This is a genomic window from Ktedonospora formicarum, from assembly GCF_016587355.1.
Lineage (GTDB): Bacteria > Chloroflexota > Ktedonobacteria > Ktedonobacterales > Ktedonobacteraceae > Ktedonobacter > Ktedonobacter formicarum.
Genome location: NZ_BNJF01000004.1, coordinates 1 through 922,746, shown reverse-complemented (window position 1 = coordinate 922,746; position 922,746 = coordinate 1). Strand labels below are relative to the sequence as shown.

Sequence of the window (922,746 nt, the reverse complement as noted above, 5' to 3'; positions counted from 1 at the left end):
TATTCCGTACCGTAGAATGGTGTCCTTGTCAGGATATACTCATCAAGTTCTTGCAATGACATGGTTAAAGAGGGCAATTCTTGTACAAGTTGTCTTGTTAATTTTGCATAATCAGGTTCAGGGGGCAAAAGTGGGGCTACATAAGAGCTGGTGCCATAATAGGTATTGCCATAATAAGGGTCTAATGTCCAAAGTATTCGTTTCATCTGAATGAAATGTTCCCTGTTTGCTGTGCCAAAGATAAGAAAATAATCGGTTGCCTTCCGCTTATTCTTGAGACAGAAAGCGCATGTGTATGTCATCTTCGCGGCAATTTGTAATTGTGTCTGGTAGAGTTGGCAAAGCCGATAAGCACGGTTTTTGGCAGAACTGATGTCTCGCCAATGTTCGGTGCCAAAGAGTGCATCAAAGTGTTGCTGTATGTTTTTTTGGGGGTGAGAAAGGAAACGGTTTATTTCTTCACCCATAAACGTAAAGAGGATCTCAGTGTGAGGATATTGTAAAATGCGCGCGATAACGCTCATGGGAGTATCGGAGAATCCAAATGGATCGATAAATGCGAATGTTGGGGGAGGGGTGGAACCTTTTTGTTCTACTTGGTGTAATTGTCGGTTCATTATAGTTGTGAAGTCACCGTGTATGACCCGAAAGTTTAGCTTCTGAGTCATAGCATATTGAGCCTGCCTGTTCTCTAGGAGTGTATTCAGGTGAAAGGTGCGTCTTGGATCAATATCAATAGCAAGCAAATGAGCGCGACCAGCTTGCTGAACTTGTGAAAGAGACTTGATATATGTTTCAAGTGTAATGAGTGGAGAACCCGGAGCCCCTCCAATATATTCGCCGGGGCCTGCAAAGCCCTCAAGAACACGAATATGCTCATGCTCTTGCAGGGCTTTAGGCAACCAATATTCCAGATATAACCGTAGGATAACATGCTTTGTATGTGTGACTGGTGTCGTTTTCCATATAGTTGTCCTTGGAGCATGCATTAGTAAGAATCTCCTCTACTCTCAAGCGACGATCTATGAGAAAGCTAGGAGAGGAAGCGAATACGAAGGTTGTGGTCTTTATAATGACCTCTTTTCCGTTTGGGATCTTGAGCGAAAACCTGAATTTTGGGAGGTGAGGCACATTCGAGAACCCTAAGCCCTTCTTGCTTGTAGACGCAATAAGGTGTTTCGGCCAAAACATACTCTTCAATGGCATCAAGGGAGACAGTTTGCCCCCGAAACCGTTGAATAAGTCTCTGACGAAGATCTTCATAATTAGGTTCTTGAAGTAGCAGTGGTTGAAATGGATTAGTGAAATCAGAAAATTCGAATGCTCCCGTTGCATCTACTTTCCACATGGACCTCTTCATTTCCGTTAAGCCTTTTATGCTTGATGTGCCGAAAAAGAGAAAATAGTCAGTGGCATTATGCTTGTTGCGCATGCGAAAAGATCGAACATATTTAACGCCTGCTACTGTGAGGAGCTGGTTCCGATAGAGGTCGTGTAGCTGTTGCATTCGTTCGTATGGATCCATTGTCGAAGTAGAGGAAGATATGGGTCTCCATGCGGAAGTCCCAAACAGTTTGTCGTAGTGTTGTTCTTTTGTTTGATAGTCCACATTAAGGAAGCGATTTATTTCTTCTGTCATGACTGTTACTAGCACTTCGCTTCGAGGAAACGATAAGAGATCCTTGAGTAGATGCATAGGAGTATGTGAGTAACCGAATGGATCTACGAAGAAAAAAGAGGCTGTATAAGGATTCTTTTCTCTAGGGATTGTAGCCAGGAGTTGTTGCATCATATCTACAAAGCGGCCATTTTTTACCTCATAGGTGATATTTGGGGGAAAAGGTATTTCCTGTTTGAGAGCCGCAATACGCTGCTGGAGATGTTGGTAGCGAGAATGCTTCTCTTCAATAAAGAGAAATTTCAATGATCCTTCAAAACGATTTTGGGAGGGATGTTCAAGGAAGGCACGTAACATGATAAGTGGTGAACCTTCTTTGTTCCCAACATATTCACCAGGCCCAGCAAATCCATCGACAAGCAAAACCTTATTATCTCTTTTGGACGCGAGAATTGGTATCCAGGCATTGAGATACTTGCGTAATATAACGTGCTTGGCTTGTGTATGACCGTCCATCTCCCAGGTAACAGTTGTAGGTGCTGCCACGATATGTCCTTTCTGTGGCAAAAGAATGAAGATCCATTTCTACGAGCCTAACAACTTGAGAAAAAGGTCAAAGGGACTCCTTGAATATTTGTGGTTACAAAAAAGCAAGCACAAGCCTTTTACAAAACGTATAGCTTGTATTCTTTAGAATACTACATTATTTTGCTTTTTTCAATATAGTAATGTTTTAAGGTTAAGAGTAGTTTTTGCATTTAGTGTGGCAAAATGGGCAAATCCTTCCTCCGAATAACTTCACGATCACGATAGCTAATATGGCATGCACAAGGCATGCTTGTAATATCACCCGCACGCAAAAAAGTTTGTGCCTCCAGGGGATCAGCTTTACAAGGTGTGGTCTTCACTTGGGGAAGGCCGTAATGGTCCAGCATAGTTTTAATCCAATGATAGAGCCTTTTTTGGCGATGGGCCGATGGGCGGTATTTATGAGCTTTAACCGCTGGCTCCATCTCTGCCAAAAGAGAAGAGACAATCTCTTCGGGGAATGAAGATCGCAGAATTGTTGGCATTTGTGGTGAAAAGCGCAACAAATCAATGGTAATTCTTTTGAGACGAGAGCCAAGAATATCACGAATCATTTCAAAAAGTTGGTGGTACTGGTGTTTATACCCATCAATAGGAATGATTGGCCCTAAACGAATAGTATGGTCCATTAAACCATGATCAATAGCCCATGCCAGCCCTTTGAGACGTTCTTCAGGATGAGCTCCTCCAGGCTCGAACACGGATGAGATCGCAGGTGCATTCAAGCTGATAGCAAAGAGGGCAAGCCGTTGCTGTAGTTGCAAATAGGGCTCATAGACTCCCTTAGTGAGGAAGAAAGAAACGATACCGCGCTCAGTTGAAAGATCTAGAATCGTTTGAACGAGTGAGCCATGTCCCGTTTCATCGACAAACCAAGGGTCCTCTTCAACAGGCCCTCCAAGCTCTGCCCAGTTTACTACACTACCACGAGGAAGAGTGTCTAACTCAGGAATCACGTCTTCCAGATTTAAAAGCATATTTTTAATGCCCATGCCTTGTAAACCACGTAAATAACAGAAGCTACATTCAGCGGGACACACGCCTTGCGCGTAATTTCCGCGAAGAAAGCCTCGAATGGGAGTAGCATTCTTTTCTTCCTCCTTTGAACGTGTTCCTGCAATCCACATCTTTTTGTCTCGTTGGTAAGCAATAATAGGCGTCCAGGTTCCGCAGGTTGTTCCTGCTCCTCCAACAAAGGGCTTGATGAATTCAGCCTTACCAGCGCCTCCACGTTTGCCTAAAAGAAGGATACGCGTTTTTCGTTCGGCTTCTAGCATCTCTGGCCAATAGTGCCTATGCAGTGTAAGAGCATGGGATGCCGTTTCGTTGCGACTCTTCTCTTCCAGAATATTAATTGAACTTGCTAGAGAGCTAAACTGTTGAGTGACTTCCAGGGCTTGTTGTTGTTCGTCCTCATTATGAGTAGCAATAAGAACTCGAGGTAGATTATGGGGGGCAATACGCTTTCGATTCAAGAGTAGACGCCTAGCACGTTCTCCTGCTAGACCTGAAGATACAGCCGCGTCTAAGGCAATAACATCAATGCGAGCTAGCCTCTCAAGCATGATAGATTGTGAAAAAGAAGATCCAGAAGCCATTAATGTCTGGTTGGGCGTCTGTGATCGCACAGACATAGCACCCTCCTTTTAGTTATTTCCACAGGATTGTGTATTATCAAGAACTTCAAATGTTCTAATTAAAGGATTATACCAGAACACACTTTATAAAGCGAGAGAAAAAGCATAAAAACTTAAGATGCATAGATAGGAGTACAAAAGGGCCTTATGCCTGCTTGTAAAAATGATTTGCAGGAAACAATCCTTCGCCACAATATGATGTTATAGCAATTTTGACAAACGCAATCGTGAGAATAGCTAATTCTAGCTGCTAATAGCTAATACCTAATTTCGAGATGTAAAACCTCTCCCTAATCTTTATTGAGATTAGATAAACAAGAAAACCCTTAATTACCTATTTATACCATTCAGATCTGTAATTCCGGGGCAGTCATCGTGCTCCTCGGCTAGTTTGAGCGGTCTTTGCATGACATCACTGTTGACACCAAATGAGGCGATATTGGATGAATTTCTGAGGACTACCTGGACAATACGAACAGGGATGCGTGAGCACGAAAAGCTGTTCACGCGTCCCTGAAATCCCTATTGAATATTCATTCAAAATATGTTATGTTTCTAGAAAGGTGATATCTAGCAGCTTGCTACAACAATGGTACTTCATGTGAATCGTATTGATGAAGAACAGGAGTATGCATGGGGGCAAAGGCTATTCGCGACACACGTCGCGGAGAGATTATCGCGGCAGCGCAGGACCTTTTTAGCCGCAAGGGCTACCATGGGACCTCTATGCCAGAGATTGCGCAGGCGGCAGGTATTAGCACCGGCTTAATCTACTATATTTTCCCCAGCAAAGAAGATATCCTGGTCGCCCTTTGTGAAGAGGGCGCGGCCCTTCACAATAACTTGTTTAAGCGTGCTAGCGCAATCGTCAATCCACTTGAACGTTTCGATTTCATTGTGCGCAAACTCTATACCGGATTAGACAAGGGATCGAAGCATCTAATCATCATGTATCGCGACACCTCCACACTCAAGCGTGAGAAACGCCAGCGCATTCTTCCCATTATCACACAATTGGATCAGCTTTTCCTGGAACTCATTCAAGAGGGGCAGGAGAAAGGCGTCTTCTCACAAGATATCCCTCATCCCCACGTCTTAGCGGCCAACGTTGTCAGTCTTGGGCATCAATGGGCGCTACAAAAGACCTGGCGTTTCGCACCCACCGTCGATCTGGAAACCTATATTACTGCGCAACTGAACTATTTTCATACCCTTTTGCTCAATACATCATATTCGGCCAGTGGAGACCACCCAAACGAAGCACCTTCCATGGATCAACTTCCAGGCTCATAGAATATCTGGCGTTTACAGAAGAATTACTCGATGATGCTTTTAAGGCGTCATGTTATAAAAAAAGACATTAGCTCATGCGCATGTCAGCAGTTCTTGTTGTTTCCTCAGAGGATGACAATGATCTGTCTTTCTCTTACACGCAAGATGGTATCGTGACCAACAGTGCAAAGGAGCAAGATCATGGATTTTAGCCTGACTGATGAACAGAAAATGGTGCAACAAACCGTGCGCGACTTTGTGAGTCGAGAACTCATTCCCCTGGAAGGAGACGTTCTTCGCAATGAGCGTGAGGGGCATCCGGGTCTCGACCGGGAGAAGATACGCGAATTGCAGCAGAAGGCCAAAGATATCGGCTTCTGGGGCATCAACACACCGGAGGAGTATGGTGGGGCTAATCTTGGCCCGATCATGACCGCGATCATTACGATGGAGCTCGCGCGCACGTTCGTACCATTTGGCTTTGGTGGGACGGCGGATAACATTCTCTACTACTGCAACGAGGAACAGAAACAGCGCTATCTCATTCCAACGATTAACGGAGAACTGCGCTCCTGCTTTGCCCTGACCGAGCCCGGCGCGGGTTCTGACGCTGCCAATATTAAAATGCGCGCTGAGAAGGATGGCGATCACTGGATACTCAACGGAGAGAAGATATTTATTACCAACGGCAACGAAGCTGACTTCGCGATGGTCTTCGCCGTGACTGATCCTGAAAAGGGGGGCATGGTGGCGTCACCTGCTTCCTGGTTGACCGAGAGATGGGCTGGACCTCCAGCTATATCCACACCATGGGCGATTGGGGGCCGGCTTCCCTCTATTTCGAGAATGTGCGCGTTCCTGCAAAGAACATCCTGGGCGAATTAAACAAGGGCTTCAATCTGGGTATGCAATGGATTGGCGCGGGGCGTTGGCGTATTCCCGCTGGCGCGATTGGGACCGCTGAGCGCGCCCTGCAAATGGCGATAGATTATGCCAAGCAGCGCATCTCAATGGGCAAGCCAATCGCCGAATACCAGGCCATTCAGTGGATGATCGCGGACTCGCATGTGGAGATTGAGGCTACGCGCTGGCTCGTGCTTCATGCGGCGTGGCTAGCTGAGAACGGCAAGGACACTCGCCATGCTTCCTCAATCGCCAAGCTGCATGGCGCAACCATGGCGAACCATGTCATCGATCGTGTGTTGCAAATTCATGGTGGTATGGGGTATACCAAAGAATTACCGATTGAGCGCTGGTATCGCCTCGTCCGCCTGTATCGCATCTTTGAAGGAACGGACGAGATTCAACGCTATATCATCTCGCGTAACCTGCTCAAAGGCCATGTAAAGCTGGGGGAGGCGCTCTAATGACGCGTCCCAGGGTAGCAATAGTGGGTGTGGCCGAGTCCGATCTCGGTCGCACTCCCGATAAAACCGTCTTGCAACTCCAGGCTCAGGCGGCGAGAGCAGCCCTTGATGATGCTGGCTTCAGCTTCGCAGACGTGGACGCGCTTTTCTGTGCTGGAGGTTGGGCCTGGGCACCGAATCTAATGCTGGCGGAGTATCTGGGCATCAGGCCGAAGTATACCGATTCGACAAACATTGGTGGTTCTTCCTTCGAGGCCCATCTAGGGCATGCTGTCGCAGGCATTAAGACTGGTCTGTTTGAAGTCGCGCTGATTACCTACGGCAGCACGCAACGCTCCGAACGTAGCCGTGGGCGTGGTGGCTATACCTTTAAACTCACCGAGCAGTATGAGCCGCCCTTTGGTCTCCCAACTCCAGTGGGAGCGTATGCCCTTGCCGCGACGCGTCACATGTATGAGTATGGCACAACAAACGAGCAACTGGCGGAGATTGCGGTAGCGACGCGCAAATGGGCGGTGATGAACGAGAAAGCCATGATGCGCGACCCAATTACGATTGAGGATGTGCTGAACTCGCGTTGGGTCGCCGAACCACTGCACCTGTTGGACTGCTGCCTCGTCACCGATGGTGGAGGCGCGGTCGTCGTGACAAGCGCCGGGCGAGCCAGAAATGCCCGCAAAGCACCTGCCTGGGTGCTTGGGCATGGCGAGGCACATACCCATAACACCATCGCTAATATGCCCGATCTTGCCACCCATCAGGCCGCTATTGCCTCTGGGCGGGAGGCTTTCGCCATGGCTGGTCTGACCCCGACTGATATTGACGTCGCCGAAATCTACGATTCGTTCACGATTACCGTCGTGATGACGCTGGAAGCATTGGGTTTCTGTGGGCGTGGTGAGGGTGGCGCTTTCGTGAGTGGACAGCGTACGGCTCCAGGCGGGGCATTCCCCATGAACACCAATGGCGGGGGACTCTCCTACTGCCATCCTGGAATGTATGGTATCTTCTTGCTCATCGAGGCTACGCGGCAATTGCGCGGAGAGTGCGGCCCACGCCAGGTTGAAGGCGTGCGTATCGCCCTTGCGCATGGAACTGGTGGTGTGTTCTCATCGGCGGGCACAGTTATTCTTGGAAAGGATTGAAGCGCGATGCCACGACAATTACCAGCCTCAATGCTTCAACAAGATAGCGACTCGCGTCCTTACTGGGAAGGACTGGCGCAAGGTGAATTGCGTATCCAGCGTTGCTCCTCCTGCTCGAAGGCTGTTTTCTATCCACGCTCGATCTGTCCACATTGTTTTTCAGATCAACTGACATGGATGGTGGCGAGCGGCAAGGGCACGATCTACACATACACAGTCGCACACCAGGCATTCGGAGCATTCGCCGAAGATGTGCCTTTTGTGATTGCCCTTGTGGAGCTAGAGGAAGGCGTACGTATGATGACTCGCATCATCGGCGCCGACCGCGACACGCTCGCGGTCGGTAAGGGGGTACATGTCACCTTCGAGAGCGTGGGCGAAGACATGACGCTTCCGTATTTTAGCCTGATCGAAGAAACGCGCTCGTGAATATCGCGCTTCCCTATGAAGGTTTCACAACAAAGCTTTATAGGTAGATGATCGTGTGAGTACCATATCGTAGGGGGAATGGTACTATCTCATATGCAAAGTGGCATATATTGTAAGAGCATCGTAGGTGAACGCGCAGTGAATGAATAACTGTCGCGTGCAGAGTATATACGAGGTGCTACAGGATGATGACGTCCCGGCATGTATCAGCGGAGCTGCTTCATCGCTTGTTTCGTCCGCGAAGCATCGCTCTGGTAGGGGCAACCGACAACTCACGCTGGTCAATCTTCACCTTTGAGAATCTGAAAACCTATGGCTTCTCCGGCCCAATCTATCTGGTGAATCCCAACCGGACCATTGTGCATGGAGAACAGGCATATAAAACACTGCATGCTCTCCCCGAACCAGTGGATCTCGCCTTCATCATGCTTCCAACGAAGTATGTTCTCTCAACCATCAAGGAAGCGGCGGAACTGGGCACAACGAACTTTGTCGTACTGACCTCTGGCTTCAGCGAAGTGGGGGAGAGGGTGTGAAGCTTGAGCGCGACCTACTGACCTTTGCGCAGGAGCACGGATTGACTATCCTTGGACCGAATGGGAATGGCTTCATTAATGTTACCGATCAGATCACGCCTTACGGGTTGCCTATTACGCCGCCTCTTAAAGCAGGCCCAGTTGGTGTGGTCCTGCAAAGTGGCGCGTTGGCGAGCGCCGTATTGGCCTATGCGCAGGGACACGGTATTGGATTGAGTCTGATGGTGGCGATGGGCAACGAGAGCATGATCTCTGTCACGGACGTGGTGGATTATCTGTTGGAGGATGCCTCTACGCGCTCTATCGCGCTCTTTCTGGAGAGTATTCGTCATCCCGACGAGTTGCGCCGGGTGGCGGAGAAGGCTCGTGCGCTACGCAAGACTATTGTGGCGCTGAAGATTGGGCGCAGCGAGGCGAGTTCGCGTACCGCGATGGCCCACACTGGCGCCCTTGTTGGCAATGATGCCGTGAACGATGCCGCCTTGCGCCAGCTTGGGATTATCCGGGTCTCCTCGTTAGAAGACCTGTTGACGACAGCCGGACTCGCTGGATATAACGCTCCTTTGCCCGGGCGCAGAATGGGAGTGGTCACACCATCAGGTGGCGCGTGTGATATCATTTCGGATCTGGCTGAAGAGGTAGGACTTGCACTGCCAGAGTTCACGCCGGAGACGATAGAGGGCCTGCGAGCGGTTTTGCCGTCATTCTCAACCTGCCATAATCCGCTGGACGTGACAGGATACGTCGTTGTGGACTCAACCATTCAACAGCGCTCTCTGCAAGTTGTGGTCAATGATCCGAACATCGACTTTGTGCTGAACCTTGTCTCGACGGAAGGGGGGAAAGCCCCAACGCCAGAGTCACTCGCGCAAGTGCTTCCAGGCTACGATAACCTCAGCCGTATTATCCGTGAATCCCCCGCCCGGTTGTGCTTACCACCAACACCTGCCTGGATCTCTCACCCACGGCGCGCATCATCATAGAGCGAACGGGAATGCATTTCAGCGCAGGAATGGAGCATGGTATGCGTGCCGTGGGTCACTTCGCCTGGTGGTCCGAGTTTATCAACTCGGTTCCCAGCAAAGCGCAGGAGGAAACACCCCCACCGCTCTCACACGAACAACCGCAAACGGGAAGCTGGTCAGAGACGCAAGCACGGACACTTTTGCAAGAAGCGGGCATTCCCATAGTTCCAGCGCGACTCGCCACCACAGAGGACGAAGCGGTCACGTCCGCGCGAGAGATTGGGCTGCCCGTGGCCCTCAAGATCCAATCGCCGGCGTTGCCTCACAAGAGCGATGTGGGAGGCGTTGCGCTCAATCTCAATAGCGAAGCGGCGGTGCGTGAGGAATTCACGGCCATGTTGGCGCGTGTTCAAGCCATCCGGCCCGACGCCGAGATCGAGGGGATTCTCATCAGTCCCATGCGTTTAGGAGGAACGGAATTGTTGGTTGGGATTGTGCACGACGAGCTGTGGGGACCAGTGCTCACGCTCGGCCTCGGTGGTGTCTGGACTGAAGTGTTGAAAGACACGGCGGTACGCGTCTTGCCTGTTTCGCGTGAAGAGATCGAGAAAATGCTTGACGAGCTACGAGGTGCAGCCCTGCTCCATGGAGCGCGTGGACAAAAAGGCGTTGATATTGAGGCGCTCAGCGGGATCATATACCGCGTGAGCGGGCTCGCCCTTGCGCTTGGCCCGTTCCTGAATGCATTAGAGATCAACCCCTTGCTGGCCAATGGAGCGCACATTGAGGCACTTGATGTCCTGGTTAGTTGGCAAGAATAGAGAGGACAGGAGGACGGGGAAATCCCTATCTTCCATGTCTTTCCGATGTCGTGGATGCATTATTGATGAATGCAGAGATGTAAAGGAGTAAAGAACATATGGGTAAACTTGATGGTCGTGTCGCCTTTGTTACGGGAGCCGGAAGAGGCATTGGAGCCGCCACAGCCCTGCGCCTGGCGGAAGATGGCGCGCGGGTCGTGCTCGCCGATATTGATCCAGAGGGTTGCGCACAGGTCGTGGCTGAGATCGAGAATGCGGGTTCGGAGGCGCTCGCCGTTTCCTGTAACGTCGCCGAGAAGGAGGCCGTCGAGAGCGCAGTTCAGCAGACGGTTGAGCGCTTTGGTCGCCTGGACATCCTGGTGAATAACGCTGGAGTGCTGCGAGATAACCTGCTCTTTAAGATGAGCGATGACGACTGGGAAACCGTCATGAACGTGCATCTCAAGGGGGCATTCCTCTGTAGCCGGGCCGCGCAGGCACACATGGTCAAACAGAAATACGGGCGTATTATCTCACTCTCCTCCACGTCGGCAAAAGGCAATCGCGGACAGGTGAACTATTCCACAGCGAAGGCTGGACTGCAAGGCTTGACGCGTACCCTCGCGATAGAACTGGGGCCATTCGGCATTACTGCCAATGCCGTCGCGCCTGGCTTTATTGATACCGAAATGACGCGAGCTACGGCGCGCCGTCAGGGACTCGACCCGCAGCAAGTTATCGAGATGGCATCAAAGACTATCCCAGTCAGGCGTGTAGGCCAGCCGCGTGATGTTGCCAACGTCATTTGCTTCCTCGCATCTGAGGAATCGGGCTATGTGAGTGGGCAAATTATCTATGTCGCGGGAGGCCCGCGTTAGCAGACAAGACAAAGGAGCAAGCATATGTTCGACAAAAGCAAGATCGGTCACAGCTTCGCCCCCTTCACCATCGAGGTACAGCGGAACAAGATCCATGAATTGACTACCGCTATTGGTGATGACAACCCGATTTATCATAGCCGCGAGGCTGCGCTGGAAGCGGGGTTTGCCGACGTGCCTATTTCGCCAACCACCCCGACCATGTTTAATTTCTGGGGGAATCGGCAGAGAGGGGAGAGCCTGGCTGATCTGGGTATTAACGTATCACGTATCTTGCACGGCGAGGAAGAGTACGAATATCTAGCCCCGATCTATCCCAATGATGTGCTCACAGGAGTGACGACGCTGGTCGATGGCAAAACGCGTCCAGGGAGCGGTGGCTATTCGATGGATATTCTCACAACGGAGACCTACTATGTTAACCAGCACAACCAGCCCGTGTTGAAGTCACGAACCACGATTATTGTGCGCGAGTAAGACGAAAGGAGCGGAGCAAATGACAACACACAATCGTTCGGCGTTGTATGCCGAAGATGTCAGCGTAGGAGATGCCCTTCCAGCACTGACAACAAAACCTGTCACTCATCTGCAACTCGTGCGCTACGCGGGTGCATCGGGTGATTTCAATCCTTTGCACACCGATCCTAAAGTTGGCGAAATGATCGGAACTGGCGGCATTATCGCGCATGGTATGCTCATCATGGGTTTGGTAGGGCAAATGCTGAGTGATGCTGTTGGTCCGCTGGCGTTGCGCAAGTTCGGCGTGCGTTTCAAGGGCATGACGCGTCTGGGCGATGTGATTACATGCTCAGGCACGATTACCGAGAAATCCGAGGTTGAGGGCGAGACCCGCATTTCTGGAGCCGTCCAGGCTGCTGACCAACGTGGCGACGTTAAAGTCATAGGCACCTTTACCGCAGCGTTACCGAAACGTCATACCTGATATGTTGCTCTGGCTGAGAGCACTGCGATACAGTGCTCTCAGCCAGAGAGTATAGCATTCAATTTGCTGGTGGCTCTCTTAGGCTCGTTTTATGGACACGTTAGGACATTGTTGTACTAGCAGATAACGAGTATCCAAGGAGGATCTAGATGAGTACCCTGCAAACCAGTTTCAGGCACCGTAGCCTGGAGCACTATCCCAGTAATGGTCTGCGTATCTGGTATCTCGCACTGGCCGTCATTGCCACTATTATGCTCTACTACGAATCGTATGTGCTCCCTTCAGTCGCGCCTCTGGTCTTGCATTCTTTCGGCCTCACTGTATCGAGTTATTCCCTTATCTTGCTCTGTAGTAATCTCATTGGAGCCATCTCGGCGATTTTTGGTAGCCTGTCAGATCGAATTGGGCGTAGCAATCTCATCGTCTATGGCTTGCTTGTCACAGGGCTTGGCACGCTGATTGTCGCGTTGATCAATTCGATCTGGACGTTTTTTTCATTAATTATCATCTTAGGCTTTATTGAGGGCGTTATTCTTGTTGTCACGCCCGCGCTGGTGCGAGATTTCTCGCCACGCTTTGGGCGCGCACTGGCTATGGGGTTCTGGACCGTTGGCCCGGTGGGTGGGAGCGTTCTGGCGACATCGGTAGCCAGTGGTACTTTGGCTTCTTTCAACGACTCATGGCAATCGCAGTACGTCATTTCTGGAATCATAGGGTTGGCTGTCTTTGTGCTGTGCTTCTTTTGTATGCGCGAACTCTCGCCAGGTCTGCGTAGCCAGATGGTGAACTCCACGGAAGAAAGGGCTCTGCTGGAGAGCCGCGCCGCTTCCATCGATGTCGCCAAGGCAACTGAGCATCCCTGGCGGCAGATGCTCAATTCACGGCTGATCATCAGTGCTGTTGGCATCAGCCTCTACTTGCTTATGTACTTCGCGGCGGTAGGATTCTTCCCACTCTACTTGAACAGTATCTTCAAATTCCCGGTAGATCAGGCGAATGGACTGGTCAGCATCTTCTGGGCCGTCAACGTCGTCGCAGCGATAGTTATCGGTTTTATCTCTGATCGTACACTGGTACGCAAGCCATATATGCTGCTAGGCTGTCTCACGACCATCGTCGTTACGTTCCTTTTCATCAGCCGAATAGGTGTGCCCACTGACGCGGGTTTGATGGCGGTCTTCCTGAGCCTGTTTGGTATTACACTGGCAATAGGCTATGTGACCTGGATGGCGGCGTATACAGAGACTATTGAGGATATCAACCCCGCCCTGGTGGCTACTGGTATGGCTGTTGAAGGCTTTATCCTGCGTATGGTTGTTGTGCTCTCCACGCTGGGCTTCTCATTTGTCGTGAAAAACCAGCTAGATGGCTCACAGTGGGCCACATGGTGGTGGATTTGTGTCGTAGGATTGGTCGTCTTTCTCCCAACGATCTTCGTGCTTTCTGGCTATTGGAGTCCCGTGCGTTCCTGGGCGGCGGCGCGGACTATAGAGCAAGCCGAGGGACTGGGTCGTGTTCAACCCAGCACGGATGCTGATGGCATCGCGCCAACTGAGGCGTAAACGGATACCCTGGTTCCGAGGTTGGCTGCTTCAACCTTGGAGTCATCTTTGTTTGGTGCGTCCTTGGTTGCTTGTCTCATAGGACGAAAACTGCCAGCATGTGTGCAAGAGAAAGAAGAGGCACTGATGCCAGAAGAGATTATGCCCGGATTGTATCGCTTGCCCGTTTCGCTGCTGAATGCATCGCTGGGGAGCGTCAATATGTATGTCGTAGCCAGTCCAGATGGTGGTGTCCGGCTCATCGATTGCGCGTGGAACAGGCCAGAAGTCTATACAATACTGGTCGATGAGTTACGAGCGCTTGGTATGGGGATAGGAGATATCAAGGAAATTCTTTTGACACACAACCACCCTGACCACATAGGATTGGCTGAGCGCCTGGTTCAGGAAACAGGCGCGCGCCTGTTGATACACCGACTCGACGCGACTTATTTTGGACGAAGCGCCGAAGATATGCAGGCCTTGAGAGATGCGTGGATAGTGTGGTTGCGCACATGTGGTATGCCACTGGACGAGTTGGAGGCGCTCACTGCCCGAGGTGCGCGCACGGGTATGAGGCTTCCAGTTTGCCAACCAGATGTATTGCTTGAGGGAGGCGAACGGCTGGAGTGGAACCCCTTTTGCTTTGAAGTAATATGGACGCCGGGGCACGCTCCAGGCCTTACCTGCCTGTATGATCCCCAATTCGAGATCTTGATAGCTAGCGATCATGTACTGGAACATATTAGCCCGCACATAGGACGAGGAAGCCAGCAAGATGATGATCCTCTTAGCAACTATCTTCGCTCACTTCAAGCTGTGCGAGACCTTCCCGTACAGGTCATACTGCCAGGGCACGGCCAGCCATTTACTGGCCTCGCGGCAAGAGTTGATGCCCTGGCGGAACATCACCAGCGTCGACTCGGCGCGATAATGAAAGCGCTGGCAGGTGAAGAGCAGACCGCCTATAGCGTCGCGAGTCGTTTGGTATGGAGACGGTCAGAGAAGGGCTGGCAACAGCTTTCTCCGTTTGAACGCATGTCAGCGATGGATGAAACCCTTTCACACCTGGAATACCTCTTGAATCAAGGTGCGGTCAGCAAGCAACTGCGGAATGGAGTAGTTACGTATCAGGCTATACAGTCTGGCTAAAAGCCTTGGTAACAAATTCGAAAGAGGCTTCCCACGACGAGCAGCGAGAAATCAAAGGGCTTATGGTTGCCATAGACCCAATGGCCATGGCGTTTAATGTTCAGGTGTGGAAGTACTTGCTTGTATTCGGGATCAAGCGCACCTCTTGATCCCGACTGATTGCTCAAGTTGCCTCCGGTACTGACTCGGACGGAGGCGGGAATGTGGCTGTGGACGCGAAGCAAAACTAGTACTGGATTGGGTATAGAGGCGCTTGACTCCGAGCCATTTTGCGGTGCTTTACATATTCCTTGAATCCTCCACCAAGTGGACCGTAGATCCCGGTAATCATGGCTGGAATCCAGAAAGTAAATAAAAGCAGATAAAAAACGACAAACATTGGCGAGCCAAAGACAAAACATCCCATCCCAGAGAGAAGCTTGCGCCATCCCTGATATACTGGTTTCCATACCCAGTACGTTGACCAGATACAATAGACGTATATTGGGTAGCCAAGCAGAATAAGGGGATATGTCCGTGCCAGTTCGAGTAGAGGGACAGTTCCGCACAACAATGTCACCAGAATGGTATAAATCCATGAATTTCTGATTGCTCTTTTGGCTTTTGTAACTGTTTCTGCTTGTTGTAACGTAGCCTGCATCCGAGACTGGTACGCACGCTGCTGTTCTTGCTGCCATGCCCATTGTTGGCATGAGACACAGAGTAGTGATCCTCCGACATCAGACAGGCAGGAACGGCATCCAGCTTTCTGACATTGGGAACATAAACCCACCGCGTCCATATTATAATGATTAAAACATTTCACCCCTGAAATACTCCTTTGATCCAGCTACAAAACATACGATAGAGTATACAGGCTAGAATGGAAGGTTGCTGTGATCAACATCACAGCAAACAGCATCTTCAGGATCAGCGAAACATGAAAAATGATTGATATGATTTTTTGAATAGCAGAGCTAGGAAGTGTATAAGGCATGCGCTCTGCGCCTTTCGAGGGAAATGGCAAGTTTGCAGGCTTGTTTTCCAAAAAAGAAGTGAAATTGCCCCAGATGACAATTCGACCTGTGTGGGGGAAGGAGCGCGAAATGGTCTCGACGCGTAAAATATTTTTAGCATGAGGGATATGAGGCCTGTAAGATCATCAATAAAGAGAAAAGAAACGAACTGCGCTTGCAATCACGCACTACTTGGACACCTATGATGTATCTAAGTATGAGATGTGTGAGATTGGCAATTCGTCGCGTTTTGTGTCTAAGGTGCCGCCCAGATCAAAATGAATTATTTTCTTTTGAGCTGCCTCATCGAGCATGCTCTGTGGGAGAAGCTCGTCGTTTGGGAAAAAATTTCTGTTTGATATGTATCCAGAAACAAGTGATATGAAAAACTGGGTGAGAGCCTGGTATGCGGCCCCATCCCGTGTGTTCTCGGCTCATTTAAGCGGTCGCACGTTGCGGCAGATCCTCCACTTGCATGCGGGTGGAGAGCAACTTCGTTTGCACCTGTCTAATCGCTATGGGGAAGAAGCTGTGACGCTTTCGTCAATCTCCGTGGGAAAGGTACTCCAAGGGGCAGTTCTCTCCTTGGGAGAGTGTGATGTCTCCTTTGAAGGTCGCTCTACAATCAGATTGGAACCAGGCCAGGAAATGGTCAGTGATCCGGTACCCTTGCGAGTAGAGGCTTTTAGTGACCTGGCGATCACCTTTTTTCTGGCCCAGGGAGAGGGCACCACCGCTCATTGGGGTGCATTGCAAACAAGTTATGTCTCAGGTATCGGGAATGCAACCACCGTCCCAGCGGAAACGGCGTTTTTTGCCTATCCTCTGTTAACTACCTCCTGGTGGCTGCTCTCTGGTGTTGATGTGTTACCCGCTATTCCCCTCAATGCTGTGGTTACCTTTGGCTCCTCCACTACCGATGGGGCTGGTTCGACTCCCAATGTGAACAGGCGCTGGCCTGATGAACTGGCTCGTCGTTTAAGAGATGCCGGTGGCACACGTTTTATGTCGGTCATTAATGCGGGTCTGAGTGGGAATCAGCTGACCTCCTCAGAGATCCCTCAGGCGGGGGGGATGAAAATGCCGCCATTTCTTTTAGGGGAAGCGGGGAGCCAGCGTTTTGCCTGGGATGTGATGGAGCAGTCAGGAGCGACGGATCTGATCATCAACATTGGTGCGAATGATTTGCGTTTTGGTATTTCAGGTGACAGAGTAATAGAGGGGCTCCAACAGATTGTTACGCAGGCTCGAACACGTTACAAGAAAATATTCGGAACGACCATCTTACCGGGTGGCTATCTGCCTTCACAAGTGAAGCAGCGCCGGCGAGTCAATGCCTGGATGTGTGAGGAAGGAAGCCGCTGGTTTGATGCTGTCTTCGATTTTGCGATGCCGCTAGCTTCCCCAGATGATGAAGCCGTACTCCATCCTGCCTATGATTCGGGTGATGGAATACACCCCAATGATGAAGGGTATCGCATGATGGCCCAAGCGGTAGATCTTAGTACACTCACAGGTAGCCAAGATCCATCGGCGTGAGAAAAAGTATGAGAGTGTGTACCATATTTATTCTGTGTGTACCCCGCCGAGTCCGCCGGACGATGGTAGAGGGCGGAGACCGCTGAGTAGGCCTTGGGGAAGAGGGGAATCGCGAAAGTGGGGACCTCTCTTCCCCTTCCTCTTTTCACGTATTTTACATGTTCTCTGGGAATGGAAAAATGAGCAGCCTATGGTTCCTGTTCAATACGTGCGACATGTTCGGAATAGCCGGGTTCGCCTTGATTGTCCATTGGTGCATTTTGGTAAACTCTTTCGGAGTCAGGCGGTCTGACCTCTCTCTGAGTTTATCAATAGGTTTTCACGCCTTTCGTGTTGCCCAAGGCAAGGAGCCGCTCTCGTGCCTGTTGATACGAAAGCTGAATGAGCAGGACTTTCTCGTTTAGCATTAGTGGCGGGAGTGAGGAGGAGGTGGCGGCGTGTATAGCCACCTCCAAGAGCATCTGAGGCCATTGTCTGTTTTCACTCCAGGGATAACCTGCGCTCTCGCATACTCTGGACTCTCTTGTTCCATAGATAGCCCCTTCTCTCTCGAGCATGCATATCTTAGAAAAATGAACCTCGCACCTTGATGGGAGAGATGCGCAACGCCACTGAATACTCCGCAGCAAACTGTTCTGGTGAGCCAAACTTACTGGTCATCCAGTGCTGATATTTCGCCAGAAAGAACGGATGTTGATCAGCAGGAGGCTCAGCGGTGCTGATCTGGGCATGTCCGGTAAATACGATGATCCCAGAGCCAGTCCGGTCGCCATTAAAATGCAGCGCTACCTGGGAATTACGGCGTACAAAATCCAGGCGTTTGGCATGAGTTAGATTATAGACCAAAAAATCCGATGCCGTCTCATCCCACCAGAACCAGGTGGGCGCAGGCTGAGGCATCCCGTGTGTGTCCACTGTGGTCAGCCATAGAAGATATTCTTCATGCATGCGGCGCCGTACATTTTTCCCAAAAATTGTGCTCTCATCTGGAAATTGAAAAGTCATTCTCTACAATCCTTTCTCGTTTCTTGCTCTTGCGCACGGTGGCGCAAGAGCGAACATCTCGTTGGGAGTAATTCCAACTCCTCTTTGAGTGAAACTCCCCACGTATGGAGAGCGGGCTCATCATCTCGGCAAGAACAATCCAGAGCAGGTGAGAAGAAGCGATCATTGTTTTTCCTTCCTAATGCTCATATAGATATGATGTGATGAGATATGATCTTCATCTTGCGCATCTGGCTATGAATCTGTAGTATAACAATACTGGATAGCGATGATGGCCACAAGTACGCAAAATAATTTGAGTGCTCTCAATTTGGTTCGCTACGATGCTCACCTTGCAAGCAAAAAGGCCGCGAAAACGCTGGTATCGCGCTTCGCGGCCTTTGCATCCATTGTGCTAGCGATCTCGCTTGAGGTTTCGCCAACGGTATCTTCTGAGGTCGTGTAGACCTCATGCGGAGTGGTGCGTCTGTGACGCATGGCGTTTCTTCTGAGGTTGTAAGACAACCTCATTGGGAGTGGTGCGCTCACAGCACATGACGTTTCAAATTCGGGATGATTTTAATTGGCGTCTTGCCATGTGGCGTGAAGGTACCCTGAGCCTCGCTCTGTGTTTATTGAGAGTTGGCCCTGATCCAGCGTCCAGAGCTCTCCGCCATAGCGCTGAATAAACCAGCGGTCGTGCGAGATAGCGATGACTGGCCCTGGAAATTGCAAGATGGCCTCTTCAAATGCCTCAAGCACATCCAGGCTGATATAGTTCGTCGGTTCGTCGAGGAGCAGTACATTGGGATGTTGCGCCATCAAGCAGGCGATCTCCAGTTTACGTTTCTGCCCATGGCTGAGAGAGCGCACTTTTTTCTGTATATCTTCAAGGCGAAACAGGCCATGCCCCAGCAAGCGCCCAATAAACTCTCCTTCAGAGCCTACTTGTTGATGGCGATAAGCTTCGAGTACCGTCTTGTCTGGATCAAGAGTTTCAGCTTCCTGGGAGAGGTAGCCGAGGCGTATTCCGGGAGCGAGCTGGATCTGACCACTATCGGGTTGCTCCTGTCCCATGATGATCTTGAAGAGTGTTGTTTTGCCTGCTCCATTGGGTCCTGTGAGCAGGATACGAGCTTCGGGTTGGATGGTATGGGTGATATCTTGAAAGAGTTTATTTTCACCAAATTGCTTGCTAACATTGGCCAGCGTGATAACTTCTTGCGAACGGAGAGGATCGGTAATGAACTGCGATGTGACGCGTACCAATTTTGGGGGCTTAGAAATGAGATTGGCCTCGATTCGCTCGAGCTGAACCTCAGCGGTGCGTACAATGTTTGAGACTGCATTCTGTTTACCCTGGGCAAGAAAGTAGCGAACAAATTTGTCATTATCACGTGGCGCTGTTCGGTGAGCATGCCCAACATTGCGTTCCGCATCTTTGATACGCTTGCGTAATTCGAGTATTTCCTCCTGCTGCCGTTCATAATCTGCCTCCCATTTGGCACGTGCGTTAGCTTGCGCCTGAACATAGGCATCATAGTTGCCAGTATAGCTGTGCAAACTTCGATCATGCTCATTGATCTCGAAAATCTGGTTGACGGCCCGGTTCAGAAACTGGCGATCGTGTGAGACCATCAGGAGCGCGCCGCGATAGTTGGTGAGATAGGCTTCTAACCATTCCATGCTAGCAAAGTCGAGGTGGTTCGTTGGCTCGTCTAGCAGGAGCACGTCCGGAGAGCGCAATAACAGGGCCGCGAGCCCGACGCGTGCGCGTTCGCCACCAGAAAGGGTCTCCACATGTCGTTCTCTTGAGAGGGTATTGATATGGAGGCCTGAGAGGACCTGATCTATTCTATACTCAATTTTATAGCCACCCAGATCCTCAAACCTGCTAGAAATATGGCTATATTCGTGCAGAAGTGGTTCAATAAGATCTGCATCGACCACAGCCATAGCCATTTCGAGTTCGTGCATGCGTTTTTCAAGCTGGCGTAGATTGCCGGTTGCTTGCAGAAGCAGATCCTGAATACTTGTACCACTGCCCTGCAGATGATCGGATGCTTGCTGTGGTTGGTAGCCAATCTCTACATTGGGCGCGAGAGAGACTTTGCCTGACTCGGGTTCTTCCTGTCCCATGAGGATCCGGAGCAGCGTTGATTTTCCCACACCATTTGGCCCAACAACGCCAATGCGGTCGGAGGCGTTCAAGACAAAAGAGACATCATGTAGGACAATGCTGGCTCCATAAGCCTTCGTAAGTGAGCGTGCAGTAAGAAGCATGGTAATGTACCCCATTTTTGCAAGGTGAGGCCTCTTCTGGCTGCTAGATGGCGAGTGTGATGGGTGAACCCGTAGAGGTGCTGTTGACAGCGCCAGGGGATGAAAGGGCACACGAGGATGTCGCGCTTCCAGGAAACATGAGCACCATATGCAAGCAGTCAGTGATTGTCAGAGGCGATATCGTCAATAAAGAGGCGATGTAGCCATCTCAGCGTTGTATTACGCGAGATTTTTGTGGCGAAATGGGGTCTTACCTAGTGAACTGGGCTCATGTGAAAGGGTCTGCTCCTGAAGAAGTAGAGGATCAAAAATACATTCTGGCTCAAGTATAAAGCAAACTTGCAGAGATGTCAATCTCTCCACTGTCCAGGGGTGTAATTCAGATTTTTGCAAAAAGACAAAGATGGTACACTGAGGAGGAGACAAGCGAGAGAAAAGAGAGGAGAGGGTATGAAGCAGCAAGAGGACGATCAGCAATGGGAGCAAAGAAGCCAGCAGGTAGCCAAGAGTATGCAAGAGTGGCGGCTTGCCCATCCCCAAGCGACCTTAGCCGACATCGAGGAGGCGGTTGACCAACAGATGAACGAGCTACGAGCGAGAATGATCGAGGATCTCGCTCAAGCCAACCAAGCAGACCAAGGAACCGGTCGGAGTAAGCCGGTGGCCTGTCCAGAGTGTGGGAAACGGATGCAAGTGCGTGGCAAGCGAGAGCGCCGACTGCAAACGCAAGGAGGACAAGAAGTCACCCTGATTCGTGAGTATCAGAGCTGCCCTCATTGTGGGTACAGCTTTTTTCCCCCTCGATGAGCTCTTGGACTTGCCTCAAACAGGTTTGATGCCCCATGCCCATCAAAGCCTGGTTCGGTTGGGAGCCCGTCTTCCTTTTGAGGAAGCGGCCAGTGAACTGCATGCCTTGTTGGGGATCCAGGTCAGCGACTCGCTGGTGCGTCGGCAGACCTTACAAGCAGGAGCCAGAGTCCTGGTCATGCAAACCGAGCAAGCCAGCGCGGCCTGCGCCCTGGTCGGGGAAGGCACAGAGCCTGTGGCTTGCCGTCTGGCAATGAGTGGAGATGGAGCCATGGTTCCCCTACGAGGAGGATGTTGGGCAGAAGTCAAAACGGTGGTCATTGCAGAGGTCCTCCCTGCACACACACGCCATCAAGATGCGACGGACAAACGAACCATCAACCACTCCTGCTTTTCGCGGCTGGCAGATGCAACCACCTTTGCCGACCTGGCATCAGTGGAGATCACACGGCGAGGCATTGAGAGAGCCGCAGCGGTCTGTGCGGTGCAAGATGGAGCCGAATGGCTTCAAGGCTTTGTGGATGGGCATCGCTTCGATGCCGTGCGGATTTTAGATTTTGCCCATGCAGCCGAGTATCTGGGTCGGATCGCCGAACAAGGGGAATTGGCAGGTCAGCATGTGCCCAAAGGCTGGCTAAGAGCCATGCTTCATGAGCTCAAACATCATGGGCCAGAGCGCATCATGAAGCATATGGCGTGGTGGCAAGAACACCGCCCCTTGCCTGCGGTCAGCGATGCGGTGCGTTATTTTGGCAAGCGCCTTCCTCAGATGCAGTATCAAGAGTTCCAAACCCAAGGCTGGCCCATTGGCTCAGGCATGGTGGAAAGCGCCAACAAGCGAGTCATGCAGGCGCGGCTCAAACGAGCAGGCATGCATTGGGAGCCCGCCAACGTGAATCCTCTGCTAGCTTTACGCGATGCCCTGTGTAATCACCGCTGGGAAGAAGTCTGGGACCAGCAACATCAGCGACAAAGAGAAGAGCATCATGCCCGACGAGTGCAGCGCAGCCAGCGGCGACGAGCACAACTGGAACAGGTGCTGGAGGAACAGCTTATCGAGATCTTGCTGCTGTCGGCGCGTGGAAAGGCGAAGGCGCAACAGACTCCCCACAAAGGGAGAACCGAAGGCCAAAAGCGCTGGGGACGCATGACCTTTTCTCGCAAGGCGCTTCCAAACCGATTTGCAAAAATGTGAATCACACCCACTGTCCAGGGCAGGACGTTCCACAAGAACTGCTCGCGAGCGGCCTGAATGAATTACTGCTCCAACGTGTGCTCATTGTCGACGAGGAGAACGAGAGGAAACAGTTGCTCTGCCTGGTTTTCTCTCTTTACACCTGGGCTCAGTGCATTGAAGCACGATATTGCCTTTTTAACACTTGCCAGAGTCTACCTATCGGAGAAGATTTCTTGAATCTGAGCCGGAGTGGCTTGTGGGGAGCAGTCTTTGAAAGAGCTCTGCCCAGCGTTAGAAGCGCTTGCTTCTTTTTCTGAAAGTGGATATACTCCTGGTTAGGTAACAACACGTTAGGTAACACGAGAGAAGGGCAAGGAGATGCCAAAGGTAGCGCCATATATACTAGCTTGGTCCACTGTCTATCAGACATATACGTTGTCTGACAATCACGCAAAGACAGATCTTCCATTTGATATGGATTCGCCAGCATGGCGCACATGGCTGGAGCAAGCAGACTCATTTGCCTTTCAAGGCCAGAACGGTACGTATACAGCACGAAGAGAGCAGGTCAAGCAAGGAGACTGGTACTGGTATGCTTATCAGCGTGTGCAAAAGCAGGTGCTCAAGAAGTATCTGGGCAAAAGTGAAGCTCTGACGCTGCGGAGGCTCGAGGAGATAGCAGAGCAATTTCATAGCAGACAAACTTCCAAAAAGAAGGCTGTCACCAGTCCTCAACCACAGTTGATGCGTAGTGTAGCAGAAGAGCAGATACTGGCAGCGAAATTGAGCATGCCATTTGTACCGCAGTACCTCGTTGAGCGCACTCGCCTGTTTGCACTGTTGCAAAAGACAATCGAGAGATCAGTGACGTTGGTTTGTGCCTCGGCTGGATCTGGCAAAAGTACACTTGTAAGTAGCTGGCTGCGACAGACCTCCCTACCCTTTGCCTGGCTCTCACTTGACCAGGCTGATAACGATCCCACTCGCTTCTGGTCATATTTCTTTACTGCTCTAGATACCCCGTATCCAGGTATTGGCGAGCACGCGCTGCTCGCTCTTCGTTCACTGCAAACGCCCGATATCAAGCCAGCGTTGACGTTACTGCTGAATCGGCTTGGCACTGGCAAACCCGTGAGACAGGAAGCAACAGGTCATGTAGTGCTGATCCTTGATGATTATCATGTGATCTCCTCCGAAGACATTCATAAAGGCATGACCTTCCTACTGGAACATCTGCCGCCGCATCTCCATCTGATTATCTCCACACGCAACGATCCACCATTGCCGCTTGCCCGCCTCCGCGTTTATAATCGCTTGCTAGAGTTACGAACTACCGATCTACGTTTTCACAATGAGGAAACGATCGCTTTATTTGCCCGTCAGGAAGGTATTGCGCTTTCACCCGATGAGGTTGCCCTTCTAGAAGAGCGCACTGCAGGTTGGGCTGCCGGGCTGCAATTGGTGGCGCTTGTATTGCGTGACCAGCGTGGACATCCCGACATTTTGCGCAGTATTAATGGGAGTCGAGATTATATTGCAGAGTATCTCGGACAGGAAGTGCTAGCACAGTTACCGGAGGAGGTGCAACAATTTCTCTTGCGTACCTCTATTCTGGAACAATTGGAAGGGAAACTCTGCGAAGCCGTCAGTGGCTATCCAGACAGTGAGAGAATCCTGAACCGGCTCTATCAGGCAAATCTCTTTCTCGCACCTCTCGACGATTCCTATAGCTGGTACCGCTATCACCAGATCTTCGCCGATGTGTTGCGCCAACGCTTGCAGCAGAGTGCCACCACGCTAGTACCAGAACTGCATCGGCGCGCATCCCTTTGGTATCGAGAGCAAGGCATGTTGGTCGAGGCTGTCACCCATGCTCGCTCGGCTGGCGATTGGGAAACCATCGCCAGTATCGCAGAAGAGTCTGGAGTGGAACTTATTAGTCGCGGAAACGTTCAGATGGTTATGAGTTGGGTGGCGATGCTGCCTCGCCCGATCGTCTTTTCACGCCTGCGTCTCTTTCTCTACGTGTGTTGGTGGCGCTGGTATGCTGGTCATGCCGCTGTTGTCGCTGAGATGATGTGCGAATATGTTCAGCAGCACGCATTACCTGCGCTTGAGATAGAGGACGTTGCACTCCTGGAGCAGGCAATCACCTCACATGTCGATACGCTCTATCCTCGCTCGCGTTGGGGCGAGGAACAGCAAGCCAACAGGATTGCTGAGATGCTCGCGCTCTATGGAGTATTGAATATGGAGCGTTCCGATGGAGCGGTGTTTAGCCAGGCTGTGTGTCGCCGCGCGGTTGCTCACGTGGCTGGTTTGGCACATCGCGCACGTATTGTGCAACATCTGAGCACCGTCTCTATTCTTCGTGGCGACCTGATTGAAGCGACTACTACCCTGGAAGAGGCGATGGCCTCCTCCATCGCTGATAATAGTGTTACCTGGATGACCAGCATCGGGTATCGTCTGGTGATGCTCTATGAGATGATGGGGCAGTTGCATGATGTGATACGCATCTCCCAAAATATTCTAGAATTAGCGAAAGGGAAAGCCTTCCTTACTCAGGGGACCGCTTACACTTTCCTCGGCACTATCGAGTATGAACGTAACAACCTAGAAACGGCGGAGCACTATTTCAGGCTGGCTATCGCAGCGTGCAAAGAGGTTGATTGTCTCAAAGAGTCTGATTCCGACGTTCACTTCCTTCTAGGGCAATTAGGGCTGGCTCGTATCCAATTTATCAGGAAAGATATGGTTGCTATGCGCCTGTGCCTGGATGAGATTGCAGGATTTCTCTCGCAAAAATGGGTAGGGAATGAGGTTCTCCCAGCCGTGAAGGGTGAATATGCTCTATTGATGCATGATTTAGGTGATGATGCTACAGGCTATTCCTGGTTACAAGAATATGTTCTCCCAGAACAGAGTGATCGCTTAGTGCTACGTCAGTTCATCTCATTGAAGTATAATCATTACCGGGTCTATATAAAGTTGTTGCTTACCTACCAACGCTGGCAGGAAGCGGAACAACTCCTGCAAAAACAGCTGCTGCTTGCCGAGCAACAAGGGAGAACAGGTAACCTGATCCAGTGGCTTGTTCTGCGCGCATTGCTCAAAGAAGCTCAGGGCGATTCCGGGCAAGCGCTCTCTTCCATCACTCGCGCTCTGAACCTGGCGGAGCCGAGAGGCTATCTTCGCGTTTTCCTGGGCGAAGGTACGCCCTTGCTCACCATTCTCTATCGCTTACACGACGAATTGCGCCAACAACGCACCACCGAAAACCCAGCCCCAATTTCGAACTATCTCAATCGATTGATTCTGCTCTGCAAACGGGAACAACAAATGGGTGTGTTATCAGGTGAGCAAGCTGATCTGGTTGAGCCACTGAGTGAGCGTGAGTGCGAAGTATTGCAACACATCAACGAGGGACACTCCAATCAAGAGATCGCCCGGCAACTTGTCATAGCGCCGAGCACTGTAAAATCGCATACCAGGGCTATCTATGCCAAACTAGGGGTCAAGAGTCGCACGCAGGCATTGATCCAGGCTCGCAAACTCAATCTGCTCTAGCGCCTTCCTCTCCAAAGGCATGAGTGATTGCCTTTATGAGCATCAAGAGAATCGCTTACAATCCCCCCTTGTTCCTCCCTTTGGTGGATGGTTTCTCCCCATGATGAATTTATACTGGTGGCATATTGACATCTGTGATTTGGCGAGCTGAGGCAGGTCACAGCGAAAATTCCCCTGCGTAAGGAGCAGGATGCTCGCAAAAAAAAATTCCAGAGCCAGGATATCTCAAGGAGTAAATATTATGGAAATTACGGCATCATTACAAACACAGCCAGAAACACCACAAAAAGCAAGCCGAACAGCGACTATATGGAGCCTGGTAAGCAGCATTCTCATCAATGGAGTACTCCCTTTCATCATTTACATACTTCTGACAAACTACACCAATACCTCGGAGCTTCTGGCGCTTGTGGCTTCTGGCGTGCCACCTCTGCTTGAGAGCATCGTGGGAATTCTCCGTAGGAAACGCATCGATGTGCTTGCTGGTATCTCCCTGGCCGGGATTACCGCGTCGCTTATCATTGCTCTCTTGGGAGGTAGTCCCAAGATTTACCTGATACGAGAGTCTTTCTTTACCGCCATATTTGGGCTGGTATTCTTGGTGACCTTGCTTTTCTCCAGGCCTCTTATGTTCTACTTCTCTCGTCACTTTGCGACAGGCAATCACCCAAAGAATATTCCCTGGTTTGATTCACTCTGGCAGTATAGAGGATTCCGCATTTCTATGCGCGTGATGACAACGGTTTGGGGCATCGGGTTTCTGCTTGAGGCTGCGATACGTATCTATCTGGTCTTTGCCCTGAGTACCGAACAATTTCTGATTGTTTCCCCATTTATCATCTACGGAATTATTGGAATACTCGCCACCTGGACATTTTTTTACAGCCGGGCGGGCCGTAAAAAAAGCGAAGCCATACGGCAGAGCATGCTCGTACAACAAAATGTTTCTCCTGCCCCAGACGCATAACAATGTTGGGTACAAGAGGCCACCAGACAAATAAGGTGGCCTCTCTTCTCCATCTTGTTTACAGAAATTCTGCAAAAACTTGCCAGCCGAGTATCATGAGTTGTTGGCTGAGAGCTTCCCGCTGCTTTTTGCTTCTCAACAGCCAGATACCTGTCCTTGCGGGATGCCACTGATCCGCTTCAAGGGACATCGCACCAAGGAGTACCGTTCTCATCAGTGTTGCCAACGGACTTACAATCAATGGCAAGCTTCTCTACCTGAGTCAATGCCGTCTGTTGGAGCATCAAAGCAGTTTGGATACAGAGGGCGTGAACGCTGCTCGATCTGGTTCACGACACAGCCTAAAAAACTCTGATCTGATTAACTTTGACGTGGAGAGAATGAGAGGTAGATTTTATCTGATGCAGTGGAGATATCATGAATAAATATCTTTTCTGCGTTTGCTTCAAGCGCTTTTTGAATTTTTGACATAATCCAGGATTCAGACATATGGGCAAGCCCGAGTGCTCCCTCAACCTCTGCGTCCTGGAGAACAAGTTTGCCGTTCTCTGCGGAAGGGCGAAATTTCATCGTTATCTCGAATTTCCCCAATGCCAAGGCTTTTATAACAATACGATCATTCAGTACATCAAAACGTATGCATTTTAAGAGTTTACCCACGTCGACATTGATCTCTTTTAACGCAAATGCAGGTATTGTAATGTTTATGCGCATCGACTTCTCCCTCTACTATCATCAACGCTTCCCAGGAAAGTGTATATGGGAGAATAGAGAGGGTAACAACTCGAGGTGAGAGATACCCTCTTTCTTCTCCTTCTTCTTTTCCTACTACCGCGCATGGCATACACCAAATGAAACAGTTAGCGCTCCCCAAAGAATTCTCGAAGTCTTGACTCAACAGCGGAATCAGAGACAATAACAGGTTTTTTTGTAATTGTCACATGAACCGTCTGACCGCTTACGTCATAGCGGCCCTCAACTCCTTTGCCTGAAAAGGTGCCGCTCTTTTCATCACCTCTTAGGGTTGCTCCTGCTGCATCGGCGGCGTGTTTGGCACGTTGAAAAGCGGATTCTGGCTCACCAGAGAATGAAACGTCGAAAGTTTTTGCCATGGTTTGTCTTTTCCTTCCTAATATATACAAGAGTGGCAAAGATAGTGGCCCGTCAGTCCACATGTGAGTGGCCTCATCCCCCCTCGGCTTCCTCTCCATTTTTTGCCGCAAGTCGCGTCTTATTCTTACCAGAAGTGATAAATGGATCGTGCTCCCACCAATCAATACCGATCGATTTTGCTTTATCCACTGAGGCGACCAACAACCTGATTTTGATTGTCAAAAGCTCAACATCTATCAAGTTAATCTTGATGTCTCCGACGATCACCACTCCTTTATCAAGAATTCGATCCAGGAGATCAGCTAAATTCGCCGTTTGGACACTGCTCATTTGTTCTGGCATAGACGACCTCATCTCTTTCCTAACTCTAGCTTGCTCTCTCCGAAAATATCCTCCTTTTTGTTCTCGAAGTCGCGATGTATCAAGCAGGTAACAGTGCTCATAAAAGATCTCCTAGCGGACCTAAATCTAAGTTTAAATCCTCATCTGTGAGACCAAATGTCTCTTTAAGCTCTTCCATTTTCTCCTCCAAGAGGAGAAAAGCATTTCCTACTTTTTCGATTTCATCGCTGCTTAACTGATCATCCTCTATGCGGCGGATGGCCTGTTTCTCCATCAGCTTGCGTATGAGGTCAACCAGCGTTAATACGAGTTTAGCCAGGCCTTTTTCTACGTTTTTAGGATCGATATTCGCTTTTGGCTTTGCTGTTTGGTCCGTAATCGGGCCACTGGTTGAAGGTAGAGCTCTTACTATGGCTTCTTCATCATCTTTATTCTGCCCCTCTTCTTTTTCTAAAGATGCTGTGGCTTCTTCATCACCTGTATCACTGCTCCCCTGGCTCTTTTCTTCAGACAGAGGTGCAGGTGGAGCCTCCTTTTCCTCCTCTCTCACGAGGCCCTCATCCAAAAGCCCTCCCTGGGAAGGAGGTTGGGGAGTAAGCCAGTCTGGCTCTCCATGACTACTTCTTCTGGCAGCGTTCTCAATGGTTTTTACCGAGGAGAGTAAGAGTCCTAAGTTCAGGTAAACAAGATCAATATCAGCTACGGAGAGCAGAATTTCTCCTTTTACCATCGCTCCTTTATCAAGAAGCCTGTCCAAAAGTTCTAAAAGAGTAAAATGTTGACTCCTGAGTAGCTGTTCGTTATTTTGGCTCTCCTGATTGTTCATAGAGTATCTCTACGTAAAATTATAGGGAGGCCAAGGTCCAGAAAATTCTAGATCTAATTCTATGAAATTATACTCATCAACAAACTGCTTCCCTTGTTGACGAAAAGAAGTTTCTCTCCCCCTTTCAATTAAATAGGCTGCATTAAGTATCATCTCTTGCGTTTTTCCTGTCATTTTTTGTGGCAGTATATTATTCAACTTCGCCTCAAATGCATCACTTTCAAATGCATGAAAAATGCTTTCAGTGATATGGGCAAATTGAGTTGCGATGGCATTCTTCACTTCTGCTTCCATTTTTTTGTCAAAGAGATAGGCGGCCCCTCGTGATAATTTTGCTCGTTGCTCTTGTAAGCCGATGAACTTGGGGTCATTCTGCATAAGATGCTTCATCAAAGCTTGCTTATTGGCATAGACCTTCACGCCCCATTCCACCTTGCCCGTAAATTTAGCGAGGAGATTTTGAAAATGCTCCTTCTGATCCTGAAGCATCTGTGAGGCAGCTTTTTCATCTTTCAAAATAGTACCGAATTTTAAGGGAATAACGGTAGTATTCTGCATGAGCGTATCAATGACGTGTTCGTGAGCTTGTAACAGTTCCGCAGCCCCCTGCTGAATAGTATCCTTGGTGTTCGTCAATTCAGAAACCAGGCCTTTAATTCGATTTTGAAACGCATCAATATCGATCTTACTCACCATTACGTACATATCGTTTTCTGACACGGGGTAGACTTTGCTTTGATTATCTATCCCTAAAATATCTAGGTGCTCAGGTTCTTTGTTTACCAACCCATAGGCATAGAGTCCATAGTGAGAAAGCATACTTTGAGCCTTTCTATTCTTCCTCCTGCTCTCCAATGCTTTTCACTTGCTTAAAGGAGAAAACTTCAAGTTCACTATTCAGTTTGACAATGTAATACTTTTTTTCAAAAACCGCGTGACCTGGCAGAGCAGCATTTCTTTCTGCCGCTTCGACCTGGGCAACCCAACCATCCTCGGCCTTATCAAGACCAATGATTTTGATCTCCCCTCCAAGCTCTTTGATATCCAGAGCTTCTCTCAAGAATTTCTTGGTTCTCTCTCTAATTGTGTTGATGCTCAATTACTCTCTCCTTCCAACGTCTTGAAGCTGCCGCCAGCAAGAAAAATGCTTCGAATATCTCCAACATGCATTGACCAGCTCCATTAGGAGCGGTAAGCAGGCTTTAAAGATCATCAATGTGTGGTTGGCTTCGTCTATATAATCACACGATTGTTAATATAATCGCGATACTCATCAGTTATCTCATCAATTATTTATGGCCTGTTGTAATCGTAACTCATTACAAATAATGAACGTGTAGATAAAATAGAGAGAAAACACAACGGATGAGCATTTTTGGGGATTAATAACAATTGCTTCTAAGTGCAAAATTTTTAACAGCTGGGCTGGCTAAGATCACGATATGAAGCAAAAAGGAATCCCATTTAATAAGCCTGAGGAGGTAAATAACCATGCCCGTAGAAAAAGCAGCACCAGCATCCGGTAGCATTGCTGAAGTAATTGACCGCATTCTTGATAAAGGGATCGTCATTGATGCCTGGATCAGGGTCTCTCTCGTAGGCATCGAGGTGATATCGATTGAAGCCAGAGCGGTCGTCGCTTCTGTGGAGACATATCTCAAGTATGCTGAAGCTATTGGACTCACTGCTACTGCTGCTCCCGCCTAAAGGGTGAGAAAGCATTTGAAGGCATCCTGGTAATGTTCCACGATCACATCTCTAGCAACCATGTCTATCCCCTGACTGAGAATGTACGCACCTCTTGGTAAGGGATACTCTGTTGGTTCCCTACTTCACGGTAGGAAGAAGAGAGATGTTCTTCTGAATTCACAGGAAGAGAAAGATGAAACTATGAAGAGACCGAAGGGGATGAGTGATATCAAAAAGGGTCTTGGTATCAAAGATCTTATCGAGGCTTTTTCAAGCCGTGATAGTGGAACCGAGAAGACTTCGGAGCAACGTCAACTAAATGTTGAAAAAGGCGTTCTTGAAAAGCAGCTTGAGCAATTTACACAGCAGACAACTCAGATAGAGGAGAGGCTCGCCGAAATCACCAAGGCGATGAACCGCGAGGTTCCCCAACTTAAAGAGGAGTTGGAGAGAAAGCAAACGGAGGACGAGAGCAGTCCATCAGAAAAAGACGAAGATCAAAAGAAGAAACTAGAAGTTGATTTTGGTCTGGGGAAACTCACGGTCAACGACATTTTTCAAGGGCTCGGGAGTCTGGTCGATTTTGTCTCCAAATTGGAGCAAGAAGGGAAGGGGGAAGCGAAACGCGAAGGAGCATTTACCAGCCCTTCTGGGCGTATCAAAGGTGTATACGGCTTCTCTGTCAAACAGGGTATTGGTGGCAAGCCAGTTGTGGAACCATTCGGCAATGTGAAAAAGACAGCCCATGGCTCGGTTGTGGAGGAGGAGATTCAGCCTTTAGCTGATGTTTTTGATGAAAAAGACCACATTTTAATCATCATCGAATTGCCTGGTGTGGAGGGAAAGCAAATTCACACAGAGGTCAAAGGAGACATCCTTGTGCTCTCTGCTGCTGGCAGGGGACGCAAGTATGCACGAGAGGTGATCTTACCTGAAGGAGTCGATGCCAGCACCCTAACCAGCAAATATCGAAACGGCGTTTTAGAGATAAGGATGAGTAAAGGATAACATGCCCGAGACGGCAGTTCAACTCAAGGTAGTCGAAGCAAATCCGCGGGATGTGGGGCGTGGCATTGCCCGAATAGATCCAGAAGTGATGGAGAAATTGGGCATTAGCGACGCAGGGGAGATTGTGAGCCTTAAAGGCAAACGGGAAACAGTTGTTAAGATCATGCCAACCTTTCCTGAGTTACGGGGGCGTGGTATTGTCCAGGTAGATGGTATCATCAGGGAAAACGCGCAAGCAGGGATTACCGAACAGGTGAAGCTTGCCATGACCACTATCACGGAAGCAGAAAAAGTGACCCTCTCTCCTTTGACTTTACTTGATAGAACGACGACAGACGCAGCTTACCTTTCCAGACAACTTACCGCTATTCCAGTGGTTGCCGGGGATAGGGTTCAAACAACTTTTTTAGGCTCGAAGAAGCAGGATTTCCGCGTGCAGGATACCCGGCCCGCCGGAGCTGTGATGATCACTCCACGAACCACCATCGCTATCACAGGTGAGGGAAAGGCAGTAGAGGCACGGCTGACGTACGAAGATATCGGGGGCCTTGGCAATCAGACACAGCGCATTCGAGAGATGATAGAGCTCCCGTTGCGTTTTCCTGATATTTTTGCACGCTTAGGCGTTGAGCCCCCCAAAGGAGTTCTTTTGCATGGTCCGCCTGGCTGCGGCAAGACATTGATTGCCAAGGTGATCGCCAATGAAACCGATGCCACCTTCTTGCAGCTTTCTGGCCCGGAGATTATCCATAAGTTCTACGGTGAGTCCGAAGCACACCTGCGCAGTGTCTTTGAGAAGGCCAAAAACAGCGCCCCAGCCATCTTGTTTTTGGATGAGTTGGATGCGATCGCGCCCAAAAGAGAAGGCCTGGGAGAGGAAAAACAGGTTGAGCGCAGAGTGGTGGCTCAATTGTTGGCCTTAATGGACGGTCTGGAGGAACGGGGGCAAATCATCATTATCGGTGCAACGAATTTACCTGACATGCTTGACCCAGCTCTTCGTCGCCCTGGTCGCTTTGATCGAGAAATTGTTATTTCAATCCCAGATAAAAATGGACGGCGAGAAATTCTCATGATTCACACCAGAGGCATTCCATTAGCCGATGATGTTGATCTTGAACGGTTAGCGTTTCTCACGCATGGTTTCGTGGGAGCCGATCTTGCAGCTTTAGCGCGTGAAGCAGCAATGCATGCAATTCGCAGGTTGATGCCTAATATAGATTTTGAACGGAAAGTAGTACCAGAAAAGGACATTCTTGCTCTTGAGGTATGCATGGACGATTTTCTCAATGCGTTACGTGAGATCGAGCCATCTGCCATTCGTGAGTTCTTTACGGAGATACCCGAAATAGATTTTGCCGATATAGGCGGATTGGGTGAAGTCAAGCAAATACTGAAAGAGACGGTCAAAGACCCCTTGTATCATCCTGACATATATACCAGGGCAAATACCAGGCCAGCCAAGGGGATTCTCTTAACCGGTGAACCGGGAACGGGAAAGACACTGATGGCCAAGGCGATTGCCAAAGAGGCGGAAGTCAATTTTATCGCGGTCTCCGGCCCAGAATTGCTTTCAAAATATATTGGTGAAAGCGAGCGAAGCATTCGTGAAGTATTTAAAAAGGCTAGGCTGGCAGCTCCCTGTATTTTGTTTTTTGACGAAATTGAAACTCTCATTCCCCAGCGAGGAAAAATGGCAGGTGAACAGGTAACCGAGCGAGTAGTTGCCCAGTTCTTAACCGAAATGGATGGAATTGAAGAGTTGAAGGGGTGCTGGTGTTAGCAAGCACCAACCGACACGATTTGATAGATCCAGCCATGTTGAGACCGGGACGGTTTGATTTTGTGATTGAAATGCCAAAACCTGATTTGAAAGCGCGGGAGGAGATCTTTAAGGTTCATACACGAGGGAAACCCTTAGGGAAAGGGGTCACACCACGAAGCCTGGCTATGGAAACTGAGAATATAGTCGGGGCAGAGATTGCCTCGTATTGCCAGAAAGCAAGTCTTCTGGCAATACGGGAGTTCCTAGATAGCAAAGAAGAAGATTTAGAGAAATTCACTATTGAAAAGAGACACTTTAGTGAGGCAATGCAAGGCACGATAACGCACCTTTAAGGAGAAAAATTATGCCAGATGGCATCTATATCTACTGCATTATTAAAACGAGCGAGCCCCAAGAGTTTGGCGCAATTGGCATTATCAATGGCGCGGCTTCTCACGTCCTGACCATAGGGTTTAAGGATATAGCCGCTGTTATTTCCCACAATCCATTGATGGTCTATGACTCCATTAGTAAAGAGAAAGTCATCAAAGATCTGGCCACCCACGAACGGGCCATAGAAAAAGTAATGGGCCAATTTATCACCTTACCAGTGAAATTTGGGACTATGGTAGAAAACGAAGCTCAAGTTACCGAGTTCCTGGAAAAAGGTTATGCTTTGCTGAAAGATGAGTTAGACAAAGTGGAGGGGAAGGTAGAGCTTGATGTGGTCGCCACATGGGAGCCACCATCAATTCTTGCAACTCTTGTTGGCCAAGACAAGCAGCTTCGCGAAGTGCAACAGAAAATTGCATCGGGAGGTGAGCAGGTGAGTGTAGAGGATAAGGTTCTGCTTGGTCAATTAATTGGTCAAGCACTGAAGAAAGAAAAGAACAAATATCAACAATTGATATTGCAAGATCTTAAACAAGAAACAGTAGATATTTGCCTGCACGACCTGATGAATGATGAGATGATCTTTAACGCTGCCTTCTTGTTGGAGAAGAAGAAGCAGGAGGATTTTGATACTGCCGTTCATTCCCTGGATCAAAAGTTGAAGAATACCGTCTATTTTCGTGTGGTAGGCCCACTTCCCCCATATAGTTTCTCCACAATTCTTTTTAAAAGAATTGATCCAGAAGAAATCGAAGCGGCGAAAAAAACGCTTGGTTTGACTGGAGAGATAACGGACGAATCTCTTCGCGATGCATATTATCAGCTTGCAAAAAAATACCATCCAGATAAAGCAGGTGGAGAGACCTCTATGGAGTTTCAGGCGATTCAAAATGCTCACAGAACGCTACGAAATTTCATTGAGGGTGGGCTGATACACACAGAAGTCTATCGATGGAAAGAAGACGTTCAATGGGATAGCTGATCCCAACAAAATGACGAAAGGGAAAAAAGATGAATAACGAAGAAGGACGCTATCTCTACGGCATTTTGGCAGACGGAGCAAAAAAAGAGTTGGGGCCAATCGGTATTGGCGGCAGAGACGATCTCGTCTATACCTTACCGTACCAGGATATTGCAGCAGTCATTTCCTGCTCTCCCGTCGTCAAATATCCAGTGACCAGGGATAATGCGCTTGCACACGCGAAGGTGTTGGACAAAGCGGTAGAAGAAGGCACAGTTTTACCTGTAAAATTTTGTACGATTGCCGAAAGCGAGGGTGCAATCATAGAGAAAGTGCTGAAAGATCGCTATCAGGAATTTGTTGATTTGCTCAAGGATATGTCAGATAAAATGGAATTTGGAATAAGGGCACTTTGGAGAGATAAGGACGCTACCTACGCCGAAATAGTTGAAGAGCATAAAGACATTAAAACACTAAAGGGGAAATTGGAAAAAGAAAAGGACAAGCAGAAAAAATACGCAGGAGCTGTACAAGTTGGTGAATTGGTGCAAAAAGCGTTGGAGGAAAAGAAAAAAAAGGAAGCTACAGCGTTACTTGAGACCCTGAAGCCGCTCAGTCTTAAGTGGAAAGAGAATCAAGTGTATGGAGATATGAACATAGTGAATGCGGCTTTTTTGACCTTGAGGGAAAGGGAAAGTGCTTTTGATGAAAAAGTGCATAGTCTGGGAGAGGAGTATGGGGAGAGAAAACAATTGAAGTACACGTCATCTCTCGTCCCATACAATTTTGTAGAGATCGTGATTCATTGGTAGGAGGAACTTTACCTATGTTTATACTTACTGGTTGGTTAATATGCCTCTTGCTTCCGGTAAAAGGCTTGATAGGTATCTTCAAGAAAATTGCCGAGATGGCGGAGGCGGAATGGACCGACGATTCCAAAATAAAGGAAGAGTTGCTGCTCCTGGAAGACTCATACGAAAACGGCCAAATCACTGAGGAGGAATATCGGGAGCGAGAGGCCCAGCTTATGGAAAGGCTCAACATGGTCAGAGAGAATCAAGAATAGAGGCTGTGTAAAAGGTTGCCGTCCAATACAGCAGTGACATCGCCCATCCGCGTTTGATCGGGTCCACAGGCGATTTTATTGCCTGCCAACATGTTTGGACTCACCTTTCTAGTGGGATCTTGCTGCATCGTCATGAGTCGATGTTGGATTGGATATTGAGCAGCATCAGGCAAGCATGCTGCGTCTTGACAACTATGCATGATTGCAAAAGATCCTCAGCGTGATGCGAGGAACAGGTGGTGAAAAAACGCCCCTTGATGCACACTGATGTGCCTTCAGCTTGGCGAGACACGTGACGTTTTCACCCAACGCGTGCCACCTCTTGCGTGGGGAAAAACGAGATACCTGTAGCGCATCGCTTCCGTGTTCTTGCTCAAGATCGCATAGTTGTGTAGAAGTGTCAGCCTTCTAGGCATGGGGAGGATGTCAATATCCCTGTGTTGTAGCCTGAAACGTTTGAGGCGCATACTTTTTGGCATCCTCGGTCAATTCCTGGCGCGTTTGCTCATTCAAAAAACCCGCCAGCGGAAGCATATGGGTATAGCGGCTCATCTGGACAGCTAGCAAGACCATTCCCTGAATAACAGGAACGTGTCGCTTCATCCCCTCCTCAACAGAAAGTCCGAAAACAGCAGGCTGATAAAAGGAGAGGTTGGAATGAGCACACACCGTCGCTGCCTCCAGATCTTTCCGTTGCCGCCTCCAGGTCCTTCCGGGTCTGGAGGCAGTCATCTCTGTACAATACCTGCTTCGAAGAATGAAGCTTATTCGGGTTTCCAGACGTGGACTGTGTGGTCAGCGCTGGCAGAGGCGATATATTGGCTATCAGGAGACCAGGTGACCGCGTACACATAATCAGTATGGGCCGTGTAGGCGTAGACATGGCTCTTGTTTGGGTCCCAGACCTGGACCGTTTTGTCATAACTGGCAGAGGCGATGCGCTTGCCGTCAGGAGACCAGGCAATACTGCTGATGCTCCCTTTCTGCTGACTAAAAACGGTGCTTGTTTGACCTGTGAGCGCGTTCCAGATGCGAACTATCTGGTCATCGCCGCCCGAGGCGATCTGCTTGCCATCGGGAGACCAGGCGAGTGCGTAGACACGACCACTGTGTCCTTTATAGGTCTGTGCGAGACTCCCGTTCGAGGCATTCCAGATCTGAACGGTGCCATCATAACTGGCGGAGGCAAGACGCTTCCCATCGGGCGACCAGGCAATACTGGTGACATAGTTGGTGTGTCCCTGGTAGGTGCGAATGGGGTCACCTGTTTCCGCGTTCCAGATCTGGACCGTTTTGTCATAGCCTGCAGAGGCGATGGAGTTTCCATCAGGAGACCAGGCAATGGAGAGGATCGCATCTTTATGGCCTTTATACGACATGACCCTCTCTCCACTGGTCGCGTTGAGCACGTCAACAGTGTCACTGCTCCCTCCACTGGCGACATACTTACTGTCAGGCGACCAGGCCACGGCGTTCACGATCGCAGAGTCCTGAAAACGTGCCTGTTTCTTCCCTGTTTCCGCGTTCCAGATTTGCACACTCTCATCATTGAGGCCACCAGAAGAGGCAATGAGCTTCCCGTTAGGAGACCAGGCAACCTGCCAGACGACTGAGGTATGCCCGCTATAGGTATACGCTTTGATGTCTGGAAGGTGGGGAACCGCAGGCACATCGCTCTTCGATGTTGTGCTATTGCTCTGCTGAAGACGCGGGAGAACGAACACAAAGAGACTCCCTCCGATGATTGCCAGCAGGAGAAGGATCGTGATAATGAGGCCCGTTCGAGAGCGCTTGCGTACTATTCCAGGGGTATTCGTTGATGGGACAGTGTTGTATCCTGCATAGGCTTGTGGCGCGACACCAGAGCCGTTGTGGGGCTCTGGTGTCGGATGATATGGCTGACCACAGCGAGAGCAGAAGGTGGCGTTTGGAGCCAGGGCGGTTCCACAGGTGGCACATACACGCCCAGATGCTTGAATCATGACCCCTATCCTTTCAATGTCTGTCTGTCGTTTTGGTTGCTTGCGAATGATCACGTATGATGAATGGCAGCGTGCGAGAAACTCTTCACAAGAGGAAGTATGGCAGAGAAATTTGCTCAACAAGTATAGCAACTATGTGGCGTTTATAAGGCAAGAGTGTAGCAAAGACCGGTTGGCGTAAAGATGCCCAAAGAGGAAGGACACCGCACATGGCAGATGCGAAAACGAGGGTCACATCCACGAAGAAGCGTGCTGAGAAAGCAATGCCCAATCACCAATTAAAGGAGGCACGCCAGATGCGTGGTTGGTCCCAACAATATGTCGCGAACCAGATTGGCGCTGACTACTACTACCTGAGTCGTTGGGAGCGCGGCACCGCTTCGCCAAGTCCTTACTACCGGCAGAAACTCTGCGAACTTTTCGAAAAAAACGCCTATGAATTGGGATTCCTGCAAGAGAAACCTGTTGGAGAGGGGCTCGAAGGGGCCGTCGAGTCTGGAACGCTTCACCCCACCCGAACGGAAGATATGCTGTATTCCTTCGTATTGCCTGCTACAGGTGAGCCCCTGGGTCGGGAGGACATGCTTGCTTCGCTGACAGCACAGCTCTGTTTGGAACCCGCACAGCGAATGTGTGCCCTCTATGGACTTCCTGGTGTCGGGAAAACGACGTTGGCGGCGGCCCTCTTCACGCAAAGCAGGATTCTCGATCATTTTCGCGATGGCTTTCTGTGGGCAAACGTGGGGACACAGCCCAACCCTCTTGCTGTCTTTAGTCGCTGGGGCCGTCTTCTGGGTATTTCGGATGCCGAGGCTGCAAGGTTCACAAGTATTGAAGCATGGTCACAGGCATTACATCTGGCGATTGGGAGTCGTCGTCTGCTGATTGTGCTTGATGATGTTTGGCGAAGCGAAGACGCGTTGGTCTTCAAAATCGCTGGGGCACATTGCGCATATGTCGTGACCACGCGCTTCTCAACGGTCGCACTTCAGGTCGCAGGAACGGGTGCGGTAGCCGTGCCGGAGTTGCCGGAGTCGGTGAGCCTGTCTTTGTTGGAGCGCCTGGTTCCGAGCCTGGTCGCCTGTGAACCGCAGGCTGCCCACAAGCTTATACGTTCAGTGGGTGGATTACCACTTGCTCTGACACTGGTGGGGAAATATTTGCAGGTAGAGATGCATAGTGGTCAGCCACGCCGCCTCTTTACCGCGCTGGCGCGTTTGCATACAGCCGAGGAGCGGCTGCGCTTAAGTGCTCCCCAGGCGCTCTACGAACGTTCTCCATCCGTATCGCACAATGAGCCCATTACCTTGCAGTCCATTCTCGCGGTGAGCGATCATCTTTTGCCTGCCGAGGCGCAAGAGACTCTGCGCGCGCTCGCGGTCTTTCCGGCGAAACCCGATACCTTTTCAGAGGAGGCTGCGCTTGAGGTGAGTCGCACGTCAACCAGCACGCTCGATATCTTGAGCGATATGGGGTTGATAGAGAGTGTCGGTATTGGGCGCTATACATTGCACCAGGTCATAGCGGATTACGCGCGTGTCCATCAGCGGTCACAGATTCCATACGCTCGCCTGGTTGCCTATTTTCTTCAGTTGGTGACTGCCCAGGAGACCGACTATGAACGTATGGAAGTAGAAAGCAACAACGTCCTGGCGGCTCTGGAGGCTGCGACCACGTTGGGCTTGCACGCGGACTTTATACAGCTGACACATGCGAGTATGCGCTTCTGGGTTGAACGCGGATTGTACGCGCTTGCCATGACGCACCTGGAAAAAGCCAGAGAGTTTGCCGAACGTGAACAGGAGACGCCGACGCTTCTCCGTATCCTCCTGCATCTGGGAAATGTCGCCTTGAAGCAAGGGAAGTATGATCAGGCCTCTCAGCAGCTGCAACAGGGGCTGGTATTGATGCAGGGAGATGAGGATTGGGAGCTCACCTGTGACATGCAAATACTCCTGGGGCGCACGGCACTCTTTCAATGTCAGTACCAGTCTGCCGATGCGTATTTGCAGCAAGGAGTTGCACTTGCGCGTCAGCATGGTGATACGCAACGACTTGGTGCAGTATTAAAATCATTAGGGGCCGGGGCAAATGAGCAGGGCCAATATGCGTTGGCCGAAACTTACTTCAAAGAGAGCCTGGACCTGGTTCGTCAGGGGCAGGATGTTGTGTTGCTGATTGAATTGTTGACGTGTATGGGGCAGAATGCAAGCTTTCAGGGAGACTACGCGCAGGCAGAAGTCTCCTGGCAAGAGGCGCTTGTGCTTGCACGTACGATTGGATATCGGCATGCACTCTCGATCTTGTTAGGCAATTTAGGTGCGACAGCTATGGAACTGGGGCACTATGCGCAGGCGGAAGCCTATTTACGAGAAGCTCTGGCAAACTCACGCCAGATGGAAAATCGAGAGTTTGCCTGCGCTGATCTGGGGAATTTAGGGGCCGTGTTTCTGGAACAGGAAGAGTATAGCCAGGCCTATCGCTCTCTTGAGGAAGCGCTGGATCTGACGCGTCAGACGAAGAATATCTGGCTGCTCTGCGGGGTACTCAATTATTGGGGCGAGCTGCATCTTCGCTGTCCGAGCCTGGATATCAACATTGCGGAGATTGCATTTGGGGAGGTCTATGAACTCGCATCGGTCGGCTTGCAGGACTATAAGGCCGAGGCGCTCTTTGGCCTGGGACGCGTGGCCTTGCGTCAGGGAAATGTCTCTGACGCTCGTAGACTGGGTCAGGAGAGCCTTGCTATTCTTGACGTTATCGGAAATCGCACACGGACGAAAGTTGCTGAGTGGCTCAAGACACTACCAGCTCAAGAGACCGAGATCGAATGAATTCGAATAAAAAGGATATGCTTACCAATTTTTGTCGCCCCTTTCCATATCCTTTTTCCCCTGGAAGAGATGGTGAGCATGTTCCTGTAGGTGTGCATCATAGCGTGGATCTTGAAAGAGAAACGTATAGCTGCTCATTTCATGCTGGATTATCCTCGTGACATGGGCCGATACATAAGACCAACATAGGGGAGATCATCCACATCTACAGCGAGCATGGGATATTCACCCAACGTATCTGTTTCGCTCACGGCATAAACACGTCTTGAATCAGATTCCCCTGGTGGTAAAAAGCAGGTATTGAGACGCTGGCCTAGCGAGGCATAAAGTTCTCCCCAGGTGTCCAGCTCGTCCTGAACGATTTCATCCAGGCGACGGGGGCGAAGGAAAAGAACTGGATAGAAGATGTAAACTGCCCTAACCTGGCTTGCCAGGTATAATCAAAGGCCAGCCAGCGCTTTAAACTGGGCAATAATGGCTTGTCAGCTGGGAACGTCAATGTTGCCAGTACCCCGGCTGGCAGTGGCTCTGCTTTTCTGACTATTCTCAGGGGGCTAAATAATCTGGTCATTTCTATGAAGCGTTATTTTGCTCTGCCAAATGGTTGTCCAATAAGTGGGAGCCACGCGAACCTGGGGCGCTGACACGCTGAGCACGAGTTGTGTGCACCCGTCAATGTCTTCCCTAAATGCTTTTGGAAGCGAGTGTATGAATGAAGTGCTAGCCGCCAACGAGACGAGGATCTTCGAAAGATTGTCTGTTCCGAGGAAGATGAGACCTCATTTTTCGGCCTCAGGGGCGAGTGGCAGCGTAAACCAGAATGTGGAACCTTCTCCAGGGGTACTCTCTACCCCAACGTTTCCATGGAGTTGTTCAATGAGTGTCTTGCAGATATACAGGCCCAGGCCCAACCCTTTCCCCGAGCCGCTGAGCACAGGTACTCCTTTGACTTGTTGGAAGCGCTTCCAAATGTTCTGCTGAGCCTCTTCGGAGAGCCCAGGTCCGTGATCTCGCACCCAGACACGAGCACGGCCCTCCTGTATGGTCAAGCCAATCTGAATCGGTTGATCGGGGCTTGAATAGCGCAGCGCGTTGTTGACATAATTGGTTATGACCTGACTGATACGATCCTGATCCACTAACACCAGGATTTTGGTTTCTTTCGGGATATCAAGCACGAGGACGCGCTCAGGAGCCATTACTCGCAGATCATCAATAGTTTGATGGACGATGCTGACCAGATCGCAGCGGCGTAGCGAGAGTTGCAAGGTGTTGGCGGTGATGCGTGAAACATCCAGCAGATCATTGATCAATCGTGTTTGCATATCTATCTGGCGCATGGATGCCACCATACTCTCCGCCAGTTTCTCAAAGAATGCATTCACCTCTGGAGAGAGATGATCTGCCTTCGTGACTACGCGTTTCATCCGTCGTTGGACCAATTGGAGTATGCCTCGCAGTGCTGCCAGTGGTGTTTTCAGCTCATGGCTGGTCATCCCTAAGAAGAGATCTTTTTGCCGTTCAATCTCTTTGCGTGCAGTGAGATCGACGACGAACGAGATCGCCAGAGGTCCCGCACCTTCCTGTCGGAAGAGGGTTCTGCCAACCAGAATCGGGACGCGCCTACCATTTTTCGCTTGATATTCTATTTCAGTGGGCTGGACCCTTCCCGTCGTGAGCAGTTCCTTCAGGATCTGCAAATATTGCGTATGATATTCTGGCGGAGTCAGTGTGCTCCACTGAATACGGCCTGCTCCCAGATCTTCCTGGGTATACCCCACCAGATTGAGAAAGGCATCATTGGCCTCGTGAATCGTTCCATCTAGATCAGAGACCGCGATTCCAATGAGATTGGAATCCACGAGTCCGCGAAATCGCGCCTCGCTCTCGCGCAACGCTCCCTCTGCTTGTTTGCGCTCCGTAATGTCTTGCAAATCGAAGGAAATCCCATCCGGAGTTGGATAGACATGAATATTCAACCAGCGCCGGAAGCTCGGATGAAAACCTTCAATATGCCTTGTCTGCCGTGTCTCCATGACTTCGCGGTACACGCGCTCGAATGGAGTCCCAACAATCTCGGGAAGCAAGTCCCAGAAAGATCGACCTACCACCTCTTCCCGCTTTTTGCCGATCAACTTTTCCAGCCCGCGATTGATATAGGTGTAGCGCCACTGCCTGTTTACATAGGAGAATGCATCCGTAATACTTTCGAGGATTGCAACAACCTGCTCCTCCGCCTGCTTCACCTCCGTAATATCGACTGTGGCCCCTATCAGGCGTACCAGATTGCCCTGTGCATCTGCGATGCTTCGTGCACGGTCGGAGAGCCAATGCACACTGCCATCAGGCCAGATCACACGGTAATCAATGGAATAGTCTTGTGGTTTAGCCAATGCCTGAGCAATCATGCGATTGATGCGATCGCGATCATCGGGATGGAGAGCCGTCAGGAAGCGCTCATGGGTTACGGTCGCCTCGGCTGGCCACCCCATGAGTGCTTTCTCTTGATCTGTCCAGAACAATTGATGGGCGAGGTGATCCCACTCCCACATGCCCACCCCGGATGCGGTCAATGCTAACTGGAGGGACGCGTCACTCATGCGTCCAGACCATTCATGCTGGATAAGGTCGGTGCCGCAGATGAGCACTTCGCGCAGTGTGCCAACAGGCTCGTAAACCGGAATTGCACGCAGGCGAAGCAGACGATAACTCCCATCACCCTGACAAAGGTGACACTCGATTTCCTGAAGAGAGCCAGTGGTGACCAATTGGTGAAGCATTGCTTCGACCTGTGGTCGATCAAGAGGGTGCAAGGCATCAAGCCAGCCATATCCAAGACACTCAGGTTGCCCTTGCCCGGTAAACGTAGACCAGCTGAGGTCTGCTTGCTGCATGGAGCCCTCGGGAGTCAGCAGCCAAAAGACATCAGCGCACTCACGGGCGAGAGCCTGAAAACGCGCTTCAGCTATGCTCTCCCTTTGTTGCGGCTGCCCGCTCTTTTTATGACGAGGAGAAGAAAATGCCGGCATGAGATGGGAGGACCTCCTCGTCTTTGGCTAGAACGCCAGAAGACCGCGTTCTCCCACATGTGAACGGGATCAAAGGATGTGCCACAGAGCCTCTGGCGACATGGAATACTACCTTACCGATCGTACGAACCAGAATCATGTACACATGGAATGTTCTCTGCTTATTGTATCGCTGACATCAAACTCACGCACGCGCCTCTTCTTCTCCCTCTGAAATGGTTGAGCGCGCCAGATGCGAGAGAATCAGAATCTTTTACACTCTCGCGTAACTGTACTATGAGAGAATTCGCTTGAATTTGCGAGCCGAAATAGGTCACATGACCCACACACATTTCATCAATTTTATTTTAAGATATATAGATATGGTTATTTGCTGCGAGGAATAGAAATAGGAATATATGTATGCAAACGGATGTTCTTTACTGTCTTCAATGCGGAGCTGCCAATGCTGTAGACCAAATTGCTTGCTTTGCCTGTGATCAATCTCTGACTGAGAGTATGGAGAATGAGCAGCCCTTCTTAATTCATGGGCGCTATCGCTTGCTCTCCCAGCTTGGAACTGGCGGCTTTGGTGCTGTGTATAAAGTTGCTGATACTCATTCTCATGACGCCATTTTGGCCCTGAAACAAATTAACCTGCGGGGGCTTTCTTCTCAGCAGATTATTGAAGCAACGGATGCCTTTAACCGCGAAGTCATGCTCCTCTCCAGTCTCAAGCATTCAAGTCTTCCTCGCGTCTTTGATCATTTCACTGATCCCGAGCACTGGTATCTCACCATGGATTTTATTGATGGTGAGACTCTGGAAGCCTATCTTGAACGAATATGCGCTACGCGTTCACCCACTGCCCTGGAACTGCTTCTGCCGCTACCTGAGGCGCTCGATCTTGCGCTTCAGCTCTGTAACGTTCTCCACTATTTGCATACGCGCGAACCAACTATTATTTTTCGTGACCTCAAGCCCGCCAATATTATGCTCACGATAAGGCGTAAGCTCTATCTCATCGATTTTGGTATCGCACGGCATTTTAAGCCTGGCCAGATCAGGGATACCGTTCCCTTCGGCTCGCCAGGCTATGCTGCCCCAGAGCAGTATGGGAAGGCCCAGACCTCGCCATGCTCGGACGTTTATAGCCTGGGTGCGCTCCTGCACTATCTTCTCTCCGGCATAGATCCCGCCGACAATCCCTTCAATTTCTCTCCTTTGCGTCTCACCGCCTTACCTGGGGCGACCCAGCTTGAGGACCTGGTTATGTCTATGGTCTCGCTCCACCCTGAGAGGCGACCGGAATCGATCACACGTGTTGAAAATACATTGCGCGAAATTGCCAGCCTTCAACCTACAATCCAGCCATCCAGGCCATCTATCTTTATTCCTCCTGCGACCTCTCCTGTGGGTCCATCGCCTCTGCCTGGTATGGGGCAGGTTCAGGTGCAGGCACCTCCAGGACACCCGCAGCCAAAACCGGCTAAGGGCCTAACGCGCCGTTCGATTCTCGGTGTTGCCGCCGGAGCGACGGCTGTTGCTGTTTTGGGTGGCACTCTTTCCGGAAGATTGTTTTCGCGCAGGCCGCAGCCAGTAATTGATGCTGCCCCGGCTCCTTCCCAATCTTTCTCTAAAGATACCCAGGTGCGTTTCGCGGCCTTTGCCTCTGGCGGGGAAAAAGCGGTTATCGTGTATAATGACAAATTTGACATTTTCGCGATGAACAAAGCCTCCGGTACTCTTCTCATAGAGAATCAGTTGCAGTATGCGCCCTATGACTTCGCTCTTTCCCCTGATGGTTCATGTTTGCTTATCTCGGATATTGTTGGTGATATCATCGCCTATGATCTTGAGGCGGCGGGTAAGCAGATGTTCTCTTACCATGTGCCTGACCTGAAAGATCGATCTACCAACTCTCTTCTGGCCTGGTCCTCTCATCACCGATATTTTGCCAGTGCAGGGAGTAATAGTGAGGCGAACTTTGAGCATATGATCTCTATTCGCGACTCGCTCAATTATGGCCAAACAGTACGCTCCTACCGAGGCATACAGAATCGGATAACTTCTCTGACCTGGTCTCCCAATGGAGCGTCTATTGCCGCTATTAGTGGGAATCAGTTGTATGTCTGGGATGCGCAGGATTCTGGCAGCCCGCTGATAAGTACATCAGGATCTGTGACCTCATCGGATTATCTTAAAGCCTGGTCGCCCGATAATACCATGCTTGCCTGTTATGATTCGCAGGGACATCTGCGGATCTGGTCTCTCAGAGATGGCAAGCTACAGATTCTGAGTTCCATGCAGGCACATGAAAAGATCACGGATGTGGCCTGGTCCCCGGACGGAAAGCATCTCGTCTCTGCAACCTCCTCCTGGCTTACCCTTTGGGATGTACAGATGGGCGTCAGTCTTAGTGTGAGAGCTATGTACCAGTTTATCGTCGCTGTCTCCTGGCCCAAAGATGCTCAAAGCATTGTCATCCTCAACTCAGCAGGTGTAGCATCTCCTATTGATATCATTGGGGAAAGTAGCTTTGGCTGATAGCGTCTTGCTTATGAGCAACAGAGCAGGAAGCTCTTTTAGAAAGAGGGGCTCGACCTCGCTACCCATGAAGAGGTCGAGCTATAAGGAATGAAAACACCGAAATGCATTGGCGTTTATCAGTATATCTTTGCAAAGGACTCTGTTGGCCGTCTTTCGAGGAAAGGACTAATGAAAGGACGTGATGTCACAGGGTTGCCTCTTTGTCTGCTACACGCTTCGCAGCCCCAGAAAATCTAACACGCTCTGGTTGAACTCGGCTGGTTTCTCTAGAAAAGGATGATGTGCGGTCTCAGCCATGACCACCTTTTTCGCTCCTGGGATCTCTGCTGCCAGTTGTTCCAGCGGATTTGGTGCGTCCCACTCTCCGAGAATGACTAGCGTCGGCACGCTAATCTCCGACAGACGTCCAACCGCTGGTGGTTCCAAGGGCGTTGGCGGTGTTTGGGCCTGCGCCTCATCATCTGGGCGCTCCCAGTTACGTGTCGTCATCTCGCGTACTCGCTCACGCACGGAGGGTGCCGCCTGCATCGGAAGCCGACCAGGCCCATCCGTCCACAATTCCAACGAGACCTCAACGGCTTGTGCGATGTCGTGTTTCTCAAAGGCTTCATTCAGGCTCGTATACAGACGCACTACATCTGGATGCTTTTGCATCACTTCTTTGGATGGCCGAAATCCGCTGACGCCTGCGGTGACCGGGATCAACGCATCGACCATCTCAGGATGTTCAAGCGTAAAATCGATCGCCAACGCGCCTCCTCCAGACACTCCCATCAGATAAGCGCTCTCAATGCCTAGGAATTGCATCAATTCATAGAGATCTTGACGATCAGAATATGATTCTCCTTGCGTAATTAGCCCGGAATCGCCAAAACCCCGCTGATCGTAGCGAATGACTTTATATCGCTCTGCGAAGACGGCAAATTGTTCGTCCCATGATCTTCTATCCAAAAGGTGGCCATGAACAAGAACGAAGGGATGGCCTGTACCGGCAATTTCATAATATAACGTGGTGCCGTTGACCTCTGCAAAGCCCGTCTGGATGCTTTCTGTGTTTGACATGGTACTTTTCTCCTCTTTTCAGATGACTCTCTTGAAATGATAGCATCGAAAGCGGTCAGGAAAGGCCCTGTATAGAGCATGGGAACGTCCTGACTTCATCGGTTTGTGAAGTCCTACCTGTTTTTTTAGCTTAGGTAAAATCCAGCAGTACTTGTCGTTTGCTGTGAGCGCCACGAATGATCTGCCTCTCTAAAAGAAAGCTCGCGTATATCTCTCACAGATAAAAAAGAGCCAGTCAAATCCACGGACATTGGTGTGACTATTGCAATGAAACAGACGCCGTATCTTCCTGCAGCACTTCCGCCAATTTGCCAGTAAGGTAGATTTGGACGCGCTCCAATTCTGCTCTTTTTTCGGAAACCTCAGCAATTTTTTGCCGAAGGAACATCGCGGCCCTTTGGGTCACCAACTCATCCTCCGCATTACAAGCATCATCAAGCTTTTTGAACTCGGCTAAGGTGAAACCTGCTGCCTGAACCTCCTTGATCATTAGAAGATGATTAACTGCCTCCTCGCAATAGTCGCGGTAGTTATTTTCTCCACGTTGAACATGGCGGGTATCCAGCAGCCCTTCCTTCTCATAAAAGCGAATAGTGGGCGGTGTCAAGCCGGTCTTTTTTGCCAACTCATTGATTTTCATAGAAATCTCCATAAAAAAGACTTGACCTTCAAGTATACTTTATAGTTTACACTCTAAACATCGAGCAACACTCTGTCAATGGTGAAAGAATAGAAGGGGCTGCAACGATGAGCCCCGACTGTTCTGTGCTGGTTTTACTCTCTTGAGATACGGTTTGTGAGATATGGTTGTCTACATTTGTATGGAGAAAGGCAACAACACAATGGAACTCGAAAAGATGATGAGCGATACCCGGGAGTTATCACAGCGTTTTCATGCGGTAATCGGACCGTGGGGACGGGAGTCCGCTTGTTACCCATCTGGCTGCTGTTGTGGGAAGATTGGCAGATGATGTGATGACTATAGAAGGCAAGCTTGCGCTGCCTGTAGAAAATGTGCGTTTTACACGCAATATTGCAGATGCACTCATTCAACTGATGAGGCTGAGTAATTTCTACGCTCTTGATCTTCAGCAAGCCTGGACAGACTTGCTTGAAGAGGGATATGCAAGCCTCAACAATGAAACGATAGTTGCCATAATGAAAGCCACAATACGTCAGAATCAGGAACGACGAGCCCTCGATTAGATGCCCGCTCACGGTGAGGCAACACCTTTTTTTCTCACACCATCTTGCAGAACCTTTGGAGAAGAGTTCTGGAGGGGTGTTTGGACTCTATCCAGACTATCCAGCCAAAACCCCACTTTGTCGCAACAGGAAAGTTCCACAAATATTTTCAGCTAGGAGCGAACTACCATGGTGAAGACTACTATGCAGGGTAAAGTGTGCCTGGTCACAGGCTGCAGTTCAGGTATTGGCAAAGTAACGGCGAGAGAACTGGCCACAATGGGTGCAACCGTGGTGATGGTGTGCCGTAATCGTTCGAAGGGAGAAGCTGCCCAAGCGGAGATCAAAAAGGCAAGCGGGAACGCTCAGGTGGATCTGCTCGTTGCAGACCTCTCGGAACTTTCCCAGGTACGCCGTGTGGCCAATGAGTTCAAACAGCGCTATACACAGCTTCACGTGCTGGTCAATAATGCTGGAGGAATTCATAGCGAGCGCAAGGTTACTACTGATGGGCTAGAGTTTACCTTCGCAACGAATTATCTGGCTCCCTTTCTGCTTACTCAGCTTCTGCTGGATGTCTTGAAGGCCAGCGCACCAGCGCGCATCGTGAATGTTAGTTCACTTGCGCATACCCAAGGGAAAGTAGATTTTGCGGATCTTCAAGGGACACAGAGATATAGCTTTGGGAAAGCGTATGGCCAGTCTAAGCTGGCGCAGATCTACTTTACGTACGAACTAGCCAGCCGACTTGAGGGGACTACCATTACTGTTAATGCCCTCCATCCTGGCGTGATTGCTTCCAACTTTAACGACGGGCTAAAAGGCATTGCGCATGTCATTGGGGGCGCAATTTACTGTGTTGTCGGGAAAAATGTCGAGAGAGGAGCGCAGACGACGCTTTATCTGGCAACCTCACCTGCAGTTGAAAAAGTGAGTGGGAAGTACTTTTCCAACTGTAAGCAGACCCAATCTTCCAGGCTTTCCTACGATGTGGCAATTCGCCAGCAGCTCTGGAAGATCTCTGAGGCGTTGATTCATCAAAACGAGCTGAGAAAGCTCATCCCAGAAAAATAATCAGAGATAGAGCTGAAGGAACATTGGTGGCGCAATTTTTATGGGAAAGTGGGCAAATTCGAGCGCCTCACAGGTACTCTAGAGGCGATGGGTGGCGGATCAGACCCGTATGATGCTGACGAATCTGCAGTGGTCCTGAGAGCCGCCGCAGATGGTGATCTTCCACCACAGTTGCAACCTCTTTAGGCACTCGTTCATCGTTGGAAAGGCGTCAGGCACACAGATTTTGCGAGGGTGATGGCACTACCCATCTTTGTCTCCCTCGCAAAACACTTATGCTCCGTCTTGCGGAGCTTTTTTTCGGGTAAGAAGTTCTCAATAGTAGAGATTGAGAAGACAACTCCGCAGTTTGATTGCATGAACTCCATCTAAAATGGAGCCTTAGAAGGGATGTTCTTCCAGGTCTCCTAGATTGTCGAGAGAATCGTTGCTCTCAGATTTGAGATCATACTGATAGTGTTGAAGAATAATCTGAAGTGGAACCAATTCTGTGCTCAGGAAGCGGAACGTACCCAGATGATCGAGTATTTGTGGACCATAGATATAGAGTATCCAGCGCCAATACGTTCCCAGTGTTTTCTGCTCGCTATTTCCCATCTCATTGCTGCGATGGATGAAATCATTCACCAGAATCTCCATCCCTTTGGTTGCCACTGGTTCCTTCAAGTGAATCTGTTTGATAAAAGAGGTATAGAAGTGGAGCCAGTCATTATACTCTTGTTGCCAATTGGCAGGGCGCTTCGAAGGTGGTGTCCTCTGCTCTATGGTGGAATGGCTCTCTGCGTAACCAGAGGCCATAATCATAGCGTGAGTCATGCCACAACCACCAGCGGTGATGGGCCAGTAAAACCAGTCCTCAGGAAGCCTGAGCATCGAATCTTGATGGAGGAAACGCTCCTGGATTGCCTGCCGCAGTGCCTCGATCATGCCTTGATGTTCTTGAAAGAACGCTTTATGGAAGTGAGCGGCTGCACCTATAGTGCTTAGGCGATGAGCCTCACCTAGATCCGATTCCATTGCCGTTGCGCGAATGAGGTGTTTCACATGAAGATTGTAGACCTCAATTTGTGTGAGCAGCGATGAGTAATGTAAGACTTGCTGCCGCGCCTTTTCCAGATAGGAGGCAAATGCCTCCATATCAACCTCCCATGTCCCATCCTGGTTTAATTTTACTTGCAACCATCTGGGGGATGATTGAGGGAGTTGGGCAGGTAAATTGCCACCAATACAGACAGCACCACATTTTTCGGAATTGAGAGCGAGACCGGTCTCCCGGCAAAATTCTTGTGCTGCTTGCCAGGCTTTGGTTATTTCTTCGCCCTCTGGTGTCAGGATACAGATGTCATCAACTAGACGAATGATCTGTACTCGCGCGTTGCGTACAATATGCTGATCCAGCAGATGCAATACCATCTCTCCCAAGACATTCGAAAAGCGGTGGTGAAGAGGTACCCCTTGTTGAAAACGCTCCTGACCTTCTCCTTTACGGACACGAACCTGTAAGAATTTACGAAAAAAAGCAAGCTGGCGTGGCGAGAAGCCGTATAGTTCAAGGATGGAGAGGAGAAGGTCATGGGAGAGAGTAGGGTAGAAATCTTTTATATCAAGTTTGAGCACATAGAGGGGGGCTTGTGGAAAAGCGGCCTGAGCCAACTGGATTTCGGCATTGATGTATTGCAGAGCTGTTCCTATTCCATCAATCTCTTGATGGTCTCCGTAGCTATCAAGCGTCGTGCTGGCCTCTTGCAAGTTCTTACGGAGGTGTTGGCGTTGTTTGGCAATAGAGTAATAGTGGCCAATTTGAAAGAATGATTGCAGATTTTTCAATGTTTGTGGCGTCTCTGGCAGTGGACGGGAATTGGCCCAGATGTCGCTATTGGCGAGTCGATAGTGATGCATTGCCTGTTGGAAGAGAACGTCCTCATTCTCATGAGGAGGTGCTTTTAGCAATTCACTGAGCTGTTTCTCTCTTTCTAACTGCTCAGTTGCCAAAAACTGCTGAAAAGCATTGTGCAGACGTGATCCTAGCACTTCCAGAAAGCACATTGTAAAGAGATCATAAGTAATAAATAGGCGCCACTTATTCATTGTCCAGAGTGGGAAGGCACTGACACCCTCTTTCGGCCAGTCCCACTCATCAAAGCGAGCAAGGAGGAGAGAAAGCGCTTCAGCCATCTCTTTGCACATCACTTTATCTCGCAAAAAATCTTTTGCATGCTTACGAGTGGTGGCTGTGTGCATTGGGCTGTTACTCAGGTGTTCGAGGACGCTGCATACCTCTGAGGTGGTAATACGTTCTTGGAAGAGTGTCCCACCAAACTGTTGAAACCATCTCGCGATGTCTCTTCCAGTGTCATTGCGTTCTGCAAAGAGTTCTTTCAGTAGCGCGAGATTGGGGGCAGGTCGTGCTGACTCACAAGCTAACTCTAAGAATTGTGCACATGTTTGAACTCCAGCAGGATCAGGAGTCCTTTCCTGGCTCTTTTCCTGAACCCATTCTTCGAGTAAAGCTCCGAAAATATAGATCAGTTCCGAACGGAGACGCCCTTGAGGTAACTCTTTTGTCAAATGCTTGTGCCAGAAAGAGATGGTTTCTTCCGAGTGTTGCGGGCCGTTGAGTAGGGGTTCCAGGTTCGCGACATCTGGGTGTAGCGATATTTCAGCCATTTTTATGTGCTGCAAACCTGTAAAGAGCGTATGTAATTGCTGCAACTTCGTTGGTGTGTGCTCTACTTGTTGTTCTAACTCAGCATAGCTTTGCGAGAGCCGCGTGCGTTGTTGACGTAGCTCTTGGAGTTTCATCTGCGCGATTAAATATTCGTTCTTTGTCATCATAGCATTTATCCTTCAATGAAGAAATAGAGAAGAAGTTATAGCTTTCCTTCATTGGCTTATTCCTGTTCTAAGGGCATTTCATGGAAATGTGTAACAGATTCCCATGGTTGAAACTGGGGGATTTTCTGGAGCCGTCACCAGCCCCGGTTCCTGCCTCCCGCTTCCCCTGAGTGCGTCTTCTCTGGTTGCCATTCAGATTTCTCCAAAGCTGCCCTTTTTCGCAACAAAACCCAGGAATGCTCCTCAGTGCCAGGTCTTGACAGGATGTTGTATATACACTATAGTAGGGATCAGGACGGATGTTGTATATACACTATAGTAGGGATCAGGATAATGAGCACAGAGACGAAGACAGCCGAGGCCGGTGTGGTTGGCGAGATCATACGCGATTGCCTGCTCACTCGCACGCGCCGCATATCACGCATCATTACCAACATGTATGATCAGGCCCTTCGGCCTTATAGCGTCAATGCTCCCCAGTTCTCATTACTTGTGGTCATTGCAAAGCTTGGAGGAGCAAGTCGCGCTGAGATTGGACGCGCCAACTACCAGGAGCGCTCGACACTGACACGCAATCTTGCGCATCTTCTAGCTGAGGGGTGGGTTGAAGAAATGGCTCCTGAAGAGGGCGGTCGAAGCCGTCCACTGGTCCTCTCGCAGGCTGGCAGAGAATTACTGGTTTCGGCAGCACCTGCGTGGCGAGCAGTGCAGGAGAAAGCTAAACAGTTACTCGGCGAGGAAGGTGCGACTGCCATTGTTGATGTGGCCAACAGTATCTCGTTTGACGAACTCGTAGAGTAGTGTAAGCCAACCAACGTATCAGGCAGGTAATTACCGTATATCCAATGTTGTATATACAATAATTAGTATGCAAGCCCGTTACGTCCCCCTTTAAAGAAACGGCCTTTTATGTTGTATATACAACGCAAAATATTACAAAACCATCATTTCAACCTGAAAGGAACATATACCATGAGCACCATTGTGAAAGCCGCCGCCGTGCAGATCAGCCCTGTGCTGTACAGCCGACAGGGAACGGTTGAGAAAGTCGTGAAGAAGATCCGTGAGTTGGGTAAGCGGGGCGTCCAGTTCGCAACCTTCCCCGAGACCGTCATTCCCTACTACCCCTATTTCTCTTTTGTGCAAACCCCGTATGACATGTTGTTAGGGAAGGAGCATCAACGTCTGCTCGAAGAGTCAGTCACCGTCCCGTCTGCCGAAACCCATGCAATTAGTGAGGCTGCAAAGGAGGCGCACATGGTCGTCTCGATTGGCGTCAATGAGCGCGATGGTCGCTCAATCTACAATACGCAGTTGCTCTTTGACGCAGACGGGACGTTGATCCAGCGCCGCCGTAAGGTCACGCCAACCTATCAGGAGCGGATGATCTGGGGTCAGGGCGACGGCTCGGGTCTACGTGCCGCCCAGAGCGCCGTTGGGCGTTCGCCTGCTGGGAGCACTTCCAACCGCTCGCGCGTTATGCGCTCATTGCCGATGGCGAGGAGATCCACTCGGCGATGTATCCCGGATCGTTTGCCGGTCAGCGGTTCGCGGAAAAGATGGAAGTAAGTATCCGCCAGCACGCTCTCGAATCTGCTTGCTTTGTTGTCAACGCAACGGCGTGGCTCGATGCTGATCAGCAGGCCCAAATCATGAAGGATACGGGGTGTGCAATCGAGCCAATTTCCGGTGGCTGCTTCACTGCCATTGTGAACCCGGAAGGCCAGATCATTAGTGAGCCACTGAAAACTGGTGAAGGAGAAGTGATTGCCGATCTTGACTTCGCTCTCATCGACTCCCGCAAGAGACTCATGGACGCGCGTGGCCACTACAGTCGCCCCGAGCTGCTTAGCCTGTTGATTGATCGGACGCCAGCGTCGCCCATCCATGAACGCTCCGCTCACTCGAAGGCCGAGGCCGAGCACACAGCTGCCAACGAGGAGAGAACCATAACGGTTTTATAATCCCACCGCTCGTCCAAGCCAGCCTCTGCCACGCTGGATAAAGTCGTAGGCGGGGATGCATCAGATACCTGACCACATGCTGAGTCTCCATCATGAGGTGCCCTGTCCGCTGACAAGCAGATTCGAGCACACACCAACTTCCAGACTCCTCCTACCTGTTGAAAAACAATAACAAAGGAAGAAAGAGAACTATGAAATTGACACATGACAGCCCAATCCTTGTGACCGGAGCTGCAGGCGAGGTTGGCGCAATCGGTCGCACTCTCACTACACTCCTCCTCGCCCGAGGGCACAAGGTCCGCGCCCTGGTTCGGCGGGAGGACGAGCGCGCGGAATCGTTGCGCCAGCTCGGTGCTGAGGTGGTTCGGGGAGATCTGACAGATCTCGCCTCGATGCACCGAGCGATTGAGGGATGCACGCGCATCTATTTTGGAATGTCTGTCTCTGCGGAGTATCTGCAAGCCACGATGAATACCGCCGCAGTAGCGCGCCACCAGGGCGTCGAGGTGTTCGTGAACATGTCGCAGATGACGGTCTCACAGATGAGCATTACTGAGACTACAGATAGCGCACAGCAAAAGATGCACTGGCTGGCAGAGCAGGCCCTGTCCTGGTCGGGACTGCCAGTCGTCACGGTCCGACCGACAGTCTTCCTCGAAAGTTTCTTTCTGCTTCTGGCTGCGGCTTCCGTCCGGGAAACCGACGAGTTAGCTCTACCACTGGGTGGCGGCAAAACCTCGCCGATCTCAGCGGTCGATGTGGCGCGCGCTGTCTCAGCCATCCTGGACGATCCGTTCCCGCACATCGGCTATGTGTATAATCTGACCGGCTATGAGGTGGGCGATCTAGACTACTATGCGCGTGTTTTTTCCGAGGCACTCGGCCGAACGATCCGCTATCGCGATGTACCACTTCCTCAGTGGACCGATAGCCTTCGGGAGGCAGGGGTCCCTCGGCATCTTGTCAACCATCTTGGGGTGATGGCCGACCTCCATGCACAGGGGCGCTACGACCGTATGACAGATGACGTTTTCAAGCTTACAGGCCAACTGCCGACAAGTGCGCACGATTTCGTGAAGCTGCATGCTGCTGAATTTACGCGGTAAGAGACCACGGATTGACTCGTTTATGTGGAACGACTGAAGTGCTGTCTAGGACGATGTATTGCAGAAAACAAGGGGAACACACTGGTGATTGGAATGAGTGAAGTCTCGTGCTCAAGAATCGATATGCTTGTTTTCGTTTTTCATCGAGTTGTCACAAGACAGTTTGAATGCCCTACAGGCAAGGGGAAGCATCTTCTGAGAGCTCCCCTCTCACTACCTTCGCTCATTACCCTGCCCCTGGTGACAGGTATACTCTTCCCTCAGGGAACGAGCACAATTTTGCCGAGAACATGACGCTGCTCTAACTCGCGATACGCCTCGCGAACGTTGGCGAGGGGATAGGAGCGGGCAATCGGAATTTCCAGTTCTCGCCTTTCGATACGTTGGGCAAGATTAGCCAGTACCGTAGCGCTGGCTCCTTCAGTGTTACCCTCAGTCTTGACGCCATACTTCTCGGCTGCAGCAAAATTGATGATGGTATCAATGCGTTCTGGTTGGACACCAAGACTCAGAGCGAGTTCGACATAATTGGCACCGAAGGTATCAATAAAGGCATCGAGGTGATTATCAGAGGCAGCTCGAAGGCGCTCCTCGATGCCCTCTCCGTAGGCGACTGGGATGGCATGGTGGTCGCTGAGCCACTGATGATGAGCCGGACTAGCTAGGCCGATCACCTTTGCGCCCGCTCGTGCTGCTAATTGGACCACGATCGAGCCGACACCGCCAGCGGCCCCTGAGACGGCGAGGGTGCTGCCCTGTTGAAGCGAGACAGCACGACAGGCCGCGTAGGCTGTTGTCCCGGCGACAAACAGTGAGCCAGCTACCTCCCAGGAGATATGAGGGGACGATGGATCAGGTCACTGGCCTCAACAACGACAAACTCTGCGTGGCTGCCTCTATTGTGTGTGAAGCCAATCACTTCATCGCCTACGGTAAATGCTTGCACCCTTTCGCCAATAGCGACAACGATACCAGCCAGGTCACTGCCCTGTCCAGAGGGAAAGGTCGCAGGCCAGCGCTGATGAAGCAGGCCTTTGCGGGTGGATGCCTCGCCGGGATTGATGCCGGCAGCCTTGACGTTGACAAGGACCTGACCTGGACCTGGCACAGGTCGCTCGACATCTACGACCTGCAATACGTCGATATCGCCATACTGATGAAATCTAACTGCTTTTGGCATGATGTTCTTCCTTCTCTCTCTATTTATCTTGTGTGAGGCGCTCTGACAATTGGGTGTGGCGGCGGATAAACCTGCCTATCTGCTCAAGTGATTGCTGTCCTTCCGGCAAGACGGAGGCGTATTGCTGAAAGACATGCCACATGTCATCCCATACAGCCAGCTCGACCGGCACGTGTACAGCTCTGGCATGTTCGGCGATCTTGAGGGAGTCATCCAACAGGACTTCATCATGACCAACATCAATACGCAGGGGTGGGAAGTTGTGCAGGTCTGCGTATATTGGAGAAATGAGCGGATTGTGTGTATCTTCAGGACCCGGATAGAAGCTCGCCAGAAAGTGCATGGTCTGCGCAGAAAAGATGGGATCAGCAGCTTCACGCGTTCCCCGGCTCTCAACTGTGCCGACCAGATCTGTCCAGGGCGAAAGAAGTACAGCTGCAGCTGGCATAGCTCTCTTCTTCTCTCGCAAGGTTTGCAATAAGGCGAGAAGCAGGCCACCACCTGCAGAGTCACCTGCAAGCACGATATGCTCTGGTTTTGTTCCATTGGCAAGTAACCAGTGATAGGCAGTCAGGGCATCGTCTAAGGCGGCAGGAAAAACGTGTTCAGGCGCGAGACGATACTCAAACAGCAGACTCCGAATACCAGACGCATTTGCCAGACGTGCAACCAGATCACGATGCGACTTGAGCGAACCAAGAATATAGCCTCCGCCATGCAGAAAAAGCACCACACGTTCTGCGTCAGCATCAGAAGGATGTATCCATTCTGCGGATAGTCCATCCACATCAACCGCTTCGACGCGTGTCCCTTCAGGCAATGGAACTGGATGTTCGACGTAATTTTCAATTAATAATTCATAGTCGACGCGCTGCTCCGCTAATGACATCTGTGGTGCGCCCTGACGAGCCTACAGGTAGGAGCGAATCTGCGCACTTTCCAAGCTAGACATAAGAAAACCTTCTCTTTCAATAAGGATAGCGAGATGTGAGTGGCTGATGTGGATGACCAGGCCATTCACGTCACCTGCTCTCATCCAACCGAAACGTAATATCACTTGTGACAACTCTACCCAAAAAGCTTGTATCTTGTAAGATGTAACCAAAAAGTGATACAGTTACCATATGGAAACTAAGCAACAAAACGGTCCCGATATTTTCCAGGAGAATTGCATGTCGCGGCAGGTGCTACGATTGATCGCAGATCAATGGACACCGTTGGTGATCTATGCATTGGAAGATGGGACGATGCGGTTTGGGCAATTGCTCAAGCGAATCGGGGGCATATCAAGGAAAATGCTGGCGCAGTCATTGCGCGCGATGGAACGGAATGGCTTGGTGCAGCGCGTTGTCTATCCTGTTGTACCTCCAATTGTCGAGTATTCTCTCACTCCGTTGGGACAAACGCTTGTCGAACCAATGAAGGTATTAGGCAACTGGGCATACGGGCACATGCACGAGGTAGCGCTGGCCCGAACAGCGTATGATCAGCGTGACCATACACCACTTCAGGATGAAGTAGCTGCTCTTGTTGAACAGCGATAACTTCGAGTTTCCATTTTCATTCCCAGGCTGGGAAAGCACCTCAACCACAAATCCGCCCGGTTCGAACCAAGAACTATCCGAGTATGCTTGTGTTATGGTGGCTTGATTCCAATGCCATCCGTTGTATCCTCGTTCAGCTGTTGTGAGATCTATGCTCACCTGGGTTGGCTCCTTTGAGAAAGCCGAAATAGAACGAGCCAGGCTCATTCACCAGGGCAAAACGCTTCTGTGACAGCTCATCAGCACAAGCAAAAAGCACTGCGGATTGCTGCACACGACCTGTGCAAAAAGTGGTACCCGAATTCCCCTGGTCAAAGACCACCAGCAGACCAAATGGCACCTTAATGGTGAGCGGGAACCATATCTACAGCACAAGTGGCATCTTCCCTTTGACCGTCATTGCGACAGAAGGGACTCACAGTGCCGACAGGCCATCGTCAAGACGGCAAACCTGCATGCCCGCGCTTATGGCTTGCAGAGTACCAATCCAGCAGCAGGACCCTTTGGGGATGTCTCCATCCAGAGTCCGGGAAGTAGTCAATCGGCGACGGTGCCTTCTGCATTTGCCGCGGAGCTATTGTCATAGGGATCACCGATACGGTTTCTGGTTCACTGTCATCTATTCCACAAAGCGTCGAAGCATCTTCGGTGATGAGCCAGCTTGTCGAGGGGCTGTAGTGGCTAACGGTATCCATGTCCAGGCCCATGCGACGATGTCTTCTCTCTCATCGTCTGGCTCAACATCCTTTACTTTGTCGGGTCATAGTTGGGAGGTTTCAGGAGCGTGCGAAGAAGTAAATATATTATGCATATTGCTTGTAAACATTGAGAAAGAGTAAGCTACCTTGCTCTTGCCAACAAAGTCAGAAGAGAGTGTCCATTCCCATTAAGGATATCGACAATGCGCCCATTTCCCAGAAGGCATATACCAGATAAAGGGGCGGATGCAAAAAGAAATATTCACCATAGCTTCAGCCCTTCCGTTCATTTCTCATCTTTGAGATCACATCTCCTGATACTTCCTCCTCTCAAACGTCTTTTTAGACTAAAGGTGCTGCTGTGATATTCTTCGCCAGTATTGCCTGAATATAGGTAATCTCGCACGATATTCTGGCTATTTGGAACAAATGACGTTCGTAACACTTCCGTGACGAGCTCATGGTAAGATCCTGGACAGGAAAGTTGGATCTGGATCATTCTCATGAAGGGAGCAACCAGGAGTGCCTATGAACGGCCAGCGAAGCTCGACACATACCCTATTGCAATATTCTGATGGAGGCAATGGATCGCAGATGTACCTGCACGAAAAAGTGCTGGTTTGGTCCCGAGGCCTTTGGCTGCTGCTCACTGCGGCAATGCTTGCCTGCCTTCCCCCCGATTATCAGATGTTACAGTGCGTCTGTGACGGCCCAGCTAACTGCTCCCTCTTCACGCCGAAGGCACCTCCCACGAAGGTGCTGGCGATGCATGTGCTTTGCCTTGAGCTTTCCGACTTTGTCATTATCTCACTTTGTATTCAGGTGGTGGTGACGCTAGTCCTTCTGACCATGGGTACGCTGACATTCTGGCATAGATCAGGTACTCCTTTGAGCTTGATCACCTCCATCATTCTTAATGTACCGGGTAGTACTGGAATGTTCTTTTGCCTGGGAGGGAGGTCATTCGATAGAGTGATACATGACAAGACTCGCAAGGTCTCTTCCAGCTAATTTATTCAAGGAGGATCATTGATTATGTTCTATAATATAGCCTTGTTCGTTCACATTGTTGGGGTAACCATGCTTTTTATCGCCCTGGGTATAGAACTCATTGCCTATGTTTCCAGACGGTGTGCCCAAAACGTTGAACAGATTAAAGCCATTGGTCAATTTGGGGCCATTAATGGCCTGTTGCATCCCGTTTCTCTTCTTTTGATCCTGACGGGGTATCTACATGGCAGTAACCGCTGGGTTATTTACGCAAGCCTGGGTCTTGTTTGCCTTCGCCTCCACGCTGCTTCTCCCAATTTTTGGTATGATCATCGATAGCCCGCGGACTACACTTATTCACCAATTGGCCATGGAGGCTCAATCTTCCACCATTTCTCCTGAATTGTGCCAACGAATCAAGGATCCCATTCTAGGTTCATGGAACATTGTCGGAACAGTGTTAGCCTTCTGGATTCTTTTCTTGATGACCACCAAACCTGATGTCATGGGAGCCTTATGGTCATTGCTGGTGGCACTCCTACTTAGCTTTAGCGCTACACTCCCACTCTGGAAAAAGGCCGACGTTGCTGGAAGTTTCGTGGTTGCAGAGGACGTGGATCAAAAGCAAACGCGCTCGTAGGCCGCTCCACCTCTCGTCCAGATGGACCTGACGTCTCGGCTTACGGATGTATTGTCACAAATTGCTTCACAGCCGTTTTGAGGGAAGGACCGAGTTCCTCTTAGAGAGCCAGATAGTATCGAACTTGTGAAGCATGTGATGGCTTGTGCGGCATATCCTGGCTATGAACATCTGAGACAGAAGCGCTGAACGTTTCAGGCGGGCAAAGAAATGACGTACTGCCGCGATATGGATCACAAATTTGAATCGCTGCCAAAAACACGCTGCAAAACATCGCTAGCTCATTCGTGTGAAGCCGCTTCTGGCGTCAGGCTACTTGAAGATTGTAGTAAAGTTTTGAGCCATCTGTTCTCTATGCCAGAAAGTTTTACCTTGACACCTTTTCGCCTGTAGAAAGACTTAATTGTACGCGTCTCGTAACGTTTTTGAGACGGTTCTCCAATATACTCCTCATTATGAGCTTCTTTGTAAAGAAGGGTCGAGGCGATCGATACCAGACATAAGAAGAGAGTGACAGAAATGAAAACGAGCGTCGTCAATAGCGAGACTCGCCTACACGGATGGCCACTTGTGGTCGCCCGTATCCTGGTCTTTACGATGATGGCTGCCACCGTAGGGCTGTTTGCCCTGGCACTCTCAGACAGCCTCACTTCTCTTGCAGTTCCCTGCGCTGACCCAAGGATAAATTTCAAGGTGAATCATTGCCTTATCGGGTCAGCGCACGTTGCGCCTTTAGCGAGGCTTGGCATTACCCCACATGCCCTGGCACTTGCCGCTGTTGCGCTTTCCTGCCTGTCTTTGTTACTGGCTGAAGGAGCTGCGGCTGTGTTGCTCTGGCATCGCTCCAACGATTGGATGGCATTGCTCGTCGCACTGATGTTTATCCTCGCGCCAATGGCCCTTACACCAGTCTTGCGCATCCTGCCGTCGCACACAGGGATCTTGCAGGAACCTGCCGGGATTCTTAGCGCAGCCAGTGATCTCAGCATCCTGCTGCTCTTAGTACTCTTTCCCAGTGGACGCTTCGTGCCAAGATGGTTGTGGATACCTAGTCTGACGCTGGTGCTCTTTTCCCCTGTCGATGCTTTTCTCCCCCAGGAGGTCGGAGCAGTCCTATTCTTGGGTTTGCTTCTGTGTCTTGGCGCTAGCCAGATCTATCGTTATAGATGGGTCTCCACACCAGTGCAACGTCAGCAGACCAAGTGGGTCGTCTACGGCTTCATCCTTCTCATTGGTATCAACCAACTGTTCTGGCTGCCCTATGGACTAATCCCAGCACTGCGTCAGTCGGACTCGCTCTACATTCTCCTGGCTTATCCTGATGACTTCTTCCAGCTCAGTATCGTAGTGGTCACCTTTAGCGTTGCTATTCTGCGCCACCGGCTGTGGGATATTGATGCCCTCATCAATAAGACGCTGGTGTATGGCGTGTTGACAGGTATTTTGGGGACCCTCTACGCATGCCTGGTCATTGCTCTCTCAACTCTGGCTGGAGCGATCAATGGACTAGCGGTAGGACAGCCAGCGGTGCTGGTTATCTCCACGCTGACGATTGTCACACTGTTTCGGCCGGTACTCATGCGCATTCAGACGCTGATTGACCGCCATTTCTATCGCCAGAAGTATGATGCTGAAAAGGCTCTGGCGGCCTTCAGCACATCCTTGCGTAACGAGGTGGACCTCTCGCATATGCACGAACAATTGCTTGCCATTGTGCAGGAGACCATGCAGCCCACCTTCCTTTCTCTCTGGATCTTCTCGATGACACGGCAGGTATCAGAGGGAGAAATCAGGGGAGAATCGCTCTCGTGTGAAGAAGATCGGCTGGGCAGAGAGCATTTCAACTCGTCGTCAACTGATCCAGAGAAGGGTTCTATGAATGCTCACAAGCCTCAACCTTTCTGACAAAGGGATAAATGGCGCAAAACATTAGATACAATCTTCACGCTATAAATCACGCCCACAGCGCGCTTGCACGAGAGCGTTTGAGCAAGAACATTGATCTTTCTTACGGCTACATTGGCGACACATTGTATGCCTGGTTTTGTCATTTGGCTTTCGAGGGTTCGCCAGCAGTATCAATTTGGTAAGGCGAATCTCCTTCTCTCGTTATTCCCCGCTCTCCTTCTGTGCGTCTGGAGGAGTTATGGCTTTACCAACATGCTGTTTTCCCGTTCCATCTTTCGATGTCAGGTAGGTTGGTTGACCTTAGAAACCTCCTCTAAGTTTCATATGCCGATTGTATCGGCGATAGATTGCCACGTGACATGGCTCACCTCGTCCGAGCCAGTACCGTCGACGACTTGATCCTTCAGCCCGATCAAGCGAGGGCTTCCTGTAAGACATTCTGCGCCGCATTGTGATCACGATCTTGCGGGAGTTGATCATAGGGACAGGTTGGGTTTTGACAGACAAACACCCGATCGTTGAGCGTCATCTGCTGCCATGTCCACCTGCAGCAATGGCAGGTTTTGCTGGAAGGAATGAACCGATCCATGGTAGTTTCCCCAAAAATGTGTTCCTTTTTCCCTGAAAAGTTGCTCTGTTCCGCGGATTGTCACAATGTTTGGAAATGGCCCGATGTTTGGCCATTATCAGTCAATCTATTGGCTGCAACACAGAAAATCCTCTCAAGTGGCCATAGAGGGATAGCAGCTCAACAAATAGCGCCTTGCTTTGGCACCGCCTTTCCAGTGGGACGTAAAAGGGAGTACCTCATTTCCAGGGAACACAGATCAGACAGTGCCGGGACATACAGATCCTCACTCGTCGCATCAAAACTTGCTCAGCCTTGTAGTGAACGCCCATCTGTCAGCCTGATTCGGGGTTGTCTCTTTTGAGAGATCCCCAGCGTGTTTCATTTTTAGAGTTAACGTGGCTCAAGGAAAGGAACCTGCCGTATGACAGAGAAAGAGCACAACGGTCAAAATGAGGGAAGCCCTGCGAGCGTGCTTCCCAAGAAAGAACAGATCGAAGCCTTCAAGTCTGGCCTGCGGGGAGAACTCATTCAACGAGGAGATGTGCGCTACAATGAGGCACGCAAAGTCTACAATGCGATGATAGACAAACACCCAATCTTGATTGTACTTTGCGCTGACGTGTCCGACGTGATCGCGGCAGTCAACTTTGGCCGAGAGAACAATCTTCTGGTGGCCATCCGTAGCGGTGGACACAATGCCGGCGGGTTAGGGATCTGCGAGAATGGGCTGGTGATCGATCTCTCGCTCATTCATTACACGCGCGTCGATCCCACAGCGGGAACAGCCCTGGTTGGGGGAGGCTGCACCTGGGGCGACGTAGATCATGCCACTCATGCTTTTGGCTTGGCAGTCCCCAGCGGCTTCATTGCCTCGACCGGCGTCGGCGGGCTGACCCTCGGTGGGGGGATCGGACACCTGACGCGCAAGTGCGGCCTGACCATCGACAACCTGCTTGCTGCTGATGTCGTGCTGGCTGATGGCCGTTTTGTGACTGCCAGCGAGCGGCAAAACGAGGATCTTTTCTGGGCGCTGCGCGGCGGAGGGGGAAACTTCGGAGTCGTCACCTCGTTCCTGTTCAAGGCTCACCCAATCAACATCGACTATGCTGGTCCCATGCTTTGGGAACTGGACCAGGCGCCCGAAATCATGGCGTGGTATCGAGCGCTTCTCCCGCAGGCACCCGAGGATCTCTCTGGCTTCTTCGTGTTTCTTGTGGTGCCTCCTGCCCCACCGTTTCCTGCACATCTCCACAACAGGCGCATGTGTGGCGTGGTGTGGTGCTACACCGGGCCCCTGGAGAAAGCCGAGGAGGTATTCAAACCGATACGCGGATATCTGGCGCCTGTCCTGGACCTGGTTGGCCCCATCCCACATCCAGCGCTTCAGAGCATGTTCGATGCTCTGTACGTCCCAGGACTCCAGTGGTATTGGAAAGCGGACTTCTTCAATGAACTGAGTGATGAGGTGATCCGGCTCCATGTGAAACATAGTTCCCACTTACCAACGATGCACTCGACGATCCATCTTTATCCGGTGAATGGGGCGGCACACCGGGTGGGCAAACAAGAGACGGCGTGGAGCTATCGGGATGCCACCTGGGCTGAGGTGATTGTGGGGGTCGATCCTGATCCCGCCAAGAAGGATCGCATTGTCAACTGGGCCAGGAACTACTGGAATGACCTGCATCCCTACTCGGCAGGAGGCTCCTATGTGAATTTTATGATGGAAGAGGGTGAGGAGCGCGTGAAAGCATCCTATCGGGACAATTATGAGCGGTTGCAAAGAATTAAGCGCGTGTATGATCCAATGAATTTCTTCCGCGTGAATCAAAACATCACACCCGCTCGATAAATGCTTAAACGCGATACCTACTGTGCCAGCCACCAGCGTGGCGTCCAAACAGACAAGATCTCTTTGTTTTCGCATCATGATGCGAGGGTGGACCAGAAAGGAAATCCTATCATTCTTTCCCTCTCCGGTTGACCAGCAATCTCTGGGCTCTGGTGCCTCGTTTTCGAAACGCGGCACCACAACTGGAGCGAAATCCTGTTCACAGGCCACTTGAGAGGCTTTTCTGTGCTGCGGCCAAACATTATTCATGAGCTGGTATTTCCGCGCAAAAGTGAGTGCGTTTTTTTTTCTCAATGTTGGGCGTTTCCCTGAAGGGTGAGCAAGTCCTCTTATGGATGGCTGGACATGCCTCCCTTCCCGATTCCTCATGGAGTCGTAACGCTTGTCGTAACGATCACGAGATGGTTGACCCATATACTTGCAGAGAGAAAGATCGATACCTCGAACAAGCATGTGGCAAAGCAGGGTTCTTTGCTTCACAGGGAAGAACTTGTCTAGAGGCTGTAAATCGCGTTCTTCCTCGCAAGACTGACAAACAGAGATCCGCTTCATCTCCCGTTTGTATTGAAGGTATGCACGGTGCCTATGCACGCGCGCTCAATACACCGCAGAAGGTGTACATATGACGGAAATCTTTGATTATTACACCCGTTTAGATCCGCTTCTTCAAAAATGGAGGTATCCGCTATGGAACTCGTTCAGCAATACTGGTCTGCCTACTGGTCATTTGTACTGCAAACCCTGGACAGCCTTGGCGTTCAGCCAGAATATCAATTCCTCTGTGCGGTCGTTATCACCTTTGTCTTTGCAATGTTTGTCCTAAAAGTTCTTCGTTCAATCTTTGGTGGTTCGTCGCATGCTTCTTCTCACTACCATCCAAGGAGCGGATTTTCTGATCATGGATGGCACGCGATGGAGAACGCTCGACGAGCACATCAAAACGCAGCGGATAATGCTCAACGAGCACATCAAAATGCAGTGCGAATACATCAGAATATGATGCATCGGCACTAACCGCCTATGGTGAGGTAGGGATAGGAGGTTAGCATGTGAGTGACAGAGAGTGCGTCGTTTCGGTATCCTTGTCAGGTCAAGCCGAGGGGATGCCGAGAGGACGCGGCGTCAGGGTTGGCCCGTTTGCAGGTTGGGGCACCAAGCCAAACTCTTATTGGCAAAAGAGAAGTCCAAAAAACAGGCTCATCCACAGTTTCTGGAGTAGAAGATTATATATCTGTATTTTAGGAGAGATACGTGACTGCACTCCAACAGTGTCGCATTTGTGGCTCCCAGATTCCTTCGCAGAGCGCGTTTTGCCCTTCCTGCGGCGCTTCAATAGAGGCGAATGCGCCATTTCCCACTGTTACTATTGCCGAGGGCCTGCCATCAACCTCCCCGCAGCCGCCTATCACCGGGACGGGGCGCATCCCGATTGGGCAGATGCTGCATGGACGCTATCGCCTGTTGCAGGCGGTTGGACAAGGAGGCATGGGGGCCGTCTACGTTGCTCAGGATACGCAACTGGGAGACCGCCTGGTCGCTGTCAAAGAGATGAGTATGAGTCGTCTGGTACCTCAGGAGGTTCCGCTCGCCATTGAGCAATTTCGCCACGAAGCCCACTTGCTCGCCAGCCTGCACCATCAGAACCTTCCCGAGATCTATGAGCACTTTTCTGAGCATGACCGCTGGTACCTGGTGATGAGTTTTATCGAGGGCCAGAATTTGCAGGCGGCTTTAGACACTGCATCTGGGCACAAACTGCCCCTCAAAGAGGTTCTCCATATCGGTCTTGAACTCTGTGATGTACTGGAGTATCTGCATACCCATACTCCTCAGATTATCTTCCGTGATCTCAAGCCGCTGAACATCATGCTGACCCCTAGAGGGCGTATCTGCCTGATTGACTTTGGTATTGCCCGTCACTTCAAGCATGAGCAGACCAGAGATACTGCCTACTACTACTCGGTTGGCTACGCGCCCCCGGAGCAGTATGGACAATCGCAGACTGGTCCTCGTTCCGATATCTACAGCCTGGGTGCCACCCTGCACCAGATGTTCTCCGGGTTCAATCCTGCCAGCCGACCTTTCCAGTTCCCCTCTCTGCATCTGGTCGATCCTACCCTGCCCGAACCGCTTGTCAAGCTCATCGCCCAGATGCTCGAAATGAACGAACAGGCTCGCCCCACCAGCGCCGCCGAGGTCAAAACGCGCCTGGAACAATTTTCCAACCAAGTATCCCTACCCGCGACCGTTATCGTCCCACCTACACCCGCACCTCGCAACACGTCCACGCCTCCGCAGCAAACGCCCGCTGCCACGACTGACGAGACAGCAAGCAGCGATCTTTGGGACCACATCGGCAGTTACCTGAGTCAGGGAACGAACCGCTATTGGCTTGGCTTTATTGTTCTCAGCTTCATCTTTGGCTGCCTCCTCCCTTTGATTACTTGGTCGAATGTAAGAAATTATAACCTCAGTGACCATGCGCATACGGCCTGGCTCGCATCTCCATTTCTGATTTCAAGCACGCCAGTACAGTGGGATTTTCTCCCTGCCTATTGGACCGTTATCGGTGCTGTTGGGGCAGTTGTAATCGGCTTGCTCTTGCTACTGCGTAAGCGAAGAGGGGCGCGACTGGACCTGCTTGGCGGCTTCATCCTCAGCGTGATTGCCTCCATCAATTTCCTGCTTTGTGAGTATGGTCCATTTACACATGTCTCTTCTCTGGCAGATGTTCACTACCAGAACTATGATATGTTGCAATACGATCCACAGTATAACAATAATTTCGTTGTCTACCTCTTACTATTCTCGCTCTGGCTCTTTGTCGGCACACGCTTCTTCCTGCGGGGATCAAAACGTATTGGGAAGATGCTCTTTAGTATCTTCTTGCTCATCGTGAGTGTCCTCCTTCTCACGCCTTTTGAGTACGCATGGCGGTCGTCGGCGATCTGGCTGCCGGCTCTCATTTCCATCGTTTGTGCCATAATTGCGCTGCGTGCCAGCTTACGCAAGCCGCGCCCGCAGTCCAGCATTCGTCCATGAACATCATATGCGACTGCACTTAGCGCTTGTACTCTGTACGCTCAAGGCACTCCCCAAGCTGGTTATCTGGTTCCATTATTGCTGAGAGAGGAAAATCGCTGACAACAGCGAACCGAGACAAACCAAAAAGATCAGTGGAATAAGAGGTAAAGATCGCTGGAAAATACCCAAAAAGAAAGGAGTGGGGTATGGAACGCCCTCAAGAGTTCTCTCCATCTACCATGACCGCTCTCATTGTTGGAGGAGGCATTGGAGGACTTGCCACTGCGCTGGCTTTCCAGCGGCATGGGATCAAAACACTTGTGTTTGAACGCACCCAACAGTTTCGCGAAGTGGGCTCGGGCCTGATTTTGGCGGGCAATGCCGTCAATGCACTACACAAGATCGGACTCGCCGATGTATTGCACGCCATTGCCGCCCCTCTTCGTTCTAGTCATCTTCGCTCCTGGCGAGGGAATGTGCTCGTGGATTTGCCGATGCAGGAGACCATGCAGCGCTTTGGCACAAGTATGGTTGCGGTTCATCGAGCCGAGCTACAAGCCGCCCTCGTGCAAGCTCTTGGGAAAGGAAGTCTCCGCACGAATATGCAAGGCATCGGCTTCGAGCAAGACGAGCAGGGAGTACGCGTCCGGTTTGCTTCTGGAGAAGAAGTACAAGGAGATCTCCTAATTGGGGCTGATGGCTTACATTCGGTCATCCGTTCCCAACTGGTTGGTTATGCCTCGCCGCGTTATGCTGGCTATACGGCGTGGCGAGGCGTGACCGGTTTTCCCCTGGACCAGCGTGAGGCACAGACCACATTTGAGACATGGGGAGCGGGAAAACGTTTTGGGCTCATTCCGCTCTCTCAGGGACGTGTCTGCTGGTTTGCGGTCGCGAATGTGCCAGAAGGAGAGCGTGAGGAGGAGACGATGGAGAAACAGAGGGTATTACATCTGGTCTCGTCTTGCCATGAGCCAGCATGGGCGGTGGTTGAGGCAACGGATGCCTCGGCAATTTTGCGCACAGATATCTATGATCGTCCACCGCTCTCCTCCTGGAGCCAGGGGCGGGTCACGCTGGTGGGGGACGCGGCACACCCTATGACCCCTAATCTGGGTCAAGGAGCATGTCAAGCGATTGAAGATGCCTTTCTTCTGGCTGAAAGTCTGAAAAGTTCATCCAGCATTGTCCCTGCCTTGCAATGCTATGAAGCGCGACGTATCACACGAGCAAATGCCATGGTCCAACGATCCTGGCAGCAGGGACGGATCGCTCAATGGAAACATCCCTGGGGCGTTCGCGTTCGCAACACCGTGCTTCGCAAGACGCCATCTCGTTTTTTTGTGAAGCAGCTCAAATGGATTTTGGATAATCAGATCGGATGATCAGAATCGCAAGGAATACTATGAGACCAGTCAAGATACCTCCAAAGACACAAAGGGTGGGGAACTTCCCCGGAAACAACAGAGCTGTATCAACTGCTTCTTCGCTTATATTGATACGGCTAAGTTGCATTTGGCTGTTTGCTTTATTCTCTGGCGAAGAGCTGATGACCGGGTGGCGCTTCTGGGAGCCGCGATGCTGCTTTCCATAGGTGTTGTTGGCCCAACGACACTACATGTGTAAGCGCTCTCCCAAACCCCTGACGGCGGAAAGCTGGTGGTGTCGAGACATCGTAGATCGTCGCACACCCTCCCGCATCCAACAGTGTGCCAGAAGTTACTGGCGTGGTATCCAGATACCCGATGTAGTGCCGCGAAAAGGCATCTGGCCCATACCCGTGTCGTGCATAGGCATCATAGAACAGTGCCAATTCTGAGCCAAAACCAGCCTTCGAGATGTGGACCCACCGCGCCAGCATCTGATCGTTGAGGACTTGTTCGACCCGAAAATGGTTCGGCAAGTTGGGATCAGCACTCAGGGAGGTCAGATCGGCCCACAACCAGTTCCCGCCTGGACCGCCCGGCATCCCAAGTGCTTCCAAATGCTTTCCCAGGTTGGCAGGTTGGTCATCCGGAAAGACGAACCAATCAATCTGATCACTATAGCGGCCAACTTGTTCGAGCATCGTATCTATCTGCTCCTCTGTGCGAGCAGCGTCGAAACGTGTTCGCAGGATGATGTTGCCGAGGGCAGGCGTGTTGCTCACGAACCAGAACGACTCCGCGTCATAGAGCATTGTACCGGACAGTCCAGCAAACAGACGCATGTACGCCATGAGGTTTTCCTGGATCTGGTGAGGTTTCTCTGTGCCTGAGAAATCCAAGAGCGACGACACCACAAGCATTCCTTTTTGATTCATCTCATCATTCTTCGAACAAGATAAGTTTTGCTTCCATTCTCAAACATATCGCCGCTTTCTTTGTGGCGGCAACCTGTATGGCACGATTCGACAAAGGCCACAAGCGCGCATCACCTGAAAAATGTACTACATTGCTTCCAGGTGCTGTAAAGCTGCGCGCGCCGCGAAATAACCGCACAGGCCATGGACACCTCCACCCGGAGGTGTAGAGGAAGAACAGAGATAGAGATGTTTGTCAGATGTGGCATAAGGTACGGGTTGGAGTGTAGGGCGTGTAAAGAGTTGCCGGAAATCCTGTACTCCTCCATTGATATCACCCCCAACATAATTGGGATTGTAGCGCTCAACCTCTATTGCATTGGCTGTATGGCGACTCAGGATACGATCACGGAAGCCAGGAGCGAAGCGTTCGATTTGAGCTTCAATGCGCTCAGTCATATCAACATGCGAGCCATGCGGAACATGACAATACGCCCAGACGGTATGTTTGTCCGCCGGAGCACGTGTATCATCAAAAAGGCTCTGTTGTGCAAGTAACACGAAGGGGTGTTCAGGATGAATACCTTTCCAGACAGCTCGTTCGGCGGCAGCAATTTCGCTCAACGTTCCCCCCACGTGCACTGTACCAGCATGTTTACAGGCCTCTGCTGTCCAGGGAATAGGTCCATCTAAGGCAATATCGAGCTTGAAGATACCTGGACCATAGCGATAGTGTTGCAATTGACGTTTATACCAACCTGAGAGGCGCGATCCTGCCATACGTAGAAGTTGGCGGGGCGTGACATCACAAAGCACCACCTGTGCGGGTGGGAGATCATCAAGCGATTTGACCTCTACCCCTGTGATGATTTTACCTTTCAGGTCCCTCAGATACGCTGCCAGGGCGTCAACAATTTTTTGCGATCCTCCCTTTGGAAGCGGCCAACCTACAGTGTGGGCAAGCAACCCCATAATAAGTCCTATTGCCGCACCTGGCGGTGTTTCAAGGGGAAGCATCGCGTGGGCGCTCATGCCCGCGAAAATGGCACGTGCAAGTGAATCATTGAAATGCGATCTTGCCAGTCCGCTACCTGAGCGACTGGCGAGCAGGCCAAACTGCGCCATCTTTAACGGATGCTGTAATATGTTCGAGCGCAATGGTCCAAGGAACGTATCAATAATGATCTGCCAGTTCTCCACCAATGGCTGCATAAGCTTCTTGTAGGCGCTAGCATCACTCCCCAGGCTTTCTCCAGTGGCTTCTATTGAGCGAGCAATGACAGCGGCTCTACCGTCGTCCAGAGGATGAGCCAGAGGAAGAGTGGGATGAATCCATTCGACCCCATAGCGTTCCAGAGGAAGTGCGCGAAAGAACGGCGAGGCCAGCGCCAGCGGATGGATAGCTGAGCAGATGTCGTGTGTGAAGCCCGGAAGCGTCACTGTATCTGACCGACAGCCCCCACCAATAGTTTCTTTGGCCTCAAGGACAAGCACCGAGCGGCCCGCTTGTGCGATAGTAATCGCGGCAGCAAGTCCATTTGGACCAGCACCCACAATAATTGCATCATAGGATGAAGATCTGGTAACCATATATCAACAACTTTCACCATATTTGATTATTTAGGTCGACGACGAAACCAGCTCGATGGAGTCACTACTGTATAGAGTACTGTGCGAACGGCTGAATTGTGCCAGATATTTTTGGCTTGCGACCATTGGATTTTCTTATCGACACAAACAGTCTCTACTGAGACTGGACCCTCAATATTGAAGCGTTTTGCCAGTTGGGTGAGTGTATGCTTCCAGAAGTTATCCTCTATTTTATGTCCGCCCAGGCGCAGGCCAAGCTCATAGATGGGGTCGCTGGCGCGTATCAACACCTGAACCTGAGCAAGTGTGACATTGTCCACTTCATATGCGCTGAAGGTGATCCAGCCCGCAAACATATGGCCTTGAGGCGTCATGAGTGTGAAGCTTTCCTCATCTGCGTAGAGCACCAGTACCCCTGTTGAGAGTGGCAGGCCGCCAACCGCCACATTCAAGATAGCAACCTCACCTGGTGCAATGCCTGTCAGAGGACCAAAGAAGCGTGAGTTCTCAGGCCAGAACTCGGCAAAGTGTTCTTTCCAGGTTTGAATAACAATGGCTGGGGAGACTTCAGCACCACGCAAAGAGACACGATACGTTTTCTGCCACATCTGTCCAAATCCCTGAAGTGGGCCGGTGATCTGTCGCCCATCAACGTTCAGAGTGAGTGCTCCAGTGTGGGTATGGGTAACATGAAGCGTGTGCGATTCTGGTTGCGCCCAACTGGCTGCGTTGCGTGGTTGTTTGTCTTCGGATGGGATATTCATTGTTTGGCTCCTTTCCAGAGAACCACTCCAAAGTGGCTCCAAATCATTATTGAACCGAATTCTCCGGGGATGTAAAGCTCTTCTCTGGTTCATCTGTTGAAGGCAATCCGCTCAACTCGTTGACCAGGGCACTTGTTTCATCGGGGAAGACATTCAGGAAGTCAATCAGGCGTGTGACCTGAAAAATTTCGACGTAATGATCGCGTAGCCCACAAGCTAAGAGGCGTCGATGCTGCTTACGCGCGCGTGCGATCAAACTGACAATAAGAGCAATACCAGTGCTATTGATATATTTGACATCGCTAAAATTGAGCAGGATCACATCGAGTCCGCGTGCTTCAGCTTCCGCATACGCATTGTTGAGGATAGGCTCGGCTAAGATGGTGATTTCACCGTGCAGGTCGACTATGGAGACGCTGGGTTGGTGACGTACGGTTGCCTCAAGCGTTTTGATGGACATGGGAATCTCCTTTTAAATGGAAGATAAGTTCGATGGTGTGAGTGTGCTCGTCGCTGAGAATACGCATGTCATCAACCATGTTCTGTATCAGAAATAGACCCCAGCCACGCGGCGATTGGAGCTCGGCTAGTTTGGCGTCGATATCAGGCGTATCGGGCATCTGTAATGGCTGTTCTCCCCCCTGGTCACTGATACGTATAGCCAGGGAGTGCTCAGATGAGAGTACTTCCAGAATTACAGGGACCTCCGGATTATAGTGATTCCCATGTTCCATCGCGTTCATTGTCGCCTCTGCTACTGCAGTCTGAAGCTGATCGATGCTGCGCGATGATAAATGAAAGGGTTTCACAGCTTCCGCAACATATGTCATTGCCAGGCGTTCATTGCCTGCTTCGCTGGGGATCGTCCACGTTTGCAGTGGTTGCCAGCTCTCCTGCGTTTCTCTGCCTTCAGTCTCAGATGGCTCACCTCTCGCTGGGGTGGTATCGGGTGCAGGCGTGCGTTGCAGCGTAACCAGAGTAATGTCATCCTCCTGTTCCCAGTCATTGCCTGTGAAGGCAGCCAGTTCATGACGTAGGTAATCGATGGGGGCAGGTTCGCCCGGATAGCTGCCAAGCAAACCAATCAGGCGGGGAAAACCAAACATCTCGCGCTCTGGATCATGCGCTTCGACCAGGCCATCGCTATATAGGAGGATACTCTCACCATGAGCAAGAATGGTCTCTTTTTCTTCGTATTGCATTCCTGGCATCAAACCCAGAGGCATTCCAGTTGCACGCAATTCCGCAACCTCCCCTTCGTGCCAGCGATAGGGTAGATCATGCCCAGCATTGGCGTAGCATAGGTGTCCAGTGCTCAGATCAAGGATGGCAAAAAAGCAGGTGACAAACATTCTGGGCGGAATATCTGGGAAAAGCAGATTATTGCTGGACTCCAGCACCTTACCTGGTGACAGATTCTCCTGCGCCGCTGAGCGCAGAATACTGCGCGTCGTCGCCATGACCAGGGCCGCTGGAATACCTTTATCTGTGACATCACCAACCACCAGACCCAATCTTCCATCTCCATATGGGATAAAATCATAGAAATCACCACCAACCGCACGCGCTGGCTGATAGTATGTTGTTAATTGCCAGCCGGGCAGATTGGGGAGTTCCTGAGGTAGTAAGGTTTGCTGGATGAGGCGAGCAACCTCAAGTTCATGAGCCATACGCTCCCGCTCGCGAGCCTGCGCCTTTTGATTCTGCACGAGTTGAGCAACGCGTAGTGCCGATGCCGCCTGGGTTGCCAGTGAATTGAGCAGTCCTTTATCATAGCTAGAGTAGTCTTGTTCGCTTAACCGTTTTCCAAGATTGATCAGGCCAACCAACTCACCCTGGTTCACCAGAGGGATCGCCAGTTTCACTCCGTTCGCCTTCCATTCGTGAAGAATGGGAGAGTCGAGTTGCAGCTTATCTATCTCAACAGCATGCGGGGAACTAAGAAAATATGCCACGATTGGATCATTGGGCGCGATATCCATTACCTGCGTAATGGTTTGTCGTGTAGGAGATGATACTGGCTTTGGCTGAGCCTGTTCTTTATGAGTGTTACGCCAGTGTAGTTTCTGTTGAATTTTTTGTAGCAATGTTACCATCTCGAACTCCAGTTGTTTCTTGCTATCTTTCTGCCAGTAATATAGCGCACCGCCGTTCCTAAAACGTTACGAAGAGCGTTACGAACTCAGATTTTCAAGAGTTTGCCTGACTTCTGTAGAGTGGGCTCCAACTCTTCTGATACCTCGCTCTCAGATGGCACTGATCGCACTGGGGAGCAGAGCCAGAGTGAGATGTACGTGGGCTGCATCGTCTCCTCGATGACATCCAGCAAATGCGCGCTCAATTGTTCCAGGTTAATTTCCTCATGAAGTGTGGAGGTGAAGGATGAGAGCATTTTCGCCGCATCGTATTTCTTACGATAGAAGCGTTTGTCCACAAGCTGTTGCACACGATGACGCAGTGGTTGAAACAGGCTGGCAATGATCAGGGTGGAGATGACGAGCGTTATGGCGTCATTATGCCCAAGAACGCTCACAAGGAGATGTTGTCCAACGAAGACGAGGAGAAGATAGATACCCAACAGAATTGCAGTAAGTGAACCATAGACCAGTGTGCGATTGATCAGGACATCAATGTCCCACAGGCGATAGCGTAACAAAGCAATACCGATGCAGATCGGTACAGGGAGATAGTACCACCGATACAGCGGCGTGAGCGCAACGGCTAATAGCGAATCAGGACCATCAAGCGAGGGAAACCACACTAGAAGGAAATTGCCAAAGACAGTGATTAAAAATACAGGCGCATATCCATAGAAGAGCCATTTGATTTGCTGGCGTTGGGTTGGTGAGGCGACGCGCCAAAAGCGATAGACCTGTGTGCTTAGCGAGCCCCCGTAAACGACGAAGAGCCATAGGGATTGGAAAAGAGGATGCCAGTTGACAATATTGAGAGGTTCTATTGGAGCAATCCAGGCGAAGGCATTGATAATCCAGAGACCGATCAGAGCCCAGGACCAGCGTGGAACAAGGCGACCATCGGGAAATGTGAAGAAGAAAAACGCCAGACATGGATAGACGAGAAGACTCAGTAGTGTCGCCTCCCAGCTTACAATTTCTATGAGTAATGATCCATGCTCTGGTATCCAATCTGAATGCGCAAACGAGGTACCGAGAGAACCGAGGTTGATCAGAAAAAACGAAATAAAGATGCCCATCCATGTATTTGACTTGCGCCAGAAGATTAGACCGCCAAAGAGCAGAAATATCACTGTTGTGAGTGCATCCCAGATCAGAACATAGAGCGCATAGGTATGAATGGAAAAGCCCGCATGTTGGAGTGTGGCAACTCTCAGCGTATTGAGTTGATCGGATATGCATAGCATATGAGGGTCTGCACAAACCGTGTGCAGACCTTGATAGAAACCAGGAAAACTCATCACAAGTGTTGATAGGTCTGCCTGCACAAGCAGGATCCAGAGTATCTGCAGGACGCGGAGTCTACGACCGTAGAGGGAAATTTCCCCTCTATTTGCTTGTGCCGCCGGAGAATGCGATGACGATGCCATACCTGTTCCTCCCTTTCAACAGAGAATATGCTGCCTGGTAGTATAGAAATCTGACTAGCGTATAAACCATGCTGTCAGAGTATACCCTGATTCTGTCATGAAAACGTTACGGCAAAAGGATCACATTTTTTTAGAGTTTTATTCTGCAATTTAGGAAAAATTAGCACTCTATCACGGAAACGTTCTCACCGAGCGATATTCTCTTATGCGGCTGGACGGCTTCGTAACGTTTTTGGGACGCAATGTAGCTACAATACAGGTGCGGAATATCTTCAGAAGATTCTGTGCAGAGAGGAACATTCGCATGGTAACAAAAAGCTTTGAGGCCCATGTGCGGCATCAGCTACGTGCAGCCATTATCAATTTACAGGGTGAGATCAATGCATTTGCAGAAGATTTACTCAATACAGCTTTCGATGAAGCCGCTAGCTCGCAACCAGAGTTTATCCTGCTGAATTTTCGGCAGGTGAAGTATATGAATAGCACAGGTATCGCATTGATCGTCGAATTGCTTAAACGTGCACATCAGACTAAATGTTCATTACTTGCCTGCAGCCTCAGTGAACATTACGAGGAAATTTTCCGCATCAGTCGTCTAACTGATTATATACCTGTGTTCCCTGATGAGGAGAGTGCCCTGCGCAGTAATCATCCAACAGCGTAAAATCGCTTCGTTGAAAATGTGTATTTTACTGCGTTTAGATATTGTATCTATCGTTAGATCAATATAATACCTGTTTTTACTGCTCGCCCTGTTGTGAGTATTGCTCAAGCTGCTCAGAGGAGGAAAAAATGCCACAGGCTAAAGTAGTCATGAATGTACGCCTGGTCAGCCCAACAACGAGTGTTATTGATATTCAGGGAGAGGTGACAGCCTTCGCAGAGCAGGTGATGATGCAAGCCTGCGCTGAAGCCTCAACTCCTACCACACGTACTATTATTTTGAATTTTAGTGAATTGGAGTATATGAATAGTGGTGGCATTGGCCTGGTGGTAACATTGTTGATCCGCGTAAATCGTCAGAAACAACGCTTGCTCTCGTATGGGTTGAATGAACATTACCGTCACATTTTTGCGCTAACACGTATCAGTGATGCTATCCGCATTTTCGATGAAGAGAGCCAGGCGCTGGCTGCGGCCCAAGAGGCAAGTTAAAGCATAAATTCAGAGGGCAATGCCAATACAGGTATGCCCTCTGGTTGCTGTCTGAAAGGGAAGAGATACTGAGGGAGGGTCGTTATGCCATCTTTACCAGAAACAAAAGCAGATACTACGCAAACCTCTCTCAAAAAGAGTAAGGTTCGTCCTCGCAAACGAACCTTACTCTTTTTGAGAACCCTCTGGCTGCTGGTCGTACTCTTTGAGCTGTATCTTCTTGTGAGCAATCTGCCAGCATTCGTTTCTGCTCTCTATACGGTGTGCAACGATCCAACAAGAGTGAATTGTAATCTCTTTCAACTCAATACGGTGCAATTAGCCGCTCTGGCCCATTACGGTCTTTCACTAGAAAGCTTTGCGCTCTATGCCATCATTTGCGATGCGATCATCACCCTTCTGCTTTTGGGTGTAGGGGGCCTGATTTTCTGGCGTAAATCAGACGAGTACATGGGACTCTTCGTCTCACTGCTTCTGATCACATTCGCTGCCACTGGTGTTTCCGAAGTGCATTTGATCAATGAGCCGCCTTTTCCCTTTGACATTCTAGGTCTTATTATCATCGTGCTCCAATGGCCTGCTCTAGGCTTCCTCTTCTATACTTTTCCCGATGGACGCTTTGTTCCACGCTGGTCATGGATGTTAGCCATGCTTTTTGTGATCCAGGTTGGCCTCTATCTGTTCCTTCCGTATCCATACAATGTAGAGAATTGGCATCCGTTGCTGGCTATCGTTGAAGCATTGATTGTCTACGGGAGCGCCGTTGGTACACTCATCTATCGCTATTTCGCCGTCGCTTCTTCCCTCCAGCGTCAACAGATCAAATGGCTCGCTTTTGGCTTTGCGATCTCGCTGGTCATACTACTTATTACCCAGCCATTGCTTCCCCTTATCTTTCCCGTTTTGAACCGTCCAGATTCCTGGTACCAGTTGACCGAACCAGCCGCTTTGATGTTGAGCTACCTGCCCATTCCTCTTGGCATTGGGATTGCCCTGTTACGCTATCGTCTCTGGGATATTGACGTTATCATCAACCGCGCGCTTGTATATGGTCTATTGACTGGTAGTCTGGCACTCATCTATGCGGGTCTGGTCATTGGTCCGCAAGCGCTTATCTACAGCCTTATTGGCCTGCCTGCTAACTCCAATATAGTGCTCGTTGTTTCTACTCTCGTCATCGCAGCCCTGTTTCAACCATTTCGGCGTGCTCTGCAGGCAGGCATTGATCGCCGTTTCTATCGCCGCAACTATGATGCCGCTCGCGTCGTCGCTGCTTTTAGTTCCACTCTACACAATGAAGTAGATCTCAACCAACTGAGCACACAGTTAGTCAACGTTGTTGAAACAACCATGCAGCCCACACATGTCTCACTCTGGCTCTTTACTGCTCAAGATGCACCGCAATCCCCTGGCTCTTCATGAGCTTAAGAGCAGGAGCATTCTGTTCTGCTGTTACATAAGGAGATTTCCATGAATGACCAGCTAAATGCCATCGCGCAGACGCCAGAAGAGCACCACCCGGCAAGGCGATTTGCCAGGCTTCTGACAGCAGGTTTTTTGCTCTACACTGCTCTTATCGTGCTTGGTCACATTATCGGTTTTCCACTTAGTTATACATATCTGCATACTGTATGCACTGCAAATTGTGAGTCTGTACCAATACTCACAACAGCGAATGTGATGGCTCTTACTCGTATGGGGCTGTCTGTCACATGGTATGCGAATTCCTATACTGTGATTCAGACAATCTATATTCTGGCCTGCGTTGGTGTCGCAGTGTTGATCGTCTTGAAGAAGCCAGGACAACTCGTTCCGCTGAGCGTTGGCTTTTTGCTGGTTGGGCTCTCTGCTTATGAAGGGGCGAATTATCCAGCACTCACAGCCACCTATCCTTTTCTAAGCATGCCCTCGTTCGTGTTCATTAACATGATTGGGCTCGGTGCTATTGGGAACTATGCATTCTTCGCCTTCCCCAATGGACAATTTGCCTCTCGCTGGACGCTCTGGCTCTTTCTTTTTTACGCGCTGGCAAGTGTTATTCCGCCAATCAATGATACACTTTCTACTGTGCTCGATATCTTGAATATCACGAGCTTTCCCATCATCATTTTGGTCCTAATCTATCGCTCTCGTACGATGCTCAATGCCAGGGAGCACAACGCAACGAAATGGATCATCTATAGTTTAAGTATCTTCACTGTGCTCAGTCTGCTAACCTTTGGCGTGTTACCTGCTGTGGCTCCCCCAGACTCGCTCTGGTTTCTTCTCATCAATACACTTGGCTTTTTTGGCTGTGGCATCAATATTGTTGGTTTTTTCATGGCGATCTTTCATGCCAATGCGTTTGACATTGATATCTTGATCAACCGCACACTGGTCTACCTTTTGTTGACGGTGGCGCTTGCTCTTATCTACTTTGGTAGCGTTATCGGACTGCAAGCTCTGGTCTACAGCCTTATCGGACAGACTTCGTCCATTACCATTGTTGTTTCAACGCTACTCATCGCAGTCCTATTTCAACCGTTTAGACGAGTCATTCAGGACATCATTGATAAACGCTTCTATCGTCGCAAGTATGACACCTCCAGAATACTTGCAAACTTTGGTGCCACATTGCGGGATGAGGTTGAATTGGAACAACTCAGTCAGCAACTCGTAGGAGTCGTGCGGGAGACCATGCAACCTACACAGGTTACACTCTGGCTATGCGTTCCGCAGGAAAATAGACCAGAAGGTCACGGCCAAGACGCGTGAATTCCTGATTTCAAGCATGGTGTTGATTGATAAGGAAGGGTTACCATTCGACTAGCATCCAGATTTCGGGCTGCATTGCGCCGGCTTCGATATCGATTTCGCTATAGATACGGGCAGCAAGCTCAAGCTGGTTCATCGCCTCGGGAGATCTCTTCGCCTCATGGAAGAGATCGGCTAGATTGCTGTGAAGGGCGGCTTCACGATGACGGTCGCCCTGAGAGATACAAAGGACCAGGGCAGCTTCTGTCAGGGCGATAGCGCGCTCGATCTCACCACGGGCCTTGCAGGCCAGAGCGAGATTATTGAGAGCAGCCACGCGGATACTTGTATCTTGTACATGCTCTGCCAGTGCCAGACTACGTTCAAGATGAGCATACGCTGTTTCTAGAGCGCCCCGGCTATTGGCAAGAATACCGAGCAGATTATGGACCTGAGCCAATGCAGGGGACTCGTTCGCCGTTTCCGCCAGATCGTGTGCTCGCTGGGCGAGTTCAAGCGCGTGCTCAAGCTTCCCGCGATGATGCACTGAGAGACTCCAGTCGGCATAGATTCGGGCCTGCTTCTCAGCCAGCTCAGCCTGTCCAGATTGATCTAACAGGCGCAGAGCGGTCGCGTAGTGGTCTTCTGCTAGCTCCCATTTGCCACGACGCTCATACACTTTCCCCTGTTTATGCTCTAACATAGCGTGGCTATGCGGATCAGTACACAACGCCTGAGCTACCTGATAACTTCTCAATGCACTCTCGTATTCTCCAAGGAAGATGTGCAGATCGCCGATTGTTTCTTGTAAGTAAGCTGTATCAGGATATCCTAGAGCCAGTACCTGGCGGAAGTGAGCAAGTGCCTCGCTATGGGCATAGAGGGAACGTGCGTACTCACCGGCCTGTAGGAAATAGTTCGTCGCCTCTTTCCTGCCTGCGGCCAGATAATGATGGGCAATCTGTCCTATGAGCGCACCCATTTCACGCTGTCCACGCAGGCGCGCGACCAGCGCTTCAGCGATACGCCGGTGGAGCAGGCGACGCCGGGCGAGTGTCATTTCACTGTAAACGAGCGTACGCATCTTCTCATGACAGAAATCGTAGACGGGCAAAAGTTCATGCTCTAGACCATGGGAAGGAGGCAAGGAAATTCGACCCTGATCGTGTGTGCCGTTTCCCCGCATCTCTTGTACGAGTCCCTGGTTGATTAACTCCTCCAGACCGTTGACAGTCTCCTCTTCACTGCGCCCACTGGCTTCGCGCAATGTATCAAAATCGAAGGAGCGTCCAATCGTCGCAGCCGTACCGAGCAGTTGCCTGCTCGCCTCTCTCACAAGCGTCAGGCGTGAAATGAGCAGATCGCGTACGCCGCGAGGAAGATCCCAGTTATTGTCGCCTGGTTGTAATAGGCCGCCATGTATAGCGCTGAGATATTCTGTTAAGAAGAGTGGAACGCCTTCTGTTTCCCGATACAGGCGCTGCGTCAGATTGTGGGAACTATCATCATCAATGGAAGATGCCTGCTGGACCAGGTGTTGAACCGCTGATTGATCCAGGCGTGAAAGGGTAAAGAGGGTTGCCTGATGGTGGTGCTGGATTTCGGCGAGAAGGCGCTGGAGACGTTGCAATGAGTCGCGTTGTACGTTGCGCCAGGTAAGAAGCAGGCAGACTGGTTTCCCCTCAATTCTTCTCACCAGGTAGCTTAAAAACTCCAGCGAGGCTTCATCTGCCCAGTGCATATCATCGAAGAAGAGGATGCTTGGCTTACTCGTAACCAGCGCAAACAAGGTCTGAAGTAACCCTTCAAAGAAGCGGCTCTGCGCACCTGTGGTATCCAGCAGGGGTGGGGACACTACACCAGCATCTAGATCCGCCAATTCCGGTAAGAGGCGCGTCGCTTCGCGCAGCCAGTGCGAGGGAAGTTGTTCTCGCCAATCATCGTTCTGCTGTTTTATGCCTGTTCGCAGGCCCGCTGCAATTGGGACATAGGCCAGATCCATTTCACCTTCATAACAACGAACGGCTATAACATTTGCACCTCTTGCTCTGGCATAGACGAGAAATTCTTCCGCCAGACGCGTTTTCCCAATGCCAGCCTCACCATCAAAGGCCACAACATACCCTGCTGGTATCTTTTTTTTGTAGATATGGATTAGCATGTCCCATTCGCTCTTGCGCCCTACCAGGGGATAGTGACCAGAGGGGAAGATTGGAGTAGTCTGCACAAGAGGAGGTTGCTCTAGCAGCGAAACTGGTGCTGTGCTCCTGATTGTCAAGGATGCTTCAGTGGGAGCTGTATCCTGCTTCTGAGTGGGTGGAGGGAGTCCACGATTTGTTCTAATTGATTCGTAGAGGAGTGTGGTTGCTTCCAGAGGAGCTACTCCCAGTTCTTCATTGAGAATCCTTACACATTCTTGATACTGGTGAATGGAGGCTGCACGCCGCCCAGCCCAGGCATAGAGCTGGATGAGATAGCGATGAGCGGGCTCATGAAGAGGGTCGAGTGAGAGCAAATGCCGAGCGGAAAGAATGGCCGTCTCAAACTCTCCTCGAGCGCCGTAGCCTTGAGCAAGCCGCTCAAGCACACTTGTCAGTTCGCGACGAAAGCTATCGGCTTGATAAAATTGCCAGTCGTCAAAGCTAGCGCTATCTTGTAAGGCAAAACCAGCCATGAAATCACCAGTGTAGAGCGCGGCAGCTCTGTTGAGTGGCTCCAGGCAAGCGTCGCATACAGAAGAGGCTGATTGGTGTTGGTGGTTGCGGCACTCTTCCAGATGAGCTTTGAATTCATCAACGTCCAACCAGAAATCACGATGTTGGTTCAGGCTGATTGTCTCACGATCAATCTGCAGCCATTCGCCTGCTAGAGCCTTATTGAGTGTGGAGAGGGTACGACGCAGGGTTGCACGCGCATGCGTTTGATCATAATCCGGCCATAGCAGAGCGGCCAGCGCATCTCGACTATGACGTTGACGAGTCACTGCCAGATAGGCGAGCAGGGCGATAGCCTTGCGCGTATCAGTTGTCACCGGGCGACCATCACGCTCTATATGTGGCGGCCCAAATACATATAATGCCAGACGTGACATTGCAACCTCCGCTTCATCAATAATTATATGCTATTGTAGAGATATGCACAATAAACAAGCAATATGTGATAAGGGGAGTCTTCCTCCCTGGAGGTTGCTTAGGCGCTTCTGAAGTGCGCGCCTACGGTTATTGTTCGCCAAGATACGCCTGCGTGTGCCTTGCCGCATGGGCTGCTTGGATGAGCACTGATGTGGCCCAGTGATTTTCTAGGACATGTATCCCGAATGCGTGTTCTCCATAGGACAAACAGCCCGCAAGAATCAGGCCGTTGTCCCATGACAAGGCAATAGCCTCTCCAGTACCATTGAATTAGCAATTTGAAAAGTTGCACTTGTGAATGTAGCGCCAGCTCTTTCCCCTGGCGCGTCACTCGCAGGTATGTTTTGCCGCGTGCCTGCAACCAATGGAAAGCAGGAAAAACCTGCAAGGAGGCTATCACTCATGTTATCAACTTCTTTAAAGCGTTTGAGCGGGCTGAGCCTGCTCGCTGGCAGTGTTATCGTGATCGTTGGCATTGTGCCTGGCTTTTTTGTAGACTCGGGCCCGGCTGATATGCTCAGCGTTGTCACTGCTCTGATCCGTCTTTTTGGCGCGATGCTGGTAGTGCTGGGCTTGCCTGGTGTCTCTCTTGGAGGCAACCAGAGAATTGGGATTATGGGCCTGATCGGATCTGTTTGCACGTCGCTCTTTTTCCTCATGGCCCTGGCCACGGAGCCCATCTTTGCCTTTGTCTTTCCCTACCTGGCTGTCAAAGATCCGTCACTCGTGAGTGGCCCACCTCCTGCCCCATTGTTCATCTTCTTTATGATTGACGGCCTGATGTTGCTCATAGGAGGCGTCCTGCTGGGCATCTCCATTCTGCGCTCCTCTACCCCACCTCGCTGGCCTGGCCTGGCGCTCATCATCGGTGCTCTGGTCAGTTTCGCCGGTGGCTTCTTCCAGGGCCCCATCGGTGATCTGGGCACTGTGATCGTCTTGATCGGACTGGTTTGGCTGGCCATCGGTCTGTGGCCGAAGCAAGCTGATACCTCAATCAATGCTGCCGTTTTACCAGCGAGCATAAGAGGATAATATGACTCAACCGTCATCGAGCCAGGTTCTGCCTTCCCGGCAACCTGGCACCGCTATATCACATTTACAGGGCAGGCTGCTCCTGGTTGCCAGAATCCTCTGGCTGTTCCTGGTTGTTGCGTCGCTGAGCACTTTTATCGCGAGCATCCCAGATGCTTTCGCCTCTGCCCATATCATCTGCCCTTCCGCCGTTGAATGTAGCAGCAGCGGTCTCACGCTGAATCAGGCACGCCAGCTTGCACATCTGGGCCTCTCTCTCGATTTTTATGGCGCTCTGGGTGTCGGACTCTCGATTTTCCTTGAGGTGGTCTATGTTACAGTTGGCGTGATAATCTTCTGGCTCAAAGCCGACGACTGGATGGCGCTCTTAGGTTCCTTGACGCTAGTGACCTTTGGTTCGGTTTTTCGTGGCTTCAACCCAGATCCCTCGGCCTCACTGTTTCTCTATATTCTGGCCCTTGTGATGGCATTCTTCGGCAATTGTTGCGTCGGCCTCTTTTTCTATCTGTTTCCAAGTGGAGCATTTGCTCCGCGTTGGGTACGCTGGCTCGCGCTGGTCTGGGTAGTCTACTGGGCTATCAAAACTCTGATTCTGGGTACGGTTCTCGCCGACTCTGGCCTGGATTTAATCTTCTTTCTTGGCCTGCTGCTGAGCGTAGTAGCTACGCAAATCTATCGTTACAGACGCGTTTCAACATACGAGCAGCGCCGGCAAACGAAATGGGTGGTCTTTGGCCTCTCCCTGGCTCTGCTGGGCTTTCTCTCGTTAATAATCGTGGCATCGGTGATCCAACTGCCAATCATTCCTGATCTGATTGGTGGGAGCCTGCTCTACCTCTTTCTCTCGCTTATCCCACTCTCCATCGGCGTTGCCATCCTGCGTTCGCGCCTGTGGGATATCGATGTTATTATCAATCGCGCGCTGGTCTACGGTATTCTGACCGTCTCTCTAGCGCTGATTTATGGAGGCAGCATACTTGCTTTGCAGGCTATCTTGCAAATCTTTCTCAGTGGGAACCAGTTTGCCATTGTCGGCTCTACCCTGTTGATCGCGCTTCTCTTTCAGCCACTACGCCGTCGTATCCAGACGCTGATTGATCGCCGCTTCTATCGCCGCAAGTTCAATGCGACCAGGACGCTGGAGACGTTCAGCGCTACCCTGCAAAGCGAGGTCGATCTCAACCAGCTAAGCGAGCATATGGTGGCCATAATTGAGGAGACTATGCAGCCTGAAAGTATCTCTCTCTGGGTCTGTAAAATCGGCTCGAAAAGAACATCGGGCACGAATATGTAGTTCTGGCACTATACACACAGCCCTTCTTTGGGTAGAATAAAGAGCAAACAATCGCCGCGTTGAATTGATTGCCAGCAAAGGCGGGTAAAACATGAATCTGGATCAGGCTCATACGCAATCAGGCGCGCCTCAATGCGTGCAGAGTCAGGCAGAGGCGCGCCTGCGAGGAGGCTGGCTGATCCTAGCCAGGATGCTCTGGCTGGTTGTGCTCACACTGTCTGTCGGTCTCTTCATCTCCAGCATCCCTTTCATCTTCGCCGATGCCCACGTCGTCTGTTCCGCCGCCGATTGTAGCAACAATAGCAGCCTTACTGCGATCCAGGCGCACGAACTGCAAGACCTGGGCCTCTCCCTCGATTTTTATGCGTATCTGGGTGTCGCGTGGTCGATCTTTCTTGAATGTATCTATATTACTGTCGGTGTTGTAATCTTCTGGCGCCGGTCCAACGATTGGATGGCACTCTTAGGCTCCTTATCTCTGGTGACCTTTGGTGCGATCTTCCGCGGCTTCAACCCCGAGCCATCGCTTTCGCTAGTTCTCTACATTCTCTCGCTCGTGATGGCATTCTTCGGCAATTGCTGTATTGGCCTCTTTTTCTACCTGTTCCCCTCGGGACATTTCGCACCGCGCTGGGTGTTTTGGATCGCGCTGGCCTGGGTGCTGTACTGGGCCGTCAAAAATCTGATAATGGGTATGATCACCACGAATTCTGGCCCTGACTTTGTGATCTTTCTTGGCCTACTCCTGAGCATGGTTGCTACCCAGGTGTATCGTTATCGACGTGTCTCCACCTTTGAACAGCGCCGACAAACGAAGTGGGTGGTCTTTGGCCTCTCCCTGGCTCTGCTGGGCTTTCTCTCGTTAATGACTGTGGCATCGGTGATCCAACTGCCGATCATTCCTGATCTGATTGGTGGGAGCCTGCTCTACCTCTTTCTCTCGCTTATCCCACTCTCCATCGGCGTTGCCATCCTGCGTTCGCGCCTGTGGGACATCGATATCATCATCAAACGCGCGCTGATCTATGGCGCACTCACTGCCTGTGTGGTTGCTCTTTATGTCCTGGTCGTTGTCGGGCTTGGCGCATTGCTGCAAGCCAGCGGCAACCTGCTTATCTCGCTGCTGGCGACCGGCTTGATCGCGGTCCTCTTTCAACCGCTGCGCGAACGTCTCCAGCAGGTCGTCAATCGCCTGCTGTATGGAGAACGCGACGATCCATACAAAGTTATTTCGCGCCTGGGAAGCCGCCTGGAAGCAGCGCTGGCTCCCGAAACAGTTCTGCCAACCATTGTGGAAACAGTTGCCCAGGCGCTCAAGTTGCCCTATGTCGCGATTGCCTTAAAAGAAGGAAGCGAACTCTTGACCACGGCATCCTATGGCGAACTGAGAGAGAAGCCTCTTTCTCTCTCTCTTACCTACCAAAGTGAGCAGATTGGCGAACTTATTCTTTCGCCTCGTGGACCAGCCGAACCCTTCTCAGCCACTGATCGCCAGTTGTTGAATGACCTGGTGCGCCAGGCGGGTATCGCTGCGCACGCCATTCGCCTTACCACCAACCTTCAGTTATTGACCAGCGATTTACAGCAATCTCGCACGCAACTTGTGATGGCTCGTGAAGAGGAACGACGTCGCCTACGCCGCGATCTTCACGATGGACTTGGTCCTGCTCTTGCCACGATCACGCTCCAGGCCGAAGCGGCCCGCGATGCTATTGCAACAGAACCTGATCAGGCCGTATTCCTGCTGGAAAGTCTGGTCAAACAGGCCCAGACGGCTATTAGCGATATCCGTCGCCTGGTCTATGATTTGCGCCCGCCGGCTCTCGACGACCTCGGCCTGATCGCCGCTGTGCGCGCTCAGATCATGCACTACGAGCATACCGGCCTGCATGTCACGCTCGACGCACCTTCACACCAGCCGGAGCTTTCAGCCGCAGTCGAGGTCGCAGCCTATCGGATTATTCAGGAAGCGCTCACCAACGTCATGCGTCATGCGGGCCCTTGCTCATGCCTGATCCAGCTAGACTATGACGACGCGCTCAACCTGACGATCAGTGACGATGGGCTCGGCCTCCCCGCCGCACCCTCACTGGGCATAGGTATTCGCTCTATGCGCGAGCGAGCTGCTGAACTGGGTGGCTTCTGTAGTGTAGAGAAGATGCCATTGGGTGGAACCCGTGTAATCGTGGCTCTGCCACTTGGAACAAAACAGCAGGAGTAATTAAATTATGGAGCCAATCCGCATACTGATTGCCGATGATCATGCGCCCTTTCGCGAAGGTTTGCGCGCGCTCTTGCGCTCGGAAGGCGATATCGAGACCGTTGGTGAGGCCGCTACAGGTAGAGAGGCTATGGCAAGGGTTGCAGATCTGCAGCCTGACGTTATTTTGATGGATCTGCATATGCCTGATGGTAGCGGCATCGAGGCAACACACTCCATTCTTGCTTCCAGCCCGCATATCAGCATCCTCGTACTGACTATGTTTGAAGACGATGATTCCGTTTTTGCTGCTCTGCAGGCTGGCGCGCGTGGCTACCTTCTCAAAGGCGCGCTCAAGGCCGAAATCCTGCGCGCCATTCGCGGAGTGAGCCAGGGAGAGGCCATCTTCGGGCCTACGATCGCTAAACGCCTGATGTCCTACTTCGCCATGCTCAAACCTTCCACACCCCTATCCGCGCCCCCTGCTCAGGCTTTTCCTGAACTGACCGAGCGCGAACAAGAGATCCTCGCCTTGATTGCTCAGCACCTTACCAACAGCGAGATTACCGAGCGCCTCGTGCTCAGCCCCAAAACCGTGCGCAATCACGTCTCGAATATCTTCAGCAAACTTCAGGTTGCCACGCGCGCCCAGGCTATTATCCGCGCCCGAGAAGCTGGTTGGGGAACATAGGCAAGAGAGACTCCCCAAAATCACTTTTAACGACATCCTATAGGGTAGATGAATAAGGGGACATTGATCGTGGGTCTGAAATGCGCACAACTGACCAGGCATTATCACTTTTATTCGATCTTTGCAGGTGAGCAGGAATGCCGTGCCCTTGCAGGCACACAAGAAGTTGTAACGATTTTGGGACGCAGAGATGGTAATATGAAAGGCAGAAAAGATGAGTAGAAAAAGACCGAAATGATGAGGTTAGAGTGAAACAGATCACACCCCAGAACATGGTCACGTCCAGGTCCGCGCGAGAGCGCTTACTTCTCTGGTTTTTTGTGGCGCTTTTCTTCGTCAATGTCGTCTTTTTGCTTGTGGGTTTTGCCAGCCTGCCGTTGTACTATGAGCGCGTGACAGCCCTAACCATTGAACCATACGTCATCGGTACCCAGGTTTTTATAAGCAATGCCTTTGTACAGAGTGGGGCAGCCACGCGCGGGCTGACGCTCTCCCAGTATGCCATTGAGCAAATTATCTTTGATATACTCTTTACGCTGCCGATCCTGGTTGTCGCGACCGTGATTGTATGGCGGGCGCGCAAGAACTGGTTTGCCTGGTATAGCGCCTTCGTTGTAATTTTCATCGGGGAGTACTTGTTTAACAATCCGATCTATGCCGCGAGGCTGATTCCTCTTGCGTTTTACGACGCCAATGCGGTGTGTTGGCCGCTGCTCTTGCTCTATTTCTTTTTCTTTCCCAATGGCAAACCAACTCCACGTCGCGCGTTGTGGCTGGTTGTGCCATTGTCCTTGATTCACCTGACATTGGAAGTAGTGAGTGTGTTGGCGACATACGCTCTGATACCGCCAGCGATATTGAATGATGAGTTTCTCCAATCCCTATTTACCTATCCGATCGGCCTGGAAGTATTCCTGATTCTCTTGAGCCAGGTGTATCGTTATTGGCGCGTCTCTTCACCGCTCGAAAAACAGCAGACCAAGTGGTTTTTGTTGGGATTGGCGATTTTTGCCTTCTCGTTTTTCTTGCCTGAAGACGGTTTCGCGTTTAACGAAGAACTCGGATTCTTCTTGTTCGCATTTCTCCCCCTGGGTATTGGGGTGGCTATTCTCCGCTATCGCCTGTGGGACATTGACATCCTGATCCGCCGCACCCTGGTTTATAGCATCCTTACAGCCATTCTGGCGCTCATCTACGTTGGCCTCATCCTGGCATTGCAGTCCCTTGCATATGTTCTGGCCGGCCAGGAGCAGGACCATCCGGTGTTCATTATTGGCTCGACCCTGGCCATCGCTGCTCTCTTCCACCCTTTACGCCGACGCGTTCAGTGGGCGATCGATCGGCGCTTCTACCGGCGTAGGTATGACGCGAGCAAAATGGTTGACGGGTTCGGCACCATGTTGCGTCAGGAAGTGGAGCTGGACCAGTTGAGTGAGCATCTGTTGACGGTTGTTCAGGAAACGATGCAGCCTGCGCACACCTCGCTATGGGTGCTCCCACTTTCACAAGAGACCAAAAAGCAGGTTGTAGAAGTTGGTCGCCCCTTGTGAGTGGCGTGGATAAGGATGATTAAAGGGGTGAGAGAGTTGTAGGCTGACTACTCCGCGATATTCACTCGATAAAGTTTTGAAGAACCGTAACGGTTTTAGGACACTTTCCATGCTAGAATTGGATGAGTGCGGTTTTAAAACGAAAACTAGTACGACAAGAGATGTGCCGCTACCGACGAAAGAAAAAAGAAGGACTAACCAGATATGGATCAGACTTCCCAGAATCAATCGAAAGGCAGGGCATTGCATGCTGCTTTCTCAGCTTACCCAAACAAGCCGATGAAATCAGAGATGCGTTTGAGAAGGCTGATATTCTGGCTGGTCCAGGCACTCTGCAGCCTTCTTGTCGTCTGTGATCTGTTCTATCTTGTAAACAATCTTGTGGCAGCTTTTGCATTCTATCATACGGCTTGTGCTGATCCAACCAGAGGTAGTTGTGCTCAGGTGGTTCAACTCTCAGTGACGCAATTCCCAGCCTTAGCACACTATGGCTGGTTGCCGGAAGGCTATGCCCTCTATGCCCTGATATGCGATCTGATCCAGATCGTGTTTTACCTGGGGCTGGCAACGCTCATCTTCTGGCGCACAAAACAGAGGCGCATACGTCTGTTCACCTCTCTCTGGCTCATTACCTTTGCCTGCGTGAGCATTGAGCATGTTCCTCTTCCTGGCCTGCTCGGCTTGCTGGGAGATCTGCTCCAGCCTCTGGCATGGATTGGACTGATGACGCTCTTTGCCATTTTTCCTGATGGCCGTTTTGTACCACGGTGGGCCTGGCTATTGCCTGTGCTATTCGTGGTTCTGGTTTGCTTGTCGTTTGCACCACTCTTCACCTGGTTCGGTGTTGCTGCATATGGGATTTTTCTTATCACTGTGGGAATGCAGGTGTATCGCTACCGAGCCGCTGCATCGGCGATAGAGCGCCAGCAGATCAAGTGGTTCGCTTCCGGCTTTGCTGCCTTTGTCATTGGACTGATTCTGCAGAATCTGCTCCCTTTAGTTATCCCTATCCTGAACGAACCGGACTCCTGGTATCACCTCGCCAATCCTGTTATCTGGACGGGCATTTTTGTGCTGATCCCAATAGGGATCGGAATAGCCCTGCTGCGCTACCGACTGTGGGATATCGATGTCATCATCAATCGCAGCCTGGTCTATGGTCTGCTCACACTCCTGCTGGGGCTGATCTACATTGGGTTGATCATTGGTGGGCAAGCGGTTGTTGATGTGTGGCTCAAAGCAAATGAAGCTCCAGTGATTGTCATCTCTACTCTCCTTGTGGCAACGCTCTTTCACCCCTTGCGCCAGCGTATCCAACAAATAATTGACCAGCGCTTCTATCGTCAAAAATACGATGCTGCACGCGCCTTAGAGGGGTTTCGTGCCACAGTCCAGCAGGAGGTTGAGTTGGAGCCTCTGTGTGGGCATATTCTTCAGGTTGTGCAAGAAACAGTGCAACCAGAACAGCTCTCGCTTTGGCTGATTGAGGATCGGCACCAGTCATCGTCTTCTGGTGCAGTCCCCCAACCAAACACAAGTAGGAAGTAGGATCATTCGGCTAGATTTGTAAATGCGCCGCAGGCGTAAATATCGGTAAAAGGTGCTCTTGTCTGAAAGAACCGTCCAGTTCTTGACACTTCCTATGTGCAGATTGATGGCAAGCTGATAACTGGTCTGAATCCAGCATCTTCGGGCCCCGCTGCGGAAGCATTATTACAGTTACTTCGACCTGGCAAATCCAAAGCGACGGTTACAACCGGGGCATCTCCTTTTAAGAGTCAATCGAGATCATCAAGATGATAACTGAGCCCAAGACGTCAAAGTTGCTCGATGATTGGCTTGTCAGCTTGATTGCATCATGTGGCGCAATCGATGGTAAATGAACTGCTGTCCACGATAGTTCCTGGCACAACCTGAATAAGGCCGTGCCAGGAACTACTAGCAATAAAAAGATGCGACTTGGTTGAACAGGGGGTGATGAGTGACAAACCACGCACCATGCTCTGGCTTATGGTTCAGCGCCTGCCGGATGGTGGTAATTGCCCTGATCAGATGATCCAGCCTGATAAGTGCCTTGCCCGCTACTCCTAGTATCTTGAATTTCGGCATGAAAGCTGTACAATATAAAGTAGATTCAATTATATCTATTTTGAAATTCCTACCTCCTATTATTTAGTACCTTACTGGTCCCTCTACAACCGGAGTACTCCAATGCAAACGACGGAAAGCCTTGTCGGCAAGACTCTTGCTGGCTATTTACTTACCGCCCAGCTTTCATTTCATTCACACAGCCATACCTATCTGGGAGAGACTTCAAACGATGCTCACCAAAAGCAGACCGTGGTTCTCAAGCATTTCCACGCTCACTCGCTTTCCTTGCCAGATAGTCAGCGACAATTTCTTCGTGAAGCTCAATTGTTTCAGGAATTGAAGCATTCCTATATCTTACCTATCGTTGCCTATGGGATCGAAGAAGAAACCTCTACCCCTTATATCATTAACGACTTCGCTCCTTTTCGTTCCCTGCATAACCGTATCTTGCGCCAGTGGCCTCAGCCCTTCTCGCTCGATGAAGCCTTAACGATTGCTACACGTATTGGCGAGGCGCTCGCCTACGCTCACGAGCACAATACCGTGCACGGCAATCTTACTCCACAGAGCATTCTTTTCAATGCCAATAACGAGGCACTGCTCGCCGACTTCTATTTCATTTCTTTGCCTACAAACACATCTTCAGAACCTTCCCTTAAACCTTTGCCTTCGCAACCACATGGTGAATATAGCGAGCAAAGCGATCTCTATGCTTTGGTCAGCATCTTTGTGAGTATCCTGAGTAGTGGGCAGACCTCCTCGACACCCTCTCGCAATTCGCGCCCTATGAATTCGCCTGGCAACTGGCTCCCACAGGCTCGCGTCACGCTTCCGGCATCAGTGCCGTCGCAGATCCAGGCTGCGGTGAACAGAGTGCTTGATCCCGAATCTCAGCAGGGTTTTGAGCGTGTCCAGGATTTCCTGACCGCGATCCAGACACCTGCTACGATGGAGAAGCCATCAGAAACGAAGATTTCTCATTCAACGAATGCCACCAAAGCAACTGCCATCCCACCAGTGGCGCCTCCCAGTGCCTTCACCAGTGTCAGCCAGGAGGCGCAGAAGAGCAAGGACATACACCTGAACAAGGAAACGCAGCGACCGACGCCCTCGACACGCATCACATCCACCCTCGCGCCGCGTTCCTCCTCAGCATCTCAGGATCAACCATCGCGCCCCATGACTATACCTCAGCCGACCGTTCGCAAGCCGATCGATAATAGGCAGATAACGCGTATGACCACGCCCCAACCGTCAATACCGGCGACGAAGCCATTCGACAATGCAACTTCAACTCGTGAACCATTATTTGTTGACAGCAAGGCTGACAAGTTCTTTGTTAAGGAGACAGTAGAGGTTAAAGAGACAGTAGAGCCATTATCGCCAAGCGAGCAAACAGATATCTCCATACTCACGCCACACACAGAGCCAAAGGCTCCCCTTGCAGTTTCAAAAAGGCGTAGAGGCTTCCTCATCCTATCAATTACTGTCATCATTCTCGTCTGCATTTGTGCGACAACGCTCGTTTATGCTTTCCAGCGACCTAACTCATCTACACATTTTCCGGTGCAACTTATTGCGACCACTACTCAGCAGCAACAGACAGAAGCCAATACCACACCAGGAGTTCACCCTACATCAAAAGCAACACATACATCTGGCGATCCAGGGTCGTCTGGTCCTAAGAATACCCCCCAGGCTCAAGGCACTCCCAAACCCGGACAAACGTCCTCAACCCAACCTCGTAACACCCCTAGCACAGGGAGTCCCGCCACCAATCCAACGTCGGTCTCGACACCGCCACCACCATCGGATTTCTATTCATTTGAGGGTGCCCCTCAGGGCTGGTCGTGCGATAACTGCCCCCTACAGGCCAGTTCTCAGTATGCATACGCGGGCCTATACGCACTTCAGGCAAATATCAATGCTCAATCATACACCTCTGTCAGAGCCACATTCTCTCAGGGGCAAACAATTACCGCCTATATCTATGTACCAGCAGGTTCTCCCTCGGTCTCAGCTAGTATCGCGATTGGCAACACAATTACCAGTAATTGGGCTAATGGACCGGTGGTTAGCCTCGCGGCAGGGGAGTGGAACGCCATAAGTTATACCTTATCGAAAAACATCCCAGGGATACTCAATGTAGGCATTACTATGTATGCATCTGGCAGCACCAGCATCTATATCGATGCCGTCTACTGGGAATAGAGCGTCTGCTTTGTCAGTATCAAGAAATGGCATATTTGTCACCCTTTCTTGATACTGTCGCCTCAAGAAAGGAGACACGTGTGGCTCTCCCCGCTTCAAATCGCGCAAAAAAGACGATAATGCTATGCCTCTCTCATCTCTGACTGGTTCAATGAGGAGAGGGCAAGCGGTTCGACGTGAATCTCCCAATTCCGCCGCTCCAAATTTCCGGGTGTCCCAGGTGTCGGTGTGCCGCAAAGGTTCTTGTTGCATGAGGCACGCGCTCCCGGGCATTTTGTGAAGAAAGAAAACGATGTAGTAGCGAACATGCATCGTTTTCTTTTCCCCGAAAAAAGAGACAAGCGACAGGGGATGTGGATTTTGCAAGTTTGTATTCAACGGGGAAGCCCTGGACCGAGAACAATGAAATAGATGAACAGAGCAACAAGACCACAACATATCCAGAACCAGTTGCGTATGGGCGTAACTGGCATTTTTGGGACAGTAGCAGGTGGTTTTCGTGCAACTGAGTTGATTGCCATGAGAAAAGCCGTTCCTCCGAAACTTGCCGCGGCCCCTGAGATAAGGATCAGCATTGGGCTCACCGGATTAAAGATAGCTGAGAGTGTCAGCGCTGCGCTACCCGCTATGTAGGGGGTGAAGGTCAACGTGATACGACGCTTCCTCCGACTATCAGGCCCATTTGTCGCATATCCGGCGAATGGTTCCAGGTTGCGGGCACCCAGGAATAGCCCAAGCAGGGAGATAAGAATACCTAGGAGAGTCAGCGCCGTCTTCCATAACAGAGGCGATGGTAATCCATCGACAAAACTATTCCAGTCTCCAAAACCTGCAAAAGTGAGAACCATAAGATAGCCACCGGGGATAATCAAACTGATCGTGGAGAGAAGCCAGAGGAAGTAGCGAAGGTGCGCGTCGCGTGTACGTATGAGAGACAATATGCCGAGCGCGAGGAACGCGACTATTACTTGAGCACTGCAGCCAGCAGCATCGACAACTTGCCGTTTCCAGTCAGGCACGCCGACAAAACTTACCTCGAGGTCAACCGATGAAACATGTTGTGGATGGAGCCCCAGAAGGATAGCTGCCAGTCCATGTCCCAATGCTTCATGGGTAATGGATGCAAGCAAATAGGCGACGATGCCAATTGCAGCAATAGTAAGCAGATCAAGACGAGCAATTGCTGCTTGCTTGACTGCTCTCTTTTCCTCTGACAGAGACGTCTCCATTGCCAAAATTCTCCTTTGCTGAATGATGGTGCTGCATATACAGGAAGTTGTAGATGTCAGTATATATTCAGTCTGGGCGGAAATCATCCACCAAAAGGAGGGGCAAGAGGGGGAAGCCACTTGCGTTGGTAGCCTGGGGGAGCGTCTGAGTGTAGCTCTTTTCCCTCTCGTTTGAGAACAAGCTGTTCCTAGTTATCGCTTCCATGCGACTGCAAGCATAATGACAGATAACCAACAATTCTCATGTTGAGCTCATCGCTACGTTATGCGAACGGAGGCTATCACTCGCTTGCTTAAAGGCTCATGAGAGGCACCTCTGTTTATGTAAAGCAAGCACATGAAGATCTATCTGGTCCCAACGGAGATCATTCCAGGACACTGAGATGATGTTATACCTTGTTGATCTGGATCTTGAGCATCAAGGAGAGTGTCTGCTCAAGAATCGTATCAGAGGAACATTGAGTACTTCAGTTTCTACTTGCCTTTCTTCGTCCCAGGGGATGTTACCTAACGAGTGATTTTGTACCTAAACAGAAAAAATCTGCACTCGATGTTAGAGAATACATGATGGGTAATCGCTCTTCGCGCAAGCGGCTTTCAAAATGCATGGAAATAGTTCCTTTCTTCTGATTTTCTTTGCTTCTACTATATTTGGAGTAAAATTAAAGAAAATCAGCATATGCAGTGATATGAGCAAATTCGCCTATTTTGACCGGTTTTTGTCCTGGCAGAATTTCCCTTTTCCCTGTAAGCTTCTGAAAAAGCAGACAATGATCTCAAGGAGGTATAAAACAGTATATGAGCATCATCAGATCTGCAAACCAGAAGATAACATAAAGAATCTTAGGCCATTTCTTCTTAAAGGGATTTGGCTCACCATCTGCGCCTTTTTTTCTGGATCAGCGCTCGTTCTCTAAATGAAAAGGTCATAAAGATGCTCCGTCAAATCTCCGCGAAGCGCTCAAACGCAACAACTGCTTCCTGGCTGCGGTGCATGAGATATGCAGGTTTTGCCAACCATCATTGGGATGAATGATGGGCGAGGGAAATCTGGCTTTCGCAGCCTGCCGATCAAGCCGCCTAGAGTGGCGCGGGTGAGGACAATGTGGGGCACTTCTCAGGCAGATTCTTCCGCTCAGGATATTTCATCTGGTATCGAAATTTACTTCGAGACGAAAGGCTGTTGACAGACATGACTCATTTGGTTGGCAGGTTCCTTGGCAAGCAACTTGGCAATTATACGCTGACGAAACGACTAGGTGCCGGAGGCTTTGCTGAGGTTTATCTGGGCCTTCACAAACACCTTGAAATGCAGGCCGCAATCAAGGTGCTCCAGGCACAGCTGAGTAAGGCCGATCAAGAGGGATTTCTCGCCGAGGCCCGCACTGTTGCCAGGCTGCGGCATCCTCACATCGTCCGTATTCTGGAGTTTGGCATCGAAGACGATACTGCATATCTGGTCTTGAATTATGCCGCTCATGGCACTCTGCGCCACTATTTTGAGCGCGGCGTTCCTCACTCTCCTGAGGCCATCCTTCCTCCCCTCAAGCAGATCGCCTCAGCGCTACAATACGCGCACGATCACGGACTGATCCATCGCGATATCAAGCCGGAGAATATGCTGTTGGATGAGCAGGATGAGGTCTTTCTGAGCGACTTTGGCATTGCCACACAGGTGCGCAATTCTCGCTCGCAGACGGTAGAAGAGATTACCGGCACGATCCCCTATATGGCGCCGGAGCAGTTGCGGGGCAAGCCGCGACCAGCTAGCGACCAATATGCTCTGGCTATCGTGGTCTACGAATGGCTGACCGGAACGCGCCCATTCCAGGGTGAAAGTTATCTCGCCATCGCTACCCAGCATCTCACAACACCTCCCAGATCTCTGCGCGAGTGTGTACCAGAGATCTCCTTGGCAGTTGAGCAGGTTATACTCACCGCGCTCGCTAAGGATTATCACCGGCGTTACGCCCGTGTACAGGATTTTGCGGAAGCGCTGGAGCAGGCACACCTCAGCGGGCGTTATCTCAGCCCTCAGGATTTTACTCCTGGGCCAGTCATGTCGGAGTCCACGCCTCCATATGCTCTTGTGGCACCATATCAGATAGCACAACAACTTCCCATACCACCACTGGGCACGGGATCAACGCTAGCGGTCGCCCCGACGCCGGATAGCCTCGCGCCAACGCGAACCGCTCCCCCCGCTTATGGTACACTTCCTCCCCAGTTCTCACCCATTACAGAGACACCCGCATCCACCCAAGGAGCATCTTACTCGCGACGGGCCTTGATCGGGAGCGGATTGATTACTGCCATGCTGGTTGGCAGTGGACTTACCTGGTGGGGCTCTACCCATTTTGCGTTTGGCACACATCCTGATACAACGAACAAAAGCCAGTATCCCTCGACCAATGACACGACCATCACGAGCCGCTTTCTCAATCAGGCCAGGCTGCTTCACACCTATAAGCACACGAGTAAACTTACCAGTGTGGCCTGGTCGAAGGACAGTACCTATGTGGCCTCCGTCGAAGGCGATACGCTCCTGCATGTCTGGAATGCCACCACAGGTGAGGATCTCTGGAGCATCAGCAACCTATCGATGCCGCAGATTCTCCAGATTGCCTGGTCACCAGACGGTAAAGCTCTCGCCGTTCTTGAAAATGAGGGTTCCACAACCAATGACTATCCTCTACAAATGGTCGAGATATTTGACACAACTTCTCACCAGCGACGCGCATACTTTACGCTCCCTGGTCAGCACATTGCCTGGTCGCCTGACAGCAAATTCCTGGCTGTCTCGGGAAGGAATACGAGCGGCCTGGGGAGCACGCTTCTTTGTATCTGGGATGGGAATACCAATCATGACCCCCTCTATACACTCTCTGTTCCCGATGCGGTGGAGGCTATTGCCTGGTCGCCGGATAGCAAGCAACTAGCTCTCGGCCTGACCAATCCTAATGGAGCTTTTAGCTGGACGATCATCTGGACGTTAGGAAGCAAACCTGATCCTGATCCCTACAAACACAAATTTGACCTGAGAAACACGCTTGGCGATACTGCCACGCTTTCCTGGTCTTCCACTCACAATACCTGGATTGCTTCAGCGGGCAGTACCTCTGTTGAGATCTGGGATGCCGGTTCGCTTGGCAAAAGCTATAACCAGAATTATAACCAGTATGCCACCCCCGTTGCCTGGTCTCCAGATGGTCGCTATCTTGCCTCCGCGACCACTGCTGACCAGACCATTCGTGTCTGGAACGGTCAGGATCTGGGCTTAGCCTCAACCTGTGCCGGGCACGAGGATACTATCACCGCTCTTGCCTGGTCGCCAGATGGCAGATATCTCGCCAGTACAGCCGGGGGCTTGCAACAGGATCAGACAGTACGCGTCTGGCAAGTTGGGAATTAATTATAAGGATAAAGCTAGTATGGCCCAGAACCTGATCAATGCTCGCCTGGGCAATTATCGCATCCAGCGGCTATTAGGGCGCGGTGGCTTCGCGGAAGTGTATCTGGGAGAGCATATCTATCTACAAACGGCTGCAGCAATCAAGCTGTTGTATACAGAAGAGCAGAGCACTTACCAATTTCTGCAGGAGGCACGCTTGTTAGCGGCCCTGCGTCATCCTCATATTGTCTCGATCCTCGAATTTGACCTGTACCATGACAGACCATTCCTGGTGATGGAGTATCTCCCTTATGGGACGCTGCGCCAGCGCTTCCCGCATGGCTCGCGCCTCCCCATGGAGACGCTTCTTGTCTGTATTGAGCAGATGGCTGAGGCGCTCGATTATCTGCATGGAGGGGGCTTGGCTCACGGAGATGTGAAACCAGAGAACATGTTGCTTGGGACAGGCGATCAGTTGCATCTAAGCGATTTTGGTATCGCTATTCTCGCAAATAAGCGGAAGGAGCAAACACTTGTTGGCACCATCAACTATATGGCCCCCGAACAGCTACAGCACCAACTCCAACCAGCCAGTGACCAGTACGCACTCGGTATCATCGCCTACGAATGGCTCTGTGGTGTGCCCCCCTTTACTGGAAGTTATGTTGAGGTCGCAACACAACACGCCCTCATACCGCCAGACCCATTACGTGAACGCATTCCTGACCTCTCAGAGGAAATCGAGGCTGTGATCCTACGCGCCCTCGCCAAGGAGCCAGAGCAGCGCTTCCCCAGTGTGGGTGCTTTCGCCAACGCCCTTGCCAGTGCGTACTATGGCTCGCTCGTAACTGAGCGCCGCGACATGCTCCCTCCGATACGGCTGGCTCCTACAGCCCTTTCACCCCACCTGGGGCATGAACAATTCACTCTTTCCGCGCCAATTCCCACACAGCCAGAACGATCACTCAACCCTCACTCCGACCAAAAAGTCTCTCGTCGCTCCCTGCTCATTGCGAGTGGCACTGGTATGGCAACGCTAGGGCTGATCGGAGGCGCTGGCTTGCTCTGGTGGAAGAACACACAACCCACACCTAATACGATTAGCCAGACACCTATGCCCACAGTTGTTCAACCAACTCGCCCCAGGGGCGGCGTCTACTCTTCCTATCATGGGCAGAACGGTCCCATCAGTTCACTCGCCTGGTCGCCTGATGGGATACGCATCGCCTCTGGTAGCAGCGATACCTTTAATCCCGCCTCTCCATCGAGCAATGAGCACCTGATCCATGTCTGGGATGCCCTGACTGGCAAACACCCGGTGATTTACCAGGGCCACACTGATACAATTTATGTGCTGGCCTGGTCACCGGACGGCAAATATATCGCTTCTGGAGGGATCGGGAGTGACTCGGTCAGAAGTGCATCGCTTCAGGTCTGGGAGTCTACTACTGGCAAACAGGTAGCATCGTTTGAGAACGATTATAGCACCATCACTCAGATCTACTGGCACGAGGCCAACCAGATCCTCGCGATAGGCGGCACGAGTGGTCATATCATCCGTTGGAATCCCTTTGCAAACGTGAGCGATATCCAACGATTTGCAAAGGGAAATATCGATGAAAGCTACACCTGCTCTGTTTCGCCAAATGGCAAGTATATCGTCACGCGCGACGAGAATGTTGTCTATAGCCTTGCTGACGAGCAATTGATCTCGACCGATACAACGGAGGGTGGCTACTCACCAACTCTCCCATATTTCTGGTCACCCAATAGCCAGCGTTGCATTAGCCTCCATTATCGCTATCCACCCGAAATCTGGGACCCACGCACTGGACAGCGGCTAGCGCATTGCGCCCAACAAGGCTATGCCTTTACGATCGGATGGTCACCTGATAGCCAGAAAGTTGCCTCCTATGGACAAGCTGGTGCGATTCTCTTATGGAACACCGACACCGGGAGCATACTCTACACCTATGCTCCCCATACATCGGATGTTTACAGCCTTGCCTGGTCGCCCAATGGACACATGATAGCCAACGGTGACGAGAAGGGCAGGATCGAGATCTGGCAGGCAGTGTAGGAAGACCTATTCTCTTCTCCTCAAGGGTCAGCGATACAGGGAATCATCGAGGCACCTCGATGATTCCCTGTATCGCTGACCCTTGTCAAATGCGTTTTTCACCAAATTTCGCCGCTGGAGGACCTGTTTTTCAAACATGGGGAGGAAGGAGGTGCTCCTTTAAACTCTCTGGGCTGTCGGCTCAACCGCTTCGCTCTTTTCCTCTTCCCCGTGCCTCTGAACACGGAGAAAAGCGACAGCGAGAAAAGCAAGGAGAAAGATTACAAGCGTGATCCAGAAGGCGTCTTGTAATGCAAGTTCCAGGCCGTGTTTCCGGATAAGTTCAAGTGTGGAATGCGTTGTTGGCTGTAACAGGTGAGCCAAGTCACTGCTATAAGTAGCCGCACGGTTCTGAACAACCGTTGCCAGGACGGCGATACCCAGAGAGGTAAAGACAAATCGGACGACCGTATTGAGAGACGATGCCTGCGCAAATTGGGTCCGAGGCACCCTGGAGAGAGCCGAGACTGTCAGCGGCTGAAGCAAGCAACCTAATCCGAGCCCCCGTAGCGCCATGTTTAGGACAAACCAGGTATAGGATGTGGTCTGTGTCATCTGTGTCAGTTGCCAGGTAGAGAGGGCCATAAACACCAATCCCGGAAAGAGCACCACGCGAGGGCCGAAGCGATCAACGATCCGCCCTCCGACAATTGCTGCCAGCATAGATGTAATAGACAGGGGCAGGGTGACTAGTCCTGAGTAAAATGCATCTAAGCCCCGCAAATTCTGAGTATAGATGGGGAAAAGAATGAGGCCGCCGAAAAAGCCAAAGCTGATCAGGGCACTGGCGATATTACTGCAGAGAAATGGCCCGTTGGCAAAAAGACGCACGTCGACCAGCGGCTGCTTCCCCCGCCTGGCGATGTTGAACTCGATGAGCCCAAAGAGAAGCAATGCACACAAGCCCCCTATAAGCGACGAGAGCACATAGGGTGAGTTCCATCCGGCACTGGTCGCATTGGAAATAGCGTAGAGAAGAGCAGTGAGGCCCAGGGCCGCGAAGATGAATCCAGGCAGGTCAAAAGACACCTTGTTGGCAGTGGTGTGCTCGCGTAAAAGGAAAAGTGCCAGGATGATTCCGATTACCCCAACTGGTACATTGACATAAAAGATGAGCGGCCAATCGGCATAGGTCACGATATAGCCACCAAGGGTAGGGCCAATAGCAGGAGCCATAAGCGCGGAGATACCCAGAATGCCAGTCGCCAAGCCCCGTTGATGCGGTGGAAATTCGGTAAACAACAGGGTAATCGCCAGGGGGAAGAGAGCTGCACCGCCGATTGCTTGTACAATCCGAAAGAAAATAAGCACTGGCAAGTTCCAGGCCAAGCCACAGAGTGCAGATCCTAGCGTAAAAATGGCAAGGGCAATCACATAGAACCGCTTGGTTCCCAGGCGATTGCTAAAAAAGGCAGTCGTTGGTGTGACAACCCCTTGTGTGAGTGTATAAGCGGTAATAATCCACTGCAAACTATTGAAATCGACACCGAAAGCACTTTGTAAGCGAGGTAAAGCATTGTTGACGATGGTCTGATCCAAAATACTCATAAAAGAACCGAAGAGAACAACGATGACGACGATCCATTTATAAGGTATACCACCTTCTCGATGCTTCGTACTGGTAAAAGCTTGCACACTATTCTCCTTGAATTATAATACAGCAAAGCTCACGCGTAAAATCGTGTGCCTCGAGTAAATTAGTTTGTACTAACTAACTTAAATAAACAAAAAAAGCTAGGGCTCGTAACGCTTTAAACCTCGTAGCCAGATGCGGCTCATCTCCTCCTGAATATGAGTGACTTCGCGTGGGAGGTCGAGCATTAGCCTGTACTGGAGCGAGAGAATGATACTCATATAGCCCCCAGTTGCTGCATCCAGGCTCAGGGTAGGATCCAGGTACCCCTGATCATGAGCCTGCTCTATAAGTTGGCGGATAAGGCCAAAGATCTTCTGGTTGTGCCTGTTGACACAGCGCGCAATATCAGGATCATGAGCTTCAAGAACCGCTTGAAAGAGGATACGTTGGATCTCGGGATCGACCTTGAGTGCCGCATTATAGTCATCGATGAAACGCTCAAGCGCATCGAGGATATTCTGCTCCGCTCGGCGCGAGATGCGCTCTTGTAGCAACACAAGGAATTGCGCAGAAAACTCTCCAAGCACGGCTAAAAAGAGACCCTTCTTACTCCCGAAATGCTTGTAGAGCATGGGCTCCGTTACCTCGCTCTCACGAGCCAGTTCCCCCGTACTTGCCTCAGCATAGGTGGAACTGGCAAAAACGCGTTTGGCGCTCTGGAGAATCAATGCACGTCGATCCTCACTCCGTAGTCGCTTGCGTTTTGCTGGTTGCTGTTCACTCGGCATAGAGTAGCTTTCTTTTCGTTTATTAGTTAGTGGAAACTAACTTGTGTTTGGAAGTATAGATGATAGACATCGAGTTTGTCAACTCGTTCCGGGTTGGAGTTCGGCTCTGCAATGTGGCAGCAAATAACCTCATCGCTACTGGCCTCTTTATTCCCCAGGTCTTTAGACCTGACTTTTCTACACAGAGAACAGAGGCGAAAGAGAGGCAGCATCAGATGTAGTCTGACAAGCCTGAGACGCGCAAGGTCACATTTGCTAACTCTTTTGTCCTGGACAGCATCTTCAGGCAGATTGCCAATTCAAGTTGCTCAATGTATAGAAGCGTCAGGCATGAGTGTAGGGGATACTTTATGGGATTAGCGTATCGAAACCAGAACGTGGCACACGCAGCTTTGGATGCGCTGATCGAGAGAACGTTGCGTGGACTATCATAGTTTTTTTCTCTCCGCTTTTAAGGATTGTCCTGCAGGCGAATGAAGTTGCTTGATTGCATACCCCAACAGGCCGGGAAGCCCTACCAGGATCGCAGAGCATCCAATCATCGCTGGTATCCCAAGAAGCAGAAGCAGCGTTCCAGCTCCCCCGCTTGCCAGTGGACCGGTGCTTTGCATCAGCGTGCGTAAGAGTGCGAAGACACGACCACGTAACTGCTCAGGAATGATCTGCATGCGTAGTGTTTGTGCCCAGATGGTGAGTGGTGCGCTAAAGAGGCCAAGGAGCGCCAATCCAGCCATAGCCCACCAGATACTTGGACCCAGGAGCAAGAAGCCGAGAGATATGCCTGAGAGGACTTGCGCCAGGCAAATCAGCAGGCCCAGGGAGAGCGGAAAAGTAAAACTGCCTGCAAGAATCGCTCCAAGAACTTCACCTGCAGCCAGAGTACCTAATAATATGCCATATAAGTCTGGCCCCCCTTGTAACACCTGAACGGAAAAGAGTGGAAGCCACACTGCGAGCAAGCCTTCTCCTACATTAAAGGTCATAAACATAAGGGTCGTAGAGAGAAGCACCTTATTTTGTAGCAGGAGGAAGAAGGCCTCACGGAACCGATAGGTTGTGGCAACCGCCTGCACTTGTGTGTTGGGCTCGACTTTGACATGCACTCTCGTCAAAGCCAGGGCAAAGATGGCATACGAGAGTGCATCGAGTATGATCACTGAAGGAGCGCCGAATCTGGCAATCAGCAAGCCTGCGATAGGCGGGCCAACCACCCCACTCAAGGTGTAGCTCAGGGTTTCCAATGCATTTGCGGTTGCTAACTGAGGCTGAGGGACAAGCAGTGGAATAAGAGAAGGTCCACCAGCCAAGGAGATCATCATGAAACATCCATACATAGCAGCAACCAGATAGATGTGCCAGAGCGCGAGATGACCAAAGAAATAGAGAAAGGGAATGAAGGTAACAACGGCACCTCGGAACACATTATCTATCAGCATCACCATCCGCCGGTCAAAGCGGTCTAAAAGCGCCCCGGCAAATAGCCCTCCAAACATCACCGGGCCTGTATAACAGAGGAGCAACCCGCCAACCGCCTGGGGAGAGTTAGTGGATTGATACACGAACCAGATCAGCGCGATCCGAGTCATCGCATCTCCCACAGTCGAGAATGTGAAACCCAACCAGAACCAGCGAAATGATGTATTGTGGAACATGTCTCGATACTTACCCATTTGCCATTTTGACATAGAATCCCCCTGAGAACGTCGCATATGTTTCCCTACCTGGAGTATCTGAATATTTGTGTATTTCCTTCATGTTGTAATAGCCACTGCTTGCGCTCCAACCCTGGACCGTAGCCAGTCAAAGAATCGTCGGCACCCACAACGCGATGGCAGGGAATCACTAGCACGATGGGATTACAGGCGTTCGCTGAGCCAACAGCACGATAGGCCATTGGCCTTCCTACTTTTGCTGCCAGTTCACCATAGGTCATAGTCGTTCCAGGGGAATTGCCCGAAGCGCGGACCAGATCTGTTGCTGAAAAAGTGTCCCTCCGGTGCTGACCGGAATCATTCCTACGCTGTGATAGTCGCCAGCAAAATAGTGGCGAATGCGGTCGCTGAAACCGGAGGGGTTGGCAGTTTGCCTCAAGCAGATTTCCCCATAGCGCCGTCGGAGAAGTTTCATTACGAAGGGTTCCTCGTCAGCAAAGTCAAGTGAACACAGATGCGCGCCATCCGTTACCATCATGAGCGTTCCAATGGGAGAAGTGATATGATCAAGCTGCAGTTCTTTCACCGGGTATCCCTTTCCATAGACAAAGAAGATGATCAATTCTTGTGCTGAGAACATCGAAGCGCAGGGACTCCTGATGCAGGATACGCATCAGGAGTCCCTGCACTTTGACGTTCTCATGGCGTTGATCGTTCCTTAGTCTACATGGAGAACCGAGCAGTAGCTGGCAATTTTCAGCCATGTTCCTGCCTGGCGTGACGCAACTCTTGGTCAACTCTCAGGAGTTCTTTGAATCGATAGCTTGCTCTTCTATGTGAACAGCATAATTTCTGCATTGCCAGAAGAGCATGTCCGAAACTTGCTAGCTTTGTCCCCGCCCCTGGTATATGATTGCGGTATGGAAACACAACCCATTGCCGCTGATTTCGATGTATGTTACAAAGCCATGAGCAGCCGTGATGCCCGCTTCGATGGTCAGTTCTTCATAGCAGTTATCACGACTGGGATCTATTGTCGCCCCATTTGCCCTGCACCTATGCCTTCTGCACAGCATGTTCGTTTTTATTCGTGTGCAGCGGCGGCAGAGGCTGCCGGGTTTCGAGCGTGTCGTCGGTGTCATCCTGAAGCCAGTCCCGGCTCTCCCGAGTGGAACATTCGGGCAGACCTTGCCGCGCGAGCATTGCGCTTGATCGCTGATGGAGTAGTGGATGTGGAGGGCGTTCCTGGGCTGGCTCGGCGCCTTGCTGTAAGCGAACGCCATCTGCATCGAGAACTGCTAGCAGCAGTCGGCGTTAGCCCAATCGCTTTGGCACGGACGCGCCGCGCCCAGACGGCTCGCCTATTGATCGATCAAACCAATCTGTCTCTGACGACCATAGCCTTTACTGCCGGATTCTCCAGTATTCGACAATTTAACGAGACAATGCAGGCCGCATTTGGATGCCCACCATCGTCCTTTCGTCGCAAAGCTCTTCCTCCACAGAGGGGCGAAGGAAAACTAACCTTGCGTTTATCCTATCGCCCTCCCTTTGAGTGTGCGACATTGCTGACCTATCTGGAGTGCAGGGCTCTGCCAGGGGTTGAGGAAGTCACCAATGGATGCTACCGACGAACCGTTTCACTCCCACAGTCTAGTGGGATCATTGAATTGGAGCCGATGAGATCTGCGAATGCTGTGCTGCTACGTCTCCAGCTCTCAGATCTCTCAGATCTGAGTCTCCTCGTGCAACGGTGTCGGCAGTTCCTTGATTTGGATGCAGCACCCACAACCATCGCTGAGACCTTAGGAGCTGACCCCCTTCTGGCTCCGTTGGTCAAGGCCCGCCCAGGATTGCGCATTCCAGGAGCAATAGATGGATTTGAACTTGCTGTTTGTGCGATTGTTGGTCAGCGCAGATCAATCGTAGGTGCACAAACATTGATTGGACGGCTAGTGAGAGAACTCGGTGTGCCTCTAGATAAACCGGTCGGGACGCTTTCCCACTTTTTTCCCTCTCCACAGCTCATGTTAGCAGCGAGCTTGCAAGAAGTTGGGCTCACAGGAAAGCTAGCGGATACCCTGCAAACACTTGCGCACGCGGTCGTTGAGGAGCAGTTGATCTTGTCCCGAGACGCGGACCGTGAGAGGACCGTAAGCTGGTTGAAGGGGCTTTCAGAGGTGGAGCCATGGATAGTCTCCTCTATTGCCATGCGAGCCCTGGGCGATCCCGATGCCTATCCAATTGGCGATCTGAGCCTCCAACGTGCATACACACATCACGGGCTAGCTGTGGATATACACTCCATCGAGAGACATGCTGAGATATGGCGCCCGTGGCGTGCGTATGCATTCCACCATTTGTGGGCAAGCCTTCCCCCTTTTCAAGCCGGCGAGCAGGTGTCGTAATAATATTAGCTATTCCCTTCTTATACAGTAATATAGTTACGAGGCCCTCTTAGTGGAGCTTCTACCTGAGTTCCCAGATCATAATGGTGCCGCCAACGTCGATGGATGCCAGCAAGTGACTATTCGGGGACCAACTGACGTTGACCACCGTCTTCTGAGTGGGGTTTACAAAATGCCAGGCAAAAATTCCCTTGGCAACGTCATACACGCGCACCGTCGGCTCCTTACTTAAAAAAGCAATCCATTTGACATCAGGAGAGCATTGTACTACGGTCGCGCTGAGAGTGGTTCCGGCATTATTATAGGTGGAGATGCGTTCGGTAGTGCAGTTGGAGGCATTGAAGATCATTATCAGATCAACACTTTCTGTGAAGATGCTTTGATCATTGGTTGACCATGCTAAACTGCCCATTGGATTACGATCTCCAGGGGCGTAGGTCGCTGTACAACGCGTGGCTGTGGTGGTAACATCGACCACGCGAAAAACACCATGAGATCCGAAGACCAGTGCTGATCCATCATGCGACCAGGAAACAACATCCTGCCGTTGAGCTATTGCAGGTGCTACAGTGGTCGTCATGCCACGATTCACATTCCACAGCGAGACGCTCTCGCTGGTTGCAGCGATCGTTGTAGAATCTGGCGACCAAGCGATCGTTGTCCCATTGGGGAATTTCGAGAGCTTCCCGTTAAAGGCGAGTAGATGCCTAGTCCCTCCATCAAAGATGCTGACTCCCCAGTTGGAAGAAACTGTTTGGGTTCCTGTATTGACAGCGAGAAGCTTCCCATTAGGAGACCAGGCGATCTCGACTGGCTCTGGTTCATTGTGCTGATACGCCTTTTGCCAGAGGATGCGCCCAGTAGTGGCATCCCACGTTTCGATGTGGGGGGAGAGATCTGAAACAACGGCGGTGATCTTCTTGCCATCGGGCGACCAGCTCACGTGATAAAAGGAAGCATTGGGACGATCAGTTCTCGTGCTCCAGACAAGCGTTCTGCTCTGAGCATTCCACACTTCGAGGGCGTTTGGCGTGTCCAAGTTGGCGCCAAAGATGACAATTTTCGAGCCATCAGGCGACCAGAGGATACCCGTTTCGTCCCCAGTGTTCTGGCTCTGAAAGGAGGATGGTTTGTGTGATGCCGTTCCCCTTGTATCAGGGATAGATGTAGAAGTATGGGTTCTCGTTGGCGTCGAAGCGCTTTGAGGGCCATTGCTATCGGTTTCACATGCTAACAGGCACAATACGAGGAGACATATGCCGAGAGGCGACAGGGCGTGCCAGTGAAGGATGGGCAGAAGGTTTTTTCGAAGATGCATACAAAGATGAGAATCCTTTCTTGATGAGAATATGTGTGTCATGATGCTTTTTGGGTCACTCCCAGAATACGAATCGCTCGCAGAGGGGGACAACCGCGTGAGAGAGAAGATGTTGCTTGAAGCAAGCCTCACTCTGTGTGAGACTGCGAAAGAGTGCAAGTTCTTTTCATCTACCCAAGACTAATACAGGAAAGGGAGTAAAGACCACATTCATGACTCACTGAATATTCATCATCTTCTCATTGATTGTCTGCTTTCCTTTTCAATGGAAACTGATTGTGCACAAGCTCACTTTATAAAATGTGGGTAAGCGCTATGACCTCACTGCCAGAGAAGTGAACGAAAATGGGAAGAGGACCGTTGAGAGAAGGAATCCTCTTCCCATTTCCGAAGGAAGAATCAGCCATTCAGGCGTGGGGAGTCATCACGTTCCCTGTATGGAGGCAGAGAGGGCCTGCTCCAATGTGGATGCTAAGGCCTCCGAAGCTGAGTAGACTTTGACCCGAAGATTGGGAGAAAGGGATGGGTGGAAGGTGACATAATCAAATTCTAACTGCCCCAACGTCGGGTGCTGGATAACTCGTGGCCCATCGGGTAATCCGCGTACATTTTGTTGTTCCCACCACTGACAAAATTGTGAACTGGCCTGTTGCAAGTCTTCAATAATTTCATGAAACGAGGCATCGTCGGGATAGCGAGCGTAATCAGCGCGGAATTGTGCCACCAGGCTTTGCGCCTGCTTCTCCCATGCTTGATGAAAGTTTCTGGTTTCGCTTTGAAAAAAACGCCAGACGATATTGCTTGAGTGAGGCGGGCACGGCTCATGCAAACGAAAGACCAGCTCTGCTGCTCGGTTCCAGGTGAGCACATTCCAGCATCGATCAACCAGATACGCTGGGTGAGGATCGAGAGCATCGACCACTCGTTGGAGCGCAGGAGTGATTTGTTCCTCCTCCACGATCTTCTTTCCAGATACTTCTCCATAGGCCAGGAGGAAGAGATGCCGCTCCTCGGCAGCGGTGAGCCTGAGAGCCTGTGACAGGCTGGAGAGCACCTGCTTGGAGGGATGAACGTCCTGCCCCTGTTCCAGCAGCGTATACCAGGACACGCCGATGTTGGCCAGTTCCGCTACCTCTTCGCGTCGCAATCCCGGTGTACGACGACGATTGCGCGCTGGCAAATCCACTTCTGCGGGTTGCAGGCGTGCTCGTCGTGTGCGCAGAAAAGCGGCGAGCGCCTCCCTGCGTTCTTTTTCATCCATCTCTTCGGTTCCTTATCCTGCTAGTTTTCATCGTACGATAATCAAGCGCTGGTTATACGATAAACGCATGCCTATACTAGCAAAGAGAAAATTGAAGGTCAAGGAAAAGAGGCGTACGTTGTGGCAGTCCCTCCAACCAGAGATCTCTCAAAGATACCTGGACCTGGGCGAGGGCAGAGCAAGAATGGAAATGTTGCGAACAAGCACCCATGTCTTTGCCATCCAGTATTGTCATTCTGAAACACAGATTAGTTGATAGAATGGAACGGTTCGGTTGACGCTTCTCTTCCCTGTATGAAGGAGTTTTTCATGAGTACGATGCGTGCAGTTGTTGTTGATCCTGATGTTCAGGGGCATCTGGCGTTACACGAGGTTGAGTTGCCATCCCCCGCGCCAGCAGAAGCCCTGATTCGTGTCTCTGCCATCTCGCTCAATTTGGGAGAGGTCCGTACGGCACGGCTCCGCGCCGAAGCAGGATGGCGACCAGGGTGGGAACTGGCTGGTGTGGTGGAGCAGGCAGCTATCGATGGATCAGGGCCGTCGGTTGGAGCCAGAGTCTTTGGCATGGTTGGTTTTGGGGCATGGGCGGAATGTGTTGCGGTTCCTACAGCACAGCTTGCAGAGATTCCCGATGGGGCCACATTTGCTCAGGCTGCGACGTTGCCGGTCGCAGGTCTGACGGCTCTCTATGGTCTGGAGAGAGGTGCTCTACTGCTGAATCGGAAAGTGATCATCACCGGGGGACCGGAGAATATCGGTCATATCTATGGTCTGGAGAGAGGACCCATGCTGCTCAAGCGGAAAGTCCTCGTCACAGGGGCTTCAGGTGGTGTCGGTCATTTTGCCTGCCAACTGGCCCGGCGGGAAGGTGCTCTCGTGACTGCCTTGGTACGACGCGCCGAGCGTGCAGCGAGTGTTCAAGCCATGGGGGTGCATGAGGTGGTCATAGGAGAAGACGCCGCGCTGACTCGCTCGCTTGGCCCCTATCACCTTGTTATCGATACAGTGGGCGGAAACACTTTGCGTACCGCTATGACACTTCTGGAAACGGATGGCATCTGTGTGAATTTGGGAGCCGCAGAAAATCCAGAAATGACATTGCAGAATCGATATGGCGCATTTGACTCACCAGACAATGAACAGGGATTCGTCATTCGCGACATCAAGCCCAGACGTGTGGCAAAAGATCTGGGGCGCTTGGTTCAGATGATGGTTTCAGATCAATTGCATCCACACATCGGCCAGGAGGCTCCCTGGACTGATGTTGTCGAGGTGACCCAGAGCCTTCTGGACCGCCGTATCGCTGGGAAGGCAGTTTTGTATGTCTCCTGATGGTGTGCTTGGTCTCTTGTAGTCATTCTCCCCAAGTGAAGGGTGGTAATGCCTTCAAGAGTGGTTCTGTCTCACTTTTGAAACGCCATGCGTCACAGATGCACCACTCTTGATGAGGTATACGCAACCTCAGAAGATACTGCTGGCGAACCCTCTCAAGCCGCATCGAAGAGGCGAGCAAAAGGAGAGCACCGAGTCTGAGCATGAGAACCATGCCATACTGCGAACCACATTGAGCGTGGCAGCCGTGGCGATATGCTGGGAATGCGTTTTTGTTTCCCCAACATATCGTGAACGGCGTAAGCCTATCGTGCGAACTCCTTGAGAGAGCGTTCCCTCAATCTTGGCATAGATCTGGGCAAACGCTTGTGTGTCTTCTTGCTCCCGCCTCTGCATCAACACCCGATACTGCACCCTTCGGACGAATCGTCACGGTGCGGCGTGTATGACGGCTTGATTGGGTGCACAGCGATCGAGATGAACAGGCCTGATACTCTTTTGTTGAGAACTTGATCACCTCGCTTTCCGGTTGTCAATGGTCGGAGTCCAGCTGGTGCTGGTGCATCTTTGTGGGCACGTTGCCTGTTGATGCTCCCAATCAATGGGGAAGTGGCTGACATCGAAGCCGGTGTGTCGGAGCCATTGGGGAGCCATGGGATCATACAAGGCATCAAGCAGTTCTCTTCCCTGCTCTCCGATCTCTTCAGCACAAGCAACTCGTCCTGCTCCTCCTACTGGTGAATGCGATTCTTCACTGCGAGGCCCATAGCGTTCCACCCATTGGGGGGCTGTCCCCACCACTGCTAGGCTATCCGGGGGCCGTACGCATCGTTCCCCAGACACAAAGCACTCGATTGAGGGCACACCTTGGCGAGCATATGCGTCGAATCGGTGCGTTGTCTTCCACGCGCTTTAAGCCAGCCCTTCTGTTGAAAGAGCGTAAGCATACTTTCAAGCAAACGATGTTCAGCCTGCTTGTCGATGAAACGAGTGCGAAATTCGGAGAGCACTAAGGCATCAAAACCCGCGTCAGAGAGGTCGAGATCCAGTAGATGTGCGCCAATCGATCCTTCCCCGCACCGCATCGGCGGCTTGCCGATCAGAGAGATTCTCCGCAAATTGCATGATCGTCACCAGGGCGAGTCGCCAGGTGGCTTCGGCAGGTTGTCCTTCTTTGGGAAAGAGATCGACAAAATTCTCATTCGTGTAAATACTTCCTATATACATTGCGCATTTGCATAGAGAGATTCCCCTTTGGTACACTGCTCGTGCAATTCGAGCGGTTTCTTGAGGCACTGGTGCTATAGGTTGTGGTTTGAGCGACATCGATGCAATCCTCTTTCTGAGCACGTAAAGACGTGTTAAACTGCTGCTACTAATGTGTTTTTACCGAGATTGGGCCAGTTCCGAAATGCGGGAATTCGGCGCGAATGGTTGGAATTGGCAGGCTCACTCAAAGTGAATCCGCACGGGAAGCGTCTTGTTGCATGCTCACGCTGTAAATTCGTGGCAGCGCCCTGTGATGTTGATCTGGCTTTTGAGCTTGTCAGCTGTTTTCGGTAGAGAGCAAGGCAGGAGAAGTTTTTGCCGATCGTTGGTAGTATGCTTATGTTGTTTGGATCGCTTCAGAACATTGTTGTTTGGATCATTCCAGGTCGTAAGAGAATATGGCTCTATTGGCTTGCAGCAAGCCTTAAGAGGTACACTGGAAGCGTTGTGTGACGACGCAGCTTTCTCAAAAAGGCTGATTAGCGAGTCAGGGACCCTATGCCGAAAAGCAGGGGCTTGTTACAGCAAGCCTGAACCTGACCAGTCACAGCTCGTCTTCGAGCTACGTTAGGAGCGAATGCAAAGAAACGCCTCCTTCCTTCCCATGCCTAGAAGGGCAGGGGGATCCAGAGGCAGGAGGTTTTGATGATCAACATGTATAGCTCTCGCTATCATCAACCCTTAGGGATCGTCACCCAAATTCCACGACGATCTGGGCACTCTCCAGTTCGTCGATGAGTACCAGCGATCCCCGCAGTCTCACTAGGTGTGAGCTGGATCGAAGGAGGCACTGATGTCAAACGTATCGCCTATGCCTGAACCTAAAGTTCTACTGGACGGACTCGCCTATGTTGAATCGCCTCGCTGGCACGAGGGCCGACTGTAGTTTGCCCACTGGGGGACGGGGGAAATCGTCGCGGTCGACCTCGACGGCAACAGTGAAGTTACTGGCCACGGACCTGCCGGTCTCGGTTGGTCCATCGACTGGCTACCCGATGGCCGCCTCCTGGTCACAGGCAAAGAGCTTGTGCGCAGGGAGCCGGACGGGTCGATGGTTCAGCACGCCGACCTTAGCGGGATCGCCGATTTCTGGAATGAGATCGTCGTGGATGGCCGGGGAAACATCTACCTCAACAGCATCAATTTTGAGTTCCTCAGAGGGGCTTCGCCCACGTCCGGTATCATCGCGCTGGTCACCCCGGATGGCTCGGCTCGCCAGGTTGCCAGCGATTTGGCGTTTCCCAACGGGATGGTGGTAACGCCGGACAACAAAACACTGATCATCTCCGAGTCCTTCACGGGGCGGCTCATTGCGTTTGACATCGAAGCCGACGGCAGCCTGTCCAATCGGCGGGTGTGGGCCGAGGGACTTGCCCCAGACGGCATCTGCATGGACACCGAAGGCGCCATCTGGGCCCAGACAGCAAACACACGTGCGCACACCGGTCATGACGATGCGCCAGAGGGTGCTGTCGCGCGGGTCTGCGAGGGCGGCGAGGTGCTGCAGCGCATCGAGCACGACCGCGCGATCTTTGCCGCCATGCTCGGCGGACTAGATCGCAAGACGTTATTTCTGCTGGCGGCCCAGTGGCGCGGCATCGAGCAGGTCAACGAGGCGGTCGCGGCTCGAACCGGGCAGGTGCTGATCTGCCAAGCGCCAGTGCCCGGTGCCGGATGGCCGTGATGCAGGCTCCCCTCTCGACCCAAGTACGTGAACCGGTTCACCAACAAACGGCTGCACCGGTTCATGGCAAAGCTCGTTTGCACTTCCCAAAGCATACCAATTTACAGAAAAGTGATAAAAGAAACCAGATGACCCACATTCCGCAGGGTAATTGACAGGAAAACTGAAATTGGATAAGGTAATCTCAGAACGCGCAAGGAGTAGAAAAAGCATGCAACGAGCTGAGGATTACCAGAACGAACGTTTGGACCATTTGGGCATTGTGGCGGGCGTGTGCCAGGAATTGGGCTTGGCGCAGTGGTTGGATGCCTTGGAACCCAACCAACAGCGCGCAGTGAGTTACGGGACCTCCACTGTCGCCATGATTCTCAATGGATTGGGCTTTGCCAATCGTCAGCTCTATCTGGTGCCACAATTCTTCGAAAATAAACCGGTCGCGCACCTCTTGGGAGCCGGCATCAGCGCGGACATGCTCAATGATGATTGCCTGGGACGTACCCTTGATTGGCTCTATGAGCACGATGTGACCACGGTGTTCGCTGGCATTGCCCATCAGGCCCGGCAACGTTTTGGGATAACAGCCCAGCACGTGCATGTGGATACGACCTCGTTTTCGGTGAATGGAGCCTATGAAACCGAGCAGGAACATGAGCACGTCATTGCAGTCACCTATGGCTACTCGCGCGATCATCGCGAAGATCTCAAACAGTGGATGCTGGCTCTGGCGACCACCCATCAAGGGGATATTCCGCTCTTTTTGCAGCCGCTTTCGGGCAACCGCAGCGATAAAGAGAGCCTGATCAAGGTGATTGCCGACCTGCATGCCCAATTGCAAGAGACAGAACCCGAGGAAAACCCGCTCTACGTGGCCGATAGTGGCCTCTACAGTGCAGAGAACATGCGCCAGCTCAATCAAACTGGGGTACGGTGGGTCAGTCGCGTCCCCGAAACGAGCAAAGAAGCCAAAGCCGCCGTGATGCAAGACGAGGAGGCGTGGCAACCCAGTGCCGATGGAATTCGTCACCTGGTCGTGCAGCACATGGATCTGCCTCAGGGGCCTGAGCGGTGGATCATCGTTCGCAGTGATGCTGGGATCAAGCGAGCGTTGCAGACGGCGCGCAAGCAGGCCGACAAGCAACTGGAAATGTGGAGCAAGAAGGTGTGGCATGTGAGCACGAAGGCATTTGCCTGCCGAGAGGATGCGCAACAGGCCTGGGAACAAAGTCTCAAAGGGCTGCCGCAGTGGCTGGATGCCTCGATGGAACTGAAGAGCCAGGCGGTTTTTGAAGGACGAGGCCGTCCTGCACGCAATGCGCAGCCAAGCGGGGTGCGTTGGAGTGTCACGCCCCAGGTTCTCCTCAACGAAAGCAAACTGTTGGCCTTCGCCCAGCGCAAAGCCTGCTTTGTCATTGCCAGCAATGTGGTGGATGAAGCCGAGATATCCAACGATGCGTTGATCAACCTGTATCTGGAACAGGGAAGCGTCGAACGGGGCTTCCGGTTCCTGAAAGATCCCTTGTTCCTGGCGTCCTCGGTTTTTGTGAAAAAGCCAGAACGCATCGTGGCCCTGAGCTTGATCATGGTGCTTGCCTTGTTGGTGTACCGTCTGGCGGAACATCGCTTGCGTGAGCAATTAGAGGCAACTGGGCAAACTATCCCCAATCAAGTCAACAAGCCCACGGCTCGACCGACGATGCGCTGGGTCTTCCAATGCTTTGAAGGCGTTGAATTGTTGCACATCCGCACCGCAGCCACCACGCAATCGCTTGTCCTCCGCTTGCAACCATTGCATCATCAGATCCTTTCTTTATTGGGGCCTGCCTCTCAACAATTCTATTTTTTTTCAGATTAAAACTGCGGAATGTGGGAGATGAGGAGTGGTTTCCCCCTTTGGCCTGGGGAGCCTCTTGCGTGAGTGGAATGATCTGGAGGAGGCAGAACAGCACTTGCAGCAAGGTATGGCCCTGATACATGAAGAGGTCCCAGGAAATCTGGAGGCTGCGCTCTCCTGGGCTGAGATCTGTGGTCTCACTTCTCACGACGCCGATGTATCATATCCCTTCGAGCGTGAATATTTGATCCTGGCATGGGTGGCGGCTCGCTTCGTCAACCTGGTACATTTCACCGAATTCCCTCGTGGTGGTCATTCATGGCTTGGGAAGAGCCGGACCTCTACGCCAGGGATATACAGGAATTCATCGGAGAACTGCGCCAACCCGAAATCTAGTCACTCTGGGACCTGTAGCCGCGGATTCTCGTCGTGATCAAGCAGAGGAAGTTGGATGATCTCAAGCTTCTTCTGCGCCATTGAAGGAACCAACGTTGATCTTCTCTGATGTAGCTCGCTTGGTTTTTAGGATGCAGGAGGCTGCGAAACCGGCTCCTTTTTTGCGCCCCTGCCGCTCGCCTATCTGTCTGGCATCGGTGCATCAAGGAATTCGGTGAGGATTGGGAGCAGGTGGGTGCGCGTCATGATCCCATGGTAGGGAGGAGCCCAGCCCACATGCGTCGTGGCTGGCAGTACTGCGAGTGAAGAATGCGGCAAACCGGACAGATCGCCATCCCCCTGGCCACCACCCAGCAGACCAAAAAACTCTATCACGTGTGCCAGGTGCAGGCCGTCAGCATCCCCCACCAGGATCAAGGTAGGAGTTTTGAGTGTCGCCACACCTGCGGTCCAGTCGTAGTCGGAGGTCACCAGCTGTCTTACCTTGTCTACCACGGTGGGCCAGGCTTCAGGCGCTGGAGAGGTTCGCAGATAGGCATCGTAGATCGGCGTCCCAGCGAATGCTTCGGCGCTTATGGCGCTCATGGCTGCCAGGTCTTCGGGATAGCGACCATCTTGTTTAAAAGGAACTGAGGCCACTGCCAGTTTGCGCACCACCCCTGGGTGTCGGATAGCAGTTTGCAGCGCGACGCCACCTCCCAGAGAGTAACCGAAGAGATCGGCCTGTTCGAGTCCAAGGAATGTAATGAGTGCGGCGATATCGTCGGCCATTGATTCGTAGGACAACGAGCGATCAATGTCAGCGGTATGCCCATGTCCTTGCAACTCAACCGCAATGACCTGTCGCGTCGTGGCAAGTTGTGGGACCACGTCTCCCATTGCTTCGATGGTCCAGAAGGAGCCAGGAAGCACTACCAGTGGCTGCCCGTTCCCGTGGAGTTCGTAGTAGAGATCCAGCCCATTGACCCGTGCGTAGTTGCCGCTCTGATGTTTGTTGGTGGTCACGTGCATCACCCCTTGTCTTTAAATCGATACGAGACTTGTAGCCATTTTCTTGAGGCACTGCTCCAAGCCCAATTTGGACATCTCCATCATCTGGCTCACTGGCCAATCGTGTTCGGTCACAGTCATTTCCGTCTTGCTGTTTCCCAAGTCTTTGAAGGTGACGGTATGACGCTGATTCTGCGGAAAATCTGGTGGCATCCCCATCGAGATCGGATCGACTAGATTTCCATCTTTGTCTGACAAGTTGTGGATATATTCGATCTGCTGCATGGGTATGATTTTCTCGTACTGCCAGGTGCTGTAGTGATCTCCGTATTCGGGTGAACGCATACAGACGAGTGATGTTCCACCTTCCCGAAAATTCATAGTGGTTTGTGGCGAGGTGAACCCCTCTGGTCCCCACCATTGCATGACGTACTTAGGGTCGGACCAGGCTTTCCATACGTGCTCGACCGAGGCGTCAAAGACACGGGTAACAACGAGGTCACGCTTATTTGTGTCCTGTATTGAGTGGTCGTTGCTCATTTCTTTCCTTCTCTTTTGGAGTGCCGCGCAGAAACAGTATAGAACCAGGGACCAGAAAAAACTTCTCCGATCTTGCTTTCCCACGAACAAGGCTCTCATAGAATCGAGTTGTGTTGGTTGGTTCTGACAGGATCAGTGGCAGGACGTCTTTTTGACAGCACGGTAATGGAAACGTACCACCGACCCACCTTTTCGAGAAGGTGGCACTCTTCACGTTGACGTTCATGGATCTCTCGGTGCAAGTCAATGGCGGTGGGCGTTTACTCGCCTGCCTTGTACGCTTGCTGTGCTACAAATCGACTCTATTGGCGAATGGCAATGGGGGGGCACAAAGTGATTTCTTTTACGGAGAAATAATCAGAAAAATGATGTATTACATGATAAAGAGGTAATAAATGTTGTTTGTATGCCCGAAATACCATTCGCCAGCAGAGTTACTTTTTGCACATAGTGAGTGAACTAGATCACAGCTCTTTCATTGCTTCCTTGCTATAATGGCTCCTTACCGCCTGTCGTTCGACTATAGACTCCCTGATGATCAGCCTGGAGATGACATCTATCTATAGTTGGTTCTGATGGACCATGCCATCAAATGAAGGTTATGACTCCTTATAACCTCTGCCATATGCATAGCTTGCATTGAGCATTATTACATTCCTGCTCTAGTGGCGCTGCATTCCGGCTGGCATCACGTTTTGAGGTCGTCGAGCACTTGTATCAACACTACTACATAGCCGCGAAAGGATTTGCACATGTTGAACTTCGCCTACAATTCTCAGGATCCCAATAAGATTGTTCCTCTCATTGAAGCGACGCTCCGTAAGGAACTAGGTGCCCCGACGCAATTACCGTGTCAGGTCATCCACACAGGAGAGAATGGGATTTCTGTGAAAGGTTTGCTTTTGGATGCCTTGAATTTCTCGACCACCCTATTTCTTATCCAGTTCTCCCTCTCTCTACCACGACCGTTTCAACTCCAGGTCAAGATTGATCGCCAGGGGTTAGGCGCGCTCCTCGGATCACTTACCTATTCAGCTCCGCTCGCAAAGCCTGTTGGTGGCGAGGTCAGTCTGGAGCCTCCCAAAATCTTTGGCAATTCTAAGTTTGTAGGTGAAGCCCAGACGACGGTTCGCCTGAACGCCAGTGGGGCGCTGATCAAAAATGCCAATAAGCTCACACAAACAGAGTCCGAGTTGGGCCAATACCGGTTCGAGATAGAGAGATACCTGAAAATCATCCCCCAGGCACCTAGCCCGCTTCTTGTCGTTCATTCGCTTCCCAGAAAGACAGGTCTAATAGGTCTGAGTGCGACTCTGAATTCGAAAGATTTCTTTGAGCTTCTTGCTCAGGTGGAAGCAGCGCTCTAAATAGAAGTCATCGCGGGGTCGCATGAGCCAGGCTATCACAGCCCGCAAAGTAGCACCACTGGCATTCCCTTATGAGTGTACTTGATTAGTTATCGAAGTGGATAGATCACAACTGTCTCAGAAAAGTGGAATTACTCGAAAGAGCTAATGGAACTGGTACTTTGCCACAGTAGCTTCGCTCATTTTGCCCCTACAACTGTGGTGCCCTTAGTACAGGGGGCGCCACAACTTTTGATTTTGTTGGCGAATAGTTTAAGCAGCCAGAGCAGCAAAACAGGAGATATATGGTTGAGAGGGAGTTTCTCCCATGTGCCACCGATAGAGGCGCACCACATTCATGGCAACAGCCGTCAGAAGATGTTGAAGATGGGTTTTGGCGATGCCAAGATAACGGCACCTCCAGAGATCAAATGCCCAGGCGCCTTGGGTAATGGTGCCTTCAATCCCTGACCGCTTGGCATATCGTTCTTTGAACTCTTTCATCGTTTGGCGCTGGCGAGCGGCCTGAAGCGCTTCATAGTGGGCTTCTGCGCGAAAATGCAGTTGTCGTGGATTGTCCACAGCACGACCCTATACCACATATCGCTCTAACAATGGCCTGGCGTAGTCCTCGAAGAAGGATGGATTATCCGTTTGCAGCCAGTAGAGAGGGCGAAGCAAGATTGGAGGCAGTCCTGTGGAGAGCGCCTTCTCTAGAGCTTCCATTGCCAGTTGGGGTCGACTACGGTAATAATAAGCGCAAAGCATCCCTTTCCAGAAGAGCGCATCTTGTGATGTAGCGTTCTGTTTAAATATCTTTTAGCCACAGATACACGTATCCACGCGCTAAATGGATATTTGGCTCTTAAAGCGCGCGTATAGTCAACAATGGCTTTAGCGTACTCCTTCTGATCGTAGTAAGTCACGCCCCGATTGATGTAAGCATTTACGTGTGTTGGACTTAGTTCAATTGTGCGAGACAGAGCTGATATACTCTCTTCATAGTGCTTCGCTAAGAGGCGATCTGTACCCTGCTGATACCAGGCTTCCGCGAGGGCCTCCTTCACTTCTTCTTCCTCAGGAAGTTGATTGGACGCTTTCTCATACCACTGCACGGCTTTCATGGTATCACTTGTAAGATACGCTTCTCCTAATCGCCACCAGAGCGCGGCTTGAAGCTCTTTGGGATAATTTAAGAGTGCCGGAAGTTTTACCTCTTGAGAGAAGAGTTTGGAGAGCTCTTCAAGTCCCTGTAGTTCTTCCGAAAGTGGATTATAACTGTATGAGAAGACGAGGCTTCTGGCAGCCCATATCCATCTGTTTTGCTCGCGAACTGAGAGCGCGTTAGCGAAGAAACCTCCTATAAGTTCAGCCTCTTCGTTAGAAGTAGTGTACTTCCTGGTGGAGCGATGGCTCGCCTTTTTCTGTAAAAATAAAGCTATAACGGCGGTGCAGGTGGTTCAGTGTCTCTTTGTATTGTGTTTTTGCCTCCTCTGGAGTCAGGCCGAGGGCAGCAGACATGGTCGCTGGCTGATCCGTTCGGCGTAAAAGGGCGAGAGTTTATTGCGTTCCTCTCCATCAATACGTGTGTGCTGGAGATACCGATAAACCATTTTATCGATGATTTCTTTGCGGCCCTCAACCTCTTCTGTGATCTGGTCAATCGATACCCATTCGCTATAGAGTCCAGCCGCGATCTTAATCGCAAGCGGTATGCCTTTGGTGACATCCCAAATACGCACGATCTCTTCGTCTGTCAGTGCGGGGAGTACAGGGGCGCCTGGGAAAAGCTGGCATAACTGCTCAAAGTACTCGCGGATATTATCAGGGGTAAAAGTACCTACATCTTCCGAGTTGAAGTTTATCGAGAGACCACGATCAAATGGAAGAAGGTCTTTGTAACCATAATCGGGAAAGGAGCTGCGCTCCCGTTGCCCTGGTCCAGGCCAAAGCTTATCACGTCCAGCAATTATCCAGTCAACCCGTAGATATGCATACGTTGCAAGTATGCATAGTGCCCTGGTTTGCTTGTCGTGGTACAGCTACATGAAATGGTGAAAGGGAAAGGAGGCTTGAAAAATGATGCGTTGTATACCACACTTTCCTTATGCAGAAAGAACGAAAGAGTCAATGGATGTGTCCCTCCAATTTTGCCCCAATCCGACTCGTTCTGCAAGAGGCCAAAGGGGCGAGGAAACATTGTGGTGCGTATGATCGCACGATTGCTATATGGCGTGATCGAGCTGGATAGCACTGCCAACGAGTGCATGAAGATCTTGTGCACCATGCCGATCTGACGCATGAGTCATGCCCAAGCCGGTGAGATCCGGGTTAAAGTGAGAAAGCAAGTGATCTAGATGGCCTTGGCGATGCTGGTTCCAACGCGATTATGGCTAGCTGATCAGTTGTTTGCACAGGTCCGTCAGTGGACCAAACACTACAACTCACTAAATCTTTGCTTGAGTTTCTCTCGTTGCACATCTCGTGGGCTTAATACCTCTTGGATACTGAACAACCTTTGAAGTGATGTCACTATCCACATTTGAGAGATACTCTCATGTTGGTGCTCTCATTAGCCTCTTTGAGCAGTAGGCTCTATGAGGAACGTGAAACACGCCTGAGCAGGACGGCTCATGAATTATTTCTGTAAACTACTTCGGCCATCCCTCCTCACCGCACCGAGCTGTAGGGAATGCCCATCCCGCTCGTTATTCCCCCTATTGTGCTATATCGAATATGCTCTCTAAATAGTATGTATTATTACCTTTTGTCTCCAGATAAATTATACTTATAATAGCGATTGAATTGTAAATAATAAAGAATATGCATGATTTTTGCATACACTAGAGCAGAGACGCTCTTCATGCATGAGAAAGAGAGGTGCTCCCGCTCCCAACCCTCGACCCGCCTCTCCCCGAATACCTGGCACTCAATCGTCGGCCATTGGATATTGTGCATCTGTAGTCAGGGCCTTGAAACCATTGGCTCTCCATGCTCACAGGGAGCGGGAGTAGCCATCACTGAATGGAGCGGTATGGCATGTCAAACAACCAGCAAGACTACGAGGCGTCTTCCTTAACACCGGGCCAGCAAGTCATAGCACTGGGAGATTTCAATCACGATGGAAACCTGGATATCGTCGTGACCAGCACGGACGACAACAACGTTCTGGTGTACCTGAATAACAGTGGAGATGGCACTTTCCAGGCTGGATCTGTCTCCTATCCCGTTGGCGCAACTCCCATTGCCGTCGCTGTAGGTGATTTCAATCGCGATGGAAATCTAGATATCGTCACAGGCAACGACGACGGTACGGTCACGGTTTTGTTGAACTATGGGGATGGTACCTTCCAACCGCAACCCCCCATACCCTGTAGCTTTTATTCTCACTCTATAGCTGTGGGCGATTTCAACCGTGATGGGAACCTGGATATCCTTACAGCGAACTATGACGACGGCACGGTCACGGTTTTGTTGGGCAATGGGGACGGCGGCTTCCAGGCGCAAACCCCCAGAAACGTTGAAGGCAAATATGGCAATGTCTATTACAAATATCCCTGGGCTTTCGCCGTGGGAGATTTCAATGATGATGGGAACCTGGATATCGTCTTTGTTGACGACGATAGCTTCGTCTGGATCGGGCTGGGCAATGGGGATGGCAACTTCCAACCCGCAACGCTCTACGTAGCCCCAAAGTCCTCCGTTGTGCTCCTTGGTATAGCCGTAGGCGATTTCACCAACGATGGGAATCTGGATATCGTCACCGCTAATCCAGGAAACCTCATCACCATCTACTCCGGCAATGGGAATGGCACCTTCCAACCGCACTATCCGCAACAGCAATGAGTAGCCTGGGAGATGGCACTATCGTTGGCCTTCGTACATCGTGCATCTGTATGCAGTACCTTGAATCGGCTTCCCATACTCACAGAGAGTGGGAACAGCCAGTGCTAAAAGGAGCGGGGTGGACATGTCGCAAGAAGAGATGAAGAAGCTCACAGCAGGGGAAAAGATGGGGCCAGAAACACCAGGTGAACTGGAGGGGCAGCCCCAGGGAGTATGTGTCGTCAGGAGCATAAGAAGAGCAGACTCGCAGCCGTCGTTTCCAGGCTATATATCGTACCCGGTTGGCACATCTCCCATCGCGGTCGCCGTGGGAGATTTCACCAACGATGGGAACTTGGATATGGTTACGGCCAACTATCACGACAACTCAGTCACGGTCTTGCAGGGCAATGGGGATGGCACCTTCCAGGCCCCAAAGACCTTTCCCGTTGGCCTGGGTCCTGTCGCTGTCGCCGTGGGAGACTTCACCAACGATGGCAACCTGGGTATCGTCACGGCTAACGCTTTTGACGACACGGTCTCGGTGTTGCAGGGCAAGGGCGATGGCACCTTCATGCTGTATCAGTTCTATGCAACTGGCGCATTTCCCCAATCTGTCGCCGTGGGCGATTTCTATTACGATGGAGATCTGGATGGTATCGTCACTGCTGACTTTTCTGCTAACACGGCCACAGTTCTGCTTCCAGGGCCCCCTCCACTGGAAGTGCAGGCGAACACGATTCAGGCCACAGCGACCGTCCCCTTCAATGGAGCCGTAGCCACGATTACGGGAGCCCGTAGCGCCAGCGATACGACGGTGATCATCGACTGGGGGATTTCACTCCCCCAACGCCCGGTACCGTGAGCGACAATCATGACGGCACCTTGACGGTGAGTGGGACCCACACCTATAGTGGGGAGGGTGCCTACTGGTTGTACGTCGAGGCAGACGAAGGAGCAAGCTTTGCTTCTAATATTGGCTTTGCGTTCGTGAAATCAGCAACAGCCATACAAGTTGTGCAAGTGAATACCATCCATGCCACAGAATATGTGCCCTTTCATGGGACTGTGGCTACGATTACGGGAGCCAGCCGAGCCAATGATACGACGGTGATGATCGATTGGGGCGATGGTACAGCCGCAAGCCCCGGAACCGTGATAGCCAATGCTAATGGCACCCTGAGGGTGAGTGGGAGCCACACCTACAGCCGAAGCGACACCTTTCCCATCACTGTCAAGATGAGAGAAGGCGCACATACTGCGACTGGGAAGGGCCGGGCCATCGTCAAGGCGGCTCGCCTGTATGCCCGTGCCTTTGGAGTGCAGAGTCTCATGCCGCCGCAAGGTCCCTTTGGCGAGGTCTCAATTCCCTTGGCGGGAGGCACGCACACGGCGACGGTGCCTTCGGTGCACCTCCCCGAGCACGGACTTCGTGTGAGTGCCATCATCGATAGGGTCTCCGGTGCGCTGACGACAGCGCCTCCGCTTGCCAGTGCCTCCTCCGCGATCGGTGAACTGCATGTCTTTGGCATTGCCGCCTCGGGCATCACGGCAATGGCTCACGACGACCTGTCCAGTCCCAGGGGACTCTGGGGACAACGACCTTCACGGCGTTGACCATTGACCGCATGACATTCCCGACCCACTTTATGCCGTCAGCCAATTGGGTAATGCCCTTTGCGAATGGATCGGGCACGGTAACCCTCAATGAGCAGACAGTCACCCGAGGAGGCAACCGACTCCTGATCGTGGTCAACGCGCTGCATCTTCGGATCACCACAGGGCCTCAAACGGGCACTGACATCGTGGTCGGGCATGCAGAAGCAGGTATCACCCTTTCCTAATCCGTAGCGGCTGCTCTCTCAGGAAGCTCCTGCGAGGAAGGGAGGGGCTTCCTCAGGGGAGCTTCCATTTCCGCAATCATATGCATATATCTAAAGTTCTCCTCTTGCGTTGTCTCATCCTTGTTTCTCTTAGTCTTGCTCAACTGATTTTTGGCGGGATTTATATAATATCTCGTCTTGTGTATGTTTATGCATTGGTAGAATCCATTTCCCCTGTGGCATTTCGTGCATGTCAAAAGACCGAAGTGTTTCGATATTATGAAGGCACTTACTCTCAAGTCGTGCGAACGATGGGGTGGCGACGCACGCGCTTTTTGGGGTGAAGAAGACAGCTCTCCAGCATATTCTGACAGCAGCCGCACTCAATCTCGTTCGTCTGGATGCTCCTCTTGTGGGAAAGAAGGTGACAAAGTGCGAGATCCACGTCTTTGTCACCTTAGCCCCGATCTCGCTTGTCAGTTTGACTTCGAGGTTCCCCAATGGTATCTTCTGAGGTTGCGTAAACCTCATCAAGAGTGGTGCGTCTGTGACGCATGGCGTTTCAGATTTGAGATGACTTATGTTACTCCAAACAAGTCCGCGTAGCGAGCCGAGTCTTCCTCTGGAGGGAGCGTCCGTTTTGAGGCGGACGCTCCCTCTAAATATTGAAGCGATCCAGAGCCACTTCCACTACATGGTCACTAAATATTAGATAGAATGTTTCATATATAGGTTACTGCCAGCTAAAATTATCGATGTAGATCACGGCATCGTGACCATAGAGCGAGATGCCAAGCTGGGTAATAGGGCCTTTTAGGGATGAAGGAACGGTTAGAGTGACGTTATACCATGTCTGACTATTGTTGACCTGGATATAAGCGCTCTCTGGAAGAAACCATTGACCCGTCTGGTCTATGAGATAAATACCAACCTCCACATCTGATCCCTGCGTCTTGAGAACGGAAGCGTGTATCGTCTGCCCCACGTTGAGAGACGCGGGAAGATTACTCGTACCCACAGCAGGGTAGTTATCAGCATTGTCGGGACCATAGGTTACCATCAATACATGGCTCCCGTCCACTGCGCTGCTTGTGGCGAGATTCTTGATGCTTGTAGTACCACCTCCATTGGTATGAGTCCAGCCATCCAGCCCGCCATCTTCAAAAGAGATAAATGTCGTCTGAGTGGTTGAAGGATTCGTAGCCTGCGTCGGGACCTGCGTTGGTACCACCGTCGGCGTAGAACCTGCAAGCGGAGGAGTCGGCGTCGCCTTGTGTGATGACGGCGTTAGGGAATGAGGTGACGAGACCGCCGTTTGATTTGGAGGAAGCTGTTTCCCAGGCGTGCTTATAGGCGTGGTACTCGCGGCACCCCTCTGTTGCATCTCCTGAACAATCTGATCTGGTGTTTGCGATACCTGTTGCAGCAGCAACCAGGAAGCGCCCGCAGCACCAAGCACGACCAGACAGATAATAGCCGCGATTGAAAAGCGTCTCCTCTTGTTGTTTGATGCGCTCTTCTGTAGTAGTTTCAAAGGAATGGGTGTCAAAGGAATAGGTGTCAGTGGTGGTGTTGATACCCCGTCCCAGGAAAAGGGATCGGTTTTGGCTTGAGTATCAGACGTGGAGTCATCTGGCATAAGCAAGAGAACATCTGCATCCAGCTCCTTTGTCTTCGAGGACAATAGAGGAGTGCTCAGGCTGCCAGATTGAGAGATATGGTTGGTCGCCCATGCGCCCGGAATTTGAGGGAAAGCCATCGACTGAGTCAGACTTATTCCAGAGTGAGAAGTTTCTTTTCCTGACTCTTGTAACGCCTGGGAGGAAATACGAGAAGTCTCAGGCGAAACAGAGTTTTGATCCGATTGTTTGAGGCTGTTTAGCCAGCTACCAGGTAGCGGAGGGGAATCATCCACGGAATTTGGAGACGAGGACGCTTCATCGCCTTCTGCCTTTAAAACAAGCTGATCATAACGTGCGCCCAATTGATCTAGTAATCCCTCAACTCTCTGTGTATCTTTGGCAAGGCCTGGAGACTCTTCTTCCATGGCGAATCCTTTCTTGAACAGATCATACCTTAAGCATATAGTTGTTCAATTAGAGATGGTAAACAGAATATGCTCAAGTGTAACATACATTACCTGATCTTTAAGGGGTTTGGAGGGAAGAGTAGCACAAGATAACCAAGTAGGCTGTAGTAGAAGCATTTGTCAGGCTTCGCGCCCGCAGTTGAGGGACTGGACCAGTGTGCGTGGAGAGCACCAGGTGCAGGTTGGAGGGCTGATGCTTCGGCATGAAGTGCAGGGAAGCATGAATGTTTTACCCTGTAACCAGGGGTTAGTCATCAAAACCTCCGCTTCTTTCCTTCCCATGTCTGGAAGGAAAGAAGCGGAGGTTTTGATGAAGCGGTAGCTACTGGCAGCAAGCGGCCGCTTGCTGCTCAACCAACCATCCGCCTTTCTTCCCGGATGCACCAATTAAGCTGTCCTTGAGAAAGCCTCCAATGCTTTCTCAAGGACGGCATCACGGCCCGCAGCCAGGTCTGCCTGTGTGGAATGCACCTCATCGTCAGGTGGCACGCCAATGCCATCCACGATCTCTCCAGCAGGCCCTTGCATAAATGTAACAGGTACAATCACGGCGCTCCCATCGTCGAGAAAGAATGGACTGGATGGTCCAGAGACTGCTCCCGCCGTCCTTTCGCCGATCAGGCGCCCCAGGTGGAGATCACGAATATCCATCGCAGTCGCGTCACAGGCAGACGCACAGCCTTGATCAATCAGTGCAACCAATTGGACGTGCAGCAGCGGCAAGCTCTCATCCGTTCTCTGATCTGTGCGCTGCCCCTGTTTGTCAACAAAGGAAGTAATGACCTGGTTGTGGACAAACAGACTGATAATGCGCCTCTGCTCCTCTACTTCCCCCCTCCATTCCCGCGCAGATCGAGAACCAGGCCCTTGAGTTGCGTCCCCCCTGCCTGCTGCACGGCACTGCGTATTTGATCAGCTGCGCCTCTTTGAAATGCCGTCAGTCGTATGTAAAGGATGTTCCCCGGCAACATGCGTGTAGAGACAAAGGGAATTTCTGGATACGAGGCAGGAACGAGATGCACGCTTATGATCTCATCAGAGCCTGGATGCTGCACCTGTAGCTGTACGGGCGCCAAGGAGAAGATCTGGTTCATTACCTCCGGCACTGGCTTTTGATTGAGAAAAGGGGGAAGTCCATTGACCGTGACGATGGTGTCACCAGGCCGCAAGCCCGCCTGCTCCGCCGGGCTGCCGGGATCAATACTCTGAATATAGAGCGGAGGCAGGGCGTCCGCGAACTGATCGTGGTAGATTGAGAGGCGAATGCCCAGTCCGACCTGGGGGCCAGGTTGGGAGTCTTCCGGCAAAGCGGGAAGGTAATGGGCATGATTGTCATGCAAGCCGTCCACCATCTCGGTAATCGCCGCCGCAACCAGTTTTTGCTGGTTCAACGAATGATGAGTTGTCATTGTCGCGTATGTTTGTTCAAATGCCTGCCAGTCCTGCTGACGATCACCGGCCAGCGCAGGCAAGACGGCGCTCCGCTGATCCTGATGTTGTTGAACCAGGTAGTTGACCATGCCGCTCATAGCGTGCTGGAGCAGTTTACGATGGTCGAGCGCTGTTGGGTAGGTATCAAGAATACAGTTGTATGCCTGTTTTATGGTATGGATGCTACTGGCAGCTGGCGTTGCTCCTGGCTCGAACGATCGCGGTCGAGCATCGCACGATGACGTTCCTGTCACAGTGGGAGACGCTGCTCGCGACGCGAGATACCAGAAGCTTCCTGCGATAAGTCCTACCACGATCAGCAGGCGTACCAGGGTGGCACCATCGTTGCGCCACCACTGCCTGTTAGGGAGAGAGACTGGTGTCTCTCCCTTTGAAGTCGGCTTCTCACTTACTGCGCTCATTATTGTTGCCTCCATCAGCAAATGCATTAAAAATATGCATATTCAAGTCATCCTGATTATTTAGTCTTCGCATATTTTCGTTCGCTTGTTGCTGTGTCAAAACATGCTGGTTTACCAGTACCGTATGGGCTTTTTGTACCGCAGTCACTTCTAGCGTATGAAGCTGCTTTTGTGAAACGCCGTGTGCATTGGCAAGATTGCTTAACCATTGTGCGACCTCGGCTGCGGTTATGTCTTGCTTGTTCGAACTGCTGTTTGTATGAAACGTCGATTGAAAATTGCTCTGTATTTGCTGCTCACTCATATGCAATCCCTGAGCAACCTCTGTTCTCAGAGTTTGCCAGTACACCTGTGGGTAGCTATCCCAGGAAGCAGGGTCCTGGGCAGAGTTCCCTTTACCTCCTGTTGATTGCCTTTCTGTGTTCGAAGAGACATTGTTGTTCGTGGTGTACACCTGCCAGGCACCTACGAGAAGAGCACCCAGAATAACAGTTCCTCCTATCAACAGCAGGAAAGGTGCAAAGCTCAATTTCTGCTGCCGTCGTGGCGGCTTTTGCTGGAGTAGTTCTATTGGTTGTTCGCCCTTGTTGAGCATTATTTTTCTCCTTTTCTTACGTTGTCAAAGGGCTTCCAAGGTTCCTTCCGCATAGCGATCATCACAAGGACGTGCCGCTATGCGGAAGGAGGTTGCTATTCGTAACGCAGCGCTTCGGCGGGCAAGATGCCTGAAGCTTGCTGAGCTGGGATAAACGAACACACGAACGCTACCAGATAGCAGCCAAGCAAGAGGCCAAGCGTGGGAAGCACCGGGATCGCGAAATCTTTTAAGGTGGCGTGAGCAATCTGCGAGACCAGCCACCAGGCCAGGGTCGTGCCGATGAGCAGACTCAATGTCACAATAAAACTCGCCTCCAGCAAGAACGAACGCCGCACCAATGCGCGTGAGAAGCCCAGGGCGCGCAGCATGCCGATCTGCTGCCGTCGCTCGGCCACGGCGCGAAAGGCGATGACGCCAATCGAAACCGCGCTAAAGAAGATCCCGATGATCAGGTACGCGACGAAAAATCGTGTAATGTTTGTCGTGTAGGCATTTTGTGCAGCGATAACGGATGATCCGGAGGATGTGTTGGTCACCTGCTGCCCAATACCGAGATTGGTGGTCATGATGAGCATGACCAGAAACTGCACGAGGCTGAGCAGGGAGACGGCGACCCCGGTACGGAAGCGAAAGGTCAGCGGATAGGAGAAACTGATGCGGCTGATCGGTGCCAGGCCCCGCACTTGGCGAATGATCATGTGCAGCGCGGTTGCCAGGCCGTCACTGTTCATCAGCACCAGCACCACCAGGCCAATTAGCGGCAGGAGCAGACTGAACAGGAGACTAAGCGTGACGTTCTCAAGCTCACGATGAGCATCTGTTGGTGGGATAGTGGTAAAAACGAAGAGAAGCGTCCCTGCCCCGGTCTGAAGACCATACACCAGCCAGCCCAGGCCGATCAGTGTCCCGCCAAGCCAGCGGCCCATGGATGCTGGAAAGCGAAGGATTGTGCACAACCAGGTCAGGAGCAGGCCTGCGCCACCAATTAGCACGGCCATGCCCAGTGGCGCCAGCCAGCCTGCAACCGGACTCTGCCCCAGTTGTAGCAACAGGTAGCCCATCAGCAGACAGAGTGGACCACGCACAAAGAACGACTGGAGCAAACGCAGGCTCGCGGTACCACGCCGTGCCAGCGTGGGCGCGGTTCTCAGTTCACTCAGCAGGTCTTTGAGGTGCGTCCGGCCGTGAAGATCGTCCAGATTGCGGATTGTGGTGACAATGTTACTGTGACTGATCCAGGTACCGGTCAACCAGGTGACGATGAGCGTTGTGAGCACACCGATACACAGCACGCTCAGCACGCTTTGCCAGTTTATCCAGAGTTGAAGCGGAATCCCCGCGCTGGAGGTAAAGCTCAGGGAGGGAAGCGTAGAGAGGGTCAGTAATTCAAGTTTCAGGACGCCCAGGCCGATCAGCACACCTGGAACGACGGCCAGCAGACTATAGCCACAACACTCGATTAGCAAGGTCTGGACCAGATGATGCCGTTGCAATCCGATGGCACGAGCCATGCCCAGTTCCACCCGCCGATCCGCGGCCAGGAACAGGCACAACAACATCAGGAGTAAGAGACCCGCACTCAGGAGCAAGCCCACACAGACCGGGAGCAACAGGTCAACCTGCCGGCCCGCCGACGTTGTTATGAAATCTCCTTTGTTCCCCAGTGGGTTCCAACCAGTGTTCTCTATCATGCCCGGGTTAAGAGCGTGAATAGTCGTACGATTAAGAGGGACGGGAGTAGTTCCGTGTGTATCCGTAGGCGTATGAAAGAGCTGCTCTAAGGAGGTGAGAATGGCCTGGCTATTCCCCAAACTCACATTCTTGATACAGATGGTATTTGGGGGCAGAGATTCATGGGTAGATTGCAGGGTAAATTGCTGAATCGTCGCCAGAGGCAGGATGATTTCTGGATAGGACCCATTGAAGCCAAGTTCACCTCCCGTTATGGTTGGATCGTTCGAGAGAATATCTCGCACTGTGGCATCTAATGTACCGTTCTGTTCATGTATGGTAATCCGGACGTGATCGCCCGGCTTAACATCCAAAGACCTTGCCACTGAACGGCTGAGCAACACTTCGCCAGAGCGAAGACTCGCGCTAGCCACCGTCTGTCCCTGGCTATTGTGCAGAGGACCGTAGACCTGTTCAAAGTCAGGCGGGAGCGCCAGAATATACTGATTAGTCAGGGTAGCACCAGTGCGTTGTACACGAAAATTCGCCGCCAGGGGGTTCAGGTAGACCGCCGTGGTTGCCTGCACCCCCGTTTGCTGCCGAATGTGTCCGAGAGCGCTGTCAATCTCTGCTTGTGTAAAATGGCCGGTCACAGACTCATTGACATCACCCAATTTTTCCAGACGATCAGCGGTTACTGAGTGAGAGAGGCTATCGGGTAAGCCAAAGGAGACTGTGAGAAAAATGGAAGAGAGCAGCAGGCCAGTGAGCATGATGAGCGTCTGCGCCCGGTGACGCAGGATGTTGCGCATACCCATTCGCCAGAGCAGCGGGTTGTTCATACTCAGGCCCGTAAGAATGAGCAAGCTTCCCCCCACCAGAACGGCAAGCAGCAGGGCCTGTATGGTCGCGGAGAGACCAAAAAGATTCAGCGAAAGATTCATCGTTGCGCCCCTTTCTCCTCAAATGTGTCAATACTTGTTTGCACCTCAAGGGGAACATCTTCTTTAATCAGGCCATCGGCCATCGTGATCATGCGGCTGGCCTGGCGGGCGATATCGAGCGCGTGCGTGACCCAGACAAAGGTCAGGCCCAGTTCCCGATTGAGGGTGAGCATCAAATCAATGATTTCCTGACTGGTCGTGCTATCAAGCGCGCCTGTCGGCTCATCGGCCCACACAATTGAAGGCGTTGTTGCCAGTGCTCGCGCAATCGCAAAACGCTGGCGCTGCCCGCCACTCATCTCCGCCGGACGATGACTTGCCCAATCGCGCAAGCCAACCCGCTCAATTCCGGCCAGCGCACGTCTGCGCGCCTCCCTGGATGACACGCCGCCCACCAGCAGCGGCAACTCCACATTCTCCAATCCAGTAAGTACTGGCAATAAGTTATAGGTCTGAAACACAAATCCCATCTCACGGGCGCGGAAGAGTGTGAGTTGGCGATCAGAGAGGCGGCGAATATCCTGGTTCTCAATTTTGACCGTCCCGCTCGTCACCTGGTCCAATCCGCTCAGGCAATTGAGTAATGTGGTCTTGCCGCAGCCACTGGGACCCATAATGGCGACAACTTCCTTGCGATGAATGCGCAGCGTCACCCCCTGCAGGGCCTTTACCGTTACCTTGCCAGTATCGTAGTGCTTGTGAACATCGAGAGCTTCGATAACAATCTCTTCCTGATATGTCTCGCTGGATCGTTCTAATTCCATTCCTAGTACCTCTTTCTTTAACATCCTTTGCTTATGGCAATTGCTTGCTCTGGACACAAGTGTAGCCAGGAGTGAAAGATAAAGCTATCGAGAAACTCCGCACTTCTTTCTCGTCAAACTCGGCAGCACAATGGTGCCGAAATACGCAGGTGATCGTTGCCGAGATGCGCATAGGTATTTGCGCGAATTGACGTGGTGCTCAGGAGCAGACCGATGGTATACTTGAGCTGAACTTCTCTCCATTTCTAAAACACGCCCTGAGAGGCGAGCCATGCAAGTATGAGGAGCGAGGAATATAATGACCCACATGCTTTTTCATCTCTTCATGAAAAAGGAGGAGAAGGAGCTGAAGCAACAAGATCAGCAGAAAAGGTCACTGAACTGGTTTCTTTTCTGCTGGCTTGGCTTCATCTATGCCCAGTATCTCTCGACGCGTCTGTGGGATCTCATGGACCCAGAAGGAGCGACCAAAGCCTCAAGCGCTATCGCATCTGCCAAAGATCCGTTGCCGACCAGCGACATTATCCACTACTCCCCTCTCTTTGTCTTTACGCTCTTGATGGCGCTTCATGTGGGGCTGCACTGGCTGGCTCTCTTTAAAAAGAGCAATCCGCGTTATCTGGGGCTCTATTTCCCACTACAAACTCTGTGTATAGGGCTCATCTCAGTCATTTCTGGCGCAGATCTTCGGGGGATTGTAGATAACGTCGTCTTGGGATTGTGTCTTACACTGGTCATTGAGGCAATTATCCTTCTCAAACGGACCTCCTGGATCATCATGGTAGTCACAGGGTGTCTGCTTTTTTGCCTTGCCAATCAAGGGATGCACCTGTTTGCTGCTCTGCAAACTGCTAAGCCTGCCTCGGATCTCTCTCTTGCGCCAAAGTTGGTCGGCGGAATCATGGACAGTTTCACCTTCATTCCGTTCGTTTGCGCCAGTTTTGTGCTCTACATCCAACAAACCACGGCTCATCGCAGAGACCAGGAACTCTTGCATGAGCTAGAGATGGCGCATACTCAGCTCGAAGACTACGCGACACAGGTTAAGGATCTGACGTTGACCACTGAGAGACAGCGTATGGCGCGTGAACTGCACGATACACTGGCCCAGGGCCTTGTTGGCCTGACTATGCAGTTGGAGACCATCGACTCGCTTCTAATCGAGCAGCGTTATGAGCAGGCGCGCACCATTGTCCGGCAGGCCATGGCGCGGTCGCGAGCCACCATCACCAGCGCGCGAGCCGCCATCACGGATCTGCGCACAGAACCGGCCACTGCCGGCGATCTGCTTGCGACCATCGAGGCCGAGGCGCAGCATTTCACATTGGCGACCGGTATTGCCTGCACCTGCTGTCTGCAAGCGGAACTGCCGGGCAACTCTCATGAACATCTTTTGCGCCTGGTCAGCGAGGGCTTGACCAATATCGCACGCCATGCTCAGGCCAGTCAGGCCTGGATACGGTCAAGCGTCGAGCATGGGACGATCACCTTTGATATAGGAGATAACGGGATTGGCTTTGATCCTGCACGGGTTGCAACCGGTCACTATGGCTTGCTGGGTCTGCGCGAACGAGCGCGCCTGATGAATGGTCACTTGCTGATCACCAGTGAGCCGGGCCGAGGTACGATCGTGCGCCTGAGCCTTCCCTGGAGAGAGAACGTGTGCCTATGAACGAAAAACCAGATGACGTTCGCGTCGTGGTGGTAGACGACCATCTCGTTGTGCGCGAAGGGCTGCGGATGATGCTGGAGATAGCTGGCAAAGGCTTTACCGTGCTCGGCGACGCGGCGGACGGGGCGGCAGCCCTGCGTGTGATTGAAGAGCTTCAACCAGATGTCGTGCTGATGGATCTGCGGATGCCTGGGATGGACGGCCTGGATGCGATTACCTGGATACGGGAACGCTGGCCACACATCGCAGTCGTGATCCTGACGACCTACAATGAAGACGATTTGATGCTGCGCGGGTTGCGTGCGGGCGCGTGCGGCTATCTCTTGAAGGATACTGACCGTGAGACTCTGTTTCACGCTATTCGCGCGGCGGCTCGTGGTGATATGCTCATGCAGCCTGAGATCATGGCCCGCATTCTGGCCCGCACCACTGATGCGCCTCATCTAGCACAAGCAAGTGCTGAGGCAGAGAAAGAGAACATGTTGACCGAGCGGGAGCGTGAAGTGTTGCAGGCGGTGGCACGCGGCGAACGCAGTAAAGAGATCGCCTCTCGACTTGGCATCAGTACCCGTACTGTCAGTTCTCATCTCACGAGCATCTACGCGAAACTTGGCGTGGATTCACGCGCCTCAGCGGTGGTCGCTGGCATTGAACGCGGGCTGCTCTTGCCATAGCAAAGCCCTCTCTGGCAATCCAGAGAGGGCTTTCATGAAATGCAAGGACATAAAGAGCTATAAGAGCTTATCCGAAAACCTGTAATTGTCTCGACATCTGGGAGAGCCAATAGAATGAAAAGGAAGAGGCGAAAAAGATATTTTCCCACAAGATACTTCTTCGTTCTACTTCCTTTCTCAGTGAGTGTCTTTTGTTACTGCTCTTGAGAAGGATCATCCAGCACAGTGCTGAGTGCTTCTGGTTTCGAGATGAGGAAGCGCAGACCAGCAGCCAGCAGATCGAAGCCTTCTTGAAACGAAGGAGGTGCGTCACGTCCGCTGAGCAACGCCATGAGCGTCCAGAAGCGCTGCATGCGTTCGCTCGAAGAGGGGGAAAGCTGAGCAGAAAGCTCAAGCAGAAATGCAGGTGTCATTGCTTGTTGCGTTAACGCAGCGATGAGTCTGATCCAGTGTCTCAGCAGCATTTGCACCGACTCGCTCTCGAGAGTTTCTCCCTGTAACGCGGCTGACTGTGCCTGCTGGATAAGTAGGAGCGCTTGCTGATTATATTCAGCGATATTCATCTGGCTTGTTGATTGGTGGAGTGTGGATGAGTTAAAACGGAGTGCTTCCTCAGTGAAAGCTGGGTCGTTGAGGATGTGAACAATCTCTGTCCAAGCTGCTATCTGCTTTGTCGTGAACGTCGCTGGCGATTGCCAGGTGAAATGGTCGAGGAGATGGTGTCGCCATTCCTCTGGTAGGTTGGCCTGTTCTACCAGTGCATGTAACTTCTCGGTGACAAAATGGCTGCGTTCAGCCACATTCTCGCTTAACGCCAGACCCAGCTCATAAAGAGTCTCGATGGATTGTTCTGGTTGATGGCTGGTCTCCTTCGCCTGTTTTAAGACCTCCTGAACCCGTTGAAGCTGGTGGATCTGGTGTGTGACAGCCTCCAGTTGCCAATCGATGGCAGTGCTCACCGAACGATTCCCGCCGATGATGGCTTGTATCTCCTCCAGGCTGAATGCGAGTTGACGCAGCACGCGAATCAATTGAAGTTGCCAGATCGCTTCGGTTGAATAGAGGCGAAAGCGTGCCTGCGTTCTGTGGGTGGCAGGTAAGAGGTTGATATCGGTGTAATAACGGATCGTCTTGATTGGGACCCCTGTCAGTTTTGCGACGACGCCAATGGTGTAGAACTTCTCGTGTGGCTCGTTCATACGCTCCTCAAGAAAGACTTGATTCTCCAGTAACTGGAGAGTGTACACTCTCCAGTAATGCTCAGTCAAAGGCAGCATGTGAAAAGGAGAAAAAAAGATGGAACAGCCCTATCGAGAAGAGTACTTGGTGTTGGAAGCAGAGGGGTATCGGCTTCCGGCGGCACTGACCTTGCCGCAAGGAGAAGCAGTGAAATGGAGGATCATTCTTCTTCCCGGCTCGATGGCTAATGACGTGGATGGAAACTATCCTGGAACACCGATGAAGCCCCATCTGTACGCAGACCTGGCGCGACAACTGGCGGGACGAGGGCATGCGGTCTTGCGTTACGCCAAGTATGGAGCAGGAACCGGGGCAGAAATGGTGGATGAGAAGCGAGTTTTGGCGCATCGTGTCTTTCCACGGCAACGATATATAGCCGAGGCTGCAGTCAGGAAGCTTCGCGAAATGGTTCCGCAGGCCAAGGGACTGGCGGTCGCGGGACATAGCGAAGGGAGCGTGCATGCAGTAATGATCGCGCAACAGTCCGAGATGGGTGTCGATGCTTTCATCAGCCTCTCTGGACCAGCGCTGCGCTATATGGATCTCTTTATTCATAAAGCCCAGGAAATGGCAAAGGAGCAGGGAGCGATTATCGATTTTGGAGCGTTCAAAGTCAATGCCGCGAACTATATCCGCGCCTTCGAACTGATGCGTGCAGGGGAGCCCTTCACGGAGGACATCAAAGCTGATCCGACTATGGAGTTCTTCGTGAAGAGTTGGGATAGCGATAATCCACAGGCGCGAGAGAGCTTGCAATACATGCGCGACTACGATGCGGTTGATCCATGCATCGAGATCGCAAAGGTGCCCTGCCCGGTCCTGGTTGTACAGGGAGGGAGGGATGAGTCGGGAGTGCATGCGGACAATGGTGAACGGCTCTACCAGGCCCGACATGCGGCCCATCCTCAGACAACTCGGCTGGCCTTCTTTCCTGATCTTCAACACTTCTACAAACATGTTTTACCTGGCATCACATGGCAAGAGGCGATGGTAGTGGATGAGGAAACGGATGGGCAAGTAAGTGAGGTGATGAGTGCCTGGCTGGATGGGTTAAGTGGATAGATGGGATCTTGGAGTCGAAGCAAAGGCCAGCAGAGGAGGAAAGCCATGCCACGAACATGCCGGTGGGAAGTGGGTGATGAATGGTGGGAGAACGTCAAACCACTCATCCCGCCAGCACCCTCGCATGCCAAAGGAGGATGGCCGCGTATGGATGATCGTCAAGCTTTTGCGGTGATCATCTATGTATTGCGCGCGGGCATATAATAAAGAGGTTGCGAGCAAATCCTCAAAAGAGAGGTATTTTGATGCCCATTCAGAAATTGCATGATTTTATGCAAATATAAAATGGCGCAAAGCCGATTTGCGGTATTTCCTGGTTCTGCTCGACTCCGCCGTTTGTATCCCCTGCTCATCTCATGCAAAGAAAATCAGGACGTTGATTTTTGCACACGTCTGGTTTCCTGTGACAGAGGAAAAAATGAGTAAGATGTGTTAAGGAACTGTCGATCGTGAGATATTCTTCCCGCCATTTATGGGAAGTTCTTGCAAGATGATTTAAAACCATGTTATGTGTTTCCTGGGTATGGATCCTCTTGAGCATTGTTTTTAGCAATGTTATACTCCGTTCTGGAACAGCTGTGGGAATGTTTTTCATCACTAGCAGTGTTCTGGAACAACAAGGAGGATGCCTTCACTGTCATCCCTTTTTCTTAATTCATCGCACGAGGAGAAGAAGAGCGTTGGAACGACCAACGAGGAGTGAAGGGGTCGTTGCTGGTTCGACCCTGTTCTATCGACTGGATGCCCAGGAGGGAAGTATCTCGGTTGATTCTCCTGCCTGGTACTCCTGGTTAGAAAGGGCACATTCTTTCTCTTTCCGGGGCGACGAAGGGACCTTCACCGCCCACAAGGCTCGCGCAAGTAACCAACGCGGTGGATGGTATTGGTATGCCTATTGTCATCGAGACGGCCATTTCTTCCGCTCTTATCTAGGTGCTTCCAAGAAACTCACACTTGAACGCATGCGTGATACGCTTGGGCTGTTTGTTTCCCAAAGTTCGGCACGCAGTCACGATTCATCAATTTCCGCAGGCTCACGCACGCGCTTAGAGAGCCAGACGCGAGCAGTAGCCTTTAGGCAAGGGCGGCGTTTACAACCGTATACAGAGCAAGAGCCAGTTCCCTTCCCATATTCTCTATCAGAATACCCACAGAGTGCTTTGCTGGCCACGAAATTTCACATTCCGCGCCTGCCTGTTCATCACATCGCTCGTTCGCGCCTCCAAGGTACGCTTGATGAGGTGGTAGAAGCTCGGCTGACCCTTGTTTCTGCTCCTGCGGGATCAGGGAAAACCACACTGTTGGCTGCATGGGCGAGAACAACCACTGTTCCAGTTGCCTGGCTCTCATTGGAGGCGGCGGATGATGACCCACAGCGTTTTCTTTCCTATGTTCTTGCTGCCCTCTCATCTCTCAATACATCAGTCAACAAGCTCGATGCTGTTCCGTTGCAGATACTACTGAAGGAGAGGCCACGCCTCATGTACTCTGGTAGGCGACGACAGAGGGGTGGAAGAAGCTGCCGGGCTTTAGCCCGTGCGGGGTGTCACAGAAGAAGAACGCTGATGCAAGAAGGAAAAAGAAAAGATGACTGGAAAAACGCAGTTGCCGGAAGGATTGAGCACGCGTCCCGCGACAGAGGGCGATTTCGCGTCCATCTATGAAATAATGCGCACGTATGAATTTACTCATGGTGGGAAGGCGGAGACAACGCTGGAGGATATTCGACAGACGCATCTAGCACCAGGAGTCAGTCTGGCGAAGGACTCGTGCCTGACATTTGACCAGACCGGGCAACTGGTTGGTTATATGCGCCTGAGACAAGAGCAGTACGCGAAATTCACGCTTCTTTTGCGTGTGCAGGAGGGGTATCTCGATCCGCGCCTAGGCGAGTATCTGCTGGAACTGGCTGAAACGTGGGCGCGCGAGCGGATGATTCAGGCTAAGCCAGGCGTGCGCGTGATCTTCACGAGCTTACTACCAAGCACTGATGCAATTGGTTGCCACCGATACGAGCACGCGGGCCTGCGAGAGGTTCGCCGCTACTGGGAGATGGAGATGGAGATGCACAAGGCTCCACCTGTACCGATCTGGCCGGAGGGAATAGTATTGCGCCCCTATGTCCCAGGACGCGATGAACGCCTAGCGTATGAGCTTGTTGAGGTTGCCTTTCAGGACATTTGGGGGAATATCCCTCTGCGCTTTGAGGAATTTCGTCACCGGACGGTCGAGCGTCCCACGTTCGATCCCTCGCTCTGGTTTCTCGCCTACCAGGATGCCCAGGCGGTTGGTGCCGCCCTCTGTCGAAATGAAAGGGAGTTTGGTTGGATCGATGATCTGGCGGTGCTACGGCTCGCACGCGGTAAGGGTCTGGGTACTACCCTATTGCTGCACTCCTTAGGCGAATTGTACCGACGAGGCCAGCACAAAGTGCGCCTTGATGTTGACTCACAAAGCTTAACTGGCGCACAGCGCATTTATCAGCGAGTTGGGATGCAGACGGTCAAGGAATTGGTGAGATACGAGAAGGAACTGCGTGCGGGGGTGGATTAAAAATCGCTTTATCCTGAGCGCCTCTGAAAACCCCTGCATTTATGCCTGACTCTTCTACACATTTTACAAAGCGAATTTGCAATCAGGCTGAAGAAGCTGTTTGGGAAAGAAGCGTTAACAACGTTGCCTTTGCGCATCTCAGGCTTGTTCAACCGCTTCAGATGCTGCCACTCTTTCATCTCTGTTACATGTGTAGAAGGGTCAGCCTTTAGGCGTGAGGTACTCCACGATTGAGTTTGAGGTAAGTTCAAGATACACCGGTGAGCCCCCTTGTCAAATCAGCAACGAAAACAGGACTCTTGTTGTGCCTTTCATCAAGCACAAAGAATCCATCCCACAGAAGCGCGAGCTGAATAGGCAGCGGCTCTGGGAACGGATGCAGAGGGGCGTTAGTTAGCCCTCTGTACTCCCCCATGGAACTTTGAGCGTCTCCTAGTAGAGGACACGATATTGAGCGGGAGTCCAGGCCAGAACCGCGTAGATCTGGGTTATGGCTGCCTGCTCGATAACCTGCGTCGACTGAGATCCGTTGAAATGGAATAGGCCAGTCGCCGGGTCGCGATAGGTATCCCACACCTTATCGGCATAGGCTTGCATGGTTTCCGTGTAGCGCTTATCGTGATTGATCGACTGCAAAAGCAACAGGTTCTTGAAGAAGATCGAGTTGAAGAACGCGGGTTGCCCATAGAGGCGATTATCGGTTCCATAATACGCGAGGGCAGCATTGGCGATGTCCTTTGCGCGATGGAGATAGGTGACATCACCTGTTATCTGGTAGAAGAGCACATTGACGCCCACTGGCACGCCCTGATTGTAACTCCATTGAGTTTTTTCGATATTTCCAGCAAGGTCGATATGATCCCAATACAGACCGTTGGGAGCCAGGAGGTGGGCATTAGTCCAATCGTACATCTTGCGCGCCCAATCCAGATAATACTGGTTCCCCGTGGCCTGATACAGACGTAAACCTAACTCAGCGCCCGGCATATTTGAGACCGTGTTGCGGTCATTACTCCATGTGGCCTGTGTCCAGAACACGCCACCCGCAGCAGGATGACTGCTATCGGTATCCCAGCCAGAGACGACGAGGTCAAAGATTTGTTTCGCGCGCTCCAGGGCAGAGGTGTCGCCATTCATAGCGTAAAGCTGGACCTTCGCCAGTCCAACCCACTCGTTATCGTCATAGAACTTGTCACCACCGTTACCATACGGTGGGCGAGGATAAGAGTCGTAACCAGGTAGGCCCGTCGTGCCCGTCGTATTCCAATAGCGCTCCTGTCCCTGTGAGCGGTCGACAACGTCACCCTGGTAATTCTGGCCGGTTCCGGGGATATAAGAGAGATCGATGGTAGCGATATGAGCCTGGGAGAAAGGCCACTCATACGAGTAGGCGTTATCAGAGGATGCAGAGGGATATTGCTCCGCGTAGAGGTAAGAGCCATCCTGCTTGTAAAAATACTTTTGCATAGCCTGATATGAGGCGATGGCTCGATTCTCATTCTCTTTCCTGCTCTTGGCCTGCGCGGGCGTGGCTGTCATACTAACAAGCGCGACAGACATAGCAAGCAGAAAGGTACTGACAATTACTTTTCGTACCACTGTATGAACTCCTCAATTGAGCTTACGTTGCCAGCATCCTGGATGACAACGTTGTCTTGCAATGACAACGATATCATTTCAGTGATTCAGGTGTCAAGGGGGAAAAATGAGATACCTGCTTGCAAGTCCGCAGACGCAGATCGCGCGATCTGCGTCTGCGGACTTGCAAGCAGGTACTAGCGTTCGGGCTTGATCTCGCTTGAGCTACGTATGATCAGCTTCGTGGGCAGGACAATACGCTGGGGAGGGCTCTCATCGCCATGGAGGCGAGCGAAAAGCAGTTCGGCGGCCTGGCGACCCATCTCAGTAGGATTATGAGCGATAACCGTTACGGGAATTGGTAGCATATCGGCCATCTCAAAATCATCAAAGCCAATAAAAGCGATTTTATGGGTGGTCGAGAAGAGCACACGTAGGACCGCGATACTGATACGGTTGCTGGTAGCGAAGATCGCGGTCGGAGGTTGCGGAAGCGCCAGCAGGCGGTATACTGCCTGTTCCGCTTTTATTGCATCATCGCAGCCGAAACAGAGCAGGTCCTCAATAAGGCCAAGCCCCCAGTCAGTCATGGCTCTCCGATACGCGGCGACGCGGCCCGCACCAGTATGGACTGATGGGTCTCCACAGATCAGGCCAATGCGTCTATGCCCCTGGCGCAGAAGATGTTCCATCGCTGTGTAAGAGCCGCCGTAGCTATCGAGCAAAATAGCATCCACATTCAGGTTCTCGGGAGGACGATCCAGAAAGATGACTGGCGTACCCAGGCGCATCTCACTGGTCAGGTAGGAATGATCCGCCCCAGCGGGCACGATAAGTAAGCCCGATACGCGTCGCAGGAGCAAGGCATTGACTTGCTCGCGCTCGCGTAGAGGGTCCTCGCCGGAATTGCTAATGATAAGCATATGGTTATAGCGCCGGGCGACCGACTCAACCCCATGCGCCAACTGCGAATAGAAAGGGTTGGCAATGTCTTCAATAACCAGGCCAATCGTTGAAGAGGTCTGACCCTGCCGCAGGTTACGGGCCAGGTCATTGCGCCGAAAGCCTAACGACTTGATGACATCCTCAACGCGTTTACGAGTCGCCTCAGTCACACTTGGTTCTTTATTCACCACACGTGAAACCGTCTTCAGGCTAACGCCTGCGGCTTCCGCGACATCCTGCATCGTTGGGCGCAACTTGCCTGACTCAGCATCGTGCTGGTCCGCAGCGATAGATTGCGTATTGTCCTCAGCATCTGCCATGAAGTCCTCCAGTGGACGGAACCCCTTATGCTCACTATTCACCGCGTAATCCTCCAGACAATTTGAAATTGTATCTCTTCCAATGAACGTCATTATACAACTTCCTACACTTCACGGCTTTGCACACAGTGCACCATGCAGCATCTTCTAAATTCTGCTCTCGCCCTGCCACAAAGTCCTGCACAGCGGGTCGAGGCAACTATTAGGGGCGATGTAGAGAAGGCTCCATTTTGTCGTCTATTTTTGCTTGACAACGATGTCATCGCTATGGTACAGTGATGACATCGTTGTCAAGACTTATTGATAAAACATAAACTTTGAATGACATCGTTGTCAAGACTTATTGATAAAACATAAACTTTGAATGACATCGTTGTCATTATTCGACTAGTAAAGCAAAAGGCCAACTATGTGTAAAGCATCGAGGTGGTCAACGCACGATACACCTGCAAGCAATTGTCACGCTAAAGGAAGAGGTGATGAACTTGGAGATGAGTGTTAGTGAAAGCGATGTTGCAACGAAGCAACCAGACAAGAATCTCTCGTGGGAACAGGGTAACAGAAAGAGTGCCATGCGTCGCAAGCGCTGGAATCGGCGAGAAGCGCTGATAGGGTATCTATTTATCCTCCCATCAATTATCGGTTTCACGGTATTTGTCCTCTATCCAATGGTCATGTCAGTCTATTACTCGCTCACAAAATGGGATGGAGTAGCTGACCCGGTCTTTGTGGGTTTACAAAACTTTGTCTACATGTTCACCAAAGACCCATCGTTTGTGCCTACGCTGAAAGCGACCGCGCTCTTCGCCCTGCTCAGCGTTCCCTCGTCGCTCATTGTCGGTCTGTTATTAGCGGTATTGCTCAATCGGAACCTGCCCGGTATCAAACTCTTTCGTACCGCGCTCTACCTGCCAGCGGTATTGCCATCCGTTGCCACATTGACGTTATGGAAATTCATCTACAATCCTCAATACGGCCTGGCGAATGAGGCACTGGATTTCCTGCATCTGCCAACAAGTAGCTGGCTTTCAAGCTATACTATGGCGATGCCCTCCATCGTTATTGTCGGTCTCTGGGGCATTGGTAGCACCATGATTATCTTCCTTGCGGGACTTCAGGCCGTGCCCAAGGAGATACAAGAGGCGGCACAGATTGATGGCGCAGGCCCAATCAGGCTTTTTTTGCACACCACGCTGCCAATGATCAGCCCGATCATCTTCTTGCAGCTTGTCCTCCAGATCATTGGCGCATTACAGGCGTTCAACCAGTTCAATATCCTCTCCTCACCTGCTGGCTTCACAACTGAAGTATTGATGGTACACATCTATCACATTGGATTTGGCAGTGTGAGCCAGTTCCCGCAACTTGGCTATGCCACGGCGCAGGTCTGGGTCCTCTTCATCATCATCATGGTGGTAACGATCTTTACTTTCCGCTTATCATCGATGTGGGTCTATGAGGATAGCTCTATAGATTAAGAAGGTTTCGCACGCAAAAGAGGTTGCAGATATGAGTTTGAGCATTGGTAAGACCAACGAAGTGACACCTGCTCCAAAGAAGGGCGTCATGCCCGCGAAGCTTGCTGGCAATACTCTCTGGTACATCGTGGTTATCGGCCTGAGCATTGCCATGCTGTTTCCCCTTCTGTGGATGATTACTATTGCTTTGAAGAGCAATAACGACATCTACAAGATTCCGCCGGAGTTCTGGCCAAAGGAGTTTCATCTCGAGAACTTTCTTCTGGGCGCACAGAGTATCAATTTTGGTCAACTTTTCCTCAATACCGCCACTATTAGCATCGTGAACACACTTGGCTCGGTCATGAGCTCGATGCTTGTGGGCTATGGACTCTCACGTATTCGCTTCCCTGGACGCAAACTCTGGTTCTATCTGTTCGTGGGAAGTATGATGCTCCCTGGCATTGTCGGCCTGATTCCGCTGTTCCACCTGTATTCCGACATTGGCTGGTATGATACCTGGTTCCCACTCATCGCGCCAGCGTTCTTTGGGAATCCATTCTATATCTTTCTGGCACGCCAGTATTATATGAGCATCCCGACCTCACTCGACGAGGCTGCGCGCATCGATGGCGCGAGCCACTGGACAATCTTCACACGCATCATGGTCCCGCTGACACGCCCGGTCTGGATTACGATGATCATCATGTCCTTCACAGCGTCATGGAATGATTATCTCAATCCCCTGGTCTATCTCTACACTGATAGCAAGTGGACACTATCGCTTGGTATGGCAACCTTTGCTGGCTCCTTCGCGGGAGTCGCGACCACAAAGTGGAACTACTACATGGCGTCCAACCTGCTGTATATGCTGCCGCCGTTGATTATCTTCTTTATCGCCCAGCGCTACTTTATGCAGGGTTTGGGATCACTCGGCAATTCCGCGCGGGAGAAGTAACACTCGAAATATCACGTACCCCTCTCCGCTTTGATTGAGAAGACAACGTTGTCTTTATCGGTTGAAGCGATATATAGATATACTTCACGGCAACCTCTATTTCTACCCACAAAGGAGTATTAAGATGACCAAACGAAGGTCTTTCAAGACATTGCTGGTCTTGCTGCTCTCGCTACTCTTGCTGTTGAGCATCGCGGCCTGCGGGGGCTCTGGCAGCAGTAGTGATAACACGGTCACCATCATGACCTGGGAAAGTAACGACACCAACAAGCTTATTGATGAGGCGCTCAAGAAGTTCATGCAGCAGAATCCTGACATCAAGGTTGAGCGCATTCCCTCGCCCAATAGCGACTATGGGCAGAAGCTCAGTTCGCTGGTGCTGGCGAAGAAGTTGCCTGACATCTTCTGGGCCGGGAATGATACCGAGCAGCAGTATGGCGCGCAGGGTCTCCTCTACGACTGGAACAGCAAGGCCAACGGTTCCTCCAATAGCATCGACATGACGAAGTTCGCGCCCAACTCACTTGAGAACTGGAAAACTAGCAACAAGCTTTACGGCCTGCCTACATTGATGAACACCTATGGTGTCTGGTATAACGAAGATCTCTTCAAACAGGCGGGGCTTCCACTGCCCAAGGCTCGCTGGACGTATGAAGAGATGTTCCACGATGCCCAGGTTTTGACGCAGAAAAGTGGGAACAAGGTCACGCGCTATGGCCTGTGGAGCCCACCTGCTGATCCCTTCTCGGTCAACAACTGCGCGGTTTCCGCTGGCGGCACGCCATTTGAGGATAAGATCCTCAACCCCACCAGCGTAACTGCCAGCCCGGAGTTCTTGCAGTGCGCCAAAATGATTGCCGATGCTACCCAGAATGGTTGGGTGACACCTCCAGGTTACGCGACCGATAGCGAGCAGGAAGGCTTCGCGGCGGGCAAGATTCCAATGTTCTATGGCGGTCAGTGGTTCGCGCCGGGCTTCTTGCAAGCCAAGCCAGGCTTCAAGTATGGCTTCGCGCCTCTGCCCCAGGTCAAGGACAGCGTGACGATTTATGACGCCGTTGGCATCAGTTCGCCAACCTATGTCAAGAATCCCGATACTACCTGGAAGGTGATGCAGTTCCTGGCCTCAACGGCCTGGGAGACCGTTCTTCCCGGCTCGCCAGTCGCGCCACCAGCCTATGTGCCTTCCTCCACACCCTACTTCGATACGCTGAAAACGAATGGTCTAAGTGATGTCGCGGACTCGGTGAACTATTCCCTGAATACGGAGAAGAAAGTGGGCATCCGCTTTATATCCCCCTGGTCCGCCAAGGCTGGCGATATCATTACCGCCAACTGGAACGATGTCCTGCTTGGCAAGAAACCGCTTGATAGCGGCACGCAGCAGATGGTTCAGCAGCTGAACGATCTCATTAAGCAGAGCTAATAAGCTCTCTGCGGGGAACGTCCGGCCTCTTTGGATGGAAAGCCGGACCTCTCCTTCCTGCTACAGAGACGAACGAACGTCACGAACCAGAAACCCCGACGAACACATGAGCGCCTACAAACTTTGCCGTTCTTTATTGACACCAACAAGGGAGTTTGGCATGTCTACGCAACGTTTTCGCGGCCATATCATGAGTATCGCTCTCCTTGTCTGTATGCTTGTCACGAGCATAGGATTTGCTCTGACACCACGCCAGGCGAAGGCAGCGGGTAATTATCACTCTTACGCCGATGCCAGCGCCTCCGTCCTACAAAGCTGGTACAACAGCTCAAATGGGCTTTTCAATGGTATCGGCTGGTGGAACTCAGCGAACGCGCTAGGAACTATCATCGACTACTCGGCGCGCGCAGGCTCCACAGCGTATACCAGCGACATCTCGACAACCTATAGCAAGAACGCAAGCGGAAATTTTTTGAACGACTATTATGATGATGAGGGCTGGTGGGCCTTGACCTGGGTCAAAGCGTATGACCTCACAGGCGACAGTCGCTACCTGAGCATGGCAAAGACCATTTTCTCGGATATGGCTGGCGGCTGGGATAGCACCTGTGGAGGCGGCGTATGGTGGAGCAAGAGTCGCACATACAAGAACGCGATTCCCAACGAGCTGTTCCTCGCGCTCGCGGCGAAGCTGCACCAGCGCACTCCTGGCGATAGCGGTAGCGGTAGCTATATCGATTGGGCAAATCGCGAATGGGGCTGGTTCAATAATAGCGGCATGATAAATGGATCGAATCTTGTCAATGATGGTCTGGATAGCTCATGTCACAACAATGGACAAACCACCTGGACCTACAATCAGGGGGTGATTCTGGGTGGTCTGGTCGATATGTACAAGATCACAAATACAGCATCCTATCTCACTGAAGCGGAGGCCATCGCCGACGCTGCGACCAGTACATTGACAAGAAATGGCATTCTCAAGGAGCCCTGTGAACCCTCAAACTGTGGCGGAGATGGTCCGCAGTTCAAGGGCATCTTTATGCGCAACCTGTCCTATCTCTACGAAACGGAGAACAAGCAGGCATATAAGAGCTTTATCACGCAAAATGCGGACTCGATCTGGAACAATAACCGCAATAGCTCTAGCCAGTTAGGTTTGTTGTGGTATGGTCCCTTCGATAGTGCGGACGCCACGCGGCAGAGCTCGGCCCAGGATGCGCTGAACGCGGCTATCCCCTTTAGCACAACAAGCAATGTCGCGCTGAACAGGCCAGCCACTGCCAATGGTTCCTGTACCGCCTCCGAGACACCCAATAAGGCGGTCGATGGTAGCGTGACCAACAATAGTAAATGGTGCTCTGGCGCCACTAATGGGCAGTACTGGTTACAAATTGATCTAGGTTCAAGTTATGCAATCAGCAGCTTTACCATCAAGCACGCGGGGGAGGAGGAGAAAATACAGCCTGGAATACCAGGGACTTCACGCTTCAACTGAGTACAAATGGCTCAAGTTGGAGCACAGTCGTAATGGTAACGGGCAATACGGCCAGTATCACGACCCATCCCATCGCTACGACGAGCGCCCGCTACGTCAAACTGAACATCACCAATCCGCAGAGCGACCCCAACTTTATCGCGGCACGTATCTACGAATTGGAGGTGTACGCGAGCTAGCGCATCTTAAACGGCGGTGACTGGCTCTCTTATAAGCATGAGCCAGTCACCTGTGCGGGCAAGTGGAAGAGTTTTATCATGTATAGCGCTCCATCCCCTATTTCATGAGGAAGGAAACCCACGGAACGTGTATCAATATCCAGCGATTGCGGCATTGATCGACGATGTGACTCAAAAGCTTGAGAGGCTTGATCAGGTTTTGCCATCCGCCTATCCGTCTCGACTACACGAGATGTTCACACAGTGCTATCCCAATACCCTGACAACCACCGTTGAATTGCTTGAAGATGGAACGACATTTGTGGTGACAGGCGACATCCCCGCCATGTGGCTACGGGACTCCTCGGCCCAGGTCAATCCCTATATTCACCTCGCGAAAGAGGATCAGGCTTTACAGCGTATGCTGCGCGGACTGATCCAGCGACAGGCACAATACATCTTGCTCGATCCTTATGCAAATGCTTTCAATCGTGAACCAAATGGACAGGGACATAAAGGCGATCAGCCACCAGCAGGCCTCTGGGTGTGGGAGCGCAAGTTCGAACTCGACTCACTCTGTTATCCTATTAAGCTTTGCTATCGCTACTGGCAACATACAGGCGATATGAGCATTTTTAATGAGAGCGTGCACACGATGTTGCGCAAGGTTGTTGAAATTATGCGTATAGAGCAGCATCATGATACACGCTCCTCATATACTTTTGAGCGCCCTGATCCACTTTTACCGTCTGATACCTTACCACGTAAAGGACGTGGCACGCCTACCCCCTATACGGGTATGGTCTGGTCGGGCTTTCGGCCAAGCGATGATGCCTGCAAGTACGGCTACCTTATTCCCGCGAACATGTTCGCCGTCGTGGTGCTTGGTTACGCCAGCGAGATTGCACGTATACAGTATCAGGATGAGTCGCTGGCACAGGAAGCCGAGGCGCTCTGCCAAGAGATCGAGTCCGCAATAGAGACCTATGGAATTGTCGAGCATCCGCGCTACGGACGCATCTATGCCTACGAAACGGACGGCTATGGCAACTATAATCTCATGGATGATGCCAACGTACCGAGCCTGCTCTCCATCCCCTATCTTGGATATCGCCCCATGGATGACGCGCTCTACCAGAATACGCGCCGCTTCGTGCTCAGTAGCGACAATCCTTATTACTATGAAGGCAAATACGCTTACGGCATTGGTAGCCCCCATACTCCCAACGGTTACATCTGGCCCATCGCACTCAGCATGAGTGGCCTGACCACCACCGATCCCACTGAGCAGCAGAAAATAGCGGCCTTACTGGTCAATACCACAGCGAACACGGGCTATATGCACGAGAGCTTTCATCCCGACGATCCCCAGCACTTTACACGCCCCTGGTTCGCCTGGGCCAACAGCCTCTTCGGTGAGTTTGTGCAATCTTTTGTCACCAACCTGCCCACGTCCCTGGCACCAGAGCGTCGCAAGCCATAAGCGGGTTCCGAGCATGAAATGGGATAACATTGATGCAATTCTCTTTGGGCAGGTCATTCGAGATAGGCTGGTACTTAGGAATCCGCAATGGTTCTCTCATATGTATCTGCCTTCCTTGGAGGACGCGTTGATGGCGGAACTACCAGCGTATTTTGGTCTTTGCTAGCTATCAGATAAGCGTAACAGATGAGCGTCACTACAAGTTCCAGACTTGGCCTGCGGAAATGGGAACGCTCGCAAGAGTCTGAAAGCTGCCTATGTCGCTGAAATCACCGTCATTCTTTCAGCGACATAGGGCACCTGAGTGCTCCCCGTGCTAAAGCAGTGGGGGTTCCAGAGATTCGGCCCACGCTTCCAGTTCTTCTCCCTCAAGGAGAAGAACTGGCTCTAATGGAGGTTCCTCTGAACTTTTGGGCAGACGCACTCTGGCTCGGGTCAGACCCAAGCTTTGGGGCAGGACCTGCCCCTCTCTCGCACGTTGGATGAGACACTCGTGTGCTGCCCGCAGGCGCGCCTCCGCACCTTCCCAATACGCCTGGTATCGGGCACACGAGGGGATGGGATCTGCTGGATTAAGGTAGGCGGCAAGAAATGCTGAGTAGAGATCGCGCTGCACGGGGCCGATCCCGCATTCGCACTGATGCCAGCGCTGAGAGAGCGGTTTCTTGACCTTCTTGCCACAGCCATGACACCACTGACTCAGTGCCGTGGTGCGTGTGGGGACTTCTACCAGGATGCCGCCCGTGCTTGCAACCCCCAAAGGGGGCACGGCGGTGCGTCTCAACAGTTCCACAAACATCCCTGGGGCTCGCAGTCCCACGCTCTTGCCATAGGTTTTTTGCCATGCCTTATAGGAAATCTTTTCGAGGATGATGGTCTTGCCCAGCGCCATCACCTCATGGACGTTACGGCCATGGAGGCTCTTGCGGTGTGCTGCCAGCTTGCGCTCCTTGCTCGCCTTGCGTCGTCGGGTGGCCTGGTAGCGCTTGCTCTGCTTCCACCGCAGCTTCTTCCCCTGTTTCTTGAGACGTCCCTTCTCGTCGTAGTGCTCTGGGTTGGCAGCTCGCCGCTGCCGATCCATCTGTCGCTGCAGACGACGAATGGCTTTGGCATCAGGGGCCAGTTCGGCGCAGAACACCTCCAGGCTGGCTTCTCCTTCCTGAGGAACAAGTGCCAGGGTGGAGGGACCAAGATCAGCGCCAACGACTCCTTGCCCAACGGTGTGTTTGGGCTTGTGGTGGGGCGTGCCCTCCAGGACGAGTTGCACACAGTAGCGGTTCCCTTCTGCATCGGCGCCTGCTGCTCTCTTGCTGCTGGCGGGACGCTGGAGGAGACGGGCGTACTTGATGCGATGCCTGAGCCCATGAGCCACCACTTCATCCTGCCAATCAATGAGGGCTGGCAACTGATCTCCGTTCCAGAGGAGGAACCCCGCATTTCCGGCTTCGGGAGGCTGCAGGACAAAGCGTAGGCCGGTGTCATTGCGCTTGTTCTCGATGCTGCAGAAGCCTCGCCCTCGGCTCTTGAACCGCACGCGTTTGGCCTTGCCGAGGCAGACACGATTGAGAGCACGGTAGGCGCGGCTCGCCAGGGTTTGGGCGAGCACGGCATCGATGTGCTCGGCAATCCACCCAACGCGCAAGCCTTTGACCGCTTGATGCAGGGCGGTTTCGGTGAAGCCATGAGCTGTGCGCAAGGCGGAGAACGCCGCCGCTCGCTCCGCCTTGTGGGTGCGAGGAAGGGAGCGGGCCTCGTGCCAGACGGGATCAGCCCGCATGCGGCGCAGGCGCTTCTGCCCCTCGGAAAGGATGGCATTGTAGAGCTGTCGGGCCGCTTCCAGATGGGCGCGCACCTGCTTGGCTTGCCCGGCGTTCACCACGAGAGGCAGTTCCAGCAGGAAGGTGGGTGTACGGATCTTGGTTGCTTGTGTGTGGTTGCTTGCAGCCTGACGCATCATCGTCCCATCTCTCCTGTGCATGACGCTTTGTGCCTAGACCATGTGTTCCATATGATAGCAGCATGCTGATCTCTCGTCAAGTGCCCCACCATCCGCTGTTGTGAGGATCCGCCCCTCCCCTGCGCCTTTCAAGGAACGGTGATGCATCCCTGCCATCAATGAGCAGGGCTTTCTCGCTCGCATTCTTGTAAGCACGCGTATGCAAGATCCGTCTCCTTGTATGAGTCAGATCCTATGGACGAGGATGATTTTCTCTTGATGAGCCTCCTCGATAAACAGATCGTCCAAACCAGGCTCCGTTTGTGGCCTGTCATCTCCAGTGCTTTATGTGCTCACGAGGAGCATTAGCGGCGACATTGATATATACCTTCTTGGGAAAACATGTATGGCAGAAAATATATTTTGTTTCGTTTCTCTCAAAAGAATATGGTATTTTTTGCGGCTCCCATCTGCGGCAATCAAGGAGCATTGGTGATGATTCACATCCGTTCTCACAGAGGTTCCAAGGGAGACAAAGGGGCGGCTCCTTGGGCGTGTCTCCTGCTCTTATCAGCTTGTGCTGGCTCCTCTTCCAGTATTGGCGAGAACGCGTCATCAGCTACTGATACCAACGCGCACTCTGTGGTATAATCAGAGAGGGAAAATATCGAACTGGCTCTTGAAGCTCGCTGATGAAATAGACAATGCAGGGGTCTCCCTTTCCAAGTGAAAGGGGTAGCGTTTGTGCGGATGTCTCAAGACAGCAGCTCACTTCTCACATTTCCTCCTCTCTTGGTCTGAACTACACTCGCTCACTTCCTCTGCATTCGCTGCGACCAATACCTTCAGAAATTGACATGTCACGTGCCGGTATGCGTTCCCCTCTATCTTGATCACAGATGGTACCATCTCTACATTTATTGATAAGGAAAAAAGAAGTCATGTGTTATGATGACAGCGCTCGCCCTCCGCTGCCAGCGAGGGTCACTGGGAAGGCGCATGGTGAAGATATCGTCTTGACAGCTGCTGATGGCAATCATTTTGCAGCCTATTTTGCTCGTCCTGAAGCACCGGCAAAAGGCCAGGTGCTCATTTATCCTGATGTTCGTGGCTTGCATCAGTTTTACAAAGAATTGGCTCTGCGTTTCGCCGAGATTGGTCTCTCGGCTCTTGCCCTTGATTATTTTGGACGCACAGCAGGGGTGACCTCACGTCATGAAGGGTTTGAATGGATGCCACACATCCAACACATGCAACTGGAAACCTTCTTCTTGGACGTGAAAGCTGCGCTTGACTATGTACGCGAACAAGGGAACAAGGGAGAAGCGACCTTTCCAGTTGGCTTTTGCATAGGTGGGGCTTTCTCATTCCTGTCTGGTACACAGCAAGCATTTGAGCTTGCTGGAAGTATTTCCTTCTATGGGGGTCTGCCTAAGGTATTTCCTGAAGCAGGAGCCATGTTGGATCAGATCGAGAATATAACGTGTCCCGTGCTTGGCCTGTTTGGAAGCGCAGATCAAAACATTCCAGTAGAAACTGTGCGGACGCTCGAAGCGAGGCTCAATGCAATAGGCCTGGAAAATCACATTATTGTGTATGAGGGCGCTCCTCATGGCTTCTTTGATCAACTTGCCAGCGAGTATGCAGCCATTTCTGCGGATGCCTGGAAGCAGATTCAGAACTTTATCGCAGCCCATTCCTAAGGCTTTGAGCGCGAGAGACGGGATGTTGCTAATGAAGGCGACGTCATTGGGTTTGACCTCTTGATCAAGCGACTGGCGACCCTCTCGGATGGATGCACCTTCGAGAACCCCAGGGCGCTGCGCAAGAAGATCACGATGTTACAACGCACGTCGCGATGCCATCGCCGCAAGACCAAAGGATCGCAATCGCCAGAAAGCGCGCAGTGCCTCTCGCGGATGCATGCCCGCATCGCCAACGTGCGCCAAGATACCTTGCACGCGCGCGACCGCTCAGATCGTGGCGAGAACCCGCGCCCGATCAAGAGCGACCGCGTGTGATCGTCCTCGAGGGTGCACACATTGCAGGCATGCTCAAGAATCGCAGGTTGGCTCAAGCCATCGCCGATGTGGGCATGTACGAGTTCAAGCGGCAGATCCTCTACAAAGCCGAACAGGCAGGGGTGCAGGTGCTGCTGCCCTCCCGCTGTAAACCCTCCTCAAAAACCTGTTCGTGGTGTGGCTGAGTCAATGAGGTGCTGACGATTCCTGATCGGGTCTTTGTCTTCCTGGAGTGTGGAAACGTGCAAGATCGAGATGACAACGCCGCCAAAAATCTCGCGGCGTTGGCACAATGAACACGGAGTACCGCACGTTCTGCGGGAATTGATGCCTGTGGAGCAGGTGGAAGACGAGCGAAAGGCTTGCTCTCTGCATTGAAGCAGGAACCGAACACGAAATGTGGCCTATCCATGTTTGGGTCAGTTTCGGAGAACGGTAGGAAGATCCCAATCGCGGTTGAGCCATTCGCCGCGCCGCCACCACCGTCGCATTCCTGCGCAGCCAGCGCATTCCACGCTATTTCATACTCCGATTGATTACCTGGAGACCGCCCGTTCGATGATCTCACTGCCTTCTGGATACCCCTTCTGTTTCCACTGCTCATAGGACCCGATCCACGCTCGTTGCTTCTGCAGGTATGTGGTTGCTTGCCACAAGGAAACGAGGTTCTGGAAAGGCTGCCCTGCCAGTTTCCTTAGCCAGTGTGTGCGTTGGGACTGAGCTTCGCCGACCCCTCCATTTCATAACCACGTGCTCAATTGACTCACTTAATACCTCTGTTCTTCTTGAGAACGCTATGTCCCCACGGCGTTGGCGGCTTTGCGCACTGTTCGCCACAGGTGTGGCCAATCCAAGATCTGCTCAGCATGAGAAAATGCATGCTGGCTTCCTTTAAAGCGTCAAATGTACAGGAAAGCAAGCTTACATACATTTCGTAAGTGGATACTGCAATGCTCCTGATGAAAGCTTCTAAGACGAACATGTCCCCAAATCATCAAGCTGTCGGAAGATCCATGATGCTTGAAAGGGGGGCGCACTCGAATCTTGCTCACTTCTCGAATCTTGCTTCGAGAAGTGAGCAAGATTCGAGAAGTTTTTTTCTTTTCCCTGCCGTATACTCTTGACATGCAAGTATGTACTTGCATATGCTCTTGCTATGGACGTACTTTTTAAGGCACTTGCAGATCAGACGAGAAGGACGATTCTCGATGAGCTTTCTGATCGCGATGGACAGACCTTGTTCGAGCTGTGTTCGCGCTTGCTGATGCGACACCAAATAGCATCAACACGGCAAGCGATATCGCAGCACCTGGCGATCCTGGAGGCCGCCAATTTGGTGACGGTCAAACGCCAGGGACGATATAAGTTCCATTACATCAACACGGAACCATTACATGCCATTGTGCAACGTTGGATGGAAAAAAAGAAGGAGGATGCATGAGGATTTACATCACGAGCATTCCGATAGCTGACTACAACCAGGCCCTGACCTTCTACACCCAGATACTGGGATTTCAAAAGAAGAGGGACATCGAATTGGGCGGAGGCGCGCGCTTTCTGACCGTGGTGTCTCCAGAAGATCCTGATGGCCCAGAGCTCCTGCTGGAGCCGAATGCAGACTACCCTGCCATGAAAGCTTTGCGCGAAGTATTAGCAGAAGATGGGATTCCCATTACCTCGTTTGCGGTCGATGATGTTCAGGCTGAGTATGAGCGCCTGCAGAAGTTGGGGGTGATCTTTACCCAAGAGCCGCTCAGCCAGGGCGGACCGACGACGGCCGTCTTTGACGATACCAATGGCAATCTTCTTCAAATTGTCGAGTTGAAGAAGGGAGCCTAATGGAAGGCAACAAAAATCGAATCTGGCTTCTGTGCTGATCCGATTCAAATGGCCTGTTGTCCAGGTTCCGCCACATCGGGAAGCTGGAGTTGCATACTATCTAGCTTCCCGATGTGGCTTTTTTCGCGCTGCGTCGTCAGGAAATTTCAGGAAAGCAGCCATTCATCATGTCCAAGTGTCCATAGCTTGAGCTGTGGTGACTGATGGCCTGTCTCGATGAGACGCGGATTTTTCACGCGCTCGATGTGTTTATTATTGCGCCTGTAACACGGCTAATATGTTTCCAGCAGGGTCTTTAAACCAAGCTATATCGGGCCCCATCTTGTGAGAGATGCCGCGCATGATGCCCTTCTCATCTTGCACCATTCCTTCATAGCGCTCAAAGCGAACGCTTCGGCTTTTGAGTTCATCAACCGCAGCATCGATGTCATCAACGACAAAATCTAGCATCGTGAACGTTGCTGGCTGGTGATTGTCTTTGGGATAGGCAAACGCTGTGCCCCCGCCAGGCAAATGAAGCCGGAGGCCGCCGCCCTCTTCGACCACGTGTAGCCCTAGAGCTTGAGTATAAAATGCTTTAGCTTCTGCCAGATCATTCACTGAGAACCCGCTAAATGCTGTTTTTGGTTGAAACATATCTCTCTCCTTGGTATTTGCAGTACGTTTTCCTTCGATCTCTGTATATGATTATTTTTGCATTTTGCAAGTAGAAACAGAATACTCCTGGTGAGCAGAAAAAAACTTCTCGAATCTTGCCCTTCTGCAGACGAAGAAGAGATGCTTTCAACGGAATAATTGCCCAAAAATCAGCAGTACACGAGCAGACACGAGCAGAGAGATGAATCTGTTGTAGAATATGGAGAAGAGGAGGTGCACTTGGGAAGTTATCAGTCAGAGAGTCGCTATTACCTGCATGTGCAGTTGGTTGGGATTGAGCCACCGATCTGGCGCAAAATGGTCGTGCCTGGCGCTATAAGCCTTCATACGCTTCATAAAATGCTTCAAGTCGTCATGGGGTGGGAGAATTCGCATCTGTATGTGTTCCGGCTCATTATCAATAAGAAGACAACCGTGTATGGGCTTCCTGATCCTGAGTGGGAGGATACAGGCATACGCATCAGGGATAGTCGACGCACCAAGCTCGATGCGACGGTCTGGGCCGAGTGGCTGACGTTGACATACGAGTATGACCTGGGCGATAGCTGGATGCATCAGGTGACGATTGAAAAGATTGAGCATCTCGAAGATGAGCATGTGAATGAGGATGCTTTCTGGATGACACCTCGTTGTCTGGCTGGTGAACGGGCCTGTCCTCCAGAGGATGCTGGTGGGATAGGTGATTACACTGATTTGCTCGAGGCATTGCAGCATCTGAAGCATCCTGAGCACACACGTTTGCGTCAGTGGACTGGCGCGTCTTACGACCCTGGGCTCTTTTCTGTCCAACAGGCCAATTCAGCGCTGGCGATCCTTGAATGAGAGAACCGCCTAATTTGCATTGACTTCGCGTGTTTGCTGCTGGCTTGCTAGATTGACGAAGAAAAGGTGTGTTCGTATTGATTGTTGCCAGCAGTCCACCAACCGCAGGGCCAATGAGAGAACCAACATTTGCTGCATTGCCCAACAAGCCAAAGTACTTGTCAGCTGGCCGCCTATCTAATTCTGTGACTACTCCCCATGGCTAAAGCACTGACACTTACACACAAAAATGCGATCTTGAGAAAGAGCTCGGAAGCGATGCGTTGCAGGTGCCTCGTTTTTCCCCACGCCAGAGGTGACACGCGTTCGGTGAAAACATCGCTTGTCTCGCCAAGCGAAAAGCACATCAGTGTGCATCAAGGGGTGTTTTTTTCAACACCCTTCCCTCGCATCATGCTGAGGATCTTCTGCAAACTTTCATAGTTGTGTGTAAGTGACAGGGCTAAAGCCGCCGGGGGCTTCTAGGGACAAGCCCAAGCCCTGTAGTTCCAGGGCAAGAATATTCTTTGATGCGTTGAGTCCTCGATCAAGATGTGCATGACAGCATGGACAATCTAATACCCGAAGCGACAACGGCATTTTTTGCCGATACCCACATTGGCTACAAGTCTGGCTTGTATAGCAGGGTGGGTTTGACTTCGATGAACTGTCTGCCAGCTTCTTCCGTTTTGCACGACAGTTGAGCAAAGAATGCCGACCACGCCGCATCTGCAATGTTCTTTGCGAGGCAGTGGTTATGCACCATCCGATTGACTTCCAAGTCTTCCACACAGATGATGTCAAACGTATCAATGATGGAGCGAGACTGCTGATGCGTGAAGTTTTCATGTCGCCATTTGGCACGTTCATAAACACGTGCTACGACCTTACAGAATACAACTGCATGTGGTCATAGTCGATATGAGTGATGCCCGGGAGTGACAATTCATCAGGTGGATAGTATATCTCTCCATGTATCACCTGTCTGCGAGATGGGTTATGCATCGGGCCTGCGCAACGTTCCAGCTCCCCAGATTTCGGCAACGCGTCCGTTTTCGATGCGAAAAATCTCCAGAATGAGAGGGAGAGGCTCTCCCGGAGGCATGGGAACGCCGTGAACGGTGACTCGTAGCGCGACTTTGTCGCCTTCAGCAATCAGATCTTCGACGACGAAGCGTCTCTGGGGGAAGGTGGCAAAGGCGTTGGCCACAGCTGCTCTCGCGCGCTCGATGCCAACTTCTCCCATGGCATGCCTGATAATGTGTGGATCAAAGAGTTCGTCCAAGGTCGCGAGATCCTGCCTGTTAATGGCTTCATAGACACGAGAAGCCAAAGTCTTGTTGTCTGTTGCTGTCATACCACATCTCCTGCGAATGATGCTTGTCTTTTTGATTGATTGCTTGTGTGCTGCCCATGCACTTATGGTTGCTTGCCCTGAAGTGTGCGTATGTTGGCGCGTACGTGTTGGAGAACGCGTAGCGCCGTCTCTTGCTCTTCTTTGGAGATATCAGCAAGGAGCCGTGTCTGAAAGAGGCGGTGTGCCGTGCTCAGGGCTGCAACGGTTTGTTGACCAGAGCCCGTCAAAGAGACGAGCGTGTAGCGATTATCTTGGGGATCGAGGCGACGGCTAAGTACTCCTTCGGACTCAAACTGCTTGACCAGACGAGTAATCGTGGCTCCATCAATGGCTAAGTGGTGCTGTAAAGCAGCATGGCTCATCTCGCCGAGCTCGGACAACAGAATCAGCAGTTGCCGTCGGAGCTGACTCATGCCAACATGACTATCAAAGGCGTGTCTGGATTCAGAACAGACAGTCGCCAATTGTTGAAAGAAGGTATCCTCAAGAACATCCATTTGTCTTGCCTCCGAGTTCTCTATAATTTTCCCGCTTTGGGAGTAGGTGGTACCTTTTTTTATTTATATCATCAACTATTGATAATGTCAATGGTTGATATTATCAATAATGTGTGCCCTGGTCTTTTTGACTCCAGAGACATGCGTATGTTTGAGGAGTGACCGTTGCTTTGTAAGAAGATGATTCCTTGTCCCACGTGTTGCGCAACGAGTTAAGCTCAAGTAAAGAGATGAAGAGAAGACCGCCCCATTGACCCCGCATCGGAACAATTGTCGAGAAGAACGCTGCTGATCGAAAGGTGTCAATGGAAGAAAAGCGGTCAGACCAGATGGCTTTGAAGGAAGAAACACCATCCGTGGCGGTCAGTTAGGCCGTGGCAAGGAGATCAAAGCCGAAAGAGGAAGCAAAGGTGGCTGGCAGTCCGTGAAACGTGACAACCAGTTGGGGAGCGTCCGAGGGACGGACATGCGCGCCAGACGTTGGTCCCAGGAGAGACGCCAATGCGCAAGCTCAGTTCGGGTCAACACCTTTTTAACAGGTACAAGGGCTTTAGATGGTGGGGGCTGGGAGGAGCTTTCCTGGAAGATGGTTTTGGCTGCGAATAACCTTGAGCCAGGTACGCTGAATGCCACAGCGTGGTCAGTCGAGCCCACAGCACAGGTGCAGAAGGTGGCGGTGCTGTGGCTGAGTCAGGAGGAGGCGAGGTATCTGATTGAGAGGAGGCGAGAGCGGCCACAACACTGCGCTCACCCGTCGTGGTTTATGCGTTGTGCTGCTCCCTTGACATTGCGCACGCAAAGGGCAGGAACAGCAATGACTAATGTGTGCGGCATACAAGATCCGTAGGGAGCCATTGTGCTCAGGACGCCGCTCCTGGGGATAGAGCGGGTGGCGAGCAGGACAGAGCCGCATTCCATCGGGTTACGGAGTGAACGCGGAGCCGGGAAAGCCCCGAGTAAAGGAAGGATGTGCCCATTGGGGAGGGACATAGATGACTGCAGGCATGGGCTCCTTCGCTGGCTTAGGCTCGTCGGTCGAGAGAGACTCAACCTTAAGGGCTGGAGCCAATTCGGTCGTGCACAGTTCGGTTGGAGAGAGATGTTATCCCAGCTCTGCTGGTTCCAATCCCTGAGATGGGAGAAAGCCTATTTAGACTGGTAGTGAACGTATTGCCTGTAGAATAGCTTCAATGATGTTAGGATAGGCGGCACAACGGCACAGGTTCCCACTCATAAATTCCTGGATTTCAGCAGAGGAACTGGTATGCCCCTGGTCCACGCATGCAATTGCAGACATAATCTGGCCTGCTGTGCAGTAGCCACACTGAAAGGCATCCTGGTCTATGAACGCCTGCTGCATCGGGTGAAGTTCACCATCAACTCCAGCAATGCCTTCAATAGTTGTGATTTCTTGCCCCTGGATCATTACAGCAAGCATCAGGCACGAGAGCATCGGCATTCCATCAACAAACACTGTACAGGCTCCACACTGCCCATGGTCGCACCCTTTTTTTGTGCCAGTGAGACCAATTTGCTCGCGGATTGCATCCAGGAGTGTTGTGCGCACGTCGAGCGTAATGTGATAGTCTCTCCCGTTCACACGTAAGACGTCAGCTATGTGCTGTTGTGGGTTGGCTAGAGTCACATGGGATTGAACTGACATGTGATGCACAGAATGGTTTTTCAACAATCGTTTCCTCTCTGCTTCAGCGCATGGCTATGAGTCCTCAAGTAACGTATCCGGCGTAATTGGCAGACGACGAAGACGCTTGCCTGTTGCGTTGAAGATGGCGTTAGTGATGGCGGCGGCAATCCCGTTACAGCCCAACTCCCAATGCCCCGTGAGCCTAGCTCGCTGATATGTAGGTCTGGAACATTGAGGGCTTCAATCAGGATCTCCGGCGTGTCTGCGCAGCTTGGGAAATGATAGTCGGCGAGATTACGGACGACGGGGAGACCACTGTGAGGATCGAATAAAGACTCTTCCATGAGCGTCGCGCCAAGGCCAAAGAGCATTCCTCCCATGAGCTGAGAATGAGCCGTCCTCGGATTGATGATCCGTCCAACATCATAGACCCCACACAACCGCGTGACACGAACCACACCAGTCATCTCATCGACGCGCACCTCAGCGAATACAGCTCCGAAGGAGCAGAAGGCAAACTGCTGACGCTCATCTCCCGGCTTCGCGTCACCATTGGCGACAACGGAGGGAAGCCCAGCCCGGCAGAGGATCGAGCTATATTCTTCGCCGATTGATGGATGCTCGCGTAGGTAGAGTCTCCCCTCTCTCGCATTGATTGCAGCAAGTGCGGCCTTGAAAAGAGGTGATTCATGATCACCGACTGCTCTCTTCTTGAGCACCATGACGACATTACGCGCAGCCTTGAACACTGCCGTTCCAACGGTGGCTGTTGTGACAGAGCCGTGCGTCGAGGGGGCAGCAGGGAAGGTCGTGTCACCCAATTCAAAATGGACTTGGTCGATGGGGAGATCGAGTCCATCGGCAGCAATCTGTCGAAAAATCGTATATGCGCCATTGCCTATCTCATGCGTGGCGCTACGCACCAGGGCGCTACCGTTAGCGAAAATGGTGGCTTGCGCAGATGCCTCTGAACACTCTGAAGGAAGCATCGTGCTTGCCATACCAGTGCCAATCAGATGCCTGCCAACTTGCGTCAAGCGTGGCCTTGGATTGTGCGCCTCCCATCCGAACAAGACCTTCCCTCGTGCATAGCATTCCCGAAGTCTTTTGCTTGAAAAGGGGAGGCCATCGACCGGGCTTGTTTCTGCATAGTTCCTGAGACGCAGTTCAATGGGATCAATCTCCAGTTCGCTTGCTAATTCATCCAGTATGCATTCCAGCGCCCAACTGCCTATCTGAAAGCCTGGTCCTCGCATCACTGTAGGCGAGGGGAGATTGAGATAAGAGAGCCGATTTGAATAGCCTATGTTTGCGACATCATACATCATGCGCGTCATACGTGCTCCAGGCTCTATATAGCCGCTCACTGGAGATGAATGTGTGCGCGAATCATGAATGAGCCCTGAAATCTTGCCACCCCATGATGCGCCAAGGCTGAGAGTCTGCTTTGTTGCAGGTCGATGACCAGCCACAGCATACATTTGCTGACGGCGCCACTCGATTTTGACAGGGCGCTGTGCAACGCGCGCAACGAGGGCTGCCAACACCGGATTGAAGAAGGACCAGGCCTTGGAGCCAAATGCCCCTCCAATGTAATGCGCGATGATTCTGATATTTGCCATGGGCATATCAAAGCAGTGAGCCATAACATTGCGCAACGTGTCTAACGCGCGCGTCGTATCGTAGAGGGTAAGGTAGTTCTCTCCATCTCGTCTCTCCCACATCGCAATGGTGGCAAGCAGTTCAATAGGATTGTGATGACAAATAGAAGAGTGGTACTCCCTCGATAGCTGTACCGGTGCCTCCTCGATAGCTGCATGCGCATCGTTCGCGCTCTTCTGCAATACCTCGATTCCAAGAAACTTCTCTGGGAACACCTGATGGCTTGCAGACTCCATGACGAGTTCTGGCGATTGTTTGTCGTAGGTGACGTGGACGAGCGACGCAGCATACTGGGCTTGCTCTGGCGTATTGGCGACCACAACCGCAATCGACTGAGCCCCATAATAGATGGTACCATCCTGTAATGGCAGACGCGCCTCCGCTAACCCTCCCTCTCCCATGAGTTGAAAGCCTTCCCCTCTGTCCGGGTAAGGATGCAGACGTGGCGCATTCTCATGCGTGACAACAGCAATCACACCAGGAGCGGCGAGAGACTCCGCCGTGTCGATCTCGCGAATGGCGCCTCTGGCAATCGCACTGTCCACGACTGCTCCATACGTCACCTCTGGCACATCCCATTCTGCAGTAAAGGTTGCGGCACCTATGACTTTCAGGCGACCTTCCACGCGTGGACAAGCCCGTCCAATAGAGGTGAATGATGTCGAATCGCTCATATCTTGCCTTCCTTAAAAGAAGAAATAAGGCAACATGCACATGGAAATTTAGAGGTGGTTGCACATCATGGCACTCTGCCAGTGCCCGCAATTCCACCAACACTCGATGCAAATGCTGTTCCTGGTGGTCCCTCTAAGGGCTCCAGACCTGTGGCCTCTAGAAGTGTTCGCAGAATAAGCGCCCTTCCTAACGGCAACTTATACCTGTTCATACTATATGGTTGGGCTCCTTCAAGTGCACGTTTGGCGACTTGCTCAAAAATCCCGCTACTGGGTCGCTGGTCTAGAAGCGTCGCTTCGGCCTCATATGTCCGCCACGGTTTAGGTGCAACACTCCCAAGCACAATACGAACATCTCTCATGCGCCCACCCTCCATGCGCAATGCGACTGCACACGAGACAAGTGCGTAAGCATACGATGCGCGGTCCCGTACTTTGAGGTAGTGCGAGTGACCATCGAACGCGGGTAATTCGACGGCGACTATCAGGTCCCCTTGATGGAGGTTGGTATCAAGGTGTGGCGACTCACCTGGAAGGCGGTATACGTCCTCAAAGGCAATATTGCGTACCCCATCTGGCCCTTCTACCACTACAACAGCCTCATGCGCGGCCAATGCTACCGCTACATCGGAGGGATGAGTGGCAATGCAGGTATGAGCGCTCAACTTGCCATGATCACTCTGTCCAAATATAGCATGCGTACGGTTATAGCCATCAACGGCAGAGCAACCTGTTCCTGGATCACGCTTGTTGCAAGGCTGATGAGGATCGCGCAAGTAGGGGCAACGGGTACGCTGAAGCAGATTCCCAGCCATGGAAGCCATATTGCGGATCTGATGAGAGGCTCCAGCCAGAAGTGCTTCACTAATAGCGGGATACATGTTACGAATGAGAGGGTCTTCGGCTGCAACTGTGTTCTTGACATTTGCTCCAATACGAAGTCCCCCAGATGCGGTTGGCTCGATAGTGACAAGTGGGAGCTGCGAGATATCCACTAACAAAGCTGGACGCTGGACATCTTCCTTCATCAAATCCACCTGACTGGTTCCGCCTGCAATGAACTGCGCACCTGGATTATGTGCAACTAATGAGATTGCTGAAGGAATGTCCGCTGCTCGTTGATAGGAGAATATCTTCATTGGCTATCCTTTTCGCTGGCATATTTCATCTGGCCCTATATCGTGTTACATCTCAACAATTAGGGGCTGTTACGAGGCATACTATGGAGACACGCGTTGTCAGGTCATAGCTATTTATGCGATTGGCTCAACATCATTTCTCTTATAGTCGAGGCTTACCGCACGAGAGAACGCAGAGGGACAGTGTTGACAGTATAACGATCCCTTCAACCACAACTTGAAAATTCGTGAAGGAGAATCAGATTATTCACCACTTTGAGCGAATTCGGCGTGGGAGGAGGAAAGGGGGGCGAGAAGTCTCTGGCAATAGGCTTTGGCATCGACAAAGGGAAGGGAGACGGCCTCAACGTCCTTGCGAGGCTTACTTCTGATCGCGTCTCGTAACCCTTCGACCTGGGCCGCCATTGCGTTGAGAGTAGATCATCCTCCATATGGGGGCATTAGATGCGCTTGCCCTGAGAAGGCACTCAGGGCAAGCGCATCTCAATGGGAGGTGATAAAAGAAGCCCTAAAACTGCGGAGAAGTTGGAGTTTCCAGAGCAACAAGAGGAATATACTGTGCAGATTATGGGTTCTATTACATGAAAGGCGATCACGCCTTTCAGCTAAAGTAATGTCGAGAGGTTATTTGCATGGCCGATTTGAAGAGTCCCAAAGTTCAGAAGATACTTAACTCGAAAGCGTTCGCGCATCTTGCAACAATTGGCGCTAAGGGAGAGCCAAATTCATCAGTGATGTGGTTTTTATGGGATGAGGAATACATCAAGTTTACCCATACCACTGAACGTCAGAAATACCAGAATCTCAAGCGTGATCCGCGTGTGGCTATCACGATTACTGACCCCGATGACCCCTACACGTATGCCGAGTTTCGTGGGGTGGTTGATAAGATCGAGGAAGATCCCACTGGAGCCTTTTTCAATACCCTGGCAGAAAAGTATGGCTCCTCCTCGCGCTATCGTGGCGATCCGCGTGTGGTTTTGTGCATAAAGGTTGACCGCATCCTTGGGTACGTGTAGGCGGTACTGCTCCCTCGTGTCTGCAACTTCTGCAACTAGCCAGTTGCAGAAGTTGCAGACACGAGTTTTTTAAATGCACTTGCCCTGCTATCAACAAGCGTTCGATTCCATGATTATCGCTTTTGTGCTCACTCTTCTGGATGAGGCAAATATAATGAGGAACTGAACTATGAGAGAATTCGCTTTACATTGAAGGCTCGTTGACGTTGTGGAAGCAAGAGTGTTCGATCATCAAGGGCATTCAACAGTACCAAAACTGATGCCAAATAATGACACGAGCCTTTGTTTAGACGACCTGAAGGCGTCGAGGGATAACTGCATAGCCCTCTATCCCTAGCTCGAAAGCGGTCGGGAGTGTTTTTCGCAGCAGGTTGTAACTGCCATTGATATCCGAGTGGCTCTGTCTGCCTGCTTGTGTCCTATACCAACGTCCTCGACGTGTGCCACGAAAACGCGGCTTTTGTGTGCTCTGCGGAGCATAGACGGGGATGAGATCACCATCAAGAAATTATGCTTTACTGGTGTAGCTCTCTTCCACTACCTGTACCTCAATACCCACAAGCTGCGCTTTGTAGGTGAGCATATGGATGAAGCGGCTGTGAGGAATGTTGAATAGAGTAGGGAGCGAGTGCCTTTTGCAAGATCACTCGTCACCCTCTCTCAGAACCGTGCGTACAGTGTTAACCGTACACGGCTCGCCCTCTACTCATCTCTTGAGTTGGCTCCTTCCAGGGAGGGTTCCGGCATGTAATTGTTGATGACATCTGACGCAGAGAATGAGTGTCTTTCTGCGTCTCGCCATCATGATGCGCTGCCAGAGTTCTTTTCCGTTTGCTACATCTTTCATTTTCCGAATGTGATGGACCTGGAACAGGCCTTCTTTCGTTTCGCAGTACTCGCATTGCTCCGCATTGATCCTTCGGATCAGTTCTGAGCAGCTGAGCGTTAGTGCAAACGTGTTAGGAGGAATGTCGATACTTTGATAGGGAGAAGGTGACGTTTTCAGGTCTTTCAGCCGGAAAAGCCTGATTGTGCGTGTCTTTCCTTTTTCTTGAACGGTGTGGACGTAGCCCTCATCCGTCTTGAGGTGCTTGGCGATGGTTGTCACATGGGTTTTGTGCTTGTGAGCAAGGGTTTTGAAAAGGCTTGTTTGCCAGATATGGGCAAGCTTGTTCATCTCTCCTTTTACACTGTGCGCGAGAGCGTAATACTTCGCCAAGCCCCGGAGTTCCCCATTGTAGGCAAGAATAATTTCCGCATCGCTGAGTGTTGAGAGTTCTGCTTTGTGGCGGCCTTTGACGTTTTCGTAGATTCCATATCGCTTCTCTGCACAGAACTTCTGAAGTTTTCCCTGTGGAATTTGGAGTTGGATGCGTTCAGACATAGATTTTCGCGTGGTGTGTCGCGCATTGCATTGCACCTTGACCACGCGAGCGCCTGAGTACGTCTTGATCCAGTATCCAACAAAGATCACTCCTTGTTTACTGTGCCGGATATGAGACTTGTCTTCTGCTACTTCCAGCTTGAGCGTCTCCTGAATAAATCGCTTGACCTCTTGCTGAATGCGTTCGGCATCTGCTTTTGAGCCAATCATGCTAATGACATAGTCGTCAGCGTAGCGGCAGTAGGAGAGTCTCTTGTATCCCTCATCGAATGGGTCGCTACTCGGCAGGCGTCTTCTCTGGCGTTGGATCTCCTTGATTTCCCTTTGGATAGCTTGAAGTGTTTCTTTGCAGTTCTCCTTTCCCTTCAGCCTATCCCCTTTCTTCCTGAGACGATGGATTTTGTTGGAGTGGCGTTTGTACGCTCGGTTGCCCTTGCGTCGTATTCCTTTATCGAATTGTTCTTTCATGGTTTTCATGAACAGATCCAGTTCGTGGAGATAGACATTCGCCAAAACTGGTGAGACTATTGATCCTTGAGGTACACCACTGTAGGTCGTATGGTACGTCCATTCCTCTAGGTAGCCAGCATCTAGCATGGCTCGTATGAGGCGAAGAAAGCGTTTGTCCTCAATTTTCTTTGCGAGAAAGCTCATCAACAGATCGTGATCGATTGTGGTGAAGTAATCTCGAATGTCCATATCAATGATCCACTTGGCGGCGGTCCACTCCCGTTCGATTTGATGGAGTGCCGTGTGTGGGGAACGTCCTGGTCGGAATCCATGTGATCGATCCTCAAAGATCGGCTCATAAATCTGTTCCAGGATGCTTCTGACCACTTCTTGCACTAATTTGTCGTCTCCTGAAGAAATACCTAGAGGGCGTTTCTTGCCGTTTTTCTTCGGGACATAGACACGACGGGTTGGTTTGAAGCGGTATCTTCCTTCTCGGAGTCGTTGTACAATCGATTCGACTCGTTCCTTGGAAAATCCATCGAGAGTGGTGCTGTCCACTCCTTTGGTCATTGCACCTTCATTCGAGTAGATATTGGCATACGCCTCATACCACAAGATCGGGCTTTCCATGAGTCGGAAGAGTCCGTTTAGTCGTTTTCCCTGTTTGGAGATTTCTCCAAGTGCTTCCAATCTCCTAATCACTTGAGCGGGTAGCATCAGCACACCCTCGCTTTCGTTAATTGATAAGCTGAGTAGACTGCTCCCCTTCCCCTCAGACAGGTATGGTTTCATGGCTATCACTAGCCACTTATCCGCCTGCCGATCCCGCTTGCGCGGGCTGCGGAACCCATTACAGGCCCACCTTGGGTACTGCGAGAGTTCTGTCACCATGCAGGGTTTCCCCTGTTTAGGTGATCCCGCATTTCCAGCGGCATGAGATGCGACGTGCTCCAGGTCTCCCGTTCGTTCATTTTCCCTCGTACAAGGGTGCGTCAGGAAGGTTGGATAATGCTGCAACTTCGTCATACAGCACTACTTCCTAAACCAGCGTTTCAGCCACGTTCGCTGGCATCATCAGAAAAACCGCATGAACTAGGATTTAACCAGTTTAGGCTTAACCATACACGTCCTTGCACTGACAGATCAAGAAAGTGTGGCCTTTCCTTACGCTGCCTTGCTCCCAACATGCTACACTCCCCCCTCCCTTTCGGGATTCAAGCCGTGTGGCAGGGATAAGTTGGGTGTGCAGTAGGTTTTCCAACAACCTACACAGCATATGCTGCGCTCATTTTCGCCGTTGATGCGGCGCACCAAAATTTTGATTATTCCTCCTCCCCAGTTGCACCTCTTGCTTCCAGTTACTGTTGTTTCTGATAATCAGCTGGCCGATTCCCTCCTCAAAGAGGTGATCAATCAAGCGACGGCTGGCCGTGTGCAAGTAGGGGTCTCTCCGTTTTTCCCCCTCTAAAATCCTCTAAGGCGTTAGAAACAAAACAACATCTCAGATTTTTTCCTCTAAGTCGGCCCAACATATTTTCCCGGTTCCCGCTATTTCTGCAATCCTGGAGCTTTCCGAACCCCCTTCACATAACGGAAGAAGGTGGCACGAGAGATCTCAAGCATCGAGCAAATTTCAGCAATTGAGTGCTTCGAGTCCTGGTAAGGATGTTGAGCCAAAGCCACCTTCCCATCAGTCGCCTTCCTGGGCCTGCCGCCGACACGTCCTCTGGCACGGGCCGCAGCCAATCCTGCATTGGTTCGCTCACGGATCAGGTCCCGTTCAAACTCGGCTAATGCCCCCATGAGATGAAAAATGAGCTTGCCGCCCGGTGTAGCGGTGTCGATTTTCTCTGTCAAGCTGATAAAATCCACTCCACGTTCCTGGAGGAGATCGAGCGTCTCAATGGGATCCTTGAGGGAGCGCCCCAGTCGATCCAACTTCCAGACGATGAAAATATCACCTGGTCGAACATAGGCAAGTGCTTCATCGAGTCCCTGACGTTCAAATTTCACACCGGTCATCACATCACGAAAAACTTTTCACACTCCGCCTCCTGGAGCGCATCATCTTGCAAAGCCTCGTTCTGCTCGTGCTTTGAGACACAAATATATCCAATCTTCATCAAAACCTCTGCCTTTAGTCTCACTTACTCATCTCCAAAAAGGAAAACTGAGACGCGAGATTATGATACGTTTGTTGAGACTGGTCAATCCTCAATATCACGCTTGCCAACGTGATGCGCCTTTGTACCGGAAAATCAGAGCAGAAAGTCGCAAAAAACGGTCGGTTGTGAGAGAGATCAGGAGTCGGTGAGAGGCTTCTTAATAAGTATGGGAGCAGAAGCAAACTTTCTTCCTTTTTTGAGTGGCTCCGCTACGACCAAGTGAACTCGATAGCTTCCGTACACCATCAGAGCATTGGCAAAAGCGTCGAGATGGTCATGGTCGGAAACAGCTACTTTCAAAAGATAACAGGAATCACCTACCGTTCGATAGCATTCACAAACCTCCTCGCGCTTTTCGACCAAGCGAAGAAAGCCCTCATCTACCCCTTCACGTTTTGATAAAAAGACCGCAATATACGCCATCAGTTTTGGCTCGAATTTGCTGCTATCAACTTGAACAGTATATCCAACAATAATCTGCTGGTCTTCCAAGCGATGCACGCGCTCAGCAACGGCTGGAGCAGTCATATGCACCCGCTGAGCTAATTTACGAAGCGAAAGTCTCCCATTGCTTTGAAGTTCTTGTAAAATAGCCCGATCTACGTCATCAATTTGCATAAAACACACAACCTTTCCAGATGAGACTCTTTTTCCTCTCATATCCTTACAAATGGAAAGGGAGAACTATTTATTCCCTTCTCTTTTTCATTCATCTCCATCAATTCAATCTGTATACTATGAGCACTTTAAAGAAATCATACATTCAGGAGTTACTCAAGTATGTCTCAAGATACTCACATAAAAATACACCCTCTACTCACATCTTTCTCATTAGCAGGCATCCCGTTGAAAAATCGGGTGGCCGTTGCACCGATGTCGCGAGTAAGCACCTCTGGTGACGGGGTTCCTACCGAAAAGATGCGGGACTACTATACTTCTTTCGCAAAAGGCCAGTTCGGGATGATTATCACCGAGGGGACCTATACCGATCAGGCGCAGAGTCAGGCATATGCTCATCAGCCAGGAATCGTAACACAGGCGCAAATACAAGCTTGGCGTACGTTGGTTCAGAGCGTACATACAGCCGGTGCAAGCATCTTCTTACAATTGATGCATGCTGGTGCATTGTCTCAGGAAAATCATTATCGAACTCATACTCTTGCCCCTTCAGCCGTGCTGCCAAAGGGAGAGAAGATGCCAGAGTATGGCGGGCAAGGGCCATTTTCTGTGCCTGAAGCCATGAGCGAGAAACACATTCTGGAAGCGATTGAAGGCTTCGCCCAATCCGCAGTCAATGCTCGCGACGCTGGTTTTGATGGCGTAGAGGTTCATGGAGCCAATGGCTACTTACTGGACCAATTTATTACAAACTACACCAATCGGCGAACGGATCGGTACGGTGGCTCCATTAAAGGTCGTATCCGCTTTGCGGTTGAGGTCGTTGAGGCTATTCGCTTGGCTGTAGGCAAAGAGTACCCACTAGGAATGCGGCTCTCCCAAACAAAAGTCAACGACTTCGTATATCGGTGGCCAGGTGGTCAGAAAGATGGAGAAGTCATCTTCTCAGCGCTTGCTGAAGCCGGAGTCTCCTATCTTCATCTCGCTAGTGAAGGTCGCGATTGGAGGAAAACAGCCAGTATCGCTGATGGTGTCACTATTACGCAGCTTGCCAGAAAGGTTGCGCATATCCCGGTGATTGCCAATGGAGGTATGCACGATCCCTCACTGGCAGAACAGATCATCAACGAGGGACACGCAGATATGATTTCATTGGCACGTGGTGCACTCGTTCATGCTGACTGGCCGCAGCGGGTAGCTCAAGGCTTGGCTTTAGAGGCATTCGATCCCGAAATACTTCACCCGAGAGCAACTATTGAGAATGCTCTCCGCTGGCGGACTCTGCGGGAACGCCACTAGGGAGAAATGAGTAAAGAATGCCTTCCCGACAAGACGTGAGAACGGTCAGTGCCATTGGGAGAAGCCTACCGCGCTCACGCTTTGTTGAGGCATCGAGAGCGGAACAACGTGAACACCTTTTTTGTGGAATCGCAGAAAACCAACGGTTTTGACACTCAGCAGTTCATTTTACACAAGCTACTGCGCGTTGCAATAGATCGAGAAAGATGCATCTTAGGAGTGAGAGGACACACCGCTGCTTGTTCCATCTGGAAGGTCGGAACTGCCACGATCCCTCCCCTTTCATGAACTTTGTACAGGTAGAGCTCTCGTACTTCTGTTATCCGCTAGCTTGCATCTCGTTGCGCATCACGTGGGGCGCATGAGTGTGAGCGTATATCTCTGAAGTATGACTCTGTTGAGACGCAGAAAAAAGAATATGGAGGCAAAGGTATTTTACCAACTGCTGGTAATGTTAATTATAAATGTAGTTTTTGATTACGAAAAATTGACTTTGTAACACTTATCATTCAATTAGGTGTTATAGAGGTCGTGTGAATGAGTACATATACTGCTGTTGTTGAGAGTAAGTGAGAAGAAAAAGTGCATGACCAAGAGACCCAACGAAGCGATAATGCTGGATTTCTTGGTCTATAGACGTGTGATTCGCAAGCCATATATACAGGTGTTGAATGTATTAGATCAAGCAACACTGATGCTTCATTAGCGTAGCAAACAAGCGAGCAAAAGACAAGAAAAACAGGACTATTGCCTTCTGACCTGTTTCCGAGCACCTTCTTCTCAGGCATATCTTCAATAGCATTTAGAAATAGAAGTCAGATACCCACATCTGAAGGCTGTCACCTCCACGCAACTATGCATGTTGGCAAAAGATCCTCGGCATGATGCGAGGGACAGGTGGTGAAAAAACGCCTCTATGCTTTCAGATTGGCGAGACAAACGGCGTTTTCACCCAACGCGTGATCCCTCCGCGTGAAAAAAGAGGCACCTGCAGCGCGTTGCTTCTGTATTCTTTCTCAAGATCGCATATGTGTGTAGACGTACCTGTGCTTGAGCACGGGGAGGTCTCAGCTTCTCGCAGGATGATTATTAACTTTTTAGGTAAACGTTACCCTGGATCGCTTTCCCAGGGGGAACTGCAAAGTGACCTGAAATGCCAGATGTCTTGGCTTGAAATCGATTTTAGCTACGCTTAACTGTTCAATCTGGGAAAGTAGAAAGAGAAAACTCTCGCTTTCTTTCTTGACAATGGTGTTTTTCTATGCTACTTTTCTTTTAAGGAAGAGTAAACGTTACCCCATTTCTCTATGAGAGCAGGACAAGACAAGTATAAAAGTTGTCTCTTTGACTACAGGATCTGCCGAGGAGATAGCTGTTCTGCATCTTGGAGGCGTTTGTGATTCGTATGTCTTCTCCCGTTTGAGTAATACCTTTTTCTCTGGCTCCTTGCACTCTTTTGTCGACGTTTGACGAAGAAACTCTTTATGGGGAGGTCTTTGAAGCGATGAAGCTGATACCTTTGCGGTGTGCCAAAGCCAGGGAACTCCTTAAGCTACAGCATGTTATGCAAACTTATCTATATCACGGCTCGTTTTTCACCCTGCACTTCCAGGCGTATGGTTCACATCGTCCATTTTTTGAGCACGTTCTTGTTGGGAAAAACTCTCTGACATGCTCATGACATGACGTGAGAACTACAGTTTCGTTTGTCGCAATTTAAGTCATACCTTTTCGTGTAGAGTAGCGGGTAAGATGTGACTCCTCCCCATATCTAGAGGGGGGCAGGGGACCCGGGCGTGAAGGTTCAGATGCGTCGGGGCCATTGAACGGCAAACTCCCATAAACTCCTACCCAGAGCTACTCAGGCAAATCACGGAAATGTCTCTGCGTTGGAAAAGCGAACGGAATTGGTTCAATTGACACACGTGCTCTTTATTAGAAAAGCGGTTTTGCAAAGCCCAATTTTGTATACAAGGAGGATTAATACCCAGCAGGATATACTTCCAGGGACTTAATGGAATAAGCAGAAAGGAATATATTTTTATGCAAGACATTATGCGCACGAGGCGCAAAAAGCGTCTGGCGGGGTTTGTTGCCTTGCTGCTGCTAGTGAGCGCCTTCAGTCTGGTGGTACCTTTTCCCCGCTCGGCTGCCAGTGCCGCAACGACCTCGCGTGTGACCGTCGCCGCGATTGACCCGTCGCTCGTTGCAGGACGCGGTGCCCAGCTCGGTATCATCCAGCAGGAGGCCGAGAACGCCACGACGAATGGGACGATATTGCCGTTCGACACGTCAGCTTACACGCTCTCAGGCGAGGCGTCAGGCCGGCAAGCCGTGCAGCTCAGGCCAGGCCAGTACGTCGCGTTCACCCTCACGCAGCGGGCGAACGCGGTGACTATCCGCTACGCGATCCCCGACGCCCCGACTGGCGGCGGAATTGATGCCCCATTGATTGTAAGCGTGAATCACAACGGCCGCGAGAACACGCATCCGCAAACAATCACGCTGACCTCGAAGTACTCATGGCTCTACAACCAATATCCATTCACGAACGACCCAAATGCTGATTTGCTCCACCCGGACTGGTGGATCACCGAGTGCTCATGCGTTCCAGCTTCTACGACACCGCCGCCGACCATAACAAAACCGTTCAGGCCGATGCACTTCTATGACGAGCAGCGTCTACTCCTCCATAATACCTACCAGGCGGGGGACGTCGTCCGCCTGAGCATGCCCGCCGGTTCGAATGTGGCGTGGATGGCCATCGATCTCGCCGATTTTCAGCAGGTCGCTGGTCCCGTGCCGAAGCCGAAGAACTCCGTCTCCGTGACCAACTTCGGTGCCGACCCGAGCGGCATCCGGGACTCCTCGGATGCGTTCGATCATGCGATTCGGGTGGCAAAAGCCTCAGGGAAGAAGGTCTATATCCCGGTCGGTATATTCCAGGTGGACAGGCACATCATCGTCGATAATATCACTGTCGAAGGCGCTGGTAGCTGGTGGTCGATCGTCAAAGGCCATCAGGTTACGCTCACCTCACCGGCTCCCGATGGTTCCGTGCACACGGGCGTCGGCTTCTACGGCAAGTATACAGCCGACGGCGGGAGTCGCAACGTGCATCTGTCGAACTTTGCAATCGAGGGCGACGTCCAAGAGCGAATCGATACCGATCAGGTGAATGGCATCGGCGGGGCGCTGAACGACTCGACGATCGACGGTGTCTACATTCATCACACGAAAGTCGGTATCTGGCTCGACGGGCCGATGCACAATGTGATGGTCGAGAACACGGTCATCACGGACCAGATCGCGGACGGCATCAACTTTCACCAGGGCGTGACAACGTCGAGGGTCGTCAATTCTCTCATCCGCAACACGGGTGATGACGGGCTTGCGATGTGGTCGGAGGCGATGAACGGGCAGCCTACAATCGAGGATGCCAACAACGTATTCGACCATAACACGGTGCAGAACCCGGTGCTCGCGAACGGAATTGCTATCTATGGTGGCCACAACAATACTGTGTCGAACAATATCGTCGCCGACCCCGTGCGCGAGGGTAGCGGCCTCCACGCAGGATCGCGCTTCGGCTCAACCCCGTTCGCTGGCTACCTCCGGTTCACAAACAACACAACCGTGCGGGCCGGGTCGTTCGAGCTCAATTGGAAGATCGGCCTTGGCGCGATCTGGCTCTACGCGCTCGAAGGCTCTCTCACGACGGATATCGAGGTGACCGGCGATAATTTCCTGCAGAGCACGTATAACGCGATCATGATCGTTTCCGATTTCCCAGTGAAGGATCTCTACTCCATCTCGAACGTCCATTTCCGGGACATCCATGTCGACGGTACGGGGACGTCAGTGCTGAGTGCGCGTGCCGCTGGAAATGCGACGTTCCAAAACGTCGTCGCACGCAACGTCGGGGCCGTCGGCATCAACAACTGTGGCTCCTTCCACTTCACGTTGGGTGGCTCGGAGTTCAAGGTGACCGACCTCAGTGGCAATACTGGAGGAGGGGCCACCGGGCCTTGGCTCGCACCGTGGGAACTGCCGAACACGATCACCTGTAATGATCAGCCGCCGGTTGTTCCCCCTCCGCCTCCCTTTCCCTGGTAAGCGGTTAGCTCGCGGATTATGAGTGGTCCCTGATTTTTCTGGCTACCCATGTGGAGCAAAGAGCAAGAAAAAGAGGTGAAACAACGCGGATCTGCTCGTTTCGGTACTGATTGGTTTGATTATCGAAAACCGATGAAACAAGCAGATCCGTTGTTATCCTTTTCGCGCCAGAAGACCTCCGCTTGGTGCCCTGACTTTTCTACACATGTAACAGCGATGAAAGAGAGGCAGCATCTGAAGCAGCCGAGCAAGCCTGAGATGCGTAAGGCCATATGTGCCTAACGCTTCTTTCCCGGACAGCTTCTTCAGCCAGGTGACAAATTCGCTTTGTAAAATATGTATAAGAGTCAGCCGTATTGATTAACTCCACATGAGATTGGCTATACGTTTATATCTAAAAATATATGAGGTGGTAAAACTGGTCGAGTTGGGCAGGTTCGTTTCACTTCACTACCTGGAAAGGATGTGTGATGAAGCATCTCGCTGTCTGCAAAACTACTTCTCTTGTTATCATGAGTAGTATGATAGCTTTGCTGCTGCTTATTGGTATGGCGATATCTGTATCAGCAGCCAACGTAACTGCATCAAAGAGCATCATTTTAGTTACTCGTAATGCTCCTCATCCATCAACTTGCAATTTAGGGCGAGAAGTTTCGGGACAACTAGAATGGCGTTGTGAAAGAGCATGCATTGGAAGTCAACCAGTCAAATATGTCACTTTCGGCTTTACTGCAAATACTGTGTCATATGAGAGAGCTGTTGCAAGAGCAGATGAAATGGCTCGGCAATGTGCCTATTACCGCTAATACCTACACGAATGCTCTGCGAGCCTCTCCGAGTTTGGGCTGCGCTGGTGGCGTATCTGCAGTGGATAGAGCTGCCACTATAGATAGCTATAGATGAAGGGCCAAAGCCATTTAGAAGTTTGTAGAGACAGAACATTGCAAGAAATGTCGTTTCTATGAAACAAACATTCAGCTAGCAAACAAATGATGGGGAAAACTGTTCTGCCAAAGTAAGAGAAGGAGAGCATGATGAAGAATGTTTTAAGAATAAGCCTCCTGGTGGTAATGGTTTCACTGCTCTTCACCATCCTGCTTTCAGAGGATAGAGCACAAGCGAGAAGTCGTCTCCAGAGGCTTTCTGATGTGCATCTGAGAGAGAATGTGCCATCTGTTACGCAGCTCACATTTCTTTCCCCTCCCACAAATAGTAAGGCTCCTCCTGCTGGTCTTTCGCTTCCCTCTCAAGCCGAGATGCAATCGCAAATTATCAACTATTACACGCATAGGTGCTCTGCTTGTCAGAAAAATCCTCTTCGACGTTTCATGGGTGTGAGTCAGCCCTCTCTACCAGGGTCGGATTCTCCTAAACCGATCATTGAGGTATGTGCAATGTACGAGGTATTCCCCCACGAGAAGCAGCCAACAGAGATTTTTAGCCATGCATATTATTTCCAATATGACAATCATGTCTGGCACCTTCTGGGAGTAGAGACAGGTTTCCATGGATGTGATCCTGCCTCATGGATGAAGGCAGAATGACATGCCTCTGTGTTTCTCAGGCACCAGAACATGAGAAAACGCCGGTATTTGATCCCTTCTGCTCGCGTTGAGCGCGAATACGGACTGCTGCTTATTACAACAGGAGGAACTTTACTGATAAGTTCAGTATAGCGCAGGTTTCTCTAGGTTTAGAAACATGCTGGAGCGCAAAACAGTGCTAGAAAGGTTCGTTCGATGCAGAAAAAGTTATGGCTCTTCTTAGTAGGGGTTGTAGTATTGAGTGTTCTCGTACTCTTTTTGAAGATAGCTTCCTATCCCGCCGCTGCTGCATATACCAGCTATTCGTCTCTGTCAATCTCACCTGCGTCCCAGAGGGCAGATGATCAATCACCAACTCAAGCAACACAAGGCAAATTATATGAGGGGTACCTGAAAGGCGAGTGGGCAGGCCACCAGGCAGGTGTCGCTGACTGTGAGGCGAAAAGATATAACCCACCAACGTCAACAGTGTTTGGTTCCGCAAATCAAGCTGAGTATGATCGTGGCTATGCATACGGCGAACATAGAGGGTACGAGGCCGGTTACAAATCTTGCTTCCAATAAGCTGTTATAACAGGATCAATAGTGGTGGCTGACGAACCCAAATATGTTGTTCATGAAAACAGGTGCGCCACAGATTTTTGCGTCGAGTCTGTTTAGAGATCCCAACAGAAAAAACCTTCTAAATTTTGGTAAGAGCGACCTGACTCTCGCGGAATCTAGAGAGAAAATATATCGGGATCCCGTAATGTACCTTGAATCAGCCGATCCGCGGAGGGTTACAAATAGTTTTAAAAATGTTGATATACATAGACAAAATATGCTAACTAAAATGTAGGCATAAAGTTGAGTGCATACGCACGACAACACGGCATTAGCTACAAAACCGCATGGCGATGGTATAAAGCAGGATTGCTTGATGCTTACCAGACTGAAACAGGAACCGTCATTATCCGTGATCCGCAAGCTGTACAAGCGCTGACAGGTCGCGTTGCTCTCTTTCCAGGCTCTCCTCAGATTCAGTGGCGGCACAGTGCTTCTCATGACTGGAAAAATCCCCGATAGCACATATGAGTTTCTTTGCTCTGCGGTGGCCCGGCTCTTTCTCCTCCCTCTTCCAGAGAAATGCAGGATTTTCCGACTTTCAAAAATGTTTCCAGGAGCGTATAATCGTCATTGATACTACCCATGAGAAAGACTGTGTGATGCTCAAAAATGCCTTGCTCGCAAGTAAATTCCATGTGCCACCCCTGCGGGCTAAACTTGTCCCGCGTCCGCATGTGGTCGATTTACTTGAACAGGGAACTCGGCGGTCACTCACGTTGCTATCAGCTCCTGCTGTAGCGCTTGTAGTAGTATCCTCAAACGATAGACATGACAGGAGCAATCTAGACTCAAGTACTGAGGAGAAAAAACATGAGTCTTCCCGCTATAGGGAAAAGCCTTTGCCTGGTCATGCTTAGTGTGATCGTCGCTGTTGTCTTCGTCATGAGAACGGCAGCTAACGCCTCCGCAGCAAGCCTTACCCCAACAAAAGCACAAACTCATGTAAACACGACGCAAGGCGGTCCCTGGGGTGGCTACGGTCGCTTCGGTCCCTGGGGTGAATATGGTAGCTCTGGTGGGTCTGGTGAGTATGACCCTATCAAACAGTACCTGTTTGAGCACAGAAGTATTATGGCGAAGTCCTTTTCAGGGTATGACCCCATCACACAGTACCAGTATACGCACGACCCATACTACCGCGCTTGCCTTGATCGGGGTGGGACGATGGTACGCATCCCGAATTCAATCAGTTTCGCCTGTAAATTTGTTCATCATCCAGGTCCATATCCAGGTCCAGGTTGATGATCGACTATACGGCACAACCTTCGGGATCGCCTGTGGGCTACTACTACTAGCTTGCCTAGAGATAGAGACGCGGTTTGTGTTTAGTGCTTTGCTTGCCTATTCTGATCGTGTTTGTTGTTGGCCCTCGTCCCCTTGGCAAGGAGAAGGAGCAATACCATGTCTTTGAGAAGCAAAGGCGTTGCCATCCTCTTTCTGAGTGGGCTGTTCACCCTGTTGCTCATGATTAGCTCTCCAATGCCAGCTTCTGCTGCCAGTACCAGGGCGAGTGTTTCCACAAAGGTTCTAGGAAAGCATCAACCGGTCCAAGGTGGCCCTGGTTTTATAAGGTATTACAGTGGCTATGGTAGGTTTGGACCCGCAATTGAAAGCCCAGGACTTGGTCCCATTGGAGGAGGTGGTGGACCTGCAATTGAAAGCCCAGGACTTGGTCCCATTGGAGGAGGTGGGTATGGTACGGGCATCAGACCGAGCACGTCCGTCAGATCGGATATTCTGAAAAGAGCGTACTGTACTGATTATCCCTACTGTCCGTAGAAGCATATATTCCCTTAGAGTACAAGCCCTGCTACTACACGGGTTGAATAGAAAGAGAGCAAAACAAAGCCACATGTGAGCCGTCTTCACGCGTGGCTTTTTTAGTGGAGATAGAAGAGATGCGAATTGGTAAATTGGGCATTCTTTTTCCATGATGCTCAGAGGATGACTATTGAGTGGTCGGCATTACAATTACCACATCTGAGGCATTGAATGTTGCTGGATAGCTGTTGTTGTTTCTCAGGTCTTTTGACCAGGCAATGATGGATTGCCCTTTCGCTAGATCAGAGAGCGAGGCACGTTGCGCCGATTTGCAATTGGTACCATATTGACGAAAGAAATGGGTTGCCCAGTCCGTACTAACAATGGTATGATCTCGGCTTATGCCAGGATGGATGGGCGCTCCTGGTGTGTAGAGTCTTATTTGAGCAAACACAAAGGTTTGATCTATGGAATCAATCACTCCGTGACCTTGGCCCATTGGGTCACAGGGAGAGCTGGAATTTCTCCAGGCAGAGACGCCTAGGAATAAGGCGAGAATCAGGATGGCGACCAGCGTAAGCCAAACCTTTGGCGATTTTGCTCGCTGCATGTCTTCTTCCTCCAAGAGACAATTCTTGTGAACAGTTGGAGCCTCCCTCATGTACAAGACGTTGCCACACCGGCAAAAGTTCCCAGTCGGCTTCCCAACTGAGATTCAAGGAAACTGGAGTCCAAAGGTTTTTCTCAAGCCTTCCAAGCCATGCCTGGTCACTTGCACCATTCTTTCAGAGGAGCGTTTTTCCAACCAGCCTAACTGGAAGAGCCGCTCACAAAGAGCAGCACCCAGCGCGCCAGCAAGGTGATTGCGCCGCTCGCTCCAATCCAGGCAAGGTCGGGCAAATGCACGACGTTGATGCCGGAGCTTTTCCAGGCTGATGCCGAAGTCCGAGAGGAAAGCCACACCTGGTTCTGTGACCTGATAGCACGGGTTCTGTTCCTCCAGGTGCAGGATTTCGGCATCCAGCAATGCCTGGGTGAGGCTCACACCAAGTTTGCCAGCAAGGTGATCGTAGCAGGTGCGGGCAAAATGGAGGCGCTCTGCAATGACTGAGGCACGCAGAGAACGCACTCTCGCCGGGGGAGCAATGACCGCCAGGGCTTCCAGCGCGTGTGCTACTTCTGGACCGCTCAAGGCATAGTAGCGATGCCGCCCCTGCGTCTGGAGGATGAGCAAACCACCATCGACCAGTTTTGCCAGATGAGCGCTGGCCGTCTGTGGCGAAATGCCCGCGCGATAGGTCAGTTCTCCAGCAGGGAGCGCTTGCTTATTCAGCAATGCATCGAGCATCACCGCCCTGGATGGGTTGCTGATGAGTGCCGCGACGGCAGCAATATTGACGTCTTTAGGGGTGTCATTCATATTTCGATTATAGACGAAATATTCCAAGGGTACAATGGGATCTGCTTAAGAAGCAAGAAACAAGAAGGAGATCCTTATGCATTTTGAAGTCCACTCACTTCATGCTGAACAAAAACCCTTGCTGAAACAACTGGCTCAATCTCGCGCCCAGGTGCTCTCGCTGGCCCAGGAAGGGAAGCTTGAGATAACCCAGTTCCAAGAGCTTACCGCTACAGAGGCTGCCTTGGCCGCGAAGCTCCACCTTTGGCCGCTTGACCCAGGAGAGCATCTCCTCGCTGCTCATGCCTATGCACGTCCCTACCTGGAACGTCTCGTTCAGCATGATCCCACTCATCTTGTCCTGGTTGATACAGAACACAGCTATACCCCCCGCAAAATTTTGCGCCGGATTCTGGATCATGCGCTTGATCACCTGAACCAGATCGATCAATGGCTGGCCTGGCAGCGGCAAGGCATCATACCAATCCCCACTGATGGCTGGGCCACCTCCGCAGAGACGCTACCGGAAGACCTGCAATCTCTGTCTACGGTAGAACTGCAAGCGTGGCTCTGGCGCATCGATCTGGTGGTTTCGCTCGTAGCACAACGTACCCAGCAACTAAGTATGGGGGAGCTTGACTGGACCCCTCCAGACGGCGGATGGTCGCTGCGCCAAGTACTGCACCATCTCGCTTTGGCAGAAGTCTTCTATGCTGTTTGGATGGATGAAGCTCTTCCAGAGGAACCTCTTGCCCGCTACAGCGAGGCAAACAGCCGTTTCACTCAGCGTTTGTGCCAGGTATCTACCGCTTTGGCACAGGAACAAGGGGTCCTCTTCGGGCCATCCAGCACCACGGTAACAATGCAACAATTGAGCGAGTTCGTCCTGACGGAAGAGCGCATTCTGACTGGGGAACATGCTCTTCATCCCTGAGTCACTGGACTCCTTCACTGTCCTGGGAAACCTCGTCCTGAAAACGGATGAGGTCCGGGACTGACCACCCCGAGGAAGACGATAGCCATCACAGCGTGAGCTTCGTGCCACGAATTGGGATAAAATTTAGGTCTAAACTTGATGCCTTTGGTTATCGTCGGAGATGAATAATCTCTTTCCCTGTTATTTTACTGACCATTATTCTTAAAAATACTTGAGGAGTGTTCGTTACGAAATTTTCTATGAGCCAAGCAGGTTTATGGTTTAACAGAGTTTCGAGATAGTTTGGTCTGTATCTAACGAGACTCGAAAGATAGAACATAGTTACATAGATTGACAAACCTTCTGTTATAGGGAGCCATATGGATGTTACTGGGTCTTGGTAAGGAAATGCGAGGTCAAAGTCCGCATTATCATTGTAGTAGTGCGTTCCGATATACGGGTTTAATGTATCGACAATTTTTTGCCTGAGTTGAGCTAAAGGGACTGTCCTATTATTAATCAGTGGTATGGGCGTTATATCTTGAAAAAATCTGAAGTTGTAGTTTAATTCTGGCACATCTTTATTAAATATTTGGGCAAGCATTTGTTTGTTAATTTCTATTTCTTGATAGGTATGTAAAAATTTCGGTTGCAGATTGAAGAAATTATCAAGGTCGGCTATTGCTGGGATCGCAATAATTGTCCATGCAAGGTTTTGAGACTGGTCAGTTACTACTGCTACAAGTGGAGAAAAAATTTTGAAGTTCCCATAGCCAGTGAGTTGATATTCGGAACTGATATCGCTTGGATACCCTAACATCTCCTTAATATTTAGAGTTACAGTCTCGGTTGCGGATAGAGGTCTGTTTGTTTGTGCTTCATAAAATTTTGGGAAAATCCCCTCATTTACTCTGACTGCTTCTAGTAGAAAGTCTGTGTTAGTTGTGCTTGGCCTATAGGTTAATCCATGGGTTACTGCATGACCAGTTCTGCCCATTATCCATTGAGGGTCTTCTAGTAAAAGATACGCTTTTACTAAGTTCAAAAAGCTATAATAATACAGTAAACTGCTGGACCTATAATGAAGCAGTTTGGCTGATTCATAGTAAGAATTTGCCTGTCGAATAAAAGCTCGAAAGTAATCAAATATTTCTTGTTGAAGTTGTTGTGGTTGCAATCCTTTTGTCTGAATTAAATGTAATCCGACTTCTTCTACTTCAGAATAATATTTTAAAGCGCTCCACAAATCATAAGCAGGGTCATTAATAGTATATTGCCTGACAAGATGTTTGCTTATAGGTAGTCTCATCCAACCATCAAATGAGCGCGCATTAGGTTTTGCAATTTGAGTCATATTTAATCCATTCATTTGATTTTGCTTAATCAAACCGGCTTTTAGGCATTTATCGATTGTAGCATATTGCATTTACCTCCATGGGGTATTGTTTTACCAGGGAGCATACAGTTAACGGTTCATATGGTTTTGAAGAACCGAGCCTATATATGGACTGATGATCACTCGAATGCTCAGGAACTGGTACCTGGTAATCTTGCGCTTGTTCCTGGAGGACAAAATCACCACCTTGCGTATAGTCCTGGTGCCCCCTGTATTTCACATGAGGAATTCTTAGCAAAATGTACCAGTAATGATACCTCGAGTAACCCAGACACATCAGTCTTTATGTGTGGAGCATACCAGTTTTCAGGCGATATTGGATTGGGGTTGCTAAAAACGCTTCCACCAATTCTTGTACTCCAGACAACCCCCAACGAGCCGCTACACCAAATCATTACGCTAGTCTCGAACGAGCTTAATCAACCGAGTCCTGGCCATCAAACGGTGTTGAATAGGCTATTAGACCTGCTCATTGTGTACGCGCTTCGGGCGAGCCTAGAGCAGAGCCCAGCACCTCCAGCTTGGTTTAGTGCTGCGAATGATTCGCGACTGGGTGCGGCGCTGCAAGTTATTCACTCACATCCAGAGAACACATGGACTGTTCCTGAGCTCGCCTCTCTCTGTCGGATGTCAAGAGCGGCATTTGCGCGTAACTTTGAACGGGCACTGGGTGAGCCACCTATGCGTTACTTAGCTGGTTGGAGAATGGCGCTTGCGCGAGACCTCTTACAAGCAGGAGAGTTGAGCATTACCGAAATCGCAAGGCGAGTTGGCTATAGCTCAACAAACGCTTTCTCGGCCGCATTTCTTCGACACCACGAACAACGGCCAGGTGAGTGGCGGCTGGCCCACGTTTCCCCCTTAGAGTATATATGTTTTTGACTGTCCAAAGCTATTCAAGTGTCATTCATGCGCTCCTTTTTCATGCGTATTTGAGAATACAGTGGGGTTATAATTCGTTTTTATTTCTTTAGACAGAAAGTGACAAATAGGCGCACTTGGAATCAAGCATGATATAATCTGTGCTTGCATGTGCTTTAATAAGAGTCGTTGTTCTATTGTATAGGCCTACCCCTGGCAAGCAAAAGGTACTCAGGAAGGATGCGTGGGAGGATCTGGTGGGGAGGTGCGCGCCTCCTCCACTCCTGCTCTCTGCCTCTCCTCCCTTCCCAACATTGCTCCTTTTCTCTCCCCAAATGCCAGAGGGGAGCGGTGTTGCCTGCTTGTGAGTTGATGTGATACTAGGCTTTTGCGTCAGGAGGCGTTGGGCAAAGGCGGTTGTTACCCCCGAACCCAGCCCAAACAAGCTAACGCCTGCAAGCATACAACTTCTTATGATCACTCGTCGAGAAATCCGCAAGGAAGAGTCGGCTTGATTCGTAGAGAAACGCTGGTCAAGTGCGACAGCTGGCATCTCTTCTGTGTGATAGGTCTCAGGCTCCAGGACAAAATGGCTCCCAGAAGGAAATTCGACATCAACAAAGCGGCTTGATGTCAGCAGGAGACCTTTTCGCGAGATGCACCGCAAGCGGTACGTGATGGGAGCGCCAAAGGAGTCAACCAGAGGATAGTGTAAGTGCGTTGCCAGTGTTGTCACCCATGATGGGCCAATAGGTGTCTGATCATCAACATGGATATGTACCCGAAAGGGAAGCCTCTCGCTACAGAAAGAGGCTTGCTCGATGATGAGTTGTCGTCGCCCCATAGTTTTCACCTCTCATGGCGCTATTGTACAAAGGATGTGCTACAACACATTTTCATGAGGGTGAAATCTCTTTTTATAAGATGTTGCCACACATGGACAGAATATGCTAAAATATAGCCATGAAGTTAAGCACATATGCACGACAACAGGGCATTAGCTACAAGACCGCATGGCGATGGTACAAGGCGGGCATGCTAGATGCCTATCAAACAGAGACCGGAACCGTCATTGTGCGTGATCCACAGACTGTGCAACCTCTGACGGGACGTATTGCCCTGTATGCGCGGGTCTCCTCACTTGATCAAAAAGAGGATTTAACCCGCCAACTTGCACGCTTAAAGGATTACGCAGCGGCCAAAGGCTATCAGGTCTCCAAAGAAGTGACAGAGATTGCCTCGGGACTCAATGACAAACGTCCGAAATTGGAAAAACTGCTCGCTGATAGCAGTATCGGAACCATCATTGTTGAGAATCGAGACCGCTTGACCCGCTTCGGCGCTCACTATATCGTCACGTTATTGGAGGCACAAGGGCGGCATGTGGAGATGATTTTCCAGACTGAGACAGACGATGAGTTGGTAGACGATTTCGTGAGCGTTATCACCAGCATGGCGGTTCGTATGTATGGACGGCGTCACAGTAAACGGCGTGCTGAAAAAATCAAGCAGTGTGTTGAGCACGTGATGCAAGATGAGGAGCCCGAGGAATGCTCGTCAAGCAGGGCTATCGGGTCGAATGAGACCTCAATGATGCACAACAAACGCTCGCTTTGAAGCATTGCGGGGCAGCTCGTTGGGCGTACAACTATGGTCTCCGTCGCAAGCAGGAAGAATACAAAGCAGGACGGAAAACACCCTCAGCGATTGACTTGCATCGGGAAATCAACGCGCTCAAACAAAGGGACATCCCCTGGGCCTATGAAGTCTCAAAATGCGCCTTGCAAGAAGCCCTCAGAGATGTGGACAGCGCCTTTGGGCACTTCTTGCGTAAGTGCCGTCTCAAGAAAGAGGGCTTATGGAAGGGCAAGTGTGGCTATCCTCGGTTCAAGAGCAAGAAAAAAGCGATAGGCGGCGCTCGCTTCACAGGAGCGATCAAGGTCTCTCCTGATGCTCTCCAGTTACCCCGTCTAGGATTGCTCAAGTTGAAAGAACGTGGGTACTTGCCCATGAATGTGAAGATCGGCAGCGCCACGATAAGCGAAAAAGCAGGACGTTGGTCTGTTTCGGTGTGTTTCCATAGGGAACAGCCTGAACCAATACCAGCAACGGGCGCAGCTATTGGTGTGGACGTAGGTAGAAAGATGATGGCAGTGGTTTCCGATGGTCGTATGTTTGACAACCCAAAGGCATTGCGCAAGAAAATCACCGCCCTCAAACGAACGTCACGGTGGCATTCTCGTAAGGTCAAAGGATCCAACAATCAGAAAAAGGCCCAACGCCGCTGAGCTCGTATGCACACACGCATAGCCAATGTGAGAAACGATGCCCTGCACAAAGCAACCAGCGCTCTTGTGGTGAGAACCAAGCCCGAGAGTGAACGTCCGACGTGTATCGTGCTGGAAGACCTCAACATCAGTGGCATGCTCAAGAACCGCAAGCTGAGTCGAGCGATTGTTGATGTGGGCATGTATGAGTTCAAGCGTCAAGTCCTTTACAAGGCGGCATTTGCCGGTATTGAGGTGAAACTGGTATCACGGTGGGAACCATCGAGTAAAACATGCCATGCCTGCGGTTGGGTGAGAGAAGACTTGACGCTTGCGGATCGCGTGTTTGTGTGCATGGAATGCGGCGTGGTCATGGACCGTGATTTGAACGCTGCCTATAACGTAGCTGCTTTCGCCGAAAATGGTGGTGAGAGACGTACCGTGAGTTACACGGGAAGTGACGCCTGTGGACATCGCGTAAGACCTGAAACTTCAGGCAGTGGTGGATGAAGCAGGAACAGGACACGAAATATGGCCTGTCCATGTTTGGGTAAGTTCCTGATAACGGCAAGTGTACCAAACGAAGAGTGGCAGCACAGGGGGAGGTAGCGGGAGGCTGGGTACCAAACACAGCTATGCAGTAGGTGGACGAGAAGTATGAACGTAAAGAGCGGCTTTGTGCCTATATTGGGTGAGCACCTTCTGAAGAGGTGGCGGCGACCAGGGAGGCGCAGCTGTGTTGAAGCCGCGCCGCCCTGGCAGCCTGCACATCAACATGTGCAGGCTTACCACCGCAACGTCCCTCAGGCCGCAAGGTCCACGGAGCCGAACACGCGCCTCAGGTAGGTGTCTGCGGCCGCCGCGCCGGTCGGCGTCCACTCGCTCTCGTGCTTCCTGAGTGCCGCGATCACCGTCTCCGGCCGACTTGCGTCGACCAGGAAAAGGTCATCGGTCTCCCAGGCGTCGGGGGCCTTGCCCCGATTCGCCAGGATCTCACGTGCAGGCTGGTTGGTCCGGACGAGCGTCTGGAGGTTCCAGTCGCTCTTCTCGGGGTTGTACCCCAGCCCGAGCACCTCGTACGTGTCACTCGAACCGAATTGAATCCCAGTCTCCTCCCCCAGTTCGCGGGTGGCGACCCGGAGCAGGTTCATCTGACCCAAGGCGTCGAAGTCGTCTTTCTCCATCGCTCCACTGGCTGTCACGTTGTAGCAGCCAGGGTAGAAGTCGACCCGAGCGCTACGCCTTGAGAAGACGAGCACCGGCTGTCCGTCGTCGCCTCGCGCCTCCACCAGGGTGCTCATGCCCCAGTGGTTCTGGAAGTACCTGGCGACGGTCGTCGGCTTGTCTCGGCCCTTCTTCATGCGCAGTTCCTGCAGCGTACGGATGGTGTAATAGTTGGTGTCGCCCGTGAGCAACACCAACTCGGGGTGTCCCGTCTCCAGGCGGACGGTCAGGCTCAGGATCTCCCGCCTTTCGTCTGGGAGGATGGCTCGCTCGTTGCGTGCCGCCTTTGCTTTCTCCTCTGTGATCAGGGCAGCCCTCGCCTCCCGCACCTCCGGTCGCAGGTACCTTCCCTTCGAGACCAGCGAGGAGGTGATGCTGAAGCGCCCCGTGGCCACGGGGATCCAGTGTTCTGGCGCTCCCCGGACGGTGTGTAGAACAGCTTGCCGAATGGGTGGTTGTTGCGCACCAGCTTGCTGTGCGCAACGGCGATGAACTCGTCGATGTTAACCTTACGTCCCACGGGCAAGACCGTGGAGAACTCTTCCGAGAGGACCTTAGGCCCCCAGTTTCCACCAGACACGTTGGCTCCTTCCAGCCTGTCGGTGTATGTAGGAACGAAATAATCAACTTATACCGCCTATTCGGCGGCTCAGGATGATCAGCCTGAGGGAATACGTATTCTCCTGACGATCGGGAGAAGGTGATCACTGACACGTGGCGCATCCAACAACCGCGCATGGAGCAGCAGGTTCATGGACATCTGCGCTTTACTCTCAGTGAGAGCATCATTTCCCAAAGATACTCATTGTACTGCCATGTTTCCCTCCGCAGCCCAGGGGATGCGAGGTGAAAGGTTACAACGAACCAGACAGCAAAGATGATCTTTATGAGTATATGTGTGTAAAGTGCAAAAGTCAAACTGTTGATAGTGAATTGGCCTAAGGCGTGATTATCGAGCGTTGTGATCAATGATGGTGGCATATCCCAGGGAATGCGAGAGCTTCGGTATTCCTACTGTATCAATTGTTCCTGATAGCTTCTGGTGGATTGAGGATATGAGCGGCTTCATAGAGTATCCGGTGTCTGACATTGTATGCATCATATATAGCAATTCCAAAAAACAGAAGTCCAGTTGAGTGAATTTATCGATCGAAATATTGCGTTTCATATTTAAAGACCTCCTTCGAAACTAGTAACTGTTTAGATAGGCTATGCAGTTGTAGAGAAGAACGCCGATTTGCTACAGTAAGCTCATGACAAAGGATGGGCTTTAGCCCGCCGCAAGCCATGCCGTTTTAACGGCAGTGGTCAGGCGTGTTTGGCTTCAGCCGTTGTCATACACCTAATTAAGATGTATAACAGGTGCATGGATGAGAAGAAAATACAAGTTCGCTTCCCGCCTGATGTCTGGGAAGCGCTCAAAACACTCGCAGTGCAGCACGAGCGTTCGTTCAATGGTGAAGTGATCTGGGCTTTACGCGACTACATTCAACGAGAGGAGGAGAAGAGCAAGGATGCCAATCAAAGCGTCTAAACTGAGACTCTACCCAACCAAGAAGCAAGTCGAGAAGCTGGATTGGACGCTTGCAAGATGTTGCGAACTCTACAATGCGGCGCTTCAAGAGCGAAAAGATGCATAGAGATATGCCCATGAGTCCATCAGTTTTGCAGCGCAATGCCGATCTCTCACCGTCATTCGCAATGAAATCAGGCGAGAGTATCAAGAGATCGGCTCTCACGTCCTGCAAAATGTGCTTCATTGCGTAGACAATGCCTAGAAAGCCTTCTACCGTCGCTGTAAGTGTGGCGATAAAGCAGGATACCCGCGCTATTAGTCGGTACGCAGCTATGAGAGTTTCTTCTTTCCTGATGCTGCTGGTTGGAAGATCAACGATCAGCGGCTTCAGATTCCTGGCATTGGCGCAATCAAAGTGAAGTGGCATCGTGAATTACAAGGGAAGGTCAAGACAACCACTGTTAAACGCGAGGGGTCATGCTGGTATGTGGTGTTTGTCTGTGAAGGAGAGGCAATGCCACGCACTCCCTACACAGATGAGGCAGTGGGCATTGACCTTGGGGTGAGCAAACGAGCAACCCTCTCTACAGGTGACGTCATTGAGAACCCGAAGCAGTATCGCAAGGCTGGGAAGAGATGAGCAAAGGCTCAACAAGCGCTTTCGAGAAAGAAGCGCGGGAGTAATCGCCGCAAGAAGGCTGCCCAGCGCGTTGTGAAACTTCACAGGAAGGTGTGAAACCAGCGTAATGACTCCCTTCATCGATGGTCGCGCCGTGTAGTGAATACCTACGAAACCATCGTGTTCGAGAATATCACGCCTGCCAACTTGTCCAAACGAGCGAAGCCGAAACAGGATGAGGAGACAGGACAATGCCTCCCTAACGGGGCCAGTGCGAAGTCTGGCTTGAACACATCGATCATGGATGCTGGTTGGGCAATGTTTATTGTCATGTGCGAGTACAAAGCTGAGAATGCTGGTACTGTCCAGGTGGTAAAGGTTGATCCCAAGTACACCAGCCCGTGTGTGCAGCAGTTGCGGCACGGTTCGCAAGAAGACGCTTGCTGAACGCTGGCACTCTTGCGAGTATGGCTGCGAACTGGATCGAGATCACAATGCTGCACTGAACAGAAAAGCTCTTTGGCTCGGACGGAGCCTTCAAGAGGCGCAAGCCTCCTGAGAAGCCGCTAGGCTTTAGCCTATGCGGAGTCGTCACAAAGGATGAAGGACTGGCGCACCTGCAACGCGAGAATCAGGCACTCCAAACAAGCAATCAGAGCTTGCACGAGGGCGGTTGGAGTCTATCCATACTGAAAAAGTAATATGAACATACTCATGTGAAAAAGTTGAACACGTGAGCAAATGTCTATTTTTGGAGGGAACAGACATTATGTCCAAGGGAAAAAAGCGAGGTCTCTATTTTCTGATGTTTCTTCTGTTGCTTACCGTTGAAATATTGATTGCTATTTTTGTTCATGATGCATTTGTTCGCCCCTACATAGGAGATATTTTAGCTGTAGGGGGTGTGTATTCTTTCCTACGAATATTTCTTCCGGAGCGCGTTGCATTCTTACCTCTGTATGTTTTTCTCATTGCTTTCACAGTAGAAATCCTACAGTTTTTTGATGTTGCCAGTCTCATAGGATCAGAGAATACCATCTTACAAATTATTGTGGGTTCGGTCTTTGATTGGAACGATATTACGTGCTACGCCATTGGCTGTGCCATGATCGCCGTTCTTGAGATCCTTCAAGTAAAAATGACCAGGCCCTGCGTTACGTTAGCTACTACGGGCCGCAAGGGAGAGGGCAATAATCCGATGAACACGTTATGAACTACTTTTCAAGTATTTGGCGTTGGTGAACAAGCACCGAGTTGCCAATGAGAACAGATCCGTTGGTCAGGTCGTGACGACTGCACTCCTAACAGGGGAGCACTACCCCTAACACAGAGTAATCAAGTATCTGGAGGTACTTCTCTACTTCTGCATGTACTACAATGAAGCGGAGGTTTTGATGACACTCTCTACTGATTGCAGGAGGTTCCTATGGACATTTTGATGCTCAATGAAACAGAGGTCCAGAGCTTGTTGGACCCTGAGATGCTCTTGGACCAGCTTTCCGAGGGCTTCAGGGCGCAAAGTCGCGGCCAGGTGAATGCCCCCAAACGCATTGAAGTCACTGTTCCCAACACCGGGCTTCTGCTCGCCATGCCAGCCTATCAGCAGAGCCGAGAAGTCACCGTCAAGTTGGTCACTCTCTTTCACGGGAACAAGCAGCTCGGCATTCCTGTACACCAGGCCCTCATCTGCTTGTTCGATCCAGAGACGGGTACTCCCCTCTCATTGATGGATGGGACCTCCATTACTGCGCTACGGACGGCTGGGGCTGCTGCCCTCTCTACCCGAATTCTGGCGCGGACAGATTCTCGCGTGCTGGCGATTGTCGGGGCTGGAGTGCAGGGCCATGCGCATCTCTTGATGCTTCCCCACACTCGTTCCTTCTCCGAGATTCGTGTTGCCTCGCGCCACTTCACTCATGCCGAGCAGCTGGCGGCCATCGACGCCAGGGCACGTGCGGTGGAGACTGCTGAAGAGGCTGTGCGTGGAGCCGACGTGGTGTGCCTGTGTACGAATGCCGTTGAGCCGGTGATTCGCCTCGACTGGCTCACACCTGGGGTACATGTCACCTCAGTTGGCTATGCGCCTCCGGGCGGAGAACTGGACCCCAAGGTGATAGCTTCAGCGCGCCTCTTCGTGGAGGCTCGACAGGCCTTCGAACCGCCACCAGCTGGCTGTGCTGAACTAGCTGGATTGGATGCAAGCTCTGGCACCGAGCTTGGTGAGGTTTTGCTGGGCCAGGGCCAGGGAAGGCAATCTACAGACGAGATCACCGTCTACAAGGCCATGGGGCATGCCTCTGAGGATATGGTTGCTGCCAGCCTCGTCTATCACCGTGCGAAACAGGAGGGAGTTGGCCGGAGCGTCGTGTTCTAATTCTTTGTGGGCATCTGTGCAACGTAGACAACAAGGTGGGAAGCGGGATGATGGGGGATATAATTAGTTTTCTATTCTTGAGACAGATGTAGACAATTAGTGACATGTGTCCCCCTTGCCAAAGGAGTGGTTTTCTGGTGTATTTGTTCTACTTTCGAGACAGAGGGAGAAGAGCAACAGTTGGTCCGTGGGTATCGGGGAGAACTTGATCTTAATAACACGCAAAAGACGCTCTGCCGTAAACATGCCGGAGCCGCTCGCTGGGCGTACAATTATGGTCTTCGCCGCAAACAAGAGGCCTACAAAGCTGGGCAGAAAACGCCCACCGCCATCGATCTGCATCGCGAGATCAATGCTCTCAAACCCTCTGAGCCTTGGATGCGCGAGGTCAGCAAGTGCGCCTTCCAAGAGGCTTTGCGTGACCTGGATGCCGCCTTCAAGCACTTTTTTCGCAAGTGCCGGCTCAAAAAAGAGGGCACATGGAAAGACAAGTGTGGCTATCCTCGCTTCAAAAGCCGCAAGAAAGCCATCGGTGGCGCTCGCTTCACCGGGAGCATTCGGGTGTTTCCGGATGCCATCCAGTTGCCCCGTTTGGGGGTGCTCCGACTCAAAGAGCACGGCTATCTCCCTCTGAACGTCAAGATCAGCAGTGCCACCATCCATGAGCAAGCAGGCAGGTGGTTTGTCTCGATTTGTGTGCATGGGGACGCCGAAGGAGAGAAAGACCCGCAAGCCGCCACAGGTGACGTCATTGGAGTTGACCTGGGAATCAAGCGGCTGGCAACCTTGTCTGATGGACGTACGTTCGAGAACCCCAGGGCGCTGCGCAAGAAGATCACGGCGTTGAAGCGCACGTCGCGACGCCATAGCCGCAAGGCCAAAGGATCACGCAATCGCCAGAAAGCAAAGCAGCGCCTCTCACGGATGCATGCCCGGATCGCCAACGTGCGTAACGATGCCTTGCACCAAGCGACCGCTCAGATCGTGGCGAGAACCAAGCCCGATCAAGAGAGGCCGCGTGTGATCGTGCTCGAGGATTTGCATATTGCAGGCATGCTCAAGAACCGCAGATTGGCTCGAGCCATCGCCGATGTGGGCATGTACGAGTTCAAGCGGCAGATCCTTTACAAAGCCGAGCAGGCAGGGGTGAAGGTGCTGCTGGCCTCGCGCTGGGAACCCTCCTCAAAAACCTGTTCGTGTTGTGGATGGGTCAATGAGGCGCTCACGCTTTCGGATCGGGTCTTTGTCTGCCTGGAGTGTGGAAACGTGCAGGATCGAGATGACAATGCCGCCAAAAATCTCGCGGCATTGGCACAATGAAAACGGCGTACCGCAAGTTCTGCGGGAAGTGACGCCTGTGGAGCAGGGGTAAGACGAGCGAAAAGTTTGCTCTCTGCATTGAAGCAGGAATCGAACACTGTGTATGGCTTGTCCATATATGGGTAAGTTTCGGAGAACGGATTGGTTCGGAGTTCGGAATACATCCCTATTGGCGTTTAGACGAAGTTCTTGTGAAGCCAGTTGTTGGCTGACGGGCAGTCGAATGCCTCAGAGAGGACAGCGGGGTGCCACAGAACTGGCTGATCCGCATGAGGGAATACTGACAGGGCTCTGCGCTTGAGACCAAAGGGCATGACTCTCTATGGACAGCGTGACAACTCAGGGAAGCAAAAAACCTTGTCCAAGTAGATCAGCGGCCTCTATGAGAAATTCGTGGCGACCAGTGAGAAAAGCTGTTCCGCTAACTTCAGGGATGATGGCTTCAAAGGGTCCTACCGCTGCCCGTCCTGCGACTCTCCCGCTGAAGGTATGCATTTCCCCTAAGAGACTCTCAATCACCACTGGCTGATCGTCGGCAACTTCACCCCGGGCCGCGTGGAGTGCCAAACGAGCTGACACACCAGTCCCAGTTGGAGAGCGATCTACCTCATCGTTGGCGAAGACGCAGATATTGCGACTGTGATGCGTTGGATCTTGCGGGGCGTCGGTCAAAATCGTGCCATACAGAAAGCCCAGGTCCTCTTCAAACGGATGCGTGATCGAGAGCCTGGCATTCACCGCTTTTTTGATGGCTGAGCCTGCAGCCACGAGCTGCGCAGTTGCTTCCGGCGCCACTCGCAACCCTACACGCTCCGCTGGAAGAATCGCATAAAAGGCTCCGCCAAAGGCGATATCAACCGCCAACTTCCCGTAGGTCGGCAGGTCGAGTTCGACCTCGTGTGCATAGACAAACGAAGGGACATTAAGGAACGAGACGCGTTCTACTTGCCCACTGCTATCAAGGTGCGCCGTTGCGCGAACCAGCCCGGCTGGCGTGTCAAGGGTGACAGGCGTATGTGGTCCCTGGGGGCTGATCGCGCCGGTTTTCACCAGCGTGGTCACTAGTGCAATAATGCCATGTCCGCACATGGTACTATATCCTTCATTGTGCAGAAACAGCACACCCAAATCGGCCTCTGGCGTGACAGGCGGCGTGAGCACCGCCCCGTACATATGGAAATGTCCACGTGGCTCCCACATTAATGCCTTCCGGAGGTGATCATAATGCTCTTGCATAAAGCGTCGTCGCTCCAGGATAGTTGCGCCCTGTAAGGGAGGAAGCCCACCAGTGATGATGCGCAATGGCTCACCAGCTGCATGTGCATCGATCGTACTAAGAATGACGGTCCCTTCTGCCGGACGATACTGCTTCCAATCGAGATCCATTGGTCTGCTCCTTGCGAAAAAAATAGGCCATTGAGAGAAGGGTGTTTTTCAGTATATAACAAGAAGATGCTATGATGAACGCAAGAAGTAGCTGTTGCGACTCATATCGTGACCAACTGCTTTTGCGGGAGCACGCCTTTCCATAACTGGGTACGAAAGCAAAGAGGCTAGGCGTTTTATCTCTTCCTTACATATTTCGCGTTCTCAGAAAGGAGAATCCACTATGTCCATTCTGACAAATAAAGCCGAACTGCTCGAAATGATGGAGCGTGGCTATGCAGCTTTTGAAGTACTTCTCGCCCCACTCAGCGAAACGCAGTTGACCGAGCCAGGGGTAAGCGGCGATTGGTCGCTCAAAGATATTTTGGTCCATCTGGCAACCTGGCAAGGGCGTGCTGCCCAGATTCTTGAGGCAGCTCGGCGCAATGAACAGCCGCAACTCACCCCCTCAGTGAAAACAGATGAGGACGTGGATCAGTTCAATCATGCAACATTTGTTGCCAACCGTTCGCGACCACTGGCGGAGGTCAAACAGGATTTTCATACCTCCTATCAGCAGCTTCTGGCAGCTACTGGAGCACTGAGCGAGGAAGACCTGTTTGATCCAGGGCGTTTTGCTTGGATGAAAGGGAGCGCGCTCTGGAAGGTCGCCGAGGGCGATACGTTTGGGCATTATGATGAACACAAGCTCACGATCGAAGCGTGGCTAGCGCGCCAGCGTCTCTAACCTTTTTTCATGATGCCGCTTCTCTGCTAAGGAGATGTGTATTTTTCACCCATCCGATTGTTTGAGAGGCGGCTTCGTAAGTAGCGTTGAAAAGAAAATGCCTGTTTTGTGCAATAATGCTTCAGGAACAGTGAAAGAATATAAGCTTGTGTTGAGCAACACTGCTCGATACGATGAGGAACAATTGCCTGCCTTTCTCTTCCCTCCTCGCTCATATACCTCCTTCTTCGCGCTGCGTTGCCCGCTTTCTCACACCCTTTCCCTGGTGGACGGCTGGCTCTTCTCCACCCAACAGCAGCAAACATTGGCCTGGCTCTCACCAATATCACCGTTGATGGGAAGCCAGAGAGTGAACGGTTAGCGACCATGCACCTGCTCTATTCGGATGTCTGTGGGGCGAACTGGTTGGATATTCTTCCGCTTGGTCTGTGTCTTCCTCAGGGGAAGAGTGCGAGCCTATGCACGTTATTTAGACTCCCGACCTTGCGACTGGCAGGATGTTGAGAGCACATTTCGCTGAGCGATGAGGGATCAAGACCTCCTGGATGACGGTGCTTCGTTGGATCATGGCACTTGCAACAGAACCAATCCAACAGGTGATAATGCTTGGGGCAGGTGATTTCACGTTCTGATGTGGACAAACATATGACGCGATCCTTGTTGACATGCAACGCTACAAAGTCATTGATGTTCTGCCAGCGAGGTCTGCAGAAACCGCTGCTACCTGGATAGCAACCCACCCTGGAAATTGAACTGGTGAGTTGAGACCGGAGAGGGGGGCTCTACATCAGCAGCGAAGACAGCCGCTCCCCAAGTAGTCCCAGTGTGCAGACAGGTTTCACATTCTCAAGAATCTTGGCGATGCGCTACAGGGACTGCTGGTCCGCTATTTGGCTACTTACCGTAGAGATCAAGCTGCGAGGCCTTTGACCTCCTCTCTCTAAAGGGTATGTGACAGGAATAGTTCCGTCGCGACTAGCGTATCCTGACAGAGGCCAGGATTTTCTCGCGAGCGGGTTTGTGAGGGAATGACAGCCTGTAGGGTAAACCGCCAGCGAGGTTCCTTTTCTCCTTTGTCGGTGGAGAAAAAGACCTTTTCCAACGGTTCCCCCCGAACCGGACTGGCGCGTTTCCACGCATCCGGCTCTCCAGGAGTCCCTACTTTTTCTTTCCCTTTTCAGAGCGGGATATACGCCAGTTCTCCTAATTTCAGGCCGTCATATTTCCCATTGTGGATCTTTCTGTGACATGTATGGCATACTGGGATCTGTTTTCGGTTGATAGCCCGGAGTAGGCTATTAAAACCAGTGGCCTCTCGCTTGTGTGAGAGTTTGCGGATATGACGAACATGGTGCATGACGTTTTGCTCCGTACTTTCGCATATACAGCACGCTCTGCCTAATTTGGACCGGGTTCTCTGGCGCCTCATGGTTTGAACAAGATCAATATCGGTCTGGTTTCCTCGTTGAAAGCTTTCCCGATTCTTGCTCCAGTCAGAATTGAGGTAGAAGCTGACTTGTCGGTCCTCTTTGCCCTCTTTTCCTGGAACCAGGACCGTCAGTGTTTTCCCGAAGCGTTTGAACACTTTGGGTAAGGATATTCGGTATTTCCAAGCCAGAGTGTTTGCAAGCGAGTATTGGAGAATATACTGAATCCTCTGCATGTGCGCCCAATTGTCTGTGAATCGATAGTAATTCTGGAGTCCCCGGTTTACCCCGCTATACAGGTTGACTATCTGATCCGCGTCGAGATCCATCCAAACCGTTCTTGGCAAGGGTTTTCCTTCTTTCGTGCAGAAACGTCTGTCCGTGAGTCTCTTCATGAGCTTGGGCAACGGAGCGTTCATAATCGTTTCCATACCAGTTGAGCGACGTTTGAACGCTTTTCCTGTCGCGGGGGAGGTTTGGAGCTTAATCTTAGCTTTTCCCCCATTGCCAATTTTAAGAGTGGTGCCGAGGAAGAGGGCTTCTTCGGCTCTCGCGTTTGTAATGTGGGTTTTATCCTCGCTCAACGTGAGTCGGAGGTGGTCTTGCAAGTACGTTTTCACGTCTTGTTTGATTTGCTCCGCCAGACTATGGCTCCCGCACACACCTATGAGCCAGTCATCTGCATATCTCAGATACCTGACACGGATGTATTCAGGGTCGTTGGTCTGTTTCGATGGAGTAGCCCTCATTTGACGAGTGATCTCTTTGAACTCTTTGGTGCGCGTCCTCCTCTGTTTAATCATCCTGTACCGTTTGGCTTGCAGCGCAAGGTACGTCTGATTCCGGCGTTTCTCTTTTCCCTTTTCTTGTTTCTGTCGTAGTTCCTCCACGAATTCGTCGAGTTTGTGGAGATAGACATTCGCAAGAATGGGGCTGACGATTCCGCCCTGGGGAGAACCTATTAGACTTTCCTTTTTCTCTCCATGAAGGTCCATGTATCCGGCGTTGAGAAGTTTCCAGATGAGGTTAAGGAAGCGCTCATCTTTGATCTTCTTTCGCAGGATGGCTACCAGTTTCTGATGATCCAGCTCATCGAAGCAGGCGCGTATGTCCCCTTCGATAAGCCAGTTCACCGCTGTCCATTTGTCCCGAAAGTCACGAAGCGCCGTATGGCAGCTTCGATTTGGTCGAAATCCGTGGCTGGTTTCCAGGAAATATGGGCCGTGGGGGCTATCGTAGATCGTTTCCAGGATCATTCGCATGACTTCCTGGACGATTTTATCCCTCACACTTGGAATACCGAGTTTCCTCATCTTCCCATTCGATTTCGGAATAAACTCTTGTCGTACTGGTTTGAATTGGAATTGTTCGGTTTTCATTTCCTGAATGATCTCCTGGATGCTTTTCAAGGAAAAACCGTCAAGTGTTTCCCCGTCCGTCCCAGGAGTCATATTCCCTGGTTTCGACTTGATCCGTTCGTAGGCGACAATGTACAGATCTTCCTTGTACATCAGCCTATACAGGTCGTGGTTGATCCACTCTCTGTTGCGGTTCAGTTGTTGTAGGTGTTCTAATCGTTCCAAGGTCTTCTGACTCATCCGAGTCAACCTCCTCCTTTTAGAACTGACTCCCTGGAACCCTTCCCCCTGTCTCTCCCGTTACGGTGAGCGTTTGAGTACTACGGTTCCTCCGTTGCCCTGCGCATCTCCACGTTTAGGCAATCCCCAGGTTACGTGTAATCTTCGCTTCGTATGTAGATCCCCCGTATGTCGTATTTCCCTCCCTGAGAACTGGCTCTGACGCAGGCTATATTCAGTACCCGTGAGTTACAGAATATCGTCAGACGTGGGTGATGGTACCTATCCCACGGAACGTCCAACTTTCGCCACGACTAGGGTTCAAGCAATCAGCCTTGACCATGTACGACCTGGCTGCCCATCTTCTGACCCTGGTACCAGAGTTTCAATGGGCTTTTTGCTCCATGCTCTTTTCCACTCTTTCCTTTCGGGTCGAGGTAAGGAGCTGCTTTACTCACATTGCCTGAGTGAGGTTCCGTCTGCACGGAACAGAAGATTGCACGCCTCTCTGGGCGCACCACGGGATGGACTACCGGCAGATGAACCCTGCACTCCCCATCCTCTACTCCCTCCGACCCGAAGGCATCAGGAGCTGCTTTTCTGATGATATTGTAGGACCCGTTGCAATCGGCGTGAATGAGTTGGCCATTGGATGCCCGATAGAGCCTCCGTGTGATCCGTTTGCCGCTGAAAACAGGCGCATGCTCCTGGTTTTGCTGGTAGGTTGGCAAGGGATCACGATCCAGGAAACTGGCCTGGCTGGTGTAGCTTTCTTCGGTGAGGATCACCCGGATGCCTTTTTGCTCCGCTTTGTAGGTGAGCATCTCGATGAACCGGGCATGGGGCACCTGAACGAAGTTCTGATTGGTCCGTTTCCCCAGGTTGATCTCCTGTTTCCAGCCCACATTGCGACCAATTACGAGCGTTCCAATCCCCTCAGCCACCAGCACCTCAATCACACAACGCGAGATGGTGTGCAGATCATGCTCCGCTCCATCCGCCGATTGCGCCAGAGCGTCAAGCGCTCCATGCGCCGAGTATTTCCAGGACGACCAAGAGCATGTTGGAGTTCTGCCCGCCGCTTGTTGTAGAACTGATTCGTACTTTTCAGACCGCGCCCGTTAACGACGACCGGGACAAAACCCGGTTTGTTTGATGTTAGCGCGATCAGATTGTCCAGACCAGGATCGATGCCAGCAATGAGTGCAGGATCGACGGCCGAGCTGCTCGGCTCCTGTTCATACACGATCTCAACAACGACAAAGCCGTGTTTGGGAACAACACGGACCTGCGTAATCGCCTTGGGATCTTGTTGGGTTTTCATCTGGATGCCTAGTCCCGAAGGCTGAATGAGGTGCCGGGCAAGGGTCCGTTTGCTGCGGCTGACGGCCTGCATCGTATAGATGAGGACGTTGCGGCCTGTGGTTTTGTGCTTGTATGTGGGAAATTGGGGGCGTCGGCGAAATGGTGAGGGATCGCGCTTGTAGGCATCGAGCGCTTCAAAGAAGGATTTCCAGTTGCGTTCGAGCAGCAGCAGTACCTGTTGGGCCACTTTCGCAGGCAGTGCTTTGTACGCTTCCTGCGACTGCATGCGCCGATCCATTTCATGGTAGTTGAGGTATTTCCCCTCAAAGATGAAGGTCTGGCGGATCTCATACAACGCCGTATTGTAGAGATTTTTGGACGCAAAGCAGGCCGCGTCAAGTGTGGCATAGCGTGGATCACTCCGAAGAATGATGTGCTTTTCAACCAGGTGCATGGTCGGCCTCCAATTCCTGCACAAGACGCTCTGTTTGGCGTTTGGCATGCCGTTGCCCATAGAGCCGGACGCAGAAGGAGTACACGATATTGGTGAGGTCTGAGAGCAGGTCTTCTGTGCCATGTTCGGCCTGATTGACGACCTCAATCTCACGCCCATAGGTGTGAAGCAAGGTCTCGATGTAACGGAACCCGAAGCGGGTCCCCCGGTCCTTGCGTTCAATGACAATACGCCCCACCTTGGGATCGGCCAGCAAGGCCAGGAACTTGGGGCGATTGTCATTGACCCCCGAACCAATTTCCTTGACCACCTTGCTCACTTGGTAGCCGCGAGCGGCACAGTAGGCCACCAATCGCTCCGCCTGAGTGTCCAGATTGGCCTTGTTCTCGGCTGAGGAAACACAGGTATAGATGACCGTTGTGGCTGTGGCTGGGCTGGCGGTCCTGGCTGGTTCATCGATGAGAATGGTGTGCGCTCCGACCTGCCTGCCCTGGATTTTCCCGTCGCGGAACCAACGCCAGGCTGCCTCATAGCGGACCCCATGTTGTTTGGCGTAGTCACTGAGTTTCATGCTCATATCATATCTTGATACGCAACGATTATCAGGAATTCGCTATATTTTTAATGATCGTTTTCAATACCCATTTTGTGATCAGATCCATGCAGACCATCTTCATCCGTGTTTTTAGTCGGGAACAGAGACAGATGATCAGAAATGAAGGAGCAGTGGCTGGTGAGATTACCAGAACTGTTTCATAATTTCAGAAAAGTGTTTGACAATATAGGCTACGTATTCAGGATCAGAGGTGTCATTGAGCTTATAAGGATATTTATGTTTAATCCAATACAAAGCCTGAAGCTTTCGTACTTCATCCGCTGTAAAACGCAAGAGCGAAATATGGATAATCTCTTTACCCTTTGACTGGGCGTAGTTTACTACATAAGGGGGAAGCGTAAAATCTGGTGAAGTTACCATAAGTACGATTTCTTTGGCATAATAGATGGCTCCAAATATGAGATATTCCCACCAGTTAGGATTTTGAATCGTGTTAAGTGTTTCAGAGTGCAGAGTATACCCAACGCCATCTAAGTACTCTACTTCTTTTTCAGTGGGAATCCGTTCACGATAGTTTGCACCCCATGCCGCTATTATGTCGTCAAGCATGAGCCCATCATCCACAAAGCTAGTCATCCCCAAAATTTTCTCCCTGTACACTTTCAGGAGCATATTCTGTGCATTATTCCCATTAAAAACAACCGTTTTTTCATCCTGATGGTTTTCTTCAGCGACATACAGATTCGCAATAAGTGGAGCATGCCACTCTCCGCACCATGTGTAATGCATTTCAGCATGCGGGACTTCCTTTGTAGTAGAGGTGCTCTTTTGGAAGAGCCATACAATTGGCTCCGTTCTGCTAACCGGTTTCCCCAAAGACTTTCGGCGTGTTTTTACATACACTTTGGGTCTTCTTGCCCAGTACGTACGCAGTGTGCGACGGAAATCAATTCCTGCTTCCAGTGCACCTCGAAATTCAATACTTTTTATCTGCTCCCTATGGCTATAGACCGCGAGATGAAAAGCTTTGGCTCGCATTTCTTTTTCAAAGTAGCCGCGTGGAATCCATGTTGTCACTGTCTCTTCTTGAGGACTTTTCTCCCTGTTTCTTCTGTTGGGAGGAGGACCATCTAATTCAATTTCGGTGTATCGAATGGGTTGATCAACAGGTTGATTGGGGCCATCCTTCGTCCCCGCGTGGTCTTCACTTCCTGGTATGTAGAGAATCTCAAAATGTTGCTCAAGTTCAGTGCAATTACGGGCAACAAAAACTCTTTGCATATCCTTATAATCGGTGTATTTTACTTCGTAGACCGGCTCTTTCGTGTCTACCAGTTTCCCAATTCGCATGACCTTGACCTGATCATAGTACTTGAGCAGATGCCGATAGACTCGCTCGCTAAAAGGTTTATTGAAACAACTCCTACATGCCGCCATGACTGTCTCGATGCGCGGCGAGATCTGACCTTCCCGTTCGAGCATGCTTGTGAGCATCTGAGTAAACGCTTGATAGTGTCGAATCGAAAAATCCATGTCTACTGCCCCCTCTTGTAGTCTATAGATGAGTTCTAAGAGGGCATTGCGTTTATCAAAGAGATGCGCTTTTCCCTGACCTCGCTGTTTCTCATAGAGTTCCACTAAATGAGGAATATAATCCAAATAACTTATTAAGATAGGGAGGCTCGGTGACCAGATTTTATACGAAATGGCTCCAGAAGCCATGAGCGGACTATGGTCCAAACTGAGAGGTGAAAGCCGCAATAAATGTTGGATCGGCCTGATATGGGCGGCATGGGAAATAACCAGGATGCGTTGATAGAAAGGGAATAATTGCTGGAGGCGCCTGGCCATATGAAGTTCGCGCCAGCTATCTACTGGCTCATAACGCGATGGCTCATGTGAAAGCCGCCCTGCAACGAGATCAAGATACCACTCGGCACCATGCTTCAAGGCCAGAGCATCATCGGGCCAGGGGGCATCTTCAATACAAATGCGATCAGTGAGGTGGCCGGGAGTGAGTTCTTGATCGATAAAAGCAAGCGGGATATCGCGATCGATGGCTGTGCGAATACCTTCAATGAGCGCATCAGCTGGCGTGACGGGGAAGACCTCACGTTGATCACTATCACTCACAGAGAGAATCGCCAGTGATATGCTCGGAAGTCGTTGTAGCGCTTCTCGGAGTGGTTTTTCGGCAGAAGCAGGCAATTCAACGGCGATCAGATCATGGTGATCCAAACCAAGCTCATGGAAAGCTTGTTGAACGAGCACCGCGAAATTGAGACGGTGGCGCAGCACTGGCACAAAGAAGATATTGCCTTGTCGAATATATGGATCTGGTTTCATAGTAAGAAAATCACAGCCTCCTCCCCAGGAAAATTCCAGCAATTTTCTCAAAAATAGTGGCTTTGTGCATTGCTCTGCCTACTTGCTGTTCATAACTCATGGCATAATTCATGAGGGCGAGCGCCTGTCGCACAGAAATTTCGGCTTTCTGGTTCTGCTGATACCAATTCTCGAAGCCCTCCAAAAACTCCTGCGTTGGGTTGAGCGACTTTTGAAGAATCATTCGTAAGTCTTCAAAAGGAGGGCGATACAGCTCGATGACGGGAAGTGTGCGTTGTTCAATATATTCAGGAAGTAGATGGCCGGCCTGACTCAGGCCGGGGTTAAGAGCGCAACAGAAGCGAAAATTCTTTTGTGCCTCTTCATCACGAGCACCAATGTGTATACCAGTAAGAGCTGAATAGATAGACTGCCGACCATCAAGGACTGATGATAATGGACTTAAAGCACGTTCAGGGACACGATTGATTTCATCAAAGAAAAACAATCCTCCATCATACAGGGCTGTAGCAAGGGGGCTAGCGCGCAGTATAAGTGGAATTCCATCATTGACAGCATTCATAGGATCAGGTGTTAACACCAACGCGAGGTCTTCAGGGGTCAGTTCTTCATGCCCTTGGATAATATAGAGCGGCTTCTTCAATTTCCGAGCTATCTCGTAGACAAGCTCATTCTTGCCTAGGCCGGGAGCGCCTTGAAGGCGAAAATGCAGCGGGGGCTTCTCATCAGCGACAAAATCATCTCCCTGGGCATTGACACCCCATGCAATGCGGCATAAACTCAGCTCTTCATCACGACCAATAAACGAATGTTCTGGCACATGGACGGGTTCAGCGAGTACAATGACGTTGCCTTCAATGGTAACCTCTCTAACCATGGATAAGCCTCTCAGAATTTGCTACAGATACAATACGAAAACCTAGCTTGTGAAATCGCACAAACGGGTCGAACCAACCACCGAGAAGGGTCCAGATAGCACTATTGGCGACGCCTGGTGCTCCTCCTTTTACAAAGGCAGACTCTCCTGGATAGACTGCTGTAGTTGTCAGAACATTTTCAACATAGTTAGCCACATGAGAAAAGACCGTATTTGTCCACTCCCAGACATTTCCATAAAAATCGTGGCATCCGATGCTATTGCTGGGATGCATACCTATTGGTATTGGCAGCATAGACCCTATCTGCCCTTGATAGTCTTTCAATGCCTTGTCTGCTATCGAAATCAGCTCATTGATAAGAAGGCTTTCTACTTGGCTGTCGAGTTCTTTCTGCTCTTCAACAATCTCAGCAGCCTTGTGGCGTTGCATGCTTGCTACTTTCTTCGCGTTTTGTTGCGCTATTTGTCTTTGAATGACATGTTTATCTGGCACACTCCCTTTGCGTAGTGTTTCTCGGTAGAGGGCAAGCAAGAGTTCGAAGGATCTCTCCGATCCATGGGCTGCACGGTCCCATTGCGTCACCGATGGCAAATCACATTGGACTCCTAAGCATTGTGACAACCACATACAATAAGCCTTTGCCTCAAAAAAGTTGACGCCGACCACTGGATAATTTGGGCGATTGAGTTGTCCATGGCCCCAGTAGCGTGGATACAGTGTTTTGGTACGTTGCAACCAGTCCCAACCTCGCTCTGTCCAGTATGCTTTGGTTTGATACCCTTGATCCTGGAGAAAGCGGGCAAATTCCTTATTTGTGACTGGATATTTGGCAATTCCAAAGCCAGGCATGAACTCTGATGGCTCAATCTTTACCAGAGCCGAAAGTAATCGCCCTATGTCAGGAATACGTGGGTCGAGATTCCCTAACACATGGGCTGCTTCTATTCGTTTCTCTAAAGGAATGTTCCAATCTTCAATTGATTGTACAAGTGCAGACGCTGGACGTCTTGGGAGGCCGAACATATCTGGCCCCAATTCAAGCAAGCACCTCTGTGCCAGCTGAGGTGCTTGCATGGAAAGGCTTAAAAAGTCGATAAAAGCAGAAACATCTTTTTTCTGTAACTGTTTGATAAGAATCTTAAAAACGGTTTCCCATCTGAAGGGGGGCAGACTGCAGCGTTGCATGTCATGAAAAAAGGCTGTCAGTGATGGTTCGACGCCCCTTTGCTGTATGTCATGAGCAATGTATCGGGCAAGGAAGTAGTCACGTAGGTAGACAAACTGAAAAGCAAGAACGTTTCCATTTCCTGCATTATTGGCGAGTAACCCAACTTTGCTTGCAAGAAGGATAAGCTCCGGAACGTTACGAACTTTGGCAACCTGGGCGGACCAACTTTCAAGTAGGTCATGCCTGGCAATATCAGGTAACCATTCATCAATAATGCGCTGAGCGTAACCTGGTTGCAATTGTGACCGGGCACGATGCACATATCGTTCGAGAAGATCATGTAAGCTCACTGTATACATGTCATTGAATGCAAGGCCAAGATCACATATCATCCCTAAAAGCAAAGGGTTGCGTATATAGGAGGAAATGGGCCGGGCGATTTGATAGAGGAGTGAGTGTATCTTCTTGTCACCTCGGCGTTTCGCAAGAAATTCATTGACCTGGTCCTCATCCAGTGGTTGCAATTGGGCAGAGTGCCGGTGGCGAAGAGGGGTCATCGCTCCTTCACGGAAGGCGACCAGAATATCTATCTGCCTGGAAGAAGTTCCAAGTTTATCAATATCATCCTGCAATTGTGCCTGGTCCAAAACGGTCAAGACATCGGCGTTGTCTAATAGAAGTAACAATGGCGAGGAAAATATTTTCTGGAAAGCGAAAAACGACTTCAAACCAGCTACCAGCGTATGACATTCTAGCGGGTAACGTTTCGGTCCTACATCTATGCGTGTAAAGAGATCTGAGCTCAGGGCGCGTTCGATTTGCTGCTGCAAGTCAAATGGAGAAGCGGGGAGAAGAGGGACATAGATCGGCAGATAGGTGTCTATGCTTTTCCCCATCGTTTCCAGACGGGGGAGTGCCCAGTGGTGTTCTATTTGATGGAGTGCCGTTGTTTTCCCTGAGCCGGTGTCTCCAGTAAGCGCTCCGTGCTGCAAGACAAAAGGTAAATCAGCGGCAGTAGGCAAAGAGCCTACCATCCGATCTTTTTCATTGTCTGCGTAGAGAAAGATATCCACATGTAGATGAATACTTTGTTGGATCACCTTTCGTGTAACGCAATACTGCTCAATCCGAAAAGCAATTTCGTAAAAGCCATCGCGCATGAGATAGTGCGCGAGATCGAGCAAAATTGCTATCGCTTTCTGTTCATCCTTTTCTGGAGCAACTCGAATTCTTGCTACATCACGAAAGTAGTGTGCGATGACGATTGGCAACGTGCTACTATTTGCGCTTACAAGTGGATGTAGTATGTCAGGAAAATGCAATGGACTGTTAAGCAGTTGTTCGCAGAGTGTGACACGCTCGGCATATGCTGCTGCAAACAGTCTTTCTGGTAGAAATAGCGCGTCAGTCTGTTGCTGAAGAATCACAAAATCAGTATCAGTCAATATGTATTTTGGTATTGCTACCACCACGTGATGTTGCTTTGATTTCGCCCACCTGAGAAATGTCGACAATTTTTTTATAAGTGGCGTTGGTTCTGCATCACTTGAAGGTGTAGATAGCTGTTCCGCAATATGCGTGAGTGTAAGAGAGGAAAAATCGACAAGGAACATGGTGGTTGGCCAATCCTCTATCTGCAGAGCATGCTCTTCGTGCTCTTTCCATGTGGCCAGAGCTCTATCATAGAAGCTTGATCCATCGATCCACAAGCTCTCTGGGAGTTGTTTGGCAATTTCAGATAAGGCAAACGCTATGTCTGCTGTAAAATCGAAAAAGAAGAGTAAGGGATTTTCGGATTGAGCGGTTGCAAGCCACTCTGAAAGGATCGTATCAACGGTTCTATTTTGTGGTTGCTGGATGCTGAAAGGCGATGATTTATTCACCCGTTGAAAGAATACCGATGTCATTGCAGCGAAAGAGTCATTGTGTGGTCTGGATTTCAGGAGGAGGGGGGGACGATGGATATTGCCCTGTACAAGATAGGGGAAGGTTGCCGGTACCTTTTGAAACCTGCGGTGCTTATTGTCTTGCTTAAAGAGGCTCGCTGGCATCTCCTGCCAGATGCTCCTCAGCGCTTCGACGGAAATCGCAACCCCTGTTTTTCCTTCGCCACGTCGTGTGTTGACAATTCCTATGACATGATCGTCTTCATTAACTACTGGTGAACCACTATACCCCGGCTGTAAGGTAAACTTATCTGTCACCTCCAGATCCCAGGCTTTGATGCGCTCTTGTTGCCGCCTCTGCTGTATTCCAACCTGTTCACCAAGTTGACCATGGAGTTCTCTTATGAGATGTTGCCTGCCATCTGATTGAAAGCCAGCTGTGCGAAACGGTTTTCCTATTGCGCTTGTCTCATATAAAGGGAGGGTTTCTCTCGCAAAATGCCTCTCAATGCGGACAACTGCTATATCTGCCCCATCCTCAGGACCCAAAGCAATGACCTTTGCCTGCATACCTGAGATTTCTACCTTCTCTGGCCCACCTACTTCTCGTATAACATGCGCACAAGTAACAAGATAGGTATGCCGCTCATCATTATAAATGACAAAACCCGTGCCAAAGTGACTTTCGGTATGGTCACTACTCGTGATGAGCACAACTGAATTTTTCCATCCACTCCCCATTTCACGAAACTCCAGTGTGTTGAGTCTGTTTGAGCGTCATTTTTATAACTACATTTGCCCCAAACTTTGCTTTCGTGACATAGATATTTCCTTCAACATCAAAGCTCAATCCCACTTCAATTTCAACCTGTTCAAGATCGGTGTCTCGAGACAAATCTTTCACAGCTGATACAATAGGTTGACAGGTTTTGAGAAGAATTGGCTTTATTTTGTTCATAGTGCCATCAACCTTCTCGGCTAGACCACCTGCAATCTGCTGTACCTCATTCCCACCTATTTCTACTTCTACCAATAGGCCGTCTTCTAGTCTAATGAGCTTGTTTGTCATCATCAAATCGAGGCAGGAGACCCCCGCATTCATGCGCGGGGAGGAATGCTGAGTCCTTTTCAGGCGCATGGGTGGCGGGGTCTGCCCTCTCCTTTCCGGTTTCCCTGTGTTGCCTCGCGAAGAAATGTGTCTATGTTAAGAACAGGCTAGAGCAAAGGCACTCCTCTGATTCAAGAGAAACTGTTTGTGATGCATGGATACCTGCATCAGCCAGACTGTTCAGCATGCACGGATTGGCATGAGGGTTAACGCCCTGTACGCGAGCTCAACCTGCGTCCCCTTTTGCGTATGGGGCGACGTCCTCCGGGAAGTGGCGGTTGGTTGAACCGCTTGTCACCCGTCCTCGTGGTGTTCAGGCTTGTCCTGACGGCGAACGTATCCTTCCCTGATCCATGGGTAAGCGTGAGGAGAGATACAAGCCCCCGGCAAAAGCCGTGGGGTCTGGTGACTGCACCTCACTGAATGAAATCGGCCGACTCGAAAAGAGGTATTCCGAATAGACGTCGCTTTGTGCATTTGCTCTGTAATTATGCATTGTTTTGTTTCAAAACGCCGATATGTGATTCCTGTAAAACAGGGCATTGCATACTGTGACGACGGATCAAGCCCTTGATTGTTTGTTTGCTGTGTATACAGCGATGGAAGAAGGCTGTGCATGTTACGTCAATATGACCAATCACGTTGTGAAGCATCTGGGAATATATCATGCGTAGCAGGGAGGAACAGCCTTGAAACAAGACCGCAACAATGCGGTGTCGCTCAAAACAGGAGGGCTTGTGCTTTTTTTATTCATAGGCGATTAAGTAGTGTTCAAGCAGATCGTTGCAGCGCTTATGATATTCCTCAAGTATCTTCTTAAGAAGATGTCCCAGTTTTTTGGCAGGATAGATACTGTATTGGAATATTTTGAGTATATATATAGGATATGCTCAAACAGAACAATTGTCAAGCAACACTCATCCCATGCTGTCTGCCTTGCAAAAGTATGTACTGGATGAATATAACGTATATTGAGTAATCATGTTATCTTTGATTGATAATGCGCATCTCCCTCTCTCTTCTCCCGCTGGCCTTTTGTACCACGAGCCGGACACCCGATTAGGCTCCTGTGCTGGCCCTGGAAGCTGTGAGCACCATGTCCTATACGGGTTCGCTGGTTGGGCCTCCCATGATTGGTCAAATTGCGCAAGCTATATCCCTGCCTTATGCACTCAGCTTTCTGGTAGTTCTTGGCCTGATCATTGCGCTTCTGGCTCCTATACTCCCGCGCACACCGTAGTAAGAGACTGAAGCCGCAAACGTCATGTGATTCCTTGCAGAACGGACGATAGCAGATTGCTGCCCCTCATCCAACAGACTCCCGATAGGTTGGTCTCTCGCTCTGTGAGGACATGTTCTATCCAGGGACGAACGCTAAAGGTTCGCGTTGCGCCTGGGAGGCTGGTGTTCCTTGCCATTGCAACCACCTTGAATAAGCGAGTTCGTCAGGCCTCGCGACCAGTATATGGCTCGCCCCCACGAAAGGGGTCATTCACTCAGAGAGTACAAGGAGACGGAGAACCACGCCCGCGCCTATGACTATGTTGTGGAGTTGGCGAACATCAACGGCCATCAGCACCGGCAGCGTATCAGCCAGGACGTCATTCTAACTCTGCATAAGCTTGTGATGCGCACCATTCTTGACGAAGAGCAGGCAGGCGTATGGCGCACGGTACCTGTCTATAGTAGAGGATCAAACATGACTCCACCTCCGGCCTGTGAGGTCCCTCGCTTGATGCGGGAGTGGGAGAAGTGGGTTGAAGGGAAGCAGGGCCAGCAGTATGATCCCGTGACCCGTGCCGCCATTGCCACCACGGGTTTGAAGCCGTTCATCCCTTTCCCGACAGAAACGGGAGAGTTGGACGCCTCTTGCTCAATCTTATGCTTATACATGAGGGATATCCACCCGCGCTCGTGCTCAAAGAGTGGCGCGCGCGGTATATCCATGCCCTCCAAGAGGGCAATACTGGCAATTATGACCCTCTCATTAATCTGATCGATCAGGCCGTTGAGGCCAGCCTTGACCTCTATCTGGAAGCATGCGCAACGATCCCGGCAACAGAGGAGGAGGATACCTTCCCTTTGCCTCAACTTGCCAGAGAGTTTGGATATGAGCCAGAGGTGTTAAGTTGGGCCGCCCGATATGGGAGGTTAGAGGCGCGTAAGCAAGATCGTCACTGGTTCGCCACCCGCGCCGCCGTTGCAAAGTATCAGCACAGTAGGCATGTTTTTGGCACGTTATGCTGCCGATAAGAAAATGTCCCGGCACCGTTAGCTCTCTTCACTCTTCTAGTACGAGAAATTCCTCTTTCATACCAGAAAGATGGGGCAGAAAAAAGGAGGTGGGTGGGATCGGGTCGTCACGTGCGATCAGGATGCTCCTTGCCAGCAAGACTCCGCTTTGATATACTCCTGGCGTTGGGAGGAATGAAGTGGTGTTGGGAACAATGCAGACGCAAGGAAGATTCAATGTCCAGAGCCCCTCTTCACGCCCTGATCTGGTCCAAAGAGCAACACCTCTACGAGTGGTATACCCAGGGTCAGATGACGCAACGTTTTCAATCAACTGAGGAAACCGCCTGGCTTGCCTGGCTTGATGAAGTGTCCTCATTTGCCTTCCACAGCGCAAGAGGCTCGCTCAATGTCTACCAGGAGCAGAGGCCACGTGGAGGAGCATACTGGTATGCCTATCAAACCAAAGAGGGTCGCACACGCAAGCGCTATCTCGGACAAACGAAAAGCCTCAGTTTCTCGCGGTTAGAAGAGACGGCACACTCGCTCTTGCGCGCGCAACCGTCTGCGGCTACGAAAGAGCCGGAAATGATGATGCTCTCCAGCCGACTTGCTCCGCCGAGACAGCCAAATACCCTGGTGGAGCGCGAACGCTTGCTGACAACTCTCGATGAAGCGCTTTTGACCCCGCTGACCCTGCTCTCTGCCTCGGCGGGCTGGGGCAAAACCACGCTGATCTCGGTTTGGGCGCACCGGCAAAAAAAGACGCAGGTAGCATGGCTCTCGCTGGACGAACTGGACAACAGCCCAACCCGCTTTTGGGGCGCGTTGATCGTGTCTCTGCGTCGATGCCCAAGCCTGGCTGAGAACTTTGGAGAAAATGTCGTAGCACAATTACAATCGCCTCAGCCACCACCGCTCTCCTCCTGTCTTTCTGTGCTTCTCCATGAACTGGAAAGCCAACAGGTATATCCTGCCCCATCGTTCTCATTCTGGACGATTATCAGGTGATAGAAGAGTCAGTCATTCACCAGGGCATGGCCTTCTTCCTAGAGCATCTGCCCGCTTATCTACACCTGATCCTTTCCAGCCGTGTGGACCCAGACCTGCCTCTTGCGCGTCTGCGAGCCCATGGACAGTTGACCGAGATTCGCACGGATGAACTGCGCTTTCAGATGGGCGAAGCGAGCCAATTTCTGGATAAAATGCTCCTCTCTTCGCTTTCTGAAGAAGCACTGCTGCGGCTGATGGGCCGGACGGAGGGCTGGATCGCCGGCCTGCATCTGATCGCCCTTACCATGCAGAAGCGTGCAGATTATATGGCATATCTTGAGACATTGACTGGGAGTCAGCGATATCTGCTGGACTATGTCCAGGAGGATATCCTGGCATGCTTGTCCCCTGATACACGCGACTTTTTACTCCAAATCGCCATTCTCTCGCGTCTGGACGCTGCTGTGTGTCAGGCTGTCACTGCCGCACCTACGAAGGCGGTTAGTCAGCAACAGCTCGCGTTGCTGGAGCGAGCGAACCTTTTCCTGATGCCCTTGGATGAAGAGCGTCGTACATATCGGCTGCATGATCTCTTTCGTGAAACCCTGCTTTCAGTGCTCCACGCCAACCAACCAGAAAGAGTGTCGCTCTTGCACCGCCGGGCCGCTGTTTTTTATGAGGCCGAGAGGCAGTGGACTGAGGCCATTACCCATGCGCTTGCCGGGTCTGATTTTTCCATGGCAACGCGGCTCATGGAGCAGACCGTTGAGCAGTTCTGGCTGCGTGGAGAGGCGGAGTCGGTAGCGCGCTGGTTTTTTGCGCTCCCTGAGCTCAGCGTGCGCGAGCATGCTCGGCTGGCACTCACAACCGCGCTCTATCTGCTGGCCACCGGCGCAAATACCGTCGGGCCGCAGAGCGAACGGTATCATCAGCAGGCACGGCAACTCATGGCACGAATAGAGAGCGTTTTGTGGCAAGGGCATAATGCGAGCAGCGAGGAGACAAGCCCTGGCTCCCTTGCTGGAGATCGAGAGGTGAAGTATACTCTCCTGCATTGGCGTCTGCGCTTGCTCCACCTGTATCTTGTCTTGAGTGAAGTCGCAACCAGTGGGGACTATGGGCGTTTGAGCCGCAGACAGCAGGAGATTGAAGAGGAATTGGAACATGACGAAGATCTGGTCTGGCAGATGGTCCCGCTCGCCTGCACCTTTGCCCTCCACTACTCGATCCGGCAAGAGGGTGCGCGACTCTTGCCACACTTACTCCTAGCACAAGAGAGAGTGAGTCGAGAAGCACCAAGCCCTGCGAGCTACAAGATCAGGCAATGGATGGTGCTCTGCGCGATAGAGGCAGGACGTCTGCACATCGCATATGAGGAGAGCCTGACAGCACTTAATCTGTTCAGACAGCTCGCAGGCTATACCCTGCTCAATGGCTATTTCCAACTTGCCCTGATCCAGGTATTGTACCAATGGAACCGCCTGGTGGAGGCGCGCAATCTGCTGCATATGCTGCTACCGGTTGCCAAGGCTTGGCAGCAGCTCGATCTCCTCACATGGGGGCACGTCTGGCTGGTAAAAATCGCACTTGCTATCGGGGATCACTTGCTCGCTGACCAGTCTCTCTATGAGCTGGAATGCCTGATGCAGAGTGCTCCCTTTGCGGACTACCCTGATAGGATGCCGGCGCTGCGAGCGGAGGTATGGCTGACACAGGGAAAACTAGAGGCAGCAGCCGAGTGGGCTGAAAGTATCATCTTTCCTCAAGGAGTATGGGAGGGAAGCGGGCCTTACGAGGCTCTCCCCGTTGTAATACGGATATATTTTGCGCGTCGTTGTTGGGCGGAAGCGGTTTTCCTGCTAGAGAGGTGGCGCAAGCATCTAGATCGTCCAACCAACGTCAGGATCACCATCACGTATCTGGCCCAGTTGCTGGTAGCACTGCATCAGACTGGACAGCGCAATCAGGCCTATGAGGTCGTGGCCCGTCTCTTCGCCTTGACGGAACCGGAGGGCTACCTGCGCGTGTACCTGGATGAAGGCGAACCAATGCGCCAGACACTTGAAGCACTGCTCACTTCGCACTCCCAGCAGCATGAGTTTGCTCCTTCCATCAGGACCTTCATCTCAAAGCTGCTGGCCGTTTTCGAGCAGGAGCAGCAAGGTGTAGGTACATCCCTGGCGGCACCCACTCCCAAACCTGCTTTTTCCTCTGCGCAGCAGGCATCGGCTGTTTTCTCCGCGCCAGATGTTTCCCTGACCCGGCGTGAGCAGGAAGTCTTGCGTCTGTTGGCTACTGGAGCCTCCAATCAGGACATCGCCCAGACTCTGGTGATCGCGTTGCCCACGGTCAAGAAACATGTTAGCAACCTGCTTGGTAAGCTGAGTGCCTCTAGCCGCACGCAGGCGATTAGCCGGGCACGTGCTCTTTCCCTGCTCTAGACGGGCTTCCTCTTAGGAGGTCCCCTCCTCGATGTTAGAATCGAGGAGGGGGACGTCACTGTATTTATACTAGCCAGAGGAACGGAGTCTAACCTCTTCAGAAGAAGAGGTGGTAGTGCTAAGAGAGGATTATGCATGATTTTTGCTCAGATTTTTGCATATTATCATCGTGGATACCGATTCGGCAGCATCCTCATTAACCTGGAAAGTCATCGCGTCGTAGACCTCTTACCTGAACCGCCGAGCCGAAATCGCCGCTGCGTGGATGCGCCAACAACCAGACCTGGCCGTGATCAGTCGTGATCGTGGAGGGGAATATGCTTCCGCTGCGCGAGAAGGCGCCCGTTCAATGCGCCGACCGATTTCACATCATTAAGAATTTGATTGAAACGGCCCAGGTGCTACTGGCTCGTTGTCAGGCAGAGATCCTGGCAGTTCGTTTGACTCATAAAGCCTCTCTACTTGGCCCACAAAAATAGGGGCATCTCCCAAGAGACATCAGGACACTCTACCTGTATACTAACAATGTCTTGCTCAAAGGGGAAAACTGTTCAAATGAGTTATAGTCGCTATGGCCTCTTCACGTCATGTCCTCTTTGAGCATCGTCCTTCCATCAATATTTCTCTCTTGCCCATTGTCGAAGAAGAGCAGATACGTGCCAAGCATAAGAGCGTATCAAGCGATAGATCAGCCAAATCCACAAGTCTTATCGAGATGATGCAATTGATGTGTGTCCCTATCTACTCACGTCTTCACAAAGGAGCAGGCGTCGCTCCTTTGTGAATGAATGGAATTCCCTAGGGGTCAAGAACCGCCCTGAGTATTTCTCCCAATAGACAAATGCTCATACTTTTTGTACGCTAAAGCGACGATATGGAGATATCTGATAGATCGTCATAGCATACCTCAATCGAAAGACATCTGCTGTCTTAACTACACAGATATTTCAAAAGGAGCATAACATGCGGAAACGCTTGGTCATCAGTAGTATCGCTCTTGTAGGAGCACTCTTGCTTGCACTGGTTCCCTTTTCAACCGCCTCTGCGCATGAAGTCCGACATGTAGGCAATTATACGTTCATTGTTGGTTTCCTTGAAGAGCCAGCGAATGTTGGCGTCAGAAATAGTCTTGACCTGACCATTTGTAACGGCAAAACCTGTGAGATTGCGGGCGGAGGTGATGATGGTCCAGTCGCAAATCCTGTCAATGATGCGGACAAGAGCTTAAAGGCGGAGGTAAGTACAGGCAGCTCCGCACCGCTCACGCTCACGCTGAAGCCACGTGATGAGGCCCCTGGCAAATATACGTCCTATTTCGTTCCCACACAGGCAGGCGCGTACACATTTCATTTCACCGGGACGCTCAATGGACAAAAGATTGACGAGAAATTCACCAGTAGTCCGAATGGATTTGGTGAGGTCGAAACAATTGTGTCCTATCCCTCAACGACCTCCGCTACCACAGCAAGCACACCCCAAGGGACAGAGACACTGTCCTCTCTCCAAACGCAACTTCAGGAAGCGAGAACAACAGGAACGCTTCTGGGGACGATCGGCATCATCGTTGGGGTACTTGGCCTGGGAACTGCAATCTTCGCGTTGACACGCCGCCCAAAAAGTGTGGTGCAAAGCAATCAGGTACCATCTGACGAACAATTGCGCGGATAACTCACCCTCAAATGTCGCCCCTTGGTAGATAGTGAGCGCAAAAAGAGCATGATCACTGAGTAGGAAAGCACTTCTTATCAGTAACTCATGCTCTTTTCTCTGTATGAGCCTTTGCTCCATCTCTCTGACCCCTTATATCCACTGTTCTAAGGATGTTTACGCGGCGATATGCCCATTATAGGCCTATTCTTGAAAGAACGAGGAATGCACATTTCCCTGTGCTACACGACTGCGTTCTCTGGAGAAGGTAACTGAAAGGGTGTCGCGCCCCTGAATCTTCCGCATATGCATAGGAACAAGATAGACAACTCTTGGCGTAAAAGGTGCACGTTCTGGATGAGCGACTTCACTTCCCTGGCGAGATTCGAAGAGATCCAGCAAGGCATTGACTTGTTTTGGAGTGGCGGAAAATACAACACCTTATCAGCACTGTGGGCCTTTTTTTGGGGAATCACGCAGTAGTGTCTGAATGCGAAGTGCTCCTTGTTTGCTGCCATTGTCTCTGCTATACTTCTCACTGTTGGGAGGAACACGCGGTGTGTTGGGGACAACGCGTGAAAAGAAAGGTTGTATGCCAAGGTCACCACTTCACGCACTTCGCTGGTCTACCGATCAGGCCCTCTATGAGTTATCTACCTCTGGTCATCTGGAGCACTGTTTTCGCCCAGGAGATGGGCCTCTGTGGTTAGCCTGGCTTGAAACTGCCACCTCGTTTGCTTTTCAGGGGCGCTCTGGCCATCTCAATATCTACAAAGAGGCTCGACCGCGAGGAGGAGCATATTGGTATGCCTACCACACCGCCGCCCATCGCACCGCGAAACGCTATCTTGGACAGACGGCCAATGTGACATTTGCGCGCTTGGAGGAGGTGGCTCATGATCTGGCACGCGCCACGCTGCCTCAGATGTCACATACCGCGAGGACCTCTGCCCTGCACCAGACTGGACACGGGATGGTGCCGCTCTTAACCAGGCTTGTTCGCCCGCCTGTGCCTGCTACGCTTGTCGAGCGGGAGCGCTTGCTCTCTAAGGCGGATACGGTGCTTTCTCGCCGGTTACTCTTACTTTCCGCCTCTGCTGGCAGTGGGAAAACGACCCTGCTCTCCGCCTGGGTGGCTCGCTCTGCGGCTCGATCCCGCAAGTTTGCCTGGCTGACCCTCGATGAGACCGACAATGACATCACCCGCTTCTGGGTGTCGGTGATCATGGCCTTGCGAATGCATCTGCCAGGGATCGGTGAGGTCGCACTCAACATGGTGCATCAGCCCGTACTGCCGCCTTTTGCTACGGTGCTTACCGCCTTGATCAACGAACTGACGGAACTGACCGAAGATCTCGTTCTGATCCTGGACGACTATCATGTGATTGAGGAGCAGGCCATTCACGAGGCTTTGCTTTTCTGGCTGGAACATGTGCCTGTCCAGATACATCTGGTGCTTGCCAGTCGCGTTGATCCACCGTTTTCCCTCTCTCGTCTGCGTGTTCGCGATCAAGTGCGCGAATTGCGGGATGCCGATCTGCGCTTTCAGCAGAGTGAAGCCGCTCATTTCCTCAACGGAACTATGAAGCTTACCCTCTCGCAAGAAGAAGTGGATGTTCTGGAGCAGCGTACTGAAGGGTGGATTGCGGGCCTGCAACTGGCAGCACTGGTTCTGCAACAACGAGAGGATCATGCGGCCTTTGTCCGAGCATTTACCGGCAGTCAACGCTATCTGCTGGATTACATTCAGGAGGAGATTCTCTCTCACCTGGAAGCTCCTCTCCAGAACTTTCTGCTTCGCATTTCCGTCCTTTCGCATCTGAACGCGGACCTCTGTCAGGCGGTCACTGAGGAACCGGCCAGTCAGGCGAGACTTCAGGAGCTTGAGCGCGCTCATCTCTTCCTGATCGCCCTGGATGAAGAACGACGCTGGTATCGTCTGCACGATCTGTTTCGCGAAGCGCTCCTTGCGCGCCTGCGCGCCACACACCCCACGCTCATTGTCGAATTGCATCGGCGAGCAGCGCACTGGTATGAAGAGCAGGGCGAGCTGCGGGAAGCCATCGCCCACCGGCTGACGGCAACGGATTTCGCCGTCGCCGCTTCTCTGATGAAGCGCATGGCCCGGGATACCTGGTGGCAGGGGGAGATACAGATTTTTCATCGCTGGATTATGGCATTGCCCGATGCCGTAGTGCGCGAGCACGCCCCTTTTGCGCTGACTGCGGCGCTCTATCTGCTTACTTCCTTCGCTTCGACCAGCCAGGAGCAACGCGCCCGAACGCGGGAGCAGACGAAGCAGATGATGGCACGAGTGGAGGAGGCTCTCCGATTCCAGGAGAACCAGCCAGGACTGGCAGCGAGCGATCCCGCACCTCTGGTCGATGAAGAACTACTCTGGCAGCGCCTGCATGTCCTGCGTACGTGGAGCGCGGCGGAAGACGCGGTGTTCCGCAATGACCGGGCCTATCTGGGCCTACTCTATCAACAGATGCAGCAGTTGGGGAGGGACGATGAGCCGATCTGGCAGGTGATCCCACTCTCCATCGCCTTTATGTTCCGTGCTATTCTTCTGCACGAAGCTGCCTCGCTCATCCCGCTCTTCCTGGAAGCCAGGCAGCATATGAGCCAGCAGGCACGCGATCACTTTGCGACCATCCAGGTGACGCACTGGCTGATCCATGTCTATCGGCATGCTGGACAACTGCACCAGGCATATCAGGAAGTGCTAGCGGCCCGCGAACTGAGTGCACAGGTTAATGGCCCTGCTTTCCTGGTCGCGTATGTTTCGTATCACCAGGGGCATATCCTCTACCAATGGAATCGGCTGGCCGAGGCCCGCGCCACGCTTCTGCCGATGCTTCAGCACTCGACCCTCTGGCAGCAGATCGATCTGCTCACCTGGGGATATCAACTGCTCTTCGAGATCGAACTGGCGGCGGGAGATCTTTCCGCAGCCGGGCAAGCGCTCCAGGAGCTAGAACGTTTGCAACAGCGGGGATTTGTCGTTCGCGAGTCTGTGTTGATTGCAATTCGTGTGCAATGGTGGTTGGCAAACGACAATCTGGGGGCAGCGGATGCCTGCGCAGCTCAGATGATGTTTTACACAGATACCTGGGATGTTCAACGCACAGACGAATTCTTTGCGCTTATTCACGTCTATCTTGCTCAGAACAAATATACGCAGGCAGTAGAAATGTTGGATCGCTTTCGTAAATATCTGGATCAGCCTGAAGATCTGCTTACCACTATCTCGTTTCTCACACTGTATGCTCTGGCGCTGCACCAGGCAGACAAACATGCACAGGCTTGCCAGATCGCAGCTCGTCTTTTCGCGCTCACGAAGCCAGGAGGGTATGTGCGCGTCTATCTGAATGAGGGAGAATCGATGCGCAAGTTCCTCAAGGCGTTGCAGAAAATGCCATATCAGCCTGAGGACGGCAGTGCTGCTCTCCCCAGAGACTCTATTGCCCAGATACTCTCGGCCTTCGAGCAGGCCTCCAATGCGCCAACCAATAGCATCGCTGTAACCATTTCTGAAAAAAAACTATCTCAGCGACCACAAGACATCGCTCTCACAAACGCTCCCATCGAACCCCTCACGTCGCGTGAGCGGGAGGTCTTGCAGCTTCTTTCCAGGGGAGCTAGCAATCAAAAGATCGCCCATCAACTGGTCATTTCTCTCACGACCGTCAAAAAGCATGTGAGTGCTCTCCTGATGAAGCTCAACGCGGAAAACAGAACCCATGCGGTCATACGAGCCAGAGAGTTATCTTTACTCTAGCCATTGCTCATCTCTCTTCGCCCAAGTAGCCCTGCTGTACCTCCCAACCCTTTTTCCCAACCATGCGGCAAATGGTACCTCGCAGTAGACCTTAGTGTGCTGTGCTCCCCGCTCCTGCGCAGTAGTATTTCCCCAGAAGAAAGAACCGGAACGGAGGATGACAGAGCTATGCACTGCCGTATTCGCGTCAAAGGACACCTGGACCTATGCTGGCAGCAATCATTGGAGGAATTACATATTATGCAGGACGCAAACGGTACATCTCTCCTCTCAGGTTGTCTCAAAGACCAGGCAGCCCTCTATGGTGTGCTGCTGAAGATCCGTTCTCTGAATTTGTCGCTTCTTGCTCTTGAGACCAGTGAGGAACCCTATGAGGACGCTGCATCTCCATATGTGTAAGGAATAAGAAATATTTCGATGGTGCATGGTTTGATGTGTTCAACAAAAGAAAAGAGAAGAACATGCAACAGAGGAAATACCGTTGGTGGGGGATTATTGCGTTGGGGGTATCGATTTTTCTGGTCACGACAGATATGACTATTGTGGCTCTGGCGCTGCCTTCCATCGCGCAGTACTTTCATCTTTCAGACAGCGCAGTCTCAACCATCGTGTTGAGCTACTCATTACCTGTCACACTATTGGTACTGCCGGTTGGCATGGTGCTTCATCGTCCCTACCCGCTTAGCGCCTTTGCCGGTTCAGTTGTGGGCTTCGGGCTGGGGAGTATCCTCTGCGGACTGGCCCCCAATTTCTGGATACTCCTGCTGGGACGCATGGTACAGGGTGTTGCCGGGAGCGTGATGATGACGCAGAATCTCGCCGTTGCGACGGCGCTGGCCGCGCCCTCTGAACGAGGAAGAGCTATAGGGATCATGAGTTCGCTGGCAACACTGGGGTCTGTGACCGGGCCTGGCATTGGTGGTTTGCTCTTAGGGCGCTTTGGCTGGCCATCTATCTTCTTCGTCAACGTCCCGATGTGTCTGCTGGCTGTGCTTCTTGGTTGTGTCGGCTTGCGCGGTCTCACGCTTGCGGAAGGGAGAACGTCGAGCAATGGTTGGCGTTTGATGATTAACCTGTTACGCCGTCCCTCGTTTTTCTGGGCCTGGCTTGTGATTCTGATGAGCTCAGTGGTGTCAGGAGCCTTTTATACCCTGCTGCCTTTCGACCTGAGTCGTGTGCAACGGCTTTCACCGGGGACAGCGGGGCTGGTGTTGCTCTGTCTCCCCTTTGGGATTGCCGTAACAGCGCCGATCAGTGGTTATCTCACTGATCGGTTGGGGGCAAAAGTGTTGATGATGATTGGCCTGGCATTCATGGTTGGCAGCGTGGGTGTGCTCACGCTGGCGGTAGGAACCAGGGTATCAGCCCTTGATCTTGCCTTGTGTCTGCTGCTGGTCGGCATCACCAGGGGGATCTTTGATGGGCCAACACAAACGCTGCTGATGTCCAGCGATTCGCGAGAGACGCTCAGCGCGGCCAGTAGCCTCAGCGCTATGGGGAGAAATCTGGGGCTTGCCCTGGGGCCACTGCTCATGAGCTTCACCTGGCTCTGGATGACCGGGCTTGTTCTGCAAATGGTTGGTGGTCTGCTGGTGCTCGATCTGTTGACCATCCTGGGCTTTCTTTGTGGGTGGCTCTCACTGCGAGCAAAAGCGCAATTTCCAGTAGAAGCGTTGAAGGTAGATCATGAAGGCTATCATGGACAAAACACGCACTCACGCACGGTGATATTGTAAAAAAGGTAAATAACAATAAATAGGAATAGAGAGAAAAGATGAACGAATCCAGTTATGGTCAACGCGGAGGATTGTCTCAAGGGCGTCTGGAGCGCTTGAGCAGAGCATTGGAAGGGTATGTCGAGCGAGGTGAGTTTGCGGGAGTGACTGCCATGCTATATCGACACGGCGAACTGGCATACGCTGCTGCGACTGGCTGGCAGGATCGGGAGGCGCAGATCCCGATGCAGCGCGACACGATCTTTCGTCTGGCCTCGATGACCAAGCCGATTATCGCTGCTGCTGCCCTGACGCTGGTTGAAGAGGGCAAGCTTCGCCTCTCTGACCCAGTGGATGCCTGGCTTCCGGAGTTAGCACAGCGGATGGTGATGCGCGACCCGCATGGCTCGCCTGACGATGTCTATCCTTCTCCGCGCGCGATTACCCTGCATGATCTGCTCACCTACCGTTTGGGTCTTGGTTGGGGAAAGACCAGCCTTGGACCCAGCCTCCTCACACTGACGGCTGCACCAATAGCACAGGCACTTCAGATTCCAAATGCACAGCGACTGGCTCCTGATGCATGGCTGGCCCGCATCGGCGAATTTCCTCTGGCCTATGAGCCCGGCACGCGCTGGCTCTACCATATCGCTTCGGATATTCTGGGTATCCTGATAGCTCGGGTCACGAGAAAACCGCTGGAAGTGGCGTTGCGCGAACGCATCTTTGAGCCACTGGGCATGGTGGATGCGAGCTTCGTCGTGCCAGCCGAAAAACGGAGCCGTCTTGCTGTGCTCTACGGACCCGCGCCTGAGGGTGGGCTGGCCGTGCTAGATCATCCCCAAACAACGGGCTGGGCCGAGCCGCCACTGTTCGCCTCCGGGGGCGCTGGTCTGGTTTCCACTGCTAATGACTACCTGCGTTTCGGACGCATGTTGTTGGGGAAAGGGGTATTGGATGGGGTGCGTGTGCTCTCGCACAAGACAGTGGAGGCCATGACGACCGACTACCTCACACCTGAGCAGCACACTCATGCCACGTTTGCCATGAGCACGACCGAAATGTGGGCCAATCGGGGATTTGGCTATGGGGTCCAGGTGGTGACAAAACAGACCGGTTTCGGTCCCAGCGTCGGCACTTTTGGCTGGCCAGGTGGCCTGGGCACAGCGTGGTACGTAGATCCGCAAGAGGACCTGGTAGCCCTTATCCTGCTCCAATACCAGAATGCTATTGTCGCCGCAGATTGGCGCAGCACGATTGGTGGTGATTTTTTGACGCTGACCTATCAGGCAATCAATGATTAAAAAAGAACGAAATGATGATTTTTGCGAAAAATACGAAAAGAGAGAAACATGATAGATAAAGCAATAATGGTACATCAGGTCAGCCGTCCCCAGGGATGGCCAGCTACCGAGCATTTCGCATTCGTGGAGGCTCCCATCTCCAGGCCCGAACCAGGAGAAGCCCTGGTGGAGAATATCTACCTCTCTGTAGACCCCTATATGCGCTCGTCTATGGATGCAGTATGGGATCTCCACACCCCTCTGGATGGCAGAGCGATTGGTTGCGTGGTGGAATCTCGGATTCCCCACCTGGTCAGAGGCGATCTGGTGCTTCACCGCAAAGGGTGGCGTACGCATGCGCTGGTTCGTGCTGAGGATGTTCAGGGGTTGCCACAGGTGCCAGGGGTTCCTATTAGCGCGTATCTGGGCATTCTTGGCGGAACGGGCCTCGCCGCCTACGTGGCCCTGACGAAAATTGCTCGTCTCCAAACAGAAGAGTCCGTGTTTATCTCGGCGGCTGCCGGCGGCGTTGGGAGTGCAGCAGGGCAAATCGCCCGCCTGCTGGGTGCCAGTCGAGTGATTGGCAGTGCGGGATCAGCTGCCAAAGTCACGCATCTCACGAAAGACCTGGGGTTCGACGCCGCTTTCGACTACCACGATGGCCCTGTCAGCGAACTGCTGACACAGGTTGCCCCCAAGGAATCGACATCTATCTCGACAACGTTGGTGGAGAGCATCTCGAAGCGGCGATCAGTGCTCTGCATGAACACGGGCGCGTTGCGTTGTGCGGTGCGGTGGCCCAGTACAACAGCACTGAGCCCCCAGCCGCTCCTCGCAACCTCTTTGGCGTTGTGCTGAAAAGCCTCCGCCTGGAGGGCTTCTCTGTCCGCGACTACCAGCACGTTCGAGGCGAACTGGAGGAACTGCTCACGCCACATATCCAATCGGGGCGCATCGTCGTCGATCAGACGGTGGTTGAGGGTTTTAGCCAGATCATCGATGCCTTCCTCGGGATGCTCCGTGGAGACAACAGTGGCAAGATGATCGTTCGGGTTACTCATTAAAAGAAGAACAGGAGGCTTCCTTTTAAACACATCACAGCGCATTTGCGGAAAGTAGCTGAGTACGCTAGTAGCGGGCTTTACAATACAATCCATTTGACAATCCGCCCCTGTTTTCGTTTATACTCATGCATATATTTATCACCATTCCTGATAAGGAGCGCCCCCTCTCAATGCTATTTTGTGATTATTGTGGTGCCGAAAATAGCGACACCGTGGCCCAATGTCTCTATTGTCATCAACCCCTTATTTCCAATACCACAACCGCGTCTTCCTCCTCTTCGGGGCAGCAACACATGCTACTTACAGCCAGTGCAGCCCCCTCCTCGCCCCAGGCCACTCCTCCTCCCAACCCACAAGCATCCGCTTCACTCCTGTATCAGAAATATCGTCTCCTTGAGCAGATCGGTGAAGGTGGCTATGCCTCCATCTACAAGGCTTGCGAGCGCGAAAACCAGCGCCTGGTGGTCGCCATTAAAGCCATCAACCTGCAGGGTATGAGCGCTGACCAGATCATTGATGCCACCGCAACCTTTCATACAGAGCTCTCCATCCTGAGCACGCTCAAGCACCCGTCAATTCCTACCCTCTATGACCATTTCACCGACGCCTCCCACTGGTACCTCGCCATGAGCTTTATTGAGGGGCAAACGCTGGAGAAGTATTTCTCGACTCTCACCCTGGACAAGTATCGCTATCCGCAGACAGTGTGTACTCTGATTGAGATTGCCCTTGAGCTTTGTAATGTCCTGATGTATATGCACCGCCAGGAGCCAAGCGTGATCTATCGCGATCTCAAGCCCGCCAATATCATGCTAGGTCCTAAAAACCGCGTCACTCTGATCGACTTTGGCATCGCGCGCCACTTCAAGCCAGGACAGAGCAAAGACACGATCGCCTTTGGCTCTCCAGGCTATGCCGCCCCAGAACAATATGGCAAGGCCCAGACGACACCGCGCTCCGACATCTATAGCCTGGGCGCCCTGCTCCACCAGATGCTCACAGGCCAGGACCCTGCCGAGCATCCCTTTGCGTTCCCTGCCATTCACATCACCACGCCCGGCCTTCCCTTGGAACTGGGTAGCTTCATTGCTCGTATGCTTGCATTGTCTCCTGAGGAGCGCCCCACAAGCATGGTAGATGTACAGTATCGGCTCAAGCAGGCCTACATCGGCCTTAAGGACCGACTCAGCGACAAAGTAGAGAACTCAGTCCCAGTTCCAGCACTGGTAAGCCGCCGGGCCATGGTGGGCTGGGGCGCATTTGGACTCGTAGGCCTCGCAGCAATTGGCATTACTGCGCTCTTCGACAAGCACATGCAACCTCCAGTTCCGATCCAATCCACCTCCACGCAAGCCCCTATCGCCACTCTCGTCACCTACGTCACGCCAGACGATACCATTCCACGAACTCCTGAGTTGACGAAAATTAAAGTTGTATCGAGACAAAAGGTCCCATATCAGGAGGCTGCCGCCGCCTCTGTCAACGGCGTTGACGTTCCTTTTAATATCGTAGCCAGTACCAAATAATAGCGTTCATGTTCTCTATGTGGACCATATCGTCTCTTACACTGGCCACACAAAGCCTGTCAAATACCTCTCTTACCTAGCCTGGGACACCAATGTTGCCACATGTGCTGAGAATGACACCGTTGTACACATCTGGGATTGCGCAACTGGACAAGCCACAATGCAACTTCATGCTCCTGCACCAGTTGTTGCGTTGTGTTTATGGGGCAATATGCTTGCTGTGGCCTGCAACGACAACACTGTTTACCTGTATGATATTTCAAACATCTCCGACGCTACTCACCCCACCCCTGAACGTACGTATCCAACCCTCATGCCAATCACGGCTCTGATTGTCCAGCAACCAGTAGATACCGCTTTCTACGATCATCTTTACATAGGGATTGGCTTCCAGAATGGTCTCGTACAGGTGTGGGCAGATGATGACATAGTCACTCAATATGAGCATACGAAGGCGATCACAGCGCTACAATGTTGGGATGAGCGGTATTGTCTCTTCCAGCCTCGATCAGTCTATACAAGTCTATCAGTTTACTACTAACACATCCTTTGCGCTTTACCTGGGACATACACACCAAGTCAACACAGTCACCTGGCTCACCTATAACGCCCTCGCTTCGCTCGATGAGAGCGGAGAGGTACATATCTGGACCTATCCTACAGGGAAGATCCTTCTTGCAGAACCATTACTGACGACCAGAGCAGATCCCCACTACCATATGAATACAAGTATCGCAAAATCTCACTATTACCTCTCATGCCTTACATCGCCAACCGCAATCACGACCTATCAGATTTCGTAAATTGTAGGGTCCGTGCTGGCATGGACGCGCCCCTTGACAAGTGTGGTGTAGCTCTTCCTGCATATGCTGTGCGAAGCGAAGAGAAACGTTCATGCAGCATGGACCCTTTGGGTGGAGGCACCACTAAGTGATTATCAGCTGTTCATCTGTGGCTGGCTCAGACGTTGTGAGACGAAGGTAAGCAGTTCATCAATATCAAAAGGCTTGTAAAAACAAGAATCCCCTTTTGCATTAAAACCGTTTCCTGTTCCTGAACCTCGTTGAGCGCAGCAGTACAAAGGATGAGAGGAATATGCATGGTAGGGCGATGGAGTTTGAGCTTCTGCAAGAAGTCCCATTCTGTTTGACGCTTCCCAATGGGGAGATCCAACAAAATGAGGTCAGGTTGAAGGTGTTCAACCTCCTTGAGATCCTCAAAAAGGATTTGCGAAAGCGTCACCGTGATTCTGGCGGGAATTATCCTGCTGGCCATAGGTTAAGATTGACATCCTTCCCACGGCTTTAGCCGTGGGATTCCTCGAATCACTTCGAGGGTTTCCTGCTTCGCGGAGTCTTGCCCAGCTTGGTTTTCACCGCACCGGGTCTTACGGACTCTCCACAGGCCAGGACGGCTTGCCCAGCCGCCACCATGTTTTTTGCCGCATTCACATCTCGATCATGATGGACGCCACATGCAGGGCAGGTCCAAGACCGAATCTCAAGTGGTAAGGAGTCAAGCACATGGCCACAGTCGAAACAGCGTTTACTCGATGGGTACCACTTGTCAATCTTGACCAGGGTTCGACCATACCAGTGCGCTTTGTAGTCGAGTTGCGCCACAAATTCAGACCATCCGACATCGCTGATGGCTTGACTGAGCTTGCCATTTTTGACCATGTTCTTGACGGCCAACGACTCAACACACACGACGCGGGTTCTCGCGTATGAGTCGGGTCGAGAGCTTGTGCTGGCGCGTCACGGCGGCGATCAGCGATACGGGCGTGAATGCGAGCCACCTTGAGACGAGCCTTGTCTCGGTTCTTCGAGCCTTTGTGCTTCCTAGCATGACGGCGTTGGGCTTTCGCCAACTTCTTCTCATCCTTGTGGAAGAACCTGGGATTGCCTACCACCTCACCATCAGAGAGGACCACAAAGGACGTCAAGCCAAGATCAGCGCCTATCGACGTCTCGATGGAGGGAAGCTCACTATAAAACTCTGCCAATAATGAAACGGCGCCATTATGCATTTGTGGGGTCAGCAGACCTGCGATCACCTGGAGAAACGTTTCCATATCAAAGGGTTTCTGGAGGGTTAAAACAAGTTTCTTGAAGAGTGGACAAGTCTCTCTTTCCGTTGACATCTGTTGCTCTTGCGTTCGTCCCTCGTTTCTGCGAGAATTGCTCCTTGTACGGTGAGTTACACCGGAATGTACGCCTGTGGAGATCCTGTAAGACCTGGTAGATCCAGGCAGGTTGTTCGTTGAAGCAGGAACCGAACGCCAGATATGGTTTGTCCATCTTTGGGTAAGTTTCGGATAACGGTTCTGAGACGATCTCTGCTCTGAGCTTCCTAGGGCATATTCGCACTCATCAGAAGAATGGGGATGTGCGCATACGCTTCTTGCTTCCTCAACCAGTCGACGAGTTCCAGGCCATTCATTCCAGGAAGTTGATGTCCATAAGGACGAGTTCGGGCGTCTCTGTTTGCAGCAAGCTGAGCGCTTCCTCCGCATTGAGGACATAGGAAACCTGATAGATCTCTTCCTCTTGGAGGATCTCCAGGAGGAGATTGCCAAGCATCTGATCATCTTCGACAAGAACAGTGCGTTTCATGCGGGCATACACATGAGGTCGTTGTGGATACGTATTCATAGCTGTCTTTCTCAGTGAGATGAGAGCTAGTGCCAGATCGCGATGATTCCCTGACGGGAGCGGGACCGGCCTTCAGCTGAGAGATGTTTCTCTTTCTTCGCTCGGAATGGACCAGTTTCGTCCACTGCTTGTAGATTTGGGAATTATCCGGATAATTCCCAAATCTATATCTTTCGTGCCTAAGTAATGGTGGAACGCACCGTTTCTGCTGTCTTAAGGATCATGGAACGTTAATGATTCCCGTCAGATCAAGAAGCAAAGGCTTGGGCAAGTTCGATCACATTGCCACTGTTGTCTTTGATTAGTGCGAGGTGCTGGCTGATCGGCTCAACATCGAATGGTTCCACGAAGACCTCGACCCCTCGGCGGCGCAGTTCTGCCAGTGTGTCGTTGAGGTTCTCAACGCGTAGACACAAGTGAATAAAGCCACTGCGGCTCAGATGATCGGGAATATCAACTGTGGCTGGCGCAGGGGTGAGTTGTCCATCGCCGATGATCTCAATTTTGAACGAACCCAGGCGAACATAAGCGAAACGGAGCCCTGGTGCAGCTTCGCCGAGTGTCCATTCTGTTTCCAGCTCAAAACCGAGTGTTCCAGTATAAAACCGCACAGACTGGTCATAGTCGGCGACGCGCAATGCGATGTGATCTGCGCTCTTTATCCCGGGATTTTGCTCGAATGTATCCATTTCTTCCTCCTAGAGCATGTTTCGTAATGCAATCTTCAAATGCTGGTACAAGAGTTGTTTGGCGAAGAAAAACCATACCCAGTGCTCTAAGCGACGAGAAAAGGGTCTTCTTCGCGCGTCGCATGCTCTAGCCTTCGATACGAGTTCCTTTTATGAGCCAGGTGGGACCATCGGCATAGTCCTTAATGGCTTCAAAGAACCGCTTGAAGTATTGCCCATTGGCATGCGTATGAAATGCATCAAGATCATCGTAGCCCTCATTGAGATAGAAGCGATTGGGGTTTGACTCATCGACGATGAGTTCGAAACGCCGGGTGCCCGGCTCGTTAGCACCAGAATTGCGACCATCCTCAAGTGCAGTGGCTATGAAGTCATCCCGATGTTCGGGTTTGATATCGAAGTAAACGGCGACGTGATACATGTCTCTCTCCTTCAATGTGTTTGGCCAAAGGGCCTGCTATGGAAGAGCAAGTGTGTTTTATTTTGCTCTCTGATTGGTGGTACAATAGCGGGTGCTACTTCCATCGATGTGTACATGTGTACCATGATTGGATTCGTTTGTTTCGCAACCAGAGAGAGTATGACATGGGGAAAAGCATTGAGCCATCCCCGAAGAAAGAGTAGTCTAAAATCTACTACCTTCCATGGAGCAGGTCCATGAGTAATAAGCAACGCCGAGCCGAACTTGCCCATTTTCTGCGTACACATCGTGAGTGTCTCAAACCTTCCCAGTTTTCTTTGCCTGAGGGAACAAAGCGGCGGCGTACACCCGGACTCCGACGTGAGGAGCTCGCACAAGTCGCTGGGGTAAGTCTCACCTGGTATATGAAGTTGGAACAAGGTCAGGAAATTCAGGTTTCCGCGCAGGTACTCGAAAATTTGGCTCAAGCCCTCCAATTGACATCTGAAGAGCGAACGTATCTCTATGTGTTAGCTCGTGAACAACTGCCCTTGCCAACACAGAAGCACATTCCATACATTAGTGAAGAAGTGCAAAGTGTACTTGATGCGCTCCTTCCGTATCCCGCTTTTGTCGTAAACGAACGGCTGGATGTTGTTGGCTGGAATCGTGCCGCATCTTTGGTTTTTGCTGATTATAGTGCGTTGTCGGATTGGGAACGAAATTTGGTCTGGATCATGTTCACACGACCTGATCAGCGTCAGCTCTATCCTGATTGGATATGTTGGGCTCGCAAGATACTTGCCCTTTTTCGAACCAGTGGCGGGCGGAGTCTCAATGAAGCCTGGTTTATTGAACGGCGTGATCGCCTGATGCAAGTGAGCCCTGAGTTTCGTGAGTGGTGGCAACAGCATGAAGTAGAAGAATCACACATTGGACATAAGGAGATGAACCATCCGTTGGTTGGCACTCTCCTATTACGTGCAACGAATCTGCAGATCACGGATGACCCTAACCTGAAAATGTTTCTCTATACGCCGTTGCCTCAAGCCGATACTCTTCAGAAGCTGATCTGGCTTGTCAACTCGGTACAGGCTGATGAATTGAGTGTTCCAAAGGAGGAAAGACCAACAGGCTAACTCATCTGCCTTTGTTGCTGTAACACGTGCCCAAATGCAAGATGCCCCACTCAAGTAGAGGAAGAATAGGTAGCAGTTTTTATACTAGTCTAGATACAGTTCTTGTTCATTCATTCAGGCTCTGGCAAACTCTCCATCGGATGATCACATTTACGAATATCCTGTAAGCAAAAGGAGATACGAGCCATGAGTCAATCTGTTGGGTTTATCGGACTTGGAAGCATGGGGCAGCCTATGGTGCGGAACTTGTTGAAGGCCGGATACCATGTGAAGGTCTATAATCGCAGCGAAAGCCGTGCTAGTGCGCTGGTCGATGTTGGCGCTATTGCAGTATCGAGCCCGGCTGAGGTCGTCGAGGTGGATGGAATGGTGGTGACGATGGTGAGCAATGACGCAGCACTGGAAGACGTGACGTTGGGTGCGCAGGGCCTTTTAGAGCGTCTTGGATCAGGAGGTATCCACATCTCGATGAGCACGGTCTCCCCGGATCTCGCTTACAAACTGGCGGAACTGCACAAGCAGCGTGGTAGTTCTTATATTGCAGCGCCTGTCTTTGGTCGCCCCCAGTCAGCTGCCGCTGCGCAGCTCAAGATCTGCGTCGCGGGATCTTCCATCGCGAAAGAGCGTACTCAACCTGTGCTCCAGGCTCTCGGGCAGCCTTTCGACTTCGGTGAGCAGCCGAAGCAGGCCAATGTGATTAAGCTCTGCGGAAACTTCATGATCATCTCGGCTATTGAGGCGATGGGCGAAGCGCTCACTCTGGTTGAGAAAAACGGCATGGATCGCTCAGCCGTGATGTCTCTGTTTACGCAGACACTCTTTGCTTGCCCGATCTATCAGACCTATGGTCCATTGATCGCCGAGCAGCGATTTACCCCTCCCGGCTTTCAGTTGCAATGGGGCTTAAAAGATATCAATTTTTTCCTGGATAACGCCAGTCAGGTCTATGCGCCCCTCCCACTCGCACATCTTGTCCAGAATCGCTTGCTCAGCAGTGTGGCAAAGGGCAGAGGCGAGTCCGATCTTTCCCGACTCACACAAGCTATCTCGGAAGATGCGGGGTTAGAGGTGGTTCCCTAGCCTCTATCCATACAACAGAGTTGGGCAAGCTCCTGTGCCGAATCGGCCTCTGGCAAGCTGTGTAGACAAACATTTTTCAAGTTGGGGTCATTGGCGACGAGCAGTACAGGGAGCTGCTCCCAGGCTGGACTGCCTCCTTCGGCTCACACGCCCATCCTCTACGTAGGCAAAAAGCCTGGAGCGAGGTGCGCCAGCCCTTCAGTGATCAGTAGCAAGGTCTGGCTGGTCATCTCGGAGGCCGTGAGTGCACGGTGCTCCCGCTCAAGGTGTCATGGCGATGGGCGGTGCTCTGCTAGGTGCTCTTTATGGTCCTCCTGGTCGGACTACCAGTGCTTCGGCTCGTGGTCCACGCGCAGGGACTTGCCCTCTTTGATATGTTTTTTCGGGTTGGTTCCCTCGTCTTTGGTGGCGGACATGTGGTGTTGCCGCTCTTGCAGCGGGAGGTGGTCCCTGCTGGCTGGGTGAATAATGACCAGTTTCTGGCAGGCTATGGAGCCGCATTCAAGTTCTTCATTGAGAAGTTTGATAAACACAAGTATATAACACTTTATCAATATTATGTGGTTGTGAGAGGAGTTGGAAACGACGATGCGATGAGGCTGTGTGTATACCCCGACCGTCGAGGAGCGGGTGGACTGGCATTTGGAGGATGGGATCGATACGCTCTATGTGTGTCCTGATGCCTAGGCGCTGCGCCATCGGTTTCTCCATCGGGAAACGGGTGAGGTGAGGCGTGCGCTGTGATCGCTGGTCGTGCCTCTATTGTGGGCCTCGCAAGGTGGATATGGAGCGACAAGTGATGGCTGAAGCTGAACCAACTCTGACACTATCCTGAGAATGTACGAATTTGCGTTTCACACAGGTATGGCGTCTTCACATGGGTATGGTGTGCTGTGATTTTCGTCATCTGATGTCGCCCGAAGTTGCTAGGGACCTAGAACGACTGACATGCGATCTGGCGGAGGTGTTAGGGATTACGATCTAGGAAGGGTCAACAAGGAAGAGGCGCATGGCTTTGTGCCACCTATACGCCTCTTCCTTATTGACAGAAATATTTTCCTTCGCAAGCAATACTTTCAGCCTCCTCAACCGGATCGAAGCCACTGGAACATCAATCTACCCAAGGGGCAAAAGGGATAGTGTTTTAACGTATTTTTACTTTCTTGAGTTGTTCCTCTGTGATATTTAATGCTCGTTGAATACTCGCTCCGTTGAGATCGGAATCACTGAGATCGGAATCACTGAAGTCAGTACTGGTAAGATCGGCTCCATTGAGGTTGGCTCTGAAAAGGCTAGTATTGCTGAGATTGGCATTGCTAAGAATAGTTCCACTGAGATTGGCTTCGCTGAGGTCAGCATTACTGAGATCCACTTTACTGAGGATGGCATTGCTGAGATTAGCTTCGCTGAGGCTAGCATCGCGAAGGTCTGCTTCGCTGAGGTTGGCTTTAAAGAGGTCGGCATTGCGAAAGTTCGCATAACGGAGGATGGCATCGCTGAGAGCAACGTTGTTGAGGTTGGCTCCGAAGAGGTTAGCGTTGCTGAGGCTAGCATTGCGAAGGGTGGCTCTGCTGAGGTCTGCGTCGCGAAGATCTGCTTTGCTGAGGTTAGCATTGCGAAGGTCTGCTTTGCTGAGGTTAGCATTGCGAAGGTCTGCGTCGCGAAAATCGACTTGATTGAGATTAGCTCTGAAGAAGTTGGCATCGCTGAGATTGGCATTGCGAAAATTCGTTTGGCTAAAGTCTATTCCATGAGCTATAATTCCTTGCAAATTGGCGCTTTGCATATCCGCTTGGCTCAAAGAAACGATACTTTCGCCAGATTGGGCTGAAACCAACTTTGCTTCCCGTAGGAAGGAGAGGACATGATTGATGCGAGGCGTATCAAGCTGACCTAACACCGTGAGCGTTCTGACTCGTGCCACGGTGCGAACTTCCGCATCTGGTTGAGATGTTCGTAAGTTTTCTTGCAATAGTAATTCGGACATACGATCCAGATAGTTTTGCAGTAAATCTTCTCTTTGTTTGTCCCAGGCAATTGCCTGGTCATTGCGATAGCGCTCCTCTGTATTCTCTTGTTCAGCTTCTTTTTGCTTTTGTGCAATCTGTAGATCATGTTCTTTTTGCTTTTGCGCAATCTCCACTTCGTTTTTTTTCTGCACTTGTGAGAACCAAAAGCCAGCGCCAGCTAAGGCAAGTGGAACCACAAGAAGTTGCAGCCAGTCCCACAATGTTTTGTTGGATGAACACGGTTGATTGGCGGAGCAAGCAGGAACCGAAAACCCGGTCCATGGAGCCTGGTAGCCCAGATACAGAAGATATCCGATTCCACCTAACCCCAGCACACACACACAAAGCGCCACAATAAACGAACGCCGTTTCCCAAAAGAGCGTTTCTGTTGCATGATCTCCCTCTATAAAAACACTTTTTGATGCTTGTGCCTATGTAAACGCAAGAGAGAAAGGAATATACAATAATACCTGTGGGAAGAGATAGAGTGGCATTGCTCTTTGACTTCAAAGAGATGGAAGCGTTAAAACCCTGCAACCCCGATATCATCAATGAACTGCTAGAGTCGTTGGAGCGTTCCAATTCGCCTTTTTGAAGGAACCAGAACCACCAGAGGCATGTGCAATTGAACCAGCCATTCAATCTCATGTATGATCGAGAAGGGAGAGGTTTGTCGTAAGGAAGTGAGGGGATGTACAGTAAATAGCCCAGTGAGAAGGGGCAAGCGAAAGTGAATCGCTTGTCTTGTGCTTCCACCACTACGTATGCACGTTTGCAGAGAGCGTACTCAATATCCTAATAGTCTGCAAAATCACGTTTCACACAGGTAAAACGCTTTCACATGGGTATGGTGTGCTTGGATTTTAGTCATCTGATGCGACCCGAAGTTGCTAGGGACCTAGAAAGACTGACATACGACCTAGCGGAGATCTTGGGGATCACGATCTAGAAGTGCATGATAGGGAAGAGGTGGTGTTTGAACTTATGCTCATCTCTCCTTCTTCAATGAATACCCCTTCCGTTATCTTCATGGATCTTTCTTCATCAGTAGTGAGGGAAGATCTGATCCCGGTTTCTCAGGAGATACATCTCCTGAGAAACCGGGATCAGATCTTCGTAACTGCATGCTTTCGCTTAGTCGTTATCGTTTTCGCCTTCTTGCACCACGACTGTAAGATGCTGGTCGGGGAATTCCTTAGAAACTGTATGCAAAGATACCAAGCCGACTCGCAATCTGCGTAGTATTCTAGAAAGGAGGAAGACAAAAGAAAGGGAGCAAGCTGATGGGAAATCGAGTCACCCATGCGGCCACGCATCTGTCCGAGGGCGCAGTGTACGCCCGAATGCAAAGAGAATCGCGTCCTTGGCGGCGAAAGTTATGGGAGATCATTTATCAAGCGTTAACCGCTCCGCGAAAAGCTGAGGACATTGCAAAAACGGTGGGAGTGTCAGTCTCAACCGTCCACCGGGTCATTGCCGCCTACAAGCGGGAGGGAGTGGCGGCCATCGAGACACCTGGGAAAGGTGGACGGCGTCGTCAATACCTTACGTTGGAACAAGAACACGCCTTCCTCCAGCCTTTCGTGGCCTGTGCAGCCCAAGGAGAGAACGTGACCGTGGCCGAGATCCACCACGCCTTTGAGGAGCACGTGGGACACCTGGTCGATGACAGCACGATCTATCGCCTGCTGAACCGACAGGGCTGGAGGCAGCACAGTACCGACGTCAAGACCCATTCCGGTTCCGTCTCATCTCCTGAGACCCCATCTGCTCAAGAAGACAGGATTACAAGGCGAGAGCGGAGGAAACAGCCATTCTCCCCGAAGACGACTTGCGGACGGTCATCCCGATGTTACCCCAGCGACCTGACTGACCGGGAGTGGGCCATCCTGGAACCGTTGATCCCATCAGCCAAAGAGGGTGGGCGCCCGCGAACCACAGACATGCGCGAGGTGCTCAACGCGATCTTCTACGTGGATCGCACGGGATGCCAATGGAGAGCGTTGCCGCATGACTTCCCTGCGTGGTCCACCGTCTGGAGCTATTTCCGCATCTGGCGCAAGGATGGAACGTGGCAACGCATGCATACCACCTTGCGTGAACAGGTCCGGGTCAGGCAGGGTCGTGAGCCAACACCCAGTGCGGCAATCATCGATAGCCAATCGGTGAAAACCAGTCAAAAAGGGGGGTTCGCGGGTATGACGGCGGAAAGAAAGTGAAAGGGCGCAAGCGGCATCTGCTCGTCGATACCCTGGGCCTGATCCTCCATGTGCTGGTGCATGAGGCTGGTCTCCAAGATCATGAGGGTGGGAAGCCCCTCTTGAAGCCGCTCAAAGGCTGCTTTCCTCGGCTCAAGCTGATCTGGGTTGACAGCGCCTACAAGAAAGGGGGCTTCATCGAATGGGTCAAAGAGATGCTCGGCTGGGAGGTGGAGGTGGTTGAGCATCCCTGGAGCGGCCAGCGCGGCACCTGGGCTCCAAAGGATGCGATCATTGAGAAGGAACAGATCCGCCCCAGTGGCTTCCACGTGCTCAAATGGCGATGGATTGTGGAGCGAACGTTTGCCTGGCTCTCCACCTGGCGCAGGCTGGGCAAGGACTATGAAATGCTTCCCAGCAGTGAGGAAGCCTGGATCTATCTCGCCATGATCCGGATCATGCTTAGGCGTTTGGCTCAAAACAGCTCCTAAAGCCTTTTCACACAGCTTCTTACAGGAAATGGCTTACAAAGAGACAATTTCAACGAGGTGTATCTTCCCTCTGAGCACGTCATGAGGGCGAAGAAGCTTTGTCTGCTTTTAACCCCTCTTCCATCAATGTATTGCCTGCTTGCTGTCACCTCGTTGTGCATCCCGTGGGAAGATCCGACGAGTGATCAATCGGCGCGAAGAGTGAGCAGATCAGCCATTGACTGCTTGAGAAGCTGCTCCCCATCTTACTTTTTCCATCAACGTTTTGTAAATGATCGTGCAAAGAGTGTAAATCTTGACATTAAGAGCGGCTCTCCCTGAGGAAGCTCCTCTCAGGAAGGGAGGGGCTTCCTCAGAGAGCAGCCGCTACAGATTAGGAGAGCGTGATACCCGCTTCCGCATGCCCGACCACGATGTCCGTGCCCACTTGAGGGCCTGTGGTGATCCGGAGATGCAGCGCGTTGACCACGACCAAGAGCCGGTTGCCTCGCCGGGTTACCGTCTGCTCATTGAGCGTAACCGTACCCGAACCGTCTGCAAAGGGGATCACCCGATTGGCTTGCGGCGCAAAGTGGGCCGGGAAGGTCATGCTGCCAATGGTCAACGTCGCGAAGGTCGTTGTCCCCCGCAGTTTGTGTTCCCCACTGGGCCAAGACATGTCGCCATGAGCCGTAGCCGTGATGCCCGAGGCGGCAATGCCAAAGCCATGCAGATCACCGATCTCGGAGGAGGCACTGGCAAGGGGAGGCGCTGTCGTCAGGGCACCGGAGACTCTATTGGTGATGGTTCGCACACTGAGGCCGTTCCCGGGGAGCCGCACCGAAGGCACCGTCACCGTGTGCGTGCCTCCTGTGGAGGGGATCGAGACATCGCCAAAGGGGCTTTGCGGTGGCGTGAGGCTTTGCACCCCAAAGGCCCGGGCATGCAGGCGAGCCGCCTTGACGATGGCTCGACCCTTCCCAGTGACAGTATGTGCGCCTTCCTTCACCTTGATAGTGACGAGGAAGGTGCCACCTCGGCTGTAGATGTGGCTCCCACTTACCCTCAAGGTGCCGGTGTGATTGGCTATCACGGTTCCAGGAGTCGCGGCAGTGCCATCGCCCCAGTTGATCATCACCCTCGTATCGCTGGCGCGGCGGGCTCCACTAATCGTGGCCACCGTTCCGTGAAAGGGCACGTGTGCTGTGGCCTGGATCGTGTTCACATGCACGACTTGTACGCCTGGTGCTGATTGCACAATGGCCTGACCAGTCCCCTGAGCATGGAGTGTTCCCTCATCCGCACTGACGGTCAGGGTGTAGGTCCCTGCAGTGGTGTAGGTATGCGTCCCACTTGCCGTCAAGGTACCGTCAGTATTGGCACTCACCGTCCCCGAGGTAAAAAGACCATCGCCCCAGCCGATCCACGCCGTCGTATCGCTGGCGCTGCTGGCTCCGCTCATCATGGCCACGGCCCCGCTAAAGGGCACATACGCTGTGGCCTGGATCGTGTTGACCTGCACTTCCAATCCCGGTTGCACAATGGCCTGTCCAGTCCCCTGGACAGTGTTTCCTCCGCCTCCTTCATCAATAACGCTCACGGTGAGCACGAACGTCCCTCGAGTGAGGTAAGTATGCTCCGCAATCACCGACAATGTGCCACCAGGGTTTTCACTAAAGACGTTGGGTTGGCCACTAGTGCCATCCCCCCAGTCGATCGTCACAAAGAGGGGGCCGCTGGAGGCTCCGCTAATCGTGGCCACGGCCCCGAGAAAGTCCACTTGCTCTGTGGAATAGATCGTATTCACCTGCACAGCCAGTCCCGATGACACCATCGCCTGGCCAGTCTGCTGACCACTGACTATTCCCGATGTCACACTGACGTTCAGGGGAAAGGTTCCTGGAGTGGTGTAGGTATGGGTTCCACTCACCGTCAATGTGCCATCAGGATTGGCGCTCACCGACCCCGAGGTCGTGGCAGTGCCATCTCCCCACTCGATACTCGCCGTCGTATCAAAGTCGAAGAGTCCACTAATGATAGCCACGGCCCCGCCAAAGGGCTCTTGCGCTGTGGCATGGATCGTATTTGCCTGTACAGGCAGTATTACAATCGCTGTACCAGTTCCCTGAAAACTGTTTTCTCCTAGCGAATCAGTTGCGCTCACCGTGAGCGTATAAGTGCCGGGATCATAGCTATGGGTATCGGTCACCGTCAAGGTGCCATTAGGATTGGCACTCACGGCTCCAGTGGTAGGGTCAGACCCATCCCCCCAGTCTATCCTCACGTAGGAGTAGTTCCCATTAATCGTGGCCACGGCCCCGGTAAAGGGAAAGAACGCTGTGGCGTGGATCGTGTTTACCCGCACAACTGGTGGTGGTAGTGGTGGTTGTACGATTGCCTGTCCAGTCCCCTGACCACTGAGTGTTGTTCCCTCGTCTGCAATGACAGTCAGGGTGAAGGGGCCTGAAGTGGTGTAGGTATGGGTCCCACTCACCGTCAACGTGCCATCGGGATTAGCACTCACCGACCCCGAGGTCGCGGGAGTACCATCCCCCCAGTCGATACTCGCCGTCGTATCGTTGGCACTGCCGACTCCGCTAATCGTGGCCACGGCCCCGCTAAAGGGAGATTGCGCTGTGGGATAGATCGTGTTTACCTGCACAGTCAGTGATGGCGATTGCGGTGATGGCGGTTGTTGTAGCAGGACAGTAACCGTGTTGCCATCGCTGTCAGCCGTGACGATATCCAGGTAGCCATCGTGATTGAAATCGCCCACCGCTACACTCCAGGCCCAGGGACCGGAGCCAACGGGAAAGGTTAGTGGGGGTTCTTGGAAGGTACCATCCCCATTGCCCAGCAACACCGAAACCGTGTTGGCGTTATAATTGGCAGTGACGATATCCAGGTTCCCATCGTTTGTAAAATCGCCTACAGCGACGGCGATAGGACCCTGCCCAACGGGAAATGTCAGTGGGGGTTCTTGGAAGGTGCCATCTCCATTGTTCAGTAGGATCGAGACCGTGTGGTCATCGTTGTTGGCAGTAACGATACCCAGGTAGCCATCCCCATTGAAATCGCCCACGGCTACACCCCAGGGAAATGCGCCAACGTCATAGTCCTGGTGCTGTTTGAAAGTACCATCCCCATTGTTCAGCAAGACCGAGACCGTGCTATCAAGAGCATTAACAGTGACGATATCCAGGTTCCCATCGTTCGTGAAATCGCCCACGGCTACTGCGATAGGACCCTGGCCAACATTATAGGAATATTCGGGTCCGAAGGGGGTCAGCAAGACCGAGACCGTGCTATCTTGGTTAGCAGTGACGATACCCAGGTAGCCATTGTTCGCAAAATCTCCCACGGCTACACCCGAGGGCCGTGTGCCAACGGAAGCGCTCAGTGCCCATGGCACTACTGGCCGAAGCAAGAACGAGACTGTGTTATCTTCTTGGTTAGCAGTGACGAAATCCAGGTAGCCATTGTTCGCGAAATCGCCCACGGCCACGCCCGCAGGATTTGCGCCAACGTTATAGGTCAGTGGGGGTTCTTGGAAGGTGCCATCCCCATTGTTCAGCAAGACCGAGACCGTGTTATCAAGAGCATTAACAACAATGATATCCAGGTTCCCATCGTTCGTGAAATCGCCCACGGCTACACCCGAGGGAAATCTGCCAACAGGGTAAGATGTAGCCTGGAACGATAGCTGGGACGACAGGGGGGCTGCCATTCCCATGCTCCTGACGGCATCCGACACCTGGGAATGCCTCCCTAAGACGCCTGCCGTTTCTTGCACCATCATTTCCTTTGCTGTGAGCTTCTTCATCTCTTCTTGCGACATGTCCACACGGCTCCTTTCAGCGATGGCTGCTCCCGCTCCCTTTGAGGATGGGGAGCCGATTGCTTCAAGACATTGCATACAGATGCACGGTTTACGAAGGCCGATGATCAGGCGCTGAGTGTCCGGGGAAAGGTGGATCGAGGGTTGGGAGGAGAGCACCTCTCTTTCTCAGGCAGGCGGCGTGTCACTGCCCTAGAGCATGAGAAATCATGCCTACCTCTTTATTACCTACAATACACTTGCTACTGCAAGTGTATTGTATTTGAAGAGAAAAGACAAGGATATCTACTATTTAGAGAAAATATTCGATGTGGCTCAACGAGTTGCATGAGCATTCCCTACTGTTCGATGCGTGAGGGTGAGGATGACCGGGATAATTTGTAGGGACAACGGCTTGAACCACCCTGCTCAGGCGAGTTCACGTTCCTCGTAGAGCCTCTTTCCCAGCAGGGATAATCCGGCCAGTCATTGACCCATAAACGGGGTCTCCCGCCACTTTGGTGATAAGGTCTGCAATAACAAGATCAGGAAAAGATCTGTACGGCTCTGGGAGCAGATTGCGAAAAAGGGCAATCACCCAATAAGCTCATCATTCACCAAAGGAGCGGGAGACCCGCTCTTCGCCTTACTTACCACCTATGGCAAGAGCATTGTTTCAGCACAGCATTCCACATGCGCTTCTCATATGTATATGACGGGCCTATGAATGATAGATATGGTATGTTGTAAATTTAGTCATCTGATGCGACCTGAAGTTGCTAGGGACCTAGAACGACTGACGCGCGACTTGGCAGAGATCTTGGGGATCACGATCAGGAGCGTATGATGGGAAGGAAGAGTGGTGAAGCCCACACCTATTCCTCCCTTCCCATACCATGGCCTCCAGAGGTCGTGCCTTTTCTGAAGGCAAACCCTAACCAAACAAGCGATGTTCGAAGCGCTTTCAGAAAAACAAGCGAGCTTTGAGGAATGCAAGAGATGAGATATGCACACTGCGCTGATGTTCATAGAACCTCTGCGGTGAGTGTCACAGACTCATCTCATCTCGCAGAAAATGACATTTTGATTGTGGTACGTTTTTTGAGACTGTTCAAGAATTCTTCCTCTCCACAAGCCTCCGGTCTCTCTCCATACCAGAAAAGCAGCATCATGAGTGTCAGAAAACGCTCATTTGATGAGACGGCTCAACTTTTTCTGACCAGACTTGTTGCTGTTCATGCTTGTGAAAGCAGGCTCACCTGCGTCACTCACTCCCCCTTGCAAATAGCAGAAGAATATGGTATAAACAGAATAGTCATTCGGTATCCCAGTGGTGAGAAAAGAAACACTCACCCTGGTTCTTCATCCGCGTCACGGTTTGCCGTTTGTGTGGGAAGGGAGTATTGTGTGTTCGAGGAAGGCACTATCCCAAAGGGAGAAAAGCGCGAAGCCATCTTAGAGGCGGCGTTGAAACTGATCGCAGAGCAGGGACTACAACATACGCCGATGTCGCTGATTTCCAGGCACGCCAGAGTCAGTGCGGGAGGCATTTACCATCACTTTGAGAGTAAAGAGGATCTGCTCCAGACCCTCTATCAGCGCATCATGCAGGAGATGATCAGCGCCATTGTGGGGGCCGACGACCCTTCACAACCGCTGGCAAAGCGCTTTCAAACGCTCTGGCTTTCGATGTTTCGTTATGGGCTCGCACACCGGCAGGAACTGGTGTTTTTGGAGCAATATGAAAGCGTGCCCATCCATACGGAGGAGGCATGCAACGATGCTCTTGGAGAGGAGCAAACACTCAATCGTTTGATCGTGGACCTGCGCGCCCAGGAGTTGATCAAGGATCTGCCCCTGGTGATCATCAGCGAATTGACCTATGGCATGGCGCTCAAGCTGGCGAAGCAAGTCCATGCTGGTCAGGTGCGTCTGGATGATGCGACGCTGGCTGAGATTGCGAAAGCGTGCTGGGATGCGATAGCCCGCTAAATTTTTTGTTCCATACCGAACGAATGATCGGTCTGTCTGTTCATGCGAGAAAAAGAGGATTGCATGACATCTGGTTTTTCCTCTCCGCGAGGCTGGACCATGGATCTGATTGGGATCAACGATCCGGTTGAAGCGAGAAAACAATTTGAAGCACTATCATTTCACCTGAGGAGCATTTTTCATGCGTAGCATCCATGTCTATCAGTTTGGCCCTCCCACTGTCTTCACCGCCGCAGCGGCTTCATTCAGTTTGACGACATCACGCGAGATGTGCGCATTTTCTTGCGGCATTCAATCAAGGAGGATCTCAGCATGAGTGAGGGGAAAGGCATGCTGCGGACTGCAGTGGTGACAGGTGGCAACAGCGGTGTCGGTCTGGCCGTCGCTGAAGCTCTCGGCAAGAAGGGCTACAAGGTTTGGATCGCGGGCCGGAACGCCGAAAAGGGCGCGGCCGCCGTGGTGCGGCTTCGGCCCCACTGCCCGGCGGGGATCGCATTTCTGCAACTGGACGTGATGCTGTTCAGCAGCATCGAGCAGTTTGTCCGCACCCTCAGGCCACAGCTAGGCGGGCGGCTGGATGCTCTGGTTCACTCGATGGGCACAGTCGCCACCAAAAGGAGGGTGAGCGCCGATGGCCTGGAAGAAAATTGGGCGACGCAGTTCCTGGGCCGCTATCTCCTCACCGAGGCATTGACGCTGGAACTCTCAAAGTCCGAGGATGGCCGCGTGGTCTTCGTCAGCGCGAACGCACCGAAGAAGCCGCAGTTGTTCGAGGACGACCCCTCGCTCGAAAAGAACTTCAGCACCATACGCGCGATCGCGCAGAATCAGTCAGCGTGCCGACTTTATGAACAGATGTATGCGGACGAACATCCGAGCGGACCGGCCATTAATGGCGCTGTCGCTGGTCTGGTCCGCGATACCGGCATCATTCGTGCGCAGCCCGGTTTTGCCAGGGCGATCTTCGGCATGATGTTTCACCTCTTTGGGATCACGCCTGCGCAGTCCGCGACGAATATCGTGGCGCTCGCCAGCGATCCAGCGCTCAAGGATATCTCCGGCTACTGGTTTTCAAAGCCGCAGGACCTCGAGAAGCGTCAGAAGTTGGCGTATGACGAGACGCACGTGGCGTCTTTACGCCGCCTGCTCGACAGGTACGCAGGCGTTAGAAACACCCTGCTGTCGGTCTGATGCGCAACATACAGCCGACCGCTTGGTGACCTTCGTGGCTTCCGCTGATAAAATCCAGGAACTCCTGATACATACCACACCCCGATGGTGTTCACCTTTGATGAGTCAGTCGCCATCTGAGTGCAGAGGATTGCTGCGCATAGCATCATTCCAGCGATCCTCTGCTGTTTGTCACAGGAAACCACCGATTTTGGCATAAAAAGTTGAGCTTTTTCTCAGGACCCTTCTCTTCTTTTTCTGAGCAAAAAGAGTGAGATGATTACCGATCAGGGATCAATTGGATGTGGTATCACGTCTGCCTCTCCACTCACGCCCCGCGACAAAAGGCATCGTTTCAGCACAGCTTCTCACATGCTTACGCTGTGCCTATGAATGAGAGATATTGTGTGCTGGACGTGAGTCATCTGATGTCACCCGAAGTTGTTCAGGACCTAGAAAGGTTGACACGCGACCTAGCGGAGATCTTGGGGATCACGATCTAAGGGCGCATGATGTGAAGGAGGAGTGGTGAAGCCCACACCCATTCCTCCCTTCCCAAAACATGACCTCCAGAGGTCGTGCCTTTTCTGAAGGCAAACCCTAGCAGTTCTTGGATAGAGAGCTGCTAGGGCCACATCCATCTCTATTCAGTCTTGGCGGTCAGTGTGATAAGCTCAGTTTTAGGAGCAATGTCAACGGTGATTCCTTCTTCCTGGAGTGCAGGGGTGATCTTCTTGACTTCCTCAACAAACTTTGAGGGTGACCGATACCATGTCTTCAACTCATCAGGAAAACGAGTGGATAAGAACTCTTTCAACTGACTTGGCTTCCCACTCCATTCCTGCATCTCTTGCATCAAGAGGCAGAGAGGCTGAAAGAGCACCGATGATCTCAGTGGCGCTAACGTTCTCTCTTTGTGGATCAACGTGACCTCAGTTTCTATCGCCTTCATGTTGATCTCTTTGCCTGCTGCTTGCAGCCGAGCACGTGCCTTTTTGGCATTCCCAGCCTTGGATTACCCAAAAATGCAATACACTGCCATAAAAGGATGAGGAGCCACGTTCTGTGCCAGGTCATATTCGGCCATGGCCTCGTCATAGCGCTGCACATGCTTCAGGATATCGGCCCGAGAGACGCGTAAGAAGAAGCTTTTGGGTTCTGCTCGAAGCGCTTTCTCGCAAACTGCAAGCGCCTCTTGATACGCAGCGAGCGCCGCTTCCCACTGTCCTAGTTTCTCCAGAGCTGATGCTTTTGAGCTATAAGGGTGGACATGTGAGCGATTCAGTCGGATCGCTCGGTTATAGGACTCAACGGCCTCTTCATAACGCCCCAGTTCCTTCAACACATCGCCGATTTTCTCTTGATGAGTTGCCTTTGTTGTCTCTAGACGAGCAGCTTTCTGTCAGATGGGCAACGCTTCCTCGTAGCGCTTCAAGGTGAGCAGAAGTTCACCGAAAACGTCGCTTGTCTCGCCACGCTGAAAGCACATCAGTGTGCGTCAAGGGGCGTTTTTTTCAATACCCTTCCCTCGCATCATGCTGAGGATCTTCTGCAAACGTTCATATTTGTGTATAAGTGACAGGCTTTTAGTCGTGGAGAGTCGGTCACTATTAGCCTTCTATCACAGAGTATCATGGCTGCTCCAGCACAACAATGATGTGCTTGGCCTCAACGATGGCTTGCTGAAGAGCAGCGATCAGAGGCGCAAACAACATTTCTTCCTGGTCGTAGCTCATGAGCAACTCAAGCGATTGTATGCTCGCTCGTTCCTCCGAACAGAGATCTTTCAGATATTCGAGGACATGTTGCTTAACACGTTTATCCATCTGCTTTAGCACCTCGAAGTGAAGCAAAATAGTCTCATGCACCTTCAGTATATTTATTCCGTCTACGTCAACCGTAGAAGCAGGTTGGGACGTTGAAACATAGAGAATGCAATTCTTCTTCGAGTTTGAGGCCCACAAGAGCCAAAAGCACGAACTCCTTCGTGTCTTGATCAGCTTTCCAATTATTTCTTGAGTTTGAGACCCAAAGGGGATGAGATATAAAAGACTGCCCTCACCTCATTCTCTTTAAAAGCTGTATGAAGGTTCTGTTTCCTCCGAAGAGAATGTGTTCGTGTTCCTGTTTGACATCGCTTGTGACACCTATGGAATTGGTCACTTCGTGAGAGAGATAGCAATACTCGTTTTCTCTAGGGACTGGATGGTACAACCATCATTCGCGGTGCATTGAGCACGTCAGAAAGAATCACTGGGGTGTGTACCTTTTTAGATAGAAGTGAGGCCGTTTCAGCATGTGTCCCTGACGTCTACTGTGGGCAGAGGAATGAGCATGTGAAATGGCGTCGGGAGGGTCAGGAGGGAATGTGATGGAACTTCAAGATAGCTTGCGTGCGTGCCTGCAAGCCCTAGAGAGCAGGTATCCCGAAAATTTAGTGGAAGTCAATAAAGCGGTGCTCGGTGAGAGAGTCTTCCAGTTCCGTTATCGTTCAACGGAAGACATCATGGCATGGCTCCAGCAAACCGAGCCAACCATGTTAGAGGAACTGGCTTATCTGGTCATCAATGCGCAGCACTGTGTGATCTACCTGACAGGTCGCTCTGAGCAAATACCGGCATTTTTGCTGCGTCATCGAGGGAAAATGCCTGACCGAGCAGAGCGAAATATTCCATCATTTTACATTCATCAGATGCCGGCTGTTTTTGCTGATTACCAGCGTTGTTTCCATGATTATTCCCCAGTTCTTGTCCGGAGCAGGCTCACTTCTCTTTCGCGCCGCGTGCGGGTCTCATACGATGTAGGTCATACGAGCTCACCCGCGTTGCAGGAAGAGCGTAGAAAGTTTCAACATCACTACACTCTATTTACTTTTAACTTATTGATCGTATGCTAGCCGGATTGATTGTTCTCCATATACTCAACTTTTTATGAGCTTATTTATGTTATTATTGCTTGTATTGGATATTGTATTATTTTGAATAATAATGTATACTTATGGTGTCTCATCGCAATATTCTGAAGATCTACTCCTCACATACTGGCCTCTGCGGCCTCGTTATCAGCATTTGTCATAGCACATATGATTCTTGCAAAGGGTTTGCCGAGCATAGAGCCACAAGGAGACAATAATGCAGCCGCTCTTTCTTCTGTTCCTTATCCTTGTAATCCCCCTTGGGATCCTCTGTTCCCAAACCATACGAAATGACATCAGCAGGCGAGCAAGCGAAAAAGGCAGAATCTCTTTCCCGATAGAGTGTAATGAGATACGCAATACCAAAGGGTGGCAGAAGCTTCTGCATGCGGTTGACGAGCAAACCTTTGTTGTGTCTCTGTTCAGAAAGCGAGTCATTTCTTGTCGAGAGCACCATCGAACCCCTCCCTCGTGGAGGATCAATCTCACGATCCGGTCGTTCACATTTCATATGAATGTGTTCTGCAAGAACGAGTACGGGAATCGGACTCCTACGTCTATGAAATAGCATGTGGGATCACGTATCCGGCGACAACAGGACATCTCTCTCTCCGCGTTATGAGCATGCATTCCTACCGACGAACTCCCATCAGAGAGATTCCATTTACGCGTCATGAAACAGGAGCAACAACCTATGTTGAACTGCTCGAAGGCGAGCAATTAGAAGTGAGAATCGTTACATGCGATGGAACCTACCATAAAGTCTTTTACTATACTCACGGGAAAGAACTCCTTGAGCAATATGCAAGACGAATTATTTCTACCATTCAACAGATACAGCGCGAGTAACTTGCGTCGAGAAAGAAGGTCGCGGCACGCTCTTCGTACTGGTCTTGTGCGTGGCGCAACTTAGCTGTCTGAGGGAGGGTACGTGCTCGTCCCGTTCCAGCCACGTGACGCCGCCTGCCTATCGACGATGAAGACCGACATGCCTGGGGAATCCATCACGTCGAGATAGCGGCTGATGATCACCCGGTCTTCCTTCTCCGTGTTCATGATCGCCACGAGTCTCTGCTGTGCGTTCTGCAGGGCATCGGCCCAATGTGCAAACGAAGCAGTTTGACTGCCCCCTTTCGCCTCCTTGATCTTGCCTGTCTGGACGACCGTGATCCGTCTCGCATGTTCAAAGACCAGACAAGAACCGCGATTGCCTTCCGATTCGGCGGCGCGTAGGAGCAGGCCCAATGGATATCTCCCCGCAAGTCCGGCTTGAGTATAGAGCGTCTCGATCTCACACAGCACACGGAGAGTGATGCGTTGCCACACATCAACAGCGGCAATGCGGTAGTCTGGTGTCCGGAAGGCATCGGTCAACGCATGCGTACCAGCATCCCGAGGTAACGTGTCAAGGAGGTGATAAAAGTCGGCCTTGTTTTTGAGGAGGTGAACCATTTTGCCTGGGAATCCCCACGTTTGGGCACCAAGTATGCTCTGGATCAGCGCCTCCGCTTTAGGAGTGAGATCCGGCTTTCACGGAAGTAAGATCTTGCTTCTCTGCCAAGGATGGTCGTCGGTTGCTCGATACCAACGCCGTCATTCCTATCGTCTCTGTACGAGCACACAAGCCAGAAGGAAAACAGCGTGAGCAAGCCGTTTCTTTTTGCTTAAACCACGAGAGCGAGTGTTGCACAGAAGAAGAAGGGTCGGCTCGACGTCTTTTCCATACGCATGAGCATTCCTCTTCATGGACACCGAGCATTTTGCGAGCATGGAGATGACCTACTTTCGATCCTGCTGGCGAACCCTCCTGAGCAGCCTGCTCAATGAATGGGCAGCAAGCAGGTCGAGTCTGTCCTTATGGAAGCAAAACAACACTTCTTTTTCCTTCGACACCTCAGGTTTCACAGCACGCCTGTTGCAGAACGTTTGGGCAAGAAAACTGATCCTCCCTGTGAATACACTGATGATGCCTCTTGCGCCTGGCTTTGTTACCTGTCCTTCGAGGATTCGCCAGCAGGATCAAGTTGCAGACGAACCATGAAACCGGGGCAAGGTCAGTGTTCTCAGCATCCGTGAGCAGGACGACAAAAAGAGACCAATTGAGCGGTTTCTTCTCTCGGCAACATCCACGCAAGAACATGCAAATGCTCAAAGAGATGGCGACTCTCGCAAAACAAGAGAGCATGTGCTATACTACACAGACGTCGTAGCGTGCTTTGTTGCTCCTAGGAAACTGACCGAGGTGATGGTGCGCAATACCGCAGTTAACCTATTCACTCCGCAGAGCGGAGAAAGAGAGTTCCTTTTGACTGATCAGATACTGTATTGCCGCGATTGCAATCAGGAGTTTACCTTTACTGTCGGCGAGCAAGAATTTTACGCGAGCCGTGGACTGACCAATACCCCAGGTCGTTGCCCCGAGTGCCGCTCCGCCCGCAAGCAGGCGAATGGAGGCACGCGTGGCGGCTTCCGCCTGCGCGAAGCACGCCAAATGTACACCGCTACCTGCGCGAGTTGTGGAAACGAAGCCACTGTTCCTTTCCAACCACGAGATGACCGCCCCGTCTATTGCCAGGGTTGTTATCAGCCCCGTGAAGTTGCGTATTCCAATAGCAGCAGATCGCGCTGGTAATGCTGATGTGCCAGATTATTGTCAACCCAGACAGGCCTTTTGACGTTGCGGTGAAATAGTTTCGCCGCAGCGTGCAAAATGCAGGCATCTTAGCTGAAGCTCGTCGCCGTCGCCACTATGAGATATCCCAGGCTCGACGGAAACGCAAAGCAGAGGCACAACGCCGAAGGCAGAAACGCGCTCGCTTCTCGCCACGGGTCGGTTGAACCCATAGAGATATCCTTAAAGAGGGCGTGCTTCTCCATGCAAGTAAGCCCTCTTTTCGAGATCAGGGGAGAGGCGTGAGGCGAAACGCTGGTGAGGATGGGAGGGAAATATATGCCGTCTCCTGCACTTTCTCCCGCGTTTTCTTCAGGAGAAGATCCGATGAATAGACTACCAACAGGCCAGCTCATCTGGAGTCTCAGACGATGTACTATCACTGGTGGAGAAGATTGGGATCGTCTCTGCGAGCGATGCAAACAGGCCATCCCCGTCTTCGAATATGAACATCGGAATGAGCAGGGACGCCCTTGCTTTGATTACCTGTGTGAGGGATGTGCGCAGAAAAAGCTGGCTGAATGGTTGCAATGTCAGCACAGCCCTGATTACGTGAGCACTCGCACTGTGACGGACTTTGATCTCGCAACCGTCTATTATGAGCCAAAGAATGATGGTGAGACCTTCACTCTGACTCGCTGGAGCCCCGAGCAACGGCGAAGAAGGCTCCAACAAGAGACGTAACGCATCCTCAACCGTTATCCGAAACTGACCCAAAGATGGACAAGCCCTATCTGGCGTTCGGTTCCTGCTTCAACGAACAACCTGCCTGGATCTACCAGGTCTTACAGGATCTCCACAGGCGTACATTCCGGTGTCACTCACCGTACAAGGAGCAATTCTAGCAGAAACGAAGGACGAACGCAAGAGCAACAGATGTCAACGGAAAGGGAGACTTGTCCACTCTCAAGAAACTTGTTTTAACCCTCCCCTGGCGTTCATTGCCCCTTCGGAACACCTGTGAAGGGAGTGTGGGGGCTTCTGCTTGATGGCTAGTCCTTCTATGGCAACTGCCCCCAGAGAAGCTATGGACGATGCGATACTGTCAGGAGGCAAAGCATTAAGCATGCACCTGGCAATACCGCTGTGTGACATCCCAAGCTCGCTGTGATGACCGAAGATCATCTTGGTGCTCAGGTGCTAAAATCCCTCTCGTGATTAGCAGGCGACAGTTGGCCCGATGAAAGTGTTCCTGAGGCGTATCTCCTGGAAATATCTCCTGGATATAGTGGTATCCTTGATTCTTGGTACGAGTGATCCACACCCCTTCGGTCTGGTTCAGTGTTGGTATCGCCATGCATGTTTCCAATTTCTACCGTAAAGCCTTTTTGAAGGTTCTCACGGGAATACACTTTGTTGAATGCTCCTCCTCATACGGCGAAATGAAGGAAGGAATAGGTGTCACATGCGATAGAGGCTCCGAAAAGAGAAGACGCAGGCCTTTGCATGAGAGGCTCTGCTCCATGCTCTCCTCTTTCTGTTCGCACTACGGGGCACACTGCCTCTTTCGTCTCTCCACCAATTTCTTCTTCCGAAGGCGCGTTTGCGTTTCAGGAGGGCGTTTCTCCCTTGTCGGTGATTTGTAATTGCGTCACAATATGGGGAAAGCCATCATGGCAATGTACCAGGTATCGGGCCACGCTGTCACTGGCGTATGCGTTGCCTGGTCTGCTTGGAGATCCTTTTGAGACATACTTCCGGTTTAGCGGATTTTTGCCAGGAGAAAGGATGTAGCAGATCTCTCCAGTATAGTGGCGTTCTCGCACCTGAAAGGTAATCTTCTCACCAAGTGGATATGTGCCTTCCCCCATCGGTCCAAACAACAGGAGAAGTTGTTCCTTACTTCCGTCAAGCCTGTAGGGTTCATACACGCGACGCCCCTGTTGAAGGGACTCAGTGATGGGAACACGCTCATCCGTTTCTGTCGTTACAATCCAGAGGCTTAAAAAGGCTTGTGGTTGAACAACATCAACAGGGGCCCACATCAAGGCTTTCAGGTGAGGGTGTGCATGAATAGCTTTGAGAGCTGCATGTTCGAACAGCTTGATTTGGATGGAACGAAGAAGATCAGCACTTGTGCGTCGGCTGAGGGTCAGGAGCGAAGCAATCTCGATACGATCCACTTTTACGGAAGCCTGCATCCCCAACTGTTGCCAGTCAATAGCATCGAGCGGGATATGAAGCTGTTTACAGCTGGCTGTAAGCTGTTCAGCTATGTGGTGGGCTTCTTGGTATTCGTTGCCCCTGTTTTGGAGTGCGTAGGTCATCAGCGCTGGCTCCTTTTGAGACAGATAGGAAACCTGCCTCTTCTGGGAAGAACATTCCACGGTAAAAATGAGGGGAATGCACCTCATGGATAACTTGGCCAGAACGGTCACTCCTTATGATGACCACACGGTATCTACCAGGCATATCAGGCTCTCTGCGAGAAGGCTTGTGATGGGAGAGGGGAGCGTTCAATCGTGGGATCACGAGCAACGAGTGAGCACAGATGGAAAGTGAAGAAAATTCGCACAGCATGTTTCCACCCTCAGTATGGCATCTTTGGCGAGCGATTGTCAATGGCCGCCTCCCTGAAACGCGTATTTTTTCCAAAATTGAGTAGTGCCGCCATAGGAGACAAAGCGGCGTACAAAAGGACAAAAACAGCATCGTTGCCATTTTACAAGAATCCGAGCGAGAAAGCCCTGCTCATTGATGGCAGGGATGCATCGCCGTTCCTTGAAAGGCGCAGGGGAGGGGCGGATCCTCGCACCAGCGGATGGTGGGGCACTTGACGAGAGGTCACCACGCTGCTATCCTATGGAACATATGCTCTAGACACAAAGCGCCATGCACAGGAGAGATGGGATAATGAAGCGTCAGGCTGCAAGCAATCACACACAAGCACCCACCATCCGCACCCCCACCTTCCTGCTGGAACTGCCCCTCGTGGTGAACGCCGGGCAGGCCAAGCGCCTGCGCGCCCATCTGGAAGCGGCCCGTCAGCTCTCCAATGCCATCCTTTCCCTGGGGCAACAGCGCCTGCGCCGCATGCGCGCTGATCCCGCCTGGCAAGAGGCCCGCTCCATTTCTCGCGCCCACAAGGCGGAGCGAGCGGCGGCGTTCTCCGCCTTGCGCAAAGCCCATGGCTTCACCGAATCCGCCCTGCATCAAGCGGTCAAAGGCTTGCGTGTGGGCTGGATTGCCGAGCACATTGAGGCGGTACTCGCCCAAACCCTGGCCACTCGCTCCTACCGTGCCCTCAATCGTGTCTGCCTCGGTCACGCCAGGCGGGTGCGGTTCAAGAGCAGAGGGCGAGGCTTCTGCAGCATCGAGAACAAGCGCAATGATACTGGTCTGCGCTTTGTCCTGCAGCCACCCGAAGCAGGAAATGCAGGGTTCCTCCTCTGGAACGGTGACCATCTCCCAGCCCTCATCAATTGGCAGGATGAGGTGGTGACCCATGGGCTCAGACATCGCATCAAGTACGCCCGTCTCCTCCAGCGTCCTGCCAGCAGCAAGAGAGCGGCTGGAGCCGATGCCGAGGGCAACCGCTACGTCGTGCAGCTCGCCTTAGAGGGGACGCCTCACCGCAAAGCGAAGCACACGGTTGGGCAAGGGATCGTTGGTGCTGACCTGGGTCCCTCGACCCTGGCGCTCGTTCCCCAGGAAGGAGAAGCCAGCCTGGAGGTATTCTGCGCCGAACTGGCCCCTGACGCCAAGGCCATACGTCGCTTGCAGCGGCAGATGGATCGACAGCGGCGAGCAGGCAACCCTGAGCACTACGACGCGAAGGGGCGCATCAAGAAGCAAGGGGCCAAGAAGCGACCGTGGAAACAAAGCAAGCGCTACCAGGCAACGAGGCGACGCAAAGCGACCAAAGAGCGCAAGCTGGCAGCACACCGCAAGAGCCTGCATGGCCGCAAAGTCCATGAGGTGATGGCGCTGGGCAAGACCATCATCCTCGAAAAGATCTCCTACAAGGCATGGCAGAAGCAGTTTGGCACGGTGCGATCCGTTTCGTCGAAATCGAGAAGATCGAGGGATGACGAGCTCGCGAACACGAGACAACTTGTTGCCTGATGAGAGGTGTAATTCCTCTCTCCTCTGGTGATGAGGAAACAGCATAAACCCTGGAGTAGCGACTGGTCATCAATCTCCAAAGCGGGTTTAAATGAGGATAAGACAGGAGTCTGCCCTGTTGATCTCTTCTAGCAGGCTATTACGGTCAGCAGTTCGTCTCACAAGACGGATGAAACGAATGCATGAAAGAACCATCGTTAACTGTACCAAGCCTACGCAGAATAAGAGGCTTGCCCAAAAAGGGAACATGAACTGGAGAAGGGATTTTTGCCGCTCTTCTCATCACCCAAAGAGTTCATCGGTGGATAGTGCAGACCTACGATAGCGCAAAACAGGTAACAGGAACGGAATAACCAGGTCAAGGCTCTCAAGGGAGGTCGATACCATGAGCAGGTGCCAACCGTATGCCTCTCCTGGCGAGATCGCTTAAAAAGCGAATGCCTGGAGTAACGTCCAGGATATGCTGACGTAAGCGCGGTAGTACAGAAGGAAAAGGCACAAGTACGATGGCAGAGAGGAAAGCATCCAGGATCAAAACCTCAAAGAAGGCCAATGACCCTGAGAGTGAGGCTTGGAGCAGCATTCCCTGGCGCAAGCTAGAGAAACATTGCTTCCGCATCCAAAAGCGCATTTTCCGAGCGAGTCAACAAGGCAACCAAAGAGCAGTACAGAAACTTCAGAAACTGCTGATCAAGTCGGAAGCAGCCCGAACCCTGGCGGTACGAAAGGTGACGCAGGATAATCAGGGAAAAAAGACGGCTGGGATTGACGGAGTAAAATCAGTCAAACCGGCACAAAGACTTGATCTTGTGAAACACATCCATCCTCAACAATGGCCCGAAAAATCGCCCCCCGTCCGAAGAATCCACATTCCGAAACCGGGAAAGCAAGAGAAAAGGCCATTAGGCATTCCCGTTCTCTCGGAGCGAGCGCGACAAATGCTCGTCAAACTTGCCCTTGAACCAGAATGGGAGGCCAAGTTCGAGATCAATAGTTATGGTTTTCGTCCCGGTCGTTCCTGCCATGACGCGATCGATGCAATCTTTATCAGCATCAAACACAAAGGAAAATTTGTGCTAGATGCTGATATTGCAGGTTGTTTTGACAACATCAACCATGAAGAACTGATAAGGAAACTTACGACCTATCCACAACTGACTCAGGCGATCACAACATGGTTAAAAGCGGGTGCGATTGAAAATGAAATGTTTGTGAAAACAGAAGCAGGAACTCCGCAAGGAGGAGTAATTTCTCCATTACTGGCAAATATTGCATTACACGGACTAGAAACGACCATAACAAGCGCATATAAGCCCAAGGAGGGTATTCCTCAAGTCATCCGATATGCTGATGATTTTGTGGTGTTACACCCGACAGAGGAAGGAGTAAAGAAAGCCCAGACACTAGCCATACAGTGGTTACAAACCATAGGGTTAGAGCTAAAACCAAGTAAAACAAAAATCGCCCATACACTCAAAGCACGAGGAGGTCCAGCTGGATTTGACTTTCTGGGCTTCACCATCCGACAATTTCCCGTAGGGAAAACGCACACGGGGAAGAATGGACACGGAAAACCTCTCGGGTTTAAAACCATTATTAAGCCAGAGAAAGAAAAAGTCAAACGACACCTCCGAGACATTCAACAAGTGGTACGATCACTGAAAGGAGCACCACAAGAGAAGCTTATTGCGGAGTTAAATCCTAAAATCGTAGGATGGTCAAGATACTATCAAACGGTGGTCTCGAAAGAGACCTACCAGAAATGCGATCATCTGGTCTACCAAAAACTGCGTTCATGGGCAAAATTCAGGCATCCACACAAGAACACACAATGGAGAACGGAAAAATACTGGAAAACAGTAGGAGAACGCCATTGGGTCTTTGGGAATGGAGAACTCAACCTGAAAAACCACCGCGACACAGTAATCAAAAGGCATGTGAAAGTCAAAGGAGCAGCAAGCCCCTACGATGGAAACTTGGTCTATTGGAGCCAGCGAATAGCAAACCATTCCATGACAAAAGGCAAACTCGCAAAGCTCTTACGAAAACAACAGGGCAAATGTAGGTGGTGTGAACTCATATTTCGAGAGGGTGACCTGATAGAAATTGACCACATCGATTGCAATCACAGCAACGATGTACTGCACAATCTCATGGCAATTCATCGACACTGCCATGACGAAAGACACGCGAGGTTGCAAAAGACGAGCATCAATGACAATGACTGTACAACTGAGGAGCCGTGTGAGGTGAAAATCTCAAGCACGGTTCTGAAGCCGAGCAGAGGAGGTGACTCCTCTGCTTAGGTTAATAGCGTGGGGCTACGAGCACCAGGGATGTTGGTAGCATGGTTGAAACGCACCGTTGCAAGCACGGGCGGCACCCTGGTGGAAGTCCCCACACGCACCACAGCGCTGAGCCAATGGTGTCATGGCTGTGGCAAGCGGGTGAAGAAACCGCTCTCTCAGCGCTGGCATCAGTGCGAGTGTGGTGTGGGTCCCGTGCAGCGCGATCTCTACTCGGCGTTTCTGGCTGCCTATCTTAATCCAAGAGATCCCATCCCCTCGTGTGCCCGATACCAGGCGTATTGGGAAGGTGCGGAGGCGCGCCTGCGGGCAGCACACGAGTGTCTCATCCAACGCGCGAAAGAGGGGCAGGACCTGCCCCAAAGCTTGGGTCTGACTCGAGCCAGAGTGCGTCTGCCCAAAAGTTCAGAGGAACCTCCATTAGAGCCAGCTCCTCATCCTGAAGATGAAGAACTGGAAGCGTGGGACGAACCTCTGGAACCTCCGCTGCTTCAGCACTGACACTTACACACAACTCGTGGCGTGCTGAAAGGAGATGTCAGAAACAAGCCAAGGAGGAAGGCTCATGGAACAAGACCCACTACAGCACGCCGAAGAATGGACCATCCAGACCTTCGGAGCCGCAGAATTGGGAGATCCGCGTCGGACGGATCGTTTGATCAAGATCGCCAACACTCTGGCAGAGGACCCATCGGCTTCCTTGCCTCACGCGTTCGAGACCTGGGGAGAGACGCAAGGGGGATATCGCTTTCTGAGTAACCCGGCATTCGGATATGCGGATCTCATTCTCCCTCACTGGAGCCAAACCTACCACGCGGCGACCCAACTCGTTCGAACGCTGCTGTTGGCTGACACGACTGAGTTTGACTTCACAAGGCATAACGCCCTCAAAGGTCGAGGGCCGGTGGGCAACAGCCGAGACGATATCGGATTCAGCTTGCACACGGTGCTCGCGATGGACCCTCAAACGCAGGCTCTCTTAGGATGCATGATGCTTTCCCCATTCATTCGTGAGCTCGCTCCCCTTGGGGAGACAAAGGCGCAGCGCAAAAAGCGGAAGCGAGAATCGCAGGTATGGGAAAAGAGCATTCAAGAGATCGGGCGGGTTCCCCAGCAGCACCAATGGATCTACGTGAGCGACAGCAATAGCGATGTGTACACGTTTTGGCAGACGTGTGAGGAGCTTGGATATGACTTTGTTTTGCGAGTCGCCCAAGATCGCCGCATCGAGATGTCGCAAGAAGATGAGCAAGCTGAGATGAACGAAGGTCTTCTCAAGTCTCTCGCTCGTCTTCTTTCACCCATCAATGCCCGCCCAGTCACCATTCCTGCTCAACGCGCTCAGCCCAAACGAGAAGCGCTTTTACAGATCACTTGTCAACAGGTCCATGTCCAGCCTCCTCTGCACGGAGCCTGTTTGCACAACACCGATGTCTCCGCCTGGGTGGTGCGCGTCTGGGAATCGCAGCCACCCGAAGGACAGGAGCCGTTGGAGTGGATTTTGTTGACAACGCTGCCGATCACCTGTGTAGACGAAGCCTGGGAAGTGGTGCAATGGTATAGCTGGCGCTGGCTGCTGGAGGACTTCCACAAGGCCCTCAAAACGGGCTGCCGGATGGAACAGCACAATCTGCAAAGCATACAGGCCCAATGGAAATTGCTTGCGCTGCTGACTCCCATAGCCCTGCGCTTGCTCGTCATTCGGCACACGGCGCAGGAAGCGGAGGAAACGCCTGCGACCAACGTGATTTCGCAAGAAGCCACCCAGGTTCTTCTCTTCCTGGATAAACGCCATCGCAGTATCACTACGGCCAAAGAGGTGTGGCACGCCATTGCGCGCCTGGGAGGCTACCTCGACCGTAAGAGCGATGGTCCCCCTGGATGGCAGACCTTATGGAAAGGATGGATGCGGGTCATGGACGTCTTGGATGGCGTTCATCTCGCTGCTCTTCTCCATCCTTCATAATTTGTGTGTAAGTGTCAGTGCTTCAGCACGGGGAGCTCTCAGACGGAGTGGAAACACTCCGTGCTATACTAGAGCGGGAAATGAGGGATGCTTTCCCGAGCGATTGACGAGAAGAAGACCCAACGGAATCTCGTCCATGTCCTCAAAAGGTATTGTACTTGTTTGTAAGGCGCAGAAGAGTAACAGCATGGTCAGGACCTCAGGAGAGTCATATCTGCTTGTGATGCACACCTCTCTTCGCGCCTGCCTGCTCTGTATCCCACACGATGAGGCATACGGATGCGGGAAGAAGAGGCAGGGCCAGGCCCTGTCTCTTCCTTCTTGCCCCTGAGATTGGGTATCTGCTCAAAGAAAGGAGTTCCCCTGCAACAGATGTGGAAAGCTGCTCAGAATGACGATGATGGTTCTTCTTCACCTCAGTATCATCCCGGTGATATGGACGCCTCTTTCGACAACGTGATTCAACTTCAGGCACAATTGCTCGAACGTGCCCATGATGCAGTTCTCATTCGTGACTCTCATGATGTGATTCTTTCCTGGAATCGAGGCGCACAGGAACTCTACGGCTGGAGTGCAGAAGAAGCTGTGGGAAAAACATCTCATACCCTGCTTCAGCCACGCTTTTCGCATTCACTGGAAGCTGTCGAAGCCCTGCTTATCCAGGAAGGCCAATGGGAAGGCACACTGACCCACACGTGTCGTGATGGACGAGAGGTGATTGTGGAAAGCCGTCAGGGGCTGATTCGTCGTCCATCTTCCGGGCGTCTCCTGGCTATTGTAGAGATAAATCGCGATATTACCCAACGTGAGCGGCTTCTTGAAGAGCAGGCCATTGCTCATGCAACCGAGTTGGTGCTGCGTGAAACGGTTCGGCGCATGGATGAGTTTATTGGCATTACCGGCCATGAATTACAAACCCCCATGACCACTATCAAGGGGAATCTTCAGCTTGTGAGCCGACGCCTCGCGCAATTGAGCGAGAATGCCACGCCATATCCTGAACTCCACGCCACAATCAGTTCGATGCAAACGGCCCTTGAGCGAGTGGAGCGACAGGTACGAGTGCAGACTCGGCTGGTGAATGATCTTCTTGATATCTCACGTCTGCAAGCCAATGGCTTAGAACTCCATCTTGCTTCCTGCAACTTGACCACGATTGTACGCGAAGCCGTGGATGACCAATGTACCATTGCCCCAATGCGCACCATCTCCCTACAGATGAGAGAAGAAGAGCTACTGATCCTTGCAGATGCGGATCGCATAGGGCAAGTTGTGACCAATTACCTCTCGAATGCCCTGAAATATTCGAGAGCCAGCCAACCTGTGGTGATCACGGTCACGAAAGAAGGGCATCGAGTGCGCGTAGCTGTCACTGATAGAGGGCAGGGCCTCACTCCGCAACAACAAAAACAGATCTGGGAACGTTTCTATCGTGCCGAAGGAATCACCGTCCAAAGTGGAACAGGCGTCAACCTTGGTCTGGGGTTATATATTTGCGGACAGCTTATTCAACGACAGGGTGGTGAAGTAGGGGTCGAGAGCTCCTCTGAGCATGGTTCCACGTTCTGGTTCACCCTCCCCCTGGTTGAGAGAACGGACTCCTGAGCTGAGGGAACTACGCACCATGAAGGTCGAAGAGATGCCCCAAAAAGGGGACCAACTGTTGACAGCAACCGTGCTGGAATGCTACAATCACGCTATTCTGGCAGAATATCGGTGCATAGGCTTGTTGTACGAGATGCAAGACCTTGCTGCCGAGAGACCATGGAGGCCTTGCCTTGATGCTTCTGAAGAGAGAAGCACCCAAGGAACGCTACCAAACACGCACGCAATGGTCACAATTCATCTCCACGGAGGAAAGCAACACACGTAACGCTGAGAGAGAAACGTGTGTATGAACACAACAACAGATCAGCGGGCGCTAAGCGCCTCCTCTCCTGTCTTTGGTCGGAGTGTTGCTTATTTCCTAACGTTGCAACACTGCTGAGAGGTCTCGCTCGTATCTCTCGTTACCTGTATGCACACAAACGTTCGATATGAAGAACAACATACGCTCATCTCAATCTGCCCAGGTCTCTCTTGGATCTCCCACCTCGCTCTGGGCGCAGGACGACGTTTCCCTCATCAAAGCCAGTCAACACCGTGATCAGGAAGCATTTGCCCTCCTTGTGCGCAAATATCAACGCCCTATTTTTACGCTTGCTTTCTACATCTTGCAGGATGCTGAGGAAGCCAGTATCCTCACGCAGGAAACGTTCCTGGCAGCATGGAAGGCGCTCCCTTTGCTCCCGAGAGATGCTCCCTTTTCTCTCTGGCTCTTGCGCTTGACCTATCAACAGTGTATACAACAGCAAAAACAGCAAACACCAGGACAAGGGTGGCAGTCAAAGTGGCACGCTACCTATCGACAGGAAAGACGGTCCCAGCAGACCACGATCGAGAGAGAGGATCTGTCCATGTTACCAACCATCTCTCGCGTGGTTTTGATCCTACGCTATCTTCAAGCATTGACCTATGAAGAAATAGCCTTGGTTCTCTCCCTCCCAATCCGCACCGTCAAGGCCCACCTGTTTCGGGCGAGAACGTTCCTGAACGAACAAGGGCAGTCCCGTCAGCAACGTTGAGGGTGAATGCGGGACGAGGGCGGTCAATGCAGGGAGCATGACCGTTCTCAGCAGCTCATTGAGGGAGTAGGTGGCAGATGGTATCGCCTCTGCATACGTGACGAGAGCGAGACCATGCAAGACCGCTTACTTGACGGTGCACTGCGCTTGCGCGTTGCGTGAGCACAGCACGACCTGATACCCGGTAGCTATCGGTTTGGGGCGATAATCTGTGGATGTGACGCTGTGAAATGTGGCTAGTGCCAAGAATGGAGCGCCTCCTCTGTCCCATATTCTTTCTCTGCGCATACCTTACGGACGCCGAGAGCGGTAGCCCTCCAGAAAAGCTCTTATGCACACACCGGCACGTTCATGTACAGCGACGACATTCATACGTTGATTAGATTGAAAGAGAGAGATCTGTGCAAAGTCCGCAGCCAGGATGGCGAGGGCCTCATTACTAACAACACGCTGTTGTTGGTTATGCCACTGTCTCATCTGCTGGCCTTGCGCAAATGCCTCTTGCTGAATCTGTTCCATGTTTTCTTGTATCATGCATCCCTTCTCTGTTGAACACGCTTCACAAGGGGGATTGTCCGTTTCCCCTTTCCACCGCAGAGCATTGTACTCCCGCATTCTCCGTTTCGTCAATGTTTCCCACGTAGGGTGCGACAAGTTTTTTGCGTGAGGGAGAATCCAGGCAACAATCCGTTACTACAAGCGGGTCAATGGGCTGAGGGCCTGGCCGATGGTCTTCTGGCATTTGCAGGCAAGGGACAAGAGGCGTAATGTCCCCTGCTAAACGATCTCGTCATGTATGGGTTATGACGAAAAGCGCCGTGTTCGCGTAGCTTCCCGTGCTCATTTTTCATATGGGTAATTAAGGGTTCTGTATAAAATTTTTGCATACATGGATATGGTGTATTGTAATTTTAGTCATCTGATGTCGCCCGAAGTTGCTAGGGACCTAGAAAGGTTGACACGCGACTTGGCGGAGATCTTGGGGATCACGATCTAGGAGCGCATGATGGGAAGGAGGAGTGGTGAAGCCCACACCTATTCCTTCCCTTTCCATACCATGGCCTCCAAAGGTCGTGCCTTTTCTGAAGGCAAACCCTAACCAAACAAGCGATGTTCGAAGCGCTTTCAGAAAAACAAGCGAGCTTTGAGTAATACAAGAGATGAGATATGCACAATGCGCTGATGTTCATAGAACCTCTGCGGTGAGTGTCACAGACTCATCTCATCTCGCAGAAAATGACATTTTGATTGTGGTACGTTTTTTGAGACTGTTCAAGAATTCTTCCTCTCCACAAGCCTCTGGTCTCTCTCCATACCAGAAAAGCACATCTTTTTCTCGCAACTCGTTGCAGACGCTCTGACGATAGCTCAGAGCCTGGGTGAACCATTGGTCTCCCATTTAGGTAGTCCCTCCACTTCTAGACTCTGGACAAGATGAACCTTTTCTCCTTCTGTCCGGTAGTAGAGAGAGAAGAGCAAAGATTGTTGCCTTCACCATTTTTTTATAGGATATGGGATTTGCGATGTTCACCGATGAAGATTTGTTCCGTGCCTGGCAGCACGGTGATGCACGAGCACTGGAGATGCTTGTCCAGCGGTATCATGCTCCTTTACTCGCACATCTCTATCGTGTCCTGACGGATATGCACTTGGCGGAAGATCTGGTTCAGGAGACATTCATCAGGCTGATCCGCGATGCGAAGAGCTACTGCTATCCGCGTCCCTTTCGCCCCTGGCTCTATACCATTGCTCATCATTTGGCTTGCAACTATCATACCAGCGCCTATGCTCGCCGTGTCGAACTACGCGCTGAGATGCCTGTCATGCAGGCCCGCGAACCAGATCCAGCGGAATGGTTTGAGCGCTGGGAGCGACACGATACCCTGCACAAAGCACTCACGCATTTGAGCATTGAACAACGCGAGGTGCTCAGTTTGCGCTTTGGGCAGGAGTTAAGCATCCTGGAAACTGCGGCCATTCTCTCGATTCCCCCTGGTACCGTCAAAAGCCGGACGTTCACTGCCCTCCGCCTGCTGCGTGCTCATCTGGAGGAAAGCATCAGCCACACGGAGAGCACACAAGGAGGACAACACCATGGATAGCCATTCGTTCGACCAGACTCCCATACAGGGCGATGAACTCTCCCCCGATCTGCAAGCTGTTGCCAGGAGCTATAGAGCTCAACCGGTTCCACATCCGTCCTCAGCCGAGACTGCGCAATTACTTCACACGCTTCTGACGGAGGCTGCTTTTCAGACCCAAGAAATGCGCGATGAGAGCAACGATTATCCCTGGCATATGCTTGTGCTGGCTCGCTGGCGCGTGTATTTGCTTGGTCGATGGTTCTGGATGATTGGTGCCGTGTTTCTCCTGGCTGGCATCCTCCTGGCCCGGTTTCTCACGGTCTCTGATCTCATTACCCTTCTGATTCTCCTGCTCCCTCTGGCGTCCGTGCTTGGTCTCGCCTATGGGTTACGCACATTGTCGGCTGGATTACGGGCCGTTGAGGCAAGCTACCCGGCCAATTTTGTGCAAACAGGCATGGGTATGGGTATGGCTCTTCTGGCATTCGATAGCCTGCTTGGCCTGGCTGCAACGCTTGGCTTTGCTCTGGCAAGCTGGGCACCGTTCTGGAATTTATTGCTGGCCTGGCTGACCCCACTGCTGTTGCTCACTGCCATCTCGCTCCCTCTCGCGCTCCTGCGCAGTGTGCGTCTGGCTGCGCTGATCGGGGGTGTGCCCTGGCTGCTTCTGGGCGTACTTGCTCTGACTGAGCAAGATGGGTCAGGTGTGACGAATGTGCTCTTCTCTCTCCCGCAGGATACGTTCTCGTTCTCGTGCCACCTGGTAACGATTTTACTCAGTCTCCTGCTTCTGACCGTACTCTTTCTCAGTGCCCCAAAATGGCAGCGCTTCTGCGCTTTTTAGAACTATGAAAAATAGTGGAAGGATTGTGTATGTATAACTTCTGGACTATCATGAAACTTGAATTCAGGCTGACCTGGCTCAATTGGGTCACTTGGCTCATGGTATTGGTCATGCTCATCATTGGAGCCTTATGCGCCTCCAGTAACCGGAGCGAACCTTGGTCAACCTGGGCGCACCTGGGGATCACCGGTTTCTTCATGTCGCTCATCCTGGCTTTTGGCACTGGAAATCAGATCCACCGTGATTCTGTGCAACGCCTGGACGGGATCATCCTGAGCACGCCTGTTGCCACTCCTGGTTACGTCTGTGGCAAATACCTGGCTGGATTGATGAGCCTGCCCCTCCTCGCTGGTTCTGGGCTGCTTTCCGCGCTCATGGTAGATCAACTCCCTACTGGTACGCACGCTTTCCTGATCTTCTCACCCCTCTTCTATGCGCCACTGGGGGCACAACCCTATCTCATTGGCTGGGTCTGGCTGGTGCTGACCCCAATCACTTTTGGTGCGACCTTCGTGTTGGCCTGTATGACACTCACACGCGGTCAGCGTGTCATTGCCTCTCTCGCCATCCTCCCCATCTGGATTTTGCCTCTGTTTCTCGTCAGTTCCATTCCCCAACTGCTTGATATTACCGCCGCCGTTTTCTTCCCTGCGTATTCTCTCGCCCCAGCGGGCATTCGCGTGCCCCCAAGCACTCCCATCGATGCGTTTCTGCGTCAACATCTGGTCTTGTGAAAGAATAGTCCACCGCCAGACGATCTTGTTCAGCAAGTGATGCATCTTTCTCTGGCTGCGATACCGCTTTGCTCAGAGACAGGCTCAAGTGATGAAGAAGTCGCTCCCCTGGCCTGCCCCCCAGAGCAAAAGCGATCTGAAGGAGCAAGCTTTTCTGCCGTAGCCATCGTCGTGCATAAGCTGGAGCATCAGGGTGAAGCCGCTCGACAAAGATCTTACGAGAACATGATGTATTTAGACATTTGTATCGTTTGAACCTGAATGTACCAGCGAACAGGAAGCCCAGAACAAGGGCGATCTGCAAGGGTGCGGACAGAGTGAGAGTGGATTCTCTCAGAAGAATGCTGGCAACGTGGGCAGAGAGCCCCTTTGCTGGTGGTTGTCGCATGCACAACAATGGCCTCATCTCTTCCTTCCATCTCAAGGACCTGTAGATGTTCAGGATCGGGTGAGCGCAATGCACTGGTCATGAGTTGGTTCCTTCCATTTCCTTTCAACTTATGACCGAAGTAAGCTGATCGCCAGTTAAGAACACATCAAAATTGAGTCAGGGCTCAAAAACGCACGCTAAGGAACTTACCTCTTCCACTAGCCCTGTGGCGAACCTAGTTGGCCCTGCGTTAAGATAGCCGCCTTGATAAGGGACAATTCAATGCCCCAAAACGCAGGCGCAGGACGCCGCGCACGCATGCGCGACGTCCTGCGAACTGTCTTGCTCAGTCTTGCCTCGTCCGCCAGTCAGTCCTTGGGGTAGAAGCCCATCCCCAGGTACATTGCCGGCAGCAGGAACGTCTCGTTGAACAGAGGCTCCGTCAGAGTGAACACATCCGTTCGGGTCGCCGGCACCTCCACGTACGAGCCCACCACGAACGTGACGCCCCGGATGGGGTCAGGCAGGTTCTGTGCGTCTTCGACCACGAGCGCGTTGGTGCGGGAGACGATGGCCGTGCCGTCGGGCCTCCAGAGGGCGAGCGGCCCCCAGATGGTGGAGAGGTATGTCGACCTGCCGACCTTCACTCCCCGGAACATCCGGTGTCCGACCCTGACGTTGATCTCGCTGGTCGGATGGTTCTTCACCAGGAACACGTTCTCGTCCTGGCTCAGAACAAGACCACCACTCTCGGCGTCGATGTTCACCATCTTGCCGTTGTACACGAGCTGCTGGCGGTCATTGATGACCATCGTCACCGACGTGCCGTCGATGAGCTTGAACGTTACCCGTTTCACGCTCACGTGATCAACCCTTCCGGGTTGGGGAAGGACACACTACGCATCCTTCCAGCGAATGGGACCTTGCTGAGCAATCGGTTGGCCTCTCTCCTTCCACGCTTGCCACGAAGAGCAGACGTTGGAAGGCGGTTCATCTGATGAGACGAGTGGCCCACTCATCTCGCGGCTCCTCCTGCTCCTCCGCGATGCCTCAACGTTCAAGGACGCGGAACAGCCTACGGGGACGAACCCTAGAACCCGGTCACCATGCCCACTCGCAAACAAGCAAGCTGACACTTTCTCGATTGGTGACGAACCGATCACATTCATTCTAGTATAACGCTTGACAACGTTAGAAGCAAACCAGTTCCTTCCATAAATAGGGTGATCACTGCTGGGCCAAGCCTCACACTCACCGTTCTCCGAAACTGACCCAAACGTGGACAGGCCACATTTCGTGTTCGGTTCCTGCTTCAATGCAGAGAGCAAGCCTTTCGCTCGTCTTACCCCTGCTCCACAGGCGTCACTTCCCGCAGAACGTGCGGTACGCTGTTTTCATCAGGCCAACGCCACCAAATTTCTGGCGGCGTTAGCGTCTCGATCTAGGACACTTCCACACTCCAGGCAGGCAAAGACCCGATCAGAGAGCGTCAGCGCCTCATTGATCCAGCCACAACACGAACAGGTTTTTGAAGAGGGTTCCCAACGGGAAGCCAGCAGCACCTTGATCCCTGCCTGTTCTGCTTTGTAGAGGATCTGCCGCTTGAACTCGTACATCCCCACATCGGCGATGGCTCGGGCCAACTTGCGGTTCTTGAGCATACCTGCAATATGCAAATCCTCGAGGACGATCACACGCGGCCGCTCTTGATCGGGCGCGGGTTCTCGCCACGATCTCAGCGGTCGCTTGGTGCAAGGCGTTTTGGCGAACATGGGCGATACGAGCGTGCATCCGGGCAAGTCGCATGCGCGCTTTCTGGCGATTGGCACTCCCTTTGGGCTTGCGACTGTGACGTCGCGAGGCTCGCTTGAGGGCGGGAATCTTCTTGCGCAATGCCTTGGGATTCTCGAAGGTCCGTCCATCAGAAAGCGTTGCCAGCATTTTTACCCCCAGGTCAACGCCAATGGCTTCGCCTGTGGCTGGTCGTGGGCCTTCTTCTTCCTCTCCCAGAAGTGGTAAACCATCTACATGGGACGCATGGTGCACACAGATCGACACAGACCATCTGCCAGTTTTCTCGCTGATGGTTGCGCTAGTGATCTTGACAGTGGTGGGCAAATAGCCATGCTCTTTGAGCCGAAGGACTCCCAGGCGAGGGACCTGGATAGCATCATGAAAGACCCGAATGGTGCCTGTGAAGCGGCATCCTCCAATGGCTTTCTTCTGGCTTTTGTAGCGGGGATAGCCACACGTGCCTTTCCATGTGCCCTCTTTCTTGAGCCGGCACTTGCGAAAAAAGTGCTTGAAGGCCTGATCCAGATCGCGTAGCGCCTCCTGGAAGGCGCATTTGCTGACCTCATACGCCCAAGGAATCTCACTGTGCTTCAAAGCATTGATCTCGCGATGCAGATCAATGGCGCTTGGGGTGGGCTGACCTGCTTTGTAGCAGGCTTGCTTACGTCGCAAACCATAGTTGTACGCCCAACGAGCGGCTCCGGCATGTTTGCGGCAAAGCGTCTGTTGGGTGTTGTTGAGGTCAAGTTCGACCCGATACCCACGTGCCATCTGTTTTCCGCCTCCTCTGTATCCAAAGTAGAACAAATAGACCAGAAAACCACAGCTTTGGCAAGGGGAGGAAGAGATGTCATTATTTGCCTCCATCTGTCTCAAGAAATGAAAACTAATTCTGTCCCTTTTTAGAGGATGGGAGGGACTTGACCGAGAATGTGCATTCTCCGACAAGCGTTCTCCGACAAGCTGGGAAGATAAACCAGCTTCTCCACCATCCTGCTGTGTCAACTGAAGGAACCACTCAAAGGCGCTTCGCTGTCTCTGGAGCTTGTGCCGTTTCCTGATATCCTGTCAGTTCTCCCCGATGGACCTTTGTGGAGACAACCTGGCTGCCGAGCTTACCAGCGTGTAATGGTAAATGAGCTGATCAGCTACGGCTCCTTTGCACGGAGACGATCAGATGCAGCTCCTGTCACGCTTGCAGGCTCTTCGCGAAAAAGATTATGCTTGGATCAGCAGCAGTCTACCTGGCCGAGGTATGCATCCTGGTTTGAGACAAATCAATCAGATAAACTCATCAATAGTCGACTGTTTTTTTCTCAGCCTGGAGAGCGATGGAGCATTGTTAGAAAGAGTTTTGAGGGGCATAATTTGTTTTCAAGAATAGGGACAAAAAAGGGCAAACATGGACAGACCTTCCCTTGAAACAGCAGCGACTTTGTGGTATATTTGTTCTACATTCATCGCAGAGGAAGAAGAGCAGAAGATGGTACGTGGCTACCGAGGAGAACTTGATCTCAATAACGCGCAAAAGACACTCTGTCGCAAACATGCCGGGGCCGCTCGCTGGGCGTACAACTATGGTTTGCGACGTAAGCAAGCCTGCTACAAAGCAGGTCAGCCCACCCCAAGCGCCATTGATCTGCATCGCGAGATCAATGCTTTGAAGCACAGTGAGATTCCTTGGGCGTATGAGGTCAGCAAATGCGCCTTCCAGGAGGCGCTACGCGATCTGGATCAGGCCTTCAAGCACTTTTTTCGCAAGTGCCGGCTCAAGAAAGAGGGCACATGGAAAGGCACGTGTGGCTATCCCCGCTACAAAAGCCAGAAGAAAGCCATCGGTGGTGCTCGCTTCACCGGGAGCATTCGGGTGTCTCCTGATGCCATCCAGTTGCCCCGTTTGGGGCTCTTACGACTCAAAGAGCATGGCTATTTCCCTTTGAACAGCAAGATCAGCAGTGCCACCATCAGTGAGCACGCAGGCAGATGGTATGTCTCGATCTGTGTGCACGAGGAAGCGAAAGACTCCCAGCCAGCCACAGGCGACGTGATTGGGGTGGACCTGGGGATCAAGCGGCTGGCGACCCTCTCTGATGGGCGCACCTTCGAGAACCCCAAGGCGCTGCGCAAGAAGATCACGGCACTCAAGCGAGCCTCACGACGCCATAGCCGCAAAGCCAAAGGATCACGCAATCGCCAGAAAGCCAAGCTGCGTCTCTCGCGGATGCATGCCCGGATCGCGAACGTACGTAACAATGCCTTGCACCAAGCGACCGCTCAGATTGTGGCGAGAACCAAACCTGATCAAGAGCGGCCGCGTGTGATTGTCCTAGAGGATTTGAACATTGCAGGCATGCTCAAGAACCGCCGGTTGGCTCGAGCCATTGCGGATGTGGGCATGTACGAGTTCAAGCGGCAAATCCTGTACAAAGCCGAACAGGCAGGGGTACAGGTGCTGCTGGCCTCGCGCTGGGAACCCTCCTCAAAAACCTGTTCGTATTGTGGCTGGGTCAATGAGGCGCTCACCCTTTCAGATCGGGTCTTTGTCTGTCTGGAGTGTGGAAACGTCCAGGATCGAGATGCCAATGCCGCCAACAATCTCGCAGCATTGGCACAATAAACATGGCGTACCGCAAGTTCTGCGGGAAGTGACGCCTGTGAAGCAGGGGTAAGACGAGCGAAAGGCTCGCTCTCTGCACTGAAGCAGGAACCGAATGCTGGGTATGGCCTGTCCATATTTGGGTCAATTTCGGAGAACGGAAAAGATGTACCATATGATACCGCGCAAACCGAAACAGGGTGAAAAGCCCATTCCTCATGCTCGTCCTTTGAGGGGAGCACACAAGCGGTTCAACTGGGGGGAAGCCATGTGGGAGTCTTTCCCGGAGGGTCTCATTGCGTGTGATCGCAACCAGAGCATTGTCCGGATCAATGCCGCTGCTTGCACGCTCTTTGAAGTGAGTTCCGAGACCCACTGCCAGGGAAGAGACTTTCAGCAATTTCTCACTTCCTACATCCGCACTGATGAGCAGCCATCATTCGTTTCGAGAGAGCAATGGCTGACGAACTTCGCCCGAGCTTCCGAAACAGGAGCCTCTTCGCCAGCACAGGCGCTACTGCTACATCTGCCTTCGGGGCGCAATGTCTCTGTCACGGTTTGTTCCTTTCCCGTGGGTGCTCACGGGCGCGACGCGGAAGGAACCATCTCGGTCATCCAGTGTTGGCCTGAGATCTCCCATCTCCAACGGGTCCAGGAGGCCATGGTGGACCTGCTCACCGCGATTGCGCATATTCCGGAGCAGAAGGATCATGTTTTGCCGGAAGAAACCTTCCTCCTCTCCCCGCCAGTGCTCTTCGTGGCCCAGCAGGTGGTGGATGTCATCCGGTCTGTCCTGGATTGTCTCCGGGTGAAAATGCTCGCGTTCGGTCGTCGCACGGGCCGTCTGTATTTTGTCGCAGGCAGTGGCTTGACCGTTGAAGAAGAACAGTACCAGCGAGACATCGGGGGATTCTTCCATCCCTTAGAATTGCTTGGCGACGCGGCATGCGCTCGCCTGGGCGCCAACCAGGAGGTGGTGCTGGCGAAGGATGAGCTGCACACCATTGAACGTCTCGGGAAACACCTGCCTGTTCCGGCGCATCTTCACCCCGCGTTTCCTGGCTCCGAGACCTTCCTGTTCATTCCTCTGTTTCTGGAGCAGCAGTGGGTTGGGTATCTGGTTGTCGTCAAAGCGAGTTCGGAGAGAGTGTACACGCCAGAGGAGATCGCGCTGGCGAAAACCGTCACCGCGCAGACCATGCTGCTCATTGAGGGCATCCACTGTTTCTCCGCACAGGAAGAACAACAGAAGAAAGCGCTTGCCCAGCGCGAAGTGCGTCGCCTGGCTGGCGACTTTCTGACCCTGGCCGCCCATGAACTGCGCACCCCACTGACAGGGATCATGGGCAATCTGCAAGTAGCACAGCGCCGATTGGAGACTTTAAAAAAGCAACTCCCTCCTCTTTCTACTCAGATCCGCGAACCCTTTGCCCATGTTCAACAACCCTTAGCCTCAGCGTCACAGAGTGCCCAGCTTCAGCAGCGAATGATCAATGACGTGATCGATGATGCGCGTATCCAAACCAATACGCTCACCCTCTCTTTGCGCCCTGAGGATCTCGTCACCCTGCTCAGAGAGGTGGTGGCTAGGCAGCAACACGCTGCGCCAGAGCACCCTATCGTGCTGGATGTTCCGCCTTTGGAACAAGGCGTGCCCATCCTCGCCGATACCGGGCGGATCACGTACGTGCTCACCACCTACTTGACAAATGCATGCACCGCTTCTCCTCCAGGGCGGCCTGTCGAGGTGCATGTACGGGTGGAGGAAGCGCTCGCCCGTGTCTCCGTCCACAACGAGGGAGCAGGCATTGCGAGAGAGGATCTCGATCATCTGTGGGACCGCTTCTATCGCACCAAAGGCAGTGCTGTCCAACATAGACTGGATCTGAGCTGGGGATTGCCTCTGTATTTGTGCCGGGTGTTCATGGAACGGCAGGAGGGGAGCGTTGGGGTCCAGAGTGCTCCTGGCCAGGGAGCCACGTTCTGGTTGACTGTGCCCATCACACCACCTTGAGGAACGTCGGATGCTGGGAAACACTCTTGCGTGAGGAGTGAAATGAGGTATCTTGGCAGAGAGGGCTATAGTTAGTTTTACATTATTGAGACAGGCTCCTTCACAAGACACAAAAAGGCTGAGAATATGGGAAAACAAAAGAATAGCGATCGTGCTGAGATTTTCGCAAAACTACAACATGACTCAGCGGCTTTCTTTGAGCATGTCGATGACCAGGTGGATTGGACCGTGATGGGAACACATCCGCTTGCCGGGCGATATCGCACAAAGAAAGATTTTCTCGCGCATACATTTGATCGTCTTGATAGGATTATGCGTGATGGAGTCAAGTTAACCGTTCAGCATTTGTACAATGCAGATGATACAACCATCGTGGAATTCGTGTCGACATCCACGACCCTGGACGGGAAGCCTTTTCACAATACGTACTGCTGGGTCTGCCGTTTTGCCCATGATCGGATTGTTGAAGTGCGCGCCTATGTTGATTCTGCGTTGGTGCAGACCGCCATTGATCAGAATGAATCCCATTAGGAGGAAGGTCCAGGATACGTGTAACACAACCTTGCCTTCCACACCAGCGATCTCCATCTCGCTCCTCGCTACAACCTTGTTGACCAGATATCTCTTCTCTGCTCCAATGAATGTGGGAAAACGTCTGCAAGCATCGCCTTCCTCCATCTTTTGTTGTTGCTGCTTCCTCCGTAGGTGCCTCAAGACCAGCTGGTCTTTTTGGTCTTACCCCGCGTCCACAGCCAAGTTTGCGTCTTCGTCCGAGCCAGTACCGGAGACGGCTTGATCAACGAGCCCGATCAAGCGAAGGGCTTCTTGCAAGACATTGTGTCCAGCATTGTGATCGCGATCCTGGGGAACATGAACATACGAGCAGGAGGGATTCTGACACACAAAGAGGCGATCCTTGAGGCTCATCTCATCCCAGGTCCATCCACAGCCGTGGCAGGTCTTACTGGAAGGAAAGAAACGATCGACCTTGATTACCTGTCCACCTCGTTGGGTGGCTTTGGCTTCCAGCAGACGCACCAGCGTGCCTAGCGAAGCGTCGGAGAACGCGCGCGCTAGACGTCGGTTTTTGAGCAATCCCTTGAGGTGCAGGTTCTCCACCCCGATGATTCCATAACTCTCCGTCAGCCTGGTCGTGAGCTTCTGAAGGACATCCTGGCGCAAGCAGACGATCTGGTCGTGCAGGCGTGCCACCTTTCTGCGCGCTTTGTCCCGATTCGCGCGATCCCATCTTCCGACGATGCAGGCGTTTGTTGGCTTGGCGCAGCTTCCCCAGCGCGGTTGTGAGAAAGGCTTGGTTCTCGACGTGCTCTCCCGTACTCAAGGTTGCCAGGCGGTTGAGTCCAACATCGATGCCCACCGCTGCCGCTTTCTCCATCGGGATCGTGTCCGGAAGTTCGACCTGGATGGAAACAAACCACCACTCGGCGGTTCTGGTGATGCGTACCCCGAGGACTTTTCCCTGAAAGCGCAGATTCTCGGCCATATTGACCCAGCCGAGCTTGGGCACCCAGAGGCGATGATCTCTGATCTTGCATTGGTCGTTGGCAAGATAGAAGCTCGGCTTGCTGCGTTTCTTGCTCTTGAACTTCGGGCGGTGAGCCTTCCCCTCGAAGAACGCCGTAAAGGCTTTGCCCACATCAAGAAAGGGCTGGTCAGAGGCGTTCTTGGTCACATCCCAGGTCCAGGGGAAGGATGCTCGTCGGATCGCGTTGAATTGCTTCTTGAGCTTGAGGGCAGTTGGTTGCTCCTGGGCTTCGTACTGCCGATTCCACTCAGCCAGCGCCCAATTCCACACGAAGCGAGCCACCCTGCGGCGCGTGCAAGGGCGTTGGCCTGTTCTGAGGTGGGATGCAGTCTGATCTTATGGGCGCGAATCATGCGGTTCTGCTCTTTCTCCTGCCTGTTGGTTTCATTATTGTAGAGCAAATGTTCTCATCTGTCAAGCAGCCCGAAAGCGTGGCGCCTTGCACATGATTGATCCCTTTTTCCTACTTTTTCGGTAACAGTTGCATTCTCCTTTTAGAAGAAGGAGACTGGTATGGCCTCGCGTTGGTCGATTTCCCATCTCACCTCGAGCACGCCTGGAAGACGGCATGACTCATCCCGAATTTTGAGGGATAAAGAAAAAAGGACGAGGGTCAGAGGCTTGCCAGAGAGCGCTGATGGCCCAGCGAAGTCGATAAAGCGGTACCGCCACCTGGCGGTACCGCTTCCCTGTGCGATGACACCAGTGGCGCAGGAGCCATTGGCGTAAGTCGAAGAGGAAAGGATGCATTAAGGAGAGCAAGAAGACATACGCTAAGGTCACCATTAAAAGCAATTTGTGCCGATTTTCCCCCTTCCAGACACGGGGGCTCTCCATTCCCAACTCACATTTGTTGTAACGAAAAGTCAATTCAATTTGCCAACGGCGTGCATATGCAAACACCAACTGCCAGCCCTGCTCAAAGGTGACAACAGGCTCATTGGTGACCAAATACCAGGGCTCGCGTCCATTGCCTGGGCGTGCAACAACGAGCCACAATGGACAGGCATATCCAGGATGTCGCATTGGCACAATATTGAGGCCGTAAGGGCGCAATGCTTGTGCTCGCGTATCCCAGATCAGGCGATGGTGCTGGGCTCGCTTGCCTCGAATGAGTTGCCAGATCTTGCATTCTTGCCCAGCGCCATCACGAACCACATGCCCTTTCTTCCAGCGGATCAGAAAACGCACTTCTGCTTCCTGTAAGGCTGCTAACCACGTCCGACTGGCATAGCCTCGATCAAAGACATGCAATACCCGCTCTCCCCAGGCTCCTGCAAGCCATTCGAGTAAGCTCGTTTCTACCTCGTGTTGTGTGGTGGCTTGCGCACCTCGCCGACTCCACCATTGCATACTCACCACCGTTGGCAAGGTCCTGATTCCCGCAAGCAAGACCCCTGTCCACTCCAGCCCTCGAACGACGATGGGAGGACCGCTCATTTGGTTATAGACTCCTGGCCTTACACGACGTAAACGACGTGCTTTACTCGAACGAACCGGGCTCAGTCCCTCAATGGACTGGCTTTCAGCCTTTTCGAGCACACTCCCATCCCAGATGCAGAGCGCTCGCTCGTGTTGTTGTTCTAACGCATCTAGTTGAGTATCTGCTCGTCGCCAGAGAAAAGACTCGATAAGGTGAGCATCCCACTTCTTGGATCGTAACAGGTTGCTGAGCCGTTTCGTTCCTGCGGGAGCATGAGCCGGTGAGGTCAGAAATGCGCCTAATTCACTGAGTAAGAGTCCTTGTCGTTGATTGCGGAAGGTGAGAATGATCGCAATGGTTGAAAGAAAGGTTCGAACCAGCCGAAGATCGATCTGCTGATCTAAAACGGCCAGTAAGGGAGCAAGCAAGGCCTTCAATCGGAGAGCTACCGCCTCTGATGCGATGGCAATCTCTTGAGAGGCTACCGCTTTTGTGTCATACTGCTTTAACAAAGGAACCTCCGAGATAGTTTGCGTTTGTGGTTAAACACAGTCTATCTCAGGAGGTTCCTTTTTGCCTCATCTCCCTCAAAATTCGGGATGAGTCATGCTTCGATGTGCTCAGAGTTCACTCACGGTCGGACGAGTTGCCCTTGGCTTCCAAGGAGCCGACGGACGAGGAACGGTTTCGCAGCCGTTCCTCGTAGCGGACTGAATGCCGCTCCGGATTGCAGGAATGGAGCGAACAAGTCCCCCCGTCCCTGACGCTGGGCATTGCCCAGCAGTTCAGGTGGAATGATCTGCAAGATACCGTCTCGAAGAGGCGGTATCTTGCCTGGTTGCAAATCGCCTCCCCTGGGACAACGAAAGAGATCCCCCTCCTCACGCAGGAACAGGAGAGGCGGCATCCAATTGATGTATGTCTTGCCGCCCAGCGCAACAGCAGTGAGCTGTTGGCGACCCATCTTGTACTCGCGGATTCGGCGAGCAGGGGTGATGGCACCCTTGAAGTCGCCGAAAGTGAGGTTGACTTCTTGTTCTTTCTCGGTGATCAGAACCTGATGGTTGTTCAATGAGAGTTGCCCGTTGGGGGCAACGTCGAACCGCTTCGTTTCCCCATTGAGAAATTTCACTTGCACTGCCATGGCCGATTTACCCTTTCGGGTCGAGCAAGAGCACCAAGCTCTTGCGGTGAATGTGACCTTGCTTGCAGTTGAGCACATCGGTTGGCCTAACCTGCCTGCAGTGTATGCTCAGAAAGAGCGAGCGAGCAGAGGTTCATCATTGTGACTGAACTGGCCAATTCAGTCCTGATTCGACCGTTATCCTCCGCGAAATCTCAGCGATCAAGACAGGCGGGAGAACCAGCGGGTATGAACCAGAACCCGGCCACCTTGCGAACGCAACTTGCATCACGCCCACATGAATGGATCAGTGGTGGCAACCGATAGCTCTGCTAGATACTATAATGCAAGATCTTATAGAGATGCAAAGTATGAGCGGTATTGTCAACTTAACAAGAAAAATGAAGAATATTGCTGAGGTATAAGAAGGGTCTAACGCAAAGTTGATGATTCAAAGATGTGCTCGCCTAGCGAGACATTTTTAGCCGCGTCGCAGCACCCGCTTTCGCAGGGTTTGGAAACCTGCCCGGCCATAGGACTGGCGCTTGAGCAACTTCAATCGGTGAATGTGCCCCTCAACCGGGCCCTGAGACCAGGGGAGTGTGAGTCCCGCTTTGACCGCGTCGTAGTCTTTTTGCAGACCCCGCGCGAAATTTTTCAGCTCGGTGACTTCCTGCTCTTCAACCTGGGCAAGCCAGGCATCTAATCGTGCTCCTTGGCGCTCCCGAAGCATGGTGGCAAATGCTTGGAGCAGCGTGAACGTCTGAGCAATCATCGGGTCAGCTTCACAAAGGCGAGCCAAGTAGGCGTTTTGCCAGTCCAGTCGCTGTTCCTCTGTAAAGGTCATCCAGCGCGCCACTTGAAGCGCTGTTGGTGGACGCCTCACCTGCGCATCTTTCTTGGTGGCAATGGTTTCAGGAGTTGGCTCAACCCGTTTGAAGCCTCTTGGCTTGTCGAGTACCTGATATAATGGTTCTCCCGCACTTGTCGTGCTCAACTTTTGGGTTACTGGTTCGTAAAGAAAGAAGAACGAACATTTGTCTTCATCAGGAGCCTTTTCTTGCATTCCATTCCCTTTTTCTTCCCAGGTTTTACGGTGACAGAAGTGGTCGCTACCGAAGAAAAATTGACAATCTGTGCGACCTCCCAGAAGGAACAGGCCCACTGCCCTGCTTGCCAACAGATTTCACATCGTATTCATAGCTATTACCAGCGCTGTCCACGTGATTTGCCCATCAGCGGTCAGACGGTTCGACTGCGCCTTCGGGTGCGACGCTTTCGCTGCCAGAACACAGCGTGCAGAAAGCAGACGTTTGTTGAGCCATTGCCCAACCTCGTGGGTCATACTTCTCGGCGAACGTTTCGGTTAACGCTTTTGTGGACGGTCTTCGCTCTTCAGAGTGGAGGCGAACCAGGAGCACGACTGCTTAAAGCTGTGGGAACATCGGTGAGTCCTGATACCCTCCTGCGTCTGGCCAAGACAAGCCCCATCGTGGAAAGTAGCGTCCCTGAGATCCTTGGCGTGGATGATTTTGCATTTCGTCGAGGGATGAAGTATGGGACGCTGCTCATTGATTGGGAGCGTCACCAGGTCGTTGATCTTCTGGTTGATCGAACGGCGGAAACCCTGGCGAGCTGGCTACGAGCGCATCCAGGTGTGAAGTGGATCAGCCGAGATCGTTCGAGGGAATATGCTCGTGGAGCACACCTTGGAGCACCAGAAGCCCAGCAGGTCATGGATCGATGGCATGTGATCAAAAATTGGCGCGAGGCTCTCGAACGCGTTGTCAGCCGCCTCTACTCCGAACTCGAACAACGTCTCCAGAAGCCATCGACCCCCTTCAAGAAGCGCAAAAAGCCGCGCACGATCCACGAACAGGCAACCTCTGATGCCGCACGTGGGCAGCGCCTTGCCCGCTACGAAGAAGTGCTCTCGTACTCCCAACAAGGACTCTCGATAACCCAGATTGCCAGACAGGCCCATCTGACACGAACAACAGTCTACAAGTACCTGGACGCCGAGAGCTTTCCCGAACGCCATCCACGGTCACCGTCTCCTGGAACTGGCAAGCTCATTGCTCCCTACACGGCCTACCTGCGAGAACGGTGTGCCCAGGGATGCCAAAATGCGCAACAGCTCTACCGGGAAATCCATGAACAAGGCTTCTCAGGCAATCCCAGGACGGTGCTCCGATGGTTACAAGCACAAGGACTGTTTCCTCGCCGGTACGAACTACGCCAATGCGCAAGAGGATTGGGGAAGGCCAGCAGAGCCAGAAACCTCTCACCCCACAACAGAATTGGATGGAGAAACACATCTTGTACCCGCTTCCCAGGAGGAGGGTCCTGGAGAACCAGTGGGCGACCTCCCATCGGCTCGCCAACTTTCCTCTCTCTTTGTCAAAGACCCGGCGCATGTAGAAAGCCATGACCAGCTGTCTCTTGCCTTCATTCGCCAGGAAAAAGAACTGGAACTAGCGTATCAGTTGACCCGACAACTTCTCCAACTCATGAAGAACAAACAGGGTGAGGAGGCCGCTGCCTGGATCAGTATCTGCTCCCAATCAGGGATCTCAGAACTGGAAGCCTTTGCCCTCGGAATCCAAAAAGAACAGCCTGCCTTCCTTGCTGCATGCTCTTTGGCTTACAACAACGGAATGGCTGAAGGGTTTGTCAACAAGCTCAAACATATTAAGGGCTCGATGTACGGGCGAGGCAGCTTTGAGTTATTACGCCAACGAGTACTTCTCTCGGCTGCATAACTGAGCACGACAAGTGCGGGAGAACCAAGAAAATGGGGACTTGACAAAGCCACGTGGCTTTTCATGGCTTCTTCTTTCTCACTGCCTACTTAATTACCGAAAGATCGTTATGTGGATAAGACGGCAACACATGAGAAAAATGGCGAAAATAGCACATCAAGTTCGGCTCATATGCAAGAGAGTCTCTGTGTACATTGAAAGAAGATTCGTCTTCACATGGGCATGACGTGTCTATGACTGAGAGATATGGTGTGCTGGAATTTTCGTCATCTGATGCGACCCGAAGTTGCCAGGGACCTAGAAAGGCTGACAAAAGACCTGGCAGAGCTGTTAGGGATCAGGCTCTAGGAGTGTATGGTGAGAAGAATAGAGAGGCAAATCTGCTCCTCCTCGTCCTTCTCACCATGACTCACTGAAGAGATATCTCTACAATCTCAGGCGGACCAAATCCATCTTTTGAGGATTTTTTTGCGAGAGAATTATAGCGAAGATCGCTTCTTTCATTCCCATGTATATGATGCAGAGCATCCTCTTTTCTCAGAACCACCGAAACAGCAGAAGCTATGCTCTCCCTGCAATCCCCTCAGCGGTGATTCCAATCACAAAACAGAGATCATCTTCCAAGACATACATCACATCATCTCCATGACTGCGATACTTCCAGATCACTTTGCCCTTCATCCCATTAACAAGCATGATAATCTCATTCATCCGATATACACCATCACTCACCAAATCCCCAAACACTTCTCGATAGTGCCGAAAGAGCGTCATCCTCTGCTCAACAAGATCCATGGTTCCCTCCACTTTCTTTGATCTCTTGCGAGACGCTGTCACAACATCTTGAAATACCATACCACAAAAATTTCATCTTCATGACGCTTCTGGAGAAAGCCGATGACTCATCCTTATTTTCTTTATACTGTTTTTTATCCATTTACTATGAAATTATCGTAAAACATCTATAATAATATCTGAATGTACTGTGATGGGAGAATGAGGTGTGACGAGACATGTTGCACATGGATCGCTTCGCTTTTGTGCCGCCATCTGCATAGACTCAACATCAATTGACAGGGCGAGAAGGAGATTGAGCTGGTATTGCGAAACGAGGGGGCGTGAATGGTCAATATCAAAAGATTTATGCAGAATGACTGGAATGGATATGGTCGGGAGGCATTGCCTTAACTCCTGTCAGTTTGAGGCTTCATGGAAAAATGGCAAAATGCATTGTTTTTTAACACATAATCCCCTTCTAATGTGTTGGAGAAGTATCGTTTCCCTTGTGAAGGCACATTGATTTTCAGCCGATAATACGTCGAAAGCTTCACGTGTTGAGCCAGAATAGCCGATACGATGGGCAAGACTACAAATGGTATCCAGGAGTATCGCAACGGCTCAGAGGAATGCGAGCATGAGATGCTCACGCGTGGTACACAGACATGGCAGGCATGAGCGATAGATGATAAGTTGTGCTTGTTCAGATGAGATAGGGAAGAAACGCTCTTTGTGATGGTGCTGAAATAACTCTCTTCTTTATATATGAAGCGCTAGATGCAGTAGATGCAATGAATTGTATTTTCCTTCTCAAGGAAAGACAGAGGAATGACAAAATCACTTCGTACCCTCATCATAAAAAGCGAGGCGAGAATGCGCGGAAATGCGGTGGCTCTCATGGCATTGGCTGTTTTCTCGCCTGCCTTCAGTATACTCATGAGAACAATAGGTCCTTGATGCTGTCTACCAAGCCGCAAGCAAGCAGTATACTCTGTGATCTTATGCTGCAACTATCCAAGATGCCTCGAAGTGAGATTTTTCATTTTCCTTTCTCTCAAGAGGAATGCTTGAAAGCATCTCAACGAGGAGCATACACAGACATGTTGCCGAGACATCACGATCAGGTTGCTTGAAATCCCCTAAGCGAAAGATCATATTTTGCTCTTTTTGATTCATACTCAAATTACCCGGCACCAGCAGGCTCTCTCTTTGCCACCTGTATGGTTGCTAACGATGGGTCAAAGGATTCCTCAAACATGCCCAATTGCATCCCTTTTTGGAGATAGTCAATGACGGTTTGGGTGATGAGTTCTCCTGGTGCGATGCGTGGGATGCCTGGCGGGTAAGGGGTTACCATTTAGGCAGCAATCCTCCCAGCCGCTTGCTCAAAGGGAATATCTTCTGTCTCTCCAAAGAATGCCTTTGTTGGTGAGGTGACACATTTTGCATAGAGTTCGTCGAGCTTTGGTAGCATAATATCTGTCGGCTTTTCGCGATCATGTGCCCAGGTTGCCATGGCTTTTACCGCTGCGACAAGTTTTTCAACGGTTTGGCTCGTGTCGGCTATCGTTAACAAAGCCATCAGATGCCGTTCGTTCACGAGCTCGAAATTCACCTTGTATCGCTCTTCAATCCAATCGGATGCTTCATACCCACTCACGCCAAGACCGCTGATATCAAGAACTATTTTGGTAGTATCAAGTGCTTTTGCGCCAGGAGTGCCCAGATAGGACTTATCAAGGATATGAATCCCCTCGACAGACGAGAGTTCTGTTCTTACCCATGAGGATAATGCGAGTGCCTTGTCTAACAGCGCTTTTCCTTCCAGGGCCATCTGTCGCCTCGCTGCATCAGCGGATGCAAGGATAAGCGAAGACGGGCTCGTTGACTCAAAGAGTTTCAGACAGAGTTTGAAGCGATCTGGTTGAATAAGATCGCCTTGCATATTGATGATAGAGACCTGCCCCAGACCCGCCATCGTTTTATGAATACTGCCCATACTCAAATCTGCGCCACATGACATGGCTGTGGCCGGCAAATCTGGATGAAACGCGAAATGTGGTCCCCATGCCTCATCTACAATGAGTGGTATATGATGAGCATGACAAATGTCTGCCAGGGTTTTGGTGTCGCTGGTGATTCCATACACGGTAGGGCTGACAAGAATGACTCCTTTGGCGTCTGGATGCATCGACAAGGTTTGCTCCAGAGCCTCAGGAGTAATTTCCGTTTTCTATCTGCCATTCTTCATTGATTTCAGGTTGAAGGAAGATTGGATGTACCTCGCCGAGGAGGAGAGCCGCAATCACTGATTTGTGGGTATTGCGAGCAACAATGAGTTTTTCGCCAGAGTCAGCGACGGTCAGCATGGCTACATGGACGCTTAATGATGTGCCACCAATAGAATAAAACGATTGCTTGGCCCCAAAGGCGTCAGCAGCCAGTGCTTCGGCTTTGAAACGGGTCCCTCTTGACTCTTTACGATCATCGAGCCCGTGATGGGCTGGAATGTCATTGCGATACATCACATTGCCAAATGTTTCTGACATGAGATGGTCGATGCCCGCATTTCTTTTATGCCCAGGGATACCAAAGGAAATCTCCCCTTGCTTTTGAAAGGCTTCAATGGCTTCAACAATGGGCGCTCTTTTCTGGTCTAGCCGTTTTTTATGCATTTGCCTTCCACCTTTCTCTCTTGGCTTCACTGGCAATCTTCTCGCTTTCGCTCGCAGTAACGCTTTCTAGAGAGTCAGGCGAGACGTGCTGCCAACAAGGGGCTTCAACATATGAAGAAAACCTTCTTGTGAGATTACACAGAAAGCATGCTTCAATAGAAAAATTTGCTACTCATCTTCTATTGATCATTGCGGAAGTCTTCGTCATCACAGAAATACATATCCACGCCATTGGGAATGAATTGGTGACGCGGATATGCAGGAATTTTCTCGGCCCTCAACCTTGCTGAAAACTGAGTCTGTTCTATGTAGAGACTCGTTCGCGCAAGCGACATGTCTCAACTACGTACTGGGCCCTACCTCGCATAGGGTTGTTATACGAAGAGAGCGCTTGTGAGAAGAGGCGCTAGGCTTACTCACCTTTTTTGTGGCCTTCTTCTTTGTGATGCTTCAACGTTGTACGCGCCGCAACCTCTTCAGCTCGCTTTCCATACCGACCACTTTTTTCGGCTGACTCTTTAATATGCTCGTACATGCGCTCTTCTTTTTCACCAACGCCACGGACTGGCTTGCTTTTCTTTTGTTCAGGCATAACAACCTCTCTTTTTCTTGATGCTTAAACGGAAGTTCTACTTAGTGGTGCATCCACCAAATTAACGGATATTGGCCGGGATGGCAATCCCAGATGAACGACGAGGGCGATGACGCCGCTTTCGCCCCCAAACGAAAGGATGACGATGAGCGTTCCAGTAAACTGTCGCTCGATCAATAGCATCACAGACCTGTTCCCAGGTCTCGAAGCGCCGCCCTTTGAGCGCCAGGGAACGCAGCGTTTTCCACCAGGGCTCAATCAGGTTCAAGTAAGCTGCATAGGTCGGCTGGAAGACGAATTCCCAACGCGGATACTGCAAAGCAAACAGCAGGACATCGGTTGCCCGATGCATTGCCAGATTATCCAAGATCGCGTAGATGCGTTCGATGCTTTGGGGAACCCACTGCTCAACCAGGTTGAGAAAATCGATCCAGTTTTCCGTCGTTCGCCGGTCGTAGGGCCTCGTCAACGCCTCGCCAGTGGCAGGTTGAAAGGCACCAAAGATATACCCCTTGGCCCGGCGTCCATAGTCGATCTCCTGGCTGGCCCGCTCGGCGGGCTTGCCCTTCTCTGGAGCGGGCTGAGCATGAACCAGTTTCTTCCCCAGAAAACTTTTCGCCGACTCAGGGCCCATTTCATCGAGATTCACGACGGTGCTCCTCTTTGGTGGAACCGTGTAGAGGGTGGTGATGACCCCCTTTTTTGGCGAAGTCGGGATCAACCCGTTCGCCAAACCAATGCTCATCTTTGCGCCATCGCAGCCCTTCCGCCTGCAAGATTTCGTTGATCCGGCTGCGCTTGATGGCGATCCCTTTTTCCTCATTGAGGTACACCTCAAGCCGATCTAGGGTCCAGTGCCCAAAGGGCAAACCGAGGTCATCGGGCTTGGTAAGAGCGGTCGCCACCACGACTGAGACCTCCTGGGGACTATATGTTGGCGGTCGCCCGGTTCGGTCCTCATCAAAGAGTCCAGGTAATCCTGCCTCGTTAAAGCGATGGAGCCAGTTGCGCACGGTATTCTCCGCGACTCCTAACCGGGTTGCGATCTGGGGAACACGCTGTTGTTCGCTCGCCCATTGCACTATCTTGGCTCTTTCTACCTGCCTTGCTGGCGCTGTTCTAGAACGGCTCAAATGCTCTATCATCTTGCTTTCTTCGTCAGTCATCGCTCGTACTTGTAAAATCTTTGGCATGGAACACCTCACTTTTGAGATGTTCCTATTTTACCATTACTTGGTGGATGCACCACTTAGTACACGATGATATCAGGAGAAACGTTTTTGTCTGGAGATGTGCTATGCCGATTTCTGGGAATCCTACGGTTTCGCTGGGATCTGACAATGTCAAGAAATGCTGCTATCACTTTTTTGCAGTTTCAAGCATACCATGCAGGTGAGCTGCTGCTCGTTCAATATCCGTATATTTATACTGGCCTGCTCTGCTTTCCGCAGCAATGACTCCGCAACGATGTACCTTGTGAAAATCACTGAAAGGAAATTTGTATCGCCCTTTATTGTCTGCATCTTCGTCGGTGTCAACTCCCAGGTACCATTTCCCATATTCCTCAACAGTATGCGATTGTAAATACGCATTTTCTTTTTCTGTTGAGGGATGATGTTCACTCCACTGATCTTTCTCATCAATCACACATTTTCCTTGCTCGATCAGTTTCTTTGCATGTTCAAAGGCCGGTTGATTCAGTTTGACAGTCATATATCACCTTTCCATCTTTCTGTTTGCTTGCACAATGAGATGCGTGAGCTCTTGGAAAGAGCACAAACAGCATCAGAATGCATTTGCGCGTCCATAGGTCTGCTTTTCTTCTTTGTTTTCCCTCGTTTTCTCTTTGACACGCTTGAGCGGAATGAGAGGAAGACAGAAGTGGCAACTCACTTCTTTTTTGTCGTAGGTGAAACATCCTTGGATTCGAGGGGATTCTCATCACTGTGTCTCTGATGAGGCAGATGGGATTGTGCCCGCTGAGCAAGAAAGCTGTAATGCTGTTGTAGATGCTCAAGATCTTGCTCTTCGAGGTCTTCAGTATCCAGGATGGTGTTATTGGCCTGCTTGGTGGCGCGAATCAACTCGTCCAATTTGACTTGCATTGCTTCACTGTCCCGATTCTGCGTGTTCTGGATGAGAAAAACCATCAAAAAGGTAATAATGGTGGTCCCAGTATTGATGACCAGTTGCCAGGTATCACTAAAGTGAAAGAGCGGACCACTGATCAACCAGGCGAGGATAAAAAGGGCCGCTAAACCAAAGGCCAAAGGATGACCAAGCACCCTTGCCATGGATCGCGCGAAGCGGGAGAAGAGAGCATCGATGTGCATTATAAAATCTTCCTTTATTTGTGTTCTGTCGAGTGAGAGTGCCTCTACGATGAACACGAATCCCATCTCTTCGTAGATGTACCGTAATCTTTTATGGGCAGTCTCCATCAACGACTGGTGAGCATAGCGGTGGAACTTTGCAGGTTCCTGAAAACGCTCCCGAAGGTGCTTCTATCAGTCAGCATGGGGAAGAGCGACCAGAAGCGTTTGCGCTTGGCTTCTCACATGATATTGAGGCGATGGCGGAGAGGTGTACAAGCTAGCCGCAATGTGAGCTAGAAATTACGAGAAGTACTCTTACAGAACGAACGTCTTCGGATATTCAAATAAGCGAATCTCTGATCATATGCATGTGTCAGGACCTCGCTTATTCTCTGATATTGTGAGAATGGCACACCGTCAGAAGATAACGCACCTTTGGGGACACAACACTGCCTCTTCAACTCACGCGTAGTATCAAGAAATGGTCCAAGGCTTCCCTTTCTTTTTAGGGCCCATTGAATCTTCATCCTCATTTTGTACTTCATAACAAGCTCGCCTCATTTACGGCATCTGTTTGTAAGCACAGTATTGGCTCACCCCTGTATGCTGATGGAAGAAAGGATGAGGAATGCGTCGAATTTTTTATGAAAATGGCCTGTCTATAGTACTCTTCGCCTTGTTTCTAGCCTGCGTCATTGGGCAAAGCCTGACCGGTTATCAAGTCTATAATCAGGATCAACAAGAACACCATCAGCCTCAGGTGAAGTATGAAACATACCTTGTGAGCGGGTATTTACTCGAATCGCTTGCAGAGAATTGGGAGAGTGAGTTTCTGCAAATGGGGCTATTTGTTCTGCTTACAGCCTTCCTCTTCCAAAAAGGCTCGCCTGAGTCGAATCCTCTAGAGAAACAAGAACCTTCTCATAGAGGCTCTGCCGAGTCAACGCATACGCCGAGCCTTCCCTGGCCTGTACGTCGTGGAGGTATTATCTTTGTGATTTATCAGCATTCCTTGACCATTGCGCTATTGCTCCTCTTTGCAATTTCCTTTGTGCTGCATGCTATCGGAGGGGCAAAAGCGTATTGCCAGGAACAGATGGAACATGGAAACACACACTGTCCAGATGCTCTTCATTTTGTGGGGACAGCAACGTTTTGGTTCCAATCGTTGCAGAATTGGCAAAGTGAGTTTCTTTCCATTGGCATGATTATTGTGTTAGCCATCTTTCTCCGCCAGAAAGGATCTTCGCAGTCCAAAGAAGTTGCCAGCCCTCATGGAAAAACGGGGACATAGGAAGGTGGACTGAACCCAAAGGACCACTCCAGGCTTCCCTTTAGGTGAGCAATTGCTGGTAATATCGTTGTTCAAATTTGTCGGGAGGGCAAGAGGCCAGAGCCGAATGGAGGCGACGCTGATTGTAGGCGATCATCAAAAACGGCTTAATCTGGGTTCGTGCATCCTCTAGGTTACGATACTTGTTGACAAAGATCTCTTCAGTCTTGAGCGTTTTTATGAGGCTCTCCGCGTAGGAATTTGGTATGGATTGCCCACTTATCCTATGTTGATGCGAGCAGATAGACCTGAATGCAATCGAATGCCGGAGTTGACCTGTTTTAAAAGAGTTTTGCAAAGCAAAGGGTCATTTTTTCTCGTACATGAGCAAGTAGAAAATACCTCTTTAAAGCTGTACTATTGTGATATTCTTCTCCCTCCTCTTACAAGCCCAAAATAATCTGCCAGGATGTGGCGCGTCTGTCAAGATGTGTCCATTGAGGTGCCTGACAAGCAAGAAGGGTGGTGGAGGTGGATAGGGGTAGAACCTCACTAAGATATTGTTGGCGAATTGGCAAAAGCTAGGCAGCCACCGCAGGCTTGGCAGAAGCAACCAGCTTGGCAAAACGAGAAACGGGTGTTGAAGCAGGTCGCTGGCCTTTCTGCCATTCAATCGCACGAAGGACATTCATAGCGGTCGCCGTGAAAAAAGCCTGAAGTCTCAATTTCTTGCTCCCAAGATAACGTGCCTGTCGCATCTCACAGGTGCGGACCGCTTGCGCAACCGTCCCTTCAATCCCAGCCCGTGTTGCATACAGTGTCCGAAACGCTTTTGTTTCCTGGCGTTGGCGTGCCTCTCGTAACGCGGTGTAGCTTGCCTCATCTGGACGCAAAATCAGCACTTTCGCGGCCACTGGCGTGCATTGATCATGCAGAGGACAGCAGCGACACCGCGAAAGAGGAAACCGCACACGAAGACTGGGCTTTCCATGTCGATCAGGAATGTGCCCCCAGTCACGGCTGGTGTGTCCTGCAGGACACACCGCCTGTTTGGCTTGCCAATCAAGAAGAAATTGGCTCTGATCAAAACGCCCTGCTTCTTTTGAGGCCCATGATGTATCAGGCATGACAGGTCCAACAATGTCCACATGATAGCGTCTGTGGCTCTCTGCGAGCACCTCGGTATCGACATAGCCCATATCCATCAAGTGTTGATCTGGAAGCAGTTGCTGCTCATCGAGGCGAGAATGCAGTTCCCCAATGATGTCCCCATCGGCCCTGGTCGCGCTGGTGGATGTGACCTCGACGATCAGATGGGGAGCATCGGCTTCACAGGTCTCAGTAAAATGCACTTTGTACCCGTTCCAGGCCGTGCTTTTCTTACGGCTGTAGCGTGCCTCCACGTCATAAGGAGATGTGATCAGTAAAGCAGAGGGAGGCAGTTCTTTGTCCGCTCGCCAGGGCGTCTGGTCTTCATGGGCATGAAAGTGCTGAAGCCACACCCGTCGCAGTGTTTCAATGGCGTCAAGTTCCCCGAACCAGGGCATATGGCTTTGCGCGTAAACCATCTCCAAGAGCTGACGACCATCGGCCCCAATTGTTTCTGCCAGCTCCACTCGTTTCTTCTCGTCTTTAGGCAGGCGAAAATCGCTGAAGCGTTTCTCATAGCGTTGTGCCCACTGCGGGTCCATGTGCTCCAACAGCCACGTTGGCGCGACCTGGGAAAGCACATTGAGCGTGTGACGCATGGTCTCCCCAACGCATTCCAAGCGGCGGAGCGTGCGAATCGCAGCCAGCACATGCGTCGAATCGGTCCGTTGCTTGCCTCGTGTCTTGAGCCACCCCCGCCCACGGCACAGATCCAACAGGCGATCAAACAGGCGGCGTTCTGCACCATGAGCGAGCAACCGTCCTCGCGCATTCAGAAAGAACGGAGAAATCAAAACCGCTATCGGTCAATTCCAGGCTGAGCACATACTTCCAATCAATGCGGGTGCGCACAGCGTCAGCGGCTTGCCGATCCGTGAGACCCTCTGCATATTGCATGAGCGTGACCAGGGCAAGGCGCCATGGGGCTTGGGCTGGTTGTCCGCGGCTGGGGAAGAGATCCTGAAAATCGGTATCCTCGTAAAGTGTTCCTAGCTCATCTCGCATCCGCAACCATACGTTGCCCTTGGGCAGGACGGCATGCGCAACACGGACGGTTTCTTCGGGGAGAGCTGGAATTGGCTGGGGATGCATGGACATGGATTCCCTCCTGGTTGTCTCAACGCTTCGCTTCTCGTTCTTGTTCAGTATCTCATATTTCCTTCCCATCACGCTCAGACAATTCGCCAACAATATCTTAATGGTGTCCTACCGGAAAACTGCAACTAGGCGTCTTCCCATGCACACATCCTTCTCACTTTAACACATGTGTTGTGCATCTCTGCACCATATTGCGTGAAGGATCCATTAATAGGTATATACACCCCTTATAAAGAGTAGTGTTTCTTATCCATTCCTGGAAGGAACGTTGAGACGGAAGTCTTTCTTCTCACGTGCTAGAGGGCGAAGGGAGGAAGCTGTATGTCATCTGAAGTGATGAAACAGGACAAACTGCTGACGACGTTGCAATGTTTGCTCCAATTGCCAGCGACGAACGTCGCTGACACCTTTCAGCAGACAGCGCAGCTCATCACCCAGGCATTGGATGCAGAAAAAGTTGATGTGTTCCTCTATGATCCTGACACAGAAAGCCTCATCGCCTATGGGACAAGTGCAACCCCGTTGGGCAAAAAAGAAATATCCATTGGCTTAGATCGTCTGCCACTCTCCAGTGGGGGGCGAGTCGTCGAGGTCTATCAAACGGGCCAAGTCTACTGGACTGGACAAGCACAGCATGATCCCGAGGAACTGTCAGGAATGAAAGAAGATCTGGGGATCAAGTCAGAGATTCTGGTGCCCCTCTCTGTCCATGATGAGCGGCGAGGAGTCTTACTTGTTTCCTCAAGAGGGGCTCATTATTTTACTCGTCACGATTTGCCCTTTCTTGAAGCCATCACTCAATGGGTTGGAGTGATTCTCCACCGGGCAGAACTGGTGGAACAGCACACCAGAGAAGCTGCGGAACAGGCGAAATGTACTGCGGCTGAAGAAATCTTGACTGTCATGGCACACGACTTACGTAACTATCTCACCCCTCTGAAAATGCGGCTTGATCTTCTGGAACGACGCGCATGTCGAGACCAACAGGATGCTTATGTACGTGAGCTTCAAGCGGTCGATCTGATCGTCTCACGTTTGAGTCGATTGATTGCCAATTTGCTGGATGTCTCTCGTCTGAAACAAGGACTGTTTGCGTTGCACTGTCAATCAGTCGATCTGGTTGCGTTAGTGGAAGAGCTGGTTCCTATCTGGCACACGCTAGAACACCCCATTGAGATGCAGATCCCAGAGCGGCTCATCCTAATGGCAGATCGGGATCGTCTTGCCCAAATTATCGAGAATCTGCTCTCTAATGCAGCTACCTATGCCGAGCCACAGACACCTATTAGGATCTCTCTCACTCAAGAGCCGCACATTGATGGTCCCTGGGTCATCCTTATGGTGAGCAATCGAGGCTTGCCCATACCACCAGAGCATCTGGCAAGTCTCTTCCAACCATTTACCAAAGGAGACCATTCACAAGGATTAGGGTTAGGATTGTGGGTGTCTCAACGCATCGCTCAGGCACATCAGGGGGCACTCACGGCACACACTGAGGCTACGGGCACCAATCATTTCACGCTTTCTTTGCCACTCCAATGCAATGAGCCCGGACAGGAAGTATCATAAGCTGGTTTGAAACGGACAGGTGGGGCAGGAAATGTAGTGCATCTCTAATTTTTTGCACACCTGTGCGACCTGAAATATGAAGAGATCACGAGCCCATAAACTTCCAGTAGGGCTTCTTGTAGTACACACCACAGTATAAATTTTCCATACGAAGATACCGCTTTTTGAGCGTAATATAAGATTTTTTACTAAAAAAACAAATCTTTTTGAAACTATTTTTCATGATAAAACGTGAAATAAGGGGGTGTTTGGTTCGCACACGAAAGAGCGATGTGTATTTCCCTTCAGAAGAAAGCGAGTGGGAGTTGAGCAGTGGTAATGAGCATGAGGACGAGGGTGTCTCAGGAAGACTCTATTATGATAGGTCCTATCAGATGCTCCAACTCCACGGTCAGCGACTCACCACCCAGATGTGGATAGCCATACGCATATTTCATGATTGGATCCCTGGGCAAGTGCAGAAAGACGCCGCAGGGTGGTATCTCCAAACGCCCACACAGAGTGGTATTCGTCTTTCTGCTGGCCTCACAGCACGTTTTTGCAGCAGGCCATTCTCCTCTTTTCAAGACATTCCTTGGTAAGAAGGGTGCCATTTTGGCGCTTCAAACGGTATGCCTGGTTTTGGGAACGTTTCACCGCACGCCAAGCAAGATGTTCCTTCTCCTCACATATCTGTTGTATTTCACCGATGAGAGAAACAGATGGCTCACAACCAGCCGCACTGCAATCAAGCACCAAAATTGATCCTCATCATAGAAGACAATGAGGATTTCAGCGAGATTCTCACCACCATACTTCAGCGCGAAACGGCATACTATCCTCTATTGGCAACCACAGGACGACAAGCGACAACGATGATGAACCACCTGCAACCCGATTTATTATTGATTGATTATATCCTTCCTGATATTGACGGCTTGACACTCTACGAACACGTTCGTGCACAAGAAAGAATTCCCACAATTCTCATGAGCGCCATCCCACATGTGTTTCTGGAGGTGCCTCATCATGAGCAGCTTGTCTCACTTGAGAAACCGTTTGCCTTTCAGGTATTGATGCAGCACATTCACCAGTTGCTTGCTGCGTAATATACCTTGCCCCTCATGCTCCTTCAGTGTCATAGCCTGTCATAGGAGTACCTGGAGTTGGTCCACTTTGGAAGAGTTTCTGAAGCGCAACAAGCTGTTTCCCCTCGTGATTATTGTGCGAACAGGTTATGTCTTCTGTTTCGCCGCTCATATCCCAGGACAAAAAGCATCGTTTCAGCACAACCACTCACACGCGTATGATGTGCCTACGAATGAGAGGTATGGTGTGTTGGAATTTTCGTCATCTGATGCGACCTGAAGTTGCTAGGGACCTAGAACGACTGACACGCGACCTGGCGGAGATCTTGGGGATCACGATCTAGGAGCGCCTGATGGGAAGGATGGATTGAAGAGTCCACGTCCATCCCTCCTGTCATACGGCTTATATTCAGCCAAAGCCAATGGATATCACCAAGGCACCTTCATAAACACAGCCTCTTGGTAAATAGGCTGGATCTTCGGACGCAAGTACTGGGGCTCAGGGCCTCTTGTCCGAAGATTCAGCCCAAAGATGAGGGACCCAATCTTCGGAACGATTTCCATGGTCTGACGTTTTGCAAAAGAACAAGTAATGTTTCAAGAGAAAGCTGCAATACAGGTTTCCATCTGCTGTTCGTACCACGTCGCTTTGAGAGCGGATCATTGCTCGTCTGTTCGAAGATTGGGTCTGATCGCCGAAGATTGGACCTAATTTGCCCAAACATTCGCGCTATTTACCACCTCTCTTTTGGGGTTAGGCGACTAGTAAATGGCGTGAATGTTTGTTACTCATCACAAACAGTGGCTAATTTTCATCATAATAAATGGCACTCTTCCCATTCTATATGTTCAGCAGGATGAGGGTTAGGTGACAGAATGGTATTCCTCGATGTCCAAAAAAAGGAAATCCATGCACTATTGGCATGGATCTCAAAGTGTCTAGCGTTACTCTTTACGCTTCCTGTTTTTCTGGCTTGCGTGCTCGGACAAAGGCACTGATGAATCGCCCATCAACGCCCGCTCGTTCTTCCGGCGAGAGGGATGCGACGGAAGCGCTTGCTCCACTGGAAACAATATCATCGAGCGAATAGCGCCGGGTGACTTCAATCTCGATCTCGACAAATCCTGCCTTCTCCAATAAGGCGCGATAGGTGTCTTCCTCAAGCGCGCCAGCGACACATCCGGCCCAGGACTCCATATCGCGACGGAGGGCAGGTGGGAGTTCTCCCTGCACCACAATATCCGAGACGGCAAACCGCCCTCCAGGTGTCAGAACGCGATAGGCTTCGCGCAATACCTGCCCTTTGTCAGCCGAGAGGTTGATGACACAGTTGGAGATGACCACATCAATGCTGTTTTCTGGCAGCGGGATGGCTTCGATAATGCCTTTCAAAAACTGGACATTCTCGATTCCAGCTTCTTGCCGATTGCGCTTGGCAAGTTCAAGCATGGCATCCGTCATGTCGAGGCCGTAGGCAAAGCCTGTTGGCCCAACCCGTTTGGCAGAAAACAACACATCAATGCCTCCGCCGCTGCCCAGGTCCAGAACCTTCTCGCCAGGCGAGAGTTCGGCCAGCGCGGTCGGGTTACCACATCCAAGAGAGGCCAGCGTTGCGGCAACTGGGATCTCGCCCAGTTCCATTTGGGTGTACAAGTCAGAGGTAATGGGGTTGTCCTGGCTGATATCTGAGGAGCAGCATCTTGACGCGCAGCAGGAGGATGCAGCAGGAGCCTCTGGCGCGGGTTGTGTCTCTTCAGATGGTCCACAGCAACTTGGCCCACAACAGGAGGAGGTGTTCTCTGCCGGAGTCCCAAGGACCTGTAAAGCGGTTCGTGCATACCTGGCGCTCACTTCTTGGCGCAACTGTTCATCGCTCTGGGGAACGATCTTCATAGGTTTGTGCCTTTCCATTGACTCTTGACGAGAAGGGAACCCTGTCCCTCTCGTTTGCCTTTATCTGAAGAGACGGAGGTCGGCAAAAAAGGACGCAGCGGTTGGCCTCGGCTTGCGCTAGTGTCCTCTTAACACGTTGATTGCTCGCAGCAGTCACAGCGAGGCTGATAGTCCAGGATGTGGCCGCGACGATCCAGCTCAAAGTGACAACAGGCCAGCAGCTCCTGTTTGAGTTTTTCTCGCGCGCGCTGGACCCGCGATTTGGCCCCAGAGAATGAGAGGCCCAGTCGTTCGCCCAGTTCCTTCTGAGTGAGGCCCTGATACTCGGTGAGAATCAAGGCCTGCCGGTCCTGCTCAGGCAGAGCCAAGACCATTGCTCGGACACAGGGGAGTAGCTCGCTCACAATATCATCATCGGACAGATCCTCTGGGAGATCAAGTACCTCCTGCGCATCCAGGGGCGTCATGATCTGGTGGCGACGACGATAATGATCGATAATGATGTTGCGCGTGACCTGATAGATCCAACTCTCCAGGCGTCGAGTATCTCTCAAGTTTTCCCCATGTTGGTGGATTTTGAGAAACACCTCTTGCAAGAGATCCTCTGCTGTGGCTTCATCGGCGACACGACGGCGAATGAACTGGTGCAGAGGCGCGTGAAACGCTTCCCAGGCCTGCTCAGTAATGGTCCCCATGGCTTTTCCTTTCAGCATTGCTCATATTCTCATGTATGAGAGACAGGAGGGTCGCCAAAAGGACGCACCTCATGGACGTGAGGCTGGTGCAAGCTCTAATACCATGGCTTGTGCACTCGCCGGGCAGGCGCTTGTCTATTCGACGGACGCGTAAATGGCAGGCGCAACAGCAGAACGTTCGATGAGACAAAACCCCAGGCGTTGGAAAAACGCTGGAGCTGTTTCCGTGAGCAGGTAGCGTTCCTGGATGCCACACCTGCGTGAAGTTTTTACTTGCGTCAGGACTAACGCTTGTCCCAAGCCACGGGAACGGGAGGCCGGATCAACCGCCACCGAGCATAGCAATGCCACCGTTCCATAGATTTCGAGTGCCGAGCATCCAATGACGCGACCAGCTTCCCGTGCGACGAGGAGTGTTGCACAGCAAGCATGTACCCCGTCTTGCGGAAGATGACACCGTTCGAGGAGATCCAGAACGTCTGGCATGTCCTTGATTTCGGCCTATGTGATCTGACTCATGAGCGTAATCCTTCCTGGGCCTTTGCCGCCGTGTACATCTGCTCAGGAGAGTGAAATGGTTGGAGACGGAGAAATTGGTCAAGATGATCAGCAATGCGGTCGCGAGCCTGGCGAAAAGCTGCAAGTCGTTCTTCTTCACTCCCTGCAACCTGGCTGGGGTCAACAAAGCCCCAATGCACCTGGAAATGCGCATTAGGATAGAAGGAGCAAGCTTCCGCTGCCTCATCGCAGACCGTCACCACTAGGTCCATGGGCGCAGATGTGCGGAACTCCTCCAGACTTTTAGCCTGATGGGTACTGATGTCGATGCCGATCTCCTGCATAGCCTTGATAGCCAGGGGGTGGACAACGCGAGGCTCTGTGCCTGCACTGAAGACCTCAAAGGCCGATCCTCCACGAGCGCGCAGGAGTCCTTCGCCCATCTGGGAACGGGATGAATTGTGCGTGCAGAGAAAGAGCACACGTAGCGGGGCTTGCTCAGACATAGGTCTTCTCCTCTTGAGAATGTAATGTATCCGCGCCCTCCGGTATTGCTGATGGTCCACTTGCCTCACGCAGCCAGCGGTAGATGATGGCTCCAGCAACCGCACCAAGCATCGGACCCAGAACATAGACCCATTGAGCGGTCCACGTGCCACTGATGAGTGCCGGACCAAGTGAGCGAGCAGGATTCATCGACGCTCCACAAATGGGGCCTGCAAAGAGGGCTTCGAGACCCACTGTTGCCCCAATCGCAAGAGCGGCGGCCTGCCCTATCGCACGGGTATCAGTTGCCATCGCCATAATGACGATCATCAGGAACATGGTGAGCAGTGCTTCGAGGCCAAAGGATTGCCAGGCTCCGCCAGTTCCCATCGGAAGTGTGGTTCCGAGGAAGGCGACATCCCCCAGCAGGAAGCGTAAGCACATCGCAGCAAGCACCGCTCCTGTCAGTTGTGCAACCCAGTAGCCAAGAAGCCGCCGGAGAGGAAAGTGATGGGCTATTACAAAGGCGAGCGTGACTGCAGGATTGAAGTGGGCACCACTCATATGCGCGAAGGCGTAAATCATCACCGTAATGATCAGTCCAAAGACCAGGCTCACTCCAACATGGGTGATAACTCCATGAGAGAGCGTATCGCTCATGATCGCTCCACATCCGGCAAACACCAGGGCAAAGGTACCCAGGCCCTCGGCAAGATAGGCCGAAAGACGCACTGACATTCGTTTGAGAGTCGATGGAAAGCGGGGGTGAGCGGGTACAGGATAAGAATTGGGGTGTTCATTGCTCATGTGGGCTGTTCTTCTTTCGTGCAAGTTGAGGCAAGAAGGTGCGAATACGTGTGGTAAGTTGCTGTGCGGTCCGCTCAAAAGCGTGGAGTTGTTCTTCCACGCTTCCTTGTACAGACGCGGGATCACTCAAGCTCCAGTGAATGTGCTCGGGATCGTCGGGGAACGTGGGGCAAACCTCTCTGATGCGATCACAGACCGTGATAATGGTATCAAAGCGTTGCCCCTCAAACAGGTGCAGCGGTTTAGGTGTGGCTTGACGTATATCAATGCCTATCTGCTCCATCACACAGCGGGCGAAAGGGTGAATCTGTGCGGCGGGCTGACTTCCCGCACTGTATGCCTCGACCCTTCCATGGCTCTCATGGCGAAGGAGTGCCTCAGCCATCTGCGAACGCGCGCTGTTCTCCGTACAGAGAAAGAGCACACGCGCCCCTAAACCTTCCTGGGTAGTCCTTTGCTGCGTTCCCATCGTGAATGCAGGATGGATGAGGGAAACCGCCGCTTGGTACTGTCCCTGGAATTGGTCCAGATCAAGCCGATAATAGACCTCACGCTCATCGGCGCTACTGCGACGCTCACTCACCACCAAACCTTCACGTAATTTTCGCAGATGATAGGACACCAGATTTTGTGGTAACCCGACGCGTTCAACAAGTTCTTGAACCCGATAATCGGAACATGCCAGTTCCCGGAGAATCGCCCACCGAACATCATGGGCAACCAACTTGAGAATACTAGGAAGTTGCGCTGTAGGAGTCTGCATGACCCTCCTCATCTCTATCAAAATACATTGCATCAAAATATTTTGATATATTGTAGCAGAGTCTAGTCAGGAACTCAAGCCTGTAGCAGCTATTCTCTCTTTGTGGCTGATGACAGCAACCTTGTGCGCCGTGTCGCACTCAACCATATCCCCGACGCAATCGGGATGAATTCTGAGAGATTCATGGGTCACCCAGCCCACCTCGAACCGAAAGGAGAAAGGGAAAATAGCCTGTTGTGGAAAGCAGCAAGGAGCGGAAGACGTGAAAACTCATGTGCTGCAAGACACGTGGAGTTGACCCACATAAGAAGAGTTTATAAATTGTAAAGAGGTATTTTCCCTCGTGCTCATTGTGCGAACAGGTCACGCCTGTATCGCCATTCATGCCCTGCGACAAAAAGCATCGTTTCAGCATCGCTTCTCACATGTGTATGACGTGCCTATGAATAGACACGGTGTGCTGGGATTTTAGTCATCTGATGTCGCCTGAAGTTGCCAGGGACCTAGAACGATTGACCTACGACCTGGCGGAGATCTTGGGGATCACGATCTAGGGCGCATGGTAGGAAGGAGGGATGGGTGAGCCCACGCCTATTCTTTCTTCCTAATGGCTCACAAAGGTGGTGCCTTATGTGAAGTGGTAGGGAGGAGGAAAGAACCATTAGATGGAGAGAAGATGTAAGAAAGGACAAGGGGCAGAGAGGCAGTGCTCTTTGCCCTCAATGGGTTGTCGCATTAAAGCCGGCGGTATTCTGTGAGGCTGCTCGGCTTTCGTGAAATCGATTAACCTTTTAGATCCTGTTACTGCTTGAAGCCTCTGGTGTGTAACACTTCAAGAAAGCAGTCTTGATAAGATGGTAGACCTTTCAAAGAGTCTACCATTGTTTGTGTGTGTTGGTGGACTCTTCCTCGTAAATAGAAATTCTTCAAAGGGTCTACCATTGTGATTGGATGGTAGACCCTTCGCGGGAATCTTGCACAGATGAAGGTATTGAAACGTGTTTTCCCCTTCCACGATGAACAACAGCCCATGTGCCATCGAGAGTGTCCATCTCTCATGATGTCAATAAGAAACAACACAAAGACGTTTGTAGGAGCAGGAGCGAAGAACCCGCATAGGCATTAAGTTAAGGACACCTCGCCGTAACATCCTGGGTCTTCCTCAATTGAGGTGACCAGAGTTTGTGAATACTACAATAAAGAGCATACCGAAACGTGCGCAAAGGCATTCAAGCTGCTCTTCGGCCCAAAGGCTATGCTCCTTTTTGCAGCATTCGCAAGCTTCGCTTACCTCAATTGAGAAAGACACACATTTCTTGCCTCCTTCACACACGAAAGAGGGGTGAAGTTGTGGAATAGGCGGCTGGCGAGGTATCAAGAAAGATCCTTTTCCATCCGCTCGCCGAGTAGCCGGAGGGCGTTGCCGCCCTCAAGCCCTCTAAGAACTGCACGAGCGTGTTTCCACGCATGCTAGCTCAAGCCTTTCTAACGCCCCGTGAGGGACGCGGTTTCGAGACGGTTAACCCTTGGCGATGAAGCCGTTCATGACAATCGGGATGGAGGAGTACACGATTATCTGCTTGATCCCTGCCGCCTAAGCTTCGCCAGATGATATGATGGCTGTGCCATCCTGTCAGTTTGGTGATTTTTCGGTTGCAGAGTAGGCAGAGACCACCTTGTTGTTTCCAGAGATGGAGAAGTTGCCGTTTCCCTTTGAGGTTATGCGCCATTTTCACATCGAGACGTTTTTCATAGTACGCCTCCCATTGGGGATCATACGGATTCGCTTCACTCCGGATTTTCGTATGTCGTTCAATGACGATACTTTTTGCCTTAAACAGTCGAATGGGCTGAATGGCCCCTTTTTGTCCAAGGATTTCGCCATGAAACACCCAATTTTGCCCTTCGATGGAGGTGAAGTATTTCTTCTTTATCCATTTGATAGGTTTCTTTGGGTGTCTCCTTTTGGCACATTGCCACAGGGTGCAAAAGATAGCGTGATCTACCTTTGAGAAGATTTCTTTGCTGACCACATGTCGGTGGTAGTTTGCCCATCCTCGAATCTTGGGATTGAGTTGGGCAATGAGATTGCCTGCAGCGGCCTGCTTGTTTTCTTTCACAACCTCTCGGATGCCCTCTAGAAAGGTGTGAACGTTCTTTCGGGAAGGCTTGATGAGCAGTTTCCCGTTGTATTTACGGAGATGTTGCCCAAGAAAGTCGAAACCATCCTCAATATGCGTGATGAGAGTTTTCTCTGGTGATAATTCCAGTCCTCGCTCTCTCATGAATATTTCGATGAGAGGTTTTACCTCGCATTCTAGGACCTCTTTGGACTTTCCAGTGACGATAAAGTCATCCGCAAAACGGACAAAGTTGACTTTCTCTTTACTGCTTCTGCGATCTGGCTTTGGGAAGTGCTCCCGTAGCTTTTTCTCTAGTCCGTCCAAGGTCATATTTGCGAGAACTGGTGAACACACGCCTCCTACAATGTTGCAAACTTTGGGTACGAGCACCTGATAGGTTTGATGGAGGAGTCGGATCAATCCGAAAAATCACGTTCACCTGTTCCTCATGAATTTCGACGCGTTTCACCAGCGTGCGGATCATCTCCCGACGCGTGAGCCAATCTGCTTGAGACAGCCCTTCACTCACCTTCGTGGCAAAAGTTTCTAACCGCCCAATGATCAATTGCAGCTCTTGCTCAAGACTCTCCTGATCCTGAATCTGTCGAATATGCGCTTCGAGTTGTCTGACCCGTTCACGCATCCGTGTGATCCTGGGATCAAATTCGGCTTTGTCAATGATGCCTTCGGCATAACTATCAATCAAGCGAGCAATCCCTTGTCGCAACCGCCCCAGGCTCGTTTGGAGCCCTTTCAATTCTGGAGCCATATCCGCTGTCTGCAGTTGCTGTCGATATTCGTGTTCCAATCGTGCAGGATCCTCAAGCAGTTGGCACACTTCTTGCCACACAGCTTCATCGACCAGGTCTGTGCGCAGTTGCTTGTTCCAGCACAGCCGCACGCCTCCGAAGCGATAGGCATCCGAACCAATACAACGGTAATAGGCATAGCTGCGCGGATGCCCTTTCCGCGCGCTTGGGCTAATTGGCTTGCCGTAATAAGCATATCCGCAACATCCACAGACAAGCAACCCCTGCAACAAGTAGCGAGCCCCGCGCTCTCCAATACGAGCACGTTGTCGATTTTCTTGCAGTTGCTCCTGAACGCTTTCAAAGAGTTCCTCACTCACCAGAGCCGGAACGGGAATACTCAACCACTGCTCACGCGGAACATCCTGGGTGCTCACAGCACGTTTGGGTTGCATGGGGCGTCCCCGTTGTGCGCGTAAGCGTGGTCGCAGTGGCTCAACGCTCGTTTTGCCAAAGGCGGCCATCCCTTTGTAGGCTGGATTTTTGAGCATATCCCAGACCGTCGCGCGATCCCAGACCGTTTTGCCGGTTCTCGTCTGCTCTTTGGCTGCGGTTAGCCGACGACAGACCTCACCAATGGAACAGCGATCGTGTCCGACCCAGGCGAAGACCTGACGGACGACACGCGCTTCTTCCAACAGGATATCGAACCGCGCTTCGCCGGCCCCCTCATGCTTGCCGATGTACCGATAGCCATAGGGCGCTCCACTCAAAACGCTGACCATGCCTGCCTGTGCCGCGTGCCGCTTGCCACGGCGACTGCGTTCCATGATTTTCGCTCGCTCGTATTCGGAAATCATGCCTTGCACCTGTAACAAAAGTTGATCTTCCGGTGTCTGCCCAACTTCTCGATTGAGAAAATTCACCTCGACCCCCGCGCGGAGAAACTCTTCAAGCAGGAGCACCTGATGGGCATAGTTGCGGGCGAAGCGATCGGGGCAGAGCACATAGAGCCGGTCAATCCCTCCAGCAGCGGCCACATCGCGGAGTTGCTCCAAGGCTGGGCGAATCAGCGTCGCGCCACTGTACCCATTGTCGATAAACTCATGTTCTCTGGGAAGCGACAAGCCTAGGGTACTGACATAAGCACGCAGTTCGCTCACCTGGCTGTCAATGGTCTTGGTCTCGCTTTGCTGCTCGGAGGACACACGAGCATAGATCGCCACTTGTAGATCGTTCATGAACGTTTCCTTTCTCCCACCTGCCCCTGGGTTTCAGATGAGATCGCCTCGATTCTCGCAGGCGTCAGCCGTCGTCGCCTCGCGCTGGGAAGGAGGAAGGCGTAGGCTGTATGCAGCACCTGGTGTTCTTCGCGGTTGGGTTCAAACAGGACCTGCACCTCCAACGTCATCGGTTGCTTGCGAGCGCGTTTGGTCATGATGAGCTCCTAGATCGCGCGTGCCCGTATCTTCAGCTTGATGCCCGTTGCAATCAAGGGGTGCGCCATGAAAGCCATCTCCATAGGCTGCGCACAGCTGAGCTCGCGGGATCGCTCTCTGATACACGAAACTCAGAACCTTTTTGGCAACATTGTAAGAGGCGTGCAGATGCCGCCTTGTGGGGTTCCTTCTTCTGTTGCATAGAGCACGTATTTGTCAATGTACCCCGCTTTGAGCCATTTCCGAAGAATGCCCTTCTCCATCGGGATATGAGCTAAAAGCCAGTCATGGTTGATCCGGTCAAACGATCGCACAACTCAATACCCGGTTCAAGAACCCAGATCACTCAACCCTGAGAGAGATTGAGGTCATCGATCCCATGCATCCCTTGTTCGGACGCCGTTTCAGCCTGGTTTCCATCATCTCATCCCTTCACGAGGATGGGCACGTCTTCGTGGCCTATCGCGATGGGATGCTCTTGTGCCTTCCTCTGGCATGCACTACACTGGCTCCATCTCGGTCACCAGGTTTGAGTAAACTGACTGCTGAGAGTCTCACCGATCTGTTGCGTGTGGCCGAGGATTGCGAGGCCCTACGTGATTGCATCCATTCTTCCCTCTCATCTCTGGATGCGCCTGCCTGCCCAGGGGCAGCAGTGCATCCAGGACGATCTCTCCTTGATTCTTCAGGAGGTGCTGTATGAGTACGTCCGTAAGCACAATGACCCCAGTGAGCATGCAGATGCCCATGAAGTACACATCCGAGTTGGTCACCCCGCTCCATCTGCAAAAGAAAGCCCTGGTCTACATCCGGCAGTCGACGCTGCATCAAGTGCTCACCAATCAGGAGAGCTTACGTCTGCAATATGCCCTCCAGCAGCGGGCTCGGAGCCTGGGATGGCCTCCCGAGGAGATTGAGATCATTGATGCGGATTTGGGTATCACGGGAGCCTCGGCGCACCAACGCACCGGGTGCGCACGAACTCGTCACCAAAGTGACGTTGGGACAGGTAGGGACCATTCTCTCGACCGAAGTCACGCGTCTTTCACGCAACTGCTCCGATTGGTATCCGCTGCTGGATGTCTGCGGTTATCGAGGCTGTCTCATCGCTGATCATGACGGCATCTACGACCCTGCTACGACCAATGGACGCTTGTTGCTCGGACTCAAGGGGCAACTCTCGGAATTCGAATTGCACACGATCCGTGCCCGCATGACAGCTGGACTCCTCAACAAGGCCCAGCGGGGAGAATTGGCTCTCCCCTTGCCCATTGGACTGGTGCGTGATGTGGCGGGCCAGGTACACAAAGCCCCCAACCGCGAGATTCAAGATCGCATCGATCTCATCTTTGCCTCTTTTGTGCGTTTGCGATCCGCCAGCCGAGTGCTCCACTTTCTCAACGAGCATGCCCTCCAACTGCCGCGACGTGATCGCTTTGGAGACGTGATCTGGAAACGCCCCACGGGAGCAGCCATTCTCGAGATCCTCAAAAATCCCGCCTACGCTGGCGCCTTTGTCTACGGGCGGACGCGTACCCTGCGGACAGATCGGACGACCCGTCGAGCCAAAACCATTCGCCTGCCCGTCTCGGAGTGGAGGATCTGCGTCAAGGGGGTCTACCCTGCCTACATCAGTTGGGACCTCTTCGAACGCATTCAGGCCATGCTCCTGGACAATTACGCCGAGTATGATCGCAACAAGACCCGTGGTGTTCCCCGGGATGGGGCCGCGCTCTTGCATGGCATTGTGTATTGTGGAGAATGCGGGCACAAGATGGTGGTGCAATACAAAGGCGGAACACGGTATCTGTGCAACTTTCTGCGCCAAAAGTACGGCGTTCCCGTCTGCCAGGATATTGCGGCAGATCCCGTGGACGTGCAGGTGGTAGAAGCCTTCTTCCAAGCGCTCTCCCCTGTCGAACTGGATGTGTATACACGTGCGGTCGCCACGCAACAGGAGGCGACTGCGCAGATCTTGCATGCCCACCAGCAGCATCTGGAACGTCTCGGGTACCAAGCCACCCTTGCCGAGCGACAGTTCTTGCACGTCGACCCAGAGAATCGGTTGGTCGCCGCAGAGTTCGAAAGGCGATGGGAGATGGCGCTCGCGGAACTCAAGCGAGCTGAGGAAACTGGAACACCATCGCCCGCTCAAGTGAACGCTTTGTCCTCTTTGAGCCAGGAGCAGAAGGAGCTGTTTCAAGCCATTGGGCAACATCTGCCCAGACTCTGGCGGCAAGGGGACGTGGCACAGCGGCAGAAAAAGGCACTGTTGCGCTGCCTCATTGACAAGGTGGTGATCCATCGGCCTCTTCCAGAAACGGTTCACGCACGCATCGTCTGGCGAGGTGGAGAAACGACGACGCTGAACATTCCGGTTGCAGTGGGATCCCTCAAAGATCTGGTCGGAGCGCAAGACATGGAACGCCTCTCTCTTGAGTGGAGCGTGCAAGGGCAGACAGATGAGGAGATTGCGCAGAAGCTGACCGCCCAGGGTTTTCGTTCGCCGATGCAGCCCTTTGTGTTGCCAAGTACCGTTCGAGGCATGCGCTTGAAGCACAGACAATTTCGGGTGCGTAGTCAGTCCCATCTGCGCCATATCGAGGGGGCTCTTACCATCTCACAACTGGCAGAGAGGCTTGACATCACTCCCCACTGGATCTATGATCGCATTCACAATGGCACGATCCAGATCACCAGAGAAGCAACCACGCATCTGTATCTGTTTCCTGACAAGCCCAGCACGCTCGAAGGGTTCGCCCAGCTTACCAAGGGAACGCTCAAGACGCTCCATTTTTGAGAGGAGTATCAAGATGTATGATCAAAGCAGGCTTTCATGTCTCCTTCGAGTACCCACTCTGCCGAGTTCTTGCGGCTGAGTGCCACAAAAGCTTGTTCGATGGCATCTGCTGTTGATCGTTCTTTTCGGAAACCGTAGGAGTTAAAGTCCCCACGTGTTTCCGAGATGGGATCGACTGCGAGCAGATACAAGGCTTGCATGGCCCTGTCGAGCATACAGGGCATATTCACAGCACACCACCCCCTTTACCAAAGGATCTGTGGAATGGGTAATGGTAACCCATCCTCACCACCCTCTGCACGGGCAGCGCGTCCAGCTCGTCCGCGTGCGACGCGGGCCAGATCCTGACCTCATCATTCGCATGCCCGACGGCTATCACGGGGCCATCGCAGCCAGCTTGACCGACTACGCAGGGCCAGTTGATCCTGATCTCAGTACAGTTGACCCCCCGTTGCTCTCGATTGAGGGCTTGTGGCAGATCGCGCAATGGGTCAGGCAGCAGAAAGGAGCCCATGAGATATGATAGAGCCATCTGCCTGTCTTGTGGTTTGGGCACAGCAAGGAGGTCGCTGCATGGCCCCACTTCCCTCTTCTGATCAGGAGCAGAGCGCGTTGGTCCACATCTGGGCTCACCTCTCTTCTGACCTGCAAATCCGCGTCATTGGCCTCTTAGCACAATTAGCTTTGAATGCAGTCGTAACGCGTCCTGCTAGCCAGTGTGAAAGAGAGGAGGCGTGCTATGCCGATCCAGCAGCACACCCTCAAAATCCGTCCTGATCATCTCAGCAGACAAGCGGTGATCTATGTGCGCCAATCGACACTGCTGCAAGTTCGCGAGAATATCGGCAGTACCACACGCCAATATGACCTGGTCAAGCGCGCGCACGAGTTGGGCTGGGAACAGGCAGGCATCGAAGTGATTGACCAGGATCAAGGTCAATCCGGTTCCTCGACCATTGGGCGCGACGGTTTTCAATTGCTGGTGGCTGAAGTCGGGCTGGGCCATGTAGGAGCAGTTCTGAGTTTGGAAGTCTCGCGCTTGGCCCGCTCATGCAGTGATTGGTATCGCCTGCTGGAGATCTGTGCCCTCACTGATACTCTGGTCATTGACGAGGAGGGCGTCTACGATCCCGGCTTGTACAATGACCGCCTCCTGTTGGGCTTCAAGGGGACCATGAGCGAAGCAGAACTGCATTGGCTGCATCAGCGCTTGCAGGGTGGCAAGCTGACCAAAGCCGAACAAGGGAAGCTGCGCTTCCGCCTGCCGAGCGGACTCATCTATGACCCGGTGGGCCATGTGGTCCTTGATCCCGATGAGGCGGTTCAGGGAGCCATCCGTTTGGTGTTCACCCTCTTTGAGCAGCATCAATCGGCGCTGGCCGTGGTAAGCTACTTCGCCAAACATCAGTTGCGCTTCCCTACCCGGCACTGGGGCGGTGTCCGTTCTGGTGAGTTGGAGTGGGTGCCACTCTGTCATGGCCGAGTGTTAGATGTATTGCATAGCCCGCTGTATGCCGGAGCCTACGTCTACGGGCGAACGCACACCCGTCGGCACGCCCTGCCCGGCGAAGAACCACGGATCAAGGGACGTACACGCAGAGTCAAGCAGGAGGAGTGGCCCATCGTGCTGCTGGACAGACATCCAGGCTACATCACCTGGGACCAGTTTCGGTGCAATCAGCAGCAATTGGCTGATAACCAGAATACCACAGCTGCTGCCCACCGAGGAGCGGTACGTGACGGTCCTTCGCTCTTGCAAGGGATCGTGCTCTGTGGCTCGTGTGGCCGTCGGATGAGTGTACGCTATCAGCGCGAGGGATCGGTGTTGATCTACGAATGCAGCCAGGCGCATACCCAGTTGGCGGTCAAGGTCTGCCAGACCATGCGAGGGGATCGCATTGACCAGGTCGTTGGCAAGGCGCTGTTGGAAGCCATGGAGCCAGCACAGTTGGAAGTCGCGCTCTCGGCTCTCGCCCATCTGGAGGGGCGCGCCAAACAACTCGATCAGCAGGCGAAGCGGCAAATTGAGCGGGCGCAGTACGATGCTGACCTGGCGCGCCGACGCTACCATGCAGTGGACCCAGAGAATCGACTCGTGGCGCGTAGCCTGGAACGGGACTGGAACGAGAAACTCGTGGAAGTGGATCGGCTGGAACGGGAATATCAAACCCAACCGGTGCCTGATGCACTGAGGCTGTCGGCGGAGCAACGGGAACAGATCCGCGCGCTGGCCCAGGACCTGCCGACGCTCTGGGGTGCTCCCACGACTACGAACGCCCAACGGAAACAACTCGTGCGCTGGCTGATCAAAGACGTGACCCTGGCCAAGCGTGGCGACCTGGTGGTGATCGATATTCGCTGGCAGACAGAGGCCCGCACCAGTCTGTCCATCCCGCGCCTCAAAAAGTCGTGGGAGCTTCGCCAAACCCGACCGGAGGTCATTGCATCTATCCAGAAATGGGCTCCCACCTATTCGGATGCATCCATGGCTAGTTTGCTGAATGAAGCTGGATACAGTGCTGGCGGAGGAGGAATGTTTACGGCGAAGAAAGTGCAATCCTTGCGGTATGATTACCAGATTGAGGCAGGCTGCCCTCAGGGCCCGGCAGCGTGCCCCACTGGGCAGCGTGGTGATGGGCGCTATTCAGCACGAACAGCGGCCACCTTGCTTCATGTCAATATCTCAACCATTGCGAAGTGGTGTGAAACGGGGCGCTTGGAGTATGTGCAAACGGCTCCTCATGGACCACGCTGGATTACGCTCACCCCGGAACGCATCGCGGAGCTTCGTAAGCCGACGCAACAACATTGGAAACCCCGTCAGACTGGAAAGCCGCAGCAGAACGTGGTAGAGTAGTACGAAGAGGGTGGGCTGGGGCTTCTAGTCCACCCCGTTGGCGACCATCGGTATTCCGAAACGCGCCGGGAAAGAGAGGCAGTATGAAAGACCTATCGGGATACCCAGGGGGCGCATTTTTCCTGAGCTTTTTGGGATGTAGACCCGCCTCAGCGGCTTGGGGTGATACCCGTGCTGCTGAAGTCGGAGAATGGCTTTTGCTTTTTGGCTTGGCATGGTCCAGGTTTCCCCGTCCACACCTGCTGTTTTTCTGCCTTGATTTTCCGTCACCCGTCTTACAGCAAGAGCTTTGCCGTAAAATGAATGGGTCAGCAGACGTTGCAAGGCTTTCACTTTGCCCCATCTACCTTCCTTCGTGGCCTGGGCGATACGCACTTGGAGCCGACGCACGTTGCTTTGAGCTGCATTCCAATCGATGGAATCCCACTCATCTTCAACATGAGAAACTGCACCAGCATCCGTTCCTGTCTGAGCAGGTGTGTTTGCCGTCATCTGCCTTGTTCCTTCCTCGGTTTGCCAAATTTTCTCGCTCTGAAAGACCAGATAGAAGTCAGCTTGCTTTCGCACGAGAGCATGTTTTACTCTCTATCCACTCTATTACTGAGTGGCCTTCGCTTTTTCTATCCTCCTGTATCCGCAGCCCTATCGGCTTCCCTTGCGGTTAGCTTTCCCTATTGGGAGAGCTACGGACTTACCACGTTCCGTTCATGTACCGATAGATGACGTAGGTCTCGCCTGTTCGCCGGTGGCTCTTTGTCTGCGTCAGGAAAGGAGGAAAATTCCTGAACCGGCACACAAACCATTTTGGTTAAGCCTGTCAGCACCTTTGGCTTTTCGTGGTTCACGACGTTTATCAGCGATTTACCTGAGTTGACCATATCATCTGACCCTAGTTCCCAACCGCCTTGGTGCTAGCAGTCGCGGCTCTTCCTCACGGATCGACCGCCACTCTTACGAGTGAGGCTACATTATCCCAGGGGCTTCCCACCCTTGGATTGCTCCAAACGCAGGCCCTGGTAGGATACCGATGGCAGAACATCGGGTTGAGTCCAAATTTCTCTGGCTCAACAGCTACATGAGCGACTTCGTGTCGCAATTCCCCAAACCACGCATGCACGCTTTCCATGCACGCGGCTTTCCAGTAATGGCATTCCATTCGTTCAGAATATGCACATCTCGTGCTCTTCCCGAAGAAGAATGCGACTACCTGCGCTGCTTCCCCCTGTGTGTGGCCTTCCCACACGCCCTGGTGAGGCGTAACTCTCACAAGTACTCTCGGCGCTCCGTTCCCATGAGGCTCACGCCTGGTAGGGAATCCCGTGTTCCGTCAAGATGATACGTATCGAGCATCCTGTAGGCAGCCAACTCATTTCCTTCAATGATCTCGTTGATCATCGTCCATGCTGGAGAAGGAACACCAATCAACCTTCAAGATTGATGCTCAGCATGACATCGGTTTCAGACACATTTCCGTTGAGAGGACAGATACTCCACTGGAAATTTGGCTTTGGGCAATCCAGCTCTTGCCATAGGATGCGAGTCTTGCAGCGCATGCCCTGCTGTGCCTCTAGGACATCACTGCTTTCCATCACATGCTACTTTTCCCTTTCCCTTTCGGGTCCAGGTGAGTGAGGTGACTCAAGAACCTCCTTCTCAGTTCTTCCTGGCTAAACCAGGGATATCATCAAGCGTGACACGACGCACAAGATTGCTGTCACCAGCCGAAAAGTAACAACCAGATCCATCTACATGGAGGCACGAGAAGGATCTGGCAAGGGTCTCTTTAGAAAAAGATGAGGATGATGGTAGTGAGGAAGCCAATCACAGCAGCAAGCCCTGTCCCAATGAGAAAACCCCTGAAGTGCATCCCGTAGTTTTTGTATCCAGCCATTCCCTCCGTTCCAGACAGCACCATGAAGCGAGGGGTGATCGTACACACGATAAGCCAATCCAGGATCAACCAATCCACGAGGTTAAAGAGAAAGATGGTGCCTGCCGCACTCAAGAAGATCTCCACTGCATTCCCTTGTGCTCCTTTTGTGGAAAGTGCGGCGGCCACCGGGAAACTGAGCAAACAAAGCCAAAAAGGAATGCTCCAATAAAGCGTCTGTCGCTTTTCCTGATCCGTTTGCGGTGGCACTGCTGCTCGCACATCTTTGGGATAGCTTCGAAGCATCAGACGGGGATTCACCAACCCCATGCCTACAATGATGGCGGAGAGAAGCAGGGATGCTGGGATACCATAGAGGAGAATGGGAAAGAGCACGTTCATTCCTTGTCTGTACCTTTCTGCTGTGTTTGGCCTGGTCGGAGCAGCCTCGCTGAGTTGGCAAGAATCCCCAAATCGGGCAGCGACTGAGCAGCAGCAGCCAGGATCGGTGGCAGGATACCAAAGGTGGCCAACGAGAGACCTACCAGGTTGTAGAGGGCGGTAAAGCCAATGTTCATTTTGACCACGCGCATCGTGCGATGGGCAATGGCAAACACTTCCGGTACTAGTCGCCAATCATTGCGCATGAGCGCCATGTGGGCCGCATCCATTGCTACATCCGTTCCGGCCACGCCCATTGCCATGCCCACATCCGCCTGGGCCAGCGCGGGCGCATCGTTGACCCCATCGCCGACCATGACCACCGTATGCCCTTTGGCCTGGTATTCCTTGACCAAGCGGATCTTGTCTTCGGGCAAGAGGTTAGCCTGATAGCCAATCCCCAGTTGGGCGGCTAGGCTCGCTGCCACGCGCTCGTTGTCTCCGGTCAGGATTTCGATGTGTTTGACGCCATACCTTCTGAGAGAGGCAAGGGCTTCTGGCACTTCAGGACGCACAGTATCTGAGGCTGCAAGCAAGCCAACGAGTTCACCATCGCGCTCGATAAACAGGAGCGTTTTGCCTTGCGCTTCAAGAAGAGCGGTCTCAGCTTGATTGTGCCCCGAGGAAATGAGGCGTGCGTTGCCGATGACCAGCTTGCTCCCATCAATATGAGCCTGTATCCCCTGTCCTGGAATAGCCTCAAACTGGTCAGGAGACTGAAGCGACAGTCCTTGTTTCAGTGCTTTCGACCGTACGGCTTCAGCGAGAGGATGTTCCGAATACCGCTCCGCACTGGCTGCCAAGCGCAGGATATCTGAGGGGGTGAGCTGGCTTGTGGCAACGATATCGGTAATTTGCGGTTTGCCAACCGTCACCGTTCCTGTTTTATCCACGAGCACCACGTCCGCCCTTGCAAGGATCTCCAGGTACTTGCCGCCCTTAATGAGCATACCCCGTTTAGCGGCAGCTCCAATAGAAGCCAGCATCGCTACCGGTGTCGCTAGAGCCAACGAACAGGAACAGGCAACCACCAGCACAGAGGCTGTGGCAAGCGGGTTCCGGCTGATCAGCAAGGTAAGGGCCGCAATCGTTCCCACAATAGGAAGAAAGTAGGCAGAAAAACGATCTGCCAGACGTTGCACATCGGCACGATGCGCCTCTGCTTCTTCCACCATGCGAATCACTCGTCCGAAGGTGGTATCTGCTCCCACATGAGTTGTGCGAAGCCGCAACCTCCCCAGTGTGGCAAGAGTGGCAGCATAGACCTGACTTCCTTCACCCACTTCAACGGGCATAGACTCACCAGTGATAGCGGCCTGATTGACCGTTGCCTGTCCAAGAAGCACCTGACCATCAACTGGAATGGCTTCGCCTGGTCGGACAATCACGACATCACCCGGTTGAACCTCACCGATAGGCACGAGCGTTTCATTCCCGTCTCGCTCAAGACGAGCCGTTTTCGGTGTCATCGAGGTCAGATGCTTCAGCGCACGTCGAGAACGTTCGGTGGTAAAGGTCTCCGCGATATTGCCCATATGCATGAAGAAGACGACCACCGCAGCGGTGGACCACTGTCCCACCACAAGCGCGGCAAAGACGCCAAGGCTCATGAGGGTGTGGGAAATCACCTGACGGCGCAACGCCGCTTTGATGACGTTCAGAAAAATGGGGGAACCGGCAAGCAAGACGAGTGCCCATCCAACATACCAGGGAACCAGATCCGTGATGCGTTCCATCCATCCCAGCCATTCGCCGACGATCACGACCAGGAGCACGATGCCCAGCACCATAGCAAAGAGGGTGAGAATCGGACGCGTAAAGGAGCCGAGCGAGGGAGGGGCAGAATCAGCCTCTTTTGACGCTTCTTCTGCTGTAATCGAGTACCCTGCTGCCTTGACGGCCTGGTGAAACGTGGGAAGATCAACCTGGGTGGGATCATACCGAACCGCTGCTTTCTCTGACGCAAGATACACTTGAGCTTCTTCGACCCCTGGGAGTTCTGCCAGAGCATGCTGCACATGTTCAGTACATTCGGTACAGTCCATCCCAGCGATCTTCAGTTCGATGGTGCGCAGTGGAAGCGAAAGCGTGTATCCAGCGCTCTCGACCACTTTGCGAAACGCCCTCGTATCCACTTGCGCGGGATCGTAGCGAACGATGGCTTTCTCAGAGGAAAGATAGACCTGTGTTTCCGTGACACCAGGAAGCGCACAGAGTGCATGTTGCACATGCTGAGTACACTCGGCGCAATCCATGCCTTTTACGTTCAGTTCGAGCGTTCGCAGCTCATGAGGGATTGCAGCACCCATCCTCTTCTCCTTTCGCTTCAAATCCTGGATGCTGATCAGTGTAATTCGTGCATTCATACATGCCGCGTGCAATATCACGCACAATATCCTCGGTGATGCGAAAGAGATCCGCAATCTTGGGATGGCTCAACTGATAAAAGGTGTAGCGGCCCTGCGATTCCGATGCCACGAGGTCACAGTCAGAGAGACAGCGGAGATGATTGGAGACATTGGTTCGCGATAACCCCGTCCTCTCGACAATAGCATTCACCGGCAAAGGCCCTTCTCGCAGTGTCTCCAGAATGGAGAGACGAGAAGGATCAGCAAAGCCACGATAGAGTTTGGCTTTGAGTGTTAGCGCTTGGGCTTGCAAGGTAGGCATAGGATTTCTTCTTTCTCATGTGTTAATAAGTCATTACTTGGTGACATATTAACGCATAATATTAGGAGCGTCAAGCCATGCTCTGAAACATCTCCCTTGTATGTGTTCTTACTTTGCGGCTTTTTTCGCAGCGAACTTAACTTCACCCCAATAAGCAGAGAGGCTATTTCATTCGCTGCGAAAAAAGCCATCAACAGCTATTTGTGTCGTTTGGCTCATATCTTCGCCACCTGGGCCAACAAATTGTCAATCTCGGATAAGTGGCTCATTAATTGCAAGCAACGAGGAAAAGGGCGGTCGTGACTGACATAATCACACCGTAAAGAGTACGGTCTTAATGAAAATATGGTTCAGCATACCCCATACCAATCCATTGGATAAGGAAGGCGTTGAGGAAAAATGAGACACCTGCGAGCAACGCGATACGTCGATACGTGAGGGGGTTATTGCGCATAGGTTTTCTCCTTCCTGAATGGTTGTATACTAATCACAACCATTCAGCGCTTGTATATTTTTGAGATGGAAGTGTGAGAGGAGTAGGGGCCGATGTGAAGACCTGGATATATCCCGACAGTTGAGGAGCGGGTGGACTGGCGCTTGGAAGATGGGATGGCACACTCTATGTCTGTCGGGATGCCTGGGTACTGCGCCATCGGAAAACGGGTGAGGTGAGGCGTGCGCGCTGTGATCGCTGGTCGTGTCTTTCTTGTGGGCCTCGCAAGGTGGATCTGGAGCAACAAGTGATGGCTGAAGCTGAACCAATTCTGACAATATCCTGAGAATGTACGAATTTGGGTTTCACACAGGTATGGCGTCTTCACATGGATATGGTGTGTTGTGATTTTAGTCATCTGATGCGACCCGAAGTTGCTAGGGACCTAGAAAGACTGACAAAAGATCTGGCGGAGGTGTTGGGGATCAAGATCTAGGAGTGTCTGATGGAGAAGGGGTGATTAGGGATATGCTCATTTATTCCTTCGTTCCCATCGCTTGCAGAAGTCGTGTCTCTTGTGAAATGGCTGAGAGAAAGGGAGACAGAGATCATTCCAAAGAATCTCCTCTCACTGCAAAAAAGTTGCCCCATGAGGTGTTGCCTCCTGACTCAGGGGCTATCAATCATTGGGTGCTTCATCTCGTATCATTCTAGCGTCAATCCTTGTGCTCTTTTTCCTGTGGAAGTGTGCACAGTGTACGGACAGGCGAACACCAGAGCCAGAGTTGCGCAAAAAGGAGGCTACCAACAACGAGAAATAAGGTGGAGCGTATGCCGATCTGCACTCCAAGCCATCCTCCCAAGAGCGCTCCGAGAGGCGTTGTTGCCCAACTGATGACTTGTATGGTTGCCTTCACTCTCCTTTGTAGAGCATCTGGTCCGCTACATTCTAGCTCACTTCACGCGTCACTATTGTTTCTGGTGAGAAGAAAACTCTAGCGGCTCGCCTTCCAAAAGAAGCGAGAGTAGATTGTTTTGACGACGAGGCCGATGGATACTTCATTGCCATTCATTGATGCTTGTTCACGTACCTATCTTCCCGGTCGCGCGGAACTGCACGAGTTGGCCGATAAAGTTCAATTCAGGATTGAAGACGATATGGAGAGCCAGAAACGCAGCCATAATATCATCCCGATATCCATATTTCTGCAAAACGCTCTGAAGCGCTTTCGGGTCCTCGTTTTCGATGGCAAAGACATACTCTAACACTGGGTCTGGCCACTGACTGTTCTGGTTATGTGCCGCTGGTTGGGTCATCATGCGATTCTCTCCTCCTGAGCTTCTATAGGCCTCAACACTGCTGAGTGGTCTCAGCAGCAGCTAATCTGTACCCTTTACAGCGACGGACGTCGTCGAAATCAGTGTGCGCCATTGACGTGTGCCCGCCGATAATAACGCAGAATGGACCTTTCCCTCCACGCAGCAAGGCATCCATCCCCTGAACGCTATCACCAGCTCCAATACCTGCTTCTGTGCTTGCATTCTTTCGCGCTCATTTCCTCCTGTTGATTTTGTTCTCTATTAGAAGAGTAGTCCACATGATCATATGAGTTACGCTACCCATGACCTCCGGATATAAACTCAATTCACCTGTCTCCAGCATGTTTAGCAAACTGCAAGTGGCCGTATGTGCGGAGGCGACTATTCGTGCCAGAGATGCCGGGCTGACGAAGGACACGCCATGAAGAGAGCGCTTGGAAACCCCGTCTCCAAGCGCTCTCTTCATCAAAACCACTTGCCTTCCAAAGGAGGGCGCCTAGCAAATGGTGTGTGTCGTTCCTCCTGGGAAGAAATCTTTCAAGGGGTCATACTCCGCTTCATCGGCATCAAACGTGTTCCTGTCTGTGTACAAGCATGCATGAACATGTGCGAGCAGCACCTCCCTCTCAGCGTTCCCTCTTCCTGGCTGCGAGACATCTGGACTCTTCTTGTCAAGCACATTGATTGTCTTCTCATGGGCATTGGTTCTGGGGACATCCCCAGAGAGCCCACATGGTTGAGACAGACATGAATGATGTTCCCTAGCCTTTTTGTCCCAGGCCATAACGCGGAGCAGCCACAGAACAACAGTATACGGAGAAAGCGTATTCTGCCAGACGTCATCATGAGAGATGATGGCAGGCAGGGAACCCCTTCTGAGGCTACGCATTTTTCATTCTGTGTTGACAGACACTGACCATTGGAAAGTGGAAGAGGAACCGCATGTTTTTACGGCGATCTCGCACAGGGAAGGACTCCACCGTTCAGGAAGATTCGCCTCAATCGTTTCAGGAGATCCTCAAGCAGGCACGACAAGGTGAGAGCGAAGGACTCAGCCTTCTCTATCGTCGCTTCCTACCTGGGATCTTTGGATATATCGCGGCTCGCGTCCCTGACCGGGCAACCGCAGAAGATCTGACGTCTGATGTCTTTCTCGCCATGGTTGAGGGGATTGAGCGACAGCGATATGACGAGGAAGTACGCTTTACCGCCTGGTTATTTCGCATTGCTCGTATCACAGTTGCCACGTATTACCGCAAACATGAGAAGCAGCATCCTACTGTCCCATTAGATGGAACAGCACTCGGTGGGGAGTATGCCGCTATTGAGAGCATACCCGATGAGCAAATAGAGGCTGATCCGATGCGATGGGCCGAGGAACGAGATGAATGGAAGAGCGTTGTACATGCTATGAACCAACTCACGGAAGAACAGCGTCAGGTCCTGGTTGGGCGCTTTCTGCTGGGATATGATATCGCAACTGTTGCCAAAATCATCGGGAAAAAAGCAAATGCGGTGAAAGCGCTGCAATTTCGTGCGCTCAAGAACTTGCAGCGCATCTTGATACCATTTCAGGCTTCCATGGAGCACACGAGACGGCGCAAGGGAGGATGTAATGAAGACACCATTTCATGATTTCGAGACACAGCCGGAACGGTTGTTGCAACAACAGGATTCCCAAACTGCTCAGGGAAGCCCTCAAGCAAGCGAGAGAGAAGATACCATCCAACCGCTCCGGATGGCAACCAGCAGCACACATGAGGACGCAAATACCGTGCTGCTGGAACTCCTGGCCGTCGCACAGACCTTACAAGCAGTACCGCAACTGCAAGTAGATGCCGAGTTTGCCCATCGTTTAGAGCATCGCCTCCTGGCTCGCCAAGTGACATTGAAACGAGCGTCTCGCAGATCATCCTGGTGGCAACTCTTGCTTCGCCCGTCATTGAGCCTGCGTCCGTTGGTCGGCGTGGCGGTGCTCTGCCTCCTGATAGTATTCTTCGCAACAGGAATCCTCGTCGCGGCAGCGCATACAACCAATCCTTCGAACCCGCTCTATAGCCTGAAGCGGTGGGAATACCAGATGCAGGCCCCTCTATCTGGGAAACCCACATCGCTTACACAGGCGGAGTGGGATGCTCAATTCGCACAGGACCAACTGAGCGTGCTGACCACCCTCGCCAGCACTGGGCAAGCGCCACAGTCTGCGCAATATCGTGACGAGCTGGCAACATTTGACCAGGCTATGCGGATATTTGCGCACGATATTGAGCAGCTTCCACAAGGGACGGATCGACAACGGATGGAGGGCGAATATACCTCGCGAGCTATTGATGCACGAGGGGCACTCCATACTCTCTTAGGGCATTTGCCGCTCGCGGAACGGCAACAAACAACGGTGGTACTAGGGCACCTGGGAGAGCTAGTGCCACATCTCACTACCGCCATCGTGACGACACCCGCTCATGGAACACAACTCCTGACCATTACTCTCACTGGCGATCATTTCCAATCAGGGGCACAACTCCTTATCAACAACCGGGTGATGACTATACAGGGAACGTTGCAACAGGATCAGTATGTCTTTGTCCTGACCTGGAATAGTGCTCAGATACACAGTGTCGGGTTGCTGAATCGAGACGGCACCGTCGTGCAAACTACCAGCATTGAACGTCATCAGAATGGAACCGGCGCCTCGAATCAAGGGAACTCAAACACGAGCAAAGGACATGGCAATGAGAATAGTGGTAATACCTCTGGAAGCGAGAATGGAGACAATCGTGGCAATGGGAGCAATGGAAATGGGAACAAGAGCAAACCGCCAGTCACGCCAACGCCTCCACCTCATCAGTAAGGTGTTTCCCAGAAGATGATCTATGGGGATGATATTCCAGGGCAAGAATGCACCCCAACGCTATCAGCGCATATTGCTGATAGCGTTGGTTCACGAGCAAGGCAACCCCTAAAGATCATCGCTGGGAAATCTGCTATGGATGAAAATAGCTGCAAGTGCCTATTTTGCAATCTCGGGTAAGCGATATGACACAAGAAAAAATACACATAGATGGATATGATATTTCGACGCTTCTCTTTCAGGGACCATATACTGTTCTTTACGAGGGAAGGAGGCAGACAGATTCCAGGGATGTTTTGCTCAAACTCTGGCCGACTGCCCCTCTTGCTTCAGAGCATGAGCGCGAATCTATCCAGCGAGAAATTGAGCATCTGAGGACGCTCAACGAGCATCCACATATGCTTGAAATGCATGAAGTGCGCGTAGGCGATTTCGGAATTGCCCTTATTACTGATGCCGCGCCCCTTGGCACCCTCCAAGCTCGACTCACACGTATGGCATCCCAGCCATTCCCACAAGAGGAAGCATACGCTCTTATCGAGCACATAGGCGGCGTTCTCTCCACGGCTCATTCGCAAGGAATGATCCATGCTAATCTGAGTTCGCAGAATGTTGTGTTTCGCCAGGAAGGACAAGCTGCCCTGACCGACTTTCATGTCAAGAGTATCATAGGAACGATCAAGAACTATCAGGGCTCTCTTGAAGAAGGAGTACCACGCTGCTGGTACATGGCCCCCGAACAATTCCAGGGATACGTTGATGCCTTCTCTGATCAATACGCGCTTGGGTGTCTGGCATATGTGGTGTTAACAGGCCGGGTTCCGTTTTTTGGCACTGCGCGTGCCACGCTCTCACAGCAACAGAGCAACGAGGCGCCAGACGTGCCTTCACACGTGAATCCCGCGCTGCCATCACATATTGATAGCGTCATCTTACGTGCATTGTCGAAAGATCCGTCGCAACGTTTCCCGGATGTAGAGGCTTTTCTACAGGCTCTCAGGGAAAAGAGAGAGCAGTTCCCAGTAGTTTTGCCCTCGGCTCTCTCGTCCCTCCCAACAGAAGAGACGCAAGCATTCTTCGCACTGGATGGGACGGCGAGTGAGCAGAAGGTGGCACATGCGCGAGATGGTGAGGAGAAGAAGAGTACTCCACCCTCTGGCATGGTGAGGAGGATCAATGTGAATGGCGGTGGAAAAAGCAAGAAGAACATACTTCCTCTCCTGATACTCGCAGTGATGACGTTACTCATTATTACTGGGACCATCATTGTCTGGCAGCGTCCTTTGCTGCAAATGGCCCAGGAGAAGGACGCTCTGGCAATGACTCCAGCACCTCTCTCTACCTCGACATATGCCCCAACAGGAACCGCAACCGGAACACCCACGTCCCCACCTAATTTGCATCCATCTCCGACAACAACACCAGACCAGAAGCGAGCCGCGATTTCACCGTTTATTGACTGTGTGCAACGAGAAGGTGGCACCTATGCTGCCTACTTTGGGTATGCTAACACGAACTCGTTTGCAGTCAGTATTCCTCAGGGGGCAAACAATTATTTGAGTCCGACCGGGTACAATGGCGTGCAGCCAGGCGTGTTTCAGTCTGGCAGGCAATATCGTGCCTTTCGCGTCCCGTTTAAGAATGGGACTGTGATCTGGAATCTTGATGGAGGAAGTGCCACTGCTAGTAGGCAAGGCCCAGACTGTTGAGAACTGGACCGCGCCCATGGTTTGAGAACTGAAGGAAGAGGCAAAGGGAAAAGGGAAGAGTCTGTGACGTTGTCCTTCTCCGATGAAGAGTTGGCCTGTGATTCGTCCTGATCTCCAACTCTTCAGCAGAAAGTGACAGCAAGGTCATCTTGTGTCACAATTTGTAACCCTTCTCTATTAATGCCCAACTCAGTTCACAAGGGAGCGGGGATCTGTAGAAGGGAGGCTATGTGATAGATTGTTTGAGCCTCTCCCTCCGAAGGATAGATCATTCAAGGAGACATGCTCCGTTTCATACCCATCAAGTTTGTTTACAGCAATGCGCGAGTAAAGCTTCTCAGCACGCTCTCTTCCTGACTGTGATAGAGCTCTGCTTTTCTCAATGGAGAAAGTTATCATCTGAGTCACAGGGATTATGGGTAGAACATGGGTAGTCCAAATGGAAGCGAAAGACAAATTCTGACATTCTTGTCTCAGGCCGTAACCAAAGCAGACCATTCAGCAACTCTCTATAAAGAATACATATTCCTTCGGATCTTCCTGCTGCTTGCTGAAGGGGAAACCATTCCTGATGCTGCTGAGCAAAAAAGAAGACACATGTTTCGGCTATTGCCCGTGGGGCTTTTTCATACTTTAACCATCTGAAAGCGTAAGAGGATTTGAATGTTTTTATGGCGACCTCATGGAGGAAAGGAATCCGCAGATCAGGAAGGTTCGCCTCAAGCGCTTCAGGGGATTCTCAAGCGAGCATAACAAGGCGAGAGCACCAAATGAATGACGATCTCCAAGGTAATAGCGTAAAACATTGACAAACACCAATATATAAGTATACTCTTATTAAGAGCATCAGGTGCCAAAGGAACTCTTGCTTATGATAGGTGAGTTTTTTCTTGTTGATGCTCATTGCATGTGCAAGAGGATTTTGCGCATATTTTACGGCAAGAAGCCGCCTCGCCTTACAGCCTGTTTGTGCCTTCTGCTCCTCTTGCTTGTCTGGAGTTTCGTGTGTGCTCATTTCTGCAAATGATGCCGTTAAGCGCAATTGCCGCAATACGAGTGCATGCCTTACTCCTGATTCTCTTTTTTAAGAGAGGAAGTTGCAGATGAAACGCTATTTTCGTCTTCTCTGCCTGGCAACCACTGTTTCTCTTGCCCTCCTGGCGTTCTCCGCGCCTGTGTTTGCCAAGCAGACCTCAAACGGTTTTCGCTCCCACCATGTCTGTGATCTCGCCTCATCAGGGTTTGCCCAATGCAATGCCATCCAATTGGATACTTCAAGCCAGGGCCTGACCCCCAAGGCCAGCAGCCCTTCTGGCCTCAACCCGGCAGATCTGCAAGCTGCGTACAATCTACCATCCGCAACAGCAGGCAGCGGGCAGACTATAGCTATTGTGGATGCCTACGATGATCCCAATGCGGAAGCGGATTTAGCTGTCTATCGTTCGCAGTTTGGTCTTCCTCCCTGCACTACGGCTAACGGCTGCTTCAGGAAAGTCAATCAGAACGGTGGCACGAAGTATCCACATGGTAACAGCGGCTGGGCAGAGGAGATTTCTCTTGATCTGGATATGGCGAGCGCCATCTGCCCCAACTGCAAAATCTTGCTGGTGGAAGCCTCTTCCAATTCGTTCACGAATCTGGGTATCGCTGTCAACACCGCCGTTAGCCTTGGAGCCAATGTCGTCAGTAACAGCTATGGAGGCAGCGAGTCTAGCGGCGAGTCCTCCTACGCCTCGTACTACAATCATCCAGGTGTCATCATCACTGCCAGCTCTGGTGATGCGGGCTATGGAGTGGAGGTCCCTGCAGCCTACAACACCGTCGTTGCGGTTGGTGGCACCTCGCTCAGTCGCAACAGCAGCACCTCTCGTGGATGGACAGAAACCACCTGGAGTGGCGCGGGCAGTGGGTGTAGTGCCTATATTACCAAGCCAAGCTGGCAGAGTGATACTGGTTGCTCCAGGCGCACAGTGGCTGATGTCTCAGCAGTTGCCAATCCAAGTACGGGCGTCTCAGTCTATGATACCTATGGTCAAGGATCGGGCTGGATGGTCTTTGGAGGCACGAGTGTCTCAGCTCCTATTATCGCTAGCGTGTACGCCCTGGCTGGCAATGCAAGCAGCATCAATGCAGCCTCGTCCCTCTACACCCACACAAGCAGCTTATATGATGTGACCAGCGGCAGCAATGGCAGTTGTAGTGGCTCCTACCTCTGTACCGCCACGACAGGCTATGATGGTCCTACCGGTCTGGGCACGCCAAACGGGGTTGGAGCCTTCTAAGGCGAGAGTCCCCGCCGAAGAGATTCTGCACGCGAGGCAGCAGGATCTCTTCTCCCTTGATGTCATGGCTAGGCAGTCTGTCTCTATGAACACACACAGAAGGAGGGAGATATGACACGCACGAAGATGGTTTCCCGTGTACTTGGCATCTGTATAGCACTCCTGCTCCTTGGTATACGCGTCTCGCTGAGTCAAGCCTCATCACATGTGGAAGCAGCCACCACCACGCCGATCTCAGTCTACGGTGCCTGGCAATGTAGCAATGATGGCTGTCTCTGGGGGACGGTGCGCAGTGTGACCGAGTTTGATAGCAAGAATCATTGGCTCATTGATCGAGGAGACGGCATCCCTTCTGTGAACCTGGTGGTCTTGAGTTTCGTTCAACCGCTTAAGTTGCTCAATAAAACCACAGATGCCCAGACGGCGCAAGGGCTTCCTGTTGGCATGACAGCCGATATTGTCAATTACTTCAAGAGTCATAACATTCGGGTCATGCTTTCCATTGGAGGGATTACCTATGTAGACGCCTGGAATCAGGCCCTTGCCACCAATCCTACACAGCTAGGGCTCAACGCGGCAGCGGTCGCACAGCAACTCGGCGTGGGCATTGAGATTGATTATGAAGCGTCAAGCTCCCCCAATCTGACGGGGTTACAAGCCTTCATTGATGCTTATCGCTCTGTGGAACCCTACGATGCGACAGGACAGAATCAGGCGGCTCGCCTCACCATTGATCTGGCTGCTGGCGACCGATGGCTGATCGGGTTGACAACCAAGGCGACCACATCCTGGCTCACCACGACCACTCCAGTGCTTGATTATGCGAATGCTATGGTACCAAGTCGGCAACCAAGTAGCGCAAGCAGCGCTGAAGCGAATTGGCAAGAACACATCGACGGCAAGCCACAGTATAGTCCTCCCATTCCCCCTCTTGCCCCGGCCAAATTCACAGGTGGACTCTATATTACCAGTGCGAACGGAGCTGTGCAACAGGAATGCTACCACTTCAGCGGGTCACTCATCGATACGACGGGCGGATATGTACAGTCGGTCGCACCTCATGGAGCAGGGATGACGAACGGGATGCTGGGCTATATGTTCTGGGCCGCTGAGTGCCCTTCAGCACGAGGTGACTGTACCACGCCTCCCAATACCTGTGAAGGTGGTGTTGGTGTGGGCGGCCAGACCTATGCTCTTCCAGTTCCAATGCTACAGCTACGGCAGACGTAAGTGCGTCGAATCGGGAAAGATGAATGTTCTTCAGGAGAGCAGTCGTGCATTGCTCTCCGCCATCCTTTGCTTTCAGATCGTGTCGTAGGGTTCATCGTATGCTCCCAACGTAACATCGTCATTTCGTGTTGATCAGCGGTCAAGGAAAAGAGAGGATGTATGTCGATGTACACACCCTACTTTCAGAAACACCTTGGAATTCGTCGTCTTGGACACTTCTCTTCCACCGTTCTCCCGATGATCATGCTGCTAGCAATCATCCAATCAGCATTGCTCGCGTCCGTCACCAGTGCGAGGCAGAGCGAGCATTTGACCGCTTTCGCTGCCGGGTGTCTCTCGCCCAGTGATTGCGTTGCGAAAATGACGCTCCCTGAAAAAGAGGGGCAGATGACCCAGGTGGAGAAAAATGCCTTCACTCAGGCTGGCAACTCGCTCACCGATATTACGACGTATTCCATTGGATCAGTATTAAGTGGAGGTGGCGGTGGTCCCAATGGCGCAGGTGGTACCGCCACACAGTGGGCAGATATGGTAGATAATTTCCAGCAGTATGCGCTCCAGACCCGTTTAGGAATTCCGCTGTTGTATGGCGCTGATGCGGTCCATGGACACAACAATGTGTATGGGGCGACACTCTTTCCGCACAACATTGGGTTGGGGGCCATGCATGACCCTGCACTCATTACCCAGGTAGAGCAGATCACCCGTGATGAGATGCTTGGGACTGGCGTTCGTTGGACGTTTGCCCCTTGCGTGTGTACGCCACAGGATATTCGCTGGGGGCGCACCTACGAGGGCTACAGCGAGGTCCCCTCGGATAATGCAACAGATGGCTCCGCCGCCATTGTGGGTTTCCAGGGGACGAATGGCACACTGGGACCAACGAATGTCCTGGCAACAGCGAAACACTTCATTGGCGATGGGCATACGGCCTGGGGCACCGGATCACCATATCTCAACGAGGGAGACGACCAGATTTCCGAGCAAACAATGGATGCTATCGATCTCCCGCCCTATCAGTCAGCTGTCTCAAACAAAGTTGGTTCGGTGATGATCTCTTACAGTAGCTGGAATGGGCTCAAAGATCATGCCAATCAATATCTGATCACGACCAAACTGAAAGGCACGGGAACAGACAGCTATGGTACCCCGAATCTGGGGTTTCAGGGCTTCGTGGTCTCCGATTGGCAAGCCATTGATCAGATTTCTTCGGACTACAACTATGATGTGCGTACGGCGATTAACGCTGGCATCGATATGGTCATGGTCCCCGATAAATACAAGACCTTCATCAGTACCCTGGATACCGAAATCAAGGCCGGACGCATTCCGATGTCCCGTATCGATGATGCGGTGACGCGCATCCTGACGGCAAAATTCGCGTTAGGCTTGTTTAGTCAGCCCTACACGAACCGCAGTTATACTCCTAATGTCGGGTTGGCAGCGCATCGCGCAGTAGCCCGGCAGGCGGAGCGGGAATCGCTCGTCCTGTTGAAGAACAACGGTGTACTCCCCTTATTGAAGACGGGGAACTATACTCTGGTGGTCGGAGGAAGCCACGCGGATAATCTAGGGTATCAGCTAGGAGGGTGGTCAATTTCCTGGCAAGGAGGGAGCGGCACCACCACGGCAGGAACAACGCTGTGGCAGGCCATTCAGCAGGCAGGATTATCATCCTCAGTGAAACTCAACTTCGTTGGTACGCGTACGAAGGGAAATTATCGGGGGGTATAATTCGTTTTCTATTATTGGGACATATAGAGACAAATACTGACATCTATCCGCCTCTTGCCAAAGCTGTGTTTTTCTGGTATCTTTGTTCTACTTTCAACACCAGGAGGAAGGGCAACCGATGGTCCGTGGGTATCGGGGAGAACTTGACCTCAATAATGTACAAAAGACGCTCTGCCGCAAACATGCCGGGGCCGCTCGCTGGGCGTACAATTATGGCCTTCGCCGCAAACAGGAAGCCTACAAGACAGGAGCGAAAACGCCCACCGCCATCGATCTGCATCGCGACATCAATGCCCTCAAGCCCTCTGAGCCCTGGATGTATGATGTCAGCAAGTGCGCCTTCCAAGAGGGATTGCGCGACCTGGATGCCGCCTTCAAACATTTCTTTCGCAAGTGCCGGCTCAAAAAAGAGGGCACATGGAAAGGCTCGTGTGGCTATCCTCACTTCAAAAGCCGCAAGAAAGCCATCGGTGGCGCTCGCTTCACCGGGAGCATTCGGGTGTTTCCTGATGCCATCCAGTTGCCTCGTTTGGGAAGGCTCCGGCTCAAAGAGCATGGCTATTTCCCTCTGGGCGGCAAGATCAGCAGTGCCACCATCCATGAGCAAGCAGGCAGATGGTTTGTTTCCATCTGTGTGCATGAGGAAAAGGAAGCATCCCAACCAGCCACAGGTGACGTCATTGGCGTTGACCTAGGGATCAAGCGGTTGGCGACCCTCTCTGATGGACGCACCTTCGAGAATCCCAAGGCACTGCGCAAGAAACTCACGATGTTAAAACGCCTCTCGCGACGCCAGAGTCGCAAGGCCAAAGGATCACGCAATCGCCAGAAAGCCAAGCTGCGCCTCTCACGGATGCACGCTCGGATCGCCAACGTACGTAACAATGCCTTGCACCAAGCGACCACCCAGATCGTGGCGAGAACCAAGCCCGATGCCGAGCGACCGCGTGTGATCGTCCTCGAGGATTTGCATATTGCAGGCATGCTCAAGAACCGCAGGTTATCTCGAGCGATTGCGGATGTGGGCATGTACGAGTTCAAGCGGCAGATCCTTTACAAAGCCGAACAGGCAGGGGTGCAGGTGCTGCTGGCCTCGCGCTGGGAACCCTCTTCAAAAACCTGTTCCTGGTGTGGCTGGATCAATGAGGCGCTCACCCTTTCGGATCGGGTCTTTGTCTGCCTGGAGTGTGGAAACGTCCAGGACCGAGATGCCAACGCTGCCAACAATCTCGCAGCATTGGCACAATGAACAGAGCGTACCGCAAGTTCTGCGGGAAGTGACGCCTGTGGAGCAGATGTAAGACAAGCGAAAGGCTTGCTGTCTGCGCTGAAGCAGGAACCGAATGCTGAGTATGGCCTGTCCATGTTTGGGTCAATTTCGGAGAACGGGATGTCGGGATCGTTGCGGTTGGCGAAACGCCGTATGCCGAAGGCAATGGGGATTCGAATACGCTAGCACTGAGTAACGGGGATGCAACAGCAGTCTCAGATGTGTGTAGTCGTGTGACCAAGTGCATTGTACTGCTCTTTTCCGGGCGTCCAATGATTATCAACACGCAATTGAACCAATCTTCCGCATTCGTTGCAGCGTGGGTTGGCTCAACGGAAGGCGAAGGGATCACCGACGTATTGTTTGGTGATGCTGGTTTCCAAGGCAAACTGACCTTTACCTGGCCGAGTACCGTGGCACAAGAACCTTGCAATCAAAATAATGGCTGTACGGGTACCTTATTCCCTTATGGATATGGTATGACGCCTTTCTAACAGAAATATCGCATTGGGAAGTTCCCGTGGAATCGCCTCCAGAGCTGCTCATGGGGGAGATTCCACAGGTCTAATTTTCTGCAACAAAAATACGGAGAAACATGCAGCCATGATGATCAAAAGCAGAGCTTCTTTTCCACAATGTGTCTACTCATTCTCTCGCAGATCTTCTTCTGGAGCCTCTTCTGCTCTTCTTGATTGAAAGAAAGCTATCTAACATCCATTATGGATATCAATGGCAAGCACAACCTCACTCACTGGACGATCAAGATCATCCTCAAGCCACTTAGAAAGCTGATCAAATGACGGCCATGCGGGTCTACTCATTCGTTTATCCAGTGGCAGTCTCGTGCCATGTGAGCGGGCTGGTGCGCAGGCAGGGGTGCCCGTCGATCACGATGCGAGCAGTCATATGCTGGATAGACGCGTTCCAAACACATGTTGGATCAACATGAAGCTGTACGGCATCCCCCTGGCGTTGGTGAGGTGGCTAGGCTGCCGAGCTTCCGAATGAAGTTCTTGCGCAGGCGATGCACGAACGAGTACAATGGAGACAACCTCTGACCCTTGTTCTTTCAGGAGGAAATGCACGTGAATCAACCGGCTGCCATTCGCTTTGTCCGTGAGCGAGGCAATCCCTCTGAACAGGCACGGCTCGCCTTTCTTCTCACAGGGACCATGCCTTCCTCCGAGTCCATGCAGCAGTTTTTCCAGGATCAGCAGGAGGATGGGGGTTGGTCGCCCTTCTGGGCTCCTGGTTACAGGGGACTGGATGCCACGTGTTTTTGCCTGGCCCAAGGAGAACAGATGGGCATTGGGCTCAATGAGCCGAACATGGTGCAGGCGGCCCTCTTTTTGGCCCAACGTCAGCACTCGGATGGGGCCTTTGAAGAAGATGAAGCGGTAAGCGACCTAGCTCCTCCCTGGGCGAGACCGGGTAATCTTGCGGCTCAGCTCTACCTCACGGCGAACTGCGGCTTCTGGCTCACTTTTTTTCCCCAGACCCGAGCCAGCGCGCAATTGGCGGCCCGGTATATCCACTCCTTCCTGCCACCAAATGGTCATCTGCCAACCTTCCTGCATACACACTGGTTGGCTGCTGGCCTCTTCTCTCATCTGAAACAGATCGAGCCTGCTAAGTGCCTCCTGGCCTACCTGGCAAACCGTCTACCTGATCTCTCCGCCAGTTCCCTGGCATGGCTAATGGTCACGTTGCGTCTGGCGAACTGGCCTGCCACGACTCCCCTCATTGCTCAAGCCGCTGCGCTCCTCAACCAACTTCAACAGCCGGCGGGAAACTGGCAGAGCGAGGATGGTCCAGAGCAGGATGTCCATGCCACGTTAGAAGCTCTCCGGGCTTTCATGTTCCTCTAATACCGAGAGGTACTCCAAATGAGAAGATTCCTTTGAGCTTGGCTTGTTGTGCATCTCGTGGGATATAGACACCTGTTTCATGAGGCATGGTGCTGCGTAGGCGAAGAGAGATGCACGCCTCACCATGACCTCTGTCTCTGTGCGTAACCAAAGCAAAAAAAAGACAACTGTATAAACGAGGAGGGCAGACGTACGCTGCCCGCCCAAGAGGCGTCCAGAGACATCCCAGAGTGACAAGAAAGAGCAGGCCATTCTTTCTTCGCATTGGTCTCAACACAGAGAGTTCTAAAAACGAGGAGAAGAGGACCGCTCCTCTGAAAACTGGTGCACCTTTCCCAGAAGCAGAACAAAGACAAACCATTTGAAAACGAAAGGAAACAGAAACAATGGGTATCGGAAGCGCAATTGCCACAGTCATCAAGGGCAAGATTCTTGTCACCACCCTCCTGGGCATGGCAGTCATTGGCGGGGGCACAGCCGCATTTGCGGCAACTCCAGCGGGGCAGAATATCACGAAGTCGATTACCACTTCCGCGCATACCGCGACGCCCACGACAGCCAACACCAAGGATCAGAAGAGCACGGAAAAGACCAATCCTAGTAAGAAACAGTCGACCAGTCAACAGGATGAATGCCCCGGTCTTCCCGAAGTGCAAAACCTGGCAAAAGCTTTCTCCCTGAGCACGGACAGCAAGAGCGAGACCATCCAGCTCCTTTGCTCACTGCATACGGGCGACTATAAAGGGCTTGACCACGCGCTTGGCTATGGCGAAATCAACGACCTCCTCACCTATGCACAGTATCTGGCAGGGCAGGAGAAGAATGCCACGGATGCGAAACTGAGCGATGAGACGCTGAGTACCTACATCACGAAGGTGCTGCAAACGTGCGCGAACGATCCTATTTCTGCCTGTGTGAAGGCGAACATGCCCACAGACCAGGGAAAGAGTGACTCGAACAGTGGCGACACGAATAGGAGTAAGAGTGGGACTCCTACCAAACCAACGGTGACCCCCGGAAAACCAACCGTCACGCCCACACCACATCACTAATACCACCTCTCCCTATTTGCGTCTGCTCGCGTGTCCCCTTGCGAGCAAGGGGACATTTTCTCTGCTCTCATATGAGAAGCAGAGATGTGCTCTTTCGCGAGCGCCCATCATCTCCTCGAAAGGTCTCCTTACCAATCTATCTAGAAGTACTAATATTGCTGGAATAGACGTGTGCTCCATAACTACAACGGGCCGAAATCCAACTGATATGGTAGAGGTCTTGTCCTGGGCAGGTACAGAATACGCGAATACGAACCTACGTTCATTGAGAGAATGCTCATGTGGGCGGTTCTGGGTTTAAGAGTTGCCTATCAACAGGACCGGAATCTGGTCATTTTTTCGTTTTTAAGGAAGTAAGGAATGAGCGTCCCTTCTTACAAAGAATTTCTGCGTCAACAAAGTTCCGATGAGGCCTATCCCCCTCAAGGAACATCACAATTCAAAACACCCTTGAAGGCACAGTTTGGCACCTTGCGAGAGCAAAGCCAACGTTTTCCCATACAAGGAAGCACTCCCTCTCAAGGAACATCACAATTCAAAGCACCCCTGAAGATGCAGTCTGGCACCTTGCGAGAGCAAAGCCAACCTTATGCAGCATTTGGAGCATCTCCTTTCGATAGTGCATCACGCTATCACGTGACAAATCCGTCACAACCCCTTGTACAGCAGCCAGAAACGGGGAGTGAGCAACGTGGATATTATCCTCCATTCGAGATGCCTCTCTCCAATGCTGCATTGCTAGATTCTATTCCAACGATGCCTCTTCCCAGAGTTCAGGCGCTCTCTGCTACTGATGCACGCAACACCTATTCTGCTGGCGATCCGCTGACACATACAAGGAGTGTTTCAACGATTCATCCACATCGTATTTCAACTGATCCATATATTGATATACCAGTTCCTTATTCTGCTCTAGAAGCACCGAGGCCATTCTCCCAGCTCTTGAGAGCGTCAAACCCATCCTGGCAATCGGCACTACCACGGACTGAGCCAGTGGTGGGGTTGGCATCACGGCGTACAACAAAAGCATATGTTATGATGAAGGTGATTCTCATGGGAGGAGCTGGACTCTTTGTGGGAGGCATAGCTTCTTTCTGGCTCTTGCGCTCCCCTACCTACCTGGTGGTGACCTGGGCTATCCTCATCATCGTCTTCTCAAATCTGGTCAGTCGAGAACTACGCTCTTACTATCGGTTGAAAGCAACGACGCAGGGTATGGGTGGGGGACAGGCTTCTCCTCTCTCTCCAGCTCATGAGGTGGATACGGGACGCCACCCTGTGCTCAAGGACATCAGTGATACAACTGGATATCTTAAAGCCCTCAGTCTTGTCTCCAAGCCTGGTTATCCAGCTCAGAACGTTCCCGAAAAGGAGTACAGGGTATGACGGCAAGGACAGGCAGCATCTTTCTGGTGAAGCTCATCGTCTATAGTCTTTTCTACATAGGGACCTTCTCGATCTTCATCGCTATCGTATTTCTCCATCCTCGCCCCGTGGAGTCGCCACAGGTGAATATCGCTCGGGGCATCATCATTTGTTTTGCCAGTGTCCTCCTTACCAAGTACACTGCCTATATGTTCCTGAGCCCCTGGTATGAGATTTTCCAGGCACGCACACGGCACCGTCAACTGCTCTCTGGGCTATACACTCCTCTCGTTTCCGTGATCATTCCGGCCTGGAACGAAGAGGTCGGATTGCTGAGCACAGTAAAAACACTGCTGGAAGGCACATACCGGAACCTGGAGATCGTCGTTGTCAATGATGGCTCGACAGATGGTTCAGACGCCCTGATGCGAAGATTTCTCTATAAGTATGAACGGCAGGTCGCAGGGAGGAGAGACATGCCCCGTCTGGTCTATCATTATCAATCCAATGGCGGAAAGGGGAAAGCACTCAACACAGGGATTAGCCTCTCGCATGGACAGATCATTGTTTCGATTGATGCTGACTGCCTGGTACACCGTGAAGCTATTGCGAACTTTGTCACGTGTTTCCGAGATCCGAAGGTCATGGCTGCTGTAGGGAACGTCAAAATTGGCAATACCAGGACACTGGTTGGGGCAATCCAACATCTTGAGTATCTCTTCTCCTTCTACTTCAAGAAGGCCGATTCCATCATGAACACCATCTATATCATCGGTGGAGCTGCAGGAGCCTTTCGCCGTGAGGTATTTGAGCGACTGGGAGGCTATAGCGTTGAGAATATTACCGAGGATATTGAACTGTCCGTGCGAATCCAGAAGGCTGGCTGGAAAATTGTCTATGCGCCTGATGCCATTATCTACACAGAGGGTGCGAGTACCATACGGGGATTGATGAAGCAGCGCCTCCGCTGGAAACGTGGGAGATTTGAGACATTCCGCGACCATCGTTCATTATTTTTCAGTTGCAAACCTGAGCATAATAAACTGCTCACCTGGGTGATATTACCACTTGCCCTCTTTGGGGAACTCCAGTTGGGCTTTGAGCCCTTCTTCATCCTGGTGCTCTTCCTCTTTTCAATGGTGTCCGGGGACTTTTCCGCCTTTCTGAGCGGAGTGCTGGTGGTCTCGGTGATGTTCTTCATTCAGCTCTTTGATGATAAGCACACACGCAAGTTCTCTTATCTGTTACTGTCCCCAATTGGTTGGCTCCTTTTCTATGTGACCACTTTCGTTGAGTTTAGTGCGCTCCTGCAATCGGTCTGGGGACTAATACGCAAGCGCGAACTCAAGTGGCAGAAATGGCAGCGCATGGGAGCCATTGATCAGTGAACCTACCAGGTCATTGGTTTGTAATACGGGCTTGAAATGAGAAGACAGTGTGGCATATATCTTGCAAACTCGCTGGAAGAGGGATATCGTGAAAAAGTTCATACTTATTACTTTCTGTATACTTATTATTTCCGTGCCTGTCGTATGGATGACGATCCACTTTGTACAACAGAGCCGACAGAGTGTTTCCTCGCCTGCTCCAACACCGACGCCTCCTCCAATGGCCTGGAAATCCCATGCTATGGCATGGATCTATCCTGGGTCTCCTGCATGTAATGCCGCAAATGAGTATAAGGATGGAAGGGTGATAGATACATTGAAACCAGAATACTATAAACTTAATGAGTCAGGAACACTGACGCAACTTACTACGGAGAATGCTGGATGTAATGCCTATTCTCCTAATAATGCATCAGAAGTAAAGAAGTACTCTATGCATCAATACGTGACTGTTTCGGGGAATATAGCGGGTATGGATGCACTTGTAACGAGTCAAGCAAAGATAGTCCAGGCCGTGACGACATTAAAAACCTTTGTAGATACGGTAAAATTTACCGGTATTGAAATTGATTTTGAAGGATTTTCACGCTGGACACCGCAGCAATACGATGGGTATAAAAATTTTCTGACGCAACTTGGAGGCACGCTGCATCAAAATGGCTATACACTGATGATTGATGGGCCTGCGGTTCTGGCGAAAGATTCGTCTCAATATCAGTGGCGGTATGAGGATTTTAATGCACTTCCTGTCGATTACCTTGTTGTGATGGAATATGATTGGCAATATGATTTTGGGAGTGGAACGCCAGTAGCACCACTTGCACGAGAAAAAGAGGTCACCAGGGAAGTGATAGGAAAGATAAGGGATAGCAATAAAATTGTGATTGGTATCCCTTCTTATGGATATCATGGACGCATGGGAGGAGAGAGCATTACCATTGACACTCATGCACAATCACACATGTATCCAGGATACACTACCGCGAAACGAGATACATCGTCAGCAGAAATGATGTTTACGCATGCAGGTGTCTTCTATGACTATGCTGACTCACAAACAGTAAATACCAAACGGAGTCTTCTTGAAGAGCTTGGTATTAAGAATATATCGGTATGGTCTTTGGGTGGGAATCAATGGTTTTCAGGAAAGGTGGAACCTCACTCTTAGCTCAACTTTGGGAGAAGCATGTTGACGTTCTCTTTGGTCGTCTTCTTCTTGGTATGGTCAACGTGAAGGGCCCACCTCATAGAAAACTGAACAGTATGATACAAAGACTCCATGAAAAAAAGTTTCAGGGGCTCCATACAGAGGATTCCGTTTCCCACCAGAAATCATCGGTCATGCTGTCTGGCTGTATGTTCATTTCTCCTTGAGTTACCGCAATATTGAAGAGCTTCTAGCTGCATGTGACGTTAGGGATTTGGAGGTCACCCAAGTTCCTTTTCTCGATCTTGATGCTCCTATCCAACAGACACGTCAATTGTCTTAGATGACGACCGTGGCGTCTTGTTCTACCGCTCAGCTTTAGTCTTGTGTGGTGGATTGGGTTTCACTTTCCTGCCCGGCAACTTGGCTCTCATGGAACGCATGGATGGCCTCCCGAACGCCGTAGTAGATAATAACGAGGGACGCGAGCGGATCAGCCCACCACCAACCAAAGAGGACATTGAGCAGAAGTCCCAACAGGACGGCCCCAGCCAGATACGCATCCACCAGCGTCACCCGTCCTTCCGTGAGCAGGACTTCGTTCTGCAATTTTTGTCCAGTCACACGTTTACCGAAGGCGAGTAGTAGCATCGCGATGAAGGTCGCGGCGATCCAGATGAGTCCACTAACGGAGGTGATAGGATGGAGTCCGATTAAGAATGTATAAAGGAGTTGTCCAACGATATAGATCACCAGCAAAACGAAAGCGATTCCTATAAGACGAAGCGCCATCCGCTCACGCTTGAGGTTGACACCAGTGAGTTGCCAGACAACAACCACAGATGCAAAGATTTCGATGAGTGAGTCCAAGCCAAAGCCGGCCAGAGCGACGGAACGGGCGGTATATGCCGCCAGAATCACGAGAATCACGCCAATGACATTCCATCCTAACGTGAGGTATTCGAGCAGTAATCCTCGTTTGAGAAGAGCCGTTTGATGCAAAATAGCCTCCAGTTCATACATGTGTTGCTTCTCATTGTATCTCATCCAGAACTGAGGACTACCAATTGGAAAGAGGGGAAGACTACCATCTGCCAATAAGATCATCCTCTAGCGCTTGAAAAGCTGATCAAGGTACGAAGAAGTTCGTGCTCTCGACTCTTGTGGGTTTCACACTCAAATGTTTTTTTGCTTGTATACTTTTTGTAGGGAATGTATCAGGTGGCTGTTGTGTGAAATGGCTGCGTAAGTGAAATGGTCTGACAATAGAACCTATCTCCACAGATGTGTACGAAACGTTATTTGAACACAAGCGAGGAAAGAAAGCGTATTAAAAACGATCGTTTAAAATATAGCGAATCCTTGAGAATTACTGAGGATCAAGGTATGATATGAGCATGAAACTCAGTGACTACGCCAAACAACATGGGGTCCGCTATGAGACGGCCTGGCGTTGGTTTCGCGACGGCAAAATCCAGGGCAGGCGCGTCGGAGCGCACACTATTCTCATCGATGAACCAGCCAGGACTGCCAGCCCAGTACAAGCCACAACGGTTGTCTCTACCCGTGTGTCCTCAGCCGAGAACAAGGCCAATCTGGACACTCAGGCGGAGCGGCTAGTGGCTTACTGTGCCGCTCGTGGCTACCAGGTGAGGAAGGTGGTCAAGGAAATTGGCTCTGGTGTGAATGACAATCGCCCCAAGTTCCTGGCCTTGCTGGCCGATCCCAAGGTGGGGCGTATTGTCATTGAACGCAAGGACCGGGGGACCCGCTTCGGGTTCCGTTACATCGAGACCCTGCTTCACACCTATGGGCGTGAGATCGAGGTCGTCAATCAGGCCGAACATGGCACAGAAGACCTGCTCTCGGACCTCACCAGTATCGTGTACTCGTTCTGCGCTCGGCTCTATGGGCAACGGCGTGCCAAACGCCAAACAGAGCGTCTTGTGCAGGAATTGGAGGCCGATCGTGCACCTGGTTGAAAAGCACATCATTCTTCGGAGTGATCCACGCTATGCCACGCTTGACGCGGCCTGCTTTGCGTCTAAAAATCTCTATAATACGGCGTTGTATGAGATCCGTCAGACCTTCATCTTTGAGGGAAAATACCTCAACTACCATGAAATGGATCGGCGCATGCAGTCGCAGGAAGCGTACAAAGCACTGCCTGCGAAAGTGGCCCAACAGATACTGCTGCTGCTCGAACGCAACTGGAAATCCTTCTTTGAAGCGCTCGATGCCTACAAGCGCGATCCCTCACCATTTCGCCGACGCCCCCAATTTCCCACATACAAGCACAAAACAACAGGCCGCAATGTCCTCATCTATACGATGCAGGCCGTCAGCCGCAGCAAACGGACCCTTGCCCGGCACCTCATTCAGCCTTCGGGGCTAGGCATCCAGATGAAAACCCAACAAGATCCCAAGGCGATTACGCAGGTCCGTGTTGTTCCCAAACACGGCTTTGTCGTTGTTGAGATCGTGTATGAACAGGAGCCGAGCAGCTCGGCCGTCGATCCTGCACTCATTGCTGGCATCGATCCTGGTCTGGACAATCTGATCGCGCTAACATCAAACAAACCGGGTTTTGTCCCGGTCGTCGTTAACGGGCGCGGTCTGAAAAGTACGAATCAGTTCTACAACAAGCGGCGGGCAGAACTCCAACATGCTCTTGGTCGTCCTGGAAATACGCGGCGCATGGAGCGCTTGACGCTCTGGCGCAATCGGCGGATGGAGCATGATCTGCACACCATCTCGCGTTGTGTGATTGAGGTGCTGGTGGCTGAGGGGATTGGAACGCTCGTAATTGGTCGCAATGTGGGCTGGAAACAGGAGATCAACCTGGGGAAACGGACCAATCAGAACTTCGTTCAGGTGCCCCATGCCCGGTTCATCGAGATGCTCACCTACAAAGCGGAGCAAAAAGGCATCCGGGTGATCCTCACCGAAGAAAGCTACACCAGCCAGGCCAGTTTCCTGGATCGTGATCCCTTGCCAACCTACCAGCAAAGCCGGGAGCATGCGCCTGTTTTCAGCGGCAAACGGATCACACGGAGGCTCTATCGGGCATCCAATGGCCAACTCATTCACGCCGATTGCAACGGGTCCTACAATATCATCAGAAAAGCAGCTCCTGATGCCTTCGGGTCGGAGGGAGTAGAGGATGGGGAGTGCAGGGTTCATCTGCCGGTAGTCCATCCCGTGGTGCGCCCAGAGAGGCGTGCAATCTTCTGTTCCGTGCAGACGGAACCTCACTCAGGCAATGTGAGTAAAGCAGCTCCTTACCTCGACCCGAAAGGAAAGAGTGGAAAAGAGCATGGAGCAAAAAGCCCATTGAAACTCTGGTACCAGGGTCAGAAGATGGGCAGCCAGGTCGTACATGGTCAAGGCTGATTGCTTGAACCCTAGTCGTGGCGAAAGTTGGACGTTCCGTGGGATAGGTACCATCACCCACGTCTGACGATATTCTGTAACTCACGGGTACTGAATATAGCCTGCGTCAGAGCCAGTTCTCAGGGAGGGAAATACGACATACGGGGGATCTACATACGAAGCGAAGATTACACGTAACCTGGGGATTGCCTAAACGTGGAGATGCGCAGGGCAACGGAGGAACCGTAGTACTCAAACGCTCACCGTAACGGGAGAGACAGGGGGAAGGGTTCCAGGGAGTCAGTTCTAAAAGGAGGAGGTTGACTCGGATGAGTCAGAAGACCTTGGAACGATTAGAACACCTACAACAACTGAACCGCAACAGAGAGTGGATCAACCACGACCTGTATAGGCTGATGTACAAGGAAGATCTGTACATTGTCGCCTACGAACGGATCAAGTCGAAACCAGGGAATATGACTCCTGGGACGGACGGGGAAACACTTGACGGTTTTTCCTTGAAAAGCATCCAGGAGATCATTCAGGAAATGAAAACCGAACAATTCCAATTCAAACCAGTACGACAAGAGTTTATTCCGAAATCGAATGGGAAGATGAGGAAACTCGGTATTCCAAGTGTGAGGGATAAAATCGTCCAGGAAGTCATGCGAATGATCCTGGAAACGATCTACGATAGCCCCCACGGCCCATATTTCCTGGAAACCAGCCACGGATTTCGACCAAATCGAAGCTGCCATACGGCGCTTCGTGACTTTCGGGACAAATGGACAGCGGTGAACTGGCTTATCGAAGGGGACATACGCGCCTGCTTCGATGAGCTGGATCATCAGAAACTGGTAGCCATCCTGCGAAAGAAGATCAAAGATGAGCGCTTCCTTAACCTCATCTGGAAACTTCTCAACGCCGGATACATGGACCTTCATGGAGAGAAAAAGGAAAGTCTAATAGGTTCTCCCCAGGGCGGAATCGTCAGCCCCATTCTTGCGAATGTCTATCTCCACAAACTCGACGAATTCGTGGAGGAACTACGACAGAAACAAGAAAAGGGAAAAGAGAAACGCCGGAATCAGACGTACCTTGCGCTGCAAGCCAAACGGTACAGGATGATTAAACAGAGGAGGACGCGCACCAAAGAGTTCAAAGAGATCACTCGTCAAATGAGGGCTACTCCATCGAAACAGACCAACGACCCTGAATACATCCGTGTCAGGTATCTGAGATATGCAGATGACTGGCTCATAGGTGTGTGCGGGAGCCATAGTCTGGCGGAGCAAATCAAACAAGACGTGAAAACGTACTTGCAAGACCACCTCCGACTCACGTTGAGCGAGGATAAAACCCACATTACAAACGCGAGAGCCGAAGAAGCCCTCTTCCTCGGCACCACTCTTAAAATTGGCAATGGGGGAAAAGCTAAGATTAAGCTCCAAACCTCCCCCGCGACAGGAAAAGCGTTCAAACGTCGCTCAACTGGTATGGAAACGATTATGAACGCTCCGTTGCCCAAGCTCATGAAGAGACTCACGGACAGACGTTTCTGCACGAAAGAAGGAAAACCCTTGCCAAGAACGGTTTGGATGGATCTCGACGCGGATCAGATAGTCAACCTGTATAGCGGGGTAAACCGGGGACTCCAGAATTACTATCGATTCACAGACAATTGGGCGCACATGCAGAGGATTCAGTATATTCTCCAATACTCGCTTGCAAACACTCTGGCTTGGAAATACCGAATATCCTTACCCAAAGTGTTCAAACGCTTCGGGAAAACACTGACGGTCCTGGTTCCAGGAAAAGAGGGCAAAGAGGACCGACAAGTCAGCTTCTACCTCAATTCTGACTGGAGCAAGAATCGGGAAAGCTTTCAACGAGGAAACCAGACCGATATTGATCTTGTTCAAACCATGAGGCGCCAGAGAACCCGGTCCAAATTAGGCAGAGCGTGCTGTATATGCGAAAGTACGGAGCAAAACGTCATGCACCATGTTCGTCATATCCGCAAACTCTCACACAAGCGAGAGGCCACTGGTTTTAATAGCCTACTCCGGGCTATCAACCGAAAACAGATCCCAGTATGCCATACATGTCACAGAAAGATCCACAATGGGAAATATGACGGCCTGAAATTAGGAGAACTGGCGTATATCCCGCTCTGAAAAGGGAAAGAAAAAGTAGGGACTCCTGGAGAGCCGGATGCGTGGAAACGCGCCAGTCCGGTTCGGGGGGGAACCGTTGGAAAAGGTCTTTTTCTCCACCGACAAAGGAGAAAAGGAACCTCGCTGGCGGTTTACCCTACAGGCTGTCATTCCCTCACAAACCCGCTCGCGAGAAAATCCTGTCCTCTGTCAGGATTCGCTAGTTGCGACGGAACTATGAACCCCATGATTGGAGAGAACCACACCTGGATAGGCCTTGCCCTACCCGATGGGCGTTTGCTTACCTTAACGCCAGAAAAAGCTCTGGCATTTGTCTCCTGGCTCAGCGAACAGATGAACGACTTACCTCTTGCTCTTGAGGACTGGCTCAATCAGTCAACTGCATTATGTGATCATGCTCCTCTGGAGTCCTATGCAATTGCTGACTCTTCCCCTGCGGACGGGCACTACTATTTTGTTGATTATGGCCTTGATCTTCCTGGGGATCATCTCGTGGAGTGAACGTATGGTAGAAAAGGACAACGACAGGAAGACGCTTGTTGAGCTTATTTCCTCTCTCCAGCAAGGGAGGCACGTGTGTGGGGACTTGGGAAATGGGCAGGTGGCATATGTCTTTCGCCGCGAAGAAAATGGGCATATCATCAACATCTATGGATACTGCCCTGATGATCCCTCTTCAGGCATCCTCTATGATCCTTGTGTGCTTGATGATCCTCAAGATCATGAAAGTCTGCTCTACCCCGATAGCGCCTATGAGCCGGTCTGGAGTCCATGCACCATCCCTTCCGAGCTTATGAGGCAGTTTCTGCTGAGAGCCGATGCACAGGAAGCGTGGTTTCGTGAGAATCGCGCTCGCATTCATCTCGCTTTTCTCAAGCAGCGGTACAAACACTCCGAATCTCACAACCCGGAACAGATGTGACTCTTCCCCTCTCACCGATGAGTACAGACTCAATCATTGGGGGCGTTTCGCCACATGCTTCCTCTCCGTCTTCTTTTCCAGTAGATCTCGCCTACGTTACCCTTCTGCCGAGCACTGCTGTTCCATGGGAAGCAGGAACACAACCTGCCGACTCCCAACCTCCACCCCCTCATACAATCGCACTTCGTGTGTCTGACTCTCGATCTCACCAATGGGCAGCCCTCCGCTCACGCGTGAGAAACGCGCCCATGCTCTCCCTTGCTCGGCCAATGCCTCTAATTGGGCCACTTCCCAGGGACCTGAAAAGTGGGCGACAACATTCCTTTGATGAACCACTAACCGCATAGTACCGCCTCTCTGTAACCTACCGTCGAAAACAAGCAACCTTTCATCTTCTTATTGTATCTCCTCTTGCTCTTCAGCAGAAGATACATCACTCACGTCGTATTCGCAGCTGGAGTTCCTTGGCTTGCGTTATGAGGTCTCTGACGAACAGTGAAAGGCGAAAGCTTCCTCATTCCAAACGCTGTGAAGGGAAGAGGCCCAGGCAATCAAGCGTCGCCTGGGTCTCATATGGATTGTCGTAGAATGCCTCCCTCGTCAGGTTGTGGGGTGGAGGAGATGAGCACCTGGAGCGCACCCACGTCTGATGTCACCTGGAGTTGTGAGGGACCTAAGTACACTCAACTAACTTTTTGGGCATTGGAACCAATCACTGACAGCATTTTTTCCGGGCACTGGTTAAAGCGGTCGAAGCAATCTTGGGCCGCCGTCAGCAGTGCCTGCTTGGTCTCAAACAATTCACAATGGGTAACTTCGCGACGAAAATGCCGCCAGAGCATTTCAATAGGATTGAGCCAGGGGCTATAGGTTGGCAGATAGAGCAAGATGAGCCGTCCAGCTGCCGCTCGCACAACTTCTTCCACTTCATCATCCTCATGCGTACCAGCATTATCCCAGGCGACATACATGGTTCCAGTTGGATGCTTCTCAACCAGGACTTCCAGCAACTGAGCAATCTCCTTTCGGCGCTTGCGACGCTGAAACTGGACCACCGTTTCACCCGTATGATAGTTCACAGCTCCAATGCCATAATACTTGTCCGGCTGCTTGGGCGTTGGGATCATGACCTGCCGTCCTTTTCGGCTCCACATCGCACGCAACGTTGGAAACCAACTGAGATTGAACTCGTCGGCATAATAAAAGACGTCTCCCTCTTTTAGACCGTCACGCGCCTCTTCGATCGTCTTTTTTTTTCCAGATACTCTGGATCAGGGCTACTTACTTTGTGTTGAGGACGCGAGAGCACGACCTCTCCGGCTTTGAGCACCTGACGCACGGTTTCGATGGACGCTCGAATGCCTGTTTGTTCTGCCATGTAATCGGCGAGCCGTTGCAATGTCCACATCGAATATGGCTGATCTAAGCTGCGGGGCCGACGCCGGACTGCTGCCAAGACCTGCTCTTTGTACGCTTGCGTGATCTTTGGCGGATGACCTTGACCCGTTTTTGTAGAGCCTCCACCGATTGGAGCGGAGAAAGATGGGAGATGTTTCTACGTTACATAACGTTAACGTTTCTATTATAATATGATAAAATAGAATACGTCAAACGTTACGTTTCGCTTGCTGCTCTCCGAATTTTTCATAGATAAACGGACTCATGTATCCAAGCGTTGAATGGCGTCGAAGACGATTGTAATAGATTTCCAGGTACGTGAAGAGAGCTTGCTTGGCCTCTGCGTGAGACTGATACACCGAGTCACCGACACATTCCTCCTTGAGTGTGCCAAAAAAAGACTCCATAGCAGCGTTATCCCAACAATTGCCTTTGCGCGACATACTCATGATCATCCCAGCCTGAGTAAGCTGGCTTCGATAGGCCAGACTTGTGTATTGGCTGCCTCGATCACTGTGATGCAACAGTCCTGCTTTGGGACGACGGCGGGCAAGAGCCATCTTCAAAGCATTTTCCACTAACTTTTCGGAGCATTCAGCTGACATCGACCATCCCACAACGGCTCGTGAATACAAGTCCAACATGACTGCCAAGTAGAGCCATCCTTGTATTGTGGGAATATATGTGATATCTGTGACCCATTTGGTATTGGGTGCCGTTGCTGTAAAATCACGCTCTAAGAGATTGGGAGCTACCGGATGCGTTGCATCTCTCCTGGTCGTCACCACGCGCCGCCGTTTGCGTTTGGCCTGAAGTTCTGCCTCATGCATGAGGCGAGCGACTCGTTTGCGGGAGCACTGGACTCCCCGATCTTTGAGCTCCACATGAATGCGTGGACTCCCATATCTGCCTTGATGAGAGGTAAAGACCTGCCGAATGTGATTGGTGAGCCGAGCATCTTCTCGCCTACGCTGGCAGGTTGGGCGCTTGCGCCAGGCGTAATAGCCACTTTCCGAGATATCGAGGACTCGGCACATGACCACAATGGGGAACTCTTGCTTGTTTTCTTCTATGAAATAATAGATCATTTGCTTTCCCGCGAAAAGATGCTCACCGCTTTTTTTAGTATGTCACGCTCCTGTTGTACCCTTTCGAGTTCGCGTTTGAGACGGCGATTTTCTTCTTCAAGAGCAGTTTGATGTCCACTACCCGGAAATGCATCTTTTCCGTGCTGTGCCAATTCTTTGCGCCACTGATGAATGGAGGTGTCGGAAATACCCAGCTCACGGGCTACTTGTGTAATTGATTTTCCACTTGTTTGGGCCAACCGCACTGCTTCTTCCTTAAACTCTTTTGTATAGGTTTTTTGAACCTTTGCCATTGATGATCCCTTTCCTGATTTGCTAGAGTATATCTCAGCTTTGTGGACTCTACCAAATCGGGGAAAGATCAGGAGGACCAGGCATAGGTCGATCTTTCAACCCTTCAATTCCTTCCGCCATCCAACGTTTGAGCCAGTTGCGGACCGTTTGGGTCGCTTCCCGCACAATGGGAGCAATGACCGACACTCTCAGTTGCTGTTCTCCGGCGAGCAAGATGATTTGAGCCCGGGTACGCAGTCGCGGGTCTTTTGTCGTTCGGTACAGTTTCTCTAACGCTTCCAACTCTTCTGTTGTCAGGGACGGTATCTCCAGGGGCGCTCGCATGGATCCCTCCATTTTTTCTGACAGTTTACCTCATTTCACAAAACATTGCTTGATTGTACTTAGTGCAGGTTCAGAAAAGCTCTTGTGTCATGCCTTTGAGGAGAAAGGCTTAGCCTGCCTCAAGCAAGAGTCTTCTCGGCCCAAAACAGTGCAAGCCCAATTTGACCAGGCCAAATGCGAAGCGTTACGGGCCTTGTTACATCAGAATCCCCGAACATTCGGCAAAACGACCAGTTGTTGGACCCTGGCGCTGGCCGTAGAGGTGTGCTTCGAACGAGAGTTGACAGAGAGCCAGGTGAGTATCGAAACCATTCGACTCGCGCTCAAACGGCTTGGAGTGGGCTGGCAACGAGCTAAACACTGGATCACGAGTGTGCGCCGCGTCGGTGCATATGAAATCTCCGTATGATACGGAAGAGGAAGAGAGTAAAGACCTCTAGGACAAGAGCTTACCCGGAGCCGAAAGGCAAAGGTGGACAAGAGCATGCTCAAAAAGCGGAAGATGGAAGAAGGCATGTATTCCGTAGATCCGCAAGTCCTGTGTGCATGAAACTCCGCAAGGAGGAGAGGTGAAGCTGGCCAATTGCTCAACCTAAGTTCCTGCATGATGTACATCCACATCCGTCAAACCATGTCTAAGATGACGACATCGAAAAACCGCAACCGGGCTGGTGTTGCGGCAAATCTCTCTTCGATGTGTGGCGGGTAGTGAACCCGATAAGGAACAAACAGGCACCTAAACACACTACACGTTTCATATGCGCAAAAGCGGGATCGCCTACACGTCACGAGACGCATGGCGACGGAACCCCCATAGTAAAGATTCAAAGAGCAATGACGCTTGAAGAAGAATGAAGGGGCAGCCTGCGAAGGCAGGCCAGAGTGCGTGAAAGATACCCACGCAGAGGGAAGGTATCAGGAAGTTCCTCAAGCATGGAGGTATGCGAAATGCAGGGAACCGAAAAGCTTTTAGGACTTCTCCGTGAACGAGGCAAGCAGCAAGGTATCACGTTCACGGACAGGAGACACCTGATGATGCTGGAAAGCCCGGTGCGTGGAAAGCGCGCACGCCGGGTTTGGAGGGGGCCGGTCAGAAAAAGGAGCAGCAATGCCACCTTCGCTGGCCGGCTACCCTACCCCCGATCCGGAGTATGTCAGGAAGAAAAAACGGCGGGACGCCCTGCTAGCCTTGGCCGAGCGCAGTGGATGGGAGATTGGCTACCAGGATGAGGTGTGGTGGAGCAGAGTCAGTCAACCCAGCCTGCACAGTTGGAGTGAGCAGGACGAACCGCTGCGTTTGCAGGAACTGAGCAAGGATAAGAACGATCCCGATCCCAAAGCGTTGGCCTGTTACGCAATGCTCTCTGCCACGAGTGGTCGCATGCATCTGCGCTTCGTGTCAGGCCGCCCCGTCAGCCAGGTGACCACTGATTTTCTGGAGTGGCTATGTGAGCAGGTCCAGGCACAGGGCAAACACGTGCTGGTACTGATTTGGGATAACGCTTCCTGGCATGTGAGTAAGCAGGTTAAAACCTGGCTGCGTGAGCACAATCAGACAGTGCTGCAAAAGGCTTCAACTGACACCCCTGACGTTCGCATTATCCCATGCTGGCTGCCCACCAAGAGCCCCTGGTTAAACCGAATTGAGCCAAAGTGGGCCCACGGCAAGCGCGCCATTGTCGAACCTGCTCGACTTTTGACGGCGAGAGAGGTTCGTCAGCGCGTTTGTAACTACTTTGGTTGTGAACAGGCAGAACTGCTGACACAAAAGATTTCGTGAGTGGGGCCAAGGCATTCTATGATTTACCCTACTCGCCGAGAAAATTTTCCCCGACGCCGTATGACAACAAACCCAAGCTGCTGATAAAGGCGCATGGCTCCAGGATTATTGACATTCACATCGAGGATCACTGCCTCTTTACCCTTTTCCTGCCATTTTTGCAGTGCATAGGTTGTCAATGCTGCACCAAGTCCCTGCCCTCGCCAGTTGGGATGAACCCCAACTTGAATAATATAGCCATGCTGCCCCTCGTCGGCGTTGGTGACAAACCCCACCGCCTGACCCTGGACCACTGCAAGAACGGACAGGTCGGAGCGGAAGGCAGGATCGCTAGAGGTCCAATCAACCCATTCTGCTTCACTCCAGTCAGGGAAGCCCGGTCGCTCCCGAAACGAAGCGTTATAGACGGTAAAAAAAGCATGCACTCGCTCAGGTGCCCAGTTGAGATAGGAAACCTCAAACGGAACTTTGACCTGGGGATGCGTGCGGGAGAGATCATAGCGCATGACCTCTTCAGCAAAATCCAACGTGTATCCTTTTTCCGCATAGGAGGCAATAACTTCATCAGTTACGCTTTCAGAGCGAATCTCTTCGGGGGGAACGGAATGACCTTGTACCATGATTCAACTACTTTCTTGAAAATATTTCTGTTTTTCTATGAGAAGATATGTCCCATATTACTTCATCACTTTGATGGAGGTCAACACACTTGTTCCGATTGCCAAGCATTTCCCGGCTATGTAAATAGGCGGAGCCACTTACACAAGAGCTTTTCTGAACCTGCACTAAGTACAATCAAGCAATGTTTTGTGAAATGAGGTAAACTGTCAGAAAAAATGGAGGGATCCATGCGAGCGCCCCTGGAGATACCGTCCCTGACAACAGAAGAGTTGGAAGCGTTAGAGAAACTGTACCGAACGACAAAAGACCCGCGACTGCGTACCCGGGCTCAAATCATCTTGCTCGCCGGAGAACAGCAACTGAGAGTGTCGGTCATTGCTCCCATTGTGCGGGAAGCGACCCAAACGGTCCGCAACTGGCTCAAACGTTGGATGGCGGAAGGAATTGAAGGGTTGAAAGATCGACCTATGCCTGGTCCTCCGCCAAAGATCACGCAAGCGTACAAAGAGCAGGTCTTGGCAGCAGTCCGGCGTCGGCCCCGCAGCTTAGATCAGCCATATTCGATGTGGACATTGCAACGGCTCGCCGATTACATGGCAGAACAAACAGGCATTCGAGCGTCCATCGAAACCGTGCGTCAGGTGCTCAAAGCCGGAGAGGTCGTGCTCTCGCGTCCTCAACACAAAGTAAGTAGCCCTGATCCAGAGTATCTGGAAAAAAAAAGACGATCGAAGAGGCGCGTGACGGTCTAAAAGAGGGAGACGTCTTTTATTATGCCGACGAGTTCAATCTCAGTTGGTTTCCAACGTTGCGTGCGATGTGGAGCCGAAAAGGACGGCAGGTCATGATCCCAACGCCCAAGCAGCCGGACAAGTATTATGGCATTGGAGCTGTGAACTATCATACGGGTGAAACGGTGGTCCAGTTTCAGCGTCGCAAGCGCCGAAAGGAGATTGCTCAGTTGCTGGAAGTCCTGGTTGAGAAGCATCCAACTGGAACCATGTATGTCGCCTGGGATAATGCTGGTACGCATGAGGATGATGAAGTGGAAGAAGTTGTGCGAGCGGCAGCTGGACGGCTCATCTTGCTCTATCTGCCAACCTATAGCCCCTGGCTCAATCCTATTGAAATGCTCTGGCGGCATTTTCGTCGCGAAGTTACCCATTGTGAATTGTTTGAGACCAAGCAGGCACTGCTGACGGCGGCCCAAGATTGCTTCGACCGCTTTAACCAGTGCCCGGAAAAAATGCTGTCAGTGATTGGTTCCAATGCCCAAAAAGTTAGTTGAGTGTACTTAGTGGGTCATTTGCCAACTCCGTCGATGTTAGCGACATGCTTGTAGAAGCGCACGGAACGAATCCGTTGTGGGAGGACATACAGGGGTGTCGCTCCCGATCCCCCCAGACGATGGCGGCGTGCGTAAGCCCGATCACGGCGGGCATGCCGCTTCCCTCCCCAGAGGAATGGAGTAGGATGACGATTCCACCCAGCAATGGCCTCGCGGAGCCAATCTTTGAGGATCTCCACATCATAGATGTGATGTCCCTCCAACGCCCGCCGCACAATGATGCGTTGGACCGATTCAGCCATGTTGAGCCAGGAACCGGCATTGGGCGTATAGAACAAGCAAATGCCGTGTTCAGCGCACCACTGGACCAGATCATGGCTCCGATGACCCATCAGGTTATCCAAGATCAACAAGACGCGAATGGGCGGAAAGAAGCGGTCGAGTTGGTCTGCAGATGGATAGAAATCCCAATCTTGCCACCGGCACCCCTCCTGCACTTGCTCTGGAGCAGGTGGACACTGTTTGAGGATCGTTGCCAGTTCCTTTTTGAGCCAGGGATGTAAGATGGCATGAGCACTGGTATCAACGGGCTCCGCATGTAATTCTCCAGTTGCTGGTCGAAACAGTGTTAAGAATTTGGCGGTTTTGCCCCGAATGTATTGATGGTCCTGGCGCATCGGATCACCTTCTTGACTCCAGGAGGTGCCAGAAAGAGGAATGGTTTGATAGGGTCCGGCTTCATCTTCGCACCAGACCTGGAACCCCAATTGCTCTCCAAGCAGATAGGCTCGTTCAATCAGCGTTTTTTTTGCTGGAGATACGGATCTTCACTTTGCTCAACCGTTCCATCTAGGCGTTTTCGTAAGGTGATTCCAGTCTTGCACCAGGTTCGGCTCTTCTGCCACGAGTAGCCGGCTTCATGCAACGTATGCAGAAGAGTGAATGTGCTCACCTCTGGGAAACCGTCTGGAGCTTGACGGAGTGCCCGTTGCAGGAGAGACAGGGACCAGGTCGCCGTACCATCTGCTTCTCGATCCGGTGGCCGCCAGACTTCCTGAAGGATTCTCGCCTTCTCTCCTGTTCCGTAGGTAGCAGGGCGCCCAGATCGCGGCTGATCGTCCAGCGCCATCAAGCCTTGGGTGTTAAAACGCCGGATAAGCTTACTCACGGTTTCATAGCCATGCCAACCCGCTTGCCGGGCTGCTTCTGTTCGGCTCAGTCCCTCTGCTACGGCGAGAAGAGCGACGGCTCGTTGATGACGGCGGAGTGATTCACTTGTGGCTCGTTTGACTCGATGGAGTTCCTTTTGCTCTTCCTGGGTAAATGGGCGGAGAGGCTCGACAGGAGGATGTGGCATGAGAGACTTCCTTTGTTTTTTGTTTAGCTTGCCACAACATCGATGGAATTGGCAAATGACCCACTAGTAGATGCGGGTATAGCATTGTCCCCTGCTTTTCTCTCGAAGGTGACTACAATCCGTTATCCGAAACTTCCCCAAAGAGGGACAAGCCATATCTGGCGTTCGGTTCCTGCTTCAACGAACAACCTGCCTGGATCTCCCAGGTCTTACAGGATCTCCACAGGCGTACATTCCGGTGTCACTCACCGTACAAGGAGCAATTCTCGCAGAAACGAGGGACGAACGCAAGAGCAACAGATGTCAACGGAAAGGGAGACTTGTCCACTCTTCAAGAAACTTGTTTTAACCCTTTGATTCCATGTAATTGTGTCCTTACCTCCACCGCCTCCATCAGTTCTGGGGGGTGATATTGGTATCCCAGGGAAGCTTGCTTTGCCCATATGCCTCCCTGAAACGGCCATGCGGAGCTGATCGATCCACAGGATCGCGAGAAAATGATGATATAAATAAGGCCTCCTTTTAGTGAGAGGGCGCTTCCGGCTTGAGGAAATTCATGGAGTAGAGCCAGCGATTGCCTCTACAATGCTCTTTGACAAATCCGACTGCTTGTGCTAGAGAACGAACCTGTTCCTGGCGTTGATAATGTGGATCGAGAAAGCCTTCTGTGATACAAAGGACGCCTCCTGGCTTGAGAGCCTGAAAGATCTCAGCGAGCGCTGCCTCACGATTGGATATCTCACCAAGAACGGCGAAGAGGAGGGCGCGATCAAACGCTTCATGGGGAAGCTTGCCCTCTCCTGCCCCGGTTCGTATGATGCGGACGTTCTTGAAAGAAGCCTTCTGCAGACGTTGTTCGGCTCGCTGGAGCTTCCCAGCCTGAAGGTCGATCCCCAAGACCTCTCCAGTTGAGCCTACCCGCTGTGCCATGGGGAGCGTATATCTGCCGGAGCCACATCCGACATCGAGCACGTGCATGCCAGACTGGAGGGCGAGCTGCTTCTTCGTCAAGCGGTTCCCTGCATTGATGAGCAGTAACCAAGCCATGGCATAGCCACCGAGCGCAACGATGACGACAAGGGCAAGGAGAAGAGCGATTGCTACCAAGGGTGTCATAGTTGATCCTCACTTCAGAGAGACGCATGGCATGTAGACCGTTTACATCTTTTCCTTGAAAGATACGTCCCAGAAGAGAGCGGGTTACAGATGTGACGATGTTGGTTGGGCAGCCGATACACCACGGTGCTGCAAGTTGGCTGGCTTGGTCATGGTTCTCTACTTGCCCTAGGAAGGGCGGCGTCTTCTACTATAGAGAGGCCAGAAGTTTCAATAGACCTCCTTTAGTGGCATCTTTCCCTTTTTCAAAAAGGCAGTCAGTGGATGCCAAAGAGCTAGAACATGGTGGCGGTTACTGCTATAGCGAGAGTTGCTCTACCGATCGCCTGAAGCGAGGTGCGCTCCTCTAGCTTCCAGCGTGCCCAGGCGATTAGTACCACCAAGGGCAAGAGCAAAAGATCTATCAGGCTGACGAGCAAGCACCAGACCATTACCATATCTGCTGCTGAGTCGACGTGCAGGCTGATCTTGTATTTTGCTCCCTGTATGATCAATGTCGTCAACGAGAACGCTATGATGACTGCCACAAGTGTCGCCACCAACTGACGCGAAGCAGGCAGCAAGAGCAACCTAGCCAGCATGCTTCTCAAAGCTATCAGGCAGATCAGCAGCGGAACCAGACGCTCTGTGTGACGGCTAACGTGGGATCCGGTCCACTTCCTCCTTATTCCCCACCAGAGAGACCCAAAAGGCGCAAGCAGACCCACTCCGATGATAATGAGCCACTCTGTCGCAGCGGGCGGTGGAGAACGGCAACGTAGCCCAACACGTAAAGACCAACGACAAACGGACTGCCGACCTGACTGAGCTAGTAGGCGAAACAGTCACCAGTGGTGCATCAAAGATGCAAGCTCTTTTTCGGCTTTCTCATGTGGATCAGTCAAAGATGCCATCTGTACCTCCTGGACAGAGCTGCTGCACATGTTGATCACTGCTGGTCGCAAATCTCTGTATGCGTGCGTTTTAGCCCTCTAGAATGCGGATTTCTGTAATTCCGCGAGCTCGCGAGCAAACGTCGAGCGCAAGGCAGTCAGACGGGGATCAGTACTTCTCTGGGAGGAGTTGAGCCATGCTTGCCAGGTTGAGACTGCGCTCGCCAGATGCCCTTGTCCATTCGTAAATTGAACAGCAATAGCTGCCAACTCGGCACAGGTCTTGCGACGGTGGGCCACCTCGGAATTAGTATCGTTCTGTGGCTGAGCAAGCACCTGCCAGCCAGCAGCAAGATCAGCTAGCGTTACGCCGTCAGGAAGGAGTGTGCGCAGATATCGATGCATCCCTGCCTGGTGCTGCGCACGACCCTCTGGGTGCATTTGCTGTATGACTGCCTCAAGAAAGTGTTCAAACGATAGATCCTGAGACGAAACGCTTTCGTGAGCCGAATCATTTGCCGGGAATGCGTGTTTTTTCTGCCAGCGAGAGTTCCAGGATATGGAACTCTCCTGAGACGAGGTGTGTAATGGATCACTCATCAGGATGCTCCTTTCCTCTTGTGAGGAAGACGTGAAGAGGAACAATGAACTGCGTTTTGGGGAAGGCACAAGCATCCCAGAATCTGGGTCTTGCTATCAGGGGCTCAATGGTTTCCGCTGCCAAGAGCATGTATAAGCTCCTTTGCAAATTCGATGGGATGTGCCATGAAGCCAAGGTGTCCGCCAGGCAAGTTGACAATCTCACGACCCAACTGTTTCGCGAGTATCTTGCTCGCTTGGTAGGACACCTTGCCCTGGGCATCATGTCCTCCGACGAGCATAATCTGCCTCGTGTGCGCTCTAAGCACAGCGAGATCAAACGCAACCCGTGGATATTGGCGCAGTTCGTGTTCCAACCAATAGACCGTGTTCGTCATGGTGTACGCATTCGCGTGCTTTGCTCTCGCGTGCTCCATCACCTGGCGGTCTGTGTCTCCAACAACGGCGCTCGCAAATTGGTGCAGAGCGTTGGAAACCCCATCTTTACGGTAGGTGTCGTAGACCCCGTCGAAAAAGGCCCACCATTCGGATGCATCAGGCAACAGTGAAACGACTGGCGGCTCATGGGCGACCACTGTCTGGACCAGCTTGGGATACTGGGTCAGGACTTCGAGTGCGACAATCGCTCCCGAGCTATTGCCAAAGACGATTGCCGGTTGGTTCGTCAGGTGTTCGATCAAGCGTCGGGCATCATCGGCATCGGTCGAGAGCCGGTGATCATAGTCCTGGGGCCCGTCGAGCCGACTGCGAGAGAAACCGCGACGGTCGTAGGTGAGCACCTGATACTGGGAGTTCAGTTCGCGTGCAAGTGGGCGGAAGACCTCTCCCACGCCAGCTGCTCCTGGGATCAGGATGAAGAGCGGCCCCGAGCCGCTCACCTCATACGATATCTGCGCACCAGGAGCTTTGAGAATACTCATGCTCGTTCCTTCCTTTGTCGAGGCACACAAGCCATCGTTCGATATGTGCTTGCAACAATACATTTTTATGAGCAGGTTGCATGTCCCTAGTATGCAGTGCGCCAGGGACGGAGGAAACTGCCGGGCATACGGGATGGATGATCACTGCAGGGCCTCCTTTGGGGTGACCAGATCGTCTTCTGTGAAGTTTGTTGGCTGGATCTTGCTGCCTTCGGGTGGCTGCACTATCTCGTGTAGTTTGCTCATCGCTGCGCCTACAGTTGCGACCTCTTGGCGCTGTTCGCGCAGCTGATGTAGCCCGTACCGAGTCATGCCCCGTGGTTTATACACTGAGAGTGTTGTGAGGACGAGCAGTACGATCAGGGCAGCGCTGGAGGCAACCACCATTTGGATTTGCTCCCTGCGGAAATCAGCGCTGAACGCAGTCGTCTTGACTGCGACCTCTGCCAGCAGATCAATGGGTTGCGTATGTACCAGCAAGATGATGGTGGCAACAATGGTGATCAGGAGTTTGACCAGAACCCAATAGTACTGAATTAAGCCCCACTTCGTGCCCAGCGATGAAACAATCCCACTGAGCAACGAAGCGAAGGCGAAGGGGACGATGACGAACCAGGTGGTCACTTCCATCGTGAGCGAGGTGGCTCGTACCATCTCTCGATCCTGGCTGATCAGGCCAGCGATAGCAAGCGCCTGGAAGGCGGCAACTGCTCCGAACCAGCCAATCGAGCACGTGACATGCGCGGTGAGCGCGAACTTGCGGAGGCCAGGGGCCATGATCATAGCGGAAGTCCTCCGTGGGTGCTGATCGGTATGTTGATCGACATATGCATGTGGTTGCCAAAGCCATTGCCGGTGAGATGCAGGATCACAAACAGCACGACCAAGATGATGACAATGATCACAAACACTTTCACCCAGCGTGGGGCGCCAGTGGTCGATCCGTGATCGGGTTTCCTCCGGGGGGTATCGCCAATGGGACTGTTGGCGTGAGGGTCAGGATGGATGTCTGCCATGGGTTTTGCTCCTCTGTCATGTGGTGTCTACAAAATTTTTCAGTGAGAGATTCTCCTCTTGGAGAGGGCCGATCTCTCCGTACGACATTGAGTATAGCAATGGTTTATGGACAGAAGATGAACGGAATCTCATGGTCTGTCAGGTGTCTTTATCCTGTCGGGAGCGAGAGGGAGAGTAAACGTAAAGATTGTCCCATTCTCTACCTCACTCTTCACGTCAATGGGACTGTGATGGAGATCGAGGATGTGCTTCACAATGGACAAGCCCAACCCTGTACCAGCCCTTTGGGTTCGGGCTCTATCTGCTTTATAAAATCGTTCCCAGATAGAGGCCATCTCCTCTTGCCTGATTCCTGGTCCGTGATCGCGAATAGCAATCACCGCCTGTGCGCGTGTTTGCACGATCACGTCGACTGAACTCTGGGGTGAGGAGAATTGAATGGCATTGTGCAGCAAATTGACGATCACTTGATCAATCCGATCTGGATCTGCGTAGACGTAGATATCTTGGGCTTCGTCAGAGAGGATGTCCACCGTAACCTGTTTTTTCACCCAGGCAGGTTCCATGCGAGCCACGACCTGACGAACCAGCTCCGACACATTGAAGCGAACGGAGTGGATTTCCAACTGTCCCGCTTCTATTCGGGCCATATCGAGAAGATCGTTGACTAACTTGATCATGCGCTCGGTTTGCTCTTGCATTACCATAAGCGAAGAGCGCTTTCGTTCATTGGGGATCGCATCATCGAGAAACGCTGTAACGAAGCCGTGAAGCGAGGTCAGCGGGGAACGTAAATCGTGGGAAACATTGGCCACAAAATCCCTTCTCAACTGATCCGTACTGCCCAACTCCTGGACCATATAATTGAACGTCTCCCCTAATGCTCCCAGCTCATCATGTGTCTTGATGGTGACACGTTGATCAAAGTCTCCTTGAGCGATACGGAGTGCCACCTGCTTCATTTCCCGCAGTGGGGCAGTCATCCGTTGCGAAAGATAGTACACAACGCCACCAGTCATGGTCAGAGAAAGCAGAGAAGCCAGAGCAAATAAGCCCGCTATTTGGGAGAGGTCTGAATGAAGATGCATCGTTGCGAGTGTTGTCTGGAACAAAATGTAAGAGGCAAGAGCAAGTATGAAATGGGATATCAGTAATACAGCGATACTCGTGAGAAACAGCTTCAGAAAAAAACTTTTTATGTGCAACATGGGTGGTCTACCTCAAATTTATAACCAACACCTCGTATGGTTTTGACCCGCCAATACAGGTTGTCCGCTCCCAATTTTTCTCGTATTCTTTTAATATGGACATCGACGGTTCTCGGATCTCCCTCAAAATCCCACCCCCAGAGGTGATCCACCAGTTGCTGCCGGGTGAATACACGATTGGCATGGGAGGCGAGAAAATAGAGCAATTCCAATTCCCTGGGCGGGAACACGATCTCCTGAGTTGCATAGGTAACCTTGTATTGCTGCACATCAATCTTGAGCAAAGGAAGCTGAATGGCTTCAGTTACTACAAGCATCGGATTGGCGCGCCGCAGGACCGCTTTGATCCTTGCCATCAGTTCATTGGGATCAAAAGGTTTCACCAGGTAATCATCTGCCCTCAGGTCAAAGCCTTTGAGCTTATCGCCGTTTTCGCCTTTCCCCGTTAACATGATCACAGGTGTGGTCTCATCCCTCCGTATATCCTTGCATACCTCCCAACCATCCATTTCAGGTAGCATAATATCGAGAAGCACAAGATCAGGATGGGTGGCATAGAACAGTTCCAGTCCGCTCATGCCAGTGCGGGCAATGCTCACGTTATATCCGCTTTTTTCTGCGTAGAGCGTGATCAATTCACAAATATCAGGATCATCTTCAATGATGAGAATATGTACATGTTTGTTCATGTATCGGCCCCCTCGTGGATCCATCGTAGCATCTTTTGATGAACATCATGTGAACAACATCGGCTCCTCGCTGCCAAGAATACCCAACAAGCAGCCCACGCCCCGTTCATCATCGCACAGACTGATCAGCCAAAGAAGGAGGATTCTTCTTGTGATCGTGGGAGCCATACACTCAAGGCCTTTTGCTCCTATTCCCCGATGCTCTAAGCAACGCTTGTTTTAGCCGTTGGCATGCTCGTCTGCTCTCTGCTGCTGCGCAACCTGCACGTGCTTGTGTGTACGCGGACGAGAATTCCAACAGGCACAATTGCTGCGGAGTGATCGAACACGCATCGCTTGAACGCCTATTCAGTCGCGGGACACCTCGTCGCGTTTCGTGAGGAGAAAGGAGCAATGCGCGGTGAGGAAGTGCTTCCCTTCTCTACGAGGAATAACTGGTCTTTGGCTGTGAGGAGGAAAGGTGAAGGAGCAAGGTACAAACAAGACGACCGTGTATGAGGGAAGCGGCGTTACTCAGGAAAAATTGTGCGCGTTCGAGAACGATCGGCGGTAGGGGCGCCAGAAAGGGATGAACTGGACAGCGCTTCACTGTCCAGCTTGGCGATTGCCCACCATGCTATAGAGCTGCAGCAATTCGTCAATGACTTCCTTGCTCCTGCCCTGTTTCATCCCTTCTGGCACACAATGTTGCAGATGCCCTTCGAGTAAGTGTTGTTCCAGGGCATCAATGGCCTGGCGGGCAGCAAAGGTCTGCTTCAGAATATCCATACAATAGGCATCTTCTTCAACCAAGTGCTCGGCATGAGTCATGTATTCGCTGATCGTGTCCAAATTTTTGAGCACATGTTGCTTGTTTTTCTGCATAATCTCTTCCTTCCTCCTCTCCTGCCTGTGGTAGAGATTTTAGTATAGCATGAGGGGGGGAAGGGGACAAGGGAGGTGGGAGCCAAGCACGCATGGGCGACGGTTCTAGGTGGACCATCAGGTATGTGTTTCCCCCCTCTTGTTCCATCAGTACTTCTATACCATGTTTTTCCTCATTGCATCCGGCGCTACGCATTCCTGGCTTGAAAACCAGCGTTCGACGTCGAGGGTTGCGGGCCTCAGTACTGGTAGCAGTAATTGCTTGGCGCATTGGTAGCGCGTGTGCGTTCCTCTCGCGTCTTTATGGAGGCTCTTTCATGGGGTCATCCTCTGAATTGCCACGATTGCTCAGGTGAACAGGGGCCGTTGTGTGGCATGGTTTTCGAGACGGCGTGACAACCTCTGCCAGGCATGGATGATTCGCCATCGATGCATTAACATGGTTCGTCTGGCGTCGTGGCGCCATCGTGCCTCAAGAAGAGTACATTTTCCAGCAGCGTATCTCCGCCCCACAATGACCACCTCTTTCTTACGCACGAAGAAGCCATCGCAGATTGCGGAATGCCATGGGCCTTCTTGCTGGCTTTCTTCTGATGTTGCCCATAGCAACGTTCTGCTGCTGGCGAACTCTTCCTGGCAACAGGAGACAGCCCGCCAGGCAGATGGACGATGATGAGAACATTCCTGAGTGAGAGGTGCTCTACTCTGCTTAGGCGTTACACCTGTTGTGGGTGACAACAAGAGCAGGAGGATGCTTGCTCCTGTGATTCCTGTGGCTCTTGCTGGAGATAGCTTGTTGGATCTTTCTCAAAGGCTTTCTTGCATCCAGGCGCACAGAAATAGAAGGTTTCTCCCTGAAACTCGGCTGTCAAGGTGGTACTTGTAGTATCAACGGTCATACCACACACTGGATCAATCGCATTTGCCATTCGGTTTATCTCCTTCTTCACCATTGTGAAGCATACATATCCCACACCCCGGGGATAGGGGTTGCAACAAAACAAAAAGTGGGAAGGACGCAAGGGGTGCTCCTCCCCCTCTATACCCATACCCCTCGGGGGTGGGTATAGAGGGGACTATACCATCTGCTCGCCAAAAACACAAGAGGGAGTAATGGGTGTGAGCTGGAAGAGGGCGAACGGTCCTCTGCGTGACAAGGCCACTTGTTTCGGCATCTGGTGATGTTGGCATTAGCGATCTTATCGAGTGATGAGGAGATGTCAGTTGCAGGCTTGACAAAACAAGGGATGGCACCCTATAGTAGTTATACCCCCACCGAGGGGGTATGGGTTATGAAACACAACAAAGGATTGAGTTATGACGATAGATTCACAGCATACTGCTGAGAGCGTCAGATCCGCCTCGGTTGGAGCGATTGCTGACGAGAGACAGGAACAACGTGATGCGCTCTTTGCCGTGGAGGGGATGACGTGTGCGTCCTGCGCGATGCGGATCGAGAAGGGGCTCAAAAAGGTGCCTGGTGTGACGGAGGCCTCTGTTAATCTGGCAACAGAACGGGCGACCGTTCGCTATGATCCCGTTGTGACGGATGTGACAAAGATGGCCCAAAAAGTCGATGCCATCGGCTATAAAGCGATACCGCTGACTCCCAATGAGCCCTTCTCGCCACCAGAGCAAGCACCTGAATCAGATGAGACACAGGTGCTCTTTGCCGTGGAGGGGATGACGTGTGCGTCCTGCGCGATGCGGATTGAGAAGGGACTCAAAAAGGTATCCGGCGTGATAGAGGCGTCCGTCAATCTGGCGACAGAGCAGGCAACGGTCACCTATGATCCTGCGCAAACAGACGTCACAACGATGGTGCAGAAGGTGGATGCTCTCGGCTATAAAGCAATCCCACAAACACCTATGCCTGTGAGGCTGTCCCAGGAGGCAGATCCGGCGGTTTCCGAGATCCCGACAGCCAACGTACCATCAGTCATAGCGTCTCCACCACCATCTCCAGCGGACACCCAACGTCAGCGTCGCCAGGCAGAACTGGCACGGAAACGCACCTTGTTGATTCTGGGTATTGTGCTCTCTGTGCCGGTGGTGCTGCTCAACATGTTCTTCATGAACCGCTTTCCAGGGGAGAATGTGTTGTTGCTTATCCTGACGACACCTATCTGGGCTGTCGTGGGATGGGAGTTTCATCGTACCGCCCTCAAGACGGCACGCCATTTTGGGGCGAACATGGATACCTTGATCTCGATTGGGTCAACTGCCGCGTACGTCCTGAGTGTGGTCGCAACATTCTTTCCCCAGGCGGTTGGCGCAATCACCTTTTACGATACGGCAGCGTTAATCGTCACCCTGATCTTCCTGGGCAAGTACCTGGAGGCGCGTGCAAAGGGACAGACCAATGAGGCCATTCAGAAACTCATGGGTCTTCAGGCTCGCACAGCCCATGTGATGCGAGCAGGGCGGGAAATAGAATTGCCCATTGAGCAGGTTCGTGTGGGCGATGAATTGCTTGTGCGGCCTGGCGAGAAAATTCCTGTTGATGGCCTGGTTCTCTCCGGTCGTTCGTCCGTGGATGAGGCGATGATTACCGGCGAAAGTCTGCCGGTGGAGAAGAGCGAGGGCGATGCATTGATTGGTGCCACGATCAACCAGCGAGGGCTGTTGCGGATGCAGGCGACCAAGGTGGGAGCCGATACCGTATTGGCTAATATCATTCATCTGGTTGAGCAAGCACAGGGGTCAAAAGCGCCTATTCAGCGGCTTGCTGATACCATCTCTGGCGTTTTTGTACCTGCCGTCTTAGTCGTCGCAGCGCTGACCTTTCTTGGCTGGTCTATCGCTGGAAACCTGGGCTTTGCGCCAGCGCAATCGGGTGCGATGGATATGAGCCAGATGAGCATGAGTGCTGTGGCTGCAACCAATCCTTGGGTTACTGCCATTGTGGCTGCGGTCGCCGTGCTGGTCGTCGCCTGTCCTTGTGCGCTAGGACTGGCAACACCAACGGCTATTATGGTGGGAACTGGGAAAGGAGCCGAACAGGGCATTTTGATCAAAGGCGGGGAGAGTCTGGAACGCATTCAGGCCGTGCAGGCGGTACTGCTTGATAAAACCGGGACCATTACCAAAGGGAAGCCCGAACTCACAGATGTCTTTGCCCTGTCTGAGACAGAAACAGATGAGATGTTACGCCTGGTCGCTCTTGCTGAACAGGGCTCGGAGCACCCTCTTGCCGCCGCCATTGTGGAAGGCGCCAGAACCAGGGGGCTGAATCTGGAGGGGTCACCTGACACATTTACGGCTCTGGCTGGACGTGGTCTAGAAGCAACGGTCAAAGGGCGCCATGTTCTGGTCGGGACCCGTGGATTAATGCATTTGCACCACCTTGAGTGTATTGCCTTCCATGAGCGCCTGGAACTGCTGGAGGAACAGGGGAAAACCGCTATGCTCATTGCCATTGATCATCGCATCACCGGTCTGGTTGCCGTGGCCGATACGATCAAAGTAGGTTCGCGTGAGGCCATTGCGCAATTGCAAGCTCAGGGACTTGAGGTGTGGATGATTACTGGTGACAATCAACGCACAGCGCAGGCGATTGCCTCCCAGGTTGGGATACCACCAGCCCATATTTTGGCGGAAGTGCTTCCTGAAGATAAGGCCAATCAGGTCAAACGGCTTCAGGCACAAGGGATGGTCGTGGCGTTTGCTGGTGACGGCATCAATGACGCGCCAGCCCTGGTGCAGGCGGATGCGGGTATCGCGATGGGGACTGGAACTGATATTGCGATGGAAGCGTCCGATATCACCCTGGTTAAAGGCAATCTGAAGAGCGTTGCGACAGCACTGGCACTGTCCCGGGCAACACTGCGTACCATCAAACAGAATCTCTTCTGGGCTTTTGCCTATAACATTATTCTTGTGCCAACGGCGATTCTCTCACCGTTGATTCCTTTCCTTCAGGAAAACGCCCCCATTTTTGCGGCGGCAGCGATGGCGCTCTCGTCGGTTACCGTCATCAGTAACTCGTTGCGCTTACGGCGCTTTGGCAAATAAGAACGAGGGGCAGAGCACATGCGCAGAAAAACAAGCTGAACTCAAACGACTGAAATACATTGAGGGGCATCTGGGTGGCATTCGTAAAATGGTTGATGAGAACAAGTATTGTGTTGCTATCCTGCATCAAACTCATGCGATTCGCAAAGCCATCGAAAAGTTGGAGGTACTACTCATTGAAACGCACCTGCGAATGTGCATTCCCGAAGGCATTGCCAGTGGAAAGACGAGAGGCTGTCGGGGAATTGATGTTTCCCTATGATGTTACTAGCACACAGCCAGACGTGTGGAAGGAGACGCTGTGATACGGGTGGATGTCTGTTGCAGGATGAGTCGCCTTTTTTGAGCACATTTTACCCCTTCCCAACGGGAAGGGGTAGGGATACATACTTGTTTTGTATAGAAAGAAGATACTCTTCAGACAAGGAGATGTTGATATGAAACAGCGAGCCATTTTCGGCATATTCTTGACCGTGTTCATGCTCCTACTAGCAGCCTGTGGCAGTGGAGGTGGAAAAACTGACTCACCCAATGCAAAAAACGTTGATGTGAGCCTTTCTGAATTCAAAGTAAGCGTTCCTCTCACTACATTTACTGGGGGGCAGTCGTATCACTTCGTGGTCACCAATACTGGCAAGACGACTCACGAATTTATGATTCTGCCGAAATCAGAGGGCAGCATGAGTGGCATGCCGATGGAGGATATGGACAAGATGGCGCTGGCAACAACTGGCGACATCAATCCCGGTGAGACAAAAACGTTGGATTATACCTTCCCCTCCTCAACCGTTGGATCACATCCAGAATTTGCCTGTTATCTGCCAGGTCATTATGAAGCTGGGATGAAACAGAGCATCACCGTCGCATCATAAGCTCACCTAACTAGAAGAGAGATATCCAACGTGAGAATGCGTGGGGTATCTCTCTTTTGTGACTTCCTTGCGACTCAATAGCTTTTGCCGGATTGAGCCTCCTGAAACACTCATATCTATACTTGCGTGCCCTTCCATCTGGCCTCTTGTGCCCTTCTCAGCCTGCGCTTTCGCTTGCTCGACTAGCCATGGCGTGAGTGTGAGGCGAAAGAAGAATCCCAAACTCAATCACGAGATTTGTTGAGGCAAGCTCGAAGACTATGGCTGCTGTAAAACTGGCCCCTGAAAGAGCGAGCTAGGGCAACTGCCGCATAAGAACAAGGACTGGAGGCAATGCCAAAGAGAGTTGCCAGAGTCAGGCGTTTGGGAGAATCCGTTATCCGAAACTTCCCCAAAGAGGGACAAGCCCTATCTGGCGTTCGGTTCCTGCTTCAACGAACAACCTGCCTGGATCTCCCAGGTCTTACAGGATCTCCACAGGCGTACATTCCGGTGTCACTCACCGTACGAGGAGCAATTCTCGCAGAAACGAGGGACGAACGCAAGAGCAACAGATGTCAACGGAAAGGGAGACTTGTCCACTCTTCAAGAAACTTGTTTTAACCCTCCTAACATCTGCGCCATGGTTCGATGCGATACCACTGCCTGAATGATCCCTGAAAGGGTGAAACCAAGAATCAAGAGCCTGAGAATTTCCCACAACATGCTCCAAGAAAAGGAAGCTCATGCAGCAATAGCAGGAAGATAAAAATGATTTTCTCACATTATTGACAATCTATCAATTTTGAGATATTATCAGAAACATGAAGAAAAAGACAACCAATACCCCATCAACTTTCCATGAGGAGGGGCGCGTTGCTCGGCGGCGGGCGCGTGTACGCGCTGACCTACTGGCAGCCGCGCGTCAGGTGTTCATTCAACGAGGTTATCAGGAAGCCACGATTTCAGAGATTATCCAGATCGCTGATGTGGCGATGGGGACGTTTTATCTCCATTTCCGCGATAAAGAAGAACTCTTGCTCGCGTTGGCTGAGGAGGGGCTTCAGTTGCTTCGCGAGCAGATTCACACTGCCCTTACAGCCCATCCTGATCAGCCACTGATTCCGCTGATTATTCGCACCCTCTTGCATGCCGCCTATCAGGAACGTGAACTCTTCCTGCTGTTATGTGCTGGAGAGAGTCATTTGCTTGCTCAAACGCGTACCCATCAGGCGCAGCAAGGACTCGCCGCTCACTTCATTCCACCACTTCGTGCGGCAAAGGAGCGCGGTGAGTTGAAGGAGAGCGATCCGGTCTTGCTGGCGCACCTGTTGGGCGGGATGCTTGTGCGCGCCATTACCTGGTGGTTCGATCAGGATGAGCCCGGCCCTGATGCCATGGCCGATCAGGTTTTGGGCATGTTAGCGCACGGATTGCCTTCGTCGCTTTTGACGAACAATGATGCCCCAACCTCGTAATGCTATGAGCGCATGGGGTTTTCTGGAGGAAGGACCTTGAAACATGGAGAACGACATGTATGATGCCATCATTGTTGGCGCTGGGCCTACTGGGCTCAGCGCGGCCCTCTGGTTGGGACGATGTCGAAGACGTGTCCTGGTGTGCGATACTGAGCGCCCACGCAATTCAGCGAGCCAGGCGTTGCATGGCTTTTTGACACGTGACGGTATTGCACCCGCTGAATTTCTGCGTTTGGGACGTGAACAGCTTGCCCCCTATACAACCGTGGAATTGCGCACGATCGCTGTCACTGACGCGGAACGTGTTGAAGAGCATTTTCGAGTAACCTTAGCCGATCACACGCAGGTGGAAACACGTAAATTGTTGCTTGCAACCGGCGTCATTGACGAATTGCCGTTACTCGATGGGCTGGAACAGTTCTATGGTTCCAGTGTGTTTCACTGCCCATATTGTGATGGCTGGGAATGGCGAGATCAACCGCTTGCACTCTATGGAGCTGGAGAGCACGGACGCGCCATGGCACTGCAACTCAGACAATGGAGTCACGATCTGGTGCTCTGCACCGATGGGCCTGCCGAGCTTGATGCGGCAGACCTGGCCCTGTTCTCTCGCCTCGGCATTGGTGTTTGCGAAGATCGGATTGCACACCTGGAGGGAAGTGCGGAACAACTTGAACGTATCGTATTTCGCAACGGTAAGGTGCTCGCTCGTCGTGCGCTCTTTGTGATCACACACGAACACCAACACGCTCCACTGGCACAGCGGCTAGGCTATCGCTTTTCTCCGAATCGTCTGATGCTCAGGACTGAAGGGTATGAACAGCCTGACATCCCTGGCCTGTTTGTTGCTGGCAATAGTGTCCGCAACCTCTGGGTCATTGGGGCCGCTGCTGAAGGAGCCGAGGCGGCGTTTCTCCTGAATCGGTCGTTGCTGCAAGAAGATCTGGCACGTGAACGCCTTGCTCTGATGCCTCTATCCTAGCCCCTTTGACAAAGCTTTTTAGCCATCCTCTTTTTGGAAAATAGTCATGATGACAATTCATCATGACGTAGGTGGCTTTTGCCTTTTTCTCAATAGGAAGGAGTATTTCATGTCTGTTTCCACGCACCATCCACTGAGTTTAAAAGATGTGCTTGATCCACGATACCTTTCTCATCCCTATACACTGTATCAGCAACTCCGTGAGCAAGATCCCATTTACTGGGATGCAGGTATACAGGCCTGGGTTCTGACACGCTATGACGATGTTCTTGCAGCCTTGCACGATCCCCGTCTCTCTAGTGCCCATATGGTGGTTGACACCGAGCGTTTCCCTGAAGCGATCCGAGAGCAGGCAAAGACAATCTCACGTATCCTCTCGCGACAAATGCTCTTTGCCGATGCTCCCGATCACACCCATCTACGCCGCCTAGTAAGCCAGGCGTTTACCCCTCGGCGCATCGCAGGGATGCGCACATCGATTCAATCCCTGGTCAATCAGCTTCTGGACAAGGCCCAAGCCAAAGGTGAGATGGAGGTGATTGAAGAGTTAGCCTTCCCGCTCCCCTCCATTGTCATTGCCGAAATGATAGGCGTGCCTGCACACGAGCGGAAACAATTTGCGACCTGGGCAACCGCCTTTGGCGCCCTCCTTGATGGGGCAGCGCATACACCTGAGGAACAGGGGCAGGCGTTCACGTTTGTGACCGAGTGCCTGGAGTACTTCCGTCAACTGATGCGCAAACGGCGAATGCATGCAGAGGATGATTTGCTTCAGGCCCTCCTTGATGCGAAAGAGCACGGGGCGGTGCTCAGTGAGGAAGAAGTTCTGGGCAATGCGCTCTTACTGCTGTCTGCCGGTCATGGCACCACCATTCACGCCATTGGGAATGGCTTGCTGGCTCTCCTCCAGAATCCCGATCAGTATGAAGCACTCCAAAAGGATGCCACTTTGATCCCCGCCGCTGTGGAGGAATTATTGCGCTATGATGCACCTGTGCAGACAACGCGTCGTGTCGCGAAGGAAGATCTTGTGCTGGGTAATAAGCCTATTCGTGCATGGCAATCTGTCATTGGGTGTCTGGGGCAGCCAATCATGACCCTGATCACTTTGTCGATCCCGATCAACTGAACGTGCGGCGTTCGCCCCAACGGCATCTGGCCTTTGGGTATGGCAGTCACTTCTGCCTAGGCGCTCCTCTCGCGCGTCTGGAAATTGAAGTCGCCTTGCACACCTTGCTGACGCGTTTTCCCCGCCTTCGTTTGAAGACCACGGAGCCTTCCTGGAAACCTCGCATCGTTTTTCGGGGCCTGAACGCACTTCCCGTCGTTTTCTCCTGATACAGGAATACATGAGAAGCAGGAACGACGAGGAGACCTTTCATGGGACACTCGTCGTGCCTGCCTCCAAGATGAGAAAGGAGCATCTCTTGAATGCCCAGCATTCCATGTATGAGCAAGGGGCAGGTATCAGAGGTATGACGCTTGCCAGCGTATTGCTTGCCCTCATGCTGACACTGTTCCTGGAAGCGCTCGATCAGACGATTGTGGTTACCGCGCTTCCTCATATTACGGCTTCCTTACGCGGGTTTGACCGCTATATCTGGGTCATGACCGCCTACCTCCTTGGTTCAACAGCGATGATCCCTCTCGCAGGTAAACTCTCCGATCAATTTGGGCGCAAGCCCTTTTTGTTGGTTGGGGCACTGCTTTTTCTGCTCGGATCAGCCTGTGCAGGTCTTGTTCAGGACATGAATCAGCTCATTGCCTTTCGCTTGCTCCAGGGCGTTGGCGCTGGAATAGGGATCTCTCTGGTCTGTAACGTACCTGGTAATATGGCTCTTACGCACTTTCCGTGCTCAGCAATTTCAACATCCTGGCCAAAAGCACACCCAGAGAGCGATGAGGTCAATTTGCATTGAAAAGATGATCAAAGCCATCTCAAAAGCCTTCCCATGTCTTGTGAGGCCGTATGATACCTAGCTCTCCGTATTGTTGAGCACGGAAAGTGCGGAAGATCCCACGGGATACGCAACGAGCTTGTAGCAAACGAGCAATGAGGGAATGGAAGAGGTTGTTGAAAGCAGACAGGGACTCTCGGCCCTCATGACGAGCTCAGAGGGGCAATGGCACCTCGCTCAAATCGCCTGTTTGTTCATCAGTTCCTCCTGTGTTACTTGATGGCGAGAAAGGTGGGGACACCTGCCACGGAAACACGCAGTTGCGGTGGCCCCCACCAGGCATTACAGGCGAGCCGGTCGGGCCAACTCCAGCAGTAATGCGAACGCACTTCACGAGGGGGACGCGGTGGTGGAAACACCTTTTTAGGACACTCGACAAGCGCGATGATCTCAGCGTGTTGACGACGCCAATGGATGGTCCAGGTGCGGCGAAGCGCTCGGCCTGCAACATCCACCCATCGTATTGGTCCGAGAAGGACAGGCTTTTGCTCACACGCAACCGAGGCAGGTGGGGGCAAGAGGCGACGGACAGCGCTCACCCGTCGAGCACGATTGCCTTTGGCTCCTTTTGCCAGACATTGTTCTCGCAGAGAACAGCACTGGCAGTCGGTCTGATACGCAAGGTAGACGGCACGCTGAGTGAAAGCATTTTCCTGCCGCACTTCGCTCAACCACAACTTCGCTCCCGCTGGACAGCGAAGTTTCCCATCCTCTTGGAGAGTAAAGGCATCGGCCCCGAAGCGTCCAGTGGCTCGTCCAAATGCTGCAGCCCACTCCCACGGCCCATACTCCTCAACTGGCTCTTCAATGGTGAGAAGCACAGGGGGGGTCTCTTTCGGGGACGCCCACTCGATCTCGCGCAACTCAGCTTTTTGCAGAGTCTGTCCAAGTGAGAGCCGCAGGTTCCACACCCATTGACACACAATCTGCCAGAGTTCTTGTCCGCGCTCAGTGGAGGAACACCAGCGGTCGGGATCTTCTTCGACATCTTCATCCGTAAGCACCGCCTCAAATGCCCCCCGCCCATGAGAGAGGTCGAGGACATCTTCGACAAGGAAGCCATCGATGGGTAGGGTTGTGATGAAAACCTCATACACCCACTCGCCGATGCATTTGCCCACTGACACCCTCTTGCCCGGTTCAGGGGAGCGGTGTCGAGCCACAATGATGCGCGTTTGAGGCACATCTCCATCCAATTGGAGCCAGCCTCCGTCAAACAACTCGACGACCTCATCGCTGTTCACTCTGCACACCCTCGCGGTTGGTGGATGAACCAACACATGCTGAATCTGAGGATGCTCCAGGACGCGATACCCTCTCGCTCGTGTCACCAGATGGACGCCTGCTGCCATCAGTTGAGCAATGGCGACAGTATCACCATATTGCCCGTCGAGACGAACGAGAGCAACCTCTGGAGTGAGGGCAAAAAGTTCTAAGTAGGCTGTGATGGCTTGAAGCGCCGAGGCAAGTTCTCCTTGATAGTCGCCATTGCCTCGGCCTGCATAGGTGCCGATCCATTGACGGGTATGCATCTGAAGCGCGACGGTACGTGTGCGTACCACCTCGCCTCGTTTTCGCCCGGTGTAGCCTGGTGCACAGACCGCATCGAGTCGACGTCGAGGGGGAGGCAGGCTTGGACCACAGGGCAATCCTCGTTGCCGTGCTGCCTGACGTGTAGCATCGACATCAATGACGAGGTAGCGGCGTCCTTGCCGATCCCAGATCCCACCGATGGAAGCATTCGTCCATCCTTCCGCAAAGCTGTGCTGCTCGAAGAGTGTACGAAACGCTTCCAGACAGGGACGGTCGACGCTCGCCAGGAAACGACTCAAGGTGGCACGATGGGGAAGCTCAGCACGTCCAAAGAGGGCCATGAAGGCTGGCCCAAAGGGAGCGACACGTTCAAAGAATGCCAATAACGTTCGTTCTCCACTCATTGCATACCCGAACAGGAGCGCGAAAAAATCAATTGGTTCATAGCTGCCGAAGCGTCCACGTACCAATTGGATGTGATGCGCAAAGGCTTCTAGGAGTCCTTTCGTGGTGAGATGCTGGGACACAATGACGACTTCGGCGAACCATGCAGGGAGAGAAGGGCGATCCACAGGAGAGGTTTGAACTTCTATGCTCGCGTTCGGTATCATACCCAAAGAGACCTCCTCATGAGAGTGTGTTTTGTTGTTCTCTCATTAAAGGTCTCTTTCTCGTTCCACTGCTAGCTTGCTGTTAGCTCGTTGCGTATCCCGTGGGCAGATCCGATTGGGTAGAGTCTCTGACTTTGAAATGAGCCATCACTATTAGCCATGTAATGTGTTTTCTTCTCTATCTCCGCTCCAACCACCTTGATTGTTATCTGCACGGATGCACGCTGCTGCTCCTGCCAGTGTCATTTACTTTGATGACGTTCTGCGGCAAATTTGAATATGATCCATAGGACCAACATGGACAGCGTGACGCCAACCACAATACTGGTAAGGGTCGCTCATACATCACCTCTCGTTGTCCTCTACCGCACGATTCAAATGATCTCTATTTGCTGTTGAATCTCTTGAGATCTCCTCTAGTATCATGAGTTCGTAGACGTGTGCGGAGCATCCTGCCACTCAAGCAGCGCTTGCCTGTCACTTCCAACAGGAGTGTCTTGAGCAAATATTTAGTTCTTCCTTCCCCACCTTGAGACGGTTTTGAGCAAAGAAGGCGTAATATGCTCTTGAGAGATGCTACATCCTTCAACGATCTTTTTGTTGTTAATGGAGAACAACTATCTTGGGAACACTCATTGCTGTCACGGCTTTCCTGCCGTTGTTTCCCGGAAGGAAAAGGTATGGCAACTTGCCCAAATTGTCACCAACCAATTTCATCTACTGATGATGTTTGTGAGCAGTGCGGGGCTGTTCTTACCGCACTTGTAATAACGCCTTTACATCAGACGTCAATCGTGCCATCATCACTACAATCGCAGCCCGTTCATCCTCCAGCAACCTATCCGGAGATTGCTGTTTGCCCGAATTGCCAGGGACAAATTCCCCCTGGAGAGGACATCTGCGAGCAGTGCGGGATGGTACTAGGTGCACCTCTTATATCTTCACACCATCTCCAAGTGTCTGTTGCCTCTTTGCAGCATACCGATGCCACGAGTAAGAGTGGCACGATACCCGCTCCCTGCCCTCCCTGCCCTCACTGCCTGAAGCCGTGTAAGCCAGGTGCCAAATTCTGTAATTACTGTGGGTATCGTTTCCCTAACGATACTCTCCAGCCCTCTGACTCTTCATCTGTCGCAGTACTGCAACCGCAAACTGACCCGTTGTCGGGTCAGCCATTGCAGAGAGGGGCATTACTCAATGGCAAATATAGCGTGCTCAAGGAAATTGGCGCAGGCGGTATGGGCGCAGTCTACCTGGCAGAAGATGTCGTCCTGAAACGTCGGGTGGTCATTAAGGCCTTGCTTAGTGATGATGATCCAGATCTGGTAGCGCAGAGTGTCAAAGAGCGTGAGTTCCTTGCAGCCATTAAGCATGCAAGTATTGTTTCTATCTATGATTTCATTGCCATTGGCTCCAAGGGCTACATTGTTATGGAGTATGTTCAGGGGAAAACACTCGATGAGATACTCACAGAACGGCATGGTCCACTTCCTGTCCCAGAGGCGATTGAGTATATTCAGGGAGTTCTTTCCGCATTCTCCTACCTTGCGAAACTCGGCCTCGTGTACTGCGACTTTAAACCGCAGAATGTTATGATTGAGGAGTTGAAGGATGGTTCCAATATTGTCAAATTGATCGACCTGGGTACCGTGATCAAGTATGAGCCCCATCCTCAGGATGTCTATGGCACTCATGGATTTTACGCGCCTGAAGCGGTAAAATCCCCATCGCCACAGACTGATCTCTATTCTATTTGTCGCACATTAGGCTACCTGGTATCTCTCATGGATCTGGCAAATCCTATTTTCGGGATGCCGTCCGTTGAGCATTACCCTGTGTTTCACGAGCACGCCGCACTCTATCGTTTGTTGGTAAAGGGAACACATAGCAAACCCTCACAGCGCTTCCAAAATGCGGAAGAACTGGGTGAGCAGCTTTCGGGCGTATTGCGCCAGATTGTGGGTGGTCAACCTGGGGTCCCCGTTGGTTCAAAACTCTTTGTGCCCGGTATTCTAACCACAACAGGCAAACTCGGCCTACGCGGCGAGGCGGCACTCGATGAGCATGATAGAGCTATCGACCTGTTGCGCTACGGGGATCAGGCTCTACGGGGTGGTAATTATGTGAGTGCATGCAGTTTCTATAGGCAGGCTACCAAAATCAACCAGCGTAGCATCGATGCGCACCTGCGTCTTGCCGAGGCCTACATTGATCAAGGCGAGTATAGCCTGGCATTAGCTGAGGTGACTATGGGGCAGCGCATCGCCCCAGGACATTGGAAACTTTCCTGGTATACTGGGCGCTTGCTTGAAGCGCAAAATCGCTATGCCGATGCCGCCGCTCAGTATCGCGAATTGATCTCTGACCTTCCTGGTGAATTGCCACCACAGCAGGCCCTGGCGCGTGTGCATAGCCACATGCAAGATCACAGAACCGCTGTTGACCTCTATATGAATGTGCTCAAGGCCGATCCAGGCAATACCGATGCCACGCTGGGGGCGACTGACTCGCTCATTCATTTGAGCCGTTGGCACGACGCCGCCCAACTTCTCAGCAATGTCAATGAGGCGGCAGCCAGATATGTTGACGCGCAACTCTTACTCATTGATCTCTATCTGTGTCATATGCAGCCCTTAGAAGCACAGAATGTACTACAGGCAGCAGAGATTATTATCGTGCTTGATGGCCGCACTGAGGATTCTCGCTATTATCTGGCACGTGCTGATGTCTATCGCGTTGCCTGGCAACTAGCAAAAAAGCACGCTTTTCCCTCGGGAACAGCCATCGCTGGTGTTCGTGAATGTACCATGAATGCGCTAGGCAATGCGGCTGAAAAGAGCTATCAAGAGTATCTGCGCCGCCAATCCAATCCTCCTCAACGCGAGCAGATCATCCGCTCCAAAATGGAGGTTGCGCCTTGGCGCTTCTGGTGAAGCCGGCTGTTCTTTCTGTGTCTGGATCGCTGATGCACTCGATTGCTATCTTCCGCTTCGATGCATCAACATCTCATGAGCATACCTACAATCATTTTGGATATTAGAAAGAGATCAAGGACGATGTTTTCGATTCGCGCACATCATAATCCCTATCTACGAAGAGACCAGCACATCATGCAGGCTGTACTTTCGCTCCAGCTTGATGATACTGTTCAACTGACCCCTGCTCCCCTCGCCCTGGCGATTGCATTGGATCAATCCGCTTCCATGAGCGGCCCGAAGATGCGGGCCGCTCGCGATGGCGCAATCAAGGTCATAGAGGCGCTTGATGAGAATATCCTGTTTCTGATTGTCCCCTTTAACGATACCTCGAATGTGCTTTTCGGCCCCGCTCTGGGTACACCGGGCAATAAGCGCAAGGCGACTTCTGCCCTCCAGCGCATTGATGCCTCCTATGGCACCTGCATGAGTAAGGCTTTAGACACTATTGTTACCTGCTTGGAGAGCGAGCAGGCACGTGCCTGCAAGATTCTTTTCCTTACCGATGGAAAGAATGAGGGAGAGCCACGCGCACGCTTAGATGCAGCGATTGAGCGCTGCCGCGCCGCCAATATGAGTGTCAGCGCTTGGGGGGTTGGAACAGATTGGGATGCCGCAGAACTCCGTCATATGGCGGACGCAACGCATGGGAGCGCTGATATTATTCCCCACCCACAGCAGATTGCTTCTGCCTTCACCGCCTCCTTTCAAGAAATGCGCAAAACGGCGATTCCCCATGCACGCCTCGGCCTCTGGTGTCCCGCTGGCGTCACTATTACGCATATTCAGCAGGTGTATCCCAACATCGTTGCTTGTACCTCTGAGCCTGACGCAACCAATCCGCGCCAGGTACTTGTCTCTCTTGGTTCCTTTGCGGCTGGCGAACAACGTGACTACTTGCTTGATCTAGAAATTCCTGTGCATGAGCCGGGAATGCAATTTCTCATGGCACGTCCCAGTGTGTTGTATTTGCTAGCAGGCGGAAGCGAGCAGGTGCAGAAGAGCACCCAGGAAGGCTGGGTCTTTGTGCAATGGACCGATAATCTCCAACTCGCGGCCCAAATTGAGGACCACATCGCGCACTATACTAACCAGGAAGCGCTCTCGCGCAACCTGAAAGAAGGGCAGGAGGCTCTGGTGGCAGGCGATGTCGCACGTGCAACAAAACTGCTAGGAGATGCCTTGATACAGAGTGAACAAAGTGGCAATGATAAGATTACGCGCCTGCTGAGTAACCTCGTCCTGCGCGATGCGAAAGGCACCATTCGGCTGAATACGCAGGCCGATGCTGTGGCGAGGAAAACACTGGCAATCAATGTTGGGCAAACGACCAAGCTCAAGTAAGAGCCTGCCCTCTGACATGACATACACACAATACAATGCAATAGCAAAAGATCGAGGTCACCGTGAAACAACAGGCAAAACTGGCGGCCCCATATGCCTTTCCCTCCTCTGCCCCTGGGGGAAAATCGATGCAGGCAGCACAAGCCTCTCCCGCCATCGGGTACAACAACTGGGGTCGCATTTGGAAATGGACCAGCAAGACATACAAGGGGCAATTTACGCTTCAGGCCAGTGCTCTGCTTGTGCTTGCACTCCTGCTGGCATTACTCTCCTCGCAGGCTGTGAGCCGTGCGTCCGAAGACCTGGATACTATTGGCAACGACAGCATTCCGAGTGTAGACGCAGCTCAGGCGATGGCGCAATATGTAGAAGATATCGATGCCAAAGCAGCCGACTATCTGGCTGCTGTCGGTCTCACTGAACTGCAGCCGTGTGTCGTCCCTGGACCGAACACAGCGGTAATTTCTCTGACGGTCCATGCATGTGATGATCACACCATCGACGCTGAAATACAGCTTTTTAATCAAGAGCTCTACAAGGCCGCGCACAATGTCACCTATCCGGGCGAGCGTACCGCGATTGAACGCATTACGGCAGGCTTTGAAGAATATACCTCTCATATCGCGGTCATGCGTAGCGAGTTCACACAGGCGACAAACACAGAGAATACTCATGATCCACATATGCTCAAAGCCTGGCAGGCATATGTGGCAGCCAGTAATGTTCTGCATTCGAAGATTGCCTGGCAACCTCCTGTGAATGCTCAAGGCCATGTCGTTTTCAATGAATCCAATGTGCCGTCGTGCCTCCTCAAGGGACAGTCTGCTCCTGCGACTACGTGGGTACAAGGCAGCATTGAGGATATTCTTACCTGTTTTGGCGATATTAACAAGTCGCATTTGGATGCCGCTTACAATGACACATCGAGCTTTTTGGATGGGAGCCGTGCCTTGCTCTTTGCCCTGTGTGTGCTCTTTTGCGTACTCTTGCTCCTCTGTTCACTACGCCTGGCAGGAGTCACACACCGCGTCGTCAACATTGGTTTGACCCCTGCCTTTCTGGTCAGTATCTTCCTCAGCTTTAGCGTCATTTCGCTTTTCAATGGCATGGCAGGCCGACATGGAGCGTATGGACAGATGGTGAAGGATGATTATGACAGCGTGTATTACGCAGCCCAATTAAAGCGTTCTGGCACGATGGCAAATGCTGATGAGTCGCGCTGGCTCGTTTCACTCAGATTTGGTGATCAAGAGCAGACAACACGTTGGGCAAATGATTGGAAGCAGAACGTAGTGGAAGTACAAAGCCTCCTCGCGCGTGCCAGGAACAATCGTACCTGGAAAGAGGAAGATCAACCGCTTACAGATATGCAACACAACTGGTCCACCTACTATACTATAGATGCTCGTATTCGGGATGCAGCTGGCAATGGTTCCGATCAACAACAGATCCTTCAAGCTGAACATATAAGCACGGGAGAATCGAATCAAACATTTAGCAAGTTTCTTGATGCGGTCGATCGCTTGAGTCAGGCAAATCGCGCCCACTATCAGGAAACCTTCGCTGGTATCCATAGCACTTTGGCAATTTCTCTGCTACTCTATAGTCTGCTCTATCCACTCGTTGGTCTTGCCGCTGCCTGGGGCATCGCTCGCCGCTTCAAAGACTTCTAGCATAGGACAGACTCAAAAAAATCTATGCTACTGAGAGAGAAGACTTCTCTTAGTAGCATAAGCAGAGAGCGAGGAGAGAACCCAATAAACGCGACACTGAGACGCAAGGAGGTCTTGATGCAAGCCATACAACAGATTCCACAAGTTCCAATTCACATGAGAAGACACTGGCCCCAGTATCTCGTTGACAGCTTGCTAGCGCTAGGAGGAGCACTCATCTGTACGCTCCTCATCTATGTGTTTCACCTGTATCCAACCATCCCCAATATCTCTATACTCTACTTACCTCTTATTCTAGCGCTCGCCTGTACACGAGGTCGCTATGCAGCCATTTTGACCGCTCTGGTAGCAGTGTTTTCCTTCGACTACTTACTCATCCTTCCATTGTATAGCTTTACCATCTTCCGTTGGGAAGAGTGGCTGGCACTGATTGTCTTTTTGGTGACGGCGTTCCTCACCAGTCAGCTTGCTGCCATCATGCGCCATAGTACTCAAGAAGCCAGGCAACGCGAACGCGAGGCACGTATCCTCTATGAGGCGAGTCAGGTTATAAACAGTACCGAAAAATTATCAGAACAACTCGATAGTATCGCGCTTGCCATTGTCAGAGTATTTGCGCCCTGGGGAGTGCAGGAATGTGCGCTACTACTGCCTGATCAACAGGGAAATCTCATCATACAGGCAGAGGCCCCTATTCGCATCAAGCCTTTTTCGTTATTGCCTGAAGAGATGGCGCACGCAAGGCAACTCATGGGGCAGCGAAACACCCATGATCACAAGAGACAGGCATCCACTTCGGACGTGCGAGATGGCAATTTGCGTTTAATTTCCCTCAGAACAAGCACACAGACTCTTGGAATACTCTGCTTACGTCAGGAACGCGGCATCTCCTGGCTTTCCACCAAACGACAGGGAGTACAGAGACCGCTAGCCGAACAACAAGCGACTTTTTTCTGGACCTTTCTGGAACAGGCAGTGCTGGTCATTGAACGCGCTCGCTTCCGCTCTCAGGCTCTTTCAAAAAATGAGTGATCGCAGAGACACGACATTGCCTGGGGCGGGATCTGGGCAAGAATCACCCAATTTCAAGGCCATCATGGAACATACATCTCCTCGCCTTTCTCTGCCTCGGAGAAAGGCGAGAGTTTATCAGCAAGGCAAATTACTCGCCACGTCTTTCTGGCAGCCATGTAGAACGTCAGTGATTCATTATCCTGGCGAGAAAGGCTGAATGTAACATGCGCACGCCCAATGAGATCGCGCCTTTGCCCCAAGTACACATGCCCACCTGGGCATCGTACCTGCTTGATACAGTGCTGGCATTCGTAGGTTCAATGCTTATGACTGGTATCATTGCTTTGTTTCACCTCTTCCCGCGCATTCCAAACATTTCGATGATCTATCTGCTCATCGTTTTAGGGCTGGCAACATGGCGTAGCCGCTATGCGGCTATTTTGACCTCGCTGGTGGCATTTCTCTCCTTTGACTTTTTTGTCATTCCTCCTCTGTACACCTTCGTTATGTATCGCACAGAAGAATGGATTTCCTTATCGGTGCTTCTTTTCAGTGGTATTCTGACGGGGCACCTAGCCGCTGCCTTGCGTCAACAGGCACAACAGACAACACGCCAGGAACGCGAAACACGTATCCTCTACGATTTAGTCCGGTTGATCAACCAGGAGGGGAAACCGGAGCAACAACTCAAGGTGATAGCGCGAGCCATCGTCAATGTCTTTACCTCATGGGGCATCTATGACTGTGACATTGTCCAACCAGATACGCGAGGGACAATGCGTGTGCAAGCCAGTGCTTGCCAGGAGGTGGATCACGTTCACCTCTTGCCAGGCGAGAACTCTCAGGCTGCATGGGTCTTGAAACATGGTCGCCCGGTAGCAACAATTATACATGCCTCTCCTTTGACCATATTCCCGCAACATATTCTTCAGCGATTTTTCCCTGCCACAATACGAGGGCCATTATCCCAACATATGATCTATCAGACGCAGCACGTTCTTCCGTTACTCGTCGGGGCCAATGTTGTAGGAGTAGTACGCTTGCACATGCAGGAGGATGATGAACAATTCAAGCATGATGACTTCTTCGAGAAACATCAAGAAAAACCTGATACACGCATAGCCTTTTTCTGGACCTTTCTCGACCATGCATCCATCCTTATTGAGCAAACCCGCTTGCAACATGAGAACCTGAAGATCGAAGTTCTCCAACGTACTGACGCATTACGTGCGGCACTTCTCTCTTCTGTCTCACATGACTTGCGTACCCCACTCACGGTCATTAAAGCATCTGCCAGCAGTTTTCTGGAGAAAGATATTCACTGGGACGAGGAGACGCAGCGCAGTATCGCACGATCAATTGAGCATGAAGCAGACCGGCTCAATCGCTTGGTTGGCAACTTGCTTGACATGTCACGCATTGAAGAAGGCGCGCTAAAACCGGAGAAAGAGTGGTATCAGATGACCGCGTTAATTCAAGATGTGCTGTCCCGCCTTTCCTCTCTGTTGGATGGGCGCGAAGTGCTTCTACACTTTCCAGGAGACATCCCCCCGGTGGAGCTAGACTATCTCTTTCTTGATCAGGTACTCACGAATGTCCTGGAAAATGCCGTCCGTTATACACCCCCATTCACCCCCATTGAAATAGAGGTATATCAGCAGGCCCAGGAGCTTGTCGTCAGCATCGCGGATCATGGTCCAGGTGTTTCAGAAGATGAACGAGAGCTCATCTTTAATAAATTCTACCGTGTGCTCAACAAGAAAGAAGCATCTGCCGATGAGGCATATGCGACTGGTTCGGGTCTTGGGCTGGCAGTCTGCAAAGGACTCATTGAAACGCATGATGGACGGATCTGGATCGAGCAATGTTCAGAAGGTGGAGCTATTTTCTTTCTTACATTGCCGCTTGGCACATATGGCGAATGAGGTGCTTGCATGCATAAACAAGGAGCTCATATTTTAATCGTCGATGACGAACTTGAGATCATTCGCGCGCTCTCACGAGGGCTGACCGCTCATGGATATCGCGTGCTTACCGCGAGAAATGGGGAAGAAGCCATCAAAAAGACGTTTCAAAACCGTCCAGACCTGCTTTTACTTGATCTGATGCTGCCAACCATCAGTGGGCTTGAGGTTTGTCGAAGAATACGGGCCGAATCAAACGTGCCCATTATCGTGCTTTCGGTGAAAACGAAGGAGCACGATAAAGTTCAGGCTCTTGATCTTGGTGCTGATGACTACATTGCGAAACCCTTCGGGCTTGGAGAAGTTCTGGCACGTATTCGAGTGGTTTTGCGTCATCTGGCGCAGAACGAATCAGGAGCAGACCCCAAAGTAGAGATTGGCGGACTCACCGTCGATTTTGGCCAACGTAGAGTGTGGGTCGATGGAGATGAAATCAACCTTACCCCCACTGAGTACGATTTGTTGAAAGTCTTTCTCGCTCATCGTGGCAAATTGCAGACCCGCGATATGCTAATGGAACAACTCTGGGGATCACACTCACGAGGCAAGACCCATAGCCTGCATGTTCATGTGGCCCAATTGCGACAAAAAATCGAGCCAGTGCCTAACCATCCACGTTTTATCCTCACAGTTCCTGGTGTCGGTTACCGTTTTGAAGTTGAACAAGAAGGCTAACGATATTTCATATCGTGTCAATAATGATGAGAATTTTTTTAGGAAACACGCATTTACCCGGAACGCACTTTGATGAATTCTTGCGTATACTAGCGTCAAAGAGAACTCAAGCGGGAGTGAGCGAAACATAGGGTCTAGTTTCTCTTCATTCTCCCTAAAGCGGCACGGCATGAAGTATAGTTTGACTTTATGTCCGCTCGTACTGTAGTCCGGCCTAAATAGCTTGAAATGCTGTCTGACTTACGGCGTGAATGTATTCGAGCACCGAAGCAAACAAGCCATGTATTCTCTTTCTTCGTACTCGCGCAATGTTGTTTCCCTCACCGAAGAGAAACAACATGCTTTTCATGTGTTTGCTTCTTTTGTCAGGAATGTTTCATGAGGCAATCAGGAGCATATATTTTATTGGTTGAAGACGATGAGATCCTGAGTGATGTCATCAGTCGCAATCTCCATATGCGTCAGCATCATGTAGATGTTGCTCATGATGGGCTGGTAGCGCTTAACCTTCTTGGTGCAAAGACTTTTGACCTTATCATTTTTGACCTTGATTTCCCTGGACAGGCGGGATGGGACCTATTACGGACCGTCTTACAAGAACCATATCTTCACACCAACGTTGTACTGAAGCAACGTTGGGCATTCCCTGTTGTTGTCCTCTCCGTAATGCGTGTTAGTATACAACTTTTGACAGAGTTGCAGCTTCTCGCCTATGTTCCAAAGCCGTTTGCGATGGAGGCACTACTCCATTTCGCCGCCCAGGCGACCACGCGCAGCCCAGACACTGTGCGTTAGCCGAGTGAATACGCCAACAAGGAAAAGAATTTTCCAGCAGGAAAGGAGGGGTCTATGCTTGATCTTGTGATTATTGCTGTTACTATCATTTCTTTTCTACTTCTCATCGGCTTTGCGTATGCCTGCGAGAAGTTGTAAGGGAGGTTCATTACATGAATACCCCAATTGAATATGTTCTGGTGGGTATTGTCTCACTAGCTGTTATTGCTTATCTGCTGATAGCGCTACTCATGCCAGAGAGATTCTAGCGGTAGGATATCGAGGAGACATGTATGCCTGTAACCCTGAATAGTGTCTTGCAGGTCCTGGTCTATGTCATATTGCTTATTTTGATTACCAAGCCAATAGGCCTGTATATGACCAAAATCTTCGCGGGTGAGCGCACCTTGCTCTCGCCCGCGTTTGTTCCCGTGGAACGCCTTTTTTATACACTCAGTGGAATCAAAGAGGATGAAGAGCAAACCTGGATTGGCTATACTATCTCAATGCTGGTCTTTAGCCTGGTAGGTATGTTACTTCTCTATCTCATCGAGCGGACTCAACAATGGCTCCCACTCAATCCCGCAGGGATGGGGGCAGTTGAGCCACAACTGGCCTTTAATACAGCCGCCAGTTTCACAAGCAATACGAACTGGCAGGCATATACTGGCGAGACCACGATGAGCTATCTAACGCAGATGGCTGGATTGGCATTCCATAATTTTGTCTCTGCCGCAACAGGCATTGTTCTGGCAGTTGCATTTGTGCGCGGGCTTGCACGCAGAAGCGCACAACATCTTGGTAACTTCTGGGTGGATCTCACACGCTGTGTTCTCTACCTGCTTTTGCCCATCAGCGTCATTGGTGCCCTTGTGCTGGTCTCTCAAGGTGTGATACAGAACTTTAATGCCTATACCGTCGTCCACACACTAGATGGAGCCACGCAGGTCATTGCTCAGGGCCCTGTCGCATCTCAGGAATTTATCAAGGAATTTGGCACCAATGGCGGCGGCTTCTTCAATACCAATTCAGCACATCCCTATGAAAACCCTAATGTTATCACGAATATGATTGAAATGCTGGCGATCTTCTCCATCGGCGCTGGCCTGACCTATATGTTCGGCAAAATGGTCAAGGATACCAAGCAGGGATGGGCAGTCTTTAGCGCGATGCTGATCCTCTTCTTAATTGGCGTGGCGGTCGCGCTTCCAGCCGAACAAGCTGGCAATCCTGCCCTGACCAAGCTTGGGGTCGATCAAAGTGTGACAGCCTATCAATCGGGTGGAAACATGGAAGGCAAAGACGTCCGTTTTGGTATTACGGCATCGACGCTCTTTGCTGTCATCACCACTGACGCCTCCTGTGGTGCCGTCAACGGCTTCCATGATAGCTATACCCCCATAGGTGGCATGGTGCCCCTCGCAAATATCGCTCTGGGCGAGATTATCTTCGGTGGGGTTGGTTCCGGTCTCTATGGCATGCTCATCTTTGCCATTCTGGCAGTCTTCATTGCCGGGTTGATGGTGGGACGTACGCCAGAATACCTGGGGAAAAAGATCGAGCAGAAAGAGATGAAGATGGCTGCTCTAGCGATCCTCATTCTCCCAGCTTCTATCCTGGGCTTTGCGGCTGTCGCGAGTGTCTTGTCTGTTGGAACCAGTTCGATCCTCAATCCGGGGCCACATGGACTTTCAGAGATCTTATATGCCTATACCTCTGCTACTGGTAATAATGGCTCGGCATTCGCAGGGCTGGCGGTCAACACGCCCTTCTACAACTGGACACTCGGATTGGCAATGATCATCGGACGTTTTGCCTTTGTTGTTCCGGTTATGGCTCTGGCAGGTTCGCTGGTACAGAAAAAAGTTGTGCCTGCGGGAGCTGGCACCTTCCCCACCACCGGGCCGCTCTTTGTTGCGCTCCTCATTGGTGTGATCCTGATTGTTGGTGCCCTGACCTACTTCCCTGCGTACGCATTGGGGCCGATTGTCGAACATTTGATGATGCTTTCGGGAAAGGCATTGTAAGGTGAGCACGCATATGACCCAAACACCGACATCCATACACAATCAACAGGAACCCTTGAAGACCTCTCCTATAAAAACACGTCGCAAAGGGGATCGCTCTATCTTCAATCCGGCAATTGTTCGCCGCGCGACGCTTGATTCATTCAAGAAGCTCGATCCACGCTGGCAGGTGAAGAATCCTGTGATGTTCGTAGTTGAAATCGGGAGCGTCATTACAACCATCGAGTTCATACGTTTGCTCTTTACCACGCCAAGCGGCACCTTTACGCGCGATCAGTTAACCGCCGAGACTTTTTTTGTGTTGGCAGTCGCCATCTGGCTCTGGTTTACCGTTCTCTTCGCCAACTTCGCGGAGGCGATGGCTGAGGGACGCGGCAAAGCGCAGGCCGATACCCTGCGCAGAACACGCAAGACGACCATCGCGAAACGCCTGAAAGGGCGCGAGCGCTCTGCGAGCTACGAGGAGGTTCAGGCTCCCGATCTGCGTAAAGGCAATTATGTACTTGTCGAAGCAGGCGATATCATCCCTGGAGATGGCGATGTCATCGAAGGGGTTGCATCCATTGATGAGTCAGCGATTACAGGCGAATCCGCTCCTGTTGTTCGCGAGAGTGGTGGTGATCGCAGTGCCGTCACTGGTGGTACACGGGTTCTCTCGGACTGGATTATCGTTCAGATCAGCGCGAATCCTGGTGAAACCTTCCTTGATCGCATGATTGCATTGGTTGAGGGCGCGAAACGTCAGAAGACACCAAACGAAATCGCGCTCAATATCCTGCTTGCCAGCCTGACGATCATCTTCGTCCTGGTGTGTGTCTCACTTGAACCCTTTGCTATCTATTCGGGAATGGCGGTCTCCGTCACGACATTAATCGCGTTGCTGGTCTGTCTTATCCCGACAACCATTGGTGGTCTGCTCTCCGCGATTGGTATCGCCGGAATGGATCGCATGGTACAACGCAATGTGCTTGCCATGAGTGGACGCGCGGTTGAAGCCGCGGGCGACGTAGACGTTCTATTGCTTGATAAAACCGGCACCATTACTCTTGGCAACCGCATGGCAAGCCGTCTCGTCCCCCTTGCTGGCATCGACGAGCGTGATCTTGCACGAGCAGCGCTGCTTTCAAGCCTCGCGGATGAAACGCCAGAGGGACGCTCGATTGTAAAGCTCGCGCAGGAACGATATGGGCTCTCGGAAGAAGGAATAACGGGTGCGACCTTCCTTCCCTTCTCTGCGCAGACTCGTATGAGTGGCGTTGATCTCAACAATAGCCATGGTGTTACAACCCATGCCATTCGCAAGGGAGCAGGCGACGCTGTGAAAGCCTATGTCCAGGAGCACGGCGGGATCAGCAGCGCGGAATTGGATGACGTTGTCGACAGCATCGCGCGTGCAGGGAGTACGCCACTGGTTGTCGCTGAGACCTGGGGGACGAAGACTCGCCTCCTGGGTGTGATCGAACTCAAGGATATTGTCAAAAGTGGCATGCGTGAGCGCTTTGATCAGTTGCGCACCATGGGCATTCGTACCGTGATGATCACAGGCGACAATGCCCTGACTGCTGCCGCCATCGCCAAAGAGGCGGGCGTGGATGATTTCCTGGCACAGGCTACCCCTGAGACCAAATTGAAACTCATTCGTGAGCAACAGGTTGGCGGTCGCATGGTCGCAATGACTGGTGACGGCACCAATGATGCCCCCGCACTTGCACAGGCCGATGTTGGTGTCGCCATGAATACTGGGACCCAGGCGGCGAAAGAGGCTGCAAACATGGTCGATCTCGATTCCAACCCCACCAAGTTGATCGAGGTTGTAGAGGTTGGTAAACAACTGCTCATTACACGTGGCGCGTTAACAACCTTTAGTATCGCCAACGATGTTGCCAAGTACTTTGCGATTATCCCAGCGGCCTTCGCGGTAACATATCCACAATTGAATGCGCTCAATATCATGGGCCTGGCAACACCACATAGCGCGGTTCTCTCGGCGGTCATTTTCAATGCGATTATCATTATCGTACTTGTGCCACTGCCCTTGCGTGGAGTGAAGTTCCGCCCAATTGGAGCGGGACCGCTGCTGCGTCGCAATCTCCTCATTTATGGTCTGGGCGGCATTGTTATTCCCTTCATCGGTATCAAGCTCATTGACCTGATCCTGGTTGCCTTACACCTGACACTCTAACACGAGGAAAGGATTCTCGATGAATATCGCGTTGAAATATATTCGACCAGCCATCGTCATTACGTTACTCTTGACGATTGTGACTGGGCTTCTGTACCCAGGGGTCGTGACTGCATTATCGCAACTGATCTTCCCCTATCAATCCAATGGGAGCCTGCATTATAACAATGGTACACTTGTGGGCTCTGACCTGATTGGGCAGGAGTGGACATCACCGAGGTATTTTCATGGACGCCCCTCCGCAACTGTTTCGTCAACTGATAGCAGCAAGAGTGAGCCATATAATGCGGCAAACTCCTCGGCTTCAAACCTGGGACCAACCAATCAGAATTTGACCGACACGGTACAAGAGCGCGTAAAGGAGTTGCAGAAGGAGAATCCAGGAGTGCCTGTCCCTGTCGATCTGGTCACCTCGTCGGGATCAGGTCTGGACCCCGATATCACCCCTGCTGCCGCGAACTTCCAGATTCCTCGTATCGCGCGTGAACGTGGTCTCAGCCAGGATGTTGTCAAGAAATTGATCGATGATCATATCCAGGGTCGCTTCCTCTTCATATTTGGTGAGGAGCATGTCAATGTTCTACAACTCAATCTGGATCTGGATAAGCTAACATCGTAGCTCGTCATTTGACGTATATACCCTTTATCCATTGTCCCTTTGAAGGCACGTTTCCTACCAAGAAACGTGCCTTCAAAGGGACAAAAATGAATCACCCAATTTGCTCAGATGGCGTCGTCGTTCTATGCTTGTAGGAAAGTGCCAAGCGAAGATGTGCATAAGCCAGCCCCAGGAGCAGCAGCCCAATAAAGGCAGCGCCATCGCGCATCGACGTTGGTGAAGATGAGAAGAGGAGACTCCAAATGATACAGTAAAGGCCGAAGAGTGTGCAAACGAACGGTGCCAGGAAACGTAAAACGCTCATGTTCCATTCCTTTCTTCAGACAGTTGCCCCATGACGAGCAATGCTTTTCCACAAAAGAAAAACACCGGTATTCACCTGATTGCCTGCTGCCTCCTTACGTCCTTTCCTCAGGAAACGCATGAAGAGACCACAGGCCGACCAGACTTTCCGGTGCACCTTGTTCTGTATAGAGAAACTTCTTTTATATAAGTGTGACATATCCCAACGTCTCAAGCAATCAGATCTCTCCATCAGCCCATACGAAACTGCTCAACAACGGGGCCAAGAGCGAGAACCGCAACATATGTCAGCCCAACAACAATCAGCGCGGTAAAGATGATCACCGTTCCAAAAAGGACGGAATCAGTTTGTAGCTTGCCTGGCGTCATGGGCCTGCGGCTCTGCCTGCTCAGCTTCCCTGCGAGCGCCAGCGCAGGAATAGCCAATCCAAAACGCCCAAGCAACATAACAAGTCCGGTCGCGACATTATAGAAAGGACTATTCGCGCTCAGGCCTGCGAAATTTTGCCCATTATTGGCCATCGAGGAGGCAAAGGCATAAAGAATCTCTGTCAGCCCATGAGGCCCGCCATTTGTTGTAAGACCAGCAAGTCCTGGCTGGATGACGATAGCAAGTGCGGTGGAGGTCACAACCGAGACAGAACCAATGAGCGTATAGAGCGCAAGCAGCTTCATCTCTGGTGGTTCAATTTTCTTCCCCAGGTATTCTGGCGTTCTTCCAATCATCAAGCCAGCCAGGAAAAGCCCAATGAGCGCGACCATAATGATGCTATAGACCCCTGTTCCCAGGCCACCATAAATGATTTCGCCAAGCAACATGTTCAGAAGTGGAATTGCACCTCCCAGGGGTGTGTAACTGTCATGCATGGAGTTGTAGGAGCCAGTCGCGCCGTTTGATGTGGTGATCGCCGTAAGCACTGACCCTCCAATGCCAAAGCGTACCTCCTTTCCCTCCATATTGCCCCCCTCGCTGGTCATATAGGGCGAGAGCGCAGGATTGCCATGTTGCTCTGCCCACCCACAGAGCAGCAAACCCGCGATAAAGAGGGTGGTCATGACCCAGAAGAGCACCCATCCCTGGCGCGTATTGCCAACCATCAGACCAAAGGTATACGTCAATGAAGCAGGCAGGACTACGATTGCTAGCATTTCCAATATATTTGTGAAGGGAGTCGGGTTTTCAAAGGGATGAGCACCATTGACGTTGAAAAATCCTCCCCCATTTGTACCCAGATTCTTAATCCACTCAAGCGCAGCGACAGGTCCTTGCGCGATGATCTGTGTGCCCCCTTCGAGTGTTCTCACTTCTGTGTAAGGATGAAAGTTCATAGGTACTCCTTGCCAGATGAGGAGCACACTTCCAATCAGTGAAATAGGGAGGAGTACCCAGAGAAGCGCGCGTACCAGATCACGCCAGAAGTTTCCCAGCGATTCCGTTCGCTCACGGGCTATCCCTCGTATAAAGGCGATACCAACTGCGAGACCCGCAGCCCCTGCGAGAAAATTTTGTGTGGCAAGACCAACAATCTGGGTAAAATAGCTCATTGTTGTCTCGCCCGCATATGCCTGCCAAGTCGTTGTGGTCGAGAAACTAATGGCAGTATTGAAGGCCAGGTCAGGAGTCATAGGTGTTGACATGTGCGCAGCGTCAAACCAGGGGAGAAGGTGTTGTACTCGGAGGAGGACATACAATGCCAGTGTGCCAATGAGCGTGAAGAGAATAAAGGCAAGACTGTACTGCTTCCAGTTCATCTCGCGTTCGGCGTCAATTCTGACAACCCTATACACTGTACGCTCAATCGGACAAAAAAGCGGGTCGAGCCAGGTATGCTCACGCGCAAACACACGCTTGAGATAGATACCCATCGGCTTTACCAGGAGAGCCACAATACACAGGAACACCCCATACTGTATACAAGCAAAGACACTCATCTGTTATTATCCTCTTTACGACATGCCACAAGCTGCTACCTTTTAGCTTGTGAAGAGCCATAGCGCGCATCCAGATCAACGTTGAGCTCTAGCACATTGACACGTGGCTCACCAAAGAGGCCAAGATCGCGCTCGTCAGTGTGTTTCTGAATAAGGGCTCGTAGTTCCTCAACTGAGAGTACCGTATTCTTGCCGCCTAACGCGTGTCGCACCGTGAGGATTCTATTGATCTGCAAGCGTGCAGCCTCGACCGAGATATGCGGATCAAGACCACTTCCGCTGGCAGTGACAATGTCGGCGGGGAGAAGGATTGTTGGCGACAAATTATTCTCTTTGCGAAACTGCTCCGCATAGGCTTTGACGCCATTATACGTACCAGGAAGATAGTAGGTATGCGCTTTATCTGCGATAGGGATGGCATTGGGTGGAACGGGAGCGCCAGGTTGAAGCGTGACTATACTGCCATTGCCTTCAATGAGTTGAGGGTTGGTGGGGCCAATATTGGAACCACTTGAGCTTGCCGCATTATACCCTACGGCGCTTGGGCGACCATGAAAATATTCAGGACGAGTAAACTGCTGCCCGATGAGACGTGAGCCAATCACCTGCTGTTGCTGATTGTAAATGAGGCTTCCATTTGCTTGATCGGGAAAGAGCGTTTGTCCAATCACATAGACAAGGGCGGGAAAGAGTATTCCGCACACCAACAAGAGAAGACAAAACAGCTTCAATGCTCCCCAGGAAGTATGAATGATTTCACGCCCTTCTTGAGAAAAGCAATGATACCAGGGCATGAGAGGGGCAATTGCATGCTCTTGGGCAGGTACATCGGCTTTTTCTTGGTTCTGTCGCATACCGTAGATCCTCTTACTTGCAAGATCTTCTACTGAGAAAGCAAAATGAAACGTCTGCTTTCTCATGTTCTTCCTATGCCTGGTAGTCTAGCATTCTCTATATCAAAGAGGAGTAAGAGAACCGTGCCAAGCATTCAAAAAATGCTCAAAGAACCCTGGCACGAGTAAAATATGACTTTAAGCAAGTAAAGAAGCAAAAGTAAGTAGCGCATTATAAATAGATATGCGAGTGTTGTTCGCAAAGAGCATACATCCATAAAGAAGGTATGTGTGAATGCGAGTGGAAAAGAGATACATAGATACCATCACCTTTACCAGCAATGAAACAGCATCCCCTCACATGTGTTTCCATACAAGCATAATGTGCCAAAGCCACAAAACTGCTATGTTCGCATTCCCACGGTCAGGTCATTGTGGTGAATTTTTCGCATATTCCTGGCAACAGGCACAGTGAGGATGATAACCGATGACTCAAACCGAGGCGATCAAACTCGAAATGGCAACAGTCCCGTAACTGTTACTTGAGCTTTTCACGTGCATGTAGCACCTGTGATTTTGCTCCTGAAAAAGATATGCCCAGTCGCTCAACCAAGTCCTTTTGCGACATTCCTTGATACTCGGTAAGAAAGTGTACCTCACAATAGGTGACGCTAAATAATTGATCATGGCAGTCACAAAAGGGGCAAGTTCCGCTTGGATATCCTGTTCTGGGCGGTGCCATACAGACGTAAATCAGGGCGCAGTCGAATAGGGCAAAAACTAGGGACAAAGAGTTTCCAATCCTAGATGAGGTATAATAAGAGAAGCGAATTGATGAATTGGAGAATATTTTGGGTCGAACTGTTCTTCACACACGCGGGTTACGCTTAGAATATCTGTCGCTAGGATGGAATGCTATCGCTGGAACAGCTGCCGTGGTTACAGACATCTCAGCCGCATCCGTTGCTCTACTTGGTTTTGGGCTCGATGTTGCGATTGACTCTTTGGCCTCCCTCATTCTGGTCTGGTGCTTCTGGCAAGAAGCTCACGGAAGTGCTCCGAGCAAAAAAGCCGAACAGAAAGCCACACTCAGCGTTGGAATCACTCTTCTAGTCGCGGGACTCTACATTGTGGGACAAGCCGCCCATTCTCTTCTCACACGTACAGCATAGGAGACATCGACCATGGGCGTGAGTATTGCCGTTCTTTCCGTTTGCATTCTTCCACCGCTCACCTATGGAAAAATCCGTCTTGCCGCTCCACTGGACAATGGCGTGCTGCGAGGCAATGGCGTGTTGACCGCAGTAGGTGCTGGTCCAGCAGCGGTAACGCTCATGGGTCTCCTCGTCAATACTTTTCTAGGTAGGTGGTGGGCCGACCCACTGGCAGCGCTGCTGATTACCGCTGTACTCTTACCAACTCCGCTGTATATCGACTAGGCGATGGATGGTTCCACGTACTGTAGGAGGCTGGCGGAACTGCCGATCCTGAGGAAAGATCTGCATGGGTATGCCAGGGGAGGGCCGCATCCCGATATTGGTGCTCACCTTCGTATTGGGAATAAGCGAGAGCCTATAGCGTTGAAGTAGCATCGCTAACACGATCTTCATCTCATATGTCGCAAATTCCGCTCCAATGCAACGGTGATGCCCAGCACTGAATGGCAAATACTCATAGGGAGTGCGATTGATGGTGCCCCAACGTGCCGGCATGAAGCATGAAGGGTGTTCGTACAATTCTGGTAATCGATGCGTAACATACTCACTGTAGAGAACGCTGGCTGCTGCGGGAAGGGGATACCCGCCAAGATCACACGCGGTCGTGGTGACCCGTACCCCAATGCTGGCAGGAGGGAGCAGGCGCAAACTCTCTTTGATCACGTTATCAAGCAGCGAGAGACGCATGAGTTGCTCTGGCGTTGGGACGCTTCCATGCGCTGTTCCTTCGAGTTCATCAAGCAGATCTGAGCAAATGCGTGGATGTTGATCCAGCAGGAAGAGCGTCCATGTAAGTGTGTGCGAGGTTGTCTCATGTCCGGCTACAAAGAGTGTAAAAATGTTACTCATCAGTTCATCGTCACTGAGTTGTGCACCATCCTCATCATGTGTATGTACTAAGACTGACAGCACATCAGTTGCCTCGGGCTGGAGGCGCTTTTTGGTAATGAGTGCGTGCGTGAAGGCTTCCATCTGCTTGGCTAAACGGAGCACGCGATGATAAGGGGATCCTGGCACGTTGAGTGGCAAGGCCAGTGCCAGTGGGGCTATTTTCAACGCTTGCAGGAGGCCACCAATACGTTCTATTTCCGCTTGATCATCCATCCCAAAGAGGGTCTTCACAGCTATCCGCTGGGTCAATTGTTTTATCTCAGTGAGTACATCCAAAGTCGCTCCTGCTGTGGCCCTTGCCTGCCATTGATCTAGCATCTGTTGCGTTAGTAGCGCCATGTCAGCATGGTATTGCGCGATCTGCTTCTTATGGAATGCTGGTTGCATCAAGCGTCGGTGCTGCCTATGTCGCTCACCATTTTGCAAGGGCAAACCATGGTAAAATAGGCGCCCTAGCGCGGTATCTTTCGGTAGCTTCACCAGCGGTGCAGCGCTTGTTCCAAAGAGATCAGGGTTTGCAAGCACACGAAAATTCATCTCCGGCCCAAAAACACAGATATGGTGAGGATGATCTTGAGCGAGCGCGACGATATTGCCATAGGTCCGGTGTAACCAGGGCAAATACGTAAAAGGCTTCAGGTACACCTTGAGGAGATTCATTCGCCACCCCAGCAAGGGAAGTGCGTGAGGGCCGGGGATCATCTGTGGTTGTGGGGTCGTCGTGACAGTTGCCATAGGGAGTGACTCGCTTTCTTCTCAGCCTGAGATCCAGACCAAAACTGTACATGCTCTGTATGCAGCATGCATGAAACAGAAAAGATTCCCTCGGTTCCGCTCTTCGATAAGTAATTGCGCACCGAGTGGACCTGCCGACCAGCCTTCCCGGCACTCCATACATCAACTAGGAAAGAAATGCTCATTTCTGATCACCATCCGCCGATCAAGAAATGCATCGCCCTCCTGAGATAAACGAGTCTTTCCAAATGAAATGGGGACGGGTCTGTCCTACTGGGCGAAGAAAAATAGGAAGTAGAGGAGGGCCGGGATGCTCGATACTGCAATTGGCGGCCCCCCTCAATGATGAATGGAAGAAAATGACATCAGTTGCCATCAGAAAAATTACCCAATTTGATCGGATGGTGTCATTTTGCTGTGCTTGTAGGAAAGTGCAAAACGAAGATGCGCATAGGCCAGCAACAAGAACAGCAGCCCGATAAATACGGCCCCACCACTCATTTGAATGGTTACAGACGAGGCAATGAGCCCCCAGATTATACAGTAGAGGCTGAAAAGTGTCGTGACGGACGATGGCAAAAATCGTAGCACGCTCATGTAGTGTTCCTTTCTTTAGCTATGTTGTCTCATTCAGAACGATGCTTTCCCAAAAAGAAAAAGCACCTGGTTCCATCTGATTGCCTACTATCTCCCCTATCTCTTTGTTTTGAAAACGACAAAGAGAGTGTAGACCGACCAGACTTCCCGGTGCTCCTTGTTCTTCATAAAGAACTTTCTATTTCAGAGTATAACATATCCTGCTCGTCAAAGGCCAACCAGCCATCATCAGTTGCAACAAGCCCTTTAAAACTGAAGTCCATGTGGGATGCTCTGAGAATACACACCAAGCATTCGTTGGAGCTTCTGCACAGTTGTAGCCCTGACCTCATTGAGAGCAAAACCACGAAAACATATGTAGAGAAGTCAGAGAGCTCTCCCTAGTCGCCTTGAGAACGATAAGAGAACATCACCATTTTCGATGATTTGTCGTTGACAATCATCGATTTTCAGGATATCATTCGATTGAATGGGTATTCATTTGTCTGATTAGGTATTCATTTTAGCGTAGTAGAGAGAGATCATCCTGGTAACAAATGCACACGGACACTAGTCAGCAGGATCTTTCCGTTCTCCGAAACTTACCCATATATAGACAGGCTATACACAATGTTCGGTTCCTGCTTCACTGCAGAGAGCAAGCCTTTCGCTCGTCTTACCTCTGCTCCACAGGCGTCACTTCCCGCAGAACTTGCGGTACGCTATGTTCATTGTGCCAATGCCGCGAGATTGTGAAGTAGGCGGCTGACGCGTTGCCTTGCGGTACGTTTTCATCCGCCCCTTCCCGAACCAGGACGTGCTGCTTTTACAGCATCCGGCTCTCCAGTTTCTCGTCGCTTCATGGAGGTAGGCGTTGCGCATCTCGCGCACCTCTCCATCCCCGACGATACTTCCTGCTTCCCTTCCCCCTGTATCAGGCATTGCCCTGATCGTTTGAGTACTATGGAAGCTCCGTCATCGTAGGCTTGCGCCCGTAGATGATCCCGCATTTACGCCTATCAGACGTTGAGTACGTGTAGGTGCCCCGTTCGTTTCCTTGAACCAGATCACTTCTGGTCGCTCATCGGAGAGAGGGTGACGCATATGCCAACAATATATGCGTGTTCCGATGACATCACTTCAGGTATGGTGTGATGAGCCAACGCTTAGACCGCTGGAAACTGGGGTTCAGCCAATAGAGGTTTCACCATGCGTACAGGACTTGCGGTGCGTCACAGCACATACCTTCCTGTTTAACCGCTGTAGGATAGACGGCCAGCGCGTTACCTCTCGGCACGTTTCCAACCGTCCTCCCCCGAACGAACCATGGCATGCACACTTTCTATGCACCAGGCTCTCCAGAGACCCGCATCTTTTCAATGCAACTCCCACGATGGTCTCATGACACATCCGTGTCAACCATCATTTCCTGAGTCTGGCCTCCTGTGGTACTTCGCTCAACGAATGGTTTCCCATTGGCGAACGTGAGGTAGAAGGCCAGGTCTTGATTGCTCAAGAACACCAACCCTCCCCTCCCGAACTGGACGTGCGGCTTGTCACCGCATCCAGCTCTCACGGAATCTCCTACGTTTTTTCCCGTTTGTACGGGTTGTATGCCAAGTCTGAGAGATTCAATCCGTCGTAATCTCCGCGATGAATCTTCTGATGGCATGTCTTACAGACAGGGATTTGTTTCCGGTTCAGCATCTGTAGGATCGCATTGACTCCTACAGGTTTCTTGCCTCCTGTTTTGCGAATATGGCGGACATGATGCATTTCTACTTGTTGGACACTGTTGCAAATACAGCAGGGCATTCCTAGTTTTGAGCGGGTTCGCATGGTAATGCTCCATTGGAGACGGTCCACTTCCTCCTGCCCGATCTGGAAGCCATTGCGTTGCTTTTTCCAGTCGCTGTTCGCATAGAAGGCAACGCGTCGGTCTTTCTTTCCATCTTTTGCCTTGATCATGATGGTTGGGGTTTTGCCGAAACGTTTGAAGATTTGACCGACCGGGCGTTTGTATTTGGCTGCGAACGTCATCACAAGTGAGAATTTGAGGATATATTGGATCTGGGCGAGATGCCCAAAATTGTCCGCGAACCGGTAGTAGTTCTGTATCCCCCGATTGATGCCATTAAAAAGAGGAATGATTTGATCTGCGTCGAGGTCTATCCATGCGAGCTTCGTTGTTGGGTGCCCTGTAGTTGTACAGAACCCTTTGGCGTGGAGTTTCTTGACCAGTTCATTTCGTGGAGCTGTCATAACGATTTCTGAGCCAGTGGATCGACGTTGAATCGGTCTGCCTGAGCCATTGTTGGTCGTCACGACGCGTTGGACTCCTTCTCTGCCAATGGCTAATCGCGTTCCTAAAAAGTGGGCCTGTTCTTTGCGGGCATGGGTGATCTGGGTCTTCTCTTCGCTCAAGGTGAGCTTGAGACGTTGACTCAGGAAGGTTTTCAATTCTTCCTTCACTTGTTCCGCAAGTGTACGAGGGCCACAGATTCCGACCAGCCAATCATCCGCGTATCTCAGGTATTTGATGCGAATGAAGTTGGGATCGTTCACTTCTACCGCAGGGATACTTCTAATTTGACGTACCAATGCTCTAAATTCTTTGGTGCGCGTTACTCCTTTCTTAGCTAAGCGTAGTTTTTGTGCTGACAATTTTCTCCAAAGCGGATTGGGGTGTTTTCTTGCCCCGCCTCGTTCCGTGCGTTTGCGTATCTCTTCCATTTTCTCGTCGAGTTCATGGAGATAGACGTTTGCCAAGATTGGGCTGGCTAATCCGCCCTGTGGGGTTCCTGCCAGGCTGTCGTGTCTCGCTTCTTGCAAGTCCAGGTATCCTGCTCGAAGGAGTTTCCAGATGAGATTAAGGAAGCGTTCATCTTGAATCTTCTTCCGAAGGAGGCTCACTAAAACCTCATGGTCGATGGCGTCGAAACACGCCTGAATATCTCCCTCCAAAAACCAGTTGAGAGCAGGCCATTTCCCTCGAATTTCTCGCAGGGCTGTATGGCAACTGCGGCCTGGGCGGAAGCCATGACTGGTTTCATGGAAGTAGGGGCCATGTGGGCTATCATAAAGACATTCAAGAATGGTACGGATCACTTCTTGCACAATTTTGTCGCGTGTTGAAGGAATCCCCAATTTCCTCATTTTCCCATTTGATTTGGGGATGTAAACGGTTCGGACGGGTTTAAACTGGAATTGTTCCGTTCGCATCTCCTCGATGATCTGTTGGATCATATTCATGGATATTCCGTCAATGGTCTTTCCATCAGATCCTGGGGTCATATTTCCTGGGGCCGATTTGATCCTTTCGTAGGCAACGATGTACAAATCTTCTTTGTACAGTAATCGATAAAGGTCATCATTTACCCAGTTCCTGTCTGTATTCAGGTGTCGTAGGCGCTCAAGTCTGTGTAAGGTCTTTTGTGACTTCTCCAAGTCAACCTCCTCAAATTCAAGCAGATTCCCTAGAGTCCTTCCTTCTCAAAAAAAAAAAAAACTTTTGATGAGAGAGTACTACGACTCCTCCGTGACCCTGGCCCTCACGGGCTGTAGGCCATCCCCAAGTTGCTCTAGAAGTCTCGCTTCGTGCTTCAGGTGTCCCGTCCGTCGTTTCCCACTCCTTGTGGGCTGGTCTGGGTGGGAGTTTTGCAGGAAAATAGTAGCTTTTCCTACAACACCCAGCACAGGCGATCATACCGTATCCTGTGGGCTGCGCCTGGTCCACCACGACTAGGTTTCAAACAATGCGGTCTTCACCACGCACGACCTAGCTGACCGACATCTGGCTCGCGGTACTCGAACTTCATCGGCCTTACTCACATCATGCTCTTGTCCCCTCACGCCTTTCGGGTAAAGGTGTCTCTACTTTCTTGTGAGAGTAGATAAGATGCTGCTTTAATCACATTACTCCAGTGATACCTCTTCCGAGGCAGAGACTTCTATGCCACATGGGCGCAATACTATTACCACTCCGTCGCCCTGACCCTCTCGGATGGTAGGCGATCCCCAAGTTACACATCATCTTCGCTTCGTCCTTAGGCCCTCCGTACGTCGTTTCTCGTTCCCTACGAGCTGGCTCTGATGCAGGCTGTAACCACGCCGGGAAAGTTCATGGCTACCATCAGACATGGGCGATGACACCACTCCCACAGGACGCATGTATTCCGCCACGACTAGAGTTGAAGCAATCATGCCTTGACCATAGACGACCTCGCTGCCTATCTTCTGACCCTTGGTGTTAGGGTTTCAATAGACTTTTGACCCCATGCTACAGTCCCCCCCAAACCTTTCGGCGGGAAGTAAGGGGCTGCGTTACTTACTTCGCCTGAGTAAGGTCGCGCTCTCGCACGACAGAAGATCATGTGCCTCTTTGGGCGCACTTCCGTGACATGCTATTTTCCCCTTTGGGTTTCCCCGCCAGGTTGGTCAGGTGTCCTTAAGGTCTTTTTCCTCTCAACCTCATCCCTCTTAGAGGGAGATCTGATACACGCCGAAGCGGCGCACGTTGGCGGCGTTGGCATCTCGGTCTTGTACGCTTCCACATTCCAGGCAGACAAAGACTCGATCCGAAAGGGTGAGCGCCTCATTGACCCATCCACAACACGAACACGTTTTTGAAGAAGGCTCCCAGCGCGAGGCCAGCAGCACCTTCACCCCTGCCTGTTCGGCTTTGTAGAGGATCTGCCGCTTGAACTCGTACATACCCACATCAGCGATCGCTCGAGATAACCTGCGGTTCTTGAGCATGCCTGCAATGTTCAAATCCTCTAAGACGATCACACGCGGCCTCTGGGCATCGGGCTTGGTTCTCGCCACGATCTGAGCGGTCGCTTGGTGCAAGGCATCGTTGCGCACATTGGCAATCCGGGCATGCATTCGCGAGAGGCGTTGCTTGGCTTTCTGGCGATTGCGTGATCCTTTGGCTTTGCGGCTATGACGTCGCGAGACTCGCTTGAGTGCCGTGAGTTTCTTGCGCAGCGCCCTGGGGTTCTCGAACGTACGTCCATCAGAGAGGGTCGCCAGCCGCTTAATCCCCAGGTCAACTCCAATCACGTCGCCTGTGGCTGGCTGGGGGTCTTTCGCTTCCTCGTGCACACAGATGGAGACATACCATCTGCCTGCTTGCTCATGGATGGTGGCACTGCTAATCTTGCTGCCCAGAGGGAAATAACCATGCTCTTTGAGTCGGAGCACCCCCAAACGGGGCAACTGGATGGCATCAGGAGACACTCGAATGCTCCCGGTGAAGCGGGCACCACCGATGGCTTTCTTCCGGCTTTTGAAGCGGGGATAGCCACATGAGCCTTTCCAGGCGCCTTCTTTTTTGAGCCGGCACTTGCGAAAGAAGTGCTTGAAAGCGGCATCCAGGTCTCGCAATCCTTCTTGAAAGGCGCATTTGCTGACCGTATGCATCCAAGGGTGAGAGGGTTTGAGGGCATTGATCTCGCGATGCAGATCGATAGCGGTGGGCGTTTTCTGCCCAGCTTTGTAGGCCTCTTGTTTGCGGCGAAGACCAAAGTTGTACGCCCAGCGAGCGGCTCCAGCATGTTTACGGCAGAGCGTCTTTTGTGCATTATTGAGGTCAAGTTCTCCCCGATACCCACGGATCATCGGTTGCTCTTCCTCCATCTATCTCGAAAGTAGAACAAATATACCAGAAAAACATCGATTTGGCAAGGAGGGATATATGTCCTTTTTTGCCTACATCTGTCTAGAGAATGTAAAATCAACTATAGCCATTTGTGTTGCCGAATTGAGATACCCCGGGATATCAGCAAAGGCATACAGGAAGAATTTTTACTGTGTACCTTGAGCTTCCCTTGAGTACGGGGTGTGACTCACGTTTTTGCACGAGATGGTGAGAAGCTTTTCGATCTGGTACAACATGAGCAGGTCGCACTCACAGTCTTTGGACATGACAAACAGCAATGGCCAACGCTTAAAAAAGCACCTGCCTACTACGATGAACGATCCTCTGAGGCAGGAACTGTTACGCGCTTGCTATCGCCCGTGCTGGGGATAACATCTTTTGTGAACACCAAATGTTTGTTTTTTGCAGTAGCCAGAAAGAGAAGCAACAGCAGCAAAGAGTAAATCGCAGTGGTCCACCTGCTTCCTAGATATTGAAGCAGGTTGCCAGTGAGAAAGAAGCCAAATGAATAAGCTCCGAGTACCACCATGCGCATGAGACTCAGTACTCTACCTCTTATTCTATCTGGAATAACCTTTACTGAATAGGAGGATGTAGTCACATCATAGAGTGGATCTATGGCATAAAAGAGCATGGTAATTCCTGCCAGAAGAATATAATTGAGAGCGAATAGGTAGAAGCTGAAGGTCAGAAAACTCATCAATGAAACCATAAGAAGTGATTTTTTGAGTGATATATGACTCTGTATTTTTGCTGCGGCTAACGATCCTAAAATTCCTCCGCCAGCGCCGATAGCGAAGAGAAGGCCAGTCAATGAGGACGGCGTATGGTGTTCTTTGGCAAGGATAATGATGAGTAAATAGAGCCCAGCAGAAAGAATGGTTCTCCCTGCTGTAAGAATAGTTAAGAAGCGAAGGAGTGGCTGATGCCAAAGCCATACGAATGCCTCTTTGATTTCATGATGAATGGCTGTTCGGTCAGGCGAAGTTTCCGGGCCAAGAGATGTGGTGATAAAGAAAAGAGAAAAGGCATTGATGCCATAGGAAAGCGCATCAACAAAGAAAGCCAGAGCGCCTCCTGTCGCTTGATATAACCATCCTCCGCAAGGAGGGCCTACAAGTAAAGCGATATTGCTTGCTGCGCCAGATTGTGCAGCGGCCGCTGGAAATTGTTCTTTGGATACAACCCTTGGGAAAGCGGCAAATCTGCCCAGATTAGCAAAAACAAAGCATGATCCCTCAATAGCACTTATGATATAGAGCTGGGTGACAGAAAGAGTATGGAATGCGAGTGCAAGGGTTATACTGCCCATTGCTAAACCGCTGCCAAGATTTGCGAGAATCATCACGATTTTTCTGTTCCAGCGATCAATGAGTACTCCAGCAGGAATTGCCCAAAAAATATAGACAAAACCTCGTATAGCAGCAACCCCTCCAGCCTGTACGGAGGAGCCAGTTAAAGCCAGCACAACTAAAGGAAGTGCTATCCCTGAAACCTCTGTTCCCATCCAGGAGATAAGTTGCCCGCTCCACAGGAGCATGAAATTACGTTGTTTCCAAAGCGGTGTATTCATCCTAACAGGGCCCACCTTCTTTCCGGGCATCAAGAGTGCCTCTGTAGATTCTAATGCTCCCTTCTTTCTGAATGCAAGGGCTTTGGAAAAGAGACAAACTGCACTGTTGCTCATTCCGGTAGATCTCCTTGCGAGAATGAAGCACATGCATTCAGGGCAGCGGTTTTTTGAGTACGCTCATACCTTGCGATTTCGTTGCGTGTCTCGTATACTGGAAGCAAAAGAGGATTCGTTCCTCTGCAAAAGGAGTGCCGGGAAGCCTGGTCGGCAATCGGTGCTCCTTTTGCATGCTTGCGCTTGGATGCGTCGATGTTGAGGTGGAAGGGGAGGAGAAGAGAGAAGGAGAGATAGAGGAAAGGGAAAGCGCATGCTTCACAAATCAGCTTTGAAGTATCCCAAAACGAGCCGACTTCCAGATATCTTGATTCGTCCATTTCAGGAGTTTACCCATGCCACGATGTCAAGTGGTGTGCTGCTGCTCTTGTGCACCATCATCGCCTTGCTCTGGGCAAATGGGCCCTTCTCTCACAGCTATCATACTCTGTGGGAACACCGCTTCATAGTTGGTTTCTCCAGCTTGCAACTAAATTATCCTTTGCACGTCTGGATCAATGATGGCTTCATGGCATTCTTTTTCTTGCTCGTGGGACTCGAAATCAAACGTGAAATGCTCGTGGGAGAATTGTCACAGATTCGCCAGGCCGTCTTGCCTCTCATTGCCGCTCTTGGAGGTGCCATCTTCCCAGCCCTCCTCTACACGATCTTTACCTGGGGAACCCCAGCTTCATCTGGGTGGGGAATCCCCATGGCAACAGATATCGCTTTTGCACTTGGAGTATTGGCCCTGCTTGGGAAACACATCCCACTTGCGCTCAAGGTTTTCCTGACAGCGTTAGCCATTGTTGATGATCTGCTTGCGGTGCTGACTATTGCCCTCTTTTATTCTCATGGCATCTCCTGGCCTGCATTCTTCCTTGGAAGCCTGCTACTTCTGGTATTGCTGCTTTGTAATCTGGTTGGGATTCGCCGTCGTTTGATCTACTTCCTGCTGGGCTTTCTGCTCTGGTTGGCAATCTTTGCCTCTGGACTTCATGCGGCCATTACTGGTATCCTGGTGGCATGGATGATTCCCGTGCGCTCCCGTCTGAATGCCTCCACATTTATACAGCAAAGCCAGGAGATGCTTGCAACCTTTGCCCGAGGACGTGCTCTCGGTCTTGGCCTTGTTATGGATGAGCGTCAACAAGCAGCCATTCGTGCCTTGGAAGTGCATACGGAAGCCATTCAGGCCCCACTCCAACGGATCGAACACGCACTGCACATTCCCGTCAGATTTGCCATTCTCCCCCTCTTTGTTCTGGCCAATGCGGGAGTCACGTTGACGCTCGCATCCCTTTCTCACGTCTTCATTCACCCTGTGTGTCTGGGGATTCTCATTGGGCTGCTCGTCGGGAAGCAACTGGGTATTCTGCTCTTTTCTTGGAGCGTGATCAAGCTAAAGTGGGCGCAATTGCCCACAGGTATTACATGGAAGCACATCTATGGTATAGGATGGCTGGGTGGTATCGGGTTTACTATGTCTCTATTTATTGCGGATCTGGCATTTGGGGACACACAAAGTGCGTTTTTGGAACAAGCCAAGGTTGCCATCTTACTTGCCCTGCTTCTCTCCAGCGTTGGAGGCTTTCTCCTGTTACGTCTCAGCGGAACTCCACAGGAGCCCGCTGCTCACACCATCGATCACGACATTTGCGAGCAGTAACAGTAGAAGCTTGCCATTCTGTATCTCTTGCGCTTATTGTGAGTGTGCAGCAGCAAGTTCGTTCACAAAGCCGAAAGGTGGAACCGTACATGGGAAGGATGTGTCTGTGGTTGTTTGCATCTCTATGATCCCCTGAAAGCCGACGTCTTCCTGGGAATCTGAATGTTTTTCATCTCTTCTTTATTCTAATTTATTCTAAAAGACCTATTCTTATTATGCTGTACAAGCGGGAAATGTAAATATCATTTTTCCATCCCTCTCGAATGAAAGGACAACACGATGAATATCCCCTCACTGGAGGGCTACCTGGTACTGTTTCTGGCGATTGCCTTATTGACGATTGCGATCACACGACGGATTGCCGTTCCCTATACGCTCGGTTTAGTTATTATCGGATTGGGCTTGAGTGTGTTTGGTCTTCTCCCAAATGTTCATCTGACCCCACCGCTAGTGTTATTTGTCTTTTTACCTGCCTTGCTCTTTGAAGGAGCCTGGTCTATACGCTGGCATCTCGTCCGAGCCCATTGGCGCACAATCTTTTTCCTGGCTGGACCTGGGCTTCTCCTCTCACTTGGTGTCATCGCAAGCATTTTGCATATCCTCGATGGGCTCGATTGGGGAACCGCCTTCTTACTCGCGGCTATTCTCTCACCCACTGATCCGGTTGCTGTCCTCAGCCTCTTTCGTCAGCTCCACGTAGATGAACGGCTTTCAACCATTATTGAGGGGGAGAGCTTGTTTAATGATGGGGTGGCCGGCTCGCTCTACCAAACCTTTCTTGCAGTCGTCCTGCTCACAATGCAAGGACATTCCTCTGGAGGGCTTCAAGCCTGGGGTGAGGGCGTATTGACCTTTCTGATTGAGGCTGGAGGGGCGGTCGCACTTGGTCTTCTCGTGGGTTGGCTTATGAGCCGCATTGTCAAACGAATTGATGAACCGCTCATGGAAGTGACGCTCACCATCATTACGGCCTATGGCGTCTATCTCGTAGCGGACCAATTGCATCTCTCTGCCATTATGGCGGTGATTGTGGCGGCCCTGGTGCTAGGTAACTATGGACGCCGGGTGGGTTTGTCTGAGAACTCTCGGGTTGCTGTGGACCAGTTCTGGAGTGTACTGGCATTTATTGCGAATGCATTAATCTTTCTTCTGGTAGGGGTACAACTCAATCCACTGGCACTTCCTCTGGTTCCAGGAGAGGAGATGACGACGCTGCTGGTGGCTGTCTTTGCGGTGAGTGTTGTGCTGGTCGCACGGCTAGCGTTGGTGCTGGTGGTGGCTGCTCGTTCGATGCTCACGCTCTCACCCAGGGTCAGGGCGATGGGGCCGAAACAGCACGTGCCTCGCTCATGGCAGTTAGTGATCTTCTGGAGTGGTCTGCGTGGAGCTCTTTCTCTGGCTCTGGTTCTGGCCCTGCCCACAGAGATTCCCCATCGCTCTATCTTAGTGGTCTCGACCTATGCAGTGGTCTTCTTTACCTTGCTCATACAAGGGATTACCTTACGCTGGCTCCTCAAACACATCCCTTCGCTACAGACACCTCTTCCAAGTGCAGAAGCATCGGAAGAACAGGTGGCAGAAACATCTGTATAGCAATATAAACACATAGAAAACGGCGGCACATATTGCCGCTGTTGACCACTGTACAGTACTGAACGTCTTTTCTAGGAGTATTGAATCTATGACTGCCACTATAGTGTCCAGCGGATCCAATGGCCCGGCTGGCAGAGTTCTTGAGTGATGTGACGATCTCTGCGGAAGTACGCATGTGATATGTGTACTTCCTGCCAGAGGCATCAGTCGCAAACATTCTACATCCCAGTAAAAATATGGACCGAACGATGCTTGCTCATATGCTTTCTCTGAAGGAGAAAGCAGTCGCAATGTGTGTTCAATGGCAATCCTGAAAAGATGAGCCGTCCAAATATAAGAGGCAGATGTTGTAGCATACTATGCAGTTTTTTGCACCTCGCTGCATCAGCGAAACATTACCTCCAGCCTCCATCGCCCCCTGCTCATATCAAAAATATTAAGCAAATCTTGAGATGTGCATCCGCTCTCTTGAGTCAGCTTTGAGCACATCCGCAGTAATATGTAAGAGTGAAGCTGTGAAGAGTGAGCTGTCGCGAGAAACATACGGAAAGATACTCATCGAGATGCTGCAAACACACATGTTGTCGGTAAAGGGCGATACAGTTTTGCGGAATCTGGTCGCACGCAACCTGATGCCCTATGAGTCTCACATACAATGTGCCTGTACGACTGAAGGGGCGCTCCCTCTCGTGCGTAAGCTTTCGTTTCCCCTTATTCTGCTCGATATCAATCATTCCGAACTCACTGGACAGAATACCCTGCATGTGGCTCAACTGGAGCACTTGAAGGCACCGTTCAAAGATGATGCGGATACATTGGTTGAAAAGCTTCCAATGGTGAATTTCTTCGCAATGCGGAGGAGTTCTCGACATCTGGAGTCGTTTCATTCCCTGGACTCTCTCCCTAAGCTGTTTCCAATGGATGTACGTGTGCGTTTGGCTGCCAAAGCAACTCAGAGGCAGGCGAGTGGCGCACTTCCTTCGGTATCGTCAGGAGATGAAAGAGAGGATCACAATGCCCGATATCGCGATTGATCTCATCATTGTCGTCGCAACTGTCGCCATTTTTCTGCTCTGTATCGGCTTTACGCTTCGAATGCTGAGAAGCTGTTACGAAATGAAAGCGAAAGGTGAGAAAAGATGAGAACAAGAAAATCTGGTAAATAAGCCTCCGCCAACATATCTGACAAGTGCTTATGGAATGGTCCTCAGCCCACAAATTATACGACAATGCCCCACCTGCCTAAATAGTGTCATCCTTCTCATTGTGAGCATTTCGCTCTCTCCAACTGACGTTCTTCGTCGCCACGGTTTTATGATTTTCCTCAATGCTCCAGCTTCCTCATCCTCTGACACGTTATAGGCGCACATCTCTCTGTATGCGTACTGGCGCGATATGATAAACTGGATAAGGACGAAGCATAAGATGCATTACGCTGAATGTATTTGCGAGAGAAGACAGATGGAAGAACCAGAGCAGTTTTTTGCCCGCATGGCGTCGACAGACGAGAAAAAAGACAAAGAAGGTCATGGAAACTCTCGAGACGATTTTGATCTGGCAGCATCGCCAGGGGAAGAGCGACATGGCAGCCGCCTGGGAGATATGCGCTACGTTATCATTCGCCCTGAGCACCCTGTTCTGCGGCGCGCTGGACATGGGACCTTAGAAGCGACTGAGGCGGCAGAGATCCCGGAAGGGAGACTTACAAAAGCTGCTTACTGGCTCAAACGTGGTTTGATTGGCGTCCCTCTTGTCAGCGCGAAAGCGGAACATGAACGTCTAAGCAAGTTCAAAGCCTTGCCTCTGCTCTCGTCAGACGCGATCTCCTCGGTGGCGTTCGCGACTGAGGCCATCCTTATCAATCTGGTGGCTGCTGGCTCTGCCCATCTGGGCCTGACCTTACCGATCAGTATCGTCATTGTGCTCCTGCTCTGCATTGTCACTATCTCCTATCGCCAGACCATCCCAGCCTACCCAAATGGAGGCGGGTCGTATACAGTGGCGCGTGAGAATTTAGGGAAACTTCCAGGCCTGGTTGCGGCGGCTGCCCTGCTCATTGACTATGTCCTCAATGTTGCCGTGTGTATTTCGGCTGGCGTGCAAAATATGGTCTCGCTTTTTCCCCAGTTTCATAGCTATATTGTTCCGCTTGATATTGCACTGGTTATTCTTATCACCCTGCTGAATCTACGAGGGGTACGCGAATCTGGTTCCATCTTCGCTTTCCCAACCTATTTTTTTGTTGTGAATGCCATTCTCTTGATCGGTGTCGGCCTCATCAAAGCATATGTCTTTCGGCATCAGCCAATCATTGGAACCTTTGCACCTGTGCAGACACTCGAACCATTGACGTTCCTTCTGGTACTACGAGCCTTCGCCACAGGATGTTCCGCGATGACTGGCGTAGAAGCTATCTCGAATGGAATCCCTCTCTTTAAAAAGCCGGAGACACGCAATGCAGCCACGACCCTCACCTGGATGGCTCTCATTCTTGGGGCACTCTTCCTGGGTATTACGCTGCTTGCCATGACCTATGCAGTTCAGGCAAGTCCAACAGGCAACCCAACCGTCGTAGCGCAAATTGCCCAGCAGGTCTATGGCGATACCGGGCCATTTATTGTGCTCTATCCGGTCTTTCAACTTGCAGTGCTTGGTATTCTGGCGCTCTCTGCTGAGACCAGTTACGCGGACTTTCCACGCCTCGCTTCCTTGCTCGCACACGATGGATTTCTTCCCAGGCAATTCTCGTTTCGGGGCGACCGCCTTGCTTTCTCAGTTGGTATTGTCGCGCTCGCCATCCTGGCGAGCCTCCTCCTGCTTCTGTTCCAGGGCAGCACAGATAAACTGATCAATCTTTTCGCCGTCGGAGTCTTTATCGCATTCACGCTCTCGCAAGCAGGCATGGTCAGGCATTGGTGGCTCCTGCGCGCCACCCAGAAACGTTGGCGCAGAGGTCTCATCATCAATAGCGTTGGTGCCATGACCACCGCGCTGGTTGCCCTTATCATAGCGGCAATGAAATTCATGGAAGGGGCCTGGGTCGTGATCATGCTTCTTCCACTACTGGTTGGCATGTTCCTGGGTATAGCCCATCATTATCGAGTCTTTGAACAAGAACGCGTAACGGATGTGCCAATACACCCGCAGCAGATCAAACATCGTGTTATTCTTCCCGTGGACAGACTTGATCAAGTGACGATGCAAGCCCTGGCCTATGGGCGCTCTATCACGCCACATGTAACCGCAGTCCATGTGGTCATGGATGCCGAGCGCGCGCAGAAGATACGTCAGACGTGGATAAAATGGCAACAGCACTTCGGCGAGGATGAAGATACGCATCTGCTCTTCATTGAATCACCGTATCGTTCACTCCTGCGTCCCTTGCTTGCCTACATTGACACCATTCGCCAACGCCATCCAGACGAAACAATTTCAGTTATTCTCCCGGAGTTTCTCGTGGAGCACTGGTGGGAGTATTTTCTTCACAACCAAACCGTATTACGCCTTAAAGCCAAACTCCTCTTCCGACCAGGCATTGTGGTCATCAATTTGCCACAGCATATGGGCAGGTCGCAGCGCCATGTGAGACCGCTTGCTTGGTAATATAACAGAACGCTGAGGGGGGTGCGTTTCTCGTCGCAGACTGACTGACAGGACTCATTCCGAATTTTAGAGAAACGAGAGACGAGATGACACAAATGAGCAACACTTGTCACCTTGTTGAGAAACTTGTTCCAACACCTCCTTGCCTTCGGCTCCCTTTGGTTTCTGATCTGCTCCCTCATGGTACTAGATCACGTTCAGTATGATCATCACAAGACACCAGAACAGGATTGCCGACATGAACAGGGTAGAAACCCACGCTTTTCCGGGCATTTCTTTGATCGCATACGACATCATTTTGATGGGCGTGAGTGGTGGGGCTGGCTGCTTTTCCAACGGCTGATTGAAGGCATGGAAGTAGAGCTGAAGCGCTGTCAGACCTACCAGAAAACCGGTCGTGAAGTTGAGGTATTCTATCCCTGAGCTGGCTAAAAGTCCGAGTAAGATCAGACAGAACAGGTAGAGCATGCCATCTGTGAGTCTGGATACGTCGGCTTTCCCCTCTTTCTTCGCGTACATGGCCTCTGCCATCTTCATCCGCCTCTCCTTCTTCACAATGAAGTGCAACAGGGGCTTGATGAAGCCCTGAAGAGCATAGAGCGCCAGCAAAATCTTGAGGATAAGTAATGCCATAATGTGCTCCTTTCTCATGGACATCAAGTAAGACATGTTTACGTGGACACTGGTCCATTCCTGATATGATCCTCTTGCTTTTCTGCTACCATGTCTCGTCACACCGCGCCATTTTGCGCTTCAAGCTGCCACTGCTTGATGAGTTTCGGATCAACCAATTGCAAGGAACCAGGTGGAACCTCAAGTGCCCGCAGAAGCGTCTGAGTATATGCATCAAGTGTTCGTTCGAGCCTCTGCACCATTTCTTTCCCTGGCCTTCCTCCGAGCAAGACCTCCGCCAGAGCATCACCCAGATCCAGCATCAAGGACACGACCACTTCGCCTATCTCAAGGGGCTCCTCTGTCCGAAAGATGCCCTGCTGGCATCCTTCTCGAATGATCGCTGCCAAGAGGGGGGTGAGGTGCTTGCGTCTTTCTCGACGCAGATGACTGCGGACGAGAGCGTTCTCATCGCTGTACCACCCGCGAGTTACCGCCAGCAGAACAGAGAGGCGCTCCTGTTTCCAGGAAGCCAGTGCGTCAAAGAAGCGCTGAAGCTTTTCGAGGGCAGGAAGGGCTGGGTTCTGCGAAAGAGGCAACAGGTGTCGGTCCAGTTCCTGTCCCATACGCTCTAGCAGCGCAGAGAAGGCTGCCTGTTTGGAGTCGAAGTAGTGATAGAACGCCCCTTTGGAAATCTGGAGATCCTCAACGATATCCAGGATGGTCATCTGCTCATAACCGCGACTCAACAGGAGTCTGCTGGTAGCGTCGAGAATAGCGTTGCGTCGCTGGATATACTCTTGTTCGTTGACGGTACGTACCATCCTTCTTACCTTTCAAAAACCGACCGAAGGTTTTTCTTTATGAAGATACTCTACTTGATGGAGAATGAGTTGTCAATCTTTCGGGAAATTGGAACATGACGCACATGATGTTGAGAGGGGACAGAGTTCTAAGGCGAAAACATGATTGAGTAGAGCGCCCATCTGAGAAGTCTATGGTGAGGCCACTCAATGCCATGAGAAAACAGAGCGGCTGCAAATTGCGTTTGAGTATCAGCAAGACGCTGGCGAATGTAGTGCAGACAAGATAGAGGCGGAACCGCAAATGAATCAGAAGTCCCTTTTCGTCATTGGTAAATGCGAGCGTCTGTACAGCGATATTGGGAATAGGTGTGAAGAGTGAGCCGGCTTTTTGGGTGTGTGTGGACAGTTTTGGGCGAACGGTGAACAGTTCATCTATTTCTGGTTAGCAACATGGCTCTACAAGCAGGTTTACAACGTTCAATAGTGTAAATTCACGAGCAAATTTGCTTGAATTGTGAGCATCTGTTGTCCTGTTCTAGCCTGGTTTTGGGCTGAAAGGGACGCGTCTCACCGAGTTTCCTGCTGCTCTAGATGGCACATAACAGGCAAAAATAGTAAATTCGCACGCGATCAACGTTCCATTCTGCGTGGAAAGCGTCTTTGTCCGACAAGTGACCGTTAGATGCCAGGGCGCATTCGCAATATGCTGGTGAATACGACGTATAAAGTCACTTATTACTATGGACGTCGCTCAAAGAAAACCCGTGAGGTCATTGCCAGAACGGTACCTGCTTTTGTTGATGAGAGTGCCTGGGAGCAAGCTCAACGCGTGCTACACGCTCATCAAGTCTTCAGTCGGCACAATACAAAACGCAATTATTTGCTTTGTGGCTTCATCAAATGTGGCCTTTGTGGTCTCACCTATTGTGGGACCGCCTATAATGTTAGATCTTGCTCCTACTAGAAATTGAATTGGTAAGCTGAGATCGCGGAGGTGACTATGCTGCTGCAGCTTCTCTCAGTGTTCTTCAAGCAACCCAATGCGCCGATAGATTCCACCTTCTTCAGAATCTGAGGAAGGCCCTGGAAGGAGTTCTGGCGCGTCATCTTGCGGCGCATCGGAAACAGCGAACAGAAATGACAAGAGCTGCTGCCAAATAGATTGAGATGCCATCGAAATCGCCTCTCAGCCAAGCGAAGCGAGAAGAACGCCTGGCTCGATACCAACAGGTGGTGAACCTGCGTGAGCAAGGCTTCTCGCAAACCACCATTGCCGCGCAGGTTGGGATCGGACATGCGACCGTTTCGCGCTGGCTGAGGAATGGCACGTTTCCTGAACAACAACCACGCTCCCGGAAAACCAGTGTTGATTCCCATTTGTCCCAGTTCGTCGAAAGAGTAGAAGCAGGCTCCTATAGGGTTGCTCAGTTGCGCCGGGACCTGGTAGCTGAGGGATATGGGGTCAGTTTATCCATCATGGCTTCGTTAAAGCAGATGGTTTTGATGGTACGATACTATTTTATTTGTCAAGGCATGCGGCACGTCGGTCTAGCATATTGCGCCGAGCGACCAGCTTCTCGATGCGATCGGCCAGCCTCCGTTTGACGTCGGCCAGGTCGGCGGCGATACGCCTGCCTGGCCAAGGGTGCGAACCTGGACCGGCTGCAGCAGGTCAGACGACCCGTAGCGTCGATAGTCGGAACTGTCTCGGCGCGATTCGTCGACCAGGCCGAGCAGGTGGCAGTGCCGCATGATTTTCACCGTGACGCCGGCGACTGCCGCCTGGCTGATTGTGAGACCGCTGGTTATATCTTCTGCAACCTCAGCTATCTGTCGACGGCGGCGACCTCGCGTACGGCGTTGGCGACGGCACGGAAGTCCTTTTTTAGGATAGCATCGTGGTTGCTGGCAACCTTCGCGCTGATTTGGATGTTCGGGTTGCGGGCGACCACCGCATCGAGGCTGGCGCGTATCCGTTCTTGCCCATCACCATGGCTTCCGAAGGATGTCCCCGAAGCAAGTACATACCGCACCGGGACGGTGATGTTGTCTATCACGGGACCCAGCTCACGCTCGCGAGCGAGTATGCCGAGCTCAATGTTGCAGTTCGCCATCTGTTCGGCGGTCATCCGCGGGGTCAGGCCCGTTGGGCGCAGCAGCGGCATGAACCAGCCCATCCGCCGAAACAGCTTTCGGATATGCTGCTCCATGGCCTCGTCGAGCCAGTCGTACGGTTGCGCGCCTTCAACCAAGACCGCGCCCAGGGCACGGTTCGGATTCCGGTTGGCCCAGTGCGCTGCGACAAACGCCCCATAGGACCAGCCCACCACCAGCACCCGATCCACACCCCTGGCCGCGAGAACGGCATCCACATCCCGGACGGCGGCCTCGAAGGAATAGTCCGCCGAACGCTTCGACTTCTTGCCGCGAGCCCGCTCGTCGTAGGTGATGTGCCGCCACCCTGTCCCAAGTTCAGCGATGACCCGTCGCCAGTACCCCTGAGTGGCGAACTGGCCATTGAGGTAGACCACAGGGATACCGGGACCTCCAGTGTCGGTGACGGCCAGAGCCGTATCGTCGATCGGTACCAGGCCGGTCCAGGCCGACTTTTGCAGCCCTTTCATTTGGATTGCGTTGTTTTGCATGGCCTTTACTCCTTATAGAATAGTTACCTTTGAGACATCTGCTCCTAGGCCTTTGAGCGCGGCGTATGTGAGCTTATCCATCATCGCGCCGTCAAAGTGCAGGGATTGTATAGCAGGCTTCAGAGACCAGAGACCTACTGGGCGGAACGACACATTTTTGAGGGTCGAGCCCTCAAACGAAACATCCTTCAGCGCTGGCAGGTCAAACGTGACGCCGAGAAAGGCCTGCCCATCCAGCCGCTGTCCGCTCAGGTCGGAAGAGTGGAAGTCCACGCCGAGAAAGGTACAATGTTCAAAGGTCGTTTTTCTCAGGTCGGTCTTCGTAAATTTGACATCAGTCAGCTTGACTCCGATGAAGTGTGCTCCGTCCAGCCCCGATGTACTGAAGTTGGTGCGCACAAGGATGGCTTCACGGAAGGTCGCATCCGTCAGGTCAACCGTGGTGAAGTTGCAATCGGTCAGATTGGTGCCAGCAAACGTGGCTTCACGGACATTACTGCTCCGAAACGAGCTCCCAGTTAAGTCTGCGCCCGTAAAGTCCGAGCCGCGCAATGCACTCGCGTGAAACTGTCCTTGATGCGCGATCACGCCCACAAAGTCGCTCTGTGGCAAATTGCTTGCACTAAAGTTAATGGTCGCCTGCCGCTCCAGCGAACGGGAGAGGTTGGCAACCTCCCGGACGGTTTGCTCAATATCGCCGATACTCTCAAGGGTCATGGCAAAAGCGATTTCATCATCCTTGCCCTCGGCTTTGAGTTGACGGAAGCACTCCTGCAAATCGGAGAGCAGATCCGCCTTTAATTCGGCAACGCTTTTTCCCTCCTCGTAGGGAGCAAACACACTGTTGACATAGCTGGCCAAATTCTCATTCATAACATCACCTTTCCTTGGCGGGGATTTTGGGGTAAAAATGTCGTGACCCAATCTTGTCAGCTCTTTTAGGCCCTCCTTATGGTTTTCTTGCTATCACTTTTAGTAAATTTTGCTAACTGACAAAGCAATATATTACTGACCAAAGGGATGATTGTCAATACTATGGGCAATAAATAACAAAATTATTAGCGAATTTTGCTATAAACATTTGCAACGCCTTGACAGTCAGCCAGATCAGAAGTTATTATTGCCATAATAGCTAGCATTCTCTGACAACCACTATGGCAAGAATAACCTTGACTATTCTCATAAGGAGAAAGGCACATGACAAACGAGGAACGCATAAAGATACTGGAGATGGTCGCCACCGGAAAACTTACCGTTGGGCAAGCGAGCCAGTTGATGGATACACTCGGCATGAAAAGTACGACTGATGCGGCAAAGCGACCGGACCAGGGGCAGAGATCTGGCGGATACACTCAGGAGGCAATAGGGAGAATCAGAGGGTACCGGAAAAGTGGGGATACCGTGCTGACAGAAGCGGGGCTGACCAATCTCCCAGCACGGCAAATTGCTGCTTTGAAAAACAATGGGGTAGACGCAAACTATATCAGGGCGTTGCAAGGAGCGGGGCTGGTGGCCGATATTACAGTGGATCAAGTCATCTCTTTGTATAACAATGGGATAGATGCAGACTATATCAGGGCATTACAGGAGGCAGGGCTAACCGATCTTACAGCAAAGCAAGTTATCTCTTTGTATAACAATGGGATAGATGCAGACTATATCAGGGCATTACAGGAGGCAGGGCTAATCGATCTCACAGCAAAGCAAGTTATCTCTCTGTATAACAATGGGGTAGATGCAGATGATGTGAGAGCATTGCGAGAGGTTGACGTAACGGGTCCAACGGTGGAGCGACTCCTCTCCTGGAAGGAGTATGGAGTATGAACGCTCTGAGAAATGTTCACAGCTCGAATGGGGGAAGCATATGAAATCACTGAATCCACTGATCACGCACGACCCGGTAAACGGCGATGAACTGATCGTGACGCGCCTGGAAGGCCAGCGGAGCGGTATTGTGATTGAGGGAAGGTTTAGTCTTGATTGGATGGGGCGTTTGACTCCGCAACAACTCACGTTTGTGGGGCTGCTCGTCAAGCATCGTGGGAATGTCCAGCGTTTGGCCGCAGAATTGAATGTTGCATATAACACCGCGCGCAATCATCTCGATGAAATCGTCGCCGCCCTGGAGTATCCACCTGAGTATGAGGACGATTCTTCGCGTGTGAACGTTCTTGAGCAGCTTTCTGAGGGTGAGATCAGCTTTGAGGATGCGTTAGAGTTGCTGAGTAGATAGTGGACCTGCTCCTGTGTATTTGTCAATCTGGTCCAGCGCGAGCCGCTGTGGATACGAATATATACTTGGCAGCTAATTGTTCGAGCCAAGCTGAGAGTACACAGGTCTAATTTTGATTGTTACATGCACGGATGCCCGTGTAGATAACAATCAAGGTATTGTGTATTCGGTAGCATGCAGCGTTGCTATCCCTTTGCCTAGCAAGCTTGCCCCATGTCCGTAGATATCCATTTTATCCGCTCTCAACCGCCACAGTTCATGGGTGGATGTCAACTTTGACGTCAAAGATGTGTAACACGAGTAGGCGGAGGTAGGTGCAATAGACCTGTTGATAGATCCGTTATTCTTGTATCACCCATGGGTTGCGCAGCGAGATTGAACCCAGAAGTCAAGTGACTTGAGAACATACTTTGTGACTCTCCTGCCGCTATAAGGCAGAGGTATTACTGATTCGTTGCCAGAAAAAGACGCGAGCGTTGAATGGGCCTGAAAAGCCATTTCAAGCGAATGCGCATCTCGTTACGTAACCTGTGGACAGATCCAGTTTTCGGGTCATTTACCAGCTCCCGCCTGTCTGGCACTCGATACGCATGGTGTATTTGCCATCTTTTTCTGACAAGGCCCTTTTTGGCCATCTCAAGGGGTTATTTGCCTTCCTGTGAGACGCACATTTCGGGCATATGTCAAGCTGCTGAGGAGCATGTGGGGGAGAAACTGGAAGCGTGGTTATGCCTTACATCTTCTGAATAATAGCCTCCATTTCAGTCTCGTTGTATGCACGAAGGGTCTCGGTGTGAACGTTGCCAAGGCTCCCGAGGGCGAGTAAAGCTGCCATCCCCGTCTGCTCATCTGGTGCCTCAACGATCGTGATGGAATCATACTGCCCCTGGGTCCAGTGGCAGCTGCGTAACTTGCATCCACGATGCTCCAAATCGGAACGGAATTGGTGCATACGCTGGACGGCGTCCTTGGCGTTCTTCGCTCCTTGATCCGTCCATTTGGTGAGGACGATGTAGGTGGGCATAGCCTTGCTCCTTTCTTCTCTGTGTGCTTGTCACACTTCCAGTTCACCCCAGCTATGATGCATCACGTCCCTATGGCACCAGTCGTAACATTTTTGGGGCATCTGTCTTCTCGCGTGTTTCGTCTCTGACCAGCCAGGATCTAAACCTGGCAAACGAATGTGGAAATGGGCACACTTCACACGTGACGTTTTCCTTCTTCCCTCACTGACCTCCAACCAAGGTTTCTTAGGAGACACATTTCTCGCGGATGCGCGTCAGTTACAACTTCCACTACCTGGTGAGACAACCTCGTTGCGCAACCCGTGAGTATCACAAGCTGTTTGACCCGAAGCACAGCACCCACCTGTACCTCCTTGACAACAAGCACAATGAGGGTAGTAATCGATGACTCGACCGAGACGATCAAACTCGAAATGGCAGCAGTCCAGTAACAGTTGCTTGAGCTTCTCACGCGCACGTTGCACCCGTGACTTTGCCCCCGAAAAAGACATCCCCAGACGCTCAGCCAGGTCCTTTTGCGACATGCCTTGATACTCGGTAAGGAAGAGTGCCTCCCGATAAGGGGATGGCAAACAGTTGATCATGGCTGCCACCGAAGGAGCGAGTTCCGCAAGGATATCCTCTTCTGGGATATCCTCAAGAGGAAGCAAGGGCTCTGCGTCCTCTAAAGGAATCTCCTGTCGCTTCTGCCGATATTGATCAATAATGAGGTGACGGGCAATCTGATAGATCCAACTTTCCAGCTTGTTGTGCTCGCGGAGGGTCTCTATCTGGGTGTGAATCTTGAGAAAGACCTCCTGGAGCAAGTCCTCGGCTTGCTCCTCAGTGGCGACGCGTTGACGGATAAAGTGATGCAGCGGTTCATGGAGTGCATACCAGGCCGACTCGGTAGTTCCTTGCATGAAATCTGTCTCTCCTCTCTTGGTCTTTGCTTTGTTCTCTCAGTACCATTATGAAGCACAACAGGGGGCTGTGGTAGTGGCGAGACAGTATTCCTGGACACCTTGGACAGGGGTCAACAACGTTCGAAGCAACGCAGGAATGTGGGCCATGGTGGAGGATGTCCTTTTCCATGGGTTTGAGGTCCTTCCTGCCAGCACCTGCTGGTACTGGTGGATCTGATGCCGCGCCTGCTCATAGTCTTGTTGGCGAAACTGGGCGAGCAGTTCTTCTTGAAACATAGGTTCTGTTCCTTTCAACGTGTTGTGTGATGACTCTATACCAGTTGACGGAGCGAATCAGAAAAAGACGCAACCATTTCTGATGGTGAAGCATGAACACATTCTCCGGTTATCTCATCCCGATCTCTGATGCCACTTCCTCCTGCCCTCTCTCCCCCAGGGGCAAGAATCGCACCACATGGATGTGCCTCCAGCTGTTGCGTCTTTTGGCAAAGTGTGCCGTCTCCATTGATGAACCTCTCTAAGGGAGGGTCTCGCTTCACAGTGAAGAGAGAGACAATAATGAGAACAAGCAAAGGAACACTGTCGTATGGCACATTCATCAGAGACCAGCCCCAAAGGGGGATTTCTTCAAGGACTTCCAGACGTTTCAACCCGTGTAGCACTCCCGGTCCAGCAAAGTGACTGTTGTGGCATCACTGATCAAGCAACTAGTGGCTGTTGTGGGGAGCCCGCAACGCAGGGAGCCACTGCCTCTACAGCCATAGGTGGATGCTGTAGTGAGCCAACCAGTACATCCATGTCGAGCGGAGCTACGAGTGGATGCTGTGGTGAACCAACCACGACGTCTGTGGCGAGCAAGGGAACGGGCGGGTGTTGCGGTGAACCTGTTCAAGCGTCAGCATCCACCTCCTCTGGCGGGCAGGTCCGATGCTGCTAACACCGTCACGAGACAGAAAGGAGATGCTCAATGCCTGCCATTGATACTCTCTCATCGGAACTTATGGCGGCCCTGGCGCTTCTTGATCCAGCACGTATGATGGAGCACACACGCCGTTTGTGTGCTCCCGCTTTTACGGGCCGACGTGTGGGAACAGAAGGGCATCACCAGGCAACGCGCTATCTGCTTGAAACGCTGCAAGCGTTCGGGTGGAAGCCGCGCACACATGCCTTTCCCATTGCTACTCCAGTGCTTGAGCTTGAAGCGCCACTCGTGCTGGAACACATGACTCTAGCGGAGTCGGTGGCGCGCGTCTTTGCCCATCGTACAGAGTTTTGCGAGCACCCTCGTTCTGCCTCGCATCCTGGCCTTCTTGAAGGCCAGATCATGGTGTTGCCTGAAGATGGTCTGCTGAATGTGTGCCAGGGAAAGTGGGTGCTCCTTGAGGTAGTGCCACAGGGAGAAGATCTGACGGTGTTAGCTGCGCAGTTGGCAGAGCACGGTGCCTTGGGCTTGCTCACTCCCTTGTATGCGACAGCTGAGGGCTATCTTGTCAAACGGATCGTGTCTGCTCCTGTGGTGGCTCTTCCCATACTGTCAGTACGAACTGATCTGCTATCTACACTGGTTGGAACGCGAATACGAGCACGTGTGCCGCTCGTTGCCCGGCAGGTGCAGGGAGTCAATGTTCTTGCGGAATGCGCTGGTACCGATGATCATTTTGCTCATGCTCCCCTGGTCATCGGTGCCCATTACGATGCCCTGGGCGATGATCTGGGTGGTCATCACTTCCCAGGAGCAACAGACAACGCGGCAGCGGTCGCGGTCATGCTGGAATTGGCACGCGCCCTCTCGCTGCTTGAGACACCACCGCGTCGACCGCTGATGGTGGTCGCATTTGATGCGGAGGAAGTCGGCGCTCTTGGATCGCGATCCCTCGCATCCGATCTCAAAGAGCAGGGAAAAGCGCCTCTGATGCTCAATCTCGATGGGGCTGCGTGTCTCAACGAAGCGGTCTGGGTCGAGCCTGGAACGGGGACTGAATCGCTGGTACAGGCGCTTGACCAGGCAGGACGCTGGCTCGATATTCCTCTGGTGGTAGGCACTATTGCCTCAGATCAGCGCTCTTTTCTCCAGGCGGGGTTCCCCGCCGTTGGACTGAGCGTGGGATGTGCCAAGATCCATACTCCGGCTGATGCACTTGATTTGGTGGAGCCAGAGGCATTGCGTGTCGCAGCGACGCTGCTTCTTGGGGCCATTTGGCAAGTGCTCTGGTGATACTGGTCCTCCTCATGAGAACGAAATCGCTCTTAAGAGGAGTGTGATGGGGAGGATGATTCGGGAATGGGTGGATCTGGCTTCCTTGCGCAGGTCCACCCATTCCAATTACAGCCATTTGTCACTTTTGCAGACGTGTCTCTGGAAAAGTGTCAGTTCTTAGGAGGTGTGCCATGAGGATGAACGTGTCACGACAATGCCACATCCCGCCAGTACAAAGCCCACGACACAGCACCAGAAAGCCACGTCGTAGCGCCCAAATAGATCATAGAGCCATCCTGCCGCCAGCGGTCCCAGTGCTGTGCCGAACGCTATGGGAAGACCTTGCAAGGCGGTAATGGTTCCATAGGCTTTCTTCCCAAAGTAGTCAGCCACCACCGACGCCTTGAGAGGAGAAATGGCTCCAAAGGCGGCCCCGTAGAGCAGCACGTAGAGCAGTAACCAGGGCACCGAGGGAGCGAGAATCAAGACCACAACTCCGAGCGCTTGTACGACATGGCAGAGGCCAAGCAGGAGGCGTGGGGACACACGTTCGCTGAGGAGATTGAGTCCCACCCGTCCTGGCAGACTTGCCAGTCCCAATCCACCGGTCAGTGTGGCTGCAAGTACGGGATCATAGCCCCTATTGATCATGTGGGCAATCTGGTGGGTGAAGAGAATGGTATTCCCCAGCATGGCAATACTGAAAGAGATTGTGAGAGTCCAGAAGGGACGTTGTGCCACGGCTTGTCGAGCGGTGACGCCTTCATGAAGGACGCCAGATGAGGCAAGCTGGTGAAGCTGGTTCTTCTCATGGCGTTTTTGGCGTGTGTCTTGTTGAGTTCTCGGTGCGCGTCGGAGGAGGAAACCATGCAAAGGAACCGCAATAAGCAGGTGGAGTCCTCCGAAGAGCATGAGCAGAGAGCGCCAGCCCATGAGGGGAAGAAGTACCCCGGCCAAAGGAAAGAAAATAGGAGAAGCTAACCCACCCAGAAAAGTGAGGATCGCGAAGGCTTTGCCGCGTCCACGATCAAACCATGTGGTGATGACGGTAAAGGTTACCGGATAGAGAAACAATGCCATCGCGATTCCCATGCCTCCTGCCCACAGGACCGTAAACTGCCATGACGCCTGAGAGAAAGCCAATGCAAAGAGGGTGACTCCTCCCAGCAACGAGCCCAGTGTCATCAGCAGGCGCGCTCCATACCGATCCACCAGATACCCTACGGGAACCCCAAGCAGCCCGGAGAGCAGCAAACTCATGGCATAGACGCCCGACACGCTGGCTCGATTCCAGTGGAAGGTCTGGTTTACTGGGACAATGAGCGTCCCGAAGAGGTATTGTGTGGTTCCATAGGAGATGATGGTTGTCAGGCCCAGCACGCTCACTAGGACCCAGCCGTAAGAGAAACGCCAGGAAGCATTGTCCCTGGCGTTTCTCGACGCTCTGTGCGAGGATGACCCTCCCGCTGAAGACGGAGAAATGGCCTCTTCTCCACTATCTCGTCTAATCACAGTAGTTCCCTTGCGTGGTCAAAGGGAGGCGGTTTCGTGAAAATTGCCTGACTCCGAGCGTGACGGGCACCTGAACAGGTCGGGGAGATGAGGGCGCACAGCAACCGGCGTTTTCGGCTTCGCTGCTCGCAGGTGAGCAACACGACCCTCCATCAACAGAGCAGACGCCGGTCTCAGGTAATTCCAGTTCAACCCGGCGAGCGCTCTCCCAATCTCCGGTGAGAGCAGCCACAATCGAGCGCACCTGCTCATAGCCAGTGAGCATCAGGAAGGTGGGGGCTCGGCCATAACTCTTCATTCCGACGATGTAGAAATTGGCTTCGGGATGGGTCAGCTCGTCCACTCCATGGGGGGGAACGGTGCCGCAGCTATGCACATTGGGATCGATGAGAGAAGCCAGAGCGACCGGGCTCTCCACAGCCGGATCAAGTGTGAGCCGCAATTCATTAATAAGAGAGAGATTGGGGCGGAATCCGGTGGTTGCAATGATCTCATCAACGGCTGGAAGCTCCTCGAAGCCAGTGATCTGTATTCCCTCTGCCGTCTGAGCAAGCTTCTGAATGGACACATTGGTGAGGAGACGCACTTGCTCACTTTCAACCAGATGGCGGAGGCGTGCCCCAAGGTGCCCACGTTCAGCGAGCGCGTCACTCTTGCCACCACCATAGAGCTGCCCGACCTCCTTGCGGCGAATAGCCCAGAAGAATTGCGTCGTCGGTTCCTGGTGGGCTAGTTCCGCCAGATCCAGGAGCGCATTGAAGGCGGAATGTCCGCTGCCGACGACCAGGACTCTACGACCAGCATAGCGGCTGCGATCTTTGCCTAGCACATCGGGGATACCATAGAAAATGTGCTGGTGGAAGGTTCGCTCGCCTAGGGCAGGGACACCATACGCACCGAGGGGATTTGGATGCTCATACGTCCCGGAGGCATCAATCACGGCACGAGCCAGAATATCTTCTTCGTCTCCATTGGCACGCTGTACGCGGAGCACAAATGGAGCCTCTTCACGTCCAGAGGTCTTCATCTTGTCATAACCCAGGCGTGTGACAGCAAGGACACGCGTGTTGAGGTGCAGATGTGGCGCAAGCGTGGGAACCTGGGCAAGCGGCACGAGATACTGCTCTACGAGGTCGCGTCCCAGTGGGTAGTCTTCGCCATCAGGCTTGCGCCAGTCAGTCTCTTCGAGGAGGGAGACGGCTTGCGTATCGAGCATATAGCGCCAGGGAGAGAAGAAGCGCACATGTCCCCAGCGTAAGATCGAGGCTCCAACGCTTTCCCCTGCTTCAAACACTACAGGGGTTTTCCCTTTACGTACCAGGTGTGCGGCTGCCGCCAATCCTACAGGTCCAGCCCCAATAATTGCCACAGGAAGTGATGATGATACAGTATTTGAAAACGCAGACTGATGTGACATTGAATCTATCCTTCTTTTCACACAGTGTTTGTGAGTGAGTGTATCTTGCTCTCTCTACTGACGCGATCACACGCCAAAAGACGCAGTGGAGAGATTGGTTTGGAAGAGATATTCGACAATGACGACATCACGCCAGATGCCATCAAGTTGCCCATGTTTCTCATAGACGCCCACTTCACGAAAGCCCAGCGACCGAAGGAGCCCACGACTAGCAGTATTCTCAACAAACACACGAGAAATCAGTTTCCAGAAGCCCGCCGCTTCGCATGCCTGGAGCAGGTGTTGCATTGCCTCTTTTCCTGCTCCTTTGCCACGCCAGTCGCGGCGAACATACACCGAGAACTCTCCTACTCCAGCATAACAAGGGCGAGCCCGATAGGAAGAGGTAGAGGCATAGGCAATGATGTCCTGCCCCTGCTCCACCACCACAATCGGATGGGCACCATCAAACCAGGATGCCACCATTGCTTCAGTGCGCAGTTCCGTCTCAAAGGTCCCCACACGGTCCTCTATTCCCTGGTTATAGATATGCGCAATCGCCGCCGCATCTGCGATTGTCGCTAGTCTTCTCCACATGTCGAGCCTCCGTCTACTGTTCCAATCTGTGCTGTGGCTTCTGTACTCAGAGTGAGCAGCGCCTGCTGGAGCAGTTCCAGGGAGGAGCGCACCATTGCATGCTGCTCCTCTGGAATATGCTCAAATGCCTGCTCGGCAAGAGTATTGAGAGTGCCATTGAGATCGGCCAGGCGCTCCTGACCGGTTGAAGACAGAGAAAGCTGAACCGTGCGTCGATCCTGAGTACTGGCAACCTTTTCCACCAGTCCCTCCTGAACCAGTTGCTCTACAGCACGGCTCGTCCAGCTCTTATCAAAGCCCACGCGGCGACTGAGTTCTGCCAGGGTCACTGGACTACTGCGCCCCAGTTCTGTGAGCACCGTACACTGAGTGCTCGTGGCTCCGCCACAGTAGGCGGCGCAGGTGCGTTGCAACTGTACATGTAAACGGGCAACTTCCCGTAACAATTCGCCCGTTGAAGGAATCATTGACGCCATCTTCCCCTCTTTCCTCGTTTCCCATTGCTCTTCCCAGTTCTTCTTTGTTGCTATCAGCAACGATTGGCATTGGAAGTATATCTTCTCCTTATTTTTGTTGTCAATGGCAACGTTGTGAAAAGCAACCAATGCTTGTTAATGAAAAGAAGCAGGTGGCATATCGAAGCGGTCAATGTGGGGAGGAAAATGAGATAAAGATTGCCCCTCCCCTCATGGTACCGGCGACGTTTCAGTAGGGGTACGTGTGGTCCTGCGCTCTCCCGATGAAGAGCGAATCACCTGGACAGAGTTTTAGAGCAAGAGGCTATGGGCAACCGGCGTCATCTCCAGCCTGTTGCACAGCAGCTGGAGCTGGTCGTACCTGGACACCATAGAATCTCCGTTGGAAGAAGAAGGCGATATTGACCAGGCCGATCATGACGGGGACCTCGATCAACGGTCCAATCACTGCTGCAAAAGCCACCCCCGAATGTAATCCAAACACAGCGACCGCGACAGCAATGGCTAACTCAAAGTTATTTCCGGCTGAGGTAAAAGCAACGGTCGTGGTTTTGCTGTAGTCGGCACCAATGCGGGTTCCCATCCAGAAACTGACCAGGAACATCACGACAAAGTAGATGATCAAAGGAATCGCGATACGAACCACGTCAAGTGGGATCTGCACGATGATATTGCCTTTGAGGCTAAACATCACAATAATGGTGAAGAGCAGCGCAACCAGGGTCAGAGGGCTGATCTTGGGAATGAAGCGCTGTTCGTACCAGTCACGCCCTCGCCAGCGGAGCAGGACAAAACGCGTGAGTAACCCAGCCAGGAAGGGAATGCCCAGATAGATGAAGACTGAGAAGGCGATGTCCCCAATGCTGATGTGAACCGCGCTTCCTGTCACGCCAAAGAGTGGTGGTAAGATCGTGAGAAAGATCCAGGCATAGACGCTATAAAAGAGAACCTGGAAAATACTATTTAAGGCTACAAGTCCAGCAGCATATTCGCTATTGCCTTTTGCCAGTTCGTTCCACACGATGACCATCGCAATACAGCGAGCTAGGCCAATCATGATCAAGCCCATCATATATTCAGGGGAATTATGGAGGAAGAGCAGCGCTAATGCGAACATGAGCACGGGGCCAATAATCCAGTTCTGGACGAGAGATAGCGTGAGGATCTTCCAATTGCGGAAGACGTCGCCCAACTCCTCATATTTCACCTTTGCCAAAGGTGGATACATCATCAGAATCAGGCCAATTGCAATGGGGATGTTGGTGGTACCCACCTGGAAACGGTTGATAAATCCTTCCGTGCCAGGGACAAAATAGCCAATGCCGACCCCAATGAGCATGGCGAGGAAGATCCACAGTGTTAACCATCGATCAAGGAATGAGAGTCGTTTCATAACGCTCCTAATGCACTCTTCAATGAGGCGTGTCAATATATCTCCCATTCATCGCCTATCGACGATAGGCGATGAATGGGATGAAAAAAAGTTGTTGTCCAATGCAGATCTACAGTTCCATGATGAGCTGTTTCACGTGTTCGACGGCTTCGTGATTGATCGAATAGCAGGTGCGTGGCCCATCGATATCTCCCTGAATAAGTCCTGCATCTTTCAGGATTTTGAGGTGCTGGCTGACCGTCGATTGGGCAAGCGGGAGCATCTGCACAATATCGCCACAGATACAGGCATTGGTTGTCTGTAAGAAGCGCAAGATCTGTACTCGTGTGGGATGAGCGAGCGCTTTACAATAGCGAGCCAATTGCTCACTCGTTGGTTCTGACTGGGTATGCCTTCCCTCATGAACATCCTCAGATGCTGCCACAACAGGGAGTTTCTTCATATGGCCTCGCTTTTTATCGTCAATCTACGATGAAGAGTCTATAAAAAAAACTGCTCATTGTCAAGAAACAACCAGATCCCAAAAAGGATCTCACAATGAAGCAGACGCTTGTAGTAATTCTTGCTTAATACGCATTTGAAGCGCATCACGAACCTGACGATAGACGGCAAGTTGCTCGTCGTGTTTCCCTTGAGCTTGTGCGGGATCGGGCAATGACCAGTGCCGTCGATGCTTGGCTCCAGGAAAGACGGGGCACGTTTCCGCCGCCGAGTCGCACACGGTAATCACCTCATCAAAAGGTTCAGTGAGATAACGTTCGAGTGTTTTGGATTGTTGGGCTGAGATATCAATGCCGAGTTCTGCCATCGCTTCAATAGCAAGCGGGCGTACATAGGTTGCCTCAGTTCCGGCGCTTTGTGCCTCGAAGCGTTCACCTCCTAATGCTCGAAGTAGACCTTCGGCCATTTGGGAGCGAGCGGAATTATGCGTACAGAGAAAAAGCACGTGGGAAGTCATATGGGCTCCTTTCTCAGAAAACACAAACAAGGGATGTAGAGAATGTATGAATCACTCCTTCTCGTCAGCCTTAGTATACGCGACAACGATTTGACGCGACAAGGAAACGTCCTCTTTGCTGAGATATGTGAGAGATGAATGTGTGTGTGCCAAAAAGGATGATTAGGCCAGATATGCAGATGCGTTTTGTCATGAGAGATCTGCTTGAGAAACGACGGAAGGAGAGATCCGTCGCCATATGACCACTGTTACGCGTGATACGTATCTGCTCTTTATGCATGAAAACAGAATGAATGATATCTACCATGGATGTCATAGGTAGAGTCGCCTGATGCGATCCTACATTGCTTGGGATCTAGAAAGACTGCGCACAATGTCGGAACTATTAGGGATCAAGATCTAGAAAAGCATGATGGGAAAAGAGGGATATGTAAGCATCAACCGATCCCTCTTTTCCCATTGGTAACAGAAGTAGTGTCTCATGTGAACTGGTAGGCAGAAAGAGACCCTCTTCATATGGGAATGAAGAAGCTAAAGTGGAAAAAGTGGCAGAGAGACGTTGTTCTTTGGCCTCAAAGAGAAGGGTGTCTTGAAGCCTTTGTGATGATCAGCCTTAGAGATCTTATTTCAAATCGAAGTTTCTACACATCTGGATCGGCTCTGGGCGATTGAGATCAATCTTCATTCAGATCCCTTGCAATCGACTCGCAGAGCATATCTTCCCTCAATAACGTACCCGTTCTACGAGTGCCTGCTACCAATGCTTACCTCATTGTGCGCCGCATGGAGACTACAACACAAAGCCAGCATAAGGCTGGCTCGTTCTTGAGCACGCTCTTCATGCTGGCATATACGCTATTTTCATCCTTTGAAGGTGAATTGTACACCTATTTTACAATAAGCCGACGTGGGATTGTTCCCATCGTTCCTTCTCTTCACCTCCCTCGCTCCGCCCCTCATGAGCACCATCAAGGACAATATCTCCTCGTGCGATCTTTTCCGGGCGCACCACCAGCAGTGGAAGCTTGGTTTTTTCCAGCACCCGCTCCGCAATGCTCCCCATGACCCAGCGTTTCAACCCACCTCGACCATGTGTCGCCATCGCGATAAGGTCACATCTGCGCGAATGCTCCATGTTGGGTGAAGCCTCCTCCCCATAATTGACCAGGGCAAGAGCGACCTCTGTATCCTGTATGAGAGCAGAGGTAACAGTCAGTGTCGTCTTCTGGGCTTGTTTCTGTTGCAGTTCATCTTCTACCTGTTTGAGGTATGTACGTGCCTCCTTGATAAGTTGTGCGGACTCCACAGACGTTGCGAGATCATACACAGGCAGAACACAGAGGAGATGGATGGCTGCTTTATCGGGCGCAGAAAGCGCCTGGCTGAGTGCGATAGCTGGTTTGAGTGCTTCTTCCGCCAGAGCAGAACCATCGAGTGGGACCAGGACCCGGACGCTTCTTGTGGCTTGTTCGGTCAAAGCGAGAGGCAATCGCTCCCCTTCTCGCAGGATAAGCACAGGAACCGAGCTGTGGCGCGCGATCTTGTGTGCGACACTTCCGAGCATCCAGCGTTTGAGTCCCCGCGCTCCATGACTACACAACACAATCATGTCAGCTTGCTGCGTATGAGCAAAAGCCAGGATCTCATGTGCGGTTTCCCCTTCGATCACCTTGGTCTTGACGTCGAGATGCCGCAAAGCTGGTGAGGCGGCGACTTGGGCCAAGTAGTCAGTGGCCTCTTTCCGTTCTGCTTCCATGACCTCAGGAAGCATCATAGCCATTTCCCCTGCATACCAGGCATAGTCTGCCGATGCCCCAACAATTCGAATCAGAGAGAGCGTTCCCTCATGAGCTCGCGCGATATGGGCGGCAATAGGTAATGCGCTCTCCGCACGTGCAGAACCATCGAGCGGGACAATGATCTGTCGCATCATCATATTATTCCTTTCGTTCTCTCAATCACTTTTTGTACTATTTCAAGCCTCGCTATACACAGCCTAAAGAGTATCGTATAGCGCTGCTATTTCAATACAATAACTAGAAGCGCTTATTCTGCTCGGTGAGAGTCATCAAGTGAGACAAGAACCTGTTTAAACATCTTCTTCTCTCCTTAGTGCCATCTGATCACACCCACTTCTTCAAAGCCTGATGGCTTCTCCTTTAGAACACTCGGTTCCCTCTCTCTATGGTAGGGCATCACCCTCTCGGTCCTATCACGGAACGTCCCTTTCCTCTCACGAAAAGATCACAGCGCCCTCCTCTGCTACCGCATCTTGAGGTGCTCATGGGAAGGATGCGGAAACGATACAATGAAGCTGAGGATGGCGGATGGCAATTGCAGACATCCCAATGTCGTGCTAAGAAGGTACAATTTTGCTCCGCGCTTTCTTTTGTGATCTGTTTGTGATATTTTTTTGGCCGAGAGAGAGACGCTTGTGCGGTTTTTCGGCTACAATGAGGAAATGAAAGAGGCACCTATCCTATATAAAGGAAAATCTTGTGACTGCCCAGAAGCAACCATCATGTCGCTGCTCTTTTCACGAAGAGCAGGGTTCATCAACTCCATCATGTCTTGACCTGATCATGCAGGCTCGCGTGGCAGGAAGACAACTGTCCGCCAAGGAAACAGAAGCGCCGAGCGTCGCCGGCCGCCTCCTTGGGCTTCTCTTGCATATTCTTGCCTCTTCCAAAGGTGCGCTCCTTGTTCCAATGTCCACCTTGCCAATGGAGCAGCATACGCATGCTGTCTTTGCACAATTTCCGGTGTTCCCGCGTTCCTCTTCAGCAGAGACACAACAATGGTGTCTTCTCGCCTCCCAAGCAGTCAGTATTGAGGAAGTGAGAAGAGCCGTCGCGCATCAGGATTCCAGAAAGCAACGTGATCAGTTTCGATCAGATAGTACAGGATACTCGTTCTATCATCTGCCAATCGCTACTCCTTCTCAGGCCGTTGCAGGGACACACACATTCAATCTTGAGACAACCATCCGCGATGAAGCCGAAGCGCATGTTCCCTATTTGCCACCATATGCGGTACTGCTCTTTTTCGAGAAGGACCTTCCATCACACGAAGAAGGAAGTTCGAGCCATCGATCAACACGCCCGACATCTCTGCCTGTCTGTATACAAGAAGCGGCGGGCATGGTGCTGATGATGCTGTTCCTGACGCTTCCAAAGGGGACCTCTTCGCAGGCTGACCCTGTCTTCTTCTCAGAGAGGATCGAGCAACAAGCGGACCTGCAAGCCACGCTCAGCCATGAATTGCGAAGCCCACTGGCAGCTATTAAGGGTTATGTGGAGACCTTGCTGCGTTATGAATACCGCCTTCAACCGGAAGAACGCCATGAGTTCCTTCTTGCCATCGATGAGGCAAGCACGCGCTTGACTGACATCATTCAGCATCTCCTCGAATGGTCAGAATTGGAGACAGGAGCTGTGCTGCTGTCCTGGAGCCAGGTAAACGTAGCTGCACTTGCACGAGAGTCGCTCCTGGCAGCAAAACTCCGCTGGGAGCAAGAGCCCCACGCATCTGCGCAAGAGCGCACCTTTTCCTTGTCAATCCTCGATGAGTCTGGCCTGCTCACGTTGCATGAACCAATCATTGAAGCCGATCAGCAGCGATTGCGGAAGGTGCTTGAGCAGGTGCTGCATAATGCGCTTCTCTATTCTCCCAAAGGAGGAGCGATTGAGGTCGTCGTACGCCCGGTGCCACCTGCAGAATGTCAGGCCAAGCTGGAAGAGAATCGTCCGTCCAGGTGGGGCTGGTCCCATGCCCTCGCGACCTCTCCTGTGCTTGAAATCAGTGTGCGTGATCAGGGGATTGGGATCCCTCAGCACGCTCACGAGCGCATATTTGAGAGGTTTGGGCGTGTCGATATGAGCCTCACCCGAGACGTCAATGGGCTTGGCCTGGGACTCGCCATCAGTCAACGCATTGTTGCGCTGCATCAGGGCGTTATCTGGGTGGAGAGCGAGGTGGGAGAAGGTAGCACATTCCATATCTGGTTACCATATAGGAAAGAAGAAGGATTGTAAGCTATGCCCGCGAAAAAAAACACTGTTGTCACTGCCGATGATGATGCCCAACTCCTGCGTCTGATTGCCCGCAACCTGGAATTTGAAGAGTATGAGGTGCTCACGGCCAGTGATGGGGAGCAAGCCCTCCATCTGGTGGAGGCCCATGCCCCTGATCTGGTGTTGCTCGATGTCATGATGCCCAAGATGGATGGCTTCACTGCGTGCCAGCGTATTCGTGAGTTTTCCAATGTTCCTATCATTATCATTACGGCACGGGGGCAAGATCGCGATAAAGTCCATGGCTTAGATCTGGGGGCGGATGACTATCTTACCAAACCCTTTAGCGTCGAGGAGCTCCTTGCCCGTGTCCGCGCCGTCCTACGTCGCTCACACCTCTCCTCACACGAGATGAGCCAGGGAATGCGCACAACGGCGACTATTGGCGATCTTACGATCGATTTCACCCAACATCTGGTCCGGTTGGGACCACGCGAGCTGGCTCTCACCCCGATTGAGTATCGTCTGCTGGCCTATCTGGCGCACAATGCTGGTCGTGTTGTGACCCATGATCAGTTATTAGAGCATGTGTGGGGCAACGAATATGTTGGTGAAAGTCATATGCTACAAGTCAATATTAACCGGCTGCGCCGCAAAATTGAGCCTGATCCCACGCATCCACGTACTCTCCTCACCAGAGTTGGAATTGGCTACCAGCTAGTCATCCCTGCTTCCTAAAAAAGCGTTTCGCATGAGCGCCTGGTTGTTCTGTCTTTCCTGCCTCGAACAGAAAAGGGCGTCACTTCCGGAAGTGATGCATAGGCGTCAAGTTAAGCCCCAGTATTTCCCATCAAGAAGTTGACGGGAGGTATTGGGGCGGTTTGCGCGTGCAGGAATGGAGGCAGAATCAGCCAAAATACGATGAAGAAGAGAGCAAACCCGTTTCAAGGGAAGTCGCCCTAATAAGCCATCTCGAAGGAGAGAAACGTGATCACGCAAAAGCCCAGCACATAACTGCCAACTGCGGTGGGGATCATCAAAGCACATGGTCACCAACATCCAATGCTCAACAAGCATCGCAAGTAATTTGGCGTAGACCTCACAGAGAATATGATCGGCGTTTTTGCTCTTCCATTCATCAATGTGTCCATGACTTTTCCAGACCTTGAAAAGGAGTTCGATTTGCCAACGGGACCGGTAGAGAACCAGCGCTTCCTCAGCGGTCAGCATCGAAGGCGCAACATTGGTCACAAGCAGGTTCCAGCCAGCCAGGGCAAGGGTGACAGCGGAGGGGGCATGTCCTCGTTGGCGTGCTCGCTCCATGATATGTTCTCTGCGTTTGGCTGCGGTGAGGGGATCGACAGGTAGGGCAATCAAACGTGCTGCAAGCCAGAGTCGAGGCACGCTTCCAAGCCGAACGCAGAGATCGACAACCTTTTGCGGTGATGCAGACAAGACAGCTGCCAGGTCCAATCGTTCTCCCAAAGGCGTGCTCACGACGAGATTGCCACAAGGCCGCATGAGGAAAAAGCTCCCTTGAGCGTGCAGAGAACGCAAAAACGTGATGGCATAATAGCCAGCATCAGCAATCCAGAGGGCTTTGGAGGCAAGAGGCAGAGCATGAACGCCATTGGTGGTTTCATGACGTTTTCCATCCTGCAAGATGGGGCCAAAGAGTTGGCCACTGCGCAGATCATAGCGGACGCCCAATTTGAGCGATGACGAGGACCCATTGCCACCACATCCCTTCCACAGGGGAGCAAGCAGGGCAGGAAGCTCAATCGTGGAAGCGTCTTCCAAGATGACTGCGGGAAAACGAGCCAGCAATCCTTTGCTGAGCACAGGGGGAAAGATCATCAAGCCAACGGCTTCTTGCAAAACGCGAAGAAGCCATCGAGCAGTAGGTTGAGTCAATCGTTGATCGAGAGCTTGTTTACTGATTTTGACTCCCAGAGTATGAGCAAAGCGTGCCAGTTGGGATGGTCCTGCTAGCGGGTGAGTGAGCCAACCCAGAACAAGCGTTATCAGCAGACTGCTTGCATCAAAGCATCGCTTCCTTTTCACAAGATGCTCTTCTTTGGCAAGCTGAGGAGCTCTCTCAAAAAAGAGCGTTTGCAAAGCGGCTGGTAAGGATGATATACTTGTTTTCATTGTAGGAAACACCTGTGAGATTTGGTTGTTTGGTCACTTCCATTTTCTCACAGGTGTTTCCTTTTGTCATTCCTTAACTTGACGCCTATGCGTCACTTCCGGAAGTGATGTCCTTTTCTGTTCGAGACGAGGTCTCGCTGTTTTGTGTGTCTTCTCATAAGCGCCGTACTAGCTTAACGCATGGGTTGTGACTGTCCCGTCACTATGGATCTTCTTGCTAGCAAGAGAACCCGTCCAAGGAGTGCCAAGTAGCGGAAGCAGGTACCGGTCAATACCGTAGTAACCGGCGACCCGCCAGGCCAGGACCAGCAAGAGTGCCAGAGTTCCAATGATTGGGTTAATACTCACGGTCCCAGCCAACAGGAAGTTGAGGTTCATGAAGACCCCAAAGAAGGCTGCTATCCCAGTTAATGCGCCAAAGATGAGGCCCAGGCCAATGAGCACTTCCCCAAAGGTGACCATGTAGGCGAAGACACTCGCGTTGGGGAGAACGACATGTTGCAGAAAGGACGCATACCAGCCCTGCACCGCTGGATGGGCACCAGTGGCATGAGCCAGCGCTCCTGACACAAAGCCCTGAATGGCGGTTCCATCATGACCACTGAAGACCCAAGGACCTCCTTTGGACATTTCGCCAAAGGAATCAATGGCTATGGAGCGACCTGTCAGTTTCTCGATGCCAGCGGTGATCCATTCATAACCAACATACAAGCGCACGATGAGCCAGAGCCAGGCCATGCGTGTATCGGCGAAGAGAAATTTCGCCACAGGCGGTTCAGGAATCTGAGTTGAGGTGCGTGGTTGAAGTGTTTGGAAGAGATGCATGATGTTTTCTCCTTGTCAGAAACACAAACTGTATGGACAATAAAATAAGAACGAAACTAGTTTTTTCAGGAGGCGATGAAGATCGCATCTCTATCTCACCGTTGAGTGGTGTCTGATGATCTTCATCGCTCTGACAGTCATAAGTATAGAGTCTGAAGCTCACGTCAAGATCACAATGCATCGCACAATGATCACAGCGATATCACAACGAGAGACTCATCTGAGAGAATGGAGCATAACTGTGCTTGGGTTGGGATCAGCAACAATGCGCCAGAAAGATAGGAAGTATGTTGCAATACGCTCTTTTCTCTATCGAATATGGAGCGTCGTATGGTAGTATAGAAAGCAGTAGAGAGCGTGCGTGCGAACCAGCGATGAACGTCTCTCTTACAGCATCAACACAGGCACTTGGCTAAAATGTCACCTATGAGTGGGAGACCAAACCCACAATATATTTCCTCTTCAAGAGGCTTCCCGAATGAATCAGAACCATGACGCTTCCGATGAGTTTCATCACGACCATGATGCTGCAGCATCTGCGCAGGTGAGAAGAGAGAACATGGCAGGCGTTCTTGAGGTGACCACACTGGCAACCTTACAAGACCTGCTGCATCTTTCTCCGGACTCACTACTTGTGGTCAATCAGGATGGTACCATCGTGGGAGTCAATGAGCAGATGCTGAGCTTGTTTGGCTATCCTCAAGCGGAGGTGATCGGCCAATCGCTGGAGAGTCTTCTTCCCACTCGTTACCGAGCAACCCATGTCACCCATCGAGCCACCTATACCGCTGCGCCTCGCCTACGTCCTATGGGTGTTGGACTCAACCTTTTTGGGAGGCGGAAAGATGGGAGCGAATTCCCAGTCGATATTAGTCTCCGTCCGGTACTTGTGAAAGAAACGGTGCATGTCATTGGCGCGATTCGAGATATGACCATACAACGCCTCCTTGAGCAGGAACGGTTGCAGCAAGCTGAACGTCTCCGCGTCCAGGCTGACCTCATCAACCTCTCACGCGATGCCATTTTCGTCCGTGATCCCATTAGCCGCATTCTCTCCTGGAACCAGGGAGCACAAGAGCTCTACGGCTGGACGATGCAAGAAGCGCTGGGACGTATCTCGCATACCCTCTTGCAGACCCGCTTTTTACAGAGCCAGAAAGCTATTGAGGATCAGCTTGAACGAGAAGGTCGCTGGGAAGGGGAACTCTCCCATACCTGTCGAGATGGTCGCATCGTCGTCGTCGAGAGTCGACAGGTTCTCATTCGCGATCCTCAGGGCACCATCACCGCCATTTTAGAAATCAACAGGGATATCACCGAGCGCAAACACGTTGAGCAAGCACAATTGCAGATCCACGCGACCACTCTCGCCCAACGAGCCTTTCTCCAGCACATTCTTGATCTGCTCCCAAGTAGTATCTCGGTCGTTCATGGGAAGGATGCACGTCTGCTCCTTGCCAATCACGCGTCGACGCTGATCTGGGGTGCTGCATGGCCCCTTGAGCAGCCGATGCAGGCATTTCTTGCATCGCATCACATTGCGATTGTGGATCAGCAAGGTCTGCCGTTCTCTCCAGAAACCTGGGCAACCACACGAGCCCTCCTGCACGGGGAGACGGTCATCCAACATCAGGAGGTGATTCGCCAACCAACGGGGAAAACACTCCCGATTCTGGTCAATGCCGTCCCGCTTACCTCCGACTCCTGGCAAAGCGTCGAAGCCCCGGAATGGCAGGATGATCAGGCACAGAAGTGGGAACCGTTGGCACTCGTTCTTCATCAGGATGTTAGCGCCTTAAAAGAGGCGGAATATCTCAAGGATGAATTTATTGGCATCGCGGCCCATGAATTGCGGACGCCTCTGGCGATCCTCAAAGCCTCAGCCAGTAGTATGATGGTGCAGACGGCCCGTGGACATGGACCTCAACTTGCTGACTGGCAGCAGGAGATGTTGCAAGACATCGAGCAGGCAACCGATCGTCTGACGGACCTGACGGAAGATCTTCTTGACGTCACGCGCCTGCAAGCGGGTCAGATGGTCTTACAGCGCGCTCCGACCAATGTGATTTCCCTGGTCCAACGTGTGGTAAAACGCTTCTGCCAATCTGCGTCACGGCATCATGTGGAATTGCGAACCGAACGCAGCATAATTGAAATCTCCATTGATCCTCGACGTATTGAGCAAGTGCTGACGAATCTGCTTACCAATGCCATCAAATATAGCCCACAAGGTGGGCCTGTGATTGTACAGATTGAGGTCCAGGAGAGACCCCAAACGGTCGAGATCCGCGTGCAGGATACTGGAATGGGGATCCCTCAACACCAGCAAGCCCAGATCTTTGGCAGGTTTATGCGTGCAGAGAATGCGAAGGCAGCTGGGATCAGTGGTACGGGTCTGGGTCTCTATCTCTGTCGTAGCCTGGTTGAGCAACATGGAGGCCGTCTCTGGTTTGAATCTGAAGAGGGGAAAGGGTCCACATTCTTCCTGACACTGCCACTCATCACTCCATCTCACTGAGAAAGTATCCATCTTCTTAAGAAGCGTAACCCAAAAAGCAGCGCGTTGCGAGGCGCTGCTTTTTGGTCATTGCTGTTCTCGTTGGAGAGAGCACCGTTCTCCGAAATTTACCCAAACATGGACAGGCCACATTTCGTATTCGGTTCCTGCTTCACAGCAGAGAGCAAGCCTTTCGCTCGTCTTACCCCTGCTCCACAGGCGTCACTTCCCGCAGAACTTGCGGTACGCCGTGTTCATCAGGCCAACGCCGCTAAGTTCCTCGCGGCGTTGGCGTCTCGATCCTGCACGCTTCCACACTCCAGACAGACAAAGATCCGATCCGACAGGGTGAGCGCCTCATTGACCCAGCCACAACACGAACAGGTTTTTGAAGAGGGCTCCCAGCGCGAGGCCAGCAGCAGCTTTACTCCTGCCTGTTCGGCTTTGTAGAGGATCTGCCGCTTGAACTCGTACATGCCCACATCAGCAATGGCGCGAGCCAACCTGCAGTTCTTGAGCATGCCTGCAATGTGCAAATCCTCCAGGACAATCACACGCGGTCGCTCGGCATCGGGCTTGGTTCTCGCCACGATCTGAGCGGTTGCTTGGTGCAAGGCATCGTTTCGTACGTTGGCGATCCGGGCATGCATCCGTGAGAGGCGTTGCTTGGCTTTCTGCCGATTGCGTGATCCTTTGGCCTTACGGCTATGACGTCGCGAGAGGCGCTTCAACGCCGTGAGTTTCTTGCGTAGTGCCTTGGGATTCTCGAAGGTGCGTCCATCCGAGAGGGTTGCCAGGGTTTTCACGCCAAGATCAACCCCAATCACGTCGCCTGTGGCTGGCTGGAGTGTTTTCGCTTCCTCTGCTTGCTCATGCACACAGATCGAGACAAACCATCTGCCAGCTTGCTCACGGATGGTGGCACTGCTGATCTTGCCGCCCAGAGGGAAATAGCCGTGCTCTTTGAGTCGGAGCACCCCCAAACGAGGCAACTGGATCGCATCCGCAGACACCCGAATGCTCCCAGTGAAGCGGGCACCACCGATGGCTTTCTTGCGGCTTTTGAAGCGGGGATAGCCACATTTGCCTTTCCATGTGCCTGCTTTTTTGAGGCGGCACTTGCGAAAGAAGTGCTTGAAGGCGGCATCCAGGTCGCGCAATCCTTCTTGAAAGGCGCACTTGCTCACTGAATACATCCAAGGTTGAGAGGCCTTGAGGGCATTGATCTCGCGATGCAGATCGATGGCGGTGGGCGTTTTTTGCCCTGCCTTGTAGGCTTCCTGTTTGCGGCGAAGACCAAAGTTGTACGCCCAGCGAGCGGCTCCGGCATGTTTGCGGCAGAGCGTCTTTTGTGCATTATTGAGATCGAGTTCTCCCCGATACCCACGGACCATCTGTTGTTCTTCCCCTTCTGTGTCGGAAGTAGAACAAATATACCAGAAAAGCACGGCTTTGGCAAGGGCAATACATATCCTTATTTGTCTACATCTGTCTAAAGAATGCAAAACTGATTTTAGCCCTAGCTTCTCCTTGTGAATGATTTGTGAAACAAACCGACACTCCTGAGATTCTTTTGAGAGATGAGCACCTTACACTTCTTTTCATACGATTGATTATCAGGCGGACCTATTTCTGCTCTCTGAGCCAGGAGAAGGTGATGCTTTGATCGAAAGGAAGTTGGTACGATGGATGTTTTGGCCCTTTCTCGCTGGCAATTTGGTATCACGACGGTCTATCACTTTTTCTTTGTTCCTTTGACTCTGGGTCTCTCACTCCTGATTGCCGTCATGGAGACTGCCTATGTCATGAGTCACAATGAGATGTATAAACGGATGGCCCAATTTTGGGGTCGTCTCTTCCTGATCAACTTCGCGCTGGGTGTTGTCACAGGTCTTTTACAAGAGTTTCAATTCGGCATGAACTGGTCCGATTACTCGCGCTTTGTTGGTGATATTTTTGGAGCCCCATTGGCGATTGAAGCACTCCTCGCGTTCTTTCTGGAGTCCACCTTTATTGGCCTCTGGCATTTTGGTTGGGAACGTTTCTCTCCACGCCTGCATCTGATCTGCGCCTGGATGATTGTCATTGGTTCAAATATCTCTGCACTTTGGATTCTGATTGCGAACTCGTTTATGCAGGAACCAGTGGGCTATACACTTCATCACGGGCGGGCCGAGATGACGAATTTCTTCGCGCTCCTGACCAATCCGAATGTCCGTGTCCAATTCCCACATGTCTTCTTCAGTGGTGTCGTCACAGGCGCATTCTTTGTGCTAGGTATCAGCGCCTACCATTTATTAAGAAAAAAGAGCAACCATGAGTTCTTTCGCCGTTCTTTCTCGCTTGGGATGATCGCGGCACTCTTAGGAAGTTTCCTTGTTGCACTTGTTGGGCACACCCAGGCTCAACATATGGTACAGGTGCAACCTATGAAGATGGCTGCAGCGGAAGCGCTATGGAAGAGTGAAGATCCGGCGTCCTTTTCCATCTTCACCATCGGCAATGAGCAAGATCGCGATGATGTCTTTGCCATTCGTATCCCGGACCTGTTGAGTATTCTGGCCTATAATGAGGCTGGTGGTCAGGTTCAAGGGATCAATGATTTACAGGCTGTTTATGAGGCCAAGTATGGACCAGGCGATTATGTTCCCCCTGTCGCCATCACCTACTGGAGTTTCCGTGTGATGGTTGGTGCAGGAGTCGTTATGATTCTCCTCTCCCTGATCGCGCTACTTCTGGTGCTTCGCAAGCGCCTCTCCCATGCGCGCTGGTTTCTCTGGCTACTCTTGCCAGCAATGACACTTCCCTATCTTGCGAACAGTACAGGGTGGATCATGACCGAAATAGGACGTCAGCCATGGATTGTCTTTGGTCTGCTCAAAACCGCACAGGCAGTTTCACCTACTGTTACCGCACCTACAGTCCTCCTTTCCCTCGTTACATATACCCTGCTCTATGGTGCCCTTGCCATGGCAGATGGCTATCTGTTGTTGAAATACGCGCGTGTTGCTGATCCGATGCAGACAGAAACTGAGGATGAGCATGTCGATACAGGCGAAGCACTCTTGTTAGGAGAATACTAATCATGGACCTGAATACGCTCTGGTTTATCCTGATTACCATTTTGTTTACTGGCTTCTTCTTTCTTGAAGGATTTGACTTTGGGGTTGGCGTCTTACTCCCGTTTGTTGGCAAGAACGAAGCTGAGCGGCGTGTGATGATCCATGCCATCGGCCCCTTTTGGGATGGTAACGAAGTATGGATGATTACCGCGGGAGGTGCGATGTTTGCTGCCTTCCCGAATTGGTACGCGACCCTCTTCAGCGGGTTTTATCCAGCTCTGCTCCTCTTGCTGGTTGCATTGATTGTGCGTGGAGTCGCCATTGAGTTTCGTAATCGCGATACAAGGCCAGGTTGGCGCAGCTTCTGGGACTGGATGCTCTTTGCTGGTAGCCTCCTGCCGGGCTTCCTGTGGGGCGTCGCCATTACCAATATCATTGAGGGCGTGCCTATTGATGCACATATGAATTATGTAGGCGGTTTCTGGAATCTGCTGAATCCCTATGCGCTTGTTGGTGGATTAGCATTTGTTGGGCTGTTTGTCTTACATGGAGCGATCTTTCTGAGCCTACGTATTGAAGAGCCTTTTCAGCACAAAGCACATGAAGCAGCCAGACGGCTTTGGCTTCCAGCGACGCTGCTGGTCTTCGCGTTTGTCATCATAGGCTACTTTGAGACAGACGTATTTGTACGCCTAGGGATTGATCCAGGGGTAGCACCTCTGGGGGCAGGAGCTGCACTGCTTGCTAGTGGCTGGTTCGTGTATCATCGTCGAAGCGGTTGGGCTTTCTTTATGACTGGGCTGACCATTATCCTATCGACGCTGACCATCTTTCTGGGTCTCTTCCCACGGGTGATGATTTCTACCTTGAATCACGCCTGGGATCTGACCATTTATACCGCTTCTTCCAGTCCCTATACCCTGACAGTGATGAGTTGGATTGCGCTGACCATTGTGCCAATTGTTCTTGGGTATCAGATCTGGACATATTGGGTGTTTCGCAAACGTCTCAGTGTTTCACGCATGAGCACAAGTCAGGATACCCACAAAACAGTGTAGCGTAAACGTGTAGGTGATATTACTAGTATAAGCAAGATTTCAATGGGGGAAGTGAATAACCGGCTTAGCTTTTGCTTAGCTTTTGCTTAGCGCGCTTTGGGGTGGATGGAACAGGAAAATGGTGTGATCTTGCCCCTCAAATTCGGTATATTTGCTTCAGTTGAATACGAGTTTCTAGAAAGGGGAGAACCTTGTACCAAGATGCTGTTATGTCTTTGTGAGATCACGCAATTATGATGAGAGCTATCCGTGATTTATATGGTGTATTTCATAAGTAGAGACAGAATTGCAAGGCAAGAAGAATCCAATTTGGAAGAGAAGGGCAGGTATTCGTCATGAAGATGAATGAATTGCAATGCTCTATCGTGTCTGATCTGGTTCCGCGAGGACGGCACTGCGAATGGTGTGGGAAGCTAGCAGAACATCAATGGACGGTGATAGGGGGAAAACATCATAATCAGGGTGGGTACTTCTGCGCCCCCTGTGCTCAAGAATTCGCACAAATGGTTCATTGTGCTATCACTGATGCTTCACCGATCCAGATGTTTGTCCCTACTACATATATTCCTTCACCAGCATTTACTTAGTGGATCTTTGAGGTAAGGAAGGTATGAGATGACGCTCAATGATTGTTTACAGGTTTGTCTTCTTGCAGTTGAGAGTCGGCATCCTCATCAGAGCGTATATACCAACGAATCCATCGTTGGCTCGCTCAAGGTTAAGGAAGAGGGATGCGGTGTAGAAGAAATGATCGCATTCCTGGAACGGTTTGCACCATCATTGCTCATGGCAAAGGCTGCCTTGGTTTTGGATGCTCAGGAGTGTTCCATCTACCTTCCTGAATGCTCTGCGGTCAAGCCTGCTTTCCGTATCCTTCTCAAGAAACATACTCCGACTCTACGCACGCCTATTGATCAACCACGACCAACATTAATTGCTGTTGGATAGTGCAGAAGGTGTCCTAACCAATAAATTGTTTTGCGCAAAGTTGTCCAGGGCAATCTCTCAGCGAACAAGGTCTCACCGCTGTATTAGACACAGCGGTGAGACCTTGTTCGCTAGCTGGAGCACAGCGATCATAGGCTCCATATGGTGCTGAGTGCGCTTTAATCATGAAGCCCTACATGCATAGAGCAGGGGAACGCTGAATAACACGACGGAATTTCTCTACTTGACGAGGAGCAACCCTTTTGCCAATACGTACTAACAGAACATTTGTTGGCTCCATCATGATATTTGGTTCGGTTGTGTCAAATTCAATAAAGTCTTGTGTGGAGAAGAGGCGAGCAAGCATTTGCCGATAGCGGCGAGGAGTCGTGTTCAGCCCTTCGAAGTCCCAGTGCCAGGAAAGTCCAATCGCACATAAGAGCGTATCTTCCAACGTATCTAACTCCAGAGCAAAGGCGAGTAATTGCTGCGGGATGCCTAATCAGCCCCACGAGAGGAAACAGCGTTGAGCTTGCCTGACAAGGCAAGCTCAACGTCCATGTCACTATCTACTGCACATTATTGGAGATGGGGCAGAATCTGTATTTGATGCTCTTTATCAGCGCTCTTCACTGGGTGCGTGACCAGCACAGGACAGGTTGTCGCGCTCAGGACGTGTTCCGCGACGCTACCCATGATCATGTGGAGTAGACCGCTTCTTCCATGTGTTGCCATCGCGATCAGATCTGTTCCTCTATTTCCTGTCATCTCCTGTGCTTGCTTCGCATGGTGCACAATAGTCTCCGCGATTGCTGGGCTACTTACAACGGAAGTTGTGATACGCAAATTGCCTAAAGCAGAATTCTCTTTTCTCAAGCGCGTGGTGATAGAGAGCAGATAGGCTTCCGCATCTAGCATTGCACGGACCTGCATCGCTTTATCATCAAGGTGTGGAAAGTTTTGTGTGCTTCCCTCTATTGAAGGTGGGGCGACAATACGCAGAAGATGCAATTCTAAGGTTTCCAGAGCATCCAGGCTTGATGCAAATTGAAGAGCTGGCCCTAAAACGCTCTCTGCGAGCGCGGATCCATCGAGTGGTACGATAATTCGCCAGGGCTGAGCTTCCTTTATTTCTGGAATCATACCGTGGGCATTGAGCACCAGGACAGGTACAGGGCTGTGACGGACGAGCTGTTGAGACACACTTCTGACTATCCTGCGTGTTAACCCCGTATCACCATGACTGCACAGGATGATCATATCGGCCTGTTCCAAGCGGGTAGCGGACACGATGGTAGACGTTGTGGCTCCTATTTCTGTGTCCATTTCTACATGAAGACCTTCCAAATCATGTTTATACGTAGAGAGAATAGTTTCGAGATAATGATTCGAGTGAGCGAATTGCGTCTCCAAGGCGGTTGGATTCAGACCAATCACTGCCTCCGCTCCATACGAGTCATCACGTGTAGGCGCATGAATCACTCGCACAAACACAAGACCACTTCCTGCTGTGCGTGCTAAATGGGTTGCAAATGGAATGGCTTTTTCCGCGATGTCTGATCCATCGAGGGGAACAAGAATGTGGCGAAACATATGTCACCTCTTCCTCTGCTATATGTTCATTCTCTTATCAATCTTTTTGTTCTACGGTGGATTTTATTACTTTTAATATACATATCTTAAATCACAGCGCAGTAACGAATCACTAGCCCTATTTCACAAAACCTTCACAAGCTATTCTTCTCATGAGAAACAAGACAGGGCGTTCTGCACTTTTGCCAGAACGCTCTGTCTTGGTCCTTCCTATTTTGTTGTGTTGTCGCTCTATCATCTATCTCGCGATCATTTTTTAGAAAGTGTCAGGAGTGTGACTGAGAATAGCGAAACCTCGGATTGTACAAAGAACGCTGTTTCATTCAGCCCTGCTCGTTAGAGGTCATAGGGTTGACTCTCACAAAAGAATATCATCCTGTTTACTATCCGCTGGTTGTTACACTCCCTGAACAAAAGCATCACTCCTTTCAAGACTTCTTCCTTTTTCTTTCTCTCTCTAACATACTTCTTTTATCTTGCAATCTCATCACAAAAGGGATTTGATGCATCACGAGAATATCACAGAATCTGGTGACGACTCTTCACGCTTAAAGGTGGGGTTTCTCAAGATAGATAGAGAGTTATACCAGGGCTAATATCCTTGAGGAAGATGGCTGAGGAGCCCGCTCAGTTCGGGGATGTCATGTGTGGCGGGAATATGCTCTTGTGCTGGTGCATTGCTGCGAAAAATATACAACAAGTCCTTATCACATGTTTACTTGCACCCATTGGGGATGATGCTTCCAGGGAGGTGGTGTTGTGATCTTACTGTGAGACGAGGCCTAGTTTTTGTGAAGATGACGTGTGGGCTGTGTTCTATAGTTGAATGTAGTGAGTAGTATTCATAAGCCATCCACACATCTCATTTGCTAAACCGTTTACGGGCGTGATGATCGGTAAGAATAAAGATAAACAACATGCCTAGAAGTGCTGGAGATGTGTTGACTGAAAAGGGGCTATGGTATGATTTGCGGTACAGAGACGAAGATCGATCGGTTGTATCCATTTCATTTTGAGACAAGCGATCTCTTGCTTGACCAAGCAGTGTTCATTCCTCACCTTCATGAGATGTGCGGCATGTATGAAGAGCACGTTGCCATCATTGGCTCAGGACCAGTCGGGCTCAACGCGGCAAATATTCTTTCCCAATTGGGCTACCGCCATGTGACGCTTTTCGAGGCTCGTTCTGAAGTAGGAGGTATGTTGACTGTGGCAACTCCTTCATTTGGCTTCCCTTCAGAGGCAAGCAAACACTTGGTGGAGCTGCTGCTTCGGCCCGGTATTGAGGTTCGTTTGCGAGCGAAAGTTGCGAATGAGGACGCGTTTGAGGCGATTGTCGCGAGGTATGATGCTATCTTACTGGCCATTGGCGCGCAACACAGCCTCAGTGGCGGTATCCGTGGCGAGAACGCATTGAAAGGAATATTCTCCGCACACGATGTGCTGTGCGCGCAGGAACCTGTCTCCCCAAAGGCGCTCCAGGGCAATGTGACTATCCTCGGCGGGAGTCGAACGACCTTTGACGCTGCCTTTGTGGCTCTGGAGGCTGGGGCACGCACAGTTCGCATCTTCTTTCCAGGTTCCTTGTCGGATCTTCCTCTTCAGGTATGGGAACGCGTGTCCTCTTTACGAAAAGGAGCTCTCTATCTTCATCCTTTTACAATGCCAATCAGCTTTCTTGGGACTGAGGATATGTATGTATGTGGCGTGCGTTGTCGACAGATACGATGGGCTTCACCCCCACAAGAACGCCATCTCACCTTTGTTCCTGGATGTGGTTGTCTCTATCCTGCAGATGCCGTTGTGGTAGCAATTGATGAGATTCCCGACATGTCTTTCCTTCCTTCTACATTCATTACCTCGGGTTCCTATGGCCCAGAGCTTCAGCTTGTAGGCGCATATATGACCTTTCTGCCAAATGTTTTTGCCGCAGGCGATGTGGTGTCGAATATGACATCGCTACACGAAGCTCTTGTGCAGGGGAGAGAGGTCGCATATCGAATCCATACATACTTACGGCAACAAGCTGAAAGAGCAGGACTTCGCGCTCTTCATGGGACGGCGAGTGACGTGTAATGTTGTCGCAGTGGCACCGTCCTGGAAGCAGCGAAACGGACCATTGTCTTTCTTCGGTAGATGCGGCACGCTGATTGAGTGATGTCCCGTGTCGAGAAAGGAACACATCTATGTTTCATCATATTCTTGTCCCACTTGATGGCTCTGAACGCGCTGAAGAAGCACTTCCTCTAGCAGCCCAACTGGCTCGTTCGACAGGCGCATCTTTGCTTCTGCTGCGTGTCATCCCTTCAGAGCGTGTCTATATAAGTCTCTATCCCAGTGTTCCTGGCTATATGGCTGAACAAATTCGGCGATCCTTTCTTGAAGGTGCTCAGGCATATCTGGAACATATCGTTGCCAAGACACATCTGGAAGACATTCCCATAATGCTCGACGCGAAGATTGGTATTCCAGGAGAGGTGATTGTCCATGTGGCGCGAGAGCAGCTTATAGATCTCGTTGTTATGCGCAGTCACGGCTATACAAGAGTTGCACGTTTTTTCTTCGGCAGCGTGGCGCAGCATGTGGCTCGTCATAGCATTGTTCCAGTGCTTGTGATCCGTGATGGTGCATCTACTGTGATGCTACAAGCTGAGAGACAGGTGCCTGCTCCTCGTCTCGTCGTAACACTCGATGGGTCTTCTTTTGCTGAGGAGGCACTTGTACCAGCAACACAACTCGCTGTTGCTCTTGCGAGTCCTCAACAGGGGCGAGTGCATCTGCTCTGTGTCATTGGGCAAAGCATCCTCCATGATAAGGAGGATGCGGAGCGTCATGTTCAACATGACGCGCTCGCGCGAGCCAAGGCCGCAGCGTATCTTGCTTCTGTCGAAGAACGCTTCCGTACTGGTGATCTGGCGACCTATGCGCTTTCTGTTACCTCCTCATTTTCGACCTATCGGCGAGCAAATGAGATCTGGCAAAGGATTGTTGATATTGGTACGTCCCGAAAAGATGAATGTGGTCAGGCAGGAAATGACATTTTTGCCATGACGACCCATGGGCGAACTGGGCTGCAACGTTTGCACTATGGGAGTATTACCGAACACGTTCTCGATGCAGCACGATCTCCTCTACTCGTTGTTCATGCACATATTCCGGTTGCTTCAATGCATGGAGCGCAAGACCAAAGTAAGTCTAGAGGAGAAGTGCTCCAGCGTGCAGCTGTTCAGTGGGACCGAATACTACTTGCCTGATATTCCAGATGAAATGGAGAAGTTTCCCACAGAGGGCCAAAGGCCCTCTGTGGGAAGTATGATATGCTTGGTGGCATCGAGCTCCTGGAGAGAAAAGAGCTCTTGCGAAGGTGGATCGCAAGCTATCTCATAAAGGCATTAAACATGACTGAGTTATCATTTTCTTCTTGATGTAGTATCTCAATGAAGATGGGATGATGTCTATGGGGCTCATCCACGCTCTCATATACCTATCCCGACAATCTAGTGCGAAGCCATGAGCATTTGTATTCCCAGAGATTGCCCACCTTCCTCCACTATCCGATAGGAGCAGGTGTTTGTTGGGGCTGGGGCCTTTGATCAATGACTGCCCAAAGAGCGGGCTTATGACTATTGAGAAAGGTATGGAAAGCTGGCTTGGTTGCAGAATAATCAGAGAGATAAATGGATTTTACCTGGGCATCTACAACTAGAACCGCTCTTGCTTGGAGCAGAAATGATGCGGTCTGTTTCAGTATAGTGGCCCCTCCCTCTAGTTCTAAACGCAGGGCGTATTTCCAATCGATCCGCGTTCGGACGGCCTCAGCGGCTTGCCGATCTGAAAGTCCCTCCACAAATTGCAGCACCGTGACGAATGCTAGTCTCCACGGGGCTTTGGCTGGCTGTCCACGGCGCGGAAAGAATGAGGAAAAGGGATCATCGCAAAAGACGGCGCTCAGTTCGTCTCCCATCCAGATGCATAAGCCACCCTTTGGGCAGACTGTGCGTGCCAAGTGAGCCTTTGGTTCGGGGATCGAGGGCAATGGTTCAGGTTTGAGAGATACGCCTTTCCTCCTTTTACACTGCTCAAATACTTTCTTCCTGATTGATGGATCTCTTCAGTTTCTCACACGATTCTAGATTTCGCCAACAGTGGGTCATGCCTCCTGGCGCACCACCGCGCATGAAAAAGGGTAGACTACTAGCAGGGCGGGTAACGCCAAAGATCGGTTTGATACTCGTGCTGCGAGCCGGACCAACAGTGTGATCTAGGATGCCCCCAAGCACCACCGTCTGTCGCTCGCCGTCTCGGTGAAGCACGCAAGGGAGAATTTGTCTCGCTTGGGCATCCCGTCACCCGCCCATTTCTCTCTGGAGGTGATGCATGAATGTTGTGTATGAGAGATGCGCGGGGCTCGATGTCCACAAGAGAACGGTCGTTGTGTGCGCCAGCATTCTTGATTCATCAGGCCGGCGGTACAAGGAGCGGCAAACGTTCGGTACTATGATGCCAGACTTGCTTCGATGACGCCAATGGCTCAACGATCTGGAGGTGACGCATGTCGCCATGGAAAGTACGGCAAATTACTGGAAACCAATCTTCAATGTGCTGGAATGTGCTGGAAGGTCATCTAGAAGTGCTCGTGGTCAATGCTCAGCACTTGAAGACGGTGCCAGGACGAAAGACCGATCTCAAAGACGCAGAATGGATCGCCGATTTGCTACAATATGGGCTCCTCAACCCCAGTTTTATCCCTCCCGCACCCCAACGAGAGGTACGCGAACTGACCCGGTACCGCATGAGTCTCGACTCTCGGAACGCACGCGTCTGATCAACCGCTTGCAGAAGACGTTAGAAGAGGCTAACATCAAGCTCGCTTCGGTCGCCAGTGATGTTATGGGTAGATCGGCGCGCGATATGCTGGCCGCCTTGCTGGCTGGAGAAGCCGATCCAAGCGTCTTAGCCGAACTGGCACGGGGAAGAATGCGGACCAAACGCGAACTACTTGCACAAGCCCTGTGCGTGCAGCTCAAACCGCATCATTGCTTTCTGATCGGGGAGCAACTCACTGACATTGACATGCTTGATGAAGCCATCGAGCGCTTGAACACGGAAATTGCTGAGCACTTACGTCCGTACGAGCACCAGATTCAGCGACTCTCGACGATTCCAGGCATCAAGCGACGTCTGGCAGAAATCATCCTGGCCGAGATTGGATCGGATATGAGTCGTTTTCCTGATGCGCGGCACCTGGCTTCATGGGCAGGAATATGCCCGGGCAACAATGAGAGTGGGGGCAAACGTTTGAACGCAAAGACGCGCAAAGGCAGCCCCTGGCTCCGTTCTGCTCTGGTGGAGGCAGCTCATGCTGCCATCCACAGTAAGGATTCTTACCTCTCTGCCCAATATCAGCGACTGGTCGTTCGTCGAGGGGGCAAGAAGGCAACAATTGCCATTGGGCACACGCTCCTGGTGATAATCTATCACATCCTCTCAGAAGACGAGGACTATGAAGAATGAGGAGGCAATTACTTTGATGCATGGGACCGGCAAGCGGTCCAGAAGCGACTCGTTCGCCGGTGAGAGAAGCTCGGCTATGAGGTGAATTGAGAGCCAACTTCCCCAGTAGCTTCACTTGAACAAAGATACAAAGTCGAGCTCAAAGCAAGCCGACGACATGGCGTGCCAGTCGGCTCCAGGGATTTTGTGCTCTGCGTACCTTCTCTCAGAGGTTTCCTTTTTCAAGGGAGGATCTTGTCAAGTCCAAAAAAGTGTGCCAGCAAAGAGACACAACCTCCTTCCAACTGAGTGTTGGGAAAGGGAAGAGAAACCTGCTCGAAAGGAGCTCTTTCCTCCATCATACTGAGCCATATCGCGTTTTTACGGAGACCTCTTTTGACGTCCTGTGCGAAGCCGACCCTGCTCCTGTGCTTTGAGGACAAAGTAGACTGATGCGGGTAGACGGTAATCAAGCGCTTGGTGAAGACGATGATGATTGTAAGACTGGAAGTAGTTGCGCAATTGTAGTCTCGCTTCTTTGGGCGAGCCATAGTCATGCAGGTATGCTTCTTCATATTTCACCGTTCTCCACAGTTGCTCTGTAAAAATGTTATCCAATGCCCGCCCTTTTCCATCCATGCTGATTTGTACTCCTGCTGCCAAGAGCACCTGTTGGTACTGTGGGCTGGTAAAATGGCTCCCCTGGTCACTATTGCAAATCGTCGGGATCGCCTGCGCCAAAGCCCGTTCGAGCGCGATCAGGACAAAAGGTAACTCCAATGTCTGATCCACTTCCCAGCTCACCACGTAGCGAGAGTACCAGTCGATGATGGCCACCAAATACATCCAACTCGTTCTCAAGCGAATGTAGGTAATATCCAACCCCACATATGATTGGGATATTGACTGGTCGTATGACGCAAGAGGTAGGGAAAAATCTCCTCCTTTCGGGTGCGTTTCCAGAGATTGGGACCGGGACTGATGCCTTCGATCACCATCTCGCACATATGACGCTGAACCGCTTTCCGATTGACCAGCCAGCCATCCAGCCGTAACTGCTCTGTGATCTTGCGTGACCCATAGAACGGGCATTGCGTGTAGATCTCATCAATGCGGTGCTTCAATCGGACTTCTTCTCGCGAAGGCGGCTGTGGTTGGGAGTAGATCGTTGACCGATTCACGCTCAATACGTCCGCCTGCACCCGCACTGAAAGCTCTTCACTTTCTCGTTCGATCAAGCGTAACCGTTCATCTCGGCTCACGTGGAATGCCAGATTTTTTTTCAACCAGTTGCGTTGGGTTGTTAACCTCCCAATTTCTCCATACAGATCGTTGAGGCGCTCTTCATATTCGGCCCGCATGGCTGCTTTCCCGTCTTTTTCCTCAAAGAGGCCGGCCATTCCTTCCACCACGATTGCTTTCCATCGCCTCAGTTGCGTCGGATGCACCTCATATTCTGCGGCTATCTGGGCTATCGTTTTCTCCTCTTTCAATAACTCCTGGACCACTTGCGCTTTAAAGCTGGCGGTATGTTGTCTTTTGGTGTTCATGTTCTGATTATATCTTCCCCAGCCTCTTGTTTTGGTCTCGTTCTATAGGTCCATCATAATACCTCTCATCATGCTTTAATGTTGGGTGAGGATAATCAAGTTGAGTTTCTTTATCAAATAGACATGCTTAAATGTAATGAGGACTACGTACATATGACACTCGCTCACGTGCACCTTCTCGTGAATCACTTCCCAATTCTAGGTTCACTCTTTATAACGGCACTATTCATTATTGCTCTCGTTTTCCGTAGTACCTTGATGCAGAAGGTCTCACTCTGGTTCCTCGTTGTTATCGCGCTACTGGCAGCAGTAGCCTACGCGACAGGTGACAAGGCGGAGGCTGCTGTGCAAGGACTTCCAGGTATTTCTGAACAGATGATTCACCTGCATGCCAATGTGGCTCGCATAGGCCTGGGCTTGATGTTCATCACAGGTGTGATTGCTCTGGGAGGAGCAGTTTTCTACAGCAAACGCCCCAAGCTCCCGCGCCTCCTACTAATCTCAGTATTGATTGTACTGTTACTGAATACAGCTCTCTTCGCGTATATCGGCTTCCTGGGAGGACAAATCCATCACCAGGAAATTCGTTCCGCGATAGAACATGGTCTGGCGCTACGTAAGCTGTCTGAAGGGCTTAGTAGCGATTACTCTATGCATAAACTGTAGAGTTGTTCATTGGAAAGACATGAGCATTATGGCTTCTGTCATGTTTCCTCTCATCTGGTTCTTTCACATATGGCCCACCCGGTCATAGTCACCAAAGCCATGACAAGGTCCCCTAGGGAACAGGAGCCAAAGCCTTGGTAACTACGACCGGCGCGCCCAGGTGGGCATCGCCTTCCTGATGATCTGGCGCTTCTGGACCATGAAGAACATATAGATGAGCGCACCAGCCGATGGACGCGCCACCGATGAGCCACCTGTTGGGGAGATGATCATCGGCATGATCATACCAATAGACGAGTTGATGTGACCAATAATGTGTGTGAAGAGGGGTCAGTAGAAGAACATGGTGGACCACTCGGCCTGCTCCTTCGGCAGAGCCAGGTCTTCATTGTTCCCGGAAGACCCCAAAGAACGAGATAAACAGAGTGAAACCAGGAGGACATTTGGTTGGGTTAAATCTATCAGGAACTACATCAAGAGACAAGGTGTAGAAAACAGATGCTTGGCAAACGCTCTCTTCCGCTACCATTTCAACAGATAATACGATCGCGAATGGGGATTCGGACCGCCAAACGAACCTCGTAGCAGAAGGAGACGCAACTTGATAGACGTTGAGTATAGAGAATGGGTAGCCCAAAGTGCTTGTGAATCTCCGTACAAAAAACTTGCTGCACTTTTTTTACCCATAATGGTCAGTTGGTGTCTCAAACTATTCACAATACCATCCGTGTGAGATGATGCACATTATGAGTGTGCGTTGAAAATCGTTCATTTTCTTCATAAGAAATCCCTACTTCCTCTTCCAATTGTTGGCTTGTTTGTCTCAAATATTGTCTCTGTCTATGGAATATACCAGCCACATCATATCTGATAGATCTCTCAAATGAATAACAATGATTTAGCCATGAAGCCTCTATCTTCTGAAAAGAGTAAGGGCGTTTCTTTTGTTGCATTACTTTTTCTTGTCCTACAGTCTTCCAACATTGAAGGTGAAGATGCTCATTATTCCTAATACTATGGTGGGTGTAATGAGGCAACGATATGTGGATAATCTGCAGAGAAAGCAAACAGAAGAATAGTTGGAGAGCTACAATGGAAGGAGACGCCAGACGTACCATTGTCTGAGTTGCCTTTGCTTTGGGTGACTGCTAATGAGGGACACGGTTATGATGGATGCTGCTTTCTCCGACGTGGTCATAGTTGATCTTTCACATGTGCTGGCCGGCCCGTATTGCACCATGATTTTAGGTGATCTAGGGGCAACTGTTATTAAAGTGGAACGTCCAGAGACAGGAGACGATACGCGACGTTTTGCTCCTCCCTCTGTGGGAGGCGAAAGCGCGTATTACCTGGGATTAAACCGGAATAAGTTGAGTGTGATGCTTGACTTTAATGAACCAGAGGGGAAAGCGTGTCTGCTTGACCTTGTTTGCCAGGCAACAGTGCTTGTCGAGAATTTTCGCCCTGGTACGTTAGCGAAAAAGGGGCTGGGATATGAGGATTTGAAACAGATCAATCCTGGTTTGATCTATTGTTCAATTAGTGGGTATGGACAGGAAGGCCCCCGTTCCTGCGCACCTGGCTATGATCTGATCGCGCAAGCAGAGTCAGGACTCATGTCGATTACTGGGGAGGTGGAGGGACCCCCTGTGCAGGTTGGTAGCCCCATCACGGATAGCACGGCTGGCCTGTTCGCCTGCCTATCAATTATGGCAGCTCTACGTGTCCGTGATAAGACAGGTCAGGGGCAAGCAATTGATATTTCTCTTCAGGAGGCCGCACTCTCATTGCTTGAAAATGTTGCTGCCAGCTGTCTACTTACTGGTGAAGAAGCTAGGCGCTATGGCAATGCACATCCAACAATAGTACCCTATCAATCATTCGTCACTCGCGATGGGCACATTGTTGTTGCATGCGGAAATGATAAGCTCTACGCGCGCCTTTGCCGCCTTCTCCAGCAAGACGATTTAGCTCTAGACCCCCATTTCTCGACAAATGCACAGCGTGTTCGCAACCGCGATCTGTTACTCCCTCTGCTACAGGATCATTTTTCCCAGCGGGAGACTGCAGTGTGGCTCAACGATTTGCGGTGTGCTGGCATTCCATGTGCTCCTATACAAACGGTCAGTGAGGCCTTGCATGATCCACAAATCGAGTATCGGGATTTTATCTGGGAGTGTGATCATCCTACTGCTGGAAGCACACGCCTGTTGGGTTCACCACTGCGCCTCTCTGCGACGCCTCCGAGATTGTATAAAGTCCCTCCACTTTTGGGTGAAGATACCACTTTCCTCTCTCGCCTGCAGTCGAAGAAAGCGAGGGGAACGCCATGATCGTACGCGAGGTAATGACAACCGATCTTGTGACGGTGGAGCCCGATGACACGTTGAGTCATGCTGTTTATGTGCTTCGACAACACCAGTTCCATCATCTACCAGTGGTCATCAGAGGATACACAGAACACAAGCGATATTCCACGAAGACACGACCTGCTCTCATCTATAAAGGTCTTCTGACATCGGCTGAGATTGAAAAGGCAATAGCGCTTACGCGGCAGGAGGAACAGCAGCATCCTCTTGCCCGTCCCTGGCAAGAACAAAAAATCATTGAGATCCTCTCACCAACGCTCCTCACTATGGCACCAACAACCTCTCTCACTACCGCCGCACAATCGCTGGTCGAACGCGGGCTCAATTGCGCACCTGTTCTTGAACCAGGTCAGGGCGAATACGAGACTCAGGATCTCCTGGTGGGGCTCTTAACGCGAAGCGACCTTCTTCTGGCGCTGGCGCGTCTATTGGGTGCTTTTGAACCCGGCACCCAAGTAGATATCCCGCTGACCGAGCAGCATATGGCAACTCTGGCAAAGGCACTGCTCATTGCAGATGAGTTGCATATTGGAGTGCAAAACATACTGATCACTTCAACCTCGGTGCAGACCACCCGTTGCGCATCCTTACGCCTGTGCACGATCAACCCAGGCCCGTTTCTCTGCCGTCTGGCTCAGGAGGATATTCATCCCTTTGATGCGATCACAAGAGGAGGAGCATAAACGTATGGCACATCCACCAGACGACCACCACGCATATTTACTCTTTGAGCCAGACGAGTTGCAGTATGATTTCGGCCCTTACCATCCCATGCAATCGCAACGGTTACAAGCGTTCATCGAGTTACTAGAAACAAGCTGCCTCTGGGACCCCAAATGTCAGGGGAAGAAAATTGCAGCACGAGCAGCTTCTCTCGAAGAACTTCAACTCATTCATTCCCTTGCCTATATTGAGGCTGTGCAATATCTCAGCAAGCCAGCAACCGATGCACAAGGACAAGAGGGGCGTTGCCAACTAGCAGAGCGCTACGGGTTTGCTCATGGTGATACTCGAGTCTTTCCAGGAATGCATGAGGCTGCTGCCATGATCACCGGGGGAACATTGACCGCGCTACGTTCGGTGATGGGGCTGCCTCAAGAGGGGCAATTCACAGGAGAGAGGCCGCACCATGTATTTTACCCAGCTGGTGGTTGGCATCATGCGCAGGCCGACCACGCCTCGGGTTTTTGTGTTTATAATGATCTCGCTGTGGGACTCGCTCATATACTCCAGGCCTGTGAAGCCAAGATTGCGTATATCGATTTTGATGCGCACCATGGAGATGGCGTGCAAAACGCGTTTTATGACGAACCTCGTATCATGACCATTTCGCTGCATGAAACGGGACGCTACTTGTTCCCAGGGACAGGCGATGTCCTTGAAGTAGGACGTGGAAGTGGGTATGGCTATGCCGTCAATATTCCCCTGGAGCCATTCACGGACGATGATTCTTATATTGAGGTCATGAATATGGCCCTTGCCCCACTACTCGCGTCCTTTGCCCCTGATCTTCTGGTGAGTATGCATGGATGCGATACTCATGCCTGGGATCCCTTATCCCATTTGCAGTTAAGTATGCGTGGCCTGAGGGAACAAGCGCGACTCGCGCATCAATTGGCTCATACCTATTGTAGTGGCCGCTGGGTTGCTGTAGGAGGTGGAGGATATGACCTGTATCGTGTGGTGCCCAGAGCCTGGAGCATGCTCTGGGCAGAAATGTCTCAGCAACTCGTTCCGCCACTTCTTCCTGATGTGTGGGTCAGGCGCTGGCAAACTGTCTGGGAAGCCAGTCGATACCAGGAGAGCGCGTCCGCTTCAGAGGAAGCGAAGAGAAATGCGCAGTTTCCGATCACCTTTGATGATGCTCCTGACAGCATACCCACTCTACCGCAAAGCGATGTAATGTATGTCTGTAATCGGGACACGGTTGCGCTGGTACGGCGCTTGCTGCTTCCTTCAGCCATTCGCCAAGCGTTTCCCCTCTCATCGTATCGTGCCTCGACGCCACTCACAAGTCTATTTGACCTCCTGCATCCCAATGGGCACGATGTTCCATCGCGGTTTCACATGCTGGAGACCGCAAGAGGAACCGTTTTCCTCCGCGATTTCTGCCCGGCCTCCCTGGTGGAACGTCTCCATGTCGAGCAGGGGTTGCACGCTTTTGCTCGTCTTCCCGAGCGTGAACATGACCTCCTCCTATCAATCGCGAGGAATCCCGATTGTACACTCACGCTCGCCCATACCTCAGCAGGTGAAATCATCGGACAGGTAACCATCGCGCCGCTTGATGAATGGTGGGAGGAAGTGGAGAATGCATATGAAATTGCAATCGAGGTGAGTTCACACTGGCGAGGGTTGGGGATTGCTCGGGAGTTACTGGCCTTTACCCTGGACATGGAGACTCTAGAAGAGATGCTTCTGTGTGCTCTCGGTCTTTCCTGGCATTGGGATCTCGAAGGGCTGAGGATGTCGCCTCATCGCTATCGTTTGATGCTGACCCATCTCTTTGCGACGCAGCAGTTTGTGGAATATGAAACGACAGAGCCAGATATTGCCATGGAACCAGCAAATGTCCTGTTGGTCCGTGTAGGGAAGCATGTCGATGCTCGGAGTCGAGAGCGATTTCTCCATGTGCTTTTGCGTACGTCACTCCTAAAGAGGCAATAACTTATTTGTCATAAGGGCAAAGAATTCGTGACTTTCTTGTGAGGTGATCAGCCATGATTGAGAGTGCGTTGTGAGGTCGGTGTGTTAGAGTTCTCTATAAGGGAGGCCTGAGAGTCCTTAATGAGGAGCAAAAAGAGGTGTGTATGAAGACCGCCAAGAGAAACCTGACAGCCTCACACACAGGTATGTTGTTTCGGGAAGCCACAATCTCAGAACAACTCAACTTTCTTCTGCGCTATGCAGTGCTGGCTCCCTCCGAATACAATAGCCAGCCCTGGCTGTTTCAGGTGTACAATCAGACCATCGATGTCTATGCTGATTACTCCAGAAGATTGCCTACTGTCGACCCAGAGGGGCGCGAAGTGCTGATTAGTTGTGGAGCAGTGTGTGTCAATCTCCGCCTGGCTCTGCACCATTTTGGCCATCAGGAAATGATCGACTTTTTCCCTGATCCTGCAGTCATGAATCTGATCGCTAGGATCACAATCGCTGCTCGCAGGGAAAGAGCAGAGGAAGATCAACGACTCTTTCATGCCATCTCCCAGCGGCACACGAATCGTGAAGCCTTCTCTCCACAAGCAGTTCCCTCCTCACTTCTCGAAATCCTGAAAAAAGAAGCAGGGCACGAAGGAGCCTGGTTATATGTGGTAAGTGAAGAAGACGAGAGGCAATATCTCATCGATCTCATTGTAGAAGGGAGCCGCAAGCAATGGGCGAATATGGCATTTCGCTCAGAACTCGCGCATTGGGTTCGTGCAAAGCCGGCTCCTGACGGCATACCAGCCTTTGCGCATCCGCGTGGAAGTAGCCATCCTTTCCTGGCTAGAACGATCGATTTTGGTTGGTTTGAAGAGCGCAGAATACAGCAACAATTGCAGCCACCTTCGACCGCCCTAGCGATCCTTGGCACCTTTGGAGACTCTTCCTCGGATTGGCTCCTTGCGGGTCATGCCCTCGAGCGGGTGCTGCTGACGGCGGCTGCAGATGGTGTGCAGGCGTCGTTTTTCAATCAGCCAATCGAGGTTCCAGAGATGTGTCCGCGTTTGTCGGCTTTGCTGGATCGCTTCTCCTTCCCCCAGATGATTCTCCGACTGGGATATGGTCCGTCAGTGATGTCGGTGCCACGCCGCTCCTCCGAAGAGATGGTAGTGCCCAAGCATGGGTGAAGGCGCTTCTCCCTTTTTTACCTTGAGGAGAGAGCAAGTGTTTTAGTGATGGGGTTAGGTGTGCTCCCTCGAAATGGTGTCCTTCTCGTGCGTCTCTATGAAAGCACGAAAAGCTATATGCATGAAGGCCCAGATTCACGACGAAGGGATTTTTGACTTCTGATGCATACAGAGACATATAGAGCACAAGCGTCAGCAAATATATAACTATGTTTGCTGACGTGAATTTGTCATGAGGGGCTCATAATTGAAAAAGAAGGATAGATAGCCTTGATGAGTTGAACTTTCGAGCCTTGCTTCCCAAGATGGAGCAAATATGCTTAGAAAATCGCGTCGTATCGTTGAAGCATACCTACAAGGGAACGAAACGTCTCTTGTAGAGGAGGTGTCGTTGGGAGAACTATGTGGGTAATATGAGGTTCAGAAGCGGGCTCAAAGGGTTCCCAGCGAATGGCTTGCTGATCATAGAGATCTGGGCGACCATCGGAGGCGCTCGACGCCTTAGAGTGCTGCTCTTCATGGAAACGTCTGCTCCACCGATGGGAGAGGCGCTCAATCGCGAGTTCGCGTGGGCACACACACTCAATGAAAATAACGTTCGCTCTTGATGGGATAGCCGTATATGCGGCCATTTGTCGGTTCGCCCGACATGAAAAGGTGGCATCAAGAATGACAGACTGCCATAGGCGTCAAGTTAAGCCCCAATACACCCCATCAAGAAGCTGATGGGAGGTGCTGGGGCGCGTGGTTCGCGCAGGGATAGTAGCGTTTGTGGCCAGGGCTTCGTGAATGAGTGCCAGGACCTGATCCAAAGGGAGACGCCCTCGAAGACCTTGGAGTAAGAGAGGAACCTGGTCTCGAAGCAGATCAGCCGACAACATCCAACTGCGATGAGGATCGTCCCAACAACTTTCCAGCAGGATCCAATGTTGTACGAGCATTGCCAGAAGTTTCGCATAGAATTCACAGAGGATGTGTGTGGGATCGGTGCTGGTCCATTGGTCCACATAGCCATGACTTTTCCAGAGTTTGAAGAGGAGCTCCACCTGCCATCGCGCTCGATAGAGCAGTAACACTTCTTGTGCTTCAAGCTGCGACGTGGCAATATTGGTGACGATCAGATTCCAGCCTGCCAATGCCAGGGCTTGCGCCGAGGGAACGTGCCCCTTTTTCCTCGCCTTTTCCCGCAAATGCGCTCGCCGTTGTTCTGCCACCTCTGGAGAAACAGGCAGGGCCAGTAAACGGGCAGGTAGCCACAAAGCAGGGATGGAGCCCAGGCGAATGGAGAGATCAATGACGTTTCCCGTTTGCTGGTGCAGATAGGCAGCCAGAGGCAACCGCTGGCCAGAGAGCGTTGAAACCGCCAGATTCCCGTGGGGACGAATGACAAAAAAGATGCCCTGCTGAGAGAACTGACGCAGTTCCTTTAAACTGTAATACCCGGCATCGGCGACCCAAACGCTTCCGATGGGCAAGCGCAGGGCATGCACAGCATTGTGGGTTTCATGGCTTGTGCCATCTTGGAGATATGGCCCTTGGAGCTGACCAGAGCGCAGATCCCAGCGGATCCCCACTTTGACCGAAGACGCCGAACTCTTTCCTCCACATCCTTTCCAGAGAAAGGCGAGCACATCCGGTAATTGGATGCTGGAGGCGTCTTCTCAAACCACAGCGGGAAAACGAGCCAACACGCCTTGGGCAAGAGGACAAGCGAGCACCAATGTGGACACGCCCCTTTCCAACACCGAGCGAAGCCAGTGTGCGGTTTTCCAGCACAAGCGTTCTGCAATGGCTTGTTTGCTGACCTTGACTCCCACGGTGTGGGCAAATCGCCCTAGTTGGCTTGGTCCGGCGAGTGGATGCTCAAGCCAGCCCAACACGAGGACGAGCAGGAGACTGGTGGCGGAAAAACAGCGATGTCGCTGAATGACTTCTTGTTCTTTCGCCAAGCGTGCTGCTTCTTCAAAAAAGAGGCTCCGGAGCACTTGACTCAATTGTGTTCTACTTTCCATTGGAAAAAGCTCCTGTGAATGATGAGTGTTTCGCAACCTTCATCTTCTCACAGGAGCTTTTGTTTGTCAGCCTCTTCCTTATTGATAGCTTAACTTGACGCCTATGCGTTTTTCTAGTCCATAGTGGGCTATAGATCCCCTCCTCGAAAGGACCCGCTGGATGGCTATCAAAGGGAAGCTGAAGAAGCTGTTTGCGAATAGCATCTGAGGAAAACAAAGGGCAGCAGAACTGCTGCTGTAATGCGTGTGCAAGAGTGCTCTTTCCCGTTCCCATCAGGCCTCCAACGAGCAGGAGAAGAGGATGTGGGGAAATTTTGGCATCGTGAACGATAGATTCCAGAGGATTGGAGGTGCCGTGCAAGGAGCTTTCTCTTCCTCTCTGACCCTTGGGAACTGGGGATGGGCGAGCAAGCATAGAAGTCCATTTCAGCGCCATATCCCACCGCCCATGACGAGCACTATGCTGCTGATAAGAAGTTTGCCTGAACGAATGAGCTTGTATCCCATGACAGGTCAAAAGTATTGTATCCCATGCTCTTCCATCAGGCATCATACATTGGCCGCTTTCTTTCAGCCAGTTCCTTGTATTGCCACGATGGAGTCGCATGCTAAGCACATTTATATCATTATTGCTTTTTAACTTTATTTGTTCTGCTCCCATTGGCCTTTGTATTTTCTGTTGAGGATTGGCAACATTCATCTGTATGGGCAGGCATTTTTCCTCGGTAATGAATCCAATAAGCGGGTAATTTCTCAGAGACGTCTGCGAGATAAATGGCACTTTGTTGGGCATCGATCACTAAAAGAGCCTGCTTGTCTAAGAAGGCTGGCGCCTTCTGTTGAAGCCAGGTGATCACTTCAGAGGTGGTCTGACAATGTGAGCAAAAGGCGACGTCGCCGAGGATAGGATGATTACTCTTCAACAGATGTTTGGGTTGCCAACTCGCTAGCGCGTAGAGGCATACTTGGAGTGTGTCATGCAGGTGCATTTCATTCCCTTCTACCGATAGGATTTCCCCGATTCGTATCGAGATGACTTTGGGCTTGCCATACAATGATGGGATCCGAATGGTTGCTCACTGTATTGCAGATGAAGAGCTCCCTGATATACTTATCTCTGCCAAGCATGGGACGGGTGACCAGCTCAATAGAGCGAGGCTGAATCTCTCGTGATGACGTCTGGAAAAGACTGTATTTGTTGAGAGAACGCTAAAGTCTAAGAGGACGATAATATTATCGTATCCTAACGAGCAAGTCAACTATTGTGCTGAAAAACGTTGTTTACACTGAAACGCCGTTGTCTGTCTCGAGTGATGACCCTTACGATATGGAGACTCGTTGCCATGATTTATGAGTGAAGGAGCGGATAATGCTAGTGTTGAGCCTTTCATTCTATGTAGATGCGAGAGGCTTTTACGCTCTGGCTCGCCCTTTTGCTGAAATCGACCAAATCATGCGTTGCGAGTTCTGTTGTCTAGCAAACGATGTCAGCAAATTTGACAACACGGACTAGGAGTAACTATCCTTGTTCCCCGCGAGCGAGACGGACCACGACGAGAAGCACATGCTCTGCAGATGGTGAACTATCCAGTGGCACAAGAATGGTCTGCAACAGCTCTTCTCCCTTCTTCTCTTGTGTAAACCTGCTTTTTTTGCAGCCCCACTAGGATGCGCTTGTTACGTTTGGATGAGGCCATTCGCCCAGGAGATCGATATTGAGTGCCAGATCGATCCCGCATTGCGTGAGAACCTGTTGATGCGCAGTAATGATTAGGCTAAGTAGGTCATCAGCGCTGGCGCCTCCAAGATTTGTGAGGTAATTGGCGTTCCGTTCTGTCATCTGTGCCTGTCCATACACCTGACCTCGTAATCCTACCTGTTCAAGCAATTCCCTGGCGGATGTTTTCGGGGGGTCTTTGAAGATTGGCCCTGTGTGTGGAAGGTCAGGTTCATGCTGGCGACGCTCATAAAGATAGCGATCGCTTTGGGCTAGAAGTTGTTGCGGATTGCCAGCGTGAAGGCGGAATCCCAGAAGCAGAACTATTTCCGCTGGCTCGATCAGGTGATGTGGGGGAATCACCACGTGCCCCCGTGATCGATACAAGCGGAGCGTTCGACGCGGAAACGGCTATGTCGGTAGCTCAGGTCAAGCTCATCTCGACTGTAGCGGCGCTTGATCGCTGGGGCAAATTGCTCTTCTGGTTCTATATTACAACCTCTTGCGTCTAGCACTTCAATCCACTCGAGAATCTGGCTCAGGCTCTGGTTGTGCGCCCCGGCATTACTGATAATGCCAGCCCCAAGTGTGCCAGGGATGCCAATGCCAAACTCCAATCCACTCCACCCTTGTGCCAGTGATTCGTCAAGAAGTTGAGGCCAGCGTGCTCCTGCTTCCACAGTGAAGAGGGCAGTGGTTGGTGTTTGTCTGTCAATTTGATATGAATGGAAATCGATGCGAGCAACGATACCTCGCACCCCTGCGTCGGCGAAGAGGACATTTCTCCCTCCGCCTACCAGGAGAAGTGGCCAATGATGTTGCGCGCAGAGATTGACGAGATCGATCAATTCCCGTTGCCTCTCCAATGTCACCCACATATCAGCAGGTCCTCCTACACCAAAGGCGCAGTGCGCTGTCAATGGCTCGTTGAGACGCAGTCGCTCTTGAAAATGTGGACGTAGTATGGCGTAAGCCTGTTGTAGATCAAAACTCATGATGATGACCTCCCGCTTTCAGAATACAATGAAAGAGAGGCGATGATCCGCTGCTCTCCCATTTCAAGTGTGCTCGATGAAACAAACTCTTTCTTGCAGCATAGAAACACATGCGTATGCTTATCGTCACGCTTCCTTTGCGTTGGCTGCCTCCTCTTCCACCAGGAGGTCACAGCAAGAGAGATGTGTGCGAGCATACCTGGCCGCTCTTGTGAAGAGCGTAGATGCCTCTTGCTTTGCGTGTGCGCGCTGGAGCTCCGTCACGTCAGGATCATCGAGCAAGAAGGAGATGACCTTCCCTCGAACACAGGCACGATAGCAAGCATAGAAGGGAAGGAGTGTGAGCAGGTCGTTGTCATTGGTCTCTGCAACATATTGCGCCAGAAAGGCCTTGGCAAGATCCAGGCGATGGACCAATGTCAGTTCCATGACTAGAAAGGCAATCTCGCTTGCAGTATCGCCATAGCGAAAACGCTCATTAAATTCGATGCGATCGAGGAGCACAATCTGATGGGATGTGGAAGTCTCCCCCGCTGGAAACACATAGATGTGCTCAGGTCGCAGATCCCCATGGCAATCACGGATATGCCCCTGCGCAACGCGCTGCTGGAAGAGTGGTGCTTGTTCTTTCAGCATCTGGTAAGCGTAGCGGTGCAGCAGATTGTCCGTTTCCCGATCGAGCGTGCGACCAATATAGGGACGAATCTGCCGGAAGTTCTCTTCCCAGTTGCGTTGAATGACCCTGAGCGAGCCAAAGTGTGCAATATGCGCATTTGTTGGCGTGTTAAGATGAAAACGAGCGATAGTATGAGCAATAGCGTGCATGCATGTAGATGTGGCTTGATTAGCCTCTATTAACGCTTTTAGTGTTGCCTCATCAGGCAGGCGACGCATTACCACAGCATAATCAACGATGATTCCACCGTTATAGGCTTCCCCTGGGAACGGGACGGTTTCAACAGGGTATGTGGGACCAAAGCTGAACAATCCAGCTGGGTCGTGCAGGACTGGGGCAACACCAAGGTAGATGCCAGGAGCCAGTGGGGTATTCAAGATGACCTCTTGCTGGCAGAACTGGCGGCGCAAGAGTGGCGTCGTATAATTCGCGAAGTTCAAATTCTTTGGCTTCTTGAGTTTGTAGACAGAATCAGGTGTCAAGATCACGGCGGACAGATGCGTCTGGCATATGGTTGGTTTCTCGTCACCTCTATACGTGAATGGAAATGCCCGCTGCATCTGGAGCCCCCGAGCATCTGGGCAAAGACTCGTTCTCCATCATGTTCATGGCCCAAAAGGATGTTCACTGTGTATTTGGCCCCTTTCCTGCCCGTTTATGATCGGCGAATGCGCCCTCTGGCTTGCGAGAGACACTATGGGCCTGGCGGATCACGTTCGGACGCACCAGAAGGAGTGGATGCCTGGTTGTGGCGAGGACACGTTCCGCAATGCTGCCCATCGCCCAGCGTGCCAATCCTTTTCGCCCATGTGTTGCCATGGCGATGATATCGCATTCTGTGAATTGTCCATCAGCCAGATGTCCATGTTGGCTATACTCAATGATCGCCTGCGCGACATCGACAGCGCATTGAAGCGAGGCGGTAACCTTGAGCTGTATATGAGGTGATGCCTGTCGAAGGAGCCGCTCCTCAAGCTCTTTGAGGTAGATCTGAGCCTCTCGCACAAGGGGGGACATCTCTTTTCCAGTTGCCCCATCTTGCACAAAGGGGGGTAAAACACTCAAGAGATGGATGATTACAGTGCCAGAGGGGGAGAGGTTTTGGCTCAGTTCAATTGCTGGGGCAAGCGCTTCCTCTGCAAAGGCAGAACCATCCAGAGGGACCAGGGTATGGACCACACCAGCGTGCTCTGGGAGGAATGGGACTCCAGTTGTTTGCACGAGCACAGGTATCAAGCTATAGCGCGCGATCTTCTGTGCGACACTTCCCAGGATCCACTGGCTCGCACTGTGGGCACCGTGACGACACAAAACTATCAGGTCCGCGTGTTGTTGTTGTGCACAGTCTAAAATGGCATTGGCGGGGTCTCCATAGGCCATTTTTGTTCTAACTTCAAGATTCTGAAAGAACCTGTTTGTTGCTATCTGATCCAGATATGCTTGCACACGTCGTTGTTCGGCATCAATCATCTCAGGTGAAACTATTTCGTTCTTCAGTGAGAGACAGGTAGAGGGTATTGGGAACGTGAGCGAACGAACCAATATCAGTATGCCTCTCTGCGCACGCGCCAAGCCAGCGGCGAGAGGGAGGACACCTCCTGCTTGTGGAGAACCATCAAGAGGAACGAGAATTGTGTGAAACATGGGCATGCTCCCTTTACTCACTCACATATCTGATTCATTCCAAGACCGAATATCCTAGCGTAGAATGAAACCACTTGAATTGCCTGATAAACAATAGAAAAATGGAAGCAACACGTGCCGTTTATGGGTGGCATGGAAACGTCCTATGTCACGATAAAGCAACAACAATGGCAGTGGATGATGAAACGGGCGGATCCTCTTGTGGTGCTATTACACGCGGCCCTGCTCGTTGGGTCATCGGGTCGGCTCTCCTCATATTTGTTGATCCTGTCCATCATCCACTGCCTCAGAGTCTCATAGGGCAACAACATCACCTCTTTTTCTGCCTCAACACTTTGACACTCCCTTCCATACGACACCTTTCCCCTTTTCATTTCCCATCTCCCCTCCTCTCACTTGTAGCATACTCTCCGAATATCACAACGCCATCACAAAGCGATGTGGATGTTTCACTGATCTATCACACCTTTCTTAAGAGTTTCTAGCACGAGATAGGCATAGGCGCAAACCTGGGTTGAACCCTTTGGGAACTGTTCAAAAAGGCCAGAGCCCAAAGGAAACGAATTATCTCGTGTATTAAGGATCGTGCTAATAGTGAAAGTGAGGGACGACGAATCAAACTAACGTTTGGGCTATTTTACTTGAGGGGTCTTTCATTCAGTTATCCAAGAGAGGGGCGCATACCATGAGATCCTTTGCGACAGATGTGGGGGATTACGCTGTGATCGAGCGCCAACAGATTTCGTGCCTGTTTGAAGCGCTTACCAAGATGGGATTTCAAATTATTGGACCAACGGTCAGTGAAGAGGCCATTGTCTATGATGTCATCACGTCCATCGATGATCTGCCAATTGGCTACACCGACGAACAACATGAGGGATACTATCGCCTACGAAGGCGTGATGATAAGGCCCTCTTCGGCTTTACGGTCGGCCCGCACTCCTGGAAACGCTTTCTCCATCCTCCTATGCTTCGGCTCTGGCATGCCAGGCGGGCGAAAGATGGGACAGACTTTCAGATCCTTCCAGAGCCTCAAGAGATCCCCAGACGCGCATTTGTAGGGGTACGTTCCTGCGATCTTCATGCTATTTTGATTCAAGATCGTGTATTCCTGGGAGACACATACACCGATCCTCTCTATCAGGAGCGAAGAAATACGTCCTGTATCATCGCTATCCAATGTGGGCAGGCAGGCGGCACGTGCTTCTGCGCCTCTATGCAGACGGGACCAAGGGTAACCAGCGATTTTGATCTGGCATTGACAGAACTCCTCACCCCGCAACGCCACTATTTTGTCGTGGAAATTGGCACAACCCTTGGTGCGGAACTGCTCCAGGCAATTCCTCACGCAAAGGCAAACGAACATGACATCCAGCAATCCTATGCGATGAGCGAGCGTGCTAGTCAGCAGATGGGAAAGCAGATGGAGACCGCTGATATCAAGGATCTTCTCTATCGCAATCTGGAACACCCACGATGGGAGCAAGTGGCTTCCCGTTGTCTGACTTGCGGGAACTGCACAATGGTGTGCCCTACCTGTTTTTGTACGACCGTGGAGGATACGACCGACCTTACCGGCACGCAGGCCGAACACTGGCAGAAATGGGATTCCTGTTTTACACAGGATTTCTCGTACCTTCATGGTGGGAGCGTGCGTTCCTCGCCTACCTCCCGCTATCGCCAATGGATGACTCATAAGCTGGCGACCTGGATTGATCAGTTCGGTACCTCAGGGTGTGTGGGATGTGGGCGTTGTATCACCTGGTGTCCTGTTGGCATCGATATTACTGAAGAAGTGCGCGCAATTCGTGAGAGCGAGCAATCAGTGAAAGAGGAGGACACTCAGGAGCTATGATGAGACCGGAACTAGAAGTGATCATCCAGGCGCATCCACTTTTTTCAGGTATTGAGCCACGCTATATCAGCCTCATGAGTGAAGGCGCATGGGAGACTCATTTTGCGGCTGATACCTATGTCTTTCGGACTGGTGAATCAGCGACCCATTTTTATCTGATTCGCTCCGGGATGGTGGCACTGGAAATCCATGCTCCATCTGAAGGGGCATTAAAGATTGATACCATCGAGGCTGGGGGCGTACTTGGCTGGTCCTGGCTCTTTTCTCCCTACCGCTGGCATTTTGATGCGCGAGCCGTGATCACGACACATGCCATCGCTCTCGATGGATCCTTTCTCCGTGTACAAGCGCAAAAGGATCATCATTTTGGCTATGAGTTAATGAAACGTTTCACACAGATACTCATCGAGCGGTTGCAAGCAACGCGGCTCCAACTGCTTGATATCTATCAACCCCAAAGGGAAGGCCTGAGATGAATACATCATCCTCTGAGCAAACTCTTGTGCCACGCTGCTACCGCGTACAACACCGCCGTCCTGAAATACGCGATACGGTTTCGCTGGAGCTCGAACCGACTGACAGAGGAGAGATCCCGGCGTTTGCCTGCGGACAGTTTAATATGCTCTCTCCCTTTGGGATGGGCGAGATTCCCATCTCGATCAGCGGGAACCCATACAAAGGAGGGTCGTTCGTCCACACCATACGAGCTGTGGGAGCCGTTTCGCGAGCGCTCTGTCGGCTTCAACCTGGGGACGTGCTTGGTCTACGGGGACCGTTTGGGAGCCACTGGCCGCTCGAACGGGCAGAAGGAAAAGACCTTGTCATTGCCTGCGGTGGTTTAGGGCTCCCCCTCTTCGCTCGGTTATGCACCAGATCGAGGCACAACGTTCGCACTATGGCCGCATTGCACTGCTTTATGGAGCTCGCACGCCAGCAGATATCCTCTATCAACGCGAGCTGGCGCACTGGCGTCAACGCTTTGATCTGGACATCTTTGTTACTGTTGATGCTGCCACTGGCGACTGGCGTGGAAGTGTTGGAGTAGTCACGCGCCTCGTGCCCAGAATGGCCTGTGACCCTATGAAGACGCTGGCCTTTCTATGTGGACCGGAAGTGATGATGCGTTTCATGGCACTGGAGCTTGAAAAGTATGGTCTTGCATCCGAGCAGATTTTTGTCTCAATGGAGCGCAATATGAAATGTGCCCTTGGGTGGTGTGGGCATTGTCAATATGGTCCGCACTTTCTCTGCAAGGATGGCCCTATTTTCCCCTATAGCCGTGTGCAAAGGCTGTTTACCATACGGGAGATATAACAAACACTATGAATGCTACAGGCCCTCGTGCTCGAACATCCACCCACAAGCCCAAATTGGCCGTCTGGAAATTTGCTTCGTGTGATGGGTGTCAGCTCAGCCTTCTTGATTGCGAAGACGAGTTATTGACGCTGGCTGAGGAAGTGGAGATCGCCTATTTTCTTGAAGCGTCACAAGCGGTTGTCAAGGGACCCTATGATCTCTCACTGGTTGAGGGGTCCATCTCGACTCCACAGGATGTGGAACGGATCAAGCAAGTGCGGCACGTGTCGAAATACCTGGTAACAATTGGTGCGTGCGCGACAGCAGGTGGCATCCAGGCGCTGCGCAACTTTCAAGGCAAGTCGGATTATTGTTCGCTCGTCTATGCCTCGCCTGCTTATATCGAGACACTTAGCACTTCAACCCCAATTGCCAGCCATGTCCGTGTTGACTTTGAACTGCGCGGTTGCCCCATCAATAAGCACCAACTTCTGGAAGTGATCAGCGCTTATCTCCAGGAACGCAAACCCAATACGCCTGCGCATAGTGTCTGCATCGAATGCAAGCAGCGGGGAACGGTCTGCGTTATGGTTGCGCAAGGAATCCCCTGCCTTGGACCTGTCACCCATGGGGGATGTGGAGCGATCTGTCCAGCCTATGCCCGTGGGTGCTATGGGTGCTATGGGCCGAAGGAGACGCCAAACACCAGAGCCTTGAGCGCTTATCTTTGTCAGCATGGAATGCAACCACAAGATATTGTCCGTGCTTTTCGAGGTGTGAACGCCTATGCTGAGGCTTTTCGTCAGGAGAGTGAAGTCTATGAAGCACACGAGAACGTTAAAAGTGAGTCCCCTGGCCCGCGTTGAAGGCGAGGGCGCACTCTGGGTGCGGCTCAAGGGGAATGAGGTGGTCGATGTTACGTTCAACATCTTTGAGCCGCCACGTTTCTTTGAAGCCTTACTCCGTGGGCGAGAATATAGGGAAGCGCCCGATATTACCGCACGTATCTGCGGCATCTGTCCCATTGCGTACCAGATGAGCGCCGTACACGCAATGGAGGACGCGCTCGGCGTACGGGTTGAGGGGCAGCTTCGTGCGCTTCGTCGACTGATCTATTGCGGCGAATGGATAAGCAGTCATACCCTCCATATCTTTTTGCTTCACGCGCCCGATTTCCTCGGCTATCCTGATGGTATCCAACTTGCAAAGGATCATCCTGAACAGGTAGAGAAGGGTCTGCAACTGAAAAAGGTGGGAAATGCCATCATCGCCTGCTTGGGGGGAAGAGAAGTGCATCCGATTAACGTCCGCGTTGGAGGATTCTATAAACTTCCTTCAAAATCGGATCTCGCGCACCTTGCCGAAAAATTGCGATGGGCCCGCGAGGTTGCGCTCGATACGGTTCACTGGACTGCGCAATTCGATGCCCCCGATTTTGAACAAGACTACGAGTTTGTGGCACTACGTTATCCGGGTGAATATCCCTTCAATGAAGGCACGCTGGTCTCAAACCGAGGGTTGTCTATTCCCGCACAAATGTATGAGGACTATTTTGTGGAGGAGCAAGTCCCCTATTCACATGCGCTTCACTCACGTCTCAAAGCACGAGGAGCCTATTGCGTAGGGCCGATGGCACGGTACAATCTCAATTTTGATTGTCTGTCTCCATTGGCGCAGGAGGTCGCTCGCGCTGTTGGGCTTGGTCCTGTATGCCGGAATCCTTTTCGTAGTATCGTTGTACGCAGCATTGAAGTCCTTTACGCCTGCGATGAAGCCTTGCGACTTATTGAGCACTATGAACCCCCAGATCGTCCAGCCGTTCACATGACGCCTCGCGCCTCAGAGGGCTGGGCGATTACCGAAGCCCCACGTGGGAGCCTCTACCATCATTATCGGCTTAATCAGGAGGGGATCATCGAGTATGCCAAAATTGTGCCTCCCACATCACAAAATCAAAAGAGCATTGAAGAGGACCTTCGTCGCTATCTTCCCTCCCTCATCACAGGTCCAGAGGAACAGCTTCTGCATCAATGCGAGCAGGCTATTCGGAACTATGACCCCTGTATCTCATGTGCTACCCATTTCCTTCAATTGCACATTAAGAGGCAATAATGCGATGAGAAACATGTGTATCAGCGTGATGCTAGAGCGAGAAGGAAGGAGTGTGGCATGGATATTCGGATCATCGGAGTTGGCAATGAATACTATAGCGATGACGCGCTAGGGCTGATCATCGCCAGGAGCCTGCGCGACTGGCAAATACCTCATACCCAAGTCATCGAATGTGATGGCGAGGGAACGGCTATCATAGACGCATGGGAAGGTGCTACGATCGCTTTGATCATTGATGCCATGGCAAGCGGAGCAACACCAGGGACGGTGTTTCGCTTTGATACCTACGCTGAAACACTTCCCTTGGATGGCTTGCTTTCCTCTACCCATGGTTTTGGAGTCGCTGAAGCACTCGCGCTTGCATGTGCGCTCCATCGGCTTCCACTCCGAGTTCTTGTCTATGCCATTGAAGGGATGTGTTTTGCTTTTGGGCACTCCCTCTCACCGCCTGTGGCGCAAGCGTTACCAGGCCTCATAACTCAGCTAGAACGGGATCTCCGTTCCTTTCTCCTCACAAGAACAGGTGCCTACCAGAACCTGTTCTTGTGAAGCGCATTTGGAGAAAGTGTATGTCACTGACGCCAAACACGCCACTCATGTTCACATTGCAGGTTGCTGCATCCGTATGTATTGGATTGCTCATTGGGCTTGAGCGCGAGTGGGCACATAAAGAAGCGGGTATCAGGAGCTTTGCGATTGCTGCGCTTCTTGGAACCCTTTCCTGGATGGTCTCGCCACTGCTTGCCTCTCTTCAGCTCAGTAGTATAGTGGTTATTCTTCTGCTGGTGAATGTATTTTCCATGTGGAGACATCAAGCTCTTGAGATTACGACCTCACTTGCGCTCACCGCAACAAACGTCCTTGGGATCGTCATTGGGACAGGAAACTTTTTTCTGGCGATCACAAGCGGATTGGTCATTACCGCGCTCCTCACCTGCAAGCCTGAATTCGTGACGGTCAGTGGACGCCTTAGCGTCACCGAACTTCGCAGTATCCTCTTGTTTGGTTTTATTACTGCTATACTGTACCCGCTTCTTCCACATGCTGACCTTGGCCCCTGGTATATCGTGAATCTCGTAATGATCTGGTTGACGATTGTGGTTGTCTCAAGCTTAAACTTTGCCAATTATATATTATTGCGTCAGTTTGGGTCTCGTGGCATAGGCTAGAGTGTCATTCTTGGAGGTTTGGTGAATAGTGTTGCAACAGCGGCTCTTCTGGGACGAGAAGCAAAACAGGGGGCAGTGTCTGTTCGCGATGTCCCAGGGCACCTTTTGCGTGCTGTATTCGCCATGCTCATACGTGATGGTCTGCTTCTCTGCCTGTTTCTTTTGCCTCAGTGGCCGCTCACAGGTATCGCTCCTCTGATGGTGCTTGGTTCCATGGCAGTGATCACTGGACTGCTTACCTTCTTTGTCGAGCGTTCTGGCCGGGGAAGACGTCAGCCGCCATTGCCCCACAGGCTTCTCAGATCACCCCTGGCTCTGCGTTCAGTAGGCGGCTTCGGACTGCTCTTCTCTTTGTTGTTTGTGCTCAGTGGGCTCGCCAAACAGTTCTTTGGCGCCTCGGGCTTGTTGCTCGTTGTTATTGCAGGAGCGCTGGCAAGTACAGCTTCTTCTTCAGTCCTTCTCGGACAGCAACTTACTGCTGGGGCTATTTCAGGGATCATTGCCGCGAGTGCCATGTGGCTCGTCGCTCTTGTTGGCTTGATGGAAAATGCGATCATTTTTTGGATCACGTCCAGTCAATCAGCACCGGTTGGCCGTCTCTTCCTCTTCTACATTCCGATTCTGTTTGCTGGTGGGTTCGTTGTCATCCTGGCTTCTCTTCTCAGATAGACAGAAGTGCAACTTCTGATCTTTAGGCTATTTTATCACGTTCAGCCTGCCATGAGCAGCCACATGGTACACTAGAAGTACCTGAAGAGCGCGTTGGAGCAGCGCCTCTATAGCTCCATTCTTCCGCCCGCAAAGCAGATACTTGCAGGAGCAGCGATAATGGCGTTTCCTCTTCTTCCTTTACCCATATTGTATGAGCGGTTGGGAAGCAGCGAACAAGGACTCACATATGAAGAAGCACGCCGGAGGCTAGTTGCCTATGGCCCAAACGAAACGGGGGGTATCAAGCGCAGTTCTGGCCTGATCCAATTTTTTCGCCAGTTTTTGAACCCACTTGTTATGATTCTGCTCGTTGCCAGCATCGTTTCGCTTATGCTTGGCGACCGGGTCAATGCTAGCATTATCCTCACCATCGTGCTTCTCAGCAATGTTCTTAACTTTGTGCAGACATACCACTCTCAACATGCAGTCGAACAATTGCGCGCTGGGATAGCGCCTACCGCGAACGCGTTGCGCGACGGCAAGTGGATGGAGATTCCTCGCCGCCAACTGGTGCCAGGCGATATGATCAGCCTCGCTGCAGGAGACCTGATACCCGCAGACGCCCGCTTGGTAGAGGCAACAGATATGCATGTCCAGCAGGCTGCCCTGACTGGTGAGTCACTCCCCATCGAGAAGTACGCAAGTGATCTCGATCTCTTCCCGGAGAATGCCGCCGAAGCGCCCAATAGTGTCTTTTTGGGGACCTCGGTTGTCAGTGGGACCGCGACTGCACTTGTGACTGCCACTGGTCGCAACACCACCTTTGGCGATATTGCTGCACATCTGGCTACGCGTGCACCGCAGACCGAGTTTGAGCGTGGGATCAAAGACTTTGGGATGCTGATTCTGCAGACGGTGTTCTTCCTGGTGGTTTTTATCTTCCTGGTTGGTATCCTGGGCCATCATCATCCCCTCGAGACTATCCTCTTTGCCATTTCACTGGCGGTGGGTTTGACGCCGGAGTTTCTCCCTATGATCACAACTGTGACGTTGGGGCAGGGGGCACTGCGCATGGCAAAGCAAAAGGTGATCGTCAAACATCTCGAATCGATTCAGAACTTTGGCAGTATCGACACGCTCTGCAGCGATAAGACCGGGACCTTAACCAGCGGCGAAACTCGGCTGGAAGGGCACTTCAATCTCTCCAATCACGAATCCGGTCGTGTGTTGCTCTTTGCCTATCTCAATAGCTTCTACGAGACTGGGATCAAAAGCCCACTTGATGAAGCGATTTTACGTTCTAGCACCATCGATATCAGTGGGTATAGCAAAGTAGACGAAATTCCGTTTGATTTTGAACGGCGTTGCCTCTCAGTGGTGGTACAACACGACGACGAATATGTGCTGATCACGAAAGGAGCGCCCGAAAGTGTGTTCCTTTTGTGTTCTTCCTACGAAGTAGATGGTGAGCGCAAATCACTCGATGACGCTTCAGGTGCGATGAGGGCAATGTATGTGAAGAGGTATCAAGAATTGAATGCGCAAGGGTTTCGTGTGCTTGCTATCGCCTACCGCTCAATCACACGAGGAGCACAGTATCACAAAATTGACGAACAGGGTATGGTGCTGCTGGGCTTTTTGAGCTTTGCTGATCCTCCCAAACCAGATGTGGCTCAGGTGATCCAGGCTCTCAAAAATGATGGCGTGCGGGTGAAAATTCTCACAGGAGACAATGAGCTCGTGACCCATCACGTCTGTGAGCAGGTAGGGGTAGAGTGCAACAGGATTGTGTTAGGCAGCGAACTGGATCATATGAGTGATACGGCACTTACCCAGGTCGTCGAGTCTGTCCACGTGTTTGCACGTGTCACCCCTGCCCAAAAAAATCGCATCATTTTGGCACTCAAGAAACGCAAACACGTGGTTGGCTACATTGGCGATGGCATCAATGATGCGCCATCTCTGCATACAGCGGATGTAGGCATCTCGGTCTCTACTGGCGTCGATGTTGCGAAAGACGCAGCCGCGATTATTCTCTTAGAACAGAGCCTGCGCGTCTTACACAATGGCATCCTGGAGGGTCGTAAAGCCTTTGGCAATGTCATTAAGTACTTATTAATGGGTACCAGTTCCAACTTTGGCAATATGTTTAGTATGGCTGGAGCCTATGTCTTCTTACCGTTTCTGCCTATGCTACCATCGCAAATCCTGCTGAATAACTTCCTCTACGACCTATCCCAAATTACGATTCCGACAGATACTGTAGATGCGAGCTACATCAAAAAGCCCCAGCACTGGGACATCCGACTGCTCCGCGATTGTATGATCGTCATTGGGCCCATAAGTTCAATCTTTGACTTTCTGACATTTTTCCTCCTGTTGCGGGTCTTCCAGGCAGGCGAGGTGCTTTTCCATACGGGTTGGTTCATCGAATCGCTCGCGACACAGACGCTTGTTCTCTTTCTGATTCGGACTGCGGGAAGCCCTCTGCGCAGCCGCCCCAGTTACCCACTTCTGATCACCACACTTGTGATTGTAGCCATTGGGATGTTGCTCCCGGTCACACCACTTGCTGGATCGCTTGGCTTCAAGCCCTTGCCGCCTCTTTACTTTCTTTTGCTGGCAGGGATGGTCGTTATGTATTTATTTCTGGTGGAGCTCGTCAAACGACCCTTGATGCAGAAGTACACCTGCAAAAGGGATTCCATATGATGCAGAATGGCAGGCAATGACCGCCCTCGTTTGCTCAAAAATCAATGAGTTGTTTTGGGTTCAATGCTATTCAGGCGAACAAACGCATTAAGCATAGTCATCTGGGGATAAATGATGCTGAGAATGTCTCCTCTCTATCAAACCTATCGGGCAGAGCACCTCTACCCGATAGGCTTTAGTGAGCAATTCTATACCCTCAATCTATCTATGCTCTTCCTGCGAGAAGAAATCTGATCAGACTTGGTGAACGGCATTCTCCAAGTGCTTCTCTTGCTCATGGAAACCATGAACGTTGTCATCTCTCTCAGTATCTGAGGCAGACCGCTTCTGTTTGTCGGGTGCTGTACATTTGGTGTGAAAGCATCAGGCGGTCATCGATGAAAGCGGGAAAGGGTCGGTGAACGCTCATCTCTGATGAAAGGAAGGACAGAGCGTCAGACGAGAAAAGGAGAGAGACCTTCGATGATGTTTCAAAAGATTCTGGTGCCTTTAGATGGATCCCCACTTGCTGAAGCGGCATTACCAGTCGCGGGACGGATGGCACGCTCATCAGGTGGAACGATGATGCTCTTGCAGGTGGTCGATGTATCCTATGCCTACCTCTCGTACGGAGCGATGCAACCTTCTACCTTGCATGTCATCATGGAGAGCAGTCTCGCGAGTGCCAATACCTACCTTGAGTCCGTGCTTTGTCGCCCTGATTTGGCAGGTGTATCCCTCAAAAAGCAGGTCGTGCTGGGATATCCAGCAAGTGTTATCCTTTCCACCGTGAATACCTGCGCTGTTGACCTCGTGGTCATGACCAGCCATGGGTATACAGGAGTGAAACGGTGGGTGTTAGGGAGTGTTGCGGAAAAGGTTATTCATCATGCGCCTGTCCCCATCTTTATTCTCCGCGAGGAGAAGAAACCGCTCCTTGCGCATCCTAACGACAAGAGTGCTGGTGGTGTTCGTGCCTTGATTCCACTCGATATATCAGCCCGCTCGCAAGATGTGATTGCTCCTGCTCAGGCCCTGGTGACAGCCTTGTCCCCCCTTGAGCAAGGGGAATTGCACCTCACACAAATGGTCATGGTACCCAATGGGAGCAGCAAGAGCGCGAGGGAGGCTCTACTGCATAGTGCCAAGCAGAATCTACAAGCGGTCAGTGAGTACATTCGCGAAGGTCTGGTCGCTCATGTTGGCCTCAACCATGGTTTCAAGCTCACCTGGTCGATCTCGCAAACGGAGGATATTGCGGAAGGGATCGTTCAGATGGCAGAGCATGGCGAGAATGCTGAAGATGGAAGTATTATTGCCCCCAGCAATCTCATTGCCATGACAACCCATGGATATAGCGGAATCAAAAAGTGGACAATGGGCAGTATCGCGAGTCGTGTGCTCCGAGCGACCAGGCTTCCGGTCTTGTTGGTGCGCCCTGCGGATATGATTAGAGAAGAGCAGTTGAAAGAGGAAAGCTAGACAAAGATGGTATGAAGCAAGACCGTGATCTGCATTGAAGAGGCTAAAGTACCTAATAGGTACCTCTTTCCTGGAGAGAGACTTGTTGCGGATGAGAAGTAAGCGGCTCATCTGAGAGGCATAATGTGGAGGGAGAGTGTGGTATGGCAAAATACAGAACGTTCACACGACGACAATTGTTCGCGCATACTGCGGCTGTAGGAGTTGCGCTGGCTATCTCCTGGCATTTTGATACCCGAAGCGTATTTGCCCTCCATGAAAGCAAGCGGCTGAAAAAATTCCAACAACCGCTGCGGGGTCTTGGTCCGGAGGGAATCCCGGTGGCAGCTCCTGACTCCTTCGTTGCTCCCACCACAGGAGTGACGCATTATTCAGTCTTCATCAGGCAATTCACGGATCAGTTACATCCTGACCTTGGAGAAACAACGTTATGGGGCTATCATCCAGCCGTTACGTTGGGTAGGGGTGGTCGAGGACAAATACAGAGACACCTTGGAGGTATCTTTGTGGTGCAGAGCGGGAAGCCAATACAGATCACTATGACGAATGAGCTACCGCAGAAGCACATCCTGCCAGTTGATAAGAGTGCCAGCTTTCCTGCATCCCAGAAACAGCAGAATGCTACGACGACGCATATACACGGCGGATTTGTGCCCTGGACCAGTGACGGTGGACCAGGGACCTGGTTTACGCCAGATGGGCACTATGGGCCGAGCGTTGAGAGTCAACAGGGCAACATCTACAAATTGCTCAACCCTCAGCTGAAACCTGGTCAAGCGGAGTATTACTATCCCAACAATCAGAGTGCGCGGCTCGGCTGGTATCATGATCATGCTTACGATCTTACGCGGCTCAATGCCTATGCTGGAGTTGCTAGTGCCTATATTATACGCGATCACTTCGAGTCTGATTTGCGCAATGACGGTCTGCCCGACTTTGTGGAACATGGTGGGCACGAGCTTCCCCTCATCATTCAGGATAAGCTCTTTGTTGGAACTGATCTCGAGAGCAAAGATCCCAGCTGGCCAGGCCCCAGGGAGATGGGTAGTTTGTGGTATCCTCATGTCTATGAGACAGACCGTTGGTCGTTAGGTGCCCATCCTTTGGGTTTGCCACCAGATCGCTCGATTGTCCCAGAAATGTTCGGGGATACTATGCTTGCGAATGGCACAGTCTATCCTGAGGCAACCGTTGAAGATCGCCGCTATCGCCTGCGTGTTCTCAATGGTTGCCAAGCGCGCTTTCTGAACCTGCAACTGTATGTAGATAATGGGAGTGCAGATAGTATTGCGCTCAACAGTCATTTAGAGCCAACCAATGCAGCTGGCCCCGACTTTTTTGTGCTCGGGACAGAAGGGGGATTTCTCCCCAGGCCCGTACATACCCCTTCCAATCGTCCGTTTGATCCCATCTCTTTCGGAGGAAGTCTCATCACAGCCCCTGCTGAGCGTTGGGATCTCCTTGTTGACTTCAGTGGATTTGCTGGAAAGAAGATCATTCTCTATAACGATGCTCCAGCACCATTTCCGAAGGGGAGTGCCATCAATGATTACTTTCCGGGCTCTTCCAATCCTACCCCCACGATTCCTGGTTTTGGACCGAACACTCGCCAGATTATGCAATTCAAGGTTATCTCAGCAGGCGGGAATGATCGTCCTTTGGGCCTCACACCTCAAAGTAGTTTGACCTCCACTCTTTCCCCATTTCTTGTACCGCCAGGTATAGCGATACAAAACGGAAGGTTGCACCTCCCACCAGGTGTAAAGGTGCGACAATTAACATTGAACGAGTCATTTGATGATTATGGTCGCTTGCTCCAGCTGCTTGGGATTAACCGAGAAAGGAATGGAGGCTTTGGACAAGGCTATGATGAGCCTGTCACCGAGGTGGTACAAGAGGGCAAAACGGAAGTCTGGCAAATTGCGAATTTGACGGGTGATACCCACCCAATCCATTGGCATCTGGTCAATGTGCAGGTATTGGGACGTCAACCATTTGCTGTGCGAGGTTATAATGGTTCCCCTCATTATACTGGCCCTGCACGAGGGCCAGACAAGACTGAACTGGGATGGAAAGAGACAGTGTGCATGCATCCTAGCGAAGTGACAACAGTGATCATGCGCTTTGATCTGCCAAAAGTGCCATTTTATGTTCCATCAAGCCCACGAATTGGTGGGCGAGAATATGTCTGGCATTGCCACATTTTGGAGCATGAGGAGCATGATATGATGCGACCATTGGTAATTCTCTAGGGGAAGGTCTTTTCCACCAATCAGGTAACACCAACATGCTGATAGGTAGTAGCAACTTCATAATCAAAAACAGTGTCCATATGGACGATATCGAGTGGGATGGCGTATCCATATTGGGGCAGGTCGCAGTTCATTGGGATGATCCTATACCAGTGGGCTGCGCGACACAAGGACGCTGAATAGAGATGAGATATCCTCACCTATCAGGGTATTGATAGTGGCAAAGGATGAGAAACCCCTACTACAAAGAGTTCGTGCTACTTTGGGGATTGCGAGAAGGGATCTTGCGAGAACGGCCAGGAATTTTCATCTCTACTAAGTGGAAATATGCCTTAACCCGTGAGACAAAGCGAAATGGTGCTGCTGTGATTAGTAGGTAGTTATTGTGATTATCCTGATAATTGGAGCGTTTCTTGGGGGACTATTCACAGATCCGTGATCTAAGACGAACTTTGAGCGGCCACTTTCTCTTATGGAAGTGAGGAAAAATACATGGTTACTGCTATCAATCAAGCCTATCAATTGATGCACACCCATTTTCATGACCGGGTCCGTCGAAACGAACCATTGACGCGGCATTGCTCCTTTGAAGTCGGGGGGCCAGCAGATTTGTGGGTGGCACTTGATACTCACGAAGAACTGGAGACCTTGCTCCGCCTCTGTGCAACTCATCACGTCCCACTTTTGCTGACTGGAGCGGGACGAAACGTCATTTTTGCTGATGAAGGTGTGCGCGGCATCGTTGCACGGATGGACCTTCAACGCTATGAAATCCAGGATCATCGTGATGGGACGGCCACACTGATTGCAGAGGCAGGCGTACGCTGGCCTCAATTGCTGCATCAGCTGATTCCCGCAGGCTGGTCTGGCTTGGAATTTGGGATTGGTATTCCGGGAACGCTTGGGGCTGGTCTGGTTAGCAATGCTGGCGCTCATAACCAAGAATTGGGACAGGCACTTGAGTGGATAGAGGTTCTGGATGCTCGCAATTGCAACACGCATGTTGGAGAACTCTTCCCAACACTCGTTATGCGCCGCTATCATCATGATGATATTGATCTTAGCTACCGTCACAGCCGTTTCCGTATCAATCGCTACACCCATCTTGATCGACAAGGGAATCTAATCTTTCCGGTCCGTCAGTTGATTGAGCCTGCAGAAATTATCGTGAAACTGGGGCTACGCTTGCATCATGAAGATCCTCGCCAATTGACTGCACGTTGTGATGGGTACATTGAGGATCGTCGCGCCAATGAACCGCCTCTGCCAGGAACCGGACCCATCTTCAAAGATCCTCCTGGGTCTCTGGCAAAGGATGTGATCGCGCAGGCTGGCCTTGGCGGGAAAACCATCGGCAAAGCACAGATCTCCGAACAGAATCCTAACTATATCGTCAATGCCGATGGTGCGACAGCGAGGGAGATATTCTCCCTTATCAAAGAAGCCCATCAAGGTGTACTCAAACATGCTGGGATAGAGCTGGCATTAAATGTTGACATCCTCGGAGCATGGCCTGGGCGTTCTTAAATCCTCCCGAGGTATGCCGAAGTTCTCCAGAAGGCCCCAATGAGCAGGCGTATGACCGAAAAAGAAAGAGCATGAGCGATTGAAATGGGAAAAGTGAGGCATGCCTTGTGTTTCATCTGATGGATCGTCATTGGCTGCGTGCGCTTTTCTGGCGTGGGAGCGTGTAGTTACAACGAGAAAAGAAATTGCCGAGCATGTCGGTTCCCTCTATGAGTATCTACACAGCCTTGCCCAAGACACCTCTTGCTTTTCTTTTGCCTCGTTGTGCCAGAGTCATTGGTGTATGGGAAGGTTTGGGTGAAAACGTGCGAGAGTACACGTGGAAGACGCATGTTGGGACAAAGCGCGTATGATGCAGCAGGATCAGATACTACTTTACCATGTTCTTTCCTTTGAGCAGATGTCTCCCCCATTTCGCCATTTCTTGTCCCCACAGTACGGTACTGGCAACAGTCAAGCTCAACAGCCAATCAAAGGGGTGTAAAGGCACTGTGTGGAAGGCGTTACCAAGGAACGGGAGATAAACAACGGCCCCCTGTAATAGGAGTGACAGGAGAATAGCCAGCCAGACCCACCTGTTTGCCAGAAGTGTGTGGAACACACTGAGAGTATCGGAACGGGCGTTGAAGATGTTGAACAATTGCGCGAGAACAAGCGTGGTGAACGTCATCGTTTGAGCAAAACGAAGGTTCCCATTTCCTGGGATCAGCCCGCCGGGCAAGCTCATATCGAGAATAAACAGCGTGCCGATTGTCATGATCACACCAATGATGCTGATGCTTACCCACATGGAACGTGAGATGAGAGGATGCCTCTGGCTACGTGGTGGGCGATGCATTTGGCGAGGATCGGGTGGATCAACCCCTAGGCTAAGCGCTGGACCTGCATCGGTTAAGAGATTGATCCAGAGGATCTGGGTCGCAAGAAGCGGTGCGACAATCGCTGTCCCAGCCTCTCCAATCAGTCCAATGGTACTTGCTAGAATGACGCCGAAAAACATGGTCAACACTTCGCCAATATTTGAAGAGAGCAAATAGCGTAAGCACTTTTGGAGATTAGCATAGATAGCACGCCCCTCTTCGATCGCAGCAACAATTGACACAAAGTTGTCGTCAAGGAGAATCATATCAGCGGCACCTCGAGCGACGTCTGTTCCCGCTCTCCCCATAGCAACCCCGATATCAGCCTGCTGAAGCGCAGGAGCATCATTGACGCCATCGCCAGTCATCGCAGTGATTTCACCATTGGCCTTGAGTGCCTGGACAATCCTCAGTTTGTGATGGGGGGCCACGCGTGCATACACAGCAACGTCGCGTACCATTTCTTTCAGTCTATCATCGCTTGTCTGCTCTAATTCGAGCCCGGTTACGACGTGCTCCCCCTGCTGCATCACACCGAGTTCGTACGCTATCGCACGCGCAGTGATGGGATGGTCTCCTGTGATCATGATGACTCGGACACCTGATTGCTGAGCCTGCTTGATCGACATTGCCGCCTCCGGTCGAGGTGGATCGATCATCCCGACCACACCCAACCAGATCAACTCTTGCTCCAGATGCTCGCTCATCTGCTCCAATGCCGGGCTCGTCTCCTCAGGGATCACACGCCATGCCATACCAATGGTGCGGAGCGCATCGGCAGCAAGTTCCTCAAACACAGCACGTATGGCGTGACGTCGCTCTGCTGTAAGAGGTCGCATACATGTGCCACCATGTTCGCTGCCAATCTGTTCAGACGTACAGCGTGCCAGTAACACATCTGGTGCCCCTTTGGAATAGAGCACCTTCTGCTCGCTGTCTATGCCGCCTCTATCTTTGTGTACTGTACTCATTAATTTGCGCTCAGATGAGAAAGGTATCTCGGTGAGACGTTGAAAACAGTCCTCAAGTGAGGACTTTTGGAGTCCCATAGTCTGCGCAGTGACCAAGAGAGCACCTTCTGTTGGATCACCCTGTATTGTCCAGAGACCGTTATCAGAGCGTAAAACCGCGTTGTTCGCCAAGATAGCTGCGCGTAATGCTGCTGTCACCTCCCCAAGGAGGATGGGATCATTGAGTGGTTGTCCTGCCTGCACGGCGTGACCGCCTGGATCATAGCCAACATTAGTGAAATCAACACGTCCACTGGGGGTCACCACTGTACGCACGGTCATCTCGTTCTTGGTCAGGGTTCCCGTCTTGTCTGTACAGATAACAGTCGTTGCCCCCAGGGCTTCCACTGCCGAGGCTGTGCGCACGATAGCGTTGCGCTGTGCCATACGCTGCATGCCTAACGAGAGCACAATTGTTGTAATCGCGGTCAGCCCTTCCGGAACGGCAGCAACCGCCAGCGAGACAACCAATAACAAGATGGCTACAAGTTCACGCAACGTTCCAATACGATCAACGAGCAGGATTACCAAGCTCATCATGATAGCAATCCCCATGACGAGGAGGCCCAACCACTTCCCAACACGATCAAGTTCCTTTTGCAAGGGAGTTTTCTTCTCCACGCGCCGCTGGAGCGAACCTGCGATCTGTCCGATCTGTGTTCTCGTACCCGTCTCGGTCACGAGAGCCCTCCCACGACCAGCGGCGACAGCTGTACCACAGAACACCATGTTGCGCTGATCACCTATACTTACTTTCTGCCCAATCGGTGCTGTGTGCTTTGAGACAGGCACGCTCTCACCCGTCAGAGCCCCCTCAATCAGACGCAATGCAATGGCCTCCAGTACGCGCGCATCGGCTGCAATTATATCTCCTTCCTCAATGAGCAGAATGTCACCTGGGACAATCTGCGCTGTTGCTACGACCTGTATCTCCCCGTCCCGAAGCACCTGTGCCGTTATTGCTTCCATAGCTTGCAGGGCTACCATGGCTTTATCCGCTCGATATTCCTGAAGGAAACCCAGAATACCGTTGAAGAGCACGATCACAAAGATCGTGAGCGATTCGTAAGGGAAGGGGGTCTCGTGCTCGATCCACCACACAAGCAAGGATATGAGAATGGCGATCAGCAACAGTATCGTGAGGGGGGTCCAGAATTGGGCGAGTATTTGTCTCCACAATGGTTTTGATGGTGGGCTTGGTAATGCATTCTTGCCGTAGTACCGTAAGCGGATGTGAGCCTCTTCGGTGCACAGCCCCTTCTTAAGATCGCTCTCGAATGCCGTCACGACTGTAGTTGTTGGCAAACGATATGCCGTATAAGCATTCTGAGCATCCTGAAACGTTTTGGCAATCATCCTGCCTCCTTGTATGATACGCTTATAGGACATTCCTCCTCTTCGAAAGGTTATCGCTGAGCGACAAATGCTTCCTGCTTCTTATAAGGATGGTTGGTGAGAGGAGGGATAGAGGTGTATTGGTGAACTCATCTCAGGTGAGCGGACCAAAAGTAACGGACACGTGCTTCTGGTTCGTAGCAGACGCTCTGAAATACTCCCGAGCCCCCAAGGAGGGAAGCCACCCCACCCATGGGTCGTGAGTGCGAGCAAGTCATAGGCTGGAACGGGGCGACTCTTCTCTCGCTGTATTCCTTCTTCAGCCGTTTTCAGCAGGGTTTCCGCCACGTCTTGCCCAAAGGTCAGGGACCATGACACGTTAAGGATGGGCTCTTTGCTCTGCTCATATTGAAGTCGCTCGCTTACTTGCTGTAGATATGCCCCTGCCTTTTGTTCCTGGCGTGCTGACCTGTTTCGAGCAGATGCCATTGGGAGAACATGCAGCAGATGGAGGTGCGCCTGCTCTGGAGAAGCTAGCGCTCGTATCACTTGTGTCGCAGGAGCGATTGCTGCTTCTGCAGCAGGCGAACCATCGAGTGCGATCAGCGCGCGTAGTGAATGGTCGCTCGTATTGGGTCTTTGCAGTACCGTGTAAGCGTGCAATACAAGCACAGGGATGGGAGCTTGACGAGCCACCTTCTCGGCGACACTACCTAGTACCCAACGGGAGAGACCACTGCGTCCGTGACTAGTCATCACTAGCAGATCAATGTGTTGCTCTTGTATTGTTGTGAGAATCATCGAGGCTGGTTGCCCAAAGACGGTTTTCGTTTCCGTTCTTACACTAGCAATGGGTTCCGAGTGTATGATACGCGAGAGGTAGGTGTTTGCCTGAGCCTTATCTGTGCGCATAGCCTGCTGGACAAGTGGTGGTGGGTCACCCCAAAAAGGCCCAAATTCAATTGGCATGGGAACCACCTCAAGAAGGAGCATATCTCCTCCCCAAACGTGAGCCAGACGAGCCGCCACAGGTAACGCCTGTTCCGATTGTTCTGATTCATCTAGTGGAACGAGAAGACGGTGAAACATAAGAATGTTCCTTTCTCAAGCACATAGTGGCCCTTCTCACAAAATATCGCCTTCTTCAAAAACAGCCTGGAGAGTTGCTCGATTTGGTGTTCCCGGCAAAGAAGTTTGGTATATCGCATTCACATGTGAAAAATGAATCATGCTTTCCCTATACGTACCATTCACTGGTGCCCTTCTTCCAGAGATAGGTGCGAGTGAGCGACACGAGTTTGTGGCTGTTCGAAGGATGCATTCTTCTGGTCCTCGGAAGGTGTAGTCGGTTGGATGGCTCTTCCTTCCAAAGACCCCCTTCCTGCTCGCAGTGCATTCAGAATGACAACCGCATCAATGGCTTCCTGTAAAAGCGCTCCCACTGTCGGTGGGATAAAACCGAATGCAGCAATGAACATGGCAATGACGGAGAGCCCCATCCCAACCCAGATGCCTTGACGCGCAACATGCATGACCCAGCGCCCCAGACGCACGGCGCGCGCGACGCGAAGAATATCCGTTGAGAGGAGGACTGTGTCAGCTGTAGTAGCTGCGGCGGTTAAACCCTGTGTGCCAAGCGCCATGCCGACCGTTGCCGTCGCTAATGCTGGAGCATCGTTAATCCCATCACCCACCATCAAGACGCCGTGTTTTTGTGCAACCAGCTCTTCAATGATACGCACTTTGTCCTCAGGCAAGCAGCGCGCGACCACACGGTCCACGTGAGCAAGCTTACCAATCTTCTGGGCCACCACCTCGTTATCACCCGTCAGTAAAATGGTTTCCTTGACACCAGCCGTATGCAAATCGGCAGAGAGGCGCGAGATTTCAGGGCGAGGCACATCTTCCAGCACGAGCAAACCCTCGATCTGCTTGCTGATGGCGAGAAAACTACAAATTTGTCCACTATTGACACGTCGCTGGCGCTCTTCCAGGAAGGATGGCGGGATCGCAATGCTCAGGTACTTCATAAAGGTGCGATTACCCACCGCTACCTCGATCTTCTCGTGTTTTTGTCCTCCTTTACCTTGTGTACCCTGTTCTTCTTGCCTGTGAAGCGGCACCCATCCGCGTACGCCTTTCCCAAAGATTTCCTCAAAGCCATCTGCCTCACAGAGCGGTATCCCTCGTTCCTGAGCCAGCTCCACAACAGCGCGCGCCAGGATATGCGTGGAAAGCTGCTCAATCGAGGCGGCTAGGCGCAGCAGGGTTTCCTCGTCATAGAGGGCATGCTGAGCGCATCGCGTCGACGTGGTCTTTTCCAGAGCTTCGGTGTATTGGGTCTCGGGTTGCACACGTACAATAGCGGTGACTTTGGGCATACCCAATGTCAAGGTTCCTGTCTTGTCAAAGACCGCAATATCAACCTCTCCCAGTTGCTCAATGGAGGCACCGCTTTTGGTAATAATGCCGTTTCGAGCCGCCCGGTCAATCCCAGACATGATAGCAATCGGCGTTGCCAGGATAAGCGGGCACGGTGTTGCCACAACGAGTACAGCCAACGCATAAAGGGCATCACCAGAGAACACCCATGCCAGACCTGCCAGGCCAATAGCCAGAGCAGTAAACCCGATGCTGTAGCGGTCGGCCAGGCGATGAATTGGTGCCTTTTGGTGCTGCGCTTCCTCGACGAGATGGACAATCTGTGCATATTTACTCTCGGTGCTGCGCTTCTGCGCACGAATCTCTAGGATCGTATCCAGGTTGACACTACCCGAGAGCACGAGCATGCCAGGGGCTTTCCGCACAGGGAATGGTTCACCTGTCAAATCCGCTTCGCTCATACTAGAGGTTCCGGCGGTCACAACGCCATCGACCGGGGCCAATTCCCCAGGCTTGAGGACCACCTCCATGCCTACCTCTACCTGGTCAGCCGGAATACTGACCAGTTCTTCCCCTTGCCAGATATGAGCGGTTTGCGGAACACGTTGTGCCAGGGCAGCAAGCGAAGCACGTGCACGCCTCACGGCAAAAGCTTCGAGTGCTTCACCACCTGAAAACATCAGCACAATCACCGCGCCTGCGAGATACTGCCCCAGGAGGAAGGATCCTATGATTGCCAGTAGGGCAATCACATCGACACTAAATTCTTTGTGTAGCACGTGCCGAATGGTTTGCCAGAACAGCCGCAGAGCACCAGCAAGTATCACCAGCAGGAAGCCCCAGTTGGCAAGAGATACATGCCCAATGAGCCAGAAGAGAAGACTGATGACCATCAATATGGCGGCCCCGACTGGAAGTGGATAGCGTTGGGCAGCTTGCAATATGAGTTTAATCCAGGAAGTCTCAAATTCATCTGAAAAAGGGGCTATTGAAACCTTTTTTATGAAGTGAGGTATGGATGAAGAGTGTATTCTTGTGTCATTGTGTTTGTGCTTTGCCATGACCGCCCGACTTTCAGGAAGGTTTTGTAATTCATTTACCTTGAAATTTACCAGATCTGTCTCACAAGAGGATCTCAATAGTGAAGGAAGGTCTCACAGAGAGCATACATCGTACCAAAAATGAGTATAAAGACTGGGCTTCACTGGTATGTGCATACAAACTTCTTCATCACCGAATTGGGAAAGTTCAAAGCAACAGCTAAATTTTTGTTTGAAAAGAATAATTCATGAGCACCTCTATCTGAAGGGTCAGGGTCGTACCTCATGTGAGCGGAGCCAGAAGAATTGCCTACTTTACTACTATCACTACTTGAAGAGACAAGAGCAAAGGAGAGAGCTCATCCTTTTGAGAGCCACATGCCTTGTAGATCTCAAATATTATTTGTGCCGCGAGAACAGAGAAAATAGCCTCGAACAAATTATCTAAAGGCAGGAATGGTTTCCTTCTTTAAAGTTCCTTGCTTGCGGGGAACATGACTTTTTCTTAAGAGAAGAAAGAAACGATTTAAGGCAAAATTGGATTAGATTTCTCCCATTTCTGTAACCAATATTTTCTCCAGGTCATTTCAAACAGCCAGTTTGGGAGCTACCCTTGCTATCTACATGCAATGGCATCAACAATATCTCCTAAATTATATAAATACTTGAAATTACCAACAGTTGGTATTTTACCTGGATGTTTGCTTATAAAAGAAAATGCGTCTTATCTTTCCTATCCTGATGATCCATAGAGGCCGTGGTCACTGATTGTTTCTTTGCCATATGGAAAAGCATGAACCAGTTTGGGTGGGAGGCATCGAGCGCAGATGATGCAGAGAGAAGAGACGATATCTGTGGAAGGGCTGGTTGAGCGGCAGGAGGGCATGAGAGAACATTGATAGCTTGCTTATGTGTTGGGTATACTCGCTATCATAGAGAATAGAACAAAGGTTCGATTTGTGATTGAGTCATACCAGCAAACGACGACTCAACCGTGAAGCGAGAAGACAAAGCTACTGAGAGGACGTGCCAACTCTCTTTGAGGAGGAATGTGTGTCATGGGGTGTCCATTTATCGGGGAAGTCGGAGGTGGCTTCCCCTCGCCCGCCGAAGGATGGCGTGAGCGAGCACTCGATATTTCTGAGCTGTTACAAGACCATCGGGAAGCTACTTTTTATATGGTTGTCTGGGGTGATTCGATGCAGGGAGCCGGAATTGCTGATGGTGATCTCGTGGTGGTAGACCGTGCGCTTGAGGCACAGAACGAGAGTATCATTATTGCCCTGGTCAATGATGGGTTTCTGGTCAAGCGCTACACTCAACGAGAGGACGGAGCGGTAATCCTATACTCCGCTCACCCCCGCTTTCCTCCGCTGCCCATTATGCCACAGGCGACCTTTGAGGTCTGGGGCGTGGTGACCTATGTGGTAAGGAGCTTACGCCCTGGAAGTTCTTTGCGTGCCCGGCTCCAAAGATGGGGACGACGAGAGGAGCCATGAAACAACAAATCTTTGCCCTGGTCGATTGCAATAATTTTTATGTTTCCTGTGAGCGGGTCTTCATGGCGGAGATTCGTCAGCATCCAGTCATCGTCCTGTCCAATAATGACTCATGCGTCGTCGCACGGAGCAATGAAGCCAAAGCGTTAGGCATTGCCATGGGCATGCCCCTTTTTCAGTGCCAGCGCCTCGTCGAACAGCATCACATAGCAGTTTTCTCCTCCAACTATGCGCTTTATCAAGACCTCTCTGACCGGGTCATGACGGTCTTGTCACGGTTCACCTCAACGTTAGAAGTCTATTCAATTGATGAGGCATGGCTCGATCTGAGCCATGTCCCTGCTGAGAAACTGGAGACCTATGGGCAGGAGATCCGCCGTCGTGTGTTGCAAGAGACGGGTATTCCCGTCTCAGTGGGCATTGCCTCAACCAAGGTCTTGAGCAAGGTGGCATGTGAGTTGGTCAAACGGCATCAGGTTTTTCAAGGGGTGCTCAATCTCTTTGCCTGGCCTGAGAAGGAGGTGGATGCCTGGCTCGCAGGCATTGCCGTCGAGGATGTGTGGGGCATTGGGAAGCGGTCAGCCGAGAAGTTGCGTCCTGCTGGCATTGTCTCTGCACGTGCCTTGAAGCAGTCTGACCATGCCTGGATACGCCATTATTTGAATGTGGCCGCTCAACGAGCGGTGCTCGAATTGCAAGGGGTCAGTTGTCTGCCTCTGGAAACCAGGAAGAAGCCTCGGCAGGGCATCATGGTCTCCCTTACCTTTGGACGCACCATTGAAGATCTTCGAGAGCTGGAAGAAGCGATAGCAACCTATGCGACAAGCGCTGTCGAAAAAGTACGGCGTCAAGGGTCACGAGCGATGCAGGTGAGTGTGTTTATTCATACTAATCCCTTTGATCGACGGGTTCCGCAGTATGCCAGAAACGCCACGGCAGCCTTGCCTGCTGCCAGCGCCTTTACTCCTGATATTCTGGATCTGGCAGTGGCGTTGTTGCACACGATCTATGTCCCTGGCTACGCTTATAAGAAGGCTGGTGTCTTTTTATCCGCATTTCAGACCCAGGAAGTCATTCAGACCGATCTGTTTGGCCTCTTTTCGCAGGAACGATATACGATGCAGGAACGATTGATGCGTGTGGTGGATGAGATCAATGAGACCTGGGGTCGCAATACGCTGTGCTTTGGCACCCAAGGCATGAAGCGGCCCTGGTCCATGCGACAACTGAGGCGCTCTCAACGCTACACCACCCGTTGGAGCGAGATCTTGACCGTCTCGTAGCACAAAGAGGAAGAGGGCTGATGGAAACCAGAAGGGAACAAGTTCGCCTGCGATTGCCGTTATCGGCGCAGGCCATCCGAAGCGCGATAGAGGCGTTTGAAGGACAATTTCATGAACGTTGCCATGTGTACATTTGCGGGCATGTCACGATCGACACCGGGGAACTCTGTGAGATTGCACGGTGGGCAAGGGTTGGCGATCCTGGAGATGAATTGGACCTGCTCGGTCTAGGGGCCTGGGAAGATGAGGATGAAGATGAGGATACGGTGCTGGCCTGGGTTTGGGTTTTGTACTACTTCTGCTACCACCTTGTTGCTTTCTTCCTTTCCACTTTGAGGAGGAAACGAGCCACATGGTGCTTACTCATACAAGAGAGAACCTACATGTATCATGATGGGATAGACCACTGGCATGTGGTCTCTCTCAGGAACGCCTAACTGGCTCTGCAATGCTTCTCCACACCTCCTCTTATGAGAGAGAAGAATGTTATAATTGAAATCGCTGTCAATGGGTTATGTGGCTCTCAAGATCTTCGAATTGCGTAGGGGGGTGTTGCACGACGCAGAGATGCCTGAAAACGATGAGCGGTCGGACGCAACAAGCGATCTCATCTTGCTTCGCTCATGCCTGATGCTCCAATTCATGATCCACAGGAAGCCGATCTTCTGTACGTATGCTCGTGGAAGCCAACCAGGCATCTACATCATGCAACCCCAACTGATGATTTCGTTGGCGAAAGATCGCTTGACCCCGCAGGGCATCTTCGTATCCTTGGGCTGGCATTCCGAGCAGGAGAAGGAGTTGCGCACGCCGATAAAAAATATAGGCTTGCCACAACACCTCCGTAGAGGATGGCACCAATCCCTGTAACTCCCCGATGTACTCAAGCGCTTTGGCAATATTGTGGGTACGCAAGGCAATGACAGCCAGATCATGCCACAGATGGCGGAGTAGCTTTGCCGGTTCTGAGTGAGGTGGCACTTGGTGGAGCGCTCGTGTATAGTGTTGATGGGCTGCTTCAAGGTGGTGTTGCACAAGCAACAATCTGCCACATGCTAATGTTGTCCAGAGCGAGGTATGACGTGGATTGGAGACGAGCATCAATCGCTCATGCCACAGGGCTCCTGTTGGTGAGAGGTCTTGCTCGCTCATCTCTTGCCATTGCGTGAGCAGTTGGTGTGCCTCGGTGAACCGTTGCGTGAGCAGCAGGACCTCAAAGAGCCGCTCATAGGCTAGTAAGAGAAGCACATCCAGCCGTTCCTGCTGTGCAAGCATCAGTGCTCGCCTGATTGTCTGCTCACTCATGGACCATTCTTCTCGATAGAGGAGCACTGTTCCTTGCTGAAGCAGCAACCAGCATAAGACCTCTGGACGCTGAAAGCGCTCCGCAAGCGCCACCCCCTGGTGGTAGGCATTAAGCGCAGCAAGCGTTCCCTCGGCTTCTAATGAGACAGTTCCGAGCATCTCATAGAGGACAGGAAAGAGGGCTTGCATCCTCGACGAGAGCAAAGCATTGGGGGCGGATGCCGTGAGGTGATGCAGGAGCCAGAGGGCTTCTTCACACGAAGTTTTCACATCCTGGGCATAGTGCATATGTGGATGCTCTTCAGCCATCTGGAGGGCCACGGCTGCCACTTTGGAGAGGGCGAGAATCAGGCTCTCGTCATCAGCTTCTGGCATCCTGGCATACACGACCGCTTCTCGATAATATTCCCGCGCCTGGGTGATCTTCTCGCGGGCCAGAGCACATCGTCCTAACCCGAACAAACAGGAGATTGCGTAGTGTGGATGATGTATCTGCTGGCGGGCGATGGCAAGTGCCTGGGTAAAATAGGTTTCGGCTTCCTTCCAGGCATGGTGCTGGAACCAAAACGCCGAAAGCAACTGGGTCAGACGCAACGCTTCTTGTGTATATTGGTGTGCCCAGGCCAGATCGAGCGCGGCGCGCAGCATCGCTTCCTCTGGTTCCCTCATGAGTATTTGCTGTTCCCAGTGCTCTAAGACACTGATCGCATAGGCAAACAAACGTACGAGGGCCAATGCCTGAAGATGGTCTTTCTGAGAGAGACACCAGGCAGCATAATCGCGGATAACAGGGTGCATTTGATAGCATGACTCGTGCGCAGAGAGTAAACCACTGTCAAGAAGCGCATCAAGGGTGGCAGCATCACAGCCACCAATGGCAAGTGCCATTTCCTCAGAAAAGCATTGTGGTTGAGCTGGGAGCAGCGAGAGCGTCAAGAGTACCTCTTGCTGTCTCAGGGGAAGCGCATGGACCATTTCTGCAAGGAGAGAGGCCAGCGTCAGAGATGACGTGTTCTCTGGCTGTGCCAGGAGGTCAACCTGATCCTGAAACACTCTCCCACCTGGGAACCAGGACGTTTGCGCTAGCTCTATGGGAAGGCACAAACGGTTGGATGCTTCCTGAAGATACCCAAGTGCAGCAAGGAGACGCCGTGGATGCCCACTTTGCGTTTGCTGTTGCAGATATCGTCCAACAAGCGTGAGGACAAGAGGATGCCCACCAATTGCCTCACGTAAGGTCTCAAGGGAGGCGTGATGGTCATGCACGATGATTGGCGCTATCTGCTCTAGCAACTGCCAGCTTTGCTCCTGATTCAGCTCCCGCACGGCATGGGCCTGTGAGGAGAGGGTTGCGGCTAATGTAGGGAGGCGAGTGGTGACCATGATCGCTCCCTGTGGACCAACAAGGGAAAGCAGCTGAACATCGGAAGAGGTTCTGGCATCATCGAGCAGCATCAGGAGGCGGCGCTGGCGAATGACTTGCTTGATGATGTGCGGCCAGATCTCCTGTTGGGGAGGAAGCTCGATGTTGAGCAAGAGCCCCCAGCGAGCAAAAAGGCTCACATAATTAGGAGCAGAACCTAAACTGGCCCAGAGCACCCCATCTGAAAAATGTTCAAGGATGTGCATGTCACATGCTAATGAGGCCATCAGTGCTGTTTTCCCTATCCCTGGGAGGCCATAAAGAACCAGGGGAGTAGGGTGTAGGGGGGCTATGAGTTCATGAAGGAGTGCCTCCTGTTCGTGTTCTCGTCCAATCAGCAACGGCATCGAGGGAAGCTGCGTATCCAGCACAGGGACAGGCAACGCTTTCTCAAAAGAACGGACAGGAGCGTACTCTGTTGGCTCCATCTTGAGACCCAAATCATGCACTTGTATGCCTAGAACCTGTGTCAGTTGGGAAAGATAATATGCGGTTGGTATGGTGCGCCCTGCTTCCCAACGGCTGACCGTCCCAACATTCGCCCCAATGGCTTCTGCCAGTTGCTCTTGTGTCAGACCTTTTTGGAGTCGTGCCTCTCTGATACGCTCTGCATAGGCGCGCATAGCTCGATTTTCCTTCCTTCAGAGAATAATGATAGTGATTGGCAGCCTGTTTCTCGGTGTCTTCCTGAAGGAGATGGCTTTTTGTGCTGCAAGTCTCTCCCCAGCCAGGATGTGCCCACTTCATTTCCCATTGTTGCCATGTCCTCGTCTTTTGTGTTTCCCACCTTTGAAGAGAGCTGACGCAGGAGTGTGAAAACATCTCTTTCGTCATCTTTGCATGTATTAAGTAAATAAACTTGAAAATATGTTAACTATCTTGTATCATAAAGGATAATAAAATACAAGAGTAAAGCGCTTATTCCGTTCATAACGAAAGGATTTTCACACAATTTTTATGCAGGTATGCCGTAGTATTTTCAATAACGCTTTTCTCATTAACTCTCAGAAGAAAAGGATATAATGGCATCTCATTTCATATGTTCAACCTTTCTTGCGATTCTGCAAATCGCTGTTATTTATTGTTCATAAAACGTAATGCCTTGACCCATGTCTGATGTGCTTCGCCAAAGCTGGAAGATGGCGCATGCTAGATACCTAGAGAGAAAGCAAACGATACTTTACCTTTCCGTTGAAGGGAGGGGAGCGTGCGAGAAGGAGGGACTTGATGGTTGAGAATTCTTCACAGGTGACGCGAAAACGAGGGCGTCCACGTCAACACCCTATTTCTTCCCTGTATCATAGGGAGGCACAGGGTGATGTAACAGAACACATTCTGCTTGCTGACCCTCTCTTGCCGCCCGCGCTCTATGCAGAGATTGCCCCCTTACCTGTCCCATTCGCGCATTATGCTCTCACCCGCTTACAGAAGCAGCTACCCCATGCCTCTGATACCCAGCTGCAAATGCGCTTTCTCACGGCCTTACGGGAAGCACGCGAAACAGCATTTGAGGTCCTGGATGATTTTGTCCGCAATCGTCATGAACCTATTGCGCCTGAGCTTCGCTTGAGTACAGAATGGTTGCTCAAAGAACTGGCAGCCTATGATCCTCAACGGACGATGCCCGACTCGACCTTCAAAAACTGGCAGAAGCGGGGACTGATCCGCATGGAAGCCTGGGGAAAGCCGCAACCCTCCAACGCTGCCGCTGTCCTGATGATTCGGATGCTCGACCGACAAAAAGAACACATCTTTCCCTTTACGCTCGCTGCTTCGGAGCCTGATTATTGGTGCTATGTCAAGGAATATCCCACCAGTTCTCTTGATGTGCTTCCCATCTCGCACGTCCATCTCTTACCCCCTTCTGCCGTGATCTGGACCCCCTGGGCAGGGGCCTGTTGGGGAGAGCAAGAGCGCTGGCACCTTATGGGCGAGAATGAAGCCTCCTTGGGCGCGATCCGCTTTGCGGGGACAAAAATGATTCGAGGAGAGCGCTGGTGGGCCGTCAATTGGCCGACGCTGACCACCTGGGAACCTGCCATTGCCTCCTGGTATCAGTCGTTTCCTGGGCACCATGATCGGCAAGTGGAAACTCTCGCATCGCTTGTTTTAGAACGACTGTTTCTTGAGCGGGTCCCTGGATGGATGACCCAGATTCCACACATGAGCTGCCGCCTGGATGCGGTCGCTCAGCCAGAGAAAGGAACTCGACCTGATGGCTTCATCTCATGACTCCTATGATGCCCTGAAGAAAACAGGTTATTTTGTTGATCCCGAAACCGCAGAGGAAGCAGAACGCCTACGTATCCAGGGACGGTATTTAGATCGACATATGGGCTTATTGCCAGTGGATCTCCCCTATTCGGTGATTGGACCAGAAGGAGCGGTGCTCGACATTGGCTGTTCATCAGGTGGTTGGGCCTGTGATCTAGCGGCAACCTATCCTCATCTTCAGATTACCGGCATTGATATTAGCGACAACATGATTCGTGCCGCACGAGCACGAGCCTATGCCAATCATCTTGCCCAGACCTGTCAGTTCGCCAGCATTGATGTACGGACGCTGCCATTGCCCTTTGCTGATGCCTCATTTTCTCTGGTCCATATTCGGCTGATCTTTGCCTTTATGACCCCAACCTTATGGTCTCAACTCATGGAGGATGTGTCCCGTATCCTCCGACCAGGAGGCGTCCTGATTGTGATTGAGAATGATGCGCAGTGTTGGACCACCAGTACGGCATTGGCAAATCTCTATCGTCTGGGGCATCAAGCGCTCTACAAAAATCAGAATAGTTGGGAGCAGGAGCACGTGGGGATTGTGGTCAGGTTGCCCCGTTTGATGCAGGCAAATGGTTTCCAACTCCACTCCATGCAATCCTATCGCATTGATATCGGAGCGAATAGTGAGGGCTACCGTCTTGGGATCAAAGATCACAAGTCACTCTATCGAGATTTGCGCCCTTTTTATCTCCGGCAGGAGGTGGCGACGCCGCGTCAGCTTGACTTGCTCTATGAGCAGATGTGCGAGGATATGGAACAGCCCGATTATAATGCCTACTGGCTCTTTACACGTGTGACAGGACGGAAGACCACGCATGAAGCAATCTAAGGAAGAAGAGCGTTGTATGCTCCATGACTTTTCTTCCTGCGAGGGAAAGGCAGCCACTCAAGCGGCACAGCATACCTTGGGAGAGAATCTTCGACAGATCCTCTTGCAGGGGAAACAGGGCCTGGTTTCACCCCTCCAGGTGAGCCGAATCATCAGACAGTATGCAGGGGAGATGGTGCAGGTAACTGAGACGCACCACACGCATTCTGCATCCAAAGAGCTACAAAAAGGGGCGTCTCTTTGGCGTTTGACTACAAGTGTACGCATGCAAGGTGCGAGGGTCAGTGCCTGCATGCTAACCCTCACTTCTGTCGCCCCACGCCTACCGAGCCAGGACTCGGAACCACTCTCCATTGAACCATGCGTTGCTGTCGGGCTAGGTGGAATCTTTCATCATGGGATTGAGGAAGTCATAGGGTGGCAACGAGCCCCCGAGCAAGGCATCGATGCAACTTCCCTGGAGAGGAAGGATACCCCGTTTCTTGTGCTTCCTCTCGTTGCCCCCATTTCCTTGCGCCTTCTCCAGAGGCAGCCTACCCATCCATTATGGAATGGGATTGACTGGCTCTGCTGTAATCTGCTCCACTGGAGAACGCCAACCATCATCTTTCCGGCGGAAGCATCAGAGTGCATGAGAAGATCAGGCATGGCTGAAGACGGAGCGTGAGGCTATCTCATGGTCTGATCAGACGTGGACGAAGGATGGGCAAGGCCAAAGATGACGTTTGCCCATGGGTGCGACACACTTTTTTGCATACGGTTGCATAGCTAATTTGTGCACTTCTTTGTTTATATTTATTACTAGTTTTCCAAATGGCATGTATCTGCATCATCCCTGGTGTTTGTAGACCTAGCTGAGTGCGTGTCCCCGCTGCACCGGTAGGGCTCCTGGAGATGAGATGGCATGCATGAACGCACAGAGCGTCTTTGTGATCATCACGCATGGCCCGATCTGCTGATCGATACTCGCGGTGTGAGTATTCTTCAGGAGACCGGATATGCATCATCTTCCAGGTTTTCCTATTCCCGCAAGATCCATCTCTCGTGAGAGGAAACACCTACTATGTCCAAGGCGGAGGGTGACCACACCCTGACGGTCGACCTGTCCAAGAAAGACGCGCTCAACGCGTTTTTTGACCCGATCCTCACGGAGGTCGTCTTCAAACTGCGTCTGTACGGGGGCAGCCAGGACCTTGGCCTGCAGGTCCTGCTCGAAGTCGATGGTGACCTTCTGGAGCCCAAGGTTGCCAGGTTCCAGCAGGTGCCGATGAGCAACTTTGTAGTTGCGCGGGATGAGATCAGGACCCGAATCATGATGCAGGCTGAAGCCCTACGCGTCCTGGCGGTCAAGCAGGGTGCAAAGGGTTGGCAGCGGGTCCGGCTCACCGTGATCGTGATCCAGTAGGGCTGACGTCGCCCAACCATCACCTTGTGGTGCAGGGGGATTAGCACTCTGATGCAATGAACGAACAGGGAAGGCACCTTACTGAAGAGGCGGCCTTCCCTGTTCGTACCGTTTAAGTTCTCTTCACATTGTATGTCCAGGGTCACGTGGGGATCTTGACATTATTTTTCTAGGATCGTAAACACACCCAGAGAAGGCAATCCTCAAGTGCAGTGAGGGGAAGCTGGAGAGTAATGGCTTTTTCGCCATTGCTCATGGCATCCTTCCTTGGGTCAAACATATTTTTCCCGCTGTTTTTTCATATGGTGAATACTCAGTTCCGTTATCCGAAACTGACCCAAAGATGGACAAGCCATATCTCGCGTTCAGTTCCTGCTTCAACGAACAACGTGCCTGGAGAGACCAGGTCTTACAGGGATCTCCACAGGCGTGAATTCCGGTGTCACTCACCGTACGAGGGATAATTAGAACAGAAATGAGGGACGAACGCAAGAGCAACAGATGTCAACGGAAAGAAATATTTGTCTCCTCTTCAAAAAACTTGTTTTAACCCTCTTACTACCTCTCTGTTGCTCGGATGAACTCGACGCAAAAAACTGTGGTGCACCCCTTGCTGGATGATCTGCTCTCAACACAGACCTTTGATAGCAGTGGGACGCTCAAGGCGACCTTCAGTGCCACCTATGATGCATTGAAACGCAAGGTTGGCTATAACGATTCAGATTCTGGCTCGTGTAGTGCGACACCGCTGCCTGCGGGATGTAGTAGCTCCAGCGATACCGCCTGGAAATTGACGTATGATGACAATGGCAATCTCCTCACTCAGAGCGACCCGAGAGGGCAAAATATCTACATGAGCTATGATGGTCTCAATCGCCCGCTCTGTAAAGGAACCACCTCAGCATCGGTCAATCCATGTAGCAGTGATGCAAGTGAGACCTACTTCTACGATGGCTATAACAATGGAAGCAATTGGGGCGTCACTTTCCCTACAGGGTGTGCCGCGCCAACGAATGGCAGTTCATCGTACCCGATGGAAATGCTTACCGCCGAAACATTCAAAAATAGCGTTGGCAGTGGATGGCGCTGTTACAGCTATGATGAGCGCGGACGTAAGAACATGAGTGCGCTGTCGGTCACTGCAGAGAGTCAGACGACAACGCAGAATGTGTACCTGGCCTACAATAACCTGGATCAGGTGACCACCTTAACCTATCCCGATGGGGAGAAGGTTTCAAGCACCTATAACACCGATGGATACTTCCAGTCAGCCTATTTTGGTGATGTTAATAGTCTCGACCCAGTTACCTTCCTGGTGGGTAAGACCATCTATACCAATGCAGGTCTACTGGCTGGCCTGGATCTGGGAGGAAGTGCAACTAAAACGACAACCCCGAGTCCGGTCTTCTCGCTCGCCTTTGGCTATGATGGGATTCAACGTCCATCATCCAGCACAGCCACGCGTGGTGGAACCACCTTCTGGAACCAGACACGTACCTATGATAATGTAGGCAATGTGCTGCAGGTCAATACCATAATTCCCAAGACGGATGGCAGTACCGATACTGATACCCAGTCTTTCTGTTATGATGCGCTGAATCGACTTGTCTGGGCAGGAAACAGTGGGACACCAGCAGGTGGCGATCATTGTGGTAATACGCCAACTGGTTCGACAACAGACAGCTATCAACAGCAGTATGGCTATGATGATTTGGATCGTCTGACGAGTGGTCCATCGGGTACCATGACCTATGACAGCATCCATCCGCATGCTGTCATAACACTCTCCGCGTTTCCCAATCAGTATGCAAGCTACGATGCAATGGGTAATATAACCTGCCGCACCTTTTTGGGTACAAAAGAGTCTCCCAGGATGTGATGTGTTTGTCAAGGTGGGTCCCATTGAGGTGCCTTGACAAACAAGAGGGGTGGTGGGGCTGGTCACATCCGATAGACTGTAACCTGACCAAAAGGGAAGAGAGGGGGCTGTGAGTGATGCAGTGAGAGCGTGCGGTGCGTTGTGGCGAAGACGCGTACGCCGACAGCCCGCGCACTAGGGCCTTCACTTGACCCTCATAAGGATAATTCACACACTTAAAGGGCTTCGTAGACTTGATCTATCGATAGAAAGGAGTGTAGTGCCGAATGTGGTGAGTGTGCCAAGTGTAGAGATTATACCAACGGTTGGGAGTGTTAGGAGTGCTGGGAGAGTATCCACTAGAAGTGTTGGGAGTGTTGGGAGTGCTGGGAGAGTATCCACTAGAAGTGTTGGGAGTGTTGGGAGTGTTGGGAGTGTTAGGAGAGTATCCACTAGGAATGTTGGGAGTGTTGGGAGTGTACTGCATTACCTGTGTTTGAGCTTTGCTTGTAATTGATGCCGCTTCTGGGGTAGTTCTACCAGCTAATAGCACCAACGAAACAGCGAAACTTACTGCAACTAGACAAGTTCTCATCCTAATGATCCGTATAAGCATCCTATTGTTACCTTTCTGTTGCAAATTTATACGCTTATGTATCACTCCACTCTAAGTACTACAAAAAGGCTATCTCCCACTTACGTATAGTCTATTGAGTATGAAAAATTCATGGACTGAATACCAAGTATCCCGTGGGTTTGATAAACACAAGAATACAATGCTTTTTTGAGGCATGTGTGGTTGTGAAAGGAGTAGGAAACGATGAAGCGATTGGACCATGTGTCTACCCCAACCGTTGAGGAACGGGTGGAGTGGCATCTAGAGGATGGAACCGATACGCTCTATGTGTGTCCTGATGCCTAGGCGCTACGCCATCGGTTTCTCCATCGGGAAACGGGCGAGGTGAGGCATGCACGCTGTGATCGCTGGTCGTGCCTCTATTGTGAGCTAGATATGGAGCGACAAGTGATGGCTGAAGCTGAACCAATTCTGACAATACCCTGATAATGTACGAATTTGCGTTTCACACAGGTACGGCGTCTTCACATGGGTATGGTGTGTTGTAATTTTAGTCATCTGATGCGACCCGAAGTTGCTAGAGATCTAGAAAGGCTGACAAAAGACTTGGCAGAGCTGTTAGGGATCACGATCTAGGAAAGAACGTTGGGAAGGTGGGTATAAACTTATGCCCACTTTCCTAGAACATGCAGAAGAAGCGTCTGGCATTGATTCATCAAGCAATTGTCAAATCAATCATAGGGCTTCGTCAAAACTCCTATTCAGTGAAAGTGCTACACCAAAATCCGGCGTTATCCTCTAGGTGGAGGGCACGAAGAATTGTATGAACGAGATGAGGGTTGTGGTTTCCCCTGTGGATGGGTTTTGTCAGAACTCAGATACCATCTTGGCATAGGGGCCGTATGTCTGGTATGCTGATCTCAGCATTCTGACGGAGCGAGGAACATTGACGAATGAAACTGCCCCTATTGCGCAGCAACGAGCACCAGAGAACGAGCAAAGAAAACGAAGCTTGGCTATGCAATGTTCTTCTGCCCACACTGCCGACATATTTTCAATGAAACGAACTGGTACGCCCTTTCACTACCTTGAATTCCCCACGGACATCGTCCTCCTCGCGGTCTTGTGGCGGCTGCGCTACAAACTGAGCCTACGTGATGTCGCCGAAATGTTCCTCGAACGCAGCTTTGTCTTTACGCATGAAGCCATCTGAGATTGGGAAACACGGTTTGCTCCACTGATCGCAGAGCAGTTACGAACCCGGCGACGTGGGCAGGCGGGAACGTCCTGGTATGTCGACGAAACATACCTTAAAGTGCATGGAAAGTGGTGCTACTTGTATCGGGCCATCGATGCTGATGGCCATCTGGTTGATTCTCGGCTGAGCGAGAAGAGGAACGTGGAGGCGGCTCAGCAGTTTTTCCATCAGGCTGTTGCTGTCGTTGGCCATGTTCCTGATCAAGTGACGACGGACGGCCGTATGTCCTATCCGCGGGCCATACGTGAGACGATGAGCAGCAAGGTCCAGCATCGAACAAACAAGTATTTGAATAATCGGTTGGAGCAAGACCATCGAGGAATCAAGCCACGCTATGATCCCATGCGTGGCTTCGGAAGCTTCGAATCAGCAGCCCGTTTCTGTTCTGCCTTTGATGAATGACGGAACTATTTCTGTTCCCGCTCTCCTAATAGCGAGAAACGCACAAGTAATAGATTCTCAGGACTCCTTATGAGTTTCTGTGCTCTCAGTTCTGACACTACCCTCCAGTCGTCTCTTGATGGGCTTCCATTGCTCCTGGTGACAGCTTCGTTTCCCGTGTCCTGTGTTTCATCGTTCTCCAAAGGAAAGAGATGCAGTTGAAGAGGAGACCAAAGAAAATGGTCAGTCCCAGGAGATCAAAAGACACGAACATATGCATCGCTGATCGCAGCACGGTGAGCGGATTGATAAAGAGTATCCAGGAATTGATGTGTTCAAATCTCCCCAGGACTGTGCCATAAGCAACAAAGAAATTACTAAGGATCAACCAAAGAACTTTTCGCTTTTTGAAAGCGGATAGCTGATCGATCATTTTCTCAAATGGGAGCAATGTATACAGGAACATGATGATTGCGAACCATTCCAGCAGAAGATACTGCACCAGGAGCAACATGCGTCCAGAAGCAGTCGCCGTCTGATTCCATTGAGCAGGAAGATGTCCCAGATCGGTGAACAAATACGCGACATTTGGTAAAAAGAGCAACCATAAGAAGCCAAATATGCATTTTGCGACTCTTGACTTGATACGAAGAAAACATAAAAAAAGGTACGTAAATCCGGCAGAGAGCAGTGCGACGTCACCATTTGCAACGCTGATGCTCATCCATGGAGGCTTTGCCCAACTCCCCCAAAGCAAAAAGCAGACAGCAAGCAGAAAGAAAACCATGCTGAAAAAAAACCACCAGGTTGTATCCTCTACTGGCTTTGACTGATCCACATTCATCTCCCTTCCACCAGAACATGCAAGTTGTGGACAACGGCGCAGCGGCGCAGATCAAACAGATTCTTGTAGATGCCTCGATACCGCGCACGTCGTCCCTGCCATCGACCAACATGGACCAGACTATGTTCCACCGCGACCCGTTCACGCAGATCGTTTCGTCCCTGCAAGGTTTGTTGACGCTCTCGCAATTCGATGAATAATGCCTCTTCGATGCTAATGCGCCGATCTATGGCAACCCCTTTGATGAGATGTGCTTGCCCATGTTCATCGATCTGCACACCTTGCTCTTTCAGCACAAACAATTTCGTACGTCGGATCCGTGCTACAATCTGTTCTTCCTGTACGGAAAGTTCCACTGGCGGCCGCCAATACGATGGCTGCATTTGTTTTCTCCCATCTCACCTCCTGGAATGCCCTCTCACTGTCCAGGAGGCCGTTTTTTTCTTGCTCGATGATGCGTGGAGCGATCTGTTTGCCTGGACCGTTCTTTCCTCTTCACAAGCAAGCAGATCAGGTGGGATTTAAGAGAGAAGAAAGCCCAGGAGACGGGGCTTCCCTCATCGCGATCCCGACAGCGCTGGTGTACGTTTCTCGCGCATGAGCCAAACGTAACTATCTTCTAGGCTCGGCTCGACGGGGATCGCCCCCGGATTGGTCAGTTCACCAACCACGCGATACTGCACAGTCGCACCCATATTCATGGTGGAAACCACCGTGATGTCTCCCTCTGGCTTGGGGCCGCTAGTCGTAACCATCCAAACCCTGCGACGCGCTGCGTTGGCCAGCTCGATGGTGCTCCCCTGGAAGGTGATGTGACCTTTGTTCATAATCGCCAGTGAGCGGCAGGTCTGGGCAATATCTTCAACGATGTGCGTAGAGAGCAGCACGATGCGATCTCCTCCCAGGTCCGAGAGCAGATTGCGGAAGCGAATACGCTCTTCTGGATCAAGGCCCACCGTCGGCTCATCGACGATCAGCAGTTTGGGATCATTGAGCAGGGCCTGGGCGATGCCCACGCGACGCTTCATGCCACCGGAAAAGGTCTTGAGCTTGCGATTAGCGACGGTGGAAAGCGAGACGAGTTCCAGGACTTCATCGATGCGATGCTTTCGCGTCTTGCGCTCATCGAGGCCCTTGAGGATGCCGACATAATCGAGAAATTCGCGTGCACTCAGATCCGGGTAGACACCCAGGTCCTGGGGCAGATAGCCCAGAAGACGCTTGATCGCCGGGCGCCCGCGTTCGGACTCCGCATTGTGCTCTCCCACCTGGATGGTGCCGCTCGTCGGGCGCAGGATACCAGCCAGAATGCGCATTAAGGTCGTTTTGCCTGCACCGTTGGGCCCCAACAGGCCAAACATCCCATTGTGGAACACCAGATTCACATCGGTCAGGGCCTGAATATCGCCACGATAGACTTTATTGAGATGACTGATCGTGATTTGCATCGCTTTTCACTCCTTTTGAAAACGGATCAAGAACCTTGATAAGAAGTTTGTCTTACATCAGGGCCTGTCTCCATCTGAGAAATTGGGAAAGCGCCACGAGAACCAGAACAGCGAGGCCGAGCAGCGCCAGGATACTGACCACACCGTTTATGGCAGGGTACGGTCCAACAACTCCACGATAGGATGGGATGCCAAAGAAGCTCATGCCGATCATGCTGCCGATGGGAGTCAGGACCGTCCCGTTGAGCGTGGGCAGGCCGAAGGATGGGCTCAACAAATTGCCCCAATACCAGTAGCCAAAGAAAAAGAACTGGTAGAGCGGAACCCAGATCACCGCGGGACAGGCGATCGAGAAGGCTGCAACACAGAACATACCAGGCAGGACAATCACCACATAACAGAACAAGCCCAGGGGTATCAGCAGGAAGTTGCCGGTCTGCCAGACCGCCAAGCCCAGGATCAGCAAGTACAGCAGGAAAGCTGGGGTCAGCGTTGCCAGTGTGGCTCCCAGGTATTTGCTGAGCACGCGCAGATGTAACGTGCTGGGCAGCGTATTCAAGAGCTCATCAACCTTGGTTCGCTGGTCGCGTGACAGGCGGTCGGACAGAAAGATGCCAACGCCCAGCGGGGCCAGCCAGTTGGTCAGTAGCGCCAGGAGTGCTGCCAGTTGCAGCGGTGGCAGAGACTCAGCGGTGAGATCCCTCAGGGTCGATTGGTTGGTGAAGAAAAGCGCAAAGCCAAGAAATACCAACCAGAGCGTGGGACGTCGGATCTGCATCAGAAACTCATAACGCAGTGCTCCCCACATGATTTTGAATAGGTTCATAGATATATACATTCCTTTCATTTCCCTCTTTATCTCTTCTCCACTTATTCCTCGCCCGGAGCGTGCGAGAGCAATCGTTCTGGTAGACGCAAAAGGAACCAGGCGAGCATGAGCAGGGCCGCTGCCGTGCCAAGCAGTTCCAGGCGATTCGTGAGCCAGTAGCTGGCATCAGGTGAGTACGTCAATGGAAACAGATAGACCGGATGATACAAGGGGTCCTGATCTATTGCCTGGTGGAAGAGCAGTTCGGCGACGGAGACAACGCAGATCAGTATCCCGCTAGCCGAGCGGCTGCGGAGCAGCAGCGAGAGTACCAGACCGAGAGAGACCAGCCAGAACGTTGAAGAGAGCCAGGTCATCTGCCAGGTGAGAAATTGCCAGGGCTGGCTCCACTGGGCGATCTGTGTGGGCAGACGCCAGAAGTTGAAAACGTAGAGCAGATAACTGGTCAGCAGCGAGACCAGGGCGCTCCAGAGGACGATGAAGAGAAAACGCATCGTCGCGGTGCGGTGGTAGGGGCGTGGCATCGTCAAGTGCAATTCAAGCGCCCGGTCATACGTTGCGATGGTTGCTACCACCACGCCAGCAGCCATTGGCAGCAACACCTCCAGGCTGGCGCCCATCGACTGGGCCACCTTGTCCACATTGCGATTGACCAGCGTCAGAAACAGAGCAAAGCCAATCACCACCAAAAGAGGGGTGAGAAAAACTGGCTTGCCGAGCAAGCGCAGTTCATAGCGCAAACGATCAAACATCATACGACCTCCGTAGAGATGTGAGAGTGAGACAACACAGCTTGCGAACGAGCCAGGTCTGGGCTGTCTCGACCCAAAAGACCAGAGAGAAACCGCTCAGCAAGATCATTCCCATGAAAAGCGCAGGACTGGTCGAACCAGATCCAGTTGAGGCAACGGCACGCTGACCAGGAGCGAGCGTCTGGCAGGGACAGCCGGGAAGACTTCGCTCACTACCGCGCAGAACAAAGGTTGAGCCAACAAAGCGCGACATGCCACAGTGGAACCGCTCCATCTTTTTTGCCAGTCTCCACGGCTTGGTGATCGCCGTATCAAAATGATGCCGATGCCCACGAGCAAAGGATCAATCTCCAGGCAGTTCCGCGTCTCTGGCAGTGTGCCTGCTACGGTTGTTCAGGTAACTGAGCTCCGTTCCATTGTAGAGGATAGGCAGGGGAACCGTCTTCGTCCATTCGGGGCGTTTTCCCTCGTACGTTCGTACACGGTCCGTTTGGACGCTTTTGCACCATCACCTGACATGCTATACTGGCAGGGCGGAACTGGCAGCGCAGTTTGACTTGCTCTCTCGGAGCAGGGACAGCACCTCAACTGCTCAATTATGGAAGAAAGACAAAACGTATTCTATGCAATTACTCCGCCATCTCCATGCCCATCTGCGGAACACACACCCTTTTCGGTGGCTCTTGCTCCTGTGGATCAGCCTGATCTATGTATGGGGAGTCTTTGGGGAGGGAATCTTGAGCGAACAGACCGTCCCCGGTAGGTTTTTGCTGTTCACGCTCCTGATGATGCTGCACTGGAGCCTGTATGGGATCAACAGTTCCCGCGCATCTGATTCGGTCTGGTGGCGCGGGTGCTACCTGGCCATTCAGACGCTGCTGATCATCCTCATCAGTGCCATAGCGCATGATTTCACGGTAACGTTCTTCCTCTATCTCACCCTGGTCGGAGAAATAGCCAGCCAGGTTCTCTCGATCCGCATGATCCTGCTAGAAGGGTTCGCCTGCTTGCTCCTCTTCAGCATGAACCTCAATCGGACTTTTGGAGGAAAAGTCGTCCCATTCCTTACGTCCCGCTCCGTCCCGTTCTCTATAGCATTGGCGTACGCCCTGCCTGTTTTTATCCTCGTAATCGGTTATGCTCTCCAGCAGACGCTCGTGCGCGCGCAGACGCAGAGGCTCCTGCACGAACTAGAACAGGCGCATCGGCAACTGGCCGAGGACGCGACCCGCATCGAAGAGCTCACCAGGACGACGGAACGTCAGCGTATGGCCCGCGAATTGCACGACACGCTGGCTCAGGGGCTTGCCGGCCTGCTTCTCCAACTGGAGGCCGTCAAAGCCCATCTGGTAGCCAAGCGCGAGGAGCGAGCGCTAGAGGTTGTGACCCAGGCGATGGGGCGGGCACGAACCACGCTGGCCACTGCGCGCTCCGCCATTGACGACCTGCGCACTGAGGTCATGCCTTCCACCGACCTACGACAGGCGCTCGAAGAGGAGACACTGCGCTTCACCGAAGCAACCGGCATTCTCTGTACCACACAGTTTGCGCTTTTCTCTTCCATACCATTGGCACTGGGGGAGTCAATTCGAAGGAGCGTTGCCGAAGGACTGCTGAACATCGCCCGACACGCTCAGGCGAGCCAGGTCTGGGTCTGGGTGACCGAGCACGAGCAGAAGTTGATCATCGAGGTGCGAGACAATGGGATCGGCTTTGATCCCGAATCCCTTTCGAAGCCCGGTCACTATGGGCTGCTCGGCCTGCGCGAGCGCGCTCGTTTGCTTGGAGGTCAGTTGGTGGTGCATACGGCACTAGGGGAGGGCACGACCCTGCGTCTCCTTCTTCCGGTGGAAAGGCCAGGAAAACCCGCATGAACCAGGAGAAGAAGCTCATCCGCGTCATCATTGCCGATGATCACCTGATCGTGCGCGAAGGATTGCGCTTCATCCTGGAAACCGATCCGGAGATCGAACTGGTGGGCGATGCCTCCGACGGCACCGTAGCGGTACGTCTCGCCGGGGAGATCCAGCCAGACGTGGTTTTGATGGATCTGCGCATGCCGGGGCTGGATGGGTTGCAGGCAATTGAGCAAATCCACACCCAATGGCCGCAGATCGCTCTGGTGATCCTCACGACCTATCACGAAGGCTCGTTGATGCTGCGAGGTCTTCAAGCCGGTGCGTGCGGGTATCTACTTAAGGATACCAGCCGGGAAACACTGTTGGATGCGATTCGCACCGCCGTGCGTGGAGAAACGCTCCTGCAACCAGAGGTTTTGTCGCGCTTGCTCGCCCAAACCTCACAGGTTCAGCCAGCCCCTGACACGCCTTCCAGGAGAGGCGTTACCTCAATGACACTCACCGAACGAGAACAGGAGGTGCTGCAAGCGATCGCACGAGGAGAGCGCAGCAAAGAGGTCGCTGCTCATCTCGGCATAGCGGAGCGCACCGTGAAGTCCTACCTGTCTGGTATTTACACCAAACTGGAGGTCGATTCGCGTGCGGCAGCCGTGGCTAAAGCCCTTGAGAAAGGACTATTGCCTCCGCACAGCGGATCGTGAGGTGCGCTCTTGCAACAACTCCTACTTAACCACACTTCCATTTGGTCCTATTTGACTTGTTTTTTCCTGTCCTCATTACTTGATAGGTCCTCTAGAGGCATCAAGCTCATAGATCGCTAGGCGGCGTCATCACGCGAGGGGTTGGAAGAACTCCTCTCGTTCGCGCGACCAGGTGATACTGTGATTGTCTGGAAACTTGACCGGCTGTGGCGCAGTCTCCGCGATCTCATCGAAACGCCCAACATGCCCAAAGATCGTGACGTGGACTTTATCAGCTTAACAGAAAAGCTTGATACGACGCCAGGTGGCAAGCTCATTTTCCATCTGATGGGAGCGTTGGCCGAGTTTGAACGTGATCTCATTCGTGAGCGCACCAATGCCGGTCTCGCTGCAGCTTGGACAAGAGGACGAATTGGTGGCAGACCGAAAAGGTTGGCAACCAATGGCAAAGTGGCCCTCGTCCGGCGGCTGTTTGCTGACCCCAATCACTCCATCCCGGAAATCTGCTCGACACTTGGGATTTCTCGCTCCACCTTGTACCGCTATGTAAGGAAGAGTAAGGAAGAAGCTTAGCGGGAGAGATTCTCTCCTCTTCTTCCAGATTCAAGCCTTAGCGGGGAAAAGTGTACGAAAAAATATTATGGCCCCGAAAGTGGATATGTGGCGATAAGTAATTGCTGAAACTGAACCAACTCTGACAATATCCTGATAATGTGCGAATTTGCGTTTCACACAGGTATGGCGTCTTCACATGGGTATGGTGTGTTGTGATTTTAGTCATCTGATGCGGCCCCAAGTTGCTCAGGACCTAGAAAGACTGACACTCGACCTGGCAGAGTTGTTAGGAATCACGCTCTAGGAGTGTATGATGAGGGAAGGGGTGATTGGGAATATGCTCATTCATCCCTTCGTTTCCATCGCTTGCAGAAGTAGTGCCTTGTTACCTGCTTTGCAGGCAAGCAAAAGAAGAAGGATTGAGAAAGAACCATCGGATAATACGTCATTTCATGAAACGAAGGACTGTGTTGTATGCACTCGATCCACTTTGCTATTCTCCCACCTCCAGCCATCCTCAAAAACGAGGTAGAGTGCGTAAGGATCGCCGACTATCGTGGTGAGGAAGCTGTGACCATTAACGTCTCTCCCACTGGTGCGCCAGGAATGGTCTTTCATCACAATAAGGGACACGCTGCTCTTGAACACATCGTCACCCATTCGGGGCGCAGCTTTTGCCCACCTCCCCTCTTCCTTTCTGGACCCGTGATCGAGCCCAGCGTCATGATATACAAAAAAACAGCTTTCATAACGGTGCATGTGATTTTCAAGCCTTCCGCCCTCAAAAACCTCTTTGGAATCAATGCCTCGCATCTTGCTCCCGGATGGATAGGCCCTCAGGAGTACGGGGCTCTCGATTTGGCAAATCAATTGATGGAAGCCCGGAGCGGGCAGGAACAGATGGCGCTTCTCACCAGTTTCTTGGTGGTTCTGCTCAAGCAGGAGAAACCGCGAGATATGCTCGTGGAAGAAAGCCTCCGTTTGATCCACGCACACATTGGTTCGCTGCATGTCAAAGACTTGCTGAACACGTTCCATCTCTCTGAACGCCAGTTTGAAAGGCGCTTCACACAGGCGGTGGGTCTAACCCCCCAGGCGTATCTTCGGGTAAAGCGCTTTAATGCAGCGATCCACCTCATTAAAACCAGGCGCTTTGCACGGCTGATTGATGTGGCAGCTGCTCTTAACTTCACTGACCAGTCTCATTTGATTCACGACATGAAAGCCTTTTCTGGCATGACTCCTACACGCCTTGCTCAACAGATCGATGACTTCTATCATGAGCAAGCAGGCTATGCTTTTGCCTGATGATGACGGTTTTTTACAAGCGGTCAAAGGAAAGGAAGGGTATACTCCAGCCAACGAGAGAAACATCATGGTTTCTCGACAGAAGGAGGAAAGAGTTCATGAGCAAAGTGATTGTTTTCACGAACCTGACCCTCGATGGGGTCATGCAGGCACCAGGACGACCAGATGAAGATTGCCGGGGCGGTTTCGAGCACGGCAGTTGGGGAGCGCCCTATAATGCGATGGCTCTGGCAGGGGATAGTATGCCCACTATTTCTGCCCTGCTATTGGGCAGGCGCACCTACGAGGACTTCTACTCTGTCTGGCCTAAGCGAACGGACAGCCCTTTCTCGGCAAGGCTCGACAACATGCCGAAGTACGTCGTGTCCACCACGCTCTCTGAACCGCTCCCGTGGATCAACTCCACGCTGCTCAAAGGCGACGCTGCAGAGACTGTGGCCGGGCTCAAGCAGGAGTCAGGTACGGATCTGGTGATTATGGGCAGCGGAGAGTTGGTCCAGTCGCTCATGCAGGCGAACCTCGTCGATACGTATGTGCTCCTTATTCATCCTCTAGTGCTGGGATCGGGACGCCGCCTTTTCCCAGAAGGTGGCGTCCCAGCCACGCTCCAGCTTGTCGGCACCAGGACGACGAGCACAGGCGTTGTGATCGCAACCTACCAGTTAGCCGAAGAAAACCGCTAAAGGAGCCGCTCCTTAACTGGGGTCGTCTGATGCAGCCCGAAGTTGCCAGGGACCTAGAAAGACTAACACGCGACCTAGCGGAGATCTTGGGGATCACGATCTAGGAGCGTATGATGGGAAGGAGGAGTGGTAAAGCCCACACCCATTCCTCCCTTCCTATACCATGGTCTCCAGAGGTCGTGCCCTTTCTGAAGGCAAACCCTAACCAAACAAGCGATGTTCGAAGCGCTTTCAGAAAAATAAGCGAGCTTTGAGTGATGCAAGAGATGAGATATGCACAATGCGCTGATGTTCATAGAACCTCTGCGGTGAGTGTCACATACTCATCTCATCTCGCAGAAAATGACATTTTGATTGTGGTACGTTTTTTGAGACTGTTCAAGAATTCTTCCTCTCCACAAGCCTCTGGTCTCTCTCCATACCAGAAAAGCAGAATCATGAGTGTCAGAAAACGGTCGATTGTGTAACAACTTCTCTCATCCTTCTTCTGCCCGATGCCTAAGCCAGTAGTGTGCGGCAGATTGAACAAAGTGGTGTCCATCTCGTGTAAGCTTTGCGAGGACGGAGAGAGAGGTTTCTGGTTTGAGGGCAAGCCAATATCGTAATTCCCAATAGGACGAATCCGCTAAGATATTCTGCCAGTATGGAAGAAGCTCCCAATATGGAAGGAGTGCACTCAAGAGTTCTCTCCCCCTTTGTTCTTTCTCGTTCCTCTCATGCCATGGGGGTTGCATCCATCTTCCAAGGAAGCGCGCACTTAAGAATGCGGGTGCTTTTTTGGAGACTTTGTCGAGGAGGTGCTTGAAATGGCCTGTCTGGCTGTGAGTCGCCGGGTCTATCAACTCCTCCCAGGCGAGGAGCATATGATATACATTCAAAGACGCTATATGCTGGTCCATCCCATCCCCTGCGGCAGCCTCTTGATGCTGATTGCGATCTGCAGCAAGACCGAGCTCAAGTCGTTTTTTTGCAATCAGGCCTATTACCTCATACGCGTTGGCTTTCAGTTCTTCCAATACCTTGTGGGTGAGACAAGGGTGCCAGCAGATACTTCTGAGCACTGGTTCCTTTTGGGAATACGACGAGAGACTTGGCTTCTTTAGATCAGAAAGCATCTGGAGCAACGCCTCTTCTGAGACGGCTGGATTCCTAGCAACCCACCATTGTACTGCCTCATCGTAATCGTGCAACAATTGTGACAGAGTCACCGCTGATGCCTTGGGATTCCTGGCCACAGCTATCCTTACAGTAAAATGAGCATCAGAGGCGAGTTGCCTCAAGATGGTCTCTGATACGGTGGGATTCTCTGCAACAGACCACCTCACACGCGGCTCATCATCAAGGGCCAGTTGCTCTAGAAGCGTGTTTGGAGTGTGGACGTTCTTTGCGACAGCGCATCTTACACCCGTTTCGGAATCAGAGGCAAGCTTGCATAAGATCATGACGGGCGTTCTGGGATTCTCGCCAACGCCTTCTCTGACGTATCCATATATGTAAGAATCAGAGGCAAGTTGAAGGAGGATGTCCTCTGGCACTCGGGGATTACGAGCCACTGCCCCTCTCACTGTGTGCTCATTGTCAGTGGTCAACTTGCGTAAGAGAGCGTCTGGCACATTAGCATGGGAAGCCACAGCTCTTCTTAGAAGTTCTTCCTCCTCATCAGCAAGGGATATGAGAAGTTCTATAGGCGTTTTGGGATTCGTAGCAGCGGAGTATCGTACGGAGATATCAGGGTCAGAGAGCAATTGGCGTGCAAGCTCAGGAGAAAGTGTAGGGCTTTCGGCAACGAGAGCCCGTAGGCGATAGTTGGGATGCACTGCAAGCTCAGCTAAAAGAGGAACAGGCGTTCGTTCTTGACGCGTGACCACTGCCATTTCATCAACCCCATCTTGGGAGTCGTCTTCATCCTCATCATCCCAGCCTTCATCTTCGTCACTCCAGTCTTGGGAGTCGTCTTCATTCATCAGGTAATCCTCCTCAAGATCTCTCTTTTTTGGGGTCATTATAAAATAGATGGGGTGGTCTCCGTCAATACAATATTCAAGATCAGATTTCTCATTAAACGAACGGTTTTGACATACTCCAGCTCATCCATCAGCCTTCTCTATTCTTTATGGCTTGAGAGAGGGGAGAGCGCTTGAGGCGAAACGTGAGGAGCTTGGATGTGTGCCATGAAAAATCCTCCTGGAACCAATAAAATTCATAGTTTTCTCTACTATAGGTAGTTGTGAGGCATCTCAGTAGACTGCCTCTACAGACGTTTTCCTCTCCGAGAAACAGTTTATGGAAGCCAGAGGAAAGCATACAGGATCATGGTCAGGGGACATGAACACGACTCCAGAGACGCCGGTTCTTCTGCGAAGTTGATACTGATGGCAAACTCTGAAGAGCACAATAAGGGAGCCAAGTAAATGAGGAAGCCAAGGAAGAGAAGCAACATGAAGAGGCCCGGATCTGCGACCCCTTTGCGTCAAGTAGAAGCTCGACAAGGAGGATGTGCTGATATATTTCGCATTTGAGCCGAACATTGGCGAGCTTTTCACAGGCTTGAGATGCAGGTGCAGGTAGGGAGTTCTCCGTGATGCGTCATGTTATGTTGAGGGAACCGCTTGCCGCGTGCTCTTTCCATGAAGTATACATGTTTGCTGAGAGAGTACGCAAGATCCCGATAGCCTGCAAATTCACATTTCACACAGGTATGGCGTCTTCACATGGGTATGGCGTGTTGTGATTTTAGTCATCTGATGCGACCCGAAGTTGCTAGGGACCTAGAAAGACTGACATACGACCTGGCGGAGATCTTGGGGATCACGATCTAGGAGCGCATGATGGGGAAGGAGAGATGAACGAGCCTACGACCATTCTTCCTTGTCCATAGCCCACAGAGGTAGCGCCTTTTGTGAAGTGGTTGGGAGCCTGTCAAATAAACACAATACATGATACAGAGGAGGCTGAGAGAAAATCAACCCCTCTGTTCTTTTCTTTATCAAGCGTCCATTACTACCTCCCTTTTGGCAAGTACCTTACCGATGGCCCCATCATTTCAGGCATTAACGTACAAGAGCCGAATTCCATAATCGGAGAAAGGCTCTCCAGCTCCATGTTCTCCGAGTAGCTAGTGGACTGTCACACCTGAATTGAAGGATACAGAATTTCTTGTGCATACTTCAAGTGATAAGTGCATGAGGTTCTTGGATGAAGGAGATAGTGTAACAGTGCCATTACTCCCTTTGTTTTTGAAAGAAATTCTCCTCTTGGATACTACTCAATTTGCTCCTGTAACCCCTTTCCTGCCTCGGGGGGCATCGCTTCATGGCCGTCTGCCTCGGACAGAGCGGGGAGGAGTTCCCATTGTTTGTTCAAGACCAACCTGAACCAGTAGCCAGCCATCAGAGACGTAATGATGGCCACCATAACCAGCGTCGCGAAAAAGCTTTCGCTGATAATACCCAGGCCGTACGCGACCGTCGCCAGTACGATACCTGGGCCTCCTCTCGTATTCATCGCTGCCCCTACATTGAGACTTGATAGCCAGTTTTCGCCGACGAGCCGCGCTGCCAGGATCGTTCCCAGCATTTTGAAGAACGTGGCAAACAGCAGAAATGAGAGGAAAAAGCCGATATCAAAATGATGCACTAAATCGAGTTTGAAGCCAACGAGGGCGAAGTAGAGCGGCACGAAGAAGCCTAATGCCACATCTTTGATGGAGGTCTTGACCTTTTCAAATTTGCCATTGGTAACCATTTCTAGCACAATACCCGCCAGCAAAGCCCCAAAGACGACGTTGATATTCAACAGGTTGGCGAGCGCAGCCAGGGAGAGACAGAGCAACAGGGCATAGCCCGCCGACGAAGTCTGCGCCAGGCCAGGAAGCTGAAGACGTTGAAGCATGCGCAGCAGAGGAGGCAGAAGCAGCAAGGCCAGCAGGAAAAAGGCCGCTATGAGGAGCAACGTAACGGGAATGGCGAGCGGAGAGAACGGTTGAGGGCTCACCAATGCAGTGGCCAATGCAATGGCTACCCACAACACAACATCCTCAATGGTGGCAACCGCGATAATGATCTTAGCAAAGCGCGTCTGAGCAATATTTAGGTCCAGGAATATTTTTGAGATGACGGGGATAGAGGTTACAGCGACCGCACAACCAAGAATAATCCTTAAGGCGAGAGGATTTCTGGCGCTGCCGATAAGAGCCGTGGTTGGGTAGAACTCAGGTGCGACCCACCCGGCAGCGAACGACACAAGTGTTCCCCCTAGCAGAAGAGCCACAACCAGCTTCCCCTCATCCTTGTTCAAGGATTTCTGTAGCTCAAAGCCAGAAATGAACATCAGCATAACCAGGCCAAGCCAGTAGATGCTGGAGAAGATTCCGTCTTCAGCCGCAAAGGAAGCAAAGATGTTTGTTGAAAGATGCGGAGACAGCCAGCCAAAAAGTGTGGGACCTAAGAGGAGTCCTCCAGCAATCTCCCCAATGACCTTTGGCATATGCAGCCGTTGAAAGACATATCCAAAGACATGAGCAAAGAGCAGAAGTAAACTCATAGCCAGAAAAAACATCGTGAGGTCTGCATTACTAAGAGCGGCGAGAACTGAAAGTGTCATGGTTCTGCATCCTTTCCTGAGGAGCTAGCACGACTGAAAAAACAGACGCCACAGATAGCTGTCTTTGTATCTTATAATGCAACAATAATATTTTATATATTAATATGTCAAGCTATCTTCAAACACTTCTTTATCCTGATTTTAAAAATAGTTATTAGAAAGTGTCTGAACTAAACAAGGTCGTGCTAGACTGAAAGAAAGGAGACCGCGAGAGCCAAAGAAAGGAACTGATCAGATGAGCGATCACCAGAAGCGCAAAGCCTATCCCTCCGACCTGACAGATGAGCAGTGGGACCGCTTAGAACCATTGCTGCCTCCTCAAACGCAGTGGAGTCCGCGAGAACGGGTTGAGCGTCGAGAGATCATCAATGGCATTCTCTATGTCCTGCGAACCGGCTGTTCGTGGCGACAAATGCCCCATGATCTGCCCAATGGGAAGACGGTGTACCATTATTTCCGTCGCTGGAGCCTGGATGGCACCTGGGAGCGGGCGATGAGCAGCTTGCGTCGAGATGTGCGCACCCACATGGGGCGTGATCCCGAACCAAGCGCAGCTATCATTGATAGCCAATCCATCAAAACCAGCCCTGTGCGAGGCATCGACCGTGGCTTTGATGCTGGGAAAAAAAACCTACGGACGCAAACGGCACATCCTGGTTGATACCCAGGGGCTTCTTTTAGCAGTCAAGGTCCATACAGCTCGCCTGATGGATCGGCTGGGAGCACCCTTGCTCTTGCAGGAACTGACAGATCGATTTCCTCGCCTATGTCATCTCTTCGCTGATAGTGCCTACACTGGCCCGCTCATTGACTGGATCAAAGCCACCTTGGGATGGGAAACCGAAATCGTGCCGAAAGCGGACCAGGAAGATCCCTGGGTGCTCATCAATGGTGAACCCGTTCGTTTGCCCAAGCCAAAAGGCGGCTTTCAGGTCCAACGTCATCGCTGGAAGATCGAGCGCACTTTTGGGTGGTTCATTCGTTTCCGACGGTTGGCTCGCGATTATGAAGGCTTGCCCCAGAGCAGTGAGGCATTCATCCAAATCGCTTCCATTCAGCTCTTTCTCAAGCGGTTAACTCCTTTTCGGCCCTTCTCAATCTAGTTTAGACACTTTCTTAGTAATTAGAAATAAATGATAAAATACATAAAAATATGGCATTGTTCTGGAGAAGCATAAATCACTATTTTACGGTTCATCTCTCCTATCAAATTCTGTGAATATGCGCCTCCTCTTCTGATACTGAGAGGAGTGTTGGGCTTCAAGGTCCCTCCCAGTTTTTTTGTCATCATCCAACCGGATTTGGTATCACACTCACGACAAAAAGCATCGTGTCAGCACAGCTTCTCACACTCGCTTTTCACATGTGTATGATGTGCCTATGAATAAATATGGTGTGCTGGGATTTTCGTCGTCTGACCCAGCCCGAAGTTGCCAGGGACCTAGAACGATTAACGCGCGACCTGGCGGAGGTGTTGGGGATCATGATCTAGGAGCGTATGATGGATGGGAAGGAAGAGTGGTGAAGCCTACACCTATTCCTCCCTTCCCATACCATGGCCTCCAGAGGTCGTGCCTTTTCTGATGGCAAACCCGAGCAGTTCTTGGGAGAACAGAAAGCTGCTAGGGGACCACATCCATCTCTCTTCACCCTTGGTGGTCAGTGTGACAAGCGCGGTTTTAGGAGCAATGCCAACGGTGATTCCTTCTTCCTGGAGCGCAGATGTGATCTTCTGTAACTCCTCAACAAACTTTGAGGGCGATCGATACCATGTCTGCAATTCATCAGGAAAACGAGTGGATAAGAGCTCTTTCAACTGCTTTGGCTTCCCACTCCACTCCAGCCTGGGGTATAGCTACAGTTTTGGATCATTGATCTATGATCCCCTGCCAATTTCTGTGGAGTTGATCCGCTTTAGAAGCGTTTATGCAATGCAAAGAGTAGTTTTCACTCGTGCTCATTGTGCGAACAGGTCACGTCTGTATTGCCATTCATGCCCCGCAACAAAAAGCATCGTTTCAGCACCGCTTCTCATACGCGCTTTTCACATGTGTATGACGTGCCTATAAATAAGAGATATGGTGTGCTTGAACTGGGGTCGACCCACAGGGATGAGATGATTATCTATTTTTTGTAAAAGCAATAGCGTTATGGGAAGAATGCGGTGCAGGTTATTCTGGCGTATTGTCTTGGTGATGCTTTGTCGTTGTGTAAGATATATACCTCTTTGAGAGCATTGCCGAAATGTGAACATCTCACGGGTGAGTAGGGCTGGCGAGTAACCGAGGCCGTTCCATGTTCGATCAATCCGGCTATAGGGATACGATCTCCAGAGCGAGCCACCACTAGACATTGCTCACGATATCCAACAAGGCTACCACGCAGCCTTCTCCTGTGCGCTGGACAGTCACACGATTATGGAGCAGCTTAGCCAAAGATGCTCGCCTTCAACCATCTGATACGCTCATTGGTGAATGTGAGTATTCCGAAGCAGGCATTATCCGCATGATCTATCGAATGAGTGTCGATGAGAATTTGTCCCGTATTGCTATTGCGACCCATTTGAACGCGCTAGGTATTCCGCCTGCCCACGCATGTGATCAACGCTCCATTATGCGTGGGAAGCGTCTCTGTCGGACAAGTGGTCGTTGGACGCCAGGGCGCATTCGTAATATGCTGGTGAATACGACGTATAAAGGTATTCATTACTATGGGCGTCGTTCAAAGAAGACCCGTGAGGTCATTGCTCAATTGGTACCTGCTCTTGTTGATGAGAGCACCTGGGAGCAAGCCCAACGTGTGTTACATGCTCATCAAGTATTCAGTCGTCGCAACGCGAAGCGGAATTATTTGCTTCGAGGCCTGATCAAATGCGGTCTTTGCGGTCTCACCTATTGTGGGTCTGCCTATAATGTCAAATCGTGCCCTTATTACTACAAGTGTAATGGGAGGCATAAGAGCGGCCAAACTTTCTAATATGCCCACAATTATAGCGCCAATTGTTCCGGCTTTCCCAAGGCAACCTTTTTCTTCTTTCACGATGTTCTTTATTACTTGCTCTTGATCCTTCAATTTTACATCCTCATACTTTCTCGCTTCTTTGCCAATCCTCATAGTTAATCTTCAGCCGTACCTCTCGAAGTTGAAGCAGCCACTCCCCGACGTTGATCCGTTTGCCGAGCTTTTTAGATACTAGACGTAGCTTTATTCATAGCAATGAGTGTCCAAATAAACACAATAATCCCCCAAACTACAGATGCACACATAAAGACTATAAAAAAGAAGAGAACTGTAGTCCATAAATCGGAAGGACGAAAATAGATACTCAACAAATAGGCAGCAATTAAATCGAATGGTAAAAGAGTAATGAAAGCTGACCCTAGGCAGCCTTTACGCTCTTTTTCTTCCATTTCTACCCATTGAATGAAGAGCCACCATATACCAGATTGAAGGCCGCAAATGATGAGTGAGCAGATAACATTGAGCGGGGCAAAGTCAAGCAAATTGCCACGCGTTAGAAGGTTAGGCAGTGGAATGGCAGGGATATTAGGAATTCCCAGTTGTATCTGCGGGAGTGACTGTGTTCCTGATAGAAATTGGTAAATGGCTATTAGAGCAGCCAAACCCTCCAATAGAGCTAAAACTATAGCACCAATTTTCCCCATTTTTCTAAAGCACCCCTCCCCTCTTGCAATTTCACTAATTACTTGCTCTTGATTTTCCAATTCAACCCTCCGTGGTTTTTACCTCTTTTAAGCGGATAAATCTTCTGCCCAATATAAACGCTTGGAGTACACAAAAATACAATGGCTACATTATTAAGGAAGGCGATTCAGAGTATTGGCAACTCTGTGATGAAAGCCTCGCGTGGTAGCCTGTTGTTATATGTACATGACTCTCCTCACGAATAGGGCCAACCGCTCCCCCAGCAAGCACAGGCCGATGCTCAAGGGCTGATTACGCCAGAACGAATGCGCGAGATTGCAATGAAGGTCCCAAATGTCTCAGCCTCCGTCAACTCAATCCTTGACTTCTCCGGCACTGTCCCCTTGGGGTTCGCTCCCTCGACAAGGCAAAGAAAGTTCCACCTCGTCAACTCCAACACATCCAGTCATCATTGATGTGACGTTGAACTAGTTTTACGGAGGTCTGAACAATAAGGATATGATGGTGTGCCCCCAAAGACTGCTCCAGATGATACCTTAAGAGAGCAGACCTTGGTATTATGTCTACTCAAACTTGTTGGGTCGTCGATATGACAAGGAGAAATGCAAGCGTTGCTCATTATCTCCGTCCAAAATTTTGATTGTTGTCTGCACGGATGTGGTTGAAGGCTGATATGCTCACTTAATGAGGCTGTGAACAATGCCGTTCATAGATATGCCCATTCGGTGGAAAATTCAATTCATGTAGTGTCCAACATTGGTTAGGAGAATCTCGTCCAGGGCGAATAACATTCCTTCTTTGTTTGTCAGATAAAATCGATAGGTATTTATTTATGCAATCTACCACATAAAAATATCTAGCCAGACAGTTGTGCATCCTCTAGATGTGTTGCTGGCATAATGAGCGACCAGTACATGCGTATTATTGCGTTGCTGGTCGCTTTTTGACTCTTCTCATGTATGCCGAGAGATTCCTGTGTTTGTCTCCACACATTTGCCGTGCAATAGAACTACACTCTCGGCCAATTGTGTATCTCTACTGCATGGATGGTGCTCACTTTCATTGTTGTGCTCTCCTTTTCATGAACTGAAACTGGAGCTGCAAGGCGAATATTACTTGGTGCCAATTGCAAAGACATGAGGTTGCCCGCCCGTAAATGTTGCGGGGAGGGTGACACTCTGAATGGTCTTGCCTGCTTGTAGCGTCACAGACGTATAGAAAATGTAGGTATTCCCCGTTTGCTTGCCTGTGGAGGCATTATGATAGGACATGGTTGCCGCAATGCTGTTGCCATAGGAGAGCGTTGAGGTGACCCAGTCAGTAAATCCAAGGGTAAAGGTTTGGGTGCTGCCATCGGTGTAGGTGATGGTCGCAGTGCCCGATGATCCTTTGTTACTGGCTGATCCCAGGAACGCCAGGGTGGTGGCTCCATCAATTGGAGTCACTCCAATGGTTTGCCCGGCAGCTTGGTAGTTATTGAAGTAGCCAGGCGCCATATTTGGCCAGATGAAGGTCACCCCATTGACGGTGACGTTTTGGCTTGGGATTAATCCAACTTGCTGAAGTGCCTGTGCCGAATAACTGTTTCCCTGAGCATCAAAGTTCCCAAAGGATGGGGCGCTATCATCGCTGGTGCCCACATTATTGTAGGATGACCCGGAAGCAGCGCCTGCTCGCGTTCCCACCGCGAAGATATGGAGTTGCCCCTGGTTTACTGAGGTCGGTAAGGTCACACTCTGAATGGTTTTTCCTGCAGTGAGAGCTACCTCGGCAGAGAAAATGTACGTTCGGGTATTTTCTTGCCCGGTTATGGTATTGCGATAAGGCATGGCTGTAACAATGGCGTTGCCGAAGGATGGTGATTGCGCGCCTGCATTGAGCGTCCAGTCGCTCATGCCAAGGGTGAAGGTTTGCGTTGTTGCATCCTGATAGGTAATGGTTGCAGTACCTGATGATGGACCATTGGTTGCAGCCCCCAGGAAGGCCAGGGTGGTGGCGCCACCAACTGGGGTTACCCCAATGGTTTGTCCGGCAGCTAGATAATTGTCGGGAATCACGGAGTAACTGGCAGGCCAGGTATAGGTCACCCCATTGAAGGTGAGATTTTGCCCTGCGTAGATGCGGGCTGCTTCTAATGCCTGGATGGAGTAACTATGGTTGGTGGTATCAAAGCTGGCGAAGGTTGTGCTGGAATCGTCAGAGGTACCTATATTGTTGGGATAATTGTTGTTCGCACGTGTCCCAATCATGAAAATGTGGAGATGCCCCTGATCGACACTGGAGGGAAGCGTGATGCTTTTCAAGGTTTTTCCAGGGGTCAGGTTGGCCTCCATCTCATAGAGGTAGCTGTTGAGTGCTGCTTGTCCCTGCGGAGTATTGCGATGTGGGAGAATCGCAAACAGATGATTGTTGGCGAGTGGCGTCCCTGATCCTCCATTGAGGACCCAATCGGTCATACCCAGGGTAACGGTTGAGGTGGTGTTATCGGTATAGGTAAGTGTTACGGTGCCCGAAGAACTGGGATGGGCATGATCGGCAGAACCAACAAATCCGATGGTGGTGGCCCCAGGAACGGCTGTAATGGGAATCGTTTGTCCTTGTGCGACATAGTTGTCGCCCTGGCCGGCGGGTACATTGGGCCAGGTATAATCGATCCCTTCATAGGTGAGTGTATCTCCAGGATTCCAGCCTGGACCATTGGGATCACTGAAATCTTGCACAGAGTAACTGTTCCCCGAGAGGTCGAAGTTCGCCCCACTAGGATTGGTATCGTCGCTGATGCCAATGTTGTTATAGTTCGAGCGCGTGCCGACAGCGAAAACATGCAGTTGCCCATTACTGACAGTCGTTGGTAATGTGACACTCTGAATAGTTTTTCCCGCTGGAATCGTCGTCTCCGTATAGAACAGATAGTAGGTTCCAGGTCGCGGCCCTGTCGTTGTATTGATACTGGAGAATGTAGCTGCCGGAATATTATTATAGTTTGGTGTGCTCACCCACCAATCAGTAAAGCCAAGCTGGAATGTGCTTGTGGTCGCATCGGTGTAGGTGATCGTTGCTGTCCCTGCTGAACCTGCTGTTGTTCCATTCGTTGCCGAGCCGAGAAAGGCTAATGCGGTCGTATTTGTGACCGGTGCAATGGGAAGTGTCTGTCCAGCTGCGATGGTGTTGTCTGGTTGTAGCTCGGTTGGCCAGGGAAAGCTGACACCATTAAACAAAAAGTTTTTCCCTGGTGTAATCCCGGCTGTTTGTAAGCTTTGAAGGGAGTAGCTTCTTCCTGAACCATCATAATTGGCTGCTAGCGCATTGCCATCATCGCTCACGCCAATATTGTTGAGCAAGGAACTGGCGGTACCGACAGCGAAAACATGCAGTTGCCCACCAGTCACAGTGGTAGGAAGGGTCACGCTCTGAAGTACTTTGCCTGATTGGAGAGCCACTTCAGCGTTGAAGAGATAGGTGGGAATGGTTTGTTGACCCGAAGACCGATTTCGATAGGACATCGTCGTGGCAACCGTGTTCCCAAAGGAGAGGGTCCCTGTGGTCCAATCGGTAAAACCAAGGGTAACGGTCTGGGTACTGCCATCAGTGTAGGTCATGGTGGCGGTGCCTGACCCTGCACCATTGGTCGCTGCGCCAAGGAAACCAAGCGTGGTCGCGTTAGGGACCGGCTCGACATAGAGGGTTTGTCCACTGGCCTGATAGTTATTGGCGGTGCCAGGGGCTGCGGAGGGCCAGGTATAGGCAATGCCATCACGCATGACAACCTGCCTACCGGGGACCACACCAGCGCTTTGCAGAGCCTGAGCTGAGTAACTGTTGCCTTGTCCATCTACATTGGCTGCGGTGCGATTACTGTCATCACTGGTACCAGTATTATTAGGGGCAGGCCAGCTCACACCGACAGCAAAAACGTGGAGTTGCCCTCCCGTGACAGTGGTAGGAAGGGTCACGCTCTGAACCGTCTTCCCCGCCGTAATGGGAAATTCTGCGCTGAACAGATAGATGTTTTTGGTCTGCTTCCCATCTTGCGTATTGCGATACGTGGTCGTTGCCGCAATGGTGTTGCCAAAGGATACTGTCCCAATGGCCCAATCGGTAAATCCCAGTGTGATCGTTTGCGTAGTGCCATCGGTATAGGTGATCGTGGCAGAGCCAGATGCCGCACCATTGGATGCGGCCCCCAGGAAGCCGAGTTTGGCCGCATTGGCAATTTGTAGGACTGGGATCACCTGACCATTGGCCTCATAATTATTGGCGGTTCCAGCTGTGGCACTGGGCCAGGTATAGGTAATGGTATCGTAGATGAAATTCTGCCCAGGGACGATCCCAGCAGCTTGCAGCGCTTGCGTGGAATAACTACTGCCCTGATGGTCGAAGTTGCCACTGAAGCCGTTGCTGTCATCAGCAGTGCCCACGTTGTTGTAGGCTGGCAAATTCAGTGCTTTCGGTGTGATCGTTTGCGTTTTTTGTTGTTTTTTCGTCTGGTGATGGGTGACATGAATCTTTTTCTTGAGTGCCTGTTGAAGGTCTTTGATGCTGCCAGGTGTTGTTGCTGACTGCTCAGTAGTATTGCTACCTTGCATTGCGGCATTGGCATGAAGCGGTGTTAGGGTCTCTAGAAGGATGATGAGCATTCCTACCAGGAGAGGGAATATAAGATGTCGAAGACGCCAGGCGGTAGGGCTCGCTTGGCCCGGCTGGCGTTGACGCGTCGAAAATAAGCGCATGAACGTAATGTTCTCCTCATACGTAAGATGCGCACGAGCGAGTGGCAGGAACGATGCCCACGTGTCGTTCTCCCAAAGGAAATGTGCGTGTTTTCAAGGTCCTGCCGAAAATAGTGAGTGAGAAAGTGAAATGCAGCTTCTGAGAAAAATAGACTTCTTTACTGTATTCTGAGTATTACCCCTTTATTTGCTTTTGCTAAATTTGCATAGCATACAATTGGCACAGGATATGGTCGCTATGCATGTAGTCTCTTCTTTGCATATTTTGTTATACCCAATAGAAGTGCTTTTTGTCAAGATAAAATTGAAGGAGTCAAAAATAGGCAATTTGATGCAATTTGAGTGTATTTGAAACAATATGGAGCAGAAAATAAATTCGATTTTTAATCTTCATTTAATGTGAATAATAATCTTGCTAAGAAAGAATATCAATGTATTTTGTTTGTGGCACACTGATGCTGCTTTTTTTCTAGAAAATATTCCAGAGAAAGAAGAGAATACAATAACTTTTTTACAAAGTTAATTCCTCTCTTGACATATGCATAAAATTGAGTTTATTATTTTAATGCACTGAGATGAGAGAATGGTGAGAGAAAGATAAGTAGAACTTGAGAGAATATCTGCTGCATTTGTGTACCCTCCTTTTGATTTCCTCTTCTTGAGAATAGGTAATGCATGAGATGCTCCAGCATCAGTGATACATGCCATTGCCTGTTTGGTTCCTACATTTCGATTGTTTATGTGTTGAAACAGGAATGTGCGCCATCTGAAACTGTTGATTAGAGTCCCCCCTCTTTTCTCTTCTGTCCTTTGTGAACGAGAGCAGAGAGTGGGCAACTCCAACTGCGCCTTTTGGTAGGTGAGTATGCTGTTGTTCAAATATCCCCTGTTTCATACGTTGGCAATCCCTTCGTCTGCTGCTCGCTTGTATGAGCAAGAGCGAGCTATGTGACAAATGATGTGCTCTTGCCCTGGTGACTCTTTAGGGGGAAGGGGACATTCTCATTTTGTGAAAAGGAGCCTTTTATACGTATGTCAGCGTATAACTCCATCCCGAACGTACCGAAAGAGAGTGGGAGGAAGGAACCTCCACTGCGCTCACGAGCGCGTGACTCTCATCGCTCTTTGAGCGTCGTAATATTTCTGCTGTGTCTGTCGTTATTTGGGAATATTCTGGCAGATTGGGCACAGATTCCTGTTGCCCATGCTGCGACTCAAACCAATCCGAATCCAGCGCTCAATGCTCCTTCATGGCTACAATCACCCAATGCGGTTGAGCACACATTAGTACCCAAAAATTCCAAGGAGGCTATTACTGCGCCACCCAAAGACTATCCTCGTCCTAAACAAAAAACGACACCTCCTTCTGTGCTCAGTCTGACCTCACAGGCGCAGCAGGTGGTCACAAAGGATGGGCACCTGGAGATCACTATCCCAGCCGGAACCGTCAATGCCACCCAGATCAAAGCGGCTGGTGGCGTTATTCACCTTCAGGTGACGCAGACCGATCCAGGTTCTGGTGGTGGAAGCGGTGGGCGTCTCTTGCTCGGCACCTATCAATTGCTCTTGCTCAACGCGCAGAACAAACCGTTGACCACATTGGTGCTTGTGCATCCATTGACGTTAAAATACCGTTTGCAATCATCGCAGAGCGCTCTTGTCTTGCAGGACCAGGCCGTGTATGCCTTCTGGCAGAATCTGGTCCCTCCCACCTCGAATACGACGAGCAAAAAGACAACCACAAACAGCACCCAGGCTGCGCCCTCCTCTGGGAAACCAGTGACGCATGTGCAGGTGGCGAAGAAGGAGTCGAAAGAGATTGCCTGGAGCGTGACAACCACGCTGAGTAACACTCCTCTCTCCACCTCATCGTCCAGCACTGCTAAGACCTCCAATCAGGTTGTTGCACCTGCGGAAGCCCTCTCGACCAGCACAATTACTTTTAGCACCCAGGCCCCACAGGCAAGTTGGGGGACGTCTCAGAACTTTGATGTGGGTTTAAGCTCAGGTGGTCTCCAATACTCCTATCCCTTGAGCGTGCCACCTGGGGCTGGTGGCTTGACGCCTTCGTTGTCCCTCAACTATTCCAGTGGCAGTGTCAATGAGAGCCACAATGTGCAGGCGGCTGCCTCCTGGGTTGGTGAAGGTTGGAATTTGGGATTGGGATCAATTTCCTGGAGTAACGAAAATGTGACCCCAGGCGGCAGCAATCGCCTGGAGAATGTCTGGTACATGAGTGATCCGACAGGGATCAGCGGACAGCTTATTCCACCCGACATGAATGTGTCCACCTCCTCTCCACGAACCCCTTCTCCTCTCCCCTCTCAATATATCTGGCATACGGCCCCAGAGAGTCATGCCAAGATTCAGGAAGTCTCTTTTGATGGAGGTGCGGCCCCCTGCTGGCATGTCTGGTTACCCAATGGCACGCTAGAAGAATTTGGTTGTACTGCTGATTCGCAACAAGGTGCGCAAGATAGCAATAGTAACTGGAATACCTATCGCTGGGATCTCAATCTGATCGTGGATCGTAATGGGAACCAGATCCGTGTCAATTACCAGCGTGATTTCCCCTCCGGGTTTGGAGCGGTCCGTGATGCAGTAATTTCCTCCATTGAATATGATGATCCAAGCTGCCATCAAACGAGCTTCACTGGACCGACCGCTGCATGTAGCAACTGGCATCCCAATATCCGTCTTGTCTTTGATGCTGATAACAAAGCCAGTTCGCTCACTGGTGGGAACTGTGGAAGTTGGTCGGATGGGACCTATCGGTGTGATGACCCAACGGACCTCTCTGGCTCTGGCGGGTTGGGTCGGGCGAAAGTGTTGAATACCTATGTTCTTAACGATGTGCAGGTCCAGGTTAAGGGACACCTGCTCCATAAATATGTCTTTTCCTATGAGCAGACCCAGCCACAGACCATCACGGACCCGCTCTCAGGGGCTCAGGAGAGTGTCGCAGGCTATCTGGACCTGACCAAGATTCAGGAGCAGGGAACGAACGGGACCACACTCAATGCCCCTATTACGACGGTCTCCTACACAACCAAAACACAGCGGTACGTGGACCTGTGGATGAATGCAACCAATCCTCCGTCTTGTCCTTCCTGGACGACCTCCAATAGTGGTGGGTGTGTGTTGTGGTCACAGAGCTATAACGGACGCTATATCAGTACTCTGGACAATGGACAGGGCTGGCACGAAAATATCAGTTGGAATGAGGCGCATGGGAATACTCATGGCGTGAGCAGTGGTGACCCCAACGATCCCTTTGCCTGTAACGGGCATCAAGCGGCAGGAACCTTCTGTGGAACGGCAGACGATCACAGTTGGAGCCGTATTGTGGTCACCTCGCGCTCTAGTGTAACGAATGGGGTGACCTCGACCTGGAATTATCAGTATTCGGTCAATGGTTATCAAGCAAATTGGTGTGGTGATTGCCGCTATGGCTATACCTGGGGGAACCAGAATGACCTGGACTATGCTGACTTTTATAACGGACAGTTTACAAGTTTTGCCAGTGCGCAGGTGACGCAGCCTGATGGATCCTATCAAATTGAAACGTTTTCCTCAACTACGGGGTGGGGTATTGCCCCTGGAATGACCTGTTCTGCTCCTACTTCCTGCCATGATATTCCCTATTGGAATCCTGATCCAGGAATGGCTGGTCATACAAAAACGGTGCAGAATTTTAGCCCAACCGGCAAATTACTGACGGTGAAGGATCTCACCTATGCCATGAACTGCCCTCCAGCAGGGGTTGGACATACTGGAACTGCCTATGGTGGAGGTGTTGGTGCGGCAGCGGGTAATCCTGGCGACACGCAGCGTATCAGCCTGTTGGATCAAAACAACCCGGTGGTTGTGTGTGACCCGCGAGTGACTCAGGAAGATGACTATCAGGTTGATGGCGTGACCGACGTTAATAACTATAAGACGGACAGTCGGGTTCTCCATAAAACCACCACGACAGCTTATGATGGCGATAATAAAGGGGTTGGGACCTATGACTATGGCAATATTAGCAAGGTAGACGTCACTGCAAACGATGTTGGTGGTGCCCATTTCATCGCTCGCAATACGTATTATCCGAGTGACAATCTGGGGTCAAGTCTCTTTCTCACGAATTTGCCTGCGTATTCATTCACACAGGATGCCAGCAGCAATACCTTTGGGTGTATGGCATTTGTCTATGGAGCCAATACAGCTCCCAGCCAGGCGCCACAGCTCACGCAGGCAACACAAACTAGCTCCTATCTTACCAATGGAGCATGTAGTGGCGCATCGGCGACAACACGATATAGCTATGATGCTACAGGTTCTGCACTTACTGGCATTGATGCTGACAACCATCTCGGTTGTACGAGTGGTTCCTCGCAATTTAGCACCTGCGCAACCTATGATGCTTTTAACACACACCTGCTTACGGTGACCAACGCGAAGAACCAAACGGTAACCTATGGGTATGATAGCGCAAGTGCCGCTGGCGGCTTTGGCCAGTGGCTACTGAGTACTACCGATACCAATGGGCAAACGAGTAGTTATCAATATGACGCATTGGGTCGTCTCACCGCAGTGATCAAACCAGGGGATAGTGCTAGTAGCCCAACCATAACTTACACCTATACTAATACCTGTTCGAGCGGCTCAACAGCTCCCTGTTTGGAAATTGATACCACAACCCGTATCACTGTGGGAAGTACTCAAACGACCACGACGCAACAATTGTTTGATGGGTTAGGTCGTCTCGTTGAAACAAAGACGCCTGGACCCAACATGTTCTCGAAAGTACCTGCAATTTCCTCGGTACTGGTAACGTATACTCTGTATGACAACATGGGTCGCCCAACGACGCAGAGCCTGCCCTATGCTGTCTCAGCAGCAATCTCTGGATATGTGACTCCAGATCAGAATCAGCCTCGCACGGTCACAAACTATGATAGTCTTGGACGTTCGCTGGGAAGCGTGACCTATAGCGATACGACAACCATTACCCTCTCTTCGACGCTCACCTATACAGTCGCACAGGGGATTCCTGGTTTCAGTGGCGAGAGTAGCAGTACAGCCTTCGAGCAAACAGCAACCTTCGATGCTTATAACCATAAAACCATCTCGTTTACTGATGCACTCGGGCGGTTGCGATATCAGCAGGAGGAATCGGGTACTGGTGCTACTGGTAGCTCCTATGGCCTCTACCGCACGCTGCAATATACCTACGACACCGTTGGGAACTTGCTTTCAACGAAGACCTATGATAGCTCTTCGACGCAACTGACATTCCACACGGCCACCTACGATGCCTTAAAACGGATCACAGGGTGGAATGATAGTGATGAGGGCTCATGCATCAATACACCTATGCCGACCAGTTGCGGAAGTAGCTCTGATACGGCATGGAAAATCACATATGACGCTGATAGCAATGTGCAGAGCCAAACAGATCCTCGCGGACAATCGATTTATGCAAGCTACGATTTGCTAAATCGACCTCTTTGTCGAGGTACCTCTTCAGCAGCAGTCTCGCCTTGCGGTAACAACGCCTATGTGACGTTCTTCTATGATAGTTATGACAATGCGAGTAATGCTGGGCTGACCTTCCCCTCTGGATGTGCCGCCCCTAGCGGTACTGCTGCTTCTAATCCAATTGGGCAAGAGGTTGCCGAAACCTTTAGCGCTTCAGTCGGTAGCGGTTGGCGCTGTTATGGCTTTGATGCGCGAGGACAGCTTGATAGCACAGGTCTTTCGGTGACTGCGGATGGGAAAACGACGACTCAGACGGCAATTTTGAGCTATAACGACATTGGGGAACCAATCAGTTTGACCTATCCCGATGGAGAAACGCTCACTTCGCAGTATGACAAGAATGGTTATTTCCATTCAGCCTTCTTTGGCACATCAGCAAGTACTGATCCAGTCCCCTTCCTGGTAGGGCAAACGAGCTATACCAATAACGGTCTGCTTAGTGGCTTGGCTCTCGGTGGTTCCGCAGTCAAAAGTAGCACTCCATCTCCGGTTTTAAGCACCTCGTATGGCTATGACAAAATCCAGCGTCAGATTTCTGATACTGTATCAAAGGGAGGAAGCACACTTTGGAATCAGGTGCGCACCTTTGATAACGTTGGCAATGTGCTTAATGTGGTCACCATCTTACCAACGACAAGTGGAGGAACACAAACTGATTCCCAATCGTTCTGTTATGACAATCTGAACCGTGTCGTGTGGTCAGGTAATAGCGGGACACCTGCAGGAGGCGACCATTGTGGAACTACTCCTAGTGGGACAAGTATCAGCACATATCAACAAGCCTACAGTTACGATGTTTTAGATCGGCTTATCAACGGCCCTTCTGGAACAACAACATATGATAGTCAGCACGTGCATGCTGCCATTGGCTTAAGCTCAGCCAAGAACCCTTATGCCAGTTATGATTCGATGGGGAATATGACCTGTCGCAACCTGGATCCGACGGGAGCGCAGAGTTGTGATAGTGCACAAACTGGCTCAGCCATGAGTTATGATGCCGAAGGCAGATTATCACACTGGACGGCACCCCAGGGCCAGAGCGCAAGTGCGGATTACCTCTATGATAGTGCTGGAAACCGAGTACTTCAACGCACGAGTAGTTCGACAACTGTTTCGGACACGCTCTACTTCAATGGGCTCACTGAAACCACATTGAGTGGGAGCACAACAAGCACCAGTAAATACTATACAGTGATGGGGCAACGCGTCGCCATGAAGAAGGATGGCACGCTCTCTTACCTGATTCCTGATCTGCTTAGCAGTGCCAGCCTGACGCTGAAGGGTGATGGGACTGTTCAATCAGTTCAACTGTTTGCTCCGTATGGGACGGTTCGTTACAGCCAGGGAACATCTTCAACTTCGTACAATTTTACTGGTCAGAGGCTTGACGAACTGACAGGGTTGCTGTACTACGGTTCGCGGTATTACGACCCTTATAGTGGGCGCTTTCTCAGTGCTGATACTGTAGAGACGAATGCGAGTGGATTTGATCCCTATGCCTATGTGCATGGTAATCCCGAGACATTTATTGATCCCACTGGGCATATGGAGAAGCCAGAAAGTGGAGAAGGAGGGAGTCCTGGAGAATATGGTGGTAATGGTGGTGGTGGTGGCGGCATTATTGTAGGCTTTATTAAGTGGGTGGCAAGTTGGTTTGAAGAAAATCCAGAAACCACAGAGTCTACAACTGAAGCTGTCGAAAACACAATCGAATCGACGACAGAAAAAGCTCTAGATGAGTCTGACGAATTAGCCCAAAAAGAGCTAGAAGATGAAAAAGCATACGAAAGGCAACAATTTGAAAAAGGATTAGAAGAAAATTCAAGCGCCGAAACAACGCCTGTAGACGAAACGAGTACTGATTATCCTTTAGGTAGTACTAGCACTTATGAGCCACCAGCGGACAAAAGCGTTTTCCCTCAAGAAGCTGAAGGAACGTGTGTGGCTGCTAGTTGTAGAATGCTACTTAATGACAATAATTTTAGTTTGACAGAGAAAACTGTTCAAACTTATACTGGCACTGATTCTCAGTTTGGTGGTGGCATGGAAAATGTTCCTAATGCACTTAGCAAAATTGGAGTTCGCATTCCTTATTCATTTATGAGAAATGCAACTATTGCTGATTTGCAAGCTGCTACAGGCACTGGTAATTCGGCAATCGTTTCTATTAGAGCTGGGCTTATCGGCACACATGCGATAGTTCTTGATGGCTTCGATGAATTAGGGAATGCACTTGTTCGCGATCCATATCCATATCAGGGAGCTTATGGAATCCCTATGGAGCAGTTTATGGATCTGTTTACTGGGAGAGCAGTTGTTCCTAACTTTTAAGATAGGTCAAAAGTAGTTTTGAGCAGTCTTGCTGAACAAGAGTTTTCTGTGTTAGCAAGACTGCCTATCAGTTGCGAGAGTAGAAGAATGGAAGTGTTGCATGTATGATCTTTATCTTCTGTTAGAATGTCAAACGGTTCCTGATGTACAAGATTTGGTTCAGCAGGTCCCAGCTTTATCTGATCCATCACTCCAATTGAAAATGTTTCAGCGAGCGTCACGTCCAGGTTTCCTAGGACTTGATCTCTCTGAAGAGATGGCGAAAACGCTTCTCCAACGTTTGACGTATGCAGGCGCATTAGCGCAACGACATCCTTCTGCCTATCGCCACCCACTTCTTACTCTTGAGCAAGCAACGATAATTGCTGAACAAGTTATTGGAGAACTACAAAAGAAAGAAAATTTCCATCAAAGTATAGGCCCTGTTCGTTTGGCGGCTGACCAGGCAGTCTGCTGGAGTTTCAAAGCTTTTTCAAAGCAGCGTACCATCTTTGTCAACATAGATAAGTTAGACGGTCACCTATGGCAAGATGAGGAATTACACCATCTGAACGACGAAGCCAATTCTTTACAGTTTGAAGTTTTAAGAAAAAGAGTGGAAATGGCGGATGGGGTTCTGAGTCATTGGAAGCAACTGTACAGTATATTCGATATATATCTCTTAAGAAATTGTCAAGTTTCCATTCCTTTTGAAGACTTCGTCAAACAAATATCAGCAATATCCGAACATAGAATGAATCTGGAAACCCTACAGTATCCATTTCATGTAGGCTTTTTTGGCCTTGATCTCTCGTATGAGGCGGCTGCAAGCTTACTTCAGCACCTAAAATCTTTAGGTGCTGAAGGTTGCCGCCTCCCGGCAGCGTATCGGCAGCCTCATATTTCTAGAGAACAGGCAAAACCTCTAGCTGAGCAGATCATTTCTAGACTTCATGCAACCTATATTCCTGATGATATTCTAGGACCGCTGTCCTTTGTGAGAGAAAGTGAAGTATGTTGGATATTTGGCGCTGCATCTCCCCAGCTTTTGAAGGAGAGAGGAGAGCCAGGGGTCTTATATGCTCAAATAGATAAGCTAGATGGGCATATGTGGACACCGGAGGAAATGCAATTCTTGCATAGCGAAAGCAACCACTTGTCAAGTTTCCATGCTTAAAATGTCTTCTAAGAACGGGCAAAGTTCTGCTTCATAGTACTGAGGATCGGCATTCTAGCATTGCGTATGTTCGGTATTAGGAATACGATAAAATCTCCCCATCGCATGTGCTGAAGCGAGCAGATCGCTATACGCTATCGAGGCTGTCTCAGAAGCAATCTCTGGATATGTAACTCCAGATCAGAATCAGTCTCGCACGGTCATAAACCATGATAGTCTTGGGCGTTTGCTAGGAAGCGTGATCTATACGATACCACAACCATTACCCTCTCTTGGATGCTCACCTAGACAGTCGCACAGGGGATCCCTGGCTTCACTGGAGAGAGTCGCAGCACCGCTTTCGAGCAAACAGCGATTCTCGATGCCTATAACCATAAAACCACCTCATTTACTGATGCACTCGGGTGGTTGCGGTATCAGCAGGAGGGATTGGGCACTGGTACTACTGGTAGCTCCTATGACCTCTACCGCACGCTGCAATATACCTACGACTCACGATGGAGAAATGCTCACCTTGCAGTATGACGCCCTTTTAATAAAAACGACATTTCTATTCGGCGCAACGTATTGAAACAGAGGGATATTCGTGGAGACAAGAAAGTATCGCGTGGGACCAGTAGAGAAGATCAGTCTGGAGACACAACAATTCAAATGGAGTGTGTTGAGCACCGGCAATTGTGGTATCCTGGTTAAGCCATTGATCGGACGACATGAAAGGGAGTACCACGAGAACCAGCGGCTTGGGCTCGCGTTTGCCCATCATGTGATTCAGCAACTAGATGGTGACCCTTCATCAGAGCGCCTTTCAACGCCTCAACTCCTGTTGGATGCCGCTGATGCGGTGATTACAGATCCTGATTTTATGTTTCTCCTAATGACAACCTGGCGGTATGTGCCAGAGGGTGTGGAAATCTGTTCTGTAGGGGCAAACACAGTCTTAGTCTTTGAGCAGGACACGATTGAGGAGGTGATTGTGCCTCATACGGCGCTGGAATGGCTGAAGCAACAGGGGCAGAGCATTCACGCTCCTCTCTTTGCAAATCCTGTCACCCACATGCTGGGGTCAAGGAAAAGCCAGAAAAGTTGTCGCATTGAAGATATACGAGTAGCTCTTGTTCCGTTATTGCCAACCACTACAATCGCCATCATTGCAGAGCAATTGTTAGTTGAGGCTATTCAAGAACAACGTATTCCTAGAAATGAGCTCTCATCCTTTATCGAAACATGGAGCCCTCCTGGGAGGATGCGTACCACAAGTGTGCTGATTTCGTGGTGAGATCAAATTTGTTTGTAGATAAGCTGTGTCATAAGAGATTATGAAATGAAACAGTCATATCTAATCTTTTCTGATGTCAGTTTTATTGCTAAACATAAGGCATCTTGAATTGCGAAAGAGGAGAGACAAGCAGCCCCAATCCATAGAGTGAGGTTGCTTGTCTCTTCTTGAGTAGGAGAATGCTTCATGCAGAGAAAAAAGAAGTGCCAGAGAAGGTACCAACTATTTGAGGTCTGAAGCCGTACTTGCTGAGACTGCGGACTACATTCCAAAGACCACTCCAGATGGCATTCTAGGAGAGCAGACCTTGATAAAACATCTACTCAAATTCGTTAGGTGGTCGGATACGCCAAGGTGGAATGCAATCGTTGCCCATTGTAGACATTGCGTAATAACCACTCAATGTGGCACATGTTTCCTCCAAGGTTTGATAGCTGTTGAGGTTAACCTAAGCGAATGGATCACCTCCTCTGCTCGGCTTCAGAACCTGAGGTGACACGTTAGCGTGATCCACATTCTCAGTGATCTAGTTATTGTCATGGGTACCTTGGACACGTGGGGTGTTGCTGATCATGGTAATGACGATGCAGTGCGAATTTGTTACTCAGTTCCTCTCCTCCACCTTGACTGCGCGAAGTAATATAGCAGGATTGAGAGTGCTCACCTCTTATGGGGTCGCCCGTCACCCGTCTTCCGAACCGTGAGTGCGGCTTGTCACTGCATACGGCTCGTCCTTTATGTGCTTCTTGAGATGCTTTTTGTTGGGAAGGGCAATGCTGAATGAGTCTGGTAACTAGTTCAGCGCGCATCTGGTAGTCACAGGCCAGTACCAGCATGGGCCGTCCTGTTGACGCAGGGCAAAGCATCCCTCTATGGTAGCCGTCCCACTGGAAGCTTTCAAAGACCGCTTCAAATTTAAGCATAGAGAGGTGGAACTTATTATGGATAGCCATGATAGCCAATTCTTACAAGAGTTGGCAAACAGATGGGGGAGACCAACACATACAGAATATGATGAGAATGGAAATTTGATTGCTTTAAGTCTTACAAACACAAAAGCACGTTGGCTCAATGAAATTGTGCACCTCACTCGATTGGAGCGTTTGAGTCTTTCTGGTTTCTCTAACTTGGAGGAATTGCCAGCAGAGCTAGGACAACTGAAGGCTTTAAAAGTGCTTACTATAAAAAATTCATTGATACCAAAGCTCCCAAAGGAACTTGGTCATTTGAGCTCTTTAACGTTCCTTGATTTAGGAATGAATGAGTTACAAGAGTTGCCAGGAGCAATTGGGGAACTTGAACAACTTGATGCATTGCATATCTATGATTGTCACCTCCAAACCCTTCCAGCGGAAATTAGAAATTTGAAGCACCTGACATCGTTAATTCTTGCAGGGAATGAGTTACGGGAGTTGCCAGCAGAAATTGGAGGGCTTGAAGGTTTGGAGGAGCTAGATGTAAGTGACAATTATTTACAGACCCTTCCAGCGGAAATTAGAAATTTGAAGCACCTGACATCGTTAATTCTTGCAGGGAATGAGTTACGGGAGTTGCCGGCAGAAATTGGAGGGCTTGAAGATTTGGAGGAGCTAGATGTAAGTGACAATTATTTACAGACCCTTCCAGCTAGTTTCATTAAATTACGTCTTCTTACTAATATTGATCTCTCTCAAAACGATTGGAAACTTTCTAGGCTAGAGGATATTCCTCTTCCCAAAAAACTGCTGGAATCACAATTTCCTGGTAGAGCTTATTTTTCCGCCCAATAGCGAAATGACGTTGACCCGATTTTGTGGATCTTCCGCAACTTTCGTGCTCCTGCTAGGCTGCGAGCAAAAACCGCTGACGTAACAATTCAAGGCTTCCGCGACCATACATACTCCGTTTGATATACTTGAGTTTGTTGATCTGTCCTTCAACTGGTCCATTGCTGTAGGAAAAGCTGAGGGCACCTTTCAAGGCAGAATATTCCCGCCTCAAGCCAGAGAGCGAACGTTTGCAGATCGGGAACGCCACTGGACTGACACTCTTCGAGCCAGGTGTCAAGTCGATCAGCTTGGCGTTCCCGTACCATCGTGAAGAAGCGTTGAGTCAAGTCATAGGCGATATTGATGTCTCCTACCTCTCGAATGAAGGACAACGTCAATTGATCCTGCTGATCAAGCTCTTCGGGATCACGTACAAGTAGCCACGTCAGATGTCGAGGAGAGCCTAACGGTTCAACCGTTCCCTCGGCAGGCTGCGATGGCGAGTCCTCCCGCATCTCTGTTCTGCTGGAGAGAAGACCTGGTTCAGCGGCAACTGCGTTCAGAAAGGATTGCTGTTTGATTTTCTCCTCTTCAGAGGAACGGCGTCCCGGTCTGCCCAGATACTCTCGCAGCCAGGTATTGACCACCTTGTAGCCGTGAGAGAACCCCTGCTGACAGATCTCTTGCCACAGCATGCTTGCATTTTCGCATCCATCCGCCACACGTTGTTGGAGATAAGATAAGTAAGGAGTCAGACGATACGTCTGCCTCCGTTTGTGAGCAGAATGTTCGGGGAAGGCTCCAGCATACACGAACTTGCGAACCGTCGTTGGACTCATCTGCAATTCTCTTGCAATGGCGGCAATACTTTTGCCTTGTTGATACTGGGCAACGACTTCCTCATACCATGCTTGGCGTCGTAAGCGGGCGACTTGCGATGCGGCAACCTCACTACTACTGCGTTTTTTTTTCTTGTAAGGAGTGCGAACTGTCACCCCAGCCTCTTTCTGTCGTTGCTTGAGGGTCGCATGAGCGCGGCTCACGATACGCTGGACCACCTCACGCATATTTTTGAGGAGATGCCATCGATCAAGAATCTGTTGAGCTTGAGGAGCCCCTTCACTTGCTCCGCGCATGTATTCACTCGAACGGTCACGGCTGATGTACGCAACTCCTGGATGGGCCTCAAGCCACGCTGAAAGAGTCTCAGCTGTTCGTTCGAGCAACAGTTCAATAGGGCGGTGGGTAGAGAGATCGACCAGGATCGTGCCGTAGGTTTTACCACGACGAAGGGCAAAATCATCGACGCCAAGCGCCTTGGGAACCTCCTTCAAGGACACAAGGCTTTGCTTCACAAGCCGGACAAGGGTATCCGAGCTGGTTGGCATTCCCACTTCTTTGAGCAGACGTGAGGCGAGCTGTGCGCTGAGGGCAATGGCGAAAAGACGCAATGTGGCGCTGAGCCGTACTGTCCGCTGAGCCGAGACCGCAACCACTTCTGGAAGCCGCTCAGAGAAGGTGAGGCGAGGACACTGGACGTTCTGGCAACGAAAACGCCGTACCAGAAGCTTCAATTGAACGGCTCGCCCACTACTTGGAAGATCGCGAGGCGAGCGCGTGTAGTAACTATGCACGCGCTGACTTATGTGCTGGCAGGATGGACAAAGAGCAGTTGAACGAGTTGCGGCCGCTTGAATGACCACTGTATTCTCAACATCAAGCACCTGCTTGATGTCAAAACCTGGAAGCGAAAAGGGAAGATGAGACAAGAGAACCACCTTAAAACGAAACTGAATTGAATATGTTCCTCATCTTTCTTTACGAATCAAGGTTGTAACTCGAGCACGAAAGTTGCGGAAGATCCGATTTTGTGGAGGTCTGAACAATAAGGATATGATGGAGTGCCCCAAAGACTGCTCCAGATGATACCTTAGGAGAGCAGACCTTGGTATTATGTCTACTCAAATCTGTTGGGTCGTCGATACGACAAGGAGAAATGCAAGCGTTGCTCATTATCTCCGTCCAAAATTTTGATTGTTGTCTGCACGGATGCCCGTGCATCTAACAATCCAGCAAACAACAATGCCAAACTACTGAATGCATTGTATGTATGACGTTCTTGTGTAGTAATCGCTGAATAGATCCCATTGCCTCAAAATTCATCAAAGCCTATTTGCCTATGTATCTCGTTGACTCGAAAGATGAAGATATGACTAAAAAGGATGTTATGCTTCTATGAATGAAAAAGATGATTTGCCTGGTATACTTTTCGATAAAGTGGTGAATCATAAAAGCCGCTCTTCAGACGGCTTTTATGATTCACCACACACGTTTTTAATTGAGCTTGCTCTGGCCTGTCCAGTGCCGGTCACGCTGGCGTTTGCCCTGCACCTGGCCGTAGGTGGTAACGCAGAACGGGACCAGATAGGTGATGAGCAGCAGCACCAGTTCGCTCCATGTGAAGTGGCCACCGACCAGCGCTTGACTGTGATTAATCAGCCCCAAGAGCGTGCCGATCACCAGTGTAGCCTTCAATGAACGCATAATGGTATCGCGTTCGAGGCTGTATGCTATGATCGTGTGGAGAAAGCGAGACCACTTCCGGAACCGGGTGTACAGATGCATTGCTTAATCTCCCACTTGTTCAGTGGAGACTGTTTCCACAAAGGAAGGAGAGATTTGCTCCAGAGATTGCTTGTGCGTCTGGACGCCGTAGAGCAGCATCACGAGAGCACCAATGAGTAAAGGGGCACCGAAGATAATCAGCTCGACCTGCGCAGAGATTCCCAGATCCAGCAGCACGCCGCCGAAAAGTGGACCAATAAAGGAGCCGATGCGGGTGAAGCCAGCAGCCCAGCCAGCGCCAGCTCCGCGAATCTCGGTGGGGTAGACTTCTGCGCTATACGGTGGGAAGATGCCTAGCAGGGTGGTGCCGAAGAAGAAGATGACACCTCCCACCAGCACGAGGAAGACGGGTTGTGCGGCAATTTGAGGCAGAAAGACACCCAGAATGAGCATGAAAATACCTGCAATGAGCGGATAAAGTGTCAGCACCAGCTTGGAGCCACCCTTATTTAGCAAGAAGAGTGCCAGGAAGACCGAGGGAATGGCGAAAAAAATGATCAGCATGGGATAGTTGACACTCTGGGCGTCAGAGTAGCCCAGATTCACGAGGGTCGTGGGCAGCCAGATGATGAAGGAGAACTCGAAGAAGCCAATAAAGAAGCCAAAGATCCAGTTGGCAACGGTGCGCCTGCGGTAGACGTTGCGCCAGAGCCTCATCAACCCCTCGATGACTGAGACGCGCTTATCTTCATGGGAGAGGTCTGCGCATCGTCCAGAGGGTCGTAGTTGCCGCCGGTCTGGCGACGAATTTCAGCAGCGACGCGTAGAGCTTCAGCTTCTTTGCCCGCAGCGAGAAGATAGCGGGGAGATTCGGGGAATTTGAAGCGGATCAGGACCATGAGCAGAGCCGGCAGTGCCTGAATATAGAACAGCGATTTCCAGCCGGCGACCGGCAGAAGAAAATGGGCGCTGAGCGCGGAAAACGCATAGCCGACGACAATAGCCAGGATGCCGAGCGCTATCTGGGTACGCGTGCGCAGGTGAGCAGGCAGGAACTCAGCGAGCAGCGTGAAGGCCAGTGGAATTTCTCCCCCGACGCCAACGCCCATGAAGAAGCAGGTGATGGTGAATTGTACATAGTCCCAGGCGTGCGTTTGGATGAGGTTGGTGACGGAAAATAAGAGGATGGTGTAGGTTAGGGCCTTCTGTCGGCCAATACGGTCGCCAATGATGCCCCAGAAAATAGCGCCGACACAGGCCCCAAAGAGGGCAGCGGTGGGCATGTAGGAGCCCTGGATATAGTTGAGATTCCACTCCATGCGCATCATAGGCAGAATGAACGGGCACGTGACCTGATCCATGTTATCAAAAGCGGTGCCAAGGAAGACGACAAGCAGTAAGATTTTGTAAAAATTGGACCAGCGAAACGTCTCTGGCCGGGATTGAGGCTTGGCAGTGAGCATGTATTGTCTCCTTTTCTACTCTTTTATGGGGCAAATTTGCTATTTCTTCTGTTTTTGCATCCTTTACACGAGTTGGCCTTTTTAATAGAAGACTGAAAAGAAGCTGAGAAATCATCATCAAAATACTGAAAAGAGCTTACCGGGGTCTTTCTTTGCAGGTTAGTTTCCTAAATAGCGCAGAGGAGGAATGTTGCGCGCTACAAGTGCTTCTCATGCTGCTGTGGGGTACCACCAGAGGCGATAACCATAGCCTGCAAGGAGAAACCATGGCCCAGGAAAAAGCCAAACACCCATGCTTGTCTACATCGTCTCTGGTTCACTCTTTGTAGGATCATTTCAAACCAGAAAACATGTCTCTGAAGGACTTGAGCATGATAAGCAAAGCGTGCAGCATGCTCGCCAGGACCTTGAGGCTGAAGTACAGTAGCAAGCTGTCGATTTGCTCGCGTCGCTAACTCATACCCATCAAATCACCAAATCTTACTTTTAGATTTGCCTTCGAAATCTGTTGATAGGCGAGCATCACATTCATCCCCAAAAATGGTTATGGCTCCATTAAGCCAGCCTCAAGAATGTGATCTGTGAGGATTTTAAGAAAATATCCCTGGTTAATTGCCGAAGCAGAACGCATGGCGGAAGCGCCAAAGAAAGTTGTTCCTCCCAAGCGCAAAGAAGCGTTTCCCTACAGCAACTCTCTCTGTTTCAAAAAAGAAACCCGTAAAAGAGAGCACTGAGTTTTGACACGAAACTCAGTGCTCTCTTTTGTATTGTATGGATGAGTTTGTTAGCTCATGCAAAATATACATGTAACGTTATTGATGTTACCTTACTAGCAAGCTTTACGAATAAGGGTGGAATAAGAATCGTGTGTGATAGATGATTATGCATCATCCTATACCACCTGATACCCCCTGGATCTTGAGAAGATAGTGTTCCCTCTCTAGACAATATTATTCACCTTTATTCTTATACGATGAAAGGAGTGCACAGGTCTTCAGGCGGGCTGAATCGCTGCTTGTCTGTGCGTAGTGGATTGTGTGGAAATGGTGACTTTTGTGCGTTGAAGTGCATGAAAGGAGCAGAGAATACTATGAAAATAGGCTCTAAGCGTTTTCTCTTTATATCGATTATAGTCTTTTGTTTCTTACTAAGCATTGCGATTCTACCCCTGACCATGCGTGCAGTGCATGCCCAGGATAATAGTAACTCTGGACCAGCGAAAAAAATCGTCGTAGACATTTCGGATAGAGAATTGGTTGCTTATGAAGGCGATGAGGAGGTCTTTCACACCCTGGTGACAGCCGGACGTAAGGGATTAGAGACCCCAACCGGAAATTTCAGTGTTTTGCAGAAACTGAGCCCAACAACCTTTACTTCCCCCTGGCCCAAAGGCTCACCTTATTATTATCCCCCAACCCATATCAATTATGCTCTGGCTTTTAAGGATGGCGGTTACTTTCTGCATGACGCGACTTGGATCACACAATTTGGACCGGGTGGGACAGACGATAATCAGAATTCACATGGTTGTGTAGGTATGCCCCTGGATGCGGCAAAATGGTTGTATAACTGGGCCCCTGTTGGAACACCAGTAATGATTCAGCTCTGATCCTGTTGTGTTGTACGCCACCTACTAGCACATGGCGTACAACACCCTTGCCCCACTTATTTGGTTGTCGCTCCTAATACAAAGGCCTCACTTGCGTTCAAGCGTCCACACCAGTAGGGCGACTTCGTTTTATGTCCACCACTTAAAATGGTAATATTACGTAAATGAACGTACTCAAAGAGCACTGGCAGTCCGGCAGGCCCAATCTCGGGCTGGTTGGCTGGTAGTACCAGATTTGTATAGAACATGTGCAGGAATTCGGTTGTGATTGGGTCCTCTTTGCGATACATGTCCTCATATTTTGCAACACTGCCGGGTCATGTGTATAAAATTGAGCGCCAATTGACCGGTGAATGCTCTAGTATTGTGAAAGCAGAAAACAAGCTCTATTGGACACAAGAGTATTTTTTGGAGCAGCAGCATACTGTGTGCTATGTCTTGGAGGCAATCGACTCTCACGACACCCCTTGTTTGACTCAAGAACAAGGGGTGGTGATCCATCATGAATGCTTTTCCGCAAGTATCTTATTCGGATGAACGTGGGCGCTTGTCCTGCTCTGTTTCTGCTTGCTGTACACGCCTGACGCGCATGCGATGACGTAGGAGGAACAGCGGAATGCCAATGATGAGGATTGCAACTAACACAGAGGGGATCGTGCTGGGAAGCGTGTTCCAAAACGACGGTTGCTGATGGTGGATGAGATCAATGAGACTTGGGGTCGTCATACGCTGTGCTTTGGCACCCAAGGCATGAAGCTGCCCCGGTCATGCGACAGATGAGGCGCTCTCAACGCTATACCACCTGTTGGAGCGAGATCTTGACCATCTCGTAGCACAAAGAGGAAGAGCACTTATGGAATTTAGAAGGGAGCAAGTTCACCTGCGATTGCCGTTATCGGCGCAGGCTATCCGAAGCGCGATAGAGGCGTTTGAGATACGATTTCACGAACGTTGCCATGTGTACATTCGCGGGCATGTCACTCTCGACACCGGGGAACTCTGTGAGATTGCACAGTGGGCAAGGGTCAATTGCCCAGGAGATGAATTGGACCTGCTCGGTCTGGGAGCCTGGGAGGATGAGGATGAAGATACGGTGCTGGCCTGGGTCTGTACTACCTCTGCAACCACCTTGTTGCTTTCTTCCTTTCCGCTCTGAGGAGGAAACAAGCCACGTCGTATTCGCTCATACAAGGAGTGAACCCACAGCATCGTGATAGGACAGACGACCAACGACATATGGCCTCTCTCAAACACGCTCAACAAGTCGTATGACAACGACATACATCCCTGACGCTCACGACTCTTTCCGTTCAGGAGATAGCCTGACCCCGGCTCATTCTCCTGGGAGACAAATTCTCCTCTCAGCACACATGGTGCCACCAGGCATCAAGGTCTTGGAGACCAATGAGATGTCCTTGGCGCTCAAAGATAGCTCGACTTTGTTCTGCCTCTCTGCGCGCTGCCTGTGGCAACTGAAACAGATGCATACATTGCGCACGCAAGGCAAGGACATGACCCCGCCAGAGCCCCTGGAAGGTGTCTGGAATATATTCTTCCAAATCGCCGATGAGCCTGAGTGCCTGTCCTGCGTTCTTTCTGGCAAGCGCCACCGATGCTCGATGCTGCATAATGAGCAGAAGTAATTCATATTCCGTTGGGAGGTGTCGCGCCTCTTTGGAGGCATGCATGAAACACTGATCAGCGGTTTCGAGATCATGCCGCACCAACGCCAGCTTGCCTTCATAGAGTGCGTCCCAGCCGTTACAATGCTCAGTGCTGAGTGCCTGGAATCGCTCATGCAGGGCTGTTTTGCTCGATGCATCTGCAAGTGAGCCCGTGTGTTTCAATCGTTTGAGCACCTGCTGTGCCTCCTCAAGACGATCCGTTGCCAACAACAGGTCGAGCAGCCCGTAATAGCTCAGTCGCACCAGCGTACCAAGGCTAGCCTGGGTTGCGAGGGTGCGGGCTCGATGCAGGTCTTGTTCGCTTGCATGGTAGTCTAGACCATACAACGACGCTCTCGCACGCATGATGAGTAAGAGGCACCACGCCTCGATGGTCTGGAATTGTTCTGCCAGCGTGAGCCCTTGTTGATACATCTCTAATGCTGTCTGTCTTCCAGCGCCTGTCCACAATTCCAGAGTTCCTCGCATCTCGTAGAGGAACGGGAGTGCCTGTTGCACATGAGAGGAAAGGGTTTGCGGGACAGGGAGTTGATTCAGGAGTTCACTCGCCTCCAAGCAACAGGCATCGGCCTTCTGCGCATATGGTTGATAGAGCCCGTGGCGAGGCGTCTGCATCAAGACCGCAGCCAGTTGAAGCAGCAATGTGAGCTGCTCCTCCCGGCTGCCATGAATTCTGGTCAAGATGAGGGCTTCCTGGTAATCCTGTATCGACTTTTCGATGTGGTGGAGCGCGAGCCAACAGCGCCCTCGTCCTAACAGTATGGTGATAGCATCGCAGGGTGTGTGACTGCGAGCTATGGGCAAGGCTCTGCTAAAGGCGGCTTCGGCCTGCTCCCATCGATGATCTCGAAGCCAGAACGAGGTGAGCAAGGCGGTGAGGCGTAGTGCTTGCGGTTGAGCGTTGAGACTCCAGGCAAGGTCGAAGGCTGCCTGGACCACCGCTTCTTCGCGTTGGAAAACGGAATCATCCTGACCTTCCAGGAGCAGCATCGCATACAAAAGATACCGAGTATGTGCATGATGTTGGTCGTGCGGAATCTGTTCAAGGCTCATGGCTGCATAGGCTTGTACCAGGGGGTGCATCTGGTAACGGTCATGATGGGCTTGCAAGAAGCCACTATCCGTGAGCGTGTCAAGCATTTCGACCGAGCACGCTGCAATATGGAGTGCTGCCTCCTCAGAGAAGGTGGCTGGAGCAGGTGGAAAGACCGAGAGGGTAAAAAGAATCTGGCGATGGCGTGCATCAAGTGACGAGGCGATATGAGCAAACAGTGATGCAAGGGTGAGCGCGTGGTCGAGGGCTCTGAGGGTGGCATCTGGTACCGGCTGTCAAGATGCAGTGGGAGGGCCAGAAGATGGCGTGTCTTGCTGAGGTAGGTCAGTGCTGAGGCAATACGTCGGGATTGCTCATCGCGGGCATGGTACTGGAGATACTGCCCCATGAGGGTTACTGCGAGCGGGAGCCCTCCGGCGGCAACCAGCAGCCGTTGGATGGTGGGGGATCGAGATGGGTGCTCATTGGGGCAACATGCCGTAACCAGAGGTCGCTCTGGTGTGGTTCCCATGGGGGGATGGGGAAGGACACTGCACGCAGGGAGGCAATCAATGAGGGAAAGCACGTCGTGATGACATAGGCGCATCGTGGCCCTGCGATCAGAAGAGCGAGGATATCTTGAAGATTCCACGCGTTATCGAGCACGAGAAGCATCCGACGAGTACGTAATGTCTGTCGAAGCTGCTCACGCCATGCTTGCGGATTACCATCTGTTTCCATAGGAAGATGAAGAAGCGCACCCCAGCGAGCCAGATGCATGTGGAGTTCAGGAGAGGGGCCAAGGGTTGCCCACAACACCCCGTCTGGATAGTGGGTGAGGAGATCTTGATCCTGGACGATGGAAGCGATAATGGTCGTTTTTCCGACTCCGGCAAGCCCTGTCAGACCCGTGAGCAGAGACGGTTGTGGCTGCATCAAGCACGCTTTGATGGTTGCCTGTTCGTGCTCTCTCCCGACACATGCCAGCGATGTAGGCACAGACGAATCTATCAGGCGCTCAGGTGCTTGTTCTCTCAGCGTGAGTGTCTCAGCCAGCCCCAAGTCCTCAGCGCTCTTGTGGAAGAGATGGCACAGACGGATTATGTACATTGGGGCTGGCATATGATGCCCAGCCTCCCATCGACTCACCGTTGAGGTACTGACACCAATGCGCTCGGCCAGTTGTTCTTGCGTCAACCCCAGGTTTCGTCGCTCTCGTCGTAAGAGCATGGCGCTTGGCGGCAGAGCAGTGATCGGCATACCATAAATATCCCGTGGGAAGAGAACAGAGATGTGCTTACTTGACACATGCGTGCGGTGGGAATCATACGGTTGCATAGATGATCTCTTCTGGTTACAGATAAGGCAGAACAATAAGGAAGAATGCAGACAAAAACGAGCAGCAGGCAGCGACAGGGACGCACTCGTCGTCCATGACAGAGAGCAGACCACGTGTGTTGCAAGTAGTGAAGAAGGCCAAAGCATGGTCGTTGCCTGAGAGAGTATTCAGAGCAAGAAATAGAGAAGTATGCGTTTCTTTTGATCCATTAGAGAGTTCTCCATGTTTCCCATCTCTTGTAGAACAACACTAAGAAAGTGTCTGAACTAAACAAGGTCGTGCTAGACTGAAAGAAAGGAGACCGCTAGAGCCAAAGAAAGGAACTGATCAGATGAGCGATCACCAGAAGCGCAAAGCCTATCCCTCCGACCTGACAGATGAGCAGTGGGACCGCTTAGAACCATTGCTGCCTCCTCAAACGCAGTGGAGTCCGCGAGAACGGGTTGAGCGTCGAGAGATCATCAATGGCATTCTCTATGTCCTGCGAACCGGCTGTTCGTGGCGACAAATGCCCCATGATCTGCCCAATGGGAAGACGGTGTACCATTATTTCCGTCGCTGGAGCCTGGATGGCACCTGGGAGCGGGCGATGAGCAGCTTGCGTCGAGATGTGCGCACCCACATGGGGCGTGATCCCGAACCAAGCGCAGCTATCATTGATAGCCAATCCATCAAAACCAGCCCTGTGCGAGGCATCGACCGTGGCTTTGATGCTGGGAAAAAAAACCTACGGACGCAAACGGCACATCCTGGTTGATACCCAGGGGCTTCTTTTAGCAGTCAAGGTCCATACAGCTCGCCTGATGGATCGGCTGGGAGCACCCTTGCTCTTGCAGGAACTGACAGATCGATTTCCTCGCCTGTGTCATCTCTTCGCTGATAGTGCCTACACTGGCCCGCTCATTGACTGGATCAAAGCCACCTTGGGATGGGAAACCGAAATCGTGCCGAAAGCGGACCAGGAAGATCCCTGGGTGCTCATCAATGGTGAACCCGTTCGTTTGCCCAAGCCAAAAGGCGGCTTTCAGGTCCAACGTCATCGCTGGAAGATCGAGCGCACTTTTGGGTGGTTCATTCGTTTCCGACGGTTGGCTCGCGATTATGAAGGCTTGCCCCAGAGCAGTGAGGCATTCATCCAAATCGCTTCCATTCAGCTCTTTCTCAAGCGGTTAACTCCTTTTCGGCCCTTCTCAATCTAGTTTAGACACTTTCTAAGCAATATTATAATAAAAAAAGTACGGATATGCAATAGCGCTATTAACGAAATAGAGTGAGAATGGGTCAATTCTCTTGTTGAACCTTTGTCAACATGTTTTCCTGTGCGTTTGCATGCAAAATAGAAAAAGGTGTATTTGCCTAGGAAAAGTCACCTGCTTGGCGTAGAAATGTACAAACAATGCGAGTGTATCTGATGATTCAAGAACGAGAGAGACGTGGGAAGAACACCAACATTGTCGTACATTGTTCATTATATCTACGATTATGTAGATTTTATGTTATACTGTGAAAAAGTTGCAGAAAGGCGAAGACGCCATTAACATGGAATCACTACCCATTCAGTTGTATCCAGAAGTTGCGCCTCTATGCGTTCCTATGGCGCATCATCTTCTTTCGCGTCTTGGAAGAAAAAATCGTAAGAGTGGTTCTGAATTGCTTGACCTTCTTCTTCAGGAAGTGCGATACAAAAGGCGCTACGCATTTGGGTATATGGATGTGTATGTGCGCAATCGCCATAAAACCGCTCGCGATGAATTGAGTCTCTCTTCATCCTGGCTCCGCCAATCCCTTGCGATGTACTCGAACACGGTCATCCCGAACAGTACCTTCAATGATTGGATTACGAAAGGGGCGATTCGACTCGAACGCAAGGGACGACCTCATCCTCAGTGGGCGGCTGCAACCTTCATTGCCCGCATGATTGATGATGGCGAGCGATCCTTTCTTCCCGAGAAGATATCTCTTGATGAGCCCCCATTTTGGTGTTATGGACAATCACCCCAGGGAGCAGTCATCATCATTCCCGTCACAGAGATCCACCAGCAACCCAAAAACACGATTCTGTGGACGAACTGGCCTGGGGCAATTTGGGATGATGATGGCTGGCTCCTCATCGGCGAAGGAGAAGACTGTATAGGAGCCATACGATTTGCAGGGGTCAGAAAGGTGCGCGACCACCTGTATTGGGATGTGTCCTTAGAGGACATTCGGATGTGGGACGCAGAAGTTGCGGCTCTCTTTCTCGATTTTGATGGTAATACCATAGCTCAGATCCAAAGCCTTGCGACCCTGGCCTTGCATCGGCTGGCAAGAGAGCGTATCAAATTGTAATGAAGGAAGATGTGATGAGAGACAATAGGCGCTATATTTTTGATCCAGAAAAAGCCGAAGAGATGTACCGTTTAAAGTTCCAGGGGGAATATTTTACGAAAATCACCGGGCTCGTTGAAGGTCTTAATCCTCGTGACATCACTGATGTGGTTGATCTTGCCTGTGGTACAGGTGATTGGTTGATCAGTCTCATCTCGACCTATCCCCATATGCGAGGTGTCGGTGTGGACATTTCCGAACGAATGCTTTCCTATTGCCAGGCTCAGTCAATCGATCAGCCACGCCTTTCCTTTCAAAAGATGGACATTCTCAGTCCGTTGCGAGCGTTTGATGACAACTCGTTTGATCTTGTCAATGGTCGAGCCCTTTTTGCCGTGGAGACGGTCAGCGGTTGGGCGCAACTCTTTCGAGAAGTGCATCGTATCCTGCGTCCTGGAGGCATATTCCGCTTGGTCGAACCAGATGTTGTCGCTTCTTCAAACAGTCCAGCCCTGGAAAAATTTCAATTTCTAGAACAAGCGATGCTTCATGCAAAGGAGAAACTTCCATCACCGCACTCACATAATATCGCACCCTATCTTCACGGGTTCCTGAAAGAAGCGGGGTTTGTTGCTATCAAAAAACGGTCATGGCTCGTTGATACCTCCTTCGAGGATAGAGAGGGCTATAAGTACATGAAAGATGTCCATACTGAGCTCCTCGCAAGAATGCGACCGTTGTTAGTCCCAACCTATATCTCCACGGAAGCATATGAGCTATTGGCAAAAGACGTTGAACGCGATCTCAATAAGAACTTTATGAGCATGGCATACATTTGGGGGTTCATTGGGGCAAAGCCATGAGATAAGCAGGAATATCGTTCTCCCCTACGAACCTTTGGTGAAAGCTGAGCGTCTCGTATGGAATGAAGAAAGAGGGTGCTATGGCAGAGAACAAGCGCTATATTTTTGACCCTGAGAAGGCTGAAGAGATGTACCGTTTGAAGCTTCAGGGAGAATACTTCACCAAAGTCACTGGACTCATTGAAGGTCTTGATCCTGCTGAGATCACCAATGTGGTCGATCTTGCCTGTGGAACAGGCGATTGGTTGATCAGTCTGATCGCAGCACATTCGCATATGCAAGGCGTCGGTGTCGATTTCTCTGAACGAATGCTTTCCTATTGCCAAGCACAAGCACTTGAGGAAACTCGCCTGTCTTTCAAAAAGATGGATATCACCCAACCACTTGCATTTGCAGAGCATTCCTTTGATTTGGTCAATGCGCGTCTGATCATCTCAGTGGAGACAGTTGGTGGTTGGCCTCTGTTATTGCGAGAAATCTACCGTGTGCTACGGCCTGGTGGAATGGTGCGCTTCATCGAGGCTGATGTCACCTCGTCTTCTAATAGCCCAGCTCTCGCACGATTTGAGTCCCTTGTCCAAGCGATGCTGTATGCCAAGGAGAAACTCCCGGCGCCTCATTCGCATAGTATCGCACCCTATCTTCCCGGCTTTCTCAATGATGCTGGTTTTGTCGAGATACAAAAACAATCCTGGCTTGCTGATACCTCATATGACCATCGGGATGGTCATAAATATATGCGGGATGTCAATGCTGAGTTGCTCATCAAAATGCGTCCATTACTAGTTTCGGCTTCTCTTTCCTCAGACGCTTACGACCAGTTGGCACAAGACATCGAACATGAATTGACCAACAACTACGTAGGTATGGCCTATATTTGGGGCTTCATTGGTACGAAACCATAATATTCCCAATGGTATTTTCATCATCTTGGATGGATTCAGAATGAGGAGAATGCAATGACAGAGAATAAGCGCTCTATTTTTGACCCTGAGAAAGCAGAGGAGATGTATCGTCTCAAGCTTCAGGGAGAATATTTCACGAAAGTCACCGGGCTCATCGAAGGACTTGATCCTCGTGGGATCACCGATGTGGTCGATCTTGCCTGTGGAACAGGCGATTGGTTGATCAATCTCATGGCGACCTATCCCCATATGCGAGGAGTTGGCGTAGACATCTCCGAACGGATGCTTTCCTCTTGTCAGGCGCAGTCAATTGATCAGCCAAACATTGCTTTCCAAAAGATAGACATTCTGAAGCCGTTATTAGAGTTTGACGACAACTCATTCGATCTCGTCAATGCACGATTGCTTCTTGCCGTGGAGACGATGAACGGTTGGCCTCAGCTCTTTCGAGAAGTGTACCGTATCCTCCGCCCTGGTGGCACATTCCGCCTGGTGGAATCGGATGTCGCTGGACAATCCAATAGCCCAGCACTCGATCAGTTTCATCATCTCGAACAACGCCTTCTCTTCGACAAAGAGAAAATACCCACACCGTATACGCTTGGAATTACCCCTTACTTCCAACCCATGCTCACGGAGGCCGGTTTTCATCATATTCAACACCAATCCTGGCTCAATGATGTGAGTTGGAGCCATAAAGAAGGCAATAAGTTTGCCTCTGATATTTATATAGAATTGTCACTTCGACTGCGCCCGTTGTTAACCCCCACATATATTGCCCCAGAAGCATATGATCAATTGCGCAAAGAGATGGAACATGATTTACGCCATCAATTCGTTAGCGCGGCATACATCTGGGGGGGCATCAGTACAAAAGACGAATGACAGACATGATGCATTTCCTCCTATGAGCCTGTCGTGAAGGAGGGGCAAGACATATGCCTCTGATCTATACTCCAAATCCCTATATGATCTTGTTTTGGTTGCTCCTCTTGCTTTGGTGCGCCTCTGAATTTTTCGGGCCTGGACGATGGAGGAACGCATCAGTGAAAGTGCAACAAGATCGCCACTCAACACTAGCAATAGCGGTTGGCACGGCTGGGGGGTTTGTGCTCGCTTTCTTCTGCCCTCTTCTCTTTCCGCAATGCAACTTTTTCGTACTGATCGTGCCAGGTATTGCCTGTGTCATCGTTGGAACGTGCTGGCGGTGGTATGCGATCTTGACGCTTGGCTCCTTTTTTACGGGAAAAGTGATGATAGCGCGAGACCATCGATTGATACAGCATGGCCCCTATCGGTATCTTCGCCATCCTTCCTATACAGGAATTCTCCTGGTGATCTTTGGGTTTGGGTTGATGACAACGAATATTTTGAGCGCCATTGCACTGACACTTGGAATGCTTGGTGGGCTTCTCTATCGTATGCAGGTTGAAGAAAAAGCGCTCCAGCAGACCTTCGGTGAGACTTATCACGAGTATAAGAGCCGTACATGGAAACTGCTTCCATTTCTCTTCTAAGATGAAAGGTGTGAGGGATGCTGTTGGGAGAAAGGCCTATCTCACGCCTGACATCTCGTCAGGGGCAAAAAACATCACCCTGGAAGATGAAACCATCGAGCTATGCCTGTGTGGGTGTGGATGTTCCTGTATCCATCAACCTATAAGATTGGGGGACGTCTATTGAAGGTGCCCATTGCAAGAAAAAACGGTCCGAGCGTTTGACAAAAAGAGAGAGAACGTGTAAAAAGTGCTGGTGAGTTTTCATGAGCTCAGATGTGAAGAAAGGAGTGGTCAACCACTACTGGAAGTTATGATGATCATGGCTGCCAGAGAGACCGAAACGTGTCATGCCGAAGTATAACCATAATGAGCACTATAGAGATTTGCTCCTGCGTCAGGTCCCTTCTCATTGCCAAAATGCGTTGGATGTTGGATGTGGTGATGGTAGCTTCGCAAGGAGGCTTTCCGATCAGTTCAGTGGTGCAGTCACGGGAATCGACAGCGATCACACGATGATCGAGCGAGCCCGTGCTGAGACAGGAAACCGGTCGATCCGGTTCATCGAGGACGATTTCATGCGTTACTCCTTTGATGAGCAGTTTGATTTCATCTCAGCCACCGCCTCACTTCATCACATGCTGTTCGAGCAGGCACTTGAAAAGATGGCTTCATTACTGCGACCCGGCGGTACGTTAGCCGTGCTCGGCCTGTTCCGTGAAGTCAGCCTGGCTGACAGGGGGATCGCACTCGTTGCTATTCCAGTGAATATCTACTATGCTCGCAGCCGTGGATGGTCAGAGAGTGGAGCACCGATCAAGCCAGCAAACATGACCCTACAAGAGATCCGCAAGACGGCTTCTTCTCATCTGCCCGATGCCCATCTTCGTCGCCTGTTACTCTGGCGATATCTTCTTAACATGGCAGAAGCCGCAAACATAGGCTGTGGTGTGCCAGATGCGTCGATGGTGTCCCTGTGGAGAGCGATGTCCCTATAGATACAGCTGTTGTGGATGCTACTCTCTTGTCGAATGGCCTATTCATCTTCGTATGCTGACACCAACTCATAACATGGTTTACACATATTGAAAGTATTCATTGCGATAAAATTGTGACTGGAGAAGAGGGGAAGTTGGAAAGCGGAAAGAGGAAGCCGGGGTTTTACGTGGCCCGGCAGCACGGACATGAAAAAGAACAATGCGTTTCCCTAGAAGTTCCTTGTGTGGAAACAGTCAACGCAATTTTGACCATGCCTCGTTCGTAAAGTAGTAATCGCCGTCGAGATCCGCCAGCAGACCAGGTTGCACGGGCTGCCATCCCAACCGTTGTCGGGTCAGCGTGCTCGATGCCGGTATGTCCAGTGAGAAGACGTGCCCGATCCAGCCGAAGTGTGAGCCTGCTTCCTCGATAGGCAGAGAGACGACCGGAACGCCCAAGCGTCGGGAAATTTCGCCTGCGATCTCGCGCACCGGCACCCCTTCGTCTGCGACCGCGTGCAGCACTGATCCCGCCGCGGCCTTCTCCAGCGCCAGCCGGTACAGATGTGCCGCATCGAGCCGGTGCACAGCGGGCCAACGATTCGATCCGTCGCTTGGGTACGCCGACACGCCTTTCGTGCGAGCAACGCTGATGAGGGTCGGGACGAAACCGTGGTCGCCCTCGCCATGGGTCGTTGGCGGCAGTCGTACGATTGACACGCGCACACCACGCGAGGAAAGCTCCAGTGCCGCTTCTTCTGAGGCAACGCGAGACGCCCCAAATGAGTTGGGAGACGCTGCGTCCTCCTCCGTCCCAAGACGACCCGGTAGGAGAAGACCAATAGCGGAGGTCACGACAAACGGGCGACTAGAGCCAGCAAGTTCCGCGCCAAGCACCTTGATGGCGCGCAGATCCGCTTCACCGGACCTCGCAAGATCGGAAGATATCGTGAAGTAGGCGGTATGAATCACGCCGTCGGAGGCCGCCGCTCCGCTGCGCAGGCTGTCAAGATCATCGAGGGAACCGCGATGTACCTGTGCTCCGACAGAAGCGAGCGATGTGGCAGCGGCATCTGAGCGAGCCAGGCCGAGGACCTGATGCCCGGTAGCTAAAAGCTCGCGGACGATAGCCGAGCCGATATACCCAGTCGCGCCGGTAACAAAAACTTTCATAGGAAATTCCTCCATCATAACGTAGGGTAGGGTTTCGGTCGTGTGGACACATCGAGTCAGGTAGTACAGCATGATTGCTTGTGTCGTCGCTCATGCGTGCGCCGGTCTGGCAAGCAATGCAGCCAGCATCACGCCCTTCGACAAGCGTTCCTTGACCGAATAGGTATCGATACCATGCCCTTGTCGCGCGAGCGTTGTTTTCGACACGTCGAAAGTGTATATTGAAAGGGATCCTAGAACAAGATGAGCATTTATCATAGGAGTGAGACTCCTACATTCCCGCAATCTACGAGTAAAGGAGAGAGGAAATGATGGCACGTGAGCAGGAGGAGCAGCGCTTGCAAGAACTGGGAGATTTTCTGCGCACCAGGAGGAACCGGATTGCACCTGAAGATGTAGGGCTGCCGCGAGGAAGCAGGCGGCGGGCCCCAGGACTCAGACGCGCAGAAGTAGCCCAACTCTCAGGCGTCAGTGTGGACTGGTACACCTGGTTGGAGCAGGGACGCCCGATTAGCGTTTCGACGCAGGTCTTAGAAAGCCTCGTGCAGGCTTTACACTTGAATGCCGATGAGCGAGCACATCTCTTCTTCTTAGCTCACCAACAATCCCCTCCAGCGAGGTCCCTGGAGCCTGAAACCGTGAGTCCGGCCTTACAGCTCTTCCTCGATCATCAGGGTCTCAGTCCAGCCTTTGTGACAGGACGACGATGGGATGTGGTGGCCTGGAACGAAGCGGCCCGCGTCGTCTTTGGCGATTATGAGCAGATGACCGCTCACGAACGCAATGTCGTCTGGCGAATGTTTACCTCACCAATGTATCGGCAATTTCTTGTCGATTGGGAAGGGCATGCGCGACGGCTTTTAGCACAATTCCGGGCCACTTGTGGTCGCTATCCTGGTGATCCCTGGTTGACCGGGTTGATCCATGATCTGATGAGTGCCAGCCCTGAATTTCGGGCCTGGTGGCCAGATCATGAGGTGCTCAGTGCATCAGAAGGTCACAAAACGTTCAATCATCCGCAAGTAGGCTATCTCGTGTTTGAGCTTGTCACGTTTCAGGTGTTTGACGCCCCAGATCTCACCATGACTGCCTACATCTCGTTGGACGAAGCAGATACACCAGCCAAAATCTCCCGACTGCGATCTTCGAGATCAAGCGTCTCAAGTGGGTTCTGAGCAACCTTCCACAGTCACGATTTCATTGATCAGCCATCCTGCGCGGGTTGACCACAGAACTTGCCACGAGACCCTGCGGCATTCGCGCAGGTTCCCTCAATTTAAAGTCGCCAATCACTGGGATCCGCCGACTTTCGCCACATTCTCAGATAACGAATCACGGATGTTCAACATTCGGGCATTTACCACAACTATTTCCATAACATACCTGCGTTGCGCATCAGAATCCCTTTATGACACGTCAAACAACGGTGGCTGTATAACCAGAATGTGACTTTTGCGTTTACAGCGACGAGACCGAGGCTGATCACGGATGATCACAAACCATTCGACTTCGTCAGGTTGCCACAGCTCTAATTGTGCAGACTGGTATCGATGATCATAGAGACGCGGATAGCCGACACGGATAAAATTGTGATCATCTGGTGCCCACTCCACTGAGTACCGTGAGTGTCGCTCCTGGTTGTAGTCAAGTGTGAGCACATCTTGAAAGATATCGACCTGGACAGTTTCTCCAGCCAGATTCCGCTCACCATAAAGCAAGAAGTTGCGAAATCGCGCATAACTCGCCTTATTCAAGCGTCGGGTTTCGCACATGGCAGAGAATGCCTGGTACACCAGCTCTGGCTCTGGCTGCACACCTTTGATCCATTGCAGGACAGCAGCAGGACTATGACATCCATCATCTCGATTCTCATGAGCGAGATGGCGCTGGAAATTGTAGTCCCTCATCCATTTATCGTGAGCTGCCAGCAAATCTTCCCAGGTTTGTGCTTTTTCAAACGACCAATCAGCCATACGTCTTTGTACACCAAATGCCGCTTATATATGATTTTGATAGGGTCGTCCCTTCTTAATTTCCTTTTTCTCAATTCCAAGCTGCTCACACATCCAGCGCGTATCGTGAGAGGTAAAGATGGTACCATTGTCCGAAACGAGCACCTCTGGCACACCGAAATGGCTTATGGCATCATAGAGAACCGCAAAGAAAGCCTCATTATCTTGCCTGCGAGAAATGGCAGAGGCGAGAATGGCCCGTGAAAAGTTCTCCAACACGCTAATACAGTAAACCATGCCTCCACCAAGACGATGCATGTCAAGATAGCAAACGTCCACTGACCAGTACTGATGCCTCCGCTCGGCTCTAAACGGCATATCAGCCTTTGGGCGTGGTTTACGTGGGACTTGGAGATGGTATAGTTTCCTGTTAATCGAAAGGTAGCGGCCACAAGTCGCACGAGAGATTTTCATGCCCATCTGCTCTAATGCTGCACTGACGCGGTACGCGCCAATATCAGGATTTTCTGAAAGCCTCTTGATTTCTTGAATGGTTGAAATATCAACTTTCCTCGGCTGCTTACGAGCACGCGATTTGTCGGGCATCCCTGCAAACTGTTCTTCTGCAAATCGCCTGAGAATAGCGTGGACGGTTGTTCTGCTTACGTCCAAGTACTCAGCAATTGATTTGGCATTCTAGCCATCTACATGGAGCCTGATAACGGTTCGTCGCCGTGTTTCTCCATCTTCGATTTCTGCATAGCGAGGATAGCGGCGCTCTGTGGTTGTCGGTTTGGGACCAGATGCTAATATGAGCTTAATGGTCGCTGGGGCAAGCTTACGATTGAACTTCACGAAACAAATCGTTGCAATCTCATGAGGATGGAAGGCCGGGTATTGAGCATAGAGATCTATGATTTCCTGCCTGACGTCAGGAGGGAGTGAACGTTTGTCTACCTTTGGGACTGGTGGCGGCGGTTCTGCTGGGAGCAGAGAAGCCATACCAGCCTGATCAAAAAGATTGGCGCGGTAATAGATGGTCCGAGGGGAAACGCCTGTTTCTGCACCTCGCTCTTTTGGTGTTTGACCCCAGAGTATTACAGGTCTTATCACTTCATAATTGATCTGCGCTGTATCTTTGAGTAGAGGTTTGATCTGTTGCCAATCATGCGTAGGTTCGCGGCGCTCATATCGTCGTTTGGGCATAGATATCCCTCTTTGGATGTAAATACAGCAATTCCCCTAAAGGTATATTACACGGATTCTCTTGCCCAAACAACGGAGGCTCTATTTTTATCGCAATGGATACTTTCAATATATGTAAACCATGTTATGAGTCGGTGTCGTATGCTCTTGTTGAGCGCACTTGTGCTTTGGCGCCGTGTCACTCCTAACACGATGAGATAGGCTGATACATCAGTCATACCTGATTTTTTGTCATTTTCACGTCTCCGGGCTTTGTTGTCCCATTCGAGTGCGCACCCCTTGCAAGCATCATGTAACGAGGTATCCTCACGCCTCCTGGGAAACACAAGCAGATATGTGTTTCCCAGGAGGAAGTGTCTTTCACGACAAGAGAGACGTATGCTTCCTGGTTCGCTAGATTCTCGCAAGTAATATCTCTTTCTCGGCTCGCTGAACGTACATATATATACCTGCTACCTTTAATCTCTTCCTCGTGAGAGTCGTTGTCCACCTCTCTCTCTTCCTGTATTTTCCCTTGGCAACCATCCTTCTCACGCTTCTCGATCTATGGTCTGTGCGTCGTTGAATGGGCCAGTCATGAGTGACGCCATCTTGTCTACCTCTCCTATAGGTTGGTGCTGATCTCCTCGCGGCCAGTGTCAACAGATTTGCACGCTTACAGACCTGGAATGACCTTCTTTCCTCAAGAGTATGCTCCTGAAAAGGAGGTCTCTACCGCAGGAAAATGGTTCTGCAAGAAAATGCAAGAAAATGCCTAGTGATGCTCTGTTTTTTCGCTGTTTCCTTTGACATACTGAAGCAGAGAGAATAAGGTCTACGAGAGGAGGAATGAGACCGCGATATGCAGCACCATCCTATGATCAAAACTGGCCCCCAACGTGTCGAAGCGATACCGCTCTATACACTCAAGGCGATCTACTTTCATGACAACTCCCTGTTTTACATCCATCACAAAAAATGTTTCAGGGAAGGGTATTTGCTCTACTGTACTCCGCTCGAATTTCATATCGTGCGCCGCCTGATGGAGGGTATCGATCAGGTACAAACCTATGAGGTGCTCTTTGCGCATGTGACGCCGACCTGTGATGAGCAGGATATTCTGGCGCTACGCAAGCATATGAGCCGGATCAAACACAAGCTCCCATCCTACTTCACGCTGGTAAGCATAGCGCACCAGGGCTATCTGCTTCGCTATGATGGCCCCAAGCCAACCCGCAGACGACGTTCGTCTCGTAAGCCTCACCGCGCTCGACGAAAGATATAAGGTCAAGACGCTCTCTCTTCCGTTGGCGTCTTTTGTCTTGCGACACTGGAGATTGGTATGATACATTCTTTTCCTTTCGATGAGTGCCCCTCTCCTGTTCGACAGGAGCAGCCCTCAGAGGGCGCACTCCACTCACTTCTTCTTCGGCAAACCGATCCACTGGAGGTTGCGGCGCTGACAACTCAACCACCTCTTCACTCACCGGAGAGGGGGGAGAATGGTGGAGAGCCGAAGCGAACCACACTTAGGCATCTGCTCACCACACCCCTTGGACGCATCGGCATTTTTGCCTTGCCGTTGCAACTCCCGCCTCATGAGGCACGCTCGGATGCCTTTCAGCAAGAGGTGCTTCAGCAGACCAGTGATGCCATTGCGCTCGCGCAGGCCTGTGGAGCACAGGTCATCGCGCTCTGTCAGTGGCTTCCTCAGATGACCAACCATGGCTTGTTGGTACAACAGTCTCTGCCTCTCCGTGCCGGGCAGCGACCACGCCTGACCACTGGAGAAGCCAGTAGCCTGGCTGCCCTCTTCTTGCATCTGGAACAGGTCTTGCCCATGCTGCGGCGTGATCTGCGCCAGGAGCGCCTTGCCCTGGTTGGAACCACCGATGCGTTGGCGGCCATGCTCCATGCGCTCCTGACCGTTCTGGCACATCCTCCAACCATCATTGTCAGACCCCTTCCAAGCAGCGCACCACCTGACATAGAAGCCTCTCTGATGCTGCTCTCGACCCTGACGCGGCATGGCTTTGAGGGAGAGGTCATGTGGGCTTCGGATATGGGGGAGGTGATGGCCCACACGACCTTGTTGCTCGATCTGACTGCTGATGGTCTCGTGCTGGACAGCGAGTCCATGCAGTCTGGTGTGGTGGCGCTCTCACGAATCCCCATTCGCTGGCGCAACGACGAGCACTTCCACCAGCGCCTTGCGACCCGTGAGGATGTGCTGCTCATTGAGGGAGGACATCTGACCTCCCATGACCCCCTCAATGAGTTGTGGCTCATGCCTGATCCCCCGGCGAGGGAAGACATGCACCCACTCGTTCGTCGTGCCTCCGGGTGGCACACACGAGCAGGACGCATCGCTCCGCTCCTAAGTGTGGATGCGCAGGTGCTCTCAGGAGCCATCGTGCAGCGTGGAGGACCTGCGGTGCTTGGCCCTCTGGATGAATCTGCGGTGCTGTTCCATGTTCTGGCATTGCAAGCTGGCGGCATGCAGGCAACTCCACCCCATCATGGTCCTCATACTTGGACTGATGCTTTTCTGCATGCCTTTCGTGCTCGTTTTGGGTATCGTTCTCGCCGTTCATCGTAAAAGAGAGGAGAAACCACTATGTTACGACCACACCAACCACCTCGCGAGGCACTCATCTCACGCACGCCACCCATTCCTGCCCCCATAGACGCTCCCTTTGTGGGGAGTTGGGAGTGGGTGCTCAACTGGCCGGAGGAGGCGCAACGGTTCCTGCTCCAGTTTGCCGCTGATGGCACGCTCACCCTGATGTCGCATCGACAGCATCTCCCACTGGGATTAGGACACTGGTGTGCGCTCGGAGAATGGAGCTGTCAGTGGGAATGGTATGCGCTGGTGTCCTCTGAGGATGCCCCCGATACCTATGGAGGAGAGTGGCATCTATGGGAGATCTACATCTCTCCAGTTGGCACTATGCTGGGAGTCGTGTAGCAGATGCCGAGGTCATTGATGCCCATGGGCATGTGCTTATGCGGCAAGAGCGCCTTGCTATCACGGCTCGTCGCCTGCTCTTTGAACACCTCCAGAGGTCCGTCGAAGATGCCAGAGAGCCGCTGCCGGTGACCAATGTGCATGAGAAAGGAAACTAGTGCATGAGAGAGAGACGCTTATCTCACCAGCGCATTGCGTTGGTCACATCGAATCGACACTATTATCAGGTAGGTGATGATCTGGCGCTGCTGCACGCTTTAGATCACGTGGGCATTGAGGCTGATCTCGTTCCCTGGACTGATCCTTCCTTTGACTGGGAAGGCTGTGATCTGGTGGTGTTGCGCTCCACCTGGGACTACTACCAGCAGCGGACCGCCTTTATTCGGTGGGCGAGACACGTTGCCCAGTGCAGTGTGCTGCTCAATCCATTGCCCATCGTAGAATGGAATACCAACAAACGCTACTTGCATGACCTCTCCTTGCAGGGTATCCCCACGATTCCGACACACTGGATAACTCCAAAGCAGCCTCAATCTGATTTGCGTGACGTGTTAGCTCAGCGTGGATGGCAGCAGGCGGTCCTTAAGCCAGCTATTGCGGCTGAGAGCTTTGGGCTCTCTCTGGTTTCGACAGACACTAAAGAGAGCATGCAGGCTGGGCAGACACATCTGGCACAGATGCGTGCGCGAGGCTACCCAGTGATGATCCAGCCCTTTTATCCATCCGTGGCCCAGGAGTCAGGGGAACATTCCCTCATCGCCATTGCCGGGCAGATCACCCATGCGGTGCGCCGTGTCTGTACGCTGGTTCCTGATATCCTCACACAGGAGAGGTGTGTGCCATTGGAGGAGGATGAAGTGTGCCTGGCACGTGCCGTGCTCTCGCGCCTTCCTCCGTTATTATATGCGCGTGTTGATCTGATTCGTGATGAGACAGGGCACGTGCGTTTGAGTGAACTGGAACTCACTGAGCCTCGACTCTTCTTTGCGTTCAATGTCAAAGCCTGTGAGTACTTGGTGACCATGCTTGCTGAGATGCTTCGCACCTTGGGCGAGGAGGATCTTGAGGATGGTGAGGATGATGAGAGGACTGCCGTCATCACCGCGCTTTTCCCTGCTCGGCAGGTGGATCAACAAGGGAAAGCCCAAGCAAACAAGTCGTAAGAGAAGAAAAGAGGACATATCGCTTCCCCTTCTATCTCTTGAACGGAAATAATCACATTGTTTCCTCTTCGTTTACCCATTTCTCACATGAATTATCCACATTTCAAAGGAGAAATGTGGATAACTGCTCTTTTGACAACCATGGTTGGCTTTGAATGAGCAAAAAAACTGGCTCATGATGTGTGCAGCTGCGGCGAGGTCTTCCCTGTCATCGACCAGTGGTACCACGCAGGTAGTCGATGATTGGATCTGAATCGAGGCTTCCTCCAGTGAGGCCGATATATCCGTCAGGGCGTACCAGGATGAGCGCCTCATTGGTGATCCCATAGGTGTGGTGGGCATGTCCACTGGTGTCGATGAGAGCGCCATCGGAGGCCGCAATTCTCTCCCCCGGACGCACGATGGTATATATCCGCAGGAAGTCGTTGGGGACATCGGGAAGTTGGAGCGTCAGCTGGCACCCGAAGACGAGGAGGGTGAAGTGTGTCCCACGGAAAACGTCGAAGAGTCGAACCTGCATGCCATTGCTGGCATGGAGTCCAGGCGCATCGGGGGCGCGATCTCCGGCGCGGATGATTGTCGCCTCATCGAGATCACAGGCAAGTGTGCTGCCTCGGTAGTGGATACTCAGTTGAGTCGTGTCAGCGAAGGCATCCTTGCTGGTGGTCACATTCGTGACGGTCTGTGTGATAGAACTAGGGCGCATGAACGCCTGAGAGCGAGCGGAAGTACTTTCTAGCAGTTGCCGAGCAATAGGGAGGCGTTCGTCCTCATAGGTATCCAGGAGCATGTCTGGGGCTCCACGAAGCGCAGAGGCTATTTCCCACCCCAGATTGTACGCATCCTGAATACCTGTCTGCATCCCTTCCCCTTCAGCAGGAGAGTGGACGTGGGCAGCGTCTCCTACCAGAAAGATCCGGCCGTTACGATAGCGATCAACCATGCGTATGTTTGCTCTCCAAAGAGAGTGCCAAGTGAGATTGGAGAAATGGACACCAGGTATCCCCACCCGTTCATCGAAGAGGCGCTGGAGTGTCTCAACTGTGGAAGGTAATACCTGGTACTCGTCTGGCGTGAGGCCGGTAGAAAACCACCAGTTGCCATCGCGGACCATGGGGTACAGCGTCATCAGGGGTCCCGAAACCGGGTCTATTTACAGATACCTCGCAGTGGGATCTAACCCACTGACATTAACACTGCCAAGGAAGAGATGTTCATTTTCTCTGGTCTCGCCCAGAAATGAAATGCCAGCACATTTCCGAACTGTGCTGGCTCCTCCATCGCAGCCTACCAAGTAGCGTGCCTGAATATCTTCAATCATTCCCGCACGGGCGATTCTTGCGACAACATACTCACGATGTTGGGTATAGCCGACGAGCCGAGAGCTTAGCTCGACGAAGAGACCAGAGGTAGCCAGATGTTCACGCAGGAGGGTCTCAGTTCGTTGCTGGCTGATAATGAGGTTGCCGCGATAGGGAGCATCAGGGGTCGAGGATGCAACGGCGTGAGAGGCAGAATCAACCTCGCGTATGAGTTGGTTCTCACGATTATAGAAGCGCATGGGCAAGTGGGGTTCGGCGTGAGCAAAAAACTGTTCGAGCATATCGAGATCGTCGAGGATCTCCTGTGAGCGAGGACTTAATGCCCTGGCACGCGTACCAATGTGATGGGTTGCTTCCTGGTCAATAATGCGACAAGAAACATCTCGACGGGCAAGATCGCAGGCCAGTGTCAAGCCAGTTGGTCCTGCTCTAACCACAAGGACATCAATGATGGGTATTTGGGTCATGGGAAGTATGCTCCTTTTGCTCTTCTTTGAAAGAGATGGTCCCTCTGATAACAAGGCAGCAAGGTATCAGAGGAGTGCACATACGCACCTCTGAAGTATCTGTGATCTTGCTGGGTTGCTTGTCTTACATATGTGTCTCAGGAGATGGTTCTGGCCCAATTTTGGTGAATGATGAGCTTATCTGGCAGCCGTGCTCCTTTGTCTGAGCGTGTAAAGAAGAGTTAAGCTGCTGCTCCCGATGTGTTTTCACCGAGATTGGGTCAGTTCCGCGATGTGAGCAGGTTTGGCCCTCCGACATAAGCACGTGCCCTCCAATGTGAGCACAGGGACAAAGGTTCCTGGGAAAAGCGCTCCACATCTGGTATACTCCTTCTGAAACGTGTAAATGACGTGCATGTGTCGAGAGACGATACTTCCCGTTGGCACGTTCCCGCTGTTCGGTTTTCCAGGAGAAACGCTGATGGTCGCACCGGCAAGCGAAGGTATTGATCTGTTTAAAATAGCGGGCCGCTGGAATGATAAAAGGAGCCAGGGGTGGCAGCGATGCATGCGTGCAGCGCACCCGCCAGTTGAGGCTCGCATGCATGCACGTTGAGATGACTAGGGCCGGTTCCATCAGCCATTCCCTCTGCTCGTTTTTTCGGTGCTAAAGAGGAGTCCGGGCCCGACCAACCACCTTTTCCGGCCCGGTGCTACGTATCATAGTAATTTGCCTTCTCTCTTTTTAGCGTAGCACCAATGAGGAACAGAGTACGAGGACACTCAATTTCTTACAGTCCCAATTCACTCAATCCTGGATGGTCATCTGGACGCCGACCGAGCATCCAGAAAAACTTGCGATCCGATTCTTTAATCGGCCTATCGTTAATGCTTGCATAGCGGCGCATCATCAAGCCTTGCTCATTGAATTCCCAATTTTCATTGCCGTAGCTACGGAACCATTGATTGGAATCATCATGCCATTCGTAGGCAAAGCGCACTGCAATGCGATTACCGGAATACGCCCACAATTCCTTAATCAAACGATAGTCCAGTTCCTTTGACCACTTGCGTTGCAGAAATTGGCGGGCCTCTTCGCGCCCAACGGGGAATTCAGCTCGGTTGCGCCAGCTTGTATCCTCCGTATATGCCAGCACAACCCGGTCAGGATCGCGCGTATTCCAGGCATCCTCGGCCAGACGTACTTTCTGTATTGCGGTTTCTTGTGTAAACGGTGGCAAGGGCGGCATGGTTTCCATCATTCCCTCCTCACTAGTCATTAAATGACGCATGATCGATAGCGGAACAGAAAAACCCTCGTAAGAAGATCGTAGCATTTTTTCATATTCCCACAACGAGGTTCAATTCAGATACGCACTCTGCTAGCTAAAAGTTTCTGTTGTAAAAGCCGAACGACGAGTCTGAGCACGAGTATGACCGTCGAACCATGCCATGCATCGAACCACATGGTAAATGATGAAGTGGTTCTGGCTCACTTGTGGTGATGAACGAATATTCTCTGAGAAAGAGTAAATGAACAGAGAACATTCCGTTCATCTGTTTTACAGTGCGTGAAGAACACGTTGCCGTAATAAAGGAAATGCAGCCCTTCCGAACATCATACGCTTAATGAGCTTCAGCTTGTTCACTTTCCCTTCAACGAGACTGTTTAAACGAACTGTCAACTACACCTAATAACACGAATGGTGAGCATTCCTTTACCATCACCCATCCCTTTCATCCTCTCAGTGGTCATAGCTTCCCTCTGCTCTCGCAGAGCCGCGCCTGGGGAGAAGAGCGCGTCTTCTTTACAGATCCGCAGACACATCAGGTCCGCTCTCTCCCTCTGGCCTGGACCAGTCTCGCCCCTCCTGATCCCTTTCTGGTTGTTGCCGCAGGGCGAACCATGCTTCGTTTTGAAGACATAGGACCCCTCAACCAGCTACTCAAGACTCACCAGAAGGAGGATCACTAAGATGACCCAGCAGGTCAGCGCTCATCATCTCAGTCGCCTGGCATATCTGTATGTGCGGCAAAGTACACTTCAACAAGTGCTCGAAAATACCGAAAGCACTGCTCGCCAATATGCGCTCCGCGAACGGGCGCTGGCGCTTGGCTGGAGCCAGGAGCGTATTGTCGTGATTGATCAAGATCTGGGTCATTCGGGAGCCTCAACTGCTGATCGTTTAGGCTTCCAGCGCCTAGTGGCTGAAGTTGGCCTTGGACAGGTTGGGTTGGTCTTGGGGCTGGAGGTTTCTCGGCTGGCACGCAACTCCAGCGACTGGCATCAGCTCCTGGAAATTTGTGCGCTTACCCGCACCTTGATCCTGGACGAAGAAGGGCTCTATGATCCAGCGACTTTCAACGACCGGCTTTTGCTTGGCCTGAAAGGCACCATGAGTGAGGCTGAGCTTTTTATCCTGCGTGCTCGACTGCAAGGCGGTATCCTCAACAAAGCGCGTCGGGGAGCCCTCAAATTGACCTTACCCATCGGATTTGTCTACACCGAAACGGATGTGGTGGTGCTTGATCCCGATCTCCAAGTGCAGGCCAGCATTCGCGAGGTCTTTCGCAGTTTTGCGCACACTGGCTCGGCCTTTACGACCGTCCGCCACTTTCGTCAACAGCATTTGCTCTTCCCGCGTCGCTTGCGTCGGGGAGCGCATCAAGGAGAACTGGTCTGGGCAGAGATCGAGCATCATGATGTGTTGCGGCTCCTGCATCATCCAGCGTATGCGGGAGCCTATGTCTACGGGCGTTCACGTACGACGAAGACGGCTGATGGCAAGCTCCACATTCAGGATGTTCCCCGCGCCAACTGGGTAGCCCTTGTGCGTGAGGCTCATGTTGGGTATATTAGTTGGGAAGACTTTGAGAGAGAACGCGTCACAGCTTGCTTTGAACAGCCAAGCGTATGCTCCCAAGCGTTTTTCCCCACCACGAGAGGGACCTGCGCTCTTGCAGGGTTTGATCCTCTGTGGCTGCTGCGGCGAACGGATGACGGTGCGCTCTCACCAGCGCAGAGGGCAGCGTATCATCCCAGATTATCTGTGCCAGAGCCGAAGCATTGCCCAGGGGAATACTCCCTGTCAACGCATTCCTGGGCGAGATCTGGATCAAGCCGTTGGGGCGGTGCTCCTGGAGCGCATGACCCCCGAAGCCCTCGCCTTGACCTTGGCAGTACAGGAGGAAGTCATCCAGCGAGCAGATGAGGCTCGTCGCTTGCGTCATCTCCAAGTAGAGCGTGCGCAATACGAAGCGGAGTTAGCGCAACGGCGTTATCTCAAAGTCGATCCGAACAATCGTCTGGTAGCAAGCGTTTTGGAAGCGGAATGGAACGCGAAACTGGTCGCCTTGGAGGAAGCACGAGCAGTTGAAGAGCGCTACAACCAGGGCGATCAGCAGCAAGTGAGCGTGGAAGAGCGGACGGATATTGAGCAGGTACCCGAACGGTTTCGCCGGTTCTGGAACGGCCCCAAGACCACCGCACGAGAGCGCAAGCGTGCAGTTCGGCTGGTCATTGAAGACGTAACGGTCCACAAAACGGATCAGATTGTGGCACATATTCGCTTCAAGGGAGGGGCTACACAGACGATCATGGTAGAACTCCCTCTGCCGTTGTCCCAATCGCGTTTGACCCCTCCAGAGACATTGGCAGCCATGGACCGCCTTCTTGAGGAATATACGGATGCAGAGGTGGCTGAGCAGTTGAACCAGCAAGGTTTCCGCACCTTTGAGGGGTTGCCTTTTCTCAGCACGCATGTCTATCAACTGCGTCGACATCACGGGCTTGCAGATCGATGTACCCGCCTGCGAGCTCAAGGGCTGCTGACCGCTGACGAATTGGCGCACTCCTACGGTGTTACAGCCCAAACCATTTGGCGTTGGTATCGTCAAGAACGTATTATTGGGATCTGTTACAATGATCGTGGATCCTGCCTCTTTCTTCCACAGGAGAGGCAACCGCTTCTGGCTGAAACGATATGATATTGATCCAAGTGACGAGGTGCATTATGCAACGTGATCGTTGTTTTGAGGAAGAGTAAGTCCTGCTAGCACCGCTGCTTTGTCACGTTCCACGCCAGCAACAAAGCCTTGCAGTTCGCGAATCTTGCTGGCTTTTACCCGTTCGAGCCAGTCATCGAGCTGTTCTCCTGTGCGCGTGCGTACCATCTGAGCGAATTGCTGAACCAGCTCGTAAGCCAGCTTCACCTCTGTGTGCAGAGACTGGAGCAATGCCAGCGTTTCTTGTTCGTCTGCCTCCAGTTCCAAAGGTCTGCGAAGAAACAGGAAGACAGCTTGCCGTGCTAGCACAGGAGGCCGTGGAAGCTGATCGGGCTTTTGTGCATTCTTCCGCCCTTCTGGAAGGTAATGAACCAGTTGCTTGTATACAACCTTGTAGGTCAAGGGGGCACCAGAAGCGACCAACTCCCGATGCAACTGAGCGATGTTGTGACAGCCTGCCTCCCACCGCTTGCTCACCTCTTTGAGATAGGGATCAAGGCGGCTTTTTCGCGGACGTGGTGGTTGTTCGGGAAACGCATCACTGCGCAACCAGCGCGAAACGGTGGCATGACCGATTCCAACCTGGTTGGCAATGGCAGTCTGCGAGAAGCCCAGTTTCCGTAGGGCCACGACTTGCTCGTATTTCGCCAGGCGTTCCTCTCGCTTCGCTTGGCTCAGTTCGGCTTCCTTTGGGCTCAATTTTGGTGGTTGTATGGGGTGCGTAGTGGAGAGAGGAGTGGCCCTTGATTGCTCTGCCTGACCTCTGCGGTGAATGGCAAGATGACGTGAGAGGACTCCCTCCAGAGCCTCTCCAAGGTTCTTCAACACATGGAAACGATCTGCCGTCTGCGTGGCTTCTGGAACCGCTTTCCTAGCTGCGGCAGCGTAGTCTCCTCCTCGATCTCGGCTCACTACTTCAATTTCTGGGTGGGTTGCCATCCAGGCGGCGGAAGTGTCAGTCGTCCGGTCTGGTAGCACATCGAGTACCTTATGTGTTCGTAAATCCACGATGATGGTGCCAAACTTGCGACCACGCCTAAAAGCAAAGTCGTCAATGCCAATCTGCAGCACCGGTCCAATTGGCTCTGTAGGCAGCGCCATAATGCGTCGGAGAATGGTATGGCGCGAGATCTGTATTCCGAGCCGATCTGTGACACGAACTCCTAGCCTGCCGCCGGTTGCTAGCCCAATAACTTGCACAATTTGAAACAAGCGCTGCGTGACTCGTGCAAAGGTATTCACGAAGGGCGTCAGGCGCTCCATAAAGATTTTTCGGATACAATCGGGTGTCTCACAAAAGCATTTGCGCACCTGCACCAGAAGACGAACTTGCCGTCCGCCGCAGGGCAAATCGGCTACCTGACGAATGTAGCGGCTATGTATCCGTGCGGATGGTTTGCCACAGAGCGGACAACATGGGCAAGCCTGTGTTGAAAGAGAAGTGATTGTAAGCACATCATCACTTATTTTGATATTCATGATTGCGAGCTGCTTTGGGAGAGCGGCTACTTGCTTCACTTGCATCTTCATCAATATCCTTCCACAAGTGTCTCTTATTCATGTAGGACGATCTATCAATGTACAAGTAGCAAGCAGCCTGAATCACCAAGAGTGAGCCAGAACCAGGAGATGAGATGAAATTTCCCTGTCGATGAGCTTCTGGCTGAAGCATCCTCAGGAGAATGCTTGCGTCAGGACAAGATTGTTTGAACTGCTCCGGGTTATGTAACGCCAATCTGGTTAACCCTTCAAAGCAGGCGACAAAAGCGGTCACTAACTGCTCTGGATCGCCTGCTGCAACCGAGCCTTCGGCCTGGCCCTCGATGATCAGTTGCCTCATTACATCGTGAAACGTCTGACTCTGCTGGTGGAAGCGTTCACGTAGGTTGAAAGGCGTTGCCTCAGCATTTTTTACCTGATCCAGAATCTGGTAGATTTCGGGGTATTCGCGTCTGGCTTGTACCAATCTCTCTATCAACAAGGCAAGGTGTTCCGCTGGTGATCCCGGCATTTCAAGAACATATCGCCATCCGGATTTCACTTTTTGTCACACGACGATTGATATTGGGGTTTGTCTTTATGCATTGGCATGAAGACACCATATGTTGGCATCTTTGGCAGACGACGATCAAGTCTTGGGTTCACTTATCGATGCTTCTGATGTTGGAGCGGAAACAGATGTAGGGGTCGTCGCTTCATCCAGATCCGCGAAGTAGTCTAGCAAGAATCGATGGGTGAAGCGATAGCTCCCCCCACGCGCTGGAGCAGGTGGCGAGCGCGGGCATCTTCGAGAAAGGCTCCAACCTGGAATGGGAAGCAGCCAGCTCTTCTCAACCAGAAGCGCAGGAGCGTATGCTGGATGGTGGCAAGGAGCCCTCGAAACAATCCAGAGACCAGTAGGGCGGCCAGTCCAATGAGCAACCCGGGGATTGGCCCGGCAACTAATCCAGCAGTCAGTCCAGTAAGCGACCCGGCAAGCAGCCCAATGAACAATCCATTCCAGAGTGAACGACGAATGCCTTCGCCAGGGGAAAAGGTATGGCGTTCAAGAGATTGCGATGGTGCCAACCCACCGAGGAGCAATCCAAGGAGTCCAGCGACCAGGTAGGCAATCCCTACGATGAACCATCCGATGCTCAAGTCTTTCACCGGCCCCGAGTCCTGCCTGACGAGTAGCCCGACGAATGACAGGAGCAATGGCTCAGCACCAAGCCCAACAAAGAATCCTTTTCCAGCCCTTATCCAGGACCAGGTGATGTGCTCAGCCAGTGCTATTCGACGTTCTTTCCCGATGACCTCCCTGAACGCCAGCCTGACGATCGTTATCGCGAGCATGCCGCCGAGCAGCCCGATGCGCAACCCTAAGCGAAACGTGACGAGGAGAGTAATGTTTAGCCCGATGAGCACCGCAACAAATATGCTGAGACTCTGATGATACATGGACTGGTATTGCTTGGGAAGCCAATCTGGTTGGAGCAGTTCCACCGAGAAGATCGTCTGGTTCTGCTGGCGCATCTGCCTCGCCAGAAAGCTCAGCCAGTGCACCGTGGGCTTGAGAGGATAGCGTCTCCTGTCTCCTTTCCGTTCCACCATTCGCTGGACATATTGCTCAAAGAGGTTCCGCCCTTGATCGGAGCGTCGTTGGGGCAATGTCTCAACGGAAGAAGCATTTCTGAACATCAGCAGGAGCACAGCCAGCCACAGAGGCGTCCTGGCGAGTTCCCGCAACGCTGGATTCGCTTTGAGCGCTGCTCGCAGCGGGGCAAACGGCTTGTCCGCCTGGTTGAGCGTGGCCTCCAATTGCGCAGGAGAGAGAGGCTGAACCTCAACCGCGCTTTGGAGACGTAATCGTTCCGGCTTTGAGGCCGTTCTGTATTCGTTGCTTCGACTACAGACCACCAGCGGACGAAGAGGATGTTCGCGCCGATAGGTATTGATGGCGGCAATACAGGCTGGCCGCGCTGTCTCTTCCATTTCATCCAGGCCATCCAGAAGCGGGAGAATCTGCTCATCCTGGACCCATTGCTGGCTCAACTTTCGGGGAACCTCATAGAGCGGGGAAGCCAATTGCTCCACGATCCACTCCTGCAAGGGAAGGCGCTTCTGGGCCCAGGACGAGAGAGGAAACAAGACAGGTAAGGGATGCCTCGGATGTTTGATTGCTTCCTTGAGCAGATCATGACCAAGCTGATACAACAACGTCGATTTCCCCGTGCCGGGTTTGCCTAGAAGCAAAAGTTCCTGGTTGGCTTCCTGATAGACTTTGGAAATGGACGTGCCAGGAGGAAGGGGATGGGCAGGTCTGGTGACTTGACGCAGCCAGAGATTCGTCGCGTTCTGCACCGCATTCGGCTGCATGGAGAGGCCTAGTTCAATCCATGCGGCTTCTTGCAACGAATCTGCCAGGAGTTCATGGTACATCGACTGCAAACGCAGCGCCATATTCTCACGGCTTTTGGCCGTGGAACGCGAAACAGGAGTCGGAGAAGGATGATACTCGATCAGGGCTCGCAGACTCTGTTCCACTTCCAGAAATGCGGCGTCCCGATTCCTCCATGTCGTGATAGCCTGTCCATTGCGAGGAAGCGCCTGCAATGAACCAAAGGGAGCACTTTGCCAACTACAGGGACGCAGGATGATCGGAATGACACGAGCCTCGCCGCGTTCATGGCGCTCCATTGCCCGTTGCATCTCGTGCTCATAGCAGTAGTCGGAGGCGAGAAAGTCGGAGCTCAGCAGTAGAAGGATGATCGTTGCGGCATTGAGATGCTCATCGATCTCTTGTTTCCATTCTGCCCCCGCTTGGATCTTGCGGTCATGCCAAGGAGCAAGCAAACCCTGACGGTGCAATAGGCTCAGATGCTTCTCCAGCATGGTGCGGAGGGCTTCATCCTCGTGGGCATAGGAGTAAAAAAGTTGCACAGGTTCTGGTTGTGTGCGATTAAGCATTCCCCTCACCTTTGATAGCATTAAATATGGTACTGAGAAGTATAACAGTTTTCTCAGAATGCAACAAGTGAATAAGAAGGATTGGGTGTGATTCACATTTTTGCAAATCGGTTTGGAAGCGCCTTGCGAGAAAAGGTCATGCGTCCCCAGCGCTTTTGGCCTTCGGTTCTCCCTTTGTGGGGAGTCTGTTGCGCCTTCGCCTTTCCACGCGCCGACAGCAGCAAGATCTCGATAAGCTGTTCCTCCAGCACCTGTTCCAGTTGTGCTCGTCGCCGCTGGCTGCGCTGCACTCGTCGGGCATGATGCTCTTCTCTTTGTCGCTGATGTTGCTGGTCCCAGACTTCTTCCCAGCGGTGATTACACAGGGCATCGCGTAAAGCTAGCAGAGGATTCACGTTGGCGGGCTCCCAATGCATGCCTGCTCGTTTGAGCCGCGCCTGCATGACTCGCTTGTTGGCGCTTTCCACCATGCCTGAGCCAATGGGCCAGCCTTGGGTTTGGAACTCTTGATACTGCATCTGAGGAAGGCGCTTGCCAAAATAACGCACCGCATCGCTGACCGCAGGCAAGGGGCGGTGTTCTTGCCACCACGCCATATGCTTCATGATGCGCTCTGGCCCATGATGTTTGAGCTCATGAAGCATGGCTCTTAGCCAGCCTTTGGGCACATGCTGACCTGCCAATTCCCCTTGTTCGGCGATCCGACCCAGATACTCGGCTGCATGGGCAAAATCTAAAATCCGCACGGCATCGAAGCGATGCCCATCCACAAAGCCTTGAAGCCATTCGGCTCCATCTTGCACCGCACAGACCGCTGCGGCTCTCTCAATGCCTCGCCGTGTGATCTCCACTGATGCCAGGTCGGCAAAGGTGGTTGCATCTGCCAGCCGCGAAAAGCAGGAGTGGTTGATGGTTCGTTTGTCCGTCGCATCTTGATGGCGTGTGTGTGCAGGGAGGACCTCTGCAATGACCACCGTTTTGACTTCTGCCCAACATCCTCCTCGTAGGGGAACCATGGCTCCATCTCCACTCATTGCCAGACGGCAAGCCACAGGCTCTGTGCCTTCCCCGACCAGGGCGCAGGCCGCGCTGGCTTGCTCGGTTTGCATGACCAGGACTCTGGCTCCTGCTTGTAAGGTCTGCCGACGCACCAGCGAGTCGCTGACCTGGATCCCCAACAAGGCATGCAGTTCACTGGCCGCTTCCTCAAAAGGAAGACGGGCTCCCAACCGAACCAGGCTTTGATGGGCATGGGGCATCAAACCTGTTTGAGGCAAGTCCAAGAGCTCATCGAGGGGGAAAAAAGCTGTACCCACAATGAGGGCAGCTCTGATACTCACGAATCAGGGTGACTTCTTGTCCTCCTTGCGTTTGCAGTCGGCGCTCTCGCTTGCCACGCACTTGCATCCGTTTCCCACACTCTGGACAGGCCACCGGCTTACTCCGACCGGTTCCTTGGTCTGCTTGGTTGGCTTGAGCGAGATCCTCGATCATTCTCGCTCGTAGCTCGTTCATCTGTTGGTCAACCGCCTCCTCGATGTCGGCTAAGGTCGCTTGGGGATGGGCAAGCCGCCACTCTTGCATACTCTTGGCTACCTGCTGGCTTCTTTGCTCCCATTGCTGATCGTCCTCTTGCTGCTTCATACCCTCTCCTCTCTTTTCTCTCGCTTGTCTCCTCCTCAGTGTACCATCTTTGTCTTTTTGCAAAAATCTGAATTACACCCAGAAGGATTGACAGGGCTTTTCAAGAGTCAAGGAGAGGTAAAAAAAAGATCGTCCCTTACATACCCAGCGTTTTTTCTGCTAGAAAGCGCATCAATATGGTGGAAAGTATCTGTTGATTGTCTTTGGCAATCAGCAGACGATGCGAGAAGGTCTGGAGCTCTTTATGCAGGGCATGGACCCTTATGACTACGTGGGTGGCAATCCAGAGTCGCGCACCGATCCTACCGGTAACGCCTTTATAGGAAACAAGGACGAACGAGCCTGGATCAGTGGAGGCAAGCTCTACGAGACCGTCCCCTGGAGTCCAGCCCCTCCAACGGTCATTGGCACCTGGAACAGTGGCGTCTATCGCCCCGTGGTGCATCCAGCCTTCCCACCGCCACCACCAATGCCCAAACCCAGACCAGCGGCACCACCTCCTCCGCCACCAGACCCTATCGTCTCATGGGCAACCAATGCCGGGCACCTGCTGTGGTCTGGCGTGGATATGTTCCTGGGTATCTCCTCCATGGTCAACGATGTTGGGACCCTCACCAGCAGCGATACCAGTGGCTGGGATAAGCTGTGGGCTGCCGCCGATCTGGCGATGAACCTAACCATGGAGATGTCCATGGTTGCCGGCTTCGGCGAAGAGGCTCGTATCGCAGAACTGGCTGCCAAGGGCGGCGAGGAACTACTCGCTCATGCGGCGGAAGATGCCGCAGCTCATGGAGCCGAAGACATTGCTGAGCACGGAGCAGAGGACATTGCTGAGCATGCCTGTAGCTTCACCTTCGATACCCCTGTTGCCACCGCCACTGGCGAGCAAGCCATTGGCACACTCAAGGCCGGTGAGAAGGTCTGGGCGTATAACCCCACGACCAAGAAGATGGAGCTCGAGCCCATCAAGCATGTCTGGATCAACCACGACGATGACTTGGTCGATCTTGCCATTGCCTACACCACCAAGGATAAGCAAGGTCATCCCGTCCAGCAAATAGACACAGTGCATACCAACAAGAAGCACCCCTTCCTCACCCAGGAAAAGGGCTTTGTGGAGGTGGCGCACCTAGATGTTAGCTTACACCTGATCCGCGCCGATGGCAGTGTGGGTACACTCGTTGCCTGGAATGTGGTTGCTGGCACAAGCACTATGTATAACTTGGAGGTGGCGCAGGATCACACCTTCACCGTCAGCGATGGGCTTGGGGTTGTACACAATTGTGGATTTGAAAATGATACTCTAAAAGAAAATCACTTTCAAAAACATATCTGGCACCATCTTGGAATGGAGAGAATCCTTTACCTTGACTGAACCTGGCCCGGAGATGCATGGATTTTATATTTAAGTGGAGATAATGGAACAGTGGTTTATCAGACAACGTCTTTACTAAGGCTTATCTGGGCCAATGCTGAATGGAGAGACAACTTACTCTCAACCTTCAATTCTTGGGTTCAGGAGGGAAGCTCTCGACACGACGCGAAAAATACATTGAGGTCCATGATTTCTGCCAGCATTGCAGAGCATACCATTGGTCCTTCTTTGGATATGGATCTTCATAACGTCAATTGGGATCAACTGGCAGAATTTTTCTGCTACTGCTACTACAGAAAGCGCTCAAGACGTCCAATTCCAGACATTCCTTCAGATGAGATCTGGATTCAACTTTCCAACCCAGATGACTGGGGAACACTTTCTTTGCACCCTCAACAGGAAACACCTATTCAAGAAACCGTTCCTGTCCCATTACTTCCTTTAGAGCAACAATTACTTCTTCTCGGAGGGAAGCGAATGGTTTACAGATACGAGCCGGATATAGAGGCTTTATTAGAGCGAGGAAAAGCCTTTCATGGACCTAGAGAGCTCATACCTGGAGAAGCTCGTGAATGTCATTCCAATGTAGCCTGGCATTGGGAGAAACAGAAAGAAAAACGTAGTATTGTCACTGGGTACGCGCTTTCGATGGATGGTCTTTGGCGACAGCATAGCTGGCTCGTTCAAAAACAACAAGAGTGTGAGAGATTTTCTCTGCTAGAAACGACAATGGAGCGGTTACAATATTTTGGTTTTCTTCTGACAGATCAAGAAGCCGAGCATTTTCATAAGCTGTATCGATAAAACGCTATTATGTTTCCTCATATTGAGGAACGGTTGATTTTATCCCTCAAATGGAAAGCGGGAATAGCTATCGTATATTGTAAAGAGGCTTAAAATCTTCTCTCGAAGCCCCTCGAATGAGCATATTATGGGTCTGGTTTGGCGCTTCTTAAAGAAACAAGATCAAAAGGAGAACATGATAATGCCTGCTCCAGATTGGCATGAGGTTGAGGAGAGTCTTTTTCTTGAGGGAAAATCAGCACTTCTCCAATTTGCGGAAGAACATCCCGATGAGACTTGCTCTTTTTTCGCGTATGGGTGGATACCCACAGATGGAGATTTCTCTCTTTTTCTTGACACGCCTCACAATGCACTCCGCATGGCCCAAGACGACCAACAATCTATTTTTAAGCAAAGGGAGGAGATGCTTCAAAGCGCAAACTCATGGCAGTATGCTCGTTACTATCTCTCTCAAGACATTGTTGAATATACTGCAAATGTCGACCTCTTTGCCTATGCCCCCTATAGAGAGGTCTATTTTGAAGGATGGCAGGAATTCGTTTCCAGCGATGCCTATCCCGAAGGGCGTGAGAGAGCCGACGATTACATGGAAGGGAATATCCGGATTGTCATCTGGCATGTGTTTGAGCGACTGATCGAAAGCGGGATCTTTTCACAGATGCATCTGTCCTCACCGTTTCGCCTGGGATATCAGTTCCATGACGATGCACTGACTGTGCTGTACATCCTCAACTGGCCGACAACCAGCGCTCCAGAAGACAAGAAATGATTCCGGTTCCTTCATGAGAAAGGGCGTGCTACAGCGTGCGCACACCCTTTCTCCTTCTCTTTAGAGTCATCAGACCAGAATGGGCTATCTTTTTACTTCGCATCGATGACATGCGATGAGGTGGTATGGATATGCTGGACCATCTTCTGTACCTGCTCAAGGAGCGCCTCAATGCGCTCCAGGGTTGTCCAATCCTCCATCTCTAGCCCTTCGAGTTCTAATGGCGAGGGCTGCTGGGCGATAAATTGCGTGCCACTGAGAAGCATGTCTGCTGCCACTTTGCGCCAGCGCTGACGAAACTTCTGTGCCGCCGGGAGGGCGTTGTGTTGCAGTACAGCCCCACGCATCTGCTCACCCATCTTCGCAACCTGAGCTGAGAGGGCATCTCGTTGGGTGGTGAGGGTCTCAATCTGCGTGTGAAGCGTATGCAGGCGTTGCTCGATGTCTGGTGGAATGATTGGCTCTTTTCCCTCCTCATGCATCTCTTGCTCCCAGCTCTGCCGTTCCCCTTGTAGGTGGAACAAAGCCTCTTGTGCATCCGTCCGTGCACGCTCGATCTCCTCGGAGCGCGCTTGCAGGTTTGCGAGTTCCTGTCGCATGACCTCCGTCTCTCGCCTTGCTTGCATCTCAGCTTCTTGCGCGGCTTTGAGGTCCGCTTTTGCAGCCCGAATGGCGTCGATGGTGGTCGGGATCTGAGTCGTCTCGACCTGTTGGCGAATCGCTTCAGGCGCGGCTGCCAGCTCATAGAGCACTTTGAGCGGGAGCTGCTTGGCGAGATGGAGACGCTCACCATAGGCAGAGGCCACATTCAGGAAATTCTGGCAGGTTTGCCGTCGCATCCCCAGTTCACGCTGCACCCACTGCATAAACTGTCCATGCGGAAGCCGTTCACGCACCGCCTGGAGGTTATAGCCAATGGCAATGGCCCCCTCCGCTGTACGTCGCAACAAATGCAGGGTTTCGGCGGTCTTCTGCTCGACAAAGGCGCGATCCTGGGGCGAAAGCGCCTCATACCCAAAGGAAAGAGTGTCAGGTTGGATCTGCTCAGTGATCGGTATCGGCTGGGCGACTCCCGATGTCTGGGAGCGAGGATCATCGTGGTTCATGGGGGGTCTCCTTCTGATGTATCGTCTTCTCCAGGGTGGGTGCTGGTGGGATGACCAGCGACTGAGGTGGAAGCAAGACCCACTCTCTCCTGCAGCCTTGGCTTCCACAGCAAAGCAGTCCAGCGCGCGAGCGCTTCGGTGAGAGCGGCATTTGCTCCAATAACTGCCAACTCAGCCAGAAATCGCTCGGTGTGGCGATAACCGTAGGCCCGAGGCCGACCCGAAAGCATCGCTAGAGTCTGACCAGTGTAGCCACCTGAAGCTCCCCGTGCTAAAGCAGCGGGGGTTCCAGGGGTTCGGCCCACGCTTCCCACCCGTCCCACGGCTGTGGGAGGACGAGCTCTAGTGGTGGTTCCCCTGGACTTTCGGGCAGACGCGCTCTGGCTCGAGTCAGACCCAAGCTTTGGGGCAGGTCCTGCCCCTCTTTCGCGCGTTGGATGAGACACTCGTGTGCTGCCCGCAGGCGCGCCTCCGCACCTTCCCAATACGCACGCGTATCGGGCACACGAGGGGATGGGATCTCTTGGATTAAGATAGGCAGCCAGAAACGCCGAGTAGAGATCGCGCTGCACGGGACCCACACCACACTCGCACTGATGCCAGCGCTGAGAGAGCGGTTTCTTCACCCGCTTGCCACAGCCATGACACCATTGGCTCAGCGCTGTGGTGCGTGTGGGGACGCGCCACCAGGGTGCCGCCTGTGCTTGCAACGGTGCGGTAGGATAGGCCGCCAGCGAGGTACTGGCTCACGCCAGCCCTTTTCCAACGGCCCTCCCCCGAACCATGGCATGCACGATTTCCATGCACCAGGCTCTCCAGAGGCCTGCGTCTTTTCAACGCAACTCCCACGATGGTCTGCTGACACATCCGTGCCAACCATCGCTTCTTGAGTCTGGCCTCCTGTGGCGCTTCACTTTGTCACAAGATGACTCGCTACTACCGCCACTCCGTCGCCTTGATCCTCGCGGATGGTAGGCGATCCCCAAGTTACACCTGATCTTCGCTCCGTCTGTAGGCACCCCGTTCGTCGTTTCCCGTTCCCTACGGGCTGGTCCTGATGCAGGCGAGCACAACGCTTGAGACGTTCATTGTGCTCATCAGGCATGGGCAATTCTACCAATCCCATCGGACGCATGAATTCCACCACGACTAGGGTTCAAGCCATCAAGCCTTTGCCTTGGACGGCCTCGCTGCCTCTCGTCTGGCTCTTGGTAGTAGAGCTTCAAGAGACGTTTCAGCAACCATGCTACAGTCCCCCCATACCTTTCGGCTGGAAGTAAGGTGCCGCGTTACTCACCTCGCCTGAGTGAGGTCGTGCTCTCGCACGACAGAAGATCAGACGCCTCTTTGGGCGCACTCTCAACCATGCTACAAACATCCCTGGTGCTCTCAGTCCCACGCTCTTGCCAAAAGTCTTTTGCCAGGCCTTGTAGGAAATCTTTTCCAGGATGATGGTATTGCCCAGCGCCATCACCTCATGCACCTTGCGACCATGCAGGCTCTTGCGGTGCGCCGCCAGGCGACGCTCCCTGCTGGCTTTTTGTCGCCGCGTGGCGTGATAGCGCTTGCTCAGCTTCCACCGCCGCTTCCTGGCTCCCTGCTTCTTGAGGCGTCCCTTCTCGTCGTAGTGCTCTGGGTTGGCCGCTCGCCGTTGCCGATCCATCCGTCGCTGCAACCGACGAATGGCTTTGGCGTCAGGAGTCAACTCCGTGCACAACACCTGTAGGCTGGCCTCCCCCTGCTGAGGAACGAGCGCCAGGGTCGATGGACCCAGGTCAGCTCCCACGATCCCTTGCCCAACCGTGTGCTTCGGTTTGCGGAGAGGAGTACCCTCCAGGACCAGTTGCACACCGTAGCAGTCTCCTTCCGCATCGGCTCCGGCCGCTCTGGGGCTGCTAGCAGGGCGTTGGAGGAGACGAGCGTATTTGATGCGATGCCTCAGCCCATGAGCCGCCACCTCATCCTCCCAATCGATGAGGGCTGGAAGGCAGTCCCCGTTCCAGAGCAGAAACCCGGCGTTTCCCTTCTCGGGTGGCTGCAAGACAAAGCGCAGGCCCGTGTCATGACGCTTGTTCTCGACGCTGCTGAAGCCTCGTCCGCGGCTCTTAAAACGCACGCGCCTGGCCTGGCCGAGGCAGACACGATTGAGGGCACGGTAGGCACGACTCGCCAGGGTTTGAGCCAGTACCGCCTCAACATGCTCGGCGATCCAGCCCACACGCAAGCCTTTGACCGTGTGATGGAAGGCGGCTTCGGTGAAGCCATGGGCTCTGCGCAAGGCAGAGAAGGCGGCCGCTCGCTCGGCCTTGTCGGTGCGAGGGATGGAGCGAGCCTCTTGCCAGGCGGGATCAGCGCGCATGCGGCGCAGGCGGCGTTGTCCCAGGGAGAGGATGGCATTGTAGAGCTGACGGGCCGCTTCCAGATGGGCACGTACACGCCTGGCCTGCCCAGCGTTCACCTGAAGCGGAAGTTCCAGCAGAAATGTGGGGGTGCTCGTGGCTCGTGGGTGTGTTTTTGTCGCCTGGCCCTTCTTCTTCATCCCAGCTCCCTTCCTCCTGGCTCATGTGACGTTGGAACAGATATTCTATGCAAGAGCAAGTATAGCAGCAACGTCGCATCTCGTCAAGTCCTTCACCATCCGTTGTTGTGAGGATTTGCCCCACGCCTGCGCCTTCAAAGGAACGGCGATTCATCCCCGCCTTGAAAGACTGTCTTTTACCCACATCTTACAAAGAGAGGTGAGAAGCAAGATGAACGCCTTCAAGCAAGGTTTGTACCTGGAGCCAGCCCTTCCAGAGCGTTTTCCATCCCGGCGGGCCATCGCCAGCACGAGCCAGATACCCCCCCATGCGGGCGACCTCGATCCAAAAGGCTTTTCCCGTCAGCATCGAGGGTGACTGCGCTGTTCGCGTCGCGATGATGGCAACGGCTTGGACTTCAACCACCTCAGATGCTGGACGATCCGGCGTCTGTTGGGAGAACGTACGCAGTTGCAGCAGACGCACGGCCACTGCAGAGAACAGACCCAGCAGGCGCATCAGGCGATCCGCGCTTTGCATCTGTCGCTCCTCGATGCGACACCCGGTTTTCAGGCACTGATGATACTCTTCGACGATCCAACGGCAGCGATACCATGCAACCCGCTCCCAGGCTTGCTCGTCGGCATGTATGGGCATTGAGGTGAGCAAGATCCACTCCAGAGGCTCCACGCTTTCAGGTGGCTCTGGTTCCCAGACACGGACCACCCACAAGGGCAGAGGGTCCTTGCTCCCACGTGGATCATTGCAGGGGGGCAGAATACTGACTTGCCCAAAGCTGATCTGAAGCGTCGTTTCTCGACCTGCTCTCCCATGAGAGGCTGGGACCGCAAAGGGACGCTGATCCTGATTGGACCAGGCACGAACCCGATCCAAAAGATGACCAAGCTCTTCCTCTTGGGCCTCGACTCGGCGATTGTGAGCCGCTCTCACCACAAAGTGCGTCTGAGTCGAGACGCAAGCCCGAAAGAAAGGAAACATATCCGCTCCTCGATCCCCCACATGCACCAACAGGCCATCAGCAGCCGAGGGGCCAACGTGCTCGATCATCTGCATCCACACATCCGTTTCGCGCTGCTCTCGATGCCGCCTCTGATACCGTTGCTCGTTCTTTGGAGCTGGGAGACGAACAAACGGCTTTTGGGCCAGGCATCCGAGAACGGCTCTGGTCTCCGGTTGTACCGCCAGTACTGTTTGCAGATGGAAACCACGCCCTTTGGCATTGCCAATTTGCCCAATGCCAGCCATCTTGCCTCGGTGGGAGAGATCAATCTCGGTTGTATCCTGCACAGCAAGGACAACTCTCTCTGCTTGCATGCGTTCTCGGGTCTGCTGCTGATGAGGCTGCACGAGCGCTTCGAAGGTGACGTCGGGTTCATGAAGCCAGCGATACAAGGATGCGCACCCCTTTCCAATTCTGTTGTTGTTTGGGCAACGAGGCTGAGGCATCACGTGCAATGGCACACGCCGCCTGGACAGCTCGCCTCGTCCGCCGCATATCTCGCAACTGCACTTGCCCAAATGTTTGTTCTGCCCATGCTTCCGGGTCCAATACTGTCTGGATGTTCATTTCCCCATTGTAGCAAATTGTAAAATGTGGGTAAAAGACAGCCTTGAAAGAGCGGGGCTTTCTCGCTCGGTTTTTGTAAGTCCCAGGTTCGTCGGAGTCCGACGACTTGCAAGAACAAGAGCGTAAGCAACAGGCTACGTAGGATCGCAGGAAACCAATGGAACGTGAGTGTCTGCTCAGTGGGACTCACCTTGGACAGCAGATAAGCAGAAAATAGAATACATCGCTTGCCCATTAGTGGATGGAGGTTTGCACTCCTCTCAAGAAGCCAAGAGGACAAGCGATATTTGCTAGCAAGCTAGCGTAATAGGTCGATTCCCTTCTCGATAGCAGGGTCCTGCCCTGAGGATAATTCTTGCGCTGTCTGCGGAACTTCATAATCTGGAGCGACGCCAGAACCATCAAGTGTTTCTCCGTTGGCACCCAACCCGCGCTGTGTGGTGATACCCAACGTACTTCCATCATTCAGGAGGTAAGGGGTGGCTGCTCCGGCTATCGCTCCCGCTGTCCTCGATCCCACCAGGGGCGCAATTTTCAGATCTTTCATAGCTCCAGATAGCTCCTCGCAGGCAGAGGCGCAGCGGCGGTTGGTGAGCAACACTAGCGGTTGATGCAACAGGGAAACCGTATCTGTGGTAGGCAAGATGGTACGTTTGCCTTCGCTATCGACAAGGTAGCCCAAGGTTTGGCCATGGACAAAGGCTCCGAGGAGTTGTGAAACACCTTCTGGAGAGCCACCGCCATTATCACGCACATCCAGGATGATCCCGCGCAGACGATTTCCCAGGTGCAGGCTGTCAATGGCTTTGACTACTTGGTCGCCAGCGTCGGGCGAAACTTGTGTCAGCTTGACATACGCCAGCGTGTTGTCCACTACTCGCGCGCTGGCGACAGGAGCCATAGAAGGTGCGAAAAAGGTTGGAATAAGAGTCACTGTCCAGATGCGCCCTGTCTTGGGTCGCGAGAGTGTCACATGCACGACGGCGTTGCTCGACAGTTGGGGATTGAGCCAGGACATTACCCCTGGATTAAGCTGATTATTGGTAAAAGGGGTGCTACCATTGACCGAGACGATACTATCCCCTGGCGCGATGTGCTGCTGTTCCGCTGGCGAATTAGGCTGTACTTCAGTCACAAAGAGCGGAGAGCGTGCTTCGGGCAGGTAGAAAGCCCCGTTTGTGGCAGAGGTAACAATTCCCAATCCATAGTTCACGCCTTGAGGATACTGCTTGAGCACGGAAGCTGGTGCCGAGATATTCCAGAAGGTGTGATTATCGTGCAGGCTTTGTACCATGCCCTGCATAGTTGCTGCCGCGAGCTCCTGCTGAAGTTTTGCATCTTGTGATAGAGCCTTACTCACGCGTTGGTAGACCGTGCTAAAGGACGACCAATCCGCCTCTGCGTCACCAGTGAGCGAGGGCGGCATCGCGGTGGACTGGTCCAGGTTTTTGCTGAGCAGTTCCTGCACCATGGCGCTAAAGGCCCCGCCGAGCAGTGTTCGGTTATCAAGCGTCTTCCTGGTCACATGATGGTCCAACAGGCACCAATAGGCTTGTTCAAGTGTAGACAGGGTGGGAGCTGTGGGAGTGGGAAGCGCCTGGGTCGGATCAGGAGACGTACAGGCTCCTGATCTTTGCGTTGATGGAGTTGACGCTTTTGAGCTTTGCGTGTTGGCCTTCTCGGAGGAGCAGGCACTGAGCACGCACAGACTCAAGACGAGCAGTACATGCCTCCAGTACGACTGGCAGGGTCGATCTAATTTCATGACTCTTCCTTAAGAATATATTTTGCTTGTGATATATGTGAATCTGGATACAGTAATTAGGTGGTCTTGACTGCAATTCTTCCATCCTCCACATACAGGCGAACATCCGCCGCTTTGGCGATACTATGATCGTGCGTCACCACAATCACCGTTCTGCCTTGTTTCGCCAGTTGCTTCAAGAGTTCGATGATTCTCTTGCCAGTTTGGGAGTCCAGATTTCCAGTCGGTTCGTCGGCTAGAATGACCTTGGGATCATTGGCGAGTGCGCGCGCGATAGCAACGCGCTGTTGTTGCCCTCCTGAGAGCCTGCCTGGGGTATGATTGTGCCGCTTCTCGTCGATGCCGACCTGCTTGAGGAGAGCGCTGGCTTGATTTTGCATAGCCGCGCTCGAAGCGCCTCCTTTGAGTTCCATTGGCAACATCACATTTTCAAGGGCGGTCAGGCTTGGTATCAGGTGAAAGGATTGAAACACAAAGCCAATCTTGTGCCTCCTGAAGCGGCACTCCTGCGCGGCTGAGAGCTTTTTGGTATCCACGCCGTCAATCACGAGTTCCCCGGCATCGGGCTTATCCAGACCACCAAGAAGGTAGAGCAAGGTTGACTTCCCGCTGCCACTCGGCCCCAGGAGCGCCACAAATTGCCCCTGGGTAAAGGCAAAACTGACATCGTTCACCGCCTGGATCACCTGGCCTCTTGTCTGAAAGGATTTACTAACGGCTGAAGCTTGTACCATCACGGAGTCCCTCGATGGATCTGCTTGTTCCGTTGAAACACCTTGTGTATTCATCTGAGGATCTTCTCTCTTTCTTTTGCGCTGTTTTAGTTTGTTTTTCTCAAGACCTGAGCGGGTTTGAGGCGAGCAACAAACCAGGTTGGGATGAAGCTTGTCAGCAAGGCCAGCCCTATGCCCACGCCGAGAATGATCAACAGTGTTTGCACATTCAAGGTGGCGGCTGCCAGGTGTACATTGCTGAGATTGGCATCGACGGTGCTTGTTGTGCTTGTTGTAACGCCATTTTGCATAATAAGTGGGTGATCAATGCTGGGGCCGCCGGCAGCGGCTTTCACCAGGGACGCCGCGTCAATATCGAACAAATGGGCAAGGAACGGTCCCATAGTCACAAGCAGAAGGATTGCTAGTGCGGACGCCATAATACTCAAAGCGAGAATTTCGGTCCAGAATTGTCGCAAGACTTGCAGGTGTGACGCGCCAATCGTTTTGAGGATAGCGATCTCGGCTATTCGTTCCCGAACGAGCATGAGCACCGCGAAGATGATGACGGCAGCGGCGATGAGGAAGGAGGCTACCAGAGCCGCCCGGATGCTATTCTGCGCGACGCGGAGCGCGTTCAACACACCGTTGTACTGGGAAGCCTGTGTAACGACATTGAAATTCTGCCCAAGGATTGTGCGCAACTTGGCGGCTACCGCTTCGACTTGCTCCCGGCTCACGGCAGTAACCGTAAGAGCATCCACGCCATCGACCTGATAGAGCTTCTGCATGGTCGTCAGGGGAATGACGATGCTGTCATCGGCGCTTTCACTCGATGTCGTATACAAGCCAATGAGTGTGAATGTTTTTCCATGCAATGTGAAGGTTGAGCCAAGGCTGAGATGATTCTTCTGCGCCAGGGGCTGGCTGATCATGGCGACGTAGGCATTGGCATCGCTAGCGCGGAAATTGCGCCCGGAAACGAGGGTCGGTACGGTTCCACCAGCCAGAGTGAAATTGGTGGCGTCCTGGGAGATTCCATTGATTGTTACGGGAATAGGCGTGGGAATTTTCGAGGCGCTTTGTAGCGTTCCTTCCGTATCGGGTCGGAAGAGGCGCTGTTGTGCGCTAGCCACTCCTTGAGTCCTCTTCACTTTGTCCACCATACTCCTTGTGATGTGAGGTGGCGTAATGTTCACAGATGTATTTCCAGGGCCATCGACCGGGGTTGCTTCGTTCGCTGAATCTGAATCTGAAGAGGAGTCCTGGTCTGGTATATATTCGATGTTAATGGTTGTGCCTACCTGTTTCTCCACCATGGCAATTTGCTGTTGGGAGCTTGTATTTAGGCTCACCATTGACGCGACAAATGTCAGGCTTCCTCCTAGCAGCGCGACGACCAGAAGCAGTCGAACCGGGCTGCGAAGCACATTCCTGATACTCCGTACGATGAGTTTCATAGAGGTGAACTCCATTTTCTGTTTTCAATGCGATATTCGAGATCGTCATGCGAGAGAAGCGATCGCTTCTCTCTGACAGGTAGAGGATAGCGAATAGGCGTGAGGAATGATCGAGGAATGTGTGAGGAAATTGTGAGGTATGGGTGCTGATGATGCACAGCACCCATACCTGATGGAACTGTTATGTGGTGGAGATGAGAGCGACCTGTGAGGAGCCCTTCTCATCAGGGCTCTTGGGAACTGCGGGAAGGGAAAAGGTAAAACAGGTTCCTTTCCCTGGCTGGCTCTCGACGGTTATTTGTCCACCGTGCGCCTGAATCATTTGCTTCACAATAGCTAGGCCCAGTCCGGTGCCCCCTGTGGCACGGGAACGGGAAGAGTCCGCACGATAAAAGCGGTCGAAGAGGTAGGGAAGATGTTCGGGTGCAATGCCCTCTCCCGTGTCTAGCACACGGATCTGGACCATCGCTGCACTGAGACTGGCAGTAATAGTGATCTTGCCAGGAGGGGTAGTATGCATGATAGCGTTGCTTAGGAGATTGCGCAGAATCTGGGCAACCCGTTCTGGGTCGGCTTCAACGGGAGGCAAATGAGAGGGAAGAGACACGCAAAGCATCAAGTGTTTCCTCTCTAGTTGCGGTTGGACAATCTGTACTGTCTGGCTCACCACTTCCGCCAGTTCGATAGGCTGGCGCGCGAGGCGCAATTGACCAGCCTCTGCCAGGGATAAATCCTGCAGATCGGAGACCAATCGGCTCAAAAGCGAGGTCTCTTCGTAGAGCGAGGCCAGGGTTTCCGGTGTTGGCTCAAGTATCTGGTCTGCAAGCAGTTCCAGAGAGCCGCGAATATTCATCAGAGGATTGCGCAGCTCATGCGCGACATCGTTCATCAGATTGCTGCGCACTTGCTCTGAGCGGCTCAGGCTATCAGCCATCGTGTTGAATGCGTGGGCGAGTGCGCCAATTTCACCTTTGGCGGTGATGGAAACCCTCTGGCTCAGGTCGCCTTGCTCCATCCGCCCAGCAGCGGCTTTCAGCGTATGCAGCGGTTTCAGGAGCGTACTGGCAAACCCCAGAGCCAGCAGCAGTGCAAGCAGCCCAGCGATGAGGACTGCCATCCAGAGAGCATGATTCACGGAAGTCAGAAAGGTTGCTTCGGGCGAGTTATTACTGAGCTGAAAGTCGACATGGGCGGAAGATTGGGCGGGCTTATTCGTGGAAATATAGAGCAGGTCTGAGTGTGAAGAGGAGGTTGTAGAAGGCGAGGAAGAGACTGGCGAGGTAATGACCTGTCCGATCAACGTGTGGTCAGAATCGGCGATGACACGATTCTGCTCATCGAGCAGGATGAGACGTAGGTGCGAAGCGTGCGCTAATTGTTCGGTGAGCGCTTGTAATGTTTGCTGGCTCTGATGCTGTTGGTAGGCAGCGAGCAACGTTGAAATGATCTGCTGATTGTCCTTTGCCTGATTGTAGACCTGCAGGTTGTTGGTCGTTGCTTGATTCGCAATCAGGGCAACCGTGCCAACTGCTACCATGACGACAAGCATAAACATCAACGTGAGACGCAGACGCAGGCTATGCAGCATTAAGATGAGGCGCGGGTAGAAGCTACTCAACATCACCCGCCCTCCTGAACTTATAGCCGACGCCATGCACGGTTTGGAGAAAGGGAGGATGTTCAGGATCAGCCTCGATCTTCTTACGCAAGTTCCCCAGGTGAAAGTCGATGGTGCGGTCAAAACCATCGTAGTCCAGGCCATAGACTCGCTCCACCAGTTCTTGGCGACTAAAGGTTCGGCCAGGAGAGGTGGCAAATGTTTCCAGAAGCTTGAACTCCTTGGGGGTAAGACGGATTGGTTGCCCGGAGAGACAGACCTCGTGCGCCTGCAAATCGATGAGCAGATTGCCAGCACGGAGCGTTGCTGGACGTTCTGCCCACCGGTGCGTTCGGCGGAGCACAATGCGTACACGTGCCGCCAGTTCACGCAGACTAAATGGCTTGGTCAGGTAATCATCAACACCCAGATTCAGACCTAGGAGTTTATCCTCTTCCGTCGCTTTGGCAGTCAACATAATTACCGGGATAGTGGACTCAGAACGTATGATACGGCAGAGGTCGGGACCACCGATATGCGGTAACAGCCAATCGAGGATAATCAGGTCGGGAACCTCACTCCGAGTCAATGCCAGGGCTTCGAGACCGTCATACGCCTCTAGGGTTTCAAAGCCTTCTTTTTTCAGGGAAAGTCGGATCAGATCTACAGTTTTTTTATCGTCATCCACGATAAGAATTTTCCATCTCATAGGTATGTTCCCAACCTTTAAATTTTTTTGTTGGAGAGAAAAAGCGAGATGCGTCGATATTTTGCATTATACAAGGAAGTTGTGAGGTTTTTATGAGGAAAAGATCAAGCAGGTTCAGAGTTTCGCCCCTCTCTCGTGTGAGGTATGCACAAGGAGAGGAAGGTTCAACCTCTTTTGGCCTCGTGCCTCGAAAAGGAAATTAGCGCATGAGAGCAAGGTGCTCATCTCACCAGCGCATTGCGTTGGTCACATCGAATCGGCACTATTATCAGGTAGGTGATGATCTGGCGCTGCTGCATGCTTTACATCACGCGGGCATTGAAGCTGATCTCGTTCCCTGGACTGATCCTTCCTTTGACTGGGAAGGTTGTGATCTCGTGGTGCTGCGCTCTCCCTGGGACTACTACCAGCAGCGGACAGCCTTCATTCGGTGGGCGAGACACGTTGCCGGGTGTAGTGTGCTGCTCAACCCATTGCCCATCGTGGAATGGAATACCAACAAATGCTACTTACATGACCTCTCCTTACAAGGTATCCCCACGATTCCGACATACTGGATGACTCCCAAGCAGCCTGAATCCGTTTTGCGCGGTCTGTTGGAGCAGCGTCAATGGAAGCAGGTGATCCTCAAGCCAGCTATTGCGGCTGAGAGCTTTGGGCTCTCTCTGGTCTCGACAGACACTAAAGAGAGCATACAGGCCGGACAGGCACATCTGGCTCAGATGCGCGCGCGAGGCTATCCGGTGCTGATCCAACCTTTTTATCCGTCCGTGATCCAGGAGTCAGGGGAACATTCCCTCATCGCGATTGCCGGGCAGATCACCCATGCGGTGCGCCGTGTCTGTACGCTGGTTCCTGATATCGTCACACAGGAGAGGTCTGTGCCCTTGCAGGAAGATGAGGTGCGCCTGGCGCATGCCGTGCTCTCACGTCTTCCTCCGTTATTATATGCGCGCATTGATCTCATCCGTGATGAGACAGGGCACGTGCGTTTGAGTGAACTGGAACTTACCGAACCTCGTCTCTTCTTTGCGTTCAATGTCAAAGCCTGCGAGTACTTGGTGACCATGCTTGCTGAGATGCTTCGCACCTTGGGCGAGGAGGATCTTGAGGAAGGTGATGATGAGGATGAGGGGACCGCTGTCGTCACAGCGCTTTTCCCTGCTCGACAGGTGGATCAACAGAAGAATGTATTCGCTTCCCAAGCAAGCGAGTCATCAGGCAAGAAAAGAGGGCATGTGATTTCGTCCTCGATCTCTTGATCGGAAGAGCACATCGTTTCCTCTTCTCTTCCCCATCTCTCACATCAGTTATCCACATTTCAAGGGAGGAATGTGGATAACTGCTCTTTTCCCTGAGTTGCCCGCAGGATGCGCAACGAGAGAGACGTCTCAGGCGAAGTATGGGTGTCCCACAACTTTTGATCCTGTTGGCAAAAGGACTAAGGGCTAAGAGCAGCAAAGCGAGAGCTACGAGTAGTATCAAGAGGAATACCCATAATCCAGTTAAGAATACGAGAAAAGTTGATAGCAGTAGCAATCATCACATGCTGTAAATGTGTCTTCATTTGCCCAAAATAGCGACTGCGGCGTAAGTCAAAGGCTCGGACACCTTGGGAAATGGTTCCTTCAACACCAGCTCGCATGGCATAACGCATTTGAAACTCGTGTGTTGTCTTCTGTTGTCGTGTTGCTTGAATAGCCTCGTATTGAGCGTGAGGACGCAACGTTAATTGGCGAGGATTGCTTGGTGCTGTCGTACAGAGCGCACGACAAGGACACTGCTGGCAGTCTTTTTTGCCAAACTCGACGCGAATGACATCTGCCCCGCGTTGGCTCCGTGCCAGTTTCCATTTGCGACTGGTGTGCCCGACAGGACAGGTAGCTTTGTGTGCTTGCCAATCAACGGAAAAGTGAGCTGCGTCAAAGCCTTGTCCTGCACGGGCCTGCCAACTGGGATCATTGGCGACTGGACCTATCAGTTCGACGACGTAGGTGTTTTGGCAGTTGACCAAGTGGTCTCCATCTACGTATCCAGCGTCCATTGCATGTTCTGCGGGTAAGAGGGCCTTGTCGGAAAGGCGCTGATGGATAGGTTCAGTCAAGTCCGAATCTTGGGTGGTTGCAGGCGTCGTTTCCACATGAATGATGAGATGTGGTCGTTCTTCATCACAGGTTTCTGTTAGATGAGCTTTGTATCCTGTCCAGATCGTCTCCTGCTTGATACTCATATGAGCGTCAAGATCATAAGGAGAGGAGAGAAGAATGGCAGCCGGAGGAATATTGTCATCTGAGCGCCAAGAGAACGTGTCTTGTGTGAGCATATATTGTTGAACCCAGATGCGTCGTAACACTTCAACCGCCGGGATATCACGTAGCCAGATGGGAGCACCCTCAGCATAGCAAGTTTGGAGTAACTGAAAGCCATCTGCTCCGGTCTGTTCAGCGAGGGCTTGTCGTTTGCTCTTTTCTTTAGGGAGGCGAAACTCATCTATGGGACGGGCGTAGCGCTCATACCATTCCACTGGTACATGAGCACGGAGCCAGTCAGGAACCACTATCGCCAAACTGTTGAGAGCTGCTCGCAGTGTTTCTCCTACACATTCAAGCCGATTCATAGTGCGAATGGCTGCCAGCACATGGGTCGAATCAGTACGTTGCTTTCCACGTTCTTTGATCCACCCTCGCTCTTGGCAGACATGTAACAGCGTGTTGAGGAGCACCTCTTCCTGCCCTCCCCCAAGCAAACGTTGGCGAAATTCCGAGAGGACAGAGAAATTGAAGCCTGGGTCGGTCAATTCCAAATTTAATGCATATTTCCAATCAATACGCATTTTTACCGCTTCTGCCGCTTGCCGGTCACTATAGTTTTCCATATATTGCATCACGCATACCAGTGCTAAACGCCACGGAGCTTCTGCATAGGAACCACCTTGAGGATACACCTTGAGAAACAGTTCATCTGTGTAGATAGTTCCTAACTCATCTCTCAATAACATATAACGATTGCCTTTGGGGACAATTGTGCGAGCAACGCGAGCTGTTTCTTCTGGGATGGCTGGAATGGCTTCTGGTTGCAATGACATCTTTTTGCTCCTGTTTCCTTCCTTCTTTTCCTTCCTCTTTCTTTTCTTCTCTCTTATTTTAGCAGTCTGCTTGCTTTACGGCGAATCCCTTTTGCCAACAGGATCACTTTTTGCACTGCTGAGCGAGATCAAGGACAAGGGTGATACACTACATCTATCAGAGAGCAAAAGGAGCATGGAGAAGAGGATGGACGAACACACTTGGCTGAGAACAGGTACTGCCATTTTGACTGAGATCAAAGAGTGGCGCCGTGCGCACCCCACGGCAACGTTCGTGGAGATGGAAGACGAGATCCATCGGCGGATGATGGAGTTGGAAGCCCAGGTGTTGCAAGATGCAGCCCAGGCGAGTGAGAGCCAAGAATGGGGGCAAACGCCCGGCCAGCCAGCTCCGACGTGTCCCACTTGTGTCGTTCCTCTGCAGGCACGGGGACAGCATCAGCGGACCCTGCAAGGCAATGGAGGACAATCCGTCACGCTGAACCGAACGTACGGCACCTGCCCCACGTGCCAACGGAGCTTTTTTCCCCCTCGATAGAGAACTCCAGTTACTGCCAGGAAGCTTGGCGCCGCGTCAACAGGAGCACCTCGCCCATCTGGCCAGTTGCTTGCCGTTTGCGCAAGCTGCTCAGATGCTCGGTGATCTGTTGGGGGTCCAGGTGAGCACCGAAACCGCCCGCCGCTTGACTGAGCAGATGGGCGCGTGGATGGATGTTGCTCAGACAGAGGCGTCTCTGGCTCCTCCGTCCGAAACACGCAAAGATGTGCCAGCGCCGAAGCTCCGCGTGGTGAGTGCCGATGGCGCTATGATTTCACTGGTGCACAAGCAGTGGGTTGAGGTGCGCACCGTCGCTATTGGGGAATCTGTGAGCAAGCCCGATCCCAACAGGAAGCCTGCAACTCAGGAGATCCACGTGGACCACCTCTCGTATTTTTCCCACCTGTCGGGCGCCGCTACCTTTACCGCACTGGCCAAAGGAGAGATGCAACGGCGAAAGGTGGCCCAGGCAACACAGGTGTGCGCGGTGACGGACGGAGCGGAATGGTGTCAGGCGTTTGCCGAACGATATCGACCGGATGCGGTGCGCATTCTGGACTTTCCCCATGCTGCCGAACACGTGAGCGCGCTGCTGGAAGGATGTACACAAGCGGGAATACAGTTGCCTGACCAGATGCTCTCGCGCTGTTTGCATGTGCTCAAACACCGTGGTCCCCGTCCTCTACTGCGTATGGCCAATCATTTGGGGAGCGATCTGCTCCAGCAGAAGGGAATCCAGGAACATCTCGATTATCTGCGCAAGCGGGAGCCCTTGATGCAGTATCCCACCTTTCGGGAGCACGGCTGGCCCATTGGCTCGGGTATGGTCGAAAGCGCCAATAAACTGGTGGTCCAAGCACGTCTCAAAGGTTCAGGCATGCACTGGCAACGCGATCATGTCAACCCCATGCTGGCCTTACGCAACGCCGTGTGTAATGAGCGGTGGCAAGAAATGTGGCGCAAGGCTCTCACCAAGGCGCTCAAGCAGGCATATCTCTCAAGGGAGCCTTGTTGTGAAAGCCAGCCCCAATCTCGATCGCGCTCATTCCGTCTCAGGGATCGCTCCTGCCTGCCAGAGCCCTCTTCGCCTTCTCTTCTCTCATCGACGGCATCTCAAGAACTTGCTCCGCCGGTTTCGTCCTTGGAGACAACCGCTCCTGTGGTTGTCTCTCACGAGACACATCTGCCCTCTAGAGAGCGCTCATGCCGTCCAGGACGCTCTCTCGCAGCGTCGTCATCACAGCGCCTCGGGCAAGACACCTGCCTCTGTGGAGGGCCTCTGAGACGACAAAAAGGGCATCGACCCAAACGGTACTGTTCTGGGCGATGTCGGCAACGGGCCTATCGTGAGCGACAGGGACATATCATGCGACGTATGACGCCTTTGCCTCTGGTGCCACCAACACGGCACTCCCGTTCCATGCATCCTTGCGGCCGTCGTCAGCAGAAAAAGAAGGAGAGGAGCGTTCCAAAGCGGGTGAATGATCTCTTTCACAGGGCAGGAGGCGTGCAGGGAGAAACGTGTCTCTTCTGTGGAGCAGAGCTGGTACAATTACGTGGTCGTCGGCGTGGAGGGCGACAGAGAGCGTACTGTTCTGGGCGGTGTCGGCAACGGGCCTATCGTGAGCGTACAGCCTGAATCATATGAGAGGAAAAGAGCGAGGGTTCGTTGGCCTCTGGAGACAAATCTTCCCACCGTATGGGCTCGTGTGATCTCTCCGTCAATGAAGCTCCTCGCGACCAAGTCATCTTCGTGTGCACAGAGATGCATACCCATATTGTGCCTGACATGGCCTATACTGCTTGGCAGCAAGATCGGTTTCCATCCACCTGCGTGCGTTCGCACCACAAGGGTCGCAGAAAGCGTAGTGCGTGAAGGAAGCCAGGGAGAGGTGTTGCTGCAGTTGGCTTCTATCGCAGCAAGAGCGCGGTAAGCAAGCACAGGAAGCAAGAAACCCTCCAATCTTCCCCTGGCAACCGCCAGAGGGAACCCGACGACGATTCTGGGAGGAATCGTGTCACTGGAACAAGACAAGGCATACGCGAGGGCCATCCGGGAGCGCCTTCGCAGGGCGCGTGAGGCGAGTGCCAAGAAGGAGTTCGATCTCGTCAACATCCTCGAGACGCTCTCTGACGGTCCCGAGGGGGACTTCATGACCATCTTTGGTCTGAAGATCCTCCACGGTCGCGAATTCCCGGCGCTCCACAAGGCGGCGCTTGACCGGGCTGGTGAGCCTGAGCTCGATGAGCAGATCAAGAAGCTGCTGAAGGAGCTCGGGGAGGGGCTCGGAGATCGGTTCAGGTCCATCGACCTGTAACCATCAAGACGCGCTGGAGGAGGTCGTGGTGGCCCTCCTCCAGCGCTGGAGGAGGGCCACACGTGCGATGGTGCAGCTCTCCTTGGTCTCACCCTTGCCTCTTCTGCGTTCCTTCTTCCTTTCCAATCCTCTTCGAACCCCTCCAATCTGGTGAGGAGTCTACAGTATCTTAAAATGATGACATCTATGCCTTGCTCCGCTTCGTGCAGCGACTCTGTTGGCGAATAGCATTGGCTGAGAGAAAGAGAAAAATGGTAAAATTGCTGAAGGAAGGTGAAAAGCCAGCAAGATAGGCAAGATGTGAAGGAGAACGCTCATGTCCCTGCATCCGCAATCACTGCCAGCCATTCCCGAAGAAACCGCTCGTGTCGCCAGAAGCCTCTTTCCAAAGGGGAATCGGTACATGTGGTTACGTGATGAATTTGGTGCACTCTATCATGACGAGCAATTCACTTCACTCTACCCCAGTAATGGTCAATTCGCCGAGCAACCGTGGAGACTAGCCCTGATAAGCATCATTCAATATATGGAGAATTACTCGGATCGTCAGGTAATTCTTGTTTAAACTAACGTCTATCTACCAGAACTCATGAAAAAGTTCCGTGAAATGAGCCAGGATCGATGAAAAAGCGCCCAAATTGGTTATTTGGGAATCAGGGGAGGCAATTTTGGCGTCTTGTGAACGACCGGAAACCGCTTCGCTTTGCCAATCTGCACCCCCATTTGGCGGCCTTTCGATTTTCCGCGCAGTTGGACCGGCTTGGCCGGGGTTCCCAAACGAGGCAACAATTTGCCAATCCCGCGTCGCACTTGCTGCGGGGTAGACACCCGTTGCTTGTTTTCCCACGGACGCAGTTGCGGTTCGACCACCGAACGTGCCAGAACCACCTGATTGTGAGCAATCGCCACGATCAGGCTCCAGCGCTCAAACTGCTCTGGAGTACGCAAGCGCGGTTTCTCCCACAACAACGCCTGTTTGTCAAAGCGATAGCCATGTTCTTGTCCAAAGCGGCGCACATAGCCCAGGGCGATGGAGGCAAGATCCACCGATGTGTCTCCGATCCAGACAAACCAACTGACGCGGGGATCGCGCTCTTTGTTGGTCGCATGAGGCCGCACGACCTGCAGAACCGTCACTTCCAGCCAGCGTGCTTGCTTGACGTGGACCTGTTTCCACCACGTGACCGTGACCAGTCGACCTTTGGCATCCTGACCCTGCCATGTCCCATCTGGACTCCCATGGCTGCTCTCCTCCTCAGGTTGCAGTTTCTCTCCATCTTTGCGTGGTGCTCCTCGTTTGCCCGAGGGAGCAGGCGCTGCGCGGTAAAAACAGCGGTTGCCTTTGAGACGGATCAGCGTCCCCTGCAAAGGCAAGGTGCTGCATTGGCACCAGAGCCAGATCGCGTTGTATCCCCGATCCAGCACCACCACCGTTTCCTTGGGCAACAACGAACTCAACTGCTGCAATTGGGCAAAGGCCATCTGCGCTGCGGTCGTCCCCGTGTTCACTCGCTGCTGGTCCAGGATGTAGGTCCAACTGCTGGCAGGATCAGGCAAAGCGACGACCGTCGAGAACTGCCATCCAAACGTGACTGGCTTCTCGCACTTCGGCAGATTATGGACCGGCAGCGCACTGCGATCTCTGGCGGTGAGCGATCTCGGACGAGCTATGCTACTGGTATCAATCCCGATCCACAAGCTGGAACCTACTTCCTTCTCGGGTAAATACCGGATGAACACCTTTCGCAGCGCCTGTTGATCAATGCGACCATCTTCAAACGCTTCATAGATCGACGACCACTTTCTTTCAAACCAGAGCGATTGTGTCACTTCTGGCAACGATTTGGCTTGCGTTTCCGTCATCAGTGCATCCACCGTATTGAACAGCGCATCTTTGGCTCGCAAAAAGCAGTCATAGATCTCGTGACGAAACTCGTTCCATGTGGTAAGGTACATGCGAGTTCTGCTCCTTTTGTTTCTTTGATACCGGAACAGTACTCGCTTTGGCAATCTTTCGCAAGAGAGATTGCCTTTTTGCTCTACATTAGTCTACCTAAGTTTCGCCCAAAATAGCGGCAGGGTTGTCCCGGTAAAGACGAGCTTGCCAAAGCCAGAAGAAAAGTGATGACTCTGATCTCATGAAAAAAGCCAAATTCGCTGACATGAGAAGGAGCATCACTATGAACAAGTCTATCATAGACACCACGAACCATTTTAGCCCAGCCGCTTCTCTGGCGGCCATAGGAGTGAAGTTGCGTCAACTCGATCTCTTTGGTCCGATTCGCGCCCAGGTCCAGATCAAGCAGAAAACCGTCAAGCATGCCCCCATCGACAAGCTGACAGATGCGTTTATTAGTCTGTTGGCTGGAGCCCATGGGCTGGTCGAAATCAATACTCGACTGCGAGCCGACCCAGGCTTGCAACACGCCTTCGGTCGAGCGGCCTGTGCCGAGCAGTCAGTGGTACAAGAAACGCTGGATGCCTGCATGCCTGAAAATGTGAGCCAACTGCATCAGGCGCTCGATGAGATCTATCGCTCCCACAGCCAGGGATTTCGGCACGATTATCAAGCCGGTTCCCAACTGCTGGATGTGGATCTGACTGGCATGCCCTGTGGACCCAAAGCGGCTTTTGCGACGAAGGGGTACTTTGCCGGACTCTATCACCGCCGAGGGCGGCAATTGGGTCGCGTGTTGGCTACTCGCTATGAAGAAGTGGTCGTCGATCAACTTTTTGCAGGCAACGTTCAGTTGATCAAAGCGTTGCAACCGTTGGTGGAGGCTGCGGAAGCCACCTTGCAACTGGACGAAGCCAAGCGCAGGCGGACCATCATTCGTGTGGACGCAGGAGCCGGAACTGAGGATGACCTGAATTGGCTGCTTGCGCGAGGATACGAGATCATGGCGAAAGAATATTCGGGACGGCGCATCGCGCGTCTGTGCAAGACGGTCAACGAGTGGATCCAGGACCCCAACTGGTCGGAGCGCTCCTTTGGCTGGGTGAGCGAGCCAGCGACTGGTTATATCCGTCCCGTGCAGCGCATTGCGGTACGTTGTCGCCGCATTGATGGGACGTTTGCCTATGGCATTCTAATTTTTTCGTTGGAAATCCAGCAGGTGCTCACCATGCTGGGATGGCAAGCAGCACAGGCCAGCGATTCGGTGGCTGTGCTCTTGGCGTATGTCACCTTCTATGATCAGCGAGGAGGAGGGATCGAAACGGCTTTCAAAGGGGACAAGCAAGGGTTGGGTCTCACCAAACGCCGCAAGAAGCGCTTTGAAGCTCAGCATATGCTGGTGCTGCTTGGCTCTTTGGCCCACAACGTGGTGGTCTGGGCACGCCAATGGCTGAGTTGCCACAAGATCCAACACTACGGCCCCCTGCGGATGGTCCGTGATGTCTTTCACGTGAGTGGCTTGCTCCGCTTTGATGTCTCCGGAGCCGTTGCTGAGATCGTGTTGAACCAACAGGCTTGCCTGGCTCATTCATTGCTCCATCCTTTGCAGAGCTTGTTGACACCGTTACACGTTGTCGTTACTTTGGGCGAAACTTAGGTAGTCTAAACAAGAAAGGTAACTGAGGCGGTGAAAACGCGTATTGATTTCAAATACCTCTTAAGTTTAGAATTGACCGATCCGGGGTGTGATTTTTCCGTGTTGAGCGAATTCCGCAGCCGTGTCCTCAAAGGTGGCTTAGAAGAAATTTTTCTTACCACCCTCCTCTCGATCTGCCGAGAGCGGGGTTGGGTAAAAGAAAGAGGAAAACAACGCACGGATTCCACCCATATTGAGGCGGCCATTCGCACCATGAATCGGATCGAGTGCGCAGGAGAAACGTTACGAGCCGCTCTCAATAGCTTAGCTGTTGTGGTTCCAGACTGGCTGCGCGCTCACACGCCACAAGCCTGGTATGATCGCTATGCACTGCGTATCCAAGACTTTCGCATGCCCAGAGAGACTACCAAACTGCAAGCTCTGGTAGAACAAATCGGACAAGATGGATGGGAGGCGCTCAATTGGATATGGGAGACAGATGCGCCTTCCTGGTTGCGGAACATTCCGGCAGTGGAAATTCTGCGGTGTGTCTGGCTCCAACAATTTTGGATCGAGGATGGCAAGATAGGATGGCGCTCAAATGATAATATACCTCCTTCGTCTCTTCTGATCGCTTCCCCCTACGACACACAGGCACACCTCAACATCAAGCGCGATATCGTGTGGACTGGGTATAAAGCCCATCTGACTGAAACCTGTGACGATGTCTCTCCACACCTGATTCTCCATGTGGAAACGACAGCAGCTACAACACAGGATATGGAAATGACGAGCATTATTCATCAGAGATTGGAGCGAAAGCAGCTCCTTCCCTCAGAACACCTCATGGATACAGGGTATGTGGATGGAGAACATCTCGTAACGAGTCAGAGAACGTATGGGGTGGAGATCATAGGACCAGTTGCCGTGAATGGGAGTTGGCAATCAAAATCTCCAGAAGGACTGGACAATACCCAATTTCTGATTGATTGGGAGAAGAAGAACGTGACCTGTCCACAAGGGAAAACAAGCAAGAAATGGACCGTGAAGCAAGACAAAAACGTTTCAGATGTCATTCGTGCCCAATTTAGCAAAAAAGACTGCCTCGCTTGCTCGGTTCGTTCACAATGTACCCGCGCAGCAGTCAATCCACGGCAAATTGTCTTTCGGCAACGGGAACATCATGAGGCTATTCAGGCGGCTCGAAAGCGTCAAACCACGAAAGCGTTCAAAGAACGTTATGCCAAGCGATCTGGGATTGAAGGCACAATTTCTCAAGGGGTACGCGCTTTTGGTCTTCGTGTTTCCCGTTATCTTGGCCAAGAAAAAAAGCATCTTCAACATGTTCTGATTGCCACGGCTATGAATGTGGTTCGCCTCTTTCAATGGCAAATGGGTGCGACACCTTCTCAACGTCATATTTCCCATTTTGCTTCCCTTGCTCTTTAAACCATTCGCCAACAGAGTCAAAAGCTGTGGCGCACCCATTGCTATTGGGTGCGCCACAACTTTTTGCAACCAGTGAACACATCAGGATGGTTCGAGCTTGCTTTCGTCCAACAGTCCTTCTATACTAAGCGTACGAGTATTTCGGTTGTCACCATCGAAGGACGTGAGTTTGCGGCTTGCGCGCAGGCTTAAAGGTGACCGGGTTGGTTCATCCCCGCTGGTTTCCCTCGTGTGTCTTGATCGTTGAGACCTCGCGGAGGACACAGGCGCACCAGGAGAGGACAGTAGTCATACCTCTCACAAGATGAACCCCTTCAACATGCGCTCCCACAGGCATGAAGAAAGAGAGACCACCGATTGCTCAGTGTCAGTACGTCCCAGTTCTGTCCGTCCAACTCAAAGGAGGAGATCGCGATGAGCGATCGCCAGGAAGCTGCACGATACGTCCGCGAACTTGCCGGGAGCCCCCTCGCCACGCAGGCTGCGACCCTGCTTCGGTTGGTGAGCATGCCGAACATCGCCGAAGAGGAAATCAAGCTCCTCGCCCAGTTGCTGGTCGAGTCCCTGACCGGCAACAATGCGATCGAGTCCCTGATCGGCAACAATGCGATCGAGTCCCTGACCGGCAACAATGCGATCGAGATGCTCATCAGCGCGTTGGCTCCCATGTGGGACAACCCGCAGGTCGAGGAACTCGTCAAGCAGATGATCGTGGCCATGCCCGAGGATCGAGCCGAGCGGCTCTTCCAGGCGATGGACGCGAGGATGCCCTTCGGCCTGCGAGTGCTGCGGGCGCGGAACCGGCGCTAGCGACCATGGGCGGAGCGGCTTCACGCCGACCATTTCTGCTCAGTCTTCGCTGAGTAAGACACTGTGCAAGAGGAGCGTGAGCGGACTCGCGACGTGCATACGCCAATCTGGCGCGTGCATGGCGCGGTCCGCTCGCGTTTTTTGATTCAGACGATTTGGGCTTGACGCTCACGATAGGTTCGTTGGCGTCATCAACCAGAACAGTACTCTCTGTTGTCCTCCGCGTCGATCTTTGTGTGACAGACTATCGTCGCATCTTTCCTATTGCCCGAACAAGCTCGACGCAAAAACGTGTGGCGCACCCTTTGCAAGACGTAACACAGCAGACAGCCTTTACGATTGATATCGATTATCCCTCAAGCCAGATGTATGCTGATTTTATTGTGGAAGATCCCCATCTTGATTCCACCGAGTATTCAGCACCACTGTACCCTTTCCAGCGATTTACCTCAGTGCCTTTTACCAAGGCACATGTTCGTTATACTGATGGGTGGCATGCAATTGGAGCATTACGAATGATGCAGGTGACAATGATCCAAAAAGGAGAAGTGATTGCCTATCCGAGTGACATTGCGCTCCCTGATTCATTCACTGTTCTCTCCGCCCCATCTTGATTGTCAAAATCTGTGCATTGTAGCGAGGTGTGTGGTGAACCCCGGAAGTGAGAGGCAGACTATGATCAAGGAGGTAGAAACAGTTGAAAGAAGGACCTATCACGATGGCTGAGATTGATATTCCACGAATTTGAACGTACAAAGGGAAAATAATGACGATGTATGACACGCAACAAGCTGTATACCTTTTCAATAACTTCCATGATGGATGCATTGTTGGCTTGCAGGGCAAGATGCTGGCTTTTATCGACTATGACAACCGAATGATGGCCAAGCCTTTCAAGTGGATCTATTTGGGCAAGGCGTTGGCCGTTTAAAAGGATGGTGGCGATGACTCCTCTTTCCTCTTCCATATCTAGAGAACCTACGTGTATGTATCAAGGACATGCAGATAGTGTATTTGCAGTGGCTTGGTCACCTGATAGCCAGCGCATTGCTTCGGCTTCCTGGGATGGGACAGTGCAGATCTGGAATGTGGCAAATGCAAGTCACATCTTGACATACTCGAGACATGCCCACCGGGTCATTGCGGTCGCGTGGTCGCCCGACGGCCAGCATATTGCCTCTGGCTCCTGGGATCAAACGGTCCACGTCTGGGATGGTGCCACGGGCAGCCAACTCTTCACCTGCCCCATGCAGATACGGTGTTCACGGTAGCCTGGTCACCTGATAGTAAATCCCTTGCCTCAGGGTGTTTTGATCGAACCGTGCAGCTCTGGAATGTGCTGAGTGGGAAACCATTCTTGACTTATTCAGGACACTTGCCCAATCATGATCCAAGACCGCCATGGCCTATCACGGTGGTGGCCTGGTCGCCCGATGGTCAGCGTATCGCCTCTGGCTCTTGGTTGCACATCTGGGATGCCACCACAGCCGCGACCCTTTTGAGCTATCCGGGGTATCAGACTCCTGTGAATGCCTTAGCTTGGTCACCTGATGGCATGCGCATCGCCTCATCCAGCTATGAGGATGAGGCCGTTCGAGTCTGGGATATGACCAGAGGAGAGACGCTCTTGACGTACCCAGGAGGACCCAGTCCTGTAGCCTGGGCACCTGATGGTCGGCGCATTGCCTCGATTTCCGATGAGAGCGTCCATATCTGGGATGCCACCACCGGAGAGACGCTTTTGGCCTACTCAGGACACCCATCGCAGAGTATGGCCCTGGAGTGGTCACCCGATGGTCGACGCATCGCTTCCGTCTCCGAGAGGACTGTATACGTCTGGGATGTGCCTAAGTACCTGTAGAGGCGTTGCAACTGAAAGACAACCAGCAATTGCCTCATGCAAATCGTATGAGCGTCTTCATTCCAGAAGAGTTTGATCCTTGGCCTGTTTTTGATTTTGCTGCTTTTCTAGTATTAGGAGAAAAAAGTGCTACATGTCCTTCAGGCTGCGGAGTTGCTGTGCTCATCCTCGCAATGGCTAGTAGATTCACATACCTTTCAAACGCTTTCTCAAGAGCGGCAAGACACACTTTACGCCGCTGAAGGGTTGTTTTATGAACCATCAACCTATCGTTCGCTGACTTCGCAAGAAGGGAAGGTTCTTGCGAAGTTCGCCCTTCAGCTCTATGATGCAGGAGTCTTCGTTGAGCCAGACAGATCAACAGATGGCTTTGATTTCCTCCCCTATTCTATGCTTACCTATCTTGCAGATATCGTGCCCGGCTCATTGGATGGGTTATATGCACAATTGTTGACTCGTAACTTGAACTTTCAATCGAATAGCATCTTTCGAGAGGCCGATCCTGAGACACGTGACCACATTATTACTCTGTTACAGACCGGCGAGCCATGTCCATATCACCCTACAGCTCTTTTGAGCGCTTTGGCATGGATTGGAGACCGTCGTGTCCAGGAACAATTCTCTCAATGGCAATATCATCCTGAGTATGAGCAGTGGAGGCAACGGGTCACCTTAACCCCAGCCTCATTTGCGCATCAAGCTGGATGGGAACTGACTCCTGATGGGGGACGACGAGATCTGTATTTCCATACTTGCTATGATCTTCCACGAAGAACGTCAGAAGAAGGACTCAGAGTGAATCTCGGATCGCTCCAGGAAGAACACTGTGGATGGTGTGGAAGGCAGCTCTTCTCGTGTTTTGATTGCTTTTTGTCAGATCTCCCACATGTCTCAGAGGAACTCTTTCACCAACGAGGAGAGCGCCTCCGCCTTCCGCTCTGCTTAAATTGTTTCTCTACTCAGAGCTTTAGGGAGAATCGCGTGATCATGGACGTCGATTTCCATGGAAAGGCTCAGTGGAGTACCTCGAATGGAGCACGTCCTCAGCATGTTCAAGTCTATGAGCCAGATGATATCAGGTATATTGCTGGATTGCAGCCACAACAGTGTTTTCTTGGGCCACAACGCCGTACTCCCTATGATGTGAATGGCACGCATATAGGTGGTTGCCCCAATTGGCCTCAATATTCAGATTATCCTATATGTCCCTCGTGTGAGCGCTCTATGATGTTTGTTGGGCAATGGGAAGAAGTCCCTATATATCTTTGGGAGGGGTATCTCTATGCGTTTCTCTGCCTGGAATGTGGCCTCTCAACCATTGGGCAACAACATTGAATGCAGGATGAGAAGGAGGATATGTACATGCCTGCCCCAAATTGGCATGAGGTGGAGGAGAGGCTTTTTGCTGAAGGGAAATCAGCGCTTCTCCAATTTATGGAAGAACATCCCGATGAGATCTGCTCCTTTTTCGCGTATGGATGGATACCCATGGATGGCGATTTTTACCTGTTTCTCGACACACCACACAATGCACTCCGCATGGCCCAAGACGACCAACAATCTCTTCTTAAGCAAAGGGGGAAGATGCTTCAACGCGCAAACTCATGGCAGTATGCTCGTTACTCTCTCTCTCAAGATATTGTCGAATATGCTGCAAATGTCGACCTCTTTGCCTATGCTCCCTATAGAGAGGTGTATTTTGACGGATGGCAGGAATTCGTTTCCAGCGATGCCTATCCCGAAGGGCCTGAGAGAGCCGACGATTACATGGAAGTAGTTTACTGTAAAAGGGAATATCCGGATTGTCATCTGGCATGTGTTTGAGCGACTGATCGAAAGCGGGATCTTTTCACAGATGCATCTGTCCTCACCGTTTCGCCTGGGATATCAGTTCCATGACGATGCACTGACTGTACTGTACATCCTCAACTGGCCGACAACCAGCGCTCCAGAAGACAAGAAATGATTCCGGTTCCTTCATGAGAAAGGGCGTGCTACAGCGTGTGCACACCCTTTCTCTTTCTCTTTAGAGTCATCAGACCAGAATGGGCTATCTTTTTACTTCGCATCGATGACATGCGATGAGGTGGTATGGATATGCTGGACCATCTTCTGTACCTGCTCAAGGAGCGCCTCAATGCGCTCCAGGGTTGTCCAATCCTCCATCTCTAGCCTTTCGAGTTCTAATGACGAGGGCTGCTGGGCGACAAACTGCATGCCACTGAGAAGCATCTCTGCTGCCACTTTGTGCCAGCGCTGGCGAAACTTCTGTGCTGCTGGGAGGGCGTTGTGTTGTAGCACGGCTCCACGCATCTGCTCACCCATCTTTGCGACCTGCGCTGAGAGAGAGTCTCTTTGCATGGTGAGGGTCTTAATCTGCATGCGAAGTACTTCCGATCAATGACACAAGCATCCCGGGCAAACACTCCCGGTATTATAATTGACCAATCAAGCGAGCAAGGCGCTGTCGTTCCTCTTTCGCGTTCGCTACAATGACGGGCATCACCAGCAATTCATCCAGACCGGAGGCCAATAGTTTCTTTAAGTGCTCCGAAATCGAGGCGTCATCCCCTATGATAACCAGATTCTCAAGCAGCGCGTCACTCAACTCACCTTCGGGCGAAACGGGGAAACCAGCCTCAGCAAACATACTGGCATAGGAGGGAAATTGCCCATAGTATCCCAATTGCTTGCGTGCCGCCATGTTCACCGCTTGCCGATCCTGGCTGAAAGCCACCGGAATATGCGCCACCAGGGACGGAACCGGGCGTTCAGCCTTTGCAGCCCCAGCTCTTAACGCTGGCAAAGCCTTCTCAAAAAGGTAGGGAACCGGACAAACCCAAGAGAGAGCGCCATCGGTCAGCTCGCCTGCCAGGCGAAAAGCCCCCTCGCGCAGGGCCGATACCAGAATCGGCGTATGCGGCACACGTGGAAGTGTGCCTTTGACCGTAAAGAAACGCCCCTGACGCTCAACTTTCCCATCCCAGAGCGCCGCTCGTAAGATAGTCACGTACTCACGCAGGTGCCCCTGTGGGCTTTGCATTGAGATACCAAAGCTTCCCTCAATATTCGGCCGATTGCTTGGACCCACACCCAGGCGCAAACGCTCTGGAGCGATGTCACTGAAGGCCAGGGCTTGCTGCGCCAGTGCCAGGGGATGGCGTGGATACGTCGGCACAATAGCTGTTCCCATGCGAACATGCTTCGTCTGCGTCGCAGCGGCTGCGAAGATCGTTAGCGTATCGGGAGATAGCCCCCTTGCGCCATCCATATCTGGCGCACGCCAGCCTTTTCAGCCGCTACAATCGCGGCAATAGCTTCAGATGATGTGGTGCCAGCTATCGACATTCCTACGCGCTCACGTGTGGTTTTCTCATATGTTGACATTCTCTATATTTCCTTTCAAGCTTTGTAATCGTGTACATTTGGGAAAATAAGCTGGTGATGCTTTGCAGCTACGCTGTTGAAAACATTTCTACTTTTTAGCCGGTAGAACTTGCCCTTTGAGACCGCTTTATTCAGCCACAACAAGTCGCTCAGAAGCGTTGTTCTCTCCTTGTTCCGCAGGAGCGTGTTTGGGAACCCGAAGAAAGCAGACAACGATAAAGGCCAAAACAAACGCTACCAGCGAGAGCCAGAAGGCGTCCTGCACGGCTAGATCCAGTCCCTGCTGGCGAATAGCGGGCGATATGGTTCTCAACTGGCTGGCTAGAGCGCTGACGTGCGTACTCGCTCGGCTCTGGACGAAGGTCGCCAGCACCGCAATACCCAGGGAGGTAAAGACGAAGCGTATGACTGTGTTGAGCGACGAAGCCTGGGTATACTGCTTCGGTGATACCTTTGAAAGTGCCGAAACGGTTAACGGCTGGAGCACGAGGCCAAGCCCAAGACCGCGTACAACAAAGACCAGAATAAGCCAGGGGTAGGAAGTTGTCAGCGTGACCCCGCTCAGTTGCCAGGTAGCGAGACCCACCAGAATCAGGCCCGGTAAGAGGACCACGCGGGGGCCGAAGCGGTCAACCAGACGACCGCCAATCAATGCGGCCAACACTGAGGCGAAGGCCATAGGCAATGTGTACAAACCAGACATAAAGGCGTCGAGACCGCGCAGTTCCTGCATATAAATTGGCAGAAGAATCAGGCTCCCGAAGAAACCAAAGGAGACCAAGGCGTTGGCAATATTACTACTGAGAAATGGCCCATTGGCAAAAAGGGAGAGATCAACCAGCGGTTGCTTCCCACGGCTGCTGAGATGGAGTTCAACACGAGCAAAGAGTGCCAGCAGACCAAGACCACCAATCAGCGTCACAAGAACGGAAGGGGAACTCCAGCCGGAAATGCTGGCATTGGACAACGCGTAGAGCACGGCTGCCAGACCGCTCGCCGCCAGGAGAAATCCAGGAATATCGAAGGAGAAGCGACCTGCGGCGGGACGTTCGCGTAAGAGCAGCCGCGCCAGAACGATAGCAACTATCCCCACTGGCACGTTGATAAAGAAGATCAGGGGCCAGCTAGCATAGGTCACCAGGTAACCGCCCAGAGTCGGGCCGACAGCGGGAGCCATTAGCGCAGAGATGCTCAGGACACCTGCCGCCAGGCCACGCTGTTGGGGCGGGAATTCAGAGAAGATGAACGAGACCGCCAGGGGGAAGAGTGTCGCGCCACCAATAGCCTGGATGATCCGAAAGACAATAAGTGTTGGCAGGTTCCACGCGAGACCGCAGAGCGCGGAACCCAGGGTAAACAGGATGAGCGAGATAACGTAGAAGCGCTTCATGCCAAGACGATTGGCAAAAAAGGCCGTCGTTGGCGTGATAATGCCCTGGGTGAGGGTATAGGCGGTGATCACCCATTGCAGGTTATTGAAATCGACCGCGAAGGCACTCTGTAAATGCGGCAAAGCATTATTCACAACGGTCTGGTCCAGAATGCCCATAAACGAACCAAAAATGACGACGAGAACGACGATCCATTTGTAAGAGAGTCCACCAGTATGTTTTGTGGATTGCATCACAAACCTCCTGTCCGATGATAGATATGAAACATCTTGTAAATCCGTTTTTTCCTTCCCGTCGTAGATGAAAGATACGCCCCTTTGGATTTCTTCCTCTCGTTATTTCTTGAATAGAGAAGGCGTTAATTAGTGATAACTAACTTAAGGAGTAAAAATTTTTTAGCTCGGTTGAGCACGGAGGCCACGTAACCACACTCGACTGATTTCTCCCTGAAGAGGTGCTGTGCGACTGGAAAGATTCAGCATCAAGGCATACTGGTTGGCCAGAATCATGCTCATGTAGCCCCAGGCCACAGCATCCGGATCGAGCTCCTCATCGATAGACCCAGTGGCTTGCGCCCGTTCAACCAGGTGATGAATCATCTCGTAGATCTTCAGATTGTTTTTACTCAGCCCCTGACCGATCTCGGGATCTGACGACTCAAGAACAGATTGAAAGAGCACGCGCTGCGTTTCCGGGTCTGCGTTGATCGTCTCACGAAAATCAAGAACCACATGTTCCAGCGCATCGAGAATATCTTTCTCTTCTCGCTCTGCCAGACGCTTTTGATAGAGTTCAAGAAATTGTGAACTAAATTCCCTCAGAACAGCCAGAAAAAGTCCCTTCTTACTGCCAAAATGTTTATAGATCATGGGCTCGGTGACCCCGCTCCCATGTGCCATTTCCCTTATACTTGCTTCCGCGTACGTCGAGCGAGCGAAGACCCGTTTGGCGCAATGCAAGATGAGTTTACGCCTTTCTTCACCGCTCATGCGAGAACTCTTGACTGGTTGCGGCTGCTGTGCATCGGTCATGTTGTAAAGAGGCTCCTTTATATCTAGGTTAATTATCGTTAACTAACTTATGTGGCATAATAAACCCTACCTGGGAGGTTTGTCAAGTGTTCATTAAGTCATGCCTCCCCAGGGCTATTGAATGGCTTCTAAACGTAGATTTCAAAAGCTTGGCTATCTGCGCAGACCACTCAAGGAGATCGTTGCCATTTGCCTGATGGATGCTTAACGATTTCCCCTTGATCAGTAAAGATGTGTTATTTCTACCTCTCTGCAAAGAAGCACATGAGAGGGAGGCAAAACGGATCATGCACCAACAATGGGTGCCTCCACTCGTTAAAAAAGACGAGCTTTCTTGCATCAAGTTCCTTTACTCTGCATCGACGATGTTCGATGCAGAAGCGTGGATATGCTGTACCATCTCATGTACCTGTCCAAGGAGCGTCTCAATGCGCTCCAGAGTCGTCCAATCCTCCATCTCCAGCCCTTCAAGCTCCAGCGGAGAGGGCTGCTGGGCGACAAACTGTGTGCCACTAAGAAGCATCTCTGCTGCCGCTTTGCGCCAGCGTTGACGAAACTTCTGCGCCGCCGGGAGGGCGTTGTGTTGCAGCACGGCTCCACGCATCTGCTCACCCATCTTCACGACCTGCGCTGAGAGCGTGTCACGTTGGGTAGTGAGGGTCTCAATCTGCGTGTGAAGTGTATGCAGGCGTTGCTCGATGTCGGGTGGAATGATTGGCTCTTTTCCCTCCTCACTCGTCTCTTGCTCCTGTCTCTGACGCTCTTCTTGTAAGCGGAACAACGCCTCCTGTGCGTCAGTTCGTGCGCGTTCGATCTCCTCGGAGCGAGCTTGCAGATTCGCGAGTTCCTGTCGCATGGCCTCCGTCTCTTGCCTTGCCTGCATCTCAGCTTCTTGCGCGGCCTTGAGGTCCGCTTTCGCAGCCCGAATAGCGTCGATGGTGGTCGGGATCTGAGCTGCCTCGACCTGTTGGCGAATCGCTTCGGGGGCGGCTGCCAGTTCATAGAGCACTTTGAGCGGGAGCTGCTTGGCGAGGTTGAGGCGCTCACCATACGCAGAGGCCACATTGAGGAAATTCTGGCAGGTTTGCCGTCGCATTCCCAGTTCACGCAGCACCCAGTGCATGAATTGTCCATGCGGGAGTCGTTCACGCACGGCCTGGAGGTTGTAGCCAATGGCAATGGCTGCCTCCGCTGTACGTCGCAACAAATGCAGCGTTTCAGCCGTCTTCTGCTCGACAAAGGCGCGATCCTGGGGTGAGAGCGCCTCATACTCAAAGGAAAGGGCGGCAGGTGGGATCTGCTCAGTGATAGGTATCGGCTGGGCTGCGCCCTCCGTCTGAGGGCGAGGATCATCGTGGTTCATGTGGTGTCTCCTTCTGATGTATTATCTTCTCCTGGATGGACGCTGGTGGGATGGCAAGTGATTGGGTGGGAAGCAAGGCCAGCGGCAAGTGCGTGCCTTTGGGCAGTGGTGGGAGCGGTGGAAGGGCTTCACGGATCTGCTGTGGGCGATCCCGCAGTCTGGTTGCCTGGACATCAAAAAGGTGCTCCACTAATTCTTTGGCCTGCTCAGGTTGCCGCACAATATGATGGATGGCTTTGGCAATCTCAATGGTCATGGTACCAAGTGCCAGAAGCATCCCCATTTCCAGCGCGACCCAGCGATCCGCGAAGGCATCCACATGCTCATAGGTGAAAGCCGTATGTTTGGCCTCCATGATCTTGCGCACCACCACGAGCGCGGTGACCTGTTCAAACCATTGGAGTTGTGCGGAGGTGGTCAGCCAGCGATACCGCTGGGTATAGGTGGTCAGGAGCCAGGTGCGATAAAGTTTGACTAGTGGTTCGGCGCTCTGGGTCAGGGAGAGCAGAGGAAGTGGCTGGGTCAGCGAGGCCAAAAACTTCTGCCAGGCGCGCTCATCAGACAGGTTCTTGCCATGAATGATATGCGTGGAACCACGCGGATCGACCACTTCCAGATCAGGGGTGAGTCGATGCAGGAGCAGGCATTGGGTAAAGGTCGCCCCTCGCACCGCGCCAAGCGCCTGTCGCTCGGCATATTGTTCCAGGACGCGAGACTGATCAGGCACAGGTCTACCTGAAGTGAAAGACGAGACGTATGACATGAGAGCATCCTCCTTTGGGTGTGTATCGTGTATGCTCTGCTCCATGTGCAGAGCATGAGAGAAAGTAGACGAGACGAATGCGATGTGCCATCACGAGAGATGGTCTTCTGGTGCGTCCCGATGCTCACCTGTACCGGGGGGCTCTGCCTCTCGCGAGGCGCGACGACGCATGCGTTTGGGTTTGGCTTCTGTCGATGGTGTCGGATGCGCGCTCGCTGCTGCGGTCTCGTCCTTCTCGCCTGTTTGCGGCATCGCTTCTGGCTCCTGCGACCATGTGGGAAGCAGCAGGGCGTTGTTCTGTGCTTGTGGGCGCGTGCCATGACGAGCCATGAGCGTTTCCAGAGTCGCATCCACCTCAGTAACTGGCACCCCATAGCGGCGAGCCCCTGCCTCTCGGAGGCGTTCTGCCTGCTCAACTGGTCCCTGTGGCGGCAGATCCAGCGTCAATGAAAAGAAGGGCAATCGCTTGCCAGTGAGCGACCAGCGAGCATAGCAGGTATAATCGGGCAGTGCGGTCACATCTTCGGGGGTCAGCAGATGTCCCAGCTCATGGCGCAAGAGGTAGGCATCCTCTCCCGCGAGCGTAAACACAAAGAGCTGATCCACGTTGGCAAAGATGGTGGGACGCAGGAGTCGATCTAGCGCGTCGAGTTGCGCGAGCGACTGGGTTGCCAGAACCAGGAAGGTGTTGGCTTTGCGCAACTCGCTCAAAATGTAGCTGTAATTGATCGGGTAGTTCCGAAATTCATCCACCAGGACCAGGAAAGGAGAACGAGCATGGACTGGCTGCGCGAGCTGGCGTGAGAGTGCCGCCGCGAAGAGACCCAGCAGCGACGCCCCAATGAGGGAGGAGACATCCTGTCCCACCTGCCCACTGGCGGTATTGACCAGCAGGATTTGCTGCTTGAGCACCACCTGTTGAAAATTGATCGTCGAGACAGGTTGGCCCAGAATGCGCCGGGAGATGGGGGAACTGGCATAGGCGGAGACTTTGGTGAGCACCGGGGTCGTAATCTCATCCTGGATTTTGGTATCCAGGCGCTCGTAGTACTGATGCCACCAATCCAGCACATGTAGATCATGCACCTGATCGAGGAGGCGGTGGCGGAAGCTCTGTTTGTTGAGCAGCACAGTGAGATCAAGCAGCGTGTATTGCTGTGATAGCCCATCTAATGGGTCCTCAGCTACCAGTGTCCGATTGGCCTCAATGAGGGCTTTGAGGGAGAAGCGCATCACGTTTTCCACGCGTGGTCCCCAGGCTCCCGTCCAGATGCCTTTGAAGGTCGTCAGCAGATGGCTGACGACGAGGTCCGCCTCTTCTTGCGAAGCAATCTGAGTGGCATCAAGTGGGTTGATGCCAACGGGGCGTTCCTGATGGGCCAGATCAATGAGGATGACGTCCTCGGTACGTTCTGGCGGCAGCAAGGACAGGAGATCCTTGACCAGATCCCCATGCGGTTCAATCACACACAGTCCAGGCTGCCCGAAAGGCGAGGTGTGCAGGTGGGCCAGGGCCAGATGGTGAAAGAGGGTGCTCTTGCCCTTGCCGGTGCGCCCGATTACAAACTTGTGCTTCATCAGCTCAGAGGGAGGGAAACGCACCGGTAGAGTCATACCTGCATGGGTCGAGCGACCCAGAAGCCAGCCAGGGCCATGGGTGAGCACGCGAGGCACCAACAGCGAGCGTTCCTGACGCTGCTCACTGGTGGTTGCTTCGGCCAACTGTTCTCCGGCTGGCAGATGCCAGAGCGTCGCGATCTCGGCTCCACTGAGGAAGTGTCCAGGTCTGGTTCCACCGGGCCATCCAAAGATCAGCCCTCGCTGCTGCCACCTGCCATGCATGAGCAGCCGCCGAGCCCACCTGCGAGGAAGACGGCGCGGCACAAAGTAGACGGTCGCGGTCTGGACCTGACGGTAAGCCGCAATGAGCCTATTGTGCTGGTCGTGAGCGTGTCGCGTCCAGACGTGCGGTGAGGACCTTGTTTCTGAAGGCATGATCACATAAAGACGCAGGCGACCGTAGCAAGCACTCTTATTGATCTTTTCAGCAATGCGTCGCATATCGTAGTAGCGCGTTCCCCAACCCAGGAGATCCCGTAGCGCCACGATTCCTCGCGCCACCAGGAGCAGGAGCATCAGCGTCCCGAGGAGACCACCCACAAGGAGCGCCTGTTGCCCGGCGGTGAGGTGAGGCATTTCCCCACGCAGGAGCGCCATGAGTGCTTCGAGCAGCCAGGGAGGGAGCAAGCGTTGCAGATGCAACTGGTCCCAGGCGACCAGCACCAGCACCAGCACACCGAGCAGGATCAGTTGTTCCGTGCTGGGCACACTACGCCGGGAGCGCAGGAACTCGCGTCTGCGTTCCTCACGCTCTTGTTCCAGGGGATGTTCCACGGCCAACCGTTGATAATGGCGTGACCATGTGGGAGAGAGAGGCAGAAGCGTCAATTGACTTACCACGCGCATGCCTCGTTGCTCTTTTCCATGCACACGCACCGCTTCGAGCAGTCCTAGTAAAGGATCAGGCATCATGGTTCCTCGTCCACGGGGCTGCCAGCTCCGCAGAGGTTCATAGGCAGCTCCTCCAGAGCAGAGTTCTACCGCCTGAACCACCTCACCCTCTGAGAGATGCAAGGGATCATCTTCACCCTTAAGCTGCTGAAAGAGCGCCTGGGGATAGAGTGCCTGGAGTTGGCGAAGAGCGGCATCAAGGGCGTGCTGTGAGGAGGCGCGTAGCAAGAAGTGGACCTGCGTGTGTTCCTCCTGCTCACCTGGCATGCTGGCAAGCTCCAGCGCCAGGGTCTCGTGATCGAGCAGCAAGGACTGCATGGTGGTTTCGAGCGCGGAAATGTCCGCCATTGCGGTCGAACGCGCGGGAATAACCCGTGCCACAAAGTGGGGAACAGGCGTGATGGAGAGGCAATGTCGTCTCCTGTGCTGGCGGAGGCGAGAGAACCAGTGCTGGAACTGTGTCGAGCATGCCATCATCTGAAGAGCTCCTTTCGGTGTGGTCTCAGGACAGCTTGCTGACGCATCGCCTGCGAGAGCAGGGCCTCACGCTCACGAGGATCAGTGGTGAAGAGCGCATGCTCCTGCGGGCTCGCATTCATCTCCACCAACATCCGTTTTGCGCCCACCATCAGAAGGGCCTGATTTTGGGGGAGAGACAGCAGCAAGGATTGCTCCTGCTCAGTAAAGCCGAACGCCTCGCGTGCCGCTTGCACCCCTACCGCATCCAGGCGCTTGAGGACTTTGGTGAGCGCGTTCTGTGCGATGACAGAGCCGTAGGGATTGGCGATAAACTGTTCAGGATTCTGGGTGATGGTCACCAGGGAGAGATAGTGCTTACGCGCCTCACGAGCCAGCCGTTCCAGAAAGCGTCCCCCTTCCTCATGTTCGATGAGGGACCAGGCTTCATCAATGTAGCAGCGGCGGGGACGCGCATGATAGCGTGCCTGTGACCAGATGAGATCGGCAATGAGGAACATGCCGATGGGACGGAGTTCACGACTGCCCCGCATTTCGCTGAGATCAAAGCCGATGAGAGAGGTCTTCAGCGAGACACTGGTCGCTCGGTTGAAGAGCCCGGAGAGGCTTCCATGCACATAGCGCTCCAGGCGATCTGCCAGCCCGTACTCATCCTGGCCCACCGTCCCACTTTTGAGCACGTCGTAGAGGTCGCGCATGAGGGGCGCTTGCCGATCATGTGTGCATGGATCTGCCGTAATCCCGACGCGGCGGTAGCACTCATAGAAGGCACGGTCAAGCATGGCTTTCTCGCGGGCTGAAAGGGTGGTCGGGACAGGCACATAGTCAGCCAGCAAGAGGTCGAGGCAGGTATGCAGTTGGGTAATCTTCTCGGCGAGCCGGTCTCCCTGGTACTGCTCGACATAGCGCTGCATCTCAACACCTGCTGGCAAGAGATCGAAGGGATTGATACATGCCTCTGACCCGGCAGAGAGACGAATGATGGTCCCTCCAAAGGACTCGATCAGCGGGACATATTCACGCGAGGGATCAAGGATGAGGATCTGGGTCTCAGGATGACGCACATGCTCATGCGAGATGCGTAGCTCGATGCCAAAGGATTTGCCACTGCCGGTCACGCCTGCACAGAATTCATGGGGAGACTCCAGCGCCCAGGGGTTGAGAAAAATTGGCTCTCCACCCGTCGTCACGCCGACAAATGTCCCATCTTCCTGGGAGAAGGACTCACTGATGAAGGGAAAGAGACAGGCGGCAACCGTACTGGTGGTGGTCATGGTGCGCATAAGGGTATCACTGCCCTCCGGCTGGCACGAGCGGTAGGCGTCGGCGTGCTCTAGCGTGGTGGGATGCACCACAAAGAGCAGTTGATGCAGCAGGGATCGCACCCGACGCGTGCGCTCTTCCAGGCTCCGCAGATCTGGGGCACGTACCAGCAGGTAGAAGCCCAGTTCCAGCACACTTTCCTCTCCTGATGCCAGCGGCCCAATCAGCGCTTCGACATCGGATTCCGCCACCTGAAGATCAGGGTCTGGGTGTCGTCCTCGTCGCAAGGAGCTGCGCTGGGATGAAGCGTATTGTTCGCGGCGGAAGAGCAAACGTTTGAGCAACTCGGCATTGCTCTGTGGCGTCAGATGCAGCGAGATATCCACTGTCTCATCGAGTGCGAGCAGGGGGGCAAGGCAGCCTTCCATGATCTCGCGAGGAAAGCCAATCACCACGAGTCCTCGCACATATTCCTCGCCCACTTCAAGCTGATGAGACGCCACCTTGACGCTTGGGGGAGCCAGCAGGTCGCGCAGCGCGATCACATCCGCAGGAGCCAGCAGCCGATCACGTGCTGATGGCAGTCGTAGGCGTTCATCCAGGGAGACCTCCTCATGGGGAAGAGCTTCGGTGCTTCTCCGATGTCCTGCTTGCTTGCGCCCTTTGCGTGCAGCGGAGTTAGTGAGGAGTGGCCCTTCAGAGGGAGTCGGTATGCCATTCGTCGAGCGGGCGAGTGGTCGGCCAGCCAGAGAAAAGAGCGCATCAGGCAGAGGCGCATGAGCCGCCGTCTCACCTTGCAGACACAGATGGGCCAGGTCCGCCAATTCTTTGCCTGCCAGGCGACGGCTCTGGAGCCCCATGGCGCTCAACTGATGCGTCAGGCTGCCCACACGGGTGGAGAGGGTTTGCTGTGCGTCATCCAGCGTGAGCTGTTCCTGCCGTGTGCGAGCACCGGGACGTAGCCAGCGGGACAATCGAGCGGTCCAGGCATCGAAGGAGGTCAGGGCCTGCTCATCGGCAGGCACCACCAGATAAAAGTGCCGGTCAATGAGTGTGCGTTCAGACCCCAATAAGGCGAGGGCGTGTTCGTGGCTTTCCACAATCAACGAGGCAACCTCGCTCCAGTTCGCCTCCTCTCGGTGCTGCTGAAGGATCGCGACATAGTCGGAGAGATCCATACGACGGGCATGCACCAGAATCTGGACTCGAAACCGGAGTGCTCGCAGGAGGGCGCGGAAAGCGGTGATCATCCCTCGGCGCTCGTCCGCAGAAGTCAGGGTGTAGTTAGTGGCCCGGATATCGAGAATTGCCAGATAGTCCTTCCCTCCAGTGGGTGAGGCTGGCGAGGGACGCAGACAGAGGATATCCTGTTCAATCGCTTCCAGACGCACAAAATCACGCTGCACACTGCCAGAAGCACTGCGTCTCCTTGCCGTCTGTTTTCCTTTGCGCGTGCGGGTCACCACACGGCGAGGCACAGAAATGTGTTGCTCTCTTCTCATGGGTAGGGCTCCTGTTCAGGCATGTGCATCCATCCTGGCATGGTCGTGGTGTGCCGTTGGGTGTGGATCCTTCCTGGCTGTTTCAGGGCCGCATGCTTCGGATCTGCCAGTGAATCTTCGCCCTCCTCTTCATACTCCTCATCAAGAGGAGGCCAGGAAGGTGGCAAGAGGGTCACCTCATCATCGAGGTGTGATAGCGCAGCGAGATCCACATCCACCTCCTCTCCTTCCTCATCAAAAAACTGCCATGAGATCTCGTCGTCGAGGTGCGAGGAGGAGGTGGAGGAAGCGTGATCTGGAGACTCCTGCTGTTCCTCATCCGCCTCTTGCATCCAGGAGAGGCCCAGATCATCAAGGTCAACTGGTAGCTCTTTTTCTGTGGGCTCCCATTTGCTGGCACGCCACACATAGGAACGTGGAGCGGTGCGAGTACGCAGCCAGACGATGAGCCAGAGTTCCAGTGGGCGATCTGCGATCTGGATAAAGGTCGTGCTCAACGTCAGCATGACTAGCGGCAGCACGCCAAGGCTTGCCAGCACCAGAGACCAGGGAGGCATAAGGCCCCAGGAGAGGGCAATGCGTTCCCATTGCAGCCAGAGCGCATACGCCAGGCTCCCACCCGTAAGCAATACCAGCAATTGTCGAGCAGTGAGCCCAAAGAGAATCTTATCGGGCGTCTTGAGGTGCGTGGGCACCGTATGCTGGGGGGAGACGTGTTGGTCGGAACGGGTCGTGGTCATACAAACCTCCTGGACAGGTGTTATTGGGGAACGGCATTGCGAATGATGGATGAAAAGGCGGTAGCGAGCAAAGCCAGGGCGAGCCCTCCTAGCGCCCGGTAGAGTGCGGCTTTGGCGTGATCCTGGGTCCTTTCCCCTGGAAACATGAGCCCAATGGCTCCCCAGGCGAAGAAGAAGAGTGCGATAGCATAGACCACCGGCTTGATGCCGTTATCATACAGATTGATAAAGAACGTCGAGATCTTTCCCGCTTCAGGATCGCCGGTTGTGGGCGTGGCAAACGGGTTCACCGGGTCAATGAGATCTTTGAATCCAGAGAGTCCCTTGAGCATCGCGTCAGTGGTGAGCGGATGCTGCTCAGGCACCGATGACACAATCAGCCCGCACCAGTGGTCGTGTGAGAGCAGATGAAGGTGACTCAGCAGCCACAAGAACACATTCCACATAGATGTGATACTCCTTTTCCATGAGAGGACAGCCCAGCTTGGCGCAAGGCGTGTCCGTGTTATGAGAGGGTGAGGGCATGCAGGTATCCCATCACCGAAAAGGCATTCCAGTAGCCGTTGGCCGTATTGACACTCCCGTCGGGATACAAGGGCAAGGTTTGAATGGGATACTCTCCATTGGCCTGTGCGAAGGTCACTGAGCGATGGGCAGGATCAGATCCCAGCACAATGCTCACATGCCCGAAGGGGCCGCCCGACCAGACCATGATGTCGCCTGCTTGTGGGAGGTGCCCCTGTGTGGGAAGGCGTTGCCATCCTGGCATGGCGGCGAAGTGCTCCCAATACTGGTTGGCGTTCTGTCCCTGTACGGGTAAGGGACGAACAGAAGCGTAGGCGGCGATGACAAAGACCACGCATTGATAGTTGTCTGAGCGCCAGGATGCACACCCTGGGCAGTGGGTATTTGACCAGGCGACGATCTGGGGTGGAAAGCCTTGATCGTAGTAGTGATCGGCCCCACTGCCCTGACAATCGTTGAGAAGACGCGCAGGCGTGCAGTGCAGGTGCGCAGCCATCGCAAGCGCCCAATGCACCACCTCGGCACGTTTGCCTGAGCCATGCGTGTCGATGAAGGCCGTTCCTGGACCACCGCCAACTCCACCATCCTGCTGTTGTAGTCCCTGAGCATCCATGGTCACGGTGGTCGTGAGCAAAAGCCCCATGCCTGAGAGCAACGCCCCACCGATGAGTATGAGTTTGAGCATCCCTTCTCTCCTTCCCTATACACAGGCGCGAGGTGTGTTTAGAGCACCGCGACAGCACGCTTGAGCATCTGCGTGGTTTCCTGCGTCATGGTCTCCACGGCGCGTTGCACCGCCTGTTCTTGAGAGCGCTGCGCCATCAGGATTGGGCGGAGCGCATATTCATGCAGGGTGTTGGGTAGACGTGGCACCAGATAGAAGACCGCGCCGGAGAGCAGGATGTCATTGACCTGCTGCAACCCGAGCAAGTTCTGGGGCGTCAGCGTGGAAACGGCACTGGTGCTATAACTGATGAGCAAGCCACCCAACGAGAGGGCGGCAAGCTGGAAGAATTGCATGATGACCGTACTGACAAAGGCGGAGAGCCATATCTGCCCCAGCGCTGGGTCTGGGGCAAGGCCAGGCACATGAGCCCCAGAGGGGAAAGCATGGTCAGAAGCGCGATGAGCGCCAGGCGTACCAGCATTTGCCAGAAGATCCAGAGCAGTTGCACGAAGATGTACATCACGATCCAGGCGCGTAAGAGATAGCCGATGAACGCTCCCGTCGTGTCGCTCGTTCCCACAAAATGAATCATGGTGCTGATGGTGTCTTTGAGATAGGTCTTGAGAAACATCTCATACACCCCGATAGCAAGCGCATTATTGAAATCGATCAAGAGGCGACACACATACAGGCACAGATGCGCGGCGACAAAGGCCACCAGCAGACGAGGCAATGCTTCCTGAAAGGTGGGCACATTCATACCAATGCTGCGTCCGACGATCAGGTTGTAGGAGAGAAAGCCAACGAGTAGCGCCAGCGCGCTATCAATGGCCCCCAGTTCCCAGGTCACCATCTGTTGCACCTGCGCATTCTCATACGTGGCTTGCGGTGGCGTCTGAACCACCACACTGGCGGGGCTGAGCATGGAAGCATCGACAAAGGGTTTGAGCGCATTCCAGGCTTGCTCCGTCAGGAAGGTGGCAAGTCGGTCGCAGTAGCAGGCGATATCGCCCAGTCCGCATGGCGGCTTCTCCTCCATCATGCCTCCGGCCTCATGCATAGCCGTGGTCTGTGTGTGGCTTGCCTGCGCGTGCTGTGCGAACTGCGTGAGTGTGGCGGGTGAGGCATGCAGAAGCATGAGAAGCCCGCCAGCCGTGAGCAGGAGGAGGAAAGCGTGACGAAGCGCAGCAAGGTGAGCCGTTCTCCCTGATGACAGGTCGAGAGTTGCTGTGTGAGAAGCTCGAAGTGATCGGGTCCAGCCAAAGGGCAAGAGCAACACAGAGCACAAGAAAGTCCACACAAAGATCGTCCTTTCGGTATAACAGAAACGCATGGAAGGTCCATTTCCTCTTGTGGTGAGTGTAGCCAAGAAGACAGGTATGAGGGAAGGCAAAAACGACCCAATAGTCCGAGATCAGGGCGTACATCCTTCCTTGAACACAGGGGCATGGATGCAGCAGCCTTCTCAGGCAGGACGAGTGGGTACAGAGAGGAACTACATGAGAATGGAAGAGAGCAGTACGGCGAGGTAGAGAATAAGGGAAAGGCAAGCCATCATCTTGTGGGCGAGATGGCATCGTGTCGCCTCTCATCGCACTGGAGCAGGAGGGCTTCGTGGTGCTCCCCTCTTAGCGCACAGACAGGCGTCTTCTTCAACATTTGGGTCGTCGAAGGCTTCCGAGGAAGCAGCAGGCTCACGTACACTAACAAACGTGCGATGCTCTGGTGGACTTGAAGCTCCGCTCTACCTCATGCCACCAGAAGGATCGTCAACGAACGATATGTTTTCATCGTGAAAGAAGGAGACCTTCGCATGCCTCAATCACTTCGATGCACCTCTCTCGTGACGGGATTACGAATGGCAGGGATGGTTCTGTTCCTTGCCTGTGTGTTGCTCCTGGCAGGAAACGCACTGTCTACGCGATCAGCAGTCCAGGCAAGCACTGAGTCAGTGGTCACTCAGGCTGTCCCCTCTTCATCTGCCATGTTCACACAAGTGATCCCGGCAAGTTTTGATCCCTATGCGCACCTGCGCGAAGGGGTCTACTGGCGTGATGCCCACACACCTCAGCAGGTGCATTCGTTTGCCTGGTGCAGCAGCGTCAGCAAAAGCGCCTTCTGCTAGCAGTTGGGAAAGGCTGAGAGAAACCGCAAGGAGAAGAGTGCATTAATTGCTGCCTCTTCTCCTACAAAAAAATGTGTGAAAAGTGTGTAAAAACAGTGAAAAAGGAGTTTGATTTTTTTTGGCATTCCAGATCACTTCCGGTACACTCAGTTGCAGGTCCTACGCTGTGTGGGATCTGTCACCTGTTCATGAAAAGGAAGTGTCTCGATGTCTCAGATGGTTCTTCCCTCCAGTTCGTCTTCTCCTTCTTCCCTTGCGCCTTTAGAAATAGGCACGCAGCACACGTTTGTCCCTTCCCATCAGGCGTTTACCGATCTTGATCTGTGCGTTACCACATCCCCTGTCATCCAGGGGGAGCGCCCCTACCGTTCAGATTATCTCACCTGCAAAACAGATTCTACGTGTGATGGGGCTGACGCATGTTAGCCTGCCCTTCCAACAGGTAACGACGCAGACCCATAGGGGGTTCAAGGTACTCGGGCTCCTGCTGACGATCTCCAGCAGGAGTCCTCTCTTTGGAGAGATATATGGAGCAATCCTTGCTTGCTGGTTTCATCACGTCTACCTGGGAGCTCTCACTTGACCATGCACTTCAGCAGCAGGTCATGGAAGTGCTGCTGGTGCTGGCGGAGCGGTTGGCTGACCCTGCTGTGGTCCAGACCCATGTCACATCACAGCCCAAAAATCACTGGTCTGCCGCCACGCTGTTTTCAGGGCTTCCCGGCCTGGCGCTCTTTTTTCTCTTCTTGGCGCGCATCACCAGGGAGCAATGCTGGTTTGATTGTGCCCTGCGTTATGCTCTGCTGGCCCGAGAGGCATGTGAACGTCAATCGTCGATTTCCCTACGAGACCTGAGTCAGTGGTGCGTCTTCCTCTTCTGCTTTGAGCAGGTAGATGCCTCCTCTCAACGCGCGCGGCTCACGTTGCAAACCAGGGTGGCGCAGCAGCTCGTGGATACGCGTCAGCAGTTTCCAACGCCGCTTGCCTACGACGTGATGGGGGTCTCTGGCCTCCTTGGCGCGTTGCTCCTGCCTCATTCAGATGAGGATGATCTGATACCCAGGGCTTGCGAGGTCGCTGCAAGCCGCCTGGTGGCTTTTGTGGCTCCTCATGATCCACAACGTGAGGCTGGATGGGCAGTTCCTGCATCCTACTTTCCTGCACAGGTAGCACGGTATCAGGAGACGCCAATCATCAATTGTGGGCTGGCACATGGGATTGCGGGTCCGCTGGCGGCTCTCTCGCTGGCGCGCCTTGCTGGTTGGAGCATGCCTCATCAGGAAGACGCGATTCGTTGCCTGTCTTCCTGGCTGTTTCAGCATAGGCTAGAGATGCCATGGGGCATAGATTGGCCTGCGGTCATCCCCCTTGATCTTCCTCTCGAAGAGGTGCAACGCCTTCCTCCAGCGCGAACCGCATGGTGTTATGGAACGCCAGGTATTGCGCGTGCGTGCTGGCTGGCGGGTCATGCCCTTGAGGAGCAGGAGCTACAAGCGCAGGCTCTCTTAGCCATGGAAGGAGTGATGCGCCGCCCCGAAGAGACCCGGCAGATTGCGTCCCTCTCGCTCTGCCACGGCAAGGCTGGTTTCTTGCTTCAGGCGACGCTTTTTTACCAGGAGACCCATCTCCCCTCCTTGCGGGAGGAAATCGCGCTGTTAACGCGTCAGATGCTCTCTGGCTTTGAACCAACAGCCCCCTTTGGGTTTCGCTTTCCCTTGTCAGGAGCACATATCGATGCCCTGGGGCTCATGCTTGGAGCAACAGGAACCGCGCTCGCGTTGTTGGCAGCGTGTTCGCCATGCGAGCCCCAATGGGCACGTGCGCTCCTTCTCATTTAATACATGCACGACCACTCATGAAAAAAAGAAGGAGGTCCACGGTGACATGAAAGCATCACAGAAGAAGACAGAACGGTCAGCGACCCAGCAGACTGAAATGGAGAACGATACAGGAGGGAAGGGCGCGCCCTTGTATCAGGATGCAGGATACTTTCTCGTGCGGGCACCATTGTTCTCAACGCGCCTGTTTTCACATCTTGCACAGAGTGAGGAACATGAAACCCGCTCTTGTGCGCAACAACGGCACACAGGCTATACGGCCCTTTACGAGCTATTTCAGCAGAGTCCATCCCTCCAGGTTGCGCTGGTGACGGCAAGTCTGGACCTCTACGATGGGCTGGCTCGCTTGCCCTCCACCCTGTCCACTCTGACACGACGGACCCAGCGGACCCTTTCACGGCTGTTGCGCTATGGCATTCGCGGTTCCACCCGCTCCACCCCCTTTGGCTTGTTCGCGGGGATCGCCCTTGGCACCTTTGGCGAACACTCGCAACTGGTGATAGCGCAACCAGTGGTGAAGCACATTCGCCTGCGTCCCGATACCGGATGGCTCTTTTCCATGATTCGCCTGCTCGAACAAGACCTCTCTTTGCTTCCCCACATGCAGGTCCTCGTCAATACAACCACTGTCGTGGTGGGTCCGAGAGTGATTACATCGTGCGCCAATATTTCCGGGGAAGAGCACAATAGCCGCGTCTCTTTCCGGACAAATCCCTTTGTGTTGCGTCTTCTGGAGTTGACCCGCCAGCCCATCGCCTATGAACAGCTTGTTGCTCATTTGTGCCACGACTTTCCCCAGCTTCCAGAAGCCTCCATCTCTCAGCTCCTTGCGCAATTGTGGTCTTCACATGTGCTTCTCCTGCCACGTCCACCCTTGACGACACCCGAACCCGCGCGAGACTGGCTCCAGTGCCTGACATCGCTCCCATACACCACACGCATGCACGCTGAGGTGGAGGGCGCATTGGCGTTTGCAGAACAGATGAATACAGGGGGGCTGACAACGCTGATTGAGCATCAATCTGAACTTCTTGCGTGGCAACGGCGCATCTTCCAAACGTATCAGCAGCAGGCATTTCAGGTAGATGCAGCGCTTGCGGTGCAGACCCCGGTCCTCTCACAGCGCCTTGCTCGCGTTGCGGCCCAGGCTGCCGAGCTCTTGCTTCGGGTGAGCCCCTGGCCCCAAGGAAGTCCTGTGCTTGCCGCCTATCGAGCGGCCTTTGTCCGGAAATATGGCACGGCAGAAGTTCCCCTCCTGCAATTGTTGAGTGACGAACACGGCCTGGGTGCGCCTCCCACCTATGGTCAACCATCTAGGGAGGCCCCACTGCTCCCAGCGCCACCAATGCCCTATGATGCGGCACGCATTCGTCTGCTCTGTGCATTGTTGGTCCAGGCGGTCCAGGCCCACACCCTGGAAGTCCAGCTCACAGATGAACAACTGGCACGCCTGGCTCGCTGGTCCGCGAGCCCACAGCATCCAGCTCCCCCATCGTTGGAGGTCTTTCTCCAGGTGCAAGCCACTTCCAAAGCCGCGCTTGATGAAGGGACCTGGGAGCGCGTGGTTGTACCCATGGTCACCTTTGGAGGGCGCACCATGGGACGCTTTGTGGACCTCTTAGGAGCAGAGGGGCTCGCGCACCTGCGCTCCTCGTTGCGTGCGGAAGAGGCCATGTATCCTGATGTCCTCTTTGTCGATCTCAACTATCTCCCCATGGATGGGCGCTGTGCCAATGTGGCGTTACATCAGCCCCTCCACACGCACGAGATCGTGGTGAATACCTCGCCTTCCTTGCCGCCAGAGCAGGTTATTGCATTGGATGATCTGGTGGTGGGGGTACGCCAACAACGGTTCTATGTACGTTCCTTGCGACTGGGGAAGGACATCAAAGTGTTTCAGCATAACATGCTCAATACCCGCTATGCGCCCAATGTGTGCCGCTTTCTGTTAGATGTGGCCTGGGATGGCTCACCCTCTCCCAGTAGTTTCGATTGGGAGACGCTGAGCGAAGCCCCCTTTCTTCCTCGGTTGACGTATAGGGATATTACCTTCAGCCTCGCCCAGTGGCAGGTTCAGTGGACCGATCTGTGCTCTGGGGACATGGATGGCACAAACGAAGATGATCGGTTTGCCGCGCTGCAACGCTGGCGGACGAAGTGGCAGGTGCCACGATATGTCTGGATGACGCACCTTGATCAGCGTCTCCTGCTTGATCTTGAAAGCCCGCTGATGGCCCATGAGCTGTTTGAGGAAATGAAACACCGTCAGAAGCGAAGCAAGAAAGTCCAGCTTCAGGAAATGCTGCCTGACCTGTCTCATCTCTGGTTGCATGATACCCAGGGGGCTCCCTATGTGGCGGAACTGGTCGTGCCAGTGCAGCTTCGGCAGCCCGGAGAAGAGCGCACCGCAACGAACTGCAAAGAACAGCATCCTCGTCATCCAGTTCCATCCCGCTCTGAACGACTCATTTTGCCAGGGGAGGCATGGATCTCGTTGAAGCTGTATGCGGCTTTCTCGTTCCATGATCTTATCTTGCGTGAGCGAATCGCTCCACTTATCGCGTCGCTGAGAGCGCAAGGGCGCTGTGACCAGTGGTTCTACGTGCGCTATGCTGATCCTGAACCGCATCTGCGTCTCCGCTTGCATCTGGGAGAAGGACGGGCTCCAGAGCAGCTCTTCCTACCAGTGCTGGCCTGGGTCCGGGAACTCCTCTCTGAAGGGTTTCTCACTGATGTTCAGGTTGCCTCATACGAGCGGGAGATTGAGCGGTATGGTGGGCCAGAGGCCATTGAGCATATCGAGCGGTTCTTTTCCGTCAATAGCGATGCTATGCTATCCCTCCTCGATGTGCTGACCAGCAAGATGCTCACTCTGGACCCCATTGTGGTGGCGGTGATCTGCCTCGATCACCTCTTTGCTACCTGGGGCTATGATCTGGAGGCCCGTCTGCATTATGCCCGGCAACGTACCGAGCCGTATGAAGCGGGAGAGGTCTTTCGGACCCATCGTGCTCAATTGCTCGAATTGTTGGTCCCCTGGCGCATGCACTCGACCGACCCCTTGTGGCTTCAACGTGAGCACCTGCTCTCGCTGCTTGCGCCACAAGACGCCGTCGTGGAGGTCGTGCGACCCCTTCTTGATGCCCTGCTCGCACGCGGGGCGCTCTGGCAACCCAAAGAGGCGGTGATTGGGAGCCTGGCTCATATGCAACACAACCGTCTCCTCCCAGTCTCGCCCTCGCATGAGAAGCAGGTCGTCGCGCTTTGGCGGCAGAGCCTGGAAGCGATTCACAAACGCCCAGGCTCTGCCGCTCACAAGACAAGACATATCCCATCCCAGTCTGAGCAGGGTCAATGACATGATTCCTATTGACAAGACACAGGGCAGGAGAAACGCTCTCTCCATGCTCTACACTAGAGAAGAATCGATGAGCAAGGAGGAAACGAGGAAGTGACGAAAACAGTGGAATTTGCGCATCTTCACGTTCATACAGAATATTCGCTCCTGGATGGACTGAGTCGGGTGAAAACGCTCGCCCGGCGGGCGAAAGAGCAGGGCATGCACCATCTGGCGATTACCGATCATGGCACGCTCTATGGAGCCCTGGACTTTTATAAAATCTGCCGAGCCGAAGGCATCAATCCTGTACTTGGGGTCGAAGCCTATTTAACCGAGCAGATCCATGATCATAGCAAGAAGCGTGGTGACGATTACACCCATTTATTGCTGCTTGCCAAAAACGAGACGGGATACCGCAACCTCTTGAAGTTGACGACCATTGCCAATACGGAAGGGATGCGGGCCAACAAGCCTCGGATTGACAAGGACCTGCTTGCGACGTACAGCGAGGGGATCATTGCTACCTCGTCCTGTTTGGGAGGAGAGATTCCCCAACTGCTGGTCAAAGACCAGTATGAGCAGGCGTGTACGGTGGCGCGCTGGTATCAGGAGGTGCTGGGACCCGAGCACTATTATCTGGAAATTCAAGAGCATCATGGCGTCGATGAGCATGGCCCCTCACCACAGCCCAGAGTCAATCAGCAGCTCTATCGCATGAGCAAAGAACTGGGTATACCCCTCCTCGCGACCAATGACCTCCATTATGTCGATGAGCGCGATGCCAATGTCCATGAAGTGCTCCTCTGCGTGCAAACGGCCAGCAGACTGGTAGGCAAGCATTTTCACTTTGATAGCTATGAGTATTACTTGCGGAGCCCGCAGCAGATGCTTGGACTCTTCCCCGAATTGCCGGACGCGCTGACCAATACGGTGCGCCTGGCGGAGCAGTGCTCTGTCAATCCGCTCTCCGTGAAGGCATCATTGCCCCACTATTTTCCGGTGCCCCCTGAATATGCGACGCCAGATGATTACCTTTACGCCTTGGCGGTGACAGGTGCCAAACGACTCTATGGCGAGCTCACGGAGCAGGTGCAGCGCCAACTGGACTATGAGTTTCGCGTCATCGCGGACAAGGGCTTTGTTGATTATTTCCTGATTGAGTGGGATTTTGTGAATTTCGCTCGCTCGAATCACATTCGCTGTTCGGCAAGAGGATCAGCGGCAGGGTGTCTCCTCGCGTATGTGCTTGGCATTACCAATGTCGATCCCCTGCGGTATCAGTTGCCGTTTGAACGCTTCTTCACCCCTGAACGTGAGGACATGCCCGATATCGACATGGATTTTCAGGATAACCGAAGAGATGAGGTGATTCGCTATGTGGCGGACAAATATGGCTATGAGTGTGTGGCGCAATTGGTGACCTTCAATACCATGGCAGCTAAGAATTCGGTCAAGGATGTGGCGCGTGTGTTGGGCCAACAGGAGCTTGGTGAACGTATCAGTCGCTTGATCCCAACCGGACCCAAGGTCACACTGCGCAGTTCCCTCGCTGAGGTCAACGAGTTACAGCTGCTCTATGATTCACAGTCACCCGCTCGTGAGATCCTCGATCAGGCATTAGCACTAGAGGGAGCGGTGCGATCCACCGGGGTCCATCCCGCAGGCGTGATCATTGGCAACGAACCCTTAGAGCGCTTCGTGCCCCTGCGGGTGAAGGATGCCAAAGACCCAACCCAGTTGCGCATCACGCAATATGAACAACGTCATCTAGAAGAACTGGGGCTGATCAAGTTTGATTTTCTGGGGCTTTCCAACCTGACCATCCTTGATACCACGATCCAGTTCATCAAGCAGAGCCGAGGGGAAGATATCGACCTGGAAAGTATTCCACTCGATGAGACTGGCGACAGACAGCAGGATAAGCGGCGTGCCAATGCGTTTGCGCTCCTGGCGGCAGGCGAAACGACGGGAATCTTCCAGTTGGAGGGAGCCAAGATGCGCGAATATGTCAGGCAACTGGTCCCCAACCGTATCGAAGATCTCACGGCAATGGTCGCGCTCTATCGTCCGGGTCCGATGGAAAGTATTCCCGATTTTATTGATGCCAAGCACGGGCGTAAGAAGGTAGCGTATCTTGACCCCCGCCTCTCAACCTGGCTCGACGAGTCCTACGGCATCATTGTGTATCAAGATCAGGTGCTTTTTATTGCCGTCAATATCGCAGGCTTCTCCTGGGGCAAGGCGCACAAATTTCGCAAGGCCCTCAGTAAAAAGAAAGTGGAGGAAGTCGCAGGCTACCGCCAGGATTTCATCCAGGGCTGTATCCACAATGGGATGCGACCAGAGCGTGCCGAAGAACTCTTTACGCTCATTGAACCCTTTGGCGGCTACGGGTTTAACAAGCCACACGCCGCGAGTTATGCTGTGGTTGCGTTCTATTGTGCCTATCTCAAAGCCAACTATCCCGCCGAGTTTATGGCGGCAACGATGACAGCGGAAGCCGCCGATGCGAAGAAAATTGCCAGCGCAGTCGCTGAGTGTAAGCGTCTGGGAGTCGAGGTTCGTGGCCCCGACATTAACGCGAGCGCCAAGGGCTTTACTGTGGAAGGCGAAGCCGTGCGCTTTGGGTTGCTTGCCATCAAAGGCATCGGCAATGGTCCCATTGATGCGCTTCTTGCGGCACGCGAGGAGGGTGGCCCCTTTACCTCACTGGCTGATGTGTGCATACGCGTGGACGCACGTTTGCTTGCCAAAGGGGCACTGGAAACGCTCATCAAAGTAGGTGCTCTGGATAGCTTCGCCGATGGACAACGACAGGTTTTGCTGGCCTCTGTGGAACGAGCGATGCAATACGGCAAGAGCGAGCGCGCCGCGAAAGAGCGCGGGCTCATCAGCCTCTTTGGCGACGATGAGACGACAACCACACTCGCCTTCCGTCTCTCGGATGACGCACCGTCCATCTCACGCAAGCAACTGCTTGAATGGGAAAAAGAACTGACCGGGATCTATCTTTCTCGCCACCCTCTCTCCTACTTAACGGACCTTTTCCAGGAGCAAGGAGTGCAGCCCATTGCGGATGTGACCGCAGAACTGGAAAAGCAGCAGGTTGTTCTGGGAGGGATGCTCAAAGAGGTTCATCGCATCACCACGAAGAAAGGGGATCCGATGTGCATGGCTCACCTGGAAGATATGTACGGGGCTATGGCGGTGACAGTCTTTCCCAGAATCTACAAAGAGACCGGAGAGCAGTGGGTGGAAGAGGCGGTAGTGATCCTACGAGGAGAGGTCCAGATCCGCAATGACGAGCCCAACTTGCTCTGTAGTAGCATCATGCCCGTGCAGGCGCTGGAAGAGGAAATGAACCGCGAGCGGCATCACCTCTGGCTCACCATTGTTCGGAGTGGAACCGATGAGGTGTCTGTCTCGAATGACATTATGAAAGTACAGGAACTTCGTCAATGTCTCCAGGCCCATCCAGGGCGTGACCAATACGACATTCTCGTGACCAGTGGTGAGTGGGAGGTACGCCTGACCCCAAGCGAGAATACCGTGAAGTATACTCCGCAATTGCATACAACTCTTGAAACCATTCTTGGCCCGCACACGGTTGAGGTTCACGTGATGGAGTGATGAACAAAGCCAGGGAAACAGCAGGATGACAACGGAAAATCATCCTGCTGTTTCTCTATGATCAAGCAGAGGAGTCTCACAAACATCCTCCCACGGAACTACAACTGGAGAGGGCTATGGTCCCTAGAGGACATGAATCATAGCCATTGCACAGCTGCGCGATGTTCTTCTTGAAGACTGGATGGCGTTCCAAATCCAGTTTGCGGTAGGGAAGGTAGTGTTCCTCTTCATAGGGGTGAGGGTTGTCGCAAATGCTTGCCATGAGAAAAAGATCACGAATCTTCTTCCAAATTCTTTGCTTCCTCATCACGCCCCATTGCTTGTAGTAAGGACGCATAATTCGTGCGCATCTTTTGGGGCATGGGATCTGTGCCCTCTAACTGCTGCTCATAGATTGAGAGTGCACGCTGGTATAACGGTTCTGCCTCCTTGTATCGCCTCTGGTCATGGTAAAGTCCAGCTAAATTGTTCAAGCGATCCGCTGTGTCGGGGTGCGAAACTCCCAATTGCTGCTCAGCAATCAAGAGAGTCCGCTGGAGCAGTGGCTCTGCTTCCTCGTATCGCTTCTGGTCACGGTAAAGTTGGGCTAAATTATTCATATTGCGAGTGGTATCAGTATGGGTGATCCCCAATTGCTGCTCATAGATCGAGAGAGCACGCTGATACAATGGCTCCGCTTCTTTGTATCGCTCCTGGTCATGGTAGAGTTCTGCAAGGTTATCGAGGCTATCTGCTGTATCAGGATGCGAAGCTCCCAATAGTTGCTCACGAATAGCCAGTGCACGCTGGAGCAGCGGTTCTGCCTCCTCATATTGCTTTTGGTCACGGTAAAGTTCTGCAAGGTTATTGATGCTACAAGCTGTGTCGAGATGTGTAGCCCCTAATAGCTGCTCACGGATAGTCAGGGCACGCTGATATAATGGCTCCGCTTCTTTGTATCGCTCCTGATCACAGTAGAGTTCTGCAAGGTTATTGAGGCTGACCGCCGTATCAAGATGCGAGGCTCCTAATAGCTGCTCACGAATAGCCAGGGCACGATAGTATAACGGTTCCGCCTCTTTGTATCGCTCCTGGTCATGGTAGAGTTCTGCAAGATTATGCAAGCTACGAGCGGTATCGAGATGCGTGGCTCCCAATTGCTTTTCAGTAATGGAGAGCGCACGTTGCAGGAGTGGCTCCGCTTCTTCATATTTTTGCTGTGTTCGGTAGAGTCCTACCAAGTCATTAAGACGCTCCATCGTATCGAGATGCGTGGCTCCCAATTGCTTTTCAGTAATGGAGAGCGCACGTTGCAGGAGTGGCTCCGCCTCCTTGTACTTTCTCTGTATTTGATAGAGAACTGCCAGACGATGTAGGCTGATCGTTAGACGAGGATATGGGGACTCCAATGGTTGTTCATGAATCGAGAGGGCACGTTGGAGCAACGGTTCGGCTTCTCCATACTCCCCCTTGCACCAGTGGAGAATTGCCAAGTTTGTAAGTGCCGAAGCAGTGTCGGGATGCGTAGCTCCCAACTGCTGTTCATATATTAAGAGAGCATGTTTTGACAATCGTTCCACATCCTCATGCTTTGCGACTGGAGGCGTTTTTCCTCTCACCTCGTCAATGATCTCCCGACAAAGATAGATGCATTCGTCACAAATGTATACTCCTCCGGGCGCGGCTATGAGGCGCAGAACTTGATCTTGTTCCTTGTTGCAGAAGGAGCAGTGATAGTCTCGCTCCTCCTCTATAAGGATCTCTCGACATCTCTCGACACATTCATTGCAGATAAAGGCGCCATTGGGTGCCTCTATCAAACGCTTCACTTGACTCTGCTCCTTATTACAGAAGAAGCAACTATGTGTTGTCTCCTCTTTTAGAACGATCTTTCGACTCATGTCTATGCATTCATTGCAGATATAGACACCACCAGGCCCTGCAATCAAGCGCTTCACATGTTCTTGACTATGACCGCAGAAAGAGCAACGATAAGTTGTACGCTTTTGTGTTTTGTTGTTTTTCCACATATATCTTCCGTTCTCTTCTCATGAATCTTCGCTTCTTATTCTCGGAGGTGGGTTCTGTTCGCACTCACTCTGCTATTTTGACTTTTCAAACAGCAGAATTCTGCTAGCAACAAGTGTCGCGAACGCATGGAAATCAATTTTATGTCAGGAATGCTGATGAGAGCTTTAGAAGCAGAAGGAGAGCTACGTCACCAAAATTAAGCCTACCTAATAGAGCAATACATGATTATGTCAATTTTCTTTGCAACTCTACTCTAAAGTGACCTTGCTACAGGAATAACCTGCTTTTGGAGTCTCTAATAGAGAGTGTGATTAAATATTTGCATGTCGAGATCATAGTAATGTGAAAAGAAATAGTTGTCTATGTAATATATCACCTTTAGAACTTACAAAATCCTGGTAGCAAACGGGAAGTGATAGGTGTGCTTCATGTTCTACAACAGTCTGGAGAATTCTATCCCACAGCAGCATAGAACCCTCAAAACGATTCTTGGTTCCAACGCCGTTGAAGCGCATATGGTGTAATGATGAGCAAAGCCGCAGAAGACAACAGAATGATAACAGAAAGTCATCCTGCTGTGTCTGGTGTGAGAGTGCAAAGTGTCTCAAATATTTTCTCCCAAGGAACCATCAGCGGAGAAGGGGGCTTTTTTGGTTCATGCAGGACATGAATTCCGTACTCACGGAGAAGCGCAAGATTTTTCTTGAAGGCTGGATGGCGTACCAGATCCATTTTGAGACAAGGAACTGCAACAATTGGCGGCGTCCCTCTCCCAAGGGCTTCACACAAGATATTTGCGGCCAGCGTATCGCCAATACCTTGTGCCCACTTATTGATCGTATTGAAGGTGGCAGGCATAACCAATATAGCATCGGCTTTGGGAAGAGGATCAGCCTCTCCTGGTAATTTATAGTCTGTTCGCACAATATACCCTGTTGCATCTTCTAAAGCTGATTGATCAATCTAGCGGCTAGCTTGAGGCGTCGCAAGCACACACACATCCCATCCCGCTTCTTGAAGTGGGATGACAACATGGAGGGTTTGCTGTGCAGGAGGAGCTGTGCAGACCATAAGATAGAGGACCTGCAAACGACTTGTTGATTTTTCTATCATACGCTCTCCTTACATAGTTATGAGGGTGAGAGTGGTGTTCACGTATTGGTCTAGATCGTGTGCTGCGTTCGTAGCCTTCTGGGCCTCCAGTTCTGTACAGATCATATGAACGCGATCTAAGACTGATCGTGATTTCGTCTGTTGTGTGATCGAAAATGCCCGACTTGCCAAATCATACGCTTTTTAGATATTCCCTTGTTGAGCATAGGCAATACCCATATCAGTCAAAAGAGTAGATTGCTGACGCAATGCCTGTGCATCAAGCTGAGAAAGCGCTTGCTGTAAAGCAAGGAGCGCACGACGTGGTTGGTAGAGCCGTACATAACAAGCCCCTTCGTATCCCGCTATGCGCGAGGCACTTAGTCCGGTTGCATAGCGATCTTCACCCAGAACCTTCTTCTTTAAGAGGGTCTTTGCGGTTGTAAGTGATTTTTCGCAGGCGTCCTGATTCCCAAGTGCTGCATAGACCTCTGCTTCCACTACGGCAAGCCAACAAATGGTGCATGTGTGTTGAATCGTCAATTGATGAACCTCTTGTAGGAGTGGAAGTGCTTGTTGGGGCCGCTTCCAGTAGAGCAACAGCAAACATCATGCGCCCGATGCCAACCGCCCAAAGATCATGATTAGAGGCTGTTTGTGCAGCTTTTAAGGAGAACTGATAGTAAGACCAAGCCAGGGGTATAATTTGTTTTCAAGAATATGGACAAAAAAGAGCAAACATGGACATACCTTCCCTTGAAACAGCAGCGACTTTGTGGTATATTTGTTCTACATTCATCGCAGAGGAAGAAGAGCAGAAGATGGTACGTGGCTACCGAGGAGAACTTGATCTCAATAACGCGCAACAGACACTTTGTCGCAAACATGCCGGAGCCGCTCGCTGGGCGTACAATTATGGCCTTCGCCGCAAACAAGAGGCCTACAAAGCTGGGCAGAAAACGCCCACCGCCATCGATCTGCATCGCGAGATCAATGCCCTCAAACCCTCCCAGCCTTGGATGCGCGAGGTCAGCAAATGCGCCTTTCAGGAGGGGTTGCGCGATCTGGATACCGCCTTCAAGCACTTCTTTCGCAAGTGCCGGCTCAAGAAAGAGGGCACCTGGAAAGGAAAGTGTGGCTATCCCCGCTACAAAAGCCGGAAGAAAGCCATCGGTGGCGCTCGCTTCACCGGGAGCATTCGGGTGTTTCCTGATGCCATCCAGTTGCCTCGGTTGGGAAGGCTCCGACTCAAAGAGCACGGCTATTTCCCTCTCAATGGCAAGATCAGCAGTGCCACCATCCATGAGCAAGCAGGCAGATGGTTTGTCTCCATCTGTGTCCACGAGCAAGCGAAAGCACCCCAGCCAGCCACAGGTGACGTCATTGGAGTGGATCTGGGAATCAAACGACTGGCAACTCTCTCAGATGGACGTACCTTCGAGAATCTCAAGGCGCTACGCAAGAAGATCACGGCGTTAAAGCGCACGTCGCGACGCCACAGCCGCAAGCCCAAAGGGAGTGCCAATCGCAAGAAAGCACGCATGCGACTTGCTCGGATGCACGCCCGTATCGCCCATGTTCGCCAGAACGCCTTGCACCAAGCGACCGCACAGATCGTGGCGAGAACCCGCGCCCGATCAAGAGAGGCCGCGTGTGATCGTCCTAGAAGATCTACACATTGCAGGTATGCTCAAGAACCGCAGGTTAGCCCGAGCGATTGCCGATGTGGGGATGTATGAGTTCAAGCGGCAGATCCTCTACAAAGCAGAGCAAGCAGGGATCAAGGTGGTTCTGGCCTCCCGTTGGGAACCTTCCTCAAAAACCTGTTCGTGTTGTGGATGGGTCAATGAGGAACTGAGGCTTTCTGATCGGATCTTTGCCTGCATGGATTGCGGAAGTACACTGGATCGAGACTTGAACGCCGCCAGGAATTTGGTGGCGTTGGCCTGATGAAAACAGCGTACCGCACGTTCTGCGGGAAGTGACGCCTGTGGAGCAGGTGTTAGACGAGCGAAAGGCTTGCTGTCTGCACTGAAGCAGGAACCGAACACGAAATATGGCTCGTCCATGTTTGGGTAAGTTTCGGAGAACGGTTGCACACTTCCATCGAATGGAAGGCTTGGGAAGAGGATCAATCGCTAAATGCTGCATCGTTGGTGTGAGGTGAGGACATCGCAGGTCATGCCCGCTCTTTACCAGGACTCCCTTGCACCACCGCAAGCACATTGCGCAGGCATTGCAAACGCAAATCTGGCTCTTATGTCAAGGGAGGAAACTACAAGTTCGCAGGGGGCGTACAAATGTTGGTTAGCAGGTACAACTTTCTACAGCAGACTGAAAACTCGACGTGATTCTATTGGGAAATATACAAATTGGCGTGTCGAAAGGTGAATTTCATGGAAATATGCTATACTTTCGATATGAAACGACCCACCAATGCCTTTCCCGAGGCAATGTTGTTTGATATGGATGGCGTGTTGCTGCTGATCACCCAAAGCTCTGACCAGAGCTGGTCTTCGGTCTGTCAGCTCTTTGCCTTTTCACTTGGCCTTGCTCCTGAAACGCTCCTCGATGCCTTCCGCCAAAGCCGAAAGATATATAAGCATAAAATTAAATATGATCCTGAAAAGTAGAGAAGAGATCGTTTTGACCCTTTTGCAACTCAACGAGAAATGGTTGAGTTCGCCCTCATAACTTGTGGCCAGGTCGAATGAAGTTATAGGTGATCTCAAAGACCCTGAATTGTTTGTAATATGTGTTCTACCCATTTTGATAAATATGTCATAAGATAAGAAAGACTGCTGTGAATTGTGACGTATGATTCAGATGATGCTGTATTTGATAGATGAAGCACTCTAACCCTTCAAGCAGGAGAGAAATAGGTGACACATCAATCAGTCTCTTACAATTATCTTTCGGAAGATTTCCTTACAAGACTTGTAGCTGAACTTGATAAGGAGACGGTTCGAGCGATCATTTTACGTGGAAGTTATGTAAGAGGCGATGCCTTTCCTCCATACAGCGACGTTGATCTTACAATCATCACCCAAGATACGGTCAAGGTATTGCCGCCTAAATACTATATTTGGCGAGAAGGCTACGCAGTAAGTATCTCTACATGGTCGATTGCATCCTACAGAGAACGTATTCAACGGCCTGAAGAAGCTATCTTTGCTGTACCAGGCATCCAAGAAGCTCGTATTCTCTTAGAAAAAGATGATGCATTTCGTGAATTTCAACGGGACGTGCAACAATTTCGCTGGGAACCATTGCAAGCAGCAGCCAATGAGTATGCAGGACAAGTGATGATGGAGCAGACGGAAATTGTATTGAAATCACTCAAAGCACTTCATATGCAGGATGCGCTTTTGCTTGCGGATGTGTTGACGCTGGACCTGCTTCCTGCTGTCACTGAGGCTTTTGTTGTCCAACGAGGTCTCTTGATCAAAAGTGGTAATACCTACTTTCATCAAGCTCAAGAGGCGGCAGGACAACACTCAACCTGGACGCATTACCATCAGATAGCACTTGGCATACACTCTGATGTAGCCCCTTCGCTTGTACAGAGAAGTATTGCATCTCTTCATTTGTTTCAGGAAACAGCTCATCTCTTATTTCCCTTTTTCCAAAGAGAGCATAGGGAAGCCATTGAACCACTCATCGAGAAGATTGGGCATTATCTAGCGTCGAAAGAGATCGGTTAGAGATTGCACACGTCGCTCATGCCCCCAGGTCGCTTGCATTTGTTGAAATACTGAGTACGCCTCTTGAAATCGCCGCTCACTTCCAATAGACAAGGACGCTTCGACTGCGGATTCGAGATAAAAACAAGCAGCTTCAAGATTCATGGAAGCCATAAATGCTTCTACCTGGCAATTTAAAACATCGATGCGAATACGCTCGGGCACAGGGATCTTCGGATGTAACCCATCAATTTTCTCGAAGCTTCTTTCAGCATTTCGCGCTTGTTCAAAGGCTAGATGATGTAACCCTTCACATAGAATAAGCGTCGAGTATCTGCAAATAGTACTCACATAGCCTGGTTCATTATGTGTATTTTCTGGGAAATGGTCATAAGCCATATTTAAAAATGTATGCGCTTCCTGTTGTTGGTGAAGCTGGGTATAGGAACCAGACATATCGGCATAAATACACGCACGTAGAAGTGGAGATGCTTTGTGAAGGTGAGGAAGAGTGAGTTGATAGACTTGTAAGACCTTCTCAGGATATCCCAGATAATCAAATGTCACCGCAAATTGCCTCAGTGCTGCAATTTGAAGATCAAAGTCATGAGCGAGTTTCCCATAAAGTAACGCCTGCTCACTCAACTGGTATCGTGCTTGTAGGTCATTGCGGTGGCCTGCGAGCGATGCTGCAAGGAGATAGCTTTGTGAGGCAACGCTTGCAGCTTTTTGTTGATGAGTAAAGGAAAGCTTTGCAATTGCATCGACTCTTGGAAGATACGACCAAAGGGTACGCTCAGCCGTTTTAAGTTCGCTTCCTTCACTGAGACGCCGACAAAGCGTTGTCATCTCCTCGAAATGCTCTAGCATATCTGGTGATGTTTCTATAAGAGAATCTTTGAGTTCGAGGAACGATTGTCGTGTCTCCGGTATTTGTGTTTCCAAAAAAGGATGTACAGCCGAAGCAGAGGAGGTACTGGCGTATTTTGCCGGTTCAGTGAGAGAAGGTTGGAGTCCTGAAGTTTCCCAAGGGGAAACCTCATTCTCTTGCTGACCATTTCTCAATTCATTATCAATGAATTCATATGTAAGCGGGAAAATCTCATCAACTGGGCGCTGTAGCAGTTCAGCACATTTGGCCCGTAGATCATGAGGTACGGCCCGGCGGCCTGTCACATAATATGAGAGCGTCGTATTGCTAATCCCAAGGGCTTGGGCAAAGCTGGCTTTCTGCAAGCCTCTATGTCGTATTAATTGATCCAAACGATTCGGAAAGGCCCCTGGAGCCAATTGTTTGCGTGCGCTTTTCTTTTGTGCTCCCATATTACACCCTCTTTTGATTCCTCATCATTCCATATGCATATCTTTCGTATAAGAATGACCCAATTACCACATGTATTGCCCGCCATCAGCAAAGATTTTTTGTCCATTGATCCACTGAGCGTCGTCTGAAATAAGCCACGCAACCACCTTGGCAATATCATCAGGTGTACCAATTCGTTGCAACGGAATTGTTTCTATGCGCGAGCGAAGGACGTCAGGATCATCTAAACGGAAACGATGTGCAACTTCTTCTGTTCGGGTCAAGCCAGGGACAACCGTCAAGGCACGTATCTTTGGTCCTAATTCTAACGCCAGGCTTTGGGTGATCAAATGGATGCCAGCTTTCGATGCACAGGTATTCACACCATTTTTGCGTGCTCGTATTCCTGTCGATGCGCCAATATTGATGATGCACCCTCCCTGCTCCTGCTGAAGCATGTGGGAAGCAATCAGTTGTGAGCACAGGAAGGTTCCCTTCATATTCGTGTTGACCACGGTATCCCATTCATCTTCGGTCATTTCGAGCAGGGGCTTATCGCGAACACGTGCCGCATTATTCACCAGGACGTCCACACGCCCAAAATGATGAAGCGTTGCTTGAAGTAAGTGCCCGACCTCTGCGCGGTGGGCAATATCGGCTTTGACTAAGAGGACCTGGAGCTGCTCTTGTTGGAATTGGCGCAAGGTTTCCTGTGCTTGCACATCATCCATCGCATAGTTGAGCACGACTCGATGGTGTTGCCTTGCCAAATAGAGCGCAATGCCTTTTCCAATCCCCTTGGTACTTCCAGTGATGACGATCGTTTTCTGGTTCAATGGTCGTCTTCTCCCTCTAAATATTCATGATCGCGTGATTTTAGTGACTTGTTGCGACAAAGAGGTCGGCAATCTGTTCGAGTCGCTTTTCATCTGGATAGCGCTGCTTCATTGCCTGGTACGTTTCCCATGCCTCTCGCCTCCGTTTCTTACTGCCAAGCTGCTGCGCCCCTTCTATTCCTTTGGCGAGAAACTCGCATGCCATATCAAGCTTTTTCTCGTACAGGTCCGCTTTGGCCTGATAATTAATCACTTCCATACGAATCCGTTCAGGAATAACGCATTCTTCTGGGGTCGCCGAGAGGCGTTGGAAGGTCTGCATCGCTTGGTGATCATAGCCAGCATCAGGAAAGTATTCATGTAATGCGAGGTAGGTTCTTCCATTCTCCATAATCAAGGAGGAGGGGCTAAATTCAGCGCAGAGAAAGCTCGGATCGCGCTCCTGTTGCTCAGGATAGAGATCTTGTGAACGCCTGAGATATTCAAGTGCCAGTTGGTGCTGTTTCTTCTTCGCAGAAACGACTGCTAATTCTGCATAGAGGCGAGATTGAAGCAGTGGAACCTGTGTATGATCTAAAGGAAGGGCTTGCTCATACACGTTTCCTGCATGGTTGGGATTGGACTGATGATACGCCAGGGAGATGAGCGCTGCTGTGCGTAGATCGGGAGCATGGAGCATTTTCCCATAGAGAACAGCTTGCCGAAAATAGGTTTCGCGTGCATGTTGATCATCACGATGTAACGCGAGGATGCCCCGCAGACGAAACACTTGGGTTGCCAGTCGAGCAGCTTCTGTCTGATAGGCTGAGGGATGTTGAGCGAGATATTCCAGAGCAGGTACATATTTGGCAATGATTTCCTCTACGATGGCAAAATCACTGCCCCTCATGAGATGCCAACAAGCCGTCACACTGGCGGCACAATAGGGTAAGAGATCTTCTGCACCATAGGAAGGGGTCTCTGCACCCTTCCCTAATCTTGCAATAAACAAGATGGGCAAAGCGGCAATGGAGACAAGGGATTGACGGCGTGAGTACATATATTCCTGATCAAGTTGGGATTGAAGGGTACTACAAGAGGCGACATCCCCTGAATAAGATTCAACAAGCATCTTCCATTGTTTTTGTTTTAGCGCAAACCAAAGTACACCTGTGGTCGAGATGATATCGACCGAAAAAACATGAACTGGCAGAAGGGCTTGCTGATGGGCGATGCGTGGATGATGCTGTCGTTGTGTGTGCAACTTCTCTTGCAAACCTACCTGCGAGGGAGTCTCTTGCGCATAGGGAGGGAAAAGCTCATCAACGGAACACGTGAGTGCGCCTGTGTGCGGTGTTCGCAGGTCATGAGGCACTGCACGACGACCCGTCACATAGAGAGAGAATGTGGTTGGACTCACGTCAAGCTCTTTTGCAAGCCGTGCTTTTTGGAAGCCCAGATGACGAATACGTTGGTCAAGATGATTTGGGAACGTACCCGGCGGTGGGAGTTCGTTTCTTTGCCTCTGCTGTTCTTCCATGTCCATCTCCCTTCTGCAACGGCGAGAGCATGAGATCACTGTGGTGGAACTGCCTTTGGAGGGTGCTACAGGCCATCACCATCCATTGATCGGAGTATAGCACACTGTCAACAACTGTTCTATCTATGCTTTTGCACGGATTTTGCTGTATACAACCTTCATGTTAAATAATGCTGTCTAAATAGCTCCCATAATTAAAAAAGACGCAAAAAAGAGTGAAAAAAACGTGAAAGAAGAGTTTAAAAAATGGCGAAAAATTGCCAATACATGTGGAATGATTTCTGTATGGGAAAAAGAACATGCTCTTCTCTAAATATGTGGTGGAATTCACATTAAGAGCTTCGGCTACCATTATCTTTAGTAGACCTGACACTATATGCGTTGATCAAATTATTCGGAAAAAGTTCCTGGTGTTAGTTTCTTCCTAGTTGCCTTGTGCCAATGGGTGTCCCACATTTTTTTGCGTCGAGTCTGTTTAGGCCAAAGGAAAGATGCTACGATAGTCGGATCTGAAAGAAAAGGAGCAGGCAGAAGAAAAATGGATGAACGTGCTTGGCTTCACAAGAGCGCCGAGATCCTGACGAACATCAAAACGTGGCGGCAAGCCCATCCTATAGCGACCTTTGTGGAGATCGAAGACGAGGTGCATCGACGCATGATGCAACTGGAGGCACAGATCCTGCAAGAGGCTGCTCAGGCGAGCGCGAACCGCGAGTGGGGGAAATATCCGAACAGCCAGCCCCCTTGTGTCCTACCTGCGCCGTTCCCTTACAGTTACGAGGCAAGCGCCAGCGAACCCTACAAGGTAATGGCGGAGAATGCGTCCAGCTGGAGAGAACCTACGGTTAGTGTCCCATCTGCCGACATGGTCTTTTTCCCCTCGATGAGGAGCTTGGCTTGCTGCCAGGAACACTGGCTCCTCGCCAGCAGGAGCATCTAGTCCACCTCGCCGGTTGGATGCCTTTCGAACAGGCAGCACAGATGCTCGCCACACTCCTTGGCATACTGAGTACTGCCGAAACTGCCCGCCGACTCACTGAGCACATGGGTGCATACATGGAAGTGGCGCAAACAGCAGAAGCCGAGATGGCTGCTTTGGTTTTCGGGAAAGTGATCGGCCCTAGCAGAGCGGATGACTGACTCTCGGTGCATGTGCAGTCGTCGTGCAATTTCCCGATGGCTGATTCCTTCCTTCACCAATTTCTGCACGGCTTCATAGCGCTGGACAAGCTTCTCTATTGGTAAATGCCGTACCAAGTGAGCGGGTTTTGCCCGCCGATGGAAGCACTTGCCCTCCCATGTGAGCACTGGTACAAAACTCCTTGAGCAAACCGCTTCACATCTGGGGTATCAGCAGAGAAGAGTGGAAATAACAACGAGATCCACACCCCTTATAACCCCCAGCGGCGCCGGGAGGTTATAAAGGCGTCCCACGTCATGCCCAGCGCTTTGCGGCGACGCTCGGCAATGAGCTTGAAAGCCTCTTTGAGTTCGGCGGGGCGGGGGGAAATGAGGCCACTGAAGGTCAGGCGAATGACTCCGGCCCGCAGGAGAAAGATGTTGTAGAATTGCAGATCTAGGGGAACCCTGGTAAGAGACATGCCGGGGTCTATATCAATGGTGAAGGTCCCTTCGGTGCAGATCAGATCGGAATCTTCGATGAAGCGGGTGAGAGCCTTGAGCCGCGAAGGACCCAATTCGCGCGTCTCTTGTTGAAAGTTGTTCTCAATGGTATCGTATCCCTGGGTGACGGAACCGCCGCTGACGGAGATACTGATAGTGTCGGGGTGATAGAGGGTGCGAAGTTGGGCGAGATTCTGTGCCTGTCGAGCGGTCCAGTAGCGACGGTGAAAGTGCTGCTCAGGTGTGGCTGGGGCTCCGAGATGGAGTGGAGTAGCGGGCTGACGTGGCGAAATCATGCCGCTGAAATGATTGCGTATGACGCCTGCCTGGAGCAAATAGATATCATAGGCCTGGCGGTTCTGGGTGAAGCGAGTAGACTGGGTGGCCTCGACACAGATAATATCATCCGAGAGTTCAACGAAGCTCTCAATGGCTATCGGTTTGATGGGACTGGTGACTGAGAGGGTCTGTTTGATGGTTGCCATGATGGCGGCTCGCCCCTGGATGATCTGTCCAGTCGTGAGGGAGATCAGGGTGGCGTCGGGATGATATAGAGTTTCCAGGGTGGCAAGATCCTGTGCTTCGATAGCGCTGCTCAGGCGATAATAGAACATCTCTCCCGCTGTTTGTTGCATTTTGTTATTCCTTTGCATCCATGTGTATCTCTGCTTTTAGGCTTTATTGTAGCATATGTTGTATCCTGACTGAAAAAGCGCTTGCGCCTCATGTCTGCGCGTTGACCCCAATGGAGAACCGCGCACCTGTTTACTACTAGCGGCGGCGACGAGGATAAAGACGGATCTGGCATGGGTCCAGTTGTTGCTTGACTGCGGCTGCAGCTCAGGTCAACGCGGAGAGATCAGGCCGCTAAAACGCTGTCCTACCTAGCCTGCATGCAGCACAACCACCTCATACGCCAGTGTGTCAAATTGCATACTCCCCATCGGACCAACTAGGGGTGTAGATCTCGTTGTTATTTCCACTCTTCTCTGCTGATACCCAGATGTGAAGCGGTTTGCTCAAGGAGTTTGGTACCAGTGCTCACATGGGAGGGCAAGTGCTTCCATCGGCGGGCAAAACCCGCTCACTTGGTACGGCATTTACCATCTATTGCTTCCTGCTTCCGCATGACACGATCAGGACGTTCATAGCACACTGCAAGCCCTCCAGAGGAGGGCTTGCAGTGTGCTAGATGAAGCACCTTTTGATGTTGATGCCAGCCGCGCTCCCAGAACATATTCTCCTCCTCAGCTCGACTTTGTACAAAATGACGAAGAAGGAAGGCATGGATTCCTCAATGAGATAAGATAGAGCTGCTCAAAGCCAATCTGATCTCAGGAGAAATGCATGCCCCTTCCAGAAACTATTTTAAACGTTGTGGCCGAAATGGGGCCACTCTTCACTGCTCCAACCTGGAGAAAACTGATGATCTTACTCACGGGAACGCTTCTCGCGCATGGCCGCCGAACCGTTTGTAGTGCCTTACGCTTTAGCGGGGAGCAGCACACGGAGAATTGGAGCTTGTATCATCAGGTGCTCAATCGAGCCCGTTGGTCGCCATTGGCAGCCAGCCGGTGTTTATTGCAGCTCATCCTTGAAACGTTTGTCCCGGCAGATGCTCCCATTGATATCGGTATTGACGAAACGCTGGAACGACGATGGGGAGCCCAGATCAGCAAGCGCGGGCACTATCGCGACAGCCACCTTTCCAGCAAAGAACGCTCCGTCAGTAGCCCTGGGTTGCGCTGGATGGTCATGGCCGTGGTCGTCACCCCCAACTTTTGCAAGCAGCCCTGGGCCTTGCCCTTCCTGGTGGTGCTGACTACCTCCCCCTCGGTGAGTGAAAGCCTGGGCAAACGGCACAAAACCATCGCCATGTGGGCGGCCCAGATGATCAGCCTGTTGCATCGTTGGCTTCCAGACCGCCAGTTTCGGGTGCTGGGCGATAGCGCCTACAATGTGCTGGAATTGGGAGTCCACGCCAGCAAACGCCAGGTGAGCACCATCACTTCTATGCGCTTGGATAGCGTCTTACGAGAGCTTCCCCCTCCCATCGAGCAGCGCCGCAAGGGGGGTAAGCCCCAGGTGGTGGGACCACGCCTTCCTTCTTTGGAGCAGGTGCTTGCTGATCCTGAGACGTACTGGCAAGAAGAGGAGCTCCTCTGGTACGGGCAAGGCAAGCGAAAGGTGCAGTGGTGCAGCGGGACGGCTCTGTGGTACCGCTTCGGCTCTCCTCCTTTGCCTATTCGCTGGGTCCTGACTCGTGATCCAGAGGGCAAGCGGGAATCGAAAGCTCTCATGTGTACTGATCCAAGCCTTGATGCCCTCCGGATCATCCGCACCTTCATGAAACGCTGGAGCCTGGAATGCACGTTTGAGGAGTCACGTGCCCATTTGGGCATCGAAACCCAGAGGCAATGGTCGGATCTCGCAATTGAGCGTAGCACGCCCTTGTTGTTAGCTACCTACAGCTTGGTGGCCCTCATTGGCCATCAGCTCGCTTGTCACAAGTCAATCCATATTGAGCAGACTGCTTGGTATCGCAAAACAGCTGCCACCTTTCATGATGTGCTGGCGGCGGTACGGCAGCTCATCTGGCACCAGCAGATTATTCCCACATCGGGGTCTGATCCTGATGTGGGATTGCTCCCTCGTTCCACGCTTGATCGTCTGCTTTTCGCTGCCTGTTTTTAGTTGGAAATGTACAAAGTCGAGCTCAGCTGTCTGGAACAATAGGTGAAGCCCACCTGCTTACTTCCGCCTCTTTCTCAAGCCAAAGAAGAGAAAAAGGCCTAGCCACAGTGGGGAGGAAATTCCTCCAATGATGATAGATGCCCCTATTTGCTCAACGAGTACTCCAAAGGACAGATGGTTCGAGATCAGAGCAGATCCTCCTTTGATGAATACCCATCCTAGGAGTATTCCAACGACCATGGCTAAGGTGGATGCATGTACGAGATGTTTCCATTGCTGCCACCAAATTTGGCTCTTGGGTGTTTGGATTTCAGTCTTTTGCTCATCGATAGATGTGTTGTTTCCCATGCGTGTCCTCATAGGCCATAGAGTGTGCTTTCGTGTAACCGTTCCTTGTCTCAGTCCTCAGCTCGTGTTCCGATGGTCTTTGGACTCGGATGGATCGTGACGATTCTCAAGTTCTCCGAACCCGCTCTGCTGAACTTGTGAGGCACATTGGCTGGGCCGATTACGACGTTTCCTGCCTCGACCTCTAACGTATTCTCACCCACCGTGAACGTGGCGCGACCCTCCAGAACGATAAAAATCTCGTCATATGGGTGGTAGTGTAGCTTGGGTTCTCCATCAGGCGGAAGCTGCATCCAGAAAAACGAAATGGGTATATCTCCATAGTTCTTTCCTTGAAACAAGTAGCCATTTTCAAGCTGCTCTTTGGGAAGAATGGTTGCCATAGGTTCTTTCTCCTTTGTTGAAAACACGCCTTTCCGGGGCGAATCACACTTCACTCTGGTTCAGCAGGTTGAAAACTGACGCGAAACCCCTCCAGACTGGCAAGCATGTTGGACATGAGATGGTATGTGTTTCCTTTTCTATTCCGTTTTTTTGAATCTCGTTGTGCAATCCGTGGGTCCCACAGAGCCGATGGAGGACACGGATTGCAGACGCATTCAGGGAGATTTACGCGTGAGCAGATCAAACTCCTGATCAAGTTGGGATTGAAGGGTACTACAAGAGGCAATATCCCCTGAATAAGACTCAACAAGCATCTCCCATTGTTTCTGTTTCAGCGCAAACCAGAGTGCCCCCGTGGTTGGGATGATATCGACCGAAAAACATGAACTGGCAGAAGGGCTTGCGGATGGGTGATGCTGTAGTTGTATGTGCAACTTTTCTTGCACACATACCTGCGAGGGAGTCTTTTGCGCATAGGAAGGGAAAAGCTCGTCTACGGAACATGTGAGTGCGTCTGCGAACACTGCACGCAGGTCGTGAGGCACCACACAGCTGCCCGTCACATAGAGAGAGAATGTGGTTAGACTCACGTCAAGCTCTTTTGCAAGCCGTGCTTTTTGGAAACCCAGATGACGAATACGTTGGTCAAGATGATTTGGGAACGTACCCGGCGGTGGGAGTTCGTTTCTTTGCCTCTGCAGTTCTTCCATGTTCATATCCCTTCTGCGACGGCGAGATCATGAGATCACTGCGGTGGAACTGCCTTTGGAGGGTGCTACAGACCATCACCATCCATTGATCGGAGTATAGCACACTGCCAACAGCTGTTCTATCTATGCTTTTGCACGGATTTCGCTCTATACAACCTTCATATTGAATAATGCTTTTCAAATCTCTCCTATGGTGAAAAAAGACGTAAAAAAGTGTGTAAAAAGTGTGAAAGAAACGTTAAAAAAAAATTCTGTTTGTCTGGAAATACACGTAAAATAGTCTCTGGCACTGCAAAAGGAATTTGCTCTTCTCGAACATGTTTCGCTAATGGGAAAGAACGTTACACGTCTCATTCTGTTGGAGGCTTCCATGCGTGGATCTATAGCTATTATCGACGATTCCCCGACGATCAGGAGGATCGCTGAAGTGTTCTTAGCACACGAAGGTTTTCTCGTCCAGAGTTTTCCAGATGGCGTGGAGGCGCTCCATCACTTATCACAACCACATACGCCTCTTCCTGATCTGGTGTTTCTGGATCTTAATATGCCGAAGTTAAATGGGTATCAAGTGGCGCTTCGCATCAAACACTCTGAGCGCTTGGCACATATTCCTGTGATTTTCCTCACGCGCTATGATGGCGTGATCGATCACCTTAAATGCCGCTTGGCAGGTGGGGAGGGCCACATTTCCAAACCATTTCTTCCCGCAACGATTTGTGAGTGTGCCTCCCAACTGCTCATATCGAGAAGCACACTGAGAGAGAGGGGCACACATGTTACATCCGTTCTCTCATAGCACGTTGTTTGTGCTGCTTGTGCGCGAGGGCAGCACCCAACAATTGTTTGAAGAACTTCAAGATCATATTCACATCGAGGCTTCCCAAGCAGCGCGGATTATCTATAGTGGTGTGAGCAAGCGCCGTCATGAAGGAGTTATCTGGCTCCTGGTGAAACAAGAAGCCACCACATTCCGGCAGCGTGTGAAGCGGATACTCGAACGCGATGAAGATGTCTTCGCCTATCAGGAAGTTCCGCTCTCTCATCTCTGGGAGGCCATCGAGAGGGTTCCCTGGAATCGGAAAAACCAGGATGAGAAGGAAGGACAAGAGACGCCATTAGAAGGCTCCTGATGCGACCTCTGATGCCACGAGAATAGGAAGCTTTTTGTGTGATGGTGATGATCAAGGATTCTGCATTCATGAGAATCGATATGCAGCTTGAGGAGGAGACAATACTATGGAGCCACATATCTACCAACTCCCAGTGCGCATCCTGCTTGAGACGATGCGTACATTGCAGGAAACCGCATCGCTTCAGGCGACCTTCTCGCTCATGCAGCAGGGACAGACGCTTGATGCGCTCATCCAACTCGTGCTTGAGAGGGGCGAAGTGCTCTCGTGTGACATTCGCTTGCTTCAGGGTGGGGTCTGTCTTGCTCAGGGAGATGCGGCATTCCATCTGCTGGCTCAGGCAGGAATCCTCGATTGGCAGGTCATGCCGCGCCAGCCGCTCTCATTGTTGACACCTGAGAATGCTCTAAGGCAGGAAAATAGCACGACAGAGAGAGAGGTTGTCTCGTCTACCGTTCCTAAACAGGCAGCAGATCTCCATGACCGTCGTGTCACGTTGTTGTCGCCCAAAGGTCGTCAGGTCTTTCTCTTGAGTAATGGAACGCGCAGTTGTGATGATATCGCTCGCTTGCTTTGCCTCTCAGGAGAAAGCATGCAACAGGTGATGCACACACTCTTGGAGCAGCAGTTAATTACCTGGCAAGTGTTATCAAGCTGAACGAGAAAGGAGGTGATGTGCTTTGCACCCCTTCAGGAGCTCTTTCATGTCAGTATTTTGTTTCTCAGAAAGGACGTTGTATGTCTCATTCACCGCATTCTTTGCCCCCTTCAGGCAAGGGAGGCACTGTCTCCACGGACACATGGTCCTATAACAGTTTTGGCGATCAAAACTTTTGGCGGGGAGGGATGCTCGCCTGGTGGTATCGGGTCAGTGCTCCCGCAGACGCGCCACCAGGAGCCACCTTCGCACAGCGTGATGTCGTGCGTCGTGCTCGTATTGCTAGTGCCGTTATGTTGTTTCTTGCCATCATTCTTGTGGCCGTTGCCGCTATCGGTTTCTTTGGACCAAACAAGCAGATCTTATACACAGCACTCATTGTATGGGTCGCTATCGGTATTGGTGTCGTGCTCAACCGAAGAAAACATGTCAATCTGGTTGGGCTTCTGCTGTGTCTTTCCATCAATACGGGGATGTATCTGAGCATCCTGCGTGCTCCTGGTGGATTGGGGCTCATGGACAAAGATATCCTCTATTTGCTCGTCTTTTCCGAGCTGTTCATCGGGGCTATCCTCCCTTCCCCATGGATCACAGTGCCACTCGTCATCAACCTGCTCTTTAGCACCTATGAACTCTTCTTTGCCCCACATGCTGCTGATCTGGCGGCAATGTCGTCAACAAGTCTCTTCACGATGCTTATTCGCGTCTTCCAGGTCCATCTCTTTATTGCGGGAGTGCTCTGGATTCTCAATTCTCACGCCCGCTCGAATACCCAGCGGGCAAATATGGCGGAAGAGACTGCACGATTGCATCATGATATGGCGACGCTGAGGGCGCAGCGTGATCAAGATGCTCAATCTTTGCAAGAGGCTCTTGCTGAAATTGAGGCCACGCTTACCCAGGCAGTCAGTGGAAAACTAAACGTTCGTGTTGCCAATCAGCAGGGAGGGAAGTTTTGGGCACTGGGAGGGATGCTCAATGGCCTCCTGACCCGCTACGAGAGAGCTGTGGTGGATGCGAGAGAGGTCCAAACTCTGCGGCTGACCGTCCATCAGCACAAAGCATCCCATCACATTACCCAACGTCTCACACAGGAGCAGGCGCTGCTCAAGGAGGCGGTGGCTCAGGCGCTCTATGAGCAACGCCCATTTGTCGTGCCGGAGCAACTGGTGCTCCTGGAACCCTTCTTCTCTCCCTTGCAAGGATATTGGCTCCTCCCCTCGACAACTGAGCCAGCGCGAGCTGGAGTCGCAGGCGCTCTCACGCCGACATATGTATCCGGGTTGCCTGATCCTGCCACCTTGCCAACTCAGGAGAACAAAGGAGGTGCGCACTCGTTGTCTGCTACCCCTCTCTCTTTGCAGCCACAACAGCAGTTTGTCGTTCCAGCTTCGTTTTCATCGCCCATGCCACCCTTCCATGCCACTCACAAGGAGATTCACGATGACCGACAATATCTCTAATACCCACCGTCTTCCTGATCACGACCCGTTGCTTCTCCAGGCAACGACGGAGCCTGAGGAATCACAGGAGCACCGGCTCCCGCACCCACCGCAAGAGATTGCTGATCCCAGGCAATGGGGGCGCTATACGAGGGTCGCATTTGCTCAGATCTCACCTCTCTATGAGAGCTTCGCACAACAGCTTGAGGAGGACCATGAGATGGAGGCACTGGTTGCGCTTGTCGATCCTGATCAACCCATCCTGGTCACGTTCTTTACGGCGGTCAATGTTCTGCTTTACGGTGAGCCAGGCGATCCGCTGGCGGCCTTTTACCCTTCATTCACCTCATCTCCATGCCCAGTTGGGGAGGCGTACCCATACTTTCGCGACTTTTGCCTTCGGCACCAGAAGGCATTCCAACAGATGCTGCCCACTATGCGCCTGCAAACCAACGAGCCGACGCGGTGTTCAAACCTCGTTCCAGCCTTCGAGTCTGTCTTTCGGTTGGGGCATCGTCGCCCCCTTGCCATGATTGAGATTGGCTGTAGCGCTGGCCTCAACCTCAGATGGGACCAGTATCGCTACTATTATCTGGATGGTGACGACCCCCAGGATGAACAACCACGAGTGCTGGCTTCCTTTGGCAACCCGCTTTCTCCAGCATTAATTCGTTGCACGCTCGCAGGGGATATGCGCCCCCCCTTGCCGTATGGCATCACCATGCCGCCAGTTGCTCAACGTGTCGGGATTGATCTGGCTCCTCTCGATATTGAGAAAGAAGAGGATCAACGTCTGTTGAGGGCCTGTATTTGGCCCGAAGAAATGGCGCGTCATCAGCTCTTGCGGGCGACGATCAGTATGGCCCGAAAGGAGCATCCTCTTTCGATTATCAAGGGCGATGCCTGTGAGATGCTCCCAACGGTGCTGGAAGCATTACCTCCGGGGGTCACGCCCTGCATCTATCACAGTTACGCTCTGGAGCAAGGGCCAGTGCAGGTGCGTGATCAGATCCTTGCGCTCATTGAGGAGGCGTCCGCGACACGTGATCTGTATCGTGTCTCTCTGGAGATAAACGCGGCGCAGTGGCAGTCTCCTCGCCTGGAACTCTTTGCCTACCATAGCGGGAAGCTCGCTCGCTATACGCATCTCGCAGACTGCTCGGTGCATGGAGAACACATGCGCTGGCTGACCACCTTCTAATAGCCACCTCGCGCAGGAGAGCACCTTCCCTCTCTGGAAGAGTGAGGGTGCCATCTGCGCCATTATAATGAGAAATGGAGTTTCTGGTATGTCTGATGCATCCTTGCCATCACCATCCTCTCATGCAGATCCTCAGGGGGAGAAGAGGGGCTCTCTGAGACACCGCTCTCAGCACAGGCACCAATCACCGATCCGCACACGGTTTCCGTCGCTCCTCTCACAGTGCGCTTTCGCATCGCCTTTACCCTGGCAAGTGCCGTTGGCGGCCTTTCGAGCGTGTGCATCAAGCAGCTCCTTTTGCCCATTCAAGTCAGTGCTCTTGATCCTGTGTCAACCAATACGACCTTCGCGCTGGTGGCTTCCATTGGAGCGTTTGCCGGGCTCATTGCCTCTCCCCTCTCTGGGGCGCTCTCCGACAGGACCACTCATCGAAGTGGACGCCGCCATCCTTGGATCAGTGGTGGCCTCCTGGTTGCGGTCTGTGGGTTGCTGCTCATGGCTCGCGCGACCAGTATTTCAGTGTTGCTCATCGGAGAGATTCTGGCGCAGATCGGAGTTGATATGGTGCTCTCCTGTGTGACGGCCATTCTGCCCGATCAGGTTCCCTCAGCGCGTCGTTCGCTGCTGTCCGCCCTCAATGGGATGGCTCCCATTGTTGGTGGCATGCTGGGGTTGCTGCTGGTGACCCTGTTCTCGCAGCCGGGCGATACCTCCCAGGGCTATCTGCTGCTGGCTGGAGCTTCTCTGGTCTGCACAATTCCCTTCTTATTCCTGGTCCGGGAGACGCCACTGGCCCGCGAGCATTGCCCACCCTTTCAGTGGCGCACGTTTCTTGGTGGGTTTGTGGCTCCCTTACGCGTCCGTGATTTTACCTGGACGGTGCTCTCGCGCTGCCTGGTCTTTCTCAGCTTTACCATTCTGGGAGCCTATCTGCTCTTCTCGCTTCGTGCCCGGCTTGGCTTCTCGCTGGCTGAAGCCAAAGCAGGAGTGACGCTCTTTCAAGTGCTGTCTACGGGATGTGTGCTCCTCTTCTCGATCATTGGTGGTTTGCTTGCGCACCTGGTCCAGCGCCTCAAGCCCTTTGTGCTTGGTGGGCAGTCATCATGGCAGGAGGTTTAGCTCTCCTGGCTGTGGTGCCTTCCTGGGAGGTAGCACTGAGTGCAGCGGTGATCTTTGGCTGTGGTTTCGGGCTCTATGTAGGGGTCGATATCGCCCTTGCCATTCGGGTCTTGCCCAAGAATGGGAGTAGTGGAAAGGATCTGGGTTTGCTTTATACCTCGATTTTCGTGCCGCTCATTCTCAGCCCCATCATTGGAGCCTCTGTTTTGAACGTATCAAGCAACAATTATGCGATGCTCTTTCTGGTCGCAGCGCTCTCAAGTGTGCTGGCGGCTGGACTGATTGTGCCCATCAAATCCGTTCGCTAGTCGTACATGCTCTCTGCTATGTGTTCCTTCTTGGAACATATGGCAGGGCGGAAGACCGTGTGTTTGGGTGGCTTTAAGAGAGGAGGCACGTCCGATGAGTGGGTGGCAACAAAAGAGGAATACAGACAAAGTGAATGGTTCTGCGTGCAAGGAGTTGGGAATCGAGCGAACACGGTTGCTCCTGCTTGGTTCCCATCATGAGGCATCTCTGCTCATCCCATTGCTGGTAGGAGGAGCGTTTGTTATCACCCATCGACAAGAGGTACCCTCTGCCATGGCTCTCTTCTTCTTGCAACCAGAGGTTGTGCTCTTTCGCTGTATCACTGCTGATGAGGTCCAGCACCTTCGTCAACTTGCACCTCATTTGCCTCTGGTTCTCTACGCAACCCAGGCAGACGAGGTACATCTTGCGCGCATGCTCGATGCTGGGGCTGATGATTATCTGCAACTCAGCACCTGCGGCAGAGACGAACTCCAGGCCCGGCTCCGCCGCCATGTGAAGCGCGCACGTGAATGCCAGGTGGAGCTTGACGAGCCACCCGGACAGGGAGAAGTCGTCTTCGCATTGGAGAGCCAGGACAGACAGATTCGTCTGATGCCACATGAACGGAGTGCCTTGGTTCGTGGGCACGCTGTGAGTCTGACGACCACGGAATGTGCTCTCCTCTACCTCTTGATGCGTGATGGAGGCACTGTGCTCACGGGACTGGCTCTGTTACATATGGTGTGGGGCGAGAGGTATCGAACCGAGCTCGATTACCTACGGGTCTATATGCGTCAGCTCCGCCTCAAGCTTGAAGCTGACCCCAACCACCCAGCCTATTTGGAAACCGTGCCCAGGGTGGGCTATCGATTTTGTCAATCATGTAGACGCCTTCCACGCACGCCTTAGAGGTGTCTATGGAAGGACGGATATGATGAAAGAGAATGGTTCGTATGAAATACCCACTGCTGCTTGAGAATGAGGCAGCACTCAAACCGCAACAACAAACACACGAGAAGGCTGATGAGGAGAGATCCTCTTCTCCCTTTTGCGCGTCTCATCCCTCATCGATCCCGCTTTCGTGCCTGCTTGAAGATCTGGCTCAGTTTGCAATGAAAATGGAAGATGTGCTCGATGACATAGATCGCGGGTGTGATGCTCTCAGCGGGTTGCAATGTTGGGAGCCAGTGATACGAAATGTCGTTCCAGAGCAGCATGCACTGTTGCAACGGGTGGCTCAGGCCAAGCAAGCCATCCCTCAACTCAGGGAAGTCGTAAGACAGCAGGTGTGTGGGCCATTGCGTCAGGATCTGCTGCTCGTAGCACACTACCTTGGCAATCCATCCTGGCGTCTCCTTGAGACACCACAAGATGAAACATCAGAAGAAAGGTGCAACCCCCGATGAAATGGCTGTTCTTTGTGCGTTGTGTCTATACATCCTGGTTGCACCTTTTCCAACGTATGATCTTGCGCCGCTGTCCCATTTGAGAATGGCATTGGTCTTGCCTGCCCATGACTTCAGCCTCCATGCTTCTCACAAACGGGCAGTGATACGATTGCAACCGTATCACTGCCTTCTTATGCCAACCTTCGGTGTGCATTTTTCCACTGACACACATGAGAAAGGCGTGGGAAACAAACGGGAATGGACGCAAGTGGATACGATGGCAAATTACCAACCGTTGGTAATTTCAATTATTTATAGAATAATTAAAGACATTATATGTTGTTTTACATGTATTGATGATCATCTGACCCATATTCATAGTGAGGAAGATGCTTCCTCATGTGAAATCTCTCCGAATAGGAAATGAAGGGCTGATTTGTGATGCATGGAGGTCATTGAGGAGCAAAACACCAAATCGCTCGGTCTGTGAAGTTGCGTTTCCCGCCTCCCCTTTCATATTGTCAATACTCGCCTTCATCTCTCATCGGCTTCACGAGCCAGCTCTCCCTTACACTGATCTCAGTGATTCCATTCTGCTCTTAATATCACACTTTACACCTTAGCAATTGCTTCTTGACATACTATATGCAAATACTTACTATAGATGGTATTATGAGCGAAACATCACATCTTAATGCATACACAGAGGTAACGCTTGATGCAAGATCGAATTGAAGAGCTCTTCGGCCATTATCGTTTGGCCTATTTCTTTGGACAGGGCGCTTTTTCGAATGTGTATCTGGGTCACCATCTCTATTTAAATCGACAGGTTGTCTATCATCTAGGTTCAGAAAGCAGTATTTTCACACCACGATCATGCCATCTCTTGAGAAAAGCAGGTACTAATACCGAACTCAGTCATCCCAACATTGTGCGTTTGCTTGATTTTGGTATCCAGAAGCATGTGCACCTTTTATTTCAGGCCATGAACTATGCTCCTTATGAACCCCTCTGCCAGCATATTCCGCAAGGAGTTGTTTTTTCATTGCAGGAGGTTATTTCCTGTATTAGAAACGAGTTGCATCTGTCCTGCATCATGTTCGTGAAAAACGTATTATTTACTTGTAGATATCATTTTCAACGTTATTAGTGCCTTTCTGATAGATCTACAAGAATCGATCGACTAGGTTCTGTAACAGATCATGTTAAGCAGCTTTACCCCGATACTCTCTCTGCAAAGAAGCAAAGCAAAGTAAAGGAGGGTTTATGGCAAATCAACGGCAGGTAAACATTCTGAAAAAAGGGTTTAATCATTGGAACTCCTGGAGGCGTGCGCGTCCTCAGCAACTGATAGATCTTAGAAATGTTGATTTGCATGCAGCCTATATACCTTCAATCCATCTCTATGATGCGAATCTTAACGAAGCCACGCTCAGTGAAGCCAATTGTAGCAACGCCGATTTTCGTTATGCAACTCTCTATGATGCCAATCTCTACAAAGGCAATTTCAGAGGCGCTGTGTTAACTGGTGCAAATATCACAGGGGCTGATCTAGGGTATACAAACTTTGCCTATGCAGATCTCAGCCGTGCCAACTTCTATGACGCCAATCTTGAGGGAGCGAATTTGACTGGAGCGAATCTGAATGGCGCGAGTTTTCTTCATGCTAATCTCACCAATGTCAATTTGGACAATGCCATACTTGGATGGACTATCTTCGGCGACCTCGATCTGCGAGTTCTCAATGGGTTAAAAACGCTTCAACATGAGGGCCCATCGCCGATAAGCATTAATACTATTTTTCAGTCACAAGGGAAATTGTCCGAAATCTTTCTACGCAACACGGGTGTTCCCGATATCTTTATCGAATATATCCATGCATTTACCAACCAGCCAATTAATTACTACACCTGTTTCATCAGTTATTCCAGCAAAGATGCGTTTTTTGTGCAACGTCTGCACGCTGATCTGCAGGCTCAGGGAGTCCGCTGTTGGTTCGCACCTCACGACATGAAAATTGGAGACAAGATCAGAGTACGTATTGATGAGTCTATTCGTCTTTATGACAAACTACTTCTGGTGCTCTCAAAACACTCAGTAGCCAGTGACTGGGTCGAACACGAAGTAGAGATGGCATTAGCCAAGGAACAAAGAGAAAAAAGAGCTGTTCTTTTTCCAATACGCCTTGACACAGCCATTTTCGAACAAGGTCATAGTGGTTGGCCAGCACTTATACAGCATCAACGCCACATAGGAAACTTTACCTGTTGGAAAGACTATGACCACTATCAGGTAACATTTGATCGGCTCCTGCATGATCTTCAAGTGTAAATTTAAGAACTTAAAAGAGAAATACGAGCGAAAACCCATTTACCTTTCAAGAGGCTATAAATCTTCAAAGATGTATTAGTGTCGTAATCGCAATTTTTTGTACTAGCAAAGAACCATTGAAGAATGGAGGCTTATGTGGCCAATCCAGAACACGTTGAGATACTCAAACAAGGAGTCACTGTATGGAATGCATGGCGTGAAGAGCATCCAGAGGCACGGCCACTTCTTAATGAGGAAGATCTCAGTGAACTTAATCTTAGCTTTGCCAACCTTCGCAGTGCTAACTTGAGCTTTGCAAATCTGACGAGCACAAGTCTCCGACGCGCCTGTTTAGAATCTGCCAATCTCTGGCATACTCGACTTCACCACGCAGATCTTAGCATCTCGGATCTCAGTGTTGCTCTTTTTCAAGACGCCAAGCTTCACCAGACGCGTTTTCATCATGCCCTTTTTTCTAGAACGATATTTGTTGATGTTGATCTAAGCACGGCCCAAGGACTCGAAACCGTTCGGCACATGGCTCCTTCTCACATTGGCATTGATACCATTTACCACTCACAGGGAAACATTTCGGAGCGCTTTCTTCGAGGAGCAGGTATTCCAGACCCTTTTATTACTCGTCACGCAATTGCACCAGAGGCGGCGCAAAGTGCGATCCTCTCAGGCGTTGCAGCGCGTGTGTGCCTTGTTAGCAGATGCTGCTCCCATGGAATCAAGGGAGGCTCTCTCTCGTCATGAGCATCACACAAAGGAAACGGACCAGCAGTTGTCTCGAAGGCAGATCGAGAAGACATCAGAGCAATACCAAAGTGAGGAACAAGAGCGCTAAAGCCCACTGCAAGTCAGGGAGATGTCCCTCGCACACGCAGTCCATGAGATGGCCCAGGTGATGATGCACACGTATGGTTTCACGGTCCCTGCATCGCTCAAGGCTCAGATGATCCAGATTCTCACAACTCATCGGGTGCGGCAAGTTTTTTTGCGCTCAGATACACAACCAATTTGTGCTGGTCATTTTCTATAATCGCCTTTGACACTGCCTGCTACTTCTCCACACAGGGAAGCTACAGGTGGGGAATAACTCAAGGGTCTAGAAGCCACACGCTCGATCCCGCAATGTTCCTCAAAGCGACCTGCAAGGGCAATCTGCAGCTCTGAGCGCGAAGCCCTGATCGGTTACAGTACATTCACAAACATCTCTTATCTAAGAGGCCACAAGCCTTGAGGGGATCATAGACGCGAAGGTTATCACCTTCCAGGCACAACAAGCCATCCACCCCTACCAACCGAAGGGAGAGGGGCAGTGACATCATTGCCTCTTGTGGTTGAAGCTCGCAGGTGGTTCGACGAAGTCCGCCTGGCGGACTTCGTCGAAACTCTCATGCGGCTTGCCGCCATCGCTTCCGGCACCCAATATGTGCCGGGAATCAACACAAAAATCAGCTACTACAAGGAATGGCTGGAGGAGCTTGGCTTCGAGGTCATGCTGTATGACGTTCCCGAGTACGGGAACAACCTTGCAGCTACACTGAAGGGCAGTGGTGACGAGGACGACGTGTCCCTCGCCTTGATCGGGCACGTCGATACCGTGTACAGCCGAGAGCAGCTCACGCAGAACCCGCCCCATATCGAGGAGGAGCGTCTCTATGGGTTGGGAACCTCGGATATGCATGGGGGGAACTTGCTCATGCTTGAGGCTCTGCGCTTTCTGCACGCTCAGAACTTCACAGGTTTCAGGAAGATCCTTGTCATTCTCAACAACGACGAGGAACAGACATCGCCGCACTCCCGCCCGTGGTACCGACAACTCCTGAGAGAGCACAGCATCGATGTCGGGTTCGAGTTCGAGTCGCAAGACAAGAGACTCGGCGACGGCATCCATGTCACCGTTGCGCGACGCGGCGTACAGGTCTACAAGTTCGAGGTTCGAGGAAAGGCAGGGCACTCTGGAATTGGAGGCGGGATCTCCGCGATCGATGCGCTTGCATCGAAGTACATGCGTCTCCTGGAACTGGTAGCGCAGCATTCCGGCATGAGCTGCAACGCCACCAGCCTGAGCGGCGGAGTTGGCATCCAGATCACCACTATCCCCGAAAAGGCAGAGGTAACAATGGCCTTCCGAGCCATGACGCCGAAAGAGTTCATCCTGATCTCCCGCTTCATGGAGACAATCAGGACGAACAGAGGAGGCCTGGAGGAGGGTGTTGAAGCAACGTACAAGCTCATCGCCTTTACTCCGCCGCCCTATACCCCCACCGAAGGGATCAACCGTCTGGCCAGGATGGCGCAGGAGGTAGCCGAGAGGCTTGATCTTCCCTTCGGCACTGAGTGGAAGGGGGGGACGTCGGACGCGAACGCGTTCGCCGAGTTTGAGGTACCTGTGCTTGCGAGCATGGGCCCGCTCGGTGATGGAGACCACAATGGCGCTGAGGAGCACATGCTTCTCGGCAAGCCGCTGGTCGACAAGTTCGTCTTTGTGGCGAGCTTTATCGGCTACGTGTGCTCGATGTGGAAGATGGGAGACTGATCATCTGCCATCCACTGCTCTCCCTTCGCGCTGATCAGACCTGAGCACTACCAGCGCTCGGGTCATGCCCTCGGCTCACAAGGCCTAAGAGGAGGTGGAAGGAGCCGTTCGGGAGCCACAAGCTCCCGAACGGCTCCTCTTTTTGTCAGATTTGCATACTATGTGGTACTGGTACATACCGCGTCGCCTAACGAACCGACAGAACTGTGCAATCTGGCCGATAAAGGGGAACAGCGCTTTCCAATGTTAGAAAAGGAGATGAAAAATTTTCTCCTTTCCATGATCTCCTTCATACCTCTCAATTTCAGCAAATCATACCATCGCGACCGCTCATAGCAGGAGGAGACATACCTCGATGGGCTTTGAGTCTAGAGAAAAGGTGGCACAAAGCGTTGGTACATCTACGCGCAAAATTTCTTGTCGCACCCGTAACACTCTGCTTGGACAGAGCATGAGTCCCGGGGCCTTACAAGCCCTGGTCCAACGCTGTGCAACCCATCTCATTCCTGTTGAGGAGCGCATCAAAGAGGCCTTAAAGGCTGCAGAGGTGCTCCATCAAGATGAAACCGGCTGCTACGTGATGGGGCAGTGCCACTGGGTGCATGTGAGTGCCACCGCTCGCCTGACGCATTATGCTTGCCATCCCAAACGAGGTGGTGAAGCCCTCGATGCCATCGGTATCTTGCCCACCTTCCAAGACATCAGCGTGCGCGATGGCTGGAAAAGCTATCAACGCTACGACTGTGCGCACGCTCTGTGCAATGTGCATCACCTGCGAGAGCTCACCTTCATGGCTGAGCAACACCACCAGATGTAGGCAAAAGAGCTCAAGGATCTGCTGCTCCATATGAAAAGAGAGGTGGACCTCGCTACGGCCTCTGGAGACTGCTGTCTGGATCCTCCTATCTTTGAGGAGTTGGTCACTCGTTATGGGCACCTGCTTCACCAAGGCTATGAGGCCAATCCACCAGAGTCTGCTCCAACCAAGAAGAAACAAGGCAAAGCCAAGCAGTCAACAGGAAGCGGTCTTGCGCTTTTTGTCCAACTTAGACGTGCCATTTGATAACTCGCAGGCTGAGCGCGATATTCGCATGTTCAAGGTGCAACAAAAGATTTCAGGCTGCGGAAGCAGCCTGCTTGGGGTGCAAGCCTTTTGTCGGATCCGTGGCTACCTTTCCACGCTGCGTAAACAAGGGATGAATGTCCTCACAGCGCTTGAACTCGCTTGCGCTGGTCATCCCGTACTCCCTTCTTTCTAGGCCTCCTGAATGGTTACAATAATGCGATCGTTATCTCGTTTTCAAGAACAAGTCCATCAGCGCTGGTATTTGTCATTTGACTTAATTATTGGATCTGACACAATTGGCGCATTTCCTGTCGCTGTTCACGAACAATAAAGTTGCGGATTGAAGGCTGTATGAACCCCACCTTCTTGTTTCCTGCCGAAACCTTTGAACGGATGTCACTGTCCACGTTTGAGAGATACTCTTGTGTTGGTTCTCTCATTATCCTTGCTGGGGGAGAGGCTCTACGAGGAACATGAACCCGTCTGAGCAGGGTGTTCATGAATTATTTCTGCAAACCAACCCAGCCCTCTTCACTGTACTAGATAGCTGGGAAAGGCTCATGCGGCTCGTTGCTCCTCCCATTGCACTACATCGAATATTTTCTCTAAATAGTGCATATCCTTGTCTTTTTTCTTTAAACACATTATACTTACAATAGTAAGTGTACTATAGATAATACAAGGTATGCATGATTTCTCATGTTCTAGGGCAGTGACACGCAGCCTGCCTGAGAAAGAGAGGTGCTTTCCTTCCAACCCTCGATCTACCTTTCGCCGGACACTCAATGCCTGATCATCGGCCTTCGTAAAACGTGCATCTGTATGCAACGTCTTGAAGCAATCGACTCCCCATCCTCAAAGGGAGCGGGAGCAGCCATCGCTAAAAGGAGCCGTGTGGACATGTCGCAAGAAGAGATGAAGAAGCTCACAGCAATGGAAATGATGGTGCAAGAAACGACAGGCGTCTTAGGGAGGCATTCCGAGGTATCGGATGCCATCAGGAGCATGGGAATAGCAGACCCACTATCGTCCCACCTGCCGTTCCAGGCTACACCTTACCCTGTTGGCCCACGACCCACCCCTGTCGGCGTGGGCGATTTCAATAACGATGGCAAACTGGATATCGTCACTGCTAACTATGGTGGCAACACGGTCACGATCTTATTGAACAATGGGGATGGCACCTTCACAGCCGCTCCGGGCTCCCCCCCTGGTGTTGGACAAGGTCCCTACGCGTTAGCCGTGGGCGATTTCAATAACGATGGCAACCTGGATATTGTCACTGCCAACTATGACGACAACACGGTCACGGTCTTGCTTGGCAATGGAGATGGTACCTTCGCGGCTGCTCCGGGCAGCCCCCCTAGTGTTGGCACCAATCCCACCTCTGTCGCCGTGGGTGATTTCAATAACGATGGCAACCTGGATATTGTCACTGTCAACTACGGTGACTACTCTAACGGTGCTGATGGCACGATCACGGTCTTGCTTGGCAATGGGGACGGTACCTTCACGGCCGCTCCGGGCAGCCCCATTAGTTTTAACTTTGCTGGTCTCCCTTGGGGCATCGGCGTGGGCGATTTCAATAACGATGGCAACCTGGATATCGTCACTACCATCCCTGCCAGCACCATATACGGCAATCAGGGTGTGGCCGTGGTCTTGTTAGGCAATGGGAACGGCACCTTCCAATCCCCACAGGCCTGGGGGGCAGAGGACATCTATTGCTACAATGTCGCCGTGGGCGATTTCAATAACGATGGGAAATGGGATATCGTCACTACCAACTATTACAGCAACAATATCGCAGTCTGGCTGAACAATGGGGACAACACCTTCCAAAGCGCACGGTTCTATGACGTTGGACAGGAGCCTATCGGTGTTGCCGTGGGCGATTTCAATAACGATGGCAACCTGGATATCGTCACTGCCAACTCCGCCGACGGCACGGTCACGGTCTTGTTAGGCAATGGGGACGGTACCTTCGCGACCCCTATAGAGAGCCCCTATAGTGTTGGACAGGGTCCCTGGAGTGTCGCGGTGGGCGATTTCCTTAACAATAGGGAGCCGGGTATCGTAGCTACCAACAACGGCGACAATACGGTCACGGTCTTACTACAGTTACCCGTTGTGCAGGTGAACACCATCCATGCCACAGTGAATGTCCCCTTCAATGGAGCCGTGGCCATCATCAGGGGAGCCAGAAGCGCCAACGATACGACGGCAACCATCAACTGGGGGGATGGTACTCCCAATACCTCAGGGACGGTGAGTGCCAATTCTGATGGTACGTTGACGGTGAGTGGGAGCCATACCTACACCACCCCAGGGACCTACACGTTGTATGTCATAGCGGAAGAGGGACCCAACGTGACTTCCGGTTACGGTCAGGCGATGGTGCAATCGGCAACGGGCGTACAAGTTGTGCAGGTGAATACTATTCATGCCTCAGCACACGTGCCCTTTCACGGGACTGTGGCCACGATTAACGGAGCCTTCAGCGCCAACGATACAACCGTGACCATCAACTGGGGGGATGGCTCTGCCGCAACCCCTGGAACGGTGGTGCCCAATCATGACGGCACGTTGAGGGTAAGTGGGAGCCATACCTACAGCCGGGGCGGCACCTTCCCCCTGACTGTCAGCGTAAGGGAAGGCACACGTACTGCCACTGGGAGTGGTCAGGCAATTGTCAAGGCGACTCACCTGCATGCTCGGGCCTTCGGGGGCAGCATCTCACGCCGCCGCAAGCTCCCTTTGGCGATGTCTCGATTCCCTCGACAGGAGGCACACATACAGTGACGGTGCCTTCGGTGCGACTATCCAGGCAAGGTCTGCGTGTGACAGCCATCACCGATAAGGTCTCTGGTGCGCTGACGACAACGCTCCCCCATGTCGATGCCTCCTCCGCGATTGGTGGGCTACATGGTTTGGGCATTGTCGCCTCGGGCATCACGGCTACAGCTCATGGCGACCTGTCTTGGCCCAGTGGGGAACACAAACTGCGGGGGACAACAACTTTCGCTACATTGTCTATCGGCAGCACAACCTTCCCGGCTCACTTTGGTCCGCAAGCCAATATGGTGATCCCGATGGCTGATGGTTCGGGCACAGTCACGCTCAATGAGCAGACGATAACACAGGATGCCAACCGGATCTTGATCGTGGTGAACGCGCTGCATCTCCGGATCACCACAGGGCCTCAAGCGGGCACGGACATCGTGGTCGGGCATGCGGAAGCGGGTATCACACTTTCCTAATCCGTAGCGGCTGCTCTCTGAGGAAACTCCTCTAAGGAAGGGAGAGACTTCCTCAGAGAGAAGCACGCTTCATGGCTGTTCAAAGAGCCGACGAAACGCTTCCAGACAGGGACGATCGACGCTCGCTAGGAATCGACTCAAGGTGGCACAATGAACGGTGGCGTACTGGAGCCCATGCGCTAGTGGGCACGTGCTTTTGCCCTGCTCGCACAAAAGACAGACAAGCAACACATGTGAGCGTCTCAAGACGGATGGCTGGGAGGTTGCGTCGTGGAGAATGGATTGGAGTCTGTCTGTGCTTGCTCTTCTGCATGGTGTCTCTGACTGTCTCAATTCTCCAGTTCCCATTTGTGGACTGGCAAGCGTCGTTTGTAAGGTGTGCCACCTGCGGCGAGAGAAGGGAGTGCAGAGGGCTGACACCACCCTTCTCTCTTGTGCTTTGACAGAGTACGAGTGACCCGGTCATGACCACCTACTCACCATGTGCCGGCTCTTCTTAGCGCATGCCGCCATACATGCCGCCATAGGAGTACGGACGGGAAGATCCACCATAGGAGTATGGACGGGAAGATCCACCATAGGAGTATGGACGGGAAGATCCACCATAGGAGTATGGACGGGAAGATCCACCATAGGAGTACGGACGGGAAGATCCACCATAGGAGTATGGACGGGAAGATCCACCATAGGAGTATGGACGGGAAGATCCACCATAGGAGTACGGACGGGAAGATCCACCATAGGAGTACGATCGAGGATATGCCTCTTGGTATCGTTTGGCTGCTTCTGCTGCGTACCGTTCGCGTTCAATTGGTTCTAATGATGGCGTGATGAGATGTGTAGGCACGTCACCATCTAGCTGAGCCATTGCAACTTTCGTTGGCATGTTGGTCTTGACACTGGCAGCTGATGCCGAATGGGCCGTCCCAAGGAGCAGCAAGAGAGCGAGCGAACTGCTGAAGACAGTCAGGTAAACAAGCTTCGCACGAACTGAAAATTCCATCAAATTCCTCTCTTTGGATGAGAAGTCCTAAAGGGTATTTAGCACATCTCATCTGATGCAAACGAGCATTTTTATCCTAAATGATGCGAGCGCTACAATCTCCGTTCAAGGTCTCTTTGTTTTTATAAAACTGAAGACAAACACAAGAAATATTGGGCGAGTATAACAAAAACGGAAGTCTTGTTGCTGCCTTGCTGAATGGTTGCATCATTGTGCAAGGGGAGCATGCTGGAGTTCCACACACCAGCGGGCAAGCGCACCTTCGAGTTTGCACTGCTCGCACAAAAGACAGGCGAGCAACACATGTGCGAGTCTCAAGACGGATGGTCGAGAGATTGTGTCGTGAAGAAGGGATTGGAGCCTGTCTGTGTTTGCTCTTCTGCATGGTGTCTCTGACTGTCTCAATTCTCTAGTTCCCACTTGTGGACTGGCAAGCGTCGTTTGTAAGGTGTGCCACCTGCGGCGAGAGAAGGGCGTGCAGAGGGCTGACACCACCCTTCTCTCTTGTGCTTTTACAGAATACGAGTGACCCGGTCATGACCACCTACTCACCATGCACTGGTTCCTCTTAGCGCATGGATCCGTGGGAGTATCCTCCATAGGAGTACGGTCGATAGGACGACCCATAGGAGTATGGTCGGTATGACGATCCATAGGAGTATGGTCGGTATGACGACCCATAGGAGTACGGTCGATACGATGATCCATAGGAGTATGGTCGATACGATGATCCATAGGAGTATGGTCGGTAGGACGACCCATAAGCGCGCTGTTGAGCAGGTGCCGCCTTTTCTTCGACTGCCCTTTTTGCGATTTCCTCTTCTTCGAGCCGTTGGCGTTCATAGTATTCTGGCAGTTGAGTTCTCGGTATGACGCCTGAAGCGCCTGGACCATCTGGCAGAGGTATTGCAGCTTTCGTTGGCACGTTGGTCTTGACACTGGCTGCTGATGCCGAATGGGTTGTCCCAAGGAGCAGCAAGAGGGCGAGCGAACTGCCCAAGACGGTCAGGCACACAAGCTTCGCACGAACTGAAAATTCCATCAAATTCCTCTCTTTGGATGAGAAGTCCTAAAGAGTGTTTAGCACATCTCATCTAATGTAAATTTTTATTTACATCTTCAATTGGGAAAACGCTACAAATTCTTTTCCAGGTCTCTTTGTTTTTATAAAACTGAAGACAAACACAAGAAATAGTGTGAAAGGAAAGCATTCGCCACCAGTCTTTCGCGACCTGCTGCTATGGTACATCCTCTAGAGTCTGTTCAAGCGACACATGAGCTCACGTTCCGCCTTATTGAGTGTTTCAAGCTGCTCATTCGCAAGATGCGGGAGAGTACACTGAGATTTTTCTCCACAGCGTTTGGGTTCTGCCTGAAAGATGGTGCAAGAGATATTTTCATTGTTGGCTCTGCCCCTGCCTGAGCAAAAAGCGATCGGCATCTCGACAACAGATACCCATTTCTGAGCTTTTGCCTCTTTCTATAGTAGAAACCGGGGAACGGTATTGTAGTAGCTTTCGTAGAGATTTTTGATGCTGAAGTGTAGAGAAGAAACGGAGTGACCATTTCCATGAGAAAGATTGCCTGTTTTATTGTCGCAAGTATAGTCCCGGCGTTACTCCTTTGGGCAAGTATCACTACTCCTGCGTCTGCCTCGACCTCATATTCAAACACACGTGCAGGGCGCACGGTCGCGGTGCCTAGAGGTCCAGGATTGTTTGGTGAATATGGCCGTAGCGTCTCTAGCAGAAGCAGGTTCATGCGCAGTGGCGATTTCTATCGTGGTGGCGACTTCTATCGCGGTGGCGGTTTCATTCGTGGTGGCGGCTTCATTCGTGGGTTCAGGTTCTATCGTAGTGGTGGCTTCTACCAGGGTGGCAGCGTCTACCAGGGTGGCAGCGTCTACCAGGGTGGTGGAGTCTCTAGCAGTGGCGTCTACCAAGGTGGTGGAGTCTCTAGCAGTGGCGTCTACCAAGGTGGTGGAGTCTCTAGCAGTGGCGCCTACCAAGGTGGCGGAGTCTCTAGTGGTGGCGGAGTCTCTAGTGGTGGCGGAGTCTCTAGCGGTGGTGTCTACCAGGGTGGTGGCGGGAGCAGTTTCTACCAAGGCGGCAGTTTCTATCGTGGTGGCGGCTTCATTCGTGGGTTCAGGTTCATGCGCAGTGGCGATTTCGATCGTGGTGGTGGCTTCATTCGTGGAAGCAGATTCGATCGTGGTGGTGGCTTCATTCGTGGGAGCAGATTCGATCGTGGTGGTGGCTTCATTCGTGGCCGTAGCGAGTTCCGTGGCATGACACGGTAGCTTTGGCTCTGGTGCTAGGTTTAACTCTACCAATACTGATACAGCGCCGACACCGATAGCCCTCTCCAAGGCGCGCCTGAGGACTAACCAACTATTATCATTACGAGTGCCATATTATGGCACTCTCTTCTTGGCAATTCTATGTGTGATCGCGAAGGGGATTCACAGTGATTTCCATCACCATCAAGCCTTCGTTTATGGTCGTATGCGAGATGAACTCATTGACCACCTCCCGTTCTCCGAAACTGACCCAAACATGGACAGTCCACATTTCGTGTTCGGTTCCTGCTTCAACCCTCGAGGGGGTACAACGCAGATTGCAAGCGTTTCGCTCGTCTTACACCTGCTCCACAGGCGTCACTTCCCGCAGAACTTGCGGTACGCTCTGTTCATTGTGCCAAGGCCGCGAGATTGTTGGCGGCATTGGCATCTCGGTCTTGCACGCTTCCACATTCCAGACAGACAAAGACCCGATCCGAAAGGGTGAGCGCCTCATTGATCCAGCCACAACACGAACAGGTTTTTGAGGAGGGCTCCCAGCGCGAGGCCAGCAGCACCTGTACCCCTGCCTGTTCGGCTTTGTACAGGATTTGCCGCTTGAACTCGTACATACCCACATCGGCAATGGCTCGGGCCAACCTGCGGTTCTTGAGCATGCCCGCAACATTCAAATCTTCTAGAACGATCACACGCGGCCGCTCGGCATCGGGCGCGGGTTCTCGCCACGATCTGAGCCGTCGCGCGCGTGCAAGGCATCTTTGCGCACATTGGCGATCCGTGCATGCATTCGCGAGAGGCGCTGCGCGGGCTTTCTGGCGATTGCGTGATCCTTTGACCTTGCGACTATGGTGTCGCGACGTGCGCTTTAACGCCGTGATCTTCTTGCGTAGCGCCTTGAGATTCTCGAAGGTACGTCCATCTGAGAGGGTTGCCAGTCGTTTGATTCCCAGATCCACTCCAATGACGTCACCTGTGGCTGGCTGGGGTGCTTTCGCTTCCTCGTGCACACAGATGGAGACAAACCATCTGCCTGCTTGCTCATGGATGGTGGCACTGCTGATCTTGCCATTGAGAGGGAAATAGCCGTGCTCTTTGAGTCGGAGCCTTCCCAACCGAGGCAACTGGATGGCATCAGGAAACACCCGAATGCTCCCGGTGAAGCGAGCGCCACCGATGGCTTTCTTCCGGCTTTTGTAGCGGGGATAGCCACACGAGCCTTTCCAGGTGCCCTCTTTTTTGAGCCGGCACTTGCGAAAGAAGTGCTTGAAGGCGGCATCCAGGTCACGCAATCCCTCTTGGAAGGCGCACTTGCTGACCTCGCGCATCCAAGGCTCAGAGGGTTTGAGGGCATTGATCTCGCGATGCAGATCGATGGCGGTGGGCGTTTTCTGCCCGGCTTTGTAGGTCTCTTGTTTGCGACGAAGACCATAATTGTACGCCCAGCGAGCGGCTCCAGCATGTTTGCGGCAGAGCGTCTTTTGCGCGTTATTGAGGTCAAGTTCTCCCCGATACCCACGGACCATCGGTTGTGCTTCTCCCTCTGTGTCGAAAGTAGAACAAATATACCAGAAAATCACGGCGCTGGCAAGGGGGCACATGTACCTATTTGTCACTTTCTGTCTCAAGAAATGAAAACGAATTATAGCCCTACATGTTAAAGCTGGAAAACACTACCCATCACGATGATTGCCATCTCACCTCATCTCACGTGTCAGAACTGCTCAGAGGGGCACACATCTTAAAAAGCATCTGAGTGTGTATCCACAACTGTACCAGTTGCGGTATGGTGCTCAACAGGGATCACCATGCTGCTATCCTCAACATTTCACAAGCGCAAATGTGGGATCGCCGACGGGCGTGAGCCTATGATGACGGAGGTCTCATCGTACCCAAATGAGACCAAAGCAATGTTCGATACAAAGGGAAGGTGGTACGATAGCAGAAAAGGAAAGTATGCATAATGCAGAGGGCCGAGCTGGGAAGCTATCGGAAGCTGGAAAGCAGTGTGCATGAAAATTGCAAGCACTGGTTCGGAGGGTGGAGAGTGGAAACGTTCCGGAAACGGCAACTCGCCAGCCCTCTACCCTACAACTGATGCACCACTGCGTGTATGAAACGCTTCTGGACAGGAGGGTCGCTACAGTATCTTAGCTATGCGATCCTGCAAGCCACTTGGATGAAGAAAGTATCCGTTATCCGAAACTTCCCCAAAGAGGGACAAGCCCTATCTGGCGTTCGGTTCCTGCTTCAACGAACAACGTGCCTGGATAGACCAGGTCTTACAGGATCTCCACAGGCGTACATTCCGGTGTAACTCACCGTACAAGGAGTAATTCTCGCAGAAACGAGATGCGAATGCAAGAGCAGCAGATGTTAACAGAAAGAACTATTTGTCCACTCTTCAAGAAACTTGTTTTAACCCTCGTGCTTGACGGAAGGGGAAAGTATCAATCTTATGCATGGGGTATCTGACTGTCTCAATTCTCCATTCTCCAGTTTCCACTCATGGACAATCAAACATTGTTTACATGGTGTAAGGTCTGAGGCGAGGGAAGGGGGTGTAGAGAGGCTGACACCGCCCTTCTCTCTTGTGCTTTGACAGAGTACGAGTGACCCAGTCATGACCACCTATTCACCATGTGCAGGTTCTTCTTAGCGCATGCCGCCATAGGAGTACGGATGGGAATATCCGCCAGAATATCCGCCATAGGAGTACGGACGAGAGTACCCGCCATAGGAGTACGGATGGGAATATCCGCCAGAATATCCGCCATAGGAGTACGGACGAGAGTACCCGCCATAGGAGTACGGACGAGAGTACCCGCCATAGGAGTACGGGCGAGAGTACCCGCCATAGGAGTACGGGCGAGAGTACCCGCCATAGCCACCATAGTGCGGAGTGGAAGATCCATAGCCACTATAGCTGGGAGCGGAAGATCCATAGCCACCATAGCCTGGACCATCTGGCAGAGGCATTGCAATTTTCGTTGGCACGTTGGTCTTGACACTGGCAGCTGATGCCGAATGGGCCGTCCCAAGGAGCAGCAAGAGGGCGAGCAAGCTGCCGAAGACAGTCAGGCACACAAGCTTCGCACGAACTGAAAATTCCATACAATTCTCCCTTTGGATGAGAAGTCCTAAAGAGTTTTTAACACATCTCATCTAATATAAACGAACATCCTAAACCTAAATGAGGGGAACGCTACAATTTCTTTTCCAGGTCTCCTTTTTTTTATAAAACTGAAGACAAACACAAGAAATAGTGTGAAAGGACAACAAAAACGGAATTCCAGTTGCCGTGCTAAGCCTCAGCCATTTTCAGCGTTTACCTCTTTCTCTGATGGAGCACGTGCTGCCCATAGAGCAATCTTGTTCGCAAGACAGTGAAGCTCCCTTCCCCATGGGAAATCCTACGATAAGTAAGTGTAGGTAGATTTCTCTTTTTAGCCCACAGGCTAGACTGCCAGTAGATAGTGTCTTTGCCGTAACGAAGTAAGGAAAACAATGCTTCTTCTTCTTCGTTATTCGCTGTAAAAAGCTGCTTATTTATGTAACTATCTACTAGACGTACGGATGTAAGAACATCGTGCTCATATCCTTCAAAAGGTGCAAACGAAGATGAAATCAACACGATTTGATGCATTCGCCGAAGCTCCGACCTCGCGGCGAAAGGTTCTCCAGGCTCTGGCAGCCCTCGCAGGAACCAGTTGTTTGGAAGGATTCCAAATAGCTGGTCTCGATGATCATGCCATGGCTGCTCTTCACGATGGAGGACCTGGTGAGTCGGGGACCAAGCTAACAGGGCGTCTTGTCTTTCCCAATAGCCCGGAGTATGATAGCGCTCGTTTGGGCTGGGCCAGGCAGTTCTCCAAGTTCCCCATCGTCATCGTCTTTTGTCAAAACGTGCAGGATGTCGTGAATGCGCTCAGTTGGTGCCGGGAACATAATGTCGCCTTGCGAGCACGAAGCGGTCGGCACTGCCTGGAAGGATGGTCATCGCTGGATGATGGGGTCGTCATTGACGTGAGTGATATGAACCAGATTCACGTTGATACAAGCGCAGAGGTCGCGACGGTCCAGACTGGGGTCACCCAAGGGGCGGTCGTCACAGCGCTGGGGAAGATCGGGTACGCTATTCCCAGCGGAGGAGAGAAAACCCCTGGTATAGGTGGAGTGACGCTCGGTGGAGGCATCGGCATGCTCGCTCGATCCATGGGCCTGGCTTCTGATCACCTGGTTGGCGTCGAAATGGTGATCCCCAGTGGCAAACAAGGTGCCGAAGTCATCCAGATCGACGAGCATAACCATCCCGACCTGCTGTGGGCGTGTCGTGGAGGGGGCGGAGGCAACTTCGGCATCGCGACCTCCTTCACCTTCACCATTCGCCCTATCTCCACTGTTACGATCTATGAGGCAACCTGGGGTTCCGCCGATTGGCAACATGTGAGTGAGCTTTTGAGCGTCTGGCAGTCCTTGACTCCCTTTGCAGACGATCAACTGGGCTCGGTCTTCAACGCGAATTCCCAGAAAGATGGCACCATTACCTCCTCTGGTCTCTTCATCGGATCACAGGAGACACCGTTGCGCCAGTTGCTCCAACCGCTGTTTGGGATTGGCACGCCCAAAGTGACGATCCAGACCATGCCCTATGTTGATGCCTGGCTGCACTTCGCTGCCCCTCCCGATCCACCGCGCCCTGACAAGTTTTCCTCGGTCTGGGTCTATGACGCCTTTCCGCCTGAGGCACTTGAAACGGTCCATCGTTTCCTGGCGAATGCCCCCATCTCGCAGGCCAATATCTGGTGCTTGAGCTGGGGTGGCGCGGTGAGCAGGATACCAACCGATGCCACGGCGTTCTACCATAGAGATGCGCAGTTCTACATGGAGTGGGACTGCCCCTGGACGAATGATACGGAGGAGGGTCCGGCTACCGCATGGGTTGAGCAATTCCGTGAAGCGCTGCAGCCCTATGTCAATGGATCTTACATTAATGTTCCCGACCGCAGCATCACCGACCTCACGGTCTATTATGGCGACAACCTTGCCAGGCTCCAGGAGGTCAAGCGTATGTATGACCCTGAGAATGTCTTCCACTTTGAGCAGAGCATTCCTCTCACTTAGCATTGGAGGTGTGCGTTTGAGAGACGCAAGAGCCAAGAGCACGAATCCCTGCGTGCCTTGATGAGCTTTCAAGCTGCCAATATGGTTCACGGGAGCCGCGTCGTTGTCGGCGGCGCTGATATGCGCGCCTGTGTTTCGGACCCAGAGAGATCTTTCTTCTTGTGGTGAAAAAACAATGCACAGTCCTTCACCTTTTTACAGAAAGATGAAGGACTGTGCCAATGATGCGGCAAAGGATGTTTCATGCGGGAGTTTGTCTTTTATGGGTTGCTTAGATGGGTGTGTTATCGTAGGCGCTTGCCAATGGGTGTCTGGGTGAGGCATGTGACTAGGGTTGTGGCGAGCAAACGCACGAGATGATGAAAGTGGGTTCGATCCCATACGGAGGGCATGGAAATGCCTTCCCACCGCGCAAGACGCTCCAGCAGGGGAAACGGAGGATCGATGAGACGCTCGCCAGGTGTAGGCGGATAGGCTTGCCGAAACAAACCAACGGGTTCGAGCCCATAGACGCGACAAAATGAGACATACAAGGTTGCTGCGCAGGCATCGCAACTGGGATCATAGGGGAGTAGCACGGTAAACGGGCGCGCCGAGAAGAACCGTTATCCGAAATGGCTCTTGGTAACGATGGGAGCTCAATGGCTTGCAAACACCAGCGTATAGCAAGGTAGTCGATATGTGAGGAAGTCTGCTGCCCAATACACTCCCGCAGCCCTTTGAAACGTCATCTCTTGTCATGAAGCATCCACCATCTCACGAACCATGGTAGACGCTTCATGGTCATGGGAACTTTTGCAATCATTTTGGTTGATGGGCAGACAACGCACCTTATTCACGTAGAAGCACCCTTGCAAGCAAGAAATGAGCGGACTTGCATGATATTGAAATTCTATGTAATATAAACTTTTCCTATTTTAGACCATTCATAGAAGAAACAGCTTAATATTATACAAAGCAGCATTTACAGTGATAGACTCATTTTGGTGCTGCCAGAAGCAATTTTGTAAGAAAGGAAAGGTATCCAGAGACCTCTGGCCTCGGATGCGGGAAGCTTGCCATGAAAACAAGCGAGTGTCGCGTCATCACACTGCCTAACCAGCATTTCGCCCAAGGTCGTATTGTGCCCTTTTTGAGGTACCTGCAAACAAGATTCTGAGTTGAGAGGCAAGAAATGCACAACCAGGCAATGGCGGGCTGTGGGCGAGAGATCATGAACGCTCACAGCCTGTTCATTTTTCCCGTCTGTCCAGGCCGTAAGTGCTCGCTCGCGGCCTTTTTGTGTCCTGGATAAGGCCCGTCACCACACCATATAGAAAGAAGGAGAACATCGTATGAGTGAAAAAGCTGACCAAGCCCTTTTTGATTTCCTCACTGAGGAGTACAATCATCCCTTCACTGGTTGGGATTTCTCGCATCTGAACGGGAGAATGACAAGCATCAAGACCAATCCAGCTTGGGATTACACACACACGGTAACAACGGCAATGAAACAGGCTCATATCCTGCTTGATATGCACACAGGTGGGGGAGAAATACTCGCGCAGTTGCTTTCGCTCCAACCTGTCCCTGAAGTGTATGCCACCGAGTTGTATGCCCCGAATGTCATTGCCGCACGACAACGGCTCACCCCGCTTGGCGTCACTGTTTACACGGTTCGCGATGAGTGTTTGCCCTTTCCAGATAAGACGCTCGATTTTGTGATCAACCGTCATGGGAGCTACAACCCATCGGAGGTATTGCGCATTCTCAAGCCAGGACAGGTATTTATCACAGAGCAAGTCGGCGATCAGACCAATGCCAGGTTGCATGAGTTGCTTGGGCGTAAAAAGCGGTTGGAACACCCATGGAATAGCGACTACGCAGCGCGGCAGATGGAAGATGCTGGCGGTCATGTTATCGAACGCAAAGAGGAATTCTCCATAATGCGCTTTCATGATATAGGTGCCATTGTCTACTACCTCAAGGCCGTTCCTTGGGAAATGCCCGATTTCTCGATTGAGAAGTATTGGCATCAACTCGTAGAAATCCATCATCTCCTCCAACAGGAAGGGTTTGTTGATATTCCCATCCACTCGTTCTTGCTCGTTGTTCAAAAACTTTAATGCTCGCTGGAGAGTCACGTGGCCGGGAGATTCTGCGGCCTTCGTACACACCTGTTTGAGATCCTTCGCCTCAGCGATGATCTACAAGATGCAAAAACTCCGCTCGTATCTCTGGTTGCCCAAGAAAGGCACCACGTGTAACAAACGTCGTCATGGTGCCAGAAGTCCGAATGCCCCTGGAGTTCATACAGTGATGCTCACCATTAAGATTGACAGCGACGTCTTGCGTGCCCGTAATTCGGCAAAGCTCGTCAGCAATCTGCATACCAAGTTGCTCCTGGACTTGCAACTGATGTGCAAACTTATGTGCTATGCGAGCAAATTTTGAGAGTCCGAGCATCACATCTTTTGGGATATATCCAATGGATACCCTACATGTGAATGGCATCAAATGGTGCTCACAGACACTGTTTACTGATAGACCAGAAATGCAAATTATTTGATTTGATGTAGAAGATGTAAAGCAAGTTTCTGTATTTCCAGGTTGATATTCAATAAATTCTTGCCAGGCGTCAGCCCAGCGTCTCGGTGTGTCAAGCAGCCCTTCGCGGTCGGGATCTTCACCCAATGCAAGTAACAGTTCTCGACCAAGTGTCAGTAACTTAGGATAATCTACCTTCGGCAACAACTGTGGCCTGCCATGAAGTGCTTTCTGTCCATTGCGCGAAGAGAAATTACAAGAAACCGAGCGAGAAAGCCCTGCTCATTGATGGCAGGGATGCATCGCCGTTCCTTTGAAGGCGCAGGGGAGGGGTGGATCCTCGCAACAACGGATGTTGAAGGGCTTGACGAGAGGTCATTATGCTGCTATCCTAGAGAATATTTGTTCCAACTCCAAAAGAGCGATGCGAGAGGGAGAGGATGACGAAGCGTCAAGCAGCAAACGACCACACACAAGCCATAACCACTCGCACCCCCACGTTTCTGCTGGAACTGCCCTTGGTGGTGAACCAGGGGCAGGCTAAGCGCCTGCGCGCCCATCTGGAAGCGGCCCGACAACTCTACAATGCTCTCCTCTCCCTGGGGCAACAGCGCCTGCACCGCATGCGCGCTGATCCTGCCTGGCAGGAGGCTCGTGCCCTTCCTCGTTCCCACAAGGCTCAGCGAGCGGTGGCGTTCTCCGCCTTGCGCCAAGCCCATGGCTTTACCGAGGCGGCCTTGCATCAAGCGGTCAAAGGCTTGCGCGTTGGGTGGATTGCCGAGCACATTGAGGCGGTGCTGGCGCAAACGCTGGCAAGCCGTGCCTACCGTGCCCTCAATCGTGTCTGCCTCGGCCAGGCCAGGCGAGTCCGGTTCAAAAGCCGAGGGCGAGGCTTCTGCAGCATCGAGAACAAGCGCAATGACACCGGTCTGCGCTTTGTCCTGCAGCCACCCGAGAAGGGAAACGCAGGGTTCCTGCTCTGGAACGGGGACCGTCTCCCAGCCCTCATCGATTGGCAGGACGAAGTGGTGTGTCATGGCCTGAGACATCGCATCAAGTACGCTCGTCTCCTCCGGCGTCCTGCCAGCAGCAAGAGAGCGGCTGGAGCCGATGCAGAGGGCAACCGCTACTGTGTGCAACTCATCCTGGAGGGCACCCCACACCGCAAAGCGAAGCACACGGTTGGGCAAGGGATCGTTGGCGCTGATCTTGGTCCCTCGAGCCTGGCGCTCGTTCCCCAAGAGGGGGAGGCCAGCCTGGAGGTGTTGTGCGCCGAACTGGCTCCTGATGAGAGAGCCATTCGTCGTCTGCAGCGGCGGATGGATCGGCAAAGGCGAGCAGGCAACCCTGAGCACTACGACGAGAAGGGACGTATCAAGAAGCAAGGGACCAAGAAACTGCGGTGGAAACAGAGCAAGCGCTCTCAGGCAACAAGGCGACGCAAGGCCACCAAAGAACGCAAGCTGGCGGCGCATCGCAAGAGCCTCCATGGCCGCAAAGTGCACGAGGTACTTGCGATGGGCAAGACCATTCTCATTGAAAAAATCTCCTACAAGGCATGGCAAAAAACCTATGGCAAGAGTGTGGGACTGCGAGCCCCAGGGATGTTTGTAACACTGTTGAAACGCACCGTTGCAAGCACGGGCGGCACCCTGGTGGAAGTTCCCACACGCACCACGGCACTGAGCCAGTGGTGTCATGGCTGTGGCACAAAGGTCAAGAAGTCGCTCTCAGAGCGCTGGCACCACTGCGCATGTGGCATAGGTCCCATCCAACGTGACCTCTATTCGGCGTTTCTGGCTGCCTACCTTGATCCAGCAGACCCCACTCCCTCGTGTGCCCGATACCAGCCGTATTGGGAAGGTGCGGAAGCGCGCCTGCGAGCAGCACACGAGTGTCTCATCCAACGTGCGAAAGAGGGGCAGGATCTGCCCCGAAGCTTGGGTCTGACCCGAGCCAGAGCGCGTCTGCCCAAAAGTCCAGGGGAACCACCACTAGAGCCAGTTCTTCTCCCTCAAGGAGAAGAACTGGAAGCGTGAGACGAACCTCTGGAACCCCCGCTGCTTGAGCACTGACACTTACACACAAGTTGTGGCGTGCTGAAAAGAAAAGGAAGGCCAAGCGAAGGAGGAAGGCTCATGCATCAAGAACCTTTACAGCACGCCGACACATGGGCCGCCCAGGTCTTTGGAGCGGCGGAATTGGGAGATCCGCGTCGCACGGATCGTTTGATCAAGATCGCAAACGCCCTGGCAGTGAATCCCTCAGCCTCATTGCCTCACGCGTTCGAAACCTGGGGTGGGACGCAGGGAGGATATCGATTTCTCAGGAATCCAGCATTCGGATATGAAGATCTCATTCTCCCCCACTGGAGCCAAACCTACTACGCGGCGACCCACCTCGCTCGTACGTTGCTGTTGGCTGACACCACCGAGTTTGACTTTACGAGACACAACTCGCTCAAAGGACGGGGGCCGGTGGGCAACAGCCGAGACAATATCGGGTTCAGCTTGCACACGGTGCTCGCAATGGACCCTCAAACACAGGAAATCTTGGGATGTATGATGCTCACCCCATTCATTCGCCAGCTTGCCCCACTTGGAGAGACGAAGGCACAGCGCAAAAAGAGGGTGCGAGAATCGCGAGTCTGGGAAGAGAGTATCCAACAGATCGGACAAGTGCCAGAGCACCACCAATGGATCTATGTGAGTGATAGCAATAGCGATGTCTACACGTTTTGGCAGGCATGCGAGGAGCTTGGGTATGATTTTGTCCTACGAGTGGCTCAAGATCGCAACGTAGAAATTTCGCAAGGAGAGGAGCAAGCCGCGTTCGATGAAGGGCATCTTAAGACATTGGCTCGTGCCCTGCCTGGCGTGGATGTTCATTTGGTGAGCATTCCTGCCCAGCATGCTCAACCGAGGCGAGATGCCCTTCTCCAGATCAATTTTCAAAAGGTACGTGTCCAGCCTCCTCTGCATGGAGCGTGTTTCCGCAAAACGGAGATTGTCGCCTGGGTGGTACGGGTTTGGGAATCGCAGCCACCCGAAGGACAAGAGCCGTTGGAATGGATCTTGTTGGCCACCCTTCCAATCACTTGCCCAAGCGAGGCATGGGAAGTGGTGCAATGGTATGGCTGGCGCTGGCTGTTGGAGGATTTCCACAAAGCCCTCAAAACGGGTTGTCGGATAGAACAGCACAATGTGCAAAGCATGGAGGCTCAGTGGAAATTACTTGCAGTGTTGACTCCCATCGCCTTGCGTTTGTTGATTATTCGGCACACGGCGCAGGAAGCAGAGGAAACGCCTGCGACCAACGTGATTTCGCCAGAGGCCGTCCAAGTGCTTCTCTTCCTGGATAAACGCCATCGCAGCATCACGACGGCCAAAGAGGTGTGGCACGCGATTGCGCGTCTGGGAGGCTACCTCGACCGTAAGAGCGATGGTCCCCCTGGATGGCAGACCTTATGGAAAGGATGGATGCGCGTCATGGACGTCTTGGATGGCGTTCATCTCGCTGCCCTTCTCCATCCTTCATAATTTGTGTGTAAGTGACAGTGCTTGAGCACGGGGAGCTCTCAGGAATACTCATACTTCCTCCCATCCTTTTTAACGGCCTCTGTTATACGCCTCGTTGATTGCCCCATAAAAGGACATGCAATTGCGGAAGAATGGTCACATTGTGCCACTGATCCTTATGCACGCGCGCAATCAGCCAATCCAGTCGGTTAAGAACGCCGGAAAGATCCACCTGCTGGGCCACGTGTGGCGGTGTGTGATTGCCTACCTGTAAGCACATCTGAATGCCAGGATAGCGTGAAGCAACATATTTAGCGTAGGAGTAATCCTCTTCATCAAAGATGACAATTTTGAGGCTGGTTTGAGGCCCCCTGTCTTCCTGTGTTCCTCGAGCATACGAGACACACAGGTCCAACCGTTCCCATTTGGTTGGCTGAGTTCCAATCATTCCCGGTGGCTTGGGAGAAAGTGTTAGGTAATCCAGTTTGGCAAACCAGGGTTGAGCAATACTACCTTGCGTTTCGAGTGCAAATGTATAGCCAGCGGCATGCCCCATATCAATCAGGCTCTCTAACGGTTGGATGGCGGGATTGCCACCTGAAAGCGTCACGAGCAGAGGCGTATACTTTGCCAGGCGTTGTACCTCAGCAAAAATGGCTTCTGCTGTCATCGGGTTCCATTCAGAACGATATTGCGGAAGGACAGCATATAAGCTATCACAATTCACGCAGCGGTAATCACATCCCCCCGTACGTACAAAGACTGTCGGCTTCCCGATTAAAATTCCTTCCCCTTGCACTGTGTTCCCAAAAATTTCAGAAACGAGAATAGATCTCGTCTTTTGGGGTAGATCGGAAGCTTGAGGAATATACATATTCACCCCCCATCAGCGTTGTATGTGTTTACCGCTCATCTTGTGTGATCTCCACATAGCCATTTTCCGTTTCCCAGAGGCGCACACGATAAAGCATCTCCTCAGAAACGCCCCCGGCAATCAGCCTCTCCCAGATCCAGTGAACGAGATTTTCTGCCGTTGTGCGGATACCTGTGAGCGCATTGAGATCATTATGATCCATTCCCCCCTGGTGACAAAACGTATCACTTCCGGCAATCTGTTCGAGAATGGCGGTATTGACCAGTTTCTTCAGATCGTCAAAATCCATGACCATACCCTCTTCAGATCGTCCAGGCGTCATGTTGAGCAGGCCACGTAAGGATATTTCTAAACGATATGAGTGTCCATGAGGGCGTGCGCACTTTCCCCGATGTCCCGGTAAATGGTGCGCGGCATCAAATTTGAACACTTTGGTAATAATCGCCTGTTTCATTTCATGCTCCTTGAAAGCACTTCTTTACTACTCAGAACGATCCTTGACAATCATACCAGATCTAGACAAATGAGCCTGGGCCATGCACACTTTTGAAACGTCATGTGCTATGAGCGCACCACTCCCGATGAGGTTGTAAGACAACTTCAGAAGATACTGCTGCGAAACCTTTTTACGCTTTTGATATCAATGATTATTTGTATTATTGATATGTATAATGCTATTAAATCATTTGTTGCATTTGCAATATACAGAAGAAGTGTAGAACTCCGGTTTAAAATGAGGCAGGAATATGGTATCCCCTACAGAAAGAAGCCGTCTGTGGAGGAGAGGATGCTTCGATACATGGAACGTTTAACGATTCACTTTTTGAAACAAAAGGCTGGGCCAATAGTCAGATTGCCAAGTGTACAGGACATCGTCGTGGCACAATGCAAGCACCTCTGCACGACCTCATAGAGTTCTATCACTGCATGATTGTCAAGGATCGTTCTGAGTATGAATGATACGACATATTCGTGATGAGAGAAGTCTTCAAATCATTGTGCAACACGAGAATGATGTTATCAAAACTGTGGTACTGTTACCTTGAAAACATGTTTAACTCTTTCTCCCTACGGCATTCTTTATTTACGGTGATATACACTAATGAGTTTTCTATCGTGGGGAAAAATGAAACATTATGAAGAGAGGATATCAGTGCGAAGCACCTCAGAAAAGGAGAATGTTATGACAACAAGGATCGATCGTACTGCTGTCTTAAGTGTCAGTGGGGGCATGGATAGTTGTGTACTCGTCTACTATTATGCTTCGGCAGGCTTTAATCTGCATTTGCTTTCATTTGATTACGGTCAGAAAAATGTGAATGAACTAACCTACGCTGAAAAATATATTGCCAAAGCACGAGAACATTTCTGCAAGGGTTCCAACGCGATTGAAATTAGGCACCGTGTGATCGAATTGCCCCTTGCACAGCTCCTTGAAAACTCTGATTCTGCCCTCATCAATGCCAGTCGTTCGATGCCTTATGGACCTGCTACCACTGAGAGCCTCAAGGCCATTACCGTTCCTTACCGTAATCCGAACATGTTGATCCAAGCTACTACTGCTGCTTGGGATGTGGAGGCTAGCATTGTTGCCTATGCAGTTCATTATAACGAATATCCACTTCCTGATGCCCAAGAAGCCTTTGTGAAAGCCTTCAACCAAATGCTCACTGTGGCCATGAACACCAGCACGATCAAAGTAGAAGCTCCTTTTCTGTCCTTCACGAAAGCGCAGATTGTTCGTTTGGGAGCCAGCTTCAATGCTCCCTTTGAGCTGACCTGGAGTTGTTTTGAAGGCGGAAGTAATGGGTTAGAAGAAAAACATTGCGGAAAATGTGCAACATGTTTAGACAGATATAATGCCTTTAAACTTGCAGGTATTGCTGACCCTACACGGTATGCAAACAATCCTAAAAGCTATCCGCCTCTTGAGAGAAAGCAAGGAACAGCAGGAGAAGGAGCATGAGGTTTTGGACGTATTTGATCCTATTTCTGCCTGATGGCTGTTTCAAAAGGTACACCATCGAGGCTGGGGATCGATTTGGAAGTCAAAAGTCCACAGTGTTGGCGTAAACATGGCTAGTCATGCGCTCTCCATCCTCCTTAAAAGGATCGAGGCAGCGCACACAAACGCAAGTGTGTTAAATTTAGGCACGATGGCACCTACAGCGGATGATAGGGTCTATAGTTATCATTTGTTAAAATCATAAGTTTACCTATACCGAAGAGTTCCTTAGCTACCTTCCTCACGTCCTTAACCAGTGTTGAGTTTTTTGGATCCACGCCTTTGTCGATGCTCACAATGTCCTCACGATCATATCTTCTGGCTGTAACGGTTGCATGCTGACTCTGGATGTCAATAAAGTACCCATGATACTCAACACCGTACTGAGGAGTATCAATAACGTCGTCAAATCGTCTCAGCGTCACAATATATTTTCGAGAGTTCACAGTCATCTTTTTCATTACCTGCGTCCTCGGCGAAACGAAAAGTCGTCAATTCCTAAAGCAGTGACCAAACCGGCGCTAGGGGTGGGAAGATCCATGATGCGTCGCACGAGAGTCATCCATGAGGTGGAAATGCCCAGATGCGCTGCTAGTCGCGCTCCCAATCTTCCCGAAGTGGAGAGACCAATAGCTTGGATAGCGGCAATCAAACGAAGCGTCATCTGCGCCCAGGGTTCCACGAACGTAGGCAGACGCTCTGTGAAGATCTTCCGCTGGCAAGCAGAATTGCGACAAAAGAATTTGCGCACTGCCAGGCGCAAACGAACGTTACGGCCTCCACAAGGCACATCTCGTACGGTTCTGCTGTAATGGCTATGAACCGAAGTGGATGCTTGAGCACAGAGAGGACAGCGTGAACAAGGACGAGTGCTTGCCACCGAAATGGTGATTTCCTCTTGGATCTGCATAATGCATAGTCCTTCCGGAAGAGACAAGAGAGGCAACCCTTCCATCACCAGTTCCTCGTGAACACTAGAGAGCAGCATTTTTCACAAAGAGTATATCATTACTTCTCAATGCATGTACTGTAACAGAAGTAAGTAGGCAGATTCACCAAAGTTGTGTATGAACCTCCGAAGCTCATACACATCCCTATTGCCTATTTTTGGCAAGGATCTTAGAGTTCCCTCAGCTTCACCCGCCTGAAGCGGGTCACGTCGATGGTGCCCACCTGAGAAAAAATAAGGGATTTTACCGATAGGAGATAGTGCTAATAGGACTTGACGATTTTCTGAAATTCGCTAAAATCTACATAGACACTTAAATTTATTGAGATTTTTGAGGTTTGCATGGATATTGTTGTTGTTGGTGCCGATCACACGACAGCACCTATTGCGTTGCGTGAGCGCCTTTCATGCTCCGCGCGCCAGGTTCCTCAAGTGCTGAGTGCGGCGCGCCAGATTTCGCAAGAGAGTGTGCTGCTTTCAAGCTGTAACCGCATCGAGCTTTACGCTGTATGTGAGGATAAAAAGCAAGGAATTGCCGACGTATTGCGTGTATTGAGTGAATCGCGGGAGGTAGCAGGCGAGGAACTCCTCGACCATTGCTACACGTTCACCGGCCAAGAAGCCGTAACCCACCTCTTTAGCGTGGCTTGTGGTCTTCGCTCTCTTGTTCCCGGTGAACCTCAGATTCAAGGGCAGGTCGTAGACGCGCTGGAAATTGCGCAGGGCGCTGGCCTGAGTGGCCCCATTCTCTCGGCGCTTTTTCGCGCCGCTGTCACGACCGGGAAACGCGCGCGCAATGAGACGGGTATCAGCCGTAACGCCGCCTCTCTTAGCCACGTTGCCGTGCAACTAGCACGTCATCTCTTTCCCAGGCTTGAGGAGGCGGCTGTTTTATTGGTTGGCTCAGGCCAGATGAGTGAATTGGCGGCGCGCAATCTCTATGACAATGGGGCGCATATTTTGACGATTGTCAATCGCACCTACGAGCACGCTACGGAGCTGGTCAAGGCAATAGGCGCGAAACACCGTACCTTTGCTGAGCTACTCCCAGCGCTAGTAGATGCTGATGTAGTAATTAGCTCGACGAAGGCTCCACACGCCCTTATTAACCTGGATATGATGCAGCAGGTTATGGACAGGCGTGCCGGCCGCCCGCTCTTACTGGTTGATATTGCGCTTCCTCGTGATGTCGAACCAGGGGTCGCTGACCTGCCTGGTGTGCATCTTTATAATATAGATGATTTGCGGTCTGAGGTGGACAGAGGTATTCATTTGCGCTGGCAAGAGGCAGAGCATGTGCGTGCAATCATCGTACACGAGGCCGAGTTCTTTGAGCGTTGGCTCTCTTCACTGAGCGTGGTAGGCACGATTAGTGACATGCGTAAACAGGTCGAACTGTTGCGCCAGCAGGAACTCGCTCGCACACTGCGTCAGCTCTCTGCCTCGCTCTCGGAGCGGGAAGTGGCGGCTATGCAAGAATTAACCCATCGCCTTGTCAATAAAGTTTTGCATACACCGACGTTACGTTTGAAGGACGCGGCCGCAGGTGGGCAGGGACATGTTTACGCCGAAGCTATGCGCTATCTCTTTGCATTGGAAGATTATAATGAAACGAATCACGCTAGGAACACGAGCCAGCAAGCTCGCCATGATACAGACCCAGTCGATCATCGAGAAGATACATCAGCAGTGGCCGGACGTTGAAATCGCGATTGAGCAAATTCGCACCATAGGCGATCGGGTGACAAGTATGCCGGTTTCGCGCATTGGTGGCGATGGTGTCTTTGTCACTGAAATAGAGAACGCGCTTCAAGAGCGGCGCATCGATATCGCGGTGCATAGCCTGAAGGACTTGCCAACCGCGCAACCCGAGGGGCTCTGTGTGCTCACGCCAGGACCGCGCGAAGATGTGCGTGATGTGCTCGTATCAAATGGGACACTGCGTATTTCCGCTCAGGGCGTTCTGGAAGGGACAACGCCTGGGCGCGCGCCTCGTATCGGCACCTGTAGTCTGCGGCGTACGGCGCAGATTCGTTATCTCTGTCCAAATGCGGAGATCCTCTCGCTGCGTGGGAACGTAGATACACGCCTGCGCAAGTTTGAGGCTGGCGAGTATGACGCGATCATCCAGGCGGCTGCGGGGCTGCATCGCCTGAACCTGCAAGCCACCTTGGAAGGGAAGCTCAGTTATTTCCCGGTCGCTCAGATGTTGCCCGCGCCAGGACAGGGCGCATTGGGCCTGGAAATTCGGGATGAGCCAGCTTTCCGTGAACTGCTGGCTCCTTTGCAAGATAAGAATGTACAGGCAGCTACCAGCGCCGAGCGTACGTTTATGCGTCGTCTGGGCGCTGGGTGTTATCTTCCCGTAGCGGCCCACGCGTATATCGTCCATGAACGTCTGGTGCTCCGCGGGCTGGTAACGAGCCTGGATGGGCAGCGACGTATTCTCGTGCAGCAAGAGATGGGCTGGAATGAGTATGGCATCCTTGAGAATGCCGAGCGCTTGGGTATTGAACTGGCCGAGAAAGCGCTCGCGCAAGGTGCGTATGCTATTATAGCTGAGATTGATGGAAGTCGCGTGCAGGAGCAGCAACATGTCTGAAATGCAGGCATCCACGCTCCCTTTACAAGGTAAGCGTATTCTGGTCACGCGTACACGCAAACGGACCTCCGCCTTTAGCGCCCGGCTGCGTGCGCTGGGAGCGCTGCCTGTCGAGTTCCCTACCATTCGCATTGCCCCCCGCAGGACTGGCGCCAGTTAGACGCCGCCTATATGGCGCTGGGCCGTCTCTGGCGTATGATTGGCTGATTCTGACCAGCGCGAATGGTGTCGCCATCTGTATGTAACGCTTGCGTACACTGGGCCTATCAGTGTTTTTCTAACGGAAAAGTATTAACCATATGACTGAGGCTGAGCTTACCCGTTTTTTCTTCTCTGCGTTTAAAAACTGGATTTCTCTCTTCGCTAGCAGGTCTTGTCAGATATCGAGTGTCTCATGAGACTTCGGGCTTAATGCAACGAAATAAACATTTTCAAGCAGTATGCAATGGCCTCTAGAGCCGATTTATCAAAAGCTCATATGTAGTTATATGGTACATAATACTTTTCCGTTAGAAAAACTCTGATAGACCTATACCTCTCGAAAGGATGGTTCATAACATGAGTATTTTACGCCATTTAGAAGTAAAAGATCGCAGCACAATTATTCGAGTAGTAGACGAATGGTGGGGAGGGCGGCCAATGGCAGGCCTTCTTCCGCGGCTCTTCTTCGAGCATTTCCAGCCAACAAGCTTTGTGATTGAGGAGGATGGAAAGCTTCAGGCTTTTCTGGTAGGCTTCCGTTCTCAGACAACACCAGCGGAGGCATATATTCATTTTGTCGGTGTGCATCCTGGCGCACGAGGCAAAGGTGTTGGTCGCAGCCTCTACGAACATTTCTTTGAAACTGTACGCCAGCTTGATTGCACCGAAGTGCACGCTATCACCTCTCCAGTAAATAGAGGATCAATTGAGTTCCACACCAGCATGGGCTTCGAGATTCTGCCAGGGGACGCGGAAGTTGATGGGATCGCAGTAACCACAAACTATGACGGATTGGGCAGCAATCGTGTCCAATTTCGGCGCTACCTGGAAAAATAGAAATCATCGATGATGTGAAATCTGTTTTCAGTCGCATCATGGGCTTTGCCTGACCGGGGCCACGAGCCGTTTCATGCTAGGATTTACTCAAGGTCTATCAACGATTACAGTATTTTCCTGATTTGCAGACGATCATAGGCTTCTTGGATGCGCACGCCCGCATAGATCAGCAGAACGAGCAAGGCCTCATCCCGCAGGCGTAACCGGAGATCAAGAGAGCCACGGGCGGTACGCAGCAGGGCATCGACAGCCTGATCAGGCAGCGAGCGCGGCGAGACAGGCGTCGAGGGAATGTCAGGGATCTCCTTGGTGGGATTCTCGGTGAGCAGTCGCTGTTCAACTGGCCAGGAACAGACGCAGCGCAACGTCGAAAGCCCGCGATTAATCGTTGCGGGGGCTGCTCCCTCGTCTTGTTGGCGAAAGGCTTTCCACGCGCGCAGATCCCTCTCAACCACCTGTGTCAGGTCGAATGGTCGCTGGGACATATGCTCCCACCAGGTGCAAAACTGCAAGAGATCGGAGCGAATTGCGCGTTGGGTGGTGGGGGCCTTCCCTGCGGGCGTTAAAGACGCACATACTGTTCCAGAATGGGATCGAACATACTGCTCCTCTGGTGCTGCATTGGGCCGTTGACGGCAGTATTCCAGACACGTGCATCTTATCGGCACCGAGAATCTACCAGAAACCACCGGGAAACGCAACACCTTATCGGCATCGTGGACCTCTTTTTGGGGATTCACGGTGCTGATAAGGAAAGTTCTCGGCAGCGTCATTCTTTATCTTTCTCCTTGAGCCCAGGCAGAAGGGAGATGGACCATCTTGCCCAAAACGGTGGGGGCAGGACATTTGCCTTCCGATTTTTTCCTTGCTATACTATGACGTGTTGGGAGGGACGTATACAGTGTTGGGAAGAACGGAGGAAAGGAGAAAAAGGTCAATGCCCAGGACACCTCTTCACACGATCAGCTGGTCCCAGGATCACGCATGGTATGAACTGGTTTCCCCTAACCAGGTCTTTGTCCCAGGAGATGAAGAAGCATGGCAGGCCTGGCTTCTCGGCCACGACTCCTTCGCCTTCCAGGGACGAGCAGGGCGCCTCAATGTATACAAAGAGGCTCGGCCACGCGGAGGACAGTACTGGTATGCCTACCACACGACGGGCAAGCGGACAGACAAACGCTATCTCGGACACACGACAAAGCTGACGTTTGCACGTTTAGAAGAGGTTGCAGCGGGACTCACCCAGGGAAAACCGTTCCAGAAGACAGAATCACCGTTGGGAGGTACCCCTGAGTGCTCTGTCCCCCCCCAATGCAGCCAGAGAGGGAGACCTCTGCACCTCTTTCTCCGCGTCCGGAACAGGTGCAGCACGTCTCCCTCCTGCTCCCGAAATTGCGCCCGCCGCGTTTACCCGCGTGGTGTGTCTCGCGAGAGCATCTGCTGGAGCGCCTGAAGACAGGCGGCCAGGACAAGCTGACCCTGGTGCTGGCCCCAGCAGGTTCTGGCAAAACCACCCTGGTTCGTCAATGGATCGAAGTGCAGGGTCAGGACACGCAAGCAGCATGGCTGTCCCTTGATCCAGAGGATGATGATCCGATCCGCTTCTGGCACTATGTGTTGACCGCCTGCGAGCACTTTGAGAGCAAGCCAGGTCAGGAGGCGCTCACGCTTCTTGCAACCCACCGGTCCCTGTTTCCACAACTGGTCCTTAAACAGATTCTCACCTCCTTCCTGAATGACGCTGCTCGGCACGGCTCGCGCTTGCTGCTCATCCTTGACGATTATCATGTCATCACCTCTTCGCAGATCCATGAGTCGTTGACGTATCTCGTCGACCATCTTCCTCCGACGCTCCACCTGGTCATCCTCAGCAGGCACGAGCCCGCCCTGCCGCTGGCTCGCTGGCGTGCCCGTGGCGATCTCCAGGAGATTGGGGCCGCCGATCTGCGTTTTTCGCTGGAGGAAGTGGGCGCGTTCCTCCAACAGGCCTTGCCCGTTCCACTCTCAACAGAGCAGCGTCAGACGCTCGAAGCACGTCTCGAAGGCTGGCCGACAGGCTTACGTCTCCTGGCCCTGGCTCTCCAGGGGAAAAGCGAGCGGCAAGAGATTGAACAAGTGCTTGCCGAATTTGGTGGCAGTCATCGCTACCTGCTTGACTATTTTGCTCTCGAAGTGCTCTCCTCGCTACCTGAAGAACAGCAAAACTTCCTGTTGCAAACCAGCCTGCTTGGGCGCGTCACGGCCTCACTGTGCGATGCGGTCACAGGAGCTCGAAACAGTGAGCAGACGCTCCGGGAGATGGAACGCTCCGGCCTCTTCCTGCAAGCGCTGGGGGGCGAGCCTCCGTGGTATCGCTATCACGCCCTTTTTGCCGAAGCGCTTCAAGCACAGGCCCACAAGAGGCTCGGTGAAGAAGCAATGCGGCAGTGCCTGAGTCGGGCCAGCGACTGGTATGGGCAGGAAAAGATGTTCGCCGAGGGGATTGAAGCCCTGCTTTCGGCGGAGGCGTGGGAGCGGGCGGCAACCCTGATGGAACGCATGCTCACGATCCAAAAACAGCCAGCCCTCCAGGAACGCGTCACGCTGCTGCGCTGGCTGGAGTTGATCCCTGAGCAGGTCTTAGAAGCCCACCCGGACCTGTGCGTCCACTACGCCACTGCGCTCCTGTTGACCCTTGACCCCAGTTCACCAGGCACGCTGGGCCTTATCGAGGAGCCATTGAAGAGCGCTGAACGCACCTATGAGCGGGAGGAGGCGTGGGGAAAACTGGGCGAAGCGCTCTCCTGTCATGCCGAGGTTGTGCGCTGGCAGGGAGACTTCCCCCTGGCACTGAGCATTGCCCAGCGCGCGCTCACGCTCCCGCCGGAGTCGCCGATGCTCTGGCGAGGGGCTAGCATTCTAATCGTCGTCACGAGCGAGATGCAGAAAGGGCGACTGGAGGAGGCTCGGCGGTTGATCCTGGAGGGGCAGCAAGAATATGAGACGTTCCAGGTGCCTGGCTATAATCTGCATGGAACCACGTACATGTTGGGCGAAATAGCGCTCCAGCAGGGCAGGCTGCACCAGGCAGACCGATTCTTCCAGCAGTTGCTCGCGCTTGCGCCAGAGAACCCGGTCGAGCAGATGATGGCCCTGTTTGGCCTGGCGCAGATTGCGTATGAGTGGAACCACCTGGCGGAAGTCGAGCAGAACCTCGCGCGGGTGCTTGAGTTGGGAAACACGCACCGTGATGAATTGGGGAAACATGTTGTAGAGATGGCGCATCGCTTCCCGGCTTTGCTGCTCCTGGCCCGTGTGCAAGAGGCCCGAGGGGAGTATGCGCAGGCGCAGCAGGCATTACAACACCTGCTGGCTTTCGCGCAGGAGCGCCAGTACCCCCTCTATGCTCGCCTGGTTCTGATGCAACAGGCGCAACTTGCCCTCGCCTCTGGCGTTCTGCCAACAGTTGAGGATTGGCAGGCGACCGCGAACCCTCTCGGCGACGCGCCCATTGCCATGCTGCAAGAACAGGAGGATTTGTTGCGCGCTCGCATCCTGATTGTGCGAGGTGAAATGACGGGGGCGCTCCACCTTCTGGACAATTGGCAGGAAGAGGCGCGGAGCTTTCGGCGTCTGCGGAGCGAGGTAGAGATTTCCACCCTCCGGTCACTCGCCTACGCAGCCAGCGCGCAGCCTGTTCAGGCCGCGCAGGCGCTCAAAGAGGCCTTACGCCTTGCTCAGCCAGAGGGTTTTCAGCGCATCTTCCTGGAGAAAGGGGAGCCGCTTGCCACCCTGCTGCGGACACTGTTGCTTGATTTTCGCGAAGAACCGTCCATTCAGTTTACGCGGAGTTTGCTACTCGCCTTTGTCAGTAGATCAGGAGTGTCAGCGGTGCCCGCTCACGCAGGTTCGTCGTTGTTGCTGGAGCCCCTGACAGAAGCCGAGCAGCGTGTGCTTCGCTTGCTGGTCCGAGGCCGCACCAACCTGGAGATTGCGGCAACCCTGATGGTCTCAATCAACACCGTCAAAACACAGGTGCAGAGTATCTACCGCAAACTGAACGTCAAAAGTCGCTGGGAAGCGAATGAGGCTGCGCGTCGCCTGGACCTCCTCTAGCGAGAGCCGTGTAACCTTTTCCGGCATGCGTTCAAAGATCACCCGCTCAATCACTCTATATGAGGATGAGCCATCCCCTCACAAGCTCTATACTTCTTTCATACACACCAAGCACACATCGCTACCTGGTACGAGCGCAACAAAAGCGACTGGGAGTATGTCAGGCGCTTGCTGGATAGCCTCTTATAAAGGAAAGGTACTGGTATGAATGAGAAATTGACCACCTATATCAACGACGTGTTTGCTCCCTGCGAGGGAGTCAAAAGCGCCGCCGAATTAAAGACGGACCTGCTCTCCAACGCGCAGGAGCGCTTCCGTGAACTCAAAGCCGAGGGCAAGGATGATGAAACCGCCTTGACCATGACCATTGAGAGCATCGGCGACATTGAGCAAATCGCGCGGGAAGTTGCTAACCTCTCCCACGCGCTGGAGCGGCAGGTATTGATAGATTTTAGCGGGAGCAATTTGCCAAAGAGCGACTTTGTGGGCGTGATCGCGCAAAAAGGAAATTTTCAAGGGAGCGCGTTGCGGGGCTCGGACTTTACGGACGCAGACCTGACTGGCAGCTCGTTTTCAGGCAGTGATGTACGTGAGGCCACTTTTGACCGCGCAAATCTGACAGACTGTAACTTTTCCGCAAATGATCTTGTGAGTACAAGCTTCCGCGAATCAATCCTTGTTCGCACCAACTTCAGTGCGTCGGGGCTGGACGGAGCACAATTCATCGGCGTCAAGTTGAATGATGTCAAATTTACTGCGACCGACCTGCGAAAAACCACCTTTGAGCGCTGTACCTTTCTCGGCGTGGACTTCTCATGTTCCGACCTGCGCGAACTGCGATTTGATGGGCAGACCTTTCTCGGTGTCAGGTTTGACCAGACAACACTGAAGGATGTGTCGTTTCAGGGCGCGATCCTTAAACAGGTGTCTTTCCGCTTTGCGTCACTCTGGTCGAGCGGCAAGCGTGCTGTACAATCCATTCACTTTGACGGCGCGATGATGGATAAGCTCACGTATGCCGCACTCAAAGGCATGGGAGCTGATGTATCGAAGGTAACTGTTTTATAAGCATAGGAATATTGTGCAAAGCACTTCTATTCAGGTAAAAGATCTTACAAAATCACGAAAGAAGCCCACTACCATAAAAGGAGTGAATTTCACCGTGGAGCAAGGCACAAATGGTGCCCTGCCGAGCAGCAATGGTACGGGCAAGACAACGATAGTCAAACTACTTAAACGCAGATTTTCTCGGAAAGGCGGTACATTATGGCAAGCAGAACATTAATACAGGGACACGTCGAGGACGGTTGGGGGAAGGTTGCCGATGTCTTCCGTGCGAACTTTGAAGGGAACCCCGGCGAGATCGGAGCGGCGTGCAGCGTCTACGTTGGAGGTCGCCCCGTCGTCGATCTGTGGGGTGGCCTCGCAGATCGCGAGGCGAACCGGACGTGGGACAAGGATACCATCGTCGCCGTCGCATCCACGACCAAAGGCGCGGCCGCGATCTGCGCGCATTTGCTGGTGCAGCGCGGCTTGCTCGATCTGGACGCTCCGGTGGTCAAATACTGGCCCGAGTTCGGCGCTGCCGGTAAGGAACAGATCACGGTGCGCTGGCTGCTTTCACACCAGGCCGGCCTGCCATTCATCGATGGACCGCTGACGTTCGAGGAAGCCTGCGAGTGGCATCCAGTCATCCGGGCCCTGGAGGCGCAGAAGCCGCTGTGGAAGCCGGGCGCCGAGCACGTCTACCACGCCGCGACTTTCGGGTTCCTGGTCGGGGAGGTCGTGCGCCGGATCGCCGGCAAATCGCTTGGCACCTTCTTCGCCGACGAGGTCGCGGCCCCGCTTGGGTTGAATGCATGGATCGGGCTGCCCGAGGAGCAAGAGGGAAAGGTGGCGCGGGTCGAGTACGCTGCTCCGTTCACGTTGGAGGAGATGATCGATGGGATGACCGAGAACTTCGGCCTCGATAGGGAGACGGTCGTCGCCTGGGTGAACTCCATGTGGGGCCCGGACTCCGTACAAACCCGCGCCGGCCTCCTCGGAGGCGCGATGGACCCCAGCACCGGTTATATGAACACGCGTGCCTGGCGCGCTGCTGAGTTCCCCTGTTGCAACATGTACGCTGACGCTCGATCTCTGGCACGGATGTACGCGGCCACGGTGAGCGAGGTTGATGGCGTGCGGCTGCTCGATCCGGCGACGGTCGAGAGGATGACCGTCGTCCAGACTGACAAGACGCGGATGAACGGGCTTCCGGCGGGACTCAATCTTCCGGCTGAGCGCTCCTTCTACATGTCGCTCGGGTTCTGGCGGTCCTGTCCGCCGATGCCCATGGTAGGGCCAGCCTCATTCGGGCATCCCGGCTCCGGCGGATCGATTGCCTTCGGCGACCCCGATGCTGGCGTTGGCTTCAGCTACATCATGAATCTGTGGTCATTCCGCATTGGCGAACCACGGGCGTCGGACCTGGCTGCGGCGGTCGTGGCCTGCCTGGGATAACAGATACTGCACGTGACCGACTTCATTCCCCGGGTTCCTTTTTCGGGAGGGAGGACCCCACGAACAGGTGAAAGGATGGGGAATTGAAAAGCGGTGAACGTCTGCGTGCCCATCGCGACCTGGTACCGAGAGCACTTAAAGAGGCACTGCGCTCCTACGCGCCAGTCAAACTCATGGTGCGCTGGGTTGTGACCGAGACGACGATTGGCGATCAGCGCAGAGAAGCTGGTTAGGTACTCTTTGCCTGGATCGCCTCGGCCAATCGGGATGAGGCCCAGTTCCCCGATGCCGATCAGTTCATGATCGAGCGTGTGCCCAATCGGCACCTGGGCTTCGGATGCGGCATCCACTTCTGTCTGAGTGCTCCCCTGACGCGTTTGGAGGCGAAGATTGCGCTGAACGCGCTGCTCGACCGCCTGCATGACTCCTGGCACGTGCCCGATGTGCCACTGTCTATGCTCAAGAGCATATCCGCTTTTGGGGTAAAGACGTTGCCCTTAACTTGGGAGAAGGAGTAGAACGGGCATTCTGGCTCGCAGATCCCTCTCCTATGAGTGGGAGGAGCCCTCCCAAGCGCTCCTCCCACTCAAGAGCTTCATCTCATCACCGCTCTCTCTCAAAACCATGAAGAGCCGGCTTCTGCCCGCCTCTGGACTCTTTTAAAGGCTTAGCGTTGTAAATTTCTCGCGCGGGCCTAATAGGCCCATATGTGCACCCATAATACGCACAAACGCGGCTTGCCAATTGATGTGCCGAAAGCAAGCCATCACGTTCGACCACATTGCGCTTGCCGTGGACCCACTTGGGTTCAATCGGGTTGAGCCAGGGGCTTTGCTTAGGCAACAAGAAGGGCAAAATCCGTACACCGCTTTCCGAGGCTTTGACGTGCTGATTGTGCTCTCTGATCCAAGTGCGTACCATCTTGCTCACATGCCAGGACGCATTATCCCAGATCAGCAGCCAATGGTGTTTGCCTTGCTGGGCCAAACGCTGGCAGCACCAGTCGAGAAACTGAAGCGTGGTGCCGCTGACAGGACGCCCCGTGACAAAACGCAACCACATCTGATCGCGCACCGGTTCTTCTGCGGTGCCTTCTTGCCAGAGGACGCCATAGCAAGCCAGTGCTTTGGGATCGAGGTCACCTTTTTTCCAGGATTGCTCGACGAGGCGTATCGGGTGCTCGGGATCTTGCCAGGCGTGAAAGCGCGGCAGGGCAAATCGACTCCACCAGACCTCATCAAGGAAGCCAATCGCCCAATCCGACCGGGGGTGAGCGTATGCGATCAAACGGTCACGAGCCTTTTTTTTCGCACATACTCCGGATCGGGGTAGGGTAGCCGGCCAGCGAAGGTGGCATTGCTGCTCCTTTTTCTGACCGGCCCCCTCCAAACCCGGCGTGCGCGCTTTCCACGCACCGGGCTTTCCAGCATCATCAGGTGTCTCCTGTCCGTGAACGTGATACCTTGCTGCGTCTGTGTGGGCGTCCATGTTGAATGTCCATATGGCAGGTATGGCAGAGGATGAGCGTTTTCCTCTGGCGGGCGGCCATGATTTGAACCCATTGCGGTTTCTCTCGACCATCGTACTTTTCCAGGTCTTTGAGGGCTCGGATGTGGTGAACCTCGATCTTCGAGGTCATGCGGGTGGCCCCGCATTGTTCACACACCTGGCCCAGGAGCCGCTGTTCGAGTTCTGACCGCTTCCAGTGATATCGCTCTATCTTGTCCTCTATGGGTGTAGTGACGTCCCAGGTGAGCGGGATGCCTCCCCAGGTGGCTACCAGTGGTTTCTTCCCTTCACGTGGGACCACAGCTTGTAGTCCCTTGTATTTCTTTCCGTTGACATCCAGTTCTGCCTGGTATTTTTGATAGACCTTGCGAACAGATATCTTGTGTTTGTGCGCTAACGTCTTTGTCAGCGAGTCCTCCATGACCCATTTGAGTTTTTGGAGTGTGTGAAGGTTGTAGGCCATTCGGTAGTAGTTCACCAACCCCCGATATTCAAGCTGATACGTTGCGATGATGGTGTAGTCGCTCTCGTTGAGCAGTTCTGCTCGGTGGATCGGTTTGCCCTTTCGCGTGTATCTCTGGCATTTGTCTTCGACAACCTTTCGCGGGACTTTTAAGCCGATTCCTCCATTGATACTTCGGCGTTTGTGTCCGCGCGTTCGAGTTTGCTTCGTGTCGCTTTGCAACGTGACGATTTCGTAATTCAGAAATTTGGCAGCGCTGTCCCGTGTGTGGGTGATCAACGTCTTTTCTTCCGAGAGATTCAGCTTGAGTTCTTCAAGCAGGAATGTTCGGAGACGCTGTTTGATGGCTTCTGCTTCATCCTTTGGCCCGATAAAGGCTAACGCGAAATCGTCGGCGTATCTGCAATACCTCAGTCGTCGGTAATCGGGGTCTTGAGGGTCTTGTGAGGGGAGTTTCTGAGCCTGTTGTTTTACTTTTTGAGCAGCCTCCTTCTGCCCGTTCTTTCTCAGGCGGTAGGCGCGGTGCATCAGGTTTTTGTATTCCCGATGCTCTCTTCTTTTCTCCCCTTTGTTGTATTGTGGCATGAGTTCTGCTTCTACGAACCTGTCCAATTTTGAGAGCAGGATATTGGAAAGGATCGGGCTGAGGATCGAACCTTGCGGTGTACCGCTAAGAGTTTTATTCAGTTTCCAGTCCTCCACGTATCCTGCGTCGAGCAATTTCTTGACGAGATTGAGGAACCGTCCGTCCTGGATGTGCTCAGCGAGTGCTGAGATGATGAGGCTATGGTCCAGGGAGCCGAAGCAATCGGCTATGTCTCCCTCGATGATCCAGGTGCAGCCTCTCCAGGTGTAGTAGATTTCTCGCAAGGCTGTGTGACATCCCCATTCTTCGCGAAAGCCATGAGAGTGCTCGCTGAATGTCTCCTCAAAGTAGGCATTGAGGATCATTCGCATAACCTCAGCCAGGAGCTTGTCGCTCCAAACAGGCACGCCGAGCGGCCTCTTTTTCTTCCCTGTTTTCTTGGGATGTAGGTTCGTCGTGCTGGTTGCCATTGGTATCGTTCCTGCCTTAGTGCAGTAATGATGGTGTCAAAGGTTCCCAGTGATGTGCCATCAGCCGTTTCTTCTGTCACGCCGGGCGTCATCGAACCGGCGTTGCGATAGATACGACCGTACGCGCTCAGATACAGATTCGTGTTGTAGAGTTGCCGATAGACGCGGTGGAGTGGCAAGCCCTGCTTGCCTCGTTCACGGAGAAGTCCTAAAAGCTTTTCGGTTCCCTGCATTTCGCATACCTCCATGCTTGAGGAACTTCCTGATACCTTCCCTCTGCGTGGGTATCTTTCACGCACTCTGGCCTGCCTTCGCAGGCTGCCCCTTCATTCTTCTTCAAGCGTCATTGCTCTTTGAACCTTTACTATGGGGGTTCCGTCGCCATGCGTCTCGTGACGTGTAGGCGATCCCGCTTTTGCGCATATGAAACGTGTAGTGTGTTTAGGTGCCTGTTTGTTCCTTATCGGGTTCACTACCCGCCACACATCGAAGAGAGATTTGCCGCAACACCAGCCCGGTTGCGGTTTTTCGATGTCGTCATCTTAGACATGGTTTGACGGATGTGGATGTACATCATGCAGGAACTTAGGTTTAGCAATTGGCCAGCTTCACCTCTCCTCCTTGCGGAGTTTCATGCACACAGGACTTGCGGATCTACGGAATACATGCCTTCTTCCATCTTCCGCTTTTTGAGCATGCTCTTGTCCACCTTTGCCTTTCGGCTCCGGGTAAGCTCTTGTCCTAGAGGTCTTTACTCTCTTCCTCTTCCGTATCATACGGAGATTTCATATGCACCGACGCGGCGCACACTCGTGATCCAGTGCTTGGCCCGTTTCCAACTGACACCTAACCGCTTGAGCGCGCGGCGAACACTGGCACCAGTGGTCGGGGCAGCTACAAGTCCTTGCGAAAAACACATCTGTGCTGCCAGTGGTAAGGACCAAAGATTGCGTTGGATGCCGAAGTCGCGAGGGCTGCGATGGAGGAGATCCCGCAAAGCGGGCAGGTTCTCGTCGGGAATGCTGGTACGTAGCCGATGGGGCCGGCAAGACGTCTTTTTGAGCACGTCGAGTCCTTGCTCGTTGAAGCCTTTGATGACATTGCGAACCGTCTGGTCGTCGCAGCCCAGGTGCTGCGCAATTGCGATGGCTCGCGTTCCACGAGCTGAAGCCAGAAGGATCTGGCAGCGGCGTAGCACAAAGGCCGAGCAGGAGCGTAATCCTGCCTCGATGTGAGCTCGCTCGCTTTCGGTCAGTGGTCGAATGAAAATAGGTTGCATGCCTTTTCATATCGGCAACTTTCCTACTTTCTTTTGCACGATTGCACTAGGGAGCCTGAAGACTCCTGCCATTAGATCATGAATCGAGGAAATTCTTCCTTCTCTTCCCCTAGCTCTTTTCCTAGAAAAGAGCTAGACTTAAAGCTGAGTACCAAAACCACCTTTCAGCTAACGAGCTAGCTGAAAGGTGGATGACGGTCACACAATTTGACCGGGTGGGGTTTATTTGCACCTCACGCATTGCGAGCGGCATCGTTGCAAACGCGCCGTTTCAGCGAGCACGAAAAAGCAGATGTAGGGAAGTTGCAAGGCACAGCACGTTCAACACACTCCGGGAAGGGGCAACATCATGGCACAGCTTCCGCAGTACTTGGCAGGACACCGAGATACCTATATGGGCATCGCAAGTGCGCTCGCTGAGGGAAAGCTGCCCCAGGTCGACGGCTACAACCTCCTGCGTCCTGTCTTCCGAGGGCTGACGGGCGACCCTGCATTCGTCGCCTGGCTCAACGAGCAGGTCGAGAGCCTCAGCGGCGGTCAATACCACCTGGCCGAGAGTTCGGTTCGCCCCAAGTCATTGGGGATGGCCATGAACCTCGACCTCACGGGGCCGAACGGAACCAAGAGGCTGCGGATGGGGCCGTACAACCCCGGCTTCCGCTGGGACGAGTGAGAGAACAGCTCAACTTTCCACACTGAGCGAGGGTCGGTCGGAACATGCCTGCATGGCAATCCGGCCGGCCCTCGCCGCGTAATGGGAGATTGGCCCTCCTCGCTCGTATTTGTTGACGCAAATCCTTCAATGTATCTGGTTGCAAAAAGTTGTGGCGCACCCATAGGTTGAGGTAGCTCTAAGATAAGTCATATTTTAGGAAATAGCGTATCAGACTGACTGACATGATGCTAGATCTTTCAACAAGCTGATGAGAAGAGAATGGCTCTTGAGTATTCTGGTCTATTCATACTCAAGAGCCAATTACCTGTGATTATTTATGAAAGAACTTCTCGACGAGAAAAAGCATCTGACCCGCCTTGGATTCAGCACTTCCCACATACCGTTGGTGCATCAGTTGGTTTTGGCGATTCCGCTCCTCCAGGGACATTGCCTTGCGCCTTCGCTTGACGAAAAAAAGGACCAACAAGCCAAGGCCTGGCACAAGTAACGCGCCGAAAATTGCCGCATTCCCGTCGTATAGCGGGATCAGGCTGCCAACAAGAGCACCAATGAGAAGTCCTAACAGAATAGTCGCAGCTTCGATGTATTTCATAGACGCTCCAACGTCTCTCTGTACGGAGAACACTGCATCGGTCTCTTTTCGCCTTACCAGATCCTGATGAAGATACGCATCACAGAGAGAGAACAAGAGATTAAAGAGCGTGGTGAAGGTTGGTGGTGCGTCTTCCAGAATCAGCAGCATTTCTTCGGCGTATCGGTTACGCCAACGCGTGGGATACCAGCGAATCAGGCACCTAGCACAGCGCTGGGAAAAGGTCGATTTCGTGTCGCGCATACGGATCTCTCCACTCTTTTCAGTTCTTTAGGCGGGGGCAAGCCGTTGCAACCCGGTTGCTACGACCTTACTCAGTGTGGCAAGTTGTTGCTGAAGGACCGCTCTCCCTTCCCCTGTCAGACGGTAGGGGCGACGACGCTCAATCACTTCCAAGGCCTCGATCCAGCCCTGCTTCTCCAGACGGGCAATCGCTCCGTAGAGCGTCCCTACTTCTAGACGCGTGCCAGAGAATTGCTCAATATCCTGAATCATAGCATAGCCATGTTTGGGTCCACTCGCCAAACTGGAAAGAATTAGCAAAGAGGGATCGGAGAACCGTCCCAGATCTGAAAGCGAGTTGGAGGTAATACGCATGAGAAGCTCCTCATCTTTACTTCGCATTACTTAGTACGTATAAGTATATAGTATAACGAAGTAGAATGTTTGTCAATAGAGGAAACCAACGTCAAGGTGCGCCCCATCCTTGTTCAATGGGATAAATCCGGCCCTTGAGTATGAACGGACTGGATTCAGGTCAATAGAGGCTCTAAATCCTTGTCAAAACACGAGAGAAGCAATGAGAAGAAGCAAATGAGAACAAAAATACGCTATTTCCTAAAATATGACTTATCTTAGAGCTACCTCTACCCCAGGCGCTGATAGACTTTGAGCAAGATCATTAACCCAAATTTTTGGGCTGGCCCACGAGCAGTGGTGGCAACAAATGCGATATCCGTTGGAGTCGGAGTATAGAGCGTCCGCAGTTCCTTGACGGAAGGGGCGCGGGTGAACCGAGGGTAAGCAGTTCGCTCAATTGAGGTCATAGCAACACAATCCTTCAACCCACACAGATTCTTCTCGCAACCAACGAGAGCGGTGGGTCCTGTGCCTATCCTAAAGGGAGAAGCAAAGCACGCGCAATGGAAGGGGTGCCGCAGTGGGAGAAACGTCACGAGAGGGCCGAAGTTGTCTAGGGGAAAACGGCCGTTATGGCATAGACAGGGCCGGCCCGGTTTCGGCTCATTCTCGACGTTTCTCCTACTTCTGCGCCTCTTCCATTGTGTGTGCTTCACTTCTCCCTTTCTTCGTGTGATGCAACAACAACACCCAGCGCTCCTTCCTGCTTTTTCGTCAGAGGAAGGAGCGCTGGGTCAATGAGATGGAAGATGAGGTTCAATACGGGAGCTTGCCTCTTCTGGACAGCTCAGATGGAGGTGTCATCGCAGACGCTTGCCAATGGGTGTCTGGATGAGGCGTGTGACGAGTTGTGGCTGTGGCTTGAGCCCGCCGCAAGAGATGATGAAAGTGAGTTCGACCCCAGAAGGACGGCATGGAAATGCCTTCCCACCGCGCAAGACGTTCCAGAAGGGGAAATGGAGGGTCGATGAAACGTGCGCCCGGAGCAGGTGGGTAGGTTTGCCGAAACAGCCCAACCGGATCAAGCCCATAGACACGACAAAATGAGACATACAAGGTTGCGGTGCAGGCATCGCAACTAGGATCATAGGGACGTCGCACGGTGAACGGGCGCGCCGAGAAGAAGCCCTTCTGCTCCAGATCATGAAGGAGTTGCCCTTCATCATAGGCAGGTTTGATCCCGTCATGAAAGCGAACGCCACCAAGGAGTTTGCGTTTGATCTCCACCTGGTAGTGTCCCGTTGGCAGCCAACGGCTATTGATGAGCACATCCTCGTCGATCTGGACCAACTGCGCCTTTCGCCCAGATTCCTCAACCAGATAGAGAATCGTTCTCATGCTCGTCCTCCTTGCTGACGAGCGGCCACTTCCGTCGCTCGAAGCACGATGCCTGCCACGAGTTGAGGCAGGCGAAAAAGCAACCCATTAAGCAGCACTTCATTGGGATTGAAGCTATTCCTGATCCCGAAGCAAAAGTACCCAGGAGAGACTCGCTCACGTCCATACGGGCTGGTCGCACCAGGACGATGTGCTTCTCCATCGTAGTCCATGTCTACCGCTCCCAGGTAGTGATTATTGACGACGAGCCCCATTTCTTCCAGCAAGGATGCCTGTGGACCATAGCCAATGAGGGTGTACAGTTCATCGCAGGTAATCTCCTGCTTCGAGCCATCCTCACAGCGGAGGCAAGGTGGTATGAGCGTTCCCCAGTTCCAATGTGAAAGCTGATAGTGCCCCGTAGCTGCCTGCTCTACGCCGGGTGGATCAGGGACAACATCTGCACAGTTTGTAGCCCGGCAGACCCCCCACCATCCCTTTTTGGGCCAGGTGTCTCAGCCACTTTCACCTGTTGCTCGTAACGACGCCTCAAACGCAGGTTCCTCGCGTTAGCATAGGGCACAGGACTGGTCGGTCAACCGCTGTGTGGCTCGCAGTAGCCGAACGTTTGTCCGCAGGCTTCAGACCCCAACGAGTGCCGCTCGTTGACGCCTGCTGTGTGGTCCTCGTCCCGTTGTCCAGGGACGGTTCCTTCTGGATGGAGCAATCTTTCACATCGTTAAAGGGCGCACCACAAAGTCAAGCTACTAGGAAGCTTTTGAACCCGAGATATCTTATCGCAAGGTGCTGTGTGGGCTAAATCTGTTCGAGATCAGGAGTAAGACGCCCAGCACAACCAGGGCAATAATGTAATACAAGACGCTAGAGAAGAAGTATGCCCCTGAATTATAGAAGAAGATGGGTTCTGCTAGAAGACCACTACCAAACACAAAGACAGTCACGCCAAGGGTGCTCAAGCCAATGGCTTTGACACTACGATAGTTGCCACGTGTGACCACGAATGCCAGTCCGGCGATAAAACCCAAAAGTAGAGTGGAAATGCACTCTGACACAATAAGGTTGAAATGGCCATTCAACAAATGAAACTGAGCTATATCCACGATCACGGGAACAAATGAGGCGACAATCGCAACCCAGGGACCATACTTTGTCGCCAGGAAGAGGATCAGAGCAAAAAAGGCAATTATGGTCCAATAGGAAGCAAAGGGATAATCGTAAAAAATCCAAAAAAATGCGGTAGCATGAATGGCAGCGTAGCTCGAAATTTCGAGGAAGCCACCAAGGGATGCTCCAACAACCATGGCAATAAGCTGTGTGCGGCTGAGTCCCCAGGCGCTAGATAGCGGCTTCTGCACTTGCGATGCCTGCGCGTTGGCATCACCAGAAGCTTGATTACGGATGCTATCGGGCAGAGAGGTCGCGGCGGGCGTCATTGGTGGGCTTTGGGTCGCCTGCTGCGGCTGCTGTGTTGACTGTGCGTAGGGTGTGGATGGAGTGTGTGTTGGCGTAGGCGACGCCACTTGCTCAAGCGGAGCAGGCACGTTAGGCTGGTAAACCGTCGATTGCAAGGCTGGTGCTGGCTGGATCGAGGGTGTGACAGGATAGGATGGCTCAACTGAGGGAGATGAGGAACGTCCCTGGCTGGCTTGCTCAAGAGCATTGGCGAATGCTTGAACACTCCCGAAGCGTTGCTTGGCCTCCTTCGCCAGCACGGTTGTCACGACCTGTTCCACCTCCGCTGGAACTGTGGGCAACTTCTCGCGCATGGGCGGCACAGTGGCGAACATGTGTTGCGTACATAGTTCCGTGAAGGAGCCGTTAAAGGGACGATCCCCTGTGAGCCATTCGTAAATGAGGATGCCAAGTGAATACTGATCGCTGGCGGGACGCGGCTTGCCCTGGATCTGCTCTGGTGACATATAGGCTACAGTGCCAATGACATCCTGTGTGTTCTGGTAGCGCGAACTCTGCGCGACCAGCGCGATCCCGAAATCGCTGAGGAGTACCTCGTCCTTGCGACCAAGCAGCATGTTCTCAGGCTTCACATCCCGGTGGATGACACGCTCGTCATGCGCGTACTGTAAGGCGGCAACCTGCTTGATGTAGGGCACAATAGTGGAGAGGGGGAGGCGCGTGCCGCGCGGGTGGCGCTGGCGGAGCGTGCCATGGGACGCATAGTCCACCACCAGGAACGGAACGTGTTCCACAATCCCAAAATCAAGGACACGCACGATGTTGGGGTGCACCAGATGCGCGATGAACTGCGCTTCTCGCCGAAAGCTCTCAATGTCATCCTCTCCCGAAAGCTGCGCGTGCAGGACTTTAATGGCGGCTGGCGTCTTGAGATAGATATGTTCGCCTTCATAGACTTCCGCGAAGCCGCCTCGTCCTACAAGCTGCTTGAGCGTATAGTTCCCTAGTTTCTGCCCTATGTAGTCTACCACTTTTACATCCTTTAAAATAAGGCAATAATCTCTTACATTCAGTTTCGCAAGCTCGAAAAACAGCGTCATCCAGGTACTAGATACTTATGACTCTTGCATGCTTACTAGCAAAGAACACATTCTAAGTACGCCCTTTCCGTATCTGGGGGTTGCCCACAGTTGGAACAGAAAGTCGGAATAGGAATCTAGCCCAAAAGAGCTACACGGCGTTCCTGGATGACCTAAAGCCGAGTGTAAATTTGCTCGCACGCATTGGGAGGAATTTCGCTCATTATGCGGGAGGTTCGGCCTCTTTGACGTAGCGACACAATGTCGCGCCAGCCCATGGCACGCGCAAATTTCCTCCCAATGCGCGCGAGCAAATTTACACAATACCCTACCTTGAAAAATGCGACGGGACACCTGTTAGCATTTTTCCTCCATCATCTAGCTGCTTGATTATACGGACAGGGTTGCCAGCCACAATCACATTGGGAGGTACATCGCGAGTAACGACACCTCGAAAGCCCACAATAGAGTTATCGCCAATCGTAACTCCTTTCAGGACGGCCGTCTGGCCCGCTAGCCAGACGTTGTTGCCAATAGTCACAGGCGCGCTACGCACTCTGGCATCAGGGTTAGTGCGACGGTCCCAGTCTATACTATGAAAATCGGTGTCCGCTACCACCGCCGAGCCTATAAGGCAATCACGACCCAGAGTAATGCCGCAAGCCGCCATCAGCCCAGCACCATTAAGGCGGGTATTATCCCCGATTTGAATGACCACACTGGAGCTATAGGTAATGAGCACATTTGGTTCCTTATGTGCCCAGGTATTTACATTGGCCCCAAAAATCACGCGTCCAGGCCCCTTGATCTGTAATCGACCATTCGATATAAAGCCCGGCCCAAATTGGACGCGCTTGCCCCACAACAAACGAAACTTGATTATCGTGCAGGCCGTCAAGATAGCAATAATCACAGGTTTACTGATATTTTTTATGAAATTCATGCAACTATCCTCAATGCTTTCTCTCTAAGACTATTGATAAGCATATCCATTTTTAGAGAGATGCACCACGTCTTTCTCGACACTGCCAGCAATGGCGCTTTTACCAGTGGCGGAAACGCCACTGGCGGAATGATGGTATCGAAAGGGGAGAAGAAATGCGATAATCAAGGGAGCATACCGCGTCCACAAGAGGGGCATAGACAAAATAATACCTAGAGAAGTAAGGAATAGATTATGAAGCAACTTCGTCCCATCCGTTTGCTGAGCTGGTTTTTCCTGCTTTGGCTAGGAGCAGTTATCATCTATTGGAACATCTGGGATTGGAAATTTACCACCGACTCTCTAGCCCTCCGCAGCCTTGTAAGCCTGCTTATACTCACTCATCTTGGCCTCTATTGGATCGCGTTTTCTGTGGAGATGAAGAGAGGTCACCAGTGGCTAACCTTGTGCATTCAGGCAGTACTTATCCTGGTGCTAACCCATATGACACGTCTAGCTCTCCTCACTCTTGTACTCTCACCCTTACTCTTCATCCTGGCTACTATCATGCTCAAACAGATCCGCGACATGCTCTTCTTCATAGGGAGCTACATATTTCTCATCTATCTCTTTATGCAAACACTTGGCCCACCGCGAGATTGGAGTGATATCTGGGGAGGTGGCTACGCGCCAGGGGTTGGCTTCCTGGGCCTGTTTTTTCTGCTCGCTCTGCTCTTCTATTTACAGCGGTCCCAGCAGGCTCATGAGCGCACGCTGATCCTTTTACGTGAACTCGATACTGCCCATGCCCGGTTATCTGCCTATGCTCTGCGTGTCGAAGAGCTAACAATGATCACCGAGCGCCAACGCATTGCACGAGATCTGCATGATACCCTCGTACAGGGGGTTGCAGGATTAGTAATGCAGTTGGATGTGGTACGCACACAACTCCAGCATCAGAAGACTGAGCAAGCACAAAGGCTTTTAGAGCAGGTTATCGATGCTGCCAACGATGCTCTAAACGATGCTCGCTGCGCCATTGGAGATCTACGCACTGGACACATTCGACCAGATGATCTGGTCGAGGTTATCCAGGAAGAAATCAGCCGCTTTACCGCCACAACAGCAATTCCCTGCCAGGCTGACATCGCAGCACTCTCTGCCACGCCCGCAACATGTTGCGAGCATGTGCTACGAACCATTTCCGAGGGGCTGACTAATGTGGCTCGTCATGCGGCTGCCCGCACAGTCTGGATAGAGGCAATGCAGTATAAAGAGACGTTAACTCTCGAGGTGCGCGACGATGGCATCGGCTTCGATTCAGATAAAATCAGTATACAGGATGGCCACTATGGCCTGATGGGCATGAGGGAGCGGGCAAAGCTGCTTGGAGGAAATTTGGAGCTGATCAGCAAGCAAGGCGCAGGAACCATCCTACGCTTCCACATCTCAGTTGGTTCTGCGCTAGAGGAAAAGGAGAAGGAGAAAGCATGCCTCAACATATTCGGGTCCTCATTGCCGACGACCATCTAATGGTGCGCAAAGGGCTAAGCCTGATGCTTGAAGAGAAAGGGGATGAAGGCATCGAACTGGTCGGAGATGCCGCTGATGGCGCTGCAGCGGTGGCTATGGTAGAACAGCTTCAGCCAGATGTTGTAGTGATGGATATTCGCATGCCGGGTCTGGGTGGTATCGCTGCGCTTAAGCGTATTCGTAGAGCATGGCCTCACATCGCGGTCCTGCTCTTGACCACCTATAACGAAGACGAATTGATTATTCAGGGGCTTCAGGCTGGTGCTTACGGCTACTTGCTTAAAGACATTACTTCGGATACTCTGCTTAACGCTATTCGCACGGCAGCACGAGGTGAAATGCTGGTACAGCCAGAGGTCATGGCGCGTATTCTCGCATATAAGACTTCGGCTTCCACGTCTCTATCCACGCCGCTATCCCAGTACCATCCAGAGTATATAGAATTAACCAGACGGGAGAAGCAGGTGCTGGTAGGGGTTGCACGTGGAGAGCGCAGTAAAGAAATTGGAGCGCGCCTGGGCATCACTGAGCGAACTGTGCGAGCCTATCTGACCAGCGTCTACACCAAATTAAATGTTGATTCGCGTGCATCGGCCGTTGCGGTCGCCATCGAGCATGGCATATTATCAAAGACGCCATAATATATTCCATTATTACTTTACCTCTCTCAGGCATAAATTCGCTCGGCTTTAGGTCATCCAGGAACGCTGAGTAGCTCTTTTTTGCTAGATTCCTATTCCGACTTTTTGTTCCAACAGTGGGCAAACCCCTGTATCTCTCGTGTGCATGTGAAACACGATCTGATTATCACTACCCTTAGAGCCTTAAGATAAGATCATTGAGTGCTTCGAGAGGCATATGCCTCCACATGTGTTTGCCTGAAGGCTGCTTTGCTTGCAGATACGATCCGCTCTGCTGGTCATGAATTTCTTCCCAGACAAAATCCATGACCGCAAAGGTGTCCATATCATGGTCACTATTTGGCCCAAAGCACCCAGCGGGAAGATATTCTACAAAGATGACATTTGCCGGATCGAAGGTGACAGGTTCTTCCTCGCCGTTATGGATGGTGACGAGAGGTGGCTGAAAGCTCTCCGTGCTAAAGCAGCGGAGGTTCCAGGGGTTCGGCCCACGCTTCCTGATCTTCTCGCCAAAGGAGAAGATCAGGCTCTAGTGGGAGTTCCCCTGGACTTTCGGGCAGACGCGCTCTGGCTCGAGTCAGACCCAAGCTTCGGGGCAAGACCTGCCCCTCTTTCGCACGTTGGATGAGACGCTCGTGTGCTGCCCGCAGGCGCGCCTCCGCACCTTCCCAATACGAGCGCGTATCGGGCACACGAGGGAGTGGGATTTGCAGGATCAAGATAGGCGGCAAGAAACGCTGAGTAGAGATCGCGTTGCACAGGACCCACACCGCAGGCACACTGATGCCAGCACTCTGAGAGGGGCTTCTTGACCTTTGTGCCACAGCCATGACACCACTGGCTCAGTGCCGTGGTGCGTGTGGGGACGCGCCACCAGGGTGCCGCCCGTGCTTGCAACCCCCAAAGGGGGCACGGCGGTGCGTTTCAACAGTGCTACAAACATCCCTGGGGCTCGCAGTCCCACACTCGTGCCAAATTGCCTCTGCCAGGCCTTGTAAGAGATTTTTTCGAGGATGATGGTCTTGCCCAGTGCCAGTACCTCATGGACCTTACGACCATGCAAGCTCTTACGATGCGCCGCCAGCTTGTGCTCTTTGGTCGCTTTGCGCCGTCGCGTCGCCTGGTAGCGCTTGCTCTGTTTCCACGGTCGCTTCTTGGAGCCCAGCTTCCTGATGCGCCCCTTCTCGTCATAGTGCTCGGGATTGGTGGCTCGCCGCTGCCGATCCATCTGCCGCTGCAGGCGACGAATGACTCTCGCATCAGGAGCCAGTTCCGCACAGAATACCTGCAGACTGGCTTCCCCTTCCTGGGGGACGAGCGCCAGGGTCGATGGGCCAAGATCTCCTCCCACGATGCTCTTGCCAATGATGTGCTTGGGCTTGTGGTGAGGGACCCCTTCCAGGACCAGTTGCACAACGTAGTGGTCCCCCTCGGTATCGGCACCGGCCGCTCTCTTGCTGCTGGCGGGACGCTGGAGGAGGCGAGCGTATTTGATGCGGTGCTTCAAACCATGACACACCACTTCATCCTGCCAATTGATGAGAGCTGGGAAACGATCCCCATTCCAGAGCAGGAACCCTGCGTTTCCCTTCTCGGGTGGTTGAATGACAAAGCGCAGACCGGTATCATTGCGCTTGTTCTCGATGCTGCCGAAGCCTCGCCCTCGGCTCTTGAACCGAACCCGCCTGGCGTTGCCGAGGCAGACACGATTGAGGGCACGGTAGGCGCGGCTCGCCAGGGTTTGGGCGAGCACCGCCTCAATGTGCTCGGCAATCCACCCAACGCGCAAGCCTTTGGCGGCTTGATGGAAGGCAGCTTCGGTGAAGCCATGAGCTGTACGCAAGGCGGAGAAAGACGCCGCCCGCTGAGCCTTGTGGGTACGAGAAAGGGAGCGGGCCTCCTGCCAGGCGGGGTCAGCCCGCATGCAGCGCAGACGTCGTTGCCCCAGGGAGAGCATGGCATTGTAGAGCTGGCGAGCTGCTTCCAGATGAGCGCGCAGGTGCTTGGCCTGCCCCGGATTCACCACGAGGGGCAGTTCCAGCAGGAACGTGGGGGTACGGATGGTGGTCGTTTGTGTGTGGGTGCTTGCAGCCTGACGCTTCATTCTCCCATCTCTCCTGTACATGGCGCTTTGTCCCTAGGCCATATGTTCCATAGAATAGCAGCATGGCGACCTCTCGTCAAGTGCCCAAACATCCGCTGGTGCGAGAATCCGCCCCTGCCCTCAGCCATGCAAGGAACGGCGATGCATCCCTGCCATCAATGAGCAGGGCTTTCTCGCTCGCATTCTTGTAAAAGTTCCCAAAAAAGTTGAGCACGAACGTTGCGATGTCTTCAATAACATTGACAATCGAAATGTCACTATCTCTCGTTTGTGTGAGGATGGCAAGCACCTGCTTAGAGTAGCGATTTTTGCTTGTTAACAATAGCAAATGACACCATCCTCCCGAGGAGGGGCGGGCATAATTGGTAAAGTAGGTGATCTTGCCGTTATAGAGAACTTGCTCTGGATGTATGTTGGCAAGGGAGAGTGAATATTGTCCCCCACTAATGGTTGAGGTCAGATGCTGGAGTGAATCAGAAGTACGAGCGATAAGCTTCCCTTTCTATGAGATCAGCAGAGTGCTATGATTGGGACTGGATCCATGCCACAATACGATCATATGCTTGTTGGATATGGATGAAGCGTTGAGGATCGCCACCTGCATCGGGATGATGCTGTTTGACCAGTTGTCGGTAACGTTGACGAATGCCATCAAATGGTGTTTCTGGCGCGAGGCCCAGTACTTGAAAGGCTTGCCTGACCTGGTCAGGCATGAAAGTTGTTTGCAAACGACGCAGGATCTCAGCATGCATTCTTTTCGTTCGTTCTAGCTCCTCTTGCTTGGCGGCTATATCTGCTTCATGGCGGCGGAGCATGTCTGCTATTTGAGCAGCCCCATCTTCGGCAATTTTTCTGCGCTTTGCTTCTCCTTCAGCGCGAATGCGATCAATTTCCTGGGAGACCTGCCTCGCTTCGGCAATAGCATCGGGGTTAACAGTAAGAGGGCCAAAGAAGAGATATTTGGGCCGGATGGAAAGGAGACGCTTTTGGATGAGAGCACGCAACTCACCTTCTGCAGTGCCTGTACGAAGAGCAGCCTCCGGTATGGTACACCTGGAGCGGTTGGTAAAGTAGGTTCCGGTTGTTGTCACCGCCACCAGAAAGAGACAGAGAAGAAGAATGCTGCCTATCATCGGGTACCTCCTTGCTGTGTTGTGCCTGACGATGATTCTGGCTCTTTCTCTTGGTCAGGATGTGGTTGAACGCCTAGGGAAGAAATCAGAGAGTCGCTATAAACCCGGTTAGACGTCACTCCTACAGAAGCCTCCTCACGTATGGCCAGGATCTCCTCCACAAATTTTGCAAAAGCTTCGTCTTCCGTGAGTTGTTGATAGTCCCCTATGGCAAGCTCATATCGCTTCGTTTCCCTGAACAATTTCCACCGTGCTCGATAGAGGAGCTTCGATTGTGTGCCCAACCCTCCGAAGCGAGTGAGAGCAGCAAAGATGGTCGCAAGAGCGCTGAGAAGAGCAGCTAGCAGTTTATTGTTCTCGGCGAGGAGTAAAGAGATCGGTACGGAGGTGATACAGATCAGGGCCAGGATCTGAAAGCCAATATTTAGCCCCAAATAGAATCCAGCTCGCCTGAGATAATTCGCTGTGAGTTGATCTGTCCATTCCAGAAACTTTTCTTTTTTGGTAGGATCTGGAAGACGCATTATCTTTCTCCTCACTGTTATACATGCAACGCGTACAGGTCTTGGGCTCCTGAGTATTAATGAACTGGTATACTGCGCTAAGAGCTTGGATGATGATAACGAACCAGCCTGTTGAAAAAGTCCAATCAATCTCATAAATTTATCCTTGAAACGCAGAAATTGAGCGGGAATAGCAGCGTGATCCCGTGCTATGCTCATCCATTGGAGACTTTTTCAACAGGCTGGAACGTTTCTACCTCTCCATTTTGGCACGCTAAATAGTGCGGAAGATGCATACAAGCTGGATATGCTTTGTGAGAAGAGAGAGGTTAAAAGGCTTCATATTCTCCTTAGCGTGGTTTTCGTACAGCTACTACTCGACCCCATCTTATGGATGTTCCATAAAACGAAATTGTCGAGCCGTTGTAAAGGCTTTTTCTACGGCTTTGACGCCGCATTCTATTGCAAACAAGGCAATAATGTTCATCTCGCCATTGATAATGTCTGTTGCCTCTCCCCATTTATCATTTGGACCTGGAATGTTGCCCCATATGATCGTGATTGGCTGCTTTGTTTGCCAGGTGAGGTGGGTTGCCTTTGAGCGTTCATCGTATGTCGGTGTTTTGCCTTTAATCTCGACCCAGTGTTGAAATTCTGGGAGATAAAAGTCAGGTAAATACATATGACGTTCATAGCGGTCCTGGTAGGCTCCTCTAATGACATCTGATCGATCGTCATATGTATTTTCATAGAGCGCTTCTTGGACATACTCCCGAAACTCATATTCATCATCGAGCCATGGTCGTTTGCGCCCAAAGTCATAGTGCTGTGGCTCATAGCGCCAAGTTACTGCTAACGTGGTAAAAACAACGGCCCAGCGGGCTTCGATCCGCGACCGAAAATGTTTTCCAGCGTACACCGTCTCTTTGGCTTTGATGAATCCGTAAGTCATGAACCCCTCTTGTTCCGGGCCTGATAGTATAAGGAATGTTGTTGCTCTTGTCTCTCGACCATGCTTTGAGTGAGACGGTGAATGTGTTGAGTATCTTGCTCCACTGTTTCGCGATACAGAGTTTCCATCTGCTGGCGGTGCTTGGGAACAAAGGTTAGGATGGCTTTTACAAGAGCAAATAGACATGCGAGAGTGATGCCTATCCCCAATAGCATGGCGACCCAATAACTCTGTGGACTATTTCCGGCGAGAAGCAATTTGCCAATGAAGAGAAAATATAGGAGAAGCAAGATCAGCGCGAGGAGCCCATACCATCGTATTCCCGGGATAGAAAGTACGAACTTGTGATGAGTTCGCTCAGCTTTGGAGACCTGAATGATCCAACGCTCGATCCGAGAGAGATCAGACAAAGGAGTGTCTTCATGTTCAGGCATAGTCTTTGCACCTTTCCCTTTATGGCTATACATTCTCACTTATTTTAAACTATTCTATGCGAGAGATGCAAAAGCGGAAAAGTGCAGTTAATGGTATTTTTACAACTTATTTCTACTGGACTGCAATTAAGAAGAAAACACTCTTCATGTCATCGGGCAATTTATTCATTGGATAAGAGCACATTATATGGCTAATGCCCACTTCGGGGGCTTACTGCTCGCTTGTCTGGCATAATATTGGGAAGCAGTGATATAGTCCTTTCCAGAAGCGTCTTTCATCACAAGAATGAGGTTATGATGGAAGGGACATCCTTGTTTTCTCTCCCAGAAGGGATGCTCGTCGAGTAGATCCAGATCACCGAAGACAGCCTGGTCGTCGAGGTTGTTGCCACTTCCCCACGTCACGCTGCCCGCTTTGTTACGAAGCATCGGACTCGATCCATTGCCACTATCGCCGGGTTCTGCGTGATGTTCCCTGCGCAGGCCGTCGCGTTCAGTTGGTGCTGACCGTGCGCAAATTTTCCTGTCGTAATCCTCTGTGTCAACGCAAAGTCTTCGCCGAGCGTATCCCTGCCTTTGTGGAGCCATGGGCCAGAGCGACGATCCGTTACTACCAGCACATTACTTCCATCGGACTGGCCACCTGCGGTAAAGGGGGAGCCAGACTCGCTGCTCGTTTGGACATGCAGACCACTCGCCAGACGATCCTACGCCGCATCATGGATCTTCCCGATCTCCCTCCCGGCTCTATCCTCTATCTTGGGATAGAGGATTTTTCGTTTCGACGTGGCTACCGCTTTGGGACGATTCTCGTGAATCTGGAGAACAGGCGGGTCGTGGATCTCCTGCCGGATCGGGAAGCAGACTCCTCAGCAGCCTGGATGCACCAGCACCCAGATCTCATGGCAGTCAGCCGGGATCGGGGTGGTGCCTATGCCTCTGCGGCTGCGCAGGCTGCTCCACAAGCCATTCAGTGTGCGGACAGGTTTCATCTCCTTAAAAATCTCAGAGAGGCTTTGGAGGGGCTTCTCGCGCGTCATCTGGCCACTCAGGAGAAACAAGAGACACAGACCATCCTTGAGGAACAAGTACCAAAGTGGCAACCAAAACAAGCGGTTAGCATTTCTCCGGCACTCTTGCGCCTGCAACAAAGCCGACGAGAGGAACGTCTGGCCCACTATGAGCAAGTGATCGCTCTGTGTAAGCTCGGTCTGAGTCAAGCAGCTATTGCTCGGCAGGTGGGAATAGGCGCGAGCACCGTACAGAGTTGGCTGGCTGCTGGGAAGTTTCCTGAGCGCAAACCACGAGAGCAAGTGTCGGAAAAACCATAAACTCGCCACTTCCGGCGCATAACTTCGCCAGCACTTTGAGCTTAAATGGATGAGTCAATAACGTTTTTCCGGCGTATAACTTCGCCCAAAAGCCAAATTGACCCATAAATAAACCCGCCGTAAGAAACTGCGTACAAAAATTAGCGAAAATCGGGCCAGAATCTTTGTTGACCACCTCTTTTTGGGCGGATAATTGAGTCAAAATGGCAATCAAATGCGCCAACACCTTGTTTTTGATCAGAGAATGAGGTATACACTGGAACAATATCCCTTTCCGATCGCATATCGTCGGGTGGTGAGTTCCTCTCATTGCGCTTGCCATAGCCGCGAGAATGGCGAGAGTAGTTTCCATCGATTGGAGGTAACTCGTGGCTGTCTCATCCCGTTTTCTCCCCTCACCTCTGCTTGCGGCGTACGTTGAGGCTTTCAGCATTTCGGAAGGGGAGACAGAGCTTCCCACCAGGGAACGCTGTCTCCCCAATGGTCTGATGGCGATGGTGATCAATCTGGGCCATGACACGCTTGCCGTCTCCACTCCACGACATGGCGACCAGTTTGAGAGCTTTCATGGCGGCGTACTCCACGGTGCCTTTTCGCAAGTGGCTGTCATTGATACGGCCACCTTGGTTACCACCATCAGCGTCTGCTTCAAGCCAGGTGGTGCGCGCCCGTTTCTGCCGATGCCTGCTACCGAGTTGACCAACCAAGCGGTGGACCTTTCTCACGTCTTCGGCCCTGCCGCCCTTGAGTTGCGCGAGTGCCTACTAAGAGTCCAGACGAACACTGAGAGGATACAGATCCTCGAACGCTTTCTCCTGGGGAGGATAGCCTGGGAACAGACACGACCTTCTGCCGTCACGTTCGCGCTGGCTTCGTTCCAGACAGAATTAAAGGGGCGCCCCATCTCGGAGGTGACCGCACGCCTTGGCGTGAGTCACAAGCGCTTCATCTCCCTGTTCGAGGAAGCGGTCGGACTCACGCCAAAAGTGTTCTGTCGCCTGCTGCGCTTTCAGGAGGCACTACAACGGACCCCAAAAAGGCCACCCGTCCAATGGACAGACCTGGCACTCTCCTGTGGGTATTTCGACCAGGCACATTTCATTCACGACTTTCAGGCGTTTACTGGGATGAGTCCGAGCGTCTACTTGGCGCAGCGAAGTGAACATCACAACCATGTTCCTCTTCCCTGACCTGGGACAAATTTTTACAAGACAGGCCTCTTTTCCTGCGATAGCATAGGTGCTATGCCACTAGCTCAATGCTTCTCGCGCTTCGCGATGGTGATCAAGATGATCTCCCAACAGAGATCCAGATCAGGTCGCGAGGTACGGGAGAAGGCAAGAAACCGAGAAGGAGGAACAAGAGATGACAGAGACAGATGACCAGACACCAGCGGAAAGCGCCAATCTGAGCGCGCTGAGCGATCTGTGCACACCCTGGTGTATCCATGTGGTGGCAACCTTGCGGATCGCGGACCATATCGCCGCTGGCATCACCGCTATCAAGACCCTTGCCGATAAGGCAGAGTGCAATGCCGACTTCCTACAGAGGGTGCTCAGGCACCTGGTGTGCAAGGGCGTCTTTGTCGAGCCAACACCCGGTCAATTCGCGTTGAATGAAGCCGCTCGGGGATTGCTTGGCCCTACGCAGCAATTCCTTGATCTGGGTGGGATCGGCGGTCGCATAGCCTATGCCTGGGGCAGCCTTCTCAGCGCTGTTCGGACAGGCGCTCCCGCCTACCACGAGATTTTTGGCCTGCCTTTCTGGGAGGACCTGCAAGCGCACCCGGACGTTGCGGCGAGCTTTGATGCGCTGATGGGGTCGGCAGGTCACAGCACGCCCAACCCAGAGGTGCTCCTCACGGGAGACTGGGAGGAGGTCAAGACGGTGGTGGATGTCGGCGGTGGAACGGGAGCCTTGCTTGCGGAGATCTTATGTGCCCACCCTCAGATCCAGGGCACCCTGGTCGATTTCCCTGGGACGGTGGCCCGCGCAGGCTCGATCTTGCAGGAGGCTGGCGTGAGTGAACGTGTCCGAACGGTTGGGCAAAGCTTCTTCGACCCGTTGCCGGCCGGGGGGGATCTCTATCTCCTGAAGTCTATCCTCAACGATTGGCCCGACCGAGAAGCACAACTCATCTTGAGCCGTTGTGCCGAGGCAGCACGCCCGAGCGGCCGCCTGATGATCCTGGGCGGGGTGTTGCCAGATGGCAGTGTGAATTCTCTTCTCACACCGGAAATAGTCTTACTTGGAGGCAAGGACCGCACGCTCAACGAGTTTCGAGAGCTTGCCCACCAGGCTGGACTCAAGGTTCAGGCTGTCGGGCAGCTCCCATCTGGTTGCTTTGCTGTCGAGTGCCATCCAATGTGATGCCATTGGCCATCTCACTGGATAATCGCTTGAGAAGCAAGAATGAAAACGGAGCGCCATCGCCGAAAGTGATGGCGTTCTTCTATGATCAAAATTTGACACATATCTTGGAACTCCATCAACTTTGATGAATACAGCCTGTCTGCTTGAAGAGAGAGGTCTCTTTTCCGAGAGGAAAGAAACAAACTGAAGAACGCCTAGACGGCTTGGTAGAGAATCCGTTGGCGGAGGAGGGGAAAGGAGGCTCGCCCGTAGCCCTGGCGTTTGATGAGCTTGAGCCGATGGACATGACCCTCGACGACGCCATTGCTGTAGGGAAGAGTAAGAGCTGCCTGGACAGAAGCCAGATCTCGTTCAATGCCTTTGGCAAATTGGGTGAGTTCAGCAATCTGGCTGTCGCGTACTTGTTTCAGCCAGACTTCTAAACCCGTTCCTGTGCGTTCTCTTGCCATCTTCACAAACGTCTGAACCAATTGATAAGCTGTCTCAAGGGAAGGATGGACCTGCCGGATGAAGGCCACGTGCTCTTGCTCCTTCGGTTTCAACTCGTCAGGAGAGCGGATATAGAGCCAAACCGCTTCCTTGGCCTGGCACTCATCGAATGGTCCTGGAGGAGGGGCCGTCTTTCTTGGGCGGTGCTTTCTCACCACAGGTTCCTCACAATCTGTTTGAGAGGGACGCCACCGATGAAGATAGCGATAGACCGCACGGACGGAGCCAGTGTAGCCTTTTTCGAGAAGTTCCTGGTACAACTTCTCTGCCCGCTGCTCTCCTTCTTCCCAGCGCCTCCACAGATGGGAAGCGTAGGCATCGAGCGGACTGGGGCGTCTGCGTCTGGGAGTGGTTTTCACCCCATCGGCGAGCCATTGGCGAATCGTTCGAGCAGAACACCCTACGCGCGGAGCAATCTCTTCGGGAGAGAGTCCTTGACTCTTGAGAGTGAGTATCTGCTGATAGCGATCCAGTCGCTCTTCCTGGCGGGCCGCTTTAGTTTGCTCTCGAACGGTTTTGCGTGCTCGCCGCTCTTGCCGTCGGGTGTCCCGCGCTTGTTCGCAGGCTTCTCGTTCTTTCCAGCGAGCTTCTTCGAGAGGGTCTTCTTCTCTAGGTGGAGCTTGCTCCTGGGACGTTTTACGGATCTGCGCACGCATCCGTGCTAAAAAAGTGGTGACGTGTTCGCTGAGATTGCGAAGCAGATGCCACCGATCACACACCTGCAAAGCTTGTGGAGCGCCAAGAGTGGCAGCAGTGGCGTAATCTGAGGCCCGGTCGCGGCTAATCACTTCGATGTCTGGATGGGCAGCAAGCCAGGCTGCAACAGTCTCAACTGTCCGGTCAGGCAGCACATCGATCAAATGATGGGTCTCCAGGTTCACGATGATCGTGCCGTAGGTGCGACCACGACGAAAGGCAAAATCATCCAGACCGATCTTCGTGAAGTCCGCTGGTGGAGCGAGAGAGGCGGCCTTCTGGCAGCGTAAGAGAGTAGAAGGTGATCCCTTCATTCCTAAGTGCGGAGCCAGGCGTGAACCCGCTTCGGCACAGGTCGCAAAGCTCAGGACACCCAGTGCCTCTCGAAGCCGATTGGTCATCTGTGCCCAGGGCCGAACCAGTTCAGGGAGCCTTTCGGTAAAAATGCGACGAGTGCAGAGAGCATTGCGGCAAAAGAAGCGGCGCACTGTCAATTTCAGGATGACGAGCTGGCCGACTTCAGGAAGGTCGGCCACGGTTCGCTGGTAATGGCTGTGAATAGATTCTGAAACAGCGGCACAGAGTGGGCAACGAGCAAGAGCAGCGGTGGAGCGAACCGAGATGATGATCTGCTGTTCCTGTCGGCAGATCTGCTCGATCACCAGGCCATCGCTCAAAGGGAGCAAGAGAGACCCTTCCATCTGATACCTCGTCCTTGTGATGAAGAGATTGCATGCACAAATCTCTTAGCGATGAGTATATCAGGATGGGTCTCTTCAAGCAGACAGGCTGTATTCATCAAAGTTGATGGAGTTCCATATCTTCGCCATTTTTCTCTTCTGATCCATATCTCCCCGTTTCGGCGAGGTTATGGTATTTTTGACAGTTACATGTGGAACTATTGCTTTCTGCGGATTTTGATTGCCACTGGTTTGTCCAGATCTCACGTTCAGATGGATACGTCACCCATCAAATGCGTTTGCCAGATATCCCGAAAGGTTTGGTCTGGACTGTACAAGAATGGCTTGGATCTGGTCAAACCATTGCGATCTACGCTTCCTCACATCGAGACACTGATGAAGATTTTATCAGTTTGCAAGTCAATGGAGACGCAACGCGCCTGGTGATGGAGTCAATAGAAAATGAGATAGAGTTAATAGATTTTCAAGCGACTATTGCTGATCCACCACCCTTGAAGCAGCGCATTGCCATGTAACATGATGCTTCCTACTTGAGGCTATTGTTGAGAGTGAAGAGAGCATTCGTTACAACCTGGTGGGACAGATCTGCAATGATGATTGCTCTCTTCACTCTCGCTTATGCCATCGGTTCATAGGTGTTCCCTATATTGCGAAAACGCATTTGCAGTCCATCAACACTCACCACAAGATCAGGATGGTAGGCATCGCCTGAGAAGGTCAGCGTTACGGGTGCAAGATCTGCTCCTGATCCAAGCAGGCGTGGCCCTAGGAGCAGATGGGTGTGCTCTGTATCTCCTCCTGGTATCTCAAAGATATACACCTTCCCTTTGAGATTGATTGCCGTGAAGTGGGTTGGGATCGATGTATCGCGCTCGTGCCCCACAAAATGATCGATCTGGGTAGTGCGCGGCCGACCGTATTGGAGATCATCTTTGAGTGTTATGCCCCGCTCCATCAGAAATTGCGTGCCGATGGCAAGGAGGAACGCGCAGAGCATTCCTATCCCTATCAATAATGGCCAGAAGCTGTGTTGCTTTCGCACTTTCGTGTGCGAGGGGAAAGCGGCCCGATGTTGCCAGGGAGGAACGTCGGCCGCTGACAGTGGTCGCGACCTGATCTTTGTCAGTTGAGACGCACGCGCGACCTGTACCTTCCCTGCTTTCTGTGTCTCGCTTACGGGGTGACGGCGAATGACCAGGCTTCGAGGCGCGAGACGAGTTTCCCCTTCGATGGAGACAGGCATGGCAACCCTCCTTCAATCTGTAAGGCACAACAAAAACAAGGATAGAAATAAAAGGGTCTGAAGGATGAGAACCATGAGATGGGTGATCTGGGAGAAGCATACCTGATCCAGGGGAGTGGAGACAACCCAGTTATCCACGAACTTTTCCAAGTGGGTGTGGAGAGATTGTGGATAATTCAAGAAGGAAAAAGTGCAATCGTCATGGGTTAGATCTGTGCGCTATGCGTTCGATGTGACGTTTCCGGTTGTTTTTAGAGAACGACCGCGCATTTCAATTCTCGCTATCACAGAAACCTTCTGTTGAGATCACTGAAAAAAAGAAATGTTAGTGATCTCAACAGAAGGTTTCTTGACTCGTGCATAGAAGAAAATGACACTCGCCTACTTCTCAAAAGTGGGAAATTTTACGCCCCTGCGCCTGACACAATGAGGTCCCCCGATGCACCATCAAAAAGCATAAAGCCATGTGTGAGTGCTTTTCTTGGATGTGTGTTGGTATCCGGAGTAACTGAGTTCGTCATCACAGGATTTTGAGCCATATCGGAAGGGACACCCTGAAATTCAACATAACATACAATTGCTGCAGTATCTTCAAACGTTGCCTCTATTTTTTTTGTTGCATCTTGAGGTGAAATGAAAGAGACTGTGTAGGGAAGCAAATTCTCCCCATAATGGTCTTTCAGATACGTATCGACTTCTGATTTTCCATACGTTGGCAATGCATTTATTTGCAATTTCTCTTGCGCTGGTATGATAGCAGGCTGGCGCCCAAGAGGGGTTGTGTGGGCAGGAGGCGTAAACCCATGAGGTTGAGGCAAGCTTCCACCTTGAACAACCAGGTTCGTCCCAAGCACTAAAACGACAAGTAATAAAGCTACTATCAAGCCAATGCCTGCAACACGTGGACTGAGTTTCATGCCATTTCTCCTTTTTTACACGAATGAGAGCGTAAATCATTGCTATCAAGCTTGCAATCATATTGCCTTTCGTTTAATTTGCAACAGTACGTAGAGCACGCGATTCCTCTTGGCATATATTCCTTTAAACGTGTGTATAGAAGCTTCCACCTGTACTTGAGGAGGAGGGAGGAGGGCTCCATACACCCGTCACTTGGCTATCACTATGAGTTGCCCCATTTTGGAATTGATAATAATAACCGTCGTTGTTTGCATTACGATATTGATTTTGTGTGAAGTAGATGTCAGCGTCCTGAGTTGAGTAACCAGAATAGTAGACTCTCTCCCCTATTTCGATATCATTTGGAAGCCCTGAACTCGTGCTGAAATGAGCTGGGAAACAACATGGTATCCAGCTAGAGGCATTACCTGTAATGGCAGCATGCCATGTATTTGTTGAACCGCTTGAGGTGTATATAGCGATATAGGCGTCGTGGTTGAAGTCACCGCTGGGACCAGACTTTAAACCAGAAGAAGCATATTCTAGAACCTGAGTTGAGGTCGTATATCGCCAAAACCAGTATTGATAATTGTGGTTGTGATCAACACGATAGCCAGCCTCGACATAGTTTCCACCTTGAGAAAAATCGATGCCATCTCCAACTAATAAGGTCACGCTAGTCATGGCAGTGCCTCCTCCATAATTACTTCCGGCATGGAGTTGGACCACTGAGACCTGTGTATAGCCCCCATGCACAAAAATATCATGATTGTACCAACTATTGATTCCTTGGCAGTATGTGCATTGAGTCATTGTTGTTGCAGCTTTTGCTTCCTTATAAAATAGAGAGATGCTGATGGAAAAAACAATCGCCGCTAACACAATGGGAAGGAAAAGGAGATACCACTCATTGGGGGAGGAAGCAATTTCTTGCCTGGGAACAGAAGGAGTGTTTTTCTTTTCTTTTTTGGAGTCGTCTTTGTGCTCTTTTGTCATGCGACACTGAATCCTTTCCAAGCTAATGCAGTCTTTGCCTTTTTCGTGGAATCTGGACCAACTCGTGGTGCAAAAAGAGGTTTTATCTCTTATGAATGTTTAAAAGTTACCTTCTCCTCTCTTAGCACATAACCAAACAAAAATGTGATTGTTTTAGCTACCGGATATAAACCTTATGGTAGGCAAGCAGTAAAGTATTCTATGTACATAGAATACTTTTTATTTGAAAAAAACTGCAAGTAAAATACGTATAATTCTACTTGCGTATAAAATTCTTTTTGCTTGTTTTTATTAACTATGCTCGTAAACCTGAACATAAGAAGGATGGTAGGTGGCCCTTGAGCATTAACCGTACGAAAAAATACACTAAGATCTTGGATGGCAAAAACGATCGACCGTTATCGCAATTCAAGCTCAAAAAATCTTACTGCACAAAATTGTCAGGATCTTAGTCCACCCTCTACAACGCTAAGCGCTTAGCGTTGTAATCCGATATGTTAATACTTGAGGGCCATCGCTCTGTGAAATATCCTTCTCTTTCCCTTGGTAGGCTAGCATACGGGTGCTATACTATGAAGTCGATAGGCTGGCTGTACGCAGGGGAATAAGGGTTCATGAGTTGATCGATGAGGAACGAGCTAGCCGCCAAAGAAGAAGGTGGTACTCAGTATGGAAAATACATCTGATTTTAACAAAGGGAATGACCTTCGCAAGCTTGGACAACTTGAGGAAGCACTGGCTATGTACGAACAGGCGATCCAACTAGAACCCACGAAGGCTGATGCTTATACTCACAAAGGGAATGTCTTTGACGAGCTCGGACGGCTAGAGGAAGCATTGGCCGCGTATGAGCAGGCGATCCAGCTGGAACCCATGGATGCTGGTAACCATTATAACAAAGGGAATGACCTCCGCAAGCTTGGGCGGCTAGAGGAGGCGTTGGCCGCGTATGAGCAGGCGATCCAGCTGGAACCCATGGATGCTGGTGACTATCATCGCGCAGAGCATTTCCTCCTGAAGCCCACACTTGCTCGGTCCCCATTTGCCGACGTCTATAACAACAAAGGGACTGTTCTTGAGGATCTTGGGCGGCTAGAGGAAGCGTTGGCCGCGTATGAGCAGGCGATCCAGCTGGAACCTACGCACGCTCAAGCTCCTCATAACAAAGAGCGTGTCCTCAACAAGCTTGGGCGTCATGAAGAAGCATTGATGGTCTATGAGGAAGCGTTGCACCTCAATTCTCAGAATGCAGACTACTGGTATAACAGAGGGAATGCGCTGTCTCGGCTCAAACGCTATGAGGAGGCCCTGCATGCCTTTGAAGAGTCACTGCGTCTTGATCCAGTAAAAAAAGAAGCATGGACCAATAAGGGCATTGCGCTTGATTATCTGCAACGCTATGAGGAAGCGCTGGCAGCTTATGATCAAGCCCTTCAGCTTGATCCGTTGCATGTGAATGCCTGGTACAACAAAGGGATTATCCTTGGTTTCCTTCAACGTCATACGGAGGCGTTAGTAGCTTTTAAGGAGGCGTTGCGCCTCAATCCTGATAGCGCAGATACCTGGTATAGTATGGCGAGTCCCCTGAAAGCACTCAATCGCTATGAGGAAGCGTTAGCAGCCTATGACGAAGCGTTGCACCTCAGCCCTGATGATGGGGATATCTGGTATGACAAAGGGCGTTTGCTGCGTACCCACGGGCGTCTGGAGGAAGCGCTGAATGCCTTTGAAAAGGCGTTGCGCCTCAATCCCCAAGATGTGGATGCTTGGAAACAGAAAGCACATGTTCTCGACTCCCTGGACCGCCATGAGGAAGCACAGAGGGCCAGGGAGGAGGTGTTGCGTCTCAATCCGCATGATACTAAAGCCTGAAAGCTGATATTCCCACGGATTGCGCACCAAAGTGTCTACTTGTCAACCCCTTGGGAGGCGGCGAGCCGCAGGCGAATCCGCGCATCCTTGTGAGCTTGAGGCTTGGGAGAGGTTGCTGAAATGCCAGTTCCAGCCAGGAGCGTGCAACAAACGATCCCGAGAGCAGCGACCCTTGACTGGGGTGGGAAAACTGGCAGAGCGAGAGCGAGCGGGAGATGGGAACGCTCTAGGCCCTCGAGTATTAACGGACCGGATTACAACGCTAAGCGCCTAGCGTTGTAATCCGGTCCGTTAATATTCGAGGGCCAGTAAGTAAAGCACATGCAGATCTTTTAAGTTGGGCCTGTGAAAGAGGATACAGAACAGCGTCAAATTATGATTTGACGCTGTTCTGTGCTATACTGCTCATGGGACTCACGCTCACGGGATGCGGTCCCTTGAACAGCTAAGAGCCAAAAATAACAGCGTCAAATATAGGTGTGCCACAAAGAGGGCTGGAGGACCGCCCAAGGAAGGATACTCATATGACCAAAGCGACTGCGCGTATTCACCCCATTCGCCCTCAGACTGAGCAAGAGGCAGCGCTCGCCTTCAAGACGATCGTCGACCTCTGGAAAGATCACCTTACACAGGAGGACCGATCCAAGGGGACGATCAAGCAGTATCGTCATGCACTGATGAACTTTGCGGGCTGGTATGAAGCATATGAAGGGATACCTCTGCAGGTCAAAGATCTGACTCCCATGGCCTTTATCGCCTATAGAAATGAATTGCAACATGAGCAACGCTTGGCGCCCGCGACCATCAATATGCGCCTGAATGCGTTGCGCACCTGGTGCGGGTGGTTGGTTGAAAGGCATGAGCTTCTCATGGACCCTGCTGCTCGCGTGAAGCTGGTGAGCGGTGGGACCATCTCCAAGCGAGAGGGCCTTACCAATACACAAGTCAATGCCTTGCTGCGCCAGGCAGAGCGCTCACGCGACCATGAACGCAATTACGCCATTCTTCAGGTGTTACTCCAGACGGGCATGCGCCTGAGCGAATGCGCAGCGCTGACCTTTGGGGATATTGTCTATGGGGAGCGTAGTGGAATAGCGACCGTCCGTCACGGGAAAGGGAACAAAGCTCGATCCGTTCCTTTAAATAGCAGCGCACGTGAGGCACTTGTCCCAATAGTGGCGGAACGCCTCGAGGTCGCCGAGCCTACGATCAAAGCCGTGGCCGCAGCCTGGTCTAAAGCACGTGAGCTGACTGTACTGCCCATCTGGGAAAGCCAGAAGGGGGCAGGCTCACCACCTCAGCCATGGGGCAGATGATTGGCGAACTTGTGGAGGCAACAGGCAGGGACCGTGTGCCACCTGAGACGAGTGCTCACCACTTGCGTCACACCTTTGCCCGTCGCTATCTTGCCCAATACCCTGACGATATCGTAGGCCTGGCAGAGCTGCTGGGACACAGTTCCCTGGAGACCACCAGGCTGTATACGAAGCCGACGGGCAAACAGCTTTCTTCTCGGGTGGAGCAAATCGATATTAATGCCTATTCGTGAGCGCATAGGGTATTGTTCGCAAACGAATGATGCGTTGATTATTCACTTTGCTCTCTTTGCTTGATACATTCGTCTACGCGTGGTCATGTGTAGCTACACGCTGCATGCCACGCAGTGGTAATCTTGTCGCCCCAATAAGCAAAAAACCGATGATGCAAGACCAGAATCCAAGCCCACTTCCATTGATCAAGATGCTACGCCACCACCCTATTTGAGCATAATTAAGCCATGAAAGGATGAAAATGATTCCCATCCAGAGAAGGCCTATTTGGCCGATATTGTTGTACAATCGATGAGGAGCAATCCTTTGATGACGCCACAATGTCCACATTTCTCCTCCTACCTCAAAAATGATAAGTGCAGCAAGGAGCCAAAGAGGAAGAGTCACAAGGAATGCTCCGAGTTGAGGGCTCGGTTGAGTGATGAAGGGAAAGATCATGAGATTCCACGCAGAGGGGCCGTTTAAAAGATTCCACGCAGAGGGGCCGTTTAAAAGATTCCACGCAGAGGGCCGTTTAAAAGATTCCACGCAGAGGGGCCGTTTAAAAGATTCCACGCAGAGGGGCCGTTTAAAAGATTCCACGCAGAGGGGCCGTTTAAAAGATTCCACGCAGAGAGGCCGTTTAAAAGATTCCCGTGATTATTATAAGGAAGAACGTACAAGGGTAAAAAGAAAAAGCCAATCAGAAGGAGAAGGTTGCCGAGAAAAAGGAGGGCAATGTTTGTTCTCTTGTTCATGATATCTCCTCAGTGGTGCATCTGCCAAGCTATGGTAAAAGAGAAACATCCTAACAAAGAGATGTTCCATGCCAAAGATGCTCTTCCAGGTGGCTCAGATACTACATAGTAAGTGTCCCTCAGTGATCATCCCTGCCTGCACCACACTCAGCTTCGAGACGTGCCGGTAAGGCAAAATGCAGATCTGAATAGCAAACATGCATAAAGAGTCTCCTTACCCTCCAACCACGTTCCAATCCATCTCGCCTTCTCCCCTAGCCCACCGCTTTCCAGTATTGGGGTGATAACATTTTTTCGTGCCATTTTTCCCGGCTTCGGCCCCTATGAGCTTTGTTCGCGAAGTTGGCGTTTGGTAATGTAGGTATTAAGCGCGTGATGGTTCGTATATCCCAAAAAGGTGGCGATTTTACGTACCGAGAGTCCCAACTTGAGAAGTTCTTGGATGCGCGTCAGATCGGCGTCAAATTTGCTTTTCTGGAGTGTGCCCCTCGGTTTGCCCAACGTGATGCCCTGTTTCTTTTTGGCCGCCAATGCCTCTTTAGTCCGCAAACTGATCATATCTCGTTCTAACTCTGCAAAGAGCGAAAAGAGGGTGATAATGATTTTGGAATGCATATCATGTTGGGAGATATCCAGGTTCTGCTTGAGGATGATCACCCTGATATTGCGCGCGACCAGTTCATTGACTAGGGCGATGACTTCCGCTGTGCTGCGGCCCAGACGAGAGAGCTCAGTGACAATCAGCATATCAGAGTCGGCTAGCATCTCCAGGACTTCTTCAATGCGCCGCTGCTTCTTCGTTTTGCGTGACGACATGGTGATTTCGACAAACTCGTCTATCTTCACCTCTTTTTTTCTGGCCCATTCCAGGATCTCCAGTTTTTGGTTGTTGAGATCCTGCTTATCGGTGGATGTCCTCAAATACGCGATGGTCTGGCTCATTTTTGAGCTGTCTCCTCTTAACCTGCTTTCTCCCACAAAACCTAGACAATCTGTCTAGGTGATACCAAGTATAACACAGGCCAAATTGTCTGTGTGATAATGGCTGTTATGGCATAGACAGGGCCGGCCCGGTTTCGGCTCATTCTCGACGTTTCTCCTACTTCTGCGCCTCTTCCATTGTGTGTGATTCACTTCTCCCTTTCTTCGTGTGATGCAACAACAACACCCAGCGCTCCTTCCTCTGACGAAAAAGCAGGAAGGAGCGCTGGGTCAATGAGATGGAAGATGAGGTTCAATACGGGAGCTTGCCTCTTCTGGACAGCTCAGATGGAGGTGTCATCGCAGACGCTTGCCAATGGGTGTCTGGGTGAGGCAGGTGACGAGTTGTGGTTGTGGCTTGAGCCCGCCGCAAGAGATGATGAAAATTGGTTCGACCCCATACCATAGGCATGGAAATGCCTTCCCACTGCGCAAGACGCTCCAGAAGGGGAAACGGAGGGTCGATGAATGGTGCGCCCGGAGCAGAAGGGTAGGCTTGCCGAAACAGCCCAACGGGATCAAGCCCATAGACGCGACAGAACGAGACATACAAGGTTGCCGTACAGGCATCGCAACTAGGATCATAGAGACGTCGCACGGTAAACGGGCGCGCCGAGAAAAAGCCTTTCTGCTCCAGATCGTGAAGCAGTTGCTCTTCATCGTAGGCGGGTTTGATCCCGTCATGAAAGCGAACGCCACCAGGAAGTTTGTGCTTGATCTCCACCTGATAGTGTCCCGTAGGGAGCCAGCGGCTATTGATGAGCACATTCTCATCGATCTGGACCAACTGCGCCTTTCGCCCAGGCTCCTCAACCAGATACAAGAGCGTTCTCATACTCGTCCTCCTTGCTGACGAGCGGTCACTTCCGCCGCTCGAAGCACGATGCTAGCCACGAGCTGGGGTAGGCGAAAAAGCAACCCATTGAGTAGCACCTCGTTGGGATTAAAGCTATTCCTGATCCCGAAGCAGAAGTATCCAGGAGAGACACGCTCTCGCCCATACGGGCTGGTTGCATCAGGACGATGTGCTTCTCCATCGTAATCCATGTCTACCGCTCCCAGGTAGTGGTTATTGACGTGAAGGCCCATTTCCTCCAGCAAGGAGGCTTGTGGTCCATAGCCAATGAGGGTGTACAGTTCATCGCAGGTGATCTCCTGTTGCGAGCCATCCTCACAGGTGGCTTGTATGGTCTGGTGCCCTCGCTGCCAGGCCGTGACATGGGAAAGAATGTGCCCTCCATCACGAGCTTCACGAAATGCCTGATCGACTTCTGCAAGGTCTCCGGCGACTCGCAGCAAGTGTGTGCGCTCAATACTCCGGTAGAAGTGGTACGTCGTGCCATGATGCTCGACCCGCTGTGTCGGGTTCGCCAGAGAGACATCGGGATAATGGGTCAGGACTCGGTAGCCAATGTGTGCTCCTTGTCGGTTCCAGCGCTGGATTTGTGAGAGCATGGCGAAGGTGGCATTCGAGAGCCCAACAAACACAAGCTCTTTCCCATGCCATCTGCGCACCTCTGTTTCGGTCAGCGTATGCTGCCAGCGCCTCCCCGCTTGTTCTGGTGTGACATCCGTGTGCATCTTGCCAGGACGATGTGGGTGTAGTGGCTCTCCGACTCCGATGGCATTGATGACGATAGGGACCACCATCTCCTGCTCTCCTTGTCGGTCGCGATAATAGATTCGGTGGTTCAGGTCGCCAGGAATGATGCCATAACAGGTTCCTTGATGAGCGGGAGGGAACGGCCTGGCAAGCGCATGTAAAAAGGTGAGCACCTCTTCTCCACGTCCAGGGGCTGCTCCCAGCGTCTGTTGATGGAGCGCCACTGGGAAGGGGTTCGCGCGAGTAGCGTCTCTGAGCGCGTCTGTACGCCAAACTCCGCCAAGGAGCTCCTCTTTTTCCAGGATGCGGACCTGCGTAAAACCGCAGCGCCGTAAGGCATGCGTCAGCAGAAGCCCTGCGGCCCCTGCTCCGATGATGATGGGTACCTGCGCAAGTGCGGTCCCGGTGACAGCGAGGGTTCCATGCCAGTACGCACTGGCGGCTCCTCGCCAGATGAAGGGACGCATCCCTTCCTGCTGGTGCTCTGGGCTCTCCGTAATGGCAACATCGATCAGGCGATTTTGCACACGGTTGCCTTCATAGGTGAGAGGAAGCGATGCCTGGGAAGCAGAGGCAACGACAGCGAGCCGTTGTTTGATCATGGTTGCCTGCTGCATGGTTCCCCATCCATTGAGGTGATGGAGCCACCCTTGCAAGAGGGATGGTGGCAAAGAGGCAAAGGTCTGTGCTGCATGGGCACTCGTTCCTTTCTCAAGGAGTATCTGATGCACCAGGGAAACAAAGAGGTCTTCATCAGATGGGCACCATGTTTTGAGGGCCGCAATAGCAGGGATCGTAAGAGAAAAGCCTTCATTCATACCACAAGATTCCTTTCACATAAGAAAGCCCCTGACCTCACACGATGATGAAGCCAGGGGGCTTGGAAAACAGTTCTCCCTTAGAGGGACAGCTCACGAGAGCCAGCGCACAGAGCGCAAGAACGATAGATGCAGGAAGCACCGAATGAGCGCATCTGGTTCCTGCATCCACCTGCTTAGGAGTACATGATGTATTGCAGAAGGCAGAACTAGATGCGCCAGATGCCAGGCGGCAGTCCAGCGGACCAGCGCATGCCTATCGCACAGCGCTGTTTCGAGCGCGGCAAGCAGATCGGACTCATATCCCTGGCACGCCACCAATGCCTCCAATGAGGCACTGCGAACGAGGGGATGATGCAGCCACCGCGTGCTCAGAAGGACCACTTCTGCCTCTGGACGCAGGCTGTGCCCAATGAGATGGAGTGCTAATACTCGTTGAGGCACATCGGCATGCATAGCAATCGCATCCAATCGCTCGAAAGGAAGCAGATGTGCAAGAGGCAGCTGCAGTTGCGCGCTGATGGATCTGACGATGGCGTCGAGATGGTGAAGCTGCGCAAAAAGCCAGGGCACAGGTCTCCAATGCGGCTTGAGGCGGGAAAGATGCGACAGCAGGCGAAGCATTTCTTCTGCTTCCTCCCCGGCTGATGAGAGCAAGGGCGCAAAGTAGTACATTGCTCGTTGTTGCTGCTCACGAACGGACGATGGAAGCCCCTCCAGAGGCAGATGGAAGAGTGCGTCAAGCCCTTGCGTGCGATGGCGCATCGCCTGCTGATGCAGCGGGCTCTCCGCCGCCTGCTGCTGCCAGTAAGTCAATGCTTCACGAGTGAAGGTCAGCCAAAGTGGCTCTCCCAGCATCTCTGGCGTCAAAATGAGTTGCCCCAGGAATCTCATGATTGCTGGAGACCGCGTTGGATTATCCATCTCCGTCTGCTCGATGAGCAGCACTGGTGGCAACGGCTCCCCATTAGCGGGGTAATGCATGGTGCCCAGCCTGATGTGTGGTGGTTCCGCGAGCATAGAGAAGTCGTCTGATCCTGCGACAAAGTGTGTCTGTGGGCTCTCTTGCGGGATCGAGGCCGCAGAGAGCTCCACGGCGAGATGTGTATGCAACAGCGTACAGTGCATGGAAGGTTCCTTTTCTGCTGGTAGAAAAAAAGCCAACCTCGTGAGGGGTGAACCTTGAGGCTGGCTGGTTGTGGGAAGGAGAAGAAAAAAATCACTGTTGATGTGGTGCGGATGCCTGAAGCCGCTCCAACACATTCACCAGGGCATCGGCACACTCCTCATCCTGTGAATCGTGGCACAGCACCCGCCACAGATCATCGAATGCCGCACCCCAGGAGCCGAGTTTCATATACAGGAGCCCGCGAACCTTATAGAGCCGGTTGTTCGCGGGATCAATGGCGATGGCCTGGTGCAGAGCCAGAAGCCCACGGTGCTGGCATCCCATCGTGGTGAGCACGACGCCTCGTTGGGCATAGAGCTCTGCCAGCGTTGGTCGATAGGTGGAGGTGCTCTCCATCTCTAGGGAAAGCACCTCCAGGGCTTCGGTCAGCAGAACGTGTGCCTCCTGCCAGCGAGACAGACTGATGAGTGTGGAGACCATCACCCACACGAGCACGGGATACGCGATATGGGCTTGGAGCGTGGCGTCGCGTTGGTAGGCTTGCAACACTGTTCCCAGATGCTCAGATGCCAGGAGATACTGCTCCTGGACCATCTCCAACAGCCCAAGAAGCAGTGTTGCGAGTGTCTGCATCAGGTCAGAGGCATGATGCAAGAGCGGCAGAAGCTCATGGCGAGCCAGGGTCTCTTCTCCCAGGAGCGCATATGCTGCCCCCCGCGTGAGATGGCGTGTGGCCTCGGTGGAGGGAGAGACCATGGGCTCGTGAGCGTGCTGAAGCAGGGTGTGCAGTGCCGTGTGGTTGACCTGTCCCGAAGCCGAGAGGGCCACGAGGACCTCTTGGAGAGGGTGATCAGGTGAGAGCGGGAAGATGGATACCAGGACATATCCCAGATGGGTTGTGTCTTGCATGAAGACACTCCTTTCATAAGGCTACAGACCCTAAGGAGCAGGCCACGTGCTGAGGGGACCTGAGCCTTGGGTCACGCAGTGGATGGTGTCTGTAGGAACAAGATCAGGCTTGGCGGAGACACTCCTGAAGGGTGCGAAGGCGTGCGTGGGTCTGCTGTGCAAGCAGGACCCGCAGCAAGGCTCGCTCTTTCTGAAGGGGGGATTGCAATGCCACCTTTTCCTCGCTATCTTGCTGTGTGTCCTCAAGCCACTCGATGGCGTCATCGTAGCGTTGAAGCAGTGTCGAGCCCTGGCGTTTGCTCATCCATGCGATGAGTGTGGGGACCAGCAGGTGTGTTGTAATCTCTGCTCCGTGTGGCGGCAAAGGTGTAGAAAGTGCCCGCATCTGTGTCTCTGCCAGACGCAGAGCATGTCTGCCCTCAGCCTCATCGCTGAGTGTGATGGCGTTTATGGCACGTAATACCAACAATGAGGGGTCCCCAGGTCGCCACACGAGCGCCTCTCGGCATCTGTGGTAGGCATCCACAGAGGGGTTGAGCAGAGTTTGGGCAATACAACGACAGAGTATGGCAGTGCCAGGGTGAAAACCGACTCGTTGCATGATGGCCTCATCGTGTGAGAAGGCTCGATGTTGGAGTCCAGCATGCCAGCGGGAAAGCGCTTCTTGGGGTTTGCTCTGCTCGCACCACAGGCAGGCAAGCAACACATGCGCAAGCCTCAAGGTAGATTGGAGTTGATGTGCGGCGTCCTGCAGGAGCGATTTGAGGACATCCTGCGCCCGTTGTTCCTCAGAGAGCAGGAGCAGAGCAGCGGCCTGTTGCAGCGGTGTGCTGTCAGCGCCTGTGGCAAGCGTTCGCAATGCCTGGTATCGTTGCTCAGGATCTGACACATCCTGCATGGCCCGACAGATTGGGGCCAGTGGATGCGCTTGGTGCATGGCTGGCAGAAACAACTGCATGAACACGGTCATAAGAGTGGATGTATGCATCGGTGCATCTCCTTTGTGCAGAAAAAAGACCCTCGCTCCCTCCTCTGGAAAAGAAGAGAAGACGAGGGTCAAGAATAGACAGATGTGAGAGGGTGTTTTCTACGGCCAATCGGTCAGCCGTTGTAAGATGGCACAATCACAGGAAATGTGGTGTGCCCGTAGATGGGCGAGGTAGGCGTCGGCCTCAAGCCCGTTCTGTTCAAGCCAGCGTTGGGTATGTTCGAATGTATGGGCACAGGTGTAGTGGACGCCTGAGAGCGTGTGCCGCTCTTTGCATCGTTCCTGGAGCCAGGTGAAGAGGACATCAAATGTTGCTTGGCTGAGAAAGGGTGGTACCTTATTGCTCATACGCTCCTCCTTGTACGGGCTGCTGGGACGCTTGCGCAGAGCCTTCATGCCACAGCAGTTTTCCCTGGGCCATGGTGTGCAGAATTTGAAGCTGTCGATAGGCGCGATGGTGGCTGGTTCGTGCGGGTGGTTGTGGCAGGGGAACCCCGATGTGGGAGCACAGGGTTTCCAACCCATAGCCGATCTCGCCAAAGTACGCTCCACAATGGGGACGAAGCGACGCTCCAAGCATGGTCAGTGGGACAAGCTGGCGGCGTCGGGCCTCATCCATGAAGCGATCTCGATAGGGTTCAAGCAGAAAACTGATCACATACCGGCCTGTGAGGGTGGTTTGAATGTGTGACCAGACAGTCTCCAGAGCGGATGCGGTGGCAAGTTGTGCCTTTGTGATCCCAGCCAGGTCGAGTGCGACCTGTGACGGTACGTGTGGTGGATGCACGAGAAGATCGTCCACAAGTTGTCCCACCCCATTCAGCAGGGTCACCCGAAGGATGAAGGCTGAAGTGGACAGGTTGGTCATATCGAGTTCCAGGATAGCGAGATTGGGGAGGGCAAGCACGCCTCTGGCCCATTCAATCTCCTGGCTGGATGGGATATGGGGCAGGGAAGCCATGGCCTGGTAGAGAGCGGCAATGTCCTGTTTTGCCCGCTGAGGAAGTTGAGCCAGCAGGTCGTTGATACGCCGCCGTCGCTGCTCGCAGGATGCAAGTGGCGCGCGTTCATGAGGAGCAAGTATCTCATGGCTCTGCCGCTCTTCGAGGAGCAGCCGACGGATGGTTTCTACGGTCTCATGAAATGACATACGTGTTGATTTCTCCTTGAGCACAAGCACCTCACCATGATGGGGATGGCAAGCGAGTATCTCGAATCCTACAATCAGGGACTCACAAGATAGACCCTCTTGCGTTGCCCCTCACGGTGAGGTATATTGTGCTCATACATGAGAAGACCTGTTGGTGCAGGTCCTCCCATACACTAAAGTCCCCTCAAGGGTGCGTTTGCAACACTTTGCCCTTGAGGGGACGTTTTATTGTTACGAGGGATTCTCAAGAACGCGCTGTGTCTCCTGCTCTAAGAGCAGAAGTTGATGGCGAACCTGAGCCAGGGTCTCTGCTTTGACGTGATAATAGGCGTACCTCCCTTGTTTGGTCACCCCAACAAGACCCACCTCACGCAAGATGCGCAAGTGCCAACTGATCGTTGGTTGTGTGAGCGTGCAGCGTTTCACCACCTCCGAGACACAGAGGGTTCCATGTACCTGGGCCAGGATCTGTAACAGGTGGAGTCGAACCGGATCTGCCAGGGCTTTCAATTGCCTGGCGGCGCGATCCATTTCCTCGTTCATCCTGTCGTCATGGTCCTGCTCTCCAGACGCGGGGGTGGTCATCGATGTGGGAAGGAGGATAAGTTGGGGTAGTTGTTCATCATGGTTCATCGGTGAGAATTCCTTTCTCAATCTCGCAAATTTCACTTCGATGTCGTGCTCATAAAGCATGTCTGCTGGTGGCCCACGACATCGAAGCACGTGAGGAATGATCAAAGGGGCCTCTCCTTTCAGAACACAACAATACCCTGGTGAGACAGACTCACCAGGGCGATACAACAAGGCACTATGAAGGGCACATGGTGCCTGAGAAGACACGTAGTAGTTTAGTTTAGTTGCACCCTTTAATGGGTGCTGTACCTCTTCATGGATGAAACCACTGTTCGCTCAGTTTGCCCAACGGTTACCGGAGGTAGTACGTGAGCACGACATCCTCACGGTTATGCCCAAGCGCTCGTGAGACGGCCAGCACTGCCTCATGATCTACGGAGCCTGCAGGCAGACGACCCAAGGTGGGAGGCAAAGGGCGACCCGATAACTGTTGATAGAGAGCCTGTGCATAGCGGCGGCGATGGGCGTGGATGTCCAGGTGTGACGGGAGCCGGGGAAAAATCCGCTCTTCATCAGCGCGCCCCTGCACGACTGCCTGTATCTGACTCTCCTTCCCAGCAAGAATTGGGACATAGCGCGTTTTTCCTCCTTTCCCACGCCAGACCCACACCTGGATGCGCCCATCAGGTAGCAGAAGCACATCCGATACACGAACCTCTCGCGCCTCTCTCCGCCTTAGCCCTGTGGCATCCAGAAACGTGAGCAAGGGCTGCCAGTTGGCTGGTTGGAACGACGCCACACGCTGCTCAGGCTGACGTGAACGACGAATAGCATCCCGTCTGCGCGCTGGCAGCGTCACATGTTGAGCCAGCGTTGGTGTTGAGAAGAAGAGGCGCAACGCACTCCGCTCGGTGGCAAGCGTCCATGGGCTATAGCCCTTTTCGACACGCTCACGCAGGTAGGCGCACGCCAGTTCCTCAGCACGCCGATCGATATCCTGTAAGCGGCTGAGATGATAGCATGCACGTACCCAGTTGAGGAACTGCAGCACCTGTTCCTGGTAGACGGAGCGTGTCTTGTACGACAAGATCCTGCCTGTAGAGAACGCCCAGGTCGATTCCCCAGATCGACGGCGGCGCGCTTTGGCCTCTCCCCGACTCTCTCCAATTGCCATGAGGCTGTCGAAGCGCTCCAGGGCTTCCTTGATCAGGCTTTTTCGATGCGCACGTCCCATGATGATTCCCTCCTGTTCTGGAAAAAATGGGCAGAGCAAGGCTCGCCCGACTCCAATCGGTGGTTGGTTCAGCTGTTGTGCGTACGACGTTGCCTGAGAAGTCAGGCGAGGTGCCTACGAGACCTCGTGTCTGCAGGTGGCGTGACGAGAAGATTTGCTCTCTAAACAGTCACGCCACCCGGCATACATGCTCACCATGCGTTACTCGCGCGGTGAGCATGAGGCTCACACCACCCAAGGAAAGGGGGTATCTCACCCGGGCATGGTGCATGGTGCATCGAGTGCTCCAGCAACAGACCCCCTCTCAGACATTGGCCTGATGGGTGGCGCCGCAAGGGAGTTCTCTCCAACAACAGCTGAACAGAAGGGAGATTGGGAAGAAGCGATGGGCTTTACATACGTAGAGGTATCAATGGTGTGGTTGTATGCATACCATCTTTCCGGCGTCCTCAATACGGCGGAGAAGGATACCAATTGAGAGAGGATGATGAGGAGTTGCTCATTGCCTCCCTGCAATTGATCGAGTCAATGACCGGAAACTTGCTGGTTGTATCACTCAACTGTGTGCGTCTCAGGCCTTTTGTGATGAGACGAGCTATCATCGATGATCGTGGGAAAGCGGAAACAGTAACTCACGAAGGACCGAAGCACCTCCTTTTATTTGCGATGCGCATCATACTTATGGGGGTAGTTCACACCAATGGCTATCAAGCTATCGAGTGGCTTCAGGGCCTCATTGGTTGGACTCCTGTGGGTATGACTCTCTCTTGTCTTGAACACCTCCTTCAATACAAATGGGTAGAGCAACGTTTGCCCGATCATGCCTGTAATTGGTTCAGCCGCTATGCGTGCGACATTCCCTACCAAGCCAGACGAGGTACCTACGAGACTCCATACTGTATGGATTGATTCATCACTGTTTAGGCGGCGATCCTCCCCCTCCTGACAGCGACATCGCACCTATATGCAGTGAGTATGAGGCTCACACCGCCTTTGCACTCCATTATTCGGACTCTAAGCGCTGAGCGATACGAGAGAATCTGTCTTACTTCGATGGGTCTTTTACAGCAGCTATACATGAGGAGGATGGCTATGGCTGATGCGTGTCTGAGAGATCTTCAGGTGATGGAGAGAGATGTTCGGTGGGTGGTTGTGTGGCTTCTGGCTGTACTGACGGTAAGCTGCGTGGGAGTTCCTCGCGTACAATCACCACCTCAGGTGGCGCAACAAAGCCCAGTTTGACGCGGTCACCCTCGACCTCAAGGACTCGCACCAGGATAGAGCCCCCAATCACCACCGTTTCACCTTTCTTTCGACGCAGAACTAGCATGCATTTCCTCCTTCTCCTTCGTATTCTGATTCCTTGACAGGATCAAGATCCGCAACAAACATGATCGCATCTGGCGGTAAAAGTGGACCTGATTGCATTACGCCTCCTATACTACTTGGCTGAGGTTCCTGTGCTTGATAGGTGTGTGCCACCGCCTGTTTGATCACGCGGCGCTTGCGTTTCTCGGGTCGGAGCAGAACCACCCATTTGGGCTCATGATAGTGCACCGAGACTTTGCCCTCCTGGCGTGTCCCATCTTTACGCCTGGGATAGGCTCGCACATAGGGATCTATGGTGCGCCGTTCATAGAGCAGATCCTCAGGACGAGCCTCGGCGAGCCAGTTGCCTCGCTTTCCGTGCGCTTGCTCGATGGTCTCAGGCGAGGATGGAACGTCCTGCTGAAGTGAGACCTCATAGCGCAGGTGGGTGTAGGTGCGCGTGTGACTCACCCATTTCTCCTTTGGCTTTCCACAGCCATGTTTACGCGGGACACGCTCTTTGGTTTGGTAAGTTACCTGCTGTACAGGGAAGTCAGGCTCCTGGGGACTGCGTGCATAGCGTTTCTGCATCATGCCGTGCATCATGGCAAGCCACTGCATCCATTCCTGGGCAGTAATGAGATCCAGATCCTGTGGCAAGACCCAGCAATTGAGTTCGCTATCATAGCCAAGCGTCAGTAAAATGGTCGTATCCTCCCCGATGACCTTCATCTGGCAGCGTTGGTGGGCTCGTCCCAGCAACGCATGCATCTGGATCCACGTCTCCAGATCCTGGGATGGATTGAGCACATCATTAATTTCGCGTTCCAGATACCCCGGATGCACAAGCACGGCCTTCACCGTTCCCACCAAGGTTTGCAGTGGCTCCTCATATTCGATCCAGAGGCGCGGCTCCTGCTGGAAGAGATCGCTCACCAATGCTCCATAGTGAGGAAACAGTGCTTCCGGGGTTTCCCATCCCTGTGCGGTACACACATCCTGGTCATAGCGTAGCAGTGCCTGGTGCATAGCGTGCGCCGAGGCACTCACACGCCAGAGCTGCGTATACTCCAGCAAGCGTTTGGCGATTGCCGCAAGTGGTTGAGATGATCGTCGGGGAAAAAGGGTACCTGGATGGAAATGCTCGGTGGAGAGTGTCATGGCATACACATCAATGAAAGGAACCCCCTCGGCAAGGAGCGTCCGAACCGAGGCAAGAAGCGATGATGATTCTTGCACCGGGTCGGATGCTTCATCCTCTGGGATCTCATAGGAAATGAGATGCGGCGTGTGTGTTGTGAGCATCTGTTGACGGCGAGCAGATTGCATGACCTCATAGTCTTTGCTCATTCGCTCTCGCAGTAGCGCATCAAGGATGGCCTCAGGGAGGGTCACAAAGGGCGTATAGGGAAGAAAGACTTGCTCGATGCGTTGCTGGTCAGTTGATGAAGGAATCTCTGTGAGGCTATAGATCACAGCATACTGGTTGCCTTCCGTCATAAAGGTAACCACACTGACCACGCAGCTAAGCGTGGACAGAAGGCGTTCGCAGAAGGTAAAGAGGGTGCGTTGCTCATGCGATGAGGGCACCCGGACGGCGCGATACCAGCCTGGTGACAAGAAAGATGACATACAAGGAAACTCCTTTTCCAGAACAGAACCACACCTGCCACCTCCTCGCACCGGGACGTTCCGTTGCAAACAGGTGGCGGGATGATGGTCATCATTGAGGTTGATGAGGAAGGGCAGAGGAAGGACCAATACAGAGAGGCGCCTGGTCCCACACGGATTCGCTAACGAATCTCTTCACTGCAGCAGAGCAGGGCATCGCCAGCAATCCAATCAACTTCAGTGGTCAGATCCGTTAGAGTCTCACCCGTCCAGATAAGGTGGACCCCGGCCTCTCGCAGGGCTAGCATCTGCGTCACGATCTGGCTGGGTGGAGCAAAGCCCACCAGACGCGTCGCGCGCTCGTTGCGAGGCCTGGGCGCGAACTTGCCCTCATCGTCGATGACAAGGATAAGGGAGGGCGTTGGGAGCTGGCAAATCTCGATGATGTCGCAGGAGAGGAGCGTTCGCAACTGGGGCAGATGAAAATGCTGTCCATTCTCGGGAGCCACCCAACGTATCAATTGCGTTGAGTCGGCAGGAATCAAGAAAGCCATATGTGTTCAACCTTTCGACAAAAATGAAGGGTGAGCCCATCACGCGATGTGATGGGCTCGCCTATGAATGCAAAAGCAGAGGCATGGGAGCAGGAAGCATCTATGGTGGTGATCTGGCATATTCACCAGAGGGCGTCCATTCATTCGAGCGTCCAGCCAGTCATTGCAATGATACGAGGAAGCAGATCCTGCCAGCGGGTATACAAAGGAAAGATGGAAAACGGCATCTGGGTGGGCTGAATAGCTGCCAGCAGAAGGATGAGAGGGAATGGGGACAACCTCAACCTCTGTGGAGGCTGCCAGAGGAACCCCTTCCACTCACCCCCTGGCGCAGGAAGCTCAAAGTGGGCAAGGCATCTAAGGTGCTCAGCAGTCAATGGGTGGCATTCATCTTGCCGAGGGAGAGGAAGCATATGGTGCGCCCAATCCAACTGGATAGCCATAGCGTCAAGCTCACATGGCTCATCCGTGAGGCAGGTCAGTAGATGCTTGCCGATGGCATCCAATGATTGGTCTGTTTCCTGTGATACTTCGAGGAGCGCAAAGAGTGTGCTCTCTTTCCCCATCTCAGGAGGAGTGGAGGCATGTGGCAACGATTGCCAGAAAATCTGGCATCCCAGGGGCCCGGGGTAGACCTTAATGCTCACGATCGCACCCACACATTCAGGGCACTGCCGCCTGGGGAATGCTGGAATGCTTCCATCACGGGGCACCTGCGCATGTAACCGATGCCCGATCTGGACGAGTCGCTCATCTGAGAGATGGAGGGCAACGATGCCATCGGCTTGCCACCAGGCCGAAGCACATGATGGACACCACCACAACAGTTGGCGATCTCCGTAGATCGTCTCAGGACAACGTTGTCGATAGTCTCGCAAGAGTTGGAGGCGTTGCCTCGTCCGAAAATCATCAGCATGCTGAGGCAGGACCCCATTGAAAACATCCTGTAATGATGTTATCCTAAACATATTCACCGTCTTTCGTTCATGCAAAGTGGGCAGAAAGACATGGCACTCATTGTATTGCAGTACAATGGGTGCTTTTTGCTGCCCACGAATAGATGCGGAAGGACGTTCCGCAAACGTTTATCCTAACGCGATATATTGGGACATGACTCCGGTGAGTTGGATCAGGCTCACCCATTCACGCGTGGTGATGGGCCGAAAGGCGAGGTGAGCCTCTCCATAAGCATCTTCTAACAGCAGAGTGAGGACTGGTCCCTGGCGCGTCCACCGAACCTGGGTGATAGGGGAGGCACTAATCCGTGGAATGATCAGTCCATCAGATCCCAGCGCCTGGTTGAGCAAGGAGAGGACCGTTGGCAGATGAATCTGGTCGGCAGAAAGTGGCCTTCTACATGCATGTAAAAGCGAGCCAGAAGATGTGGGGGGATCATAACAACCATTCCTTTCGTGGTGCTGTACACAAGCGAGCGCTCACCCGCCATCATGCGAGCAAGGATGAGCGCCCTGGACACAAAAAGCCCCGGCAGGATCTCTCATCTTCCTGTCGGGGCGGTAAGAAGAGGAGCACAGGCATTATTCGTGAGGAGGAGAGGGGTATAGCGGTCTGGTTTGCCTGTGAGCCTGCGGCCCAGATCCTCGCGATGCACGCCCCGGGTCTCTGCCTTGCAGCCACTGCCAGAAGAGTCGTCCACCAACAAGTAGAAGTGTGATCCAGATGGTCAGCGCCATGCTCGTACACCAGGCAAAGATCCAGAGAGTCTGAGGGAGGAGAATGGCAACAAGCAGGGTCCAGAGCCAACACAGTCCGCCCAGCACCTGAAGCAAGCGCACCTCCTCAATACGCCCACGCAGATACCACCAGAAACCAAGACACGTGAGTAATCCCATCATTTGACTCGGGGTGGGTGACACCTTCCAGAGCACGTACATAGTGATTCCCATCAGCAGCAGATCAATGCTTCCGTGTGCCTCAAGCTTCTCCTCATTGGAAGACGAGAGGCGCAGCCAACACAGTCTTCCTAGCATGATGAGCACGGGCATAAACACTACCAGGGTTATCAGATCGGCAAGGGCAAGCACGAGTTCCAGAAGTGGAACCACAAAGGTGTGACGCATCCCTTCACGAAGGGCCATCGAGAACCACAGGCTGCACCAGATCAGCAGGAGCATGAGCGCAAACCAGTAGCCAACCGGTCGCCTGGATGCCAGATATCTCATACAAACAAATCTCCTTTGGCAGAAAACACAACAACAAGAAACGTCGAAGGTGAGAAACAGCTCTATACGGAGGGGGCTACGACAGCAGTGACGCTGCATACCATTGGCTCCTTTCGGGTAGAAAAAAGCCCTTGCCCCACCGCGCAGAACGCAATGGGAGCAAGGGACTCAGGACACAAAAAACACCAATGGGCGAGGCTGCATGTGCCTCATCCATTGGTGTTTGGTATGAACGTTAGATGGTAAACGACGAGAGGATTAACGCACAAAGTGATGCGAGGTCGACGGACGCTGGTGGCTCAAGTGTGCCTTGGAGCTTGTACCACTGTTCCAGCAGTGTCGTCAGGACCGTCATATGTGACTCGATCTCTATGCGTTGAATAAACAATGTCCAGGTCTCACGCCGCAGGGTCAGAAAACGCCGAGCATGTTGTGATGAGAGGTCCAGTTGCCGCTCCAGGACACGGAGCGTATAGTGAGACTGAAGGTGCGTCTGGGGGACAGGTTTGTTGCTACCAGTGAGAATGAAACGCACCTGCTGACTCTGCCCCAATTGAAGTCCCGCTTGATAGGCATGAGGCACCTGTGCAATCTCATGCTCCAGACGTGCGCTCTCCCGCGCCCATTGCTCTTCCCAGCGAGCATGCATCTCCTGATTGGAGAAGTGGGTCTGCGAGAGTTGCTCCAGCAGAAGCTCACGTTCTTCGATGACGTGAGTAAGACCGTGAAGACAGCGCGGGAGGCATTCCGTATGCAGATGAAACCGGGAACGCAGCGTCTCAAGATAGGAACGATAAGACGCGATGCCATGTTTGACCTGTCTCAAGCGATGTTCCCATTGCCGACGTTCGCCATCCTGCCATCGTTGATGCGCACGCTCTTCCCGTTCGACAAGAGCACGCGTTGGAACGTTTGGGCGTAGATACGTTCCAGTCCCAAGTGCCAGGTTGGCTCTGCCAGTTTCGCACCTCTGGACTGCTTCAGACCAGTGGTGCAGACAGGTGTCCATCACTGTTACTGTATACCCCAGGTCAGTCAAGATAGTGGCTATGGAGACATCTTCCCGCTGAAACTGGTGGTAATGTTCCATGGTCTCCATCATCTCGCGCAGGGTACGTTCGGCAGTACAGATGGTGCCGCAGGGACACTCAGGAGCAGAGGATGCACGACTCATAGGGCTCGATTCCTTTCGCGAACGAACGATGAGGCCGAAAGGAGACAGACCCAACAGACCAGACAACAAAGGTTGCTGGTCCACGGAGAGCCGTACGCTCTGTTTGGGGTGGTTGCACCTCCTTTCGGGCTATCACACACTTCGGACACGTCTTGTCCGAGAAAGATCGCCAGATCCCACATGGTCGGTGGAGTGACTCAACACCTCTCACGTGGAGTGTCACTGGTCCACGGTGTGCCGGAGAGACTCAACAGCACACCGCAGACTCGTGGGTCACCAGAACTGACTCCGCGACGAGAGAGCGGAGCCATGCTCTGGTCGTGACAAGACCCACTTCCTTGTCCTCCCTTGGGGAGCGACAAAGCGGCCCTGAACTCAGCCAGGATCTATTCGTGCCAATGACGAATAGCATATCACTATCCCCAGTTATACCTAAGAAGTGCGTATTCGTCAATATGGGTTTTAACTGTATCCCATATCAAGTCGTGTTATTTTGTATCGCCTCCAGAGCATGGTGTCACACGCAAATGTGACACACACATTACTCCCTTCTCCCCTTCCAGCGGCATGGCAGGCTGCTCGACATACTGAGACCGCAAGACAGAAAATCTCGAACGTTCGAGACATTTTTTACAGGAAAAGGTCCAAAAATGTCTCGAACTATTGGGATGCGTTTTTGTTCCATTTTTGCCCGATTTCTAGTACACTGAAAAGGGAAGCCAGGCGAGCAGCTTCGTGAGAAGAACGGGCTTGCCTGCGACCAATGGATTGGCTTGATTGTGTAAAGAGAGGCGACAAATGTGGATCTGGCAGTGAAGGGGGTGAGGATATCGTGTCTCTCAGAACAGAGTTGTAAAACAGTTTTACAACTGGGAGCGAGAGATGATGCAACGAACACAGACCGCGTTCCATGAAGGAGGGGCCGCTCCCCCTCAGCATGTCATGTCTTCGGCAAGAAGATCTCCTTTTGAAAGTATGCATCTTCCACTGGCACTTCGAGAACGGGTGCGGAGCATCTTTGGCTCGGACCAGGATCGGCGCAGTATCAATGGGGATGCGTTCCTGACCTGCTTTGTGCGCCTGGGACAGATGGAGCGCCTGGTGCTCTCACCTGGACACGCGCCGAGCGAGGTGGTCGTGGTCCAGATTCCAGGTGTGCGTGCGCTCTGTACGAACCCAGTGTATCAATGGCCCTTTTGTTACGAAACCTCAGCCAAGTACATCGCTCTTCTTTGCGCCGCTGGTATCTTTCTCAAACCCAGGCGCAAGCGTGGGACGGGCGTATGCTATTACCTACCTCTGATGAGCATGCCTGGGCTCCATCCTTCGCCAGAACTCATCACGCAATTGCACCAGAGGCGGCGCAAAGTGCGATCCTCTCAGGCGTTGCAGCGTGTGTGTGCGTTGTTAGCAGATGCTGCTCCCATGGAATCAAAGGGGGCTCTCCCTCACCAAGAGAGGTCCATTCCCTCTCGTCATGAGCATCACACAGAGACAACGGACCAGCAGTTGTCTCGAAGGCAAGTCGAGAAGACATCAGAGCAACACAAGGATGAGGAACAAGAGCGCCAAAGCCCATTCCAAGTCAGGGGGATGGACCTCGCACACGCAGTCCATGAGATGGCCCAGGTGATGATGCACACGTATGGTTTCACGGTCCCTGCATCGCTCAAGGCTCAGATGATTCAGATTCTCACAACGCATCTGAGTGGGGATGCATCTTCCTTCACGACAAATTCTCCTGTATCTGAGGAAACGCCGCCCACGCAAGAGCACCAGAAAGAGGATCAACAGCATCAGAAACCACCTGCTCAACGAACACGGACCCAGCGTCAGATCACAACTGGTTTCAGTTCTCTGCAGGATCTGCTCTCTGAAAGACAATTCCAGAGAGAAGGACGACATCGCCATGTGACGAAGAATGGTGCGAACGATCTCCTTCTTTCTTCTGAAGAATCTACCATTTCCCCAAAGAATCTACCATCTTTCGAAAAGTCTACCTTCTCCTCGAAGGGTCTACCATCTTCCGAAAAGTCTGCTATTGCCAGGAGCGTCAAAGGTCTACCATCTTCTGAAAGGTCTGCTTTTGACACAAGAACAAGCCTGCCATCTTCTGAAGGGTCTACCATTTCCGTGAAAGGTCTACCATCCTCTGAAGAGTCTACCATTTCCATGAAGAGTCTACCATCTTCTGAAGAGTCTACCATTCCTGCAAAAAGTCTACCATCTCGCGAAGGGTCTACCATTCCCTCGAAGGGTCTGCCATCGCCTGTTGATGAGTCCCAACGTGCGCGGGCGTATACACACGCGCGCGGTGAATTCACTCTTTCACATAATTCACTACACTCACTCAAAGGGAATACAAGTGAAAATAGTGAAAGTGAAGAAGAAAAGAGGCGCGCGTATACCTTTCACAAAAAGTCTCGTGTTTCTGGAATCAGTGAGATGCCTCTCGCCCACGCATCCATGTCGTCACTCAACAGCATCTCTCCAGAAAGGCAGATGACGCACCAGAGCGAACGACAGACCGATGCCATGACATGGCAGCCTGTCGCAAAAGAGCAGAAAACACCAGGTGAGCTGCTCCCAAAGTCCCATGCATCTGGCAATATGCTAGAGGATGTGACCAAGACATCAGGCTCTCCTCTGCGTCAACATCTGGCTGAAATCGGTGCTGTCTTGCGTGACCTGTCACCAGCCCATCTGCGAGAACTGGCCCAGGACTGCTCCCAACGCTTCAGCCAGAGCAACGAGAAGGCCGGCGTCTATCTCAAACGCCTCCATGAACAGCCTGAGATCCTCCATCTGGCCGCTGTAGATGCGCTGGTACGCACCTGGTTTCCTGATCCTGGACATGAACCCACTCGGCTCAATGCTGGCTGGGTCTTGTCACGCTATCGGGCCTATAGCGAGCAAGGAGAAGAGCCTCCAGCAGACATCTTTGCCTGGGCGCGCTGGGTGATTGAGTTCGGCTTCAATTATGAGGCGCTGGAGATGGTCCTGGAGGCCGCAGCTTGTCAGCAAAACGCCGAGGTGCGGGGATATGTCCGTCCGCTTCCCCATGAGCTCGTGCTCAATGGGGCGTGTCTGGATGCTCTGAGACGGCAACGATTCTGGAACAAGGGAGCAGGTGCAGGCATGCTGGCACACGGGCTGGTCTTTGTGGATCTCGATGGTGCACTCTTCACTCCCCAGGAATATGAACAGTATCGTCGCCAGGTGCTTGAATATGCCCTCGCAGGCCGTCCTGGAGAAGAACCGCTCGATGATGGGGAAATGCACGCCTATCTCGCTTGGCTGGCTCTCCATCCAGAGGCGAGAGAATCACCTGAAGTATCGCTCTCACGGCTTTCGCCTCCTCTCTTCCACCTAGCCTCTCAGCTTGCAGAACAGATCGATCACCAGCGTTTCAAGCTCTGTGCATCCCAGCATCCAGGGACTGGGGAAGAGGTTATCCAAGTGATCGAGCGTCACTCTCCCGACAATGATTGGCTCCTATGGACCCAGGACCATGTCTCGCTTTGGCTTGAAGCCTATCAGGCTCAAGAGTCTGAGAAAGAAAACCACTTCAATGGACACAACGTTACATCCACCAGCAACAATGCACACAATGCCGCAGGGGAAATGAGCCAGACCAATACACCAACACACACGAGACGAGGTGCCATATGAAACCCGCAAAAAATCAGTCGAGCAAGACCCAGAGCAACAAGGATGAGACAACGCAAGAGGAGGTGATTTTAGAGAGACGTATTGGGTTGCGTCTCTTGTGGGGAAGAGAAGAGTGAGCAACTATTCGTGTCTATCCGTACTCAGTATGAGCAAACACCATCATCGAAACCGAAATGAAGGCCCCGCGCTTCGCGGGCATGGTGCAGGCATCTATCGCGGCCTTTCAGCCCTCCGCTTCTCTGACGTTCCCCTTTTCCTACTTTTCTAGAAAGGGCTTCTCTTTCATGAAATGCTTGTTATCAAGGCAATTTATCAAAAAAAGTCTGATGAGTTACAGCTCCCTCAATAGGAGTGCAACGAGTTTCTGGAAGCGGCAGGTTTTAATATCGAGCATTGGCCTGCCGTCTACTGGAGTGTCCCCGGTTCTTTCATAGCCGTCCTCCTTCTTGATGTTGCTGAAGGAATAACTTATACTGCTATATAACACAAGAAAAATAAGAGGAAAACTATGGCAAATGAAGAGCAAATCAAGATATTGCGACAAAGTATTGAAATCTGGAATAAATATAGGCAAGAAGAGCAGTATCAACGTCTGAAAGAAGGGTATAAAAACCGGGATAAGAAAAGTGATGAAGAGCACCTCATGTTTTTGCGGCTGGGCGCCGCATCATAGAAGAAATATATACAACAACGAGAAGAATGGCATGGTATGGACGAGTATTGTGCAGACCTCGATCCCAGGAATGTTCATGATCTTCGCTATGCCAATCTTAGCCATGCTCATCTCAGCAATGCAGATCTCAGCTACACTGATCTCACCAGTGCCAATCTTAGCCATGCTCATCTCAGCAATGCAGATCTCAGCTACACTGATCTCACCAGTGCCAATCTTAGCCATGCTCATCTCAGCAATGCAGATCTCTTCAACGCTGACCTCACTGGTTCCAATCTTAGCTACGCTGATTTGAGCAATACCGATCTCCGCAATGCTGATCTCACTGGCGCTGATCTTACTGGCGCTGATCTTACTGGCGCTCGTCTTGACGATGCTGACCTCAAAGAGACTATGATGAATGGTGCGTCTCTCGTTGAAACCCGGCTCTATGATACTGACCTTACCAATGCCAACCTGAAAAATGCCGACTGCCACAACGCTTCTTTTGGCAATTCCAATCTCAGCAATGCTGATCTTACTAATGTCAACCTTATGTTTGCCACCTTTACTGATTGTTCTCTCTGCCGCGTCAACTTGAGACATGCTGACCTCAGTGCTGCTCTTCTTGTGCATGTCGACCTCACCAATGTTGATCTCAGCGAAGCCTCTTTCAAAGATGCCATATTGTTTAGAACAAACTTCAAAGGGGCAAATCTCACTGCCACACGCATCGGCAATACGACCTTCTCTAACTCCAATTTGCAGCACGCTCAGGGACTCGAAGCAATCATTTCACGAAGCCCCTTCGACACTTGATCTTGATACCTTTGTGCGCTCTGGAGGAGACCTTTCAGAACGTTTTCTCAAACACATTGGTCTCTCTGATGAGATACTTATGACCCGATTTCTTCCCCTACAGAAAATCATCAAGGAGCAAGAATAACTGATTCTGCTGGAACTTGCTCCTACGCAACCTTCTTTCTACAATCGCTTCCCAGTCAGGAGAGACTGCCACAAGTTGTATGACTCCTGCAACCGCAGGCCGTCAAAAAACAAACCACTACACCGCCAAGTATAGCAATACCAACAGGTCCCGCCAGACATCGGTGGCTCATGTACCCACAACGATGAGTGCGAATCCTTGCCACCCGAATGATGCTCTGATCCAGCCCTACTCAGGGCACATGATGTGGCAATTACTCGAGCTCTACTCCAGGCTTTCGCTCTCTGACGCTCAACCGTCTTATAATCAAGCCATGGAACGCTTCCCGATTCAGTAGGAGTGCAGGACGACACGTACATTCTCTCCTATTCGCGAAGAAAGGTAATATATTGATGTTTCAAACAAACATACCTGATGCATTTACATATGCGTCCTGGACTATCTATGGTGTTGAAGACCAGGAAGTAATCTTTAAAAATTTTTTCCAGCGGTGGAAAGGTTTCACACCAGATATTCTTGCCCAAGTGCTTCAAGAGACAAAAGAAGACATGCATGATAAACTGTTTGTGCTCTCGGCACTTAGGTACCTGGCTCCAGCAGAAGCATATACTCTTCTGCTCCCTTTTGTGCACTCACATAAACGAAGTGAGCGGTGGATAAGTACGCTCTCATTAGGCCGTCTTAAAGAACCGATGGCTTTTCCTCTTCTTCAACACCTACTTCTGGAAGAATTGCTCAACCCCAACACGTTAGATAATAAAGGTTTTCAAGATGCCGATTGGTACATGGATCGCCGATTCGAGATCGCGTTACTCCTTGGTGATTGGGGAAATCCAGACGCCATTGCTCCGTTATGCGAAGCTATTCGGCAATGTTGGGCCATGGCAGCCAATCCAGGTGTGTATTTGGGTGTTCCTTCGTTCCCAACAATTGAGGGGTATGATACCACTGCTTCAATATGGTGGGATCCCTTTCTCTCTCGACTTGCCTATGCGCTTGGTCAGCTAGGCGCACGAGAAGCACTTACGAGACTCCCTCTTCCACCAGCTCATTTTCGTCTTGCAAAATTATACTTTCTCTATGGAACTTTAGAGATTAATGAAAATATTTTACGCCATAAAGGATCGGTGTACATTTTTCACCACCCTCTCGTTGCTCAATTGCCCAATGGGACCATAGAGACAAAGTTTTATCCTCTTGCTCAGATAATGCAAGTCTTACAAACTCACTTTGAGCTCTCTGTGGAGGAACAAGATGCCTTTCTTCGTCAAGCTGTCATTGCATACCAGCAAAGAAAATTTGAGCGTTATCCACGTAATATGCCTGGGTATGAAGATCGTTTTCCGCCACTCGTCTATTACCCAGAAGTAGTCTGGCTCGTGGGAAATACATGGAAGGAGTTTACCATAGATGAATTTCTTAATGAAAACAAAAATACAGAATAAAAACCTAATTTAAAGATACCATCTTGCCTGTCAGAGCATGGGAAACGTTTTTCTTCCTCTAAACTGGGGGCCTGAGACCCTTCATTAACTGGTATCTTCTGCATCGCCCTTCAAAGAGACGTTGACTGTATTCAAGCAAGCGAGCGCTTCCGATCCAATACAAGTGACAGTACGCATATGCTCCTTTCAATTTGAGAAGAAAGGCAATCTATCCATGTCCCAAACAGAAATACCCGATGCACTTATACAGGCCAGGGCTTTCCAATTCTAGAAGATGGAAAAGCTCTGCTGTATGGAGAAGGAGCGTGCGTTTGACGAAACTGTGCTATAATAAATTGCCCGTTCGTTTTAGCTCGACAAGGTTGCGTAGAAAAAGAGAGCGCGAACGCGAGGCACCACACTATGATTATTCGTTGCAGTCATCTCCATGAAATTGGTGTGCTGAAGCACTCATGCTGTTTCCATTGTCATGGTCCGGCAGGCTGTGTAATGACGATCCTCCCCGGCGGGCATCAAACCATTTACTGTTGTGCTCGGACTACTCCTTTGACACCGGAAGAGGTAGAAACGATTCTCGCAAATATCCCCCGATGGGAAGCGTTGCTGGTCAATCCAAAGTATCATAGGAGGCTCCGTCAGGAGTATGAAAAGGCTCAAACCAGGCTGCGCTTACTTGAAGATTTGATGCTTGATGCGCAAGTTGAACTTGAACAGGCCGATATTTCCGCGCTTCAAATTCATCTCTCTGTTGACCAGTCCTTGTCCAAGGAGAGTACGGAATAAGGTTTCAGAGGAGGTATCCTCTGGAGCTGAAAAACAGCCAGGGCCTTGCCATTCTAATAAACTGAGCAACAACCGGTGAGCAGGAGGGCAAGAGCTTGGTCGAGATGAGCGCCAAAGTAGCACATCTGTCGAGCGACATTGCGAACGCCCGCTCGATCCATCAGCATTAAGACGGTGCTATTCAGTTGAGCCAGAAGACTGGGAAGAGAGCCTGTGCGTGTTTGGCAGGCATCTTCCCCCAAGCTCACATCTCGGCGATGGTGAAGACGGTTTTCGATAGACCAGTGGTCTCTGACTAGCCGGAGCAGACGTTTTGGTGGACCCACGCAATATGCCTGGATATGAGGAATGTTTTATCTCAATATGTGAGGAGAACGATCCATTTTAATCACAGAAGCCACGGCAGCACACTCCCTTAAAAGAAATGCTATATCCCACTAGGATTATTCATCCCAATTCATGTTTAGCATCACCGTGATCTATGTGCAGGTGCTCTCATCTGCTATGCACTCAAAGCGAAATGGGATAAGTGCGATCGCCGATCTCGACAAGTGCGCAGCATTTTCAATGCGTTTGGTATTTAGCTCTCCCCTCTATCAATATCACCCTCCGATGAGGTTTCATCATCCTCAGAGAACGCTTCCCACCAATACTCTCGCTTTCGATTATCATCATAGCGCGCATCAAGAACTGCTTGACTCTCCTCTGGAGATAAGCCAAACTGAGCCTCAAACACAGACACCACTTCTTGTCTTAAGCTATCATTGATCGTTACTGCTGAGATAATATTGTCGAAACGCTCATCTGCTTTCACATAACCTAACGCAAGATAGAGCATCGCTAAGCGCCTCCGATTTGGTGGCAGATCAATACCATGCAATGCTCCAAGTGCTCCGCGCCTTCCAAGGGCATAGCACAAGGCATCGTGGGTATGGAACTCACTCTCACCCGGTTGATAGAGCTTATCTTGTTCCCAGATCCGAATAAATGCTTGTCTGAGAATCGGCGTCATCGAGTCTGGACCCCAGGTCGCCAGGACCATTGAGAGCACACTACGATATGCCATATACCACACCACTGACTCTGACACATAGTGACCGCTAGATGGATCCAATGGGGGATCTTGAAGCAAGTATTCTTCCAAGACAGGAAGGGCTCTTTCGTCTTTTCTCAGTCCCAGACAACAGGCTGCCGCGCACCGTTCTAACAGATCGGGACTCTGCAACAGTAGGGCAAGCAGATCACTGGCCTGAGCAAGCGGTCCGCTTCCAATCGCAAAGATGGCAATTAACTTATCCCCTCCTTTGCCTTCATGGAAGACGCGAAGAAAGGTGGCATCATCCAAGCCTCCCCAGCGTTGCTCAAAGGATATCACGGCCTCTTGCATCAATATTGGATACGGACGATCATCTTCATCATCGATATTTCGGTCATCATAGGTCACCGCGACAAACGCTCGTGCTATATGGAGCGGATAGCGCGGGTAGAGATAGCCTTCATCGGCAAAAATCAACCCATTTGGTAACGCCATGTGCTTCTTCTGCTACCTTTCTCATGCCCAAAGTGTTTCTCGACGAGTCTGCATTTTATCTGCTTGCGCATGCGGCGCGAACCTCTACTCCGGTTGGGAAAACACCGGTCTTCTCGCTTCCACTCACTCGTGACCACGTCTCAGCGATTGGAGCCATGACACTTGATGGACGGCTGTTCATGCAGACGCAGAGCACCACTCCTACAAAAGTCCCGATGTGATGAGCTTTCTCAATATGCTCTTGCGAAAAATCAAGGGCAACTTGCCTGTCATGCGGGGATGGAGCAAGCATTCACCGTTCCCAAATCATCAAGGACTTTTTGGCGCATGGGGCTACCAAGCGCATTCACCTGGAAGGCTTGCCCAGCTATACCCCAGAACTCAACGCCCTCTTGGGCGTGTGGAATTTGCTCAAACGCCGAGAACTCAAAAATGCCTGTTGTCAGACCCTTCAACAGCGCGACCGCGAACTCCTGCTTGCTCGGGCTCGTCTCAGGCATCGCCGATCCATCCTTCATCAATGCTTTACTCACACTTTGGGCAACGTTTAATTAACTATGCTGTGATCAATAATATTATGTATTATCAATGGGATGGTTTTAGCTTCTCAGTAGCACAAAGTAGACAGATACGCGCTATCACAGCACTAAAGAAAGTACTACAGAGACAGGCGGGAACTTAGGGATACCAACTAGATTAGCAATAGAGTTGTACAGGAAGGACGCGAGGCAGCAACAATGATTATTCCCCGTATTATCCCCATTAAAAAGGCTTATATTGGCTTTTTAAGCTGATGGAAGGCATTTTGACTTTTCTCCATTTTGTACAAAATGGGACTTGAGACCCACATTCCGCAGTTTTAATCTGAAAAAAAATAGAATTGTTGAGAGGCAGGCCCCAATAAAGAAAGGATCTGATGATGCAATGGTTGCAAGCGGAGGACAAGCGATTGCGTGGTGGCTGCGGTGCGGATGTGCAACAATTCAACGCCTTCAAAGCATTGGAAGACCCAGCGCATCGTCGGTCGAGCCGTGGGCTTGTTGACTTGATTGGGGATAGTTTGCCCAGTTGCCTCTAATTGCTCACGCAAGCGATGTTCCGCCAGACGGTACACCAACAAGGCAAGCACCATGATCAAGCTCAGGGCCACGATGCGTTCTGGCTTTTTCACAAAAACCGAGGACGCCAGGAACAAGGGATCTTTCAGGAACCGGAAGCCCCGTTCGACGCTTCCCTGTTCCAGATACAGGTTGATCAACGCATCGTTGGATATCTCGGCTTCATCCACCACATTGCTGGCAATGACAAAGCAGGCTTTGCGCTGGGCGAAGGCCAACAGTTTGCTTTCGTTGAGGAGAACCTGGGGCGTGACACTCCAACGCACCCCGCTTGGCTGCGCATTGCGTGCAGGACGGCCTCGTCCTTCAAAAACCGCCTGGCTCTTCAGTTCCATCGAGGCATCCAGCCACTGCGGCAGCCCTTTGAGACTTTGTTCCCAGGCCTGTTGCGCATCCTCTCGGCAGGCAAATGCCTTCGTGCTCACATGCCACACCTTCTTGCTCCACATTTCCAGTTGCTTGTCGGCCTGCTTGCGCGCCGTCTGCAACGCTCGCTTGATCCCAGCATCACTGCGAACGATGATCCACCGCTCAGGCCCCTGAGGCAGATCCATGTGCTGCACGACCAGGTGACGAATTCCATCGGCACTGGGTTGCCACGCCTCCTCGTCTTGCATCACGGCGGCTTTGGCTTCTTTGCTCGTTTCGGGGACGCGACTGACCCACCGTACCCCAGTTTGATTGAGCTGGCGCATGTTCTCTGCACTGTAGAGGCCACTATCGGCCACGTAGAGCGGGTTTTCCTCGGGTTCTGTCTCTTGCAATTGGGCATGCAGGTCGGCAATCACCTTGATCAGGCTCTCTTTATCGCTGCGGTTGCCCGAAAGCGGCTGCAAAAAGAGCGGAATATCCCCTTGATGGGTGGTCGCCAGAGCCAGCATCCACTGTTTGAGATCTTCGCGATGATCGCGCGAGTAGCCATAGGTGACTGCAATGACGTGCTCATGTTCCTGCTCGGTTTCATAGGCTCCATTCACCGAAAACGAGGTCGTATCCACATGCACGTGCTGGGCTGTTATCCCAAAACGTTGCCGGGCCTGATGGGCAATGCCAGCGAACACCGTGGTCACATCGTGCTCATAGAGCCAATCAAGGGTACGTCCCAGGCAATCATCATTGAGCATGTCCGCGCTGATGCCGGCTCCCAAGAGGTGCGCGACCGGTTTATTTTCGAAGAATTGTGGCACCAGATAGAGCTGACGATTGGCAAAGCCCAATCCATTGAGAATCATGGCGACAGTGGAGGTCCCGTAACTCACTGCGCGCTGTTGGTTGGGTTCCAAGGCATCCAACCACTGCGCCAAGCCCAATTCCTGGCACACGCCCGCCACAATGCCCAAATGGTCCAAACGTTCGTTCTGGTAATCCTCAGCTCGTTGCATGCTTTTTCTACTCCTTGCGCGTTCTGAGATTACCTTATCCAATTTCAGTTTTCCTGTCAATTACCCTGCGGAATGTGGGTTGAGAGACCAGAAGCAAGCAGACAATACACTCTGCATAATAGAGCATCTCCTTTCATCGATATGAGCTAGATGGTTGTTCTATCATACATAAGAAAGATGAGGTGCATATTGTTGGAGATAGGTGCTGAATGTGCCGTTTTCCAGGTCTTTTTTGGGCATTAGAGCCATTAAAGGGATAGAATATGCTCGCCGTAGTACTTCGGCTTTGGTTGTTAATAGAGAGCAACGCTCAATAATTGCCAAGTGCTGTTGTTTGCCTTCGAGAAATTTGATGTTTGTTGTGGCAGGGATTCGGAGAATAAAGGAGGTGCTCGTACGAAAGCGGGATAATCTGACTATCCGTTCAATATTCTCCCAGGGAGTATAGATTCGGTAATAGCCAGGGTTTGTGTAGGTGACACCTTCTGGCGAGAGCTCAAGGCGCGTATTCCATAGAGGAATGGTTCCATAGGCAAAAAAAAGCACGAGACCCAGGCCACATAGCCAGCCAAAGAGCCCTTCGAAGGAATGGGTTTGTAACATCTCTACAAGCAACATTGCAAGACAAAATCCCGAGAAAGCCAATGGGATATAAATAAAACAGAGTAAGGATCTTATCAGTATGTTATAGTAATATACCTTCGTTTGGAGTTGAACAGCATCTTTCATGCGTTGACATCCTTGCTTTATTTAGAGTTACTGATAGTATCATACGTATGTTTGGGAGGCAAAACAAATTCTGGCATTTTTCTTAGCCTCCTCCTCTGTCTTTCCCCTGCTGACAGCCTCATTGCGTAGCATTTCATCACGCGCACATGCCACGTAATGGCCCTAAGAGGCTAAATGGAGCGTTTCCTATGCGGATGTAGCGCAACATCCACGCTGTAACAGGACCTTAAAATCGTGCATCAAGGACAAATAACAATATATTTGTGATATGTAAGGGTAAAGAGGGCATAATAAAAGCTCCTGGTAGAAAAGATGGTGTTCTTCCAGTTTTTCGAGAAAAGTGAGGCCCTCTCCATACAAGCAGTCTGCCAACACCACCTCAAACTGAAATCCCCAAGCGATGGGTTCTTCAACGAGTGGTAAATTAACTGAAGGGAGGAATTTGCACCGAAGGATAGAACTTGGCGCTTCGATGCTAGGAAAAACCACTCCATATCGGCCTAGCTACGTTTTTTCCCCTCTAAATTACTCTAAGGAGTTCAAAAGACAACATAGGGGAAATATCTTTCCTCTCTGCGAATACTTTGCGATATGTCTCAGAAAACGTTCGTTTTTGAGACATATCGCATTGCTTTTTTCAAGTCGCGGCGCATCACCTCTGCGAGCGTGAGGTTCTCTCTTGACGAATCTCATAACTTATCTCATAATCAAAATCTCAAAACATCACATGATTGATGGGAAAACTGAGACAAAAGGAAGAGATTATGAAGATTGGATATGTTCGTGTCTCCAAGCAGGAACAAAACGAGGAATTGCAAATCGACGCTCTCAAAGAAACTGGCTGCCAGAAGTGGTTTACGGACAAGATGACCGGATCAAAAGCAGAACGAAAGGGATTAAACGAAGCGTTGGAGTATCTGCAACCTGGTGACACCTTCATGGTGTGGAAATTAGATCGAGCAGGGCGTTCGCTCCCGCATTTACTGGAACTGCTCAAGGATCTAGAGGCACGGAGTATTGAGTTTGTCAGCATCACCGAGCAGATTGACACGACCACTCCTGGCGGCAAACTCATCTTTCATCTGATGGGAGCCCTGGCAGAATTTGAGCGTGATCTCATTCGAGAGCGCACCAATGCCGGATTAACGGCAGCCAGAGCCAGAGGGCGCGTCGGTGGACGACCACGAAAGCTTAAAACGAATGGAAAAATGGCTTTAGCTCGTCAGATGTTCGTTGAACAGAGTCATTCCATCCCAGAAATCTGTGCAACGCTTGGGATCTCTCGTGCCACATTGTATCGGTATCTCAAAGAGATGAAAGAGGAAACACCAGAAACACACCCTTAGCGGAAGAAATCAAGGCCTTTTCTCTGCTTGCTCCCCCTTAGCGGAATTTTGAGGGGTTTTATGTCGGGGCCCCATACGCATTAAGTTAGGAAAAACTGGCAACTGAAAGCTCCTTGAGAGAAGATGAGGGTCGATCAAACTCTCATCGATCAAGGAGCGAGCCTGATGACCAGCGTAACACAGTGTGAAGCCATGTTGAACCACGTCTTGAACGAACGAGCCAATGTGCTGGCGAGAGAAACCGGCTTTGTCAAACGCGAGCGCAAGCTGACGGGAGCCAGCTTTGTGCAAGTGATGGCGTTGGGCCATCTGCATCAGCCAGAGGCCACACTGGATCAGCTGACCCAGGATGCCCAGGTGTGTGGCATACAGATCAGCGCTCCAGGACTGCATCAACGCTGCACAGAAAGTGCCGCGACGTTCCTGCAAGCTGTGCTCACGGAGTTGATAGAGCAGGTGGTCACGGTCAAAGCCGTCCCGGTGGCCTTGTTCAAGCGTTTTAAGCAGGTCATCATCGAGGATGCTTCGACGATTGTTTTGCCCGCGGCTCTGGCTGAACGATGGCAGGGGTGCGGGGGCAGCAGCCCAGGCTCGACAGAGCACACGGCCTCCGCGCTCAAACTGCATGTGCGTCTGGATCTCAAACGAGGTCAGCTTATCGGCCCGCACTTGTCTGCCGGACGGGTGCATGAACTGCACGGGCCACTGCGAGAGCAGCTGCTTTCGGCAGGCAGTTTGTATGTGGCTGACCGTGGCTATTGGAGCCTCTCTCGCTTGCGGGAGTTGTCCGAGCAAGGCGTGCGCTTCTGCCAGCACCCAAAGGCCAACACCGTCTTCTACGACCGACAGGGAAAGCGCATCGATCTGGAAACGGCGCTGCCACGAACCATTGGGCAGGTCAAGGTCATGCACGTCTCGCTGGGAAAACAAGACCGCTTACCAGTGCGCCTGCTCATGGTGCGCATTCCAAAGGAAGTAGTTGAGCAGCGTCGTGAGCGCTTGAGTGAAGAGGCTCGTGATAAAGGCAAAGAGGTGAGTGAGCAGCAATGGAAGCTGGCAGAGTGGACCCTGGTGGTCACCAATGCTGCCGCCAAGCATATTAGCGTGGAGCAAGCCCTTATCCTGCTACGCGAACGCTGGCTCATCGAACTGCTCTTCAAACTCTGGAAGAGTCAAGGTCAGATCGATGCCTGGCGCTCGCAACTGCCCTGGCAGGCATTGTGCGAATTGTATGCCAAACTGATCGCGGTCGTGCTTCAACACTGGCTCCTTTTGTTTGGGTGCTGGCACAATCCCTGGCGTAGCCTGGTCAAAGCCTCCGCCGTAGTCCGTGCTTTGGCTCTGGACTTGTTGGAAGTCCTCTCTGGCATCTCTCGCTTGCACCTAATAGTTTGCAAATTGCGCCGCAGGATGCAATCGGGCTGTCGGCTCAATCGACGAGCCGCTGAACCCTGCCTAGCTCAGGTGCTCCTCGAAGGGCTCGATTGGCTCTTAACTTAATGCGTATGGGGGTTTTATGTCGGGGCCCCAATATGCCATAATCGTCGAAACATCATCGAAGACATCCAGAAGCTGTGCGGAAGAGACCGTCAACGAAATCAGAGCGAGACGCGTGCGCACACAATGACAGAAATAGGATCTCTTTTTGATGTCTCTATGCATTTCCATAAAGAGGAGTCTTTTATGGTAGAAGAACAAAACATGAATAGCCCTTTCACTCGGGAACCCATCAACGAAACGACACGAAGGTATCTTGTGAATATTGGCGGAGAAGGAAGGCTAGATGGAGGTCAATCGTTAAGGCCTCGCAAAGATGATGGTTTTCCTCTGAGAGGGGATACATCATTTCCCCTCTGGGAACGCATTCTTGCGTGGTGTCGCTACGCCAATTGGTTTGGTCCAGATTATCATAAAGGCAGATATGCAGGACATTACTATATGGATGGACATTTGCAAAGTCGTGTCTGTCTTCATAATCCACGTGAAGGGTTTGAATTTGCCCCTGTAACTGAACAAGAACTTCTTCACGTTGAAGAAGCTTTCGGCTTCGTTCATCCTCCTCTGCTTCGCGATCTCTATCTGCACATTGCTAATGGGGGCTTTGGACCGGGAACTGGGCTCATTGGCATCCCTGGAGGCTTTTGTTACTGGCTCTGGCGAGATCTCCGCTATGATAGGCTCATGAAAGAGCATTTGCTTGAAAAATGTACACCTATCCATGGAGAAGGGTTTTGTGAGCGAACGTGGCCCGAACTATTTGCACCTATCCCCTTTGATTTGGAAGCATACGAGCGCTCTCACCATCAACCCAACCGCGTTTCCCTTGTTAGGGGAGAATGGCCTACCTGTTTTTTAAATATTTCTGAATCGGAGGGTGATGGATCATACTATGTGCATGCCAAAACAGGGCATGTCTATCTTGTCGACAATAGTTTTGATAAGGCTCCTCTGCGTGACGGGCAAGAGGTTGTATACGAATTGCATCGGCAAGCAGATTCTCTGGAAGAATGGTTCGAGCGGTGGCTTAATGGTGAGCTGAAAGATCTCTTTTTTCATGAGAACGATATTTAGCTCGCAAAAGGGCTCCTAGAGCCTAGACCTGAATAGTAATACGGATGAGACGTTGATCATAGTAGCGATACACAAGCCTTCCTCAATGGGATACAAAGTGTCGTTCAAAAGAGAGTAGCACGCGCGTGCTACTCTCTACTGGGAATCCAGTCGGTAACTTGTCCTTCCATAAGAGCCAGGCGGAGTGGTCTCAGGTTCGTTAAAGAGTAAGTGGACTGGTTGGTAAAGGAGTATTGTCCGATGAGATTGATATGTTCCCATCCTAGCGGCGTGATATGAGGAAGGTATTCTTCTGCAATCTGCTCCCCTCGCTGCCTTAGTTCACCCACGGCCGCTTGCAGATAGGCTGCGTTCCATGTCGCAATAGCTGCCATAAGCAAATGAAGGCAACTGGCACGATGCATCTGGTCCTCAAACGCTCGATCCCAGAGTTATCCATGTTTGCCAGAAAAGAGCTGGCGAGCCAGGGAGTGCAGTGCTTCACCTTTGTTCAACCCAACCAGAATACGACGACGGAGTGACTCATAGAGTAGCCCTGTGAGAAGAGGCAAACTGAGGTGAATCTGTACAATACCTTGGTGCGTTCGACATCATCCGTTTGATTGTGGGACCTCAATCTGTTGAATCTCCAACTATTGACTTTGTATAGTGTCTATACTATCGGATGCTTAATACTCTACGCTTCTATTGCCATTTCGCCTTTCACTAAACGATCTGGAGTTTCTGGCCCCAAGAAAAGATGCTTGGAAAGAGAATGAGAGGAGCACAAGAAGCTGGCTTGATGTGATGCATCACATCAAGCCAGCTTCTTGTGTGTAGGTCAGGAGAAAATGTACATTATTGGGCGGTGAAGGGAGCCTTGCCGATGACATTGCCCCCCGCAATCAGCTCAACCTCATATGTTCGCCCACTGACGAGATTCGCCGGGGCGGTTACTGTCCTAGGAAATTGACAAGCCGAGGCCAGGAACTGTGAAGTCCCTGTCGTGGGATCATGCCAGACAATAGACGGTTGCAATTTAACACAGATGGTATTATTCCCATTGTTGCTAAAATTCGGAGATTGTACCGAGATACTGGTGCCAGTGCTTCCCGTGGTAGGCGTGATGATTAGCGGAACGTCAATGACCAGGGGAACCCTTACACTCACCGTACCATCCGATACAGAAACACTTGAAGGGCCTCCCATAATGTTCGATGGGATGGTCAATGAGCCTGTAAACGTTCCATCATCGGCTACGGTAGCAGTGCTCACAACACTCGTCGACCCTGCAAGTTGAATATTGACGGTAACATTTCCATTAAAGCTTCCACCGCTGATACTGACCGTATCTCCCACCAGAATGCTCGTTGGGTTGAGGGTGAAAGCGGGTTGTGGCTGCACTTGATAAGATGCCATAAACGTGTTGGTAGAAGCAATTGCTTCGATTGTGGCATCGCTGGTAAAAGGACTGCTCGGGGTCGTAAGGTCAAAAGTGAATGAGCCATCGGCGGCCGCCTGCACTGTTCCTACCTCGACCTGTCCAGCTTGCTGATAGTTCCAATAGAGCGCTATCTGTTCATTTGCTGGGAAGTTCTGACCACTGATGGTTCCAGAAGAGCCATAGGTGGCAGTACTGCTCTGATTGTTACTATCTGTACTGGCCCAGCTGATACCTGGCGCAAGAATATAGAAAAAGTTAGTCGCTTTCTCAGAACCGTCGCTGTTTGTTGCCTTGATATGATATTGTGGGCCAGGAGTCAGGCTGAGAGGAGCGACGAGATTGATCTGAAAGCTGCCATCAGTCGCAGTCGTCACGGAAACGCTGGTCGCTTTTTTCTGATCGACAATAAAGACATTCAGCGTTTCCCCAGCACGAAAACCGCCGCCAGATACCGCAATGGTAGCACCTGGATTGTTAAACACATTTACCTGGATGCCAGGTCCAACATTAATTGGTGCACTGACCTGCAATCCGCTGCTTTCGCCAGTAAATGTAAGGGTATACGAGCCAAGAGGGGCCGAGGGGATAAAGACTTCTCCATAACTTGGGCTCGCAAAGAGACCATAATTGTTCGTTTGAATCACGTCTATTTGTTGGCCGCCATTGGCATCCCAACTGATAGCAACATTTTCGTGACCCTGAAAGCCTTTGATCTGGAATTTTAGCAACTGCCCGCTACGAATGCCGCCTGCCGCAGTCACGGCAGGAGGCACTACGGTAAAAGTTGTTGTGGCCGTAGCTGGTTTCTGGCCTGAGCGCACAACTGTTATAGGGTATTTGCCAGGAGCAACATGTGTTGGCGTGGTAAATGGAAAACGGAAAAAGCCACTATAACTGTCGCTTGTGACTGTTCCGAGAAGCGTGCCTGTCGCATCCCCCCAGTAGACACTGACAGTTTCATTCAGCTGAAATCCCGATCCGGTTATTACAGTACTGGTTCCGGGGCCTCCCTGGTTAGAATGACCCACAGAGGTATCAAAGAAAATGGTTGGATTGAGGTTGATAGGCACATTTACAACCTCTTCATCAGGTTGGGAACCTTGGGCAAGGAGCATGTGCTGCCCCTGCGGGCCGGTCAGTGGTATCGTTACCGAGCCTGAGCAATTGCCATCGCTATCACAAGTGAGATTTCCCAAAGAGTAATTCAGTTGATCTAGAGAAATAAATACTGTGTCATTGGGCGCAAATCCCAGGCCAGTGATTGTGATTTTCTGCCTGGGATGTACAGTGTGAGCCGACACGCTAATGGTTGGGGTAACAGTGGCAGCAAGTACCTTCGACATCCCACTTTTTGTGAACGGAATGCCAGTTACGAACGCCACTACCAGGAAAGCGGCGACCAGCAAAAGCGCCGGGCGGCGCACCCATGTCTTCATCGCGTTTAACCTTCTTTTTAAGAAAACAGTGATACAAGATATTCAATAAAAATAGTCCCTAAATGGAAAGGGACAACAGGTACATAGACGTCTGTAAATTATGCTCATCAAATGGTTGAGTTTAGCATCACTTCTTATTGCCAAAATGGTTGTTTTTTCTCTCGAAACATTGAGATTTCTTAACAATGTCAAGGGGCGACCTGTGTGCGTTCAGAGCGCAAAAAGTGCGAGGCGGACGGAGTGATTGAAATGGATATCATCTATGGCGTACATAAATTTTTCTTTTATAGTGATTGAAGAGTCGCAGTAAACGAGCGGTAGCACAATAGACTATTGAAGATATAAGGCTTGTTGAGGCGCGTTCAAAAGAGGATGTGGAGCAAGCAAGATTGGAGAATTTGATCTAGGTGATACAGTAGTCACCCAAGGACGTTCTAATTGTTGAATGACAATTACGTTTTGAGGTGGTCCAGTGCAAACGCTAATATCTATACCTATCGATACTTTATCTCCCGCAAAGACTCGACTTAGCCGAAAAGAGATGCTTTCTGTTGCCGTTGTTTTGTTTTTAGCCACCGGGTTTCGGCTCCTACTCATCTTCTACAACTGGCCTGTGACTGATTCTGAAGAGGGAAAATCATTTTGTCACTTGAATGGAATTTACAGAATAAAATGGTCCTTTTGGCCGCCAAGGCTCTCTCCTGTATTCGCCCTAACCAGAGGACAAGAAGTGTACTTCAAACGATCTATGAAGATAAGCAATCTATTAGTATGTGGAGCAAAAAGGGACACCATCCCGATAATTGTGTAAGGATACAGAGAGTATTTCCAAATCGAGTAGCATGAGTTCTAGGTTGGGAATGCCCTCGGGAGAGTCTAAACGGAGAGGTACAGTAGCTCATGCTTCACCGAAAATCCCATTTTTGCAGGGTGTCTGTCATTTTCTGCAAATCGTATCGGAGGGCACTCACCTACAAGTTCGAAGCCCTCCAATCATTTGACGGCGTTAGCGATGATGGATCTTGCGGGTCTGGCGGATCTCGTCGAGGTGTGCAGTCGTATGCTCGATCTGGATGGTAATCATGTCGCTGAGCGTGGCTGTATGGCCCTCATCCTCTGTAGTAAACTTCCTCACGATGGAGTGATCCCAACTATTGGGCACAGAGCGTAGTAATTGGGTAATATGAGCCTGCACCGCACTGATGAGAGCCAGCGACGTCCCGATGGGTCGATGCTTGTAATCGAGCACCTCAACCCATTTTTCCTGGTCGTGGGGAGGTCGTACAAAGACGCTTCCCGGGCTCACCAGGACGGTTTCGATGGACATCAAGGACAACGAAGTGCTCAGAGCAAGATGATGGATGATCTGGCGAATCGACCATTCATTGGGGGCGCGCTCCAGATCGAGATCGGCTTCGGAGAGGCCGTCAAGCGCTGCTGCAATCTCGTCGCTGAGCCCCGCGTAGGCAGCTAGCATTGCTTCGGGTGAGCGTTTCACCGGGATGACGAAAGCGAAGTGATAGCCGTTGGGATCGGTCACCAGCAATTTGCGCTCACCACGCTCATTTTCCTCGACGCGTATATCGGTGAGCCCATCCTCGACCAGTCTAGCATGCTGCGTTTCAAACGTGTCAACAAAGAAGTCAAGGGTATCACCGGGCTTGAAGACTTGGCGGGGTTCATCGAGAAGGCTGTGCGGATCTTCAAGATGTGGGGAAGCAAGTAACACTAGATCATCATCGCTATCCCGTATGTAGGCTATTCCCGCATCTGGCTGAAACTCCACCAATTCGAAGTTCAGCAATGTGGTATAGAAAGCAATGCTTGTCTCCAGATCGTGGACGGTGAGGGCTACTCGTGCTTTGTTGGACATCTGTTTTGCCTTTCTTGACAGAGCGGGATTGAGAGACGAGAGGGAAATGGGTTTTCTCGCGTCGTTCAGTATACCACAGAGAAAACCATTGTTATACAGGACCGTCTGCAAACGCCACCTCCTCCCACACCAGCCTTTCCGGCTGGTTGCTTTGACATCGGCCGCAATGAGCGTTCAGCTTTTAGCCGACCGAAATCTTGGGCAGGTGAATATCTTGCATCACCGCCCAGACTATGGTCAGACAACTGGTTTCCGTGGTGAAAGCGTCAATCTGATCCGTGCGCTGCCGGACATTGCTAAAGAAACTTTCAATCGCATTGGTGCTGCGAATGTAGCGATGCATCACAGGTGGAAAAGCATAAAAGGTTAAAAGATGTTCCTTATCTTCGACCAAGCTGCGGATCGCTTCAGGATAACGCTTCTGGTATTTGGCTTGAAATGCCGCCAGATTGAGCAGCGCATCTTCTTTCTTCTCCTGTTTGAAAATTCCGGCTAATTGCGCGCTGACCTCTTTGCGCTCCCGATGGGGAATGGCATTGAGCACATTGCGTTGTTTATGCACCACACAGCGTTGTCGGGGAGTCGCGGTAAAGAGAGCGGAAACGGCAGCCAGGAGTCCTTCATGCCCATCGGTGACAATCAGGTCCATCTGTATCGCCCCACGGGTGCGCAGGTCTTGCATGAGGCAACTCCAGCCGTCTTTATCTTCCTGCGCACAGGCCCGCAAGGCCAACACCTCCTTGTTCCCTTCCAGATCTACGCCAAGTGCCGTTAAGATGATGGTTGAATCGGTTTGGGTTCCATGACGAACCGTAAAATGAATACCATCCAGGTAGAGGATGCGATAGTGGGCGAGGAGGGGGCGCTCTCGCCACACTTCATACTGCTCAGTCAGCGTTTGGTTGAGCCGACTGACCGCGCTGGCACTGGGAGCCACCCCCATGAGGGTTTGAGCCACCTCTCCGACTTTGTGCGTGCTTGCCCCACTGACAAACATTTGGGTCAGCGCCTCGGCTACCTCCGGTTCATAGCGGTTGTAGCGCTCGAACACCTCACTGTGAAATGCTCCCTCCCGATCTCTTGGCACCTTCAAATCCTCAATGCGTCCAGTTGAGGTGACGAGATCACGGGTGTAGTGACCATTGCGATAGCCTCGACGATTGGGGGTGATTTCTCCCCATGACGCTCCAATACATTGCTCCAGTTCTTCACGCATGACTTGTTCAATCAAGACTTGGACAGCACTCACAGCAAGATGCCGTAGATACTGACGAAAATCCTCCTGTTCTGGTAGGACGTTTGACGTGGACTCTGGCGTTGAAACCTCAGAGGCTGATGTGGTAGGCTTTCTCTTGGATACAGGCATAGTACCCTCCTTTTTGTGAAATGATCGAAGCATTCTAAAAGGAAACTCTATGCCTGTATTATCATCTCAAATACACCTCTTTGGAAGGTTTTTCCTTTACACAACTATCGGCATGGCGTCGGGACTGATGCCTTCGATGCCCATCTCGCGCATATGACGCTGAATAGCTTTCCGATTGACCAGCCAGCCATCCAGTCGTAACTGCTCTGTGATCTTGCGTGACCCATAGAACGGACATTGCGTGTAGATCTCATCAATGCGGTGCTTCAATCGGACTTCTTCTCGCGAAGGCGGCTGTGGTTGGTAGTAGATCGTTGACCGATTCACGCTCAATACGTCCGCCTGCACCCGCACTGAAAGCTCTTCACTTATCCATTAATATATTCACAGACCCTCTCGACAAAGGGTCGGAGCAAGCGGTAAACTTGCTCAGTGATCTATCGAACAGGGAAGACGAAAGCATCCTCTTCACATCAGGCTCGACCTATTGAGAAAGTCCTCGCTTCGTCTTCCGGTGTTCCTGGGTAAACCGATTATTAGGAGATCGTGCCTTGATTGAGCACCACAGGATAAGTACACGTTGCCCCCAGGAACGTTTGTCTTGAGAAGGGAGCCTTCTATGTTCTATGCAGGCATAGACTGGAGCGATACGCATCATGACGTTCTGGTCATCGATGAGACTGGTTGCCAGGTGAATGCCCCGCTTCGAGTCAGCCATTCACCCGATGGGTTGCAAAAGTTGCACCTGTTCCTGCAAACTATCACTGGCCCAGAAGGGAAGGAAAACATGGCTTGCGTTGTCGAAACCTCTTCTGGTCTGCTGGTCACTTTTTTGCTGGAGCATGGGTGGTCGGTGTATCCAGTTCATCCGACCACTGTTGATCGTCGTCGAGCAGCTTCGGGAGTCAAGACCGACGCGATTGATGCCTATTTGCTCGCCAAAACAGGGCGAGCTGATTTTGCCGAACTGCGCCGTCTGACTCCAGATAGTGCGAAGATTGCTGAGCTCAAAGCGCTCACCCGTGATCAGGATGCATTGGTCCAGATGCAAACTCGCTTGGTGAACCAACTCACCGCCTGTCTCAAGGCATACTACCCCGTGGCTTTGGATCTCTTCGCCAAGCTTCAGCAACGTTCGACGCTGCTCTTTTTGCAGACGTATCCCACTCTGCAAGCAGCTCAGGCGGCCTCGGAAGAGCAGATCACTATGGTCCTCAAACAAGCGGGTCATACCTCGGCAGCCAAAGTGGCCCCAAAGATCGTTGAGCGCCTGCATCAGCCCCAGTTGGTGGCGAGCGTCATTACCACGCGCACCAAATCGCGTCTGGCTCTGGCGTTGATCGCTCAACTGCTGCCTCTGGTGGAGCAGATCGCCGAGTATGAGAAAGTGATTGAAGACCTTTTTTTGAGTCACGCCGACAGCGAGATCTTTAGCAGCTTGCCTCGTGCTGGCAAACGTCTTGCACCTCGTCTGTTGGCAGAGGTCGGGGATGATCGAAAACGCTACGTTGATGCGACGAGCCTGCAAGCACTGGCCGGGACCTCTCCGGTGATTTTTCAGAGTGGGACGTATACCAGGATTCATCGACGCCACGCTTGTATCAAGCCATTGCGCAATGCTCTGCACCAATTTGCCTGGCAGACCACGCAAACCGAGGCTTGGGCACTGGAGTATTATCAGCGCAAGCGCAAGGAGGGAAAAAGTCACAGTGTTGCGGTACGCGCCCTCTCCAACGTCTGGGTCCGGCTGATCCATGCGATGTGGCTCAAGCAGGAGTGTTATCAAGCAGCTACCTTTGAACGTGCGCGCCTTGAACACGCTCGACGAGCTGCCTGAAGTTCTTATTGCTCTAAGCAGTTCAGACGTACTCATTTGAGGCGCGAAAAATCCCTTCGTTTTTTCGCTTTCAATCTGGCGTGCTTTCTTCAGACCACACAAGTGAAGCGGTGTCAAGGAAAACGCAGTGGCTTGACACCGGTGAGCGGTGTGGTACGCTTGTTTGCGCCTGATTGGAGCGTCTTGCTCTTTTCGGTCCTTCACTCACTTTCTCCTGATGGGCTTTCCCCTATTGACATAGGAGGAGATCTTTCTCGTTCGATCAAGTGCAACCGCTCATCTCGACTCAAATGCAATGCCAGATTTTTTTCAACCAGTTGAGTTGGGTTGTTAACCTTCCAATTTCTCCATACAGATCATTGAGGCGCTCTTCATATTCGGCCTGTATGGCTGCTTTCCCGTCTTTTTCCTCAAAGAGGCCGGCCATTCCTTCCACCACGATCGCTTTCCATCGCCTCAATTGCGTCGGATGCACCTCATATTCTGCGGCTATTTGGGCTATCGTTTTCTCTTCCTTCAATAGCTCCTGGACCACTCGCGCTTTAAAGCTGGCGGTATGTTGTCTTTTTGTGTTCATGTTCTGATTGTATCTTCCCCAGCCTCTTGTTTTGGTCTCGTTCTATGGGTCCATCATATGTATTGGACTTGAGTTTGTTCTTAATATTCTCTTGACCCTAATAAGGATAACTCACACAAGTAACGATTTGGAGATGAGCATCGCTCAGGATACTTTACCTCTGATTTTGCTTATTAAGCCGCGAAGACAGGAAAACAGATCACTCAGAACAAACAGCGAACCAACAGAGATACAGAACAGCCAAGCTAGCCCAGGATCAAGGCGGGCATCCTGTGGATTATTTGGATGATACTTCACGGTTACTGTTTTACCCTCATAGTACTCATACGAGCTTACCCCTGATTCAAATGTAACTTCCTGGCCTGCTAGGGTCTGAAAGCTTACCGTCGGAAAGCAATAGGTTTCACGATAAGGAGAATCCGACATCTTGTCACAATAGCTAATAATGCCCATCGTTGACACAGTGCCAGGTAAAAATCTTAATGTGTCCCATTCTATGAATACCCCTATTGCAATGATAATCAATCCAATAAATATTATCACGCACCTTCCTGCCAAAGGGCTCAAAGTAGGTGTTTTGGTGGACACTCGTGTACGAGCACGTTTCGCCATTTGGCTAATTTCCTCCATTTTTTGTTAAGGAACGTTCCCAGAGAAGCGTAGATCAATGTGACTCTTTGAACAATCTAAAGCACCAAAAAGACACTTGAAATAGTTATCTAAGTGGCTTCAGAATAAAACGTCGCCTGTTCAAACTGCCATAATCTTTGGGTGCAGCTTCTGTTCCTCGTAAATTGCATATTTCTCTCTTCAAACGTTTGATTAGCTCAAGTATACAACGCTTTTTGTGTGATGTGGTTAAGAGGAGGCGAAAACGATGAAGCGATTAGACAGTGTGTATACCCCGACTGTTGAGGAGCGGGTGGACTGGCATTTGGAGGATGGGATCGATACGCTGTATGCCTGCCCTGATGCCTGGGCGCTACGGCATCGGTTTATCCATCGGGAAACGAGTGAGGTGAGGCGTGCACGCTGTGATCGCTGGTCGTGCCTCTATTGTGGTCCAAGAAAGGTGGATATGTGGCGACAAGTGATTGCTGAGGCTGAACCAACATTGCATATCGTCTTGACGAAAGCAGGGAAAACGATGGAAGAGGCGTCGCGTGCGCTCACGACCTGGGTGCAGGCGTTGCGTCGAGGATCAAAGGGGCGTGGTCGTGGACATGTGGGTGCTCGGCCTGCGTTCCAGATTGAGTACCTAGGCGTCTCGGAAGAACATCAGAACTTTGAAGAGAACGGCTTCCACTGGCATCTGCTGGTCAAGGGAGCCGATTATATTCCTCATGAGCATCTGGTGGCGTGCTGGAAGCCAGCGACAAAGGGGCGTGCCTCGGTGGTATGGGTGAGTGCCATTCACAATACGCGTGCGATTGGGTATGCGACCAAGTACCTGACCAAAGACATCACGCGGGCGAAGAAGGGTCACAAGACGGTGGTTCGGGATGGGTTGGTCCTATGCGTGGGTGCGGGTGGAGGCGTTGATGGAGAGTAAGGCGCGTCGTATTCGCTATTCGCGTGGCTTCATTCCTGAGACGGTCAAAGAGATACGTGCGCGGTTGTTCACTCGGTCGGAAGAGAATGGGGATGCGGCGATGGAAGAAGCGGAGAGCGATGGAACGCTCTGGCCTGAGCTTGAAGGGAAGGAAGAGGGCGGCGACGAGAAGGGAGATGCATCTGAGGGCGAGGTCGAGGAGCAAGAGGTATCAGTCTGGAAGTTGGAAGAGGTAGCAGCGTTTACCAGAGAGAGGGAAGTCGCCTGTGAGGAGGGTTCATGGTCAGCCAAAAAGAGGAGAGACCCCGGAAATGGCCGATCCGTCGTATGCCATCCTTGACTCCTTCTTTTGAGGTGGAGAACGTCTTCACAGGCGGCTTGAGAGCAAAGGCTTTAACTGCCACCGTCCGTATTTTTTCGCCGTAATCCGGCACAACTACCGTCAGAACTACCGTCAATAAAAATGGTTCTCAAACCGCCTCATATCAGGGACGAGATGGATACCTATTTTTTGCAAAAGCAATGCTATTTAATCATCAGCAGGTCTCTTGCTAAACTACTCCATGTTGGCTTCAGTGGTAGAGCCACACTAGGATATTGTTGGCGAATTGGCAAAAGCTAGGCAGCCACCGCAGGCTTGGCAGAAGCAACCAGCTTGGCAAAACGAGAAACGGGTGTTGAAGCAGGTGGCTGGCCTTTCTGCCATTCAATCGCACGAAGGACATTCATAGCGGTCGCCGTGAAAAAAGCCTGAAGTCTCAATTTCTTGCTCCCAAGATAACGTGCCTGTCGCATCTCACAGGTGCGGACCGCTTGCGCAACCGTCCCTTCAATCCCAGCCCGTGTTGCATACAGTGTCCGAAACGCTTTTGTTTCCTGGCGTTGACGTGCCTCTCGTAACGCGGTGTAGCTTGCCTCATCTGGACGCAAAATCAGCACTTTCGCGGCCACTGGCGTGCATTGATCATGCAGAGGACAGCAGCGGCACCGCGAAAGAGGAAACCGCACACGAAGACTGGGCTTTCCATGTCGATCAGGAATGTGCCCCCAGTCACGGCTGGTATGTCCAGCAGGACACACCGCCTGTTTGGCTTGCCAATCAAGAAGAAATTGGCTCTGATCAAAACGCCCTGCTTCTTTTGAGGCCCATGATGTATCAGGCATGACAGGTCCAACAATGTCCACATGATAGCGTCTGTGGCTCTCTGCGAGCACCTCGGCATCGACATAGCCCATATCCATCAAGTGTTGATCTGGAAGCAGTTGCTGCTCATCGAGGCGAGAATGCAGTTCCCCAATGATGTCTCCATCGGCCCTGGTCGCGCTGGTGGACGTGACCTCGACGATCAGATGGGGAGCATCGGCTTCACAGGTCTCGGTAAAATGTACTTTGTACCCGTTCCAGGCCGTGCTTTTCTTACGGCTGTAGCGTGCCTCCACGTCATAAGGAGATGTGATCAGTAAAGCAGAGGGAGGGAGTTCTTTGTCCGCTCGCCAGGGCGTCTGGTCTTCATGGGCATGAAAGTGCTGAAGCCACACCCGTCTCAGTGTTTCAATGGCGTCAAGTTCCCCGAACCAGGGCATATGGCTTTGCGCGTAAATCATCTCCAAGAGCTGACGACCATCGGCCCCAATTGTTTCTGCCAGCTCCACTCGTTTCTTCTCGTCTTTAGGCAGGCGGAAATCGCTGAAGCGTTTCTCATAGCGCTGTGCCCACTGCGGGTCCATGTGCTCCAACAGCCACGTTGGCGCGACCTGGGAAAGCACATTGAGCGTGTGACGCATGGTCTCCCCAACGCATTCCAAGCGGCGGAGCGTGCGAATCGCAGCCAGCACATGCGTCGAATCGGTCCGTTGCTTGCCTCGCGTCTTGAGCCACCCCCGCCCACGGCACAGATCCAACAGGCGATCAAACAGGCGGCGTTCTGCACCATGAGCGAGCAACCGTCCTCGCGCATTCAGAAAGAACGGAGAAATCAAAACCGCTATCGGTCAATTCCAGGCTGAGCACATACTTCCAATCAATGCGGGTGCGCACAGCGTCAGCGGCTTGCCGGTCCGTGAGACCCTCTGCATATTGCATGAGCGTGACCAGGGCAAGGCGCCATGGGGCTTGGGCTGGTTGTCCGCGGCTGGGGAAGAGATCCTGAAAATCGGTATCCTCGTAAAGTGTTCCTAGCTCATCTCGCATCCGCAACCACACGTTGCCCTTGGGCAGGACGGCATGCGCAACACGGACGGTTTCTTCGGGGAGAGCTGGAATTGGCTGGGGATGCATGGACATGGATTCCCTCCTGGTTGTCTCAACGCTTCGCTTCTCGTTCTTGTTCAGTATCTCATATTTCCTTCCCATCACGCTCAGACAATTCGCCAACAATATCACTAGCTGGTGAAAAAGTCAGGAGAGCTTGAAAAAGCAAGCGTCCATTGGCATGCTGTAGTCTCTGCAAACAAGCTCAGGGCCAATGGACACATCGAAACAATTTTGCCCAAACTCGATGTGTTGCGCAAGAGGCAAAATGGGAGAGGGCAATATCACGATCCATGATCGCAAGCGGCAACGCTATCGGTGTAAGATCTGCAGACAGACATTCAATGCGAAATGTGGAACCATGTTCGAGGGCTTACGCAAACCAATGGAGGTCATTGTCATTGTGGTGACCCTGCTCTCCTATGGATGCCCGGTTCAAGCCATTGTCCATGCGTTTGATCTGGATGAGCGAACGTCGCCAGTTGGCGAGATCGCGCAGGGACCCATTGTGAACAGGTCCATCATGCATTGGTTGAAGCCGGAAAACTGGATCTGGTCCATGTGCAGGCAGACGAGCTTCGGGTGAAGGGGCGGAACATGATCGCATGGATGGGTTTGGCCATGATGGTTTCCACTCGGCTCTGGTTGGCTGGAACAGTGCGTGCGAGCCGAGACAGAAGGCTTGCGGATGCGTTGATGCAGCAGGTGCGCCGATCGGCCCAGACGCTGCGCCCCTTGCTCGTTTTGACGGATGGTTGGGTGGCGTATGTGCGCCGTGTCGGCGCTTCTGAAATTCCCGTGAGACACGGGAGAGGGAGAGAGCAAGAACCTCTAGGACAAGAGCTTACCCGGAGAGGAAACTCAATGGCGACTGTAGCATGCTCATAAAGCGGAGAACGAGAGAAGACATGTATCACGTTGCTCTGCAAGTCCTGTGTGCACGGTGAAACTGGACAATTGTTGAACCCAAGTTCCTGTACGATGATGCCCACATCCGCCATTCCATGTCAACATGGCGACGCCGGGACACGCATTTTGGGTATGCGAATGCGCAATGCTCTCTCCGGCGAGTAGCAGGTAATGAACCTGAAAGGGAACAAACGGGCACCTAAACACACTCAACGTTTCAGAAGCGCAAAAGCGGGTCTTATGCTCTACCACCAGTTAGCGTGGCTCTACCTTCCTTTGTAGCTTGTTGGTTTTTGTATTCTCCAAGGAAAACTCTTCTTTTTCACCCCTTTCTTAGAATTGGAAAGCCCTGCCCTGTACGCGTTATCTCTTGACGCATCCCCTTCCTCGGCGTAATATAGAGGCATCAACATCTCCCCGTACCCATTGCCACCGCGTTTTCGCTCTCGCCAGACGGATGAGATCGCAGAATTCGCGAGCATGTGGTATTGGGACGACAGGGTATAGATCGCGATTGGTTGCAAGGAGTTCTAGCAGACAGAGGTTCATTTCTTTCTTCAGGGAAAAGCGCGTGAATCGAAGGTCTCAACCCCGTTGCATCTCAGAAGATGTAGCGGGATCCTGATAGTCGATCCACGACGACAACCGACCCCTCTCTAAACAGAGGGTAGACAGGTACCTGGAAGGAAGTGGCGCTATGCTCAAACCTTCGGATGTGCGCGATGATGATCGCACGCGTGAAGCCGCGGGCGAGGACGCTCAGACGTTGAGGGCCGAGTCCAACCAGGTTCTCGACTCCGTGCCGCTCAGGGACGCCGCTACGTACGCCGAGGCGGCGGTGAGGGCACTCGCGAGCGGGAACGTGCGCATGGCCAGGAGTGCGTTGGTGGAGCGGGATAAGTGCCTCGCCCGCATCTCCGTCAACTACCTTGAGGGGATGGCCGCTCAGGTGCAGAAGGCCCTGGAGGATCAACCCAACCCCAAAGCTGTGCCCTCCTTCAAACGCGCGGCGGACCATTACAAGCGCGCTGCGAACGCGGCGGGGCGCGGAGAACGGTTTAAGGCCGCCAGGGAGGCGCTATGGGGGGACCTGGAGTTCTCCGGAGCCCGCAGGAGGAACCGCCGCGACTGATCGCGACCCTGTGAGGAGCCGGGAACCGCCACAGGGGCGGTTCCCGGCTCCGCTCACTTTCCCTCTGGGCGAGAGCTCACTTCCGTTATCCGAAACTTACCCAAATGTGGACAAGCCATATTTCGCGTTCGGTTCCTGCTTCAACGAACAACGTGCCTGGATCTACCGGGTCTTACAGGATCTCCACAGGCGTGAAATCAGGTGTAACTCACCGTACGAGGAGTAACTATAGCAGAAACGAGGTACGAACGCAAGAGCAATAGATGTCAACGGAAAGAGATATTTGTCTGCTCTTCAAGAAACTTGTTTTAACCCCTCTTTAATACTGGATTCTTCTTATCCCGTGGCGCGAAGGTTAGAGTTCTTGAACTCCGGCTTAGATCTGGCCCAGGCCGCCGTCGATGGCGATCTCGCCGCCCGTCATATAGGACGAGTTTGGAGGAGGCGAGGAAGAGGACCGCTCGCGCGACCTCCTCGGGCTGTCCCCAGCGTTTCATGGGTACGGTCTCCGCGACATAGGAATTGACCGCTTCCAGCATTGCATAGGTGTCCTGGTTGGCTGTGAGCGGGGTATAGATCGCACCAGGGCTGACGACATTGACGCGAATGCCCCGACTCAAGACGTCTTCGTCCGCCGCCAGAGTGCGTGCCAGGCTCCGTACCGCCGCTTTGCTTGCGGTGTAGAGCGGGTCGCCGGGTCGCCCACGCTCATGCGCGACCGAACTGGTGAAGATGACCGAAGCGTCCTGGGCGAGCCAGGGGAGCGCCTGGGTAAAGGTAAAGAAGACGCCTTTGACGTTGATGCCCATGATATGATCGAAGAAGGCATCGTCCGTCTCCTGAATGGGCGGGCACTCCGAGATACCGGCATTGGCGAAGAGAATATCGATCTGCCCGAAGTGGTCGCCTATTTGCCGCATGGCCCGCTGGATATCATCCAGGCGCGAGACGTCCGCGCGGATGGCGAGGGTAAATAACAGCTAAACAAAACATTAACTTTTGATGACATTATGCTATTCTCTCCCTATGAGATTAAGTCAGTATGCAAAACAGATGGGAGTGAGCTATAAGACCGCTTTCCGTTGGTGGAAGGCTGGTAAGCTTGATGCCTATCAATTGGATACAGGAACCGTCATTGTTCGTGAGCCAGACTCGCCAATTCAGGCGAAAGGTGTTGCGCTCTACGCTCGTGTGTCCTCTGCCGATCAAAAAGAGGATTTAGAGCGACAAATGCAACGGCACGACTGGTCTATCAGGATTGAAGGATGTAGAGGGGCACGTCTTCACTGGTATCAAAGGTGGGCGTTTAAACGCTCGATATACTCTGAGGATGTATGATAGGCTGCTGCAAAAGGCTGACCTCCCTCATATTAGAATACACGATCTGCGTCATAGCTACTCAACATTGATGGTGGCAATGAAGGTACATGGGAAAGTGGTGCAGGAGATACTTGGTCATAGCGATTATCGATTGACGATGAATGTCTATGCACAGGTAGATCTGGCGATGCAAGAGGAACCTGCACGGCTCTTAGATGAGTTCTTTGAGAAAGTAAGCCTACACCAATGGAAGAGGACGAAAAAAGCTAATTGGTGTCTGGATTGGTGTCAACTCAGGGGGGATAGCTCTTGACCGAGAAATCAAGTCGCCTGTGAAGATGTTTCATGGGCGGCTTAAAGAGGAGAGACCCCGGAAATGGCCGATCCGGGGCCTCAAATGTATCGCCCAATTGCGCACCCCAACACGTTTAAGTCGCGGGCTCATTCTTATATCGCCTGTTCTTCTATTGAACTACCGCTCAATGGTGATTCAATGATAACGAGAATGGCTGAGCGGGCCAGAATTGCACTAGCATCCGACGATTACCGGCCTCGACCCTTGATTTGGAGTTCGGCGATGAATGCTGAAGCTGGAGTGATAATCTCAATTTCAGGTGATGCCAAACGCTGCCTCTGCCAACTGGGCTACCCCGCCTCGAAGTGGTGGGGGCAGGACTTGAACCTGCGCTTACACGTTGCCATCACATCGGTGAATGTGAGTTTCAATCTCAGTTTGCACTCCGGTATCTAGTGTATAGCAAGTCGCGAGAATGCGCAAGCCCCTATTTCGTCAAATGGGGGCTTGCTAGAGGCCGCTTTAGGAGAAGAGGTAGTTGAAGACCTTGTCCCCAACCTTCTCTTCGGTGACTTCTATGTTGTTGGCTTCCTCACGGGCGAATTTGACTGCTTCCTGAAGCTTCTCAACGCGCGCGAGCAGTTCGTTGATGCGACTGGCTGGCAGCGCGCCGGAAAATTTGACCGTTCGCCAGTAGCCTACAACGATATCTTCATAGTAGACCTCGACCTGGGCGGGGTGCTTTTCGGTTGCTTCCGCTTTGACGTGGTTGCGCGGTACCTTCTTGGTACGAGTCGTCTGTAAGGGCTCGGAAGCCCAGGTGTCCGTCGAAGAGTCGAAGTTCCAGAACTCAGAGGCGTCAAGGATGGGTAGCTTCTTGATAAAGGTGTGCAGGTCGACCAGTTGTTTTTCAAGGAAGAGCAAGTAGGTAGCTGGTACCTGTGCGAGCAAGGTGGTGCCATCTACGACGACGTCAGCCCGAGCCTGACAGTTCGCCCAGTCCTTTGTCGCGGTGACGTCGAAGAGTTTTGTCAGGGTCTCAATGGTCTGACGGATGATCGCTTCAGCTTTGATCTGGACACGAGTGGATTCGGGTGGCAGTTGCTCGCCCTCTTCGTCTTTGGGGCGATAGGTTCGAGAGATACCTGAGAGGATCGCGGGCTTTTGTAGCGCCTGGTGTGCCTCGGTCAACTCCTGAAAGCTTCTGCTCTTGGTTCCTTTTTCGATGGCGATGATCTGGTTGAGTTTGGTTGCCATGTATATCCCCCTTATGAATCTGCTGTTGAGTCTAATGCTTTCCAGTATAGTGGGGCATGTCAATATAGACTCTTGTAATTTAGGGGCTATAGTTAGTTTTATATTATTGAGACAGATGTAGGCAAATAGAGACATCTATCCGACCTTGCCAAAGCTGTGGTTTTCTGGTATATTTGTTCTACTTACGATAAAGAGGGAGGAAGCGCAACCGATGGTCCGTGGGTATCGGGGAGAACTTGACCTCAATAACGCGCAGAAGACGCGCTGCCGCAAACATGCTGGAGCCGCTCGTTGGGCGTACAATTATGGCCTTCGCCGCAAACAAGAGACCTACAAAGCTGGGCAGAAAACGCCCACCGCCATCGATCTGCATCGCGAGATCAATGCCCTCAAACCCTCTGAGCCCTGGATGTACGCTGTGTCGAAATGTGCTTTTCAAGAAGGATTACGTGACCTGGATGCCGCCTTCAAGCACTTCTTTCGCAAGTGCCGCCTCAAAAAAGAGGGCACCTGGAAAGGAAAGTGTGGCTATCCCCGCTACAAAAGCCGGAAGAAAGCCATCGGTGGCGCTCGCTTCACCGGGAGCATTCGGGTGTTTCCTGATGCCATCCAGTTGCCTCGGTTGGGAAGGCTCCGACTCAAAGAGCACGGCTATTTCCCTCTCAATGGCAAGATCAGCAGTGCCACCATCCATGAGCAAGCAGGCAGATGGTTTGTCTCCATCTGTGTCCACGAGGAAGCGAAAGCACCCCAGCCAGCCGCAGGTGACGTCATTGGAGTGGATCTGGGAATCAAACGACTGGCAACTCTCTCAGATGGACGTACCTTCGAGAATCTCAAGGCGCTACGCAAGAAGATCACGGCGTTAAAGCGCACGTCGCGACACCATGGCCGCAAGGTCAAAGGATCACGCAATCGCCAGAAAGCCAAGCAGCGCCTCTCGCGAATGCATGCCCGGATCGCCAATGTGCGCAACGATGCCTTGCACCAAGCGACCGCTCAGATCGTGGCGAGAACCAAGCCCGATGCCGAGCGGCCGCGTGTGATTGTGCTCGAGGATTTACACATTGCAGGCATGCTCAAGAACCGCCAGTTGGCCCGAGCCATTGCCGATGTAGGCATGTACGAGTTCAAGCGGCAGATCCTCTACAAAGCCGAACAGGCAGGGGTGCAGGTGCTGCTGGCCTCGCGCTGGGAACCCTCCTCAAAAACCTGTTCGTGGTGTGGCTGGGTCAATGAGGCACTCACGCTTTCGGATCGGGTCTTTGTCTGCCTGGAGTGTGGAAGCGTACAAGACCGAGATGCCAATGCCGCCAGGAATCTTGCGGCATTGGCACAATAAACATGGCGTACCGCAAGTTCTGCGGGAAGTGACGCCTGTGGAGCAGGTGTAAGACGAGCGAAAGGCTTGCTGTCTGCAGTGAAGCAGGAACCGAACATTGTGTATAGCCTGTCTCTATATGGGTAAGTTTCGGAGAACGGCGTTTGCGTGCGAAGATGTAGACACGCTCCGTCTGTACCTCTATCTCAGGGTAGGGGGGCCTGGCGATGCTCTCCTCTATATCAAAGCCAGAGTCCTGTAGATCGCCTTCCATTACGTCGCGCTCGAAGAAGAAACCATCGATGAGATCAGAATAGCCCCACCAATCTGCAGGATTGATGTTCTGTCCCTGGTGGAAGGCGAGTAGGAGCAAGCCGCGCGGTTGAAGAACGCGGCAGATTTCATGCAGGGTGGAGACAGCATTTTGGCTGGAAAGGCGATTAAGGGTGGAGTAGAAGTCTACGACACCGCCCAGGCTGTTATCCTCGATGTCGAGTGTGATTATATCTCCCAGGCGGAATTCGATGTCGGGGCTGGCCTGTCGTGCCAGTGCGATATTGCGTGACGAGGGATCGATTCCGTAGATAGAGGTGCCGAGTTGATAGAGATAGCGGGTGACATCTCCAATTCCGCAGCCCAGATCACACGTGGGGCCGTCTACCTCACGGGCGAAGCGGGCGAGTAGTTCTCGATCAAGAGGTTTGGACGTTATCATATTCGCCATGATGCGTGTCACAAATTCGTCATAGCTTTGATTATAGGTTGGCTGGACATTTGAGGTATCTGGCTGATCCATGTATACACTCTCATCGGTTTTAGAGGGGCGTCAGTGTTCTGCTGGTAACGTGGCGCTTTCCTCGGTTGAGACTTCGCGAATCTGGAAGGTGTGTGTGATGGAGGCGCTCTTCCCAAGCATGATGTTTACACCGCAGAACTGGGTGGTGTCGAGGGTTATGGCGCGTTGAATGCTTTCCGGGCGCAGGTTGGTACCTGTGAAGATATGCTCGACGGTGATGCTGGTAAAGACCTTGGGGTGCTCATCTGCGCGCTCGCCGTGGACCTGGATCTCGTAACTGGTTACATCCTGGCGCATCTTGCGCAAAATAGAAAGGATGCCGATCCCCGCACAGCCTGCCAGCGTTGAGAGCAGCGTCTCCATCGGGCTAGGTCCCTGGTCATCCTCGTTTGAGCTGAGGATAATGCGATGCTGGCTGCCAGAATCGATAGCGAATGTGCTTCCCCCCATATTCGTTGCGCGAACCGAGAGTGGTGCGGTCATGCCGTATGCCTCCTTTATAGAGATGACTGATGTTATTCATACAACAGGGGCGCGTGTGCTGTCAATAGAGGAGTGAGAGGTGATGCCAGTAGTAGGTAAGAGGGCTATAGTTAGTTTTATATTATTGAGACAGATGTAGGCAAAGAGTGACATCTATCCCACCTTGCCAAAGCTGTGGTTTTCTGGTATATTTGTTCTACTTACGATAAAGAGGGAGGAAGCGCAACCGATGATCCGTGGGTATCGGGGAGAACTTGACCTCAATAACGCGCAAAAGACGCGCTGCCGCAAACATGCTGGAGCCGCTCGCTGGGCATACAATTATGGTCTTCGTCGCAAACAAGAGACCTACAAAGCTGGGCAGAAAACGCCCACCGCCATCGATCTGCATCGCGAGATCAATGCCCTCAAACCCTCTGAGCCCTGGATGTACGCTGTGTCGAAATGTGCTTTTCAAGAAGGATTACGTGACCTGGATGCCGCCTTCAAGCACTTCTTTCGCAAGTGCCGCCTCAAAAAAGAGGGCACCTGGAAAGGAAAGTGTGGCTATCCCCGCTACAAAAGCCGGAAGAAAGCCATCGGTGGCGCTCGCTTCACCGGGAGCATTCGGGTGTCTGCGGGTGCCATCCAGTTGCCTCGGTTGGGAAGGCTCCGACTCAAAGAGCACGGCTATTTCCCTCTCAATGGCAAGATTAGCAGTGCCACCATCCATGAGCAAGCAGGCAGATGGTTTGTCTCCATCTGTGTCCACGAGGAAGCGAAAGACCCCCAGCCAGCCACAGGTGACGTCATTGGCGTTGACCTTGGCGTGAAGACCCTGGCGACCCTCTCTGATGGACGCACCTTCGAGAATCCCAAGGCGTTGCGCAAGAAGATCACGGCGTTAAAGCGCACGTCGCGACACCATAGCCGCAAGGTCAAAGGATCACGCAATCGCCAGAAAGCCAAGCAGCGCCTCTCGCGAATGCATGCACGGATCGCCAACGTACGCAACGATGCCTTGCACCAAGCGACCGCTCAGATCGTGGCGAGAACCCGCGCCCGATGCCGAGCGGCCGCGTGTAATTGTGCTCGAGGATTTGAACATTGCAGGCATGCTCAAGAACCGCCGGTTGTCCCGAGCCATCGCCGATGTGGGCATGTACGAGTTCAAGCGGCAGATCCTCTACAAAGCCGAACAGGCAGGGGTGCAGGTGCTGCTGGCCTCGCGCTGGGAGCCCTCCTCAAAAACCTGTTCGTGTTGTGGCTGGGTCAATGAGGCGCTCACGCTTTCGGATCGGGTCTTTGTCTGCCTGGAGTGTGGAAGCGTGCAAGACCGAGATGCCAATGCCGCCAGGAATCTTGCGGCATTGGCACAATAAACATGGCGTACCGCAAGTTCTGCGGGAAGTGACGCCTGTGGAGCAGGTGTAAGACGAGCGAAAGGCTTGCTCTCTGCAGTGAAGCAGGAACCGAACATTGTGTATAGCCTGTCTCTATATGGGTAAGTTTCGGAGAACGGTGGCACCGCGCTTGCAATGCCAGTTGGTGTAGGGTGAGAGCTTCCTCTGGTCAAAAGTGGCGACTTGTGCTATGCTTATTTCAAGGACAATTATAAGTGGATTCACGTCCTCAAGGATGGTATACTACCGGCGCGCATCCAGTGAGTATCTTCATCTGGAAAGTGGACGGTAGCAAACACTGAGAGGAAAAGAGGGATTATAATGGATAGTTCTCTTCACAGTGCTAGCCTCACAGCAGGCGAGTTGAATCAGCATTCTGTTGCCGATGAGGCTGCGGAGGTTGAGAGCGCGGAGGAAGAGCATCATATTCACCTGCCCAATCCCAGCCTGTGGCCGTTAGTGCTCAGTGCGGCTATTCTGGTCACGGTCGCGGGATTGCTGGGTCTTCCTGATAGTGCTTTATTGACGTATATCGGCGCGCCATTCGTGGTGGTTGGTATTATGGGCTGGGCGCTGGAAGATCCAATGGTGGCACGCAAGGAGCGCTATAAAGTCTTTGATGCGAATGCTCGTTTCCAGATAGGCCAGGAGGTTCTGGACAGGAATGGGCAGTGGCTCGGGACTGTACAGGCGCGTTTTGGTCAGTATTTCCTGGCCGAGCGCGGTGATGTGGTTGCTCAGGTGCTCTATGTACCGTATTCTGCTGTTGAGGAGATTATCAAGGGAAGCATTGTACGCTTGAATATCAGCGAGGATACTCTGCTGGATCGCGGCCTCGATGTGGTTCCTGATGATCTCTATGACGATGCGGACGATACGGCGCTGCCTTCCCTGAAAGGGGTTCCCATGTTTGGGCAGAGCACGCTCTCTCCAGCGCAGACGGGACACTATAACTATGGTCCGAACTATCCTGGTATCAATACCGATGCCAGTGGTTCGTTCCATCATGATGAGGTGACCCCAACTCCGCAGAAGTTTGTCGGCGAGCGCCGCAAGGTCGTTACACGCGGACGAAGGCCCGCTGCTCTTCACGCCTAGAGTCAGAATACTAAAAAGAACAGGGTTCGCTGGCATTTGCCAGCGAACCCTGTTCTTTTTAGTATTCGTAGAAGCCGCGCCCGCTTTTGCGTCCAAGCATGCCGGAGTTGACCATGCGGCGCAGGAGAGGTGAGGGGGCGTAGAGGGGTTCCTTGAATTCCTCGTAGAGAGCTTCGGCAGCCCAGAGGGTAGTGTCGAGCCCGACGTAGTCGAGCAGGGTCAGAGGACCCATTGGATAACCACAGCCGTGTTTCATGGCAGTGTCAATATCCTCTTTGCTTGCCAGTCCGTTCTCGTACATGCGGACAGCCGCCAGGAGATAGGGGATAAGCAGGAAGTTGACAATGAAGCCAGCGGTATCCTTGGCGACAACCGGGCTTTTGCCAAGCGAGGTGGCGAATTCACGTACGGTCTCGATGGTCTCGTCTGAGGTGTTGATCGTGCGTACAATCTCGACTAGCTTCATGACGGGAGCGGGGTTGAAGAAGTGTAACCCGCAGACCCTGTCAGCGCGCCGCGTGACCGCGCCCATCTGAGTAATATTCAAGGATGAGGTATTACTGAGAATAAGAGCTTCGGGCTTGAGGGCGACATCAAGGGCGGGGAAGAGGCGTAGTTTCTCTTCCATATTTTCGATGACGGCCTCAATGACAATATCGCAATCGGCGAGGTCCTGTATGTCGAGGGTGCCGCTCAAGCGTTCCCGATTAGCCTCAAGTTGTTCGGAAGTGAGTTTGTTCTTCTTTGCCATCATATCCCAGGCACCGTGGATGCGAGCCATGCCTTTGTCCAGGTACTCCTGTGCGACCTCGCGCACAATGGTTTCATAACCTGATTGGGCGCAGGTTTGCGCAATGCCGCTACCCATCAGTCCGCAGCCAATGACACCTACTTTACGAATCGCCATTGATTTTTTGTCCTTTCAAAATAGAGCGTAGGTTGTGAGAGTGGGCGATCTGGCCCTGCCTCTGCTGATACTGTATCACAAAAGGGCAGGGGAGGGCACTTCGGCAGATATGGATGGAGCGAGCCAATACCGTATCTTGAGGTACATCGTGGTGGGTGTTGCGTTTGGCTGCTTTCAGGAATTTTGTAAAGCAGAATATGTGCTACAAGAACTATATTGGGGAAGATGAGCAAGAATGGAGAAGATTTTTTACGCCTATCTGGTATGCTTTCTCAAGATGTGCATTCTTTCACCATGTAAGTAAATTTCGCGGGAGAATTCGGCGGAAGCGCTGTTCTTCCGACTGTAGTGTGATGAAAGGGGTTACTCTTGAAGAACACAGAGCCTGTTACAACCATTGATCCACGCTTCAGTGATCCATCTGCCGTTGCTACGCCGTGGGAGGAAACGCGCCGCGTGCTTGAAACCGCAGAACTGTTCTGGGTCACGACGGTTCGAGCCAATGGTCGACCGCACGCCACTCCGCTGGTGGCTGTGTGGCTTGAGGGCGCGATTCATTTCTCCACTGGTGCCGATGAGCAGAAGGCCGTAAATCTGCGAGAGAATTCCCATGTGCTTCTGTCGACTGGCTGTAATAGTTGGGAGAGTGGGCTAGACGTGGTTGTCGAGGGCGACGCAGTCCAAACCACTGACGAGGCTACGCTCAAGCGACTCGCCGAGGCCTGGACAACCAAATGGAATGGGCAATGGCAATTCGAGGTACGTGACGGTTGTTTCTATCATGAAGCAGGTGGGAGCGCTCTCGTATTCTCGGTTACGCCAACCAAGATTCTCGCGTTCGCCAAAGGGAATTTTGGCTATACACGCCACCAGTTTTAATTGCTTACTCGCAAAGTTCATACATTGAGACAGACAGGGAGGAGAAAGGCGATGAATAGCGGAGGATTGTCGAAAGCGCGGCTTGCTCGCGTGCACGATGTTATGGCTAGTTACGTTGAGCGAGGGGACGTCCCTGGCCTCGTCACATTAGTTAGTAGGCGGGGTGAGATCCATATTGATGAAATTGGGATGCAGGCGTTTGGGAAAAGCGTTCCCATACGGCATGATACCATCTTCCGCATTTCGTCTATGACCAAGCCAATCACGGCTGTGGCAACGATGATGCTCGTAGAAGAATGTAAGATCCGGCTGGACGAGCCAGTGGATACCTTGCTTCCCGAACTTGCTGATCGCAAGGTTCTAAAGCGACTCGATGGGCCACTTGAAGAGACCGTTCCAGCGGAGCGACCAATTACAGTGCGTGATTTGCTCACTTTTTGTATGGGCTTTGGGCAGATGATGCAGCCACCAGATGTCTGCCCAATTCTCGAAGCCGCGAATGAACAGCAGATTGGCATGGGGCCACCGAGCCCGTTGCATATGCCCACTCCTGATGAGTGGGTAGCGCGCCTGGGCCGACTTCCACTTATGTACCAACCGGGCGAACGATGGGTGTATAACACGGGGTCGGATGTGCTTGGCGTGCTGATCGCGCGCGCCTCCGGTCAGTCATTTGAGACATTCTTGCGTGAGCGCCTCTTTGAGCCGCTTGGTATGAAGGATACCAGCTTCAGCGTGCCGAAGGCGTCGCGTGAGCGACTGGCGACGAGCTACTGGACTGATGCATCCACGGGAGAGCTTACGGTATATGACGAGGTCGTAGGGAGTCAGTGGAGCCAGCCGCCAGCTTTTCCGTCTGGAGCGGGAGGATTGGTGTCAACTATTGATGATTATCTGGCCTTTGCTCAGATGCTGCTCTCCCAGGGCAAGTACAATGGCACACGTATTCTCTCTCGGCTCTCAGTTGAAACCATGACGACTGATCAGTTGACACCCGCGCAGAAAGCGGTATCTAGCCTGGTTCCTGGTTTCTTTAATAGCCACGGTTGGGGATTTGGCGTCTCCGTAGTTACCAGGCGCGATGATATCTCGGCGGTGCCCGGTCGCTATGGCTGGGATGGCGGCCTGGGCACCTCCTGGTATTCAGATCCCAGAGAGGACATGATCACTATCTTGATGAGCCAGTGCGCCTTTTCGTCTTCTCATCCTGCTAATGTCGCTTTCTGGACCTCAGCCTATCAGGCGATTGACGACTAGCAAGCTTTATGATGCCTTGCCCTGCTCGATAAAGCGCTGAATGGCCTCGGCGGGGGCGGGATCGACGCCGAAGATGATGATATAGTGGTTGAGCGTTGGGTAGTTGATGTATTGGCAATTGGCGATGGAGTCGCGAATCTGATGGGCATCTGCCTCGGAGAGGAGCTGGTCGCTCTCACTGGTGAGGCCCTGACCCGCGCGTAGGAGCAAGGTAGGAGCCTGGACATTGGCCCATTGCGCTTCCGGCTCGGCCTGGGGATAGTTCTGGCTCTCTTCGCGAATGCCCTGGGCGAAGGCCTTGGAGCGGACGGAACCATTGGGTTCAATACGGATATCGTGCTCGAAATAGAGGTCGATATAGGGGTTCCAATAGGGGCCAAGGTAAGGAGCCTGCTTGAGTCGGTCCAGGTATTCCTGGTAGGAGGGGATGGAGATTCCGAGGCGCGAGATAGCGGCAGTGAGCCAGAGTGGCATCTCGCTGGCGTCTTTCCAGGGCAGTTTCGCACCAGCGTCGATGAGGACGAGTTTACTGAGCTTTTCGGGATAATGGGCGGCGAAGTAGAGGGCGATGAGCGCGCCCAGAGAGTGCCCCACGATGATCGGGCGGTCTAGCTGTAAGGCATCTAGTAATGCAAGGAGGTCGCGTGCGTGCTGGGGAACGCTATAGCCTGTAGATGGTTTGTCGCTATCGCCTCGCCCACGCAGGTCATAGGCGATGACACGGTAAGAGGGAGCGAGGACATCCGCGAAGGATTGGAAGCACATGGCGTTCGCGGTTAAGCCGTGGAGAAAGACGATAGGGGTTCCTTCCTGCCCCCATTCAACATAGTGTAGATTCACATCATCACAAGCGATGAGACCGTTTTTGAGTGGTTCAGTGAGCATAGCCCGCCTCCTGTTCTTGCTGCTCGAATGTATGCCAGTGCGCGATGGTGCTTTGGATGAGTGCTTTTCCTTCCTCAATGCGTTGGGCGACGGGTCGCCACTGGGTATGACCCTGGCTTCTACGGACCACGCCTGGGCGCAAGACCTCCTGAATGATACGCATATAGGGCTCTGGCTCAGGTGGGAAGATCATGGCATGCTGGGCATCTTCCAGATAGAAGTAGTGGCCCTGATGCTGGAACCAGGCGCGAATATCGTTCTGGTCTTCCACCATATGTTTGTGGAGATTCTGCGAAAGGTCGTAGGTCACATCGCCGAAGGGGAAGCAATGCAGGTGCGCATGGAAGACTGTCTGGTGAAAGACGCCATGTTCCCAGAAGATGATGGGCGCATAGTAGTGTTGGAAGAAGCGCGCGACCTCTTTTTTGAGTGTGAAGAGTTCTGTATCCAGGTTAGCGGGTGTGTCGCCGTAGCAGCGATAATGGGTTTTGGGAATGATGAGAATATGGCCCTCAACGAGAGGGGCGTGATCGGCGACGATATGAAAGTTGGTGGTTTCTTTCAAGATATTTGGCGCGAAATGGGCGCGCTCACAGAAGGCGCAGCTTTTCTGGTCAGCGGATATAGCGCTGCTCCCTTGTTGCATGACGACTCTCCTTGTTGTAAGCGGTTGCGAGAGAAATGGTGACCTCATCCACCTCCATAAGGCACTATTATTTCACACCGGCCCGTGTCGCGCAAGGGGCAAGGGGAGGAAGAAGTGGAAAGTGTGATGAGTCCAGGAAATGAGTGCGGGATACGATAGCTTCTCGCTCAACATCGAGCAAGGTAGTTGTTATGAGCTACCTCGCTCGATGTTTGGCTGCTAGCCAGCGTGGCGAAAGCCTGCTTCGCTCATGCTGAGTGGCTGGCCCTCCGCAATCATGCCCGTTTCGACGACTTCCGCGAGAAAGAGGATAGAGTCGCCAGCGTCGAGGCTATTGCGTACCTCGCAACCGACCCAGCCGAGAGCATCGTGGAGGATGACAAAGCCGTCAGGCTGCAGGTCATAGCTAATGCCCTGCAGCTTGTCAGGGTGTTTAAAGGCGGTCTTCCCAAGTGTGCCCGCGAGTTCGCGCTGTCCTGAGCGTAGAACGTTAACTGTGAATTTCTGGCTACGCTGGATCATAGGGAGTGAGTGGGCATCCTTCTCGACCGAGACTGTAATCAAAGGGGGATCAAACGAGACCTGGGAGAGCCAGTTGGCGGTAAAAGCGTTGACCTCGTTCCCTTCGGCGCAGGCCACCGCGTACAGACCATATGTGAACAGGCGTAATACCTGCTTTTTGATTGCCGGGTCCATAGCCTATCCTTTCGTGTAGTCGTGAGAGGTTTTCAGATTCCTCTTCTATTGTACGTCATGGCGAAGGATATGGTAATGATGTAACCCGGTTGCTTCCTTTGGTAGCGTGAGAGTCTTAGCGCTGACTGAAGTGCAACGCCTACATATATAGGCAACTACGCTCTTTCTGCTATCTATCAGAGAAGGTCTTTTCAGGATCTTCTCTGTTTTTTGTTATTGTGTCGCCGTTTGAAATTGCCCTGAACGTGTGCGCGTGGTGCCGAGGGGCGTGAAGACATGTGAGCCTGGGAGTCCCATAAGCCCTGGGGTGGGGTTGTGCCTGGTTGGGAGGGATGTATATCATTGGCGGCTGATTCTTCAGGAGCGATAGTGGGTGGTGGATCAGGGTCGGGCTCAGGGAAGTGATAATGGGCCAGGAGTTCAGGAACAAGTGGCTCAACGAAAGGGTCGATGGTATAGCGCCCATAGGAGGTCGTACGAAGCATGCGTGCCATGACCATGGCATGGAGAATCTGGCGTGTATTGACGGAGCTAAGACCCAGTGCGCGGGCGACATCAGCAGGTGTGAGTTCATCACCGTACGCGTGGAAGAGGCGCAGGATGCTCAAGCGTTCGCGTGAGAGTGCTTTGTGTCCGTTCAGAACAGAGATTGCTAGCGTATCCTCGCGCTCGGCAAGCTGGAACTGAATCGCGCCTGGAGGACAGTAGAGCAGGTGGGTTGTGGGCTGCATCTGCTCTCCCTGCATGCTAAGGTGATAGTAAGAGGGGATGTTGAGGCGTTTGAGGTGGAGATGGTTATCAGCGTAAGCGACCAGGGGCGAGGAGGGCTTGCAGGTATGTAGGAGAAGGATGCAGAGATTATGCTGTTCTGCGAGGCGGCGGAGCAAATCAAGCAGGTCACTGTCGCTCCCTTTGAAGCGGCGGCGTAGTTGCGCTAGATTGTCGATGACTAGCAATCCGGCATCCGCGTTATTCGTGACCCAGACCTCTAGCCTACGCAGACCTGTGTCTGGTTCGAGTGCCTCCCAGGTATTGGTAAGTTGGCAGTGAACATCTGAAGGGTCGACCCCCGGATGTGAGTCGAGATAGCGCGAGTGAAGCTTTTGCAGCCGTAGCATGGATTGATCCAGGGCGCAATAGAGCGCGACTCGCTGGGTAGTTGGAAATTCGTCTATACGCCCGAAGGCATGTGTGCCGAGTGCGACATGCATCATGAGCTGAAAGGCGAGCAGGTTCAGTCCTACATGGGGGTCGCCAGTCATCAAGGTGAGGCCCGGTGCGAGCAGGTTTTGGATGGGCCAGACCTGCTCCTGCACTGAGGGGAGATATTCTAAGGCGAATTGTTTGTATGTCAGAATGGGGAGCGAGGGGCGGGAGAATATTTGAAGATTCTCGCGTGACATGAGACCTCCTGGCGCGTGGTGTGCGCTCTATGGGTAGGCTTCAAAGACATATGGAGTTTCAACCACACTACTAACAACATCACAACCACAGCATAAGGAACATACAAGTGTATATGTTGATAGCATAAATGATAACATAGCAATTGTCAAGTTTTTATGTATTGTATTAAAATAATTGGATGAAAGGGCTAGTTGTCGATTAAGATGCGCGAATATCAGCCTCCTTGTGCGTAATATATGTTTGGCTTTGTGATAAGGCAAAGAGGATTGAGATGGCGCTCGGAAAGCAAGAGGAATATGACAGTGGATGTCAGGAATGGAATGATATACTCTGGAAAGGAAAAGCACTGCAGAATTAACATTCGCTTTCTCTGTACAAAGGAGTTGTCTTTTAGGTGAATCAGCACAACATTCAAGTGGTTGAGCGGCTCTGGAAGCTCATAGATACATTCCAGTTTGAGGACATGGCACCATTGTTGCATGATGACTTTATTTGTGAGTGGCCGCAATCAAAGGAGCGAATTCGGGGTCGCGACAATTTCATCGCATTGTGCAAGCATTATCCTGGTCAGTGGCGGGTCGCGAGCTTGAAGGTTACCGCTGCCAGCGAGCAAGTGATTTCAGAGGTTATGATGCAATATCAGGAACAAAGGATATACGCCGTCTCCTTTTTCGAGTTTCGCGCGGACCAGATTGTCCGACAGTGGGAATATTGGGCGGATACGTATCCCGCGCCAGAGTGGCGAGCACAATGGGTTGAGGCGATGGAAGAGGAGGCCTGAGTAGTCGCTCAAGCCCCCTCTTCTACCGTCTCTAATTGCCCTGTCCCCAAGGACCAACACCGCTGATGCGTTCGGGCGTAATGTGGGTGATATAGCCTTCGGGGCCACCTTCAGAGACGTACTCAGCCCCCTCTTGAATATATGTCTGAGCCAGCTTATTCAGCAGCTCAGGCGCTCCACCTTCAGTAATCCTGGCGCGCCCATTGATGATCAGATAGTTATCCAGCGCGCCAGTCTGCCCTCCGGTCTCCACTGAGAGCGTGACGCGTGGGTCACGCTGAATGTTCTGCAACTTCTGGTAGAACTTCAAGTGACCACAGACAATGTCATCACCATCCAAGCCGACCCATACCATCGTCACCTGGGGGCTACCGTCCTTATTGATGGTGACAAGGTGAGCTGGATGGCCCGATGAGAGGGCCTTGCGGACTTCGTCGCTCAGTTTCATAGATGCTATGTAATCCTTTCGTGAGAAATGTTCTAGGGCAACTATACACAGTGCCATTACTATTTACAAGTATGCACATTTTTGTGTTATAGTATCAAAAAAGGTACCTATGGAGGCTCGTGCATACATGAGTAATGAGCAATGCCAGTATAGCTGTCCGGTGGAGGCGACGCTTGACGTGATTGGCGGCAAATGGAAGGGGATTATCCTTTATAAGCTCCTGGAAGGCTCCCAGCGCTTTAGCGACCTGAGGCGTCAGATGCCAGCGATCACACAGAGGATGCTCACCCTGCAGTTGCGTGAACTCGAGGCGGACGGGATTGTGCATCGTGAGATCTACAAGCAGATTCCGCCCAAGGTCGAGTACTCCTTGACGGAATTTGGTAAGACTCTGGAGCCTATTTTGCTTGCGATGCTGTCCTGGGGCGATCAATATACTACTCAGATTATTGAGCGTAAGGTAGCGAGACAGCCGCAGCCTGCGTAGTGGTGAGATCTACAGAATGTCAGAGGGCATGTTGAAGTGAGAGCAGAGAGTGGGGGGGGTGAGGTAATCTCACACCCCCTCTCCATTTAGCCCTGGCGGGCGCGCAATGTGTTGAGCAAACCGACAAAGAGGGGGGCATTGGGCAATTCGCTGGTAGAGAGGTTGAACCAGGGCAAGTTCGCGGGCTGTTTTGTGATCAGAATGGCGAGGGGCGAGACCTGGACGCTGGCGATCTCATGCCAGGAAAGGTTCTTATTGCCATCGCTTAAGCCCTGGGGGTAGATAGTGACTTTGCCGAAGGGAAGCGATCCGCCCTGCTGGAAACTCTCCAGAAATTGCGGCAGACGACGTTGAAGCAATTGCTCTTCAATGAGCTCACCCAAGCCGGCATAGGCATTGAGACTGGCGTAGCCGCTGATCTGGACGAAGCCGCCGCTGGACGATATCTCGCCCGCGCCAGAGGAGATGCTCATGCTACCGCTACTATTCTCCACCATGTCTATGAGTCCCGCATAAGGCCCTGTGAGCAGGTTGAAGGCGAAAGTTGGCCCGTTCATTGGCTGCACACTATAGCCAAGGATTGAGGGGACGCCATTGAGGATACCAGCCTTGCGCCAGACATAGGCAATATCTTCCCAGCGTAGCGCGGAGAACTGTCCTCCCTGAGTATAGACGAGTCCACCGGGACAGGCCCAGGCGCGAAAGTCATGCTTGCCACCTCCACCAAAGCTGCCGCGCGTGAGCCGGATCAACATAGGGGCGAATGGTAGGAAGACCACCAGTACCACGCCAGCGGTAACCAGATTAAAGGGGAACGGCACGACCAGGAGTGGGACCACTATTCCGACGAGCAGACCGATGCCACCTCCGATGAGGCCCATGAGAAGTGGAATTTGCAGCGCGGATCTCCCCGCGTTGGAAGTGTTCGCGCCCCGATTATACTCGCGCACTGGCGCTCCCAATCCTGCGGCTTCAGCAACCTGAAAGACGGCTGGCGGGATCTGTGCGGGTGGGGTCGTTCCCCCGAATGGGGATGTGAACGGATTGTTCACTTGACCTGGATATTGTGGCTGCCATGCCATTGGTATGAACTCCTCTGTAGGCTGGGTCTAAATAATACGCGCTTACTGTGAGGGTCAAGAGATTGCTATAGAGGAAACGTGGATGTGAGGTGTTTTTACAGGGGAGAGTTGGAGCGTCTATACTCTCCCCTGTGGGGCTTGCAAAATGGGTCTACGGTCTGGTTTCTTCTTGGAAGCGCTGGATGACTTCATCGATGGAGCCAGCCATATAGAAGAGTGGTTCGGGAATGACGTCGTGCTTGCCATCAAGAATTTCGCGCACGCTACGTATGGTCTCGCGTAGAGGAACATAGCGGCCCTCGCGACCCGTAAAGACCTCCGCGACCGCGAAGGGCTGCGAGAGGAACTGCTGAAGCTTGCGGGCACGGGCGACAGTCAGCTTATCTGCTTCGCTGAGATCATCAACACCCAGAATGGTAATGATATCCTGAAGCTCGTTATAGCGTTGCAGGGTACGCTGAAGGCTGCGTGCTGTGTTGTAGTGTTCTTTGCCAACCACCAGCGGATCAAGCACGCGACTGGTCGACGCGAGTGGATCGACCGCCGGGAAGAGTGCCTTCTCAGCGATGGCGCGGTCGAGCACGACAGTTGAATCAAGGTGCGCGAAGGTGGTCGTGGGTGCGGGATCAGTATAGTCATCGGCGGGTACGAAGACAGCCTGTAGTGAGGTGATTGACCGTTCTCCGAAACTTACCCAGATATGGACAAGCCATACACAGTGTTCGGTTCCTGCTTCACTGCAGACAGCAAGCCTTTCGCTCGTCTTACACCTGCTCCACAGGCGTCACTTCCCGCAGAACTTGCGGTACGCCGTTTTCATTGTGCCAACGCTGCTAAGTTTCTTGCGGCGTTGGCATCTCGATCCTGCACGTTCTCACACTCCATGCAGACAAAGACCCGATCCGAAAGCGTCAGTGTTTCATTGATCCAGCCACAACAGGAACAGGTTTTTGAGGAGGGTTCCCAGCGCGATGCCAGCAGCACCTTCACCCCTGCCTGTTCGGCTTTGTAGAGGATCTGCCGCTTGAACTCGTACATGCCCACATCCGCAATGGCTCGAGCCAACCTGCGGTTCTTGAGCATGCCTGCAATGTTCAAATCCTCTAGGACAATCACACTCGGCCGCTCTTGATCAGGTTTGGTTCTCGCCACAATCTGAGCGGTCGCTTGGTGCAAGGCATCTTGGCGCACGTTGGCGATCCGGGTATGCATTCGTGAGAGGCGTTGCCTGGCTTTCTGGCGATTGCGTGATCCTTTGGCCTTGCGGCTATGACGTCGTGAAGCTCGCTTGAGTGCCGTGATCTTCTTGCGCAACGCCTTGGGGTTCTCGAAGGTGCGTCCATTAGAGAGGGTTGCCAGGGTTTTCACGCCAAGATCAACCCCAATGACGTTACCTCTGGCTGGCTGGGGGTCTTTCGCTTCCTCGTGGACACAGATCGAGACAAACCACCTGCCTGCTTGTTCATGGATGGTCGCACTGCTAATCTTGCCACCCAGAGGGAAATAGCCATGCTCTTTGAGTCGGAGCACCCCCAAACGAGGCAACTGGATGGCATCAGGAGACACCCGAATGGTTCCGGTGAAGCGTGCTCCACCGATGGCTTTCTTCCGGCTTTTGAATCGTGGGTAGCCACATTTCCCTTTCCACATCCCCTCTTTCTTGAGCCGACATTTGCGGAAGAAGTGTTTGAAGGCCTGGTCCAGATCGCGGAGTCCTTCCTGAAAGGCGCACTTGCTGACCTCGTATGTCCATGGGAGAGAGGGTTTGAGGGCATTGATCTCGCGATGCAGATCGATGGCGCTGGGTGATTTCGCTCCTGCCTTGTAGGCCTCTTGTTTGCGGCGAAGGCCATAATTGAAGGCCCAGCGAGCGGCCCCGGCATGTTTGCGGCAGAGTGTCTTTTGTCGATTATTGAGATCAAGTTCTCCCCGATACCCACGGACCATCGGTTGCTCTTCCTCCTCGGTGCTGAGAGTAGAACAAACATACCAGATTACCACGGCTTTGGCAAGAGGGGGAGATACATGTCCTTATTTGTCACTTTCTGTCTAGAGAATAGAAAACTAACTATATGCCCTTCTTTGTTGAGGTGATACGTTCCTGCAACTCGCCCATCTCCTCGGCGAGGTTGGGCTGATAGCCAACGGCAGAGGGCATACGCCCAAGCAGGGCTGAGACTTCCGCGCCAGCCTGCGTGAAGCGAAAGATATTGTCAATGAAGAGCAGTACATCCTCAGGGCAATCGCATCTAAATAAGCTCAACAACAAAAAAGAAGAGGAGGTGATAAAATAAGCAAAAAGAGCGGGAGACCACGAGATGGAGGAGAATGATCGACGAGATCTGGAAAGCCTGTTTGCGCAAGTAGAAGACCCTCGGATGGAGCGAACCAAGCTGCATCGATTACGAGATATCATCATTCTGGCGATCTGTGGAGTCGTATGTGGAGCAGAAGGTTGGGTTGAGATCGAGGAATTTGGGAACGCCAAAAAGGCCTTTTTTACGGATTTGCTGGACTTGCCCAATGGAATTGCGTCCCACGATACGTTCGGGCGAGTGTTTGCCCTCATTGATCCCAAACAGTTTGAAGCAAGTTTCATCCGATGGGTGCAAGGGATCAGCCAAACAGTCAAAGGAGTGATCGCAATTGATGGCAAAACGCTGCGCCGCTCGCACGATCAAGCAGCAGGAAAAAAAGCACTGCACCTGGTGAGTGCCTGGGCGGTCGAAAATCGCCTGGTATTGGCTCAACTGGCAACGGAAGAGAAGTCCAACGAGATGACCGCCATCCCGCTGCTCTTAGAGCAACTGGCGCTCAAGGGCTGTATTGTGACCATTGATGCGATGGGAACGCAAACGAAGATTGCCGAGCAGATTATCGAGCAAGGTGGCGACTATGCTCTGGCTCTCAAAGACAATCATGGAGACCTGTTTGACGAGGTGAAAGCAACGTTTGCTCTTGCGGAAAAAGACGGCTTTGCCGGCCCATACTGGGAGTCAGATCGACAGGTCGAGAAAGGTCACGGCCGATTGGAAATCCGTGAACAGTGGACGCTCAGTGATCCGGAAATTCTGGCGTATCTCGATCCGGAACACCTGTGGAAAGGCTTGCGAGGCATTGGGGTCGTACGAGCACAACGACGCATGGAGCACAAGACCACCAAAGAAACGCGCTACTTCTTGCTCAGTTTTTCGTCAGTCAAAACCTTTGCCACCGCGGTCAGAAGCCACTGGGGCATTGAAAACAGCCTGCATTGGGTCCTCGATATTGCCTTTCGGGAAGATGAATCGCGCATCAGGCTTGGTCATGCTGACGAAAATCTCGCGGTGCTCCGCCATATCAGCTTGAATTTGTTGCGTCAGGAACGCTCCTCCCGTGTTGGCATCCATGCCAAGCGTCTCAAAGCCGGCTGGAACGACCAGTATCTTTTGCGCGTTCTGGATGGGGTTAATTAGATGCGATTGCCCTGAGTACATCCTTGTGCTCCTGGTCGCGGAAGTACTCGGCCATTGTCAGACCAGTCAGGGCCACGCGGAGGCGCGCTCCGGGCGGTTCATTCATCTGACCAAAGACCATCGCCACGCGGTCAATCACTCCACGCTCGATCATCTCATTGTAGAGATCGTTGCCTTCGCGGGTGCGCTCCCCGACGCCCGCGAAGACGCTATAGCCGCCATGATTGAGCGCGATATTTTTGATAAGTTCCTGAATGATTAGCGTCTTGCCTGTGCCCGCGCCACCGAACGCGCCAATCTTGCCACCCTTCATGAAAGGGCATACCAGATCGATGACCTTGATACCTGTCTCCAGAATTGCCGTGTCTCGACTCTGCTCCTCTAGCGCGGGCGCGGGTCGATGAATGGGGAGCGTTGGAGCATCCACAATGGGCTCTTTGTTATCGATAGCTTCTCCAAGCACATTGAAGACGCGTCCCAAAGCCTTAGCTCCAACGGGAACCGAGATCGGGTGCCCCATATCACGGGCCTCCAGACCTCGCCCCAGGCCATCAGTTGGACCCATCGCTACGCAGCGTACCCAGTTGTTGCCAATATGTTGCTCTACCTCGCAAGCCAGTTCCTTACCACTATGCGGATTAGTAAGGCGTATCTCGTGGTAGATACCTGGCAGATGCTCGCCTGGGAATTCTATGTCCACTACCGGTCCTAACACCTGTATAACCTTGCCAATGCGCTCCGCTGGCGTGCTCCTCGCCTGTTCCCGCGTCTGATCCGTCGTCTGTGCCATATCTTCAATCTCCTTCTGCTTACTTGTAGTGTTATTTTCTTTTGTCTACCTCTACTGTATGGCAAGCGCGGAGCTTTCACCTGACGCAAATAACGTATCTTTTGCCAGCGTGATGTGAGCTTTGTGGGGGCAGGGTAGGCAATATAACGTAGACCCGCGTGTGAGAGGTGATTGGGATTTCATATACGGCTGAGTGTTGCGTGAGAGGAGAGAGGACGCGTATACTACGCTAGCGCGAAGCAAGCGCACACCGTGCATTGGAAGAATCTCTATGGAGGAAAAGGCATGAAGGCTGTTGAACCACTTAGCCCAAGAGCATATCAGGTCGCGGAGGCGTACAACCTGGGAGAGCCGCGTGCTGAGTTTCTTGATAAGAAACCGTTCTATTGGTTATCAGCGCTAAAGTTACTTGGTCTCGGCATCTTCATAGTGCTTACTGCTCGATACATCCTTCCTTTGTATAGTGGGGCTGACGGTTTGATCGTGGTCGTTGAAGTCTTGGGTAGCCTTAGCATTATCTGTGGATTTGTTAACGTTGGATTTGTGGTAAAACAATGGGTTCAAGGCGACCCATGCTACTATCTTTGCGCTGGTGGGTTGGTCGTTGCTACGACAAAGCGTATTAAAGATGTGCTGCTGTGGAAGGACATGTTGGGTGTTCAGCGTCACCTCATGGTTTCACCAGATAGTAGTATAACCAATGCCGCGCCTGATCCTCCTAGCTACAAGTTTGTACTCCTGACGAAGACTGGAAGGCGATATATCCTTGAGGACTCGATAGGAAGCCAGTTGTCTTATAGCCTGATGGAGGCTCTATGGCCTGAGACGCTTGAGCGCTATCTGGCTGGTCGGGTGCTCACATTTGGTGATCTCGTTCTCGACACGGAAGGGCTACGGCTTACATCTGGAGGATTTCTGCCCTGGCGAGAAGCCGAGATGCCCTGGTTTGATGAGGTGAGAGGTACACTTGTCATTAGTCGTAGCAATGATACTCAGCATTGGGCTGTGTTGCCGCTCCACGAAATCCTGAACGTGGATCTCTGTCTGCAACTGATCGAATATGTGTTGCAAGATATTGCCGAGAATGCAGAAGGATGAAGTAATGATGGATCATATTTCTTCAGCGAGTATGAATGAGAATCAAGAAACGTCGCATCTAGGCATGCTTGTCAGTCAATTTGGATTACGTATGAGCCTCCCTGATAAGATATTTTGCTGGTTCACGGGAGCGATAGGTCTGATTATCCTGGGTGGTTTGTTATTTGTTGTATACGCTTATTTTCGTGACCCATATCCCCTGACCTTCTCTTCGTATATTCCCCTGGGAGTAATGGCATATCTCTCATTTCAGTCATTTATCCTTTTGTGCAATCATGAGGCACTAGTAACACCTTTTCGTCGTAAGATTACTATTTACCTTTACGAGAAAGGTTTTGTGTATTGTGAAGGGTGTGAAAGGCGAGAGCTTCTCTGGTCTCAGGTGAAGAGTGTGGAACGAGGAGCAATAACTATGTGGTTTGGGGTATTTCCCAGGTATATTGTTTGCCCTTCGAGCGGGAAGGCCGTTGTCTTAAACTCTATTATTGGAGATGTAGTTGAGCTTGGTAGAGCTATAGAGCGTGGTGTAGCTGATCATCTTTGGCCTGAGGTTCTCGCTGACTTCCAGGCTGGGAAGCCGTTTGTCCTACCTGGTCTCGCAGTGTCCCAAAGATATGCCAGCAAGAGCGATATCAAACTTGCCTGGAGGCTGGTAGAAGTGGTTGAGGCAGATATGGAGCGGCTAGTTATCAAGGGAAAAGGCTCTTCAGGCGCGTGGTTGTGGCTACCAGTCTCGCAACTTATCAACCTGGGCATCCTGGCAAAACTTTTGATATATATTAAAGAGGAACAAGGGCTTGATATGCGCGTGGAAGTGTGATGGATCGCGGCAATGCCTTATAACTGATCCTGTTCGGTATAGCTTGCCAGTGTGAGGGCATACTGGCGTAGAACGTCGCGTAATTCGTGGGGCCGGTGGATTTTCAGGGGAACGCCGAGCCCGCGAGGAAGTGAGCCGCCCATTCCAGATCTCCTACATCCCCACGGATCAGGACCCCATCGGGAACCTCTATGAACTGGGCTTTGGAGAGTCGCGTCTGGTTTTGAATTCTTTCAAGGGTTGTTCCTAACCATACTTCTATCTGCCAGACACGCGGAACGGAGGCTAGCGCGTGCTGTACCGCTTCTAAGGCCTGGAAATTCTCGGGTCGTTCGAACGTTTCGCTGGTCACCTCTATATGCTGAACGCGATCCAGGCGAAAGAGGCGCCTCCCCTGGCGTAGATGGCAGTAGCCAATGGTATACCAGGCCCCTTCGTGATAAACAACTCCATAGGGATTGAATACACGCTCAGTGATTAGCCCTTGCGCGGAGCGATAGTGGAGCCGCACGGCTTGCCCAGCGCGTAATGCCGAACTAAGCACCGCTACCGAGAGGACAGGGGGGGCGACTCGAAACGAGCGATCCTCGAAGATCACCGCTTGCTCCACAGCCTGAATCTGTGCTCGTGTCGTTGGGGGAAGGACACGCATAATTTTGGCGAGCGCCCCCTCAAAGGCTGGTGAAGCCTGCTCAAGTCCATGCTCCCGAGTCATAAGCAGGCTTAACGTAAGGGCGAATGATTCATCCTCTGTAAAGATGAGTGGCGGAAGCTTATAGCCGGGTCGCAGGCGGTAAGCCCCATAGCGACCCCGTTCGGCCTCTACGGGAATGCCGAGATCTTGTAGTGTCTCGACATAGCTGCGCACGGTTCGAATATGGACCTCCAACCGGCGGGCAAGTTCCGCGCCTGTCATGTGCCCGTGAGATTGCAGTAGCTCTAGCACCGTCAGGATGCGAGCAGTCGGGCGATACACCAATACTCTTGAATCTCCTCGCGGTTCTCTTAATTAGGGCCAATTCTAGCACCATTGAGCACTACAATCAACCTTGTGAATGCGAAACACACATAGTGAGATCCAAGGAGAAATAACAAATGAGTCGATCAGAAGCTATGAACCTGCAACAGCTTGTGGAAAATTATATGGCCCTCTGGAACGAAGCCGATGCTGAAAAACGTCGCGCAGGTATTGCCTCGCTCTACGCGCCCGATGGTGTGCAATACACTCCGCAGAATGAATATCGTGGGTATGAGGCGCTTGAAGTGAGGGTGAGCGGAGCCTATGAACAGTTTGTAAATAAAGGTGGTTTTCTCTTCCAGTTAGCTAGTGAGGTGCAAGAGCATCATGGCGGCGTGACCTTTACCTGGAAGATGGTGCCTGCTGCTGGTGGCGGGGTGGCGGGAAGCGGCACTATCTTCTGGCTACTGAACGAGAACAGCCGCATTATCTATGACTATCATTTTTAAGCAAACCTGCCTGTAATAAAAGATTGCAAGGAGCGCATTATGAGAAGTTATCATATAGACAAAGGCTCCGGCCTGTCCGGACTGGCTATAAAAGAGCATGAGATGCCAGTGCCGGGTTCGCGTGAGGTGCTGGTCCGCGTGCGAGCCAATTCACTCAATCAGCGCGAACTTATGGTCATGCAAGGGACCTACCCGTGGCCTGTCCTTCCAGACGTGGTGCCAGTATCTGATGGGGCTGGTGAAGTTGTCTCGGTCGGTTCAGATGTAACACGCGTGCATATTGGGGAAAGGGTGATGTGTGCCGTGCTTCCCTACTGGACAGACGGCCCCTTTGGCTGGGAGTATTCCAAACAGCTTGGAGGCTCGATGAATGGCCTGCTCACCGAGTATGCGATCTTACCAGAAGAAGGCATGGTCACTATTCCTGAGCATCTCTCATTTGCAGAGGCCGCTACGCTCCCCTGTGCCGCTGTTACTGCCTGGAATGCTTTGACCTGGGGACGACAGATAAGCGCGGGGGATACGGTGCTTACTATGGGATCTGGAGGGGTATCGCTCTTTGCGCTTCAGTTCTCTAAATTGTTCGGGGCGCGTGTCATCGCTACCACATCCAGCGACGATAAGGCGCAACGACTCAAGGCATTGGGCGCGGATGAGGTGATCAATTATCGCACGAATCCAGCATGGCATGAGGCTGTGCTTGAGTTAACGCGTGGTCAGGGTGTGGAGCGCGTCATTGAGGTCGGAGGTGCGGATACGCTTGAGCAATCTATCAAGGCGACCGCTGTAGAGGGCCAGATCAGTATGGTTGGCTGGCTTGCCAACACCTCCTCAACGATCAACATTCGCGCTTTGATTGGGAACTTCTTTACCCTGCGTCGCATTGCCCTGGGGAATCGCGCGCACTTTCTGGCAATGAACCGCGCTATCTCGCAGCATCGCCTCAAGCCGGTCATAGATCGCGTATTCGCATTTGATGACGCCATAGCAGCCCACAAGTATTACGCTGAGCAGCCACGTTTCGGGAAAGTTGTCATCAGCCAGGATTGAGTAGTCTCTCTATCGAGAACATGTAGTCATCAAGCCCTGAGAAAAGATTATCTTCTCAGGGCTTGATTTGTATGTGGAAGTGTGATGGATCGGAGAAATGTTGGGTCAATGGCTGAGTATTGCGTGTAAGGAGAGAGGAAGCGTATACTACGCAGGCACAAAGCAAGCGCGCACTGTGCATTAAGGTAAAATTCTCTACGGAGGCGAAAGCATGGAGGCTGTTGATATACTCAGCCCAAGAGCATATCAGGTCGCAGAGGCGCACAACCTGGGTGTGCCTCGCGTTGAGTTCCGCAGTAAGAAGCCGTTATTCTGGCCGTATATATTTGCAATTTTGTGGTGGGGTGCGATTTTTTTTGTTGTAAGTTCACGCTTATCCTTATTGGTTGCCCCGATGGCGGTTAAGTACGATGAATTAATGTTTGGTAGTGATATCACAGGTGGCATTTTATTTATCTGCGGCCTGCTGGTGCTCTGGTTTCCTTTGAAGAAGTGGATGTGGGGTGCGTCGCGTTTCTATTTGTGCGCGGGCGGGTTTGTGATTGGTACGACAAAGTATGTCAAAGAGGTGGTCCGTTGGGAGGATATAGCGGGCATTCAGCGTTATAGCATACTTCCACCAGAAAATAGTATGCTTTCGTCTACTCCTCTTGGTTGGGGTCATGTATTCGTGACCAGTGGCGGTAGAGGATATACATTTGATGATGGCAGGGGACGACTGCTCGTTCAATGCTTTACCGAGGCTTTGCTTCCTTCGATACTTGAACGTTATGAGGCGAGTCAGGCATTTCAGTTTGGCGCCCTGACGCTCAACTCGGAAGGAATATGGCTCATTCCCGACGAGCGCGAATCCCTTTTTCAGGAGGCGCGATATTCGACTGGAATGAACTGGATAATGAGAAAGGCATTGGGGCGATTAGATCGAAAATTCAAGCTAAGGGGGATCGGCGTCGAGGCGGGCGAGCACTTTATATCCTGGGAGGGGATGCACATGCCGTGGATTGATGAGAGTCAAGGCGCGCTCGTTATCAGTCGCGGGCACGAAACCTGGCATTGGGCGATGGTCCCACTCCACAAGGTGACGAATGTGGAAATTTGCCTGCAATTGATGGAATATATCCTCTGTGGTGAAGTTCTTCAGGATGAATCCCATTCACTAGCCACTCACACTCTTGCAACTGATGCTGAGCAAGCTGTCGAGACATCTCAGTTAATTGGGGTGTATAGGACAAAGATGAGGTATTCTGATATGGTTCGGTTTGGCCTGCAATGCCTCTTATATTGTTTCATGTTAAGCCCTTTTGTCTTCTCTATTTTTTTATTTTATGTCATTCGGATTTTTGGGCCGTATCCTGTGCCCCTTATTAGCCTGCTTCCATCTGCATTTTTTAGCTTAAATGGTTTCGTATTTGTATGTTTATCGGCAGCAAGCACGCTTCGGAGGCATAAGACCTTGGTGACTCCTCTCAGGCGCAAGATTATCGTTCATCTCTATAAGGACGGTTTTGTGTATCATGAGGGACGTGAAAAGCGCGTGGTCGCCTGGTCACAGATCGAGCTTGTGAGGCGGAAGTCCGCGCTGCAAGGATATGGTCAGATCCAAACAGATTATATAGTGCGGCTTAAGAATGGGTCGGCGATTACCTTGCTAGCACTGATCAAAGATGTTGACGAGCTTGGTAGCGTTATAGAACGTGGTGTGGCAGAGGCCCAATAGCCTCGCATTCTTGCCAGGTTCAAGACTGGGCGACCAATAGTCTTTCCCGGTCTCGCGGTCACTTCGCATGACCTGAGCAGGAGCGAAAGCAGACTCTTCTGGCCCCAGGTCGGCTCGCTTCATCTGGAGAGCAATCAACTGGTCATCAAAGAGAAAGATGTGTGGTTTGGCTGGTTCATTGTTTCCTTAACTCAAATTGCGAATCAGGGGCTTCTGGTGAAGCTTGTCACGTATGTTAAAGAAGAGCAAGGACTAGCTGTGCGTATGGACGTGTGATCGATTGCGAAAATGGTCAGGTGAGTTTGTGCTCAAATGCGAGGCGGGCGGCGGTGGTCCGAGTGCTGACGCCGAGTTTGGCATAGATGGAGCGCAGGTGCGTGTTGACGGTGCGGCGGCTGAGGACAAGTTCGCTTGCTATACGCATATCGGGGTAGCCAAGCGCGAGCAGGCGTAAAACCTCGCATTCTCGCGCGGTGAGACGGAAGGGGTTTTCTGTGAGTGGTGTGATTGATTGTGGTTCCGTGCCCTGAGTTGGTGGAATAGTGATATGTGTTACGAGGTCCACGACCTGGGCGAGGAGGAGCGAGCGCCCCATATGCCAGTTCTCGTTCCAGGTCGCGGGACTGATCTCGGCCCGGAGCGCGTCATGTAGGTGTTGATATTCGGTCCGCTGCATGGGGTGTAGGGGCGTTTGAAGCGTGTCGCGAAGATTATCGGCGCTACCGAGCAGTTGCGTCGCCAGTTCTGGCTGTTGCGTGTGCAGGCAGAGGTACGCCATGCTCTCAAGCTCGGTCGCGATGGCGATATGGTTCCCAATCCGCCATGCGAGTTGTACGCCCTCCTTCAGGTGATTGCAGGCTCGTGGGAAATCCTCTGCTTTGTGGGCTAGCATTGCCTGCGCGCAGAGGACGCGCGTGCGCGTCAAATTGTCGTTCATGCGCCGGGCTAACTCTAGACTTTCCTCGTAGTACCCGTTAGCTGCCTGCCGATTACCACGCCAGCGTTCTACATCGCCCAGGGCGAGCAGTGTATGCGCTTTGCCTGGAAGTTGCTTGAGTTCGCTTGAGAGGCGCAGGCTTTCTTTGAGAGATGTGGTGATGATAGTGAAGTGTTTCCCTTGCCCCTCGCTCTGGTAGAGGTGGATCAGCCCTAGTTCACGCAGAGCAGAGGCGCGCCCCTCTCGATCCCCAAGTTGTTGAGCGAGGGTGAGCGCCTGCTGTAGGTATTGCTCAGCTTCATGATATAGGCCTTGCGCCGCGTGGGCTGCTCCCATGCCGGTGAGGCAGCGTACCTGCCCTTGCAGGTCAGCCAGTTCCTCAAAGGATGCCAGTCCGTGTCGGTAGAGGTAGAGGGCGGTGCGTAGCTTACCGCGCAGGTGCATAATGGTCGCCTGGCTGATGTAGAGGTCAGCCAGTTCGCGTTTGCCACCGCTTTCGCGTAGGAGCATCAGGCTGAGGGAATAGTGTGTCTGGGCTGTTTCTAAGTCTCCCTGACGCGTGGCGATATTGCCATACATGCGGTGGAGTGCGGCTTTGCGCCACTGATTTTCCTCGCCCTTGAGGTGTCTCAAACCCTCTTCTATCAGGGAGCGCGCATCGCTGTAGGCTCCGCGCTGCATTTCAAGGATCGCGAGCATTCCTAATGAAAGAGCTAATGTTGATCCCATTTTACACTGACGAGCTAAATCACGGCTGGCTTCCAGGCGTTGCCATGACAGGGCTATCTCTCCGCGTAAGAGCGCCAGGCAACCCGCGCTATAGAGCACGCGGGCGCGGCATGCTTGTAATTCTGTGTTTCCCTCTTGCCAGTCTAGCGCGAGGAGTCTTTCGAGGTCGTTCTGGCGCGTATGGCGTAAGAGCAGGTAGTCGCTCAGGGTGTCGCCTAGTTGGAGCGCCATCGTCGCATCCTGGCGCTGAAGCGCGCGACGAAGGGCTAGTAGCAGGTTGGGGGCATCTTCATCTAAGCGTTTTACCCAGACCTGTTGTCCGGCGCCGTGCAGATGCATGTCAGCTTTACGAGCCTGTTGAAGATAATGTATCGCGTGCCGTAGCTCGCAATCTCGCTCTTCACCGCTCTGTTGCAGATGTGTCGCGGCATACTCATGGATTGTTTCCAGCAACATAAAGCGCGTTCCCTCTATCGTGGAAGTCACTGGGCGTACCAGGCTTTTGTCAACGAGGGAGGAGAGCATGTCAAGTGTCGCTATGTCGTCGAGATCGCTGGCTATGCAGGCCGAAGCCGCCGCGATGTCCCAGGTGCCAATGAGGCAGCCCAGGTGGCGGAAGGCGCGCTTCTCTTCCTCTGAGAGCAGTTCATAGCTCCAATCAAGCGTATGGCGTAGCGTCTGTTGGCGTTGGGGCAGGTCGCGAGGTCCGCCAACGAGAAGTGCGAGGCGGCTATTCAGGCGGGCTAATAGCTCCTGTGGTGTCAGCAGCTTGATTCGGGCCGCAGCCAGTTCAATTGCCAGGGGTAGGCCATCGAGGCGTTGACAGATTTCCGCTATGCATATGGCGTTCTCATCCGTCAGATCAAATCCGGGTCGCACAGCCTGGGCACGCTCAACGAAGAGGCGTGAAGCGGGTCCAATTTCGCTGCTCCTGGTTGGGTGTGTATCTCTGATTGGTAATGGATGTACTTCTATTTCGCGCTCGCCATAGAGGCGAAGGGGCTCGCGACTGGTTGCCAGGATTTTGAGATGTGGTGCTATCAGCAGTTCAGGGATGAGATCCGCTACGTCCAGCAAATGTTCAAAGTTATCGAGGAGCAGGAGCATTTGGCGCGGATAGAGGTAGGAATGTAGGCGATCCAGGGGGCATCTTTGCTGCTCTCTGCGATTCCAAAGGCGTTCAGGAGTGCGAGGAATACCTGTTCGCGTCCCCGAAGCGGGGCGAGCGAGACAAAGCATACACCTTCGGGGAAGTCTTGATACAGGGCGCGTGCGACTTCCAGGCTCAGGCGCGTCTTACCCACACCACCGGGACCTGTGAGCGTGACGAGGCGTGCCTCCTCTTGTCGCAGCAGTGCAGTGAGCGTCTCGATTTCAAGCTGTCGCCCAATGGTTGCTGTCATTTGGAGCGGTAGCTTGAGCAGGGCGTGGGTGGATCTATGCATATTTTTCCTTTAGATGCTTTCCTTCTTCGTATTATAGCTATGTGAAGGGGAGGATGCGCAACTTTCGGAGTATTTGCTGGATGATAGGGAGAATTGCGGTATCTCTCTACGTTTATATGATATTGAGATAAAATGCTCAATATATGTGCCGGATTGTATGAAACGTAGAGGTTGAATATGTCTGTTCTGCGAGATATTGAAAAACACAATGGTAAAGACATTGAAATTCTGATAGAGGTTGATGATTCGACAGCATTGCTGCCAAAGCAGCCAGCAGTGCTTCCACCAGGGCCATTTAGTGAGGCATATGAGGCTCAGGAGCAGCAACTTCGCGAGGCGTTTAAGAGCGCGCGTGAGCTTATTAGTGTCTGCGCCATCAATGTCAGCGAGACGATCCAGAAGATGGCGGTGAAGACACGCCCTAGTGAATGGGAGGTGCAGCTTGGCATTAAGTTCAACGCCGAGCTGAACGCAGTTCTGGCGAAGGCCCAGGGCGAATCCCAACTGCAAGTTACCCTCCGTTGGCAAAGCCCTGAAATCCGCGATCATGACTCAGGCCGAAGGTTATGAGGTCATGAACCTTCGGTCTGAATACCGTACCTACTTACAAATGCAAACTTGGAAAGAAGAAGCTGCTATACGGTAGAGGGAGTTTCATTTTTCTCCCCAAGGTTCATCCACTCGCTATTCTTTTTAGCGCTAATGATACGATACAGTTTCGATGCACAAATTGGGCATCGGGAAGCTAGTGCCGGATGCCCATTTTTTAGACGTACCAGTCTTGGGTTATGCATATCGCGCTTGACATGACATTTTACACAGTAGGCTTCGATATGTAGCTTCTCTGTATTTTTGGTGATAGAGGCGACTATCGCCTCAACATGTTCATGATTGGCTGGTACCAACTCTTCGTCATCGTCGTCATCGTCATCATCAGGAATCTGCCCTGGCTCAGGCGCAACTAATGTCACATTCGACAACGGGATCACTTCGCTAAACGTTTTATCGCCACCAGAAGGTATCACGAGAACTGGCTCAGATTCTTTACTAGCTGCCTGAGGAAGTGTTTCAGCTTTGGTTAGTATTGTCTTTGCGCTGGTCTCTTTTTGTGGTGCCTTTTCTGACGTTGCTTTAGGATTCGCAGAGACCGCATCTTCCTGCCGGGCGAGGTTTTCTGCTGGCTCTTCTGGCTGTTTGGAAACAGTCGTGAGGATGCGCGTTGACCCGGTTCGCGCCTGCCAGAACCAGTGATACCAGGCTGCCGCGAGACAGATACCCGCCAGGACACCAGTGATAAAACTGATCACCAGACCCGCTCGAATCACAAGCCAGAAGATGAAAAGGGCAATAAAGACACAACCAAAGATAAAAAATTCCCAGAACCGTTGTCTACGATCCACTGAAATAACTTGTCGTTTACTCATCTATAAACCTCTCTCAAGAAAAGAGTATCATCAATGCGCCAGTATTATCACTCAAGTTGTCATCAGGGATACCAACAGTTAGAGGCGTTCCATTCCACACTTTGAGCTTCACTTTGTAGGTATGAGAAGGATTATAAGCAGGCACCTCTTCTAAAAAGGCTTTCGCAGGTTTTCCATCAATATGCAGTGTCGCATAAGCTGGCGTGAGTTGTGGTTTTACTGTATTTCCAAATCTATCTGTGTAGACATAAAAGGCGTCAGAAAATCTTTTTCCGGCAGCCTGCCCGGAGCCTGTGACGGTGAACTGATTGCCCGTTATCATATCCTTGCTGATCTGCCCACCATCCTGCCCCTTCGCAAAGAGAATAGTGAGTGGGCTTGCAACGGTAATCACAGGTGCTTGTGCCGTCGCTGTGGGTTGTATTGCCTGTTCATTTGGTTTGCTTACGTTCGGATTTGCCAAAGAGGAATTAGCCGAGGCCGCTGGAAAAGAAAGGGCCCTTCCCATACCCTGAAATGCTTCAGGCCGCAAAAGGGCAAGGATACAGGCGGAAACGATGACAAAACAGAAAATTATTCCTAATATGGCAAGCCAGGTAAAACGATAGATGCTGCGATTCCAATTCGCATTATTCATCTTCTCTCCCTTAAGGTCTTATGCGAAAACCAACCCTCATACGAGGGTTGATGTTTGTTGTAACACACGCGCTCAGGTTTCCGGATAAGGAGTAAATAGATAAAAGCAGATAGATAAGGATCAGAAACATTGCGATGCTTTACGCTCTCGCGATAAACAATAGCACAGAGACGGGAAAAAGAAAATTGTTTCATGACTAATATGCCAAATTGCTTTTTTCATGAACTTGAGAAATAGGCATGCGAACACTGTCCTTATGGACAGGTCAGGGGGCGATCATACTGGTCAAGTGTTGGATGTGACATAGGTTATGTTGTTGGTAGAATGGTGAAACTCGTTCCAGGCGAGCTATTTTGTAGCAAATGAGAGGAGAAACCCCTTTGACGGCACAAGAACAATGGCCCACGACATTACCAGTCATACGCGCCCGCGTCGCGCGCCCTACGGATCGCCTCGATGAAGTTGTGCGTTTCTACCAGGAAGGAGTGGGCTTACCCTTTATTGAGCGTTTTGAGGGCGCGGGCTATACCGGCGTCCTGCTCGGCCTCCCTGGAGTGACCTATCACCTGGAGTTTACTCAGCATGTAGATGGGAGTCCATGTCCCGCACCATCGCGCGATAACTTACTGGTCTTATATATGGAGGATCGTGAGGCGATGGATCGCATTGTAGCGCGGTTGGCGGACATGGGTTTTCCATCTGTGCCACCTGAGAATCCCTACTGGAGTGCTGATCGCAGTGTAACGGTCGAAGATCCAGATGGTTGGCGCGTGGTATTTATGCAGATCAAGTAGGCGTCAGGCTTTGCCTCTTGATTCTCTAATATTCTAGTTTGTTTAAACTTCCAGGTAGGGTCTGGATAAGCACGGGCATTGGTATTTTCTTACCAACGCCCATGCTTATGTATGTGGGTTGCAAGAAGGATTATAAAGTTTATATCGGCTATTTGAAATGTATCATTTGTGATGCTGCATATAATGATAAAAGATGGTCACTTAGCGATATAGAATCCTAAAGTGGTGAATCTAACTAAGTGTCACTTTATGATGGAAATAAGCAAATGAGTTTCTACAGAGCATTTCTTCTTTCTCTGCAAGGGTGGCTATCGAATATAGGTTGAAATTTAAGAAGGGAATATATCTAACCATGCAGTTTATTAACATCGATGCCTTGAAAGATGGGCTTTCCAAATCTGCTGATATTGCTGAGCTGAGCGATGCCGAGTTGGAGAAGGTAAGTGGCCGTGGCGGTAATCCTGGCGCGACCTGTGAGCCGGTTACAGAAGAAGATTGGTCCTGCGATCGTAATTACCGAGGCGTATGGGTTTCAACCTCGGCGTGTGACATCTGGGGGCGCGACGGTTTGACCTTTTTCCGCTGGTAAATCTCGTACCTGTATTGGCATATCTGAAATTGGGATATGGTAATGCAGGGATATCCGCTGGCTGCTAACATTGCCTGAAAGCAGGCACCTTATCCCATACATAGTATGAAACGAGGTGCCTGCTTTGTTTTCATGTCCTGGGACCCGACCGGCCCTATGCTGGCTCTGCTCAGCAGAACCATGATTCTGTCAGGTGGGGAAGCACTTCGCGCGGACCATAGGCTGCAAGTGCCTCCTCGACTGAGAAGTCTTTGCCCTGTGCGGCGAGCGCGAGCGCTTTGACCTGGAAGAAGGTCAGAGCCGGGTCTTCCTGTCGTCTCTCACCTTCCGCGACCAGGGTTGCAACTCGCTCGTAGAGTTGGTCCATACGAGGATCGGAATGTTGCCAGCGATAGGTGTAGTTCTCCGCGTCCAGATCGCGCAGCCATGCCTGACTCTCCTCCTGCTCTAACAAGGCAGAACCAGGCGGGATGAGTAAGCGAATTGAGAGGTGGACAGGGTCAATATGCTCGATGTAGTGCTCCTGCTCAAAGAAATCAAGAATTTCAATGTAGCTTTCGAGGCTCTCCCAGGGAGAAAAGGGGAGGAGTGAGGGGCGAAGTATGATCCCAGCCTCTCGGGTCAGGGCGAAGGCGCGGCGTGCTTCTTCGGCAGTATGTCCCTTATCCAGGCGGAGAAGCGCGTTATCGTTGAGTGACTCGACGGCTGAGACAATAAAGACGCATCCAAGCTCGCGCATCTCGGGAAGCAGATGCGCATGCTTGAGCAGGTGCTCAATTTTGATCGTTGCGTCAAAGGTCACATCGGGGAACTCGCTATGCAGGGCGCGTGCGATGCGTAGCGCGTGGGTTGGACCGTTCCAGAAGTCTGGATCGCCGAAGGTGATATGCCGCGCGCCTCGTCTAACCTGCGCGCGAATGTCAGCGAGCACAATCTCCTGTGGAATCGCGAAGAAGCGCCCTTGATACACAGGCGTCACGGGACAATGCAGGCAGGTATGCTTGCAGCCGCGTGTGCTTTCAGTGTAGCCCACAATGCGCATGTCATTGCCCCATTGCAGGCGAGCGTAACGTGTGAGTGCTGGAAGCTGACGGCGTAGAGGAACCATGAAAGGCGTTCGCTCGATCCAGGCTCCACTCGCCTGTTGGCGTGTGCGTACGCCGGGCGGGAACGTGACACCTTCCTCAAGCGCCTGTACCAGTTTGAGGAGCGGAACATCATACTCGCCGCCGATGGCCGAATCAATCGCATCTCGCAGCAAGTGATCGGCATTCAGCAGGGCATAGAGCCCATACAGGCAGATATGGGCCTCTGGATTGACCTCACGCACGCGCCGTGCCAGTGCCTCACCCAGGCGGAGCGCGGTATGCATGGGAACGGATATAGCGATAAAGCGAGCCTGACGAATAGTCGAGTCGCTGAGAGGGTCCAGGGAGGTATCCACCACCCTGGGGGCGTAGCCTTCCTGACGCAGCATCGCATTGAGCGATGCCAGGTGGAAGGGCTGGTGCCCCTGCTCATAACAGGAAACGAGCAGGATCGCTCCCTCTTCTCGTAAATTGGGCATAGGTGAAGGGTTCCCTTTTACTTCTTGCGTGCCGCTCCGCCGCCGCCGCCTTTACTGCGAGGACCTGCGCCCGCGCCTACCTCTTCGGGCGACCAGCCTTCGGGCATGCGCGCGTCCTTGCCGAAGAAGAACTCCTCCATTTGTTCGCGTAGGATTTTGCGCGCCTCTGGATCGGCCATATTCAGTCCGTAGTGATTAATGATAAGCGTACTCTGCGCAGGCCACATGTCCCACGCCTGTTGTGAAATGCTCTCATAGATACGCTGTCCGAGTGCTCCGGGGAAGGGTGGTTTCGCCAGTCCTGGGAGTTCGCGCTGAAGTTTGGCGCAAAAGACAAGATGTGACTGTCCCGCCGCTTGGGCTGCCTGTGGCTGCTCACCTGATCCGAAGAAGAATTTCTCCATCTCCTGACGCAGGGTCTTGCGTGCCTGAGGATCAACCATGTTTAAGCCACGCTCGGAGATGATCTGCGTGCTCTGTGCGGGCCACATTTGCCATGCCTGTTGCGAAACGTTGTCATAGATGCGCTGTCCTAGCTCTCCAGGGAAAGGTGGTTTATCCAGTCCTGGGAGTTCGCGCTTTAGTTTGACACAATAGACCATACGTGGCATGATGAAAACTCCTGATTGAGCATAGGCTATGCTCATACTACAACGTCCCAGTGGCTACATACGCAATGAACGAGTCGCTGAGAGTGAGTGATACTGAGATACTACAAGATGCTATCCGCCATGTCAAATAGTAGTGAGCTTGAGTCACCCCCGCGTGTGCTTTTCTTTGGTATGCCTGGGGCATTCTCCGCGCCACCATTGGCAGCATTATTGGACGCTGGGATTGAGGTCAGTGCTGTTATTCTGCCTGTAAATCCTTTGCAGGGCGCGGCAAGCGCTTCTATAGAGCGGCACGAAGTACCCACTCGCACTCGTACAATCTTGCCTCTCGCGCATAGCTCACTACATACCAATATTGTACAAATAGCGGCGAAACATAGCATTCCCATCTGGCGCGTGAGTCGGCTGAGCGACGCTCTAACTCATGCAACACTCGCTGGCTATGAGCCGGATCTGATCTGTGTCGCCTGCTTTTCGCGCCTGCTTCCTGCTTCGCTTCTCCATCTTCCCCGGCTTGGATGCCTCAATGTGCACCCTTCGCTCTTGCCAGCCAACCGGGGACCGGAACCGCTCTTCTGGACGTTTCGGGAGCACGCTCATGAAACTGGTGTTTCGATCCATCTCATGAATGAAAATATGGATAGTGGTCCCATTGTCCTCCAGGAGCGCATTGAGGTGCTTGAGGGGATCAGCTATGAGCAATTGGAGGAGCGTTGCGCGCGCCTGGGTGGAGATCTGCTGGCGCGTGCCGCCTGGCAACTGTATCGTGGCGAAGTCGAGCTTATTGAGCAGGACGATACCCAGAGCAGTTATCATCGCTTTCCCGGAGAAGACGACTTCATTGTTCATGTGGACCAGTGGGACGCACGCGATGTCTATAACTTTATTCAGGGGGTTGGTCACTGGGATGCCCCCATTCGCATCGAAGCCCCCGGTCACGAATGGAACGCATTCGAGGTCCGCAATTGCTATTCTTATAGCCTGGAGCCAATGCCCGGTCAGAGTCGCATGATAGTGGAGGATGGTGCTTTCCTCATACGCTGCGCGCGGGGTTGGGTTCGCGTCGTGTAGCATTTTCGTTTTTAGGATCGATCACACTTCCAGCGGCAATGTTTTAAGTGTGATCGATCCTAAAAACGGAGGCGCACTAGCTACCATGCTTTCTGACAGAAATGGGCTTTAGTCCTTGCTATGTAGCTAGAAATGTGCTAAAATAGCTACATGAGTGAGCACAAAAAAGACGAAACAATCAACATCAATACGCGCTATCCTCAAGAGGTTCGAGATGCTATGAAGCAGTTGGCAGAGGATCATGGACGTTCGTTCAATGGTGAGGTTATCTGGGCTTTGCGTGAATACATCAAACACCAGCAGAAAGGGAGAGGCAAGGATGCCAATAAGGACGTATAAATATCGCCTCTCCCCTACCAAAGCACAGATGGAGAAGCTTGAATGGACCCTTATCCGATGTTGTGAGCTGTATAATGCAGCGCTTCAGGAACGCAAAGAGGCGTGGAAGTACGCTCATGAGTCGATGAACTTTGCGGGACAATGCCGCTCTCTCACGAGTATTCGCAATGAGATCAGACAAGAGTATCAAGAGATCGGCTCTCACGTCCTGCAAAATGTCCTTCATCGTGTGGACAATGCATTCAAAGATTTCTTTCGACGGGTGAAAGCAGGAGAAAAGCCCGGATACCCACGGTATCAGTCAGTACATCGTTACGATAGCTTCTGTTTCCCTGATGCCGCTGGTTGGAAGATCGTCAATACACGACTTCAGATTACCAACCTTGGCAGTATCAAAGTGAAATGGCATCGGGAACTACAAGGGAAGGTCAAGACAACCACAGTTAAGCGAGAAGGCTCATGCTGGTACGTCTGTTTTGCCTGTGAAGTGGAGGCGATGTCACGCACGCCCTACACTGATGAGACAGTGGGAATAGACTTGGGAGTATCAAAGCTTGCCACCCTCTCCACTGGTGATGTCATTGAGAACCCGAAGCACTACCGACGCGCTGAAAAGCGACTAGCGAAGGCCGGGCAAGCACTATCGAGAAAGAAGCGCGGGAGCCATCGACGCAAGAAGGCAGTTCAGCGCGTGGCAAAGCTTCACCGGAAGGTGCGCAATCAACGCAACGACTCTCTTCACCAATGGTCGCGAAGGCTCATAGATACGTATGAGGTTATCGTTTTCGAGGATATCGCACCCGCCAACCTCTCTCGAAGAGCGAAGCCGAAGCAGGATGAAGAAACGGGGCAATATCTTCCCAACGGGGCCAGTGCGAAATCTGGTCTGAACAAAAGCATACTCGATGCTGGTTGGCATCAATTCATCATGTTCTGCACCTACAAAGTGGAAGAGACTGGTGGGCGCGTCGTGTTGGTTGATCCCAAGTACACCAGTCAAGTGTGCAGCAGTTGTGGCACGGTTCGCAAGAAGGCGCTCTCGCAACGATGGCATTCATGCGAGTGTGGATGTGAGTTGGATAGAGACCACAATGCGGCAATCAACATCAAAGCTCTTTGGTTCGGACGGAACCGTCAGGAAGCTTAAGCCTCCTGAGAAGCCGCTGGGTTTTAACCCAAGCGGAGTCGTCACATGAGCATACTTATGATGAGAGTCTTTCGCAAAGAGGAAGGAGTGACCTATGCCCGAAGCACTGCCTATTCCAGGCTATTTTAGCAATAGCCCCTTTCACCTGGATACGCACGCGAGCCTGAGATTTTCGGCAGCCGAAACAATGGAGATGTGTGTGATGGTTGCTGGTCAACCTATCGCGCTGGCTAAAGGATATTTCTCCATCCAGACGCATACGCGCACTTCAGCACTCCTAAGCTGCTTTGGCTTAAAAGAATATGCGCCAACCAGTGTCGATGCGTGCCAGGGCCAACCAGTCGGCACTCTGGAATCGTTTAGTGTCATGGTGTCCTGTGAGCAGGATGCTTTTGCCTTTAAGCAGCCACCGCAAGGGGATGATTGGAACGCTGATGAATGGCCCTGCGTCCTTTATCGCGTTCGATATGCTTTTGCGTTTGATCCATTATCTCGTTTGCAAAGAGATAATGCCAGTACTTCATCAGGGATGGGTTCAGAAGCATCAACCACTGGCTACTACTATCGCCAGAATGATATGCAAAAGCTTACCATAGGCCAACTCAAGAAGTTAGATATCTTCACAAAGTGAGAGACGCAGAAGAGCAAATGGAATCTTACACTCTAGAAAAGCGAATTTGGACCCAAGATGATTTTGAGGACATGGGATGGCATGATAGTACCATACATGCAATGGCTTTTCTTCTGAATGAATGGGATCTCGGTTTTGATATTGACTATCTTCTCCAATGGATTCCCCCCACTCCCCCTGAAATCTCTTTTTCGTTTTGGGTTGCTCCTGCTACGCTCGTTTTTCATGATGTGTCTGAGGTAAAATGTGATTTCTCCTGGCCTTGTGCGACACATTTGACCCTGCAAGGCATTGATCGTTCAGATGAACGGCAAACTCCAAGTGGGTTGTCAGAATGGCTTTGGACTCTCGATGGGAATGAGGGCACCATGCATTTTTTTGCGACTGGGTACACGCAATGCTTTCGCAAAGCACCATCTTTTCAAGCATTACAGAAACTGCCCCTTGAGAAAAGGGGGGGCATCTCCTTTGATTACACGCCTGAGAATGCATAACAGACCTGGGTGCAGCGTACAACTGGCCTTCATACAGAGCGCAAAAAAAGAAAGATGGATCAGCCCCTGGTCTCTACAATCACCCTTTAAGTCAGAAATAGAAGAAAAGAGCTAATAGACGTTCAGCTTCAGTGAGTGACGGGCTCAACTCGAATCCAACCTCTCCGAAACTATTGCATCCTGGTATATCGCTTCAGGTGTGATCGATTGAGGAAACGAGGTCTGTGTAAAGAGGGATAATGATGATACAGGGAGTATGTATAGAGGCAGATAAATGATTTAGGCGTGAGGGTATGCTGTCTATGTGGGTCGGTACGAATGGCCTGCGACACACTCATACTACTGTGCATACCTCGCTTTCCGCGAATACCAGAAAGAGAGAAGCCTCTCCCTTCTCGCTTTCTGGTATTTGTTTTATCTGGTCTCAGAAGGATCTACTAGGGATGGGCTTTCCGGGCGATGGTAGCGCTGGCTATACTTGGCGGGTTAGGTCAGGCTATGGTATGATCGAAACGACGCTCGTACTAATTTGCTTGGAGGAAGGGACCGCGTTGTGTATTTAAAACGCCTGGAAATGCTTGGTTTTAAGAGCTTCGCATCGCGTACAGTGCTGGAGTTTAGCTCTGGTATAACGGCAGTGGTGGGGCCTAATGGATCGGGGAAGTCGAACGTCGCGGACGCTATGCGCTGGGTGCTTGGTGAACAGAATATGCGCCAGTTGCGTGGTAAGAAGAGCGACGATATTATTTTTGTGGGTGGACAGGGAAAGGCGGCACTCGGTATGGCCGAGGTATCTTTGACGATTGATAATAGTACGGGCTGGGTCCCTTCTGAATATAGCGAAATTACGGTTACGCGTCGTTCATATCGCTCGGGCGAGAATGAATACCTTATCAATAAGCAAAAGGTCAGACTCAAAGATGTGCTCTTGCTCCTGGCCCAGGCTCGCATAGGGCACGATTCCTATACCGTCATTGGGCAGGGGATGATCGATGCCGCTCTGAGTCTTCGAGCCGAGGAGCGGCGCAGCCTCTTTGAGAACGCCGCTGGCATTCGCCCTTTTCAAGTGCAGCGTGCCGATGCTGACAATCGCTTACGCCAGACTGAACAGAATCTTGAACGTGTGCGAGACATTGTTAGCGAGATTGAGCCGCGTCTAGGGCCTATGGAGGCGCAAGCCAAACGTGCGGTAGAGCATCAGCAGGTGAGTGCAGAGTTACAGTCCGTGTTGCTCGACTGGTTTGCGTTACAGTATCGTCGCTTACGCGCCAGCAGCGAACGAACAGGTCAGGTAGAGCGTGAACAACATCACCTGCGAGGTGAGCTAGAGCAAGCGCTGCAAAGGGTAATTGATCAAAGCGCGGCGCAGCGCTCCACGCGCCAGCAGACCCAAGCCAATATCGCAGAGGCTCGCTCCGCCTGGAATGCGTCGAATGACCTGTTTCAACAGAGCGAGCGCGAATTAGCGGTGAGCGAGGAGCGGCTTGGTGGCTTCGAACGCCAACGCGGCGACTTTCAACGAGAAGAGCGTCGTCTACGTGAGCGCCTAATAGCACTGCAAAAGCAGGTCATTGACATGGAAGAGCAGTGCGATCTGGCGGATGAAGCGGTTGACGAAGGCGCGTCTAAACTGGCTGAATTGGAGATGCGTGTCTCGCGTGCGCAGAAAGAGTATGAGTTGGATGAGCGCCGTTTGCGAGGATCTCAGAACGATCTTGTGCAGGTGCAGGCGCGCCTGGGGTCCAGTCAGAGTGAGCTAGGACGTCTGCAAAAGCAGCTAGGGGAGCGCAATCGCACTCTCGCCTCCCGTCGTGATACCATCGCCCAAGCACAACAGGCGCAGCGAACCCTCGAAAGCAAGCTGGCCGAAGAACGTGAGCGCCTGCAAGCCGCGCGTGAAGAAGAAGGGCAGGCTCAGCAGCAGAGACAGCGTCTCGCGAAAATCATCGCCGAAGGACAGCAGGAGATGGAGCGCTTAAAGGGCTTGATCGCGGATGCTGAGCGGAAGCGGCGTGCGCTCTCTGACCGTCTCAACCTGCTTAAAACCTGGCGTCAAAGCCTGAGCGGCTATAGTGATGGGGTGCGTGCTCTGTTGCGTGCGCCCTCTGGCAAGTTGCATGGAATGCTTGGTCCTGTACCTCAACTTGGCGTTGTGCCCGAAGGGATGGAACAGGCATTGGAAGCCGCACTCGGACCCTATATGCAGGCCGTGGTTGTCGAGACCCTTGAAGATGCGCTCCAGTGCCAGGACTACTTACGAACCACGAAGAATGGCAATGCTCTCGTTGTCTGGCTGGAACGTGAGGGCGAAGACGAGAATGGCATAGAGGTTAGCGGGATTCAGGGTCAGGAAGAGGAGGCAGTGCTACGCCGCTTCCTTGACCAGCGACCCCAACTCCGCGAGCGTGTTATTGGCTTTGCCGGGACGCGTATTGCCTGTGATGCCAGATACAGGGCGCTCTTCCAGCGTTTGCTGCGCGGCGTTGTCATCGCGCGCGACCTGGATGCCGCCCGCGAACTCCTGTCCTGGGCCTTGCCCTTAAGCATTTCGTCGGTAAGTGATCTTCCTTTTACGACCATTGTTACTACTCAGGGTGAGATTTTGCATGTCGATGGCTGGCTCTCTGGTGGAGCGGGCAAGGGCGATGCGCAACAGGGCCTACTCGCTCATGAGCGCGAGCTACGCGAACTTCCCCAGCAGGTGGAGGAGCGCAAAGAGGAACTCAATGGGCTCAATGCCAAACTGAGTGAGGTGCAGCGCGCTCAGGAAGGACGTCGTATTGAGCAGAGCGCGCTCGATAAGCAATTGCAGAAGTTGAGCATGCTTGTCAGTGAGCGGAATCGACTATTCAATACCACGCAGCGCGACCAGGAGCGCTTACAGACTGAGATCAAGCTCTCTTCCTCAGTTGAACAGCAGTTAGCCGCTGAAGTCGCGGGTTTGGAGCAAGAAGTCGCCGGGGGCAGGAACGCGTTCAGGCACATGAGAAAAAGCAGCGCGAACTCAGCGGACTGGTCGAAGATTTGCGCTACGAGATGGAGGAGCGGGCAAGTGCCTATCGGAGACAACAGGACGAACTGGGACGCGCTCGCACCGCGCTCGCTGTCAAGCGCCAGGAAGCCAAAGCATTGCGCCAACAACTCACGCAATATACGGGCCAATCTCAGGATGTGAAAGCCCAGATAGGGCAACAGCTAGAGCGTGCTCGCGAGCTAGAGCAACGTGAACAGCAACTGCGTGAACGGCTTGAACAACAGCGTCAGCAGAGTGAAGAGTATCGCCAGAAGGCGCGAGAGCAGAGCGAGCATTTGAAGAGCATCGAAGCGCGTTTTGTTGAGATTGAGCAACAGATGGCGGCTACGGAACAGGAGCGCACCCGCCTGCAGCGGGAGATGAGCGAGCGTGAAAGTGCCTATCGCCGGGCGTTGCTTGAGAGCCAAAAGGCACGTGATGCGGTGGATACGCTACTCGGTCAGATCCATGAGGAACTGGGAATTGAGGACCCGCAAGAACTACTCCGTCAGGCAGAGAGTGTCGAAACTTCAAATGAGGCCGATCTATCGGCTGTCGATACCGGCGAGCGCTTGACCGAAGAAGAAGAGGCTCATCTGCGCAAACTGCGGCGGCGCGTTGATACGCTTCGGAGCCGTTTGAAAGCTATGGGTGGCTATGACGAGAGCGCTCCTCAGTTGTATGAGGAGACGAAGACGCGCTATGAGTTCCTCAGCTCGCAGATTTCGGACCTTGATCAAGCCGCGCTCCAATTACACACTATTATAGACCAGCTTGACGCGACGATGGCAAAGCAGTTTGACTCCACTTTCCAGGCTATCGCGGCCCGTTTTGGGCAACATTTTACGACCCTCTTTAACGGTGGAAATGCGCGCCTGGAACTTGTACGAGCAAAGGTTAGCGAGGAGGAGGGTGATACTTCTACTGCTCGTCCATCGAGCATGCCCACTGGCATCGAAGTAATAGTGCAACCTCCGGGTAAGAAAGTTCAGGACCTCTCTTTGCTCTCAGGTGGGGAGCGCGCGCTTGTATCGGCGGCCCTCCTCTTTTCCTTGTTGGAAGTCAATCCTCCGCCCTTCTGTCTCCTAGACGAAGTTGACGCCGCGCTTGATGAATCTAACGTCACTCGCTTTAGTGATATTCTCAGAAGCCTGGCACAGAAGACGCAATTTATTGTCATCACCCATAACCGTGTCACCATGACAGGTGCTCAGGTCATCTATGGAGTCTCGATGCGTGAGAGTGTCTCGCGCATGCTCTCGATCCGCCTGGAAACGGCCGTAGCGCAATAAGAGTAAAGCGGATTGGCAATTCCTTCTTCTTGATGGGGTAAAAATAGTATATCTGTATTTGTGATGATCCCTCGTCGCACACGCGATGAGGGATCATTGTGTATTTAGGGGCTCGATAAACTGAACAATAGCTGCTAGAAAGCAATAGCTTTTATGGGATGTTAGACCGCAATTTTACTATTAATTTGACCTATGTCAATAGATGATGGTAGAATGGCGTCTGAGTATTTAAGAGGCAGCACATAGGAAAAAATATCCTGAAGAGAAATCGCCCGTTGATAATGTGTATTTGTGTATTTGTGTATTAGGAGTATAATGAACGGGAAGGTCTATTATCTTGACCTGCAAACATTGCTGGATTTCCTCTCTGTGCATGGAGAATCTTGCCTTTTAAGCAAGCCTCTCAAGGAGAAGGGGCGAACTGGCTATGTTGCGGTAAATGCTGGATCCATGACTTCCTGCTACATTCAAGAGAGAGAAAGAATTGTCTTGCAGGGAGAGCAGGCTTTTAAGGTATTGGCCCAATACTCAGAATGGCATGTACAGCTCCAGGATGAGCGACCTTCGTCACCACCTTCAATGTCTCCACCCAATCTCTCACCTGCACCCAATGGGCCATCCTATCCTGTGCCAGGGATTGGTCAGCCAACCTCTACGAGTGGGCAATGGCCCGCGATAAGGTCAAATACACCCAGCGGACAATGGTCTTTGCCTGGATCGAACTATGTGCCTGACTGGCGTCCTCGCATAAAACGCGACCTGACACAAGAAGAGTATCTATCTCTTACTGTGCGCCAGCGTTTTGTGCTCCGCCTCGTATTGACAATGATAAATGGTATGCGAGCCGTGCCAGAGATCAAAGCACAGTTGCAACTCTCTCCCGAGACTGTCGATAGCGTGCTAGCGTATTTGCAGGCACGCTACATTATTGAATAAAAACATTCTACGAGGAACCAGATGTGTCAGCCATGTTAGGGCGTCGTACACGCTTTAGAACATCTGGATTTCGCGGAGACCCTGAGTCAGGAGGAATGGTACCATGAAACGATTTATGGCCTGGTGGTATGCATTGTCCCTGCCAAAGCGCGGGCCAGACAAGACCCCAGGCGAGCGCGAGCGTACTCGCTACGCGCAGTTAACGAGTAGTTTCCTATTACTTATTTCCGTGATCTTTGTCCCGCTCTCGCCAATCATGATCTTCTTTTCGCCCAAGAGTCCCTCATCACCACCAATTGGGATCGCTGTCCTTATAATGCTGAGTTGCTCGTTTATATTTGGGAAGATGGGATGGAATTATGTCAGCGCGGCCTTCCTTGTCGGATATAACTTAGTCTGTATTGGCGCCGTCCTGGCTACGAATCCCCTGGACCCCTCGTTGTTACCGCTCTATAGCGTCTTTACCATTGCTATTATCCTGGCAGGTGCACTGATGCCACCGATCTCATCTCTGATCGTGGGCGTGTTGTGTTGCATAATTATTGCCCTTTTAAGCATGTTTGTCCCTCATACAGCCGCGTATCAGCAGATGCTTGATGATGGACTGTTCACAGTTACATTGATTGTGCCTATTACACTTCAATTGATTGTGGGCGCTATGACATTCGCGATTATGCGCAACATGATCAATACCATTCGACGCGCTGACCGGGCTGAGGAAATTGTCTCATTGCAGCAAGAGCTTGCGCAACATGTACGCACTCAGATGCAGCAGAAGCAGCAACTTGAAGAGGGTTTCCAGAAGATCGCCGAGACCCATGCACGTATCAGCAACGGCGATTTGACGGTGCGTGTGAACTTGAGCGAGGGCCATATGCTCTGGCATGTCGCTGGCTCGCTCAATAATCTGCTCAATCGCATGCAACGTATGAAGAGCGATTCAGATATGCTCGTCGCGACGCGCCAGGCTGCGTATCAGGTTTCAAACGTGCTACACCAGGCGGTCTCAATGGGACGATTATCTGATGTTCGCCTCCCCACCACTGGCACTCCACTTGATTCCGTTATCATCGAACTCAATAATGCCGCTCGAAATGCCGTGACGCACTCACTTCCCCGTTATGGTAGCACGTCAGAGCCACAATATTGATTCGGTATTTACAAAATAAAGCTGTAGAAGGAAAAGTTATATTTATGCGTATTCTCGTAACCGGAGCTTTTGGTAACGTTGGCTTCAGTACTGTGCAGGCCCTTATTGAGCAAGGGCAAACGGTTCGCTGCTTCGATCTCAAGTCGAAGAAGGCCGAGAAGAAGGCTCAGCAAGTTGAGGGGAAAGTCGAAATTATTTGGGGTGATATTCGCGATGCTCAGGTCGTCGCGGAGGCTGTAAAGGGGCAGGACGTTATCATCCATCTTGCCTATATAATTCCGCCCGCCGTCGACGAGAATCCTCAACTCGCCAAGGAGGTCAATGTTGGGGGGACACGCAACATCATCGAGGCCGCGAAAGAGCAGAATCCACAGCCGAAGATGCTCTTTAGCTCCAGCCTGGATGTTTTTGGCCCCACGCAGGATAAGGAGCCTCCGCGTCGTGTGACCGATCCTGTCATAGCGACTGATGAGTATACCCAGCATAAGCTTGAGGGTGAGCAGATGCTGCGAAATTCTGGTCTGGTCTGGGCTATCTATCGCTTTGGCGATGTGCCTCCTTTGGAGGAGCGTCAGATGCACCCTATTATGTATACCATTCCTCTGAACACACGTATTGAGGTGGTGCATACCTATGATGTGGGCCTGGCAATTGCCAATGGGATGCACAGTCCTATCTGGGGTAAGGTCTGGCTAATTGGTGGTGGTTCTAAGTGCCAGATTCGCTATCGGGACTACCTCAACCGCACCCTTGGTGAACTTGGTATTCAGCCGCCACCTGATAATGCCTTCGCTCCTGATAGTAAGCCATATTGCACCGACTGGCTTGACACTGAAGAGAGTCAGGCGCTTTTACAGTACCAACGCCATACATTTGATGAGATTATGCGTGATGTGGCGGACGCGACTCGCCCTAAAGGGGTTGTGGGTCTGGTCTTGCCATTGCTCCGCCCTGTGGTACGTAGCCAGATGTTGAAGATGTCGCCCTACCTTCAAAAGAAATAGTTTAAGCACCAAGAAGGTTTCAATACCTGCGAAAGTGCAAGGGGTTGGCTCAATTTGCTACTTACAATTGAGCCAACCTCTTACACTTTCGCAAGCTGACCATATCTGAAGACGTTGATACTTCTTTATCACACAAGACTTACTCGGTTAGAGCGCGTGGAACATGGCATGATTCACGAATGACGAGCCTGGTGGACAATTCAACACGCTCTACTTCTGACTTTGGATTGGCAATATATTTTAGGAGCAGATTGGCCGCGCTACGCCCCATTTCGACCAGGGGCTGACAGACGGTCGTGAGTGGTGGATGCACATGCGCCGCTTGTGGTACGTCATCAAAGCCAATAATTGAAAGATCATCGGGAATCCGAAAGCCGAGATCGCGCGCCGCCTCCATCGCACCAAAGGCCATGACGTCGTTCGAGACGAACAATGCCGTGGGTGGCTTAGGTAAGCTGAGAAGATGCTGAGCGCAGTGATAACCCTGAGGTTGCAGGAAATTGCCCTCACTTACCAGTTCTGGATCAAAGGGGATGCCATGCTCAGCGAGCGCGGCCTGATAGCCTGCCAAGCGTTCCGGCGAGCAACCATAGGCCATTTCCCCCGTGATAAAACCGATTCTGCGATGCCCTAAGCCAATTAAATAACTGCAAGCATCATAACCTCCCTTCTGGTTTGTCGTAATGATAGAAGGAACATAGCGGTTATAACCCTGATAATCTATCAATACGTAAGGGAATTTGCGCTGCTGCAAGGTCTCCAGATAGGCTTTTTCATTCCGAGGCACAATCAGAATAAGGCCATCAGCAAAATCGTGCGTGAGTTTGGTCACATAGGCGGCTTCCTTGTATTTCTGGCGATGAGTTGTATAGAGCATCAGGTTATAGTTATGGGCTTCGAGTTCCTCATCAATTCCCCGGATGATCTCACCCATATAGCCAGTATTGAGATGATCGACCAGTAAACCCACGACATGTGAAGAACCTCTCGCCAGGCTGCGGGCAGAGACGTTACTGACATAGCCGAGCTGTGTCATTGCCTGTAAAACGCGCTCGCGTGTTTCCACATTCACATTGTTTTTATTATTGAGCACACGTGATACGGTGGAATGCGATACTCCCGCCTTCTCGGCCACATCGAAAATAGTTACATCGCGTGCGAGGCCATTTTTATCACTCGTTATTTTTCGATTCAATGGAAGTCCCTTCTCAATGGTGCCTGGAGCGTGCAAGCGGTTACATAACACTACCTTTATCAATACTCTATACTGCCTTTCTCAATCTACTCAAAAGTGCTCACGCACAGTCGAATAGCTTCAATTGCTGCACTTGTCCCTGACAGGAAGCCTCCTCGACTCCTCCGCTGCTTTGGATCGTATGCAGCACACCGCACTCAGGCTGAGTGTGTGGCCCTAGCCGGGCAAGGAACCTCGTCAGAATGTTTCGAGCGCTATTGTCGTCTCGATCCATCACGAGTCCACATTCCACGCAAGCATAGGTTCTCTTCCACAATGGCATGGCTTGTAGATGTCCACAGCTACTACATTGCTTGGAGGTGTTGCGCTCATCTAAGAACTGAAGGTCTTTCCCATACAACTGGCATTTGTATGTGAGCATGTGCATGAAGGTAGCGAGTCCCCATTCATTAAAAACTGCTCGATTCAGATGCTTGTTGCGCTTGCGATGCTCTTTCATGACCATTTGCCTTTGGGAAAGGTCTCCGACCACAACGGTTCTCTCAACCATTTTGTGGGCTATGAGATGGGATGCCTTATGCAGGCTATCTCGCTGCTTCTTGCGTTTTTTCTCGCTCACGCGCTTGTACACCTGAGAAAGATGCTTATAGCGGCGTGACTTTTTCTTACATGTGTCTCGCTTCGATCTGATCTTATCCAGTTGGCGGGTATACCACTGTCTTCCTTTGCACCCGCCAATGTGGTAGAACCTGCCTTGTTCATTGACGCCGGTTGCCAGTGTCTTGATTCCTAGGTCAAAGGCAACCACTCCATCGTACTCACACGACTCTCCCCCACGATCAGCCACGAATGAGGCGTAGTAGTTGCCTCTGGCGTCCCGACTAATGGCAACCTCTCTGTATCCTTCAGGTGGTATTTCTGTGAGATGGGCGACAATGTTGGGATATCGCTTGTTTTTGCCCTTCCCTCCTGTCGGCAAAATGAGCGTATCACCTTCAACCTTGATGTACATGGCTGGATAGCAGAGCGTGAAGAAAGAGTGGCATGGGCGCACTCGCGGGAAGCCCGGTGTTTCGCCTGCTTTCACTCTGCGGTAAAAGGCTTTCATGGCAGAGTCAAGACGAAAATACACCTCATGAAGCAATTTGCCGTACACCTGAATAAGCTCAGGATCATGGACCTTGCTCGCTTGCAGGCTCTTCTTGGCTTCATAGAGATTCCACTTCTCGCCCTCTCGGAGCCTCATCACCTGCCAGTTATAGAGTAGGGTAGACTGGGAGCGAGGTTTCACTTGCTTGCTCCTTTTCTCTCAGTCTCCCTCAGAACCGAACTTGAACCTTTCGACTCATCCGGCTCGCCAGTGATGTTCAAGGTTCGATGCCTACGTTCCTGTAGGCCACGTTCTTGAATGATACTCAGGACGGTTTCGGCTGTCCTTATCTCAAGTACCTCGCTTTTCTGAGTATCTCATCACCTCACCCCCTTTGCCGTGTAGAAAGCTTTCCTTTCCTCTGACTACTATGGGATGTCCGTCATCGTGGGGATCTCTCCCTGTAGATGATCCTATGGTACGTCATCGTAGTACGTCCGAGCGCGACGTAGGTAACCCATTCATCTCTTTAGGTGGCTTCGTTAGCCATCGCTCATGAGAAAGAGGTTGCAGGGGTCGCGGACTCAGGCCCTTGCATCTCATGACATTGGTTTCAAGCACTCTACCAATGGGGGAATGTGAACCCCAATGGAGATTGGGTTTCAAGCAGTTTAGCCTTTACCATATCGCGCGGGTCTTGCGAGGCGCATCTTACAGTGCTTTCAGATACCTCTCGCGTTATCGGCATGCTACTGTCCCCTTAGCCTTTTCAGGCCAAAGGTGAGCCGTCAACCCTAGAACATTCCTCTCAGTTCTACCTGGTTGGGCCAGGGATACTACGATGCGCCTCATAGCGCACGCCCCCGGCACTTCCCCTGCATGAACTCAAACGTGGCGGCGTCCTGCTCACTCACCTTAATCTTGATCTTTGTACAAAGCAGCATGGTGGCGAGTTCCTTCCCGTTGCAAACGTTCAAGCTCCTGCGAGACAAGACGATCAAGAACATCAAGCATACTCTCCTCTGAGAGCGCCGCAACCAGTTTTAATTTCCTTTGTGTGTCCTTGCGAATGCGCAAGTTGCTGTACTCATTTGCATTCATGTATGCATTGTATCATGCTGGAATGGGAAGGGCAAATGTGTTTGTCTTACCTATGTTAGAACACATTTGAGCATGAAATGAATCACTGTTGTTAACTCCTGAGACTGTCAAGCGCTGATGATACCGCTTTCGTCATGGCTGGAGATAAAGGGCTATAAACTTTTGTAGTATGGTAACGCGGTTCTTAGCGCTTGAGATCCGTGAGCATCTGGGGGATTGTCACCAGTTGCAATCCGCGTTCCTGTAAACCTTCAATGATGGTTGGGAGGGCCGCGACCGTATTCGCTCGATTGCCGTTGCCTTCATGAAGCAAGAAAATTGCTCCATTGTCAGCGGCGTCAAGGATACTCTCGGCAATCTGAGTTGATGATGGTTGGGGGTCATGCCAATCGCTGGCGTCCGCGCTCCAGGTAATGACTGTCAGATCAAGTTGGTTGGCTATCGTAATGACCTTCGGAGTATATTCTCCGTAAGGAGGGCGGAAGATAGTTGTGATTGTTTCTGCTACACTCAGGATTGAGCTTTGCGTCCGCGCCAGTTCTTCATAGATGGCCGTGGACGGGAGGGTTGGGAGGTGGGGGTGCGTGAACGTATGGTTCCCAATGGCGTGCCCCCCGGTGAGCGTCCGTCGCACATACATAGGATATTGCGCGACATTTTGTCCTATGAAAAAAAATGTCGCTTGAACGCTATACTTTTCGAGAATAGCCAGGATTTGTTGGGTGTAGATACCAGGGCCATCATCAAACGTCAAGGCGACCTTTGGTAAAGCACGATTCCCATGAGTCATACTCAAATTTATCACCATCCCATTTGGGCCAGGTCGAGCTCCTTTGGCGGCGTGGCGGTCAGCTTGCTTGCCGGGGAGGTGAATGCTAGAGTTTGGATTTGTCCATGCCGAAGAAACCAACAGCCCAATTAGCTATCTTCATTGATGTGGTATGATAGCGCTCACATGACGTTAATGAAGATATACTCTATTCTCGGGCCTGTTGTCAAGATTTCTGTTAAAAGAAATGATAACGCTATCATTTCTCTCATGCGAATTTACCACACACCTATTTAGCAAAAGCCATGCTGACAAGCTCGCAATTCCCCTCTCTTCTTCAAAAATTTGCTATTTTGTAAGGCGGAATCCCTCCATATCATTTTGCAAGCGCTATCAGCTTTTTCTCAGTAAAGGCTTGACATCATACCAATAATAGAGTATATCTTGATTAGTGTTATGAAAGCGCTATCATAAATTTTGCCAATTCCGAGTAGCAAAGAGTATACCTTTCTTTCGCAAGACGCCATTGTCTGGGATGCTTCGGCGTCAAGGCGTGTATGCTTTTCGAGTACGGTAGAAAGAAAGAGGCTTGGAGGAGCTAAGCCTCTCATCCAGTACCTAACATGGCTGTATGTACTGACGATGTGAGGAGTGAATAACATATGTACTTGAAAGCAGTTTCGTCTCAAGTGGACACCTTGATGGAAGGACAGAAAGGAAAACAAGGATGTTTTGTCGTGTTCTGCACAAAAGAGTATTTATTATTCCACTTGGGTTGTTGCTTTTCACTGCGATCAGTAGTTTGTTTTTTACCAGAGCGTTAGCCGCTACTACTCTTGGTGCCGCGGCTGCGGCGCAGGGTCGGGTCTTCGCGGCAGCCGTTGAGGGCAATCGACTTGGCACCACACCCTATACCACTGTCTTTGACCGTGAGTTTGCTGGTACGACTCCTGGCAACGAGATGAAATGGGATACCACCGAACCATCGCGAGGATCATTTAATTTTGCCCCTGCCGATGCCATTGTGAGTCATGCCCAGAGCCACAGCATGAAGATTCGCGGTCATACACTGGTCTGGTACAGTCAGCTTCCTGGTTGGGTCAGCAATATCAGCTCTGGTTCTGATCTTTTGCAGGCTATGAACAACCATGTGACTACTGAGGTAACGCACTTTCAGGGAAAAATCTGGTACTGGGATGTCGTCAACGAGGCATTTAATGAAGACGGGACACGTCGAAGCAATCCATTCCAGAATCTTATTGGCAATGCTTATATTGAAGACGCTTTCCGGGCCGCACGAGCCGCTGACCCAAACGCCAAATTATGCATCAATGACTATAACATAGAGGGTCAGAATGCGAAGAGCAATGCTGTCTATGCATTGGTGCAGGATTTCAAATCACGGGGTGTTCCAATCGATTGTGTGGGCTTCCAGGCCCATCTGATTGTGGGTCAGGTCCCATCAGATTTCCAGGCTAATCTGCAACGTTTTGCTAACCTTGGTGTTGATGTGCAGATTACAGAACTGGATATTCGTATGCCCACACCGGCCAGCAGCGCGAATCTTCAACAACAGGCTACTGACTATTCGCGGGTTGTCACAGCATGTCTGGCAGTGTCTCGCTGTAACGATATCACCGTTTGGGGCGTGGGCGATGCTGACTCCTGGATTCCAGGCTTTTTCCCTGGGCAGGGAGCTGCCCTCCTGTTCGATGATAACTACAATCCGAAACTCGCTTACAACGCCGTGCTCCAGGTTTTGAATGGAGGCGTGGGCGGCACACCTACACCGACGACGACACCAACACGTACCCCAACGCCGAGTCCTACCTCAACGCCTATTCCGGGGGCTGCATGTAGTGTACATTATGCGATTACCAACCAATGGGCAGGCGGTTTTGGGACTAATGTCACCATCAATAACACAGGGTCATCAACCATCACAAGCTGGTCTCTGGCATGGACGTTTGCCAATGGTCAGGTGATAACTCAACTCTGGAATGGGAGCTATACGCAGTCCGGCAGCTCGGTCATCGTGACCAATGTTTCCTACAATGGCACAATCGCGGTTGGAGGCAACACAAGTTTCGGTTTCAATGGCTCCTGGAGCGGAACGAATAGCATACCGACTACATTTAAGCTCAATGGTGTTACTTGTAATATTGCCTAATTCCCGGCAGCAGTCATCGCCTGTGGGGTCTTTCTGCGGGCGATGATTGTTGGAAAAATATTGATTATGAGCGCTTATTTTGTATGTTTGAAAGGAGTTTTTCCGTTTCTGAGGTATCCCAAATCAGGATGTTTTTCCCAGCTACCTTGAGGATATTCATATCATAGGAAAGTGCGCCTCTCCAAACACCTGTTGATATGAATATGGTTGTTAACTGCCCAACGTCGGGCAACTCTCCATGGACATTTTTGAAGGGAGCATGCAACCTTGAAACGACGCGATTTTCTTATCTCAATGGGCGCGACTGGAGCGGCTCTGACGTTTCCCCTGTCTCTGGCTGCTTGTGGGACTCCTTCCTCATCCGGTGGGTCTGCGACGATTAACTGGTGGCATATTTCCACGACTGATCCAGCCAAATCCAACTGGCAAGATCTCGCGAACCAGTATATGAAGGCTCATCCCAATGTAAAAATCAACATCACCGTCCTTGAAAACGATGCTTTTAAGACAAAACTGACCACTGTCTTGCAGTCGAATCAGCCACCTGACCTCTTTCATAGCTGGGGTGGTGGCGTACTGTACCAGTATGCACAGGCCGGGCTGGTACAGGATCTCACCTCTGCTCTTCAGGGCGAGTGGGGAAATTCATTTAATGCCTCAGCGCTGAACGTTTATGGGCAAAACGGGAAATATTATGGTGTGCCCTTTGACATGGGCGCGGTTGTCATGTTCTACAATAAAGCCCTATTTGCCAAAGCTGGTATTACGCAACTGCCCAGCACCTGGAATGATTTCTTGCTCACTGTGAGGAAGCTGAAGAGCGCGGGAATTACACCAATCGGAATGGGTGAAAAAGACAAATGGCCGGGTCACTACTGGTGGGTCTATCTGGCGACACGAATAGGTGGCAAAAGCGCCTTTGAGAAAGCGTACAATCGCTCTGGCTCGTTTGCCGATCCTCCATATGTCCAGGCTGGTCAACGTTTGAAGGAATTGGTTGCTCTTGAGCCTTTCTCAAAGGGCTATTTAGGCTTAGCCTATACCGATCAGCAAGCGATAATGGGTAATGGGCAGGCGGCGATGGAATTAATGGGACAGTGGGCACCGGGCGGTGACGCTGCCAGCGCGGAGGATAAAAAGGGTCCCGAATTTGGCTTTTTCCCATTTCCGATGGTCGAGGGTGGAGTTGGCAATCCAACCGATGTCATGGGTGGTGGTGGTGGCTTTGCGGTTGGGAAAAATGCTCCTCCAGAGACGATTGATTTTGTGAAATTTTTGACTAATGAAACGAATGCCAAAAATCTCGCCGCGAAAAACATCTCATTACCTCCGATCAAGGGCGCGACCGATTCCCTCGCAGATCCTCTCTCGAAGCAAATCGTTCAGGTGGCTGGAAGTGCTCCATATTACCAACTGTACTATGATCAGTACCTGCCGCCTGCGGTAGGTCAGGTAATTCTAGATCAAACGCAAGGGTTGTTCGCCGGTACTATAACTCCAGAGGCCGCAGCCAAAGCGATTGATGATTCTGTCGCATCCTCACTTAATGCATAAGTTGTGACGTTCCTTGTAAATGTCTCAAGTAGCAGGGTTTTCATTAAAACAGATACGTGGCAACTAGCGCGAATGGGCATAATAAGGAAGTTCATGTGAGACCTCTCGTTCTGGATAGAAGCAGATGGCGTGAGTAACTACTCGTAGAAGACTGGAAATGGTTATTGAGTTGTTCAGGCTGCCGTCTTTTCTGTCCAGAATTGGGACAGGCTCAGGCACATAAAAAAATGCTTAGCAAGCTAAAAGGATGTTCTTATGCAGGTGATTTCTCGTCCTCCTGCGTCTACTGACGCGGACTCGGTTCAATTGTCGACACAGACGCGGCGCAAGAAAAGTCGGCGAGTGGGCACGCTTCTCCTTTTTCTGTTGCCCAGCCTGGTGTTATATTTTGTGTTCATCCTTTTTCCGGTAGTCCAGGCCATCTATTACAGCTTCTATCGCTGGAGTGGATTCGGACCTCTGACAGATTTTATTGGTCTGAAAAACTATGTGACGGCTTTCCAAAACACCACATTTGTAGCGGCTTTTGTCCATAACATTGAGATTCTTGTCCTTTCCCTCATTTTTCAATTAACATTGTCATTCATTCTGGCCCTGGTGATAGGAAAAACGCTACCGGGTCGGGCCATCTTCCGAACCATTTTCTTCATGCCCTTCATTCTCTCCGAGGTGATAGCCGGCTACATCTGGATGTTTATTTATAACCCGAATGGCGGCCTGGTGAATGTGGCCTTGCAGCATATCATCCCAGGGTTCCAGTCGCAAGAGTGGCTAGGGAATCCCAATATTGTGCTACTCTCGATATTTGTCGCCATGATCTGGAAATATTTTGGATTGCATCTGGTGCTCTTTGGGGCTGCGATCCAGAATATCCCAGATGAAATTGTTGAAGCCGCACGTATTGACGGCGCATCGATCTTCCAGGTAGTTCGCTATGTGACGCTTCCTCTCCTGGGCAGTACTGTCCGCCTGAGCATATTCCTCTCCGCGCTGGGATCCCTGCAATACTTTGACCTGATCTGGATCATGAGTAATGGTGGCCCAGTTCACGCGAGCGAAACGATGTCGACCTACCTCTACAAAGCTGGTTTTCAGAGCTTTCAGCTAGGCTATGGTAGTGCTGTGGGCGTGATTATGATGCTCATTTGTTTTGTTTTCTCGATTCTGTATCAGCGTTTCATCATGCAGCGCGATCTGGCTGGTAGCTTAACGGCGGCGGAACAGGTGTAAAGGAGACTATCTATGTATTCAGTACAGCAACGGAGCATCAAGCGGGGAATGGTTTATAGGAATTTAGCACTGCTGGCTCCGCGCTACCTGATATGCGGAGTGGTAGCGTTTTTTGTGCTTATTCCTATTGTGACAGTCGTTATTGGAGGATTCAAGACGAATGGTGAGCTGAATAATGCGCCATTTGCTCTCCCAAGCATCTGGCATTGGGAGAACTTTGCCTCTATTCTTTCCCAGACGAGCTTCTGGCAAGCGCTGGCGAATAGTGGAATTACGATGCTAGCAACTGTGGGTTTGCTTTTGCTTGTTTCCTGTCCAACGTCCTTTGCGTTGTCTCGCATCCCTTTCCGTGGTCGTGAGGTCGTCTTCAACATTATTCTGTTTGGGTTATTGTTTCCGGCATCGATGGCGATTCTGCCACTGTATATCACGCTGCGTAATTTTGGCTTACTCAATACCTTGATCGGTGTGATTCTTCCCCAGACGGCTTTTGCCTTGCCTACAACCATCCTGATTCTACGCAATTTCTTTCGGGCTATTCCACAAGAACTGGAAGATGCAACCTATATTGATGGTGGCTCGACAATCGATTTTTTCTGGAGGATCTTATTGCCTTTAGCCCGGCCTTCATTGGCTGTCGTGAGTATGCTTGTGATGGTTGCGAGCTGGAATAACTTCCTGCTTCCTCTGCTTGTACTTAATGACGCGAACCTATGGACGATGACGATGGGCGTGATGCAATTTCAGGGAGAGCATAGTACCAATCTGGCGCTAACACTGGCATACATTACTCTGGCGATGATTCCTGCCATCGTATTCTATCTCTTTGCGGAACGCCATCTGATCGCTGGCCTAACGGCTGGAGCGGTGAAGGGGTAACCCAGCGTCATGGGTGGGCTGGCTATGCTTCTCATTGCCGTTTGATCTATTATCGTCTATGATGTAATCATGCCAAATGGTCCCGGAGGCGCTGAAGCCAACAACTCATCAACTTATTTGCCAGTGATCATTCCTGCGTTTGCATCTTGCTCCGGTACTTTGGATTAAATCAGGACAAAGGGCCTCCCAAATTTGTAGGTCCTATAGTCTTGAACATGTTTGTCGTGAGCACGGATGGAGATGATGGATAGAACAACCATTACGGCGTTTTTCCAGGAATTAGGCAAAGAGTTGGAGCAGTTAGCGGTTACCCAACCGGTGCGGCTCTTTGTATTTGGGGGGGCTTACCATGTAGTCCATGTGGGGAATCGCTCAGCTACGGAAGATATTGATGTCATACTGCTTGACCATCAAGATACCTTCGCTGATCCGTTGACTGATAAGGTGACCAGAACCTTTAAGAAGGCTGCCAGCACAATCGCGCGTCGGCATCAGATGAAACGACACTGGCTCAATGATGACGCTGCCATCTTTATGCGTGATTATCTTCACGCTCCTGAATTTCAGGAGTTTTGCACCTTTGGACCATTACAGGTGCTCTTTCCAACCAGTGAATGTGGGCTCGCAATCAAGCTATTGATCTATCGTCCAAAGGATTATAGTGATGTAGATGCATTACTGGAGCAAGTGGGTATAGAGACGCGTGAGCAGGCACAGGCCCTCCTTGACCGCTTTATTCCTGATCACCGCTGGCAAGACGAGTATAATGTTGAGCAAACATTGCGAGAATTTTTTGGCTAGCACAAGTGAGGTTGGTAGATTGAAGTTGGCGTCACCTTGCATCATTCGTTCGTCCGGTGGCCAATTTTCGTTTTGCCCATGGTATAATTTGGGGTAGAGGAGTGGAATATATGATGCGTGAGGCATACTCAATGGAGCTAACATCTACCATCAATTCGATAGAGATTCAAGAGCAGTGGGGCGATTCGCAACTGTATACCCTTGCCCATGCTTATGAACTCATGCTGCATGGAGAGCGTGAGTGGACCGCGCTTGGCAATTTCATGAATGATTTTTTTCACTATTTTGTGGATCAGCGCCAGGTTCTTCTTGATGAGCCTGTAAAAGAACCAGAGATAGCTTCACTTGAGCAGCATCGCTGGGCAGTGTTCTGTGCTGCCTCGGCTGAGCATCTGGCAACAACCTATAGCCTGCTGGTACCAGCGTGGGCGCAAGAGCCTTCCCTGGCGTGCCTGACTGAGCGCTGGTATCTCTCGCCACGTGCGCTGAAAAATGAGGCAGTCCGAGCGTACTACGATGAGAGTACGCCGCGTGCCTTCACGCGCAGAAATATCTTCTGTGGTGAGCGGGTCTTTCTCTACAAGACGGAGCGTCCTCAAAGTCTTCCCAAAATAGCATAGGTAAGAACACAAAGGGCTCTCTTACCTATGCCTTTCCACTTGTTTATGGGAATCTTCTAGTGTCTGTCATTTAATGTGTGTTATCCCTTTTTTCAGCTTATTGTTGTTGTTATGGATCTAACACTTTACAAGCAGCCGTTCGCCATCACTTATGCCATTTTTGTTCAGTTCTTGTGAGACAGTGTCGCTATTGAGAACGTAAAACCCTCCCTTATTCCTCTTTATCACGATCAGTGTCTGGTAATCCATATTTGTTTGATGCTGCCCAATCATATAATACACGCACTTGAAGAGATTGGTTATAGCGAGATCGCTGTCATTCTCAAACTTGAACACACGGTAATATTTTGCTCCGATGTGGCTATTGAGTTCCATGACTTTGTGATTCGGCCACTTATCGATGCTGCTCTCTTTGCTCTCAAGTGCTCCCTTTATGGTGCTATCAATACATTGCACATGGATATGTAATTGATCAAAATCGCGGGTGCGTGCTCCACTTCCAGATTGCTTTGCATTGATTGCCATGCCAATCTTCTCCTTTTCTTTGGAGAGGAATGGGAGGGCTAGCTTCGTCCACGCAAAATTCCAGTAATTGGGGGTTGTACCATCCCAGGCAGCAGGACATTCAATGCCAGAAACACAAGTTGTCGCGACTAAAAGATCAGGTGTAACCGCATCGTAAGGCGAGAGTGCATATCCCTGTTTAGGATCGATCCATTTGCAGTGATTTGGGTCGCTCTCGCAATCATGAACACGTTTTTCTATATTTTTCCAAAGCGGATCGGTTGTGACGCAGCAAGCCATTTATTATTCTCCTTTCGAGAGATCAGGAACATGAATTGAGACCAATGCAGGTAGTCTCATTATCATTCTACGCTTCGTCACATACTGTAATTGTGTATTGCTACCGATGGATTCTCTCTTCCTTGAGCCATATTGCGTCGATGAGGGGCGCTTAGTAGCTATGTGCAAGCGTCCCCTTCTAGCCTTCAACTAAAAGGGGGTATAATTCGTTTTCTATTAACCATTATTCATCCAATTTATAATGCGATGGACTCGCTGTGAAATTGCTTCAGGAGCCACTTTTATCAGATTGTAACCCAATGATGCGTAGGTTTCAGCATGGATTTTCTCGAAAAGGAGCGACTCTTCAAACGTGATTTTTCGGGCCTCGGTGGGTTGGCAGAATCCAAGGTGTTCAAGAAAGAATACTTGTCTCTGATAAATATTCTCGCGCTCAATTCTTTCCAGTTCTTCTAATAGGCAATCAGAGGGAGGATATCCTAGATATCGACTCAAGGCTAAGGTGCATATTGGCGAACGATCGTATATTTGTGATTCATCAGGAAACATTGAGGCCTCTATTTGCCTCATTTTTTGTAGGCTGGTAATCATATCAATAAAATTAGCCCGCCTCCACGGCTCAAGATTGCCACGCCCGTGCTCAAGGGTGATTATGTCAGTTGCGGCTTCCTCCACTACCGAATAACCTTGCCTTTTCAACGCATGAAGAAGCGAGGTTTTTCCCGAGCCTGGTGTGCCTGTAAGAATGTATCGTTTCATAGATGTCATCCTTGCATTAAACGCTCTGAATATGATACTCTCTCTTCTGCTTTTGAGCGAAACCCCAAAAAACAAGGGTTGTGTATTTTGATGAGAGGGCGATGTGTTATCAAGTGTAAGTGGTGATAGTTAAGGATTCTTTGGAGTAGTGATTGAGGGGTTGTGATGGAAGGTGAAAATAAGGGAGCATTTCGCGATCAGTCACAAAAGACTCTAATAATTATACCTGATGTGGATGGAAAAGTCAATATGATCTCTTGCCATCTTGCCATGGAAAGAACGGAGGGTGTTCTAACACTGCTTTAGAGATATCATTCCCTTTTGAGTCAGATTTGACGTTATACTTCTGATAGATTGATTAATCTATTGACTGTCGTAAAGAGCCCCAAAATTCATTAGTGTTATTTATTACTCTTGACAGATAAATGAGTGTCAGATATTCTCTGTATGAGTTATTACTCAGTAATATGAGCATAGGCTCAGTGCAGCTTTAAATTATTAGGAGTGGAGCAGATTGCAAAGCTGTGATGATGCTCTTTTTTCTAACGAGAGGCTCTGAGGCCAGGAACCAGATTCATTGATATTGTGAAGAGGAAAAGGAACGCTTATGGATGAGCCAATAGCTTCGCAGAAGCAAACTTCACTCATCGCCAACCGAAATTATGCATTACTCTGGATTGGGCAAGCATTTTCTTTGGTTGGTGATTATTTTTTTTCAGCGACGATCGCGATATGGATCATTGATCGATTGGCGAGAGGGGCGAGTTGGTTGCCGTTAGCGACAGGCGGGGTGGCGATGGCTGCGACGCTGCCTTCGCTCGTTGTTGGCCCTCTGGCTGGAGTCTTTGTGGATCGTTGGTCGCGACGGTTTACAATGATCTGGACGGATGGGATACGGCTGGCATTGGTCTTAATATTTCTGTCACTCTCCCTGTCAGTCACGAATAATGTCGTCTTGCTTATCAGTTGTTTATTCATACTTTTATTGATCGCGAGTGGGCAGCAGTTCTTTGCTCCAGCCCGTGTTGCCGTGGTAGCAGATGTGGTACCTCGCGAGCAGCATCCCCAGGCTTATGGTTCTCTACAGCAGGCGAACTATCTCGCGCAGATTATTGGCCCGTCGTTGGCGGCTCCGCTTTATATCGCCTTTGGTCCTACATGGGCTTTTGGGTTAAACGCTCTCTCGTTTCTTGTCTCATTTCTGGTCATTATGGCAATCAAGCTCCCAATAATAAAGGAGGATACGGCAAAGGAGAAGCAGGGATTTTGGTCTGAGTTTATGGAGGGCCTGCGCTTCTTTGTGGGGAGTCGTATTCTTATTACGTTACTTATTAGTGGCATGATTTTTATGTTCGGTGGGATGGCATATAACTCCTTTGAGTACCTCTACGGAGTAGAGAATTTGCATATACCCGAAGTCTGGCTAGGGTTATATGTTGGGAGTTTTGGTATAGGTGTGGTGTTGGGGCTTCCATTCATTGGGTACCTAGCAAAGCGCTTCACCGAAGTGCAGGTGCTCTGGATTGGTTTGATCTGTAGTGGCGTCGTGATGATGATTCTCTCAAGGAGCACCACCATGATTCCAGGTATGATTTGTGGTTTCTTATTTGGTGTTTTTAGCTCCTGCATATTCGTTTCTGTACGACCATTGACTGTCCTGGTGACGCCTCGCAAATTGATTGGGCGTGTCATGGCTTTTGAGACACCAATGATTACCGTCGCGTCCCTGACAGGAGGTTTGCTTGCTAGTACACTCGCCTCGACGCTTCTGGCTAATTTAGATGTTACAGTCTCAGGCATGAATTTTGGTCGCCTTGATACTATCTTTCTTCTGATAGGGATCATGAGTATTAGCGCGGGAATCTTCGCGCGGTTGACCCTTTACCGAGCTGTGAAGAAGTATCGAGCTGAGCAGGCAAATGCCGGCTAGATTTGCAGATCTTAAATGCATACAGGAGGTATGCAAAGGCTGAGTGGCCGCTTGTGTAATGTGATCGACCAAGAACAAAGAGCGTTCGCAGGAGCCTGGATTGAGGGACGAGCGAACGCTCTCTAATTAAGAAACAGGCGAAATACCTAGAGTCTATTGAAAAGCATCCCGCCTTCAGCATAGATCTCAGAACCAACCACGAAGGAGGAATCCGAGGATGCGAGGAACAGAGCAACCTTGGCGATCTCCTCAGATGTTCCTAATCGTTTGACAGGCGAACGTTGCCCAATATGTTGTTTGAACGCGGCATATTGTTCTGGTGAGAAACTTCCCAGGATTGGGGTTTCGGTTGGGCCAATCGTGATGGTATTGACGCGAATACCACGCTCAATTAACTCAGAGGAGAGAGAGCGAGAGAGCGAGTGGATCGCGGCTTTGCTTGCCGAATAAATTGAACTGCCAGGAATTGCCATGTGGGCGTTGATCGAGCCATTGATAATGATGGATGCTCCATCATTCAAAAGGGGCAAGGCTTTCTGAATGGTGAAGAATGCCCCTTTAAAATTGGTGTTGATGACCGCATCAAAGTCTTCTTCCGTGACTTTCCCAAGCATGCCTTGAATGACAATACCTGCATTGACAAAGAGAATATCTAAATTGCCAAAGGTGGCTTTTGTTTGCGCCATCAGCTCATCAATATCACTGAGCTTTGAAACATTCGAGGGAACAGTCAGCACACCTTCACCCAATTCTTTCTCGACAACCGCTAATGTTTCACGGTTGCGCCCTGAGATCACGACTTTTGCACCCTGGGCATGAAACTCCTTGGCAGTAGCGAGGCCGATGCCGCTATTGCCTCCAGTTACCAAAGCCACTTTTCCTTGAAGTTTAGACATAGATATATCCTTTCGATAAAGAGGTCGAGAGACAGGCTTATCTGTCCTTTTCGAACAGACGACCACCAGACTAGAGAGCATGAAGGAGAACTCGCCTGTATCGGCTACTTTATGGTATAGTATTAGCGGACGACAATCCGTTTCTTAGGACATTATACGGACGACAATCCGTTTTGTCAAGAGGACATAGGAGGCTTTACATGGAGCGACCAGGGAAGGCTGTTGAGCTGAAACAGAGGCGTGAAGAGCGTCGTGACGCAGTAGCTAATAAGCAGCAGTTGCTGCAAACAGCGCAGGAGCTTTTTGCAGAGCGTGATATTGAGTCGGTCACGATGACGGAAATTGCAAAAGCGGCTGGCGTTGGGCAAGGAACTCTATATCGACATTTTGCCCACAAAGGGGAACTTTTAGAAGCATTACTTACCCCACATTTTGAGCAATTTCAGAAAGAGGCGAAGGGCAATTTTGGTTTTGAGCAGGGTGAGGCACAACCAATTCAGCTCATCTATCTGTTCCTCAAGAAGTTCGCGCGCTTCATTGAAGAGCATACAACGTATCTGTTGGCTTTATACAGGGCATATCAGGCGCAGGAGGATCGGAGTTTTTATCAGTGTGAAGGGTTTACCTGGAACAGGGAAAGAGTTGTATTCTATTTCCAAATTGCCGTGAAGATGGGGGCATGTCGTGCAGATCTGGATTGCGAGTACCTCGCGGAGTGCTTGTTGGCGGCGATTCAGGTGGACCTCTACCTCTATCAGCGGCATACGCTTGGTTGGAGTGAAGAGCGCATTGTGAATGGTCTTGCTCAACTTCTTGACGGTCTGGCCGTACATTGAGGTATTAATTGCGAATGTGCTTGAGTTGGAACGCCTATGGTTTTTGGGAGAACAGTGAGTCAGAGTCTCTTTTTCGTAGGCTGCTCTCGAAGAAAGCACACACCTCTGCGATGCTTCAGAGATGCGTGCTTGAGGATGCCTTCAATCTGTGTCATCGTCGATGGAAAGTTCGATCTCGTTGATATCGCTATTTTAAACGTAAATGGTGTCGCGGGACAAAATGTGGGTTATGGTCCGCTCAAGTTCTTGTCGGGGATGACTATGTTGTTGACGTGAGCGCCAGGCAACGAAGCCATCTGGACGTACTAAGAGAGCACCTTGAGTCGAGATACCTGCCTTGTTTCGCCAGTGGTCATCAGGGTCTCGCAGATCACCAGCGGGATTGATGCGATAGGCACATAGATCAATGCCTAGCCGTTGCGCGACAAGGGGCGCGGCCTGGTACCACGCATTGCCGTCCGTGCCAGTTAAGAGTACGAAGCCTTTGCCGAACAGATCAAGTGTCGAGATGCGCTTACCCTCGTACTCGATCCAGGCATGTGGGGCACGTGTTCCGGGGCGTCCGTCGAGTCCAAGCTTGCCGGAAAGTAACTGCCAAACGATGCCCCTGGCTGTTGTACCATCCGATATTACAGCCTTTGAAGCGTATTCATAGCCATAGCCGAGAAGGCGTGGTGCTCTGCGTATCATAGGGAGAAGTGCGGTCATTTTACTTTTTGAGAGTAAGCCTCTTGCATCGGCTGCTGCGGCTGACTCATCAGCCGCCAGGTACCCAACAGGGCGACGTTCGACATCATAGGTGTTCAGCAGGGTTGGTCCGGCCTGCCTTTTTAGGACTGCCGCGAGTTTCCAGGCTAGATTATGTGCGTCGGCGATACCTGTATTTGCTCCCTGCCCTCCCCATGGGGGCATCTGGTGAGCGGCGTCACCCGCGAAGAAGACATGCCCATGTTGAAAGTTGTCAACAACGCGCATAGCGGACTCCCATGGTAGGATGCTCTTGATTTCAAGCTTAATTTCCGGCATTCCCAAGGCCAGGCGCAAAAGCTTTTCGCAGCGTTCGAGTGGATAATCTTCGGCTCTTTCGCCTTTAGCGTAGTCATAGGAAATGTGGAAGACCCAGCGATCACTGTTATTAATCGAGGTGAACAGCCCTCGAACTTCAGGGCGATCAATGATGCATAAGCTAAATTTGCGACCGCGTACAAGCTCTCTCAAATCTGCTTGAAACAGGACGTTCAGCAGATGACCCAGTGAGCCTCGCCCGCTGGTCGTTGCGCCAAGTATCGAGCGTGTTCGGCTGTTTGCGCCATCGGCAGCGATCATATAATCAGCATGTACGGTATATTCTGCACCACTTTTGCGCTCACGGACTGTAGCTGTTACGCCCGTATCATCCTGCTCAAATGTGCGTAATTCTGTGAAGAAGCGTAGATCACCGCCTCGTTCACGTGCAGCTTGTAACAGAACTGGCTCAATTTTGTCCTGTGTACCGCGTGCCGCTGTGCTTGGGCTAATTTTTGCAAGCATACCGCCGCCTGGAAGTTTCTTTTCTCCATCTGGCTTGCGTGGCCTGGACTCTATGACTTCTCGTAAGGACTGCCCCTGATGGAAACCAAAGGTATCGGCCAGTTCCGCGCCAGCGGCTCTCACTGCGTCGTCTATTCCTAACTCTCGATATAGTTCCATAGTACGACTATTAATGCCGCGTGCTCGCGGATGAATTGAGGTTCCTGCGTGTCGCTCGATCAGGAGGGAGGAAATGCCCTGGTGAGAGAGAAAAAGCGAAGCAGAAAGGCCGACTATTCCGCCACCAACAATCAGGGCTGGTATGTGTATCTCTTTATCCGATGGTCTGTCTTGCATAGACGTTCACTGTCCTTTCATCAATCGTATTGTTGCCTCTGCTGCTCAGTATAGGGATGTTGAGGGAGCGGAACATCACCTGACTGGATGGTTTGAGCAGGTGATTATGAGGGCATGATAGTGAGATTATGTTGAGATGTGAGGGTGTTGGGGAATACAGTATTGTTATGGGAGAGCATCCTACGAGAGTAAATTGAGCGTGCGCGCGACCTCGCTTGCCTCAACGCGGTTGTTTACTTTGAGCTTACGATAAATGCTTTGAACCTGGACCTTTACTGTGTTTACGGAAACGGTAAGCCTCCGTGCGATATCAGGGTTAGAATGTCCAGATGCGAGTAGATGGAGTACCCGCTGTTCCTGTGTGCTGAGTGGCTCCAGAAGGAGAGATTCCGATTCTGTTGTGCTTCTCTGTTGCGCAAAGGCATGTAGTAGACGTTTGAGCATAGCTCGTTGTGCGCCTCCACGTACAATGGGGAGCAGCGATTGCAATAAAGCGGCTAGAGGTTCGCCTTCATTGAGGAAAAGTCGAATATAGCCAGCAGCATGTATATGCGTGAGTAGTGATTGGAGCTGTTGTCGAGCGGTGGGAAGATGCTTGAGCGCTGCATGTGTTAAAGTCATGCATAATTGAATTTCCCATACAGTTCCAGTGCGCCCCTCTAATTGTGCTTGAGGCAGCATCGTTTCAAGGAGATCTAAAGCAGCCTCCGCTTGATCCTGACGAAGTAGCCAGCGGGCTTGGAGCAATGTTTCGCGATTGCGTTGACTGTGTGGAAGTTCATGTACTGGGGTTAGATTTCCCCATATACGCTCGAAGGCCACAAAGTCATCTTGCGCGAGAGCGAGCTGGGCTTGCATTGCTTGAAGCTCGCGCATAAGCCTGCTCCTTTGGGGCAACGCGGCTGGTAGAGAAGTCAATTGCGCGATACAGCGTCTTTGAGCCACCGAGAAATCTCCGTATGCTAGTTCAACATGTGCCAGAATGAGAGTTGCCTGAACCTGAAGTTCGGAATTGTTCAATTGTTGAGCCAGATCGAACGCATCTCGTGCCTGTTGTTCGGCGGTTGCCAATTCATTCCATTCGTAAGAAAGTTGAGCCAGTCCTAACAATGCGTCACATATATCATCGATATCCTCTGCCAATCTGGCTTCATCCAACAGTTGACGGTAAGATTCAGCCGCTTGTTGTAGCTCTCCAAGGGCATAGTAGAGCCCGCTTAACCAGACCGTATTAGCTCGTTTGATGGGGGCATGTCCAAGCGCTTCGCAAAATGCTTGGACCTCTAGAAACGCTTCGAGCGCAGTATTGAGATTGCCCTCTTCTTGCTCACCCATGCCAACAAACCATCGGCTCATCATTCTACTCGCGACTGCTTCTGCTGGCAGCAAGGCAAGGGCTTGCCTTGCGTAACTTGCAGCCTCATGCATTGCTCCTGGTTGCCGGAGAACCATCGCGCGGAAGGCCAAGACCTCACCAAGCCGGGCTTGATTGCCTGAGTGTCGCCAGCCGTTTTCAGCCATTTGAAGGGCTTTCTCCAATTGTTGCATCGCTGGCGGCAAGGGGGCGCTTTGGCGCATGATGGCGACGAAGAGGATGGCTTCCGCGTGGCCCAGGCAGAGCAATGGATGTGCGCTCATGACTTCCTCTGGCAACTGTTCTAGCCAGCGTCGTAAGGTGTGAAATTCGGGGGCCCTCTGGAAAATTGATCTGCCGAAGACAAAATTCTCGCTGGTCTCTAGCAGGTGCTCGATGAGTATTGTGACTCGCCCGATATCCTGGGCCTGGAAGGCTGTTTCGATTGCTTCTGTATACAAGTTCTGTTGTTCGTACCAGAGACTGGCTTTGAGATAGAGTGAACGATATGTTTCTTTGTCCAGGAGGTGTTGGGCCTCGGCTCGCATTGCCTCGGCGAAAAGGGCGTGGTAACGGTACCATGCTTCAGAACCGTCAAGTGCTTCGAGGAATAAGCCAGCCTGCTCTACTTTTTCCAGAAGAAGTTGGCTGTCATGCCGCCCCAAGAGGGCATCGCAGAGCGAGGCAGTGAGGGTGGTAAGAATGCTAGTGCGCAGCAAAAAATGCTGAATCTTCGGTGATTGGACATTGAGGACCTCGGTAACAAAATATTCCTGCAATGAACGCTGATTCCCTGCGAAGCTCTTGAGGACATGTTCGAACTTTGCTTGCTGCGAGCGACTTTGTATGCTTAGTGTCAGGAGTCGCAAGCCAGCAGCCCAGCCTTCGACGCGTGCATTAATCTGGTGTAGAAGCTCATCTGAGAGCGGGATTGGTAATGAGGGAAATAATGTTTGTTGGAAGAAACTTCGTGTCTCTTCTGGTGAGAAGCGCAGTTCTGCTGATTGTATCTCGCACAGTTCTCCTCTGGCTTGCCAGTTTACCAGGGGAAAGGCTGGTCGGCTACGCGTGAGCATAATGATATGCATATCCGGTGGCAGATGATTGAGGAAAAAAGTGAGTGTCTCATGCAGGCGTGTTTCTGTGATCAGGTGATACTCTTCTAGTATTATAATGCCTGTACAGGTATTGCGTGCCAGTTCATTGAGGAATGAGGTAAGGATCGTTTCCAGTGGCTGGAATCCGAGGGAAGGAGAGAGTGTGGGGGAAAGGAGTGCCAATGAAGCGTGACCGATGTGAGGATGAAAACGCTGGCAGGCGGTGATGATTGAGCGCCAGAAGCGTAAGGGATCATTGTCTCCTTCATCTAGCGAGAGCCAGGCAACTGGTATGGTAGTCACACATCGTTCATTGAGCCACTGGCTTACCAGTGTTGTCTTGCCGAAACCAGCGGGTGCGCAAACCAGAATGAGCTTACTTTGCAGCCCCATATCCAGTCTGTCCCAAAGGCGTTCGCGAGCTACAAGCGTTGCTTGCAAGCGTGGTGTGCGAAATTTTGGTTCAAGCGCTGTCGTCTCATAGGGCGGGGATGGATGTGGAATTTCTACCTGCAAGTCTACTTTCAAGTTTACTTTCGGAAGTCCAGGTTCGGGCGTACCAACCTTGTGAGGTACAGTCTGATTGATAAATGACTCAGCCAGTTCTTCCAGGAGCGCGATAGTCAGATCAGCCGTGCGCCCCGCGTATTTCTTGCTTGTTTGTCGGTTCTGGCTGCGATAGGCGTACCAGTAGTCAGTGCCCCGCTTTCGGGCTTCTTTCAGCAAAGTGATATGCCCCTGCCTTCCCTGAAAGGCAAATGATTTCTGTTGCGTAAGCCAGGAGCGCCACCACTTCTCATCTTCTTGGAATGGAGTGTGGGTATTACTGTCTCGCTCTTGTAGCTCATAACGCCCTGTTTCTTCAGACCAGATCAGTAGATAACGCGTACGTTTTGGCATACATCCATCTCGATATTGCTTCTGTATTCCCCAACATCTCTACAAGAAGGAGTATAGCAGAGAAATACTTGCACTGGAAGAAGCGATATGTATTCCCTTCTCTGGTCCTAAGGTTTTTTGAAGCGCTAACCTTTGAAGTTTTTGTGAAATAAAGAGAGTCAGTACTCTATGCTATACTTTGGGAATGGGGAAATAGCATGAAGAGCGTATTGAAAGATATGCTCATATTCACGATGGATAGGATGAATAGGATGCATACAGAGAAAGTATATGATCTTCTTGTGGTTGGCGCTGGCATTTTCGGGTTGACAACCGCTCTGGAAATGAAGGCGCGTGGATATCATGTTGCTGTTCTCGACCCAGGCCCATTGCCACATCCTTTAGCTGCTTCTACCGACATTAGTAAAATTGTGCGCATGGAATATGGTTCAGATGAAGGTTATATGGAACTGGCTGAAAGGGCATATGCGAGTTGGTTCCAATGGAATGAAATGCTCGGCGATACATTTTTTCATGATGTTGGTGTCACAATGCTGACACGTGCTCCTATGGCTCCTGGTGAGTTCGAATATGAAAGTTACAGCCTTTTGCGCCGGCGTGCCCATACTCCTGAGCGTCTCTCAGCGGAAGCTATAACCCAACGTTTTCCGGCTTGGAAAGCCGGAGCCTTCGTCGATGGTTTCTTCCATGCCAAAGGAGGCTATGTAGAGAGTGGGCGCGTGATAGAGGCAATCGCACGATTTAGCCAAGCACAAGGTATCAACCTGTATCCAGAGCATAAGGTCGAAGCCTTGCTTAAGGAGGGTCAGCAGGTGCGGGGAGTATGCACCTCTACTGGAGATACCTTTTATGCAGAACATGTTCTGGTCGCTGCCGGGGCTTGGACCTCACTTCTTGTTCCAGACATTGCGCCATTCGTAAAGGCAACGGGACACCCTATATTTCATCTCAAACCAGCCAATCCCGACCTTTTTTCACCACCGAATTTCGTCGTTTTCACCGCTGATATTGGCCATACAGGTTGGTACGGCTTCCCTCTTCATCCTCGTGAGGGGGTAATTAAGATAGGCAATCATGGAGTGGGTCAGAAACTCCATCCTGAGCGGGATAAGCGTGTCGTGACTGACAGTGATATTGAACAGTTACGTGCTTTTCTGGCTACGACTTTTCCCGCGTTACAGGACGCGCCAATTGTGAGCACTCGCCGTTGCCTCTACGTTGACACACCCGATGGGGACTTCTGGATCGATCGCCACCCCCAATGGGCAGGACTCACAGTAGCGACAGGAGATAGTGGGCATGGGTTCAAATTTGCGCCGATACTCGGTGAATTGATTGCTGACGCTATTGAAGGAAAACCAAATCGCTGGTTGCCTCACTTCCACTGGCGTAATGTCTCCTGGCATACTGAAAAGAAGGAAGCGTCACGCTACAAAGGTAGCGAAAACTGAAAGCTCTCCGTGCTAAAGCAGCGGAGGTTCCAGGGGTTCGGCCCACGCTTCCTGTTCTTCTCGCCAAAGGAGAAGATCAGGCTCTAGTGGGAGTTCCCCTGGACTTTCGGGCAGACGCGCTCTGGCTCGAGTCAGACCCAAGCTTCGGGGCAAGACCTGCCTCTCTCTCGCACGTTGGATGAGACGCTCGTGTGCTGCCCGCAGGCGCGCCTCCGCACCTTCCCAATACGAGCGCGTATCGGGCACACGAGGGAGTGGGATTTGCTGGATCAAGGTAGGCGGCAAGAAACGCTGAGTAGAGATCGCGTTGCACAGGACCCACACCGCAGGCACACTGATGCCAGCGCTGGGAGAGGGGCTTCTTGACCTTTGTGCCACAGCCATGACACCACTGGCTCAGTGCCGTGGTGCGTGTGGGGACGCGCGACCAGGGTGCCGCCCGTGCTTGTAACCCCCAAAGGGGGCACGGCGATGCGTTTCAACAGTGCTACAAACATCCCTGGGGCTCGCAGTCCCACACTCGTGCCAAATTGCCTCTGCCATGCCTTGTAGGAGATTTTTTCGAGGATGATGGTCTTGCCCAGTGCCAGTACCTCATGGACCTTACGACCATGCAAGCTCTTACGATGCGCCGTCGCGTCGCCTGGGAGCGCTTGCTCTGTTTCCACGGTCGCTTCTTGGGGCCCTGCTTCCTGATGCGCCCCTTCTCGTCATAGTGCTCGGGATTGGTGGCTCGCCGCTGCCGATCCATCTGCCGCTGCAGGCGACGAATGACTCTCGCATCAGGAGCCAGTTCCGCACAGAATACCTGCAGACTGGCTTCCCCTTCCTGGGGGACGAGCGCCAGGGTCGATGGGCCAAGATCTCCTCCCACGATGCTCTTGCCAATGATGTGCTTGGGCTTGTGGTGAGGGACCCCTTCCAGGACCAGTTGCACAACGTAGCGGTACCCCTCGGTATCGGCACCAGCCGCTCTCTTGCTGCTGGCGGGATGTTGGAGGAGGCGAGCGTATTTGATGCGGTGCTTCAAACCATGACATATCACTTCATCCTGCCAATTGATGAGGGCTGGGAAACGATCCCCATTCCAGAGCAGGAACCCTGCGTTTCCCTTCTCGGGTGGTTGAATGACAAAGCGCAGACCGGTATCATTGCGCTTGTTCTCGATGCTGCCGAAGCCTCGCCCTCGGCTCTTGAACCGAACACGCCTGGCGTTGCCGAGGCAGACACGATTGAGGGCACGGTAGGCGCGGCTCGCCAGGGTTTGGGCGAGCACCGCCTCAATGTGCTCGGCAATCCACCCAACGCGCAAGCCTTTGGCGGCTTGATGGAAGGCAGCTTCAGTGAAGCCATGAGCTGTACGCAAGGCGGAGAAAGACGCCGCCCGCTGAGCCTTGTGGGTACGAGAAAGGGAGCGGGCCTCTTGCCAGGTGGGGTCAGCCCGCATGCAGCGCAGACGTCGTTGCCCCAGGGAGAGCATGGCATTGGAGAGCTGGCGAGCCGCTTCCAGATGAGCGCGCAGGTGCTTGGCCTGCCCCGGGTTCACCACGAGGGGCAGTTCCAGCAGGAACGTGGGGGTACGGATGGTGGTCGTTTGTGTGTGGGTGCTTGCAGCCTGGCGCTTCATTCTCCCATCTCTCCTGTACATGGCGCTTTATCCCTAGGCCATATGTTCCATAGAATAGCAGCATGGCGACCTCTCGTCAAGTGCCCAAACATCCGCTGGTGCGAGAATCCGCCCCTGCCCTCAGCCATGCAAGGAACGGCGATTCATCCCTGCCATCAATGAGCAGGGCTTTCTCGCTCGCATTCTTGTAAGGCTCTCAATGGATGAAATAATCGCAGGAACACCCATCCAACGTTCGATGCGCTGCGCTAAAAAAGATAGTATTTCAGGCATGGCACTCTCTCTCGAAACAATATAAAGTGCTTGCATAACAAAACCTTCTACTCCGTGGGGTTGTTTGTTTATATACCGTTCTCCGAAACTGACCCAAACATGGACGAGCCATATTTCGTGTTCGGTTCCTGCTTCAGTGCAGACAGCAAGCTTTTCGCTCGTCTTCCACCTGCTCCACAGGCGTCACTTCCCGCAGAACTTGCGGTACTCCACACCTTTTAGGCCAACGCCACCAAATTCCTGGCGGCGTTATAGTCTCGATCCAGTGTACTTCCGCAATCCATGCAGGCAAAGATCCGATCAGAAAGCCTCAGCTCCTCATTAACCCAGCCACAACACGAGCAGGTTTTTGAGGAAGGTTCCCAACGGGAAGCCAGGACCACCTTCACCCCTGCTTGCTCGGCTTTGTAGAGGATCTGCCGCTTGAACTCATACATCCCCACATCGGCGATCGCTCGGGCTAACCTGCGGTTCTTGAGCATACCTGCAATGTGTAGATCTTCTAGGACGATCACACGCGGCCGCTCTTGATCGGGCGCGGGTTCTCGCCACGATCTGAGCGGTCGCTTGGTGCAAGGCGTTCTGGCGAACATGGGCGATACGGGCGTGCATCCGAGCAAGTCGCATGCGCGCTTTCTTGCGATTGACACTCCCTTTGGGCTTGCGGCTGTGGCGTCGCGAGGCTCGCTTGAGGGCGGTGATCTTCTTACGCAATGCCTTGGGATTCTTGAAGGTCCGTCCATCAGAAAGCGTTGCCAGCATGTGTATCCCCAGGTCAACGCCAATGGCCTCGCCTGTGGCTGGTCGTGGGCCTTCTTCTTCCTCTCCCAGAGGTGGCAAATCATCTGCATGGGACGCATGGTGCACACAGATCGACACAGACCATCTGCCAGCTTTTTCGCTGATGGTCGCGCTGGTGATCTTGACAGTGGTGGGCAAATAGCCATGCTCTTTAAGCCGAAGGACTCCCAGGCGAGGTATCTGGATAGCATCATGAAAGACCCGAATGGTGCCTGTGAAGCGGCATCCTCCAATGGCTTTCTTCCGGCTTTTGCGCGCGGGGATAGCCACACGTGCCTTTCCATGCGCCCTCTTTCTTGAGCCGGCACTTGCGAAAAAAGTGCTTGAAGGCGGCATCCAGGTCACGCAAAGCCTCTTGGAAGGCGCACTTGCTGACCTCGCGCATCCAAGGCTCAGAGGGCTTGAGAGCATTGATCTCGCGATGCAGATCGATGGCGGTGGGTGTTTTCTGCCCGGCTTTGTAGGCCTCTTGTTTGCGGCGAAGACCATAATTATACGCCCAGCGAGCGGCTCCGGCATGTTTGCGGCAGAGCGTCTTTTGCGCGTTATTAAGGTCAAGTTCTCCCCGATACCCACGGATCATCCGGTTGCGCTTCCTCCCTCTGTGTCGTAAGTAGAACAAATAGACCAGAATAACACAGCTTTGGCAAGAGGAAGAGATGTCACTATTTGCCTACACCTGTCTCAAGAAATAAAAACGAATTATACCCCTTTGATGGTTGGCTGTTTTACCTTTACCAGAAAATTAGTATTAGGTGATGCTAATATGTAAGTCAAGAGAAAAGCCATATAAAGAGCCTTCTTAATATTCTTGTTTAGACTAAAATAAGCTCAGGCTATTCTCCCTTGCAGAAGGTTGCCCGATAGAGTACTGTTTCACTGAAACAAACCATGCAAAAAGGAGGAAGCATGTCTTTCTTCTCAGGAGCCTCTTCAGCCCTCATAGCTGAGCTGTTCTGTTTTGATCCTAAAAGGTGCGCCAGTTTTAGGGAGAAGCGACAAGCTGGATGAGCTTGCTGGCAGTGTCTTCCTCTGGAAGCGGCGTATAGAGAAATAGTTTCAGGTGTGGTGCATCGGCCACCTGCAAGGTGGTGGACTGCAACACCAGCGAACCGACAACCGGGTGATTGAGTTCTTTGCGTCTCATATGCGCCTGATTGACGTCGTGGAGAGACCACCATGCGCGAAACTCGGAACTCGCTTGCATTAACAAATCTCTCTGTTCAAGGAACCAGACATCTTCACGATACAATCCTTCGCTCATACGAAAAAGGGCGAGCATGCGCTGCGCTATGGCTTCCCAGTGCACAAAGAGCTTGCGTTGTGCGGGATGAGTAAAGATCAGCCAGAGCAGGTTGCGGTCGGCAGGGGCCAGTCTCATTGAAGGGGTAAACACCTGAACGGTCGCCTGATTTCGCGCAATGACATCCCAGCGTTCATTCGTCACAAAGGCTGGATTGGGCAGAAATGAATCGAGTATCGGCTTCAGGTAAGAGCATTCCTGTTGCGGAGTGGAAGAACTCGGCAATGGAAGTTCCTGACGCGCAAGCGCAAAGAGATGGAGTTGTTCGTCGGCAGTAAACTGAAGCGCACGGGAGAGACTTTCCAATACCTGAACCGAAACCTGAATATCCTGTCCCTGCTCCAGTTTGATATACCAGGAAAGGCTGACATCAGCAATCTGCGCCAGTTCCTCGCGCCTAAGCCCTGGCGTACGACGCCTTCTTCCCAGCCTGGGCAGATCAACCTGAACAGGTGAGAGGCGCTCACGCCGGGTTCGCAGAAAGTGCGCGAGTTCAGATCTCCGCTCAGCATCGTTCATCCTGTACTCTCCTCAAGGTAGTAGTGCTTATCCTATCCTAAATTCGGTTCTTGTTCAACCCTTCCCTCTCTGGCATACTCATGGCACAGGAACAGGAAAGCGTGGTACCACCAGAAAGGAAAATTTATCATGACACACCCGAATCATCTTCAGTTTCTTATCCCCGATACATTAGCACCTACCCCAGGATATGCACAGGTGGTGAAGGTTACAGGGGGACAGATGATCTATACTGCCGGTCAGGTTGCCCTTGATGCATCAAGAAACCTTGTTGGCCGAGGCGATTTCCGTGCTCAGGCCCAGCAGGTTTTTGAAAATCTCAAAGCAGCGCTCGCAGCCGTTGGAGCAGATTTTCGCCACGTCGTGAAGTTAAATATGTATGTGGTTGATCGAACGCATTTGCCTCTTCTCCGAGAAGTGCGCGATCTCTATGTGAATACGCAGGCGCCCCCAGCCAGCACTACTGTTGAGGTCCGAAGCTTGTTCAGAGAAGAATTCTTGCTGGAAATCGAAGCCATTGCTAGCCTGCCTGCATAGAAGAACGGTCGTATCGTCTTGTGAACATGGATGAGGGTGGCGGGAGCCTTCCCTGCATGTGGTGGAGAGGCTGCATTCTGATGCAGCTTCTCCGTTGGTGAAGAAAAAGCGCCAATGTCTTGCATGTTCTCAGGGACAGAAAGAGAGTGACAGCAGTGAAATTTGGCCTCTTTTCGATGAATAGTTTTGTGTGCAGTTCTCCAGAGGTCGCCGTAGGGATAGCTCAGCTTGCTGAAGCTGCTGGGTTCGAGTCGTTATGGGCTGGCGAACATGTCGTGCTCCCTGATCCGCAGGTCCCTCCCTCGCCAGCAGCGCCCTCTGACCGCTTTCTCGATCCAGTCATCGCGCTGACCTATCTGGCAGCCCACACCCGCCAGGTCCGCCTGGGAACAGGGATTCTTATCCTGCCCCAGCATAACCCGCTTGTCCTGGCAAAAGCACTGGCCAGTCTGGATACCCTCTCTGGTGGGCGCTTGATCTTTGGCATCGGTGCTGGGTATCTGGAGCCGGAGTTTCGTGCTCTGGGTGTCTCTTTTACGGATCGTGGCGCACGCACTGATGACTATCTAGCAGCGATGCAGGCCATCTGGACGCAGCCTCAACCAGCCTACCATAGCCGTTTTGTTTCCTTCGAGCACGTCCAGGCCCATCCACAGCCGCAGCGCGCTCTCCCAGTCGTCGTTGGTGGTCAGAGCGTTTCCGCCTATCGCCGGGCGGTCAAGCTCGGAACTGGCTGGTATGGCTGGTCCCTTGATCTCGCCGGGACAGCGCATGCTCTCGGCGAGATCAAGGAGGTTCGCAAACAGTACGAGCGCCCGGAGGAGCTCGGGAAACTGGAGATCAGCATCACACCTCCTCCCGGAGGGATCACGCTGGAAGACGCCAAACGGTATGCTGACCTGGGCGTTGATCGGCTGATTCTCCTTCCGCTCAAACGGTTCAGCGAAGTCAAGTTGAAAGAGTTTGTCTCGCAGATGGGCGAGACTGTTCTTGGTCGCCTCTGATTGGCTGATGGCCACGGCTCCCATGGGATACGCACAGCGACGTTCTCGACTTCCCAATCACGGGGGTAGCTCATTGCTTGAGTTTGTCCCGTTGCGCATTCCGTGGTCAATGGGAGCAGACTCCAGATGAACCTTCACACATTGAAAGAGTTTCGCCACGCCGTGTATCACAGCTTTGAGCGCGCGGGAGACGCCTTGTTCAATACAATCGACGCGTTGCTCACCGAAGATCAAGCCCGTTCGTTCCCAGAGCTGTCGCTGTCACCGTATTTTGAGCGTCGGTGGCCGAGTTTGTATGAAGCCTTTGAGGATGGTCGCATCGACGAAGCGCGGTTGAAGCGGGTGTTGGCTGCGTATCTGCCCAGGCCGGAAAACGGGCAGTGGCTGTGGACAGGAGTAGATACCACCGGGATCGCTCGTCCCAAAGCTGCAACGAGCGCGGACCGCAGTGCCCAACATGTGCATAACTTGCCGGAATGTGACAAGCCAGTGACCTATGGATGGCAATTTTCGACCCTGGTCACACACCTGGGAGTTGGACCTATGTGCTGGATCAACAACGCGTGAGCACCGGCACCACGGCTTCGCAGGTCGCCTTGGAGCAGTGGGCACGCTTGTGCCAAGCGTTTCCGGAGCCTATCATTGGAGTACTGGACCGTGCCTACGACGCTACCTGGTTGTGGTGCCAATTGAATGATCTGCCCCTGAAAGGCTGCCTGATTCGCTTGAAGCTGAACCGGTGCTTTTATCGCGCCGCTCCCGCCCCCACGGGCAAACGAGGAGCTCCGCGCAAGGATGGGGACAAGTTGCAGCCCAACGATCCCACCACGTATGGCAACCCATCGGGACAGCAAGAAGTCCAGGATTCTCAGGGAAGGACGATTGAGATCACCTGGTGGCAACACCTGCACCTCAAAGAAGCTCGCTGGCTGGAGGTAAGCGTGATCCGCGTGGCGCGCCCTCACGCGGCCAACAGTGAACGTGATCCTCGCGTGAGTTGGTTTGTCTGGATCGGAGACCAGCAAGCCGATCTGGTGGAGATTGCTGTGGGCTATGTCCGCCGTTTTAGCCAGGAGCATGGATATCGTTTCCAGAAACAAGCGTTGCTGTGGGCTAAGCCCCGGCTGCGCACTCCTGAGCAATTTGAGCGGTGGAGTCACGTTGTGGCCATTGTGCTCAATCACCTGGTTCTGGCGCGCGACTTGGTGGAACCCGCGCTGCGCCCTTGGGAGAGCACTCACCGGACCCCAACCCCCCAACAGGTGCGTCGCGCGATGAACAAATTGTTACCACAATTGGGCACTTCTGCGTGCGCCCCACAACCCCGAGGAAAATCGCCGGGGCGAGCCAAAGGCGTCAAGATTGGCAAGGCAAAGCGCTTTTTGGTCGTTCGCAAAACGCCAAAAGTGCCTCCTTTGATCCCAAAATGACACCGATGTTCGCTTTTGCATGGGTTCTGAGTCCTTGCACGGAACTGCTCCAATTAATGTGGGAAAACGTCTGCAAGCATCGCCTTCCTCCATCTTTTGTTGTTGCTGCTTCCTCCGTAGGTGCCTCAAGACCAGCTGGTCTTTTTGGTCTTACCCCGCGTCCACAGCCAAGTTTGCGTCTTCGTCCGAGCCAGTACCGGAGACGGCTTGATCAACGAGCCCGATCAAGCGAAGGGCTTCTTGCAAGACATTGTGTCCAGCATTGTGATCGCGATCCTGGGGAACATGAACATACGAGCAGGAGGGATTCTGACACACAAAGATGCGATCCTTGAGGCTCATCTCATCCCAGGTCCATCCACAGCCGTGGCAGGTCTTACTGGAAGGAAAGAAACGGTCGACCTTGATCACCTGTCCACCTCGTTGGGTGGCCTTGGCTTCCAGCAGACGCACGAGCGTGCCTAGCGAAGCGTCGGAGAACGCGCGAGCCAGGCGTCGGTTTTTGAGCAATCCCTTGAGGTGCAGGTTCTCCACCCCGATGATTCCATAACTCTCCGTCAGCCTGGTCGTGAGTTTCTGAAGGACATCCTGGCGCAAGCACACGATCTGGTAGTGCAGGCGTGCCACTTTTCTGCGCGCTTTGTCCCGATTCTTCGACCCCACCTTCCGACGATGGAGGCGTTTGTTGGCTTGGCGCAGCTTCTTGAGCGCGGTTGTGAGAAAGGCTTGGCTCTCGACCTGCTCTCCCGTACTCAAGGTTGCCAGGCGGTTAAGTCCAACATCGATGCCCACCGCTGCCGCTTTCTCCATCGGGTTCGTGTCCGGAAGTTCGACCTGGATGGAAACAAACCACCACTCGGCGGTTCTGGTGATGCGTGCCCCGAGGACTCTTCCCTGAAAGCGCAGATTCTCGGCCATATTGACCCAGCCGAGCTTGGGCACCCAGAGACGGTGATCCCTGATCTTGCATTGGTCGTTGGCGAGATAGAAGCTCGGCTTGCTGCGTTTCTTGCTCTTGAACTTCGGGCGGTGAGCCTTCCCCTCGAAGAACGCCGTAAAGGCTTTGCCCACATCAAGAAAGGGCTGGTCAGAGGCGTTCTTGGTCACATCCCAGGTCCAGGGGAAGGATGCTCGTCGGATCGCGTTGAATTGCTTCTTGAGCTTGAGGGCCGTTGGTTGCTCCTGGGCTTCGTATTGCCGATTCCACTCGGCGAGCGCCCAATTCCACACGAAGCGAGCCACCCCTGCGGCGCGTGCAAGGGCGTTGGCCTGTTCTGAGGTGGGATGTAGTCTGATCTTATGGGCGCGAATCATGCGGTTCTGCTCTTTCTCCTGCCTGTTGGTTTCATTGTTGTAGAGCAAATGTTCTCATCTGTCAAGCAGCCCGAAAGCGTGGCGCCTTGCACATGATTGATCCCTTTTTCCTATTTTTTCGGTAACAGTTGCATTCTCTTTTCAGGGTTCTGGAAGGTCGTCGTTAGTCTAAACAAGAATTAATAAGATAGTGAATATGCAGCCAATTGCTTGTGTTGTTGGTTGCATATATGAGAGACCTGCACAATTCATACTCAGGACTGCTACAAATTGAGTCTGAAGCTTTGGCTAAAGCCTGATATGAAAAATTAATATATGAGGGCTTTCTGCAGGTGGAGCGCCCCGTTTAGCAATACAGCCAGGTTGCATGATACAATGGGCTCAACCATATCAAATTCCAGGAGTATATACATTACATATGCCTATCGCTATTATTGTTCATGGAGGAGCGGGAACTATTGCTCCCGAGATAATAGAGGGTGCACGTAAAGGCTGCAAAGAAGCCTCAGCCATTGGCTGGAAGGTGCTACAGAGTGGCGGGACCGCGCTTGCAGCCGTTGAAGCTGCTGTGAGATCTCTGGAAGATAACCCACTCTATGATGCAGGTACTGGTTCCTATCTCTCTCTGGACGGCAAGATCGAAATGGATGCTGGCATGATGGAAGGCCACACCTTGCAGGTTGGATCGATTGCTGGTGTTGAGTTGATCAAAAATCCTATTTCGCTGGCTCGCCAAGTATTGGAAAGTCCACATGTCTTACTGGTTGGTAAAGGAGCACGACAATTTGCTCAGGAAAGGGGCATCTCACTGTGCGAGCTCGAGGACCTGCTTACCGAGTTCCAGCACCAACGTTGGAAGGAGGCTCATAAGGCGCTTAATGAGGGTAAGCTCCTGGAAGGGGAGAAGCATGGCACGGTCGGCGCGGTAGCCATCGATAGCCAGGGACATTTAGCTGCTGCAACCTCAACTGGTGGCATCTTCAATAAATATCCCGGACGTGTTGGCGATTCACCGCTGGTAGGCTGCGGCTACTACGCTGACGAAATTGCCGCTGCTTCCTGCACAGGCGATGGTGAGGATTTCATACGCCTGCTCATCGCCAAGCGTGCCAGTGATTTTGTCGCTGATGGTATGAATGCCCAGGAGGCAGCTGAGGCTGCGATTAAAGTGTTGGGTGCCAGGGCTAGCGGAACTGGGGGGCTGATTACGGTCGATCGCCGTGGCAATATCGGGTTTGCTTATAGTACCCAACAGATGTCCAGGGCTTATATGCTGGATGGTATGCAGGAGCCGATTGCTGCGTCGTAAAAGGATTATGTTGCAAAAATGGGAGATGACTGCTTGACGAGAGCAATCCTCTGTAGAGGTAGGCCGCAAATGGTGTTTGGCGGTGTTTGAGCACCCTATTTTTGTCTCGACAGATTGCTTGAAGAAAGAGTGGCGGGCAGGGCAAGGGCACAGTGTGTATCAAGAGAGCTCCGTTCAGGGGAGAAAGAGTGGACATGTTTGGCTCTCTGTGCGAGAAGTCTTGTTTTGTGCTCTTCATAGTGGGCAGGCAACTCCCTGCTGAGCATGAGAAAGAAGTGTCAAATGAACGACCATCTCGATTCGCCTGTTTCTCTCCAAGCGTGCTGGCTGCAGCTTCTCCATATGCAGGAAGAGCTTCTTGCTACCCAGACCGAAGCCATTGAGCAAGCGGCGCAAGCCTGTGCCGATTGCATTGATTCTGGAGATGTCATTCATACCTTTGGATCAGGGCACTCACGTGCCTTTGCAGCCGAACTGGTTCATCGTGCCGGTGGTCTCGCGCCGATGAATCGCATAGATTTTGAAGATCTTGCACTTTATGGTGATTGGCCATTAAGTCGAGTTCGTAGTTTGGAATGTGAGCGTGACCTGATGGCTGGAGCGGCGTTACTGAGCATGCATCGGATTGAATCGCACGATGTTTTTTTGATAGCCTCACAGTCGGGGGTAAATGCCGCCATAGTGGAATATGCTCTTCAGATAAAACAGAGGGCGAACCAGCTCATTGTCCTCACCTCGCTGAAGCATACAAGAGAGACTCCTTCACGCCATCCGAGTGGTCAGAAGCTCTATGAACTTGCTGACATTGTGATTGATAATTGTACAAGTTGTGGTGATACGCTGTTGGCGTTGCCATCATCGGAGCAGATCAGTTCAGCTTCGTCGTTGATAGGTGTTCTAGTAGCTCAGCTATTGAATAGCGAAATAGTCAACATATTGCAAACGCGAGATAAAGAAGTTCCAGCATTTGTTTCAGATAATATTGAAGGGGGGATTGAGCGTAATCTTACCTTGCAGCGGCGCTATGAGAAGCGTGTGCGCTATAAAGGTTAGCAGTTGCTCCTATTCTGACAGATATCACCACAAGTTCTGGGCCACCAGGCATCTGTGCCTCACATGTGGCCAGACCTCCGCCAACGAGCTCAAACATCGATGTAGCCACACTGGAGACAAGTGGCATCTTGATGAGGTGTTTTTGACCATCAAAGTGAAGCGAAGCTCACTTTGATGGTCGATTAATATGGCAACATGCTTGATATTCTGGTTCAAAGCAAGAGAAAGAAAAAGCTGTTGTAGAGAAATGAAAAGGGGGCGAAATGGTTCCGAATGAGAAAGAGAGGGAGGCAAGAGGAGGAGAAGCCAAGGCGAGTGAGAAAGAAAGGGGCCGCAGCCGTGCTCGTAAGGACATGCGGTTGTAGGTGAGAGGGGAAAAGAAGTGAAGGAGGAACATGGGACTGTGAGTGTGAGGAGAACTGAGAAAGAGGGGAGCCACAAGGGGGAAGTGAATAGATGCATAGAGGCATATGGAAGTATGGAAAGCGATAAGAAAGGGTTGTCAAGGAAAAGGAGATTGGGTAACTTTAGAGGAGAGATAGGTATCAATAGATGAAAGGAGTGGAAGGTGTCACTGGGAGGAGAAGAGTGTGAAGAGATACGGTGGGCATAGTATGTGGAGCGGAAGAGTCAGCGGCAGATTGCGAAAGAGGGGGGGAAGAGTCGAAGGCGGGAGAAGCAAAGAGTAGAGGGAAAAGAAGGCGAGAAGCGAGGGGGCTCGAAGGGGGGTATATGAGCCGTATCGGGAGCGAGTGGAAGCGTTGTTGGTGGAGAATGAGGAGTTGCCGATGAAGCAGCGGTATACAGCGGCGAAGATGTACCAGATGCTTTGTGAAGAGGGGTATACGGGGTGTGAATCAAGAGTGCGGCAGGAGGAGCGTGAGATATTGTCAACTTGATGAAATAAGAGAAGAGCTTTTTAAGGAAGAGACAAGAGAGAGAAAAGAAGCTGAGTATCAAGGAGGCAGATTCGGCCTTATGCGACTGTTTCCCTTCCAATTACCTCATTCCATATCTGGAATCGTTCCTGCATGATGGTACGATACTCCCCGGCCTGGAAACGATGTCGTTTGGGACGAAAATGATCAGAGATCAAACCAAAAGCAGAGAGAAAGCGTTGCGCGTGACCAGGGGATTTGAAACGGCGCATCGTACGTTCACGTTGCCGTGTTGGCTGGTGCGAGTTCTCCGCTTGGTTATTCAAGCCCTTGTGCTGGCGATGCTCGACGCCTGGCATGATGTCTTTCTTGGCGGCAGCATAGCTCGCCAGTTTGTCGGTGATGATGACTCGCGGAACGTATTGGAGTCCTTTGAGCAGCTTGCGAAAGAAGCGTTTGGCCGCTTTTTTGTTGCGCCGACTCTGCACGAGGATATCCAACACATTGCCATGCTGATCGACGGCTCGCCACAGGTACTGTCTCTTCCCACCAATGGTGAGGTATACCTCGTCCATATGCCATTTGTCACCACAGCGAGGGCGGCGACGCCGCAGTTCATTGCCGTAGGTCTGACCGAATTTGAGGCACCACTGACGCACTGTTTCAAAGCTCACGACGATTCCGCGTTGTGCCAGCAGTTCCTCAACATCGCGAAAACTGAGCGAGAAGCGGAAATAGAGCCATACTGCGTGGCTGATAATCTCCGATGGGAAGCGATAGCCTTTGTAGTCCTGAGAGGTCAGGATTGTTTTCATGACTCTATTCTAACACATTGTTCAGGTATGTGACCAAGTTGACAATACCGCGCGTCCTTGCCATCTGCCTCTCCTTGATTCGTTTTTGCCTGGTATTCTATCACATGGTTTTCGGATAAGCTCTTAGTACACTGAGGCAGAGAAACGTCCATGATAGATTAGGAGGAAAAGGCAAAGGGGAAGAGCCGATTATCGCCCTTCCCCGATGTCATACAACTGGATTCACCACGCTTTTCGCTCAAGGGTTTATCAGGGAACGTTCTGAAGTGGGCAAGAGACCGAAAGGCTTCTCGCCCGCTGCGGAATAGTACGAAACCTCCAGAATCTCAGCAGGGTCCTGCCCCAGGCCCCCTTGTGTTACAATAATTAGCTGGTACTGATACTACGTTACAATAATAAGCTGATGCTGACCTGATATACGGGTTGTGCCAACAAGCGACATACTCCAGACTCCTCACTCCAGTTTGCGCCTGGGCTCCACTGACCTCCTTTAGTTCCTCATCGCTCAGTTCAAACTGGCCAACTGGGTTCTCCGGCAGCAGAGCTTGCTCTGCGGCGCTTAAACTCTCACGATAACTACGATCCTTCCACGCACGAATGATGTCAATGTTCATGTGAAATCTCCTTTCTGCTCCTGCTCTATCACGCTTACCACTCACATCGCGCCTGCACGGCAGCTATTGTTGCGTTCGCGGTAAACGTATCAACCTGGGCCTGGGTCAATACACCCTCTTTCAACTGGAGAAGCAGGATATCTTTTACTGCAGCCAGTTTATACTGCTCAAATGTCTCCACCGAAACATTCAGGCGGTTGGCCAGGTCGCTCAGGAAAAGGGGGCAATACCGCTCGCCTGCCGGTGCAGCAGGCGCATGCGGCGCGATCATCGCCGAGACCTGCGCCGGACCAGCGAAGAGGAAGCCAGCGAGCAGAGACAGTTGCAGCATCATGGTACTACCAATGAAGAGGAACTTTCCCATTTTACCGCGTATCCTTTCTTAACCTATCGAAGCTGTGTATTGTTCAGCAAACGATTAAAACACACCATCAACGCAACACAAAGTCGGAAATCTTCTCTTCCCGCCTATGCATCCTTCACTCTTTGTCTTGCACAACAGGAGGAGCCACTAACAGCACCGAGGGTACTTTCTCAGGTTCCGCCAATCTGAGTAGTTCATATCCCATGCCAGCCAGGCCGGTCATTAAACCTGGTACCTCTACGCCAAGCGGAACGCCTGTCACCCAAGCTTCCGCGTCAATGCTACCCAGAATCGTGGCTATAGCTTGCTCTAACCGCTCATGATCTTCCTGCCGATTGAGCAGGCGTGCTGCGGTCAGAAGGAGTTCTGCATTTCCCAGAGATCCATGACAGAGCGAATGATTGCTATCCAGCCCCTGCGTCATCGTCGTATTCAAAGCAATGTCTATTTCTTCTCGAACTTGCTCATCGTCCATGTACTCCAATGCCCCCAAACGTCCCAGTCCGATGCCAGACGCACCATGACACCAGGCGACCATACATTTCTGGAGTGGTCCCGTCGCCATGGTGTCGGATTGCCTTGTCTTTGAAGTTGGCTTACGCACATCAGCCCAGTTTTGTTGAGCAGGAAGAAACAGGCTGCGATCATACGCCAGCGCACTCAATGCTGTTTGCCGGAAACGCTCTTCCCCGCTCACACCTGCCAGTTTGAGCAGACTCATGGCAATGCCGGTGCTGCCATGCGAAAAGCCACCCAGCGGCTGCTCCTCTTTATCGATCACCCAGCCCGTTCCTACGGGCATGGCCTGCGCGATGGCACGTAAATGATCGCCACATTGGAGAGCTATTTCCAGCACGCGGGGAGACGAGTGGACTGCATAGAGACTCAACAAACTCAGGATACAGCCCGCCGAACCAGTGAGAATGTCCGGGTGCTCATCTTTAGCAATGAGCGCTGGCAGATATTCGAGCAGTTTCTCTGCTTCACGAATGAGTGCAGGCTCATTCCAGAGAACGCTCAGGTGAGTGAGCAGATAGAGAGAAGAAGACCATCCCTCAAAGACTCCAACACCCATATTAAAAGAATCATCCTTCTGACCATCGATCTGTTCACAGAGCGCCGCGACCTGTGCACGAACGGTGGTAAGCGCACGTTTCGCCAGGGATGTAAAGCGGGCTTCGCTGGTAACAGCACCAAGGTAGGCCAGAAAAAGGGTGATACCGCCGATTCCATCGTACAAATCTGTCCCCGCGGGGAAAAGACCCCATGCCTTTTCGCGGAAAAGGTTCACACCTAACCAGGAAACCATTTCGTCCTCCTGCAAAGCCAGGTCTTCCAGGCGTGCTCCTATGGTCTTCGCCAGAGCAATCATACGCTCGCGGGTGGCAGGCTGGTGTATTGGATGCAGCGACAGGGATTTCTCAACGAGTCCTTCAAAGCCCATCTGGGGGACAGCAAGTGAAGTCGCAATGATCCAGACCTGTTGGGCAAGATCCTGCTCATTCAGGTGTTCGATCCGCTTCCGCATCTGATCCAGGCCGGTTGTATCGAACAGATCAAACAGGGGCTCCCTATCAGATGAAAAAAGCGTGTGACTGTCAGGAAACGTTGTAAACAGGGGAATATCTCCTTCGAGCAGTTCGCGCCGTTCCGCAGGGATAACTTTAGAGAGGTCGGACCACTGCTCTACTCCTTGCCATAAGCGATCGAAGAAGCGGTCTCGCTCAAGTCCATCGCGCAAAAGATCAGGGTGGAAACTGGCAGCCAGGAGCAAGGTATAAAAGTGTGTCGAACGCAGGAGTATACGTATCTCATCGTGAGCAAAGCGTGGCAATTGTTCGGTAAGGAAGGCCTCACGCACATTCATCAACAGCCGATACATACGTGTAAAACCTGTAATAATGTCACTGCGATAATCCAGAACATTGACATCCTGACCGTTCAGCTGTGGTCGATTCTGGCCTGTCCACATTTCTGCCTGTCGCAGAGTGAGATGCATCTGCTCAGTCCTTATTTCATCCCAGGCTGGCAAGGGATGGGGCATGATCTGTCCTGCCTGTCCCCCTAACCCGCTAAGATCCACACCGGGGGAATTCTCGCTTGCCCACGTCCATTGTGGCAACAGGCCCACTTCCAGGACAGATTGATTCATCAAGCGAGCAGCGAAATCGATGCGTGGAGTCGCATCACTTTCAGCAAGGCGTGGAAGAAGAAGAGTCTCAAGATCAACGGGCATAGGATGTTCACCAGAAGCAATCACATTCTCAATATGCAGGTCAGTCGCATTAAGTGTGTAGAGTAAAGCGAGATACTCTCCCTGGCGCTCGTAAAAACGAACAATCTCAGCCTGGGATGTGCAGGCAACCGCCTCGACAAATTCAGACCATCCATAATCGCCGCGAGCGAGCAATTTCAGAACGCGGAAAGGTGGCTGCGCGCCGTGTTCGTTCAACCATGCCAGCAGTTCTTGAAAGTGTTTATCTATCGCTAAAGGTTTTGGCTTGTAGAGCAGTTGCAATCCTGAGCTAAATCTCAAGATATGGACGCTGCGTCCTCCGCGATGTAAATCGCCGACTCCCCCCTGCATATCAACCAGCAGCCCCGGATCGCCTCCCGGTGTAAATACGCGACAGATATCCGACCAATCGGCGCAAAGATGATCGAGTATTTCGATGGCGTAATGCGTCCAGCGGTTAATGGTAGTTATGAGCAGACGTGCCAGGACAGGATATTCCGCGAACAGAGTTACTATCTTCTCTTCCTGGCAAAGTTGCCGTATAAAATCCATAAACCGCTCTTCAGGCGTCTCTCCCTGCAAATGCCCCTGAACACGCGCAACGTGCATTTCCAGAACCATTGTTTTTCCTATTTGGAAAAGGAGTTGAGGGATAATATTTTTTAAAAATCTTTCACTAACTTGTTTTTCATCAAATGGCAGAAACGCATAACGTTGTTGTAACTTTTGTATGCCTTTTTGCAGGGAAGTGAAGCCAGAGAGTAAGAGCGGGTTGATCGTTTGCATATATGGTCCCAGAGGATGATTTTTCAGAATTTCCTGGGAAACGGGCAGTATCTGATCGCCATCATCTGCTTCTGAAAATGCTTCTATGAGCGCGTTCAGCCAATCGGGAACAGATGGAGTACGAGCCTTTATCTCGGCGGCAGATTCCGCGAGGAAAGCGAGAAGATCCTCTTCAGTCAGAGAGTCGCTGGTCAGGCGATCCGCGAAAAACGTGCCATGGTCGAAAGGAGATTGCGCTTTCCAGGCGTTCAAGCGCTGCGTGGCTTTATCGAGATGTTCTTCAGTAAGTGTATCTTGCGGACGCCCCTGCCCCCGAACACAACGCTCAGTGAGGGATAATGCAGTATACCATGCCGGAGTCTGCCATAACGCTTGATTTTTTCGGCCGCATTGTTTTTTCATGTTTTCTTCCCTCCAATCCTTTTTTACTATAAATATACTATAAATCTATCAAATTCATCAAACATTCGTTTCTATACTTGCACTATGATTGCATATGTATATCATTACAATTTTATTTTGTCAATCTTAAGCAAATTACCTGCATATAGATATTTAGTGACTTAAAGCCTAATATACAGGTTTTCCCTGAGAAGTATGTATCACTCAAATTGATGCGCATCAATTACCTTCAACTCACTGCTGGCGAGCTGGCTTTGCATCAATCTCTCGTAATGCCCCTTTTTCCTGAGCAATTCTTCGTGTGAGCCGCACTCCACAATCCGCCCTTCATCAAGAACGACAATACAATCGGCGTTACGGATAGTACTGAGGCGGTGCGCGATGATGATTTGTGCACACTGCAAATCTCTGAGGTTTTGCGCAATGATACGTTCTGTAACGACATCCAGCGAGCTGGTCGCTTCATCAAGCAAGAGGACAACTGGCTCGTGAGCCAGAGCACACGCGATAGCGAGTCGCTGGCGTTGCCCACCGGAGAGTGCTCCGCCACCTTCAGCAACTGCTGTCTCATAGCCCATCGGCATCTGCATAATATCATCATGCAGAGCGGCCATTTGTGCCGCCTTGATGACCTGCTCCAGACCAATATCGGGATGGTTGAACGTAATATTTTGCCAGATCGTCCCACTAAAAATGTGTGCGTCTTGCATCACAGCACCAAATTGCATCCGTACTGCTTGATAATTGAGGCTGCGTAGTGAGATACCATCATAGAGAATCTCTCCTTCCGTTGGTAGGCAGAGCCCCAATAACAGCTTGCCCAGCGTGCTTTTCCCCGATCCCGTTCGCCCAACGATAGCGATCTTTTGTCCCGGCTCAATTTGCAGGTTTATATTTTGAAGAACAGCGGCATCAGTGGAGTTATATCGAAAACTCACATGCTTGAGCGTAATTTGTCCCGTTAGGCGAGGCGGATGCTTTACCTTTTTTACATCCTGCTCCGGGTGGGCTTCTATTACATCAGAGAGCCGTTCGAGATGGGAGCGGACTGTTTGCAATAATTGTCCACTGCTCACTAAAGATGCAAATGGAGTCAGGAATGCTGTGGTTAGCGCACTTAATGCAAGCATTGTCCCTACCTGCATGCTACCGTTCAGTACTTCAATTGCTCCTACCCATAATAATGCGAGAGGCGCAAGTGTATTGAGAATACCCACAGACAAGGTAATGAAGCTTGTGAGGTAGTGCAGGCGCACAGATGTATTGAGCTGATTAAAAAACAGATTGTACCAGCGCTGAAATGCTTTTTGTTCCGCTCCAGCGGCCTTGAGCGTGGTCATACCTGCTAACATCTCCGCCACGTATCCTTGAGATATTCCTATGGTCTCTAATTCGCGGCTGGTGAGCCGGCGAATAGGCCCATATGTTCCCAACAACAGGCAAATCTGGAGCAGACCAATCGAGATCGCCATGATGCTGAATAGGAAGGATTGCGAGAATAGAATGAACAAATAGGTAATGACGATCCCTCCATCTATAATTGTCGAAATCAATTGATTGCTAATAAGATCGCGAATGACGTTATTACTCGCCACACGCGTTAAAATGTCTCCACTCGAACGCTGCTGGAAGAAGCGCAGGGGGAGCGTGAGCAGATGTTCAAAAAAACTTGACATGATAGACGCATCAATACGCGCCTGTAAATAGACCAGGAGCGATGAACGGATGAGTGTCGTTACTAGTTGAGAGAGCAGGACAACAAGCAGACCAATACCTAAAAGAGAGATGATATTGACCATTCGATAGGGCACAATCCGGTCTACAATCACTTTCGTGAGCAATGGAATAACCAGTCCAAAGGCCTGCAGAAGGAAAGACGCCCCAATGATTTGCAGAAACACCAGAGGGGACCGCTTGACGTATTGTACAAGATATTTTCGTAAGGATATCACCGGCGCAGTTGTATGAGGATCAAACTGCACACCTGGCTCAAGCATAATGATTATGCCCGTGAAACCTTTATTGAATTCCTGTGCCGTCAGACGTTTTCTTCCGGTAGCAGGATCAACCACATCAACGAAGGATGGAGACCAGCGCTCAACGACCAGGAAATGGTTAAATTGCCAGTGGACAATGGCAGGTAAGCTCACAAAACGAAAATCGATACCTGGTGATGATATGGCTCTCACCTTCAGCCCATAACCACGAGCGGCTTGAACGATACTCCACGCTGAAAGGCCGTCCCGACACACACCAGAGTTTTCGCGTATCTCTGATACGCTTGTCTTGCGGCCATAATATGCAAGAATCATGGCCAGACAGGCCGCGCCACACTCCACATCGCTCACCTGTATAATCTCTGGTACCCTGCGTCGCAACATATTCAGAGTCCCCTTTATTGAATTCATCTTACCGGCCTGAAAAGAGCGATAGTAACCGCTGCGAACCAATTTGCACCTGCGCGCTCACCGGATCACCGGCGGACAAATGAGCCGGATGTACCGCTGCCGGAAGAATTGTTGCCGCAACAGAAGATTGCGCTATGCTTTGCGCTGCTCTGTCATTCAGCCGATAGCGTTTGCGCGCCTCATCCAGGCCGATAGAGCCTGCTTCAATGTGCTTTATCGTACCAGTAAACTGTTGTCCTGTTGGCATTACCTCCAATTGTGCATATGCATCGACGCGAATCTGAGCAGCATACTGTGCCGGGAGAAATACCATGATAACCGCTGTGTTGTCTTTGAAAACATTGGCTGATTCCCCAGGAAGAATAATTCCTGATCCAGCAGCAAATATGGGGATCTCTCTGTATGATATTAGAAAGCCGGTAATAAGAAGGAGGCAGAGCAGTACATATAAGAGGAGAATAAGGGAGGGGGAAAGAAAACGAGGAAGAATATCCCTTTCTCGTTTTTGTATATATTCCTCTATAGCCTCTTCGCGAAAAATTGAATGATAGGGTTTCATGTTTGCTCTCCCCAGATAAATCATGGGTAGTACGCATTCTCTATAGTACGTCCGGTAGAGCCACCATAACTAGTGGATGAGCCAAATCCTACTCGAAGTATTTACGGTATTTACGGTCAAGTCTGGACAATTTTTACTCATCAACTAGTTAAGGGAGTTCTACCTTTATCTTTGTGAACGCGCATATTTATACGAATAACGGCGATAGACCTCATCAATATCCTCGCCGGTTGTCACTCTAATATATATAGGCATGAACAAACACATGTAGTACAGAGAGATCAATGCCTGCTCTCTTCTTCATAATCCCGCCGTGAGCGGATGAACTGCGCGGCGGCCGGTTGGATCATGCCGGTGAGGGCTTGGCCGCAGAGGGCCAGTGAGATGAGAAAGTCGTCGTGTCCGTCGCCGGGCTGGACGTAGAAATTGATAGTTTCGGGAGCCGGTAGGGCATAGCGAGCCTTATGGATCTGGCTCCAGCACTCGTTGAAAATCTCTGCTGGAGCGCCTTGCTGGCGATACATTTTGGGGTAGAGCTCATATAATAATTGGCAGAAGGATCCAAGATAGCAACTCACTCAAGGAGTACAATGACGGAGGTAGCGGGAGAGCCAGGGTTAGCGCTTGAGGCCTGTGTGACACTGTGACCTCCTTACGTAGACGGCTCCCCACTCATCAGGGTCAAGGGTCTATGAGGCTTGTCGCAACAGCCAGGCTGTTTCTGAGAAGAGAAATGCCTGGTGAGATTGCCGATCCAGCATGAGCTGACGCTCGCTCTGATTGGTTGGGTTTCTCGCTGCCAACAATCGCGCATGTTGCGTCGAAGAAGATAACGAAGACGAGAAATGGAGAGAGCACCAGAAAGCAGGTGTGTGATGAAAATGGTGGCAGCGACATTCTCTCCTGAGGAAATGTCGATCACGTATGTTTGTGGGATTGACATGGGAAGCCAGTCCTGCACCGGTTGCATTCTCCGGCTTGATAAAAGGGCATTGTCAACTTAAAAATTTTTTGTTGATGAGCTTTCACCACATTGATGCCACATTCGCCAAGATTTTCCAGAAAACACGGTCAGAAAAAGGCCATCATCCCCACTTTGGGATCTGTTTCTTTTGCTTAAGCTCTACAATTTTGCTTAAGTTGACAATACCATCCGTCGCACTGGTTTGGCTTTCCATATGGTGTAATGAGCGAGCAGATCGACCATTTTTCCACGGGCTTCTGGTGTTTTGATGACCAGTTTATCCATTCCAGGCGTTTTTCTCCCAGCGTTCATCTGCGTGACTCGTCGGACGCTCACGAGTCGATTGGAGTAGCTTTTCAACATGAGTTTTTGGAGCGAGTGGACCTTTTTCAAGTTCCCCTCTTGTGTTGCCCGAAAGATACGCTGTCTCAGGTTACGAACAGTCCGATTGGCTTTGCGCCAGTCAATGGCGTTCCATTCGGTCTGCGTCTCGGTTCCGTTTGCTAAGCGTGTGTGTGCTTGCATCTAACTTTTTCCTTGATGAGTTCCTTCACATCGTTCTTTGGGTGGTGTACCAGGATCACGTCAGCCGCCTTTCAGCGTGGGTATCTCCGTTGTCGGCCCTATCTGCCCAGTTATGGATTTCTGTTGTCTTTCGGCGAGCAGCCTTCGCTTCTTGATCCTTCCTGTTCCCACTAAGGCATTCGGCTTCCCTTACGGTCAGCTTACTCAAGAGATTGCTGGTCTTTTGAGACCTTATTGGGGTTTTCACGTTCTGCGCGATTGAGATGCAACCGGGGTGGGTGTCTCCTATACTGCGGGGAGTGGGTGTCCTCAAAGCCGATTGACAGCACGGCTTCCCAATATTCCCATCATCATCGTTTCAACCACTTTCGATGACCTCACATAACGCAGCCTCATCAGAGATTCACTTGCGTTCTCCCGTCCGGTTTTCCTCTAGCCCGGTTGCCTCTTGTGGTTTGAGGCTCCCTTCGGCATTCCCCCTCGCTTTCCACCCCACCGTTACCAGTGACGCAGAGAGAGGTGAGGACAGGCCTGGACACTGCCTGAAGGCTTTCGCCTCACTCAATTCGTGCAACCTCGTGTCGCACTGTCATTTGTGATTGTACCATTGAACAGACTTTTCGGTACAACAAATGCGAATTGGGTATGGAAAGTCCTCGTGTTTGGAAGGGGGAGAATCGACGCAAATTGCTCTTAATGGTCACTTTAGCCTATGTTTTTCTCCTCTCCTTGATGCATCCTTTCCTCCTCGACTTGCGCCAATGGCTTCTGCGCCACTGGTGTCACCGTACAGGCAAGCGGTACCGCCAGGTGGCAGTACCGCTTTATCGACTTCGCTGGGCCATCAGCGCTCTCTGGCATGCCTCTGACCCTCGTCCTTTTTTCTTCATCCCTCAAAATTCGGGATGAGTCATGGCAATGAAAATCCAATTATTCTTCTTGAGTTACGCCAACACCTGTTCCCTGAATAATCTCAAGCAGTGTTTGCGCCTCAAACTGCCAATCAACCACACCGGGACAGCGAGCAAAGGAAGCAAAGAATTCGTGCACACCATGGCGAGGTGTAAGTGCCAGCTTCACTATCCCCTGGAGACTCAGACCGCACGTCCTTCCTGCTTCCACGACCTGTTGCAGCGCTTCAAGCAGCAATGTCACATCGTCAATGTGTCCAGTTCTCCTCGCATCGGCACTCTCAACCTCGAAGAGTGGCTTCACGAGAACCAAAATCTGCCCTTTGGGTGCAAGCAATGCGGTTGCAACAGGCAATGCTTTGGTGAGAGAAAGGTACGAAAGATCCAGTGTGATCAGCGTCGGTGGAGGAAGTAGCCTATCCACTGTCAGATCACTGAGATTGGTTCGCTCGAAATTTCGCACACGAGAATCAATGCGGAGACGACCAAGGAGCTGACCATAGCCGACATCAACAGCATAGACCAATGTGGCTCCTCGTTGTAAAAGGCAATCAGTAAAGCCTCCCGTAGAAGCGCCACAGTCAAGAGCGACCTGCCCGACAGCATCAACTCCAAATGCATCCAAGGCGGCTTCCAATTTGTATCCAGCTCGACTTGCGTAACGAGATCTTCCACGCACGTGAACATGGGCATCACGAGGAACAAGCATCCCTGGTTTGTCCAAACGCTGGTTGTTCACCACAACCTTTCCAGCCATGGTCCATCGGCGTGCCTCTTCAATGTGTCCAAAGAACCCTTGCTCTACGAGCAGTGTTGCAAGAGGGAGCTGGCGTTTAGCAGATACGCCTCTCTCTTGCTTGGCTTTGCGATCATTCGCTTGAACATCTGAAAATGAAGACATCCTTTTTTCCTTTTTCTTTTTGCATGGGAAATGTACAAATTCGCCAAATGGAAAGAAAAAGGAATGGAGGGGCACGACCATATGGACGTTGGAGGCAACACAAAAAGATCCAGTCGCCCCAAAGGGCGAGGATCAGCCAAGAAACAGAAGTTGTACCGAGATGAAGATATTACTTTGAAACCAATCCACTATCAGGGAGCATCAGGGGCTGTTACCTCCTGTGCCCTCTGTCAGAGCCTACGCTCTTGGTTCGTCAGTAATACATCACCCAGTTCCAACTACTCGCTTGTCTACAAGGAGACAGAGGGAAAAGAAACATCCTTTTTTGGGTAATACTTTGCGAAATCATCGTTCTCATCCAATCTAGAGCGAAGAAAGAGCGCTTCTTCTCATCTTGAGATCCACGGCGTATCGACGTTCAAGGGATAGACGTAGCCATCACATCATCGCTTCGCTCAACAGAGACAATAGTGCAACGCCATCTTGAACAACGCAGGAATGTTTGCGGCTAGCATACCATACATTCAGGGACATGTGGCGCAGTTTCAAGGACATTGCCACAATTTTTATCGTTCTCGTAAGAAAAACTTGACAAAAGAGCAAGCGTACTTTATGCTCAAGAGACAGATATCTCCTCAAGGAGGCCAAAAGCACGTATGCCTAACCACTACTAATACATGCTCAACCACAATGCTGGTGAAAAAAGCAGGAAACCGCTCCTCTCTCAAGCACTGCTATCTTCCTGATTGTCAGGAAGCCCGCGTCCTTGTGTAGGAGATGTTCCCAGTCGCTTGCCTGTGTGCATGTGTAGTTTTGGTGAGACATGAGTGTGAGGTCCATTTTCTCTCCACTATTGTATTGCCTCTGCTCGCCATCCTAAAAACGATTTCCCTTTGCATCTTGGTGCGCGCCTACGCGTGCTCACGCATCAGCATGATATGGCCGTTTCCGGTGTTACACAGATACATGTTGAAAGGACGAAAAGAACATCATCTCTTTTCGAAGAAAAGGTATCTATGGAATCACAACGCTTCCCTGAAAGTCCGCGCATACACGCTGTACAACAAGCACTCACACGAGGGAATTCCACCGCTCTTGACCGTTTCTGGCAAGATATTCTTGCCCATGGAGCACCGCTGATAGAAACCATTGAAGGAGATGAGAAGCACGCTCTGGTCACGTTTCTCTGGAGAGACAGTGGAGACACACACAACGTCGTGATCTGGGGCGGACCAGCAGGAGTAGACCATCCCGAAGAGCATCAGATGACACGCTTGTTAGATACCGATCTCTGGTACAAAACCTACCGTCTCCAAATGGATGTGCGTGGAGTTTACACCTTCTCCATCAATGATGCTTTGACTAATCAGGCACAGGGCGGGTTCGGCACCCGTTTTCTCCCTGATCCGCTCAACCCCAAGCAATTTGTGGCTCACAGAGACGAAGAAAAACCTGATTCGCAGGAGGTCATCTTCTCCATTCTGGAATTGCCCCATGCTCCTGCTCAGACCTGGATTGTACCTTCCCCTGACGGAGCAAAGGGCCAACTGCATGCCCATCGGTTACACAGCCATATTCTTGGCAATGAGCGCCGCGTCTGGGTGTATACGCCTGCCGAGTACACCCAGACAGGCGAATCCTACCGTCTCTTGCTCCTCTTTGATGGCTGGACCTACCTAGACCTCATTCCAACACCGACCATTCTGGACAATCTTGTGCGAGAAGGGAAAATCCCTCCATTGGTTACGGTCTTCCTTGATCACCCAGATGATGAGACGCGTAACCGTGAGCTAGTCTGCTACCAACCCTTTGTCGATTTTCTCGTTCAGGAGCTGATGCCGTGGATGCATGAACACTATCATGTCACTGCTGATCCCGCCCAGACGATAGTTGGTGGCTGTAGCTATGGCGGATTGGCAGCCGCGTTCGCAGGGTTACGCGCCTCAGGAACTTTTGGCAATGTGCTTTCGCAGTCTGGCTCGTTCTGGTGGGAGAAGGATCCTGAGGACGATATTCAGCAAGAGTGGATCATTCAACAATTTATCGCTAGCCCTCGCCTCCCTCTTCGTTTCTCTCTGGAGGTTGGTTTAAAGGAGGATGTGGGATGGATCTACATGGTGGGCTGCAATCGGCATCTGCGTGATGTGTTGCGCCTCAAAGGGTATGAGGTCCAGTATGCCGAGTTTAACGGATATCATCACTCCGTTTCCCATCGCGGCTCATTCGCAGATCGATTGGTCGCCCTTGTGGGCAAGGAACCAGTGAGTGGGGTGAAAGAGAGGGCAAGTGATCGTTGACCCACCTCAGGAGAGAATGATGCCGAGAGCCTCGTTTCTCAGCTCATGCACACGTTCCCGCAGGAGAGAACGCACTTCTCTCAGAAATATGATGATTGCAAATCACTCTCGGTCTTATTGACCAGAAAGAAATAGACCTGAGGTTTGTCAGCATGCGACCAGTATGCACCTCTGGTAACGTATTTCCCGCCGCTCTTGGCGAATCACAGGATAAAAATATGAGGAGATTGCTTATGTCTCATCACAGAGCTCTTTCTCTTCAGCATCGAACTGAGCTTCTGAAACATATTGCCACGGTTTTAGAGAAGGATGAACGTTTTGTCGCAGCTTGGTTAGCTGGCAGTTTTGGTCGAGGTGAGCAGGATGCGTTGAGCGATCTCGACCTCCATGTTGTGGTTGCTGAAGCATACAGTGAAACACTCTGCGCAACGCCTTGGCCATATGGTGCGAGAACTACTGAAGAGAGACTGGCGCTGTTTCAACAATTTGGAACGCCGTCGGTTCTTTTTGAAGCCCACAGTAACAATACGCTTGGTGGGACGTTTACCTACGTGTTATACCAAGAATCAGCCATCAATGTCGATTGGATGCTCATCCCCCACCATCTCGCGCATCAAGAACATCCATCGTTCCCTCTTTTTGATAAAGTTGGAATTCCTGAGCCCCCTCCTCTCGAGCCAATATCTTCTCAGAGGTGCATTGAGGATGCCTCTGTGACAACAGGCTTCTTCTGGATGATCGCAGCGAGTATTCTTCCACTTCTGGCCAGGCATGACCTGATTGGTTTCCACAATGGGCTGTTAGGTCTTCAACGAAATGTGCGTGAGGTGCAAGCCGCACTTCAGGGAGAGGTGCTTCCTTTTCAAAAGCGTCCTTCTCAACTGTACGTCACCTTAGAAGAACAGATATTGGCGCTTCGTGCTGTATGCGATGAGATGGAAGCATTGATGCCTCAGGTTGTTGCTGCTGGTGGGTCTGTTCCGTCCTCGCCTCGTCTGGCAATTGAAATGCGTCTTGCCATGCTTTCATAATGGCACATACTTGATTGCTCCATCAAACGCGCACCAGGGCAACAGATGTGAGCAAAGCATTGAAGCAGGAGAGGCGTTCGTTTTTGACAGAAAAAACATCCAGAATTAACAGAAGGAGAATGGAGGGGAAAAGATCAGCCAGAGGAAGCCCGAGCACTTCCCCCAAGTGGGAGAGCAACACCTAAGCCAACAGGTGCCGCTCTCCCATGCTATGGCATCCCTGTTGCAGCAGGTCATGTCGAAGCACCTTGGAGGAAACCTCAAGCAAGGAGGGAAGTAAGGCAAAAGTGAAGCTGGCCCTCAGCAAGCGCTTTCTGTGGTGCTCCCATGCCCACAGGCTTGATTCTTCCCCACAATATTTTGAAGCGGCGTAGCAAGCGAAACACCTGGTCAATGCCCTCACACCTAACAGGTCTGGCCTTCCCATGGAAGCATTTGTCCTCCGATATGAGCACTGATGCACCTTGATGTGCGCAAACCTCTTCACGGCTGAGAGACCGGCAGAGGGAAGTGTAAGGAACGAAGAAATCTATCCTCCTTTGATGTGTCGTCGATCTCCGCCGGCCTCTTGCCATCCACGAATACATCGTCTACAGTCCCACCGTGAAGTCCGGTATCCGCGTATCATCCTCGGCGTAGACCTCATGGCAATTGCGGGGAGGACGCCAGGAGGTATGACAGGCTATGCCAGAAACTCGATTTGCCTGGCTGGTGATGCTAAACATGTGCGTTTTTCACCAACTTTCTTCAACTCAACCTTCCACTCTCGATGGTGGATTGGTCTCAGAGCAGCTCTGAACCCGAAGCAATATAGCATTGCGAGTCAAAAAAGGGTGTAGATGCATTGGAAACAAATGTTTCAACGTAGGTGATGCGAAAACCTGCTTTCAGCAGCAGTGCCAGAGAAGGATGCGGACCAGGAACATCAATCCGCAGAATAGCCGCTCGTTGACGCGCCCAATCAACCGCCGCCAGCACACAGCGTACAGCGTCTGCTGGTGTCCGCGCGCCGATAGGGCCAAGGGTACATGCCTCGGGAAACCAGAGGGTACCAGCTCCCAAGCGAACATAACCATAGCCGATGGTCACCCCATTGTGCTGAAACCAGAGCGGCATTGCCTCCTGCTCGCTGATCCAGTAGGCGTGATCCTGTGGACGGTGGCGGCCACTTACCTGGGCATCCCATTCTACCAATTCCGGATCACCTGGATGAGCTTCCACAACCTTCAAATCGGTCGGCCATTGTTCACCTAACGCGTCTTTCTCCAAACGCAGGCAAAAATTAGGCCATTGTGGGTGCATCCCCGAGCGAATATAGAGGGCGAGCGCACGCGGATCAGTCGAACTCTGTGTGCAGCGTACTCCATCTGGCGAGGATGACAGGACTGAGCGGAGGAGCGTCTGCCCGAGGCGAGACGACTGCTGGTCGGGACGCACAAAGAGGTCGGTCAGATAGGTCACCTTGCCACGCGTCATCGCAGCGGCGAAGGCAAGCATGTGACCATTGTCCTCAGCAACGTATACTATCCCGGTTCGCAAGATATGTGCCAGTGTCGCTGGTCGAGCATCAGGCAGAGGAGGGGGAGAAGATTCACCATGAATTTCATTTTCGTAAAAAATTTCGAATGCCTGGGCGAGATCATCTGCATGTGCAGGACGAATAGTAATCATTGAGTGCGCTCCTTGGAAAACATACAAGCTGCATTCTTGCTCTTCTCTCCCCTAATTTACCACACGGAGAGCGGGTGAGTATCACCCTCCGGCCACATCCGAGTCTGTTTCTCTTTCCCTTCTGGCTCATCGCCGGCTGGTATTGCGAGTGTGTGTTTTCCGTTTGGTGTGTGCTTTGAAGCGCAGCGCTCCGCCGCTTGGCGAAAGAGTCCACGCTCTTCCAGAGCTAAGGACATGCCATAACCGAGTCACCGCTCTGCTAGAGGTAAATGCTTCCATTGGAGAGCTAGACCTGCTCAAGTGTGAGAACTATCCCACTTGTAGTGAAAACACATCAGCAACAGCGGTTTAGTTCTTCTTTCCATGCTCAGAAAAAGCAATGAGCACATTGGATACGCTCAGCCTCACAAAAAAATGAGATAGAACCATTTTGAGGGTATTGACCATCTGCCAAGCGAAAGATGCTTACCTGACATTCATATCGGTACTCAAACCACACCTCATGGCTCTCCCCTTTTGCTCCCATCCAATTCATGACGCGGGTCATAGGATATGACAGATAAATGGGTAGTATCTTCTTTTTATTCCCCCGCTCTGTGGCAAGCTATCTTTCCCCTTGTTACCTCTTCTTTTCCCTATGCTTGTGCTCAAAGAGGAAAACAGGTATGCTTCTCTTCACAAGGGAGGTGCCAACTCTATCACCTCTCGGCGCTTTTTCTCTGAGGAGGACATACCATGAGGCTCACCAGTCGGGCTGATCCTAGCCTCGATCAAGAAATGTTGCGGTCTTTCATCGACACAACCTTTTCAGCCGACGTGACTTCTGTTCACAAAAAGGCTGAAGGCGCTTTTGGGATTATTTATGTGGTCCACATGACCCGCGATCCCGGACAGGTCGTCATCAAAGCACATAAATTTCCAGGCCGTGGTCTCGCCGAACAACGACAACTTGAAGCATTACGAAAATATGCTCCTGTTCCTGTCCCGCACGTCTATGCTCTGCATATCGCTCCAGATACCTCCTATGAAGTCTTGCTCATGGAACATCTCCCTGGGGTCGAGGGGCGGCAACTTGGAGAGCTCGATGAGAAGGCGCGTGATAAAGTTGCGCGTCACATGATCGAGGTCCAACGCGCTCTCCACGCTGTTCGTAGCCCCCATGGGTATGGGCCTATCGATGGACCCTCCTATGAGACCTGGTGGGACTATTACGGTCAACGGGTCAGAGCCATCAATCAGCTGATCCAACACCCACGCTCTCCCGAAGAGGCACTCCCCGCTCTCATTCGGGAGGTCGCTCAGCACGCACTTGATCGGGCAGAAGAGATTCTGGGCCATCGTCAAAGAGAAGCCGTGCTGATTCATAGCGATTATTGTCTTGGCAACCTGCTCTTTCATCCTTCAACCTACCAGGTGACTGGTTTGCTTGATCCTCTCGATGCTGAATGGGCAGACTATGAACTCGATCTGATTCACCTGACCAAGAGTCAGGGCAAGCGATACCATCTCCTTGAGACCTATCAGCAGATGCTCGCACTGGATCAGGACTTCGAGTTGCGATATTGGTTCTATATGTTCTGGACGTGGCTCTACTACTATGCCCTCATTGGCCTCTATGATGCACAATGGTATCCCGCTTGCGCAACCCATTTGAAACAAGTGATGATGGAGAGAGGGCTCATGGAAGGGTCAGCTCGCAGCATGATAGTGGAGTCGTAAGCACCTCTCCCAAGGCACGAATACCTTGGAGAGATGGCGCTCTCGATCTCTTGGAGCAGAGAAACGTATGTGCAACACCTCGCAACCATCGTTGCTCTTCATTTCATTCGTATGGCTCGCTGGGAATAATCATCCCCCATTTCTTCTCATTGAGATGGGATGGCCTTGGATCTCAAGCATTATCGACTTGACACAGATGGAAGAAAGAACATAAAATGAAGGTACCGATCTAAAAGGGGGAAATTGCTGATCATGAGCCTTTGCTAATCGTGTACCACGAAGTCACTCACAAATTTCTCTTGCGACTTTTTGCACGCATATATCGGCGTGCAACTATTTGCTGGTGTGGCTGGTACATGAACATGCAGAGCACATGACGCATGGCTTTTCCCTGCCACCCAGCTTCACCTCTTTGCCATGCCTTCTAAATTCCTACTATGCTTGTGCCTGCCTCCTCATGTGCGAACGCTCGCCAGTGTTGTGTCATCGAATGACATCCTTTGGAGAAGAGGCATATGGTTGAACTGTTTGCAACGACCGAAATTGATGGGATAACACCGACCTGGCTCACACAGATCCTGCGCCATTCGGGAGCTCTCACCCAAGGCGAAGTGCATGCCATTGAGATCCAATCAACAGGCGCTTTTAATTCCCACACCAATTACCTCTCACTGCGCTATTCGCCTGAGGCACCACCAGAGGCGCCAACGCACCTTGTCCTGAAACAGAATACACAAGAAGAGTGGTGCAAACAAGCGCAGGCGCGCGAGGTGCGCTTCTATCAGACCATCGCTGCACTTCCCAATCATCCACAGGTGATCGCTCCCTGCTACGCCGCAGCCTATGATGAGCAGAGCGGCAATTCCTATCTGTTGCTTCATAATCTCTCAGAGACGCACCGCCAGCCTGTGACGCGCGATGAGTCCATTGATACGAGCGGGAGCGTCCCCAGTCCCGACTATATCGAAGCCACCATCGAGACCCTTGCACGTCTTCAGGCCTTCTGGTGGGAGCATCCTCTGCTCACAACCGAGGTCGCACGCGCCGGCATGTGGCTGACGCAAGAGGCTCCAGCAATCCGCTATATCCAGACTCGCACCCAGGCATGGGAGCAATTCGTCACACGTCAAGCAGGCGCAGCCCTGCCGGTCGAGGTGCGTGCAGGCTATGAACGATGGCTTGCTCACATGCCTCGCTACTGGGAACAGCACCTGGAGCCTCGCTTCCGTACAGGCAGCAAACAAACATTGCTGCATGGCGACGCCTACTTCTCGAATTTCCTCTGCCCGCGCCACCTTCCTGGGGCCACCTACTTGATCGATTGGCAGGGACCAGAAGTGCACATCGGAGCACTGGACCTTGCGAATATGCTTGCCACCTTCTGGACCCCTGCCCAGCGTCATGAGGAGCAACGAGAGGTCCGTGCTCTACGGCACTATTACGACACGCTCACTGCTCACGGCGTCCGTCACTACAGCTGGGATGAGTTGCTCGACGATTACCGAATCGGTCTCATTGAATGGCTCTACATGCTCGTCTGGGATGCGAATAATGGCTCATCACACGATTATTGGTGGCCGAAAATGTACTGCCTGTTTCAGGCAGCTATGGAGTGGCAGTGCCTGGAGTTCATGGCGAAGTGACGGAACCGTTCTCTTCCTTACAATCAAGACAAAACATCTCGTGAGCAAGAAAAACTGCATGTTCTTGCTCACGAGATCCAACACGCTTGCGAAAGAACTGAAGCTTCTCTTGATGACCTTGAGGAGGGAGCCGATGCACACATCAGGTACGCTACTGTCAACCCATGCTTTGCGCCGCTTTCGGCATCTTTGGAAGCAGTATCTTGCAGCCCAATGGCGCCTGGTCAGCTTGCTTGCACTGTTTTTACTTGCCACCATTGGGCTGCAACTGCTGACCCCCTTCATGCTTGGGCTCTTCATTGATGCTGCAACGGGCGGGAAACCAACAGAGCAGCTCTTGGCGCTCGCGGTGATGTATCTCGGCCTTGCATTTCTCGCACGCGGTGTGCGAGTTGGCGAAACCTATACAGCGGAGCGACTCGCGTGGATCACGACAAACGCCCTCCGTCTTGATGTCGCACGCCATTGCCTCCGGTTGGATCTGAGCTTTCATCATCAGCACCCTCCTGGTGAATTACTTGAGCGTGTTGATGGTGATGTCAGCATGCTCAACAATCTCCTGTCGCGTTTTGTGCTTGTGCTCATCAACAGCACCCTTTTGACGGTGGGAATGTTGCTTGTTTTATTGCACATTGATCTGCGCATTGGTCTGACCCTGCTGGGGTACACGGCGCTGTATCTGCTCATCAATATCTACATATCGCGCTTCCCTCCACCCTATTTTGTGCAGGCGCGCCACACCGAAGCAGAACTGTATGGTTTTCTCGAAGAGCGGCTCAGCGGAAGAGAGGATATTCGCGCGAATGGAGCTGTACACTATGTCACCCAGCGCCTTACGGTTTTTCTCCGCCAACGGTTTCGCCTCCAGAGGCGAGCAGAACTGGTCAGCCAGGCCGTGAGAGGTGTACGCATGCTCATGTATATTCTCGGGATGCTCATCGCGCTTGGCCTCGATGGCTATCTCTACCTCAATGGGGCGCTAACGCTTGGGATAGTGTACCTCATTTTTGCCTACACGATGCAACTCTGGGACCCGCTGCGCGAGATGACCAACCAGCTTGGCGACTTCCAACGAGCTGTGGCAGGCCTCTCTCGTTTAGATGAGCTTCTGCAAACGAACACCCGTCTTGCTGATGGTGAGCTGGAATATGTGCCAACAGGGCCACTGACCGTGTCCTTTGAGGATGTTTCCTTTGGCTATCAAGCAGGAGAGCCTGTGCTTCGTGATCTTTCCTTTCGCCTACCGTCGGGCAAGGTACTCGGTATCCTCGGGCGCACCGGGAGCGGGAAGACAACGCTCACGCACTTACTGTTACGCTTTTATGATCCCGATAAAGGATGCGTCCGGGTGAATGGCATAGATCTCAAAACGATCAAGATCGATGTGTTACGCTCGCGCGTGGCCATGGTGACCCAGGATGTGCAGATCTTTCATGCCAGTGTACGCGACAATCTCACGTTTTTCGACCAGACAATCTCTGATCACACGCTGAGGCAGGCCCTTGAAACGCTCGGTTTGTGGGACTGGGCTGAACAATTACCGCAGGGGCTAGACACAATGTTACGCTCTGGGGGCGGCAATCTTTCCGCCGGACAGGCACAACTGGTCGCGCTGACACGGGTGTTTCTGGCACATCCAGATCTGGTGATTTTGGATGAAGCCTCTGCTCGTCTCGATCCGGTCACTGAGGCGCTCCTCGACCGTGCGATGAGCGGCCTCTTCCATGGTCGCACGGGCATCATCATCGCGCATCGGCGAACGGCTCTGAAGCACGTCGATGACGTGATGCTCATTGAACACGGACAGAAGGTTCACTATAGCCCACGTGAACACTTCGTCCTGGATGCAGAATAACACGTTTCCTGACAATTTCCAGGGGAGGAGAAGCGAGGAGACAACATGAAACTGTGGCAACTTGCCTGGCACCTGTATCGTTTTCAAACGGGGATGTATCTTTGCTTGCTCCTTATCGTGGTGGGGGGCTGGGTGCTCTATATCCCCTTGGGAGTCCTCCCGAGCCTCTTTTTCGATGCCCTGTCAGCTCACTCGCCACAAGCGATGGAGGTGTGGGGTATCCTGACGTTATTGTTTACGGCTGAGTTCATACGGGCCATCGACATTCTCGGGTGGGAATTACTTCTCACCGTGACCCACTCCATTACCAGTTCACTTCTGCAACACAATCTCTTCCAACGCCTGCTTGCCTTCCCAGGTGGACAGGTACTACCGTTCTCAACGGGAGAGATACTCAATCGCTTCCGTGACGATGTCAACGTGCTCTGCCAACTCCTCGCGTCGTGGTTCAACCTCGTTGGAGCAGGCGTCTTTGCGCTCGTTGCGCTGGTGATGATGGCGAGGATTTCACTGTTGCTGACCATCCTTGTGTTCCTGCCTCTGACAATCATCATCACCGTAGCGAAATGGGTACGGCCGCGCATCGAGCAGTATCGCCACAAGAGTCGGCAGGCAACCGGCGAGGTCAGTGGTGCGCTTGGCGAGATGTTCAATGCGGTTCTGGCCATCAAGGTCGCACGCGCAGAAGAACGAGTGATTGAGCATGTGGCAGCGTTAAGTCGTAAACGCCAGCGCACGTCACTCCAAGATCTGCTGTTCACGTCGACCGTCGACGCGATCTTCGGAGGAACACATGAACTCGGGATAGGTTTGATACTGCTGTTTGGCGCCAGCGCACTTCACCAGGGAACATTGACCATCGGTGAATTTGTGTTGTTTGTCTTCTATCTGGAATGGGTTCCAGGGATTCTTGCCTCGATCAGTCAGGTACTGCCAGCATATCGGCAGGCGTGTGTCTCGCTTGAACGTCTGGTGGCCCTACTGCAAGGCGCACCACCAACCACCCTTGCAGCGCATCATCCAGATCTGCTCAAGGATGCTCCAGCACAGGGAAGAGAAAAAACACCGCAGCGCGATCCAACAGAAAAACTCGCCTGGATAGCTGTCAACAATCTCACGTATCACCATCCAGGCACGGTACATGGAATTGAGCAAGCGACATTTTCCCTGCCACACGGCTCGTTTACCGTTGTGACGGGTCGTATGGGTGCGGGCAAGACGACATTGTTACGAACATTGCTTGGGTTACTCCCGAAAGAGGCGGGGGAGGTTAGCTGGAATGAGAAGAGAGTAGAAGATGCGGCGTCGCATTTCGTTCCACCATATAGCGCCTACACCCCACAGGTACCCAGGCTCTTTAGCGACACGCTGCGCGACAATGTGTTGCTTGGTCTTGCCACAAAAGATGCAGACCTGGCAGAGGCTCTCTCAGCCGCCGTGATGGAACAGGATCTTCAAACCCTACCAGAGGGAGTAGGGACACAGATTGGTCCGCGTGGAGTTCGCCTTTCGGGCGGACAGGTCCAGCGTACAGCCGCTGCTCGTATGTTCATACGCGACCCAGACATCTTCATCATTGATGATCTTTCAAGCGCGCTGGATGTGGAAACAGAGCGTCTCTTGTGGGAACGGCTTTTTGCTCGTACAAACAGCACCTTTCTTGTGGTCTCACATCGTCATGCGGCATTGCGCAGGGCGGATCATATCCTCCTCTTAAAGGACGGCAAGATTGAGGCACAAGGGACATTGCAAGACCTGCTTGTGGAGAGTGAAGAAATGCGTTGGCTCTGGTCTGGGGAACACCCACACAAGGAAACACAAGAGACGTTGTCTTGAGAGGTTGCATGGAGCATTTCTTGTTGTGAGGAGAAACACATGGCAGAGACCCCTTCCCTAAAAAATGAATGGCTTCACACAAGGCACAACCAGTGGACAACACCGGCCAGTTTGATCCAGGATTTCCTCCGTCGGGCAACAGGAAGTACGATGGCGCACATAAGCCGGGTAGCTCTTGGGCAGGATAACGAAGTCTATGAAGTGGCCACGACCAACCATCACCACGTAATCGTGAGAATTTCACGCAAACCGAATCATCGTTTCGAAGCTGAACGCTGGGCACTCGATGCCGCACGTCGAGCTGGTGTCCCAACGCCCCAGGTGTTGCTCATCGAGCAGGCGACGTATGATGAGACGACTGTCATGTTCTGTATCGAAGAAAAGGTTCCAGGCACACCACTTGACGTGCTGCTCAAAGCAGCGAGAACGCCCAACGTGGACAAAGCCATTCATCAGATTGGAGAGATCCTCGGCAGAATGCATAGCGTCAGCATCGAGGGTTTCGGCTATCTCCAGCCTGATGCAAAAGGGCAACAAACCTCTTTTACTGACATCATGCTGATGGCGAATGAACGAGAGACTGAACTGTCTACAGCTGCAGCGCACTGGCATATCCCGGCACAGAAGATTACGACGTCTCTGGAACTGTTAGACACGCATCGCGAGTTGTACACGTTTTCGACGCCGGTCCTTGTCCATGGTGACTTTGGGCCGCAACATATCTTTGTCGAAGACGATCACATCAGCGGTCTTATCGACATGCAGGATTGTTCCGGCAACCACCCGGTCATCGATTTCGTCAACTGGGATGCCTATTATCGTGAACGTGTCCCAACGAGCACGCTGATGACCTCCTACGGGAACCAGGAGATCTTTACAGACAACTATGAGGCCCTTTTTTACCTTGCTTTGCTGCGAGAAGCACTCATCATGCTCATGGTGAATGCTGCGCATCAAAATCCACATGGCATACAAGGCTTTCTTGCCGCAATGGAGCGTGCTTTGAAGTATTTCGCCACTGCTCGCTAACATGACAAGGGCGAATGTTCAGGCATATGGCAGAGAGGGGGCACTGAAATTGAGGTGGATCATCTCATGAGCAAGCGACTCTCCAGTATGCCCTCTCGGCAGAAGAGATGCAAACTGGAGAGTCGCTTGCTCCCCAGTTTCTTTGGGGAGAGTTCTTGCTTCAATCTCACCCTCGTCATAGTAGTTCTACCAGTCAAACACGCGTTACTGCTAGCAGTAACGCGTGTTTATTGCTAGACACGCGCCTCGTCTCTATGGTACGATGCTTTGGGACGCAACTATGATGTGCCTTGTCTGTGAAAAGAAAGGTCAGGGAATGACAGCCGATTCTTCTCTTCTGAGCCCCCGCCTTGCTCAATTACAACGAGAATTTGAAGAGGGGAACTCGTATGCTCTCCATCACTTTTGGGAAGAAGTGACAAAGCAAGGGACTCCGCTCATCGAATCACTTCCTAATGACCCACTCCATTCGTTCGTGACATTCCTCTGGAAAGATGCTGGCAACACACAGAATGTCGTGCTCATTGGTGGGCCAACACGCTGGGGCGAGTTGACACACAATCAACTCCAACGCTTTCTGAAAACCGATCTCTGGTTCAAAACCTATCGTCTACGCTCTGATATGCGCACAACCTATCAGCTTTCCCCCAATGATGCATTGACTGATCTAAAAGAAATCAAAGACTGGAAGGCGCGGACGGCAACCTTTCAAGTCGACCCCCTCAATCGGCATATTTTTCTCTATCCCAAAGATGAGGACATGGCTGATGATGAAGAGTATCAGGCATGTCCTCATCTTACCTCAAGCTCCTTCGCACTATTGGAGACGTATACGGCCTGGGATCGCCAAGGGAACAGTTGCAATGCATCGTTTCCGCAGTGCTCTTCTCGCCAATGAACGGCGGATATGGGTCTATACGCCACCAGGATACACCGCATCTGGCAAACCATGTGATATACTTCTCCTGCTGGATGGCTTCTGCTATCTTCATGTGATTCCAACACCAACGATCCTTGACAATCTCCTGAGTGAGAAAAAGATTCCTCCCCTCATCACCGTCTTTATTGATTCATTGGATGCGCAGACGCGCTTACACGAAATGCGTTGTAACCCAACATTCGTCCACTTTTTGCGACACGAACTTCTTCCCTGGCTTCGAGAGCACTATCATGTCACCTCTGATTCTGCTCGTACCACCATCGGAGGAGTCAGTGCTGGTGGGCTCGCTGCTGCGTTCGTTGCCTTTGAGGCATCGGACCTCTTTGGGAAGGTCCTCTCTCAATCAGGCTCCTTCTGGTGGGGACCTGAAACCGAAAGAGAATGGCTGACAACACACTATGCAGCAAGAGAAAAACGGCCCCTTCGCTTTTCGCTGGAAGTTGGCCTTTTAGAACGAACCGCCACCGTTGACCAGGTCATAGCAAACCGACATTTTCATGACATGCTCTGTAAGAAGGGATATGATGTGCATTATACAGAGTATAATGGAGGCCATGACTATCTCACGTGGCGCGAGTCAGTGGCGGATGGGTTGCTCGCTCTCATGAGAAAGAGCCTACCAGAAGGATCAAAGGATACCATATGAAGAGAAAAGGGGAGAAGTTTTTGATGAGTAGCATCCCCAACGTCCCTCCTGGCCGACACACACATGGCGCACAGTCGCCCCTTCCGACGTAGGGGCCGACACCGCGTATCTGGCTCAACTCGATCAATATGCTCGCGGTATCACTGATATGCGCAGCATCCTGATTGTCCGCTCAGGCTATCTCCTCTTTGAGCAGTATTACCAGGGTGCAGGACCACTTCACTATCATAACATCAACTCAATTACCAAGAGTATTACATCGGCCCTGGTGGGGATCGCTCTCCAGGAGGGATTGCTCTCATCGCTCGATCAATGTCTATTGCCATTCTTTCCACACTATTTCCCTGACGATGTGCGCAAACAGGATATTACGATCCGTCACTTGCTCACGATGAGTAGCGGCTTCCAGGAGCCCTCAGATGATATTTTGACCTTTCTGGAGGATACGGCCTCGACGGAGAAGATACTCGCGCGCCCGATGCGGCACACACCTGGCAAGGTGCATCGCTACGACGATGTGAGCCTGCATTGCCTTTCATTGATACTCACCTCACTTACAAAGATGCCTCTGGCGGCCTATGCACAGTCTCGTCTCTTTGAGCCTTTGGGCATCTGGCAAGACGAAGAAGGGCGGAAATATCCCTGGCGAAAGGGAACCTCTATCAAGGCAGAACCACATCCACTTGGTCTATGGACCAAAGACGATACGTTGCTGTGGAGCATCGACACACGTGGATTCAATCCGGCAGGATACGGTTTACAGTTGACCCCTCGCGAGATGGCGAAATTTGGTTATCTCTGCCTCAATGGAGGGTCCTGGGATGGTCTCCAGGTTATTCCTGCGGCCTACATGCAGGAGACCTGGATGAACCATATGACAACACCAAAGGGAGAGGGTTATGGCTACCTTTGGTTTCTACCACAATGGAATGGCTGCAGAGTCTGTTGCGCGGCTGGACATGGAGGACAAGTTATCGCAGTGGTGCCGGACCTTGATCTTGTCGTGGTCATCACGATGCAGACCCACATTGGACCAGACGGTCCTCCTCTCCCACCTCTGCTCATGAAAGAATTTGTGCTGCCCGCATTTTCACCACAGGAGACGACACCATCGGTGTAAGCGTCAGGTACCAGGCTCTCTGAAACAGTCATACAAGAAGAAAGAAGCTCTGAGGAGCATCAATGGGCTCCCCAGGGCTCTATCATTTCATACTCTCAACAAAGCATCCATACCACCCATCGTATTTCTCTTAGTTCTTCACGGCGGTGACTTTGATGCTGCGATGACGAGCATGCTCCGCCTTGTGCAAACTCCGGGTCGGTATGCCATCCTACTCGCTCATCAACGATGCTTCGTATCAACAATTTCCAACGAGGTGAGGCCTTATTTGAACATGTCATCTTTTCTCGCTTCCAAGTGCCCCGGTGTGTTGCTCGGTATATCCGATATAGATATATGAATGTGCGTAACAGAGCTTGTCAAAAGGTCTGGATAATGTCTCACGTCTTCATTTGCCAGGGGAAGAGATCAAAAGCATTAGCCAAGGTTATCTCCTCCTCTCCTCTTGGAGCACCTGATCCGCTCTCTGCACCTGCCACCCCTTATAAGATCACGTTTCTTTTCCAACTCATTACAGCACCTCAAAATAGGCGGAATATCAAGGAGTAGTGCCAAACATCAGCAAATAGGGTAGAAATCACATTTTGCATTAAAACTTTATGCGTGTTTCTTTTGCAATATACAAATCTCTTAATATGAAATAGGGTAGTAGATGGGCAATATTTGTTGGGATCGTTATCCTCTTACCGCTCAATCCACATACAGAAATATCTGGCTCACGATCCAGGTGAATCTGGGCCTTGCACAAAACACTATTCATGCCCATGGAGGGCATTGGATGACTTTTTAGCTTTTAGCGCTATTTTCGGGCCATGGTGGTTGCCACCATGCTGAGAGCGTGGTAGCAACCCTTCTCTCAACAACTACTCAAGCCATTGTGTGGCCCACTCTCGTAAAAATACCAATTCTCTGTCGAAAAAGCGATCATTTATCTCTTCCCACCCCCAGTAGTCCCAATTGGCTGTATGGAGCCCGAGAAACCAAAAATGCCTGAGCATGACAAACAAGGGAATGGCTTGAAGATCCGGCCCACTAAGATTCCGGCGCTCCAGATAGCCTTCCAAGTACGCCGTCCACAAGCGCTCAACCTGTTCGTTATCCCAACCTAAGCGACTTTTCCCTAAGGTCATTCCCCAGTAAAAGACGGCAAGGTCGTAGGCTCTCCAGCCGCTCCCACTCACATCAAAATCGAAGAACGTCAGCATCTTTCCCACAGAGAGTACGGCATTCCCGCCTTGCGCGTCCCCATGGCACGTGCCCTGATCCAATCTCTGAATTGGCAAACGCGCAATGCGCTCTTTCAAGAGGTTCGCAAGTTGCAGCAAGTCGTTCCAATCATTGGCACGGTGAGTGAGCAGCGGTTGGATCGTTTGGAGCGGTGTATCAAGCAAAAAAGCCAGATCCAGATGGAAGCGAGAGTGAGCACTGACGAAATCATCGGTGATCTCATGAATCTCAGCCACGGTACGCCCGTAGAGAGCGCTCAACAGCGGTGTCTGCTTGGGAGGAGCCAAAGGTTCTCCTGATGCGTAAGTAAAGAGCACGACAACTCTTTGGCCTTCAGGTGCATTGACAGTACCGAACAGTGTTCCATCCCGCCTGGCAAGAGGAACTGCAACCGAGGCTCCTTTGCGCTTGAGGTGTAACAACAAATCGAGTTCATAGAGAATATCGGATACAGATCGCCATGTTCGACCAGCCGGACGTGGTGCTTGAGAAACACGGAGAATATATTGGTAATTGTTGGTAGACACGAGGTAGGTATCATTAAGATTGTGCGAGAGCAATTTACACTCAACAAGATTCCCAATATCGTAATTGGAAAGCACTTCTGTTATGAGTGCTTGTGGAGAGAGAAGTGACTGAATCACGGGAAAAAGTGTGGAAGCGTTTTCCCCCTTGTGAAAGGTGCTGCGCATGACAAAATTGTCTCCTTATACGTTGAGATGGATGGTTCAAGAAACAGTGTATGGCCCACCCCTGTCATGCTTTTTTCAGCCAAAACGATAATACTCTCTGGGAGGTTCTCGTTACAACGCACTCGCACAAGAAGAACGAAGAGAACGGAAAAAGGTGGTGGCTATGACAGAGATGATGGCGGGATGTATTGTTTGCATAGACGCCTCCTTTCCTCTTCTTTGCAGCTAATTTTCTGATATGGAAGATGTAGAGAGATTGTATCAAACAGCTGCGGCCCTGTCTAGGGACCGCTGGAATTTCTCCCCGATGAACATCTCAAGGGCTCTTCCCGCTATTGCATTCGGCGAGGATGTGTTACAATACCGAGAACTAAGAAATGCTCTTCTTCGTGAGTATATGTACCAATGTAGACAACAAGGTGCGGAGCAGGATGAGTGGGCGAGCAGTCCAGATTTTGAGAGGACTACCACGGGACGCCCACGGATGGCTCCAACAAAGAGCTCTTGAGCTGACGCATAGAAATTGTCTACAACGACGATGGCAAATATTGTTCGTTTCATTGCTCTCCCCGTCGCGACACTTGTGCGAGCCGTGCTCGCAAGGTCTGCGCATGCCCAACGCGCACACTTTTGACCACAAACGAAACCACTCCCCATACCTCAAAGGTCATCCGTGATGTGACAGGCAATGGAGGAAAGCGAGGATGCGCCGAGGCTAACACAACCTTGCCATTTTCAACCAGATACCGCTTGACCACAAAGCCCCCATTGAGCAGCGCGATGATGATACTGCCCGGTTCAGCCTTAAGTGCACGGTCTACCACCACCGGATCCCCATCTCCGATTCCAGCTTCATCCATCGAGTTGCCTCGGACTACCATGAAGAACGTCGACTCGGGATGCTCCTGTAATACCTCGGAGATTTCCAATGATCTTTCGCGCCACCCTTCCGCTGGCGACGGAAAACCTCCTCCTACGCTCCCAACATATTTGCACTCCATGAGTTCCTCCTTCCCAGCGCTCCCTGCCCATGCTTCTTGCGCTTTCCATGCGGAACGAACATATGTTCTACTATTTATAGTATCATTCTATCCAAATAGCAAGCGATCTGTCAATATATTCCCCTTTGTGATCTCCCTCGTGCTTTTGCTCTCCCTGGTATTCGTCTGTGTACTCATCTTATCGTGGGTGCATGATACCTCATGATACCTTGTGTCTCCCGAATGATGCCTCCTGACGCCTCACATGATCTCAAAACTGACTCCTCATGACGTTCCCTTTCGGGCGATTTCAAGGCACACTTGAAGCAGGCCGCACACCGTGAAAACTCGTATTTTCTGTGGAGGAGCATCTATGGCGCAAATTATTCGCAAATCGCGCACCCCTGCGTACTGTGACGTGTCAGCGGAAACGCTGCATTATGTGCTTGAAGGGTTACTCCCTCCTGGGCAGGTGCTCGCGCTCAATTCCACCTTTGGCATTCTGACCGTCTTAAAGACGCAAGGAGGACTACCACAGCAGGGGGCGATGCAGCAGTTTACCGCTGCCGAGCTGGGAGCGCTCTTACCACTTCTGACCAGCTATCCCCACTATTGCCCATATGAGGTGTTGATGGCAGGGTATTATGGAAACATTACCGAAAAAACCATTACCTATTACCGGAATATCCTGTTCGATGCGGTTGAAAAGCACGAAATTGACATGGTGATACGTCCTGTTCGGCGTATCCTCAGTCGAATTCGCTTCAAACTACGCAAGTTTGACATGACGGTCAATTCCATTTTCGAAACTGGATATATTTTGCGTCCAACGCCACTCATGCAGGCGACCCTCCTCCAGGAACACATCAGCTAAATAGGATCGCTCGCAAGGAGGGCTGTTTGTATGACACGCAAAATGCACTATCAACACATGCTTCTCCATGAGGGGGATCAGCAGTACTACCCAGTTGTTGATCGGAGAAGGTTCCTGGCAACCGGTCTTTTAGGTGGATGCGCTTTCATTGGTCTGGCTTCTGGAACAGCAACGGCATGGGTTGCACACGCTGCTGACCACTACCCGGATGGAGGTCCACAGGCAATGTCGATGGGAGGATCGCTCCAATTCCTCCGTCGATTTTCAGGACATCAAGCTCCCGTCCGTAGCCTGGCCTGGTCTCCGGATGGCCAGATGCTGGCAAGCGGCTCGGATGATGTCTCCCTTATCCTCTGGCAAGCCGATGGAACCATCTTGTCTCACATCGCTCATCCCGCGGCTGTCACGGGGCTCTGCTGGTCGCCAGACGGGACCATCGTGGCAACTGGCGCGGGAACAACGCTCTCCTTCCTGCAGGCAACCACGGGGCAAATGCTGGCGCAACATCAGGATCATCAGGGAGCCATTACCGCCTTAACCTGGCTGGCAAAGATGCCCCGCCTGATTTCTGTCGGACTCGATACGCGAGCAGTTGTTTGGGAGACGTCTCACTACCGCCCTCTTCGTGTGTTTCGAAAACATACAACGCCGATTGAAGCGGTCGCCTCCTCTCACGAGGTGATTGCCTCGGCCTCGCGTGGTGGTGTGATCCGCATCTGGCAGGAACATGCTCAGGAACTTCATGGCCTGTATCAGGACACGCAGAAGGCGTTCCATTGTCTGGCGTTCTCGCCCCAGGGAGAACTGGCCGCAGGTGGTGACGATGGCATGATACGCCTCTGGCCGACTGCCTCTGTCTGTCAGCAGAGCGCATTGATAGAAGGAGAGCAGCGCTGCGTTGATGAGCCTCAACGTTGGCAAGCGTCGGCAACGCCTCTTCGTAGCCTGGCCTGGTCGCCAGATGGTCGCTATCTGGCAACTGGCAATGATGATGGGATCCTTTCGATCTGGCAGATGCGGTCATTCTCCAGGCGGCTCGTCGCGCAAGAAAAGCATGCGTATCCTCTCAATGCAAGCGCCTGGTCGCCTAACAAACACTTGCTGGCTGTTGCCTCCGGGCAACTGATCTATCTCTGGCAATGGAGTTCATAGTATGAAACAGACACAATTGCTCCATCACCACCCGTCGTTTCCATGGTGGGGGAGTGTGCTCCAGGCGAGTGGCCTGGAGAGGCAACGCATCCTGAAACTGTTGGCTTATGGAGCATGCCTGCTGGTGAATGTGCTCTATGCTTCCTTCTCCATCGTTGCGAGTGAACCACTTGAGCGGATTGATGCTGTCATCTTTACCGCATTGCAATTTGCTCTCCTGCTTCCTGTGGCGCTCTCTCTCTTATGCCGCTTCCGGTCTCTGCTGACGCGGCAGATCTGGCGTCGTGGTGCCAGTTTGGGAGTATATCTCAGCCTCGCGCTTCTGTGCCTCACCTATTCACTGCAAAGTACAGGGATTACGGAGACCGTTGTCTTTGTCTGCCTCAATGGCATTATGGCGACATTGATCGCTGTCTGTGTTCTTCGCCAACCACAATCGCGGTTCACCTGGGGGGCCTGTTCCCTGGCGCTTCTCGGAGCACTGTTCGTTTGGCAAGCACACCCACAGCACTGGCGGGCTAATATCACCGCTCTAAGTGGTGGATCTGGGCTGACGATCTTTGCTTTTCTGGTTGAACGTTGGCTGATCACAGGCCAGGACGAGGAGCACAGTCTATCTTTGTGGCCGCAGCTTGGCGTGTTGCTTCTCACATTAGCGGGGACCTCTCTGCTTGTTGCCCTATGCTTTGGCAATTGGTCATCTCTCCGGGCGTGGCATCAATCGGATGCGACCATTCTCGCCTATACAAGTCTGGGCACCGTCTTGCTTCCATTGCTGCTGACGATCAAAGCGCAGCGCTTTCTCAATGTTGTCACGGTTTCTTTTCTCGCTATCCTTGAACCCATCATCAGCGCTTTGTACGCGTATTTTGGGGGCGGGGAACGGCTGACCTCCCTGGCGTATGTTGGGGGAGCGATCATCCTCGTCTCAGTGGTCCTCCAAACGCTACAGAGCGCGTTCACACGTACACCTTCAACCGCGCCGAAAAAGACTCAAGAGCCAATGGTCTCACCACAACAAGAAAGGTCTCAATGCTCCATGTCAACGATACCAGCGCTTCGTCTGTTGTGCTTCCCGCCGCCAGGGCAAGAGGCGTCGCTTTTCCGTACGTTCCCAGATCTGCTTCCGTCCAACCTGCAAAACCTGGTCGAGGTGTGTCCACTTCAACTTCCTCAATGGCATCAGGACGTGTCATTGGTACCTGATGGAGCTACGCTGAGGGCGCTTGCGCATGCCCTCGTTCCTGAGGACGAGGCACAATCCCCTCTCTTCTCAGAACTGCAGGTTCCTTTTGCCTTGCTTGGCCTGGGCCTTGGGGGCGTATTGAGCGTGCAGGTCGCGCAGTTGCTCGCACAGCGCTATGCCTGTTCCCCACAAGCGATGTGTATCGCAGCCTGCCGCCCGCCTGTTCCTTCTCTTGCGCCTGGAACATTGCAGTGTCCTTTGACCGTCTGTGGTGGAGAAGATGCTGCTGTGTCCTTACAAGAGCTTGTGGCCTGGCGCGACTATACCGATGGCCCTTTCCGTGTGCATCTCGTGCCCGGGGACCCCTTGCACATGCCTCTTCTTGCCCGGTATGTGGTGCGGACGCTCCAACATGTGCTTGCGCAGCAGGAGCGACCTCAAGGCCTTTCTGTGCAAGAACGGTTGCTTGCCTAGGGAAAGGAGACACTGATGATTCTGCAAGACGTGACCCCGTTTCTCGGCGACCATGCACCTTTGCCTACCCCACTCAATCTCGCAGAGGTTGAGCCAGAAGACCAACTCACGGTTGTACTCATGATGTTGCGCCAGCAGCGAGGGGCAGTCTTTCTGGTCTTACCGTCACATGGATCTGCGTTTGCTCAGACAGAAGATTTTGCTTCCCTTCGTCGTCTGGAGCGCGAGGAGATGGCATTGACCATTGTTGGTGTGGTGATCCCACCAATTCGCGCAACCCTGGCAGCCTATGCTCATCAACATGGATTCGTCCATGCTCCTTCGTTAGAAGAGACCATACAGCGTGTCACGCAGCAGCAACAAAGCTCTCAACCATCTGAGGCTATCATTCGCGATCCACACGCCTCGCAGGGGCATTTCTTCTCCCGTGATGAGGAAGCGTCGCCGGTGCTGGCCCTCCCCAATACCCCTCTTCCTGTCGCCTCCTTTGCAAGCAAGCCTCGGTCGCCGAACAAACGCCCGATACTTGCCAGTGTGCTTCTGGGGGTAATTGTGCTTGTGCTCTTCAGTACAATCCAGGTGTTCTCCCCCAGGCAACAGCCAGCAGCTTCTCAACCAGTAGCTGTAGGGACGCTCCAGTTCATGAGTAGTGGCCTGCATGATCCCTTGAATAGCAAAGGGCTCAATGATCAACTGCGCCTCGATCTTCAGCATCTAAGAGAGCCTGCCTCTGGGCACAATGACTATGCATGGCTCCTCCCCGATGCCTCCAATGATGAAATCAAGCCATTATTGCTCGGAGCGCTCTCGATTCAGGGAGGCAACGCCCACCTGGAGTATCACAGCCCAGATCATGCCAATTTGCTTGTCACCTTCAGCCAGCTCCGCATTACGGAACAGGCACAAGGAATCGTGCCGGTGGCACCTGCGGCAGATCCTGCGACATGGCGCTATGGAGGGGCGTTTCCCAACACATTGGCATCCGGGGACAGCTTTAGTTTTGTGGCGCATCTCAGACACCTGCTTGCCCAGGACCCAACGCTTATGAAACTTGGTCTTGCGGGCGGACTGGAGGTCTGGCTGACCAGGAACACGGAAAAACTGTTGGAATACGCGACAGCGACACGAGACGATTGGGGCAATGCAGGCGCGACCAACCTGATGCATCGCCAAATTGTGCGCATCTTAGATTACCTGGATGGGGAGGCATATGTTGGACTGGATGTCCCTGCTGGCACCCCGTTTCTTATTGATCCCAAGATGGGGCGTATCGGCCTCCTCGAGGTGCAAGAGGACCAGGCACTGCCGAGCTATCTCACCCATGTCGATCTGCATCTGCAAGGGCTCGCGAATGCCCCCGGCCACACGGATGCGCAGCGCCAATTAGCGATCCACATCGACCAGGTCACCGCTCCTGTCAGAGGATACATGCAGCGTATCAGGAACGATGCCCAACTCCTGGTCTCTATGAACCAGGTGGCTCGTGATCAACGCGCCCTTGACCTCATCAACGATATGGTGACCAATGCCACGCTCGCGTATGCAGGGCAGCCCACCAGTTCTGGCGAGAATACCGGAGGGGTGCTGTGGATCCATAACAAGCTCCAGGGACTTGCCGTGATGCCTATCTTTCCTCTCACCCAGTAGTCAGTACTCTCCATTACATGAGAGCTAGTTCGATGAACGTGCTCTCTTCCGCACTTCTCAACCGTCGCGAAAATGAGAGACGACTTGCTGCCGTTTCGTGACGTGATCGTCTCCTGATCTTTACCATATTTTCCAGCATCAAAAGCCTCTCTCCAAGTACACTCTGAATAGCAATTCGCTCCAGTTACTCTCACAACCGTTGTACCCACTCAGAAGAGGAGAAGTTATGACAAAGATTTCTAAATGGTTTTGCGGAAGTTTGGTGCTCGGCCTCGTCGGCATCGGGATGTTGACCATGGCACTGCTTCCCCAGCCAGATGTTATTTATTGGCATGGGGCGTTGGATGCCCCTCATCGCGTCGCTAGCTTTGATCCCTACAATAGCAGTAATGTCGTCTATCCACATGGTAGCCAACCAGATGCTGTTTATCCCCATGGTGATGTTACCTATGCTCTTTATCCCTATACCAGTCCGAATGTCATCTATCCTCATAATTAAAGACATCCTGATTTCTTTATGTTCATACATGCGTTTTACAACGAATCCAAGGAAAAGAGGTCATGCAATGTCCCACTATGATTAAGGTTTTTTATGGCTATACTTTCTGTTGCTGTTGCGTTCTTTCGGCTTCATGTCTCAAGTAGAGTAGACATGAAGCCGAAAAAATACGAAAGGAGGTTATTATGCGCCTATCATTGAATCAGATAGGAATAGGAACCCTTCTCGTTCTCTTGCTGCTTCTCTGCGTTGTTTTACTCGGCCTCTTCTGGGCAGTCACAACGTTGCCTATGGAGCATCTTTTCAGAGCCCTAAGTGATTTGCAGCCCAGCGTTGTTTATCCCCGGACGATGATTTATCCGCATGGTGGGCCGAGTGTTATCTACCCGCATGGAATGATCTATCCGTTGAGCGTACCGAGTGTTTTCTATCCCCATTCTTAAGGTTTCTTTGCTAGCTCATCAGGAAGGGAGTATAGGATGCAACTTGCTGTACGGAAACAGGGTATCATTCTCTTTGCTTTATTCGTTCTGCTTATCCTCGTTCTTGCTGGAATCCTTGTCTTCAGTGCTTCTTTGGAAGGATGGTTTGTATTTAGCCTCGGGCATCCTAATGCCATATATCCTCATGGAATAAATCCTTCTGTTGCCCCTGGCATGAGTGTGGCGTATGGACCTCATGTAATATATCCTCGTACCTGACAGAGGACAAGCCACATTTGGGCCCTTGAAAGGATGGGTTGCTCGTGAATGTCATCGCGTTGCACAAAAATCGGATGATTGCTCTGATTCCGCTCGCTCTACTCATGTTCTTTATTATCTGTCTTGTTTCCTATAGCATCATTGCCCATACTGATATGGGATACATGGCCGCTGCTGGCAGTGGAGCTACACCGAATGCCATTTATCCACATGGTTAGGTCAGGTGTGAGAAATACCATCTCTAGAAAGAGCGGTAATGCTCGTCGCAGAGCATTACCGCTTTTCTTTTCTACATCTTCATACAAATCGCAATGCCTGGTTTGTTGTCAACAATCTAGGTGCATACTCAGGCAGAAATGACGCGGAGGTAAGCTCGCCAGGGAAGCGCTCTTTTTTTCGAAGCCAGCACGATGCATTCTTGCTCTTCTCCTTGCATACGTTCATATCTGTGTGATGTCCTCAATCAGGATGGAATTTTACCTCTTTCACCAGTATCATGAACAGTATATGGCTTGTATGTAACATGTTCATAGAGAAAAACGGTCTGATGCGAAAGGAAGAATGAGTGACTACTGATTCCAACGTGAGTGTTCCTGCCCATCAACATGATGAGATGCTCTTTGGCTGGGATCCGACGCCTGGCATTGTCTCCATCTGGGCAACCCGAACAGGGAAAGCGCTTATCTGGCAACGACAAGATGAGCAGGTGATCTGTACCCAAGCATCGTTTCGTTCCTGGCTCTTTGCACGAACGTTAGAGGATCTCCCCATGCTTCACTCGCAGCCTCCAACGACGCTTTCCTGGGACATGGATCACTCTCCAATCAGTTATCGCATATTGGACGGCTCTGTAGGCTCATTTCAGTATCTGCTGTCAGCTCGTGATGGTCGAATACTTGAACGGATGCTGCTTGCGGGAGCCTCACAACGCCTGGGACGGCAGGTCACCTCGCTAGGATCCTTGTGGGAGGACTATTATCGCGTTGGCTCTGTGGAACAGTATCTGATGCAGACTGGCCGTGTCTTCTTTCGGGGAATGGCGTATGATGATCTGCACCGCTTGCAATTTGATCTGGAAACGACCTCACTTGACCCTTCACAGGGTCGCATTTTTCTGGTGGCGATCCGAGACAATCGGGGGCATGAACAAATTTTAGAAGCAGCCACCCCTCAAGAGGAGCCTACCCTCATTACCGAGCTGTGCACTTTAATTCGCCACCTGGATCCTGATGTGATTGAGAATCATAATCTGTTTGGTTTTGATCTTCCCTTTCTTGAGGCCCGAGCTCAGGCTCTTCATGTCCCGTTGCTGCTTGGACGAGATGGAGCTCCGCTACCACTGGAATCATTTGAGGAAGCAGGACCTCATCGCAGGAAACGCAAGCGCTATAGCATTGCCGGACGAGAGCTGATCGATACTCTGGATGCTGTTTTTCGGTATGATTTCGTTGCGCGCTCTTTGCCGTCGTATCGTCTCAAGGAAGTTGCCCGCTACTTTGGCATAGCCGCTCCAGAACGTGTGTACCTTGAAGGGAGCAAGATCTACGAGACCTATCAACACCATCCAGATCTGGTACGCCGATATGCGCTTGATGACGTGCGTGAGGTAGATGGGCTCTCACGTCGCCTGATGGGGGCTGCCTTTGCCCTTGCCGCAATGGCTCCTCGTCGCTATGAGCGAGTAGCCTCAGCCGGTCCTGCCATGGGCATTCTTGAACCGATGTTGGTTCGGGCATACCTGCGAGCAGAGGCCGCCTTGCCGCCCTACACATCCGGGCAGGAGGAACGTTATGGACAGCATCAAGGTGGTGCCTCATATTTGTTGGCAGAAGGTGTGGCGGAGCATGTCGTCAAAGCAGATGTGGCCTCGCTGTATCCCTCGCTGATTCGCGCTTTTCGAATTGGACCCAAGTGCGATCGCCTGGGGGCGTTTTTGCATTTTATGGATCGCTTAACAGAGCTACGCCTTGCCCACAAACGAGCAGCGCGAGAAGCCCCTTCTGGTTCAATGGAAGCCAATCAGCATGATGGCACGCAGGCTGCTATGAAAACGGTCATTAATGCTGCGTACGGGTATCTGGGTGCCACCTCGATGGCGCTCTTTGCGGACCTGGAAGCGGCAAATGAGATCACCAAGCGAGGCAGAGCTCTCCTTGATGGGATTCTTGGAATCTTGCGAGAGCGAGGCATGGTGCCGATTGAAGCGGATACCGATGGGGTATACTTTGCGGTTCCCCGTGAATGGGGGGAAGCGCAAGAACGGACCTTGGTCAATGAGGTGGCCGCGACGTTACCTGATGGGGTGAAGCTGGAATATGAAGCGCGCTATGCCGCGATGCTCTCGTATGCGATCAAGAATTATGCTTTGTTGACCTATTCGGGCGATATGATTGTGCGAGGGGCGGCCATGCGGTCGAGCCGCTCAGAATTATGTGGGATTACTTTCCAGTCTCATTGTTTAGCTTAGCATGCTGAAAGGGTACACCGTGCAGCTGACGCCAGTGAACCACGAAGTTATCCGTAACCGTTACGGATGGAGCCTCACGAGTATCCATCAAGCAGCATCAGTTTCCAGAGATGGGCAAACTCCTGCAGATCCTCTTGTGAATAGTGCTGGCTGCGCATTCTTGACTCATATCCTGCGCGGCTCCCGCGTAACAACAAGAGGTCATCAGCCAGGATGCGTTGACCCAGATCCCCTCTGACCTGCTGTGATTGTTTCCTCAGCCAGCCTTTGAAGCCTCTGACCTGCGTGTCTTTGTGGTACCATCGGTCCACATCGAGCTTTCTTCTGATCTGAAACAGTTCCTGCTCTTGCTCCTCTAAGCGCTGCGCTTGCTCTTGGATGATGCGCTTCTGGTCCTCTTCCTTTGCGCGGAGATCGGCCAGTTCGGAAAGCGTTTCTGTGAGCGTAGCACCTTGCGTCTGGTCCTGCTTGTGCTGCTCACGCCAGTAGGCCATCTTGCACTTGTTCTTGTTGTCGCAGAACTGTTGGTTCGCTCGACCGGTGAGTTGAGCCCCACACTTTTTGCACGTCCCCATAGCGAGCCATCTCCTGTCCGCTAATCGTAACCGCTAAGCATGTTACGGATAACGCGCGTATCCAACTATCCAACGGGTGCGGCAAGTTTTTTTGCGTCGAGCTCATCAAGGGCAATGGAGAGATGAGACGATGGGAGAGAACAACGCTATCAGAAAGACAAGAAGAGAAGGTGAACCTCTTCTTCTTGTCAGTTTCACATCGAGAGGCCAAAGGTATGACTGGTAATTATCCCGCTTCGCCGATAAGGAAGAATGTGATGGCAAGCCCGATGAGAAAAAGAAGCCAGCGGATGATGACTCGAACCTGCGGTCTGGGACCTGCGCACAGTATCTGGACACCCTGTGGTATGAGAGCAACACAGAGCCCAAGAGTGGCAACGACAGAGAAAGGCGTGGTACCTTTGAGGATGCCAAGAGGAAGTGTTGCCGTGAGTCCCAATGCAACGGAGCGAAACCACCCCATCGTCCTAGAGCTATATGCGCCAATTGCAAGTACCACCCAGCCCAGGATAATGGCAGGTGAGGCGGCATGGAAAATGTGATAGGTTCCGTAGGAATCAGCAACCGCCTTCGTCGCAAGCTCTAGATTCTGGACATGGACTAATTGGAAGGCAAGATGGTCCGCACCAGCATGAAATGTGCGAGCAAAAAGTCCGAAGATCACAAAAGCACCACCAAACAGCGCCCAACCTGGTCTTGTGGTTCCAATACGCCTCGCAAGCAAAAAAATGGCAGGCCACAGAAGGACATTCCCTGCGGCGAAAGCACTGTAAGAGACAAACATCAGTGTCGGATAGTTTTCAAAGGCTGCAAGCTGCGCGGGAAAGAAGAAGGAGAAGGGCAGCCGGAGAACAACCCCTATGAGCAGTAAGAGGGGGCCCAGGATCATGGTACTTCCTCCAAGCCATCGTCCAGGGAACTCAAGGCCTTCGGCCTTTTCTATCGGCAATAGGACAGCCAGGTTTTCCTTCATAGAGAAGAGAAATTGCAGGCGGTTTTTTTGAAGCATTTTGTCAGTATTCCTTCGTTTTCGTCTATGTGTCCATGCAGTGTCTTGCAAGTTCACTCAGATCGTGATATCTTAACGTCGTTAAGATTATAGGCGAAGATCTTAACACTGTCAAGATATGCTCGTAGGATGAGCAACTATTCTGGTCAGGAGAAAGGACTTATGCCCAATGCGGATCATCACAAGCCGCAACGCTATCATCATGGCAACTTACGCAATGCCTTAATTCAAGCCGGTTTGGAGCTTCTTTCAGAGGGGGGGGCGGCTGCTCTCGATCTGCGTAAAGTCGCTCGCAGAGTCGGAGTCAGCCAAGCCGCCCCTTATAGCCACTTCGCGGATAAGCAGGCGTTGATCGCTAGCATTACCGAAGAGGGCTTTCATCGACTGGCGAAGCGTATCCAGAATGCGCTTGAAGAGGCCTCTGCTGACACCCTTGGCCAGTTGCAAGCTCTCGCGCGAGCGTATGTTTCCTTCGCTCAAGAGAATCCTTGGTTGATGCGTGAGATGTTTAGTGGTTTGGCTATTGACCGCAACCTCTATCCGACGCTCATTGCCTCAACCCATGACGTACTCAAAATGTTTATGAGAGCTATCAAGCATGGACAAGAGACCAATACCATCGTCAAGGGGGACATAGGCGAATTGGGAGCTGTACTCTGGTCGTTACTTCACGGTATCGCTATCCTCATTATTGAGAAACAGACGAGCCCCTATACCGACGATCCTGAAAGTGTTGAGCATTTTATACACCGGTGCGTGCAGATGCTCTACAACGGCTTGGGTTCTCTCTCAGGTAACCATTAAACGAGGCGAGCGAAAAATGTATCTGCCTGAGCAGTTTGGAAAGATCCCGTGAGAGCAAATCTCAGGCAGCAAGATGGGAGAATAGTGCGCCGGTGGCACCACACTCATCACGAGTGCGATACGCTCTGTTCTCCAACAAGAGGTATGACAAAGATCCTGGAGAATATGCCTCTTGCGCATATTCTCCAGGATCTTTGTCATACCTCTACACTGCTTGTGGCAGTGGTTTGTTGCATGACTCCGGCGAGGCAAGGGGAAGATGTTGGCCGACTCTTTTCCTGCCATGCTTGTGTGCTCACCGGTTGCAAAAATTCTTGGCGCACCCCTATCCAACCGTAACGTTACGCTATCGGATTCTGGTCAAAGTAGATCAGCTATTCTGGTCAGTGCTGAGTGAGCTGTCGACTGGCACCGGCAGTTTGCTCTCCCGCTCCTCAATCTTTGCGGCCAGAGCTGCCATACGCTTCTTGAGGGACTTCATAGCGACACTGCGCAGGTCAAATTTTCCGGCTTTTTCCGCCCATTCGGCGGTCAATGCTTCCAGATCTTGCTTCATCTGCTGCAGGTCAGCATCACTGCTGCGAGGAGGCACGTTTTTGTTGAAATGATAGGCTGGGGTAGGCACTTCTGGGGCGGGAAGGCACTTCGTAATTTCCTCACCCACTCCTTCCTGGTTGAGGTTTTCTTCGACCAGAGGAGGAGTGGGGATATGGACCTCAATGATTAATGTGCCTGGACGACGCTCAATGACTTCGGCTTGCTCGGCTTCGACAAACATTTCGCATTTCCTGCATTGCATCTGGTGGACACAGGTACTGTAGTCAGGACTCGCACACAAAGTGGGACGGCCATCCTCCCCAGTGCCCAGATAGTAGAATACCGCCGGTTTGCCCGCCCCTCGTTTGATGGCCTCTGTGTCCAGAATCGCGGTCACCATCCGGTTCAGTGGATTGTGCTTGCGCACCTCACGCGCAAATCGATGTTTGTCTTCACGCATGTACCAGGGGAGCGATTTGAGATCCGTGTATCCCAGCAGTTTCGCGATGTAGGGAAGTGAGAGTCCGTTACTGCGCAGCCAGGTGGCTAGCGTGGACCTGGCGCGATGAGATGTAATTTTGCCGACAGCATCACGCAACGGAACGTCATCTTCGTCGACCAACTTTGAGATCTGGCACAGCAGCGGGATGATTGAATCGTTCAGAAATTTCTTTCCCATGAGCTGATTGCGCATCATGAAGAGATACTCGGTGGGTTTATGCTCCTTGCTGTCGATCTGTGGACCCTGCAACTTCGGGCGGAGTTGTTCCCACATCTCAATGGCGTCAGCCGTGTACGTCGGTATGGGGATCCAGAACTCACCTCGCTTCTTATTGACGGGAATCCGTAAATACGCGAAATGTTCCTCTGGCTCTACCTGGTTGCCATCCTCATCACGCATCTCTGGTGCCCATTCTCGGCTCACGCACCCAATCTTTAAGCGCCTGATTTCATCAGCACGTCTGGCCCCAGTCACCCACACAAGAGCTACTGCCCTGTAGAAGGCCAACGGATACATAATACCGCCGTAAGCAGAGAGGTCTTGTGCGCTTAATGTTGCTGCTGCCCAGGTTAATTTCTGCCACCAGGCAGGATCAAGCGTGCGTGGATTGGGACCGATCTGCCTTTTGATGTTTTCTGGTGTGCCCAATACCTCAAGTGGGTCCCAAGGAAGTACCAACCGTTGTGCTGTGTACCCACTTACTTGATAGGGTCGTCTTTGGAGTGCAAGGAAGAAGCGCCTAACGGAACCAATGCGATCATTAATTGTTTTTGCCTGCAATGGCACCTGAGCTTGGGATGTATCACGAGGGATACGAGGCGACTCTAACACGAGTTCAGTCCTTTTCGCCTGACAGACCCAGGTGACATATTCGTATCCGATAGGTTCATTCCATTGGGCAGGCTCGACAATCTCTGGATGATATCTTTTGAGCCAGCGTCCGGCGAGGAGCAGATGATGGAATTCACCTTTTCGGTAATGCTCATCTCCTCTCACCGTCTGAGTGATATAGGCTTGCACCCAGGCTAACCAGGTAGGATCGACATCTAGCTTTGTGTACTCCCACCAGGCAGAAGCTTCTTCAACACTGCCGAAGAGATCTGCAAAGGCTGTCTCTTCGACAATCTTGAGGTAGACCAGTGCACGGATCATCCAACGAAAGACTTGTTGATAACCATAGTACGTCAGTAGCTGTTGAGTAGCTTGCAGGCACTCAGTCGTGAACACCTCAATATGGGGATTCCGATTAATGAGCATAGCAAGTACAAGTGTTGCTTGAAGTTGGTTGTCTCGCGTTCTGTTTCTCATATACCCAAGGCCATCGGAACCATAAATGACAGTAGCTACCTTTTGGTATTCCCTGGCTACCTCCGTGGTTCCAAAGACCAGACGTGCTAGATGGGCAGCAAAATACCGATCTTCGATAATGAGCAGACCACACAAGAGATAGGCAGTCACGCGCATCGTAATTGCTACCCCGGTTTTTTTGTAAGTAATATGCGCACTTGTGGCGCCATTGAGCCACTCTTCCTTCGACCAAGCCCAAAAAGACTTATTCATCTGGGACATCTGCAAGCACATGTGGCGAAGATAGGGAATGCGACCCCCAGGATGGCACTGCTTGAGATCATACGCATCCTGAAGTGGTCGCAGGAGACGAGTCAGTGCTTCAGCCGAGAGGACCTTGCGTACGAGGTCATACCGATGGCATGATGGTGGGAGAATTGCCACTTCAGCCAGTGCTTCTCGCTCGGCTGGAGTCAACGCAGGGCTTCGATCATACTGCTCTTGGTAGAGCGGCATCTGCCATTCCTCTTGTCTACTGACCTGCATCGCTGGTAATTTACCCATGGGACTCGTTCTCCTCAATCAATCGTTTCACCTGCTCATCGCGCCATTTGGTGGCTTTGCGAACCTTGCGTGCCACTTCCTCACGTTGCGGATGTAGGTAGGGGTTGGTGGACTCCAATGAGGCATGTCCTGCGTAGTAGCTTACCTCATGAAGCTCCATCCCTCCACGCAGAAGATCATTGAGCCCCAGGTGACGCAATTTGTGGGGAGTAAGCGCTGGCGTACCAACCAGCTTACGCACCTTCTTGATGACATCCTGAAAGGTCCAGACAGAGAGGGGCCGGCCTGGGTTACGATGGGATTCAGAAAGGAAAATGACCCCGTTGGGGTCACCTCCGTAATCCTCAATCAAGCGAGCACGCTCACGCGTCACGTACTGATGGAGTTTCTTGTAGGTAATAGGTGAAAGTGCTACCAGGCGCTCTTTCCGATTCTTGGTAATATCCGCTCGCACGGTGATTGTGACGGAAGCATCATCGATATCCTCGACTCGTAAGCGCAGGCATTCTTCTCGTCGCAAGGCCCCATCGTAGCAGACAAACAGCAAAACCTGGTTACGTAGCGATTCGTGGTCGAGAAAGTGACGCAAGATCCGTTCCCAGGCGGCGTCATCAGGGAACCAGGGTTCTTGCCGAGCTGGTGGAACGGGACCTCGACTCTCTCCCTTTGCCCCCTTTGGAACCGGGTTGACCAGATCTGCTCTCAGTCGGCGGTCGATGAGCCACTGGTAGAAACGTCTGGCGGTCCCAACGCGCCGCCGAATGGTGGCCAAAGATAGACGAGTTTTCGTGATGCGCGTAATCTGGGGCTGTGAGCTTGCCCCATGTTTGGGAGGACGATTGTACAAACCATCAATGTACTGCTCAAGCAGACCGCTATCAGCTTCAATGACATCCGCGAAGGGCAGATTCGCAAAGTCTTCGAGGAGATCGTCAAGATCTCTGCCGTATGCCTCAAGGGTCTGTCGGGCTTTTTGCAAGCGTGCCTGGGAAAGCAAAAAGTTACGGGTGATCTCGTGAGCGGCGACACGAGGACACCACTTCCAATCGATCTCGTTCATGGTCCATTCCTTTACTGCTTGCTAGCTACACCTCACCATTATGTGGCAGAGATGCAACCAGACCCTAAAGGAATGGTTTTGAAGCTGCCGCCCGTGCGGGATGGGAAAGTGTACCATATCGTGTCAAGACCGCGCAGGCGGAAGGGCAAGGAGGCGGGGGGCGCGCTTGTCTTGACACGATATGGTACTTGTGAAGTAACCCGCACCGGGCAGGCGGGGACGCGGTGTGGGCTCGGCAGACGGCTGGAAGACACCGTGGAGGGAGTATGCACGGTGGGCAAGGAAGAGATTGTGCGGGGACCGTTTGGCGGCTCCAGCTGGAGGGGGTCACCTGTTAGTAAATGATCCGAAGAGTGAGCAGCTTTTGCCCAAGAGAACAAGCTTTTGCCCCGAAGAGCGAGCAGAAGCATTTTGACACCAGGAGGAAGAGCTTCTCACCTGGATTCGCCCATCACCATTTTGTAAATTAGGAGCACATTCGGTGTAAAGGTGATAATTCGATGGTTTTCCGCCATTGAATGAAACAATTTACAGTCACGGGCCGCCAAAGAGGCGGCGAACTGGAAGTGTACGAAGTGCGGCGCGGTGCATGGTTCCAAACGGTATAGCGAATTTTTAGAGCGTGATGTCTTTGTATGGCTCCAGGCGCATAACCTGAGCTATGAGCCTGAAATCCTGGTGGTCGTGTGTACTCGCTGCCACTGGCGAGAGTACCACAAAAAGCAAGGCGGTCGGCCTCCGTCCTGGCTGCTGGAGTCGATCAAGCACCGAAAGCTGATCGCGATAGCGTACTTGTCATGATATAATGGCCCTGGCCGACAATCGGCCAGGGCGAGTTAGAAGGGGGAAAAACGCATGAACGAGCAAGCACCGGTAGTCGTCGAGCCGGTTACCGATCTGGTGCTGCTGAGGATCCTGACGGCCGCTGGTCTGCCAGCAACCGGCGGCTTTGTTTCCAAGGCCGGCTGGGTGAGCCGGGCGTGGGTCGGCGACGAATACGTCGTACGACTGAACACCGACGAACGGCACCGCGACGCGTATCGCCACGAAGCTACCGTCGTCAACCTGCTCGCCGGCAGCGAGGTCCCACACGCCCGGCATCTCGCCCACGGCGACGGCCCGGACGGGCCGTGGTACATCTCCGAACGCCTGCCCGGCCGAACCCTGCACGAAGCATGGCCGACGGCGGACTCGCAAACGCGCCAAGCAATCATCGAAAGCCTCGGCGCTGCGTTGCGCGCCCTTCACTGGATTCCTGTCCCGGCAGGCCTGCTGCCACCCTGGCTGGCCCACGCAATCGCCGGGAAGAAGCCGTGGGCTGCGTTCCACCCACCCGTGGTGAGTGCGGCGCTCCAGCTGGTCGAGGATGCCCGGCGACGGCCCGGCCATGACGCGCGCCTGCTCGCCGACGTCACTGATTGGATCCAGGAGCGGCTGGCGTTGTTCGCCGCCGACGAACCCGTCCTCGTCCATGGTGATTTACATGGATCCAACGTGATCGTCGACCAAGGACGCGTCACTGGTCTTATCGACTTCGCCGAGGCGTTGGCTCAGCCGGCGGATGTCGAGCTCGACAATATCCTGCACTGGTGCGCGAAGGCGCGAGCGTTCCCACCCGTATCCGGCGAACAGGGACTCGACGAGACCACACTCACCGAGGTTCCCGGATGGCTGCACGGCGCGTATCCGGAACTGTTTGAGCGTGAGCATCTGCGTGAGCGGTTGAACTTCTACGACATGTACGGGGAACTCGCGCAAAACGCACACCACCCCCAGCCTGACGAACGCGAAGCGGCGCAGAAGCGCATCGCTCGCCTGCTCTCCGGCCATAACCATCTAGATGGACTCGTCTGGTAGGTCGTCGTCTTCGCGCCTACACGGGACATCGTGACCTGCACCCGAATCTGGGCGCGTGAGCTGGCTCAAGTCCGTCACGGCCGACACCGTCGTCGTACATACGCGGGACGGGCGGTCGATCCGAGGCGTCCTCGTTGGTGTGTACCGCACCGAGGTCGCGCTTGCGCACGTGTCGAGTCGCGTTAATCCACGCCGCGCAGAACTTTGCGCAGCTTGACGATATCTATGGACGCGCCCGCCATCCGACCATTGTGACGAATGCCAACACGCATATTGTGTTGCTAGGCACCGGCCAGGAAGAGGCTGTAAATTGTTTCACTCAACGGCGGAAAACCATCGAATTATCACCTTTACACCGAATGTGCTCCTAATTTACAAAATGGTGATGGGCGAATCCAGGTGAGAAGCTCTTCCTCCTGGTGTCAAAATGCTTCTGCTTGCTCTTCGGGGCAAAAGCTTGTTCTCTTGGGCAAAAGCTGCTCACTCTTCGGGTCATTTACTACCTGTTCCTCCCCACCACATGATGCTTACTCTTGAGGTTATGGGCAAGTGATCCCACTTAACTTTAACCCTATGGAGAGCGTTTTTGCGTCAGGCCTTGCGTTGTATAATGCAAGGCAATCTCGTCGAAGTCGAGCAACACTATCAGGAAACGCTCCAGGCGCTACGGACACGATCACTTCCTGCCTCCGATGTCGCGACACGTCTCCGATTGACCAAAGATACGCAGGCCTATCTTGCCAGTCGAACCAAGCAGAAAGAGGCGCAATACGAAGCGTTGTTGGCAGCGGGAAGAAAGCAGTGGAAGAGCGGAGAGCGTGTTCGTTTTTATCGCGCGTCGAATGGTGCTCCTGTGTGGTTGCCCGATGAGGTTGACGATATTTCTCCTTTGAAAGACGCTGAAGAAGACAACGAGGAAATGGCGCAAGTGCCCCTTTCCTTTTCTGTGCCCAGGCGTTCCACAGATCTACTAGCCTATGATAGTGCGTATTATCAACAAGTATTGTTGAATTCCTATGCGGAGCGCTTGCGTGTTGCCCTGGAGCCAGAAGATTTCTTTCAACTCTTTCGTGTAGACGCACAAACAAGTTTTTTTGATCGCCCCGTCGAGGAGATGCAAGTACGGTGGATTCGGTGTGCGCCAGGTGTCTCTAGTATAGAGGAACAAGGATGAGGCTGTACAAGAGTTGGAGTGAACCCGACCCGCCCTCGTGGGTTCACTCCATGCGTTGTGATTTATGTTGGAAGGAAGCGGATTACAACAGGAGAGGGCAAGACGAAGAAAGCAGCAGCAACACAGGCTGCGATGGAGATGGTCTTCATCTTGGAGGGGCAAGTGGAAGCGTCTGTTGTCCCCGAAGAGAATGAGAGTGCGTCTGGAGATGATGAAAAAGGACATCATTAAGAGGTGAAAGCGGGCAGTAACGAAGGAATGCTTTGGTTTCTGTTCCGTTACTGCCGGCTCTGTGTATGATCTCTTGCTCGTTCCAGTTGGTACTGACAATCCCTTCTTGGTCGTAGGGGGCATAATTATTTGGCAGTAGTTACAAGGCTTCTCCCAGAAATGAATAACTCTTGCAGTAATTATGGGATGTCTCTCGTTGTTTCAGCCTCTGTTTGGGTTGGCATGATTGTTCCTTCACGTGATTTGGCTTGAAGAAGTTGTGCCATAGTAACATTTGCTGCCAGAAGATTAAGCCCATCAAGGTTGGCCCCGCGTAAATTAGCGTTGCTCAGGTTTGCTGTGCGCAGATCGGCACCGCGCAGGTCTGCTCCGCTGAGATCGGCCCCGCTGAAATTGGCCTTGCTTAAATCGATGATATTAATCAGGTCAGATTCCGCTAGAAACGTGAAGAGGATGCTTCTGCGATCGGGGTCTAAGAGCCGTAATATGGTCCATGTGCGTGTGCGGGCAACAGCGCGCACCTCTGCATTGGTTTTTGATTGGCGTAAATTCTCACTCAACAGGAGATCCGCCATTTTGTCGAGGTAGCCATGGAGGGCGGCTTCTCGCGCCTGTTCAGTGCTAATCCATGCCGTCCCCACGCCGACTACTACTGGAATTGCCAGGACACCAAGAAGGTTGAGCCAGTCCCAGAGCGTTCTCCCTTGAAAACCAGTCCAGTTCAGGCGATAGCCAGCCACAACGGCGACAATGGAGACGACTAGCGCAATGGCTATCCCTTCACTGAGTACCCTATGCCGCAGTAGAGATGGCCACCACATCGAAAATCGTCTTTGCATCTTATGCCTCCAGCACGCATGACGCATAGTAATCCGCTTGTTGTACATTGAAAAGCCAGGAGAGATAAAACAAGACAATTACTTGTTGTCTCGAACCCGACAGGAGGGCAAAGCAGATGCATCGTTGTCAAGCACCTCTCTGTCCTCCATGTGATTTTGCTCAAGGCATACAACCGCTACCTGCGCGCATGAACTTCCTCAGGGACCTCAACCCTGACCGCTTCAAGCGTAAACTTGCCATCCTTCACATCAATGACGATGGTATCGCCGTCACGCACTGTGGCGTCAAGCAGCTCGCGCGCGATGCGGTTCTCGATCTCCCGTTGAATGACGCGCTTCAGTGGACGAGCACCAAATTCCTCGTCGTATCCCATTTCGGCCAGTCGATCACGGGCAGTGCTGGTGAGTTGGAGCGTAATGTGACGCTCGCTCAGGCGCTGGCGCAGGCGATCCAGCTGGATATTGACGATATCTCGCATCTGTTCGCGCGAAATCGGGTGGAAGACGATGATTTCATCGATGCGATTGATGAATTCTGGACGGAAGCCTTCCCCGCGCAAGCGCTGGCGGACTGAGCGCTGGACCTCATCCTCTTCCAGTTTCTCAAGCTCAGGCAACCAGAGTGCTCCGACGTTACTCGTCATGATCAGGACGGTGTTCTTGAAGTCAACAGTGCGGCCCTGCCCATCAGTCAGGCGACCATCATCGAACACCTGGAGCAGGATGTTGAAGACCTCTGGCGCGGCTTTCTCGATTTCGTCGAAGAGCACGACGCTATAGGGACGACGGCGTACGGCCTCCGTCAACTGACCTCCCTCCTCATAGCCGACATAGCCAGGAGGCGCGCCTATCAAGCGTGCTACACTGTGCCTCTCCATATACTCGGACATGTCGATGCGAATAATGGCATGCTCGTCATCGAAGAGGAATTCGGCGAGTGCTCGCGCTAGCTCGGTTTTCCCCACGCCCGTTGGACCTAGGAAGAGGAAACTGGCTAGCGGCCGGTTGGGGTCCTGCAGTCCAGCTCGCGCGCGACGTATAGCGTCGGAGACCGTTTGTAGTGCGTGGTTCTGCCCAACAACGCGTTTACGCAGGTTATCCTCCATATGGACCAGCTTCTCTATCTCACCCTCCATGAGCCTGGTCGCGGGAATATGGGTCCATTGCGAGATAACCTCAGCAATATCTTCGGCATCCACCTCTTCTTTAAGCATACGAACGCCTTTGATATTGGCGAGCCTCTCCTCCATCTCGTGTAGTTGCTGCTCCAGCCTGGGAATGACGCCATGGCGCAGTTCAGCTGCGCGGGCAAAGTTGTACTCGAGCTCGGCTTTCTCCAGCTCTATCTGAGCCTGTTCGAGTTCTTGCTGTATATTGCGCATGGTCTCGACAGGTCCGCGTTCGCGCTCGAGAGCGAGCTTCATGGCATTAAGCTGCTCTTGCAGATTGGCAATCTCCTGTTCAACTTTTGCACGACGTTCCTGGCTGCCAGGATCGGACTCCTTTTTCAGGGCTTCATGTTCAATCTGCAACTGTCTAATACGCCGATCCAGCGCGTCGATCTCGGTAGGGGTGCTATCCAACTCGACACGCTTGCGGCTGGCCGCCTCATCCACCAGGTCAATGGCCTTGTCGGGTAAGAAGCGGTCGGTGATGTAGCGCTTGGAGAGGACGGCTGCGGAGACCAGGGCGCTGTCGGTGATGCGTACTCCATGGTGGGTCTCATAGCGCTGCTTGAGGCCGCGCAGGATACTGATGGTATCCTCAACAGTTGGCTCATCAACCATGACAGGCTGGAAGCGGCGCTCTAGCGCGGCATCTTTTTCAATGTATTTGCGATACTCCTCCAGTGTGGTCGAACCGATGCAGTGGAGCTCGCCACGGGCCAGCAAGGGTTTGAGCATGTTGGAGGCATCCATGGCCCCCTCCGCTGCCCCGGCACCGACCAGGGTGTGAAGCTCGTCGATGAAGAGGATAATGTTGCCGTTGGAGTCGATTACCTCTTTGAGCACGGCTTTAAGTCGTTCCTCGAACTCACCGCGATACTTGGCGCCAGCGATGAGTGCGCCGAGATCGAGAGCGATAATCTGTTTGCCGACCAGTGTCTTTGGCACATCGCTGCGCATGATCCTCAGGGCTAATCCCTCTACAATAGCGGTCTTGCCGACGCCCGGCTCTCCAATTAGGACCGGGTTATTCTTGGTGCGACGACTTAGGACCTGGATGACACGCCTGATCTCCGCGTCTCTGCCGATGACTGGGTCGAGCTTTCCCTGCCCTGCCAGCAGCGTGAGATTGCGGCCATATTTTTCGAGCGCCTGGTATTTCCCTTCGGGATTCTGGTCGGTCACGCGTTGCCCTCCTCGGATGGACGTGAGAACCTGTAACACCTTGTCACGTGTAAGCCCTGCCGCTTCTAGCGCCTTTGGCCTTACACCATCGCTTATAGTAAACATGGCCAGCAACAAGTGCTCAACGCTGAGATACTCGTCGTGAAAGGCTCCCATCTCCTTAAATGCATCTTCCAGGAGCTTGCGCAGGCGCGGTGAAATGCCTGGCTCGCTTCCACCATACACCTTTGGCATGCGCTCAAGTTCCTGGCTGACCAGGCGCTGCGCTGCCTCAAGATTGCCTCCTGCCTTCGCGATAACTTGCTGTACCACTCCGCCTTCCTGACTGAGCAGAGCTGCAAGGAGATGCTCTACATCAACCTGACTATGATTGTTTGTTCTCGCGATCTGGCCAGCTTCATTGATGGCTTCACGAGCTTTTTCGGTGAAACGCTCAATATTCATACTCTCTCGTTTCCTTTGTTGGTGTACAAATGAACGATTCTTGTCAGTTGAGCACTACAATGATCACGAGTCTGTTTTCTCAGTCGCCAGAAAATTGCCATGATGAAGATTGTATCTGAGCCATTTGGTTTCGCGTTTCTTCCAGTTCTTGCTGCAACGTTGCCAGGCGCTTAAGTAAGTGGAGAACGACTTCGACGCCCCCCAAATTCACTCCTAATTCATGCTGCAAGCGGCGAATACGCCGCAGGCGTCGCACATCCTCTTCGCTATAGCGCCGGTTTCTACTGCTGCCTTCGCCCTGGACCAGGCCCGATGCTTCCAGGGAATGCAGCGCACGCATGTTGAGGCGGCTCGCGGTGACCGCCTCATGCGCGCTATATGAGCGCGGTACAGGGAATGGCTGTATTACGATACGTGTGATGTGTGGGTTATCCATGGCTGCTCCTTTCTTTTACCGGCTTGCCTGTGGAACGTAGCCAAGTGAATGAGTGAAGGCTTCGAAAAGCTGACGTTGCTCTGGAGTGAGGTCTTTCGGTATGACCACGTGCACATCGGCATAGAGGTCGCCCCTTTTATCTGGTTCTCCCATAACAGGCATGCCCTGGCCCCGTAGACGCAACGCAGTACCCTCCCCGGTCCCGGGTGGAACCCGTAGCAGTAGGCGGCGACCATCTGGGGTCGGTACCTGTATCTCTCCGCCCAACACTGCTTCGGCGAGAGGAACCTCGACGCGCGTATGCAGCGTCGTCCCCTCCCGTGTGAAGCGAGAGTCAGGCGCCATATGTACACGCAGGTACAGATCACCGCGCCCAGCAGGCCCCTCCTGGCCCTGACCAGCTATCCGTATGCGCGAACCCTCGTCAACCCCAGGGGGGATTTTTACCTCCAACCGACGTGTGCCGCCATCTGGAGTGGCCAGTTCTAAAACGCGCGTCGCGCCTTTATAGGCTTCTGGAAGTGTCACGGTGACTTCAGCCTCGACGTCCTGGCGGGCCGGGGCACGAGCCTGGGCCCGCGTATGGCCAGCCGCACGCGATCGCCTGGTTCCCGGACCTGCACCAAAGTAGGTCTCGAAGAAATCCGAGAACGGAGACGCGCCACCAAAGAGGTCGTTTAAGTCTTCTTCGTTGACGGTACGATAGTGGGTGCGTCCTCTACCAGCGCCTGTTGCCCCCGTTCCAGTCGCATAGCCTGCACCCGGCCAGCTCCCGTACTGCTGGTAATACCTATCTATCTCGTCGTAGCTCTTCCGTTTCTCTGGGTCGGAGAGCACTTCGTTGGCTTCGTTGATCTCCTTGAACTTCTCCTCGGCAGCCTTATCATCTGGATTGATATCAGGGTGATATTGGCGCGCGAGTTTGCGAAAGGCTTTTTGAATATCCTTCTGACTTGCGTTCCTGTCCACGCCCAACGTCTTGTAGTAGTCCTTATAATCAACAGCCATGGGTTGTTTCTCCCTGGAAGAGGAGTTTTAGAGGATCCGAATGATATCGATCTCCTAAGCCCTCTTCGCAGCAACGCTATATTCTTTGTCAATGAGCTCCTGGACAGCCAGGAGATCTAGACCTGCCTCTGTAAGCGTTGCTTCCCCGACATACTGACCCATACGGGCAACGTGCAGCATTTCGCGAAATTCAGATTCCCCTAAACCGCTCAGGCGCTCTGCTTCCTCCCACTGGTGAGGCTGCATACGGACCTTGCGCTCTTTCACATAGAGTGTCCCCACCTGCCGGATAGCGGCGAGCACGCACACGAGGGTTGGCGTAATGGGATGCCCGAGGTGCATCGCCCCGCTCACAGCTCTGGTGAGGAGTTGCCCCGCCTCCGTACGTATCATCTGACAATCAACAAGTCTGTCAATAAAGCCGCGTGCTTCGAGCTTTTCCAGCGCCCAGTTGCGTTTTTCTTCGTCAAGCCCTTCTCGGCTGTTGCTGCCAAAACCACATGATTCCCCTTCGGTGTCGGGGAGTTGCTCCAAAAGTTCGGCCTCCTCTCGTGTAAGTGCAAGCCTTCGTATGCAGTGGTTGGCGAGATTGGCGTAAAAGCGGCCCGATGCCGTGATCCCTCCAGTGCCAATAAGCTCTTCCTCACGTGCCTGCTCAATCCACCACTGCGCAGGAACGCCCAGGTGGGTTTCGGCAATCGTTAGAGCTTTAACCGCTGTAGCGCTGATTTCGCGTGTGTTCCCTTCCTGCTCTTCCACAATTTTTTGACCTGTGAACGTTAGGCGATAGCCCATATTACGGCCTTCCACTTCAGCTCTTAGCAAGTCAAAGGCCTCCAGGCCAACGAGGAGCTCCTCGAGATCCCAATTGGTGTTAAACCACTCATCGTGCTCTTTTACCTGCTCTAGCAGTGCCACCGCCTGACGCTTCAACGGCGTTCTCTCTCGTAAGGTTCGGCCACGGCGTCCTTCCAGGGCGCGATAGCGTTTGACCATACGATTAACTAGCACGCGATGTAGGGCCTCTTTATTGGTGGGTTTATGATCCTGAACCAGGTGATCGATGGTCGTGAGTAATTCAACTTCAGGTTCGGTGATCGCGAATGTACGCGTCTTTTCTGGTACCTCTTTTTGTAGAAGAGAATATGCTTTGAGCGCTGCATAACCTGCTTCGCTCAGTTTTTCATCCGCATCGACATAGCCCAGCAATTGGAGGCTGGCTATTTGTTCAGGCGTTAAAACGGAGCTTCCCTTATCAGCTAACTCTGCTAGTACCTGGAGCAATGGCTCATCAAGAGCCACATCTAGAGGACTATAGCCTTCTTTACGCAAAGCATCATAGACGGCCTGGCCTAATGCCGTTAGGACATAATTATTCCCTTCAGGAATCGACCAGGCCAGGAGGTTCATGGCTTCCATGAGCGCTAGTTGTTCTGCGGTCATGTGAGCGGCTGGTTTCTGGGCATAGCCAGGATGTATGTGGCGGATCGCATTTGCGAGATCGCCATAAATCTCCAGACGTGGACGATGGTGTTCAGCGAAATCCCTCCAGGCCTCGCCATAGCGATTTAGACAGGTAAGCTGACGCTTTTCGAGTGTAACCTGCACCTGCTTTGTGAAGCCGCGTGCACGCAGCATATCTACTGTTACCGGACCAATCTGCCCCTTTTTTAACGTTGCTGCGTGTAAAGCGGCCAGAATATCTGAGCCGAGAAAACGCCAGTTGTGTTCGAGACGATCTATAGTAGGAAGCAAGTTCTCCGCATGCATTGCTCTCATGAGGTCAAGCGCCTCACGCCCGGCATAGGAGAGTTGGTAGGCGCGAGGAGGCTGGAGAAGGATAAGGCCCTGCAATTCAAGTTCGCGATAAATGTGTTCCTGAGGATCATCTTCTGCCAATGAATGTGTTGCGTGTCCCGCAGCCTCTTCGGCAGCCAGCTCTTGTAACGCGATGAGATGCGCTGAAGCTAAGAGCATAGTGCACATCCTTTCCTGCTCTCCTGAGTGCATCCATAGAGAGCAATCTTGTATGTCTGCATTCAGTTGTAACTGTAACGGTGCGCTTGCTATCCTGGAGGTGCTTCAGAGCTAGAGAGGCAGCCCCCAGGATATCTATAAGTGAATCAGGTGAGTCGCTAGAGTTCTCGGTATTCTCCTTCGACGGTCCCTGGCTCGCTGCCAGAACTGGCTTGCGCTCTTGCTTCAGTGGCTTCGTTGCCAGCTGGAGCGCCTGTAGAGCTGGCAATCTCCTGTTGCATGCGCTGATAGGTGTTCTCCAGTTCAGCCATGCTGCTTTGCACGCGTGCGATGTCACTTCCAGTTAGGGCGTCGCGCACAGCCTTGACCTTGCTCTCGGCTTCATTGCGCATACTGGGTGAGAGTTTCTCCGTATTCTCCTTGAGAGTACGCTCTACCTGGTAGGCCACACTGGAAGCATTGTTGCGTGTCTCGATCTCCTGGCGGCGCTGGCGATCTTCCTGAGCGTGTTGCTCCGCTTCACTCACCATGCGGTCGACATCGCTTTGCGAGAGACCACTGGAAGCAGTAATAGTAATCTTTTGCTCACGACCCGTGGCCTTGTCGCGCGCGGTCACGTTGAGGATGCCGTTTGCGTCAATATCGAAGGTGACTTCGATTTGTGGCATGCCACGCGGCGCAGGACTGATACCCTCCAGGCGGAAGTGGCCCAGGCTCTTGTTATCGCTTGCCAGTTCGCGTTCGCCCTGGAGTACATGAACGTCCACTGCTGATTGATTGTCCTCTGCTGTGCTGAAAGTCTCGCTCTTGCGTGTAGGAATGGTCGTGTTGCGCTCAATGAGCTTGGTTGTCACTCCACCCAATGTCTCGACGCCAAGTGAGAGTGGGGTGACATCCAGGAGTAAGACATCCTTAACCTCGCCTCCCAGCACACCTCCCTGGATAGCGGCGCCAATGGCGACCACCTCATCGGGATTAACGCCCTTGTGCGGGTCCTTGCCGAAAATGTTTTTGACAAACTCAGCTACGGCTGGCATACGGGTCTGCCCACCTACCAGCACATCCTCGTTGACGTCGCTTGGCTTGACCTGCGCATCCTCCAAGGCACGCATGACCGGACCACGCGTGCGCTCGATCAGGTCGCCCACCAGTTGCTCTAGCTTGGCACGTGTAAGTGTCATCACAAGGTGCCTTGGCCCACTGGCGTCAGCTGTAATAAAGGGGAGGTTGATCTCGGTCTGAGTCGATGAGGAGAGCTCGATCTTGGCGCGCTCAGCTGCTTCTTTTAGACGCTGTAGCGCCATGCGATCGTTGCGTAAATCAATACCCTGATCCTTGCGAAACTCGTCAGCAAGCCAATCCACAATCCGCTGATCAAAGTCGTCGCCACCCAGATGAGTATCACCATTGGTGGACTTGACTTCAATGACACCCTCCCCAGTTGTAGGACGGAGATATCAAAGGTGCCACCACCAAGGTCATAGACACCAATCAGCTCGTCATGCTTCTTGTCCAGCCCATAGGCAAGTGAGGCCGCGGTTGGCTCATTGATGATGCGCAAAACCTCAAGTCCTGCGATGGTACCCGCGTCTTTCGTGGCCTGGCGCTGTGAGTCGTTGAAGTAGGCTGGGACAGTGATGACGGCCTGCGTAATGCGCTCTCCCAATTTGTCTTCCGCATCGACTTTCAGCTTTTGGAGGATCATGGCCGAAATTTCTGGCGGACTATACTCACGCCCTCCCATCACGACACGGACATCACCGTTCGCAGCACCTGTAATCTTGTAGGGAACCATTTTTATCGTACGCTGTACCTCAGGATCGTCGAACTTACGCCCCATGAGACGCTTAATGGAGAAGACGGTATTTTCTGGGTTGGTCACGGCCTGGCGTTTGGCGACCTGCCCCACCAGGCGCTCGCCACTCTTGGTAATCGCGACGACAGAGGGCGTAATCCGCGCACCCTCCCTGTTCTCAATAACGGTTGGCTCGCCTGCCTCCATGATTGACATGACTGAGTTTGTTGTTCCCAGGTCAATGCCGAGTACCTTTGCCATTGTTGCCCCTCTCTCTCATATTGTGTCCACGGCTCCTCTCGACAAGGAGCCAGAGCACGTATGTGGCCTGCTCACGTGAACTGTCGAATGCCAGAAGCTGCTTCTTTTCCTGGCATCCTCGACTCCAATGAGGCGTTGTCACAACTCATTCGGCTTGCGTTTGCCTGTTATTAGTAGGATCAGTCTTTTCGTGCTTCGTGGGCGTTTCGCGTTGTGGGGAGGCTCCCGCGACACTCACCCTGGCTGGACGAATGACGTGGTCCTCGATGATATACCCTTGTTGATGTACATCGAGAATGGTCCCCTCTGGCGCATCTCTTCGAGCCTCGGTCGCGATGGCCTCATGCCAGCGTGGGTTGAATTGTTCGCCGATGGCACCAACACGTTGCACACCCAGTTGGTCAAGCGTTGACTCGAGTCTGCGCGCGACCAGAAACAGACCCTGCACCCAGGAATGCGGACACATCTCCGTAGGTGCCGAGCGCAGAGCTATTTCAAGATCGTCCAGGACCGGCAGCATCTGATAGAGCAAGCTACTCTGGGCTGCGATGCGCCCCTCGACCTGTTCCTTGCCCATGCGACGTCGATAATTGGCAAAGTCTGCCTGCGTCCTGCGCAACTGATCCAGGTACTCTTCCGCTTTGCGGTGCTCTTCCTGTACCGCTTCGCTCGGGGGAACTGACTGGATGGCTGTCGTCGCTTCAGGTGGAGTCTGCTGTTGCCCTGGTTGACCATGTTGGGCTGCCTGGGTGGCTGTCGTGGTTCCAGTTGTGGCCTTTTGTTGTTCCGGATTGTTTGACTGCATAGCATGACCCTCTTCTTTTGAGCACTGTTTTTGACTCTTATCAGCGGCATCTTGCCAAACAACAAACCAGCTATGAAAAAGCAACTGTGAGCACCGCTTCGTAGTGGCTGACGGTGCCGCCATATCTCACCCTTGAGATTTCGTCTCTCAGAAGCGCACTTAGTCGCCTTCCCGGCAGCTTCGCTCACTTGATTGCGTGTTACGCCGAAATACCTTTGAGGTTGCGATAACGATGACGCGGCAATCCATCTAGATACTGAAATTTAGGTGCATCTCTCGTCATTGAGGGTCCTAAGAGAGAGGACCTGCGTTACGACGGTACATTGGAAAACAAGAGTGTAACAATGATCGCCCTTATAGTTCCTCGGAATGAGACTTGCACCAATTGGCTGATCAGTATTTATTTATGCTCTACTGTTGCTCTTTTCCTTTCATTAAATTAAAGATAGCACCAAAAATTAAAGATAGCACCAAATGAAAAATATCTCTATGAATTATTGTCAGTAGTAACACTAATAAAGTATTTAATTGTGCTGGGCTGCAAACCCATGATCCACTATAAATAGCATGCTATCTAACTATTTATAGTAGAGATCATGAGAGTACGACTTCTTGCCCCTATTCCTTGCAAAGCATGTGCTGAGGGGAAGGCGAGAGCACCCTTTTCAGGGACACCGCCCTGCGAATGACCAGTGGGGGTCTGTGTGAGAGAACCCGGCCCCCTTCCCCACATTCATCGGAACCTCCGCCTCTTTCCTTGGGGTAGATAGGGCCGGGAGTACTCCCAACTTAACAAAACACGTTATATATGAGATACATTCTCTATGGACAGAACGATTGTTTTGCAACTTACTCCGACGCACGAGCAATCCACTCTCTTGCAGCAAACGTTGCAGGAGCATACCGCTTGCTTTCATACTGTGGCTGAAGAAGGCTTTACCCCTCACTCAGTGCAGTAATGGCATTGAATTGCATAAGCGCACCTACTACGATTTGCGCCGTGAGTATCCCAACTTGCCTTCGCAATTGGTATGTGCCGCTCGTGTGAAAGCCACGGAAGCGGTCAAGAGTGCGCTTGACCGACGCCAGAAGGGGCTCAAGGCGAGTACACCACACTCTCGTGTCTGTCCTATCCGCTATGATGCTCTCTCGTATTGGGTGAAGTGGGAGAGCCTGCCCTGTAGCCTTGCCACCGTTGAAGGACGAGTTCAGCTTGCCTTTACCGTTCCCAAACATGCTCAAAAGTACAACGGCGGGAAGGTATGCAGTGCTGATCTGTGTTCTCGCAAGGGCAAGTACACGCTGCATGTGGTGGTGAGTCTTCCTGACCCTCTTGTTACCCCCTCGCAAGAGGTTGTGGGCGTCGATTTGGGCCTCAATCATCCTGCTGTGACCTCCAATCGCCACTTCTTGGGAGAACGACGCTGGAAAGAGCAAGAGCGCCGTATCTTCCGCCTCCGAAGAAGTTGCAAGCCAAAGGCACCAAGAGCGCGAAACGTCACCTGCGCAAGCTCTCTGGCAAACTGTTTCGGCAACGCAAAGACCATGACCATGTGCTCTCCAAGCGTATCGTGCAACACACGACCCCCGGTTCTACCATTGTGCTTGAGAACCTGACTCACATTCGCTCTCGCACTCGTATGTGCAAGGGGGAAGGGTAGCGCCGCTTGCATTCGTGGTCCTTTGCCCAATTCCATGCCTTCCTCTCGTACAAAGCGCAAGAGAAGGGCATTGACGTGGTGAAGATAGACCCGCGTCACACCAGCCAAACATGCTCTCGCTGTGGGCATCAGGCGCGCAATAATCGTCGTTCTCAAAGTCTCTTCCTCTGTCGTGTGTGTGGATTCAGCTTGAATGCTGACCTCAATGCCTCTCGCAATATTCGAGAGAAATACCTTGCTAGCCTCGGTACATCTTTGGCTAGTGGGCTGCTGTCAGACGACCTATCGTTTCACGCTTCGGCGTAGGGACAAGCCTCCGGCTTTAGCCGTGAGGTATCTGACTGATTACAGGCACCATCGCCTTGAGCCCGTCAACGTGGCGCCTCTGTTTGGCTATCTTTCCGAATTCCTACTACCCGGCGCAGAGACATCAGCCTGGCAGGTGAAGATGCGTTGGAAGTTGGATGCGCTGCAAGGCATAGAAGGAGTGGTCAGAGGAGCCAATGTAGGCAGTGTCTTCATCGGCCGCCACTGAGGCATGGATTGCCCCTTTTGTAGGGTAGCACCAGCGTTTCTCTCCTGAATGAATGTCGAGTGCATAGAGATTACCATCTTCCGAGCCTGCATAGACTGTTCCATCGGTTATTCTCGGTGAGGAGGCTACTGCGCCGCCTGTTTTATATTGCCAACGCTTTTTCCCCGATTGTGCATCGAATGCGTAGAGATGGTGATCGTGTGAGCCAACATACACAATGTCATTGGCAACGGTAGGAGATGAATCCACAACGTTGCCTGTCTCGAACTCCCAGCGTTTTGTTCCTGTCCTGGTATCCAGAGCATAGAGCTTATAGTCGCGTGAGCCTACATAGAGGAGTCCTTGCTCTACAGTGGGCGAAGAATGGACTCCTCCTCCGGTCATGTACGACCATATGAGCTTTCCATCGCAGGCATTGAGCGCATAAACTTGCTGGTCAAGCGAACCTATGTAGAGAACACCATCAACAATGCAGGGCGAGGAAGTGATGTTTCCAATTGTTTCATACTGCCAGATTTCTTCGCCTGTCTCTACATCGAGGGCGTAGACGCAATGATCAGCTGAACCAACATAGACCATGCCATTCCATTCGCCAGGCGAAGAGATGATGTGTCCCGCGGTAAGGAAATCCCACAGGATAGCTCCTGTGCTTGCGGCCAGGGCGTAAAGCGTAAAATCATTTGACCCGATGTAGATGACCTCGCGTGCGCTATCCGCCAGGGGAGAGGAGAAGACCTCCTCGCCTGTTTCTATGCTCCACTGCACTTCACCAGCCTCTCCTTCAAGCGCGTAGACGTTATGGTCCGTTGAGCCAAAGTAGATCATGCCATTTGCGGTCGCTGGCGAGGATTCGATGGCATTGCCGGTAGTAAAGGTCCATCGGTGGTCGCTGGCGAACTCGTAGAGGTAGGTGTCGGTGGAAGAGACAGACAAGATGCCTTCCGCGATGCTCGGCGACGTATCTATTGGTCCCCTGGTGGCATAACTCCAGAGTTTCTCTCCTGTGAGTGCGTCCAGAGCATAGCAGGAGTGGTCGAAAGAGCCCACAAACAGTGTTTCATCTGAGAAGGCAGGTGGTGCGAGAAGAGGCCCATTGGTCGCATACTGCCACCGCAGCGTGCCAAATCTGGCCTCCAGAGCATAGAGTGTGTAATCATTGGAGCCAACAAAGACCATCCCATAGGCAATGGCTGGCGAGGCGAGAATGGCGTCCCGAGTGGTATAACTCCAGAGCTTTTGCCCGGTTTCACTATTGAGCGCGTAGAGCGTGTGATCTTGCGAACCGAGGTACACCGTTTCATCTACGACGGCCGGCGCTGCGCGCACTGTATCCTGAGTTGCATAACTCCAGATGATGGCCCGGCGAATGGCATCAAGGGCGTAGAGCCTGCTTTTCTCCGCTATGTAGATAATGCCGTTGTTTACTGTCAAAGGTATGTGTGCACGTTCTTGCAAGTCATAAGACCAGAGTACGTCACCTAATCCAGCGTCTAAGGCGTAGAGTGTTTTGCCTGCGACAAAGTAGGCAACACCTTCAGCTATGGTGGGCGCGCATAGTAATGCCCCTTGGGGCTGGTAATACCATAGTACACCGCCGGTCCTGGCCTCGAGTGCGCAGACTGTGCGATCAGAGGATGCGATATAGAGGACATCGTCAAGCAGAGTTGGTGCAGATAGAAGATCCCCCTGTGCTTTATAGCTCCAAAGTGGCTTGTGTGTATGCTTATCCAGGGCATAGAGCGTGTGGTTGCGCGCAGCAATGTAGAGCATATCGTCATTCAGAAGCGGCGGCCATAGCGGAGTATCACCAAGCTGAAGCGTTTCAACCGGTCTCAGGTAGGGGACATTTTCCTTATAAAGTATGGAATGTTCCATGATCCCTCTCCTTAGCCACACCTGGAGCGACTTTTCTCGCATAAGCAGTAAACAATTGGATGAAAACCACTACGTTCTGAGGGCGATGTTATCCAGGTAACGATGTACGAACATGACCGCCATGGCTCCCTCGCCGACGCTGGAGGCGACGCGTTTGACAGAACCGTGGCGTACGTCGCCGACGGCGAAAACGCCGGGTACATTTGTCTCCAGGTGGAATGGCTCACGATCAAGCGCCCAATCCTCTGGAAGCTGCCCTTCGTGAATAAGGTCCGAACCGGTCAGGATAAAGCCTTTCTCATCCACCCGCACTATGCCTTTTAGCCATTTCGTGTGAGGTTCAGCTCCTATGTAGATGAAGAGTGAGGTTGCGGGCAGCGTTTGCTCAGCCTGGGTGATGTCATTGAAGATTGTGATGCTTTCGAGGTGCTGTTTGCCATGGGCGGCAATGACGTGCGTACTCGTTTTGACCTCGATGTTGGGTGTGCTCGCAATCTGATCAATGAGGTACCTGGACATGTCTTTTGCAAGCGAGTCGGCACGTACCAACATGGTTACATGACGAGCGTATTTTGCAAAGTAAATGGAGGCTTGACCAGCCGAGTTCGCGCCACCTACGATATACACGTCTTCATCTATACAAGTCATGGCCTCGGTAACGGAGCCGCCATAGTAGACTCCCTTCCCCGTCAGGTGTCCAATTCCTGGTACATCCAATCTGCGGTAAGAGACCCCGCAGGCGAGCACGAGGACATGGCAACGTAATTCTGTGCCGTCACCTAGCTCAACACAACGGTACTGTCCTTCCAGGCGCACTTTTGTGGCTTTTTGCGGCGTGATGATCTCTGCCCCAAAGCGTTTGGCCTGGATAACGGCGCGACAGGCGAGATCGCTTCCCGATAACCCCACTGGAAAACCGAGGTAGTTCTCGATTCTCGAGCTGGTTCCAGCCTGTCCCCCTGCTGCTTCCTGATCTATGAGCAGGGTGTGCAGCCCCTCTGAGGCGCCGTAGACTCCCCCTGCAAGTCCGGCAGGCCCCGAGCCAATGATGATGAGGTCATAGAAAGGTTGCTCTGCATGCGTCTTGAGGTGGATTTTCTCCGCAAGCTGAACTAAACTGGGTTTGACCAGGTAAGAGCCATCTGGACAAATCACAACAGGCAAATTCCTCAGACTGAGACCTAGCTGAGTCAGCACCTGATTCGCCTCCGAGCTGTTTTCGACATAGAGCCATTGGTAGGGGATGCGGTTACGTGCCAGGAAGTCGCCAATCTCATGCATCTGGGGTGACCAGCGATGGCCTACAAGGCGTAGCTGATCCTGGGAGGTTTCATAGAAAGCCAGCCAGTCAGACAGGAGATCGTCGAGCGCGGGATAGAGGTTGGCCTCTGGTGGTTCCCATGGTTTCATGATGTAATAGTCTATGAGTGCGGAGCTGATCGCCTGAATGGCTGCTCGGCTATCCTCGTAGGTGGTGAGCAAGATGCGCCTGGCCTTGGGATAGAGGGCGCGTGCGATTTGTAGAAACTCTGAGCCCTGTATCTCTGGCATGTCCGCATCAACCAGGAGAGCGGCAACTGGCTCGTTTTGCACATTCATCTCTCGAAGTTGATCAATGGCTTGTTGACACGAGGTCGCTTCAAGGATGCGAAAGCGGTTTCCGTATTTCTGTTGGAGATCATGTTCAAGCTGATGCAAAGTGGTGGGCGAATCATCCACTACAACGAGAGCAGGCTTCGTCATATTTGACCCCAGTTCAACTAATAGTGTTAATGCTCTACAAATCGCTCTCTCTCAGCCTATTACACGCTTGGTCGCCAAAAGAGGTTTCTCCCTTTCGCATCTGAAGATCTTAGGAAATTCAATTCTTACAAGAGTCATGGTCTCTCTTTAGGAAAATTCTCTATTTATGACTTTGACAAAGATTTGCATTTATGATATCTGTCATTTGAGTTAATAAAATAATATACATGCGTATATGGTAAAGATGGGAATGAAGATTTCATCTCCCTGCAAGGTTGGTTATCAGAACCTTATAAAGCCAGGAGAGTAGAAAGGCTCTTCAGCAGTGCCTTAGCGAAGTTTGTCTACCAGACAAAGGAGAATTATCATGTCTGTTGCCATGCGCACGATAAAGCTTCCCTCCCGGGAGGCAATTCCAGTGCTTGGACAGGGGACCTGGGGCATGGCGGAAGACGCGCGACATCGAGATGACGAGATCGCGGCATTACGCCTTGGCCTCGATCTCGGTATGATACTGATAGATACAGCTGAAATGTACGCTGATGGTGCTGCTGAAGAACTTGTTGGCGAGGCGATTGCCGGGCGGCGTGACGAGGTTTTTCTGGTCAGCAAGGTGTTGCCAGAGCATGCAACACGGGGCGGGACAATCGCGGCCTGCGAGGGTAGCCTGATGCGTCTCGGAACAGACCGCATTGACCTCTATCTGCTACACTGGCGCGGCCTTGTGCCAGTGAGAGAGACGCTCGGTGCCTTGGCGGATTTAGCTCGCGTGGGCAAGATTCGCCATTGGGGCGTCAGCAACTTCGACGTGTTCGATATGAAAGAACTTGTGATCACGCGTAATGGCGCGGACGTCGCGACCGACCAGGTACTCTACAACCTCACGCGTCGCGGTATCGAGTATGATCTGTTTGCCCTGATGCCGCGCACGTAGCCTTCCAACCATGGCCTACTCGCCGATTGAGCAGGGTCGACTGCTTAATCATCCCGTGCTTCAGAGAGTAGCTGCCAGTCATGGAGTGACGCCGACTCAGCTGGCAATTGCCTGGGTAATCCAGCTTGATGGAGTGAATGCTATTCCCAAAGCCAGTACACAAGAGCACACCCACGCGTTTCCACCGCCAACCGCGAAGCGGCCGCTTGAGATGCTCTAATGCGGATCATGACATGCATGGTAAGCATTGAAGGCTGCACCAGGATCAGATTGAAACTATTGTTTGATAGAACGGAAACGGTAGGTGTTGAAGACTCTACGGTGAAAATAGGAGAAAGAGGCACACACCATGGCGATTAGCCCACGTACTGATGAAGAAATTGAAGAGGATGTGCTGAATGAATTGAGTTGGGAGCCACGTGTCCGCGCAAACGAAATCGGCGTCATTACCAGGGATGAGGTCGTCACGTTGCTGGGCTGGGTCGATTCATATGTGCAAAAGGTTGCTGTCGAGGCCGCTGCTCGCCGTGTTCGCGGTGTTAGGGATGCCGTCAATGAAATTGAGGTTCGCCTGGCCAGTTCCGCTCAGCGCACCGATGATGACCTCACTAAACTTGTAAGAGATGCCCTTGCATGGCATACACCCGTTCCGATTGATGACCAGGATGTGACGGTAAGCAAGGGCCGGGTAACGCTTAAGGGTGAGGTCGAGTACAACTTCCAGAAGAGAGAAGCAGAACATGTTGTTCAGCGCATACCAGGGGTCAAGGGCCTCAACAAACTTCTCACAGTCAAAACTCATCCGATACCAGGTGACCTGAAGTTAAAAATCGAGGAAGCCCTTGTTCGCAATGCGGAGACGGACGCAAAGCATATTACGGTCGAAGTTCAGGGTAGCAAGGTTATCCTCCACGGGAAGATACATTCCAATATGCAGAAACTGGTAGCGGAAGAGAACGTATGGTCAGCTCCCGGTGTCACCTAAGTTGAAAACCGGATCGAGGTTGATCCCGCCTTGGAGCCCGTTACCGGATAAGATCCTGTCAGAAACCCCATATTGTTGCTAGGCAGGGGTATAAGACGAGAATTCCATTAACAGCGGCCTACTGAGAACAGCTCTATCACCTTGAGCAAGACAAATTGTGCCTCACATATGTATGAGATGGTGATGTGGAAATGCCTGCGCATTTCCACATCGCTTTAACTAACGCCTCACCCCTGTCCACGTTGCTGCTGCGTCGTTTGTCCACCTTGTGTTTGCTCAGTTTGACCTGCTCCCATAGCTTTTGCTTGCTTGGTACTGGTAACACTGATGTGACGCGCTTTCGCCTCTTCGCGCGCAGGAATGTCTAATTCCAAGATGCCGTTTTCGTAGGAAACGGTGATATTATCAGGATCAAGTGGGCGATCAAAGGTGACGTTACGCTCAAACGCTTCTGTACGAATTTCTCGTCTCAGCAAATTCTTTCGTTTCTGCCGTTCTGTTTCTTCCTGCTTAACCTCTCCTCGAATAGTCAGTGTGTTTGGCTGTGCAATGACCTCAAGGTTTTCTGGGTTGAAACCTGGAACGGATAAGCGAATGTGATAGCCCTGGTCAGTTTCTTCCACATCCATAGGAGGAAGCATTTGTGGCAAGGTTTCCGGCCATCCGTGACGCACAAGACTTTGCTCAAGCACATCATCCATGGCCTGACGTAAACTTGCCACTCCGCGTAGTGGATCTGAGCGAATGAGCATTAGGATAAACCCTTTCCTTCCTTTTCAATCTCCCGCACTTCACTTGGTACGAACGAATGAGATAGGCTCGAATAGTTCCTGCTCCTTGCTTGTTCAAGGAATACTGATGTCGAGCTTTTCTCTTGTGTTTTGTTCTATGGAAACTACGTTTGGAGAAAAGGGTATGTAACATCTCTGGCACATGTCTCCACTATGCCCTTTTCATTACGATGCTACCTGACTGCTACCTCCAAACGGTGTCTGTTTCAATTTTGAGTTATTCTTCAGTTCATTTTTATTAAACCAAGATGATATACTAATAAGCTTCCAATTTTCGGGACTATAAAACGAGATTGGGAAAAAGAACAATCACTTGTTTATGAGGATGCCGATGAACATGAGTCGGCCGAGGAGTTACGTGAAAACTTAGAACGTAAATACCGGTTGCATGATAGACATGAAAAAGAAAGCCAATTGCCAGTTGGCACCCAGGTACTTTATGTACCGATCCAGTCTGATCAGAAGAAAAATACAAATTTGGCTTCCCCTGGATGCTCGTGTCGAGGAAGATGAAAAACGGCACTCGAACGGCTGGATCGCGTTGAAGTCATTGCCAAACGCTATATCACCAAGGTAACAAAGCGCATCCTCAAAGCACGCCAGACAGGTGTGGCAATCGTACGCGAAGCGCAAGAGCGGGCCATAGATATGATCCTGATAGCAAATAGCCCGGCGCGTATACGTGGTGGTGGGCATCAATTAGACCCAGCTGTAGAGTACGTTCTGAAAAATGCACTCTGTGAGGTCCTGGTACTCAGTGCAGGATAAGCAACCATAATTACACAGGAAAGAGAGAACGCGAAGGAACATTCTGTGACTTAGGAAAAAAAACATGCCTACTGATGAGGAAAACGAGAAAAAAGCAGACGCGAGAAGGGCGAGTGACAATCAGCGGAATGCAGCGCGAGATGCTATCTTCTCTACATCTCCCCTGAAGGATACAACCAGGCAAGAGCACCAGCAACCCTGGAATATTGAACCCGAGATTGGGCCGGAACGCCAGGAACAATTATCCCGCTAACTTGCAACAGTTCCGGACATTATACACAGTCGTTATTCGTTCAAAGGGGTCAAAGATCTCGGCGATTGACCTGGTTGGCCCCACATCCAGCCCATTCCCGCCAGCAACTAAGACTGGGCCATCTTGCAAGAGTGTCGCCGTATGGACCCGGCGTGTCTCATTCATTCTGCTGACTGTTTCCCAAAATCCCGTCAAAACAGCTCTCCTTCTCGTTTCTTCGCTTCTATCGAGGAAAGTGGATTGAACTACCTATCGACCAGTGTTCAAAAATAGACCCGCTCATACTAGCCAGCAACAATATCCGCAGGCCTTCATTCACGGCCGCCCCATTATACTTTGTTTGTCTTGAGTTCCTTTATACATTGCACAGTACGAAGCAGCAAACTTCTGTATGCCCTCCACTTGGAGTTGCTGTGTGACCTTCTCATAAGAGATGCCTATCTGCTCCAGCGATGTAAGTACATGGCTCGCCTGGGCAAGATCCCGCTCGATACTTAAATGCACTTTCCCATGATCACGGAAGTGCTTTATAGTTTCCAGCGGCATGGTATCTACGGTGTTCGGCCCGATCAATTCTTCCGCGTACAACACATCGCGATATGCCGGGTTCTTCGTACTCGTACTGGCCCACAGTGGGCGCTGCAACTTTCCTCCTGCTCGCGCAAGCGAGGCAAAACGTGCTGAACTAAACACCTGTCTGAACTCCTGATAGACCAGACGCGCGTTCACAATTGCAGCTTTCCCGCTCAATGTGGCGATTTTGTGCTGCTCTAAGGGATCTCGTGTGTTTTTGACCTTCTCTTCAAGCAATGAATCAATCAGCACATCCAGGCGGCTGACAAAGAAGCTAGCAACGGATGCGAGGTGTTTTATATCCAGACCTCGCTGCAGACGAATCTCTAAGGCGCTCACATAGGCTTCCGCCACCCGGCGATAATTCTCCAGAGAGAAGATAAGCGTCACATTGACATTGATGCCCTCCGTCAATGCCTGCTGAAGCGCGGCAATCCCCTCCGGCGTTCCTGGTATTTTGATCATGAGGTTTGGGCATGCAATCATATCCCAGTACCGACGCGTATCTTCAAGAGTTCTCGCGGTATCGTGAGCAAGTTCAGGCGAGACTTCCAGGCTGACATATCCATCCTGTCCATCCGTTGACTCATAGATGGGATACAGCATCTCGGCCACTGTACAAACATCGGTTGTCACCAACGTGTCGCAAATGTTGCTAGCGCTTTTACCCTCACGCATCAGCTGCTGCATCTGCTCGTCATAGGCATGTCCAGCTCGTATGGCTTTTTCAAAGGTCGTGGGATTGGCCGTCACTCCTACAACGCCATCCTCCTCAAGGAGACGCTGAAGTTGTCCCGACTTGATCTGGGCACGATCAATATTGTCATACCACAGGCTTTGTCCCAATGGCCTCAATTGAAGTAATGGATTGCTCATAGCCTCATCCTCTTTTCTGCTTGCTGGACTCCGTCCAAGTAAACACGTAGCTCGCCTGTTAGGCGTTTCTCCAAAAAGAGCTTCAGAGTATCAGACTCTTACTTTCCCAAGAAGCGCTGGGTGAAGGTCGCAATACAGCTGGCCTCGATCAACAGACCCAATACTGCTTCTATGGCAGCCAGGCGCGCGAAGGCATCTCCTAATGGCATGTTTTGCAGCAAGATACCACGCCCATGAAAACAGACCACGCTCAAAACGAGTGCCTCGTCCCAGCTAAGATGGGCGGAGGGGCTACAGCTAGTTTTATATTCTTTAGACATATGTAAGCGAATAGGAACAAATATGCCTATTCGCCTCTGCCTTCTTGCAAAAGCGACGGTTTTCTGGTCTATTTGTTATACTTTTGATGCAGAGGGGCGAAACACCCATGACACGTGGCTATCGGGTCGAACTGGACCTCAACAACACCCAACAGACGCTGTGCCGCAAACATGCCGGAGCCGCTCGTTGGGCGTACAACTATGGCTTGCGACGTAAGCAAGCCTGCTACAAGGCAGGTCAGCCCACCCCAAGCGCCATTGATCTGCATCGCGAGATCAATGCCTTGAAGCACAGTGAGATTCCTTGGGCGTATGAGGTCAGCCAATGCGCCTTCCAGGAGGCTCTCCGCGATCTGGATCAGGCCTTCAAGCACTTTTTTCGCAAGTGCCGGCTCAAGAAAGAGGGCACATGGAATGGCACGTGTGGCTATCCCCGCGCGCAAAAGCCGGAAGAAGGCCATTGGAGGATGCCGCTTCACGGGCACCATTCGGGTCTTTCATGATGCTATCCAGGTCCCTCGCCTGGGAGTCCTTCGGCTCAAAGAGCATGGCTATTTGCCCACCACTGTCAAGATCAGCAGTGCGACCATCAGCGAAAAAGCTGGCAGATGGTCTGTGTCGATCTGTGTGCACCATGCGTCCCATGCAGATAATTTGCCACCTCTGGGAGAGGAAGAAGAAGGCCCACGACCAGCCACAGGCGAGGCCATTGGCGTTGACCTGGGGATAAAAATGCTGGCAACGCTTTCTGATGGACGGACCTTCAAGAATCCCAAGGCATTGCGCAAGAAGATCACCGCCCTCAAGCGAGCCTCGCGACGCCACAGCCGCAAGCCCAAAGGGAGTGCCAATCGCCAGAAAGCACGCATGCGACTTGCTCGGATGCACGCCCGTATCGCCCATGTTCGCCAAAACGCCTTGCACCAAGCGACCGCACAGATCGTGGCGAGAACCCGCGCCCGATCAAGAGCGGCCTCGTGTGATCGTCCTCGAGGATTTGCATATTGCAGGTATGCTCAAGAACCGCAGGTTAGCCCGAGCCATCGCCGATGTGGGGATGTATGAGTTCAAGCGGCAGATCCTCTACAAAGCAGAGCAAGCGGGGGTGAAGGTGGTCCTGGCTTCCCGTTGGGAACCCTCTTCAAAAACCTGTTCGTGTTGTGGCTGGGTCAATGAGGCGCTCACCCTTTCGGATCGGGTCTTTGCCTGCCTGGAGTGTGGAAGTATCCTAGATCGAGACGCTAACGCCGCCAGGAATTTGGTGGCATTGGCCTGATGAAAACGGCGTACCGCACGTTCTGCGGGAAGTGACGCCTGTGGAGCAGGGGTAAGACGAGCGAAAGGCTTGCTCTCTGCTGTGAAGCAGGAACCGAACACCAAATGTGGCCTGTCCATGTTTGGGTCAGTTTCGGAGAACGACACTAGATGAAGCGCCAATGCGCTAGCTGGTTTCTTTGAGCACGCAAATACTCCAGTCGATGAGCGCTACTATATTACAACGCTTACTCCACCAGTAAGCAAGATCACGTGTTGGGACCAGAGAGAGCCCCTGTGATTTTAGTAGAATACGGAGATTATGAGTGCCCATATTGTGGCATGGCTCATCTCATTATTAAAGAGGTTCTGCAATTATTAGGAGATCAGCTACGTTTCGCCTTTCGTCATTTCCCACTCATCCAGATCCATCCCCATGCCGAGCGGGCTGCGGAAGCGGCGGAAGCCGCTGGCGCCCAGGGTAAGTTCTGGGCAATGCATGATATCCTCTTCGAGCATCAGCGGGCCCTCGATAATACGCATTTAGTCTTCTACGCAACCTCACTTGACCTCGATAAGGATAGGTTCGTAAGGGAACTGACTGAGCACAAGTATGCAGATCACGTGATTAAGGATCTCCTAAGCAGAGCGCAAAGTGGTGTAAACGGTATACACCCACCTTCTTCTTTAATGGTTTACGTTACGAAGGTGTTTATGATCTTCAAACTCTCCTGACGGCGATCAATGCCGTTGTATAGACGTAAAAGTGCATTAATTGCAATAGGGGAGAGTGTTATGGATTGTGTAGTGGTAAATGTGGGTAGGAATAAGAACTGGGCTTAAACCTGGTTCTTATTCCTATCTTTTTCCTTTTTCTCTTTGATCTTTTTTACCCTCCAATGTTGTTCGTCGATTTCTTCCCGAATGGTTCTAGCGAGCTTTTCAGCCTCGCGAAATGTCACTTCCATGCCTTCTAGGTCATGTTCAGCGGATGCGAACATGTCTTCGGAAGGAGGCCCTTGAGCCATCAATTTGATATTTGTTTCTAGCGAATCAACTGTATCCGCGTATTGTGCTAGAGCATTAACGATAGCTCGTATTTTTTGTAAGTTGATCAACGCGTAGTTCATCTGTCTCAACTCCTTTCTATCACCAGCCTATGCAAAAGAAAAAACACTGGGATTGACAGCAGCAAAATACAGTTGTTAATAACGATTGCCCCGTTTTTGTAGGAAGTTCACACTGGAAGAAGAAAGCTCTTGGCTTCTTCTCCATAAACTGTACAATGTATTGTCTATCAACACAGCAGTATAAAAAGATGCTCATTCATTTCATAAAAGATGGCCACGATGAATGAGCGAAAGCAGAATGGAACTTCAAGTGGACAAGGGTTACCAGCATAACGATTGCTGTGCTATGTCAAAGCAGAAACGATCCAAGATTGTTGCGCCAATGAGTTTATTCAAGGCCGCCGTCACATCAATCGCAGATGGCATTATTATTTGTGACCCTGATAATGTGATTGTGCTAATCAATCCTGCAGCGCTGGCAATGTTTGAAATTTCTGGAGAAACATCCTATCTCGGAGCAGACTATAACCACTTTCTCTCCCATTATGTCATTCACAATGGAGATCAACGCCCAACTACATTGGTACAAGATCAAACCTCTGATGCTGGTGACGTGCACACTATATCTATCAAAACTCCTTCAGGGCGGAAGGCATATGTGCAAGTTCGTTCTGTGCCTATTTTCGATCAGAGGAAGCAAAAGAGAGGAATGATCCACGTCTTTCACGATGTGACAGAGCTTCGCCAAAAAGAACTACAATATCAAAAAAGCAATCAATCCCTGCAGGCGTTGCTTTCTTTGCTCACTGCAATCACCTGTCTTCCTACCATTGTTGATCTTCTCCCACGTGAGGAGCAAGGGCCGTTCCTGCTTCCTCCAAGTATGCATTACATTGGGCAGCAATTGACTAACCTGGTGCTTCAGATACTACGCTGTAAGTTGGTTATGCTTCTCTCTCTCAGGCCGCCTGAGAATCACCTCTATTACGTTGCTGTGAGCGGACTCGAGCCGGAGCAGGAACAGATTCGGCGCGAGAACAGTGGGCGTTACTCTCTTGCTGACTTCTATGACGAGCAGATTAGAGCCAAACTATATTCAGGTGAGATTGTCATTTTGCCATACTCGCGTATCCATCTCCCATTTTATGAGCGCTCTGATAGGAATGGTTTGTTGACACTGCATGTCCCCCTTTTTGTTGACAAACAATTAGCGGGAATAATGCTTATAGCCAGAAGCGATTCTGACAACGCCTATACTCCTGAAGAGATCACGTTAGCGAAATCTGTTGCAACTTTGATAGTATTTGTGATTGGGTGTGTCAGTGCGTTGAATCAACTGAATGGAACGCGTGGCAAAGCACTCATGCGCCAGGAAGCAGATAAAATCATTAATGAATTTCTGTATCTTGCCAGCCACGAATTAAGAACCCCTCTAACCGCCATTATCGGCAATCTCCAGTTAGCTCTGCATCGTTTAGATGTTTTACAACGTCAAGCTAGGGATCATCCAGAGATACTCGCGCAGAGATTTGAGTACCTTCGCCAGCCCTTAGAGCAAGCTGCGCAAAGTGCACATTTGCAAGAGGGGATGATCCAAAACATGATAGATGATGCTCGTATTCAGACCAATACGCTTATGTTGCACATGAAATTATGCAATCTAACTCAGATTGTTCAAGAAACTGTGCGAGAGCAGCAGGAGCGGATACTAGATCATAAGATTCTTCTAGAAATTACGCCTTCCAGCGAAGTCATCCCCGTTATCGTTGACGAGAAAAGTATTCGCCGGGTGCTTATCATTTACCTGAAGAATGCCCTTACCTATTCACCAAGAGATTTCCCCGTGCGTACTCAAGTCGCGAGAGAGGGCACATTGGCGCGTATTTCAGTACATAGTCAAGGGGCTGGCATTTCGCTACAGGAGCAAGAGCACGTATGGGATCGATTTTATCGCACGCAGGGGGTTGCGGTACAACATGAATTAGATCTTGGCTTAGGCCTAGAACTCTACATTTGCAAGGCCTTTATTGAGCATCATCATGGGCACGTTGGCATGCAAAGTGACTCTGGTCATGGCACAACATTCTGGTTTGCCCTACCAATTGTCGAGACCACTCAAGAGAAAGCCGACTAATCATCTATAAAAGAAGCTCTCATAATGACGAAATTTCTAAAAATAAATTTGATAATTTCAACTATTAGTTGCAAATCCTAGAATATTACCATCCTGCGAACCAGCTAAGTTGAATAGATTAGAAAAGCCGCGATATTACAAGCTTTGTATGCGTTATTATAGGTTTGCGACATAGCATATTCATATAATTATTTGTTACATCAATGTCGATGATTTATAGAAAATTATGTACTCATATGATATGGTTTTCTTTGAAGGATCGTTTCGGAAGCAGAGCATCAAGGAGGGGCGATTGACGGAGCTATATGCATCAAGCTCAGGCATTAAGAGAGAGGTTATGTATAACATCCCTCTTCTTTAGTACCCAAATCGAGGGAGACTCTTTCCCTAAGTAACTCATCTAGATCAGTAGTAGCCGTGAGGGAGAGGCGAAAATGGGGGTGCCATGCTGCAAGATAGACATACAACATCAGAGTCCAAACGGAGAGCCGGAACCGCTGTACAAACGGAGCAGCCTGGTGAATTGCAGAATGCAATTACCCCCAGCCAAGAAAAGCCGTCTGTTACTATGGCTCTGAGTAGTTCTTCCGATAGAAGCACGAATCAGGCTACACAGCGCACATCATATAGGGCTTTGATCACATTCTTGCAATGAATTGGTGAGCTATTCCAAGTAAAGAACTTCAACGCCAGCATCAGACGTGAACGAAAGGTTGTAGTTGAATCAGGTGCTAGTATTTTTCTTAGTATAATTCTTCACTATGAGGAGAGAAAATTGGAAAAGAAAGCGAATGAAACGCATAGGAGGCTGCGCTTCTCTCTGTGGAGTGATGGCCGAACGACGGCGGGTCAACCGGTAACAACTACAACTTATGAAGAGCTTATGGGTGAATTTTGCCATGCCGACCAGCTTGGTTTTCATGGCGTATGGGCCTCGGAGCATCATGGCTTTGATGACGGCTATCTTCCAGCTCCTCTTACATTTTTGGCTCATATAGCTGCTCGTGCTGAACATCTTCATCTTGGTACAAATTTACTGCTTCTACCACTCTGGCCCGTTCGCCTTCTGGCTGAGGAGGTGGCTGTGCTGGATGTACTTAGCAAAGGGCGTTTCACGCTGGGAGTGGGGCTGGGATATGTACCTCACGAGTTCGCCGCCTTTGGTGTGCCGCGCAGCCAGCGCAAGAAACGCATGGAAGAAGCGATTCCTTATCTTCGGGCAGCCTTCCGAGGGGAGCGCGTCCCTGATGGGTATAATGGGGCTCCCCTTCCGATGACACCCCAGCCAGCACAGGGGGCGCGTTTACCGATTTACATGGGTGCCAATACGGAAGTTGCGCTTGACCGTGTGGCACGCCTTGCTGACGGATTCCTGGCATCGGGTTTCCTCTCCGATGCTCCTGAACAAGAGGTGGTGAATCAGTGGCACGTGTTGCAGTCTCACTTGAAGAAGTATGGTCGTGATTCCACGTCTTTTCCCATCGTTTTGAGTACCCATCTATGGGTCAGCGATGACCCTGAGTGCGATTGGGTGACGTTGCTTGCTCCCTCTCTGGCTTATCGGCAATATGTCTATGCTAAGATGGGGAAAGATGTGGGAAAGCCTATGCCGCCGGAGCCTGATCCCAAATCGTTTAAGCGCGAGCATTTTCTAGTGGATACGCCAGACAATGTGGTCAAACGCTTACAGAACCTCCAGGCTCAGGTTCCCTTTAGCGAACTATGCTTCTGGTTTCACCCGCCAGGAGTTCCCCACCAGACCGTCGTGGAAAATCTTGAACGTATCGCACAGAATGTATTGCCAGCTTTTAAGTAGGCAAACATGTTTCTCTGAGCGCAGAGTGGTCGAGCGTAGAGAACGAATAGCTGAGAGGAGCAGGCACATTGAAAATGAGTGTTCACATAGGAGGAGGCAAATGCAGTATTGTAATTTATGCCCTCATACCCCAGAATAGGCACAGCTCCTGCGCCACATTGATCAATTAGCGGAGCGTATTGATGCACTGGATGACGAAATTTTGTATTACCAGGACCGCGTGAGCGATTTCCAGAGCGTGCAAGTATTTTTTCGGGTGCTGCATCGTGTGGATTACCTTACGCGTGAGGAGCACGCGCTCTATAACGAGATTACGGCTGAAGAGCAAAAGCTGTATCTTCTGCGGGAATCCTGCGCTTGGGGGATCGATGATTAGAAGGCGTGCAGGGAAGTCATGATGAGTTCGCTCGGCGTTTCGTGTAAGCGATCTCGTTGTGTGAGGGCGTGTTAGGCGACGATTTCCTGTGCGCCTGCAAAAACGGCAATGATTTCGGCATCACGCAGAGCCAGAGAGCGTTCAGTATCAAGGTACTGATGAGTATAGTGCAGATGTTGCGCTTGGATGAAGATCAACAGATACAAATGGCCCATCGCTTGGGAGCAGTAGACCCCCATCTCGCCATTGGGACCAACCCACTCTTTGATTGCGAAGATCTCCTGATCGCCAAACAAATCTCGAACAAATTGGACAGTACTCATGCATGCTTCCCCTTTCAATGCTAGTATAGTCATGTGAGGGAAGCAGATCTAAATATTCTGTAGCGTCCGTTTGTGTTGTAGAGGGTGAGAGACCGTAAACGATGTTTTTTTCCTTCCGCACTTTCCACCGTGATTGTCCTACCATAATGCTTGACGATTTTTTTTGCAATGTGGATTCTCCCATACCCAGACCAGGAAAGATTTTCTCACTCGCACCATCGCTCCCCCGATTGAAGCGTTCAACGACCGTACTTTGAAACTCCTTGGGGATGCCAACACCATAATCCTGTATCTTGATTACAACGATATCGTGTGACGCATGTTGCATGTACCCAGACATCAACGGCGTTTGCTTGTGACGAATATTTGATCGCATTCCTGATGAGGTTGGTGAAGACTTGCGCGATCCGGCGTTTATCCGCCACGATGTACTGATGAGTTGTTCCATACAGGCGCAATGTATGTGTAGTGGTTGTTTGCTAGAGTGTTTCTACCACCTCACGTATCACAGCATCAATATCAAGCTGTTCGTCAGTGTAGTCGAATCTCTCCATCTGAATTTTGGAGACATCCAGCAGATCATTGATCAATTGCGTTAAGGTCGTGACTTGTGCCTCCATACGAGAGAGTATGGGTGTTACTTCCTTGTACTCTTTTTGTTTCAACTTCTTCCTAAGCAGATGGAGAAGCATTTTGAGGGCAGTTAATGGTGTTTTCAGCTCATGACTTGCGAGAGAAATAAACTCGTCTTTCCTTTTCTTTGACGTTTAAACTAAAATAATATCAGCAATCCTTTCACAAGGATTGCCAAGGTGGAGTAATGTATCCAAATAGTAAATTGGGTGCGCATCAGCACACTTTTTGAGGCGAAACGGACGAAATCAGCGCGAAACAGGGAAATTAACTCTGGAGAATTGAGAGAAGTAGCCCCAGAGACGAATGGTTCGCACTATTTCGGGAAGTGGGTGAGGGCAGCGCAGGGGACATCTTGTGTTTACAATAGGTGTTTGACGTTTCCCATCTCCTTTGCGATCTATGTCAGCTTCGCTGGTACTGGGCATCCATGCCCGTTGAGAGAACGTTCCAAGGTTGGCCCTCCCCCAAGATTGCCTTTCGACTTTCCAGCGAAGCCGATGTGCATACTCAACAAGCGCACACCGTCGTCAAGAGGATTGGCTCCTCGCCGAGAGGTGACATAACATCTTTCAGTCCCGACTCGGCTTTGTTTTGATTCCAGCGATGACGAACGAGATCGAGCATGCGGTTGGCCCCATCAGAATCGGACGCGCGTTCATTTACCAGGGCGATTCCGTAGGCGAGTCGGATCACGTCGAGAATATGGACATCCGTTCGGACTTGTTCTGCGCCCTGGTCGTTTCGATCGTCAGGTGGTAGTCGATCGGCCAGAGCGGCGCGGCAGAGAAGCGATTCTCCGCATCCACACACGTCACGTTCCTCTTACGGCAGATGTAAACCTGGAAGAACTGGCTCGTAGAACGTCGAGCTTTTCGGGGGCCGATTTGGCCAACCTGGTGAACGAGGCCGCGCTGATGGCAGCGTGTCGGGGCAAGATGCGGGTCGATAGAGGGTCGTACGGGAGAAGAGGTGGCTCTCGGTGAGATCGCCTCGGGAGCGGAAAATGACCTTAAAGAGGCAACACGTCTGGCTCGGCGTATGGTGATTGAATGGGGTATGGGTGAGATGACCGGTCTGGTAGCCTATGATTTAGATGGGGAGAATGCTTTCCTTGACCAGCGGGCATTGGAAGGACAGAGTCGGATGTATTCAGAGGCGGCAGCAGAGCGAATGGACGCAGAGGTGGAGGGACTTCTTGAACTGGCGCACCGGCAAGCGTACACGATACTTACCGAGCATCGGATGCCCTTGGAGCAGTTGGAGCAGGTGCTGCTCCAAGAGGAAATGCTGAAACGCGATCAGGTGCTTCCCATTATTTTCGGCACGTCGGTTGTAGGTCTGTCAAGTATTTTGTGGAAGTTGAGTTTTCATTGCAGAAAGCGCTCCGCAAATCGATAGCAAACCGATTGAGCGCACGCTTCCTTCCATTCACGAATGGGCATAGTCCATTTCTTGGAGACGGCTCGCACTGCCAAGTACATCATCTCGAAGACAGGCTCGTCGGAAGGGAAAATGCGCCGGTTGCGTGTCATCTTACGTAAGGTCATGTTTAAGGACTCAATGGTATTGGTGGTGTAGATGACCTTGCGGATATCCTCAGGAAAGGCAAACAGTGAAATGACACACTCCAATGGGCTTTCCAAGAGGCACTAATGGTTGGGTAAAGCCGATCCCATTTTTCGGCGAACAGTTCCAGATTGAACTCCGCTTCCGTCTCCGTTTACACCTCCACATCCGCAAGAGCCTCTCGTACCCATGTGGGACGATAGGGAAAGCGCTCTGCCTGTTCTCGCGTGGTAACGCCTGTGAGTACCAGAATGGTTCGCATGCCGCTCTCAATTCCAGCGATAATGTCGGTATCCATGCGATCACCAATCATTACAGAATCCCCAGAATGCACATGAAGGGAGTGCAGAGCAGTGCGCATCATCAGCGGATTCGGTTTGCCAATAGAGTAAGGCTTGACACCTGTCGCGGCAGTGATCAGCGCTGCCACGGCGCCGGTTCCAGGAACAATTCCCCCTTCTCCAGGACTCGCTACGTCGGGGTTGGTGGCAATGAAACGGGCACCCGCATTGACGAAACGAATTGCTCGCGTAATGCGCTCGAAGCTATAAGTATTCGTCTCACCCAGTACCACATACTCAGGTTCCTGATCAATCAGAACGTAGCCGGTGTCATGTAATGCCGTCGTTAACCCAGCCTCGCCAATGACGTATGCCCGCCCACCGGGTCGCTGCATATGCAGAAACTGGGCGGTCGCCAGGGCGGAAGTAAAGATTGCTTCGTGCGGCACATCCAGCCCCATAAAAGACAATCGCACTTGCAGATCGCGCGGAGTGTACCGCGAGTTATTTGTCAGAATCAAGTACGGGATCTTCTGAGCCTGGAGCTGCTGGATAAAATTTTTTGCACCAGGGAGAAGTGTGGTTCCCAGTACAATCACTCCATCCATATCTATCAAGTAATTTTTGCTCCCATCCATACTGTTTCTCTCTGATTCATCTTTCATTGAAATACTACTCCTTTTCATATGAGACAGAATAAGAAAACAAAAATCCCTCTAACAGATGCTATGCATGAAATGTCACTACTGTCATGTTTTTTCGTTCTGATACCCCTTCTCTCAGGATTCCCTCCCGGGCTTCGGGTTTGCCATCGGCTCTGGGGCACTCATGTGCTGTGACAGCTCGGTCTCCAGGCGCGCAGGCTGCTCTCACAGGCGGCGATCGTTCCGCGCCGGGTCGCGTTCTGAGGCAAGACCTTGCTCACCAAGAACACCTCGTCGCCTCGTCCCGCAAGCGCCTCGCCCACGAGTTCTTCAGCGGCGCTATCAGTGTACATCTTGGCGGTATCAATCAGGGTCATGCCAAGATCGATCCCGAGGCGCAATGCCGCTATTTCAACCGCTCGAGGATGCAGACCTTCGGCCAGGTGCCACGTGCCCTGTCCAAGGACGGGAATCGGCTCGCCAGAGGGGCGTTGGAGTGTGCACATGGCAGATACAGGCATGGAAAATCTCCTTCTCTTTCTCTCCCTGGATAGGCTGCTGGGGAGTTCCGTCCGTGTTTCGTTAAGGCGTGAAGACGGCCCGTATGCACCCATCCTTCTTATGCTTGAACATGTCGTACCCCAGGGGCGAATCTTCGAGCGAGAACCGGTGCGTCGCGAGGAACGAGGGGTCGAGTTCGCCGCGCGTCACGTGCTCCAGCAGACGTGGCACGTATTTCTGCCCGTGTTGCTGAGCCGTACGCACCGTCAGCCCCTTGTTCATGATAGCGCCGATAGGGAACTTGTCCATAATCCCATAGACGCCCAGGATCGACAGCGTCCCGCCCTTGCGGCAGGCCAGGATCGCCTGGCGCAGCGCCTCGCCACGGTCCGTTTGGAGATGGAGGGCCTGCTTCGCGCGGTCGTAGGTGTAATCGATGCCGGTCCCGTGCGCCTCCATCCCTACCGCGTCGATGCAGGTATCAGGGCCACGTCCACCAGTCATCACCTTCAATGTTTCGACGACACCATCGACCTCGGTATAGTCGATTGTCTCGGCTCCCACCTTCTCCCTCGCCATCCGCAGTCGCTCTGGAAAGCGGTCGATGCCGATGATCCGCCCGGCTCCCATGTGGAAGGCACTCTGCATCGCCATAAGTCCCACGCCGCCCCAGACGGCGACGGTGTCCCCTCGTTTCATATCGCAGAAGTCGGCACCCATGTAGCCAGTCAGCGCTGCATCTGAGAGGAAGAGGACCTGCTCATCACGTAAGCCCTCGGGTCAGTCGTTGTCGGCGTGGGGCACCCGTATGTACTGGGCATGTGAGCCCGCGTAGCCACCGAAGGCGTGCGTGTAGCCATAGATGCCGGCGGTCGGATAGCTGAATATGGGCTCCTGGAGCTCTGGATTTGGATTCGTGTTATCGCAGAGTGAATAGAGTCCATGATGGCAGTACCAACAGGTCCTGCAGACAATGAATGATGGGACGACCACGCGGTCGCCCTTTTGCACCTTCTTCACCTGAGGTCCGACCTCTACGACTTCACCTATAAACTCATGTCCGATCACGTCTCCCGCGCGCATCGTCGGGATGTATCCATCGATGAAGTGCAGGTCCGAGCCACAGGTCGTGGACATCGTTACCCGCAAGATGGAGTCATGTGGATTTACGATCTCGGGATCGGGTACGGTCTCCACGCGGAGATCGTTGACCCCGTTCCAACAAAGTGCTCGCATCTGTATGTCCTTCTTTTACTAGGGCTAGGCGGCCACACGGGCGGATGGGTTGCGCTTGAGCGTCGGGATCTCACCCGTGTCGGCTAGACTTTTGAAACGTCGGAGTATCTTCTCCGCGAACAAGAACGGCACGGTGTGTAGGCGCTTTGCCGCAACCTTGCCCAACTTGCCGCCCGGCGGGTTGAGGCGGACGGAGAGGGCCACTTCCGTTCCCCAGTCCTCGGGTGCCCGACGAAAGCTCACTGAGCCTTCATTGGGCAGTTGTGCTCCAGGAAGCTATTGCCAGCGTATGATCTCTCCAGGGCGTTCCTCTACGATCTCTGTGTCCCATTCCAGAGTTCGCATGAACGGACTCTGCACACGCCAGTGCATACGATTGTCGCCTCCCTGCGAGACCTCGGCGAAGTCTCCTAGAATCCGCGAGAGATTCTGGGGATCGCGCCATAAATGATAGAGTTCATATGCGGGCTTCTCAATAGTTATAGCCCTCTTTATCTCGGGAGCACCTGCTTCACGCTGCCTACCACCAGGCGCTGAACTTATGTCAAGCAGCTGGTAGAGGAAACTATGCCCGGTTAGACCTCGATAGAGCAGGGCAGTGGCTAATGTTGCCTGTGTGAGCGAGCGCCGAGTAAGACTTTTCAGCAGGAGTGCTCCGCCAAGTGCAGCAGAAATTCTCCGCTCCACCGGATGGACATTCTCTTTTGCCCTCTTCATCTTGCCTCCTTTGATAGTGGCACATGCGGACCTATATTTGTAGGTTAAGCTGCGGGTTTGAGCACAACCTTGATCCAACCATTATCGCGCGCATCAAAGTGTTTGTATGCGTCGGGGGCTTGCTCTAAGGGTAACCTGTGCGAGACGATAAACGATGGCTTTGCCTTCCCCAGGTGAATGAGGTCGCGCAGGTGACGATTGTAGTCTTTCACATTGCACTGTCCTGTCCCGATACTCTGTCCCTTAAACCACAGGAGACCCCAATCGAAGGCAATCTCGCCTTGCTTGTAGAGGGGATCTTGTGGAGCTGGATCGTTAGGAACATAGACGCCAACGACCCCAATCCCTCCGGTGAACTTTACTGAACGCACCAGATTATTCATGGTCATGTTGGGATGCTCACGACCCTGAGGATCATGTGCCTGATAACCCACGCACTCACAACCTCGATCTGCACCCCTCCCATTCGTAAGTTGCAGGACACGCTCGACGGGATCTTCCTTTGAAAAATCAATTGGGATGGCTCCAATGGACTCGGCAAGCTTGAGTCGGTCCGGGTGGAAATCGACAACCATGACCTTGCTCGCCTCCTTGAGCGTCGCAGAGTAGGCTGCCATTAATCCCACCGGGCCTGACCCATAGATGACGACGGTATCGCCCGGTTGCACACAGGCTAGCTGTGTTGCATGCCAACCAGTCGGAAAGATGTCAGCAACCATGACGTAATCGTCCTGCTTCTCACGGGCGTCCTCTGGCAACCGTAGGCAGTTAAAATCGGCATACGGGACGCGGAGGTATTGTGCCTGCCCACCCTGGTATGGTCCCATATCAGCAAAACCATAGGCTGCACCAGCCATCTTTGGATCTGGATTGGTCGTGAGGCAGAAAGCAGTCAAGCCCTTCTCACAATTGCGACAGAAGCCGCAACTCACGTTAAAGGGGAGGCAGACCATGTCGCCAACCTTGATCCTGTCAACAGCATTTCCAATCTCAACAACTTCGCCAAGATTCTCATGGCCGAAGACTCGGCCCTTTTCGAAGTCAGTGCGACCTTCGTACATGTGCAAATCGGAACCACAAATGTTGGTCGTGGTAACTTTTACCAACGCATCGGTCGGGCGCTCGATTTTTGGATCTGGCACATCTTGAATACTCACGCTACGCGGTTCGTTGTAGACAACTGCTTTCATTATGTACCCCCATGCACACGGGTGTGCGTTTTTCTATGGTAGTGCCTACTATGCTCTCCTCTTCTCGTTGAGAAGAAGATAACGTTTTCATAGTAAAGAGACGTGGAAGCAGGAAGCATATACTCAAGTGCTAAGCAAACCACTGTGTAGCTTTTTCTGCTCATTCCATACCAAACTAATCAAGTTTATTATTGTACAGAATACAGTCATTTGCTCACTTAAGCATCTATTTTACATAGAGAACACATAATGGAAAGACCAAAAGTAACGATAAATTGGTGTCTAGACAAACGGTACCACCATAGATCAGCGAATCATTGCTGGACGACATGGTGCGTTGATATGAGCGTCTTTCTCTTGGCCTCCCCCTAAGGACGAATGCAACTTGCAAGAGAAGAGAACTTGTGCGGTCCCATCGTTGTGCGTAGGGAGCAACGCAGTGACTCGCTGGCGATACTCGAGACTCTCTATTATGCCTTCGATACCCGGAGGGAATGGAAATGCCCGACATCCTGGGCAATCTGAGCGCGCTGACCCCGCAGGAGCGGCTGGAAATGGCCCTCGCCAGCGCCAATCAAACCTACGTGAACGAGCACCATGACGACAGTATGGAGATGCTGGCAGCGGATTACCTAGCGGTGCGGCACGAAACATTGGACCTCCTGCAGCAGTTTACCGATGATCAGCTGACCGCGCTGGCACCCACTGTCATTGGAGACCAGGCTGTCGGCAACTTGTTTGCCGGGAGAGCGGAGCATGCAGCCACACACATGCCCGGATTGAGGGGGAGATTCCGTTGGTTGCTCCCTTGACATTTTACTTACTAGTAAGTAAAATTAAAAGCATGAGGACACAAGCGAATACAGCACAACAGATTATTGAGGTCGCGCTCGGCCTCATGATAGAGCGAGGATACAACGCCTTCAGCTATGCCGACATTAGCGAGCGGATGGGAATCAGGAAGGCCGGTATCCATTATCATTTTCCTACTAAAAGCGACCTGGGGCGTTCGGTTGTCGCCTATTATCGAACCCTGGCGCAGCAGGGACTCAACCAGATTGACCAGATCTTGTCTGATCCCAGAGAGAAGCTCACTCTCTACACAGAGCAATTCTACAGGCAAATGAAGGAAGCCAACTTCTTTTGTCTCTGCACCCTCCTGGCCACTGAGCTTCCGACCCTGCCTGAATGCGTCCGTGACGAGATTGAGGGCTATTTCCGCGAGCACACAGCCTGGTTTGCGACGCTGTTGGCAAGCGGTCGAGCACAGGGCATCTTCAGCTTTGGTGGTGATTCCACGATCAAGGCTCAAAGTGTTCTCGCTGCCATCCAGGGAGCCATGATTGCCGCGCGCGCCTATCAAGATCCCGAGCACTTTCGCACGATTGCGCTCCAGGTGTGTGCAGATTTGTAAGCGCAGAGGACATCTCTTTTTTTGGGATATAAACCTACTTACTAGAAAGTATATATCTGAGAGCATTACTGAAAAGAGGAAAACATGTCGATATTCAAATCATTGGGAGCTCACACGAGTGCAAACACGGCACTTCTTATGCGTAATCTGTACTTTGTGCGAGCCGCTTTTGCACTGGTCTGGGCGCTTGGCGTTTTCTCCCTGATCAAAATGCCTGCACTTGTCCCCTTCCTACTCATCCTTTATCCAGCCTTTGACGCTGGTTCATCCTTCTATGATGCTTACGTTCATCGTGCCTCAAAGAACACTCTGGCTCAAACAACAAATGGAGCCATTAGCTTCCTTACTGTTCTCGCCGTGCTCGTTGTGATCTCGATGGGCGTTCCAGCTATCTTACGCGTATTCGGTATCTGGGCTATTCTCACGGGTGGAATAGAATTCGTAACGGCCATACGACGGTGGAAAGAACTTCGTGGTCAAGCGGTCCTCGTCTTCGGCGGAGCCGTCTCTGTGCTTGCCGGAAGCTTCTTCATTGCCTCTGCTGGACAGCCCACAGCTGGCCTGAGCAGCCTGGCTGGTTACGCCCTAATGGGAAGCTGGCAATTTCTTGTTTCTGCTCTCCGTCTGATCAAACAAGGCCGCCAGAATACATAAACTGATCTGCATTAAGATGTAGGTGTGCTCGCGCGCATGGTTCTGTCTCCATGGAAGCATGAAGTGGAACTCCATCAACTTTTCTCATCAAAGTTGATGGAGTTCCATATATTCGCCTGTTTGATCTGTGACGCATTAACGCCCCTTTCGGCGAAGTTATGGTATTAATGACACTAAAATCACATATATGTGCTAATATATTGATGATTTTGGTGGCATAAATCAAAAAACAAAGAGGCGTCCGATATGAAAAAGAATAGGCAAGCCGATAGTCTTAGGGCTGCTATATTATGCATAATTGTCCTTTTGCTCTTTTACGTTTATAAGCAAACGATAGGCGCGGACGTAATTGGACCGTTAGCGGACCAGAGTATGAACGCATAACCATAGGCAATAAAATCTATGTAGCAAATTATGCGAACAACTACACCAGCGCGGATAAAGGGGACTTTTTGGGGGTCGTTCGTGGTGGTGATGTTACCTTTAGAATTTACTCTGTAAAGGGTGATAATGACCATAAATACATATATAGACTATCAGATTATGAGGGGCTTTTTATCGTTTGAAAGAATAAACTCTAGGCTTGCAACTAAGCAAGCCTATTTCATTACTGGATCACTGGGACATTGCCTTGCTGCTCGCGGGGTCTCCATTAGCCCGGACCTGCTCCCCTGGTAACGTTGACAGTCGACCCCACTCGTGCCTGTGGTGAAGAATAGCGTTGCTGTGTCCTGGTCCGGTAAACTGACTATGAATCCAACTGTGCTGGCTATTTAGCATATCCGTTCCAAAATCTCTGACCCATGCCAAGAAACGAAAGGCAGAAAAAGCACGGAAAGGGTTTATCTCAAGTGGATACACTCCATCGTTAGCACGCCAGACCTCTGCAATGAGGCAAGAGGACTTGTTCTCTTTGCTCAATGAGGCAAAGGGTCAGACTGCACAGAAACACATTCGTACATCTTCTCTTTTCTCTGGCTTTTGGCTATTTAGGCGGCCCTCCGGTAGTCATGGTGTAACCCACCCAACATGGGAATGGCGATCACCCGGTTTGGAGGCTTCAGAAGAGAAGCAGACGAACCGATGGCACCGGAATGCGTTGCCCCAGTCCTTGATGGGGTCGAGCCTGGTTGAAGTAGACCGTATAGGCATTGAGGAGCGGATGGAGTTGCTTCTCATGGAAGATCAGGGAATGATCCAAGCATTCTCGCCTCACACTTCCCAGAAAGCGTTCACACACAGCATTGGCACGCGGCGTTCGGTATGGTGTGCGAAGCACCTTGATCCCACTCGTTGCGGTCACGCAAGCAAAATTCGGCCCGAATTTACGATCATTATCCCTGATCAGATACTTGGGTGTTTGCCCATACGGAGTCGCTTCGCGCAGTTGTTGCGCGACCCAGAGATCGGTCGGCGATCGCGTCACGTTCACATGGATCACCTGGCGCGACTGGAGTTCGATGATGAAAAAAGCAAAAAGTGGGCGGAAGAAGAGATCAGTCACCTGTAAGAAATCACAGGCCCACACGCCTGCCGCGTGATTGCGCAAGAACGTTTTCCAACTCTGCCCATTCGGTCGTCTCCGGCGAATGGGCCTCATATATTTCTGGATGGTTCGTTTGCTCACGCGAATATCCAACTTGAGCAGTTCTCCCCGAATACGCTCCGCCCCCCAAAGTCGATTCTTCACTGCCATTTTCTTGATCAAGCAGATCGTCTCAGGTGAGAGCTTTGACTTTCTCGCGCATGCCTTCGTTTTGCGCTTCCAGAACAGACGGAAGAGTTCACGATGCCAGCGCAAGAGCGTCTCTGGCTGGACCAGGAAGAGTGCCTGTTTCCAGGTTCGGGCCATCCTGGCAAGAAGCACCAGGAGAAGCCGGTCCGTCTTGCGGTAGGTCGGTCGCTTGACTTGTCGACGGAGAATGATCAGTTGCTGCCGTAAGAGCGCATTTTCCGCCAGCAGTTCCAATTTCCCTTTGGTCAGATCGGCAAGCGTACCGGGCACAAGGAGGTTGCCGATGGTTTGACCCAACAGAGAACGCGTTCGAGAAATGTTTGGAAGTTGAAAGACAGGCATCGCTTGACCGAGGAAAATACCCACCACACAAATAGAACCTCTTCTTTGTAAAAATGGCATATGGTTGGAGTGCATACACAGAATGAGCAGTGTTGATTGTACACGCATCTCACGTGCTTGGCAAGAAAGCTCATTTCATTGTCCATAACAGGCTGATTTCCCGAACAGATGTCCCAAGTAGCCAGCACA

The 922,746-nt window shown here is 51.9% G+C and carries 801 protein-coding genes and 59 pseudogenes (1 of these 860 only partly in view); 447 read left to right on the top strand and 413 right to left on the bottom strand.

The window, feature by feature from the left end:
• From tcmP to K3T82_RS35775, 3 genes are all read right to left on the bottom strand, one after another.
• On the bottom strand, positions 1 to 989 hold the 5' portion of the coding sequence (gene tcmP, locus K3T82_RS35785; protein WP_220198257.1) for a three-Cys-motif partner protein TcmP. It extends 64 nt beyond the left edge of the window; only the first 989 of its 1,053 coding nucleotides appear in the window; its start codon is at positions 987 to 989; its stop codon lies off the left edge, out of view.
• Positions 990 to 1,033: 44 nt separating this feature from the next.
• On the bottom strand, positions 1,034 to 2,164 hold the full coding sequence (locus K3T82_RS35780; RefSeq protein WP_220198256.1) for a three-Cys-motif partner protein TcmP: 1,131 nt from the start codon (positions 2,162 to 2,164) through the stop codon (positions 1,034 to 1,036).
• A 212-nt stretch (positions 2,165 to 2,376) separates the two neighbouring features.
• The gene (locus K3T82_RS35775) at positions 2,377 to 3,804 is read right to left on the bottom strand and encodes a radical SAM family protein (RefSeq protein WP_220198255.1); all 1,428 of its coding nucleotides are present in this window, start codon (positions 3,802 to 3,804) and stop codon (positions 2,377 to 2,379) included.
• Positions 3,805 to 4,476: 672 nt separating this feature from the next.
• Between K3T82_RS35775 and K3T82_RS35770 the strand changes: the two genes are divergently transcribed.
• From K3T82_RS35770 to K3T82_RS35710, 12 genes and pseudogenes are all read left to right on the top strand, one after another.
• Positions 4,477 to 5,136, top strand: a complete 660-nt coding sequence (locus K3T82_RS35770) for a TetR/AcrR family transcriptional regulator (protein WP_220198254.1) — start codon at positions 4,477 to 4,479, stop codon at positions 5,134 to 5,136.
• A 180-nt stretch (positions 5,137 to 5,316) separates the two neighbouring features.
• A pseudogene (locus K3T82_RS50425) lies at positions 5,317 to 6,482 on the top strand (acyl-CoA dehydrogenase family protein).
• Positions 6,482 to 7,627, top strand: a complete 1,146-nt coding sequence (locus K3T82_RS35755; RefSeq protein WP_220198251.1) for an acetyl-CoA acetyltransferase — start codon at positions 6,482 to 6,484, stop codon at positions 7,625 to 7,627. Before K3T82_RS50425 ends, K3T82_RS35755 begins: the two are co-directional and overlap by 1 nt.
• Positions 7,628 to 7,633: 6 nt before the next feature.
• The gene (locus K3T82_RS35750; protein WP_220198250.1) at positions 7,634 to 8,056 is read left to right on the top strand and encodes a Zn-ribbon domain-containing OB-fold protein; all 423 of its coding nucleotides are present in this window, start codon (positions 7,634 to 7,636) and stop codon (positions 8,054 to 8,056) included.
• Between the two features lie 185 nt (positions 8,057 to 8,241).
• Positions 8,242 to 8,592: a CoA-binding protein gene (locus tag K3T82_RS35745; RefSeq protein ID WP_220198249.1), complete on the top strand. Its 351-nt coding sequence runs from the start codon at positions 8,242 to 8,244 to the stop codon at positions 8,590 to 8,592.
• A complete protein-coding gene (locus K3T82_RS35740; RefSeq protein WP_220198248.1) occupies positions 8,589 to 9,575 on the top strand; it encodes a hypothetical protein in 987 nt (328 codons plus the stop codon). Before K3T82_RS35745 ends, K3T82_RS35740 begins: the two co-directional genes overlap by 4 nt.
• Before the next feature lie 41 nt (positions 9,576 to 9,616).
• Positions 9,617 to 10,378 (top strand): acetate--CoA ligase family protein, encoded by a 762-nt coding sequence (locus tag K3T82_RS35735; protein ID WP_220198247.1) that lies wholly within the window; start codon positions 9,617 to 9,619, stop codon positions 10,376 to 10,378.
• Positions 10,379 to 10,476: 98 nt separating this feature from the next.
• Positions 10,477 to 11,235 carry a beta-ketoacyl-ACP reductase gene (locus tag K3T82_RS35730; protein ID WP_220198246.1) on the top strand — a complete coding sequence of 253 codons (759 nt, stop codon included), beginning with the start codon at positions 10,477 to 10,479 and terminating at the stop codon, positions 11,233 to 11,235.
• 24 nt (positions 11,236 to 11,259) lie between these two features.
• Positions 11,260 to 11,712: an FAS1-like dehydratase domain-containing protein gene (locus tag K3T82_RS35725; RefSeq protein WP_220198245.1), complete on the top strand. Its 453-nt coding sequence runs from the start codon at positions 11,260 to 11,262 to the stop codon at positions 11,710 to 11,712.
• 19 nt (positions 11,713 to 11,731) lie between these two features.
• Entirely contained in the window at positions 11,732 to 12,178 is a 447-nt protein-coding gene (locus K3T82_RS35720; RefSeq protein WP_220198244.1) for a MaoC/PaaZ C-terminal domain-containing protein, read from the top strand.
• A gap of 149 nt (positions 12,179 to 12,327) precedes the next feature.
• On the top strand, positions 12,328 to 13,740 hold the full coding sequence (locus K3T82_RS35715; protein WP_220198243.1) for an MFS transporter: 1,413 nt from the start codon (positions 12,328 to 12,330) through the stop codon (positions 13,738 to 13,740).
• 126 nt (positions 13,741 to 13,866) lie between these two features.
• Positions 13,867 to 14,871: an MBL fold metallo-hydrolase gene (locus K3T82_RS35710; RefSeq protein WP_220198242.1), complete on the top strand. Its 1,005-nt coding sequence runs from the start codon at positions 13,867 to 13,869 to the stop codon at positions 14,869 to 14,871.
• Between the two features lie 226 nt (positions 14,872 to 15,097).
• On the opposite strand, the gene K3T82_RS35705 is transcribed toward K3T82_RS35710, so the two are convergent.
• Positions 15,098 to 15,676: a hypothetical protein gene (locus tag K3T82_RS35705; RefSeq protein ID WP_220198241.1), complete on the bottom strand. Its 579-nt coding sequence runs from the start codon at positions 15,674 to 15,676 to the stop codon at positions 15,098 to 15,100.
• 571 nt (positions 15,677 to 16,247) lie between these two features.
• Between K3T82_RS35705 and K3T82_RS35700 the strand changes: the two genes are divergently transcribed.
• Positions 16,248 to 17,405, top strand: a complete 1,158-nt coding sequence (locus tag K3T82_RS35700) for a GDSL-type esterase/lipase family protein (protein WP_220198240.1) — start codon at positions 16,248 to 16,250, stop codon at positions 17,403 to 17,405.
• A gap of 564 nt (positions 17,406 to 17,969) precedes the next feature.
• Here K3T82_RS35700 and K3T82_RS35695 read toward each other — a convergent pair.
• From K3T82_RS35695 to abc-f, 3 genes are all read right to left on the bottom strand, one after another.
• Positions 17,970 to 18,410 (bottom strand): TIGR03667 family PPOX class F420-dependent oxidoreductase, encoded by a 441-nt coding sequence (locus K3T82_RS35695; protein ID WP_220198239.1) that lies wholly within the window; start codon positions 18,408 to 18,410, stop codon positions 17,970 to 17,972.
• A gap of 327 nt (positions 18,411 to 18,737) precedes the next feature.
• Positions 18,738 to 18,887: a hypothetical protein gene (locus K3T82_RS35690; RefSeq protein ID WP_220198238.1), complete on the bottom strand. Its 150-nt coding sequence runs from the start codon at positions 18,885 to 18,887 to the stop codon at positions 18,738 to 18,740.
• An 81-nt stretch (positions 18,888 to 18,968) separates the two neighbouring features.
• A complete protein-coding gene (abc-f, locus tag K3T82_RS35685; protein WP_220198237.1) occupies positions 18,969 to 20,672 on the bottom strand; it encodes a ribosomal protection-like ABC-F family protein in 1,704 nt (567 codons plus the stop codon).
• A gap of 59 nt (positions 20,673 to 20,731) precedes the next feature.
• On the opposite strand from abc-f, the gene K3T82_RS35680 reads away from it, so the two are divergent.
• The 5 genes from K3T82_RS35680 (at position 20,732) to K3T82_RS35660 (ending at position 27,193) form a co-directional block, all read left to right on the top strand.
• Positions 20,732 to 20,875 (top strand): hypothetical protein, encoded by a 144-nt coding sequence (locus tag K3T82_RS35680; protein WP_220198236.1) that lies wholly within the window; start codon positions 20,732 to 20,734, stop codon positions 20,873 to 20,875.
• A gap of 247 nt (positions 20,876 to 21,122) precedes the next feature.
• A complete protein-coding gene (locus K3T82_RS35675) occupies positions 21,123 to 21,479 on the top strand; it encodes a hypothetical protein (protein ID WP_220194323.1) in 357 nt (118 codons plus the stop codon).
• A gap of 10 nt (positions 21,480 to 21,489) precedes the next feature.
• Complete coding sequence (locus K3T82_RS35670) at positions 21,490 to 22,674, top strand: ISKra4 family transposase (RefSeq protein ID WP_220194322.1); 1,185 nt, start codon at positions 21,490 to 21,492, stop codon at positions 22,672 to 22,674.
• Positions 22,675 to 23,034: 360 nt separating this feature from the next.
• On the top strand, positions 23,035 to 26,226 hold the full coding sequence (locus K3T82_RS35665) for a winged helix-turn-helix domain-containing protein (protein ID WP_220198235.1): 3,192 nt from the start codon (positions 23,035 to 23,037) through the stop codon (positions 26,224 to 26,226).
• A gap of 241 nt (positions 26,227 to 26,467) precedes the next feature.
• The gene (locus K3T82_RS35660; RefSeq protein WP_220198234.1) at positions 26,468 to 27,193 is read left to right on the top strand and encodes a VC0807 family protein; all 726 of its coding nucleotides are present in this window, start codon (positions 26,468 to 26,470) and stop codon (positions 27,191 to 27,193) included.
• Between the two features lie 360 nt (positions 27,194 to 27,553).
• On the opposite strand, the gene K3T82_RS35655 is transcribed toward K3T82_RS35660, so the two are convergent.
• The 7 genes and pseudogenes from K3T82_RS35655 to K3T82_RS35630 form a co-directional block, all read right to left on the bottom strand.
• Positions 27,554 to 27,907 carry a hypothetical protein gene (locus K3T82_RS35655; protein WP_220198233.1) on the bottom strand — a complete coding sequence of 118 codons (354 nt, stop codon included), beginning with the start codon at positions 27,905 to 27,907 and terminating at the stop codon, positions 27,554 to 27,556.
• Positions 27,908 to 28,053: 146 nt separating this feature from the next.
• A complete protein-coding gene (locus K3T82_RS35650; RefSeq protein ID WP_220198232.1) occupies positions 28,054 to 28,305 on the bottom strand; it encodes a hypothetical protein in 252 nt (83 codons plus the stop codon).
• Positions 28,306 to 28,378: 73 nt separating this feature from the next.
• Positions 28,379 to 28,660, bottom strand: coding sequence for a gas vesicle protein (locus tag K3T82_RS35645; protein ID WP_420799374.1), 282 nt, complete (start codon positions 28,658 to 28,660; stop codon positions 28,379 to 28,381).
• An 85-nt stretch (positions 28,661 to 28,745) separates the two neighbouring features.
• Positions 28,746 to 29,060, bottom strand: a complete 315-nt coding sequence (locus K3T82_RS50420) for a gas vesicle protein K (RefSeq protein ID WP_420799381.1) — start codon at positions 29,058 to 29,060, stop codon at positions 28,746 to 28,748.
• A gap of 258 nt (positions 29,061 to 29,318) precedes the next feature.
• Positions 29,319 to 29,474: pseudogene (gene gvpJ / locus K3T82_RS50415) on the bottom strand (gas vesicle protein GvpJ); the annotation flags it as partial.
• 9 nt (positions 29,475 to 29,483) lie between these two features.
• Positions 29,484 to 30,293, bottom strand: coding sequence for a GvpL/GvpF family gas vesicle protein (locus K3T82_RS35635; RefSeq protein ID WP_220198229.1), 810 nt, complete (start codon positions 30,291 to 30,293; stop codon positions 29,484 to 29,486).
• Between the two features lie 13 nt (positions 30,294 to 30,306).
• Positions 30,307 to 30,573, bottom strand: coding sequence for a hypothetical protein (locus K3T82_RS35630; RefSeq protein ID WP_220198228.1), 267 nt, complete (start codon positions 30,571 to 30,573; stop codon positions 30,307 to 30,309).
• Between the two features lie 392 nt (positions 30,574 to 30,965).
• Between K3T82_RS35630 and gvpA the strand changes: the two genes are divergently transcribed.
• The 6 genes and pseudogenes from gvpA to K3T82_RS35595 all read left to right on the top strand — a co-directional run bounded on the left by gvpA (position 30,966) and on the right by K3T82_RS35595 (position 36,356).
• A complete protein-coding gene (gvpA, locus tag K3T82_RS35625; RefSeq protein WP_201392536.1) occupies positions 30,966 to 31,181 on the top strand; it encodes a gas vesicle structural protein GvpA in 216 nt (71 codons plus the stop codon).
• 201 nt (positions 31,182 to 31,382) lie between these two features.
• The gene (locus tag K3T82_RS35620; RefSeq protein WP_220198227.1) at positions 31,383 to 32,171 is read left to right on the top strand and encodes an Hsp20/alpha crystallin family protein; all 789 of its coding nucleotides are present in this window, start codon (positions 31,383 to 31,385) and stop codon (positions 32,169 to 32,171) included.
• Between the two features lies 1 nt (position 32,172).
• Positions 32,173 to 34,289: pseudogene (locus K3T82_RS35615) on the top strand (CDC48 family AAA ATPase).
• A gap of 11 nt (positions 34,290 to 34,300) precedes the next feature.
• A complete protein-coding gene (locus K3T82_RS35605; protein ID WP_220198224.1) occupies positions 34,301 to 35,311 on the top strand; it encodes a GvpL/GvpF family gas vesicle protein in 1,011 nt (336 codons plus the stop codon).
• Positions 35,312 to 35,340: 29 nt separating this feature from the next.
• Positions 35,341 to 36,102 (top strand): GvpL/GvpF family gas vesicle protein, encoded by a 762-nt coding sequence (locus K3T82_RS35600; protein WP_220198223.1) that lies wholly within the window; start codon positions 35,341 to 35,343, stop codon positions 36,100 to 36,102.
• Between the two features lie 14 nt (positions 36,103 to 36,116).
• Positions 36,117 to 36,356, top strand: a complete 240-nt coding sequence (locus K3T82_RS35595; protein ID WP_220198222.1) for a gas vesicle protein GvpG — start codon at positions 36,117 to 36,119, stop codon at positions 36,354 to 36,356.
• Here the strand turns inward: K3T82_RS35595 and K3T82_RS35590 are convergent.
• The 3 genes from K3T82_RS35590 to K3T82_RS35580 form a co-directional block, all read right to left on the bottom strand.
• Positions 36,347 to 36,556, bottom strand: a complete 210-nt coding sequence (locus tag K3T82_RS35590) for a hypothetical protein (protein WP_220198221.1) — start codon at positions 36,554 to 36,556, stop codon at positions 36,347 to 36,349. The two genes, K3T82_RS35595 and K3T82_RS35590, sit on opposite strands and share 10 nt — an antisense overlap.
• A 226-nt stretch (positions 36,557 to 36,782) precedes the next feature.
• Positions 36,783 to 37,088 (bottom strand): hypothetical protein, encoded by a 306-nt coding sequence (locus K3T82_RS35585; RefSeq protein ID WP_220198220.1) that lies wholly within the window; start codon positions 37,086 to 37,088, stop codon positions 36,783 to 36,785.
• Between the two features lie 32 nt (positions 37,089 to 37,120).
• A complete protein-coding gene (locus K3T82_RS35580) occupies positions 37,121 to 38,338 on the bottom strand; it encodes a WD40 domain-containing protein (RefSeq protein WP_220198219.1) in 1,218 nt (405 codons plus the stop codon).
• Positions 38,339 to 38,547: 209 nt separating this feature from the next.
• Between K3T82_RS35580 and K3T82_RS35575 the strand changes: the two genes are divergently transcribed.
• Positions 38,548 to 41,172: a tetratricopeptide repeat protein gene (locus K3T82_RS35575; protein WP_220198218.1), complete on the top strand. Its 2,625-nt coding sequence runs from the start codon at positions 38,548 to 38,550 to the stop codon at positions 41,170 to 41,172.
• Positions 41,173 to 41,951: 779 nt separating this feature from the next.
• On the opposite strand, the gene K3T82_RS35570 is transcribed toward K3T82_RS35575, so the two are convergent.
• Complete coding sequence (locus K3T82_RS35570; RefSeq protein WP_220198217.1) at positions 41,952 to 44,201, bottom strand: PAS domain S-box protein; 2,250 nt, start codon at positions 44,199 to 44,201, stop codon at positions 41,952 to 41,954.
• 402 nt (positions 44,202 to 44,603) lie between these two features.
• Between K3T82_RS35570 and K3T82_RS35565 the strand changes: the two genes are divergently transcribed.
• Positions 44,604 to 46,727: a WD40 repeat domain-containing serine/threonine protein kinase gene (locus tag K3T82_RS35565; protein WP_220198216.1), complete on the top strand. Its 2,124-nt coding sequence runs from the start codon at positions 44,604 to 44,606 to the stop codon at positions 46,725 to 46,727.
• Positions 46,728 to 46,937: 210 nt separating this feature from the next.
• Here the strand turns inward: K3T82_RS35565 and K3T82_RS35560 are convergent, their stop codons facing one another.
• Together K3T82_RS35560 and K3T82_RS35555 are read right to left on the bottom strand one after the other, a co-directional pair.
• Entirely contained in the window at positions 46,938 to 47,792 is an 855-nt protein-coding gene (locus tag K3T82_RS35560) for an alpha/beta fold hydrolase (protein ID WP_220198215.1), read from the bottom strand.
• A 259-nt stretch (positions 47,793 to 48,051) separates the two neighbouring features.
• Positions 48,052 to 48,432, bottom strand: coding sequence for a MerR family transcriptional regulator (locus K3T82_RS35555; RefSeq protein WP_220198214.1), 381 nt, complete (start codon positions 48,430 to 48,432; stop codon positions 48,052 to 48,054).
• 332 nt (positions 48,433 to 48,764) lie between these two features.
• On the opposite strand from K3T82_RS35555, the gene K3T82_RS35550 reads away from it, so the two are divergent.
• Positions 48,765 to 48,998, top strand: coding sequence for a hypothetical protein (locus tag K3T82_RS35550; RefSeq protein ID WP_220198213.1), 234 nt, complete (start codon positions 48,765 to 48,767; stop codon positions 48,996 to 48,998).
• Positions 48,999 to 49,166: 168 nt separating this feature from the next.
• Positions 49,167 to 50,051: an SDR family oxidoreductase gene (locus K3T82_RS35545; protein ID WP_236031773.1), complete on the top strand. Its 885-nt coding sequence runs from the start codon at positions 49,167 to 49,169 to the stop codon at positions 50,049 to 50,051.
• Positions 50,052 to 50,432: 381 nt separating this feature from the next.
• On the opposite strand, the gene K3T82_RS35540 is transcribed toward K3T82_RS35545, so the two are convergent.
• Complete coding sequence (locus K3T82_RS35540) at positions 50,433 to 52,886, bottom strand: reverse transcriptase domain-containing protein (RefSeq protein WP_220198212.1); 2,454 nt, start codon at positions 52,884 to 52,886, stop codon at positions 50,433 to 50,435.
• A gap of 333 nt (positions 52,887 to 53,219) precedes the next feature.
• Here K3T82_RS35540 and K3T82_RS35535 point away from each other — a divergent pair, with 333 nt between their 5' ends.
• From K3T82_RS35535 to K3T82_RS35520, 3 genes and pseudogenes are all read left to right on the top strand, one after another.
• Complete coding sequence (locus K3T82_RS35535) at positions 53,220 to 53,687, top strand: MarR family winged helix-turn-helix transcriptional regulator (protein ID WP_220198211.1); 468 nt, start codon at positions 53,220 to 53,222, stop codon at positions 53,685 to 53,687.
• A 171-nt stretch (positions 53,688 to 53,858) separates the two neighbouring features.
• Positions 53,859 to 54,850: pseudogene (locus K3T82_RS50410) on the top strand (carbon-nitrogen hydrolase family protein).
• 191 nt (positions 54,851 to 55,041) lie between these two features.
• Positions 55,042 to 55,956: an NmrA family NAD(P)-binding protein gene (locus tag K3T82_RS35520; protein WP_220198209.1), complete on the top strand. Its 915-nt coding sequence runs from the start codon at positions 55,042 to 55,044 to the stop codon at positions 55,954 to 55,956.
• 260 nt (positions 55,957 to 56,216) lie between these two features.
• Here K3T82_RS35520 and K3T82_RS50405 read toward each other — a convergent pair.
• Positions 56,217 to 57,136, bottom strand: a pseudogene (locus K3T82_RS50405) (NADP-dependent oxidoreductase).
• Positions 57,137 to 57,155: 19 nt separating this feature from the next.
• Positions 57,156 to 58,025 carry an alpha/beta hydrolase gene (locus K3T82_RS35505; protein ID WP_220198206.1) on the bottom strand — a complete coding sequence of 290 codons (870 nt, stop codon included), beginning with the start codon at positions 58,023 to 58,025 and terminating at the stop codon, positions 57,156 to 57,158.
• A 283-nt stretch (positions 58,026 to 58,308) separates the two neighbouring features.
• Here K3T82_RS35505 and K3T82_RS35500 point away from each other — a divergent pair, with 283 nt between their 5' ends.
• The 3 genes from K3T82_RS35500 to K3T82_RS35490 all read left to right on the top strand — a co-directional run bounded on the left by K3T82_RS35500 (position 58,309) and on the right by K3T82_RS35490 (position 60,389).
• Entirely contained in the window at positions 58,309 to 58,680 is a 372-nt protein-coding gene (locus K3T82_RS35500; protein WP_236031772.1) for a winged helix-turn-helix transcriptional regulator, read from the top strand.
• Positions 58,681 to 58,945: 265 nt separating this feature from the next.
• The gene (locus K3T82_RS35495) at positions 58,946 to 59,266 is read left to right on the top strand and encodes a hypothetical protein (protein ID WP_220198204.1); all 321 of its coding nucleotides are present in this window, start codon (positions 58,946 to 58,948) and stop codon (positions 59,264 to 59,266) included.
• 640 nt (positions 59,267 to 59,906) lie between these two features.
• Complete coding sequence (locus K3T82_RS35490; RefSeq protein ID WP_220198203.1) at positions 59,907 to 60,389, top strand: hypothetical protein; 483 nt, start codon at positions 59,907 to 59,909, stop codon at positions 60,387 to 60,389.
• Positions 60,390 to 60,404: 15 nt separating this feature from the next.
• Here K3T82_RS35490 and K3T82_RS35485 read toward each other — a convergent pair whose 3' ends face one another.
• Positions 60,405 to 60,575 carry a hypothetical protein gene (locus K3T82_RS35485; protein WP_220198202.1) on the bottom strand — a complete coding sequence of 57 codons (171 nt, stop codon included), beginning with the start codon at positions 60,573 to 60,575 and terminating at the stop codon, positions 60,405 to 60,407.
• 37 nt (positions 60,576 to 60,612) lie between these two features.
• On the opposite strand from K3T82_RS35485, the gene K3T82_RS35480 reads away from it, so the two are divergent.
• Together K3T82_RS35480 and K3T82_RS35475 are read left to right on the top strand one after the other, a co-directional pair.
• Positions 60,613 to 61,008, top strand: coding sequence for a hypothetical protein (locus K3T82_RS35480; protein ID WP_220198201.1), 396 nt, complete (start codon positions 60,613 to 60,615; stop codon positions 61,006 to 61,008).
• 519 nt (positions 61,009 to 61,527) lie between these two features.
• Positions 61,528 to 62,913 (top strand): hypothetical protein, encoded by a 1,386-nt coding sequence (locus K3T82_RS35475; RefSeq protein WP_220198200.1) that lies wholly within the window; start codon positions 61,528 to 61,530, stop codon positions 62,911 to 62,913.
• A gap of 323 nt (positions 62,914 to 63,236) precedes the next feature.
• Here K3T82_RS35475 and K3T82_RS35470 read toward each other — a convergent pair.
• Positions 63,237 to 63,499 (bottom strand): annotated as a pseudogene (locus tag K3T82_RS35470) (zinc ribbon domain-containing protein); the annotation flags it as partial.
• A gap of 409 nt (positions 63,500 to 63,908) precedes the next feature.
• Between K3T82_RS35470 and K3T82_RS35465 the strand changes: the two are divergent.
• The 4 genes from K3T82_RS35465 to K3T82_RS35450 all read left to right on the top strand — a co-directional run bounded on the left by K3T82_RS35465 (position 63,909) and on the right by K3T82_RS35450 (position 69,748).
• Positions 63,909 to 65,339 (top strand): FAD-binding oxidoreductase, encoded by a 1,431-nt coding sequence (locus K3T82_RS35465; RefSeq protein WP_220198199.1) that lies wholly within the window; start codon positions 63,909 to 63,911, stop codon positions 65,337 to 65,339.
• Between the two features lie 687 nt (positions 65,340 to 66,026).
• A complete protein-coding gene (locus K3T82_RS35460) occupies positions 66,027 to 66,353 on the top strand; it encodes a hypothetical protein (protein WP_220198198.1) in 327 nt (108 codons plus the stop codon).
• 237 nt (positions 66,354 to 66,590) lie between these two features.
• Positions 66,591 to 68,381: a serine/threonine-protein kinase gene (locus K3T82_RS35455; RefSeq protein ID WP_220198197.1), complete on the top strand. Its 1,791-nt coding sequence runs from the start codon at positions 66,591 to 66,593 to the stop codon at positions 68,379 to 68,381.
• A gap of 188 nt (positions 68,382 to 68,569) precedes the next feature.
• Entirely contained in the window at positions 68,570 to 69,748 is a 1,179-nt protein-coding gene (locus K3T82_RS35450; RefSeq protein WP_220198196.1) for an FAD-dependent monooxygenase, read from the top strand.
• Positions 69,749 to 69,891: 143 nt separating this feature from the next.
• Here K3T82_RS35450 and K3T82_RS35445 read toward each other — a convergent pair whose 3' ends face one another.
• The 6 genes from K3T82_RS35445 to K3T82_RS35420 form a co-directional block, all read right to left on the bottom strand.
• Complete coding sequence (locus K3T82_RS35445) at positions 69,892 to 70,665, bottom strand: GNAT family N-acetyltransferase (RefSeq protein WP_220198195.1); 774 nt, start codon at positions 70,663 to 70,665, stop codon at positions 69,892 to 69,894.
• A gap of 126 nt (positions 70,666 to 70,791) precedes the next feature.
• Entirely contained in the window at positions 70,792 to 72,234 is a 1,443-nt protein-coding gene (locus tag K3T82_RS35440) for a phytoene desaturase family protein (protein ID WP_220198194.1), read from the bottom strand.
• Between the two features lie 26 nt (positions 72,235 to 72,260).
• On the bottom strand, positions 72,261 to 72,998 hold the full coding sequence (locus tag K3T82_RS35435; protein WP_220198193.1) for a hypothetical protein: 738 nt from the start codon (positions 72,996 to 72,998) through the stop codon (positions 72,261 to 72,263).
• Positions 72,999 to 73,044: 46 nt separating this feature from the next.
• Positions 73,045 to 73,458 carry an STAS domain-containing protein gene (locus K3T82_RS35430; RefSeq protein ID WP_220198192.1) on the bottom strand — a complete coding sequence of 138 codons (414 nt, stop codon included), beginning with the start codon at positions 73,456 to 73,458 and terminating at the stop codon, positions 73,045 to 73,047.
• Positions 73,439 to 75,094: a SpoIIE family protein phosphatase gene (locus tag K3T82_RS35425; RefSeq protein ID WP_220198191.1), complete on the bottom strand. Its 1,656-nt coding sequence runs from the start codon at positions 75,092 to 75,094 to the stop codon at positions 73,439 to 73,441. The genes K3T82_RS35430 and K3T82_RS35425 overlap by 20 nt, the downstream gene beginning before the upstream one ends.
• Positions 75,095 to 75,180: 86 nt before the next feature.
• Positions 75,181 to 76,563 carry a hypothetical protein gene (locus tag K3T82_RS35420; RefSeq protein WP_220198190.1) on the bottom strand — a complete coding sequence of 461 codons (1,383 nt, stop codon included), beginning with the start codon at positions 76,561 to 76,563 and terminating at the stop codon, positions 75,181 to 75,183.
• A 304-nt stretch (positions 76,564 to 76,867) separates the two neighbouring features.
• Here K3T82_RS35420 and K3T82_RS35415 point away from each other — a divergent pair, with 304 nt between their 5' ends.
• From K3T82_RS35415 to K3T82_RS35400, 4 genes are all read left to right on the top strand, one after another.
• Positions 76,868 to 77,227: an STAS domain-containing protein gene (locus K3T82_RS35415; RefSeq protein ID WP_220198189.1), complete on the top strand. Its 360-nt coding sequence runs from the start codon at positions 76,868 to 76,870 to the stop codon at positions 77,225 to 77,227.
• Positions 77,228 to 77,355: 128 nt separating this feature from the next.
• Positions 77,356 to 77,718, top strand: a complete 363-nt coding sequence (locus tag K3T82_RS35410) for an STAS domain-containing protein (RefSeq protein ID WP_220198188.1) — start codon at positions 77,356 to 77,358, stop codon at positions 77,716 to 77,718.
• An 84-nt stretch (positions 77,719 to 77,802) separates the two neighbouring features.
• The gene (locus tag K3T82_RS35405) at positions 77,803 to 79,140 is read left to right on the top strand and encodes a hypothetical protein (protein WP_220198187.1); all 1,338 of its coding nucleotides are present in this window, start codon (positions 77,803 to 77,805) and stop codon (positions 79,138 to 79,140) included.
• Between the two features lie 48 nt (positions 79,141 to 79,188).
• Complete coding sequence (locus tag K3T82_RS35400) at positions 79,189 to 80,472, top strand: hypothetical protein (RefSeq protein ID WP_220198186.1); 1,284 nt, start codon at positions 79,189 to 79,191, stop codon at positions 80,470 to 80,472.
• A 40-nt stretch (positions 80,473 to 80,512) separates the two neighbouring features.
• Here K3T82_RS35400 and K3T82_RS35395 read toward each other — a convergent pair whose 3' ends face one another.
• Entirely contained in the window at positions 80,513 to 83,542 is a 3,030-nt protein-coding gene (locus K3T82_RS35395) for an ATP-binding protein (RefSeq protein ID WP_220198185.1), read from the bottom strand.
• Positions 83,543 to 83,984: 442 nt separating this feature from the next.
• Here K3T82_RS35395 and K3T82_RS35390 point away from each other — a divergent pair, with 442 nt between their 5' ends.
• The 7 genes from K3T82_RS35390 to K3T82_RS35360 all read left to right on the top strand — a co-directional run bounded on the left by K3T82_RS35390 (position 83,985) and on the right by K3T82_RS35360 (position 94,651).
• Positions 83,985 to 84,614, top strand: coding sequence for a hypothetical protein (locus K3T82_RS35390; protein ID WP_220198184.1), 630 nt, complete (start codon positions 83,985 to 83,987; stop codon positions 84,612 to 84,614).
• 1 nt (position 84,615) lies between these two features.
• The gene (locus K3T82_RS35385; protein WP_220198183.1) at positions 84,616 to 85,908 is read left to right on the top strand and encodes a hypothetical protein; all 1,293 of its coding nucleotides are present in this window, start codon (positions 84,616 to 84,618) and stop codon (positions 85,906 to 85,908) included.
• Between the two features lie 91 nt (positions 85,909 to 85,999).
• The gene (locus tag K3T82_RS35380) at positions 86,000 to 88,129 is read left to right on the top strand and encodes a sensor histidine kinase (protein WP_220198182.1); all 2,130 of its coding nucleotides are present in this window, start codon (positions 86,000 to 86,002) and stop codon (positions 88,127 to 88,129) included.
• A 7-nt stretch (positions 88,130 to 88,136) separates the two neighbouring features.
• Positions 88,137 to 88,799, top strand: a complete 663-nt coding sequence (locus K3T82_RS35375; protein WP_220198181.1) for a response regulator transcription factor — start codon at positions 88,137 to 88,139, stop codon at positions 88,797 to 88,799.
• A gap of 248 nt (positions 88,800 to 89,047) precedes the next feature.
• Positions 89,048 to 90,349, top strand: coding sequence for a hypothetical protein (locus K3T82_RS35370; RefSeq protein WP_220198180.1), 1,302 nt, complete (start codon positions 89,048 to 89,050; stop codon positions 90,347 to 90,349).
• A 204-nt stretch (positions 90,350 to 90,553) separates the two neighbouring features.
• On the top strand, positions 90,554 to 91,897 hold the full coding sequence (locus K3T82_RS35365; RefSeq protein ID WP_220198179.1) for a hypothetical protein: 1,344 nt from the start codon (positions 90,554 to 90,556) through the stop codon (positions 91,895 to 91,897).
• 663 nt (positions 91,898 to 92,560) lie between these two features.
• Positions 92,561 to 94,651, top strand: coding sequence for a serine/threonine protein kinase (locus tag K3T82_RS35360; RefSeq protein ID WP_220198178.1), 2,091 nt, complete (start codon positions 92,561 to 92,563; stop codon positions 94,649 to 94,651).
• Between the two features lie 374 nt (positions 94,652 to 95,025).
• Here K3T82_RS35360 and K3T82_RS35355 read toward each other — a convergent pair whose 3' ends face one another.
• Positions 95,026 to 95,880 carry a hypothetical protein gene (locus K3T82_RS35355; RefSeq protein WP_220198177.1) on the bottom strand — a complete coding sequence of 285 codons (855 nt, stop codon included), beginning with the start codon at positions 95,878 to 95,880 and terminating at the stop codon, positions 95,026 to 95,028.
• 1,192 nt (positions 95,881 to 97,072) lie between these two features.
• On the opposite strand from K3T82_RS35355, the gene K3T82_RS35350 reads away from it, so the two are divergent.
• Positions 97,073 to 99,292, top strand: a complete 2,220-nt coding sequence (locus K3T82_RS35350; RefSeq protein ID WP_220198176.1) for a serine/threonine-protein kinase — start codon at positions 97,073 to 97,075, stop codon at positions 99,290 to 99,292.
• A gap of 19 nt (positions 99,293 to 99,311) precedes the next feature.
• Positions 99,312 to 101,351 (top strand): serine/threonine-protein kinase, encoded by a 2,040-nt coding sequence (locus K3T82_RS35345; protein WP_236031771.1) that lies wholly within the window; start codon positions 99,312 to 99,314, stop codon positions 101,349 to 101,351.
• A gap of 159 nt (positions 101,352 to 101,510) precedes the next feature.
• Here K3T82_RS35345 and K3T82_RS35340 read toward each other — a convergent pair whose 3' ends face one another.
• From K3T82_RS35340 to K3T82_RS35320, 5 genes are all read right to left on the bottom strand, one after another.
• Positions 101,511 to 103,025 carry an MDR family MFS transporter gene (locus tag K3T82_RS35340; protein WP_220198174.1) on the bottom strand — a complete coding sequence of 505 codons (1,515 nt, stop codon included), beginning with the start codon at positions 103,023 to 103,025 and terminating at the stop codon, positions 101,511 to 101,513.
• 99 nt (positions 103,026 to 103,124) lie between these two features.
• Positions 103,125 to 103,754 carry a TetR/AcrR family transcriptional regulator gene (locus K3T82_RS35335; protein ID WP_220198173.1) on the bottom strand — a complete coding sequence of 210 codons (630 nt, stop codon included), beginning with the start codon at positions 103,752 to 103,754 and terminating at the stop codon, positions 103,125 to 103,127.
• Positions 103,755 to 104,182: 428 nt separating this feature from the next.
• On the bottom strand, positions 104,183 to 105,439 hold the full coding sequence (locus K3T82_RS35330; protein ID WP_220198172.1) for an MFS transporter: 1,257 nt from the start codon (positions 105,437 to 105,439) through the stop codon (positions 104,183 to 104,185).
• A 32-nt stretch (positions 105,440 to 105,471) separates the two neighbouring features.
• Entirely contained in the window at positions 105,472 to 105,687 is a 216-nt protein-coding gene (locus K3T82_RS35325; RefSeq protein ID WP_220198171.1) for a methylated-DNA--[protein]-cysteine S-methyltransferase, read from the bottom strand.
• On the bottom strand, positions 105,684 to 106,046 hold the full coding sequence (locus K3T82_RS35320) for a hypothetical protein (protein WP_220198170.1): 363 nt from the start codon (positions 106,044 to 106,046) through the stop codon (positions 105,684 to 105,686). The genes K3T82_RS35325 and K3T82_RS35320 overlap by 4 nt, the downstream gene beginning before the upstream one ends.
• Before the next feature lie 280 nt (positions 106,047 to 106,326).
• On the opposite strand from K3T82_RS35320, the gene K3T82_RS35315 reads away from it, so the two are divergent.
• Positions 106,327 to 107,814, top strand: coding sequence for an AlkA N-terminal domain-containing protein (locus K3T82_RS35315; RefSeq protein WP_220198169.1), 1,488 nt, complete (start codon positions 106,327 to 106,329; stop codon positions 107,812 to 107,814).
• Between the two features lie 61 nt (positions 107,815 to 107,875).
• Here the strand turns inward: K3T82_RS35315 and K3T82_RS35310 are convergent, their stop codons facing one another.
• Positions 107,876 to 109,132, bottom strand: coding sequence for a WD40 repeat domain-containing protein (locus K3T82_RS35310; protein WP_220198168.1), 1,257 nt, complete (start codon positions 109,130 to 109,132; stop codon positions 107,876 to 107,878).
• Between the two features lie 424 nt (positions 109,133 to 109,556).
• Entirely contained in the window at positions 109,557 to 110,393 is an 837-nt protein-coding gene (locus K3T82_RS35305) for a helix-turn-helix transcriptional regulator (protein ID WP_220198167.1), read from the bottom strand.
• A 309-nt stretch (positions 110,394 to 110,702) separates the two neighbouring features.
• Between K3T82_RS35305 and K3T82_RS35300 the strand changes: the two genes are divergently transcribed.
• Positions 110,703 to 111,725 carry a zinc-binding dehydrogenase gene (locus tag K3T82_RS35300; protein WP_220198166.1) on the top strand — a complete coding sequence of 341 codons (1,023 nt, stop codon included), beginning with the start codon at positions 110,703 to 110,705 and terminating at the stop codon, positions 111,723 to 111,725.
• Between the two features lie 129 nt (positions 111,726 to 111,854).
• Here the strand turns inward: K3T82_RS35300 and K3T82_RS50400 are convergent, their stop codons facing one another.
• From K3T82_RS50400 to K3T82_RS35280, 4 genes are all read right to left on the bottom strand, one after another.
• A complete protein-coding gene (locus K3T82_RS50400; RefSeq protein WP_420799380.1) occupies positions 111,855 to 112,121 on the bottom strand; it encodes a transposase in 267 nt (88 codons plus the stop codon).
• A 117-nt stretch (positions 112,122 to 112,238) separates the two neighbouring features.
• The gene (locus K3T82_RS35290; protein ID WP_220198164.1) at positions 112,239 to 112,568 is read right to left on the bottom strand and encodes a hypothetical protein; all 330 of its coding nucleotides are present in this window, start codon (positions 112,566 to 112,568) and stop codon (positions 112,239 to 112,241) included.
• Positions 112,529 to 112,810 (bottom strand): hypothetical protein, encoded by a 282-nt coding sequence (locus K3T82_RS35285; RefSeq protein ID WP_220198163.1) that lies wholly within the window; start codon positions 112,808 to 112,810, stop codon positions 112,529 to 112,531. Before K3T82_RS35285 ends, K3T82_RS35290 begins: the two co-directional genes overlap by 40 nt.
• Positions 112,755 to 112,952 (bottom strand): transposase, encoded by a 198-nt coding sequence (locus K3T82_RS35280; RefSeq protein WP_220198162.1) that lies wholly within the window; start codon positions 112,950 to 112,952, stop codon positions 112,755 to 112,757. The genes K3T82_RS35285 and K3T82_RS35280 overlap by 56 nt, the downstream gene beginning before the upstream one ends.
• Before the next feature lie 853 nt (positions 112,953 to 113,805).
• On the opposite strand from K3T82_RS35280, the pseudogene K3T82_RS35275 reads away from it, so the two are divergent.
• The 3 genes and pseudogenes from K3T82_RS35275 (at position 113,806) to K3T82_RS35265 (ending at position 116,942) form a co-directional block, all read left to right on the top strand.
• Positions 113,806 to 114,678, top strand: a pseudogene (locus K3T82_RS35275) (SMP-30/gluconolactonase/LRE family protein).
• Positions 114,679 to 114,889: 211 nt separating this feature from the next.
• Entirely contained in the window at positions 114,890 to 116,530 is a 1,641-nt protein-coding gene (locus tag K3T82_RS35270) for an IS1634 family transposase (RefSeq protein ID WP_220193725.1), read from the top strand.
• A 25-nt stretch (positions 116,531 to 116,555) separates the two neighbouring features.
• A complete protein-coding gene (locus tag K3T82_RS35265; protein ID WP_220198161.1) occupies positions 116,556 to 116,942 on the top strand; it encodes a hypothetical protein in 387 nt (128 codons plus the stop codon).
• 143 nt (positions 116,943 to 117,085) lie between these two features.
• On the opposite strand, the gene K3T82_RS35260 is transcribed toward K3T82_RS35265, so the two are convergent.
• Both K3T82_RS35260 and K3T82_RS35255 read right to left on the bottom strand, forming a co-directional pair.
• Positions 117,086 to 117,916: an alpha/beta fold hydrolase gene (locus K3T82_RS35260; protein ID WP_420799373.1), complete on the bottom strand. Its 831-nt coding sequence runs from the start codon at positions 117,914 to 117,916 to the stop codon at positions 117,086 to 117,088.
• Between the two features lie 12 nt (positions 117,917 to 117,928).
• Positions 117,929 to 118,435, bottom strand: a complete 507-nt coding sequence (locus K3T82_RS35255; RefSeq protein ID WP_220198159.1) for an SRPBCC family protein — start codon at positions 118,433 to 118,435, stop codon at positions 117,929 to 117,931.
• Positions 118,436 to 119,187: 752 nt separating this feature from the next.
• Between K3T82_RS35255 and K3T82_RS35250 the strand changes: the two genes are divergently transcribed.
• Positions 119,188 to 119,802 carry a hypothetical protein gene (locus K3T82_RS35250; RefSeq protein WP_220198158.1) on the top strand — a complete coding sequence of 205 codons (615 nt, stop codon included), beginning with the start codon at positions 119,188 to 119,190 and terminating at the stop codon, positions 119,800 to 119,802.
• A 252-nt stretch (positions 119,803 to 120,054) separates the two neighbouring features.
• Here the strand turns inward: K3T82_RS35250 and K3T82_RS35245 are convergent, their stop codons facing one another.
• The 3 genes from K3T82_RS35245 to K3T82_RS35235 form a co-directional block, all read right to left on the bottom strand.
• Positions 120,055 to 120,363 carry a transposase gene (locus K3T82_RS35245; protein ID WP_220198157.1) on the bottom strand — a complete coding sequence of 103 codons (309 nt, stop codon included), beginning with the start codon at positions 120,361 to 120,363 and terminating at the stop codon, positions 120,055 to 120,057.
• 131 nt (positions 120,364 to 120,494) lie between these two features.
• A complete protein-coding gene (locus K3T82_RS35240) occupies positions 120,495 to 120,905 on the bottom strand; it encodes a tetratricopeptide repeat protein (protein WP_220198156.1) in 411 nt (136 codons plus the stop codon).
• A gap of 375 nt (positions 120,906 to 121,280) precedes the next feature.
• Positions 121,281 to 121,523: a hypothetical protein gene (locus K3T82_RS35235; RefSeq protein WP_220198155.1), complete on the bottom strand. Its 243-nt coding sequence runs from the start codon at positions 121,521 to 121,523 to the stop codon at positions 121,281 to 121,283.
• A 1,297-nt stretch (positions 121,524 to 122,820) separates the two neighbouring features.
• Between K3T82_RS35235 and K3T82_RS35230 the strand changes: the two genes are divergently transcribed.
• The 4 genes from K3T82_RS35230 to K3T82_RS35215 all read left to right on the top strand — a co-directional run bounded on the left by K3T82_RS35230 (position 122,821) and on the right by K3T82_RS35215 (position 125,450).
• Positions 122,821 to 123,627, top strand: coding sequence for an FG-GAP repeat domain-containing protein (locus K3T82_RS35230; protein ID WP_220198154.1), 807 nt, complete (start codon positions 122,821 to 122,823; stop codon positions 123,625 to 123,627).
• 124 nt (positions 123,628 to 123,751) lie between these two features.
• Positions 123,752 to 124,471, top strand: coding sequence for an FG-GAP repeat domain-containing protein (locus tag K3T82_RS35225; protein WP_220198153.1), 720 nt, complete (start codon positions 123,752 to 123,754; stop codon positions 124,469 to 124,471).
• Positions 124,468 to 125,223, top strand: a complete 756-nt coding sequence (locus K3T82_RS35220) for a hypothetical protein (protein WP_220198152.1) — start codon at positions 124,468 to 124,470, stop codon at positions 125,221 to 125,223. The genes K3T82_RS35225 and K3T82_RS35220 overlap by 4 nt, the downstream gene beginning before the upstream one ends.
• On the top strand, positions 125,220 to 125,450 hold the full coding sequence (locus tag K3T82_RS35215) for a choice-of-anchor P family protein (RefSeq protein ID WP_220198151.1): 231 nt from the start codon (positions 125,220 to 125,222) through the stop codon (positions 125,448 to 125,450). Before K3T82_RS35220 ends, K3T82_RS35215 begins: the two co-directional genes overlap by 4 nt.
• Positions 125,451 to 126,162: 712 nt before the next feature.
• Here K3T82_RS35215 and K3T82_RS35210 read toward each other — a convergent pair.
• The 5 genes and pseudogenes from K3T82_RS35210 to K3T82_RS35190 all read right to left on the bottom strand — a co-directional run bounded on the left by K3T82_RS35210 (position 126,163) and on the right by K3T82_RS35190 (position 133,348).
• A complete protein-coding gene (locus K3T82_RS35210; protein ID WP_220198150.1) occupies positions 126,163 to 127,476 on the bottom strand; it encodes a hypothetical protein in 1,314 nt (437 codons plus the stop codon).
• A 429-nt stretch (positions 127,477 to 127,905) separates the two neighbouring features.
• A pseudogene (locus tag K3T82_RS35205) lies at positions 127,906 to 128,870 on the bottom strand (S41 family peptidase).
• Positions 128,871 to 129,354: 484 nt separating this feature from the next.
• Positions 129,355 to 129,966, bottom strand: coding sequence for a hypothetical protein (locus tag K3T82_RS35200; protein ID WP_220198149.1), 612 nt, complete (start codon positions 129,964 to 129,966; stop codon positions 129,355 to 129,357).
• A 95-nt stretch (positions 129,967 to 130,061) separates the two neighbouring features.
• Positions 130,062 to 132,584 (bottom strand): FtsX-like permease family protein, encoded by a 2,523-nt coding sequence (locus tag K3T82_RS35195; RefSeq protein WP_220198148.1) that lies wholly within the window; start codon positions 132,582 to 132,584, stop codon positions 130,062 to 130,064.
• Positions 132,581 to 133,348, bottom strand: a complete 768-nt coding sequence (locus tag K3T82_RS35190; RefSeq protein ID WP_220198147.1) for an ABC transporter ATP-binding protein — start codon at positions 133,346 to 133,348, stop codon at positions 132,581 to 132,583. Before K3T82_RS35190 ends, K3T82_RS35195 begins: the two co-directional genes overlap by 4 nt.
• Before the next feature lie 298 nt (positions 133,349 to 133,646).
• Between K3T82_RS35190 and K3T82_RS35185 the strand changes: the two genes are divergently transcribed.
• The gene (locus K3T82_RS35185) at positions 133,647 to 135,020 is read left to right on the top strand and encodes a sensor histidine kinase (protein ID WP_220198146.1); all 1,374 of its coding nucleotides are present in this window, start codon (positions 133,647 to 133,649) and stop codon (positions 135,018 to 135,020) included.
• On the top strand, positions 135,017 to 135,694 hold the full coding sequence (locus K3T82_RS35180; protein ID WP_220198145.1) for a response regulator transcription factor: 678 nt from the start codon (positions 135,017 to 135,019) through the stop codon (positions 135,692 to 135,694). The genes K3T82_RS35185 and K3T82_RS35180 overlap by 4 nt, the downstream gene beginning before the upstream one ends.
• Positions 135,695 to 135,888: 194 nt before the next feature.
• On the opposite strand, the gene K3T82_RS35175 is transcribed toward K3T82_RS35180, so the two are convergent.
• The gene (locus K3T82_RS35175; RefSeq protein ID WP_220198144.1) at positions 135,889 to 136,893 is read right to left on the bottom strand and encodes a MerR family transcriptional regulator; all 1,005 of its coding nucleotides are present in this window, start codon (positions 136,891 to 136,893) and stop codon (positions 135,889 to 135,891) included.
• Positions 136,894 to 136,990: 97 nt separating this feature from the next.
• On the opposite strand from K3T82_RS35175, the gene K3T82_RS35170 reads away from it, so the two are divergent.
• The 4 genes and pseudogenes from K3T82_RS35170 (at position 136,991) to K3T82_RS35155 (ending at position 140,548) form a co-directional block, all read left to right on the top strand.
• The gene (locus K3T82_RS35170) at positions 136,991 to 137,995 is read left to right on the top strand and encodes an alpha/beta hydrolase family protein (RefSeq protein WP_220198143.1); all 1,005 of its coding nucleotides are present in this window, start codon (positions 136,991 to 136,993) and stop codon (positions 137,993 to 137,995) included.
• A gap of 45 nt (positions 137,996 to 138,040) precedes the next feature.
• Positions 138,041 to 138,196: pseudogene (locus K3T82_RS35165) on the top strand (transposase); the annotation flags it as partial.
• 479 nt (positions 138,197 to 138,675) lie between these two features.
• On the top strand, positions 138,676 to 139,659 hold the full coding sequence (locus tag K3T82_RS35160; protein ID WP_220198142.1) for a hypothetical protein: 984 nt from the start codon (positions 138,676 to 138,678) through the stop codon (positions 139,657 to 139,659).
• A complete protein-coding gene (locus K3T82_RS35155; protein WP_220198141.1) occupies positions 139,583 to 140,548 on the top strand; it encodes a GNAT family N-acetyltransferase in 966 nt (321 codons plus the stop codon). Before K3T82_RS35160 ends, K3T82_RS35155 begins: the two co-directional genes overlap by 77 nt.
• Before the next feature lie 432 nt (positions 140,549 to 140,980).
• Here K3T82_RS35155 and K3T82_RS35150 read toward each other — a convergent pair whose 3' ends face one another.
• On the bottom strand, positions 140,981 to 142,147 hold the full coding sequence (locus K3T82_RS35150) for a glycoside hydrolase family 76 protein (protein ID WP_236031769.1): 1,167 nt from the start codon (positions 142,145 to 142,147) through the stop codon (positions 140,981 to 140,983).
• 176 nt (positions 142,148 to 142,323) lie between these two features.
• Positions 142,324 to 143,433, bottom strand: coding sequence for a LacI family DNA-binding transcriptional regulator (locus K3T82_RS35145; protein ID WP_236031768.1), 1,110 nt, complete (start codon positions 143,431 to 143,433; stop codon positions 142,324 to 142,326).
• A 437-nt stretch (positions 143,434 to 143,870) separates the two neighbouring features.
• On the opposite strand from K3T82_RS35145, the gene K3T82_RS35140 reads away from it, so the two are divergent.
• The 5 genes and pseudogenes from K3T82_RS35140 (at position 143,871) to K3T82_RS35115 (ending at position 150,371) form a co-directional block, all read left to right on the top strand.
• Complete coding sequence (locus K3T82_RS35140) at positions 143,871 to 144,869, top strand: carbohydrate ABC transporter permease (RefSeq protein WP_220198140.1); 999 nt, start codon at positions 143,871 to 143,873, stop codon at positions 144,867 to 144,869.
• A gap of 31 nt (positions 144,870 to 144,900) precedes the next feature.
• Entirely contained in the window at positions 144,901 to 145,806 is a 906-nt protein-coding gene (locus K3T82_RS35135) for a carbohydrate ABC transporter permease (protein WP_220198139.1), read from the top strand.
• 124 nt (positions 145,807 to 145,930) lie between these two features.
• A complete protein-coding gene (locus K3T82_RS35130; RefSeq protein ID WP_220198138.1) occupies positions 145,931 to 147,232 on the top strand; it encodes an ABC transporter substrate-binding protein in 1,302 nt (433 codons plus the stop codon).
• Between the two features lie 34 nt (positions 147,233 to 147,266).
• Positions 147,267 to 148,909, top strand: a pseudogene (locus K3T82_RS35125) (glycoside hydrolase family 76 protein).
• Positions 148,910 to 149,036: 127 nt separating this feature from the next.
• Complete coding sequence (locus K3T82_RS35115; RefSeq protein WP_220198136.1) at positions 149,037 to 150,371, top strand: glycoside hydrolase family 125 protein; 1,335 nt, start codon at positions 149,037 to 149,039, stop codon at positions 150,369 to 150,371.
• Between the two features lie 316 nt (positions 150,372 to 150,687).
• Here K3T82_RS35115 and K3T82_RS35110 read toward each other — a convergent pair whose 3' ends face one another.
• On the bottom strand, positions 150,688 to 152,328 hold the full coding sequence (locus K3T82_RS35110; protein ID WP_220198135.1) for an AAA family ATPase: 1,641 nt from the start codon (positions 152,326 to 152,328) through the stop codon (positions 150,688 to 150,690).
• Between the two features lie 920 nt (positions 152,329 to 153,248).
• On the opposite strand from K3T82_RS35110, the gene K3T82_RS35105 reads away from it, so the two are divergent.
• The 5 genes and pseudogenes from K3T82_RS35105 to K3T82_RS35085 all read left to right on the top strand — a co-directional run bounded on the left by K3T82_RS35105 (position 153,249) and on the right by K3T82_RS35085 (position 156,167).
• Entirely contained in the window at positions 153,249 to 154,010 is a 762-nt protein-coding gene (locus tag K3T82_RS35105) for a dienelactone hydrolase family protein (protein ID WP_220198134.1), read from the top strand.
• A 30-nt stretch (positions 154,011 to 154,040) separates the two neighbouring features.
• A pseudogene (locus tag K3T82_RS35100) lies at positions 154,041 to 154,328 on the top strand (transposase); the annotation flags it as partial.
• Positions 154,325 to 154,513: a zinc ribbon domain-containing protein gene (locus tag K3T82_RS35095; RefSeq protein WP_220198132.1), complete on the top strand. Its 189-nt coding sequence runs from the start codon at positions 154,325 to 154,327 to the stop codon at positions 154,511 to 154,513. The pseudogene K3T82_RS35100 and the gene K3T82_RS35095, both read left to right, overlap by 4 nt.
• 971 nt (positions 154,514 to 155,484) lie before the next feature.
• On the top strand, positions 155,485 to 155,769 hold the full coding sequence (locus tag K3T82_RS35090; protein ID WP_220198131.1) for an ArsR/SmtB family transcription factor: 285 nt from the start codon (positions 155,485 to 155,487) through the stop codon (positions 155,767 to 155,769).
• On the top strand, positions 155,766 to 156,167 hold the full coding sequence (locus K3T82_RS35085) for a VOC family protein (protein ID WP_220198130.1): 402 nt from the start codon (positions 155,766 to 155,768) through the stop codon (positions 156,165 to 156,167). Before K3T82_RS35090 ends, K3T82_RS35085 begins: the two co-directional genes overlap by 4 nt.
• Before the next feature lie 252 nt (positions 156,168 to 156,419).
• Here K3T82_RS35085 and K3T82_RS35080 read toward each other — a convergent pair whose 3' ends face one another.
• Positions 156,420 to 156,803 carry a VOC family protein gene (locus K3T82_RS35080; RefSeq protein WP_220198129.1) on the bottom strand — a complete coding sequence of 128 codons (384 nt, stop codon included), beginning with the start codon at positions 156,801 to 156,803 and terminating at the stop codon, positions 156,420 to 156,422.
• Positions 156,804 to 157,043: 240 nt separating this feature from the next.
• On the opposite strand from K3T82_RS35080, the gene K3T82_RS35075 reads away from it, so the two are divergent.
• Positions 157,044 to 157,646 carry a plasmid pRiA4b ORF-3 family protein gene (locus K3T82_RS35075; RefSeq protein ID WP_220198128.1) on the top strand — a complete coding sequence of 201 codons (603 nt, stop codon included), beginning with the start codon at positions 157,044 to 157,046 and terminating at the stop codon, positions 157,644 to 157,646.
• A 417-nt stretch (positions 157,647 to 158,063) separates the two neighbouring features.
• On the opposite strand, the gene K3T82_RS50395 is transcribed toward K3T82_RS35075, so the two are convergent.
• The 3 genes from K3T82_RS50395 to K3T82_RS35060 form a co-directional block, all read right to left on the bottom strand.
• Positions 158,064 to 158,354, bottom strand: a complete 291-nt coding sequence (locus K3T82_RS50395) for a zinc ribbon domain-containing protein (RefSeq protein ID WP_220198127.1) — start codon at positions 158,352 to 158,354, stop codon at positions 158,064 to 158,066.
• A gap of 268 nt (positions 158,355 to 158,622) precedes the next feature.
• Positions 158,623 to 158,982: an ester cyclase gene (locus K3T82_RS35065; RefSeq protein WP_220198126.1), complete on the bottom strand. Its 360-nt coding sequence runs from the start codon at positions 158,980 to 158,982 to the stop codon at positions 158,623 to 158,625.
• 62 nt (positions 158,983 to 159,044) lie between these two features.
• Positions 159,045 to 159,479, bottom strand: coding sequence for a MarR family winged helix-turn-helix transcriptional regulator (locus K3T82_RS35060; protein WP_220198125.1), 435 nt, complete (start codon positions 159,477 to 159,479; stop codon positions 159,045 to 159,047).
• Positions 159,480 to 159,903: 424 nt separating this feature from the next.
• On the opposite strand from K3T82_RS35060, the gene K3T82_RS35055 reads away from it, so the two are divergent.
• Positions 159,904 to 160,326 (top strand): hypothetical protein, encoded by a 423-nt coding sequence (locus K3T82_RS35055; RefSeq protein WP_220198124.1) that lies wholly within the window; start codon positions 159,904 to 159,906, stop codon positions 160,324 to 160,326.
• Between the two features lie 303 nt (positions 160,327 to 160,629).
• Here the strand turns inward: K3T82_RS35055 and K3T82_RS35050 are convergent, their stop codons facing one another.
• The 3 genes from K3T82_RS35050 to K3T82_RS35040 form a co-directional block, all read right to left on the bottom strand.
• Positions 160,630 to 161,142, bottom strand: coding sequence for a (2Fe-2S)-binding protein (locus K3T82_RS35050; protein ID WP_220198367.1), 513 nt, complete (start codon positions 161,140 to 161,142; stop codon positions 160,630 to 160,632).
• A gap of 20 nt (positions 161,143 to 161,162) precedes the next feature.
• Entirely contained in the window at positions 161,163 to 163,460 is a 2,298-nt protein-coding gene (locus K3T82_RS35045; RefSeq protein ID WP_220198123.1) for a xanthine dehydrogenase family protein molybdopterin-binding subunit, read from the bottom strand.
• Positions 163,461 to 163,525: 65 nt separating this feature from the next.
• Complete coding sequence (locus tag K3T82_RS35040) at positions 163,526 to 164,599, bottom strand: FAD binding domain-containing protein (RefSeq protein WP_220198122.1); 1,074 nt, start codon at positions 164,597 to 164,599, stop codon at positions 163,526 to 163,528.
• Between the two features lie 632 nt (positions 164,600 to 165,231).
• Between K3T82_RS35040 and K3T82_RS35035 the strand changes: the two genes are divergently transcribed.
• The gene (locus K3T82_RS35035) at positions 165,232 to 165,618 is read left to right on the top strand and encodes a PPOX class F420-dependent oxidoreductase (protein WP_220198121.1); all 387 of its coding nucleotides are present in this window, start codon (positions 165,232 to 165,234) and stop codon (positions 165,616 to 165,618) included.
• A gap of 508 nt (positions 165,619 to 166,126) precedes the next feature.
• On the opposite strand, the gene K3T82_RS50390 is transcribed toward K3T82_RS35035, so the two are convergent.
• From K3T82_RS50390 to K3T82_RS35015, 4 genes are all read right to left on the bottom strand, one after another.
• Positions 166,127 to 166,207: a zinc ribbon domain-containing protein gene (locus K3T82_RS50390; protein ID WP_420799379.1), complete on the bottom strand. Its 81-nt coding sequence runs from the start codon at positions 166,205 to 166,207 to the stop codon at positions 166,127 to 166,129.
• A gap of 117 nt (positions 166,208 to 166,324) precedes the next feature.
• Positions 166,325 to 168,481 carry a reverse transcriptase domain-containing protein gene (locus tag K3T82_RS35025; RefSeq protein WP_220198120.1) on the bottom strand — a complete coding sequence of 719 codons (2,157 nt, stop codon included), beginning with the start codon at positions 168,479 to 168,481 and terminating at the stop codon, positions 166,325 to 166,327.
• Between the two features lie 522 nt (positions 168,482 to 169,003).
• Complete coding sequence (locus K3T82_RS35020; RefSeq protein ID WP_236031766.1) at positions 169,004 to 169,468, bottom strand: recombinase family protein; 465 nt, start codon at positions 169,466 to 169,468, stop codon at positions 169,004 to 169,006.
• 287 nt (positions 169,469 to 169,755) lie between these two features.
• Positions 169,756 to 170,238 carry an Lrp/AsnC family transcriptional regulator gene (locus K3T82_RS35015; protein ID WP_220198119.1) on the bottom strand — a complete coding sequence of 161 codons (483 nt, stop codon included), beginning with the start codon at positions 170,236 to 170,238 and terminating at the stop codon, positions 169,756 to 169,758.
• Positions 170,239 to 170,400: 162 nt separating this feature from the next.
• On the opposite strand from K3T82_RS35015, the gene K3T82_RS35010 reads away from it, so the two are divergent.
• The 6 genes from K3T82_RS35010 (at position 170,401) to K3T82_RS34985 (ending at position 179,582) form a co-directional block, all read left to right on the top strand.
• Entirely contained in the window at positions 170,401 to 171,537 is a 1,137-nt protein-coding gene (locus K3T82_RS35010; RefSeq protein ID WP_220198118.1) for an oxidoreductase, read from the top strand.
• A gap of 2,043 nt (positions 171,538 to 173,580) precedes the next feature.
• Positions 173,581 to 175,653 (top strand): glycosyl hydrolase family 28-related protein, encoded by a 2,073-nt coding sequence (locus tag K3T82_RS35005; RefSeq protein ID WP_220198117.1) that lies wholly within the window; start codon positions 173,581 to 173,583, stop codon positions 175,651 to 175,653.
• Positions 175,654 to 176,123: 470 nt separating this feature from the next.
• Complete coding sequence (locus K3T82_RS35000; protein WP_220198116.1) at positions 176,124 to 176,459, top strand: hypothetical protein; 336 nt, start codon at positions 176,124 to 176,126, stop codon at positions 176,457 to 176,459.
• A gap of 1,584 nt (positions 176,460 to 178,043) precedes the next feature.
• Positions 178,044 to 178,262, top strand: a complete 219-nt coding sequence (locus K3T82_RS34995; protein WP_220198115.1) for a hypothetical protein — start codon at positions 178,044 to 178,046, stop codon at positions 178,260 to 178,262.
• A gap of 351 nt (positions 178,263 to 178,613) precedes the next feature.
• Complete coding sequence (locus tag K3T82_RS34990; RefSeq protein ID WP_220198114.1) at positions 178,614 to 179,045, top strand: hypothetical protein; 432 nt, start codon at positions 178,614 to 178,616, stop codon at positions 179,043 to 179,045.
• 159 nt (positions 179,046 to 179,204) lie between these two features.
• Positions 179,205 to 179,582: a hypothetical protein gene (locus K3T82_RS34985; protein WP_220198113.1), complete on the top strand. Its 378-nt coding sequence runs from the start codon at positions 179,205 to 179,207 to the stop codon at positions 179,580 to 179,582.
• 169 nt (positions 179,583 to 179,751) lie between these two features.
• Here the strand turns inward: K3T82_RS34985 and K3T82_RS34980 are convergent, their stop codons facing one another.
• Both K3T82_RS34980 and K3T82_RS34975 read right to left on the bottom strand, forming a co-directional pair.
• Positions 179,752 to 180,174, bottom strand: coding sequence for a hypothetical protein (locus tag K3T82_RS34980; RefSeq protein WP_220198112.1), 423 nt, complete (start codon positions 180,172 to 180,174; stop codon positions 179,752 to 179,754).
• A gap of 105 nt (positions 180,175 to 180,279) precedes the next feature.
• Positions 180,280 to 181,011 (bottom strand): ArsR/SmtB family transcription factor, encoded by a 732-nt coding sequence (locus tag K3T82_RS34975; RefSeq protein WP_220198111.1) that lies wholly within the window; start codon positions 181,009 to 181,011, stop codon positions 180,280 to 180,282.
• Between the two features lie 49 nt (positions 181,012 to 181,060).
• Between K3T82_RS34975 and K3T82_RS34970 the strand changes: the two genes are divergently transcribed.
• Positions 181,061 to 181,897, top strand: coding sequence for a DinB family protein (locus K3T82_RS34970; RefSeq protein ID WP_220198110.1), 837 nt, complete (start codon positions 181,061 to 181,063; stop codon positions 181,895 to 181,897).
• 151 nt (positions 181,898 to 182,048) lie between these two features.
• Here the strand turns inward: K3T82_RS34970 and K3T82_RS34965 are convergent, their stop codons facing one another.
• Positions 182,049 to 183,305, bottom strand: coding sequence for a YaaC family protein (locus tag K3T82_RS34965; RefSeq protein ID WP_220198109.1), 1,257 nt, complete (start codon positions 183,303 to 183,305; stop codon positions 182,049 to 182,051).
• Here K3T82_RS34965 and K3T82_RS34960 point away from each other — a divergent pair.
• The gene (locus K3T82_RS34960; protein ID WP_220198108.1) at positions 183,300 to 184,157 is read left to right on the top strand and encodes an AraC family transcriptional regulator; all 858 of its coding nucleotides are present in this window, start codon (positions 183,300 to 183,302) and stop codon (positions 184,155 to 184,157) included. The genes K3T82_RS34965 and K3T82_RS34960 overlap by 6 nt on opposite strands.
• Positions 184,158 to 184,245: 88 nt before the next feature.
• Here the strand turns inward: K3T82_RS34960 and K3T82_RS34955 are convergent, their stop codons facing one another.
• Positions 184,246 to 184,980 carry a hypothetical protein gene (locus tag K3T82_RS34955; protein WP_220198107.1) on the bottom strand — a complete coding sequence of 245 codons (735 nt, stop codon included), beginning with the start codon at positions 184,978 to 184,980 and terminating at the stop codon, positions 184,246 to 184,248.
• 119 nt (positions 184,981 to 185,099) lie between these two features.
• On the opposite strand from K3T82_RS34955, the gene K3T82_RS34950 reads away from it, so the two are divergent.
• Positions 185,100 to 185,753, top strand: coding sequence for an IS607 family transposase (locus tag K3T82_RS34950; RefSeq protein ID WP_420799372.1), 654 nt, complete (start codon positions 185,100 to 185,102; stop codon positions 185,751 to 185,753).
• A pseudogene (locus K3T82_RS48395) lies at positions 185,750 to 186,913 on the top strand (RNA-guided endonuclease InsQ/TnpB family protein). Before K3T82_RS34950 ends, K3T82_RS48395 begins: the two are co-directional and overlap by 4 nt.
• 293 nt (positions 186,914 to 187,206) lie before the next feature.
• Here the strand turns inward: K3T82_RS48395 and K3T82_RS34935 are convergent.
• Positions 187,207 to 188,022 carry an NUDIX hydrolase gene (locus tag K3T82_RS34935; RefSeq protein WP_220198104.1) on the bottom strand — a complete coding sequence of 272 codons (816 nt, stop codon included), beginning with the start codon at positions 188,020 to 188,022 and terminating at the stop codon, positions 187,207 to 187,209.
• Between the two features lie 971 nt (positions 188,023 to 188,993).
• Between K3T82_RS34935 and K3T82_RS34930 the strand changes: the two genes are divergently transcribed.
• From K3T82_RS34930 to K3T82_RS34910, 8 genes are all read left to right on the top strand, one after another.
• Positions 188,994 to 189,161 (top strand): Arc family DNA-binding protein, encoded by a 168-nt coding sequence (locus K3T82_RS34930; protein WP_220198103.1) that lies wholly within the window; start codon positions 188,994 to 188,996, stop codon positions 189,159 to 189,161.
• On the top strand, positions 189,142 to 189,267 hold the full coding sequence (locus K3T82_RS50385) for a helix-turn-helix domain-containing protein (RefSeq protein WP_420799371.1): 126 nt from the start codon (positions 189,142 to 189,144) through the stop codon (positions 189,265 to 189,267). Before K3T82_RS34930 ends, K3T82_RS50385 begins: the two co-directional genes overlap by 20 nt.
• A gap of 390 nt (positions 189,268 to 189,657) precedes the next feature.
• Positions 189,658 to 189,783, top strand: coding sequence for a transposase (locus tag K3T82_RS48390; RefSeq protein WP_236031764.1), 126 nt, complete (start codon positions 189,658 to 189,660; stop codon positions 189,781 to 189,783).
• A gap of 138 nt (positions 189,784 to 189,921) precedes the next feature.
• Positions 189,922 to 190,209, top strand: coding sequence for a zinc ribbon domain-containing protein (locus K3T82_RS48385; RefSeq protein WP_236031796.1), 288 nt, complete (start codon positions 189,922 to 189,924; stop codon positions 190,207 to 190,209).
• Positions 190,166 to 190,321, top strand: coding sequence for a transposase (locus K3T82_RS48380; RefSeq protein WP_236031789.1), 156 nt, complete (start codon positions 190,166 to 190,168; stop codon positions 190,319 to 190,321). Before K3T82_RS48385 ends, K3T82_RS48380 begins: the two co-directional genes overlap by 44 nt.
• A gap of 210 nt (positions 190,322 to 190,531) precedes the next feature.
• The gene (locus K3T82_RS34920) at positions 190,532 to 190,975 is read left to right on the top strand and encodes a ribosomal maturation YjgA family protein (protein WP_220198102.1); all 444 of its coding nucleotides are present in this window, start codon (positions 190,532 to 190,534) and stop codon (positions 190,973 to 190,975) included.
• A 213-nt stretch (positions 190,976 to 191,188) separates the two neighbouring features.
• Positions 191,189 to 192,136, top strand: coding sequence for an ornithine cyclodeaminase family protein (locus K3T82_RS34915; RefSeq protein WP_220198101.1), 948 nt, complete (start codon positions 191,189 to 191,191; stop codon positions 192,134 to 192,136).
• A gap of 180 nt (positions 192,137 to 192,316) precedes the next feature.
• Complete coding sequence (locus tag K3T82_RS34910) at positions 192,317 to 193,456, top strand: RNA-guided endonuclease InsQ/TnpB family protein (protein WP_236031763.1); 1,140 nt, start codon at positions 192,317 to 192,319, stop codon at positions 193,454 to 193,456.
• Positions 193,457 to 193,795: 339 nt separating this feature from the next.
• Here K3T82_RS34910 and K3T82_RS34905 read toward each other — a convergent pair whose 3' ends face one another.
• A complete protein-coding gene (locus K3T82_RS34905; RefSeq protein WP_220198100.1) occupies positions 193,796 to 194,842 on the bottom strand; it encodes a proline racemase family protein in 1,047 nt (348 codons plus the stop codon).
• 223 nt (positions 194,843 to 195,065) lie between these two features.
• Here K3T82_RS34905 and K3T82_RS34900 point away from each other — a divergent pair, with 223 nt between their 5' ends.
• The gene (locus K3T82_RS34900; protein WP_220198099.1) at positions 195,066 to 195,569 is read left to right on the top strand and encodes a ClbS/DfsB family four-helix bundle protein; all 504 of its coding nucleotides are present in this window, start codon (positions 195,066 to 195,068) and stop codon (positions 195,567 to 195,569) included.
• Positions 195,570 to 195,717: 148 nt separating this feature from the next.
• Positions 195,718 to 195,930: a hypothetical protein gene (locus K3T82_RS34895; RefSeq protein ID WP_220198098.1), complete on the top strand. Its 213-nt coding sequence runs from the start codon at positions 195,718 to 195,720 to the stop codon at positions 195,928 to 195,930.
• A gap of 816 nt (positions 195,931 to 196,746) precedes the next feature.
• Here K3T82_RS34895 and K3T82_RS34890 read toward each other — a convergent pair.
• The 7 genes and pseudogenes from K3T82_RS34890 to K3T82_RS34860 all read right to left on the bottom strand — a co-directional run bounded on the left by K3T82_RS34890 (position 196,747) and on the right by K3T82_RS34860 (position 208,199).
• Complete coding sequence (locus K3T82_RS34890) at positions 196,747 to 198,594, bottom strand: reverse transcriptase/maturase family protein (RefSeq protein ID WP_220197999.1); 1,848 nt, start codon at positions 198,592 to 198,594, stop codon at positions 196,747 to 196,749.
• A 497-nt stretch (positions 198,595 to 199,091) separates the two neighbouring features.
• Positions 199,092 to 200,332: pseudogene (locus K3T82_RS50380) on the bottom strand (RNA-guided endonuclease InsQ/TnpB family protein); the annotation flags it as partial.
• Entirely contained in the window at positions 200,319 to 200,909 is a 591-nt protein-coding gene (locus K3T82_RS34880) for an IS607 family transposase (RefSeq protein WP_220198097.1), read from the bottom strand. The gene K3T82_RS34880 and the pseudogene K3T82_RS50380, both read right to left, overlap by 14 nt.
• 162 nt (positions 200,910 to 201,071) lie before the next feature.
• The gene (locus K3T82_RS34875; RefSeq protein ID WP_220198096.1) at positions 201,072 to 203,234 is read right to left on the bottom strand and encodes a hypothetical protein; all 2,163 of its coding nucleotides are present in this window, start codon (positions 203,232 to 203,234) and stop codon (positions 201,072 to 201,074) included.
• A gap of 10 nt (positions 203,235 to 203,244) precedes the next feature.
• Positions 203,245 to 204,111: an AAA family ATPase gene (locus tag K3T82_RS34870; protein WP_220198095.1), complete on the bottom strand. Its 867-nt coding sequence runs from the start codon at positions 204,109 to 204,111 to the stop codon at positions 203,245 to 203,247.
• Positions 204,104 to 207,880, bottom strand: a complete 3,777-nt coding sequence (locus tag K3T82_RS34865) for an SUMF1/EgtB/PvdO family nonheme iron enzyme (protein WP_220198094.1) — start codon at positions 207,878 to 207,880, stop codon at positions 204,104 to 204,106. Before K3T82_RS34865 ends, K3T82_RS34870 begins: the two co-directional genes overlap by 8 nt.
• Before the next feature lie 28 nt (positions 207,881 to 207,908).
• The gene (locus tag K3T82_RS34860; protein ID WP_220198093.1) at positions 207,909 to 208,199 is read right to left on the bottom strand and encodes a CU044_2847 family protein; all 291 of its coding nucleotides are present in this window, start codon (positions 208,197 to 208,199) and stop codon (positions 207,909 to 207,911) included.
• A 1,540-nt stretch (positions 208,200 to 209,739) separates the two neighbouring features.
• Here K3T82_RS34860 and K3T82_RS50375 point away from each other — a divergent pair.
• From K3T82_RS50375 to K3T82_RS34795, 12 genes and pseudogenes are all read left to right on the top strand, one after another.
• Positions 209,740 to 210,101: pseudogene (locus K3T82_RS50375) on the top strand (Fic family protein); the annotation flags it as partial.
• An 87-nt stretch (positions 210,102 to 210,188) separates the two neighbouring features.
• On the top strand, positions 210,189 to 210,527 hold the full coding sequence (locus tag K3T82_RS34850; protein ID WP_220198379.1) for a hypothetical protein: 339 nt from the start codon (positions 210,189 to 210,191) through the stop codon (positions 210,525 to 210,527).
• A gap of 216 nt (positions 210,528 to 210,743) precedes the next feature.
• The gene (locus K3T82_RS34845) at positions 210,744 to 211,517 is read left to right on the top strand and encodes a DUF6788 family protein (RefSeq protein WP_220198091.1); all 774 of its coding nucleotides are present in this window, start codon (positions 210,744 to 210,746) and stop codon (positions 211,515 to 211,517) included.
• The gene (locus tag K3T82_RS49670; protein ID WP_220198090.1) at positions 211,514 to 213,940 is read left to right on the top strand and encodes a winged helix-turn-helix domain-containing protein; all 2,427 of its coding nucleotides are present in this window, start codon (positions 211,514 to 211,516) and stop codon (positions 213,938 to 213,940) included. Before K3T82_RS34845 ends, K3T82_RS49670 begins: the two co-directional genes overlap by 4 nt.
• A 168-nt stretch (positions 213,941 to 214,108) precedes the next feature.
• Positions 214,109 to 214,353: pseudogene (locus tag K3T82_RS50370) on the top strand (transposase); the annotation flags it as partial.
• 550 nt (positions 214,354 to 214,903) lie between these two features.
• Positions 214,904 to 215,608, top strand: a complete 705-nt coding sequence (locus K3T82_RS34830; protein ID WP_220198089.1) for a hypothetical protein — start codon at positions 214,904 to 214,906, stop codon at positions 215,606 to 215,608.
• 571 nt (positions 215,609 to 216,179) lie between these two features.
• A complete protein-coding gene (locus K3T82_RS34825; protein ID WP_220198088.1) occupies positions 216,180 to 219,371 on the top strand; it encodes a winged helix-turn-helix domain-containing protein in 3,192 nt (1,063 codons plus the stop codon).
• Positions 219,372 to 219,539: 168 nt separating this feature from the next.
• Positions 219,540 to 219,770 (top strand): hypothetical protein, encoded by a 231-nt coding sequence (locus K3T82_RS34820; protein WP_220198087.1) that lies wholly within the window; start codon positions 219,540 to 219,542, stop codon positions 219,768 to 219,770.
• Positions 219,771 to 219,832: 62 nt separating this feature from the next.
• Positions 219,833 to 221,107: an MFS transporter gene (locus tag K3T82_RS34815; RefSeq protein WP_220198086.1), complete on the top strand. Its 1,275-nt coding sequence runs from the start codon at positions 219,833 to 219,835 to the stop codon at positions 221,105 to 221,107.
• A 38-nt stretch (positions 221,108 to 221,145) separates the two neighbouring features.
• Positions 221,146 to 222,390, top strand: a complete 1,245-nt coding sequence (locus K3T82_RS34810) for a serine hydrolase domain-containing protein (protein WP_220198085.1) — start codon at positions 221,146 to 221,148, stop codon at positions 222,388 to 222,390.
• Positions 222,391 to 222,438: 48 nt separating this feature from the next.
• Positions 222,439 to 223,433 (top strand): annotated as a pseudogene (locus tag K3T82_RS50365) (NADP-dependent oxidoreductase).
• A gap of 170 nt (positions 223,434 to 223,603) precedes the next feature.
• Complete coding sequence (locus K3T82_RS34795; RefSeq protein ID WP_220198082.1) at positions 223,604 to 224,959, top strand: serine/threonine protein kinase; 1,356 nt, start codon at positions 223,604 to 223,606, stop codon at positions 224,957 to 224,959.
• Positions 224,960 to 225,218: 259 nt separating this feature from the next.
• Here the strand turns inward: K3T82_RS34795 and K3T82_RS34790 are convergent, their stop codons facing one another.
• Entirely contained in the window at positions 225,219 to 225,407 is a 189-nt protein-coding gene (locus tag K3T82_RS34790) for a hypothetical protein (RefSeq protein WP_220198081.1), read from the bottom strand.
• Between K3T82_RS34790 and K3T82_RS34785 the strand changes: the two genes are divergently transcribed.
• A complete protein-coding gene (locus K3T82_RS34785; protein ID WP_220198080.1) occupies positions 225,400 to 225,762 on the top strand; it encodes a hypothetical protein in 363 nt (120 codons plus the stop codon). The two genes, K3T82_RS34790 and K3T82_RS34785, sit on opposite strands and share 8 nt — an antisense overlap.
• Before the next feature lie 157 nt (positions 225,763 to 225,919).
• On the opposite strand, the gene K3T82_RS34780 is transcribed toward K3T82_RS34785, so the two are convergent.
• The 6 genes and pseudogenes from K3T82_RS34780 to K3T82_RS34760 form a co-directional block, all read right to left on the bottom strand.
• On the bottom strand, positions 225,920 to 226,234 hold the full coding sequence (locus K3T82_RS34780; RefSeq protein WP_220198079.1) for a response regulator: 315 nt from the start codon (positions 226,232 to 226,234) through the stop codon (positions 225,920 to 225,922).
• Between the two features lie 50 nt (positions 226,235 to 226,284).
• Positions 226,285 to 226,638 carry a transposase gene (locus K3T82_RS48330; RefSeq protein ID WP_236031757.1) on the bottom strand — a complete coding sequence of 118 codons (354 nt, stop codon included), beginning with the start codon at positions 226,636 to 226,638 and terminating at the stop codon, positions 226,285 to 226,287.
• 134 nt (positions 226,639 to 226,772) lie between these two features.
• A pseudogene (locus tag K3T82_RS48325) lies at positions 226,773 to 226,988 on the bottom strand (transposase); the annotation flags it as partial.
• Positions 226,989 to 227,397: 409 nt separating this feature from the next.
• A complete protein-coding gene (locus tag K3T82_RS34770; RefSeq protein WP_220198078.1) occupies positions 227,398 to 227,613 on the bottom strand; it encodes a response regulator in 216 nt (71 codons plus the stop codon).
• Positions 227,614 to 227,861: 248 nt separating this feature from the next.
• Positions 227,862 to 228,302 (bottom strand): VOC family protein, encoded by a 441-nt coding sequence (locus K3T82_RS34765; RefSeq protein WP_220198077.1) that lies wholly within the window; start codon positions 228,300 to 228,302, stop codon positions 227,862 to 227,864.
• A gap of 127 nt (positions 228,303 to 228,429) precedes the next feature.
• A complete protein-coding gene (locus tag K3T82_RS34760; RefSeq protein WP_220198076.1) occupies positions 228,430 to 228,723 on the bottom strand; it encodes a putative quinol monooxygenase in 294 nt (97 codons plus the stop codon).
• Positions 228,724 to 228,959: 236 nt separating this feature from the next.
• Between K3T82_RS34760 and K3T82_RS34755 the strand changes: the two genes are divergently transcribed.
• From K3T82_RS34755 to K3T82_RS50360, 3 genes and pseudogenes are all read left to right on the top strand, one after another.
• Positions 228,960 to 229,841 (top strand): helix-turn-helix transcriptional regulator, encoded by an 882-nt coding sequence (locus tag K3T82_RS34755; protein ID WP_220198075.1) that lies wholly within the window; start codon positions 228,960 to 228,962, stop codon positions 229,839 to 229,841.
• Between the two features lie 186 nt (positions 229,842 to 230,027).
• Positions 230,028 to 230,921 carry an NAD(P)-dependent oxidoreductase gene (locus tag K3T82_RS34750; protein ID WP_220198074.1) on the top strand — a complete coding sequence of 298 codons (894 nt, stop codon included), beginning with the start codon at positions 230,028 to 230,030 and terminating at the stop codon, positions 230,919 to 230,921.
• A 215-nt stretch (positions 230,922 to 231,136) separates the two neighbouring features.
• Positions 231,137 to 231,421, top strand: a pseudogene (locus K3T82_RS50360) (chromate transporter); the annotation flags it as partial.
• Positions 231,422 to 232,065: 644 nt separating this feature from the next.
• On the opposite strand, the gene K3T82_RS34740 reads toward K3T82_RS50360, so the two are convergent.
• The gene (locus tag K3T82_RS34740; protein ID WP_220198072.1) at positions 232,066 to 233,325 is read right to left on the bottom strand and encodes a pentapeptide repeat-containing protein; all 1,260 of its coding nucleotides are present in this window, start codon (positions 233,323 to 233,325) and stop codon (positions 232,066 to 232,068) included.
• A 1,471-nt stretch (positions 233,326 to 234,796) separates the two neighbouring features.
• Between K3T82_RS34740 and K3T82_RS34730 the strand changes: the two genes are divergently transcribed.
• Positions 234,797 to 235,620, top strand: a protein-coding gene (locus K3T82_RS34730; protein ID WP_236031787.1) for an IS5 family transposase whose coding sequence is annotated in 2 segments (ribosomal slippage) — positions 234,797 to 235,112 and positions 235,112 to 235,620 — 825 coding nt in all. Because the reading frame shifts where the segments join, the coding sequence is not laid out codon by codon here.
• Positions 235,621 to 235,993: 373 nt separating this feature from the next.
• Here K3T82_RS34730 and K3T82_RS34725 read toward each other — a convergent pair.
• Positions 235,994 to 239,437 (bottom strand): FG-GAP repeat domain-containing protein, encoded by a 3,444-nt coding sequence (locus K3T82_RS34725; protein WP_220198071.1) that lies wholly within the window; start codon positions 239,435 to 239,437, stop codon positions 235,994 to 235,996.
• 1,386 nt (positions 239,438 to 240,823) lie between these two features.
• Here K3T82_RS34725 and K3T82_RS34720 point away from each other — a divergent pair.
• Together K3T82_RS34720 and K3T82_RS34715 are read left to right on the top strand one after the other, a co-directional pair.
• Positions 240,824 to 241,408, top strand: coding sequence for a TetR/AcrR family transcriptional regulator (locus K3T82_RS34720; RefSeq protein ID WP_220198070.1), 585 nt, complete (start codon positions 240,824 to 240,826; stop codon positions 241,406 to 241,408).
• A gap of 312 nt (positions 241,409 to 241,720) precedes the next feature.
• Positions 241,721 to 242,599, top strand: coding sequence for an SDR family NAD(P)-dependent oxidoreductase (locus K3T82_RS34715; RefSeq protein ID WP_220198069.1), 879 nt, complete (start codon positions 241,721 to 241,723; stop codon positions 242,597 to 242,599).
• 622 nt (positions 242,600 to 243,221) lie between these two features.
• On the opposite strand, the gene K3T82_RS34710 is transcribed toward K3T82_RS34715, so the two are convergent.
• The 3 genes and pseudogenes from K3T82_RS34710 to K3T82_RS34700 form a co-directional block, all read right to left on the bottom strand.
• The gene (locus tag K3T82_RS34710) at positions 243,222 to 243,530 is read right to left on the bottom strand and encodes a hypothetical protein (RefSeq protein WP_220198068.1); all 309 of its coding nucleotides are present in this window, start codon (positions 243,528 to 243,530) and stop codon (positions 243,222 to 243,224) included.
• Positions 243,531 to 243,593: 63 nt separating this feature from the next.
• A pseudogene (locus K3T82_RS34705) lies at positions 243,594 to 243,965 on the bottom strand (tetratricopeptide repeat protein); the annotation flags it as partial.
• A gap of 244 nt (positions 243,966 to 244,209) precedes the next feature.
• Positions 244,210 to 244,404, bottom strand: a complete 195-nt coding sequence (locus tag K3T82_RS34700) for a hypothetical protein (protein ID WP_220198067.1) — start codon at positions 244,402 to 244,404, stop codon at positions 244,210 to 244,212.
• Positions 244,405 to 244,949: 545 nt separating this feature from the next.
• Here K3T82_RS34700 and K3T82_RS34695 point away from each other — a divergent pair.
• A complete protein-coding gene (locus tag K3T82_RS34695) occupies positions 244,950 to 245,474 on the top strand; it encodes a hypothetical protein (protein WP_220198066.1) in 525 nt (174 codons plus the stop codon).
• Between the two features lie 927 nt (positions 245,475 to 246,401).
• Here the strand turns inward: K3T82_RS34695 and K3T82_RS34690 are convergent.
• Complete coding sequence (locus K3T82_RS34690; RefSeq protein WP_220198065.1) at positions 246,402 to 246,944, bottom strand: hypothetical protein; 543 nt, start codon at positions 246,942 to 246,944, stop codon at positions 246,402 to 246,404.
• Positions 246,945 to 247,737: 793 nt separating this feature from the next.
• On the opposite strand from K3T82_RS34690, the gene K3T82_RS34685 reads away from it, so the two are divergent.
• The 3 genes from K3T82_RS34685 to K3T82_RS34675 all read left to right on the top strand — a co-directional run bounded on the left by K3T82_RS34685 (position 247,738) and on the right by K3T82_RS34675 (position 248,847).
• Positions 247,738 to 248,124 (top strand): zinc-ribbon domain containing protein, encoded by a 387-nt coding sequence (locus K3T82_RS34685; RefSeq protein WP_220198364.1) that lies wholly within the window; start codon positions 247,738 to 247,740, stop codon positions 248,122 to 248,124.
• Between the two features lie 71 nt (positions 248,125 to 248,195).
• Positions 248,196 to 248,330: a 30S ribosomal protein S21 gene (locus K3T82_RS49665; protein ID WP_307811287.1), complete on the top strand. Its 135-nt coding sequence runs from the start codon at positions 248,196 to 248,198 to the stop codon at positions 248,328 to 248,330.
• 160 nt (positions 248,331 to 248,490) lie between these two features.
• On the top strand, positions 248,491 to 248,847 hold the full coding sequence (locus K3T82_RS34675) for a hypothetical protein (protein WP_220198064.1): 357 nt from the start codon (positions 248,491 to 248,493) through the stop codon (positions 248,845 to 248,847).
• Between the two features lie 376 nt (positions 248,848 to 249,223).
• Here K3T82_RS34675 and K3T82_RS34670 read toward each other — a convergent pair whose 3' ends face one another.
• A complete protein-coding gene (locus K3T82_RS34670) occupies positions 249,224 to 249,460 on the bottom strand; it encodes a hypothetical protein (RefSeq protein WP_220198063.1) in 237 nt (78 codons plus the stop codon).
• Positions 249,461 to 249,713: 253 nt separating this feature from the next.
• On the bottom strand, positions 249,714 to 250,430 hold the full coding sequence (locus tag K3T82_RS34665; RefSeq protein WP_220198062.1) for a hypothetical protein: 717 nt from the start codon (positions 250,428 to 250,430) through the stop codon (positions 249,714 to 249,716).
• A 586-nt stretch (positions 250,431 to 251,016) separates the two neighbouring features.
• On the opposite strand from K3T82_RS34665, the pseudogene K3T82_RS34660 reads away from it, so the two are divergent.
• Positions 251,017 to 252,150: pseudogene (locus K3T82_RS34660) on the top strand (AAA family ATPase); the annotation flags it as partial.
• A gap of 445 nt (positions 252,151 to 252,595) precedes the next feature.
• Here K3T82_RS34660 and K3T82_RS34655 read toward each other — a convergent pair.
• The gene (locus tag K3T82_RS34655) at positions 252,596 to 252,847 is read right to left on the bottom strand and encodes a hypothetical protein (protein ID WP_220197514.1); all 252 of its coding nucleotides are present in this window, start codon (positions 252,845 to 252,847) and stop codon (positions 252,596 to 252,598) included.
• On the opposite strand from K3T82_RS34655, the gene ltrA reads away from it, so the two are divergent.
• From ltrA to K3T82_RS34630, 5 genes and pseudogenes are all read left to right on the top strand, one after another.
• Positions 252,735 to 254,534 (top strand): group II intron reverse transcriptase/maturase, encoded by a 1,800-nt coding sequence (gene ltrA / locus K3T82_RS34650; RefSeq protein ID WP_220196912.1) that lies wholly within the window; start codon positions 252,735 to 252,737, stop codon positions 254,532 to 254,534. The genes K3T82_RS34655 and ltrA overlap by 113 nt on opposite strands.
• A gap of 6 nt (positions 254,535 to 254,540) precedes the next feature.
• Positions 254,541 to 255,035, top strand: a pseudogene (locus K3T82_RS34645) (AAA family ATPase); the annotation flags it as partial.
• A gap of 64 nt (positions 255,036 to 255,099) precedes the next feature.
• The gene (locus K3T82_RS34640) at positions 255,100 to 256,500 is read left to right on the top strand and encodes an IS4 family transposase (protein WP_220198061.1); all 1,401 of its coding nucleotides are present in this window, start codon (positions 255,100 to 255,102) and stop codon (positions 256,498 to 256,500) included.
• A 372-nt stretch (positions 256,501 to 256,872) separates the two neighbouring features.
• Positions 256,873 to 258,105, top strand: a complete 1,233-nt coding sequence (locus tag K3T82_RS34635; protein WP_220198060.1) for a PAS domain-containing sensor histidine kinase — start codon at positions 256,873 to 256,875, stop codon at positions 258,103 to 258,105.
• 431 nt (positions 258,106 to 258,536) lie between these two features.
• Positions 258,537 to 259,124, top strand: a complete 588-nt coding sequence (locus K3T82_RS34630) for an RNA polymerase sigma factor (RefSeq protein ID WP_220198059.1) — start codon at positions 258,537 to 258,539, stop codon at positions 259,122 to 259,124.
• A 291-nt stretch (positions 259,125 to 259,415) separates the two neighbouring features.
• Here the strand turns inward: K3T82_RS34630 and K3T82_RS34625 are convergent, their stop codons facing one another.
• The gene (locus K3T82_RS34625) at positions 259,416 to 259,658 is read right to left on the bottom strand and encodes a hypothetical protein (RefSeq protein WP_220198058.1); all 243 of its coding nucleotides are present in this window, start codon (positions 259,656 to 259,658) and stop codon (positions 259,416 to 259,418) included.
• Positions 259,659 to 260,647: 989 nt separating this feature from the next.
• On the opposite strand from K3T82_RS34625, the gene K3T82_RS34620 reads away from it, so the two are divergent.
• From K3T82_RS34620 to K3T82_RS34610, 3 genes are read left to right on the top strand one after another with little or no spacing between them, the layout of a single operon-like run.
• Positions 260,648 to 261,226: an RNA polymerase sigma factor gene (locus K3T82_RS34620; RefSeq protein WP_220198057.1), complete on the top strand. Its 579-nt coding sequence runs from the start codon at positions 260,648 to 260,650 to the stop codon at positions 261,224 to 261,226.
• On the top strand, positions 261,219 to 262,052 hold the full coding sequence (locus K3T82_RS34615; protein WP_220198056.1) for a hypothetical protein: 834 nt from the start codon (positions 261,219 to 261,221) through the stop codon (positions 262,050 to 262,052). Before K3T82_RS34620 ends, K3T82_RS34615 begins: the two co-directional genes overlap by 8 nt.
• Positions 262,053 to 262,081: 29 nt before the next feature.
• Positions 262,082 to 262,786 carry a hypothetical protein gene (locus tag K3T82_RS34610; RefSeq protein WP_220198055.1) on the top strand — a complete coding sequence of 235 codons (705 nt, stop codon included), beginning with the start codon at positions 262,082 to 262,084 and terminating at the stop codon, positions 262,784 to 262,786.
• A gap of 738 nt (positions 262,787 to 263,524) precedes the next feature.
• On the opposite strand, the gene K3T82_RS34605 is transcribed toward K3T82_RS34610, so the two are convergent.
• From K3T82_RS34605 to K3T82_RS34600, 3 genes and pseudogenes are all read right to left on the bottom strand, one after another.
• Entirely contained in the window at positions 263,525 to 264,019 is a 495-nt protein-coding gene (locus K3T82_RS34605) for a ubiquitin family protein (RefSeq protein ID WP_220198054.1), read from the bottom strand.
• A 534-nt stretch (positions 264,020 to 264,553) separates the two neighbouring features.
• Positions 264,554 to 264,817 carry an RNA-guided endonuclease InsQ/TnpB family protein gene (locus K3T82_RS50355; protein ID WP_420799370.1) on the bottom strand — a complete coding sequence of 88 codons (264 nt, stop codon included), beginning with the start codon at positions 264,815 to 264,817 and terminating at the stop codon, positions 264,554 to 264,556.
• A 73-nt stretch (positions 264,818 to 264,890) separates the two neighbouring features.
• Positions 264,891 to 265,721 (bottom strand): annotated as a pseudogene (locus K3T82_RS34600) (RNA-guided endonuclease InsQ/TnpB family protein); the annotation flags it as partial.
• A 631-nt stretch (positions 265,722 to 266,352) separates the two neighbouring features.
• On the opposite strand from K3T82_RS34600, the gene K3T82_RS34595 reads away from it, so the two are divergent.
• From K3T82_RS34595 to K3T82_RS34585, 3 genes are all read left to right on the top strand, one after another.
• Positions 266,353 to 267,567: an RNA-guided endonuclease InsQ/TnpB family protein gene (locus K3T82_RS34595; RefSeq protein WP_220198052.1), complete on the top strand. Its 1,215-nt coding sequence runs from the start codon at positions 266,353 to 266,355 to the stop codon at positions 267,565 to 267,567.
• Between the two features lie 154 nt (positions 267,568 to 267,721).
• Complete coding sequence (locus tag K3T82_RS34590) at positions 267,722 to 269,560, top strand: ATP-binding protein (protein ID WP_236031750.1); 1,839 nt, start codon at positions 267,722 to 267,724, stop codon at positions 269,558 to 269,560.
• 126 nt (positions 269,561 to 269,686) lie between these two features.
• Entirely contained in the window at positions 269,687 to 270,091 is a 405-nt protein-coding gene (locus tag K3T82_RS34585; RefSeq protein ID WP_220198050.1) for a nuclear transport factor 2 family protein, read from the top strand.
• Positions 270,092 to 270,295: 204 nt separating this feature from the next.
• Here K3T82_RS34585 and K3T82_RS34580 read toward each other — a convergent pair.
• From K3T82_RS34580 to K3T82_RS49340, 4 genes and pseudogenes are all read right to left on the bottom strand, one after another.
• A pseudogene (locus K3T82_RS34580) lies at positions 270,296 to 271,459 on the bottom strand (RNA-guided endonuclease InsQ/TnpB family protein).
• A gap of 220 nt (positions 271,460 to 271,679) precedes the next feature.
• Positions 271,680 to 273,041: a transposase gene (locus K3T82_RS34575; RefSeq protein ID WP_220198049.1), complete on the bottom strand. Its 1,362-nt coding sequence runs from the start codon at positions 273,039 to 273,041 to the stop codon at positions 271,680 to 271,682.
• Positions 273,042 to 273,160: 119 nt separating this feature from the next.
• Positions 273,161 to 273,673 carry a hypothetical protein gene (locus tag K3T82_RS34570; protein ID WP_220198048.1) on the bottom strand — a complete coding sequence of 171 codons (513 nt, stop codon included), beginning with the start codon at positions 273,671 to 273,673 and terminating at the stop codon, positions 273,161 to 273,163.
• Between the two features lie 460 nt (positions 273,674 to 274,133).
• The gene (locus tag K3T82_RS49340) at positions 274,134 to 274,718 is read right to left on the bottom strand and encodes a transposase (protein WP_220198047.1); all 585 of its coding nucleotides are present in this window, start codon (positions 274,716 to 274,718) and stop codon (positions 274,134 to 274,136) included.
• Between K3T82_RS49340 and K3T82_RS34560 the strand changes: the two genes are divergently transcribed.
• Complete coding sequence (locus K3T82_RS34560) at positions 274,713 to 276,083, top strand: ISL3 family transposase (protein WP_220198046.1); 1,371 nt, start codon at positions 274,713 to 274,715, stop codon at positions 276,081 to 276,083. The genes K3T82_RS49340 and K3T82_RS34560 overlap by 6 nt on opposite strands.
• Complete coding sequence (locus K3T82_RS34555) at positions 276,010 to 276,414, top strand: transposase (RefSeq protein WP_220198045.1); 405 nt, start codon at positions 276,010 to 276,012, stop codon at positions 276,412 to 276,414. The genes K3T82_RS34560 and K3T82_RS34555 overlap by 74 nt, the downstream gene beginning before the upstream one ends.
• A gap of 561 nt (positions 276,415 to 276,975) precedes the next feature.
• Here the strand turns inward: K3T82_RS34555 and K3T82_RS34550 are convergent.
• From K3T82_RS34550 to K3T82_RS34510, 9 genes are all read right to left on the bottom strand, one after another.
• A complete protein-coding gene (locus tag K3T82_RS34550) occupies positions 276,976 to 277,209 on the bottom strand; it encodes a hypothetical protein (protein WP_220198044.1) in 234 nt (77 codons plus the stop codon).
• 1,165 nt (positions 277,210 to 278,374) lie between these two features.
• Entirely contained in the window at positions 278,375 to 278,548 is a 174-nt protein-coding gene (locus K3T82_RS34545) for an Orn/Lys/Arg family decarboxylase (protein WP_220198043.1), read from the bottom strand.
• A complete protein-coding gene (locus tag K3T82_RS49335; RefSeq protein ID WP_268886711.1) occupies positions 278,549 to 279,382 on the bottom strand; it encodes an aminotransferase class I/II-fold pyridoxal phosphate-dependent enzyme in 834 nt (277 codons plus the stop codon).
• A gap of 22 nt (positions 279,383 to 279,404) precedes the next feature.
• Positions 279,405 to 279,866 (bottom strand): aminotransferase class I/II-fold pyridoxal phosphate-dependent enzyme, encoded by a 462-nt coding sequence (locus K3T82_RS49330; RefSeq protein ID WP_220198041.1) that lies wholly within the window; start codon positions 279,864 to 279,866, stop codon positions 279,405 to 279,407.
• A gap of 412 nt (positions 279,867 to 280,278) precedes the next feature.
• Positions 280,279 to 280,458: a hypothetical protein gene (locus tag K3T82_RS34530; protein ID WP_220198040.1), complete on the bottom strand. Its 180-nt coding sequence runs from the start codon at positions 280,456 to 280,458 to the stop codon at positions 280,279 to 280,281.
• A 61-nt stretch (positions 280,459 to 280,519) separates the two neighbouring features.
• Positions 280,520 to 281,107: a transposase gene (locus K3T82_RS34525; protein ID WP_220198039.1), complete on the bottom strand. Its 588-nt coding sequence runs from the start codon at positions 281,105 to 281,107 to the stop codon at positions 280,520 to 280,522.
• A complete protein-coding gene (locus tag K3T82_RS34520) occupies positions 281,094 to 281,651 on the bottom strand; it encodes a helix-turn-helix domain-containing protein (protein WP_220198038.1) in 558 nt (185 codons plus the stop codon). The genes K3T82_RS34525 and K3T82_RS34520 overlap by 14 nt, the downstream gene beginning before the upstream one ends.
• 166 nt (positions 281,652 to 281,817) lie before the next feature.
• Positions 281,818 to 282,171, bottom strand: a complete 354-nt coding sequence (locus tag K3T82_RS34515; RefSeq protein ID WP_220198037.1) for a hypothetical protein — start codon at positions 282,169 to 282,171, stop codon at positions 281,818 to 281,820.
• A gap of 176 nt (positions 282,172 to 282,347) precedes the next feature.
• Entirely contained in the window at positions 282,348 to 282,791 is a 444-nt protein-coding gene (locus tag K3T82_RS34510) for a low affinity iron permease family protein (protein WP_220198036.1), read from the bottom strand.
• 610 nt (positions 282,792 to 283,401) lie between these two features.
• On the opposite strand from K3T82_RS34510, the gene K3T82_RS34505 reads away from it, so the two are divergent.
• Positions 283,402 to 284,067, top strand: a complete 666-nt coding sequence (locus K3T82_RS34505) for a DUF6766 family protein (protein ID WP_220198035.1) — start codon at positions 283,402 to 283,404, stop codon at positions 284,065 to 284,067.
• 40 nt (positions 284,068 to 284,107) lie between these two features.
• Here the strand turns inward: K3T82_RS34505 and K3T82_RS50350 are convergent, their stop codons facing one another.
• From K3T82_RS50350 to K3T82_RS34490, 3 genes are all read right to left on the bottom strand, one after another.
• Positions 284,108 to 284,404, bottom strand: coding sequence for an integrase core domain-containing protein (locus tag K3T82_RS50350; protein ID WP_220198034.1), 297 nt, complete (start codon positions 284,402 to 284,404; stop codon positions 284,108 to 284,110).
• A gap of 223 nt (positions 284,405 to 284,627) precedes the next feature.
• Positions 284,628 to 285,953, bottom strand: a complete 1,326-nt coding sequence (locus K3T82_RS34495; protein ID WP_220198033.1) for a transposase — start codon at positions 285,951 to 285,953, stop codon at positions 284,628 to 284,630.
• The gene (locus K3T82_RS34490) at positions 285,919 to 286,293 is read right to left on the bottom strand and encodes a transposase (protein ID WP_220196749.1); all 375 of its coding nucleotides are present in this window, start codon (positions 286,291 to 286,293) and stop codon (positions 285,919 to 285,921) included. The genes K3T82_RS34495 and K3T82_RS34490 overlap by 35 nt, the downstream gene beginning before the upstream one ends.
• A gap of 321 nt (positions 286,294 to 286,614) precedes the next feature.
• On the opposite strand from K3T82_RS34490, the gene K3T82_RS34485 reads away from it, so the two are divergent.
• The 3 genes from K3T82_RS34485 to K3T82_RS34475 all read left to right on the top strand — a co-directional run bounded on the left by K3T82_RS34485 (position 286,615) and on the right by K3T82_RS34475 (position 288,950).
• Positions 286,615 to 287,862 carry a GAF domain-containing sensor histidine kinase gene (locus K3T82_RS34485; protein WP_220198032.1) on the top strand — a complete coding sequence of 416 codons (1,248 nt, stop codon included), beginning with the start codon at positions 286,615 to 286,617 and terminating at the stop codon, positions 287,860 to 287,862.
• Between the two features lie 248 nt (positions 287,863 to 288,110).
• Positions 288,111 to 288,443, top strand: coding sequence for a hypothetical protein (locus K3T82_RS34480; protein ID WP_220198031.1), 333 nt, complete (start codon positions 288,111 to 288,113; stop codon positions 288,441 to 288,443).
• A gap of 120 nt (positions 288,444 to 288,563) precedes the next feature.
• Positions 288,564 to 288,950 (top strand): response regulator, encoded by a 387-nt coding sequence (locus tag K3T82_RS34475; protein ID WP_220198030.1) that lies wholly within the window; start codon positions 288,564 to 288,566, stop codon positions 288,948 to 288,950.
• A gap of 931 nt (positions 288,951 to 289,881) precedes the next feature.
• Here K3T82_RS34475 and arsM read toward each other — a convergent pair.
• The 10 genes and pseudogenes from arsM to K3T82_RS50345 form a co-directional block, all read right to left on the bottom strand.
• Positions 289,882 to 290,823, bottom strand: coding sequence for an arsenite methyltransferase (gene arsM / locus K3T82_RS34470; RefSeq protein ID WP_220198029.1), 942 nt, complete (start codon positions 290,821 to 290,823; stop codon positions 289,882 to 289,884).
• Between the two features lie 128 nt (positions 290,824 to 290,951).
• The gene (sigZ, locus tag K3T82_RS34465; RefSeq protein WP_220198028.1) at positions 290,952 to 291,518 is read right to left on the bottom strand and encodes an RNA polymerase sigma factor SigZ; all 567 of its coding nucleotides are present in this window, start codon (positions 291,516 to 291,518) and stop codon (positions 290,952 to 290,954) included.
• A gap of 135 nt (positions 291,519 to 291,653) precedes the next feature.
• Complete coding sequence (locus tag K3T82_RS34460) at positions 291,654 to 292,004, bottom strand: GNAT family N-acetyltransferase (protein WP_220198027.1); 351 nt, start codon at positions 292,002 to 292,004, stop codon at positions 291,654 to 291,656.
• A 29-nt stretch (positions 292,005 to 292,033) separates the two neighbouring features.
• A complete protein-coding gene (locus K3T82_RS34455) occupies positions 292,034 to 292,522 on the bottom strand; it encodes an arsenate reductase ArsC (RefSeq protein WP_220198026.1) in 489 nt (162 codons plus the stop codon).
• Positions 292,515 to 293,240, bottom strand: coding sequence for an aquaporin (locus K3T82_RS34450; RefSeq protein ID WP_220198363.1), 726 nt, complete (start codon positions 293,238 to 293,240; stop codon positions 292,515 to 292,517). Before K3T82_RS34450 ends, K3T82_RS34455 begins: the two co-directional genes overlap by 8 nt.
• Positions 293,241 to 293,298: 58 nt before the next feature.
• Positions 293,299 to 294,072, bottom strand: a complete 774-nt coding sequence (locus K3T82_RS34445) for an arsenate reductase/protein-tyrosine-phosphatase family protein (protein WP_220198025.1) — start codon at positions 294,070 to 294,072, stop codon at positions 293,299 to 293,301.
• A gap of 1,475 nt (positions 294,073 to 295,547) precedes the next feature.
• Positions 295,548 to 296,525 carry a group II intron reverse transcriptase gene (locus K3T82_RS34440; protein ID WP_236031748.1) on the bottom strand — a complete coding sequence of 326 codons (978 nt, stop codon included), beginning with the start codon at positions 296,523 to 296,525 and terminating at the stop codon, positions 295,548 to 295,550.
• Entirely contained in the window at positions 296,458 to 298,185 is a 1,728-nt protein-coding gene (locus K3T82_RS34435) for a recombinase family protein (protein WP_220198024.1), read from the bottom strand. Before K3T82_RS34435 ends, K3T82_RS34440 begins: the two co-directional genes overlap by 68 nt.
• The gene (locus K3T82_RS34430) at positions 298,182 to 298,382 is read right to left on the bottom strand and encodes a hypothetical protein (RefSeq protein WP_220196565.1); all 201 of its coding nucleotides are present in this window, start codon (positions 298,380 to 298,382) and stop codon (positions 298,182 to 298,184) included. Before K3T82_RS34430 ends, K3T82_RS34435 begins: the two co-directional genes overlap by 4 nt.
• 159 nt (positions 298,383 to 298,541) lie before the next feature.
• A pseudogene (locus K3T82_RS50345) lies at positions 298,542 to 298,688 on the bottom strand (group II intron reverse transcriptase/maturase); the annotation flags it as partial.
• A gap of 74 nt (positions 298,689 to 298,762) precedes the next feature.
• Between K3T82_RS50345 and K3T82_RS34425 the strand changes: the two are divergent.
• Complete coding sequence (locus K3T82_RS34425; RefSeq protein ID WP_220198023.1) at positions 298,763 to 299,086, top strand: hypothetical protein; 324 nt, start codon at positions 298,763 to 298,765, stop codon at positions 299,084 to 299,086.
• Between the two features lie 222 nt (positions 299,087 to 299,308).
• Positions 299,309 to 301,183 carry a recombinase family protein gene (locus K3T82_RS34420; RefSeq protein WP_220198022.1) on the top strand — a complete coding sequence of 625 codons (1,875 nt, stop codon included), beginning with the start codon at positions 299,309 to 299,311 and terminating at the stop codon, positions 301,181 to 301,183.
• 11 nt (positions 301,184 to 301,194) lie between these two features.
• On the opposite strand, the pseudogene K3T82_RS34415 reads toward K3T82_RS34420, so the two are convergent.
• Positions 301,195 to 301,413, bottom strand: a pseudogene (locus tag K3T82_RS34415) (reverse transcriptase domain-containing protein); the annotation flags it as partial.
• Between the two features lie 41 nt (positions 301,414 to 301,454).
• Here K3T82_RS34415 and K3T82_RS34410 point away from each other — a divergent pair.
• From K3T82_RS34410 to K3T82_RS34400, 3 genes are read left to right on the top strand one after another with little or no spacing between them, the layout of a single operon-like run.
• A complete protein-coding gene (locus tag K3T82_RS34410; RefSeq protein ID WP_220198021.1) occupies positions 301,455 to 301,706 on the top strand; it encodes a DUF5372 family protein in 252 nt (83 codons plus the stop codon).
• Positions 301,703 to 301,960 (top strand): hypothetical protein, encoded by a 258-nt coding sequence (locus tag K3T82_RS34405; protein WP_220198020.1) that lies wholly within the window; start codon positions 301,703 to 301,705, stop codon positions 301,958 to 301,960. Before K3T82_RS34410 ends, K3T82_RS34405 begins: the two co-directional genes overlap by 4 nt.
• Positions 301,923 to 304,040 carry a recombinase family protein gene (locus tag K3T82_RS34400; RefSeq protein WP_220198019.1) on the top strand — a complete coding sequence of 706 codons (2,118 nt, stop codon included), beginning with the start codon at positions 301,923 to 301,925 and terminating at the stop codon, positions 304,038 to 304,040. Before K3T82_RS34405 ends, K3T82_RS34400 begins: the two co-directional genes overlap by 38 nt.
• A 96-nt stretch (positions 304,041 to 304,136) precedes the next feature.
• On the opposite strand, the pseudogene K3T82_RS34395 reads toward K3T82_RS34400, so the two are convergent.
• From K3T82_RS34395 to K3T82_RS34375, 5 genes and pseudogenes are all read right to left on the bottom strand, one after another.
• Positions 304,137 to 304,532: pseudogene (locus K3T82_RS34395) on the bottom strand (reverse transcriptase N-terminal domain-containing protein); the annotation flags it as partial.
• 1,291 nt (positions 304,533 to 305,823) lie between these two features.
• The gene (locus K3T82_RS34390; RefSeq protein WP_220198018.1) at positions 305,824 to 306,306 is read right to left on the bottom strand and encodes a hypothetical protein; all 483 of its coding nucleotides are present in this window, start codon (positions 306,304 to 306,306) and stop codon (positions 305,824 to 305,826) included.
• Positions 306,307 to 306,308: 2 nt separating this feature from the next.
• Positions 306,309 to 308,660 (bottom strand): heavy metal translocating P-type ATPase, encoded by a 2,352-nt coding sequence (locus tag K3T82_RS34385; protein WP_220198017.1) that lies wholly within the window; start codon positions 308,658 to 308,660, stop codon positions 306,309 to 306,311.
• Positions 308,638 to 309,021 (bottom strand): ArsR/SmtB family transcription factor, encoded by a 384-nt coding sequence (locus tag K3T82_RS34380; protein ID WP_220198016.1) that lies wholly within the window; start codon positions 309,019 to 309,021, stop codon positions 308,638 to 308,640. Before K3T82_RS34380 ends, K3T82_RS34385 begins: the two co-directional genes overlap by 23 nt.
• Before the next feature lie 1,516 nt (positions 309,022 to 310,537).
• Positions 310,538 to 310,774 (bottom strand): hypothetical protein, encoded by a 237-nt coding sequence (locus tag K3T82_RS34375; protein ID WP_220198015.1) that lies wholly within the window; start codon positions 310,772 to 310,774, stop codon positions 310,538 to 310,540.
• Positions 310,775 to 311,716: 942 nt separating this feature from the next.
• Here K3T82_RS34375 and K3T82_RS34370 point away from each other — a divergent pair.
• The 15 genes and pseudogenes from K3T82_RS34370 to K3T82_RS50335 form a co-directional block, all read left to right on the top strand.
• Complete coding sequence (locus tag K3T82_RS34370; protein ID WP_220198014.1) at positions 311,717 to 312,409, top strand: RNA polymerase sigma factor; 693 nt, start codon at positions 311,717 to 311,719, stop codon at positions 312,407 to 312,409.
• Positions 312,390 to 313,625 carry a hypothetical protein gene (locus K3T82_RS34365; RefSeq protein ID WP_220198013.1) on the top strand — a complete coding sequence of 412 codons (1,236 nt, stop codon included), beginning with the start codon at positions 312,390 to 312,392 and terminating at the stop codon, positions 313,623 to 313,625. The genes K3T82_RS34370 and K3T82_RS34365 overlap by 20 nt, the downstream gene beginning before the upstream one ends.
• A gap of 185 nt (positions 313,626 to 313,810) precedes the next feature.
• The gene (locus tag K3T82_RS34360) at positions 313,811 to 315,334 is read left to right on the top strand and encodes a serine/threonine protein kinase (RefSeq protein WP_220198012.1); all 1,524 of its coding nucleotides are present in this window, start codon (positions 313,811 to 313,813) and stop codon (positions 315,332 to 315,334) included.
• A gap of 426 nt (positions 315,335 to 315,760) precedes the next feature.
• Positions 315,761 to 315,979 (top strand): hypothetical protein, encoded by a 219-nt coding sequence (locus K3T82_RS34355; RefSeq protein WP_220198011.1) that lies wholly within the window; start codon positions 315,761 to 315,763, stop codon positions 315,977 to 315,979.
• Positions 315,980 to 316,437: 458 nt separating this feature from the next.
• Entirely contained in the window at positions 316,438 to 317,616 is a 1,179-nt protein-coding gene (locus K3T82_RS34350) for a S53 family peptidase (protein ID WP_220198010.1), read from the top strand.
• Positions 317,617 to 317,727: 111 nt separating this feature from the next.
• Entirely contained in the window at positions 317,728 to 318,846 is a 1,119-nt protein-coding gene (locus tag K3T82_RS34345; protein WP_220198009.1) for a glycoside hydrolase family 18 protein, read from the top strand.
• A 159-nt stretch (positions 318,847 to 319,005) separates the two neighbouring features.
• Positions 319,006 to 320,580 carry a glycoside hydrolase family 3 protein gene (locus K3T82_RS34340; RefSeq protein WP_220198008.1) on the top strand — a complete coding sequence of 525 codons (1,575 nt, stop codon included), beginning with the start codon at positions 319,006 to 319,008 and terminating at the stop codon, positions 320,578 to 320,580.
• A 118-nt stretch (positions 320,581 to 320,698) separates the two neighbouring features.
• Positions 320,699 to 321,829, top strand: coding sequence for an RNA-guided endonuclease InsQ/TnpB family protein (locus tag K3T82_RS34335; protein WP_220198007.1), 1,131 nt, complete (start codon positions 320,699 to 320,701; stop codon positions 321,827 to 321,829).
• A 146-nt stretch (positions 321,830 to 321,975) separates the two neighbouring features.
• A pseudogene (locus tag K3T82_RS50340) lies at positions 321,976 to 322,344 on the top strand (glycoside hydrolase family 3 protein); the annotation flags it as partial.
• Between the two features lie 591 nt (positions 322,345 to 322,935).
• Positions 322,936 to 323,718 carry a prenyltransferase/squalene oxidase repeat-containing protein gene (locus K3T82_RS34325; protein WP_220198006.1) on the top strand — a complete coding sequence of 261 codons (783 nt, stop codon included), beginning with the start codon at positions 322,936 to 322,938 and terminating at the stop codon, positions 323,716 to 323,718.
• A gap of 386 nt (positions 323,719 to 324,104) precedes the next feature.
• Positions 324,105 to 324,770, top strand: a complete 666-nt coding sequence (locus tag K3T82_RS34320; protein ID WP_220198005.1) for a hypothetical protein — start codon at positions 324,105 to 324,107, stop codon at positions 324,768 to 324,770.
• Between the two features lie 360 nt (positions 324,771 to 325,130).
• Positions 325,131 to 326,156 (top strand): hypothetical protein, encoded by a 1,026-nt coding sequence (locus K3T82_RS34315; RefSeq protein WP_220198004.1) that lies wholly within the window; start codon positions 325,131 to 325,133, stop codon positions 326,154 to 326,156.
• Entirely contained in the window at positions 326,153 to 327,523 is a 1,371-nt protein-coding gene (locus tag K3T82_RS34310; RefSeq protein WP_220198003.1) for a glycosyltransferase family 2 protein, read from the top strand. The genes K3T82_RS34315 and K3T82_RS34310 overlap by 4 nt, the downstream gene beginning before the upstream one ends.
• A 304-nt stretch (positions 327,524 to 327,827) precedes the next feature.
• Positions 327,828 to 328,691 carry a glycosyl hydrolase family 18 protein gene (locus K3T82_RS34305; protein WP_220198002.1) on the top strand — a complete coding sequence of 288 codons (864 nt, stop codon included), beginning with the start codon at positions 327,828 to 327,830 and terminating at the stop codon, positions 328,689 to 328,691.
• A 163-nt stretch (positions 328,692 to 328,854) separates the two neighbouring features.
• A pseudogene (locus tag K3T82_RS50335) lies at positions 328,855 to 328,926 on the top strand (IS6 family transposase); the annotation flags it as partial.
• 122 nt (positions 328,927 to 329,048) lie between these two features.
• Here the strand turns inward: K3T82_RS50335 and K3T82_RS34300 are convergent.
• On the bottom strand, positions 329,049 to 329,693 hold the full coding sequence (locus K3T82_RS34300; RefSeq protein WP_220198001.1) for a cation diffusion facilitator family transporter: 645 nt from the start codon (positions 329,691 to 329,693) through the stop codon (positions 329,049 to 329,051).
• A 368-nt stretch (positions 329,694 to 330,061) separates the two neighbouring features.
• Here K3T82_RS34300 and K3T82_RS34295 point away from each other — a divergent pair, with 368 nt between their 5' ends.
• The 5 genes from K3T82_RS34295 (at position 330,062) to K3T82_RS34275 (ending at position 335,141) form a co-directional block, all read left to right on the top strand.
• Positions 330,062 to 330,652: an IS607 family transposase gene (locus K3T82_RS34295; RefSeq protein WP_220198000.1), complete on the top strand. Its 591-nt coding sequence runs from the start codon at positions 330,062 to 330,064 to the stop codon at positions 330,650 to 330,652.
• Positions 330,639 to 332,063 carry an RNA-guided endonuclease InsQ/TnpB family protein gene (locus K3T82_RS34290; protein WP_236031746.1) on the top strand — a complete coding sequence of 475 codons (1,425 nt, stop codon included), beginning with the start codon at positions 330,639 to 330,641 and terminating at the stop codon, positions 332,061 to 332,063. The genes K3T82_RS34295 and K3T82_RS34290 overlap by 14 nt, the downstream gene beginning before the upstream one ends.
• A gap of 308 nt (positions 332,064 to 332,371) precedes the next feature.
• Positions 332,372 to 334,219 carry a reverse transcriptase/maturase family protein gene (locus tag K3T82_RS34285; RefSeq protein ID WP_220197999.1) on the top strand — a complete coding sequence of 616 codons (1,848 nt, stop codon included), beginning with the start codon at positions 332,372 to 332,374 and terminating at the stop codon, positions 334,217 to 334,219.
• A 225-nt stretch (positions 334,220 to 334,444) separates the two neighbouring features.
• Complete coding sequence (locus tag K3T82_RS34280) at positions 334,445 to 334,720, top strand: hypothetical protein (RefSeq protein ID WP_220197998.1); 276 nt, start codon at positions 334,445 to 334,447, stop codon at positions 334,718 to 334,720.
• Positions 334,721 to 334,724: 4 nt separating this feature from the next.
• On the top strand, positions 334,725 to 335,141 hold the full coding sequence (locus K3T82_RS34275; protein WP_220197997.1) for a hypothetical protein: 417 nt from the start codon (positions 334,725 to 334,727) through the stop codon (positions 335,139 to 335,141).
• 96 nt (positions 335,142 to 335,237) lie between these two features.
• Here the strand turns inward: K3T82_RS34275 and K3T82_RS34270 are convergent, their stop codons facing one another.
• The 5 genes and pseudogenes from K3T82_RS34270 to K3T82_RS34250 form a co-directional block, all read right to left on the bottom strand.
• Entirely contained in the window at positions 335,238 to 335,486 is a 249-nt protein-coding gene (locus K3T82_RS34270; protein WP_220197996.1) for a transcriptional regulator, read from the bottom strand.
• Between the two features lie 338 nt (positions 335,487 to 335,824).
• Positions 335,825 to 336,385, bottom strand: a complete 561-nt coding sequence (locus K3T82_RS34265) for an IS630 family transposase (RefSeq protein ID WP_220197484.1) — start codon at positions 336,383 to 336,385, stop codon at positions 335,825 to 335,827.
• Positions 336,361 to 336,669: a helix-turn-helix domain-containing protein gene (locus K3T82_RS34260; RefSeq protein WP_220198360.1), complete on the bottom strand. Its 309-nt coding sequence runs from the start codon at positions 336,667 to 336,669 to the stop codon at positions 336,361 to 336,363. Before K3T82_RS34260 ends, K3T82_RS34265 begins: the two co-directional genes overlap by 25 nt.
• A gap of 79 nt (positions 336,670 to 336,748) precedes the next feature.
• Positions 336,749 to 337,920: pseudogene (locus tag K3T82_RS34255) on the bottom strand (IS3 family transposase).
• A gap of 49 nt (positions 337,921 to 337,969) precedes the next feature.
• Positions 337,970 to 338,245 carry a helix-turn-helix domain-containing protein gene (locus K3T82_RS34250; protein WP_220197994.1) on the bottom strand — a complete coding sequence of 92 codons (276 nt, stop codon included), beginning with the start codon at positions 338,243 to 338,245 and terminating at the stop codon, positions 337,970 to 337,972.
• On the opposite strand from K3T82_RS34250, the gene K3T82_RS34245 reads away from it, so the two are divergent.
• Both K3T82_RS34245 and K3T82_RS34240 read left to right on the top strand, forming a co-directional pair.
• Complete coding sequence (locus tag K3T82_RS34245) at positions 338,244 to 338,654, top strand: COG3415 family protein (RefSeq protein ID WP_236031744.1); 411 nt, start codon at positions 338,244 to 338,246, stop codon at positions 338,652 to 338,654. The two genes, K3T82_RS34250 and K3T82_RS34245, sit on opposite strands and share 2 nt — an antisense overlap.
• A 699-nt stretch (positions 338,655 to 339,353) precedes the next feature.
• A complete protein-coding gene (locus K3T82_RS34240; protein WP_236031743.1) occupies positions 339,354 to 340,025 on the top strand; it encodes a transposase in 672 nt (223 codons plus the stop codon).
• Between the two features lie 23 nt (positions 340,026 to 340,048).
• Here the strand turns inward: K3T82_RS34240 and K3T82_RS34235 are convergent, their stop codons facing one another.
• The gene (locus K3T82_RS34235) at positions 340,049 to 340,645 is read right to left on the bottom strand and encodes a GNAT family N-acetyltransferase (RefSeq protein WP_220197993.1); all 597 of its coding nucleotides are present in this window, start codon (positions 340,643 to 340,645) and stop codon (positions 340,049 to 340,051) included.
• A gap of 228 nt (positions 340,646 to 340,873) precedes the next feature.
• On the opposite strand from K3T82_RS34235, the gene K3T82_RS34230 reads away from it, so the two are divergent.
• Positions 340,874 to 341,398: a helix-turn-helix domain-containing protein gene (locus tag K3T82_RS34230; protein ID WP_220197992.1), complete on the top strand. Its 525-nt coding sequence runs from the start codon at positions 340,874 to 340,876 to the stop codon at positions 341,396 to 341,398.
• Positions 341,374 to 341,934 carry an IS630 family transposase gene (locus K3T82_RS34225; protein WP_220197484.1) on the top strand — a complete coding sequence of 187 codons (561 nt, stop codon included), beginning with the start codon at positions 341,374 to 341,376 and terminating at the stop codon, positions 341,932 to 341,934. The genes K3T82_RS34230 and K3T82_RS34225 overlap by 25 nt, the downstream gene beginning before the upstream one ends.
• A gap of 14 nt (positions 341,935 to 341,948) precedes the next feature.
• On the opposite strand, the gene K3T82_RS34220 is transcribed toward K3T82_RS34225, so the two are convergent.
• The 11 genes from K3T82_RS34220 to K3T82_RS34170 form a co-directional block, all read right to left on the bottom strand.
• Positions 341,949 to 342,701, bottom strand: coding sequence for a transposase (locus K3T82_RS34220; RefSeq protein WP_220197991.1), 753 nt, complete (start codon positions 342,699 to 342,701; stop codon positions 341,949 to 341,951).
• 29 nt (positions 342,702 to 342,730) lie between these two features.
• On the bottom strand, positions 342,731 to 343,291 hold the full coding sequence (locus tag K3T82_RS34215) for a helix-turn-helix domain-containing protein (protein WP_220197990.1): 561 nt from the start codon (positions 343,289 to 343,291) through the stop codon (positions 342,731 to 342,733).
• A 522-nt stretch (positions 343,292 to 343,813) separates the two neighbouring features.
• Complete coding sequence (locus K3T82_RS34210; RefSeq protein WP_220197989.1) at positions 343,814 to 344,407, bottom strand: class I SAM-dependent methyltransferase; 594 nt, start codon at positions 344,405 to 344,407, stop codon at positions 343,814 to 343,816.
• A 275-nt stretch (positions 344,408 to 344,682) separates the two neighbouring features.
• On the bottom strand, positions 344,683 to 344,988 hold the full coding sequence (locus K3T82_RS34205) for a hypothetical protein (protein ID WP_220197988.1): 306 nt from the start codon (positions 344,986 to 344,988) through the stop codon (positions 344,683 to 344,685).
• A 390-nt stretch (positions 344,989 to 345,378) separates the two neighbouring features.
• On the bottom strand, positions 345,379 to 345,879 hold the full coding sequence (locus tag K3T82_RS34200) for a hypothetical protein (protein WP_220197987.1): 501 nt from the start codon (positions 345,877 to 345,879) through the stop codon (positions 345,379 to 345,381).
• A gap of 104 nt (positions 345,880 to 345,983) precedes the next feature.
• Entirely contained in the window at positions 345,984 to 346,799 is an 816-nt protein-coding gene (locus K3T82_RS34195) for an alpha/beta fold hydrolase (RefSeq protein WP_220197986.1), read from the bottom strand.
• 141 nt (positions 346,800 to 346,940) lie between these two features.
• Positions 346,941 to 347,582: a hypothetical protein gene (locus tag K3T82_RS34190; protein ID WP_220197985.1), complete on the bottom strand. Its 642-nt coding sequence runs from the start codon at positions 347,580 to 347,582 to the stop codon at positions 346,941 to 346,943.
• Positions 347,579 to 347,815, bottom strand: coding sequence for a hypothetical protein (locus K3T82_RS34185; protein ID WP_220197984.1), 237 nt, complete (start codon positions 347,813 to 347,815; stop codon positions 347,579 to 347,581). Before K3T82_RS34185 ends, K3T82_RS34190 begins: the two co-directional genes overlap by 4 nt.
• Before the next feature lie 129 nt (positions 347,816 to 347,944).
• Positions 347,945 to 348,904 (bottom strand): HAMP domain-containing sensor histidine kinase, encoded by a 960-nt coding sequence (locus tag K3T82_RS34180; RefSeq protein ID WP_220197983.1) that lies wholly within the window; start codon positions 348,902 to 348,904, stop codon positions 347,945 to 347,947.
• 107 nt (positions 348,905 to 349,011) lie between these two features.
• Positions 349,012 to 349,713, bottom strand: coding sequence for a response regulator transcription factor (locus tag K3T82_RS34175; protein ID WP_220197982.1), 702 nt, complete (start codon positions 349,711 to 349,713; stop codon positions 349,012 to 349,014).
• A gap of 585 nt (positions 349,714 to 350,298) precedes the next feature.
• Positions 350,299 to 350,577: a metal-sensing transcriptional repressor gene (locus K3T82_RS34170; RefSeq protein ID WP_220197981.1), complete on the bottom strand. Its 279-nt coding sequence runs from the start codon at positions 350,575 to 350,577 to the stop codon at positions 350,299 to 350,301.
• 370 nt (positions 350,578 to 350,947) lie between these two features.
• Here K3T82_RS34170 and K3T82_RS34165 point away from each other — a divergent pair, with 370 nt between their 5' ends.
• Positions 350,948 to 351,250 (top strand): hypothetical protein, encoded by a 303-nt coding sequence (locus tag K3T82_RS34165; RefSeq protein WP_220197980.1) that lies wholly within the window; start codon positions 350,948 to 350,950, stop codon positions 351,248 to 351,250.
• Between the two features lie 43 nt (positions 351,251 to 351,293).
• Here K3T82_RS34165 and K3T82_RS34160 read toward each other — a convergent pair whose 3' ends face one another.
• Positions 351,294 to 351,506: a YHS domain-containing protein gene (locus K3T82_RS34160; RefSeq protein ID WP_220197979.1), complete on the bottom strand. Its 213-nt coding sequence runs from the start codon at positions 351,504 to 351,506 to the stop codon at positions 351,294 to 351,296.
• Positions 351,507 to 351,894: 388 nt separating this feature from the next.
• Here K3T82_RS34160 and K3T82_RS34155 point away from each other — a divergent pair, with 388 nt between their 5' ends.
• From K3T82_RS34155 to K3T82_RS34145, 3 genes are all read left to right on the top strand, one after another.
• The gene (locus K3T82_RS34155) at positions 351,895 to 354,591 is read left to right on the top strand and encodes a heavy metal translocating P-type ATPase (RefSeq protein ID WP_268886705.1); all 2,697 of its coding nucleotides are present in this window, start codon (positions 351,895 to 351,897) and stop codon (positions 354,589 to 354,591) included.
• A complete protein-coding gene (locus K3T82_RS34150) occupies positions 354,581 to 354,853 on the top strand; it encodes a metal-sensitive transcriptional regulator (protein ID WP_220197978.1) in 273 nt (90 codons plus the stop codon). Before K3T82_RS34155 ends, K3T82_RS34150 begins: the two co-directional genes overlap by 11 nt.
• Before the next feature lie 175 nt (positions 354,854 to 355,028).
• A complete protein-coding gene (locus K3T82_RS34145; protein WP_220197977.1) occupies positions 355,029 to 355,463 on the top strand; it encodes a cupredoxin domain-containing protein in 435 nt (144 codons plus the stop codon).
• Between the two features lie 72 nt (positions 355,464 to 355,535).
• Here K3T82_RS34145 and K3T82_RS50330 read toward each other — a convergent pair.
• Positions 355,536 to 355,831: pseudogene (locus K3T82_RS50330) on the bottom strand (permease); the annotation flags it as partial.
• A 435-nt stretch (positions 355,832 to 356,266) separates the two neighbouring features.
• On the opposite strand from K3T82_RS50330, the gene K3T82_RS34140 reads away from it, so the two are divergent.
• The 5 genes from K3T82_RS34140 to K3T82_RS34120 all read left to right on the top strand — a co-directional run bounded on the left by K3T82_RS34140 (position 356,267) and on the right by K3T82_RS34120 (position 359,821).
• Entirely contained in the window at positions 356,267 to 356,920 is a 654-nt protein-coding gene (locus K3T82_RS34140) for a TetR/AcrR family transcriptional regulator (protein WP_220197976.1), read from the top strand.
• A 43-nt stretch (positions 356,921 to 356,963) separates the two neighbouring features.
• Positions 356,964 to 357,902 carry an NAD(P)/FAD-dependent oxidoreductase gene (locus K3T82_RS34135; protein WP_220197975.1) on the top strand — a complete coding sequence of 313 codons (939 nt, stop codon included), beginning with the start codon at positions 356,964 to 356,966 and terminating at the stop codon, positions 357,900 to 357,902.
• Between the two features lie 109 nt (positions 357,903 to 358,011).
• Positions 358,012 to 359,031, top strand: coding sequence for a cytochrome P450 (locus K3T82_RS34130; protein ID WP_220197974.1), 1,020 nt, complete (start codon positions 358,012 to 358,014; stop codon positions 359,029 to 359,031).
• Positions 358,959 to 359,240, top strand: a complete 282-nt coding sequence (locus tag K3T82_RS34125; protein ID WP_236031741.1) for a cytochrome P450 — start codon at positions 358,959 to 358,961, stop codon at positions 359,238 to 359,240. The genes K3T82_RS34130 and K3T82_RS34125 overlap by 73 nt, the downstream gene beginning before the upstream one ends.
• A gap of 89 nt (positions 359,241 to 359,329) precedes the next feature.
• Positions 359,330 to 359,821 carry an MFS transporter gene (locus tag K3T82_RS34120; protein ID WP_236031740.1) on the top strand — a complete coding sequence of 164 codons (492 nt, stop codon included), beginning with the start codon at positions 359,330 to 359,332 and terminating at the stop codon, positions 359,819 to 359,821.
• A gap of 251 nt (positions 359,822 to 360,072) precedes the next feature.
• Here K3T82_RS34120 and K3T82_RS34110 read toward each other — a convergent pair whose 3' ends face one another.
• Positions 360,073 to 362,004 (bottom strand): hypothetical protein, encoded by a 1,932-nt coding sequence (locus tag K3T82_RS34110; protein ID WP_236031739.1) that lies wholly within the window; start codon positions 362,002 to 362,004, stop codon positions 360,073 to 360,075.
• Between the two features lie 680 nt (positions 362,005 to 362,684).
• Here K3T82_RS34110 and K3T82_RS34105 point away from each other — a divergent pair.
• From K3T82_RS34105 to kdpC, 11 genes are all read left to right on the top strand, one after another.
• Entirely contained in the window at positions 362,685 to 364,937 is a 2,253-nt protein-coding gene (locus K3T82_RS34105; protein WP_220197971.1) for a protein kinase domain-containing protein, read from the top strand.
• Positions 364,938 to 365,060: 123 nt separating this feature from the next.
• Complete coding sequence (locus tag K3T82_RS34100; RefSeq protein ID WP_220197970.1) at positions 365,061 to 366,323, top strand: vWA domain-containing protein; 1,263 nt, start codon at positions 365,061 to 365,063, stop codon at positions 366,321 to 366,323.
• 62 nt (positions 366,324 to 366,385) lie between these two features.
• Positions 366,386 to 367,996, top strand: coding sequence for a tetratricopeptide repeat protein (locus K3T82_RS34095; RefSeq protein WP_220197969.1), 1,611 nt, complete (start codon positions 366,386 to 366,388; stop codon positions 367,994 to 367,996).
• A 117-nt stretch (positions 367,997 to 368,113) separates the two neighbouring features.
• Positions 368,114 to 369,028, top strand: coding sequence for a DUF4118 domain-containing protein (locus K3T82_RS34090; RefSeq protein WP_220197968.1), 915 nt, complete (start codon positions 368,114 to 368,116; stop codon positions 369,026 to 369,028).
• A gap of 206 nt (positions 369,029 to 369,234) precedes the next feature.
• Positions 369,235 to 370,935, top strand: coding sequence for an ATP-binding protein (locus K3T82_RS34085; RefSeq protein WP_220197967.1), 1,701 nt, complete (start codon positions 369,235 to 369,237; stop codon positions 370,933 to 370,935).
• Between the two features lie 9 nt (positions 370,936 to 370,944).
• Complete coding sequence (locus K3T82_RS34080; RefSeq protein ID WP_220197966.1) at positions 370,945 to 371,649, top strand: response regulator transcription factor; 705 nt, start codon at positions 370,945 to 370,947, stop codon at positions 371,647 to 371,649.
• Between the two features lie 378 nt (positions 371,650 to 372,027).
• Entirely contained in the window at positions 372,028 to 372,444 is a 417-nt protein-coding gene (locus tag K3T82_RS34075; RefSeq protein ID WP_220197965.1) for a response regulator, read from the top strand.
• A gap of 152 nt (positions 372,445 to 372,596) precedes the next feature.
• A complete protein-coding gene (locus tag K3T82_RS34070; RefSeq protein WP_220197964.1) occupies positions 372,597 to 372,692 on the top strand; it encodes a potassium-transporting ATPase subunit F in 96 nt (31 codons plus the stop codon).
• 24 nt (positions 372,693 to 372,716) lie between these two features.
• On the top strand, positions 372,717 to 374,450 hold the full coding sequence (gene kdpA / locus K3T82_RS34065; RefSeq protein ID WP_220197963.1) for a potassium-transporting ATPase subunit KdpA: 1,734 nt from the start codon (positions 372,717 to 372,719) through the stop codon (positions 374,448 to 374,450).
• A 100-nt stretch (positions 374,451 to 374,550) separates the two neighbouring features.
• Complete coding sequence (gene kdpB / locus K3T82_RS34060; protein ID WP_420799378.1) at positions 374,551 to 376,632, top strand: potassium-transporting ATPase subunit KdpB; 2,082 nt, start codon at positions 374,551 to 374,553, stop codon at positions 376,630 to 376,632.
• Between the two features lie 19 nt (positions 376,633 to 376,651).
• On the top strand, positions 376,652 to 377,251 hold the full coding sequence (gene kdpC / locus K3T82_RS34055) for a potassium-transporting ATPase subunit KdpC (protein ID WP_220197962.1): 600 nt from the start codon (positions 376,652 to 376,654) through the stop codon (positions 377,249 to 377,251).
• A gap of 91 nt (positions 377,252 to 377,342) precedes the next feature.
• Here kdpC and K3T82_RS34050 read toward each other — a convergent pair whose 3' ends face one another.
• The 3 genes from K3T82_RS34050 to K3T82_RS34040 form a co-directional block, all read right to left on the bottom strand.
• Entirely contained in the window at positions 377,343 to 377,555 is a 213-nt protein-coding gene (locus K3T82_RS34050) for a hypothetical protein (protein ID WP_220197961.1), read from the bottom strand.
• A gap of 230 nt (positions 377,556 to 377,785) precedes the next feature.
• Entirely contained in the window at positions 377,786 to 379,486 is a 1,701-nt protein-coding gene (kdpA, locus tag K3T82_RS34045; RefSeq protein ID WP_220197960.1) for a potassium-transporting ATPase subunit KdpA, read from the bottom strand.
• A 35-nt stretch (positions 379,487 to 379,521) separates the two neighbouring features.
• On the bottom strand, positions 379,522 to 380,340 hold the full coding sequence (locus K3T82_RS34040) for a potassium-transporting ATPase subunit C (RefSeq protein ID WP_236031736.1): 819 nt from the start codon (positions 380,338 to 380,340) through the stop codon (positions 379,522 to 379,524).
• A gap of 830 nt (positions 380,341 to 381,170) precedes the next feature.
• On the opposite strand from K3T82_RS34040, the gene K3T82_RS34035 reads away from it, so the two are divergent.
• Positions 381,171 to 381,491, top strand: coding sequence for a hypothetical protein (locus tag K3T82_RS34035; RefSeq protein ID WP_220197959.1), 321 nt, complete (start codon positions 381,171 to 381,173; stop codon positions 381,489 to 381,491).
• Positions 381,492 to 381,503: 12 nt separating this feature from the next.
• Positions 381,504 to 381,758, top strand: a complete 255-nt coding sequence (locus K3T82_RS34030; protein ID WP_220197958.1) for a hypothetical protein — start codon at positions 381,504 to 381,506, stop codon at positions 381,756 to 381,758.
• Here K3T82_RS34030 and K3T82_RS34025 read toward each other — a convergent pair.
• The 6 genes from K3T82_RS34025 to K3T82_RS34000 form a co-directional block, all read right to left on the bottom strand.
• Positions 381,732 to 383,162, bottom strand: coding sequence for a cytochrome P450 (locus K3T82_RS34025; protein WP_236031735.1), 1,431 nt, complete (start codon positions 383,160 to 383,162; stop codon positions 381,732 to 381,734). The genes K3T82_RS34030 and K3T82_RS34025 overlap by 27 nt on opposite strands.
• A gap of 384 nt (positions 383,163 to 383,546) precedes the next feature.
• Entirely contained in the window at positions 383,547 to 383,759 is a 213-nt protein-coding gene (locus K3T82_RS34020; RefSeq protein ID WP_220197957.1) for a hypothetical protein, read from the bottom strand.
• Between the two features lie 675 nt (positions 383,760 to 384,434).
• Positions 384,435 to 384,680: a hypothetical protein gene (locus tag K3T82_RS34015; protein WP_220197956.1), complete on the bottom strand. Its 246-nt coding sequence runs from the start codon at positions 384,678 to 384,680 to the stop codon at positions 384,435 to 384,437.
• A 642-nt stretch (positions 384,681 to 385,322) separates the two neighbouring features.
• Complete coding sequence (locus tag K3T82_RS34010; RefSeq protein WP_236031734.1) at positions 385,323 to 387,185, bottom strand: reverse transcriptase/maturase family protein; 1,863 nt, start codon at positions 387,183 to 387,185, stop codon at positions 385,323 to 385,325.
• 1,032 nt (positions 387,186 to 388,217) lie between these two features.
• Positions 388,218 to 389,360: an RNA-guided endonuclease InsQ/TnpB family protein gene (locus tag K3T82_RS34005; protein ID WP_220197955.1), complete on the bottom strand. Its 1,143-nt coding sequence runs from the start codon at positions 389,358 to 389,360 to the stop codon at positions 388,218 to 388,220.
• Positions 389,361 to 389,707: 347 nt separating this feature from the next.
• Entirely contained in the window at positions 389,708 to 391,087 is a 1,380-nt protein-coding gene (locus tag K3T82_RS34000; protein ID WP_220197954.1) for an MFS transporter, read from the bottom strand.
• A gap of 253 nt (positions 391,088 to 391,340) precedes the next feature.
• On the opposite strand from K3T82_RS34000, the gene nhaA reads away from it, so the two are divergent.
• The 4 genes from nhaA to K3T82_RS33980 all read left to right on the top strand — a co-directional run bounded on the left by nhaA (position 391,341) and on the right by K3T82_RS33980 (position 397,931).
• Positions 391,341 to 392,735, top strand: coding sequence for a Na+/H+ antiporter NhaA (nhaA, locus tag K3T82_RS33995; RefSeq protein WP_220197953.1), 1,395 nt, complete (start codon positions 391,341 to 391,343; stop codon positions 392,733 to 392,735).
• A 279-nt stretch (positions 392,736 to 393,014) separates the two neighbouring features.
• Complete coding sequence (locus K3T82_RS33990) at positions 393,015 to 394,328, top strand: cation:proton antiporter (protein ID WP_220197952.1); 1,314 nt, start codon at positions 393,015 to 393,017, stop codon at positions 394,326 to 394,328.
• Positions 394,329 to 394,891: 563 nt separating this feature from the next.
• Positions 394,892 to 395,362, top strand: a complete 471-nt coding sequence (locus K3T82_RS33985) for a hypothetical protein (RefSeq protein ID WP_220196481.1) — start codon at positions 394,892 to 394,894, stop codon at positions 395,360 to 395,362.
• Between the two features lie 427 nt (positions 395,363 to 395,789).
• A complete protein-coding gene (locus K3T82_RS33980; RefSeq protein ID WP_236031733.1) occupies positions 395,790 to 397,931 on the top strand; it encodes an APC family permease in 2,142 nt (713 codons plus the stop codon).
• Positions 397,932 to 398,117: 186 nt separating this feature from the next.
• Here K3T82_RS33980 and K3T82_RS33975 read toward each other — a convergent pair whose 3' ends face one another.
• On the bottom strand, positions 398,118 to 398,564 hold the full coding sequence (locus K3T82_RS33975) for a hypothetical protein (RefSeq protein ID WP_220197951.1): 447 nt from the start codon (positions 398,562 to 398,564) through the stop codon (positions 398,118 to 398,120).
• 98 nt (positions 398,565 to 398,662) lie between these two features.
• Positions 398,663 to 399,367, bottom strand: coding sequence for a TetR/AcrR family transcriptional regulator (locus K3T82_RS33970; protein WP_220197950.1), 705 nt, complete (start codon positions 399,365 to 399,367; stop codon positions 398,663 to 398,665).
• 664 nt (positions 399,368 to 400,031) lie between these two features.
• Between K3T82_RS33970 and K3T82_RS33965 the strand changes: the two genes are divergently transcribed.
• A complete protein-coding gene (locus tag K3T82_RS33965) occupies positions 400,032 to 400,313 on the top strand; it encodes a recombinase family protein (RefSeq protein ID WP_220197949.1) in 282 nt (93 codons plus the stop codon).
• Positions 400,314 to 400,516: 203 nt separating this feature from the next.
• A complete protein-coding gene (locus tag K3T82_RS33955) occupies positions 400,517 to 400,954 on the top strand; it encodes a helix-turn-helix domain-containing protein (protein WP_220197948.1) in 438 nt (145 codons plus the stop codon).
• A 221-nt stretch (positions 400,955 to 401,175) separates the two neighbouring features.
• On the opposite strand, the gene K3T82_RS33950 is transcribed toward K3T82_RS33955, so the two are convergent.
• Both K3T82_RS33950 and K3T82_RS33945 read right to left on the bottom strand, forming a co-directional pair.
• The gene (locus tag K3T82_RS33950; protein ID WP_220197947.1) at positions 401,176 to 401,994 is read right to left on the bottom strand and encodes an alpha/beta fold hydrolase; all 819 of its coding nucleotides are present in this window, start codon (positions 401,992 to 401,994) and stop codon (positions 401,176 to 401,178) included.
• Between the two features lie 12 nt (positions 401,995 to 402,006).
• On the bottom strand, positions 402,007 to 402,867 hold the full coding sequence (locus tag K3T82_RS33945) for a pentapeptide repeat-containing protein (RefSeq protein WP_220197946.1): 861 nt from the start codon (positions 402,865 to 402,867) through the stop codon (positions 402,007 to 402,009).
• A gap of 324 nt (positions 402,868 to 403,191) precedes the next feature.
• Here K3T82_RS33945 and K3T82_RS33940 point away from each other — a divergent pair, with 324 nt between their 5' ends.
• The gene (locus tag K3T82_RS33940) at positions 403,192 to 403,818 is read left to right on the top strand and encodes a leucine-rich repeat domain-containing protein (RefSeq protein WP_220197945.1); all 627 of its coding nucleotides are present in this window, start codon (positions 403,192 to 403,194) and stop codon (positions 403,816 to 403,818) included.
• 40 nt (positions 403,819 to 403,858) lie between these two features.
• The gene (locus K3T82_RS33935) at positions 403,859 to 404,227 is read left to right on the top strand and encodes a DUF2089 domain-containing protein (RefSeq protein ID WP_236031732.1); all 369 of its coding nucleotides are present in this window, start codon (positions 403,859 to 403,861) and stop codon (positions 404,225 to 404,227) included.
• Positions 404,228 to 404,960: 733 nt separating this feature from the next.
• Here K3T82_RS33935 and K3T82_RS33930 read toward each other — a convergent pair.
• The 3 genes from K3T82_RS33930 to K3T82_RS33920 all read right to left on the bottom strand — a co-directional run bounded on the left by K3T82_RS33930 (position 404,961) and on the right by K3T82_RS33920 (position 406,433).
• On the bottom strand, positions 404,961 to 405,251 hold the full coding sequence (locus K3T82_RS33930; protein WP_220197944.1) for a GYD domain-containing protein: 291 nt from the start codon (positions 405,249 to 405,251) through the stop codon (positions 404,961 to 404,963).
• 255 nt (positions 405,252 to 405,506) lie between these two features.
• A complete protein-coding gene (gene sigZ / locus K3T82_RS33925) occupies positions 405,507 to 406,154 on the bottom strand; it encodes an RNA polymerase sigma factor SigZ (protein ID WP_220197943.1) in 648 nt (215 codons plus the stop codon).
• 48 nt (positions 406,155 to 406,202) lie between these two features.
• On the bottom strand, positions 406,203 to 406,433 hold the full coding sequence (locus K3T82_RS33920) for a hypothetical protein (protein ID WP_220197942.1): 231 nt from the start codon (positions 406,431 to 406,433) through the stop codon (positions 406,203 to 406,205).
• A gap of 310 nt (positions 406,434 to 406,743) precedes the next feature.
• Here K3T82_RS33920 and K3T82_RS33915 point away from each other — a divergent pair, with 310 nt between their 5' ends.
• Both K3T82_RS33915 and K3T82_RS33910 read left to right on the top strand, forming a co-directional pair.
• Entirely contained in the window at positions 406,744 to 407,094 is a 351-nt protein-coding gene (locus K3T82_RS33915; RefSeq protein ID WP_220197941.1) for a hypothetical protein, read from the top strand.
• 30 nt (positions 407,095 to 407,124) lie between these two features.
• Entirely contained in the window at positions 407,125 to 408,372 is a 1,248-nt protein-coding gene (locus tag K3T82_RS33910; RefSeq protein ID WP_220197940.1) for a M28 family metallopeptidase, read from the top strand.
• A gap of 159 nt (positions 408,373 to 408,531) precedes the next feature.
• Here the strand turns inward: K3T82_RS33910 and K3T82_RS33905 are convergent, their stop codons facing one another.
• The 8 genes from K3T82_RS33905 to K3T82_RS33870 form a co-directional block, all read right to left on the bottom strand.
• A complete protein-coding gene (locus K3T82_RS33905) occupies positions 408,532 to 409,866 on the bottom strand; it encodes an MFS transporter (RefSeq protein ID WP_220197939.1) in 1,335 nt (444 codons plus the stop codon).
• Positions 409,859 to 411,283 carry an NAD(P)-binding domain-containing protein gene (locus K3T82_RS33900; RefSeq protein ID WP_220197938.1) on the bottom strand — a complete coding sequence of 475 codons (1,425 nt, stop codon included), beginning with the start codon at positions 411,281 to 411,283 and terminating at the stop codon, positions 409,859 to 409,861. The genes K3T82_RS33905 and K3T82_RS33900 overlap by 8 nt, the downstream gene beginning before the upstream one ends.
• A gap of 66 nt (positions 411,284 to 411,349) precedes the next feature.
• Positions 411,350 to 411,859 carry an arsinothricin resistance N-acetyltransferase ArsN1 family A gene (locus K3T82_RS33895; protein ID WP_220197937.1) on the bottom strand — a complete coding sequence of 170 codons (510 nt, stop codon included), beginning with the start codon at positions 411,857 to 411,859 and terminating at the stop codon, positions 411,350 to 411,352.
• A complete protein-coding gene (locus K3T82_RS33890) occupies positions 411,844 to 412,335 on the bottom strand; it encodes a MarR family winged helix-turn-helix transcriptional regulator (RefSeq protein WP_220197936.1) in 492 nt (163 codons plus the stop codon). The genes K3T82_RS33895 and K3T82_RS33890 overlap by 16 nt, the downstream gene beginning before the upstream one ends.
• 304 nt (positions 412,336 to 412,639) lie before the next feature.
• A complete protein-coding gene (arsB, locus tag K3T82_RS33885) occupies positions 412,640 to 413,728 on the bottom strand; it encodes an ACR3 family arsenite efflux transporter (protein WP_220197935.1) in 1,089 nt (362 codons plus the stop codon).
• Positions 413,729 to 413,837: 109 nt separating this feature from the next.
• Positions 413,838 to 414,170: an ArsR/SmtB family transcription factor gene (locus K3T82_RS33880; protein ID WP_220197934.1), complete on the bottom strand. Its 333-nt coding sequence runs from the start codon at positions 414,168 to 414,170 to the stop codon at positions 413,838 to 413,840.
• 90 nt (positions 414,171 to 414,260) lie between these two features.
• The gene (locus tag K3T82_RS33875) at positions 414,261 to 414,686 is read right to left on the bottom strand and encodes an arsenate reductase ArsC (RefSeq protein ID WP_220197933.1); all 426 of its coding nucleotides are present in this window, start codon (positions 414,684 to 414,686) and stop codon (positions 414,261 to 414,263) included.
• Between the two features lie 892 nt (positions 414,687 to 415,578).
• Positions 415,579 to 416,622 carry a universal stress protein gene (locus K3T82_RS33870; protein ID WP_220197932.1) on the bottom strand — a complete coding sequence of 348 codons (1,044 nt, stop codon included), beginning with the start codon at positions 416,620 to 416,622 and terminating at the stop codon, positions 415,579 to 415,581.
• 562 nt (positions 416,623 to 417,184) lie between these two features.
• Between K3T82_RS33870 and K3T82_RS33865 the strand changes: the two genes are divergently transcribed.
• A complete protein-coding gene (locus K3T82_RS33865; RefSeq protein WP_220197931.1) occupies positions 417,185 to 418,720 on the top strand; it encodes a sensor histidine kinase in 1,536 nt (511 codons plus the stop codon).
• A gap of 3 nt (positions 418,721 to 418,723) precedes the next feature.
• Positions 418,724 to 419,437, top strand: coding sequence for a response regulator transcription factor (locus K3T82_RS33860; RefSeq protein WP_220197930.1), 714 nt, complete (start codon positions 418,724 to 418,726; stop codon positions 419,435 to 419,437).
• An 87-nt stretch (positions 419,438 to 419,524) separates the two neighbouring features.
• On the opposite strand, the gene K3T82_RS33855 is transcribed toward K3T82_RS33860, so the two are convergent.
• Together K3T82_RS33855 and K3T82_RS33850 are read right to left on the bottom strand one after the other, a co-directional pair.
• The gene (locus K3T82_RS33855; RefSeq protein WP_220197929.1) at positions 419,525 to 420,850 is read right to left on the bottom strand and encodes an IS4 family transposase; all 1,326 of its coding nucleotides are present in this window, start codon (positions 420,848 to 420,850) and stop codon (positions 419,525 to 419,527) included.
• A gap of 168 nt (positions 420,851 to 421,018) precedes the next feature.
• On the bottom strand, positions 421,019 to 421,675 hold the full coding sequence (locus tag K3T82_RS33850) for a DoxX family membrane protein (RefSeq protein ID WP_220197928.1): 657 nt from the start codon (positions 421,673 to 421,675) through the stop codon (positions 421,019 to 421,021).
• 478 nt (positions 421,676 to 422,153) lie between these two features.
• Between K3T82_RS33850 and K3T82_RS33845 the strand changes: the two genes are divergently transcribed.
• Positions 422,154 to 424,193: a PAS domain-containing sensor histidine kinase gene (locus K3T82_RS33845; RefSeq protein WP_220197927.1), complete on the top strand. Its 2,040-nt coding sequence runs from the start codon at positions 422,154 to 422,156 to the stop codon at positions 424,191 to 424,193.
• A 236-nt stretch (positions 424,194 to 424,429) separates the two neighbouring features.
• Here the strand turns inward: K3T82_RS33845 and K3T82_RS33840 are convergent, their stop codons facing one another.
• A complete protein-coding gene (locus tag K3T82_RS33840; protein ID WP_220197926.1) occupies positions 424,430 to 425,566 on the bottom strand; it encodes an RNA-guided endonuclease InsQ/TnpB family protein in 1,137 nt (378 codons plus the stop codon).
• A 291-nt stretch (positions 425,567 to 425,857) separates the two neighbouring features.
• On the opposite strand from K3T82_RS33840, the gene K3T82_RS33835 reads away from it, so the two are divergent.
• From K3T82_RS33835 to K3T82_RS33825, 3 genes are all read left to right on the top strand, one after another.
• Positions 425,858 to 427,255: a cytochrome ubiquinol oxidase subunit I gene (locus K3T82_RS33835; protein WP_220197925.1), complete on the top strand. Its 1,398-nt coding sequence runs from the start codon at positions 425,858 to 425,860 to the stop codon at positions 427,253 to 427,255.
• 2 nt (positions 427,256 to 427,257) lie between these two features.
• On the top strand, positions 427,258 to 428,292 hold the full coding sequence (cydB, locus tag K3T82_RS33830; protein ID WP_220197924.1) for a cytochrome d ubiquinol oxidase subunit II: 1,035 nt from the start codon (positions 427,258 to 427,260) through the stop codon (positions 428,290 to 428,292).
• A gap of 615 nt (positions 428,293 to 428,907) precedes the next feature.
• Positions 428,908 to 429,240, top strand: coding sequence for a hypothetical protein (locus K3T82_RS33825; RefSeq protein WP_220197923.1), 333 nt, complete (start codon positions 428,908 to 428,910; stop codon positions 429,238 to 429,240).
• 172 nt (positions 429,241 to 429,412) lie between these two features.
• Here K3T82_RS33825 and K3T82_RS33820 read toward each other — a convergent pair whose 3' ends face one another.
• Together K3T82_RS33820 and K3T82_RS33815 are read right to left on the bottom strand one after the other, a co-directional pair.
• Positions 429,413 to 429,673, bottom strand: coding sequence for a hypothetical protein (locus tag K3T82_RS33820; protein WP_220197922.1), 261 nt, complete (start codon positions 429,671 to 429,673; stop codon positions 429,413 to 429,415).
• 125 nt (positions 429,674 to 429,798) lie between these two features.
• Positions 429,799 to 430,812 carry a universal stress protein gene (locus tag K3T82_RS33815; RefSeq protein ID WP_220197921.1) on the bottom strand — a complete coding sequence of 338 codons (1,014 nt, stop codon included), beginning with the start codon at positions 430,810 to 430,812 and terminating at the stop codon, positions 429,799 to 429,801.
• A 963-nt stretch (positions 430,813 to 431,775) separates the two neighbouring features.
• Here K3T82_RS33815 and K3T82_RS33810 point away from each other — a divergent pair.
• The gene (locus tag K3T82_RS33810; protein WP_220197920.1) at positions 431,776 to 432,888 is read left to right on the top strand and encodes an FAD-dependent oxidoreductase; all 1,113 of its coding nucleotides are present in this window, start codon (positions 431,776 to 431,778) and stop codon (positions 432,886 to 432,888) included.
• A gap of 110 nt (positions 432,889 to 432,998) precedes the next feature.
• Positions 432,999 to 434,066: a universal stress protein gene (locus tag K3T82_RS33805; protein ID WP_220197919.1), complete on the top strand. Its 1,068-nt coding sequence runs from the start codon at positions 432,999 to 433,001 to the stop codon at positions 434,064 to 434,066.
• A 512-nt stretch (positions 434,067 to 434,578) separates the two neighbouring features.
• On the opposite strand, the pseudogene K3T82_RS50325 reads toward K3T82_RS33805, so the two are convergent.
• Positions 434,579 to 434,776 (bottom strand): annotated as a pseudogene (locus K3T82_RS50325) (transposase); the annotation flags it as partial.
• A gap of 413 nt (positions 434,777 to 435,189) precedes the next feature.
• On the opposite strand from K3T82_RS50325, the pseudogene K3T82_RS50320 reads away from it, so the two are divergent.
• A pseudogene (locus K3T82_RS50320) lies at positions 435,190 to 436,389 on the top strand (IS110 family RNA-guided transposase).
• A gap of 297 nt (positions 436,390 to 436,686) precedes the next feature.
• Here the strand turns inward: K3T82_RS50320 and K3T82_RS50315 are convergent.
• A protein-coding gene (locus K3T82_RS50315; RefSeq protein WP_420799369.1) for an IS3 family transposase occupies positions 436,687 to 437,855 on the bottom strand; the annotation gives its coding sequence in 2 pieces (ribosomal slippage) (positions 436,687 to 437,186 and positions 437,186 to 437,855; 1,170 coding nt in all).
• 153 nt (positions 437,856 to 438,008) lie between these two features.
• Between K3T82_RS50315 and K3T82_RS33775 the strand changes: the two genes are divergently transcribed.
• Complete coding sequence (locus tag K3T82_RS33775; RefSeq protein ID WP_220197913.1) at positions 438,009 to 438,521, top strand: hypothetical protein; 513 nt, start codon at positions 438,009 to 438,011, stop codon at positions 438,519 to 438,521.
• 112 nt (positions 438,522 to 438,633) lie between these two features.
• Here the strand turns inward: K3T82_RS33775 and K3T82_RS33770 are convergent, their stop codons facing one another.
• Positions 438,634 to 438,876: a hypothetical protein gene (locus K3T82_RS33770; protein WP_220197912.1), complete on the bottom strand. Its 243-nt coding sequence runs from the start codon at positions 438,874 to 438,876 to the stop codon at positions 438,634 to 438,636.
• 811 nt (positions 438,877 to 439,687) lie between these two features.
• Here K3T82_RS33770 and K3T82_RS33765 point away from each other — a divergent pair.
• The 4 genes from K3T82_RS33765 (at position 439,688) to K3T82_RS33750 (ending at position 444,723) form a co-directional block, all read left to right on the top strand.
• On the top strand, positions 439,688 to 440,854 hold the full coding sequence (locus tag K3T82_RS33765) for a CaiB/BaiF CoA transferase family protein (protein ID WP_220197911.1): 1,167 nt from the start codon (positions 439,688 to 439,690) through the stop codon (positions 440,852 to 440,854).
• Complete coding sequence (locus K3T82_RS33760) at positions 440,851 to 441,573, top strand: CBS domain-containing protein (RefSeq protein ID WP_220197910.1); 723 nt, start codon at positions 440,851 to 440,853, stop codon at positions 441,571 to 441,573. Before K3T82_RS33765 ends, K3T82_RS33760 begins: the two co-directional genes overlap by 4 nt.
• A gap of 4 nt (positions 441,574 to 441,577) precedes the next feature.
• Positions 441,578 to 443,557 (top strand): GNAT family N-acetyltransferase, encoded by a 1,980-nt coding sequence (locus K3T82_RS33755; protein WP_220197909.1) that lies wholly within the window; start codon positions 441,578 to 441,580, stop codon positions 443,555 to 443,557.
• Positions 443,558 to 443,700: 143 nt separating this feature from the next.
• Positions 443,701 to 444,723 carry an Acg family FMN-binding oxidoreductase gene (locus K3T82_RS33750; protein WP_220197908.1) on the top strand — a complete coding sequence of 341 codons (1,023 nt, stop codon included), beginning with the start codon at positions 443,701 to 443,703 and terminating at the stop codon, positions 444,721 to 444,723.
• Between the two features lie 320 nt (positions 444,724 to 445,043).
• Here the strand turns inward: K3T82_RS33750 and K3T82_RS33745 are convergent, their stop codons facing one another.
• The 7 genes from K3T82_RS33745 to K3T82_RS33715 all read right to left on the bottom strand — a co-directional run bounded on the left by K3T82_RS33745 (position 445,044) and on the right by K3T82_RS33715 (position 451,767).
• Complete coding sequence (locus tag K3T82_RS33745) at positions 445,044 to 445,355, bottom strand: P-loop nucleotide/nucleoside kinase family protein (RefSeq protein ID WP_220197907.1); 312 nt, start codon at positions 445,353 to 445,355, stop codon at positions 445,044 to 445,046.
• A 57-nt stretch (positions 445,356 to 445,412) separates the two neighbouring features.
• Positions 445,413 to 446,369 (bottom strand): IS4 family transposase, encoded by a 957-nt coding sequence (locus K3T82_RS33740; RefSeq protein ID WP_268886710.1) that lies wholly within the window; start codon positions 446,367 to 446,369, stop codon positions 445,413 to 445,415.
• A gap of 15 nt (positions 446,370 to 446,384) precedes the next feature.
• The gene (locus tag K3T82_RS33735; RefSeq protein ID WP_220197905.1) at positions 446,385 to 446,735 is read right to left on the bottom strand and encodes a hypothetical protein; all 351 of its coding nucleotides are present in this window, start codon (positions 446,733 to 446,735) and stop codon (positions 446,385 to 446,387) included.
• A gap of 1,663 nt (positions 446,736 to 448,398) precedes the next feature.
• Positions 448,399 to 448,815, bottom strand: a complete 417-nt coding sequence (locus K3T82_RS33730; RefSeq protein WP_220197904.1) for a hypothetical protein — start codon at positions 448,813 to 448,815, stop codon at positions 448,399 to 448,401.
• Positions 448,812 to 449,447, bottom strand: a complete 636-nt coding sequence (locus tag K3T82_RS33725) for an FAD-binding protein (protein WP_220197903.1) — start codon at positions 449,445 to 449,447, stop codon at positions 448,812 to 448,814. Before K3T82_RS33725 ends, K3T82_RS33730 begins: the two co-directional genes overlap by 4 nt.
• A 126-nt stretch (positions 449,448 to 449,573) precedes the next feature.
• On the bottom strand, positions 449,574 to 450,683 hold the full coding sequence (locus K3T82_RS33720) for a hypothetical protein (protein ID WP_220197902.1): 1,110 nt from the start codon (positions 450,681 to 450,683) through the stop codon (positions 449,574 to 449,576).
• Positions 450,684 to 450,747: 64 nt separating this feature from the next.
• Complete coding sequence (locus tag K3T82_RS33715) at positions 450,748 to 451,767, bottom strand: universal stress protein (RefSeq protein WP_220197901.1); 1,020 nt, start codon at positions 451,765 to 451,767, stop codon at positions 450,748 to 450,750.
• Positions 451,768 to 452,452: 685 nt separating this feature from the next.
• On the opposite strand from K3T82_RS33715, the gene K3T82_RS33710 reads away from it, so the two are divergent.
• The 12 genes from K3T82_RS33710 to murB all read left to right on the top strand — a co-directional run bounded on the left by K3T82_RS33710 (position 452,453) and on the right by murB (position 466,802).
• Positions 452,453 to 453,622, top strand: a complete 1,170-nt coding sequence (locus tag K3T82_RS33710) for a 4Fe-4S dicluster domain-containing protein (RefSeq protein ID WP_220197900.1) — start codon at positions 452,453 to 452,455, stop codon at positions 453,620 to 453,622.
• Positions 453,619 to 454,098 carry a cyclic nucleotide-binding domain-containing protein gene (locus K3T82_RS33705; protein ID WP_220197899.1) on the top strand — a complete coding sequence of 160 codons (480 nt, stop codon included), beginning with the start codon at positions 453,619 to 453,621 and terminating at the stop codon, positions 454,096 to 454,098. Before K3T82_RS33710 ends, K3T82_RS33705 begins: the two co-directional genes overlap by 4 nt.
• Before the next feature lie 388 nt (positions 454,099 to 454,486).
• Positions 454,487 to 454,936, top strand: coding sequence for an iron-sulfur cluster-binding protein (locus K3T82_RS50310; protein ID WP_220197898.1), 450 nt, complete (start codon positions 454,487 to 454,489; stop codon positions 454,934 to 454,936).
• Positions 454,937 to 454,944: 8 nt separating this feature from the next.
• The gene (locus tag K3T82_RS33695) at positions 454,945 to 455,784 is read left to right on the top strand and encodes an NADH-quinone oxidoreductase subunit B family protein (protein ID WP_220197897.1); all 840 of its coding nucleotides are present in this window, start codon (positions 454,945 to 454,947) and stop codon (positions 455,782 to 455,784) included.
• On the top strand, positions 455,738 to 457,030 hold the full coding sequence (locus tag K3T82_RS33690) for a Ni/Fe hydrogenase subunit alpha (RefSeq protein ID WP_220197896.1): 1,293 nt from the start codon (positions 455,738 to 455,740) through the stop codon (positions 457,028 to 457,030). The genes K3T82_RS33695 and K3T82_RS33690 overlap by 47 nt, the downstream gene beginning before the upstream one ends.
• 57 nt (positions 457,031 to 457,087) lie before the next feature.
• On the top strand, positions 457,088 to 457,579 hold the full coding sequence (locus K3T82_RS33685; RefSeq protein WP_220197895.1) for a hydrogenase maturation protease: 492 nt from the start codon (positions 457,088 to 457,090) through the stop codon (positions 457,577 to 457,579).
• A 20-nt stretch (positions 457,580 to 457,599) separates the two neighbouring features.
• A complete protein-coding gene (locus K3T82_RS33680) occupies positions 457,600 to 458,199 on the top strand; it encodes an MgtC/SapB family protein (protein WP_220197894.1) in 600 nt (199 codons plus the stop codon).
• An 18-nt stretch (positions 458,200 to 458,217) separates the two neighbouring features.
• The gene (locus tag K3T82_RS33675) at positions 458,218 to 458,868 is read left to right on the top strand and encodes a DUF4010 domain-containing protein (RefSeq protein WP_268886704.1); all 651 of its coding nucleotides are present in this window, start codon (positions 458,218 to 458,220) and stop codon (positions 458,866 to 458,868) included.
• Between the two features lie 159 nt (positions 458,869 to 459,027).
• Positions 459,028 to 461,562: a magnesium-translocating P-type ATPase gene (gene mgtA / locus K3T82_RS33670; RefSeq protein WP_220197892.1), complete on the top strand. Its 2,535-nt coding sequence runs from the start codon at positions 459,028 to 459,030 to the stop codon at positions 461,560 to 461,562.
• 462 nt (positions 461,563 to 462,024) lie between these two features.
• Complete coding sequence (locus tag K3T82_RS33665) at positions 462,025 to 463,023, top strand: universal stress protein (protein WP_220197891.1); 999 nt, start codon at positions 462,025 to 462,027, stop codon at positions 463,021 to 463,023.
• Between the two features lie 143 nt (positions 463,024 to 463,166).
• Positions 463,167 to 465,275 carry a multicopper oxidase family protein gene (locus K3T82_RS33660; protein WP_220197890.1) on the top strand — a complete coding sequence of 703 codons (2,109 nt, stop codon included), beginning with the start codon at positions 463,167 to 463,169 and terminating at the stop codon, positions 465,273 to 465,275.
• A 492-nt stretch (positions 465,276 to 465,767) separates the two neighbouring features.
• Positions 465,768 to 466,802, top strand: a complete 1,035-nt coding sequence (gene murB, locus K3T82_RS33655; protein ID WP_220197889.1) for a UDP-N-acetylmuramate dehydrogenase — start codon at positions 465,768 to 465,770, stop codon at positions 466,800 to 466,802.
• 370 nt (positions 466,803 to 467,172) lie between these two features.
• Here murB and K3T82_RS33650 read toward each other — a convergent pair whose 3' ends face one another.
• The 3 genes from K3T82_RS33650 to K3T82_RS33640 form a co-directional block, all read right to left on the bottom strand.
• Positions 467,173 to 470,028, bottom strand: a complete 2,856-nt coding sequence (locus K3T82_RS33650) for a cation-translocating P-type ATPase (protein WP_220197888.1) — start codon at positions 470,026 to 470,028, stop codon at positions 467,173 to 467,175.
• 81 nt (positions 470,029 to 470,109) lie between these two features.
• Entirely contained in the window at positions 470,110 to 471,096 is a 987-nt protein-coding gene (locus K3T82_RS33645; RefSeq protein WP_220197887.1) for a universal stress protein, read from the bottom strand.
• Between the two features lie 161 nt (positions 471,097 to 471,257).
• Complete coding sequence (locus K3T82_RS33640) at positions 471,258 to 473,330, bottom strand: heavy metal translocating P-type ATPase (protein ID WP_220197886.1); 2,073 nt, start codon at positions 473,328 to 473,330, stop codon at positions 471,258 to 471,260.
• Positions 473,331 to 474,487: 1,157 nt separating this feature from the next.
• On the opposite strand from K3T82_RS33640, the gene K3T82_RS33635 reads away from it, so the two are divergent.
• Genes K3T82_RS33635 through K3T82_RS33625 form a run of 3 tightly spaced genes read left to right on the top strand, consistent with a single transcriptional unit; the run spans position 474,488 to position 476,648 of the window.
• Positions 474,488 to 474,928: a LexA family protein gene (locus K3T82_RS33635; protein ID WP_236031730.1), complete on the top strand. Its 441-nt coding sequence runs from the start codon at positions 474,488 to 474,490 to the stop codon at positions 474,926 to 474,928.
• Positions 474,925 to 476,211: a Y-family DNA polymerase gene (locus K3T82_RS33630; RefSeq protein ID WP_220197884.1), complete on the top strand. Its 1,287-nt coding sequence runs from the start codon at positions 474,925 to 474,927 to the stop codon at positions 476,209 to 476,211. Before K3T82_RS33635 ends, K3T82_RS33630 begins: the two co-directional genes overlap by 4 nt.
• A 20-nt stretch (positions 476,212 to 476,231) precedes the next feature.
• Positions 476,232 to 476,648 carry a hypothetical protein gene (locus tag K3T82_RS33625; protein WP_220197883.1) on the top strand — a complete coding sequence of 139 codons (417 nt, stop codon included), beginning with the start codon at positions 476,232 to 476,234 and terminating at the stop codon, positions 476,646 to 476,648.
• Positions 476,649 to 476,832: 184 nt separating this feature from the next.
• On the opposite strand, the gene K3T82_RS33620 is transcribed toward K3T82_RS33625, so the two are convergent.
• On the bottom strand, positions 476,833 to 479,562 hold the full coding sequence (locus tag K3T82_RS33620; protein ID WP_220197882.1) for an NB-ARC domain-containing protein: 2,730 nt from the start codon (positions 479,560 to 479,562) through the stop codon (positions 476,833 to 476,835).
• Between the two features lie 604 nt (positions 479,563 to 480,166).
• Between K3T82_RS33620 and K3T82_RS33615 the strand changes: the two genes are divergently transcribed.
• The 7 genes and pseudogenes from K3T82_RS33615 to K3T82_RS33585 all read left to right on the top strand — a co-directional run.
• Entirely contained in the window at positions 480,167 to 481,171 is a 1,005-nt protein-coding gene (locus K3T82_RS33615) for a hypothetical protein (protein ID WP_220197881.1), read from the top strand.
• On the top strand, positions 481,155 to 482,048 hold the full coding sequence (locus K3T82_RS33610) for a class I SAM-dependent methyltransferase (RefSeq protein ID WP_220197880.1): 894 nt from the start codon (positions 481,155 to 481,157) through the stop codon (positions 482,046 to 482,048). Before K3T82_RS33615 ends, K3T82_RS33610 begins: the two co-directional genes overlap by 17 nt.
• Positions 482,035 to 482,715: a hypothetical protein gene (locus tag K3T82_RS33605; protein ID WP_220197879.1), complete on the top strand. Its 681-nt coding sequence runs from the start codon at positions 482,035 to 482,037 to the stop codon at positions 482,713 to 482,715. The genes K3T82_RS33610 and K3T82_RS33605 overlap by 14 nt, the downstream gene beginning before the upstream one ends.
• Before the next feature lie 396 nt (positions 482,716 to 483,111).
• Positions 483,112 to 483,453, top strand: coding sequence for a hypothetical protein (locus K3T82_RS33600; protein WP_220197878.1), 342 nt, complete (start codon positions 483,112 to 483,114; stop codon positions 483,451 to 483,453).
• 610 nt (positions 483,454 to 484,063) lie between these two features.
• Positions 484,064 to 485,332, top strand: coding sequence for a hypothetical protein (locus K3T82_RS33595; protein WP_220197877.1), 1,269 nt, complete (start codon positions 484,064 to 484,066; stop codon positions 485,330 to 485,332).
• A gap of 320 nt (positions 485,333 to 485,652) precedes the next feature.
• Complete coding sequence (locus K3T82_RS33590) at positions 485,653 to 485,811, top strand: hypothetical protein (RefSeq protein WP_220197876.1); 159 nt, start codon at positions 485,653 to 485,655, stop codon at positions 485,809 to 485,811.
• A gap of 1,034 nt (positions 485,812 to 486,845) precedes the next feature.
• Positions 486,846 to 487,545: pseudogene (locus K3T82_RS33585) on the top strand (IS6 family transposase); the annotation flags it as partial.
• A gap of 100 nt (positions 487,546 to 487,645) precedes the next feature.
• On the opposite strand, the gene K3T82_RS33580 reads toward K3T82_RS33585, so the two are convergent.
• The 6 genes and pseudogenes from K3T82_RS33580 to K3T82_RS33555 all read right to left on the bottom strand — a co-directional run bounded on the left by K3T82_RS33580 (position 487,646) and on the right by K3T82_RS33555 (position 491,674).
• Positions 487,646 to 488,365: a DUF1361 domain-containing protein gene (locus K3T82_RS33580; protein WP_220197875.1), complete on the bottom strand. Its 720-nt coding sequence runs from the start codon at positions 488,363 to 488,365 to the stop codon at positions 487,646 to 487,648.
• A gap of 2 nt (positions 488,366 to 488,367) precedes the next feature.
• A pseudogene (locus K3T82_RS33575) lies at positions 488,368 to 488,571 on the bottom strand (IS5/IS1182 family transposase); the annotation flags it as partial.
• 357 nt (positions 488,572 to 488,928) lie between these two features.
• Positions 488,929 to 489,819 carry an ABC transporter ATP-binding protein gene (locus K3T82_RS33570; RefSeq protein ID WP_220197874.1) on the bottom strand — a complete coding sequence of 297 codons (891 nt, stop codon included), beginning with the start codon at positions 489,817 to 489,819 and terminating at the stop codon, positions 488,929 to 488,931.
• A gap of 52 nt (positions 489,820 to 489,871) precedes the next feature.
• Positions 489,872 to 490,645 carry a hypothetical protein gene (locus K3T82_RS33565; RefSeq protein WP_220197873.1) on the bottom strand — a complete coding sequence of 258 codons (774 nt, stop codon included), beginning with the start codon at positions 490,643 to 490,645 and terminating at the stop codon, positions 489,872 to 489,874.
• A gap of 44 nt (positions 490,646 to 490,689) precedes the next feature.
• Entirely contained in the window at positions 490,690 to 491,403 is a 714-nt protein-coding gene (locus K3T82_RS33560) for a hypothetical protein (protein ID WP_220197872.1), read from the bottom strand.
• A complete protein-coding gene (locus tag K3T82_RS33555) occupies positions 491,393 to 491,674 on the bottom strand; it encodes a hypothetical protein (RefSeq protein ID WP_220197871.1) in 282 nt (93 codons plus the stop codon). The genes K3T82_RS33560 and K3T82_RS33555 overlap by 11 nt, the downstream gene beginning before the upstream one ends.
• A gap of 349 nt (positions 491,675 to 492,023) precedes the next feature.
• Here K3T82_RS33555 and K3T82_RS33550 point away from each other — a divergent pair, with 349 nt between their 5' ends.
• The 5 genes from K3T82_RS33550 to K3T82_RS33530 all read left to right on the top strand — a co-directional run bounded on the left by K3T82_RS33550 (position 492,024) and on the right by K3T82_RS33530 (position 496,506).
• On the top strand, positions 492,024 to 493,274 hold the full coding sequence (locus K3T82_RS33550) for a sensor histidine kinase (RefSeq protein ID WP_220197870.1): 1,251 nt from the start codon (positions 492,024 to 492,026) through the stop codon (positions 493,272 to 493,274).
• On the top strand, positions 493,271 to 493,960 hold the full coding sequence (locus K3T82_RS33545) for a response regulator transcription factor (RefSeq protein ID WP_220197869.1): 690 nt from the start codon (positions 493,271 to 493,273) through the stop codon (positions 493,958 to 493,960). The genes K3T82_RS33550 and K3T82_RS33545 overlap by 4 nt, the downstream gene beginning before the upstream one ends.
• A 141-nt stretch (positions 493,961 to 494,101) precedes the next feature.
• Positions 494,102 to 494,533 carry a recombinase family protein gene (locus tag K3T82_RS33540; protein ID WP_220197868.1) on the top strand — a complete coding sequence of 144 codons (432 nt, stop codon included), beginning with the start codon at positions 494,102 to 494,104 and terminating at the stop codon, positions 494,531 to 494,533.
• Positions 494,534 to 494,989: 456 nt separating this feature from the next.
• Positions 494,990 to 495,823, top strand: a complete 834-nt coding sequence (locus tag K3T82_RS33535) for a helix-turn-helix domain-containing protein (protein WP_220197867.1) — start codon at positions 494,990 to 494,992, stop codon at positions 495,821 to 495,823.
• A 98-nt stretch (positions 495,824 to 495,921) separates the two neighbouring features.
• Positions 495,922 to 496,506: a dihydrofolate reductase family protein gene (locus K3T82_RS33530; protein WP_220197866.1), complete on the top strand. Its 585-nt coding sequence runs from the start codon at positions 495,922 to 495,924 to the stop codon at positions 496,504 to 496,506.
• A 476-nt stretch (positions 496,507 to 496,982) separates the two neighbouring features.
• On the opposite strand, the gene K3T82_RS33525 is transcribed toward K3T82_RS33530, so the two are convergent.
• The 3 genes from K3T82_RS33525 to K3T82_RS33520 form a co-directional block, all read right to left on the bottom strand.
• Positions 496,983 to 498,380, bottom strand: a complete 1,398-nt coding sequence (locus K3T82_RS33525) for a HEAT repeat domain-containing protein (protein WP_236031785.1) — start codon at positions 498,378 to 498,380, stop codon at positions 496,983 to 496,985.
• The gene (locus K3T82_RS49325; protein ID WP_268886713.1) at positions 498,335 to 498,466 is read right to left on the bottom strand and encodes a hypothetical protein; all 132 of its coding nucleotides are present in this window, start codon (positions 498,464 to 498,466) and stop codon (positions 498,335 to 498,337) included. The genes K3T82_RS33525 and K3T82_RS49325 overlap by 46 nt, the downstream gene beginning before the upstream one ends.
• 1,301 nt (positions 498,467 to 499,767) lie before the next feature.
• Entirely contained in the window at positions 499,768 to 501,108 is a 1,341-nt protein-coding gene (locus tag K3T82_RS33520; RefSeq protein ID WP_220197864.1) for a cation:proton antiporter, read from the bottom strand.
• Positions 501,109 to 501,343: 235 nt separating this feature from the next.
• Between K3T82_RS33520 and K3T82_RS33515 the strand changes: the two genes are divergently transcribed.
• Positions 501,344 to 502,211, top strand: a protein-coding gene (locus K3T82_RS33515) for an IS5 family transposase (protein WP_220195679.1) whose coding sequence is annotated in 2 segments (ribosomal slippage) — positions 501,344 to 501,745 and positions 501,747 to 502,211 — 867 coding nt in all. Because the reading frame shifts where the segments join, the coding sequence is not laid out codon by codon here.
• A 431-nt stretch (positions 502,212 to 502,642) separates the two neighbouring features.
• Here the strand turns inward: K3T82_RS33515 and K3T82_RS33510 are convergent.
• Positions 502,643 to 502,924 carry a hypothetical protein gene (locus K3T82_RS33510; RefSeq protein WP_220197863.1) on the bottom strand — a complete coding sequence of 94 codons (282 nt, stop codon included), beginning with the start codon at positions 502,922 to 502,924 and terminating at the stop codon, positions 502,643 to 502,645.
• Positions 502,925 to 503,502: 578 nt separating this feature from the next.
• Between K3T82_RS33510 and K3T82_RS33505 the strand changes: the two genes are divergently transcribed.
• Complete coding sequence (locus K3T82_RS33505) at positions 503,503 to 504,084, top strand: recombinase family protein (protein WP_268886709.1); 582 nt, start codon at positions 503,503 to 503,505, stop codon at positions 504,082 to 504,084.
• 209 nt (positions 504,085 to 504,293) lie between these two features.
• Here the strand turns inward: K3T82_RS33505 and K3T82_RS33500 are convergent, their stop codons facing one another.
• Complete coding sequence (locus tag K3T82_RS33500) at positions 504,294 to 504,833, bottom strand: hypothetical protein (protein WP_220197861.1); 540 nt, start codon at positions 504,831 to 504,833, stop codon at positions 504,294 to 504,296.
• A 1,053-nt stretch (positions 504,834 to 505,886) separates the two neighbouring features.
• Complete coding sequence (locus K3T82_RS33495) at positions 505,887 to 509,504, bottom strand: beta strand repeat-containing protein (RefSeq protein WP_220197860.1); 3,618 nt, start codon at positions 509,502 to 509,504, stop codon at positions 505,887 to 505,889.
• A 1,032-nt stretch (positions 509,505 to 510,536) separates the two neighbouring features.
• Here K3T82_RS33495 and K3T82_RS33490 point away from each other — a divergent pair.
• The 4 genes from K3T82_RS33490 (at position 510,537) to K3T82_RS33475 (ending at position 521,562) form a co-directional block, all read left to right on the top strand.
• Complete coding sequence (locus K3T82_RS33490; RefSeq protein WP_220197859.1) at positions 510,537 to 517,361, top strand: RHS repeat-associated core domain-containing protein; 6,825 nt, start codon at positions 510,537 to 510,539, stop codon at positions 517,359 to 517,361.
• A gap of 100 nt (positions 517,362 to 517,461) precedes the next feature.
• Positions 517,462 to 518,517, top strand: a complete 1,056-nt coding sequence (locus tag K3T82_RS33485; protein WP_220197858.1) for a hypothetical protein — start codon at positions 517,462 to 517,464, stop codon at positions 518,515 to 518,517.
• Positions 518,518 to 519,103: 586 nt separating this feature from the next.
• Complete coding sequence (locus K3T82_RS33480) at positions 519,104 to 519,793, top strand: hypothetical protein (RefSeq protein WP_220197857.1); 690 nt, start codon at positions 519,104 to 519,106, stop codon at positions 519,791 to 519,793.
• A gap of 872 nt (positions 519,794 to 520,665) precedes the next feature.
• Entirely contained in the window at positions 520,666 to 521,562 is an 897-nt protein-coding gene (locus K3T82_RS33475) for a leucine-rich repeat domain-containing protein (RefSeq protein WP_220197856.1), read from the top strand.
• Between the two features lie 146 nt (positions 521,563 to 521,708).
• Here the strand turns inward: K3T82_RS33475 and K3T82_RS33470 are convergent, their stop codons facing one another.
• From K3T82_RS33470 to K3T82_RS49315, 4 genes are all read right to left on the bottom strand, one after another.
• Positions 521,709 to 523,310: an ISL3 family transposase gene (locus K3T82_RS33470; RefSeq protein ID WP_220197855.1), complete on the bottom strand. Its 1,602-nt coding sequence runs from the start codon at positions 523,308 to 523,310 to the stop codon at positions 521,709 to 521,711.
• Positions 523,311 to 523,875: 565 nt separating this feature from the next.
• Positions 523,876 to 524,085 (bottom strand): nitrate/nitrite transporter NrtS, encoded by a 210-nt coding sequence (gene nrtS, locus K3T82_RS50305; protein ID WP_420799377.1) that lies wholly within the window; start codon positions 524,083 to 524,085, stop codon positions 523,876 to 523,878.
• Between the two features lie 84 nt (positions 524,086 to 524,169).
• A complete protein-coding gene (locus K3T82_RS49320; RefSeq protein ID WP_220197853.1) occupies positions 524,170 to 524,823 on the bottom strand; it encodes an MFS transporter in 654 nt (217 codons plus the stop codon).
• Positions 524,823 to 525,569, bottom strand: a complete 747-nt coding sequence (locus tag K3T82_RS49315) for an MFS transporter (RefSeq protein ID WP_220197852.1) — start codon at positions 525,567 to 525,569, stop codon at positions 524,823 to 524,825. Before K3T82_RS49315 ends, K3T82_RS49320 begins: the two co-directional genes overlap by 1 nt.
• A gap of 292 nt (positions 525,570 to 525,861) precedes the next feature.
• On the opposite strand from K3T82_RS49315, the gene K3T82_RS49310 reads away from it, so the two are divergent.
• Together K3T82_RS49310 and K3T82_RS33450 are read left to right on the top strand one after the other, a co-directional pair.
• Positions 525,862 to 525,996 carry a hypothetical protein gene (locus K3T82_RS49310; protein ID WP_268886703.1) on the top strand — a complete coding sequence of 45 codons (135 nt, stop codon included), beginning with the start codon at positions 525,862 to 525,864 and terminating at the stop codon, positions 525,994 to 525,996.
• A gap of 663 nt (positions 525,997 to 526,659) precedes the next feature.
• Positions 526,660 to 527,178: a L,D-transpeptidase gene (locus tag K3T82_RS33450; RefSeq protein WP_220197851.1), complete on the top strand. Its 519-nt coding sequence runs from the start codon at positions 526,660 to 526,662 to the stop codon at positions 527,176 to 527,178.
• A 56-nt stretch (positions 527,179 to 527,234) separates the two neighbouring features.
• Here K3T82_RS33450 and K3T82_RS33445 read toward each other — a convergent pair whose 3' ends face one another.
• A complete protein-coding gene (locus K3T82_RS33445) occupies positions 527,235 to 527,468 on the bottom strand; it encodes a hypothetical protein (protein WP_220197850.1) in 234 nt (77 codons plus the stop codon).
• Positions 527,469 to 527,703: 235 nt separating this feature from the next.
• Positions 527,704 to 527,904 (bottom strand): hypothetical protein, encoded by a 201-nt coding sequence (locus tag K3T82_RS33440; RefSeq protein WP_220197849.1) that lies wholly within the window; start codon positions 527,902 to 527,904, stop codon positions 527,704 to 527,706.
• 41 nt (positions 527,905 to 527,945) lie between these two features.
• On the opposite strand from K3T82_RS33440, the gene K3T82_RS50930 reads away from it, so the two are divergent.
• Both K3T82_RS50930 and K3T82_RS33430 read left to right on the top strand, forming a co-directional pair.
• Positions 527,946 to 528,011, top strand: a complete 66-nt coding sequence (locus K3T82_RS50930; RefSeq protein WP_476630041.1) for a DUF4113 domain-containing protein — start codon at positions 527,946 to 527,948, stop codon at positions 528,009 to 528,011.
• Between the two features lie 20 nt (positions 528,012 to 528,031).
• Positions 528,032 to 528,334, top strand: coding sequence for a hypothetical protein (locus K3T82_RS33430; RefSeq protein WP_220197847.1), 303 nt, complete (start codon positions 528,032 to 528,034; stop codon positions 528,332 to 528,334).
• A 205-nt stretch (positions 528,335 to 528,539) separates the two neighbouring features.
• On the opposite strand, the gene K3T82_RS33425 is transcribed toward K3T82_RS33430, so the two are convergent.
• Both K3T82_RS33425 and K3T82_RS33420 read right to left on the bottom strand, forming a co-directional pair.
• The gene (locus K3T82_RS33425) at positions 528,540 to 530,003 is read right to left on the bottom strand and encodes a hypothetical protein (RefSeq protein WP_220197846.1); all 1,464 of its coding nucleotides are present in this window, start codon (positions 530,001 to 530,003) and stop codon (positions 528,540 to 528,542) included.
• 307 nt (positions 530,004 to 530,310) lie between these two features.
• On the bottom strand, positions 530,311 to 531,234 hold the full coding sequence (locus K3T82_RS33420; protein ID WP_220197845.1) for a helix-turn-helix domain-containing protein: 924 nt from the start codon (positions 531,232 to 531,234) through the stop codon (positions 530,311 to 530,313).
• Positions 531,235 to 531,566: 332 nt separating this feature from the next.
• Here K3T82_RS33420 and K3T82_RS33415 point away from each other — a divergent pair.
• The 7 genes from K3T82_RS33415 (at position 531,567) to K3T82_RS33385 (ending at position 537,804) form a co-directional block, all read left to right on the top strand.
• Positions 531,567 to 532,434, top strand: a protein-coding gene (locus tag K3T82_RS33415; protein ID WP_220195679.1) for an IS5 family transposase whose coding sequence is annotated in 2 segments (ribosomal slippage) — positions 531,567 to 531,968 and positions 531,970 to 532,434 — 867 coding nt in all. Because the reading frame shifts where the segments join, the coding sequence is not laid out codon by codon here.
• A 340-nt stretch (positions 532,435 to 532,774) separates the two neighbouring features.
• A complete protein-coding gene (locus K3T82_RS33410; protein WP_220197844.1) occupies positions 532,775 to 533,563 on the top strand; it encodes a hypothetical protein in 789 nt (262 codons plus the stop codon).
• A gap of 14 nt (positions 533,564 to 533,577) precedes the next feature.
• A complete protein-coding gene (locus tag K3T82_RS33405) occupies positions 533,578 to 534,405 on the top strand; it encodes a class I SAM-dependent methyltransferase (RefSeq protein ID WP_220197843.1) in 828 nt (275 codons plus the stop codon).
• A gap of 80 nt (positions 534,406 to 534,485) precedes the next feature.
• Entirely contained in the window at positions 534,486 to 535,310 is an 825-nt protein-coding gene (locus tag K3T82_RS33400; RefSeq protein ID WP_220197842.1) for a class I SAM-dependent methyltransferase, read from the top strand.
• A gap of 54 nt (positions 535,311 to 535,364) precedes the next feature.
• On the top strand, positions 535,365 to 536,195 hold the full coding sequence (locus tag K3T82_RS33395) for a class I SAM-dependent methyltransferase (RefSeq protein ID WP_220197841.1): 831 nt from the start codon (positions 535,365 to 535,367) through the stop codon (positions 536,193 to 536,195).
• 161 nt (positions 536,196 to 536,356) lie between these two features.
• Positions 536,357 to 536,827, top strand: a complete 471-nt coding sequence (locus K3T82_RS33390; RefSeq protein WP_220197840.1) for a methyltransferase family protein — start codon at positions 536,357 to 536,359, stop codon at positions 536,825 to 536,827.
• 329 nt (positions 536,828 to 537,156) lie between these two features.
• A complete protein-coding gene (locus tag K3T82_RS33385; RefSeq protein ID WP_220197839.1) occupies positions 537,157 to 537,804 on the top strand; it encodes a class I SAM-dependent methyltransferase in 648 nt (215 codons plus the stop codon).
• A gap of 234 nt (positions 537,805 to 538,038) precedes the next feature.
• Here K3T82_RS33385 and K3T82_RS33380 read toward each other — a convergent pair whose 3' ends face one another.
• The gene (locus K3T82_RS33380) at positions 538,039 to 538,956 is read right to left on the bottom strand and encodes an SDR family oxidoreductase (protein ID WP_220197838.1); all 918 of its coding nucleotides are present in this window, start codon (positions 538,954 to 538,956) and stop codon (positions 538,039 to 538,041) included.
• Between the two features lie 308 nt (positions 538,957 to 539,264).
• On the opposite strand from K3T82_RS33380, the gene K3T82_RS33375 reads away from it, so the two are divergent.
• Entirely contained in the window at positions 539,265 to 540,131 is an 867-nt protein-coding gene (locus tag K3T82_RS33375) for a helix-turn-helix transcriptional regulator (protein ID WP_220197837.1), read from the top strand.
• A 231-nt stretch (positions 540,132 to 540,362) separates the two neighbouring features.
• On the opposite strand, the gene K3T82_RS33370 is transcribed toward K3T82_RS33375, so the two are convergent.
• From K3T82_RS33370 to K3T82_RS33360, 3 genes are read right to left on the bottom strand one after another with little or no spacing between them, the layout of a single operon-like run.
• Entirely contained in the window at positions 540,363 to 540,929 is a 567-nt protein-coding gene (locus K3T82_RS33370; protein WP_220197836.1) for a hypothetical protein, read from the bottom strand.
• A gap of 24 nt (positions 540,930 to 540,953) precedes the next feature.
• Complete coding sequence (locus tag K3T82_RS33365; protein WP_220197835.1) at positions 540,954 to 541,580, bottom strand: DDE-type integrase/transposase/recombinase; 627 nt, start codon at positions 541,578 to 541,580, stop codon at positions 540,954 to 540,956.
• 24 nt (positions 541,581 to 541,604) lie between these two features.
• Positions 541,605 to 542,114, bottom strand: a complete 510-nt coding sequence (locus K3T82_RS33360) for a hypothetical protein (protein WP_220197834.1) — start codon at positions 542,112 to 542,114, stop codon at positions 541,605 to 541,607.
• Positions 542,115 to 542,955: 841 nt separating this feature from the next.
• Here K3T82_RS33360 and K3T82_RS33355 point away from each other — a divergent pair.
• From K3T82_RS33355 to K3T82_RS33335, 5 genes are read left to right on the top strand one after another with little or no spacing between them, the layout of a single operon-like run.
• Positions 542,956 to 543,378 carry a helix-turn-helix domain-containing protein gene (locus K3T82_RS33355; protein ID WP_220197833.1) on the top strand — a complete coding sequence of 141 codons (423 nt, stop codon included), beginning with the start codon at positions 542,956 to 542,958 and terminating at the stop codon, positions 543,376 to 543,378.
• Positions 543,379 to 543,435: 57 nt separating this feature from the next.
• Positions 543,436 to 544,692, top strand: coding sequence for a hypothetical protein (locus K3T82_RS33350; protein WP_220197832.1), 1,257 nt, complete (start codon positions 543,436 to 543,438; stop codon positions 544,690 to 544,692).
• Positions 544,693 to 544,710: 18 nt separating this feature from the next.
• A complete protein-coding gene (locus K3T82_RS33345; RefSeq protein ID WP_220197831.1) occupies positions 544,711 to 545,061 on the top strand; it encodes a hypothetical protein in 351 nt (116 codons plus the stop codon).
• Entirely contained in the window at positions 545,013 to 545,219 is a 207-nt protein-coding gene (locus K3T82_RS33340; RefSeq protein ID WP_220197830.1) for a hypothetical protein, read from the top strand. The genes K3T82_RS33345 and K3T82_RS33340 overlap by 49 nt, the downstream gene beginning before the upstream one ends.
• A gap of 3 nt (positions 545,220 to 545,222) precedes the next feature.
• A complete protein-coding gene (locus tag K3T82_RS33335) occupies positions 545,223 to 546,224 on the top strand; it encodes an ATP-grasp domain-containing protein (protein WP_220197829.1) in 1,002 nt (333 codons plus the stop codon).
• A gap of 208 nt (positions 546,225 to 546,432) precedes the next feature.
• On the opposite strand, the gene K3T82_RS33330 is transcribed toward K3T82_RS33335, so the two are convergent.
• From K3T82_RS33330 to K3T82_RS33315, 4 genes are all read right to left on the bottom strand, one after another.
• Positions 546,433 to 547,353: an FAD-dependent monooxygenase gene (locus K3T82_RS33330; RefSeq protein WP_220197828.1), complete on the bottom strand. Its 921-nt coding sequence runs from the start codon at positions 547,351 to 547,353 to the stop codon at positions 546,433 to 546,435.
• A gap of 24 nt (positions 547,354 to 547,377) precedes the next feature.
• On the bottom strand, positions 547,378 to 548,013 hold the full coding sequence (locus K3T82_RS33325) for an FAD-dependent monooxygenase (protein ID WP_220197827.1): 636 nt from the start codon (positions 548,011 to 548,013) through the stop codon (positions 547,378 to 547,380).
• 124 nt (positions 548,014 to 548,137) lie between these two features.
• On the bottom strand, positions 548,138 to 548,629 hold the full coding sequence (locus K3T82_RS33320) for a hypothetical protein (protein WP_220197826.1): 492 nt from the start codon (positions 548,627 to 548,629) through the stop codon (positions 548,138 to 548,140).
• 154 nt (positions 548,630 to 548,783) lie between these two features.
• Complete coding sequence (locus K3T82_RS33315; protein WP_420799376.1) at positions 548,784 to 549,251, bottom strand: nuclear transport factor 2 family protein; 468 nt, start codon at positions 549,249 to 549,251, stop codon at positions 548,784 to 548,786.
• Between the two features lie 419 nt (positions 549,252 to 549,670).
• Between K3T82_RS33315 and K3T82_RS50295 the strand changes: the two genes are divergently transcribed.
• From K3T82_RS50295 to K3T82_RS33300, 4 genes and pseudogenes are all read left to right on the top strand, one after another.
• On the top strand, positions 549,671 to 549,967 hold the full coding sequence (locus tag K3T82_RS50295; RefSeq protein ID WP_220198350.1) for a DUF5372 family protein: 297 nt from the start codon (positions 549,671 to 549,673) through the stop codon (positions 549,965 to 549,967).
• 1 nt (position 549,968) lies between these two features.
• A pseudogene (locus K3T82_RS33305) lies at positions 549,969 to 550,811 on the top strand (recombinase family protein); the annotation flags it as partial.
• A 25-nt stretch (positions 550,812 to 550,836) separates the two neighbouring features.
• Positions 550,837 to 551,070: pseudogene (locus K3T82_RS50290) on the top strand (recombinase zinc ribbon domain-containing protein); the annotation flags it as partial.
• 69 nt (positions 551,071 to 551,139) lie between these two features.
• On the top strand, positions 551,140 to 551,979 hold the full coding sequence (locus K3T82_RS33300) for a hypothetical protein (protein ID WP_220198378.1): 840 nt from the start codon (positions 551,140 to 551,142) through the stop codon (positions 551,977 to 551,979).
• Positions 551,980 to 552,018: 39 nt separating this feature from the next.
• On the opposite strand, the pseudogene K3T82_RS33295 reads toward K3T82_RS33300, so the two are convergent.
• From K3T82_RS33295 to K3T82_RS33275, 5 genes and pseudogenes are all read right to left on the bottom strand, one after another.
• Positions 552,019 to 553,521 (bottom strand): annotated as a pseudogene (locus tag K3T82_RS33295) (ISL3 family transposase); the annotation flags it as partial.
• The gene (locus K3T82_RS33290) at positions 553,457 to 554,008 is read right to left on the bottom strand and encodes a TetR-type transcription factor C-terminal domain-containing protein (protein ID WP_220197824.1); all 552 of its coding nucleotides are present in this window, start codon (positions 554,006 to 554,008) and stop codon (positions 553,457 to 553,459) included. The pseudogene K3T82_RS33295 and the gene K3T82_RS33290, both read right to left, overlap by 65 nt.
• A gap of 206 nt (positions 554,009 to 554,214) precedes the next feature.
• Complete coding sequence (locus K3T82_RS33285; protein WP_220197823.1) at positions 554,215 to 556,446, bottom strand: TIR domain-containing protein; 2,232 nt, start codon at positions 556,444 to 556,446, stop codon at positions 554,215 to 554,217.
• Between the two features lie 92 nt (positions 556,447 to 556,538).
• Positions 556,539 to 557,723: an ISKra4 family transposase gene (locus K3T82_RS33280; protein ID WP_220194322.1), complete on the bottom strand. Its 1,185-nt coding sequence runs from the start codon at positions 557,721 to 557,723 to the stop codon at positions 556,539 to 556,541.
• A 10-nt stretch (positions 557,724 to 557,733) separates the two neighbouring features.
• Positions 557,734 to 558,090 carry a hypothetical protein gene (locus K3T82_RS33275; RefSeq protein ID WP_220194323.1) on the bottom strand — a complete coding sequence of 119 codons (357 nt, stop codon included), beginning with the start codon at positions 558,088 to 558,090 and terminating at the stop codon, positions 557,734 to 557,736.
• 193 nt (positions 558,091 to 558,283) lie between these two features.
• Here K3T82_RS33275 and K3T82_RS33270 point away from each other — a divergent pair, with 193 nt between their 5' ends.
• The 3 genes from K3T82_RS33270 to K3T82_RS33260 all read left to right on the top strand — a co-directional run bounded on the left by K3T82_RS33270 (position 558,284) and on the right by K3T82_RS33260 (position 561,038).
• Positions 558,284 to 559,465 (top strand): polymorphic toxin-type HINT domain-containing protein, encoded by a 1,182-nt coding sequence (locus K3T82_RS33270; protein ID WP_220197822.1) that lies wholly within the window; start codon positions 558,284 to 558,286, stop codon positions 559,463 to 559,465.
• A 51-nt stretch (positions 559,466 to 559,516) separates the two neighbouring features.
• Positions 559,517 to 560,269 carry a hypothetical protein gene (locus tag K3T82_RS33265; RefSeq protein WP_220197821.1) on the top strand — a complete coding sequence of 251 codons (753 nt, stop codon included), beginning with the start codon at positions 559,517 to 559,519 and terminating at the stop codon, positions 560,267 to 560,269.
• A 181-nt stretch (positions 560,270 to 560,450) separates the two neighbouring features.
• Positions 560,451 to 561,038 (top strand): hypothetical protein, encoded by a 588-nt coding sequence (locus tag K3T82_RS33260; protein ID WP_220197820.1) that lies wholly within the window; start codon positions 560,451 to 560,453, stop codon positions 561,036 to 561,038.
• A 92-nt stretch (positions 561,039 to 561,130) separates the two neighbouring features.
• Here K3T82_RS33260 and K3T82_RS33255 read toward each other — a convergent pair whose 3' ends face one another.
• The 12 genes and pseudogenes from K3T82_RS33255 to K3T82_RS33205 form a co-directional block, all read right to left on the bottom strand.
• Positions 561,131 to 562,144, bottom strand: a complete 1,014-nt coding sequence (locus K3T82_RS33255; protein WP_220197819.1) for a DUF3102 domain-containing protein — start codon at positions 562,142 to 562,144, stop codon at positions 561,131 to 561,133.
• Positions 562,141 to 562,449 carry a hypothetical protein gene (locus tag K3T82_RS33250; protein ID WP_220197818.1) on the bottom strand — a complete coding sequence of 103 codons (309 nt, stop codon included), beginning with the start codon at positions 562,447 to 562,449 and terminating at the stop codon, positions 562,141 to 562,143. The genes K3T82_RS33255 and K3T82_RS33250 overlap by 4 nt, the downstream gene beginning before the upstream one ends.
• Positions 562,416 to 562,861: pseudogene (locus K3T82_RS33245) on the bottom strand (AAA family ATPase); the annotation flags it as partial. The gene K3T82_RS33250 and the pseudogene K3T82_RS33245, both read right to left, overlap by 34 nt.
• A 193-nt stretch (positions 562,862 to 563,054) precedes the next feature.
• Complete coding sequence (locus K3T82_RS33240) at positions 563,055 to 563,270, bottom strand: hypothetical protein (RefSeq protein WP_220195347.1); 216 nt, start codon at positions 563,268 to 563,270, stop codon at positions 563,055 to 563,057.
• 120 nt (positions 563,271 to 563,390) lie between these two features.
• Complete coding sequence (locus K3T82_RS33235) at positions 563,391 to 564,683, bottom strand: transposase (protein WP_236031723.1); 1,293 nt, start codon at positions 564,681 to 564,683, stop codon at positions 563,391 to 563,393.
• A 187-nt stretch (positions 564,684 to 564,870) separates the two neighbouring features.
• Positions 564,871 to 566,076 carry an IS4 family transposase gene (locus K3T82_RS33230; protein ID WP_236031722.1) on the bottom strand — a complete coding sequence of 402 codons (1,206 nt, stop codon included), beginning with the start codon at positions 566,074 to 566,076 and terminating at the stop codon, positions 564,871 to 564,873.
• Positions 566,057 to 566,251, bottom strand: a complete 195-nt coding sequence (locus tag K3T82_RS48270) for an IS4/Tn5 family transposase DNA-binding protein (RefSeq protein WP_236031721.1) — start codon at positions 566,249 to 566,251, stop codon at positions 566,057 to 566,059. Before K3T82_RS48270 ends, K3T82_RS33230 begins: the two co-directional genes overlap by 20 nt.
• Positions 566,252 to 566,549: 298 nt before the next feature.
• A complete protein-coding gene (locus K3T82_RS33225; protein ID WP_220197817.1) occupies positions 566,550 to 568,016 on the bottom strand; it encodes a S41 family peptidase in 1,467 nt (488 codons plus the stop codon).
• A 56-nt stretch (positions 568,017 to 568,072) separates the two neighbouring features.
• A complete protein-coding gene (locus K3T82_RS33220) occupies positions 568,073 to 568,804 on the bottom strand; it encodes an ABC transporter ATP-binding protein (RefSeq protein ID WP_236031720.1) in 732 nt (243 codons plus the stop codon).
• Between the two features lie 32 nt (positions 568,805 to 568,836).
• Complete coding sequence (locus tag K3T82_RS33215) at positions 568,837 to 570,189, bottom strand: ABC transporter permease (protein WP_220197816.1); 1,353 nt, start codon at positions 570,187 to 570,189, stop codon at positions 568,837 to 568,839.
• 181 nt (positions 570,190 to 570,370) lie between these two features.
• The gene (locus K3T82_RS33210; RefSeq protein WP_220197815.1) at positions 570,371 to 571,810 is read right to left on the bottom strand and encodes a sensor histidine kinase; all 1,440 of its coding nucleotides are present in this window, start codon (positions 571,808 to 571,810) and stop codon (positions 570,371 to 570,373) included.
• Positions 571,800 to 572,474: a response regulator transcription factor gene (locus K3T82_RS33205; protein ID WP_236031719.1), complete on the bottom strand. Its 675-nt coding sequence runs from the start codon at positions 572,472 to 572,474 to the stop codon at positions 571,800 to 571,802. The genes K3T82_RS33210 and K3T82_RS33205 overlap by 11 nt, the downstream gene beginning before the upstream one ends.
• 227 nt (positions 572,475 to 572,701) lie before the next feature.
• Here K3T82_RS33205 and K3T82_RS33200 point away from each other — a divergent pair, with 227 nt between their 5' ends.
• Positions 572,702 to 573,757, top strand: a complete 1,056-nt coding sequence (locus tag K3T82_RS33200) for an ATP-grasp domain-containing protein (protein WP_220197813.1) — start codon at positions 572,702 to 572,704, stop codon at positions 573,755 to 573,757.
• A 179-nt stretch (positions 573,758 to 573,936) separates the two neighbouring features.
• On the opposite strand, the gene K3T82_RS33195 is transcribed toward K3T82_RS33200, so the two are convergent.
• The gene (locus K3T82_RS33195) at positions 573,937 to 575,580 is read right to left on the bottom strand and encodes an IS1182 family transposase (protein WP_220197812.1); all 1,644 of its coding nucleotides are present in this window, start codon (positions 575,578 to 575,580) and stop codon (positions 573,937 to 573,939) included.
• Between the two features lie 187 nt (positions 575,581 to 575,767).
• Here K3T82_RS33195 and K3T82_RS33190 point away from each other — a divergent pair, with 187 nt between their 5' ends.
• From K3T82_RS33190 to K3T82_RS33175, 4 genes are all read left to right on the top strand, one after another.
• Positions 575,768 to 576,118 (top strand): hypothetical protein, encoded by a 351-nt coding sequence (locus K3T82_RS33190; protein ID WP_220197811.1) that lies wholly within the window; start codon positions 575,768 to 575,770, stop codon positions 576,116 to 576,118.
• A 25-nt stretch (positions 576,119 to 576,143) separates the two neighbouring features.
• A complete protein-coding gene (locus K3T82_RS33185; protein WP_220197810.1) occupies positions 576,144 to 577,757 on the top strand; it encodes an ISKra4 family transposase in 1,614 nt (537 codons plus the stop codon).
• 376 nt (positions 577,758 to 578,133) lie between these two features.
• Positions 578,134 to 578,436: a hypothetical protein gene (locus K3T82_RS33180; RefSeq protein ID WP_220197809.1), complete on the top strand. Its 303-nt coding sequence runs from the start codon at positions 578,134 to 578,136 to the stop codon at positions 578,434 to 578,436.
• Positions 578,437 to 578,752: 316 nt separating this feature from the next.
• On the top strand, positions 578,753 to 579,001 hold the full coding sequence (locus K3T82_RS33175) for a transposase (protein WP_220197808.1): 249 nt from the start codon (positions 578,753 to 578,755) through the stop codon (positions 578,999 to 579,001).
• A 77-nt stretch (positions 579,002 to 579,078) separates the two neighbouring features.
• On the opposite strand, the gene K3T82_RS33170 is transcribed toward K3T82_RS33175, so the two are convergent.
• On the bottom strand, positions 579,079 to 580,392 hold the full coding sequence (locus K3T82_RS33170) for an NF041680 family putative transposase (protein ID WP_220197807.1): 1,314 nt from the start codon (positions 580,390 to 580,392) through the stop codon (positions 579,079 to 579,081).
• A 224-nt stretch (positions 580,393 to 580,616) separates the two neighbouring features.
• Between K3T82_RS33170 and K3T82_RS33165 the strand changes: the two genes are divergently transcribed.
• The 4 genes and pseudogenes from K3T82_RS33165 to K3T82_RS33150 all read left to right on the top strand — a co-directional run bounded on the left by K3T82_RS33165 (position 580,617) and on the right by K3T82_RS33150 (position 584,842).
• Positions 580,617 to 581,990 (top strand): transposase, encoded by a 1,374-nt coding sequence (locus K3T82_RS33165; protein WP_220197806.1) that lies wholly within the window; start codon positions 580,617 to 580,619, stop codon positions 581,988 to 581,990.
• A 24-nt stretch (positions 581,991 to 582,014) separates the two neighbouring features.
• A pseudogene (locus K3T82_RS33160) lies at positions 582,015 to 583,418 on the top strand (IS1182 family transposase); the annotation flags it as partial.
• A 414-nt stretch (positions 583,419 to 583,832) separates the two neighbouring features.
• The gene (locus K3T82_RS33155) at positions 583,833 to 584,228 is read left to right on the top strand and encodes a hypothetical protein (protein ID WP_220197804.1); all 396 of its coding nucleotides are present in this window, start codon (positions 583,833 to 583,835) and stop codon (positions 584,226 to 584,228) included.
• 161 nt (positions 584,229 to 584,389) lie between these two features.
• Positions 584,390 to 584,842, top strand: coding sequence for a G1 family glutamic endopeptidase (locus K3T82_RS33150; RefSeq protein ID WP_220197803.1), 453 nt, complete (start codon positions 584,390 to 584,392; stop codon positions 584,840 to 584,842).
• Between the two features lie 65 nt (positions 584,843 to 584,907).
• Here the strand turns inward: K3T82_RS33150 and K3T82_RS33145 are convergent, their stop codons facing one another.
• Complete coding sequence (locus K3T82_RS33145) at positions 584,908 to 585,195, bottom strand: hypothetical protein (protein WP_220198377.1); 288 nt, start codon at positions 585,193 to 585,195, stop codon at positions 584,908 to 584,910.
• On the opposite strand from K3T82_RS33145, the gene K3T82_RS33140 reads away from it, so the two are divergent.
• The 4 genes from K3T82_RS33140 (at position 585,164) to K3T82_RS33125 (ending at position 587,913) form a co-directional block, all read left to right on the top strand.
• On the top strand, positions 585,164 to 585,499 hold the full coding sequence (locus K3T82_RS33140; RefSeq protein ID WP_220197802.1) for a WD40 repeat domain-containing protein: 336 nt from the start codon (positions 585,164 to 585,166) through the stop codon (positions 585,497 to 585,499). The genes K3T82_RS33145 and K3T82_RS33140 overlap by 32 nt on opposite strands.
• Positions 585,500 to 585,549: 50 nt before the next feature.
• Positions 585,550 to 586,089 (top strand): WD40 repeat domain-containing protein, encoded by a 540-nt coding sequence (locus tag K3T82_RS33135; protein ID WP_236031717.1) that lies wholly within the window; start codon positions 585,550 to 585,552, stop codon positions 586,087 to 586,089.
• Positions 586,090 to 586,215: 126 nt separating this feature from the next.
• Entirely contained in the window at positions 586,216 to 587,424 is a 1,209-nt protein-coding gene (locus K3T82_RS33130; RefSeq protein WP_220197800.1) for a hypothetical protein, read from the top strand.
• A 27-nt stretch (positions 587,425 to 587,451) separates the two neighbouring features.
• On the top strand, positions 587,452 to 587,913 hold the full coding sequence (locus tag K3T82_RS33125) for a hypothetical protein (RefSeq protein WP_220197799.1): 462 nt from the start codon (positions 587,452 to 587,454) through the stop codon (positions 587,911 to 587,913).
• A 234-nt stretch (positions 587,914 to 588,147) separates the two neighbouring features.
• On the opposite strand, the gene K3T82_RS33120 is transcribed toward K3T82_RS33125, so the two are convergent.
• The 14 genes from K3T82_RS33120 to K3T82_RS33060 all read right to left on the bottom strand — a co-directional run bounded on the left by K3T82_RS33120 (position 588,148) and on the right by K3T82_RS33060 (position 603,009).
• On the bottom strand, positions 588,148 to 588,471 hold the full coding sequence (locus K3T82_RS33120; protein WP_220197798.1) for a hypothetical protein: 324 nt from the start codon (positions 588,469 to 588,471) through the stop codon (positions 588,148 to 588,150).
• A gap of 52 nt (positions 588,472 to 588,523) precedes the next feature.
• Positions 588,524 to 589,360 (bottom strand): LLM class flavin-dependent oxidoreductase, encoded by an 837-nt coding sequence (locus K3T82_RS33115; RefSeq protein ID WP_236031715.1) that lies wholly within the window; start codon positions 589,358 to 589,360, stop codon positions 588,524 to 588,526.
• Complete coding sequence (locus K3T82_RS48265) at positions 589,324 to 589,476, bottom strand: hypothetical protein (protein ID WP_236031714.1); 153 nt, start codon at positions 589,474 to 589,476, stop codon at positions 589,324 to 589,326. The genes K3T82_RS33115 and K3T82_RS48265 overlap by 37 nt, the downstream gene beginning before the upstream one ends.
• 127 nt (positions 589,477 to 589,603) lie before the next feature.
• Positions 589,604 to 591,100 (bottom strand): MDR family MFS transporter, encoded by a 1,497-nt coding sequence (locus tag K3T82_RS33110; protein ID WP_220197797.1) that lies wholly within the window; start codon positions 591,098 to 591,100, stop codon positions 589,604 to 589,606.
• A 162-nt stretch (positions 591,101 to 591,262) separates the two neighbouring features.
• Entirely contained in the window at positions 591,263 to 591,898 is a 636-nt protein-coding gene (locus tag K3T82_RS33105) for a TetR/AcrR family transcriptional regulator (RefSeq protein ID WP_220197796.1), read from the bottom strand.
• A 349-nt stretch (positions 591,899 to 592,247) separates the two neighbouring features.
• Positions 592,248 to 593,261 (bottom strand): DUF3102 domain-containing protein, encoded by a 1,014-nt coding sequence (locus K3T82_RS33100; protein ID WP_220197795.1) that lies wholly within the window; start codon positions 593,259 to 593,261, stop codon positions 592,248 to 592,250.
• Positions 593,248 to 594,024 (bottom strand): hypothetical protein, encoded by a 777-nt coding sequence (locus K3T82_RS33095; protein WP_220197794.1) that lies wholly within the window; start codon positions 594,022 to 594,024, stop codon positions 593,248 to 593,250. Before K3T82_RS33095 ends, K3T82_RS33100 begins: the two co-directional genes overlap by 14 nt.
• A gap of 90 nt (positions 594,025 to 594,114) precedes the next feature.
• On the bottom strand, positions 594,115 to 597,012 hold the full coding sequence (locus K3T82_RS33090) for a type IV secretory system conjugative DNA transfer family protein (protein ID WP_220197793.1): 2,898 nt from the start codon (positions 597,010 to 597,012) through the stop codon (positions 594,115 to 594,117).
• Positions 597,009 to 599,777, bottom strand: a complete 2,769-nt coding sequence (locus K3T82_RS33085) for a VirB4 family type IV secretion system protein (RefSeq protein ID WP_220197792.1) — start codon at positions 599,775 to 599,777, stop codon at positions 597,009 to 597,011. The genes K3T82_RS33090 and K3T82_RS33085 overlap by 4 nt, the downstream gene beginning before the upstream one ends.
• Positions 599,774 to 600,517, bottom strand: coding sequence for a PrgI family protein (locus tag K3T82_RS33080; protein WP_220197791.1), 744 nt, complete (start codon positions 600,515 to 600,517; stop codon positions 599,774 to 599,776). Before K3T82_RS33080 ends, K3T82_RS33085 begins: the two co-directional genes overlap by 4 nt.
• A gap of 20 nt (positions 600,518 to 600,537) precedes the next feature.
• A complete protein-coding gene (locus K3T82_RS48260; protein WP_236031713.1) occupies positions 600,538 to 600,963 on the bottom strand; it encodes a hypothetical protein in 426 nt (141 codons plus the stop codon).
• A 59-nt stretch (positions 600,964 to 601,022) separates the two neighbouring features.
• Complete coding sequence (locus tag K3T82_RS33070; RefSeq protein WP_220197790.1) at positions 601,023 to 601,727, bottom strand: CHAP domain-containing protein; 705 nt, start codon at positions 601,725 to 601,727, stop codon at positions 601,023 to 601,025.
• A gap of 38 nt (positions 601,728 to 601,765) precedes the next feature.
• Positions 601,766 to 602,062 carry a hypothetical protein gene (locus K3T82_RS33065; protein WP_220197789.1) on the bottom strand — a complete coding sequence of 99 codons (297 nt, stop codon included), beginning with the start codon at positions 602,060 to 602,062 and terminating at the stop codon, positions 601,766 to 601,768.
• Positions 601,984 to 603,009, bottom strand: coding sequence for a cyclin family protein (locus tag K3T82_RS33060; protein WP_220197788.1), 1,026 nt, complete (start codon positions 603,007 to 603,009; stop codon positions 601,984 to 601,986). The genes K3T82_RS33065 and K3T82_RS33060 overlap by 79 nt, the downstream gene beginning before the upstream one ends.
• Positions 603,010 to 603,522: 513 nt before the next feature.
• On the opposite strand from K3T82_RS33060, the gene K3T82_RS33055 reads away from it, so the two are divergent.
• The 4 genes from K3T82_RS33055 (at position 603,523) to dnaE (ending at position 612,642) form a co-directional block, all read left to right on the top strand.
• On the top strand, positions 603,523 to 603,834 hold the full coding sequence (locus K3T82_RS33055) for a hypothetical protein (protein WP_220197787.1): 312 nt from the start codon (positions 603,523 to 603,525) through the stop codon (positions 603,832 to 603,834).
• Between the two features lie 527 nt (positions 603,835 to 604,361).
• On the top strand, positions 604,362 to 605,672 hold the full coding sequence (locus tag K3T82_RS33050; protein WP_220197786.1) for a lanthionine synthetase C family protein: 1,311 nt from the start codon (positions 604,362 to 604,364) through the stop codon (positions 605,670 to 605,672).
• A 46-nt stretch (positions 605,673 to 605,718) separates the two neighbouring features.
• A complete protein-coding gene (locus K3T82_RS33045) occupies positions 605,719 to 609,030 on the top strand; it encodes a lantibiotic dehydratase (RefSeq protein ID WP_220197785.1) in 3,312 nt (1,103 codons plus the stop codon).
• A 93-nt stretch (positions 609,031 to 609,123) separates the two neighbouring features.
• Positions 609,124 to 612,642, top strand: a complete 3,519-nt coding sequence (gene dnaE, locus K3T82_RS33040) for a DNA polymerase III subunit alpha (RefSeq protein ID WP_236031711.1) — start codon at positions 609,124 to 609,126, stop codon at positions 612,640 to 612,642.
• 272 nt (positions 612,643 to 612,914) lie between these two features.
• Here the strand turns inward: dnaE and K3T82_RS48255 are convergent, their stop codons facing one another.
• The 4 genes from K3T82_RS48255 to K3T82_RS33005 all read right to left on the bottom strand — a co-directional run bounded on the left by K3T82_RS48255 (position 612,915) and on the right by K3T82_RS33005 (position 616,344).
• Positions 612,915 to 614,651 (bottom strand): tetratricopeptide repeat protein, encoded by a 1,737-nt coding sequence (locus tag K3T82_RS48255; RefSeq protein ID WP_420799368.1) that lies wholly within the window; start codon positions 614,649 to 614,651, stop codon positions 612,915 to 612,917.
• 568 nt (positions 614,652 to 615,219) lie between these two features.
• On the bottom strand, positions 615,220 to 615,510 hold the full coding sequence (locus K3T82_RS50285; protein WP_420799375.1) for a hypothetical protein: 291 nt from the start codon (positions 615,508 to 615,510) through the stop codon (positions 615,220 to 615,222).
• Between the two features lie 105 nt (positions 615,511 to 615,615).
• The gene (locus K3T82_RS33010; RefSeq protein WP_220197783.1) at positions 615,616 to 615,765 is read right to left on the bottom strand and encodes a hypothetical protein; all 150 of its coding nucleotides are present in this window, start codon (positions 615,763 to 615,765) and stop codon (positions 615,616 to 615,618) included.
• A 183-nt stretch (positions 615,766 to 615,948) separates the two neighbouring features.
• The gene (locus K3T82_RS33005; RefSeq protein WP_220197782.1) at positions 615,949 to 616,344 is read right to left on the bottom strand and encodes a hypothetical protein; all 396 of its coding nucleotides are present in this window, start codon (positions 616,342 to 616,344) and stop codon (positions 615,949 to 615,951) included.
• Positions 616,345 to 616,484: 140 nt separating this feature from the next.
• Here K3T82_RS33005 and K3T82_RS33000 point away from each other — a divergent pair, with 140 nt between their 5' ends.
• The 4 genes from K3T82_RS33000 (at position 616,485) to K3T82_RS32985 (ending at position 619,448) form a co-directional block, all read left to right on the top strand.
• Positions 616,485 to 617,483: an RNA-guided endonuclease InsQ/TnpB family protein gene (locus K3T82_RS33000; protein WP_220197781.1), complete on the top strand. Its 999-nt coding sequence runs from the start codon at positions 616,485 to 616,487 to the stop codon at positions 617,481 to 617,483.
• Positions 617,431 to 617,694, top strand: coding sequence for an RNA-guided endonuclease InsQ/TnpB family protein (locus K3T82_RS50280; RefSeq protein ID WP_420799367.1), 264 nt, complete (start codon positions 617,431 to 617,433; stop codon positions 617,692 to 617,694). The genes K3T82_RS33000 and K3T82_RS50280 overlap by 53 nt, the downstream gene beginning before the upstream one ends.
• Before the next feature lie 446 nt (positions 617,695 to 618,140).
• The gene (locus K3T82_RS32990; protein WP_220197779.1) at positions 618,141 to 618,377 is read left to right on the top strand and encodes a hypothetical protein; all 237 of its coding nucleotides are present in this window, start codon (positions 618,141 to 618,143) and stop codon (positions 618,375 to 618,377) included.
• Positions 618,378 to 618,626: 249 nt separating this feature from the next.
• Positions 618,627 to 619,448, top strand: coding sequence for a nucleotidyltransferase domain-containing protein (locus K3T82_RS32985; protein ID WP_220197778.1), 822 nt, complete (start codon positions 618,627 to 618,629; stop codon positions 619,446 to 619,448).
• Here K3T82_RS32985 and K3T82_RS32980 read toward each other — a convergent pair.
• The 3 genes from K3T82_RS32980 to K3T82_RS32970 form a co-directional block, all read right to left on the bottom strand.
• Positions 619,425 to 620,750, bottom strand: coding sequence for a helix-turn-helix transcriptional regulator (locus K3T82_RS32980; RefSeq protein ID WP_220197777.1), 1,326 nt, complete (start codon positions 620,748 to 620,750; stop codon positions 619,425 to 619,427). The genes K3T82_RS32985 and K3T82_RS32980 overlap by 24 nt on opposite strands.
• 63 nt (positions 620,751 to 620,813) lie before the next feature.
• Positions 620,814 to 621,566: an SDR family NAD(P)-dependent oxidoreductase gene (locus tag K3T82_RS32975; protein ID WP_220197776.1), complete on the bottom strand. Its 753-nt coding sequence runs from the start codon at positions 621,564 to 621,566 to the stop codon at positions 620,814 to 620,816.
• Positions 621,567 to 621,606: 40 nt separating this feature from the next.
• The gene (locus K3T82_RS32970) at positions 621,607 to 623,085 is read right to left on the bottom strand and encodes a hypothetical protein (RefSeq protein ID WP_220197775.1); all 1,479 of its coding nucleotides are present in this window, start codon (positions 623,083 to 623,085) and stop codon (positions 621,607 to 621,609) included.
• Positions 623,086 to 623,623: 538 nt separating this feature from the next.
• On the opposite strand from K3T82_RS32970, the gene K3T82_RS32965 reads away from it, so the two are divergent.
• On the top strand, positions 623,624 to 624,025 hold the full coding sequence (locus tag K3T82_RS32965; RefSeq protein ID WP_220197774.1) for a hypothetical protein: 402 nt from the start codon (positions 623,624 to 623,626) through the stop codon (positions 624,023 to 624,025).
• Positions 623,983 to 624,225, top strand: coding sequence for a hypothetical protein (locus K3T82_RS32960; RefSeq protein ID WP_220197773.1), 243 nt, complete (start codon positions 623,983 to 623,985; stop codon positions 624,223 to 624,225). The genes K3T82_RS32965 and K3T82_RS32960 overlap by 43 nt, the downstream gene beginning before the upstream one ends.
• Before the next feature lie 251 nt (positions 624,226 to 624,476).
• Here K3T82_RS32960 and K3T82_RS32955 read toward each other — a convergent pair whose 3' ends face one another.
• The gene (locus K3T82_RS32955; protein WP_220197772.1) at positions 624,477 to 625,343 is read right to left on the bottom strand and encodes a nuclear transport factor 2 family protein; all 867 of its coding nucleotides are present in this window, start codon (positions 625,341 to 625,343) and stop codon (positions 624,477 to 624,479) included.
• A 712-nt stretch (positions 625,344 to 626,055) separates the two neighbouring features.
• Here K3T82_RS32955 and K3T82_RS32950 point away from each other — a divergent pair.
• Positions 626,056 to 627,402, top strand: a complete 1,347-nt coding sequence (locus K3T82_RS32950) for an IS701 family transposase (RefSeq protein ID WP_236031708.1) — start codon at positions 626,056 to 626,058, stop codon at positions 627,400 to 627,402.
• Between the two features lie 398 nt (positions 627,403 to 627,800).
• Here K3T82_RS32950 and K3T82_RS32945 read toward each other — a convergent pair whose 3' ends face one another.
• Positions 627,801 to 628,133: a cupin domain-containing protein gene (locus tag K3T82_RS32945; RefSeq protein ID WP_220197771.1), complete on the bottom strand. Its 333-nt coding sequence runs from the start codon at positions 628,131 to 628,133 to the stop codon at positions 627,801 to 627,803.
• Positions 628,134 to 628,349: 216 nt separating this feature from the next.
• Complete coding sequence (locus K3T82_RS32940) at positions 628,350 to 628,844, bottom strand: hypothetical protein (protein ID WP_220197770.1); 495 nt, start codon at positions 628,842 to 628,844, stop codon at positions 628,350 to 628,352.
• A 370-nt stretch (positions 628,845 to 629,214) separates the two neighbouring features.
• Between K3T82_RS32940 and K3T82_RS32935 the strand changes: the two genes are divergently transcribed.
• The 5 genes from K3T82_RS32935 to K3T82_RS32915 all read left to right on the top strand — a co-directional run bounded on the left by K3T82_RS32935 (position 629,215) and on the right by K3T82_RS32915 (position 633,275).
• Complete coding sequence (locus K3T82_RS32935; protein ID WP_220197769.1) at positions 629,215 to 629,640, top strand: response regulator; 426 nt, start codon at positions 629,215 to 629,217, stop codon at positions 629,638 to 629,640.
• Positions 629,618 to 629,974 (top strand): hypothetical protein, encoded by a 357-nt coding sequence (locus K3T82_RS32930; protein ID WP_220197768.1) that lies wholly within the window; start codon positions 629,618 to 629,620, stop codon positions 629,972 to 629,974. Before K3T82_RS32935 ends, K3T82_RS32930 begins: the two co-directional genes overlap by 23 nt.
• Before the next feature lie 106 nt (positions 629,975 to 630,080).
• Positions 630,081 to 630,632 (top strand): hypothetical protein, encoded by a 552-nt coding sequence (locus tag K3T82_RS32925; protein ID WP_220197767.1) that lies wholly within the window; start codon positions 630,081 to 630,083, stop codon positions 630,630 to 630,632.
• 80 nt (positions 630,633 to 630,712) lie between these two features.
• Complete coding sequence (locus K3T82_RS32920) at positions 630,713 to 632,095, top strand: hypothetical protein (protein ID WP_220197766.1); 1,383 nt, start codon at positions 630,713 to 630,715, stop codon at positions 632,093 to 632,095.
• The gene (locus K3T82_RS32915; protein ID WP_220197765.1) at positions 632,076 to 633,275 is read left to right on the top strand and encodes a DUF2332 domain-containing protein; all 1,200 of its coding nucleotides are present in this window, start codon (positions 632,076 to 632,078) and stop codon (positions 633,273 to 633,275) included. The genes K3T82_RS32920 and K3T82_RS32915 overlap by 20 nt, the downstream gene beginning before the upstream one ends.
• A gap of 62 nt (positions 633,276 to 633,337) precedes the next feature.
• Here the strand turns inward: K3T82_RS32915 and K3T82_RS32910 are convergent, their stop codons facing one another.
• Positions 633,338 to 633,559, bottom strand: a complete 222-nt coding sequence (locus K3T82_RS32910) for a hypothetical protein (RefSeq protein WP_220197764.1) — start codon at positions 633,557 to 633,559, stop codon at positions 633,338 to 633,340.
• 13 nt (positions 633,560 to 633,572) lie between these two features.
• Here K3T82_RS32910 and K3T82_RS32905 point away from each other — a divergent pair, with 13 nt between their 5' ends.
• From K3T82_RS32905 to K3T82_RS32860, 10 genes are all read left to right on the top strand, one after another.
• The gene (locus tag K3T82_RS32905) at positions 633,573 to 634,394 is read left to right on the top strand and encodes an MFS transporter (RefSeq protein WP_220197763.1); all 822 of its coding nucleotides are present in this window, start codon (positions 633,573 to 633,575) and stop codon (positions 634,392 to 634,394) included.
• On the top strand, positions 634,379 to 634,702 hold the full coding sequence (locus tag K3T82_RS32900; protein ID WP_220197762.1) for an MFS transporter: 324 nt from the start codon (positions 634,379 to 634,381) through the stop codon (positions 634,700 to 634,702). The genes K3T82_RS32905 and K3T82_RS32900 overlap by 16 nt, the downstream gene beginning before the upstream one ends.
• Positions 634,703 to 634,796: 94 nt before the next feature.
• Positions 634,797 to 635,594: a winged helix-turn-helix domain-containing protein gene (locus K3T82_RS32895; protein ID WP_220197761.1), complete on the top strand. Its 798-nt coding sequence runs from the start codon at positions 634,797 to 634,799 to the stop codon at positions 635,592 to 635,594.
• Between the two features lie 44 nt (positions 635,595 to 635,638).
• Positions 635,639 to 636,091: a hypothetical protein gene (locus K3T82_RS32890; RefSeq protein WP_220197760.1), complete on the top strand. Its 453-nt coding sequence runs from the start codon at positions 635,639 to 635,641 to the stop codon at positions 636,089 to 636,091.
• A gap of 700 nt (positions 636,092 to 636,791) precedes the next feature.
• Positions 636,792 to 637,223 (top strand): serine/threonine-protein kinase, encoded by a 432-nt coding sequence (locus tag K3T82_RS32885; protein ID WP_220197759.1) that lies wholly within the window; start codon positions 636,792 to 636,794, stop codon positions 637,221 to 637,223.
• A gap of 116 nt (positions 637,224 to 637,339) precedes the next feature.
• Positions 637,340 to 638,404 (top strand): toll/interleukin-1 receptor domain-containing protein, encoded by a 1,065-nt coding sequence (locus tag K3T82_RS32880; RefSeq protein ID WP_220197758.1) that lies wholly within the window; start codon positions 637,340 to 637,342, stop codon positions 638,402 to 638,404.
• 135 nt (positions 638,405 to 638,539) lie between these two features.
• On the top strand, positions 638,540 to 639,142 hold the full coding sequence (locus tag K3T82_RS32875; protein WP_220197757.1) for a pentapeptide repeat-containing protein: 603 nt from the start codon (positions 638,540 to 638,542) through the stop codon (positions 639,140 to 639,142).
• A 565-nt stretch (positions 639,143 to 639,707) separates the two neighbouring features.
• The gene (locus K3T82_RS32870; RefSeq protein ID WP_220197756.1) at positions 639,708 to 640,931 is read left to right on the top strand and encodes a M20/M25/M40 family metallo-hydrolase; all 1,224 of its coding nucleotides are present in this window, start codon (positions 639,708 to 639,710) and stop codon (positions 640,929 to 640,931) included.
• Positions 640,932 to 641,286: 355 nt separating this feature from the next.
• Positions 641,287 to 641,748, top strand: coding sequence for an IS66 family transposase (locus K3T82_RS32865; RefSeq protein ID WP_220197755.1), 462 nt, complete (start codon positions 641,287 to 641,289; stop codon positions 641,746 to 641,748).
• 30 nt (positions 641,749 to 641,778) lie between these two features.
• Positions 641,779 to 641,994 carry a hypothetical protein gene (locus K3T82_RS32860; RefSeq protein ID WP_220197754.1) on the top strand — a complete coding sequence of 72 codons (216 nt, stop codon included), beginning with the start codon at positions 641,779 to 641,781 and terminating at the stop codon, positions 641,992 to 641,994.
• A 52-nt stretch (positions 641,995 to 642,046) separates the two neighbouring features.
• On the opposite strand, the gene K3T82_RS49305 is transcribed toward K3T82_RS32860, so the two are convergent.
• Positions 642,047 to 642,169 carry a hypothetical protein gene (locus tag K3T82_RS49305; protein ID WP_268886702.1) on the bottom strand — a complete coding sequence of 41 codons (123 nt, stop codon included), beginning with the start codon at positions 642,167 to 642,169 and terminating at the stop codon, positions 642,047 to 642,049.
• 728 nt (positions 642,170 to 642,897) lie between these two features.
• Between K3T82_RS49305 and K3T82_RS32850 the strand changes: the two genes are divergently transcribed.
• Together K3T82_RS32850 and K3T82_RS32845 are read left to right on the top strand one after the other, a co-directional pair.
• Positions 642,898 to 644,799: an FG-GAP repeat domain-containing protein gene (locus K3T82_RS32850; RefSeq protein ID WP_220197752.1), complete on the top strand. Its 1,902-nt coding sequence runs from the start codon at positions 642,898 to 642,900 to the stop codon at positions 644,797 to 644,799.
• Complete coding sequence (locus K3T82_RS32845; protein ID WP_220197751.1) at positions 644,796 to 645,257, top strand: choice-of-anchor P family protein; 462 nt, start codon at positions 644,796 to 644,798, stop codon at positions 645,255 to 645,257. The genes K3T82_RS32850 and K3T82_RS32845 overlap by 4 nt, the downstream gene beginning before the upstream one ends.
• A gap of 496 nt (positions 645,258 to 645,753) precedes the next feature.
• Here K3T82_RS32845 and K3T82_RS32840 read toward each other — a convergent pair whose 3' ends face one another.
• Positions 645,754 to 646,260 carry a hypothetical protein gene (locus tag K3T82_RS32840; protein WP_220197750.1) on the bottom strand — a complete coding sequence of 169 codons (507 nt, stop codon included), beginning with the start codon at positions 646,258 to 646,260 and terminating at the stop codon, positions 645,754 to 645,756.
• 568 nt (positions 646,261 to 646,828) lie between these two features.
• Positions 646,829 to 647,302 carry a hypothetical protein gene (locus tag K3T82_RS32835; protein WP_220197749.1) on the bottom strand — a complete coding sequence of 158 codons (474 nt, stop codon included), beginning with the start codon at positions 647,300 to 647,302 and terminating at the stop codon, positions 646,829 to 646,831.
• 717 nt (positions 647,303 to 648,019) lie between these two features.
• On the opposite strand from K3T82_RS32835, the gene K3T82_RS32830 reads away from it, so the two are divergent.
• On the top strand, positions 648,020 to 648,559 hold the full coding sequence (locus tag K3T82_RS32830; RefSeq protein WP_220197748.1) for a hypothetical protein: 540 nt from the start codon (positions 648,020 to 648,022) through the stop codon (positions 648,557 to 648,559).
• Between the two features lie 389 nt (positions 648,560 to 648,948).
• On the opposite strand, the gene K3T82_RS32825 is transcribed toward K3T82_RS32830, so the two are convergent.
• Together K3T82_RS32825 and K3T82_RS32820 are read right to left on the bottom strand one after the other, a co-directional pair.
• On the bottom strand, positions 648,949 to 650,082 hold the full coding sequence (locus K3T82_RS32825; RefSeq protein ID WP_220197747.1) for an RNA-guided endonuclease InsQ/TnpB family protein: 1,134 nt from the start codon (positions 650,080 to 650,082) through the stop codon (positions 648,949 to 648,951).
• A gap of 1,095 nt (positions 650,083 to 651,177) precedes the next feature.
• Positions 651,178 to 651,501 carry a hypothetical protein gene (locus K3T82_RS32820; protein WP_220197746.1) on the bottom strand — a complete coding sequence of 108 codons (324 nt, stop codon included), beginning with the start codon at positions 651,499 to 651,501 and terminating at the stop codon, positions 651,178 to 651,180.
• 676 nt (positions 651,502 to 652,177) lie between these two features.
• On the opposite strand from K3T82_RS32820, the gene K3T82_RS32815 reads away from it, so the two are divergent.
• A complete protein-coding gene (locus tag K3T82_RS32815; protein WP_220197745.1) occupies positions 652,178 to 653,680 on the top strand; it encodes an FAD-binding oxidoreductase in 1,503 nt (500 codons plus the stop codon).
• A 284-nt stretch (positions 653,681 to 653,964) separates the two neighbouring features.
• On the opposite strand, the gene K3T82_RS32810 is transcribed toward K3T82_RS32815, so the two are convergent.
• Positions 653,965 to 654,258, bottom strand: coding sequence for a hypothetical protein (locus K3T82_RS32810; protein WP_220197744.1), 294 nt, complete (start codon positions 654,256 to 654,258; stop codon positions 653,965 to 653,967).
• Between the two features lie 756 nt (positions 654,259 to 655,014).
• Here K3T82_RS32810 and K3T82_RS32805 point away from each other — a divergent pair.
• On the top strand, positions 655,015 to 655,785 hold the full coding sequence (locus K3T82_RS32805) for a class I SAM-dependent methyltransferase (RefSeq protein ID WP_220197743.1): 771 nt from the start codon (positions 655,015 to 655,017) through the stop codon (positions 655,783 to 655,785).
• 70 nt (positions 655,786 to 655,855) lie between these two features.
• Here the strand turns inward: K3T82_RS32805 and folE are convergent, their stop codons facing one another.
• Complete coding sequence (gene folE, locus K3T82_RS32800; RefSeq protein ID WP_268886701.1) at positions 655,856 to 656,410, bottom strand: GTP cyclohydrolase I; 555 nt, start codon at positions 656,408 to 656,410, stop codon at positions 655,856 to 655,858.
• Positions 656,411 to 656,646: 236 nt separating this feature from the next.
• On the opposite strand from folE, the gene K3T82_RS32795 reads away from it, so the two are divergent.
• Complete coding sequence (locus K3T82_RS32795; RefSeq protein ID WP_220197741.1) at positions 656,647 to 658,245, top strand: AAA family ATPase; 1,599 nt, start codon at positions 656,647 to 656,649, stop codon at positions 658,243 to 658,245.
• A gap of 99 nt (positions 658,246 to 658,344) precedes the next feature.
• Positions 658,345 to 659,745, top strand: a complete 1,401-nt coding sequence (locus K3T82_RS32790; RefSeq protein WP_220197740.1) for an IS4 family transposase — start codon at positions 658,345 to 658,347, stop codon at positions 659,743 to 659,745.
• Positions 659,746 to 659,827: 82 nt separating this feature from the next.
• On the opposite strand, the gene queE is transcribed toward K3T82_RS32790, so the two are convergent.
• Both queE and K3T82_RS32780 read right to left on the bottom strand, forming a co-directional pair.
• The gene (gene queE / locus K3T82_RS32785; protein WP_220197739.1) at positions 659,828 to 660,598 is read right to left on the bottom strand and encodes a 7-carboxy-7-deazaguanine synthase QueE; all 771 of its coding nucleotides are present in this window, start codon (positions 660,596 to 660,598) and stop codon (positions 659,828 to 659,830) included.
• Between the two features lie 28 nt (positions 660,599 to 660,626).
• Entirely contained in the window at positions 660,627 to 661,052 is a 426-nt protein-coding gene (locus K3T82_RS32780; RefSeq protein WP_220197738.1) for a 6-pyruvoyl trahydropterin synthase family protein, read from the bottom strand.
• Between the two features lie 729 nt (positions 661,053 to 661,781).
• Between K3T82_RS32780 and K3T82_RS32775 the strand changes: the two genes are divergently transcribed.
• Positions 661,782 to 662,564: a 7-cyano-7-deazaguanine synthase gene (locus K3T82_RS32775; RefSeq protein WP_220197737.1), complete on the top strand. Its 783-nt coding sequence runs from the start codon at positions 661,782 to 661,784 to the stop codon at positions 662,562 to 662,564.
• 197 nt (positions 662,565 to 662,761) lie between these two features.
• On the opposite strand, the gene K3T82_RS32770 is transcribed toward K3T82_RS32775, so the two are convergent.
• Complete coding sequence (locus tag K3T82_RS32770) at positions 662,762 to 663,064, bottom strand: hypothetical protein (protein WP_220197736.1); 303 nt, start codon at positions 663,062 to 663,064, stop codon at positions 662,762 to 662,764.
• Positions 663,064 to 663,513, bottom strand: coding sequence for a transposase family protein (locus K3T82_RS32765; RefSeq protein ID WP_220197735.1), 450 nt, complete (start codon positions 663,511 to 663,513; stop codon positions 663,064 to 663,066). Before K3T82_RS32765 ends, K3T82_RS32770 begins: the two co-directional genes overlap by 1 nt.
• A 381-nt stretch (positions 663,514 to 663,894) precedes the next feature.
• On the opposite strand from K3T82_RS32765, the gene hemA reads away from it, so the two are divergent.
• The 4 genes from hemA to K3T82_RS32745 all read left to right on the top strand — a co-directional run bounded on the left by hemA (position 663,895) and on the right by K3T82_RS32745 (position 667,192).
• Complete coding sequence (gene hemA, locus K3T82_RS32760) at positions 663,895 to 665,256, top strand: glutamyl-tRNA reductase (RefSeq protein ID WP_220197734.1); 1,362 nt, start codon at positions 663,895 to 663,897, stop codon at positions 665,254 to 665,256.
• Positions 665,201 to 666,154, top strand: coding sequence for a hydroxymethylbilane synthase (gene hemC / locus K3T82_RS32755; RefSeq protein WP_220197733.1), 954 nt, complete (start codon positions 665,201 to 665,203; stop codon positions 666,152 to 666,154). The genes hemA and hemC overlap by 56 nt, the downstream gene beginning before the upstream one ends.
• Complete coding sequence (locus K3T82_RS32750; protein ID WP_220197732.1) at positions 666,147 to 666,314, top strand: uroporphyrinogen-III synthase; 168 nt, start codon at positions 666,147 to 666,149, stop codon at positions 666,312 to 666,314. The genes hemC and K3T82_RS32750 overlap by 8 nt, the downstream gene beginning before the upstream one ends.
• A gap of 398 nt (positions 666,315 to 666,712) precedes the next feature.
• Complete coding sequence (locus tag K3T82_RS32745; RefSeq protein ID WP_220197731.1) at positions 666,713 to 667,192, top strand: GNAT family N-acetyltransferase; 480 nt, start codon at positions 666,713 to 666,715, stop codon at positions 667,190 to 667,192.
• Positions 667,193 to 667,296: 104 nt separating this feature from the next.
• Here the strand turns inward: K3T82_RS32745 and K3T82_RS32740 are convergent, their stop codons facing one another.
• A complete protein-coding gene (locus tag K3T82_RS32740) occupies positions 667,297 to 667,965 on the bottom strand; it encodes a tyrosine-type recombinase/integrase (protein WP_220197730.1) in 669 nt (222 codons plus the stop codon).
• A gap of 164 nt (positions 667,966 to 668,129) precedes the next feature.
• On the opposite strand from K3T82_RS32740, the gene K3T82_RS32735 reads away from it, so the two are divergent.
• The 7 genes from K3T82_RS32735 (at position 668,130) to K3T82_RS32705 (ending at position 674,307) form a co-directional block, all read left to right on the top strand.
• Positions 668,130 to 668,645: a hypothetical protein gene (locus K3T82_RS32735; RefSeq protein ID WP_220197729.1), complete on the top strand. Its 516-nt coding sequence runs from the start codon at positions 668,130 to 668,132 to the stop codon at positions 668,643 to 668,645.
• A complete protein-coding gene (locus K3T82_RS32730; protein WP_220197728.1) occupies positions 668,555 to 671,287 on the top strand; it encodes a winged helix-turn-helix domain-containing protein in 2,733 nt (910 codons plus the stop codon). The genes K3T82_RS32735 and K3T82_RS32730 overlap by 91 nt, the downstream gene beginning before the upstream one ends.
• A 204-nt stretch (positions 671,288 to 671,491) precedes the next feature.
• Entirely contained in the window at positions 671,492 to 672,355 is an 864-nt protein-coding gene (locus K3T82_RS32725) for a pentapeptide repeat-containing protein (RefSeq protein ID WP_220197727.1), read from the top strand.
• A 13-nt stretch (positions 672,356 to 672,368) separates the two neighbouring features.
• The gene (locus tag K3T82_RS49705) at positions 672,369 to 672,572 is read left to right on the top strand and encodes an ATP-binding cassette domain-containing protein (RefSeq protein ID WP_220197726.1); all 204 of its coding nucleotides are present in this window, start codon (positions 672,369 to 672,371) and stop codon (positions 672,570 to 672,572) included.
• A complete protein-coding gene (locus tag K3T82_RS32715) occupies positions 672,554 to 673,789 on the top strand; it encodes a serine hydrolase domain-containing protein (protein ID WP_220197725.1) in 1,236 nt (411 codons plus the stop codon). Before K3T82_RS49705 ends, K3T82_RS32715 begins: the two co-directional genes overlap by 19 nt.
• An 83-nt stretch (positions 673,790 to 673,872) precedes the next feature.
• Complete coding sequence (locus K3T82_RS32710) at positions 673,873 to 674,022, top strand: hypothetical protein (RefSeq protein WP_220197724.1); 150 nt, start codon at positions 673,873 to 673,875, stop codon at positions 674,020 to 674,022.
• A 66-nt stretch (positions 674,023 to 674,088) separates the two neighbouring features.
• Positions 674,089 to 674,307: a hypothetical protein gene (locus K3T82_RS32705; protein ID WP_236031707.1), complete on the top strand. Its 219-nt coding sequence runs from the start codon at positions 674,089 to 674,091 to the stop codon at positions 674,305 to 674,307.
• An 85-nt stretch (positions 674,308 to 674,392) separates the two neighbouring features.
• Here K3T82_RS32705 and K3T82_RS32700 read toward each other — a convergent pair whose 3' ends face one another.
• From K3T82_RS32700 to K3T82_RS32690, 3 genes and pseudogenes are all read right to left on the bottom strand, one after another.
• A complete protein-coding gene (locus K3T82_RS32700; RefSeq protein ID WP_236031705.1) occupies positions 674,393 to 675,277 on the bottom strand; it encodes a transposase in 885 nt (294 codons plus the stop codon).
• Positions 675,222 to 677,050: pseudogene (locus K3T82_RS32695) on the bottom strand (reverse transcriptase/maturase family protein). Before K3T82_RS32695 ends, K3T82_RS32700 begins: the two are co-directional and overlap by 56 nt.
• 539 nt (positions 677,051 to 677,589) lie before the next feature.
• Positions 677,590 to 678,096 carry a helix-turn-helix domain-containing protein gene (locus K3T82_RS32690; RefSeq protein ID WP_220197723.1) on the bottom strand — a complete coding sequence of 169 codons (507 nt, stop codon included), beginning with the start codon at positions 678,094 to 678,096 and terminating at the stop codon, positions 677,590 to 677,592.
• 349 nt (positions 678,097 to 678,445) lie between these two features.
• Here K3T82_RS32690 and K3T82_RS32685 point away from each other — a divergent pair, with 349 nt between their 5' ends.
• On the top strand, positions 678,446 to 678,769 hold the full coding sequence (locus K3T82_RS32685) for a hypothetical protein (protein WP_220197722.1): 324 nt from the start codon (positions 678,446 to 678,448) through the stop codon (positions 678,767 to 678,769).
• 313 nt (positions 678,770 to 679,082) lie between these two features.
• Here K3T82_RS32685 and K3T82_RS48230 read toward each other — a convergent pair whose 3' ends face one another.
• From K3T82_RS48230 to K3T82_RS49300, 7 genes are all read right to left on the bottom strand, one after another.
• Positions 679,083 to 679,607, bottom strand: a complete 525-nt coding sequence (locus K3T82_RS48230; RefSeq protein ID WP_236031702.1) for a hypothetical protein — start codon at positions 679,605 to 679,607, stop codon at positions 679,083 to 679,085.
• A gap of 27 nt (positions 679,608 to 679,634) precedes the next feature.
• Complete coding sequence (locus K3T82_RS32675; RefSeq protein ID WP_220197721.1) at positions 679,635 to 679,961, bottom strand: PadR family transcriptional regulator; 327 nt, start codon at positions 679,959 to 679,961, stop codon at positions 679,635 to 679,637.
• A 269-nt stretch (positions 679,962 to 680,230) separates the two neighbouring features.
• Positions 680,231 to 680,410, bottom strand: a complete 180-nt coding sequence (locus K3T82_RS32670) for a DUF4158 domain-containing protein (RefSeq protein ID WP_220197720.1) — start codon at positions 680,408 to 680,410, stop codon at positions 680,231 to 680,233.
• Positions 680,411 to 680,759: 349 nt separating this feature from the next.
• Entirely contained in the window at positions 680,760 to 681,341 is a 582-nt protein-coding gene (locus K3T82_RS32665) for a hypothetical protein (protein ID WP_220197719.1), read from the bottom strand.
• On the bottom strand, positions 681,338 to 681,553 hold the full coding sequence (locus K3T82_RS32660; RefSeq protein ID WP_220197718.1) for a hypothetical protein: 216 nt from the start codon (positions 681,551 to 681,553) through the stop codon (positions 681,338 to 681,340). Before K3T82_RS32660 ends, K3T82_RS32665 begins: the two co-directional genes overlap by 4 nt.
• 561 nt (positions 681,554 to 682,114) lie before the next feature.
• A complete protein-coding gene (locus K3T82_RS32655) occupies positions 682,115 to 683,785 on the bottom strand; it encodes a serine/threonine protein kinase (RefSeq protein ID WP_220197717.1) in 1,671 nt (556 codons plus the stop codon).
• 376 nt (positions 683,786 to 684,161) lie between these two features.
• Positions 684,162 to 684,776 carry an acyltransferase gene (locus K3T82_RS49300; protein ID WP_220197716.1) on the bottom strand — a complete coding sequence of 205 codons (615 nt, stop codon included), beginning with the start codon at positions 684,774 to 684,776 and terminating at the stop codon, positions 684,162 to 684,164.
• A 234-nt stretch (positions 684,777 to 685,010) separates the two neighbouring features.
• Between K3T82_RS49300 and K3T82_RS32645 the strand changes: the two genes are divergently transcribed.
• Positions 685,011 to 686,288, top strand: a complete 1,278-nt coding sequence (locus K3T82_RS32645; RefSeq protein ID WP_220197715.1) for a sensor histidine kinase — start codon at positions 685,011 to 685,013, stop codon at positions 686,286 to 686,288.
• Positions 686,246 to 686,929 carry a response regulator transcription factor gene (locus K3T82_RS32640; RefSeq protein WP_220197714.1) on the top strand — a complete coding sequence of 228 codons (684 nt, stop codon included), beginning with the start codon at positions 686,246 to 686,248 and terminating at the stop codon, positions 686,927 to 686,929. The genes K3T82_RS32645 and K3T82_RS32640 overlap by 43 nt, the downstream gene beginning before the upstream one ends.
• Positions 686,930 to 687,387: 458 nt before the next feature.
• Here K3T82_RS32640 and K3T82_RS32635 read toward each other — a convergent pair.
• From K3T82_RS32635 to K3T82_RS32615, 5 genes and pseudogenes are all read right to left on the bottom strand, one after another.
• Positions 687,388 to 689,033: pseudogene (locus K3T82_RS32635) on the bottom strand (nuclease/transposase family protein).
• Positions 689,034 to 689,554: 521 nt separating this feature from the next.
• On the bottom strand, positions 689,555 to 690,166 hold the full coding sequence (locus tag K3T82_RS32630; protein ID WP_220197713.1) for a DnaJ domain-containing protein: 612 nt from the start codon (positions 690,164 to 690,166) through the stop codon (positions 689,555 to 689,557).
• Positions 690,163 to 690,690: a hypothetical protein gene (locus K3T82_RS32625; RefSeq protein ID WP_220197712.1), complete on the bottom strand. Its 528-nt coding sequence runs from the start codon at positions 690,688 to 690,690 to the stop codon at positions 690,163 to 690,165. Before K3T82_RS32625 ends, K3T82_RS32630 begins: the two co-directional genes overlap by 4 nt.
• A 367-nt stretch (positions 690,691 to 691,057) precedes the next feature.
• The gene (locus K3T82_RS32620; RefSeq protein WP_220197711.1) at positions 691,058 to 691,621 is read right to left on the bottom strand and encodes a hypothetical protein; all 564 of its coding nucleotides are present in this window, start codon (positions 691,619 to 691,621) and stop codon (positions 691,058 to 691,060) included.
• Positions 691,618 to 692,055 carry a hypothetical protein gene (locus tag K3T82_RS32615; protein WP_220197710.1) on the bottom strand — a complete coding sequence of 146 codons (438 nt, stop codon included), beginning with the start codon at positions 692,053 to 692,055 and terminating at the stop codon, positions 691,618 to 691,620. The genes K3T82_RS32620 and K3T82_RS32615 overlap by 4 nt, the downstream gene beginning before the upstream one ends.
• Before the next feature lie 348 nt (positions 692,056 to 692,403).
• Here K3T82_RS32615 and K3T82_RS32610 point away from each other — a divergent pair.
• The 3 genes and pseudogenes from K3T82_RS32610 to K3T82_RS32600 form a co-directional block, all read left to right on the top strand.
• Positions 692,404 to 693,350: pseudogene (locus K3T82_RS32610) on the top strand (ISL3 family transposase); the annotation flags it as partial.
• Positions 693,351 to 693,754: 404 nt separating this feature from the next.
• A complete protein-coding gene (locus K3T82_RS32605; protein ID WP_220197709.1) occupies positions 693,755 to 694,576 on the top strand; it encodes a helix-turn-helix domain-containing protein in 822 nt (273 codons plus the stop codon).
• Positions 694,577 to 694,751: 175 nt separating this feature from the next.
• Complete coding sequence (locus K3T82_RS32600) at positions 694,752 to 695,756, top strand: methyltransferase (protein ID WP_220197708.1); 1,005 nt, start codon at positions 694,752 to 694,754, stop codon at positions 695,754 to 695,756.
• A 197-nt stretch (positions 695,757 to 695,953) separates the two neighbouring features.
• Here K3T82_RS32600 and K3T82_RS32595 read toward each other — a convergent pair whose 3' ends face one another.
• Complete coding sequence (locus K3T82_RS32595) at positions 695,954 to 697,645, bottom strand: ISL3 family transposase (protein WP_220197707.1); 1,692 nt, start codon at positions 697,643 to 697,645, stop codon at positions 695,954 to 695,956.
• Positions 697,646 to 697,836: 191 nt separating this feature from the next.
• On the opposite strand from K3T82_RS32595, the gene K3T82_RS32590 reads away from it, so the two are divergent.
• The gene (locus K3T82_RS32590) at positions 697,837 to 698,160 is read left to right on the top strand and encodes a hypothetical protein (protein ID WP_220197706.1); all 324 of its coding nucleotides are present in this window, start codon (positions 697,837 to 697,839) and stop codon (positions 698,158 to 698,160) included.
• Positions 698,161 to 698,261: 101 nt separating this feature from the next.
• Here K3T82_RS32590 and K3T82_RS32585 read toward each other — a convergent pair whose 3' ends face one another.
• The 3 genes from K3T82_RS32585 to K3T82_RS32575 all read right to left on the bottom strand — a co-directional run bounded on the left by K3T82_RS32585 (position 698,262) and on the right by K3T82_RS32575 (position 700,781).
• Complete coding sequence (locus K3T82_RS32585) at positions 698,262 to 698,888, bottom strand: hypothetical protein (protein WP_220197705.1); 627 nt, start codon at positions 698,886 to 698,888, stop codon at positions 698,262 to 698,264.
• Between the two features lie 404 nt (positions 698,889 to 699,292).
• Positions 699,293 to 699,805: a hypothetical protein gene (locus tag K3T82_RS32580; RefSeq protein ID WP_220197704.1), complete on the bottom strand. Its 513-nt coding sequence runs from the start codon at positions 699,803 to 699,805 to the stop codon at positions 699,293 to 699,295.
• Positions 699,806 to 699,929: 124 nt separating this feature from the next.
• On the bottom strand, positions 699,930 to 700,781 hold the full coding sequence (locus K3T82_RS32575; RefSeq protein WP_220197703.1) for a hypothetical protein: 852 nt from the start codon (positions 700,779 to 700,781) through the stop codon (positions 699,930 to 699,932).
• A gap of 669 nt (positions 700,782 to 701,450) precedes the next feature.
• Between K3T82_RS32575 and K3T82_RS32570 the strand changes: the two genes are divergently transcribed.
• From K3T82_RS32570 to K3T82_RS32560, 3 genes are all read left to right on the top strand, one after another.
• Positions 701,451 to 702,653, top strand: coding sequence for a tetratricopeptide repeat protein (locus K3T82_RS32570; protein WP_220197702.1), 1,203 nt, complete (start codon positions 701,451 to 701,453; stop codon positions 702,651 to 702,653).
• 524 nt (positions 702,654 to 703,177) lie between these two features.
• A complete protein-coding gene (locus K3T82_RS32565) occupies positions 703,178 to 703,969 on the top strand; it encodes a tyrosine-type recombinase/integrase (protein WP_220197701.1) in 792 nt (263 codons plus the stop codon).
• Positions 703,966 to 704,202 (top strand): tyrosine-type recombinase/integrase, encoded by a 237-nt coding sequence (locus K3T82_RS32560; protein ID WP_220197700.1) that lies wholly within the window; start codon positions 703,966 to 703,968, stop codon positions 704,200 to 704,202. The genes K3T82_RS32565 and K3T82_RS32560 overlap by 4 nt, the downstream gene beginning before the upstream one ends.
• A gap of 489 nt (positions 704,203 to 704,691) precedes the next feature.
• On the opposite strand, the gene K3T82_RS32555 is transcribed toward K3T82_RS32560, so the two are convergent.
• The 11 genes from K3T82_RS32555 to K3T82_RS32505 form a co-directional block, all read right to left on the bottom strand.
• The gene (locus K3T82_RS32555) at positions 704,692 to 704,940 is read right to left on the bottom strand and encodes a hypothetical protein (protein WP_220198376.1); all 249 of its coding nucleotides are present in this window, start codon (positions 704,938 to 704,940) and stop codon (positions 704,692 to 704,694) included.
• 321 nt (positions 704,941 to 705,261) lie between these two features.
• Positions 705,262 to 705,882, bottom strand: coding sequence for a recombinase family protein (locus K3T82_RS32550; RefSeq protein ID WP_220197699.1), 621 nt, complete (start codon positions 705,880 to 705,882; stop codon positions 705,262 to 705,264).
• Positions 705,883 to 706,174: 292 nt separating this feature from the next.
• The gene (locus K3T82_RS32545; protein WP_220197698.1) at positions 706,175 to 706,756 is read right to left on the bottom strand and encodes a hypothetical protein; all 582 of its coding nucleotides are present in this window, start codon (positions 706,754 to 706,756) and stop codon (positions 706,175 to 706,177) included.
• Complete coding sequence (locus tag K3T82_RS32540; RefSeq protein WP_220197697.1) at positions 706,753 to 708,342, bottom strand: NAD(P)-binding protein; 1,590 nt, start codon at positions 708,340 to 708,342, stop codon at positions 706,753 to 706,755. The genes K3T82_RS32545 and K3T82_RS32540 overlap by 4 nt, the downstream gene beginning before the upstream one ends.
• Positions 708,343 to 708,435: 93 nt before the next feature.
• Positions 708,436 to 709,470, bottom strand: a complete 1,035-nt coding sequence (locus tag K3T82_RS32535; protein ID WP_220197696.1) for a HEAT repeat domain-containing protein — start codon at positions 709,468 to 709,470, stop codon at positions 708,436 to 708,438.
• Between the two features lie 91 nt (positions 709,471 to 709,561).
• Positions 709,562 to 710,380: a tetratricopeptide repeat protein gene (locus K3T82_RS32530; RefSeq protein WP_220197695.1), complete on the bottom strand. Its 819-nt coding sequence runs from the start codon at positions 710,378 to 710,380 to the stop codon at positions 709,562 to 709,564.
• A gap of 103 nt (positions 710,381 to 710,483) precedes the next feature.
• A complete protein-coding gene (locus K3T82_RS32525) occupies positions 710,484 to 711,368 on the bottom strand; it encodes a hypothetical protein (RefSeq protein ID WP_220197694.1) in 885 nt (294 codons plus the stop codon).
• A gap of 99 nt (positions 711,369 to 711,467) precedes the next feature.
• Complete coding sequence (locus K3T82_RS32520; RefSeq protein WP_220197693.1) at positions 711,468 to 711,716, bottom strand: DUF2695 domain-containing protein; 249 nt, start codon at positions 711,714 to 711,716, stop codon at positions 711,468 to 711,470.
• Complete coding sequence (locus K3T82_RS32515) at positions 711,706 to 712,518, bottom strand: 3'-5' exonuclease family protein (RefSeq protein WP_220197692.1); 813 nt, start codon at positions 712,516 to 712,518, stop codon at positions 711,706 to 711,708. Before K3T82_RS32515 ends, K3T82_RS32520 begins: the two co-directional genes overlap by 11 nt.
• Positions 712,519 to 712,749: 231 nt before the next feature.
• Positions 712,750 to 713,151 (bottom strand): ArsR/SmtB family transcription factor, encoded by a 402-nt coding sequence (locus K3T82_RS32510; protein WP_220197691.1) that lies wholly within the window; start codon positions 713,149 to 713,151, stop codon positions 712,750 to 712,752.
• Between the two features lie 292 nt (positions 713,152 to 713,443).
• The gene (locus tag K3T82_RS32505; RefSeq protein ID WP_220197690.1) at positions 713,444 to 714,325 is read right to left on the bottom strand and encodes a site-specific integrase; all 882 of its coding nucleotides are present in this window, start codon (positions 714,323 to 714,325) and stop codon (positions 713,444 to 713,446) included.
• A gap of 154 nt (positions 714,326 to 714,479) precedes the next feature.
• Between K3T82_RS32505 and K3T82_RS32500 the strand changes: the two genes are divergently transcribed.
• Both K3T82_RS32500 and K3T82_RS32495 read left to right on the top strand, forming a co-directional pair.
• Entirely contained in the window at positions 714,480 to 714,803 is a 324-nt protein-coding gene (locus K3T82_RS32500; protein ID WP_220197689.1) for a hypothetical protein, read from the top strand.
• On the top strand, positions 714,800 to 715,234 hold the full coding sequence (locus K3T82_RS32495; RefSeq protein WP_220197688.1) for a hypothetical protein: 435 nt from the start codon (positions 714,800 to 714,802) through the stop codon (positions 715,232 to 715,234). Before K3T82_RS32500 ends, K3T82_RS32495 begins: the two co-directional genes overlap by 4 nt.
• A gap of 181 nt (positions 715,235 to 715,415) precedes the next feature.
• Here K3T82_RS32495 and K3T82_RS32490 read toward each other — a convergent pair whose 3' ends face one another.
• The 7 genes from K3T82_RS32490 to K3T82_RS32460 all read right to left on the bottom strand — a co-directional run bounded on the left by K3T82_RS32490 (position 715,416) and on the right by K3T82_RS32460 (position 721,155).
• Positions 715,416 to 715,655 carry a carbon storage regulator gene (locus tag K3T82_RS32490; protein ID WP_220197687.1) on the bottom strand — a complete coding sequence of 80 codons (240 nt, stop codon included), beginning with the start codon at positions 715,653 to 715,655 and terminating at the stop codon, positions 715,416 to 715,418.
• On the bottom strand, positions 715,649 to 717,265 hold the full coding sequence (locus K3T82_RS32485) for a hypothetical protein (protein ID WP_220197686.1): 1,617 nt from the start codon (positions 717,263 to 717,265) through the stop codon (positions 715,649 to 715,651). The genes K3T82_RS32490 and K3T82_RS32485 overlap by 7 nt, the downstream gene beginning before the upstream one ends.
• Positions 717,266 to 717,426: 161 nt before the next feature.
• Positions 717,427 to 717,798 (bottom strand): DUF3846 domain-containing protein, encoded by a 372-nt coding sequence (locus K3T82_RS32480; protein WP_220197685.1) that lies wholly within the window; start codon positions 717,796 to 717,798, stop codon positions 717,427 to 717,429.
• Between the two features lie 140 nt (positions 717,799 to 717,938).
• The gene (locus K3T82_RS32475; protein WP_220197684.1) at positions 717,939 to 718,766 is read right to left on the bottom strand and encodes a hypothetical protein; all 828 of its coding nucleotides are present in this window, start codon (positions 718,764 to 718,766) and stop codon (positions 717,939 to 717,941) included.
• A 117-nt stretch (positions 718,767 to 718,883) separates the two neighbouring features.
• Positions 718,884 to 719,105: a hypothetical protein gene (locus tag K3T82_RS32470; RefSeq protein WP_220197683.1), complete on the bottom strand. Its 222-nt coding sequence runs from the start codon at positions 719,103 to 719,105 to the stop codon at positions 718,884 to 718,886.
• Positions 719,106 to 719,336: 231 nt separating this feature from the next.
• Positions 719,337 to 719,981: a hypothetical protein gene (locus K3T82_RS32465; RefSeq protein ID WP_220197682.1), complete on the bottom strand. Its 645-nt coding sequence runs from the start codon at positions 719,979 to 719,981 to the stop codon at positions 719,337 to 719,339.
• 235 nt (positions 719,982 to 720,216) lie between these two features.
• On the bottom strand, positions 720,217 to 721,155 hold the full coding sequence (locus K3T82_RS32460; RefSeq protein WP_220197681.1) for a hypothetical protein: 939 nt from the start codon (positions 721,153 to 721,155) through the stop codon (positions 720,217 to 720,219).
• An 882-nt stretch (positions 721,156 to 722,037) separates the two neighbouring features.
• Here K3T82_RS32460 and K3T82_RS32455 point away from each other — a divergent pair.
• The 5 genes from K3T82_RS32455 to K3T82_RS32435 all read left to right on the top strand — a co-directional run bounded on the left by K3T82_RS32455 (position 722,038) and on the right by K3T82_RS32435 (position 728,653).
• Positions 722,038 to 724,827: a hypothetical protein gene (locus K3T82_RS32455; protein WP_220197680.1), complete on the top strand. Its 2,790-nt coding sequence runs from the start codon at positions 722,038 to 722,040 to the stop codon at positions 724,825 to 724,827.
• A gap of 508 nt (positions 724,828 to 725,335) precedes the next feature.
• Positions 725,336 to 725,500, top strand: a complete 165-nt coding sequence (locus K3T82_RS32450; RefSeq protein ID WP_220197679.1) for a hypothetical protein — start codon at positions 725,336 to 725,338, stop codon at positions 725,498 to 725,500.
• Between the two features lie 36 nt (positions 725,501 to 725,536).
• Positions 725,537 to 726,298 (top strand): pentapeptide repeat-containing protein, encoded by a 762-nt coding sequence (locus K3T82_RS32445; protein ID WP_220197678.1) that lies wholly within the window; start codon positions 725,537 to 725,539, stop codon positions 726,296 to 726,298.
• A gap of 519 nt (positions 726,299 to 726,817) precedes the next feature.
• Positions 726,818 to 727,870, top strand: coding sequence for a HEAT repeat domain-containing protein (locus tag K3T82_RS32440; RefSeq protein ID WP_220197677.1), 1,053 nt, complete (start codon positions 726,818 to 726,820; stop codon positions 727,868 to 727,870).
• 402 nt (positions 727,871 to 728,272) lie between these two features.
• Positions 728,273 to 728,653: a hypothetical protein gene (locus tag K3T82_RS32435; RefSeq protein ID WP_220197676.1), complete on the top strand. Its 381-nt coding sequence runs from the start codon at positions 728,273 to 728,275 to the stop codon at positions 728,651 to 728,653.
• Positions 728,654 to 728,706: 53 nt separating this feature from the next.
• Here the strand turns inward: K3T82_RS32435 and K3T82_RS32430 are convergent, their stop codons facing one another.
• Positions 728,707 to 728,979 (bottom strand): hypothetical protein, encoded by a 273-nt coding sequence (locus tag K3T82_RS32430; RefSeq protein ID WP_220197675.1) that lies wholly within the window; start codon positions 728,977 to 728,979, stop codon positions 728,707 to 728,709.
• A 254-nt stretch (positions 728,980 to 729,233) separates the two neighbouring features.
• Positions 729,234 to 730,184, bottom strand: coding sequence for a HEAT repeat domain-containing protein (locus K3T82_RS32425; protein ID WP_220197674.1), 951 nt, complete (start codon positions 730,182 to 730,184; stop codon positions 729,234 to 729,236).
• Between the two features lie 23 nt (positions 730,185 to 730,207).
• Here K3T82_RS32425 and K3T82_RS32420 point away from each other — a divergent pair, with 23 nt between their 5' ends.
• Together K3T82_RS32420 and K3T82_RS50275 are read left to right on the top strand one after the other, a co-directional pair.
• Complete coding sequence (locus K3T82_RS32420) at positions 730,208 to 730,405, top strand: hypothetical protein (protein ID WP_220197673.1); 198 nt, start codon at positions 730,208 to 730,210, stop codon at positions 730,403 to 730,405.
• Between the two features lie 99 nt (positions 730,406 to 730,504).
• A complete protein-coding gene (locus K3T82_RS50275) occupies positions 730,505 to 730,735 on the top strand; it encodes a hypothetical protein (protein ID WP_420799366.1) in 231 nt (76 codons plus the stop codon).
• Between the two features lie 308 nt (positions 730,736 to 731,043).
• Here the strand turns inward: K3T82_RS50275 and K3T82_RS32410 are convergent, their stop codons facing one another.
• Both K3T82_RS32410 and K3T82_RS32405 read right to left on the bottom strand, forming a co-directional pair.
• Entirely contained in the window at positions 731,044 to 732,684 is a 1,641-nt protein-coding gene (locus K3T82_RS32410) for an IS1634 family transposase (RefSeq protein ID WP_220193725.1), read from the bottom strand.
• A gap of 162 nt (positions 732,685 to 732,846) precedes the next feature.
• On the bottom strand, positions 732,847 to 733,413 hold the full coding sequence (locus K3T82_RS32405; protein ID WP_220197672.1) for a hypothetical protein: 567 nt from the start codon (positions 733,411 to 733,413) through the stop codon (positions 732,847 to 732,849).
• 764 nt (positions 733,414 to 734,177) lie between these two features.
• Here K3T82_RS32405 and K3T82_RS32400 point away from each other — a divergent pair.
• The 3 genes from K3T82_RS32400 to K3T82_RS32390 all read left to right on the top strand — a co-directional run bounded on the left by K3T82_RS32400 (position 734,178) and on the right by K3T82_RS32390 (position 737,330).
• Positions 734,178 to 734,759 (top strand): recombinase family protein, encoded by a 582-nt coding sequence (locus K3T82_RS32400; RefSeq protein WP_220197671.1) that lies wholly within the window; start codon positions 734,178 to 734,180, stop codon positions 734,757 to 734,759.
• A 165-nt stretch (positions 734,760 to 734,924) separates the two neighbouring features.
• Positions 734,925 to 736,259 carry an IS4 family transposase gene (locus K3T82_RS32395; RefSeq protein ID WP_220197670.1) on the top strand — a complete coding sequence of 445 codons (1,335 nt, stop codon included), beginning with the start codon at positions 734,925 to 734,927 and terminating at the stop codon, positions 736,257 to 736,259.
• Positions 736,260 to 736,442: 183 nt separating this feature from the next.
• Positions 736,443 to 737,330, top strand: coding sequence for an SMI1/KNR4 family protein (locus K3T82_RS32390; RefSeq protein ID WP_220197669.1), 888 nt, complete (start codon positions 736,443 to 736,445; stop codon positions 737,328 to 737,330).
• 128 nt (positions 737,331 to 737,458) lie between these two features.
• On the opposite strand, the pseudogene K3T82_RS32385 reads toward K3T82_RS32390, so the two are convergent.
• From K3T82_RS32385 to K3T82_RS32360, 5 genes and pseudogenes are all read right to left on the bottom strand, one after another.
• Positions 737,459 to 737,881: pseudogene (locus K3T82_RS32385) on the bottom strand (Tn3 family transposase).
• 286 nt (positions 737,882 to 738,167) lie between these two features.
• Positions 738,168 to 740,189, bottom strand: a complete 2,022-nt coding sequence (locus tag K3T82_RS32375; RefSeq protein WP_220197666.1) for a hypothetical protein — start codon at positions 740,187 to 740,189, stop codon at positions 738,168 to 738,170.
• Between the two features lie 1,006 nt (positions 740,190 to 741,195).
• Entirely contained in the window at positions 741,196 to 742,173 is a 978-nt protein-coding gene (locus K3T82_RS32370) for a DinB family protein (protein WP_220197665.1), read from the bottom strand.
• A 70-nt stretch (positions 742,174 to 742,243) separates the two neighbouring features.
• Positions 742,244 to 743,428 (bottom strand): IS256 family transposase, encoded by a 1,185-nt coding sequence (locus tag K3T82_RS32365; RefSeq protein ID WP_220197664.1) that lies wholly within the window; start codon positions 743,426 to 743,428, stop codon positions 742,244 to 742,246.
• Between the two features lie 120 nt (positions 743,429 to 743,548).
• Positions 743,549 to 743,791: pseudogene (locus tag K3T82_RS32360) on the bottom strand (IS3 family transposase); the annotation flags it as partial.
• 256 nt (positions 743,792 to 744,047) lie between these two features.
• On the opposite strand from K3T82_RS32360, the gene K3T82_RS32355 reads away from it, so the two are divergent.
• Positions 744,048 to 745,265 (top strand): IS110 family RNA-guided transposase, encoded by a 1,218-nt coding sequence (locus K3T82_RS32355; protein WP_220197662.1) that lies wholly within the window; start codon positions 744,048 to 744,050, stop codon positions 745,263 to 745,265.
• Positions 745,266 to 745,519: 254 nt separating this feature from the next.
• Here the strand turns inward: K3T82_RS32355 and K3T82_RS50925 are convergent.
• From K3T82_RS50925 to K3T82_RS32345, 3 genes and pseudogenes are all read right to left on the bottom strand, one after another.
• Positions 745,520 to 745,638: pseudogene (locus tag K3T82_RS50925) on the bottom strand (IS3 family transposase); the annotation flags it as partial.
• Positions 745,639 to 745,706: 68 nt separating this feature from the next.
• Positions 745,707 to 745,842, bottom strand: a pseudogene (locus K3T82_RS50920) (transposase); the annotation flags it as partial.
• 144 nt (positions 745,843 to 745,986) lie between these two features.
• Positions 745,987 to 746,454 carry a DUF3592 domain-containing protein gene (locus K3T82_RS32345; RefSeq protein WP_220197660.1) on the bottom strand — a complete coding sequence of 156 codons (468 nt, stop codon included), beginning with the start codon at positions 746,452 to 746,454 and terminating at the stop codon, positions 745,987 to 745,989.
• A 265-nt stretch (positions 746,455 to 746,719) separates the two neighbouring features.
• Between K3T82_RS32345 and K3T82_RS32340 the strand changes: the two genes are divergently transcribed.
• On the top strand, positions 746,720 to 747,394 hold the full coding sequence (locus K3T82_RS32340; RefSeq protein WP_220197659.1) for a rolling circle replication-associated protein: 675 nt from the start codon (positions 746,720 to 746,722) through the stop codon (positions 747,392 to 747,394).
• On the top strand, positions 747,384 to 747,734 hold the full coding sequence (locus tag K3T82_RS32335; protein WP_220197658.1) for a hypothetical protein: 351 nt from the start codon (positions 747,384 to 747,386) through the stop codon (positions 747,732 to 747,734). Before K3T82_RS32340 ends, K3T82_RS32335 begins: the two co-directional genes overlap by 11 nt.
• Before the next feature lie 278 nt (positions 747,735 to 748,012).
• Here K3T82_RS32335 and K3T82_RS32330 read toward each other — a convergent pair whose 3' ends face one another.
• Positions 748,013 to 749,338 (bottom strand): transposase, encoded by a 1,326-nt coding sequence (locus tag K3T82_RS32330; RefSeq protein WP_220197657.1) that lies wholly within the window; start codon positions 749,336 to 749,338, stop codon positions 748,013 to 748,015.
• The gene (locus K3T82_RS32325; RefSeq protein ID WP_220196749.1) at positions 749,304 to 749,678 is read right to left on the bottom strand and encodes a transposase; all 375 of its coding nucleotides are present in this window, start codon (positions 749,676 to 749,678) and stop codon (positions 749,304 to 749,306) included. The genes K3T82_RS32330 and K3T82_RS32325 overlap by 35 nt, the downstream gene beginning before the upstream one ends.
• Before the next feature lie 235 nt (positions 749,679 to 749,913).
• On the opposite strand from K3T82_RS32325, the gene K3T82_RS48210 reads away from it, so the two are divergent.
• From K3T82_RS48210 to K3T82_RS32315, 3 genes are all read left to right on the top strand, one after another.
• On the top strand, positions 749,914 to 750,231 hold the full coding sequence (locus K3T82_RS48210) for a hypothetical protein (RefSeq protein ID WP_236031698.1): 318 nt from the start codon (positions 749,914 to 749,916) through the stop codon (positions 750,229 to 750,231).
• Between the two features lie 11 nt (positions 750,232 to 750,242).
• Complete coding sequence (locus K3T82_RS48205) at positions 750,243 to 750,533, top strand: hypothetical protein (protein ID WP_236031696.1); 291 nt, start codon at positions 750,243 to 750,245, stop codon at positions 750,531 to 750,533.
• Positions 750,534 to 751,251: 718 nt separating this feature from the next.
• Positions 751,252 to 751,686, top strand: a complete 435-nt coding sequence (locus K3T82_RS32315; RefSeq protein WP_220197656.1) for a hypothetical protein — start codon at positions 751,252 to 751,254, stop codon at positions 751,684 to 751,686.
• Positions 751,687 to 751,994: 308 nt separating this feature from the next.
• Here K3T82_RS32315 and K3T82_RS32310 read toward each other — a convergent pair whose 3' ends face one another.
• Entirely contained in the window at positions 751,995 to 752,648 is a 654-nt protein-coding gene (locus tag K3T82_RS32310; RefSeq protein ID WP_268886708.1) for an SDR family NAD(P)-dependent oxidoreductase, read from the bottom strand.
• 97 nt (positions 752,649 to 752,745) lie between these two features.
• On the opposite strand from K3T82_RS32310, the gene K3T82_RS32305 reads away from it, so the two are divergent.
• The 3 genes from K3T82_RS32305 (at position 752,746) to K3T82_RS32295 (ending at position 753,757) form a co-directional block, all read left to right on the top strand.
• On the top strand, positions 752,746 to 753,024 hold the full coding sequence (locus K3T82_RS32305; protein WP_220198375.1) for a hypothetical protein: 279 nt from the start codon (positions 752,746 to 752,748) through the stop codon (positions 753,022 to 753,024).
• Positions 753,017 to 753,319 carry a tyrosine-type recombinase/integrase gene (locus K3T82_RS50270; RefSeq protein WP_420799365.1) on the top strand — a complete coding sequence of 101 codons (303 nt, stop codon included), beginning with the start codon at positions 753,017 to 753,019 and terminating at the stop codon, positions 753,317 to 753,319. Before K3T82_RS32305 ends, K3T82_RS50270 begins: the two co-directional genes overlap by 8 nt.
• Before the next feature lie 63 nt (positions 753,320 to 753,382).
• Positions 753,383 to 753,757 (top strand): hypothetical protein, encoded by a 375-nt coding sequence (locus K3T82_RS32295; protein WP_220197654.1) that lies wholly within the window; start codon positions 753,383 to 753,385, stop codon positions 753,755 to 753,757.
• Positions 753,758 to 753,823: 66 nt separating this feature from the next.
• Here K3T82_RS32295 and K3T82_RS32290 read toward each other — a convergent pair whose 3' ends face one another.
• Positions 753,824 to 754,558 (bottom strand): DUF7873 family protein, encoded by a 735-nt coding sequence (locus tag K3T82_RS32290; protein ID WP_220197653.1) that lies wholly within the window; start codon positions 754,556 to 754,558, stop codon positions 753,824 to 753,826.
• Between the two features lie 211 nt (positions 754,559 to 754,769).
• Here K3T82_RS32290 and K3T82_RS32285 point away from each other — a divergent pair, with 211 nt between their 5' ends.
• Positions 754,770 to 755,900, top strand: coding sequence for an RNA-guided endonuclease InsQ/TnpB family protein (locus K3T82_RS32285; RefSeq protein ID WP_220197652.1), 1,131 nt, complete (start codon positions 754,770 to 754,772; stop codon positions 755,898 to 755,900).
• Here the strand turns inward: K3T82_RS32285 and K3T82_RS32280 are convergent.
• Together K3T82_RS32280 and K3T82_RS32275 are read right to left on the bottom strand one after the other, a co-directional pair.
• On the bottom strand, positions 755,803 to 756,675 hold the full coding sequence (locus tag K3T82_RS32280) for a class I SAM-dependent methyltransferase (protein ID WP_220197651.1): 873 nt from the start codon (positions 756,673 to 756,675) through the stop codon (positions 755,803 to 755,805). The two genes, K3T82_RS32285 and K3T82_RS32280, sit on opposite strands and share 98 nt — an antisense overlap.
• A gap of 30 nt (positions 756,676 to 756,705) precedes the next feature.
• Positions 756,706 to 757,158: an OsmC family protein gene (locus K3T82_RS32275; protein WP_220197650.1), complete on the bottom strand. Its 453-nt coding sequence runs from the start codon at positions 757,156 to 757,158 to the stop codon at positions 756,706 to 756,708.
• A 229-nt stretch (positions 757,159 to 757,387) separates the two neighbouring features.
• Between K3T82_RS32275 and K3T82_RS32270 the strand changes: the two are divergent.
• From K3T82_RS32270 to K3T82_RS32265, 3 genes and pseudogenes are all read left to right on the top strand, one after another.
• Positions 757,388 to 758,131: pseudogene (locus K3T82_RS32270) on the top strand (RNA-guided endonuclease InsQ/TnpB family protein); the annotation flags it as partial.
• On the top strand, positions 758,127 to 758,519 hold the full coding sequence (locus K3T82_RS50265; RefSeq protein WP_420799364.1) for an RNA-guided endonuclease InsQ/TnpB family protein: 393 nt from the start codon (positions 758,127 to 758,129) through the stop codon (positions 758,517 to 758,519). The pseudogene K3T82_RS32270 and the gene K3T82_RS50265, both read left to right, overlap by 5 nt.
• A gap of 342 nt (positions 758,520 to 758,861) precedes the next feature.
• Positions 758,862 to 759,638, top strand: coding sequence for a hypothetical protein (locus K3T82_RS32265; RefSeq protein ID WP_220197648.1), 777 nt, complete (start codon positions 758,862 to 758,864; stop codon positions 759,636 to 759,638).
• Positions 759,639 to 759,696: 58 nt separating this feature from the next.
• Here K3T82_RS32265 and K3T82_RS32260 read toward each other — a convergent pair whose 3' ends face one another.
• A complete protein-coding gene (locus K3T82_RS32260) occupies positions 759,697 to 760,545 on the bottom strand; it encodes a 3-hydroxyacyl-CoA dehydrogenase family protein (protein WP_220197647.1) in 849 nt (282 codons plus the stop codon).
• A gap of 369 nt (positions 760,546 to 760,914) precedes the next feature.
• Between K3T82_RS32260 and K3T82_RS32255 the strand changes: the two genes are divergently transcribed.
• Together K3T82_RS32255 and K3T82_RS32250 are read left to right on the top strand one after the other, a co-directional pair.
• Positions 760,915 to 761,424, top strand: a complete 510-nt coding sequence (locus K3T82_RS32255) for a pyridoxamine 5'-phosphate oxidase family protein (protein WP_220197646.1) — start codon at positions 760,915 to 760,917, stop codon at positions 761,422 to 761,424.
• Between the two features lie 51 nt (positions 761,425 to 761,475).
• The gene (locus K3T82_RS32250) at positions 761,476 to 762,681 is read left to right on the top strand and encodes a serine hydrolase domain-containing protein (RefSeq protein WP_220197645.1); all 1,206 of its coding nucleotides are present in this window, start codon (positions 761,476 to 761,478) and stop codon (positions 762,679 to 762,681) included.
• Between the two features lie 6 nt (positions 762,682 to 762,687).
• Here K3T82_RS32250 and K3T82_RS32245 read toward each other — a convergent pair whose 3' ends face one another.
• The 4 genes from K3T82_RS32245 to K3T82_RS32230 form a co-directional block, all read right to left on the bottom strand.
• Positions 762,688 to 763,566 carry an alpha/beta fold hydrolase gene (locus K3T82_RS32245; RefSeq protein WP_220197644.1) on the bottom strand — a complete coding sequence of 293 codons (879 nt, stop codon included), beginning with the start codon at positions 763,564 to 763,566 and terminating at the stop codon, positions 762,688 to 762,690.
• Positions 763,556 to 764,212: an HIT family protein gene (locus tag K3T82_RS32240; RefSeq protein ID WP_220197643.1), complete on the bottom strand. Its 657-nt coding sequence runs from the start codon at positions 764,210 to 764,212 to the stop codon at positions 763,556 to 763,558. The genes K3T82_RS32245 and K3T82_RS32240 overlap by 11 nt, the downstream gene beginning before the upstream one ends.
• Positions 764,213 to 764,431: 219 nt before the next feature.
• Complete coding sequence (locus K3T82_RS32235; RefSeq protein ID WP_220197642.1) at positions 764,432 to 764,908, bottom strand: flavin reductase family protein; 477 nt, start codon at positions 764,906 to 764,908, stop codon at positions 764,432 to 764,434.
• A gap of 191 nt (positions 764,909 to 765,099) precedes the next feature.
• Complete coding sequence (locus K3T82_RS32230) at positions 765,100 to 766,311, bottom strand: AAA family ATPase (protein ID WP_220197641.1); 1,212 nt, start codon at positions 766,309 to 766,311, stop codon at positions 765,100 to 765,102.
• Positions 766,312 to 766,706: 395 nt separating this feature from the next.
• Between K3T82_RS32230 and K3T82_RS32225 the strand changes: the two genes are divergently transcribed.
• Positions 766,707 to 767,093, top strand: a complete 387-nt coding sequence (locus tag K3T82_RS32225) for a nuclear transport factor 2 family protein (RefSeq protein ID WP_220197640.1) — start codon at positions 766,707 to 766,709, stop codon at positions 767,091 to 767,093.
• 31 nt (positions 767,094 to 767,124) lie between these two features.
• Here K3T82_RS32225 and K3T82_RS32220 read toward each other — a convergent pair whose 3' ends face one another.
• Positions 767,125 to 767,541 (bottom strand): PPOX class F420-dependent oxidoreductase, encoded by a 417-nt coding sequence (locus K3T82_RS32220; protein WP_220197639.1) that lies wholly within the window; start codon positions 767,539 to 767,541, stop codon positions 767,125 to 767,127.
• Positions 767,542 to 767,668: 127 nt separating this feature from the next.
• On the opposite strand from K3T82_RS32220, the gene K3T82_RS32215 reads away from it, so the two are divergent.
• Positions 767,669 to 768,028 carry a winged helix-turn-helix transcriptional regulator gene (locus K3T82_RS32215; protein ID WP_220197638.1) on the top strand — a complete coding sequence of 120 codons (360 nt, stop codon included), beginning with the start codon at positions 767,669 to 767,671 and terminating at the stop codon, positions 768,026 to 768,028.
• A gap of 86 nt (positions 768,029 to 768,114) precedes the next feature.
• Here the strand turns inward: K3T82_RS32215 and K3T82_RS32210 are convergent, their stop codons facing one another.
• The 4 genes and pseudogenes from K3T82_RS32210 to K3T82_RS32195 all read right to left on the bottom strand — a co-directional run.
• A complete protein-coding gene (locus K3T82_RS32210; RefSeq protein WP_220197637.1) occupies positions 768,115 to 769,110 on the bottom strand; it encodes a DUF6585 family protein in 996 nt (331 codons plus the stop codon).
• Between the two features lie 151 nt (positions 769,111 to 769,261).
• Positions 769,262 to 769,786, bottom strand: a pseudogene (locus K3T82_RS32205) (ATP synthase beta subunit C-terminal domain-containing protein); the annotation flags it as partial.
• Between the two features lie 140 nt (positions 769,787 to 769,926).
• On the bottom strand, positions 769,927 to 771,057 hold the full coding sequence (locus tag K3T82_RS32200; RefSeq protein ID WP_220197636.1) for an RNA-guided endonuclease InsQ/TnpB family protein: 1,131 nt from the start codon (positions 771,055 to 771,057) through the stop codon (positions 769,927 to 769,929).
• A gap of 127 nt (positions 771,058 to 771,184) precedes the next feature.
• Positions 771,185 to 771,346, bottom strand: a pseudogene (locus tag K3T82_RS32195) (F0F1 ATP synthase subunit beta); the annotation flags it as partial.
• Positions 771,347 to 771,428: 82 nt separating this feature from the next.
• Here K3T82_RS32195 and K3T82_RS32190 point away from each other — a divergent pair.
• Positions 771,429 to 772,565, top strand: coding sequence for an ISAs1 family transposase (locus K3T82_RS32190; RefSeq protein ID WP_220197635.1), 1,137 nt, complete (start codon positions 771,429 to 771,431; stop codon positions 772,563 to 772,565).
• A 13-nt stretch (positions 772,566 to 772,578) separates the two neighbouring features.
• On the opposite strand, the pseudogene K3T82_RS32185 reads toward K3T82_RS32190, so the two are convergent.
• Positions 772,579 to 773,355 (bottom strand): annotated as a pseudogene (locus K3T82_RS32185) (F0F1 ATP synthase subunit beta); the annotation flags it as partial.
• A gap of 285 nt (positions 773,356 to 773,640) precedes the next feature.
• On the opposite strand from K3T82_RS32185, the gene K3T82_RS32180 reads away from it, so the two are divergent.
• Both K3T82_RS32180 and K3T82_RS32175 read left to right on the top strand, forming a co-directional pair.
• A complete protein-coding gene (locus tag K3T82_RS32180; RefSeq protein ID WP_220197634.1) occupies positions 773,641 to 774,453 on the top strand; it encodes a DUF6585 family protein in 813 nt (270 codons plus the stop codon).
• A gap of 4 nt (positions 774,454 to 774,457) precedes the next feature.
• The gene (locus K3T82_RS32175; RefSeq protein ID WP_220197633.1) at positions 774,458 to 775,273 is read left to right on the top strand and encodes a DUF6585 family protein; all 816 of its coding nucleotides are present in this window, start codon (positions 774,458 to 774,460) and stop codon (positions 775,271 to 775,273) included.
• Positions 775,274 to 775,376: 103 nt separating this feature from the next.
• Here the strand turns inward: K3T82_RS32175 and K3T82_RS32170 are convergent, their stop codons facing one another.
• Entirely contained in the window at positions 775,377 to 776,249 is an 873-nt protein-coding gene (locus K3T82_RS32170; protein ID WP_236031694.1) for a helix-turn-helix transcriptional regulator, read from the bottom strand.
• Between the two features lie 119 nt (positions 776,250 to 776,368).
• Here K3T82_RS32170 and K3T82_RS32165 point away from each other — a divergent pair, with 119 nt between their 5' ends.
• The 3 genes and pseudogenes from K3T82_RS32165 to K3T82_RS32155 all read left to right on the top strand — a co-directional run bounded on the left by K3T82_RS32165 (position 776,369) and on the right by K3T82_RS32155 (position 779,783).
• Positions 776,369 to 776,740 (top strand): nuclear transport factor 2 family protein, encoded by a 372-nt coding sequence (locus tag K3T82_RS32165; protein ID WP_220197632.1) that lies wholly within the window; start codon positions 776,369 to 776,371, stop codon positions 776,738 to 776,740.
• 39 nt (positions 776,741 to 776,779) lie between these two features.
• Positions 776,780 to 777,790: a zinc-dependent alcohol dehydrogenase family protein gene (locus K3T82_RS32160; RefSeq protein WP_220197631.1), complete on the top strand. Its 1,011-nt coding sequence runs from the start codon at positions 776,780 to 776,782 to the stop codon at positions 777,788 to 777,790.
• Positions 777,791 to 778,001: 211 nt separating this feature from the next.
• Positions 778,002 to 779,783 (top strand): annotated as a pseudogene (locus K3T82_RS32155) (DUF6585 family protein).
• A 16-nt stretch (positions 779,784 to 779,799) separates the two neighbouring features.
• On the opposite strand, the gene K3T82_RS32150 reads toward K3T82_RS32155, so the two are convergent.
• Both K3T82_RS32150 and K3T82_RS32145 read right to left on the bottom strand, forming a co-directional pair.
• Entirely contained in the window at positions 779,800 to 782,250 is a 2,451-nt protein-coding gene (locus tag K3T82_RS32150) for a tetratricopeptide repeat protein (protein WP_220197629.1), read from the bottom strand.
• Entirely contained in the window at positions 782,238 to 782,618 is a 381-nt protein-coding gene (locus K3T82_RS32145; protein WP_220197628.1) for an AAA family ATPase, read from the bottom strand. The genes K3T82_RS32150 and K3T82_RS32145 overlap by 13 nt, the downstream gene beginning before the upstream one ends.
• Before the next feature lie 177 nt (positions 782,619 to 782,795).
• On the opposite strand from K3T82_RS32145, the gene K3T82_RS32140 reads away from it, so the two are divergent.
• A complete protein-coding gene (locus tag K3T82_RS32140) occupies positions 782,796 to 783,188 on the top strand; it encodes a CU044_2847 family protein (RefSeq protein ID WP_220197627.1) in 393 nt (130 codons plus the stop codon).
• Between the two features lie 65 nt (positions 783,189 to 783,253).
• Here the strand turns inward: K3T82_RS32140 and K3T82_RS32135 are convergent, their stop codons facing one another.
• Positions 783,254 to 784,042 (bottom strand): DUF5679 domain-containing protein, encoded by a 789-nt coding sequence (locus tag K3T82_RS32135; RefSeq protein ID WP_220197626.1) that lies wholly within the window; start codon positions 784,040 to 784,042, stop codon positions 783,254 to 783,256.
• 13 nt (positions 784,043 to 784,055) lie between these two features.
• Entirely contained in the window at positions 784,056 to 784,679 is a 624-nt protein-coding gene (locus tag K3T82_RS32130) for a hypothetical protein (protein ID WP_220197625.1), read from the bottom strand.
• A 380-nt stretch (positions 784,680 to 785,059) separates the two neighbouring features.
• On the opposite strand from K3T82_RS32130, the gene K3T82_RS32125 reads away from it, so the two are divergent.
• Both K3T82_RS32125 and K3T82_RS32120 read left to right on the top strand, forming a co-directional pair.
• A complete protein-coding gene (locus tag K3T82_RS32125; protein WP_220197624.1) occupies positions 785,060 to 785,473 on the top strand; it encodes a VOC family protein in 414 nt (137 codons plus the stop codon).
• 352 nt (positions 785,474 to 785,825) lie between these two features.
• A complete protein-coding gene (locus K3T82_RS32120; RefSeq protein ID WP_220197623.1) occupies positions 785,826 to 786,062 on the top strand; it encodes a hypothetical protein in 237 nt (78 codons plus the stop codon).
• A 169-nt stretch (positions 786,063 to 786,231) separates the two neighbouring features.
• Here K3T82_RS32120 and K3T82_RS32115 read toward each other — a convergent pair whose 3' ends face one another.
• Entirely contained in the window at positions 786,232 to 787,629 is a 1,398-nt protein-coding gene (locus tag K3T82_RS32115) for a CUAEP/CCAEP-tail radical SAM (seleno)protein (protein WP_220197622.1), read from the bottom strand.
• 17 nt (positions 787,630 to 787,646) lie between these two features.
• Complete coding sequence (locus tag K3T82_RS32110; RefSeq protein WP_220197621.1) at positions 787,647 to 788,240, bottom strand: oxidative damage protection protein; 594 nt, start codon at positions 788,238 to 788,240, stop codon at positions 787,647 to 787,649.
• A 120-nt stretch (positions 788,241 to 788,360) separates the two neighbouring features.
• Between K3T82_RS32110 and K3T82_RS32105 the strand changes: the two genes are divergently transcribed.
• From K3T82_RS32105 to K3T82_RS32070, 9 genes are all read left to right on the top strand, one after another.
• Entirely contained in the window at positions 788,361 to 789,311 is a 951-nt protein-coding gene (locus K3T82_RS32105; protein ID WP_220197620.1) for a methionyl-tRNA formyltransferase, read from the top strand.
• 150 nt (positions 789,312 to 789,461) lie between these two features.
• A complete protein-coding gene (locus K3T82_RS32100; protein WP_220197619.1) occupies positions 789,462 to 789,650 on the top strand; it encodes an Arc family DNA-binding protein in 189 nt (62 codons plus the stop codon).
• Positions 789,631 to 790,797, top strand: coding sequence for an RNA-guided endonuclease InsQ/TnpB family protein (locus K3T82_RS32095; protein WP_236031693.1), 1,167 nt, complete (start codon positions 789,631 to 789,633; stop codon positions 790,795 to 790,797). The genes K3T82_RS32100 and K3T82_RS32095 overlap by 20 nt, the downstream gene beginning before the upstream one ends.
• A 94-nt stretch (positions 790,798 to 790,891) precedes the next feature.
• The gene (locus K3T82_RS32090) at positions 790,892 to 791,428 is read left to right on the top strand and encodes an MBT domain-containing protein (protein ID WP_220197618.1); all 537 of its coding nucleotides are present in this window, start codon (positions 790,892 to 790,894) and stop codon (positions 791,426 to 791,428) included.
• A gap of 1,047 nt (positions 791,429 to 792,475) precedes the next feature.
• Positions 792,476 to 795,097 carry a chromosome segregation SMC family protein gene (locus K3T82_RS32085; protein WP_220197617.1) on the top strand — a complete coding sequence of 874 codons (2,622 nt, stop codon included), beginning with the start codon at positions 792,476 to 792,478 and terminating at the stop codon, positions 795,095 to 795,097.
• Positions 795,094 to 796,227 carry an AAA family ATPase gene (locus K3T82_RS48200; RefSeq protein WP_236031780.1) on the top strand — a complete coding sequence of 378 codons (1,134 nt, stop codon included), beginning with the start codon at positions 795,094 to 795,096 and terminating at the stop codon, positions 796,225 to 796,227. The genes K3T82_RS32085 and K3T82_RS48200 overlap by 4 nt, the downstream gene beginning before the upstream one ends.
• 315 nt (positions 796,228 to 796,542) lie before the next feature.
• Positions 796,543 to 797,163, top strand: a complete 621-nt coding sequence (locus tag K3T82_RS32080) for a helix-turn-helix domain-containing protein (RefSeq protein WP_220197616.1) — start codon at positions 796,543 to 796,545, stop codon at positions 797,161 to 797,163.
• 103 nt (positions 797,164 to 797,266) lie between these two features.
• A complete protein-coding gene (locus tag K3T82_RS32075; RefSeq protein WP_220197615.1) occupies positions 797,267 to 798,313 on the top strand; it encodes a hypothetical protein in 1,047 nt (348 codons plus the stop codon).
• Positions 798,314 to 798,357: 44 nt separating this feature from the next.
• Entirely contained in the window at positions 798,358 to 799,317 is a 960-nt protein-coding gene (locus K3T82_RS32070) for an NAD-dependent epimerase/dehydratase family protein (RefSeq protein ID WP_220197614.1), read from the top strand.
• A 139-nt stretch (positions 799,318 to 799,456) separates the two neighbouring features.
• Here K3T82_RS32070 and K3T82_RS32065 read toward each other — a convergent pair whose 3' ends face one another.
• The 4 genes from K3T82_RS32065 to K3T82_RS32050 form a co-directional block, all read right to left on the bottom strand.
• Entirely contained in the window at positions 799,457 to 800,512 is a 1,056-nt protein-coding gene (locus K3T82_RS32065; protein ID WP_220197613.1) for a LacI family DNA-binding transcriptional regulator, read from the bottom strand.
• Between the two features lie 100 nt (positions 800,513 to 800,612).
• Positions 800,613 to 801,803, bottom strand: a complete 1,191-nt coding sequence (locus tag K3T82_RS32060; RefSeq protein ID WP_268886699.1) for an RNA-guided endonuclease InsQ/TnpB family protein — start codon at positions 801,801 to 801,803, stop codon at positions 800,613 to 800,615.
• Between the two features lie 714 nt (positions 801,804 to 802,517).
• Entirely contained in the window at positions 802,518 to 802,703 is a 186-nt protein-coding gene (locus K3T82_RS32055; RefSeq protein ID WP_220197612.1) for a hypothetical protein, read from the bottom strand.
• Between the two features lie 184 nt (positions 802,704 to 802,887).
• A complete protein-coding gene (locus tag K3T82_RS32050; RefSeq protein ID WP_220197611.1) occupies positions 802,888 to 803,493 on the bottom strand; it encodes a polysaccharide deacetylase family protein in 606 nt (201 codons plus the stop codon).
• A 706-nt stretch (positions 803,494 to 804,199) separates the two neighbouring features.
• On the opposite strand from K3T82_RS32050, the gene K3T82_RS32045 reads away from it, so the two are divergent.
• From K3T82_RS32045 to K3T82_RS32020, 6 genes are all read left to right on the top strand, one after another.
• Positions 804,200 to 805,642, top strand: a complete 1,443-nt coding sequence (locus K3T82_RS32045; protein ID WP_220197610.1) for a glycoside hydrolase family 10 protein — start codon at positions 804,200 to 804,202, stop codon at positions 805,640 to 805,642.
• A 267-nt stretch (positions 805,643 to 805,909) separates the two neighbouring features.
• The gene (locus K3T82_RS32040) at positions 805,910 to 807,196 is read left to right on the top strand and encodes an extracellular solute-binding protein (RefSeq protein ID WP_220197609.1); all 1,287 of its coding nucleotides are present in this window, start codon (positions 805,910 to 805,912) and stop codon (positions 807,194 to 807,196) included.
• Positions 807,197 to 807,451: 255 nt separating this feature from the next.
• A complete protein-coding gene (locus K3T82_RS32035; protein WP_220197608.1) occupies positions 807,452 to 808,426 on the top strand; it encodes a carbohydrate ABC transporter permease in 975 nt (324 codons plus the stop codon).
• 12 nt (positions 808,427 to 808,438) lie between these two features.
• Positions 808,439 to 809,305, top strand: coding sequence for a carbohydrate ABC transporter permease (locus K3T82_RS32030; RefSeq protein WP_220197607.1), 867 nt, complete (start codon positions 808,439 to 808,441; stop codon positions 809,303 to 809,305).
• Positions 809,306 to 809,545: 240 nt separating this feature from the next.
• Positions 809,546 to 810,106 (top strand): hypothetical protein, encoded by a 561-nt coding sequence (locus K3T82_RS32025; RefSeq protein WP_220197606.1) that lies wholly within the window; start codon positions 809,546 to 809,548, stop codon positions 810,104 to 810,106.
• 110 nt (positions 810,107 to 810,216) lie between these two features.
• Positions 810,217 to 810,726 (top strand): hypothetical protein, encoded by a 510-nt coding sequence (locus K3T82_RS32020; RefSeq protein ID WP_220197605.1) that lies wholly within the window; start codon positions 810,217 to 810,219, stop codon positions 810,724 to 810,726.
• Between the two features lie 117 nt (positions 810,727 to 810,843).
• On the opposite strand, the gene K3T82_RS32015 is transcribed toward K3T82_RS32020, so the two are convergent.
• Together K3T82_RS32015 and K3T82_RS32010 are read right to left on the bottom strand one after the other, a co-directional pair.
• Complete coding sequence (locus K3T82_RS32015; protein WP_220197604.1) at positions 810,844 to 811,530, bottom strand: CDP-diacylglycerol diphosphatase; 687 nt, start codon at positions 811,528 to 811,530, stop codon at positions 810,844 to 810,846.
• A gap of 216 nt (positions 811,531 to 811,746) precedes the next feature.
• On the bottom strand, positions 811,747 to 812,289 hold the full coding sequence (locus tag K3T82_RS32010; RefSeq protein WP_220197603.1) for an AAA family ATPase: 543 nt from the start codon (positions 812,287 to 812,289) through the stop codon (positions 811,747 to 811,749).
• Positions 812,290 to 812,896: 607 nt separating this feature from the next.
• On the opposite strand from K3T82_RS32010, the gene K3T82_RS32005 reads away from it, so the two are divergent.
• On the top strand, positions 812,897 to 814,219 hold the full coding sequence (locus K3T82_RS32005; protein WP_220197602.1) for an MFS transporter: 1,323 nt from the start codon (positions 812,897 to 812,899) through the stop codon (positions 814,217 to 814,219).
• A gap of 146 nt (positions 814,220 to 814,365) precedes the next feature.
• Here the strand turns inward: K3T82_RS32005 and K3T82_RS32000 are convergent, their stop codons facing one another.
• Positions 814,366 to 815,115 carry an SDR family oxidoreductase gene (locus K3T82_RS32000; protein ID WP_220197601.1) on the bottom strand — a complete coding sequence of 250 codons (750 nt, stop codon included), beginning with the start codon at positions 815,113 to 815,115 and terminating at the stop codon, positions 814,366 to 814,368.
• A 200-nt stretch (positions 815,116 to 815,315) separates the two neighbouring features.
• On the opposite strand from K3T82_RS32000, the gene K3T82_RS31995 reads away from it, so the two are divergent.
• The gene (locus K3T82_RS31995; RefSeq protein ID WP_220197600.1) at positions 815,316 to 815,951 is read left to right on the top strand and encodes a TetR/AcrR family transcriptional regulator; all 636 of its coding nucleotides are present in this window, start codon (positions 815,316 to 815,318) and stop codon (positions 815,949 to 815,951) included.
• Between the two features lie 192 nt (positions 815,952 to 816,143).
• Here K3T82_RS31995 and K3T82_RS31990 read toward each other — a convergent pair whose 3' ends face one another.
• Both K3T82_RS31990 and K3T82_RS31985 read right to left on the bottom strand, forming a co-directional pair.
• Positions 816,144 to 817,817 (bottom strand): FAD-dependent monooxygenase, encoded by a 1,674-nt coding sequence (locus tag K3T82_RS31990; protein ID WP_220197599.1) that lies wholly within the window; start codon positions 817,815 to 817,817, stop codon positions 816,144 to 816,146.
• 180 nt (positions 817,818 to 817,997) lie between these two features.
• The gene (locus K3T82_RS31985; RefSeq protein WP_220197598.1) at positions 817,998 to 821,168 is read right to left on the bottom strand and encodes a winged helix-turn-helix domain-containing protein; all 3,171 of its coding nucleotides are present in this window, start codon (positions 821,166 to 821,168) and stop codon (positions 817,998 to 818,000) included.
• Between the two features lie 251 nt (positions 821,169 to 821,419).
• On the opposite strand from K3T82_RS31985, the gene K3T82_RS31980 reads away from it, so the two are divergent.
• Positions 821,420 to 822,619: an NAD(P)/FAD-dependent oxidoreductase gene (locus tag K3T82_RS31980; protein ID WP_220197597.1), complete on the top strand. Its 1,200-nt coding sequence runs from the start codon at positions 821,420 to 821,422 to the stop codon at positions 822,617 to 822,619.
• 12 nt (positions 822,620 to 822,631) lie between these two features.
• On the opposite strand, the pseudogene K3T82_RS31975 reads toward K3T82_RS31980, so the two are convergent.
• The 5 genes and pseudogenes from K3T82_RS31975 to K3T82_RS31955 form a co-directional block, all read right to left on the bottom strand.
• Positions 822,632 to 824,246: pseudogene (locus K3T82_RS31975) on the bottom strand (nuclease/transposase family protein).
• Between the two features lie 491 nt (positions 824,247 to 824,737).
• The gene (locus K3T82_RS50260) at positions 824,738 to 825,001 is read right to left on the bottom strand and encodes an RNA-guided endonuclease InsQ/TnpB family protein (RefSeq protein ID WP_420799363.1); all 264 of its coding nucleotides are present in this window, start codon (positions 824,999 to 825,001) and stop codon (positions 824,738 to 824,740) included.
• Entirely contained in the window at positions 824,949 to 825,590 is a 642-nt protein-coding gene (locus K3T82_RS31965) for an RNA-guided endonuclease InsQ/TnpB family protein (RefSeq protein ID WP_220197595.1), read from the bottom strand. Before K3T82_RS31965 ends, K3T82_RS50260 begins: the two co-directional genes overlap by 53 nt.
• Entirely contained in the window at positions 825,511 to 825,903 is a 393-nt protein-coding gene (locus K3T82_RS31960; RefSeq protein ID WP_220197594.1) for a helix-turn-helix domain-containing protein, read from the bottom strand. The genes K3T82_RS31965 and K3T82_RS31960 overlap by 80 nt, the downstream gene beginning before the upstream one ends.
• A gap of 402 nt (positions 825,904 to 826,305) precedes the next feature.
• The gene (locus K3T82_RS31955; protein ID WP_220197593.1) at positions 826,306 to 827,142 is read right to left on the bottom strand and encodes a helix-turn-helix transcriptional regulator; all 837 of its coding nucleotides are present in this window, start codon (positions 827,140 to 827,142) and stop codon (positions 826,306 to 826,308) included.
• Positions 827,143 to 827,271: 129 nt separating this feature from the next.
• Here K3T82_RS31955 and K3T82_RS31950 point away from each other — a divergent pair, with 129 nt between their 5' ends.
• From K3T82_RS31950 to K3T82_RS31940, 4 genes are all read left to right on the top strand, one after another.
• The gene (locus K3T82_RS31950; RefSeq protein ID WP_236031691.1) at positions 827,272 to 827,679 is read left to right on the top strand and encodes a RidA family protein; all 408 of its coding nucleotides are present in this window, start codon (positions 827,272 to 827,274) and stop codon (positions 827,677 to 827,679) included.
• Positions 827,680 to 827,834: 155 nt separating this feature from the next.
• Positions 827,835 to 828,683, top strand: coding sequence for an LLM class F420-dependent oxidoreductase (locus K3T82_RS31945; protein WP_220197592.1), 849 nt, complete (start codon positions 827,835 to 827,837; stop codon positions 828,681 to 828,683).
• Between the two features lie 126 nt (positions 828,684 to 828,809).
• Positions 828,810 to 829,250 carry a transposase gene (locus K3T82_RS48195; RefSeq protein ID WP_236031690.1) on the top strand — a complete coding sequence of 147 codons (441 nt, stop codon included), beginning with the start codon at positions 828,810 to 828,812 and terminating at the stop codon, positions 829,248 to 829,250.
• A complete protein-coding gene (locus K3T82_RS31940; protein WP_236031688.1) occupies positions 829,229 to 830,113 on the top strand; it encodes a transposase in 885 nt (294 codons plus the stop codon). Before K3T82_RS48195 ends, K3T82_RS31940 begins: the two co-directional genes overlap by 22 nt.
• Positions 830,114 to 830,263: 150 nt before the next feature.
• Here the strand turns inward: K3T82_RS31940 and K3T82_RS31935 are convergent, their stop codons facing one another.
• Entirely contained in the window at positions 830,264 to 831,427 is a 1,164-nt protein-coding gene (locus tag K3T82_RS31935; RefSeq protein WP_220197591.1) for an RNA-guided endonuclease InsQ/TnpB family protein, read from the bottom strand.
• A 418-nt stretch (positions 831,428 to 831,845) separates the two neighbouring features.
• On the opposite strand from K3T82_RS31935, the gene K3T82_RS31930 reads away from it, so the two are divergent.
• The 3 genes and pseudogenes from K3T82_RS31930 to K3T82_RS48190 form a co-directional block, all read left to right on the top strand.
• Positions 831,846 to 832,736 carry an isoaspartyl peptidase/L-asparaginase family protein gene (locus K3T82_RS31930; RefSeq protein ID WP_220197590.1) on the top strand — a complete coding sequence of 297 codons (891 nt, stop codon included), beginning with the start codon at positions 831,846 to 831,848 and terminating at the stop codon, positions 832,734 to 832,736.
• Between the two features lie 282 nt (positions 832,737 to 833,018).
• A complete protein-coding gene (locus K3T82_RS31925; protein ID WP_220197589.1) occupies positions 833,019 to 833,789 on the top strand; it encodes a sugar isomerase domain-containing protein in 771 nt (256 codons plus the stop codon).
• 46 nt (positions 833,790 to 833,835) lie between these two features.
• Positions 833,836 to 833,972 (top strand): annotated as a pseudogene (locus K3T82_RS48190) (IS6 family transposase); the annotation flags it as partial.
• A 793-nt stretch (positions 833,973 to 834,765) separates the two neighbouring features.
• Here K3T82_RS48190 and K3T82_RS31920 read toward each other — a convergent pair.
• The 8 genes from K3T82_RS31920 to K3T82_RS31885 all read right to left on the bottom strand — a co-directional run bounded on the left by K3T82_RS31920 (position 834,766) and on the right by K3T82_RS31885 (position 844,340).
• The gene (locus K3T82_RS31920; RefSeq protein WP_220197588.1) at positions 834,766 to 835,482 is read right to left on the bottom strand and encodes an IS6 family transposase; all 717 of its coding nucleotides are present in this window, start codon (positions 835,480 to 835,482) and stop codon (positions 834,766 to 834,768) included.
• A gap of 326 nt (positions 835,483 to 835,808) precedes the next feature.
• Positions 835,809 to 836,096, bottom strand: coding sequence for a mersacidin/lichenicidin family type 2 lantibiotic (locus K3T82_RS31915; RefSeq protein WP_220197587.1), 288 nt, complete (start codon positions 836,094 to 836,096; stop codon positions 835,809 to 835,811).
• A gap of 34 nt (positions 836,097 to 836,130) precedes the next feature.
• Complete coding sequence (locus K3T82_RS31910; protein WP_220197586.1) at positions 836,131 to 836,460, bottom strand: hypothetical protein; 330 nt, start codon at positions 836,458 to 836,460, stop codon at positions 836,131 to 836,133.
• A gap of 115 nt (positions 836,461 to 836,575) precedes the next feature.
• Positions 836,576 to 839,884 (bottom strand): type 2 lanthipeptide synthetase LanM family protein, encoded by a 3,309-nt coding sequence (locus K3T82_RS31905; RefSeq protein ID WP_220197585.1) that lies wholly within the window; start codon positions 839,882 to 839,884, stop codon positions 836,576 to 836,578.
• Positions 839,885 to 840,084: 200 nt separating this feature from the next.
• Positions 840,085 to 842,265, bottom strand: coding sequence for a peptidase domain-containing ABC transporter (locus tag K3T82_RS31900; RefSeq protein ID WP_220197584.1), 2,181 nt, complete (start codon positions 842,263 to 842,265; stop codon positions 840,085 to 840,087).
• A gap of 28 nt (positions 842,266 to 842,293) precedes the next feature.
• Entirely contained in the window at positions 842,294 to 842,851 is a 558-nt protein-coding gene (locus K3T82_RS31895; RefSeq protein WP_220197583.1) for a hypothetical protein, read from the bottom strand.
• Positions 842,852 to 843,132: 281 nt separating this feature from the next.
• Positions 843,133 to 843,375 carry a hypothetical protein gene (locus K3T82_RS31890; protein WP_220197582.1) on the bottom strand — a complete coding sequence of 81 codons (243 nt, stop codon included), beginning with the start codon at positions 843,373 to 843,375 and terminating at the stop codon, positions 843,133 to 843,135.
• A 611-nt stretch (positions 843,376 to 843,986) separates the two neighbouring features.
• A complete protein-coding gene (locus tag K3T82_RS31885; protein WP_220197581.1) occupies positions 843,987 to 844,340 on the bottom strand; it encodes a reverse transcriptase N-terminal domain-containing protein in 354 nt (117 codons plus the stop codon).
• Positions 844,341 to 844,985: 645 nt separating this feature from the next.
• On the opposite strand from K3T82_RS31885, the gene K3T82_RS31880 reads away from it, so the two are divergent.
• Entirely contained in the window at positions 844,986 to 845,249 is a 264-nt protein-coding gene (locus K3T82_RS31880) for a hypothetical protein (protein ID WP_220197580.1), read from the top strand.
• Between the two features lie 21 nt (positions 845,250 to 845,270).
• On the opposite strand, the gene K3T82_RS31875 is transcribed toward K3T82_RS31880, so the two are convergent.
• Positions 845,271 to 846,152, bottom strand: coding sequence for a TlyA family RNA methyltransferase (locus tag K3T82_RS31875; protein ID WP_220197579.1), 882 nt, complete (start codon positions 846,150 to 846,152; stop codon positions 845,271 to 845,273).
• Between the two features lie 1,016 nt (positions 846,153 to 847,168).
• Between K3T82_RS31875 and fes the strand changes: the two genes are divergently transcribed.
• Together fes and K3T82_RS31865 are read left to right on the top strand one after the other, a co-directional pair.
• Complete coding sequence (gene fes, locus K3T82_RS31870; RefSeq protein ID WP_220197578.1) at positions 847,169 to 848,449, top strand: enterochelin esterase; 1,281 nt, start codon at positions 847,169 to 847,171, stop codon at positions 848,447 to 848,449.
• 233 nt (positions 848,450 to 848,682) lie between these two features.
• Positions 848,683 to 849,480, top strand: a complete 798-nt coding sequence (locus K3T82_RS31865; protein WP_220197577.1) for a nucleotidyltransferase domain-containing protein — start codon at positions 848,683 to 848,685, stop codon at positions 849,478 to 849,480.
• Between the two features lie 783 nt (positions 849,481 to 850,263).
• On the opposite strand, the gene K3T82_RS31860 is transcribed toward K3T82_RS31865, so the two are convergent.
• A complete protein-coding gene (locus tag K3T82_RS31860) occupies positions 850,264 to 851,151 on the bottom strand; it encodes a GNAT family N-acetyltransferase (protein WP_220197576.1) in 888 nt (295 codons plus the stop codon).
• A 735-nt stretch (positions 851,152 to 851,886) separates the two neighbouring features.
• Between K3T82_RS31860 and K3T82_RS31855 the strand changes: the two genes are divergently transcribed.
• The 8 genes from K3T82_RS31855 (at position 851,887) to K3T82_RS31825 (ending at position 861,939) form a co-directional block, all read left to right on the top strand.
• The gene (locus K3T82_RS31855) at positions 851,887 to 852,870 is read left to right on the top strand and encodes a phosphotransferase family protein (RefSeq protein WP_220197575.1); all 984 of its coding nucleotides are present in this window, start codon (positions 851,887 to 851,889) and stop codon (positions 852,868 to 852,870) included.
• Positions 852,871 to 853,385: 515 nt separating this feature from the next.
• Positions 853,386 to 854,513, top strand: coding sequence for an oxidoreductase family protein (locus K3T82_RS31850; RefSeq protein ID WP_220197574.1), 1,128 nt, complete (start codon positions 853,386 to 853,388; stop codon positions 854,511 to 854,513).
• 133 nt (positions 854,514 to 854,646) lie between these two features.
• On the top strand, positions 854,647 to 856,368 hold the full coding sequence (locus tag K3T82_RS31845) for an ABC transporter ATP-binding protein (RefSeq protein WP_220197573.1): 1,722 nt from the start codon (positions 854,647 to 854,649) through the stop codon (positions 856,366 to 856,368).
• A gap of 45 nt (positions 856,369 to 856,413) precedes the next feature.
• Positions 856,414 to 858,204 carry an ABC transporter ATP-binding protein gene (locus K3T82_RS31840; protein ID WP_220197572.1) on the top strand — a complete coding sequence of 597 codons (1,791 nt, stop codon included), beginning with the start codon at positions 856,414 to 856,416 and terminating at the stop codon, positions 858,202 to 858,204.
• 39 nt (positions 858,205 to 858,243) lie between these two features.
• Positions 858,244 to 859,233 (top strand): phosphotransferase family protein, encoded by a 990-nt coding sequence (locus K3T82_RS31835; protein WP_220197571.1) that lies wholly within the window; start codon positions 858,244 to 858,246, stop codon positions 859,231 to 859,233.
• Positions 859,234 to 859,549: 316 nt separating this feature from the next.
• Positions 859,550 to 860,131, top strand: coding sequence for an enterochelin esterase domain-containing protein (locus tag K3T82_RS48185; protein ID WP_236031687.1), 582 nt, complete (start codon positions 859,550 to 859,552; stop codon positions 860,129 to 860,131).
• The gene (locus K3T82_RS48180) at positions 860,097 to 860,819 is read left to right on the top strand and encodes an alpha/beta hydrolase (RefSeq protein ID WP_236031686.1); all 723 of its coding nucleotides are present in this window, start codon (positions 860,097 to 860,099) and stop codon (positions 860,817 to 860,819) included. The genes K3T82_RS48185 and K3T82_RS48180 overlap by 35 nt, the downstream gene beginning before the upstream one ends.
• Positions 860,820 to 860,967: 148 nt before the next feature.
• Entirely contained in the window at positions 860,968 to 861,939 is a 972-nt protein-coding gene (locus tag K3T82_RS31825; protein WP_220197570.1) for a serine hydrolase domain-containing protein, read from the top strand.
• Between the two features lie 863 nt (positions 861,940 to 862,802).
• Here the strand turns inward: K3T82_RS31825 and K3T82_RS31820 are convergent.
• Together K3T82_RS31820 and K3T82_RS31815 are read right to left on the bottom strand one after the other, a co-directional pair.
• Positions 862,803 to 863,858, bottom strand: a complete 1,056-nt coding sequence (locus tag K3T82_RS31820; RefSeq protein WP_220197569.1) for a phosphotransferase — start codon at positions 863,856 to 863,858, stop codon at positions 862,803 to 862,805.
• 557 nt (positions 863,859 to 864,415) lie between these two features.
• Positions 864,416 to 864,859 carry a LexA family protein gene (locus K3T82_RS31815; protein ID WP_220197568.1) on the bottom strand — a complete coding sequence of 148 codons (444 nt, stop codon included), beginning with the start codon at positions 864,857 to 864,859 and terminating at the stop codon, positions 864,416 to 864,418.
• 352 nt (positions 864,860 to 865,211) lie between these two features.
• Here K3T82_RS31815 and K3T82_RS31810 point away from each other — a divergent pair, with 352 nt between their 5' ends.
• The 7 genes from K3T82_RS31810 to K3T82_RS31780 all read left to right on the top strand — a co-directional run bounded on the left by K3T82_RS31810 (position 865,212) and on the right by K3T82_RS31780 (position 873,838).
• A complete protein-coding gene (locus tag K3T82_RS31810) occupies positions 865,212 to 865,712 on the top strand; it encodes a hypothetical protein (protein WP_220197567.1) in 501 nt (166 codons plus the stop codon).
• A gap of 30 nt (positions 865,713 to 865,742) precedes the next feature.
• Positions 865,743 to 866,864, top strand: a complete 1,122-nt coding sequence (locus K3T82_RS31805) for a WD40 repeat domain-containing protein (protein WP_220197566.1) — start codon at positions 865,743 to 865,745, stop codon at positions 866,862 to 866,864.
• Between the two features lies 1 nt (position 866,865).
• The gene (locus tag K3T82_RS31800) at positions 866,866 to 868,524 is read left to right on the top strand and encodes an EamA family transporter (protein WP_220197565.1); all 1,659 of its coding nucleotides are present in this window, start codon (positions 866,866 to 866,868) and stop codon (positions 868,522 to 868,524) included.
• Between the two features lie 15 nt (positions 868,525 to 868,539).
• Positions 868,540 to 870,171 carry a hypothetical protein gene (locus tag K3T82_RS31795; RefSeq protein WP_220197564.1) on the top strand — a complete coding sequence of 544 codons (1,632 nt, stop codon included), beginning with the start codon at positions 868,540 to 868,542 and terminating at the stop codon, positions 870,169 to 870,171.
• Between the two features lie 226 nt (positions 870,172 to 870,397).
• On the top strand, positions 870,398 to 870,670 hold the full coding sequence (locus tag K3T82_RS31790; protein WP_220197563.1) for a hypothetical protein: 273 nt from the start codon (positions 870,398 to 870,400) through the stop codon (positions 870,668 to 870,670).
• Positions 870,671 to 871,415: 745 nt separating this feature from the next.
• On the top strand, positions 871,416 to 871,589 hold the full coding sequence (locus tag K3T82_RS31785) for a hypothetical protein (protein WP_220197562.1): 174 nt from the start codon (positions 871,416 to 871,418) through the stop codon (positions 871,587 to 871,589).
• 347 nt (positions 871,590 to 871,936) lie between these two features.
• A complete protein-coding gene (locus K3T82_RS31780; RefSeq protein WP_236031685.1) occupies positions 871,937 to 873,838 on the top strand; it encodes a 3'-5' exonuclease in 1,902 nt (633 codons plus the stop codon).
• Between the two features lie 74 nt (positions 873,839 to 873,912).
• Here the strand turns inward: K3T82_RS31780 and K3T82_RS31775 are convergent, their stop codons facing one another.
• Positions 873,913 to 874,413, bottom strand: coding sequence for a hypothetical protein (locus K3T82_RS31775; protein ID WP_220197561.1), 501 nt, complete (start codon positions 874,411 to 874,413; stop codon positions 873,913 to 873,915).
• A gap of 226 nt (positions 874,414 to 874,639) precedes the next feature.
• Positions 874,640 to 875,422, bottom strand: a complete 783-nt coding sequence (locus K3T82_RS31770; protein ID WP_220197560.1) for a hypothetical protein — start codon at positions 875,420 to 875,422, stop codon at positions 874,640 to 874,642.
• A 162-nt stretch (positions 875,423 to 875,584) separates the two neighbouring features.
• Here K3T82_RS31770 and K3T82_RS31765 point away from each other — a divergent pair, with 162 nt between their 5' ends.
• Positions 875,585 to 876,226, top strand: a complete 642-nt coding sequence (locus K3T82_RS31765) for a TetR/AcrR family transcriptional regulator (protein ID WP_220197559.1) — start codon at positions 875,585 to 875,587, stop codon at positions 876,224 to 876,226.
• A gap of 370 nt (positions 876,227 to 876,596) precedes the next feature.
• On the opposite strand, the gene K3T82_RS31760 is transcribed toward K3T82_RS31765, so the two are convergent.
• Entirely contained in the window at positions 876,597 to 879,116 is a 2,520-nt protein-coding gene (locus K3T82_RS31760; protein ID WP_220197558.1) for a tyrosine-type recombinase/integrase, read from the bottom strand.
• Complete coding sequence (locus K3T82_RS31755; protein ID WP_220197557.1) at positions 879,109 to 880,176, bottom strand: tyrosine-type recombinase/integrase; 1,068 nt, start codon at positions 880,174 to 880,176, stop codon at positions 879,109 to 879,111. The genes K3T82_RS31760 and K3T82_RS31755 overlap by 8 nt, the downstream gene beginning before the upstream one ends.
• 585 nt (positions 880,177 to 880,761) lie before the next feature.
• On the opposite strand from K3T82_RS31755, the gene K3T82_RS31750 reads away from it, so the two are divergent.
• The 5 genes from K3T82_RS31750 (at position 880,762) to K3T82_RS50250 (ending at position 883,438) form a co-directional block, all read left to right on the top strand.
• Entirely contained in the window at positions 880,762 to 880,977 is a 216-nt protein-coding gene (locus K3T82_RS31750) for a hypothetical protein (protein WP_220197556.1), read from the top strand.
• Between the two features lie 54 nt (positions 880,978 to 881,031).
• Positions 881,032 to 882,033 carry a phosphotransferase family protein gene (locus K3T82_RS31745; RefSeq protein WP_220197555.1) on the top strand — a complete coding sequence of 334 codons (1,002 nt, stop codon included), beginning with the start codon at positions 881,032 to 881,034 and terminating at the stop codon, positions 882,031 to 882,033.
• Positions 882,034 to 882,170: 137 nt separating this feature from the next.
• Positions 882,171 to 882,404, top strand: coding sequence for a TraM recognition domain-containing protein (locus K3T82_RS50255; protein WP_220197554.1), 234 nt, complete (start codon positions 882,171 to 882,173; stop codon positions 882,402 to 882,404).
• A gap of 215 nt (positions 882,405 to 882,619) precedes the next feature.
• A complete protein-coding gene (locus tag K3T82_RS31735; protein ID WP_236031684.1) occupies positions 882,620 to 883,207 on the top strand; it encodes a hypothetical protein in 588 nt (195 codons plus the stop codon).
• An 18-nt stretch (positions 883,208 to 883,225) separates the two neighbouring features.
• Entirely contained in the window at positions 883,226 to 883,438 is a 213-nt protein-coding gene (locus tag K3T82_RS50250; RefSeq protein WP_220197553.1) for a putative dsRNA-binding protein, read from the top strand.
• A gap of 179 nt (positions 883,439 to 883,617) precedes the next feature.
• On the opposite strand, the gene K3T82_RS31725 is transcribed toward K3T82_RS50250, so the two are convergent.
• The 9 genes and pseudogenes from K3T82_RS31725 to K3T82_RS31685 form a co-directional block, all read right to left on the bottom strand.
• Positions 883,618 to 884,277, bottom strand: a complete 660-nt coding sequence (locus K3T82_RS31725) for a pentapeptide repeat-containing protein (protein WP_220197552.1) — start codon at positions 884,275 to 884,277, stop codon at positions 883,618 to 883,620.
• Positions 884,278 to 884,453: 176 nt separating this feature from the next.
• The gene (clpB, locus tag K3T82_RS31720) at positions 884,454 to 887,072 is read right to left on the bottom strand and encodes an ATP-dependent chaperone ClpB (protein ID WP_220197551.1); all 2,619 of its coding nucleotides are present in this window, start codon (positions 887,070 to 887,072) and stop codon (positions 884,454 to 884,456) included.
• Between the two features lie 79 nt (positions 887,073 to 887,151).
• The gene (locus K3T82_RS31715; protein ID WP_220197550.1) at positions 887,152 to 887,508 is read right to left on the bottom strand and encodes a chaperone modulator CbpM; all 357 of its coding nucleotides are present in this window, start codon (positions 887,506 to 887,508) and stop codon (positions 887,152 to 887,154) included.
• A 15-nt stretch (positions 887,509 to 887,523) separates the two neighbouring features.
• Positions 887,524 to 888,516 (bottom strand): DnaJ C-terminal domain-containing protein, encoded by a 993-nt coding sequence (locus K3T82_RS31710; RefSeq protein WP_220197549.1) that lies wholly within the window; start codon positions 888,514 to 888,516, stop codon positions 887,524 to 887,526.
• 54 nt (positions 888,517 to 888,570) lie between these two features.
• Positions 888,571 to 890,493: a DUF505 domain-containing protein gene (locus tag K3T82_RS31705; protein ID WP_220197548.1), complete on the bottom strand. Its 1,923-nt coding sequence runs from the start codon at positions 890,491 to 890,493 to the stop codon at positions 888,571 to 888,573.
• Positions 890,494 to 890,651: 158 nt separating this feature from the next.
• Positions 890,652 to 892,549, bottom strand: a pseudogene (gene dnaK / locus K3T82_RS31700) (molecular chaperone DnaK).
• Positions 892,550 to 892,694: 145 nt separating this feature from the next.
• The gene (locus tag K3T82_RS31695) at positions 892,695 to 893,354 is read right to left on the bottom strand and encodes a nucleotide exchange factor GrpE (RefSeq protein ID WP_220197547.1); all 660 of its coding nucleotides are present in this window, start codon (positions 893,352 to 893,354) and stop codon (positions 892,695 to 892,697) included.
• A gap of 936 nt (positions 893,355 to 894,290) precedes the next feature.
• Complete coding sequence (locus K3T82_RS31690) at positions 894,291 to 894,662, bottom strand: hypothetical protein (protein ID WP_220197546.1); 372 nt, start codon at positions 894,660 to 894,662, stop codon at positions 894,291 to 894,293.
• 71 nt (positions 894,663 to 894,733) lie between these two features.
• Complete coding sequence (locus K3T82_RS31685; protein ID WP_220197545.1) at positions 894,734 to 895,027, bottom strand: hypothetical protein; 294 nt, start codon at positions 895,025 to 895,027, stop codon at positions 894,734 to 894,736.
• Here K3T82_RS31685 and K3T82_RS50245 point away from each other — a divergent pair.
• Positions 895,022 to 895,321, top strand: a complete 300-nt coding sequence (locus tag K3T82_RS50245; RefSeq protein WP_220197544.1) for an RNA-guided endonuclease InsQ/TnpB family protein — start codon at positions 895,022 to 895,024, stop codon at positions 895,319 to 895,321. The two genes, K3T82_RS31685 and K3T82_RS50245, sit on opposite strands and share 6 nt — an antisense overlap.
• A 124-nt stretch (positions 895,322 to 895,445) precedes the next feature.
• Here the strand turns inward: K3T82_RS50245 and K3T82_RS31675 are convergent, their stop codons facing one another.
• Both K3T82_RS31675 and K3T82_RS31670 read right to left on the bottom strand, forming a co-directional pair.
• Positions 895,446 to 897,425, bottom strand: coding sequence for an outer membrane protein assembly factor BamB family protein (locus K3T82_RS31675; RefSeq protein ID WP_220197543.1), 1,980 nt, complete (start codon positions 897,423 to 897,425; stop codon positions 895,446 to 895,448).
• A 69-nt stretch (positions 897,426 to 897,494) separates the two neighbouring features.
• Entirely contained in the window at positions 897,495 to 899,168 is a 1,674-nt protein-coding gene (locus tag K3T82_RS31670; RefSeq protein WP_220197542.1) for an FAD-dependent oxidoreductase, read from the bottom strand.
• A 379-nt stretch (positions 899,169 to 899,547) separates the two neighbouring features.
• Here K3T82_RS31670 and K3T82_RS31665 point away from each other — a divergent pair.
• Together K3T82_RS31665 and K3T82_RS31660 are read left to right on the top strand one after the other, a co-directional pair.
• A pseudogene (locus K3T82_RS31665) lies at positions 899,548 to 900,322 on the top strand (aldo/keto reductase).
• 129 nt (positions 900,323 to 900,451) lie between these two features.
• Positions 900,452 to 901,087, top strand: coding sequence for a BON domain-containing protein (locus tag K3T82_RS31660; protein ID WP_220197541.1), 636 nt, complete (start codon positions 900,452 to 900,454; stop codon positions 901,085 to 901,087).
• 227 nt (positions 901,088 to 901,314) lie between these two features.
• Here the strand turns inward: K3T82_RS31660 and K3T82_RS31655 are convergent, their stop codons facing one another.
• Complete coding sequence (locus K3T82_RS31655) at positions 901,315 to 901,839, bottom strand: Hsp20/alpha crystallin family protein (protein ID WP_220197540.1); 525 nt, start codon at positions 901,837 to 901,839, stop codon at positions 901,315 to 901,317.
• 648 nt (positions 901,840 to 902,487) lie between these two features.
• On the opposite strand from K3T82_RS31655, the gene K3T82_RS31650 reads away from it, so the two are divergent.
• Complete coding sequence (locus K3T82_RS31650) at positions 902,488 to 902,646, top strand: hypothetical protein (protein ID WP_220197539.1); 159 nt, start codon at positions 902,488 to 902,490, stop codon at positions 902,644 to 902,646.
• 64 nt (positions 902,647 to 902,710) lie between these two features.
• Positions 902,711 to 902,899: a hypothetical protein gene (locus K3T82_RS31645; protein ID WP_236031680.1), complete on the top strand. Its 189-nt coding sequence runs from the start codon at positions 902,711 to 902,713 to the stop codon at positions 902,897 to 902,899.
• Here K3T82_RS31645 and K3T82_RS31640 read toward each other — a convergent pair.
• The 3 genes from K3T82_RS31640 to K3T82_RS31630 all read right to left on the bottom strand — a co-directional run bounded on the left by K3T82_RS31640 (position 902,888) and on the right by K3T82_RS31630 (position 904,602).
• Positions 902,888 to 903,094: a hypothetical protein gene (locus K3T82_RS31640; protein ID WP_236031679.1), complete on the bottom strand. Its 207-nt coding sequence runs from the start codon at positions 903,092 to 903,094 to the stop codon at positions 902,888 to 902,890. The two genes, K3T82_RS31645 and K3T82_RS31640, sit on opposite strands and share 12 nt — an antisense overlap.
• A gap of 120 nt (positions 903,095 to 903,214) precedes the next feature.
• The gene (tal, locus tag K3T82_RS31635; protein ID WP_220197538.1) at positions 903,215 to 904,348 is read right to left on the bottom strand and encodes a transaldolase; all 1,134 of its coding nucleotides are present in this window, start codon (positions 904,346 to 904,348) and stop codon (positions 903,215 to 903,217) included.
• A gap of 98 nt (positions 904,349 to 904,446) precedes the next feature.
• Complete coding sequence (locus tag K3T82_RS31630) at positions 904,447 to 904,602, bottom strand: hypothetical protein (RefSeq protein ID WP_220197537.1); 156 nt, start codon at positions 904,600 to 904,602, stop codon at positions 904,447 to 904,449.
• A gap of 173 nt (positions 904,603 to 904,775) precedes the next feature.
• On the opposite strand from K3T82_RS31630, the gene K3T82_RS31625 reads away from it, so the two are divergent.
• The 4 genes from K3T82_RS31625 to K3T82_RS31610 all read left to right on the top strand — a co-directional run bounded on the left by K3T82_RS31625 (position 904,776) and on the right by K3T82_RS31610 (position 906,657).
• Positions 904,776 to 905,171, top strand: coding sequence for a helix-turn-helix domain-containing protein (locus K3T82_RS31625; RefSeq protein WP_220197536.1), 396 nt, complete (start codon positions 904,776 to 904,778; stop codon positions 905,169 to 905,171).
• Complete coding sequence (locus K3T82_RS31620) at positions 905,083 to 905,733, top strand: RNA-guided endonuclease InsQ/TnpB family protein (RefSeq protein WP_220197535.1); 651 nt, start codon at positions 905,083 to 905,085, stop codon at positions 905,731 to 905,733. Before K3T82_RS31625 ends, K3T82_RS31620 begins: the two co-directional genes overlap by 89 nt.
• Complete coding sequence (locus K3T82_RS49295) at positions 905,681 to 905,944, top strand: RNA-guided endonuclease InsQ/TnpB family protein (protein ID WP_268886698.1); 264 nt, start codon at positions 905,681 to 905,683, stop codon at positions 905,942 to 905,944. The genes K3T82_RS31620 and K3T82_RS49295 overlap by 53 nt, the downstream gene beginning before the upstream one ends.
• A gap of 275 nt (positions 905,945 to 906,219) precedes the next feature.
• Entirely contained in the window at positions 906,220 to 906,657 is a 438-nt protein-coding gene (locus tag K3T82_RS31610; protein ID WP_220197533.1) for a DsbA family protein, read from the top strand.
• Between the two features lie 104 nt (positions 906,658 to 906,761).
• Here K3T82_RS31610 and K3T82_RS31605 read toward each other — a convergent pair whose 3' ends face one another.
• The gene (locus tag K3T82_RS31605; RefSeq protein WP_220197532.1) at positions 906,762 to 907,052 is read right to left on the bottom strand and encodes a hypothetical protein; all 291 of its coding nucleotides are present in this window, start codon (positions 907,050 to 907,052) and stop codon (positions 906,762 to 906,764) included.
• Positions 907,053 to 907,338: 286 nt separating this feature from the next.
• Here K3T82_RS31605 and K3T82_RS31600 point away from each other — a divergent pair, with 286 nt between their 5' ends.
• From K3T82_RS31600 to K3T82_RS31590, 3 genes are all read left to right on the top strand, one after another.
• Positions 907,339 to 909,126: a sensor histidine kinase gene (locus K3T82_RS31600; RefSeq protein WP_236031678.1), complete on the top strand. Its 1,788-nt coding sequence runs from the start codon at positions 907,339 to 907,341 to the stop codon at positions 909,124 to 909,126.
• Positions 909,127 to 909,901: 775 nt separating this feature from the next.
• Complete coding sequence (locus K3T82_RS31595; protein ID WP_220197530.1) at positions 909,902 to 910,942, top strand: LLM class flavin-dependent oxidoreductase; 1,041 nt, start codon at positions 909,902 to 909,904, stop codon at positions 910,940 to 910,942.
• A 202-nt stretch (positions 910,943 to 911,144) separates the two neighbouring features.
• A complete protein-coding gene (locus tag K3T82_RS31590; protein ID WP_220197529.1) occupies positions 911,145 to 911,318 on the top strand; it encodes a hypothetical protein in 174 nt (57 codons plus the stop codon).
• 71 nt (positions 911,319 to 911,389) lie between these two features.
• Here the strand turns inward: K3T82_RS31590 and K3T82_RS31585 are convergent, their stop codons facing one another.
• The 3 genes from K3T82_RS31585 to K3T82_RS48170 form a co-directional block, all read right to left on the bottom strand.
• Positions 911,390 to 911,641, bottom strand: a complete 252-nt coding sequence (locus K3T82_RS31585) for a hypothetical protein (RefSeq protein ID WP_220197528.1) — start codon at positions 911,639 to 911,641, stop codon at positions 911,390 to 911,392.
• A gap of 479 nt (positions 911,642 to 912,120) precedes the next feature.
• Entirely contained in the window at positions 912,121 to 912,333 is a 213-nt protein-coding gene (locus K3T82_RS31580; RefSeq protein ID WP_236031677.1) for a hypothetical protein, read from the bottom strand.
• A gap of 451 nt (positions 912,334 to 912,784) precedes the next feature.
• Complete coding sequence (locus K3T82_RS48170; protein WP_236031676.1) at positions 912,785 to 913,087, bottom strand: hypothetical protein; 303 nt, start codon at positions 913,085 to 913,087, stop codon at positions 912,785 to 912,787.
• Between K3T82_RS48170 and K3T82_RS50240 the strand changes: the two are divergent.
• Both K3T82_RS50240 and K3T82_RS31565 read left to right on the top strand, forming a co-directional pair.
• A pseudogene (locus K3T82_RS50240) lies at positions 913,000 to 913,233 on the top strand (ATP-dependent zinc metalloprotease FtsH); the annotation flags it as partial. The gene K3T82_RS48170 and the pseudogene K3T82_RS50240 sit on opposite strands and share 88 nt — an antisense overlap.
• Positions 913,234 to 913,246: 13 nt before the next feature.
• Positions 913,247 to 913,675 carry a hypothetical protein gene (locus K3T82_RS31565; RefSeq protein WP_220197526.1) on the top strand — a complete coding sequence of 143 codons (429 nt, stop codon included), beginning with the start codon at positions 913,247 to 913,249 and terminating at the stop codon, positions 913,673 to 913,675.
• On the opposite strand, the pseudogene K3T82_RS31560 reads toward K3T82_RS31565, so the two are convergent.
• From K3T82_RS31560 to K3T82_RS31530, 6 genes and pseudogenes are all read right to left on the bottom strand, one after another.
• Positions 913,645 to 913,997 (bottom strand): annotated as a pseudogene (locus tag K3T82_RS31560) (transposase); the annotation flags it as partial. The gene K3T82_RS31565 and the pseudogene K3T82_RS31560 overlap by 31 nt on opposite strands.
• Entirely contained in the window at positions 913,998 to 914,789 is a 792-nt protein-coding gene (locus K3T82_RS31555) for a TIGR01457 family HAD-type hydrolase (RefSeq protein ID WP_220197524.1), read from the bottom strand.
• Between the two features lie 182 nt (positions 914,790 to 914,971).
• A pseudogene (locus K3T82_RS31550) lies at positions 914,972 to 915,289 on the bottom strand (aldo/keto reductase); the annotation flags it as partial.
• A gap of 61 nt (positions 915,290 to 915,350) precedes the next feature.
• Positions 915,351 to 916,505 (bottom strand): annotated as a pseudogene (locus K3T82_RS50235) (zinc-dependent alcohol dehydrogenase).
• Between the two features lie 276 nt (positions 916,506 to 916,781).
• Positions 916,782 to 917,222, bottom strand: coding sequence for a YgaP-like transmembrane domain (locus tag K3T82_RS31535; RefSeq protein ID WP_220197520.1), 441 nt, complete (start codon positions 917,220 to 917,222; stop codon positions 916,782 to 916,784).
• A 44-nt stretch (positions 917,223 to 917,266) separates the two neighbouring features.
• The gene (locus K3T82_RS31530) at positions 917,267 to 918,412 is read right to left on the bottom strand and encodes a glutathione-independent formaldehyde dehydrogenase (RefSeq protein WP_220197519.1); all 1,146 of its coding nucleotides are present in this window, start codon (positions 918,410 to 918,412) and stop codon (positions 917,267 to 917,269) included.
• A gap of 554 nt (positions 918,413 to 918,966) precedes the next feature.
• Here K3T82_RS31530 and K3T82_RS31525 point away from each other — a divergent pair.
• The 3 genes from K3T82_RS31525 to K3T82_RS31515 all read left to right on the top strand — a co-directional run bounded on the left by K3T82_RS31525 (position 918,967) and on the right by K3T82_RS31515 (position 920,480).
• Entirely contained in the window at positions 918,967 to 919,224 is a 258-nt protein-coding gene (locus tag K3T82_RS31525) for a hypothetical protein (RefSeq protein ID WP_220197518.1), read from the top strand.
• Between the two features lie 32 nt (positions 919,225 to 919,256).
• Positions 919,257 to 919,826, top strand: a complete 570-nt coding sequence (locus tag K3T82_RS31520) for a TetR/AcrR family transcriptional regulator (RefSeq protein WP_220197517.1) — start codon at positions 919,257 to 919,259, stop codon at positions 919,824 to 919,826.
• Between the two features lie 84 nt (positions 919,827 to 919,910).
• Positions 919,911 to 920,480: a hypothetical protein gene (locus K3T82_RS31515; protein WP_220197516.1), complete on the top strand. Its 570-nt coding sequence runs from the start codon at positions 919,911 to 919,913 to the stop codon at positions 920,478 to 920,480.
• 1,060 nt (positions 920,481 to 921,540) lie between these two features.
• On the opposite strand, the gene K3T82_RS31510 is transcribed toward K3T82_RS31515, so the two are convergent.
• A complete protein-coding gene (locus K3T82_RS31510) occupies positions 921,541 to 922,584 on the bottom strand; it encodes an integrase core domain-containing protein (protein ID WP_236031674.1) in 1,044 nt (347 codons plus the stop codon).
• Between the last annotated feature and the right edge of the window lie 162 nt (positions 922,585 to 922,746).

Coding starts and splice junctions, on each gene's coding strand:
- K3T82_RS33710 (WP_220197900.1), top strand. CDS start 452,453: ATGAGATCCTTTGCGACAGATGTGGGGGATTACGCTGTGATCGAGCGC.
- K3T82_RS33475 (WP_220197856.1), top strand. CDS start 520,666: ATGGTAGCCGTCCCACTGGAAGCTTTCAAAGACCGCTTCAAATTTAAG.
- K3T82_RS32005 (WP_220197602.1), top strand. CDS start 812,897: ATGGATGAGCCAATAGCTTCGCAGAAGCAAACTTCACTCATCGCCAAC.
- K3T82_RS32395 (WP_220197670.1), top strand. CDS start 734,925: ATGACCAGCGTAACACAGTGTGAAGCCATGTTGAACCACGTCTTGAAC.
- K3T82_RS35280 (WP_220198162.1), bottom strand. CDS start 112,952: ATGTATATAGGAAGTATTTACACGAATGAGAATTTTGTCGATCTCTTT.
- K3T82_RS33050 (WP_220197786.1), top strand. CDS start 604,362: ATGGAGCAATCCTTGCTTGCTGGTTTCATCACGTCTACCTGGGAGCTC.
- K3T82_RS34040 (WP_236031736.1), bottom strand. CDS start 380,340: ATGCGACAGAACCAAGAAAAAGCCGATGTACCTGCCCAAGAGCATGCA.
- K3T82_RS34360 (WP_220198012.1), top strand. CDS start 313,811: ATGACACAAGAAAAAATACACATAGATGGATATGATATTTCGACGCTT.
- K3T82_RS32450 (WP_220197679.1), top strand. CDS start 725,336: ATGGCAAATGAAGAGCAAATCAAGATATTGCGACAAAGTATTGAAATC.
- K3T82_RS34450 (WP_220198363.1), bottom strand. CDS start 293,240: ATGTCAGTGCGTCTTTCGGCCTATCTTGCCGAGGGCCTGGGTACCTTT.
- kdpA (WP_220197960.1), bottom strand. CDS start 379,486: ATGAGTGTCTTTGCTTGTATACAGTATGGGGTGTTCCTGTGTATTGTG.
- K3T82_RS31600 (WP_236031678.1), top strand. CDS start 907,339: ATGTCAAAGCAGAAACGATCCAAGATTGTTGCGCCAATGAGTTTATTC.
- K3T82_RS35695 (WP_220198239.1), bottom strand. CDS start 18,410: ATGACTTTTCAATTTCCAGATGAGAGCACAATTTTTGGGAAAAATGTA.
- K3T82_RS32175 (WP_220197633.1), top strand. CDS start 774,458: ATGATGGATCATATTTCTTCAGCGAGTATGAATGAGAATCAAGAAACG.
- K3T82_RS34400 (WP_220198019.1), top strand. CDS start 301,923: ATGCCGATCCAGCAGCACACCCTCAAAATCCGTCCTGATCATCTCAGC.
- K3T82_RS32245 (WP_220197644.1), bottom strand. CDS start 763,566: ATGCTCACTGAACCACTCAAAAACGGTCTCATCGCTTGTGATGATGTG.
- K3T82_RS34345 (WP_220198009.1), top strand. CDS start 317,728: ATGACACGCACGAAGATGGTTTCCCGTGTACTTGGCATCTGTATAGCA.
- K3T82_RS32860 (WP_220197754.1), top strand. CDS start 641,779: ATGAAAAGAGAGGTGGACCTCGCTACGGCCTCTGGAGACTGCTGTCTG.
- K3T82_RS31725 (WP_220197552.1), bottom strand. CDS start 884,277: ATGCAAAGACGATTTTCGATGTGGTGGCCATCTCTACTGCGGCATAGG.
- K3T82_RS32265 (WP_220197648.1), top strand. CDS start 758,862: ATGGATAGTTCTCTTCACAGTGCTAGCCTCACAGCAGGCGAGTTGAAT.
- K3T82_RS33215 (WP_220197816.1), bottom strand. CDS start 570,189: ATGAAACTCATCGTACGGAGTATCAGGAATGTGCTTCGCAGCCCGGTT.
- K3T82_RS32080 (WP_220197616.1), top strand. CDS start 796,543: ATGAACGGGAAGGTCTATTATCTTGACCTGCAAACATTGCTGGATTTC.
- K3T82_RS32865 (WP_220197755.1), top strand. CDS start 641,287: ATGGGCTTTGAGTCTAGAGAAAAGGTGGCACAAAGCGTTGGTACATCT.
- K3T82_RS35420 (WP_220198190.1), bottom strand. CDS start 76,563: ATGGCATCGTCATCGCATTCTCCGGCGGCACAAGCAAATAGAGGGGAA.
- K3T82_RS35185 (WP_220198146.1), top strand. CDS start 133,647: ATGACCCACATGCTTTTTCATCTCTTCATGAAAAAGGAGGAGAAGGAG.
- K3T82_RS33325 (WP_220197827.1), bottom strand. CDS start 548,013: ATGACCCAAATACCCATCATTGATGTCCTTGTGGTTAGAGCAGGACCA.
- K3T82_RS32955 (WP_220197772.1), bottom strand. CDS start 625,343: ATGCAACAAACAGCGGGAGAGATGTTCTATTATCGCCTGAGCAGCGCT.
- K3T82_RS32000 (WP_220197601.1), bottom strand. CDS start 815,115: ATGTCTAAACTTCAAGGAAAAGTGGCTTTGGTAACTGGAGGCAATAGC.
- K3T82_RS33010 (WP_220197783.1), bottom strand. CDS start 615,765: ATGATAGAAAAATCAACAAGTCGTTTGCAGGTCCTCTATCTTATGGTC.
- K3T82_RS32925 (WP_220197767.1), top strand. CDS start 630,081: ATGGAGCCACATATCTACCAACTCCCAGTGCGCATCCTGCTTGAGACG.
- K3T82_RS32880 (WP_220197758.1), top strand. CDS start 637,340: ATGGCAAATCAACGGCAGGTAAACATTCTGAAAAAAGGGTTTAATCAT.
- K3T82_RS32630 (WP_220197713.1), bottom strand. CDS start 690,166: ATGATAGGCAGCATTCTTCTTCTCTGTCTCTTTCTGGTGGCGGTGACA.
- K3T82_RS32345 (WP_220197660.1), bottom strand. CDS start 746,454: ATGGCGAAACGTGCTCGTACACGAGTGTCCACCAAAACACCTACTTTG.
- K3T82_RS31555 (WP_220197524.1), bottom strand. CDS start 914,789: ATGAAAGATGAATCAGAGAGAAACAGTATGGATGGGAGCAAAAATTAC.
- K3T82_RS34020 (WP_220197957.1), bottom strand. CDS start 383,759: ATGAGCGTGCTACGATTTTTGCCATCGTCCGTCACGACACTTTTCAGC.
- K3T82_RS31990 (WP_220197599.1), bottom strand. CDS start 817,817: ATGCAAGACAGACCATCGGATAAAGAGATACACATACCAGCCCTGATT.
- K3T82_RS33650 (WP_220197888.1), bottom strand. CDS start 470,028: ATGATTGCCAAAACGTTTCAGGATGCTCAGAATGCTTATACGGCATAT.
- K3T82_RS33420 (WP_220197845.1), bottom strand. CDS start 531,234: ATGCAACCGTATGATTCCCACCGCACGCATGTGTCAAGTAAGCACATC.
- K3T82_RS33350 (WP_220197832.1), top strand. CDS start 543,436: ATGATACATTCTTTTCCTTTCGATGAGTGCCCCTCTCCTGTTCGACAG.
- K3T82_RS35775 (WP_220198255.1), bottom strand. CDS start 3,804: ATGGCTTCTGGATCTTCTTTTTCACAATCTATCATGCTTGAGAGGCTA.
- K3T82_RS49310 (WP_268886703.1), top strand. CDS start 525,862: ATGCTTGTCTACATCGTCTCTGGTTCACTCTTTGTAGGATCATTTCAA.
- K3T82_RS33625 (WP_220197883.1), top strand. CDS start 476,232: ATGGAAACCAGAAGGGAACAAGTTCGCCTGCGATTGCCGTTATCGGCG.
- K3T82_RS31895 (WP_220197583.1), bottom strand. CDS start 842,851: ATGAAACCCTATCATTCAATTTTTCGCGAAGAGGCTATAGAGGAATAT.
- K3T82_RS32735 (WP_220197729.1), top strand. CDS start 668,130: ATGCCCAGGACACCTCTTCACACGATCAGCTGGTCCCAGGATCACGCA.
- K3T82_RS31770 (WP_220197560.1), bottom strand. CDS start 875,422: ATGCTTCAAAAAAACCGCCTGCAATTTCTCTTCTCTATGAAGGAAAAC.
- K3T82_RS32910 (WP_220197764.1), bottom strand. CDS start 633,559: ATGCACACGCTCGAAAGGCCGCCAACGGCACTTGCCAGGGTAAAGGCG.
- K3T82_RS33355 (WP_220197833.1), top strand. CDS start 542,956: ATGCAGCACCATCCTATGATCAAAACTGGCCCCCAACGTGTCGAAGCG.
- K3T82_RS32260 (WP_220197647.1), bottom strand. CDS start 760,545: ATGGCGATTCGTAAAGTAGGTGTCATTGGCTGCGGACTGATGGGTAGC.
- K3T82_RS33195 (WP_220197812.1), bottom strand. CDS start 575,580: ATGTCATTGCAACCAGAAGCCATTCCAGCCATCCCAGAAGAAACAGCT.
- K3T82_RS33155 (WP_220197804.1), top strand. CDS start 583,833: ATGAGCGATCGCCAGGAAGCTGCACGATACGTCCGCGAACTTGCCGGG.
- K3T82_RS32075 (WP_220197615.1), top strand. CDS start 797,267: ATGAAACGATTTATGGCCTGGTGGTATGCATTGTCCCTGCCAAAGCGC.
- K3T82_RS33055 (WP_220197787.1), top strand. CDS start 603,523: ATGCCTCAATCACTTCGATGCACCTCTCTCGTGACGGGATTACGAATG.
- K3T82_RS32690 (WP_220197723.1), bottom strand. CDS start 678,096: ATGCAACCTATTTTCATTCGACCACTGACCGAAAGCGAGCGAGCTCAC.
- K3T82_RS32940 (WP_220197770.1), bottom strand. CDS start 628,844: ATGGAAGAACTGCAGAGGCAAAGAAACGAACTCCCACCGCCGGGTACG.
- K3T82_RS35010 (WP_220198118.1), top strand. CDS start 170,401: ATGTCTCAAGATACTCACATAAAAATACACCCTCTACTCACATCTTTC.
- K3T82_RS34185 (WP_220197984.1), bottom strand. CDS start 347,815: ATGGCAGACATCCATCCTGACCCTCACGCCAACAGTCCCATTGGCGAT.
- K3T82_RS33140 (WP_220197802.1), top strand. CDS start 585,164: ATGGTGGCGATGACTCCTCTTTCCTCTTCCATATCTAGAGAACCTACG.
- K3T82_RS35635 (WP_220198229.1), bottom strand. CDS start 30,293: ATGCTTTCTCACTATGGACTCTATGCCTATGGGTTGGTAAACAAAGAA.
- K3T82_RS50385 (WP_420799371.1), top strand. CDS start 189,142: ATGCCAATCAAAGCGTCTAAACTGAGACTCTACCCAACCAAGAAGCAA.
- K3T82_RS34635 (WP_220198060.1), top strand. CDS start 256,873: ATGTGGAAAGCTGCTCAGAATGACGATGATGGTTCTTCTTCACCTCAG.
- K3T82_RS33385 (WP_220197839.1), top strand. CDS start 537,157: ATGCCGAAGTATAACCATAATGAGCACTATAGAGATTTGCTCCTGCGT.
- K3T82_RS32770 (WP_220197736.1), bottom strand. CDS start 663,064: ATGAAAAAGATGACTGTGAACTCTCGAAAATATATTGTGACGCTGAGA.
- K3T82_RS34350 (WP_220198010.1), top strand. CDS start 316,438: ATGAAACGCTATTTTCGTCTTCTCTGCCTGGCAACCACTGTTTCTCTT.
- K3T82_RS31755 (WP_220197557.1), bottom strand. CDS start 880,176: ATGAACGAGATCGATTGGAAGTGGTGTCCTCGTGTCGCCGCTCACGAG.
- K3T82_RS32685 (WP_220197722.1), top strand. CDS start 678,446: ATGGCACAGCTTCCGCAGTACTTGGCAGGACACCGAGATACCTATATG.
- K3T82_RS32935 (WP_220197769.1), top strand. CDS start 629,215: ATGCGTGGATCTATAGCTATTATCGACGATTCCCCGACGATCAGGAGG.
- K3T82_RS35285 (WP_220198163.1), bottom strand. CDS start 112,810: ATGCGGTGCGGGGAAGGATCGATTGGCGCACATCTACTGGATCTCGAC.
- K3T82_RS35545 (WP_236031773.1), top strand. CDS start 49,167: ATGGTGAAGACTACTATGCAGGGTAAAGTGTGCCTGGTCACAGGCTGC.
- K3T82_RS32445 (WP_220197678.1), top strand. CDS start 725,537: ATGGACGAGTATTGTGCAGACCTCGATCCCAGGAATGTTCATGATCTT.
- K3T82_RS33850 (WP_220197928.1), bottom strand. CDS start 421,675: ATGCATCTCTTCCAAACACTTCAACCACGCACCTCAACTCAGATTCCT.
- K3T82_RS35570 (WP_220198217.1), bottom strand. CDS start 44,201: ATGCCGGCATTTTCTTCTCCTCGTCATAAAAAGAGCGGGCAGCCGCAA.
- K3T82_RS33660 (WP_220197890.1), top strand. CDS start 463,167: ATGGCAAAATACAGAACGTTCACACGACGACAATTGTTCGCGCATACT.
- K3T82_RS33600 (WP_220197878.1), top strand. CDS start 483,112: ATGTCCAAGGCGGAGGGTGACCACACCCTGACGGTCGACCTGTCCAAG.
- K3T82_RS35310 (WP_220198168.1), bottom strand. CDS start 109,132: ATGCATCTTCGAAAAAACCTTCTGCCCATCCTTCACTGGCACGCCCTG.
- K3T82_RS31880 (WP_220197580.1), top strand. CDS start 844,986: ATGGAAAGTCCTCGTGTTTGGAAGGGGGAGAATCGACGCAAATTGCTC.
- K3T82_RS33240 (WP_220195347.1), bottom strand. CDS start 563,270: ATGGGATTGGTAGAATTGCCCATGCCTGATGAGCACAATGAACGTCTC.
- K3T82_RS35590 (WP_220198221.1), bottom strand. CDS start 36,556: ATGCATAGTTGTCAAGACGCAGCATGCTTGCCTGATGCTGCTCAATAT.
- K3T82_RS35720 (WP_220198244.1), top strand. CDS start 11,732: ATGACAACACACAATCGTTCGGCGTTGTATGCCGAAGATGTCAGCGTA.
- K3T82_RS35490 (WP_220198203.1), top strand. CDS start 59,907: ATGAACGGCCAGCGAAGCTCGACACATACCCTATTGCAATATTCTGAT.
- K3T82_RS32750 (WP_220197732.1), top strand. CDS start 666,147: ATGTCTGAAATGCAGGCATCCACGCTCCCTTTACAAGGTAAGCGTATT.
- K3T82_RS32135 (WP_220197626.1), bottom strand. CDS start 784,042: ATGAGTAAACGACAAGTTATTTCAGTGGATCGTAGACAACGGTTCTGG.
- K3T82_RS32980 (WP_220197777.1), bottom strand. CDS start 620,750: ATGGGAGCACAAAAGAAAAGCGCACGCAAACAATTGGCTCCAGGGGCC.
- K3T82_RS32790 (WP_220197740.1), top strand. CDS start 658,345: ATGCATCAAGAACCTTTACAGCACGCCGACACATGGGCCGCCCAGGTC.
- K3T82_RS32435 (WP_220197676.1), top strand. CDS start 728,273: ATGATTATTCGTTGCAGTCATCTCCATGAAATTGGTGTGCTGAAGCAC.
- K3T82_RS31675 (WP_220197543.1), bottom strand. CDS start 897,425: ATGGAACATTCCATACTTTATAAGGAAAATGTCCCCTACCTGAGACCG.
- gvpA (WP_201392536.1), top strand. CDS start 30,966: ATGCCCGTAGAAAAAGCAGCACCAGCATCCGGTAGCATTGCTGAAGTA.
- K3T82_RS34510 (WP_220198036.1), bottom strand. CDS start 282,791: ATGCACATCGATGCTCTCTTCTCCCGCTTCGCGCGATCCATGGCAAGG.
- K3T82_RS34100 (WP_220197970.1), top strand. CDS start 365,061: ATGTTTTCGATTCGCGCACATCATAATCCCTATCTACGAAGAGACCAG.
- K3T82_RS32275 (WP_220197650.1), bottom strand. CDS start 757,158: ATGACCGCACCACTCTCGGTTCGCGCAACGAATATGGGGGGAAGCACA.
- K3T82_RS34530 (WP_220198040.1), bottom strand. CDS start 280,458: ATGCCTGAACAAAAGAAAAGCAAGCCAGTCCGTGGCGTTGGTGAAAAA.
- K3T82_RS34485 (WP_220198032.1), top strand. CDS start 286,615: ATGTCATCTGAAGTGATGAAACAGGACAAACTGCTGACGACGTTGCAA.
- K3T82_RS34905 (WP_220198100.1), bottom strand. CDS start 194,842: ATGGATCTCGATTGGAAGCAGTATCGTCCGGCAGAAGGGACCGTCATT.
- K3T82_RS34300 (WP_220198001.1), bottom strand. CDS start 329,693: ATGTATGAACTGGAGGCTATTTTGCATCAAACGGCTCTTCTCAAACGA.
- K3T82_RS34420 (WP_220198022.1), top strand. CDS start 299,309: ATGCGGATTTGGGTATCACGGGAGCCTCGGCGCACCAACGCACCGGGT.
- K3T82_RS33145 (WP_220198377.1), bottom strand. CDS start 585,195: ATGGAAGAGGAAAGAGGAGTCATCGCCACCATCCTTTTAAACGGCCAA.
- K3T82_RS35450 (WP_220198196.1), top strand. CDS start 68,570: ATGGAACGCCCTCAAGAGTTCTCTCCATCTACCATGACCGCTCTCATT.
- K3T82_RS34410 (WP_220198021.1), top strand. CDS start 301,455: ATGGTAACCCATCCTCACCACCCTCTGCACGGGCAGCGCGTCCAGCTC.
- K3T82_RS31520 (WP_220197517.1), top strand. CDS start 919,257: ATGAGGACACAAGCGAATACAGCACAACAGATTATTGAGGTCGCGCTC.
- K3T82_RS34700 (WP_220198067.1), bottom strand. CDS start 244,404: ATGGATAAACGTGTTAAGCAACATGTCCTCGAATATCTGAAAGATCTC.
- K3T82_RS35405 (WP_220198187.1), top strand. CDS start 77,803: ATGCCATCTTTACCAGAAACAAAAGCAGATACTACGCAAACCTCTCTC.
- K3T82_RS33255 (WP_220197819.1), bottom strand. CDS start 562,144: ATGAACCACGATGATCCTCGCTCCCAGACATCGGGAGTCGCCCAGCCG.
- K3T82_RS33875 (WP_220197933.1), bottom strand. CDS start 414,686: ATGACTTCCCACGTGCTTTTTCTCTGTACGCATAATTCCGCTCGCTCC.
- K3T82_RS32410 (WP_220193725.1), bottom strand. CDS start 732,684: ATGCAACGAGCTGAGGATTACCAGAACGAACGTTTGGACCATTTGGGC.
- K3T82_RS32580 (WP_220197704.1), bottom strand. CDS start 699,805: ATGAAACTCAGTCCACGTGTTGCAGGCATTGGCTTGATAGTAGCTTTA.
- K3T82_RS31605 (WP_220197532.1), bottom strand. CDS start 907,052: ATGAACTACGCGTTGATCAACTTACAAAAAATACGAGCTATCGTTAAT.
- K3T82_RS34880 (WP_220198097.1), bottom strand. CDS start 200,909: ATGAGCATGAAACTCAGTGACTACGCCAAACAACATGGGGTCCGCTAT.
- K3T82_RS34280 (WP_220197998.1), top strand. CDS start 334,445: ATGATTGGAGAGAACCACACCTGGATAGGCCTTGCCCTACCCGATGGG.
- K3T82_RS35730 (WP_220198246.1), top strand. CDS start 10,477: ATGGGTAAACTTGATGGTCGTGTCGCCTTTGTTACGGGAGCCGGAAGA.
- K3T82_RS33320 (WP_220197826.1), bottom strand. CDS start 548,629: ATGGAACCGGCCCTAGTCATCTCAACGTGCATGCATGCGAGCCTCAAC.
- K3T82_RS32565 (WP_220197701.1), top strand. CDS start 703,178: ATGACCAAAGCGACTGCGCGTATTCACCCCATTCGCCCTCAGACTGAG.
- K3T82_RS33560 (WP_220197872.1), bottom strand. CDS start 491,403: ATGATGTTTGATCGTTTGCGCTATGAACTGCGCTTGCTCGGCAAGCCA.
- K3T82_RS48210 (WP_236031698.1), top strand. CDS start 749,914: ATGGGAGAGGGCAATATCACGATCCATGATCGCAAGCGGCAACGCTAT.
- K3T82_RS35665 (WP_220198235.1), top strand. CDS start 23,035: ATGCCAAAGGTAGCGCCATATATACTAGCTTGGTCCACTGTCTATCAG.
- K3T82_RS33965 (WP_220197949.1), top strand. CDS start 400,032: ATGCCAGGGCGCATTCGCAATATGCTGGTGAATACGACGTATAAAGTC.
- K3T82_RS35155 (WP_220198141.1), top strand. CDS start 139,583: ATGACTGGAAAAACGCAGTTGCCGGAAGGATTGAGCACGCGTCCCGCG.
- K3T82_RS33570 (WP_220197874.1), bottom strand. CDS start 489,819: ATGCAAATCACGATCAGTCATCTCAATAAAGTCTATCGTGGCGATATT.
- K3T82_RS35315 (WP_220198169.1), top strand. CDS start 106,327: ATGGAAACACAACCCATTGCCGCTGATTTCGATGTATGTTACAAAGCC.
- K3T82_RS31960 (WP_220197594.1), bottom strand. CDS start 825,903: ATGATCCGTGGGTATCGGGGAGAACTTGACCTTAATAACGCGCAAAAG.
- K3T82_RS32140 (WP_220197627.1), top strand. CDS start 782,796: ATGTCTGTTCTGCGAGATATTGAAAAACACAATGGTAAAGACATTGAA.
- K3T82_RS32455 (WP_220197680.1), top strand. CDS start 722,038: ATGATGCAACGAACACAGACCGCGTTCCATGAAGGAGGGGCCGCTCCC.
- K3T82_RS34030 (WP_220197958.1), top strand. CDS start 381,504: ATGGGCGTGAGTATTGCCGTTCTTTCCGTTTGCATTCTTCCACCGCTC.
- K3T82_RS33630 (WP_220197884.1), top strand. CDS start 474,925: ATGAAACAACAAATCTTTGCCCTGGTCGATTGCAATAATTTTTATGTT.
- clpB (WP_220197551.1), bottom strand. CDS start 887,072: ATGAATATTGAGCGTTTCACCGAAAAAGCTCGTGAAGCCATCAATGAA.
- K3T82_RS32115 (WP_220197622.1), bottom strand. CDS start 787,629: ATGCCCAATTTACGAGAAGAGGGAGCGATCCTGCTCGTTTCCTGTTAT.
- K3T82_RS34670 (WP_220198063.1), bottom strand. CDS start 249,460: ATGGCGATACCAACACTGAACCAGACCGAAGGGGTGTGGATCACTCGT.
- K3T82_RS31845 (WP_220197573.1), top strand. CDS start 854,647: ATGCACACATCAGGTACGCTACTGTCAACCCATGCTTTGCGCCGCTTT.
- K3T82_RS35425 (WP_220198191.1), bottom strand. CDS start 75,094: ATGGTAACATTGCTACAAAAAATTCAACAGAAACTACACTGGCGTAAC.
- K3T82_RS33105 (WP_220197796.1), bottom strand. CDS start 591,898: ATGACCGATGCACAGCAGCCGCAACCAGTCAAGAGTTCTCGCATGAGC.
- K3T82_RS34170 (WP_220197981.1), bottom strand. CDS start 350,577: ATGCAGAAAAACAAGCAACATGTGCTCAAAAATTTGGACACGATCAGC.
- K3T82_RS34320 (WP_220198005.1), top strand. CDS start 324,105: ATGGGTATCGGAAGCGCAATTGCCACAGTCATCAAGGGCAAGATTCTT.
- K3T82_RS33425 (WP_220197846.1), bottom strand. CDS start 530,003: ATGCTTGACACGCTCACGGATAGTGGCTTCTTGCAAGCCCATCATGAC.
- K3T82_RS49300 (WP_220197716.1), bottom strand. CDS start 684,776: ATGAATTTCATAAAAAATATCAGTAAACCTGTGATTATTGCTATCTTG.
- K3T82_RS32475 (WP_220197684.1), bottom strand. CDS start 718,766: ATGTTTAGGATAACATCATTACAGGATGTTTTCAATGGGGTCCTGCCT.
- K3T82_RS50310 (WP_220197898.1), top strand. CDS start 454,487: ATGCACCAGATCGAGGCACAACGTTCGCACTATGGCCGCATTGCACTG.
- K3T82_RS34370 (WP_220198014.1), top strand. CDS start 311,717: ATGTTTTTACGGCGATCTCGCACAGGGAAGGACTCCACCGTTCAGGAA.
- K3T82_RS32490 (WP_220197687.1), bottom strand. CDS start 715,655: ATGCTAGTTCTGCGTCGAAAGAAAGGTGAAACGGTGGTGATTGGGGGC.
- K3T82_RS33370 (WP_220197836.1), bottom strand. CDS start 540,929: ATGGCTGATTGGTCGTTTGAAAAAGCACAAACCTGGGAAGATTTGCTG.
- K3T82_RS34930 (WP_220198103.1), top strand. CDS start 188,994: ATGGATGAGAAGAAAATACAAGTTCGCTTCCCGCCTGATGTCTGGGAA.
- K3T82_RS33665 (WP_220197891.1), top strand. CDS start 462,025: ATGATGTTTCAAAAGATTCTGGTGCCTTTAGATGGATCCCCACTTGCT.
- K3T82_RS34460 (WP_220198027.1), bottom strand. CDS start 292,004: ATGCCAGACGTTCTGGATCTCCTCGAACGGTGTCATCTTCCGCAAGAC.
- K3T82_RS31655 (WP_220197540.1), bottom strand. CDS start 901,839: ATGCTCATTCGCTCAGATCCACTACGCGGAGTGGCAAGTTTACGTCAG.
- K3T82_RS34640 (WP_220198061.1), top strand. CDS start 255,100: ATGGAACAAGACCCACTACAGCACGCCGAAGAATGGACCATCCAGACC.
- K3T82_RS33530 (WP_220197866.1), top strand. CDS start 495,922: ATGAGCAAAGTGATTGTTTTCACGAACCTGACCCTCGATGGGGTCATG.
- K3T82_RS31795 (WP_220197564.1), top strand. CDS start 868,540: ATGATTCTGCAAGACGTGACCCCGTTTCTCGGCGACCATGCACCTTTG.
- K3T82_RS35485 (WP_220198202.1), bottom strand. CDS start 60,575: ATGCAACAGGCCATTAATGGCCCCAAATTGACCAATGGCTTTAATCTG.
- K3T82_RS33100 (WP_220197795.1), bottom strand. CDS start 593,261: ATGAACCACGATGATCCTCGCCCTCAGACGGAGGGCGCAGCCCAGCCG.
- K3T82_RS33725 (WP_220197903.1), bottom strand. CDS start 449,447: ATGAGTTTTGATCTACAACAGGCTTACGCCATACTACGTCCACATTTT.
- K3T82_RS35690 (WP_220198238.1), bottom strand. CDS start 18,887: ATGCGTCACAGACGCACCACTCCGCATGAGGTCTACACGACCTCAGAA.
- K3T82_RS32485 (WP_220197686.1), bottom strand. CDS start 717,265: ATGTCATCTTTCTTGTCACCAGGCTGGTATCGCGCCGTCCGGGTGCCC.
- K3T82_RS33360 (WP_220197834.1), bottom strand. CDS start 542,114: ATGCCCAAACGACGATATGAGCGCCGCGAACCTACGCATGATTGGCAA.
- K3T82_RS34915 (WP_220198101.1), top strand. CDS start 191,189: ATGGACATTTTGATGCTCAATGAAACAGAGGTCCAGAGCTTGTTGGAC.
- K3T82_RS32640 (WP_220197714.1), top strand. CDS start 686,246: ATGCCTCAACATATTCGGGTCCTCATTGCCGACGACCATCTAATGGTG.
- K3T82_RS35460 (WP_220198198.1), top strand. CDS start 66,027: ATGGAACTCGTTCAGCAATACTGGTCTGCCTACTGGTCATTTGTACTG.
- K3T82_RS34430 (WP_220196565.1), bottom strand. CDS start 298,382: ATGACCAAACGCGCTCGCAAGCAACCGATGACGTTGGAGGTGCAGGTC.
- K3T82_RS33705 (WP_220197899.1), top strand. CDS start 453,619: ATGATGAGACCGGAACTAGAAGTGATCATCCAGGCGCATCCACTTTTT.
- K3T82_RS32550 (WP_220197699.1), bottom strand. CDS start 705,882: ATGAGCCAGACCATCGCGTATTTGAGGACATCCACCGATAAGCAGGAT.
- K3T82_RS32165 (WP_220197632.1), top strand. CDS start 776,369: ATGAGTCGATCAGAAGCTATGAACCTGCAACAGCTTGTGGAAAATTAT.
- K3T82_RS31820 (WP_220197569.1), bottom strand. CDS start 863,858: ATGCGCAGCACCTTTCACAAGGGGGAAAACGCTTCCACACTTTTTCCC.
- K3T82_RS33115 (WP_236031715.1), bottom strand. CDS start 589,360: ATGGATGGCGCAAGGGGGCTATCTCCCGATACGCTAACGATCTTCGCA.
- K3T82_RS32945 (WP_220197771.1), bottom strand. CDS start 628,133: ATGGCAACCATTCTTCCCAAAGAGCAGCTTGAAAATGGCTACTTGTTT.
- K3T82_RS34750 (WP_220198074.1), top strand. CDS start 230,028: ATGAGTCAATCTGTTGGGTTTATCGGACTTGGAAGCATGGGGCAGCCT.
- K3T82_RS32120 (WP_220197623.1), top strand. CDS start 785,826: ATGCAGTTTATTAACATCGATGCCTTGAAAGATGGGCTTTCCAAATCT.
- K3T82_RS31825 (WP_220197570.1), top strand. CDS start 860,968: ATGCGCAGCATCCTGATTGTCCGCTCAGGCTATCTCCTCTTTGAGCAG.
- K3T82_RS35330 (WP_220198172.1), bottom strand. CDS start 105,439: ATGTCAAAATGGCAAATGGGTAAGTATCGAGACATGTTCCACAATACA.
- K3T82_RS33260 (WP_220197820.1), top strand. CDS start 560,451: ATGCCTGCTCCAGATTGGCATGAGGTTGAGGAGAGTCTTTTTCTTGAG.
- K3T82_RS33680 (WP_220197894.1), top strand. CDS start 457,600: ATGTCACTGACGCCAAACACGCCACTCATGTTCACATTGCAGGTTGCT.
- K3T82_RS32240 (WP_220197643.1), bottom strand. CDS start 764,212: ATGCAACAAGGGAGCAGCGCTATATCCGCTGACCAGAAAAGCTGCGCC.
- K3T82_RS32105 (WP_220197620.1), top strand. CDS start 788,361: ATGTCAAATAGTAGTGAGCTTGAGTCACCCCCGCGTGTGCTTTTCTTT.
- K3T82_RS34240 (WP_236031743.1), top strand. CDS start 339,354: ATGCCACCTTCGCTGGCCGGCTACCCTACCCCCGATCCGGAGTATGTC.
- K3T82_RS34815 (WP_220198086.1), top strand. CDS start 219,833: ATGCAACAGAGGAAATACCGTTGGTGGGGGATTATTGCGTTGGGGGTA.
- tal (WP_220197538.1), bottom strand. CDS start 904,348: ATGAGCAATCCATTACTTCAATTGAGGCCATTGGGACAAAGCCTGTGG.
- K3T82_RS32295 (WP_220197654.1), top strand. CDS start 753,383: ATGGCCGATCCGGGGCCTCAAATGTATCGCCCAATTGCGCACCCCAAC.
- K3T82_RS32375 (WP_220197666.1), bottom strand. CDS start 740,189: ATGAAGACATGGGTGCGCCGCCCGGCGCTTTTGCTGGTCGCCGCTTTC.
- K3T82_RS35080 (WP_220198129.1), bottom strand. CDS start 156,803: ATGTTTCAACCAAAAACAGCATTTAGCGGGTTCTCAGTGAATGATCTG.
- K3T82_RS33175 (WP_220197808.1), top strand. CDS start 578,753: ATGTCCCTGCATCCGCAATCACTGCCAGCCATTCCCGAAGAAACCGCT.
- K3T82_RS32390 (WP_220197669.1), top strand. CDS start 736,443: ATGGTAGAAGAACAAAACATGAATAGCCCTTTCACTCGGGAACCCATC.
- K3T82_RS31900 (WP_220197584.1), bottom strand. CDS start 842,265: ATGTTGCGACGCAGGGTACCAGAGATTATACAGGTGAGCGATGTGGAG.
- K3T82_RS34820 (WP_220198087.1), top strand. CDS start 219,540: ATGCACTGCCGTATTCGCGTCAAAGGACACCTGGACCTATGCTGGCAG.
- K3T82_RS34250 (WP_220197994.1), bottom strand. CDS start 338,245: ATGCGAGCGCCCCTGGAGATACCGTCCCTGACAACAGAAGAGTTGGAA.
- K3T82_RS49340 (WP_220198047.1), bottom strand. CDS start 274,718: ATGCAAGAAAAGGCTCCTGATGAAGACAAATGTTCGTTCTTCTTTCTT.
- K3T82_RS32465 (WP_220197682.1), bottom strand. CDS start 719,981: ATGAGATATCTGGCATCCAGGCGACCGGTTGGCTACTGGTTTGCGCTC.
- K3T82_RS49325 (WP_268886713.1), bottom strand. CDS start 498,466: ATGAAGACGACTCCCAAGACTGGAGTGACGAAGATGAAGGCTGGGATG.
- K3T82_RS33980 (WP_236031733.1), top strand. CDS start 395,790: ATGGAAGAACCAGAGCAGTTTTTTGCCCGCATGGCGTCGACAGACGAG.
- K3T82_RS33840 (WP_220197926.1), bottom strand. CDS start 425,566: ATGGTCCGTGGGTATCGGGGAGAACTCGATCTCAATAATGCACAAAAG.
- K3T82_RS32290 (WP_220197653.1), bottom strand. CDS start 754,558: ATGGCAACCAAACTCAACCAGATCATCGCCATCGAAAAAGGAACCAAG.
- K3T82_RS31685 (WP_220197545.1), bottom strand. CDS start 895,027: ATGCAAGCGGCGCTACCCTTCCCCCTTGCACATACGAGTGCGAGAGCG.
- K3T82_RS33290 (WP_220197824.1), bottom strand. CDS start 554,008: ATGCCGGGATCACCAGCGGAACACCTTGCCTTGTTGATAGAGAGATTG.
- K3T82_RS33615 (WP_220197881.1), top strand. CDS start 480,167: ATGGTTGAGAATTCTTCACAGGTGACGCGAAAACGAGGGCGTCCACGT.
- K3T82_RS35380 (WP_220198182.1), top strand. CDS start 86,000: ATGAATCTGGATCAGGCTCATACGCAATCAGGCGCGCCTCAATGCGTG.
- K3T82_RS32965 (WP_220197774.1), top strand. CDS start 623,624: ATGGATGAACGTGCTTGGCTTCACAAGAGCGCCGAGATCCTGACGAAC.
- K3T82_RS31865 (WP_220197577.1), top strand. CDS start 848,683: ATGTCTCATCACAGAGCTCTTTCTCTTCAGCATCGAACTGAGCTTCTG.
- K3T82_RS32520 (WP_220197693.1), bottom strand. CDS start 711,716: ATGAGCAATAAGGTACCACCCTTTCTCAGCCAAGCAACATTTGATGTC.
- K3T82_RS35540 (WP_220198212.1), bottom strand. CDS start 52,886: ATGATGACAAAGAACGAATATTTAATCGCGCAGATGAAACTCCAAGAG.
- K3T82_RS33400 (WP_220197842.1), top strand. CDS start 534,486: ATGGCAGAGAACAAGCGCTATATTTTTGACCCTGAGAAGGCTGAAGAG.
- K3T82_RS33440 (WP_220197849.1), bottom strand. CDS start 527,904: ATGACGACCCCAAGTCTCATTGATCTCATCCACCATCAGCAACCGTCG.
- K3T82_RS32335 (WP_220197658.1), top strand. CDS start 747,384: ATGGAGAGTAAGGCGCGTCGTATTCGCTATTCGCGTGGCTTCATTCCT.
- cydB (WP_220197924.1), top strand. CDS start 427,258: ATGGACCTGAATACGCTCTGGTTTATCCTGATTACCATTTTGTTTACT.
- K3T82_RS35015 (WP_220198119.1), bottom strand. CDS start 170,238: ATGCAAATTGATGACGTAGATCGGGCTATTTTACAAGAACTTCAAAGC.
- K3T82_RS35050 (WP_220198367.1), bottom strand. CDS start 161,142: ATGTCAGTTCAATCCCATGTGACTCTAGCCAACCCACAACAGCACATA.
- K3T82_RS31985 (WP_220197598.1), bottom strand. CDS start 821,168: ATGCCAAAACGTACGCGTTATCTACTGATCTGGTCTGAAGAAACAGGG.
- K3T82_RS31585 (WP_220197528.1), bottom strand. CDS start 911,641: ATGAGTACTGTCCAATTTGTTCGAGATTTGTTTGGCGATCAGGAGATC.
- K3T82_RS34770 (WP_220198078.1), bottom strand. CDS start 227,613: ATGAATACGTATCCACAACGACCTCATGTGTATGCCCGCATGAAACGC.
- K3T82_RS35645 (WP_420799374.1), bottom strand. CDS start 28,660: ATGAGGTCGTCTATGCCAGAACAAATGAGCAGTGTCCAAACGGCGAAT.
- K3T82_RS33735 (WP_220197905.1), bottom strand. CDS start 446,735: ATGGAAAGTAGAACACAATTGAGTCAAGTGCTCCGGAGCCTCTTTTTT.
- K3T82_RS32660 (WP_220197718.1), bottom strand. CDS start 681,553: ATGGACTACGATGGAGAAGCACATCGTCCTGGTGCGACCAGCCCGTAT.
- K3T82_RS34830 (WP_220198089.1), top strand. CDS start 214,904: ATGCGGAAACGCTTGGTCATCAGTAGTATCGCTCTTGTAGGAGCACTC.
- K3T82_RS32765 (WP_220197735.1), bottom strand. CDS start 663,513: ATGCAGATCCAAGAGGAAATCACCATTTCGGTGGCAAGCACTCGTCCT.
- K3T82_RS35565 (WP_220198216.1), top strand. CDS start 44,604: ATGCAAACGGATGTTCTTTACTGTCTTCAATGCGGAGCTGCCAATGCT.
- K3T82_RS33235 (WP_236031723.1), bottom strand. CDS start 564,683: ATGAAGAAGAAGGGCCAGGCGACAAAAACACACCCACGAGCCACGAGC.
- K3T82_RS32675 (WP_220197721.1), bottom strand. CDS start 679,961: ATGCGTATTACCTCCAACTCGCTTTCAGATCTGGGACGGTTCTCCGAT.
- murB (WP_220197889.1), top strand. CDS start 465,768: ATGGTTACTGCTATCAATCAAGCCTATCAATTGATGCACACCCATTTT.
- K3T82_RS32555 (WP_220198376.1), bottom strand. CDS start 704,940: ATGAACAAGAGAACAAACATTGCCCTCCTTTTTCTCGGCAACCTTCTC.
- K3T82_RS33605 (WP_220197879.1), top strand. CDS start 482,035: ATGAAGCAATCTAAGGAAGAAGAGCGTTGTATGCTCCATGACTTTTCT.
- K3T82_RS35465 (WP_220198199.1), top strand. CDS start 63,909: ATGACAGAGAAAGAGCACAACGGTCAAAATGAGGGAAGCCCTGCGAGC.
- K3T82_RS31530 (WP_220197519.1), bottom strand. CDS start 918,412: ATGAAAGCAGTTGTCTACAACGAACCGCGTAGCGTGAGTATTCAAGAT.
- K3T82_RS49330 (WP_220198041.1), bottom strand. CDS start 279,866: ATGCATAAAAAACGGCTAGACCAGAAAAGAGCGCCCATTGTTGAAGCC.
- K3T82_RS34005 (WP_220197955.1), bottom strand. CDS start 389,360: ATGATCCGTGGGTATCGGGGAGAACTTGACCTCAATAATGCACAAAAG.
- K3T82_RS31905 (WP_220197585.1), bottom strand. CDS start 839,884: ATGAAAAAACAATGCGGCCGAAAAAATCAAGCGTTATGGCAGACTCCG.
- K3T82_RS31915 (WP_220197587.1), bottom strand. CDS start 836,096: ATGAACATTGACATCATTCGTGCGTGGAAGGATCGTAGTTATCGTGAG.
- K3T82_RS32725 (WP_220197727.1), top strand. CDS start 671,492: ATGAATGAGAAATTGACCACCTATATCAACGACGTGTTTGCTCCCTGC.
- K3T82_RS32440 (WP_220197677.1), top strand. CDS start 726,818: ATGTTTCAAACAAACATACCTGATGCATTTACATATGCGTCCTGGACT.
- K3T82_RS34295 (WP_220198000.1), top strand. CDS start 330,062: ATGAGCATGAAACTCAGTGACTACGCCAAACAACATGGGGTCCGCTAT.
- K3T82_RS32030 (WP_220197607.1), top strand. CDS start 808,439: ATGTATTCAGTACAGCAACGGAGCATCAAGCGGGGAATGGTTTATAGG.
- K3T82_RS48270 (WP_236031721.1), bottom strand. CDS start 566,251: ATGAACATCCAGACAGTATTGGACCCGGAAGCATGGGCAGAACAAACA.
- K3T82_RS33065 (WP_220197789.1), bottom strand. CDS start 602,062: ATGCAATTCTTCCAGCTTGCCGCCCTCTCGTTGGGTGGCTTGCTCATC.
- K3T82_RS31625 (WP_220197536.1), top strand. CDS start 904,776: ATGACACGTGGCTATCGGGTCGAACTGGACCTCAACAACACCCAACAG.
- K3T82_RS34315 (WP_220198004.1), top strand. CDS start 325,131: ATGAGCGTCCCTTCTTACAAAGAATTTCTGCGTCAACAAAGTTCCGAT.
- K3T82_RS32045 (WP_220197610.1), top strand. CDS start 804,200: ATGTTTTGTCGTGTTCTGCACAAAAGAGTATTTATTATTCCACTTGGG.
- K3T82_RS32035 (WP_220197608.1), top strand. CDS start 807,452: ATGCAGGTGATTTCTCGTCCTCCTGCGTCTACTGACGCGGACTCGGTT.
- K3T82_RS33190 (WP_220197811.1), top strand. CDS start 575,768: ATGGACGAACACACTTGGCTGAGAACAGGTACTGCCATTTTGACTGAG.
- K3T82_RS32110 (WP_220197621.1), bottom strand. CDS start 788,240: ATGCCACGTATGGTCTATTGTGTCAAACTAAAGCGCGAACTCCCAGGA.
- K3T82_RS34025 (WP_236031735.1), bottom strand. CDS start 383,162: ATGGCAACTGTCACGACGACCCCACAACCACAGATGATCCCCGGCCCT.
- K3T82_RS33200 (WP_220197813.1), top strand. CDS start 572,702: ATGAGAGCAAGGTGCTCATCTCACCAGCGCATTGCGTTGGTCACATCG.
- K3T82_RS31980 (WP_220197597.1), top strand. CDS start 821,420: ATGCATACAGAGAAAGTATATGATCTTCTTGTGGTTGGCGCTGGCATT.
- K3T82_RS34245 (WP_236031744.1), top strand. CDS start 338,244: ATGGATCCCTCCATTTTTTCTGACAGTTTACCTCATTTCACAAAACAT.
- K3T82_RS33490 (WP_220197859.1), top strand. CDS start 510,537: ATGTCAGCGTATAACTCCATCCCGAACGTACCGAAAGAGAGTGGGAGG.
- K3T82_RS32180 (WP_220197634.1), top strand. CDS start 773,641: ATGAAGGCTGTTGAACCACTTAGCCCAAGAGCATATCAGGTCGCGGAG.
- K3T82_RS35060 (WP_220198125.1), bottom strand. CDS start 159,479: ATGGATGTTCTTGAGGATACCTTCTTTCAACAATTGGCGACTGTCTGT.
- K3T82_RS34110 (WP_236031739.1), bottom strand. CDS start 362,004: ATGATACCGAACGCGAGCATAGAAGTTCAAACCTCTCCTGTGGATCGC.
- K3T82_RS32615 (WP_220197710.1), bottom strand. CDS start 692,055: ATGCCTGAACATGAAGACACTCCTTTGTCTGATCTCTCTCGGATCGAG.
- K3T82_RS32100 (WP_220197619.1), top strand. CDS start 789,462: ATGAGTGAGCACAAAAAAGACGAAACAATCAACATCAATACGCGCTAT.
- K3T82_RS33520 (WP_220197864.1), bottom strand. CDS start 501,108: ATGACACTTTCAGTTCTCGCCGCTCTTAGTAATGCAGACCTCACGATG.
- K3T82_RS32830 (WP_220197748.1), top strand. CDS start 648,020: ATGCGCAGTGGCGATTTCTATCGTGGTGGCGACTTCTATCGCGGTGGC.
- K3T82_RS48180 (WP_236031686.1), top strand. CDS start 860,097: ATGCATCGTTTCCGCAGTGCTCTTCTCGCCAATGAACGGCGGATATGG.
- K3T82_RS33095 (WP_220197794.1), bottom strand. CDS start 594,024: ATGTCATACGTCTCGTCTTTCACTTCAGGTAGACCTGTGCCTGATCAG.
- K3T82_RS35090 (WP_220198131.1), top strand. CDS start 155,485: ATGGACGTACTTTTTAAGGCACTTGCAGATCAGACGAGAAGGACGATT.
- K3T82_RS34445 (WP_220198025.1), bottom strand. CDS start 294,072: ATGCAGACTCCTACAGCGCAACTTCCTAGTATTCTCAAGTTGGTTGCC.
- K3T82_RS33990 (WP_220197952.1), top strand. CDS start 393,015: ATGAATATCCCCTCACTGGAGGGCTACCTGGTACTGTTTCTGGCGATT.
- K3T82_RS35770 (WP_220198254.1), top strand. CDS start 4,477: ATGGGGGCAAAGGCTATTCGCGACACACGTCGCGGAGAGATTATCGCG.
- K3T82_RS31910 (WP_220197586.1), bottom strand. CDS start 836,460: ATGGGAAAGTTCCTCTTCATTGGTAGTACCATGATGCTGCAACTGTCT.
- K3T82_RS33685 (WP_220197895.1), top strand. CDS start 457,088: ATGGATATTCGGATCATCGGAGTTGGCAATGAATACTATAGCGATGAC.
- K3T82_RS33430 (WP_220197847.1), top strand. CDS start 528,032: ATGGAATTTAGAAGGGAGCAAGTTCACCTGCGATTGCCGTTATCGGCG.
- K3T82_RS32625 (WP_220197712.1), bottom strand. CDS start 690,690: ATGCGTCTTCCAGATCCTACCAAAAAAGAAAAGTTTCTGGAATGGACA.
- K3T82_RS33285 (WP_220197823.1), bottom strand. CDS start 556,446: ATGCTTAATCGCACACAACCAGAACCTGTGCAACTTTTTTACTCCTAT.
- K3T82_RS35170 (WP_220198143.1), top strand. CDS start 136,991: ATGGAACAGCCCTATCGAGAAGAGTACTTGGTGTTGGAAGCAGAGGGG.
- K3T82_RS32595 (WP_220197707.1), bottom strand. CDS start 697,645: ATGGAAGGGTCTCTCTTGCTCCCTTTGAGCGATGGCCTGGTGATCGAG.
- K3T82_RS49295 (WP_268886698.1), top strand. CDS start 905,681: ATGCTCAAGAACCGCAGGTTAGCCCGAGCCATCGCCGATGTGGGGATG.
- K3T82_RS34210 (WP_220197989.1), bottom strand. CDS start 344,407: ATGACACCCTTGGTAGCAATCGCTCTTCTCCTTGCCCTTGTCGTCATC.
- K3T82_RS50270 (WP_420799365.1), top strand. CDS start 753,017: ATGTATGATAGGCTGCTGCAAAAGGCTGACCTCCCTCATATTAGAATA.
- K3T82_RS33895 (WP_220197937.1), bottom strand. CDS start 411,859: ATGTGGAGAAGACTAGCGACAATCGCAGATGCGGCGGCGATTGCGCAT.
- K3T82_RS35745 (WP_220198249.1), top strand. CDS start 8,242: ATGATGACGTCCCGGCATGTATCAGCGGAGCTGCTTCATCGCTTGTTT.
- K3T82_RS48255 (WP_420799368.1), bottom strand. CDS start 614,651: ATGTGGAAAAACAACAAAACACAAAAGCGTACAACTTATCGTTGCTCT.
- K3T82_RS33550 (WP_220197870.1), top strand. CDS start 492,024: ATGCAATTACTCCGCCATCTCCATGCCCATCTGCGGAACACACACCCT.
- K3T82_RS35360 (WP_220198178.1), top strand. CDS start 92,561: ATGCAAACGACGGAAAGCCTTGTCGGCAAGACTCTTGCTGGCTATTTA.
- K3T82_RS32070 (WP_220197614.1), top strand. CDS start 798,358: ATGCGTATTCTCGTAACCGGAGCTTTTGGTAACGTTGGCTTCAGTACT.
- K3T82_RS34985 (WP_220198113.1), top strand. CDS start 179,205: ATGTCTTTGAGAAGCAAAGGCGTTGCCATCCTCTTTCTGAGTGGGCTG.
- K3T82_RS34190 (WP_220197985.1), bottom strand. CDS start 347,582: ATGATCATGGCCCCTGGCCTCCGCAAGTTCGCGCTCACCGCGCATGTC.
- K3T82_RS31580 (WP_236031677.1), bottom strand. CDS start 912,333: ATGCTTCTCCATCTGCTTAGGAAGAAGTTGAAACAAAAAGAGTACAAG.
- K3T82_RS35250 (WP_220198158.1), top strand. CDS start 119,188: ATGTTGAACTTCGCCTACAATTCTCAGGATCCCAATAAGATTGTTCCT.
- K3T82_RS32775 (WP_220197737.1), top strand. CDS start 661,782: ATGACAACAAGGATCGATCGTACTGCTGTCTTAAGTGTCAGTGGGGGC.
- K3T82_RS34385 (WP_220198017.1), bottom strand. CDS start 308,660: ATGGGTGCTGCAATCCCTCATGAGCTGCGAACGCTCGAACTGAACGTA.
- K3T82_RS33445 (WP_220197850.1), bottom strand. CDS start 527,468: ATGTATCGCAAAGAGGACCCAATCACAACCGAATTCCTGCACATGTTC.
- queE (WP_220197739.1), bottom strand. CDS start 660,598: ATGTATATTCCTCAAGCTTCCGATCTACCCCAAAAGACGAGATCTATT.
- K3T82_RS35520 (WP_220198209.1), top strand. CDS start 55,042: ATGAAATTGACACATGACAGCCCAATCCTTGTGACCGGAGCTGCAGGC.
- K3T82_RS33635 (WP_236031730.1), top strand. CDS start 474,488: ATGGGGTGTCCATTTATCGGGGAAGTCGGAGGTGGCTTCCCCTCGCCC.
- K3T82_RS35445 (WP_220198195.1), bottom strand. CDS start 70,665: ATGAATCAAAAAGGAATGCTTGTGGTGTCGTCGCTCTTGGATTTCTCA.
- K3T82_RS32895 (WP_220197761.1), top strand. CDS start 634,797: ATGAGTGGGTGGCAACAAAAGAGGAATACAGACAAAGTGAATGGTTCT.
- K3T82_RS32210 (WP_220197637.1), bottom strand. CDS start 769,110: ATGGCATGGCAGCCACAATATCCAGGTCAAGTGAACAATCCGTTCACA.
- K3T82_RS35700 (WP_220198240.1), top strand. CDS start 16,248: ATGAAAAACTGGGTGAGAGCCTGGTATGCGGCCCCATCCCGTGTGTTC.
- K3T82_RS33525 (WP_236031785.1), bottom strand. CDS start 498,380: ATGGCAGTGGTCACGCGTCAAGAACGAACGCCTGTTCCTCTTTTAGCT.
- K3T82_RS32220 (WP_220197639.1), bottom strand. CDS start 767,541: ATGAAACTGAGCGACGAAGTCCGCAAGGCCCTCTCATCGGGCCATCCA.
- K3T82_RS33395 (WP_220197841.1), top strand. CDS start 535,365: ATGACAGAGAATAAGCGCTCTATTTTTGACCCTGAGAAAGCAGAGGAG.
- K3T82_RS35105 (WP_220198134.1), top strand. CDS start 153,249: ATGTGTTATGATGACAGCGCTCGCCCTCCGCTGCCAGCGAGGGTCACT.
- K3T82_RS35620 (WP_220198227.1), top strand. CDS start 31,383: ATGAGTGATATCAAAAAGGGTCTTGGTATCAAAGATCTTATCGAGGCT.
- kdpC (WP_220197962.1), top strand. CDS start 376,652: ATGAATATCGCGTTGAAATATATTCGACCAGCCATCGTCATTACGTTA.
- K3T82_RS34615 (WP_220198056.1), top strand. CDS start 261,219: ATGGATAGCCATTCGTTCGACCAGACTCCCATACAGGGCGATGAACTC.
- K3T82_RS33620 (WP_220197882.1), bottom strand. CDS start 479,562: ATGCGCGCCTATGCAGAGCGTATCAGAGAGGCACGACTCCAAAAAGGT.
- K3T82_RS33915 (WP_220197941.1), top strand. CDS start 406,744: ATGGCACATTCATCAGAGACCAGCCCCAAAGGGGGATTTCTTCAAGGA.
- K3T82_RS31950 (WP_236031691.1), top strand. CDS start 827,272: ATGACACACCCGAATCATCTTCAGTTTCTTATCCCCGATACATTAGCA.
- K3T82_RS33565 (WP_220197873.1), bottom strand. CDS start 490,645: ATGAACCTATTCAAAATCATGTGGGGAGCACTGCGTTATGAGTTTCTG.
- K3T82_RS33970 (WP_220197950.1), bottom strand. CDS start 399,367: ATGGTACGTACCGTCAACGAACAAGAGTATATCCAGCGACGCAACGCT.
- K3T82_RS50265 (WP_420799364.1), top strand. CDS start 758,127: ATGCACGGATCGCCAACGTACGCAACGATGCCTTGCACCAAGCGACCG.
- K3T82_RS50280 (WP_420799367.1), top strand. CDS start 617,431: ATGCTCAAGAACCGCAGGTTAGCCCGAGCGATTGCCGATGTGGGGATG.
- K3T82_RS32600 (WP_220197708.1), top strand. CDS start 694,752: ATGACAGAGACAGATGACCAGACACCAGCGGAAAGCGCCAATCTGAGC.
- K3T82_RS32235 (WP_220197642.1), bottom strand. CDS start 764,908: ATGGACCCGGCAATCAAAAAGCAGGTATTACGCCTGTTCACATATGGT.
- K3T82_RS33900 (WP_220197938.1), bottom strand. CDS start 411,283: ATGTCACATCAGTCTGCGTTTTCAAATACTGTATCATCATCACTTCCT.
- K3T82_RS33110 (WP_220197797.1), bottom strand. CDS start 591,100: ATGCAATCCACAAAACATACTGGTGGACTCTCTTACAAATGGATCGTC.
- K3T82_RS32505 (WP_220197690.1), bottom strand. CDS start 714,325: ATGGGACGTGCGCATCGAAAAAGCCTGATCAAGGAAGCCCTGGAGCGC.
- K3T82_RS35175 (WP_220198144.1), bottom strand. CDS start 136,893: ATGAACGAGCCACACGAGAAGTTCTACACCATTGGCGTCGTCGCAAAA.
- K3T82_RS35325 (WP_220198171.1), bottom strand. CDS start 105,687: ATGACCTATGGTGAACTGGCAGCAAAAGTAGGAAGGCCAATGGCCTAT.
- K3T82_RS48205 (WP_236031696.1), top strand. CDS start 750,243: ATGATCGCATGGATGGGTTTGGCCATGATGGTTTCCACTCGGCTCTGG.
- K3T82_RS35415 (WP_220198189.1), top strand. CDS start 76,868: ATGGTAACAAAAAGCTTTGAGGCCCATGTGCGGCATCAGCTACGTGCA.
- K3T82_RS34845 (WP_220198091.1), top strand. CDS start 210,744: ATGTCCAGAGCCCCTCTTCACGCCCTGATCTGGTCCAAAGAGCAACAC.
- K3T82_RS31920 (WP_220197588.1), bottom strand. CDS start 835,482: ATGAAAACAATCCTGACCTCTCAGGACTACAAAGGCTATCGCTTCCCA.
- K3T82_RS32715 (WP_220197725.1), top strand. CDS start 672,554: ATGGCAAGCAGAACATTAATACAGGGACACGTCGAGGACGGTTGGGGG.
- K3T82_RS35040 (WP_220198122.1), bottom strand. CDS start 164,599: ATGAAGATATTCTCCTATCAACGAGCAGCGGACATTCCTTCAGCAATC.
- K3T82_RS32535 (WP_220197696.1), bottom strand. CDS start 709,470: ATGCACTGTACGCTGTTGCATACACATCTCGCCGTGGAGCTCTCTGCG.
- K3T82_RS34380 (WP_220198016.1), bottom strand. CDS start 309,021: ATGCCTACCTTGCAAGCCCAAGCGCTAACACTCAAAGCCAAACTCTAT.
- K3T82_RS32200 (WP_220197636.1), bottom strand. CDS start 771,057: ATGGTCCGTGGGTATCGGGGAGAACTTGATCTCAATAATCGACAAAAG.
- K3T82_RS35710 (WP_220198242.1), top strand. CDS start 13,867: ATGCCAGAAGAGATTATGCCCGGATTGTATCGCTTGCCCGTTTCGCTG.
- K3T82_RS33555 (WP_220197871.1), bottom strand. CDS start 491,674: ATGGAGCGGTTCCACTGTGGCATGTCGCGCTTTGTTGGCTCAACCTTT.
- K3T82_RS35210 (WP_220198150.1), bottom strand. CDS start 127,476: ATGGAAGAAGAGTCTCCAGGCCTTGCCAAAGATACACAGAGAGTTGAG.
- hemA (WP_220197734.1), top strand. CDS start 663,895: ATGGATATTGTTGTTGTTGGTGCCGATCACACGACAGCACCTATTGCG.
- K3T82_RS34695 (WP_220198066.1), top strand. CDS start 244,950: ATGGAACTTCAAGATAGCTTGCGTGCGTGCCTGCAAGCCCTAGAGAGC.
- K3T82_RS35660 (WP_220198234.1), top strand. CDS start 26,468: ATGGAAATTACGGCATCATTACAAACACAGCCAGAAACACCACAAAAA.
- K3T82_RS34440 (WP_236031748.1), bottom strand. CDS start 296,525: ATGACCTTGGACGGACTAGAGAAAAAGCTACGGGAGCACTTCCCAAAG.
- K3T82_RS35755 (WP_220198251.1), top strand. CDS start 6,482: ATGACGCGTCCCAGGGTAGCAATAGTGGGTGTGGCCGAGTCCGATCTC.
- K3T82_RS34090 (WP_220197968.1), top strand. CDS start 368,114: ATGCAAGCCATACAACAGATTCCACAAGTTCCAATTCACATGAGAAGA.
- K3T82_RS33275 (WP_220194323.1), bottom strand. CDS start 558,090: ATGAAGCAGCAAGAGGACGATCAGCAATGGGAGCAAAGAAGCCAGCAG.
- K3T82_RS33880 (WP_220197934.1), bottom strand. CDS start 414,170: ATGAAGAAACTCCCTGTTGTGGCAGCATCTGAGGATGTTCATGAGGGA.
- K3T82_RS32525 (WP_220197694.1), bottom strand. CDS start 711,368: ATGCATACATCCACTCTTATGACCGTGTTCATGCAGTTGTTTCTGCCA.
- K3T82_RS34950 (WP_420799372.1), top strand. CDS start 185,100: ATGAAGTTAAGCACATATGCACGACAACAGGGCATTAGCTACAAGACC.
- K3T82_RS34870 (WP_220198095.1), bottom strand. CDS start 204,111: ATGGTTAGAGAGGTTACCATTGAAGGCAACGTCATTGTACTCGCTGAA.
- K3T82_RS33860 (WP_220197930.1), top strand. CDS start 418,724: ATGCCCGCGAAAAAAAACACTGTTGTCACTGCCGATGATGATGCCCAA.
- K3T82_RS35320 (WP_220198170.1), bottom strand. CDS start 106,046: ATGTTCTCAGCACAAGAATTGATCATCTTCTTTGTCTATGGAAAGGGA.
- K3T82_RS31860 (WP_220197576.1), bottom strand. CDS start 851,151: ATGATTACTATTCGTCCTGCACATGCAGATGATCTCGCCCAGGCATTC.
- K3T82_RS32230 (WP_220197641.1), bottom strand. CDS start 766,311: ATGTCACGCGAGAATCTTCAAATATTCTCCCGCCCCTCGCTCCCCATT.
- K3T82_RS34180 (WP_220197983.1), bottom strand. CDS start 348,904: ATGCATCTTCATTCAGACCTCTCCCAAATAGCGGGCTTATTTGCTCTG.
- K3T82_RS32740 (WP_220197730.1), bottom strand. CDS start 667,965: ATGACGCTGCCGAGAACTTTCCTTATCAGCACCGTGAATCCCCAAAAA.
- K3T82_RS32915 (WP_220197765.1), top strand. CDS start 632,076: ATGACCGACAATATCTCTAATACCCACCGTCTTCCTGATCACGACCCG.
- K3T82_RS32545 (WP_220197698.1), bottom strand. CDS start 706,756: ATGAGAACGCTCTTGTATCTGGTTGAGGAGCCTGGGCGAAAGGCGCAG.
- K3T82_RS31790 (WP_220197563.1), top strand. CDS start 870,398: ATGACAAAGATTTCTAAATGGTTTTGCGGAAGTTTGGTGCTCGGCCTC.
- K3T82_RS48330 (WP_236031757.1), bottom strand. CDS start 226,638: ATGGTCAAAAATGGCAAGCTCAGTCAAGCCATCAGCGATGTCGGATGG.
- K3T82_RS33930 (WP_220197944.1), bottom strand. CDS start 405,251: ATGCCCACCTACATCGTCCTCACCAAATGGACGGATCAAGGAGCGAAG.
- K3T82_RS33610 (WP_220197880.1), top strand. CDS start 481,155: ATGGCTTCATCTCATGACTCCTATGATGCCCTGAAGAAAACAGGTTAT.
- K3T82_RS35225 (WP_220198153.1), top strand. CDS start 123,752: ATGTCGCAAGAAGAGATGAAGAAGCTCACAGCAGGGGAAAAGATGGGG.
- K3T82_RS32540 (WP_220197697.1), bottom strand. CDS start 708,342: ATGAATGAAGGCTTTTCTCTTACGATCCCTGCTATTGCGGCCCTCAAA.
- K3T82_RS33955 (WP_220197948.1), top strand. CDS start 400,517: ATGCCATCGAAATCGCCTCTCAGCCAAGCGAAGCGAGAAGAACGCCTG.
- K3T82_RS34810 (WP_220198085.1), top strand. CDS start 221,146: ATGAACGAATCCAGTTATGGTCAACGCGGAGGATTGTCTCAAGGGCGT.
- K3T82_RS34135 (WP_220197975.1), top strand. CDS start 356,964: ATGGAGAACGACATGTATGATGCCATCATTGTTGGCGCTGGGCCTACT.
- ltrA (WP_220196912.1), top strand. CDS start 252,735: ATGGCAGAGAGGAAAGCATCCAGGATCAAAACCTCAAAGAAGGCCAAT.
- K3T82_RS33855 (WP_220197929.1), bottom strand. CDS start 420,850: ATGAAAACAAGTATATCATCCTTACCAGCCGCTTTGCAAACGCTCTTT.
- K3T82_RS34780 (WP_220198079.1), bottom strand. CDS start 226,234: ATGGCCAGCAGGATAATTCCCGCCAGAATCACGGTGACGCTTTCGCAA.
- K3T82_RS33810 (WP_220197920.1), top strand. CDS start 431,776: ATGATTTGCGGTACAGAGACGAAGATCGATCGGTTGTATCCATTTCAT.
- K3T82_RS34590 (WP_236031750.1), top strand. CDS start 267,722: ATGATACCGCGCAAACCGAAACAGGGTGAAAAGCCCATTCCTCATGCT.
- K3T82_RS35200 (WP_220198149.1), bottom strand. CDS start 129,966: ATGCTCAACAAGGGCGAACAACCAATAGAACTACTCCAGCAAAAGCCG.
- K3T82_RS34425 (WP_220198023.1), top strand. CDS start 298,763: ATGCATCCCTTGTTCGGACGCCGTTTCAGCCTGGTTTCCATCATCTCA.
- hemC (WP_220197733.1), top strand. CDS start 665,201: ATGATACAGACCCAGTCGATCATCGAGAAGATACATCAGCAGTGGCCG.
- K3T82_RS32840 (WP_220197750.1), bottom strand. CDS start 646,260: ATGGAATTTTCAGTTCGTGCGAAGCTTGTTTACCTGACTGTCTTCAGC.
- K3T82_RS31875 (WP_220197579.1), bottom strand. CDS start 846,152: ATGTCTTCATTTTCAGATGTTCAAGCGAATGATCGCAAAGCCAAGCAA.
- K3T82_RS34080 (WP_220197966.1), top strand. CDS start 370,945: ATGCATAAACAAGGAGCTCATATTTTAATCGTCGATGACGAACTTGAG.
- K3T82_RS50395 (WP_220198127.1), bottom strand. CDS start 158,354: ATGCGGCGTGGTCGGCATTCTTTGCTCAACTGTCGTGCAAAACGGAAG.
- K3T82_RS32510 (WP_220197691.1), bottom strand. CDS start 713,151: ATGAACCATGATGAACAACTACCCCAACTTATCCTCCTTCCCACATCG.
- K3T82_RS32835 (WP_220197749.1), bottom strand. CDS start 647,302: ATGGAATTTTCAGTTCGTGCGAAGCTTGTGTGCCTGACCGTCTTGGGC.
- K3T82_RS32950 (WP_236031708.1), top strand. CDS start 626,056: ATGCCCCTTCCAGAAACTATTTTAAACGTTGTGGCCGAAATGGGGCCA.
- K3T82_RS32215 (WP_220197638.1), top strand. CDS start 767,669: ATGAGTAATGAGCAATGCCAGTATAGCTGTCCGGTGGAGGCGACGCTT.
- K3T82_RS33085 (WP_220197792.1), bottom strand. CDS start 599,777: ATGAGAAGAGAGCAACACATTTCTGTGCCTCGCCGTGTGGTGACCCGC.
- K3T82_RS33545 (WP_220197869.1), top strand. CDS start 493,271: ATGAACCAGGAGAAGAAGCTCATCCGCGTCATCATTGCCGATGATCAC.
- K3T82_RS35595 (WP_220198222.1), top strand. CDS start 36,117: ATGTTTATACTTACTGGTTGGTTAATATGCCTCTTGCTTCCGGTAAAA.
- K3T82_RS34235 (WP_220197993.1), bottom strand. CDS start 340,645: ATGGTACAAGGTCATTCCGTTCCCCCCGAAGAGATTCGCTCTGAAAGC.
- K3T82_RS32480 (WP_220197685.1), bottom strand. CDS start 717,798: ATGGCTTTCTTGATTCCTGCCGACTCAACGCAATTGATACGTTGGGTG.
- K3T82_RS34595 (WP_220198052.1), top strand. CDS start 266,353: ATGGACAGACCTTCCCTTGAAACAGCAGCGACTTTGTGGTATATTTGT.
- K3T82_RS33090 (WP_220197793.1), bottom strand. CDS start 597,012: ATGATGGCATGCTCGACACAGTTCCAGCACTGGTTCTCTCGCCTCCGC.
- K3T82_RS34405 (WP_220198020.1), top strand. CDS start 301,703: ATGATAGAGCCATCTGCCTGTCTTGTGGTTTGGGCACAGCAAGGAGGT.
- K3T82_RS34365 (WP_220198013.1), top strand. CDS start 312,390: ATGAAGACACCATTTCATGATTTCGAGACACAGCCGGAACGGTTGTTG.
- K3T82_RS33985 (WP_220196481.1), top strand. CDS start 394,892: ATGCTGCAAACACACATGTTGTCGGTAAAGGGCGATACAGTTTTGCGG.
- K3T82_RS48265 (WP_236031714.1), bottom strand. CDS start 589,476: ATGTCAACATATGAGAAAACCACACGTGAGCGCGTAGGAATGTCGATA.
- K3T82_RS35480 (WP_220198201.1), top strand. CDS start 60,613: ATGGCAGTAACCGCTGGGTTATTTACGCAAGCCTGGGTCTTGTTTGCC.
- sigZ (WP_220197943.1), bottom strand. CDS start 406,154: ATGCAAGGAACTACCGAGTCGGCCTGGTATGCACTCCATGAACCGCTG.
- K3T82_RS34230 (WP_220197992.1), top strand. CDS start 340,874: ATGCGAGCGCCCCTGGAGATACCGTCCCTGACAACAGAAGAGTTGGAA.
- K3T82_RS35600 (WP_220198223.1), top strand. CDS start 35,341: ATGAATAACGAAGAAGGACGCTATCTCTACGGCATTTTGGCAGACGGA.
- K3T82_RS34585 (WP_220198050.1), top strand. CDS start 269,687: ATGGGAAAACAAAAGAATAGCGATCGTGCTGAGATTTTCGCAAAACTA.
- K3T82_RS31710 (WP_220197549.1), bottom strand. CDS start 888,516: ATGGCTGTTGATTATAAGGACTACTACAAGACGTTGGGCGTGGACAGG.
- K3T82_RS33335 (WP_220197829.1), top strand. CDS start 545,223: ATGAGAGAGAGACGCTTATCTCACCAGCGCATTGCGTTGGTCACATCG.
- K3T82_RS32015 (WP_220197604.1), bottom strand. CDS start 811,530: ATGGCTTGCTGCGTCACAACCGATCCGCTTTGGAAAAATATAGAAAAA.
- K3T82_RS35680 (WP_220198236.1), top strand. CDS start 20,732: ATGGGTGAACCCGTAGAGGTGCTGTTGACAGCGCCAGGGGATGAAAGG.
- K3T82_RS34675 (WP_220198064.1), top strand. CDS start 248,491: ATGAATAGACTACCAACAGGCCAGCTCATCTGGAGTCTCAGACGATGT.
- K3T82_RS34655 (WP_220197514.1), bottom strand. CDS start 252,847: ATGCGGAAGCAATGTTTCTCTAGCTTGCGCCAGGGAATGCTGCTCCAA.
- K3T82_RS35305 (WP_220198167.1), bottom strand. CDS start 110,393: ATGGATGAAAAAGAACGCAGGGAGGCGCTCGCCGCTTTTCTGCGCACA.
- K3T82_RS48185 (WP_236031687.1), top strand. CDS start 859,550: ATGACAGCCGATTCTTCTCTTCTGAGCCCCCGCCTTGCTCAATTACAA.
- K3T82_RS34505 (WP_220198035.1), top strand. CDS start 283,402: ATGCGTCGAATTTTTTATGAAAATGGCCTGTCTATAGTACTCTTCGCC.
- K3T82_RS35255 (WP_220198159.1), bottom strand. CDS start 118,435: ATGAGCAACGACCACTCAATACAGGACACAAATAAGCGTGACCTCGTT.
- K3T82_RS48260 (WP_236031713.1), bottom strand. CDS start 600,963: ATGTGGAATGTGTTCTTGTGGCTGCTGAGTCACCTTCATCTGCTCTCA.
- K3T82_RS34205 (WP_220197988.1), bottom strand. CDS start 344,988: ATGCTGGCTAGGTTGCTCTTGCTGCCTGCTTCGCGTCAGTTGGTGGCG.
- K3T82_RS32460 (WP_220197681.1), bottom strand. CDS start 721,155: ATGAGTCGTGCATCCTCTGCTCCTGAGTGTCCCTGCGGCACCATCTGT.
- K3T82_RS32280 (WP_220197651.1), bottom strand. CDS start 756,675: ATGGATCAGCCAGATACCTCAAATGTCCAGCCAACCTATAATCAAAGC.
- K3T82_RS34685 (WP_220198364.1), top strand. CDS start 247,738: ATGGTGCGCAATACCGCAGTTAACCTATTCACTCCGCAGAGCGGAGAA.
- K3T82_RS32665 (WP_220197719.1), bottom strand. CDS start 681,341: ATGAGAACGATTCTCTATCTGGTTGAGGAATCTGGGCGAAAGGCGCAG.
- K3T82_RS33690 (WP_220197896.1), top strand. CDS start 455,738: ATGAAGCACACGAGAACGTTAAAAGTGAGTCCCCTGGCCCGCGTTGAA.
- K3T82_RS34520 (WP_220198038.1), bottom strand. CDS start 281,651: ATGCCAAAGATTTTACAAGTACGAGCGATGACTGACGAAGAAAGCAAG.
- K3T82_RS31620 (WP_220197535.1), top strand. CDS start 905,083: ATGGCACGTGTGGCTATCCCCGCGCGCAAAAGCCGGAAGAAGGCCATT.
- K3T82_RS33945 (WP_220197946.1), bottom strand. CDS start 402,867: ATGAATGAGAATTTGGCCAGCTATGTCAACAGTGTGTTTGCTCCCTAC.
- K3T82_RS33765 (WP_220197911.1), top strand. CDS start 439,688: ATGATGGATGCTGCTTTCTCCGACGTGGTCATAGTTGATCTTTCACAT.
- K3T82_RS35365 (WP_220198179.1), top strand. CDS start 90,554: ATGGATCAGACTTCCCAGAATCAATCGAAAGGCAGGGCATTGCATGCT.
- K3T82_RS33225 (WP_220197817.1), bottom strand. CDS start 568,016: ATGAAATTAGATCGACCCTGCCAGTCGTACTGGAGGCATGTACTGCTC.
- K3T82_RS33495 (WP_220197860.1), bottom strand. CDS start 509,504: ATGCGCTTATTTTCGACGCGTCAACGCCAGCCGGGCCAAGCGAGCCCT.
- K3T82_RS34145 (WP_220197977.1), top strand. CDS start 355,029: ATGAAACAGCGAGCCATTTTCGGCATATTCTTGACCGTGTTCATGCTC.
- K3T82_RS35395 (WP_220198185.1), bottom strand. CDS start 83,542: ATGTCACGTCTGGCATTATATGTATTTGGGCCGCCACATATAGAGCGT.
- K3T82_RS35500 (WP_236031772.1), top strand. CDS start 58,309: ATGTCGCGGCAGGTGCTACGATTGATCGCAGATCAATGGACACCGTTG.
- K3T82_RS33910 (WP_220197940.1), top strand. CDS start 407,125: ATGCCTGCCATTGATACTCTCTCATCGGAACTTATGGCGGCCCTGGCG.
- K3T82_RS31805 (WP_220197566.1), top strand. CDS start 865,743: ATGACACGCAAAATGCACTATCAACACATGCTTCTCCATGAGGGGGAT.
- K3T82_RS31715 (WP_220197550.1), bottom strand. CDS start 887,508: ATGGATAACCCACACATCACACGTATCGTAATACAGCCATTCCCTGTA.
- K3T82_RS35585 (WP_220198220.1), bottom strand. CDS start 37,088: ATGACTGCCTCCAGACCCGGAAGGACCTGGAGGCGGCAACGGAAAGAT.
- K3T82_RS33405 (WP_220197843.1), top strand. CDS start 533,578: ATGAGAGACAATAGGCGCTATATTTTTGATCCAGAAAAAGCCGAAGAG.
- K3T82_RS32160 (WP_220197631.1), top strand. CDS start 776,780: ATGAGAAGTTATCATATAGACAAAGGCTCCGGCCTGTCCGGACTGGCT.
- K3T82_RS33975 (WP_220197951.1), bottom strand. CDS start 398,564: ATGGCATTACTTATCCTCAAGATTTTGCTGGCGCTCTATGCTCTTCAG.
- K3T82_RS32365 (WP_220197664.1), bottom strand. CDS start 743,428: ATGCCTGTATCCAAGAGAAAGCCTACCACATCAGCCTCTGAGGTTTCA.
- K3T82_RS32325 (WP_220196749.1), bottom strand. CDS start 749,678: ATGTCCATGCATCCCCAGCCAATTCCAGCTCTCCCCGAAGAAACCGTC.
- K3T82_RS34285 (WP_220197999.1), top strand. CDS start 332,372: ATGAGTCAGAAGACCTTGGAACGATTAGAACACCTACAACAACTGAAC.
- K3T82_RS33000 (WP_220197781.1), top strand. CDS start 616,485: ATGGACATACCTTCCCTTGAAACAGCAGCGACTTTGTGGTATATTTGT.
- K3T82_RS32585 (WP_220197705.1), bottom strand. CDS start 698,888: ATGCCTGTCTCCATCGAAGGGGAAACTCGTCTCGCGCCTCGAAGCCTG.
- K3T82_RS35270 (WP_220193725.1), top strand. CDS start 114,890: ATGCAACGAGCTGAGGATTACCAGAACGAACGTTTGGACCATTTGGGC.
- K3T82_RS34335 (WP_220198007.1), top strand. CDS start 320,699: ATGGTCCGTGGGTATCGGGGAGAACTTGACCTCAATAATGTACAAAAG.
- K3T82_RS34740 (WP_220198072.1), bottom strand. CDS start 233,325: ATGCAACAGAAACGCTCTTTTGGGAAACGGCGTTCGTTTATTGTGGCG.
- K3T82_RS33745 (WP_220197907.1), bottom strand. CDS start 445,355: ATGGCCGCATATACGGCTATCCCATCAAGAGCGAACGTTATTTTCATT.
- K3T82_RS31690 (WP_220197546.1), bottom strand. CDS start 894,662: ATGCAGCGTGTACTTGCCCTTGCGAGAACACAGATCAGCACTGCATAC.
- K3T82_RS32355 (WP_220197662.1), top strand. CDS start 744,048: ATGTTCTATGCAGGCATAGACTGGAGCGATACGCATCATGACGTTCTG.
- K3T82_RS35035 (WP_220198121.1), top strand. CDS start 165,232: ATGGCCGATTTGAAGAGTCCCAAAGTTCAGAAGATACTTAACTCGAAA.
- K3T82_RS31850 (WP_220197574.1), top strand. CDS start 853,386: ATGGTTGAACTGTTTGCAACGACCGAAATTGATGGGATAACACCGACC.
- K3T82_RS34620 (WP_220198057.1), top strand. CDS start 260,648: ATGTTCACCGATGAAGATTTGTTCCGTGCCTGGCAGCACGGTGATGCA.
- K3T82_RS34475 (WP_220198030.1), top strand. CDS start 288,564: ATGGCTCACAACCAGCCGCACTGCAATCAAGCACCAAAATTGATCCTC.
- K3T82_RS33125 (WP_220197799.1), top strand. CDS start 587,452: ATGCCTGCCCCAAATTGGCATGAGGTGGAGGAGAGGCTTTTTGCTGAA.
- K3T82_RS34125 (WP_236031741.1), top strand. CDS start 358,959: ATGGCAATCTGTCATTGGGTGTCTGGGGCAGCCAATCATGACCCTGAT.
- arsB (WP_220197935.1), bottom strand. CDS start 413,728: ATGAAACGACTCTCATTCCTTGATCGATGGTTAACACTGTGGATCTTC.
- K3T82_RS35505 (WP_220198206.1), bottom strand. CDS start 58,025: ATGTCATTAGCGGAGCAGCGCGTCGACTATGAATTATTAATTGAAAAT.
- K3T82_RS34785 (WP_220198080.1), top strand. CDS start 225,400: ATGAGCATACGAAGGCGATCACAGCGCTACAATGTTGGGATGAGCGGT.
- K3T82_RS34795 (WP_220198082.1), top strand. CDS start 223,604: ATGCTATTTTGTGATTATTGTGGTGCCGAAAATAGCGACACCGTGGCC.
- K3T82_RS33485 (WP_220197858.1), top strand. CDS start 517,462: ATGTATGATCTTTATCTTCTGTTAGAATGTCAAACGGTTCCTGATGTA.
- K3T82_RS50355 (WP_420799370.1), bottom strand. CDS start 264,817: ATGCTCAAGAACCGCAAGTTGGCCCGAGCCATCGCCGATGTGGGGATG.
- K3T82_RS32575 (WP_220197703.1), bottom strand. CDS start 700,781: ATGACAAAAGAGCACAAAGACGACTCCAAAAAAGAAAAGAAAAACACT.
- K3T82_RS34570 (WP_220198048.1), bottom strand. CDS start 273,673: ATGGCAGTGCAAGTGAAATTTCTCAATGGGGAAACGAAGCGGTTCGAC.
- K3T82_RS31645 (WP_236031680.1), top strand. CDS start 902,711: ATGCCTACTGATGAGGAAAACGAGAAAAAAGCAGACGCGAGAAGGGCG.
- K3T82_RS34275 (WP_220197997.1), top strand. CDS start 334,725: ATGGTAGAAAAGGACAACGACAGGAAGACGCTTGTTGAGCTTATTTCC.
- K3T82_RS33120 (WP_220197798.1), bottom strand. CDS start 588,471: ATGCAGATTAAGACCCTCACCATGCAAAGAGACTCTCTCTCAGCGCAG.
- K3T82_RS33845 (WP_220197927.1), top strand. CDS start 422,154: ATGAATCAGAACCATGACGCTTCCGATGAGTTTCATCACGACCATGAT.
- K3T82_RS35430 (WP_220198192.1), bottom strand. CDS start 73,458: ATGTCCATCAAAACGCTTGAGGCAACCGTACGTCACCAACCCAGCGTC.
- K3T82_RS32970 (WP_220197775.1), bottom strand. CDS start 623,085: ATGGAAGAACAGCAGAGGCAAAGAAACGAACTCCCACCGCCGGGTACG.
- K3T82_RS32095 (WP_236031693.1), top strand. CDS start 789,631: ATGCCAATAAGGACGTATAAATATCGCCTCTCCCCTACCAAAGCACAG.
- K3T82_RS33760 (WP_220197910.1), top strand. CDS start 440,851: ATGATCGTACGCGAGGTAATGACAACCGATCTTGTGACGGTGGAGCCC.
- K3T82_RS35000 (WP_220198116.1), top strand. CDS start 176,124: ATGAAGCATCTCGCTGTCTGCAAAACTACTTCTCTTGTTATCATGAGT.
- K3T82_RS31745 (WP_220197555.1), top strand. CDS start 881,032: ATGAACGAGCAAGCACCGGTAGTCGTCGAGCCGGTTACCGATCTGGTG.
- K3T82_RS31660 (WP_220197541.1), top strand. CDS start 900,452: ATGGCGATTAGCCCACGTACTGATGAAGAAATTGAAGAGGATGTGCTG.
- nrtS (WP_420799377.1), bottom strand. CDS start 524,085: ATGCGTTCATTGAAGGCTACACTGGTGATCGGCACGCTCTTGGGGCTG.
- K3T82_RS34140 (WP_220197976.1), top strand. CDS start 356,267: ATGAAGAAAAAGACAACCAATACCCCATCAACTTTCCATGAGGAGGGG.
- K3T82_RS34175 (WP_220197982.1), bottom strand. CDS start 349,713: ATGAACAAACATGTACATATTCTCATCATTGAAGATGATCCTGATATT.
- K3T82_RS50260 (WP_420799363.1), bottom strand. CDS start 825,001: ATGCTCAAGAACCGCAGGTTAGCCCGAGCGATCGCCGATGTGGGGATG.
- K3T82_RS34920 (WP_220198102.1), top strand. CDS start 190,532: ATGTCCAAGGGAAAAAAGCGAGGTCTCTATTTTCTGATGTTTCTTCTG.
- K3T82_RS32795 (WP_220197741.1), top strand. CDS start 656,647: ATGACGAAGCGTCAAGCAGCAAACGACCACACACAAGCCATAACCACT.
- K3T82_RS32700 (WP_236031705.1), bottom strand. CDS start 675,277: ATGGACGCCCACACAGACGCAGCAAGGTATCACGTTCACGGACAGGAG.
- K3T82_RS34085 (WP_220197967.1), top strand. CDS start 369,235: ATGCGCACGCCCAATGAGATCGCGCCTTTGCCCCAAGTACACATGCCC.
- K3T82_RS34980 (WP_220198112.1), bottom strand. CDS start 180,174: ATGCAGCGAGCAAAATCGCCAAAGGTTTGGCTTACGCTGGTCGCCATC.
- K3T82_RS31695 (WP_220197547.1), bottom strand. CDS start 893,354: ATGCAGTCAAACAATCCGGAACAACAAAAGGCCACAACTGGAACCACG.
- K3T82_RS32020 (WP_220197605.1), top strand. CDS start 810,217: ATGATGCGTGAGGCATACTCAATGGAGCTAACATCTACCATCAATTCG.
- K3T82_RS35385 (WP_220198183.1), top strand. CDS start 84,616: ATGACTCAACCGTCATCGAGCCAGGTTCTGCCTTCCCGGCAACCTGGC.
- K3T82_RS32145 (WP_220197628.1), bottom strand. CDS start 782,618: ATGCATAGATCCACCCACGCCCTGCTCAAGCTACCGCTCCAAATGACA.
- K3T82_RS31670 (WP_220197542.1), bottom strand. CDS start 899,168: ATGACGAAGCCTGCTCTCGTTGTAGTGGATGATTCGCCCACCACTTTG.
- K3T82_RS32645 (WP_220197715.1), top strand. CDS start 685,011: ATGAAGCAACTTCGTCCCATCCGTTTGCTGAGCTGGTTTTTCCTGCTT.
- K3T82_RS32745 (WP_220197731.1), top strand. CDS start 666,713: ATGAGTATTTTACGCCATTTAGAAGTAAAAGATCGCAGCACAATTATT.
- K3T82_RS32850 (WP_220197752.1), top strand. CDS start 642,898: ATGTCGCAAGAAGAGATGAAGAAGCTCACAGCAATGGAAATGATGGTG.
- K3T82_RS33645 (WP_220197887.1), bottom strand. CDS start 471,096: ATGTTTCACCGTCTTCTCGTTCCACTAGATGAATCAGAACAATCGGAA.
- K3T82_RS34130 (WP_220197974.1), top strand. CDS start 358,012: ATGTCTGTTTCCACGCACCATCCACTGAGTTTAAAAGATGTGCTTGAT.
- sigZ (WP_220198028.1), bottom strand. CDS start 291,518: ATGGGGACCATTACTGAGCAGGCCTGGGAAGCGTTTCACGCGCCTCTG.
- K3T82_RS35025 (WP_220198120.1), bottom strand. CDS start 168,481: ATGACGAAGTTGCAGCATTATCCAACCTTCCTGACGCACCCTTGTACG.
- K3T82_RS33165 (WP_220197806.1), top strand. CDS start 580,617: ATGAACAAGTCTATCATAGACACCACGAACCATTTTAGCCCAGCCGCT.
- K3T82_RS33220 (WP_236031720.1), bottom strand. CDS start 568,804: ATGAATACACAAGGTGTTTCAACGGAACAAGCAGATCCATCGAGGGAC.
- K3T82_RS35375 (WP_220198181.1), top strand. CDS start 88,137: ATGGAGCCAATCCGCATACTGATTGCCGATGATCATGCGCCCTTTCGC.
- K3T82_RS34765 (WP_220198077.1), bottom strand. CDS start 228,302: ATGGATACATTCGAGCAAAATCCCGGGATAAAGAGCGCAGATCACATC.
- K3T82_RS34665 (WP_220198062.1), bottom strand. CDS start 250,430: ATGACCTACGCACTCCAAAACAGGGGCAACGAATACCAAGAAGCCCAC.
- K3T82_RS32560 (WP_220197700.1), top strand. CDS start 703,966: ATGATTGGCGAACTTGTGGAGGCAACAGGCAGGGACCGTGTGCCACCT.
- K3T82_RS32825 (WP_220197747.1), bottom strand. CDS start 650,082: ATGGTCCGTGGGTATCGGGGAGAACTTGACCTCAATAACGCGCAAAAG.
- K3T82_RS35230 (WP_220198154.1), top strand. CDS start 122,821: ATGTCAAACAACCAGCAAGACTACGAGGCGTCTTCCTTAACACCGGGC.
- K3T82_RS35400 (WP_220198186.1), top strand. CDS start 79,189: ATGAATGACCAGCTAAATGCCATCGCGCAGACGCCAGAAGAGCACCAC.
- K3T82_RS34490 (WP_220196749.1), bottom strand. CDS start 286,293: ATGTCCATGCATCCCCAGCCAATTCCAGCTCTCCCCGAAGAAACCGTC.
- abc-f (WP_220198237.1), bottom strand. CDS start 20,672: ATGCTTCTTACTGCACGCTCACTTACGAAGGCTTATGGAGCCAGCATT.
- K3T82_RS34970 (WP_220198110.1), top strand. CDS start 181,061: ATGCATTTTGAAGTCCACTCACTTCATGCTGAACAAAAACCCTTGCTG.
- K3T82_RS35335 (WP_220198173.1), bottom strand. CDS start 103,754: ATGCCGAGTGAACAGCAACCAGCAAAACGCAAGCGACTACGGAGTGAG.
- K3T82_RS35240 (WP_220198156.1), bottom strand. CDS start 120,905: ATGAAAGCCGTGCAGTGGTATGAGAAAGCGTCCAATCAACTTCCTGAG.
- K3T82_RS32705 (WP_236031707.1), top strand. CDS start 674,089: ATGATCGAGCGTGTGCCCAATCGGCACCTGGGCTTCGGATGCGGCATC.
- K3T82_RS33825 (WP_220197923.1), top strand. CDS start 428,908: ATGACGCTCAATGATTGTTTACAGGTTTGTCTTCTTGCAGTTGAGAGT.
- K3T82_RS32900 (WP_220197762.1), top strand. CDS start 634,379: ATGGCAGGAGGTTTAGCTCTCCTGGCTGTGGTGCCTTCCTGGGAGGTA.
- K3T82_RS32780 (WP_220197738.1), bottom strand. CDS start 661,052: ATGAAACAGGCGATTATTACCAAAGTGTTCAAATTTGATGCCGCGCAC.
- K3T82_RS32055 (WP_220197612.1), bottom strand. CDS start 802,703: ATGAATGCAAATGAGTACAGCAACTTGCGCATTCGCAAGGACACACAA.
- K3T82_RS33715 (WP_220197901.1), bottom strand. CDS start 451,767: ATGTTTCACACAATTCTCGTTCCTCTTGATGGTTCTCCACAAGCAGGA.
- K3T82_RS35345 (WP_236031771.1), top strand. CDS start 99,312: ATGGCCCAGAACCTGATCAATGCTCGCCTGGGCAATTATCGCATCCAG.
- K3T82_RS33750 (WP_220197908.1), top strand. CDS start 443,701: ATGAAGACCGCCAAGAGAAACCTGACAGCCTCACACACAGGTATGTTG.
- K3T82_RS33045 (WP_220197785.1), top strand. CDS start 605,719: ATGAAAGCATCACAGAAGAAGACAGAACGGTCAGCGACCCAGCAGACT.
- K3T82_RS32130 (WP_220197625.1), bottom strand. CDS start 784,679: ATGAATAATGCGAATTGGAATCGCAGCATCTATCGTTTTACCTGGCTT.
- K3T82_RS49320 (WP_220197853.1), bottom strand. CDS start 524,823: ATGAGGCTCTGGCGCAACGTCTACCGCAGGCGCACCGTTGCCAACTGG.
- K3T82_RS33210 (WP_220197815.1), bottom strand. CDS start 571,810: ATGTTGAGTAGCTTCTACCCGCGCCTCATCTTAATGCTGCATAGCCTG.
- K3T82_RS35650 (WP_220198232.1), bottom strand. CDS start 28,305: ATGGCAAAAACTTTCGACGTTTCATTCTCTGGTGAGCCAGAATCCGCT.
- K3T82_RS35580 (WP_220198219.1), bottom strand. CDS start 38,338: ATGATTCAAGCATCTGGGCGTGTATGTGCCACCTGTGGAACCGCCCTG.
- K3T82_RS34690 (WP_220198065.1), bottom strand. CDS start 246,944: ATGGTTCACCTCCTCAAAAACAAGGCCGACTTTTATCACCTCCTTGAC.
- K3T82_RS34965 (WP_220198109.1), bottom strand. CDS start 183,305: ATGCAATATGCTACAATCGATAAATGCCTAAAAGCCGGTTTGATTAAG.
- K3T82_RS32620 (WP_220197711.1), bottom strand. CDS start 691,621: ATGACTTACGGATTCATCAAAGCCAAAGAGACGGTGTACGCTGGAAAA.
- K3T82_RS33345 (WP_220197831.1), top strand. CDS start 544,711: ATGTTACGACCACACCAACCACCTCGCGAGGCACTCATCTCACGCACG.
- K3T82_RS31855 (WP_220197575.1), top strand. CDS start 851,887: ATGAGGCTCACCAGTCGGGCTGATCCTAGCCTCGATCAAGAAATGTTG.
- K3T82_RS34435 (WP_220198024.1), bottom strand. CDS start 298,185: ATGAACGATCTACAAGTGGCGATCTATGCTCGTGTGTCCTCCGAGCAG.
- K3T82_RS31775 (WP_220197561.1), bottom strand. CDS start 874,413: ATGGGGACGTGCAAAAAGTGTGGGGCTCAACTCACCGGTCGAGCGAAC.
- K3T82_RS33940 (WP_220197945.1), top strand. CDS start 403,192: ATGACAAACGAGGAACGCATAAAGATACTGGAGATGGTCGCCACCGGA.
- K3T82_RS32400 (WP_220197671.1), top strand. CDS start 734,178: ATGAAGATTGGATATGTTCGTGTCTCCAAGCAGGAACAAAACGAGGAA.
- K3T82_RS34825 (WP_220198088.1), top strand. CDS start 216,180: ATGCCAAGGTCACCACTTCACGCACTTCGCTGGTCTACCGATCAGGCC.
- K3T82_RS35655 (WP_220198233.1), bottom strand. CDS start 27,907: ATGCGCATAAACATTACAATACCTGCATTTGCGTTAAAAGAGATCAAT.
- K3T82_RS31535 (WP_220197520.1), bottom strand. CDS start 917,222: ATGAAGAGGGCAAAAGAGAATGTCCATCCGGTGGAGCGGAGAATTTCT.
- K3T82_RS33935 (WP_236031732.1), top strand. CDS start 403,859: ATGAAATCACTGAATCCACTGATCACGCACGACCCGGTAAACGGCGAT.
- K3T82_RS33720 (WP_220197902.1), bottom strand. CDS start 450,683: ATGCAGCGGGCATTTCCATTCACGTATAGAGGTGACGAGAAACCAACC.
- K3T82_RS32405 (WP_220197672.1), bottom strand. CDS start 733,413: ATGAAAGATGCTGTTCAACTCCAAACGAAGGTATATTACTATAACATA.
- K3T82_RS32815 (WP_220197745.1), top strand. CDS start 652,178: ATGAAATCAACACGATTTGATGCATTCGCCGAAGCTCCGACCTCGCGG.
- K3T82_RS34270 (WP_220197996.1), bottom strand. CDS start 335,486: ATGCGGTTAGTGGTTCATCAAAGGAATGTTGTCGCCCACTTTTCAGGT.
- K3T82_RS31765 (WP_220197559.1), top strand. CDS start 875,585: ATGCCCAATGCGGATCATCACAAGCCGCAACGCTATCATCATGGCAAC.
- K3T82_RS35260 (WP_420799373.1), bottom strand. CDS start 117,916: ATGCACGTGACCACCAACAAACATCAGAGCGGCAACTACGCACGGGTC.
- K3T82_RS35135 (WP_220198139.1), top strand. CDS start 144,901: ATGAGTTTGAGCATTGGTAAGACCAACGAAGTGACACCTGCTCCAAAG.
- K3T82_RS31890 (WP_220197582.1), bottom strand. CDS start 843,375: ATGTATCGCCAGCAAGGCGCTCCAGCAGAGATTTTCAACGAGTGCTGG.
- K3T82_RS34550 (WP_220198044.1), bottom strand. CDS start 277,209: ATGGATCTTGTTGAGCAGAGGATGACGCTCTTTCGGCACTATCGAGAA.
- K3T82_RS34310 (WP_220198003.1), top strand. CDS start 326,153: ATGACGGCAAGGACAGGCAGCATCTTTCTGGTGAAGCTCATCGTCTAT.
- K3T82_RS32340 (WP_220197659.1), top strand. CDS start 746,720: ATGAAGCGATTAGACAGTGTGTATACCCCGACTGTTGAGGAGCGGGTG.
- K3T82_RS33755 (WP_220197909.1), top strand. CDS start 441,578: ATGGCACATCCACCAGACGACCACCACGCATATTTACTCTTTGAGCCA.
- K3T82_RS31885 (WP_220197581.1), bottom strand. CDS start 844,340: ATGCAAGCACACACACGCTTAGCAAACGGAACCGAGACGCAGACCGAA.
- K3T82_RS35355 (WP_220198177.1), bottom strand. CDS start 95,880: ATGGAGACGTCTCTGTCAGAGGAAAAGAGAGCAGTCAAGCAAGCAGCA.
- K3T82_RS33535 (WP_220197867.1), top strand. CDS start 494,990: ATGCACTCGATCCACTTTGCTATTCTCCCACCTCCAGCCATCCTCAAA.
- K3T82_RS31935 (WP_220197591.1), bottom strand. CDS start 831,427: ATGATTCGCGCCCATAAGATCAGACTACATCCCACCTCAGAACAGGCC.
- K3T82_RS32090 (WP_220197618.1), top strand. CDS start 790,892: ATGCCCGAAGCACTGCCTATTCCAGGCTATTTTAGCAATAGCCCCTTT.
- K3T82_RS35410 (WP_220198188.1), top strand. CDS start 77,356: ATGCCACAGGCTAAAGTAGTCATGAATGTACGCCTGGTCAGCCCAACA.
- K3T82_RS34760 (WP_220198076.1), bottom strand. CDS start 228,723: ATGTATCACGTCGCCGTTTACTTCGATATCAAACCCGAACATCGGGAT.
- K3T82_RS32920 (WP_220197766.1), top strand. CDS start 630,713: ATGTCTCATTCACCGCATTCTTTGCCCCCTTCAGGCAAGGGAGGCACT.
- K3T82_RS34195 (WP_220197986.1), bottom strand. CDS start 346,799: ATGAGTATTCTCAAAGCTCCTGGTGCGCAGATATCGTATGAGGTGAGC.
- K3T82_RS32010 (WP_220197603.1), bottom strand. CDS start 812,289: ATGAAACGATACATTCTTACAGGCACACCAGGCTCGGGAAAAACCTCG.
- K3T82_RS31810 (WP_220197567.1), top strand. CDS start 865,212: ATGGCGCAAATTATTCGCAAATCGCGCACCCCTGCGTACTGTGACGTG.
- kdpA (WP_220197963.1), top strand. CDS start 372,717: ATGCCTGTAACCCTGAATAGTGTCTTGCAGGTCCTGGTCTATGTCATA.
- K3T82_RS50285 (WP_420799375.1), bottom strand. CDS start 615,510: ATGCCTGCCACCTTCAATACGATCAATAAGTGGGCACAAGGTATTGGC.
- K3T82_RS31815 (WP_220197568.1), bottom strand. CDS start 864,859: ATGGAGTGCAAATATGTTGGGAGCGTAGGAGGAGGTTTTCCGTCGCCA.
- K3T82_RS33170 (WP_220197807.1), bottom strand. CDS start 580,392: ATGTACCTTACCACATGGAACGAGTTTCGTCACGAGATCTATGACTGC.
- K3T82_RS50400 (WP_420799380.1), bottom strand. CDS start 112,121: ATGCAGAGGCGGGAGCAAGAAGACACACAAGCGTTTGCCCAGATCTAT.
- K3T82_RS34515 (WP_220198037.1), bottom strand. CDS start 282,171: ATGACTGTCAAACTGAATCAACCGGCCTTTGAACATGCAAAGAAACTG.
- K3T82_RS34075 (WP_220197965.1), top strand. CDS start 372,028: ATGAGGCAATCAGGAGCATATATTTTATTGGTTGAAGACGATGAGATC.
- K3T82_RS33815 (WP_220197921.1), bottom strand. CDS start 430,812: ATGTTTCGCCACATTCTTGTTCCCCTCGATGGATCAGACATCGCGGAA.
- K3T82_RS33870 (WP_220197932.1), bottom strand. CDS start 416,622: ATGATGATGCGACAGATCATTGTCCCGCTCGATGGTTCTGCACGTGCG.
- K3T82_RS33300 (WP_220198378.1), top strand. CDS start 551,140: ATGACCCCCGAAGCCCTCGCCTTGACCTTGGCAGTACAGGAGGAAGTC.
- K3T82_RS32670 (WP_220197720.1), bottom strand. CDS start 680,410: ATGACCTCAATTGAGCGAACTGCTTACCCTCGGTTCACCCGCGCCCCT.
- K3T82_RS32515 (WP_220197692.1), bottom strand. CDS start 712,518: ATGTCATTTCATGAGACCGTAGAAACCATCCGTCGGCTGCTCCTCGAA.
- K3T82_RS34955 (WP_220198107.1), bottom strand. CDS start 184,980: ATGGGGCGACGACAACTCATCATCGAGCAAGCCTCTTTCTGTAGCGAG.
- K3T82_RS35555 (WP_220198214.1), bottom strand. CDS start 48,432: ATGAAAATCAATGAGTTGGCAAAAAAGACCGGCTTGACACCGCCCACT.
- K3T82_RS49315 (WP_220197852.1), bottom strand. CDS start 525,569: ATGCTCACTGCCAAGCCTCAATCCCGGCCAGAGACGTTTCGCTGGTCC.
- K3T82_RS35110 (WP_220198135.1), bottom strand. CDS start 152,328: ATGATGCGTCAGGCTGCAAGCAACCACACACAAGCAACCAAGATCCGT.
- K3T82_RS34610 (WP_220198055.1), top strand. CDS start 262,082: ATGTATAACTTCTGGACTATCATGAAACTTGAATTCAGGCTGACCTGG.
- K3T82_RS31515 (WP_220197516.1), top strand. CDS start 919,911: ATGTCGATATTCAAATCATTGGGAGCTCACACGAGTGCAAACACGGCA.
- K3T82_RS32250 (WP_220197645.1), top strand. CDS start 761,476: ATGAATAGCGGAGGATTGTCGAAAGCGCGGCTTGCTCGCGTGCACGAT.
- K3T82_RS32570 (WP_220197702.1), top strand. CDS start 701,451: ATGGAAAATACATCTGATTTTAACAAAGGGAATGACCTTCGCAAGCTT.
- K3T82_RS35605 (WP_220198224.1), top strand. CDS start 34,301: ATGCCAGATGGCATCTATATCTACTGCATTATTAAAACGAGCGAGCCC.
- K3T82_RS31525 (WP_220197518.1), top strand. CDS start 918,967: ATGGCCCTCGCCAGCGCCAATCAAACCTACGTGAACGAGCACCATGAC.
- K3T82_RS33380 (WP_220197838.1), bottom strand. CDS start 538,956: ATGAAAGTTTTTGTTACCGGCGCGACTGGGTATATCGGCTCGGCTATC.
- K3T82_RS34630 (WP_220198059.1), top strand. CDS start 258,537: ATGAAGAACAACATACGCTCATCTCAATCTGCCCAGGTCTCTCTTGGA.
- K3T82_RS31925 (WP_220197589.1), top strand. CDS start 833,019: ATGAACGACCATCTCGATTCGCCTGTTTCTCTCCAAGCGTGCTGGCTG.
- K3T82_RS35535 (WP_220198211.1), top strand. CDS start 53,220: ATGAGCACAGAGACGAAGACAGCCGAGGCCGGTGTGGTTGGCGAGATC.
- K3T82_RS31995 (WP_220197600.1), top strand. CDS start 815,316: ATGGAGCGACCAGGGAAGGCTGTTGAGCTGAAACAGAGGCGTGAAGAG.
- K3T82_RS34625 (WP_220198058.1), bottom strand. CDS start 259,658: ATGATACAAGAAAACATGGAACAGATTCAGCAAGAGGCATTTGCGCAA.
- K3T82_RS35475 (WP_220198200.1), top strand. CDS start 61,528: ATGAAAACGAGCGTCGTCAATAGCGAGACTCGCCTACACGGATGGCCA.
- K3T82_RS35300 (WP_220198166.1), top strand. CDS start 110,703: ATGAGTACGATGCGTGCAGTTGTTGTTGATCCTGATGTTCAGGGGCAT.
- K3T82_RS34050 (WP_220197961.1), bottom strand. CDS start 377,555: ATGAGCGTTTTACGTTTCCTGGCACCGTTCGTTTGCACACTCTTCGGC.
- K3T82_RS49305 (WP_268886702.1), bottom strand. CDS start 642,169: ATGACCAGCGCAAGCGAGTTCAAGCGCTGTGAGGACATTCATCCCTTG.
- K3T82_RS35750 (WP_220198250.1), top strand. CDS start 7,634: ATGCCACGACAATTACCAGCCTCAATGCTTCAACAAGATAGCGACTCG.
- K3T82_RS34455 (WP_220198026.1), bottom strand. CDS start 292,522: ATGTCTGAGCAAGCCCCGCTACGTGTGCTCTTTCTCTGCACGCACAAT.
- K3T82_RS34875 (WP_220198096.1), bottom strand. CDS start 203,234: ATGAAACCAGATCCATATATTCGACAAGGCAATATCTTCTTTGTGCCA.
- K3T82_RS35085 (WP_220198130.1), top strand. CDS start 155,766: ATGAGGATTTACATCACGAGCATTCCGATAGCTGACTACAACCAGGCC.
- K3T82_RS34355 (WP_220198011.1), top strand. CDS start 315,761: ATGGGTAGTCCAAATGGAAGCGAAAGACAAATTCTGACATTCTTGTCT.
- K3T82_RS32420 (WP_220197673.1), top strand. CDS start 730,208: ATGCCCAAAGTGTTTCTCGACGAGTCTGCATTTTATCTGCTTGCGCAT.
- K3T82_RS34000 (WP_220197954.1), bottom strand. CDS start 391,087: ATGAGCAACAGTGCAGTTTGTCTCTTTTCCAAAGCCCTTGCATTCAGA.
- K3T82_RS32285 (WP_220197652.1), top strand. CDS start 754,770: ATGGTCCGTGGGTATCGGGGAGAACTTGACCTCAATAACGCGCAGAAG.
- K3T82_RS32930 (WP_220197768.1), top strand. CDS start 629,618: ATGTTACATCCGTTCTCTCATAGCACGTTGTTTGTGCTGCTTGTGCGC.
- K3T82_RS35180 (WP_220198145.1), top strand. CDS start 135,017: ATGAACGAAAAACCAGATGACGTTCGCGTCGTGGTGGTAGACGACCAT.
- K3T82_RS35675 (WP_220194323.1), top strand. CDS start 21,123: ATGAAGCAGCAAGAGGACGATCAGCAATGGGAGCAAAGAAGCCAGCAG.
- K3T82_RS33070 (WP_220197790.1), bottom strand. CDS start 601,727: ATGCTCAAACTCATACTCATCGGTGGGGCGTTGCTCTCAGGCATGGGG.
- K3T82_RS35065 (WP_220198126.1), bottom strand. CDS start 158,982: ATGACAGCAACAGACAACAAGACTTTGGCTTCTCGTGTCTATGAAGCC.
- K3T82_RS34015 (WP_220197956.1), bottom strand. CDS start 384,680: ATGCCTGATACAGGGGGAAGGGAAGCAGGAAGTATCGTCGGGGATGGA.
- K3T82_RS31800 (WP_220197565.1), top strand. CDS start 866,866: ATGAAACAGACACAATTGCTCCATCACCACCCGTCGTTTCCATGGTGG.
- K3T82_RS34200 (WP_220197987.1), bottom strand. CDS start 345,879: ATGAGTGATCCATTACACACCTCGTCTCAGGAGAGTTCCATATCCTGG.
- K3T82_RS35715 (WP_220198243.1), top strand. CDS start 12,328: ATGAGTACCCTGCAAACCAGTTTCAGGCACCGTAGCCTGGAGCACTAT.
- K3T82_RS34890 (WP_220197999.1), bottom strand. CDS start 198,594: ATGAGTCAGAAGACCTTGGAACGATTAGAACACCTACAACAACTGAAC.
- K3T82_RS33375 (WP_220197837.1), top strand. CDS start 539,265: ATGATGGCACGTGAGCAGGAGGAGCAGCGCTTGCAAGAACTGGGAGAT.
- K3T82_RS35005 (WP_220198117.1), top strand. CDS start 173,581: ATGCAAGACATTATGCGCACGAGGCGCAAAAAGCGTCTGGCGGGGTTT.
- K3T82_RS35350 (WP_220198176.1), top strand. CDS start 97,073: ATGACTCATTTGGTTGGCAGGTTCCTTGGCAAGCAACTTGGCAATTAT.
- K3T82_RS31840 (WP_220197572.1), top strand. CDS start 856,414: ATGAAACTGTGGCAACTTGCCTGGCACCTGTATCGTTTTCAAACGGGG.
- K3T82_RS35045 (WP_220198123.1), bottom strand. CDS start 163,460: ATGAGCGATTCGACATCATTCACCTCTATTGGACGGGCTTGTCCACGC.
- K3T82_RS48390 (WP_236031764.1), top strand. CDS start 189,658: ATGCCACGCACTCCCTACACAGATGAGGCAGTGGGCATTGACCTTGGG.
- K3T82_RS34070 (WP_220197964.1), top strand. CDS start 372,597: ATGAATACCCCAATTGAATATGTTCTGGTGGGTATTGTCTCACTAGCT.
- K3T82_RS35725 (WP_220198245.1), top strand. CDS start 11,260: ATGTTCGACAAAAGCAAGATCGGTCACAGCTTCGCCCCCTTCACCATC.
- K3T82_RS34105 (WP_220197971.1), top strand. CDS start 362,685: ATGGCAACTTGCCCAAATTGTCACCAACCAATTTCATCTACTGATGAT.
- K3T82_RS31705 (WP_220197548.1), bottom strand. CDS start 890,493: ATGCTCTTAGCTTCAGCGCATCTCATCGCGTTACAAGAGCTGGCTGCC.
- K3T82_RS32990 (WP_220197779.1), top strand. CDS start 618,141: ATGGAAATATGCTATACTTTCGATATGAAACGACCCACCAATGCCTTT.
- K3T82_RS34900 (WP_220198099.1), top strand. CDS start 195,066: ATGTCCATTCTGACAAATAAAGCCGAACTGCTCGAAATGATGGAGCGT.
- K3T82_RS34710 (WP_220198068.1), bottom strand. CDS start 243,530: ATGAAGGCGATAGAAACTGAGGTCACGTTGATCCACAAAGAGAGAACG.
- fes (WP_220197578.1), top strand. CDS start 847,169: ATGGAATCACAACGCTTCCCTGAAAGTCCGCGCATACACGCTGTACAA.
- K3T82_RS34725 (WP_220198071.1), bottom strand. CDS start 239,437: ATGTCGCAAGAAGAGATGAAGAAGCTCACAGCAAAGGAAATGATGGTG.
- K3T82_RS32315 (WP_220197656.1), top strand. CDS start 751,252: ATGCTCAAACCTTCGGATGTGCGCGATGATGATCGCACGCGTGAAGCC.
- K3T82_RS33315 (WP_420799376.1), bottom strand. CDS start 549,251: ATGGAAACCATGCCGCCCTTGCCACCGTTTACACAAGAAACCGCAATA.
- K3T82_RS35435 (WP_220198193.1), bottom strand. CDS start 72,998: ATGAATATCCCATCCGAAGACAAACAACCACGCAACGCAGCCAGTTGG.
- K3T82_RS32890 (WP_220197760.1), top strand. CDS start 635,639: ATGAAATACCCACTGCTGCTTGAGAATGAGGCAGCACTCAAACCGCAA.
- K3T82_RS35140 (WP_220198140.1), top strand. CDS start 143,871: ATGAACTTGGAGATGAGTGTTAGTGAAAGCGATGTTGCAACGAAGCAA.
- K3T82_RS32425 (WP_220197674.1), bottom strand. CDS start 730,184: ATGGCGTTACCAAATGGGTTGATTTTTGCCGATGAAGGCTATCTCTAC.
- K3T82_RS32805 (WP_220197743.1), top strand. CDS start 655,015: ATGAGTGAAAAAGCTGACCAAGCCCTTTTTGATTTCCTCACTGAGGAG.
- K3T82_RS48230 (WP_236031702.1), bottom strand. CDS start 679,607: ATGCGCGACACGAAATCGACCTTTTCCCAGCGCTGTGCTAGGTGCCTG.
- K3T82_RS34715 (WP_220198069.1), top strand. CDS start 241,721: ATGAGTGAGGGGAAAGGCATGCTGCGGACTGCAGTGGTGACAGGTGGC.
- K3T82_RS35130 (WP_220198138.1), top strand. CDS start 145,931: ATGACCAAACGAAGGTCTTTCAAGACATTGCTGGTCTTGCTGCTCTCG.
- K3T82_RS34375 (WP_220198015.1), bottom strand. CDS start 310,774: ATGATGACCCAACCAGCGGCACATAACCAGAACAGTCAGTGGCCAGAC.
- K3T82_RS33920 (WP_220197942.1), bottom strand. CDS start 406,433: ATGTTTCAAGAAGAACTGCTCGCCCAGTTTCGCCAACAAGACTATGAG.
- K3T82_RS34790 (WP_220198081.1), bottom strand. CDS start 225,407: ATGCTCATATTGAGTGACTATGTCATCATCTGCCCACACCTGTACGAG.
- K3T82_RS31835 (WP_220197571.1), top strand. CDS start 858,244: ATGGCAGAGACCCCTTCCCTAAAAAATGAATGGCTTCACACAAGGCAC.
- K3T82_RS32050 (WP_220197611.1), bottom strand. CDS start 803,493: ATGACTCATGGGAATCGTGCTTTACCAAAGGTCGCCTTGACGTTTGAT.
- K3T82_RS49335 (WP_268886711.1), bottom strand. CDS start 279,382: ATGCATCCAGACGCCAAAGGAGTCATTCTTGTCAGCCCTACCGTGTAT.
- K3T82_RS33080 (WP_220197791.1), bottom strand. CDS start 600,517: ATGACCACGACCCGTTCCGACCAACACGTCTCCCCCCAGCATACGGTG.
- K3T82_RS35735 (WP_220198247.1), top strand. CDS start 9,617: ATGCGTGCCGTGGGTCACTTCGCCTGGTGGTCCGAGTTTATCAACTCG.
- K3T82_RS35575 (WP_220198218.1), top strand. CDS start 38,548: ATGGCAGATGCGAAAACGAGGGTCACATCCACGAAGAAGCGTGCTGAG.
- K3T82_RS48195 (WP_236031690.1), top strand. CDS start 828,810: ATGAACCTTCACACATTGAAAGAGTTTCGCCACGCCGTGTATCACAGC.
- K3T82_RS33890 (WP_220197936.1), bottom strand. CDS start 412,335: ATGGCGTCAATGATTCCTTCAACGGGCGAATTGTTACGGGAAGTTGCC.
- K3T82_RS34990 (WP_220198114.1), top strand. CDS start 178,614: ATGAGTCTTCCCGCTATAGGGAAAAGCCTTTGCCTGGTCATGCTTAGT.
- K3T82_RS33340 (WP_220197830.1), top strand. CDS start 545,013: ATGGGAGATCTACATCTCTCCAGTTGGCACTATGCTGGGAGTCGTGTA.
- K3T82_RS32885 (WP_220197759.1), top strand. CDS start 636,792: ATGCAAGATCGAATTGAAGAGCTCTTCGGCCATTATCGTTTGGCCTAT.
- K3T82_RS33805 (WP_220197919.1), top strand. CDS start 432,999: ATGTTTCATCATATTCTTGTCCCACTTGATGGCTCTGAACGCGCTGAA.
- K3T82_RS31930 (WP_220197590.1), top strand. CDS start 831,846: ATGCCTATCGCTATTATTGTTCATGGAGGAGCGGGAACTATTGCTCCC.
- arsM (WP_220198029.1), bottom strand. CDS start 290,823: ATGAAGATCGTTCCCCAGAGCGATGAACAGTTGCGCCAAGAAGTGAGC.
- mgtA (WP_220197892.1), top strand. CDS start 459,028: ATGGCGTTTCCTCTTCTTCCTTTACCCATATTGTATGAGCGGTTGGGA.
- K3T82_RS35440 (WP_220198194.1), bottom strand. CDS start 72,234: ATGGTTACCAGATCTTCATCCTATGATGCAATTATTGTGGGTGCTGGT.
- K3T82_RS32025 (WP_220197606.1), top strand. CDS start 809,546: ATGATGGATAGAACAACCATTACGGCGTTTTTCCAGGAATTAGGCAAA.
- K3T82_RS34215 (WP_220197990.1), bottom strand. CDS start 343,291: ATGCCACATCCTCCTGTCGAGCCTCTCCGCCCATTTACCCAGGAAGAG.
- K3T82_RS33775 (WP_220197913.1), top strand. CDS start 438,009: ATGACACTCGCTCACGTGCACCTTCTCGTGAATCACTTCCCAATTCTA.
- K3T82_RS33330 (WP_220197828.1), bottom strand. CDS start 547,353: ATGACGCTGTACCCCATGGTCCGCGATGGCAACTGGTGGTTTTCTACC.
- K3T82_RS35190 (WP_220198147.1), bottom strand. CDS start 133,348: ATGGAATTAGAACGATCCAGCGAGACATATCAGGAAGAGATTGTTATC.
- K3T82_RS34340 (WP_220198008.1), top strand. CDS start 319,006: ATGTCGATGTACACACCCTACTTTCAGAAACACCTTGGAATTCGTCGT.
- K3T82_RS31760 (WP_220197558.1), bottom strand. CDS start 879,116: ATGGGTAAATTACCAGCGATGCAGGTCAGTAGACAAGAGGAATGGCAG.
- K3T82_RS32530 (WP_220197695.1), bottom strand. CDS start 710,380: ATGCAAGACACAACCCATCTGGGATATGTCCTGGTATCCATCTTCCCG.
- K3T82_RS32190 (WP_220197635.1), top strand. CDS start 771,429: ATGGAGGAGAATGATCGACGAGATCTGGAAAGCCTGTTTGCGCAAGTA.
- K3T82_RS31955 (WP_220197593.1), bottom strand. CDS start 827,142: ATGAACGATGCTGAGCGGAGATCTGAACTCGCGCACTTTCTGCGAACC.
- K3T82_RS33450 (WP_220197851.1), top strand. CDS start 526,660: ATGAAAATAGGCTCTAAGCGTTTTCTCTTTATATCGATTATAGTCTTT.
- K3T82_RS33695 (WP_220197897.1), top strand. CDS start 454,945: ATGAATGCTACAGGCCCTCGTGCTCGAACATCCACCCACAAGCCCAAA.
- K3T82_RS33410 (WP_220197844.1), top strand. CDS start 532,775: ATGGAATCACTACCCATTCAGTTGTATCCAGAAGTTGCGCCTCTATGC.
- K3T82_RS35560 (WP_220198215.1), bottom strand. CDS start 47,792: ATGTCAAACACAGAAAGCATCCAGACGGGCTTTGCAGAGGTCAACGGC.
- K3T82_RS34545 (WP_220198043.1), bottom strand. CDS start 278,548: ATGGTAACCCCTTACCCGCCAGGCATCCCACGCATCGCACCAGGAGAA.
- K3T82_RS35195 (WP_220198148.1), bottom strand. CDS start 132,584: ATGAATCTTTCGCTGAATCTTTTTGGTCTCTCCGCGACCATACAGGCC.
- K3T82_RS33835 (WP_220197925.1), top strand. CDS start 425,858: ATGGATGTTTTGGCCCTTTCTCGCTGGCAATTTGGTATCACGACGGTC.
- K3T82_RS32820 (WP_220197746.1), bottom strand. CDS start 651,501: ATGGATCTTCCGCTCCCAGCTATAGTGGCTATGGATCTTCCACTCCGC.
- K3T82_RS35390 (WP_220198184.1), top strand. CDS start 83,985: ATGTTATCAACTTCTTTAAAGCGTTTGAGCGGGCTGAGCCTGCTCGCT.
- nhaA (WP_220197953.1), top strand. CDS start 391,341: ATGCTTCACAAATCAGCTTTGAAGTATCCCAAAACGAGCCGACTTCCA.
- K3T82_RS34755 (WP_220198075.1), top strand. CDS start 228,960: ATGAGTAATAAGCAACGCCGAGCCGAACTTGCCCATTTTCTGCGTACA.
- K3T82_RS33950 (WP_220197947.1), bottom strand. CDS start 401,994: ATGCAAAACAACGCAATCCAAATGAAAGGGCTGCAAAAGTCGGCCTGG.
- K3T82_RS34155 (WP_268886705.1), top strand. CDS start 351,895: ATGACGATAGATTCACAGCATACTGCTGAGAGCGTCAGATCCGCCTCG.
- K3T82_RS34160 (WP_220197979.1), bottom strand. CDS start 351,506: ATGGCAAATGCGATTGATCCAGTGTGTGGTATGACCGTTGATACTACA.